General features: G+C 49.0%; 695 protein-coding genes, 4 tRNA genes, 1 pseudogene and 1 riboswitch. Of the genes and pseudogenes, 413 read left to right on the plus strand and 287 right to left on the minus strand.

Annotated elements, in window-relative coordinates:
- Nucleotides 1-378: 378 nt before the first annotated feature.
- The 3 genes from ACYVIC_RS07015 to cadR are packed head-to-tail and all read right to left on the minus strand — an operon-like array spanning nt 379 to nt 2,060.
- Nucleotides 379-732: a YnfA family protein gene (locus tag ACYVIC_RS07015; protein ID WP_049766853.1), complete on the minus strand. Its 354-nt coding sequence runs from the start codon at nt 730-732 to the stop codon at nt 379-381.
- Nucleotides 707-1,615, minus strand: a complete 909-nt coding sequence (locus ACYVIC_RS07020; RefSeq protein WP_132581479.1) for a cation diffusion facilitator family transporter — start codon at nt 1,613-1,615, stop codon at nt 707-709. The genes ACYVIC_RS07015 and ACYVIC_RS07020 overlap by 26 nt, the downstream gene beginning before the upstream one ends.
- 31 nt (nt 1,616-1,646) lie before the next feature.
- Entirely contained in the window at nt 1,647-2,060 is a 414-nt protein-coding gene (gene cadR / locus ACYVIC_RS07025; protein ID WP_008224336.1) for a Cd(II)/Pb(II)-responsive transcriptional regulator, read from the minus strand.
- Nucleotides 2,061-2,256: 196 nt separating this feature from the next.
- On the opposite strand from cadR, the gene ACYVIC_RS07030 reads away from it, so the two are divergent.
- The 5 genes from ACYVIC_RS07030 to ACYVIC_RS07050 all read left to right on the plus strand — a co-directional run bounded on the left by ACYVIC_RS07030 (nt 2,257) and on the right by ACYVIC_RS07050 (nt 9,010).
- Nucleotides 2,257-3,039 (plus strand): cation transporter, encoded by a 783-nt coding sequence (locus tag ACYVIC_RS07030; protein WP_008224338.1) that lies wholly within the window; start codon nt 2,257-2,259, stop codon nt 3,037-3,039.
- A gap of 53 nt (nt 3,040-3,092) precedes the next feature.
- Nucleotides 3,093-3,458 (plus strand): hypothetical protein, encoded by a 366-nt coding sequence (locus ACYVIC_RS07035; RefSeq protein ID WP_008224341.1) that lies wholly within the window; start codon nt 3,093-3,095, stop codon nt 3,456-3,458.
- A 50-nt stretch (nt 3,459-3,508) separates the two neighbouring features.
- Nucleotides 3,509-4,753 (plus strand): TolC family protein, encoded by a 1,245-nt coding sequence (locus tag ACYVIC_RS07040; RefSeq protein WP_305976153.1) that lies wholly within the window; start codon nt 3,509-3,511, stop codon nt 4,751-4,753.
- Between the two features lie 78 nt (nt 4,754-4,831).
- Nucleotides 4,832-5,878, plus strand: a complete 1,047-nt coding sequence (locus ACYVIC_RS07045; RefSeq protein WP_014611698.1) for an efflux RND transporter periplasmic adaptor subunit — start codon at nt 4,832-4,834, stop codon at nt 5,876-5,878.
- A gap of 9 nt (nt 5,879-5,887) precedes the next feature.
- A complete protein-coding gene (locus ACYVIC_RS07050) occupies nt 5,888-9,010 on the plus strand; it encodes an efflux RND transporter permease subunit (protein WP_460858546.1) in 3,123 nt (1,040 codons plus the stop codon).
- 74 nt (nt 9,011-9,084) lie between these two features.
- Here ACYVIC_RS07050 and ACYVIC_RS07055 read toward each other — a convergent pair whose 3' ends face one another.
- Nucleotides 9,085-9,495 (minus strand): DUF3703 domain-containing protein, encoded by a 411-nt coding sequence (locus ACYVIC_RS07055; protein WP_008985542.1) that lies wholly within the window; start codon nt 9,493-9,495, stop codon nt 9,085-9,087.
- Nucleotides 9,496-10,100: 605 nt separating this feature from the next.
- On the opposite strand from ACYVIC_RS07055, the gene ACYVIC_RS07060 reads away from it, so the two are divergent.
- A complete protein-coding gene (locus tag ACYVIC_RS07060) occupies nt 10,101-10,340 on the plus strand; it encodes a hypothetical protein (RefSeq protein ID WP_460858548.1) in 240 nt (79 codons plus the stop codon).
- A 31-nt stretch (nt 10,341-10,371) separates the two neighbouring features.
- Here the strand turns inward: ACYVIC_RS07060 and ACYVIC_RS07065 are convergent, their stop codons facing one another.
- Genes ACYVIC_RS07065 through ACYVIC_RS07080 form a run of 4 tightly spaced genes read right to left on the minus strand, consistent with a single transcriptional unit; the run spans nt 10,372 to nt 12,686 of the window.
- Nucleotides 10,372-10,533 (minus strand): hypothetical protein, encoded by a 162-nt coding sequence (locus tag ACYVIC_RS07065; RefSeq protein ID WP_460858549.1) that lies wholly within the window; start codon nt 10,531-10,533, stop codon nt 10,372-10,374.
- Between the two features lie 29 nt (nt 10,534-10,562).
- Complete coding sequence (locus ACYVIC_RS07070; RefSeq protein ID WP_460858551.1) at nt 10,563-10,781, minus strand: hypothetical protein; 219 nt, start codon at nt 10,779-10,781, stop codon at nt 10,563-10,565.
- A gap of 46 nt (nt 10,782-10,827) precedes the next feature.
- Nucleotides 10,828-12,186 (minus strand): DEAD/DEAH box helicase, encoded by a 1,359-nt coding sequence (locus tag ACYVIC_RS07075; protein ID WP_460858553.1) that lies wholly within the window; start codon nt 12,184-12,186, stop codon nt 10,828-10,830.
- Nucleotides 12,186-12,686 carry a hypothetical protein gene (locus ACYVIC_RS07080; RefSeq protein WP_460858555.1) on the minus strand — a complete coding sequence of 167 codons (501 nt, stop codon included), beginning with the start codon at nt 12,684-12,686 and terminating at the stop codon, nt 12,186-12,188. Before ACYVIC_RS07080 ends, ACYVIC_RS07075 begins: the two co-directional genes overlap by 1 nt.
- 123 nt (nt 12,687-12,809) lie before the next feature.
- On the opposite strand from ACYVIC_RS07080, the gene ACYVIC_RS07085 reads away from it, so the two are divergent.
- From ACYVIC_RS07085 to dgt, 9 genes are all read left to right on the plus strand, one after another.
- On the plus strand, nt 12,810-13,127 hold the full coding sequence (locus ACYVIC_RS07085; protein ID WP_460858557.1) for a helix-turn-helix domain-containing protein: 318 nt from the start codon (nt 12,810-12,812) through the stop codon (nt 13,125-13,127).
- Between the two features lie 48 nt (nt 13,128-13,175).
- Nucleotides 13,176-13,406 carry a hypothetical protein gene (locus ACYVIC_RS07090; RefSeq protein WP_460858558.1) on the plus strand — a complete coding sequence of 77 codons (231 nt, stop codon included), beginning with the start codon at nt 13,176-13,178 and terminating at the stop codon, nt 13,404-13,406.
- Nucleotides 13,396-13,776, plus strand: coding sequence for a hypothetical protein (locus ACYVIC_RS07095; protein WP_460858560.1), 381 nt, complete (start codon nt 13,396-13,398; stop codon nt 13,774-13,776). The genes ACYVIC_RS07090 and ACYVIC_RS07095 overlap by 11 nt, the downstream gene beginning before the upstream one ends.
- A gap of 29 nt (nt 13,777-13,805) precedes the next feature.
- Nucleotides 13,806-15,038 carry a TniQ family protein gene (locus tag ACYVIC_RS07100; RefSeq protein WP_460858561.1) on the plus strand — a complete coding sequence of 411 codons (1,233 nt, stop codon included), beginning with the start codon at nt 13,806-13,808 and terminating at the stop codon, nt 15,036-15,038.
- Nucleotides 15,032-17,137: a type I-F CRISPR-associated protein Csy2 gene (locus ACYVIC_RS07105; RefSeq protein ID WP_460858563.1), complete on the plus strand. Its 2,106-nt coding sequence runs from the start codon at nt 15,032-15,034 to the stop codon at nt 17,135-17,137. Before ACYVIC_RS07100 ends, ACYVIC_RS07105 begins: the two co-directional genes overlap by 7 nt.
- A gap of 9 nt (nt 17,138-17,146) precedes the next feature.
- The gene (gene csy3 / locus ACYVIC_RS07110; protein ID WP_460858564.1) at nt 17,147-18,190 is read left to right on the plus strand and encodes a type I-F CRISPR-associated protein Csy3; all 1,044 of its coding nucleotides are present in this window, start codon (nt 17,147-17,149) and stop codon (nt 18,188-18,190) included.
- A 1-nt stretch (nt 18,191) separates the two neighbouring features.
- Complete coding sequence (cas6f, locus tag ACYVIC_RS07115; RefSeq protein ID WP_460858565.1) at nt 18,192-18,806, plus strand: type I-F CRISPR-associated endoribonuclease Cas6/Csy4; 615 nt, start codon at nt 18,192-18,194, stop codon at nt 18,804-18,806.
- A gap of 503 nt (nt 18,807-19,309) precedes the next feature.
- On the plus strand, nt 19,310-20,020 hold the full coding sequence (gene hxpB, locus ACYVIC_RS07120; protein WP_460858567.1) for a hexitol phosphatase HxpB: 711 nt from the start codon (nt 19,310-19,312) through the stop codon (nt 20,018-20,020).
- Between the two features lie 2 nt (nt 20,021-20,022).
- Complete coding sequence (gene dgt, locus ACYVIC_RS07125; RefSeq protein ID WP_460858569.1) at nt 20,023-21,480, plus strand: dGTPase; 1,458 nt, start codon at nt 20,023-20,025, stop codon at nt 21,478-21,480.
- Between the two features lie 53 nt (nt 21,481-21,533).
- Here the strand turns inward: dgt and ACYVIC_RS07130 are convergent, their stop codons facing one another.
- Entirely contained in the window at nt 21,534-23,342 is a 1,809-nt protein-coding gene (locus tag ACYVIC_RS07130) for an alpha/beta fold hydrolase (protein WP_460858570.1), read from the minus strand.
- A 106-nt stretch (nt 23,343-23,448) separates the two neighbouring features.
- Between ACYVIC_RS07130 and ACYVIC_RS07135 the strand changes: the two genes are divergently transcribed.
- The gene (locus tag ACYVIC_RS07135) at nt 23,449-25,512 is read left to right on the plus strand and encodes a winged helix-turn-helix domain-containing protein (protein WP_460858572.1); all 2,064 of its coding nucleotides are present in this window, start codon (nt 23,449-23,451) and stop codon (nt 25,510-25,512) included.
- Between the two features lie 56 nt (nt 25,513-25,568).
- Here ACYVIC_RS07135 and ACYVIC_RS07140 read toward each other — a convergent pair whose 3' ends face one another.
- The 4 genes from ACYVIC_RS07140 to ACYVIC_RS07155 all read right to left on the minus strand — a co-directional run bounded on the left by ACYVIC_RS07140 (nt 25,569) and on the right by ACYVIC_RS07155 (nt 30,818).
- Nucleotides 25,569-27,005: a coniferyl aldehyde dehydrogenase gene (locus ACYVIC_RS07140; RefSeq protein ID WP_460858574.1), complete on the minus strand. Its 1,437-nt coding sequence runs from the start codon at nt 27,003-27,005 to the stop codon at nt 25,569-25,571.
- A 63-nt stretch (nt 27,006-27,068) separates the two neighbouring features.
- Nucleotides 27,069-28,073, minus strand: a complete 1,005-nt coding sequence (locus tag ACYVIC_RS07145; RefSeq protein ID WP_460858576.1) for a LacI family DNA-binding transcriptional regulator — start codon at nt 28,071-28,073, stop codon at nt 27,069-27,071.
- 33 nt (nt 28,074-28,106) lie between these two features.
- Nucleotides 28,107-29,462 carry a glycoside-pentoside-hexuronide (GPH):cation symporter gene (locus ACYVIC_RS07150; protein WP_460858577.1) on the minus strand — a complete coding sequence of 452 codons (1,356 nt, stop codon included), beginning with the start codon at nt 29,460-29,462 and terminating at the stop codon, nt 28,107-28,109.
- 24 nt (nt 29,463-29,486) lie between these two features.
- Entirely contained in the window at nt 29,487-30,818 is a 1,332-nt protein-coding gene (locus ACYVIC_RS07155) for a GH1 family beta-glucosidase (RefSeq protein WP_460858579.1), read from the minus strand.
- A 149-nt stretch (nt 30,819-30,967) separates the two neighbouring features.
- On the opposite strand from ACYVIC_RS07155, the gene ACYVIC_RS07160 reads away from it, so the two are divergent.
- From ACYVIC_RS07160 to ACYVIC_RS07190, 7 genes are all read left to right on the plus strand, one after another.
- Nucleotides 30,968-32,215: a sugar MFS transporter gene (locus ACYVIC_RS07160; RefSeq protein ID WP_460858580.1), complete on the plus strand. Its 1,248-nt coding sequence runs from the start codon at nt 30,968-30,970 to the stop codon at nt 32,213-32,215.
- A gap of 11 nt (nt 32,216-32,226) precedes the next feature.
- Nucleotides 32,227-34,761, plus strand: coding sequence for a glycoside hydrolase family 3 protein (locus ACYVIC_RS07165; protein ID WP_460858582.1), 2,535 nt, complete (start codon nt 32,227-32,229; stop codon nt 34,759-34,761).
- A 150-nt stretch (nt 34,762-34,911) separates the two neighbouring features.
- Complete coding sequence (locus ACYVIC_RS07170; RefSeq protein WP_460858584.1) at nt 34,912-36,330, plus strand: hypothetical protein; 1,419 nt, start codon at nt 34,912-34,914, stop codon at nt 36,328-36,330.
- 97 nt (nt 36,331-36,427) lie between these two features.
- Complete coding sequence (locus ACYVIC_RS07175) at nt 36,428-37,144, plus strand: ankyrin repeat domain-containing protein (RefSeq protein ID WP_460858586.1); 717 nt, start codon at nt 36,428-36,430, stop codon at nt 37,142-37,144.
- Nucleotides 37,145-37,366: 222 nt separating this feature from the next.
- Nucleotides 37,367-38,083, plus strand: a complete 717-nt coding sequence (locus ACYVIC_RS07180) for an ankyrin repeat domain-containing protein (RefSeq protein WP_460858588.1) — start codon at nt 37,367-37,369, stop codon at nt 38,081-38,083.
- A 151-nt stretch (nt 38,084-38,234) separates the two neighbouring features.
- Entirely contained in the window at nt 38,235-38,372 is a 138-nt protein-coding gene (locus tag ACYVIC_RS07185) for a hypothetical protein (protein ID WP_460858590.1), read from the plus strand.
- A gap of 76 nt (nt 38,373-38,448) precedes the next feature.
- Nucleotides 38,449-39,405: a glycoside hydrolase family 16 protein gene (locus ACYVIC_RS07190; RefSeq protein WP_460858593.1), complete on the plus strand. Its 957-nt coding sequence runs from the start codon at nt 38,449-38,451 to the stop codon at nt 39,403-39,405.
- 48 nt (nt 39,406-39,453) lie between these two features.
- Here the strand turns inward: ACYVIC_RS07190 and ACYVIC_RS07195 are convergent, their stop codons facing one another.
- The 10 genes from ACYVIC_RS07195 to ACYVIC_RS07240 form a co-directional block, all read right to left on the minus strand.
- Nucleotides 39,454-40,944 carry a tryptophan halogenase family protein gene (locus ACYVIC_RS07195; protein WP_460858595.1) on the minus strand — a complete coding sequence of 497 codons (1,491 nt, stop codon included), beginning with the start codon at nt 40,942-40,944 and terminating at the stop codon, nt 39,454-39,456.
- A gap of 38 nt (nt 40,945-40,982) precedes the next feature.
- On the minus strand, nt 40,983-41,981 hold the full coding sequence (locus ACYVIC_RS07200) for a cupin-like domain-containing protein (RefSeq protein ID WP_460858597.1): 999 nt from the start codon (nt 41,979-41,981) through the stop codon (nt 40,983-40,985).
- Between the two features lies 1 nt (nt 41,982).
- A complete protein-coding gene (locus ACYVIC_RS07205; protein WP_460858599.1) occupies nt 41,983-42,690 on the minus strand; it encodes a SapC family protein in 708 nt (235 codons plus the stop codon).
- Between the two features lie 10 nt (nt 42,691-42,700).
- Complete coding sequence (locus tag ACYVIC_RS07210) at nt 42,701-44,308, minus strand: tryptophan halogenase family protein (RefSeq protein WP_460858601.1); 1,608 nt, start codon at nt 44,306-44,308, stop codon at nt 42,701-42,703.
- Between the two features lie 64 nt (nt 44,309-44,372).
- Nucleotides 44,373-47,333 (minus strand): TonB-dependent receptor, encoded by a 2,961-nt coding sequence (locus tag ACYVIC_RS07215; RefSeq protein ID WP_460858602.1) that lies wholly within the window; start codon nt 47,331-47,333, stop codon nt 44,373-44,375.
- A 301-nt stretch (nt 47,334-47,634) separates the two neighbouring features.
- On the minus strand, nt 47,635-49,776 hold the full coding sequence (malQ, locus tag ACYVIC_RS07220) for a 4-alpha-glucanotransferase (RefSeq protein WP_460858604.1): 2,142 nt from the start codon (nt 49,774-49,776) through the stop codon (nt 47,635-47,637).
- The gene (locus tag ACYVIC_RS07225) at nt 49,767-50,168 is read right to left on the minus strand and encodes a helix-turn-helix transcriptional regulator (protein WP_460858606.1); all 402 of its coding nucleotides are present in this window, start codon (nt 50,166-50,168) and stop codon (nt 49,767-49,769) included. The genes malQ and ACYVIC_RS07225 overlap by 10 nt, the downstream gene beginning before the upstream one ends.
- A gap of 188 nt (nt 50,169-50,356) precedes the next feature.
- Nucleotides 50,357-54,541, minus strand: coding sequence for an alpha-1,6-glucosidase domain-containing protein (locus ACYVIC_RS07230; RefSeq protein ID WP_460858608.1), 4,185 nt, complete (start codon nt 54,539-54,541; stop codon nt 50,357-50,359).
- Between the two features lie 124 nt (nt 54,542-54,665).
- Nucleotides 54,666-56,456 carry a GDSL-type esterase/lipase family protein gene (locus ACYVIC_RS07235; protein WP_460858610.1) on the minus strand — a complete coding sequence of 597 codons (1,791 nt, stop codon included), beginning with the start codon at nt 56,454-56,456 and terminating at the stop codon, nt 54,666-54,668.
- Nucleotides 56,457-56,543: 87 nt separating this feature from the next.
- Nucleotides 56,544-59,114, minus strand: coding sequence for a hypothetical protein (locus tag ACYVIC_RS07240; RefSeq protein ID WP_460858612.1), 2,571 nt, complete (start codon nt 59,112-59,114; stop codon nt 56,544-56,546).
- A gap of 447 nt (nt 59,115-59,561) precedes the next feature.
- Between ACYVIC_RS07240 and ACYVIC_RS07245 the strand changes: the two genes are divergently transcribed.
- The gene (locus ACYVIC_RS07245; RefSeq protein WP_460858613.1) at nt 59,562-62,582 is read left to right on the plus strand and encodes a TonB-dependent receptor; all 3,021 of its coding nucleotides are present in this window, start codon (nt 59,562-59,564) and stop codon (nt 62,580-62,582) included.
- A 59-nt stretch (nt 62,583-62,641) separates the two neighbouring features.
- Nucleotides 62,642-64,150 carry a tryptophan halogenase family protein gene (locus tag ACYVIC_RS07250; RefSeq protein WP_460858615.1) on the plus strand — a complete coding sequence of 503 codons (1,509 nt, stop codon included), beginning with the start codon at nt 62,642-62,644 and terminating at the stop codon, nt 64,148-64,150.
- Here the strand turns inward: ACYVIC_RS07250 and ACYVIC_RS07255 are convergent.
- Nucleotides 64,147-65,865 (minus strand): SGNH/GDSL hydrolase family protein, encoded by a 1,719-nt coding sequence (locus ACYVIC_RS07255; protein WP_460858617.1) that lies wholly within the window; start codon nt 65,863-65,865, stop codon nt 64,147-64,149. The genes ACYVIC_RS07250 and ACYVIC_RS07255 overlap by 4 nt on opposite strands.
- A gap of 100 nt (nt 65,866-65,965) precedes the next feature.
- Between ACYVIC_RS07255 and ACYVIC_RS07260 the strand changes: the two genes are divergently transcribed.
- From ACYVIC_RS07260 to ACYVIC_RS07270, 3 genes are read left to right on the plus strand one after another with little or no spacing between them, the layout of a single operon-like run.
- Complete coding sequence (locus ACYVIC_RS07260; protein WP_460858619.1) at nt 65,966-67,798, plus strand: carbamoyltransferase family protein; 1,833 nt, start codon at nt 65,966-65,968, stop codon at nt 67,796-67,798.
- 9 nt (nt 67,799-67,807) lie between these two features.
- Nucleotides 67,808-68,206 carry an SxtJ family membrane protein gene (locus ACYVIC_RS07265; RefSeq protein WP_460858621.1) on the plus strand — a complete coding sequence of 133 codons (399 nt, stop codon included), beginning with the start codon at nt 67,808-67,810 and terminating at the stop codon, nt 68,204-68,206.
- Nucleotides 68,206-68,358: a DUF5989 family protein gene (locus ACYVIC_RS07270; RefSeq protein WP_460858623.1), complete on the plus strand. Its 153-nt coding sequence runs from the start codon at nt 68,206-68,208 to the stop codon at nt 68,356-68,358. The genes ACYVIC_RS07265 and ACYVIC_RS07270 overlap by 1 nt, the downstream gene beginning before the upstream one ends.
- Nucleotides 68,359-68,372: 14 nt before the next feature.
- Here ACYVIC_RS07270 and ACYVIC_RS07275 read toward each other — a convergent pair whose 3' ends face one another.
- A complete protein-coding gene (locus ACYVIC_RS07275) occupies nt 68,373-69,710 on the minus strand; it encodes a hypothetical protein (RefSeq protein ID WP_460858624.1) in 1,338 nt (445 codons plus the stop codon).
- Between the two features lie 218 nt (nt 69,711-69,928).
- On the opposite strand from ACYVIC_RS07275, the gene ACYVIC_RS07280 reads away from it, so the two are divergent.
- The 4 genes from ACYVIC_RS07280 (at nt 69,929) to ACYVIC_RS07295 (ending at nt 75,389) form a co-directional block, all read left to right on the plus strand.
- Entirely contained in the window at nt 69,929-71,200 is a 1,272-nt protein-coding gene (locus tag ACYVIC_RS07280) for a DEAD/DEAH box helicase (protein ID WP_460858626.1), read from the plus strand.
- Between the two features lie 160 nt (nt 71,201-71,360).
- Nucleotides 71,361-71,765, plus strand: coding sequence for a type 2 periplasmic-binding domain-containing protein (locus ACYVIC_RS07285; protein WP_460858627.1), 405 nt, complete (start codon nt 71,361-71,363; stop codon nt 71,763-71,765).
- Nucleotides 71,758-72,945 carry a hypothetical protein gene (locus ACYVIC_RS07290; protein ID WP_460858629.1) on the plus strand — a complete coding sequence of 396 codons (1,188 nt, stop codon included), beginning with the start codon at nt 71,758-71,760 and terminating at the stop codon, nt 72,943-72,945. The genes ACYVIC_RS07285 and ACYVIC_RS07290 overlap by 8 nt, the downstream gene beginning before the upstream one ends.
- 2 nt (nt 72,946-72,947) lie before the next feature.
- Nucleotides 72,948-75,389, plus strand: coding sequence for a putative bifunctional diguanylate cyclase/phosphodiesterase (locus ACYVIC_RS07295; protein WP_460858631.1), 2,442 nt, complete (start codon nt 72,948-72,950; stop codon nt 75,387-75,389).
- Between the two features lie 4 nt (nt 75,390-75,393).
- On the opposite strand, the gene ACYVIC_RS07300 is transcribed toward ACYVIC_RS07295, so the two are convergent.
- Complete coding sequence (locus ACYVIC_RS07300) at nt 75,394-77,403, minus strand: PhoX family protein (protein WP_460858632.1); 2,010 nt, start codon at nt 77,401-77,403, stop codon at nt 75,394-75,396.
- Between the two features lie 201 nt (nt 77,404-77,604).
- Here ACYVIC_RS07300 and ACYVIC_RS07305 point away from each other — a divergent pair, with 201 nt between their 5' ends.
- Nucleotides 77,605-78,060: a GNAT family N-acetyltransferase gene (locus ACYVIC_RS07305; protein WP_460858634.1), complete on the plus strand. Its 456-nt coding sequence runs from the start codon at nt 77,605-77,607 to the stop codon at nt 78,058-78,060.
- A 41-nt stretch (nt 78,061-78,101) separates the two neighbouring features.
- Here the strand turns inward: ACYVIC_RS07305 and ACYVIC_RS07310 are convergent, their stop codons facing one another.
- A complete protein-coding gene (locus ACYVIC_RS07310; RefSeq protein WP_460858636.1) occupies nt 78,102-80,525 on the minus strand; it encodes a TonB-dependent receptor domain-containing protein in 2,424 nt (807 codons plus the stop codon).
- 304 nt (nt 80,526-80,829) lie between these two features.
- On the opposite strand from ACYVIC_RS07310, the gene ACYVIC_RS07315 reads away from it, so the two are divergent.
- Nucleotides 80,830-82,902, plus strand: coding sequence for a TonB-dependent receptor family protein (locus ACYVIC_RS07315; RefSeq protein ID WP_460858637.1), 2,073 nt, complete (start codon nt 80,830-80,832; stop codon nt 82,900-82,902).
- Nucleotides 82,903-82,987: 85 nt separating this feature from the next.
- Here the strand turns inward: ACYVIC_RS07315 and ACYVIC_RS07320 are convergent, their stop codons facing one another.
- Nucleotides 82,988-83,692, minus strand: a complete 705-nt coding sequence (locus ACYVIC_RS07320; RefSeq protein WP_460858639.1) for a 2OG-Fe(II) oxygenase — start codon at nt 83,690-83,692, stop codon at nt 82,988-82,990.
- 12 nt (nt 83,693-83,704) lie between these two features.
- Between ACYVIC_RS07320 and ACYVIC_RS07325 the strand changes: the two genes are divergently transcribed.
- The 4 genes from ACYVIC_RS07325 to ACYVIC_RS07340 all read left to right on the plus strand — a co-directional run bounded on the left by ACYVIC_RS07325 (nt 83,705) and on the right by ACYVIC_RS07340 (nt 87,795).
- Nucleotides 83,705-84,100 carry an acyl-CoA thioesterase gene (locus tag ACYVIC_RS07325; RefSeq protein WP_460858640.1) on the plus strand — a complete coding sequence of 132 codons (396 nt, stop codon included), beginning with the start codon at nt 83,705-83,707 and terminating at the stop codon, nt 84,098-84,100.
- A gap of 98 nt (nt 84,101-84,198) precedes the next feature.
- Nucleotides 84,199-85,923, plus strand: coding sequence for a gamma-glutamyltransferase (gene ggt / locus ACYVIC_RS07330; protein WP_460858642.1), 1,725 nt, complete (start codon nt 84,199-84,201; stop codon nt 85,921-85,923).
- 321 nt (nt 85,924-86,244) lie between these two features.
- Nucleotides 86,245-87,387 (plus strand): porin, encoded by a 1,143-nt coding sequence (locus ACYVIC_RS07335; protein WP_460858643.1) that lies wholly within the window; start codon nt 86,245-86,247, stop codon nt 87,385-87,387.
- 9 nt (nt 87,388-87,396) lie between these two features.
- Complete coding sequence (locus ACYVIC_RS07340; RefSeq protein ID WP_460858645.1) at nt 87,397-87,795, plus strand: phosphate ABC transporter substrate-binding protein; 399 nt, start codon at nt 87,397-87,399, stop codon at nt 87,793-87,795.
- On the opposite strand, the gene ACYVIC_RS07345 is transcribed toward ACYVIC_RS07340, so the two are convergent.
- From ACYVIC_RS07345 to ACYVIC_RS07385, 9 genes are all read right to left on the minus strand, one after another.
- Nucleotides 87,792-88,343 (minus strand): acyl-CoA thioesterase, encoded by a 552-nt coding sequence (locus ACYVIC_RS07345; protein WP_460858647.1) that lies wholly within the window; start codon nt 88,341-88,343, stop codon nt 87,792-87,794. The genes ACYVIC_RS07340 and ACYVIC_RS07345 overlap by 4 nt on opposite strands.
- 100 nt (nt 88,344-88,443) lie before the next feature.
- Nucleotides 88,444-89,688 carry a porin gene (locus ACYVIC_RS07350; protein ID WP_460858649.1) on the minus strand — a complete coding sequence of 415 codons (1,245 nt, stop codon included), beginning with the start codon at nt 89,686-89,688 and terminating at the stop codon, nt 88,444-88,446.
- Nucleotides 89,689-89,849: 161 nt separating this feature from the next.
- A complete protein-coding gene (locus tag ACYVIC_RS07355) occupies nt 89,850-90,116 on the minus strand; it encodes a hypothetical protein (RefSeq protein WP_460858650.1) in 267 nt (88 codons plus the stop codon).
- A gap of 141 nt (nt 90,117-90,257) precedes the next feature.
- Complete coding sequence (locus ACYVIC_RS07360) at nt 90,258-90,614, minus strand: DUF2288 domain-containing protein (RefSeq protein ID WP_460858652.1); 357 nt, start codon at nt 90,612-90,614, stop codon at nt 90,258-90,260.
- Nucleotides 90,615-90,622: 8 nt separating this feature from the next.
- A complete protein-coding gene (locus ACYVIC_RS07365) occupies nt 90,623-91,972 on the minus strand; it encodes a sigma 54-interacting transcriptional regulator (RefSeq protein ID WP_460858654.1) in 1,350 nt (449 codons plus the stop codon).
- On the minus strand, nt 91,962-92,558 hold the full coding sequence (locus tag ACYVIC_RS07370; RefSeq protein WP_460858656.1) for a hypothetical protein: 597 nt from the start codon (nt 92,556-92,558) through the stop codon (nt 91,962-91,964). The genes ACYVIC_RS07365 and ACYVIC_RS07370 overlap by 11 nt, the downstream gene beginning before the upstream one ends.
- Nucleotides 92,555-93,973 (minus strand): sensor histidine kinase, encoded by a 1,419-nt coding sequence (locus ACYVIC_RS07375; RefSeq protein ID WP_460858658.1) that lies wholly within the window; start codon nt 93,971-93,973, stop codon nt 92,555-92,557. The genes ACYVIC_RS07370 and ACYVIC_RS07375 overlap by 4 nt, the downstream gene beginning before the upstream one ends.
- 124 nt (nt 93,974-94,097) lie before the next feature.
- A complete protein-coding gene (locus ACYVIC_RS07380) occupies nt 94,098-94,298 on the minus strand; it encodes a hypothetical protein (protein ID WP_460858660.1) in 201 nt (66 codons plus the stop codon).
- 344 nt (nt 94,299-94,642) lie between these two features.
- On the minus strand, nt 94,643-95,869 hold the full coding sequence (locus ACYVIC_RS07385; protein ID WP_460858662.1) for an adenosine deaminase family protein: 1,227 nt from the start codon (nt 95,867-95,869) through the stop codon (nt 94,643-94,645).
- A gap of 150 nt (nt 95,870-96,019) precedes the next feature.
- On the opposite strand from ACYVIC_RS07385, the gene ACYVIC_RS07390 reads away from it, so the two are divergent.
- From ACYVIC_RS07390 to ACYVIC_RS07400, 3 genes are all read left to right on the plus strand, one after another.
- Nucleotides 96,020-97,384, plus strand: coding sequence for a M24 family metallopeptidase (locus tag ACYVIC_RS07390; protein ID WP_460858664.1), 1,365 nt, complete (start codon nt 96,020-96,022; stop codon nt 97,382-97,384).
- 374 nt (nt 97,385-97,758) lie between these two features.
- On the plus strand, nt 97,759-98,685 hold the full coding sequence (locus tag ACYVIC_RS07395) for a hypothetical protein (RefSeq protein WP_460858666.1): 927 nt from the start codon (nt 97,759-97,761) through the stop codon (nt 98,683-98,685).
- A 161-nt stretch (nt 98,686-98,846) separates the two neighbouring features.
- On the plus strand, nt 98,847-99,335 hold the full coding sequence (locus tag ACYVIC_RS07400) for a hypothetical protein (protein ID WP_460858668.1): 489 nt from the start codon (nt 98,847-98,849) through the stop codon (nt 99,333-99,335).
- 30 nt (nt 99,336-99,365) lie between these two features.
- Here ACYVIC_RS07400 and ACYVIC_RS07405 read toward each other — a convergent pair whose 3' ends face one another.
- Nucleotides 99,366-100,268, minus strand: coding sequence for a LysR family transcriptional regulator (locus ACYVIC_RS07405; protein ID WP_460858670.1), 903 nt, complete (start codon nt 100,266-100,268; stop codon nt 99,366-99,368).
- A 140-nt stretch (nt 100,269-100,408) separates the two neighbouring features.
- Here ACYVIC_RS07405 and ACYVIC_RS07410 point away from each other — a divergent pair, with 140 nt between their 5' ends.
- The 6 genes from ACYVIC_RS07410 (at nt 100,409) to ACYVIC_RS07435 (ending at nt 106,197) form a co-directional block, all read left to right on the plus strand.
- Entirely contained in the window at nt 100,409-101,251 is an 843-nt protein-coding gene (locus ACYVIC_RS07410; protein WP_460858672.1) for a type 1 glutamine amidotransferase domain-containing protein, read from the plus strand.
- Between the two features lie 27 nt (nt 101,252-101,278).
- On the plus strand, nt 101,279-102,433 hold the full coding sequence (locus ACYVIC_RS07415; RefSeq protein WP_460858674.1) for an iron-containing alcohol dehydrogenase: 1,155 nt from the start codon (nt 101,279-101,281) through the stop codon (nt 102,431-102,433).
- 191 nt (nt 102,434-102,624) lie between these two features.
- On the plus strand, nt 102,625-103,182 hold the full coding sequence (locus ACYVIC_RS07420) for a GbsR/MarR family transcriptional regulator (RefSeq protein ID WP_460858675.1): 558 nt from the start codon (nt 102,625-102,627) through the stop codon (nt 103,180-103,182).
- A gap of 53 nt (nt 103,183-103,235) precedes the next feature.
- Entirely contained in the window at nt 103,236-104,609 is a 1,374-nt protein-coding gene (locus ACYVIC_RS07425) for a cytochrome ubiquinol oxidase subunit I (protein ID WP_460858677.1), read from the plus strand.
- The gene (locus ACYVIC_RS07430; RefSeq protein WP_460858679.1) at nt 104,606-105,610 is read left to right on the plus strand and encodes a cytochrome d ubiquinol oxidase subunit II; all 1,005 of its coding nucleotides are present in this window, start codon (nt 104,606-104,608) and stop codon (nt 105,608-105,610) included. The genes ACYVIC_RS07425 and ACYVIC_RS07430 overlap by 4 nt, the downstream gene beginning before the upstream one ends.
- Nucleotides 105,611-105,729: 119 nt before the next feature.
- Entirely contained in the window at nt 105,730-106,197 is a 468-nt protein-coding gene (locus ACYVIC_RS07435) for a phosphate-starvation-inducible PsiE family protein (protein WP_460858680.1), read from the plus strand.
- A gap of 131 nt (nt 106,198-106,328) precedes the next feature.
- Here the strand turns inward: ACYVIC_RS07435 and ACYVIC_RS07440 are convergent, their stop codons facing one another.
- From ACYVIC_RS07440 to ACYVIC_RS07450, 3 genes are all read right to left on the minus strand, one after another.
- A complete protein-coding gene (locus ACYVIC_RS07440) occupies nt 106,329-106,763 on the minus strand; it encodes a hypothetical protein (RefSeq protein WP_460858682.1) in 435 nt (144 codons plus the stop codon).
- 553 nt (nt 106,764-107,316) lie between these two features.
- Nucleotides 107,317-107,958 (minus strand): FkbM family methyltransferase, encoded by a 642-nt coding sequence (locus tag ACYVIC_RS07445; RefSeq protein WP_460858684.1) that lies wholly within the window; start codon nt 107,956-107,958, stop codon nt 107,317-107,319.
- 526 nt (nt 107,959-108,484) lie between these two features.
- Nucleotides 108,485-109,510 carry a LysR family transcriptional regulator gene (locus ACYVIC_RS07450; RefSeq protein WP_460858685.1) on the minus strand — a complete coding sequence of 342 codons (1,026 nt, stop codon included), beginning with the start codon at nt 109,508-109,510 and terminating at the stop codon, nt 108,485-108,487.
- Between ACYVIC_RS07450 and ACYVIC_RS07455 the strand changes: the two genes are divergently transcribed.
- The gene (locus ACYVIC_RS07455) at nt 109,498-109,800 is read left to right on the plus strand and encodes a YdhR family protein (RefSeq protein WP_460858687.1); all 303 of its coding nucleotides are present in this window, start codon (nt 109,498-109,500) and stop codon (nt 109,798-109,800) included. The genes ACYVIC_RS07450 and ACYVIC_RS07455 overlap by 13 nt on opposite strands.
- Before the next feature lie 372 nt (nt 109,801-110,172).
- On the opposite strand, the gene ACYVIC_RS07460 is transcribed toward ACYVIC_RS07455, so the two are convergent.
- Nucleotides 110,173-110,259: transfer RNA gene (locus ACYVIC_RS07460), tRNA-Leu, on the minus strand.
- Between the two features lie 377 nt (nt 110,260-110,636).
- Between ACYVIC_RS07460 and leuA the strand changes: the two genes are divergently transcribed.
- The 6 genes from leuA to ACYVIC_RS07490 all read left to right on the plus strand — a co-directional run bounded on the left by leuA (nt 110,637) and on the right by ACYVIC_RS07490 (nt 118,786).
- A complete protein-coding gene (leuA, locus tag ACYVIC_RS07465) occupies nt 110,637-112,214 on the plus strand; it encodes a 2-isopropylmalate synthase (protein ID WP_460858689.1) in 1,578 nt (525 codons plus the stop codon).
- Between the two features lie 2 nt (nt 112,215-112,216).
- Nucleotides 112,217-113,305: a 3-isopropylmalate dehydrogenase gene (gene leuB, locus ACYVIC_RS07470; RefSeq protein ID WP_460858691.1), complete on the plus strand. Its 1,089-nt coding sequence runs from the start codon at nt 112,217-112,219 to the stop codon at nt 113,303-113,305.
- Complete coding sequence (gene leuC / locus ACYVIC_RS07475; protein WP_460858693.1) at nt 113,305-114,741, plus strand: 3-isopropylmalate dehydratase large subunit; 1,437 nt, start codon at nt 113,305-113,307, stop codon at nt 114,739-114,741. Before leuB ends, leuC begins: the two co-directional genes overlap by 1 nt.
- The gene (gene leuD / locus ACYVIC_RS07480; protein ID WP_460858695.1) at nt 114,738-115,340 is read left to right on the plus strand and encodes a 3-isopropylmalate dehydratase small subunit; all 603 of its coding nucleotides are present in this window, start codon (nt 114,738-114,740) and stop codon (nt 115,338-115,340) included. Before leuC ends, leuD begins: the two co-directional genes overlap by 4 nt.
- 180 nt (nt 115,341-115,520) lie before the next feature.
- Complete coding sequence (locus ACYVIC_RS07485) at nt 115,521-118,367, plus strand: hypothetical protein (RefSeq protein WP_460858696.1); 2,847 nt, start codon at nt 115,521-115,523, stop codon at nt 118,365-118,367.
- Nucleotides 118,368-118,447: 80 nt separating this feature from the next.
- Nucleotides 118,448-118,786 (plus strand): gamma-glutamylcyclotransferase family protein, encoded by a 339-nt coding sequence (locus ACYVIC_RS07490; RefSeq protein ID WP_460858698.1) that lies wholly within the window; start codon nt 118,448-118,450, stop codon nt 118,784-118,786.
- Between the two features lie 43 nt (nt 118,787-118,829).
- On the opposite strand, the gene ACYVIC_RS07495 is transcribed toward ACYVIC_RS07490, so the two are convergent.
- Complete coding sequence (locus tag ACYVIC_RS07495; protein WP_460858700.1) at nt 118,830-119,777, minus strand: hypothetical protein; 948 nt, start codon at nt 119,775-119,777, stop codon at nt 118,830-118,832.
- A gap of 159 nt (nt 119,778-119,936) precedes the next feature.
- On the opposite strand from ACYVIC_RS07495, the gene ACYVIC_RS07500 reads away from it, so the two are divergent.
- The 12 genes from ACYVIC_RS07500 (at nt 119,937) to ACYVIC_RS07555 (ending at nt 145,775) form a co-directional block, all read left to right on the plus strand.
- A complete protein-coding gene (locus ACYVIC_RS07500) occupies nt 119,937-120,569 on the plus strand; it encodes a trimeric intracellular cation channel family protein (protein ID WP_460858701.1) in 633 nt (210 codons plus the stop codon).
- Nucleotides 120,570-120,688: 119 nt separating this feature from the next.
- Nucleotides 120,689-121,768, plus strand: a complete 1,080-nt coding sequence (locus ACYVIC_RS07505; RefSeq protein ID WP_460858703.1) for a DUF3083 family protein — start codon at nt 120,689-120,691, stop codon at nt 121,766-121,768.
- A gap of 104 nt (nt 121,769-121,872) precedes the next feature.
- The gene (locus tag ACYVIC_RS07510) at nt 121,873-125,538 is read left to right on the plus strand and encodes an ATP-binding protein (protein WP_460858704.1); all 3,666 of its coding nucleotides are present in this window, start codon (nt 121,873-121,875) and stop codon (nt 125,536-125,538) included.
- A complete protein-coding gene (locus ACYVIC_RS07515) occupies nt 125,538-126,158 on the plus strand; it encodes a condensin complex protein MksE (RefSeq protein ID WP_460858706.1) in 621 nt (206 codons plus the stop codon). The genes ACYVIC_RS07510 and ACYVIC_RS07515 overlap by 1 nt, the downstream gene beginning before the upstream one ends.
- Complete coding sequence (locus ACYVIC_RS07520; RefSeq protein ID WP_460858708.1) at nt 126,158-127,399, plus strand: hypothetical protein; 1,242 nt, start codon at nt 126,158-126,160, stop codon at nt 127,397-127,399. Before ACYVIC_RS07515 ends, ACYVIC_RS07520 begins: the two co-directional genes overlap by 1 nt.
- The gene (locus tag ACYVIC_RS07525) at nt 127,399-128,265 is read left to right on the plus strand and encodes a DUF7281 domain-containing protein (RefSeq protein ID WP_460858710.1); all 867 of its coding nucleotides are present in this window, start codon (nt 127,399-127,401) and stop codon (nt 128,263-128,265) included. Before ACYVIC_RS07520 ends, ACYVIC_RS07525 begins: the two co-directional genes overlap by 1 nt.
- Before the next feature lie 90 nt (nt 128,266-128,355).
- Complete coding sequence (locus tag ACYVIC_RS07530) at nt 128,356-132,219, plus strand: TIR domain-containing protein (protein ID WP_460858711.1); 3,864 nt, start codon at nt 128,356-128,358, stop codon at nt 132,217-132,219.
- Between the two features lie 154 nt (nt 132,220-132,373).
- Complete coding sequence (locus tag ACYVIC_RS07535) at nt 132,374-137,857, plus strand: DUF7379 domain-containing protein (RefSeq protein ID WP_460858713.1); 5,484 nt, start codon at nt 132,374-132,376, stop codon at nt 137,855-137,857.
- Entirely contained in the window at nt 137,857-138,486 is a 630-nt protein-coding gene (locus ACYVIC_RS07540; protein WP_460858715.1) for a hypothetical protein, read from the plus strand. Before ACYVIC_RS07535 ends, ACYVIC_RS07540 begins: the two co-directional genes overlap by 1 nt.
- Complete coding sequence (locus tag ACYVIC_RS07545) at nt 138,483-141,647, plus strand: tetratricopeptide repeat protein (protein WP_460858717.1); 3,165 nt, start codon at nt 138,483-138,485, stop codon at nt 141,645-141,647. The genes ACYVIC_RS07540 and ACYVIC_RS07545 overlap by 4 nt, the downstream gene beginning before the upstream one ends.
- Nucleotides 141,637-144,756: a tetratricopeptide repeat protein gene (locus ACYVIC_RS07550; protein WP_460858718.1), complete on the plus strand. Its 3,120-nt coding sequence runs from the start codon at nt 141,637-141,639 to the stop codon at nt 144,754-144,756. The genes ACYVIC_RS07545 and ACYVIC_RS07550 overlap by 11 nt, the downstream gene beginning before the upstream one ends.
- Before the next feature lie 2 nt (nt 144,757-144,758).
- The gene (locus tag ACYVIC_RS07555) at nt 144,759-145,775 is read left to right on the plus strand and encodes a toll/interleukin-1 receptor domain-containing protein (protein ID WP_460858720.1); all 1,017 of its coding nucleotides are present in this window, start codon (nt 144,759-144,761) and stop codon (nt 145,773-145,775) included.
- Nucleotides 145,776-145,946: 171 nt separating this feature from the next.
- Here ACYVIC_RS07555 and ACYVIC_RS07560 read toward each other — a convergent pair whose 3' ends face one another.
- From ACYVIC_RS07560 to ACYVIC_RS07595, 8 genes are all read right to left on the minus strand, one after another.
- Nucleotides 145,947-147,272, minus strand: a complete 1,326-nt coding sequence (locus tag ACYVIC_RS07560) for a HipA domain-containing protein (protein WP_460858722.1) — start codon at nt 147,270-147,272, stop codon at nt 145,947-145,949.
- Complete coding sequence (locus ACYVIC_RS07565; protein WP_460858725.1) at nt 147,259-147,528, minus strand: helix-turn-helix domain-containing protein; 270 nt, start codon at nt 147,526-147,528, stop codon at nt 147,259-147,261. The genes ACYVIC_RS07560 and ACYVIC_RS07565 overlap by 14 nt, the downstream gene beginning before the upstream one ends.
- A gap of 213 nt (nt 147,529-147,741) precedes the next feature.
- Nucleotides 147,742-148,065 (minus strand): YceK/YidQ family lipoprotein, encoded by a 324-nt coding sequence (locus ACYVIC_RS07570; RefSeq protein WP_460858726.1) that lies wholly within the window; start codon nt 148,063-148,065, stop codon nt 147,742-147,744.
- Nucleotides 148,066-148,149: 84 nt separating this feature from the next.
- Nucleotides 148,150-148,464 (minus strand): nucleotidyltransferase family protein, encoded by a 315-nt coding sequence (locus ACYVIC_RS07575; RefSeq protein WP_460858728.1) that lies wholly within the window; start codon nt 148,462-148,464, stop codon nt 148,150-148,152.
- 15 nt (nt 148,465-148,479) lie between these two features.
- On the minus strand, nt 148,480-148,692 hold the full coding sequence (locus ACYVIC_RS07580) for a nucleotidyltransferase substrate binding protein (RefSeq protein WP_460858730.1): 213 nt from the start codon (nt 148,690-148,692) through the stop codon (nt 148,480-148,482).
- 33 nt (nt 148,693-148,725) lie between these two features.
- On the minus strand, nt 148,726-149,418 hold the full coding sequence (locus tag ACYVIC_RS07585) for a hypothetical protein (protein WP_460858732.1): 693 nt from the start codon (nt 149,416-149,418) through the stop codon (nt 148,726-148,728).
- A gap of 102 nt (nt 149,419-149,520) precedes the next feature.
- Nucleotides 149,521-152,745 (minus strand): M1 family aminopeptidase, encoded by a 3,225-nt coding sequence (locus ACYVIC_RS07590; protein ID WP_460858734.1) that lies wholly within the window; start codon nt 152,743-152,745, stop codon nt 149,521-149,523.
- On the minus strand, nt 152,732-153,601 hold the full coding sequence (locus tag ACYVIC_RS07595) for an ABC transporter ATP-binding protein (RefSeq protein ID WP_460858736.1): 870 nt from the start codon (nt 153,599-153,601) through the stop codon (nt 152,732-152,734). Before ACYVIC_RS07595 ends, ACYVIC_RS07590 begins: the two co-directional genes overlap by 14 nt.
- Nucleotides 153,602-153,820: 219 nt before the next feature.
- On the opposite strand from ACYVIC_RS07595, the gene ACYVIC_RS07600 reads away from it, so the two are divergent.
- The 4 genes from ACYVIC_RS07600 to ACYVIC_RS07615 all read left to right on the plus strand — a co-directional run bounded on the left by ACYVIC_RS07600 (nt 153,821) and on the right by ACYVIC_RS07615 (nt 157,723).
- Nucleotides 153,821-155,347: a sensor histidine kinase gene (locus ACYVIC_RS07600; RefSeq protein ID WP_460858738.1), complete on the plus strand. Its 1,527-nt coding sequence runs from the start codon at nt 153,821-153,823 to the stop codon at nt 155,345-155,347.
- Entirely contained in the window at nt 155,341-156,018 is a 678-nt protein-coding gene (locus tag ACYVIC_RS07605) for a LytR/AlgR family response regulator transcription factor (protein ID WP_460858740.1), read from the plus strand. The genes ACYVIC_RS07600 and ACYVIC_RS07605 overlap by 7 nt, the downstream gene beginning before the upstream one ends.
- Before the next feature lie 151 nt (nt 156,019-156,169).
- Nucleotides 156,170-157,009, plus strand: coding sequence for a LytR/AlgR family response regulator transcription factor (locus tag ACYVIC_RS07610; RefSeq protein ID WP_460858742.1), 840 nt, complete (start codon nt 156,170-156,172; stop codon nt 157,007-157,009).
- 90 nt (nt 157,010-157,099) lie between these two features.
- Entirely contained in the window at nt 157,100-157,723 is a 624-nt protein-coding gene (locus tag ACYVIC_RS07615) for a DUF2799 domain-containing protein (RefSeq protein WP_460858744.1), read from the plus strand.
- A gap of 40 nt (nt 157,724-157,763) precedes the next feature.
- Here the strand turns inward: ACYVIC_RS07615 and ACYVIC_RS07620 are convergent, their stop codons facing one another.
- Nucleotides 157,764-158,561, minus strand: coding sequence for a substrate-binding periplasmic protein (locus ACYVIC_RS07620; protein WP_460858745.1), 798 nt, complete (start codon nt 158,559-158,561; stop codon nt 157,764-157,766).
- Between the two features lie 106 nt (nt 158,562-158,667).
- On the minus strand, nt 158,668-159,507 hold the full coding sequence (locus ACYVIC_RS07625; protein ID WP_460858747.1) for a hypothetical protein: 840 nt from the start codon (nt 159,505-159,507) through the stop codon (nt 158,668-158,670).
- Nucleotides 159,508-159,683: 176 nt separating this feature from the next.
- On the opposite strand from ACYVIC_RS07625, the gene ACYVIC_RS07630 reads away from it, so the two are divergent.
- The 4 genes from ACYVIC_RS07630 (at nt 159,684) to ACYVIC_RS07645 (ending at nt 161,460) form a co-directional block, all read left to right on the plus strand.
- Nucleotides 159,684-159,902 carry a DUF4177 domain-containing protein gene (locus tag ACYVIC_RS07630; protein ID WP_460858748.1) on the plus strand — a complete coding sequence of 73 codons (219 nt, stop codon included), beginning with the start codon at nt 159,684-159,686 and terminating at the stop codon, nt 159,900-159,902.
- A 1-nt stretch (nt 159,903) separates the two neighbouring features.
- Nucleotides 159,904-160,152, plus strand: a complete 249-nt coding sequence (gene yidD / locus ACYVIC_RS07635) for a membrane protein insertion efficiency factor YidD (protein WP_460858750.1) — start codon at nt 159,904-159,906, stop codon at nt 160,150-160,152.
- The gene (locus ACYVIC_RS07640) at nt 160,136-160,525 is read left to right on the plus strand and encodes a TM2 domain-containing protein (protein ID WP_460858751.1); all 390 of its coding nucleotides are present in this window, start codon (nt 160,136-160,138) and stop codon (nt 160,523-160,525) included. Before yidD ends, ACYVIC_RS07640 begins: the two co-directional genes overlap by 17 nt.
- A 71-nt stretch (nt 160,526-160,596) precedes the next feature.
- A complete protein-coding gene (locus ACYVIC_RS07645; protein ID WP_460858752.1) occupies nt 160,597-161,460 on the plus strand; it encodes a hypothetical protein in 864 nt (287 codons plus the stop codon).
- Between the two features lies 1 nt (nt 161,461).
- Here ACYVIC_RS07645 and ACYVIC_RS07650 read toward each other — a convergent pair whose 3' ends face one another.
- Nucleotides 161,462-162,313: a PA4780 family RIO1-like protein kinase gene (locus tag ACYVIC_RS07650; protein ID WP_460858754.1), complete on the minus strand. Its 852-nt coding sequence runs from the start codon at nt 162,311-162,313 to the stop codon at nt 161,462-161,464.
- A gap of 245 nt (nt 162,314-162,558) precedes the next feature.
- On the opposite strand from ACYVIC_RS07650, the gene ACYVIC_RS07655 reads away from it, so the two are divergent.
- A complete protein-coding gene (locus ACYVIC_RS07655; protein WP_460858755.1) occupies nt 162,559-164,202 on the plus strand; it encodes a S41 family peptidase in 1,644 nt (547 codons plus the stop codon).
- Nucleotides 164,203-164,263: 61 nt separating this feature from the next.
- Here ACYVIC_RS07655 and ACYVIC_RS07660 read toward each other — a convergent pair whose 3' ends face one another.
- Nucleotides 164,264-164,656 (minus strand): MAPEG family protein, encoded by a 393-nt coding sequence (locus ACYVIC_RS07660; RefSeq protein ID WP_460858757.1) that lies wholly within the window; start codon nt 164,654-164,656, stop codon nt 164,264-164,266.
- Nucleotides 164,657-164,764: 108 nt separating this feature from the next.
- On the opposite strand from ACYVIC_RS07660, the gene ACYVIC_RS07665 reads away from it, so the two are divergent.
- From ACYVIC_RS07665 to ACYVIC_RS07680, 4 genes are all read left to right on the plus strand, one after another.
- Nucleotides 164,765-165,577 (plus strand): polysaccharide deacetylase family protein, encoded by an 813-nt coding sequence (locus tag ACYVIC_RS07665; RefSeq protein WP_460858759.1) that lies wholly within the window; start codon nt 164,765-164,767, stop codon nt 165,575-165,577.
- Between the two features lie 22 nt (nt 165,578-165,599).
- On the plus strand, nt 165,600-166,160 hold the full coding sequence (locus ACYVIC_RS07670) for an Lcl C-terminal domain-containing protein (RefSeq protein ID WP_460858760.1): 561 nt from the start codon (nt 165,600-165,602) through the stop codon (nt 166,158-166,160).
- Nucleotides 166,161-166,465: 305 nt separating this feature from the next.
- On the plus strand, nt 166,466-167,200 hold the full coding sequence (locus tag ACYVIC_RS07675) for a substrate-binding periplasmic protein (RefSeq protein WP_460858762.1): 735 nt from the start codon (nt 166,466-166,468) through the stop codon (nt 167,198-167,200).
- A 239-nt stretch (nt 167,201-167,439) separates the two neighbouring features.
- The gene (locus ACYVIC_RS07680; RefSeq protein ID WP_460858764.1) at nt 167,440-169,269 is read left to right on the plus strand and encodes an alpha-amylase C-terminal beta-sheet domain-containing protein; all 1,830 of its coding nucleotides are present in this window, start codon (nt 167,440-167,442) and stop codon (nt 169,267-169,269) included.
- Between the two features lie 67 nt (nt 169,270-169,336).
- Here the strand turns inward: ACYVIC_RS07680 and ACYVIC_RS07685 are convergent, their stop codons facing one another.
- A complete protein-coding gene (locus tag ACYVIC_RS07685; RefSeq protein ID WP_460859713.1) occupies nt 169,337-169,681 on the minus strand; it encodes an endonuclease in 345 nt (114 codons plus the stop codon).
- Between the two features lie 276 nt (nt 169,682-169,957).
- Here ACYVIC_RS07685 and ACYVIC_RS07690 point away from each other — a divergent pair, with 276 nt between their 5' ends.
- Complete coding sequence (locus ACYVIC_RS07690; protein WP_460858766.1) at nt 169,958-170,488, plus strand: hypothetical protein; 531 nt, start codon at nt 169,958-169,960, stop codon at nt 170,486-170,488.
- On the plus strand, nt 170,472-170,804 hold the full coding sequence (locus ACYVIC_RS07695) for a hypothetical protein (protein ID WP_460858767.1): 333 nt from the start codon (nt 170,472-170,474) through the stop codon (nt 170,802-170,804). The genes ACYVIC_RS07690 and ACYVIC_RS07695 overlap by 17 nt, the downstream gene beginning before the upstream one ends.
- A 288-nt stretch (nt 170,805-171,092) precedes the next feature.
- Here the strand turns inward: ACYVIC_RS07695 and ACYVIC_RS07700 are convergent, their stop codons facing one another.
- The 4 genes from ACYVIC_RS07700 to ACYVIC_RS07715 all read right to left on the minus strand — a co-directional run bounded on the left by ACYVIC_RS07700 (nt 171,093) and on the right by ACYVIC_RS07715 (nt 176,587).
- The gene (locus ACYVIC_RS07700) at nt 171,093-171,833 is read right to left on the minus strand and encodes an endonuclease (protein ID WP_460858769.1); all 741 of its coding nucleotides are present in this window, start codon (nt 171,831-171,833) and stop codon (nt 171,093-171,095) included.
- A gap of 68 nt (nt 171,834-171,901) precedes the next feature.
- On the minus strand, nt 171,902-172,402 hold the full coding sequence (locus ACYVIC_RS07705) for an Mpo1 family 2-hydroxy fatty acid dioxygenase (protein WP_460858771.1): 501 nt from the start codon (nt 172,400-172,402) through the stop codon (nt 171,902-171,904).
- A 137-nt stretch (nt 172,403-172,539) separates the two neighbouring features.
- Complete coding sequence (locus tag ACYVIC_RS07710; RefSeq protein WP_460858773.1) at nt 172,540-175,743, minus strand: DEAD/DEAH box helicase; 3,204 nt, start codon at nt 175,741-175,743, stop codon at nt 172,540-172,542.
- A 91-nt stretch (nt 175,744-175,834) separates the two neighbouring features.
- Nucleotides 175,835-176,587 (minus strand): DUF4097 family beta strand repeat-containing protein, encoded by a 753-nt coding sequence (locus tag ACYVIC_RS07715; RefSeq protein WP_460858774.1) that lies wholly within the window; start codon nt 176,585-176,587, stop codon nt 175,835-175,837.
- 288 nt (nt 176,588-176,875) lie between these two features.
- Here ACYVIC_RS07715 and ACYVIC_RS07720 point away from each other — a divergent pair, with 288 nt between their 5' ends.
- Nucleotides 176,876-177,433 carry an SRPBCC family protein gene (locus ACYVIC_RS07720; RefSeq protein WP_460858776.1) on the plus strand — a complete coding sequence of 186 codons (558 nt, stop codon included), beginning with the start codon at nt 176,876-176,878 and terminating at the stop codon, nt 177,431-177,433.
- 5 nt (nt 177,434-177,438) lie between these two features.
- Here the strand turns inward: ACYVIC_RS07720 and ACYVIC_RS07725 are convergent, their stop codons facing one another.
- The 3 genes from ACYVIC_RS07725 to ACYVIC_RS07735 are packed head-to-tail and all read right to left on the minus strand — an operon-like array spanning nt 177,439 to nt 182,151.
- Nucleotides 177,439-179,082 (minus strand): FimV/HubP family polar landmark protein, encoded by a 1,644-nt coding sequence (locus ACYVIC_RS07725; RefSeq protein WP_460858778.1) that lies wholly within the window; start codon nt 179,080-179,082, stop codon nt 177,439-177,441.
- A complete protein-coding gene (locus ACYVIC_RS07730; protein ID WP_460858780.1) occupies nt 179,079-179,864 on the minus strand; it encodes an outer membrane lipoprotein-sorting protein in 786 nt (261 codons plus the stop codon). The genes ACYVIC_RS07725 and ACYVIC_RS07730 overlap by 4 nt, the downstream gene beginning before the upstream one ends.
- Complete coding sequence (locus tag ACYVIC_RS07735) at nt 179,857-182,151, minus strand: efflux RND transporter permease subunit (RefSeq protein WP_460858782.1); 2,295 nt, start codon at nt 182,149-182,151, stop codon at nt 179,857-179,859. Before ACYVIC_RS07735 ends, ACYVIC_RS07730 begins: the two co-directional genes overlap by 8 nt.
- Before the next feature lie 208 nt (nt 182,152-182,359).
- On the opposite strand from ACYVIC_RS07735, the gene ACYVIC_RS07740 reads away from it, so the two are divergent.
- The 4 genes from ACYVIC_RS07740 (at nt 182,360) to ACYVIC_RS07755 (ending at nt 187,367) form a co-directional block, all read left to right on the plus strand.
- Nucleotides 182,360-183,220 (plus strand): YifB family Mg chelatase-like AAA ATPase, encoded by an 861-nt coding sequence (locus ACYVIC_RS07740; RefSeq protein ID WP_460858784.1) that lies wholly within the window; start codon nt 182,360-182,362, stop codon nt 183,218-183,220.
- Between the two features lie 420 nt (nt 183,221-183,640).
- The gene (locus ACYVIC_RS07745) at nt 183,641-185,413 is read left to right on the plus strand and encodes a hypothetical protein (protein WP_460858786.1); all 1,773 of its coding nucleotides are present in this window, start codon (nt 183,641-183,643) and stop codon (nt 185,411-185,413) included.
- An 11-nt stretch (nt 185,414-185,424) separates the two neighbouring features.
- On the plus strand, nt 185,425-186,414 hold the full coding sequence (locus tag ACYVIC_RS07750) for a thymidylate synthase (RefSeq protein ID WP_460858787.1): 990 nt from the start codon (nt 185,425-185,427) through the stop codon (nt 186,412-186,414).
- Nucleotides 186,411-187,367 carry an alpha-glutamyl/putrescinyl thymine pyrophosphorylase clade 3 protein gene (locus ACYVIC_RS07755; protein WP_460858789.1) on the plus strand — a complete coding sequence of 319 codons (957 nt, stop codon included), beginning with the start codon at nt 186,411-186,413 and terminating at the stop codon, nt 187,365-187,367. Before ACYVIC_RS07750 ends, ACYVIC_RS07755 begins: the two co-directional genes overlap by 4 nt.
- A 51-nt stretch (nt 187,368-187,418) precedes the next feature.
- Here the strand turns inward: ACYVIC_RS07755 and ACYVIC_RS07760 are convergent, their stop codons facing one another.
- The 3 genes from ACYVIC_RS07760 to ACYVIC_RS07770 all read right to left on the minus strand — a co-directional run bounded on the left by ACYVIC_RS07760 (nt 187,419) and on the right by ACYVIC_RS07770 (nt 190,496).
- Entirely contained in the window at nt 187,419-188,504 is a 1,086-nt protein-coding gene (locus tag ACYVIC_RS07760) for an ImmA/IrrE family metallo-endopeptidase (protein ID WP_460858790.1), read from the minus strand.
- Between the two features lie 567 nt (nt 188,505-189,071).
- A complete protein-coding gene (locus tag ACYVIC_RS07765) occupies nt 189,072-190,106 on the minus strand; it encodes a DUF6685 family protein (protein WP_460858792.1) in 1,035 nt (344 codons plus the stop codon).
- A gap of 150 nt (nt 190,107-190,256) precedes the next feature.
- On the minus strand, nt 190,257-190,496 hold the full coding sequence (locus tag ACYVIC_RS07770; protein WP_460858794.1) for a hypothetical protein: 240 nt from the start codon (nt 190,494-190,496) through the stop codon (nt 190,257-190,259).
- A 119-nt stretch (nt 190,497-190,615) separates the two neighbouring features.
- Between ACYVIC_RS07770 and ACYVIC_RS07775 the strand changes: the two genes are divergently transcribed.
- Together ACYVIC_RS07775 and ACYVIC_RS07780 are read left to right on the plus strand one after the other, a co-directional pair.
- Complete coding sequence (locus ACYVIC_RS07775; protein ID WP_460858795.1) at nt 190,616-191,335, plus strand: AHH domain-containing protein; 720 nt, start codon at nt 190,616-190,618, stop codon at nt 191,333-191,335.
- Nucleotides 191,335-191,928 carry a hypothetical protein gene (locus ACYVIC_RS07780; protein WP_460858797.1) on the plus strand — a complete coding sequence of 198 codons (594 nt, stop codon included), beginning with the start codon at nt 191,335-191,337 and terminating at the stop codon, nt 191,926-191,928. The genes ACYVIC_RS07775 and ACYVIC_RS07780 overlap by 1 nt, the downstream gene beginning before the upstream one ends.
- Before the next feature lie 55 nt (nt 191,929-191,983).
- Here the strand turns inward: ACYVIC_RS07780 and ACYVIC_RS07785 are convergent, their stop codons facing one another.
- Nucleotides 191,984-192,754, minus strand: coding sequence for a DNA/RNA non-specific endonuclease (locus ACYVIC_RS07785; protein ID WP_460858798.1), 771 nt, complete (start codon nt 192,752-192,754; stop codon nt 191,984-191,986).
- Between the two features lie 147 nt (nt 192,755-192,901).
- Between ACYVIC_RS07785 and ACYVIC_RS07790 the strand changes: the two genes are divergently transcribed.
- Complete coding sequence (locus ACYVIC_RS07790) at nt 192,902-193,120, plus strand: hypothetical protein (RefSeq protein WP_460858800.1); 219 nt, start codon at nt 192,902-192,904, stop codon at nt 193,118-193,120.
- A 141-nt stretch (nt 193,121-193,261) separates the two neighbouring features.
- Nucleotides 193,262-194,749 (plus strand): DUF6035 family protein, encoded by a 1,488-nt coding sequence (locus ACYVIC_RS07795; protein ID WP_460858802.1) that lies wholly within the window; start codon nt 193,262-193,264, stop codon nt 194,747-194,749.
- 142 nt (nt 194,750-194,891) lie between these two features.
- Here ACYVIC_RS07795 and ACYVIC_RS07800 read toward each other — a convergent pair whose 3' ends face one another.
- Nucleotides 194,892-195,110: an antitoxin Xre/MbcA/ParS toxin-binding domain-containing protein gene (locus tag ACYVIC_RS07800; protein WP_460858804.1), complete on the minus strand. Its 219-nt coding sequence runs from the start codon at nt 195,108-195,110 to the stop codon at nt 194,892-194,894.
- Between the two features lie 493 nt (nt 195,111-195,603).
- On the opposite strand from ACYVIC_RS07800, the gene ACYVIC_RS07805 reads away from it, so the two are divergent.
- The gene (locus tag ACYVIC_RS07805) at nt 195,604-197,508 is read left to right on the plus strand and encodes an ATP-dependent nuclease (protein ID WP_460858806.1); all 1,905 of its coding nucleotides are present in this window, start codon (nt 195,604-195,606) and stop codon (nt 197,506-197,508) included.
- Nucleotides 197,505-199,181, plus strand: a complete 1,677-nt coding sequence (locus tag ACYVIC_RS07810) for a UvrD-helicase domain-containing protein (protein ID WP_460858807.1) — start codon at nt 197,505-197,507, stop codon at nt 199,179-199,181. Before ACYVIC_RS07805 ends, ACYVIC_RS07810 begins: the two co-directional genes overlap by 4 nt.
- Nucleotides 199,182-199,210: 29 nt before the next feature.
- Here ACYVIC_RS07810 and ACYVIC_RS07815 read toward each other — a convergent pair whose 3' ends face one another.
- From ACYVIC_RS07815 to ACYVIC_RS07830, 4 genes are read right to left on the minus strand one after another with little or no spacing between them, the layout of a single operon-like run.
- Entirely contained in the window at nt 199,211-199,768 is a 558-nt protein-coding gene (locus ACYVIC_RS07815) for a condensin complex protein MksE (RefSeq protein WP_460858808.1), read from the minus strand.
- Complete coding sequence (locus ACYVIC_RS07820; RefSeq protein ID WP_460858810.1) at nt 199,765-201,165, minus strand: hypothetical protein; 1,401 nt, start codon at nt 201,163-201,165, stop codon at nt 199,765-199,767. The genes ACYVIC_RS07815 and ACYVIC_RS07820 overlap by 4 nt, the downstream gene beginning before the upstream one ends.
- 2 nt (nt 201,166-201,167) lie before the next feature.
- On the minus strand, nt 201,168-204,179 hold the full coding sequence (locus ACYVIC_RS07825; protein WP_460858812.1) for a coiled-coil domain-containing protein: 3,012 nt from the start codon (nt 204,177-204,179) through the stop codon (nt 201,168-201,170).
- Complete coding sequence (locus tag ACYVIC_RS07830) at nt 204,163-204,990, minus strand: hypothetical protein (RefSeq protein ID WP_460858814.1); 828 nt, start codon at nt 204,988-204,990, stop codon at nt 204,163-204,165. The genes ACYVIC_RS07825 and ACYVIC_RS07830 overlap by 17 nt, the downstream gene beginning before the upstream one ends.
- Nucleotides 204,991-205,166: 176 nt before the next feature.
- Here ACYVIC_RS07830 and ACYVIC_RS07835 point away from each other — a divergent pair, with 176 nt between their 5' ends.
- A complete protein-coding gene (locus ACYVIC_RS07835) occupies nt 205,167-206,060 on the plus strand; it encodes a WYL domain-containing protein (protein WP_460858816.1) in 894 nt (297 codons plus the stop codon).
- 26 nt (nt 206,061-206,086) lie between these two features.
- On the opposite strand, the gene ACYVIC_RS07840 is transcribed toward ACYVIC_RS07835, so the two are convergent.
- The 6 genes and pseudogenes from ACYVIC_RS07840 to ACYVIC_RS07865 all read right to left on the minus strand — a co-directional run bounded on the left by ACYVIC_RS07840 (nt 206,087) and on the right by ACYVIC_RS07865 (nt 212,188).
- Nucleotides 206,087-207,010, minus strand: coding sequence for a hypothetical protein (locus tag ACYVIC_RS07840; RefSeq protein ID WP_460858817.1), 924 nt, complete (start codon nt 207,008-207,010; stop codon nt 206,087-206,089).
- A gap of 562 nt (nt 207,011-207,572) precedes the next feature.
- Nucleotides 207,573-208,211, minus strand: coding sequence for a hypothetical protein (locus tag ACYVIC_RS07845; protein ID WP_460859728.1), 639 nt, complete (start codon nt 208,209-208,211; stop codon nt 207,573-207,575).
- A 42-nt stretch (nt 208,212-208,253) separates the two neighbouring features.
- Nucleotides 208,254-208,718: pseudogene (locus tag ACYVIC_RS07850) on the minus strand (TniQ family protein); the annotation flags it as partial.
- On the minus strand, nt 208,676-209,566 hold the full coding sequence (locus ACYVIC_RS07855) for a TniB family NTP-binding protein (RefSeq protein ID WP_460858819.1): 891 nt from the start codon (nt 209,564-209,566) through the stop codon (nt 208,676-208,678). The pseudogene ACYVIC_RS07850 and the gene ACYVIC_RS07855, both read right to left, overlap by 43 nt.
- Nucleotides 209,563-211,491: a transposase gene (locus ACYVIC_RS07860; RefSeq protein ID WP_460858820.1), complete on the minus strand. Its 1,929-nt coding sequence runs from the start codon at nt 211,489-211,491 to the stop codon at nt 209,563-209,565. The genes ACYVIC_RS07855 and ACYVIC_RS07860 overlap by 4 nt, the downstream gene beginning before the upstream one ends.
- Nucleotides 211,484-212,188, minus strand: a complete 705-nt coding sequence (locus ACYVIC_RS07865; RefSeq protein WP_460858822.1) for a TnsA endonuclease N-terminal domain-containing protein — start codon at nt 212,186-212,188, stop codon at nt 211,484-211,486. Before ACYVIC_RS07865 ends, ACYVIC_RS07860 begins: the two co-directional genes overlap by 8 nt.
- Before the next feature lie 88 nt (nt 212,189-212,276).
- Here ACYVIC_RS07865 and ACYVIC_RS07870 point away from each other — a divergent pair, with 88 nt between their 5' ends.
- Nucleotides 212,277-212,951, plus strand: coding sequence for an ATP-binding protein (locus ACYVIC_RS07870; RefSeq protein ID WP_460859715.1), 675 nt, complete (start codon nt 212,277-212,279; stop codon nt 212,949-212,951).
- Nucleotides 212,952-213,052: 101 nt separating this feature from the next.
- The gene (locus ACYVIC_RS07875) at nt 213,053-213,247 is read left to right on the plus strand and encodes a hypothetical protein (RefSeq protein WP_460858824.1); all 195 of its coding nucleotides are present in this window, start codon (nt 213,053-213,055) and stop codon (nt 213,245-213,247) included.
- Between the two features lie 24 nt (nt 213,248-213,271).
- On the opposite strand, the gene pyrC is transcribed toward ACYVIC_RS07875, so the two are convergent.
- Entirely contained in the window at nt 213,272-214,303 is a 1,032-nt protein-coding gene (gene pyrC / locus ACYVIC_RS07880) for a dihydroorotase (protein WP_460858826.1), read from the minus strand.
- Nucleotides 214,304-214,444: 141 nt separating this feature from the next.
- Here pyrC and ACYVIC_RS07885 point away from each other — a divergent pair, with 141 nt between their 5' ends.
- Nucleotides 214,445-214,597, plus strand: a complete 153-nt coding sequence (locus ACYVIC_RS07885) for a hypothetical protein (RefSeq protein ID WP_460858828.1) — start codon at nt 214,445-214,447, stop codon at nt 214,595-214,597.
- Here ACYVIC_RS07885 and ACYVIC_RS07890 read toward each other — a convergent pair.
- Complete coding sequence (locus ACYVIC_RS07890) at nt 214,594-215,772, minus strand: multidrug effflux MFS transporter (RefSeq protein WP_460858829.1); 1,179 nt, start codon at nt 215,770-215,772, stop codon at nt 214,594-214,596. The genes ACYVIC_RS07885 and ACYVIC_RS07890 overlap by 4 nt on opposite strands.
- Before the next feature lie 392 nt (nt 215,773-216,164).
- Between ACYVIC_RS07890 and ACYVIC_RS07895 the strand changes: the two genes are divergently transcribed.
- Nucleotides 216,165-216,839 (plus strand): DUF3334 family protein, encoded by a 675-nt coding sequence (locus ACYVIC_RS07895; protein WP_460858831.1) that lies wholly within the window; start codon nt 216,165-216,167, stop codon nt 216,837-216,839.
- Nucleotides 216,840-216,847: 8 nt separating this feature from the next.
- Here the strand turns inward: ACYVIC_RS07895 and ACYVIC_RS07900 are convergent, their stop codons facing one another.
- The 4 genes from ACYVIC_RS07900 to ACYVIC_RS07915 are packed head-to-tail and all read right to left on the minus strand — an operon-like array spanning nt 216,848 to nt 220,009.
- The gene (locus ACYVIC_RS07900; RefSeq protein WP_460858832.1) at nt 216,848-218,065 is read right to left on the minus strand and encodes an ATP-binding protein; all 1,218 of its coding nucleotides are present in this window, start codon (nt 218,063-218,065) and stop codon (nt 216,848-216,850) included.
- Between the two features lie 20 nt (nt 218,066-218,085).
- On the minus strand, nt 218,086-218,775 hold the full coding sequence (locus ACYVIC_RS07905; protein ID WP_460858834.1) for a response regulator: 690 nt from the start codon (nt 218,773-218,775) through the stop codon (nt 218,086-218,088).
- Nucleotides 218,775-219,146: a DUF3019 domain-containing protein gene (locus ACYVIC_RS07910; protein WP_460858836.1), complete on the minus strand. Its 372-nt coding sequence runs from the start codon at nt 219,144-219,146 to the stop codon at nt 218,775-218,777. The genes ACYVIC_RS07905 and ACYVIC_RS07910 overlap by 1 nt, the downstream gene beginning before the upstream one ends.
- On the minus strand, nt 219,146-220,009 hold the full coding sequence (locus ACYVIC_RS07915; protein WP_460858838.1) for a MipA/OmpV family protein: 864 nt from the start codon (nt 220,007-220,009) through the stop codon (nt 219,146-219,148). The genes ACYVIC_RS07910 and ACYVIC_RS07915 overlap by 1 nt, the downstream gene beginning before the upstream one ends.
- Before the next feature lie 260 nt (nt 220,010-220,269).
- Between ACYVIC_RS07915 and ACYVIC_RS07920 the strand changes: the two genes are divergently transcribed.
- Nucleotides 220,270-221,301, plus strand: coding sequence for a LacI family DNA-binding transcriptional regulator (locus ACYVIC_RS07920; RefSeq protein ID WP_460858840.1), 1,032 nt, complete (start codon nt 220,270-220,272; stop codon nt 221,299-221,301).
- A gap of 111 nt (nt 221,302-221,412) precedes the next feature.
- Nucleotides 221,413-223,716: a toxin-antitoxin system YwqK family antitoxin gene (locus tag ACYVIC_RS07925; protein WP_460858841.1), complete on the plus strand. Its 2,304-nt coding sequence runs from the start codon at nt 221,413-221,415 to the stop codon at nt 223,714-223,716.
- 13 nt (nt 223,717-223,729) lie between these two features.
- On the opposite strand, the gene dauA is transcribed toward ACYVIC_RS07925, so the two are convergent.
- The 3 genes from dauA to ACYVIC_RS07940 all read right to left on the minus strand — a co-directional run bounded on the left by dauA (nt 223,730) and on the right by ACYVIC_RS07940 (nt 228,469).
- Nucleotides 223,730-225,478: a C4-dicarboxylic acid transporter DauA gene (gene dauA / locus ACYVIC_RS07930; protein WP_460858843.1), complete on the minus strand. Its 1,749-nt coding sequence runs from the start codon at nt 225,476-225,478 to the stop codon at nt 223,730-223,732.
- Nucleotides 225,479-225,606: 128 nt separating this feature from the next.
- On the minus strand, nt 225,607-226,644 hold the full coding sequence (locus ACYVIC_RS07935) for an alpha/beta hydrolase family protein (protein ID WP_460858844.1): 1,038 nt from the start codon (nt 226,642-226,644) through the stop codon (nt 225,607-225,609).
- A 118-nt stretch (nt 226,645-226,762) separates the two neighbouring features.
- A complete protein-coding gene (locus tag ACYVIC_RS07940; RefSeq protein ID WP_460858846.1) occupies nt 226,763-228,469 on the minus strand; it encodes an alpha-amylase family glycosyl hydrolase in 1,707 nt (568 codons plus the stop codon).
- A 203-nt stretch (nt 228,470-228,672) separates the two neighbouring features.
- Here ACYVIC_RS07940 and ACYVIC_RS07945 point away from each other — a divergent pair, with 203 nt between their 5' ends.
- Nucleotides 228,673-230,139, plus strand: a complete 1,467-nt coding sequence (locus ACYVIC_RS07945) for an MFS transporter (RefSeq protein ID WP_460858848.1) — start codon at nt 228,673-228,675, stop codon at nt 230,137-230,139.
- A gap of 127 nt (nt 230,140-230,266) precedes the next feature.
- Here the strand turns inward: ACYVIC_RS07945 and ACYVIC_RS07950 are convergent, their stop codons facing one another.
- The 3 genes from ACYVIC_RS07950 to ACYVIC_RS07960 form a co-directional block, all read right to left on the minus strand.
- Nucleotides 230,267-231,493: a threonine/serine exporter family protein gene (locus ACYVIC_RS07950; protein WP_460858850.1), complete on the minus strand. Its 1,227-nt coding sequence runs from the start codon at nt 231,491-231,493 to the stop codon at nt 230,267-230,269.
- A 274-nt stretch (nt 231,494-231,767) separates the two neighbouring features.
- Nucleotides 231,768-234,185, minus strand: a complete 2,418-nt coding sequence (locus ACYVIC_RS07955; RefSeq protein ID WP_460858851.1) for a glycoside hydrolase family 31 protein — start codon at nt 234,183-234,185, stop codon at nt 231,768-231,770.
- Nucleotides 234,182-236,074 (minus strand): alpha-amylase family protein, encoded by a 1,893-nt coding sequence (locus ACYVIC_RS07960; RefSeq protein WP_460858853.1) that lies wholly within the window; start codon nt 236,072-236,074, stop codon nt 234,182-234,184. Before ACYVIC_RS07960 ends, ACYVIC_RS07955 begins: the two co-directional genes overlap by 4 nt.
- Nucleotides 236,075-236,276: 202 nt before the next feature.
- Here ACYVIC_RS07960 and ACYVIC_RS07965 point away from each other — a divergent pair, with 202 nt between their 5' ends.
- Nucleotides 236,277-237,956 (plus strand): methyl-accepting chemotaxis protein, encoded by a 1,680-nt coding sequence (locus ACYVIC_RS07965; protein ID WP_460858855.1) that lies wholly within the window; start codon nt 236,277-236,279, stop codon nt 237,954-237,956.
- On the opposite strand, the gene ACYVIC_RS07970 is transcribed toward ACYVIC_RS07965, so the two are convergent.
- The 4 genes from ACYVIC_RS07970 to cysM all read right to left on the minus strand — a co-directional run bounded on the left by ACYVIC_RS07970 (nt 237,953) and on the right by cysM (nt 241,366).
- Nucleotides 237,953-238,840 (minus strand): hypothetical protein, encoded by an 888-nt coding sequence (locus tag ACYVIC_RS07970; RefSeq protein WP_460858857.1) that lies wholly within the window; start codon nt 238,838-238,840, stop codon nt 237,953-237,955. The genes ACYVIC_RS07965 and ACYVIC_RS07970 overlap by 4 nt on opposite strands.
- Before the next feature lie 70 nt (nt 238,841-238,910).
- Nucleotides 238,911-239,801, minus strand: coding sequence for a DMT family transporter (locus ACYVIC_RS07975; RefSeq protein ID WP_460858858.1), 891 nt, complete (start codon nt 239,799-239,801; stop codon nt 238,911-238,913).
- Between the two features lie 78 nt (nt 239,802-239,879).
- Entirely contained in the window at nt 239,880-240,377 is a 498-nt protein-coding gene (locus ACYVIC_RS07980) for a DUF4442 domain-containing protein (protein WP_460858859.1), read from the minus strand.
- A 104-nt stretch (nt 240,378-240,481) separates the two neighbouring features.
- The gene (cysM, locus tag ACYVIC_RS07985; RefSeq protein ID WP_460858861.1) at nt 240,482-241,366 is read right to left on the minus strand and encodes a cysteine synthase CysM; all 885 of its coding nucleotides are present in this window, start codon (nt 241,364-241,366) and stop codon (nt 240,482-240,484) included.
- Nucleotides 241,367-241,651: 285 nt separating this feature from the next.
- Here cysM and ACYVIC_RS07990 point away from each other — a divergent pair, with 285 nt between their 5' ends.
- Nucleotides 241,652-242,830 (plus strand): ATP-binding protein, encoded by a 1,179-nt coding sequence (locus ACYVIC_RS07990; RefSeq protein WP_460858862.1) that lies wholly within the window; start codon nt 241,652-241,654, stop codon nt 242,828-242,830.
- A gap of 138 nt (nt 242,831-242,968) precedes the next feature.
- Here ACYVIC_RS07990 and istA read toward each other — a convergent pair whose 3' ends face one another.
- Nucleotides 242,969-243,763, minus strand: a complete 795-nt coding sequence (istA, locus tag ACYVIC_RS07995) for an IS21 family transposase (RefSeq protein WP_460858864.1) — start codon at nt 243,761-243,763, stop codon at nt 242,969-242,971.
- Nucleotides 243,764-244,150: 387 nt separating this feature from the next.
- Between istA and ACYVIC_RS08000 the strand changes: the two genes are divergently transcribed.
- Nucleotides 244,151-244,924: a hypothetical protein gene (locus ACYVIC_RS08000; RefSeq protein WP_460858866.1), complete on the plus strand. Its 774-nt coding sequence runs from the start codon at nt 244,151-244,153 to the stop codon at nt 244,922-244,924.
- A 59-nt stretch (nt 244,925-244,983) separates the two neighbouring features.
- Here ACYVIC_RS08000 and ACYVIC_RS08005 read toward each other — a convergent pair whose 3' ends face one another.
- The 4 genes from ACYVIC_RS08005 to ACYVIC_RS08020 form a co-directional block, all read right to left on the minus strand.
- A complete protein-coding gene (locus tag ACYVIC_RS08005; protein ID WP_460858867.1) occupies nt 244,984-245,730 on the minus strand; it encodes a TrmH family RNA methyltransferase in 747 nt (248 codons plus the stop codon).
- The gene (locus ACYVIC_RS08010) at nt 245,727-247,391 is read right to left on the minus strand and encodes an amidohydrolase (protein ID WP_460858868.1); all 1,665 of its coding nucleotides are present in this window, start codon (nt 247,389-247,391) and stop codon (nt 245,727-245,729) included. Before ACYVIC_RS08010 ends, ACYVIC_RS08005 begins: the two co-directional genes overlap by 4 nt.
- An 81-nt stretch (nt 247,392-247,472) precedes the next feature.
- Nucleotides 247,473-249,452, minus strand: a complete 1,980-nt coding sequence (locus ACYVIC_RS08015; protein WP_460858870.1) for a pectate lyase family protein — start codon at nt 249,450-249,452, stop codon at nt 247,473-247,475.
- Nucleotides 249,453-249,732: 280 nt separating this feature from the next.
- Nucleotides 249,733-251,112, minus strand: a complete 1,380-nt coding sequence (locus tag ACYVIC_RS08020) for a class II fumarate hydratase (protein WP_460858871.1) — start codon at nt 251,110-251,112, stop codon at nt 249,733-249,735.
- 341 nt (nt 251,113-251,453) lie between these two features.
- Between ACYVIC_RS08020 and ACYVIC_RS08025 the strand changes: the two genes are divergently transcribed.
- Genes ACYVIC_RS08025 through ACYVIC_RS08050 form a run of 6 tightly spaced genes read left to right on the plus strand, consistent with a single transcriptional unit; the run spans nt 251,454 to nt 257,303 of the window.
- Nucleotides 251,454-254,249, plus strand: coding sequence for a monovalent cation/H+ antiporter subunit A (locus ACYVIC_RS08025; RefSeq protein ID WP_460858872.1), 2,796 nt, complete (start codon nt 251,454-251,456; stop codon nt 254,247-254,249).
- Nucleotides 254,249-254,602, plus strand: a complete 354-nt coding sequence (locus tag ACYVIC_RS08030; RefSeq protein WP_460858874.1) for a Na+/H+ antiporter subunit C — start codon at nt 254,249-254,251, stop codon at nt 254,600-254,602. The genes ACYVIC_RS08025 and ACYVIC_RS08030 overlap by 1 nt, the downstream gene beginning before the upstream one ends.
- Nucleotides 254,602-256,122 carry a monovalent cation/H+ antiporter subunit D gene (locus ACYVIC_RS08035; protein WP_460858875.1) on the plus strand — a complete coding sequence of 507 codons (1,521 nt, stop codon included), beginning with the start codon at nt 254,602-254,604 and terminating at the stop codon, nt 256,120-256,122. Before ACYVIC_RS08030 ends, ACYVIC_RS08035 begins: the two co-directional genes overlap by 1 nt.
- Nucleotides 256,119-256,655 (plus strand): Na+/H+ antiporter subunit E, encoded by a 537-nt coding sequence (locus ACYVIC_RS08040; protein ID WP_460858876.1) that lies wholly within the window; start codon nt 256,119-256,121, stop codon nt 256,653-256,655. Before ACYVIC_RS08035 ends, ACYVIC_RS08040 begins: the two co-directional genes overlap by 4 nt.
- A complete protein-coding gene (locus ACYVIC_RS08045; protein ID WP_460858878.1) occupies nt 256,649-256,918 on the plus strand; it encodes a K+/H+ antiporter subunit F in 270 nt (89 codons plus the stop codon). Before ACYVIC_RS08040 ends, ACYVIC_RS08045 begins: the two co-directional genes overlap by 7 nt.
- A gap of 16 nt (nt 256,919-256,934) precedes the next feature.
- The gene (locus ACYVIC_RS08050; protein ID WP_460858879.1) at nt 256,935-257,303 is read left to right on the plus strand and encodes a Na+/H+ antiporter subunit G; all 369 of its coding nucleotides are present in this window, start codon (nt 256,935-256,937) and stop codon (nt 257,301-257,303) included.
- On the opposite strand, the gene ACYVIC_RS08055 is transcribed toward ACYVIC_RS08050, so the two are convergent.
- The 11 genes from ACYVIC_RS08055 to ACYVIC_RS08105 are packed head-to-tail and all read right to left on the minus strand — an operon-like array spanning nt 257,295 to nt 265,030.
- Complete coding sequence (locus ACYVIC_RS08055) at nt 257,295-257,579, minus strand: HPr family phosphocarrier protein (RefSeq protein WP_460858881.1); 285 nt, start codon at nt 257,577-257,579, stop codon at nt 257,295-257,297. The genes ACYVIC_RS08050 and ACYVIC_RS08055 overlap by 9 nt on opposite strands.
- A gap of 6 nt (nt 257,580-257,585) precedes the next feature.
- Nucleotides 257,586-258,446 carry an RNase adapter RapZ gene (gene rapZ, locus ACYVIC_RS08060; RefSeq protein ID WP_460858883.1) on the minus strand — a complete coding sequence of 287 codons (861 nt, stop codon included), beginning with the start codon at nt 258,444-258,446 and terminating at the stop codon, nt 257,586-257,588.
- Nucleotides 258,443-258,916 carry a PTS IIA-like nitrogen regulatory protein PtsN gene (ptsN, locus tag ACYVIC_RS08065; RefSeq protein ID WP_460858884.1) on the minus strand — a complete coding sequence of 158 codons (474 nt, stop codon included), beginning with the start codon at nt 258,914-258,916 and terminating at the stop codon, nt 258,443-258,445. Before ptsN ends, rapZ begins: the two co-directional genes overlap by 4 nt.
- A gap of 7 nt (nt 258,917-258,923) precedes the next feature.
- The gene (gene hpf, locus ACYVIC_RS08070; RefSeq protein ID WP_460858886.1) at nt 258,924-259,211 is read right to left on the minus strand and encodes a ribosome hibernation promoting factor; all 288 of its coding nucleotides are present in this window, start codon (nt 259,209-259,211) and stop codon (nt 258,924-258,926) included.
- Between the two features lie 26 nt (nt 259,212-259,237).
- Complete coding sequence (locus ACYVIC_RS08075; RefSeq protein WP_460858887.1) at nt 259,238-260,716, minus strand: RNA polymerase factor sigma-54; 1,479 nt, start codon at nt 260,714-260,716, stop codon at nt 259,238-259,240.
- Nucleotides 260,717-260,762: 46 nt separating this feature from the next.
- Entirely contained in the window at nt 260,763-261,485 is a 723-nt protein-coding gene (gene lptB, locus ACYVIC_RS08080) for an LPS export ABC transporter ATP-binding protein (protein WP_460858889.1), read from the minus strand.
- Nucleotides 261,482-261,973: a lipopolysaccharide transport periplasmic protein LptA gene (gene lptA, locus ACYVIC_RS08085; RefSeq protein ID WP_460858891.1), complete on the minus strand. Its 492-nt coding sequence runs from the start codon at nt 261,971-261,973 to the stop codon at nt 261,482-261,484. Before lptA ends, lptB begins: the two co-directional genes overlap by 4 nt.
- A complete protein-coding gene (gene lptC / locus ACYVIC_RS08090; RefSeq protein ID WP_460858892.1) occupies nt 261,963-262,517 on the minus strand; it encodes an LPS export ABC transporter periplasmic protein LptC in 555 nt (184 codons plus the stop codon). The genes lptA and lptC overlap by 11 nt, the downstream gene beginning before the upstream one ends.
- Nucleotides 262,514-263,068, minus strand: coding sequence for a 3-deoxy-manno-octulosonate-8-phosphatase KdsC (kdsC, locus tag ACYVIC_RS08095; protein ID WP_460858894.1), 555 nt, complete (start codon nt 263,066-263,068; stop codon nt 262,514-262,516). Before kdsC ends, lptC begins: the two co-directional genes overlap by 4 nt.
- Entirely contained in the window at nt 263,069-264,037 is a 969-nt protein-coding gene (locus ACYVIC_RS08100) for a KpsF/GutQ family sugar-phosphate isomerase (protein ID WP_460858896.1), read from the minus strand.
- 15 nt (nt 264,038-264,052) lie between these two features.
- The gene (locus ACYVIC_RS08105) at nt 264,053-265,030 is read right to left on the minus strand and encodes a calcium/sodium antiporter (RefSeq protein ID WP_460858898.1); all 978 of its coding nucleotides are present in this window, start codon (nt 265,028-265,030) and stop codon (nt 264,053-264,055) included.
- A 252-nt stretch (nt 265,031-265,282) separates the two neighbouring features.
- On the opposite strand from ACYVIC_RS08105, the gene ACYVIC_RS08110 reads away from it, so the two are divergent.
- From ACYVIC_RS08110 to murA, 7 genes are read left to right on the plus strand one after another with little or no spacing between them, the layout of a single operon-like run.
- Nucleotides 265,283-266,086: an ATP-binding cassette domain-containing protein gene (locus ACYVIC_RS08110; RefSeq protein ID WP_460858900.1), complete on the plus strand. Its 804-nt coding sequence runs from the start codon at nt 265,283-265,285 to the stop codon at nt 266,084-266,086.
- Nucleotides 266,083-266,865 carry a lipid asymmetry maintenance ABC transporter permease subunit MlaE gene (gene mlaE, locus ACYVIC_RS08115; protein ID WP_460858901.1) on the plus strand — a complete coding sequence of 261 codons (783 nt, stop codon included), beginning with the start codon at nt 266,083-266,085 and terminating at the stop codon, nt 266,863-266,865. The genes ACYVIC_RS08110 and mlaE overlap by 4 nt, the downstream gene beginning before the upstream one ends.
- 1 nt (nt 266,866) lies before the next feature.
- Nucleotides 266,867-267,331 carry an outer membrane lipid asymmetry maintenance protein MlaD gene (mlaD, locus tag ACYVIC_RS08120; RefSeq protein WP_460858903.1) on the plus strand — a complete coding sequence of 155 codons (465 nt, stop codon included), beginning with the start codon at nt 266,867-266,869 and terminating at the stop codon, nt 267,329-267,331.
- Between the two features lie 3 nt (nt 267,332-267,334).
- Nucleotides 267,335-267,982, plus strand: a complete 648-nt coding sequence (locus ACYVIC_RS08125; RefSeq protein WP_460858904.1) for an MlaC/ttg2D family ABC transporter substrate-binding protein — start codon at nt 267,335-267,337, stop codon at nt 267,980-267,982.
- On the plus strand, nt 267,979-268,278 hold the full coding sequence (locus ACYVIC_RS08130) for an STAS domain-containing protein (protein WP_460858906.1): 300 nt from the start codon (nt 267,979-267,981) through the stop codon (nt 268,276-268,278). The genes ACYVIC_RS08125 and ACYVIC_RS08130 overlap by 4 nt, the downstream gene beginning before the upstream one ends.
- A 9-nt stretch (nt 268,279-268,287) precedes the next feature.
- Entirely contained in the window at nt 268,288-268,545 is a 258-nt protein-coding gene (locus ACYVIC_RS08135) for a BolA family protein (RefSeq protein WP_460858909.1), read from the plus strand.
- A gap of 6 nt (nt 268,546-268,551) precedes the next feature.
- Nucleotides 268,552-269,811: a UDP-N-acetylglucosamine 1-carboxyvinyltransferase gene (gene murA / locus ACYVIC_RS08140; RefSeq protein ID WP_460858911.1), complete on the plus strand. Its 1,260-nt coding sequence runs from the start codon at nt 268,552-268,554 to the stop codon at nt 269,809-269,811.
- A 28-nt stretch (nt 269,812-269,839) separates the two neighbouring features.
- Here the strand turns inward: murA and ACYVIC_RS08145 are convergent, their stop codons facing one another.
- From ACYVIC_RS08145 to ACYVIC_RS08155, 3 genes are all read right to left on the minus strand, one after another.
- Complete coding sequence (locus ACYVIC_RS08145; protein WP_460858913.1) at nt 269,840-270,922, minus strand: trypsin-like peptidase domain-containing protein; 1,083 nt, start codon at nt 270,920-270,922, stop codon at nt 269,840-269,842.
- A gap of 89 nt (nt 270,923-271,011) precedes the next feature.
- Nucleotides 271,012-272,361 carry a Do family serine endopeptidase gene (locus ACYVIC_RS08150; protein ID WP_460858914.1) on the minus strand — a complete coding sequence of 450 codons (1,350 nt, stop codon included), beginning with the start codon at nt 272,359-272,361 and terminating at the stop codon, nt 271,012-271,014.
- An 88-nt stretch (nt 272,362-272,449) separates the two neighbouring features.
- Nucleotides 272,450-272,899, minus strand: a complete 450-nt coding sequence (locus ACYVIC_RS08155) for a Z-ring associated ZapG family protein (RefSeq protein ID WP_460858916.1) — start codon at nt 272,897-272,899, stop codon at nt 272,450-272,452.
- 123 nt (nt 272,900-273,022) lie between these two features.
- Here ACYVIC_RS08155 and zapE point away from each other — a divergent pair, with 123 nt between their 5' ends.
- The 8 genes from zapE to ACYVIC_RS08195 all read left to right on the plus strand — a co-directional run bounded on the left by zapE (nt 273,023) and on the right by ACYVIC_RS08195 (nt 279,130).
- Nucleotides 273,023-274,114 (plus strand): cell division protein ZapE, encoded by a 1,092-nt coding sequence (zapE, locus tag ACYVIC_RS08160; protein WP_460858918.1) that lies wholly within the window; start codon nt 273,023-273,025, stop codon nt 274,112-274,114.
- A gap of 202 nt (nt 274,115-274,316) precedes the next feature.
- Nucleotides 274,317-274,745 carry a 50S ribosomal protein L13 gene (gene rplM / locus ACYVIC_RS08165; protein ID WP_205311632.1) on the plus strand — a complete coding sequence of 143 codons (429 nt, stop codon included), beginning with the start codon at nt 274,317-274,319 and terminating at the stop codon, nt 274,743-274,745.
- Nucleotides 274,746-274,757: 12 nt separating this feature from the next.
- On the plus strand, nt 274,758-275,150 hold the full coding sequence (gene rpsI / locus ACYVIC_RS08170; RefSeq protein ID WP_335737240.1) for a 30S ribosomal protein S9: 393 nt from the start codon (nt 274,758-274,760) through the stop codon (nt 275,148-275,150).
- A gap of 246 nt (nt 275,151-275,396) precedes the next feature.
- On the plus strand, nt 275,397-275,987 hold the full coding sequence (gene petA, locus ACYVIC_RS08175; RefSeq protein WP_460858920.1) for a ubiquinol-cytochrome c reductase iron-sulfur subunit: 591 nt from the start codon (nt 275,397-275,399) through the stop codon (nt 275,985-275,987).
- The gene (locus tag ACYVIC_RS08180) at nt 275,987-277,261 is read left to right on the plus strand and encodes a cytochrome b (protein ID WP_460858922.1); all 1,275 of its coding nucleotides are present in this window, start codon (nt 275,987-275,989) and stop codon (nt 277,259-277,261) included. Before petA ends, ACYVIC_RS08180 begins: the two co-directional genes overlap by 1 nt.
- Nucleotides 277,261-277,998 (plus strand): cytochrome c1, encoded by a 738-nt coding sequence (locus ACYVIC_RS08185; RefSeq protein WP_460858923.1) that lies wholly within the window; start codon nt 277,261-277,263, stop codon nt 277,996-277,998. Before ACYVIC_RS08180 ends, ACYVIC_RS08185 begins: the two co-directional genes overlap by 1 nt.
- Nucleotides 277,999-278,072: 74 nt before the next feature.
- Entirely contained in the window at nt 278,073-278,711 is a 639-nt protein-coding gene (gene sspA, locus ACYVIC_RS08190; RefSeq protein WP_460858925.1) for a stringent starvation protein SspA, read from the plus strand.
- A 5-nt stretch (nt 278,712-278,716) separates the two neighbouring features.
- The gene (locus ACYVIC_RS08195; RefSeq protein WP_460859717.1) at nt 278,717-279,130 is read left to right on the plus strand and encodes a ClpXP protease specificity-enhancing factor; all 414 of its coding nucleotides are present in this window, start codon (nt 278,717-278,719) and stop codon (nt 279,128-279,130) included.
- A 25-nt stretch (nt 279,131-279,155) separates the two neighbouring features.
- On the opposite strand, the gene ilvY is transcribed toward ACYVIC_RS08195, so the two are convergent.
- Nucleotides 279,156-280,040 carry an HTH-type transcriptional activator IlvY gene (gene ilvY, locus ACYVIC_RS08200; protein WP_460858926.1) on the minus strand — a complete coding sequence of 295 codons (885 nt, stop codon included), beginning with the start codon at nt 280,038-280,040 and terminating at the stop codon, nt 279,156-279,158.
- A 164-nt stretch (nt 280,041-280,204) separates the two neighbouring features.
- Between ilvY and ilvC the strand changes: the two genes are divergently transcribed.
- Nucleotides 280,205-281,686, plus strand: a complete 1,482-nt coding sequence (gene ilvC, locus ACYVIC_RS08205) for a ketol-acid reductoisomerase (protein WP_460858929.1) — start codon at nt 280,205-280,207, stop codon at nt 281,684-281,686.
- A 156-nt stretch (nt 281,687-281,842) separates the two neighbouring features.
- On the plus strand, nt 281,843-282,271 hold the full coding sequence (locus tag ACYVIC_RS08210) for a methylglyoxal synthase (protein WP_460858930.1): 429 nt from the start codon (nt 281,843-281,845) through the stop codon (nt 282,269-282,271).
- A gap of 55 nt (nt 282,272-282,326) precedes the next feature.
- Here the strand turns inward: ACYVIC_RS08210 and prsT are convergent, their stop codons facing one another.
- Complete coding sequence (gene prsT / locus ACYVIC_RS08215; protein WP_460858931.1) at nt 282,327-285,113, minus strand: XrtA/PEP-CTERM system TPR-repeat protein PrsT; 2,787 nt, start codon at nt 285,111-285,113, stop codon at nt 282,327-282,329.
- 680 nt (nt 285,114-285,793) lie between these two features.
- Between prsT and ACYVIC_RS08220 the strand changes: the two genes are divergently transcribed.
- Nucleotides 285,794-286,717, plus strand: a complete 924-nt coding sequence (locus ACYVIC_RS08220) for a Dyp-type peroxidase (protein ID WP_460858933.1) — start codon at nt 285,794-285,796, stop codon at nt 286,715-286,717.
- A 3-nt stretch (nt 286,718-286,720) separates the two neighbouring features.
- On the opposite strand, the gene argR is transcribed toward ACYVIC_RS08220, so the two are convergent.
- The gene (argR, locus tag ACYVIC_RS08225; protein WP_460858935.1) at nt 286,721-287,188 is read right to left on the minus strand and encodes a transcriptional regulator ArgR; all 468 of its coding nucleotides are present in this window, start codon (nt 287,186-287,188) and stop codon (nt 286,721-286,723) included.
- Between the two features lie 188 nt (nt 287,189-287,376).
- Here argR and mdh point away from each other — a divergent pair, with 188 nt between their 5' ends.
- Nucleotides 287,377-288,315 (plus strand): malate dehydrogenase, encoded by a 939-nt coding sequence (gene mdh, locus ACYVIC_RS08230; protein WP_460858937.1) that lies wholly within the window; start codon nt 287,377-287,379, stop codon nt 288,313-288,315.
- A gap of 60 nt (nt 288,316-288,375) precedes the next feature.
- On the opposite strand, the gene ispB is transcribed toward mdh, so the two are convergent.
- Nucleotides 288,376-289,347 (minus strand): octaprenyl diphosphate synthase, encoded by a 972-nt coding sequence (gene ispB, locus ACYVIC_RS08235; protein WP_460858939.1) that lies wholly within the window; start codon nt 289,345-289,347, stop codon nt 288,376-288,378.
- A gap of 208 nt (nt 289,348-289,555) precedes the next feature.
- Here ispB and rplU point away from each other — a divergent pair, with 208 nt between their 5' ends.
- The 5 genes from rplU (at nt 289,556) to ACYVIC_RS08260 (ending at nt 292,397) form a co-directional block, all read left to right on the plus strand.
- Nucleotides 289,556-289,864 (plus strand): 50S ribosomal protein L21, encoded by a 309-nt coding sequence (gene rplU / locus ACYVIC_RS08240; RefSeq protein WP_134052668.1) that lies wholly within the window; start codon nt 289,556-289,558, stop codon nt 289,862-289,864.
- Nucleotides 289,865-289,879: 15 nt separating this feature from the next.
- The gene (gene rpmA, locus ACYVIC_RS08245; RefSeq protein WP_008220951.1) at nt 289,880-290,137 is read left to right on the plus strand and encodes a 50S ribosomal protein L27; all 258 of its coding nucleotides are present in this window, start codon (nt 289,880-289,882) and stop codon (nt 290,135-290,137) included.
- A gap of 155 nt (nt 290,138-290,292) precedes the next feature.
- Entirely contained in the window at nt 290,293-291,450 is a 1,158-nt protein-coding gene (cgtA, locus tag ACYVIC_RS08250; RefSeq protein WP_460858942.1) for an Obg family GTPase CgtA, read from the plus strand.
- 9 nt (nt 291,451-291,459) lie between these two features.
- A complete protein-coding gene (gene folA / locus ACYVIC_RS08255) occupies nt 291,460-291,951 on the plus strand; it encodes a type 3 dihydrofolate reductase (RefSeq protein ID WP_460858944.1) in 492 nt (163 codons plus the stop codon).
- A 71-nt stretch (nt 291,952-292,022) separates the two neighbouring features.
- The gene (locus ACYVIC_RS08260; RefSeq protein WP_460858945.1) at nt 292,023-292,397 is read left to right on the plus strand and encodes a DUF3718 domain-containing protein; all 375 of its coding nucleotides are present in this window, start codon (nt 292,023-292,025) and stop codon (nt 292,395-292,397) included.
- Nucleotides 292,398-292,463: 66 nt separating this feature from the next.
- Here ACYVIC_RS08260 and ACYVIC_RS08265 read toward each other — a convergent pair whose 3' ends face one another.
- The 7 genes from ACYVIC_RS08265 to ACYVIC_RS08295 form a co-directional block, all read right to left on the minus strand.
- A complete protein-coding gene (locus ACYVIC_RS08265) occupies nt 292,464-294,476 on the minus strand; it encodes a methyl-accepting chemotaxis protein (protein WP_460858947.1) in 2,013 nt (670 codons plus the stop codon).
- A gap of 78 nt (nt 294,477-294,554) precedes the next feature.
- A complete protein-coding gene (locus tag ACYVIC_RS08270) occupies nt 294,555-295,373 on the minus strand; it encodes a symmetrical bis(5'-nucleosyl)-tetraphosphatase (protein WP_460858949.1) in 819 nt (272 codons plus the stop codon).
- Entirely contained in the window at nt 295,373-295,750 is a 378-nt protein-coding gene (apaG, locus tag ACYVIC_RS08275; protein ID WP_460858950.1) for a Co2+/Mg2+ efflux protein ApaG, read from the minus strand. Before apaG ends, ACYVIC_RS08270 begins: the two co-directional genes overlap by 1 nt.
- Nucleotides 295,747-296,559 (minus strand): 16S rRNA (adenine(1518)-N(6)/adenine(1519)-N(6))-dimethyltransferase RsmA, encoded by an 813-nt coding sequence (gene rsmA / locus ACYVIC_RS08280; RefSeq protein WP_460858952.1) that lies wholly within the window; start codon nt 296,557-296,559, stop codon nt 295,747-295,749. The genes apaG and rsmA overlap by 4 nt, the downstream gene beginning before the upstream one ends.
- Nucleotide 296,560: 1 nt before the next feature.
- Nucleotides 296,561-297,547, minus strand: a complete 987-nt coding sequence (gene pdxA / locus ACYVIC_RS08285; protein WP_460858954.1) for a 4-hydroxythreonine-4-phosphate dehydrogenase PdxA — start codon at nt 297,545-297,547, stop codon at nt 296,561-296,563.
- Nucleotides 297,548-298,837, minus strand: coding sequence for a peptidylprolyl isomerase SurA (gene surA / locus ACYVIC_RS08290; protein ID WP_460858955.1), 1,290 nt, complete (start codon nt 298,835-298,837; stop codon nt 297,548-297,550).
- An 11-nt stretch (nt 298,838-298,848) separates the two neighbouring features.
- Nucleotides 298,849-301,101 (minus strand): LPS-assembly protein LptD, encoded by a 2,253-nt coding sequence (locus tag ACYVIC_RS08295; RefSeq protein ID WP_460858957.1) that lies wholly within the window; start codon nt 301,099-301,101, stop codon nt 298,849-298,851.
- Between the two features lie 159 nt (nt 301,102-301,260).
- Here ACYVIC_RS08295 and djlA point away from each other — a divergent pair, with 159 nt between their 5' ends.
- On the plus strand, nt 301,261-302,061 hold the full coding sequence (gene djlA, locus ACYVIC_RS08300) for a co-chaperone DjlA (RefSeq protein WP_460858959.1): 801 nt from the start codon (nt 301,261-301,263) through the stop codon (nt 302,059-302,061).
- A gap of 1 nt (nt 302,062) precedes the next feature.
- Here the strand turns inward: djlA and ACYVIC_RS08305 are convergent, their stop codons facing one another.
- From ACYVIC_RS08305 to rapA, 5 genes are all read right to left on the minus strand, one after another.
- A complete protein-coding gene (locus ACYVIC_RS08305) occupies nt 302,063-302,830 on the minus strand; it encodes a DUF3530 family protein (protein ID WP_460858961.1) in 768 nt (255 codons plus the stop codon).
- 62 nt (nt 302,831-302,892) lie between these two features.
- Complete coding sequence (locus tag ACYVIC_RS08310; RefSeq protein WP_460858963.1) at nt 302,893-303,240, minus strand: hypothetical protein; 348 nt, start codon at nt 303,238-303,240, stop codon at nt 302,893-302,895.
- Between the two features lie 206 nt (nt 303,241-303,446).
- Nucleotides 303,447-304,544, minus strand: a complete 1,098-nt coding sequence (locus ACYVIC_RS08315) for an OmpA family protein (RefSeq protein ID WP_460858965.1) — start codon at nt 304,542-304,544, stop codon at nt 303,447-303,449.
- Nucleotides 304,545-304,708: 164 nt separating this feature from the next.
- Nucleotides 304,709-305,362 (minus strand): pseudouridine synthase, encoded by a 654-nt coding sequence (locus ACYVIC_RS08320; RefSeq protein WP_460858967.1) that lies wholly within the window; start codon nt 305,360-305,362, stop codon nt 304,709-304,711.
- Nucleotide 305,363: 1 nt separating this feature from the next.
- Complete coding sequence (gene rapA, locus ACYVIC_RS08325; protein ID WP_460858969.1) at nt 305,364-308,273, minus strand: RNA polymerase-associated protein RapA; 2,910 nt, start codon at nt 308,271-308,273, stop codon at nt 305,364-305,366.
- A 228-nt stretch (nt 308,274-308,501) separates the two neighbouring features.
- Here rapA and ACYVIC_RS08330 point away from each other — a divergent pair, with 228 nt between their 5' ends.
- Both ACYVIC_RS08330 and ACYVIC_RS08335 read left to right on the plus strand, forming a co-directional pair.
- Nucleotides 308,502-309,893, plus strand: coding sequence for a PhoH family protein (locus tag ACYVIC_RS08330; protein WP_460858971.1), 1,392 nt, complete (start codon nt 308,502-308,504; stop codon nt 309,891-309,893).
- 100 nt (nt 309,894-309,993) lie between these two features.
- A complete protein-coding gene (locus tag ACYVIC_RS08335) occupies nt 309,994-311,043 on the plus strand; it encodes a hypothetical protein (RefSeq protein WP_460858973.1) in 1,050 nt (349 codons plus the stop codon).
- Here ACYVIC_RS08335 and ACYVIC_RS08340 read toward each other — a convergent pair.
- Nucleotides 311,035-311,958: a hypothetical protein gene (locus ACYVIC_RS08340; RefSeq protein ID WP_460858974.1), complete on the minus strand. Its 924-nt coding sequence runs from the start codon at nt 311,956-311,958 to the stop codon at nt 311,035-311,037. The two genes, ACYVIC_RS08335 and ACYVIC_RS08340, sit on opposite strands and share 9 nt — an antisense overlap.
- Nucleotides 311,955-312,590: a choice-of-anchor H family protein gene (locus ACYVIC_RS08345; protein ID WP_460858976.1), complete on the minus strand. Its 636-nt coding sequence runs from the start codon at nt 312,588-312,590 to the stop codon at nt 311,955-311,957. Before ACYVIC_RS08345 ends, ACYVIC_RS08340 begins: the two co-directional genes overlap by 4 nt.
- Before the next feature lie 85 nt (nt 312,591-312,675).
- Here ACYVIC_RS08345 and ACYVIC_RS08350 point away from each other — a divergent pair, with 85 nt between their 5' ends.
- On the plus strand, nt 312,676-313,512 hold the full coding sequence (locus ACYVIC_RS08350) for an RluA family pseudouridine synthase (RefSeq protein WP_460858978.1): 837 nt from the start codon (nt 312,676-312,678) through the stop codon (nt 313,510-313,512).
- On the opposite strand, the gene ACYVIC_RS08355 is transcribed toward ACYVIC_RS08350, so the two are convergent.
- A complete protein-coding gene (locus tag ACYVIC_RS08355; protein WP_460858980.1) occupies nt 313,509-315,542 on the minus strand; it encodes a tetratricopeptide repeat protein in 2,034 nt (677 codons plus the stop codon). The two genes, ACYVIC_RS08350 and ACYVIC_RS08355, sit on opposite strands and share 4 nt — an antisense overlap.
- A 53-nt stretch (nt 315,543-315,595) precedes the next feature.
- On the minus strand, nt 315,596-316,546 hold the full coding sequence (locus ACYVIC_RS08360; RefSeq protein ID WP_460858982.1) for a D-2-hydroxyacid dehydrogenase: 951 nt from the start codon (nt 316,544-316,546) through the stop codon (nt 315,596-315,598).
- A gap of 134 nt (nt 316,547-316,680) precedes the next feature.
- On the opposite strand from ACYVIC_RS08360, the gene ACYVIC_RS08365 reads away from it, so the two are divergent.
- On the plus strand, nt 316,681-316,908 hold the full coding sequence (locus tag ACYVIC_RS08365; RefSeq protein ID WP_460858983.1) for a DUF2798 domain-containing protein: 228 nt from the start codon (nt 316,681-316,683) through the stop codon (nt 316,906-316,908).
- A gap of 162 nt (nt 316,909-317,070) precedes the next feature.
- On the opposite strand, the gene ACYVIC_RS08370 is transcribed toward ACYVIC_RS08365, so the two are convergent.
- On the minus strand, nt 317,071-317,238 hold the full coding sequence (locus ACYVIC_RS08370; protein WP_460858985.1) for a hypothetical protein: 168 nt from the start codon (nt 317,236-317,238) through the stop codon (nt 317,071-317,073).
- 105 nt (nt 317,239-317,343) lie between these two features.
- Between ACYVIC_RS08370 and ACYVIC_RS08375 the strand changes: the two genes are divergently transcribed.
- The 4 genes from ACYVIC_RS08375 to ACYVIC_RS08390 all read left to right on the plus strand — a co-directional run bounded on the left by ACYVIC_RS08375 (nt 317,344) and on the right by ACYVIC_RS08390 (nt 322,282).
- Nucleotides 317,344-319,623, plus strand: coding sequence for a patatin-like phospholipase family protein (locus ACYVIC_RS08375; RefSeq protein ID WP_460858987.1), 2,280 nt, complete (start codon nt 317,344-317,346; stop codon nt 319,621-319,623).
- Nucleotides 319,624-319,714: 91 nt separating this feature from the next.
- A complete protein-coding gene (locus tag ACYVIC_RS08380; RefSeq protein WP_460858989.1) occupies nt 319,715-320,644 on the plus strand; it encodes an ABC transporter ATP-binding protein in 930 nt (309 codons plus the stop codon).
- Complete coding sequence (locus ACYVIC_RS08385; protein WP_460858990.1) at nt 320,641-321,819, plus strand: ABC transporter permease; 1,179 nt, start codon at nt 320,641-320,643, stop codon at nt 321,817-321,819. The genes ACYVIC_RS08380 and ACYVIC_RS08385 overlap by 4 nt, the downstream gene beginning before the upstream one ends.
- Before the next feature lie 157 nt (nt 321,820-321,976).
- Nucleotides 321,977-322,282: a hypothetical protein gene (locus ACYVIC_RS08390; protein WP_460858992.1), complete on the plus strand. Its 306-nt coding sequence runs from the start codon at nt 321,977-321,979 to the stop codon at nt 322,280-322,282.
- Between the two features lie 218 nt (nt 322,283-322,500).
- On the opposite strand, the gene ACYVIC_RS08395 is transcribed toward ACYVIC_RS08390, so the two are convergent.
- On the minus strand, nt 322,501-322,962 hold the full coding sequence (locus ACYVIC_RS08395; RefSeq protein ID WP_460858993.1) for a tellurite resistance TerB family protein: 462 nt from the start codon (nt 322,960-322,962) through the stop codon (nt 322,501-322,503).
- A gap of 164 nt (nt 322,963-323,126) precedes the next feature.
- Between ACYVIC_RS08395 and ACYVIC_RS08400 the strand changes: the two genes are divergently transcribed.
- The 4 genes from ACYVIC_RS08400 (at nt 323,127) to ACYVIC_RS08415 (ending at nt 328,248) form a co-directional block, all read left to right on the plus strand.
- On the plus strand, nt 323,127-323,945 hold the full coding sequence (locus tag ACYVIC_RS08400) for a M90 family metallopeptidase (RefSeq protein ID WP_460858995.1): 819 nt from the start codon (nt 323,127-323,129) through the stop codon (nt 323,943-323,945).
- A 92-nt stretch (nt 323,946-324,037) separates the two neighbouring features.
- Nucleotides 324,038-325,099, plus strand: a complete 1,062-nt coding sequence (locus tag ACYVIC_RS08405; RefSeq protein WP_460858997.1) for an efflux RND transporter periplasmic adaptor subunit — start codon at nt 324,038-324,040, stop codon at nt 325,097-325,099.
- Between the two features lie 3 nt (nt 325,100-325,102).
- A complete protein-coding gene (locus ACYVIC_RS08410) occupies nt 325,103-327,436 on the plus strand; it encodes an efflux RND transporter permease subunit (protein WP_460858999.1) in 2,334 nt (777 codons plus the stop codon).
- Nucleotides 327,430-328,248, plus strand: coding sequence for an efflux RND transporter permease subunit (locus ACYVIC_RS08415; protein WP_460859001.1), 819 nt, complete (start codon nt 327,430-327,432; stop codon nt 328,246-328,248). Before ACYVIC_RS08410 ends, ACYVIC_RS08415 begins: the two co-directional genes overlap by 7 nt.
- On the opposite strand, the gene ACYVIC_RS08420 is transcribed toward ACYVIC_RS08415, so the two are convergent.
- A complete protein-coding gene (locus ACYVIC_RS08420; protein WP_460859003.1) occupies nt 328,245-328,427 on the minus strand; it encodes a hypothetical protein in 183 nt (60 codons plus the stop codon). The two genes, ACYVIC_RS08415 and ACYVIC_RS08420, sit on opposite strands and share 4 nt — an antisense overlap.
- Before the next feature lie 137 nt (nt 328,428-328,564).
- Here ACYVIC_RS08420 and ACYVIC_RS08425 point away from each other — a divergent pair, with 137 nt between their 5' ends.
- Together ACYVIC_RS08425 and ACYVIC_RS08430 are read left to right on the plus strand one after the other, a co-directional pair.
- Complete coding sequence (locus ACYVIC_RS08425; protein WP_460859005.1) at nt 328,565-329,536, plus strand: calcium/sodium antiporter; 972 nt, start codon at nt 328,565-328,567, stop codon at nt 329,534-329,536.
- Nucleotides 329,537-329,553: 17 nt separating this feature from the next.
- Nucleotides 329,554-331,779 (plus strand): exonuclease domain-containing protein, encoded by a 2,226-nt coding sequence (locus ACYVIC_RS08430; protein ID WP_460859007.1) that lies wholly within the window; start codon nt 329,554-329,556, stop codon nt 331,777-331,779.
- 271 nt (nt 331,780-332,050) lie between these two features.
- On the opposite strand, the gene ACYVIC_RS08435 is transcribed toward ACYVIC_RS08430, so the two are convergent.
- On the minus strand, nt 332,051-332,713 hold the full coding sequence (locus ACYVIC_RS08435) for a hypothetical protein (protein WP_460859009.1): 663 nt from the start codon (nt 332,711-332,713) through the stop codon (nt 332,051-332,053).
- Between the two features lie 407 nt (nt 332,714-333,120).
- On the opposite strand from ACYVIC_RS08435, the gene ACYVIC_RS08440 reads away from it, so the two are divergent.
- From ACYVIC_RS08440 to ACYVIC_RS08450, 3 genes are all read left to right on the plus strand, one after another.
- Nucleotides 333,121-333,564: a hypothetical protein gene (locus ACYVIC_RS08440; protein ID WP_460859010.1), complete on the plus strand. Its 444-nt coding sequence runs from the start codon at nt 333,121-333,123 to the stop codon at nt 333,562-333,564.
- A 100-nt stretch (nt 333,565-333,664) separates the two neighbouring features.
- The gene (locus tag ACYVIC_RS08445; protein ID WP_460859013.1) at nt 333,665-334,465 is read left to right on the plus strand and encodes a S1 family peptidase; all 801 of its coding nucleotides are present in this window, start codon (nt 333,665-333,667) and stop codon (nt 334,463-334,465) included.
- 585 nt (nt 334,466-335,050) lie between these two features.
- Entirely contained in the window at nt 335,051-335,878 is an 828-nt protein-coding gene (locus ACYVIC_RS08450) for a DNA ligase (protein WP_460859015.1), read from the plus strand.
- A gap of 62 nt (nt 335,879-335,940) precedes the next feature.
- Here ACYVIC_RS08450 and ACYVIC_RS08455 read toward each other — a convergent pair whose 3' ends face one another.
- Both ACYVIC_RS08455 and ACYVIC_RS08460 read right to left on the minus strand, forming a co-directional pair.
- Entirely contained in the window at nt 335,941-336,891 is a 951-nt protein-coding gene (locus ACYVIC_RS08455; RefSeq protein ID WP_460859017.1) for a DMT family transporter, read from the minus strand.
- Nucleotides 336,892-336,998: 107 nt separating this feature from the next.
- Entirely contained in the window at nt 336,999-337,607 is a 609-nt protein-coding gene (locus ACYVIC_RS08460) for a TetR/AcrR family transcriptional regulator (RefSeq protein ID WP_460859018.1), read from the minus strand.
- Between the two features lie 326 nt (nt 337,608-337,933).
- Between ACYVIC_RS08460 and ACYVIC_RS08465 the strand changes: the two genes are divergently transcribed.
- The 4 genes from ACYVIC_RS08465 (at nt 337,934) to ACYVIC_RS08480 (ending at nt 344,863) form a co-directional block, all read left to right on the plus strand.
- Nucleotides 337,934-339,205, plus strand: coding sequence for an efflux RND transporter periplasmic adaptor subunit (locus ACYVIC_RS08465; protein ID WP_460859020.1), 1,272 nt, complete (start codon nt 337,934-337,936; stop codon nt 339,203-339,205).
- 6 nt (nt 339,206-339,211) lie between these two features.
- Nucleotides 339,212-342,391, plus strand: coding sequence for an efflux RND transporter permease subunit (locus ACYVIC_RS08470; RefSeq protein ID WP_460859718.1), 3,180 nt, complete (start codon nt 339,212-339,214; stop codon nt 342,389-342,391).
- Nucleotides 342,384-343,769: an efflux transporter outer membrane subunit gene (locus ACYVIC_RS08475; RefSeq protein WP_460859022.1), complete on the plus strand. Its 1,386-nt coding sequence runs from the start codon at nt 342,384-342,386 to the stop codon at nt 343,767-343,769. Before ACYVIC_RS08470 ends, ACYVIC_RS08475 begins: the two co-directional genes overlap by 8 nt.
- A 92-nt stretch (nt 343,770-343,861) precedes the next feature.
- Nucleotides 343,862-344,863 carry an IS256 family transposase gene (locus ACYVIC_RS08480; RefSeq protein WP_460859023.1) on the plus strand — a complete coding sequence of 334 codons (1,002 nt, stop codon included), beginning with the start codon at nt 343,862-343,864 and terminating at the stop codon, nt 344,861-344,863.
- Nucleotides 344,864-344,978: 115 nt separating this feature from the next.
- Here ACYVIC_RS08480 and ACYVIC_RS08485 read toward each other — a convergent pair whose 3' ends face one another.
- The 5 genes from ACYVIC_RS08485 to ACYVIC_RS08505 all read right to left on the minus strand — a co-directional run bounded on the left by ACYVIC_RS08485 (nt 344,979) and on the right by ACYVIC_RS08505 (nt 347,170).
- Nucleotides 344,979-345,524 carry a helix-turn-helix transcriptional regulator gene (locus ACYVIC_RS08485; protein ID WP_460859025.1) on the minus strand — a complete coding sequence of 182 codons (546 nt, stop codon included), beginning with the start codon at nt 345,522-345,524 and terminating at the stop codon, nt 344,979-344,981.
- Between the two features lie 4 nt (nt 345,525-345,528).
- On the minus strand, nt 345,529-345,789 hold the full coding sequence (locus tag ACYVIC_RS08490; RefSeq protein WP_460859027.1) for a hypothetical protein: 261 nt from the start codon (nt 345,787-345,789) through the stop codon (nt 345,529-345,531).
- 171 nt (nt 345,790-345,960) lie between these two features.
- On the minus strand, nt 345,961-346,236 hold the full coding sequence (locus ACYVIC_RS08495; protein WP_335735881.1) for a Txe/YoeB family addiction module toxin: 276 nt from the start codon (nt 346,234-346,236) through the stop codon (nt 345,961-345,963).
- Nucleotides 346,217-346,486, minus strand: coding sequence for a type II toxin-antitoxin system Phd/YefM family antitoxin (locus ACYVIC_RS08500; RefSeq protein WP_460859029.1), 270 nt, complete (start codon nt 346,484-346,486; stop codon nt 346,217-346,219). Before ACYVIC_RS08500 ends, ACYVIC_RS08495 begins: the two co-directional genes overlap by 20 nt.
- A 231-nt stretch (nt 346,487-346,717) precedes the next feature.
- Nucleotides 346,718-347,170, minus strand: a complete 453-nt coding sequence (locus tag ACYVIC_RS08505) for an SRPBCC family protein (RefSeq protein ID WP_445769323.1) — start codon at nt 347,168-347,170, stop codon at nt 346,718-346,720.
- Between the two features lie 202 nt (nt 347,171-347,372).
- Here ACYVIC_RS08505 and ACYVIC_RS08510 point away from each other — a divergent pair, with 202 nt between their 5' ends.
- Nucleotides 347,373-347,996 (plus strand): LysE family translocator, encoded by a 624-nt coding sequence (locus tag ACYVIC_RS08510; RefSeq protein WP_460859031.1) that lies wholly within the window; start codon nt 347,373-347,375, stop codon nt 347,994-347,996.
- A gap of 33 nt (nt 347,997-348,029) precedes the next feature.
- Here the strand turns inward: ACYVIC_RS08510 and ACYVIC_RS08515 are convergent, their stop codons facing one another.
- The 3 genes from ACYVIC_RS08515 to ACYVIC_RS08525 are packed head-to-tail and all read right to left on the minus strand — an operon-like array spanning nt 348,030 to nt 352,727.
- The gene (locus tag ACYVIC_RS08515) at nt 348,030-349,214 is read right to left on the minus strand and encodes a hypothetical protein (RefSeq protein ID WP_460859033.1); all 1,185 of its coding nucleotides are present in this window, start codon (nt 349,212-349,214) and stop codon (nt 348,030-348,032) included.
- Nucleotides 349,207-349,656: a response regulator transcription factor gene (locus ACYVIC_RS08520; protein ID WP_460859035.1), complete on the minus strand. Its 450-nt coding sequence runs from the start codon at nt 349,654-349,656 to the stop codon at nt 349,207-349,209. Before ACYVIC_RS08520 ends, ACYVIC_RS08515 begins: the two co-directional genes overlap by 8 nt.
- Nucleotides 349,653-352,727 (minus strand): hypothetical protein, encoded by a 3,075-nt coding sequence (locus ACYVIC_RS08525; protein WP_460859036.1) that lies wholly within the window; start codon nt 352,725-352,727, stop codon nt 349,653-349,655. Before ACYVIC_RS08525 ends, ACYVIC_RS08520 begins: the two co-directional genes overlap by 4 nt.
- A gap of 658 nt (nt 352,728-353,385) precedes the next feature.
- Between ACYVIC_RS08525 and ACYVIC_RS08530 the strand changes: the two genes are divergently transcribed.
- Nucleotides 353,386-353,514, plus strand: coding sequence for a hypothetical protein (locus ACYVIC_RS08530; protein ID WP_460859037.1), 129 nt, complete (start codon nt 353,386-353,388; stop codon nt 353,512-353,514).
- A gap of 8 nt (nt 353,515-353,522) precedes the next feature.
- Here ACYVIC_RS08530 and ACYVIC_RS08535 read toward each other — a convergent pair whose 3' ends face one another.
- The 4 genes from ACYVIC_RS08535 to ACYVIC_RS08550 all read right to left on the minus strand — a co-directional run bounded on the left by ACYVIC_RS08535 (nt 353,523) and on the right by ACYVIC_RS08550 (nt 356,822).
- The gene (locus ACYVIC_RS08535) at nt 353,523-354,158 is read right to left on the minus strand and encodes an NAD(P)H-dependent oxidoreductase (RefSeq protein ID WP_460859040.1); all 636 of its coding nucleotides are present in this window, start codon (nt 354,156-354,158) and stop codon (nt 353,523-353,525) included.
- Between the two features lie 72 nt (nt 354,159-354,230).
- Nucleotides 354,231-355,322 (minus strand): DUF2891 domain-containing protein, encoded by a 1,092-nt coding sequence (locus ACYVIC_RS08540; RefSeq protein WP_460859041.1) that lies wholly within the window; start codon nt 355,320-355,322, stop codon nt 354,231-354,233.
- A gap of 4 nt (nt 355,323-355,326) precedes the next feature.
- Entirely contained in the window at nt 355,327-355,932 is a 606-nt protein-coding gene (locus tag ACYVIC_RS08545; protein ID WP_460859042.1) for a DUF502 domain-containing protein, read from the minus strand.
- A gap of 218 nt (nt 355,933-356,150) precedes the next feature.
- Nucleotides 356,151-356,822, minus strand: a complete 672-nt coding sequence (locus ACYVIC_RS08550; RefSeq protein WP_460859044.1) for an immunoglobulin domain-containing family protein — start codon at nt 356,820-356,822, stop codon at nt 356,151-356,153.
- A 283-nt stretch (nt 356,823-357,105) separates the two neighbouring features.
- Between ACYVIC_RS08550 and recC the strand changes: the two genes are divergently transcribed.
- The 5 genes from recC (at nt 357,106) to ACYVIC_RS08575 (ending at nt 367,786) form a co-directional block, all read left to right on the plus strand.
- Complete coding sequence (gene recC / locus ACYVIC_RS08555; RefSeq protein WP_460859046.1) at nt 357,106-360,507, plus strand: exodeoxyribonuclease V subunit gamma; 3,402 nt, start codon at nt 357,106-357,108, stop codon at nt 360,505-360,507.
- On the plus strand, nt 360,504-364,193 hold the full coding sequence (recB, locus tag ACYVIC_RS08560; protein WP_460859048.1) for an exodeoxyribonuclease V subunit beta: 3,690 nt from the start codon (nt 360,504-360,506) through the stop codon (nt 364,191-364,193). The genes recC and recB overlap by 4 nt, the downstream gene beginning before the upstream one ends.
- Complete coding sequence (gene recD / locus ACYVIC_RS08565; RefSeq protein WP_460859050.1) at nt 364,180-366,105, plus strand: exodeoxyribonuclease V subunit alpha; 1,926 nt, start codon at nt 364,180-364,182, stop codon at nt 366,103-366,105. Before recB ends, recD begins: the two co-directional genes overlap by 14 nt.
- Nucleotides 366,106-366,233: 128 nt before the next feature.
- Complete coding sequence (locus ACYVIC_RS08570) at nt 366,234-366,533, plus strand: helix-turn-helix domain-containing protein (protein WP_460859051.1); 300 nt, start codon at nt 366,234-366,236, stop codon at nt 366,531-366,533.
- A gap of 2 nt (nt 366,534-366,535) precedes the next feature.
- Complete coding sequence (locus ACYVIC_RS08575) at nt 366,536-367,786, plus strand: type II toxin-antitoxin system HipA family toxin (protein ID WP_460859053.1); 1,251 nt, start codon at nt 366,536-366,538, stop codon at nt 367,784-367,786.
- A gap of 1 nt (nt 367,787) precedes the next feature.
- Here the strand turns inward: ACYVIC_RS08575 and ACYVIC_RS08580 are convergent, their stop codons facing one another.
- Nucleotides 367,788-368,738, minus strand: coding sequence for a PfkB family carbohydrate kinase (locus tag ACYVIC_RS08580; RefSeq protein ID WP_460859055.1), 951 nt, complete (start codon nt 368,736-368,738; stop codon nt 367,788-367,790).
- A 110-nt stretch (nt 368,739-368,848) separates the two neighbouring features.
- Here ACYVIC_RS08580 and ACYVIC_RS08585 point away from each other — a divergent pair, with 110 nt between their 5' ends.
- On the plus strand, nt 368,849-369,868 hold the full coding sequence (locus ACYVIC_RS08585; protein ID WP_460859057.1) for a LacI family DNA-binding transcriptional regulator: 1,020 nt from the start codon (nt 368,849-368,851) through the stop codon (nt 369,866-369,868).
- Here ACYVIC_RS08585 and gtfA read toward each other — a convergent pair.
- Nucleotides 369,865-371,361 (minus strand): sucrose phosphorylase, encoded by a 1,497-nt coding sequence (gtfA, locus tag ACYVIC_RS08590; RefSeq protein WP_460859059.1) that lies wholly within the window; start codon nt 371,359-371,361, stop codon nt 369,865-369,867. The genes ACYVIC_RS08585 and gtfA overlap by 4 nt on opposite strands.
- A gap of 187 nt (nt 371,362-371,548) precedes the next feature.
- On the opposite strand from gtfA, the gene ACYVIC_RS08595 reads away from it, so the two are divergent.
- The 12 genes from ACYVIC_RS08595 (at nt 371,549) to ACYVIC_RS08650 (ending at nt 386,529) form a co-directional block, all read left to right on the plus strand.
- Nucleotides 371,549-372,802 (plus strand): MFS transporter, encoded by a 1,254-nt coding sequence (locus tag ACYVIC_RS08595; RefSeq protein ID WP_460859061.1) that lies wholly within the window; start codon nt 371,549-371,551, stop codon nt 372,800-372,802.
- 88 nt (nt 372,803-372,890) lie between these two features.
- Entirely contained in the window at nt 372,891-375,320 is a 2,430-nt protein-coding gene (locus tag ACYVIC_RS08600; protein WP_460859062.1) for a TonB-dependent receptor domain-containing protein, read from the plus strand.
- 108 nt (nt 375,321-375,428) lie between these two features.
- Complete coding sequence (locus ACYVIC_RS08605) at nt 375,429-376,913, plus strand: NAD-dependent succinate-semialdehyde dehydrogenase (protein WP_460859064.1); 1,485 nt, start codon at nt 375,429-375,431, stop codon at nt 376,911-376,913.
- A 95-nt stretch (nt 376,914-377,008) separates the two neighbouring features.
- A complete protein-coding gene (locus ACYVIC_RS08610; protein WP_460859066.1) occupies nt 377,009-377,431 on the plus strand; it encodes a BLUF domain-containing protein in 423 nt (140 codons plus the stop codon).
- A 133-nt stretch (nt 377,432-377,564) separates the two neighbouring features.
- On the plus strand, nt 377,565-377,912 hold the full coding sequence (locus tag ACYVIC_RS08615) for a hypothetical protein (protein WP_460859067.1): 348 nt from the start codon (nt 377,565-377,567) through the stop codon (nt 377,910-377,912).
- Between the two features lie 437 nt (nt 377,913-378,349).
- A complete protein-coding gene (locus tag ACYVIC_RS08620) occupies nt 378,350-378,766 on the plus strand; it encodes an S-adenosylhomocysteine hydrolase (protein ID WP_335735939.1) in 417 nt (138 codons plus the stop codon).
- Entirely contained in the window at nt 378,763-379,698 is a 936-nt protein-coding gene (locus ACYVIC_RS08625; RefSeq protein WP_460859069.1) for a nucleotidyl transferase AbiEii/AbiGii toxin family protein, read from the plus strand. Before ACYVIC_RS08620 ends, ACYVIC_RS08625 begins: the two co-directional genes overlap by 4 nt.
- A gap of 41 nt (nt 379,699-379,739) precedes the next feature.
- Nucleotides 379,740-382,118, plus strand: coding sequence for a TOTE conflict system archaeo-eukaryotic primase domain-containing protein (locus ACYVIC_RS08630; RefSeq protein WP_460859071.1), 2,379 nt, complete (start codon nt 379,740-379,742; stop codon nt 382,116-382,118).
- Nucleotides 382,119-382,228: 110 nt separating this feature from the next.
- The gene (locus ACYVIC_RS08635; protein ID WP_460859073.1) at nt 382,229-383,350 is read left to right on the plus strand and encodes a Fic family protein; all 1,122 of its coding nucleotides are present in this window, start codon (nt 382,229-382,231) and stop codon (nt 383,348-383,350) included.
- A gap of 376 nt (nt 383,351-383,726) precedes the next feature.
- Nucleotides 383,727-384,017 carry a helix-turn-helix domain-containing protein gene (locus ACYVIC_RS08640; protein ID WP_460859075.1) on the plus strand — a complete coding sequence of 97 codons (291 nt, stop codon included), beginning with the start codon at nt 383,727-383,729 and terminating at the stop codon, nt 384,015-384,017.
- Nucleotides 384,007-385,356 (plus strand): type II toxin-antitoxin system HipA family toxin, encoded by a 1,350-nt coding sequence (locus ACYVIC_RS08645; protein WP_460859077.1) that lies wholly within the window; start codon nt 384,007-384,009, stop codon nt 385,354-385,356. The genes ACYVIC_RS08640 and ACYVIC_RS08645 overlap by 11 nt, the downstream gene beginning before the upstream one ends.
- Before the next feature lie 48 nt (nt 385,357-385,404).
- On the plus strand, nt 385,405-386,529 hold the full coding sequence (locus tag ACYVIC_RS08650) for a hypothetical protein (protein WP_460859078.1): 1,125 nt from the start codon (nt 385,405-385,407) through the stop codon (nt 386,527-386,529).
- 208 nt (nt 386,530-386,737) lie between these two features.
- On the opposite strand, the gene ACYVIC_RS08655 is transcribed toward ACYVIC_RS08650, so the two are convergent.
- Together ACYVIC_RS08655 and ACYVIC_RS08660 are read right to left on the minus strand one after the other, a co-directional pair.
- The gene (locus ACYVIC_RS08655) at nt 386,738-387,046 is read right to left on the minus strand and encodes a hypothetical protein (RefSeq protein ID WP_460859080.1); all 309 of its coding nucleotides are present in this window, start codon (nt 387,044-387,046) and stop codon (nt 386,738-386,740) included.
- 149 nt (nt 387,047-387,195) lie between these two features.
- A complete protein-coding gene (locus tag ACYVIC_RS08660; RefSeq protein WP_460859082.1) occupies nt 387,196-388,056 on the minus strand; it encodes a YicC/YloC family endoribonuclease in 861 nt (286 codons plus the stop codon).
- 125 nt (nt 388,057-388,181) lie between these two features.
- On the opposite strand from ACYVIC_RS08660, the gene rph reads away from it, so the two are divergent.
- The 3 genes from rph to ACYVIC_RS08675 all read left to right on the plus strand — a co-directional run bounded on the left by rph (nt 388,182) and on the right by ACYVIC_RS08675 (nt 390,196).
- Entirely contained in the window at nt 388,182-388,895 is a 714-nt protein-coding gene (gene rph, locus ACYVIC_RS08665; RefSeq protein WP_092789284.1) for a ribonuclease PH, read from the plus strand.
- A gap of 34 nt (nt 388,896-388,929) precedes the next feature.
- Nucleotides 388,930-389,577, plus strand: a complete 648-nt coding sequence (gene pyrE / locus ACYVIC_RS08670) for an orotate phosphoribosyltransferase (RefSeq protein WP_460859083.1) — start codon at nt 388,930-388,932, stop codon at nt 389,575-389,577.
- 247 nt (nt 389,578-389,824) lie between these two features.
- The gene (locus ACYVIC_RS08675) at nt 389,825-390,196 is read left to right on the plus strand and encodes a diacylglycerol kinase (RefSeq protein WP_460859085.1); all 372 of its coding nucleotides are present in this window, start codon (nt 389,825-389,827) and stop codon (nt 390,194-390,196) included.
- A 216-nt stretch (nt 390,197-390,412) separates the two neighbouring features.
- On the opposite strand, the gene slmA is transcribed toward ACYVIC_RS08675, so the two are convergent.
- The 3 genes from slmA to coaBC form a co-directional block, all read right to left on the minus strand.
- Nucleotides 390,413-391,003 carry a nucleoid occlusion factor SlmA gene (slmA, locus tag ACYVIC_RS08680; protein WP_335735944.1) on the minus strand — a complete coding sequence of 197 codons (591 nt, stop codon included), beginning with the start codon at nt 391,001-391,003 and terminating at the stop codon, nt 390,413-390,415.
- A gap of 179 nt (nt 391,004-391,182) precedes the next feature.
- Complete coding sequence (dut, locus tag ACYVIC_RS08685) at nt 391,183-391,641, minus strand: dUTP diphosphatase (protein ID WP_460859087.1); 459 nt, start codon at nt 391,639-391,641, stop codon at nt 391,183-391,185.
- Nucleotides 391,642-391,676: 35 nt separating this feature from the next.
- Nucleotides 391,677-392,888, minus strand: coding sequence for a bifunctional phosphopantothenoylcysteine decarboxylase/phosphopantothenate--cysteine ligase CoaBC (gene coaBC / locus ACYVIC_RS08690; protein ID WP_460859088.1), 1,212 nt, complete (start codon nt 392,886-392,888; stop codon nt 391,677-391,679).
- An 82-nt stretch (nt 392,889-392,970) separates the two neighbouring features.
- On the opposite strand from coaBC, the gene radC reads away from it, so the two are divergent.
- From radC to mutM, 5 genes are all read left to right on the plus strand, one after another.
- On the plus strand, nt 392,971-393,645 hold the full coding sequence (gene radC / locus ACYVIC_RS08695; protein ID WP_460859090.1) for a RadC family protein: 675 nt from the start codon (nt 392,971-392,973) through the stop codon (nt 393,643-393,645).
- 164 nt (nt 393,646-393,809) lie between these two features.
- Nucleotides 393,810-394,046 (plus strand): 50S ribosomal protein L28, encoded by a 237-nt coding sequence (gene rpmB, locus ACYVIC_RS08700; RefSeq protein WP_040551802.1) that lies wholly within the window; start codon nt 393,810-393,812, stop codon nt 394,044-394,046.
- Between the two features lie 11 nt (nt 394,047-394,057).
- The gene (rpmG, locus tag ACYVIC_RS08705) at nt 394,058-394,213 is read left to right on the plus strand and encodes a 50S ribosomal protein L33 (protein ID WP_008219722.1); all 156 of its coding nucleotides are present in this window, start codon (nt 394,058-394,060) and stop codon (nt 394,211-394,213) included.
- Between the two features lie 91 nt (nt 394,214-394,304).
- Nucleotides 394,305-394,787: a hypothetical protein gene (locus ACYVIC_RS08710; RefSeq protein ID WP_460859093.1), complete on the plus strand. Its 483-nt coding sequence runs from the start codon at nt 394,305-394,307 to the stop codon at nt 394,785-394,787.
- A 2-nt stretch (nt 394,788-394,789) separates the two neighbouring features.
- On the plus strand, nt 394,790-395,599 hold the full coding sequence (gene mutM / locus ACYVIC_RS08715) for a bifunctional DNA-formamidopyrimidine glycosylase/DNA-(apurinic or apyrimidinic site) lyase (RefSeq protein ID WP_460859095.1): 810 nt from the start codon (nt 394,790-394,792) through the stop codon (nt 395,597-395,599).
- A 1-nt stretch (nt 395,600) separates the two neighbouring features.
- Here mutM and ACYVIC_RS08720 read toward each other — a convergent pair whose 3' ends face one another.
- Complete coding sequence (locus ACYVIC_RS08720; RefSeq protein WP_460859096.1) at nt 395,601-397,217, minus strand: BamA/TamA family outer membrane protein; 1,617 nt, start codon at nt 397,215-397,217, stop codon at nt 395,601-395,603.
- 182 nt (nt 397,218-397,399) lie between these two features.
- Between ACYVIC_RS08720 and mgtE the strand changes: the two genes are divergently transcribed.
- Nucleotides 397,400-398,746 carry a magnesium transporter gene (gene mgtE / locus ACYVIC_RS08725; protein ID WP_460859098.1) on the plus strand — a complete coding sequence of 449 codons (1,347 nt, stop codon included), beginning with the start codon at nt 397,400-397,402 and terminating at the stop codon, nt 398,744-398,746.
- A 76-nt stretch (nt 398,747-398,822) separates the two neighbouring features.
- Here mgtE and ACYVIC_RS08730 read toward each other — a convergent pair whose 3' ends face one another.
- The 3 genes from ACYVIC_RS08730 to ACYVIC_RS08740 form a co-directional block, all read right to left on the minus strand.
- Nucleotides 398,823-400,721, minus strand: a complete 1,899-nt coding sequence (locus ACYVIC_RS08730) for a putative bifunctional diguanylate cyclase/phosphodiesterase (RefSeq protein WP_460859099.1) — start codon at nt 400,719-400,721, stop codon at nt 398,823-398,825.
- A 68-nt stretch (nt 400,722-400,789) separates the two neighbouring features.
- Nucleotides 400,790-401,194: a hypothetical protein gene (locus ACYVIC_RS08735; RefSeq protein WP_460859101.1), complete on the minus strand. Its 405-nt coding sequence runs from the start codon at nt 401,192-401,194 to the stop codon at nt 400,790-400,792.
- Nucleotides 401,195-401,225: 31 nt separating this feature from the next.
- Nucleotides 401,226-402,086, minus strand: coding sequence for a cation diffusion facilitator family transporter (locus tag ACYVIC_RS08740; RefSeq protein ID WP_460859102.1), 861 nt, complete (start codon nt 402,084-402,086; stop codon nt 401,226-401,228).
- 192 nt (nt 402,087-402,278) lie between these two features.
- Here ACYVIC_RS08740 and ACYVIC_RS08745 point away from each other — a divergent pair, with 192 nt between their 5' ends.
- From ACYVIC_RS08745 to ACYVIC_RS08765, 5 genes are all read left to right on the plus strand, one after another.
- Complete coding sequence (locus tag ACYVIC_RS08745; protein WP_460859104.1) at nt 402,279-403,919, plus strand: methyl-accepting chemotaxis protein; 1,641 nt, start codon at nt 402,279-402,281, stop codon at nt 403,917-403,919.
- Between the two features lie 239 nt (nt 403,920-404,158).
- Nucleotides 404,159-404,255: riboswitch (TPP riboswitch) on the plus strand.
- A 40-nt stretch (nt 404,256-404,295) separates the two neighbouring features.
- Complete coding sequence (locus ACYVIC_RS08750; RefSeq protein ID WP_460859106.1) at nt 404,296-406,383, plus strand: TonB-dependent receptor; 2,088 nt, start codon at nt 404,296-404,298, stop codon at nt 406,381-406,383.
- Between the two features lie 29 nt (nt 406,384-406,412).
- Nucleotides 406,413-406,661, plus strand: coding sequence for a YkoF family thiamine/hydroxymethylpyrimidine-binding protein (locus tag ACYVIC_RS08755; RefSeq protein ID WP_460859108.1), 249 nt, complete (start codon nt 406,413-406,415; stop codon nt 406,659-406,661).
- Nucleotides 406,658-407,287: a nicotinamide riboside transporter PnuC gene (gene pnuC / locus ACYVIC_RS08760; protein WP_460859110.1), complete on the plus strand. Its 630-nt coding sequence runs from the start codon at nt 406,658-406,660 to the stop codon at nt 407,285-407,287. The genes ACYVIC_RS08755 and pnuC overlap by 4 nt, the downstream gene beginning before the upstream one ends.
- Nucleotides 407,239-408,108, plus strand: a complete 870-nt coding sequence (locus ACYVIC_RS08765) for a phosphotransferase (RefSeq protein ID WP_460859113.1) — start codon at nt 407,239-407,241, stop codon at nt 408,106-408,108. Before pnuC ends, ACYVIC_RS08765 begins: the two co-directional genes overlap by 49 nt.
- On the opposite strand, the gene ACYVIC_RS08770 is transcribed toward ACYVIC_RS08765, so the two are convergent.
- Nucleotides 408,103-408,285, minus strand: a complete 183-nt coding sequence (locus ACYVIC_RS08770; protein WP_460859115.1) for a helix-turn-helix domain-containing protein — start codon at nt 408,283-408,285, stop codon at nt 408,103-408,105. The genes ACYVIC_RS08765 and ACYVIC_RS08770 overlap by 6 nt on opposite strands.
- Before the next feature lie 210 nt (nt 408,286-408,495).
- On the opposite strand from ACYVIC_RS08770, the gene ACYVIC_RS08775 reads away from it, so the two are divergent.
- The 7 genes from ACYVIC_RS08775 (at nt 408,496) to ACYVIC_RS08805 (ending at nt 416,461) form a co-directional block, all read left to right on the plus strand.
- The gene (locus ACYVIC_RS08775; RefSeq protein WP_460859117.1) at nt 408,496-410,616 is read left to right on the plus strand and encodes a S9 family peptidase; all 2,121 of its coding nucleotides are present in this window, start codon (nt 408,496-408,498) and stop codon (nt 410,614-410,616) included.
- 176 nt (nt 410,617-410,792) lie between these two features.
- On the plus strand, nt 410,793-411,590 hold the full coding sequence (locus tag ACYVIC_RS08780) for a DUF4198 domain-containing protein (RefSeq protein ID WP_460859119.1): 798 nt from the start codon (nt 410,793-410,795) through the stop codon (nt 411,588-411,590).
- A gap of 10 nt (nt 411,591-411,600) precedes the next feature.
- Nucleotides 411,601-412,218 carry an EF-hand domain-containing protein gene (locus ACYVIC_RS08785; protein WP_460859121.1) on the plus strand — a complete coding sequence of 206 codons (618 nt, stop codon included), beginning with the start codon at nt 411,601-411,603 and terminating at the stop codon, nt 412,216-412,218.
- 21 nt (nt 412,219-412,239) lie between these two features.
- Nucleotides 412,240-414,543, plus strand: coding sequence for a TonB-dependent hemoglobin/transferrin/lactoferrin family receptor (locus ACYVIC_RS08790; protein ID WP_460859123.1), 2,304 nt, complete (start codon nt 412,240-412,242; stop codon nt 414,541-414,543).
- Nucleotides 414,543-415,316 carry an energy transducer TonB gene (locus ACYVIC_RS08795; protein WP_460859125.1) on the plus strand — a complete coding sequence of 258 codons (774 nt, stop codon included), beginning with the start codon at nt 414,543-414,545 and terminating at the stop codon, nt 415,314-415,316. The genes ACYVIC_RS08790 and ACYVIC_RS08795 overlap by 1 nt, the downstream gene beginning before the upstream one ends.
- A gap of 2 nt (nt 415,317-415,318) precedes the next feature.
- Nucleotides 415,319-416,044, plus strand: coding sequence for a MotA/TolQ/ExbB proton channel family protein (locus ACYVIC_RS08800; protein WP_460859127.1), 726 nt, complete (start codon nt 415,319-415,321; stop codon nt 416,042-416,044).
- On the plus strand, nt 416,045-416,461 hold the full coding sequence (locus ACYVIC_RS08805; RefSeq protein ID WP_460859129.1) for an ExbD/TolR family protein: 417 nt from the start codon (nt 416,045-416,047) through the stop codon (nt 416,459-416,461). It abuts the gene before it with no gap.
- Nucleotides 416,462-416,469: 8 nt separating this feature from the next.
- On the opposite strand, the gene ACYVIC_RS08810 is transcribed toward ACYVIC_RS08805, so the two are convergent.
- From ACYVIC_RS08810 to ACYVIC_RS08825, 4 genes are all read right to left on the minus strand, one after another.
- Nucleotides 416,470-417,474 (minus strand): lipase secretion chaperone, encoded by a 1,005-nt coding sequence (locus ACYVIC_RS08810; protein WP_460859131.1) that lies wholly within the window; start codon nt 417,472-417,474, stop codon nt 416,470-416,472.
- A 51-nt stretch (nt 417,475-417,525) separates the two neighbouring features.
- Nucleotides 417,526-418,869 carry a sphingomyelin phosphodiesterase gene (locus ACYVIC_RS08815; RefSeq protein WP_460859133.1) on the minus strand — a complete coding sequence of 448 codons (1,344 nt, stop codon included), beginning with the start codon at nt 418,867-418,869 and terminating at the stop codon, nt 417,526-417,528.
- Nucleotides 418,870-419,033: 164 nt separating this feature from the next.
- Complete coding sequence (locus ACYVIC_RS08820) at nt 419,034-419,669, minus strand: hypothetical protein (RefSeq protein WP_460859135.1); 636 nt, start codon at nt 419,667-419,669, stop codon at nt 419,034-419,036.
- A 99-nt stretch (nt 419,670-419,768) separates the two neighbouring features.
- Nucleotides 419,769-421,271, minus strand: a complete 1,503-nt coding sequence (locus ACYVIC_RS08825) for a S10 family peptidase (RefSeq protein WP_460859137.1) — start codon at nt 421,269-421,271, stop codon at nt 419,769-419,771.
- 258 nt (nt 421,272-421,529) lie between these two features.
- Between ACYVIC_RS08825 and bfr (ACYVIC_RS08830) the strand changes: the two genes are divergently transcribed.
- Together bfr (ACYVIC_RS08830) and bfr (ACYVIC_RS08835) are read left to right on the plus strand one after the other, a co-directional pair.
- Complete coding sequence (gene bfr / locus ACYVIC_RS08830) at nt 421,530-422,003, plus strand: bacterioferritin (RefSeq protein WP_460859139.1); 474 nt, start codon at nt 421,530-421,532, stop codon at nt 422,001-422,003.
- Entirely contained in the window at nt 422,004-422,471 is a 468-nt protein-coding gene (gene bfr / locus ACYVIC_RS08835; RefSeq protein WP_460859141.1) for a bacterioferritin, read from the plus strand.
- A 62-nt stretch (nt 422,472-422,533) separates the two neighbouring features.
- On the opposite strand, the gene ACYVIC_RS08840 is transcribed toward bfr (ACYVIC_RS08835), so the two are convergent.
- Both ACYVIC_RS08840 and ACYVIC_RS08845 read right to left on the minus strand, forming a co-directional pair.
- Nucleotides 422,534-422,911 (minus strand): hypothetical protein, encoded by a 378-nt coding sequence (locus ACYVIC_RS08840; protein ID WP_460859143.1) that lies wholly within the window; start codon nt 422,909-422,911, stop codon nt 422,534-422,536.
- 24 nt (nt 422,912-422,935) lie between these two features.
- Nucleotides 422,936-423,403, minus strand: coding sequence for a hypothetical protein (locus ACYVIC_RS08845; protein WP_460859145.1), 468 nt, complete (start codon nt 423,401-423,403; stop codon nt 422,936-422,938).
- A gap of 101 nt (nt 423,404-423,504) precedes the next feature.
- Here ACYVIC_RS08845 and ACYVIC_RS08850 point away from each other — a divergent pair, with 101 nt between their 5' ends.
- The 6 genes from ACYVIC_RS08850 (at nt 423,505) to ACYVIC_RS08875 (ending at nt 432,388) form a co-directional block, all read left to right on the plus strand.
- Nucleotides 423,505-424,113, plus strand: coding sequence for a superoxide dismutase (locus ACYVIC_RS08850; protein ID WP_460859146.1), 609 nt, complete (start codon nt 423,505-423,507; stop codon nt 424,111-424,113).
- The gene (locus ACYVIC_RS08855) at nt 424,110-425,003 is read left to right on the plus strand and encodes a ZIP family metal transporter (protein WP_460859148.1); all 894 of its coding nucleotides are present in this window, start codon (nt 424,110-424,112) and stop codon (nt 425,001-425,003) included. Before ACYVIC_RS08850 ends, ACYVIC_RS08855 begins: the two co-directional genes overlap by 4 nt.
- Nucleotides 425,004-425,126: 123 nt before the next feature.
- The gene (locus tag ACYVIC_RS08860; RefSeq protein WP_460859149.1) at nt 425,127-428,006 is read left to right on the plus strand and encodes an insulinase family protein; all 2,880 of its coding nucleotides are present in this window, start codon (nt 425,127-425,129) and stop codon (nt 428,004-428,006) included.
- 131 nt (nt 428,007-428,137) lie between these two features.
- Complete coding sequence (locus tag ACYVIC_RS08865) at nt 428,138-429,967, plus strand: sensor domain-containing diguanylate cyclase (protein WP_460859151.1); 1,830 nt, start codon at nt 428,138-428,140, stop codon at nt 429,965-429,967.
- A 313-nt stretch (nt 429,968-430,280) separates the two neighbouring features.
- Nucleotides 430,281-431,330, plus strand: a complete 1,050-nt coding sequence (locus ACYVIC_RS08870) for a hypothetical protein (protein WP_460859153.1) — start codon at nt 430,281-430,283, stop codon at nt 431,328-431,330.
- Entirely contained in the window at nt 431,246-432,388 is a 1,143-nt protein-coding gene (locus ACYVIC_RS08875) for a DUF4785 family immunoglobulin-like domain-containing protein (protein WP_460859155.1), read from the plus strand. The genes ACYVIC_RS08870 and ACYVIC_RS08875 overlap by 85 nt, the downstream gene beginning before the upstream one ends.
- A gap of 6 nt (nt 432,389-432,394) precedes the next feature.
- On the opposite strand, the gene ACYVIC_RS08880 is transcribed toward ACYVIC_RS08875, so the two are convergent.
- A complete protein-coding gene (locus ACYVIC_RS08880) occupies nt 432,395-432,916 on the minus strand; it encodes a response regulator transcription factor (protein WP_460859157.1) in 522 nt (173 codons plus the stop codon).
- Complete coding sequence (locus ACYVIC_RS08885) at nt 432,913-434,223, minus strand: sensor histidine kinase (protein ID WP_460859159.1); 1,311 nt, start codon at nt 434,221-434,223, stop codon at nt 432,913-432,915. The genes ACYVIC_RS08880 and ACYVIC_RS08885 overlap by 4 nt, the downstream gene beginning before the upstream one ends.
- Before the next feature lie 285 nt (nt 434,224-434,508).
- On the opposite strand from ACYVIC_RS08885, the gene ACYVIC_RS08890 reads away from it, so the two are divergent.
- Nucleotides 434,509-435,066 (plus strand): phosphoribosyl-AMP cyclohydrolase, encoded by a 558-nt coding sequence (locus ACYVIC_RS08890; protein WP_460859161.1) that lies wholly within the window; start codon nt 434,509-434,511, stop codon nt 435,064-435,066.
- Between the two features lie 73 nt (nt 435,067-435,139).
- Here ACYVIC_RS08890 and ACYVIC_RS08895 read toward each other — a convergent pair whose 3' ends face one another.
- A complete protein-coding gene (locus ACYVIC_RS08895) occupies nt 435,140-435,814 on the minus strand; it encodes a response regulator transcription factor (protein WP_460859163.1) in 675 nt (224 codons plus the stop codon).
- The gene (locus ACYVIC_RS08900; protein ID WP_460859165.1) at nt 435,795-437,402 is read right to left on the minus strand and encodes a sensor histidine kinase; all 1,608 of its coding nucleotides are present in this window, start codon (nt 437,400-437,402) and stop codon (nt 435,795-435,797) included. Before ACYVIC_RS08900 ends, ACYVIC_RS08895 begins: the two co-directional genes overlap by 20 nt.
- A gap of 343 nt (nt 437,403-437,745) precedes the next feature.
- Between ACYVIC_RS08900 and ACYVIC_RS08905 the strand changes: the two genes are divergently transcribed.
- The 3 genes from ACYVIC_RS08905 to ACYVIC_RS08915 all read left to right on the plus strand — a co-directional run bounded on the left by ACYVIC_RS08905 (nt 437,746) and on the right by ACYVIC_RS08915 (nt 439,292).
- Complete coding sequence (locus ACYVIC_RS08905; RefSeq protein ID WP_460859167.1) at nt 437,746-438,114, plus strand: type II toxin-antitoxin system RelE/ParE family toxin; 369 nt, start codon at nt 437,746-437,748, stop codon at nt 438,112-438,114.
- A complete protein-coding gene (locus ACYVIC_RS08910; protein WP_460859169.1) occupies nt 438,111-438,413 on the plus strand; it encodes a helix-turn-helix domain-containing protein in 303 nt (100 codons plus the stop codon). Before ACYVIC_RS08905 ends, ACYVIC_RS08910 begins: the two co-directional genes overlap by 4 nt.
- A 372-nt stretch (nt 438,414-438,785) precedes the next feature.
- The gene (locus ACYVIC_RS08915) at nt 438,786-439,292 is read left to right on the plus strand and encodes an AAA family ATPase (protein ID WP_460859171.1); all 507 of its coding nucleotides are present in this window, start codon (nt 438,786-438,788) and stop codon (nt 439,290-439,292) included.
- Between the two features lie 130 nt (nt 439,293-439,422).
- Here the strand turns inward: ACYVIC_RS08915 and ACYVIC_RS08920 are convergent, their stop codons facing one another.
- On the minus strand, nt 439,423-440,832 hold the full coding sequence (locus ACYVIC_RS08920) for a hypothetical protein (protein ID WP_460859173.1): 1,410 nt from the start codon (nt 440,830-440,832) through the stop codon (nt 439,423-439,425).
- A 9-nt stretch (nt 440,833-440,841) separates the two neighbouring features.
- Nucleotides 440,842-442,965, minus strand: coding sequence for a TonB-dependent receptor (locus ACYVIC_RS08925; protein WP_460859175.1), 2,124 nt, complete (start codon nt 442,963-442,965; stop codon nt 440,842-440,844).
- A 208-nt stretch (nt 442,966-443,173) separates the two neighbouring features.
- On the opposite strand from ACYVIC_RS08925, the gene ACYVIC_RS08930 reads away from it, so the two are divergent.
- Together ACYVIC_RS08930 and ykgO are read left to right on the plus strand one after the other, a co-directional pair.
- Nucleotides 443,174-443,440, plus strand: a complete 267-nt coding sequence (locus ACYVIC_RS08930) for a type B 50S ribosomal protein L31 (protein ID WP_460859176.1) — start codon at nt 443,174-443,176, stop codon at nt 443,438-443,440.
- Complete coding sequence (gene ykgO / locus ACYVIC_RS08935; RefSeq protein WP_460859178.1) at nt 443,437-443,562, plus strand: type B 50S ribosomal protein L36; 126 nt, start codon at nt 443,437-443,439, stop codon at nt 443,560-443,562. Before ACYVIC_RS08930 ends, ykgO begins: the two co-directional genes overlap by 4 nt.
- A 44-nt stretch (nt 443,563-443,606) precedes the next feature.
- Here the strand turns inward: ykgO and ACYVIC_RS08940 are convergent, their stop codons facing one another.
- From ACYVIC_RS08940 to ACYVIC_RS08970, 7 genes are read right to left on the minus strand one after another with little or no spacing between them, the layout of a single operon-like run.
- Nucleotides 443,607-445,259: a M28 family peptidase gene (locus ACYVIC_RS08940; protein ID WP_460859180.1), complete on the minus strand. Its 1,653-nt coding sequence runs from the start codon at nt 445,257-445,259 to the stop codon at nt 443,607-443,609.
- The gene (locus ACYVIC_RS08945; RefSeq protein ID WP_460859181.1) at nt 445,256-446,623 is read right to left on the minus strand and encodes a dihydroorotase; all 1,368 of its coding nucleotides are present in this window, start codon (nt 446,621-446,623) and stop codon (nt 445,256-445,258) included. The genes ACYVIC_RS08940 and ACYVIC_RS08945 overlap by 4 nt, the downstream gene beginning before the upstream one ends.
- The gene (gene folE2 / locus ACYVIC_RS08950) at nt 446,616-447,530 is read right to left on the minus strand and encodes a GTP cyclohydrolase FolE2 (RefSeq protein WP_460859183.1); all 915 of its coding nucleotides are present in this window, start codon (nt 447,528-447,530) and stop codon (nt 446,616-446,618) included. The genes ACYVIC_RS08945 and folE2 overlap by 8 nt, the downstream gene beginning before the upstream one ends.
- A 16-nt stretch (nt 447,531-447,546) precedes the next feature.
- A complete protein-coding gene (locus ACYVIC_RS08955; RefSeq protein ID WP_460859184.1) occupies nt 447,547-447,933 on the minus strand; it encodes a transcriptional repressor in 387 nt (128 codons plus the stop codon).
- Nucleotides 447,934-447,991: 58 nt separating this feature from the next.
- Nucleotides 447,992-448,561, minus strand: a complete 570-nt coding sequence (locus ACYVIC_RS08960; protein WP_460859186.1) for a DUF1826 domain-containing protein — start codon at nt 448,559-448,561, stop codon at nt 447,992-447,994.
- A complete protein-coding gene (zigA, locus tag ACYVIC_RS08965; RefSeq protein WP_460859187.1) occupies nt 448,558-449,778 on the minus strand; it encodes a zinc metallochaperone GTPase ZigA in 1,221 nt (406 codons plus the stop codon). Before zigA ends, ACYVIC_RS08960 begins: the two co-directional genes overlap by 4 nt.
- Nucleotides 449,765-450,139 carry a MerC domain-containing protein gene (locus ACYVIC_RS08970; RefSeq protein ID WP_460859188.1) on the minus strand — a complete coding sequence of 125 codons (375 nt, stop codon included), beginning with the start codon at nt 450,137-450,139 and terminating at the stop codon, nt 449,765-449,767. The genes zigA and ACYVIC_RS08970 overlap by 14 nt, the downstream gene beginning before the upstream one ends.
- 199 nt (nt 450,140-450,338) lie before the next feature.
- Between ACYVIC_RS08970 and ACYVIC_RS08975 the strand changes: the two genes are divergently transcribed.
- From ACYVIC_RS08975 to ACYVIC_RS08995, 5 genes are all read left to right on the plus strand, one after another.
- Complete coding sequence (locus ACYVIC_RS08975; RefSeq protein ID WP_460859190.1) at nt 450,339-452,756, plus strand: TonB-dependent receptor; 2,418 nt, start codon at nt 450,339-450,341, stop codon at nt 452,754-452,756.
- A 63-nt stretch (nt 452,757-452,819) separates the two neighbouring features.
- On the plus strand, nt 452,820-454,196 hold the full coding sequence (locus ACYVIC_RS08980; RefSeq protein WP_460859192.1) for a 5-methyltetrahydrofolate--homocysteine methyltransferase: 1,377 nt from the start codon (nt 452,820-452,822) through the stop codon (nt 454,194-454,196).
- A 150-nt stretch (nt 454,197-454,346) separates the two neighbouring features.
- A complete protein-coding gene (locus ACYVIC_RS08985) occupies nt 454,347-455,369 on the plus strand; it encodes a Fe(3+) ABC transporter substrate-binding protein (RefSeq protein WP_460859196.1) in 1,023 nt (340 codons plus the stop codon).
- A gap of 38 nt (nt 455,370-455,407) precedes the next feature.
- Complete coding sequence (locus tag ACYVIC_RS08990) at nt 455,408-457,048, plus strand: ABC transporter permease (RefSeq protein WP_460859198.1); 1,641 nt, start codon at nt 455,408-455,410, stop codon at nt 457,046-457,048.
- Nucleotides 457,048-458,085: an ABC transporter ATP-binding protein gene (locus ACYVIC_RS08995; RefSeq protein ID WP_460859200.1), complete on the plus strand. Its 1,038-nt coding sequence runs from the start codon at nt 457,048-457,050 to the stop codon at nt 458,083-458,085. The genes ACYVIC_RS08990 and ACYVIC_RS08995 overlap by 1 nt, the downstream gene beginning before the upstream one ends.
- Here ACYVIC_RS08995 and ACYVIC_RS09000 read toward each other — a convergent pair.
- From ACYVIC_RS09000 to ACYVIC_RS09015, 4 genes are all read right to left on the minus strand, one after another.
- On the minus strand, nt 458,082-458,831 hold the full coding sequence (locus tag ACYVIC_RS09000) for a substrate-binding periplasmic protein (protein ID WP_460859203.1): 750 nt from the start codon (nt 458,829-458,831) through the stop codon (nt 458,082-458,084). The two genes, ACYVIC_RS08995 and ACYVIC_RS09000, sit on opposite strands and share 4 nt — an antisense overlap.
- A gap of 145 nt (nt 458,832-458,976) precedes the next feature.
- Entirely contained in the window at nt 458,977-460,857 is a 1,881-nt protein-coding gene (locus ACYVIC_RS09005) for a hypothetical protein (RefSeq protein WP_460859206.1), read from the minus strand.
- Nucleotides 460,858-461,032: 175 nt separating this feature from the next.
- A complete protein-coding gene (locus ACYVIC_RS09010; RefSeq protein ID WP_460859208.1) occupies nt 461,033-462,193 on the minus strand; it encodes an E22 family MetX-like putative esterase in 1,161 nt (386 codons plus the stop codon).
- A 9-nt stretch (nt 462,194-462,202) separates the two neighbouring features.
- Nucleotides 462,203-463,504, minus strand: coding sequence for a GntP family permease (locus ACYVIC_RS09015; protein WP_460859210.1), 1,302 nt, complete (start codon nt 463,502-463,504; stop codon nt 462,203-462,205).
- Between the two features lie 156 nt (nt 463,505-463,660).
- On the opposite strand from ACYVIC_RS09015, the gene ACYVIC_RS09020 reads away from it, so the two are divergent.
- A complete protein-coding gene (locus ACYVIC_RS09020; RefSeq protein WP_460859211.1) occupies nt 463,661-465,976 on the plus strand; it encodes a TonB-dependent receptor in 2,316 nt (771 codons plus the stop codon).
- Between the two features lie 67 nt (nt 465,977-466,043).
- Complete coding sequence (locus ACYVIC_RS09025) at nt 466,044-466,691, plus strand: response regulator transcription factor (protein ID WP_460859213.1); 648 nt, start codon at nt 466,044-466,046, stop codon at nt 466,689-466,691.
- Between the two features lie 7 nt (nt 466,692-466,698).
- On the opposite strand, the gene ACYVIC_RS09030 is transcribed toward ACYVIC_RS09025, so the two are convergent.
- A complete protein-coding gene (locus ACYVIC_RS09030) occupies nt 466,699-470,124 on the minus strand; it encodes a hybrid sensor histidine kinase/response regulator (RefSeq protein WP_460859215.1) in 3,426 nt (1,141 codons plus the stop codon).
- A gap of 45 nt (nt 470,125-470,169) precedes the next feature.
- On the minus strand, nt 470,170-470,919 hold the full coding sequence (locus ACYVIC_RS09035) for a 3-hydroxybutyrate dehydrogenase (RefSeq protein ID WP_460859217.1): 750 nt from the start codon (nt 470,917-470,919) through the stop codon (nt 470,170-470,172).
- 370 nt (nt 470,920-471,289) lie between these two features.
- Here ACYVIC_RS09035 and ACYVIC_RS09040 point away from each other — a divergent pair, with 370 nt between their 5' ends.
- Nucleotides 471,290-472,888, plus strand: a complete 1,599-nt coding sequence (locus tag ACYVIC_RS09040; RefSeq protein ID WP_460859218.1) for an AbgT family transporter — start codon at nt 471,290-471,292, stop codon at nt 472,886-472,888.
- A gap of 145 nt (nt 472,889-473,033) precedes the next feature.
- Here ACYVIC_RS09040 and ACYVIC_RS09045 read toward each other — a convergent pair whose 3' ends face one another.
- Complete coding sequence (locus ACYVIC_RS09045) at nt 473,034-474,059, minus strand: LacI family DNA-binding transcriptional regulator (RefSeq protein ID WP_460859221.1); 1,026 nt, start codon at nt 474,057-474,059, stop codon at nt 473,034-473,036.
- 407 nt (nt 474,060-474,466) lie between these two features.
- Between ACYVIC_RS09045 and ACYVIC_RS09050 the strand changes: the two genes are divergently transcribed.
- Entirely contained in the window at nt 474,467-477,118 is a 2,652-nt protein-coding gene (locus tag ACYVIC_RS09050) for a TonB-dependent receptor (RefSeq protein ID WP_460859223.1), read from the plus strand.
- A 114-nt stretch (nt 477,119-477,232) separates the two neighbouring features.
- Entirely contained in the window at nt 477,233-478,771 is a 1,539-nt protein-coding gene (locus ACYVIC_RS09055) for a tryptophan halogenase family protein (protein WP_460859225.1), read from the plus strand.
- 86 nt (nt 478,772-478,857) lie between these two features.
- Here ACYVIC_RS09055 and ACYVIC_RS09060 read toward each other — a convergent pair whose 3' ends face one another.
- The gene (locus tag ACYVIC_RS09060; RefSeq protein ID WP_460859226.1) at nt 478,858-479,925 is read right to left on the minus strand and encodes a sulfite exporter TauE/SafE family protein; all 1,068 of its coding nucleotides are present in this window, start codon (nt 479,923-479,925) and stop codon (nt 478,858-478,860) included.
- A 315-nt stretch (nt 479,926-480,240) separates the two neighbouring features.
- On the opposite strand from ACYVIC_RS09060, the gene ACYVIC_RS09065 reads away from it, so the two are divergent.
- Entirely contained in the window at nt 480,241-480,951 is a 711-nt protein-coding gene (locus ACYVIC_RS09065) for a SapC family protein (RefSeq protein WP_460859228.1), read from the plus strand.
- A gap of 73 nt (nt 480,952-481,024) precedes the next feature.
- Here ACYVIC_RS09065 and ACYVIC_RS09070 read toward each other — a convergent pair whose 3' ends face one another.
- Nucleotides 481,025-483,604 carry a family 20 glycosylhydrolase gene (locus ACYVIC_RS09070; protein ID WP_460859229.1) on the minus strand — a complete coding sequence of 860 codons (2,580 nt, stop codon included), beginning with the start codon at nt 483,602-483,604 and terminating at the stop codon, nt 481,025-481,027.
- A 302-nt stretch (nt 483,605-483,906) separates the two neighbouring features.
- Between ACYVIC_RS09070 and nagK the strand changes: the two genes are divergently transcribed.
- From nagK to ACYVIC_RS09095, 5 genes are read left to right on the plus strand one after another with little or no spacing between them, the layout of a single operon-like run.
- A complete protein-coding gene (gene nagK, locus ACYVIC_RS09075) occupies nt 483,907-484,818 on the plus strand; it encodes an N-acetylglucosamine kinase (RefSeq protein ID WP_460859230.1) in 912 nt (303 codons plus the stop codon).
- 14 nt (nt 484,819-484,832) lie between these two features.
- Complete coding sequence (gene nagB-II, locus ACYVIC_RS09080) at nt 484,833-485,831, plus strand: glucosamine-6-phosphate deaminase NagB-II (protein ID WP_460859233.1); 999 nt, start codon at nt 484,833-484,835, stop codon at nt 485,829-485,831.
- A gap of 19 nt (nt 485,832-485,850) precedes the next feature.
- Nucleotides 485,851-486,969 carry an N-acetylglucosamine-6-phosphate deacetylase gene (nagA, locus tag ACYVIC_RS09085; RefSeq protein ID WP_460859235.1) on the plus strand — a complete coding sequence of 373 codons (1,119 nt, stop codon included), beginning with the start codon at nt 485,851-485,853 and terminating at the stop codon, nt 486,967-486,969.
- 43 nt (nt 486,970-487,012) lie between these two features.
- Nucleotides 487,013-488,305, plus strand: a complete 1,293-nt coding sequence (nagP, locus tag ACYVIC_RS09090) for an N-acetylglucosamine MFS transporter NagP (RefSeq protein WP_460859236.1) — start codon at nt 487,013-487,015, stop codon at nt 488,303-488,305.
- Nucleotides 488,305-489,378, plus strand: a complete 1,074-nt coding sequence (locus tag ACYVIC_RS09095) for an acyltransferase family protein (protein WP_460859238.1) — start codon at nt 488,305-488,307, stop codon at nt 489,376-489,378. Before nagP ends, ACYVIC_RS09095 begins: the two co-directional genes overlap by 1 nt.
- 30 nt (nt 489,379-489,408) lie before the next feature.
- On the opposite strand, the gene ACYVIC_RS09100 is transcribed toward ACYVIC_RS09095, so the two are convergent.
- Entirely contained in the window at nt 489,409-490,812 is a 1,404-nt protein-coding gene (locus ACYVIC_RS09100) for a capsule assembly Wzi family protein (protein WP_460859239.1), read from the minus strand.
- Complete coding sequence (gene coaD, locus ACYVIC_RS09105; RefSeq protein ID WP_460859241.1) at nt 490,809-491,291, minus strand: pantetheine-phosphate adenylyltransferase; 483 nt, start codon at nt 491,289-491,291, stop codon at nt 490,809-490,811. The genes ACYVIC_RS09100 and coaD overlap by 4 nt, the downstream gene beginning before the upstream one ends.
- A 118-nt stretch (nt 491,292-491,409) precedes the next feature.
- Between coaD and ACYVIC_RS09110 the strand changes: the two genes are divergently transcribed.
- The 10 genes from ACYVIC_RS09110 to ACYVIC_RS09155 all read left to right on the plus strand — a co-directional run bounded on the left by ACYVIC_RS09110 (nt 491,410) and on the right by ACYVIC_RS09155 (nt 502,360).
- A complete protein-coding gene (locus ACYVIC_RS09110; protein ID WP_460859243.1) occupies nt 491,410-492,057 on the plus strand; it encodes a TetR/AcrR family transcriptional regulator in 648 nt (215 codons plus the stop codon).
- A 147-nt stretch (nt 492,058-492,204) separates the two neighbouring features.
- Entirely contained in the window at nt 492,205-493,401 is a 1,197-nt protein-coding gene (locus ACYVIC_RS09115; RefSeq protein ID WP_460859245.1) for a glycine C-acetyltransferase, read from the plus strand.
- 15 nt (nt 493,402-493,416) lie between these two features.
- Nucleotides 493,417-494,442, plus strand: a complete 1,026-nt coding sequence (gene tdh, locus ACYVIC_RS09120; RefSeq protein WP_460859247.1) for an L-threonine 3-dehydrogenase — start codon at nt 493,417-493,419, stop codon at nt 494,440-494,442.
- A 314-nt stretch (nt 494,443-494,756) separates the two neighbouring features.
- On the plus strand, nt 494,757-495,575 hold the full coding sequence (locus ACYVIC_RS09125) for a GGDEF domain-containing protein (protein ID WP_460859248.1): 819 nt from the start codon (nt 494,757-494,759) through the stop codon (nt 495,573-495,575).
- Nucleotides 495,576-495,657: 82 nt separating this feature from the next.
- Nucleotides 495,658-496,683: a substrate-binding domain-containing protein gene (locus tag ACYVIC_RS09130; protein WP_460859250.1), complete on the plus strand. Its 1,026-nt coding sequence runs from the start codon at nt 495,658-495,660 to the stop codon at nt 496,681-496,683.
- 134 nt (nt 496,684-496,817) lie between these two features.
- Complete coding sequence (gene pstC, locus ACYVIC_RS09135) at nt 496,818-498,197, plus strand: phosphate ABC transporter permease subunit PstC (protein WP_460859251.1); 1,380 nt, start codon at nt 496,818-496,820, stop codon at nt 498,195-498,197.
- A gap of 3 nt (nt 498,198-498,200) precedes the next feature.
- The gene (gene pstA / locus ACYVIC_RS09140; RefSeq protein ID WP_460859252.1) at nt 498,201-499,571 is read left to right on the plus strand and encodes a phosphate ABC transporter permease PstA; all 1,371 of its coding nucleotides are present in this window, start codon (nt 498,201-498,203) and stop codon (nt 499,569-499,571) included.
- A 67-nt stretch (nt 499,572-499,638) separates the two neighbouring features.
- Complete coding sequence (gene pstB / locus ACYVIC_RS09145; RefSeq protein ID WP_460859255.1) at nt 499,639-500,409, plus strand: phosphate ABC transporter ATP-binding protein PstB; 771 nt, start codon at nt 499,639-499,641, stop codon at nt 500,407-500,409.
- Nucleotides 500,410-500,452: 43 nt separating this feature from the next.
- The gene (gene phoU / locus ACYVIC_RS09150) at nt 500,453-501,178 is read left to right on the plus strand and encodes a phosphate signaling complex protein PhoU (protein WP_460859256.1); all 726 of its coding nucleotides are present in this window, start codon (nt 500,453-500,455) and stop codon (nt 501,176-501,178) included.
- A 276-nt stretch (nt 501,179-501,454) separates the two neighbouring features.
- Nucleotides 501,455-502,360 carry a porin gene (locus ACYVIC_RS09155; protein WP_460859258.1) on the plus strand — a complete coding sequence of 302 codons (906 nt, stop codon included), beginning with the start codon at nt 501,455-501,457 and terminating at the stop codon, nt 502,358-502,360.
- 64 nt (nt 502,361-502,424) lie between these two features.
- Here the strand turns inward: ACYVIC_RS09155 and ACYVIC_RS09160 are convergent, their stop codons facing one another.
- A complete protein-coding gene (locus tag ACYVIC_RS09160; RefSeq protein ID WP_460859260.1) occupies nt 502,425-505,076 on the minus strand; it encodes a TonB-dependent receptor domain-containing protein in 2,652 nt (883 codons plus the stop codon).
- A gap of 131 nt (nt 505,077-505,207) precedes the next feature.
- Entirely contained in the window at nt 505,208-507,889 is a 2,682-nt protein-coding gene (locus ACYVIC_RS09165) for a hypothetical protein (RefSeq protein ID WP_460859262.1), read from the minus strand.
- Between the two features lie 363 nt (nt 507,890-508,252).
- Between ACYVIC_RS09165 and phoB the strand changes: the two genes are divergently transcribed.
- A complete protein-coding gene (phoB, locus tag ACYVIC_RS09170; RefSeq protein ID WP_335736051.1) occupies nt 508,253-508,939 on the plus strand; it encodes a phosphate regulon transcriptional regulator PhoB in 687 nt (228 codons plus the stop codon).
- Between the two features lie 18 nt (nt 508,940-508,957).
- The gene (gene phoR, locus ACYVIC_RS09175; RefSeq protein ID WP_460859264.1) at nt 508,958-510,283 is read left to right on the plus strand and encodes a phosphate regulon sensor histidine kinase PhoR; all 1,326 of its coding nucleotides are present in this window, start codon (nt 508,958-508,960) and stop codon (nt 510,281-510,283) included.
- A 14-nt stretch (nt 510,284-510,297) separates the two neighbouring features.
- On the opposite strand, the gene ACYVIC_RS09180 is transcribed toward phoR, so the two are convergent.
- Together ACYVIC_RS09180 and ACYVIC_RS09185 are read right to left on the minus strand one after the other, a co-directional pair.
- Nucleotides 510,298-511,869 carry an ATP-binding protein gene (locus ACYVIC_RS09180; protein WP_460859266.1) on the minus strand — a complete coding sequence of 524 codons (1,572 nt, stop codon included), beginning with the start codon at nt 511,867-511,869 and terminating at the stop codon, nt 510,298-510,300.
- Nucleotides 511,869-512,420 carry a YfiR family protein gene (locus ACYVIC_RS09185; protein ID WP_460859267.1) on the minus strand — a complete coding sequence of 184 codons (552 nt, stop codon included), beginning with the start codon at nt 512,418-512,420 and terminating at the stop codon, nt 511,869-511,871. The genes ACYVIC_RS09180 and ACYVIC_RS09185 overlap by 1 nt, the downstream gene beginning before the upstream one ends.
- 175 nt (nt 512,421-512,595) lie before the next feature.
- Here ACYVIC_RS09185 and ACYVIC_RS09190 point away from each other — a divergent pair, with 175 nt between their 5' ends.
- Nucleotides 512,596-514,806 (plus strand): TonB-dependent receptor, encoded by a 2,211-nt coding sequence (locus tag ACYVIC_RS09190; protein ID WP_460859269.1) that lies wholly within the window; start codon nt 512,596-512,598, stop codon nt 514,804-514,806.
- 162 nt (nt 514,807-514,968) lie between these two features.
- Here the strand turns inward: ACYVIC_RS09190 and ACYVIC_RS09195 are convergent, their stop codons facing one another.
- Complete coding sequence (locus tag ACYVIC_RS09195; protein WP_460859271.1) at nt 514,969-515,196, minus strand: hypothetical protein; 228 nt, start codon at nt 515,194-515,196, stop codon at nt 514,969-514,971.
- A 132-nt stretch (nt 515,197-515,328) separates the two neighbouring features.
- On the opposite strand from ACYVIC_RS09195, the gene ACYVIC_RS09200 reads away from it, so the two are divergent.
- Both ACYVIC_RS09200 and ACYVIC_RS09205 read left to right on the plus strand, forming a co-directional pair.
- Nucleotides 515,329-516,099, plus strand: coding sequence for a LytTR family DNA-binding domain-containing protein (locus ACYVIC_RS09200; protein WP_460859273.1), 771 nt, complete (start codon nt 515,329-515,331; stop codon nt 516,097-516,099).
- 164 nt (nt 516,100-516,263) lie between these two features.
- Nucleotides 516,264-518,243 (plus strand): TonB-dependent receptor, encoded by a 1,980-nt coding sequence (locus ACYVIC_RS09205; protein WP_460859275.1) that lies wholly within the window; start codon nt 516,264-516,266, stop codon nt 518,241-518,243.
- Nucleotides 518,244-518,271: 28 nt separating this feature from the next.
- Here the strand turns inward: ACYVIC_RS09205 and ACYVIC_RS09210 are convergent, their stop codons facing one another.
- A complete protein-coding gene (locus ACYVIC_RS09210) occupies nt 518,272-518,841 on the minus strand; it encodes a DNA-3-methyladenine glycosylase I (protein ID WP_460859276.1) in 570 nt (189 codons plus the stop codon).
- A 4-nt stretch (nt 518,842-518,845) separates the two neighbouring features.
- Entirely contained in the window at nt 518,846-520,159 is a 1,314-nt protein-coding gene (locus tag ACYVIC_RS09215; RefSeq protein ID WP_460859278.1) for an amidohydrolase, read from the minus strand.
- A 132-nt stretch (nt 520,160-520,291) separates the two neighbouring features.
- Here ACYVIC_RS09215 and ACYVIC_RS09220 point away from each other — a divergent pair, with 132 nt between their 5' ends.
- Complete coding sequence (locus ACYVIC_RS09220) at nt 520,292-521,053, plus strand: MBL fold metallo-hydrolase (protein ID WP_460859280.1); 762 nt, start codon at nt 520,292-520,294, stop codon at nt 521,051-521,053.
- Nucleotides 521,054-521,144: 91 nt separating this feature from the next.
- Here the strand turns inward: ACYVIC_RS09220 and ACYVIC_RS09225 are convergent, their stop codons facing one another.
- Entirely contained in the window at nt 521,145-521,306 is a 162-nt protein-coding gene (locus ACYVIC_RS09225; RefSeq protein ID WP_460859281.1) for a hypothetical protein, read from the minus strand.
- A 185-nt stretch (nt 521,307-521,491) separates the two neighbouring features.
- Between ACYVIC_RS09225 and ACYVIC_RS09230 the strand changes: the two genes are divergently transcribed.
- Entirely contained in the window at nt 521,492-522,838 is a 1,347-nt protein-coding gene (locus ACYVIC_RS09230; RefSeq protein ID WP_460859283.1) for a DUF5011 domain-containing protein, read from the plus strand.
- 49 nt (nt 522,839-522,887) lie between these two features.
- Here the strand turns inward: ACYVIC_RS09230 and arsB are convergent, their stop codons facing one another.
- The 9 genes from arsB to ACYVIC_RS09275 form a co-directional block, all read right to left on the minus strand.
- Nucleotides 522,888-523,904: an ACR3 family arsenite efflux transporter gene (gene arsB / locus ACYVIC_RS09235; RefSeq protein ID WP_460859284.1), complete on the minus strand. Its 1,017-nt coding sequence runs from the start codon at nt 523,902-523,904 to the stop codon at nt 522,888-522,890.
- 75 nt (nt 523,905-523,979) lie between these two features.
- Entirely contained in the window at nt 523,980-524,267 is a 288-nt protein-coding gene (locus tag ACYVIC_RS09240) for a type II toxin-antitoxin system RelE family toxin (RefSeq protein ID WP_460859286.1), read from the minus strand.
- Nucleotides 524,257-524,508, minus strand: coding sequence for a type II toxin-antitoxin system Phd/YefM family antitoxin (locus tag ACYVIC_RS09245; protein WP_460859288.1), 252 nt, complete (start codon nt 524,506-524,508; stop codon nt 524,257-524,259). Before ACYVIC_RS09245 ends, ACYVIC_RS09240 begins: the two co-directional genes overlap by 11 nt.
- A gap of 106 nt (nt 524,509-524,614) precedes the next feature.
- On the minus strand, nt 524,615-524,803 hold the full coding sequence (locus tag ACYVIC_RS09250) for a hypothetical protein (protein ID WP_460859289.1): 189 nt from the start codon (nt 524,801-524,803) through the stop codon (nt 524,615-524,617).
- Nucleotides 524,779-525,633 (minus strand): universal stress protein, encoded by an 855-nt coding sequence (locus tag ACYVIC_RS09255; RefSeq protein WP_460859291.1) that lies wholly within the window; start codon nt 525,631-525,633, stop codon nt 524,779-524,781. The genes ACYVIC_RS09250 and ACYVIC_RS09255 overlap by 25 nt, the downstream gene beginning before the upstream one ends.
- Nucleotides 525,634-525,643: 10 nt before the next feature.
- Nucleotides 525,644-527,131, minus strand: a complete 1,488-nt coding sequence (locus ACYVIC_RS09260) for a SulP family inorganic anion transporter (RefSeq protein WP_460859293.1) — start codon at nt 527,129-527,131, stop codon at nt 525,644-525,646.
- 76 nt (nt 527,132-527,207) lie between these two features.
- A complete protein-coding gene (locus tag ACYVIC_RS09265) occupies nt 527,208-528,743 on the minus strand; it encodes a Ppx/GppA phosphatase family protein (RefSeq protein ID WP_460859295.1) in 1,536 nt (511 codons plus the stop codon).
- A complete protein-coding gene (ppk1, locus tag ACYVIC_RS09270) occupies nt 528,740-530,869 on the minus strand; it encodes a polyphosphate kinase 1 (protein WP_460859297.1) in 2,130 nt (709 codons plus the stop codon). The genes ACYVIC_RS09265 and ppk1 overlap by 4 nt, the downstream gene beginning before the upstream one ends.
- Nucleotides 530,870-530,960: 91 nt before the next feature.
- On the minus strand, nt 530,961-531,467 hold the full coding sequence (locus ACYVIC_RS09275; RefSeq protein WP_460859298.1) for a glycine cleavage system transcriptional repressor: 507 nt from the start codon (nt 531,465-531,467) through the stop codon (nt 530,961-530,963).
- A 310-nt stretch (nt 531,468-531,777) separates the two neighbouring features.
- Here ACYVIC_RS09275 and phoU (ACYVIC_RS09280) point away from each other — a divergent pair, with 310 nt between their 5' ends.
- From phoU (ACYVIC_RS09280) to ACYVIC_RS09290, 3 genes are all read left to right on the plus strand, one after another.
- Entirely contained in the window at nt 531,778-532,488 is a 711-nt protein-coding gene (gene phoU, locus ACYVIC_RS09280; RefSeq protein ID WP_460859300.1) for a phosphate signaling complex protein PhoU, read from the plus strand.
- A gap of 152 nt (nt 532,489-532,640) precedes the next feature.
- The gene (locus tag ACYVIC_RS09285) at nt 532,641-533,318 is read left to right on the plus strand and encodes a TIGR00153 family protein (protein WP_460859303.1); all 678 of its coding nucleotides are present in this window, start codon (nt 532,641-532,643) and stop codon (nt 533,316-533,318) included.
- Nucleotides 533,319-533,336: 18 nt separating this feature from the next.
- A complete protein-coding gene (locus ACYVIC_RS09290) occupies nt 533,337-534,605 on the plus strand; it encodes an inorganic phosphate transporter (protein ID WP_460859304.1) in 1,269 nt (422 codons plus the stop codon).
- Nucleotides 534,606-534,908: 303 nt separating this feature from the next.
- Here ACYVIC_RS09290 and ACYVIC_RS09295 read toward each other — a convergent pair whose 3' ends face one another.
- From ACYVIC_RS09295 to ACYVIC_RS09310, 4 genes are all read right to left on the minus strand, one after another.
- The gene (locus ACYVIC_RS09295) at nt 534,909-535,088 is read right to left on the minus strand and encodes a hypothetical protein (RefSeq protein ID WP_460859306.1); all 180 of its coding nucleotides are present in this window, start codon (nt 535,086-535,088) and stop codon (nt 534,909-534,911) included.
- On the minus strand, nt 535,075-535,269 hold the full coding sequence (locus tag ACYVIC_RS09300) for a hypothetical protein (protein WP_460859308.1): 195 nt from the start codon (nt 535,267-535,269) through the stop codon (nt 535,075-535,077). The genes ACYVIC_RS09295 and ACYVIC_RS09300 overlap by 14 nt, the downstream gene beginning before the upstream one ends.
- Nucleotides 535,269-535,577, minus strand: coding sequence for a BrnT family toxin (locus ACYVIC_RS09305; RefSeq protein WP_460859309.1), 309 nt, complete (start codon nt 535,575-535,577; stop codon nt 535,269-535,271). The genes ACYVIC_RS09300 and ACYVIC_RS09305 overlap by 1 nt, the downstream gene beginning before the upstream one ends.
- A 106-nt stretch (nt 535,578-535,683) precedes the next feature.
- Nucleotides 535,684-537,930, minus strand: a complete 2,247-nt coding sequence (locus tag ACYVIC_RS09310; protein ID WP_460859310.1) for a S8 family serine peptidase — start codon at nt 537,928-537,930, stop codon at nt 535,684-535,686.
- Nucleotides 537,931-538,286: 356 nt separating this feature from the next.
- On the opposite strand from ACYVIC_RS09310, the gene ACYVIC_RS09315 reads away from it, so the two are divergent.
- Nucleotides 538,287-539,201: a LysR substrate-binding domain-containing protein gene (locus ACYVIC_RS09315; protein WP_460859312.1), complete on the plus strand. Its 915-nt coding sequence runs from the start codon at nt 538,287-538,289 to the stop codon at nt 539,199-539,201.
- On the opposite strand, the gene ACYVIC_RS09320 is transcribed toward ACYVIC_RS09315, so the two are convergent.
- Nucleotides 539,180-539,908: a substrate-binding periplasmic protein gene (locus ACYVIC_RS09320; protein ID WP_460859313.1), complete on the minus strand. Its 729-nt coding sequence runs from the start codon at nt 539,906-539,908 to the stop codon at nt 539,180-539,182. The genes ACYVIC_RS09315 and ACYVIC_RS09320 overlap by 22 nt on opposite strands.
- A gap of 111 nt (nt 539,909-540,019) precedes the next feature.
- Between ACYVIC_RS09320 and queA the strand changes: the two genes are divergently transcribed.
- The 6 genes from queA to ACYVIC_RS09350 all read left to right on the plus strand — a co-directional run bounded on the left by queA (nt 540,020) and on the right by ACYVIC_RS09350 (nt 546,081).
- A complete protein-coding gene (gene queA / locus ACYVIC_RS09325) occupies nt 540,020-541,045 on the plus strand; it encodes a tRNA preQ1(34) S-adenosylmethionine ribosyltransferase-isomerase QueA (RefSeq protein WP_460859315.1) in 1,026 nt (341 codons plus the stop codon).
- Nucleotides 541,046-541,293: 248 nt separating this feature from the next.
- The gene (tgt, locus tag ACYVIC_RS09330) at nt 541,294-542,436 is read left to right on the plus strand and encodes a tRNA guanosine(34) transglycosylase Tgt (protein WP_460859317.1); all 1,143 of its coding nucleotides are present in this window, start codon (nt 541,294-541,296) and stop codon (nt 542,434-542,436) included.
- 20 nt (nt 542,437-542,456) lie between these two features.
- Nucleotides 542,457-542,798, plus strand: coding sequence for a preprotein translocase subunit YajC (yajC, locus tag ACYVIC_RS09335; protein WP_460859319.1), 342 nt, complete (start codon nt 542,457-542,459; stop codon nt 542,796-542,798).
- Nucleotides 542,799-542,817: 19 nt separating this feature from the next.
- On the plus strand, nt 542,818-544,671 hold the full coding sequence (gene secD, locus ACYVIC_RS09340; RefSeq protein ID WP_460859320.1) for a protein translocase subunit SecD: 1,854 nt from the start codon (nt 542,818-542,820) through the stop codon (nt 544,669-544,671).
- Nucleotides 544,672-544,681: 10 nt separating this feature from the next.
- Complete coding sequence (gene secF, locus ACYVIC_RS09345; protein WP_460859322.1) at nt 544,682-545,629, plus strand: protein translocase subunit SecF; 948 nt, start codon at nt 544,682-544,684, stop codon at nt 545,627-545,629.
- Between the two features lie 80 nt (nt 545,630-545,709).
- Nucleotides 545,710-546,081: a rhodanese-like domain-containing protein gene (locus ACYVIC_RS09350; protein WP_460859323.1), complete on the plus strand. Its 372-nt coding sequence runs from the start codon at nt 545,710-545,712 to the stop codon at nt 546,079-546,081.
- 172 nt (nt 546,082-546,253) lie between these two features.
- Here ACYVIC_RS09350 and suhB read toward each other — a convergent pair whose 3' ends face one another.
- Nucleotides 546,254-547,057 (minus strand): inositol-1-monophosphatase, encoded by an 804-nt coding sequence (gene suhB, locus ACYVIC_RS09355; RefSeq protein WP_460859325.1) that lies wholly within the window; start codon nt 547,055-547,057, stop codon nt 546,254-546,256.
- A 252-nt stretch (nt 547,058-547,309) separates the two neighbouring features.
- Between suhB and ACYVIC_RS09360 the strand changes: the two genes are divergently transcribed.
- Nucleotides 547,310-548,041: a complement resistance protein TraT gene (locus ACYVIC_RS09360; protein WP_460859327.1), complete on the plus strand. Its 732-nt coding sequence runs from the start codon at nt 547,310-547,312 to the stop codon at nt 548,039-548,041.
- Nucleotides 548,042-548,860 carry a complement resistance protein TraT gene (locus tag ACYVIC_RS09365; RefSeq protein WP_460859329.1) on the plus strand — a complete coding sequence of 273 codons (819 nt, stop codon included), beginning with the start codon at nt 548,042-548,044 and terminating at the stop codon, nt 548,858-548,860.
- On the opposite strand, the gene ACYVIC_RS09370 is transcribed toward ACYVIC_RS09365, so the two are convergent.
- Both ACYVIC_RS09370 and ACYVIC_RS09375 read right to left on the minus strand, forming a co-directional pair.
- Nucleotides 548,840-550,102, minus strand: coding sequence for a mechanosensitive ion channel family protein (locus ACYVIC_RS09370; protein ID WP_460859331.1), 1,263 nt, complete (start codon nt 550,100-550,102; stop codon nt 548,840-548,842). The genes ACYVIC_RS09365 and ACYVIC_RS09370 overlap by 21 nt on opposite strands.
- Nucleotides 550,103-550,195: 93 nt before the next feature.
- Complete coding sequence (locus ACYVIC_RS09375; protein WP_460859332.1) at nt 550,196-550,936, minus strand: ferredoxin--NADP reductase; 741 nt, start codon at nt 550,934-550,936, stop codon at nt 550,196-550,198.
- Nucleotides 550,937-551,143: 207 nt separating this feature from the next.
- Here ACYVIC_RS09375 and ACYVIC_RS09380 point away from each other — a divergent pair, with 207 nt between their 5' ends.
- From ACYVIC_RS09380 to ACYVIC_RS09390, 3 genes are all read left to right on the plus strand, one after another.
- Nucleotides 551,144-551,782 (plus strand): hypothetical protein, encoded by a 639-nt coding sequence (locus ACYVIC_RS09380; RefSeq protein WP_460859334.1) that lies wholly within the window; start codon nt 551,144-551,146, stop codon nt 551,780-551,782.
- Between the two features lie 64 nt (nt 551,783-551,846).
- The gene (locus tag ACYVIC_RS09385; RefSeq protein ID WP_460859337.1) at nt 551,847-555,107 is read left to right on the plus strand and encodes an nSTAND1 domain-containing NTPase; all 3,261 of its coding nucleotides are present in this window, start codon (nt 551,847-551,849) and stop codon (nt 555,105-555,107) included.
- Between the two features lie 11 nt (nt 555,108-555,118).
- Nucleotides 555,119-555,499 carry a DP-EP family protein gene (locus ACYVIC_RS09390; protein WP_460859339.1) on the plus strand — a complete coding sequence of 127 codons (381 nt, stop codon included), beginning with the start codon at nt 555,119-555,121 and terminating at the stop codon, nt 555,497-555,499.
- Nucleotides 555,500-555,701: 202 nt separating this feature from the next.
- Here the strand turns inward: ACYVIC_RS09390 and ACYVIC_RS09395 are convergent, their stop codons facing one another.
- Nucleotides 555,702-555,857: a hypothetical protein gene (locus tag ACYVIC_RS09395; RefSeq protein ID WP_460859341.1), complete on the minus strand. Its 156-nt coding sequence runs from the start codon at nt 555,855-555,857 to the stop codon at nt 555,702-555,704.
- 313 nt (nt 555,858-556,170) lie between these two features.
- On the opposite strand from ACYVIC_RS09395, the gene ACYVIC_RS09400 reads away from it, so the two are divergent.
- The 5 genes from ACYVIC_RS09400 to ACYVIC_RS09420 all read left to right on the plus strand — a co-directional run bounded on the left by ACYVIC_RS09400 (nt 556,171) and on the right by ACYVIC_RS09420 (nt 561,176).
- Entirely contained in the window at nt 556,171-557,460 is a 1,290-nt protein-coding gene (locus ACYVIC_RS09400; RefSeq protein ID WP_460859342.1) for a hypothetical protein, read from the plus strand.
- Between the two features lie 273 nt (nt 557,461-557,733).
- The gene (locus tag ACYVIC_RS09405) at nt 557,734-558,702 is read left to right on the plus strand and encodes a GGDEF domain-containing protein (RefSeq protein ID WP_460859344.1); all 969 of its coding nucleotides are present in this window, start codon (nt 557,734-557,736) and stop codon (nt 558,700-558,702) included.
- Between the two features lie 379 nt (nt 558,703-559,081).
- Entirely contained in the window at nt 559,082-559,933 is an 852-nt protein-coding gene (locus ACYVIC_RS09410; protein ID WP_460859346.1) for a pectate lyase, read from the plus strand.
- 151 nt (nt 559,934-560,084) lie between these two features.
- Nucleotides 560,085-560,627, plus strand: coding sequence for a DUF4124 domain-containing protein (locus ACYVIC_RS09415; RefSeq protein WP_460859348.1), 543 nt, complete (start codon nt 560,085-560,087; stop codon nt 560,625-560,627).
- 66 nt (nt 560,628-560,693) lie between these two features.
- Complete coding sequence (locus tag ACYVIC_RS09420) at nt 560,694-561,176, plus strand: SixA phosphatase family protein (RefSeq protein WP_460859349.1); 483 nt, start codon at nt 560,694-560,696, stop codon at nt 561,174-561,176.
- 179 nt (nt 561,177-561,355) lie between these two features.
- On the opposite strand, the gene ACYVIC_RS09425 is transcribed toward ACYVIC_RS09420, so the two are convergent.
- The 9 genes from ACYVIC_RS09425 to ACYVIC_RS09465 form a co-directional block, all read right to left on the minus strand.
- On the minus strand, nt 561,356-562,054 hold the full coding sequence (locus ACYVIC_RS09425; RefSeq protein ID WP_460859350.1) for a hypothetical protein: 699 nt from the start codon (nt 562,052-562,054) through the stop codon (nt 561,356-561,358).
- A gap of 185 nt (nt 562,055-562,239) precedes the next feature.
- Nucleotides 562,240-563,826, minus strand: a complete 1,587-nt coding sequence (gene purH / locus ACYVIC_RS09430) for a bifunctional phosphoribosylaminoimidazolecarboxamide formyltransferase/IMP cyclohydrolase (RefSeq protein ID WP_460859353.1) — start codon at nt 563,824-563,826, stop codon at nt 562,240-562,242.
- 365 nt (nt 563,827-564,191) lie between these two features.
- A complete protein-coding gene (fis, locus tag ACYVIC_RS09435) occupies nt 564,192-564,482 on the minus strand; it encodes a DNA-binding transcriptional regulator Fis (protein WP_445766004.1) in 291 nt (96 codons plus the stop codon).
- Nucleotides 564,483-564,499: 17 nt separating this feature from the next.
- Nucleotides 564,500-565,474, minus strand: a complete 975-nt coding sequence (gene dusB, locus ACYVIC_RS09440) for a tRNA dihydrouridine synthase DusB (protein ID WP_460859721.1) — start codon at nt 565,472-565,474, stop codon at nt 564,500-564,502.
- A gap of 278 nt (nt 565,475-565,752) precedes the next feature.
- Nucleotides 565,753-566,037, minus strand: coding sequence for a hypothetical protein (locus tag ACYVIC_RS09445; RefSeq protein ID WP_460859354.1), 285 nt, complete (start codon nt 566,035-566,037; stop codon nt 565,753-565,755).
- Between the two features lie 129 nt (nt 566,038-566,166).
- Nucleotides 566,167-567,063 (minus strand): phosphoribulokinase, encoded by an 897-nt coding sequence (locus tag ACYVIC_RS09450; protein ID WP_460859356.1) that lies wholly within the window; start codon nt 567,061-567,063, stop codon nt 566,167-566,169.
- Nucleotides 567,064-567,203: 140 nt separating this feature from the next.
- The gene (locus ACYVIC_RS09455; protein WP_460859357.1) at nt 567,204-568,976 is read right to left on the minus strand and encodes an ExeM/NucH family extracellular endonuclease; all 1,773 of its coding nucleotides are present in this window, start codon (nt 568,974-568,976) and stop codon (nt 567,204-567,206) included.
- 131 nt (nt 568,977-569,107) lie between these two features.
- A complete protein-coding gene (gene purD, locus ACYVIC_RS09460; protein ID WP_460859359.1) occupies nt 569,108-570,394 on the minus strand; it encodes a phosphoribosylamine--glycine ligase in 1,287 nt (428 codons plus the stop codon).
- Nucleotides 570,395-570,421: 27 nt separating this feature from the next.
- Nucleotides 570,422-571,246 carry a class I SAM-dependent methyltransferase gene (locus ACYVIC_RS09465; RefSeq protein WP_460859360.1) on the minus strand — a complete coding sequence of 275 codons (825 nt, stop codon included), beginning with the start codon at nt 571,244-571,246 and terminating at the stop codon, nt 570,422-570,424.
- 169 nt (nt 571,247-571,415) lie between these two features.
- Between ACYVIC_RS09465 and trmJ the strand changes: the two genes are divergently transcribed.
- The 21 genes from trmJ to ACYVIC_RS09570 all read left to right on the plus strand — a co-directional run bounded on the left by trmJ (nt 571,416) and on the right by ACYVIC_RS09570 (nt 592,641).
- On the plus strand, nt 571,416-572,156 hold the full coding sequence (gene trmJ / locus ACYVIC_RS09470; protein ID WP_460859362.1) for a tRNA (cytosine(32)/uridine(32)-2'-O)-methyltransferase TrmJ: 741 nt from the start codon (nt 571,416-571,418) through the stop codon (nt 572,154-572,156).
- 3 nt (nt 572,157-572,159) lie between these two features.
- Nucleotides 572,160-572,969 carry a serine O-acetyltransferase gene (gene cysE / locus ACYVIC_RS09475; protein ID WP_460859364.1) on the plus strand — a complete coding sequence of 270 codons (810 nt, stop codon included), beginning with the start codon at nt 572,160-572,162 and terminating at the stop codon, nt 572,967-572,969.
- A gap of 114 nt (nt 572,970-573,083) precedes the next feature.
- Nucleotides 573,084-573,566 carry a Fe-S cluster assembly transcriptional regulator IscR gene (gene iscR / locus ACYVIC_RS09480; RefSeq protein WP_460859366.1) on the plus strand — a complete coding sequence of 161 codons (483 nt, stop codon included), beginning with the start codon at nt 573,084-573,086 and terminating at the stop codon, nt 573,564-573,566.
- A gap of 17 nt (nt 573,567-573,583) precedes the next feature.
- Entirely contained in the window at nt 573,584-574,798 is a 1,215-nt protein-coding gene (locus ACYVIC_RS09485; RefSeq protein WP_460859367.1) for an IscS subfamily cysteine desulfurase, read from the plus strand.
- Between the two features lie 29 nt (nt 574,799-574,827).
- Nucleotides 574,828-575,211 carry a Fe-S cluster assembly scaffold IscU gene (gene iscU, locus ACYVIC_RS09490; protein ID WP_460859369.1) on the plus strand — a complete coding sequence of 128 codons (384 nt, stop codon included), beginning with the start codon at nt 574,828-574,830 and terminating at the stop codon, nt 575,209-575,211.
- A 6-nt stretch (nt 575,212-575,217) separates the two neighbouring features.
- On the plus strand, nt 575,218-575,541 hold the full coding sequence (iscA, locus tag ACYVIC_RS09495) for an iron-sulfur cluster assembly protein IscA (protein WP_335735361.1): 324 nt from the start codon (nt 575,218-575,220) through the stop codon (nt 575,539-575,541).
- Nucleotides 575,542-575,556: 15 nt separating this feature from the next.
- A complete protein-coding gene (gene hscB / locus ACYVIC_RS09500; RefSeq protein ID WP_460859371.1) occupies nt 575,557-576,081 on the plus strand; it encodes a co-chaperone HscB in 525 nt (174 codons plus the stop codon).
- Nucleotides 576,082-576,089: 8 nt separating this feature from the next.
- Nucleotides 576,090-577,940, plus strand: a complete 1,851-nt coding sequence (hscA, locus tag ACYVIC_RS09505; protein WP_460859373.1) for a Fe-S protein assembly chaperone HscA — start codon at nt 576,090-576,092, stop codon at nt 577,938-577,940.
- 3 nt (nt 577,941-577,943) lie between these two features.
- Complete coding sequence (gene fdx, locus ACYVIC_RS09510; protein ID WP_335735358.1) at nt 577,944-578,282, plus strand: ISC system 2Fe-2S type ferredoxin; 339 nt, start codon at nt 577,944-577,946, stop codon at nt 578,280-578,282.
- Between the two features lie 144 nt (nt 578,283-578,426).
- The gene (locus ACYVIC_RS09515) at nt 578,427-579,581 is read left to right on the plus strand and encodes a porin (RefSeq protein WP_460859376.1); all 1,155 of its coding nucleotides are present in this window, start codon (nt 578,427-578,429) and stop codon (nt 579,579-579,581) included.
- A gap of 9 nt (nt 579,582-579,590) precedes the next feature.
- Nucleotides 579,591-580,004, plus strand: a complete 414-nt coding sequence (locus tag ACYVIC_RS09520; RefSeq protein ID WP_460859377.1) for a phosphate ABC transporter substrate-binding protein — start codon at nt 579,591-579,593, stop codon at nt 580,002-580,004.
- Nucleotides 580,005-580,163: 159 nt separating this feature from the next.
- Nucleotides 580,164-580,595, plus strand: a complete 432-nt coding sequence (gene ndk / locus ACYVIC_RS09525) for a nucleoside-diphosphate kinase (protein WP_460859380.1) — start codon at nt 580,164-580,166, stop codon at nt 580,593-580,595.
- A 106-nt stretch (nt 580,596-580,701) separates the two neighbouring features.
- The gene (gene rlmN, locus ACYVIC_RS09530) at nt 580,702-581,826 is read left to right on the plus strand and encodes a dual-specificity RNA methyltransferase RlmN (protein WP_460859381.1); all 1,125 of its coding nucleotides are present in this window, start codon (nt 580,702-580,704) and stop codon (nt 581,824-581,826) included.
- A gap of 21 nt (nt 581,827-581,847) precedes the next feature.
- Nucleotides 581,848-583,662, plus strand: coding sequence for a type IV pilus biogenesis/stability protein PilW (pilW, locus tag ACYVIC_RS09535; protein WP_460859383.1), 1,815 nt, complete (start codon nt 581,848-581,850; stop codon nt 583,660-583,662).
- Entirely contained in the window at nt 583,659-584,507 is an 849-nt protein-coding gene (locus tag ACYVIC_RS09540; RefSeq protein ID WP_460859384.1) for a RodZ domain-containing protein, read from the plus strand. Before pilW ends, ACYVIC_RS09540 begins: the two co-directional genes overlap by 4 nt.
- Nucleotides 584,508-584,509: 2 nt before the next feature.
- Entirely contained in the window at nt 584,510-585,613 is a 1,104-nt protein-coding gene (gene ispG, locus ACYVIC_RS09545) for a flavodoxin-dependent (E)-4-hydroxy-3-methylbut-2-enyl-diphosphate synthase (protein ID WP_460859385.1), read from the plus strand.
- An 80-nt stretch (nt 585,614-585,693) separates the two neighbouring features.
- Nucleotides 585,694-586,959 carry a histidine--tRNA ligase gene (gene hisS, locus ACYVIC_RS09550; RefSeq protein ID WP_460859387.1) on the plus strand — a complete coding sequence of 422 codons (1,266 nt, stop codon included), beginning with the start codon at nt 585,694-585,696 and terminating at the stop codon, nt 586,957-586,959.
- Nucleotides 586,960-586,998: 39 nt separating this feature from the next.
- Nucleotides 586,999-587,631 (plus strand): YfgM family protein, encoded by a 633-nt coding sequence (locus ACYVIC_RS09555; protein ID WP_460859388.1) that lies wholly within the window; start codon nt 586,999-587,001, stop codon nt 587,629-587,631.
- Between the two features lie 10 nt (nt 587,632-587,641).
- Nucleotides 587,642-588,823, plus strand: a complete 1,182-nt coding sequence (gene bamB / locus ACYVIC_RS09560; RefSeq protein ID WP_460859390.1) for an outer membrane protein assembly factor BamB — start codon at nt 587,642-587,644, stop codon at nt 588,821-588,823.
- A 72-nt stretch (nt 588,824-588,895) separates the two neighbouring features.
- Nucleotides 588,896-590,374, plus strand: coding sequence for a ribosome biogenesis GTPase Der (gene der, locus ACYVIC_RS09565; RefSeq protein ID WP_460859392.1), 1,479 nt, complete (start codon nt 588,896-588,898; stop codon nt 590,372-590,374).
- A gap of 11 nt (nt 590,375-590,385) precedes the next feature.
- On the plus strand, nt 590,386-592,641 hold the full coding sequence (locus tag ACYVIC_RS09570; protein ID WP_460859394.1) for an Orn/Lys/Arg family decarboxylase: 2,256 nt from the start codon (nt 590,386-590,388) through the stop codon (nt 592,639-592,641).
- Nucleotides 592,642-592,736: 95 nt separating this feature from the next.
- Here ACYVIC_RS09570 and ACYVIC_RS09575 read toward each other — a convergent pair whose 3' ends face one another.
- From ACYVIC_RS09575 to ACYVIC_RS09600, 6 genes are all read right to left on the minus strand, one after another.
- Nucleotides 592,737-594,023 carry an ATP-binding protein gene (locus ACYVIC_RS09575; RefSeq protein ID WP_460859395.1) on the minus strand — a complete coding sequence of 429 codons (1,287 nt, stop codon included), beginning with the start codon at nt 594,021-594,023 and terminating at the stop codon, nt 592,737-592,739.
- Between the two features lie 4 nt (nt 594,024-594,027).
- A complete protein-coding gene (locus tag ACYVIC_RS09580) occupies nt 594,028-594,741 on the minus strand; it encodes a response regulator (protein WP_460859397.1) in 714 nt (237 codons plus the stop codon).
- Nucleotides 594,742-594,822: 81 nt separating this feature from the next.
- Complete coding sequence (locus ACYVIC_RS09585) at nt 594,823-596,868, minus strand: TonB-dependent receptor plug domain-containing protein (protein ID WP_460859399.1); 2,046 nt, start codon at nt 596,866-596,868, stop codon at nt 594,823-594,825.
- Between the two features lie 97 nt (nt 596,869-596,965).
- Entirely contained in the window at nt 596,966-597,277 is a 312-nt protein-coding gene (locus ACYVIC_RS09590; RefSeq protein WP_460859400.1) for a DUF3019 domain-containing protein, read from the minus strand.
- A 64-nt stretch (nt 597,278-597,341) separates the two neighbouring features.
- Nucleotides 597,342-598,157: a MipA/OmpV family protein gene (locus ACYVIC_RS09595; protein ID WP_460859401.1), complete on the minus strand. Its 816-nt coding sequence runs from the start codon at nt 598,155-598,157 to the stop codon at nt 597,342-597,344.
- Between the two features lie 68 nt (nt 598,158-598,225).
- Nucleotides 598,226-598,822 carry a gamma-glutamylcyclotransferase gene (locus ACYVIC_RS09600; RefSeq protein ID WP_460859403.1) on the minus strand — a complete coding sequence of 199 codons (597 nt, stop codon included), beginning with the start codon at nt 598,820-598,822 and terminating at the stop codon, nt 598,226-598,228.
- A 60-nt stretch (nt 598,823-598,882) separates the two neighbouring features.
- Here ACYVIC_RS09600 and ACYVIC_RS09605 point away from each other — a divergent pair, with 60 nt between their 5' ends.
- Entirely contained in the window at nt 598,883-599,242 is a 360-nt protein-coding gene (locus ACYVIC_RS09605) for a hypothetical protein (protein ID WP_460859404.1), read from the plus strand.
- A 62-nt stretch (nt 599,243-599,304) separates the two neighbouring features.
- Here the strand turns inward: ACYVIC_RS09605 and ACYVIC_RS09610 are convergent, their stop codons facing one another.
- From ACYVIC_RS09610 to xseA, 4 genes are all read right to left on the minus strand, one after another.
- Nucleotides 599,305-599,646 (minus strand): type II toxin-antitoxin system ChpB family toxin, encoded by a 342-nt coding sequence (locus ACYVIC_RS09610; RefSeq protein WP_460859406.1) that lies wholly within the window; start codon nt 599,644-599,646, stop codon nt 599,305-599,307.
- Nucleotides 599,646-599,897 (minus strand): AbrB/MazE/SpoVT family DNA-binding domain-containing protein, encoded by a 252-nt coding sequence (locus ACYVIC_RS09615; protein ID WP_460859407.1) that lies wholly within the window; start codon nt 599,895-599,897, stop codon nt 599,646-599,648. The genes ACYVIC_RS09610 and ACYVIC_RS09615 overlap by 1 nt, the downstream gene beginning before the upstream one ends.
- 85 nt (nt 599,898-599,982) lie before the next feature.
- Nucleotides 599,983-600,810 carry a MipA/OmpV family protein gene (locus ACYVIC_RS09620; protein ID WP_460859409.1) on the minus strand — a complete coding sequence of 276 codons (828 nt, stop codon included), beginning with the start codon at nt 600,808-600,810 and terminating at the stop codon, nt 599,983-599,985.
- A gap of 102 nt (nt 600,811-600,912) precedes the next feature.
- On the minus strand, nt 600,913-602,253 hold the full coding sequence (gene xseA / locus ACYVIC_RS09625; protein ID WP_460859410.1) for an exodeoxyribonuclease VII large subunit: 1,341 nt from the start codon (nt 602,251-602,253) through the stop codon (nt 600,913-600,915).
- A 140-nt stretch (nt 602,254-602,393) separates the two neighbouring features.
- Between xseA and guaB the strand changes: the two genes are divergently transcribed.
- The 14 genes from guaB (at nt 602,394) to lepB (ending at nt 614,227) form a co-directional block, all read left to right on the plus strand.
- Complete coding sequence (guaB, locus tag ACYVIC_RS09630; protein ID WP_460859412.1) at nt 602,394-603,863, plus strand: IMP dehydrogenase; 1,470 nt, start codon at nt 602,394-602,396, stop codon at nt 603,861-603,863.
- A gap of 57 nt (nt 603,864-603,920) precedes the next feature.
- A complete protein-coding gene (gene guaA, locus ACYVIC_RS09635; protein ID WP_460859414.1) occupies nt 603,921-605,498 on the plus strand; it encodes a glutamine-hydrolyzing GMP synthase in 1,578 nt (525 codons plus the stop codon).
- Nucleotides 605,499-605,626: 128 nt separating this feature from the next.
- On the plus strand, nt 605,627-605,797 hold the full coding sequence (locus tag ACYVIC_RS09640; protein WP_460859416.1) for a DUF3012 domain-containing protein: 171 nt from the start codon (nt 605,627-605,629) through the stop codon (nt 605,795-605,797).
- A gap of 102 nt (nt 605,798-605,899) precedes the next feature.
- Nucleotides 605,900-606,349: an SRPBCC family protein gene (locus tag ACYVIC_RS09645; protein WP_460859418.1), complete on the plus strand. Its 450-nt coding sequence runs from the start codon at nt 605,900-605,902 to the stop codon at nt 606,347-606,349.
- 193 nt (nt 606,350-606,542) lie between these two features.
- A complete protein-coding gene (gene atpD / locus ACYVIC_RS09650; RefSeq protein WP_460859420.1) occupies nt 606,543-608,027 on the plus strand; it encodes a F0F1 ATP synthase subunit beta in 1,485 nt (494 codons plus the stop codon).
- Nucleotides 608,017-608,412: a F0F1 ATP synthase subunit epsilon gene (locus tag ACYVIC_RS09655; RefSeq protein ID WP_460859421.1), complete on the plus strand. Its 396-nt coding sequence runs from the start codon at nt 608,017-608,019 to the stop codon at nt 608,410-608,412. The genes atpD and ACYVIC_RS09655 overlap by 11 nt, the downstream gene beginning before the upstream one ends.
- Nucleotides 608,413-608,430: 18 nt before the next feature.
- Nucleotides 608,431-608,826 carry an AtpZ/AtpI family protein gene (locus tag ACYVIC_RS09660; RefSeq protein WP_460859423.1) on the plus strand — a complete coding sequence of 132 codons (396 nt, stop codon included), beginning with the start codon at nt 608,431-608,433 and terminating at the stop codon, nt 608,824-608,826.
- Nucleotides 608,810-609,145, plus strand: a complete 336-nt coding sequence (locus ACYVIC_RS09665; protein ID WP_460859424.1) for an N-ATPase subunit AtpR — start codon at nt 608,810-608,812, stop codon at nt 609,143-609,145. The genes ACYVIC_RS09660 and ACYVIC_RS09665 overlap by 17 nt, the downstream gene beginning before the upstream one ends.
- Complete coding sequence (locus tag ACYVIC_RS09670) at nt 609,111-609,815, plus strand: F0F1 ATP synthase subunit A (protein ID WP_460859426.1); 705 nt, start codon at nt 609,111-609,113, stop codon at nt 609,813-609,815. The genes ACYVIC_RS09665 and ACYVIC_RS09670 overlap by 35 nt, the downstream gene beginning before the upstream one ends.
- 22 nt (nt 609,816-609,837) lie before the next feature.
- Nucleotides 609,838-610,119, plus strand: a complete 282-nt coding sequence (locus tag ACYVIC_RS09675; RefSeq protein ID WP_460859428.1) for a F0F1 ATP synthase subunit C — start codon at nt 609,838-609,840, stop codon at nt 610,117-610,119.
- 3 nt (nt 610,120-610,122) lie between these two features.
- The gene (locus ACYVIC_RS09680) at nt 610,123-610,992 is read left to right on the plus strand and encodes a F0F1 ATP synthase subunit B family protein (RefSeq protein ID WP_460859430.1); all 870 of its coding nucleotides are present in this window, start codon (nt 610,123-610,125) and stop codon (nt 610,990-610,992) included.
- Nucleotides 610,976-612,529, plus strand: a complete 1,554-nt coding sequence (locus tag ACYVIC_RS09685) for an alternate F1F0 ATPase, F1 subunit alpha (RefSeq protein ID WP_460859431.1) — start codon at nt 610,976-610,978, stop codon at nt 612,527-612,529. Before ACYVIC_RS09680 ends, ACYVIC_RS09685 begins: the two co-directional genes overlap by 17 nt.
- A gap of 72 nt (nt 612,530-612,601) precedes the next feature.
- Nucleotides 612,602-613,489 carry a F0F1 ATP synthase subunit gamma gene (locus ACYVIC_RS09690; RefSeq protein ID WP_460859433.1) on the plus strand — a complete coding sequence of 296 codons (888 nt, stop codon included), beginning with the start codon at nt 612,602-612,604 and terminating at the stop codon, nt 613,487-613,489.
- Between the two features lie 87 nt (nt 613,490-613,576).
- A complete protein-coding gene (lepB, locus tag ACYVIC_RS09695; protein WP_460859435.1) occupies nt 613,577-614,227 on the plus strand; it encodes a signal peptidase I in 651 nt (216 codons plus the stop codon).
- A gap of 4 nt (nt 614,228-614,231) precedes the next feature.
- Here the strand turns inward: lepB and prmA are convergent, their stop codons facing one another.
- From prmA to ACYVIC_RS09720, 5 genes are all read right to left on the minus strand, one after another.
- Nucleotides 614,232-615,116, minus strand: a complete 885-nt coding sequence (gene prmA / locus ACYVIC_RS09700; RefSeq protein ID WP_460859437.1) for a 50S ribosomal protein L11 methyltransferase — start codon at nt 615,114-615,116, stop codon at nt 614,232-614,234.
- A gap of 78 nt (nt 615,117-615,194) precedes the next feature.
- Entirely contained in the window at nt 615,195-616,538 is a 1,344-nt protein-coding gene (accC, locus tag ACYVIC_RS09705) for an acetyl-CoA carboxylase biotin carboxylase subunit (protein ID WP_460859439.1), read from the minus strand.
- Nucleotides 616,539-616,554: 16 nt separating this feature from the next.
- Nucleotides 616,555-617,016 carry an acetyl-CoA carboxylase biotin carboxyl carrier protein gene (gene accB / locus ACYVIC_RS09710; protein ID WP_460859441.1) on the minus strand — a complete coding sequence of 154 codons (462 nt, stop codon included), beginning with the start codon at nt 617,014-617,016 and terminating at the stop codon, nt 616,555-616,557.
- 23 nt (nt 617,017-617,039) lie between these two features.
- Nucleotides 617,040-617,495, minus strand: coding sequence for a type II 3-dehydroquinate dehydratase (gene aroQ / locus ACYVIC_RS09715; protein WP_460859442.1), 456 nt, complete (start codon nt 617,493-617,495; stop codon nt 617,040-617,042).
- Between the two features lie 233 nt (nt 617,496-617,728).
- Complete coding sequence (locus ACYVIC_RS09720; RefSeq protein WP_460859443.1) at nt 617,729-619,504, minus strand: protein-disulfide reductase DsbD; 1,776 nt, start codon at nt 619,502-619,504, stop codon at nt 617,729-617,731.
- 297 nt (nt 619,505-619,801) lie between these two features.
- Here ACYVIC_RS09720 and ACYVIC_RS09725 point away from each other — a divergent pair, with 297 nt between their 5' ends.
- The 3 genes from ACYVIC_RS09725 (at nt 619,802) to ACYVIC_RS09735 (ending at nt 622,541) form a co-directional block, all read left to right on the plus strand.
- On the plus strand, nt 619,802-620,092 hold the full coding sequence (locus ACYVIC_RS09725) for a co-chaperone GroES (RefSeq protein WP_460859445.1): 291 nt from the start codon (nt 619,802-619,804) through the stop codon (nt 620,090-620,092).
- Between the two features lie 49 nt (nt 620,093-620,141).
- Complete coding sequence (gene groL / locus ACYVIC_RS09730) at nt 620,142-621,779, plus strand: chaperonin GroEL (protein WP_460859447.1); 1,638 nt, start codon at nt 620,142-620,144, stop codon at nt 621,777-621,779.
- Between the two features lie 222 nt (nt 621,780-622,001).
- Nucleotides 622,002-622,541 (plus strand): DUF3016 domain-containing protein, encoded by a 540-nt coding sequence (locus tag ACYVIC_RS09735; RefSeq protein ID WP_460859448.1) that lies wholly within the window; start codon nt 622,002-622,004, stop codon nt 622,539-622,541.
- Between the two features lie 9 nt (nt 622,542-622,550).
- Here the strand turns inward: ACYVIC_RS09735 and ACYVIC_RS09740 are convergent, their stop codons facing one another.
- Both ACYVIC_RS09740 and priC read right to left on the minus strand, forming a co-directional pair.
- Nucleotides 622,551-622,817, minus strand: coding sequence for a hypothetical protein (locus ACYVIC_RS09740; RefSeq protein WP_460859449.1), 267 nt, complete (start codon nt 622,815-622,817; stop codon nt 622,551-622,553).
- An 80-nt stretch (nt 622,818-622,897) separates the two neighbouring features.
- Nucleotides 622,898-623,206 carry a primosomal replication protein PriC gene (gene priC / locus ACYVIC_RS09745; protein ID WP_460859451.1) on the minus strand — a complete coding sequence of 103 codons (309 nt, stop codon included), beginning with the start codon at nt 623,204-623,206 and terminating at the stop codon, nt 622,898-622,900.
- Nucleotides 623,207-623,364: 158 nt separating this feature from the next.
- Here priC and ACYVIC_RS09750 point away from each other — a divergent pair, with 158 nt between their 5' ends.
- Nucleotides 623,365-623,763 carry a MerC domain-containing protein gene (locus ACYVIC_RS09750; protein WP_460859454.1) on the plus strand — a complete coding sequence of 133 codons (399 nt, stop codon included), beginning with the start codon at nt 623,365-623,367 and terminating at the stop codon, nt 623,761-623,763.
- 61 nt (nt 623,764-623,824) lie between these two features.
- Here the strand turns inward: ACYVIC_RS09750 and ACYVIC_RS09755 are convergent, their stop codons facing one another.
- The 3 genes from ACYVIC_RS09755 to rsgA all read right to left on the minus strand — a co-directional run bounded on the left by ACYVIC_RS09755 (nt 623,825) and on the right by rsgA (nt 626,651).
- Nucleotides 623,825-624,517 carry a glycerophosphodiester phosphodiesterase gene (locus tag ACYVIC_RS09755; protein ID WP_460859455.1) on the minus strand — a complete coding sequence of 231 codons (693 nt, stop codon included), beginning with the start codon at nt 624,515-624,517 and terminating at the stop codon, nt 623,825-623,827.
- 224 nt (nt 624,518-624,741) lie between these two features.
- A complete protein-coding gene (asd, locus tag ACYVIC_RS09760; RefSeq protein WP_460859456.1) occupies nt 624,742-625,599 on the minus strand; it encodes an archaetidylserine decarboxylase in 858 nt (285 codons plus the stop codon).
- Nucleotides 625,600-625,616: 17 nt separating this feature from the next.
- A complete protein-coding gene (gene rsgA / locus ACYVIC_RS09765; RefSeq protein WP_460859458.1) occupies nt 625,617-626,651 on the minus strand; it encodes a small ribosomal subunit biogenesis GTPase RsgA in 1,035 nt (344 codons plus the stop codon).
- Nucleotides 626,652-626,762: 111 nt separating this feature from the next.
- On the opposite strand from rsgA, the gene orn reads away from it, so the two are divergent.
- The 3 genes from orn to ACYVIC_RS09780 all read left to right on the plus strand — a co-directional run bounded on the left by orn (nt 626,763) and on the right by ACYVIC_RS09780 (nt 627,754).
- Nucleotides 626,763-627,311, plus strand: a complete 549-nt coding sequence (gene orn, locus ACYVIC_RS09770; protein WP_460859462.1) for an oligoribonuclease — start codon at nt 626,763-626,765, stop codon at nt 627,309-627,311.
- A gap of 68 nt (nt 627,312-627,379) precedes the next feature.
- A tRNA-Gly gene (locus ACYVIC_RS09775) sits at nt 627,380-627,455 on the plus strand.
- A 92-nt stretch (nt 627,456-627,547) separates the two neighbouring features.
- A complete protein-coding gene (locus ACYVIC_RS09780) occupies nt 627,548-627,754 on the plus strand; it encodes a DUF1289 domain-containing protein (RefSeq protein WP_460859463.1) in 207 nt (68 codons plus the stop codon).
- On the opposite strand, the gene queG is transcribed toward ACYVIC_RS09780, so the two are convergent.
- On the minus strand, nt 627,723-628,850 hold the full coding sequence (queG, locus tag ACYVIC_RS09785; protein WP_460859723.1) for a tRNA epoxyqueuosine(34) reductase QueG: 1,128 nt from the start codon (nt 628,848-628,850) through the stop codon (nt 627,723-627,725). The genes ACYVIC_RS09780 and queG overlap by 32 nt on opposite strands.
- A 172-nt stretch (nt 628,851-629,022) precedes the next feature.
- Between queG and tsaE the strand changes: the two genes are divergently transcribed.
- From tsaE to alr, 20 genes are all read left to right on the plus strand, one after another.
- On the plus strand, nt 629,023-629,502 hold the full coding sequence (gene tsaE / locus ACYVIC_RS09790) for a tRNA (adenosine(37)-N6)-threonylcarbamoyltransferase complex ATPase subunit type 1 TsaE (protein ID WP_460859725.1): 480 nt from the start codon (nt 629,023-629,025) through the stop codon (nt 629,500-629,502).
- On the plus strand, nt 629,492-630,796 hold the full coding sequence (locus ACYVIC_RS09795; protein ID WP_460859465.1) for an N-acetylmuramoyl-L-alanine amidase: 1,305 nt from the start codon (nt 629,492-629,494) through the stop codon (nt 630,794-630,796). The genes tsaE and ACYVIC_RS09795 overlap by 11 nt, the downstream gene beginning before the upstream one ends.
- A 2-nt stretch (nt 630,797-630,798) precedes the next feature.
- Nucleotides 630,799-632,550, plus strand: a complete 1,752-nt coding sequence (gene mutL, locus ACYVIC_RS09800; RefSeq protein ID WP_460859467.1) for a DNA mismatch repair endonuclease MutL — start codon at nt 630,799-630,801, stop codon at nt 632,548-632,550.
- The gene (gene miaA / locus ACYVIC_RS09805) at nt 632,537-633,460 is read left to right on the plus strand and encodes a tRNA (adenosine(37)-N6)-dimethylallyltransferase MiaA (RefSeq protein WP_460859469.1); all 924 of its coding nucleotides are present in this window, start codon (nt 632,537-632,539) and stop codon (nt 633,458-633,460) included. The genes mutL and miaA overlap by 14 nt, the downstream gene beginning before the upstream one ends.
- Before the next feature lie 90 nt (nt 633,461-633,550).
- Nucleotides 633,551-633,808 carry an RNA chaperone Hfq gene (gene hfq, locus ACYVIC_RS09810; RefSeq protein ID WP_460859471.1) on the plus strand — a complete coding sequence of 86 codons (258 nt, stop codon included), beginning with the start codon at nt 633,551-633,553 and terminating at the stop codon, nt 633,806-633,808.
- A 17-nt stretch (nt 633,809-633,825) separates the two neighbouring features.
- Entirely contained in the window at nt 633,826-635,121 is a 1,296-nt protein-coding gene (gene hflX / locus ACYVIC_RS09815; RefSeq protein WP_460859474.1) for a ribosome rescue GTPase HflX, read from the plus strand.
- A 40-nt stretch (nt 635,122-635,161) separates the two neighbouring features.
- A complete protein-coding gene (gene hflK, locus ACYVIC_RS09820) occupies nt 635,162-636,313 on the plus strand; it encodes an FtsH protease activity modulator HflK (protein WP_460859475.1) in 1,152 nt (383 codons plus the stop codon).
- A 2-nt stretch (nt 636,314-636,315) separates the two neighbouring features.
- A complete protein-coding gene (hflC, locus tag ACYVIC_RS09825; protein ID WP_460859476.1) occupies nt 636,316-637,197 on the plus strand; it encodes a protease modulator HflC in 882 nt (293 codons plus the stop codon).
- 67 nt (nt 637,198-637,264) lie between these two features.
- Nucleotides 637,265-638,425: an aminotransferase class V-fold PLP-dependent enzyme gene (locus ACYVIC_RS09830; protein ID WP_460859478.1), complete on the plus strand. Its 1,161-nt coding sequence runs from the start codon at nt 637,265-637,267 to the stop codon at nt 638,423-638,425.
- A 133-nt stretch (nt 638,426-638,558) separates the two neighbouring features.
- On the plus strand, nt 638,559-639,857 hold the full coding sequence (locus ACYVIC_RS09835; RefSeq protein ID WP_460859480.1) for an adenylosuccinate synthase: 1,299 nt from the start codon (nt 638,559-638,561) through the stop codon (nt 639,855-639,857).
- Between the two features lie 90 nt (nt 639,858-639,947).
- A complete protein-coding gene (locus ACYVIC_RS09840) occupies nt 639,948-641,267 on the plus strand; it encodes a S41 family peptidase (RefSeq protein ID WP_460859481.1) in 1,320 nt (439 codons plus the stop codon).
- 74 nt (nt 641,268-641,341) lie between these two features.
- On the plus strand, nt 641,342-641,965 hold the full coding sequence (locus tag ACYVIC_RS09845; RefSeq protein ID WP_460859483.1) for a tetratricopeptide repeat protein: 624 nt from the start codon (nt 641,342-641,344) through the stop codon (nt 641,963-641,965).
- Between the two features lie 66 nt (nt 641,966-642,031).
- Nucleotides 642,032-644,374 (plus strand): ribonuclease R, encoded by a 2,343-nt coding sequence (gene rnr / locus ACYVIC_RS09850; protein ID WP_460859484.1) that lies wholly within the window; start codon nt 642,032-642,034, stop codon nt 644,372-644,374.
- Nucleotides 644,375-644,422: 48 nt separating this feature from the next.
- The gene (gene rlmB / locus ACYVIC_RS09855) at nt 644,423-645,154 is read left to right on the plus strand and encodes a 23S rRNA (guanosine(2251)-2'-O)-methyltransferase RlmB (RefSeq protein WP_460859485.1); all 732 of its coding nucleotides are present in this window, start codon (nt 644,423-644,425) and stop codon (nt 645,152-645,154) included.
- Nucleotides 645,155-645,339: 185 nt separating this feature from the next.
- The gene (rpsF, locus tag ACYVIC_RS09860; RefSeq protein ID WP_205311382.1) at nt 645,340-645,717 is read left to right on the plus strand and encodes a 30S ribosomal protein S6; all 378 of its coding nucleotides are present in this window, start codon (nt 645,340-645,342) and stop codon (nt 645,715-645,717) included.
- 10 nt (nt 645,718-645,727) lie between these two features.
- A complete protein-coding gene (gene priB / locus ACYVIC_RS09865) occupies nt 645,728-646,033 on the plus strand; it encodes a primosomal replication protein N (protein ID WP_460859487.1) in 306 nt (101 codons plus the stop codon).
- A gap of 11 nt (nt 646,034-646,044) precedes the next feature.
- On the plus strand, nt 646,045-646,272 hold the full coding sequence (gene rpsR, locus ACYVIC_RS09870) for a 30S ribosomal protein S18 (protein ID WP_008218940.1): 228 nt from the start codon (nt 646,045-646,047) through the stop codon (nt 646,270-646,272).
- Nucleotides 646,273-646,291: 19 nt separating this feature from the next.
- Nucleotides 646,292-646,744, plus strand: coding sequence for a 50S ribosomal protein L9 (rplI, locus tag ACYVIC_RS09875; RefSeq protein ID WP_460859489.1), 453 nt, complete (start codon nt 646,292-646,294; stop codon nt 646,742-646,744).
- Between the two features lie 167 nt (nt 646,745-646,911).
- Nucleotides 646,912-648,294, plus strand: coding sequence for a replicative DNA helicase (dnaB, locus tag ACYVIC_RS09880; protein ID WP_460859491.1), 1,383 nt, complete (start codon nt 646,912-646,914; stop codon nt 648,292-648,294).
- Nucleotides 648,294-649,379 carry an alanine racemase gene (gene alr / locus ACYVIC_RS09885; RefSeq protein ID WP_460859493.1) on the plus strand — a complete coding sequence of 362 codons (1,086 nt, stop codon included), beginning with the start codon at nt 648,294-648,296 and terminating at the stop codon, nt 649,377-649,379. The genes dnaB and alr overlap by 1 nt, the downstream gene beginning before the upstream one ends.
- Nucleotides 649,380-649,452: 73 nt before the next feature.
- Here the strand turns inward: alr and ACYVIC_RS09890 are convergent, their stop codons facing one another.
- The 3 genes from ACYVIC_RS09890 to ACYVIC_RS09900 all read right to left on the minus strand — a co-directional run bounded on the left by ACYVIC_RS09890 (nt 649,453) and on the right by ACYVIC_RS09900 (nt 650,753).
- Complete coding sequence (locus ACYVIC_RS09890) at nt 649,453-649,917, minus strand: chemotaxis protein CheX (RefSeq protein WP_460859496.1); 465 nt, start codon at nt 649,915-649,917, stop codon at nt 649,453-649,455.
- A gap of 102 nt (nt 649,918-650,019) precedes the next feature.
- Nucleotides 650,020-650,457 carry a transcriptional repressor gene (locus tag ACYVIC_RS09895; RefSeq protein WP_460859499.1) on the minus strand — a complete coding sequence of 146 codons (438 nt, stop codon included), beginning with the start codon at nt 650,455-650,457 and terminating at the stop codon, nt 650,020-650,022.
- A gap of 83 nt (nt 650,458-650,540) precedes the next feature.
- Entirely contained in the window at nt 650,541-650,753 is a 213-nt protein-coding gene (locus ACYVIC_RS09900) for a hypothetical protein (protein ID WP_460859500.1), read from the minus strand.
- Between the two features lie 199 nt (nt 650,754-650,952).
- Between ACYVIC_RS09900 and tadA the strand changes: the two genes are divergently transcribed.
- Nucleotides 650,953-651,438, plus strand: coding sequence for a tRNA adenosine(34) deaminase TadA (gene tadA, locus ACYVIC_RS09905; RefSeq protein WP_460859502.1), 486 nt, complete (start codon nt 650,953-650,955; stop codon nt 651,436-651,438).
- A 213-nt stretch (nt 651,439-651,651) separates the two neighbouring features.
- Here tadA and mltF read toward each other — a convergent pair whose 3' ends face one another.
- The gene (mltF, locus tag ACYVIC_RS09910; protein WP_460859504.1) at nt 651,652-653,070 is read right to left on the minus strand and encodes a membrane-bound lytic murein transglycosylase MltF; all 1,419 of its coding nucleotides are present in this window, start codon (nt 653,068-653,070) and stop codon (nt 651,652-651,654) included.
- 165 nt (nt 653,071-653,235) lie between these two features.
- Between mltF and purL the strand changes: the two genes are divergently transcribed.
- Nucleotides 653,236-657,129 carry a phosphoribosylformylglycinamidine synthase gene (purL, locus tag ACYVIC_RS09915; RefSeq protein WP_460859508.1) on the plus strand — a complete coding sequence of 1,298 codons (3,894 nt, stop codon included), beginning with the start codon at nt 653,236-653,238 and terminating at the stop codon, nt 657,127-657,129.
- Between the two features lie 69 nt (nt 657,130-657,198).
- Here the strand turns inward: purL and ACYVIC_RS09920 are convergent, their stop codons facing one another.
- From ACYVIC_RS09920 to ACYVIC_RS09950, 7 genes are all read right to left on the minus strand, one after another.
- On the minus strand, nt 657,199-658,317 hold the full coding sequence (locus tag ACYVIC_RS09920) for a GGDEF domain-containing protein (RefSeq protein WP_460859510.1): 1,119 nt from the start codon (nt 658,315-658,317) through the stop codon (nt 657,199-657,201).
- A gap of 51 nt (nt 658,318-658,368) precedes the next feature.
- Complete coding sequence (locus ACYVIC_RS09925; protein ID WP_460859512.1) at nt 658,369-659,286, minus strand: histone deacetylase family protein; 918 nt, start codon at nt 659,284-659,286, stop codon at nt 658,369-658,371.
- Nucleotides 659,286-661,142 (minus strand): GNAT family N-acetyltransferase, encoded by a 1,857-nt coding sequence (locus ACYVIC_RS09930; RefSeq protein WP_460859514.1) that lies wholly within the window; start codon nt 661,140-661,142, stop codon nt 659,286-659,288. The genes ACYVIC_RS09925 and ACYVIC_RS09930 overlap by 1 nt, the downstream gene beginning before the upstream one ends.
- Before the next feature lie 94 nt (nt 661,143-661,236).
- Complete coding sequence (locus tag ACYVIC_RS09935; protein WP_460859515.1) at nt 661,237-661,935, minus strand: OmpW/AlkL family protein; 699 nt, start codon at nt 661,933-661,935, stop codon at nt 661,237-661,239.
- Between the two features lie 132 nt (nt 661,936-662,067).
- Nucleotides 662,068-663,477, minus strand: a complete 1,410-nt coding sequence (locus tag ACYVIC_RS09940; protein ID WP_460859517.1) for a DUF3300 domain-containing protein — start codon at nt 663,475-663,477, stop codon at nt 662,068-662,070.
- 163 nt (nt 663,478-663,640) lie between these two features.
- Entirely contained in the window at nt 663,641-665,353 is a 1,713-nt protein-coding gene (olsF, locus tag ACYVIC_RS09945; RefSeq protein ID WP_460859519.1) for a bifunctional ornithine lipid synthase OlsF, read from the minus strand.
- A gap of 92 nt (nt 665,354-665,445) precedes the next feature.
- Nucleotides 665,446-666,231: a UDP-2,3-diacylglucosamine diphosphatase gene (locus ACYVIC_RS09950; protein WP_460859521.1), complete on the minus strand. Its 786-nt coding sequence runs from the start codon at nt 666,229-666,231 to the stop codon at nt 665,446-665,448.
- 88 nt (nt 666,232-666,319) lie between these two features.
- On the opposite strand from ACYVIC_RS09950, the gene ACYVIC_RS09955 reads away from it, so the two are divergent.
- Together ACYVIC_RS09955 and ACYVIC_RS09960 are read left to right on the plus strand one after the other, a co-directional pair.
- A complete protein-coding gene (locus ACYVIC_RS09955; protein ID WP_460859522.1) occupies nt 666,320-667,240 on the plus strand; it encodes a 2-hydroxyacid dehydrogenase in 921 nt (306 codons plus the stop codon).
- Between the two features lies 1 nt (nt 667,241).
- Entirely contained in the window at nt 667,242-667,832 is a 591-nt protein-coding gene (locus tag ACYVIC_RS09960) for a GNAT family N-acetyltransferase (protein WP_460859524.1), read from the plus strand.
- A gap of 326 nt (nt 667,833-668,158) precedes the next feature.
- On the opposite strand, the gene ACYVIC_RS09965 is transcribed toward ACYVIC_RS09960, so the two are convergent.
- A complete protein-coding gene (locus ACYVIC_RS09965; RefSeq protein WP_460859525.1) occupies nt 668,159-670,657 on the minus strand; it encodes a penicillin-binding protein 1A in 2,499 nt (832 codons plus the stop codon).
- Between the two features lie 280 nt (nt 670,658-670,937).
- Between ACYVIC_RS09965 and ACYVIC_RS09970 the strand changes: the two genes are divergently transcribed.
- From ACYVIC_RS09970 to ACYVIC_RS10010, 9 genes are all read left to right on the plus strand, one after another.
- Nucleotides 670,938-672,017, plus strand: a complete 1,080-nt coding sequence (locus tag ACYVIC_RS09970; protein WP_460859526.1) for a pilus assembly protein PilM — start codon at nt 670,938-670,940, stop codon at nt 672,015-672,017.
- Nucleotides 672,005-672,601 carry a PilN domain-containing protein gene (locus ACYVIC_RS09975; protein WP_460859528.1) on the plus strand — a complete coding sequence of 199 codons (597 nt, stop codon included), beginning with the start codon at nt 672,005-672,007 and terminating at the stop codon, nt 672,599-672,601. The genes ACYVIC_RS09970 and ACYVIC_RS09975 overlap by 13 nt, the downstream gene beginning before the upstream one ends.
- Complete coding sequence (locus ACYVIC_RS09980) at nt 672,598-673,197, plus strand: type IV pilus inner membrane component PilO (RefSeq protein WP_460859530.1); 600 nt, start codon at nt 672,598-672,600, stop codon at nt 673,195-673,197. The genes ACYVIC_RS09975 and ACYVIC_RS09980 overlap by 4 nt, the downstream gene beginning before the upstream one ends.
- A 14-nt stretch (nt 673,198-673,211) precedes the next feature.
- The gene (locus ACYVIC_RS09985) at nt 673,212-673,730 is read left to right on the plus strand and encodes a pilus assembly protein PilP (RefSeq protein WP_460859532.1); all 519 of its coding nucleotides are present in this window, start codon (nt 673,212-673,214) and stop codon (nt 673,728-673,730) included.
- A gap of 18 nt (nt 673,731-673,748) precedes the next feature.
- Complete coding sequence (locus ACYVIC_RS09990) at nt 673,749-675,815, plus strand: type IV pilus secretin PilQ (protein ID WP_460859533.1); 2,067 nt, start codon at nt 673,749-673,751, stop codon at nt 675,813-675,815.
- Between the two features lie 159 nt (nt 675,816-675,974).
- The gene (aroK, locus tag ACYVIC_RS09995; RefSeq protein ID WP_460859535.1) at nt 675,975-676,493 is read left to right on the plus strand and encodes a shikimate kinase AroK; all 519 of its coding nucleotides are present in this window, start codon (nt 675,975-675,977) and stop codon (nt 676,491-676,493) included.
- 23 nt (nt 676,494-676,516) lie between these two features.
- Nucleotides 676,517-677,587: a 3-dehydroquinate synthase gene (gene aroB, locus ACYVIC_RS10000; protein WP_460859537.1), complete on the plus strand. Its 1,071-nt coding sequence runs from the start codon at nt 676,517-676,519 to the stop codon at nt 677,585-677,587.
- Nucleotides 677,574-678,926: an AAA family ATPase gene (locus tag ACYVIC_RS10005; RefSeq protein ID WP_460859539.1), complete on the plus strand. Its 1,353-nt coding sequence runs from the start codon at nt 677,574-677,576 to the stop codon at nt 678,924-678,926. The genes aroB and ACYVIC_RS10005 overlap by 14 nt, the downstream gene beginning before the upstream one ends.
- A gap of 4 nt (nt 678,927-678,930) precedes the next feature.
- Nucleotides 678,931-679,806, plus strand: coding sequence for a Dam family site-specific DNA-(adenine-N6)-methyltransferase (locus ACYVIC_RS10010; protein WP_460859541.1), 876 nt, complete (start codon nt 678,931-678,933; stop codon nt 679,804-679,806).
- Here the strand turns inward: ACYVIC_RS10010 and ACYVIC_RS10015 are convergent.
- From ACYVIC_RS10015 to ACYVIC_RS10025, 3 genes are all read right to left on the minus strand, one after another.
- A complete protein-coding gene (locus ACYVIC_RS10015; protein WP_460859542.1) occupies nt 679,751-679,942 on the minus strand; it encodes a DUF2970 domain-containing protein in 192 nt (63 codons plus the stop codon). The two genes, ACYVIC_RS10010 and ACYVIC_RS10015, sit on opposite strands and share 56 nt — an antisense overlap.
- A gap of 8 nt (nt 679,943-679,950) precedes the next feature.
- The gene (locus ACYVIC_RS10020) at nt 679,951-680,199 is read right to left on the minus strand and encodes a hypothetical protein (protein ID WP_460859544.1); all 249 of its coding nucleotides are present in this window, start codon (nt 680,197-680,199) and stop codon (nt 679,951-679,953) included.
- A gap of 135 nt (nt 680,200-680,334) precedes the next feature.
- Nucleotides 680,335-681,012 (minus strand): TorF family putative porin, encoded by a 678-nt coding sequence (locus tag ACYVIC_RS10025; RefSeq protein ID WP_460859545.1) that lies wholly within the window; start codon nt 681,010-681,012, stop codon nt 680,335-680,337.
- A gap of 229 nt (nt 681,013-681,241) precedes the next feature.
- On the opposite strand from ACYVIC_RS10025, the gene rpe reads away from it, so the two are divergent.
- The 17 genes from rpe (at nt 681,242) to ACYVIC_RS10110 (ending at nt 697,140) form a co-directional block, all read left to right on the plus strand.
- A complete protein-coding gene (gene rpe / locus ACYVIC_RS10030; RefSeq protein ID WP_460859547.1) occupies nt 681,242-681,925 on the plus strand; it encodes a ribulose-phosphate 3-epimerase in 684 nt (227 codons plus the stop codon).
- A gap of 48 nt (nt 681,926-681,973) precedes the next feature.
- Nucleotides 681,974-682,978: a tryptophan--tRNA ligase gene (gene trpS, locus ACYVIC_RS10035; protein ID WP_460859549.1), complete on the plus strand. Its 1,005-nt coding sequence runs from the start codon at nt 681,974-681,976 to the stop codon at nt 682,976-682,978.
- A gap of 17 nt (nt 682,979-682,995) precedes the next feature.
- Entirely contained in the window at nt 682,996-683,583 is a 588-nt protein-coding gene (locus ACYVIC_RS10040; RefSeq protein WP_460859550.1) for an anthranilate synthase component II, read from the plus strand.
- 74 nt (nt 683,584-683,657) lie between these two features.
- Nucleotides 683,658-684,788 carry an HDOD domain-containing protein gene (locus tag ACYVIC_RS10045; RefSeq protein ID WP_460859552.1) on the plus strand — a complete coding sequence of 377 codons (1,131 nt, stop codon included), beginning with the start codon at nt 683,658-683,660 and terminating at the stop codon, nt 684,786-684,788.
- 303 nt (nt 684,789-685,091) lie between these two features.
- Nucleotides 685,092-686,309, plus strand: a complete 1,218-nt coding sequence (locus ACYVIC_RS10050; protein ID WP_460859554.1) for an aspartate aminotransferase family protein — start codon at nt 685,092-685,094, stop codon at nt 686,307-686,309.
- Between the two features lie 92 nt (nt 686,310-686,401).
- The gene (gene astA, locus ACYVIC_RS10055; protein ID WP_460859556.1) at nt 686,402-687,418 is read left to right on the plus strand and encodes an arginine N-succinyltransferase; all 1,017 of its coding nucleotides are present in this window, start codon (nt 686,402-686,404) and stop codon (nt 687,416-687,418) included.
- 12 nt (nt 687,419-687,430) lie between these two features.
- Nucleotides 687,431-688,900, plus strand: coding sequence for a succinylglutamate-semialdehyde dehydrogenase (gene astD / locus ACYVIC_RS10060; protein ID WP_460859558.1), 1,470 nt, complete (start codon nt 687,431-687,433; stop codon nt 688,898-688,900).
- Between the two features lie 117 nt (nt 688,901-689,017).
- Entirely contained in the window at nt 689,018-689,365 is a 348-nt protein-coding gene (locus ACYVIC_RS10065; RefSeq protein WP_460859560.1) for a DUF3802 family protein, read from the plus strand.
- Between the two features lie 83 nt (nt 689,366-689,448).
- Nucleotides 689,449-689,874, plus strand: coding sequence for an OsmC family protein (locus ACYVIC_RS10070; RefSeq protein ID WP_460859562.1), 426 nt, complete (start codon nt 689,449-689,451; stop codon nt 689,872-689,874).
- Nucleotides 689,875-689,926: 52 nt separating this feature from the next.
- Nucleotides 689,927-690,733 carry an adenosylmethionine decarboxylase gene (speD, locus tag ACYVIC_RS10075; RefSeq protein ID WP_460859563.1) on the plus strand — a complete coding sequence of 269 codons (807 nt, stop codon included), beginning with the start codon at nt 689,927-689,929 and terminating at the stop codon, nt 690,731-690,733.
- Nucleotides 690,734-691,732, plus strand: a complete 999-nt coding sequence (gene dusA, locus ACYVIC_RS10080) for a tRNA dihydrouridine(20/20a) synthase DusA (RefSeq protein ID WP_460859565.1) — start codon at nt 690,734-690,736, stop codon at nt 691,730-691,732.
- 172 nt (nt 691,733-691,904) lie between these two features.
- Nucleotides 691,905-692,165, plus strand: coding sequence for a hypothetical protein (locus ACYVIC_RS10085; protein ID WP_460859566.1), 261 nt, complete (start codon nt 691,905-691,907; stop codon nt 692,163-692,165).
- Between the two features lie 235 nt (nt 692,166-692,400).
- Nucleotides 692,401-692,598 carry a PspC domain-containing protein gene (locus ACYVIC_RS10090; RefSeq protein ID WP_460859568.1) on the plus strand — a complete coding sequence of 66 codons (198 nt, stop codon included), beginning with the start codon at nt 692,401-692,403 and terminating at the stop codon, nt 692,596-692,598.
- A gap of 92 nt (nt 692,599-692,690) precedes the next feature.
- Nucleotides 692,691-693,116, plus strand: coding sequence for a copper chaperone PCu(A)C (locus ACYVIC_RS10095; RefSeq protein WP_460859570.1), 426 nt, complete (start codon nt 692,691-692,693; stop codon nt 693,114-693,116).
- Nucleotides 693,117-693,125: 9 nt separating this feature from the next.
- Nucleotides 693,126-694,103, plus strand: coding sequence for a DUF2333 family protein (locus ACYVIC_RS10100; protein WP_460859572.1), 978 nt, complete (start codon nt 693,126-693,128; stop codon nt 694,101-694,103).
- 8 nt (nt 694,104-694,111) lie between these two features.
- A complete protein-coding gene (locus tag ACYVIC_RS10105; RefSeq protein ID WP_460859573.1) occupies nt 694,112-694,870 on the plus strand; it encodes a TIGR04219 family outer membrane beta-barrel protein in 759 nt (252 codons plus the stop codon).
- 167 nt (nt 694,871-695,037) lie between these two features.
- Nucleotides 695,038-697,140, plus strand: coding sequence for a response regulator (locus ACYVIC_RS10110; protein WP_460859574.1), 2,103 nt, complete (start codon nt 695,038-695,040; stop codon nt 697,138-697,140).
- On the opposite strand, the gene ACYVIC_RS10115 is transcribed toward ACYVIC_RS10110, so the two are convergent.
- A complete protein-coding gene (locus ACYVIC_RS10115) occupies nt 697,108-698,001 on the minus strand; it encodes a TIGR03899 family protein (protein ID WP_460859576.1) in 894 nt (297 codons plus the stop codon). The genes ACYVIC_RS10110 and ACYVIC_RS10115 overlap by 33 nt on opposite strands.
- 165 nt (nt 698,002-698,166) lie before the next feature.
- Here ACYVIC_RS10115 and ACYVIC_RS10120 point away from each other — a divergent pair, with 165 nt between their 5' ends.
- Nucleotides 698,167-700,404 (plus strand): bifunctional diguanylate cyclase/phosphodiesterase, encoded by a 2,238-nt coding sequence (locus tag ACYVIC_RS10120; RefSeq protein WP_460859578.1) that lies wholly within the window; start codon nt 698,167-698,169, stop codon nt 700,402-700,404.
- A gap of 38 nt (nt 700,405-700,442) precedes the next feature.
- On the opposite strand, the gene ACYVIC_RS10125 is transcribed toward ACYVIC_RS10120, so the two are convergent.
- The 4 genes from ACYVIC_RS10125 to ACYVIC_RS10140 form a co-directional block, all read right to left on the minus strand.
- Nucleotides 700,443-701,195, minus strand: coding sequence for a rhamnogalacturonan acetylesterase (locus ACYVIC_RS10125; RefSeq protein ID WP_460859579.1), 753 nt, complete (start codon nt 701,193-701,195; stop codon nt 700,443-700,445).
- A 3-nt stretch (nt 701,196-701,198) separates the two neighbouring features.
- Nucleotides 701,199-702,194 (minus strand): pectinesterase family protein, encoded by a 996-nt coding sequence (locus tag ACYVIC_RS10130; RefSeq protein WP_460859581.1) that lies wholly within the window; start codon nt 702,192-702,194, stop codon nt 701,199-701,201.
- A gap of 55 nt (nt 702,195-702,249) precedes the next feature.
- Nucleotides 702,250-704,721: a DUF4861 family protein gene (locus ACYVIC_RS10135; protein WP_460859583.1), complete on the minus strand. Its 2,472-nt coding sequence runs from the start codon at nt 704,719-704,721 to the stop codon at nt 702,250-702,252.
- Nucleotides 704,722-704,845: 124 nt separating this feature from the next.
- Nucleotides 704,846-707,608 carry a TonB-dependent receptor gene (locus ACYVIC_RS10140; protein WP_460859585.1) on the minus strand — a complete coding sequence of 921 codons (2,763 nt, stop codon included), beginning with the start codon at nt 707,606-707,608 and terminating at the stop codon, nt 704,846-704,848.
- Nucleotides 707,609-707,980: 372 nt separating this feature from the next.
- Here ACYVIC_RS10140 and ACYVIC_RS10145 point away from each other — a divergent pair, with 372 nt between their 5' ends.
- The 21 genes from ACYVIC_RS10145 (at nt 707,981) to ACYVIC_RS10245 (ending at nt 739,155) form a co-directional block, all read left to right on the plus strand.
- Entirely contained in the window at nt 707,981-708,739 is a 759-nt protein-coding gene (locus ACYVIC_RS10145; protein ID WP_460859587.1) for an SDR family oxidoreductase, read from the plus strand.
- Nucleotides 708,740-708,762: 23 nt separating this feature from the next.
- Entirely contained in the window at nt 708,763-709,605 is an 843-nt protein-coding gene (gene kduI, locus ACYVIC_RS10150) for a 5-dehydro-4-deoxy-D-glucuronate isomerase (RefSeq protein ID WP_460859589.1), read from the plus strand.
- 87 nt (nt 709,606-709,692) lie between these two features.
- The gene (locus ACYVIC_RS10155; protein WP_460859591.1) at nt 709,693-710,700 is read left to right on the plus strand and encodes a TRAP transporter substrate-binding protein; all 1,008 of its coding nucleotides are present in this window, start codon (nt 709,693-709,695) and stop codon (nt 710,698-710,700) included.
- On the plus strand, nt 710,693-711,193 hold the full coding sequence (locus tag ACYVIC_RS10160) for a TRAP transporter small permease (protein WP_460859592.1): 501 nt from the start codon (nt 710,693-710,695) through the stop codon (nt 711,191-711,193). Before ACYVIC_RS10155 ends, ACYVIC_RS10160 begins: the two co-directional genes overlap by 8 nt.
- Nucleotides 711,193-712,488 (plus strand): TRAP transporter large permease, encoded by a 1,296-nt coding sequence (locus ACYVIC_RS10165; RefSeq protein ID WP_460859594.1) that lies wholly within the window; start codon nt 711,193-711,195, stop codon nt 712,486-712,488. Before ACYVIC_RS10160 ends, ACYVIC_RS10165 begins: the two co-directional genes overlap by 1 nt.
- Before the next feature lie 58 nt (nt 712,489-712,546).
- Nucleotides 712,547-713,329 carry an IclR family transcriptional regulator gene (locus ACYVIC_RS10170; RefSeq protein ID WP_460859595.1) on the plus strand — a complete coding sequence of 261 codons (783 nt, stop codon included), beginning with the start codon at nt 712,547-712,549 and terminating at the stop codon, nt 713,327-713,329.
- 13 nt (nt 713,330-713,342) lie between these two features.
- On the plus strand, nt 713,343-714,377 hold the full coding sequence (locus ACYVIC_RS10175) for a LacI family DNA-binding transcriptional regulator (RefSeq protein ID WP_460859596.1): 1,035 nt from the start codon (nt 713,343-713,345) through the stop codon (nt 714,375-714,377).
- A 174-nt stretch (nt 714,378-714,551) separates the two neighbouring features.
- Nucleotides 714,552-715,997, plus strand: coding sequence for a glycoside hydrolase family 28 protein (locus tag ACYVIC_RS10180; RefSeq protein ID WP_460859598.1), 1,446 nt, complete (start codon nt 714,552-714,554; stop codon nt 715,995-715,997).
- A gap of 100 nt (nt 715,998-716,097) precedes the next feature.
- Nucleotides 716,098-717,654 (plus strand): UxaA family hydrolase, encoded by a 1,557-nt coding sequence (locus ACYVIC_RS10185; RefSeq protein WP_460859600.1) that lies wholly within the window; start codon nt 716,098-716,100, stop codon nt 717,652-717,654.
- A 46-nt stretch (nt 717,655-717,700) separates the two neighbouring features.
- On the plus strand, nt 717,701-719,125 hold the full coding sequence (uxaC, locus tag ACYVIC_RS10190) for a glucuronate isomerase (protein ID WP_460859602.1): 1,425 nt from the start codon (nt 717,701-717,703) through the stop codon (nt 719,123-719,125).
- 196 nt (nt 719,126-719,321) lie between these two features.
- The gene (locus ACYVIC_RS10195; protein ID WP_460859604.1) at nt 719,322-720,791 is read left to right on the plus strand and encodes a mannitol dehydrogenase family protein; all 1,470 of its coding nucleotides are present in this window, start codon (nt 719,322-719,324) and stop codon (nt 720,789-720,791) included.
- Nucleotides 720,791-721,447, plus strand: a complete 657-nt coding sequence (eda, locus tag ACYVIC_RS10200; protein WP_460859607.1) for a bifunctional 4-hydroxy-2-oxoglutarate aldolase/2-dehydro-3-deoxy-phosphogluconate aldolase — start codon at nt 720,791-720,793, stop codon at nt 721,445-721,447. Before ACYVIC_RS10195 ends, eda begins: the two co-directional genes overlap by 1 nt.
- Before the next feature lie 11 nt (nt 721,448-721,458).
- The gene (locus tag ACYVIC_RS10205) at nt 721,459-722,415 is read left to right on the plus strand and encodes a sugar kinase (RefSeq protein WP_460859609.1); all 957 of its coding nucleotides are present in this window, start codon (nt 721,459-721,461) and stop codon (nt 722,413-722,415) included.
- Between the two features lie 83 nt (nt 722,416-722,498).
- On the plus strand, nt 722,499-724,124 hold the full coding sequence (locus ACYVIC_RS10210; RefSeq protein WP_460859611.1) for an NADP-dependent glyceraldehyde-3-phosphate dehydrogenase: 1,626 nt from the start codon (nt 722,499-722,501) through the stop codon (nt 724,122-724,124).
- Nucleotides 724,125-724,283: 159 nt separating this feature from the next.
- Nucleotides 724,284-727,313 (plus strand): TonB-dependent receptor, encoded by a 3,030-nt coding sequence (locus ACYVIC_RS10215; protein ID WP_460859613.1) that lies wholly within the window; start codon nt 724,284-724,286, stop codon nt 727,311-727,313.
- On the plus strand, nt 727,313-728,473 hold the full coding sequence (pelA, locus tag ACYVIC_RS10220) for a pectate lyase (RefSeq protein ID WP_460859615.1): 1,161 nt from the start codon (nt 727,313-727,315) through the stop codon (nt 728,471-728,473). The genes ACYVIC_RS10215 and pelA overlap by 1 nt, the downstream gene beginning before the upstream one ends.
- 114 nt (nt 728,474-728,587) lie before the next feature.
- A complete protein-coding gene (locus ACYVIC_RS10225) occupies nt 728,588-731,329 on the plus strand; it encodes an FAD-binding and (Fe-S)-binding domain-containing protein (protein ID WP_460859617.1) in 2,742 nt (913 codons plus the stop codon).
- Nucleotides 731,330-731,438: 109 nt separating this feature from the next.
- Nucleotides 731,439-734,327 (plus strand): response regulator, encoded by a 2,889-nt coding sequence (locus ACYVIC_RS10230; RefSeq protein ID WP_460859618.1) that lies wholly within the window; start codon nt 731,439-731,441, stop codon nt 734,325-734,327.
- Between the two features lie 18 nt (nt 734,328-734,345).
- The gene (locus ACYVIC_RS10235; RefSeq protein WP_460859620.1) at nt 734,346-734,732 is read left to right on the plus strand and encodes a response regulator; all 387 of its coding nucleotides are present in this window, start codon (nt 734,346-734,348) and stop codon (nt 734,730-734,732) included.
- Between the two features lie 45 nt (nt 734,733-734,777).
- Nucleotides 734,778-737,540 (plus strand): PAS domain-containing protein, encoded by a 2,763-nt coding sequence (locus tag ACYVIC_RS10240; RefSeq protein ID WP_460859621.1) that lies wholly within the window; start codon nt 734,778-734,780, stop codon nt 737,538-737,540.
- On the plus strand, nt 737,533-739,155 hold the full coding sequence (locus tag ACYVIC_RS10245) for a diguanylate cyclase (protein WP_460859622.1): 1,623 nt from the start codon (nt 737,533-737,535) through the stop codon (nt 739,153-739,155). Before ACYVIC_RS10240 ends, ACYVIC_RS10245 begins: the two co-directional genes overlap by 8 nt.
- A gap of 65 nt (nt 739,156-739,220) precedes the next feature.
- Here the strand turns inward: ACYVIC_RS10245 and luxS are convergent, their stop codons facing one another.
- Nucleotides 739,221-739,730, minus strand: a complete 510-nt coding sequence (luxS, locus tag ACYVIC_RS10250) for an S-ribosylhomocysteine lyase (protein ID WP_460859624.1) — start codon at nt 739,728-739,730, stop codon at nt 739,221-739,223.
- Between the two features lie 227 nt (nt 739,731-739,957).
- Here luxS and dnaK point away from each other — a divergent pair, with 227 nt between their 5' ends.
- From dnaK to ACYVIC_RS10285, 7 genes are all read left to right on the plus strand, one after another.
- A complete protein-coding gene (gene dnaK / locus ACYVIC_RS10255) occupies nt 739,958-741,868 on the plus strand; it encodes a molecular chaperone DnaK (protein WP_460859626.1) in 1,911 nt (636 codons plus the stop codon).
- A gap of 69 nt (nt 741,869-741,937) precedes the next feature.
- Nucleotides 741,938-743,068 (plus strand): molecular chaperone DnaJ, encoded by a 1,131-nt coding sequence (gene dnaJ, locus ACYVIC_RS10260; protein ID WP_460859627.1) that lies wholly within the window; start codon nt 741,938-741,940, stop codon nt 743,066-743,068.
- 100 nt (nt 743,069-743,168) lie between these two features.
- Nucleotides 743,169-743,969, plus strand: a complete 801-nt coding sequence (locus ACYVIC_RS10265) for a M48 family metallopeptidase (protein WP_460859629.1) — start codon at nt 743,169-743,171, stop codon at nt 743,967-743,969.
- A 145-nt stretch (nt 743,970-744,114) separates the two neighbouring features.
- Nucleotides 744,115-744,681, plus strand: a complete 567-nt coding sequence (locus ACYVIC_RS10270) for a hypothetical protein (RefSeq protein ID WP_460859631.1) — start codon at nt 744,115-744,117, stop codon at nt 744,679-744,681.
- Between the two features lie 35 nt (nt 744,682-744,716).
- Nucleotides 744,717-744,935 carry a hypothetical protein gene (locus ACYVIC_RS10275; protein WP_460859633.1) on the plus strand — a complete coding sequence of 73 codons (219 nt, stop codon included), beginning with the start codon at nt 744,717-744,719 and terminating at the stop codon, nt 744,933-744,935.
- On the plus strand, nt 744,932-745,789 hold the full coding sequence (locus ACYVIC_RS10280) for an HprK-related kinase A (protein ID WP_460859636.1): 858 nt from the start codon (nt 744,932-744,934) through the stop codon (nt 745,787-745,789). Before ACYVIC_RS10275 ends, ACYVIC_RS10280 begins: the two co-directional genes overlap by 4 nt.
- Nucleotides 745,786-746,823 (plus strand): nucleotidyltransferase domain-containing protein, encoded by a 1,038-nt coding sequence (locus ACYVIC_RS10285; protein ID WP_460859638.1) that lies wholly within the window; start codon nt 745,786-745,788, stop codon nt 746,821-746,823. Before ACYVIC_RS10280 ends, ACYVIC_RS10285 begins: the two co-directional genes overlap by 4 nt.
- Nucleotides 746,824-746,841: 18 nt before the next feature.
- On the opposite strand, the gene ACYVIC_RS10290 is transcribed toward ACYVIC_RS10285, so the two are convergent.
- Nucleotides 746,842-748,161, minus strand: coding sequence for a Na+/H+ antiporter NhaC family protein (locus ACYVIC_RS10290; RefSeq protein ID WP_460859640.1), 1,320 nt, complete (start codon nt 748,159-748,161; stop codon nt 746,842-746,844).
- A gap of 174 nt (nt 748,162-748,335) precedes the next feature.
- Here ACYVIC_RS10290 and ACYVIC_RS10295 point away from each other — a divergent pair, with 174 nt between their 5' ends.
- From ACYVIC_RS10295 to greA, 5 genes are all read left to right on the plus strand, one after another.
- Nucleotides 748,336-750,207, plus strand: a complete 1,872-nt coding sequence (locus tag ACYVIC_RS10295) for an MFS transporter (RefSeq protein ID WP_460859642.1) — start codon at nt 748,336-748,338, stop codon at nt 750,205-750,207.
- Nucleotides 750,208-750,322: 115 nt separating this feature from the next.
- Entirely contained in the window at nt 750,323-751,132 is an 810-nt protein-coding gene (gene dapB / locus ACYVIC_RS10300) for a 4-hydroxy-tetrahydrodipicolinate reductase (RefSeq protein WP_460859643.1), read from the plus strand.
- A 197-nt stretch (nt 751,133-751,329) separates the two neighbouring features.
- Entirely contained in the window at nt 751,330-752,460 is a 1,131-nt protein-coding gene (gene carA / locus ACYVIC_RS10305; RefSeq protein WP_460859646.1) for a glutamine-hydrolyzing carbamoyl-phosphate synthase small subunit, read from the plus strand.
- A gap of 28 nt (nt 752,461-752,488) precedes the next feature.
- On the plus strand, nt 752,489-755,710 hold the full coding sequence (gene carB / locus ACYVIC_RS10310) for a carbamoyl-phosphate synthase large subunit (RefSeq protein ID WP_460859647.1): 3,222 nt from the start codon (nt 752,489-752,491) through the stop codon (nt 755,708-755,710).
- Nucleotides 755,707-756,183: a transcription elongation factor GreA gene (greA, locus tag ACYVIC_RS10315; RefSeq protein WP_460859649.1), complete on the plus strand. Its 477-nt coding sequence runs from the start codon at nt 755,707-755,709 to the stop codon at nt 756,181-756,183. The genes carB and greA overlap by 4 nt, the downstream gene beginning before the upstream one ends.
- A 54-nt stretch (nt 756,184-756,237) precedes the next feature.
- On the opposite strand, the gene yhbY is transcribed toward greA, so the two are convergent.
- Entirely contained in the window at nt 756,238-756,534 is a 297-nt protein-coding gene (yhbY, locus tag ACYVIC_RS10320; RefSeq protein WP_460859650.1) for a ribosome assembly RNA-binding protein YhbY, read from the minus strand.
- An 83-nt stretch (nt 756,535-756,617) separates the two neighbouring features.
- Between yhbY and rlmE the strand changes: the two genes are divergently transcribed.
- From rlmE to ACYVIC_RS10405, 17 genes are all read left to right on the plus strand, one after another.
- Nucleotides 756,618-757,247 (plus strand): 23S rRNA (uridine(2552)-2'-O)-methyltransferase RlmE, encoded by a 630-nt coding sequence (gene rlmE, locus ACYVIC_RS10325; RefSeq protein WP_460859652.1) that lies wholly within the window; start codon nt 756,618-756,620, stop codon nt 757,245-757,247.
- 58 nt (nt 757,248-757,305) lie between these two features.
- Nucleotides 757,306-759,225 carry an ATP-dependent zinc metalloprotease FtsH gene (ftsH, locus tag ACYVIC_RS10330; protein ID WP_460859654.1) on the plus strand — a complete coding sequence of 640 codons (1,920 nt, stop codon included), beginning with the start codon at nt 757,306-757,308 and terminating at the stop codon, nt 759,223-759,225.
- A gap of 87 nt (nt 759,226-759,312) precedes the next feature.
- A complete protein-coding gene (gene folP / locus ACYVIC_RS10335; RefSeq protein WP_460859656.1) occupies nt 759,313-760,152 on the plus strand; it encodes a dihydropteroate synthase in 840 nt (279 codons plus the stop codon).
- Entirely contained in the window at nt 760,149-761,483 is a 1,335-nt protein-coding gene (glmM, locus tag ACYVIC_RS10340) for a phosphoglucosamine mutase (protein ID WP_460859658.1), read from the plus strand. Before folP ends, glmM begins: the two co-directional genes overlap by 4 nt.
- Before the next feature lie 82 nt (nt 761,484-761,565).
- The gene (gene tpiA / locus ACYVIC_RS10345) at nt 761,566-762,306 is read left to right on the plus strand and encodes a triose-phosphate isomerase (protein ID WP_460859660.1); all 741 of its coding nucleotides are present in this window, start codon (nt 761,566-761,568) and stop codon (nt 762,304-762,306) included.
- 2 nt (nt 762,307-762,308) lie between these two features.
- Nucleotides 762,309-762,638, plus strand: a complete 330-nt coding sequence (gene secG, locus ACYVIC_RS10350) for a preprotein translocase subunit SecG (protein ID WP_460859661.1) — start codon at nt 762,309-762,311, stop codon at nt 762,636-762,638.
- A 13-nt stretch (nt 762,639-762,651) separates the two neighbouring features.
- Nucleotides 762,652-762,736, plus strand: a tRNA-Leu gene (locus ACYVIC_RS10355).
- Between the two features lie 74 nt (nt 762,737-762,810).
- Nucleotides 762,811-762,887, plus strand: a tRNA-Met gene (locus tag ACYVIC_RS10360).
- Nucleotides 762,888-763,179: 292 nt separating this feature from the next.
- Nucleotides 763,180-763,638 carry a ribosome maturation factor RimP gene (gene rimP / locus ACYVIC_RS10365; RefSeq protein WP_460859663.1) on the plus strand — a complete coding sequence of 153 codons (459 nt, stop codon included), beginning with the start codon at nt 763,180-763,182 and terminating at the stop codon, nt 763,636-763,638.
- 29 nt (nt 763,639-763,667) lie between these two features.
- Nucleotides 763,668-765,167, plus strand: a complete 1,500-nt coding sequence (nusA, locus tag ACYVIC_RS10370) for a transcription termination factor NusA (RefSeq protein WP_460859665.1) — start codon at nt 763,668-763,670, stop codon at nt 765,165-765,167.
- A 21-nt stretch (nt 765,168-765,188) separates the two neighbouring features.
- Nucleotides 765,189-767,873, plus strand: a complete 2,685-nt coding sequence (gene infB, locus ACYVIC_RS10375) for a translation initiation factor IF-2 (RefSeq protein ID WP_460859666.1) — start codon at nt 765,189-765,191, stop codon at nt 767,871-767,873.
- 71 nt (nt 767,874-767,944) lie between these two features.
- Entirely contained in the window at nt 767,945-768,391 is a 447-nt protein-coding gene (rbfA, locus tag ACYVIC_RS10380; protein WP_460859669.1) for a 30S ribosome-binding factor RbfA, read from the plus strand.
- Entirely contained in the window at nt 768,391-769,317 is a 927-nt protein-coding gene (gene truB, locus ACYVIC_RS10385) for a tRNA pseudouridine(55) synthase TruB (RefSeq protein WP_460859671.1), read from the plus strand. Before rbfA ends, truB begins: the two co-directional genes overlap by 1 nt.
- Before the next feature lie 123 nt (nt 769,318-769,440).
- Nucleotides 769,441-769,710, plus strand: coding sequence for a 30S ribosomal protein S15 (gene rpsO, locus ACYVIC_RS10390; RefSeq protein WP_335735193.1), 270 nt, complete (start codon nt 769,441-769,443; stop codon nt 769,708-769,710).
- A gap of 175 nt (nt 769,711-769,885) precedes the next feature.
- Complete coding sequence (gene pnp, locus ACYVIC_RS10395; RefSeq protein WP_460859673.1) at nt 769,886-772,015, plus strand: polyribonucleotide nucleotidyltransferase; 2,130 nt, start codon at nt 769,886-769,888, stop codon at nt 772,013-772,015.
- Nucleotides 772,008-772,904 carry a lipoprotein NlpI gene (gene nlpI, locus ACYVIC_RS10400; protein ID WP_460859676.1) on the plus strand — a complete coding sequence of 299 codons (897 nt, stop codon included), beginning with the start codon at nt 772,008-772,010 and terminating at the stop codon, nt 772,902-772,904. The genes pnp and nlpI overlap by 8 nt, the downstream gene beginning before the upstream one ends.
- Nucleotides 772,888-774,060, plus strand: coding sequence for a hypothetical protein (locus ACYVIC_RS10405; RefSeq protein WP_460859678.1), 1,173 nt, complete (start codon nt 772,888-772,890; stop codon nt 774,058-774,060). Before nlpI ends, ACYVIC_RS10405 begins: the two co-directional genes overlap by 17 nt.
- A 20-nt stretch (nt 774,061-774,080) precedes the next feature.
- Here ACYVIC_RS10405 and ACYVIC_RS10410 read toward each other — a convergent pair whose 3' ends face one another.
- From ACYVIC_RS10410 to leuS, 15 genes are all read right to left on the minus strand, one after another.
- Entirely contained in the window at nt 774,081-774,440 is a 360-nt protein-coding gene (locus ACYVIC_RS10410; protein ID WP_460859681.1) for a PilZ domain-containing protein, read from the minus strand.
- 142 nt (nt 774,441-774,582) lie between these two features.
- The gene (locus tag ACYVIC_RS10415) at nt 774,583-775,266 is read right to left on the minus strand and encodes a hypothetical protein (RefSeq protein ID WP_460859683.1); all 684 of its coding nucleotides are present in this window, start codon (nt 775,264-775,266) and stop codon (nt 774,583-774,585) included.
- 216 nt (nt 775,267-775,482) lie between these two features.
- Nucleotides 775,483-776,448, minus strand: coding sequence for a lipoyl synthase (lipA, locus tag ACYVIC_RS10420; protein WP_460859684.1), 966 nt, complete (start codon nt 776,446-776,448; stop codon nt 775,483-775,485).
- Nucleotides 776,441-777,142 (minus strand): lipoyl(octanoyl) transferase LipB, encoded by a 702-nt coding sequence (gene lipB / locus ACYVIC_RS10425; RefSeq protein WP_460859685.1) that lies wholly within the window; start codon nt 777,140-777,142, stop codon nt 776,441-776,443. The genes lipA and lipB overlap by 8 nt, the downstream gene beginning before the upstream one ends.
- Before the next feature lie 49 nt (nt 777,143-777,191).
- A complete protein-coding gene (gene ybeD, locus ACYVIC_RS10430; protein WP_460859687.1) occupies nt 777,192-777,473 on the minus strand; it encodes a DUF493 family protein YbeD in 282 nt (93 codons plus the stop codon).
- Nucleotides 777,474-777,581: 108 nt separating this feature from the next.
- Complete coding sequence (locus ACYVIC_RS10435; protein ID WP_460859689.1) at nt 777,582-778,739, minus strand: serine hydrolase; 1,158 nt, start codon at nt 778,737-778,739, stop codon at nt 777,582-777,584.
- 42 nt (nt 778,740-778,781) lie between these two features.
- The gene (locus tag ACYVIC_RS10440; RefSeq protein WP_460859691.1) at nt 778,782-779,573 is read right to left on the minus strand and encodes a septal ring lytic transglycosylase RlpA family protein; all 792 of its coding nucleotides are present in this window, start codon (nt 779,571-779,573) and stop codon (nt 778,782-778,784) included.
- On the minus strand, nt 779,570-780,688 hold the full coding sequence (rodA, locus tag ACYVIC_RS10445) for a rod shape-determining protein RodA (RefSeq protein ID WP_460859693.1): 1,119 nt from the start codon (nt 780,686-780,688) through the stop codon (nt 779,570-779,572). Before rodA ends, ACYVIC_RS10440 begins: the two co-directional genes overlap by 4 nt.
- Complete coding sequence (mrdA, locus tag ACYVIC_RS10450) at nt 780,681-782,549, minus strand: penicillin-binding protein 2 (RefSeq protein ID WP_460859695.1); 1,869 nt, start codon at nt 782,547-782,549, stop codon at nt 780,681-780,683. The genes rodA and mrdA overlap by 8 nt, the downstream gene beginning before the upstream one ends.
- A 2-nt stretch (nt 782,550-782,551) precedes the next feature.
- On the minus strand, nt 782,552-783,022 hold the full coding sequence (gene rlmH, locus ACYVIC_RS10455) for a 23S rRNA (pseudouridine(1915)-N(3))-methyltransferase RlmH (protein ID WP_460859696.1): 471 nt from the start codon (nt 783,020-783,022) through the stop codon (nt 782,552-782,554).
- Between the two features lie 6 nt (nt 783,023-783,028).
- Complete coding sequence (rsfS, locus tag ACYVIC_RS10460; protein ID WP_460859726.1) at nt 783,029-783,334, minus strand: ribosome silencing factor; 306 nt, start codon at nt 783,332-783,334, stop codon at nt 783,029-783,031.
- A 77-nt stretch (nt 783,335-783,411) separates the two neighbouring features.
- Complete coding sequence (gene nadD / locus ACYVIC_RS10465; RefSeq protein ID WP_460859698.1) at nt 783,412-784,047, minus strand: nicotinate-nucleotide adenylyltransferase; 636 nt, start codon at nt 784,045-784,047, stop codon at nt 783,412-783,414.
- Entirely contained in the window at nt 784,040-785,086 is a 1,047-nt protein-coding gene (gene holA / locus ACYVIC_RS10470) for a DNA polymerase III subunit delta (RefSeq protein WP_460859699.1), read from the minus strand. The genes nadD and holA overlap by 8 nt, the downstream gene beginning before the upstream one ends.
- 19 nt (nt 785,087-785,105) lie before the next feature.
- Nucleotides 785,106-785,585: an LPS-assembly lipoprotein LptE gene (locus ACYVIC_RS10475; protein WP_460859701.1), complete on the minus strand. Its 480-nt coding sequence runs from the start codon at nt 785,583-785,585 to the stop codon at nt 785,106-785,108.
- 1 nt (nt 785,586) lies between these two features.
- Complete coding sequence (leuS, locus tag ACYVIC_RS10480) at nt 785,587-788,178, minus strand: leucine--tRNA ligase (protein ID WP_460859703.1); 2,592 nt, start codon at nt 788,176-788,178, stop codon at nt 785,587-785,589.
- A gap of 135 nt (nt 788,179-788,313) precedes the next feature.
- On the opposite strand from leuS, the gene ACYVIC_RS10485 reads away from it, so the two are divergent.
- The 6 genes from ACYVIC_RS10485 (at nt 788,314) to ACYVIC_RS10510 (ending at nt 793,695) form a co-directional block, all read left to right on the plus strand.
- Nucleotides 788,314-788,784: a zinc ribbon-containing protein gene (locus ACYVIC_RS10485; RefSeq protein WP_460859704.1), complete on the plus strand. Its 471-nt coding sequence runs from the start codon at nt 788,314-788,316 to the stop codon at nt 788,782-788,784.
- Between the two features lie 225 nt (nt 788,785-789,009).
- The gene (locus ACYVIC_RS10490) at nt 789,010-789,864 is read left to right on the plus strand and encodes a universal stress protein (RefSeq protein WP_460859705.1); all 855 of its coding nucleotides are present in this window, start codon (nt 789,010-789,012) and stop codon (nt 789,862-789,864) included.
- A gap of 68 nt (nt 789,865-789,932) precedes the next feature.
- Nucleotides 789,933-791,384 (plus strand): sodium:proton antiporter NhaD, encoded by a 1,452-nt coding sequence (nhaD, locus tag ACYVIC_RS10495; protein WP_460859707.1) that lies wholly within the window; start codon nt 789,933-789,935, stop codon nt 791,382-791,384.
- Between the two features lie 81 nt (nt 791,385-791,465).
- Nucleotides 791,466-792,917 carry a sodium:proton antiporter NhaD gene (gene nhaD, locus ACYVIC_RS10500; RefSeq protein ID WP_460859708.1) on the plus strand — a complete coding sequence of 484 codons (1,452 nt, stop codon included), beginning with the start codon at nt 791,466-791,468 and terminating at the stop codon, nt 792,915-792,917.
- A 9-nt stretch (nt 792,918-792,926) separates the two neighbouring features.
- Nucleotides 792,927-793,277: a putative quinol monooxygenase gene (locus ACYVIC_RS10505; RefSeq protein ID WP_460859710.1), complete on the plus strand. Its 351-nt coding sequence runs from the start codon at nt 792,927-792,929 to the stop codon at nt 793,275-793,277.
- A gap of 208 nt (nt 793,278-793,485) precedes the next feature.
- A complete protein-coding gene (locus ACYVIC_RS10510) occupies nt 793,486-793,695 on the plus strand; it encodes a hypothetical protein (protein WP_460859712.1) in 210 nt (69 codons plus the stop codon).
- Nucleotides 793,696-793,946: the final 251 nt, after the last annotated feature.

Here is a 793,946-nt window from a genome sequence, read left to right on the forward strand (position 1 = left end):
TTGCGTTCTGCTAACACCTAAAAGCGGACTTTACAGCCTTAAAGTTGGAATGTCTGCAATTGGCACTGAGCCGCCAGACTGAAAGTCTCTAACGGCAACTAAGAGCGATTAGCGGACATTAACGTCAATAAAATGAAATCATACTTATTTTGCACTTTAAAAGTGATTAAAGTGCAGATTTTTAACTGAATCAGTGACAAAGCACATACCTTGTCACCAACAAAGATAAATTATTGCTATCACCACCTCAGATAAAGCTTACATTTAACAAACAATTTATTCTGAAAATTTCTTAATTGCTGCTCAAAAGACCATTGATATAAATGACAAAAGTACCCAAGTCTTTCTTCTAGTAATACCGTGCTCAAAACAAATTGTTTATCTCGGCGCAAACATTATCACTGCCATGCCTGCGAGCATTAGCCCGACGCCAGCCAGATCCCAGCGGTGTGGTTGAATGCCATCTACTCCCCACAACCAGACTATTGCTATTGTCACGTATACTCCGCCATAAGCCGCGTAAACACGTCCAGCAGCCGTTGGGTGAAGCGTTAACAACCAGGCAAATAATGCCAGACTGATTGCAGCAGGTAACAGCACCCAGGCTGAAGCTCCTTTTTTCAGCCACAAGTAAGGCAAATAGCAACCGACAATTTCTGCTATTGCAGTAATGATAAATAAACCTAACGTTGTAATGACGGTCACTTCACTGCACCTTATCCGGGACTTCATCCCGACAATGTTCTTGTGTTAACTCCAGTTCTATCGTGGTATGTGCTAAATCAAACTGCTCCAATGCGTTAGCAATACGCAGCTTAATATCGGCATAATGGTTTGCAGTAAATGCCTTGCTGGCATTGGTTACCACATGTGCGGTGAGTACATGATGTTCACCATCAAGCGACCAGAGATGCAGGTGATGAATGCTGTCTAACTCATCAATCTTCAGCAAAGTATCTTGGATTTCATTTTGCAATTTGCTGTCTGGCGCGGCTTGCAGAAATAAACGCGCAGTTGTGCTGAGGTTTCGTAAAACATTAACCAAAATAAATAAGGTGAAACCAATAGAAAGCAAAGGGTCAAGGATAGGCCAATCCACAAATTGCAACACAATAGCCACAACCAAAACTGCAACCCACCCAAGAACGTCTTCAAGCAAATGCCAATTCAGCACTTTTTCATTCAGTGTATTTCCTTTACTCAAGCGGTAAGCGGCAAAGCCATTGACTGCAACACCCAGCACAGCTAAAGCCAGCATTCCCTCTGTCACTGGCATTACCGGGTTAGCCAGCCGCGGTATTGCCTCAGTCAGTACCCAAACCGATCCGGCAATCAATACCAAGCCGTTAATTAAGGCGCCAAACAATGACAATCTGCGGTAGCCGTAAGTAAATTGTCGGTTTGCAGACTTTCGGCCAAGCCGGTTCAACAGCCATGCACTGCCAATAGATAAGCTATCACCCAGGTCATGCACTGCATCTGCCATAATTGCTGTGCTGTTGGTTAACCAACCGCCGATAAACTCAATTATGGTGAAACCCACATTAAGAAAAAAAGCCATAGCGATCCGGTTGTCGCTGTCGTCTTTGATATGTGAATGGTTGTGCTGGTGCATTAAGACTCACCTATTTATTGCTGATAACAACTTAGTTGGTTTGACTAACGGCTTCATTCAGTTGTTTTAAAATACCACAGTGCTCTACCGTGCGCTTCGAGTTGCAGCTAAGACGTAAAGCCTTTAGTTGTTTATTAAGCTGCGTTAAATCCGCTATGCGACGTTCTACCTGTTCGATATGCTGTTCAATCATCTGATTGACATCATCACACTGCGACATTGGCGAGTCATTCAAACTCAGTAACTGACGAATTTCTGCCAAACTCAGATCTAAACTCCGGCAGTGTTTAATAAATAGCAGTCGCTCGATGTCGGCCTGATCATAGAGACGAAAATTGCCATCACTACGTATTTTCGCCGAAAGAAGCTGCTCCTTGTCATAGTGACGGATAGTTTGAACAGAACAGCCGGAGATTTTTGCCAGCTCACCAATTTTTATTATCATGCTGCGGCCTATTGACTCTATAGTTACTATAGACTTTAAACTATGTTCCATAACAACCCAAGGTTTATCGGTTATGAATCCAAAATGCTGTTCCAATGATAAGTGTAGCGAAACGGGCAACAGTGAAAATAGCGCCGTTGATGCACCTGATAAGCATGCAAAATATGCCTACCTTAGTGAATTTAGGGTGCCTAAAATGGACTGCCCTGCCGAAGAGCGTTTGATCCGTATGGCGCTGGAAACAGTTGAGCCTGGTGTTCTGTTACAGTTTGATATCCCACAACGGCAGGTTCGCGTTTTTCACACAGTTAATGCCAATGAAATTACACCAAAAATGCACAGCTTAGGGCTGGGCGCATCGCTGACAAAGACCGGGCCGGTGAAACACGAAGAGGTAACGCAGGCCAGACAATCCACAGCATCAGGTTCGCAGCGTGAGGGGTTAATTTTAAAGTGGTTGCTGGGCATTAACGCGGTGATGTTTGCAGTAGAGTTTGTGACCGGTTGGCTGGCCCAATCAACCGGGTTAATAGCTGACTCTCTGGATATGTTTGCCGATGCAGCGGTATACGGGGTTGCGCTATACGCAGTCGGGCGTAGTAGCAAGGTTCAATTAAACGCCGCACAGCTTGCCGGCTGGCTGCAATTGGCTTTAGCCTTAGGGGTGATCAGTGAGGTGATACGGCGCTACCTGTTTGGTAGCGAGCCTGTGTCGACGTTGATGTTAATTATGGGCGCTATTGCTTTGGTTGCTAATGTGATCTGTCTTTCGTTAATTCATCAACAAAAAGAAAGCGGCGCGCATATGAAAGCCAGTTGGATTTTTTCTGCAAATGACGTTATCGCAAATGCAGGGGTGATTTTGGCCGGATTATTAGTCACCTGGACCGGGTCACGCTATCCGGATCTGGTAATAGGGTTCATCATTGGATTAGTTGTACTCAATGGTGCGCGCAGGATTTTACAGCTAAAAGCGTAGCTTGTTGTTAAGTCGCAATAGCGCTACCATAGCGCTAACTTACTGAGGGATTTATGTTAGGTCGTACATCAGGCTTATTATTACTGTTGCTGACTATGCTGAATCATGCCGTGATGGCCTGTGATGCGTTAGTTATGCATTTGCCCGATCATGCCCATACCTACACTGACCTGCAACATGAACACTGCCACTCAGATACCCTTTTCGACGTAAGCAGTGAGCAAGTCACTGCACATAACGTTGAACATAACTCTGAGCATGATACCGACGAACACAGTAATCATGCTCATGTCACCTGCTATATCGCTTTTTTTCAGGGCATGGAGGTGCTTAACTTCCGTGACAGCGTTATAGCCGCTACCCAACCAGGGTTAAACCTCATTAGCTATCGCCCACCGGTGCCGCCGCCAAATATCTGATCCTGCTTGTTTATCCTTTTTATTAACGATTAACTTTCAGGAGCATACCCATGCGTATGACACTAATGCTGCCAGCAATACTGGCGGCGGTATTTTGCGCGCTTCCGCTATGTGCCGAGCCGCAAGCACTGACATTACAACAGGCAATAGATAAAACACTGCAACACAACCCGCAGCTGCATCAGTTTAAATTTACCCAACAGCGACTGCTGGCAGAGCGTGATGTGCAAAGCCTTAAACCCGGTTATCAACTCGGTGTAGAGCTTGAGAACGTTGCGGGCACCGGAGAGGCCAGAGGGCTGGCCGGTGCTGAGCTGACAGTCGCCTTATCTTCCGTGATAGAGCTGGATAACAAAGCTCAGTGGCGCGCTGCGGTAGTAGACGCCAGGCTCAATACTCTTGATTGGCAGCAACAAGCGCAAACCCTCGATGTGCTGGCCGAACTTACCCGCAATTATATTAATCTATTGGCCAGCCAGCAGGAATTGACACTGACAGAAGAGGCAGTAGAGCTCTCAGAAGCCCTGCTGCAAAGCGCAGAAAAACGTGCCGCCAGCGGTGCCTTGTCAGATGCTGAAATCATGCGGGCAAAGGCGCAACTGGCTCAGGTTCAGATCGGGCGGGACGCCCTGTTGCAGCGCATTGAGCGGCAAAAAATAGCCATAGCACGTTTTTGGGGTGATACCAGCGCCAACTTTAACGTTGTGGCAGGTAATTTGTTTGCTTTTGGTCAAAGCCGCCCTTTTGCCGAGCTGTATCAGCGGCTGCAACAATCGCCGGCGTTAACCATTTTTGCCTCTGAACGTCGGTTAAAAGACGCTGAAGTGCGACTGGCGCAAAGCCAAAACCGCGCAGATCTGAGTTGGCAAGTAGGGGTAAGACGCTATCAGGCCAGTGACGATACAGGCCTTACCTTTGGTATCTCAGTGCCATTATTTGCTGAACGTCGCAATAGTGCAGCCATCGAAGCTGCGCTGGCAGAGCGAAACAATGTCGAGTATCGGCAGCAGGATAGCTTACTGATCCTGCATGAACGCTTGTTTGATGCCTACTCGCAACGGCAGCAATTCATTACCAGTCACCAACAGTTGGCGCAGTACGTGATCCCCAACCTGGAACAAGCGCTGGATCTTACGCGTGATGCATACCAGCGCGGGCGCTCAAATTATCAAGATTGGCTTAATGCCCAGCAAGAATTGTTGCAGGCAAAAAGACAAATACTGGAAACCGCCACTGCGGTGCTATTGAGCCAGGCGACGATTGAACAGCTTACCGCCGAGCCGGTAACGCAGTAACTGACAAGATTATTGCCCCGGTGCCGCACTTCATTAACTGTGCGACGTGGCAAACAGAATATACAGGAAGATAGCATTATGAAGTCACATCTAACACTGGCAATGTTTATTGCAGCCTGGCTGATGCCGATGCAAGTAATGGCTGCCAATGAGCAAGAACATGCGCATGTCCATGCCAAAGAGCAAGCGGTAAAACCGCAATCTGACGCTAAGAAAAATGAAGAGCACGAAAAACACGGCGAGAACGAAGAACATGAAGAACATGAAGAACACAATGAGCATGAAGGGCACGACGAAAACGACGAGCATGAACACAATGAAACCCTAAGCAGCCGCATTAGTGATGATATGGCTACGGCGGTAAATATTGTCACTGATCGTGCTGACAGCCAGTTATTACGCCAACATCAGGTGGTTTATGGCAAGCTTAGTGCTGATCCAAACCGCATAAGCCATGTTAATGCCCGTTTTCCCGGTCTTCTTACCTCGGTGAAATTCTCACTGGGTGACAGCGTAAAAGCAGGCGATGTGCTGGCCGTTGTCGAGTCAAATGAGAGCTTAAATACCTATGCCATTAAAGCACCAATTGACGGCGTTGTTATTCAGCGCAGCGCCAATGTTGGTGAAATCGCACAGCAGCAGACGCTGTTCAGCATTGCTGATTTTGGCAGCCTGTGGGCCGATTTTCGCGTGTACCCATCACAACAAGTTGCTGTCGCGACAGGACAAACAGTGGTCATTATGGCCGCTGACACTGAGATTAACGGCGTAATTGCGCATATCATTCCGTCATTAACCCAGCCCTATCAACTGGCCAGAGTTAAGCTGGATAACCGTGACGGTAAACTGTCGTCCGGGCAATTAATCGAGGGTGCTGTAATAAGCGGTGAATTCAACGTTGAGCTTGCCGTTAAAAAGTCGGCCATTCAAATACTGGACAATAAAAGCGGAGTCTTCGTAAAAAACAATAGCGAATATGCCTTTACCCCATTACAGCTTGGCCGTAGCGACATGGATTATGTCGAAGTGATTGCCGGTTTAAAGCCCGGCCAGTGGTATGTCACGACAAATAGCTATCTGTTAAAAGCGGATATTGAGAAATCTGAAGCCGAGCACGCGCATTAAGGGGGCACTATGATTGAATCCATGTTGCGCCTGGCTATTGCGAGGCGGTATCTATTTTTAACGCTGACACTGTTGATTATTGCCATTGGTAGCTGGAGCTACCAACAGTTACCGATTGATGCAGTGCCGGATATTACTAACGTTCAGGTACAAATAAACACCGCAGCACCGGGTTATTCGCCACTTGAGGCCGAGCAGCGTATTACCTATCCGGTAGAAACTGCCCTGTATGGCTTACCCAATTTAAGTTATACCCGTTCTTTGTCTCGTTATGGCTTGTCACAGGTAACGGTGGTATTTGAAGAAGGCACGGACATCTACTTTGCCCGCAATCTAATCAACACCCGGTTGGGCGCTATCAAGGATATGTTGCCTGAGGGCATAGAGCCTGAAATGGGCCCTATTTCAACCGGGCTTGGTGAAATCTTTATGTATACCGTGCAGGCCAAACCGGGTGCACTGCAACAAAATGGTTCACCTTACGATGCCATGGCACTGCGGGAAATTCAGGACTGGATAATAAAACCTCAGCTGGCACAAGTTAAAGGTGTGGTGGAAGTAAACAGTATTGGCGGCTATAACAAGCAATACCATGTGTTACCCGACCCACTGAAACTGCTTAATTATGGCCTGAGTATTAAGGATATTGAGCTGGCCCTGCAAGCCAACAATGACAACAGAGGCGCTGGTTATATTGAACGTGAAGGCATGCAACTGCTGGTACGCTCGCCCGGTCAGTTAACCTCACTGGATGACATTGCCAATGTCATTATTACGCAATACGACACAATACCGGTAAAGCTGAGTGACGTTGCCGACGTTGCCATTGGCAAAGAGCTGCGAACCGGTGCGGCAACTCAGGATGGCAAAGAAGCGGTGCTGGGTACAGCCATGATGTTAATTGGTGAAAACTCACGCACAGTGGCACGGGATGTGGCGCAAAAGCTGGAGCAGAGCAAAAGCTCTCTGCCAGAGGGTGTTATTGCTGAAGCAGTATATGACCGCACCACCTTAGTGGATAAAGCCATTGCAACCGTCAGTAAAAACCTGCTGGAAGGCGCATTATTGGTGATCGTAGTGTTGTTTATCCTGCTGGGTAACCTGCGGGCAGCGTTAATCACTGCGGCAGTGATCCCGCTATCAATGCTGATGACCATTACCGGCATGGTACAAGCCGGCGTTTCTGCCAACCTGATGAGCCTGGGTGCGCTGGATTTTGGCTTAATTGTTGATGGCACGGTGATTATTGTCGAAAATGCGGTTCGCCGCCTGGCACAGGCACAACACAACGGCAGTATCCAACCGCTGAGAGAGCGCTTAAATACAGTGTATCTGGCAACAGCAGAGGTTATCCGGCCCAGTTTGTTCGGTGTGGCCATCATTACCATAGTGTATATCCCTATTTTTTCGCTGACCGGTGTCGAAGGTAAAATGTTTCATCCTATGGCAGCGACTGTCGTTATTGCGCTGTTATCCGCCATGGTGTTGTCACTGACGATTGTACCAGCCGCTGTGGCGGTGTTCTTAAATGGTAAAATCAGTGAAAAAGAAAGTGCGGTTATCAGAAGCGCTAAAACCTTGTACGCACCGCTATTAGCGCTGGCACTGAAATGGCGCGCTCTGGTCATCGGTTTGGCCAGTGCTCTGGTTGGTGTGTGTCTGTGGCTGGCCACCACCCTGGGATCGGAGTTTGTGCCTCAGCTTGATGAGGGCGATATCGCTTTACATGCCATGCGTATTCCGGGCACCGGCTTAGAACAAGCCGTTGCAATGCAGGAAATTCTGGAGCAGAAGATCAAAACCTTTGCTGAGGTTGATAAAGTGTTTGCCAGAATTGGTACGGCAGAAGTGGCGACCGATCCGATGCCACCCAATGTGGCTGACAACTTTGTGATATTAAAACCGCGCAGTGAATGGCCCAATCCGGATAAAACCAAAGCCCAATTGGTCACTGAAATGGAAGCTGCTTTGGCGACATTGCCTGGCAATAACTATGAATTTACCCAACCTATTCAGATGCGTTTTAATGAACTGATTTCCGGTGTACGGGCAGATCTGGGTATTAAGGTATTTGGTGATGATTTAGATCAGCTGGTTACAAGCGCTAATCAAATTCTGCAAGCGGTCAACAAGGTGCAAGGTGCTGCGGATACTAAAGTCGAACAAGTCACTGGTTTGCCAACCTTGTCGGTGATCCCCAATCGAACCGCGCTTGCCCGTTACGGCTTAAATGTGGTTGAACTACAGGATTGGGTAGCAGCGGCAATTGGTGGTACGTCGGCCGGTATTCTGTATGAAGGTGACAGACGCTTTGAGCTGATAGTGCGCTTGCCGGAAACCCTGCGTCGCGATCTGGACAAACTGGCAGTGTTGCCGGTGCCATTGCCAAATGGGGACTTTGTGCCGTTGCAGGAAGTGGCTACCTTAGATTTATCGCCTGCGCCGGCACAAATTAGTCGTGAAAATGGCAAACGCCGGGTAGTGGTAACCGCGAATGTGCGTGGGCGAGACCTTGGCAGTTTTGTAGAAGAGGTAAAGGCCCAAATCAACCGCGACGTTGCATTACCAGCCGGTTACTGGCTGGATTATGGCGGTACTTTTGAGCAATTGGAGTCAGCAAGTCAGCGCCTTAGCATAGTGGTGCCTGTTACGTTGCTGCTGATTTTAGGTATTCTGGTGATGGCTTTTGCGTCATTAAAAGATGCGCTGATTATCTTCAGCGGTGTGCCGTTGGCGCTTACCGGTGGCGTGCTGGCGTTGTACTTGAGGGGGATGCCTTTATCAATCTCTGCCGGCATTGGCTTTATCGCCTTATCAGGTGTGGCGGTGCTGAACGGCCTGGTGATGCTGAGCTTTATTCGCGATCTCTGGCGTGAAAAAGGTGACTTGCTGCTTGCGATAACGGAAGGCGCGCTTACCCGGTTGCGCCCTGTGCTAATGACCGCTTTGGTCGCGAGCCTTGGCTTTGTACCGATGGCGATTAATATTGGCACCGGTGCTGAAGTGCAGCGTCCGCTGGCGACAGTGGTGATTGGCGGTATTATCTCGTCAACCTTACTGACCTTGCTGGTATTGCCAGTGCTATATCATTTGGTACACAAAAACGATAGCCGCAAACAGCAAACGGAATAATCATTAATCTGCTTCGCTGTAGCCCAATGCTCAGCGAAGCAGGCTTTCGAACGTTTTGGCAATAAGATGGGTGTTTATGCCAATACGATTAAAACGATAACCGCGTAAATAGTCAGGCGTATTAAGACGTCCCGCCAAATGGGGCTGTCAGCTAGCAAGGGTTGCAAGTCAGCTGGCAAGGGCACTGGCTTTAAAGCAGAGATATTCGCCCCACCAGGATTTCCCCTTGGAACCCAACCAAATATAAAACCCGGAACCGTTGCTATCAAACGGACGATCTGACCAATAACCTCGCGATTATCATTGCGTTTAAGCCCAATCCGCAACATCTGCCAGTGCGTCGCTATATGCGGTATAAAATATCTCTGCCCTAAAATATGCGCTCTTTCAAGAGACTTAAACGCATTGTCTAAATCATTGACTTGTTCAGCCTCCATGGCTGAGCGCATGCTGATTTGGTACTCATGTTTAATTTTTTTATTCATTTACTATCACTAAGATAATGAGTCTGCGAAAGAAAAGAGCAATCCTCGCTCGCTAAATAAGATACGCGAAGCATATCACTGATTATTAAATTAAAGCTTAACTTAAGTGTACTCTTTAGAGACTACATACATTAGATAATGATAAGACATAGATTCTATTCTGCACTTTAATGTGCATTAAAGTGCAGATCTTCAAATGGATCTGCCCCAAAGTGCATACCTTGTCACTGACATAGTTATTTTCGATACTGCTGTCACTATTTTAGTGAACATTAACAATATGTAAAACAACTTTGAATTGTGACTGATTAAACCAGTAATGTCAGCTTTTGGCACAGAGCAGCTATATAACTTCCGTTAAGCAATAAATGAAAAACCCAAGCTTTCGCCTGGGTTACTCGTTCGTCTCTGGTGGTCTGCAGTTGCAGTGATGTTCCAAAGCCCTCGAGAAAATTATACCTGCGGACTGACAACGGCGCTACTCGGTTTTATTACTACGCTTTAGGAAAGAGTGTGCTGCTTTTTAAAGGTCCTGGTAAAGACTTTACGTCAAGACCTTCCAAGTCTAAGCTTTAACTATTTATTAACGAACATTGGTTATTTGCATGAGTGTGCAATTTTTATCAGATGAACAGGCAATAGCGATGCTGCGGATATGGAGAGATGCAGGTCACGATTTAACGACCTTGGCAAAATTTAAAACTGATGATGCGAGTAAGAAAATATTACTAATGCTACCGGGCTATGTCTGTAATAACTGGTATCAGGTAGGCCTGCCATGCACTGACTTCAAAGATGCAATGTCCCACTTCGGTGAGCTACTTGATGTTGTAGTTTTGGACTAATTCAATTAAGTACTGGTTTTACAGTTTGCTTTTAGGGCATCGGGTAGTGAATATCCTCATACTCCTTGATAATTTGCACTAATTCGTCGAATTCATCGCCTTCTGGAGTGCCATGTTCAGCTTCCAGAAGCAACTCAATACGGTCGAGCGCAGCGGCGTGCTCTTGATCATTTGTTAGTGGTGGCAGTGCCATGTAAATTCCTTCATTCACGCGATTAACTTCTATTCTGTTTTATAAGATATGACTCGTGCCAGGTTTCGGGCTGACGCAAGCTGTTCATCATCAAGGGTTTGATCTGTGTGCTTCCTCGCTACCAATGCTGTGCGATCGTCAGCAATTTCAAAAATTAAAATATCACCGACGTCTATACCAAGTTCAGTGCAAAGCTTATCTGGTAGTGGCAGGAGGTTGTTTTCAACAAGCATAACTTGAAAGCTCATATGTCCTCTTAAGTATCCAGCGCTGGAAAGCCGATTGCACCAATTTTTAGAATATTGAAAACACCTGCTGTCTGTAACTGCCCTTTAGGCTAAATAGCAATGCAGAATTGGCAACGGTATCTTGGGTTGATTCAGAATAGCAATGCCAACTCTCGCCTAAAGCATTAATTTTATTGGGCTGGCCGGCGTTGAAGCCCGACTCTGCATTCACAAGCGCATTGGAATTATCTGGAGACTCAATCTTTTCAAAGCGAATTATTTCTTCCGGGATGTCTTGCTGCAGTCGCTGAGCAAACTCAAGCAGCGATTTTTCAGCGAAGCTTATCAACCATGCCTTATTGTTTGCTATCCCCGGCATTAATCGCAGAACCCGACCAAGTACCTGGCGAAAAAATAATTCGGTTCTTACCAAACTAAGATGTGCGCATACTCGCAGTCGAGGGATATCTGTGCCTTCAGACACCATTGATACACTGACTATCCATTGAGTATCGGAAGTTCTGAAGTTTTCAATAACGGCTTGGGGAGATGGCTCCCGGTAGCTGACCATTACCGCAGTCTGATTAAACTCACTATGTAATATGTGTTTTATTCGCCTGGCCTCTCGTACTGAACTTGCGACAACTAAACCTGCTGCGTTGGGCTGCCCTTGTCTTGCGATGTAAAGTTGCTGCACTGCTATTGTTAGCAGATGGCTTAAAGCCTGACTGTCTGCGAGGAGCTCTGAGTACCTGAGCTCAGAATGCTCTATTGCTGATTTAAGCGAACCGTAGGTTTCCTCGTTTACCTGCAACTTATCATTGTCGATCAACACGACTTCCGGCAGCCGGCATACACCATCATTTATAGCGTCGGCAATGCCATAGACATAGTCACAGTGAATCGTCTTATCTGGGTCGATATAGCTCGCCAGAGTAATTGGCGCCAGATCACTGCGCCATGGCGTGCCAGTCATCGACAGTATGTACTTTGCTTGACTACCCAAACTGCGCAGAACCTCTCGTCCCCAGGCGTTGGCTAATTCTGGCTCATCACCACCACAGTGATGAATTTCATCAAAAACCACTAACACCCGGCTTGTTGTCAAAAAGCTCCAGTCAGCTGTCTTACTGCTCGCAAGGTATTGGTATGTATAAACTCCGCCGGCGGCGCCTAGTTGCCCATGCATAGGCTTAGCTAATACTGAAGAAAATGTTGTGCGCATGCTATTAAGCACGGCAACTGAGGGGGCAAAACACACTACATAGTCAATTTCATTGGCATCAAACAAGCGTTTTGCAACGATCGCAGCCATTACTGTTTTACCAGCACCGGGTGTCGCCAATGCCATAAAGTGCTTTTGCCGACGCTGAAACTTTTGAAGTGCCAATGATGCGCACTCTTTTTGCCAATGACGTAGCTGCATTATTTAAAATCCTGCAGAACGCTCTCAATTGCAGACAGTCGCCCCTGATACATAACAGCACGTTCTTTTGCGGACATGAATTTTGACTGAAGAGAATGTTTGAGTTCTGGGAATTCCCGAGAAAGCTCCTGATACTCCTGTGCCTCTGCACTGGCAGATGCAAGGGCAGTGCTGTAATCATTAAGCTTTCGTTGCAACGCCTCCAACCCCGGCTTTGTTTTAATTTCTGCTGGAATTGCAGCGGTGCTCATGGTTTCTGCTAACTGTTGGCCATTGTCACTCAATGAGTAAGTATTTTTCTGAGGTTCTGTCGGATGTTTGCTTACTGTTAATACACCTTCTTGACTCAGCACCCATACCTGCTTATAGATTTTGATACCCAGGTGCTTACTTGAGGTAGCTGTTAAAAGGCCTGTGCATAACGATTTTAAGTCGCTAATCGTGAAATTATCTAGTCGATGCTGGTGAATAAGAGCAAGCAACGTTTTACGAACTGACATACTACATTTTCCTGACAGTTATGGATGCGGATCGGATATAGCAAAACTTAGGATTCCTAAGTATACTCTACTATCAAAAACTAAGACAATCTAAGTCTTCCGGTATCAGAAAATGAACATCCTTTGGCATCACATACACCTTTCCCAATTAGACTTAAACAAGCCAGAAAGGCGAAAGCCCTCACACAAAAAGAGCTTGGCATGCGTATTGGACTCGACATTAATACTGCTAGCAGTCGCATGAATCATTACGAGACTGGCCGGCACATGCCTGACTACGATATGGCCAAAAAGCTAGCAGAGGAGTTAGACGTTCCCGTAGCCTATTTCTATTGCGACTCTGAAGAAATGGCCAAGTTACTGATGTCATTTCATAAGCTAAGTACTGAGCAACAACAAAAGGTGTTGGATTTTATCAACGCTCAAAAGGTAATTGATTAATTATCATCAACCGCCAAACTTTGATATTTCATGTGATGGAGCATTTCTATGGATGTAGTGAAAGAAGCAGCATTAAGACTTGCAGGCCAGTTCGAGTCTGAAGAACTAGGTTTACAATTTGCAGCCAAAATGTGCAACATGATCTCATCGCAAATTATCCCAGTTATCAACGATAATCCTGAGGAAGCGGTTCGGCTGTTATGTTCAACAGACAAGAATTTTATCGACGGACTTGTGACATTGATGTCGAAAAGTAAATCAGCCCTTAATGATAAATAGTGAAGAAAATAAGCTATCAGTAAATACCAATGCTGTCGCCCTAAAGCTCTTTCGGCATATCGCAAATGAATGGCAATTACCGGCTGAGCAGTCCAGAAAGCTTTTTCCATCTTTAGAGGACGAGCAATTTGAAGATTGGATGTCAGGTAATTTAAATTCTGAGCAGCCAGATTTATTAGTGCTTGTGTCGCACTTGATGGCAATCTACAAGCTACTGCATCAAATCTTTCCGAAGCCTGTTCAAGCAAATGCCTGGATATTAAAACCTAATTCAGAACTTCAAAATTTCTCTGGTTTTGAGTTAATTATTCGACAACATTCTGAAGGAGCTAAGGTTGTAAGAAGCTATTTAGAAGGCCGGGTCACTTAATTAATCACTATTTAGCTTGAGGATGAGTAATGGCATTTTTATTTTCCCCTAAAGCACGTGCTCATAATGACGAGTCCCTTGAAAGCTATTTACTCCGCGTTGTGGCTGAAAATTATTTTGATTCATACTACCAACTTAGCATTGCTATCAGAGAAGAGCTTCATGAGCTCGACTTCGAAGCACATGGTGCTTTCCCAATAGATCTAAAGCGACTCAATATTTACCATGCCAAACATAACAGCCACTTTAGGATGCGGGCTTTAAAATTGATTGAGTCGCTGCTTGGCTTACCCCCTCATGAACTACAAAAAATAGCGCTGTTTAGATCTAACCGAACATTTTCAGGTGGCGCTACTGCTGTTCATCGTTATGGTGTAGACATACCTCTGAGCTTTATACGATATGCAAATGAGGACAACCTTGAAAGCCTACCTGTTTGTCCTCTTTGCTTAAAAGAAGAGCACTATATTAGGCAGGTTTGGCATTTAACACCCTATAACGCTTGCGTTAAGCACAGATGTGAACTGTTGCATCGATGCCCAGAATGCCAGACGCCGATCAACTACATTGAAAATGAGTCTATTACTCATTGTTTGTGTGGGCTTGAGCTTTCAAAAGTAGCAATTGTAGCGGCTGCAAAAGCAGAACTCATTTTAGCGCACAGCCTTATTAGCAGTGATGCCTCCTCAAAAAACACTCTGCTCATTCAATCATCTTCTACTCACCGCCTTGCTGCACTGCTTTGGCATCAAAAGCGTTATCGAGAGAGCCATTGCTATTCCTTTGAGAACGCAATTGAGTATTACGGCAGCTGGCCTGAAAATTTCTATCAAGAACTGGATGCAATAACTCAAGGTGCTGAATACAGGTTGATTAATCTTTTTAACCATACAGAATTTCGCTCTATTTTTGGTGAACTAATTCTGCATTCACGATGCCTTGAACCGGAAGATAAGGAACCGCATTTTATTTATGCTGCTGTAATATGTTATTTGCAAAAGCTGGTTGATGCGCATCCAAAAACGAAAAAGCCAAACGTGGCAGATATGCTAATTAGCATCTCAGAAACAGCGGTTATACTTGCGACAACCCATGAGCAAGTTTATCGACTTTATCAGGATGGAATACTGACGTCGTCTTTCAGACAAAAGATGGCACAGCGGATAGAACCCTATAAAGGCGTGTTTTATCTAAGGCAGGTAATCGAGTATAAAAATAGCTTTGGTAATGAACGACAGGGGATGTACTTATCAGCATGGTAAAAAACTTACAGCTTCGTTCATTGCTTGATATTGATGATATTCCAACACGTAACCAAGCTCTAAGGCGTGCATTTTCTGCTTATACCGAATTGATAGATGTGACCGGCGAGGAAAAATCAGCGCTGACTATTTTAGTGAACCTGACCTATCCAAAAGCTAAGGTTGACGATTTATTGGATGTAAAGTTAGCAAAAAAGACTTTAAACGATCAGTCTCATATCGATGGTTGCATTAGCGAAGTACAGTGGTTTCATACTCATAATTTAAAATACCCAGACATCCGTGTCAGCAAGCAAAATCTTGTAGCAGCAAGCCCACTATTACATCCTAGTATTTTGAGCAGCGCCAATTGCCAGCCCACGTTAGGCTGGTCACACGACAGCGCCAAAGTTAATTTATCTAAATTTTTTGGTTGTCATTTTATTTGGCATGGCAAAGTAACCTGTCTTGCGCTTTTACTGAGCGAGGCGCAAACACATTGGAAAGGTGCTTTTCATAATCTTGGGATGTCAGTTAAACAATTTATAGATGTTTGCGTCAGGGTGAAGAGCTTCCTACCTGAGCAGTTCAGCCCAGATGTCGTCGATAAGTACTCAACACAAGTTCGAATGCCATACCATGATGGATATGTGGCAATTACACCTGTTATCAGCCACGCCCTTCAGTCTGGACTGCAGCAAGCTGCAATCAATAAGCATGGTAAATTCACCAAAGTTGAATTCACCCGTCCTGCATCGGTAAGCGAGCTGGTTGCATCCCTTGGCGGCAATATTCAAGTATTGAATTATCCGCCTCGTATTAGTCAAAAATACCACGGATTAAGCGACAGCCATCTTTCAAGAGTGCTAGCTGGCAAACCAGTACTAAATCATAATGCCTTGTCTCGTTCTGACTTTGTAAAGGTCGTCGAAACCCTGCTATCAAGTGGATCAGCGCTTGCATTAAAGCAGCGCAGGCACCAAAAAGTAGCCGCTCTTAGGCAGATAAGAACTACGTTAACCGAATGGCTTGCCCCGATGCTGGAATGGCGGTTAGAGGTGACAGATGGGAGGTTTATTCTAAGCGAGCTTGAGACTATAAGTGGTTCATTAGAATATCAATTTCTATCATTAGAAAATGGACAATTACCTGAGTTGCTTAGGCCTCTACTTGGTCTTTTAAATACGGTATTGTCTAACTCAAAAATGACCAGCCAATATGCCTTTCACCAGAAACTGATGCCCATCCTTCGAAACGGTTTGCATTGGCTTCTTAATCAGTTGGCGAATCAACAGCCACTTGAGCATAGAGCTATTGATGCTGAGAATATCCAGCGCTATTTGTATTTGAAAGACATTCGAGTTTTTGATGCTCAAGCTTTATCAAATCCTTATTGTGTAGGCGTTCCCTCCCTTACTGCAGTCTGGGGGATGATGCATAACTTTCAACGTCGATTAAATGAAAGACTTGGCACTAAACTTCGGATGACGTCTTTTTCGTGGTTTATTCGTCAGTATTCAGCCGTTAAAGGAAAAAAGGTCCCTGAATTAAGAATGCAGGGGCTGCGGGAAAATCAATTTAGGCGCCCTGGAATACTGGATAATCGGCATTGCGACTTGGTCTTTGATCTTGTCATTCATATTGATGGATTTGAAGATGATTTGGCTCTCTTAGACTCCCGAACTGAAATGTTGAAAGCGAGTTTCCCGGCAAACTTCGCTGGAGGTGTAATGCATCCCCCCGAGTTAAACACTCCTGGAGAGTGGTGCGAGTTTTATCAATGTGAAACAGAGCTTTTCGAAAAAATAAGAACATTACCTGCTTCCGGAAAATGGATAATGCCGACCAAACACTCTTTTAAAAATATTAGTGATCTTCTGTTTTTACTGGATAAAAGCCCTTCACTGTGTCCAACTATGTTCGGCTATTTACCACTGACGAAACCAATTAAAAGAGTTGGTAGTTTAGAGTCATTACATTGTTATGCTGAACCTGCGATTGGTGTCGTTGAGTGTACATCTGCAATTGGAGTAAGGTTACAAGGCCAGACAAACTATTTTAGGAAAGCGTTTTGGATGTTAGAGGCGAAAGAGCTGTCGATGCTGATGAAAAGGATATGAGGAAAGACCGTGGAGCTATGTAATGTTTTAAAGTATGACCGCTCTATTTACCCAAGCAAGGCGGTATTTTTTTATAAAACAGATGAATCTGATTTTGTTCCTCTTGAAGCTGACGTTATTCGCATCCGAGGTCAAAAAGCCGGATTCACCGAAGCTTTTACTCCGCAATTCAAGTCGAAAAATTTGGCGCCCCAAGATTTAGCACACTGCAACCCCTTAACAATTGAGGAGTGCTATGTTCCTCCAAATGTTGAGCATATCTACTGTCGTTTCTCACTAAGAGTGCAAGCCAACTCCATCAATCCTTCTGGCTGCAGCGATCCTGAAGTGTATGCTTTGCTCGAAAAGTTGTCGGCAGCATTTATAAAATGCAAAGGATACAAAGAACTGGCAATCCGGTTTTGTAAAAATCTGCTTTTGGGAACCTGGCTTTGGCGAAATCAAAATACTGGTAACACTCAAATAGACATTAAAACCAGTTCGGGAAAGTGCTATCACATTGCGAATACTAGAGAGCTTGCTTGGGAAGTTTGGCCCAGTAAGACACAATCTGTTCTCGATGAGTTAAGTGACGAGATGCAATCAGCATTGACTGATAAAAATGTATTTTGGAACGCCGATATCACGGCAAAAATTGAAGCGGCTTTTTGCCAGGAGATTTACCCAAGTCAAACATTTAGTGAAAAGTCTGACATAGGTAATGGTTCAAAACAGTTTGCCAAAATTAGATGCTCCGATGGCCGTTTTGCTGTGAGCTTTAATTCGGTCAAAATAGGTGCAGCGATTCAATCAATTGATAATTGGTGGGATGGTGACAAACGACTGAGGGTGCACGAGTACGGAGCAGACAAAGAACTGGGTATTGCGAGACGCGCCCCTGAGTCAGAGATGAGCTTTTATTCATTATTAGTCAATGCTGAGCAGTACCTTGCTGAGCTTAATAAGCTTGCAGTGCAATCCAAGTATTCAATCAATCCAAATATTTACTATGTATTTGCTGTCCTCATAAAAGGTGGCATGTTCCAGAAAAAAACAGAGACTAAGAAGGCATAGTATGCAGCGTTTTTATTTTGCGGTGCGCTTCATACCGAAAGAAGCAAACTTAGCGCTCCTAATGGGACGTTGTATATCAGTAATGCATGGCTTTATCTGTAATCGCGAGATAAGCGGGCTTGGGGTGACGTTCCCAGCCTGGTCTGATAGCTCTATTGGTGATGTCATCGCTTTTGTTCACACTGACGCAGCTATCTTGGATGGGCTGAAGCAGCAGTCATACTTTCAGGAAATGGCTGCATTTGGCCTTTTTTGCGTTAGTATTGTTGACGCCGTGCCTTTAGATTGTGCTGAAATTAGGTTTAAACGTAATCAAGGAATAGCGAAGATGTTCGTTGGTGAGGCACGCAGACGCTTGAAGCGTTTGGAAAAAAGAGCTCTGGCGCGAGGTGAAGTTTTTAAACCAGTCAAACACCTTAAAGAAAGAGATTTTGACACGTTTCATTGCATCGCTGTTGGTAGCACTAGCACAACGCAAAACTTCCTTTTGCAAATTCAGAGGGAGATCGTTGCCATCCCACAAGAGCCAGATTTCAGTAAGTACGGATTAGCTACAAATAAGGTGCATAATGGCTCAGTACCTGAACTATTATGCAGCATTCATACCTTATTTTAAGGCTCCTCGATAAGTGTCTGCTTTATTACGGCCAAGGCTATATCTTAAATAGTAAGGTTTTATCTAGAGCCAGCTTACAACCAATTGAAATCATGATTTTTATTGGCTAATCTTCAAAGTGAACTGCCGGATAGGCAGCTGAAAATGGCATTGAAGTCGATGGCACAGGTGAGGCGATGTGAACTGCCGAGTAGGCAGCTGAAAATGCGCGTATTGCTCGACATAAAGGCTGGTTATAGTTAACTGCCGTAAAGGCAGATAAAAACCTCTTCCCAATTTTTTGGTGAAGAGGTTTTATACAATTGACGGTTCATATCACCCACCAAAAAACCCACCTAACTACTGTGAGTATGTGAAATCCATTCTAAAGGCCACATGTAATAAAATTACATTTTTTAATTTTGTCACTCAGCCTGCATTCCGATTTGTCAGACTATGGGTATATTTTATGTCAATGTATGCTTATATCGTTTAGGTAAATCCCTTTTTTTATTAGCACGGCTATGTCAGAGTATGGTTTTAGCGACAGCAAGCGGATAAACAGCGTGGCATTTCAGGCAGTTATTTTTGATATGGACGGCGTGCTGATCGACTCAGAGCCGTTATGGCATCAGGCCGAACAGCAAATTTTAGGCGGCCTTGGCGTCGACTTTAACCAGCCGCCGTTATTGCAAAGCACCGGCTTAACTACCGCCAGCGTTATTGCGCACTGGTATCAGCACCAGCCGTGGCCTGAACTGACGCCAGCAAAGGTGCATCACCGCATTATCGACTTTGTCGCCAGTGGCATCGCCACAAATGGCAGTGCCAAAACCGGCCTGCCGGCACTGTTAGAGGCCATTGCCGCACAACAGCTGAAAATTGCCGTGGCAACCAATTCACCCAAACTACTGCTTGATACCACGCTGCAACGGTTGAATATTACGCATTACTTTGACGCCCGTTGTCATCTTGAGCTGGTAAAGCAGGGCAAACCGGCACCGGATATTTACCTGTTAGCCGCCGAAAAGCTAGGCGTAGCGCCGCAGCATTGCTTAGTGTTTGAAGATTCATTTGCCGGCGTTACTGCCGCCAAAGCCGCCGGCATGACAGTGGTTGCTATACCGGCGGCGCACGAATGGCATCAGAGTAAATTTGAGCTTGCTGATCATAAAATCCGCTGTTTTACTGAGTTTGACTATCAGCACTGGCTGCAAGCTTCAGCTAAGGAGTAGCGATGGACTTTCGCCTGAAAATTAAAGCCGACCGGCCGCTGCAAAGCCGTACCTCAGCGTTGCAACTGGCAGTAGAAAGCGACCGCGGCCGTATTATTAATTCAGCGGCGGTGCGGCGTTTGCAGCAAAAAACGCAGGTGTTTCCGCTGGAGCGCAATGCAGCGGTGCGTAGCCGCCTAACCCATTCGCTGGAAGTACAGCAAAGCGGCCGTTTTATTGTGCAAAGCATTTTCCGGCTGTTATCCGCCAAAGAGCAGGCAGAATACGGCTTAACCGAGCTGGAGCGGCCGATTGAATCACTGGTAGAAATGGCCTGCCTGCTGCACGATGTGGGTAACCCGCCGTTTGGCCATAGTGGCGAAAGCGCTATTAATCATTGGTTTAGCACTGTATTGCCACAACTGACGGCACAGCATCAGCTGCAGCACAACCGCTTGTGGCAGACATTGAGCACCGAGCTGGCACAATTTGAAGGTAATGCCCAGGCCATACGGCTGGTGCACAGCTTACAGCGGATGAATCTGACGTACTCGCAGCTGGCGTGCATTTTAAAGTACACCCGCATTGGCACCGCTGTTAAGCCTGATAAAAGCCACAGCCAAAGCTATTTACAGAAAAAGCCCGGCTACTATTATGCTGAACAGCAACTGGTCGAAACCCTGTGGCAACAACTGCAAACCGCAGCGCACTGCCGTCATCCGTTAACCTACATTATGGAAGCCGCTGACGACATTTCCTACTGTCTGGCCGACCTGGAAGATGCGGTAGAAAAAGGCTTACTGAGCTTAGCTGAGTTGGCGCAGCAGCTAAATAAGGCGTTTATTGAACTGGAGCCGCAGCAACGTTTAATTAGCAGCCACAGTGGTGGCAGCGAGAGCTTTTCGGCGCTGATAAAAGCCGCGCTGGATAAGGCAGCAGATGAACCGATTAACAAAACCTCAGAATTTTTTATCAAATTGCGCGTAGGCATGGTCCACCCTTTGGTGCGCCATGCTGCACAGCAGTTTATCAGTAATATCGACGCGGTATATGATGGCACCCTCAACCGCGCCCTGCTTGAAGATGGCAGCCAATACCATGCCATTACGGCTACCTTTAAACAGGTAGCGCGCCGCTTTGTGTTTAACCAGAGCGAAGTCGAAACGCTGGAATTACAAGGCTTTCGTATTATTGCTGGTTTACTCGACAGTTATTTGCCGTTATTGCAGCTGTCTGCGGCTGATTTTAACGCGGTATTACAAAACCGGGCTTATCATCTGCCACAGCATCAACGTTTGGCTCATCGCCTGCCGAATAAGCATTTGGCAGCTTATCAGTTGGCGCTGAGTGAGCTCAGCGCAGACGATACCGCAGCGGAATTTTACTATCGCTGTCGTTTATTGCAGGATTTTATCAGCGGCATGACCGACCACTTTGCCTTTGATGAGTATCAGACACTGGTAAATTGCCTTAGCCGCTAATTGGATCAAGCATAGCGGCGTGGTTATGGTTAGCCGGTTGTCTGCACTGAATGTCAGGGTAGTTGGGCCTGGTTAAACAGCCAATTCAGCGCCTGTTTGATCTTCTCCGGTTGCTGCAGTGGCACCAGATGATCGCTGCTGCTTAGTGGCAGGTATTGGCCGTTTGATAATGCGGCCTGCTCGGCACTCCAGGCGCTGCCTTCCTGTTGCCACTGTTGCAAGGCTGCTGCCAGCTCTGGCTCGTTGGCTGCTTGCTCGATTTGCTGCTGCTCAAAGTCACTGTCAATTACACTTACCGGTATGCTTGTTACCATTGGCAGTGCAGCATAACCGTCCAAGTCTGCGGCATAAGCAGCGATCTCTCTGGCACGGGCCTGCTGCTGCGGAATAAGTAAACGCAGTTGCATAATTTGCTCAAAGTAACTCCAGTCCAGCTGTACGTTGTGTTGTGCAACCAACTGCTGTACTTGCTGATATTCAATATCCAGTTTAGCTTGGGTGCGGGCGGTCCAGTTACCGGCCGCAAGGTGCGGTATTAAGGCAGGCAAATTGGCCAGATACCAGTCGGCCGGGTAGCCCTGATACAGGCTTAGCGAATGCGGCAGTGGAATATCCGGGTCGATATACAACATGGCGTTAATGGCAAACTGTTGCTGATATTGCTGATAAAACCAGCGTGCGCTGATACTGCTGCTGGCAAAGGCCACCAGCGTGATTTGCGTCTCTTCCAATTTTTGCAGCACCAGTGCCAGATCGTTGGCAAAACGGCGATACGATAAGTCTTCGCTGGTGCTGCTATAGGCATTGCCCAGCCTGTCAATACTATATACCCGATACTGCTGCGCCAGCAGCGGTTGCACGGCAGCAAACCAGGCGCTGTCACTGTGGTAGTTGTAATTTGGCCCAGCCAGTAACACTACCGCTGGCCCGGGGTTATTCAGTCCCATAGCACGGACATGGAATTGTCCTTGTTCAGTGCTGACCAGTTGCGAGTGGTCAGGGAGTTCGGGCTGCTCTGTTGTGGCAAAGAATTTCAGGATCTCGCGGCTGCTGTCAAAACCGGCGTATTGCCAGTTATGGCCGCCGTCTTTCATGCTAAACAGCTGAAATTTTTGTTTGCCATTGTGATAACTGCTCAGGCTGACGTTGGTGTTCAGGGTTTTCTGCAGCGCATAGGGTAAACCGCTGTTTTTCTCTGCCAGCAAGGCGATAGCATCCGGTGAGCTAATTAAACCAAAGTTGCTGTGCACCTGGCCGTTGTAAGGCAATACCGGGTCAGCCGTGCCATGCACCATCATTATTGATACCGGTTGTGTTGGTGCGCAGCTGGATGCCAGTTGGATAGACATGGGGGCCGCGACCACGGCCACAGCTTTAAAAGCGTGCGGCAGATTGCAGGCCAGGTTTTGCACAAACAGGCCGCCTTGCGAAAAGCCAGCGGCGTAAACTTCGCCCGGCGTTACACTGTGCCGCTGCTGAATATCGGCAATTATGTTTGAGGTAAAGCCCAAATCATCAGCGCCCAGCCGGTGGGCAATATTGCACTCGCAGCCTTCGTTCCATTCAACCTGCTCTGACTCGGGGTAGGCGACGATATAGTCATTGCTGATTTTCTCAAACTGACTAAGCGACTGCATCTCTTTGCCCCGGCCGCCTGAATGGTGAAAGGCCAGTAGCAGTTTGTAACTGTTAGCCGGCTGGTAATTGTCTGGCAGCGCCAGCCAATACTTGCGCCCACCCAGCTGTATGAGCTGAGTTTGGTCATTGGCGTTGGTGTTGTCTTGCTTTTTGTCTGAAGACTGACAGCCTTGTAGTGCCAGCAGCATTATTATCGTGGCTATTGTGTTTATATGCTGTTTCATATTAGTTTCCTGTTAACCGATTGCATGGCAAGCTTAAGCCGTTAACCCGGATTTGCCGTGGCCTTAGTGCTGATGATTTTGTGATGAAAAGCTTACCGGACACCTTATGACAACACTGTTAGCCGCAGCAGGCCTGTGGCAGCTGGGGCCGCTGCACTATGATGCTAACCAGCGTCAACTTAGCAATGCTGATCAGCAGCTCTATCTGGAGCCGCGTCAGCATCAGTTGCTATTGTGCTTGTTGCAAGACGCCGGGCAGGTAGTTAGCCGTGATACGCTGATTGCTCAGGTATGGCAGGGGCGTATTGTCAGCGACAGTGCAATTAACCGTGCCGTGTCGATGTTGCGCAAAGCCTTAGCCAGCCTGGATCAGCACACCGACTATATAGAGACAGTGCCAAAGTTGGGTTATCGTTTGTCGGCAGCGGGCAATGCCCGCGCAGGCACAGGCGCTGTCGCAGCCGTACCGCACGTTTTAACAGCAGCGCCGGTCGCACGGCGGCAGCGGGTTTATGCGCTGTTATTGCTGCCAATGCTTGCAGCGATCGCAGCGATTACATGGTGGCTTAGTGTTAAAGAGGCGCCACACATCAAGGCCGGCCGTGTAGCGCCGCAAAGCAGTTTTAATGGTGTTGAAAGCCAGCTTAGTATAAATAACGCTGCTACGGCATTGTTGTATCAGCGCCAGGCAGATAGTGGCCATCAGCAGATTTGGCTGCACACTATAACCGATAAAAGCCACAGGGTTTTAACGCCCGCAGAGCAGGATAGCCGCAACGCAGCGATAAGCCCGGATGGCAGCCAGTTTGCCTATGTGCGCCTGGCTGCGGGTGCCTGTCAATTGATGTTGCGGCCGATACTGCCGCAGCCAACAACAGAGCAGCAGACGACAAGCCGGTTGCTGCAAGATTGCCCAACTGATAATACGCCGTTTTTAAGCTGGCACCCGGATGGCAAGACGTTGTATTTTCGCCAACGCACAGATAAAACTCAGCCGTATCAGATTTATCAGTTGCATATCGCCAGTGCTTCGGTGCGCCAGCTAACCTTGCCGCCAGCGAATTACACCGGCCAAGGGGACATTGCCGTGGCAGCGTCAGCACAGCAAGTGGCGTTGCTACGTTATTTAACTGCCGACAGCAGCGAACTACTGTTGCTGGACCCTGACAGCGGCAGCATCATTCAAACGCAGCCATTGCCGCTGCGGGCGACTGCGCTAACCTGGTATAACCAACAGATACTGTTGCTCAGTGCTGGCCAGATGCTGTACCAATATCACCTGCCAACAGCTAAGTTAACGCCGCTGTATCAGGCGGCTGACCCGGTTAATTCCTTTGTGGTTGCCAGCGACGATACGCTGTATTTCAGTACCACCGAAGTGAGTGCCGACATCTGGCACAATAGCGCCGACGCAGTTGCCGTGTTGCGTGTAAACAGCTCGCGCCTGGATATCATGCCCAGGTTGTCACATGATACTGAACAACTGGCCTTTCTCAGTAATCGTTATGGCCAACACCAGCTATGGTTACAAAGTGTCGGCGGCACTGAGCGCTTACTGGCAGAGCTACCCGGCCAGCCAGGCTTTGTTAGGCTGGAATGGTCTGCCGATGATAGCAAGTTGCTGTTTAGCAAAGATGGTGCAGCTTACAGCGTTGATGTGCAAACGGGCAAACTACACACCTTGTTAGCAGCAGAATATCAGGTTGCTATCGTCAATTGGGGCGACACGCCGGATAAACTGCTGTACAGCAGCCAGCGCAACGGTGACTGGCAACTGTGGTTACATGATTTAACCAGCAATACTGAGCAGCAGCTGACACAGCATGGTGGCTACAGCGGGCGGTTATGGCAGGGCAAGTTGTATTTCAGCAAGTACCACCATGACGGCCTTTGGCTAAAGGATTTAACCACGACAGAGGAGACATTGCTGCTGGCGCAATTTGACAAAATTAACTGGTTAAACTGGCATATCGACCAGGATAAGTTGTACTACTATCAGCCCGATGATGGCATTTACCAGCTGGAGCTGGCGACGTTATCGTCGCAGCTGCATTTGGCTGAGCCTGCGCGCTTTGTCCGCCATTTTCACGTGCGTCGGGGTCATACGCTGTTTGTGCAACACGGTGAGCTACAGGGTGATATTTATCGCTTGGCGCTTAAGTCAGAGTAAACAGCACCGGTTGTTATGCCGCGCTCAGTGATGTGCTGAGCGCGTAGCGTCTTGCCTCAACTTTTCCATTTAATTAACCAGTCGGTGAGTTTGCTGGCCAATTTGCCATACGGCGGCAGTAGCATGCCAACGCTGTTGTAGGCGCCCTGGTAAAACACCGGCCGCAATTTACTGAAAGTTAAAAAACCTTCATAGCCGTGGTAGTGGCCCATACCGCTGTCGCCAATGCCGCCAAATGGCAGGTCGTGCTGGCCAACGTGCAAAATGGCGTGGTTAACCGTGACACCGCCAGACATAACGTGAGTCAGATAACGCTGTACCAGCTGTTTGTCGTGGCTGAACGGATAAAACGCCAATGGCCTTGGCCGCGCGTTAATATATTGGATTACCTCGCTGGCATCACCATAGCTTTTTACCGGCAGCAAAGGGCCAAAAATCTCGCGTTGCATTACCAGCATCTCATCGTTAACGTTAAACAATAGCGTTAGCGGAAACTTGCGCAAAGTTGCGTTGGCTGGTTGGTTCGGCATCAGGTTTACTGCCGTTGCGCCTTTAGCAATGGCGTCATCCAGCGTGTGTTGCAAACGCAGGTAGGCGCGGTCGTCGATAATAGCGGTATAGTCATTATGGTTAATATCAGGGTAACGCTGAGCGACCAGTTTAAGCGCCAGTTCGGTAAAGTGCTGCTCAGTGCCGTGCGGTAAAAACAGGTAATCGACATTGGTGCAAATTTGGCCTGCGTTAAAGGCTTTGGCCCACAAAATGCGGTCTGCCGCTTTATCCAGCGGAAAATCGGCTGCGACCACTGCCGGTGATTTACCGCCTAATTCTAAGGTAACCGGTGTCAGATTTTTTGCTGCATTGGCCATTACTGCGCGGCCGGTTTGCGCCGAGCCGGTAAAAAACAGGTGATTAAACGGCTGTGCCGAAAACGCCGGGCCGCTGCCGTCATTATCGGCAAAGAACTGCAGTTTATCGGCTGAAAAATATTTTGCGCTCAGCGTTATCAGCAGCTGCGCTAGCTGCTCTGAGTTTTCTGACATCTTTACCATGGCGCGGTTGCCGGCAGCAAAAATGGCTACCAGCGGCGCCAGAGACAACATGATTGGGAAGTTCCACGGTACTATCACGCCGACTACACCCAACGGCTGAGGCAGTACCTTGCAGCTTGAAGTAGGAAACAGTAGCCGGTCGATATGGCGCTGTTGTGGCTTAAGCCATTTTTTCAGCTGCTTTTTCGTGCGGGCGATATCTTCCAGTACCATTAAAATTTCGGAAAAGCGGGTTTCAAAGCGGCAGCGGCTGCCGTAATCGGCATTGACCGCCGCTACCAGAGCGGCTTCGTTGTCGCAGACCAGCGCTCTTAAGGCGTTCAGATCAGCCAGCCGTTGTTGATATGATGGCAACGGATCGTTGGCAAAAGCGGCCTGCTGCTGTTGTAAACAGAGACTGAACCGGGTGGCGGCAGGATGAACAACAGCATTGGCGGACATGAATACCTCGGCTAGGCAAAAATAAAACTCAGAGCGCCAAGGTAATGAGCCTCCGCTACTTTGTCAAACCGCCAGTGCCTGAACTGAGTCGCGTTGTACTACAGTGGGCTCAAACAGGTTTTGCAGTTTAAGACCTTTTTGCTGGTAAATGTTTTTTAGCACCCAGCGTGCTGCCATCCGGCCCATATCTTCTACCGGATAATCAATAGTGGATAATTGCGGATAGACATAACGTGCCACGATAACATTGTCAAAACCCACTATCGACAACTGTTCTGGCAGGCGGATGCCGTGTTGCCGGGCAACGACCATAGCCCCGGCGGCCATTTCATCGTTGGCGCAAATCAGGCCACTAAAAGCTTTGCCGCTGCGCAGCAGGCGCTGCAGGGCACGGCCACCGCCGTTTTCCTGAAAGTCGCCCTCGGCGAACAGCTGTGGTTCAGGCGTAATACCAGCCTCGGCCAGTGCCCGCAGGTGGCCGGCATAACGCTCTTTAGCATCGCTTTTCCAGCTTGGCCCGGCAATATAAGCTAACTGGCGATGGCCTTGCTGCAATAACAACCGGGTAGCCAGATAACCGCCCAGTTCGTTGTTCAGGCATATGCAGTTATCGGCAAGTTCCGGGATAAAGCGGTTAATCAATACCACGGGTATATCGGCTGAAGCCAGTTTAATCAAATAGTCGTCACTGACCGCTTCGACGTGCAAAATGAGTGCATCACAGCTGCGGCTTTGCAGAAACTCAATGCCGTCTTTTTCGCTGGCTTCTTCACTGTGGCCAGCGGCAATAATAACGTGTTTACCGGCGGCGCGGCATTCGTTTTCAATGCCGCTGAGCATAGCGCCATAGAATGGGCCGTGCAGTTCTGAGACTAAGATGCCGACACTGTTGGAACGGTTTGACGCCAGCGACTGCGCAATGCTGTTGGGCCGGTAACCCAGTTGCGCCATTGCTGCCACAACCTTGGCGCGCGTGGCGTCACTGACCCGCGGGCTGTTGTTCATCACCCGTGATACGGTTGCCAGTGATACACCCGCCAGCTCAGAGACCTGATAAATTGTTGCCATGCCACTCCTATAGCGCCGTCATCATAGTGACTGTTATACGGTTACTTTAACATGAGCCGTAGTGTCTGAACCAGACTGCAGCGCCTGATGAATTTGTAACACCCGGGCGTTGTTCAACCGGTAACGGCTCATCACCAGCGCCACCAGTACCGAACACAGCGCCGGCCATAGCGTAAAGCTGAGTAGCAGGCCCTGCAAGGTGTCGGCAGACTGTGCCTGACCGGCCTGATAGCCGTACCAGGCTAGCAGCCAACCGGCCAGCGCGCCGCCTACGGCCAGGCCTAGCTTAATAAAAAATACCACCGACGAGTACACCAGCCCTGGAACGCGCAAACCGGTTTTATAATGACCATAATCGACGGTGTCGGCCATTTTCGCCCATAACAGCGGCGTCGCCATTTGCAGGAAGAAACTCCAGAAAAAATGCAGCGCAAAGGCCAGTAGCAGTTGCTCAGGGCTGATAAAAAAGCCCAGGGCACAGATCACTGCCGAAATCAGTTGCAGGCCAATGTAGGCTTTAACTTTATCTACTTTAGTTGATAGCCATTGCGCCAGCGCCACGCCGGCAATATTGCCGATCATGCCTACCGTAACAAAGTAGGTTACCAGGTCGTCACGCAGCAAATAATACTTTACGTAGTAAATAGCCAGCGTATTGCGCAATACCATACCGGTTAACAGCAACAAGGCTGCCAGACACAGGATGCGCCATTGCTCATTGCGCCACAGTGACTGTGTCGCTGTGCGTAGCGTCAGACGCTGCCCCTCTGGTGCACTAACCCGCTCGCGGGTGCCGGCAAAACAAAGCAAAAACAGGCCCAGCCCCAGCAGGCTCATAGCGGCAATGGTCAACTGATAGCCCCGGGCCTGATCGCCCTGGCCAAAGTACTGTACCAGTGGCAAGGTGCAGGCGGTAACCAACAAGCCGCCGAGCATGCCAAATACAAAACGATAGGTTTGTACTGACACCCGTTCTGTTGGATCATTGGTTAGCACACCACCTAACGCCGAGTAGGGAATGTTAATAGCGGTATACACCAGCATTAGTAGGGTGTAAGTGACAAAGGCGTACCATTGCTTACCGCTGTCAGAGAAATCCGGTGTGGTAAAGGCCAGTACACTGCAAAAGGCGAATGGCAGTGCCAGCCAAAGCAAGTAAGGCCGGTATTTGCCGTGGCGGCTTTGGGTATTGTCAGCCAACGCACCCATTAAGGGATCGGTAACTGCATCAATAATGCGTACCAGCAGAAACATCGTGCCAACGACTGCCGGTGAGATACCAAAAATGTCGGTATAAAAAAAGGTCAGAAACAGCATTACCGTCTGAAACACGATATTGCTGGCGGTGTCGCCAAGGCCGTAGGCTATTTTTTCTTTTCTGCTCAGCATAACTGCTCCGCTTTGGGGTTTGGCTTAGCGCCGGCTGGCAAACAGATCGCGCAGTGCTATCGCGCTGTGCTTCAGCGTACGTTGCTGCGTCTGATAATCAACATAGACTATACCGAAACGCTTGGCGTAACCTTCGGCCCATTCGAAATTATCCATCAGGCTCCAGGCAAAGTAACCGTCTATACGTACGCCGGCATTAATAGCGTCTGCGGTGGCTTGCAAATGCTGCTGAAAATAAGCCACTCGTTGCTCGTCCTGCACCTGGCCATCATGTAATTGGTCCGGCATTGCTGCACCATTCTCAGTGATATATATTGGCGGTAGTGAATAGCGCTGGTGCATTTGCAGCAGTATTTCAGTTAAACCCCGGGGGTAAATTTCCCAGCCCATGTCGGTTAGTGGCGGAGTGCTTGGCGGTACATCGCTGAACCAGCCTTTACTGTTAGCGCGATACACTGTGCGGGTGTAATAGTTAATGCCAAGATAATCCAGCGGCTGGGCAATAATAGCCATATCGCCATCAACAATTTGTGGTTGCTCTGCCAGCGGTAATTGCGAGAGCAAGTCGGGGTAGCGTGCTTCCATTAATGGCTGAATATACCACTGGTTATGATATTGGTCGGCCATATCGGCGGCACGGATATCGGCGTCATCGTTAGTAGCCGGATGACAAGGGCTAAAATTCAGCACGATACCATTCAGTGCGTGCGGTGCATTTTGCTTAAGCACCTGCATAGCTAAACCATGTGCCAGCAATAAATGGTGCGCGACCTGGCGGCCCCATTGCCGGTTTTGCACACCAGGCGCATGAATGCCGGCCTCATAGCTTAAATACGCGCTGCAAAATGGCTCGTTTAAAGTAGCGTATGAATACACACGCTGACCAAAGGCGCGGCTAACAATATCGGTATAGCTGGCAAATTTATAGGCAGTGTCGCGATTTAGCCAGCCGCCGTTGTCCTGCAGATACTGCGGCAAATCCCAGTGATACAGCGTAACAAAGGCTTTTATACTTTTGGCGTTAAGTGCGTCAAGCAAATCGATGTAAAAATTCAACCCGGCCTGATTAATACTGCCATCGCGGCGGATAATCCGGCCCCAGGCTATCGACAAGCGATAAGCATCGACACCCAGTGAAGCTATCAGCTCAATATCATCGCGCCAGCGGTTAACATGATCGCAGGCAACCATGCCGTCAGAGCCATCTTTAATCCGCCCCGGCTGGGCACAGAAGGTATCCCAGATGCAGGGCTCACGGCTTTGTGCCGCACCTTCTATCTGAAATGCGGCCGTGGCAACACCAAACGTAAAGTCCGGTTTGAGCAGCGGAGAATTCTTAGATAGGGATATTTTCATTGGTTTCATTATTTCCGGTCGAACTGTTACGGGCTACTGCACGACAAAATGATTGCCAACAGCGTGATATATGCTATAAATGAAAGCGCTTACATCATACTAGACGGCCATGCTACCGCCGTCAATAAAAATGCATCACGGGGGATAAGATGGCTGCATCACCAATAGACACAAACACCAGTGCCAATATGGCGTCTGGTCAAATCAATTATCGCTTTGCACTCACGTCATTAACGTCGCTGTTTTTTATTTGGGGTTTTATTACCTGTCTCAATGACATTTTGGTGCCGTATTTAAAAGGCTTGTTTGACCTTAACTACACTCAGGCGCTGCTGATCCAATTTTGTTTTTTTAGTGCCTATTTCGTTGTGTCAGTGCCTGCTGGTATGCTGGTAAGCCGAATTGGCTATCAGTCTGGCATTGTCACTGGCTTATTGATCGCCGGTGCCGGCTGTTTGCTGTTTTATCCGGCCGCCGCGGCACACTATTATCCGCTGTTTTTAATCGCGCTGTTTGTACTGGCATCAGGTATTACCATTTTACAGGTTGCGGCAAATCCTTATGTTAGTGTGCTGGGCAAGCCAGAAACAGCGTCCAGTCGGCTAACGATGACACAGGCGTTTAATTCATTAGGCACAACGGTGGCGCCGTTCTTTGGCGCCTGGCTAATTTTTGGCGGTATGGAGGCACCCACTCCGGGTCAGGTTACCGAGTCCACGGTACAAATACCTTATTTGATGCTGGCTGCTGCGCTGATTGTAATGGCATTAATTTTTGCCTTCTTACGTTTGCCTAAATTGGGCAAAAAAGATGCAGAAATCACTATCACGGGTAACGCATGGCAATATCGGCATCTGGTACTGGGGGCGTTGGGTATTTTTGTTTATGTCGGCGCCGAAGTTGGCATTGGCAGCTTCTTAGTCAGCTTTATTACTCAGCCAGATATAGGCGCGCTGGAAGCCAAAACGGCCTCGCATTATATTGCCTGGTACTTTGGCGGCGCCATGCTGGGGCGCTTTATCGGTGCCGTAGTGATGCAGTATCTGGCGCCGGGTAAGGTGCTGGCATTTAATGCCATCTGTGCGGTGTTACTGCTGGCTGTCACTATTACTTCCGGCGGCAAGCTGGCAATGTTGGCCGTGTTATTGGTTGGCCTGTGCAACTCTATTATGTTCCCCACTATTTTTAGCCTGGCCATTGCCGGTTTAAAGCAGCACACCAGCCAGGGCTCGGGCATTTTATGTCTGGCCATTGTTGGTGGCGCAGTATTGCCAATGGCGCAGGCTGCACTGGCCGATAATGTTGGTGTACAGCTGGCCTTTATTATTCCACTGTTGTGTTATGTCTATATCGCCTGGTATGGCGCTGTGGGCAGCAAACCACACCCAACTGTATAAAGGAGTAGCAGATGATATCTCAGTTTAAACCATCTTTACTGGCCCTGGGTTGCACCTTGTTGCTTGGTGCCTGCAGCAAACCTGAAACGCCGTCTGGTGTCGACAATAAGGATATCGCCCGAGCTGCGGAAATCTGGCCACAGCTAAGCTTGCCGGTGGTACAGGATGCCGCTATGGAACAACGTATCAGTGACATGCTGGCAAAGATGACATTGGCGCAAAAAGTAGCGCAGATGATCCAGCCGGAAATTCGCGATATTACTGTTGAAGATATGCGCAAATACGGTTTTGGCTCGTTTTTAAATGGTGGTGGCGCTTTTCCGAACGATAATAAACATGCCACCCCGGCCGACTGGATAGCGCTGGCCGAGGCCATGTATCAGGCCTCTGTAGACGACAGCCTCGACGGCAGCAAAATTCCCACCATGTGGGGCACCGATGCCGTACATGGCCATAACAATGTAATAGGCGCTACTTTATTTCCGCACAATATCGGTTTGGGCGCAGCCAATAACCCGGCGTTAATAGAGCAAATCGCCCGCGTCACAGCGCGCGAAGTAATGGTTACCGGTATCGATTGGGTATTTGCGCCTACCGTTGCCGTAGTACGTGATGACCGTTGGGGCCGTACCTACGAGGGTTATTCGGAAGACCCTGCCATAGTGCACGATTATGCAGCGGCTATCGTAACCGGTTTGCAGGGCGCCGCCGATGCCGACTTTTTAGGCGATGAGCGGGTAATCAGTACCGTTAAGCACTTTGTCGGCGATGGCGGCACTGTTGCGGGTGATGACCAGGGCGATAATATCGCCAGCGAGCAGGATTTATTCCGCATTCATGCTCAGGGTTATGTTGGTGGCTTACAGGCTGGCGCGCAGTCGGTTATGGCGTCGTTTAACAGCTGGCATGGCAGCAAAATTCATGGTGATAAGTACCTGCTGACCGATGTGTTAAAAGACCGCATGGGTTTTGACGGTTTTATCGTCGGCGACTGGAACGGCCACGGCCAGATCCCGGGCTGTACTAATGACAACTGTGCTCAGGCTGCGCTGGCCGGGTTAGATGTGTATATGGTGCCGACGTCTGCCTGGAAGCCGCTGTATTACAATCTGATACAGCAGGTTGAGAGCGGCGTAATACCGCTAAGCCGGATTGACGACGCGGTGCGGCGTATTTTGCGCGTTAAACTGCGCGCTGGTTTATTTGATAAACCCAGCCCGGCTAAACGGCCGCTATCCGGTAAAACCGAACTTATCGGCTCAGCTGAACACAGAGCCGTAGCACGTGAAGCGGTGCAACAATCACTGGTGCTGCTGAAAAACAACGACAGTTTACTGCCGCTTAAGCCCACCCAGCGCATACTGGTCACCGGTGAAGGCGCCGACAATATCGGCATGCAATCCGGCGGCTGGACCATCAGCTGGCAGGGCACGGGGAATGTTAATAGTGATTTCCCGGGCGGCAGTTCTATTTATGCCGGTATTAAGCAAGCGGTAGACAGCGCCGGCGGCCAGATTGAACTAAGCAACGATGGCAGCTATACCAACAAGCCGGATGTCGCAGTGGTGGTATTTGGTGAACAACCTTACGCAGAGGGTAATGGCGATTTAGACAACCTGGAATACCAGCGCGGTAATAAAGCCGATTTAGCCCTGCTGCAAAAGCTACAAGCAGACGGTATTAAAGTGGTGTCGTTGTTTATCAGCGGCCGGCCACTGTGGGTTAATCCGGAGCTGAATGCCTCCGACGCTTTTGTTGCCGTTTGGCTGCCGGGCAGTGAAGGCGCCGCTGTGGCTGATGTGCTCATGGCCAACGCTGACGGCAGTGTTCATATCGATTTTCGCGGCAAGCTGTCTTTCAGCTGGCCGGCAACGCCGCAACAGCACGCTAATGTAGGTGATGCAGACTATCAACCGCTACTGCCGTATGGTTTTGGCCTGCGCTATGGCGAAGCAAGTACACTTAGCAACAGCCTGAATGAACAGGTGGCTGTCGATAGCAGTCTGGATGACTTAGTACTGTTTGACCGCGCCGTTAAGGCACCGTATCAGCTGGTGCTGCATAGCGGTAAAGACAGTAAAACCATGGACAGCAGCGTGGTGCAGCTGGGCAATATCGCCGTGCGCACCTTTGATAATAAAGTGCAGGAAGACGCCCGCCGCCTAAGCTTTAGTGGAGCGGCTAAAGTTAGCCTAACCAGCGCCTTCCCGGCCGATTTGCGCGCCTATCGGGAGAGCGGCAGCGCTCTGGTTATTGAGCTGCAACATAACGGCAGCGTGCCGACTGAGGTGTTACTCGGCATGGACTGCGCGCAAAGCTGCAGCAGTACTGTTAATATTGCGCCACAACTCAAGGCGCTGGCCGCTGACAGCTGGCACACACTCAGCGTAGACCTGGCTTGTTTTGCACAGCAGGGTGCTGACTTTAGCCAGATTTTTACCCCGCTGTCACTGGCAACAGACGAAGCTATGGTGTTGAGTTTCAGTGACGTACGTTTGGTGCCGCAAGCGGCAGAGGCGGCGACATTTAGCTGTCTGGCTGATTAGATAATACCGTCAGAGGCTGGCGTCGCCAGCCCTGCAATTTAAACGCTAAAAGCAGCTTGCATTTGTAAATTGACATTTATTTCACAATTAGGGAGAATGCGCTTCTAAATTCACATTAAATTATCATAATTTATTGGGACAAGGTGCAGGATGCATAACCAGCAATATGATGGTGTAGTTCTGGAAGACAAATGGGGTAAAACCTATCTGTGCAGCAATTGTCTGTTCGCTTATGCTGAGTTGGGTGATAGTCATATTTGGGATGTAAAAGACGCCATTTATGGCAGCTACTTTCTGCACGACTTAGAGCCACACTGGAACCTGCGGAACATTTGGCTTGATATGTACCGCTATGCGCGGCCATGGGAATTTGACCTGTCGATTTACTCCGACTTCCAACTACGCGACACGCTTATTCAAATGTTTGCTAATCAGGAACTATGGCTGTGGCAACTCACCGAAGGCTGGGGCAAACCGCCCGAGGGTAACGGCATAGGCGAAGGCGGCTTAGCGCCTGCTGCCAGCAGCAGCGCAGCCGCTGCGCCAGTAACCAAAGCCGCCAAACCCAAAGGCGGTGGTGTGGCGCCAGAAGTAACAGCAGCATCGGCTATAGCCAGCCACCAATCAGCGGTCGTGCCTGAGGTTGCTTTGGACAAGGTTCAGCTACGTAAATTACGTTATCAGGAACGCAAGGCATTGCTGGGTAACACGGCTGGTATATCTGAAGTACAGCAAGCGCATGAACGGCTGAATTTTAATAACGACAATATTCTGCGGGCAGAAGCAGCCGAGTATGTGTACAAAGTAGATGAATTTAACCGTGGTGCACTCGACGTATTGCCGGAAGCACCGCCAGGGCTGCAAATTATAAATCCTGAAGATATTGGTTTATCTCAGGCCGACTTTACCAATAAACAATCCGGCTTTGGTGCGGCGCTATTTAAGTCAGAAATCAATGGCGAAACCATGTTAACGTACCGTGGCACCAATAATGCGGTAACAGGCAAGCAAGACTGGTTAACTAACCTTAAGCAAGGCAGCGGGCTGGAGACGGACCAATATAATCAGGCAATGGATTTAGCACGAAGTACCAGACACTCAATTGGAACAGATTTTACCATTGTCGGTCATTCTCTTGGCGGCGGCTTAGCTTCATCAGGCGTAGCAGTAACCGGCCGGTCGGGCTACACCTTTAACTCAGCGGGCTTACACCCGAAAACAGCTGCCCGCAAAAATGGATTATCCGTTGCCGATACTTCGAAGCTTATTACCACCCAGGCGGTTAAAGGTGAAGTGTTAACTATGGCGCAAAGCTTGGGTACTAAAGCCGTTCTTACCGGTGCAGCTGCCGCCATCGGCGGCCCTGTCGTTGGCTTGCTGGCTGCAATAGGTATTACTGCTTTTAACGCTTTACCCAAAGCCGCGGGTACTATGCTGGATCTGCCTAGCATTAAAGGTGGCAACCCGGTAGCAAAGCATGGCATGGATCAGGTTATTGACGGTATAGAAGCGCAAAAGGCTGAAGATATCGAAACCCTGACAAATGTCTCAAAGGCTTATAATGGTTAACAAAAATGTATCGCTAATTGCCACATTAAAGACATTGCCTGTTTTAATCATTTTGCTTGTTGGCTTGCTTAGCAGCTGTAATTCAGAAGGAAAAAATATGAAAGCCGAGTTATTTTTTGATACCGAGATGGTGAAACTGCTACACGCCATTCAACGTCAGGATGCTGACAGCGCTAAGTTACTATTGGCTCAGGGTGTCGACTTCAATATTCTTGGCGATGAAGGCATTACGCCGCTACTCTGGCTTATTATGCAAAAAGACGCTAATGCCGTAGAGTTGGCTCTAAAACTGGGTGCAGACGCCAACTTTCCTGCCATGGTCACCATAAACCGTGAAGGGCCAAAACCAGCGCAACCCCTGGCGATTATTGCCGGCGATGGCGACAACAAGCTGTTTGGCTTATTACTAAAATACGGTGCCAGCCCGGACTCACGAGACGAGTCTACTGGCCAGCCCGCTATCTTTGGCACCATTGGCCATGATAATTGGCAGCAATTCAACCTACTGTTGGAGTATGGTGTCGATATCAATGCTACAGATAATTCAAAACGTAATGCGGCGTTATATGCAGCTTCTTTACTGAAATATGACTTTGTAATCAAAATGCTGGAGTTAGGTGTTGAATATAATACTCCTAACAAAGGCGGTGTTACCCTGGCACATGCTATTGAAACCTTGTTTGAAGATAATCGTAGTAACCCCAACTTTAAACTCAGTGACGAAGTACATACAGCCAAAAAAATGCTGGAGGATAAGGGCATAAGCTTTCCACCGCCAACGCCAAAAGAAATCAGAGAACAGCGTAATCAATAGCTAGGTTAATTTGTTGTGGTTAATGTCATCGATACTTATGCCGCCACTTTATTATCGGCTCTAAATCAATGACATTACCCACTTTAGTTTGAATAAAGCAGAGCCTTGCTAAATTTTCCGGCGTCTATCGTGAACAGCCTCAATACCTTGCTGACTATCAGCAAGAAAGTACTGCTAATTGCACTCTTCTGCCTCTGCAGCTACCAGGCTGAAGGAAAAAATATGAAAGCCGAGTTATTTTTTGATACCGAGATGGTGAAACTGCTACACGCCATTCAACGTCAGGATGCTGACAGCGCTAAGTTACTATTGGCTCAGGGTGTCGACTTCAATATTCTTGGCGATGAAGGCATTACGCCGCTACTCTGGCTTATTATGCAAAAAGACGCTAATGCCGTAGAGTTGGCTCTAAAACTGGGTGCAGACGCCAACTTTCCTGCCATGGTCACCATAAACCGTGAAGGGCCAAAACCAGCGCAACCCCTGGCGATTATTGCCGGCGATGGCGACAACAAGCTGTTTGGCTTATTACTAAAATACGGTGCCAGCCCGGACTCACGAGACGAGTCTACTGGCAGACCCGCTATCTTTGGCACCATTGGCCATGATAATTGGCAGCAATTCAACCTACTGTTAGAGCATGGTGTTGATATCAATGCTACAGATAATTCCGGAGAAAACGCCGCGTTATATGCGTCAGGAATACTAAAGTTTGATTTTGTTGTTAAATTTCTTGAGCTTGGCATTGATTTTACCAAAGCGGACAATGCTGGTGTTACGTTGGCGCATGCGATAGAAACCGATTTCAACAACCATAGAAGAAACCCTGACTTTAAGCTCAGCGATGAAGTGCACCTAGTAAAAAAGATGCTGGAGGATAAGGGCGTAAGCTTTCCACCGCCAACGCCAAAAGAAATCAGAGAGCAACGTAGCCAATAGCCGAGTTAATTTGCTGCGGTTAATGTCATGGATGCTTATGCGGCTGCATTTTATTGGCTCTAAATCAATGATATTGCCCATTTCAGTCCAAAAAGCAGCAACCTGCTAAATATTCCGGCGCTTATAATGACCTGGCTCAGGAACGAATAAGGTGGAACAAATAGGGTGCGTCCCTAATAAAGTCGTTAAAATTCATATTGATTTTGAATTTGATAACCCTACACGCTGGAATATGGGCCCGGCTAACTACCGTACTATGCGTGAGCAACTGCGCTCTGCCTTTGATTGATAGCGTCTGCTATAGTGAAAAACCTTAGCCCCGGTATGACGGGTAAGGCCAATATTAACTGGACAGGAGACTAAGCATGCGTTTATTGCTGCCGGTTTTAGCCATTGTGACCACGATCGGTTGTAGCAACACACCAGCACCTTTAGATAGCGCCACCACAGCTACGGTCCCGCTGCGTGCTGGCTGGAAACTGGTATGGCAGGACGAATTTAACGGCAGCAGTATCGACAGTAGTAAATGGAGCCTGGAACAAAATTGCTGGGGTGGTGGCAATGACGAGCTACAGTGTTATACCGCCAACCCGGCTAATGCCTTTGTCGCCGACGGCCTGTTACATATCGTTGCCCGCAAAGAAAGCTTTAGCGGCCCGGCAGCGCCTGATGACAGTGCCGATTATCTGATCTTGCCGGCAAAAAACCAGCCTTTTACCTCAGCGCGGCTGCGCAGTAAAAACAAAGGTGACTGGCGCTACGGCCGCTTTGAAGTGCGCGCCAAATTGCCAAGAGGCCAGGGTAGCTGGCCGGCGATCTGGATGTTACCGACCGATCAGGTATATGGCGCCTGGCCATTGTCCGGCGAAATCGACATTATGGAAGCGGTGAATCTGGGCACCATTTCCGATGAACCCAATGCCTTAGCCGATGAACCAGAGCGACGCATTCATGGCACATTACACTATGGCAAACGGCCACCTCACAATGCTTATAGCGGCCAAAGCTATAAGCTACCCGATGGCAAAAGCCCGGCCGACGACTTTTATACCTATGCCATAGAGTGGCAAGAAGGTGAAATTCGCTGGTATGTTGACGGCGTGCACTACGCCAGCCAACGCAGTGAAGACTGGTTTACCGATGCCAGGCAAATTATGCCGGACATCAGCGACAATGCGCCCTTTGATCAGCGTTTTCACCTGCTGTTAAATCTGGCAGTAGGCGGCAACTGGGCCGCTAAGGTGAATGATAAAGGCGTGAACGATGCCATATTCCCGCAAAGCCTGCTGATTGATTATGTGCGGGTGTATCAGCGGCCATAATGGCCGCTTTTCTAACGGTTACTTTTAATTTGACTGCTACGTTGACTGCTACTTAGTTGTCGCAGGGCAGTAGCTTTGCAAAAACGTCTGATGACTGGGCAATTGCGCCACTAAGCGCTGATTTTGTTGCTTAATTTGGCTGAGGAAATGGCTTAGCTCCTGCTCACTCATCAGCTCGACTATCGGGTGGTGTTGCTGCGGCATAATGCCCTGGCCCAGCATCACTTGTGTCCAGGAGTTCTCGCCAAATAACTCATTTGGCACTTTAAATACCCGGCCGGTTTGCTTAAACAAGCGAATGCGGTGCGCCAGCGACTCGGGTATCGGCATGTTTTGGCAATAGCGCCAAAATGCCGTGTCGCGCCTTGCGGTAACGTGGTAATGCAGAATAATAAAATCACGGATATTAAGCACTTCATGTTCGGTTTGTTGATTAAACTCATCGATATCGGCCTGACTGATGCCACTCATTGGGAACATTTGCAGCAAGCGCACTATACTGCGCTGAATGAGGTGAATACTGGTCGACTCCAGCGGCTCTATAAAGCCACTGGCCAAACCTAAGGCGATACAGTTTTTGTTCCAGTGTTTGCGGCGCATGCCGGTGCGGAATTTAATCAAGCGCGGCTCGGTCAATAAGTCGCCACTGATATTGGCCAGCAACACCGCTTTAGCCTCTTCATCTGAGTAGTACTTGCTGCAATACACCAGGCCGTTACCTACCCGGTGTTGCAATGGTATTTGCCACTGCCAACCGGCGCCATGGGCGATAGATCGGGTGTAGGGCACCGGCTCACGCGTAGCGCGGGTTTGCACTGCTATCGCCGAGTCACAAGGTAACCAGTGGCTCCAGTCATCAAAGCCGGTGTGCAGGGTTTGCTCAATTAACAGCGCGCGAAAACCGGTGCAATCAATAAATAAGTCACCGGCGATGTACTCACCGTTGCTCATCTGTAACGCAGTAATGTTGCCGCTATGCTCGCAGGTTTCCACCCCGGCAATTCTACCTTCAATACGCGTTGCACCATGTTGTTCAGCCATGGCGCGCAAGAATTTGGCATATAAACCGGCATCGAAGTGAAAAGCGTAATTTAATGGCCGGTTCGGTAAATGGGCAAACTTGCCGGCCTTTGTCGCCAATAACTCCGGACAATAATCACCGTAGTCACCGGCCAGCCCCAGTTGCTGACCTTTTAACCAAAAATGCTGGAAGCCCGCTGCCCAGCAGTCCTGGCCGGTGGTACCAAAGGAGTGAATATAGTCATGGCCCTGCTCGCGCCAGTTTTCAAATTGAATGCCCAATTTAAACGTCGCCTGAGTGGCGGCCATAAATTCAGCTTCGTTAATGCCCAACAGCTTATGCAGGGTTAATAACGGTGGAATGGTGGCCTCGCCCACGCCGACGGTAGAAATGTCATCACTCTCGACCAGGCAAATTTGTAAATGCTTACCCATTAATTTGGCGATGGCGGCAGCCGCCATCCAACCAGCGGTTCCACCACCGGCAATCACCACGCGTTTGATTGCTTGCGACTGCATACGGACCTCATTTATTGTCGATTTAATTATCGATTAAGTTATCGGTTGAGTTTGTTTAACAGTTCGGCGCGGACCTGCCGGGCCACAGGCTCAGTTAAAGGCCCCTGCAAACCACGTAAATGCTGAGGAATATGTTCAGCATTACCTTCGCCAAACACATAGTGCTCAAAGTGCGCGCGCCAGGCTGCTTTTTGCTCTGCCGGCAGGGCGTTAATACTCAGCATTGCCAGCTTTAATGCTTGCTCCGGACTGGGCGCATAGGCCGGGCTGTCGCGCCACCAAAAATTCATCAGTACATTAAGCGGGCTAAGTGCTTCAACATGATGCCACCACATACTGGGGATAATTAACGCATCCCCCGGTTCTAACTCAACCAATTGCGCCTGCGTCATTGCTTGTGCGAATTTTGGAAATTGCGTTAAATCCGGACGGGCAAAATCTACCAGGCTAATCGCCCGGCCCGCCGGAGACGCATCCAACGGGCCAATGTACAAATTGGCAAGTTGCTCAGGCGGAAACAAGGTAAAGCGCCGCCGGCCGGCAACCACCACCGCCAAATTTTGCGGCAAGTCGGCATGCGCCGCCACCCGACTTTGATTGCCAATCCATAAGCTGACCAGAGCATCATCGGCATACTGCGCTAACGCCGGCACTTGCTGCTGTTGCAACCACCCAGGAAACCAACGAGGTACAAAGGTAGCCCCGACATACCAGTGCGCAGCGCCGGAGGGAGATGCTAACAGTTGCTCAAGTTTGGCATGCACCGGTTTAAAGTTAAAACCGCTGAAATCAGCATTGTAAAACACCCGGCCGCCACTTTGCGCATCACTGATAAAGGCGGTGAGCGGTTCACCACTGTAGTGGCTGAGTAAATAATCAGCAGCGGCAGCCTCACTTTGCTTAGCTGCCCCGACCGCAGGCCAGTGCGCAGCGAAACCGGGCAAATGCAGCGGCTGTGGGCTATTGAGTAAGGCGGTGCTGATGCTATCGGCGGTGACGCCGGATAGTGTGGCAACCGGTTGTGCTGCAGACCACATCTTAGCTGCTTGCCAACAGTTGATTTTTAAAGCCAATCAAGCGGGCAAACTGAGATTGCGAGGCCAGCATCATGTAAATGGCCTCTAAGTACCCTGCCTGCTGCAACTGCGCTAATTGCTCAGCACTAAGCTGGGCTAAACGCGGCTCATTAATAGTATAAAAACCATGCAAACTGTGCTGTTGGCTATTGTTTAATGTGACATCCAGTACAAAAGACTCGATTAACGCCAAGGCCAGCAGTTGCTGGCTGAACTGCCCGGCGTCGGTAATGCCATGGTGCAGGGTTTCCAATTGCTCAGCCACTTGCTGTAAATAGGGGCTGTGACCACCGAATTCTAAAAACAACGCTTCGCCACTGCTGGTGCTTACCTTCGGGTGCGCCGTATCGATGTGGATCACGCGCTCGCCATTTTTCATGCCAATGGTAAATGGCGAGCGGGCCACATCTAACGGCACATAGCCGGCTTGCCAGCCTTGCTGCTGCACAAACAGGTTTTCACCTGCTTGAAACCCCAGTAGCAACACCGGCATAAACTGGCCGGTGTTGCTGTCTTTGTAAAATAGGATGGGGTAGTAAGCTTGTGCAGCGCGAAACTCAGCGGGAAAACTCAAGCAAAACATTTGGTTATCACCCAGCTCGGGGCTGCGTTCAGTGCGGATTTTGACGCCAGGATGGTCAACATTGTTGAGTAATTCGATAGTAGCCATTTGCTCCCCTTTAAATCTTTTGTAAGCCGTGAGCTTTGATTTGGTTTATTAATTCACGATTACTGACCAAGCCTGCTCTGAGCTGTTGTGTTTTTTGTTGTACTTCGGCAAACGCCTGGTGGGCACGTAACGCTGAGGCGGGTTTTACAGGCCGCCCTCGGCCCGGTAAGTGTCGCATACCGTATAGAATATATTGGTAACTGGCGGCCGGAAACAATTCTTCCGCCATCGGTAAATCATAGCGGCTGGGCATAAATTGTTGCCACATTAGCAGTTTTTCCTGCAGGGACGACGGTATTGAGCCCTCTGCGCGCTGGGCCAACCAATAATCGCTGTCATCCCGTGTCGACAATACGTAGTGCAATTTTAAAAACTCAATAATTTGCTGCCAGCGGTAGCTGAAGGTTTGATTAAAGCGCTGACTCACTATAGCCAGCTGCGCCAGGCTGCGTGGTAATTGCTCACTGATAAACTTAGCCGACAACTCAACCATCACCAGGGCTGACGCTTCTAACGGTTCAATAAAACCCGCGGCCATACCCACAGCGACACAATTGTGTCGCCAAAACTGCTGACGGTAGCCAGGCGTAAAGCGGATAAGCCTGGGCTGATAACGGGTACTAAACGCTTGCTCTGATAATTGCAGGTACTGTGCAAGTGTAGCCCGGGCTTGCTGTTCGTCAGTATGACCACTGTGATGCACAAAACCGACGCCCCGCCGGGTCGGTAAGCCGATATCCCACACCCAACCTTGTGTTTGCGCCGTGGCCAGCGTCGCTGATGCAATGGGCGCGTGCTCATTCTCGTAAGGCACTTGCACCGCCATGGCACTGTCGTTTAACAAACAATGCTGCACACTAACCAGCGGTGTTTGGTAATGCTTGCCCAGTAGTAAGCTCTGTAACCCCGAGCAGTCGACAAATATATCGCCGCTTAGGGCGCCATGCCGCGACGTTTGCAGCGCGGCAATACGACCATCGACATGGCTTTCCACGGCGATCACATCATCAACGATGTGTGTCACGCCAAGCCGTTTCGCATGCTCACTCAGTAAGGCGACAAACTTACCGGCATCTAAGTGATAGCCGTAGTTTTGTAAGAAGGCATATTCCGGGGTTGCAATGCGTTTAGGGGCTAAGCCAGCGGCAATCATCGCAGGTTGGCTGGATACTGCCGGTGCGAACTCCACTTGTTGCTGATGGCAGAACCAATGCTCGGCAATGTCCAGCTCATTCGCCGCCACCGGGGCGGTAAACGGGTGGTAATAACAGTCTTGTGGTACAGCGCTGTGCCATTGCCGGAACACGCTGCCTTGTTTAAAGCTGGCATCGCAGCGGATGATAAATTCGGTTTCAGAAATACCAATTCGCGCTAAGGTTGCGCGCATCGATGGCCAGGTCCCCTCGCCAACGCCAATGGTAGGTACTGTGGCAGACTCAATCAGACTAATAGTTACCAGAGGGTCGTTTTGATGATCTGCAGCCAATAACGCCGCAGTGAGCCAACCAGCACTACCACCACCGACTATAACAACGTTTATCTTCCCTGCGGCAAAGGACTGTGCATTTGTTATGGTAGTTAGATTATCAGTTGCGACTGACTCGGCTGCTTGCATCATGACCACTTCTTGTAAAAAGTAAGTAGCCATCTTGCGATGGCTACTTGTTCAGAGCAACAACGTATTAAAACGTATAACGTGCACCGATGTTAAAACGACGACCTGTTTCAGTATAGTTGACCAATTGCAGTGAATTACGTTCATGCGAACGCATCGACTCGTTGGTCAGGTTGATAGCCTCAATAAAGAAGGTTAATTTTTCAGTTACATCATAGCTGGCGCTGGCATCCCATTGGCCGTAAGCCTCTACGTAAATAGGGTTTTGTAAGCCTTGGCCATTAACCGTAGATGCAAGAAACTTATCACGCCAGTTATACGCAATACGCGCTTGCAGGCCATCTTTATCGTAGAAACCCACTACGTTGTATGTGTCGCTCATGCCGAGTAAGGCAAATTGCTCACCTAAACTGAAGTTGTCGTAGTTAAAGTCACCATCGACGAGGGTGGCGTTGGCAATAACACCAAATCCTGTTTCACCGATTAAGTGCTGTACCGCAAATTCCCAGCCGTCTAACTTAGCATCATCCTGGTTAACCGGAATAATGATATCGAAGGTCGCTGGCGTATCGCCTGCCACCCCGAGAATAAAGCCATTAGCATCGATAGTTTCCGGGTAGTTCGCTTTGATGTAATCACGAATTGCCGTAGTGTTGTTGCCTACAGCGGCAACTGCCTCAGCATAACGCGGACCTTGAGCCGGGTGTGCTAAGTTAAATGTTTGTTCTTCCACCGTAGTACGGCCGATAAAGTTCTTCGCCTTTTTCCTGAAGTAACCGGCTGCCATATAGCTGCCTTCGCCATAGTACCATTCTAGTGACAAATCGAGATTGGTTGACTCAAACGGGTCTAAGTCGGGGTTGCCGCGAGCTCCGGTACCGCCATCAATCCGTACTAACGAGTTCAGGGTTTGCCCACCCTGAATATCGGCATAGCTTGGACGAGCCAGTGTTTTACTTACTGAAGCACGCATAATAACGTCATCAACCACTTCAATGTTGAAGTCGATGTTTGGCAATACATTGGTGTAACCACCGGTTAATTCAGTAAAGTCACTTTCACCGGTGCTAATCAGGTTAAACTCATTGTCACCTGCCCAGGCGATACCGTTGTATACCGGCACTAAAGCACTGGAGGTGACATCGGTTTTCTCGTAGCGTACACCGGCTGTTAAACCATAAGGGCGTGCACCAATCTCGCCGGCAAAATTAAACTGCAGAAAAGCTGCGGTTTGTTCTTCGGTGGTGCGCCGGTCGGTGGTCATGTTTGATGATGCGCAAAACGAGGTGCCGCAATCACCTACCGCACCTAAGGCGCCGTATTTGTCGTTCGCAATTTGGCGAATAGTATTGAAATCCCAGCGGAAAAACTCTTTCAGCATGTCACTGCTAACGGACGCATCAAAATTATCAGCTAACTGGTCCAGCTTAAATACCGACGGGTCGATATCACCTGCCGCACCTAAGCCACCCCAGTTATCTTGTTGCACGTTAGAAAAGGCAGAACGGTTCTTAGTTTCGGAGCTTGTCACACCGAAATCAATGCTGGTTAACAAGCCCGTGTCAAACACATAGTTACCGCGAATTTGCAGCTGCTCAATGTCACTGCGCATTTGGCTGTTACGGAATGAGCTACCTGTGATACGTACATCTTCACCATTAATACCAGTAAAGCCATCAGGATAAGCGACGGTTAAAGTGGGTAAATCAGTGTCGAAACGCGCCGTAGTAACCGAGCGCACAAAAGTTGCGGTACCGATAGTGTTGTTGCTGCCGAACGGACTATCCGGGCGCGAAACCGCTGACGAGTCGTGATAATCCAGCTCTAGTTTCAGGTTATCGTTGACTTGCCATTTGGCGTTGAAGCCCAGTGATTTATTCTCGTTCATGGTAGAAAATTGGCCTGCGCCCATGGCTAAATCGCCTGGTGCGGCGAACGCTTCTGAGTACACGATTGGCGCTGCTACCGGGCCGTCGCTCCATACACCGGTGGACGGGCCGAAGTTAAACCAGGCAGACACGTCGTTGTAACGGTCTGACACTTCGTTTTTCGAATAGGTATAGTCTAAGGTCGTTGTTATTGCTTCAGCAGGTTTATATTGCAGCACTAACTGGCCATTGGTGCGGGTTCTTTCTACTTCGTGGAAGGCAAATCCCAAGCTTTGCGGCACTGAATAGATGGAATCGGCGGCTGGGTAATTCTGATGCGCATTGTCGCCATCTGGGATCAAACCACCCCAGTCAGCATTACCGCCGTCCCAGTCGAAACCATTAACAGTTCCGGGAAAGGTGCGCCAGCCGCCAGTATTGGCTTGCTTATTGCCGCTATCACGCTGTTGATAAGATCCGCTGATTGCGACACCGAACTTATCGTCATTAAAGGTGTTGCTATATAAGCCTGACAGCTCAGGGGTGATATTTGAACCTTCGTCAGTTGATTGGTCCATTACACCTTTAACGCCAAAAGTGGCTTTCATGCCAGGGGCATTTAATGGCTTGGTGGTCAAAATGTTGATGGTGGAGCCCATACCGCCGGTTGCAATGCTGGCACGGCCGGTTTTATATACTTCAACCCCGGCAATGCCTTCGGAAGCCAGGTTAGCAAAATCAAAAGAGCGGGATGATGATGCCGTTGTTGCTTCTAATGATGAAGCAGGCATTTGCCGGCCATTTAGCATCACCAGGTTAAATTCCGGACCAAACCCCCGCACTGTCACGCGGCTACCTTCACCGTTTGAGCGGTCAATCGCTACGCCCGTGATCCGTTGCAATGACTCGGCCAGGTTGGTGTCGGGGAATTTACCAATATCTTCAGCAGAAATCGCATCTACCACACCTGTGGAGCTACGTTTCACATCCATCGACTTAACTAAACTGCCACGAATACCCGATATCTGAATGACTTCAATCTCTTCACTGGCTTTCTCTGTTTGCACATCCTGAGCATAGACAGGGGCCAGTACGCTGGCACCTGTGATCAGTGACAAACTGACCGCCAAGCGCGATAGTTTGAAACGTGTTTGGTTCATACCCTCTCTCCCGTGTTTAGCTGAGTATTGCATCGTTTTTATTTGTGGTAGCGCTTACATTTCTGCATGCAAGCGCAAATATAAAATTGTAAGCGCTTACAAAAGGTAGATGAATAGCAAACAGGCGTCAATAGCAATTAGAAAAAAGCTGCACAAATATGCAGCATGATGAGTGAGTTTGGTGCAGTTGCACTGCTAGGCGGTATCGCTCTGATCGTCTCAGCGCGGCGGGTTTGGTCAACCTAGCCTGATAGTGTCAACCACCAGGCTATCGTTGAGTAGATCTCTTTGGTGCAGTGAGCTAGATTTGTCGGGCCGCTTTAATGTCTGCCAGCATCTCCAGCACGTCGCGGCGCAGCAAAATATCATCGATATTGTCAGACAACTTCCGCCGCCAGTTCGGGTATTCAGTACTGGTGCCGGGGATGTTCACCGGAGTGGTCATCAGTAGTAAATCTTCCAGTTGAAATGCCAGTAACTTTGCCGGCTGCTGTGCAACAAACAGATGGCTTTGGCGGATTAGCGCAGCGTAATCACCTTCTGTCAGTTGCAATCGTTCACGCATAAGTTGTTTTTCGTCTGTGCGCAACTGAAGCAGGCTTTGTGCCACCTGTGGGTTGGGAAATAAATCCAGCTGATGGCGTAGCTGCAGATCATTATGCTGCCAATAGCCCACCATAGTGGGCATATCGTGGGTCGTAACTGTGGCAAGTGCCAGCTCAGGGTAAGTCTGGGCTGCATGGTCGTAGCTGCCGGCTTTTTGCTCCAGCATAAATACCCGGTATGACAGCACCTGATATTGTGCCATCAGATGGCTTATTTCTACCGGCACTGTGCCTAAGTCTTCGCCTATTACCACGCAGCTGTTCCGCTGGCTCTCCAGGGCTAAAATGGCAAAAAGCTGCGCTGCCGGCAGGCGCAAGTACGCGCCTGCAGTGGCATCGCTGCCAATAGGGCAACACCATAAACGCAATAAAGCCATTACATGATCCAGCCTTAGTGCACCGGCATAGCGCATATTGGCCTGGATCAGTTCAATAAATGGCCGATAGGCCTTTTGGCGCAAGGTGTCTGGGTTAAACGCCAGCAAGCCCCAGTTTTGGCCTTTTGGCGCCATAATGTCTGCTGGCGCACCGACACTTAAATCCATTAGGTAATCTTCCGGCGCCGCCCAACTTTCGGCGCTGCTGCGGCTGGCACCGACGGCGACATCGCAATACAGGCCAATAGCCATACCATGTTGCTGACATAGCTGCTTAACCTGCTGCAGTTGCAGGTGCGCCTGCCACTGTAAGTAAAGCTGCAGGTCAACCGCATCTTTGTTGGCTTTGGCAAACTCTGTTACCGCCTTGCCGCGTGGATCGCGCAGCGGCTGCGGGAAGTTTTGCCAGGCAGCCATGTCCCAGCTCTGGCCAAACAGTTCACCCTGTAAGACCTGATGAATAGCAAGTAATTGCAGGCTTTCACCCGCTTGTTGCACAAACTGGCTAAATGCCGCTGCGCGCTCAGTATTGTTTGCCAGATGCTGCTGCTTAAAATGGCGGAATAGGGTGCTGGCAATGGCTTTTTTTACCTGCGCCACACCAATGTAGTCGACATCTGTGGTTTGACGCAGCGTAGCCAACTGTTGTTGAAATGCTGGTGCGGCTACCTGTTGTTGTGCTTCGGCGCACTCAGCAAAATCGACCGTCTGCTCCAGTGCGACATATTGGCTATTAAGCCATAGCCTGCTGTTTGGGCTATACGGGCTGCAATCTTGCGGTAGCTCCGGGTACAGGGCGTGCAGGGGGTTCAGGCCGATAAAGTCGGCGCCTTGTGCTGCCAGCGGTGCAATCATCAGCTGCAGATCAGCAAAGTCGCCAATGCCCCAGTTTCGGGCTGATTTTACCGCGTACAATTGAATAGCCGGGCCGAAGGTTTTATGCAGCACTGCTTTGTCATGCAGCTGAAAACAGCGCTGCGGTGTAATAATTAATTGCTGGTTGTACTGTGCATTGGCATGACGCAGGCTTAACTGGTGATAGCCCAATGGCAAACTGACATCCAACATCAGTTCTGCTGCTAACACCTCGCCCTGGCCGGTACTGTGGCGGGCAATAATGTCTTTCGCACTGATATGCACTGTCCCGCTGAGGTGTTGTTGCTCTTCGGTGGTAATTTGCCAGTGCCAGTCACTAACAGCCTGATGCTGCAATTGCTGGATACGAATTTGCAGCGCTTCACCCTCGGTACACACTGTCACCGGTGCAATAACTTCCTGCCAGGGTTGTTCAGTCAGAGCAATAATATGTGCTTGTATTGCCTGTTCAGACGACAAATCAAAACCCATCGCCTGCAAAATAGCCTGTTGTTTGTCCAGGCTGATATGTTCAGTATGGCCCTGAGCATGAATGTAGCTGTCTTGCAAACCCGCCAGTGCGGCGAGTTGCTTAATTAGTTCCATAGTTCACCTGTTGCTCCGCCTGATGAGCGGTTATAGCGTTGAGTTCGCTGTTGTTTGTGCTGACGAAAACTGCCAGGAGAGCAGCCGTGCCAGGTTTTAAATGCTTTTTGAAAACTACTTTGTTCGGCAAACCCCAGCCTGGTGGAAATTTGCTGCAGGCTAAGTTCGCCCTGGGTTAAATACTGCAGCGCCGCCTGGTGGCGACAGCTGGCAAGCAGATCGCGAAAGCGGGTGTGCTGTTGTTGCAATAAGCGTTGCAGCGTACGGTTGCTCAGGTGCAGTGCGGCAGCAACCATGGCCAACGACGGTTGCTGTGGCAGTTGTCTTTGTATGTGCTGACGCACGTTCTGCAGTAACTCTGCTGCAGTGGGTTCTGCGTAGTTGCTGTTCACTGTCGTTCCTGTTGCGAAGAAAATCGCTAGCCGCGTTGTGCTGTTTTTAGCCTGTACACTATGCGGTTTAAGCATAAATCAACGGTGTCTGCTTATTAAACCTGCTGCATACGTATGCAGTTGAAATAGTTTTGTTACTGCTGAAAATTACAGCAGCCCTGCTCGGTTAAACAAGGCTGCAAGGGCTGTCAGGGCTGCGAGCACTGGTCAATTTGCAAACTGCCAACTGCATTACCCTGTGCCGGGTTAGCGCTGTCGAGTTGCAGAGTAAAGCTATAACTGCCGGCACTTAACGCAGAGCGGTTGTTACTGGTGCCGGCGTCTTTATACGCCACCGGATAACTCACCCCGGGCATCAGGCTACTGGTGTCAATATTGCCGTTGTCATCCTGTACCCATAGTTGTGTGGTCCAACTGCCATCATCTGACGCCAGTTTAAATTCAAACTCACCATCAAAATCCGCGACTACCTGGTATTTGTTGTTACCTTTGTAGCGCAGGCGATAGTCGGGCATGGCGTTCCAACCCGAATGGCTGCCGCGCACATACAGCTGGCCAGAACCAGCAATGTTGAAGGGAGCGGCGTCGCCCGAGTCCGGCACGGCACAGTCAACCAGCGTATTATTCAGCGTCAGGCTTAATTGCGGTGTTGCCTGGGTCACATCCAGCGACAGCTGGTAGTTACCGGCGGTGCTAAGTTGCACCGTAAACAAGTTGCCAGCGTTACCCAGCGCAATTGAGCCGGCAGCAATGTTCAGTTCTGCCACACCCAGGGTAAGGCTGTCTTTGTCACTGATATCAAACTGATAATTGCCTGCTTGCAGCGTCAGCGACAGGCTGTAGCGGCCCATATTGTCGTACTGCATAGCGCTGTTGTCGGCAGCAAAACCGCGGCTGTATAACACTGCATCACCATAAGGCGAGCTAAACCGGTCCGGATCGGCCGATAACCCAGTACCCTGAGCGCCTTGCTGTGGCTTAACAAATACTGCGGCGGTATAGGCCGGTACGCTGAACTGATTGTTAGCAACAGTGGCCTGACGAATGCGGCTGTCAGCCGACTGTTGTTGCACAGCGTGCAGTTCAAAACCGTTGGCGGCGGTAATGCTATGGTTAATATCGTTAGCTGTACCATTGATTATTATCAGCATGGCATCTACTGCCGGGTCCAGATCGGCCAGGCCAATACCGTCATCCAGGCTCATTACAATAACGCCCGCTGTTTGCGCCGGGCCGGTATTGTAAAAGCCTAACCGTGCAATAACCTCATCGGCTGTGCGTAAGCGCAATAACGGGCTATCGCGGCGGATCTGCAGGTATTCGGCAAATACATCACGGGCGGTGGCAATGATATTGCTGTCTACCGCGATGTTGCTATTGGCGCTTAACGCTGCAATCCGGGTTTGATCCGGGTTATCTTGCGGCAGCGGCAGGCCAATATTCCAGTTGTTACTGCTGCCATCGTACAGCACCCGGTTGAACCAGTCGCCCGAGTCGTAGCTGTTGCGATCCAGTGATTTTGACCGCAGCAAATCAACACCCAACTGAAAAAACGGTATGCCCTGGCTTAGTAATGGTATGGCCGCTGTCAGATTGTGTACCCGACGGCGGTCGTGGGTAGGCATGTTGTCAGGCAGCGCATACTGCAGTTTGTCCCACAGGGTTTCGTTATCGTGTTTATCGACATAGTTAATAATGTCTGCCGGGTCGCCAGCGTATGCCGACTGGGAAAAGCGGAAACCTTCACGGCGCTGGCCGTCTTTGTCTTGCAGCACGTAGTTGCGCAGCGTACCGGCTAAACCCAAACGGATATGGTCGGCATTTTGCAGGTTGACGTTGGTTTGCGATAAGGCGGCATCACGCAGGGTGTCGCGTGGCCGGTCGTTAAAGGTGCCAATTTCACTGCCCACCAGATTGGCTTGAGTTGCCTGTTGAAACAAGCGGTTGTTTGCTACTTCGCCAAAGTTCCAACCTTCACCATAAAAGTAGGTGTCAGGATCAACCTGAGCTACTGCCGCACGGGCATCCAGCAGCAGTTGTGCCGGTAAATGGCCCATAATATCAAAGCGGAAGCCATCCAGGCCGTAGGCGTCGGCCCAGTGCACCAGCGATTCAACAATAAACTTCGCCATCATGTTATGTTCGGTGGCGGTGTTTTCACAGCAGGTTGAGCGTTCCATCTCGCCACTGACTTCGTTGTAGCGGTGGTAGTAGCCTGGCACCAGTTTGTCGAACACCGAATTGTCGAATAAACCAGCTGACGACGTATGGTTGTACACGACATCCAGTACAACGCGCAGGCCAATAGACTGCAGCGTCTGTACCATCTGGCGAAACTCGACAATACGGGCGACACTGTCCGGATCACTGGCGTAGCTCCCTTCAACCACGTTGAAATGGTGCGGATCATAACCCCAGTTAAAGCCATCTATACCGCGTAGCGCCTGGGTTAAGTCGGCTGCTGCGGTGCTGGCGGGGTCAAAGCCGTTAAAGGCGTCAAGCAGGGTGCTGCCGCCACTAACGCTGCTGCAAACGGCCGCAGCCGGCACGCGCTGGCACAGCTGGCCAACGGTACTTTGCAGGTTTATTTGTTCTGCGCTGCGCTCGTCAATAGTGGCAATATCGTTGGCGGGCAACATTTGAAAATGCGTAACGCCAGCATCGGCTACACGCTGCAAGTATTGGCGCGCAGCAGAGCCATCTTCTGTTACCGCCAGGTATTTACCCCGGTTGGCGGCGCTGGTGCTGCTATCCAAAATAGTCAGATCGCGCAGGTGTGCTTCGAGAATTACAGCATCTTCCGCTGCAGCAATCTCAGGAACGAGCCGGCCATGCCAGCCAGCGGGAAATAAGCCGGCATCATTCAGATTTACAAATTGCGAATAGCGGCCATTGGCTGAGGTATTAACAGAGTAGGGATCGGTAGCGGTCATCACCTCTACGCGTTTAGTTAATGGATGATAGGCGGTAACGTCAAATTGATAGTACTTGCGATCAGCACTAAGTGGCGCAGCATAGTGCCAAATGCCGTGGCTAGCTTGCTGCATCGGGTAACTGGCAAAGGCACTCTTATCGGCATTAAACACCTTTAGCTGCAACTGTTGCGCTGTTGGTGCCCACACTGCTACGTTGATTGCGTCAGCGCTGTAGCTTAAGCCCAGGGTTTGTTCATCGGCGTCATTGGCGCCGCTGGTAAAGATACTGTCCAGGGCTTTGGCATTTTGCACGTAGCTGGCACTGAGCGGCTGTTGCTCCGCGTCAAACGCGGCAATCACCAGCTGTGAGGTTAGTAGCTGTGCTAGCTGGCTGGCGCTGGCATTTAGCGAGTAGGCTTGCCAATTGGCTAAATGCGGCACGCGGTCACGCTGGTTTTGCGTCAGGCTGGTGGGGCTAAGTGGCAAGGTTAAATCGGCAGTAAAGCTATCATCCAGTTGGGCGTCGCTTGACGCCAGCAGCCGGACATCAGCGTAGTCCTGGTTCCACAACAGGGTTTGTGCGTCCAGCCAATGGCCGGCAGCATCACTGATGCTAAAGCCGGGTTCAAACACCACATCGTCGGGGTCAGTAAAAATGCCAACGCCTGAAACCACAAAGGCCCAACGTGCGGTGCTAAACGTCAGCTGCTGATCATTATCGTCCGGATCTTTGTTATCGCCACTGTGCACAATAAAGTTGGCGCAGCTGGCGCCGGCTTTAGTGTCAAATAGCCAGTAAGCGCCGTAGTTGTCATCGACGCCGTCGGCGGTTAAGCCGGTATTCCAGTCGGTACCCTCGTCATCGGCCAGATCAGCGTAGGCATTGCAGGTCGTATTGTTCCAGGCATGTAATATCCAGCCATCGTAGTTGCCATCCTGACGGTAGTAGTAAATCACCGCCTGGCTGGCAGTCGGCACCACCGAGGGGCCTGAGCCGGACACCGCATCGGCAATATAGACCTGCAGATGTAAGCTACTGGCGGCGCCTTTGCTGTCGGTCGCACGCAGTGTGATGCTGTAATTGCTGCCGGCGGCAGCCAGTAAATTGTTGCTGTTGGTGACACTGATCGCGCCGCTCTGACTGTTAATACTAAAGATAGCTTTACTGTCGGTAAGCTGCCAGCTAATGCTGTCGCCCTGGGCGTCGGTTGCCGTCGCGTTGTAGACTACAGCATCATTGCTTTGTTCGGCACTAAGGTTAAGACTGGCCGCTGAGGTAATTTGCGGTGCCGTATTGCTGGCGACACAGCGTTGCTGTTGATTGTCATAAGCCTGGCCTGCCGGGCAGTCAGGTGTGGTCGGCGTTGAGTCTGAACTACCACCACAGCCGCTGAGCAAAGCGCCAAGCAACAGCAGCGCAGCGCGCCAGGCGGGCTGCGTAAAAGAGAGTGCGAACATGTTTCTACCCTGTCGTTTTGTTTGTTATTTATGGCTGGCTTTAGCCAGTTCTGCTGCTGACTATAGAACCAGAAGGGCCACTGGTGTTGATGAATACGTATGTAGCCGGTGAGTTTTTGTACAGCTAGCCGGCGTCAGCAAGCACCTGGCGCACTTTGTCGATAAAACCCTGAGTCCGCTTATCCTGCGGCGCCAGCTGTTGCGCTTGCTGCAGCAACTGTAGGCTGGCAGCATAGTTTTTTTGCAAAAAACGCAGATGTGCCAGGTTTAACAGATAACGCTGATTGTCAGGCTGTTGCTGCCAGGCCCGGTGCAGATAGTAGCTGGCCAGTGACAGTTCATGGTGTTGCAGATAGGCCAGGCCGGCTTCGTGCCACAGCTCGGTCTCATGTGGCAGTGCATCGGCCAGCATTGCCAGCGCTTTGCTGGTGGCTGGCAAATCCTGTTGTTGGCGGTAATAACGTACCAGTTCATATTGCAGCGGCAGCCAGGGCGCGCCATTTAAACGCTGCTGCAGCAATTGATCCAGTCTGGCATCTGACAGGGCTGGCAGTGGTGGAAGGTTAGTCTGGTTAAACGGGTATTGCCGCAGCAAATTATCAATTTTATGCCCGGCGTAACGGATATCCAGTTCAGTTAGCGGCGCATCTTCAGCGCGGACCGGAACTTTAGCAGCGGTTCCGGCTTGCTGTAACAACGGGCTTTGCCGCAATGCCTGATAAAATCCGGCCGCCATAAGCTTATAGCCCGCCACGTTAGGATGTACATGTTCTAACAGTAAATTATTGCCAATCAGGCCATCTTTGCTATGACGGCGAAACAGCGCTTCGATGTCGACCAGGGTCGCCTGATGCTTAGCGGCTAATTGCGCTAACACTTGGTTAAACTGTGTTGGCGCACGAAAACGCAGGCTGTCGTTATCACGTGCGTGTTGCAGCAGTTGGGTGGCTTCTTCAACCTTGCCTGCTGCCAGTGCCTGCTGGCCACGAACAAAATCAGCCGCAACAGGGTTAGCCAACAATTGCTCTGGTACCTTGTCAATGCCTTGTTGCAGTGCCGGCAACAACGAAGACCATTCGGCCAGAGCAACGGCAGAAAAAGGCACCAGGTCGCGCTCATTACTAACCAGATTACCCAGCAGAACGGGTATCCCTTGTTGCTGATAACCCTGCAGCAACAGCGCCATATTGGCCTGAAACTGTGTCAGCGTATCGCGGTATAGCGGGCTGTTAGTGGCAATATCAGCGCCCCGGGCGATTTCTGCCATCAGGCTGCGTCGCTGATCTGTAGCTGCCGGTTCGGCATTGCCTGCCAGCAGGTTGCGTAGCAGCTGAAATATGCGCAGCTGCTTTACTTTTAGCAATAGTAAGGTGCTGGTGCGGCCGCCGGCTGGGCTCAGCACTGAGCCTGCGCCCAGTACGCCGAGAAATTCATTGTGCCCAGCGTAAATGACTACCAGATCCGGTTTAAGCGCCAGTATATCGGGTTGAAAATCAAGCAGACTGTAGCTGTTTACAGCTGCCATAGCAGTGTTAATTACTTCGATATCCCGTTCCGGGAGCTGCTGTTTTAACTGCTGCGTCAGCATTGCCTGCAACGAGCCCCAACGGCCATAGGGAAAGCCTGCTGCGGTTGAACCACCCTGGATCACAATTCGCAGGCTGTGCGGTGCTTTTTCACGGCGGATCAGCTGGGTGTCCATACTGAGGCCTGGCGCCTGTGCCGGGGCAAAGTAGCGCTGCATTACAGCCGGGTTTGGCTCAAGGTAATCTGTAGACAACGGGCTGGGTACAAACAGCGGATAGCTGCTGCCATAGCCGGCAGCTCGTAGGCTCAGTTCTGCCAGCAGCAATATTAGCAACGGCAATAACAGCGCAATAAGGTAAAACAGGCGGCGTTTGACAGGCGATAGCATCAGGTGCTCCGGTGTATACAGCTGGGATAAAAAAGGCCAGACAATTTGCATAGTCTGGCCTTGGTCTCGTTATTGGTGTCAGCCAGCTTAGTTAGGGCCTGTTACCACCAGTTTTTTGTTCACCAGATCAAAGCTGAACCTGTACTCGCCAGCTGTCGCCGGGAATATCGCCAGATTACCGTTGCTGGCGGCCAGAGACACTTCCTGACCCAGTTCAACTGTCAGGGCATCATCAGTTGGCGCACCCAGATTGATGGTAGACCAGTCGGCTGTAGCCACTTTAAAGAACACGTTGTCCGCTGCCAGGTTAATGTTTGATACATAAACATGGCCAGCTTCATTAGGGTTGCCTGCGTCAGTAGCATTAAATGCCATTTGATCTACTTCACCCCAGCCGTTCATACCGCCACGGATGTAAATTGGCAGTTCAGACACCTTCAGTACTGGTTTAGCTGTGTTGAAGTCCAGCTTAAACAGGTATGAGCTGGATTTGTCTACTTTGATAGCGATATTGCCACCGACCTCGGTTAAGGCTATCGCATCAGCATCTGCAGACATATCAAAGGCGCTGTAACCCATATCAACGGTTGACCAGTCTTCACTGGCAAACTTGAACTGATAAGCATTTTCTGAGGCTTCCAGACCATAGATCACCGAGTAGCTGCGGCTGGCATCGTCAAACACAATTTCATCTGATGCTGGCGCGCCCCAACCATTTAATGAACCACGGATAAACACCGCGGTGTTACCCAGCGGCTTGCCTGGTTTCACTTCTAAAGTTGGCATATCAGGGGCTGACAGGTCGAGAATAAAGTCGTATTCGTTTTGCTGGCCAACTGTAAAGTTAAGCGCAGAGCCCGCTGCCACCAGCGCATAAGGCTGATTTAACAGCAGGTTTGCATCGGCACCGGCGCCAACAGCAAAACCTGCATCGATATCAGCAATACTGATACTGTAGGTATCCGGCGCTAAGCTCATGCGGGCGCTATATTTACCTGCGCCGCTGTATTCCAGTTCTACCGGCTCACCGTCGATACTCATTACCGGAAACACCGCCAGTGGTACTTCGTTGATTTTCAGCGTGACAGCCGCCGGATTAGTGGCATTTAACACATACTGGTAGATGGTGTTTTCTTTCATGCCAACAAACATATCCTGGCCAACACCATTACCGGCTGTCAGGGCTACTTCGCTGCCCACTGCCGGAGTGTCGCCGCCTTTTATTGCGCCAAAAGAAGACGCTTCAGACCAGTCAGCATCGGCCACTTTAAAGCCATAATTTACCGTGCCGTCTTCTGCCGGTGTGGCACTTTCCGGATGAGTACCGTAATTAAAGTTCAGCCGGAATTTGCTGTTGGCATACGCCATTTGGTTGGCGGTGCCCCAATCATTGAATCCGCCACGCAAATACAAGGTGGTCGCTGCCGGGTCAAACTCAATAATACATTTTGACGCAATTTCTTCCTGGCCTTCACCTACGGCAATAGTACCTGTCGGGCACTGAGCGGCTAACGCCTGACCGACACAGATTTCACCGGTTTCATCCAGCTCTAAGCCCCAGCCACAGGCTTTACTGCCGCCCGCTGCTGCGCCCAGCAATGGGTGCGGGTTGGCATATAGTCTGCCGTCGTAGTTATTGGCCGTAATACCATCTTGCAGGTATGACATTTTATCCAGGTTAGCCAAATGGCCTGCATTGGCCAGCGGTATACGTAAATCGGCTTCCGATATACGCTTAGCACCGCTGACTCTGTTGTAAACAATCATATTGCCGCATTGACCCGGCGCATCCAGTAAATCCAACGTCCAGTACATACCATAGTGCGGATCAATACCTGCAGCAGGTTTGCCGACGCCCCAGCTAGTGGTGCTTTCGTCCTGGTAAGATGTGCAGTCTGGATCATTCCAGGCATGGATGGTCAGATCTTTATACACCTCGGTGTTGTCGCCGTTGTCTACATGTTGTGCACTGCGATAGAAAATAGCGGCTTTACCCGCCGGTGCCATATAGCCAACCGCAGGCTGCTCTTCAGCCAGCGGGTTATCCAGTGGTGCAATACAGGTAAAAGTGCCGCTTTCATCCGGCACCAGGTAATTCGGGCAGGCTGCCGGTGGCGTATAACAAATTTCCTGACTATTGTTGGCGGCAGTTAAGCTAAGCTCGTTGCCGCGGCTGGCTTTGTTTAACCGCTCAGAGGCGCCTAAATAATCTGTTAAAGGTACTGAGGCAAACCAGCTGTCAAACCAGGCATCAAAGCCGTCACCAAAAATGTCTTGTTGGCCTTGAGAAATCTTAAAGGCACGCGCTTCTTGTTTTGCAGTGGCCTGACGTGCGGTTTCTGACTGTGTTAAACCCAGCACCTCAAACAGATTTATACCTGCATAGTCATAGCTATACACATTAAAGGCGGCTTCATCAAAGGCTGCGCCATCACGGGCCATAGCAGCGGCTTTCAGCGCTGCCTGTTCAGCCGCGGATAGCGGGTGATAATCGGCATCTACCGTTTGTACGATTTGTGGCGACGGACACCATAAGCCGGTTTTGGTGGTGTCATCATAAACGTTGGTTTTCTCTATGCTGTCGTCGCCGCCGCAGCCGTACAGCACCGCAGTCGTCGCCAAAGCCACCAGAGAAAGCGGCTTGTATTGTAAACTCATAGCAAATAACTCCTTAAAACTTTCTTTTTGTGGTTATTTTCAGGTGCTATTTTTAATAAATGTCCAGTCTGGCCTTGTCTTCCAAACTGATTTTGCTAGTCCTTTGTAACCCTGTTGCTTGTGTGTGTGTTTGGTGCCTGTATGGGTTTACAAAAAACGGTCCAACGCTGTTGATTGAAACATCAACGCTCTAAATCTAATCAACACTCCGTGCCTTGTATAGTAATTCAGAAAGTTATTATGCATGAATACGTATGCATCTGGTTGTCATACCCTGTGTCAGTGCATTAAGTTTAGTGAGTGTATGTGTTGCCTTGTAAAAATAGGGCTATTGTCAGTAGTGCTTAACTGACGTAGGCCGGTGTTAATAATAATAAATGTCGCGTTGTCCGGTGATCTGTAAAGGAAACTCTTCAAAAAATAACAATTATCGTTTGAGGAACACACATGAAAACGTTCAAACCTAGCGCGCTAACTGCAGCGTTACTGGTCGGGGGAATGCAGTTATCAGGTTTTTCATCTCTGGTAATGGCGCAAGAAGCTGCACAGGCTCCCGCGCAAGAGCAAGAAGCTGCAACAGCTGATATAGAAGTAATTCAAATAAAAGGTTTTCGCCGCAGCCTGATTGAATCGCTAAATGTTAAACGCTTTGCCGATACGGTGGTTGAAGTGGTATCGGCCGATGACATGGGTGCCTTACCCGATGTATCCATTGCCGACTCCATTTCGCGTTTGCCTGGCGTTACCGCTGTGCGCACAGGTGGCCAGTCCAGCGAGCTGAATATCCGTGGTTTGTCCGGTAATTTTGTGTTTGCTACGTTAAACGGCCGTGAGCAGGTATCGAATCAGGGCGGCCGCTCGGTGCAGTTTGACCAGTATCCGTCTGAGCTGATTAACTCAGTACAAGTTTACAAATCGCAAAAAGCCAGTTTGATTGAAGGTGGCGTGGCCGGTACTGTAGAGCTGAAAACCGCCAACCCGTTAATGAATGAGAAAGACCACACCTTTAATGCCCAGGTTCGTGGCAGTTATAACGACACCGCTTCAGAGCATCCGGAAGCCGACGAGTTCGGTTCGCGTTTGAGTTTCTCCTATCAAGGCAAATTTCTGGATAACACCTTGGGCCTGGGTTTAGGCTATGCCCGGCTGGATCAGCCTAATATCTCTACCCAGTTTGTTAACTCGCAACCGCGTTGTGGCCTGTTACCCTATGACGGCCCGGCAGTGACGTCTGACGCCGATTGTGATGGTAACGCGGTTGCAGGCGGTGCAAAACGCTACATAGTACCCACCAGCTTTAACCTGAACGCCCGTGGCGGTAAAGAATTGCGCGATGGCTACGTGGGTACTTTTACTTTTGCACCAACGCAAACTCTGACCTGGTCGGGCGATGCGTTTTACTCTAAGTTTGATTCTGAGCGAAAAGATCGCGGTATTTTCTTTGATGGTTTAGGTGCGGTGATAGACGGTGCGCTGTTTGGTTTTACCAACCCGGTACTGTCAGGCAGCAATAATGATGTGATTGTCGGCGGTGTTTATCATGGTAACCCAACGGGCAACGCTATTCAGGCGCCGCTGCCCGGCGGTCGCATTCCGATGGGGTTCCAGCTGACATCAGACGACCGTACGGTTAACAGTGAGGTGCTGTCTATCGGTACTAACCTTGAGCTGTTGTTTGATGATCTGACGGTATCGTTTGATGTATCACACTCTGAAGGTAAGTCTGTTTATCTGGACAGCGTGCTGCGCATGGCACTGTTTGACGATGCCACGGCGGCATTCCCACTAGCAACCAATGATTATTCGGTAAAGTACGAGCTAAACGGACTTAACCTTCCGACGATTGATATTGATGCAGCAAGCCGGGCCGGCTTGTCTGATCCGAACCGGATGATGGTTACCGCACTGGAAAAGTATCCGAACCGGGAGAAAAACGAGGCAACCTCAGTTAAGCTCGACTTTAACTACGCCATTGATGGCGACTACATCACTTCGGTAGAAGCGGGTGTGCGCTGGGCTGAACGTACCCACGATTTTGACCGTAAAATGTATCGTTACGGCAGCGATGGCGACTTTCTCGATCGTCGTAATGGTAAGTGGGTATCAAGCTGGGATTTAACCGACCCGGACAATCCGGTAATACGGCAGTCTTTCAGGCCTTACCAGCTGCAGAGCGGCGATTACAGCGTGATGAACATCGGCGGTAAGATGGCGCACTATGGCGACTTCCTGGCGGTGAACAACCAGCAGATTGAAAATGCCTGGTTACTGGCTAATGGTGTTAATACCTCGGCCGGCAAAAGCTGGGATAATGCCTGGACCTTCCTTGAATCCAATGTGGTAACCGAAACCACCTTTGGTGGTTATTTGCAGGCCAATATTGATGTTGCACTGGGTGATATGCACTTGTACGGTAATATTGGTGCAAGGGTTATCCGCTCTGAACAGCGCAGTACAGGTTTGCAGGCGTCGCCGCAACCAGGAACTGGCGACTGTATCACTGATGCTTTTGGTGTGGAAAACTGCAACTATGATGCGGTAGAGCAGGGTATTGAATACACGGACTTTTTACCATCATTTAATCTTAATTTAAAAATGACTGACGAAGACCAACTGCGCTTCTCAGCTGCCCGTGTTATGGCGCGGCCAGAAATGCCGAACATGCGGGTTGGTGGCTCCTGGAGTTTTCAGCGGGTTGAGAACGGCATTCGTTATGCTGATTTAAGTGCCAATACCAGCCCGGCATTAAAGCCGTTTTATGCCGTACAGTATGATCTGTCTTATGAGCATTACTTCAGTGAAACCGAGGGTGCCTTTATCGCTGCGGCGTTCTATAAAGACATCAAGTCTACGGTGCAGCAGTTCACTCAGCAAAACTTTAACTTCGCCGGTGCCGGTATAGATGTGCCAGCGGTTAACCCGGAAACCGGTGTGCCGGTAACACCAGGTAATTACAGCGCCAGCTTTAATAATGCTGAAGGCGGCTATATTCGCGGTGTTGAACTGGCTTACACCCAAACCTTTGGTTTCTTGCCAGAGCCGTTTAATGGTTTAGGCTTTACCGGTAACGTTTCTTACACAGAAAGTGAACTGAAAAACGAGTTTTCTGCCGTTCAAGGTGGGGCGCCACAGTCATCTCCGCTGCCTGGTTTGTCCAAGGTAGTGTGGTCGGCGGCCGTGTTCTACGACTATAACGATGTATTTTCAACCCGTATCAACGTGCGTTACCGCGATGAAAATATCGGTGATCAAATCGCGCTTGGACAAACCCAGCAGGCTTATTTTCAGGAAGAGCTGATAGTTGACTATCAGGCCTCGTACCAGTTTAATGATGTCTATCAGGGTGTGTTCTCAGTCAGTAATATTACTGATGAACCCAATATTTCTTATTTTGGTGAGCAATATAATACTGGCACCATTCAATATTATGGCCGTCAGTTCTATGTTGGTGTAAACGCCAAGTTCTGATAGCGCTGCTAACTGAAAAAGCTGTCGCCAGGCGACAGCTTTTTTTTTGAGGTAACCAAATGAATGCTGATGCAATTAAGCAGATTGTCATTGCCGGTGGTGGCTCGGCGGGCTGGATGACGGCAGCCATGCTGGCAGCCCAATTACAGGGTAATGTTAACATCACCCTGGTGGAGTCTGACGATATCGGCACTATTGGCGTTGGCGAGGCGACAATACCGCCAATTAAACGCTTTAATGCCATGCTGGGTATCGATGAAAACGATTTTCTCTCCCGCTGCAACGGCAGTATTAAACTCGGTATTCAGTTTGAAAACTGGGGTGGCGTAGGCGAGCGTTATTTTCACCAGTTTGGCCGTTTTGGTGCCGATTTTGACTATATTCCGTTTCCGTATTTTTATCTTAAAGCCCGTCTGCAGGGCTTAAACACGCCAATAGAGCAGTTTTCTGCTGCCTGGCAGCTGGCCAGCCGCAATAAGTTTGTGCCGCCGAATAACGACCCACGTTCGCTGTTTTCCGGTTACGACTATGCCTACCATTTTGACGCCGGCCGCTATGCCCGTTTTTTACGTGACTATGCCACAGAGCGCGGTGTGGTAAGAACCGAGGGCAAGATTGCCAGTGTACAGCAGCATGCGCATAACGGTTTTATTGCTGAGCTGGTGCTGGATGATGGCCGGGTTATTAATGGTGATTTCTTTATCGACTGCACCGGGCTGCGCAGTGTGTTGCTGGGGCAGACACTGGGCGTCGGCTTTGTTGACTGGGGCGATTATCTGCTAAATGACCGTGCTGTTGCCATGCAAACCTCGGCGGATCCGACGTTGCGGCCTTATACCCGCTCTATTGCGCACCATGCCGGCTGGCAGTGGCGCATACCGCTGCAAACCCGCACCGGTAATGGCAACGTCTACAGCAGCCGTTATATGTCGGATGATGAGGCGACAGCACTGTTACAAAATAGTGTCGAAGGTAAGCTGCTGACCGAGCCGCGGTTAATCCGCTTTAATACCGGCCATCGTCAGCAATTCTGGCAAAAAAACTGCGTGGCTATTGGTTTGTCAGCTGGCTTTCTTGAGCCGCTGGAGTCTACCAGTTTGCACCTTATCCAGCGCGGTATTATGCGTTTGGTGAGTCTATTCCCGGGCAGCAGTTGTGCCCAGGAAGATATTGATGAATATAACGCCACGACCCAGCTGGAATACGAGCAAATCCGCGATTTTATTGTGTTGCATTACCATGCTACAGCAAGGGACGACAGCCCGTACTGGCAGTGCTGTAAACAGATGGCGATTCCCGACAGCCTGCAGCAAAAGCTGGCGCTGTTTAAACGCCATGGTCATTTACGCATAGAAGATAAAGAATTGTTTAAACAAGATAGCTGGTTGGCAGTGTTGCTGGGACAGAATATTCTGCCTACGGCAGCCGCGCCGATTACGCAGCTGAAAACCGAGCTGGATATAGCGCGTACCTTGCAGGCCATGCTGCGGCATTTGGCCGATACCGCAACCACGCTAACCGGCCACGAGCAATACTTAATGCAGCACTGTCGCTTTAAACCTGATTAACGCTTAGCCGCATCCAGTTGCTGTAATAACACGGCTGCCTGCGGCGGTGGTGCGACAGTAAGCAGGCTGCGCTTAAGATAACTGCGGGCTTCACCGTAACGTTTAGCCTGCAATAATATTTGTGCTGCCTGTAAGTTGGCAGTACCGTCGTGTGGTAAGGCATCGGCGATAATTTTCTGGCTTTTTAGCAGCATATCGCCATCCTGCTGTTGCTGGTAATAGTGTGCGCTGTGCTGCAGCATGCTCAGCCAATCCAGTTCGCCATCGATATAACGCCGCCCCAGCTGTTGCTGGGCATTTTCTGCCGCCGGAAAATTAACCGGCTGCGGTGTACTCTGAAACGGATAATCGGCGGTAAGCTGGGCTATACGCAACTCACCGGCAAATTCTTCCGCCGGTATAATTGGCCGCTCCAGCCAGGCAAATTCTGCCGGTACCGGTTTAGGCCAGTGACCAAACTGACGCTGCTGATACAGCGCCTGATAAAAGCTGTCAGCCAGCACAAAATAGCCTTCAATGCTGGGGTGCAGATGCTCCAGCATCATTTTCTGACCAATAATGCCGTGCTCAGATTGCTGTGCTAAAGCCTGCTCGCTGTCAACCAGCACGGCATTATAGTCAGCGGCAAGGCGGCGGATAATATCGTTTATCGCCGACGGCGCCCGAAAGCGCAGTAAGTCCAGATCGCGCGCCAGGGTTAACTGCTGTTTGGCGGCATCGGCATGTTGCAGTTGCAAATAAAGCTGACCGAGCTGGTAGTGCCAGCTGGCACTGTCTGTCGTTGCTTCTGCCAGTTTGGTGAGTTGCTGTAAAGCGGCGCTAGCTGTAGGGTTTTGCTGCAATATGGCGGTTAATTGCTGTAATCTTGCCAGGTTGTCAGGCTCAGCAGGCAAGGAATTAAATGGGCTCTGATCGGCCAGATTACTGGCAATAGTGGCCAGATAAACCGGCACACCGGCTTGCTGATATTTTTGCAGTAGCAGACGCATATTCTGCTCAAATTGCTGCAGACCAGCGTTATAGCGTGCCGAGTTAACGGCAATGTCTTTATGCCGGGCAACGCTAGCCATCACGGTGCGGTGCTCGCTAGCCGCGCTTGGTTCTGCGCTAAACACTGCCTGATAACCGCGTTCCAGCAGGCGGTACAACTCGAGCTGACGTAGTTTTAACCACAATAAGGTTGCCGCCGGCGATTGTGATGTCAGATAACTGGAGCCGACACCCAGGATGCCAAGGTATTCATTATGGCCAGCGTAAATCAGCACTGCATCGGGCTTGATAGCCAGAATATCAGCAGATAAATCCAGCAGGGTATAGCTGTTCACGGCTGATAGTGCAGTGTTAACCACTTCAATATGTTTATCCGGCAAGGTACGTTTTAGCCGCTGCTCCAGCATGCCCGCCAGTGAAGCACCAACACCATAAGGGTAGCCGGCCGCGGTAGAGCCTCCTTGTACCACTAAACGTATGCTGTCGATGGGTTTATCGCGCAGCACAAAGCCCGGCTCCATTTTAACCGCTGGCCGCGCTGCCCCATCAGCAAAATAGCGTCGGGTAATATCCGGCTCGGTAACCCAGTACGCCGGCGCCGCCGGATGTGGAATAAACAGCGGCGTCTGAGCGCTGGCAAAACCGAGCCGTAGCAGCCATTCGGCGCTTATTAGCAGTAGTAACGGTAATAAGATGGCGATAGCGCGAAACAGCCAGATCTGCATACGTATTCCTTGGTGTAACATCAGTTTAGCGGCAATAAAAGCTATCCAATACTAGGGATTTTCGCTAACTTAAGCCATCACTACTTTAACCGTCACTGGCATGAAATACATCCTCGGACTCTCCTGTTATTACCACGACAGCGCTGCCTGCTTACTGGCCGATGGCGTGATTGTCGCTGCTGCTCAGCAGGAACGCTTTAGCCGGATAAAACATGATGCTGGTTTTCCCGCCGATGCCATTCGTTATTGTCTGGCCGAGGCGGGTATTTCACTGGCCGAAGTCAGTGCGGTGGTTTACTACGACAAGCCACTACTAAAGTTTGAACGCTTGCTGGAAACCTTTATGGCGCATGCGCCGCGCGGTTTTACCAGCTTTGTGCGCGCCATGCCTGTGTGGTTAAAAGAAAAGTTATTTTTAAAGACCGTATTGCGCCGCGAGCTGCGGGCACTAACCGACAGCGCCGATGTTAAGCTGCCACAATTGTTATTTAGTCAGCATCATCAGGCGCATGCCGCGTCAGCGTTTTATCCGTCTGGTTTTAACAAAGCCGTGGTGCTGTGTCTGGACGGTGTCGGTGAATGGGTCACCAGCTCGGTGTGGTTAGGCGAAGGCAATCAGCTGACGCCGTTGCAAGACATCCGTTTTCCGCATTCGCTGGGTTTATTGTATTCCGCTTTTACCCAGTACTGTGGCTTTAAAGTGAATTCCGGTGAGTACAAACTGATGGGGTTGGCGCCCTATGGCGAGCCGCGCTATGTCGAACTGATTTATCGCGAACTGATTGATGTTAAGCCCGACGGCAGCTTTAGTCTGAATATGCGGTACTTTGATTACCCGGTAGGTAGCCGGATGATCAACCGCCGCTTTGAAGCCTTATTTGGTGGCCCGGCATTGGCGTTTGATGCCACACCTGAGCAAAAACACCTGGATTTAGCCCGCTCGGTGCAGCAGGTGGTAGAAGAGGTGGTGCTTAAAATTGTGCGCCACGCCACGGCGTTAACCGGCTGTCGCAATCTGTGTCTGGCCGGCGGTGTGGCGCTCAATTGCGTGGCTAATGGCCGTATTTTGGCCGAAAACGCCTGTGATGCGCTGTGGGTGCAACCCGCAGCCGGTGACGCCGGTGGTGCCTTAGGGGCAGCGATGCTGGCCTGGCACCGGTTTTTTCAGCAGCCGCGTCACGCGGCACAGCCCGATGCCATGCAGGGCGCTATGCTGGGGCCGGCCTATACTAATCAGCACATTGAGCAGCAACTACAGCAACTGAATTTGCCCTATCAGCGCTTGGCCGCAGCTGAACGTAACGCTGATGTTGCCCGTTTGCTGGCCGACGGCGCCGTAGTGGGCTGTTTTCAGGGGAGGATGGAGTTTGGCCCGCGGGCGCTGGGTAACCGTTCAATTTTGGCTGATGCCCGCAGCGCCGATATGCAGCGGCAATTAAACCTGAAAATAAAACAGCGCGAGTCGTTCCGGCCTTTTGCGCCAGCGGTCATGGCCGAGCATGCCGGCAACTATTTTGACTTAGCGCATGCCAGCCCCTACATGTTGCTGGTGGCGCAGCTAACACAACAACAGCGGTTACCGGTTACGGCACAGTTACAGGGTTTAGCGCAGCGCGAACAGCTCAGGTCGACCCTGCCGGGTATCACCCATGTTGATTACAGCGCCCGCGTGCAAACAGTAGACCAGCAGCAACAACCGGCCTTTTATGCCCTGCTAAACGCGTTTTATCAGCTTACCGGCACAGCGGTACTTATAAACACCTCGTTTAATGTGCGCGGTGAGCCGCCGGTATGTACACCAGAGCAGGCGATAGCCGGATTTTTAGCCACCGATATGGACTACCTGCTGCTGGAAGACTGTTTATTAACCAAAACAGCCCAACCAGCTGATGCTATTGCCGCAGCGAAGCAACGTACTTTTACGCCTGACTGAGGTAACACTATGAATATAGCCGCGACTGACACCGCTGCGCTGCGCCGTTTTGGCTGGCAAATGGCTATCGTCTGGCCGTTGCTATTTGGCATAGTACTGCCCTGGTTATTTAACGTCGCCTGGCCAGTGTGGCCCTGGGTTATAGCGCTGGTGTTTGCTGGCCTGGCTGCTGTGTCGCCGCGGCTGCTGTACTGGCCATCGCGCGTCTGGCTGGGCTTTACCCATGTTATGGGCTGGATTAACACCCGCATAATACTGGCGTTGCTGTTTTATACCTTAATTACCCCGCTTGGGCTGCTGCTGCGTTTGTTGGGCAAGCTGGACTATCGGTGCAGGCCAAAGGGTGGCAGCAGTTATTGGCAGCAAAGTGACACCATTAGCGACGACAATATGAAGGATCCTTTTTAATGCGCGAGTTTTTAACCGATCTATGGGCGTTTTTGCGGGTACGGAAAAAAATCTGGTTGTTGCCGGTGTTTGTGCTCCTGGCATTACTTGGGGCTTTGGTGGTTGCCAGCCAGCAATCGGCATTAGCCGGCTTTATCTACACCTTGTTTTAGCCGATAGTCGCTGCCTAGTTAGCAATGTTACGGGCCTGGTTCCACAAATTTTGGTGCTGGCTTTGGCTAAAGAAAATTTGCGGTTGCCAGCAGCGCGGCAGATAGTGACGAATTTGCCCCGGCTGCCAACCGGCACTGAGTTGTGCCAGTATTTCCTGCAACCGTTGTGGTGCGATAACCGACAATCTTTGTCTTGCTGGCTTAAAGTACAGATTATTATCGATACTTATTTGACAGTTATGCCCGCCCCGGCGGTATTGCAAATTACGGCTGACGACCCGGCATAGTGGCTCGGCTGCGTTTGGCGGGTACAGCTGGTTTACAATTGCCAATTCGTATTTTTCACCGGGTAACCCGGTATATTGCGCCGGAATAAAAGTAATACCAAAACCCTGCGGAAATACGCCGGTAATGCGCAAAAAATGCTGCACCCAGGTGCCTGAAAGTTGGCCGCGGCGCACCGCTTCTTTCAATACCAGGCTGGCTTTGGGCAAAGCGTCGTACTGGTAACGGTGTCTGCCGGGCAATACGATAGAGCTGTATACTTGTGGCACCTTAATCACGTAGCCAAGCGGGTTGTCGGCAGGTTGTGCGTTTAGCAGTTGGCGGATCAGGGCCAGCTGTTGCTGCTGTGCCAGAGCTAACTGCTGCTTTTCAACTTTACTGTTGCCGCGATACGGCAATACGTGCAAGGTGTCGTCAGCCAACTGCAGCATGCCAGCTTGCGTAAGTTGCAGATAGTGTTCGCGTTCATCCTTACTCATGCTGCGGCTGGCATCACGTTCGCCAGCGTAGCCGGTTAGCAAAGCAGTCGCTTCAGGTTGTAATTGCCCGACATCCAGTAACATTAACGCGACCACCAGTGGCAGTTGCACTTGTTGCCGGTATTGACAGTCATCATCAGCGTACAGGCGCTGATGAAAAAGCTGCTGTGATTTTTCATCTGTAAGCAGGCTATGCTGTAGCGCATGATCCAGCAAGCGCAGGCTAAGTGCAGCGCGGTACAACAGCTTGTAGCCAAACTGCAGTTCACTCCAGCGTCGTTGCGAGTCAGGCGCAGTAAGCTGCAGGCAGCCCAGTAATTTGGCTGAGCGGATCAGGCAGTCAGCGGCGTTATTACCTTCTGTCAGGCGCAGGATCTTCTCTGCCAGAAACCACAGTTGCGGCATCAAATCTGGTTTTTTACCCTCGCTGCTGTGCTGAGTTTTGCCCGCAGCAAACTGCACATAACGATAATAATCACCAACCAGTCGAACCAGGCTGTTATCGTCTGCCACCGATGTCAGGGCTTGCAGCAGGCGCTTTAATTCGCGCATAAAGCTATTGTCAGCGGCTAAAGATGGCTTTAACACACTCGGTCTCCGGCAATTATAATTCGCCCAAGATACCTGAAGCCGCACAACGAATAAAGGCTGTCATAAACAGCGCGTAGCAGTGGTGCTAATAATTGACGGCTTTTCATCTTTATTGGTGCCCGCGGCCATTTTGCTGTAAGCTGCGCGCCCCTCCGTTTTGGAGGCCACTGCAGCTGCGGCAGTTTTGTTTCGCAGCATTAACTGCGGGATATCGCATGCAATTTACTGATTTAAATCTGTTACCTGAACTACTTAAAGCCATTGAAGACAAGGGCTACACCACGCCATCACCGATACAGCAGCAGGCTATACCTGCTGTGCTTGCCGGGCGTGATCTGATGGCGGCAGCACAAACTGGCACCGGTAAAACGGCAGGCTTTACGCTGCCATTGCTGCAAGTACTGGCTGAGGGTTTTAGCCAGGGCCGAAAGGTGCAATCTAACCATGTGCGGGCGCTTATTTTAACGCCAACGCGGGAGCTGGCGGCACAGGTTGCTGAAAGTGTTGCCATGTATGGCAAATATCTGCCACTGCGCAGCGCTGTGGTGTTCGGTGGCGTAAAAATTAACCCGCAAATGATGGCGCTGCGCCGTGGTGTGGATATTTTGATTGCAACGCCAGGCCGGCTGATGGACTTGTATCAGCAAAATGCGGTGAAGTTTGGCCAGCTGGAAGTACTGGTGCTGGACGAAGCTGACCGTATGCTGGATATGGGGTTTATTCACGACATTAAAAAAATTCTGGCGCTGCTGCCGAAAAAACGCCAGAACCTGCTGTTCTCTGCCACGTTCTCTGATGAAATTCGTACTTTAGCTCGTGGCCTGGTAGCTAATCCGCTGGAAGTATCAGTTGCCCCGGCCAACACGACGGCAGAGCGGGTAGAGCAGCTGATTTATCCGGTAGATAAAAACCGCAAAGCCGCACTGGTCACTAAATTGATCACTGACAACAACTGGCAGCAAGTACTCATTTTTACCAAAACTAAACATATGGCGAATAAACTCAGCCTGCATTTGGAAACGGCTGGTATAAAAGCCGCGCCTATTCATGGCAATAAAAGCCAGAATGCCCGCACCAAAGCGTTGGCTGATTTTAAAGCTGGTACTATCCGGGCCTTGGTAGCAACTGATATTGCCGCCCGCGGCCTGGACATCGATCAGTTACCGCAAGTCGTCAATTATGAACTACCCAACGTCGCAGAAGACTACGTGCATCGCATTGGCCGCACCGGGCGGGCAGGCGCGGCTGGCCACGCTATTTCGTTGGTGTGTGCCGACGAAAGCAAAGAGCTTGCCGGTATAGAGCGATTGATAAAGCAAGTGCTGCCACGGCAGCTAATGGCAGGATTTGAGCCGGTAAATTCATTGTCAGAGTCGAAACTGAACAGTAAACCTTATAAGCCAAAAAAAGCCAAAGCACCGCGTAGTGGCCATCGTGATGGGCAGCGTGCTCCAGCACCAAAGCCGGCAGTTAAACCCAACCGTTAATTAATGCCGCTGTTGCCAGAAAAAAGCACACTGTAAACTGCTGTGCTAGAATGGTATTTCCTGATAACGCCTGCTACGGATGCGGGCGTTAAAGCGGAGACTACGCAACAGTGGCAAATACACATTCTGCAATTATCATCATCTGCCGGACAAACGCTGCATGAAGGGTTTGTTATTAACAGTGCTAATCAGCGCGTTTCCGCTATCTGCAGCTACGGTTTTTGTAAATGGATCTGTGCCGCTGGATAGTCTGAGCCAGGCGCAACTACGCAATATTTTTACTCTGCGGCAAACTATCTGGCCTGACGGCACACCTGTCAGGGTCATTGTTATGCCGGACAGTGCGGCAGTGCACCAACGTTTTTGCCGTGAGCAATTGCGGTTATTTCCGTATCAATTAAACAATATCTGGGACAAACACAGTTTCTCTGGCACGGGCCGCAGGCCACAACAGGCAAACGACAGCGCCGCTATGCTCGAGTTTCTGCGCACCGTCCCCGGTGCTATTGGTTATGCAGAACAATTTAGCACCGACCCGGCGATAAAGGAGGTGCGCATTGATTAGATACAACTTAACTACGTTGCTGTGTATTACAGCGGGGTTGCTGACAGCAGGCGCGCAAGCTGCTGATAGCAAATTTGACTGGGGCGGTTTTGCGGCGCAGGGGCTGATTTGGGCCGAAGACAGCAATTATGTTAATTACGGTGGAGACCCGTCAGCAGAATTAACTGAACTGGGATTAAACGGCAGATATTCGTTAGCGTCAGACTGGCATCTGGCAGGTCAGTTGGTGTATCTCAATAGCGGTAATCGCTTCCCCGAAGGCGCCAGGCTAGACTATCTGTTTTTAGATTGGTCTTTTTATAACAGTCCGGGCTGGCAGGCGAATGTTTATCTGGGACGGGTGAAAAACCAACACTGGTTGTATTCCAGTACCCGTGACGTCCCTTTTACCCGGCCCTCTATCATATTACCGCAATCGGTTTATTTTGATGCTTTTCGGGATATCGCAGTCGGTACCGATGGCGTGGCGCTGCAACTGCGTAACTCGGCAGATTATGGTGACCTGACGTTTAACTGGAGTTATGGCACCGTACCCATTTCTCAGCAGCAAAGTAAACAGTTACTTGGCCAGCAAGCCCAGGGTAACACCCGTATGAACCATGATCATAAAGCCAGTTTGTACTGGCAATCACTACAAAACAGCGTTAGCTACGGTATCGTCATACAGGAGGCATCCTTTGATTACCGGCGCGGTGTCGCTGAGCTGCTAAATGATGCCAGCTTTACATCGCAACGGGTAATGCTAACGGCGCTTTACCAGAGTGAGCACTGGCAACTAAGCGCTGAATTGCAACAAGAAATAGTTACCACCGAAGGGTTTTTCTTACCACAGTTCTCACGCAAGCAATTCGGCCAGGGTGGCTACTTGATGTTGCAGTATTATTGGTCGACTGACATCAGGTTGTTTAGCGCCATAGACTACGCTGTGCTGGATAAAGATGATCGTCATGGCAAAAAGCTGCAGCAAATGACCGGCGGCACTATCCCTGCTTACTTTGGCTACCAGCATACCTTAAGTGTGGGCAGTAGTGTTGATTTGAACCCACGCTGGCGGCTGGATGCCGAAATACATTGGGTGAAAGGGACTGGCAGGCTGGCACCGGTTATTCAACCTGATGTAAGCCGCAATAACCGTGAATATTGGCAAATATTTGCGTTACAGCTGATATACAGGTTTTGATTATGTTGCGTTACCTGAGCCTGTCATGGAAAATTTTGTTGCTGATGCTCAGCATGTTGCTGCTACTGCTGGTGTGGTTTACCGGTTTGTCGCTTTTGCACATGAACGATCAATTTTTGCGCCAGCAAGCGCAACGAAAAGCACAGGGCCAACAATATTTTGATGTGTATAACCAGTCATCCACCCAACAATTATTAACCTGGTTACAGACTCAGGCAGAACTACAGCAAGTGCATTTGGCCGATAATTTCAGCCAATTTGCTGCCAGCTTGCCGCAGCAATTTGAGCCATTACAGCAAAATTTCGCTGTAAGTCAGTTGTACCTGTGGGACCAACAGCAACAGCTGTTGTACAGTAGTGCAGAGCCATCAGCCGTGGTTTACTCAGATATCGTAAACACTACCCTGGCGGTACAGCAGCCCCAAACAGATATCCGTTGTGGCCAAATTTGCGCAAAGCAATTAACGCTGCCTTTATTAAACCGCCATGGTGAAGTTGCCGTGCTGCAGGCGAATGCTGACATGGCAGGGCTATTGTTTAGTCTGCATCAGGCGCTGGGTGTAGATGTTGCTTTGGTGCAAACGGGCGCCGAGATTGCCGAACGAGACCTAACAGTATTGTTAGCATCCGATCGGGGCTTATTACAACAACTCTATCAGGTATTGCCAGCCAGCTTTAATCTGGCAGATGCCAGAAAAGAAGGGCTAATACTGCAGCTGAATCAGCAAAGCTATTTTATCCATTTTATTACGCTGGCGCCTGAGCAAACAGACGCTTATGTATTGCTGATGCTGGAGGATGTTACGGCCGCCGTGGCTGAAAATACCCGTTATCAGCATCGTGTTTTGACGATGGCAGCGGCGTGTTTTATGCTGTTGCTGTTGCTTATTATGCTTATTACCCGACGTATCAGCCGGCGCATACTGCAGTTTGCTGCGGCATTGCCGCTGTTGGCACAGCGCCGTTATACCGCCTTCCGTCAGCAAAGCAAGCTGCCGCCAGCCTGGTTTGCCGACGAACTGACCACCTTTAACGACTCAATGCTAACCCTGAGCAATCAGCTGGAAACCTTAGATTTGCAGCTGGCACAAAATACTGCCAGTTTGCAGCGTATGGCGTTGGTAGACCAACTTACCGCGCTGGCAAATCGCAACCGGTTACAGCAATGTTTAACGCAGGCATTAGCTGCATTGCCTGAGCAAAAAGGCTATGTTGGCTTGCTGTTTCTTGACCTGGACAAATTTAAAACCATTAACAACAGTCGTAGCCATGTTGTCGGTGACCAGTTGCTGATAGAAACTGCGCGGCGCTTGGAAACGCTTGCTACAGAGCGGGATTTAGTTTGTCGCTTTGGCGGTGATGAGTTTGCCATGTTGCTACCCGGCCTAACCTCAGTACAACAGGCAGAAACCATGGCGCTGCGGGTGCTGGCATTGTTTGAACAACCTTTTGTACTAACGCAGGTGTCGTTAAGATTAAGTGCCAGTGTTGGCATCAGCTACACCAATGATGCTAAGCAAAGTGGAGATGAATTGATCCGCTGTGCAGATTTAGCTATGTACCAGGCTAAGGCATCAGGGCGCAATTGTTATGTGGTATTCAATCAGCAGATGTCAGCCGATCTGGCGTCCAGAGTGCAACTGGAAGCCGAGCTACGACAAGCGCTGGTGTCGCAGCAATTTACGCTTAGCCTGCAGCCTCAGGTAAACCTGAACAGCGGTCGTTTGTCAGGTTTTGAAGCGCTGATCCGCTGGCAGCACCCACAGCGAGGCATAGTTGCGCCAGATGAGTTTATTCCGGTACTGGAGCAAACACAGTTAATCGTTGATGTTGGCTACTGGGTATTTGACCGCAGTTGCCGTTATTGCGCTGAACTGCTGGCCAGCGGGCTGAATGAGGTTATTATTGCAGTGAATATTTCGGCCGACCAGTTTATGCACACCAAGTTACCTGACCGCTTTGGCCAGATACTACAGCGTTATGGCCTGAGCGGCCGGCATTTTGAGCTGGAGATTACCGAAAGTACGCTGATCAATAATTTCAGTGAAACGCTGGGCATGATGTATCGGTTAAAAGCACAGGGCTTTCGCCTGGCTATTGATGATTTTGGTACGGGTTATTCATCACTAAACTATTTGAAACAGATGCCGGTTGATGCGATAAAAATCGATAAGAGTTTTGTACTGGGTATGCTGGATAACCCTCAGGATTTCCAGATAGTGACCTCTACCATTGCCATGGTACAAAAACTGGGCCTGGATGTTGTAGCCGAGGGTGTGGAATCTTTTGCCGTGGTTAAGTTGCTACAGCAGCATCAATGTGACTTTGCTCAGGGTTATTACTTTTCTAAACCGCTGACCGAGGACCAATTACCCGATTTTGTTAGCCAGGTAACACAACACAACTGGCCGGCTGTATTGTTACAGCCGGCCATACAGCGCTAAGGTATTAACTACCAATAACACCGCCGTCATCTTTGGTGATAACTACAGTAGCCGAGCGTGCGCGGCTGGTACCACCATCTGGCCAGTGGCTGGTAAAGTTGTCTGGCTTAGAACGATCGCCCGGATGTTGAATATTAACAAACAGGGTTTTCATATCCGGTGTCGCGCTGATACCGGTGACTTCACAGTCGGTTGGCCCAACTAAAAAGCGTTTTATCTGCCGCGTTACCGGATCCGCTACCAACATCTGGTTATTGCCGAATGGGCCTTCACCTTGCTGCGAACCGCTCATATCCGTTTGGATCCACAATAAACCGTTGGCATCAAACCATAAGCCATCCGGGCTGGCCAGATGATTATCTGCGCTTAATGTCAGCCCAGTACCTGGTGTTTCAGTACCGACATCGCCGGCCAGTAAAAAAATATCCCAGTCAAAAGCTGTAGCTGCCTGCGCTTCGCGCTCATTCCAACGGATAATATGGCCGGTTGCATTAGCCGCGCGTGGATTCGCAGCATCTATCTGATCTTCTGTACGGCGGCTATTGTTGGTAAGGGTAAAATACACCTCGCCGGTTTCAGGGTGTACTGCACCCCATTCTGGCCTGTCCATCTTGGTGGCGCCGTTGATATCAGCCGCTAAGCGGGTGTTTAGCAGTACATCTGCCTGGTCAGCAAAAGTGACTCCCGCAGCAGCTGCCTTAGCAACAAAATCGGCATTATTGATATCCAATGGTAACCAGTCACCGCTGCCATCCTCGTTAAAACGGGCAACATACAAAATGCCGTCGTTGAGCAGGTGACCGCCGGCTGTGTTTTTGTAGTAAGGCGCGGTTGAAACAAACTTATAGATGTACTCAAAACGCGAATCGTCACCGGAATAGACTACTACAGGTTTACCTTCTTCCAGTTTGCCAAAAATAACGCCCTCGTGACCAAAGCGGCCCAGGGCGGTGCGTTTTTGCGGCACGCTATCAGGGTTAAACGGGTCTATTTCGACAATCCAGCCAAAGGTGTTGGGTTCATTACGGTAATCATCGGCAGCTGAGGCAGCAAGGCTACTGGCATTAAAACGCTGGTATACATCGGCCGCTGGTGTGGCGGTTTCCCAGAAGTAACGGCCGTTGCCAGATGGCACACCATAGCGGCTGTGTTCACGTGGCTTAGTGGCATCGGCATTCATAAAGTAACCGGCCCAGTTTTCTTCGCAGGTTAAATAAGTGCCCCAGGGCGTGAAGCCGTTACCACAGTTATTTAAGGTGCCGCGCGTGCGGCTACCGTCCGGGCTATATTTGGTGACCACTTTAGCGCTGCCGCGCACCGGGCCGGCCAATTCCATCGGTGTAGCGCCGGTAATGCGGCGGTTAAATGGGCTATTGTTTACCAGTGCCCAGCTGCCATCGGCTTGCTGCTGAATATGCGCGACTGACACACCATGAGCGGCCACTTCTTTACGCACTTCATCGGCCAAGCGCGGTACTGTTGTGATGCCATTTGTATGGATGAGATTGTTATCGATGTATTCATGGTTAAATACCAGCAAACCTTCGGTTGAGCTGCTGCCACCACTGCGGGCATCTATCGGGAAAAAATGCATACCATCATGATGCATGCCCACCTGTTGTTCCTGATCGCTGCCGCTGTTGCTGGCATCGGCTAGAAATGGAGGATAACTGCCGTTCAGTGGCGTGCCCCAAGGTAAAAATGCCTGGGCACTGTAGCCCTGCGGCACGACTATAGCGTCTGCGCGGCCTGCTGCTACAGCAGTAAACCCCAGCAAAGGTGCGGCAGTAACCGGTGGCACTACAGGCGTTGGCTCGCCATCATCGCTGCTACTGCAACCAACTACTGAGCCGCCAATAAAGGCTGCCACGGCTGCCCCGACGCTGCCCTTTAAAAAGCTACGCCGCGCCATCCGGCTGTCAACTATAGCGGCAAAAGTTGGGTTAACTGAAAAATTAGTTTGGGGATCTATCCCTGAATTATCGATACTGACGTTGGTTTTCTTGTCTTGCATTATTATTGGCTCCGGCGTTGGGCAAAAACTGGCCCTATTACAACGATGCCTGATGTCAATAACATTGCAGTTACATAGCAGTTTTATGATGAAAAAATGACACTATGACTGAGTTAGTCTGGTAAAGCGGACCTTTGCTGCTGGGCGCCATGCTACTGGCTCTGATATAGTAAGGTTAATAACAAGCATGGAGCCGATATTATGCAATGGCAGGTCAATGTTTTTGATGAACTGGATACCTACACCCTGTATAGCCTGTTGCAACTGCGGGTGGATGTATTTGTAGTTGAGCAAAATTGTCCTTATCCGGAGTTGGATGACAAAGATTTGCATCCACAAACCCGACATGTGATTTTAAAGAAGGGCGATAAAGTTATCGCTTACTCGCGCGTGCTGGCGCCGGGCGTTAGTTTTGATGGCTTTCCCGGTATTGGTCGGGTATGTGTGTCGCAAACTGCGCGGCGGCTGGGTTTAGGCCAGGTATTGGTAGAAAAAACGCTGAGTGTTGCCGCCGAGCTATGGCCCGATACTGATATTCATATCTCCGCCCAGTGCTACTTGCAGCAGTTTTATCAGGATCTTGGTTTTAAACCGGCCAGTGAACCCTATTTAGAAGATGATATTCCGCATTTAAAAATGATTAAGCCTATGCAGTAAAAAAAGCCGCGATAAACGCGGCTATAGCAGATATGGCAGTGTTAGAAGCGTACGTTTACACCTACCCATAAATTACGTGCTTTGTCTTTATTGTTGTAATCATCAATAAAGCTGGCACTGTAGCCGTTTTCACCATTGGCATCGACAATACAGCTGCTAACTGTGTCGTTGCACTCGGTAAAGGCAATATTGTAGGTAGTAAAGTCTCGGTCAAACAGATTATTGATCCGGGCATTAACGGTTACCGACTCACTGACATCATAAGCTGCGCCCAGATGGATCACGTTATAGGCTTTGTAATGCTGCGCTCTGTCGTTAATGGTATCCCAGCCGTAGTAACGTTTAGTACGATATTCTGACGTCAGAAACAGGTTTAACGCTTCGGTGGCATCCCAGCTTAATGTCAGGTTGGCCATATGCTTGGCGCTGTTGCCCAGTGGCCGGCCTTTGTTAACCCCGCTTTTTTGCTCGCTGTCGGTGTAGGTGTAGTTGGCGCGCAGTGCCAGCTGCTCAGTCGCCTGCCAGCGCCCGGCCAGCTCTGCACCCTGAATAGTTACTTTATCAATGTTTACGGTTTTGCTGCTGGTGGCATAGCCCAGGTCTGCATATTCTCCGGTTGGCGCACATTGAATGTTAGTGTTGGTACCGCAAGGCTGTGAGGCAATTTTATCGTCAAAATCATTTTTAAAGATTGTAGCGTTAAAGTTATGGCCGTTTTGATGCTGCCAGTAAGCAGCAATCTCGCTTGATACGCTGGTTTCAGCTTTTAAATCAGGGTTACCGTATTGTGGTGACGTGCCCTGGCCGCCAAAACCGACTACGCCCTGGTACAATTGGGTGGTTTTCGGCGTTTTGTAACCTGTGCTGACCCCGCCTTTGATGGTCCAGCTGTCGCTTAGGGTATAAACACCGTATAAGCGCGGGCTGAGTTGGCTACCAAAGACGTCATGATCGTCGCGTCGCAAACCTGCAGTGACAGAGAAAGACTGGGTTGCATCCCAGGTATCTTCAGCAAACACCGACCACATATTGTGTTCTTGTATGCCACCTGGTGTGCCTTTTTCCATGCCAAAGACGCCGTCTTCCAGTTCACCACGGATCATCTGTACGCCAGTAACTAACACATGCTGGCCGGCCGCTTCAAAAGGAATATCCAACTTAGCGTCCAGCGTATACTGATTGCTGGCCATAACCCGTTTTGGCCGCGGTAAAAAGGTTGCTGCAGCCAGATTTTTGCGCTCTGTTGTGTTTAAGGCTGCATAGTTGCCAGTGCCATCATACATCGCCAACAGAAGCTCACGTTCGCTGGTGGTAAACGGCAGAGTGCGGCCATGATTTTGGGTATCTACATATGATAACGAGACAAAGCTGTTACCAAATCCCCACTTACCTTCATGGCTAAGTGACCAGGTATCGCGGCTGAATTCCTGCGTCGGACTGTAGCCCGCGCGCGGGTTAGCGCGACGGGCCCATTCGCCGCCACTGGCTTCACAAGCCGCCTGACGACTACCCCTACCGCCACGGCAAAAGTTGCCAGCTGCCCAGATACTGTCAATGTTATCCACAGTGCCAACCGGGTACTCTTTAGTACCGTTGTCATTGATTACCGGTGTATTGTCGTATTGTTGGGTAGAAGTCTCAATATCAAACCAGATGCTTTGGTTGTCGGCGGGGGTCCAGCTTAAACGACCGCCGAACACTTCATTGTCATTGTCGACTGTTTTACCTCCGCTGCCAAAACCTAGTGATCGCTTACGTACTTCACCATTAGGATATTCAATTGGCGCATATTGCGGTGTTGATGCCATGCGGTTGTAAAAGCTGCCGCGCAAAGACATGCCCAGTACGCCGGGGATTAACGGGCCCATGACGTTAAAGTCGGTGGTAATATCTTCACCAAAAGCGTCATCGCTTTGCTTAGTGCGGCTATGGCTAACTGAGCCCATCCATTTGTCGGTCACCTTTTTGGTGATGATGTTGATCACACCGCCCAAAGCATCGGCACCATATAATGTAGAAGCAGGGCCGCGGATCACTTCAATGCGATCTACCGCATCAAGCGGAGGGATATGGCCAAACTGGTTACCGCCAAAGTTATTCGGGTAAATGTCGCCGTGGTTATTCTGCCGTTTACCGTCTACCAGTATTAGTGTGTAGTCTGACCCCATGCCGCGCATACTGATACTACCCTGGCCGGTTTTATCCCGTGTTTCGCCAATATCAACGCCTTCTAAATCGCGTACGGCATCGAGCAAAGTAGTGTAGGGGCGTTTCGCCAGATCTTCCTGCGTAATGACCGAAATACTGGCTGGGGCATCGACTAGTTTTTGTTCAAAGCCCGACGCTGTCACAACGATCACTTCCATATTGTAATCAGGTGCCGCCGCAGTAAGTTCTGCGTTAGCAGATGGCAAAGTAAACACAGCAGCAACGGCACAAGCCAATGCGGTAGGGCGAAACAACATTTTAAGCTCCTTCAAGGGTGATGATAAGGCAGTAAGCCAGGGAGAGTGTAAATTTACGTTAATTATTAGCGAATGATAATTATTATCATTATTAAGATCAATAACTTTTTGGGAACTATTTTTTGCCGGTTCAAATGACACGCGCTTTTATTGTATTTATTTATCATTAGCTGTTTCTAAAAAAGAGATTTGGTAATTGCTCTGGACCCCGCAAATTCAATGATTATTAATGAGATTGATTCGTGTTGTTTACTGTGTTCTAATTGCGCGCATTTAAGCTTATTTGTTAAATAACGGAGTTTTTATGCAGGTTAAGTTATCCCGCCTGGCGTTGGCTGTTTCTCTGGCATCGCTATCGTTAACTGCGGCTGCCCAGCAAGCAGCTACTGAAAGCAGTGTTGAGCGCAAAAAAATTATGCCCACACTCGAAGTCATCCGAGTGGTAGGCGAGACAACGCCGGTATTGCTAGAGCAGACGGGCAGTGTGGTACTGATCGACCGGGCTCAAATAGAGCAAATTCAGCCGTTATCAAACCAGGATGTACTGCGCCGCGTAGCAGGTATTAATGTCAACAGTGAAGAAGAAACAGCGGTTGTAGCTAATTTCGGTATGCGTGGTTTGTCGGCCAGCGAGTCTAAATCTTTAGTGCTGGAAGACGGCGTGCCGGTAGCGCCAGGTCTGTTTATCGGTAACGACCGTTATTTTAACCCGCGCGTACAACGTGTAGAGCAGGTAGAAATTTTAAAAGGCTCATCGTCGTTACGCTACGGCCCTTCCACTATTGGTGGCGTAGTAAACTACCAGACGAAGACACCAGATGACGGTGTTGAAGTTAGCGGCCGTATGGGCTCGTTTAATCTAAGTGAAGTTGGCGTTGAAGCGGGTGGCAAAAGTGCCTCGGGTGATGCTTTTGCCGGTGTTGTCGCTACGCATGCCAAAAGCGATGGCTTTATGGACAAAGGTTATGAAATGACCGACGTAATGGCCAAAGCCGGTGTGATCTTTAGCGATAGCCATAAACTGGGCATTAAAGCCTCGCGCCATGAAAACGACGCTAACATTTCGTATCGTGGTTTACTGTTGGCAGATTATCAGGCTGGTGCTAACTATAACCCGGCACCAGATGATTATTATCTAACCGACCGCACCGCGATTGATCTGAACCACGAATGGACCTTGTCGGACAGCGCAACACTAAAAACGCTGCTTTACTGGAGCGAAATGACGCGCGATTACTGGCGCTATAGCGTAGATACCGCTGCCTCTAATGCAGCCGGGCGCTGGGTATATACCGATAGTTTAACCGGTAACAACCGCGCGTTTGACCGAGTTGGCCTGGAAACGCGTTTAACGTTAGATCACAGCTTATTTGGCATGGCAGCCAACAGCGAGTTTGGTGTACGTTTTATGCAGGAAGAAGCTAACGACACCCGCATCCGTGCAGTTCGCAGCTCAGAGCGCACTGGCAACAATGACCGCCATATTGTCGATTCTGCCGACAGCGTTGCTGCTTATGCACAAAGCCGTATCGAGCTAACCGAACACTTTGCGGTTACGCCGGGTTTGCGGGTTGAATCGTATGAACAAGAGCGTGTTGTTTTAAGCAGTAACAACGACACAGCAAAGACCAGCAATACCGAGTGGTTACCCGGCGTTGGTGTGACTTATAACCTGAGTGAGTCAGCTCAACTTTACGGTGGTGTGTACCGTGCCTTTTCACCGGCGTCTAATGGTGTTGCGCTAGATGGTCTTACCGATCAGCAGTTAGATGGTGAGCGTTCTACCAATTATGAAATCGGACTACGTGGCAAAGAGGGAGCCTTAAGCTATGAAGTGGCTGCCTTTGCTATGGACTTTAGCAACCAGGTAGTTACCGGCAACAGTGATCCTAGTTTGTCACAGTCAAACGCTGGTAAAACAGAACACCGTGGTATGGAGTTTATGCTCGGTTATGCTTTAGGTGCGGGTTTCAGTATTGATAGCAATGCCACCTGGGTGCCTACCTCTGAGTTTAAAACCGGTGACAATACAGGTAACCGCTTGCCATATGCACCAAAGATTATTGCTAACCTGGCACTGAACTATCAGCAGGAGCAACTAAGTGCAGCCTTAACGGCGCATCATCGTGGCGAACAATATGGCGACGCCAGTAACCGCGAAGATATCCCGACCAATGCCGCTGGTGGTATCTGGGGTGGGTTAATGCCATCTTACACCGTGCTGGATTTAACGGCACAGTACAAATTTGATAATGGCTTTAGCGTGTTTGGCGCGGTGAAAAACCTGACGGATAAACGTTATATTACCGGTTTACGGCAGGGCATTTATGTTGGGCCAGAGCGCTCGTTTGAAGCGGGCCTGCGCTACAAGTTCTAAGTCTAAATAGCTTGCTGGTAAAAGCCTCTGCAATTGCAGGGGCTTTTTTATGCAGCATTAGCCAGCGTTTCGCTTAATAAAAGTGTTAGCGAGCAGGCGGGCCATAAATTTGCTCTGCAGGATTAAAGAGTATCCAACTGGTTAAAATGTATTTGTCGTTTGACACCGGCACACAACCACGATGGGTGTGAGTAAAATAGGCTGGTGCTATTACCATGCGGCCGGTTTTGGGCTGGATGCTTTTGTTCTGATAGTAAAATTCAGTCTGCCCGCCCTCTGTAACATCGTTTAAATAAAACATAAATAGTAAGGCGCGGTGTAGCGGGTCGGTACTGCCTTGCTGCGGATATACCTCACTGTGCCAGTAACCATAGTTACCCACGCCAGCCTGATATTTTTGTGCCTGCACATTACCAATACGAAACAGCGCGCGCATAAAATCCATGGTTTTTGGTGCACCCAGCTCAGCAAAATTATCATGCGTAATAGCGGTGGGCTGGCCGGTTTGTGGATGAGCAATCGTCAGCGACATTGGGCCAATCAAAGCAAAATGGTACTTTTTAAAATACTCACAAACATAGTGCGTGGTGGCCTGCCAAATCATCTGTAACAGTTGCTGATATTCAGCATGTTGGTACAGATATAAATCGGTACTGATTTTTTTACTGGTATCAACACCAGCACCCGTGCGCCCGGCTGTAGTGTGCGGGCTGTGTTCAAACACCTGAATCAGCTGTTGGCAAAATTCGCTACTTAAGGCATTGTCATACACTTCAATAAAATCAGTCATAAGGTTCCCTTTATGTGGCAAGAGGTTATTACTCCGCGTTTCGCTGACACGGATGCGCTTGGGCATATTAACAATACGGTGTTTGCCGTCTGGTTTGAAGGTGCAAGGCTGCCTGTTTTCAAAATTTTTACACCGGAGTTAAATTTACAACATTGGCCGCTAATTGTCGCCAGTGTAAAACTGGATTACCACGCCCAAACCCATTTTGGTAACGAGGTTGAACTGCGTACCTTTATCAGCCGTATTGGCAGTAGTTCCTTTGATGTGTATCAGGAAGCCTGGCAAAACGGGGTAAAAACGGTGTCGGGCACTGCTGTGCTCGTCCAGTTTGACTATGCTGGCACTAAGGCTATCGCCATTACTACAGAGCAGAAGCAGCAACTGCAGCAACATCTGTACACTATATAGCCATCGCAGTAGCCGCTTCACTGGTCGTAAACTACTGGAGCGCCTTGCCGGTGCAGGTTAAGGTAGTTTGATAAAAAACAACAATAATGGAGACCGTTATGCAACGTCTGACTACTTATATCGCCTTATCGCTGGGCTTGCTCTGTGCAATGTCAGCCTACGGTTTCGATCGTATCACCGGTAAGCCTTTTGCCAGCCGTTCAGAGGTTATCGCCACTGAAGCTATGGCCGCCACCAGCCAGCCGCTTGCTACTCAGATAGCATTGGATGTAATGAAGCGTGGTGGCAACGCTATAGATGCCGCTATAGCCGCCAACGCTGCGTTGGGGTTAATGGAGCCAACTGGCAACGGTATTGGCGGTGACTTATACGCTATAGTCTGGGATGCTAAGAGTCAGAAGTTACACGGTTTAAATGCCTCTGGCCGTTCGCCGCTGAGCCTGAGTTATGACATGTTAGCGAACGAGTTACAAAGGTTAGGGCGTAATGATATTCCGCCACACGGCATGTTGCCGATAAGCGTGCCAGGTGCCGTAGATGGCTGGTTTGAGCTGCATAAAAAGTTTGGCAGCATGCCAATGGCCGATATTTTGCAACCGGCTATCGGCTACGCCGAGCAAGGGTTTCCTGTAAGCGAGCTGATTGCCTACTACTGGGACCGCAGTGTGCCTGTGCTTAGCAAGCAACCAGGGGATTTTAGCGGTACTTTTACTATCGACGGTAAGGCGCCGGCCAAAGGGCAGTTATTTAAAAACCCAGCGCTGGCCAATACCTATAAAGCCTTGGCCAAAGATGGCCGCGATGCATTTTATAAAGGGGATATCACAGTAGCTATAGATAGCTTTATGCGCGCCAACGGCGGCTATCTGCGTTTTGCTGACTTTGCTAACCACCGCTCTGATTGGGTAGATCCGGTTGGTGTCGACTACAAAGGTTACACCCTGTGGGAGCTGCCGCCTAATGGCCAGGGTATAGCGGCGTTGCAGATGCTGCAAATTCTAAAAAACTTTGATTTAAAAGCCACAGGTTTTAATACGCCACAAAGTTTGCATTTGCTGGTGGAAGCAAAAAAACTGGCGTTTGAAGACAGAGCTAAGTTTTATGCAGATCAAGACTTTAGCAAAGCGCCGGTAGCAGGGCTGATCTCTGAGCAGTACGGTCGTGAGCGGGCGAAACTGATTGGCGATAAAGCGGCAAAGCGGGTCGATGCCGGTAATCCTGCGCTGTATCAGGGGGATACCATCTATCTGACTACTGCTGATAAAGACGGCAATATGGTGTCGCTTATTCAAAGTAATTACCGTGGTATGGGCTCTGGCGTGGTAGTGCCGGGTTTAGGTTTTGTGTTTCAAGACCGCGGTGAAATGTTTTCGATGGACAAGCAGCACGCCAATGCTTACGCACCTGGCAAGCGGCCATTTCATACTATTATTCCGGCTTTTGTAACTAAGGATAATAAGCCGTTGATAAGCTTTGGTGTAATGGGTGGGGCCATGCAACCGCAAGGGCATGTGCAAATTCTGGTCAATATGGTGGATTATGGCATGAATCTGCAAGAAGCCGGTGACGCACCGCGCTGGCAGCATCTGGGTAATACCGAGCCGACTGAGGGCAGCGACAAATACCTTGAAAACGGTGGCTATATTGAAGTTGAAAGCGGTATTCCGTACGAAACAGCGCGTGAACTAATGAAGCGCGGGCATCAGGTACGTTATGGTTTAGGTGGCTATGGCGGCTATCAGGCCATTATGCGTGATCATGCCAACGGTGTCTGGGTCGGCGCGTCAGAATCACGCAAAGACGGCCAGGCTGCAGGGTATTAAACGTCTGCACTAACCTCACGCCAGCATGGGTAAATTAAGTTGTCACCATGCTGGTTTCCCATACTTTCCGTCATTTTTATCGTCACAATTGTCACTGGTTGCTTACTGGTGTGGCATTAAACTTCTCAAATTACATTACCCCCTCTCTAGCCGCGTCTTTCAGCGGCGGCAGCGGCTTATTTTATTAAAGCAAGGTTGCTCATTTTCGCAACACGCCTACATCATTTGTCTTTTTTGTCTCATTTGTCTTGCTAATTGTTGTTTAAGTAGTAAACTCTAAACAAGTCTAGTCTCAAGCAACCTGATCGGATTGAGGTCAAAATGAAAAAACATCTGCTAAATATGGCAATAATGGCGGCGTTAACCAGTGCATCTGCCAGCGCCACTACCACGATAAACGGCTTTGCGTCTATTAAAGCCGGTATGACAACGTCTTCGGATGAAAGCCTGTATGAATACACCGATGAACTGGATTTTAAAACCGGCAGCTTATTTGCCTTACAAATAAAATCGGATTTAGGCGAAAATTTGTCAGTAACCGGCCAGCTGTTGGGCCGCGGCTCCAGTGATTTCGATGTGCAGTTGGAGTGGTTATATGTGTCTTATCAACTAAGCGATAGTTTAACTTTTAGCGCTGGGCGTATTGGCGTGCCATTTTTTAAGTACTCTGACTTTAAAGATGTTGGCTATGCGTACCTTTGGAACACTGCACCACAAAGCGTTTACTCTGGTGTTGGTTTTACCAAGGTTGAGGGTGTATCGCTTTATTACACCACCACATTAGGAAGTTTTGATGCCACAGCACAATTGTTGTATGGCTCATCATCAGATACCAATCCTATTTTTAACCAACCTGCGGCCACTCGGCAGGATAAAGTGGTTTCACTGAATGTCGAGTTAAGCCGTGATTGGTATTCGTTTCGTGCCGCTTATGTTCAGGGTGATATCACGGTGTCATCAGATGCGTTTACGCCGCTTACTGATGCTTTGTTTGGCACTAATATTCCAGCCTTTCAAGCGCTGGCCGCAGAGCTGGATTTTAATGAAGATAAAGGCACATTTTACGGTTTAGGCGTGACGCTTGAACCCGGCAATTGGAACCTGGTATTTGAGTACAATGATATCGGTATAGAGAACTCATTTTATTCAGACAGAACTAACTACTATCTGTCAGCAGGGTACCGCTTTGATAAACTGCAACCATTTGTCGTTTACGAGCGTGAAGATCACAAAAGCAGAGATAGTATTTATCAGCCATTTGTTGGCATTTTACCGCCTCAGTTGCTGCAACCAGTTGTTGGCGTAGTTGCCGGGCAGAAGTTTGATGCAACCACGTTAAGTGTAGGGGTACGTTATGACTTCCATCCGTCAGCAGCGTTTAAAATACAGTACAGCTCGCAAAAAGATAACACCACAGACAACACAGTTGGTTTAATCACTGCCGGTATCGATTTAGTATTTTAGGGGAAAAAAATGAAGACATTAACAATCGTTGTTGCGTTAGCTTGTATGGCCTGTTTTTCTGCGATGGCACAGGTAGTTATCGTGGTAAACCCTGGTATGACTGAGGTTGTTTCAACTGATGAGGTTGCACGCATTTATACTGGTCGCTCTTCTGCGTTGGTGCCGGTAAATTTGAAAGATGCAGATGCAAAGCGGGCTGTTTTCGATGAAAAAGCAGTTGGCCGCTCCTCTGCACAGTTAAAGGCCTATTGGTCCAAACTGGTCTTCACCGGAAAAGGCAACCCGCCTCAAGAAGTAGCAAGTGATGCCGACGTTATTGCTTTTATCAGCAATAATGAATACGGCATCGGTTATATTGATGCAGCAAACGTTACTGACAAAGTAAAAGTGATACACACGTTAAATTAAACCAGCTGCACTTGCACCTGATAATTGGCGGTGATTTGGGCAATGGCTTGTTGCATATCACCGTCAAAATCGGCGCAAAGTTCGGCATAGCTGTGGCGCAGTTTCAAACGCTGGGTGGTTTTAACAAAGCGCAGTACTTCTTCCTTGCTGGTTAAAATCAGCCGCGGCACCCGGGCATTGTTACCCTGCTCGTCTTTGGCAATCATGGTAAAGTACGAGGAATTACAATGCTTTACCTTTCCGGTTTGGATATTTTGCGCTTCAACCCTTATGCCCACTACCATAGAGCTGTTACCAACAAAGATCACTGAGGCTTTTAAGGTAACCAGCTCGCCAACTTCAATCGGGTTTAAAAAATCTACCCGGTCTACCGAGGCAGTAACACAATATTTACCGCAAAATTTTGAGCCGCTGGCAAAGGCAATTTGGTCCATCAGCGATAACAAATAGCCACCATGAATTTTACCGCTGAAGTTAGAATGTGATGGCAGCATAAGCTGCGATAAGGTGACACGGGAGCTGCTGCTCCTTTTGTACGTTTCTGTCATGTGGTCGTTCTGTTAGAGTTGAACCTGCAAGCTAGTGTAGCAGCTGTTAAAATCAGCAGCACCTGTTTGGTGCTGCTGGTCAGGGCGTATTGCAGTCTGTTTAGAAAATAAAGTCTAATGCGACACTAAACAGGGTGGCATCATTATGGTAACTAAAGTCAAACCAGGGAGAACGGTCGCCTTGGTCTTCAAATTTATTAAACTCGAACTTCAGTGACGCATTGCTCATCACGTTATAACGCAGACCCAGGGTAATAATTTGGTGCTCTTCAGCGTCACCAACACCAAAGCCGTCTAAATCTTTGGTTAATTCAAGTTTCGCTTTCGATAATCCAATATAGGGCTGCCAAGTGTTGTGATTATACACCGCACTGACGTAGTAAGTCGGAAATTCAGAACCATAGCCATCGTCATAAGTAACGTAGTTATAATCGAACAAAAAGGTAAAGTATTTAAAAGTCATGCTGCCGCCCAAACCAATAAAGCTCAGGTCAAAATCAGTCAGTGAAGATTTACCCGAGCGGATTGGTGTGCCATCTGGGTTGGTGCGTCTTTCAATGATTTGATCAACGATACCGTCATTATCAAAATCGACTTCATCAAAAAACATGACATTAGCGGTAGTTGAATAATGCGTTTTAAAATAAGAGGCGCGCACATCCAACCAGTCGTTAGACAGCGCGACATTCAGCCCCATTATTTCACTCCAGGTCACATCTGCCGTGCCGGCAATGTAGGTGCCCTCTGGCGGAAAATAGTAGCCCCCACGGTTACGCCAGAAATCGTGAGATTTAATATTACGCTGTGTCTCCCTGCCACCAAACACACTGAGATCAATTGACCAGTTGTTCAGATAGAAGTTATGCAGATAAGTGGCGCCGTTAAACTGGGTAATCTCCCACCAATACAGGTTTGCTGGTGGCCGGACCCAGGGATAGGCATAACCAACCTCCATATACTCTGAAAAGTAGTACATCGGCAGCATACGCCGGCCGAGCATCAGTGTGCTGTTTTCAGACAGCTGATAGCTGACATATAGCCAATCGACATCGGGTTTCCATTCATCTGCACCTTTGGCTACCAGTTGGATAGTTGCCGACATTTTGTCACTGATGTCCGTGCTCATTTGCAGCGCGACCATCGATTCCTGCTCCCAATCCCACTCTTCGGTGTAAAAAGCGTAGTCGTAGAAATCAACCTGAAACTCAACCTCGCCGCTGGGATCGGCATCACCACTTAATACCTTACCAGCGACAATTGAACCGTAACCACTTACTCTGATTTCAGCTTGTGCTTGCCAGGACGAGAGCACAATAGCCAGCGCTAAAACGTATAATATTTTCATGGCTCACCTCAGAATGTTGCGACTACTTTGACAGCGTCGGTAACGCTGGCGGAGTCTATATAACCAATGGTATTCGGGTTATCTGCTACCAATTCCAACATTTCACTTACAGACACCTCTTTGGGCGGTGTGCCTTTACCGGTAAACAGCAACTTTGACCACTAGGCTTTCATTTGCGCGTCACTTTTACCAAGAACGTTAGAATTAAAGCTGCTACGGATAGGGTTGCCTTCTTCCAGTGACAGTAATAATGCCGCTTTGTCATTAGAGAAACTTTTTTGTCGGCCAGAAAATAAACTTTTTATATCTTCTGTTGAAATAGCGGCGCTATTGGCAGGGTTAACGATAATGGCTACGTCGGCTACAACACTGCCAGATGCCAACACAAAACTTGTAAGTAATAAGCGCAAACAACTAGTCTTCGTCATAAACTACTCCAGATAAACGGATGTTAAATAACCAGATCACTAGAAGACTAGATGCTAAATTAGCATTTGGCGAAATTTTCGTTAAATGTCCCTTGTCTAGTTAAAAATAAATGCCTTAACCGCGCTTATCCTCTACCTGGTTTAATTTAGTTGTTGCTTCAGCGGTTTATGCTGTACCAATACCCAGGGAGAAATAACCACGGCCCACAGTTCAGTTTTATTATTAAACCACTGCTGTGCCTGCTGCTCTGTCGTGCGGCCCAGCATGCCACTGGCCAGCCAGTCGGCCACCAATGCTTTATTGTCGCAGCTAAAGGCAAAAGCGGCTTCAATCAGGTCCAGTGTAGGTTCTACACTGATCACTGAACCGGCAGCATAAAACTTCTGCAGCTCCAGCCAGTTGATAAGCGCAGTTTCGCTGATAATTTTAGCTTTTATCAGCTCAGGATTATGTTCATCATCGATAAGATGAGCATCGGGAGGTGTTATTGCTGTCATAAGATTGCTTACTCAGTTTCATCGCCTTGATCAGCGACCTGTGCGGCGCTGAGTTCATGCTTTTTCAGTAATTTATAAAAGTCGGTTCGGTTACGTCCGGCCAGCTCTGCGGCGCGGGTAACGTTGCCCTCGGTCATTTGCAGCACACGAATAAGGTATTGCCGCTCAAACTGGTCGCGGGCCTCGGTAAGGCTGGGCCAGTAGCGGCTGTCCTGTGACAATGCTTGTTCTACCTGAGCGGCGCCAATCACCGGGCTGTGGGTTAGTGCAACACATTGCTCGATTACGTTAACCAGCTGGCGCACATTGCCCGGCCATTTCGCAGTAACCAACAATTGCATAGCATCATCAGAGAAGCGGTTTACGTCAACCTGATGCCGCTGGGCACTGTGTGCTAGCACGTGGCGCGCCAGCAACGGAATATCTTCCGGCCGCTTTTCAAGGCTGGGCAGTTGCAGGTTAACCACATTTAGCCGGTAGTATAAATCTTCACGGAAGCTGCCTTCTTGCATGGCTAGCTGCAGATCGCGGTGGGTAGCAGACAGTACCCTTACATTAATAGCGATGGTTTTAGCACTGCCCACCGGTCGGATTTGCCGCTCTTGCAAGGCGCGCAGCAATTTAACCTGCAACGATACTGGCATATCGCCAATTTCATCCAAAAACAGCGTACCGCCGTCGGCCTCGCGGAACAAGCCATTGTGCTCGGCGACGGCTCCGGTAAAGGCGCCTTTGCTGTGGCCAAACAATTCAGACTCCAACAAATGCTCCGGTAAGGCACCACAATTTATGGCAACAAAGGGTTTGTCTGAGCGCGGGCTGGCCTTATGAATAGCCCGTGCCAGCAATTCTTTACCTGTGCCGCTGGCGCCGGTGATCAGTACACTGACATCGCGCTGCGCCACGCGATAACTTTGCTCCAGCAGCTCGGTCATTTTAGCCGAACGGGTAATGATATCTTCGCGCCAGCTGGCTTGCTCAGGTATAGACTGGCATACAGCGCGCTGCAAAATGTCGCGCAGCTCGGTGTTGTTAAGTGGTTTGGTTAAAAAGCCAAACACGCCACGCTGAGTGGCGGCTACCGCTTCAGGTATCGAGCCATGCGCCGTCATTAGCACTACCGGCAAGCCGGGATAACGTTTGGCAATTTCATCAAACAGGCTCATGCCATCCAACCCTGGCATGCGCAAATCGCTTAGTACCACATCGATACTGTTTTTGGTCAGCAAGGGTAGTGCGGCTTCGGCGCTGTCTGCACTAATCACCTGATAGCCTTCACCTTCCAGGCGCAGCGTTAATAAACGTAACAGGCTGGGGTCGTCATCTACCAGCAATAAACGCGGGGTACTAGCTGCCATTATTGTTCTCCGGCAACACAGCAGGTTGATTTAACTGTGCTTCAATCTGGGTTAGCGCATCGATCTTTTTTTGTAATTCGCGGTTGGTCTTTTGTAAGCGCTCAATATTGTCATGCTGTTGTGCATTAAGCCGGGTTAGTGCACTAACGGCCGATTCGGCTTCCAACAACTTTTGGTTAAAGGCTAAATCCCAGCTGAGTAACTCAGCCAGTGCTGTCGGTAGCAACTGCAGCTGCTCTGTTAGCTGCATTTGCACACGCAACCGGCTTAGATACGGCGTGTCCGGGTGCAGTTGTAATATGGTGCGTTTTAACTGCCATACTGCATCGTTACTGGCATCAGCAGCTAACACGTCGCGCTCTTCATTGAGCCGGGTTAAAATTGACGCACGATACTGCACCCAGGCCAGCAATATGTCGCTGCTGTCACTAATTGCTAATGCCGGCTGCTCTGGCGCGGGTTCAGGCTCGGGTATTACTGGCTCAGTAACGGGTTCTGCCATGGTTTGTTGCGGCTGAGGTGCCGGTGTTTGCAGAGTCTGGCAGCCCGAAAGTAACAACAGGCAAAGGTATATACAGATTTTCATGCAGGTTTTTCCTCTAGCAGCGCTAACCGTACCCGGATACAGACGTCGGCATAAATCACATCAACAATATCAGCATGGCCACCCAGCAGGCGGGCGCAGTCTGCCACGATTGACAACCCAAGGCCAGAGCCTTGCACTGAATCAAATCTTGGTGTGGTACCGCGCTGAAACGGCTCAAACAGTTTTTCCCGCAGCGCCGTGGGTATCGGGTTACCGTTATTAGCAACGTCCAGTACCAGTTGATGCTCCTGTTGATATAGTTTTACCCATACCGGGCTATCCTGACTGCCATAGGCCTGGGCATTATTGATCAGGTTATCCAGAATACGGCGGAACAAAGTGGTATCGGTATAAATGGCACTGAGCTCACAGCTTAGGTCTACTTGTTGGCCACGCTGCTGTAATGACAACGCATGGTCATTAAAACAATCGCTGAACAGTTGCTGTGGTGAGAGCCACTCCGGCTCGGGTTTAGCTTGTTGTAGCAGCCTGTTGTAGTCAAGTAGCTGCTCGGTTAACACGCTTAAACGGTCTGCGCTGCCATTGAGCAGGCCTACCACCTCCAGTTGCCTGGAGTTTAATGGCCCTAATAATTGTTCAGTTAGCAGGGCGCAGCCTTCTCTGATGCTCGACAATGGTGTTTTTAATTCGTGTGAGGCGTGGCGCAATAAAATCAGCCGCAGCGCTTCCAATTGCTGTAAGCGTGAACTTAGCCAGCGCAGTTGCTCACCCAGCTCTGTTAATTCGCGCGGGCCGGTGAGTTTTTCATCCGGAAACTGATGTTGCTGGCCAATAGCGCGGATCATTTTGTCCAGCTTGCGCACCGGTGCTGTAATACGGCCCGATGCCCACAGTACCAGCAACAAGGTAAGTAATACCAGCGCCACGGTTTGCCACGCCAGTTGTTGTTGGCTGTTCTCCGCAAAGCGTTGTTGCTGTTGCAAATTCTGCTCCAGCAGCAACCATATTTTCTGTGTCAGTTGCTGCTGTTGCAACCTGAATTGCTGTGCTACCGGCTCCAGCTCACTGCTGCTTAGGCTGGTAAAATTATCCAGCAGCAGGCGCAGCTGATACTGCTGTTGCTGGCATAGCTGAGGCTGCTCGATTTTGTCGCACACGTCGGCCAGTAAGGCGCTATAGCTGTCCAGATAAGTGCGCGCCACCCTGGCCAGTGAGTCGGTTTTTACTACCGCATACTGGCGTACTGCGCGTTCAATATCCACTACCAGATTTTGCATGTTTTCTGCCCGGCGTACACTGGCAACGGACGCTTCAGCTTCTGCCACAGCATGCTGGCTCAGTCCGGTCAGTGCTTTGTGGCTTTGCCACAGCAATACGGCTACCGGAATAAGCGCCAGAAAAAAGCTTAACAATACCAGTTGGCGCAACGAAGCCGTTTGAAGTGAAAAGCGCATAATACTCTGCTATTAGCCACCGGAAGCTAAGCATACCTTATTTTAGCGGCAAAAAAAAAAGGCCAGTGGGGTTCTGGCCTTGTAAACATTCAGTGCGAGCACTGAACTCATGGGATCGCGATATTTAAGCTGCTTCTGGCAGGGTTACCGTGCTGTACTCTAGTGCTTGCAAGGCATGCACCGGCGAACTGTTCGGCGCCGCAGCCTGTTGCTGCTCCCACGCTAATACGCTGTCGTTGTGCAAATTAATTCGGCGTAGCATGGCCACAACTACAGCAACATTAGTTAATAAAAACAATGTAATAGCCGCTAAGAAAAAATCCATAACCACCTCCTCACAAGTGCAGCGCTTACTTCTGGCTGCGTTATAACGCGGGTAAAGGAGAATGTGGCAAAAGCATGGTGTACCTTGTTGCTTAGTGCACTTGCGACATTCTCCTGTCGCGTCGCTTGCTATGGCTAATACAAGGGTTGTGCCAAGATGAACATATAATTTTTTATCTATTTAAAACAATGTTTTAAATTTTTTCTATGTGCTGGAATGCCAGCGTGGCTGAATTAACTGTCGCTGTTTGGCAACAGTTAATTTAGCTTTTTGGTGTTGTTGATATTAATCAATGAGTTATGTTGTAGCTATTTTGCGACAGTTATTGCAGGTTGCTGAATATATTAAATAAATCCATAGCGCTGTGCCACGCGATCAAAATACTCCAGGCAATGTTTGGCATATTCGCGTTTTTCCACATAGGTTCCGGGAAAAAAGCTCTTTTTAAAACCGTAGGCCACCATGTCTTTTAAGCGTTTCAATGGAATATCAAAGTTATCCAACGCCAGCTGATACTCTTTGCTTACGGTGGTGTTGGACACCAGGCGGTTGTCGGTGCAAATGACTGTGGCAATGCGGTTATCCAGCATGTCTTTAAACTTGTGTTGTTTAATATCGGTAATAGCCGGATTGGTTTGCAGGTTACTGGTTAGGCAAACTTCGATCGCAATACGCTTATCGGCAATATAAGACGCCAGATTACGGATATAAGCGGCTTTGTCGACAATGTCGGGGTGTGAGATCATCTGTGGAATAAACATGGAATAGCCATGACCAATGCGGTCGGCATAGCATTCGGTAATGGCTTCAAATACGCTTTCAGCGCCATAGGCCTCACCGGCGTGCAGGGTTTTTAATAAAAAGTGTTGGTGGGCGTATTCATACACCTCTTTAAACTTACTGGCCGGATAGCCACTTTCCTGGCCAGCTAAATCCAGGCCAACTATAGGTACACCCTGCTCGTCGCGTAAGCGCACACTGGCGCGCACCAGCTCCATCGCGGCGAGCTTAATGACGTCCATTGGCGCAAAATCACGCATTAACTGAAACAGGTTAGTGTAGTAAGGTGAAAAGCCTTTATCGCCAAACATCCGCATGGCACAGTTGATAATGCCATAAGCAAACGGCGGCTTCTGGCCACTAAGCACCACTTCGGTGGCATTGTATTCTTGCATCGCACGCTTTAAACCGTCATTTGCTGCATGCATTACGCGGTCAAAGTCGATGCCGTTGGGCAGGTCAATTAACAGTTGTGGCGCAAAGCGTACTTCTATGTAGTTAACGCCTTCGAGCTGGTTATCTATCGCCAGCTCGTAAGCGGCGCGCTCAAGGTTTTCCATATCGCGCAGCACGGCACAGGTGTACTGAAAGCAGTGCAGGTACTCGCCAAGGTTATTGTATTTGTCTTTGAACACCAGCTGCTTTAAACCTGCCACGGTATCGGCCGGCAGCTTGGTGCCGGTACGTTTGGCCATCTCAATTAAGCTCTCCAGCCGCAGGCTGCCATCTAAATGCAGGTGTAAATCAGATTTGGGCATCTCTTTGATAAATTCAGCGGAATAACGCGGCATAATGGCTCCTTAACAAACAATTGCTGTTAAGTGTATCGCAATTTAGCTGGTTTTCGTCGGTAATCAGACATATTCAGCTTATAGCGGGCTTGCATCAGCTAACGCTCTGGCTTAAAACAGGATAAACAATAACCAAACCAAGGCACTTAAATGAAGAGATTACTATTCGCCATGGCGGCCGCTGCCACTGTCGTCAGCGCGCCGCTTACCGCTAAAACGGACACCTTTTTACAAGGCCGGCAGCTGCTGTCGGCAAACGATTATCAGGTGCTGACACCACGAGCACGCATAGCGCCGGAAAACCAGATACTAACTGAGCGGCTGCAGCAGTTACTGCCACAATTAATGGCCGAATCAGCTTTGGACATGTGGCTGGTGATTAACCGTGAATACGCCGAAGATCCGGTGTATTTCACCCTGGTGCCACAACCGGCTTTCGCCGCCCGGCGCACTACTATGTTGCTGTTTAGCCGCAATGCCGACGGCAGTGTCGATAAACTGTCGGTTAACCGCTATCCGCTGGGGGCGCCATATCAGTCGGCCTGGGCTGGTGGCAATTTAACCGAGCAGTGGCAGGCGCTGGCCGCTGAGATTGTTAAACGTGATCCAAAACAAATCGGTATTAATGTGTCAGAGCATTGGCCGGTGGCCGATGGTTTAACGTCGGGCTTGCATCAACAGTTGCTAAAAGTACTACCGGCGGAATATCACAACCGCTTGATGCCGGCAGAAAAGTTAGTCGTACGCTGGTTGGAGCAGCGCACTGCAGCAGAGCTCGAGCTTTACCCGCACGTGGTGAGTTTAGCCCGCGCCGTTATCGCAGAGGCGTTTAGTAATAAAGTGATTACACCTGGTGTGACAACGACGGATGATGTGGCCTGGTACCTGCGCGAACGTTTTGAACAGCTGGATTTGCCAGTGTGGTTTATGCCGTACGTAAACCTGCAGCGTGAGGGCGTGGCCTGCGAGGCAGACAATCCGTTTTGCGGCATCAGCGGTGTTATTAAGCGTGGCGATGTGTTGCATACCGATGTAGGCATTTGTTACTTAAAGCTATGTACCGACACTCAGGAAATGGCCTACGTGCTGAAAAATGCTGAAGTTGATGCTCCTGCAGGGCTAAAAGCCGCACTGGCTACCGGCAACCGCTGGCAAGACTTGCTAACGGCAGAATTTAAAACCGGCCGCAGCGGCAACGAGGTGTTGGCGGCAACACAAAAAGCTGCGGCCAACGCGAAAATTAACCATAGCACTTACACCCATGCGTTGGGCTTTGTTGGCCATGCGCCGGGGCCAACCATTGGCATGTGGGACAACCAGGGCCCGACACCGGTGCAGGGCGACTGGCCGGTATATGCCAACACCGCTTATGCCATTGAAGGTAATATCAAGCAGGCGGTGCCCGAGTGGCAAAAGCAACTGGTGCAGATAAAACTGGAGCAAAGTGCCTATTTTGATGGCAAGCAGGTTATTTATCTGGCCGGTCGGCAAACGCAGTGGCACTTGGTGCGATAATTTAGCTGGCGACGTTTTGTTCCGCCGTCGCCAAACTGCTGGGTATAACAAAAAGGCTGTTATTGTCGTGAACGCCCTTTTTCAAAAGTAAAATGTGTAATACCAGCTACCAAAACATGATATTTCTGGCCCCTTCAATGATAAAAGGTTGATATAAATAGCATATCCCTTTTTTACCTGCCCCATGTGCTAAACCATTAGTGGCTTTGCACACTTGCTTAAATTTTACACCTAATGGTATACGGCAGCCTTTGATGGCAACGATGTGTCTTTGCGTAAAAACGTATTGAGCGATGTGTGCTGTTAAAGTCTGAATAAGTTGAAAACATTGGCAATATTGCTGATTTAAAACCGTCTAATAAAAGGAATTTATCATGCAAAAAGGTACTTCAAACATCACGAGTTTATTTAGTTTAATTCAACAAAATGTTGGTGTTGCTACAAAAGGTGAGCGCACGATTGTTCATCCGCCACTGCATTCTTTGTCTTTAATGGCTCTTAATGCAGTACAAACAGATGCACCCGACACGCTGGCGCAAATGCTGAAGGACCAAAAAAAAGCGCCGGGGTCTACTAGCGTCGCAGCAGTGGATAAAAGCAGCCTAAATGCCGATGACTGGCAGCATCTTCAGGATATCTTGTTACTCAATAGTTTTATTAACGTCTACGGCATGCAAAAAGTCTATAAAGATCATGGCAATAAGGCATATGATATTACCAACCACGTTGAAGCGGCTGCATTTAGCCAGGCATGTGCAAATGCACTTAACTATGTCACAACAAAAGCTATGGGGGGCTTTTTAAACCTACGTGATCAAAAAGCCGATTCAATATCAAAGACCTATAAAAAAGCTGAGTTTCATCTGGATTTTCTTGGTGACTTATTTAAAGCCTTTGCCTTCCCCGAATCAACACTTACTGCATTGGATGGCGTATTAAATGCGTTAGTTGAATCACTTAAAAGCATGGAGTTCACATCAGAAGCTAAAACAGTAGACCACCTGGTGTTTATGTATTATTTCGAAGAGGTGCCGGGCATGGATATGAAGTTGCCGCACTTGCGTCTCTTTTATCTAAAAATTGATGCAAAGTCGTTTAAAGTTGCTTTGCACAAGTCTACGGTCACCGAGATCGACTTCCAGACCAATTATATTGATGAAAATTGGGAAATGAATCCTTTCCAGGTCGCGAAACAGCGTGATGACATTCAAGCGCTGCTTACGTCGATGAGTAAACTTTCGATGGATCAATTGAACAATGAACTTACCCCTGCAGTGGTTGATACCGGCAAGTCAGCATAACGGTTAAATATCTAAGGGTAGCAGGATATAGGTCCTGCTTTACCGACAATATTTTCGGACGTTTAAAAAACGGGCAGTAAGGCTCTCTTTGTAGACTGCTGTCCTGTTTAACCAGGTGCCAGCACAATTCTGGCATTTAGATAACAAAGTTGGAGATAAATATGGGTGTTACCGCCGATTTTATAATTAAACATGTTCGCCCGGCAGACAGTGACGCATTTGAAATGATGTGTAAAGAGGGCTCAGGGCTATGGGTGTATTTACGTGATCACTTGGGGCTGGCAGAGCAGGATATCCGTAGTATTTTCACGGGGTGGTCAATTTTGGTAGATTCAGGCCTTAACCAGCATACGTTAAATGGGTTTGTGCAAATGGCTCAGGCTGTTTCACAGGCAAGATGGGATGAGCTCTACACAACGGCACACTCAACCATTTTGTTTCTCACTGGCCCTTTGTTAAAAGAACTCAGTTACAGCAGCGGTAAGCATCCCGGTGTTACGTTTGATTTTCAGCCACATGAGATGATTCCACTTGCTGTTACAATTCATCGGAATGGTGCTCAACCAGATATCGACCCTGATATTGCAGGGATCCAGGTAGCGACCGACGCCAATGGCAACTGTGTACATTTTGGTGGCTTAATTCAGTAATACTATGATGCTGCAAACAGGTATTTGGCGTTAACATGCGGCGTATTTATTGATATTGGCAAACGCCATTAGTATATCTTTTGCGTAGCTAACGCGCGGGTGCTTAAGGGCACCTTTGCGCCATACCAGATAAATAAAGTTCTCCGGCCCGGGCTGGCCTAATTGCACTAACTCGGCATTTTTTATCGCCTCACGGCATAAGTAATCCGGCAGTACGCTGTAGCCAATGCCGGCTTTTACAATACCGGCAATGGCGCGGATATCCGGACAAATAGCCGCTATTGGCGACTGGCAGTTATCGTTAAACACCGCATTAAAGTAATGGCGGATCAGCGGCAGGGTGGGGTCGTAACTGACTACCGGGTATAACCGCAGCTGCTCTGCGCTAAGTGCCTGTTGTGACAACTGTGCGCCGGTAAAACGATTGGCCACCAGCATCAGCCGCTCACTATCAATAATCTGGTAGTCATACACCGCTGGATCCGGCGTTGAGGCGGTAATGGCCAGCTCGGCTGTGCCGTCGGCCAGCAGCTGGTAAATGCGGTCTTTATTACCAATATGCACCACCAGGTTTACCTCACCGGCTTGCAGTAAGTTTGCAAACTGTGCGCCGGCAATATGGCTGATGTATTCCGCCGGGCCGGCAATGTTCAGTGTGCCGTATACCGCATTACTGCGATTACGCACCGAAGCCAGTTTTTGCTCTACCGCATCTAAATGCGCGGACACCTGCAGCGCTAAATCGTGCGCGGCGGCGGTGGGTTCTACCCCGCGGGCTTTGCGTTCAAATAAGGCAAAACCCACCAATGACTCAATGCTCTGAATATGCGCGGTAGCGGCCGGCTGCGACAAACCCAGGTTAGCGGCGGCTTTGGTAATAGTGCCGCAGCGATACACTTCAACAAAGGTACGTAATTGCACAAAGTACGACATAAAACCCCAGCCATCAGAAATATGATGGCTGATGGTAAAAGAGCTGAGTTCTAACTACAAGCGAAACGGCATAAGCTGGCATCACTGAATAGCGCGCCGGGAATATCCTCAGCGCGTGTTGCACAAAAGGAAACGATTATATGCTTAAGCGCACTCTGTTATCTGTGGCTATGCTAAGCCTGTTTAGCCAGGCGGCGTTTGCCGGCGACAGCAAAGGTCAAATTCTGGTGTTGTTATCCAGCGAAAGCCAAATGCAACTGCAAGACGGCAAAACACTGAGCACCGGCTACTATCTCAACGAGTTTGGCGTACCGGCCGATGCCTTTATCAGTGCTGGTTACGAGCTGGTATTGGCCACGCCAAAAGGCAATGCGCCGGCGGTGGATGAAAAGTCGGTCACGGTGCAATACTTCGGTGGTAGCGAGGCTGAAATGCAGCGCATTAGCAAAGTGGTTGCGGCTATTCCCGGCATTGACGATACGTTGTCATTAAAAGAAGTGATTGCCAACGGCCTGGCTCAATACGAAGCGGTATTTATTCCGGGTGGCCACGCGCCGTTAATCGATTTAGCTAATAACCCTGAAGTAGGCACTATTCTTACGCATTTTAATGCTGAAGCTAAACCCACTGCGGCCATTTGCCATGGCCCGATAGCGCTGTTATCCGCCCAGCAAAACCCGCAGGCGTTTCAACAGGCGCTGGTGCAACAAAGCCCGGCTACAGCGACTAACTGGATTTATGCCGGTTACAAGATGACGATTTTCTCTGATGCAGAAGAAACCGTATTCGAAGGCTCATTAAACGGCGACAAACTGCAATATTACCCCGGAAAAGCTATGCAACAAGCAGGTGGTGCTATGCAATACAGCGCAGCCTGGACACCCAATGTGGTGGTAGATCGTGAGCTTATTACCGGGCAAAACCCGTTTTCAGATAAAGCCCTGGCCGACGCCGTACTGGCGCAGCTGGAACAACAGCGTTAAGCGCTGAAAAAACTTACCGGAGTTGTAATGCTGAATTTTAATTTTAAAAATCAAACCGAAATCTTATTTGGTAAAGGCCAGATTAAAGAAGCAAAAAGCCGTTTACCCAAAGACGCCAAAGTACTGCTGTTATACGGTGGCGGGTCTATTAAGCGTAACGGCGTGTACGACGATGTAGTAAAACTGCTCGATGGCGTTAGCTATGAGGAGTTTGCCGGGGTAGAGCCCAACCCGACGCTGCAAACCCTGATGCAGGCAGTAGAGTTGGTGCGCGCTAAACAGCTGAATTTTATTTTGGCGGTCGGCGGCGGCAGTGTGATTGACGGCGCTAAGTTTGTTGCGGCAGCGGCCCACTTTGACGGTGAGCCGTGGGATATTCTGGCCAAAGGCGCGGCTTTTAGCTCGGCGTTGCCAATCGGCGCAGTATTAACCCTGCCGGCCACCGGTTCAGAAAGCAATGGCAACTCGGTGGTCACCAACAAAGACACAGCGCAAAAGCGCGCTTTTGGCTCAGATATGGTGCAACCGGTCTTTGCCGTGCTCGACCCGGTATACACCTTTTCGCTGCCGCTTAAGCAAGTGGGCAACGGTGTGGTCGATGCCTTTGTGCATGTTATTGAGCAGTACCTTACTTATCCGGTTAACGCGCCGTTGCAGGACCGTTTTGCCGAAGGCATCTTACAAACGCTGATTAGCGAAGGGCCAAAAGCCCTGGCCACGCCGGAAGATTACGACGTGCGTGCCAATGTGATGTGGTCTGCGACTATGGCGTTAAACGGCTTAATCGGCAAAGGTGTACCACAAGACTGGGCTACGCATATGATAGGCCACGAGCTCACCGCCTTGTTTGGCCTGGATCATGCGCAAACGCTGGCTATAGTGCTACCCACCCTAATGTACGTGCAGCGTGAACAAAAGCGGCAAAAGCTGCTGCAGTTTGGTCAGCGGGTATTTAATATCAGCAGCGGCACTGAAGATGACGTGATCGACAAAACCATTAAAGCCACCCAGGACTTTTTCGAGCATATGGGCGTAAAAACGCGCTTGTCGGATTACAACCTGGCGGCAGCAGATATCGATAAGCTTATCGCCAATTTGGAGCGTAACGGCATGACAACGCTTGGCGAACATGGCGACATTGATTTAACCAAAGCGCGGCAAATTCTGACGTTGGCGCTGTAACTTCGTATTAAATGTGGGTTAATTGGTTGTATCTGCAGCTAATTAGCCCATTTTTAAGGTTATTGTGTCATTCCTTTAGACCCATCAATTCGCACAATTTTCGAAATCTTCCTACCAAAATAGCTTGATCCAGATCAAATTTTGTTCGTACAATTGTTTCAGAAATTTCTGAAAGTTTAGAAGGGTTCTGTATGCAAATGACACCTATGGTTGAGTCTTTCGTCTGTCACTTTGGTGAAATGGGCAGTCGATGGGGCTTTAACCGCACCGTTGGGCAAATTTACGCCCTTTTAGTCATCAGTGAGCATCCGCTCTGTGCCAACGAAATTGCCGATCTGCTTGCCATTTCACGCGGCAACGTCAGCATGGGTTTAAAGGAGTTGGGTAGCTGGCAGTTGGTGCAGGTCATGCACAAGCCGGGTGAGCGACGCGAGTTTTACCAAAGCCGTGGCAGTATTTGGGATATGGCTAACCGGGTGTTTGAAGAGCGCCGCAAACGCGAGATAGACCCCACCTTAAGCCTGCTGCGCGACATTATGATGGACGAAGCCGCCAATGCCGGTGAAGTGTATGCCCAGCAGCGCATAGCTGAAATACATGACCTGCTGGAGAACATCACCGAGTGGACACAAAGCCTGCAATCGCTGTCACCGGATAAGCTAAATACGCTGATGAAGTTAGGCTCTGGTGTTGGCAAAGTGTTGGAATTTACTGAGAAGTTACGTGGCAAAAGGGATGCGCCGAAATAAGTTTAGCTGCGGCACTGCTGCCGCTTTTTTAACCCAGTTGTAGTGAGGTTGCCATGTTAGATACGCTGTTACTTTCGCGCATCCAGTTTGCTGCTAATATCAGTTTTCATATCCTTTTTCCCACCATTACCATCGCTCTGGGCTGGTTGTTGGTGTACTTCAAAATACGCTTTGACCTGTCGCAACACCCTGTTTGGATGCGGGCCTACCGTTTCTGGGTAAAGATTTTTGCATTGACGTTTGCGCTCGGCGTAGTCAGTGGCATTACAATGTCGTTCCAGTTTGGCACCAATTGGCCGGGGTTTATGGAAACCGTCGGCAATATTGCCGGGCCTTTGCTGGCGTATGAAATTCTCACCGCATTCTTCTTAGAAGCCACCATGCTGGGCATTATGTTATTTGGCTTTAATAAGGTGCCACGCTGGTTGCATACACTGGCCACCTTGTTAGTGGCGCTGGGGACGACCTTGTCAGCATTTTGGATCCTGGTATTAAATTCCTGGATGCAAACCCCAGCCGGGTTTGAGATGCGCGATGGTGTTGCGCACGCTACTGATTGGCTGGCGATTATTTTTAATCCGTCATTCCCCTATCGTTTTACCCATATGTTACTCGCATCGGCCCTGACGGTGAGCTTTCTGGTGGCCGGGATCTCGGCTTATCGCCTATATCGTGGCGATAACAAAAAAGCGCCGCGGCTAACACTAAAAACCGCGCTGTTCAGTGCGGCGATACTGGCGCCGACTCAGGCATTAGTGGGTGATTTTCATGGTTTAAACACGCTGGAGCACCAACCGCAAAAAATTGCCGCCATGGAAGGTATCTGGCACACAGAGCGCGGCGCCCCACTGGTATTGTTTGCCATTCCTGATGCAGAAACCCAGCAAAACCGGTTTTCGCTGGAAATTCCTAAGTTGGCCAGTTTGATCCTGACACACGACTTAAATGGTGAGTTAAAGGGGCTGAATGAATTTCCAGATGCCCATCCGCCGGTGGCGCCGGTGTTTTACAGCTTCAGAGTGATGGTAGGTATCGGTGTACTGATGTTACTGGTGTCGTGGTGGTGCAGCATACGGTTAGTCCGCCATGGCGAATTAAGGCCAGTGCAATACAAAGTGTTGATGGCAATGTCATTTTCTGGCTGGGTCGCCACGCTGGCAGGCTGGTATGTTACCGAAATTGGGCGCCAACCGTATTTAATTTATGGTGTGCTGAAAACCCGTGATGCGGTAACCACAGTACCCGGAGAGCATGTAGCACTTACGTTGGTGATGTATCTGCTGTTGTATGCCGTGCTGCTGGTGGCCTATATCAAAACGCTGTTCTGGTTAGCCAAACGTGCTGTCGAGGTAGAGGAATATGACCTGTCGCTACCTGGTTTGCCAGAGCAAAAAGGACTAATAGCAGCAGAAGGAGCGAGCAAATGAGCTGGTTAACTGCAGAAAATCTGGCCTTGATTTTTGCCGGCCTAACCGCGTTTTCGGTGCTACTGTATGCCATTTTAGATGGCTATGATCTGGGTGTGGGTATTACCCTGCCGATGCAACAAGAAGCCTGGCGCGACACGGCCATTGCCTCGATAGGGCCCTTTTGGGATGCCAATGAAACCTGGTTGGTGTTAGCCGTGGGCTTGTTGCTGGTAGCGTTTCCGGCAGCGCACAGCGCTATTTTACATGCGCTGTATCTGCCTTCGGCATTGCTACTTATCGGACTTATCCTGCGCGGTGTAGCCTTTGACTTTCGTGCCAAGGTAAAACCACAGCGCAAACGCAACTGGGACTGGACCTTTAAATTTGGTTCTTTGCTGGCGACATTTAGTCAGGGCTTTATGCTGGGTATTTACGTTATGGGCCTGCAATACAATGCGGGCAGCATAATATTTGCTTGCTTTAGCGGGCTTTGTGTTACGGCAGCTTACGCCATGATTGGCAATGCCTGGCTGATTGGCAAAACCAGTGGCGACTTGCAGCGCCATGCTATCCGGCAATGTAAATTGGCCGGTGTTTGGACCTTGGCCGGTATTTTAGCAGTCAGCGCGATTAACCCCTTGGTGAATGCCAATGTATACCAGGTGTGGACAGAGCCGCCAATGGCTTACTTGTTCGCTGCGATACCGCTATTGTGTTTTGCGATGTTTGCACTGGGCTATCTGGCCTTAAAGCGTTTACCGCTGCCGAACGATTTTGGTGCCTGGTTGCCGTTTTTTATCTGCAAAATTATCTTTATTTGTAGCTTTGCCGGCCTGGCACTGAGTTTTTACCCCTTTGTAGTGCCTAATCAGCTTACCTTGTATCAGGCCGCCAGCTCGAGAGAGTCTTTACTGATCATCTTCTGGGGCGCGGTAGTGGTTATTCCGGTTATCGCAGCATACACCGCAGTGGCTTATTACGCCTTTCGTGGTAAAGCCGATGGTTTGAAATACTACTAACAGCTTCAACACTTGCTGCACTAAGTGGTTTTAGTGCAGCATTGTTTGCGCCAGAACAACATCTACATTTCACAGCTGGTTAAACTTGTTGCAGTGTTCTCAACATGGTGGGCAGTGTTATGCAGGAACAGTCGGGGCATCAGCCAGCAGACAATCATTTAAGGCCGCATGAGTGCGACAAACTCATAGCACATTTAAACGTTGTGATAGGCCATAGTATTCGGGTGTTGGCAGTAATGATGGTGGTAGTTATTTTACTGTGTATTCTGGATGTTGGTTTAGTCTTGTATGAGAAGCTGTCCACCCCACCACACTTTTTGTTAGAGCTTAATGATATTTTTGCCGTATTTGCCTCGTTTTTGGCAGTACTTATAGCCATTGAGATTTTCGCCAACATCACGCTTTATCTGCGCGACGACGTGATTCACGTTAAGTTGGTTATTGCTACAGCATTAATGGCAATTGCACGTAAAGTCATAGTGCTGGATTTCACCACTATTGCAGCTGAGTATGTGTTTGCTATTGGTGTAGTGGTACTTGCTTTGGGCGTTACTTATTACCTGGTTGCCAGTAAGGCACGGACTTAAAAGTGTTTGTCTGCCCTGATTACTAGCAATACGAGTAATCAGGGCATAACAGTGGCTTGTTGGTGATTCAGACTATGCTCAGCTGTTCGTTGTTAGATAGACGGTTTGGGATTAAAACAATGACAGCTCTATTAAGCTGCCTCAGTTGCGCAGGCTTCTGTAGGTTTAATGTCTTTAATGCTGGTTTCAATTAGCGCTTTGATATCTAAGTTGGCAATATTTTCAACCAGCTTATTCATCAACGCATCGGCTGTCAGTGCAGAGGACGCCTCTACAAGACAATGGTATGCATTTGCGATACGGGTTTGCAACTCAGACAGCGCAGCTGGGTTACTAAGGTCTACGTTTTTTGCTCCGTTAACGGATTTCGACAATGCATTTACCAGCTCGGGGGCTTTGTTTAAAAGTTCCAGGTTTAGACCGGCAACATCCACCGTCTCTAACTTGTTTTGTAGCGTTTCAACTTTTTGATTAGCTGCGGTTTGTGCTTTATCTATCATCTGATTAGCACTGTCACAACCGGCCAAAACTACTACTGTCGCTATCGTAAAAATGACTTTTTTCATAATATCCCCAAAAAAACACAACAATGCAAATGCGCTTGAAACGCAATATGGGCGCAGCGTAAAAACAAACCTATTGGGCTGCATGTTTCAGATTTAGTTCACATTTAGCGGCATTAAAAGTATTAAGCGTCGGCAATTAGGTTTGCATTTGCGACGAAGTAAGAAATTCAGGGAGTATTATCTATGACAATCTTAGACTTTGCGAGCTGCGACCAGATCGTCGACTTTGTGTTATCAGGAATTGATGAGGCGAAACTGAGTACCATATAAATGGGTTGACGGTAAAATGCTGGTTCAAGCTTTGCAATATTAGCTTGCTTTAACCCGGCGATTTGCTGCTCAGCAACCCGGTCAACCATAACAATGCCGTCAATTCGATTATTATTTAACAGGCTTAAGCTGGCCTGTATACCAGAATCCAGAGTTTTGTGGGCGTTCATCATTCAAAAAGAGTAACTGCCGGCGATTATCACAGGCAAATTGTGAGGAAAACGCTAATTTCAACGAGGTAAATGAGTATATAAAAGCTTAGCGAAAGTCCAATTATTAGTAGTCAACGAGTAGCAAGAACATCGCAGCTCATTTTTGATGAAGTATATTCAAATTTTGTGAAACCATATGTTCTTAGTAGCGTTTCAAGGACTCGCTCATCGCTCCAGCGCCGGTCTATTTCATAATACATAGCTTTAGTGTTAGTTAATAAGCCTGATTCCGCGAGAGCTTCGAATACTATATTTTCATGACCTTCAACATCGACTTTGACAATTAAATCTGCTGATTTTGGTATTAAAACTGCAAGCCTATCTGGCCCTAGTGTGGCTATACTCTCTGAATATCGAAACCAATTTGGCAGTTTACGTAAGGTTGCAGCGCCGCTATGCCAAAATTTTTTTATTATGGTTGTATTCTCCGTTTGGGAAGAAACCGCTGCTTGAATAGGTATTACATTATCTGAAACTTGATTGGCTAATATATTTTTCTCTAACAATGAAAAAGTGCTAGCAACAGGTTCGAACGCATAAGCGCTTTTACAGTATTTGTTTTTACTTGCCAGGATAGAATACAGGCCTTGATTTGCGCCAATATCGACAAAAATAAAGGCGCTTTGTTGGTAATTTAAATAGTCTGACAACACATTGTCATAAGAACCTCTTTTGCAAAAATGGAAGGTTGCATCGAACCAGTTTTTTCGCATTAAGATACCATAATGTGACCGAACGAAGCCTGTTGGAAGTTCAGAGGAATCCAGGTAAGGCGTTTTATTATCAGAGCTAGCGTCCAGCATTGAACTGCACAAACCTTAAAATTTAGATACCAGTAATACCTGATTGAGATTTCTTAAACTAACTCAGTATTGTTACAAAATTAATACACCACCAGCACTTAAGATCACCGAGAAAACAAATGGCTATTCGTCATAATGCGCTTACGTTTGCGGGCGAGGTCTTGCCGAAGAGTTAATAGACAAATTTAACGAAGAAGGGACACACTCAACTCTGAGTGTGTCCGCAGTAATATCGATTACTAAGGAACAGGGGGAACACTAAAGTTCCGTCGGTAATGTTAGTTTTCGGTAATGGCAGTTTTGCTTCGTTTCAGTGAAAATTTTATGATGCTTGGTTGTCCACAGATCGTTCAAACCGAATTGAGCTCCCGCCTACAAGTGATCTATTCATTGGAGCAGTTGTTTTGCAAAATTGAATAGATCATCAGGTTTTTATTTAAGGTGCCAGTCCACGAGCCAAGCGTGGCACTACGCGATGAAGAAAAGTCAGGAAATTTGCGGCGTGTTCGGCAGACGCTAGTGAAGTTTTCCAAACGGCTTCGATCTCCAAAAACATCTCTGTTCCCTCGGCATCCACTAAGGGGCAAGCATTCGCGCTGTTGCGAATGTGGTTGGCGGGGATCACGGCGTTACCCAGGCCAAGGTCGACCCAATCTTCCAAAGCGCTGTAGCTCATCGCACGGCCGGGGTAAACATCCATAGCAAGGTTGGCATTCTCAAATAAGCTCAGGGTGACAGTGGCAAGCCCACATAGGTCTTGAGTTAGTAGGAGACGCTGCTGACTAGCGGCAGCAAGCGTAATACTGGACGTTGTAGCAAAGGTATTAACGCGCTTACAAAGCATAAGTCGGTCTTTTAATAGCTTGAGGTGTTTTCGAGCTCGAGACGCTTTAAAGCCTGTACCGATCACTATATCAAGTTGTCCCGCTTCGAAACGGTGTTCGAGATCATCAACGCTGGACTCGAAAAATAGCAGATGCACATCGCTTCGTTCTGATATAAACGGTTCGAGCAAAAGTGCCACGCGGCCAGCGCCGACCAGAGGTGTAAAACCAATCCGCAGCTCGGATCGGGAAGAGGCGGTCAATGCATTGGTTTCGTTTTGCAGAGCCGACACGGCACACAAGATGTCATTAATGCGGGGCAGCAGTCGTATCCCTGAGATTGAGAGTTCAAGTTGACGGCCCCCGCGGACAAACAGAATTGTACCAAGAGCAGCTTCCAGTTCTGCCACGGATGAAGACACGGTGGGTTGTGACACACCGCATTCTCGAGCTGCAGCACTGAAAGATTTCAAGCGGGATGCAGCTTCTGCGTAAGCGAGAGAGGTTAGACTATACATATAGGTTTTTCCTATGATTCCATATGAAGTATAGGCGTTATCTTTGAGCCTTTCAATTTGTATACTTCTTTCCAGCATTTGCAGGTAAACATCAAAGAGGAATAAATATGAGATATGCACAGATTTTCCGTTATGTCCTGACGTTGAATGAAGCTGAATACCCGGATCGCTGGATGAAGCCCTACGCTGAAGCGATTGCTGAAGTGGCAGGTTTAATCAGTAAGACTTGGATGGCGGATTTTGAAACGAAGACATTTGCCAGCGTTTACATCTGGGAAGACAAGGCTTCCATGGATTCATTCATGGCTTCGCCAGCTATTGCGAAGGTTGCAGCAGAGCCTTTCCTGAAGGACTTGGTTATCACTGAAATCCCAGTACACGAGGAAGCGTCGGCGATAACGCGAGGCTAAACATTGCTGGGTTAAGAGATATAAAACATGTGCGTGCTGGTGAAGCTGTGCAAAAACTTGACGCTGCGTCAGCAATTGGACCGGATAGCGACCGGGGATTGCATTTCACGATAACTGCATAGAACTTGGCTATAGCTGCACGTTTCTAGCGGCAATAAGCAGCGAAACTAGCGTTATCTGATGGAAGAGTAAACTCGGATGCACAAAATGGTTTAAAACGGGTTTAAACGGCGATTAAACAGTGGTTAAAAGTGGTGATTTTACGCGAAAAGGAAAAAAACGCTGCACATAACCTGCACATCGAGAGTTTTTGAAGGTTGAGGCGAAAGTTGAGCTTTGCCAGGAAAAGTTAAATAAATACAGTAGGTTAAATGGTGCCCGGGGCCGGACTTGAACCGGCACGCCCTTTCGAGCGAGGGATTTTAAATCCCTTGTGTCTACCGATTTCACCACCCGGGCAGAGTCGTTTGCGGCAAAGCGCTTGGTAAGACGGCGCGCATCTTATGTAACCTTGCAACAATATGCAAGCAGTTTTGTTTTCAGATAAAAGTTTTTGCCATTTAGCCATCTATACTGTTGCAGTTAAAAAATAACCATGCTATTACTATTGGCGTTTTGCTAACCAATGACATCAACAGAGCAATCAATGAATTTTAACCGTCGCGTTTCTACAATTAGCCTCCTCGTGCTCCTCACTGGCGCGCGGGGTGCTGCTTATTGGTAAAAACGTAACGAACCGATAACGCTAAAACCCCGTGCCACTGGCCGGGGTTTTTTGCATTTTAGCCCCGCCACAAGTTGCCACCGATACCGACTAACGGAACAGGAAACATAAGATGAGCGGCGATAATAAAATTTGGATTTTTGACACCACCTTACGTGACGGCGAGCAGGCATTGCGTGCCAGCTTAAGCCAGAAGCAAAAAATTCAGCTGGCGCATGCGATAGCGCGGTTAAATGTTGATGTAATGGAGGTCGGTTTTCCGGTATCCAGCCCGGGCGATTTTGACTCGGTGCAGCGTATAGCGCGCGAAGTTAAAGGCCCGATCATTTGTGGCCTGGCCCGCGCCGTTAGTGCCGATATCGAAGCCTGCGGCGAGGCGTTAAAAGACGCAGAGCGCCGCCGTATTCATACTTTTATCGCCACCTCGCCGCTGCATTTGCAGTATAAATTGCGTAAAACCTTAGCCCAGGCCAGCGAGCAGGCCGTTGCGGCTATTAAACTGGCCAGCCGCTATACCGACGATATCGAGTTCTCCTGTGAAGATGCCGGCCGCACGCCGATTGACGACTTATGCTGGATAGTCGAGCGCGCCATCGCCGCCGGTGCCACCACCATTAATATTCCCGATACCGTCGGTTACACCATCCCGAACGAATTTGCAGCCATTATCAGCACGTTGCGCAACAAAGTGCCAAATATCGACAAAGCCCGCTTAAGCGTGCATTGCCATAACGATTTAGGCTTGGCCGTGGCCAACAGCATCAGTGCCATTCAGGCTGGCGCACGGCAAATTGAATGCACGGTAAACGGCATTGGCGAGCGCGCAGGTAACTGTTCGCTGGAAGAAGTGGCGATGATTATCAACACCCGTAAAGACGTGTTGGCGCCCTTGTATACCGATATTAAAACCACTGAAATTTACCGCAGCTCTCACTTAGTCAGCCAAATTTGTAACATGCCCATTCAGCCGAACAAGGCGATTGTCGGTGAAAATGCCTTTGCCCACAGCTCCGGCATCCACCAGGACGGCGTGTTAAAAGCACAAAACACGTATGAGATTATGGCGCCGGAGCAGGTGGGTATTCGCCAGAACGAGCTGAATTTAACCTCGCGCTCGGGTCGGCATGTTATCCAGCACCGCTTAGCCGAGTTGGGCTACACCGGCAGCGATTATGATCTGGAAGCGGTGTACAAAGCTTTTGTCGCGCTGGCCGACCAAAAAGGCCGGGTGTTTGACTACGATTTAGAAGCGCTGGTGTTCTTTGAGAATATGCAGGAGCAAAACGACTACTACGCATTGGAGTTTTTAAGCTCGTCTACCCATACCGGCCATGTAGCCAGCGCCACTGTGGGCTTGCGCTGCGGCGATAAAGTGTTTACCGAAGCGGCCACCGGCAATGGCCCGGTTGAAGCGGCGTTTAGTGCTATTGCCCGCATCAGCAAACTGCACATTAAAATGGTCGACTTTAACTTACAGGCCAAAGGCAGTGGCGAAGATGCGCTGGGCCAGGTCGATATTATTGCCGAACATGAAGGCCGCCGCTTTCATGGTGCTGGTTTGGCCACCGACATCGTGCGCAGCTCGGTGCTGGCTTATGTGCATGTGCTGAACATGATCCAGCGTGCGCAAACCATTGATGCACATAAACACGCCCGTCAGAACACCAACAAAATTGCCGCAGGGGAATAGTAATGAGTACACAGAGCAACAAGCATTATAAAATCGCGGTATTAGCCGGTGACGGCATAGGCCCGGAAGTGATGGCCGAGGCGGAAAAAGTGTTACAAGTGGTCGCCGATAAATTTCAGTTTGGCTTAACGTTAACAGCGGCCTTAGTCGGCGGTGCCGCCATCGACGCCACGGGCGAGCCCTTGCCGGCGCAAACCTTGTCGGTGTGCCAGCAAAGTGATGCTATTTTATTTGGTTCGGTCGGCGGCCCTAAATGGACTGGCTTAGCGCCGGATAAACAGCCCGAGCGTGGCTCGTTATTGCCACTTAGAAAAACCTTCGATTTATTCTGCAATTTGCGCCCCGGCCAGATTTATCCGGCCTTTGCTGATTTATCGCCATTGCACCCGCGCGTTAGCAGCTTAGGCATGGACGTATTGTGCGTACGCGAGCTGACCGGCGGCATTTACTTTGGCGAAAAAGGCCGCAGCGATACCGATGCTTTTGACACCCAGCGCTACAGCGTGGCCGAGATTGAACGCATCGCCAAAGTAGCGTTTGAAGCCGCACAAAAGCGCAGCAATAAAGTCACCTCGATAGATAAAGCCAATGTGCTGCAAACCAGTATTTTATGGCGTGAAACCGTCGAGCGGGTAGCGAAAGACTACCCTGGTGTGACACTGGAGCATATGTATATCGATAACGCCGCCATGCAGCTTATTCGCAGCCCGCAGCAGTTTGATGTGTTGCTGTGTGACAACCTGTTTGGCGATATTTTATCTGATGAAATTGCCGCTATTGCCGGTTCGTTAGGCCTGTTGCCGTCGGCCAGTTTAAACGGCAGCGGTTTTGGTTTGTACGAGCCGGCCGGTGGCAGCGCACCGGATATCGCAGGCCAGGGCATAGCTAACCCGATAGCACAAATCTTAAGTGCTGCCTTAATGCTGAGATACAGCTTTGGTGAGGAAGACGCGGCGCGTGCTATTGAGCAGGCGGTGCAGCACTGCTTAGCGCAGCACATTGTCACGCGCGATATTAATCCAAAATCGACTTACGGCACGGCAGCGGTTGGCGCAGCTATTGTTGCCACCTTGCGTCAGGAGAACCAGTAATGGGCCAGGCTACTTCTAAAGCTCAAACCTTGTATCACAAAATCTATGCCAGCCATGTGGTCGGTAAATTAAACCCCGGCACCGATTTATTGTATGTCGACCGGCATTTAATTCATGAAGTCACCTCGCCGCAGGCATTCTCTGGTTTAAAACTGGCCAACCGCAAAGTGCGCCGGCCGGATTTAACCTTTGCTACCATGGATCATAACGTGTCGACCCAGCGCCGCAGTATCGACGCTGCTGGTGAAACCTCGCGCAAACAATTAGAAGCCTTAGCGGCTAACTGCGAGGAAAACCGCATTCCACTGCTGGACTTAACCCATCCGGACCAGGGCATAGTGCATGTTATTGGCCCGGAGCAGGGCTTAACCCAGCCGGGTATGATCATCGTTTGCGGTGACTCGCACACCTCTACCCACGGCGCTTTTGGCGCCCTGGCTTTTGGTATTGGTACTTCAGAGGTTGAGCACGTACTGGCGACGCAAACCCTGCCGCAGCAGCAGGCCAAGACGTTAAAAGTAGAGATAAATGGCAAGTTAAGCGCCCATGTTACGCCAAAAGACGTGATTATGGCGGTAATAGGTAAGTTAGGTACGGCCGGTGGCAACGGCTGCGTCGCCGAGTTTAGCGGCAGTGCTATACGCGCCATGAGCATGGAAGGGCGGATGACGCTGTGCAATATGAGCATTGAAATGGGCGCCAAGGCCGGGCTGATTGCACCGGACCAAATCACCTTTGATTACATTCAAGGCAAAGCACATGCCCCTGAGGCGCAGCACTGGAATGCCGCCGTACAGTACTGGCAAAGCCTGTATTCAGATGCCGATGCGGTATTTGATCAGGTGGTGGAAATTGATGCTGCGACTATTACCCCACAAATTACCTGGGGCACTAACCCGGAGCAGGTGATAGCGGTAGACCAAAGCGTACCGGCACCGGACAGCTTTACCGATGCCACTAAGCGCGATGCGGCCGAAAGAGCGCTGGCCTATATGGGCTTAGAGCCGGGACAAAAGCTGACCGACTGTAAAGTAGATGTGGTGTTTATCGGCAGTTGCACCAACAGCCGGATTGAAGACTTGCGCGCCGCGGCAAGCGTAGTGCAGGGCCAAAAGGTCGCTGCCGGTGTGCGCGCCTTAGTGGTGCCGGGCTCAGGCGTGGTAAAGCGCCAGGCCGAAGCCGAAGGCTTAGCCAGCATCTTTAAAGATGCCGGTTTCGAGTGGCGTGAACCGGGCTGCAGTATGTGTTTAGGCATGAATGATGACAGAGTTGAAGCCGGACAGCGCTGTGCTTCAACGTCAAACCGTAACTTTGAAGGCCGTCAGGGCCGCGGCGCCCGCACGCATTTGGTTAGCCCGGCGATGGCCGCGGCGGCGGCTATTGCGGGTAAATTTGTTAATATTGCAGCTGTGAATGAACAAGGAGACCGGGCATGAGTAAGATATTTGCACAGGGCCTGGTGTGCCCGCTGGACAAAAATAACGTTGATACCGACCAAATTATCCCGAAGCAGTTTTTAACCAGCGTTAGCCGTGATGGTTTTGCCGAAGCGATGTTTTACGACTGGCGCTATTTAGCCGATGGCAGCCCGAACCCGGAGTTTGTTATTAATAAGCCGGAATATCAGGGCGCCGGTATCTTGTTAACCCGCGCCAATTTTGGCTGCGGCTCCAGCCGCGAACACGCGCCCTGGGCTATTCAGCAATATGGCTTTAACGTGATCATTGCCGAAAGCTTTGCCGATATTTTCTTTAACAACAGCGTTAACAACGCCATGTTGTTAATTCAGTTAAGTAAAACCAATATCGACTTATTGTTTAACCGCTGCCAGCAAGGGCCGCAGCACTGGCAAATCGACTTAGCCAGCCAGGAAATCATGTTCGGCAACAATGCTGCGATGGGCTTTAGTATCGACGCCGATATTAAGCAGCGCTTACTGTCTGGTTTAGATTTTATCGGCAGTAGCGAGCAGTTAAACCCGCAAATAGCCGATTACGAACAAAGCCGCAAAGCCAGAGCGCCCTGGTTGGGGTAACTTCGCTGGCCTTAGGCTACTGCAGGGGCGCGCCTAAGTGATCGCGCCCTTTTATTTGGCCAAGTTAGTGTAGTTTGGCCTACTGAATAAATTAAATTAACAAAATATCCTCGCTAAATTTTTTTTTGATACAATCGCCGTCCCCTGATGTTAACTTTTTTGGAGTCGCCGGTGCGAAAGATGCGTTTTTGTTTTAAATTGCTGTCAATTTTGTTTTTCTCATTATTTTTGTCGGGTTGTGGAGGTAGCTCGTCTGCAGATGAGGTTGTTGAACTGAAGTCTGCTGAGATACATGGTTTTGACCTGTCGTCATTGATTGTCGGCATGGAGTCAACCGGCACTGTGGCATATTCTTCTACTGCAGGAAGCGAGTCGGTAACCGTTAAGTTGACAGCCGTACCTACAAACAGCAGCTTGTTGAATAAAACATTTTCCGGCCGTGCATTTTCACTATCTTTTGATGCTGTAGGTATTTATGTCATCGAGGTAACGGTTTCCGACCGCGCAGGGGTAATAGCGAAAGAGTTTGAGCTAAACATCAGCAATAATAATCCGCAGGCGAGAGTTAGTGGTCGCGACAAAACGAATTTGTTTGCTGAGTTTGAGCTTAGTGCTGCTGACAGCAACGACATCGACGGCCATACATTGAATTATCACTGGTCATTATTGACTAAACCGGATGGCAGTGGCTTAAATGAGCATTTAGGTAGTGACAGCGACCTGATTTTCCATCCGGACGCTAAAGGCAACTACGCGGTAAAGTTAACAGTTGATGACGGTTTTGGTGGTGAAAGCGAAGAGGTTTTCAATTTTATAGTTGGTGCTTTTACGTTTCAACGCGTGGTTTTCAATGTTGTTGATGCGGTTTATAACGCGGCGTTAGACAAGATAGTTGTTGTTAGCGACGATAAAAAGCTCTACTTGTATTCACCGCAAAGCCACAACACAGAAGTTATCTCACTGGCTTATCAGGGCACGTCAGTTTCAGTACTGGCAGACGGCAGCAAGGCGGCGGTAGGCCATAACGGTAAAATTTCTTATGTGGATCTTAGTTCACTAAGTGTTGAACAGGTCTATTCAATATCTACCGATGTGTTCGATCTGGAAATAGCGCCCAATGGTTATGTTTATGCTATGCCCAGAACGGATCAATGGGAAAGGTTACGGGCTATTAATTTGGCTAACGGTGAAGAAATTCAGCAGCCGGGTAACTCTATCCGTGCCGGTACCGTGATAAAAATGCATCCGTCACAGCAGTATATATATGGTGCTGACAGAGGGCTAAGCCCATCAGATATCGAAAAATATGACATTCGGGCCGGAGCCCCGGCTTATTTGTATGATTCGCCTTACCATGGTGATTATGCGATGTGCGGTGACCTGTGGTTGTCGCAAGATGGGCTGAGAATTTTCACCCGATGTGGCAACGTTTTCAGGGCATCTGAAGTCCGGGAACAAGACATGACATACAATGGACGCCTAGCAACACAGGACGGTATAGCGGCGTTGTCACATCATCAGAATAGCGTGGTGTTTGTTGATAACAGTAGCCCAAACTATCTGAACTACTATTCCTATGAAACCCTGGAAGCGCTTGACAGCGAAGAGCTACCCATAGCGATAGTCAATGATGAGCCTTATCAGACAAATGCGCATTTTGTATTTCATCGTGCTAATGGCAGTGTTCTAGCGCTGGTAAAAGTAGATGACAACAGTGGCCTACTTTACAGCTATGGCCTCGCTTATACCCCAAATGGTATTGAGCAGCGCAATTTAAACCCGGTTGCCATAATTGATGAGAACAAATATGTTGGTATTAATGAGTTGACAGAAATTAGCGCCGGTTTAAGTTTTGATCCGGAAGACGCAGAGTTAACTTACAGCTGGCAAATGCTGAGTAAGCCAGAGGGTAGTATTGCTTCATTAAGTACAGTAGATGATGTCACCACGGCGTTTACCCCCGATCTGAAAGGTAGTTACCAGATCCGCGTTAAAGTAAATGATGGCGTTAATGACAGTTCATATGCAACTGCCACTATTATCGCAGAGGACCCTCAGGACAAACAGCTAGTTGAACTTGGATTTGACGTTACAGCTTCAGCTTTTTCAGAACAGCTAAATAAAGTCATTTTCATTGCTTCTAATCCAAATCAGTTAATCCTGTTTGATATTGAAAATAGCAGCTTTGAGACTATCGATCTGGCTGGCAGCTCTTCAGTATTAGAGCTGAGTTTGTCGGGCACACGTGCCGCAGTGGGCTTCGCCAACTCGGTTGCAATTGTTGATTTAGTGACCAAGCAAGTTACGGCTACATATTCTGTTGCCTCAGATATTATTGATTTGGTGTTACCTGACAATGGCTATCTGTATGTGTTTCCGAAAACCAGGCAATGGGCCAATATCACCACCATTAATCTGGCGACCGGTGAAGAAATGACGCATATCGGAAACTCTATTTATGCCGGTACTTTGGCAGATTTACACCCGTCAGGTGACTACATATATGGTGCCGATAACGGTTTGTCGCCGTCCGACATTGAGCTCTACAATATCTCAGGCGGTAATGCCCGCTACGTGTATGACTCGCCCTATCATGGCGACTACGACATGTGTGGCAATATTTGGCTGGCAGAAGACGGCAAAAATCTCTTTACACCTTGTGGCAACGTATTTAAAGCAAATCCCGGGCAAGCTGACGATATGCAATACGTCAGCAAACTGACTATAACGGGAGCAATTAAGGCAATTAGTCAAAAAGCAGATGAAATTGCACTAATTAATACTGGTGCCTGGTGGTATCATGGCGATGCTGAGATTGGTCATGTGATCTATTTCTATGACTACCCTGGGTTGTCACAGGTCCGCTCGCTGGAAATACCCACCACAAAGATAAATGACACTGAATTCAAAAATTACGGTGTAAATTTATTTCATAATTCGGCAGGAAATAAAATTATCACCTTGGTGAAAATAGACCCAGAGGCTGGTAAGTTACGCGAGTACTCGCTGTTTATTTATTCGAAATAGCACGTAATTCTGTCAGCTATCAGGGGTAGCGATAGCTGGCAGTTGAGCAATATGACTTAACATAAGCTCCCGGAGTTGCGATGCCCAAATTATTCTCATACGGTACTTTGCAGCAAAAGAATGTGCAGTTGGCTAACTTTGGCCGCGAGTTACAAGGCAGCAAAGATACGCTGCAGGGCTATATTGTTGGTGAAGTAGAGATTACCGACGAGCGCGTATTGCGTGAAAGCGGTAAAGCCTTTCATCCGATTTTATGCTTTAGCGGTAATAATGCCGACGAAGTACCCGGCACGGTTTTTGAGCTGACCGATGCCGAGTTGGCACAAGCTGATGACTACGAAGTGGACGCTTATGTACGGCTAAAAGCAGTACTGAAATCCGGCACCGAGTGCTGGATTTACGCCGCCGCACAACAATAAAAAACCCGCCGTAAAGCGGGTTCAATTTAGCGAGCTAGCAGCCTTAATTTGCTTGCAGTTTTACGTTAGCAAACTTAATCATCGCTTCCGGGCTGACCATATGTTCGGCCAGTTCTCCACTTTGCATTTGGGCAAACTGCAGTGGCTCGCTAAAGCCAAAACTTAACCTCAGCTTTTCCGGCTTTTGCACAAAGGCAGTTAATGTCTCTTTCATCGCTTGCGGGATCTGAGGGGCCGAGCCAATACCGGCCAGTGCCATACCCTGCACAGTGCGGTAATCCGGCGTTTGGCCCATCTCGGCTGTCATTGCCAGGGTGCGCTCAATAAAGCCGTTGTTTTCAATAGTAATATTGCCATTTTTTAGCGCGCCAGCAGCCAGTTTTTCTATCATTTGGCCGATATAGGCCTCATCAGAGGCCAGGGCTTGCTGCTGCTCAGGCGGCAGTGCGCTCATGTCGCGGGCAAATTGCCAAAACTGTTGCATTTGGGCAAAGCTAAAGCTGTAATTTAACGCGAACTCATCGTTAATGCGGGTTTGCTGGTTAAACATCAGCTCGCCGTTGTCGTTGTAGGCGTAGTCGTAATCACCATGCAGGGCGATATCCTGTAAAAAAACGCTGGTTTGTGGTGGCAGCATTTGCAGCACCGCTGCCGCTGCTTTAACACCGGTTACCTTAACACTGCCTTTATCTGACAGGCTTTGTGGTTTGATGCCGTTAGCGACAATAGTTTCAACCGTCGCAACAGTGCCCATTTCAGCTAAGCTCACCTCCAGCCCGCTAATGCTATAGCTTGACATCAGTACGTTGGCGGACACATCTTTGTAGCTAATACTCAGTTCGGGCATTTCACCATTAACTGCCATATCGCGGTAGCTTTGGTTAGCGTTGTCTAATTGTTGTTTAATGGCGTCCTCTGCCTGCTTGTTAACATAGAACACGCCGGCGGTGGCTACGCCAATTACGACCAACGCTATCAGCGACTTTTTCATACTAATCCCTTAAAGTTTGTTAATAAAACCGCAAAATGCTAACACAACATAAAAACGCCGGATAGCTCAGACGGCTATTTTTTAGCTGCAGCTGCTAGTTTACCACTGTGTTAAAGCCTGCTACCTTCAGCGGCATGAATAGCTGCGGAGTGAACTGCTATGGCAGATTATTTTCACTGGTTTGATTTACTCGGTATAGCAGTGTTTGCCATCTCCGGCACGCTGGCGGCCTGGCGTAACCAGATGGACGGTTTTGGCGTGATAGTGCTGGCCAGCGTTACCGCCATTGGCGGCGGTACCTTGCGTGATCTTATCCTGAATGCGCCGGTAATTTGGATAAACAACAACAGCTATTTTTACGCTATCTTTATCGCCGCCATAGGCACTATTTTGCTGGTGCGTAACCGCTTAACCATACCGCACAATACGCTGCAGTTGTTTGATGCTCTGGGCTTGGCGTTCTTTGTTATTATGGGCACGCAAAAGGCGCTGGATTACGGCACTTCTACCATGGTAGCGATACTGCTGGGCACCATGAGTGGTGTCTGTGGCGGTATGATCCGCGATGTGTTGTGCCGTGAAGTGCCCATGGTGTTTCGTGGCGAGCTATACGCAGTAACCTGCATCTTTGGTGGCGTAGTGTATACCGGTTTGCTGGCGCTGGGAGCCGCACAATTACCAGCGATGCTAAGTGGTATGCTGGCGCTGTTGCTGCTGCGTTTAGCGGCGATGAAGTGGCAGTTAACCATACCGGTATTTAGTAAACACCACAACGAGCTGAACGAGCCGTAGCTATCAATGCCGCACAGATGTAGCGGCGTGAAGTTTAATCCAGAACAATATTCGCGACATTAATGCCCTGTAAACTGCCGGCAACTTATTTAGCCGAACTTACAGTCCCGGAGGTTTTTATGGCCAGCCATAACCCACATCGCGTGTATATTCCTACTAATGCCCGTTCTAACCAGTATTTGTTGGCTGAGTTTAAGCCAGATGCGGCGTTTTATCAGCAGTTTGCCAGCGTTGAACAGGCTTACCAGCAGCTGGCGCAGCAGTTGTTTAGCCTGGCCGAGGCACATGGCTTGCGTAATGTGCAGTTTATTGCCAATGACAAGTTACCGGTAGTGCGCTTTCATCAGGAAGCGTACAGCCTGCAAACTGAAAAACAGATCCTGTTTTTTTATAATCCTAAGTATCACGAAGCTCAGGGGTTGTTTTTCAGCAAAGGTTACACCGCCCGCAAGATCCGCGCAGTGTTTTTAGCCACCGGCGATGAGCTGCGCAGCGAAGCGGCCGCGTTGCATACTAAGGTGGTGCAACTGCTGCAAGGCTGGCAACAGCAGCTACCCGGTACACCGGCCATAAAGCTGCGTGATCATCAGCATTTATCGTATGACTTATTTGCCAAACAAAAAGGCCATAAAGAAACTTATGGTTATAAATTGCGTGGCCTGTACCCGCGTTACCGCGCCCGTCAATGCACTTTGCCGGATGAGCACAGCGAAATCACCTATGTTAGCGTGACATTGCCGCTGACACGGGCGATTAAGCAGCAGCTACTCAGCAGCGATGCGACAGATTTCAGCCCGCTGTATCAGCAGTTAGAGCACACCTTTAGCCGGGCCTGCGCCGGTAAAAAGCTGGACCGGCTGGCAATGGTAGCTAACGGCCTGACACCGGTGGTGCGCAGCAGCAAATGGGATCAAACCGAGCAAAACAGTGAGCTGCAAAAAGTCAGTTTTAACCCAGAGTGTACTGAGCCACAGTTACTGACATTCTGCCAGGCCGACAAGCTGGTGGATACGGTGCACTTTGTTATCGTCGCCGACGCTGATGATAATACCGAGTTTGGTTATGGCCGTTTTATGAACCAGGTAGAAGACGCTCTGCGCAGTTTTGCTGCAGCCTTGCAGCTGGTGCCAGAGCGGCAGGATTTAATGGTGCGGTTTTATCAGCATATCAGCTATGTACTAAGCCCTGATGCTGATTAGCCAGCAGTAAGCCGGACTGGCGTTTATCGTCATTCCATGGATAATAAGCCGCTATAAATCGACGATAGCGGCGCTTTGCTTTTGCGCCGCCGACAGGATGCGCTATGTCTCAATTACTCCGTATTGTGCTGCTGCACACTCATCTACCGGGTGTGGTAGAACTGCAGCTAGATCAGCACACCAATATTTGCGGCACCAATGCCTCGGGTAAAACCACGCTACAACGTTTAGTACCGGTATTTTTTGGCGAACAGCCCAACCGCGTGGTACCGAAAACCCGTAAGAAATTTGACGAATTTTACCTGCCGTTTTCCAACAGCTATCTGATTTACGAGTACCAGCGCGAAGACGGCGCCGTGTGCCAGGTAGTGCTAACCCGTAAAAGCGACGGTGGTGTTGAATACCGCTTTGTTGGCGCGCCCTATCAAAGCGATTTTTACCTGAGCCAAAGCGAAGATGGCGTTAAAGCCATGAGCTACAGCGATTGGGCGGCAGCGATGCGCAGCCGGCCCGAGGTACAGGTGTCGGCCAAAATCAGTGCCACCAGCGAGTATCGCAGCATTATTCAAAACGACGCCGCGGCTTTGCGCGGTAACAATGCTGATAGCGTGAAACTGCGCCGCTTAGCTGCCAGTTTTAGTCTGGTAGGCAGTGGCCATAAGCTAAGGCACATTGAAAAGCTGGTTAGCGCCGTGCACGCCAAAGAAGGCAAAATGGACACGCTAAAAGCGATGTTGGCGGCCATTTTTGAGGAAGACGGCGTTACTCTGCCGACCACCAAAGTAAAAAATACCAAAGCGCGCGAGTGGATCCAGCAGATGCGCCAGTCGATGCGGCTGGACAAACTGCAGCAGGATTTTGAGCGCTTAAACCAGTTGGCACAGCAGTTAGCCGGCAGTGAAGCGCAACTAGCTGCACTGCTACCGCTATTGCAGCAAGATGAAAGCACGCAGAAGCTGCACAAAGCCGATGCTGAACAGCAGGTTATGGCGCTGCGCGGCCAGCTGCAAAGTTTAAAAGAGCAGTTTAGTCAGCAGCAACTGGAGCTGAACAGCCAGTTGGCCAAAGCCGAAGCCGGTTTGCACGAAACCAGCGCCCGCTTAGATCAGCTACAGCAACGCTTTGATGACTACGACAGCAAAGACATGCCCAAGCTGCAACGCGACAGCGATGCACTGCCGCTGTGGCGTGAACAGCTGGAAGAAACCATAGAGCAGTACCAGCTGATGGTGGAACAACATGGCGATTTAGAGCGCCAGTTAGAGCAGCGTAAAACAAAACTACTGGAGAGCTTTAACCGCTTAAGCGAGCAGCACCGCGGCAAAGCGCGGCAATTGCAGCAGCAAAAAGATGCCGCCCGCGAGCAGCAAGACACCAAATTGGCGGCTTTAGAGCAGGCGTTTCAAAGCCGGTTGCAACAAGCACAGCAGCAATTTGCCGAGCAGCTGACCGGCATCAGCAGTAGCATCGCCGTACTGCAAAGCCAACTGGCAGCGTCCAGCCTGACCGAAGAAGAGCTAGAGCAACAGCGCAGTGCCGAGCTGCGGTTAGAGCAGGCCCAGCAACAAGCGCAGCAGCAAGCGCGCCAGCTGCAGCAATTAAACACGCAGCACCAACAAGCCCGTGTAGCACGGGATAACGCCGATCAGCAGTTACAACACAGCCGCAAAGCGCTGCACTATGCCGAGCAACAACTGCAGCAGTTACATCGCCAGTTAACGCCAGAGCAAGGCAGTTTGCGCCATTTTCTGCGCCTGCATTACAACGGCTGGGAGCAAAAGCTGGGCAAGGTACTGGACGAGCGCTTATTAGAGCGACAGGACTTACAACCGCATTTCACCGCGCTTAGCGACAGCCTGTATGGCTTGCAGCTGGAGTTAGCTGCGATAGACACGCCAGACTACGCTCAGGATGAAGCGGCCATTCGCCATCGTATTGCCAGCGCCGAGCAGCAATTGGTACAGGCCACGGCCGATAAAGCCCAGGCTGAAAAAAACCTGCAACAGCTGCATGAGCAAGCCGAGCTAAGCCGCAGCCAGGTAGAGCAGGCGCAGTGGCAGCTGACACAATATGAGCAAAATATTGATTACGCCCGCGATGCGCGTAACCGGCTGCAGGCGCAGCAGCGCGAACTGGCAGCGAAACGTCAGGCGGCGGTGAAAGCCGAGTTAGCCACGCAGCAACAGCAACTGGATAAACTGCAGCAACAACAGCAGCACGATTTACAGGCGTTAAAAGCCGACCATAGCAGCCAAAAGCTGGAGCATAAAGCCGACTGGCAGGCTGAACTGCAGGTGTTTGATGAACAAATAACCGAGCTGGAACGCCAGCTGGAACATAAGCGCGACGACAATAAAAACCAAATCAAAGAGTTGCAGCAAGCGTTTAATGAAGAGTTATCGGCTAAGGGTATTGATCCGCGCCGCTTAACCGAGCTAAAGCAAAAACAAGACCAGCTAAAAGCAGAGATTAAAGCGGTAGAGGCCCGGCAGGACGAACTAACCGCCTGGCAGAAATTTATCGCGCTGGACTGGCAGCAATTACGTCCAGAGCTGCTGGGCAAAGAAACCGACTTAAAACAGCAGCTGCGCAGCCTGACTCAGGCGCTGGAGCAGCAAAAAGCCGATTACAGCGCTAACCAGAAAAAACTCGACGAGCAAAAGCGGCAGCAGCAAGAGCTGATGAACCAGGCGGATATACTGTTGGTGCAGTTAAAGCAGGTGCTGGCTAAGTTTGGCGAGCTGTATTTAGCGGACGTTAGTCCGGCGACGCTTGAGGCCTCGGCTGATAGCGTGGAACGGCTGGCCCGCGTTAACGAAGCGCTGGAGCAGCGCAGCAAACTGGACAGCGCATTAAAAGCCGCGCTGGAGCAGTTTGAAAGCATGTTAAGTAAAGATGCCGGGCCGGAGTTTTTAGACCGGCTGCAACACGAGCAGCGCCAACTGCCAGAGCATGCCGGTAAGCGCCAGCAACTGCCAATTTTGCACAGCCTGCTGCAAATTTTAAAAGATGCGCAGCAGCAATTGCTGGAAATGGGCGAAAATATTGGCGGCGACCTGAAAAAGTTCTTTACCGTGTTTAGCGATATTAACCGGCGTATTGCGCTGCAAAGCAGGCGCTTAAGTGATGCGGTGGCCGATGATTTAGTGCTCGATGGTATCAGCCGCTCTGAGGTGCGCATTTTATCCACCATCGACGAGCTGGGCTTTTGGCAGCCGTTGAAGCATTTCGCCAAACTTTACGATGACTGGGGCGCCTCAGGCAAAGCCTTGCCTTCAGAGCAATATCTGAATGCGCTGGCGGATGTGGTAGAGCTGCTGCGCGCCGATGAGCAATACAGCATTGAGTCGTTATTGCGCCTGGAGCTGCATTTAAGCGAAGGCGGCTCTGAGCTGGTGATCAAAAATGACCGCCAGCTACTGGAGTCATCCAGCCACGGTATGGCGTACTTAATTTTATGTAAGTACTTACTGGCCTTTACCCGGCTGTTGCGTGGTGAGGCCAAAGTAACGATTCACTGGCCGATAGATGAAATTGGCACGCTAGCCTATCACAACGTGGAAAAACTGTTTGCCGCCTGTAGCAGCAACAATATTGTTATTGTTGGCGCTTTCCCAAATCCGGAGTCCGACGTGTTAATGCTGTTTTCGCACCGCTATTTAATTGAGCCGAGCCAGCAAGACCCAAGCAAGCGGCAGTTAAAACGCATTCAACCCAAAGTTAGCCGCTTAGCCGAGCGTCTGGCCAGCAAACAGCAGGAGGCAAGCTAATGTTACAACACGGACCTTTACTTGAGCGCCTGCTGGGCGGCGAGTTTATTTGTCGCATTACCGACGAAGATGCGTTTCGGCACTTAAGCGCTGAGCAAACTCAGCAGGAGATTAACCACTACCTGCGGCCGTTAAACCGGCGTTTGGTGGCTAATGACGATAACAGTGTGTTTTTTCTCGGCTACCACGAGCTCACCAAAGACGCGCGCGAGCAGCTCAGCGGCCAGTTTGCGCTAACCGTGCAGTCGTTGTTGCCGCTGTTAGAATGGCTGCAACTGGTGCAGGAAACGCTGGGGCGTGACAGTGCATTAACCGCCGGTGATACCATTAAACTGCAGGAATTTGTGCTGCGCACTGAAGATAACCAAAGCTTGCGCCAACGCCTGAATCAATTGGCCAGCGACCGGTTTTTTAACAGCCAGAGCGAGCAGCTGGATAATCAGGTAAAGCAGATATTCCGCCGCTTAAAAGAGCATGGCTATTTGCTGCAGCCGCATAATGACCGGCAGTACTATATTGTCACCGGCAAAATTGACTATTTAATTGATGTTATTCGCTTTATCCGCGATGAAGAACACTTGCCGGTAGACGACACCCCGACACAGGAGGCGTTAATCTGATGGCCCCGGTGGATAGCGCAATGGCCTCTAACCTGTTAACCATCGGCGCCGAGCGTCTAGCACTGTTGGGCAAGCACCACAAAGCGCTAATGCAGGGGTATCTGGATGGCTTTGTTGATGAAACGGCTTTTAGCGAAGCTGCGCTGAAAAAACTGATTGCTGCGCGTATTTTATGGCGTCCGGACGAACAGCAACCCTTAGCGCTACGGCCCTTGGTTAGCGAGCTGATCGCCAGTATGGTGGCCGATGAAAACCGCCGCCAGATCAACGCCGATGTCGCCGAAAAGCTGGAACAAATCCGCAACCGGGTGCAGGCTTACCGCGATGCGCAGTACAAAGGCGATTACAGCGTGGCCGAGCTGCAACTGCAGCGGCTAACCGAACAGGTGCATGATTTAAGCGGCCAGTTTGAAGAAGCGATAGACAGCCTGTGGCACCGGCTAAACAGCGACTTTGGCTTTGTGGCCAGCCTGGACGATAAAATTCGTGAGAACGAACGGGCGCAAAAGCAATTACGCCGCTTGCTCGATGGCCTGGACTTGCTGGATTTTAATGAGTTAATTGAGCTGGCCGAAGGTAACAGCCATTTGCGTAAGCTATTGGTAAGCCAGCTGCAAAACCAACTTAGCTCGCACCACAGTAGTTTACTGGAAGTGCAAAAGCGCTTAGTCGAATTGCTGGCCAAATTCCGCCAACAGCAGGCGCGCTCACTGTTAATTACCAACATGGCGGCGTTTTTGCGCCAGCACCCGAAATACCAACCAGCCGATTACCCTAACCGCAGCGAGCTACCGGCGTTGTTTAACCAGGCTGCTGCCATCGTGCCCAAAGCCGCGATAGCGCTGGATAACGCCAGCGAGCGGCAGATTTTGGCCGAGTTAGTACGCAACCTGCCACGGCAGCAAGGGGTAATGTTAACCGATACGCCCAGCGCCAGTTTTAGCCAGCAATGGCAAGATGATGTTATCGCCGCGCGCCAGCAGGCACTGAAAACCGACGTGGAAAACTTCTACCTGCGCGTTATCGACCATGGCGGTAAACTCAGTGCGCTGGAGTATCTGCTGCAGCAGCAACTGGAGTGGGACAGTGAAATCTGGTTGTATCAAATTATCGCCGAGTATCAGGCGCTGCCGGTAGACGAAAAGCAGATGTTTGCCATCAAACGTGATGAAGCGCCCGCCAGCAGTACCAACCAGTTGCTGATTATTCGTGATATCAGCCTGACGTTAAACGCCGCCTGATGGCTTACCCGCCGCTAAACGCCCAGGCACTACGCTACTTGCAGCAACTGCAACAGCGGCTGAATGCCAGTGGCAGCGAGCGGGTAAAAACCAGCGCTAAAGCAGCGCAGCAGGTACTAGCCTGGTGTATCGAGCACGAACTAGTGCCCGGCAACAGCCTTAACCTGCCGCACTTTAGTTTTAGCCTGGCACTGCTAAACGACATCGCCGCCGTGCAGCGCCAGCTACAACAAGCCTGCTATCGGGATGCGCTTGGCCAAAACAGTCGGATGGATAACGCGCCGAGCAGCCAGCAAGAGCTAAAAAGCATCGGCCCAAAGCCACGCCAGCAGCGGGTGTTAGTAAGTCTGGTCCAGCCACAGCTTGTTGCCGGAATAACAGCGCAAGTGCTGGATGTCGACTGGCAACAGCTGCCACTGGCGCAGTTTGATGCCTTGCTGGTGGTAGAAAACCTCGACTGCTTTTATCAACTGCACGCCTTTACGCTACAGCTATGCTGTTTGCAGCCGCTGATTATTTATCGCGGCGACACGCAGTACAGTAGTGGCTGCTCGGCCTTGTGCGAAGCATGGCAGTACACTGACAAGCCAAGCTGCTACTTTGGCGATGCCGATTTAGCTGGGCTTGGCATCGCATTAAGTCTGCAGTGCCAAAGTATGTTGTTACCCAGTATTGATGAGTTTATCCAGCTCGCCAGCACCGCCATGCTGGATGATAAGCAACTTAGATATCAGCAACGCTTGATAAGAATGACGCTAAGGCCGGAGTTTTCGTCCTTTCAGCAGATTATCTGCCAGCAACTTAAAGGGCTTAGACAACAGAATATGCAGGGGATGGTATTGGCGCCTGTAAAGTTAATTGCGTAGAGTGGGAGGCTAATGGACGAAAGAGTCCATTGCAGTTGACAGTAAACGACTACGGGGTATAGTTTCTAAAACAACAACTTGGCTCTACGGATGGAAGCTAATCAACACCCCGGCGCTTTGCGTGAAGCGCAACGCCTTATTCAAGAAGCTCTGGATACCGGGGCTACCCATCTTAACTTAAGTAAACTGCGGCTGCGCCAGCTACCAAAAGAACTTGTGTTATTAGCGAAGCAACTGACCAGCCTGGATTTGTCAGACTGTAGAGAGCTAACCAACTTAAGTGGTTTAGAACCTTTTACCCAACTGACTCAATTAAATCTTGGCCATTGCGAAGCCTTGCAAAGTCTGGACGGGCTGTTGCACCTGCCCCAACTTACCCGGTTAGATATTAGTTGTTGTTATGCGTTGCAAGCCCTGGATGCTCTGCAGTACTTAACCCAGCTTACTCATTTAGATATCAGTCACTGCGATTTCTTAACAAACCTAGACGCTCTGGAGCACCTTGCCCAGCTTGCTCAGTTGAATATCAGTTATTGTTATGCCTTAAACAGCATAGTTGATTTGCAGCATCTGACTCAACTTACCCAGTTGACTATCCGTAGCTGTCGTGGGCTGCCCAGTTTAGACGGTTTGCAACACCTCAGCCAGCTTAACCATATAGATTTCCGGGACAACAAGGCGCTGCAAAGCCTGGACGAGTTGCAACACCTAACCTTGCTTAGCCGTTTAAACATCTCTGGTTGTGATGCCATAGAGAGTCTGGATGTCTTGCAGCAGCTAACCCAACTTACTCAGTTGGATCTCAGTTTCTGTGTTGCCCTAAAGAGTCTGGACGTAATCCAGCGGCTAACCCAGCTTACTAAATTGGATCTCAGTTTCTGTGTTGCCCTAAAGAGTCTGGACGGCATGCAGCGGCTAACCCTGCTTAGCCAATTAGGTATCAGTCACTGTAATTTTTTAACAAACCTAGATGTGCTGCGACATCTGCCTCAGCTTAGCAAATTGGATGTCACGGGCTGTAAGGCACTGCAAAGCCTAGACGGTTTGCAATACCTAACTCAGCTTACCCAATTGAATATCAGCAACTGTTCGGCTTTAAGAGGCTTGGACGAACTTCAACATTTAACTAAGCTAACCCAATTGATTATTGGTGGCAGTGATGCGTTGCGCCATCTGGGAGTTTTGCAACATCTGAGCCAGCTTACTCAATTGGATATCAGCTACTGCCGGGCTTTAAGAAGTCTGGACGGGCTGCAATACCTGACCCAGCTTACTCATTTGGATATCAGCTTCTGCCCTGCCCTAAATAGCCTGCACGAATTGCAGTATCTAACACAGCTAACACAGTTGAATATTAGCGGCTCTGCGGTTGTACAAAGCCTGGTTGCATTGCAGAACCTAACTCAGCTTACATCATTAGATGTTAAGGACAGTTCGGCTTTAAATAGCTTGGATGGCCTACAGCATCTAACACAGCTTATGTCATTGAATATCAGCGACTGTTCTGGTTTAAAAAGCTTGTACGGCATGCAGCACCTGCCTCAGCTAGTTGAGCTGCGCGCGCGTGATTGTTCAATTGAAAAATTAGGGCCGTTACAGGACGTAAATAAAGAGTTTCCTTACTTAACAACGCTTTATTTGGATGGGAATCCTCTTCAGAAGCATTACAATTTACAACTAAATGAAGCGGAAAATAGCCTGCCCATACTGGAAGCGTTTTTATACCAGCAAGGCACTCAGCAAACTGAAACACAAATTCGCTTACCGGCCAAAGTCATGCTGCTGGGCAACCATGCTGCCGGTAAAACCAGCCTGCTGTGTCATTTAGATAGCAAACTAAAACATTCCGGCACTACCCATATTTTACAGGTACACCCTTATGCCGTGGCAAGCCACCAAAAACAATCCAAGCAAAAAAGTATGTTACCAGATGCTATGGTGTATGACTTTGGCGGGCAAGATTACTATCACGGCATATACCGGGTGTTTATGGGGCAAGACGGTATTCGCTGTTTAGTTTGGAATAAACAGCAAGACTTGAATCAATGCCTGCAAGATAGTAACAACGAAGAAAACCTGTTATTTAGCCGCGCTTATTGGCTGGGCTGTATCCGCCATTTTCAGCCAGATGGAGCTTCAGCACAGTTGTTAATGGTGCAAACTTATATTGACCGTGATGATGCCGAGCTTACCGCAAGCGACCAAATATGCAGCCAGCATCATTTGTCGTTAAAAATGGCAAACAACAAAAGTAGAACTGCTGCGCTGGCTAACTCAGTGCTGCAACTGGAGCAAAACTTACATCAGGCGGCGTTAGCTTATTTTAAAGCGCAACTGGACAAAGTAATTTACGAACATCAAGCGACAGTTGAACAGGCGGTCTGGTACGAAACCTTTTTAGCCAAAATATTAGCTACCCACAACACAAATGAACTGAGTGAATTTTATCAAGCAACAGATACAAAAGTACTATTAGATCTTTATCGCGCACCGGGTGCTGAGCTTGCTTCGCATCAGTTGTTGGAAACAGCCCTAACTCAGTTGCATCGACAGGGATTGGTGCTTTATTACCCAAGCATCAACCCGCAAAAAGTGTGGCAAAACCCGATGGCGTTTGTCGAGTATGTTCACAGCAAAGTATTGGCAAAGCATCATTTGCAGCAAGCAAAAGGTATTGTAGCTAAATCTGTCTTTGACAAGATGCAGGTAGATGCCGATGTGCTGGCTATTTTGTTGCAGGAGAAAGTGATTTTTCTGCATGAAAATGGCGGTGGCGACGCTAAGCAGCCTGAATATATAGTGCCAAACTACCTACCTTTAACCAATGAAAACAACCCGGATTATCAGTTTGCAACCTTTGGCTTATTAACGAACCCGGCGCTAACGCTGTGGTTTGAACACTACCTGCCGCTTGGTTTAATTAACCAGTTGGTGTGCTTCTTTGGCCGGATGCCGGATCGCAAGAAATTCTGGCGTGATCAGATTCTGTTTATGTTTGAAACCAGTAGTAGGGTCCTTATTAAGCTGGCATTTTCGCCAAAGCTGCAGATACAGGTATTTCTGCAAAATGACGATGCGCAACAATATCAGCAACATTTAAGCTATCTGTATTATGTGCTTATGGCGCTCTATAATGATTGTTCGGTAGACACTTATGCTGATTTCTGTCAGAAACGCCAAAAGCTACAAGGACACTATCTTCCACCGACTGGTTTGGGTGAAGCTTTCGCAGACGAACAGCCGTTGACGCCCGAACTGCCAGCACTTTATCACAAGATTTATTTCAACCCGCCAGCTGATTTGCGTCTTTCAGTTAATGGCCAACACTTCGTTAAAGCGATCGGTCTGGCGCGGTTACCTGAACAGCAAACCACAGTAGTGGCACAAGATTGCGACACGTTTGAGCCGGCAGCACAATTACCGGCCAGCTTGTTTGCGGCCTTTATGCTGAACAAACCGAAGAAACGGCTGAAAGTGTTTATTTCGTATGCGCATGATGACATCGAACAACGCCATGTTCTGAACAAGTTTCTAATACCTTTAGTACGGATTGAGCAGATCGAAATCTGGCACGACAATATGATTAATGCAGGTGATTTTTGGGATAAAACCATCCGGCAAAAACTGGCGGAAGCCGATGTCGCTATTTTGCTGGTAAGTCAGTCATTATTAGCGTCCAGCTATATTCAAGACGTTGAAGCGCCATTGTTAATGCAGTTGCACCAACAGCAGAAACTTTCGATTATTCCAGTGTTAATTCGAGATTGTTGCTATGAAGACTGGCTGGTTTTTCCATCTGGCAGTAATCCTGAGTTGGCTACTTCTGCAGCGCAGTTACAGTTTTTGCCAAAAAATGAACAAACACAGCTGCAAGCAATTCAAGACTGGCGCAACCCGGAAAAAGCCTGGAAGCAAGTTGTAGAGGAATTAACCCTACTGTTTAAGCAGGGATAAGCAATTTTATCACAGGGTGCCAACAAAATTGACAACTAACAGCTACACTTGGCCAGTGTTAAAGCACGCAGTACCGCTTATCTGCAAAATAACAAAGAAAACTTAATTGCAGGGTGTTTGGCCCTGCTAAGTCCTGACAGCATGGAGCAAATGGATGACCAGTCAAACTCGTATTCAATTTGCAGTTCGTAGTATTTCGCAAGATGCTTCCGTATCGACCGACGCAGAGTATCAGGTGCGCAGTGTCAAACTTGCGGGCGGCAATAAACGTGCAGCTGGCAACTCTCAGGTGCTTAGCGCGGAAAGCGGCAAAGATTTAGTACACCTGATTTTAAAAGATCAGAGCGGCCAACCGTTTGATTTATGGTTGCATCCGCAGCATGCCCGGGATTTGTTGCTAAGCCAGCAAGGTGGAAAATTGGCTACAGATGGCACAGTGCAGGTGCCTGCCAACGCGCAGTGGCGTAGTCAGGATGGTGCGCAGCGGGGCTTTATTGGTGATTTGCTAATTGATACGCTGGAGTTGCTGGGGCTGAAGAAAAAAGCGGCTAAATTTACCTCAGCAGCTATTGGCGCACGTATTGACAGCAAGGTTAATGAGGGCGTGTACCGCCTGTCAGAACAGGCGATTGCTGATCTTAAGCAAGCGACCACTTGCCAACTAGACTCTGTTAGCCATCCGCAACTGGTGTTTATTCATGGCACCTTTAGTAACACCCAAGCGGGTTTTGCCGGCTGGTGGCTGCATCAACAGCAAATCCAACAGCTGTTTGGTTACTATCACAATCAGGTCTATGCGCTTGATCATGCTACGGTATTAAAAAGCCCTTTGTTTAACGCTCTGACGCTGGCAAAAGCCTTGCCGAAACGGGCAACTTTGCATTTGGTTACGCATTCGCGCGGAGGGCTGGTTGCGGAGTGTCTATTACGCGCCTTAACGTTAGCGGCTGATGATCAACTGTTTGACCAAGAAATATCAGACTATTTTCAGGACGATGCCTACTTACAACACAAACAGGAACTGACCGAGCTGGTCAGGTTGCTAAAAAGCAAAGACATTCGGATTGAACGACTGGTGCGGGTAGCTTGCCCGGCGCACGGGACCTTGTTGGCGTCAGACCGGCTGGATGCGTATCTTAGCGTGCTGAATTGGCTGGCAAAGCGGGCTAATATTCCGTTGTTACCTGGCCTGCTGGATTTTACCAAGGCAGTGGCACGTGAACGCACTGATCCCGCCAGCCTGACAGGCATCGAGGCGATGCGCTCGCAAAGCGCAGTAATACGTTGGTTAAATGCGCCCCTTAGCGATGGTTGTGACAGCCAGTTACGTGTAGTGGCTGGCGATATTGCCGGTGACTCGCTGGTATCCTGGATCAAAACCCTGCTAGCCGACAGCTTTTACCGTACAGACAACGACTTAGTAGTACAAACCAGCGCTATGTACGGTGGTGTACTGCGCCGTGATGCTCGCTTTATACTGGAAAGCAGCGGCAAAACCGACCATTTTAGCTATTTTAGTAATCTAAGTACCGCCAGCGCTATTACCGAGGCCTTAACGCAACAGCAACCGACTGGCTTCTTGCCGGTAGGCCCGTTGTCTTATCAGGGCAAAAGTGCTACAGGCGTGCGCGCCAGCGACAAATCCCGTTTCAGCCCCAATATTTTAGCTGCTAACGATTTAGGTAATGCGGCAAAACCCTTGGTGCTGGTGCTGCCGGGTATCGCTGGTAGCCATCTGCAGGCAGCTGGCCGACGTGAATGGCTGGCATTGCACCGCGCTTTTGGCATGCTGGATCGCATTCGCCTGCAAGATAATGACAACATCGAAGCAGACGGCGTGTTGCAAACCTACTATCAAACTCTGATAGAGCAACTGGCCTTGCAGTATGAAGTGCTGCCATTCAGTTACGACTGGCGCCGTTCGCTGGAAGATAGCGCTAAAGCTCTTGCTGCGCTGCTTCGGCAACAACTGGCACACCGGTCCAATACCGCTATTCATCTGGTGGCGCATTCGATGGGCTCTCTGGTGTTTCGGGTGCTGCAGATCGTTGAACCGGAGTTATGGCAAAGTTGGTTGAACCGGCCCAATACCCGGGTAATGTTGCTCGGGCCTCCAAACAACGGTTCCTGGGCACCGATGACTATGCTGACGGGTGATGACTCTTTTGCCAATATGCTGTGCCGGTTAAATGGCGATTTGCAGACGCTGGAAAGCCGCAAACTGATTGCAGATTTTACCGGTTTGCTGCAGTTACAGGCCGGTTTGCATGACCCGCAGCACCCGATGGCACAACAGGCCTACTGGCGCCAGTTAGCCGACGCAGATCAAATGGTTACTCAGGATACTAACCCTTGGTTTAGCCGGTTTTCGAAAAAGCACTTGTGGGCCATCCCGAGCGAGAACACGCTAGAGCAGGCCAGTTTACTGCGGCATAAACTTAATACCCAGTTGCCGTTATTGCAGGGCTACCACGATAAAATAAGTATCATTCTTGGCAGCAGCCCGCAAACGCCAGCGGGCTTTGTCGTAGATAGTCTGGGGGCGGTGCAATACCAATATAGCCAGCAAGGCGATGGCCGGGTGTGCTGGCACGATTCGGTTATCGAAGGCATAAAAACCTGGCTAAGCCCGCAGGTGCATGGTGCTTTGGCCAATGACAAGTACGTTATTGCAGCTTGCCAACAGTGGCTGGCAGGTAACACCATTCAGTCGGCAGGTTTACAGCCGTTCTATTTACCAGAGAGGCGTGACGATGGCGACAGCGCATTGTTGACAACCAAAACCAGAGCGCATGCCGAAACTGCATACAGTGGTTACCCGCTGGATGAAGCGACGGTGATGCAGGCCTTGTTTATCGATAGCAGTGTTGCCAGCCGTGCAGGGCAGCAACTCCCGCCATTGCAGCTAACTGTGCGCAACGACGATTTGCGATTTGTGCGCCAGCCACTCCTATTAGGGCATGTCAATTCAATGCAGCTTACCGGCTCAGAGCAGGCAGTGGACCAACTGCTGGGTGGAGATCTGCAGCTGGCTCTGCAGTCGGGTGTGTATCCGGTGACACCGGGACAGCACCAGATTTTTGTTAATCGCCAGCAAAATCCCGCCAATCCACTGGCTTATCCCAAGCCAGTAGCAGCAATTGTGGTAGGGCTGGGCGATGAAGGCGAGCTGACACCAGCAGCAATCCGGCGCACAGTGCAGGCTGGTGTAACCAGCTATTGTTTGCAGCAAGAGCGACAGATCTCGCAGTTAGAGTTGGCGGTGACCATTTTAGGCAGTGGTGGCATTGTCGCGGTTAGCCAGTCTGTACAGGCCTTAGTACAAGGCGTGCTGGATGCCAATGAAAAACTGCAGCAGCTCGCTATGCAGCGGCCGCACCGCACAGTAGCGCATGTTAGCAGGCTCTTGATTATTGAGCAGTTCCATAACCGTGCCCTGGAAGCATGGCATACGCTGCACGACTGGATAGCACTGAATAAGGCCTTGCCGCTGGAACTGACAAAGCAAGTGATAAGCGGCAACAATGGCATTTCACAACCGGTAGACGGCCATTACCGGAGCGTGAAATATGATTTGTTGCGAGTTAGTGCCCGGCCGTTACACCAGCAAAGCGCCAGCGCAACCGCGGTAGCCAACGCATCGTGTAATTTACTGCTGGAGTTTGCTCTGTTTACCCGTCGCGCCCGCTCTGAGCTTTATTACAAGGAAATTCAGGTAGCGCAAATCCGCGAGCTGCTGCGCAGCGCCGAGTTAAGTGGGTATTTTGATCAGACATTAGCCCTGACGCTGTTTCACTTAGTTCTGCCACATGAACTAAAAGCCAGTTTGGCGGCCTGCAGTGAGCTGGTAATGGAGTTGGACAACAACACAGCCTGGATCCCCTGGGAGTTACTGATTGAAGGTGCCGTGCAACACAACCCCATCGATCCCGGCACAGGGCAAGCGTTCAATAACAGTGTGCTGCGTAAACTCCGCTTGCGCGAGTTCAGGCGTCAGCCAACGGCGAGTTTGTCTGACAAAATTCTGGTGATTGGCGAGCCGTTAGTTGATGAGTTAGTGGCGCCATTACCGGGCGCGGCCAGAGAAGCAAAACAAGTAGCAAAGGTATTTTCCACGCGCGCGCATTTACTGCTTAACAGTAGTAGTAGCGATATCTTTAAAGCCGCATTCAGCCATGACTGGCAAATGGTGCATCTGGCCGGTCATGGCCTTTACTGCCCGTCAGACGAGGCTGGATCGCAAAGTTGTAAAACGGGCATGCTGCTACAAAACGGTATTGTATTTGGGCCTGCTGAATTTGACAGCATGCTGCATGCACCTGAACTGGTATTTGTAAATTGCTGTGAGCTGGGTAAGACGGAGCAGCAAAACGCTGCCCGTTACCATGATTTTGCTGCCAACGTTGGCGAGCAACTTATCCGTAGCGGTGTACGTTGTGTGGTGGTGGCAGCCTGGGCAGTAGCAGACCAGGCCGCCGAAGCCTTTGCTGGCAATTTCTATCAGGCATTGCGGCGCGATATGACCTTCGCTCAGGCAATACAGGCTGGGCGTAAAGCAGCTTTTGATGCCAACCCTAAGGACAACACCTGGGCTGCATATCAGTGCTATGGTGACCCGACCTGGCGGCTATGCGATAACGAGCAGACAAGTGAGCTGCAAACGCCGTCTCTAGCCAGTGCCCGCGAACTGCTACTCACGCTGGAACAACTGCAAGCACAGGCTGCTTATGGCAGTGATGACGAACGGTCAGGTTTACAAAACCGACTGATGTTGATTTTGCGCAGTAGCAACAACAGCTGGCTGCAACAAGGCCAGATTGCGGAGCAGATTGCCTACTGCTGGCTGGCACTAGGTGTTAAAAACCGTGCACACCATTGGTTTACCATTGCAGTAAATGCTGCTGATGGCTCAGCCAGTTTTGTGGCGCGCGAGCAACAGCTGAATTTGCAGGTACGCCTGGCTACTGACGAAGCAACCCTGAAAGCCGCTACGCAACAACTACAGCATTTAATTGAACTGGCACCAACAGCTGAGCGCTTCAGCTTGCTGGGTTCAGCCTGGAAACGGCGGGTTATGCTGATAGACAACACGCCGCCGGCAAAAGCGGCGGGCAAACGCGCGCAGCAGCCAGCAAAACCCACTAACGCAGCGGAGCTAACTGCAGCGTTAGAACAGATGGCTGCAGCCTATCAACAGGCCGCCGATCGCAATGCCAAAGACAGTTTTTACCCGTTAAGCCAGCTGTATCTGGCTAAGCTGCGGTTACATTGGCTGAACGCCAAATTTGCAGCACCAACAGATGATGACTGGCAAAAATTGCAGTATCTTTACCAGCAGCAGGCTGAACAGGAAGCCGATTTCTGGAACCATGTAGGCCCATTGGAAGCCGCCATTTGGCAAGCGATGCAACAACAGCAACTGCATCTCACACTGCCTGAGGTCAGCACTCAGTTACAAGAACTGCAGCTAAGAGTCAGCTCTGTACATTGGTGGCAATCGGTACGTGATACCGCCGACTTTATGGGGAAACCTTATTTACAGCATATTCAGCAAAACAACCTCGCTGACGCGGAAAACACTGCTGTGGAGCAGTTAATACAACTGTTGGCCATGTTCGCGACATCAGGAGACAAATAATGCCTTTTACACATGCATGTTTTATCAGCTTTTCTAGCGATGCCGGCCCAGCAACTCAGTTTGCAAAGTTATTTTACGAAGAGCTGAAAGACCAGTTGTCTTTTCTGGATAGGCAGCTCTCTATTTTTAAATACGATCAATCCGGTCACATAAAAAATAATGATGATTGGCAACAATGGATCTTGCCAGAGCTCAACAAAAGCGCGTTAATGATTACTATCGCGGCGCCAACATATTTTAGTTCTGAAAATACTTGCTTAAACGAATTCCGGTGTATGCAACAAGTGGCAGAGTATCGCTCCCAACTGCTTCAGAATGACCCCGCCGAAAATGACTGGATTATTGCTATCCGTATCTGTGATAAGCATCCTATGCCTGAGTTAAACAATGGTTACCAAATCAGAGATTTTATAGATTGTCGAATTAACCCAATGGCTATCAAACTCAAAAGACATCGTGCTACCGTCGCGGAAATCTCTGATCTGATACTGAGACATTGCCAGAAAATGCAATCTCGAGTTGACCAATTGCAGGTTGGCCCGCAAATAATCAATAAGATGTTTGCACCAAAACTTGCAGCGCCAAGCCTGCCTGATTCCTTTCCAAGTTGGACAGGGGTCAAGCCATGATATTAAGCAGAAAGCGAGCTATAAACACCTATTTTGATAAAGAATGCATGATCAGATTTGCCGATCCAAATCAAGATGGTGAAATTATTACCTTTTATTCTTACAAAGGCGGTACGGGGCGCAGTATTGCATTAGCTAATTGTGCTGGCTTAATGGCTGCTTGCTGGCCAGAGCAAGCCAAGCCGATGCTACTGGTTGATTTTGACTTGGAAGCGCCAGGTCTGCATCAATATTTAAAAGACTTTCTGCCGTCAGATGCTAAAAATCCGTTGCAACAAGGGACGTTGGAATTATTTACCTCGCTCAGCGAAAAAGTTGAGTTGCTGCTGCGAGAAGCCAAAACGGAAACGAATGATAAGTTAAGGCTATCGGATCAGGAATGTGACAACTTAATTCAAGATTTTGATTTTAAACCGTACTTAGTGCCTGTTTCTTTTGAAAAAAGTACTTCAGCGAGTACATCCGAAAAATGTTGGTTGATTCAGGCCGGAATGTTTGATTCAGAATATGGCCAAAAACTAGCGAAGATGAATTGGCAGCAGTTATTCGATAACGCCCCAGGTATATTTCGGTCGCTTGCGTCTTATTGGAAGTCGCAGTATGCCTGCATATTAATTGATTCCCGCACAGGGTTAAGTGACAGTAGCAGTATCTGTTCTACCCTCTTACCTGATGTTCTGACGGTTGTTTTTACACCAAATAGACAGAGCCTGGCAGGTATTACCCATGTAACAGAGTTTGCCAAAAACTATCGGCAACGCTCTGCAGACCTGCGGCCATTACGTGTATACCCACTCGCTTCGAGAATTGAGCAAAACAGTGAGGACTATCGGAACGTGTGGCGTTATGGAGCAGAAAATCATCATGTATTTGGCAAAGTTGAAGGCTATCAGCCATTGTTCGAAGAGCTGCTGCAACCTGCAGGTGAAGAAGAACAGGTATGTACTACGTCAGCACAAGAAGGCATGCTTGACAATTATTTTGCACAGGTATTTGTGCCACACAGTCCGGATTATGCCTTTGGTGAACGTTTATGTTTTGTCAGTAGCGCGGCCAGAGACCGCTATTCCTTGCGTCAGGCTTATGAAACGTTCTTACCCTGGTTAGTTACTGGTGCAGAGCCTTGGCAATATCCTGCTGATAAGCTTTCAGCTCTGAAACTGGCGAATCTTTTGCAAGAACTGGCTCCACCTGAGCTGGAGTTAAGCTGGCTGGATAACTGGTTACGGGACGGTGAGCACATTCAGCAGCAAGATCCGTTAGCTAAGATTGATAATTGGATCAGTAGTTTGCAAGATGGAAAAACCGTTAAGCAACTCAAAGCTATGGAAGCGTCGTTGCGCTTGGAGCCTGCTAACGAAGAGCTTCTAACAATACTGCCAAATCTGGTTCTTTTGCTGGCGCTGCACAAATTGCAAAGTCAGCGCTGGAAAGAACTACAGCAGCTTTTATCAGAGGCAGAAGAGTTGCTTGGAGGCTATGGCTTAAATGCCAGTTTTGAAAATGCGGCGACTAGCTGGTTACTTCGTACACTAACTACAGCACCGCGTTTGGTATTTTCAGCCATGGAAGCCGGGGCGATCACTAAACTTAGCCATTGGCTCGACGCTATAGGTTTAAGCCGAAGCGGCAGTTGGGTATGGCTACATTGTTTGGTTAGAGCCAATATAGAAAACTACCACGCACCGACAATACATGAACTTCGTTTAGTCAGTAAGCTGGAGAACCTATTAGAACAGCAGCAATCACTATTGGGTGATACCAATCAAAATACGCTCTATACAAAGCGTACCCTGGCTAAAATTTACTTTACACAAGGCGACTTGACAGCAGCTTGTCGCTTGCAAGAACTGGTACTTGAAGCATGCGAGCGCATTTTGGACCCAGAGCACCCGGATACGATTACCAGTAAAGCCGAACTGGCTGAGACGTTTCGGGCGCAGGGAGACCTAGATAGCGCTCGTCGATTAGAAGTTGCTGTGCTTGAAGCGCGTGAGCGCACCCTGGGCCCAGAGCATCCGGACACACTTAGCAGTAAAGCCAATCTGGCTAGTACTTTATGGCAACGAGGCGACCTCGCTGGCGCCCGTCGCTTAGAAGAAGCGGTACTGGAAGCACTCGAACGCACTCTGGGCGCAGAGCACCCCAGTGCACTCATCAGCAAAAACAACCTGGCCGGCACCTTAAAAGCACAAGGCGACCTCGTCGGCGCCCGCCGCTTAGACGAAGCGGTGCTGGAAGCAAGCGAGCGCACCTTGGGCGCAGAGCACCCCAGTACACTCACCAGTAAAGCCAACCTGGCCAGCACCTTAAAAGCACAAGGCGGCCTCGCTGGCGCCCGTCGCTTAGAAGAAGCGGTGCTGGAAGCACGTGAGCGCACTCTGGGCGCAGAGCACCCGGATACACTCACCAGCAAAAACAACCTGGCCAGCACCTTATGGCAACAGGGCGACCTCACTGGCGCCCGTCATTTACAAGAAGCGGTACTGGAAGCACGTGAACGCACCCTGGGCGCAGAGCACCCGGATACACTCACCAGCAAAAACAACCTGGCCGGCACTTTAGCGCAACAAGGCGACCTCGCTGGCGCCCGTCATTTACAAGAAGCGGTGCTGGAAGCACTCGAACGCACTCTGGGCGCAGAGCACCCGAATACACTTAGCAGTAAAAACAACCTGGCCGGCACCTTAAAAGCACAAGGCGACCTCGCTGGCGCCCGGCATCTACAAGAGGCGGTACTGGAAGCCCGCGAGCGCATCCTGGGCGCTGAGCACCCCAGCACACTAACCAGTAAAAACAATCTGGCCGGCACTTTAAAAGCACAAGGGGACTTAGCTGGAGCCCGATACTTAGAAGAGGCTGTGCTGGATTCGCGTGAATGCATCTTTGGAACAGAGCACCCTAGTACTCTTACTAGTAAGCACAATTTGGCTGTTACATTAAGGCAGCTTAAAGAGCACGAGCCGGCGCTGCAACTAATGAAAAATGCCTATGAAGGCAGAGTTGCAACGCTGAGTAAACAGCATCCCGATGCGATGGATTCTGGGCAAGCGCTGTTAGATTTAATGCTAGAGATGGAGTTACATCAAGAAGCCAGGGCCCTTTCTAAAGAGCTACACCGAGCCAACACTGGTTCGCAGCGAGGAAATTTTGACTCCTAAACCAATAGAGCTTTTTATCAGCTATCGCCGCACTCAGGCCTTAGCGGTGCAGGCCGCTGTTGCCTGCCTGGAGCAAGCGGGTATCCGCTGCTTTTTGGATACCAGCGACATTGACCCTCTGGCTGACTTTCCTGAGGTGCTGCGCGGTGCTATAGCTAATTCCAAAGCGCTATTGGTGTGGTGGAGTGCCGATTATGCTGATTCGGAGCATTGCATGGCCGAACTGACATTGGGTTGGCAGTATGCCCGGGCACAAAGCAGCGATGTTAGTCAGCGCATTTGGGTCGTCAACCCGGAGACAACAGCAGACCATATTTACGCTGGTGAGCTGCAAAGCAATAATTTGTTAGCCGGTAATAGCTTGCACGACGCGATGCTAACTGCGCAATTAACACAGAAATTAGCGACCTTAACCACGCCTTTGTCGAACGAGCAGCAAACTGTTGCAGCGGCCAGTTATGGCAGCCAGGCGCAAGCCGTTAGCTCGCACTTTACCGGTCGCCTGCGCGAATTATGGCAGCTGCGTAGCCTGCTGCATCCGGCCCAAATAAGCCAAACTAACCGCTTAGTGGCAATACAAACCCATGGCATGGCGGGCATTGGCAAAACCGAGCTGGCAAGGGCTTATGTAGACAAATTTAGTGCAGCATACCCGGGCGGGGTGTTCTGGTTAAATCTGGCGCCGTTAGACAGCGAAGCGCAAGTTGATGATAACAGTATGCGTAGAGTGTGGGCTGATGCGGTGCGCGAAGCGCTGGACTGGGGCGGTCAAAGCAGCTTTTGCCGCGATAGCGCCGGGCAATACCTGGAAGCACAGCCGCTATGGGAGAAGCTACAGCAACAAGGGCCATGGCAAAGCCAGCCAGTATTGTGGCTACTGGATAACGTGCCGGTACTCAATACAAATGTCTACAACCAACTACAAAAATGGCTAACCGCGCCGATGGCCAATAGCCATACGCTAATAACTACCCGCTTTTCCGGTGAGCTTGCCGGTTTTAAACCATTGAACTTAGCCCCCTTAGATAACATAAGTGCACTACGTTTATTGCGCAGTTATCGCGATTTTACACAAGCTGAACACCCCTTTGCGGAGCAGTTGGTGCAGCAAACCGGCGCTCATACTCTGGCGTTGGTGCTGGCAGGGGAACATTTAAAACACAGCAGTTATCAACAGCTGATTGATGGGGTTAATGCCCAGCAAGTGCTGCCGGTTATTGAACAGATTGCCGCACTGTTAGCAGCAGATTTAGGAGACAAAGCCGTGGGGATAGTCGCCACCTTTGCCTTATCTTTGCAGCGGCTTAATGATAATGCCAAGCGTTTATTGGCACTGGCCTGTCAGTGCGAAGGCAATAGCGCCTTTCCGGCTACGGCGCTAAAAGATGCAGCCAAGGCGCTGTTTCAGCTGGATGAAATGCCAGCCAGTGTGGCGCTACGTGGTCTGTCTCAGGCGGCCCTGGTACAACAAACCGAGCTGCGGGTAAAAAGCACAGATGGTGCAGCGCACAACGAGCCCATGCTGGAATTGCACCCACTGACTATCTCGGCCTGCTGGCACCTGCTTAGCAATCAGCAAGATGTTGCTCTGCCCGAAGTATCAGAACTGCAGCAGCACTTAATTGTCGTAGTCCTAAACCAATTTGCCAACGTTACTGATAACCGCAGCCATCCGCAACTACAGCCCTATCTTGCTTTGGCGCACTTTTTACCGCAGCAACATCAATCGGCAGAAGCATGTAGTTTACGACATCGATTAGAGCTTTATTATCTGCAGGCGGGGCAATTGCAAAATGCCAGGACCATCGCTGAAGAAAATATACGGTTTTTCACTGACGTGTTAGCTTTGCCTGCCGAACATAAAGACGTGTTAGTCAGCAAAGGCAACCTGGCCAGCACCTTAGGGCAACAAGGCGACCTTGCTGGCGCCCGTCGCTTAGCAGAAGCGGTACTGGACGCACGTGAACGCACCCTGGGCGCAGAGCACCCGGATACACTCACCAGCAAAAACAACCTGGCCGGCACTTTAGCGCAACAAGGCGACCTCGCTGGCGCCCGTCATTTACAAGAAGCGGTGCTGGAAGCACTCGAACGCACTCTGGGTTCAGAGCATCCCAGTACACTCACCAGCAAAAACAACCTGGCCGGCACTTTAGCGCAACAAGGCGACCTCGCTGGCGCCCGTCGCTTAGAAGAAGCCGTGTTGGAAGCGCGTGAACGCACCCTGGGCGCCGAGCACCCGGATACACTTAGCAGCAAAAACAACCTGGCCAACACCTTGGGGCAACAAGGCGACCTCGCTGGCGCCCGGCATTTGCAAGAAGCGGCGTTGGAAGCACGTGAGCGCACGCTGGGCGCAGAGCACCCGAATACACTTAGCAGTAAAAACAACCTGGCCAGCACCTTAAAAGCACAAGGCGACCTCGCTGGCGCCCGGCATCTACAAGAAGCGGTGCTGGACGCACGTGAGCGCACGCTGGGCGCAGAGCACCCGGATACACTCACCAGCAAAAACAACCTGGCCAGCACCTTATGGCAACAAGGCGACCTCGCCGGCGCCCGACGCTTAGAAGAAGCGGTGCTGGAAACACTCGAGCGCACTCTGGGTTCAGAGCATCCCAGTACACTCACCAGCAAAAGCAACCTGGCCAGCACCTTAAAAGCACAAGGCGACCTCGCTGGCGCCCGTCATTTACAGGAAACCGTGCTGGACGCACTCGAACGCACCCTGGGCGCAGAGCACCCGAATACACTTAGCAGTAAAAACAACCTGGCCGGCACCTTAAAAGCACAAGGCGACCTCGCTGGCGCCCGACGCTTAGAAGAAGCGGTGCTGGAAGCACGCGAGCGCACCCTGGGCGCAGCGCACCCGGCTACACTCACCAGCAAAAACAACCTGGCTTTTACTTTATGGCAGTTGAAGGAGTTACCACAGGCTTTGCAATTATTGCAGCAGGCGCATCAAGGTCGGTTAAAGCTGTTAGGTCAGCAACATCCGGATGTGATTAACACCGGTGAGGCGCTGCTTGGGTTAATGCGGGACATGGGGATGCAGCAAGAAGCGATGGCATTGCTTGCTGAGCTACGTAATGCAAGCAATGCGGGTTAGCCATGGCTGAATATTTGGCTCGTGTCAGTTGGCAAAGCATAAAGGAATATAAAAACCCAAAACATAGAAATGACGCACCGTCGCAGAAACATTTGCCATTGACCGATCAATATGGTTCGGGTCAGCCAATACTGGCTAAGTTGCGGTTTGGTGATGGGCTTTGGCTGTTTACCGCGCCGGAATTTAGTATTGGCAAGCAACGACGAATTTTGCCACCTTCAGTGCTGGGGCGTATTTCCATCACACATCAGCGTTTTCCGAAAACGGCATCTGTTCAGCTTGCAGCAGGCAGCCCGCCACAAGTTCAGCCTTCTGCGGGTATGACTGCAAACCAAATCACCAAAGACTATACATACTGGTGTGGTGGGATCGCTGGATTAGCGTTGCCAATTCATAATGCTTATGCGGTGTTTAAAAATCTGACTTTTGCGGGCACTCACAACAACGCTATTGCATCGTGCGAGCGGTGCCAACAAGCAGCCGTGCCGGCAACCGGACCTTATGGCCATTTGATGCAGCATTTTCAATCTATCCGCCGCTTGACGGAAGAAAGTGTCATGCAGTTAAAGCAATTGCAAGACATGGTTGCCTGTCGCAGAACGGTATTTCTTAGCCACCGCCATGCGGAAGCCAGCGCTTTGGTCAGCGAAGTCGCCACTATACTGCAACAAAACGCTGCCTTATGTTGGTGGGATGTGCAAGTAATGCCACAATCGCGTTGGTATGATGACGAGATATTGGTGCCAATGCTGAAAGATGGTATCCGCCAGGCAGCGTTGTTTGTTGCTTTTATAACCCCCGGATACTTTGAGCCCGGATGGGCAAGATATGAATTTAATATTGCTCGCAAATCTGGTGGCCCGGCAATAGTGCCGGTGTTACTAGATGGTGCTATGCAGCGGGACGAGAATATTCAACCACTGAAAAACCTGCAGCTACCCATAGTTGAGGAGCATTGCCCCCGCCGTATTGCAGATTTGATCCTGCAGCGTTTGCTATTGACGGGGCAGGTTGATTAGGAGTTTTTGCCCTTCAATTACCTGCAGAAGCTGCGCTGACATGCAGCCATTCATTGTCGCTGAGTTGCAACCCTGCTGGTTTGGCCACAGGCCTGGCGCTCTGTTAACTCTGTCGCCACAAGCTGCATGATCAGCATCGCTACCGCGTTGTTAGGGCCATTGTATTGCTGACTAAAAAGCCGACCGTAAAACAGCGTTAAACTGGCGGCTTTGTTGTAAAAAGTATTCACAGCGTTGCAAAGTGAGCAGGGTTAAGTTTTTTATATGAGCTTGCTGTTCTGCAGTAAGTTGGTCTGTACTAAAATCCAGCCGGTTGGCCTGATTCTGGCAGCGTATAGCCAGTGAATCCAGACGACGCTTAATCAGTGCCGGTTTGAGGCCAACCTCGTCTGCAAATGTCAGTAAGTCGTATGCGGTGATAGTATTGATATCGAAGTTGTCGCCAACTGCCATGGCCAAATTAGTGTTAAGTTGAGGGTGTTGTTGCGCTTCATGCAGTATGGAAACTAAATCATAAAAGGGGCTAAGGCTAATGCCGTTGCGGCCAACAAAAAAGCTGATGTTTTTACCGTGAGCATCACTGTTGCCAATAACTAGATTAAACAGTAACCAGTCGAGCATTTTTTGGATGGTTAGCAATGGCACAGCAGTAAGACGGGCAAATGAAATGAGCTTACTCAGACTTACGCCATCTCTGATATTGGCAACGTCGCGATCATCGCCAAACTGGCGTTCGTACTTATACTCAGGAGGCAAATCTAATGCCTGGCAAGCATCAATCATATGGTGTTTGCTGACGCCATTTTCAGTACGTTTGCGGTCAAATCGGGTAACCAGCAAAGCGTGGTGACCACCAAAATGCCGTTGTTGCACTTCGGCCACATCAATGCCAACTGCTGCAGCCAGCCGCATGCAAAACAACTCATTCACGACGATACTGCGATAGTTGGCAGCAGAGAATTTTACAATATGCGTGCTGGAGTAGTTGCCGTCGGCCAGCGATAGCTGCTGGTTTTCATCAACATATACGTTTAGCTTGTTTTGCACACCGGCAACGGATAGCCGGAACTTACCGTCCCAGTACACCAGCTGACTCGTGTCCTGGCTGCTCAGGCGCTCAGCCAGTTCGGCGTCCGTAATTGGCCGAAGTTTGCTGACGGCATCTGCAGGCTGGCGGTTATGAAACGATAGCGCGCCGGCGGTTTCAGCCCCAATGGCTTTAAGTATGGCAAGCACATTATCTTTGGATAACCGCTCGTAACTTAGCAAACTACTTAAAGCATCGCCTTCAGGGAGCAGGTTTTTCAGGAAGTTGATCAAAGTTTCAGATGATACTGTTTGCTGAAAATTTATATGTGGCGAAATGGCAAAGCCTTGCGCTAACCAGCTGGCTGCATAATGAAATTGGCATTTGCCTGGCGACATGAATGCCAGCTCACCAACCAGACTGGAATTGGCATAGACGTTTAGTTTGGGCTGGTTATCAGAGCCAGTCATTATTGTCTTCCACTGCTTTTACCTGTAGTTCTATGCCCCATAACGTCAACACGGTAAATAAATTTTCTGCCCGAACATTACCCGCGCCTTTTTCAATATTCTGATATGTCTGTTTGGATAGTCCAAATAAGAGTGCAGCGTCAGCAATAGAAACACCCAGAGAAGTGCGTTTATATCGCACTAACTCACTTAGCGACGCCAGTGTTACTGGCTGTTGTATATTCGGTTTATCAGTTGGCATAACCCGCTTCGCCATAAATCCCACCTTGATAGCTGCAATAAGCATTGTCGCTGTGATCTGCATATTAATCCTAAATAGTTAGGATTAATAGCGGTAACATTATAGGTTAGACATATAATCCTATTAAAATAGGGCTATATGAAAAATACAACAAATACGAATTAAAATCCTACAGTAGTAGGATTTTAATTGCTAAGCAGGAAGGATAAAATCTGCAGTAATGCAGGTTTAATTTACGTCAATACTGCCATGTTTACCTTGCGTGTAAAGGGTGTAAGGCAAGGCCACTGTATCGGCAACTAAGGAAAAGCCGCCGTCGATAATAAAAAACGGCACATTATTAAAACTGTCGCCAAGGTTTGTCGTCCGGCTTGGCTCACCGTGCAGCTTGCATAAGTTGTAAGAAAAACCGCTGTAAATGCGCGGGATGCTTTGGCAGTAGCTGCGCTTGCCGTGATGCTCAATATTTACATGGCTGGTACTTGGCGGTAGCGTTTTTACTGTAGCGCAGGCTGTCAGGCTCATTGTTATGGTAGCTAAAAGCAATTTCATTATTGGGTGTCCCGGCGGTGAAATTCTTAGGAAGTTTAAATTGTTGTTTTAGTAAAGTAAATTTCTATGTGTTTTGGCGCGGGTTCATGTGGTTGGTAATAGCAGATTTTGCCCTGCAATTACCTGCTGAAATCGTTCTGAAGTTGTCGCCCAGTCAACTAAATCGACTTTCCATGGCAGGTCTGACTCGCTAAAGGCTTCTGCTACTTCGGCCAACAATGCCAAAGGCAAAGGTGTATCACTGATAATGGCTAAATCTAGATCCGAGTAGGCTTTGGCATGGCCTTTTACCCGTGAGCCAAAGGCCCAAATTTCATACTGCGGCAGGTAGCGCTGCAAAATGGCGCTGACCTGCTGCCATTCGTTATCGCTGATCTGTAAACCCTCTGGTTTAACCACGGGCCAGGCGCTCTGTTAACTGTGTAGCCAGAAATCAAACTGATCTGGCGAGGCAGAACTCTGTTCAAGGTAGCGTTTTAGCATTTTTTGGCTGATTTCATAGGTAAATTCAAACCGTTGCACCAAGCCATCCCGAATTTGAATATCGCTGATATCTTGCTGATAACGCTGCCAACCCTCTTGCAAGAGGGCAATCGCATTAAGTAACGGGCGGATATCTAATGACATGGTAATCCTGTAAGCGGTAAAGCAGTTTGCCGCTTAACTTAACGCAGAGCCGGTGCGCTTGCCAGTGTCACTACCTAGCAACACCAAGCCCAACCAGGTAAACCAAATTAGCTGGGTGATACCAAAAGCATCTTTCAGATACGGCACAGTATGCAATACGGTGAGAATGCCTAAGCTGCCGACTAGCAGCCCCAATAGATGCAGCGCTTTGGCAAAACGCTGTTGTTGCAAGCCGGCAATGCTAAGCAGCAATACCCAGAGCCCGCCTACCAGCTCAATGCCGCCACCCAATGCATTGGTAAGCAGGTTGCCGGTATTATAAAGCGCCAGCGCCTGTTCGGTGCTGGTGTCGAGCAGGCGTAACGTCATATCCATGCTAATTAACGCCACCATGCCCGATGCCAGCATCAGCACCAGCCAGACATTGCCAAAGCGCTCGGCTAAAGCCGCTATAGCCGACTGGTTTTGTGGTATTGCCTGGCGCAATGCTTGTAGCAAGATGGCCAACAGCACACCAAACAGCAGATAACCAATGCCCCAGCCGATGGCGACCAAGCTATATTCCTGCTGCAAGTAAAACTGCAGCCGGCCCAGGCTGTCCAGCCCCGCTGGTGCGGCTAACAGGCCAAAGAAAATCACTGCCACACTGATATAGCAAAGCGCCATGCCTATGGCAGCAATGCCACCGGCACGGATAAGAGTTTGATTAAAGGCTTGTACTGGCATAAACATCCCGTCGCTTAGTTACCCGTTAAACTAGCTTTAGCATAACCTGTTGTTTGAGGCAGCAAAGTGTCTATTTGTATCAAGGTGTGATTGGCGTGATGATTAGTCCTCTTGATTGCTCTGTATCAACACGTTCAAATCAGTACCTAACAGTAGATCATCAATCAGCTGCCGCTGCCCCGGCGCAGCTGCTTGCAGGGCGCGGACAAAATCCATTGAGGTGGCCGGTGTGTTAGGGTAAGCATGTTGCTGCCACAGCTGACGTAGCGCCTGACAGATAAGCTCATCGCCCAGCTGCTGACGCAAGATGGCAAACACCAGCGTCGCGCGTGAGTAAAGATCATGGTTTGCGCTAGCATCAACCAGCGCTGACGTGTGCTCGGTGTTGCGCCGAACGGCCAGCGCAAATCGCTCGCGTTCATAGTCTACCAACGCTTGCATTGCTGCGCTGCCATAGCGCTGCTCTATCAAAACCAGCTCAATATATTTTGCTAGCGACTCGACTAAAAAGGCGCTGTCGGCCAGAACGCCGTTGCCAATATCGTGTCCAAACCATTGATGAGCGGTTTCGTGCACGGCACGGCGGTAGCGCTGGTCAAAGCCGGCATCTGCTGAGGGTTCAGCGCGAAAGCCGACCCGGTGATTGATCATAATCAGCTGTGGCAGTGCGTAGCCGGTTGCGCCCATATCCGGCATCGCCAGCAAACTGAGCGCTGCGCCGCGATAGGGCGCAATATGCTGCGTCATCCAGTCCAGCGTGTCCTGCATTGCCTGCATATTCAGCTCAGCGGCAGCGTTAATTCGCGGACTGTACAGCGTAAGGCGGGTAGCGCCGTGTTGCCGGCTCAACGTCTGGCCAGAAATAGAGTACCAGGCCAGAGCGTTGCGGATGGGCCCGCGGGTGCGGTACTCGGCATATTGCCGGCCATGCTGTTGCCACTGCCTTAACAGCTCGCCTTGCGTTAGCGGGGTTTGACTGCTGTCGGTTGATACCACTGAATGCAGGCTGACCCATTTGTATTCTGCTATTGCCGCCGGATGCGCAGATCCGCTGCGTTGTGCAGTGGCAAATAACTGTGACGGTTTAGCCAGCTCCAGTGGCGCCAGAGCATATTGCTGGCGCAGCTCGGGGTTTCGCAACTGGTACTCAGTCTGAAAGCCAAGTGTTGGCAATAGCGGCACACCACGCAGATAACTAAAAGACGGTTTAACCAGCTGTGGTAACTGTGCTGGCCAGTAGCCGGGTTGTTTAAACCTTAGTTTACTCTGCATTTGCACTGTGCCGCCGGGTGCCAGTGGCTGTGTTAACGTCAGGACGTATTGGCCAAGTTGTTTATCTGCTTCAATACTATGCGGCACAGACAGTTGAAGCCCGTTAATAGCGGCAGCCGAGTAATTGCCGACCAGCAATTTGCTAACTGGCTCAGCAGTACGATTTTGCAACCTGTAGTCCAGTGCAAAAACTGCCTCGCCCTGTTGCGGATAAATATCCACCTGCGCATCAATATGGCTGATTGTGGGTTGGGCCAGCGTTGCCCAGTTGGCATAGCGTTGTTCGTAATCTGCCCTCCACTTTGCCCGCAAGTCGGCGCTGATCAGTGGCCGCTCGGCGCTGATATTCAGGTGTAAATGCACGCCGCTAAATATTGCCAGTGCCAACAGCGCACTGCTGCTCAGGTTTAGTGTCCAGCGTTTGGCGTTGGTAAAGCTGCCACTGCGGTGCGACCAACGCGCCGCCAGCCATAGCAAGCTTATGGTTAGTAGTAGCCAAAAGGTCATAAAGGGCCAGAATACCGACTGGCTTTGTTCAAAGCCCCAGAACGCATCGGCCGCTTGCAGCGGTGAGCCGGCGATGTTCCACAACGGATGGCGTAAACCTAATTTGCTGCTAAGCGGGGTAAATTTCAGCAGCAAGATAGCAACACAGCCGGCCGTAGCCGTTAACGGCGCGCGGCAAATGGCATGCAACACGCTAAACAGTGCGCCCAGCAAGGCTAATGACAGCGCGACCTGGCCGAGCAGCTCAGGGTACAGGCTGAGGTTAATTTCGCTGTTGGCCAGCCATTCAGCCGTCAGGCACGCCAGGGCGCTTAGCAGCATGAGCAACAGGATCAACGCGGTTAAGGCCAGCACATTGCCAACCAGCAGTATGCCTGAGCGTACCGGTGCAGCGGCAATTAACTCGGCCATGCCGCTAAAGCGGTTACGCCAGTTAAGCTGGTAGCTCCAGAGCAAAGTTAACAGGCTGCCAACAAACGGCAGTATGTCCCAGGCAATACGGTTAAGTGCATCCTGGCTGGTGGCCTCTAGCGCCGCCAGTGGCTCGGCATAGTTAATACCAGACAGCACTTCACTGCCCAGCAGTAAGGTCCAACCCAGCAGGATCAATTGGTTCAGACGCTGTTTGAGTAGAGTGACAACAGCGGTGCGCGTTAGCTGCCACAATTGTCGTGCGGAGGAAGGCTGCGGCGTTAGGGCCCGATAAGATGGCTGTGGTGCCAGCGTATAGTCACTGTGGTCTGACAGCGGTTTGACACTATGCTGATAGGGTTTTAGCCGTAAGCTGAGATAAAACAGCCCGGCTGCCAGCAAGCAGTAACACAGCCGGTTTAGATAAAAAATGCTGTCGCCGTAAAGTTGTGGCGGATTGTGTTGATACAGAGCTATCAGCGCAGTATTGCCAAATGGGTCCAATAGACGCATAACATTAAACAGTATATCGCTGCTAATAGTGCTGCTGGCCAACATGGGGGCGCCGTTCATGCTGGCCAAAACCAGATACACCAGCCACAGACTGGCAAATACGGCGTATAGCATCACATTGCTGGAAAAACGCTGCGTCAAGCAGGTCGCCAGCGTAGCATAAAAGGCGCAAGCCGGCAGGGCCATTAAGGCAAAGTCCCACAGCCCCAGCAGCAACAACGAGGACTGAAAACCAAACTGCAGGCTCAACTGGCAATAGATGACAATAAAGCCTGTCAGCATTAAACCGGCACAGAGCAAAAACAAGCTACCGGCTCTGGCCAGCAAGCGCTGAGCCAGCGGAACAGGTGTGCTGTGGATAAGCTCGGTCATGTTGTGGTTGTGATCGCGCAGCAACACCACAGGTGCCAGCGCGCCGCACAGTAAAGGCAGGTAGAACATCAGCAATGTCATATGTAGCGCTTGCAGCCGTTTATCTGCAATGGTGTCGATGCCGGCAATGCCGCTGGCAAAAATATACGCCGCTAATGGCAACAGTATTAACGCCAGCCATAGCAGCGGTTGGCGCTGCAGATAACGCCATTCGTTTTTTACAAGACCAGCTAGCAGTTTAAGCAGCAACATCGGTAACCGCCTTATTTTGCAGTTCAAAAAAATAGCGGTCTTGCAAAGTGGCCGCTACCGGCACCGCCGCAGCGCAGGGTGGTTGCTGGCTTAACAGCCGGTATGTCGGGACACCAAAGCGGTAGCTTTCGCTGAGTAGGGTACTGCTGTCGTCCGGGCGCAGCGGGCTTTGCCAGACCTGGCCTTGCAGCAGCGCCAGCAGGTTGGATACGGCACCGCTTTGAACAATCTCGCCCTGATTAATCAGCGCGACAAAAGGGCACAAATTTTCGATGTCTTCGACAATATGCGTCGACAGCAAAATAAGCTTGTCGCGGCTGATATTTACCAGCAGTGCGTGCAAACGCTCGCGCTCGGCCGGATCCAGCCCGGCGGTGGGTTCATCCAGGATCAATAACTTAGGATTGCCCAGCAGGGCCTGGGCAATACCAAAGCGCTGGCGCATACCGCCGGAAAAGCTGGCGACCTGTTTCTTCGCCACGGCGCTAAGGTTGGTCAGTTGCAGCAGAGTTTCGATCTGTTGCTGTTGCTCGGCTTTATTATGAATGCCTTTTAATACCGCCATATGCTGCAGTAATGCCATGCAGCTCATATGCGGATAGACACCGAAGTGCTGAGGCAGGTAACCCAGTTGCTGGCGCAAATTATCTGGTTGTTGTAGTACATCCAGATCGGCAAATTGTATCTGGCCGCTATCGGGTTTTTGTAGCGTAGCCAGGGTGCGCATTAGTGTTGATTTACCGGCGCCATTGGGGCCCAATAAGCCGACCATACCAGCGGGTAACTGCAGGTTGATGTCCTGTAAGGCTCGGGTGCCATCGGCGTAGGTAACAGAGAGTTGGTTAATTGTCAGCATAAGTGTGTCCTGTAATAAATTCAGCCCAGCCTAGGCACTGCAGCAGTAGGCAACAAGTCAGCGATGACGAAGTAGCGGATTAACATGACAAAACTGACTAAGGGCGGAATGTGGCAGGCAAATTTACTTTCGTCAGTAAAAACGCTAACTTCGTCATTCACTGACTGACACTTGTGTCCTGTTGCGCCACGCTATGCAAAAATCTGGCAGGAAAACCCCATGCTTAACCCGGCTGTGGCCAAAGCTAAACAAACACTTAATACGGTCGCCGATAACCAACTGGCGTTGATGGCGGCGCTGCTGCTGGAGGCGACTATCCGGCATTTTTCCCTGCATAGTCAAAGTGCAGCGGAGTTTTTACGCATCGTGCTGCAATTGCTGGTTGAAAGCTCGCCGCTGCTGCTGGCGCATTATTGTGCCGCGCGTGTCGCTGCCCGCACTAGCGTACAGCGGCGGCGTTTGGGGGCGGGCCTTATCTGGGCTGCTGGTTTTGTACTGTACCCGTTATGCTTGTTCTGGCTGGCAGAGCAGTGGCAAGCTTACGCTGCCTGGACTTTGTTCTCTGTGCAGGGCTGGCTATTGTTACTGCTGGCAAGTAGTGGTTATGGCCTTAGCCGGTGGTTGTCGCAGCGCAATGCCAGTGCACGTTTTCAACTGATCTCCCGTTTGTTTTCCCTAAATTCGGTGTTGCTGCTGCTGATGACAGCATGGGCGGTTGTTTGGGCCGGTATCTTTGCGTCTACTGATGACCCGGTGCGCAATCAACCGTTACAGGCGGTGATCAATAGCAAAACCATTGTTGCCAACTATGATTTTTTTCTCGCCTATCTGTGGCAGTTTCTGCTTATCGGTAGCTCGGTGTTATTGCTGTACTGGGTAAACCGGTATTGGCTTATCCGCAAATTATTAGCGCAAAACGGTGTCTTTGCTTATGTCTCAGGTTGTCTTGTCAGTATTATTGTCCTGACGCCGCTGCTGGGCTCGGTAGTACTGAGCCTGCCGATGAATATCGCCGAATTTACCTTCCTGCCATCACAGGATCATAATATTTTTGCGGCGGATAATTTTCGCTTTTGTTTTGTTGTGTTGCTGCTAAGTGCGCCGGTCATTCTGGCGTTTGAACGTCAGCAACAAGAAAAAGCCCTGGCTGAAGTGGCGCAGCGCCAAAGCCAGACTGAGCTGCAACTGTTGCAGCAACAGATTAATCCGCATTTTTTATTTAATACGTTGAATAACTTATATGCCCTGACGCTGGCAGGCTCTGCGCAGGCGCCAACACTGGTGCTGCAATTGGCCAACCTGCTGCGTTATACGGTATACGAAGGGCAGCAGCCACGGGTTAGCCTGGCGCAGGAAATTCAGTATCTGCAGGATTTTCTCGCGCTGCAGGCCATTCGCAGTGCTGATAAATGCCAGCTCGACGTTGTCTGGCCAACGCAGGCAGAACAATGGCAGATCGCGCCGTTATTGCTGATCACTGTGCTTGAAAATGCTGTTAAACATGGCGTGGAGCCAAGCCAGTCGCGTTGTAGCATCGAGCTGAGCATCAGCGTGGAACAGGGCGTGCTGCATATGCGCTGTGTTAACAGCGTGCCAGAGGCAGCCGGGCAGCGCCCGCCGGGTATCGGGCTGGATAATCTGCGCCGGCGGCTTAACCTGTTGTATAGCGGCAAACACCGTTTTAGCGCACTGCAACAAGCGGGCTTATGGTGTGCCGAGTTAACGCTGGAGCTGGAGCCTTGTTAAAGACGCTAATCATTGATGATGAGCCACTGGCGCATCAGGTCATTAAGCATCACCTGCAAGGCTGTGACGATGTTGCGGTGCTGGCCAGCTGCTACAACGCCACTGAAGCGCTGCGCTATCTGGCACAGCAGCAAGTGGATTTATTACTGCTGGATATTAATATGCCGGCGCTGACTGGCATTGAGCTGCTGCGGGTGCTGCAAAACCGGCCAGCGGTGATTATTATCAGTGCCTATAAAGAGTATGCGCTGGAAGGTTTTGAACTGGATGTGGTGGATTATCTGTTAAAGCCGGTTAGTGCTGAACGGTTATTTGCGGCTCTTAACAAAGTGCGGCGGCGCCTGGCGGCTGTGAAACCAGCAACAGAGCCATATATCATGCTGAAAGTCGACCGGGGAAAACGTAAGTTCCTGCTCAGTGACATTAGCTTACTGGAAGCCTACGGTAACTATGTAAAAGTATGGCAGGGCCAACAAATGACATTGGTTAGCAGCACCTTAAAGCGGCTACTGCAGCAACTACCCGCCCAGCAGTTTGTGCAGGTGCATAAATCCTTTGTGGTAAACAAAGACAAGATTGTCGCCGTTGAGCAAGAGCAACTTCGGCTTGATGCTAACGAGCCGGTTAAACTGGGTAAATTATATAGGCAGCAGTTAATCGGTTTGCTGTAACGGCCTGCGTTTTCAGTTGCGTGATAGTGCGCTGCTGCACTAGCATGCGGTAGCGCAGAATGGCCGGATGGCAGTAATCAGGGATAACAGGTGGATGGGTGTTACAAGCGATAGTATAACCAGGCTATTGGAACGGTTTGACCGGCGGCCCGTGCTTTACAGCTATCTGCTGCTGGCGCTGTATTTTTTTATTAATGCTGCCATTAACGCCAGCTCGGTGTGGATGGAACACAGCCGTGACGGCAGCAGCACCCTGCAGTTGTGGGAGCCAATAGTGTGGGAATACAGCAGCGCTATTAGCACCTTGTTGCTTTTCCCGCTGCTATTTTGGTGGTTTAACCGTTATCCGTTGCAACTGACGAATGTAAAGCGTCAGCTGCTGGCGCATCTACTGGGTAGTTTGTTTTTCTCTATATTGCATGTCGGCCTGATGGTGGCGATGCGCGAGCTGGTTTATCACTGGCAAGGCGGCAATTATAACTTTGGCCCGCTGTTGCGCGAGTTTTTCTACGAATACCGCAAAGATGCCTGGAGTTATTTGTCATTTGTAATCGGTTATCAGCTGGTGCTGTTTTTCTACAGCCGGATAAAAGGTGAAGCACATCAGCTCGACAGCGCCGAAGATAGCGGCACTATGCCACTGGCCAAGGCGCCGGAGCACTTCTTGGTAAAGAAACTGGATAAAGAGTTTTTGATCCGCACCGATGATATTGAGTGGCTGGAAGCCAGCGGCAATTACGTTAATTTGCACAGTAAAGGCCGCATTTATCCGCTGCGTGCTACGTTAAACAATACATTGCTGCAATTAAGTAGCAAAGGCTTTAGCCGTATACACCGTAGCCTGGCGGTAAATCATTATGCTATTGACAGCATCAGCTATGACAGTAGCGGTGATGGTGATATTTTACTAAAAAGCGGGCAGCAGCTTGCGTTATCGCGCCGTTATAAAGACGCATTCAGGGCGGCATTGCAGCCGGTGTCAGCTGATTAGTATGGCCATTACTGTGTTATGCCGCATTAAAGCAATCTTAACCAACGGTCTTAGGTAATGATTAATAAAGACAATAACATTAGGATGTTTATGATAAACAAAAAATGGACGCTGGTGCTTGCCGCTGGGCTACTGAGCGGTTGCGCCAGTATGAATAAATCGGAATGTGTAAATGCCGACTGGCGTACCATCGGCTTTGAAGATGGTGCCAGCGGTAAAGCGGAAACGGCGATAAGCAGCTACCGGCAGGACTGCGCCGATCATGGCGTGGCACCGGATCTTAATGCTTACAGGCTGGGACACCGCGAAGGTGCAGAGCGCTTTTGCACCAGCCGCAATGGCTTTGTTGTCGGTAAGCGCGGCACCAACTATCAGGACAGTTGCCCGGCGACGTTAGAAGCCGATTTTCTTAGAGGCTATCGCGACGGTAAAGTACTATATGATTTGCAACGGGAACTTAACCAGGCAAACGCAGTAGTGGATAAACAGCAACGCCTGCTCTCCCGGCTGGAAAAGGATATCGTCGTAAAAACGGAGTTATTGGTTGAAGATGGCCTGGTTAAAGAAGAACGTATTCAATTGCTAAATGATATTGAAGCACTAAAGCTGCAATTGCTGGATATTGCAGACCAACTACCGTCCTTGCAGCGGGATGTACGTCGTGCTGAACAACACTATCATCAGGCACAGCTAAACTTCGCCCACTATCAATAAAAATGCTGCCACTAAGCTGACGGGGCCTGGCCGGGTGAACCTACTGATAACCACCTTGCGCCAGGCGATCAAAGTAGCTTTGATAGCGTCCGCTGTGTTTAAACTGTTGCAAATGTAGATTGAACAGTGCCAGTAGCTTAGCACTGTCGGGCGAATTGTGTGGTAACAACAAAAAACTCTGGTTTACTAACAGTGGTTTAGGGTGGTGGCTGATAGCGTCAGCCAGCTCTGGCAACTGATGGTTCAGTGTGTGATAACCAACACTGATCTCTTCAGCAAATACATCGATGCGCCCGGCAGCCAGCCTGCGGAAATTCTGCTCCGTGCTGCCAACGCGCGACATTTTAAACACCCTGTTGTTTAATGCTTCATCAAACGCCGGGCCGTAGCTGTAACCCAACCCACCGCCCAGTAACATGCCGCGTAAGTCAGTAAGTTGCTGCCACTCAAACCGACGTTGTTTCAGGTGAAACAACACAAATTGTTCGCTTAACACCGGTTCGCTGTAGAGGAAGTCTTTTGTTCTGTCTTCGGCCAGCATCCACACCGCAGTAGCGGCATATTTGCCATTGGCAGTGTCATGATAAGCCCGTGCCCAGGGCAAAAAACTAAAGCTGACCTGGTAACCAGCTTGTGCAAAAATATCGCGGATTAAATGCGCCACAACGCCCTGATGTGGCAACGATTCACTAAGAAATGGCGGCCATTCACCTGCACTGATCTGTAATTCTGTTAAGTGTGTATGCTCCGCGCTCTGCGTTGTGGCGGCCAGGCAAGTGAAATGTGACAACAGCACGGCGAATAACAACATATGACGAACTGCGCGGGCTAAGCTCATCGGCTGAATTCCGGCATCGTTGCAGTGGTACTCAATATGGCCGCTCCTCTGTTAAATCTGGCGTTGTATAGTATTACCTTAGCGATGACTGCTTGCACAGTAGGTTTTAAGGTACAGGTGTTAATGCTTGCAGCCAGAGTTGCAGGGCTAACGGCCGGTTCGGCGCCAAGATGCCTTGTAGTACCAACTGCTGATAATCTGCTTGTTTGCTTTTTGCCACTATAGCTTGATTAAGTAAGTTGACAACGCGCTGACCGCGCTCGCCTTTAGAGCAGGCAAAGTACACCAGGTTAACAGGCTCGGCTTCGAGCAGCGGATAAAAGCGCAAGGTTGTATCAGTACGTAACGCCATTTTATGATATTCCAACGTTGCATCTATAAAGCCGCGTTGTAGCATAGGTATCATACTGCCTGTTTCGCGGCTGGCTGCTGTGCGGGTATAGATAGACCAATTAGTCTGGCGTTGTAACAGCAGTTGGTCCAATGCTTCACCATAGCTGCGGTTAAGCTCTATACCAATTACCGGGCCAGGTTTAAGGCTTAACAAATGCACCAGCGATATCTGCTGACTTTGCTGCATTAAATTTTCCAGTATAGGGTGCCATTTAGACTCTGCTGTTAACACCAATCGCAGGGCATCTTCTACCATGTAGGGTAAACTGAATAAAAAATCCGCTTCACGCTCGACGGTTTTCTTTAGCCACGGCATGCAGGCATTATCGGCAACTTTTACCCACTCGCGCGCGCGGTTGCGGCTGATATCCTCAATGGTGTAGCTGCCTGGATAGGCTGCTAGCACTTGGCGCAGAATGTTAGTTTCATTGCCGGCCTGCGTTGGTGCACTAAGCAAGGCTACGGCGTCGACAATAATAACCGACTCGGCTTTTGCAGCATTAACGAAGCCGAGTAGCAATACACAGCAACAGAAAAAATAAGGCGGCATCATATAACCAGCACTGCATTAGTACGCGGGCAAAAACAGGTTATGTCAGTATAGGCAGGCTTTCTGCATTTAGGCAGTAAATACCAGTGAGATCATATATTGCCATTATGGTTAAAAAACAGTAATTTTATCAGTAACATCTGCAAAATTCTGCTGATGTATTATTAAGGATTAACAACATGACACCAGCATATAAAGAATACAAAGTTATCCATATTGCCGAGGGTGGTTGTGGCACAATTTTTCTGGGGGCTTCAGGTCTGCCACTGAAAAAAATTGAAGCGGAACTCAATGCCCAAGCGGCTCAGGGCTGGCAGGTGGTATTTCAGTTAATTGAACAAAAACGTTTCTGGTTATTCTGGAGCCGTGAAGCGATGATTGTGACTTTGGGCCGTTAAGGTGGCAAAGCGTCTGCTGCTATGGCTGATCCGCCGTTACCGCACTACAGGTGGTGGCATGCGCTGGTTTGGTATTGACTGTAACTTCGAACCCAGTTGCTCGGCCTATACCTATACCGCAATTGAACGCTTTGGTGCCAGGCGGGGGGTTAGGTTGGGGGTTAACCGCATTCGGCGTTGCTGCCACCGCGACAGTTTTTGTAAATGCATAGATCCAGTACCGGAGGTAAGTGATGTTACAACAGGCTGAAGTGGATGCCGAAGAAGAACGCTTGCGTCAGCAAGCCGCAGACTTACCCGATTTTCAGCGTCAGGCGTTTTATCAGGTGCTGAAGCAGCGCTTAAAAGACCCCGATACCTACGCCACGCTAAATTGGTGTTTCTTTGCCGGGTTACATCATTTTTATTTGGGCCAATGGCTGCGCGGGCTGTTTAATCTGATGGTATCCATTGTTGGCGTCGGTATGCTGTTTACACACGTCTGGCTATTGGGGCTGGCATTATTACTCGGCATAGCACTGATAGAGTTTTATCAGTTGTTACGCTCGCAAATTATTATTCAGCATTGGAACAACCGTATTATGCGTGAGTTACTCGATAGCGGTGATTATCTGCCGGGCTAATGTGAATATGTATTTACTGTAAAGTATTTGCAGGGGTAGTATCTGCCATTATTAGCTTAAGGAGACTCTGTGTGAAAAAACTGGCAGCGTTATTATTGTGCAGCGGCAGCGTGTTAGCCAACCCTACACAACAGCAACAAATAGACATGATGTTGACGATGATGGAAAGCTCTGGAACTTTAACGCGGTTGGCGCAGTGTCTCGACTTGTCAAAAGCAAAACTCACTGAGGCCTTGCGAAACACCTATACGGCTTGTGGTCTGGCTGATATGTACAGTGAATCAGCCAATACGGTGTTTGAAGCCTGCCTGGAGAGTAAGATCCCATCATTTAGTGGCGTGCCGGCTGCACGCTGGCAAGAATGCGGTGAGCAAGAAGATGAACAGCAAGACCCTGTTCTGGCTCAGCTGGATGCGTTATACGAACGCATTGGTGAGCGTGAACCCACCGCAGCAGAACAACAGCAAATTGAACAGCTACTGGAGCAAATGCAGCAGCGCGGCATGGCTGAGATGGAAATGATGGTAGATGGCATTATTGCCGGAAGCCAGGGCAGCGAGCATTTGATTACATTACCACTATATCCGCAGGCGCAAATTCTGGTAAATATACCTGCTCAGGCCGAAATTGAGCTGGGCGAGCAGGCTTATGCTATGTTGCCGGGGGCGTCTTTTGTTACGACAGACAGCCCGCAGCAAGTGTTGCAATATTACCGACAACAATTACCTGATTACAAAGTGCATCGATCATCGCTGGCCCAGGCCGATGAAGTAGCCCTGATGCAGCACCTGCCAGCCGGATTTGATTACGTAAAAGATATGGGGCGGGCCTTTAGTATTCCGCATATTTACATTCAGCCGGCATCAGCAGCCGGGCAGAAGCGTTTACCCGGCGCAAAAACACTGTTTTTTATTTATTACCCGCCAGCATCTTAGTTTAGTCGTCTTGCTCAGAAGCGCGCGCTTTGCGCTCTTCTGCTTCAGCAAAGGCGGCTTTTATCTGCTCTAATACCGAGTCGACATCAGCAGCCGTGTTATCGGCAATAAATTCACCTGTTAGCTCAACATCAGCTGTTAACTCTCCGGCTTCGTACAGTGCCCAAATTTCTTCAGCGTAGTGTGTATTGAGCAATGCGGGCGCGTACTGGCCATAATAATCACGCATATTATTTACATCGCGGACAAACATCCATTTGGCATTATTATTGGCTGCGGCATCAACAGCTTGTGGCAGGTCAATTACTACCGGGCCATGGTCATCTACCAGCACGTTAAATTCAGATAAATCGCCATGTACTAAGCCTTCGCACAACATAATCACAATGTATTGCAACATAGTCGCGTGGTCGGCTATGGCTAAATCGGCATCCATTGCTACATCGGCTAAGCGTGGCGCCACCATGCCTTCGTCGTCACACACCAGCTCCATCAGCAGTACGCCATCGTAACAGCCATAAGGCTGTGGCACCCGCACACCGGCCTTGGCCAGTTTAAATAAGGCATCTACCTCAGCATTTTGCCAGCTTTCTTCTTGCTGCGCGCGGCCAAATTTAGAGCCTTTCTCAATTGCCCGGGCGCGGCGCGAACTGCGTACTTTACGGCCTTCCTGGTACAGCACCGCCTGTTTAAAGCTGCGTTTATCGGCTTCTTTGTATACCTTGGCGCAGCGAATATCCTCGCCGCAGCGCACTATATACACTGACGCTTCTTTGCCGCTCATCAGCGGGCGTATAACTTCATCCACCAGGCCTTCATCGACCAGAGGCTGGATACGTTTTGGTATTTTCATTGCGCCGTTATACCTTAGTTAGCGATGCTTAGAAATAGCTGGCTATTGCCGCTGGCGGAAATAATTTTATGTGGCGGTTTGCCAGGCAGAAAAATAACGTAATTTTACATTTATTGTTTTGCGGTTATTGTTATTCAATAAATATTGCGATGAAGTTTACATTTTGCTACATTGCCGAGCCTATTTTAATATCAAAATATTTACTGCAGTGCGCTGCATTGTAACAAAAAGTAATGAGGAAGATTATGTTTTACTTCAATAATTTATTTAAAGTATCACTGTTGGCGGCGGCTGTGGTACTGGCAGGTTGTGGCGGCGGAGGTAGCAGCAGTGCCGGAAGTAATACCGGCAATGGCGGTTCAGGCACGGGTGGTGGTACCGGCGGAAGTGGCAGTAATACGGTAACAACCTATACTGCTGGGGTATATCCGCCAGAAGCGCAGTTAGAAAACTTCTGCGCTGCGCCACGCAGCGGCATTGACCCTTATACCAACCGACCATACCCTGATAAAGCCGGTAGCGCTCAGTACGAGAAAATGTGGCTGCGCAGTTGGAGCAACCGTACTTACCTGTGGTACAGCGAGTTACCAGACGTGAACCCGGCTGGCTATGGGGTGCAGCAGTACTTTGGGTTACTAAAAACTGACCAAACTACAGACTCGGGTGCGGCTAAAGATCAGTTTCATTTCGCGCAAGATACAGCTGAGTACCAACAGGAAACTAAGGGTGGTGTGGTATCTGGTTATGGTATTAAATGGCAGTTTGGCTCGGTAACCCCGCCACGCCAGTTAACCGTAACCTATATTGAGCCAGAATCACCGGCGGCAGAGGCCGGTGTGCGCCGTGGCGACAGCCTGAAATTTATCGATGGTGTCGATTTTATAAATGACAACACCCAGGCTGGCGTAGCGGCGCTAAATGCCGGTTTATTTCCGGCTGACGCAGGCGAGCCGCATCAGTTTGTGTTCGAGCGTGTTGGTGGTGCCAGCCAAACGTTTAACCTGGTATCGGCAGATGTTAGCACCAGCCCGGTGCAAAATGTACAGGTACTGGACAATGGCGGCAGCAAGGTAGGCTATTTGCAGTTTAACAGCCATATTGCTAACGCCCAGCCACAGCTGATTGCCGCGGTAGAGCAATTTGCTGAGCAAAATGTTGCAGATCTGATCGTTGATTTACGCTACAACGGTGGCGGCCTGCTGGCGCTGGCAGCGCAGTTTGGCTATATGGTGGCCGGCGATAATATTATTCAGGGACGCTATTTTGAGAAAACCCAGTTTAATGACAAGTATCCAACCACCGATGCGGTTACAGGTAGACCATTAACACCGATGCCGTTTTATAGCGTAGAGATCGATTATGCTCAGGGTGGCCTGACAACAAATAACTTACCAAGCCTGGGCTTAAGCCGGGTATTCGTTTTAACCTCTGACAGTACCTGCTCTGCCAGCGAGGCCTTTATCAATGGCTTGCGCGGTATCGATGTAGAAGTAATTCAGATTGGCGGCCAAACCTGTGGAAAGCCGTACGGTTTTTACCCCACCGACAACTGCGGTACTACTTATTTTACCGTACAGTTTAGTGGTATTAATGCTAAAGGCTTTGGTGATTACGCCGACGGCTTTACGCCAAAAGCAGCGCCGGTATTTGCTGCAGACGTTAAAGGCTGCCCGGCCGCCGATGATTTTACCAAGCCTTTAGGTGATACCAATGAAGGTATGCTGAAAACTGCGCTGTACTATGCGACCAACAACAGCTGCCCACAAACCGCAGCTGCAGTGGCGGTAAGCACGAAGCAGCCTAACACCGGTGGCCTGGCGATTAAACAGCCGGATACCAGAATGCGCAGCTTTATTTTGGAAAACAAAATTAACCAGCCCATCCGTTAACGGCAGAGCCGGCTTTGGCTGGCGCAATCACCACTCAAGCCCGTGCAATGCATGGGCTTTTTTATAACAATATTTTACTGATATAAAGCAGCAGAATAGCGATGGCCGATAACAGCAGTACGCTAAAGGTAAGCAGCATACCAAACACGCGGAATTTCAGCTGCTCTTGTATCTGTTGCACGCCAAAAGCATGGCTTAACCGGCCAATTAACAACAATACACCTAAGATATGCAGGTATAACGGTACCAGCCCGCTGTACTCGGCTAAAAACATTAGCAATAGTGCAAAGGGTACATACTCGGCAAAATTGCCGTGCACCCGTATTGCCCGTTCCAGTGCCATTTCGCCGTTGCTGCCAATGCCAACCTGAAACTGCCGTCGCCTGGCGATAACTTTAATACTTAATAGCACAAACATTAGCCCGAGCAGGGCGGCATATAAAGCGGTTATCATGTTAAATCCTTGTCGAAGGTTTATAAGAGTTTAATTCACTTCAGCATAACGTTTGGTGCAGCAACAGGCTATAGGTTATGGTAAGTTTTGGCGGCAATGGAGCAGTTTATGAAGTGTGTCTATCTGGTGGTGTGTTTTTGTCTGCTTGCAGACGCGATGGCAGCAGCATCTTTTCGCTGGCCGCATGGTGCTAAAGCCGCCGTTAGCCTGGCCTATGACGATACGCTGGCCTCGCAGTTAGACGTTGCTATTCCGGCACTCAATGCGCAGGGGTTTAAAGCCAGTTTTTACCTGCAATTGTCCAGCCCGCTGTTAACGGCGCGTTTAACTGACTGGCGCGTCGCTGCGGCGCAGGGGCATGAGCTGGGTAACCATACGCTGTTTCATCAATGCTCGGCCTCCAAACCAGGCCGCGAATGGGTAGCGGCAGAAAATAACTTAGATACCATTAGCGCTGCGCAGCTGGTGCAACAAATTCGGCTAGCCAGCAGTATGTTATTTGCCATCGACGGCCAAACTGAGCGCACCTTTACCGCCCCTTGTGGTGATGAATTAGCCGGCGGCCAACCATACTTACCGCTAATTTATAACGATTTTGTGGCGATAAAAGCAAAAACTGGGCCGATCATCACAGATATGGCAAAGCTGGGGCTGCATTCCGTAGACGTAATAGCCCCGGTGGGCAGCAGCGGCGCAGAGTTAATCGCCTCGGTTAAGCAGGCGGCGCAGTATGGCACTATGGTTAACTTTACCTTTCATGGTATTGGCGGCGATCATTTAACTGTATCTGCAGAGGCCCATGCCGAATTACTGGCCTATCTGGCGGCAAACCGCGATATTTACTGGACGGATACCTTTATCAATATAATGCGTTATGTCAAAACGCAGCGACAAGATGCGCTTATGCCTCTGCAACCATAGTTTTAAAAAAGGATCTTTATTAATGATATTTAAGAGACAAAATATTGCTTTAGTAACCACTGCGACACTGCTGAGTTTGTTGGGTGTGTCACCGGCGCAGGCCAATACGTTAATTAATGGTCGTTATGTCGATAATAACGATGGCACCCTCACTGATACTGTTACCAAACTTACCTGGCAACGTTGCAGTCTGGGGCAAACTTGGCAGGGTTCGGCGTGTAACGGCAATGCCGCCAGATACCGGGGAGAGCAAGCATTAGAACTGTCCAAAGAAGGTTGGCGCCTTCCATCGATAGCAGAGCTGGATACCTTGGTACAGTGTAAAGGAGGCCGCCAGCCAGACAAGCGGGCTGAAGACGAATATATTAACGACACCAATGCTCAGTGCCAGGGTGAACCTGAACAGCCTACTATAAATGCAGAAGCCTTTCCTGCCACAGCTAAAGATTGGTATTGGTCTGCAACATCACATGAAGAATCTACCGGTAGTGCCTGGCGTGTTAGCTTTGAAAACGGCAGTGTTTACTATGACAATAAAGTTTACAGCCTGGGAAGAGTAAGGTTGGTGCGTTCCGGCCAGTAAGGCATCTAGCCGCCTTAGCACGCCAGGGTCGGCGTTATATAACGCATCGCCATCCGGGATAGTTCTGGCTGTAATTGGATCTGAACCTTAGCGTTTTAGTGTTGACTGCAGCACAGTGGCGCAAAACTTTACGCCACTGCAAACACTTGCTGGATACGACGAGTTATAACATGGAATGCGGGGGTAAATTCGTGAGGAGCTCTCAGGTTCTGATCCTGATAATTTTGGACAAGATATCCAGACATTTTTGCTCACTGCGGTGATGGAGCCTATGCTTTAAGAAAGTGCAACTTAAGAGCAGTAGAATGAAATATCTGATTTGTAGCTTGATGTTATGGTGCTCGGCGATGTCAAATGCTAACCAGATCATGTTTTATACCGAGCATATGCCTCCATACAGCTACCAAGCCGAAGATCAGGTAGAGGGTATTAATGCCGAATTGATGCGAAGGCTGTGTCATCGCTTGCAGTTGCAGTGTGACATTGTATTGTTGCCCTGGCGCCGAGCCTTCGACAATGCCCGCCAGCAGCAACTTAGTGGTGTATTTTCAACTGCCCGAAGTCAGCAGCGTGAACAACTTTTTCGCTGGGTTGGGCCAATTGCATCTGACTGGGGCTATGTGTTTCGACTTAAAGGCCGCACAGAGGTAAATCCCGATAATTTAGAGCAAGCAAAACGTTTTAAGTTAGCTGTCGCTCGTGGTGATGTTTACGAAAGTTATTTTCGCAAACATGGCTTTGAGTTTGGACAAAATATGCTGGATTTCGCCAATAAATCTGAACCAGTTCCATTGTTTTTAGCCGGTAAAATTGACTTACTGGTCGGGTCAAAGCGTTCTTTGCGTAATTGGATGTTGGAACATCAGCAACCGGCTGACACAGCCGAAGCGTTATTTATGCTGGAAGACGTAGGTGATAACTATCTTGCCTTAAATGCTAATTTTCCGGCCGAGCTCGCTGTGAAAATGCAGCAGGAACTTGATCTGATGCATAAGCAAGGCATCATTGACCAGTTGGTCCGTCAATATACTAATGAATAAACCCTAAACCAGGTACCACCGCAATCGACCTAATGCCATTCGCCCCGCCTGTTCCTATAACAATTATTTAATGTAAAGTTTTCTATTTGCATACGTATTCATTTTGCGCTTTGTCATATTCCCGACAATAACTGGCGATGCCGTTTTGTTTTGTCTTTGGTTTTGCTGCTCGGGGGAGCATGCAAAGTCTGCTGTCTGGCTGCGGCGTACTTTCAACATAAAATAACAAAGGTAGAAATATGCAACGAGTTAACTCAACCTGCCGCTATGCTTTAGCTGCACTGGCGTTTTGCTGCACATCCGGCGTGCACAGCAGTGAGCAGCAACACAGTAGCGATGCTGTTATGTTACAAGGATTTCATTGGCATTCCCATCAAACCGATTGGTACAACACAATGCAGGCCAATGCGCTTAGCATTAAGCAATTAGGAATAAGCCATGTGTGGTTTCCGCCGCCGTCAGATGCAGCTGCGCCTCAGGGGTATTTGCCACGCCAGCTAAATAACCTTAATTCAGCTTATGGCAGTGCAGCACAGTTGCAGGCCGCTACGTCGGCGTTGGCACAGCAGGGCGTTAAAGCTGTCGCAGATATTGTGGTAAACCATCGGGTGGGCAGCACCAACTGGGCCGATTTTACCAACCCAACGTGGGGATCTTGGGCAATCACACGTGATGATGAATGGGGTCAAGGCGCAGGCAACTGGGATAGTGGCGACGGTTATCATGCCGCCCGCGATCTGGACCATAGTAACCCTACTGTTCAGGCAGATATTATCAATTGGATAAATAACGTACTTAAACCAGCAGGTTTTAGTGGTATTAGGTTTGATTATTCTAAGGGTTATAGTGCGTTTTATACTGGTTTATATGCCAGAGCCACCGAAGCGGATTTTTGTGTTGGCGAAGTGTGGACTGATTTGAATTATGACAATGTAGATGCTCATCGCCAACAGTTGGCTGATTTTGTCAGCGGAACTAATGGTGATTGCGGAGTGTTCGATTTTACCACTAAGGGTTTGTTAAATCGGGCATTGAATGCCAACCAATATTGGCGGTTGAGCAACAACTATCAGCCGGCAGGAGGCATCGGCTGGTGGCCGCAAAAAATGGTAACCTTTGTAGATAACCATGACACCGGCCCATCCGAAAGCTGTGGCGATGGCCAAAACCACTGGCCGGTAGCGTGTAACAAGGTGATGGAGGGCTATGCCTATATCCTAAGTCATCCGGGAATCCCTTCTGTGTACTGGGCTCATGTCTACAATTGGAATTTATATCAGCCAATAAAAGCGTTAATAGACTTGCGCCGTGAACTTAACATTCGCTCTGATGCCCGTGTTGCGGTGCAAGTGGCTGATGCCAGTCGTTATGCTGCAATTATTGAAAACCGGCTGGCAGTAAAAATTGGCCCCGGGGACTGGCAGCCTGGTGCTGGCTGGACCCTGGTAATCAGTGGAAACGGTTATGCGCTGTGGAAAACGTCGGTGCCGGAGCAAGCCGACTGGCAGAGAACTGTCGTCTTTGTCTATGGGGTTACCGCTGCTGGCCAGGATATGTTTATCCGTGGTGGTATTGATCACAATTATGCTGCTGCGAATCTGGGACGAAGCTGCACCGCAAGCAATTATCAGTGCGCACTGCCGATCAGGCACAATAACCTGAGTAACCCCACCACCGCCCCCTGGAAGCAAAATGATCAGTACTTGGACTGGTATGGCAGCGAAAGCGGCCAGAGTAGCGCCGCTTTGGGCTCGGCAGCCGACTGGACAACAAATTTTTGGCCGGCCAGTTGGGGTACTAAACGCACAGTAGCGCAAGATGGTTATGGCGAAGAGTCGCTAAATCAGTATGGCGAGCATTATTGGATGCTGGATGTGGAAATGGACTGCAGTCGCAGTGCCAAGGGCTGGTTTGAACTGAAAACCTTTATCAGTAATGGTCCTGGTTGGGAGGCTGACATTATCCAGCCAGGTGCGCCCTATGCTAGTGGCAATCATTTTGCCCAATGTGGCAAACTTAATGTGTTCCGCCGCGGCGAAGCGCAGCCAGTAACGATAACCAATTTGTAATTGACGAAAAACACTGCCTGTATATCGTTCGGGCAGTGTTGCATTAATTGGGTTTGGTTATTGTAAATTATTTGCCAACAGCCAGCCCATACCCCGTTGGCCGGTAGCCCAGGTTCCACTCGCGCACGCCGCTAACAAAGGGGTTGTCATGGCCCATATGTTGCTGGATGCGCTGGTTTAGCTCGCGCTCTTGCTCGGTTACCGGGTCTTGTTTGTGCCAGGCAATAAGCAACTGTTGCTGGGCGCGCGACAGGTTAAGGTTGTATTTGTCGGCCATATAAAAATATATCCGCGCTATATCACCACGCACATTAGGTGCCGGTTCAAACACCTGTTGCTTAAAGTCGACCTTTACCGGGCAGGCGCCATGTTGAGCAGGTGTAGACGGTAGTACACCAAAGCGATTAACAATTGGATCTGACCCTCAGCATTCCACCAAAGCGATTAACAATTGGATCTGACCCTCAGCATTTGTGACCCTCAGCATTTGACCCTCAGCATTCTGATTGGATCTGACCCTCAGCATTCTGACCCTCAGCATTCTGACCCTCAGCATTCTCAGCATTCATGCTTTTAAAGGTGGTTTCAAGACAGGATTAGCAATTGGCTTTTCATTGGAGTGGTAATTTATTGATGAATAATAGTTAAATTATGGTTATCATCACTGCTTTTTAGCAGGGAGTTATGTATGAAAAAACTATCTGTGCTGATGCTGATTGGCAGTTTAACGGCTTGTGCTGCGCAAGCTACCACGACATTGTCGTTTAGCGCTGATTTTAAAATCGCTTTGCCGTCGTCGGTATTTGCTGGCGCTACGGTGTTTGTCGCCGACGAGCTGTCAGTCAAAACGGCGTCCGGCCAGTTGTTTTCCGGCAAAGTGCTGTCGGCTGAGTCTGAGCAGCTGCCTGCCGGCTTTGATATGCAGTTATATCCGCAATATGTGCTGAAGCTCAAAGCTGTCAGTGGCTTAAGCTCTCAAAACACGCAGTTGTTTAGTAATACAGCAGACGAGATTAACTACAGCTTCAATTTATCTGATGTAAGCACCGAACAACTGCAGGGATGGACGCTGTACAGCTTATGCAAAGCGCAGCGCTGTCTGGCGTATGTGGTGAAACACAAAGCATCAGAATACATTTTGACAGTTCACGCCAATGGCATGAGCAAAATGGAATTCACCGGTTTAGTAAAAGGAGGTTTATATGTTGAAAAGTCATGAGAAAGATCGCTTACACGACATCATTGTCGCCATGATTGGTGAAGACAGTTCTATAAAAGCTTACAAAAGTGGCTTTAATGAAAATACAGTTGCCGTCGTTGAAGAGATGATCAACGCCAATGTTAAATGTAACGCCAATATGAAGCAGCTGATTTCTGATTTGCTTGGCGCATCAGGCACCTTCGCCAAGGGCTGGCTTAAGAAGGCACTTGCTACGGCGAAGCAAAACTTGTCGATATCGGAACTGAAAGGCTATGGATGTTTGGTTGCAGTAAAATCACGCTGGAAAACTGCGATTATCAACAGCACTATTTAGTCCTAGATCAGATAACGCGGCCATATAATTACTGGTCGCCGTTTAATGTTGTTCTGACCCAGATAACCAGGTTGGTAACAGCTTATTCAATGGATTCAAACCCGCAAGTTGCGCTGCGCAGCCCCCGCGAGTTTCAAAATTGAATCCAGTTAGGCTGGTAGCTGTCAGTAAATCAAGTATTTTAGATTGGGAGCAGTGTGGGGCAGTTAACGTCTGGTACCCGCAAGAGGTTGCTAAAAAACTCCGACATTATACTGGCGGGTCTGTGCGGCGGTTTTATAAGCCAATTTACTGGCTGGCTTGTAAACCATACCCCGTTGGCCGGTAGCCCAGGTTCCACTCGCGCACGCCGCTAACAAAGGGGTTGTCGTGACCCATATGCTGTTGAATGCGCTGGTTTAGCTCGCGCTCTTGCTCGGTTACCGGGTCTTGTTTGTGCCAGGCAATAAGCAACTGTTGCTGGGCACGCGACAGGTTAAGGTTGTATTTGTCGGCCATATAAAAATATATCCGCGCTATATCACCACGCACATTAGGTGCCGGTTCAAACACCTGTTGCTTAAAGTCGACCTTTACCGGGCAGGCGCCATGTTGAGCAGGTGTAGAGGGTAGTACACCAAAGCGATAGTTGCTGCGGTCGCCGTTAACCTCGCCAATGGCGGGTACCAGGTTGTATAAATCGGCTTCCATGGCGCGAAATACACTGTCGGTTTTTACGCAATTTTTGCGGCCGCCGTCTTGCCAGCACTGGCGTTGGTGGCCAAAGTGATGCGCTGGCATAACGTGTTCCCACTCTATCCGGCTGGCGCGCGGGCCGTTTTTTCGTACCTGATAACCGCAACCAGTTAAATCGGGGATGCCTTTTTTACCTTGCCAGCGAATATCGCAGTCGCAATAAAAGCTTTTTGCCTCTGGCGCATGAATGCGCTGGGCCAGGCGCTTAGCCTGGTCAAAGTTGGTTGGTGCTGCAAAGCTAAGGCTGGACAACAGCAGCAGTAAGCTGCTAACAACAATCAAAAAATACTGCATTCACTACCACTTACTTCAGTGATTATTTTACGGCTCAGCGTACGTAGTCGGGCTGAACAATGGTTTACTTAATGTGTTTTTCCGGCCACTTGCTCGATGTCTTGCTGCAGCTGTTTGCGTAAACCGAGTAAAAACCCCAGTTCGGCCATAATAAACAATGGTCCTATTAACAAACCGACCAAATCATCGACAAAAGCCGGCTTTTTACCCTCGAAATAATGGCCGACAAACTGCAAAACCCAGCCGATAACGAACAAAGCCGCAGAGCCACCCAGCCAGATCAGATCTGACTGCTCGGTGAGCTTGGCCGCTATGGTCAGACAGCCGCCGCTAAATAGCAGCATAACCACACCAAAACGCAGATCGAGGCGAAAATAAAACAAGGCTGAGGCGATAAAGAGTATTAAGCTTGGTGTTACGTTGATACCGGCAACGCTAAATAGTGGCCACCAAAGCAAACCAAAAATAGCGATAACGATTAACGGAATACCAATATAGTGCGTCAGTATATTACGCTGGTCTCGGTGATAGCGCGCATATTGGCTCAGGTGTTCGGTAAGTGTTTTCATTGTGGTGGCACCAGTAGCTTTAGTCTTATGTAAGTAAGCACTAAGCCTAAAGGTGCTGTTACCAGTGGTCAATGAGACAAATTGTTATAAAAGTAACCAAGGTGTTTGCATTGTAATTAACTGCAGCGCTGACTATGCTAGTCGGCGCTAAACAAGTTAAGTAGGTCTTCAGCTTTGCCCTGCCACGGCTGGCCTTTGCCACCGGCAAATAACTGGTCGGCCAACTGACGTTTATGTTGTTGCAGCAACTGAACTTTTTGCTCCACAGTATTGGCGGCGATTAGTTTATAGACAAACACGGCTTTATGTTGGCCGATGCGGTGAGCACGGTCCGTTGCCTGGGCTTCAGCTGCAGGGTTCCACCACGGATCGTAGTGAATTACTGTGTCGGCGGCAGTGAGATTTAGCCCTGTGCCACCGGCTTTTAAGCTGATTAAAAATACCCGGGTTTCACCATTTTGAAACGCATCTATTTGCTGCTGGCGGTGCTTGGTTTGGCCGGTGAGTTTGCTGTAGCTGATGCCCAATGCAGTTAGTTCATCTTCTATCAAAGTCAGCATACTGGCGAACTGGCTGAACAGCAGAATATTGCGGCCCTCTTCCAGCATGTCGGGCAGGGTGTCGCGCAGCCACTGTAGTTTGGCATTGCTTTGCACCGAACGGGCGTGCTCTACCGGCACTAAACGCGCGTCGCAGCATGCCTGGCGTAGCTTAAGCAAGGCATCCAAAAACTGGATTTGGCTGGCCGCTACTCCTTTTTGCACAAACATCTCACGGACCTTGGTTTCCATCACCAGGCGGATACTTTCGTACAGGTTGCGCTGGTCGCTCTCCAGCTCGAGTAGTTGCACCATTTCGGTTTTGTCCGGCAGCTCGCTGGCAACCTGCGCTTTAGTACGGCGTAGCATAAAGGGTGCAATTCGTGCTTTTAACGCGTGAGCGCGCTCGGTATCGCCATGTTTTTCAATCGGTTTGCGATACACCTGGTTAAAATGATTGTCGTTACCAAGCAGGCCGGGCAAGACAAAATCGAAAATAGATTTTAGTTCGCCCAAGTGGTTTTCCAGCGGCGTGCCTGACAACGCCAGTTTAACGTCAGCTTTTAACATCCTTACGGCTTTAGCCGCCAGGCTGCCGGCATTTTTAATATGCTGAGCTTCATCCAGAATAACCGCACTCAGTTGTTGGCTTTGATAGTATTTGTAGTCACGCACCACCAGCGGATAACTGGTAACAATAACATCGTAATCTGCCAGCTCATTGAATAACGGCTGGCGTTTGTTACCATGAATTTGCAGTACCCGTAGCTGTGGCGTAAAGCGGGCGGCCTCGGCCAACCAGTTACCCAGTAAGCTGGTTGGGCAGACAATTAATACCGGATGTAAAAAGCGGCCGCTTTGCTTTTGCCATAGCATCAGGCTTAAAGTTTGCAGCGTTTTACCCAGGCCCATATCGTCGGCCAGGATGCCACCCAGACCATATTCTGCCAGAAAGTTTAACCAGCTTAGGCCCTGCAATTGATAAGGCCGCAGCTGCGCTTGCAGGCCATCGGGAATGCTGCTTGGTGTGATGCCGTTGAAGTCGCGCAACTGGCTGCTTAATCGCTGGGCGCGTTGGGCGTTTAAGTATTGAATATCTTTGCTGGACTCACCGGGTAACAAGGCCGCCTTGTAAGCGGGCAGATCGATACTGAACTGCGGTTTGTTCGGGTTTAGCAGCTCAATAATGGTATCAATAAAGGGTTGGATCAGGCTGGCATTTAACGCCAGTTTGCCTTGCGGCAGTGACAGCCAGATTGGTTTGTCCGCGTCGGGCAGGCCATACTGGCGCAACCACTGGCTGATCAGTGGCAACAAGGGTATCTGATTGCCATCAATGTCTACCTGTATCGCCAAAGCAAAGCCGCCGCCGGCGTTATCCTGTACCTGCAGATACGGGTTACCGCTTAAAATATCCAGATTAAAGTTGTCGTCGCGGGCGACATGCCAGCCCCGGGCGATTAAATCGGGCACGGCATCCAGTAGCGGTTGCCACAACAACGGATTGTCCGGCCCTTCAGCGGTGGCAAAGGCACTGTGTTGCTGATATGGCTCGGGCAAGGCAGGCAGTTGCACCAGCTCAAAGTGCAGCAGTTGTTCGACGGCTGTTGTTTCTGCGGCCCGATCGCGGCGGATAAACAGCTGTTGGCCATTAAGGTTAAGCTCGGTTTGAGCGGTAAATAAATCCAGCGGCAGCAAATGATTTTGATACTGAAATTGCAGTAATGCAGTTGGCTCGCTGCGGCCTTTTGCCTTGTGCGCCAGCATTTTAAGTTGCAGCACAGGCCGTGGCGCTGCGGTAATGTGCTTAATGCCTTCTACTTTGGGCAGAGGCAGACTGGTTTGGCTGAATAGTTGCTGCAAGCGGCTTAACGTAGGCGCCAAAGCTTGTTTGGGTACCGGTGGTATTTTGTTCAGCAGTTTTAGTTGGGCGGCGCTAAGCACGGTATCCAGTTCACCTATTTGATGGTAACTGGTATCCAGATAGCAAGGTGGGTCTGTGTAAACCAGTTCAAAGTCGCAGTCGTTATCATCCAGTTGCCAGCACAGCTGCTGCCCGGCAGCGGTTTCCTGCCAGTAAAATTGCAAAGGCCGGCGTGGGCCGCGCTCAACGCTAAAACGTGATTCAGAAAAAAAGCACCGGCCACTGCCGAGTAATTGTTGCAGTAACTGATAGCCCCATTCGCCTTCCAGTAGCGGCAAGTCGCGTAGGTTTTGCGCGCGAAAATAGCTTAGTAACCGGTAATCCTGTTCGTCAATCCAGGGCGGCATTACCGGGCTAACCAGGTCATACTTGCCTATCGCCACGCCTTTGGTATAGCCGCCTTTTTTGCTCTCGCGTACGCGGCGGGCGCTAAGTTGTAAACCTGCCTGGCCATAAGACAGCAAATACAGCACCACATCTTTAACATCGACGGGCGGGGCCAGTTGTTGTTCGGCCTGTTCAAACCACTGGTTTAGCTGGCGCACCGGTTGTTGCTCCAGTTTTAGCCTATCTTGCTGATAATCACGCTGCAGGCGTAACAGCACGGCCAGCACATGTTTACAGTTGGCACCCACCGGGCAGGTACAACGATTTTGCAACTGCCAGCCGGTGTCGCTGTGCTTCAGCTGAATAAATTGCCGATAAGGCGTAAACGCCGCGCCCCAGACCTGGGCGCTGATATCCGACAAGTCACTGTTGTATTCCAGTTTTACTACCTTGCCGGCTTGCATGTATGCCTGGGCGCGGTGAAAGGTTGCGCTGTCGAACCAGAACTCCAGCTGATGCTGGGTAAGCGGAAATACGGTATCGGTAGTCATAACGCCTGAATGTTTTGCACAAAGGCGTAATGCTACCGCAGTTTTGTCTTAAGCCAAATGCACTGGCGTAAAATAAAGCAAAACAGTGCCGTTAATCGTTAATCTTTACCGGGCCATTAATGGCATTTAGCGTTAATCCGCCAGAGCCACTATCGATAATCGTCAGGCCACCGGCACCGTCTACGATAATATCGCCGGAACCATCATCAATGGTAACGATACCAGCTACGTCTCTGACCACGATATCACCTGAGCCATCGTCAATAGTGACATCGCCTTTTACGTTGCGGGCTTCCAGGTTACCGGAACCGTCGTCAACGATCAGGTTGCCATTAACTTGTTCAATAAACAGATTGCCGGAGCCGTCCTCCACTTGGACATTGGCGCCGCCATGGATACGCAGGTCACCTGAACCGTCTTTTACTTGCAAGTTGCCGGTTAAACCACGGATATCGGTATCGCCTGAGCCATCGTCCAATGTTAAACCAAAGTGCTGCGGTACTTTAACCAATACGTCGATATAAGGGCTGTTGCCGTTGTAAAAGCCCTTATCAAAACCGGCTTCCAACACAGCACTTTTGCCGCGTGTTGTCAGGTTCAGGCGAATATCTTCGGCCTTGTAGTAGTAAATATTGGCAACCATTTCCACTTCATTGCGCCCGGCTTCGCCGATGATATCCAGTTTTCCGGCGCCGGTTTCTGCAATAAGTTGCTGTAAAGTCCCGGCGCTAACGGTCAGCTTGCGTTCTTCATGTTGTAAGTCTCCGGCGTGGCCGTTGCCCACATAAATAACGCAGCCACTGAGTAAAGTGGCGGTGGCTATGTTAAGAATAAAGGTTTTCATACTAGGTCCTTCTGATCTATGGTTTGTTATTGTCTGGCACAGTGCAAGCAAAAATGATGCCTTGTTTTATTTGCTTAATATTCAATTGCTTATGTTGTTTTGCTTGCCGCTTAGGTTGGCATGAAAAGCCAATGTTTGGCGAATTTGGCGATACTGCGATGGTGTAATGTCAGCTGTAGTTTAACCGGCTGGAGTGTTAATAAAAAGCCAGCTATGTTTAAGCGGAAAAATAATGTGCTACAAGCGCCAGCGGGGTGTTGTGAACGCATAACAATAAGGATATTCACTATGATAAAAAAACTACTGCTGGCAATTGTTGTGCTGCTTGCCATACCGCTGATTACTGCGTTGTTTGTAAAGCAGGAGTATAAAGTAGTAACCCAGATAGTCATTCAACAGCCAGCGCAGCTGGTGTTTGACTATATCCGTTTTCTTAATAATCAGGACAACTTTAGCGTTTGGGCGGCGATGGACCCGAATATGCAAAAGTCATATCGTGGCGTAGACGGCACTGTGGGGTTTGTCTCTGCCTGGCATAGTGACAACCCTGATGTGGGCGTGGGTGAACAGCAAATAACAGCAATAACTGAAGCACAACGAATAGACTTTGAACTGCGCTTTTATCAGCCATCCACCGCAGTATCTCCGATTTATATGACCACAGAAGCGCTAACGGAGCAACAAACGCGGGTAACATGGGGCTTTGCCGGCCATATGCCTTATCCGATGAATCTGATGTTACTGGTTACGGATGTTGAGAGCATCATCGCTGCAGATTTACAACAAGGACTGCAGAACCTTAAATTGATCCTTGAGCTGCCTGTCACTGAGGCTGAGCAGCGATAAGCTGGTCAGAAATAATAATCCAGACTCAGCTGCAGGTAGTCATCATTACGGATAGCATAAGCAGGTTCTGTGGGCCGTTCGCTGTGAAAAAACCAGGCATCCAGGCGCAGGCGCAAACTGTTGGATAAGCGCATAGAGGCTTCCAGTTTGCCGCTTTGGCTGCCGCTGTGATCTAAATCTTGCAACAGCCCCAACAGTATTTCGCTGCCAGCAGCATCGTTGGCGACAAAGCGGCCTCCGATAAAAACATCATTTTGCCCTGGCGCAGTGGCCTGGGAGCCCCGGCTATCGTATTGATACTCTGCAATCCAGCCTAAATCCCAGTTTGAGTCAAATAAGCCGACCCAGGTATATTCGAAACCAGCGGTGGCGGCGACAAAGTCTTGTTGCCGGGTTTTACGGTAGATGCTTTCCAGCTTCCATAGCCAGCTGCCACTGATCCAGAGGCTATCAATGCCCAGTTGTTGCATCTGCAGGTAAACCGGTTGCAACAACCCTGCAGCGGTCAGGTTATACAGTGGCTCGCGGTTGTTGCCCTCAAAATAGCTTAACCCCAAGTCAACGGCACCAAACTGTTGGCTGTAACGCAGGGCGAAATCGAGATTTTTATCTTGTTGGCCAGACTCATACTGCGGATTATTGCTGTCAACTAACAAGGCTGGCCGTAAGCGTCCGTCAGGCCCGGCTTGTGGCCGTTCGCGAAAGTAGGGCAACACATATAAGCTCAGGCTGCCACCCGCACCGTGCAGATTCCAGTTCAGCATGGGCTGGCCCAGCTTGGTCTCGGCGTCAATATTCGCCAGCGTATCGGTTTGGTTGATTACATCAACCAGATGCTGAGACTCGGTTACACCCCAAAATACGATATCGACGCCGGCCTTAATATCAAAACCGTCGCCAACGTACTGCCAGTATGCCTGGCGTAAATCTAACAGGCTGCGCTTCGGATCGCGAACATCCCAACGTGCATAGGGTTTTAAGCTAAGTTGATGCCGGCGATCAGCGCTTTGCCAATACCAGTCTGCGCTAAGTGCAGCACTGCTGTAGTGCTTGCTCTGGCCTTGTGCACCATCGGCACTATAGTAGCGTTGCTGTAACTCAAACGTATAGTCAGCCTGGATATCCTGATACCAGGGGGCTGGTGTTATTTTTTGAGGCTCAGCGGCTGGTAAATCATATGTTTGGGCTGGGGTATTTTTGGCTGGCGTTTGCGCAGTTACATCTGTCCTGATGTGGTGCTCGCCGGTTTGGGTAGGGAGTATTGTGCGCAAGCCGGTAACTTCTTCACGGTGTAGCTGAGCCGTCGCAGATGGTGCCGAACGGGCTAACGCCTGATTGTACCATTGCCGGGCCTTAGCCTCAGGGGTTTGTAGCATAACGCTGCGTGGCGGAACCTGTAATTGGCTGCCACTGGTTAACTGGTGTAGTGAGAGCGCCTGATGCAATGCCGGATTGGCTTGCCACAGTGCATAAATGACCTGCACTACAGCAACATCGTTATCAGGCCGAACCCGGTTGGCTATACGCCATAACGTTTCGCCCGGCGCGACGATAATATTACTGCCGCCGGGCGCTGCCCGGGCAGGCAGGTTTGCAGTGAGAAACGCGGCAAACAGCAGCAGCGTAAACACTGAAGGCAATTGCTTCACCGTGCCCGCTCCAAAGCAGCGACATCAAAATCTGCTTCGACTCGGCCAGTACCAAAACGGATAGATTGCAGCATCAGATCAGTGCTTTTACCTGTCTGGTGGTTAAGCATCGTCATCCGGTGTGGCCGCCAAAACTTGTCCAAATATTGCTGATAATCATGCAGCGTTAGGGTTTTTAATAAACTGCCTTTGCGATCATAGTAGTCGACCTTTTGCAGTCGGTAGTGTTGTTGGTCTATCCAGACATGCGTGGTGCTGTAGCCCGAGAAATTATCGGTTGGTATTTGCTCTATTACAAAGCAAAGTTCACCGTTCACGCTTTCATCGCGCAGGTAGTTAAAAGAAAACTTCTCCAGTTCGAACGAGGTCATATCCTCGTAGGCAAATTCACTTGCCATAAAAGGGCCGGATTTATTGCGGCTGGCAATACGCCGCGTACGTTTTAAGCTGGGTAAATACAGCCACTGATCATCCTCTGCTGTTGGATGTGAATGACTAAGAAACGCCGAGCCACGGATATCGCGAGGTTCGTCAAAAATGGTCAGTGCTTTGTCACCATCGTTTTGCATTTCATAGGTTAAGGTGCGCATTCGTCTTTCGCTTTGTTGGCCTCCAGCGTTGCGTAAAATCATTAGCAGCTCGCTTTCGCTGTCGCCCCAGCCACGATCGCGCTGTTTAAACTCTTCGGCTATTTGTCGGCCTTTGGTGACATCATCTGCCAGCACTGGCAGCGCCATCCAGACAAAACAAAAAATGCTGACAGTGCTAAACAATCTAAACATGGCTTTTCTCCGTTGTTTTATCAAAGCGCAGTAAACAGGCTGGTAGCAGCAGAAAATCAATAACAAGCGCTATTACAATAATCAGTGCAGTAAGCATACCCATATCTGAATTTAGCCGGAAACCGGAAAACATCAGTACGGCAAAACCGATGCATAATACGGCTGTGGTGATCCATAACGCCCTGCCGACACTGCTAAAAGCATAACGCACAGCGGCTTCGCTGTCGCGGCCCTCTTGTCGGGCATACTGATACTTGCTAAGAAAGTGCACGGTGTCATCGACAATGATACCCAAGCTCATACCGGCTACTACCGATAAAGCCAAATTAATTTCTCCGCTGATCAAGCCCCAGATACCAAAGCCTATTATGGCAGGCACCAGATTAGGAATGACACTGATTAACCCCAGACGCCAGGACTTAAGACTGAACACCAGCAATAATGAGATCAGCAGCAAAGCAACGGGTAGCGTTTGCAGCATTGAGGCCATATTACGCTCGCCAATATGGGCAAACATTAGCGCAGCGCTGGCTGCGGTTACCTGATATTGCGGGTGGTTGTCGCTCATGTACCGCAATGCTCGCTGCTCCAGTGCTGTTAGCTGTTTGCTGCCCAAATTTTGTAATGTAATGCTGATGCGGGTAGCGCTCTTATCAATATTCAACTGGTTGTTCAGATCGAGGCCAAACGGCAGTGACATTTCGTACATCAGCAAAAACTGCGCCGCCTGTTCACTGCTATCGGGCAATCGGTAGTAAGCGGGGTCATCCCCATGCATATTTTTATTCAGCCGTTTTACCACGTCGGTAATACTGTTGACGTGGGTGACTTCAGGCTGGGACAGTAACCATTGGCTGAAGTCAGCTACGGCACGCAAAAAATCTGGCTGACTGACGGCGTTACTGTCATTGCCTGCGACGGCAAAATCGATCAGCGTGAAGCCGCTGAGGTTTTGTTCAAGAAAGTCGTTCGACTGGCGGAATTCTGTGCTATCGGCAAAGTACTTAATTGCTTCATCGTTTACTTTATTCAAGCTTATTAAAGCCGCGCACAACAGGACGACACCACTGAGCAGTGGCAGCAAAACACGCTGGTAACGTATTACCCAATCCGCCAGTGCTGTCATACTACGATCATCAGTATTTACTGCAGCGGAGGCTTTTAGCGGTAAGGCAAGCAAGAGCACTGGCAACAGCAGTAAGCTGTAAAAACAAGCCAGCATTACTCCTACGGCAGTCATATTTCCCAAGTCCCGCAATATTGGTACTTCGGAAAAATTCAGCGTTAAAAAACCAATGGCGGTAGTTATACTGGTGATCAGTACAGGTTTAACATTCCGTTGCAGGCTGTACTGCAGCGCCTGTATTTTGCTATCACCGCGACGCAGCGCAAACTGAGCAGATGCAATTACATGCACCGAATCTGCTACAGCCAACGTCATCAAAATGGTTGGGACATTCACGGTAGCGGTACTCAGAAAAATACCTGCCCAGCCAGCCAGACCCAGCGCAGAGGTGACAGACACTACGATAATCACCAGTGTTGCCACTGAGGCAGTTACCGAGCGCAACAACAAGGCAAGCATCAGCAAAATGGCAATAAACATGATGGGAACCAGCTGTTTGGCATCTTGCTCTGCCTCGCTGGCGAACGCCTGATTCATGGCTATTACACCGGTTATATGGAAGTCTACCTCGGGGTAGTTTGTAGTAAGGGTATCAATTTGCTGGCGCACGTATTGCCAGACATCCAGCACTTCTTGTTGCTGATTTTTTTCCGGTAACTGTACGGTAATGTTGATCGCGGCTACCGCTCCATCAGGTGCTACCAGGCGATTCACCAGCACCGGTTCTTGCAGCGCAATCTGTTTTATACGCTCAATTGACGGTGGCGTCAGTGTGGCAGGGTCAAACAGCAAATCGGCCACCAGTAAATCGTCTTCTGCTGCTTCGGTGTGTTGGTAGTTTGTCAGCGAGTCTACCCGGGTCACATAGGGGGTGTACCAGGCTGCGTCAGTTAGCTGGTGTATCAGCGTTAATACCTCATTACTGAACACCTTGCCATCGCGTGGCGCTATACCAATCAACAAGTTATCGCTTTTGTTAAAGTTGTATTGCATCTGTTCAAACGCCAGTAACTGGGGGTTGTCCGGCGAGAAAAAGATGCGGTAGTCACCGCGAAAATACAGCTTTTGCATGCCCAGACTGCATAATAGGATCAGCATCAGACAACAAAATGCAGCTGACTTGGGGTAGCGTAAGCTAAGGGCAAAACCTGAAGCGGTCATTTATCCTCCGGAGCATGGCGATGTATTTGCCTGGCCAGAGGCCAGCTGCAATCCAGCATCAAGCTTAGCATAAGCTTTTGTTTCCGTGTGCTATTACATTGCAGGCAGCGACGGCAAAGTTTTAGTGGTAAAAATACGTTTAACTTGCATTTTTTTTACATGTGGGCAAATATTAGTTATCTTTTTGGTTTGTGCACAGGAGACAGGGATGTCACTGGCCGTTGTGTTTAGTCGTGCTCGTCATGGTTTAGAAGCGCCGTTGGTGACTGTTGAAGTTCATATTAGCAATGGCCTGCCAGCTTTTCAGTTGGTCGGCCTGCCGGAAACCTCGGTTAAAGAATCACGCGACCGCGTGCGCAGTGCCATGGTTAACAGCGGTTTTGCCTTTCCGGATCGCAAAATTACCGTGAATTTAGCCCCTGCCGATTTACCCAAAGAGGGCGGCCGTTTCGACCTGCCCATAGCCTTGGGTATTATTGTTGCCTCCGGCCAACTGGCAGAAAAAAGTTTGCAGGGTTATGAGTTTTGCGGCGAATTGGCATTGTCCGGAGAGATCCGCAGTATAGTCGGTGAAATTCCGGTAGCCATTGCCTGCCGTGATGCGGGGCGTGAAGTGGTGCTGCCGATGTTAAATGCTCAGCAAGCGCAGCAGGTACCGAAGGTAGCAGTGCACGGTGCGGAGCATTTACTGCAGGTACACAGCTTTTTACTGGCGCAACAGGCATTACCGGCAATACCTGCACTGCCGGTACGTGAACAGCAGCAGTTACCGGATTTAGCCGATGTTAAAGGGCAGGCACATGCCAAACGGGTGTTAGAAATTGCCGCCGCCGGTGAGCATAACCTGTTAATGTTGGGGCCTGCCGGCACGGGTAAGTCAATGCTGGCGCAGCGTTTACCTGGCATAATGCCGCCGCTAACCGAGCAGGAAGCGTTGGCCACCGCCGCTATATATTCTATTGCCGGGCTTAAACGAAATTTAACGGATTGGCAGCAAAGGCCTTTTCGCAGCCCGCATCATACCAGTTCAGCCGTAGCTTTGGTCGGCGGTGGCTGTCACTTTCAGTAATATCTGAGAACTAATCAATAATTATTGAGAACAAAACTATCAATTTTGGACTCACTTTCGTTGAGTTTCTGTGGATCTAAGGCAGTAACGATCAGATATTCCCCGGGAATAGTGGGCTATTTTGCTATCTAGTAGCCAATTCTCGAAATAGTAAGAGAACATCTGCAAAGCAAAAAATTTCTATTCAAATTACCTGCCAAGTAAAGCTTCTTACAAATGCGCGCTTCCTGACCTTCATCAAGCAGCTGAAGTTGGGTTTAGTCAATAAATAAGACTTCAAAATTATTGAATGCTTGCATTCAACTATCTGCTTTGTATTAAAACTGTGGATATGATCCTGCCAAAATTTAACACTTTCAGAAATACTTGATAATCTGCTAGGATGTTTTGCAACATAACATTCTTAGGAACGGACGGTTGTTGACCAATTTTTTGTATGAGCGTTACACCGGTAAAATGGAATTTGTTCCGGGTACGGATGTGATAAAAGGTCGATGTGTAGTATGTGCTCACGAGCATGTTAAGCCAGCCAAGGCATCGAACGGGGGAAGGTTAACATCACCGAAAGCACTCGTTATTCTTAGAAATATTCGAGATGACAATATTTTAACTTCTCTTCATCATGTGGAGGTAAAAATTACGTTTTTACCTCTACTAAGGATCGGGACGGTTATAGAGAATGGATACTGTATAGGCTATAGTGAAAGCCTAGTGTCACTCAAAACTGAACTCAATCAGAACCCTGGATATTGGAGACACGTTACCAAAGCTGACTATCTTGACGGTTTCAACTCAAACTATCCTGTTCGAAAACAGAATGACAGTCGCTATATCGAATTCACACATCAAGACGGATACAAGGTACTCATACCGTGTCTGACATACTTTAGTTCGTGTTATGGATTCTCTGCCGAATTGAAACGTATCCTTGCAACTTACGATTGGTCTGAAGTTTGTCGTCGTATATGTGGTCCAATTGACGGTCACGAACATTCAGGCAAGCTTGTTGTTCACTTACCTAAAAAACTTTCAGATAACGATGCTACTTTTGTTGCTCATGCGCTGTACGACAGAGTTGCTCAGCGAGCAGCTAAGGGTATTTATTCTCAAATCCAAACAGCCTTTGATAGCAAGGTAATCACGCCGGTTTTTTTAGAAGTCGCTCCTTGGTTTACTGGAGAAATGCAAGTTGAGCTCAAAGGTGTCTGGATATTAAAGAATGTTTTTTTAGGGTTAGCATTTGAAGGTATATCGGAACCTGATGGTGAAAGAATACTTTTAGGCAGAGCTAACAGTAGCCTTACCGAAAAAAAAGGCGATGGTCCACCCACGGCCTGGAAGAATGCTTTAGTACCAAAGAAAAACCTACCATTGGTAGTGATCAAAAGTGAGTATGACCCAGCTCCAGACGAGCCCTCAATTGAAATTGTTGAGCCTAGACTCCGGATACTGGGAGAGCGTCGGGCAAAAACAAAAATCATATTAAAAGAATCAAAGTCTTCCTCAGGAACGAAGTTGGACAAACCTTCATCAGGTATAGGAACTTCTGGCGAACGGCAGCCTGGCGATAATAAAATCGGCCCAATTAATCAAATACCCAATCTAGAGTTTAAAAAAGGTGGAACCTTATTAGGCATGTGGCAGGCCTCACGGGTACTACATTTGAGGCATCCCCAAATCATACGAAATGTTCGATGCTATCTGATGGAGGAGAAGTACCGTTCTAGTGATGAGCCACTGCTCATTTCGCTGAATGGTTACACGGACGCAGAAAAAGCATTCTTGAATGAGGATCAGCAGCGATGGATATACTCGAGTTACTCACAACGTAAAGTGCGAGGGCTCTTGGTTATTCAGTTTGACCTCCCAGGAATTAGTTACGTTATAGTAGAGGTGGAACGTAAGCATGGGTCATCATTCAATGAAGAACATATCAGAGGGCTGATCTTTGAGAAATCAGCAACAGACGAGTTCGATGACGTCATTAATAAGTTAAAGGCAAGGCTCAGGCTCACTTGCGGAAATATCAATAAGTGCACAGGAATCTTCAAAAAAGCTTTTATTTTCAATCATCCTGCATCGAAATCGCAAGAGCTGAAATGCCAAAAAGCGATAGTTAATGCTTTTAATAAAGTTGGGGTGGATCAGGACTTTATACGGATATTCAAAAGTGGGTTGTCTGAGCCCGAATAAGGAAATAAGCAATGCTCTTAACAGGTGACACGCTGGACGATTTATTAATGGATTTATACGATGCATTGCTAAATTCTGCTTACGAAGAGACGTCTACAAAAGGTAGCTATCTTGAAATTTCCGGGTGCCTTCTAAAACTGACCAACCCATTGGCCAGGCTTAGTCGTTCTGAGACCAAAGGGACCCTTTACAGTTGTTTAGGAGAATTACTCTGGTACCTGGCAGGTACCAATGATTCATCATTTATCACTTATTATATTGATTATTATAAAAACTTCGTGGAAGCTGATAATCGAATTCATGGTGGCTATGGGCCTCGACTGAGTAAAATGCATGGTGAGTTTGATCAAATTGAACAAGTCATAACTATGTTAAGAAACAAGCCTACATCCAGACAGGCTGTTATCCAGCTTTTTGATGCATATGACATTTCACAGCCGTTTAAAGATATACCATGTACTTTGAGTCTTCAGTTTCTTATACGGAACGGAAAGTTGGATATGTTCGTAATGATGCGTTCAAATGACGCTTATAGAGGGCTTCCCCACGATGTGTTTGTATTTACTATGCTTCAAGAGATTATTGCACGGAAGCTGGATATAGAACTTGGTACTTACACCCATTTCGTCACTAGTATGCATTTGTATAAAGACGACAGTATCGTTAAAGCACGCCAATTTATGCAAGAAGGTTTCATGTCCTCTGAAGCTGTTATGCCGCCAATCCCAGCAAAGAATTTTGAGCAGAACATCAACGCTGTGGTTATGCTGGAAAAGGAGATCCGCGAAGGTAACTTTTCCCCGAGCAAAGTAGTAGCGCTTGAGAGTTATTGGGAAGATCTTGTTAATCTTCTTTATATATTTTCGATTAAGAAAAACACCAGCCTTAGTAGAGTGAGACGATTGGAACTGATCTCCGAGATCGAAACAAGCATAAAAAATCCTCAATATATCAAGTACGTTCAGAAAATTAAAAGCGTTTTAAGGAAGAGAACACGATGATAAAAGTTAGAGCGAAGGAACTGAGCGTATACGCTAAATTGAGGAATGGCATAACTAAGTTCCAACAGGAAGAAATGCCTCTTCAAGGGCTTATTTCACCTGTGGAAGAGGAAGTGTTTATAAGGCAGCTAATTGACAGCATCAGGCGGGTTGATTATGTATTTACGCTTCAGCAAAGGTCAATATCTGCACTGAGAATGAATCCGAACTCGTCACTTTTTGACCCTATTCGTGCAGCAATCCACCATAAAGATCATAATTATGACGAAGCTTGCTGGCTTGTTTTTCTCTTTACCCATTTTGGTAAGCCGCAATCCACAGGATGGCGTTTAGTGGCCGATATTTACGGCGCTTTAGGGGATGATGCATATTGGTCATGGGAACGTATAAGAAACGATATCCCTGGGTTTAGAGAGTGGTTTGGGAATGCCAGTTTACAAATGCAAAGGGACGGTATTACCAGGCGATTCGGTAATCATAGAAAATACGAATCCATAAGGTCGAACGCTAATCGCTCATTGGACAAAGTTATTGAAAGCTATGTAACTTGGATTGGATATAGTGGGCAGCATGCAGTTAAGTTTGGCGATCTGACTTACCATTGTTCACACGATCCAAGGCTATCTTTCGAGGCGATATACCAGTCAATGAGATGTGTTCTTTCCTTTGGGCGCACCGCAAGATTTGATTACCTCACAATGTTACGCAAAACAGGACTACTTGATATCGAACCCCCAAAGCTATTTTTAAATGAAGCTACAGGCCCGCTAAGAGGGGCCCGACAACTATTCTACGGAAATATCAATGCAAACGTTGGGGCATCGTCACTGGAAGATAAACTCGAGATACTTTCTAACTTTCTTGAATTAGAAAGATTGACTAAGCAAGTGCTCGAGGATGCGTTATGTAATTGGCAAAAGTCGCCGGCGCACTACCTATACTTTACTGGCTAATCGTAAGATTTAACTCAGTTGCTTCAGTTAGTCACGATAACATTGCTGGTTTTAACTCGCCCATTTGTACTTCTTTTTTAGTTTGTTTAAAGAAGCAAAAGAGATTTTGCCTTTATGCTGAAGCTGACCAACGACAATACCAGGCGAAATACCAATTTTTTTCGCAAATCTTAGAATTTTCCTCCAATCTGAAACTCTTGAGAGCATTAACATCTCTGACATGTGTTCAGTCGGAACTAAAATCTGCTCTGCAAACATGTTCGCTTCATGCTCTTCTTTTTCAGAAGATTTTGTGCCCTCGAGGAATAGACAATCCTTACTATGTAAAAGTAAATGGCCAATCTCATGAAAGACAGTAAACCACAAGTGATCATCTGTCAGATATCTACCACTTAGAACTATCAGAGCTCGGTTAGGTTTTGGGAAAAAAGTTGCACCGCTCGCACTACAACCTTTTGGAGTCTTCACAAATGCCAAAGCAACACCGCTGGATGCAAGCTGCTGTTGCAATCTGGGCATGAATACTTCAGGATCTTCTTCTCTGGTGAGCTTCCTTATTCCAGGTATAGCCTGCCGCAAAGAATCAGAGTTCCATTCTGCACACTTAAGTTTTTCAGTATCTATCTCAGCTTTTCTTAACCAAGTAAGCACTGACATCGGAGTAGAGTCGAATGAACTCGATGTACGGAACGCAACCATATTTTGCTTTGCTGCATAGCTGGCATCCCATTCATTTACACTAGATACTCCGAAGAAAGTTAGGACAGCCTTAAGCTGATCTTTAACAGATGCTCTAGACGGAATAACTCCCCATTTTCTTAAGTCGGTCAGCGGTAAGCTGTTTAACCAACTTTCCTCATCAGCCTGCTTTTGTGTAAGATACTTGAGTGAACTTCGGTAAGTGGATTCTCTACTCAGCCAGAATTCAGCAGAGACTTTAAATAACATTTGCAGGTTTTCAGCGAGCACATCGCAAACAGGTAAATTCCCATTTAACAAAGCTATCGCTTCTCTCTTTGACAGCCCAATACAACTCACCATATCCTCAACTGTGAGTTCCCTTTCGGCTAACAGCTCAGAAATGGTATCTCCGGGCGGCGAGGCCCATTCAGGTTGAAATTCTAGTGTCTGCATCATGCTTTGGCCCTATTCCTATAAGTCGTAGTCTGTAAACATTCACCCAATCTATCATTATGCCGTCCTGAATTAACGGCGGCTTCGGATGACCAACAGCGAATGTCAAACAAGATTCGCTGTCGAAGTCTACAACCAAATATTCTACCTGATTTACTGCAATAATTCGCGGATTACCTAGCGGCAAATCTAAGTAACATCGTGCAGCAATTATGTCTGCCAACCTCGTCCTCAGTTTTAAAGCCGCTACTTCGCCAAATTTTTTAACAGCAGCATCCTTTCGTTCACAGAGACTTCGTAGTTCTTTACTGCTAAAAGATAAATCCAATTCTAGTACTGTTATAAATTCTTGTTAACTAAGTATACTTAATTTAGGGACGTTGGCCACCCATATCAGAAGCGAAGTGGTACTCACAAATTATTAAGCGGCTAAAAAACCAATCTCGAAAATTTTGAAATGCATTTACTTAAATGTAATTGCGATTTAATAATTCTGCAAGTAATTTATATAGTGTCAAATGCGTCTTTTTTTTCAGAATTAATCTTTTGAAACAATATGATACCTTGTATTTAGAATAGCGCATCACGGTGCTTTTTTGTGTAAATGTCACTTTGTCTCATCGGATCACCCAAGTATATTTGTCCTAATTCGTGTGTGTAAGGTGATGTGCAATAATCCAATGTGTTTGACATAAAATTAATAAGGGGAATGATTTTTAGTCGCTCAGCATTACTGCTGTACCAAGTGTCAAAAGTCGCTTTACTCACTTTTAAAGCGGTATAAGGAATGAAAAAAGCCGTATTTTCATGGTTATCAATAGAAATTGGTGACACATAAACCTCAGAAGCAATAACTTGGCGCAATATGGTATATAAATCCTGCCGTTTTGATTCAAGTTTACTGCAGTAGGCATCTCTGTTGGCCACAAACATTGCATACCGCTCTTTTAACGAACTCAGAGGCTCAAGGTCTAGTGAGTAGTTGCGTACCTTGGCCTCTCTTTTATATATTTTGCCTTGGTCAACCATCTGGTAAATGAGCATCGCAGTGTGATGAGAGCCCCCACCTTGATGACCTACGTATCTGTTTATCCAGGCATAGTAATTAACTCGAACAGGTTGTGTGGAGCCGAATGCTTCCCGTTCTACATGTTGTATATTTTTTTCCCAATCAAAGTCGTCTAGTCCGGAAAGTTCCTTGGCAGGGTACATGCCTTTACCCCAACTGGCTAAATCTGCAAACCAGCTTCCGTTTATCTTCGGAAAATGACTTTCACCAAACCCTTTTGAGTGGGTTAAACTTTGCAGCTTAGAAATATCAAAGTCGCTGACAGTATGCTCATTCATTACCACAGTTTTGAGTAGTGCTGCGCTAAGGTCTCTCGGACAATGAGCTTGTCTGCTCTCACACATCTTATTCCACAGAACTAATTTTTTCCCATCAGCAGAGGGGCGGTAGAGTTTAGGAGAATGCAAGTGAATTGAGTCAAGGACGTCTTTGTGCCAAAGCTCACTATTTCTGTATATTCTAGTGGCTTCCTGAAGGCTGCGCCGGATGTGCCAAGCCTTTAGACGCTTTGTTAAATCGTGGATAAAATTCATCATTCAAGGTGTTCATCTGCAAAATATAGCTTAACTACGGCATCCAAATACTCATCTCTTGCAACAGATAAGCGTCTGCTTCGTACCGGTCGACTAAAACAATATTGGATCTTTTTACCGTAAAAGTTAAATACAATCGACAGAAAAGTGGCCTTACGTAACGTTGGTTCTATCCAGCAGCTTTCCTATGGATGTCATTGCTTCACTATAACCTGCATAAGTCTTACCGATCTGATACCACTGATTACAGCGGTATCCTGGAATAAGAGCGATAATGACAGTGGCGCTTTCACCCTTTTTAAACTTAGCTAGAGAAGGTAAGTCATGCCCAGCTTCTTTCCACTCGTTCAGCATTGCAATTGCCTGTTTCTCAGATATTGGTGAATACTCCATATTCAGCCCTTTCAAAGTTAATATTTAGTAAAATTTAGGTGTTTTTATAGTTGATGTAAAGCCGGTATGAATTTAAAATCATTTTAAATTCAGCGAGAGTCGCAGGAGCAATCGTCAGCATGAAGCCGAGCCAACAAAATCAATATGTGAGTTTTCCACGGCCTGTAAGACCTGAAAACCCATCACCGCTTGAGATGATTATTTATCAGTATGAGCTTAAAGCCAGTGAATTTCATAACGGCAGAAACAGCCAGGCTCCAGCTAACGAGACTGCAAAGCAGAAAGCTGACCGCATAGCAAAACGGGATAAAGATTGGCAACATTTGCGTTTGGAGCGTCGTAAAATTGCTGCGCACATTATGTACCAGGAAAATCTGACGGCCTATCGCAAATCAAATGAATCGAAGTCTATTCGAGAACTCGCAACCGAAAACCATCATCCAACAAAAATGTTGGCCAGAAACCTACTTGCCGTAGGAGAGCCTAAACCCACGCCAATCCATGAGGCTCACCATATCATCCCCGGCTCAGGTAAACATCGTAAAGAGCTGGTCATCAGAAGCCGCCTGAATCTGCATGCATTTGGTATTGGTATCAATGACCCGCTTAATGGCATCTGGCTGCGTAACTTTGCCAAGAACACTGCTGATGACTGGGCCACCCCTGAATCACCGGCACACAGGCCAATACATACCTACAATTACGAGACTTGGATCTCATCACAGTTTTCAAACGATAATCTGCCAGAACGTGTATTCTTATCGCGGTTACAGACGGTAAAACGAAAGCTGCGCGAAGGTTCACATCCAGCTGACATCCTCGAAAGGAAAGCCGGCTGATGGAAAATGAATTAATGGAAAAGACAACAACAGTATATCGGCTAAAGCCTGTTGAAAATTCTTATGAAGTCCCCGAGCTGGATTTATTTGGTTTCGCTGACATCCTTGGCGATGACGATTTATCGCTGGTGCGGCGCCAACCCAGAACCAACGAAAGTTTACTGGATAAATGGACGCCCACCAGGTGTGAGCTGGCTTCCGAATACCATCAAGGATTACCGGTACCGGATGTGTCCTTCTGGGGCTCATACTTACTGTTATCGGAAGATGCTTATAACGCTTTTAAAGCCCTATTGGCTGATGCTGGAGAGTTTTTGGCCCTTCAGGTCGGCTATATGCAAATGTACATCTTTGTCCCGCTGCAGTTTGCAAAAGAAGATACCACAAAGACATTGCGTCACTACGAAGACGGGTTTGAGTGTGGCGTTGAAACATTGGTATTTGAGCAGTCTTCATTGGCAGACAAATCAGTATTTAAGTCAGAAATGTATGGTACTCATGGCGTGTTTGTAACGGATAGCTTTAAAGCGATTTACGATAATCACGACTTCACTGGTGTAGAGTTCGATAAAAATTTAGTGGGCATTTTTTAGCGGTAAACGTGAACCATATGGCAATGGCGCCCGGTGTAATGCCGGGCGCGGCTTTTTAACAACCTAACTCAGTTTTCAGACCACCAACCTGACCTTCAACCGCGGGCTCTTTGTAAGACGGCAGGGACGGCATGATATTAAGCCCGCTGCGGCTTTCCACTTCATTAATGGTTACTTCGCGTGGACAGAAACTGGCTGAGCGACTAAGGTTTTGCTCCATGATGTAAGCCGAAGCTTCAACCCACCCGGCGTTGTCGGTAATCACCACTTTGAAATAACCGGACGGGATCGTATGGCTTTCATCAGCCCGCGGCAACGTTCCAAAGTACCATTCATACAAGGGGCCGGTTACGACATAAACATCCTGGCCGGTGCGGGCCAAATTACGAACGGCCGTTTCCAACTTTACCCAAGCCCCCTGGTTCAGGTTGGCTGACTGTGGTGTGATATTAGATAAATAGTTTGTCATCGCCCAATACGCCGTGTTGCTGAACGCAGCCAATGGCACCTGATGGCCACGGTCTGTGCCAAGCACTGCATTCGCATCAGTATAGTCTGCTGGCTCTAGTGTATAAGCTGAGTTGATATTGGGGTCTGCTTTCCATGTCCGGGTACGGCTGGGTCCATCAATGGTGTTTTTAGTCACTTTATATGCGACCCAATTGGCAAACTTAGTGCTACTGTTATTATGTAATGTATAAATCGGCCTTTCTATAGTTTGGCCTGATTTACCGGTTGGGCAGCTATAAGCACAATTGTTTGCGTTAACTGCGGCGCCAAACAGCAGCGTTGTGAGGGTAAGGGTTATATAGGCTATCGTTTTCATGTTTATGCTCGTGTTGTTGAACTACAAACATCGTGTCTCAGGAAAGTTACAAAGATATGAACAAATTTTAATCAGATTGGTGAATATAGTCTATCTATAAGCCCAATACCAGTATGTTAATATTGTTCAGTAATCAGGAGTTACCCTGTGAGCCATCAAGTCAAAGTTAGCAAGAATAATCAGATACAACTTCCGAACAATCTCTGCATAGAGCTTGGGATAAACCTGGGCGACATTTTGTTTTGTGAATTAGCTGAAGACTCTTCAAAAATTGTAATGACGAAGCACATAGATCAATCACTTGGGGATGCTGAAATTGAGTCTGCTGGGAATCTGACACGCGTCATTCCCTTCGAACCTGATTGATGATCTAAAACCAAAGCGGGCTGACTCTACGATTTTTTGCTTCAGCAAACAGCTTGCGAAGTGCTGTATATTTATATAGTTTAATTTATCAATAATTACCGACTTCTAATTAGTATGTCTTTTATCGCGACAGATCTCACGATGCGCCGCCAAATACCGGTTGTGCTTGATGTTATGAGTAACGAGCCGGTTTGGGTTGATGCCCTATCCTTCATTTATGAGCAGCATGAACTGCAAGCGATCAGGACTGCAAACGTAAAGCATCATCGATTCGTTTGTTATCACTGCAGACAATTAGTTTACCTTCACGCCATGCGGAATGACGAAAGCCGACATGGCCACGACTATTATTTTGCTCACCCCAAAGGTGTCATTTGTGATTGGAAGTCCGACGCGAAGTCACTGGCAGAGATTAATGCCTACGTCTCTGAAGGAAGGCGGCATTGGAATATGAAGATGCTACTTGAACGCACATTGTCGCAGTTGCCTGGTTGGGACGTGGTGGATGTAGACAGTAAATTTGTTTTCAGTGACGACAAGCTTTCAAGAGCGAAGCCCGACTTACACGCAAAATATATCGATAAAAACGTAGCTTTCGAAATTCAACTTAGAAGTGAATCCCCAAAAGTTATCCTGACCAGACAAGCTTTTTATAAGGAAAAAGGCTGGCCACTAGTTTGGCTTAGCGCTGATTATGAAGAAGATGAGATTGATTTGTTTCATGAGTCAGGTGTTTTCGAAAAGATAGCTGTTAAGCAGGTTCATAAAGACATTGCATTTTGCAATCGCGGAAACCGACTAGTCTTTAGCCGGGAACTGGCTGAGACCTCAACCAAAAGTAAAAAGCTCTTCCTGTCCTGTCATACGTGGGAACCCCACATTGAGCGCGAGCGTGAGATTGGATATGGATGGGTTGAGCAGAGAATAACATTCGATCAGTTGACCCACTGTGATGGTCAAACCTATTACAAAGACTTCTACGCAGCGGACGTACAGTTAAAACACCAGCTTAAAGAACAAGGTAAACAGGCAATTTTAACCAGGCTCGCAGAATTTAAGGCACCCTCCTGGACAGATTTTCTGGTCAAAGCAAAGTCATGCTGGCCATCGTTGGACATGAACGCCGACCACGATTGGCTAATGGATACATATAAAAATGATCTTAATAAACGCTTGCTGGAATTAAAATCGAAAGTTGTTAGAGCCGTGCAATACCATGCCCGTGACACAAAGCATCCCCTGAAACCATGGGAATCAATTACTTCGAAAGCCAGTGAATTAAATTTCGGGTTCAGTCGAAATATGGATATTCGTGTTGTTAAAAGTCTGCTGTTGATTTTAGGCTACGAGGTATCCAATGAACTGAGACGTGAGAAGAAATCGCATATCAGAGCAGTGCATAACTTTTTTGATTATGAAGCTTGGAAAGCTCACCAACACCTCTGCAACTTAGCTATCGAACGTAGCCTACTCAGAAACGAATTAGAGCAGGCAGCATCTATTCAAACAAGACAAAGCGATAGTTCCAAAAAGGCTGAGATAATTGATCAAACCTTGGATCAGTTTATTGATTGGTTTACTTCTCCTCCATTGCTTTCGTGGAGCGATGTGCGGGTAGGTACACATTAAGGGATGAACAAATAAGCTGGATTTACTCGCATGTCAGCCTAATACGTCAGTTATCTACTCTCTACGCGCGCGCGGGCTCAGTATTTCTTTCACTCATACTAACGGTATCGACCGCACTACCGTTTATTGCTCAAAGCAGACATCAAGCCATTTCACCAAACTTCATCTCTTGAAGCACTTGAAAAAGCTCCTCGCGCTTAACATCTGTGTCAAGCAAGCTACGAGGGCATTCACCGTCTAACCTCGGTATTGGCGTGTCTAGCCACTGATTAATTTGGCCAGGATTATTATTGAAAATGACCTTCAGCTCATGCTCCAGCTTTTCCAGTGTCATCTTTGAACAAGTAAGTTTGTCTCTCATAACCTTGCCTTAAATCGCTAGTTATCTGTTCGACAGTTGACGGAGAAAACTCGAATGCTGCAATCACACTTCTAACCAAAACAGCCAGAAACAGGTCTACCTGCTCATTCATTAACCTAGGTTATTAAAAGCGCGTTTTATACCTGTGGTAGATAGCAGTTTCGCCAAGTATTAATCGCATCATGCTGTCATATAAAAAATCCGGGGAGCCTTTTTATCCCGCTCACGGGCTGGGGGAGCGAAGCTCCGGCGTCACTACCTCAGTTACCTGATCCCGGTCAGTAGTGATGGTTACAGTATAAGTTAATCTTGCCTGTTCTGCAGCCAGAGATGCATACGTGCATCTTATATGTCGATTAATAGAGTTAGATTGATATGGAGTTAAAAGCTCGATAATTGTTAATTGTAATAGAGCTGTTGCGTTTGGTTACGGTTTGAAAGAGTATGGGAAATATACGGTTCATGGTAGCTCTGAGATGATAGGGATATTGGTATGAGGCTGCAAACTATTCGTTTATCAAACTTTCAGTCGTTTGGCGTAGAGCCAACCGAGCTTACACTGGAGGAGATTACATACCTAATCGGCCCAAATGGATCAGGCAAGACAGCTGCACTCCAAGCCCTGTGCCGCCTATTTGCTTTCGATCCATCCCTACGCCGTATTCGACGCTCAGACTTTCACGTCCTTTTCGATGAGGAGAGCATTCCAGATGAACGTCATCTTTGGATAGAAGCCGACTTTATCTTCTCTGAACTGGCGAAAGATGAAGACAACAGCGCTGTTGCTCCTCACTTTGGCCACATGAGGCTAGATCAGGCTGATGGTATTCCACGTGTGCGTTTTCGTCTCAGTGCTACTATGGGATTGGATGGTGATATAGAAGAAACTTTAGTTTATGTCTTGGACATTGATGCAAATGGTTTGCCTCTCAGCACAGCACAAGTGCCTCGCTCTGAGCGCAACCATATTCATGTCCATTATCTGCCAGCACGCCGTGACCCAGCCGATCACATCGCCTACGGGGCCAATGCTTTGCTTGGGCGCATGCTACGCGCAGTAAATTGGGTATCTGAGCGTGATATCATTAAAGGGCTCACCGACAAAATTAGCGACAGTCTAGCGTCTAATCCATCAGTTAATACACTAAGTCAAAGTCTTAAATCGACTTGGAGTTCTTTACATAAAGGCAGCTTTTTTACCGATCCGAAGATTACATTTGTAGCTTCTGAGGTTGAAGCGTTGTTGAGGCATATGTCTGTTTCTTTTTCGCCAGGACACGATGAGCAGCTGGTTGATTTTTCGCGCCTGAGCGATGGCCAAAAATCGATGCTCTATCTGTCGCTCGTGCTCTCATCTCAGGCCATCGGTCGAGCTGTTCTGACTGAAGCAGACAAATCATTTGATGCAGACAAGTTGCGCCCGCCTGTTTTTACGTTGATAGCTGTTGAAGAGCCAGAGAACAGCCTGTCACCACATTACCTCGGAAGAATCGTCAATGCCCTTAATGAGATGGCCAGTCACGGAGATGCTCAAGCACTGATCGCTACTCACGCGCCGTCGATGTTACGACGCGTCGCGCCTGAAAGAATCAGGTATTTACGTCTGACTCAAGACCGGACATCGCGCGTTACGCATATCCAGCTGCCAGACACTGCGGACAAAGCTCATAAGTTTGTGCGGGAGGCAGTACAGGCTTTTCCGGAGGTCTATTTCTCGCGTCTGGTAATTCTGGTGGAAGGTGACAGTGAAGAAATTGTGTTGCCACGAATACTCATGGCGAAAGGGGCACCGGTCGACGAGTCAGCTGTTTCAATAGCGCCGCTGGGAGGGCGTCACGTCAATCACTTCTGGCGATTACTTTCTGTCCTGCAGATTCCATATTTAACATTACTTGATCTTGATGTTGCTCGCTTTCAAGGTGGATGGGGGCGCATCAAGTACGTAAATGTTCAGTTGGCTGCGCATGAACCGAGTAAGGTACTCCCCACAGACCACGGCATTCCAAGTTGGAATGATACCGCGCAAAAAGTTAGGGACTTTGGGAACTACACCACTCTGCTCGAAGAGCGTGGTGTGTATTTTTCATACCCTATGGACCTGGATTTTTCTATGCTGCTAGCCTACCCGGATGCTTATGGCGTTGTGAAGGAAGAAGCCGATGACTCAAATATTAAAGCCGTTCTAGGAAAAAGTCATTTCGATGCAAACCAATACTCTGATGATGAACAGAAATTGTTTGGTACTTATCACCGTAACTTCAAACTTCTTAGCAAGCCGGCAACACATATAGAAGCGCTAGCTAAGCTAAGTGATGAGGAGTTACTCGCAAACATGCCTGTATCACTTGGACATTTGGCTGACGCGGTGATCGCCAAGCTCACGGAATTACATGAATGATCGCTGTCGAGGATTGGAAGCCTGCAGATGGTCTGACACTTGAACCTAATGCACTGCTTGCAGCCAAAGAACAAGCGCTTAGTCTTGCGCTGACAGCAGGTCCGGGCGCGGGCAAGACTGAAATGCTTGCCCAGCGAGCTGACTTTCTGCTGCGAACGGGCTCCTGTCGTTATCCTAAACGGATTTTGGCCATTTCGTTTAAGGTTGATGCCAGTAGTAATCTGAAAGAACGAGTAAAGCGACGCTGTGGTGCAGAGTTGGCTTCTCGGTTTGATAGCTACACCTTTCACGCATTTGCCAAGCGTATTATAGACCGCTTCCGGCCAGTGCTAAGAGGACTGAATGAATTAGATGTAGGCTACAAAATTGTTGACCGGAAATCGGGGCCCTCACGCTCCGAGATTGAATTTAACGATTTAGTGCCCTTTGCAATCCAAATTCTCAAAGACTCGAAAATCGCACGAAATGCGATCCGTCAAACTTACAGCGATGTGTTTTTGGATGAGTTTCAAGACTGCACCAATCTTCAGTACGAGCTTTTGAAGGTCGCCTTTCAAGATACTCGCATTAGACTCACTGCAGTAGGCGATACCAAGCAGAAAATCATGGGATGGGTGGGTGCCCTGGAAGGTATTTTCCAGACCTTTACAGCTGATTTCTCCGCAAGACCGCTCAATATGTACCGCAACTTTCGTTCAAAACCACGTCTGCTGCGGGTACAGAACGAAATCGTCCGCAAACTTGATCCTTTGTCAGTCATGTCCGACGAGCAGCTTGTTGGAGATGAGGGAGAAGTATTCGCTTGGCGTTTCGAAGATAGCCGAAAGGAGGCAGAGTATCTGGCTGGCGTGATTGACGGTTGGATTAAGACCGAACAGCTACCTCCTGCAGAAATTGCGGTCCTTGTTCGCAATCAGCTCGATCTGTACGCCGAGCATCTTATGGTAGCACTTGAAGCTCGTGGTATTCCTTTTCGCAATGAACAACAGATGCAGGACATTACAGTAGAACCTGTAGCCCGTTTGATTGTGGATTACCTATCTTGCCTGTATGGGCAGCGCGAACCCAAATCATGGATTCGGCTCACGAATCAACTAATCCCCTTTGCAGATGAAGAGATTCAGTTTTATGCGCGTAAAGACCTTGACCGATTTATCAAGCAACAACGGAAACAGGCTGCGATTGCTGATTTGATTGTTGAGCCATTTTCAGGGTGGTGGGAGTCTGTTCGTACTTTCTTAAAGCATGTCAGTCGTGAAACACTCGTATCGCTATCACCGGATTATGAATCCGGTGGACGTCTCAAGGAGGTTGTTCAAAGCACAAAGTCACGTATAGAGGATTTGCTTAAGCTAGAGCCTGATTTACCAAAAGCGCTTGAACGATTCTCAGACGATCAGGCTGTACGCATACTGACAATCCACAAGAGTAAAGGGCTTGAGTTCGATTCGGTAATTATCATGGCTGTCGAAAACGAAACCTTCTTTTTTAAGAATCAAACTGAACAGGCTGAAAATTTATGTGCCTACTTTGTGGCAGTATCGCGTGCTAAGAGGCGACTTGTTTTAACCTTTGCCGATCAGCGGGAACGCCCAACAGGACATACAAAACGCTGGGACTCGCGGCGTAACGCTCAAACTGAATATTTTGGTTATGTTATGCCATTTGTTTAAAAATCAACGCTGCCATATTTTGAACCGTGTTACATGTTTGCTGATGCAGTTAGTTGTTGAAACAAATACTTACCCGCTGCTGATAAGATATATCTGTCAGATTTGGTCTTAAAGCAAATTCCGCGGTTAACCAGTAATGAGTTCACTGACTCCGAGAGGGGCAGTTTCATTTTGCAGGCTTCCAGGATTCTCTTCTGCTCATTTATATTGCCAATGTCATCAATTTGCATACGGCTGAGCCCTGCAGTTGGGTCTAACAGGATACCTGGCGCGATCCCTAGGGAATACACCCCTCTCAATATCACTAAAAGTAGCACTTGGATATTCGCAGCAACCTCGTTGTATTCTTCCGCCCGGTCTGTTCGGGTTACGAAAAAAGACTCCTCACCGATGCTTTGAATTGTGAAACCAAGGAGACTGTAAACGTAACGATATTTATCGATGTCATCTATTAGCACCCGGAACTTTTGTGAAGGCTGTAACTCCCCTTCAATGACTTCATATTTGTTTATTACCGCTCCGGCGATGAAATCCTTATAGATAAGCCTGGAAGCAAACACATCCAGGTCAAGGTAGTTATTGTTCATATGACTGCTTGTTTCCTTCTTATCAGGTATGACAGCTTCTGTGATTTATAGATGATTTCCCCCCTTAACAGGGTAGGCTTATAGAGCTTGCTCTCTTCTGCAAAGTGCAAAGCATCAAATACGTCTTTTAGCTTGTAATCTTTCAGATTTTCTTCCAAAAACTGGTGTATTGCCAGGTATAAGTCTTTCTCTGCTGCCTGGTTACTGAAACTGGCCATAACTTGCTTGATCCGTTGAATACGTTGCTTTTTTTCGAAGCGCTCCTTGGCAGATGCAGGGTCTTTAACGGGTGTCCGTTTACTGGAGTTAATAGCATCAACTTTATCTAACTGAGTGCAGATATACTCGTGAACATACTGCTCATCAGCATAGTGAGGTAACTCAATCAGGGCACCCGTAAGGTTAGACGATGTCCAGCTCACCAGTCCTCTAAAAGAGCGAGCAGGCTCAAATATAGGTGCGTCCGCGGGTATTCTCTTTCCAGTTAACTTGCTGTCTAGTCTCGAGACGACTAATTCATGTAACTCGTTAAACCGTAGTTCGATATTGTTGTACAACTCACGTTGCTTGCGGTCCATCTCTACATAACGATTCATGCGGCGTCGAGTCTCACCAATCACATCTGCATACGACAGTAGCTTCATTTCAATAATTGAGATGTTCGCATACTCGATGTGAAAGCTGGCTTTGGCAAAACATTCTTTGATTTCTCGAATGAGCCTCATAGCACTCGTGCCGGCAGCCATAATTTTCTCATTTAAGAAAATGAGAGTGGGCTGTATGTTGCGTTTTGATATCTGTATAACTTCTTGCAAGGCATTACGCACCCGGTCGTTCATAACCATCTGATTGAAATCATGGCTATCCAAAATTTCAGAGAGCCTCTTGGAGCTACCTTCTAAAGCTCGGACATTGTGGTCAATTTTGTTCAGTGTTTCGTGCAGAACATCCATTAAGGCAGCTAGATTTTCCTTAAAATCGAGATCTTCACGCTCGTAAATCCCAGCCTTAGAGATGAAGTAATCATATAAGCGTTTAATTTGCTCGTAGATGCTGTCCAGATCTGGTTGGCCAAGCTCCCTGATTCGTTTAGAGTCTAAATTCTGAATGGTTTGCAAAAGCCCCCGCTGCAATGCAAACTGGCCACGCTGATCATCAACAAAACTCAGCAAGCAGCACTCATTCATGTTTTTAATCGATAGTGCCGCTCTGATACGCTGGCAATCCTGTTTACTTAACTCCTTTTTGTTCAGATAAGATTCGATAACATTCTCATAAGCTGAAACCTGAAAGCCTATTACCGTTTTACTGTTACCCGTGTAATGGTCCAGCATCGTGAAAAAAATCTCGACATGCTGGAAGATAATGACAAGTGTGTTTTGTGCGTTCGTATCCACTGTCAGACACTCATCATGGCTTCATCTACGTTTTCTAATTCGGACTCAAATTCCATATTTTCCAGTCGCTCCTCCATGCCAGGGTAATATATGGCCTCAGCTTTATTTAGTACGCCTACATCAGAGGCTTTGAAAAGAGAAAGGTCGTGATAGGTATCAAGGACGCTGGCGATTAGGCCATTTTGCTCAGGGTTTGCCACAAAAAGATAGAGATTATGTTCTTCCATAACCTTCAGGATCTCCTGAAAATTTTTCTCATCAAGACTACCAATCTCATCAAACACAACTGGCATGCTTAAACTCAAATCGTCTGGAACCAGTCGCTGCAATAACAGTGCGAGTAGCACACTGTTTATCATGCAGTTTGTTCCATTTGATTGCGGCGTGTCCTCTACGGTGTCATTGCGTACAAATTGGTACCGGACTTTTTCGATAATTTTGTCGATTTCAACTTTACCGGTCTGTTTGTTGTAAAAGCTATTTTGGAAATTACTTATTTGGATATAGAACGACTCTGACAGTAGCTCATCTGTTCTGCTGCCTATACGATTGAGTGTACGAGTCATATCTACGTATTGAGCGTGAAGTTCAGGAACGAGCGTAACGGATGTCAGATTAGATATTTTGTAGCCTTTTATCTCATCATTAATGTTGCTGATGAAGTTGGTAATAATGCCTTCAACATTCTCAATAATGCGAGCCGCAGCGGCAGCGGTATTGTTGTGGTGAGATAACGTTTCCCTGTACTTAACTTTTGCCTGGTCAAGATTAAGGAATACGGTTTGGAGCGCGCCATACATATCTTCAAAAAATTGAGAGTTGGTGGTTATTTGATGTCGCTCCTCTGGTGTAGCAGGGATAATTTGATACTGAAGAAGCAAATTCATTGTATCAATACACTCTTGTCGAACTTCCCCTACCAAAGATAACTGGGTCTTCAATGACTGAACTGATACCGTAATCTGATTTATAGACTGGCTGATGACCTCTGAATGACGAGTCTCGAGTTTTGCTTGCTCCAGACTAAGCATTCGACTTGAAATGCTCTCTAAATTTTCCAGACGACTAATTTGGTTATTGAGCTCTCTGAGCGGGTCTCCCACCGATGTAAGTTCTTCATTGGCCAAGTTGTATCGCCGGCTTAGATTTTCGAATTTTTCACTAGCCGATTTAAACTCGCGAGTCGCTTTATCAAATAGTTCTTTCGACCGAATAACGTCTGATTCAGCTTTTGTCTTTTGAGTATTTAGTAGCTCTGCGCCTTGTAGATTTTGTTTCTGAAGACGCAGATCCTCTAAATCTTCAGTGCATTCTTTTAGCTTTTCAGCCTGGCGTTCTTTTGACAGCCTACAGTTTTGACTGATAGTGGCTCGTTGCTTTTCGTCACGCTCGATTTTAGTCATTAAAACATCAATAGCACCTTCCAACTCGTGCTTGATATCTGCATTATTGAATCGCTTTAAGTTAACGCCAGGCAGTATGGCACCACAGAAATAGACTGCTTCGGCTTCAGAGGAAAACAGAGCTGCAAACGTTTGAATAACGGCTTTTTGTTCAGCGCTAGGCGTCACTTCCAATTTGGCAAAATTGTTATTAATACTCAGCAGAATCGAAGCAACGTCTGGTGTGATGGTATCTAGAAATGATAATTTAGAGTCTATGTTATCAAGTGCTTTCCGGCGTGATTCGAGCTCCTCCTTGTTGCTGTTTATCACAGATGTTAAATATTTCATTTTCTCAATAGTTCCAGCTTGGTCTTTCAAACTGGCGATTTCAGTCTCGCAATCTTTGATCTGTTCATCAAGCACCGCTAAAAGCGTTTGGTCATTTCGCGAGTCAGCAGGGCAAAGAGGTAGTAGCTTACTACGACACTCTTCAACACTCTTTATAGCGGTGTCGATTTCGTTACGCCAGTTGACTGCAGATTTATGATCGCTTTTAGCCTCAGATTCCATGCTCCTCAGACGATCATGTTCTGACCTAAATGCCTGTAATTCCGCGTGTAAATCAGAAACAGACTTTTTAAGTGTCTCTTGCTTAGATGTCAGCGCGGTTTTACTTAACTCTATCGACCATACAGTTCTGTTAAATGAATCTAGGAGGCTGCCGCGCAACTGATAATAATTTGTTCGTGCTGACTGAAGTGAATCGAAAGTGCCTTTTTGCGACTCAACGAGTTTAAGTCGCGCATCCTCTGCTTTCAGCGTTTGCCATTCATGAAGCTGACTATCCAAATCTAGTAAAATACCTTCACCATTATTTTTCTTCACGGCACTCATACCTGAGCCGTCAAGAATTGAGCTTATAGCTTTAGGCAGGGAGGTTGTGGAGGCATTACCCAGGCTAAATGCCATTCCCAATAAAGAACGAATGGTCTCAGTTCCACTTGTGGTAAAGCCTTTTGCCATCGGCAGCAAGCAGAAACGAGTGTCGTCGTCCTGATTAGTTGCCCTGCTGTATATAGCGTCACCTATATTTTTGCGGTCGTTAAACGCTTTTGCTTTAAAGTTTGAAACCAACTGCTTCTTTATAGCAGCTATTCCTATGCCAGAGTGCAAGGTTCCGGCTGATTCGTTTAGTTCAGAATCTGCATTCCAGAACAGATGTTCTATTGAATTGTATTCCTCTGGAACCGCGATACGTTCATAACCAAGGTCAGTGGTCCTGTGAAGGATCCAACAAAATCTGCCTCTGGGATTGGAGGCGCTACATATGATGTAAGACTCAGACCCGGGAAAGTAATACGTATATGACGATAAGTCCTGATAAAACGTTCCTCCTGACTGGAATCCAAATTTGTCTCTCTGCTTTTTGAAAGAGGTTTCCGGAAGTAGGAATAACTTTAAGGCTGAAAGAGACGACGTCTTACCGCTATTGTTATCAGATATTAGCGCAGCATGATGGTCAACTGGCAATCGAACATAATAGTTCGACCCACTGTTAATAAAAATGAGCTCGTGGATTTGATATTCACTGGAAAAGCCCAGCTCGAAGGTGTTATCCAAGTTCTGCACGGTAGCTTTCCTGTTCTAGAGTAGTTTTGTAATAGCGAATAGCCGATATGATCCTGTCGGTTTTTGTCGATATCCCATAGACTTGATCCAAGCTTTCCAGCTCTGCTTGAGTAGCAATGCGTTTAGATTGCTTTAATCGAAGCTCCAGATCTGATGGTATTAAATAATGCGTACGTTCAGCTGATAGTCCGCCAGCTAAGAGGTTGGAGAAAATGCGTAAGCCACCAAAGTCCACATCGAAAAGACAGTATATTTGCCCGGTAGCGGCTTTGAGATAAGGGAGGATACGTTTGTTTGAAATGCTATTTCCAGATCCGAATACGAACTCGATGTCAGTTATTGGGCAATCGGTACCACAATATTTATCAACAAACTGGAATGTGTCCTCTTTATTTAAAAAGCACTCTTCGTTTTCAATGATCAGCACATTCGGTTTTGCTGGAAATTGAGTTTGAGTGTCATCGTTGAAAACGCGTACCTTGGGTGATTCTTCGCCCGCAGCCCAAGTTATCAACATAGCCCCTTTTACCGACACTGCATGACTATTACCGGCGACACTTGCAGAGGTGCGGTCATTGTTTCTAGGTTTATTCAGTAGAGTTCTGATTTCAGTAAAGGCGTAATCATCACGGACAGTTACTTGATATGTATCGCTTCCGTACGGGAGCACATCGAACGCCTGATTTAGCAGAGCAGATGGAATGCCTATTTTAACTAGGGTTCGCTGTATTTTTTTCCAATTGACCGGGTAGCCTGCTTCGATCTGCTTTAAATGCTTCTGTACTGCCGGTGTCATCACCTTCACATCCATGCTATGTATCATTTGATATATAGCAATCCTAGACTTGTGAGCTGTAAATGTCAATTCATCTTGATTTTACATGCTTGCTATGTGTCAAATGATACCAAAGAATGGTAAAATATTTAGCAGGACAGGCCGTAACCAACATTATCAGTAACAACTGTACGGAGCCTAAATGAGTCGTTATGCCAACAACTAAAGAACTTGACCCTGTTTTAGCTGAGCGATACAGGTTTATAGATTTCCTACTGCTGTTCAAAGGCCAGCTTACTCGTGCAGAGCTGGTTAACCGGTTCAGCATCGGTGAAGCTACAGCAAGTAGAACTATAGCCTCCTTTTTGGAAAAGCATCCTGAAGACGTGGAATTTTTGGGTCCAAGGTATGGCTATAGAGCTAATCCGTTTTATCAACATAAGTATAAGCATGATGCCGTTACCGGTCTGCAATACACCGCTTACGGCACACTGACTCAAATATTAGATATTCAGCGGTACGGAATAGACATCTATAAATTCGGAAATCAGCTGGATGTTGCTAATGTGGCGCCTGTTTGTCGAGCTATAGTGAATAGCGCTAGTTTGCATATCCAGTATGTATCTACAACCTCTGGTATGAAAGATCGAGTGGTGAGTCCACATTCTATATTCGAGGCAGGTGGGCTGTGGTATTTCCGGGCATATGATAAGTCTGCATATGAATTTCGCACGTTCAAATTCAGTCGAGTCATTAAAGTATTCCAGTTGCATCATGAATCGCCTGAAGAGCATTCCAAGGATCGTGACGATGGTTGGAACCGTCAACGAACGCTAGAGCTTATGGCACATCCTAGAAACCCGATACCAGATGCGCAATTATCTGATCTTGGCATTAAAGACGGTGAGTACCGCTCAATCCTGGTTTCGGAGGCTTTAATAGGGTTTGCACTGACCGATATGCGGGTAGACTGCTCTTCAGGCCATAAGCTTAGTTATCAGGAGTATCCGTTAGCGTTGAAAAATCGTGCTGAACTGTTATCGGTTGAGTCTATGTCGTTTGCGCCCGGATTTTCCTCTAAAGCTGACCATAAGAGCCGGTTGTAAATTAATCGCAAAGCGAGTTCTACACATTATGAACTTGTTGTTGGTGGGAGTTGGGCATTGTATAAGTCTATTGTTTCGTTACGTATTTGCTCAGCCGCGTATTTCAAAGACGGTACCCAGAACGCTTGGTTGTGTATGTTAAATTCATAGCCATCTTGTTTCGCCTGGCAAGTTGAGTTCTTGATAAGGTAATTGCTGTCCTTCACCGATAACCGATGAAATAGTTGCAGTGATAAGACCGCCCATTCTAAGTTTAAGTCGGTGCCTGTTTCAGTACCTTTCAAAAGCAGCTTGTACATTTTTTCTGCTATTTTTTTCTCTCGTTTGTTTCTGACCGAGTTAGTCCTACCAATTATCGGCAAGTGCAAATTGGTTTGCACTTCCTGATTTAAATAATTCACGAATCTGGTTATCGACGCTTTCTGCCCTGGAGCACTTTTTAGATATTTTACTAAGGCGCTCTGGTTTAACCCTTGGTCGTGGTTTCTATCCGCTACTTTGGAAAACCCTATCGCTGCACACATATAGAGGCGCGCTGTTCGTATTTTTAGGTCTTCGGTGCTTACTTGTTGCATTAAAGACGTAAGGTACTTTCTGCAAATTAATTCAGATGTCTCGTTAAGATTTGAACGGGATATCTGGTTTTCTATTATTCGTGTTTCAGAATCCCAGGCTTTAACTTCAGCGTCTGTCTTAAGCTGTTTTTGTTCAGACAGCCAATCTAGCAGTCGTTTGAACCGTCTTAGGTAGGCAATAGAAAAGTGTGAGACTAACTCCCTGTAACTGGGAATACCACCCCAGCGGTTTTCGATTTTCTGTAAAAGCGGCGCATATTTGTTGGCCTGTATGGACGCAACCAAAATGCCTTTGTTAGAGGCTAGCCATTGAGAAAACTTTGCAAACAATGCTCTAAACACTGCAGTTGAAAACAAGTTCGCGGTTATGGCCATCCGTCTTTCTAGCAAATCTTCCCGGTAACATTGCTCACATATTTTTCCAAATCCAGCAGGATGCAGCACCTTGCATCGCTCGCAGGGGATTTCACCTAATGAATAGCACTTGAAGCATATCGATGCGGTGTTGTCTTCGCTTTGAACCAGTTTTCTATATCTACGGCAGGTGTGACAGGTTCCATGTGTACTTTTTCTGGAGCAGCGCTCGCATAGGATGGCATTCGGATCTAAACCTATACCTCGACGATAACGCCGGCATGCCATACCACATTCAGAACATATTTTAGGTGTAGTGAAATAGAGAAAGCATGAGTTACACACCGTACCGTATTTTGACAATCTAACAGCGTTCCGTCCTTGTTTCCCGCACCGAATACAAGGCATTAACCGCTCACAATTGTCGCAAATCGCACCGTTGAAATGGACGGGAAGACGAGCTAATTTTTTGCATGACGGGCATGACTGAAGTTTGAAAAGACGCTGATAACATGATTGGCAATATTGAAGCTTTTTATAGCGGCGATGAGCGCAGGGGATGAACTTTCCGCACTCAGAGCACTCAATTTTTGCTTTGGGGGACATTTTGTCTATTTCTGAAATTGCTGAGTAGCCGTTTCATCTTACGCATCACCAGGTATTTTGGGGCTGGCTTGAAATCCTTTGTGATTCTAGACTTTGCCTGAGTTTTTGAGTTATCTGGTAAAGCATCTACAACAGGAGAGAGCACCGCCGGAGAGGTATTCCAATCACCAATAAAAGACTGCTTAGATAAGCCCATATTAATCAGATTTAATTGAAGTTGCTCCCTGTTCATCGTGAGAATAAAGTCCAATCCTTGCATCAGAGATGAACGCTCCTCCACAGGCAGCTTTTCGAATCGCCATCCTTTTGAATACTCATCCACTTCTGGAAGCTCGCAAGGAAATAGAGACAAAAATCTGTGTAACGCACCCGTTTGAGCTCGCCTGGCCCGGCGGAGAAAAGTTATCCAAAAATATAGATACTCAAAAACATCAGAGCAATTTAGCGGGCGCCCATATATGACTGCACCTCCAGTCAATAGAGTGGTATCGATATAGCTTTGAGTACTTGCAGTTATATCTCTTATTCGCCGCGTCTTTGCGTCTCTGGCATCAAATCCGCAGTGATAGCAAATCGACATCCACGGCGTCTTTATCGGCAGTAAATGAACTTTCATTGGCTCACCACATCGCAGACATCGATCTAGCAGACCACAAGTGTGTTTGACGCACTCAGTATGCCAGGCAAATCGCCATTGCACTCGCAGGTACGGATGTTGATCTTCTGCAAAACATATAGGACAGTAACTGAACCCTGTCTCACGCTTTCTATTGCGAACACCTAAAGAGGTGAACCAAGCTCGTACTTGATCTTGCTTCTGTTGCTCTACGCTGGCTATATTTTCATAGCACCGGATAGATGCTTGATACAAAACGTCTTCACTTATGCCTGACCATCGCGCGAGTGGCTTCAAGAAACGCGACTTCAATCGATCGGTATCAATAGACCAAACCCTGCTGCCGGGAACTATGCACTCGGTCAAAGCAAGTGGCGTCATTCCGAATTGATGACTCAAACGCACTAAAAATGACGACAGACTCTCGTCCGGTAAGAGCTGAAATTGTAGCTCTTTACTAAGGGCTACAACTGAACTTCCCGGATGCCACGAGTAGGACGAAGCCATTTGTGATCCTGGATAATGCCTTGGGTTATTTTTTCCTCTCCTGATTGAATTGCTTTAATTGCACAAGCCCTAAGTAAGGTATGCAGATTACCAATATTCCCCTCTGATATTGTGTGCAAAAGGGTCGCTATTTCAGGCTGATGTAATTTCGATTCGTGCTTTAAAGGAAGCACCTTTTCAAAGGCCGCTAAAAGCTTTTGGAACGACTTATCAAGCTCCCAGGTTGGCAGGGTTATCACATCAAATCGGCTCGCATGCTGCGGATCCGTATGAAGTGCCCTTATGGCCTCGCGTGTACCCACACCTACGATAGGTATTTTCAACTCGTTGCACAGAAATTTTAGTACATTCATCACTTCACGCTGTTTTGCAGCAGTGCCTGCAAGAAGGGAGTGAAACTCATCAACAATGAGTATTTGGGTATGACAAGTACGGCATAAATGTATGACTTGATACCGCAATTTCACCGCATTATCGGTAGCTCGATATGGTGTGTAGAACTGTTCAAGAATAGATACCAATAACCCCTTCTCATCTGCAGAAGGGGGCGACTCAGCGACAATTACAGGCTTTACCGGATCCATTTCGTCATTTATGTATGCCTGTCCGTAAACTTCCTTAAATCGTTCTATAGCAGTGCTCTTTCCGTTGTTGCTGTCAGCCACAATCAGTAAATTGGGCATGCGTGTGCGCTTTGGAATATTCATTAGGTTTTGGAGAGTATCAAGAACCAACTGTACCTTTTCATAGCCAATCCAACGCTTTTCATTAATGAACATTATTCGCTCTGCATTCGAGAGGCCGACGATATGTCGGAAGTCGGGATGAATGTGGTTCAGATCGCTCATGCAATATCTCCATAAGCTTCAACATCGTCATCCAAAAGGTTGGGTTCAAAGGATGCTTTAGCGGTTGTTGTTTTTGATGTTGATTGGTCCGCGATCTGGTTCATTTGCTCTCGAGTTTTATCATGCTCTTTGCGTCTTTGCGACAGGCGTCTCGCCCTTTTTGTCTTAGCTTTAGATTCTTCAACCATTGCTCTCAATTCAGTGATGGCTTGGAAAATTTCAACTTCATTGATACTGGCTTTACCTTCTCTTCTGAGATGCTCTTTCGCCAGACGAAGCTCCCAGGAGCTGATTGGGGGTAAGGACAAATCAGCATAGGGTATTTTGAAGTACTCTTCGCTATCAGGGTTGTAGAACCAAATTTGGCTTAGATCTCTTGGGTCATACCGAAAAATAAACTTTCTTTTCTTTTTTGGATCGGAAAGGTCCGGACTGTTTATCCAGCTTCTCAGTACGTCAGCATAATAAGTTAATTTATCTATCGTTACGCCAAAAGTCTGTATTGTTCGCATTTCATAGGGCATAAAGTCCAACATAAAAGCGAAACGGTTTGCTGGGCGGGGAGGTAAGCCACAGCCAACGGTATTTTTATTACCAAATACACCAATCTCCCACTGCTTGAGGGGGGATGTTCCGAGTGCAGAGTGAACGCGCTGATGATAGACACGACATATGTGGCCTGCCAACCAGACCTCAAATTCAGACTTAGTCATCGCCGAGTGCTTGTCTGAATCATATTCATCGCGGTCTTTGATAGATGAAAACGTCGTTCCGGGTAAGGAATGAATTTCGAACAAGAACGTTCCCAGCAATCTTTCAATATGACCACCATACTGGGGCTGTCTTACTGGTCTGAATTCCAGATTGATATCATGCATTAGGCATGACTGTCGAAAATTGTCTGAACGGAACTCCCCGCCGTTGTCGACATGGATCTTGCTAGGCTTCCCCCACACTGGCCATTCAGCATTCACTTCATGTAATACAAGCCACTCTTCCTTGGGGCATACAGAATGTGCAACGCACATTGCAACGGATACCTCTGACGGTGGGTCGAAAGAAACGTAGTATCCGGTAACCATTCGGCTGTAGACGTCAATCGCTAACGTAATCCATGGCCGGCCAATGGGTTTTCTATGTTCATCATCCACTAAGATGATATCCAAAGGCGTATGGTCAATTTGTATAACCATCAAAGGAGCATCAGCATTTGGAAATCGCCCTGGTGTAGCGGTAAATTTCTTTTTTGCTACCTCGCGTTGCCCTCGAGCTCTTAAGCGAAGCTTCTCGGGTATCATGTCTATACGTGCCCGGATAGTATTGCCAGCCGGGGCAGTCAGTCCCCTTAATGAACAGACACGACATACTTCTTCAATAGTTTTATGGACTCTTGCTCTTTGTGTCGTCAGGTATACTGATTTAATGGCTTCATCAATGATTGTTTCCATGAGTGGGGATATGCGCAACTTCCCCTCACGCCAGCCTCTTTTCTGAGGAACAAGTGCCGAAACCACACCGTATGCTTTGAACAACTTCATCCACCGGTAAAGCGTAGGAACGCTTTGAGCAACTTCATTGGCTCTCTTCTCGACATCTTGTTTTGTAAGGTACGGAATATTTAGCAGAGGCTTGATTGCAAAATATCTTTGTTCAGCAATTGCCCAAGACTCGTCAGATATAGCTAGCCTATCTACCTCCACAAAACCTGCGGGAGGAGCATCGTTTATAAGAGGTTGAAGCTCTTTTATCCTCAGTGCCTTACTGCGCCCAGTCTCAGTTTCAACTGCAATCACTGATTGAAAATCGAGTACCTCCGTAATTTTATAGGTGGTATTGTCATGGGTAACGAACTTGCCTATCTGAGGGTCCACCAGGCTGCGCTGTATAGGAATTACGCTATGCTCTTCATCCAGAAAATCACTCATTTGTATTCGCCACCCATAATTCAGTGAAATTACCGATCGGTTTTGATAGATCGCATCTTAACTTCTTAACAGCGACTAAATACCATATATGGCTGATGCCAACTGCTTGAAATGCACCCATAAAATGCCTTGCGAGCAAAGAGTGAAACTCAACAGTGCCTCTTTCACTGACGGATTCAACAATCGCTTGACTCTCTTCATCCGAAAACTCTAATCGCTTGTATCGACTCAGAAACATAAGGTTTTCCAAAGTTACGTCTCTAATCCTTGATTCATCAAGTATCCTGAATTCCCAGCCTTGTTCAATGGCAAAACGTCTCGCTGCTTTCCATTTTGCGGACCATTTCCGCCAGTTCTTTTTCCACTCGTCATAGGGTTTAACTTCTATCAGCAACGGCCGAAGGTAATTGGGGTACGGTTGAGTAGACAAGCTTCTGTAAACCAAAAAATCGGGAGTGTATGTATATTTACGACCAAGAGGCATAGTAAACGGGATTTCCACCGGTTGCGGAATAACTTGTAAAACGTGGTCGTCGAAATCGCATTTAATCAGAAAATCGCGCTCCAAAGCGGATTCATAGGGCACCGAAGCTTCACCTTTAAAAGGGTGATAACCAGACACACTCCTTCTGGTAGGCTTAATTTCCCTTACCTGAGTTGGGACGACTTGGATTTGTTCTCGGTTATTTTTGGCCATTATAAACCTGTAATCATTTATTGCTGAGTTTTGTTATCAGAAATTAGAAACCTATACTGGCAATATAGGGTATACATTCTCATTATATATTGAAAATGTCAGTGGCTCCGTTCCCCGGCCAGGTGAAATTTCACTGTCGCATCACGGTATACTTTTTTTGGACGAGTTACCTGAGTTCCCACGCAAGGTGTTGGATGTGTTACGTGAGCCACTGGAAACTGGCGTGGTACACATTAGCCGTGCTGCACGCCAGGCTGAATTTCCGGCACAGTTCCAGCTGGTGGCCGCTTTAAACCCCAGCCCGACCGGGCATCATCAGGATGGGCGCGCTACGCCTGAGCAGGTTATGCGTTATTTAAACCGCTTGTCTGGCCCCTTCATCGACCGCATTGAGTTACAAATAGAAGTGCCGTTGCTACCAAAAGGTATGTTAAGTCAACAAACGCAGGAAGAATGTAGCGCCAGCGTTCGCGAACGGGTGCTGGCCGCCCGGCGATTGCAATTGGCGCGCCAGGGCAAAGCAAATGCCCGTTTAAGCGGCAGTGAAATTGCCGATTTTTGCCCTTTGCAGCAAGCCGATGCGCGTTTTCTGGAAGATACCATCCACCGTTTTAAGTTGTCGGCACGCACCTACCATAAAATTATAAAGGTAGCGCGCAGCATTGCTGATTTACAACAACAAGCGCAAATAAGCCGGGCACATTTAATGGAAGCACTCAGCTACCGCGCATTGGAAAGATTATTAAGTTATTTAAAAAACTAAAGCTATTAAATTGTCCACGTGTGTTTGCAATGTATTTACAATTAGTCTTTAATCGGTAAAATGTTTTGCGTTGCATAAAACGGAACTTTAAGGGTAAACACATGTGGATTCGTGATAAAGGAATATTACGGGATAGCAAAACTGAGCGAACTGTATCGCCAAAAAGTTATGGTCAGCCGATCTATTTTGAAAATCTGGGTGAGCTGTATTTTACCGGTGCTGATATCGTGCTGAAAATGTCTGCTACTGAATTTGACCAGTTTTACCAGGAATATGAAAGCGCTCTGCAGCACTAAACATCAGTGCGGCAGAGCCTGCTGTTAAAGCAGCTTCCAGTTTAGAGTTTCGCCGGCGTAAAACGGCACTATCGGGTTGCCATTGGGTAGGATAATCTCCGCTGGCACCTGCCATTGTTGTTTTTGCAGCGTAACAGTACCGGTATTACGCGGCAGGCCGTAGAAGTCGGCGCCATGATGGCTGGCAAAGCCTTCTAGTTTATCCAGCGCCCCTAAATCATCAAATACCTGAGCATACAGCTCAATTGCACTGTGCGCGCTGTAACAACCGGCGCAGCCACAGGCTGATTCTTTGCGGTGTCTTTCGTGTGGTGCGGAATCTGTGCCCAAAAAGAACTTTGTTGAACCCGATGCCACGGCCGCGCGCAGTGCGTCTTGATGAGTGCGGCGTTTTAGTACCGGCAGGCAATAGTTATGAGGCCGCACACCACCAACCAGTAAATCGTTACGGTTTAATAATAAATGCTGCGGTGTAATAGTCGCGGCAACGTTAGCCGATGCTTGTGAGACAAAGGCGGCTGCATCGGCAGTGGTGATATGCTCAAACACCACTTTTAACGTTGGAATACGCGTGACGATATGCTGCAGATAACGGTCGATAAACACCTTTTCACGGTCAAATATGTCAATATCGTGATCGGTAACTTCACCATGCACCAACAGCAGCATGCCTTGCTCTGCCATCACCTCGAACACTGGATATAAGCTGTCCAGTGCACTTACCGCAGCGCTTGAGTTGGTCGTGGCGCCAGCCGGATATAACTTAGCTGCTACTACACCCGCGGCTTTTGCAGCGCTGATGTCGGCTGCTGTGGTTTTATCGGTTAAAAACAGCGTAACTAATGGCTCAAAGCTACTATGGGCTGGCCGTGCGGCTAAAATCCGCTCGCGGTAAGCTACCGCCATGGCTGCGGTAGTGACCGGTGGTACTAAATTAGGCATTACAATAGCGCGGGCAAACTGACGGGCTGTGGCCGGCACGGTTTCGTGAAGCATATCGCCATCACGAAAATGTAAATGCCAATCGTCCGGGGTTTGAATGGTTAACGTGGTCATGCAAAGCTCCTGCAGGCAGTGAGGCGAAAACTGGCCGCCATTCTACCAATATAGTGGGTTTGGCGCATTGGTTAAATCTGCTTTAGGCTGCCTTACGCTTTTGCTACACTTTGGCAGGTTAACCCCAGCGGAGTAGTTAGAATGTCAGATTTTGATTTTGACCTTGATCATCTGGACTTTGCTCAGGCAGAGCAAAATGTTGAGCAACAACAACAGGCGCAACTGGACCGTGCCGCGGAGCCACAGTTTGGCGACGACGATGATGAATGCAGCGGTGGCGCCTGTAAAATTTAACCTGCGGTTGCGGTGTCAGAGCTGTGCCATAGCTGACTAACCGCAATCAACAGTACACCTGCCAGCATTAGCAAAGCAAAAGGTGCAGTTGTGCCGGTATAGAACAATGCCAGCAAAGGCCCCGCTAATGCGCCGATACCAAAACGTAAGGTACCGATTACCGCAGTAGCACTGCCACTGTTATCCGGGAATTTCATCAGGATCATCGCATCGGCATTGGTAGCTATCAGGCTTAGACTGGCCATCAGCGGTGCTATCGCTAATACGGTATAGTGCAATTCAAACTGCCAGATACTAAACAATGTTAATGCACTGGCGCTGATTATTGCCACTACCAGACCTGCCCTTAACATACGCTGTGGCCCCAGCCGGGTTACCAGCCTGCTATTAAGCAGATTTGCCAACATTAACATCAGTACATTAAAACCAAACAATAAACTGAACTGCTGCTCATCTACACCAAAAAACTGGATGTAGACAAAAGGTACCGCGGTTAGAAAACAAAAAAATGAAAAGGAGGCAAACATCGACGTAGCAATGTCTGGCCGCGCCGATTTGTTTGCAAATACCACTTTATATCCGGCCAGCAAGGCGATTTTTTTCGGAGTGTTGGCCGGTTTGATTTCCGGCAGCGCTTTAATACTAACCAGTAACACCAACACGGCATAAACCGCCAGCGTGACAAAGATCATCTGCCAGCTTGCCAGCCACAAAATACCGCTACCAATTGCCGGGGCTAGCAGCGGTGCCAGCATCATAATCATTGACACGTATGACATGCCCTTTGCGGTGTGCTCCTGATAGATATGTCGTACTATACCTGGAACTACTACGGTGGCGGCAGCACCACATAAGGCTTGCACAGCGCGCCAGAACAAAAACCATTCAATACTGCTAACGAGGCTTAACGCAATGCTAGCCAAAACAAAACCGGTTAAACCAAAAATGGCCAGTGGCCGACGGCCCAGGCTGTCGGCCAGCGGCCCACACAGCATCATACTGATACCAAAAAACGCTAAAAAAATACTTAGCGATTGCTGCACCATACCAATAGAGGTATTCAGTTGTTGTGCCATCAAAGGCATAGCGGGTAAATACATGTCTATTGCCAGCGGTGTAGTGGCAACGATTGCGGCCAGTAATACAATGGTCCAGCCAGCGGGTTTTACTGTCATCAGTGGTTAACTCATCAGTTTGCGGCGCGCTATGATAAGGTTTTTTTGCCATTGGGCCTAATGTTGCCCGGTAAAAATACGTTAGCAGATGTGTCGTATTACCTTAAGTTGTTTGCTTTTGGTCGGATAAAACATTGTAATAGCGCAACAGATCCTTACAGGGTGTTGTGTTGCTAAAGTTCAGCTGCAGGTGCATCCTTTGTTTTCGTAGCAGCCGTACCAGGTCTTATTCCTGCAACCATGTCTAAAGGCTACTTTTAACGAAGGCTGGCAGTAGATGGCAACAACCGGTGAGCTGAATTACACACTCAGACAGTACTCTTTGCTACAACACTAGTGAATTACGTTAAAGCGCTTATACTCAAGTGAACTGCGCAGTACAGGAAGAAGGCATGAAAAAAACTAAAGTTATTACGACCGACGAGATACTGCTGACCTTATGTCAGTCAGTTACTAAAGTGCTGGCCGGTGCTGGCAACCATAATGTTGACTATTCACCGATGGTACAAAAAATCCAGAAAACCTGTCTAAGGCCCGATTTGGGCTGCTTTGTATTGTTTGATGGCGGCTTTTCCGGGCTGGTGATTATTAACTTTACCTCGCAGGCTGCAATGGAGATTTATAAAAAGTACCTGATGAGTATGGGCATGCCTGAGTCTGAGTTGGCACAGTTTCATACCTCAGACGAGGTAGGTAACGTAATGGGAGAGCTGATGAATCAGATAGTGGGTGATTTTACTAACACTGTGCGTTACGACCTGCAAACGTCAATTAACCAAAGCCAGCCTAAAATGATGGCGATAAATAAACAGGTGCAGATCCTGATTAACACTCAGCTGGATCAGCCACAAGCTCGTCGGGTGACCTTCAGTACGCCAGAGCATAATATTTTTTATCTGGAACTGGCAATGGACAAAACCGAGTTTATCCAGTTGCACGAATTCGATAAGGTTGAGCAGCAGCATCCGGATGATATTCTGGCCAACGCGCAAAACTATACGCCGGAGAACACTGTAAGTGCCGACGTCGATGTAGACGATGATTTTCTGAAAAACCTTGGCTTGTAACGCTGGTTTTAACGCCGCAGTGGTAGGCGTAATTCAAAGCGGGCGCCGCCTGAAGGTGACCCGCTAATACGCACAGTGCCTTGGTGCCAATGCATAACACGCTGCACTATAGCCAACCCTAAGCCAAAGCCACCGGCCTTTTTATTGCGGCTGGCTTCTATGCGGTAAAATGGCTGTAACACTTGCTCTCGCTGCGCTGGCTCAATACCTGGGCCATCGTCATCAACAGTTAGCAACCAATATTGCTGATCGCACCTCAGGCTAAGAGTAATCTGACTGAGGGCAAATTTCTTTGCATTGACCAACAAGTTCTGTACTGCCCGTTCAACATAGTGACCATCACAAATGTAAGTTGCGCTTTCAGGCAATTGCAAAGTAATAGTTGCGCCAGGCAAAGGTGAAAGCTTTTCCTGCAGGTTTGTCAGCAATTCAGTCAGGTTCACCTGCTGCAGTTGTAATGGTAACTGGCCTGCTTCAAGCCTGGCGTAGTCGAGAATTTCATCAACCAGCTGCTGTAGCTCACGCACGTCCTGCAGCATGGCGCTGCGCTCGGTCTCAGGTAATTGGTTGGCCATCTCCAGTGCAAAGCTAAGCCGGGCTATCGGGGTGCGCAATTCATGCGATACGGCGTGGGTCATTTCCCGTTGCAGGCTAATCAAATCGCGGATTTGGTCACTCATTTGCTGAAAACTATGGGCTATAGGTGCAATGAAAGAGTGAGCGGGCAGGTTAAGTTGGGTATCAGGGTTGGCTGAAAATTGCTGCAATCTTAGTTGTAGCTTAGCGATATCCCGTGCCACCGGCCAGAGCCACAATGCAATAGCGATTGCCAGAAGCACAAAAAATAGCAGCGTAAACCAGGTTGCACCTTCGTCCTGTACCAGAGCTACCGGGCCAAAGCGCCACAAATCAGTTGCTGACTGATAATAGAAGTAGACTTTATCCACCTCAAACAATGCAATAACTTCGCCATTTGCCAGCCGCTGCTGCTCTTCAGGTAGCCAACTAACTGAATCAATTGCCAACCTGTTTGTGTCCAGCGCAGCAACTGAGATGTTTTCTGCATTGCGCAGTTGTACCTGCTGTTGTAGCAAGGCGGTATAGCTTTGCAGCCAGTCTGGTTCAGCTGCGGGTTGCCATTGTTGCCACAATTGTTCTACTGCCCAGCCCAGCCCGAGCAGAACTAAAAATATAAAAAGATAAAAATGCCAGAATAAGCGCTGCATAGCGGGGGTGGCGATCCTTGTTACCAGGCGTCAGCAACGAATAGGTAGCCTTTACCCCAAACTGTTTTAATACGAAACGGTGTTTCAGCATTATCGCCCAGTTTACGCCGCAGATGCGAAATACGCACGTCAACGGTGCGGTCCAGACCGTCATATTCTCGGCCAATGATTTGCTGATGTATTGCTTCGCGCTTCACGGTTTGGCCTGCGTTGCGTGCCAGCATCCATAGCAAATCAAATTCATAGCTTGTCAATTCTACCCGCTGCTGGTTATACCAGGCTTCACGGGCCCGTTGTTTTAATGTTAAACCGCCAAATTGTAACTCTTGCTGATCTGCCTTTATCGGACTTTGTGTGCGCCGCAGGAGTGCGTTTATGCGCGCTACCAACACGCGTGGTTCTACCGGTTTGATAACGTAGTCGTCTGCGCCTAACTCAAGGCCCAGCACCTGGTCTATATCACTTTGCTTTGCAGTTAGGATCAGAATCGGCCCTTTGTACCAAGGGCGTAACTGTCGACAGACACCAAAGCCATCCAGGCCAGGTAGCATTAAATCCAGCACCACCAGATCGGGTTGAAACTGGCGGCAATGCTCTGCCACCGCATCGCCCTGCGTTTGCAGTTGCACACTAAAGCCATGCTGAGTAAGAAAACTTTGCACCAAAGAAGCAAGGCGTGTGTCGTCCTCAACTAACAAAATTTTTGCCATTAAAAAATACTCCATGGGCTGTTTAACCGGCGCCGCGCTGGCTTGCGGCTTAGCACTTGCAACTCGGTTTGTAATAACACCTGATCTTCGGCATCACGCAGCGTCAGCAAGGCATTTTGCCATTCTAACGGTTGTTGCCACTGGCCAGCAGTGCTGTCGTGCCAGCATTGCAGTTGTTGCCCGGCCAGATATAAACATAGATTTTTGGGCGCGACACTGCGCCAGCGCAGCTGCAGAGTAGCATGGCAACTTTGTTGCTGTTGCTCAGTGATACAAATGTGTGGGCTGACGTCCCAACATAGCTCGGCACAAGTTGCAGAGTGTTGGACTGATATTCCATTCAGTGCCAGTAAGATCCAGGGGCCCAGCATCAAAACAACCGGTAACTTATGCCAAAGAACCAGGTTGTTACATTGTTATCCTGCACCAGCGGACTGTCTGTCATTGCATCATCCAGATGTAAATAGCGTAAAAAAGCCAACAGAGCTACACGCTCTGACAACGGATATTGCCAACCAAGGCGTATTTCCGGTTGCCAACTGGCTTTTCCGTTATAACGGGGTAAATAAAATGCTTCATTATTATCAATGCCGTAGTAAGTATCAATCAACTTATTACTTTTCCAGTATATCCTGCTAGTAAGTTGCCACTTACCGCTGCTGGTATGCCAAAAGCGGGCTGCACTGATGCTGGCGTGCTGCCCGTTGTAACTGTTGCTGATATCCTGCCATGCCAAGGCTTGTAGCTGCCAGTTGTCTTTAAACCAGTCTAGCTGAATGCCTAAATCAAAGGCAGTTGGTCTTTTACTGATCTCTTTTACCGATGCCTGCTTTGGTCCGTAACTGTCACTCTCTAGCACCGGGCTGGAAATGCCGGCGCTGGTACTGCGCAACTGGAAAGCGTTACCCGCAAACCATTTCTGGAAATAGCCTTTTTCCTGATTTAACTGACCAACCAGGCTAAAAGTCAACTGAGGGTTTAGGTGCCAGCTGCTGCCAAGAACACCGTTGTCAAAAAACCAGTGCTTATTGTAATAATAGATATCCGGAAGTATTACCAGAGGCAGTTGTTCGCCGTCATGCAGCGGATTGCTGCGCTGGCCATAACCCAGCGCCCAACTTAGATACAGTTGTTGTTCTGTAACGCAGTGCGCGCCTGTGTTGCAGTCAGACGGAGCATCTTTAGCCTGCGCAGGTATCGCCAGGCTTAACAGCAAAAAAAACCAATAATGCACATTACACCTTCTGACAGCCAAATTTAGCCATGCAAGTTTAGCAAGATGTGTCGCCAGACTTAAGCCAATATAACAATGTTTCACAATTTGCTGTGAATCAGCCGTATATGTTGGTGCCATAGCATGGCAATTACGATGAAAATTGAAACCTGCCACAATTCACTCTATGATACCGCCACCATATTAATGCACTGGCAACCTAATCCGCTGACCAGGACGGCGAAGGTACATGAAATGCGCTGTCACAGCAGAGCACTCAGATGAAAGACAAAGCCACTTCATTCGACATTGCTTACATGGCCGGCGTATCGCAGTCTACCGTGTCGCGCGCGCTGCGTAACAGCCCGCAGGTAAACAAAGAAACGCGCGAGAAGGTGCAGGCCATCGCGCGGCAACTGAACTATAAAGTTGATAAAAACGCCAGTAACCTGCGTCAGCAACGAAGCAGCACACTAGCCTTATTGTTGTTTGAAGATCCCACCACAGATGAGTCATTAATTAATCCGTTTTTTTTATCGATGCTTGGCAGCATAACCCGTGCCTGCGCTAAACGTGGGCAAGATCTACTGGTATCGTTCCAGCAGTTAAGTGACGACTGGCATGCCGATTACGAAGACAGCAACAAAGCCGATGGCATTATCTTACTCGGTTATGGTGATTACAAAGACTACGAGGAAAAGCTGGCTAAGCTACTGGCGCAGGAAACGCATTTTGTTTGCTGGGGCGCAGAGGTGCTGGGCCATCCGGAATTTACCCTGCGCAGCAACAACCGTGAAGGCGGCCGTTTAGCCGGCGAACACCTGCTGGCTACCGGGCACAAAAGGTTTGCCTTTATCGGCAATGCTTCTGAGGGCAGCCCGGAATTCAGTGCGCGTTACCTTGGTTTTATTGATGCGCTGAATATGGCCGGTATCAGTGAGGCGCAGGTGCCGCATTTTGACGCTATATCGACCGAAAGCGCCGGTGACAGCGCTACTGAACAATTACTGGCCGCCGGCCATCAGGTTGATGCTATTTTCTGTGCCAGCGATTTAATTGCTATCGGTGTAATGCGTTGCCTGAAACGACGTAATTTGCGCGTGCCGGAAGATATTGCCGTAATGGGCTTTGATGATATTCCGGTGGCCTCTTTTGCCACCCCGGCACTGAGCACTATTCAGCAAGACACTACACAGGCTGGTGAATTGCTGGTGAACAACTTACTGCAGCTGATTAACAACCAGCCTATCAGCGTAAGCCAGATAGAACCCAAGCTGATTATTCGGCAGTCCTGCGGTTTTCATCTTAACTGAGCCGGCGGTTGCCGGCATCTCACGGTTTACTAAATACTAACTCTGCTTACCTTGCTGTTGCTTTGTGTTAATATCCTGCGCCGAAATGTTCAGTAAATCAGGAACAAAACCATGTCTGCCCGTTTTTATGCAATTGTAATGCTGCTCAGCGCGTTTATTACACCTTCGGCGATAGCCAACCAAACCTTAGCCAGCCGGATGCTCGATGTGCGCAAGGTTGAAGGCGTTGATGTGTATTACAATCTCAGCAACGGCCTGGCGCTGCAGGGCGAGTACCGGTTGGTACGTGACACACAGGGCTACACCCTGGCAACTTTTGAACAGGGCCTGGTGCAGGGCGGTTGGCAGGTATTTGATCAGCGTAATCAGCTGGTGCTTAGCGGCCACTACCATGCCGGGCGGCAGCATGGCCAGTGGCAGTACTTTGCTGTTGATGGCAGCATCGAGCAAATTGAGCACTATGAGGCCGGTATTGCCGCCGGCCTGTGGCAGCGGTTTAACAACCAGCGCCAGGTGATCGAAACCAGCCAATTTGAGCGCGGTGAAAAAATCAATGTCAGCCGCTTTTATGACAACGGCAAGTTACGCAGTGTTGAAACCTATCAGGACAACCTGCGTCACGGTGTGTGGCAAACGTTCCATCCTAACGGCGAAGTAGCAGTGCAGTGGACTTACGCCAACAACCAGCTAACCGGGTTATATCAAAGCAAAAACGAACAGGGCGCAGTGTTGCTGCAAGGCGAATATGATGCGCAGGGGCAGCAACACGGCCAATGGCTGCAGTTTTTTGCTGCGGATACTATCGAGGTTAAAGTGCAGTACCTCAACGGTAAACGCCACGGTTTAACTGAGCAGTATAATATCGATGGCAGTTTGGTTAGCCAGTGTAATTATCAGCAGGGGGAGAAGCACGGAGAATGCCGTGAGTTTCACCCAAATGGCCAGCTGATGAACTCATTACTGTTTAACCAGGGCAAGCAGCATGGTGAACAAAGATGGTTTGCTGACGACGGCCAACTGCTGCAAAAACAACACTATATTGATGGCATGTTCGCTGGTGAACAACTGTTTTACCACAGCAACGGCGAACTGGCGAAACGCATTAGCTACCACACCACAGAACGCAGCGCCAACGGCCAGTTTCCGTTGCATGGTGCAAATGAAAGCTATCAGGACAACGGCTTGCCGATAGAGTTGTCCGCTTTTGTTATGGGTGAGCGTGACGGTGTGCATAAGCGTTTTCAGGCTGACAAGCTGGTTGAAGAAACACAGTACAAAGCCGGTAAACGCCATGGCCTGAGCAAAACGTTTTACTCGTCCGGTGAGCCGCGTGAACATAACAGCTACGCCGATGGCCAGTTAAGCGGGCCCTTTAAAAGTTGGCATATGAACGGCATTTTACGCGAAGAAGGCGAGCGTAAAGCGGGCCAGTTAACCGGGCGTTACCAGAGCTTCTATGACAGTGGCAAACCGCAAAAACTGGAGCATTATGCCGCGGAAAAACAGCCATCAGAGTATAAGTTTGCTTTGCACGGCAAATATCAGTATTGGGCCGGTAACGGCGATCTGACCGAAGAGGGCAACTACGTTAACAATAAGCGCCACGGCAACTGGATAAACTATTATCAGGGTGAAAAGTCGAAAGAGCAGGAGTTTGTTGACGGTAAAACCGAAGGCCGTTTTGTTACTTATTATCAGGGTCGGCGCCGCAGCAGTGGTTATTACTACAATAACCAGAAAACCGGTGAATGGATTGAATACTATTATCAGGCGGATGATCCGACCTACGGCTTTATTCCCGAAGGCACCATCAGGTACAAAACACAGTGGCAAGACAATAAGCAGCATGGTCAGGCGGAGTTTTATACGGCAAAGAATATCCTGCATAAAACCGAGCACTGGCAAAACGGCAAGAAAAACGGTGATTATCAGGAATTCTATGTCAGCAACGGCGAACCTAAGCTGGCCGGCAAAATGCGGGACGGCGAGTGGTTTGGTTTATGGCAAGCCTGGTATGAAGACGGCACTTTGGCGCAAGCGATACATTATGATGCCAGCCGTAAACATGGCTTAGCGCAGGAATACTATGACAATGGCCAACTGAAAAGCGAAATTGAATACGAGTATGACAAACCGCATGGCGGTTACAAACTGTACCATTTAAACGGCCGGCCGCAGCAACAGGAACACTATGTTAAAGGCTTAAAAGAAGGCAAGGCCGAATACTTTCATCCGAACGGTAAACCGCAGCAACAAGGCGATTACCTGCGTGACCGCAAAGAAGGTGAATGGCTGGAATACTGGCCCAATGGCCAGGTACGCAGCCAGGGCAGCTATATCAGCAACCGGCCGTCGGGTGACTGGCAGTACTTTGATCAACACGGCAAACTGATAAAAACCGAACACAAAGGCTAAGCGGCGGAGCGGCTCAGCCGTCTTGTTCCTCTTTACTTGCAGCTTGCTGATACAGTGTTTCCAACGCCTCGCGCAATGTCGGGTAAAAGCTGAGCTGGCCCGGCAGCGGTTTTATGCCGGCGCGTGCCAGGGTTTTCAGCGGTTGAAACTGTAAGTCGGCGATTAGCAGCTCAGTGTTGTTTTTACTGCATTTACTGATCAGTTTATTCAGTGCGGCCAGGCCGCCGGCGTCTAACAGCGGCACGCCATCCATATACAATACCATGCCCTTGCTGTGGCCGGTTAAACGGGCAATATCGGCAAAAACGCGCTCGGCGGCGGCAAAAAACAGCGGCCCGCTGATTTTCAGCACCTGCCAGCCGTCGGGTATCGGTTGTTCTACCTGTTTGCGGTTATGGCTGATATCAGTCACTTTGCTCATCGCGGCAATTTCTTTAACAAACAACAAAGCCGCCAGTAAGATACCGGCGGTAATGGCGATAACCATATCAAACAGCACGGTCAGGCTAAAGCAGGTAATAAACACCCAAATATCGCTGCGTGGCGCGGTTTTCAGCAAATGCAGTGCTTTGGGCGCTTCGCTCATATTCCAGGCTACCATAACAAGTAACGCCGCCAGTGCCGCCATGGGTACATAAGATAATAGCTCTGCCAGCAGTACCAAGCCGAGCAGCAACACCAGCGCATGTACCATCGCTGCAATGGGTGATTGCGCCCCGGCTTTAAAGTTAGCCGATGATCGCGCCAATGCTGCCGTGGCGGTAATGCCGCCGAAAAACGGTGTAATAATATTACCCAGCCCTTGTCCCATTAACTCACTATTCGCGCTGTGGCGCCGGCCCGACATGCCATCCAGCACCACTGCGCACAGCAAGGACTCAATCGCGCCCAGCATGGCCATAGCAAAGGCAGCAGCCAGCAGGTCTTTTGCCAGCTGCCAGCTAAAGGTAAGCATTTGACCGTCCGGCCCCGGGCGTAACCAGGGCCAGTCAAAATAGGGTAAATAGGGCGGAATGCCATTGTCGTTGCTGCCGTCTATCGCGGTGTAACTAAAACGCGAGCCGATGGTATCCAGCTCAAGGCCAAAGTGCAGCAGTAACAAGGCCAGCATAGTGCCAATAAACAACGCCGGTAAATGCGCTGGCACTATGGTCTTAAGTTTGGGCCATAGCAGCATTACCGCCAGCGTAACGCTGGCCACTAGCAGGCTGGGCCAGGCTAATTGTGGTAAATGCCGGGCTAATACCAGCAGTTTATCGACATAGTGCTCTGGCATAACCGCTATCGGCAGGCCAAAAAAGTCTTTAATTTGTAAGGTGGCAATGACCACGGCAATACCGCCGGTAAAGCCTAAAGTGACAGATTCGGGGATATATTCTATAAGGCGGCCTAAACGCAGTGCTGCCATCAGTAGTAGCAGAAAACCGGATAGCACCGTGGCAATAAGTAAACCGCTAAGGCCGTATTTTAGTGCTACCGGGTACAAGATCACGACAAAGGCGGCAGTAGGGCCGCTGATGCTGTAACGCGAGCCGCCGGTAAGGGCAATGACAAAACCGGCAATTATTGCGGTATAGAGACCGTATTGCGGTGCTACGCCACAGGCAATTGCCAATGCCATCGCCAGCGGAATCGCAATAATGCCAACGGTGATACCGGCCAGCAGATCTTTGCCGAATTTATTCAGACTATAGCCTTCGGCCAGCACATCGCGCAGCGCATGGCCTATACGCAGGGAAAACAGGTGGGAACGGTCAGACACCACAACTCCGCTGAAGCAGAACAGGTAGCGTTAGTTTAGCAAAGGGTTAAACAGGCCGGTATGCGCTATTAGTCTGACAAATAACTGTTTTTGTGCCGCTGCAGTTCGCAGCTGCAGCGGCGATTGGCTTACAGGTATTGTTTTAACCAGGCGGCGGTTTCGGCATTGGCCTCGGCACGGTTCGGGTATAGATCATGATCGGCACCCGGATATATCACGAGCTTATGCGGCCGGCCTTTTTCAGCCAGTGCTTTGGCCAGCTCCTGTGATTGCGCTACTTCAACCCGCGCATCTTTATCGCCGTGCAGCAGTAATATTGGTAGTTGTGGTGCTAACTTATCCAGCCAGTGCAGCACAGAGCGGGCTTTTAACTGGGCCGTTTTCTCAGTTGCGTAGTGAGGTATAAAGCGGGTGTAGATATTCTCCATTGTCTGGCGCACTGCCAGACTGGCTTCTAAGTCAGCTACGCCAGCTTCAACAATCAGTGCTTTTAGCTGCGGCATATTGCGCGCCGCCAGGTAGCTCATCATGCCGCCTCGGCTAAAGCCTTTCATCGCAATACGCTCGCTGTCAGCTTCGGTCATACCATTGATAATTGGCAGCAGGTTTTTAATGTCGTTAACGTCATTGCCGCCAAACTGATCAAGCCTGATTTCGTCGGTTGCCGATGTTGGAAAGGCTTTAGCACCGCGATACTGGCTGGCAATTACGATGTAGCCCAGCTCTGCCAGTGGCATCAAACTGTGCTGTATTGCGCCATAAACTAAGGTGCCGCCTTTAGCATTGCCGCCGCGGTTGTATATCACTACGGGCAATTTTGCATCCGCTGCCACATTTCTTGGCCGCACCATAATACCTTCCACCAGAATACCGTCAGATTCATAAGCAAATACCCGGCAATCCAGCGTCTGCTGCCGCCGTTCAATATCGGTTCTGGAGAAGCGTTGGCCAAACATTGCTGCATTAAACTTTGGTTTTTTGCTCATCATAGCCAACCAGCTGTCATAGCTGGCAAAGGGGCCGATATAGCAGCTGAAGTTTTGCTTTAAAGAGCTAGCTGTAGAAAAAGCCGGCAATAATTCCGGGCCGGTTTTTGCTTTTACTGTCTCAGCTTGCGCAGATGCAGCCAGCAGTAAGCTGCTAAGCAGCATCAAAAAAACTTTCATAGACACTCCTTGTTAATTGCATAAATACAGTAAGTTAACAACCCTTGCTTGGCAAGGAGTAATTAAAAAACCGCCGCTAAACCAGCCGGCGGTGTTCGGGAGAACCTGGTGCGCCAGGCTATCTGGCGCTTTGCAATATAAGCAAGCCGTGTGCGGCTAAGGTGTTGCCGTCGGTATCAAAGGCCCAGCTGTCAGTTAAACCGTCTCGGCTAATGGCGCTAATATCTGCCGGCTGGTCGTTTAAATTCAGTACAAACAACGTTTTGCTGCCGTTTAATTCGCGGCTGATTTGCAGCACGCCGTTTTCCAACTGCTGCACATTGTAACTGCCAGCAGTGCTTAGCTCCGGCCGTTGTTTTTTCTGCGCAATTAACAGCTTGTATAAATGCCAGATTGACTCTGGCTGTGCTTGTTGCGCGGCTACACTGCGGTCTTCGGCTTGCAGTTGCTTAGTCAGAAACTCTGGATACCAGTTGGGGAAGCCGTCGCCAAATAATTCCAGTTGTTCTACCCAGCTATTCTCACTTTGGCTAAAGCCGGCTTGTACGCTGTTATCCCATAACATAGGCGCGCGCTTGTATACATCGTGGCCAGTGCCGCCTTGGGTTAAGCCAATTTCTTCGCCGTAATAAATGTACGGTGTGCCCGGTGAGCTGAATAACATCGCCGCCGCTAGCTTGGCTTTGGCATCATGTTGTTGCAGTTGGTAGGCAACCCGTTCCTGATCGTGGTTAGTTAAAAAGGGGGCAAAAAACTGTAGCGGGGCCACCGATTGCACACGTTGTTGCACGTTGTCCCACAACACCTTGGCATCCAGCGTTTTTTGCGCATTAGACTGCATAGTACCAAACTGCGCTTCACCGCTGGCATCAGGTTTTAGCAAGCCCAGTATTTTATAACCCACTTCAAAATCAAAGCCCTGGTCCAGGCCTGTGCCGTCGCCGTAATAACGTGCCGCTACCGGAATATCTACCCAGGCCTCGCCGACTAAATAGGCTTCTGGGTTTACACTTTTCACATATTGGTTGAAGCTTTGCCAGTAAGCGATAGTCTCGCCTGTGTCAGCTTGCTCAAGTGGCCCGCCTTCCATGGCAAAGCGCACTGCATCTAAGCGAAAGCCGGCTACGCCTTTATCCAGCCAAAATTTGGCCATTTTCTCCATTTCTGCCACTACATCCGGGTGGCGTAGGTTGACATCCGGTTGGCTGGCGCCAAAGGCGGCATAGTAGTATGCGTTACGGGTTGCGTTGTAATGCCATACTGCATCAGGTTTGTCGTTGCTGGCCCAGGCATGGCCCCAGCCGCTGCCGGCCTCTGGCATGCTATCGCGCCAGACAAAATAATCTTTATACGGCGCTTCGCCTGCGGCCGAGCGTTTAAACCAGTCATGTTCGCTGGATATGTGGTTAATGACTAAATCCAGAATCACCTTCATGCCCCTGGCGTCGGCTGCCTGGATAAAGGCTTCAAATTCGGCCATGCTGCCGTAGTCACTCTCTACCTGATAAAACTCAGTAAAGTCGTAACCATGGTACGACGGCGCTTCAAACATCGGCGTCAGCCACAATGCGGTTACGCCTAAATCTTGCAGATACGGCAGTTTGGCGGTCATGCCGTTAAAGTCGCCATGGCCATCGCCATTAGTATCATAAAAACTGCGCGGCCAGATTTGGTAAAACACCGCGTCCTGCCACCAGGGGTTGGCAGTTTGCATGCTGGTTGGCGTAGCCGCTGGTTTTGTCTCAGGCGCCGGCGCGCTGGTGTTTGGCTGACAGCCGGTCAACAATAATGACAGCGCCAGCGCGCTTAAGGTAAAAGCTTTCATATTATCCCCGTGCTAATAATGTTGGTGCACCATATTAAAGCGCAGATGCACTGCTATGCTTTTTAAGCTTTTGTAATAACGCCAAAATAGTGCAACAACAAGATGAATACGTATGCACAATTTTGCGCAGAATGCCTGCTATCGTGTAGCTTAGTTCGATCTGTGCGCTTACACAGCATAATAAAACCATCCGGGGAGCGGATATGAAACAACCTAAGTTATCCTTTTGGCAGATTTGGAACCTTAGCTTCGGCTTTTTAGGGGTGCAAATCGGCTTTGCGCTGCAAAACGGCAACGTCAGCCGGATTTTGTCAGATCTGGGCGCTGATTTATCGTCACTATCACTATTTTGGCTGGCTGCGCCAATTATGGGGCTGTTAGTACAGCCTATTGTTGGTGCCGCTTCCGACCGTACCTGGAATAAACTCGGCCGGCGCTTACCCTTTATGCTCGGTGGTGCTGTGATTGCCGCAGCGGCAATGATGTTACTACCCAATGCCTCAATGGTGGTGGCGTTTATTCCGCCGATGTTATTTGGCTTGCTGATTTTTGCTATTAAAGACGCTGCCTTTAACGTCACGTTTCAGCCGTTCCGCTCACTGGTGTCCGATATGGTGCCGCCAGAGCAGCGTAACCTGGGCTATTCAGTACAAACCTTGCTGATCAATATCGGTGCAGTGTTTGGCTCTATTTTACCCTTTGTACTTACCAACGTAGTGGGGCTGGATAACGCCTCTAAAGCCGGCGAAGTGGCACCCTCTGTGGTGTGGGCGTTTTATATCGGCGCAACTGTGCTGTTAGGTAGCGTGCTGTGGACAGTATTTCGCACCAAAGAATATGCGCCGGCGCAGTATTATGCGTACAAAGGCCTGGATGCAGAAGCGCAAACCCTGGCTGAGCAGGTGCGTAAATCACGCCGCCTGGGTGAGAAGCTAAGCGATTTTTGGCAAACCATGCTTAGTATGCCAAAGATTATGAAACAATTGGCGCTGGTGCAGTTTTTCTCCTGGTTTGCGCTGTTTATTATGTGGACCTACTTCCCTGCAGCGATTGCACAAAACACCTGGGGTGTCGGCGTAGAGTGGTACGACGGTAGCTACATTACACAAATGGGCGGCGTACCGGCACATATTGCTGCGGCTAAGGGCGCTGCCGGTGACTGGGTGGGTATTTTGTACGCGGGTTATTCGTTGTTTGCGGTGTTGTTTTCGTTAATCATGGCGAAATTAGCCAACCTGTTTGGCCGCAAGTTGGTTTACTCGTTTTCTTTACTGGCAGGCGGCCTAGGGTATTTAAGCTTTGTACTTTTTACCGACCCGACAATGACCCATGTAAACCTGCTGATTACTCAGGTAGAAATTCCCAAAGGTGCGCTCGGGTTAATGCTGCCGATGCTCGGCATCGGTATTGCCTGGGCCGCTATTCTGGCCATGCCATATGCGATATTGGCCGGCGCTTTACCGCCGGAGAAAACCGGTGTTTATATGGGCATTTTTAACTTTACCATTGCGGCACCGCAAATCGTGTCGGGATTAATTGCCGGCTGGATCTTAGGTTCGGTATTCCAAAATCAGGCAGTGTATATCGTGATGTTAGCCGGCGCCGCCATGGTGCTGGGCGCCTTGTCGGTATGGCTGGTAAAAGAGCAGGAAGTAACCAGCACCAACTAAAATTTTCAAGGGGTCAGAGCACTTGAGAATCTCGAGCGCTCTAACTCCTTGTACATAGTGGCTTTTGCTTTGTTCATGCTATTGTTTTCCTTAACGTACTTGCATGCTCTATGCAGTTAGAGGTCAGCTACAGGCTTTTCTTTGGTGGCAGTGCCACGTTGGCAAAAATAAGCCCGGCTACTAATGCCATTAAGATTAAAAAGGTTTGCTGGCCGACGCGATCGGACACGACAAAATCCTGGCCGGAGATCAGCGAGTTTAAGCCGATGTAGGTTTTACTGCCCGGCACCAGCACAATTAAGCCGTGCATGGCCACAATAACGGCCGGTGCATTGGCCAGCCGGGTAAACAGGTTGCTGTAAATGCCGACGGCAAATGCCCCTAAAAAGGCACCTATGGTGGCATCAAACAAACTGGCGCCGCTAATGCTAACACCATAAGCAATAAAGCCGGCCGCCAATGACCACAGCGTATATTTGCCACGGCTTTTAAACAGCACAATCAGGGAGCTGACTAAAATGCCCACCGCCAGCCAGGCAAAATGGTGTGAAATTGGCGCTGGCTTAACAAAATCGACTACACCAAACAGCGCAAAGCCAATAGCCATACCCAGTAAAGCGCCAAAGTACAATTTAAACAGCAGCATTAACGCATCCATAATGCGGGCATTGCCCGACACCAGATGCCGTGCTGCTAACTCGGCAAAACCAATAGTGAGTGCCAGACCGGGAATAAATGAAATAATAGCGGATAAAACTGCAAGACGGATATTAATACCAGGGTCGATATAGGCGCTGATTGCGCAGGCAACAATACCGGCCGCCAGCGCCACCAGAGGCTCCAGCATATTGGCAATACGTGGTGAGTAAGCGGCCCACAGCATAAATAAGTAAACCACTAAAGATAATAGTGATGACCACAGCACATCATTCCAGCTGGTAGCCATTAGCATGGCAAAGGCGCCGCCGGAGGCCATCATAGCAACTGCTGTAGCCAACTTGCCATACGAGCTGGGGCGCATATCTATAGCATCCAACAGCGCATCAGCTTCATTAATGCTAACTTTGCCCTGTAGCACCTGATCGACTAATTCATCGGTGCGCGACAATGCGCCTAAATCCAGATCGCCCGGATTAACCCGCGAGGCGTGGGTATATTCCTGCTCGTGGCCGTCGGTCCACAGCACAAAGGTCATTGAAGTGGGCGAGATAATAAACGAACCTTTTAACTCCAAATGAGTGGTAAGTTCGGATAAATGCGCTTCCAACCGGTACGCCGGGGTACCATACTTGTGCAGCATCTTGCCCAGTTTGACAACAAATTTGCGTTTATGATTAAAATCAGCTGTGTACACTTATGGCATCCGTTGGTCAGGTAACTTAGTCATTGTAATAGAAAAAGCGGTTGATACCAGAGATTAGATTAGCGTGTTGGCATCGAACCGGCTTGCCCATACCAACACGCCGTAAATACGTCCCTGTAGGCTCGATTATAAACTTCATCCATGAAGTTTATCCTGACAGACCAGCAGAGCTGTGCAAATTCGCTCCCGACGAATTTGTCCGGCATCCTGGCTTGCAACGGTTGGTTTAGGGTAAACCGGTTCTCACTATGGTGATAACGCTGAACTAGCGGATCAGGATTTGTTGTTTATCTGCCTGCCAGTGCAGTTTTACATGCAGCTGCTTAGCGGCTTTGTCGTACCAGGCCACATTGTGCATACGATTAAAGCGTGCTTGTTGTGGCACTAACTGAATATAGCGGCCATCGACACTGATATGCGTTGGCGCTGCGCTTTGGTTATGTAGTACCAGCGTTAGCTCGCGGCTAGCGGGCATACCGTTATAGCTGCCACTGCGGCGCAGTTCAAATTTCTGTTCGCCATCCTGCTTAAGATAATAAAAGTTCAGTAGCTCAAACTCACCTTTGGTAATGGCATCCGGCGTTTTGCCGTCGTCTTCATACATCTCGCCTTTGGCGCAGTCCACGCTGGCATCAGCGTAGTAATGTAACGTCAGCTTGTTACTTGAGTAATCACGCGCGCTTTGCACCAGTTCAGCCATTGGCACAAAGCTGCCGGCTTTTACCAGTACCGGAATAGTATCCAGCGTTACCGGAATTTCAACGACTCTGACCCCTTGAAAACGTTGGCTGGAGAAGAAATCAAACCAGACACCACCTGGCAATTGCACTGGCCAGCTTGTTACGCCGGGCTGGGTCACCGGTGCTACTAAAAACGCATCACCCCAGAAGTAGCTGTTTTTTTCATCTATCAGTGCGTGGTTGGTTTCGTCGGCAAAACTGTCTTTATAAAAAAATAACGGCCGCATTAATGGCATACCGCTTTGGCTGTTGTGATATGCCAGGGTGTAGTTATACGGCAGCAATTGATAGCGTAAATTCAGCCAGGGGCGCAGGGTTTCAATGGTATCGCTATCATGAAACACCATTTCTGGCGCGATATGTTCTTGGGCATGCGGTCGGTATACTGGCTGGAAAACGCCGTATTGCAACCAGCGGATATACAGCTCTTTATCAAACTGTTCACCGCCGGCAAAGCCGCCTAAATCAGAGTGGATATAACCAAAACCAAACAGCCCCATGCTAAGCGCCAGCTCTACCTGCGGTTTAAGGCCGCCCCAACTGCGCTCTACATCACCGGTCCAGGGCACCATGCCAAAACGCTGGCTGCCCGGTGCGCCGGCGCGCATCATAATAAACGGCCTTTGCTGGGGGAAATCGCGGCGCATACCGCTATACACCATATCAGCCCACTGGTGGCCATAGGCGTTATGTATTTCGTTGGCCATACCAATGGCATGCACGGTATCGTCAGGGTGTACTTCCGGCTCGCCCAAATCGCCCCAAACACCGGCCACGCCTTGCCCGGCGAGATCCTTATAAATTTGCCAGAACCACTGCTGTGCTTTGGGGTTAAACACATCTATCAGGCCGGTATTGCCAAAATAAAAATCAAAGGTTTTCGGCTTGCCATCTGTGCCTGGTGCTATCGCTCCGGCGTTTACGGCCTCTTGCCAGCGTTTAGAGCTGGTCAGCACAAAAGGCTCGGTAACTAAAATAGTGTTGATGCCATCGGCAGTTAAATCGGCGAGCATTTTTTCCGGTTGCGGGAAGGCATTTTTATCCCAGGCGAGGTTACCCATATGGCCCTGAATATCCGGCCCAAACCAGTATAAATCCAGCACCAGGGCGTCCAGTGGCAGTTTAAGTTGGCGGAATTTTTGTACCACAGCGCGGGCTTCGGCTTCATTGCGGTAGCCAAAACGTGAGGCGTAGTTACCCAGCGTCCAGCGCGCTGGCAGCGGCTGGCGGCCGGTTAAGGCGGTGTAGTTATTAATCAATGCCGGATAGCTGTCGCCGGCGACCAGCACATAACTGCTGCGGCCGCCTTGTGCGCTAAACTGCATAACGCCGGGTTCAGTGTGGCCTAAATCGGCTTCGCCTTTGGCAGAGTTATCAAATAATAACAGGTACTTGTTGCTGGACATTACTGCCGGCAGGCTAAAGTACATCTGGCTGGACTCTGTGCTGTAGCCATAATGCGCTTTGTTATACAGCGGGAATTTATGGCCGCGCCGATCCATTCCCAGAACACGCTGGCCGCCACCGAGCAGTTTTTCGCTATCGTTCAGTGCAAAGCGAAAACCATGCTGGTTGTCAGCTGCAAAATAGCCCTGTTCCTCGGCCAGTAACAGCGTTTCACCACGATAGTAGCGGATCTGCAGTGGTGCTTTATTAATTTTCAACGTCAGGCTGGCACTGCTTAACGTCAGGCTGTTGTCTGTATCAGCCAGGGTTAATGCTACAGGCCCGGGTTGCTGGCTAATTGAAAACGACGGCAGTTGCTTTACGCCGTCGGGCTGGTAAAAGGCCTCGACCACATCGGCTTGATAAAACTGCAGGCTAAGTTTGCCCACATCGGTGTCAATCAGCAGGCGATTGCCGTCTAGCTGGTGCGCCTGATATTGCGCCGCTGCGCTGTAAAACGCGTAGCAGAGGGTAATTAAAGCAAACACTAACTTCATGGCTGCAGCTCCAGAATAACAGAGGCTAACGGCGCCAGTTGCAGGGCTACTGTGCCGACGCCATCTTTAACCAACAACATATTGTCGCCGCCGTTTAACTTATCGCTAAGCAGGTATTGGCCATCGGCCAGTTGCCATTGGCTGATAAGCGTTGCCGGCACTATTAAATTAAAACTCACGCCGTTGTCGCTGTTAAAGTGGCTGACAATCAGCAATTTTTGCTCGTTGTTGTAACGGGCAAACGCCAGTTGCTGCTCACTGTAGGCTGTACCAGCGGCCAGGTTGGCGTTATGCAATTCAGTATATTCACCCATCAGCGCCGGCGCGCCGGCGGTAAAGCTAAGCAGAGTTTTATAAAAGTTATGTAATGCCAGTTCGTCCGCACTTAAAGCACCGCCATCAAACTTGCCACCGTTCATCCAGCGTTGGTGGTGCGGAACACCCCAGTAATCAAAAATGGTGGTGCGGCTGGCTTTGCCAAACCCGGCGTCGCCGGCTCCCGGCTCACCGACATCCTGACCAAAGTACAGCATAGTAGGTGATGTGCTGATGGTGGCGGATACCACCATTGCCGGCATGCCCTTGCGGGCATCACCGGCAAACTCCGGTGCGGCAATACGCTGCTCGTCGTGGTTTTCTAAAAAGTGCAACATATGATGTTCAATATCAGCCATGCGCTGCTGGGTTTCAACTAAGGCAGAAGTCGGGCCTTTGCCTTGCATTACCAGTTTTAAGCTATCGTAAAATTCAACCTTGTCGTACAGGTAGTCCATTTTGCCTAAGCGGATATAGTCGCGGTATAAATGCGGCTGATACACCTCGGCCAGTAAAAAGGCGTTCGGGTTGGTGTGTTTAATATGTGAGTTTAAATAGCTCCAAAATTCTACCGGTACCATTTCGGCCATATCGTAGCGAAAACCGTCTACGCCTTTGGTCAGCCAGTACTGCGTAATATCACGGAATTTAAGCCAGGAGTCTGGTACATCTTTACCCTGCCAGAAGGCGTAGTGTGCCGGCCAGTCTTTGTCGGCATAATGGCTGGGCAGGGTAGCAAAGTCGTAACTACCATCCGGTTTTACACCATAGTTAATTTTTACCGTTTCATACCAGTCATCAAAGGCCGGCTGAGCCGCGCGTGAGCCATTGCCTGTCCACTTGGCCGGGTTTTCAGCAAAGTTGCCATCGGCTGCCGGGTGAGGTTCACCGCCTAATACGGCATAATCTACCGGCCACTGCGGTACACTAAACGCCTGGCCTGGCACATAGTAAAAGTTGTTGTCGCGCGCATATTCCACACTGGTGTTATCCCCTGCACCAAAGTCGCTTACGCCCTCAGGATTGGACAACGATTGATAACTGCGTGCCACATGGTTGGGCACGATGTCGATCAGCACCTGCATACCATGCTGATGGGTTCGGGCGATTAAGGCTTCAAATTCGGCCAGCCGGTTAGCCGGGTCAGTAGCTAAATCGGGGTTAACGTTATAGTAGTCTTTTACCGCGTAGGGTGAGCCGGCGCGGCCTTTTATTACATCCGGGTCATCATGGCTGATGCCAAATGTACTGTAATCGCGCACCAGGGCATGATGTGGTACTCCGGTATACCAAATGTGGCTGACGCCCATGGCTTTAATGGCGCTAAGCGCCTGCGGGGTAAAATCGGCAAATTTGCCTACGCCATTTTGCTCAAGCGTGCCCCAGGGCTTATTGGTACTGTTAGTGTTACCAAATAAGCGGGTAAATACCTGATACACCACCACCTTGTTAGCCGATGTTGTCGTTGCCGCTGACGCAGTGTCAACTGGTGGCTCAGGATTTGGGGCTTCGCTGCAGGCCGGCAGCACACTGCCGGTCAGGCTTAACATCAGTAAGATGGCGGTATTGCGCATAATTTTACCCTGTTTGTTTTTGTCTTTATGTTGTCAGAAAACCGAGTGTATTACAGCTTGGCTAAATTGTTCGGCTGCATACGTATGCAGACCATAAGCAGCAAGACCATCAACTATGGTCGTATGCTGCTATCTTTCGTTACCGAATACACTATGCTGTAACAGAATCATTTTTGTTGTCGGTATGTTATGGAGCTGGCTTATGCTTAATTTTTCACTGAAAAACAAAATGTTGTTGTTGGCGGTAGTACCTATGGTAACAGTTGTGCTGGCGTTAATGCTGTTGATACATAGCCAGATGCGCGCTTTGGGCGACGAGGAAGTGCTGCAATTTCGCGCTGATATGATGCAGGAAAAGCGCACAGCATTGGAGCACCATGTGGCTATAGCGGCAACGGCAGTAGCGCCTTATTTCAGCAGTGCAACCCCAACAGATGAGCAATTGGAAGCAGCCAAGGCCGTGATCCGTGCGATGAAGTTCAGTGATGATGGCTATATGTTTGTCTACGACTTACAAGGCGTAAATATAGTACACGGCTCTAACCAGGCGTTGGAAGGCCGCAATCTGATAGAGTTAAAAGACCCCAATGGCATCTTGCTGGTCCGTGATCTGATTGATGCGGGCAAAAAAGGCGGCGGTTTTGTCGAATATATGTGGGATGAGAAAACCCGCGGCGGTTTGACGCCGAAGCTGGGCTATGCCACCGCGATGTATAACAATCGTTGGATCCTTGGTTCGGGTTTTTATATTGACGATATAGACAAGCGGGTGGCTGAGCAGCAAAGTGACATTGATCAGCGTATTCGAGACACCTTGCTAATGATAGTGGGCAGTGCGGTGCTGTTGCTGGGGCTGGTAATTATGTTGGCGTTGTTTGTTGCTAACCTGGTGATTAAACCCTTGCACAATGCCTCGACGGCACTGATTAACATTGGTCAGGGGGAAGGCGATTTAACCCAACGTTTACAGGTGGATAGCGCCGATGAAGTGGGTGAGGTGGCGCGTGGTTTTAACGAGTTTGCGCAAAAAATTCAGCAGCTAATCAGTGAAGTGAAGCAGGTAGTAACTGCCCTCAGCCATGCGTCATCAACAATGCGCCAAATTGTGCAGCTTAGCGACAACGACGCCGCTACACAGAAAGCTGAAACCACTCAGGTCGCGGCTGCAGTGTATCAAATGTCAACAGCTGTGCAGGAGGTTGCCACCAGTGCCGGCTTAGCCGCCAGCGCGGCGCAGGAGGCTGATAAAGAAGCCGGAGGCGGCCAACAAAGTGTGGCGCAGACTATTGCCTCCATTAACAAATTGGCCGATGAGGTGAATAACGCCGGTGACACTATAGAAAAGCTGGGCGCCAACGCCGATCAGATTGGTTCAGTTGTGAATGTTATTCGCGGTATCGCCGAGCAAACTAACTTACTGGCGTTAAATGCCGCAATAGAAGCTGCCCGTGCCGGTGAGCAGGGCCGTGGCTTTGCCGTAGTTGCCGATGAAGTACGCACCCTGGCTACGCGTACCCAGCAAAGCACCAATGAAATTCAGCAGATGATAGATCAGTTCCAGCAGGGCACTAAGGACGCAGTACAGGTAATGCAACGTGGCAAGGAGCAGTCGGTGCAAACAGTGGCCCAGGCTGATAAGGCCAGTGAGTCATTGCAAACCATTACCAAATCGGTCAGCACTATTACCCAGATGAACATTCAAATTGCTACCGCTGCTGAGCAACAAACCGCTGTAGCGGCCGATATCAGCCGCAGCATTCATGAAATAGCTCAGTTGGCTGATCAGGCGGCTAATAATGCTTCAGAGTTGGCTAACTCAACCAGCGAGCTAACTGATCTGGAGCGGCGTTTAACGGCTTTGGTACAGCGTTTTAGAGTTTAAGTTGTCTCAGCCAACATCGGCGGTAGTGGCCGGCTTACAAACCAGCGGCCAAGCTGCCACAACAGGTAAAGAGACAGTAATGGAAAAATTAAAGTTTGCAGGCTATAAACCACGATTAACTGGATCAGTTTTTCTACCATACTGTCGGAAAAGCTTTTTACCGCGGCAAACATGTCATTAGCTTGGGCTGCCATCTGACGTAACCAGCTGAACGAGCCCTCGTCAGCAGTGTGTAATGATTGCTCAACCCGCTGTAGGGCGGCGGTTTCGCCGCTCAACGCCGCCTCAGCAGCAAGGCGTTGTGGCTCCAGTACCCAGTCAGATAATTCTGCCACCCCAAACGCTGCCAATGGTACCCCGATACGGATAACCAACAGCAGGGCAACACAAATACGTAATAGTTGTCTGCAGCTGCTACGCCAGCCGGCAGGTCCTAACAGTAGTACAGCGGCCGACAGCAAAATACCGCTGCCAAACAGTGGCAAAGCTGCCACCTTGCCAAACTCCAGTAAAAACAGCTGCAGGCCAACCGATGTCATCGCCAATACCATTAGGTTAGAATACCGCACCGCCATATCTTGAAGCGGCTTTAGTAACTGGCCGGGTTTAACACTGGCCACACCCACGCCGACTTCGGCCTCAGATACAAAAGCAATACCACGGTCAATTAGGCGCGCGGCAGCAAAAGAAGCGCTGCTAAGCAGCAGGCTGCGCTCTAGTGCGGCACTGGCCCTGTTATCCAATGGTGCTAATGCCGGGTTAATAATCCGTTGTTGCAGCAGGCCGCTGTAAATGCCAGCGGCTAACATCAGCAGGCAAAGCAGTAGCACCGATATGCGCTGTGCAGTGCTCAGGGTGCTGAAGTGTTTGTTGAGTAGGTTCATGCGGCCTCCGGTTAATAGCATGGCAGGCTCAAGCTTACGCCAGTATTAATTAAAAAAAGCCACTTGCCTATTATTTCAGCAAGATAAGTATGGTGCCCGATACCGTAAGCGCGGCACCCAACCAGGCACCGAACGCCGGGCTGCGTTTATATACCAGCCATAATAGTGGCAGCACTATGACCGGGCTAACAGAAGATAATATCGCTACCATGCCGGCATCGCCGTGTTTTAATGCCTGCAGTATTAATGTCATGCCCAGCACCATCGACAGGGCCGCATTGGCCAGCACCAGTAAAAACACCTTTTTAGTCATGGGCAGATAGGCGCGCGCAACGCGAAAGCCGAGCATAAAGATCAATTGGTGTAATACAAAAGCCGTGCTCATGCGCACCGCCGAGGCGGCAACCGCATCGATGTCTGTCTCCATCAATGGTTTCAGCATTAAGGTGGCCACTGCCTGACAAAGTGCTGCCAATAGCCCGAGCGCAACGCCGGATTTGAGCTGGCTTTGATTGGCTTCCCAGGCGTGCAGTTCGGTTTTGCGTTTACCAAAAAAAATTGCGGTCATTACACCGCTAACCAGCAGGCTGCTGCCGACAAGTGTCCAGCCCCACTGGGTTTCGCCAAGGAAAACATATGCCAGTATGACGGAAAACAGGCTGTGGGTAGCAAACAACACCCCGGCACGGCGCGGGCCAAGGCGGTTCATCGCCGCAAACAGTGCCGTATCGCCAATAAAGATGCCGATAATGCCGGACAGCACCAGCAAGCCCAGACTATTTATTGCCAGTGTTACCCAGCCGCCGCCAACAGCAGCGAGTAGCCATAACATGACCGCCGCGCACAACATGCGCCAACGGGTAAAAGCAAAGGCGCCTAAATGAGTAGAGGCGGTGGCTGACATCAGGCTGCCGACGGCCCAACAGGCAGCGGCTAGCAGGGCAAGGTATTCGTATGACAAAACAGGGCTACAGGCCAGAACAGGATGATGGCATTATACGCTAGCGGACGCCGGTCAAAGAGATTATTCCGCTATACCTTAGCGCTTTTTTGGTATCCAGGCCCAGGTCATATTGGCGTTTACCGGCTCAATGCCGGCGCTGTCGGTTATTGTTACAGCTACGGTAACTTCGCCTTTATCTTCGTTATGCATAGCGGCGATTTGCTCAGCCGTTAGCGTGGCCACCGCAGTTAAATCACCGCTGGAGCGTTTGATATAGTCAATCTGCATTTGTTTGAGCAGCGGCAGTTTGTTGTCAGGCAGGTGAATGCCAACTAAAAACCCGGTGGCAGACTCGGCGAGCAGACCGGTGGCAGCCGCATGCACCGAGCCGATATGGTTTTGTGCTTTTTTACGGTTTTTCAGCCGCAGCACCGAGCGGGCGCCTTTTAGCTCTAATACTTCTACCCCGGCGGTGCCAGCAAATTTAATCACCCGGCCAAATACTGTGCTTAACGCTAAGGCCTGCAACGATTGCGGTAGCCGATAGCACTTGGTAACGATGCGCTGCAGTTTATTCGGTTTTATCTCGCTCATTGTGGTCTGACCTGTTGTGGTTTTTGCGCACTATGCCAAGCGTAGCAGCGAAATGCAAGATGGCTGCGCTCTGATGCAACGGCTTGCTAAATAAAGTTAATCGGCTAATAGATGCCTGATGACAGGTAGCGGTCACCACGGTCGCAAATAATCGCCACTATAACGGCGTTATCCAGTTGTTCGGCCAGTTGTATCGCCGCGTGCACGGAGCCGCCGGAGCTAACCCCGGCAAAGATACCTTCTTCACGCGCTAAGCGGCGCATGGCGGTTAACGCATCGTCCTGGATAATATCAATGATCTGATCGACGCGGCTTTTGTCGAAAAAGCCCGGCAAATAGGCTTCGGGCCAGCGGCGAATGCCCGGAATGCTGGCGCCTTCAGCCGGCTGCAGGCCAACAATCTGGATCGCCGGGTTTTGCTGTTTTAAATAACGCGACACGCCCATAATGGTGCCAGTAGTGCCCATGCTGGATACAAAATGGGTAACCTGTTGCTGGCTTTGCTGCCAAATCTCCGGCCCGGTGCTGGCATAATGCGCGGCCGGGTTATCCGGGTTGTTAAACTGGTCCAGCACTATACCTTTGCCATCGGCCTGCATTTGCAGCGCTAAATCGCGCGCGCCTTCCATGCCTTGGTCTTTGGTCACCAGAATAAGCTCGGCACCATAAGCGCGCATGCTGCTTTTACGCTCTTCAGTGGCGTTATCCGGCATAATCAGTGTCATGGCATAGCCTTTAATCGCCGCTGCCATCGCAAGCGCAATGCCGGTATTACCGCTGGTGGCTTCAATAATGCGGTCACCGGGTTTGATATCACCGCGCAGTTCAGCCTGCACTATCATATTCAGCGCCGGCCGGTCTTTTACCGAGCCGGCCGGGTTATCCCCCTCCAGCTTAAGCAAAACCGTGCTGTTAGTATGCGCCGCCATGCGTTGCAACTTCACCAAACGGGTTTGGCCGACAAGATGTTCAATGCTGGGAAAGCTCATGGACAGTACCTTAAATTAGCAATACATAAACTGGCGACAGTGTAGCGCAAAGCCGGTTGGCTGTTAATGCTTAAGCGCAGCCTTGCCAAAAGCAGGTTATTGGCAAAACCGTGTTTGTGCCAGAATCAGGCGTTTCCAACGTGATTTTGTTTATAGGCCAAAATAATAAATATACTAATTGATAATTGTGTATAGCGAATTTTGCTATACCAAGCTATACATTGCTATATTTTGCTATACTCTGCTTAATTTTTGCGATTTTAGTATTCTTTTAAGGATGTTGACATGGATCCATACATCAATCCTTTTGCACCTGGCGCGGGAAGTAGACCACCTGAACTTGCAGGCCGTGATGAAATCCTAAATGCTGCCAAAATCTCTTGTGGCCGAACCTTAAAAGATCGGAGCGCTCGTTCCATAATGCTTTTGGGGTTAAGGGGAACCGGCAAAACAGTTCTGTTAAACGAAATTGGTAAAATCGCCAGGGATCAAGGGCTCATAGTATCCAAGGTTGAGTCTCCTGAACGGGAAACGCTTGCGCGCCTCCTTTATCCAGAAATGCGCAAGGTAATGCGATCACTTTCAGGATTAGCAGCAGCTCGGCAGCTTGCCGAACGTGGGCTTAAGGGACTGCGAAGTTTTGCTGCTATGTTCAAAATTGACATTTCAGGTGTGGAAATTGGTGTAGAGCCGGAGCCTGGACTTGCAGATAGCGGAAATATCCAATACGACCTGCCGGATATTTTCGAGTTAATTGGTCGGGCAGCTAAGGCAGTAGACAAAGGGTGGATCTTGCTGATTGATGAAGTGCAGTACCTCTCGGAAGCAGATTTATCTGCACTGATCGTTGCGCTTCACCGCATGTCTCAAGAGGGGCTTCCTGTTCTCCTGGTCGGTGCGGGCCTTCCACAGGTTGCTCGTCTGGCGGGAGAGGCAAAATCATATGCAGAGAGGCTTTTCTTGTATCCACCGGTTGATGCACTCGACTCGTTACCAGCCATTCAAGCCATAGAAAAGCCGATACTAGATGAGGGGGCTTCAATTCATCCGGATGCGCTTAGTGAAATCGTTGAATACACTAAAGGCTATCCTTTTTTTCTTCAGGAGTGGGCTTCTACAGCATGGAACAATGCCAAGGGGCCAGAAATTACCTTGCAGGATGTGCAATTGTCGTATGCAGAAACGCTGGTTTCACTTGATAACGGGTTCTTCAGGGTTCGACTGGACCGACTCACTAAATCAGAGGTGCTATTCGTAGAAAAAATGTCTGAATTGGGTGATGGTCCATATTCGATGGCAGATATAGCGAATGCAATGGGACGGAGCCAATCATCTCTTGGGCCAACCAGAGCGAGCATCATTCACAAAGGCATGATTTATAGTACCGAGCATGGTTATCTGAATTTTACTGTGTCACTTTTTGCGGAGTTTATGCGGCGGCAAAAGAAGACGGTTGAAGGTTAGCCAACAGCCGGTTATTGGCAAAGCAGGTTAGCTTGTTTAACAAAGCAGCAATAAATAGTACTCTGACCTTCGAACCCAAATCTGTAGCTTACAAGGATGTAAATGAAACAAGTCTATTTCTCTTTGCTGGTTATCAGCTTAGCCCTGTTGCCACTTCGCGCAGAGCCCAATGGTGTTGCGCCTGATGCTGGTGTGTCTGATATTGTGCAGTAACAATTGGATCTGACCCTCGAGATTAATATTGCCCTTGGTTTTTGCCCGGTAAGGACGGCAGGCTTTAAGTTTAAAACCGTAATCTTTAGCCATTTCCAGTAGCTTGGCATTCCAGCGGTGCGCACCTTCACCGTAGGCATCGCGTTCAATCATGATGCATTTGGCATTATCAAACAGCAGCTCTTTAGGTACGCCACCGAAGTAATCCAGTGCGGCCTCAATGCCCAACAGCCAGTCTTCCTGGCGCTCGTATTCACTAAAACGAACATAGGTAGCACGGCTAAAGCCCAAGGTCGCAACAAAGGCTTTGAGCTTATAACGCCCGCGACGAATGGTCGTAAAATCGATTTGTAGTTGTTGGCCAGGTGCCGTTTCAAAGCGCTTCACTGGTTCATTCTGTTGGGGCTTAAAAGGCCGGATATAGTTCTTCAGAATGCCTTCTTTGCCAGTAAATCCTTTGACCTGGATCTCACGAAACAATACCGTTGCCGGTATCCAGTCAGGCTTAGCCGCCGCGATACGCTCCATCAGATACGTCTTGAATGGGTCAAGTTTTGAAGCCCGATCAGCGCGTTCGCTATAGGCTGGCGTTCTGGCAATATCCCGCAGATACTTGCGCACGGTATTGCGCGAGACATGTAATGTTTTGGCGATAGCACGAATGCTGTGCCCTTGCCGGTGTAACACATGAATTTCCACTAATGACTCCTGAGTCAGCATTAAAATTACACCGCCTTATCGAATTAATGACGGCGGCAATTTTGCCTCAGGTGGGTCAATTTTAAATTGTCTTTAGTGGGCCAGTTTTACATTGTCGGTGACAAATCACGAATGTTCAATGGGAATGGTTTGATTTTGAAAATAATTTTGATACACAGAAAGTTGAGTTGTGCTACCAACAACCTTATGCATCTACTGATTTCACTTGCTTAGATATATCAAGCAGTCCCGTTGATTCATCCAATCATTTTAATGGATTCGATGCCAGAGGTACTATGGTTTTACGGTACACATTAAGAGGTGGCACATATTTTGCTAACTGGGATAACAATGTACTAAATACCATAAAAGTAACTTACGACTACTAATAGCAAACGAGGGGAAGGGATGATAGTCAATAATGAGAAAGTGAACTTTGATACTGGAAAAGCAAACGCTAAAGAGCAAGTAAGCGTAGCGCCTGCAAACAGCAGTAGGGCTCCAGAGGCCAACACTTCTCATTCTGACATTGGACTTAGTCAGAAAGGGCAAAGTTTAAACTCTTTGTATCAACTCTCGCTAAGTGTAGCGAAACAAACTCCTTCCCCAGTCTATATTGGCACAAAAAAAAGAGTTGAATTACTTGCTGAATCAGTCAACGAAATAGCCAAACAATCAGAATATAAATACACACCTGATGAAATTAAAAGAGTGATAGATGATATTACTGTAGATATGAATATCGTCGACATACCACCGGGAGATGTAAACGCAAATAGTGGCTCAGTCTACGCATTCCTTAACCGTGATGATAAAAAGAAGCTAGCTGAGGCTTATCAGTTTGCATTAGACAATAATACCAGTTTAGACGATGTGGGTATTGCCGCTTTTAGCTTGGGGAGAGCCAGATACATAGAGGCGAAAATTAACTCAGGTACAACCTGGGCAGTACATGAACCAAAAGAAAACTCGAAGAATATAGAAACCGATGATGCAGAAGCTTCAGATGTAAAAAACTTATCATCTAGAACTGATTCTGATTACGTAAAATCTCTTCTTGAGCAGTTACATAAAGGCCTGCTATTTTTGTCAAACCCATATTTAAGAACCTCATTGTTTCAAGATGTATCATCATCGATGCTTTTGAACCAACTTCCGGCATTTCTCAAACAAAATGCATGATTTATGAGAAGTTACAGGACCTCAGGGCTGTAACTACCATTAGTGTTACACCGCTAGCACTACTGACTAAGCCGTAGCAAATTATCGCAGATCACTGCTGCGGCGATGCCAACATTAAGTGATTCTGCCTCACCAAAGGCCGGTATGGTGATTTTGCGGCTGATGACCTGCTCCAGCTCTGCGCTGATTCCATTGGCTTCGTTACCCAGCACGATAAAACCACCGGGTTGACTAAGTTGCAGCTGATGCACCGACTCGCCACCGAGATAAGCACCGTATACCGGCACTGTGCTGTGTGCCAGCAGCGGTTGCAGGCTTTGGTAATGCAGCTGCACCCGTAAAAACGAGCCTTTGGCGGCGGCGATAACTTTGGGGTTGTAGCAATCGGCGGTGTCCGGTGAGCAGACGATATGCTTAATACCGTACCAGTCGGCAATGCGGATAATAGTACCGAGATTACCCGGGTCGTTAATTTGATCCAGCACCAGCACAAAGCCGTGGCTATGCGGCACAAAATCGCTCTGTGCTGGCATCTTTACCACTGCCAGCGCGGCGTCGTTACTGGCAAAAGTACCTACCTTTACCAGCTCATCGGCGCTGCATTGTTGCACCAGCGCGGCTGCTTTAACCTGCTGTGGATATTGCTGCAGGAACTTTTCCGTGGCGAACACCGCGTCGACCTGCCAGGTAGAGGCCAGTAGTTCTAATACCGCTTTTTCGCCTTCAACAAAAAACAGCTGTTCGGCTTTGCGGTACTTTTTTTGCTGCAACGAGCGGATTAACTTGCTCCACTTTTGGCTGATCATTTAGCGAATACCTGCTTGCCGTTAACCCAGGTTTGCTCTACCTCGGTCTGCCACAGCTGTTGTGGTGGGATAGTATAAATATCGCGGTCTATCAGAATAAAATCGGCCCAGCTGCCGGGTGCCAGTGTGCCCATGCTGGTTTCCTGAAAGGCACCATAGGCGGCGTCTACGGTAAACGAGCGCAGCGCTTCGGTTAAGCTGAGTTTTTGCTCCGGCAGCCAGCCGCCTTCGGGTTGGTTATCCTGGCTTTGCCGGGTAACCGAGGCATGCAGGCCGTGAAACACGTTGGCCAGCTCTACCGGAAAGTCCGAGCCGCCGACAATAATGCTGCCCTGGTCGACAAAGCTGCGCCAGGCATAGGCACCACGTAGGCGGGCTACGCCTAAGCGATCGCCGGCCATATTTTTATCTGAGGTAGCATGCACCGCCTGCATCGCCGGTAATACATGCAGTTTGGCAAAACGCGGAATGTCTTTGGGCGACACAATTTGCGCATGTTCAATACGGTGGCGGCTGGCGGCGCGTTTATCTTCTGATACTAACTGTTCAAAGCGGTCCAGTGCTAAACGGTTGGCTAAATCGCCGATGGCATGCACATTGGTTTGAAAGCCGGCGTCAATCGTCAGCTGCATAATTTGCGTCAGTTTATCCGGCTGGGTCACCAGCAGGCCTTTTTGCGATGGCTGGTCGCTGTAGGGCTCTATTAAAGCGGCACCGCGGCTGCCCAGCGCGCCATCACCGTAGATTTTAACCGAACGGATATCGAGAAAATCTGTCGGATCGTCGATAATACCGGCTGCCAGCCATTGTGGCAGCTGTGGGTCGCGCGCCGATAGCATCGGGTAAATACGCAGCGGCAGTTTTTGCTCGGCTGCCAGTTGCTGAAACAGCTTAACGGTATCGGTATCTACGCCGGCGTCATGTACGCTGGTAATACCCAGCGCCAGTAAGTGGGCAAACGCCACATTCAGCGCGTGGCGCTGGGCGTTTTCATCGGCTGGCGGGATATGTTGCTCCACTAAGGCCATGGCGTTATCTATAAGTACACCGGTCGGGTTACCTTTACTGTCGCGGATAATTTCGCCGCCCGGTGGGTCTATGCTGTCTTTGGTAATACCGGCCAGCGCCAGCGCTTTGCTGTTGGCCCAGCCGGCGTGCGCGTCTACCCGCTCCAGATAAACCGGTTTGTCGTTCACTGCTTCATCCAGTAAGGCTGTAGTAGGGAATTGTTTTGTCGGCCACAATACCTGGTTCCAACCGCGGCCAATAATCCAGGGGGCGTCTTTATTGGCGGCAGCAAACTTTGCTACCCGGTTTACTGCATCTTGCTCGCTGTCACTGCCGCGCAGCTCTGCTACCGCTAAGTATTGCCCCAGCCCCAACACATGGCCATGGCCGTCAATTAAACCCGGTAGTACGGTTTTACCGTTACCCATTAGCTGTTTGGCCTGTGGGTACTGCTGCAATAAGCTGTTATCGCCACGCGCCAGCACTTTGCCGCTGGCATCGTCAAATACCAGTACACTGAATTGCTGTAATTGACGCTGGTTATCAAAGCCGTAGCCTTTGATGTCTGACAGCACAACAGGTGCGGCACTGAGGTTGCTGGTAACAAGGCTGCAGGTAAATAACGCACAAGCTAAACTGGCAAAGCGCAACATAAGGTATTGTCCCGGTTTGGTTTTGCCAGCAACTATAGCAATAAAACCCCGCCGGCGGAATCGGGCGGGGCGTTTTGCCGCTTACGGCTGGGCTTCGTAACCGCTGATATCGCCAATTCCGGCTGGCAGTAAGCCTTTGAGCATGTCCGGCGTGTAGGCGCCAGCATCGGTCCATAATACCCAGTCAATATCACCCAGATAGCTACTGCCACCAGCATCGCCAATTTGCAGGTAGTTGTCGCTATTATTGCTGGCCGGGCGCATGGTGACGCCGTCCAGTTGCAGCAATGGCGTATTATTACCCTCTACATACAGCGCCACGTTACCGGTGGTGGGTGAGGTTAACGCAATAGTAAAGTGGTACACGCGGAACTGGCTCATATCCAGTGGGTCGGGCTCGTTGCCTTTACCGGCGGTAATGGAAGAGCCATTGTTGGCATTTTCTAATTGCACGCCGGAATTATTACCATCGTTACGAAATACAATTTTTAACCGGCTGGTGGCAGTAGTCGCGGCGCTGTCGCCCAGCGCAACTTCAGTTTCCAGCACCCGGTTGCCACCGGCATTGCCTGTAATGCCCATCAGCAGGGCAAAGGATTTCGGGTAAACACCATCGGCGGCGACCACATTGTCCAGCTTGGCCCGGCTGCGATCGGCACCGCTGGCGGTACTGTCAAAGGTGACAGTACCATCACCGTTGGCGCTAAACAGGTTGGGTTCATCGGCGCCGCCGCTTTGTTGCGGTAAAAATGCGGCTTGGCTGCCATCAGGTAAGGTAATGGCATTGGCAGCAAACGGCTGCAGACTGGCATCATAGCTGCCCCAGTTCACGCTGGTTGGCGGTTCTACCTGATCGATCGGCACTGGCTCGGGCTCTACCGGTTCTGGCTCGGCCGGTTCCGGTGCAGCGCACAGCCCGGGGCTGGCAGGGGTTTCGATAACCCCGACACCGGCATAGGCCAGCACGGTGTTTTTCACATTGTGTACCGGTAGCAGGCTGGCGCTGTAATCATAAGGCACATTAAGCTCGCCGGTTGATGTCGCGTTTTCGCCGGCAATGACACCGTCGGCCGGGCTCTCCTGCCAGGTTATATTTTCGAAAATATTGTCTATCAGCTGCCAAAAGCCAACCTCTTGACTGTACAGCGACATTACCGGGTTTTTCATATCAGCAAAATGGTTGTGCTCGATGCGGATCACTGCACCCATGCGGCTGTTAATACCACTTTCTAAGGCGCCGTCATAAAAGTTATTGTAAATATGGCCTTTACCAAAGCGAAATAGCGGCAAGCGAGAATTGACGTTGTACCAGTGGTTGTGGTGGTAGGTTAGCGTGCGGTCAAAGTTGTCGCTGTCGGACGAGCCCACCAGGGAGGTTTTCCAGCTGTGATGGAATTTATTAAACGAGATGGTAATAAACTGCGCATCACCTTTGGCATCGACCAGGCCATCGTAATAGTCTTTTACCTGATCTTCTGTCAGTGCCGGGTCGTCTACCGTCAGGCTGTTATAAATTTCGTTATGATCAATCCAGATATTACGTACCGGCCCTTCCATACTGATACCATCGCCGGGTGCGCCCTGGTTAGCACGCACATGATGAATACGCAGGTTACGGATAATAATGTTGTTGGCGCGCACTATATTAAAACCGATACCGGCCATTTCGCCCTGGGTGCCCAGACCAATAATGGAAATATCAGACACGTCTTTAATGTCAATACGGCTGTCTTTGGCATTTTGCAAAGTAATGCTGCCATTAACCCAGATGGTTAGCGGCCGCTGCGGGTCTTTATTTTTAATGGCACTGATCATTTGTTCGCCGGTGCAGACGGTAACTTCAACCTTGTTTTCACCACTGCCGCCGGTGGTACCACCGTTTTCGCTGGCATAGCCGTATACGGTGTCTAAGTCGGTCAGGTTTATTACGCTGGTATCGGGTTCTGGGGCCGGGGTTTCGCTGCCGGTATCGGGCTCGAGTACCGGCTCGTTGTCGCTGCTGTTGCAACCGAGCAATAAACTGCTGCCAATTAATACCGCCAGAAGAGTTTTATTAAACATGCTTTAGCTACCCTTTGCTAGGGGTGCTGCCGGTTGTACTGCTAAACCAGACAAGACACCCTGTTGATTTTAAATAGTTATTTTTATAATGCAGCGGGATGTTGTGGTTTTGTCTACCGGTGGCATTTTTTGTGCGCACTGTGGCAAAGCCAGGATGCTGCCAGGCTAGTTATGGCTGACAGCAGCCTGGAGCAGCAAGTTGCGAAGTTAAAATTCGGCAGTTTTTCAGCAGAATGTTCGTATTTGAACCAAAAGTGCGGTCAAAAGCTACGGCTTAGGTTTAACTGATATTGCCACCCTGACATAAACGTGTAGGGTCTAACAACTGCTCCAGTTCGGCACGGCTGAATTTAGTGTGCTCCAGTGCGACATCCAATACCGGCCGCTGTTGTTTGTAGGCTTGCTTGGCTATCTCGGCGGCTTTGGCATAGCCGATCAGCGGGTTGAGTGCTGTTACCAGAATAGGGTTTAATGCCAGTGCTTTGCTGATATTATTTTCTTGCACGGTAAAGCCGCTGATGGCCTGGTCTGCCAGCGCTGTGCACCCGTTGGCAAGTAATTCAATACTTTGTAGCAGGTTGTAAGCAATAACCGGCAGCATGACATTTAATTCAAAGTTACCGGACTGGCCGGCCAGCGTAATGGTGGCGTCGTTGCCTACGACCTGAGCACACAGCATCGCCACGGCTTCGGGGATCACCGGGTTGACTTTGCCCGGCATAATAGATGAGCCGGGTTGTAATGCCGGTAAAGCAATCTCACCCAGGCCAGCCAGCGGACCGGAGTTCATCCAACGCAAATCATTGCTGATTTTCAGCAAGCCAACCGCCAGGGTTTTCAGAGCGCCAGAGGCGGAAACCGCACTGTCTTGCGTGCCAATAGCACTGAAAAAGTTAGCGGCTGGCCGAAATGCCAGCCCGGTGTTGTTGCTGAGTTGCCGGCAAAATGCGCTGGCAAAGCGCGGGTCGGCGTTAATACCACTGCCAACAGCGGTACCTCCTTGCGCCAGTGCCAATAGCTGTTGCAGTTGTTGCTGTAAGTTTTGCTCAGCTTGTGCCAGCTGAGCTTGCCAGCCACCGAGTATCTGGCTGAAGCTAACTGGCATGGCGTCCATTAAGTGGGTGCGGCCGGTTTTAACAATATGGCCAATTTGCTGGCTTTTACCCATCAGCACCATTTGCAGATGCTGCAGCGCCGGCAGCAGCTGTTGCTGAAGTGCCTGCGCAGCGCTGATATGAATAGCGCTTGGAATGCTATCGTTGCTACTTTGTCCCAGATTGACGTGATCATTTGGGTTTACTGTCTGGCTCAGCTGACGGCTGGCGAGGGTTGCTAACACTTCGTTCACATTCATATTGCTGCTGGTGCCAGAGCCGGTTTGAAATATATCCAGCGGGTATTGCTGCATATCCAAATGGCGCAGCTGCGCATCTGCGGCTTGTACAATTGCTTCTGCTATGACGCTATCGAGCAGACCTAACTGATGGTTGGCCTGCGCCGCCGCTTTTTTTATCTGTAACAACGCTAATATAAACGCAGCTGGCAAGCGTTGCTGGCTAAAGTGGAAATTTTGCAGCGCGCGTTGGGTTTGCGCCTGATATAGTGCTGTGTCAGGTACTTGCAATTCACCCATGCTGTCACGCTCTGTTCTGTAGCTCATAATAGATCCTGTTATTTTGCTATAGCGTACTTATAGTTGTATGTGCACTCAGCCCATTTTGCCAGTGTAAGCCTGCGACAAAAGGGGGTTAAAACAGGCTGAAAGTGAGCTTTGAGTTGGCCTGGCGACAGCAGCTTTAATAGACTTTTCAACTGGATAACGGTATAACTAATGTCATTGATTTGCGACAAACTGAATTTACGCCCTTCTGTGTTACAAACGCTGGATATCATCTATGCTTAGCTAACTGCCCATGGATATCAATAACTTAAACTGGTAGCAACAGCGGCGGGGTTGTAGAAAATTTCGGTCGGCTTTTATGGAAAGGAAATGCGACAGCTATGACACTATTGTGGATAATGTTTCTGCCGCTACTTGGCGTTTTGGTACCGCTGATTACGGCTAAATGGAGCCGCAGCGCTTGTGCGTTGGCAACTGCCTTACCGCCCGCTGCAGCGTTGATATTGCTAATGTATCACTCAACCGAGTTTTTGGCGGGTGCTACTTTACAGTTTGTTCAGCCATGGGCCCCATTACTGGGGTTACAATTACACATCCGTATTGATGGACTGGCATTTTTATTTGCCTTGCTGATCCTCGGCATAGGTTTACTAATCATTTTGTACGCCCGTTACTATTTGTCTGAACGTGATTCAATGCCACGGTTTTATGCTTACCTGATGCTGTTTATGACAGCGATGTTGGGCATAGTCTTGTCGGGTAATCTGTTACAGCTTTGGTTATTTTGGGAACTCACAAGTATTAGCTCGTTTTTGCTGATCAGTTTTTGGTGGCATAAAAGCGAGGCGCGTCGGGGTGCCCGTATGGCACTTACGGTAACCGGGGCGGGCGGATTAGCGCTGCTGGCGGCCTTTTTACTGTTGGGAAAAATTGTTGGTAGTTACGACTTAGACCTGGTGCTGGCAAGTGCCGATCTGATCCAACAGCATAGCCTGTACCCGTTGTTGCTGGTGTTATTTTTGCTCGGCTGTTTTACTAAGTCAGCGCAGTTCCCGTTTCATTTCTGGTTGCCTAATGCGATGGCAGCGCCGACACCGGTAAGTGCTTACTTGCATTCGGCAACCATGGTAAAAGCGGGCATATTTTTGCTGGCGCGGTTTTATCCGGCGTTGTCTGGTACTGAGCTGTGGTTTGTGTTGGTTAGTGTAACCGGATTAGCAACTTTGCTGATTGGGGCCTATCTGGCGCTGTTTAAACACGATCTGAAGGGCTTGCTGGCATATTCAACCATTAGCCACCTGGGGTTGATAACCTTGCTGTTTGGTATGGGTACCGACCTGGCAGCAGTTGCCGGGGTGTTTCACATTATTAACCATGCCACTTTTAAAGCGTCGTTATTTATGGCCGCTGGTATTATTGACCATGAGTCCGGTTCGCGTGATATGCGCAAACTAAATGGTTTGTGGCAGTTTATGCCTATTACCGCAACGCTGGCGATGGTTGCAGCTGCGGCAATGGCTGGCGTACCGCTGCTTAATGGCTTCTTGTCAAAGGAAATGTTTTTTGCCGAAACGCTGCACCAGCATTTACTGGGCTCAATATCCTGGATAATTCCGGTGCTGGCAACTGTCGCTGCCGTGTTCTCTGTTGCCTATTCAATGCGCTTTATTCATGACGTGTTTTTTAACGGCCAACCCAAGGGCCTTACTAAGACACCACACGAACCACCGCGTTATATGCGGGTGCCGGTAGAGGTGCTGGTGGCGCTGTGTATTTTGGTTGGCTTGTTTCCGGGATATCTGGTCGGCGATTTGTTACACGCGGCGTCGCTGGCTGTGCTGCCGGGTGGGGTGCCGGAATATAGCCTGTCAATCTGGCATGGCTTTAATTTGCCGCTATTCATGAGTGTACTGGCTCTGGCGGGGGGCACGTTGATTTATGTCAACCGCAAACACTTGTTTGACTTTCAAAATACTCTTCCCGAGATGGATGCGCTAAATAGTTTTGAGAATATGGTCAAAACATTTGCCAGCCGTTGCAAACGAATATACAGCTATCTTGATAATGGCTCATTGCAGCGTTATATGTCGTTGGTATTACTTAGTTTTATTGTGTTGGCAGGAATGCCGTTAACTAATCTGGCTGTACTTTGGGGTGGTAGAGAAGAGCTGCCGCTAGATGCTGTAAACGTAACGGGTGCAGTGATGCTGCTCATTGCAGCATTTGCGACTGTAGTGTGGCATCGCAAACGGGTAGTTGCTTTGCTGATGATTTCAGTCGTTGGGCTAATGGTCTCAATTGCATTCACCCGTTTTTCTGCACCTGATCTGGCCCTGACACAGCTATCGGTTGAAGTTGTTACTATTATTTTGCTGATGCTGGCGTTGTTTTTCCTGCCGCATAAAACGCCTAAACAATCTGAAGCGTCACGCGTTGTGAGAGACGTCAGCATTGCAGGTATGGTTGGGGTGGTTGTCGGTAGCTTGAGCTATGCATTGATGACGCGGCCACCTAACTCTATTTCTGATTTCTTTCTGGCTAATGCCAAAATTGGTGGCGGTGGCACTAATGTCGTCAATGTTATTTTGGTTGATTTTCGCGGCTTTGACACTTTAGGTGAAATTGCGGTTCTGGGTATTGCTTCGCTGGGGATTTTTAAGCTACTGACCCGGATCCCATTATTTAAGCCTAGCAGTGACGGTGACGGCAGGCCATGGGCTCTGGAGCGGCATTCGTTATTGCTGTCTGTCGTGGCGCAAAGTTTATTGCCGTTGGCCATAATGGTGTCGATTTATATTTTCTTCCGTGGTCATAATTTACCTGGCGGCGGTTTTATCGCAGGCCTGGTGACTGCTGTGGCAATTATTCTGCAATATATTGCTCAGGGTGTAGATTGGGTGAAAGCTCGGATGAATGTAGAGTATCAGCGGGTCGTTGCAGTGGGGCTTCTGATTGCCTTAACTACCGGTGCGGCCAGTTGGTTATTTGACCGGCCGTTTTTAACTTCCTGGTTTGATTATTTTGATGTGCCTGTACTTGGCAAGCTGGAGTTGGCCAGTGCCATTGCTTTTGATTTAGGCGTTTATATTACTGTGGTTGGGTCTACCTTACTGATCCTTGCCAGCCTGGGTAAAATGACAACGTCGCACCGGCCGGTGCACAAGGAGACGACTTAATGGAAACTTTGGTAGCCTGTTGCATTGGTTTTCTAGCAGCTTGTGGCATCTTCCTGATGCTACGCGGGCGTACGTTTCCGGTGATGCTGGGACTTACGATGCTGTCTTATGCGGTTAACCTGTTTATTTTTACCTCGGGCCGGTTAACACTGCGCGGTGCTGCAGTGCTTGGAACAACTGACAACTATGCTGATCCACTGCCACAGGCACTGGTATTAACTGCCATTGTTATAGGTTTTGCTATGACCGCATTTTTAGTGATTTTGGCTATTAGGGCCAGGGCCGATCTGGGCAATGACCATGTTGATGGTAAGCTACCTGATGCCGCCAGCTTTAAGAGGGAGAGTCGTTGATGTGGCATTTGATTACGGCACCAATACTGCTGCCGATGCTAACGGCTATTATCATTATGTTGCCGCCAGTGCATCATTCACCTATGCGCCGGCGTTGGGTAAGTATGGTTTCCAGCGTCATTCAGTTAGTTCTGGCGGTTATATTGTTATTGCAAGTACAGCAGCAAGGCTTACTACACTATGCAATTGGTAATTGGCAGGCACCGTTTGGCATTATTTTGGTAGCCGATACGCTGTCTGTAGTGTTGGTCTGTCTAACCGCATTTTTGGCGTTAGGCGCAATCTGCTATGGTAGCGCCGGGGAGGATGAAAAGGGCTCATTTTTTCATCCGCTGTTTCAATTTCAGCTCATGGGCATCAATGGTGCTTTTTTAACCGGCGATTTGTTTAATCTGTTTGTGTTCTTTGAAGTGTTATTAATTGCCTCGTACGCGCTGTTGATCCATGCCGGTGGTAAGAATAAAACCAAAGCAGCTGTTCATTACGTCGTGTTAAATCTGACGGGCTCTGCCATCTTTTTATTCGCGCTGGCAGTATTGTATGGCACCTTGGGTACGCTGAACATTGCTGATATGGCCGTTAAAGTAGCGGCTTTGCCAGAGCAGGACCTGATGCTGGTAAAGTCAGGCGGATTGATGCTGATGATCGTATTTGCACTAAAGGCTGCTGTGCTACCACTACAATTCTGGTTGCCTGCAACATACGCGTCGGCGTCCGCGCCGGTTGCTGCTTTATTTGCTGTGATGACCAAAATAGGTGTCTACGCTTTGTTGCGCGTGTACACCAGTATTTTTGGCAGTGGAGCAGGTGAGCTTAGTGGCATTGCTAACAACTGGTTGTTGATTGCTGGTTTGGCAACCATAGTTCTGGGGGCCGTCGGGGTCATGGCTAGTCAGGATTTCCGTCGTCTGGTAGCTAATTTGGTGTTGGTGTCAGTGGGGACCCTGGTGTCATTGGTCGCGTTACAAACGCCGGAGTCTGCTGCCGCGGCACTGTACTACACGGTACACTCTACTTTGGTTACCGGCGCTTTATTTTTAGTTGCGGATCTTGTTGCCAATCAGCGCGGCAAAGCTGCTGATCGATTGGTGTCGGGTCGACGTGTTGCTCAGCCGATACTGTTAGGCGTAATGTTTATGCTGGCGGCGCTAAGTGTAGCAGGCCTGCCACCGTTATCAGGTTTTATTGGTAAACTAATGTTATTACAGGCCGTGCAGCAACCTGTGCAGCAGTTGTGGCTATGGAGTGTGGTGTTGCTCAGCAGTTTAGTGGTAATAGTGGGGCTGTCACGTGCTGGTAGTACCTTGTTCTGGCGTGTTAGCGGTAATGATTCCGGCCCGGAAAGAGCGACGCCGCTGCAAGTGTTTGCCGTATGCTGGTTACTTTCGGCCAGCCCGTTGTTGGTCGTTTTTGCCGGTCCGTTAACCGGTTTGGCGCAACATGCAGCCCTGCAATTGCATGACGTAAATTCTGCGGCAAACATTATTCTTGGGCAACAAAGCGTGGGGGGGGCACCATGAGACTAACGCCAAAGTTTCGCTGGTTACCGACACCTTATAGAAGTGCATTGCTGTTTGTGGTGTGGTTGCTGTTAAATCAAAGCGTAGAGGCTGTGCATTTGTTTTTCGGCGCACTGTTGGCCGTACTCATTCCATTGTTGACTTTGCGGTTTCGTGACCCGCAACCACTAATTGAAAAGCCAGTGCTGGCGCTACGTTATATTTTGCGAGTGTTTGGCGATATTATCACGGCAAATGCACAGGTTGCAGTGCTTATTTTAGGTCCGAAAAGTCGGCTTAACCCTGCTTTTGTTAAGGTGCCTTTGGATCTGAACCACGAATTACCGATTACTATTTTAGCCAGCACAGTGTCGATGACACCAGGTACTGTAAGCGCCGAAGTGTATCCGGCCCTGGAGAGCCTGGCCGACGGAGAGCCGATGCCGCAACGCTGGCTGCTTATCCATGTGTTGAATCTGACGGATGAGGCTGAGTTAATAGCATCAATCAAGCAGCGTTACGAGGCGCCGTTGAAGGAGATATTTCAATGTTAGATAAGGTGATAATGGCGGTGTTTGTGATGATAAGCATTGCCTTGCTGCTAAACCTGTGGCGACTGTTACGCGGCCCCAGTTTGCCCGACCGTATTCTGGCGCTCGATACTATGTATATTAACAGCATAGCGCTAATTATTCTGTATGGTCTTTTGATGGGGTCGCCATTGTACTTTGAAGCGGCATTACTTATCGCTATGTTGGGTTTTGTTAGTACCGTTGCGGTTTGTAAGTTTTTGTTACGCGGCGATATTGTAGAGTAGAGAGTAGGAGGTTCTGATGCAGCATTGGATTGAGTGGGCAGTAGCATTTTTTTTGTTGCTGGGCGGCAGCTTTGTGCTGATCGGCTCTATTGGTTTAACCCGGATGCCAGATTTTTTTATGCGGTTGCATGGCCCAACCAAGGCAACCACGCTGGGGATGGGCGGTATATTGCTGGGGTCGATTTTCTATTTCAGTTTAAGCGGCGGTGTCAGTGTACATGAACTACTGATTACGATTTTCTTATTGATCACCGCACCAATAAGCGCCCATATGCTGATTAAAACCGCATTGCACCATCAGTTGAAAAGCGTTAACAAAACACTTGGCAGGGAAAATATAGCAGCCGACAAGCGCAAACAGGCCAGACCTGAACCTCTACCCTGAGACGGGGTGATCTTCGTCAAAGCCATTGCGGATAAGAGTCGCTACTGCTTGCAGAGCTTGTTCGCCATCGTCTCCTTCGGTATAAACTTGCAGTGTTTTGCCCTTGCTGCTTGCTAGCATCAACAGTGCCAGCACACTGCTGGCGTCAGCCGTTTTACCTTCCTGATGCAACTCGATGCGGGCATTAAACTGCTGGCATAGTTGTGCCAGCTTAGTTGCTGCTCGGGCATGCAACCCCAGCTGATTCACAATGGTAACATCGGCAGAGTATTTCATATTAAGTTAGCTCTTTTGATGATGTCTTACTAACTCGCGGTGGCGCAATTGTACGTCTTCGCGTGAGTTGCGATAACTCTCAGCTAAACTTTCAACCATATAAACCGAGCGGTGCTGACCGCCGGTGCATCCTATCGCGATAGTTAGATAGCTGCGGTTGTTGCGTTCCAATTGTGGCAACCAACTGCTGATAAAGCTGTTAATATGCCAGATGTATTTCGCTACAACTGGTTGTGCTGCCAGGTAATCTTTTACGGGCTGGTCTAGGCCAGTGAGCGGTTTTAAGTCTGGTTCCCAGTGCGGATTAGGTAAAAAACGTGCGTCAAATACGAAGTCAGCGTCCTTGGGAATACCGTACTTAAAGCCAAACGATTCAAACAGAATTACCAGGCGGCCACTCTTTTGGCCAAGAATGCGTTCGCGTAGCTGCTCAGCTAGCTGGTGTACGTTAAGATCAGTGGTGTCTATATATAAATCAGCGCGGCTGGATATGGGATCCAGCAACTGTTGCTCGCGTGATATGGCTTCGTCCAGTGACATCGCCTGATGCGAAAGTGGGTGCAGCCGGCGTGTTTCACTAAAGCGCTTGATTAGACTGGCGTGATCGGCGTCCAGATACAGTATGGTTAATTCTAATTTACGCGGAAGATATGACAGAATCTCTGCTAACTCGTCAGGGTCTTGTGGCAGGTTTCGTACATCAATACTAACGGCGACACGCTCGTACTGCCCCATTACCGTTGTAGCCAAAGTGGGTAGTAAATTCACCGGAATATTGTCGACACAATAATAGCCTAGGTCTTCCATTACCCTTAAGGCAACAGATTTTCCGGAACCGGAACGACCACTGACTACCAGTAATTTCATGTGTTGTTGTCCATAGCACTATATTCCAGTAATAACTGATAGAGTTGCTGGTTGGTTTCGGCGTGACGGAGTTTTTTGGTGAGTTCTTTCTGACTTAGCAATCGGGCAATAGCTGCAAGCGTGCTAAGGTGTGCCTGGCATTGTTGTTCCGGGATGAGAATAGCACAAAAAATATCCACCGGCTGGTTATCAATAGCATCAAACGGAATACTCTCTTTGCTAACCACAAACACCAGTAGCGGTTCGGTAACCTGCTTCAGTTTGCCGTGTGGAATGGCGATACCGCCTCCTATGCCGGTTGACCCCAACTTCTCACGGGTTGTCAGTGCTTCTAATATACTGTACTCAGCAATATCAGGTAGTTGCTGGTGTGCCAGTTCGGCAATATATTCCAGAATGCGTTTTTTGCTGTTAAAAAGAACTGCACTTTTAGTGCAGTTCTCGGCAAGCATTGAGCTTAAATTCATCATGGCCAAATCAGTGTCGGGAAATTTTCTCTTTATGCTTGATCACCTGACGATCCAGTTTATCAATCAGCTGGTCGATCGCAGCATACATGTTTTCATCTTCAGAAATTGCAAATACTTCGCCACCACTCAAGTGCAGCTTAGCTTCAGCAATCTGCTTTAATTTTTCCACGTTTAGGATCACATGTACATTATTTATGTGATCGAAATGCCGTTCAAGCTTTGCAAATTTGCTGTCAACGTACTCTCTTAAGGCTGTGGTAATTTCAACATGGCGACCGGTAAGATTGATTTGCATAGACATATTCCTTCTTTTAGGCTTATTTACAGCAAGGTCTTGCGTTGATTAGACGGCGGTATGAACAGGGATTCGCGGTATTTGGCAATAGTACGCCGCGCTACGTTGATACCTTGCTCCAGCAGAATGTCAGCCATTTTGCTATCGCTGAGCGGTTTAGCCGGATTCTCCGCCGCCACTAATTTCTTGATAAAGGCTCTGATTGCAGTAGACGAGCATTCGCCACCACTCTCAGTACTAACGTGACTGGAAAAGAAGAACTTAAGTTCAAAAATACCCCTTGGTGTATGCATGTATTTTTGTGTGGTAACCCTAGAGATGGTTGATTCATGCATACCTACCATCTCTGCTACGTCGTTAAGCACCATAGGTTTCATGGCTTCTTCACCATGCTCAAAAAATGCCTGCTGCTGTTGCACAATGCAGTTTGTCACTTTTAACAGGGTTTCGTTACGGCTTTCTAAGCTTTTCAAAAACCACTTTGCCTCCTGCAAATGTGAACGAATAAACTGGCTGTCTGTACTGTTTTTCGCGGTACGTGACATTGCAGCATATTGTTGGTTTATCCGCACCTTGGGCATAGCATCCGGATTAAGCTCAACCTGCCAGCGACCTTTTACTTTCATCACGCTGACATCAGGGACAACGTACTGCTGCTCTTCCCGGATAACATCGGCACCGGGACGCGGGTTCAAAGAGTGGATGAGCCGCATTGCTTCTTTTAGCTCATCCTCTTTTAGTTTAGTCACCCGCATTAAAGAACGAAAGTCGCGGTTAGCTAAAAGTTCTGTGTGATCACGGATCAGGCTCTGTGCAGCGGCTAAAAACGGCGTATCAGGGCTAAACTGGCGCAGCTGCACTGTCAGACATTCCTGCACTGAGCGTGCACCTACCCCAACCGGGTCGAATAATTGGATGCGTTTAATGACGGCTTCTACTTCATCTGCTTCAATATCTGCCAGACCCAGCGATTCAAGAATGTCATCACAGCTGATAGTAAGCAGACCGTTATCGTCTATCGCTTCAATGATGATTTCTGCAATAGCCCTGTCGGTTTCTGAAAATGGGGTCAGCTGCATTTGCCAGCGCAGATAATCGCGCAATGTTTCGCTGGTCTCACCCTGATACACGGTATCTTCTTCGCTTCCCGAATTGCCGGCGCTAACCGGTGCTGCACTAACTAAATCATCCCAGTTGTTATCAAGCGGCAAATCTTCGCTGATATTTTGCTCTGACATCGCATCACTGGTGTCTGGCTCTGCGGCTTCGAACTGCTCATCAGTGGTATTGTCAGAAGCGGACTGTAATGATTCAGAGATATTTACCGGCTCAGCGTTGAAGCTGTCATATTCGTCTTCGGCTTCAAGCAATGGGTTTGCATCCAGCGCTTCCTGAATTTCCTGCTGCAACTCTATTGTCGACAACTGCAGCAAACGGATAGCTTGCTGTAGCTGCGGTGTCATGGTGAGTTGCTGTCCTAAGCGGAGTTGCAAAGAGGGCTTCATCTACTTCTACTAATCTCCTGAATTACCACAAGTACTTTTTTGCTAACTATAGCCTGAATTGCTCGCCGAGGTATACATCCCGTACTTTCTGATTGGCCAATACGTCTTGAGGGGCGCCTGATGCAATCAGTTCACCATGACTAACGATGTACGCAATCTCGCAAACATCAAGGGTTTCACGTACATTATGGTCGGTAATCAGTACACCGATACCACGTTGGCACAAATGCTGAATAATTTTTTTAATGTCGAGGACGGATATCGGATCGACACCGGCAAAGGGTTCATCCAACAAAATAAACGCCGGGTTGGCAGCCAGCGCTCGGGCAATTTCAACGCGTCTGCGTTCGCCACCAGACAAACTCATACCCAGGCTATGTTTAATATGGCCAATATGAAACTCTTCCAGCAAGTCGTCGGCAACTTCTTCCCGACGGGTACGGCTTAAGTCTTTACGGGTTTGTAATATAGCCAGCAGGTTTTCATACACGGTGAGTTTGCGAAAAATCGAGCTTTCCTGCGGCAGATAACCAATACCCAGCCGGGCTCTGGCATGTATTGGATCGAAAGTAATATCCTTATCGTTTAGCGTTATTTTGCCTTTGTCAGACGGTACCAGGCCTACAATCATATAAAAAGTGGTGGTTTTGCCGGCGCCATTGGGTCCCAACAGCCCAACAATTTGTCCGGCATTAACTTCAAGGCTAACATCTTTAACCACTTGCCGGCTTTTATAACTTTTTGCCAGATGTGAGGCGACTAACTTCATGGTTGCTGGTCTTCCTCTGAAGTAATAATAGTGGTTACCCGTCTGGAGCTGTCACTCGCTGCATTCAGTTCTTGCGTTTCAACATTGTATTTTATTACTGATGCTTTGACGACGCTGCCGCTTTGTGCCAGTTCTGCATTGCCATTTAGTATCAAAGTGCGATTAGCCGGCTCGTAGCGCATTTCACTGGCAGAAGCATTGACGATCTTGCCATCTTCCAGCTGTTGGCTGTAGTTAACTGGGTTGCCGCTAACGATGTATATTTCTTTGCCTTTACCGGTGCTGGCGTCAATTTCTAACCGGTCGGCACTAATGCTGATAGCGCCATGCGTAATGATGACATTATCACTGTAGGTCAGGACATTTTCTTTTAACGACGCTAAATTATCAGCATCTATCTGAATTTTTTGGGTATAGTCGGCTGACGCAGCCTGTGTAAAGGGCTGTAGTAATACTGCCAGCACTAAATATACAAATTTATTCTTCATTACGATATACCGTTTGCTGGTGTTGCAATAGTTTAAAGGCGTGTGTTGTTAAATCTGCATTAATGCCTATGCCTTTGATTTCGAACCCTTTTCCTGAAATTAGTACCGGTAGGTTGTTTTGTAGCCGGTTGTCAGGAAATAACATTTCCAAGCTGTCCGTTGCTAACCTGTCGAATAGCTGGTCTTGAGATAAGCTTTTAATTTGCACCTGCTGCTCAAGGATGATTTTATCCTGCACAAACCATATTGCATACTCACTGCTGGCTTGCCAGTCTGGCTGGTGTTGTTCGTTATACAGGGTATACACCGGCTTTTCAAACTGCATAAACCCCAGTTGCTCAAAATGTTCCAGTCGCTGCGCACTCACAACATCTGCTTGATAACCTGCGGCGTTATAAAGACGTCGGGTAATGTTCAACGCCACATAGTCTGGCAGTAGTTCCTGGTCGGTTTGCAGCGCAGATCCATCGTTGTGTGGGGTAAACCAGAGATAGCCGGCAATTCCAACCAGCAACAGCACTATCGGTAACAATAGTTTTCTCATGCGCTGCTTCCGTCGAACAAGCCGAATTGTTGTTGGCTTATTAATAATAGATCACACAGTTCTCTGACTGCACCGTAGCCACCAGGCAAACTGGTGATATAACTTGCTTGGCGCAATAGGTACGGATGAGCATCTTTTACCGCTACGGCAAGACCACAGTGCTGCATAACCGACCAATCTGCCAGATCATCTCCAATATAGGCCACTTCTTTGGCATTAAGTTGCAGTTTAAGCAATAACTCGTTAAAGGCGGCCAGTTTATTTTCCTGTCCCTGATAAATGTGAGATACCGAAAGTGCTGTCATGCGTTTTTGCACTATGGCTGAGTGTCGCCCGGTAATTACCGCTACTTCTATACCCGCCTGGCGCACAGCTTTAATACCGTAGCCATCGCGGGTATGAAATGCTTTTAATTCTTCGCCGCTGTTCGCTAAATAAATCCGGCCATCGGAAAACACACCATCAATATCGCAAATCAACAGTCGTACGGTGCTGGCTTGCTGAAATACCGCTTCTGTTACCGGCTGATATAACTCATTAAATAATGACATTTACAATACTCCGGCACGTAGCAGATCGTGCATATTCATGGCGCCGATCGGCTTTCTGTCGTCGTCCAGAATAATAAGACCGTTGATTTTTTTCTGTTGCATAATTTGCAATGCCTCGGCAGCCAGCATCTGGCTATGAGCGGTAATGCATTTTTGCGTCATGACTTCTGCTATGCGATTGCTATGAATATCAAAGCGTTGATCGAGAATTCGTCGCAAATCACCATCGGTAAAAATACCGCTTAACATTCCACTGTCGTCGACTATGGCGGTCATGCCAAGACCTTTTTTTGATATTTCCAGTAACGCATCTTTAATGCTGGCATGTTGGTTAACGATTGGCACCTGTTCATCCCGGTGCATTACGTCATCAAGGCGCAACAATAGTTTACGTCCCAGACTTCCTCCGGGATGTGACATGGCGAAGTCCTCTGCTGAAAACCCACGCGCTTCTAACAGCGCTACAGCAACGGCATCGCCCATGGCCAGCGTCGCAGTTGTGCTAGCAGTGGGTGCCAGGCCAAGTGGGCAGGCTTCCTGTTCTACTTTTACGCATAAATGAGCGTCTGCCAGCTTCGCCAATGTTGAGGTAGGGTTACCTGTCATGCTAATTAATTTGATGCCCAGGCGTTTAATCAATGGCACTATGGTGAGTACTTCGGCGGTTTCACCCGAATAAGAAATGGCAATTACCACGTCATTTACAGATAGCATGCCCAGATCACCGTGACTGGCTTCACCGGGGTGAACAAAAAACGCCGGTGTGCCGGTTGAGGCTAATGTAGCTGCGATTTTACTGCCGATATGGCCGGATTTACCCATGCCAGTTACAATGGTTTTGCCTTTACTGGTAAAAATAAACTGACAAGCCAGATTAAAATCATCGTTCAGGTATTGCGCCAGCTGTGCCACAGCTGTTGCTTCAATTTTTAATACTTCTGCGGCACGCAATCGAAAATCATCCATCATATTTCCTTACCTAAGTTAAAGCGTTACCGATTGAAACAATAGATACTGATAGCCGACAAAGCCAGATAACAGTAGTGCACCTTCAAACCTGTTTATTCGTTGCACCCGACCTAACCGCGCTGACATTAATAACATTACCACTGTTGCACCCAGCATAACGTAGATATCCCGTTCGGCGGCCTCCGCATCCAGAACACCCGGACCAATCACAGCACCTAAACCTAACACCGCTAAAATATTAAAGATATTTGAACCGATAATATTACCTAAGGCTAAATCGTCCTCACCTTTAATGATGCCAATAATGCTTGCTGCCAACTCGGGTAGGCTGGTGCCTATGGCAATGATGGTCAGGCCGATAATCAGATCGCTAACACCGGCGATACGAGCGATGGTTATTGCGCCATGCACCAACAGTTGTGAGCTTGCAAGCAGCAAAACCATGCCTGCTAACAGCCATAACACACTGCGTACTTTAGAGGTGGGTATTGGCATTTCAGCGTCGATTTCTGCAATTAGTGGATCGTTTCTGTCAGCGTGTCTGGCCAGGTGAATTAATAGCAAAATGAAGCAAGCAAAGGCTGTAAGTAAAATAATACCTTCAGTGCGGGTTAAATTGCTGTCTGCGATAAACCAGGCACCGAGCAAACTAAAGACAATGAGCAGCGGGTATTCGCGCTTTAGGGTAATAGAAGAAACAGCTATAGGTTTGAGTAACGCTGCAGCACCAATAACCAGTAATACATTGGTGATGTTTGAGCCAAGCGCATTGCCAACGGACGTGTTGATATAGCCTTGCCAGGCTGCACTGGAAGACACCAGCATTTCCGGGGCTGATGAACCCATAGCCACAATTGTGAGCCCGACGATCATCGGCGAAATACCCAAAGTCCGAGCCAAAGATGAAGCGCCATAGACAAAACGGTCTGCGCTCCAAATTAATAGGATCAGACCAACAATGACAAAAATGCCAGCTTGCAACAAAGGTGACAAAGCGAAAATCCTCGTAAGACGATTAAAAGCCAGCGTATTTTCCTGCTTATCGTGGTCAATTGCAAAAAAAGCTGCGTTTTTATGCTTTAACAGATTTTTTGCACAGTTTGTTACGATTTTTTGTAACGACTTTAGTCGCCCAGGCGTTTACAATAAAACAACTTTAGCACTGATGCATTGAAAACATACACTCTTGTATGTATATTGAGCGCTGCAGCAGGCAACGCCAGCTAACCGGCGGAGAATGGAAATTTGACAGATATTTTAGTGGATATCCAGCAACTGACGTTTAAGCGCGGTGACAGAACTATTTACCGTGATCTGAATATGCAGTTCCAGCGTGGTAAAGTCACCGCCATTATGGGCCCCAGCGGCATAGGTAAAACCACCTTGTTACGTTTAATTGGTGGCCAGCTTAAACCGGATCAAGGCAATATTTTTGTGGCAGGTCAGGACGTACCGGCGTTATCCCGCTCGGCACTTTATCAGTTGCGCAAACGGATGAGTATGTTATTTCAAAGTGGGGCACTGTTTACCGAAATGTCCGTTTTTGACAATGTGGCATTTCCTATCCGCGAGCACACCCGGTTGCCAGAGTCGTTGATCCGTTTGATTGTGCTGATGAAACTCGAAGCTGTTGGCTTGCGCGGCGCCCGCGATTTGATGCCGGCAGAGTTATCGGGTGGTATGGCGCGGCGTGCGGCGTTAGCGCGTGCGATAGCATTGGATCCTGAATTAATAATGTACGACGAGCCTTTCGCCGGCCAGGACCCGATATCGATGGGTGTGATTGTCCGGTTGATACGATCGTTGAATAATGCACTTGGCCTTACGTCGGTAGTGGTGTCGCATGATGTGACAGAGGTGATGAGTATTGCCGACTATGTCTACGTTGTTGCCGAGCAAACTGTCATTGGGCACGGCACGCCAGACGAGTTGCGCGCTCACCCATCACCTTTGGTGCAGCAATTTTTGCTTGGAGAAGCCGATGGTGCTGTGCCGTTTCATTTTAAAGCGGCGCCTTATGCCGATGAATTAATGGAGCAAGTACCGTGATAGCGGATAAATTACAACAGCTCGGTGCAGCGACCATTAGCACTGTTACCGGCTTTGGTCGTGCCGGCATCATGTTGTTTGGTGCACTACTGGGCAAGCCAGATTTTCGCCGTGGTTTGCCGCTGTTAATTAAGCAGCTGTATGTTGTTGGCGTAATGTCGTTACTGATTATTCTTGTTTCTGGCTTGTTTATAGGAATGGTGCTGGCTTTGCAAGGCTATACGGTGCTGGTTAAATTTGGCGCTGAACAAATGCTAGGCCCTTTGGTGGCGTTAAGCTTGCTGCGTGAGCTAGGCCCGGTAGTTGCAGCATTGTTGTTTGCCGGCCGCGCTGGCAGTGCTTTGACTGCAGAAATTGGCTTGATGAAAGCCACTGAGCAATTGTCTAGCATGGAAATGATGGCGGTAGACCCGCTACGGCGCATTATTGCTCCGCGTTTTTGGGCTGGTGTGATCAGCTTGCCTTTGTTGGCATTAATATTTACCGCTGTTGGTATTTTAGGTGGACATCTGGTAGGCGTCGATTGGTTAGGCGTTGACGGCGGTGGTTATTGGTCGGCTATGCAAGCCAATGTCGACCTGTACGAAGATGTAATAAACGGTGTAATTAAGAGTGTGGTTTTTGCACTAATCGTGATTTGGATTGCTCTGCATAAGGGCTATGATGCGGTGCCAACATCTGAGGGTATCAGCACGGCAACAACTCAGACGGTTGTTACTGCATCATTAGCTGTATTGGGCTTTGACTTTGTTTTAACTGCATTAATGTTTGGTGGATGATATGACCACGCGAAAAATAGAAATATTCGTTGGCGCTTTTATTGTGTTAGCTGTAGCAGCATTTCTGATGTTGTCGTTAAAAGTGGCAAATAGCGGTTTGGGTGGAGGTAGCGAAACCTATCAACTACATGCCAAATTTGAGAATATAGGTGGCTTAAAGGTGCGCTCACCAGTAAAAGTGGGTGGCGTGGTGGTTGGACGAGTGGCGGCAATTTCACTTGATACTACATACTACACACCGGTAGTGACGCTTGAAATAAACCAGAATTATAACAATTTTCCTGAAACCAGTAGTCTGGCAATTCTCACTTCAGGTTTGTTAGGTGAGCAGTATCTGGGGCTACAACCGGGCTTTATTGACGAAACCGTTGATATTCTGGCTAACGGTGACTACATCGAAGACACGAAGTCGGCTCTGGTTTTGGAAGAGTTGATCGGACAATTCTTATTTAATCGCGGAAATTGATAAATGAAATTTTATACAATCGTAATGTCTGCAGTTGTTGCCCTGGGCTCTTTGGCGCTTCAGGCTGCGGCAACACCTACGTACACTGACCCATACAAGATGATGGAGATAGTGGCTGACAACACGTTTAGCCGAATTGCCCGCGACCAGGACAAAATTGTGGCGGACCCTGAAGTATTACGGCAAATTGTCAATGAAGAATTGGTGCCCTATATAGATAGTCGATATGCGGCGCTGCGGGTGATTGGTACCAGCGCAGATTTAAAAAATACACCGCGTGAGGAGTTGTTGGCTTTTGTCGATGCTTTTCAAGGATACATGATTTCGACTTATGCAGGTGTGTTTACGCAATACAGTAATCAAAAAGTGATAATTGAACCGGCAAGGACGATAGATAATCAAAAGATTATTACTATAAAAACCCGGGTTATTGACCCGGGCAAGCCTGATATCAACATTGAATTTAAACTTCGCCGTGGTCGTGATAGTGAAAACTGGCTGGTATTTGATATGGTCGCCGAAGGGATTTCTCTGCTTGATAGCAAGCGTGCCGAGTTTGGTAATTTGATCCGCCAGCAAGGCTTGAGCAACGTAACGCAGATCCTGTTAGAGAAAGCTAAAGCACCTATCTCTAAGCCGGAGGCGCAGTGACAGTGGCGTTGCAAATAGAGCGCCAGGGCGACAAGTTGCATTTTACCGGCACACTGAACCGTGATACGTTAATGTTGTATTCACCCTTTGCATTGTTAAATGACAGCCAGGGTGCTATGCAGTTTGATTTATCTGCGCTGGACAGCATCGACACGGCCGGGCTTGCCTGGTTGTTGCAGCAATTGGCTGCAGCAAAACAGCAAGGTTTGACAATAGCGCTATGTAATGTGCCAAAACAACTGTTATCATTGGCCGATGTTACGGCGGTCAGGCCGCTTTTACCGATAAGCGATTAAGGTTTCACTTTGGATATCAATCAAATTGAACAGTTACTTACTGAGCAACTACAGTTAAGCGAAGTCCGGGTTAGTGCTGAGGGCTCGCACTACGCAGTGACTGCAGTCGGTGACTGTTTTGACGGCGTAAGCCGGGTAAAACAACAACAAATGATTTATGCACCACTTATGGCTGCAATTGCTGACGGTTCTATTCATGCTGTCAGTATAAAGACCTTTACGCCGCAGCAATGGCGTAGAGAGAAACTTCTTAACCCTCCGATGTAGTATTTTATGCAGCAATTTCTTGTTACAGGTGGTCAGGCTTTACAAGGTGATGTGATTATCTCAGGCGCTAAAAATGCCGCTTTGCCTATCCTTTTTGCCAGCTTATTATCAGAAAAACCTACCACTATCACCAATGTACCTAAGCTAAAAGACATTGAAACGACGGTAAAGTTATTACAGTTATTCGGTGCTGAAGTCAGTTTTTCTGACAATGTTGTTAATGTTGATGCCGGTAAAGTACACAACCAGTTTGCTCCCTATGAGCTGGTAAAAACCATGCGTGCATCTATATTGGCTTTGGGCCCGCTACTGAGCCGGTTTGGCCAGGCGGAAGTGTCGTTGCCTGGTGGTTGTGCAATTGGTGCCAGGCCGGTCAATTTACACATTGACGGTTTGCGCAAAATGGGTGCGGACATCGTTGTTGAAAATGGTTATATCAAAGCTACTGCCAGCCGGTTAAAAGGCGCACATATTATCATGGATATGGTCAGTGTTACCGGTACCGAAAACCTGATGATGGCTGCGGTGCTGGCAGATGGCGTAACAACAATTGACAATGCTGCTCGTGAACCTGAAGTGGTTGATCTTGCAGTGTATCTGAATACTATGGGGGCTAGGATCCAAGGCGCTGGCACCGACAGTATCGTGATAGAAGGTGTTTCTGCACTGCATGGTGGCAGCCACAGCGTACTGCCAGATCGTATTGAAACAGGCACCTTCCTTGTTGCAGCGGCCGTAACAGGCGGTGACATTACTTGCCGTAGCGCAGATCCTGCAGAGCTTGAAGTCGTGCTGGAAAAGTTGCGCGAGGCAGGTGCTGAGGTCACTACCGGAGCCGGTTGGATACGGGTGAATATGACTGGGCGTAAATTAAAAGCGGTCAATATCAAAACAGTACCTCACCCGGGTTTTCCAACTGATATGCAAGCACAGTTTACTGTACTAAATGTCGTTGCTGAGGGTGTTGGTATGATTACCGAGACTATTTTTGAAAACCGTTTTATGCATGTCCCTGAACTGCAGCGTATGGGAGCAAAAATAAGTCTTGAAGGTAATACAGCGGTTTGTCAGCACACCGATAAGCTGACATCAGCCCAGGTTATGGCAACAGATCTGCGGGCTTCTGCCAGTTTGGTGATTGCTGGTTTGGTTGCCCAAGGCACGACAGTGGTTGACCGTATATACCATATTGACCGGGGCTATGAGCAAATTGAGTATAAATTGAAAAAGCTCGGTGCGAGCATTGAGAGAGTAAACGCGGCTTAGGCCGCGTTTTTCATGATGCAACTGCAGGTTAACGCCGTAGTTCACGTACTACAGTATTAATCGTAAGACGCTGACCAGCACGGTCAACGGTAAGAGGCAATGAGGAGTTTGGAGGCGTCTCTGCAATCATGTTTAACGCTTGCTGAATGCTTTTAAAACGTTTACCGTCTACTTCCAGTACAATATCACCCACCTGCAAGCCAGCTTCGGCAGCTGGGCCGTTGCTGTTTACTGCCGTAATACTGAAACCGTACAGTTGCTGGCCTGATGACAGTAGCCGTTCACCAGCGGCATTGATCACCGCGTCACCTGTAACACCAAGGTGGCTGCGGCTGACGCGGCCTTGCTTAATTAGCTTTTCCATCACATTAATTGCCAATTTATAAGGCACTGCAAAAAAAATACCCTGAATATCCTGGCTTTCCACCTGAAAAGCCGCAGCGTTAATACCTACCAGGGTGCCATTGCTGTTAACCAGCGCGCCACCAGAGTTACCGCGGTTAATGGCGGCGTCCATTCGCATAAAGTCGGGGTAGCCGCGTGAACTTAAACCAGTGTTGCCTGCGGCGCTGATAATACCCTGAGTAATAGTTTGCCCCAGGTTAAGCGGATTACCTATTGCCAGTACCACATCACCCACCTGTGGTTCTAATTGCAAATCCTGCGGGATTACCGGTAAATTGTCTGCCTGAACATATAGCACAGCTAAGTCGCTAACCTCATCCTGACCTATCAATACAGCTTCCAGTGTTCTGCCGTCTTGTAATGCGACTTCAATATAATCGGCACCATACACCACGTGGAAGTTAGTCAGAATATAGCCTTGTGCACTCATGACGACGCCAGAGCCTAACTCCTGCCGCTCGATAGTGCGCGGTCTTAATGAGCGTGGGTCAACCAGAGTGCTGCGGGTATAAACGTTGACAACGGCAGGGGCTGCCCGGCGTACTGCTTTGGCGAAACTAACGGGGGCTTCCTCCTCCGGATGCTGGGAATTGGCCTGAAACGGTAAGGTTGTTTGGCGCAATGCGGGAAAAAGTAGCAAGAGCACAAAAGCGAGTGCCAGACCATAGGCTGCACTTTTAAGCAAAAAAAACAGAAATTTAGCCACGAAATTCGCTGGATTTGTCAGTTTCAGATAACGCTAGCATAACATTAATATTTAGCCAGCAGTAGCTTACTACTGCTGGCTAATTGACATCAGCGGATCAGGATATACAGGTTAGTATTGCCACGCTGGATATTCAATGCAGCAACACCGTTACGGTTATCCAGTGCTTTACGTAAATCAGCGACATTGTTAATGCGTTGACGGTTGACACCAATAATAACGTCACCTTCTACCAGACCAATTTGTGCTGCAGCTGAATTACGTGCTACTGCACCAACTTGCACTCCGGTGTTACCATTGGATAATTCTGCGCCCTCTAACATTGGGTGCATCTGGCTGGCTGCAACCTGGCCCGAGCTTATCTCTTCCAGGGTAACATTTACTGTACGTTCTTTACCATCGCGCAATATGCCTAATTCTGCTTTGCGTCCAGCACCCAAAGTCGCGACTTTAGCTCGCAATTCTGGAAAAGAGCTAATTTTATTGCCATTCATGCTGACAATTACATCGCCAGATTTCAAGCCAGCTTTGTCGGCTGCGCTGCCGGGGATAACTTCGTTGACAAAAGCACCACGACTAACTTTCAGATTCATGGCTTCTGTCAGATCAGAGGTAACATCATGACCACGGATGCCTAAGCTGCCGCGACGAATTTCGCCGTGTTCAATAATCTGGTCAGTCAGGTTTTTCATCATATTTGCCGGGATGGCAAAACCTATGCCGATATTGCCGCCGTTTGGACCGAGAATCGCTGTGTTGATACCGATTAGCTCACCACGCATATTGACCAGCGCACCGCCCGAATTACCACTGTTAATGGCGGCATCAGTCTGAATAAAGTCTTCAAAACCTTCTATGCCCAATCCTCCGCGCCCCAAAGCACTGACAATGCCAGAGGTTACGGTTTGTTCAAGACCGAAGGGGTTACCAATAGCAATAGCAAAGTCACCCACACGCAATTTATCAGAGTCTGCCAATGGTATTTGGGTCAGATTTTTTGCTTCGATTTGCAGCAAAGCGATATCGCTTTCCGGATCGGCGCCGAGTTTCTTGGCTTTAAAGGTGCGCCCATCTTTGAGTCGTACTTCAATATCGCTGGCATCCTGAATAACGTGGTTGTTAGTAACGATGTAGCCTTTGTTGGCATCGATTACCACCCCGGATCCCAGTCCCTTGAACGGGCGCTCTTCGCGATATTCACCCTGACCGCGCTGGCCAAAGAAATAACGAAAAGCCTCAGGCAGACGCTGGCGTATCTCACGGCTGCCTTCAACTGAAATATGTACTACCGCGGGGGTAGCCTGTTCCAGCATCGGAGCAAGCGTTGGCATTTCCTGATCAGCAGAAAAAAACGGGATCCTGGCTTGTACCGGTGCGACGGTTGTCAACATCAGACTAGTAGCGACGGCGGCTCCAAGCAATGACAATTTCATATTCATAGCGTAATAGTCTCCTCTAACGTTATGCGACTAAGAACGGGTATTAACAGAAAAAGTTCAGCATGCTATTTTGGTGAAATGTAACAAATTATTTGTTGGTTTTTTCGTGCCGCTGCTCTTTGATTAAACCGCTAGACTGACCAGAGTAATCTAATGGTTGTTGCTCAGCAGCAGAGTAAACACGGCGTTTCTCATCGATTTGATGCAACGATTGGCGAATATAGGCAGCGGTATCACCAGACAAATAATTCAGGTCTTGTTTTACTGACTCTGTTGGTTGTTCAACCAGTTGCATGCGTGAATCGGCAATATGTCTTGCAATACGAGCGTAGTTATCCTGCAATTGTGTCATTAACTGATTAGTCGTTTCCAGGTGGGTTGATACATCATTGCGATATTTGGCTAACTGGGCCTGGCTATTTTCCAGCTCAAGTTTTAGTTTATTGCGGTTTAACTGTTTCAGTGTCAGCAAACGGGCACTCACAGCGCCGACGACCAGACCGATAACTAACCACATAACAATGTAAAGGTGTTCCATAATAACTCCTGCAGGGCAATTTCTATCGACAGTGTAACCTAACTTCTTATCGGCAGTGGTAAGGCATGTTACTATTATTGCTGTTATTTAGGGTTTATGGTGCCCGCTTTCAAGTAATAAAAAATGACCCCACTAGAAAAATATCAGCAGGATTTAACCCGCAGTGATTTTCATCACGATGCGGCCCAGGCGTTTGCTGTCAGTCAATTGCAGCAACTGTACGATGATTTTGTTAGCAAAAAAGACGACAAAGTTCCTTTTTTCAAGCGTTTACTCGGTAAGCCAACACAGGTGAAACCGCTTCAAGGCCTTTATTTCTGGGGCGGTGTCGGCCGGGGGAAAACCTATTTGGTTGACACGTTTTACGAGTGCCTGCCAACAACACGCAAAATGCGCATTCATTTTCATCGTTTTATGCACCGGGTACATCAGGAGTTAAAGCTATTGAAAGGGGTGAGTAACCCACTGGAAAAAGTCGCAGACACATTTAAACAGGAAACTGACATTTTGTGTTTTGATGAATTTTTTGTCTCCGACATTACTGATGCGATGATTTTAGGCACATTGATGCAAGCGTTGTTTGCCCGCGGCATTACGCTGGTGGCAACATCAAATATCGAGCCTGATGGTTTATATTGGAATGGTTTACAACGCGCCCGTTTTTTACCGGTAATTGCACTAATTAAACAGCATAGCCGTGTTGTCAATGTCGACAGTGGCATCGACTACCGGCTACGTACACTGGAACAAGCCGAAATTTATCATTTTCCGCTGGACCAGCAGGCTGAAACAAACTTACAGAATTACTTTAATGCACTGTCCTGCGAGCCGCGGCAACATAATACGGCAATTGAAGTGGCAAACCGGCAAATTAAGGCACGCCACGAAGCTGACGGCGTGGTGTGGTTTAGCTTTAGTGAATTGTGCGAGAGTGCCCGCAGTCAATACGACTACATGGAACTTAGTCGGTTGTATCATACGGTGCTGTTATCCGGCGTGAAACCAATGGGACGGCAGAATGACGATGTCGCCCGTCGTTTTATTGCGCTGGTTGATGAGTTTTATGAACGTAGTGTTAAGCTGATTATTTCTGCAGAGGTAAAATTAGAACTGTTATACAGCGATGGTATTCTTAACTTTGAATTTAAGCGCTGTATCAGTCGGCTGCAAGAGATGCAATCACGAGACTATCTGGCAAAACCGCACTTGCCATAAAACTTTTTGCCAGGATGGATAAATTTTGCATTTTAAGGCTGATTTTTATTATTGGTTAATATATAATCCGCGCCCGGCCAACGTTACAGCCTGTTGCTACCGTTAGCCCGGTAGTTTTTGTACTCGAAGGGGTACGCTAACGACATCCGCTGCATTAGCCCGCACGGTGTCAGGTGTAACTAAGTTATTTTGGATAGAATGAATGAAAACTTTTACTGCTAAGCCAGAGAGCGTAACTCGCGACTGGTACGTTGTTGATGCGACAGGTAAAACGCTGGGCCGTATCGCAACTGAAATCGCTGCCCGTTTACGTGGCAAGCACAAGCCAGAGTACACACCACACGTAGACACAGGTGATTACATCATCGTTGTTAACGCTGAGAAAGTGGCTGTTACCGGCAACAAGGCACAGAACAAGATGTATTATTCTCATACTGGCTTTCCTGGTGGTATCAAGGAAATCAGCTTCGAGAAACTGATTGCGAAGAAACCAGAAATGGTTCTGGAACTTGCTATTAAAGGCATGTTACCAAAGGGTCCACTGGGCCGCGCTATGTTCCGTAAGTTGAAAGTTTACGCCGGCGCCGAGCATCAGCATGCTGCTCAGCAACCGCAAGTATTAGATATTTAATCGGAGCATAACATGGCACAGAATCAATATTACGGAACTGGTCGTCGTAAAAGCTCAACGGCCCGCGTTTTCTTAAAAGCCGGTTCAGGCAATATCGTTGTTAATCAGCGCGGCCTGAAAGAATATTTCGGTCGTGAAACTGCCTGCATGGTAGTTCGTCAGCCGTTGGAGCTGGTTGATATGGTTGAAAAATTCGACCTGTACATCACTGTTAAAGGTGGTGGTATCAGCGGTCAGGCCGGTGCTATCCGTCACGGTATTACCCGTGCACTGATGGAATTTGACGAGTCACTGCGTCCGGCGCTGCGTAAAGCAGGCTTCGTGACACGTGATGCGCGTCAGGTAGAACGTAAGAAAGTGGGTCTGCGTAAAGCACGTAAGCGTCCACAGTACTCAAAACGTTAATTGTTTTGTTTACCAGAAGCCCGGCAGTAATCGCCGGGCTTTTTTATGCGTGAAAGCCGGAGGTTAACTATCTATCCTATCGGGCAGTACAGCGCTAAACTGTAATATAATCTTTATTCAGTGCGCCTTAATCCTTGTGTAAAGCAGGGCTTTTCATTATGATCGGCGATATTTTTTCAATTTATAATAAATGCTGAAATTCAGCCGCTTAAACTTAGGTTTAAGTGTTAACGTGGAGACAAGTGGATGAGCAATGCGCCTGTAGATCAAGGTCGCCGCCGCTTCCTGACCATTGCTACCTCAGTAGTTGGGGGCGTTGGTGCTGTCGGAGTAGCCGTGCCTTTTATCGCGTCATGGAACCCCAGTGAAAAGGCCAAGCAAGCCGGCGCTGCGGTCAGTGCCGATATCAGTAAACTTGAGCCGGGCCAACTAATCCGGGTTGAGTGGCGTGGTAAGCCAGTTTGGATTGTAAAACGGCCTCAGGCAATGCTGGATGCGTTGGCTGATCATGAGGATAAATTACGCGATCCTGAATCCGTTGTGTTGCAGCAACCGGCATACGCGCAAAATCGTCATCGCTCGAAAAAACCAGAGATTTTTGTCGCCGTAGGTATTTGTACTCACTTAGGGTGTTCACCATCATATTTACCGAGTGATTTCGCTGAGCAGGTGGAGGGTGTAACGTCGGGTTTCTTCTGTCCATGTCACGGTTCTAAATTTGATATGGCAGGCCGGGTGTTCCAGAGTGTACCTGCGCCAACCAATCTGCAGATCCCTCCGTATATGTATGTTGATGACAATACCATCGTAATTGGTGAAGATGAGGGGGCTGTCTGATGTTTAAAAATCTGATGAGCTGGATTGAATACCGCTTACCGTTCATGGATAAAATGAACTTGCATGTAATGCAGTATCCGGCACCAAAAAACTTTAACTTCTGGTATTTCTTTGGCTCGCTCGCCATTTTAGTGTTGGTTAATCAGATCCTGACCGGTATTTGGTTAACGATGAATTATGTGCCATCTGCCGAAGGCGCATTTGCCTCTATTGAATATATAATGCGTGACGTGGAATACGGCTGGTTATTGCGTTATATGCATTCTACCGGTGCGTCTGCGTTCTTCGTTGTAGTATACCTGCACATGCTACGCGGTATGATGTATGGCTCTTACCAGAAACCACGCGAGCTGTTGTGGATTTTCGGCATGCTAATCTTTCTCGTGCTGATGGCTGAAGCCTTCATGGGCTATTTATTGCCTTGGGGCCAAATGTCGTTCTGGGGTGCGCAGGTTATTATTGGTATCTTCGGTACTATCCCATTTATTGGTGAGGATTTAACCCTGTGGATCCGTGGTGACTACGTTATCTCAGGCGCTACGTTAAATCGCTTCTTTGCACTGCACGTTATAGCATTGCCGTTGGTGCTGGTTATCCTGGTGTTTCTGCACATTATGGCGCTGCATGAAGTAGGCTCTAATAACCCTGATGGTATTGACGTTAAAAGAGATAATGACGGCACTGTAGAACAAACTGAAGCCGATAAGAAATTTACCTTCCACCAGTATTTTAGCAGAGGGGGTAAGAAAATTGTTGTTGATGCCATTCCATTTCATCCGTATTACACGGTTAAAGATCTGGTCGGTGTGGCGGGGTTCTTGCTGGTATTCGCTTGGGTTATTTTCTTCTTCCCAGAGGGGGGCGGTTTCTTCCTTGAACCACCAAACTTTGAAGCAGCTAACCCACTTAAAACACCAGAACACATTGCGCCAGTCTGGTATTTCACGCCGTTCTATGCCATTTTGCGTGCTATTCCGCACCCATTTATGGGCGCTGTCGCCATGTTTGCCGCTATTGTCGCGCTAGCACTACTGCCTTGGCTGGATCGTGGCAAGGTACGTTCAGTTCGATATCGCAGTGGTTTGCACAAAGCTAACCTGGTGAACTTTTGCGTCAGCTTCGTTGCGTTAGGTGTGTTGGGTGTATTACCGGCTACCCCGACCTATACCTTGTTGTCACAGCTGTTTTCGTTCACTTATTTCGGCTTCTTCGTGCTGCTGTATTTCTACAGTAAAAATGAAGCAACCAAACCACTGCCAGTGAGGTTAACCTAATGATGAAAAAGTTATTGTCTGCTGCAGCATTATTAGCGTCGTCATTGGCGATGGCAGCTGGCCCGGCTATTCCGCTGGATAAAGCCCCAATAGATCTGTCTGACAAGGTGTCATTGCAAAATGGTGCCAAGTTGTTTCAGAACTATTGTCTGGGGTGTCACCAGATGCAATATCAGCGTTATATACGTACCTTCCGTGATCTGGATATTCCAGAAGATGTTGGTATGGAAACGTTAATGTTTACCGGTGAAAAGGTCGGTGACCATATTACCAACACTATGTCTGCCAAAAACGGTGAAAAATGGTTTGGTGCTACACCACCTGACTTGACCAATGTTGCCCGGGTACGTGGGCCTGATTGGTTGTATACCTATCTGCGTAGTTTTTATGCCGACCCGTCTCGCCCTTTTGGCGTAAACAACGATGTTTTTCCAATGGTTGGTATGCCTCATGTATTGCAGGAATTGCAGGGCAAACCTTACAAAGCCTACGAAACACGTATGGTAGATGGTCAGCCAAAACAGGTATACGTTGGTATTAAAACTGACGGTAGCGGTGAAATGAATACTGAAGAGTATGATCGCGCCGTGGCAGATCTGGTAAACTATCTTGAATACGTTGGTGAGCCCACCAAGCTTGAAGCACATGCCCTTGGTGTCAAGGTGATGGTGTTTTTACTAATATTTTTTGTTTTGGCTTACCTGCTGAAGAAAGAATATTGGAGAGATGTACATTAATTAGTGAATTCAACTAGTTATGTTTACAGGGGCCTTTGCGCCCCTTTGCTGTTTTTAATTTTCCGGAGGAAAACATGGCGATTACTGCCAACAAACGTCCTGTGATGACACTGTTCTCAGCTGCTGATGATATGTTCAGCCATCAGGTGCGGATCGTACTGGCTGAAAAAGGCGTAACAGTCGATATACTGCAAGTCACGCAGGATAACCTGCCGGAAGATCTATACGAAGTGAATCCGTATGGCAGCCTGCCAACTTTGTTAGACCGAGAGTTGGCGTTGTATCAAGCCAACATCATTATGGAATATTTGGATGAGCGTTTTCCGCATCCTCCATTAATGCCGGTATACCCGGTAGCTCGGGGGCAGGCCCGCCTTATGATGTATCGTATAGAACATGACTGGTATCGTCTGGCAGGCTGTATTTTGCGTGGTGATGAACAGGCTGCGACAGCACGGCAAGAGCTAAAAGAAGGCTTATTGTCCATCGCGCCACTATTTAACGAAGCGCCGTTTTTTATGAGCGAAGAGTTCGGCTTGGTTGATTGCTATATGGCAGCACTCTTGTGGCGTCTTCCGCAACTGGGTATCGAGTTGAATGGTCCTGGTAGTAAAGAGTTGAAAATCTATATGACGCGTATTTTTGACCGCGATGCGTTCCAGGCATCGCTGAGTGATGCTGAACGTGAAATCCGCCGTGGAATGAAGCTGTAATGAAGATGACCGCGAACCGCCCTTACTTGTTAAGGGCGTTTTATGAGTGGATAGTGGATAACAACGGCACACCTTATTTAGTTGTTGATGCCACTTTTCCGGCCGTGAAGGTGCCACTGCAATTTGTACAGAATGGCCAGATAGTACTGAATATAAATCCTTCCGCAGTTGGTAATCTGCAGTTGGGTAATGACGCAGTAACCTTTAATGCCCGTTTCGGCGGTCAGCCATTCGCATTATATATTCCGGTTCAAGCAGTGTTGGCGATATATGCGCGCGAAAATGGTGCAGGTACGGTGTTTACACTTGAAGAAGAAGAAGACGACGCCGAGCTTTATGCCGAGGCGTTGGACGACGAACCTGAACCACCACAACCGGCTAAGACAAAAAAATCTTCTCATCTGAAAATCGTTAAATAGTCTCAAGCAACATTTTGGCCTGGCATCAGCTTTTGGCGGTTGCCAGTTGCCAGAATGCTTTGATTAGCGGCTCTTGCTGCCGCTTATTCAGCATACAAACCCCAAGGTCAAAAGGCTCGAATCTATAGTCTAATTCCAGAGTTCTCACGCGATCTTTCACCGGACTGTTACTGACTACAGCATCCGCTACTAAGGCGACTCCTGTCCCTAAGGCTACCATTGACACCATAGCCTCATGCCCGTCTACTTTGGCGACTACTTGCGGCACTATAGCCATATCTTGCAACCAGCGATCGAATCGACTGCGAGCGGGGCCATGTTCGGGCATAATTAGCGGGACTTTATGCCAGGGTACAGGATTGTGCAACAGTAGATCATTTACCTTACATGGGATCGTTGGTGCAATTAGCATAACCGGCAGGCTGGCGATGCTTTTAAATGCAAGATTTGGCGGCAGTATAGCCGGGTGTGCTGCGAGGGCGATATCGGCTTCATCTAATCGAACTTTTTCGATCGCTGAGGCGGCATCACCGGTGGTTAACTTTATTTCGGCTTTAGGACAACTAAGACGGAAACGGTCTAGTATGGCGGGCAAATGACTATAACTGGCCGTTACTGTGCAAAACAAGCGAATTTCGCCGGTTAGTTCGGCGCTGGCTAGCTGTAAGTCTACCTGCAGCTGATGCCATTCATCCAGCCAGCTACGTACAAAGCGGGCAAATCGCTGACCGGCTGGTGTCAGCCTTACTGAGCGTTTATCCCGAAAAAACAACGCCGTGCCAAGCTCGTCTTCCAGCCGCTGGATCACCCGGGTTAAGGTCGGCGGGCTAACATACATCTGTTCACTGGTTTTACTAAAGTTTAAGCTGCTGGCCAGATGCTGAAACAGCTGTGCACTGCGAATATCCATTAGTCGTTCACCTTGTGTTTCATTAAGTGAAATACAGAGTTGTAAATATATCACTTCACGCAATTAATTTCAGTCGTTAGTATTAGAGCATTAAAGCAGGAAATGAATACTGCTTATGCTCAGCGAACAGCTCTGAGCGATTGAAACGAATTTAGAGATGTAATATGACAAATTACTTTAATACACTGAATCTACGTCAGCAGTTAGGCCAGTTAGCCCAATGCCGCTTTATGAACAAGGCCGAATTTGGTAACGGTTCTGAGCTGTTAAAAGGTTGGAACATCGTTATTGTAGGTTGTGGTGCTCAGGGGCTAAATCAGGGCCTGAATATGCGCGACTCTGGTTTAAACATCAGTTATGCACTGCGCGCTGAAGCGATAGCAGAAAAACGTGCGTCGTATCAAAAAGCAAGCAGCAACGGTTTTACGGTCGGTACTTATGAAGCATTGATCCCGACGGCAGATTTAGTGCTAAACCTGACCCCAGACAAACAGCATAGCAGCGTAGTAGATGCTGTAATGCCATTGATGAAGCAAGGCGCTACATTGGCGTATTCGCATGGTTTTAATATTGTAGAAGAAGGTAAGCAAATCCGGCCTGACATTACAGTAGTGATGGTGGCACCTAAGTGCCCGGGTACAGAAGTGCGCGAAGAATATAAAAGAGGATTTGGGGTGCCGACATTGATTGCGGTTCACCCGGAAAATGATCCCAAGGGACAAGGCTTAGATATTGCCAAAGCATATGCATCGGCAACGGGGGGGGACAGGGCAGGGGTGTTGCAGTCGTCTTTTGTGGCGGAAGTAAAATCTGACCTGATGGGCGAGCAGACTATCCTGTGTGGCATGTTGCAAACAGGCGCTATTTTAGCCTTTGATAAAATGGTTGCCGATGGCACAAAGCCGGATTATGCCGCCAAGCTAATTCAGTATGGCTGGGAAACGGTAACTGAAGCGCTTAAACATGGCGGTATCACCAATATGATGGACCGCTTAAGCAATCCGGCAAAGATCAAAACGTTTGAACTGGCCGAACAGTTAAAAAACACGTTAAGGCCGTTATTTGAAAAACACATGGACGATATTATTAGTGGCGAGTTCTCGCGCACTATGATGGCAGACTGGGCTAACGATGACGCAAACCTGTTAACCTGGCGTGAGCAAACCCGCAGCAGCGGCTTTGAGCAGGCGCCGGTGTCGGATGAGAAAATTTCTGAGCAGGAGTATTTTGACCGGGGCTTGTTGCTGGTTGCTATGGTTAAAGCCGGTGTTGAACTGGCGTTTGAGACTATGGTTGATGCCGGTATAGTGGCTGAGTCAGCATATTATGAGTCTTTGCATGAAACACCATTGATTGCCAATACGATAGCGCGTAAACGCTTGTATGAGATGAACGTGGTCATTTCTGACACCGCAGAATACGGTAATTATCTGTTCTCGCATGCTGCGGTGCCTTTGCTAAAAGATATGGTTAATGGTTTAAACAGTGAGTATATCGGTAAGGGCGTCAGCGGCGGTAATGGCGTCGACAACCTGAAGCTGATAGCGATTAATGAAGCAATTCGCCAGCACCCGGTGGAAATTGTCGGGAAAAAATTACGCGGTTATATGACAGCGATGAAACGCATAGTGGAGTCGAATCAGTAACCGGAGGAATGATGTGGTTATAGTTGACACAATGCGCCAGAAGCCATTGTGGTAGCTGACCAATAACGATGTTATACGTGGACCTTGGTTGTTTTGCCCTGCTATGCAGGGCTTTTTTTTCGCGATAAGCTGGGGTATCGGGCAGGGGTATAAAAAATGAAAACAATTGCTTTAGTGGCGCATGACGGTAAGAAACAAGCCCTGCTGCAGTGGGTAGTTATACATAAACCGTTTTTTGCTGACAAGCAGCTGGTGGCCACGGGCACTACCGGTAAGTTGATCAGCGAGGCGTTAACGCAGCAGGTATTGTGTCTGGCCAGTGGGCCTCTGGGGGGCGATCAGCAAATTGGTGCCATGATTGCTGAACAAAAAATTGATTGGCTGGTATTTTTTTGGGACCCACTGTCATCACAGCCGCATGATCCTGACGTGAAAGCACTTATTCGTTTAGCCGTGGTGTGGAATATACCGGTAGCCTGCAATCAGGCTACCGCCGATTTTATTATCCATTCCAGCTTAAATCGGCAAAATTACCAGCGTGATATACCGGATTTTACATCCTATCAGCGTCGACTTGACAGGTAAGCTGTGTACTTAGCCTAAGTTAAAGTTAAAGTTAAAGTTAAAGTTAAAGTTAAAGTTAAAGTTGCAGTAGCAGGGTTTCTGCCGCTGCTTTGTCGGCAAATGTTGCTGTGTCTGCCAGTAACTGCTGCAGTATGGTTTTCGCCTCATCACGACGTTGTAACTGGGCCAGGGTATAAGCCAAATGAAAGCGGGTAGCGGGCTCTGCGGCATCTAAAGTATTGGCTTGCCGTAAAACTGCCAATGCTTGTTGATATTTACCGGTTTTACTCAGCACCCAGCCGTAGGTATCAAGCGAAGGAGCATGTTTGGGCGCTAGTTTTACCGCTGTTTCTGCATGAATCAGCGCTGTTGTCGCGTCAGTTATCAGGTAAAGGTTTGCCAAGTTGTTATGTAGTGCGACATCATCTGCATAAGCACCCGCTGCCAGGAGGAGCTCATATTGTTGTATTGCTGCTGGGGTTTGCTGTTGGTTCACGAAGTGCTCAGCCAGCAGCCGGCGTAGCCAGTGAAAGTCTTTACTTTCGCTTAAGCTATGTTGCGCTAACTGACTAAAGCCGTTGGCATCTATGCCGTTTTTTGCCAATTGATACAATTTTACCCACACCAACTGGAAAGTGGGATCAAGTCGCAACGCTTTTTTAAACAAGGAGACAGCCTTGGTGGTATCACCCTGCAGTAGCGCCAGATCGCCGGTTAGCATGGTTATGTTGGCATCGTTAGCTGCATAAGGTTGCAAGCGGCGTAACCATTTGTCAGCCGGTTCTGGCGCTTCAGTTAAAAGATAATGATTAACTAATTCTAACTGGATTAGTCTGGCGTTAGGTTTGTTTTGTTGGGCAGCAATTAAGCTTTGCTCAGCAGCGTTGTAGTTACCTAGCTCGCGTTGCAGTAATGCCAGACGCAGTAATTTATCGGCATCTTGTTGTACTAAGCTTTGAAGCAATTCTGTGGTGTAATTGGCTTCTTCGGTGCGTGATAGTAGTTTTAACAGCTGAGCTTTTTTCCAAAGTAACGGTTCGTCTAAAAAACGACGTTTTAAACCTTTATCGACCACAGACAAAGCGGAAATATAATTTTTCTGCTGCATGTACAAGTCAAACAACATGTCATCTGCCGGTGGGTATGGTACTACTGCAGTCGTTTGCTGCAGTAGCTTTTCGGCATCTGATTGCCGCTCACTTCTGATATAGGCAAGTGCCAGCATGGTAGCAGCGGGCTTATAATTATGGTTGGCTTTTACCAAAGGTTCTAACAACGAAATAGCGGTGTTATTTTGGCCTTCAGATATTGCGATTTGTGCCAGATTGAACTGCGCAGCCTGATGGTCTGACTCTAGCTGTAATATGTGTTGTAACAGCACTTTTGCGGCGTCGGCTTGTTGCAATTTTAGCAGTATCGCCGCTTTGAAATTAAGATAACCGGTATTTTGTGGGGCCTGTGCAAGCAGTTGATTGACCAGAGCCATTGCGGTATCAAAGTTACCACTTTCCAACGCAAACAATGCCTGGTTGGTTGTGATCAGCATCGATGGACCATGCTGCTGTTCAAACTGATGGATAAGCTGCTGGGCCTGTGTGTTTTGCGCCAGTTTTTTCAACACTGCTGCATGTAAAACAGCAAACTCGGCATTATCAGGGTATTGCAAGCGCAAAGACGCTATCAATTGTTCCGCTTTGTTCGCTTTATGGGTAGTGATATATAAGGTGGTGAGCAATTGTGCCAGCTCAGGCATAGTGTTCAGATTATTAATATGTTGTTCAAGTAACTGTATGGCAGCACTGATATCATTCTGGCGCATATAAATGCGTGCCAGAATTGCCACTGCGTTTAAATCTGCCGGTGCCAATTGGATATAGGCGTGCAGATCGCTACGTGCTTTTTCATAGCTGCCATCAACATATGATAGCAATGCCCTGCTGTATAAGCGTGAAGGTTGGGCCTCTATCTGTTGTCGCGACATTTTCCACAACATATCGCTTAATTGCTGGCCAGAACTTGCTGCGGTATTGGCGTCCGGTTTGATTGAGGATAGCCAGGCTGCGAGCAGCAAGGCATAGGGATCTTCTGGGGTGAGTTGCAAAATGTGCCGCACAGTAGCTTCGGCTAATTCGAGCTTTTGCTGGCTGACATAATTACGCAACAGTGCACGGCGTAGTAGGGGATCTTGTGGGCTGAGTTCACTTGCTCTTTCGTAAAACGGCTGTGCCGCCAAAATGTTACCGTTGAGTTGTAGCCATTCTGCTCGCAATTGCAGGCTTTGTGGATTATTGGCATCCAACTCTAACGCTTGTGTAATTAATTTATTGGCCTCGGCGTAATTACGCTGCTGCAAGCGTAAAGCTGCTTTACTGTTTAACAGCCGCAATGATTTACTCTGTAGTTTGCTGGCGGCTATGTAGTGCGTTTCAGCTTCCGATATGTTGCCCATATTTAGTTGTGCGGCTGCTGATAGCAAGTGCCAGTCAAAAAGTTGAGAGGGCGCTAAGTTGTAATGTTGGCCTATTGCTATAACGTTTTGATTTTTACCTGCAAATAGATATGCAGTTGCTAACTCTTCAAGCATTGACGCAATATCAGCATTGCTATCCAACGCTTCTTCGAATTCAGTTATTGCCTCGTTGAAATAGCCTTTGTTTAGTAGCACTTTACCCATCAGAACTTTCGCAGGAATATGTTCCGGCGCTTGTAGCAGTACATTTTTCAGGTGGATATAAGCGGCATTCGGCTCTGTTTGATTAAAAGCTTGCATAGCTTTTTCAAAATCTTCGTCAGGGCTGGCATGGGCCAGCGCCAAGCCTAACAGGCACATGAAATAAAACACATGTTTTCCGGTCCAGCGCATAATAGGTCAGGCTCCATCTGATCATGTCAAACCTAGTGTAGCGGTAATTGAAATCTTATGCACGGATAACAGCATGAAGGTAGTAAAGGCTAAAATAAAAGAAGGTAGGCCGCATACTACGCGGCCACCTAAGGTCCTGTTTCGTCGTCCTGTCGAAGCTATCCGTTGCTTTTCGTCCCTGGCTCCATCCCGAAGTGTTCCACAAGGCGTCCTGCCTGTCCTTAATTCCATAGCATTGTCGTCCTGACAACGCGCTCACATCCTGTGAGATTCCCTGTTACATCCCTATATACTTCAGCGCCTGTGAAGTGGCAGTATTGCAATGTTCATCCTGAACGTGTTGTGCCATCGTCCTTGTGCTATCCTAGCCCGGCGTCGCATCCTGCGCTTACTCTGAATTCCTGTCAGAGCACCTTTATTCCGACGAGGTAATTATCTACTTAATTACTTTGGTGTGGCATGGCTTTTACGAAAAAAGCCTGCTGTAATATTTTTGTAAAGCGGTGAATTTTTGTTGTATTTTGTTTTATATCAAGGGTTTATTGGTTTTTTTGAGTTGTGGTGCAAAGCATAAATAGCGTTTAAACTTACTTGTTTGTGAGATATATCTCACAACTTAAGCGGCTCAAACGGAGCATTGTCTTATCGCCGCGGTGTCAGGTTAGAGTAAAAGGAAGAATATGGCCCGGGAACAATTGGGTGTTTGCGCTGAAGCGAATCTGCACGGCAGCTATTTATTGTTAAATGCACAGGAAGGGCATGAGCGGCTATTGCGTTATAAACTGGCGCGATTGCCACAATTGTTCGATCGCCTGGCGGAACATTTCTCAGAAGCGCAGCTTAGTGGTGTAGTAGCGGTAGGTAGTAATTATTGGGATCTGTTGTATCCCGGAGCCCGACCCACCGGGTTAACAGCTTTGCCTGATGTTTCATCCGCAGATATTGAATTGGCGACTGTGCCAGTAGATTTATTGCTGCAAATCCGCTCGGACCGGTTAGACGTAAATATTATTACTTGTCAGCAGGTGTTGCAAATGCTGCATGGGCATGTCGAGGTGCAAGACCACTTGCAAGGCTGTCGTTACTTAGATGGCCGCAACCTGACCGGTTTTATCGATGTGCCCTGGAACCCGAAAGCCCGTGCACGCAGGCAGATAAGCTTAATTGATGCAACCGAGCAACCTGTGTTTGCTGGTGGTAGTTATGTGTATCTACAGCAGTTAATATTTGACCACGTTAGCTGGAACCGGCTTAGCCTATCCGAGCAAGAAGATATTATGGGCTTCGATAAAGTCAGCGCGCGGCCGCTGGACTCTGCCAGAGTTTTACCGGACAGCCATCGTTTGATGATGCAGCCTGAGTTAAATATGCCCGATATTTTAATGCAGAATATGCCCAGTTATCAGGTAAAGCAGCAAGGGCTAATTCAATTGGCATTTGCGGCGTCTGCGGGCGCGCTGTATCGTCAGCTCAGCCACCGTTGTGGTATGTCTGTGGTTAGTGGCTGCCATGATTTATTACTCAATTATCACCGTATAGAATTAAGTGCAGCTTTTTTTGCACCGTCTATCAGTTTTCTTGAGCTGGCGGCAAAAGACCAGTAGTTATCAGACCTTCTCAAACAGCTCAGTCACTTTCTGCAGTGTGAAATTAATGTTTTTTACACTTTGCGGTGCGATAAAGATGGTGTCGTCGCCGGCAATAGTACCAAGTACACCTTCAGCTTTGCCAACAGAATCTAACAGTCGGGCTATTAGCTGTGCAGCTCCAGGGCTGGTGCGGATGATAATCATCACATCGTTATGTTCAATATCCAGTACTAGTTGCCGTAGCGGGCTTTTGGTAGTGGGTACGCCTAACTCCGGTGGCAAGGTATATACCATTTCCTGTTTGGCGTTGCGGGTGCGCACTGCACCATACTTGCTTAACATCCGCGATACTTTAGACTGGCTGATATTATCGAAGCCTTCTTGTTTCAGAGCGTCTACAATTTCGCCCTGAGAACCAAAGTTCTCTGTTTTTAGCAGTGCTTTAAACGCCTGAATTAACGCTTCCTGTTTGGCTTGCTTAGTCATGCCTTGCTCTTATTCTGTTATTAGACCGGATTATGTTAGCAAAGTTGAATGCATCTGACACTCAGTGCAGTAAAGTACACTAAAATTCGCTAAAATGCTTAGACTTTAGGCTTAAGCTATTTGTATTTTTGGCGCGGTTTAAGTATTGTTGGCGCGCTTTTATTTAAACGTCCTCAAGGGAGATAATCATGAAAGTTGCCGTTTTAGGTGCCGCCGGTGGTATTGGCCAGGCATTATCGTTATTGCTGAAATTAGATTTACCTGCGGGCACGGATTTAGCGCTGTACGATCTGGCACCTGTTACACCGGGTGTTGCGGTAGACTTGAGCCATATCCCGACAGCTGTAAAAGTGACAGGTTTCGGTAAAGAAGATTTGGATAAAGCGTTAGTCGGTGCTGATATTGTAATGATCCCAGCTGGTATGCCGCGTAAGCCTGGCATGGACCGCTCAGATCTGTTCAACATTAATGCCGGTGTGGTTAAAACTTTGGCAGAAGCTATTGTGCAGCAGTGCCCGAAAGCTTTGGTGGGTATTATCACTAATCCGGTAAACACTACTGTGGCTATTGCAGCTGATGTGTTTAAAAAAGCCGGGACTTATGATGCTCGTCGCTTGTTCGGTGTTACAACACTGGACGTTATCCGCGCTGAAACATTCGTAGGTGAGTTAAAAGGCAAGAATCCAACAGAAATCACTGTACCTGTTATTGGCGGTCACAGTGGGACAACTATTCTGCCATTATTGTCTCAGGTGGTGGGTGTGAGTTTTACGGATGATGAAGTTGCATCTTTAACGCACCGTATTCAGAACGCCGGAACTGAAGTGGTTGAAGCCAAAGCCGGTGGCGGATCTGCAACGTTATCTATGGGCCAGGCTGCTGCGCGTTTCTGCATCTCCTTAATTAAAGGTTTGCAGGGCGAAAAAGTAACTGAGTATGCCTATGTTGAAGGTGGCGGTGAGCATGCCCGTTTCTTTGCTCAGCCTATTACTCTGGGGAAAAATGGCGTAGAAGCTATATTGCCAATTGGCACCTTAAGTGCTTATGAGCAAAAAGCCATGACAGATATGCTTGATACGTTAAAAGCTGATATCAGTTTAGGTGAAGAGTTTGTAAAGAATAACTAAGTTAGTCTTTATACTAAAAAAGGCGCTTTGGCGCCTTTTTTATTTGCGGTGCAATAGACCTTAATGGCTGCGCGATACAGCAAGGTCAGCTAATGCCAACAATGCTTGTTTATAATCAGACTCAGGCAACGTTGTAAGCGCCTGACGGGCTTTCTCCGCCTCCGCCTCAGCTAGTTGACGTGTGTAGCTAAAAGCGTTGGTGTCATGCAAGGCAGCCATAATAGCGTCAAGCTGTGCCAAGCCGTTGCCTTTTACTATTGCTTCGCGGATAAGTTGTTGTTGTTCAGTCGTACCGTGCTTTAGCGCATGGATCAAAGGCAGAGTTGGCTTGCCTTCAGCCAGGTCATCACCAATATTCTTGCCAAGCTCTGTAGCATCAGCCTGGTAATCCAATACGTCATCAATCAATTGAAAGGCAGTGCCAAGATGCATACCATATAGCTTCATGCTGTTCACCACTGCTTCAGGTTGTTTTGCTACTACAGCTGCCAGTTGCGTAGCTGCTTCAAATAGCTTTGCCGTTTTGCAGTAAATTACCTGCATATAGCTTTGTTCTGTGGTGTCGGGGTCGTTGACATTCATCAACTGCAGCACTTCGCCTTCTGCAATAACATTAGTGGCGTCGGCCAGAATCTGCATGATGCGCATATCGTTCAGCGCTACCATCATCTGGAATGAGCGGCTGTATAAGAAGTCGCCAACCAATACGCTGGCTTGATTGCCAAACACCGCGTTGGCAGTTTGCTTGCCACGGCGCAAGGTAGATTCATCTACAACATCATCGTGTAATAATGTAGAGGTGTGAATAAACTCTATAATAGCTGCAACACTAATATGATCTGAACCCTGATACTGCATTGCTCTGGCTGCTAATACGGCCAATAGCGGGCGCAGGCGTTTACCGCCACTGTTAACAATGTAGATACCTAGCTGATTAATCAGCGCAACATCGGAATTTAATTGGGCAAATATGTGCTGATTAACTGCAGCCATATCAGTAGCTGATAGTTGCTGGATTTGTTCGAGCGTCATTAAAACAACTGCTTAAACCTTAGAATGTGATCAATTCTACACTATCGCGCAGCTTGCCCCAAAGCAAAACTAGATCCTTTTCATGACAAGAAGATCTTTTTCATATTTGTACTTGCGGGGGTAGGGGAAATTGCGTACAATTCGCGCCCTGTGAATTGAATTAACACGCCCCTTATTAAGCGATGGCGTGCTTTGTACGGAGTTAACTATGTACGCGGTTTTCCAAAGTGGTGGCAAACAGCACCGTGTGACGGAAGGTCAAACTCTACGTCTAGAAAAACTAGACTTAGAAACCGGCGCAACAATCGAATTTACACCGTTGATGGTCGCTAATGGCGAAGACATCTCTATCGGTGCACCTTTAGTTGAAGGTGGTAAAGTAGTAGCGGAAGTGGTCACTCATGGCCGTGGCGATAAGATTAAAATCGTTAAATTCCGTCGTCGTAAGCATTCACGCAAGCAGATGGGCCACCGCCAGTGGTTCACTGAAGTGAAAATTACCAGCATCAGCGCGTAACAGGAGTATCGACACATGGCAAGTAAGAAAGGTGTAGGTAGCACTCGTAACGGTCGCGATTCAGAAGCTAAACGCCTAGGTGTTAAGCGCTTCGGTGGCGAATCAGTTTTAGCTGGTAGCATCATCGTGCGTCAACGTGGTACTAAATTCCACGCTGGCACTAACGTTGGTATCGGTAAAGATCACACTTTGTTCGCTTTAACTGAAGGTAAAGTGAAATTTGAAGTGAAAGGCGAGCACAACCGTAAGTTCGTCAGCATCGTTAGCGAATAAGTTAACATGTATCTGGAGAACCCCGCCTGGTGCGGGGTTTTTTATTGGCATTTACCCGTCGGGTCTGATTTTCCGACATCATTCAATAACCTAAGTTATACTTATCACCATATAAGTAGTAACAGGTTTTAATCTGCGTAATCAGGACACCCGACATGAAGTTTGTTGATGAAGCGATAATCCGCGTAGAGGCCGGCGACGGCGGTAACGGTATTATCAGTTTTTTACGAGAAAAGTTTGTATCTAAAGGCGGCCCAAACGGCGGTGATGGTGGCGACGGTGGTGATGTGTTTCTGTTGGCAGATGAAAACCTAAATACCTTGGTTGATTATCAGTTTGAGAAATACCATAGAGCTGAGCGCGGTGAGAATGGCGGTAGCGTAAACTGTACAGGTAAACGCGGTAAAGATTTAGAGCTGCGGGTACCGGTTGGCACCCGGGCGGTCGATGTTGATACCGATGAGGTGATTGGTGATCTGACTAAAGATGGTCAGCGTCTGCGTATTGCCAAGGGCGGCTGGCATGGCTTGGGCAATGCCCGTTTTGCCAGCAGTACTAACCGCGCACCGAGGAAAAAAACCAATGGTACGCCAGGTGAAATCCGTAATATCCGGCTTGAGTTGCTATTATTGGCAGATGTCGGACTACTTGGTCTGCCAAATGCAGGTAAATCAACGCTTATTCGCGCTGTATCAGCGGCAAAACCTAAAGTTGCAGATTATCCGTTTACAACGCTGGTGCCTAATCTAGGCGTAGTGCGGGTAGAGTCTCATCGTTCTTTTGTAATTGCCGATATTCCCGGCCTTATTGAAGGCGCGGCAGAGGGCGCAGGCCTGGGCATTCAGTTTCTAAAACATTTAGAGCGCTGTCGTTTGCTGCTGCATGTCGTGGATGTGCTACCGGCGGATGGTTCAGATCCGGCAGAAAACGCAGTTACCATCGTTAACGAGCTGGCCAAATACAGTGCTAAGCTAGCAGGAAAACCTCGCTGGCTGGTATTTAACAAGCTGGATTTAGTGTTAGAAGATGAGTTAGAGGCGACTATCGCCAATGTAACTTCAGCACTTAATTGGGAAGGGCCGGTTTTTAGTATTGCTGCGGCAAGTCGAAATAATACTGAACGTCTGGCAGCTGATATTCTGAATTACATTGAGTTGTTGCCTGTTGAGCAGGCTTCTGAGCAAATTGCTGATCCGGTGAACTTTAAGTGGGATGATTCACCGACCGATGTGCAGCCTGTTATCGATGAAGACGATGATGATGACGATTTTGACGATGATGATTATGATGTTGAGGTTGTTTATCAACGCTAAGGTACGTTAATGATTATCTCTATGGTCGCTGCGATGGCAGCTAACCGTGTAATAGGCAAAGACAATAAGATGCCTTGGCATCTACCGGCCGACTTGCGTCACTTTAAACAAGTTACCATGGGCAAGCCGGTAATTATGGGGCGCAAGACGTTTGAGTCTATTGGCAGGGCATTGCCCGGGCGACGTAATATCGTTGTAAGCCGCAATGCGCCAGCTGACAATGACAGTGCAGAATGGGTGAGTAGCCTGGAGCAGGCCTTTAACTTATTGCAACAGCACGCCGAAGTGATGGTGATAGGTGGCGGTGAAATCTACCGCCAGTGCTTGCCCTTGGTGCAGCGCTTATATCTGACCGAAATTGAGCTGGAAACTGACGGCGATGCCTATTTTCCTGATTACCGTCAGGCAGCACAGTGGCACCTTAGTGCCGAGGTGTTGCAGCCAGCTGATGAACATAACCGCTATAGTTGTCGTTTTATCACCTTAGAGCGTGTAGAGTGACATTGAGTGGTTTGCACCTATCAGGACATCTTGCTAAGATGATCCAGCTAAAGTTCAGCGAGGAGTAGTACATGAGATTATTGCCAACATTATTATGTGGTGCCGCAGTAACATTAACCCTGGTGGCTGCACCTGCAGCGGTAGCCGATGATCAACTGGCTGCTTCTATGTGTGATTACGTTGCTGCGGATGACAAGAACCGCCTGCGTAAGGTACTGAGCGACTACCGCCTTCGTTTACGTAACATTTATGATGGTGTGGTTTGTAATGGCGAAAGCTTGATACGCCATGCTTTTAAAAGCAATGCCAATGATGTTGGCGAATTTATTGTGAAGCAGCTGCCTGGCTCTGCTGTAGCTGGCTCTGGTGATATAGAATGGGCTGAAGGCAATGGTTTTGCTGCTTCTCCATTGCTAGCTGTATTAAAAGAACGTGCTGGTGAATAAATACGTAATGCCTAATTATAAAAAAACCGCCAGCTGGCGGTTTTTTTATATGCTTGGTTTTCCGGTTTAGACTTTAAACTGCTCGACAGACACTCGCAGTTCTTCTGCCAGCCGCGCAACTTCATGACTTGATTCAGAAGTTTGCTCAGCACCTGATGCAGTTTCTTCCGCGATAGATACAATAGACTCCAGCAACTTGCTGATTTCGTGTGATACCTGGTTCTGCTCTTTGGCGGCATCAGAGATTTGCTCACTCATATCGTGCGCTAAATGCACTGCATGAGTAATAGAGTCCAGAGCTTTAGTAGCTACTTCAGTTTTGGCTACACAATTCTCAGCCTGCTTTTTACCTTTGTTCATCGCTTCCACTGCTGCATGGGCACCGCTTTGCAGCACCTGAATCATTGCTTGGATTTCCTGAGTAGACGCTTGCGTTTTACTGGCTAGCGAGCGCACTTCATCTGCTACTACTGCGAAACCACGGCCTTGCTCACCGGCCCGCGCTGCTTCAATGGCGGCATTTAATGCCAGCAAGTTTGTTTGTTCGGCAATACCACGAATTACATCCAGTATACTGCCAATTGAAGCACTGTCTTTATGCAGCTTATTAATTACAATAGAAGCTTGTTCAACCTCGTGTGACAGTTGCAAAATAATTTCTTTGTTTTCCAGTGAAATGCCTTTTACACGTTCGGCTTCGTTATCAGCATTTTTAATTTCTGCTACAGCGTCGTTTGAGCTTTGTAACACGCCTTGTGAAGTGCTACTCATCTCGGTGGTTGCTGTAGCAGCCTGGGTAACCTGAGACTTCTGCTCACGTATGGCCTGTGTGGTCTGTACAGTAATGGCTGAAGTTTGTTCTGATGCGGCAGCCAGTTGGGTAGAGCGTGAAATGATACCTTGTATCAGCTGCTGAAGATTAGCGATAACTTTATTGCAGTTACGCGCCAGTTCACCAAGCTCGTCTTTGGCACTGTCATCGAGCTTTTGTGTCAGATCGCCCGAGGCGACAACACCTAGGATGTCATTAACTTTCGCTAGCGGGTTGGTAATGCTTTTTACAGTGATAACAGCTATTAGAACTGCCAGCAATATAGATGCCAGCATCACGACAAAGATAATTGTAATGGCGCTGGCAACGCTTTGGGAGGCTTCTAGCTGAATGCTCTCTGCTGCTTTACTTGCTTCGTCTAGCAAGCCGGTAACCGTACTTATTGCACTGGCTGTTTGTTGCTCTACAGATGCCAATAGCCTGGTCGCTTCGGCGCTGCTTTGTAAGCGCGCTGCTTTGATGCTCGGTATGCCGTTTGTACCTTGCAATAATTCGTTAATAGCACTGACTTTTTCTTCCAAATCTGCAACCAGTGGCACTTGTGTCCCCGCTTCAGCTTTGATACTGGCAAATTGCTCATTTAAATCTTTTAAACGAAATGCAATTTCGTTACTGATGGTGCTGGCTGTGCTATCAGATAAGGTTCTATTTAGATCAACCACATTACTAACCAGCGTATTTATACCCGTTTCAAGCGCTGTTGCGGCAGTATATGAGCGTGGAAAGCGGCGTTGCACATCACGTACATCTGTAAAATCCAGAATGAGTGATGCCATATCATCAGCATGCATTTCTAAATCGGATAGCTTACTGTCAATGCTATCACGTTGCTTCAGGCCGGTAGTAAGCTGGTCAAACAAACGGTTAGATATAGGTACAAACTCGTTGTAAGCTTGCGCAGCTGATGACGCTGCCGTCTTTAGCGTTGGCTTGTTATTAACTGCCGTATTTAGTTTTTGTGCAGCAGTCTCATACACTTGTTGTTCTTTAGTAAACTGCTCTTTAAAGCTGGCGATGCTGTTGAGTTCGGTAGCATTGAAGGCTTGTAGACTGAGTTTGCTCATAATAACAAACTCACTTTTCATCAACGCGCTATTTTCCAACGCTGGGATAGACACAACATTGACTTCGGTAGTCGCGTTGCTAATAGTATTTAGCCTATTGTAGGAAGTGATACCAATGATCAGCAGCAAAAGCGAAATAACGCCAAAGCCTCCCATAATACGTAAAGCAACGGTTAACTTCATAATGACTCCAATTGTTACTGCACTCAGCACTTCTGGCCAGCACTACAGGGGCTGGTGCCAGGCCAAACCATTTAGTTGTTAACTATACCCTGAGCGGGCCAAACCTGCCACACTGTATCGTTGTTGCGTGTCGATACAATATGCCGTTAACGCATTGCCCCAGACACAGCCGCTGTCCAAAGCGTGTATATTTGGTATCGGACTATACCCGTTTAATGCTGCCCAGTGGCCAAAAAAGAGGTCGGCCTGCAAGCGGTTGCGCCAGAATTCATACCACGGTACCAGTATTGTCTGATTGCGTGGATGGCCTTTTTCTTTTAGCTCGAGTGAACCATCCTGCCGGCAAAATCGCATTCGTGTACAGCTATTGACTGTAAAACGCCAGCGTTGCTGCTGGCTGAGCGTATCCGCAAAGCGTTCTGGTTTATTACCATACATGCTTTGCAGCAATGGTTGCGGATCAGTACGCAATTGCTGCTGCACTTCAGCACTCATTTGTATTGCCTGCGCTAATGACCATTCCGGCGCGAGCCCAGCGTGCACCATCACATAGCGTTGGTCGGCGCTTACGAATAACAATGGCTGCTGACAAAGCCATTGTATCAGCTCATCAAGCTGGGGGCTGTCGAGTAACGGTTGCAGTTGGTCCTGTTGTTTAACATTGGCTATGCCATAGTAGCAGGCGATCAAATGCAAATCATGGTTCCCCAACACCGTTACCGCTTTGTCGGCCAGATTTTTGACAAATTGCAGACACTCAAGTGACTGAGGGCCACGCGCAACCAAGTCGCCGCAAAACCATAAGATGTCAGCTTGTGGGTTGTAGTTAATGTGCTGCAGGAGTCGTTGTAGGGCGTCATAGCAGCCTTGCAAATCACCTATTACATATGTAGCCATCAGTTAAGAATATTGGGCATAGCCAGACGGAATAACGGAATGGCTGCAGTGAAATGCTGATGCTGTTTTGTGATCATCTCATAGTGGCCTTGCATCGTGCCAACAGGGGTGTCCAATACAGCTCCGCTGGTGTATTGATAGCTGCTGCCTGGTGCCAGCCGTGGTTGCTCACCAATGACACCCTCGCCTTCTACTTCCGTTTGCTTGCCATTAGCATCTGTAATTAGCCAGTAGCGCCTTAGCAGCTGCACGTCCTCAGCACTATGGTTACGTATGGTTATAGTGTAAGCAAAAACATAGCGTTGCGCGTCAGGGTCAGATTGCGCAGCAATATAAAAGGTGTCGACGCTGACGTCGATATTAAATTGTGATGTCATAGTGCAGACTCTTGCTGATGCAGCCACTGCGCCAATTGGGTAAATTGCTCTACCGTTAGCTGTTCTGGTCGTAATGTCGGGTTTAAGCCTAATTGTTCCAGTTGCTCGGCTGTAGCGATGTTGCTAAAGCAATTACGAATGGTTTTGCGCCGCTGGTTAAACGCTTCAAGGCAGACACGGTTTAATACTTCTGCTGGCACATTGGCTCGCTGTGAAATGGCTTTGGGGATCAAGCGTACTACGGCCGAGTCAACTTTGGGTGCGGGCTTAAACGCGCCCGGGCCGACTTCAACCACCGGCATAGCCTGGCAATAATACTGCGTCATCACACTCAGGCGACCATAAGCTTTACTGCCGTGGCTGGCAGTCATTCGCTGTACCACCTCTTTTTGCAGCATAAAGTGCATATTTTCGATCTGGTCGGCATAGCTGAACAGGTGAAACAACAGCGGGGTTGACACATTGTATGGCAGGTTACCAAATACTTTGAGTTTTTGGCCGTCTTTAAGCAGGCTGGTGAAGTCAAACTTCATCGCATCTGCCTGATAAATGGTAAGTTTGCTTGCTAACTGAGGATGTTCGCGTAGCCTTTGCGCCAGATCGCGATCCAGCTCTATTACAGTCAGATGGCCGGCTACGTCAACTACTGGCTCAGTTAATGCGCCCAAGCCTGGACCAATTTCAACCAGTGTCTCACCTGGCTTTGGTGCTATGGCTTTGACAATACGGCCGATAACCTGAGGGTCATGCAGAAAGTTTTGCCCGAAGCGTTTGCGGGCTCTGTGGCCCTGATGTACATTGTCAGTCATATTAATTCGTCGTTTGGTTGGCCAGCACAATTGCCTGATTTAATGCATGAAAAAAACTACCAGCATCTGCTTTGCCGGTGCCTGCCAATTCCAGCGCAGTACCATGATCAACTGAAGTTCGGATTAACGGCAGGCCCAGGCTGATATTAACCGAGCGGCCAAACCCCATGTGTTTTAGCACCGGCAAACCTTGATCATGATACATAGCCAGCACAGCGTCAGCGTCATTCAGGTATTTCGGTTGGAACAGAGTGTCAGCCGGTAACGCCCCGACGAGATCCATGCCGGTTTCTCGTAGTTGTTGGAGGGTAGGGTTAATGATATCAAGCTCTTCACGGCCCAGATGGCCATCTTCGCCCGCATGCGGATTGAGGCCGCAGACATAAATACGTGGCTTAGCGATAGCAAATTTTTGCTGCAGATCCTGATGTAAAATAGTCAAAACTTTGGTTAGCCTGTCTGCCGTTATTGCTTTGGCAACATAAGCCAGCGGGATGTGCGTAGTTGCAAGCGCCACCCGCAAGCCCTCGGTTGCCAGCATCATAACAACATAAGGCGTATTTGACTGCAGAGCAAAAAACTCAGTGTGACCGCTAAACGGGATGCCGGCCTTATTGATAATACCTTTGTGCACAGGGCCAGTAACAATAGCAGCAAACTCACCACTGATTGATTTTTCACCGGCGAAAGTGAGGGTGTTGACAACATAGTGACCATTTGCGGCATTAAGCTGACCTGCCTGCACCGGTTCTGCCAGATCAAAATCTACGATTGTCAGGCTACCGCTTTGCTGAGGTTTGGCCGGCTTGTTTGCATCGTAGGTGTGCAAGGTTAGCGGCAGCTGTAACTGTGCTGCCCGCTCGGTTAATAAAGCGGCGTTGGCGCACACTACCAGTTCTACCGGCCAGTCCTGTTGTGCCAGCCGGATCACCAGATCGGGGCCTATACCCGCAGGTTCACCTGGTGTAATACCAATACGCAAGGTCATTTATTGCTCCGGCATTACTTCTATGTGCGCTTCTTCGCGCAGCTCTCGCAAAAAGTTGTTTGCTTCTTCACTGTAGCGGCGGTTAAATATCATACGGTATACTTGCTCGCGCTTTTTATCAGCTGTGGCATCAACAGTGCGTTTTTCCAGTACCTGAGCAATGTGCCAGCCATGTTCTGTTCTGAACGGCTCGCTTATTTCATTCAGTTCTAACCGGTTTAACGTATCACGAAACGCCGGTACGAAAATCTGTGCTTCAGCCCAACCCAGATCGCCACCATTTAATTTTGAACCCGGATCTTCAGAATGTTGCTTTGCCAACTCGGCAAAATCAACTTCACCTGCGCGTAGTTTAGCTGCGAAGTCAGTAAGCATAGTGCGTGCACGCTCTTCGCTCAATATTATTGACGGTTTTAGTAAAATATGACGTGATTTTACTTCTACAATGTCGGTGACATTGTCTCCGCGAATGTCAAAGATGGTAAGGATGTGGAAACCGGCGCCAGAACGCAGCGGGCCAATAATGTCGCTTTTTTTCCGGCCTCGAATTGCTTCTGAGAACAGTGACGGCATCTCATTGATATTCATCCAACCCAGATCGCCGCCTTCCAGTGCTTTTGCACCCGAAGATGACGCTATAGCAATACGTTTGAAATCACTGCCGCTGCGTAATAGTTCGATAACTTTATCGGCACGTTCTTTGGCCTGATTTATATCGTCAGTAGTTGCCTGCGCTGGTATAGCAATTAAAATATGACCCAAATTATACTGTTCAGTGCTGGCGCCTTGCTCTTCCATTAGTTTAATCAGGCTATCTACTTCCTGCGGGCTAATATAAATACGTCTTTGCACATTGGCTCGTACTACTTCGCCGGTGATCATTTCTTCGCGCAGCCGTTCACGAAAACGCTCGTAGTTACCCTCTTCAGCAACAACTTGCTGCCGAAAGGCTTCCAGTGACAGCTTTTCTTCGCGGGCAATATTGCGGATGGTGTCATCAAGCTGTGAGTCGCTAATCTGCATCCCCATGCGCTGTGCAAGTTGCAATTGCAGGTTAGTTAAAATAAGCCGTTCTGTTGCCTGAGTACGTAAAGCGGAATCTGATGGCAGCGTTTGTCTCTGAGCCGCAGCGTTACGTTTTACCCGCTCGACGATATCGACGATATCGCTCTCCAATACCACGCTGTTATCAACGATAGCGGCCACCCGGTCAATTTCGCGTTCAGCTGCCACTGCGCTGATACTTGTACAACACAGCAGGGTTGCCGCGATAAGTTGTGATAACTTCATAAATTCCTACATCAATTAGTTAATAAAAACGGCCGGCGATAGCTGAAAATACCGTTAGACAGCATATCGGTAACACCAAACCCGGCACTTTCACCAAAGCCTTTTAATACGAACTGCAAGCCAATGCTAGTATCTAACTTGCTGTAATCATTAAAATTGCCAACTGGCAACTCTAAATCCGTCAGCAGTTGTCGTTTTGCTATTAGCCTTACTGCCCAGCAGCAGGATTCATATTGCATACCTACACTGGCATCTATCATACGATGATTCGTCAGGTCGCGGTAGTAACTGGCCACCAATTGCCACTGCTCTGACACTGGTACTGTGCCCATCATGCCAAGTTGCTGGATTTCCACACCTGAGACTGCCCTGCTATACCTATGGTTCAATTGAAACAGGCTTTTATCGCTAGCTCGGTAATCCAGTGATGCACTGCTTTTAATCACGTGGTCATTGTCTATGTCATATTGTACCGCGGAGCTGAAATACCACTTGCGGAACCAGTGCCAAATTAATTCCGCTGCCAGCATGGATTCTGCCGGGCTTAAATCGTCAATTTCACCGGGTTGTATTATGGGCGCGTCAAGGAAGAAAATTTGCCCCAGACTAAAGCGAAATAGCTCGTTGTCGACATTGTCATAGAACCGGCTGGTCCAGCCGACAGTTAATTGATTCGCTTCGTTGATCCTGTCCAGCCCTGAATAACGATTTTGCCGGAATAAGCCATAATAGTCATCTTGCAGACGGGCAGTATCATAAAGACCAATCGCACTCTGATCACGGTAGGGAATATATAAGTACTGTAACTGAGGTTCAAAGGTTTGCAAGCCTGTTTCACCAAACCAGTCGTATTCCCGCTCCAAATTAAGCCTGGAATGCAATCTGACTTTCGGGATGCTACGGCTGACAGATGATGAAATGTCTGCGTTGTCGTCATTGCTGTTTTGCTGGTAGTAGGTATACAGCAAACTGGCTTCAGCCGTCAGCTCAAAGGCAGGCGTAATAAAAGGGGCAACCAGTTTGGGTTCAAGGTGAATACGGTCAGCATTGCTGATAACGGCTTGCTCATTACGGAAGTGGGCGTATTGCGTTTGCCATTCGAAATTTATCCCCGGAAGCAGCTGTAGCGGCTTGGCTGAGGACAAGCTTAACTCTGGCAAAGTACTATACGCTTTATTGTAGTTGCCGAGGATCTCAAAGCCTTGCACTCTTAACTGCGAATGTACTTGCTCGCCGTAGTAACTAAGATTGGCCTCACGCAGTAACTGAGTGTCACTTTGGTTATTGTAATCAGAACTCAACTCACTTAGGTACGCATCATCGCTAACGTCAGTCACATCAACAAAACCGCGCCATTGTGCTGTAAAGTCACTGACGTGGCTGATGTGAGTCAGATAGCGTTGACCAAAATTATCCGGCTTATCGTTGTCGGAGTTTAGATATTCCAGTTGCAACATGCCCTGATGTTGCTCTGTCAGATAGCGAAACGTTGATTTAAGTTGTGCGCCACGTTTGCTCATATAGCGCGGCGTGAGTGTTAAATCGTAGTTTGGCGCCAGATTCAGGTAGTAGGGTAACTCAAATTCTGCGCCAAGTTTTTGTGAGCTACCAAATTTGGGCAGCAATACGCCACTGCGACGTTGTTCTGTTACCGGGAAAGTTAGGTAAGGCAGATAGAATACCGGAATATCTTTTATCTTGAACACCGCATGATGGGCTTCACCCCAGCCTTCTCCGGCTTCTATATTGATCTTACTGGCATGCAAGCCCCAACTGTTGTCGCTTAAAGGGCAGGTGGTAAACAATGCACTTTCGAGCAGTAACTGCTGTTCACCTGCGATAAGTTGCTTGGCGTCCCCTCGTCCGGCTTGGGTTAGAAAGCGGTAGCTGGCCTGGTCCAGCCGGGCGGAGTTGTTTAGCAGGTCGGCGCGAAACTGGGCGCCTTGTACCTGCACACTTTGGTTGTAATATTGAATGCCGCCATCGGCGTTAATTGTTTGCTGCTCACGGTCAAAATTTGCTTGTGGTGCCAGCAATAACGTATCACGGTAGCGTATTTCGACCTGACCACTAAAGCGGGTATGCAAATCGGCTTCCATGTCAGCATGGCTTGATGAAATTCGTATAGACGGATCGTTGGCATCAAGTTGTGATAATTCTGCCGGAACTGATAAAGGTACATAACAGGCGGAGACAGCATCAGCCTGAGCCACGGTGGCGTTAAAGATTGAAAAAAGAAATACCACAGCTAACCCATGCTTCATGCAGCCACTCTTGCCTTACTCATTATTCTGTTGACATTATGTACACCAGCGGACCCGGTATAATAAATCAATTTTAGAAATCCTGCTAATCCGATATAGTGCTGCGCTAACGCAGTATAAGTTTTGCTGCCTGTTGCGAATGATGTTAAGGGTGATAACGTGTGGGGTAAAATACTCGGTGCTTTGTTTGGCCTGGCATTACTAAAGTTGCCGGGATTGATTATTGGCGTGTTGTTGGGGCACTGGTTTGATAAAGCGTGGGGCCGGCAATTTGAAAACAACGGCGGCTTTGCCGGTTTGTTTGGCCATCAAGATGAACAAGGGGTGTTTCGTTACGCAACCTTCGCGACCATGGGTCACCTTGCCAAGGCAACCGGTGTTGTCACGCCGGCGCATATTCAACAAGCCAGTCGTTTTATGGCTGATCTCGGTTTAAATCCATTACAACAAAAAGAAGCACAGGACGCATTTCGCGACGGCAAAGCGGCTAGTTTTCCATTGCGTCAGCAATTAACCCAATTTTACCAAACATACCGGCGACGCAAAGACGTATTGCAATTGTTCATCGAAATTCAGCTGAGTATCGCCAGTGTGCAAGGCCAGATAACGGCAACGCAGTACCAGATATTACAACAAGTTGCCGGCTACCTGAATTTTAGCCAGGCACAACTGGAATTGCTACTGCAGTCTTATCAGGCACACAGCCGGTTTTCATCACGTGCATCGCATCAGCAAACGGTGCAACAAAGACTGCAGGATGCTTATCAACTTCTTGGGTTAACGCAAACGGCTACTGATGCCGTGCTTAAAAAAGCGTATCGTAAGTTAATGTCACAACATCATCCGGATAAACTGATCGCGCAGGGTGTGCCCGCAGAAATGCTGGAGCTGGCTAAACAGCGCACTCAGGAAATTCAAGCTGCTTATGAAATGATAAAACAACAGCGGGGCCAGCGCTGAGTTAGAGCCCGACTGACGTTAGCCAGCCGTAAATCTCATGCAAAACCCATAGTTGTGTGTCGTCGTTGTAGCCAGAACCGTTCAGAAGGCGCTGGCGGTATACTGGCTTAAACATTTTGTTAGCCATTTGTTGGCGTAGTTTCAGTTGCGAAATAACAAAACGATTGTCGTGTGCAAGGTTAATATCCAGCGTGGGGACCTGATGACTGGCTATTGCAGTGGCCAGTTGCCGGTTAAGTTGTTCATCTGGTAAATAAGCGCCTAACAAGATCAGTGCGGCCGGTTCAGCCAGTTGGCCGGCAACATACAAATGATTGACTGCCGCTGCACTGTTACCCTGGGCAATAACAATAACACTTCCTACTTGCTGACTGGCCAGTTGCGAGGCCGCACTGACGCGTTGTTGCAAGGCCGTCTGGTACTGTTGCAGCGCTTCTGTAGTTTGCAATAATACTTCTGTCGCTGGCGGCATTACTGATAACGTATTCCAACCGTATTCGTTCAAATACTGGCGCAGGCTGTCTATATGTTTGGCGCTGGCGGCGTGTTCATTGCCATCCGGGATCAGAATAACGGTGCCTTTGGTTGCCGCTGTCAAAGACTGACGCTGCAATACCAAAAATGGTTGTTGAGCTTCCAGCATGCGGATTTCTTCTGCGGGTAACTGGCGAGTCAGATCTGCCGTGTGATTTTGTTCCTGACTGACAGGCGATTGAGCATGCAAAGCTGTACTAAACAACATCAGCAATAGCATCTTATCTAACCGCATTGTCTGCTCCGGCTGGCCGATAGTAGGATAATAATAGCTTATCGGCAGTTACACGGCAGGCTTTAACGGCTGTTAGCTGTCAGTGCGGTTTCAACCACATAATGGCTGAAGGTATATAACACCTGAGATTTATAATCGAACTTAATATAACCTGGTTGCTGCTCCAGCAATACCACGTTAGCGGCATCTGGCATAATAAAACAGAACTTCGTTGGCTTAAATTCGACCAGGGCCCGTGCCATTTCCCGGAGCTGCGAGTTTACTGCTAACCTTGCTACTTCAGCTTCGCTATTACAGATATGCGCATTGGCACTTATAGAAACGAGGTTGGTTAATTCTGCTGATGCAGTATAGCTGCAGAGATAAAATAGCAGACCTGGCAGTGAGGTCAGTAAAGGGGATCTGGACATGACAAACTCCGGCTGGCGCTGCACTTGTTACGACGTCCTGCCAAAGTGAGGCGCTTGCTGATATTAACCCGGCATCTTAATCCGGATGCTAAATAATTTACCAAGTCATCCTAGCACAGCTTTCCCCGGCTTGGCAGAGGGTTTTTTAGCTGTGGTGCAGGCAAAAAAAAGCCGCTGTTTATCAGCGGCTTTGCAGAACTTGTAACTTAACGAAGCACAGGTTGCTTAATTTTCGCGGTAACTTTAGCTTCTATGCGCTGGTTGGCTGCATGAGCTTCACGGCTATCGCCTTCTACACGCGGCCGGGTAACACCGTAACCGATGGCGGTAATACGAGATGTTGCGATGCTAAAATCATTTTGCAGAATGTCGGCAATGGTATTAGCGCGACGCTCCGACAACTTCATATTGTAAGCCGGATTACCAATGTTTGACGCGTGGCCTTCAATTAACACCGTTGACTCCGGGAAGCGCTGCATAAAGGCACCAAGGTTTTCTACATCAATACGCTGACTTGCCGGCACTGCGGCTGAGTCAAATGGGAAGCGAACTTCAATATCAATATCGCCAACAGAGGCTACTGTTTCTTCGTAAACAGTACAACCGCTGCTATCAACTTTGTGGTTAGACGGTGTATCTGCGCAGCGATCGGCTGAATCAGGCACGCCATCAGCGTCTGTATCAGCTACAGCTACTGGCTTCGGTGCTACCGGAGCCGGTGTAGGGGCTGGTGCTGGTGTAGGTGTAGGTGCGGCCTTAGCGGACGCGCTACCAAACAGGAATGTCATGCCAAGCTTTATGCCGGCGTCAGCATAAGAATCATCTATGCCCTGGTAGCGGTTAGCTTCAGCAAAGATACCAAGGTTTTGATTGAAAAAATGTTTGTAACCTATACCAACATTGAATGCGGTTGTATTTTGTGCGGCGTCCATCCGCTTTAAACCACCTACCAGGTATACCGGTTTCATTTGTGGTAAATGATACAGTGCGTCAATACCGATGCGGTTACCGTCGGAATCCGATCCATCCAGTTTCGATTGCAAGTTCAATTTGGCGAACTCTGCCCGTAAAGCCCAGTTTTCTGTCAGGTAATAGCCCAGCTCGATACCGTAGCCCCAATCTTTTTCCATATAGTTCCAGGCAGCAGATTGAGTTTTATCGCGATCAGGCATGTAGTATTCGGCAAATAACGAGCCAAATATGCGCTCGTTTAAATCAGCCGCGCTAACATTATTGGCTAATACTGAAGTGCTGACCATTGGCAAAGCAATAGCAACTGCGAAAAACGTCTTGTTAAGTTTCATCCATATCTCCTTAGACTAAAACAGTTTAACAGCAACATTATTTAATGTAGTTGTTAATAGGTAACCTTAAAAAAGTAGTTCAATTTTGTTGTTAAATCAGCATATTTCAGATGTTATCTTATGCAGATGAACCTTAGGTTAATAAAAAAATGATTTTTGTCAGATTAAAATGGGCAGGGACAAACAAAATGCAAGCGTTGTTTTGTTTCTGGGTGCTCTAACGTTAATTGTTCGGCATGCAACTGTAGCCTTGATACAGCATCATTATCTGCTTTGCTGGCATAAAACTTATCGCCCAGTATTGGGTGACCAAGCCATTGCAGATGCACGCGTAGCTGATGTGAGCGGCCGGTTACCGGTATCAGTTTTAGCCGGCTGCTATTGAGCTCACGTTGCAGAACCTGATAGTGCGTTAGGGATGCTTTGCCATGTTGGTAACATACTTTTTGTTTTGGCCGGTTTGGCCAATCACAAATAAGTGGCAAGTCTATGCTGCCAAAGTCTGCAGGTACGTGGCCGGCAACACGGGCAATATAGTGCTTTTGTGTGCTGCGGTGCTGAAACTGCCAGTTTAGTTCACGCTGGCTATCGGCGTTTAAGGCCATTACCACTATGCCTGACGTTGCCATATCCAGCCGGTGTACCAGCCGGATACCGGGCCAGACTAATCTGGCCCGGTATTCAAGGCTGTCCCGGTGCTCTGGTGCTTTACCCGGCACACTAAGCAAACCGCTGGGTTTATTAAACACCACCAGAGCATCATCCTGATACAGGATATCCAGATAAGGTGTCAGTGGTGGTGCATAGTGCAATAACATATTAGTCGTGGCTTACTACAATCAGGCGGATAGCGTCCAGTTTTACCCGTGCTTTGGCGATGTATTCGGCCAATTGTTGCTGTTTGTGTTGCAAGGCATCCAACTCGTCCTGCCGCACTGACGGGTTTTGTTTACGTAATGCCGCCAGACGCTGATATTGCCCGCTTAGTTCAGTGTCGGCTTTAGCTTGGGCGTGCTGTACCAAGATACTTAGTTCAGCCTCTGCCAGGCTGCTGGCTTTGCCCAGCAAAGGATGCAACAGTGTTTGCAATGCACCGGCTAACTTGCTACCGGTTTGTCGGCCTATTGGCTTGAGTTGCTTACTAAGGTGGTCAAAGCTGACTTTCTCAGCAAGGTTATTGCCATTCTTATCCAGTAATACCCGCAGTGGTGTTGCAGGCAAATAGCGGCTTAGCTGCAGTGGTGCCGGTGCGCTGGCTTCAACAATAAAATTTAGCTCCAGCAGGTAGCTGCCGGCTGGCAACGCTTTATTGGCGAGTATGGCTACCGAGCTGCTACCATGCGGCTCTGTGGTCAGGATATCCAGCGTGCCACGCACCATCGGGTGGTCCCAGCTTAGTAACTGAATATCTTCTTCGGCCAGCGCAGTAGCACGGTCAAAGGTAATGGTTACGCCCTCGTCGCCCAACCAGGGGTAGCTGCCCTGCATTTGCTCGGAGGGTGTGAGAATAATACTGGTATCGCTGCGATCTTCCTGATTAATGCCCAGCATATCCCAGGCTTTGAACATCAGCATTGGCAAGGCAGTGTCGCTATCCTGGCTGGCAACTTGTTGTGCCAGTTGTATCGCCGCTGTGCCACCGGCAGAGTTGATTTCCAGCAGCCGGTCACGGCCTTGCTCCAGCTGTTGGCGCAATTGCTGGTTTAGCGTTTTGGTTGCATTGATCAGTTGTGCCAGCTCAGCTTGCTCAACATCATTTTGTGCTAACAACGGTAACAGCTGGTCAGCGAACTGTTCATATACATTGCGGCCAGTCTGGCAGGTGTGTTGCAACGCATCTAATCCCTGATGGTACCAGTCAAGCAGCCATTGTTGAGCCTGGTTGGCAAAGTAAGGCAGGTGCAGCTGAATGTCGGCACGCTGGCCAATACGATCCAGCCGGCCAATACGTTGCTCCAGTAAGTCCGGGTTTAACGGTAAATCAAACAATACCAGATGATGGGCAAACTGGAAGTTACGACCTTCGCTGCCAATTTCAGAGCACAGTAGCAGCTGCGCACTGTAGTCTTCTTGCGCAAAATACGCAGCCGCTTTATCGCGGTCTATAATGCTCATGCCTTCGTGGAATACTGCTGCACGAGTGCCCTCACGCTGACGCAGTGCCTCTTCCAGTGCTATAGCGGTTTGTGCCGAGGCACAAATAAGTAAAAACTTATCCTGTTTATGCGCCTTTAACAGCTGCAGCAGATAGTCTACCCGCGGGTCAAACTGCCACCAGTTGCTGCTGGCGTCCAGTTGTTGCAACACCTGCTCTGGAAACAACTGCGCGCTGACCTTGTCTGCCAGGCTTAGCTGAGGATTTAAACTAAAATGCACTTTCAATGCATTGGTGTATTGTTCAGGTAGCGTTAGTGGCGTTAAGTTGGCGATACGCTGCGGGAAGCCTTTAATACTGGCGCGGCTGTTTCGAAATAAAATACGGCCGGTGCCATGGCGGTCAAGCAGCTGGCGCAATAGCTGTTGTTTAGCTTGCGTTTGTGCTTCGGGTAGCGCGGTGGCATCACTGAGCAATGCCAGCTCAGCACTGATATCGCTTTCTGCTAATGCCGTTTTCAGAGTTTTGGCCTGGGCGGTACTCAGGACTTCACTGTTTAGCAGTGGTGCGGCCAGCGTAGCGATATGCTGGTATTGCTTTTCTTCCTGCAAAAAGGCGTCATAACTGTGAAAGCGGGCCGGGTCTAACAGTTTTAGCCGGGCGAAATGGCTTTCGTGGCCAAGCTGATCCGGCGTTGCGGTAAGCAGGATCAGGCCGGCACTGGCAGTAGCCAATGTACTAATGCATTGATATTCAGCACTGGGAGTTTGTTCGTGCCACTGCAGATGATGTGCTTCGTCCACTACTAATAAATCCCACTGGCACTCGGCGGCCAGCTGCTGCCAGCGTGGGTTATGGCTGATAAAGCTCAGGCTGCATAATACCAGTTGCTCGGTTTCAAACGGGTTAGCGGCATCCAGCAGAGCCTGCTCGCAGCGCTCCTGATCAAAAATAGCAAAGCGCAGATTAAAGCGACGCCACATTTCAACCAGCCATTGATGCTGCAATGAGTCAGGCACGACTATCAACACCCGGCTGGCCAGGCCGCTGATCAATTGCTGATGCAAAATAAAGCCGGCTTCGATGGTTTTACCCAAACCTACTTCGTCGGCCAATAGTACACGTGGCGCATGACGCTGGGCGACTTCGTTGGCAATATGTAGCTGGTGCGGTATCAGGCTAACACGGGCACCGGCTAATCCTTGTAGCGGGTTTTGTTGCTGCTGATGTAAGTGTTGCCAAGCCTGGTAACGCAAAGTGTACCAGTCGAAACGATCTATCTGGCCTGCAAACAGCCGATCTTGGGGTTGATTAAAGCTGATAAAATGGTCCAGCAGGGTTTCACGTAGCTCAAGGTAGCTGCCGTCATCCAGTGAGCTACCGCAATACAGCAAAATGTCGTGTTGCTCTTTTATGGCGCTGATCAGCAACTTAGTGCCCTCAGCGCTGCGAATTTCATCGCCAACATTAAAACGTACCCGCGTGAGCGGTGCTTCTGCCTGCGCGTACAGGCGGGTTTCGCCACTGGCCGGAAACAGTACTGTCACCATTCTGCCTTCTGCAGCCACTACGGTGCCTAAACCTAAATCCGATTCGGTGTCGCTAATCCAACGTTGACCCAGAGCAAACTTCATCTTCAGCCTTATCAGTGAAATTGGGGGCGCTATGGTACTAGTATTCACGCCGTCCTGCATCCGGAATTACAGTATAACTGCTGTCATCTTAGTGCCATAACCGCAGGTCACAGTGTTAGTACCTGAATGAATAGTAAAATTTGTAATTTAACTGGGCAAAGCCCGCTGGTGCACTATGCTTATTTTATGGCACAGGTGGGGCCTGTGCCAGGCGAAAAGGAGAGCCGTATGGCGCGAAGAAAAAGTAAAGATAAGAAAATTTACGTCCTCGATACCAATATTCTGCTGCACGAACCTTTTGCTTTTCTAAACTTTGAAGAACATGACGTGGTTATTCCAATGACTGTTCTTGAAGAACTTGATCATATAAAAGACCGCAATAAAGATGTCAGTCGCGATGCCCGGGTGGCCATTCGGGCGCTGGAAGATGTATTAAAAGATGCTACTCCTGAGCAGATGCTGCAGGGGGTGGCGATACCCCGCTCTGGCGAACAAAGAACGGGAGGTCATGTATTTATTGTCAATGACCATCATATTTCTGACCAGATACCTGGTTTACCCGGCGGTGAAAACGATCATTTAATTATTAACACCGCATTGTATTTACAGCGTGAAAAAAGCCCAACCAAAGTTATTTTGGTTACCAAAGACATTAATATGCGGCTTAAAGCCAAAGGCGCCGGGTTAAAGCTGGTTGAGGATTACCGCACCGACCAACTGATCGATGATGTGCGTTTTTTGTATAAAGGTTATCATAAGTTCGCCGGTGAATTCTGGAGTCTGGTCGGGGAATGCCGCAGCGAAAACGAGGGACGTGAAACCTTTCACTATGTCAGCCGCAGTGTGTTGCCCAACGCCTATATTAATGAATATCTGATTGATGAGGCAGAAAGTTTTGCTGGTAAGGTAGTAAATATTACGGACAAAGAAATCCGCATTCTCGACTTTGGTTATGAACGTTTAATGCACCGGCACGCCTGGGGTATACACCCAAAAAATATTTATCAGGCCATGGCAATGCAAGCACTGCTGGATCCGAATATGGATCTGGTTATTCTGACAGGCCCGGCGGGCTGTGGTAAAACCCTGATAGCTCTGGCGGCTGCGCTGGAACTGGTAATAGAAAAAGGTATGTACGACAAAGTTATTGTTACCCGCAATACGCCAGAAATTGCTGAGTCTATTGGTTTTTTACCCGGCACTGAAGAAGAAAAAATGGCACCCTGGTTAGCCGCAATAACTGACTCGCTGGAAGTGCTGCATAAAACAGACGAGCACCCGCATGCCAGTGTTAACTATATTATGGAGAAAGCGAATATACAGTTTAAGTCAGTCAATTTTATGCGTGGCCGCAGTATCCAAAATGCGATAGTTATTCTGGATGAATGCCAGAATTTGAGCGCTGCACAGCTTAAAACCATTATTACCCGTTGCGGTGAGGGCACTAAGCTAATTTGTTCTGGTAATTTATCGCAGATTGACAGTAATTACCTCACTGCAGTCACATCAGGTTTAACCTATATCGTTGAACGATTTAAGAACTTTGATGGTAGCACCACCATTAACCTTAACGGGGTAGTGCGCAGCCGATTGGCCTCTTTCGCTGAAGCTAATCTGTAAAGGTTAAGGTTTTTAATCAGGCCTGGTTGACTACTGCGGCAGTTCAACTAGGCTATTTCTGGTTCTGATTAATAAAAACTGCCTATGCAAAAGGAGTTGCATGTTTAACCCCGTATATCACGAGTACCGTCGTAGCACCCTGTTTGGTTGTATTCTGGTTTTGCTGCTGTCGGTGGCCGGTGCCGCGATACATTATTTACGTAGTGTCGATGACAAAGTACTGCTAAGCAAAAACCAGTTAATTAACGTTAGCGCACAGCTCGACGCCGAATTTACCCCTGTTCTCACCTTTGCTGAGGCTATACGCCGCTTTGCGGTAGCGAAATTGAGTCTGGCGCCGGCAGACACCGTTGCACAGCTCAATGTATTGCAGCTAAGCAATGGGCAAGACATCAGTCTTAACGTTACAGCGCAGCAAGCTGAGCTGCAAATGTTACAGCGGCTTCTACCCTATTTTGAGCTGGCTTCACAAGCGCAATCTCATCTGCTTGCTATGTATTACATATCAGATCAAGGTTTTGCTGTTAACGGCGAAGCCCGCTGGCCAGACTATATTGCCGACCAATTTATCAACTGGCTGCAACAGATCCCAGCCGACATGCCGTATCAACGCGACATGGCGTTTCACAGTGAGTTTTTGCCACAGCAGGCAGCGTTGACACTGCCGGTTTATTTTAATGACGCCAGAGTAGGCCGCCTGGTGTTTGCTGTATCGCTACAAACTATTTTAGCCCCGCTGCAAAAGCAAAATAGCGGTTCTCAGTTTATGTTACTTGATACCTCAGGCGAGGTAATTCACAGCTCAACCAGTTTATCACCGCACATGATTAGCGGCCACATGTTGCAGGTGCAACGTCTGAACACGATGCCATGGTCTGTGGCATTGCTGGAACAAAAATCCAGTGTTTTTGCAGCTGGCGTAAAAGATTTTTTTTGGCACTGGTTAACCTATCTGGTGCTACTTGGCATGTTGCTGGCGCTAATGCAGTATCGTTACCGGCGCCGAACTTTGTCGGCGTTTAGCCGGTTGCTGGTGCATACCGAACGTTTATTTAAAGGGCAGATCCAAGGCGTAAGGCACATTCCGGAAGGCTGGCGTGAGCTGTTTGAACGTATCTGTGAGCTGGCACGGCGGGCGCCGTCAGAGTAGTTGGTAGCTAAAACCACCTGGCTGGATAAATATTTTATATTCGTTACTTATTTGGCCTACCGGCAGCAATGCCGGACCTGTTGGATCAATTAACGTATATTTACTGCCATTAATAGTTACGCTGCTGTCGTCATTTGCTGCAGGCATTTGCACTGCCAGTACTGCATGTCCGGGCAGATAAATTATGGCTTGTTTCATATCGGGCAGCAGCATACGAATTAATGCGGCAAGCAACACGGCTTTGCTGTCGCAGTCGGCTCTGTTCTCCCGTAGCAGGCGAAGCGGCGGGCTATAACTGGCGCCGGAAGACTGTAACCGGTCAGATAAATCCTGATAAGGAATTTGCTGCAACCATTCACTGATATAACCTATAGCTCTACGCACATCGAGATGTATCAGCTTTGCATGTAACGCGGTAGCAACCGGTAATAGCGCCGGCAAGCTATCCTGCATAAGGCGCTGGTGGTCTGGTACTATTACAAGCTGTCCATTTGATAAGCGGATTTTAGTGTAGTACTCACGATGTAAATAAGCCGCTGTATATTCGGTCTGCAGGGTTGCAAGTTCTGTTTTTAGCTGTTGTAGCAGGGCGTTGTCGCTGCCTTGAAGCCGGTATTCGAGCCGGTCTTGCCGTGGCATGCGCTGCACTTTTACACCTGGGTATTTTGCAACATGACGCTGAATATCGCGCCATAGATATTGCTGTAGCAGCGCCGGTTTAAAAGCTTTAAACTGACGAAAATGTTCCGTTAATACTGCATTGTCCATGCTAAAGTTTAACTGTTGTGGCTGGCCAGCGACATCGAAACGATAACTAAACTGCAGCTGGTCCTGCTGCTGTTGCAGCGTCAGGCGCAGTGGTGCAGCCTGACACATTGGCATAAACAGCAACATCAGTAACCACGCAGCTTTCATCCGGTTTTAGCTTTTTGTCTTAGTAATAACAACAAGCATAATGCCAGTATGGCTGCAATGCCAGTGCTGCCTGCCGATACTTCGACCGTAGTGCTACTGTCAATGTAGCTGTCCCGGCTGTAGTCTTCCAGCGGTAGCAAATCAAGATTTATATCATCAAAACCAGAGATCTCTGCCAGCAGGTAGCCGGAACTGGCGTCATATAACCTTACTGTTAGCAGATAATTGTCCGCCGGATAGCGGTGGTCCAGCACCGTGTCGACGGCCAGCCAGTCGTTTGCGCTGTCGCGGTAAAGCTCAAATACTGAGCTGGTGTAGTAAATGCGTTCGCCGCCATAGGTAGGCAGCAAACTAAATTCGGCGAATACCTGCAGATAATGTAGTGAGGTGTCAGCGTCAAATTCTACCTCTAACCGATGATAGTAGCCGTTGGCGTTAATATCACCCGTTAGTGCCAGGTCTATGCGATGAAACCAAACATGGCTTTGATAAGCCTGCGCAGTGCTTAGACCACTGTTGCTGCTTTGTGCCGGCAGTTTTGCAGCGCGGCGCTCAGTGCTTTGGCTCAACGCTGCTGCATCTATACTTAACAGGCAAAGCATTGTGATTAAACAGCCGGTAATTTTATTCATAACAGTATCTCCTTGTGCTTTGTTACTATTACAGGCTGTGGCGATGAATTTTAGCTGAACTTCAATGTAAAGGATCTGTAAAGCAATGAAACTGGTACGAGGGCTGACGGCTGATAAGGCGATTCTGGCGATAGATTTACTGTGTCAGGGCGTGCCTGAACTGTCCAAAGGGCGTTTGAAAGATGCAATGGCCAAGGGCGCTGTGCTGTTAAACAGCAAGCCAATAAAGCGCCTACGCCGCGCGCAAACGCAGTTACAGCCTGGCCAGCAATTGCAGTTACATTATGATGATGACTTGCTGGTGCGCCAGTGCGATGCCGCGCAGTTGCTCAGCGATCAGCAGCAGTATAGTGTCTGGTTTAAACCTGCCGGCATGCTGACGCAGGGCAACGAATGGGGCGATCATTTGGCACTGCTACGCGCTGCCGAGCAGCATTTTTCTGCTAAACGGCCGGTGTTTTTATTGCATCGGCTGGACAGAGAAGCCAGTGGTTTAGTCTTGATTGCGCATAGTAAAACTGCAGCGGCAGCTTTTAGTAAACTGATCAGCGAACGGCGCATTAGTAAAGATTATCTGATCCGGGTTAAAGGCCAGCTTAGCGCCGACTTGCTGGCAAGCGCGCAGTTAACTGCAGCTTTGGATGGTAAGGCGTGCCAGACAAAATTTAGCATGCGACATTTTGATGCTGAGCGCGGGCAGACCTGGCTGGATGTAGCGTTAATTAGCGGTCGTAAGCATCAAATACGCCGTCATTTTGCCCAGGCGGGACACCCGGTAATGGGTGATCCGCAATATGGCCAGGGCAACAAAGATGACACTGGTATGGCATTGCAGGCTGTGCGGCTCAGTTTCCACTGCCCGTTCCGGCGTCAGCCACAGCAATTTGAATTACCATCGGCGCTGTGGTTGCACCTGACCTAGTCGGCGAGCTCAAAACAAGTCGGTGGTATAACCCGGCCGTTGCAGTGCAGGCTCAGATCAGCCAACTGCAACGCATTAAGCACATCTTGCCGCACCAGATTACTGCGCCACTCACAAGCCTGAGGTTTATTGCTACGCAAACTCAGATGGATATGTTGCGCTGTACTTTGTTGCTCACAGCAAGCCAGGCTCAGCCATAAGATTTCACGTAGTGCGGCAATGTCGTCTGAGCGCCAGTGTGAACCAAGCAATTCACTAACTGGCAATGCCAGACTTAACAAGCCCGGGTTGGTCTGGATTTTTGCTTTAGTTAAGCCGTTTTGCAGCGCCATTAACAGTGTTGTTTGTTGTTGATGTATCTGTTGCGCATCACCGTATATACCAAGCCATAGCACGTCATCACACAGGCAACTGGTTAGCACTTCGTTTTGTGAAAACGGGTGCAGGCTTTGTTGCAGCGATGCGTGCAGCCATTGTTCGCCATAGCGACGTTTCAATTGTTGGCTTTGCGAAGCGGTTACGGCCAGCAGCCAGAGATCGCCGCGCTGTTTTTGCTGCAGCCGCTGACAAAACTGCTGCCAGTCAGATACGCCGGGCCTCGCCTGTAGCAGTTTTCGCCGGTTGCGCCACCACAACGTGGCAAAGGCCAGCAGCATTAGCAGCGCTAACGCTGCCGCCAGATAGCTTAAAGTTAGCCGTTGTTGCTGCTGCTGATACTGCTGCTGCAGTTGCTGTACCTGCTGATGTCGCTGCGTGTCAGTCGAGGCATCGGTAAGTGCTTTGTTCAGCATGTCCAGTTGCAGCGTGCTTTGTTCGCTAACCTGCTCAAATTTTAACACACTGGCGTGTAACAAATGCTGGTATGCATCTGCCCAATGTTGGCGGGTGGCATCGATACGTGACGACAGATCATGAAAACGATAACGCAGGTAGCTTGCCGCCTGAGGCATCTGTTCACTGTGCTCGGTTAGTAACAGTGCTGCCTGTGCCACCTCGCCCTGCTGCAATAACAACTCGGCCAGCGCCAGATGGGCTTCCTGCAGATAGGTTTGTACATTTTGCTGGCGGAACAACTGTATGGCGTTATTGAAATGCCGAAGTGCCAACTCAGGTTGTTGCTGCAGCACTGCCAGCCGGCCCTGACCCAATCTCACCATACCAATGCGCAGTAAATCATTTTGTTGCTCGGCCAGTGTCAGCGCCTCATTCATGTATGTTGCAGCCTGCTCTGCGGTAGCGGCATCTTCAAGATAGGTTTCACCAATATAAATTAAGGTATATACATAGCTTGATTGGTTATTTACCGCCTGATAATGCTGCCTGGCGTGTTGTAAATGTTGCAACGCTTGCACATGGTCATTAATTTTACGGTACGCCATGCCCAGGCGAAAATGAATAGACGCCAGAGCATCAGTGTTTTTTAGCTCGCTGGCTAATGTTAATGCCTGTTGTAAATGCATATAGGCTTGACCATAAGCATTGTTTTGCAGAGTCAGACGGCCCAATATAATGCGGGCGCTAAGTTCAGCCTCCGGTTGTTGTTGGCGTATTGCCAATGCGAGGCTTTTTTCAGCATACGGAATAGCGCGGGAAATATCTCCCAGCTGGTTGTAGGCCTGCGCAAAACTTTGTAATACATCACTGTATAACGTCAGGCTTGGGTTATCTTCGGCGTGTTGCAACAAACGCTCAGCCAGCTCTAACTGAGTAATGGCAATTGCGGTGTCTCTATACAAGATGCCATAAACCTGGGCTTTAAGCAGGTAAGCATGCGCTTGTAAAAACGGCTGGCGGCTGTTTTGCAGTGCGCGGTTAACTGCATCCATGGCAGCTTCTTTATTGCGCAACCGGCGCTGTGCTTCGGCCAGTACCAGCCAGTCTGCCGTTGTTCGATCGTCTAAAGGCAAGGCCAGTATAGTATTGCTAACCCGCTCGGCATCGCTGCCAGCTTCGCTTAACCGGGTTTGTAACGTATCAGCCGCCAGCGAGGGCAACGCAAAAAACAACAGCAGGGCAAAAAGTCTTGGCATAGCAGCAATGTTTGTAAAGTTTGCCGCAGTTTAGCCGGTAAATTGCTTCACGGCTATAGTGCAGGCAATGCCAGGCCGGCAAAGAAGGCTGCGATATGGCCTGCAAGTAATGCCACCATGCGCTGACGCGCTTCAGCCGTTGCCCAGGCCATGTGAGGTGTAATAATCAAATTAGGCAGGCCGGCACTTAGCAGCGGGTTATCTGCGGCTGGCGGTTCCTGAGTTAGTACATCCAGTGCCGCCCCGGCAAGCTGGCCACTTTGAAGCGCCTCAAGTAACGCTGTCTCGTCAATCAGACCACCACGGGCGGTATTGATTAGCAGAGCGCCTGGTTTCATCTGCGCAAACACCTGTGCATTAAACAGCTGCTGAGTTTGTGCCGTAAGCGGGCAGTGTAGTGATACCACGTCAGCCAACGACAGCGCCTGATAAAACGGCATCCGGCCGGGGCGGCATGCGCTGGCATGGGGCTGCTCTGCAATCACCACTGTCATACCAAAGGCTGCTGCCAGCTGCGCACTGGCCTGGCCTAAAGCACCATAACCGACTACCACAAAGGTTTTTCCCGCCAGCTCAGTCAGTGGATAATCCAGTAAGCAGAAATGCGGGCTCTGGCTCCAGCGGCCTTGTTTGACGGCTTGATGATACTGAGCCACCTTATTTGTCAGCGCCAGCAGTAACGCCATCACATGTTGCGGCACGGCGGTATTAGCATAACCGCGCACATTACAGACCTGAATGCCCAGCTTAGCTGCAGCTTGCAACTCAATATTATTAACGCCGGTGGCAGCAACACAAATCAGTTTTAACGCAGGTAGCTGGCGCATGATGCTGTCGGTTAGCTCTACTTTGTTAGTAATGGCGACGGTGGCGTGCTGCAATCTGCTAACAACTTCTGTACGTGGTGTATGGTCAAAACAGTCCAGCGTTGTACCGTCAATTTGCAGTGGCGATAAGTCGGTGCCAGCCAGCGTGCCGGCATCGAGAAAAACTAACTGTGACATGCTGTATCCTATAGTGGTGCAGACAATATAGCGCACTGCAGCGGCGTCCTGGCGCGGTGCAAGCAGGTTGAGTGTGAAACTGTGTTACAGTTAGCCCTGCGTTGTTATCGGCGTTTTATCTGCGGAGTTGTTTTATGTTTCCTGCACGTTTTCAACCAGTGCTGTTTGCGTTTATTATGTCGGGTTTTATGGCATTTCTTATGTCAGGCATTTTGACCTTTATCAATCTGGGGTGGTTTGATGCGTTCTTTTCTGCCTGGCTTAACGCTTACCTGTATGCCCATGCTTGTGCTTTTCCGCTAGTGTTTATTTTTGCGCCATTGAGCCGCAAACTAAGCAGCAAGCTAACACGGCAGGTCTAGTCGCTAGCGGTAGCTAATATCTTTATTCATTGGCGCCGCCGCTAATATCTCACAGTTGTTCAGCCAGAAGAGCCTTCGAATACCAGTTTGTACTGGTCATTGCTTGCGCTGCCAAAACCTAATCACCACTGCTGTCATAACCATTAATCACTGTACAGGGTACTATGCTACCGCCTGCGACTGTTGGTGCACAATTTCGACCACGGCATCGCTCAGCGGCCGCTTGTGTTGGTCAAGTAGCGTTATGCTCAGCGTATTGCCATACACCGGCAGACTAATGCAACATAGCAGCAAGAGAGCGAACAGCACCGTGGTGATAAATTTTGCCATATCAGGTATCGCACTTATCAATTTGGTTAACAATAGCAATAAGCGGTAGCAGGCTCAAATACAATATGGCAGTGCTGCGCTGAGCATGAGACGGACCGAGACAAAATGAAGACAGGGTTAGGGTGTCAATGGCTTGCTGCACTGGCGTTGTGCTGTATCAGCACTGTTACGCCGTTACAGGCAGCCGATATTTGTCAACAGGCCAGAGCGCAGCAGCGGCCTTGTGTCGCCCTGGTGCTGGGCGGGGGCGGTGCACGTGGTGGCGCGCATCTGGGGGTGATAGAACAACTGGAGCGCCAGCAAATTCCGGTGGACCTGGTGGTTGGCACCAGTATTGGTGCCTTTATCGGCGGCCTGTATGCCAGTGGCCACAGTGCCGCACAAATTGAGCAAAAGTTGCAGCAAACGCCCTGGGCGGCGGGTTTTCGTGACAGGGTGTACCGTGATGAAATGCCGCTGCGGCGTAAAGAGCAAAGCGATAACTATCCGGTGAATCTGGATTTAGGTGTCTCCACTGATGGCGTCAAATTACCCAAAGGTATTTTAAGTGGTCAGGCGCTGGCCGAAATTCTGCAAGGTACCTTTGGCGTTTTTGCCAATCTTAGCCATTTTGACCAGTTGCCGGTGCCATTTCGTGCTGTGGCTACAGATCTGCTGACACAACAAGAGGTGATCTTAAGCCAGGGTAGCCTGGTGCAGGCGGTGCAGGCATCGATGAGTATTCCCGGTGTGGTGCGGCCGCTGGAACTGGATGGCCGGCTGCTGGTTGATGGTGGTGTGGTAAATAATTTACCTATTAGCGTGGCCAGAGCGCTGGGGGTTGACCGCATTATTGCCGTCAGCATTGATTCGCCGCTGCTGCGGCGCGAACAGATAGAGTCGGCCTTTAGCATTACTGAACAGCTGACCAGCTTTTTAGTCCGTGCCGGGGTGCAGCAGCAACTGCAGCTACTGACCGACCGCGATGTACTGTTGCAACCGGATTTGGTAGAAATTAGCACGCTGGATTTTGGCAATATTGACAAAGCCATCGTGTCTGGCCGGCAAAGCGCCATCCGCTTTGTGCAGGCACTGGCTGATTTTAGCCAGCCGCAACGGATATACCGCGATTGGTTTAGTCGCTTTGAGCAGCACAACAATCAGTCAATCGTTATTGACCGTATAACGTTGCAAAATCAATCTCGCCTCAATGATGAGCTGCTGCTATCACGATTGCAGCTCAGTCCGGGCCAGCTATATACCGAGCGCAGCCTGCGTCGTGGTTTACGTCAGTTATACGGCCTGGACACCTTTGAGCGCGTTAGCCAGCAACTTAGTGCCGATACAGAGGGCAATACGGTATTGAATGTCAGTGCCAGCGAGAAAAGCTGGGGGCCGGGCTATGCTAACTTTAGGCTAATGTTCGAGGATGATTTTCGTACTACCCATCTGTACCAGTTGGCTGCGTCGTACACCCGCACCAACCTGTCGGATTGGGGCGCAGAATGGCGTGTTGAGCTGGCGCTGGGCAGCAATAAATATGTCGGCACTGAACTGTATTGGCCGCTGGCCGGTAGTGGCTTTTACAGCCTGGCCGATTATCAGCTACGGCGCGATATTCAGGCTTTGCAAAATGACAATGGCTTGTCAGCCGGCGAATTAAAAAATAATGAAAACGCCCTGCAGTTTGCTGCCGGCTGGAATATCTCAGACCACGCCCGGTTGCAATTGGGCTGGTTGTGGCGTGACGGCAACTATTTACTCCCAGGCCAATATGCTGAGCAGCTAGGCATGTCAGATATTGATTACCGCAGGCAAGGACCGGCAGTAGAATTTATCTGGGATACGCTAAACAGTCGTAGTTTTCCAACCCGGGGTATCCGTCTTAGCAGCCATTACCGCTTTATGCATGATCAGGTGCTACAGCAAAAGACCGACAGTATCAGCAGCCGTGTTGAATTGCTGGCAGCCAAAAGCTGGCAGCGGCATACACTGCGCACGCATTGGCAGTTTGAACAGTACCAGGCAGATCAAGTCGACATTCTGGCATTAGAGCAATATAGCCTGGGGGGCTTTCTTAACTTATCTGGTTATGCACCCAACTCACTGTACGGCAGCCAGATCCAGTTTGGCAGCCTGGCCTATTTGTACCGGTTGAATCAGCCACGTATTTCATTTGTTAATTCTGCGCTGTACTTAGGCGCTTCACTTGAACGCGGCCGCGTACGCAAAGATGTATTTGGTGCGTCCGGCGGCACCGATGCGACCAACTGGCTGTGGGCTGGCAGTGTGTTTCTCGGCTGGGATACGCCGCTTGGGCCACTGTATTTTGGCCTTGGTATGGCGCAAGATGGCCAGTCAGGTCACCATGAGTCGGTATATCTGTCGTTTGGCCAGTCGTACTGACAGCCGGTTATATTTGCTGACAATTTTGCTGTTGGAGTTACCCGCCGCCACAATGTTAAGCTAACCACAAGTAAATAAGCAGGATGCAAACATGCAGTTAATTGTTACCGCAATCAGTAAAGCCTATGCGTCAGTGCAGGCGGTAAAACAGGTTAGTTTTCAAATTAACAGTGGTGAGATTTTTGCGCTACTGGGGCCAAACGGCGCGGGTAAGTCTTCTATTATCCGCATGCTGGTCGGCATGACCAAGCCTGATCACGGCAGTATACTCATCAGTTTTCAAGACCAGCACTATGACCATGTGCCGCGCCGTCTGTTAGGCTATTTGCCCGAAGACAGAGGCCTGTATCCGGATAAGAGTATTGAAAAAAATCTGCTGTACCTGGCACAGCTGCACGGTTTAACCAAAGTGCAGGCGTTAACAGAAATGGATGGCTGGTTGCAGGTGTTTGACCTGACAGAGCGGCGCCACGACGAGTTAAAACAGTTATCCAAGGGCAATCAGCAAAAAGTACAGCTGATTGCTGCCGTGCTGCATCAGCCGGCATTGGTGATTCTGGATGAGCCTTTCTCCGGGCTGGACCCGATTAATCAGGAAAAAGTAGTTGAGTTTTTAAAGCAGCTTAAAGCGCGCGGTATGACGGTGATACTTAGCGCCCACCAGATGGCGATGGTAGAAAAATTGGCCGACCACATGCTGTTAATGGCGCAGGGCCAGGTGGTACTGGCCGGCACGCTGGCGCAAATCCGGGCGCAAAGCCTTAGCCAGCGCCAGATGAAGGTGGCCTTTAGCTCGGCGGTAACCGCTGAACAATTACAGCAGTTGGCGGCCATTGCGGCAGTGACTGCGCAGGATAATCAGCAGTGGTTACTCACATTGGAAGATAGCGTTAGCGTGGCAGATTGCCTGCAGCAATTATTGCACTTGGGTGAGCTGTCACAGGTAGAAATGCAAAATGCCGACTTACATCAGCTGTATCTGGCTGCGATGGCGAAACATCAACCGGAGGTAGCAGCATGATTTCACGCCAGAGTTTAATTGTGGCTAAGTGGGAATTTTTACGCTTTTTTAAGTGGAAGCAGCAGCTTGTTTCTTATTTGTTAATTCTGGGTGTGATGGCGGCTGTGGCACTGTGGAGCTACTTTACTGACGAAAGCCGGCAGCAATACCGCATAGCGGTGCCGGCCGGTTTTAGTATCGATAACACCGAACAATTTCAATTTCAGCGCCCCAGCATCAGCCTGGACGCGCAGTTGGCGCAAATGCAAACCGATGATTCCTGGCATGCGGTGCTGACCGAACAGCAAGATGGCATTGCAATTCATACGCTAACGGGGAAAAAGTGGCTGGCACAACTAGAGCAGGTATTACAGCAACACTACCGCAAACTTGCTGCTACGCAGATGGGGCTGGACGAAACACAACTCGCCCGGCTGGAGCAGCCTGTAACTATTAATACCCAATATCTGGACCAATCGTATAAAGGCAAAGATACGCCGGAGAAAATGATTGCCATGGGCGCACTTATTTTGCTGTTTATTGGTTTGTCGACGGCGTTTGGCCAGGTGCTGATCAGCGTTACCGGTGAAAAGCAGCAGCGCGTTACTGAGCAGCTTTATGCCATTTTAACGCCGCAGCAATGGATGGACGGCAAAGTACTGGGGCATAGCTTCAGTGCGCTAAAAGCCATGGTTACTTCCGGTTTTGTGATGCTGCTGGTGTTTACGGTGGTGAGTTTGTTTTCACAGAAGGGCATCGACTTTAGCTGGATAAACGTTGGCGTGGTGCTATGGCTGATCCCGTTTGCCTTGCTGGGCGTGGTATTGTGCGCGGCCTTTATGGGCGCCGTAGCGGCATCTATTGACGATCCGAACACCAGCGGCAAGGGTGCAGTAATGATGATTACCTGGTTACCGATGGTGTTTACTTTTCTGGTAATAGACAGCCCCTCTGGCTGGGCCATGACATTACTGAGCTTTTTTCCGCTGACGTCTTTTGCCGCTATGCCGGTAAAAATGGCGATGGTTGAGGTGGCGTTCTGGCAACCCTTGTTGTCACTGTTGCTGCTACTGGCAACGGTATGGTGGATGCGCCGTCTGGCCGGCCGGGTGTTTTTACGTGGTATGCAAATGTACGGCAAAGAGCCATCCTGGGGCGATATAGTGCGCTGGGCGCTAAGCAATAAAGCCGATTAATCCTGCCGTCTTAGCTTGCTTTTGCCGGTGTCGGGGTTGAACTTCTGCCCCGGCGCCCTGACTAATAGCCTATTCTTGTTAAGTGGTTAGGCGCCAATTGGGGCGGCCGCTGAGATTGTTGCTGTCATGCTTTGTGCTGACTCAGATTGAGGTAAATATGTTTTCTTCGTTTAAACAGCAAGGCCAGCAGTGGCAACAAACGTTTGCCCGTGGCCGCAGTGGTGGGCCGTTACAGCGTATTCTGGCCTGGTTACTGCTGGGGCTGATGCTGTTTATCGGCATGGCGGTACTGGTATTTATGTTGTTACTGAGCTGGATTTTAATTCCGATCCTGCTTTTTCGCCATCGGGCTAAGGTTAAAGCCTGGCAGCAACGCCAGCAGGCGGCACAGGGGCAACACAACCAAACTAGCTCTGGCCAGCAGACCATTGAAGGCGAAGTGCTGCATAAGCGAGAAGATTAACGGCTGCAAACCGGTAAGTTGGTGTATCTGACGAACCGGCTTGCCCACACCAACACGCCGTAAATATGTCCCTTTAGGCTCGACTATAAACTTCATCCATGAAGTTTATCCTGCGGACCAGCACAGCTGTTCAAATTCGCTCCCGGCGAATTTGTCAGCATCCATGCCTTCAACGGTTGGCTTAGGGCAAGCCGGTTCTTAGTTCGGTGAGTTAACATTCAGGCGCCACACACCGCCAGTTTGGCCTGGATATAATCGCTGTGGCGGATAAACAATAAATCGGCAATTTTACGCAGCATGGCTTCCTCGTTTGGGTCCAACACACCATCGGCGTAAGCTTGTTGCCACAGGTTATCCAGCAGGGTTAGCCGGGCGTCATAACTCAGTTGCTTTAGCCTGGCAGTAAACTGATGCAACGAAATTGCCTCGTTTGCCTGCTTATCAGCCATCGCCACCACCGAGCTGGCATCGGCATCGTTTAAACTAAACTCGCGTTTTACATATTCCGTTGCCAGCGCCTGCTCGGCATTACTACTGCTAAAATCGGCATGGGCCACCATTAACATTAACGACACGCAGGCTAACTCGGTTTCGTTCAGGCCAAATGGGGTACTGCTGCCAGCCGGTGCGGCCATGCCATCGTTAACTTTATCCAGCAGGGTTTTAAATAACTGAAACATGAGTACTCCTTCATTTACTACCGGGGTTAGAACCGCAGTGTACGGCAAAGTTCGTTGTTGATGTATTACGCAAGGCTGTCGCGCTTGAAAAATCAACGGCTCTGCCGCATTAACTTGCCATCATCGACATTACAGTATACGGCGCTTAACGCCTGAGGTGAGCATTGGCTATCCTGATTACCCTGTTACTCGGCGCAGCCATTATCGCGCTGGTGTTGTTGCTGCCTTACTGGCGCCGTTATCAGCGCAACAAATTACAGCAACAGCCGTTTCCGGCGGTCTGGCGCGAAATATTAAAACGCCGTTTGCCGTATTTTCGTGCCTTACCCGCCGATTTACAGCTACAACTGAAAAAGCATATCCAGGTATTTATTGCCGAAAAGCAATTTATCGGTTGCGACGGTTTAACGGTAACGGATGAGATGCGTGTGACCATCGCGGCGCAGGCCTGCTTATTATTGCTAAACCGGCCGGACTATTATTACCCAAAACTAAAGCAAATATTGTTATACCCCTCTGCCTTTGTGGTTAATGGCAACAGTGCCGATGCCGCCGGTGTAATGCACCAGCAGCGTCGGGTGCTATCGGGTGAGTCCTGGGGCCTGGGTAAGGTGATTTTAAGCTGGGCCGACACCCTGGATGGTGCCGCTAACCCCACAGATGGCCGCAATGTGGTGATCCATGAGTTTGCGCATCAGTTAGATCAGGAGAAGGGCATCGCCAATGGTGCGCCTTTACTGGAGCGCAGCACTGACTATCAGCGTTGGTCCGGTGTTATGGCGGCAGAGTTTGCCACCTTGCAACGTCAGGCGGCATTGGGCGAAGCCAGTTTGTTTAATCATTATGGTGCTACCAACCCGGCCGAGTTTTTTGCCGTCATCAGCGAAGTGTTTTTTGAGCAACCTGGCACGCTGGCGCAGCAGCATCCCGGGCTGTATCAGGAGCTCAGTCGCTTTTACCGCTTACAGCCACTTAGCTGGTGATACCGCTTTTAACAGAAAAAAGTGATCTGACGCGCGCTTTACGCCATAATCGGTAGCTTAACAAGAACAATTCTTATTTGTTGGGGAGCTTTATGCGCTGGCGTCTCATTACAGCCTGGTGGGGTATTCTGGTTGCACTACCGTTATTTGCTCAGGATAGGGTGCCCGTGCGGGTGGCTATGCCACAGCAAAAAGCGCTGTCACAGCAACTGGTGTTAAGTGGTAGTTTAACCGCGCAGCAAGATGCCAGTTTATCCAGCCGCAGTGCCGGTTTGGTGACCAAGGTATTGGTAGATGCCGGTAGCGTCGTAACCAAAGGCCAGCCGTTGCTGCAGCTGGATACTACGCTGGCACAGCATGAACTGGCGCAGCGCCAGGCGGCGTTAAATGCGGCCAAAGTACAACAGGCCGAAGCGCAGCGGCTGGTAAACGAGGCGCAGCAACTGACTGCACAGCAACTGTTTGCGCAAACCGAGCTGAGCGTACGCCAGGCCACGCTGGCCCGCGTTGATGCTGAGCTGCAGCAAGCCACAGCGGCGCTGGCGCTGCAGCAGGAAATGTTAGCGCGTCATACGCTAACTGCCCCTTTTGCCGGTGTGATTGCCAAACGCTATACCGATGCCGGCGAATGGCTGGCGCTGGGTACGCCGGTGCTGCAATTGGTTAGCGTAACGCCATTATTGCTGGATGTGCAGGTACCACAAGAATACTTCGGTGCACTGGCGTCGCTGCAACGCATTACAGTACGTGCTGATGTCGCGCCAGAGCAAACACTTAGTGCCAATCTGCTGGCCGTGGTGCCGGTGGGCGATGTCAGTGCCCGCAGTTTTCTTGCCCGGTTGCAGGTAAGCGACAAGCAACAACGCTTACTGCCGGGCAGCTCTGCCAGTGCCACACTGTATTTTGAGCGTGACGACGCCAGCGTACTGGTAATCCCGCCTGATGCCCTGTTACGCCATCCTGACGGTAACTTTAGTGTATTTAGTATCCGCGACAATACGGCGCAACGACACAATGTAAGGTTAGGGCGCAGCAGTGAACAGGGGGTTGAAGTTTTATCCGGTTTACCCGACAAGTTGCCGGTGGTAGTGCGCGGCAATGAAACCTTGCGCGACGGTCAGCAGGTACAAATATTGTCAGCAGATAAGGAGTAACTGATGCTGGACGCCGGTATTCGCCGCGGTACTATTTTAACAGTTGCGGTACTGATTATTTGCGTGCTGGGTATAGTGGCTGCGCTGCGTATTCCGGTACAAATGATCCCCGATTTGGAAGTGCGCACTATCAGTGTGGTAACCGGTTGGCCAGGCGCCACGCCACAAGATGTAGAAAAAGAAATTCTGATTGAACAAGAGCGCTACCTGCGCACCCTGCCCAATTTAAAACGTATGCTATCGCGCGCCAGTACCGGCTCGGCACAGATAGAACTGGAGTTTCCGTTTGGTGTCGATGTAAATGAAGCACTGATCCGGGTTAGCAATGCCTTAAGTCAGGTACCGGCCTATCCGGAAAACGTCGACCAGCCGCGTTTGTTTAGCAGCTCGTTTTCCAACAATGCCTTTATGTTCTTCCGGCTAATGCCAACAGCGGGCAACCCATTAAAGCTGGACATGGACATGCTGCGTGATTACGCCGAAGACTATGTGCGGCCGCGGATGGAGCGGGTGCCCGGCGTGTCAGAAGTGGGTGTTAGCGGCGGCGCCGAGCGACAAATGCAGGTATTGGTTGACCCGGCCAGATTAGCGCAGCGCGGTATCAGCCTGACAGATGTAAGGGATGCCATTCGTGCCCGTAACCGCGATAGTTCAGCCGGCGATATCGACAGCGGTAAACGTCGTTATTTGCTGCGGATGGTAGGCCGGTTTGACCAGATCGATGAATTAGAAAACCTGATACTGACCCAGCAGGGTGATAACCAGGTACGGTTAAAAGATGTGGCTACGGTAGTGTTAGATCACTTTGAAGTGCGCGAGCTGTCGTTTGCCGACGGCGAGCGTACGCTGGGCTTATCGGTACGGCGCGAGCCGGGCTCAAATGTCATCGATATTAAACGCCAGATGATGCAGGTGGTGGCCCAGGTTAACCAGGATATGCTGGCAGCCAACGGCCTGCAGCTGATGCTGATTAGCGACGATGTACGCTACGTAGAAGACTCTATTGCTAACGTCTGGACTAACCTGGCGCTGGGGGCGGCGCTGGCTACTCTGGTACTGTATCTGTTTTTGCGTTCCAACCGTGCCACCCTGGTTGGTGTTATCGGTGTGCCCATTTGTACCATAGCCGCGTTTTTAGGCTTATTGGCATTTGGCCGCACTATTAATGTTATTTCACTGGCTGGCGTGGCCTTTGCTATTGGCATGACCATGGACAACAGCATAGTAGTGCTGGAAAGCATCGAGCAAGCGCGTCGGCGGGGGCTGGACCGCATAGAAGGTGCCATTGCCGGTGTGCGCGATGTCTGGCCGGCGGTACTGGCATCTACGCTAACCACGGTGCTGGTATTCGTACCCATTTTGTTTGTCGAGCAAGAGGCCGGTCAGCTGTATTCCGATATTGCTATTGCCATTGGTGCGGCCATTATTGCCTCTATGCTGGTGGCGGTATTTGTGGTGCCAGCGGCTATTGCCCGGCTGGGTTTTGGCCCGCAGGCGGTACTGCATGCTGCTGGCGATAAGCTGGCGCCCGGTGCGCTGTTGCGCCTGGTACAGGCGATCATTGCTAGCCGCAGCAGCCGGCGTATAACACTGGCAGTTACCCTGTTAATGACACTGGGGGCGGGTTGGTATTTGCTGCCGCCGGCTGAATACCTGCCCGAGGGCGAAGAGCCAAAAGCCTTCTCGTCAATGATAGCGCCACCTGGCTATAACCTGTCAGAAATGGCCACTATCGCCGAGGAAATCAAAGGCTATTTAACGGCTGAAGTAAACCGTGATCCAGCGGCATTTGATAACGGTGAAACCAGCATGCCGTCGCTAAAGTACTATTCGCTTAGCGTGTCGGTAGGGCGTATTCGCGTGCTGAGCGAGCCAAACCGGCCGCAGGATATCGACGCCATGATGCAAGCGATGACACAGCTGTTTCGTCAGTATCCCGGCATGCGGGCGTTTTCGTCACGCGGTTCTATTATCAGCAGCAATGACGGTGGTACCCGTGCGGTGGCGTTGGATATTTCCGGGCCAAATTTAGCCAGCTTATACGCTACGGCCGATGCTGCCTATGTTGCTGCCGGCCAGCTGTTTGACAAGCCGCAGCTAAATTCTGAGCCGTCTTCGTTGTCGCTGGATCAGCCATTGATAGAAATTCGTCCGCGCTGGCAACGTCTGGCCGAGCTGAATTTCAGCGCTGCCGATTTTGGTTTTGCCGTGTCGGCACTGAGTGATGGCGCCTTTGTTGATGAGTTTTTTATGGCCGACGACAAGGTGGATATTTTTCTGTTTAGCAAAGCTGGTGCCGGACAAGGTTTGGCTAGCTGGCACAAACGCCGGTGTTAACGCCCAATGGGGCAGTATTGCCGCTTAGCAGCCTGGCAGATTTATCCGAAGTCGCCGACAGCGATACGTTAAGGCGTGTTGATGGCCGCCGTACGGTTACGCTGTACATTATTGCGCCGCGCTCTGTTGCGCTGGAAACAGCAGTTCAAATAGTACAGCAGCAGTTAGTACCTAAACTGCAGCGCGACGGTGCTATTGGCGCGGATGTCACGCTGGATATCTCGGGGGCGTCTGACCAACTGGACGAAACCCGTGCAGCCCTGGGGGCTAACTTTGCGGTAGCGGTACTGCTAATTTACCTGTTATTAGTGGCTATTTTTACCCATTGGGGTTATCCGCTGTTTGTACTGGCGACTGTACCGCTGGGGTTGGCCGGTGCTTTAGTCGGCTTGGCTACGGTAAATGGTGTTAGCAGTGCGCTGGCCGTTATTGGTCTGGGTGGCTTTCACCAGCCGTTCGATATGATTACCATGCTGGGCTTTTTAATCTTGCTTGGTACTGTGGTCAATAACCCGATATTAATTGTCGACCAAAGCCGGCACAACCTGCACGGTGGCCATATGGCAGTAAAAGACGCGGTATTGCAGGCAGTCGCCACCCGGTTACGGCCGATATTAATGTCTACTACTACGACGGTATTTGGACTGGCGCCACTGGTGCTTCTTCCGGGTGAGGGCACAGAACTGTATCGCGGCGTTGGTATTATAGTGCTATGTGGTTTGCTGTTTTCAACGTTAATCAGCTTAACGTTTTTACCGGCGCTGCTGGTTAGCGTGTTAAGGCACAAAAACCTGTCCGGAGAAAAAGCTTAGTCAGAAAAAAAGGCATATTTAATAACCTGCGCTATTACCAGCAAGGCTACCAGCGGCAAAATATACCGGCTAAGTTTAGCGGTTTGCTCCGGGTCACGGTTGCCGTATTTTTCTGTTAGCGTTACTACAATAAACAGTGCGGCAAACAGCAGGGCTAAAATGGTAATTAAGGTGGTCATAGTGTGCTCCGTATCGGTTGTTATGCGAGCTTAACCGGTTTTAACTTTAGTTTCAAAAAGCGCCTGGCGGCGCTTCGCGGTAAAATAGCTGCATGCTATGCTACGCGCACTAAAATCTACTTTAAAAGGACATATACATGTTATTGGCTGTAGTTGCATTAGTTGCCGGTTTAGCCCTGCTGGTTTGGAGTGCCGACCGCTTTGTGGATGGTGCTGCCGCTACCGCCCGTTATGCTGGTATGCCACCACTGCTAATTGGTATGTTAGTAGTCGGTTTTGGTACATCCGCGCCGGAAATGGTCGTGTCGGCGATGGCCGCCAGCGAAGGTAACCCCGCGCTGGCGCTGGGCAATGGCTATGGCTCTAACATTACCAATATTGCACTTATTTTAGGTTTGGTGGCACTTATTAGTCCAATCGCTGTGCACTCGCAGGTATTACGTAAAGAGCTACCCATTTTAATGCTGGTAACCTTATTTGCCGGCTGGCAGTTGTTTGACCATCAGCTAAGCCGTGTCGATGCCTGGTGTTTGCTTGGCGTGTTTTTTGCCGTTATGGCCTGGTCGGTATGGCAGGGGATGCGTAACCCGCAGGATGCGCTTGCCAATGAGATGTCTGAAGACTTGGCCGGCCAGCCAGCCATGACATTAAAAAAGGCCATAATCTGGTTGCTGGTGGGGCTGGTGTTGTTAATTATTGCTTCGCGCATGTTGGTGTACGGCGCGGTGTTTATTGCTCAGGGCCTGGGCGTAAGTGATTTAGTCATCGGTTTAACCGTGGTGGCTATTGGTACCTCGTTACCTGAGCTGGCGTCATCGTTAATCGCCATTAAAAAAGGCGAGCACGATATTGCACTGGGTAACATTATTGGCTCAAATCTGTTTAATACCCTGGCAGTGGTGGGTATTGCCGCCGCGATAGAGCCAATGGCAGTTGACGCAGTGGTATTAACCCGTGACTGGACGCTTATGGCGGTGTTAACGGCCTCAATATTTGTTATGGGCTATGGCTATAAAAAACAAGGCCGGATCAATCGTTTGGAGGGTGGTTTGTTGCTGGCAGTGTTTATCGGCTATACCGGTTATCTGGTTAGCACCGTCATCGCTTAAGGCATAAACACGCGCTAATGACTGAGCCGCGTAAAGAACTCGACACGGGGTATTACCTGCAGCACTTTAACGAGATGCTGCAGTTTATTGCGCAGCATTATCAGGCTGTACTCAGCGCAGATAGTCGCGGCTTTATCGGCGACTTTCATCAGCTTAGCCACAATGCCCAGCAGCTGCTGGTGCGCATGCTTAACCGAAAAGGCTCCGTGTTTGCCGATACTGAGCTCACCTATGCTGAAATTGGCGAAACAGCGCCGCTATTAGATGAGCTTAGCGCAGCCGCTTTTGTTGCGCCGTTAGCAACGGACAACCTGGCCGATTTTTGGTTACGGTTAACAAAAGATTCCCTGTGGCAATTGCTGCAGCGGGCGCACAGCGAACTGGCTGAACCCATAGGCGTGAAAAAAAGCCAAACCAAACCACAGCTGCTCGGCGCGGCGCTAAAGCTGCCGGTTAACTGGCTGGTACTTATCGAGCAATTGCCGCAGCGCTATGTTGCGTTGCAGCGCCAGGATGCGCTTAGCTATCTTTATTTCCTTTATTTTGGCCGTATCGAGGCCAATTTGTCGTTGTTTACCCTGCGTGATTTGGGCATTCGGCAAACCGGCCAATTTAAGCAGCAGTTTAAACCGCGCTTTACCGATGCCAGCCAGGCCATGCTGGCTTACCAGTTGGCCAAAGCTAAACCGGCAATTATTGAACTGGCCAAGCAGCTTAAACAGCAACCAGAACAAGCAAAAACAATGTTAGGCCAATGGTTAAATGAGGTAGACAACTGGCCTGTGCCAGATGATGCCGCCCTATTACTAAAGCGCAGCGACCGTTGCTATCAGCTGGGCAAACTGGCCGAACAGTACCTGTTATCCGATCTGGCTATTGCTTTTTATCGGCACAGCAATGGCTTTCCGGCCAGTGAGCGGCTGGTCAGGTTGTACTGGCAGCAGGACGACACCGCACAGTGCCGGCAATATTTACAGCAACTGCTGGACGATCCCGGCTGCGATGAAGAGTGGTTGTTTGCCGACGAATTTTACCAACGCAAATTTGCCGGTAGCGCCAGCAAAACCAAACGCTCGCAGCTTACCCAGCTACTACAAGACGCGCCGCAGCTAGGCATCGACGAGCTGTATTTGGGCAAAGCCGAGCAGGGCGTTATGGCGCATTATGCGGTACAGGGTTACACCGTTTTTCACGCCGAAAATAACCTCTGGCTGGCGCTATTTGGTCTGTGGTTTTGGCATGAACTGTTTGAGCATCCGGGCAGCGCCCTGCATAACCCGTTTGAACGCCGGCCGCGTAATCTCGCTGGCGGTGGTTTTTATCAGCAGTTTCAGGCAGAAATAGAACATAAACTGACGCAACTGGACGCGCCAGACGCCGCCACCAGCTTGCTTAGCGCGTTAACCGCGCATTACGGTAAGGCCAACAGCCTGTTTTACTGGCACAGCGATTTAGCCCAGCAGCTGTTACCGCTGTTACAACACGCGCCCAAGGCTGGCGGCGACAGTGCACTGGCGCCAATACTGCGCGCCATGGCACAGGATTTTAACCGCCATAGCAGCGGCTACCCGGATTTACTGCTAGTTAAAGACAATCAGCTGCAATTTATTGAAGTAAAAGCCCCCGGCGATAAAATACAGCGCCATCAATTAGCTCGCTTACTCGCACTGCAAAATGCCGGCTTTAACGCCCGCATAGAAAAACTGCAGTGGATAGTCGATCCCAACCGGCTCTACGTGGTGCTGGACGTCGAAACCACCGGCGGTAAGGCCGGCACCGATCGCATCACCGAAATTGGCGCAGTAAAACTACAGGCCGGTAAAGTGGTGGACACCTTTAACACACTGATAAACCCCGAGCGGCCTATTCCGTCTTTTATCAGCCGCTTAACCGGTATCAGTAATAGCATGGTAAGCGACGCGCCTAAATTTGCCGATATCGCCGGCCAGCTCACTGAGTTTTTACAAGGCGCGGTGTTTGTTGCGCATAATGCTAAGTTTGACTACGGTTTTATCCGCAGTGAGTTTGCCCGTTGTGAACTACCATTCGATATGCCGCAGTTATGCACGGTAGTGAATATGCGCCGTTACTACCCCGGTCTGGCATCATACAGCCTGGGCAAGCTGTGCGCCGAGTTCGACATTAAGCTCACCAACCACCACCGCGCCCTTGCAGACGCCACTGCCACCGTGGAGTTATTAAAGCTGATCAATGCAAAGCGCTGCGCTGTAGATAGCAACTAAATTGGTTAGGCTTGCTTTAGCTGCGTAGTTAAGCATTAGTTGGCTAAAAAAACCGAACATGACGCTGAAGGGGGCAAGTGACCTTGACATGGTTGCTCATTCTTTGAGTGAAAGATTGATTAAATGTATAATTTTTCAGGTTTGTTACTATTGGTAAATGACAGGCTGTAGTTATGGCTACTTGTCGATAAAACCCAATATTTGTGATAACACGGCGTTTTCGTAGATATTTGATAGCAAAGAAGCTTTTTATTATTATCAAGATGTGGTGTTAAGTTGATTTTCGGATCATTAAACCCGAGATTTCGCAGCTGGGATTTGTAAACAGTACCACAGGTGTCTCGGTTAACACCGTGTCGGAAAACTGCAGCATGTTCTGTGTTTCGCTGTTTTGCTCAAAGCGGCTGCCAAGCATATCATCTCCCATACTGTAGTCGACGCGTTGCTTTATCAATAACTCTATACCTTGTTCGGGCGACTCTACCCAAACGATATTCAACCCGGCATCGTTAAACTGACGTGAAAAAGGGCTGTCTGTGCCGATGCGAAGCAAGGCAACAGAGCCTGAAAGTTCACTGAGCTTGGTCCAACGAAAATCATCAGCTTGTTTTCTGCGATACAAACCGATTTTAATTTGGTGTTCTGATAATGGCCATTTAAGTGCCGGGACTTGTTCACCCGGAGGAAAAAAACTACCACACCAGTCAGATGTTGCCAACACTTTCGCTGCTCTGGCAGGTGGTAAGAACAAAGGCTTAAATACGATGTTCTCACCGTATTGATTACGCAGCAGATCAAATGTCAGGCCCCCGCCGGGTATTTCACTGCTGCTAAAAGGCGGATATTCAACCGCAATAATGTCAAATCGTGTTTTTGCAGGCGCAACAAAAGAGAGCATAGCAATAGCGACGGTAAAGTACGTTATCACTGACATGATGTACGTCGCTCCATTTGGTTTAATCATAAAAGTTTAGGTTAATAAAGCGATAACTCAAGTTATATGCCGCGGTTACGCTGTGCTCCTGTGCCGTTAAAGTACACCGGTTTGCCTTTGAGTTTTTTATCTGCAACTCGCGGGTGTAACACCCGTGGTTTACAGCAACATAAATTGCTACAAGATAAAAATGCTTGATTTACATTTAGCTAGCGCCATAAACTGGAGCCAATTTTGCAACTAGCGGGTTCTGATACACGCAACTCGCGGGTTTTGGTCCTTTGAATAAGCTGTTAGGGCATCACTTGAAGCTGGCATCTCTTTTCGTTTTGACATTCATATTTGTAGTAACAGTTTCGTCGATCTTTAGTTTTGGCAACAACTTCGAACCAAATGAGTCAACCGTTATGTTTGCGAAAATAGTGTCGTTGACTTGTTGCGCATTTTTTCTTGTGGCTTCAATTACTATTTTCGTAAAGAGACGTTGTGAACTTAAAGAGAGGCTCAACTGGGTTTCAAACAATAAAAAATTTTATTTGTACTTATCCGTAGCCTTACCTGCAATCACAGGGCTTTTATTTATAATGCAATTTCAAATGCTCTCAGAGTGGTTGCCATCTATTCACGCAAGAAAAATTTCAAATGAGTCCATTTATACAGTTTTAGCAGTAATTACATCGAAAGAAATTAGAGGAAGACGTGATTACATGAAAATTATAAATGTAAAGGGCTCAGACTATGACTTCAGAGTAAGTGATGAATACTATGAAAGTGTTAATGTTGGTCAAAGGGTTGTTATTGGGCATAAAAAAACAAAATTCGGTAAGCAAGTCTTGTTTTACATGCCCTAACAAGGCGCTGTTGTCGCCACTATCGTGGCTGGGACGGCTTACGCTGCGCTCCAGCCGCCCCAAAGCTTTGCGTTAGCTTTTTGATTATAATGGACATAGCATGAAATTCTGGTGGTTATTGTTTGCGGTGAGTCTGATATTGCCGAATTATTGCAATGCAGTTGTAAAGCGACACGACATTCCGCCAGAAAAATATTGGGTTGAGAATGCACCAGAGTTTCTGATTGATATGCCTCACGAGGGACATGGTGTGCTGATTGCACCTCAATGGATTGTTACAGTAGCACATGTCATTTTTTATGATTACACAGGTAAAAGCATAAAAATTGGCGGTGAAAGTTACAAAATTGAATCAGTAACAAAACATCCCGATTATATTGAGCCGGATGAATCTTTGTTTAAGGGAGATGCGACACGACTAATGGCGTTCTTTGCTTCAAGGCCTGATATCGCGATAATCAAACTTTCATCACCTGTCAGTGGCATCGCACCGGTGAAAATCTATCAGGAAGACAATGAAGTGGGTCAAACTGTCACTGTGTTCGGTCGGGGAGCTACAGGGAACGGTTTAATTGGTGAGGATTTGAGCACTAAACCTCTACGTAAAATGCATTCCTTTCATAACAAAATTGATGGTGCAAAGGGTAATTGGCTGACGTATAGGTTTGACGCCCCTCCTAATGCGTTGCCGCTTGAAGGCATTCACGGATCTGGTGATAGCGGAGGCCCATCCGTTATTTTCCTTGATGGTGAACCTTATCTTGCTGGGTTATCAAGTTGGCAGTATTGGCAAGGCGACCTCTCAACATTCAAAGGTGGTTTATATGGTACTACGGCATACCAGGTGAGGATTTCAGTTTACAAAGATTGGATCCTGGGTGTGTTGGCTGGTCAACAATAAGCCTAAAGGTCTAATAGGAAACTCCAGCTTATGTGGAGGGGCAAGACATGGTTGCAGGAGCCGTGCAACTTAGAGACAAGATCGCTGCATAATGTGACTACTGATGCCGAGCACTAGCTTGGTGTGAAAGGGCAGGCCCAACCGCCGCGCCGGGAGCAAAAATGACTGATAAAGGTGCTACATACAAAGCGAAGCTGCTAAGTACGGATTATCCGCAGTGGCGTAACCGGCTTTCTTGCGCTGCTCTGGCTGCTTTATCTGGCGGCGCTGTGTTGTGTTGGTACTATGCATATTACACGCTCCCGCAGACAGAGTGCTACAAAGGCTTTTTATACATCTCGGTATTGTGGCTGGCTGTTCAGTGGGCAGTTATAGGCTACTTGTACTGGTATCGCGATATCCCGGCCTTTGCCCGCAGTGCTATAAAGCTGCTTGTGTTAGTGGCTAATGCTTGGTTTGGGCTTTTCATTTTTTCACTCCAGCCATGTGGCTGATAATATCAATGTCACTGAACCCCATCACTGCCGCTTGCTGAAACCGGCTTTGTTACTACACTTTTTATTTTAAATAAAAAGATGCCAAATAATGATTAAAGTGTTAACTGCATTGTTGCTATGCTGCTGCTCACAGGTGACAGCAGCCAAACCTGATTTACTGCTGGCTGAAGTTTACCGCGACAACATCGATGTTAAGCAGTACTGGGTAAGTGAAAAGCTTGACGGCGTGCGGGCTTACTGGGATGGTAAACAGCTGATCTCGCGTGGTGGTAATCTAATAGCGGCGCCGGCCTGGTTTGTGGCTGAGTTTCCGCCACAGCCGTTAGATGGTGAACTGTGGCTGGGCCGCAGTAAGTTTGCTGATACGTTAAGCGTGGTCAGTAAACAGCAGCCGGTTGACAGTGAATGGCAGCAAATCCGCTATTACATTTTTGAGCTACCGGATGCAGCGGGCAGCTTTACTGAACGCATCAATGCGATGCAGCGCCTTGTTGCACAGCAAAACAGCCGCTATTTAATGTTGGTGCCGCAGTTTCGTATTGCCGACAAGGCTGCGCTGCTGGCTAAACTTAGCGAGCTGGAACAGGCCGGTGCTGAAGGCCTGATGTTGCATCAGCAGGATGCGTTATATAAAACCGGCCGCAGCAGCGATTTGTTGAAGCTAAAAACCTATCAGGACAGCGAAGCCGAGGTTATTGGTTACCGGCCGGGTAAAGGCAAGTATCAGGGCATGGTGGGGGCTTTGGTGGTTAAAATGCCGGACGGTAAAACCTTTGCCATTGGCAGCGGTTTAACCGATGCGTTGCGCCAAACTCCGCCGCCAGTTGGTGCTGTGGTAACCTACCGTTATAACGGCCTGACTAAAACCGGCTTGCCGCGTTTTGCCCGGTTTTTGCGTGTGCGGCAAGAGTTTTAACATCGTCAACTTAACCTGGCCTACTGCTGTTTGGCGTGCCGTTAAAGCAGTCCCGGCACCAGCTACGGAACCAGCGCCTGCGATGCTGTGCGCGGCTTAAACAGCAGCGCTTTAATTTTAGCAAAAGGCGTTAGCACCAGTGCATTACCCGCCAGCACTAAAGCAAAACCGGCAAAGGTGTAGCCGGTCCAGACAAAGTCTTCAAACAGGGTGCTTAACACTACGGCGACCAGCGGAAACAACACTATGGTGTAGCTGGCTTTTTCCGGCCCCATACCTTTTAACAAGGCAAAATAGGTAGCAAAGGCGATAACTGAGCCAAATACGGCTAAGTACAGCAATGAAATAATAAACGCCGGCGTGGTGCTAAAGGTAAAGGGTGTGCCGTTAATAAGCACTAACAACAGCAGGCCGATCGTGCCATACAGCATGCCCCAGGCGTTAACCTGGGTGATGGGTAAACCGGCGCGGGAGTTACGCACGCTGGCCATATTACCCAGCGATGCGCTTAGCGCACTGCCCAGCACCAGTATTAAGCCAAGTAAACTGGCATTGCTGAAATCCAGGCCGTCTAAGTCGGGGTAAAACAGTACCACTATGCCAGCGATACCCATTAAGGCGCCAAAATAAATGCGTTTGGCGACCGGCATGCCGAAAAACAGCCGTGTATTAACAATATTCATCAGCAACATGGTGGTAAAGGCGATGGCCGTCATGGCCGACGTTAAATATTGCTGCGCCTGATAAATTAAAATGTAATTCAGTGCAAAGTTAAACAATGCCAGCAGGGCAATAAAGCCATGATCTTTAGTGCTAAAACGCATGGGCAGCCGGCGCCACCAGCAAAACAGCCACATTAATAACGCTGATAGCGCAAAGCGGTACAGCAGCGACACTTCTACTGCGACCTCGCCGAGCTGAAATTCAATAGCAAACCAGGTAGAGCCCCAGATTAAAACGGTAACCAGATACAGCAAGGTATTTTTCAGGGTGGATGGCATAGTAGATGGCATAGTGGGCGCAGTTGGCAGCAACAGAGGCGGCGATCATAAAGCCTTATGTGTCGTTTAAACAGTAGCCAGAACAGAAAAAATTATGCTGTCTGACTACTGTGCTGATTTCAGCGTGGAAAGGCAAGCAAGGTCATTTCAGCAACCTGGCGTAATTGCTCAGAGGTAGCGCCATTGTTAGCCTGAATGGCCATACCCTGCAGCACAGTACCTAAATAGCGGGCTAAGGTTTCGGCATCGGCACTGGCGGGTAAGTCGCCGTCAAGTTTGGCCTGCTCGAAGCGGGCGCGAAGTTTTTGCTGGCCCTCAAGGCGGCGGTTAATAAGCGCCTCTTTTACCGTGGCGGCCGCCTCGCTACATGACAGCGCGCCTTGAATAACAACACAGCCCTGTGGCTGATCTTTGTTAGCCATATTGGCCGCGGCGCCATACAGCATATGTTCGGCTACCTGATAGGCTGTGGGTTTTTCCAGCGCCGGTAAAAAAAACGAGCAAGGCCGGCGTTCATATAATTCAATCGCCTTTAAAAATAACTGCTCTTTGTTGCCAAAAGCGGCATACAAACTGGGTTTATTAATGCCCATGGCTTCCGTTAGATCGGTTAACGACGTACCGTCGTAACCTTTACGCCAAAACACTTCCAGCGCTTTTTCCAGCGCGGTGTCGATATCAAAAGCGCGTGGCCTGCCGACATTTACCGTGCAACCTACTGCTGGCATGGTGTAACTCCCGCATGAAAACGTGCTGATATAGTAAACAGCAAAAGACCCCTTGTCCAGCAAGGGTTATTTACCGCTGAGTACAAAATTATTGCCATGAATAAAGGCTAGCGCTGCTAACTGCCTGCGGCTATTGAATAAAGCCCCTGCCGCTGCTTGCGCCTTAGAACAAATCTATCTGTTGTAGAAATAAATTAATTACCGTTCGGTACAAATATCGATTGACAGTTTTTTGCCGATCTATATATTTACCGGTCAGTACAGAATTGCAGGTTATTTTTAGCCGTGCCCAAGCGGGTGGCTACAACAATTTGGAGAGCAGCATCATGAGCGGGAAAAACACCCTAAGAACTTTTATGTTGGCAAGCGTTGCAGCACTGGTGCTGAGCGCTTGCGGTAATCCACAGGCGGTGGGCGAGGCACCTGCACCGGCTGCTCCGGTGGTAAGCGTGGCGCAGGTGGTTCATGAACGTATTACCGAGTGGGACGAATTTACCGGCCGCCTGCAAGCACCGCAAACGGTAGAGCTGATGCCTCGGGTGTCTGGCTATGTTGAGCAGGTGCACTTTAACGAAGGTGCACTGGTGCAAAAGGGCGATGTATTAGTGCAAATTGACCCACGGCCTTTTGTCGCTGACGTGGCGCGGCTTAACGCTGAACTGCAAAGTGCACAAAGTGCTGCTTTGCAGGCCGACAACGACTATAGCCGCGCAGAAAAACTTAGCAGCCAACGCGCTATTTCAGCAGAACTGCTCGACAGCCGTTTAGCCCGTAAACAGCAAACCGCCGCTACCGTTGCTGCGGTAAAGGCTGCACTGCAACGCGCCGAGCTGGATTTAAGCTACACCCGTATCAGTGCGCCGATAAGTGGCCGTGTGTCTTATGCCCGGGTTACCGCCGGTAACTTTGTTACTGCCGGCCAAAGCCAACTAACCAGCCTGGTGTCTACCGACAAAATGTACGCTTATTTTGATGTCGATGAGCAAAGCTACCTGAAGTACGCCCGCTTAACCGAAGCCGGTAGACGGGCTGATACCCGCGATGCCAGCGCCAATCCGGTGTATATGGCACTGGCCGACGACAGCAGTTACAGCAATGTTGGCCATATTGATTTTGTCGATAACCGCATTAATGCACAAACCGGCACTATTCGTATTCGTGCCAGTTTTGCCAATGAAGATAACAACCTGCTACCAGGTTTGTTTGCCCGCATCCGCGTGGCAGGCAGCGCCAGTTATGACGGTGTGTTGATAGATGAAAAGGCAGTGGGCACCGATTTGAACAACACATTTGTGTTGCTGGTAAATGGCGACAATCAGCTGGAATACCGGGCGATAACGTTAGGTGAAAAAGTAAATGGCCTGCGTATTGTTACCGACGGCCTGGCAGCGAACGACAAAATTGTGGTTAACGGCCTGCAGCGCGTGCGGCCGAATATGCAGATTGAGCCAAAACTGGTTGAGATGGCCAGCAGTGAACAATTGGTACAGCTGCGTAATGCGCAGCAGTTGCTGGACCAAACCAGCACTGCGCTGACTGCAAAGACAGACAGCACGGCAGTAACAGTTAATGCCGGCAAAACGCCGGGACAGGGTTAAGGAAACATCATGTTCTCACAATTTTTTATCCGTCGGCCGATCTTCGCCGCTGTTATCTCACTGCTGTTTTTTATTACTGGTGCAATAGCGGTGTGGCAGTTGCCAATCACGGAATACCCTGAAGTGGTGCCGCCCACAGTAGTAGTAACTGCTAACTACCCCGGCGCTAACCCCAAGGTTATTGCCGAGACGGTGGCTTCGCCGCTGGAGCAGGAAATTAACGGCGTGGAAGACATGTTGTATATGTCTTCTCAGGCTACCTCTGATGGCCGCATGACGTTAACCGTTACCTTTGCCATTGGCACCGACGTTGACTTAGCCCAAACCCAGGTGCAAAGCCGGGTAGAGCGCGCCAAGCCCCGGCTGCCGCAGGAAGTGCAACGTTTAGGCGTGGTCACCGAGAAATCATCACCTGATTTAACCATGGTGGTGCACTTAACTTCGCCTGATAATCGCTATGACATGCTGTATCTGTCTAACTATGCCGCATTAAATGTGAAAGACGAGCTGGCGCGGATAGAGGGTGTGGGCGCGGTACGGCTGTTTGGTGCCGGCGATTACAGTATGCGTATTTGGCTGGACCCTAACAAAGTAGCCGCGCTGGGTTTATCACCGGCACAAATTACTGCGGCTATTCGTGAGCAAAACCAACAAGCCGCCGCCGGTAGTTTAGGTGCGCAGCCCAGTGGTGACGCTGATTTTCAGCTGCTTATTAACGTTAAAGGCCGCTTAGCGGCAGTAGAAGAGTTTGCAGATATTATTATCAAGGTTGGCACTAATGGTGAAATCAGCCGGTTAAAAGATGTCGCGCGGCTGGAGCTTGGCGCCTCTACTTACGCGCTGAGGTCTTTGCTGGATAACAAAGACGCCGTGGCCATTCCGATATTTCAGGCATCCGGCTCTAATGCCATTCAAATCTCTGACGATGTACGGGCCAAAATGGCTGAATTGTCAAAAGGCTTTCCGGATGGTTTAGCCTACGACATCGTGTACGACCCAACCGTATTTGTGCGTGGTTCAATTGAAGCGGTAGTAAAAACCCTGCTTGAAGCGGTGTTGCTGGTGGTGTTAGTGGTGGTGCTGTTTTTACAAACCTGGCGCGCCTCTATAATTCCGCTGGTGGCAGTGCCGGTGTCTCTGGTGGGTACCTTTGCCTTTATGCAGCTTTTGGGCTTTTCGCTGAACGCGTTATCGTTATTCGGTCTGGTACTGGCAATCGGTATCGTAGTGGATGACGCCATCGTCGTAGTAGAAAACGTTGAGCGTAACATCAGCGAAGGCTTATCGCCGGTTGCCGCAACGCAAAAGGCGATGAAAGAAGTCACCGGGCCCATTGTTGCCACTACGCTGGTGCTGGCGGCGGTGTTTATTCCTACCGCCTTTATGTCGGGCTTAACCGGGCAGTTTTATAAGCAGTTTGCGTTAACAATTACTATTTCTACCTTTATCTCGGCAATTAACTCGTTAACGCTAAGCCCGGCGCTGTCAGCACTGTTGTTAAAAGGCCATGGCGAGAAAAAAGACGCGCTAACCCGCGGTATGGATAAGCTGTTTGGTGGCTGGTTATTTGGACCCTTTAACCGCTTCTTTGCCCGCTTATCCAACGGTTACGGCTGGCTGGTAAAAAAGGTGATCCGTTTTGGCGCTATTGTCGGCGTAATGTATGTCGTGTTAGTAGGCTTAACCGGCCTGCAGTTTGCTACCACCCCAACCGGCTACGTACCTGGCCAGGATAAACAATATTTAGTCGCCTTTGCTCAGTTACCGGATGCGGCATCACTGGAACGCACCGAAGCGGTGATTAAAGAGATGTCGCGTATCGCACTGGAGCAACCTGGTGTGGCCAACTCTGTGGCTTTCCCGGGCCTGAGTATCAACGGTTTTACCAATAGCCCGAACAGCGGCATTGTGTTTACGCCGCTTACCGACTTTAGCGAGCGTACCGATCCGTCTATGTCAGCCGGTGCCATTGCTGCAGCGCTAAACCAAAAGTTTGCCGGTATAGAAGATGCCTTTATCGCGATATTTCCACCGCCGCCGGTTCAGGGCTTGGGTACTATCGGTGGCTTCCGGCTGCAAATACAAGACCGCGCTAACCACGGTTATGACGAGCTGTACAAGGTGACTATGCAGGTGATGATGAAAGCCTGGCAGACGCCTGAGCTGGCAGGTATTTTCTCCAGCTACCAGGTGAATGTGCCGCAGTTGGATCTGGATATCGACCGCACTAAAGCCAAACAGCAAGGCGTGGCACTGGATGAGGTGTTCCAAACGCTGCAGGCTTATATGGGCTCGGTGTATGTGAATGACTTTAATCAGTTTGGCCGCACCTATCAGGTAAATATGCAGGCTGATGAGCAGTTTCGCCAAACACCGGAGCAAATTGGCCAGCTAAAGGTGCGTAATAACAGTGGCGAGATGATCCCGTTGGGTTCTTTTATTAACGTGACTAATACCGCAGGGCCAGACCGCGTAATGCACTATAACGGCTTTACCACCGCCGAAATTAACGGTGGCCCGGCACCGGGCTACAGCAGTGGCGAAGCGCAGGCGGCAATTGAGAAAATATTGGCCGAAACCCTGCCAAACGGCATGACGTACGAGTGGACTGAGCTGACGTACCAGCAAATTCTGGCCGGTAACGCCGGGTTATTTATCTACCCGTTGGTTATTCTGCTGGTGTTTATGGTGCTGGCGGCGCAGTACGAAAGCTTAAGCTTACCGCTGGCCATTATCCTGATTATTCCGATGACGCTGTTATCGGCACTCAGTGGCGTACTGCTGTACGGTGGCGACAACAATATCTTCACCCAGATTGGCTTAATTGTTCTGGTGGGGCTGGCCACCAAGAACGCCATCTTAATTGTCGAGTTTGCCAAAGAGCTGCAAGATCAGGGCATGAGCGCTATGGAGGCCATACTGGAAGCCGGCCGCTTACGCTTACGGCCAATATTGATGACGTCTATTGCCTTTATTATGGGCGTGGTGCCAATGGTGTTTTCATCAGGTGCCGGTGCCGAAATGCGCCAGGCGATGGGGGTGGCAGTATTTGCCGGCATGATAGGCGTAACCATTTTCGGCTTAATTTTAACCCCGCTGTTTTACTACATGCTGGCAAAGCGCGGTGAGCACAAAGCAGTAACTGATAAGCACGATACTGACGCCAAAGGAGCACATCATGCGTAAATTGCTAAACCATTCTGCGCTGGCGTTAATAGTAGCAGCGTCATTAAGTGCTTGTGCCGTCGGGCCGGATTACCAAACCCCGGCCAAGGTGGCGGATATCAGCTTTAGCAGCCCGTACCAACAGGCGGGGCAGGCTCAAAGTTGGTGGCAGGCATTTGACGATGCGGCGCTTAATCAACTGATTGAGCGTGCCCTGGCAGAAAACCGCACCCTGGCGCAGGCCAAAGCGAATGTTGATAGAGCGTATGCGGTATTTCGTGATGCCAACAACGACGTGTTACCCAACGGGTCGGTAGACGCCGGCTATCAGGCCAGCGAAAACGGCTCAGTGTCGCCGCTGGATGACGGCGTAATAAGCCGCGGTTATAGCACAGGCGCTAATTTAAGTTGGGATCTGGACTTATTCGGCAAAATCCGCCGCGCCACAGAGGCTGCTGAGGCACAGGCGCAGCAAGCTGATATTTTATGGCACGATGCCCAGGTGCAGCTAATCAGCCAGGTGGCCACCAGTTACGGTGAATACCGTGGCGCCCAACTGCGTTTAGTGGTGGCAGAGCAAAACCTGCAAAACCTTACGCAAAGCCGCGACATTGTATTAGCAAGGCTGGAAGCCGGTATGGCATCAGAGCTGGAACTGGCGCAAATAGACGTGCAGTTTCATCAGGTACAGGCCGCAGTGCCGGCTTATCGTGTGGCGCTGTTAGCGGCAGATGCCACCTTATCGGCCTTGCTGGCGCAGCGGCCCGGCCAGTTAAAACTCGGTGCCGTGCCGCATTTGCCAGAGCTTAAACAGCCGGTAGCGGTGGTAGCGGGTGAAAACTACCTGCGTTACCGCGCCGATGTGGCAAGTGCAGAGCGGGTATTAGCCGCCCGCACGGCAGAAATTGGTGTGGCCACAGCAGATCTGTATCCCAATCTGTCAGTGCGCGGCTTTTTAGGCTTTATCTCCGGCCCGGGCCTGGCGCTTAATGGCGACACGCAAAGCTGGGCTGTGGCGCCCACGTTAAGCTGGCAAGCCGCCGATTTAGGCTCGGTAAAAGCCCGTATCCGTCAGGCCGAGGCCAGCAGCCAAATGGCGCTGGCGCAGTTTGAGCAGCAGGTATTTAACGCCATCAACGAAATGCAGTTATCGCTTAACAGCTATAACTTAAGCCGCGAGCAGCAACTGAGCACTGAACTGCAATGGCAGGCCAGTAACAAGGCGGTGCAAATTGCCCGCCAGCGTTATAACGCAGGCTCAGGTGAGTTCCTTGACCTGCTGGACGCCGAGCGCGAACTGCTGCGCAGCCGCGATCAGTTAGCGCAACTGCAACAGCAAAGCTTTAGCCGCTTAGTCGGCATCTACCGCAGCTTTGGTGGCGGGATACAGTTGATGTAGTGTTTGTTGGAAAAGGAAAAGCCGGGGAAGCCGAGAGTATAAAAAAATCTGTGTAAGTGGCATTCTACCCATGTATTTGAAAGGAATGAAGAATGCCAGTATCAGACCAGCTTATCGACCAGTTATTAGCTGATTATAAATCCCCGGAAGACCTGCTTGGTGAGCAAGGTATCCTTAAGCAGTTGACCAAAAAGCTTGCCGAACGTGCACTTGAAGCCGAGATGGAGCAGCATCTTGGTTATGCCAAACATGATGCCGCCGGTAAAAACACCGGTAATTCCCGTAACGGTAAAAGCCGTAAATCTGTGCGCAGCATTCATGGCGATATCGAGCTTGAAACACCGAGAGACCGTAATGGTAGCTTTGAGCCTAAGCTCATCAAGAAAGGCGAGAAGCAGCTTGGTGGTTTCGATGAGCGTATTGTCTCGCTGTATGCCAGAGGCATGTCTACCCGTGATATCCAGGCCCATTTTGAAGAAGCCTATGGCGTTGAAGTCTCGCCGACGTTTATCTCTCAGGTCACCAATGCCGTACTGGACGAGGTTAAAGCCTGGCAGCAGCGGCCATTAGCACCGGTATACCCGATAGTGTATCTGGACTGTTTAGTCGTGCGTAGTCGCGATTCTGGTAGCATCCAGAACAAATCCGTCTACCTTGCCCTTGGCGTGAACACCGATGGCGAGAAAGAGTTGCTTGGCCTGTGGATAGCGCAAACCGAAGGTGCTAAGTTCTGGCTGTCGGTGATGAACGAGCTGAAAAACCGCGGTGTGGAAGATATCTTTATCGCCTGCGTTGATGGCCTCAAAGGCTTCCCGGATGCGATAGAAGCGGTTTACCCTAAAACACAGGTACAACTGTGCATCGTGCATCAAATCCGCAACAGCCTGCGCTTCGTCAGCTGGAAAGAGCGTAAAGCCGTCGCAGCCGACCTTAAAACTATTTATGGCGCAGCCACTTTGCAGCAAGCCGAACTGGCGCTTGAGCGGTTTGAAAATGGGGTCGTAGCACTTTTCAGACAGTACGTGGCTCAACTTCATCAGACATCCCTTTCTCGTTATTTTGGCCAACAAAGAACTTCTTTCAAAAGTAATTGAAGTTCTTAATATTTATCAGGTTGTACCGAATACCCAATCTAGAACATAACTGATGGATGTGCAAACTTTGACTTGGCTAATACCGACCTGGCAATTGGGTGGAAAATGGTACTTTTTAGCGATACTGCGCCAACTCTTCCTGAATTTGCATAAACTCTTGGCGGGTGTCGGGTTGCAGCTCGCTTAGTGCTCTGGCGATATTGACCTGCATGGTTACCTGCGCCACTTCTGTAATTTCAGGCGCAACTGCTTTATTTTGTTGTTGGCTAAACCAGTTAAGCACCTTAGCCAAATGCCAGATACTGCTGCTGCCGCTGTGCAGCGGGGCGGGGAAGCTTTGGCTATGGGTTAACATAAGTTTACGCATATTTTGCCGGCTAAAGCCAAGTAAGTCGGCGATATCGCTTAAGCCAACCAAATCAGGTGTGGCTTCAGTCAGTTTGGCTTGTGGAATGGCAGTTTTTACATCTTTAATGGCAGAGGTTATTGCCGTAAAAGCAGTATCAGCCTCGCGGCTAAATTGCAGTGCGATGCGTCCTGGCTGGCCGATACCAATAAGGGCGTCATCACAACCGGCTTGTGCCAGTGCTGCAATGTAATTTGCTGCATCCTGATTAGTATCCGGCAAAGTAAACTTTAAGGTAAACTCGTATAGTTTCATCAGGTTAATCCTCAAAGTTAGCGTTTTTTAATGCCGTGCAATTGTCTACAACCCGTTTGATCTGTCTGGCATGGTTGGCCGGATTTTTTGGTGTACTCCAAATACTAGCAATGCAAAATTCACCGCAGCGACAGCTGTTGTCGTTATAAGGGCAATACATTCGCCCCCATGCATGGCTGCCGCCGACTTCAATAACCCAACCCTGCAGTTCTGCATATTGCAAAGCGTCTTCAATGTCTTTCTTAGGATGCTTGTTCCTTGGCATGTGCAATCCTTGTCGATGCTAGTTGGACAAACAGAGGTTGTCAAGTGACAACCTCTGTTTGTAGGAAATGGAGTCGCACTTTTGACTAAAGTTAGCTCAGACTCTTTGCCTGGTTTTTAACGACAAAATGAAGCAAAAAAAGCTTCATTTGTAGCTTTTTTTGCTTCGATTTCAATAATGAAACCGGCACTGCGCTATTACCAGATAACCATCTATGTAGGTGTAAACCAAGCGGTGCTCGCGGTCTATCCGGCGTGAATAAAAGCCGGCGAAGTCGCCCACTAACCGTTCTGGTTTGCCTTTACCCTCCAGTGGTGCGCGCATGGCTTCTTTGATCAGCTCATCAATACGGGCGCTTAGCTTTTTGTTGTACTGCTTAAAATATTGATAGTCATCCCAGGCGTGTGCATCAAAGGCCACGCCGGGTTTAGTTAGTTTCTTGCTCATCTAAAAAGGCTTCCTTCAACTCGAAGGCGCCAGCTTTAATGCGTGCTACCGATTCCCGCAAACGGTTTGCATTATTCGGCGTACTGAGTAAGTACAGCGTTTCCTGCATGGCGTTGTAATCTTCCTGAGAAATCATCACAACATTACCAGAGCGCTGGTTTGTCACTAACGTCGGTTCGTGAGTATCCAGTACAGTATCAATAACCGCCTTAAAGTTAGCCCGTGCTTCGCTAACAGTAAGAATGTTCATATTCGGTTGCTCTCCTATTTTTCAACATACCGTTCTTTAACTGTCACAGCTAAAACGGAATACAGGGATGGTACTAATGTTTGTACAATTAGGCAATGTAAATGTACCAACTTGAGTACTAAGTTTTGCAATATAAACAAATGCATTGTAAGGCGATTAAGTTGGGGCAATGTAACGACCGGCCAGATATGTGGCCGGATAAGGTGTTGCTGGCTTATACAGACGCGCGTTCTACGCCTGATCCGGTATTTCCGGCTCGGTCAGCAGTGCCAGCAGTTGCAGCGACTCCTGCCAGCCGGCATAACAAAACTCAAGCGGTATCGCCTCTGGTATGCCGCTTTGCTCAATAGTCAGCTCAGTGCCGCACAACACTGGTTTTAGCTTAATGGTTACCAGCATTTGACCGGGCAGGTTAGGGTCATCAAACTGGTCGTTATAGCGAATTAGCTCGTTTGGTTTTAACTCCAGATAAGTGCCGCCAAAGCTGTGGCTTTGGCCGGTATTAAAATTGGTAAATGACATTTTATAACCGCCGCCCACCCGCGCATCCATGCTATGCACCTTGCCGGTAAAACCATGCGGCGGGCACCATTTCGCCAGAGCATCGGCATCTAAAAAAGCGCGGTATAACCGCTCTGGTGTGGCTTTCATTACCCGGTGCAGTGTTACGGTATTACCTGACATTTTGCTTCTCCTGAGTAAAACGCATTAGTTTGACGTATCACAGCTTAGTCGAAGCGGCGGGGATGGTTTCGACAGGTGCTGCAAAAATTTGATAGCAATGTTTTTCTATGGCTGCGGTTATCGCACTAAATACCCTGCCCAAAACCCTTGCTGGCGCTGATACAACCAGCCAGAATAGCGCTAATTTGCTGTTGAGGTGGTTATGGTTAATCTGGCGTTGCTGGGCGCATTTATTCCGACGTTTTTATTTGTCTCGGTGACACCGGGTATGTGCATGACATTGGCAATGACGTTGGGCATGAGCCAGGGCGTGCGGCGTACTTTGTGGATGATGTGGGGCGAAATGCTGGGCGTGGCGCTGGTAGCAATACTGGCGGTATGCGGCGTGGCGGCGATAATGCTGCAATTTCCGGCGGTGTTTCAGTGGTTTAAAATAGCCGGCGCCTGCTATCTGGCGTATATCGGCCTGCAAATGTGGCGTGCTAAAGGCAAACTGGCCTTGCCGCAACCGGGTGAACTGCCAGCGTTAATGACGCGGCGTACCTTGTTTAGTCAGGGTTTTATTACTGCGGTGTCTAACCCCAAAGGTTGGGCTTTTCATATGGCGCTGTTGCCGCCGTTTATCGACAGCCAAATGGCATTCTGGCCACAGCTGCTGGTGTTAGTGGCGATTATTCTGCTGCTGGAATTTGGCTCTATGCTGCTGTACGCCAGCGGCGGCAAAGCGCTGGCGCTGTTTTTCGGCAAAGCCAACCGCGTACAGTATTTAAACCGCATCGGCGCCAGCCTGATGTTTGGCGTGGCGCTGTGGATGTTGTTGGGCTAGATATCTTTATATGTTGGAAAAATCAAAAAGCTTTCATAAATTTAAACATACAAAATAAACTATTATCACTATCGGCATTAAATAATATAGAAACTTTATTTTAGACGAAACTCTCGACATGTATTCCAAAGGTTTATCCATTAAATGCTCAGCTGATTTATCAAATGGTTCAGCTTGATAATTCGATTTTACTAGCGGTACCCAATGCTCGCGGACTATTTGGCAATCATTTTCAAAGAAAACGCTGTGTCCACCTGGGTATGAACGATTGATAAACTTACTATTCATTAAACCTCGAAACCCTGTTCTACCACCCATGCCTGTTCCCATCACGAAAGCTTTGCTGAACAGTAGAGCTCCGTCTTGTCTCGCGCAGTCATTAACGAATTTAGCATTAGGTGCTTTCTTGAGAAAAGAAAAATCATAATTTTGATCTAAGACACTGCCGCTTAGTAAAACTAACTCTAAATTAGTAAGATCCGTTCTATGCGATAACATTTCGAGTGACTTAACCAAAATATAAGTACCAAAGCTATGCGAAAACAAGTGTATTCTTTTGGTTTTGTTCTCTAACAACCAGTTTTCAAATTGTTCAGAAAAATGAATTATCATTTTTTTTCTAAGAGAAGGAAAAATAAATCTAATGACAGGATACTTTTCGTATTTGTACTGTAAGTTAGAAATTTTTACATCTTTGAATTCCTCTTTAATTGACGTGTAAAGATTACTCTGCCAACTACCGTTAGTTTCAATACCATGAATGCTCAGAATAGCCAAATCAGTAGGGAAGCTTTTATATGATTCAATTGATCTGAGGCAATATGCTACTTGGTTGATGGCCTCTAATAACCAATTGAAATTGTTACCACTCGTTTCATAAAGCATAAATCCAAGCTTGTTGAAGTTACTTTCCTTCTCCTTAAACTCTTCAATTAATGCAGTAAAACCGATAACTCTATTAGGAGTGCTATTAAATTTACCAAGCGAAATTTTCTCTAACAATTTTAGACCAGCTTTAGAGTCTACTAAGTCGCCGTCTCGGTACGGTAGTGCCATGTCGAGGAAAATCGTGAAGTAATAATTTTCTGACAAATACGCCTTAGCTTTATGAACTGAACTTGCATTGTCAATCCCAACTCCAGGAAAGTTTTCTGATAGCTCTTTCGATATTCTATATCGACGATTAGGATCGTCATCAATTACTAGTATTCTAAGCATAATTATCTAGGATTTCCTTTAATTTATCTTTCCAGTCAAATCCGGCATGTTCGTAAAAAATATATCCTAGATATTGTTCACCATAAATGTCTCTGGCGACGTGATCGATGTCAGCTAGCTTTTCTAATTTTGGGTTCTCGGAAAAAGAACGATGTTGAGTCAAAAACAAAAATTTACTATCAATTTTTCTTCTATGTATTTGCCTAGCAATGTCTAGTCCACCATACATTCTTTTATCACCGCCACCCTGTCCATTAATTGTATCAAAAGTAGGAAGGCTCATGTCAAGAATTATTAAATCATAGTTTAAAGAAACTAGTGCTTTTACTCCAGAAGAATATGATCTAACAACTGAAACGGTAAAGTTAGAGAAGGTTGACAAAATAAATTCTTGGACTCTATCGCTTTTATAAGGGCCATCCTCTACCAGTAATAAATTCATTTAGACCTCGTTATCTCAAAAGTAACTATCTGCTGAAAGGTATTTTCACGCAAGTCTACTTTAAAAGTAGATTTTGGGAATGCATCCGTAATAAAACGATACATTTTATAGAGACCGGTTCCACCCTCTTTAGTCAGAAGATCTCCATTAAGCTCCGGATTGTAATTATTGACTTTGTCAATTATGCCTTTTTTTGATACTTCCATAGCAGATTTTTTTGATATAGTATTGGAAATATTCAACACTATTCTACTATCTAAATTGCTTGTTCTTATACTAACATCATGTGCCTTAGACTTGATTCCATGTTTCAAACAGTTTTGGAAAGATGTTGAAAGCGCCCTGATTAAATGAAGGGTTTTTGATTGTTCTATGTAGAATTCACTATGCTTAAATGAGCAATCAAAGCTGATAACTCTCGGACTATATAACCCGATTATATTTCTAATTGAAACCTTTATTATATCGTCGAAGCTGACTTCCCCTAAAAATCGGAAGTTAGGACGGCAAAACCAGCTCTCAATTTCGTCAATTGATTCAATGGTTTTTAATCTTGCTGATTCAATTTCTTGGTTTAGTTGATTCAGTTTAACTCCGATCGACTGCGACTTTATTATCAAGTCATCAAATATTTTATTGAAGTTAGGTTTAAGTTCGTTATTTAGTAATGATTTTATTGTATTGAAACAATGCTCAAGTTTAAGCCATATGAAGTCATTTGACTTGTAAAAAAAATCCTCTGGGCTTATGGCTGTTCTAGTATGTTCTCTATAAGCTAATATGTCATTTACACCATAATGAAGGTTAAAAGCTGAATTATTGTCATCCAATATCCTTGTTACTTTAGGCCAAGAATTCGCACGTTCGATTAAATGATCAACTTTCTCTGAAAATTCTGCAAGGACGTCGTCAAGCATATCTAGAAAGGCTGGCGTTAACGTTAACTGCAGTTGTTCGCGCCAAAACTTGTTCTTTTCATATTTTTTATTTGGTCCTAATTCGGTTACAATATTGAAACCTTCAAGAACGGATCTAATTTTATTTGGAAGCCAACCATGACGTATTTCAGAACTAAGATAACGAACTAAGCCAAAATCCTCATTGAATATAAAGTCTTGAAGCATATCCTCATATGCACGGCCATAAAAATGGACTATTGCATTATCAAGTTTTGTTGTTTTATTTTCTAAATCATCCTTAAAAAGCTCAAGCAAGTCATCTAACTCTCCGCTGTTTAATTGATCTAACATTGTAAAGTGTGATTCATATTCACCTAGCTTAGAGTTTTTAATTCCATCTACGTCAATATCTAATTTGCTGCTAGCATGTTGACGGCTTAATATATCTATGTAAAGTTGTTCATAGATTTTTAGATCCTCGCTAAGAATGTAATCTTCATTACCAACTGTTAATCTTCTAAGCTCATGAAGTATTTTTAATCTTTCAAACAATAAATCCTCATTTGTTTCAATTTTTAGAAATATGCTCATTACATCAGGCTTGCAAACTTCTTTAAGAAAGTATTCTTCAGTAATGCCGACTTTCCCCTCCTGCCAGTTTTTGGCTAATTCACTTGCTACTGCACATCCTTTTTTTGTAAGAAAATCTTCAAAAAACTCACTCATAGATTCCTTACAGTCATAGTCTTTAAACTTATAGTACAAGTTATAAATAATTACAGATTTTATGTTGTCCGTGTGGATTTCTCGGTTTCGCTCAATGATATCAACAATTTCTTTAAGTGGAAATAAGTGTTGAAAGTTATTGTTTTCTATTATTAAATCGCAAACTTTGTCTATTATTTGATAATGCTGTTCAGTTGAAAGTTTTGATTGATACCATATTCTGTAGTATTCAGCTAACAACACGTCATTGTTGTTTTTAAGCTCAGAGAGTAATTCGTCAACAGTTTCTTTGTTGGGATGAGTCGCAAAAATCTCTTCTTCCAATAGGATTCTTATTTCTCTACTTCTTGTATTGTTATAGCTTAATTTATTTTCTTTATCGGTGTCTTTTGCTCCAAGCCACGACTTTACAATATTTGTATATTTAGGTGTGATTTCATTATTGCTGCAGTATAACTCTAAGCAAGAACTTTCAAGCTGTGATTCAAACTCTTTTGGATAGGCCGAAAAAAACATTGGCTTTACAGACTTTATGAACTCATAGTTCTGATATTGGAAAGAAAGATACTCAAAAATTGACTTTTGGAAATCAAAATTATCGATAGAGTAATGAAATCCAACTAACACCATTGTAAAAGAATTTGATAATTTTTCAGGGTTTTTTTTAAGTCTTTCCACTTCAGCTTCATCATCTATATGAATTATTGACCTTGCATAAATGTCAATTATAGATAAATCTTTTTCTTCAAGTTCGAGTTTTTCTTTACATTTTTTAATAGTGTCTTCGTACTTTCCTGCTGAGTATAGTTTTATGATATCAGTTGAAGAATCAGCCGTTCTGCTTTCGGCTATGCCAGATATTAAATTACTTACATACCTCCAAGATAACTGAGAGTCTATCGTACTCAATGAATCAGACATCTCACTAATAGTATTGAGTATGTCGCTATCAATTTTCTTTGCTATTACTGAGCTAGTGATTATTTTTTTTAAAAAAAACAATCGGTCTATTGCTGTAAGTCTTTGACTAAACATTATGAAGCTGCTGAGGTCATAGTCATTCTCGATTGTGTCTGGTAGTAAAAGAATTGATATGAAGTCAGCATATCCACTATATCCGTTTTCTCTATATTCTATAAGTAAGTTTTTCAAAACTTGATTATAAAAGGATGCCGAAGAGCTAGAGGTGTATTTTCTATATATCAAAGTAGATATGTGAGATATATCCTCTTTCTCTAGATTCTTTTTATATTTATCTAGCCCATCTGTATTCTTAGACTTTACAAGTATGCTTATCTTTTTATCAACACTCCAAACGCTCTTGCCGTGCTCTATTTCAAATATTTCTAAATTTGATAATGCTTTTTCAAAGTTACCATTGAGTACTGAGTTTTCAATCTCTACTTGCTTTTTACTTGCTTTATTAAGTTGTTCTTTGTTATTCATGTAGAAATCTGTGAATGATAGTATTGTCAGTTCAGGAGGTAAGTCGCTGTGGCTTGAAGTATTTATGTAACTTTCTGAGTTGAATCCTGGGAAATTTATTGCATTATATACTGTGCTATTTTTTCTCGCTATCTGAATGAAAGTTGATTTTTCATCCTTATTTAGGCTGAATATGAATTTTGATAGCTTATTTAAGACAGAATGCCTGTTGGAGTTTGAGTTGTTGAATCCATTGGTTATTGATTTTAAGTAAGTAATGAATCTTAGTTTTCTGAAGCTTTCCAAATTGCCCGCCTGAGTAAGAGATTTAGTGATGCTTTTCTAGGTTTCGAATGTATAGCAAATGTTCTTTTATTTTGCAATTATTTGTGCTTTCGTTGAAGATGACTTTTCTAAGTTGCTCTTCTCGTAACTTTTTTGTTAAGAAATAAGTAGGCCAGCTTGCGAAAGAGTGTTGCATTAGGCGGTATTACTGTAGTGAGCTAAGTTTTAACTTTTAAATTTGTTAATGTCAGTTTTGTATTAATCCTTACTTATTAATACATGATGGCTACTATTGAACGATATTTTATGTTCCGACTAGGTTTCGCCGATTATTAAGGGTTTTAATTCTGTCAATCTGATAGTAGCAATTATTCTACTGCTCGAGTTCGGCTCTATGTTGCTGTATGCCAGCGGCGGCAAAGCGCTGGCGCTGTTTTTCGGCAAAGCCAACCGCGTACAGTATTTAAACCGCATCGGCGCCAGCCTGATGTTTGGCGTGGCGCTTTGGATGCTGTTGGGGTAAAAGCCGTTTTAACGCTGGATCACAAAATCAGCTTTGCTGCGGCGGACCTTTTTCAGGTTAACCAGCCAGTCGCCTTCTGCTTCACGGTAGCCCAGCGGTAGCAGCAATACAGATTTAAGCCCCAGTTCTGCCAGGCCCAAAATCGCGTCGACTTTTTCCGGCTCGAAGCCTTCCATTGGCGTTGCGTCTACTTGCTGCTCTGCTGCCGCCAGTAAAGCGGAGCCTAAACCGATATACGCCTGACGGGCGGCATGTTCAAAGTTTTGCTCTGCCGGGCGCTGTGGATAGTGGTTTAGCAGTTGCTGCCGGTAAGCCTCCCAACCTTCGTTTTTAAAACCGCGCTGCTCGTTAACTAAATCGAACATGCTGTTTATACGCTCGGCGGTGTAATTGTCCCAGGCTGCGAATACCAGTAAGTGCGAGCAATCTGTCACTTGTGATTGGTTCCAGGCCACCGGACGAATTTGTGCTTTCAGTTCGGGGTCAGTCACCACTAATACCTGATACGGTTGCAAGCCGCTTGAGCTGGCACTTAAGCGGATGGCTTCTAAAATAGGTTCCAGTTTGTCATCTGGCACCTTATTGTCAGCTTGTAGTTTTTTAGCAGCATAACGCCAGTTAAGTAAATCAGTAATCTGCGACATAGTTTATCCTACCTGTTTTGTACTGCTTGGTAAATAAGTGCGGTTGCAGGACATTTCAAGGCCATCAGTGCGTTATTTTTTATCTTGATCCGCCGCATTGTTAAGTGCATGAATGGCAAAACTGCCCAGCCAGTGGCCTCCTTCATAGCTGTCACCAATCAGGTTAGGATAAGAATGCGCCAGATGCTGGTCTGCTACATTACGTAAATGCGCATACTGCGGGTACTGGCCAGCCAGTGCATACAGGTTCCAGGCGCGGCTGAAGTTTAAGCCATCTAAGTGCACCAGCTTGCCATCTGTGCGGTCGCTGACTTTACCCACCGCCAGGCTGTACTGCGGGTTGGCCAGCTGTGGCATAAAACCGTTAAGCCATGGTAAGAATTGCTCTGCGGGTAAAATACGCTGCATCAGGCCGGTTTCTTCCAGGCAGGGCGAGATAAAATCGTAACCGCTGGGTTCCCAGCTAATCGGGCAGTTTTTGTCCTGCATAAAATAGTCTTTTGCCCGTTGGGTAATTAACTGCTGTAGCGCAGTGTGCTTGCGGTTTACGGCGTAATCGTAGGCGAAACTTAAACCAAAGGCAGTATTGGTGTGTTCACCTACCCGCACCGGATAAAACAACCGGGGTAAAAAGCCGAGATAGCGCTCAACAATCAGATCGGCTAATGGTTGTAAGTTGGCGGCCAGTTGCGCTGCCATAGGGTCTTGCCAGCTGTGCAGTTCATCCGACAATTTTAACAGCCAGGCCCAGCCGTAAGTGCGCTCGAACGAGGCGTTAATGTCTTTACTGAAAAACGCCACTTCCTGCGCCACCTTATCGGCCGTTAAATTGCGCTGCAGTATGGCTTTTACTGCGGCGGCTTGCTCAAGTTCAGGAAACTGGCGTAGTAAGGTCACCAGCGACCAGTAGCCATGCACCGCGCTGTGCCAGTCGAAGCAGCCGTAAAATATCGGGTGTACCACAGCGGGTTCCTGCAAGTCGGCAGCGCTACCCAGCACCCAACCGGTTTTATAGGGGTAGGGTGTTTCGACGCAGTGCAACGGCAGGCTAACCAGCTTATTGGCTTCAGTCAGGTTAAGTGCATGGCTGTTTTGTGCCATGGCTTTACCGGCCAGACCAGCGGATAACAACAGCATGCCGGATAATATGGTTTTTAGTTTCATGATGTTACTTTCTCCTCGCCGTTTTACTGCTACCCAAGCCAGCACTTAGCGTCAGTTGCAATGCCTCAGCCGGTTTCATATCAATATTACGGGTACAGCTGCGTGGCACGATAATGGTGTAGCCACCAACGTTGTAGGCCATTGGAATAAACACCGCCAGTTGCTCGTCCTGCATTAGCGACGACATGCGGTCATCAGGCTGGCCGCCTTGTTTGGTAATAATGCCAATCAATTCAATTTCAGTGCCGGGTAGCTTTACCATAACCACTGAGCCATCGGCAAAGTTTTTGCCCGACATCAGCTCGATAATATCCTGCAACATGCCGTAAATCTGGCTGGTGCCGGGTAGCTTAAGCATAATTTTGCCGGGTAGTTGCCATAGCCAGTTAAAACCCGACCAGCGCGTACTGTAACCGATAACAATACATAGCAGCATAAACGCTAATATCGCCATGCCGGGCCAATACCAGCTACCGGGCAATACCAGCTGCAGCAATGGTGCCAGGCCGGTTTCAACGGTTAGCAGTAACCAGCGCAGCAGCTCGATAGTAATGATTAGCGGCAGCACTATGGCCAGGCCGGTTAATAAACTTTTCACGACAACTTTCATATAGCCCCTTTCGGCTTAGCACGGTATTGGTCCGACAGGTGGCAGATTAAAGCAATCCGGCGCGGTTGTCAGGCCAAAGCGCTTACCTGTTTTCCAGCCGGTTGTAGTATTCCTGCTCAACGGTAGAAGCTGCCAGCAAAGCCATGTGCGTGTTAATGCAGGAGAGCATTGTGGCAAGTGCGACAGTACCCTCCTGGCTTACGCATATATCAAGATGACTATTCAGTTGCCATAACGCGCGCACCGTTACGGTCTACAACCAGCAGATAAGATGCCCCTAGCTCTGCAGTACATAAATCTATCGCTTTATCAGCAACTTTAAGGCTGTTAGCGCAGTTGTTTACTTCCAGATAAGCAGTAACTTTGCCTTTCTCGGTATTTAATACGTTGTTACCATCAACTGACACAGCATAGTTAGCATCGGCAAATAACCGAACATTGAATGTATCAGCTTTACTGTGCTGTTTTCTGGTAACAACAGACAGTGTTTTGCCGCTGGTATCTTCCCAGGCGATAACCCACAACTTTTCGCCGTTAGATAAGGTTTTAGTGGTGCGTTCTTCCTGGTTTCTACTGATGCTGTCCCTGACACCCAAATTTACAATGTTATTAATGGCCTTGTAGCTGTATTTGTAGGGCGCACCGACGTTATTTACAGGCACATCCTGTGAGACCAAATTGTCTGTATCAAACAAACCGCTGTAACCATTGTCAAATTTGCGCTTGGCAACGTGCAGATCTGCCATAGCACTCCATGAATTGATCAGCGTAATACTGGCGCTGTGGGCTAGCTTCTCATCAAGCTCATCCGAGTTTCCGCTACAACCGGTCAATGCACTGGTTATTCCGAGCATCAATACAAAACCTAATCCCTTACTATTTTTCGCCATCACGATCTCCATAAATTTAAGTAAAATCCAGCTTGGTGGTCTGCCGTTTTGCAGCACTTTCATCATTAGCAATACAGCCTTGCATGCTCATCGGTAATGAAGTTGTCGAAAAAAGGTTAACAGTGCTGTTGGTTGTATGTAAGTTGATAATTGTATGGGGTTTGTATAGAAATTGTATGAGTTACATACTCAGCTTGCTGCAAGCTATTGTGGCTCAAGCTTCGTTCTCAAACGCTGGCCGCTGTGCTAACCTGCCAGCATGTTGTTTTGCCAGAGAAAGTGCATGCCAGAGCCCGGTTTTGTTGTTATCCACGCCAATCAGCTGGAAACGCTGCGTGAGTTGTTAGTGCAGTGGTTAAGTAAGCAGCCGGTGCCTGTGTTGGGTACTGAGCAAATTCTGGTGCAAAGTAACGGTATTGCGCAGTGGCTGAAAATGGCGCTGGCCGAAACCGCCAACGGCCACCCCGGTATTGCCGCCGGTTTAAACGTTGAGCTGCCAAACCAGTTTGTCTGGCAGCTGTACCGTGCGGTGCTGGGTGACAGTATCCCGAAAAGCCTGCCGTACGACAAAATAAACCTTAGCTGGCGCTTACTGGGCCTGTTGCAGCAATTAACCGATGCCGTGTACGCCCCGCTACAACGTTACCTTAAGGATGACAGCGATGGCCGTAAAAGCTATCAGCTGGCGCTGCGCTTAGCCGATTTGTTTGACCAATATCAGGTGTACCGTGCCGACTGGCTGCAAAGCTGGCGCACAGGCAGTAACGCCTTACCCAACAGCAAAAAGCAGCAGGTGCCGGACGATCAACTGTGGCAACCGGCGCTGTGGCGCTTGCTGCAAAGCCAGCTGGCCGATGTGGTGGGCGAGCTGGCGTTTTCCAGCCGTGCCGATGTGCACAGCGAAGCACTGGCCGCGTTGCAGCAGGGCAAGTTGGCGCGGCCAGACTTACTGCCCGATCGCATCGTGGTGTTTGGCGTGTCATCTTTGCCGCAGCAAACAGTAGAATTACTGGCCGCGCTGGGCGCGCAGCGCCAGGTACTGCTGACAGTGCTTAACCCGTGCCGGCATTTTTGGGGCGATATTACCGCCGCTAAAGATGAGGTGCGGGCTGCGCAAAAACGCCATGGCCGTAAACCCGGTTTACCGGCGGTACTGGATGCCGATGCATTGCATTTACATGCGCCGGTGCTGCTGGCCAGTTTGGGTAAACAGGGCCGCGATTATATCAGCCTGCTGGATGCGTTTGACCAAAGCGGGCAGTATCGGCACTGGTTTAACGGCCGGATAGATTTGTTCTCTGAACCGGTCGAAGATATCAGCAGCCTGCCGTTACTGGCGCAGCTGCAACAGGATATTCTGGAGCTAAACCCCACGCCACAGCCTGTGCGGCAACTGACTACCCGCGATAACAGCATCAGCTTTCATCTGGCGCACAGCCGCCAGCGCGAAGTCGAAATTTTGCAGGATAACCTAATCGCCGCCTTTGCCAATGACCCAAGCTTAAAACCGCGTGACGTAATTATAATGACGCCGGATATCAGCCTGTATCAAAGCCATGTGCATGCGGTGTTTGGCCGGCTGGCAGCTGACGACGCGCGCTTTTTGCCCTATAGCCTGGCGGATCAAAGCCTGCGCGGCAGCCAGCCGTTAATGCTGGCACTGGAATACCTGCTGGATTTACCCAGCCAGCGTTTTAGCTTAACCGAAGTATGCGACTTACTGGATGTACCGGCCATACAGCGCCGCTTTGGCATCAACCCTACCGCACTGCCGCAGCTGCGGTTGTGGCTGACCGAAGCCGGCGCCCGCTGGGGCCTGGATGCGCAGCAGCGTGCCAGCCTGGATTTAGCCGCACCCGGCAGCAGCTACAGCTGGATGTTTGCTATCGAACGTATGTTGCTCGGTTTTGCCATAGGCGATGAAGCGGTATGGCAAGACTGCGCGCCCTATGCGGAGGTCGCCGGCCTGGCCGCGGCCGAACTGGGGCCGGTGTTGCAGTTTATTCAGCAGCTTAAGCGCTGGCATCTGCAATTTAGTGCGCACGGCGCCGATGGTGCTGCGCTTAGCTTAACCGACTGGCAGCAACTGCTGCTTAGTGACAATGGCCTGCTGCATAGCTTGTTCGATTTTACTGACGAGCAAGACCAACTGATTTACGCCCGGCTGACCGCCGGTTTAGCCCAGTTGGTTAGCGCGGCACACAGCGGTGACTTTAATGGTGAGGTGCCGCTGGCGGTATTGCGTGACGCCTGGCTGGAGCAAGCCGGCAGCAGTGGCTTAAGCCAGCGCTTTTTAGCCGGTAGCCTGACGTTTTCTACCTTGATGCCGATGCGGGCTATCCCCTTTAAGCGCATTTATCTGCTGGGGTTAAATGATGGCGATTACCCGCGCTCGCGCATGCGTGATGACTTTGACTTAATGGCTAATGATTATCGCCCGGGCGACCGCTCGCGCCGTGATGACGACCGCTATCTGTTTTTAGAGGCGCTGTTAAGTGCGCGTGATGCCTTGTATTTAAGCTGGGTAGGCCGTGATATCCGCAACAACAGCGAGCTGCCGCCCAGCGTGCTGTTAAGCCAGGTGATGGACTTGGTCGACACCGGCTGGCAGCATCCGTCAGGGCAAAAGCCGTCAGTGGCCTTATGCCACAGTTACCCGCTGCAACCCTTTTCACGGCAGTATTTTAACGGCAACTATGCCACCTATGCCCATGAATGGCAGGGCGCGCATCAGGCCGTGCCGGCGATAACCGGCAACAACACCACGCCGGCCGAGTTACCGTTGTTAACCGTGCGCCTGCTGGATGACTTTCTGGCCAATCCGTGCCGGCATTATTTACAGCAACGCTTTAAAACCCGGTTTTACCAAACAGAGTTAGCGGTAGAAGATGCCGAGCCCTTTGTATTAAACGCGCTTGAGCTATACCAGCTAAAACAGCAGTTGCTTGAGCAGTTGCTGGCTGAACCGGAATTGGATGTGGCTGATGCGATCGCCCAGCTGGCGCGCGAAGCCAAACTGCCACTGGCATTGTTTGGCAGCTTAAGCGGGGCGCAAATTGGCCGCGAGGCCGGGGTGGTTTTTGCCCGCTACCGCGCCAGCGGCATTGACTGGCAGCGGCGCGCCACGCCGCTTACGCTTAAGTTGCAACCGGCCGGTATTAGCCTTAACGACAGCCTGAGCAATATCTACCAAAGCCCGGCCGGGCAGCTTGCGCTATTGCAGCTTAGGCCCACCGCCATCCGCAATAAAGGCGAGTTGCGCTGGCATACCCTGCGCAGCAGCTGGTTGCAGCAACTGGCCGCCAATGCCCAGGGTGAAGCCGTCAGCACCTGGCAGTTTGGTTTGGACGATGCGGTGCAGTTGCTGCCACAGTCGCAGAGCACGGCGGCATCGCAGTTATCCGCGCTGGTAGAATACTGGCAACAAGGCTTACAACAACCGTTGCCGTTGCTGCCAAAAACCGCGCTCTGTTATGTGCAAACCGGTGATGAAGCCAAGTGTCGAGAGCTGTTCGAGGGCGGCTATAACTTTAGCGGCGAGTTGCAAAGTGCACCTGAGTTGCAGCGTTACTACCCGGATTTTGCCAGCCTGATGCAGGCCGGCTTTGCCGATTGGGCGCAAAAAGTTTATGGCCCGCTGGTGCAAATGCCAATAGCGCCACAGAATAAGGATGCCAACCCATGAGCCAGGTACAGGCGTTAGATGCGCTGCGTTTTCCGCTGCAAGGCAGCCGCTTAATTGAAGCCAGCGCCGGTACCGGTAAAACCTATACTCTGGCCGCGCTGTATTTGCGTCTGGTGTTGGGCCATGGCACTGCGCCGGGTGACAGTGCTGACGCAAAAAATGCGGCCACCGGCACTGGCTTTAGCCGGCCGCTGCTGCCGCCGGAAATCTTAGTGGTTACCTTTACCCGCGCCGCCACCGCCGAGCTTAGAGATCGGATCCGCGCCCGGCTGGTAGAAGCTGCAGCGGCCTTTCGTTTGGGTAACAGCAGCGATCACTTTTTACAGCGCTTACTGGACGATACGCCGGCGGCGCAGTTTGCTGCTTGCGCATCGCGTTTAAGCAGCGCCGCAGAATGGATGGACGAAGCGGCCATTTTTACCATTCATGGCTGGTGTCAGCGCATGCTGGCCGAGCATGCATTTGACTCCGGTATGCGCTTTGGTGAAGCCCTTAGCGATGATAACCAGCAACTGCTGCACACCCTGGCCTGCGACTACTGGCGGCGGTTTTTGTATCCGCTGGAGGATGCCGGAGTATTGCAGGCGCTGGGGGGCGTCGCCAGCTCGCCCGAGGCGTTATTAGCCGATGTGCGGCCCTGGCTAAATGCTGATGCGGCAAACTTGCACTTTAATGCCGGCGGTGTCGCGCTGCCGGCGCCATTAAGCCCGGCACAGGCGGCACTGCCGCTACTTGAATGGCAAGCCGCGTTGGACACGCATTGCCAGGCGTTACAACAAGCACTAACGGCCGACGCCCTGCACCTGCTAGACGATGCCTTTGCTAATAGCTGGTTAAACGGCAACAAATACCGCACCGCCAGTTGGGGCGCTGAGCGCCAGTGGTGGCAAAAGATGCTGGCAGAGCCGGCACGGCTAAACAGCCGCGACACCGATTTTGCTGCCATGGTGCAAAAATTCAGTGGCCAAAAGCTGGCTGGCGGCCAGAAAAAAGGCCAGCCACTGGTTAGCCACCCGTTGTTTGATTTATTTGACCAAACAGTGGCGCTGCTTGAGGCTAAACCCGAACTGACGCTGGCTGTACGCCAGCATGCCGCCTTGTGGCTGGTAGACGAATTTGCCCGGCATAAACGGGCAAGAGCGCAGCTGGATTTTAACGATCTGTTGCAGCAGCTGCACCACGCGCTTGAGGGCGAAGCCGGTAAGGTGTTAGCTGCGCGCATTCGGGCGCAATATCCGCTGGCGATGGTGGATGAGTTTCAGGATACCGATCCGCTGCAATTTGCCATTTTCCGTGCTACTTACCCCGATGTGGCCAGCAGCGACAACAGCCTGATAATGGTAGGCGACCCCAAGCAAGCCATTTACAGCTTTCGCGGCGCCGACTTACACACTTACCTAAATGCCCGCAGTTTAACCACTGGCCGCCACTACAGCCTGGGCACCAACTTTCGCTCGACAACAGCGCTGGTTGATGGCGTAAACCAGCTGTTTGTGTTGGCCGAGCAGCGCCAGGGTGCCTTTGGCTTTGGTAGTGGTGACAGCACACCTTTGCCATTTCTGCCAGTACAAGCCAAAGGCAAAGCCGAGCAGCTGCTAGTCGCTGGCAGTGCGGTGGCGGCGGTAAATTATTATCTGGCGCCACAAGAGCCGGCAGAGCTGAAAAAAGGCGCCTACCAAAGCCTGATGGCACAGGCTTGTGCCGATGAAATTGCCCGGTTGCTGCAGCAGGCACAACAAGGCCAGGCTGGTTTTGCCAGCAACGATGACATTAAGCGCCTGCAACCGGCCGATATTGCCATTTTGGTGCGCGACCGTAACGAAGCCGCGCTGGTGCGGCGCGAGCTTAGTGCGCGCAATGTGCGCTCGGTGTATTTATCTGACAACGACTCGATTTTTCAAAGTGCAGAAGCCAGCGCCGTCTTAACCTGGCTGCGCGCCTGCCAGCAGGTAGAGGATGAAAGCCTGCTGCGCGCTGCGCTGGCGCTGCCGATGTCGGCCAACACCGATGCGCAGTTGCACTATTGGCTCAGCGATGAACAGGCGTGGGAGCAGCTGACCGAGCAGGTGCGGCAGTTCCGCCAGATCTGGCGGCAAAAAGGTGTGCTGGCCATGCTAAGCAGCTGGCTGCATTACTTCAGCTTACCGGCAAAATGGCTGGCACAAGAGCAGGGCGAACGCCGCTTAACCAATGTGCTGCATTTAGCCGAATTACTGCAAAGTGAAAGCCAGCAGCGTGACGGTGAAAGCGGCTTACTGCGCTGGCTGGCCGAACAACTGCAAAGCCCGAAAAGCAGTGACGAGCAACAGCTGCGGCTGGAGAGCGATCAGCAACTGGTGCAGGTGGTGACCATCCATAAAAGTAAGGGCCTGCAATATAACCTGGTGTTTTTGCCCTTTATCTGCGGTTTTAAAAGCGTGAAAAAAGGCCAACCGCAGCGCTATTTTAACGGCACCGAAATGGTGCTGGATTTAACCCCGGACGATGCGGCGCTGGCCTGCGCCGAACGCGAACGGCTGCTGGAAGATATCCGCCTGCTGTATGTCGCGCTAACCCGGCCGGTGTATGCCTGCTATCTGGGCCTGGCGTTATTTAGCGAAGGCAACGCCAAACACAGTAAGCTGTCACAAAGTGCGCTCGGCTACTTACTCGGTATTGGCGAGCAACCCACGTTGGCCGACCTGCAACAGGCACTGGCGCAGTTGCCATGGCAGGCGCAGCCATTGCCAGCTTACAACAAATTAACCGCGCCGGCCGACACGGCACAGCTCACCAGCGCGTTAACGCTTAAGGCACCACTAAAGCGCGAACACTGGTGGATAGCCAGCTATTCAGCGCTGCGCACCGGCAGTAAAGCGGATGCAAGCGCCAGTGCGTTACTGGCCGCCGATACCGCGCTGGATGCGCTGTTGCAGGAGGAAGCCAGCGAGCTGCCGGCCTACAGCGAGCAGCTGCAATCGATACACGATTTTCCGCGTGGTGCTGTGCCCGGTACCTTCCTGCACCAGTTGCTGGAAGATGCACAGCAACAGGGCTTTGCCGACACTGATGCGGTGTTTATCAAGGCGTTACTGACGCAGCGTTTAGCCCAGCATAACTGGCTACAGTGGCAAAACGTGCTGCAAGCCTGGTTAGCGCAGATGCTGCAAGCGCCGCTGTTGGGCGCAGATCTGGCGCTGAGCGCGCTGAGTCAGGTGCGCTCAGAGCTGGAGTTCTGGCTGCAAAGCGCTAACGTCAACGTGTTAAAACTTGATGCGCTGATAACTAAAGCGATATTGCCCGGCCACCTGCGCCCGCCACTGCTGAGTGATACCTTAAACGGCATGCTCAAAGGCTTTATCGATTTAACCTTACAAGGCGCCGATGGCCGCTACTGGGTGCTGGATTACAAATCGAACTGGCTGGGGCCGGATGACAGCGCCTACAGCATAGAGGCCATGCAAAAAGCGCTGCTGGACAAGCGCTACGACGTGCAGGCCGCGCTGTATTTACTGGCCTTGCACCGGCTGTTAAAGCTGCGCCAACCCGGGTACCTGCAGGCGCCACAGCAGTATATTGGCGGCGCGCTGTACTGGTTTATCCGCGCACCACAGCAAGGCCAGCTGCAGCTGGATGCTGACATTCAACTGTTGTGGCAGTTAGATGCGCTGTTTGCCGGCGAGGAGGTGGTTAATGTCACAGTATGAGCAGGGCGATTTATTCGCCGCAGCCGCTAAGCCGGCGCAGGCCATGCTGCTGCAGGATATAACGCAGATGCAGGCGTTGCTGGCGCGCTGGACGCAGCGGCGCTGGTTACGGGCGTTAGATGCACAGTTGCCGCAAACGCTGCACCAGTTGGCTGCTGAGCCTAATGCGCTGGTATGGTTACTAACGGCTTTACTATGTCATCAATATGGCCGTGGCCACAGCTGTATTTTGCTGCAGGATTTACTGGATGACCCGGACGGCCTGCTAAGTTTGCCGCCACAAAACCAGTTTTTACAACGCTTTAGTGACCGGCCCTCGCAGCTGCTTACCGGCATGGGCATGGCCGATTATCGCCAGGCGCTGCAGGGCAGCAACTGGCTAAGTAGCGGCGCTGATCCTGCGCCTTTGGTACTAAGCGACAACCGGTTGTATTTGCGCCGGCTGTATCAGGCCGAGCAATTGGTAAAGCAGCAAATAAGCCAGCGGGTGGCCGCACTCTTGCCACTTGCCCCCGATGTGGCCGGCCAGCTGAAGCGTTTATTTCCCGCCACAGCGCAAACTGAGCCTGACTGGCAAAAACTGGCCTGCGCCATGGCGCTGCAGCGGCGCTTTGCCATTATTACCGGCGGCCCCGGCACCGGTAAAACCACTACAGTAGTAAAACTGCTGGCGCTGCTGCAATACGGTGCAGCCAACCGGCTGAATATTAAATTGGCTGCGCCGACCGGTAAGGCGGCGGTGCGCTTAACCGAGTCAATTAGCGGTGCGATCAGCCGTTTGCCGGCAGAGCTGACAGCCGCCATACCGACTGAGGTTGCCACTTTGCACCGCTTGCTCGGTGCACTGCCTAACCGGCGCAGCTTTAAGCATAACAGCGACAATCCGCTGCAGCTGGATGTCTTGGTGGTAGATGAAGCCTCGATGGTCGATTTAGAAATGATGGCGGCGCTGTTAAGTGCTCTGCCAGCGCAAGCGCAATTGGTATTGCTCGGCGATAAAGATCAGCTGTCGTCGGTAGAAGCCGGCTCGGTGCTGGGCGACTTATGCCGCGGTGCGGATTTAGGCGGCTACAGTGCCGATACGCTGGCGTTGCTCAGCCCCTACAGTGAATTACCACTGGCAACATGGCAGGGCAGCGGCACGGTGTTAAATCAGTCCACGGTAATGCTACGCCACAGCCACCGCTTTGATGCCAGCTCTGGCATTGGCCAATTGGCGGCAGCGGTAAATTGCGGCGATAGCAAAGCGCCTGCGCTATTTAGCCGGTTTGACGATATAACGCTGTTAGCCGGCACAACCCCTGCCGCGTTAAAAGCCACCGTACTGGCCGGTTATCGCCACTATTTGCAGCTGATGCAACAGCCGGCAACAGATCGCGAGCAATGGGCCGGTGCTGTGCTGGGCTGCTATAGCCAGTTTCAGCTGCTGTGCGCGCTACGCAGCGGCGACTGGGGCGTCGAGGGCTTAAACCTGCAAATTGGCCAATGGCTTAGCAGCGCCGGCTTAATTGACGCACGCCAGCACTGGTATGCCGGGCGGCCGGTGATGATGCAGCGCAATAACTACAGCTTAGGCTTAATGAACGGTGATATCGGCATAACGCTGCAAGACCCGTTAAGCGGCCAGTTGCGGGTGGTGTTTCAGCTGTCCGACGGTACGCTAAAGTGGGTACTGCCGAGTCGCTTAACCGAGGTGGATACCGCCTTTGCTATTACGGTGCATAAATCGCAGGGCTCGGAATTTACTCACTGCTGCCTGGTGTTACCGCCGGATAACAGCCCGATTTTAAGCCGCGAGCTGTTGTACACCGGCATTACCCGCGCCAAAGCGCACTTTACGTTGTTGTGTGCCAACCCGGCGCTGTTGCAACAGGCCATAGCGCGGCGGGTTAGCCGCAGCAGCGGTTTGTAGTCGTTATACTCAGAAGTGGGAATTTAGTCCTTTTTTTCTTATTCTTCAGTTTGCCAATGCATAAATGTTGGACTATATTCCCACTATATCCTTAAAAATGGGAATATAGTCCCATTATTGGCGGTTGTATGGCAAGGCGAGACTTACACAGTGTACTGTTTCCAAAGCAGCTTAAAATTCTCACTCATTTTGGTGAGGATTTGTTGCTGGCGATGAAGCGACGTGGGTTAACCAAGAAGATGCTTTGTGAGCGAACGGGTTTTGATCATAAAACGGTGAACAAGGTGTTTGCTGGTGAACCTGGAGTGGCAATTGGCACCTATTTGAAAGTCATGGCCGTTTTAGGCATGGAGGACAATTTCTCTGAAATGGCCGCGCATGATGAGCTGGGTATCAAACTGCAAAACATCAAGTTACTGGAAGGTTAAAAATGAGCCGTGAATTGGTAGAGGTGTATGCGGATTGGCATCCCATTGAGCAGCCATTATTAATTGGTCAGTTGGCTTATAGTGATTCAAGCCGTGGCGGCGTGTTTAGCTTTGCCTATGACAAGGCTTTTTTAACATCACCCTATCGTTTGCAAATTGATCCCTTGCTTAGCCTGCATACTGGTGAGTTATACAATGACGAAGCCGATAAAAATTTTCGTGCATTTTTAGATTCATCGCCTGACCGTTGGGGGCGTATTCTTATGCAGCGCAGGGCGGCGATTGAGCATCGCAAAGGTTTACGGGCCACGGCAAGGCTGACTGAACTCGACTACCTGTTGGGTGTGCACGATGCTTACCGCATGGGTGGCATCCGCTTTAAAGCTGCAGGAACAACGGATTTTTTGGATAATAATACTGAATTTGCCGCCCCTCCGATGACGTCACTATGCGAGCTCGAGTATGCCGCTATAAAAATTGAGCAGGACGACAACATTGACAGCGAAGACTATTACCGCTGGCTAAGGATGCTGATGTCACCCGGTTCTTCACTCGGCGGTGCAAGACCTAAGGCGTGTGTAACAGATACTGAGCATCAGCTGTGGATTGCCAAATTCCCTAATCAAAATGATACGGTCGATGTTGGTGCCTGGGAAATGGTTTGCTATAAGTTGGCGCTAGCAGCCGGGGTGGAGATGTTCCCCTGCGCTATACAAAGGTATTCGTCCGAGCATCATACCTTTCTCACTAAACGATTTGACCGGATGGGTGACAAACGCATTCACTTTTCGTCAGCCATGACGCAGCTGCAATACTATGACGGTGAGCGTTCAGAGGGGGCCAGTTATTTAGAAATCGCCGAGTTTCTAACTACCAGTGGTGCGCAAACAAAAGCAGATTTAGCACAATTATGGCGCCGGATTGTGTTTAATATCGCTGTGTCGAATACAGACGATCACTTAAGAAATCATGGATTTTTATTAACCAAAAAAGGCTGGAAGTTGTCACCGGCTTACGATTTAAACCCAACCAGCGGCAAGCAAGGTTTGCATTTAAACATTACTGACACTGCCAACGCCCTTGATTACAATCTGGCGTTTGCGGTGATTGATTTCTTCCGTTTAAGCCAGCAGCAAGCCAGCAGCATTTATGATGAGGTGTTGCAGGTGGTGAAAAACTGGCAACAGGTTGCCACCGGGCTTGGCATTAGTCGTAGTGAACAACTGATCAAACAACAAGCTTTTAATCTGTAACTTACTGTTGCGAAGCGGTTTGTAACTGCACTAACGCTGCTGTAAGTTCAGCGCTGTGTGGCGGGTTACAGCCGGCTTTGGCGATATTTAAACTGGCGGCTAGCATGGCGCGCTGCAGGCACAGTGTCAGTTGTGCCGTGCTGATGTCTGCTGCAGTGGGCAAACCCAGCTTTAACAACGCGGCCAGCAAGTTGGCCCAAAAGGTATCGCCGGCACCGACAGTATCAACAAAGGGCGTGGCGGCAATAACCGGCAGGCTGATGTGGTGCTGCTGCCAGTACAGGCTGGCGCCTTTTTCGCCTTCAGTCAGCGCCAGTAGGGCGTGTGGGGCACAATCACGCAGTGCGCCAAGCGCCTGAGTAAGGTTAAGCTCGGGAAACAACAGCTGTAAGTCTTCGTCGCTGGCTTTTATAAAGTGGCTTTGGGCAATCACCTGTAACAGCAAGGCGCGATAGGCAACGACATCGGTTACTGCATTAATGCGCACGTTAATATCTACCGCCAGTTGGACTTGTCTGGCCTGACACGCCGCTATCACCGCCGTTACACGCGCACCATCTTGTGGCTCTAACGCCAGTGATCCTAAATGCAGCAGTTTGCAGGCGGAGGGTAAGGCGGCAATTTGTTGCGCCGCGCTGATATCCCGGTCGGCAATACCCTGGCGATACAAGCTGTACTGCGGCTGGCGCTGCGCATTAATGCTAACCATGGCAACAGAAGTGGGCGCGCTGCTGAAAAACGCCGGGCCATAGGCGCCACCGTTGTCGGCCAGATAGTGGGCAAACTGTTGGCCGAAATGGTCTTGTGATAATGGCGATAAATAGCACACCGCGACATTTTGCCGCGCCGCCGCAATAGCAACATTAAACGGCGAGCCGCCAAGGCAGGCGCGATAAAAGCCGTCTGCGCCGGGTAGCATATCAACCACATTCTCTCCAATAACTGCAAGCATGCTGGCTTCCTTTAATGTTACATTGTTAAATACGGCGAAAAACGGTCGCCATTAATGGCAAAATCATATAACTTAATTGATTAAGAAGATAGTGAAAAACCACTGGCATGATGAGTAAATTAACCCTAAAAAGCGTGGCAAAAACCCTGGGTGTCTCCACCGCAACCATCTCAAACGCCTTTAACCGGCCGGATCAGTTGTCGGTGGCGCTGCGGCAGAAAATACTGCAGGCCTGCCATGAGCTGGGCTATTTTGGCCCTAACAAAGCGGCGCAGTCGCTGCGCAAGGGCAGCTCGGGCATCGTGGCGGTAATTTTGTCTGACTCGCTGGAATATATGGTCAGCGATCCGGTGGCCAGCCAGTTTTTGCAGGGCGTAAGCCGCGAGCTGGAGCGGCATCAGCTGCATTTGCTGCTGTTTTCCGGTCAGGCCACTAACCTGGAGGCGATCAGCGATTTTGTCGACGGTTTTATTTGCTACGGCGCACCGCGCAATACCGGTTTAATTGAGCAGCTGCGGCTGTCAAAAAAGCGCGTGTTAACAGTAGATTTTGACTTACCCGGCCGCCCTTCGGTGAACATCGACAACGAGCAGGCGGCGTTTGACAGCGCCATAGCCGTGCTGCAGCAAAACGATACCGTGGCCGTGTTGGGCCTGCGCTTAATTGATGCGGCCCGCAGCCAGCCGGTGGGTGATAAACCGATGTGGGACAACCAAAGTTCGATAGCGCACCGCCGCTTAGACGGTTACCAAAGGGCAATGCAGCAATGTGGCTTAACCCTGGCGGCCGATTATTTATGGCATATTCCCGAGAGTAACCAAACCTACGCCCGTGAAGCGGCCAAAGCGGTGCTGGCGATGAGCCCAAGGCCCACAGTGTTGCTGTGTATGAGCGACCTGATTGGCTTAAGTGCAATGCGCGAAGCCCTGCAACTGGGGTTACGTATACCAGAGGATATTCGTGTGGTCGGCTTTGATGGCATTGAGGAAACGCTGCGCTACCACCCGACATTAACCTCGGTGTGGCAGTTTAGCGACCAAAAGGGCGAGGCCGCCGTCAGGGCGTTTTTAAACCCTGACGACACCACCCTGCAGTTGCCGTATGAACTGCGCCTGGGTGAAAGCAGTTAGTTGACGCTGCGGTACAGCTTACTAAGCGCCAGGCTTTCGGCGGCCTGTCCGGCATGTTGCCAGTGCATGGTTGCTTCCAGACTGGCTAAGTCGATAACCAAAGCGGCAGTATGGCCCTGATGCTGCCACTGCAATTGATAGCTGCCGTTATGCAGTGTTTGGCTGAAATCGCCGTTAAAAGCCTGCAGGCTGCGCCGCAGGGTAATAAGCCCGCACAACGCTTGTACCACCGGTTTTTGCAGTGCGTCAGCGACTTTTTCCGCATTTAAATAAGGCCGGCCGATATCACGGCCGACGCGGCTTTGTTGTAACAACTCAACATCGTTGGGCATCGCCAGTAAGCCGGCATAATAAATCTGGCTGATGCCGGGGCAAAATAGCTGAATGGCGCGCGCCAACAAATACTGCTGGTCGTTCTGGCCCAGCGCATCATAAAAACTGCAGTTAACCTGATATAAATCGACATTGTTAGCGGCATTACCGGTGGCCAGTTTTGAACTGCCTTTGCTGTTGGCATGAATGGTTTCTACCAGGCTGTCGAGCTCTGGATCAGTCAGTAAGCCCGGCTGGCCCTGATAATCGGCGGCATCAACAATACCAATGCCATCATGGGTATCCAGCACGGTGATGCAGTTGCGTGGCGCGATATCCAGCCAGTGTTTCAGTGCATCGGCATTGCGGCTGAACAAGGTATGCAGCACCAGTGGCGGCAGGGCAAAGTCGTATACCATGTCGCAGCGTTTGGCGATGTCAATCTGGGTTTGATGATAGCCGTGAATTTCCACCAGACACAGCATGCCGCGTGCTTTGGCTTGCTCAGATAAGGCGGCAATAAATTCAAAGGTTTCCGGCAGCATAAAACAGCGGGTACCGGCTTTTTTAATGGCGTAGCCGGCGGCATCCAGGCGGATATATTTCACGCCGTTTTCGGTAAAGCGCTCCAAAATGGCCTGCAGATAGGCTTTACCGGCGGCAGAGTTAACATCAATATCAATTTGATTGGCGGTAAAGGTGGTCCAAAACGGAATTTTGCGGCCGTCTTTCAGGGCGATATCGGTAAAAAACGGTGTGGGTCTTGGCCGGTATACGGCGGCAAGTTGCTCTGCCGCGGCATCTGCAGCAAACACTTTGTCGCGGGTTAAAAACAGCGGCCAGTAGGGTGAGGCTTCACCTTTTTCCAACACATCAACAAACTGCGGTGATTGCGCCGACATATGGTTAACGATCATATCGGCCATCACCGGGTAGTCTGCCGCCAGCGCGCGGATATCGGCCCAATTACCCAGCCGGCTGTCTACTGCGGTATGGTCGGTGGGGTCAAAGCCGGCGTCTTCGCCATCTATCGGTGGATAAAACGGCAGCAAGTGCACACCATCAAACAAGCCGGCCAGCGGGCCTTGCAGCATCGTATGTAAGTCTTTGATAGTACCGCCGCTTAGCCGGTCAATGTAGGTGATTAGCTGGATCTGGTTGGCATTTTGTTGGCGGTTCATAAAAATAATCCTGAAAAATATTTGCTTCTTAAACGATTAAGATATAGCTTTAAGCCAACGGACGACTTTGTCAACCCCCGGCCAATAATAAAACCGGTCTGAATGATAAAGCGTAGCGTTCAGATAAGTTTGTTAAGCAAGGTGCGCTTACACCGGCGTTAGCAAACAACATAAACGGGGAAACACTATGCTTACTACTGATGCGAAGCGTCAGGCTGTTGGGGCAGCCGGAGCTTTAGATCGTACTCAGGGCTTGCAGCGCCAGGTGCGTTGGATGACCTACCTGATGTTTTTTGTCTTTGCCATGACCACCGATGCAGTGGGCGTGATCATCCCTGAAGCCATGGCGGAATATCAGTTAACCATGTTTCAGGCCAGTGCCTTTCATTATGTACCCATGCTGGCGATTGGTTTGGCCGGGTTATTCCTCGGCCGGCTGGCAGATAAACTGGGCCGTAAAAAGCTGATTATCGTCGGTTTAAGCCTGTACGCCGTATCCTGTTATGCCTTTATGGCTGGCAACAGCGCGCTGTTTTTTATCTTATTAATGGGCCTGTGTGGCCTGGCTATCGGCATATTTAAAACAGCGGCACTGGCGTTAATTGGTGATATTAGCCCTGACAGCCAAAGCCATACCCGCACCATGAACACGGTTGAGGGGTTCTTTGCCATTGGCGCCATAGTCGGCCCGGCATTAGTGGCCCTGATGATTGCTGCTTCTATTCACTGGACTTCGCTTTACTTACTGGCTGGCTTGCTGTGCACTTTGTTAGTGGTGATGTCGGCACGTTTGCCTTATCCGCCGTATCAGGCTGCTGCTGAGCAGGTATCGCTGCGCCGTTCTATGGCGCTATTAAAAAATCGTTACGCGCTGGGGTTTTCGCTGGCCATAGCGCTGTATGTCAGCTGTGAAGTGGCGATATTTGTCTGGTTACCTACCTTGCTGGCTGATTACGACGGCCGCTGGAGCTTACTGGCCGCCCAGGCGATTACGGTATTCTTTATTCTGCGCGCGGTAGGGCGCTTTTTGGCAACAGCCATTCTAAACCGTTTTTGCTGGAGCAGTGTGATGGCGGTATTTACGCTGTGTATTTTTGTCTGCTTTGCCGCCAGCATGCTGGGGGGTAAAGAGGTAGCAGTGTGGCTAATGCCGTTGTCCGGCCTGTTTATGTCGATGATTTACCCCACCCTTAATTCCAAAGGCATCAGCTGCTTTGCCAGGCAGCAGCATGGCGCTGTAGCTGGCTTGTTACTGGCGTTTACCGCGCTGGCGGCCGCCGTGGCACCGGCGTTAATGGCTGTGCTGGGTGATTGGGCTAACGATGTCACTGCCGGTTTTTATCTGGCAACCCTGTTTTCCGCCTTGCTTGCACTGGCAATGGTATACAACTGGCTGAAACAGCCAGCCAAAGCTAAGCTGGAGCAGATGTCTTCCAGCTAGCTTTTTTATAGCAACAAAAGCTTAAACGATTAAGTTAATAGCAGACTATCCAAAGAATAGATCGCGACTTCAACACGGGAGATAGACAATGAAACAGTATAATTTGACACCAACTTTACTCGCTTTAGCTGTCACACTGGCACTAAGCAACGGCGTAGTCATGGCGCAGCAAGTTGCAACAGACAATACCGACACCAACGACAGCCAAAGCACAGGGGCTGGTGGTCTGGGTTTTGAACGCATAGTGGTAACCGGTGCGGTGTCGCGTAATCAAACCGTAATGCAATCCAGCGTGTCGGTTAGCAGCCTGACATTGGATGATATTGCCGTGGCCACGCCGCGCAGTACCGCCGAGATTTTCCGTATGCTGCCGGGTGTGCGCAGTGAGGCCACCGGCGGTGAAGGCAATGCCAATATCGCCGTACGCGGCTTGCCGGTTGCGTCCGGCGGCGCTAAGTTTGTTACCCTGCAGGAAGATGGTTTGCCGGTGCTGCAGTTTGGCGATATCGCCTTTGGTAACGCCGATATTTTTCTGCGTGCCGATGCTAGTTTAGCGCGGCTTGACGTGATCCGCGGCGGCTCGGCCAGCACCACTGCCAGCAATTCGCCGGGTGGTATTATCAATTTTGTCAGTAAAACCGGCGAAGAAAACGGTGGCAGTATCGCCTTTACCACCGGACTGGATTACGACAGTTTCCGCACCGATTTTGATTACGGCGGCGATATTAACAGCGATATGCGCTTTCATCTGGGCGGTTTTGTGCGCCAGGGCGAAGGTGTGCGTGACCCGGGCTACCAGGGCGAGCAAGGCTTTCAGTTAAAGGGCAACCTGACCAAAGAATTTAATACCGGCTATGTGCGGTTGTACTTTAAGCATTTAAACGACAAAGCCACCAGCTATATGCCGATGCCGATGTTTGCTGATGGCCGCTCAGTGCCGGGTTATGACGCCGGCTCGGATACGCTGCAATCAGTGTATTTAACCCAAACGGTGCGCTTAAACGGCGATAACCAAATTTCCCGTGGCGATGTGCGCGATGGCATGAACCCGAAAGTAAACAGTGTCGGCGTGGAAGCGGTGTTTGACTTAGCCGAAGGCTGGACGCTGGAAAACCGCTTTCGTGTTAGCGATGTCAGCGGTAATTTTAATACCCCCTTTCCGGCAGAGGTTGGTAATGCGCAAGGTATCGCCGACAGTATCGCCGGCGCCGGTGCTAACTTAACTTATGCGGTAGGGCCGAATGCCGGTGCAGCCTACACCGCAGAAAACGCTATGCGTATTCACACCTTTGACGTTGAAATAGATGATTTTGGCTCTATCGTTAACGACTTAAAACTGTCACGCCGTTTTGGTGCTGTGGATGTGAATGTCGGCTATTACATGGCAGATCAAAGTATCAGCATGTCATGGTTATGGAATTCGTATTTAATGGCGTTAAAGGGTAATAATGCTGAGCTGCTAAATGTCACTGCCGCTGATGGTGCAGCGTTTTCCGAACAGGGCCTGACGGCTTACGGCGTGCCGTTTTGGGGCAACTGTTGTCAGCGTAACTATGACACCGACTACAGCACCAAAGCGCCGTATGCCGGCGTAAGCTGGGCCTATGGCGACTTATCGCTCGATGCCAGTATCCGCCGCGATATCGGCAGCGCCTCGGGCAGCTATGCCGGTGCGGTGCAAAGCAGCCGCGATATGAACAGCGACGGCATCATCAGCCAGGTAGAGCAAAGCGTATCCGGTATCGATTTAGCCAATGCCAGCATTGTGAACTATAGCTGGGGTTATAATTCTTACTCGGCCGGTGCTAACTATCAGTTTAATAAAGACTGGGCCATGTTTGGCCGCATCAGCAAAGGCGGCCGCGCCAATGCTGATCGCTTGTTGTTTGGCAAAGTGAATGCTGATGGCAGCGTCGCCAAAGAAGATGCAGTAGATGAAGTTACCCAGTATGAACTGGGCAGCAAAAGCCGGCATGGCAACTTAAACCTGTTTGCTACGTTGTTTTTTGCTGAAACCGAAGAGCAAAACTTTGAAGCCACCAGCCAGCGCTTTTTTGACCGCACGTACAAGGCACACGGTATTGAGCTGGAAAGCAGCTACCGCATCGGCGATTTTGATATGCGTGGCTCGGTTACCTGGACCGATGCTGAGATCAGCAAGGACGCGTTAACGCCAGATGTGGTAGGCAATACGCCAAGGCGCCAGGCGGACTTTGTTTACAACCTGCTGGCACGTTACTTTTTTGACCAAGCCCAGCTTGGCGTAAGCCTGATAGGGTCTACAGCCGCCTATGCGCAGGATAACAATGACTTGAAATTCAGCGGCTACACCCAGGTTAATGCGTTTGCCAGCTACACTCTGGCAGAAAACCTGACGTTATCGTTAAGCATAAATAACCTGTTTGACGAAATTGGCCTGACAGAAGCCGAAGAAGGCTCGGTACCGGACAACGGTATTATCCGCGCCCGCACCATTAATGGCCGTAATGCTTCGTTAGGTCTGGCATATCGCTTCTAATGAGCAAACCCTAAACTGAAAACGGCGGGCTGTGCCCGCCGTTGCTTTATTTAGTGCTCCCCCTATGTGCTAACATGCTGTAACAGCCTCAGCTAAGCGAAGTGAATAATGCAACAGCAAGCACAGCAGACTACGCAACCGATCATGCAACATGTTAATCAAGCTTTGGTAAAACAAGGCTCTTACATCAACGGCAACTGGTTATCGCACACTGATACCTTTGACGTGGTTAACCCGGCTAATCAGCAATTACTGGCTAAGGTTAGCATTGCAGGTGCCAAAGAAGCTGAACAAGCCGTGCTGGCGGCAAACAACGCCTTTGCCGGCTGGGCTGCCAAGCCCGCTGCAGAGCGCGCACAGTTACTGCAAGCCTGGTATCAGCTGATTGTGCAACATCAGCATGATTTAGCCCGTTTACTCACGTTGGAGCAAGGTAAGCCGCTTAGCGAGGCCAAAGGCGAAATTGCTTATGGCGCTTCGTACTTGCAATGGTTTGCTGAAGAAGCCAAACGTTTATATGGCGATACCATACCGGCGCCTTCCAACGATAAGCGCATTATTGTGCAGCGCCAGCCGGTCGGCGTCGTGGCGGCGATAACGCCGTGGAATTTCCCCAATGCCATGCTAGCGCGCAAAGCGGCAGCGGCGCTGGCTGCCGGCTGTACTTTTATTGTTAAACCAGCCCATCAAACGCCTTTATCTGCATTGGCGCTGGCCGAACTGGCTCACCAGGCTGGCATTCCAGCCGGAGTATTTAACGTGGTAGTGGGCACAGACGCCAAAGCCATTGGCGAAGTGTTAACCCAGCATGCCAAGGTGGCTAAATTCAGCTTTACCGGTTCCACAGCGGTGGGCAAACAACTATTAAAGCAATGCGCTGATGGCGTAAAGCGGGTAACAATGGAGCTGGGCGGTAACGCGCCTTTTATCGTGTTTGACGATGCCGATTTAGACGCTGCCGTGCAAGGCCTGATGGCCGCCAAGTTTCGCAATGCCGGTCAAACCTGTGTTTGTGCCAACCGTATTTTAGTGCAGCGCAGTGTGTATCAGGCCTTTGCGGATAAGCTGGCAATTGCCATCACGGCGCTAAAGGTCGGCGATGGCTTAATGTCTGACAGTCAAATCGGCCCGCTAATTGATGACAAGGCGCTGCACAAAGTGACCAGGCTGGTGCAAAGTGCGCTGAATGACGGTGCCCGCCTGCTATTAGGTGGCAATACCGATAGCGCGGGCAGCCAGTTTTTTCAGCCGACCTTAATCAGCGACGTAAACGCCGATATGGCGATTAGCAAAGAAGAAATCTTCGGCCCTGTGGCAGCGTTAATGGCGTTTGATACCGAGCAAGAGGCGATTGAGCAGGCCAACAATACTGACTATGGCCTGGCAGCATACTTTTACAGCCGGGATATCGGCCGGGTGTTTCGGGTAGCCCAGGTGCTGCAGTTTGGCATGGTCGGTATTAATGAAGGCATTATTTCCAACGCCGTGGCCCCTTTTGGCGGCGTGAAGCAATCCGGTTATGGCCGTGAAGGCTCTAAATACGGCCTGGATGACTACACCGATATAAAATACTTGTGTTTAGGCGGGTTATAACAGGCGCTGCAATAGGGACAGGATGCTGCTGAAACCATTGCTTTGCAAAAGCAGCAGCGCTATAAAAGAGGCTGCAAAGCCAAAGGATAAGTGCTGTGACCGCGACTGCAATCGAAAAAGACGAAATCCAGCTGGTATATATCAGCGAACGCTGTGCCGACACGGATGACGCGGCTATTCATAAGATAAAACTGCGTGCTGAGCCGAATAACCACCGGCGTAATATTACCGGCGCCTTATTGGTTACCGGGGATTATTTCTTACAGTATCTGGAAGGCGAAGCGGCAATAGTTGACGCACTTTACGCCAGCATCTGCCGCGATAAACGGCACCGCAATGTACGATTATTGTTACGCAAACCCATAGCACAACGAGATTTCTCGCGTTGGAGCCTGGGGGTAAGAAAGCTACTGGACAACGAAGAAAATCAGGACTTAATAGCCGTACTAAATATGATAGGCCAGGCCAGCAAGGTTAGCGAAAGCCAATTAGACTGGTTTAAGTTGGTGCTGAAGTAATAAAGTAAAATTCTACGATAATCCAATCTGCCACCTGTACCATCAACGTACACATCAGAAATATCCGCACTGTTCAGAGCTGTTGCCAGCCGATAATCTGGCTACACTGAAACAGAGTCTTAGGAGAAAAGCTATGGATAATGATGTAATCCTGCTTGAACAGCAGAGCTTGGAAGCCCTGCGACACAACTACCCACAATTACAACAACTTAGCGGCAGTATTATGTTTTTAGCCGAAGCTGAATCGTTAATACTAACAGCGACGGCATGGCACTTAGCTGAAGCCGATAACCTGATGCTAAAACAGTCAGGGGTAAAAACCGCTATTTTAGAATTGCTGGATACCTTGGTTGAGCAGCGTAAACTCAATCGTATCCGGCCAAACCGGGAAGGGCGTTTGCTATTTGATAATGGTCAGCTGTTAATTGAATGGATTAGCGATGGCAGTGTTTCATTCTTGGTTCACAAGCATGCATGCTGATCTGAACATAAGCATCAGTTAAGCTTTACACAGTTTGCTGCAACGCCATGCAGCTTTGTGTGTACCTTGTTTATGGCTTAGCCTACAGCCCATCGTTACGATGGGCAAAATCGCTACTGACGACTGTTGGCAGGTAGCGCTTAGCAAGAGAATCTGACGTTATTCCACGTTTTGAATTTACTTGTAGATTATGAAATTATTTTTTTATAAATCATTTATATATGATTGTTTGTGTGGGTGTTTTTGTTATTTTACCCACCGATTTACCCGCCGTTTTTCAGTTGCTTAATTTGTCGCTCAAATAACAGGAAACATCTATTGCCACTATAGATATACTAATGCGTCGTTTACGAAGTGCTGAGCAAAGTGTCGTATTTTTGCTTGGGAGTTTGTCGTATTTTTGCTAAGCTTAGGCAATGTTATACCGGAGGTGCCTTGTGCCAAAGTTAAGTTTAAAGCAACAGGTTGAGCAGCAAATTAGTCGTACTAAGCAGGATGTTTTTCTGCGCGCTGATTTTGAGCAATTGGGTGGCTATGATCAGGTAGGACGGGCACTTCGAGAGTTAGTGGCTGAGGGTAAGCTACTGAAAATTGGTTATGGTTTATATGCTAAAGCCCGGATAAGCAGCATCACGGGTAAACCTATGCTGGCATCTAATGGTGGTTTTAAGGCGGTATCTGAACAAGCCCTGGAGCGGTTAGGTGTTGCCTGGCAGCCATCAGACGAACTGGTTCGTTATAACAAAGGTGAGACCACTCAGGTTCCTGTGAATGCCAAAGTTATCGTAAAAAGCCGTTTTAATCGCAAAATATCACTACGCAATATGCAGCTTCAGGTCGAGCAGCGTTCATGATGCTGCCTGAACCAGAAACGTTTGCTGAGGTTGCAGATGCTCTTGATATTACTGATCCGGCTATCGTCGAAAAAGATTACTTCCTGATACAACTGCTTCGCTTGCTTAGTACCACCGACACCGAGGGATATCAGCTAGTATTCGCTGGTGGTACCTGTTTGGCTAAGATATATAAACATACACACCGGATGTCTGAGGACATAGATCTAAAGTTGGTGCCTGACGTTGCGACAAAGCTATTAAGTAATTCTGCGCAACGTACACTGAGAAAACGCATCCACCTTAATATCACGAATCGAATACTTGATAGTGGGCTTTTTACTCAGAGCAAGGATCCGGTTGTCCGAAATGAACGTCGTTTTTTGCAGTTGCTGCTCAATTACCCGAATGCATTTCCTTCCAGTGACGCACTACGGACGCATATTCAATTAGAACTGACCGAGTCTGAGCTATTACAGCCTGCCAGTTATCATCCGGTCAGTTCGTTTTATGCTGATGTCATAAATAAGGTGCCAGAAGTTGAACAGTTTGCTTGCGTCTCTCTTGTCTCAACCGCTGCAGAGAAACTAGTTTCGCTGCTACGCCGAACGGCAGTTGCAACCCGTTATATGGAGCGGAAGGATGACGATCAGTTAATTCGTCATGCTTACGATCTTTACCAAATTAAAACTGAGTTAGCGAATAAAGCGGAATTTAAGCAATTAATCGATGCAGTGATCGAGACAGACGTAACTCAATTTGGTGAACAACACCCGGAGTTCAAAGCCGATCCCCGCAAAGAGCTACTATTTGGCCTGGCCCAGTTAGAGGAACGCAAATATGCTGAACGTTATAAACGATTTATCGGGCCTTTGGTTTATCACCCTCAGCCTGTAGCTTGGCCTGATGCCCTCAAAATGGTTCAATTGCTAACACAGCAGCATATCGGCTGATATTGCGTGCTTGTGCCTGAGTATTGAGGGGGCTGGCTGTCATGTATACCAATCATGTTGATCCTAAATACTTCGAAAGTGTTACGTCTATCGATGCCAGATTGGCAGAAATTGAACATGAAAAACGTACCTTGTTGGCTCGTAAAGAAGCATTGCTCAAGTTAGCTCCAAACGACGATAGTGGCTCAAATTTAACCCCAAAGCAGAAGATTGCCATTTTTCGTAATCTATTCCGTGGCCGTCAGGATATTTTCGCTAATCGTTGGCAAAACCAACAAGGCCGGGCAGGTTACTCTGTCGCCTGCAACAACGAATGGATGCAAGGCATTTGCAATAAACCGCGCATAAAATGCATGGACTGCCAACACCGTCAATTCAGTGAGTTGAATGACCAGGTTATTTACCGCCATCTTGCAGGTCAACAAGTGGTTGGTTTGTATCCGTTACTCCAAGACAATACATGCTATTTGTTGGCTGTCGATTTTGATAAAGGCCATTGGCAAGACGAAGTTAAGGCAATCGCAAAAGTCTGCGTGGATTTGGAAATCCCCCACGTAATTGAAATATCCCGCTCCGGGCAGGGAGCACACCTTTGGATCTTTTTTGAAGATAGAGTACCAGCAAGTGAGGCTAGATTACTTGGGTTTGCACTGCTCGATAAAGCTATGGAAATCTTTCCTAACCTGTCATTTGATTCCTACGACAGATTATTCCCCAATCAGGATGTGTTACCCGAGGGTGGTTTTGGTAATCTAATTGCGTTACCACTGCAGCGTGAAGCCAGGCAAGCAGGTAATAGCTCATTTGTTGATATAGAGCTGAAATTGATAGCCGATCAGTGGCAGCACCTGGCGCAAATAAGACGGCTTAAACAACAAGAGTTAACCAAACTACTCAGCCAGCTATCCTCAAATACGCCACTGCAAAAAGAGCAACAAGTGCCTGATAATCGCCCGCCTTGGGAAGCTAGCGCAAAACCTGGTTCATTGCTCCTGGAAAATCCGCCAACGCAGTTGACGGTAACCTTGGCTGATCGAGTTTATTTTGAGCTGAGTACGTTACCTAATTTACTGGCGGCACGACTCAAACGCTTTGCCAGCTTCTCTAACCCAGTGTTTTTTAAAACTCAGGCACTGCGTTTTTCAACAAATGGTATCCCTAGATTTATTTCATGTGCGCGCATGGATCAAGGCTACCTATCTCTGCCAAGGGGCTGCCTGGATGAGGCGATTACTCTGCTTACTGAGAGCAAAATTGCCGTGTTAATTGATGACAAGCGTACGACAGGTGAAAAGCTGGTTGGTCTAGAACCATTGATGACACTCAGGCCAAATCAGAAAGTTGCAGTGAAGGAGATGACTAAGCACGATACGGGAACTTTGCATGCTCCCACAGCATTTGGGAAAACGGTGACGGCGATCGGCATTATCGCGAAGCGTAAGGTCAATACGTTAATTCTGGTGCATAGCCGCCAGTTACTGGAACAATGGCGGGAGCGTCTAAGCTCATTTTTACCTGAAGTCGAGATAGGTATGATCGCTGGTGGTAAAAGAAAGCCTACGGGCGTAATTGATATTGCGACCTATCAAAGCTTAATTAATCTTAAAGACAACACCGTTCTGTCACTGGTACAGGATTATGGTCATGTTATCGTGGACGAATGCCATCATGTTTCAGCCCCGCGCTTTGAAATGGTGTTAAACGAGGTTCGAGCGAAATATGTGCTGGGGCTGACGGCAACCCCAGACCGGCAAGATGGCCATCAGAAGATCATTTTTATGGCAGCAGGTCCTATCAGGCATAAAGTGAAATCCCAGACAGATGAACAATTTGAGCAGCAGGTGCAGGTGCATCAGCTGCAAGATACAAAGCAGCAGCACGCGTTACTGAGCGAAGAGCGACCAAAAGTAGCTGATGTGTATCGGCTCATTATGGAAAATGAAACGCGCACTAATCGAATTGTGGCAGATGTGGTGCAAAGCGTTACCGCAAGTAGGCATCCACTGGTGTTAACTGAGCGACGCGAACATGCGCAACAGATTAACAGGCTGCTGCAAGAGCAAGGGATTGATTCAGTCATCCTTACAGGCGCGATGAAAGCCGCTGAGCGCAAAAGCGCCAATGAGCGACTTTCTTCAGCGAAGGTTGTAGTAGCAACCGGCAAGTATGTTGGTGAGGGCTTTGACTTGCCAAGGCTAGATACCTTGTTTCTCGCTATGCCAATCGCCTGGAAGGGAGCCCTGGCGCAGTACGCCGGCAGGATCCACCGTGAAGTTGATGGTAAAACTCTGGTGACAATTCATGATTACGTTGATACTTATATTCCAATGCTGCAGCGTATGTTTGCCAAGCGAGAGAAAAGTTATAAAGCAATGGGGTATAAAGTGGCTTCTGATGCAGTCACTGGTAAGGAAAAATGAATTTATATCCAAGCTTATTCCTATTTGCTGAGGTGATTAATCTTGCTATTCACCTCACTATATGAGTAGATTGTGCAATTTATTCACCTCAATAAGCAGAAGATTAGCCTATGTGGATTTGGCAACAACCCGATTGGCCCGGCCGTCAGCAAAAGGCATCGCCAGTCTTTCGTTATGATCATGCGGCACTGACGCCTAAGTTACGTGAACTGCACTTTTTGCAGGGCGTGTTGCTGGGCAAAATGGGTGTACAGAACAACCAGCAGGCGGCACTGGATACCATGCTTGCCAACATTCTCACATCCAGTGCTATCGAAGGTGAGCGCCTTAATCATAGCGTGGTGCGTTCATCATTAGCCCGAAAGCTAGGTATTGATGAGCAACAAAGCGTTGCAACGACTACCCAGTCTGACGGCCTTGCTGCGATGGTGACCGACGCTATCGGTAATTGGCAGCAGCCAATAACGCTGGAGCGATTATTCCAGTGGCACTCCTGGCTATTTCCGACCGACAGTACATTGATGCAGAGAGTGCAGGGCGGGCAGCTTCGCGGTAACGAGCCGATGCAGGTGGTCTCCGGCCGGATAGATCGCCCTAAAGTACATTTCGAAGCACCTCCACGTGAAGTTTTGGAAGGCGAGCTTAATTGCTTTATCGACTGGTTTAACCGCTCGCGGGATGACGCCAAGTTAGACCCGCTGCTACGAGCCGGCATTGCGCATTTCTGGTTTATCACACTTCATCCACTGGAAGATGGCAATGGCCGCTTGGCCAGGCTGCTGACTGATCTGGCGCTGGCGCAAGCCGAACATCAGTCCATCCGCTTTTATGCCATGTCGGTTGCTATCCTGGAAAGGCGAAGCAGTTACTACGATATTCTTGAGCAAAGCCAAAAAGGCGATACTGATATCACTGCTTGGTTGGTTTGGTTTCTCGACACGCTAGCCGCTAGCCTAAAGCAGGTGTTGGCTGATATCGAACAAACGCTGCTAAAAACCCGCTTCTGGCAACGGGTAGATCAAACGCAATTGAATAAAGAGCAAGTGAAAGTACTAAACCGGCTGCTGGATGGCGACTTCAGCGACGGCATAAGCAATAGCCAATACGGCAAAGTGGCCAAGTTAAGCCCGGCGACGGCCAGCCGGCATTTAGCTCAGTTAGTGGAAATGGGGTGTTTGGTGAAAACTGCAGCGGGGGGGAGAAGTACCCGGTATGTCATTTTTAAACAGTAGGTTCCTGATTGAACCCACTGTTTAATGTCCGGCAACTTCATTTTATTCAACGTTTTGGATCTGCTCATTGAGTAGCGGCCTAGACCCTCACAAACTCAACAACTTATCGAAAAGAAACCGCTAAAAAATGCCTGTTTGCCCACCAAACTGCCCACCACTTGCCTATGGCTTTTACGAAATCTTAGTGGTGCTTCTTGGCTATGACTACGGAAAAACAGTGCCGTTTTTGTGCTGCTGTTAGGGCTCAAAAATAGCAGTTTTGAAAGGCTTTATCGAGTGCACTTTCAGTATCTCACTCATAAATAGATATGATAGTATCCATTTTTGGTTTTATTTCGCTATAATGGGCATAATTGTATCCATTTGGTGTTTGCAGATGAATTTTACCTTACTTGATGATACCGATGTAAGCCAAGCCTATGCGGCTTATTTACGTGAGTTACGAAAGCAGGCAAAGCTGTCACGCGCTGCGCTGGCAGAGCGAAGCTGCGTGCCTGCAGCCACCATCAAGAAGTTTGAGTTGACTGGTCAAATTTCATTTCGCCAATTGTTGTTGCTTTGGCAGACGCTTGATTCGCTAGATAGGCTCTATCAACTCACACAACCTAGCAAAGAGCGCGCTACAATGCCCTCTAGTATTGATGAGGTGCTAAAAGATGAGTTTTAAACCGATTCAGAAGCTTAATGTTACTCGTACGCTAAGCTCAGGTGAGCAGGTTGCTGTAGGGGTCTTGGCGCAGAATCGCCAAGGTGTTTTTTTCCAGTATGCAGACAGCTATTTGCAGCAGTTTGGCAATTTATCACCGTTTACCCTGCAAGCGAGCACACAAGTTCAAGTTGCACCTAAAACGCCGCATCAAGGTGTACATGGCGTATTTGGAGATTGTTTGCCCGATGGCTGGGGCATGCTGTTACAAGATCGTATTTTCCGGCAAAAGGGCATCTTGCCTAATCAATTAACTGCGATGGACCGGCTGGCTTTTGTTGGTGATAAAGGCATGGGAGCGCTGTCTTTTTCTCCGGTGTCTGAGTTTTCAACCACGACGAACACGGATATTGATCTAGCTACTTTAGGCTTAGAAGCGCAAACGCTGTTCGATGCGTCAATGTCAGATTATATAGACGACAACCACGATGAGTTAGATGGACATACTCAGCAGGTGTTGGCCGCATTAGTCGCCGGAGGTAGTTCGGGTGGGGCAAGGCCTAAGGCGCAGATTTATATGCCTGCTGGGGAAACTCAGCATTGTAGAACCTTTGCTCAGCCTGGAGATGAGGCTTGGCTGATTAAATTTACCTCGAAGAATCTCGCGCTCGGCCATGAAGAAGGTTTGTGCGAGGCGGTTTATTTACAAATGGCAGAACTTGCTAAGTGTCAACCGCCGCAATGGCAACTCATTGAAGCACCAACTACCAGCGGTGCGCCTGCCTGGTTGGCGCTTAAGCGTTTTGATTATGTCACGGAGCAGACCAATTTAAGCGGCAATCGCAGTTCAGGTCGCTTGCATATGCACAGCGCTTGCGGGCTGCTGGATGCAGACTTTAGAACGCCAAGTTTAGATTACATTGATTTGATCAAAGCCAGCCGTCAGTTGTGTAAATCTCCAGCGGCTGGGCAACTGCAATTTCGTCGAGCCATGTTTAACCTGCTGTCGTCTAACCAAGACGACCACAGTAAAAACTGGGCGTTTTTGCAAGCGGATGACGGTCAATGGGATTCTACCCCTTTTTACGATGTTACCTACAGCCCACATCCATTCAACGAACACGCCACTGCGTTCGGGGGTTATGGCAAAGCGCCACCGATTAAGGTGATGCAAAAGCTAGCGACCAGTGCTGGCTATGGGAGCTGGCATGAGGCAAAGCAAGTCATTGAAGAAGTTGCAGAAGCCATCAGCCAATTTACTCACCTTGCACGGCAGCAAGGGATCAGTAAAACAACAGTGACTGCGATTGCTAAGACATTGGATCTGCGAAAACAGGAAAATGCAGCGCTGTTTCAATAAAAGTAAAGCAAACATTTCAATTCACAACAAATAAATAGCAAGGTCATCGTGAGCGAATATCAATACTATAAATTTGAGCGTCTGGATGGGTATTTAGATGCTAAAGCACGTCAAGCACTCCGATCAATTTCAAGCCGTGCCGAGATCAGCGCTACGTCCTTTCAGGTGTATTACACCTACAGTGACCTAAAGGCGGAGCCTTTTGAGCTGATGTTAAAATACTTTGATATCGGTTTTTACTATGCCGATTGGGGCTCAATCGATGCCTACATCAAGCTACCAGCAGGAACGCTCCCTGAAGCTTTACTTGGCTTTTCAAGTGATGGGCTTCATGTTCACGAAAACGATGAGTGGCAGTTGCTGATTTTTTCCCTTGAGGAGTATGACGAGTATTTTGACGATGAGCATGCTGACGACTTTTTCCAGCATTTAGCTGGGTTACGAAGCGGGTTAATGCAAGGGGATTGGCGCCTTGTGTACTTTATGTGGCTCAAAATGTTTGATTTTAATGATGACGTTGAGCGAGTGCCGTTAATTCAATTCGATTTTGAGCACCTCAGTGAAGAGGTGCAGGCGTTTGCTGCGCTGTATGATATTCCTTTAGCCTTGGTTAAGGCTCTCGCCATGGTGCTGAACGAACAACCCAGTCACCAAGCCAAACAAACCCAATTTCAATTTGATGAATGGCTCCATAATCTCTCGCAAGTAGAGAAAGACACGCTATTACGCACGCTGTTTGAGCAAGGCCAGCTAACCCGACACCAAGCCTTAGCACTGACGCGAAAAGAACCTGCCAACACAGACGAAATCTATCAATACTGGTTAACCCCCGAAGTAATTTCCCCTTTTATCGAGCAAGCGCAAAGCCAATTGCAGCAAGAGCAAGCCGAAGCGCTCGTAAAGAAAATGGCCCTCGAAAAAGCAGAAAAAGAAAAAGAAAAAGCATTGACGGATATTTACAACCAGCGTGAGCACTACTGGCAGCAAGCACAAGAGCAAGCGGATCGAACTTGCGCCAGTGGTTACGATGCGGCATCACGCTATCTGCATCAGCTGTTTGAGGCCTATCAGTTCAAAGCGGATGAAGCGGCGTTTGAACAACGCTTTAAGCGTTTTGTTGTGGCGAATAATAGCCGTAAAGCGCTGTTAAATCGCTTGAGTGATTTGCTTTAAACGATGAGGCAATAAGTCGGCCAAATGACGTTAGCAAAAAACTGATTGAGGGTTGATTGAAAGGTTGTAAGCCCACCAAAAGGTCTACTGCGTCCGTTTAGCTCTTTAATCCTAGTGGGGCAAACTCCTAACTGAACTTAACAGATCAGTGAGGCTTATTTTGGAAAAAATAGAAACGATGAACCCAACTACCCAATCACCCACACACTCAGCACACCAGCAGCGGATTTTGAGTGTTGTTGTCGCTCACCCTCAAATGCGCATCAACAGGTGCAAGAGGAAGTAAACCTACATAGCCTAAGTCATCGCGCAAGACTAAGAGGTAGAGCTGGCGAATGGCTTCTTCTGGGGTTAGCTTGATAGGTTTGCCTCGAACAATGCAATTAACATAAGGCACAAACTTCTTGCCAGTCTGTTTCAAAGAAATTGCTGATTCTAGCTGGTCGATTTTTTCTTGTTTGAATTGCTCCAGCCTGTAAGCACTGTCTTTCATCAATTCTGTAAAAAGAGTCGTCATTCTTGGGTTCCTGTTGACACGTTCAACTGTTACTGATCTGCGTGCATGTAAACAACCAACCACGCACCATGAAGAGCTGAGATTTTTAATTATGGGGTTTATGGTACGTGTTTAAGATATCGCGTATTCAATATACTGCTATTAGCCGTTTACTCAATATTCTGAATTTGCTCTCTCATCTGCTCAATTAACACCTTAAGCTCCACCGCGGCATTGGTGATCTCGGTGCTGATGGCTTTGGACGACAGCGTATTCGCTTCGCGGTTAAATTCCTGCATCATAAAATCTAAGCGCCGGCCGCAGGCGCCGCCTTTTTTCAGCGTGTGGCGGGTTTCTTTGATGTGGGCATCGAGGCGGTCCAGCTCTTCGGCGACGTCAGATTTTGAGGCTAAAAACGCCATTTCCTGCTCTAAACGGCCTTGCTCGATATCGGCTTTAATTTCGTTTAAGCGGTTTAAAATGCGATCGCGCTGCCATTGCATGGCTTGCGGTAAATGGCCGCGAACAAACGCTACCTGCTCACCGATGGCGGTTAAGCGCTGCTGGATCATTTGCTCGATGGCTTCGCCTTCGCGGCCACGGCCGGCTAAGAAGTCTTGCAGGGCGGCGTCGAAACCGGCCAGCAGTTCGCCTTGCAGCGCGTCTAAGTCTTCCGTTGGGGTTTCCATGACACCCGGCCAGCGTAGAATGTCGGCGATATTGAGCTGCGCTTGCGGGGCTTTTTGCAATAACTGCTGCGCTTTTTGCAGCAATTGCTCGGCGAACACTTCGTTTAACGTGAGTTCACCGGCGGCCTGATTGGCGTGGTAGCGCAGGTTTACTTCTATCTTGCCGCGCTGCAGGGCGTTACGGAGTTTGTCGCGCAGCAGGCTTTCTAAGCCGCGAAACTGCTCTGGCAGGCGAAAGTAGGATTCCAGGTAACGCTGGTTTACCGAGCGGATCTCCCACTGGGCGGTGCCCCAGCTGGCTTTGGTTTCGTGACGGGCGAAGGCGGTCATGCTGTGGATCATAATTAATTCTCTGGCGACAAATAAACACCGAGTATACCGCAGGTTCGGCGAATTTGGCGAATAGATAGCCCTTGCCGGCTTTAACACTTATAATGTTGGCCATTGTTAATTTCAGGAGTGCAGCTATGCGTCCAAGTGGCAGAACCGCCAGTCAGATCCGTCCCCTTACGTTTACCCGTCAATTTACCGCTCATGCTGAAGGCTCAGTATTGGTTGAATTTGGTAATACCAAGGTAATTTGTACCGCCAGCGTAATTGAAGGTGTGCCACGCTTTATGAAAGGCCAGGGCAAGGGCTGGATAACCGCCGAATACGGCATGCTGCCACGCGCTACCCATACCCGTAATGACCGCGAAGCGGCACGCGGTAAACAAGGTGGCCGTACGATGGAAATTCAGCGCTTAATTGGCCGCGCGCTGCGCACCGCAGTAGATTTAAAACTGTTGGGTGAAAATACCATTACGATCGACTGTGACGTAATTCAGGCTGACGGTGGCACCCGCACTGCTTCTATTACCGGTGCTTGTGTGGCCTTAGTTGATGCCCTTAACCATATGCGTGCTAAAGGCATTATTAAAACCAACCCACTGAATTTTATGGTAGCCGCCGTATCGGTAGGTATTTATAAAGGCACTGCGGTGGCCGATTTAGACTACGCCGAAGATTCCAACGCCGAAACCGATATGAATATCGTCATGACCGAAACCGGCAAAGTGATTGAAATTCAGGGCACGGCCGAAGAAGCGCCGTTTAGCTTTGAAGAAATGCAGCAGATGATGGATTTAGGCAAACATGCCATCCGTGAAATTATTGACGAGCAAAAGCGCGTACTGGCTTAAGGCTTAGTTAAGGTTTTGAGGTAAAGATCAGGCTATGAAACAATTTCAAATTGATTTTATTGAGTTTGCGCTGTCGCGTCAGGTACTTAAGTTTGGCAGTTTTACGCTGAAATCCGGCCGCGCCAGCCCGTACTTTTTTAATGCCGGGCTGTTTAATACTGGCGGCGATTTAGCCAAACTGGGCCGTTTTTATGCCGCGGCACTGCAAGACAGTGGTTTGCAGTTTGATGTGCTGTTTGGCCCGGCGTATAAGGGTATTCCTATTGCTACTACAACAGCTGTAGCATTGGCGGATCATTATAACCGTGATGTGCCGTACTGTTTTAACCGTAAAGAAGCGAAAACCCATGGCGAGGGCGGCAATTTAGTCGGCTCGCCGCTAAAGGGCCGCATTATGTTGGTGGACGATGTGATTACTGCCGGCACGGCGATCCGTGAATCTATGCAGTTAATTCAGGCGCAGGGCGCAGAGCTTACCGGTGTACTGATTGCATTGGACAGGCAAGAGCGCGGCCAGGGTGAGTTGTCGGCTATTCAGGAAGTAGAGCGTGATTTTAATACTAAGGTCATCTCGATTATCAGCCTGCCGGATCTGATCAGCTATTTAGCCGATAAGCCGGAGCTGGCACAGCATCTGGAAGCGGTGAAAGCGTACCGTGCGCAGTATGGTGTTAACGCTTAAAGCACAACGATGGCCAGAGAGCGAAGTGTCAGGTGTGCTTTCGGAACAGCGGCATGGATGCCGCGCAGGCTGAGAGGGCACAGGGATGTGATCCTTGAAGCCGGTGCAGAAAGCATTTCCTGACACTTGGCTGTACTTCGAAGTTGATGCGAAGGCTGCAACACTCGCTGTTGCCACAGCACACCTGACCCTGTACCTGATATTCTAGTGGCAGGTCGAAGATACACAGTGGAGCAAGGACAAACAGATGTTAAAACCAAACGGTGTTGGTTTAGGCCGCATTATCAAAGCCGCAAAATGCTCTATGCAGGGTTTTGCCGCCAGTTGGAAGCATGAATCGGCCTTTCGTCAGGAAACTACCTTAGCCGTTATCTCGGTGCCGTTAGCGGCCTGGCTGGCGAACTCGCTGAGCCAGTTTGCGCTGTTGGTAAGTGTATGGTGTTTAGTGCTGGTGGTAGAGCTATTAAATTCGGCTATTGAATCATTAACTGACCGGGTCGGCCTGGAGCGGCATGAATTGTCGGGCCGCGCTAAAGATATGGGTTCGGCAGCGGTGTTTGTTAGCTTAGTAATAGTAGCCCTGGTATGGGGCGCGGCACTATACGAACGTTTCTTTTAAGCTGTTTCTGTCGCCGGAAAAAAATGTGGCTGATTAAGGAAGGGATTTGGTGTGCTTTCGTAGCAGCGGCATGGATGCCGCGCAGGCTGAGAGGGCACAGGGATGTGATCCTTGAAGCCGGCGAAGAAAGCATTTCCTAATCCCTGACGTTATCACCTTAGTTGCCGCTGCTACGAAAGCACACCAGCTACGCTGCTCTGTGCTTCGGTGTGGAATTCAACCAAACAGCGTTTGTTGCAGCAAAGCCCACTGATTGGCCCAATGCTGGGTTGGTAAGCGGGTAAAACCGGAGCGGACAAACTGACTGAGTTTACCCTCTACCGTGGCCAGCAGCAGGTTGGCCAGTTCGCCTTCGTCGATATTAAAGCCTTTACCTTCACGCAGCTTGCGCTCACGCAGGCATTGCTTTAACTGGGTCTCCAGCTTTTCAAATAATTGCGCTACCCGCTCTTGCAAGCGTTCCTGCTCGCCCTGCAGTGCATCACCGGTTAATATGCGGCAAATGCCCGGGTTGCGTTCGGCAAACACCAATATCAGCTGCAAAATAAGTTCGGTGCGGCTGGCAGTGTCTTTATGCTCGTCCAGAATTACGTTAATGCGCGACAACAGTGTGTCTTCAATAAACTCGATTAAACCTTCAAACATTCGTGCTTTGCTGGGAAAGTGGCGATATAGCGCGGCCTCGGATACGCCGACCTTTTCAGCCAGTGCTGCCGTGGTAATACGCTGGCCGTTATTGCTTTGCAGCATAGCGGCTAAGGCTTGCAGAATATCTTCTTTGCGGTTTGTACTGCGTGGTGCCGGCATTGCGAGTCCTGTAAAAAAGTAACTTAGAGTCTGGTGCTGGCGCCTGCAGCCGGAAATACTTATTTCGCCGCCTTCAAGGATCACATCCCTGTGCCCTCTCAGGCTCCGCGGCATCCATGCCGCTGCTGCATAAGTACACCGGCCTTCGGCGCTAGGTAAAACAGTGTGATTTTAGCTAATTAAGCTTTACCGGAATGGCCAAAGCCGCCTTCGCCGCGCGCTGTCTGCTCAAAGCTATCCACGATAGTAAATTCTGCCTGCACCACCGGCATAAATACCAGTTGGGCGATGCGATCACCCGGCTCAATGGTAAAGCTGTCGTTGCCGCGGTTCCACATTGATACCATTAACGGCCCCTGATAATCCGAGTCGATTAAGCCAACCAGGTTACCCAGCACGATACCGTGCTTATGGCCCAGGCCAGAGCGCGGTAGGATGGTTGCACACAGGTTTGCATCGCCAATAAAAATAGATAAGCCGGTTGGAATTAATACCGTTTCACCCGGCGCTAAGCTTAGCGCGGTATCTAAGCAAGCACGCAGGTCTAAACCGGCAGAGCCCGGTGTGGCATAAGCCGGTAGTGGAAACTCAGTGCCAATACGTGGGTCGAGGATTTTTAAATCAATGGCTTTTTTCATTTACGGCTTAACTCTTCTTTTAACGTGGTTATTAATTACCCGCCAGTAAGCTGGCGATGGATATGTAGCAATATGGCCCTGGCTAACGCGGCTTTGGATTGCGCCGGTAAGGCCTGCTCACCAGAGTGCCAAAGCAACGTGACAGCATTGTCATCGCTGTTAAAGCCCAGCTGTGGGTTAGATACGTCGTTTGCGCATATCAGATCCAGTTTTTTGCGTGCCAGTTTATCTTTGGCGTATTGCAGCACATTCTGGGTTTCAGCAGCAAAGCCAACGGTAAAAGGCCGGTTTTGGCTAAGTGCCGCTACGCTGGCGATAATATCCGGGTTTTGCACCAGCTTTAGCTCGAGTGCGTCATCGCCCTGTTTTTTCATTTTTTCGTTGGCGATATTGGCCACACGATAATCAGCTACTGCGGCACAGCCGATAAAAACATCGCTTTGTGTCGCTTGCGCCAGTGCTGCATCGAACATTTGCTGCGCGCTGCTGACATCAATACGCTTTACGCCGGCAGGGGTAGCTAACTGCACCGGGCCGCTGATAAGCGTTACGTCGGCGCCCATGGCAGCGGCGGCAGCGGCCAAGGCAAAACCCATCTTGCCCGAGCTGTGGTTTGAGATATAACGCACCGGATCGATGGCTTCACGGGTGGGACCGGCTGTTATTGTAATTTTAATGTTATTAAGTTGTTGTTCAGCTAGAAAATGTTCTTCTAGCGCGCTGGCCAGCTGTAATGGCTCTAACATGCGGCCTGCGCCGGTGTCGCCACAGGCCTGATCGCCAATGCCAGGGCCATAGATGTAAAAATTGTATGAACTAAGCTTGGCTAAATTCTGTTGAGTGGCTATGTTTTTATACATCTGCTGGTTCATTGCAGGGGCAATTGCAACCGGGGCGCTGGTAGCCAAAATGCAGGTAGTCAGTAAATCGTTAGCTAAACCGTGCGCGATACGTGCAATAACATCGGCGCTGGCCGGAGCAATTAAGACCATGTCGGCCCATTTTGCCAGTTCAATATGGCCCATGGCGGCTTCGGCAGCCGGATCGAGCAAACTGGTGCTAACCGGGTTGCCCGACAAGGCTTGTAAGGTAAGCGGCGTAATAAAGTGCTGGGCAGCGTCGGTTAAAATAACCCGTACATCGGCACCGCGATCTTTTAGGCGGCGTACTAAGTCAGCACTCTTATAGGCGGCAATGCCACCGCTTATACCCAGTAAAATACGTTTGTTGGCAAGCGTTTGCTGCATAACAGAGCCACCGGAAGTGGAAAAAACTGGCGCTAAGATAGCATGGAAACACAAATTCAGCATCAATTCAGGGAGTGATTGCATGAGTATTCGACACTGGCCCGCCTCTGAGCGGCCACGGGAAAAACTACTCGATAGAGGTGCCATGGCGCTTTCAGACGCCGAGTTACTGGCAATTTTTTTGCGCACCGGTATCGCCGGTACCGATGCGGTTACACTGGCGCGGCAGTTGTTAAATCAGTTTGGTTCATTGCGACGTTTGCTTGGCGCCAGCCAAAACGATTTTTGTTCGGCAAAAGGCTTGGGCGAGGCGAAGTTTGTGCAATTGCAGGCAGTGCTGGAGCTAAGCAAACGTTATTTGCAGCAACAAATCCAGCGCGATACCGTGTTTACCGAACCGGATGCCGTAAAGCGTTATTTGCAACACGCTATTAGTGGTGAGCAACGCGAAGTGTTTTTACTGCTGTATTTAGATAGCCAGCACCGGTTAATTAAAGCTGAGCCGCTATTTGCTGGCACAATAGATGCGTCGCCGGTGTATCCGCGTATTGTAGTTCAGCAGGCTTTAGCGCATAATGCCGCCGCTGTTATTCTGGCGCACAATCATCCATCCGGCGTGGCCGAGCCCAGCCGGGCGGATAAAGCGATTACTGAACGTTTAGTTCAGGCGCTAATGTTGGTAGATATCAAGGTATTGGATCACTTTATAGTGGGCGATGCTGATGTGATCTCCTTTGCAGAGCGTGGCTGGCTGTGAAGATCTGCATAGATCCTAGCTGGATCTTTGCGCGCGGGCGAAAGATTTCGCTTGAATAAGGCGGCTTATTCGTGTATAAATTGCGCCCTCTTGTTTTGGGGCAACCTTCTTGGCCGGAAGGGTGATGACAGCTCAAGCTGATGTAATTTTGGAGAACTATTGACATGTCTAGAGTGTGCCAAGTAACTGGTAAAGGTCCGATGGTGGGTAACCGTCGTTCACACGCCAACAATGCTACTAAGCGCCGTTTCCTGCCTAACCTGCAAACTCACCGTTTCTGGGTTGAAAGTGAAAACCGTTTTGTTACATTACGTACTTCTACCCGTGGTATGCGCATCATCGATAAGAAAGGTATCGATGCGGTATTAGCCGAAGTGCGTGCTAACGGTCACAAGGTGTAAGGAAATAAAAAATGCGCGATAAAATCCGTTTAGTCTCTTCTGCAGGCACTGGTTTCTTCTATACAACTACGAAGAACAAGCGCACCATGCCAGAAAAGATGGAAATCAAAAAGTTCGATCCTAAAGTGCGTAAGCATGTGATTTTCAAAGAAGCGAAAATCAAGTAATCGAACACAGAAACCCGGCCACCGCCGGGTTTTTGCTTTTTAACGCCTGCCTGAGTTACTATGCCGCGTCGTCTTGCTGACCGGTATTATCATGATAAAACTGTCCCGTCGTAACTGGAACAATGTGCTGATTTTCGCGGTGCTGATTTTAATGTTTGCCCTGTATGGCATACCGCAGCGTTTACAGCAATTAAATACGCCAGAGCACCGGCTGATCCCGCTTGATACTGAACTGTTAATGGTTGGCTTTGCTAACCAAAGGCTAATTAAAGCCGGGCCACAATGGCAATTACAACCGGCATTGCCGCAGGCGGTTGACGCAACAAGGCTGGCACTTGCCTGGCAACACAGTTTGCTGACGCCGGTGTCGGTCGCGCCGGATAGAAGCCGGGTGCCGTTAGCGCAGGCCAGCGTTCAGTTGGTGGGGCAAAATGCACCGCTGATTTGGTTATTGTATCCGGCTTCTGACAGCCATGACGGCCAGTTTTTATTGCAGCAAGCCGGCCAAAGCCAGTTTTATCAGTTAAGTGCTGCTCAGGCGGCGCAGCTGTTTTTAATGAATACGGCGGAGTAAGCGTGCCAGAATTACCTGAAGTAGAAGTATCGCGCCAGGGCATTAGCCCCTATCTGGAAAACCAGCAATTAGTTAAGGTGATTGCACGCCAGCGTCAGTTGCGCTGGTGGGTACCGGATGAAGTATTAGCGCAAACCAACCAACCGGTGTTGTCGGTAACCCGCCGGGCTAAGTACTTGCTTATTCAGCTGCCGCAGGGCGATATTATTCTGCATCTGGGCATGTCCGGTCATTTAAAGGTGATATCCTCTGATACCCCGCCAACCAAACATGACCATATCGATTTAGTGTTAGCCAGTGGTATGGTGCTCAGGTTAAACGACACCCGCCGCTTTGGAGCCGTGCTGTGGCAGCAAAAAGGAGAAGTGCATCCGTTGTTGGCGAGTTTAGGCCCGGAGCCACTGAGTGACCAGTTTAATCTGGCGCATTTAACTGCAGCCTTTGCCAAACGCGGTAGTGCGGCCAAGCTGGTGCTAATGGATAACCATGTGGTGGTGGGCGTGGGTAATATCTACGCCAACGAAGCGTTGTTTAAAGCGGGTATTCTGCCATCTAAGCCGGCAAAAGCGGTAACTGCACAGCAACTGGAAAAACTGCTGCCAGTAATTAAAAACACCTTAGCTGCTGCTATTAAACAAGGTGGCACCACATTAAAAGATTTTAGCCAGGCCGATGGTAAACCGGGCTATTTTGCCCAACAGTTACTGGTGTATGGTCGTGGTGGCCAGCCATGTGTCAACTGTGATGAGGTGTTAACTGAAATCCGGCTGGGGCAGCGCAGTACGGTATACTGTGCCCGTTGTCAGTATTAGGTTAAAAGCTTTTGGTTGCTGTCACACGCAACTCAACGCCACTAACGTTTTCATTGTCGGTAATGGCTTTGGTCAGATCGATATGGATCATCGTACCACGGCTGGAATGATTAGACAGTAATCTAACGCCGGCTCCCACGCCCACTAAGGTACTGCCAGCGGCGGTATTGGCATTTTGCTCGGCATTTTGCCACACCTTACCGGCGTCGATATAGCTGGCAAAGGCGACATCAAGCAGTTGCCACAGCGACCAGTCGGTATAACGGCGGTACTCTGCGGTAACTAAAGCTCTGGCTTCACCACTGCGAAAGTAGCTGGGATAGGCGCGTAACTGATCGTCCCCGCCTATGTATATTGGTTCATCGCGAAATAACTTCTGGCCTTTATCCAGCGTAAGCTTGCCTATAACACTCTGGTATTCATCTAACTGTTTTATCAGTTGCCAGTGCGAGCTAAGCAGGTATTGCGGTTGGTTAAACTGACGCTGCAACCAGCTTAGATCTGATAGCAGGTAAAGATCGGCGGCCAGCTGCCAGTTTTTTGCTGCGCTTACTTGCCAGAATAACGCATCTTCGTCTGCGCCCAAGCTTTTGCTGTATTTGCCCAGCCGGGTATTAAGTTGCCAGCCAAAATTAAAGTCTTCAGTGCGGTTGAACGAATTGATATTAAACAGTTTTTTGTAATCTGCCTGAATGGCTTCGTATTCCAGCCAGATCCTGGCTAAATTGCGGTCAGGTGGAATGCCGAAAAAGGTACTCTCAGTAGTATAAAACTTAACATTTTCAAGTTCAGCTGCAAACTTAAGCCGGTGTATGTTGTGGCTGTCAGGGTGCAAGCGGTAGCCAAACTCTGCTTTAGCGTGGTTGCGCTGACGCTGAAAGCTGTTGTATTCATCACCGGCGTCGTATTCATAGATATCTTCTGCCGTGCGGTCTATTTCGAGCCCCAGTGCCCAGGGCGATGACAAGCGATAAAACGGCCGGTTAACGCTAAGCTGATAATTATTACCATCACTGTTTTTACTATAGGCAACAGTGCTGTTCCAGAAACTGCCAAACATATTGGGTGAATAAAATATAAAACCAATGCCGGTACGTTCACTGTCGTTTTTGTATTCCAGGTTAAGTCTGTTGCCACTGCCCAGCAGATTGTCCTCTTCAACGCCGATAGCGCTTTTAGTGCGGCCACCCTCGCTGGAAAAATCAAGCGTTGGTAGTAAAGACCAGTTATCCCAGGTACTTACGTTAACAATAACACTGTTGTCGCTGGCGCAATAATGGCTAATGTTAACCTCTGCTTCGCGGATATATCTTCTGCTACGCAGTAAACGCTCTGTTTCGGCTAGCACGTCAATACGCAGCGGATCACCGGCTTTAAATAGCAAATCATCAACCAGCACCGAATCCTGTGTTACGGTGTGGGTGTAGTTAGCAAATTCATGCAGCCAAAATGATGCTTTGTCAGTTAAATCGAAGACATTGTTAGCGCTAAAGCTGATGCTACGGATAGAGATGCCATCATCGCTGGTAAGAAACTGATTTTCAGCCACAGGTTGGCAGTCAGCATAAACCCGTACGGTAAACAACAAAAACAGGCTTATACTAAACTTCATCTTCATTAACGGCTCCAGCTGCAGCTATGTTTCGAGTTTAGATCAGCTTGCTTAAAGTTGCCTTAACCCGAGCTGAGTATATTACCCGGCTGCGATATTCAGTTGAGATTAACCGCTATGCTTTATAAAATAGCAATCATTTTTTGCTTATTCAGCAATACGTTAATTACTGCTAAGGGATTTATGCTATGGAACTACCCACGCTAATTGCTACCCTGCGCAGTGCTCTGGAATCTAACACAGTACCCCAATTGCGTGAACAATTGGACGATGTGCATCCGGCCGACGTTGCCAGTGCACTGATTGAGTTTGCGCCGAATGATTTATGGACGCTGCTAACCGTATTGCCCCGGGCAGAGCAGGCCGAAGTGTTTGGTTATTTACCGGCAGAACATCAGGTTAACTTATCTATTAGTATTAGCCGGCGCAAACTGGCGCCGATTATCCGTCAGATGTCTTCAGACGAGCGCGCCGATTTATTTAACCGCTTAAGCGATGAGCAACGTGAAAGCCTGTTACCGGCCCTGGCACAGGCCGAACGTGAGGACTTACTGCGGCTAACCTCCCATGAAGAGGGAACTGCTGGCGCTATTATGACGTCTGATTACGCCATTCTGGCGCAGCAGCTCAGTGTAGGTCAGGCGCTGGATTCGTTGCGCCGCGAAGCTCCGGATAAAGAAACCATTTACTCCGCCTATGTGGTGGATGCCAGCCGTAAGCTGACCGGTGTAGTAACACTACGCGACCTTATTTTGGCGCCACTACAGATGCCAATAGAAGAGCTGATTAACCACGACCCTATTTACGCCAGCGTGGGCATGCCACAGGAAGACGTCGCTGCGCTTATCGCCAAGTACGACTTACTGGCGCTGCCCATTGTAAACAGTGAACACCAGATGGTAGGTATTGTCACCTACGATGATGCCATGGATGTTGTTGCCGCTGAAGCCACTGAAGATTTCCACAAAACGGCGACGATAGGCAAACTGGAAACCAGCGTTAAAGATGCCAGCATTGGCTTGTTGTACCGCAAACGCGTGCTATGGCTGGTTATTCTGGTATTTGGCAATATTTTTTCCGGTGCCGGCATTGCGCACTTTGAAGGCACTATTTCCAGCCATATAGCGTTGCTGTTTTTTCTGCCATTGTTAATTGGCAGCAGCGGCAATGCCGGAGCACAGTCAGGTACTCTGATGGTGCGCGCTTTGGCCACGGGGGAAATTAAGTTACGCGACTGGGGCTACTTGCTGGGCAAGGAATGTTTAGTCGCTGGCTTATTGGGCTTAACGATGGCAGCGGCGGTAGTGGGTTTAGGCTGGTGGCGCGGCGGTTATGATATTGCCGTAGTCGTGGCGGCTACTATGATGCTGGTGGTACTGGCCGGTAGCTTAATTGGCTTATCACTGCCGTTTTTACTCAGCCGCTTTAAGCTGGACCCTGCCACCGCCAGCGGCCCGCTGATTACCTCTATTGCCGACGTCGCTGGCGTAGTGTTGTATTTCTCTATTGCGACCTGGTATTTGGGGTTGTCTTAGCGCCGCATGGCAAGACCGGGGCTAAGCTGGCAAGTGGTTGGCATCAAGTATAGCTGGCGATGGTGGTTGTGCAGTGTTATTGCTGCTGATGTAAAAGTGCTGGCAGGTCTTGTTCTGGTATGGCGGGTGACCAGTAAAACCCCTGACCATCGTCACAGCCCAGCGAAATCAGTTTTTGTAACGTCGCTTCATCTTCTATGCCTTCGGCAACGGTTTTCAGCCCCAGGCTGGCTGCCATGTTTATAATGGCTTGCACCAGAGGTTCGTCGCGTGCAGATAAACACAGCGAGCTGATAAATGAGCGGTCAATTTTTAGCGTGGTGGCGTTAAAGCTGCGCAGATAGCCGAGGTTAGAATAACCGGTGCCAAAATCATCGATAGCAAAGGTTACCCCCAATTTACTTAAGCTGTTCAGTTGCTGCTGAATAAAGTCGGTGTCACCAATTAGCAAGGATTCTGTCAGCTCCAGCTCCAGCGCTGAGGCGGGCAGACGCGCCGCCAGTAAGGCCTGCTGCACCAGTAATTCTAAGTTGTCGCTTTTAAATTGCACATAAGACAAATTGACGGCGACACGCAGCGTGCTAAACCCCTGAGCTCTAAGCCGTGCACAGGCTTTGCAGGCTTCTTGCAGTACCCAATTACCCAACTCTGCAATCAGGCCGCATTGCTCGGCCAGCGGAATAAAATCGGCCGGGCTTATCATACTGCCATCATGTTGCGGCCAGCGTAGCAGCGCCTCGACAGAATGAATATGACCGCTTTGCAGCGCTACTTTGGGTTGATAGTACAGGGTAAACTCTTGTTGTCGTATGGCCTGACGTAGCCGCTGCAGCAAATTAAACTTATCAATATTGTCCTGATCCAACTTGTCGTCATAGTAACGAAAGGTGTTGCGGCCATCGCCTTTTGCTTTATACATCGCTAAGTCGGCTTTGCGGCAAAGTACATTAAACTCAGTACCATCGGTTGGCGCTACCGCTATGCCAATAGAGCCTGATACCACCACATTGGTTTGCATAACATTAAACGGTAAGGTTGCCGCTTCAATCAGGCGGGCAGCCATAGCACTGACGGGTTGCCTGTCGGCATCGCTGGGGATTAAAAACAAAAACTCGTCACCGCCAAAACGGATAACCTGCTGTGGTGGCGTCAGTTGAGCAAGCAAACGCTGCGCGAGCTCGCGCAGCAGAATATCGCCGGCCGAGTGGCCCAGGGAGTCATTTACCGGCTTAAAATTATCCAGATCAAGAAACAAAATGGCCAGTTGCTGCTTGTGCTCCCGGCAGTAGTGTAATTGCTGGTTATACAGCTGTTCACCCAGAATGCGGTTGGGTAAATCGGTTAATGGATCATGATGTGCCAGCCGTTCAATTTCCTGCCGGCTGGCTTTAACTTTGTTGTTCTCTGCCTGTAACGATTGCATTAACAGGCGCATATCCCGCACCATTAGGTAGACGCTAAAACCGGTCACCAGCAAGATAACGGCGACAAACACCAGATGCTGCCAGGTAAGTGACGGAATAACCGGCTGCAGGTAGCCTGATAGTGTGAGCCAGGTTAGCAAGGTACAAAACGACAGCACAAAAACCAGCAATGAATAAAACAAACCTACACTGCCCAGCATGGCGGCATAGACGAGTAAGCCGGGATAGCCCAGTAATGCCAGGTCGCGCAAGCCGCCCGAGTTAAAAGCCAATGCAGATAACATTAGTGCCATAGACCAGAGCAATATATAGGCAGATAACAGTGCCCGGTGTTTTAAAGCGCACAAACCTGCAATAAACAGTGCAACACAACCTAAAAAAATTAATAGTTTAGTGGTGCCGCTAGCCACCACCATGGCCAGAATAAGGCCAAATAAGGTAAAGCCGGTTATTTGCAGCAGGCGCCGCAGCCGAAAATGCGAAAATTGTTGTTGGTAATCCTGAGTGTCCAGATCGGAAAAATACTTTTCCAGCATACTGCCTGCTGCCATTGCTATACCGCTACGTCTGATTAACTGTAGCGGCAAATGTTAAAAACTCCAGTACCGTCTTAGGCTTACTAGCGGTAAATTGCCGTGAAAAAGCAAAGTGCCAATAGCAGCAGATGGGTGAGGGCAACAGTCGGTTTTAACGTCTGACGCAGATAATCGCTGGCCAGCGCCAGGCTACCACCACGGTTTTGCTGCCATTGGCTGTGCCATTGCATACCAGCATCTGCATGTTGTGCCAGCGCCTGCTCCAGCTGCAATAAACGTATGGCCGTGCGGTGCTGTACCGTGCGTAACATGGCTTCATGCAGCCAAAACAACGCAATGCTTGCCAATTGCAGGTTTAGGCTACTGCCGGTGTGTAACAGGTACAAACACGCCGTAATGGTTATTAGCTTTAGCCACAGTGCTTGAGTGTCATATTGGCTGAAACTGCGCTGCAAGCTCAGCCATTCTGCTTCGGTTTTATTGCTCATGTTTGCTTCCTTGGCGTAATGTTGTGCATGTTTATTTTTGCGCCGGTTCAATATGCAATACAAGTTCTACACCAAGTTGTTGTACCGCCAGCTCGGCTTCATCTGCCAGTTGGTGTGCCTGCTGCACGCTCCACAGGGCAGGCACCTGCATCTTGGCCTCGGCAAATTTGAGTGTGGCAGCCGCGCGGGTGCGCAGATCAGTAAACTGTACTGCGTCACTGCTAAAGTTGTTCAGAGTTTGCTCTATCTGCGCCAGGGTCGAGTCAGGCAAGGCTTTATCCATTAGCCCGTTTACTGCGCGATACAATATACCGGCGCCTTCGTGCAGGATATGCATAGCCACGGCAATGGCAACGACAGGGTCTAACCAGCTGTAACCGCTGTAAGCTGCCAATGCTACGCCCATTACCACGCCGAATGTGGTCCAGACGTCAGTGAGCAAGTGTTTGCCATCGCCCTCCAGCGCCGGAGAACTGTGTTGTTTGGCACCGCGCAGCAGTAGCAGAGCTATCGCCAGATTAATCACACTGGCGAACACGGTCAGTGCGGTACCCATACCCAGCGTAGCAATAGGTTGTGGGTTAATTAAGCGCTCTGTTGCAGTGATAAAAATAGCAATGGCAGCGATAAAAATCAGCCCACCCTCAAAGGCGGCGGATAAATACTCGGCCTTGCTATGTCCATAAGGATGGCCGTCGTCAGCTGGGCGGCGAGCCAGGCTAACCATCAACAGCGCAAAGCCGGCACCGGCAACGTTGACCAGCGATTCTATAGCATCAGACAAAAAGCCGACAGAACCCGTCAGATACCAGGCCAGGGTTTTTAGCGCCATAGTGGCAAAAGCTGCCACTAAAGACAGCAACAATAATTGTCGCGGCCGCAGCGATAACATGGTATTTCCCGTAACCTCAGCAAGTTATAGCAGTGTAGAGTAGCCTGCGGTTAAAGTCATCTGTGACCTGACAAACAACGAAGTACTTTGGTAGCACAGCGCATACTGTGACGAATCAACGTTGTTTGTCACAATTATGTCATTTAACCTGATTAGACTGCCGCAGATGTTATCTGCAAACTTGGGCTTACTATGCTGTCAAAGTTAAAAATTTCCAGCCGGGTGTTATTACTGGGCGTGTTGCCATTATTTATCTTGTTGCTGGTGATACTGGCTGCGTTTTGGTCGGCACAGCAAAAAGATAAGCTGTTTAATCAGCTGTATGATAACCACTTGGCCATCTTGTCGGATGTTATGGCGGTGCAGCAAGTTTTGCAGCAAAGTGCACTGCAGGATATTCGTAAATACCGTACCGGCTGGGCCTCTGCCGAGGCTACTGAGCAAGCAATAAAACAGCATATACTGCAAGCGCAGCAGCATTGGCAGGCTTTTGGCAAAAGCCGGCCGGTGCAAGACAGTGCTGAGTTTTATGCCGAGCTGGACCAGAGTTTTGATAAGGCGATAAAGCACTATCAGGAGTGGATAAGTTATGCCGGCAGCGACGCTTTGTTAGTGCGTATTCTGAATGAATCAACCGTTAATAACGAAATTGAATTGCGCATTACCGGCTTTACCAAGCTGGCAGAGGCATTTATTCAGCAACAAATTGCTGCTGCCGCTACGGTAAGAGATTCTGCCGAGCACTTTACCACTCAGTTAATACAGGCTTATATCTCTGGTGCAGGCCTACTAGTGCTGTTGATTAGCGGCTTAATTTGGGCGGTGCAGCGCTCGGTATGCCGGCCACTGTGGGCGCTGCGCGATATGTTGAAGCTGGTGCAGCAAAGCTCAGATTTAACCTTAAGAGCCAATGATCTTGGTGCAGATGAAGTGGCCGATGCCGCAAGGGCGCTGAATCAGATGATCAATCATTTTGAACAATTAGTAGTAAAACTGGGCCACAGTTCAACGGTATTGGGTGAGAAGGCGGCATTGGTGTTTCAAAGCAGCGATAACGTTAGCCAAAGTGCCGGGCGTCAGGCCGGGCAGGCCAGCCAGTTAGCTACTGCTGTTGAGCAAATGAGCGTCAGTGTGCAGGACGTTGCTGTGAATGCAAGAGGTGCGGCTGATGCTGCGCAACAAGCAAAGTCGCTATGTGCGTCAGGGCAGGGTGTCGCCACTGCAAGTGCTGCCGGAATCACTGAATTGGCGCGACAGCTTGAGCATAGTGCGCAGGTGGTACGCCAGCTGCAGCAAGAGTCGGGCCAGATCTCCGGTGTGGTAGACGTGATACGTAAGATTTCAGAGCAAACTAATTTACTGGCGCTAAATGCTGCTATTGAGGCTGCGCGTGCCGGTGAGGCCGGGCGGGGTTTTTCGGTAGTGGCAGACGAGGTACGCACGCTGTCGGCCAATACCCAGCAAGCGACAGAGTCAATAAACAACATGGTTAGTCAGTTACAGCAGCAGGCCGCCAGTGCAGTAGAAGCAATGCAGCGGGCTTACAAGGATGCGGATAGCAACGTGCAATTAGCGCAAGACGCAGGTGCTCGTTTTACCGCGCTGGCAGGCGCAGTGGAAAAAATTACTGATGCCAATTTAACCATTTGCTCGGCAACGGAGCAGCAGCAGGTTGTTTCGGCAGACATCGCACAAAATATTCATCTGCTAAACGGCGATATAGTGCAGCTAAGTGATGGTGCAGCCCGTGCTGCTGATGCCAGTGAGCAGTTAAACCAACTGGCAACGCAATTAACAGAAGATTGGCAAGTGTTCACTACCGGAGTCCGTTAAACTTAAGTTGCTATGCAGGCTCAATAAACCGCCTAAATCTGGCTGCCGGTTTGCCTCAGGCTGGCAGCATAAATCAGCCCCTGGCTTACCAATTCAGAAAACACAATTGCTGCTGCACAACGCGTTGGTGATGGAATAAACACCAGCCGACACGCGAATACAGTATAACTCCGCTACAACTATAGGTGTTTAGCCGTCTTTTGCACGTTGCATGCGCAAATAAAAGGCTTTACACTTGCCGCGCAACCAAGGGGTGCAATAGCTGAGATGCCGTAAGGCGAACCCTTATAACCTGATCCGGATTATACCGGCGGAGGGATGGTGCTAACTCCTCAAGCTGGTGTGATCTCTGTAGTTACTGGAGATTCATACAAAAATGCGTTTTTTCCCGTCTTTAGTTGCTGTTGCAGTATGTAGCAGTTTTTCTGTGCTGGCTTTGGAAGCTGAAACTGTTGTTGAACGCATCAGCGTGCAGGGCGATTTTCGCCAGCAGTCGGTACAACAGGTTGCCGGCAGCGTGGCTATTATCAGTGAGCAGGACGCCAAGCGCACTTCTGCGCAACATTTAGATGATGTGCTACAGCAGCTCGCTGGTGTTAATTTTAGCGCCGGTGCATCGCGCGGCCGCTATATTCAAATCCGTGGTATTGGTGAGCGCAGCGAATTTGTCGATACCATTAACCCGTCGGTGGGTATTTTAATAGATGGTATTGATTACTCCGGCCTGGGCATAAGCGGCATTAGCGATTTAGCGCAGCTTGAGGTATTTCGCGGCCCACAAGCTAACCGCTTTGGTGCCAATGCCTTAGCTGGCATGCTAAATTTAACCACTAAAGGCCCAACACCTACACCCGAAGCCCGCATTAGCGGCACCCTGGCCAATTATGACAGTTACCAGCTAGCCGGCCAGTTTAGTAATGCTATTAGCGATCAGTTGGCTTACAGCATGGCGCTTGAGCATCAGCGTTCAGACGGCTTTATCGAAAATGCCTTTTTAAACCGTGATGACACTAACAATATCGACGAATTTACCGGCCGGTTTAAACTGCAGTACCAACCATCAGCAGCCTTATCTTTGCAACTGATCAGCCATTTTGTTGAGCAAAAAAATGGTTATGATGCCTTTTCGCTGGACCGCAACCGCACCACGTTATCGGACCAACCCGGTCAGGATAACATACAAAGCAAAGCAGTTGCGTTAGCGGCAGACTACAGCGATTTGCCGTTTGCTACGGTATCAGCACAGCTGAGCTGGCTGGCGGCTGATAGCGACTATGGTTTTGATGAAGACTGGAGTTATGTTGGCATTCACCCGGATGAATATTCTACTACCGACCGCTATCTGCGTGAGCGTGACCAGCTAACGCTGGACTACCGCTTTACGTCTACGCCAGAGGGTAAGCTGGGTAACAGCGACTGGGTATTGGGGTTGTATGCTGCCAATAAAGGCTTTGAGTTAACCCGTCAGTTCTGGAATTGGGATCTATGGCAGGCCGATAGCTTTGCCAGTAGCTTAAATCGTGTTAACGCCGCCGTTTACGGCGAGCTGACTACACCGCTAAATGACAGTTGGAGCCTGGTGTCTGGCCTGCGTCTGGAGCGCTATGATGATGAATACACCGACAGCAGCGGCAATAGCATTAAAAACCACGACACGATGTGGGGCGCGAATGTCAGCCTGAATTATCAGGTTAATTCGCAGGCACTGGTATACCTGCTGGCTGCCCGCGGTTACAAAGCCGGTGGCGTTAATGGTGATGCACTGGCCAAAGCTGCCGATGGCAACTTAAGCGAATTAAACAGCAAGGCCAGCTTTAAGCCAGAAACCCTGTATAACGCCGAATTTGGTGTGAAGGGCAGTGCGTTGGATCAAAGCATAACTGCGCGGGTGGCGGCATTTTATATGTGGCGTGACGATATGCAGGTAAAAGGCTGGCTAAACCCGGATAGCGGCCCGCAATTTGCTGGTTTTATCGATAACGCCGGCAGTGGTCGCAACTATGGTATTGAAATGGAAAACCGCCTGCAACTGCACCCGCAACTGGCTGTGTTTTTATCTGCCAGCTGGATCAAAACCAAACTGGGTAACTATATTACCCTCGATGGTGACAACTTCAGTGGCCGCGAGCAGGCGCAAGCGCCACGTTTCCAGTACAGTGTGGCCGCCGACTGGTATATCACAGACAGCCTGACATTTAATGTAAGCCTGCAGGGTAAAGATGAATTTTATTTTTCTGATGGCCACAACGCCAGATCTCAGCGCTACGAGCTACTGGGTGCCCGTCTTAACTATCAGTTGAGCAACTGGGAATTTGCGCTGTGGACCCGCAATGCGTTGGATCAGGACATTGGCGTGCGTGGTTTTTACTTTGGTAACGACCCACGCGATGGCTACGAGCCGCATGTTTACCAGCAGTTTGCCGAGCCGCGCCGGGTAGGTATTAGCGCCAGTTATCAGTTCTGATGCCAATAATCATTTTTGGAGACTAAGTAATGCAACTATCGGTTGAAATAAGCAAATATCCGTTGGCAGATGATTATATTACGCCAATTAAAGGCTTTATTGAGCAATTAAACACATACCCGGAGATTACCGTACTAACTAATACCATGAGCACCCAGGTTTTTGGTGATTATGACAGCGTAATGCAGGCATTGCAGGCTTGCATTAAATGGTCGTTTGAGCAATTCGGTAAGGTCGTATTTGTGGTGAAGTTTATTCACGGTGACTTACGACCATGAATGAGCTGATAAGCCAGGCAATGGCGCAGTGGCAGTTGATGCATAGCATAGAACTGGCTGCCACCTTACTGGCGCTGGCTTATGTGATATTGGCCTTGAAGCAAAGCCTGTGGTGCTGGCCGGCTGCATTGTTGAGTACCGTATTGTTTACCCACGTAATGTGGCAATCTGCACTGCTGTCAGATGCGTTACTACAGCTATATTACGCCGCTATGGCATTGTATGGCTGGTGGCGTTGGCAGCAGTTGCGCCAGCGTTCACCTGAAGCACGTGGCCCGGTATACGAGTGGCCCTGGCAGCGTCATGCCGTGTTAATTTCAGTTAGCGCCATAGCCGGCCTGGTGTTGGGCAGCTTTATGGCCAACTATACTCAGGCCGACTTTGCTTATCTGGATGCGCAAACTACGGTGTTTAGCGTAATGGCTACCTGGCTGGTAGCGCGCAAGCTGGTGTCAAACTGGTTGTATTGGGTGGTGATAGATGCAGTATCAATTTACGTTTACGCAGAAAAACACCTGTATTTCCTCACTGGCTTGTTTATGCTGTATACCGTTATTGCTATAGCAGGGTACTTTATTTGGCGCAGTCATTATCAACAGCAACCCTCAGTGAGATTGAGCGTGTAACGCGGCTTTGCCAGCGGCTGGAGTTTTTTGTTAGCCAGCCACCAATCGCCGTGCGGGCCTTATCACAGGGTGACAGTAATCAGAGTTATTACGTACGAACCAGCAAAGGGGACTACGTGCTGCGCTGTTATCCGGCAGAGTCGGCTGTGTGTCGCCAGCAGGAACTGCGTTGTCAACACGCTGCTGCTGCCCGGGGCCTGGCGCCGGCGCCACTGTGCCTGAATAATCATTATCAGATTATGCTTAGCGACTACATCGCAGACTCTGAAGCTTACCGTTATGACCAGCTTGGTATATCACCGCTATTGCAGGTGCTGGTGCCGTTTCATTTGTTGCAGGTGCAAACCCCGGTGCTGGATTACAGGGCTTATCTTTTACAGTTACAGCAAGCAGTAACCGATTTACCGCCGGCAGCGATGGGGCTAATGGCATTTTTGCAGCAAGCTGCTGCTCAGCTTAGCAACTGCGTTGCGGATGAAGTCTTGTGTCATTTGGATTTGCATCAGGGCAATTTACTCTGGGCCAACAATTCATTGTGGTTGCTGGATTTCGAATACAGCCAACGTGCTGACAGTAGCTTGGATCTGGCAGCGTTGTGTTTACATTTTGAGTTGGATAAACAACAGCAATACGCCTTGTTGCAGCAATATGTTAGTTTGCGACAAAAGCCTGAATTGCTGTTGCAATTAACCGAAAAACTGAAGCCAGCAAAAGCATTGTATGCCGGCTTTTGCTGGTTATGGTATTTGGCACTGCCAGGCTGTCAAGTGAAGGCCGGGCAGTGGCAATTACAATTGCAGCAGTTGCAGCGCCAGTTATAGCCCGCCGAGGCGTTCTGCCAGGGTTTTATAGCGCTTTACGTCCTCTTCATTAAACATTGGTTTGCCATCGCTGTCTTTTTCGACAGGTACCAACAGGTTTTCTCTTGCCAGCCGTTCAACCCTTATTGCCTGAACGCCAAGAAATTCTGCTACCTGATCGACGGTCATTAACGCCATTTTCGTTTTCCTTGTATGTAGTTAGCCTTTCAGTAATAGCGCATTTTAGTCATTTTGTGAATAGTCTCAAGGTCAGCTGTTGTGGTTTTACTGCGTTGTTACATAAACCGTTACACTTTTTCAAACTGTGTTTGATAGTGTCGTCAGTAATAGCATGCTAACGTTACGATTTTTATATACTATTTAAGTGTTTGATCAGGAGAGATATTAATGAAACCGGTTGCCTACTCTGCAATATGTGCAACATTATTTGCTGCGCATTTTGCTATTGCCACTGACATGTCGCCACCTGTTGCGGTGCAGCAGCCTTATACCGTAACCTCACCAAACGGTGACCGGCAAGATCCCTACTACTGGTTGCGTGATGACAGTCGCACCTCACCGACGGTGCTAGATTATCTGCACCGTGAAAATGATTACGCTAACCACTATGCCAGCGCCTATCAACCGTTAACCGATAAGCTGACAGCGGAAATTATTGGCCGCATCAAACAGGATGATAGCTCAGTGCCTTATACCAAAGGCGACTACAGCTACTACCGCCGTTATGAAACCGGCAAGGAATACCCGATTTATCTGCGCAAGGCGTTAAAAGACGGTACTGAGCAGGTCATGCTGGATGTAAATGAGCTTGCCAAAGGTAAAAGCTATTATGCGGTATCGAACTGGCAGGTTAGCCCGGATCAAAACTATATTGCTTACATGGAGGATGACAGCGGTCGCCGACAGTACACATTAAAAGTGCGGGATCTGCGGACCGGTAAGGATTTACCTGATGTGTTAACGGGGTTATCGTCAAGCCTGGCTTGGGCTAAGGACAGCAAAACCCTATATCTGGTAAAAAACGACCCGGTAACTTTGCTAAGTACACAAGTGTTGCAGCACATGCTGGGACAAGACCCAGCCAAAGCTAAGTTAGTCTATGAAGAAACCGACAACAGTTTTTATATGGGCGTGGGTAACACCACTGACGATAATTATGTCTTGATCTACACCAGCAGTACCGTATCCAGTGAGATACAGGTAATGGATGCCAGTAAACCTGGCAGTGCTTTTAAAAGCCTGGCGCCGCGTGAGCGCAACGTAAAGTACAGCGCTGAGCATTTAAATGGCCGCTGGATTATTCAAACCGACTGGCAAGCGCCAAACTACCGCATTATGACTGTTGCTGCTGATAACATTGGCGACCGTAACCAATGGCAACCGCTAATCGCTCATAACGAAAAGGTGTTCATTCAGGATTTTACCGCTTTTGACAACTACCTTGCCATTAATGAGCGTAGCGACGGTTTACGCCGCATTAAAGTGATGCCATGGAATGCACCGGATAAAGCATTCTATGTTGCCTCAGACGAAGCGGCTTATGTTGCCGGCTTTGAAGTTAATCCGCAGCAAAATACTGACGTGTTGCGGTATACCTATACCTCGCTAACCACACCGGCCAGTGTATTTGCACTGAATATGCAAAGCGGTGAAAAGCAGCTGTTAAAGCAAACCGAAGTACCGGGTGGCTTTGACAAAAACAACTATGCTACTGACCGGGTATGGGCCACAGCACGTGATGGCGTAAAAGTGCCGGTGTCTCTATTGTATAAGAAAGACTTCAAACGCGATGGTACGGCACCGTTGTATCAGTATGCCTATGGCTCTTATGGTAGTTCATCTGATCCGCGTTTTCGCGATACGGTATTGTCGCTGGTAGACCGGGGCTTTGTCTATGCGATTGCCCATATTCGCGGCGGCCAGGAAATGGGCCGGCACTGGTATGAAGATGGCAAACTGCTGAACAAAATTAACACCTTTAACGACTACATCGACGTCACTGACTATCTGGTTGCCAACAACTATGTTGCGAAAGACAAAGTATTTGGTATGGGCGGCAGTGCCGGCGGTTTGCTAATGGGCGCAGTAGCCAATATGGCACCACAAAAATACCGTGGATTAGTAGCGCACGTACCTTTTGTTGATGTGGTTACTACTATGCTCGATGAAACTATTCCGCTGACCACCAATGAGTTTGACGAATGGGGCAACCCGAAACAAAAAGCTTACTACGATTATATGCTGTCGTACTCACCCTATGATCAGGTAAGTAAGCAGGCATATCCGGCTATGTTGGTCACCACAGGTTTGCATGACTCTCAAGTTCAGTATTTTGAGCCGGCAAAATGGGTAGCAAAGTTACGCACTCATAAAACGGATACTAAGCCGTTGTTGTTTAAAACCACGATGGAAGCCGGTCACGGCGGTAAATCTGGCCGTTTTGCCCGCCAGGCACAAATTGCTGAAGAATATGCTTTTATCCTTAATCTTCTGGGGATAAACCAGTAAGGTTACAGCAGCATATCAACCGGGCTTAGGCCCGGTTTTTTTATCTAAAACTGTCCCTTATGAAAGATAAATTGCAGTCAAATGCAAATAAGATCAATTATCATTTGCAACTAAATCTGAGTTAGCGTAAAGTGCAGTCCGCTTGTTAATAAGAATTATTATCATTAGGAGCTGCAATGTCTGTTTCAGTTAAGTCTGCCGCATTGGCTGGCGCCATGCTGGTTACCAGTTTCAGTGCGTTGGCACATGTGCCTTATTTAAACCCGACCAGTTTTGAACCGGTTAGAGGTGGTTGGGTAAGCCTGGATGCGGCTTTTGCCGACCAATTTTTTCTGCCCGAAGCGGTGTTTGACAATAGCAACTTTGTTGTTCTGACACCGTCCGGGCAAACACAAGCGCCACTTAGTGTGCACTATGCTACCACCCGCACAACCGCCGAGCATAAAGTAGATGCCGACGGCACTTACCGTTTTAGCACCGGCTTGCGCTATGGCGCGGTGTTTCACACCTACGAGCTAAATGGCGAGCGCAAAAACAGCCGCGACCCCGCCTTTGTGTTGCCAGCAGGGGCTAAATCTATCGCCCATTTTCAGGCCGTTACCCGTGCAGAAACCTATGTCAGTAAAGGCGCACCGAATCATGCAGCGGTAAAAGCGACCGGCGATGCGTTAGAGCTGGAGTTCTTAAGCCATCCAAATGACCTTTATACCGACAGCACAGTGCGCGCCCGTGTGCTGTACAACGGCAAGCCATTGCCGCAGCAAAATGTTAATGCCTATCTGGTGGCCAAGGGCGCCAATGATGAACAGGCAACCTATCAGCTAACCAGCGACAGCGCCGGGGTTATCAGTTTTGTGCCACAACAACAAGGCAGTTACCTGCTTGTTAGCCGTTACCGCACGGCTGCGCCCACTACCGCTAAAGTACCAACCTATAGCTACACCTACAGCGTTGTGCTGGAAGTGACTGAGTAACGGAGATGATATGAACAAGCCGCATTTATTCACCGCCCTGTTTTTAGCTTTAAGCAGTGCTTATCTGGCCGGTTGCAGCAGTACTGTTGCCAAAGTAGAGCTGACAACAGCACAGCAACAGCAGCTGGCCAGTGAGCGGGCCGGCCATTTACGCCAAACCCATGTGCGTTTTAATGCGTTAGATAAAGATGAAGACGGTTATATCAGTCGTGCGGAGTTTAGCCGCTCTGGTGATTTGGCGTTTGAGCGTATGGACACCAATAAAGATGGCGTGTTGTCTGGCGCCGATCCCAAACCGGCGCCGCGCGGTGAAGATACCCGAGCTGAGCAAACCAGAGCAGAGCAAAGCCAGCAACAAGCTCCGCGCGCACAGCAACCACGGCGTGAGCGCCTGCTGCAAATGCCGACCACGCATTCTGTAGAGGGTATGCTGGCAATGTACGACAGCAATAATGATGGCAGGGTAAGCCGCGCTGAATATGAGCAAGGCCGTGCCGCCCAGTTTGCCGGTGTCGATACTAACCGCGATGGTGCACTGAGCTATGACGAATATGTCAGTGAATTTGCTGATCGGCTGGACCAGCAGATTGCCCGCACTGTGACTGAGCGCACCGCGCTCAGTAAATAAACGCCGCAGGAGAGTATTATTATGCAGTACACCTTATTGGCGCTGGCAATTAGCCATGCCATTGCTTTACCCTTACTTGCACAAACGGCTGCGCCTGAGCTGGATACCGTATCGGTAACCGCGCAAGCACCGCAAACAGCCAACAGCAAACAATCTCAGCAACTTGGCGCCACTGAGTTACAGCAACAACAAGCGCAAAACATTGCCGATGTGGTACGTTTTGTACCGGGCGTTGCCACCACCGATATGGGCCGTTTTGGTAGCAACGGCTTTAATATCCGCGGCCTGGACGGAGACCGGGTGGCGATCACAGTTGACGGTTTATCGCTTGGCGAAACGCTGGACCCGCCAACCTTTGTTGCCTACGAATTTTTTCGCTCTGCCCGCGGTGGCGTCGATATTGATGCTCTAAAACAGGTTGAAATTATCAAAGGTGCTGATGCCATTGCGGCTGGCAGTGGTGCTTTGGCCGGTGCTGTACTATTTGTTACCAAAGATCCGGCTGATTATTTGCAGTCACAAGGTGATGACAGCCACCTGGGGTTAAAAGCCGGTTTTAGCGGCTTGAATGATGAAACCTCGTTCAGTACCACTCTGGCAAACCGCAGCGGTAAGCTGGAATCCTTGTTGGTGTATACTCGCCGGGATGGGGCAGAGAACAAAACCTCCCGCTCCGGTGAAAATATCAGCGGTGCCGGTCGAACTGTTGCTGACCCACTGGATTACAGCAGTGACAATATTCTGGCCAAGTTGCAATACCAGTTAACTGACACTCAGCGGCTGGGCTGGATTGGCGAATATTTCACACAGCATAGCGAGTTGGATAACCAGTCCAGGCTGGATAATGTTTATTTATCGCGCCGTGGCGATGATGATATCGAGCGCAAGCGCTTTGGGCTGCAGTATGAATGGCTGGCAGCACAGACTTTTGCTGACAGCGTCAATGCTACCCTCGATTACCAGTCCAACTACAACAATGGTTTAACCACTATGTTGACCACTGGCTGCAGCGGTGCAATCAATGGCGGCGTATCACCCTGCCTGCGCAGTGAAGATCGTGACTTTAAACAACAGCAGCTTAAACTGGCGGTAGCGCTGGACAAAGAACTGTTTGGAAACAGCCTGCACCAGCAATGGCTTTATGGTGGCTCAATTGAGCAGCGTAAAGTGGAATATTCGGCTATCGACCGGCGCTATATCGGCCAAACCGGCGAGCTGGCCAGCCCACCGGTAATCGACCCTGACCAGGTGCCGCAAACCGATGTAACAGCTGTTAGCCTTTATGGCCGCGACATCATTAAGCTGGCGCCGCGCTGGACATTGAGCCTGGGCGGACGTTTTGATGCACTAAAATACCGCCCGCAGTTTGACGAGCAGTTCAGCGACAACACACAAACTATTGCTGATGTTGATTTTTCGGCCTTTACCTGGCAAAGCAATCTGACGTATCAGTTGGACACGGCACAGCAAGTTTGGCTGCAAGCCGGGCGCGGCTTTCGCGCTCCGACGGTAGCCGAAATGTACGCACCAACGTCTCTTGTTAGCCTTACTGAAAAAGCCTCAGGGCAACTGGTTGAAGGCTTACTGGGAAGTATAGCTAACCCCGATTTAAAAGCCGAACGTAGCCTGAATCTGGAGGCGGGTTACCGTTATCAAACCGATAGCCTATTGTTGGCGGTGTCAGTGTTTAACGATCGTTACAGTGACATGATAGATACCGTAGTGCTGCTGCAAAACCCGGATACAGTATACGAGAGCTGCTTCCGTGGTGTTTGTACTGAATCACTGGGTAATCAATACACCACTATGGCTAATACCGGTAAAGCCGACGTAGAGGGTGTAGAACTGGAAGCAGGTTGGCGTATCAGTGGCGCGCTCAGCTCACGGCTGGCACTATCGTATAACGATGGCGAAACGGCTGGCGGCCAGCCTCTGCGCAGTGTTAACCCGGCGTCAGCGGTATTTGGCCTGCGCTATGATGCCGCCAATTGGGATCTGACGGCAAATATTAGCTACAGTGCAGCGAAGAAAGCCAAAGACGCTTACAGCGCTGATAGCAGTGATGCTGCAACTTACCCGTATCTAACCGACAGCTACACCATAGTCGACTTAATGGCCAACTACGATATTAGCCCGCAATGGCGCTTAAGTGCCGGTATTTACAACCTGTTTGACGAAGAGTATTACCAGTGGCAGCGGGTAAGGTTTGTCACTAATTGGGTGGGCAGTGGTGCGCGTGGTGGCGTGCTGCCAGGTGGTGACGGTTTACAGCGTTACAGCGAACCGGGCCGTTACGCTAAACTGGCCATCAGCTACAGCTTTTAATGTTCTCTCCCACCGCTATGCAACCGCTGGTGCAAAGCCTTCCCCCTGCTGCTAAAGCAGGGGGCTTTTTGTTGACACTGGGCACGGTATTAACCGCACATATGTTACCGCTGTTTTGGTATCTGGCCGCGAACAGCAGTGCGCCAGCAACCCAGCCGCCAGTGTTAACCGGCGTATTTGTGCAACAGCCTGCCTCGCAAGCTGCTTCAGCGCCGCTACAGCACAAGCGGCAACCAGAACTCATGTCAGAACCAGACCACAAGCCAGAACGTAAACCCGGATCTGTCAGCGCGCCGGCAAAGGCCGCTGCGGTTAAACACGCCAACGCAATATCAGTTAAACCTGATAAGGCTGCAGGCAAACCGAGCCTGCCGGCTACAGCTAGCGCACGCCAGCCGGAGCCTGTTTCGTCAGTTGACACGGCGACTGTTGCCGACAATGCGGCAACGAAACATAGCTCAGCGGCGAAAGCCGCGCCGGTATCAGCACCATTGTTAAATGCAACGGCGCACGACAATGCGCCACCGCTCTATCCGCAGTTATCCCGCAAATTGCGCGAACAGGGCACCGTAGTGCTGGAACTAACTGTGCTGGCCAGCGGCAAAGTAGCAGACGTCACTGTGCAACAAAGCAGTGGTTACCCCAGGTTAGATAAAGCTGCGTTGTTGGCGGTACAGCGTTGGCGTTATCAACCGGCTCAGCGTGGCGCTGAAGCCATAGATTACCGTTACCGCCAGCGGGTGGAATTTTCCTTAACCGAAGGAGTTAATTAAGGATGCAACTAACAGATAATCCCTACGGCATATCGGCGTTATGGGCACAAAGTGATTGGGTTATTAAAGGTGTGGCAATGTTATTGCTACTCATGTCCGTTGCCAGTTGGAGCGTCATTATCTGGCGCAGCCTACAGCTATGGCGTTTGCGCCCGGCCAATAACGCCTCGCGCGATTTTTGGCATGCACAAAGTTTTGCCGAAGGTTTGCAGTTGCTGCAGCCTGGCAGCAGTGCCAGCCCATATCGCATGCTGGCCGAAGAAGGTCAGGCGGCGGTAGATCACCACCGTCTGCATAAAGCCGATTTACATGGCCAACTTAGTTTAAATGACTGGCTTAGTGCCTGCCTGCGCAATGCAATTGACGACAATGTACAGCAATTACAACGTGGCTTGCCGGTGCTTGCATCCGTAGGTTCAACCGCGCCCTTTATCGGCCTGTTTGGCACGGTGTGGGGCATTTATCATGCGCTGGTCAGCATTGGTGTATCTGGTCAGGCCGGTATTGATAAGGTAGCAGGCCCGGTCGGCGAAGCGCTGATTATGACTGCCGTTGGCCTGGCAGTCGCCATACCTGCGGTGCTGGGCTATAACGCTTTGCAGCGGGCGAATAAAGCCGTAATCACCCGACTTAGCCGCTTTGCCCATCAGTTACATGCCTATTTTCTTACCGGTGCGGCACCCAAAGCCAATCTGAGTTTGCTAAATGTTAAACAGGAGAGTGCGTAAATGGCGTTTTCTATTGATTCGCCGGATGATGACATCATCAGTGAAATTAATATGACACCGCTGGTGGATGTAATGCTGGTGCTGCTGATTATTTTTATGATCACCATGCCGGTATTAACCCAATCAGTGTTGGTGCAGCTACCGCAAGCCAGTGCTGAACCAGTTGCAACGCAACCCGACAGCATTGCCATCAGCGTGCTACGCGATGGCAGTGTACAGTGGAACAGTGAAGTAGTAACGGCAGCACAACTGCAACAACGGCTTACGCAAGTCGCCGCACAGCCGCAGCAGCCACCGCTGCAACTAATGGCCGATAAAGCGGTGGAATACCAGCATGTGCTAACAGTGATGGCGCTGGCACAGCAGCTGGGCATTAGCCAGCTGGGGTTTGTTACTGAACCGATTAGCCTTATCTAACTGTGCCTCTATGAGCCGAAATGTTGCTGCCTGAGTTGTACCAGGGCCGCTGCGTAATCTTGCTGCCACTGCTGTAGCTCACCTGCACTGGCGTTGTCGGCTAGCAATTGTTGTTTCAGGCTGGCGTATTGTTGTTGTAGCAGCGCGCGTTGTTGCAGGTACAGCTGGCGCTGCTGCAGTTGGCTGGCTTGGTTTGCTTCGTGTTGTGCCACTTGCTCAGCGTCGGCGCCAAAGTAGCGTTGACGTAGCTGTGCTTGCCAGCGCAGGCGTTCGTCGCCGGGTAGATCGGTCAGCATATCCAGAGCCTGTTGATACAACAGATCGGCGCTGAATAACGGCTGCAACTCTGGTGGCAGCTGCTGTTGCTGGGCAAACAGCGCTTCCAGCCGTTGCGCAGCGTCTAACTGATCACGCTGTGCCAGCAATTGGCCATAGGCAAAGCGCTGAGCTGCCCATTGCTCTTCCCGGCCAAACAGGCTGTCGTAATCATCGGCAAACAAGCGCTGACGAAGCTTTTTTACTTCATCATACTGGGTCGGTTTATCCAGGCTGTTGTCCATCACCAGCTCACCCAGCAACTGCTGATAGTCGTGATATTGCGCTAGCAACTGTTGTAGCCAGGCTGCCTGTTCTGCACTCAGTTGATGTTGATATTGAGCCAGTGTCTGCTGGCATTGCTCAGGCCCGACTTTTTGGCAATTTGCCCAGAACTGATGCAGCCACTGCTGCAGATTTTGCTCTTTGGTGTGTGTTTGCATCTGTTGCAGCGCCGCCCGGATTTCAGCCTTTAGGCGCTGTTGTATGCCAGTAACACGCTCGTCAGCTTGCTCCGCTGCAGGGTGTAGGGAAGGTATTTTGCCTGCCATCGTTGTATCAGATCCGCTGTTTATGGCCGGACTCTGGCTTAAGGGCAGAGCAACACCAATGTCATTTTGCGTGCTGCTGTCAGCATATAGCCATAGCAGTGTTGAACCAAGTGCCGTTATGGCAATCAGAGCAAGCCATTTTTTCATCATCATGTCCTGGTTGCAGGCCGTTGGTTGATAGCGTGTTTTGCACAAGGTTTAGTCAAAACGGAACTCACCCAGTACGGCAAAATGATCCGACAGATCCCACTTGCGCCACAGCGCATCACTAGTGCTGCGCAGTACCCGTACATCATTACCGGCCTGACGGGGCTGACGATGCGCAGTGCTATATACCAGATAATCCAGATATTCCACCGTGTCGTAACTGGCGGCGTAGTGGTTTACCCGTGGGTCAAAAGTCGAGGCGCTATAGCCACTTATCGCAGGCACAACAGCGCTAAGGTTGCTTTGCATCTGGCTGTAGTCGTCGGCAAAGCGCAGTTTATTAACATTGAAGTCGCCACCATAAATTACTGCATCGGTGGACGGAATAAGCTCGGCGGCGACATGCTGTTGCATTAGCTTAAACTGGCTTTGGCGCATCTGTCTGGCGGCGTCGGTATCAAAAGACGCGGCGTGGGTATTCACCAAATGATAGCCCTGACCGTTTTTAATTACTTCCGCATAAATGTAGCCTTTGTCGGCAAAACAGTCGGTGCCGGTACAATCGGGGTATACCACATAATCGACCTGGCCCAGGGGGTAGCGGCTAACAATCACCACACCACCGTTGTAAACGTTAATACCCGATAACGGTGCGCGCAAAATTTGTGTCTGGTAGGGATACTCGTTTGCCAGCTCGCGCAGCATGGCTGGGCTGTCAGATGAAAAGGCTTCTTGTAAAAACAGTACGTCATAGCCTTTTACGGCAGCGGGCAGTTCTGTCAGGCGCGCGCCGATATCACTGGCAACCAACGGCAGGGCATAGATGTTGTAGGTGAGTATTTTCAGCGTGTTTGCACCTGCTAGTGGTTCCTGCGGCGGCAGGTTGCTAATGGTGTAGTAAAAGTCATCATAGCCGCCGGTAAATTGTGCCGCGAAAGCCTGAGTGCTGGGCCGGTTCTGATAAGGTGCCTGATAGCGATGTATATTGCGGTCCGTAAACCAGGGGGCCTGATTGTTTGTGGTGGTGATACTGTGGCGTATGCTGCTGCCAACCCAATTACCTGTCATTTGCTGGCGAGCAATAACAGTAGAGCTGCCAGCGGTGATCTGGGTATCAAATTGATAGGTTTTACCTCTTTTAACACCGACATTACGGTTAAATGCCAGAACCCTGGCCGTGGCATAAGGGGCAATTTCTGTTGCTTCCTGTCGCCACTGGCTACCGGCTGTTAACCGGCTACTACCCGTTTGTGCCACGTTAATTTGCACAGTTTCAGGCGTAGAATTTGTGATAAATACATAGCTGTCAGCATAAGCCACGCCCGATAGGCTCAGGCTGATAAACAATAAACCGTGCAGCCAATTTTTTAACGGTAAAGTCGATAGTAAGTGCATAGGGATCTCTCTGGTTTTCTAGTCGTGCAGTAAGCCAATAGGCAACGCCAAATACCTTAGAATAGAAAAATGCACTTTAGGTAACACTTTGGTGAATAATTAGTGAATTTTTGCTGAGGGGTAGTCGTGTATTAACTAAAAAAATTGTAATACAACTTGCTAGCTTAGTAGCTCTGTAACTGTTTGGTAATTGCCGGTAAATGTGGTTGCAGGCTACGGTTGACAATATGGCACATGGCAAAGTCGGCAACTTTTTGCCAAATAATATGTTGCGTATCAGCCTGTTGGGTTAAAAACTGCTCTGCTGTGCGGCTGTCTTCCAGAACTATGTCTACCCGGCCTTGCAGCATTAGCCCAAAGGCTTGGGCATCACTATTTACCAGCACTCTTACGCCGGCAAACTCTTGCTGTTCGGCCATTTTAAAGCCGCGGATATGGCTTATCAGCAACTCATTGCGTTGTTGCCAGTTCATTAACCTGGTACTGCTCAGGCTGTAGGCATTTAGCTGCAGTGTATCCAAAATTACCGGTACTACCAGCAGCTCAGCATAGGCTTCATCTAACTGACAGATGCGAAATAAGTCTGCATCAATTTCGCCATCTTTTAACAGCCGCAAACGCCGCTTAGACGGCAGTGGAATAAACTCGGGTTCAAAGCCCAGCTCAGAATAAATTTGAGTAAGGTGCAGCTGCAGTTTTTGCCTGATGGTGGAATCACCCAGCGGCATACCAATACGCACCGGTTGTGCAGCTACAACACTAAAAGCCAACAGATTTAATAGCAAGGCACCAATTTTCACAAGGCTATCTCATTAGTATGGTCTTGTGAGTATAGCTAACTGTGATGCCAAAATAAAAAATCCCCGGTCTGGCCGGGGATATTTATGAATAACTTAATATTAATACTTAGCGGCCACCCCTTCTGCTGGCAGGGCGTTTAAAATAAACTCGCGTAAATCGTCGTTGGACTTTTTCAAATCTTCATAACGCAGGTACATCATATGGCCGCTGCGGTAGCCTTTAAAACTAAGGCGGTGTTTCATTTTGCCGCTTGGGTCCAGCTGCCACATATTGTATTTGCCATCAAAGTAGTTAGTGGCGCCATCATAATAGCCTGACTGGGTTAGCACTTTTAAGTAGGGGTTTTGTGCCATCGCCTGGCGCAGGTTTTCACCGGTGTTGTCATCACTTCTGTCCCACGGGTGTACCGGGCCAAACATATTGTATTTAATATCAGTTTTGTAGTTCAGCTCGTTTCGCAGGTAGTAGTTAATGGCCGGCGTGAACGAGTGTAACCAGGACGTCAGCTCGGCGTTGTAATCCGGTCGGTCGCCAGCATCGCGTTTATCAATACCTAAATAACGAGAGTCTAAACGGCCGACGGTCTGGCCGCGGTCACGCAGCAGTTCTTTCCAGTAGTAATTGGTAGGAATATCCAGATTATTTTGTAATACCGCCTGCAGCGACAAGCCGGAATAGCGGGCAACTTGCTGTGCTACACCCTGTTTTTCCTCGTCGCTTATGGCATTGCCCTTGGCTAACGCCGGTAGGTACTGGTTTAAGGTGAATTGCTCAACCTCTGGCAGAATGTCGTACAGATCTTTTTGCTGTAGTTCATTGCTCAGCTTGTTGTGGTACCAGGCTGTAGCGGCGAAGTAGGGTAAGCGGTTAGCAGCTTTTACCGGGCCTGCGCGGTCTATGCCCAAATCAGTGGGTGATACCAGCACTACACCGTTTAAGTACATCCACTGCTGGTTTTGCAGTGCCAGTGCCAGGCCAGATACACGCGTTGTGCCGTAGCTTTCACCGATTAAAAACTTCGGGGACTGCCAACGTTCATTGCGGCTAACAAAGGTATTAATCCAATCAGCCAGATACTTCACATCGGCGTTGACGCCAAAAAACATTTTTTGCTGCTGATCTTTGCTTGGCATTTTACCGTCTTTACCTGGCAAGACACGTGAGTAACCGGTGTTAACCGGATTAACGAACACGATGTCAGCGACATCCAATACCGAATAAGGGTTGGTTTTTACGCCATAAGGCTGTAACGGGTAGCCTTCGTCATCGACATTCAGCACTTTAGGGCCAGTGTAGGCTACATGCATCCATACCGAGGCCGAGCCCGGTCCGCCGTTAAACGAAATAAGCAACGGGCGCTTACTGCGATCTTTAATCTCGCTACGCTGGTAGTAAGTATAAAACAAGGTAGCGGTAGGGTTGCCCTCGTCGTCCCATACAGGCTGGGTGCCGGTTGTGGCGCTGTAACTAAAGCGTTTACCGTTCACCTCAGTTTTATGCTCAGTAATCACGCTGGTGTCAATTTCAATCTGTCGCTCTGTCGCCGGTAAAACAGTACTGCACAGTAACAACAGTAGTGCTAAAGGTGTGGTCAGTTTCATTTATCCCCTCGGGTTATCAGGTACTTTTATTGTTAACGCCTTCTTGTTTACCGTAAAACCTGAGTAAATACAAAAGGCATGCGGCCAATAGCCATAAATACGCCGTCACATACGTTCGCGAAAGCGGGAAGAGAAACAAGTTAATAATACGAATTGTTATTAGTTTTATATTGTTGAATTTAAACATATTTTTGGCTTCGCGTGCTTTTTGATCTACACTAGTTACCATGTTTTTTGTCGAAAAATAAGGTTCACGCAATGAAAGGCAACCCGCAGGTGCTGTCAAAATTAAACGAGGTGCTGACAGCCGAATTAACCTCGATTAATCAATATTTTTTGCATGCCCGCATCTACAAAAACTGGGGCTTAAAAGCGCTGAATGATGTGTGCTACAAGAAGTCGATTAAAGATATGAAGCAGGCTGATGAACTGATAGAGCGCATTTTAATGCTTGAGGGCCTGCCGAATTTGCAGGCGCTGGGCAAATTACGCATTGGTGAAGATACACCGGAAATGCTGCAATGCGATATGGACTTCCAGATAGAGCAGCTGCCGCTGCTACGTGTCACCATAGCCCTGTGTGAAGCTGAGCAGGACTACGTTAGCCGGGATATACTGACTGAAATTTTGGAATATGAAGAAGAACACCTGGACTGGTTAGAAACACAGCAGCATCAAATTAGTGCTATGGGGCTGCCTAATTACCTGCAGGCGCAGCTGGGGGGCGAATAAATGAAAGGTAATAAAACGGTAATCGATGCGCTAAATGTGTTGCTGGCAAACGAGCTGGCAGCAATGGATCAGTATTTTATCCACTCGCGCATGTACCATGACTGGGGCCTGCATAAGTTGTTTGAACGCATTGACCATGAATTTGACGACGAAAAAGGCCATGCTTCAAAACTGATTGAACGCATTATCTTCTTAGAAGGTGTGCCTGATATGACCAAGCGTGATGCCATTCACATTGGCCATGATGTACCTGCCATGCTGCAAAACGACTTAAACGTGGAATACACGGTACAAAAGCTGTTAAAGCAAACCATGGCATTGTGTGAGCAACAGCAAGACTACGTTACCCGCGCTATGTTGCAGCAATTGTTAGATGACACCGAGGTTGACCACGCCCATTGGCTTGAGCAACAACTTAACCTGATTAAGTTATTGGGACTGCCAAACTATTTGCAATCGCAAATGTAAGCTCCCGGCTAAACAACATAGGGGCAAACAGCGGTTTGCCCCTATTAATATTGCCGCAGTAGCTAGTGCGGAAATTGCGCCAGACTATGGCGCAGTTTGGCATGTAGAGCGGCTATTTCAGTTTGCCCTTGTGGTTGATCGTGATACAACCGGATTAACGCCCGCAGTGGAATATACAAATTATCCAGACACACCGCTCTGACATCGGCGTGGCGCTGCGCATCGGCGGCAACGTCGGCAAGGGTGAAGAGCGCATAACGCAGACACCACTCCTGCAGCAGCATATTGCGTTCTGCAGCCAGTAAGCTGGCCAGCCTGCAGCTAGAACAGCAATAATCGGCTACCAAGCGGACATAATCTGCAGGCAGCGTAGCCTGCTGCTTTACCAATCGGCTTAACCGGCTAAAGTCCTGCCAGCTACTGCATTGTATCGATAGCATAATTTCTCCTGCCTGACCCCAGTGTTAATGCAGCCAGCTTTGCGCAGCACCAGTGTGTGACACCGTTACAGTGTCTGCGCTTTGTAGCTGCTGACACTGCTGGTTAAAGCGGTAAAATTCGCGGCGGATATGACAGCTTTCGCGCAGCACAGCAATGCTGGCTGGGTGTGAGCTGGGTAGTTGCTGCAGTAAGCGTTGTAACTGGCTTAATGTTCGGCGCAACACGCTACGGCAGCGGCGCCAGCGTTGTTGTCTGGCGTAGGTCTCAGCCAGATTTTGCACACTTACCGAAAAGCAAATCACCAGCTGTACTACGCTATCCTGCCATTGTTGCTGAGACAAATGCTGATTATTTTCAATATAATACGGCCAGGCGCCAGCCATCAGTCCTGCTGCATGTTGATACAGCCCGGCTGCCAGTGCAAAGTGATCATGGGCAAAGGCACTGTTGGCCTGGTTAATAACGTGTTTCCACTGCGCTATAGGGTCCATCTACGGCTCCTTCTAAAAGATACTGCGCAAAATATGGCTTGTTTTTTAAATTAATGCAAATGATAATAATTATCAATTGATATTTATTGCCGGAGTTTACTATGCCATTCAGTTTGCCAGTTTTACCCTACCGCTATGACGCACTTGAGCCACATCTGGATGCGTTAACTATGCAAATTCACCATAGCCGGCATCATCAGGCTTATGTAAATGGTTTAAATGCTGCTGTCGCTGGTACGGTTTACGCGAATTGGCCGCTGGAGCGTTTATTGCAACAAATATTGCTGCTGCCAGAAGCAATACAACCGGCTGTGCGCAACCACGGCGGAGGCCATGCTAACCACAGCTTATTTTGGCAGCTTATGTCGCCACAGGGCGGCGGCGAGCCAAGTGGCGAGTTGGCTGGCGCAATAGTGCAGCACTTTGGCAGCTATACTGAATTCAAGCAGCGTTTTACTGCGGCGGCATTAAGCCGGTTTGGCAGTGGCTGGGCCTGGCTGGTAAAGCGGCCTGATGCTAGCTTGATGGTAACTAGTAGCGCTAATCAGGACAGTCCGCTGATGGATGGCTTTACGCCAATATTAGGTCTGGATGTGTGGGAACACGCTTACTACCTGCAATATCAGAATAAACGGCCCGACTATGTTGGTGCGTTTTTTAACGTGATTAACTGGCATTACGTTGCCCAGCTGTATCAGGAGGCACCATGAAACCGGAAACGACACTGCCGGTTTTCGCTTTAAACGGCCGCAGAATGGTTGGCTGGCTGATTGTGTTGGCTGGTAGCGGTTACGGTTTAATGCAGCTGCTAGTGTTGCTGCAACAACATAGCCCGGTGCGATATGCTTTTTATGCTGGTATGGTCGCGGCGGGGGCAACGGCTTTGGGAGCCCTGCCTGCATTATTTATGCGCCATTTATCGCAAAAATTGCACGATGTGATGTTGGGTTTTGGTGCAGGTGTGATGTTGGCTGCCGGTATGTTTTCGTTAATTGTGCCCGCCCTGGCATTGTTAACCGAAAGTGGCGCTTCGCCCTGGTTTAGCTCGGGTAGTGTGGCACTGGCTATTTTGCTGGGCGGTGCCTTTATGTTGCTGCTGGAGCGGTTGGTACCGCATCAGCATTTTATTAAAGACGAAGACAGAATGCGCAGTAAAACGCTGCGCCGCAGCTGGCTATTTGTATTTGCCATAGCGCTGCACAATATACCGGAAGGTTTAGCAATCGGTGCCTCTTTCGCCGCCGGCGACACCGCAGCCGCCAGTGCATTGGCTACTGGTATAGCGGTGCAGGATATGCCTGAAGGCCTGGTGGTGGCAATGGCTCTGCTAGCGGTGGGGTACAGCCGGGCTGTGGCGGTTGCTATAGCGGTGTTGTCCGGCTTAACCGAGCCGGTAATGGCCATTATTGGTGCGGCGGTGCTTGGCGAGTCCAGCCTGTTACTGCCGTGGGGCCTGGCATTGGCTGCCGGCGCTATGTTGTTTGTGATAAGCCATGAAATGATCCCGGAGTCTCACCGTCAGGGGCATGAATTGGCCGCCACGACAGGATTAATGCTAGGGTTTGTATTGATGATGCTTTTGGATACGGCTCTGGGTTGATATTCACCGGGGCAGCGACACATTTTATTACAATCCAGTTATCAGCCGTGCTGGCGGCTAGCCATGGTTTTTATTACATTGGCCTTCACATAACGTAACATTTTGTCCAATCGTGGTGAACCAATGAAAAAACTATTTGTTATCAGCGCTGTTGCGTTGGCGGTGCTTACCGGCTGTGCTGGCGAGCGAAATATCAGTGCTGACACAGCAGCGGTACAGCAACAATTGCAGGGCCAGGTGTTAGCCAGTCCGAATGATAACCGCGCTTACAAAACTATGGTGTTACCCAACAAGCTGGAAGTGATGTTGGTGTCTGATCCGGCCGCAGAAAAATCTGCCGCGGCACTTAGCGTAGGCGTGGGTTTGCTGCAAGATCCGATGAGCCAACAAGGTATGGCGCATTATTTAGAGCATATGCTGTTTTTAGGCACCGAGCGTTACCCTGACACTAATGAATACAGCGCTTTTATGACAGCAAACGGCGGTGCACAAAACGCCTATACCTGGCTGGACATCACCAACTATATGTTCAAGGTAAATAACGGTGCGTACGATGAAGCACTAGACCGGTTTTCTGACTTTTTTAAAGCACCTAAGCTGTATCCGGAATACACCGATAAAGAAAAAAACGCCGTTAATGCTGAATGGTCAATGCGCCGTGAAATGGATTTTTTTGGTCAATACAAACTAGCGCGTAATATGATGGGCAGCCACCCGGCAAACCGGTTTTTAATTGGCAATCTGGAAACTTTAGGCGACAAAGAAGGCAGCCAGCTGCACAGTGAAACGGTAGCATTTTATAACCGCTATTACTCTGCCAATATTATGAAAGCCGTGCTGCTTAGCAACTTGCCACTTGCCGAGATGGAGCTGCTGGCGGTTAAACACTTTGCCAGCATTGAAAACAAAAACATTGATAAACCGGCTGTTAAAGATAGCGTAGATTTTAGCCAGCTAGGTGGCAAGCGTATCCATTACGTGCCAAATCAGGATGTTAAGCAGTTAAAGCTGGATTTTACCATCAGTAACAACAGCGACCAGTTTGCCGTTAAACCAAACGAATTTATTACCTATCTGCTGGGTTCAGAAATGCCTGGCACGCCGGCATACCAGCTAAAAGCCATGGGGTTGATCTCAAAATTAAACGCCAGCGCTACGCCTGATTTATACGGTAACTATGGCTCACTGAGCATTGACATCGATTTGACTGACGCCGGTATGCAAGCGCGTGAAGGTATCGTTGCAACCGTTATGCAGTACATTGATCTGGTTAAACAGCAAGGCGTTGATAGCAAGTATTTTAGCGAGATACAAACCAGCCTGAACAACCAGTTCCGCTTCCTGGAAAAAGGTGACGAATTTGGTTACGTGGCTAATCTGGCTGATGCGATGCAAAAAGTCCCAGCACGCAATGCTATTAATGCGCCATTTTACTACCAGCGCTTTGATGCTGCAGAAATAAAAGAGGTGCTGGCGCAACTGACAGCGCAGCGCTTACGGGTGTGGTATATCAGCAAGCAGGAACCGCACGATAGCAGCCTGCATTTTTATGATGGTAAGTACAAAATTGCTGATATCAGCCAAGAGGAACAACAAAGCTGGCAAAAAACACCGCAGCTGGCGCTGAGTTTGCCTTCAGTTAACCGTATGCTGCCGGAAAACTTTGCCTTAAAAGTGCCACAGGCACAAGACAAACCTGAATTAGTGGTGCAGCAACATAATATCAGTGCCTGGTTATATCCCAGCCAGCAGTTTGCCAGCCAGCCACGAGGTGTCGTAGAGATTTTTATTAACAGCAAGGCTCCACAGCAACAGATTAAAGCCAAGGTCGCGCTGGCGTTATGGCGTGACTTATACGACTTACAGCAAAGTGCGTTGGCGACCGAGGCTGATATAGCTGGTATGCAGCTACGTCTTAATGATGGCAATGGCCTGGCGTTAAGTGTTGCTGGTTTTACCGACAAACAGCCACAGTTATTGCAGCAGGCTCTGGCGGGTTTAAACATTAATACCGATGAGCAAGGCTTTGCTCAGGCAAAAGATCGCTTTATTCGTGGTGTACAAAACCAGAGCAAGCAGTTTCCGTTTCAGCAGGCGTTTTTAGCTTACAACAGCCTGGTGCGTTCGGGTAGCTATGAAGCTGATGCCCTTGTAGCTGCAGCGCAAAGTTTGACGCTGGCCGAGTTCAACAGTATAGCGGCAGAGTTGTTAGCCAATAATCAGTTGCGAATCTTTGCTTTTGGAAATTACGATAAAACCGCGGTGGAGCAAGTCGTTAATACCGTTGCTGCGGCACTGCCGAAACAACGTAGCCAGCAGCCTTACAGCCGTACGGCATTTTGGCAGCCGACACCCGGCCAGACGCTGGTAGTGCAAAAAGACATTGATGTTGCCGATGTCGCTCTGGTTGATGTACACGTGCATGCAGAAGCCAGTTATACCCAGCTGGCGCGTGCTACTGTGCTGCGTAGCCACTTTAGCAATATCGCTTTTGATAAACTGCGTACGGAAGAACAACTAGCCTATGCGGTAGGCGGCACCTCAATGCAGCTGGACGATTATGTTGGTTTTGCTATGTATATTCAAACGCCGGTCAAAAGTGTTGCTGATATTCAGGCACGCTTTGACAGCTTTAAGCGGCAATATGCTGTAGAGCTGGATAAGCTCAGCGAAGAGGATTTTGGCCAATTAAAAGCCAGTGCCTTAATCACTTTAAAAGAGCCGGCAAAAAATTTACGTGATGAAGTTGGGCCGTTGATTACCGACTGGTACCGTGAGCGCTTTAGTTTTGACAGTAAGCAGCAACTGATTGCCGCGGTAGAGCAGGTGACATTGGCTGATGTTAAAGCCTTTTACCGCGAAACCATGCTAAACGATAATGCCGCGCGTATTTCAGTGCAAATGCGAGGCACCAAGTTTAACGACCAGCCGTTTGCCGACTTACCCGGCCAAACTAAGGTAACGGATGTCGCTGCTTTTCATCGTCAGATGAAACGCCAGTAACTAAAAACCTTCACTCGTGTACAAAACGCAGCTTAGGCTGCGTTTTTTATTCTATGCATCTTCTGATTTGTAAACCGCTGCTATAGTTATCTGAGCGGCTATCGCAATCGCACGCCACCCCGCCTACAACAATGATAAATACAGGTTTTGCGTTGATGGTATTGAGCTTAAAAAGATATTTTTCAGTAGCGCGGCAACCTTCAATTCGAAGCGTCGTACATTTTCTCATTCTTGGCGTGAGTTATGCCGTATCGGGCTATGTTGGTATTGAACTGGCAAATTTATCTTATGGTATCAGCCTGATATGGCCACCAATTGGCATTGCTATAGCGTTGCTTTTGCGTTGGGGGTTAACACTGTGGCCTGCTATAGCATTGGGTGGTTTTACGTTGCAGTTGCTGGTGTCAGATTTTTCTTTAATAAGTTCAGCGATACTGGCAATGAGCAGCGCGCTGATTATTACTGCACACTGCTATGCTTTGACGCGGATGCAATTTGACCGGCGTTTAGAGCAGGTTCGTGACATGCTTATTTTCGTCGCAGTAGGCATTGTATTGTGCTCGATGGTACTGGCATTGTGGGGCGTTTCATTTTTAGTCTTCATCGGTATTGTGCCCCTGGCAGATATAGTCACCGCCTGGTGGAGTTGGTTTTTGGGCGATGTGACCGGAGTGCTTATATTTGGTATTGCGTTGCTGGTTCACAATACGAAAAAACTAGCTGCGCTGTTGCGACCTGAAAACTTGTTGGCTTTTGTATTGTTACTGCTTATTGGTGCTGAGGTATTGGTGCTGAATAAAACCGGCATAGCCATAACGATGACGCTAATGCCTATGGTCTGTTTACTGTGGATTGCGATGCGCACCAACCTTGTTGCAACTTCTTGGGTTGTAGTGAGTTTTTCTGCTGTTGCGGTATACAGTGTATATAACGCCTCAGGTATTTTCGCCAATGTTGGCAATCCGACTTTGGGTACCTGGTTTTACATAACCAGTATGGGGTTGGCATCGTTAATTATTTCTGTTAGTGCCGTACAAAGCAGGTTAAAAGCAGAATTGATGCAATTTGCTATATCCGCTACCCGCACCGGTATATGGGATCTCCGGCTGGGCGACGACGTGTTATACGTTAATGCACATCTGATGCAGAACCTGGGCTATGAGGCTAAAGAGCAGCGTAATCCAGTGAGCTACATCAAAAGTTTACTGCATCCTGAGGATGTAACAGTTTTGATGATGGCCGAGCAGCGGTATCTTAAAGGTGAAACCGAATATCTAAAACTGGTGGTTAGGATGCGACACCAATCAGGTGCCTGGCGTGATATGCAAATTGAAGGCGCCGCTACCGAAAAAAACCTATCGGGTAAAGCCGTTCGCCTTGGTGGTACGCTGATTGATATTACTGAGAACAGGCGGCTACAGCAAAAACTACATGCCATGGCAATGAGTGATGAACTTACCGGTATTGCTAATCGCCGGGCCTTCATGCAGCAACTTGAACAACGCTGGCAGTATTTTCTGCGTGATGCCAGGCAAAACTGTTGTGTAATGTTGTTAGATTTGGATTTGTTCAAACAAGTTAATGATCAATACGGCCATGATATTGGCGATAAGGTGTTGCAAAGGTTTGCTGTGGAAATAAGCTCCCACTTACGCGTGACAGACATTTTTGCCCGCTTAGGTGGCGAAGAGTTCGTCATGCTGGTCAACGTCAGCTCACAAAGCGATTGCTTTAACCTGGCTGAAAAGTTACGGCTTGTGGTTGCTGATTGCCAGTTTGAATTTTCTGGTTGTGAACCTTTCAGCATTAGTGTCAGCGTCGGTGTCGCCGGGTTTAGTGCCGGGCAAGAACAGGCAAAAGACGTACTAAAATATGCCGACAATGCGCTGTATCAGGCAAAATCAGCCGGTAGAAACCGGGTTGTGCTTTGGTACGATCAGGCAAACTCTGTATCTGCTTAAAAACGTAAAAATAGTTCGAGTAATCACTTTAAACAGCCGGTATCGGTTTTGCATGTTGCCGATTGTGGCGCTGGCATTGTGTTTAAACATGTCGCTTCGCTCACAGTTGTCAGTTTATTCGGTAATTAAAACAGTTGCGGCTGTTTAGCGGCTGCCTGCCAGTTGTTGCGTATAAAATCACCAGTTGTAATTGGCGTCTACTGGTCTATCTTGTTGGTGGAGTTGTAACCAGTCACACGGACGAGACGCAAAAATAATAACGATAATCTCAGCAAGAACCTTGATTCAGCAGAGAAAAGACGAGGACAACCCAATGAAAAAATTTACCCTGCTGCTATTAGCCGGCTTGCTTAGCGCTTCGGCGCAAGCAGCGGTTGGTGGCTACCCGGTAGTGTTAGTACATGGCTTTCAACCCGATAATCTGTCCAGCCGGCCCACCGGCAGTCAGGTTAGCAACAATGGCGCAGCCTACTGGGCCGAGTATTGGCGCGACCGCGCTGATGTACGTATTGATTGGCCATCGCAAGAGCGCGTCGCCGGTAAAATTGCTACTGACTATGTCTGGCCAAAGTTACAACAAATGTCGCGCAGCGGCACCTGCAACAATGGCTGTATTTTTGTATCGCACTCTACCGGTGATTTAATTACCCGTTACATTATAGATAACCAGGCATTATGGCTGCAAAATGCTGGCCTGCGCCCGCTGAACATTGTCGCCAGCTTTGATTTTGCCGGTGCTGGTGGTGGCGTAGAGCTGGCTGATCTGGCAGTAAATGCTGCCGCTGGTTCAGGCCTGATTGACGGCGCACTGCGTTTAGCATTGTCGTTGTGGTTAGGGCAAATACCGTCACCATCTAACATCGGTGTGCTAAACGACTTAAGGGTCAATACCGCCCGCCAGTTAGCGGCGTTTCCGGATGAGCGGGTGCCCCGTTTACGCTTTGTTGGCGCTGGCTCTGATTTTCTGGGCGCTACCGGTTTGTTTTTGCCTGGTGAAGATGACGGCGTAGTAGCCAGCCACTCCAGCTGTGGTGCGGCCAGTGCTGCCAGTTTTAACAGTTGTTCGCGTAGTGTTGCTTTTGACGGCAAGCTCGCCTCGGTAAGTGGCCCATCAAGCTTTATGCCTTATCACTACCCGCTGCTGATGAGTGAAGGCTACAGCCATAGTGATGTGATTGCCAACCGTGCTGAAGATGAAATTACCGCCGCAAACAGTAGTGCGAATTATCTTAACGGTGAGCGGTTGCAGTTTAATACCTATGATGAAACGCGCGGCTGGTGGATTTTCAGCTCACGCTATCGTGTGGTGCGAAACTCCAACAATACCAGCATGTCGGCGCTGGTGTATCAGGCAGCGAATTAGCCCAGATGAAAAAAGTGTTGTTAATATTAGGCCTGTCAGCTCTGCTGGCAGGCTTAGGGTTATTCTGGCGTGATGATCCCGAAATGGTAACATTGTCACAACCTGAATCATCAGGCAAATTGGCGTCGCTTAGCAAAGAAACGGCTGTAGCTAAGCCAAGAGCTGAGCCACAACAGCTCAGTGTCACGGAAAAAATCCCTGAACCGGTTACTGAGAGTTTTAAGTTATTGGCCAGCGCTTATGCTGCCGAGCTTGAACTGCCGGCCTATTCGCGGCCACTTAGCCGTGATGACGGGCATTTGTTAAATCCTAACCGCTATATTCCGCAAAGTGTGCCGCTGCAAGGCGGTGCCAGTGCCGCTATAGTGCTGCCGAAATACCGCTTTAGTTACCCCGAGTCTGTGCCTGTAACGTTGGAAATAAGCGGCTTACAGGTATTTGATGTCAGCGTGCAACTAATAGATGAAAGCAATGCTGACAGTGCAGCAAGTGCTGAGATGCGCGGCACGCCAGAGCGTTACAGTGCCACACTCGAACCAGAACAAGATTGGAATGGCGCCTTCGAAGTGCAGGTTAGTTTTAACGCTAATGGCGCAGCTCAGGTGCTGAAAACCGGTATTGAATACCATAACCCCGTAGCCACCATTACTGGTGTCGGAGAGTTACGCGGCCTCGGTAGTGATATGCAGATCCCGGTACAACTTGAGGTAAAACAAGCAGGTTTTTATCGCCTGCGCGCCAATTTATTTACCGAACAGCGCGAGCCACTGGCACTGTTAACCGCAACTGAAAAACTGGGCAGCGGCAAGCAGGAAATTACCCTGCGCGCTTACAAAGCCGTGCTGCGCAATTACAGTGGGCCTTATATTTTAGGCAGCTTTATACTGGAAAAACGCCCGGCGGTACCGGGAGAGCAAACCCAATATGGCGACAGTGAAAAAGCCGAATACCTGTTAGACAGTTTCTCGCTTAATCAGCTAAACGATGAGCCCTGGCAACCCGATGAGCAAGAGCGACAACGGCTGCAGTTTTTGCAGCAGATGGCAGGACAGCAATAAATCAGATTAAGGCCGGTGTTTGTTTAGCTTGCGCTGCAAGGTGCGCCGGTGCATGCCCAAAAGCTCCGCAGTGCGGCTGATATTGCCATCCTGTTCGGCAAGTACCCGGTTAATATGTTCCCATTCTAATTGATCTGGCGATAACATCGCTGGTGTGTCTTGAGTAGTGGGTTCATTGGCCTGATGTTCGCCACGCAGAGCTTGCTCCAGCTGGAGTAAATCGACTGGTTTGGTAAGGTAGTCATCGGCGCCCAGCTTTACCGCTTGCACTGCATTGGCAATACTGGCGTAACCCGTTAGCAGCACAATACGGCAAGCAGGCAGCGCGCGGCGTAGTGGTGCGACGAAGCTTAAGCCGGACTGGCTGGCAAAGCGCAGGTCCAGCAGATACGTATCAGCTTGCAACGCAATTAGCTGTGCTGCACTAACCGCATCAGAAATCGCAGTAACGTCAAAGCCGCGCTGGCTAAAACGGCGCGATAACGCATTTAGCAGCGCGACATCATCATCGACGATAGCCAGCTTCACGCGCCGGGCTCCGTATGTTGGCGTGGCATAGTAATTAGCGTTAGGGTGCCGTTGCCGGCATTTTGCCGGCGCACACTGCCGCCTAAGCGCTCAATCGACATGTTAGCCAGAAATTGGCCTATGCCTAAGCCTTGCTCGCTTTGCTGCGGCAATTTACCCAGCTCAGCCAGCCGGCTGTCAGATAAGCCCTCGCCAAAATCCCGTACCTGCAAGGTTAAGCCCGCGGTGCTAAGATCAAGCTGCAGTTCGAGTTGGTTACTGTTATTTGCCAAACTGGCATCAGCAGCGTTATCGAGGATATTTAACAGGGCGGCACTAAAGCCCTGGCTATCAGAGAGGTTAAAATCTGCTGCTTGCACGGCATGCTTTATGTTGAGGCTGATATCCGGCCGGCTATTCAGCCAGCGCGTTACTGCCTGCTCAGTTTGCTGACACAACGGCGCTGTGGCGCTATTGTCACGCAAGCTGCCGGCATCGCTGCGCAGTTGCTGCACAATCTGCTGGCAGCGTTGCAGCTGCTGTTTTAAATCCTGTACAGAAGGTTGATCGGTTGTCAGTTCATCAGCCAACAGCTGCATGGTTTGGATTGGGCTGGCTAAGTCATGCGCGGCGTTAGCGGCAAAGGTGGCCAGTGCCAGCATTTGCTCGTTGCGCACTTGCTGTTGTTGTAATTCGCTGATTTTTTTCGATTTAACCCGGTTCAAATTGGCCTGGGCGCTGATAAACCAGCTGATTAGCAAGGCCGAGATAGCAAAGGCCCACCACATTTGCTGCATATGCTGGCTAAAGCCGCCTGCTGTACTGTGCTGCGCATGCATCGAGTGGCCAGCGTGCTGCTCCGTTTGTGCCAGCAAGCTATCAATATCCGGGATCTGTAAATCGCCGACCTGCAACAGCAGGCTATAGCCAACAATTGCCAGCAGGGCAATAAAATAACAGCTGCGCCCGGGTAGCATAACCGCTGCCACGGCTACCGGCAGTAACAGCATGGCGACTAAGCCATTACTGACACCACCGCTTAACGCTAGCAAACAGCTAAGCAACAGTACATCGAGTGTGCAACACAACAGGTAAATGGCGTTAAGTGGCACCCGGCTGGCCGCCAACCAGTAAGGCAGTAAATTGGTGCAGATATGGGTTAGCAGCAACAGGCCCAGCAGCGGCCAGGAACTGACCTGATAATGCAGTAACCAGCCTGCAAGCAGGGCAAATGCTGCAAAGCCAATAAGCCCCCAGCGAAATTGCACAAAGTGCTTAAGTTGATGTTGCGCCGAAAGTTCAGTGGCAATAATAAGTTGTGTGGCCATAGCGAAGCACTACCCTGCTACAGAAAAAATACGGCTGCCAGGCAGCCGTTTGCAAAATGTCAGAAGAGACTAAACCATTGCAGCGGTAATGTCATTCTGAGTGTGTTTAGTGTAACGCCGACAGCGGCTTATGTCGCTGTGGCAAATTGTCGCAGCTGTTCATCTGTTTTTAATCTAAGCGCGGCATTGTGTTCATGTTTGGCAGGGGTTGCTGTTCAGGTTTAGACATTACAGTTGTAAGCAGTTAACAACCATGCGTATCTAAACTTATATGGAATACCCAATATGCTGAAAAAGACCTTAGTTACTGTATCAATGCTGTTTTGTGTTACTGCGGGCAGCAATGCATTTGCGACTCAGCTAGTAAACAACAATATTACTGAAGCCGACGTAAAAGCTGCGCAACAAGCCTGGGGCCAAGCGTTAATCAATATTAGTGCGGCTTATAACGAGGGTGGCCAGGTACAGGCAGAAAAAGTGGCACGTCAGGTGTTGGATGCAGCCTACGGTTACAACTTAGGCGCGGTGTTGTTTAAGCCTACGTTGGCTAATGGCAAACAAACCTTCCGTACCGACTACGATGGCGCCTTGTCGTATTTTGTCGGCGGTAATAAAACCTACGCCAATGACAGCGGCTTTGCCTTAAAGGGTTGGCACGGTTATGACTTTAGCAATGCCGGTGTATACATTAACGGCGATGTAGCCCTGACGATGGGGCACGTTATGTTGACGGACAAAGCCGGTAACGTCACCACTGTCGATAAAACCTGGGGCTTTAAAAAAGACGAGCAGGGCGCATTGCGTATTGTGTTGCACCACTCATCTTTGCCTTACAGCCAATAAAGAACCAAGCAAGATTTACACTGAATGCCCATCCCAACCTTGGCTGGTAACACCCTATCGTTACCAGCCCTTTTTATGGCGCTTGCAGGCAGTAACCTAACCCACGGCGTGTGTGTAGCAGTTTGACCTCAAAGGGGTCGTCGATTTTTTTTCTCAATCTTGCCATATACACATCGACAATGTTGGTAAGTGGGTCCTCGTTCATCCCCCATACATTGGTAAGAATACGCTCTCGGCTGTATACCTTGCCGCTGTTGTGCATTAACAGCTCCAGTATGCCCAGTTCTTTGGCGGTAAGCGTCAGCTTAGTGTCGGCGCGGTGCACCGTCATGCTGTCCAGATCAAGTTGTAAATCAGCTACCTGAAGTTGTCTGGCGGGTATAGCTGACACGCTTCTTTTGCCTAAGGCTTCGATACGGGCCAGTAGCTCTTCAAAATGAAAAGGTTTTCCAAGGTAATCATCGGCGCCGGCGCGCAATCCCTTTACTCGCTCGTCTACCTCAGATAATGCAGACAAAATCAGAATACGGCTATTTACCTTTTGACTGCGTAGCTGCTGGCATAAAGTTAAACCGTCTGTTTGCGGTAACATCCGGTCTAATACGATCACATCAGGTTCAAACTGACTGACAATGTCAAAAATACCGGCACCAGAGGGTTGCAACAAGGTTAGATAGCCTTCCGCTTTTAAGCCTCTGGATAAAAAGCTACCAACTTTGTCATCGTCTTCAATGATCAGTATTTTCATCTTCGGTTCCACTAAAGTGAGGTAAGCATATCGTGACGGTGCAACCTGCCGAGCCATTGGCCGTGAGGCAAATAGTGCCGTCGTGCGCTTCAACTATCGCTCTGGCGATACACAAGCCGACACCCAGGCCGTCCGGGCGTGCCAGACGCGCTGCCGTACCGCGATAATGGCGTTGAAACAATTGTGGTATATCTTCCGGTTGCAGGCCTATACCCTGATCAGTCAGGTGTAGCTGCAACTCGTTCTGATCTGCAGTGATAGTCAGTTTAAGGCATTTTTGCTGGCGGGAATAATGTTGGGCATTGTCGGTAATAATACGTAGCACAACGGCAAATTTGTCTTGGTCTATCAATAGCCAATGTTCAGACGGAAAGGCTGCCACCGGGCTAATTTGCAACGTAAAGTCCTTAACCAGGCAATGTTGAATGGTATCAATAGCTACTTGGCTAAAATCTGTTAACGCTATCGGTTTCAGACTGATTTGTAACAAACGATCTTCGCCACGGGCCAGAAACAACAAATCATCAATACGCCGGTTAAGTTGGTTACTGGCTGCCAAAATGCGCATAAAAGCGTCTTTGTATTCAGTAATGTCTTTGTCTTTGCCGCGCAGGCTTATTTCGGCCTCGCCCTGAATACTGGTTGCCGGAGTTCGCAACTCATGGCTGATGTCGGTTAGCAGCTGCTTTTGGCGTTGTTCGGCCTGATGCAACTGGGTTAGTGCATTTTGTAGTTCGCTGGTACGGGCCTGCACCCGTTGCTCAATGGCTTGCTGGTTTTTCTTTTCCTGCTCAGCGTAGGCAAAAATATAGCCAGACATTAAATTAAACTGGCGGGCCAGTTCGGCAAATTCTGCAGAGCCTTGCTCGGCAATACGGTGCGCAAAATTACCTTGTTGCAGCTGTTTGGTGCCGCTTAATAAATGTTGCAATGGGCCGCTTAACGCCCGCGACAGGTAAATGGCCAGCCATAGTGTCAGTATGACGGCAACAATACTAATTAGCACAATAGCCCATTTCACCAACAGCAGGGCATTTAGGGCATCTTGTTCTGTCAGTTTAGCGCGCTGTTTCTGTTGCATAATCGCTTGTTGCAACAATTCGGCTAAGTCGGTGTCCTGAAAGGTATCAAACAGGGCAATTAAAATGCGCCAACGTTCGGCATCATCACGGTAAAGCGCGATCTCCTGGGTTTTCAGCGCTCGCTCCAGTGTTTGCAAATTGCTTTGTAACAGCGAAATCACTTTTACTTGTGCCATGGTGTGTTGTAAGTCTGCTTCGCTGGTACTGAAAAGCTGGTCGCGGATCGCCAGCTGATCAAGACTTTTTAACTGCTGCTGCATGCGGGACGACAAGGTATCGCGAAAATCGGTATTGGCATTCTCGGTAAGCAGATATTCTGCCAACCAGACTTTAAGCCGCTGCTTGTCGGCACGCAGGGCAAAAAACTCAGCCAGCATTTGGTTAGCTATACGGTTACGTTCGGTATGAAACTCCGAGTTTTGGTGGGCCCAAAAGCTAATGCCAGACTGCAGCAGTACCACAGCCAATAAAATGCACAGCGAGACAACTAGTTTACGTTGGTACATAGACCAGACTTATTGTTAACGACATAATAGCGCAGTATATGTGGTAACAAGCGCTGAAGCATGAAAATAACGTTAACATTAGTTTCAGCGTCGTCGAAAACGCATGGCAAAACCCATCCCGGCCATTAGCCGCAGAGCAGTACAGTGTTGTTGGGATCAGTCAGCCTGACTAAGTTAAGTGTAATGCTAGCAGAGGTTTGCGTCGCGGTGGCAAATTGTCGCAGTAGCTACAGAATTAAGCGTGCTTTACCAAACAGCATGCCAGACCTATAGTGTGGCAGCGCAGCCTAATACCTCATTTCAATTCTTCAAACGTTGAAAATATACCCTGTTGGAGTATACTTTGATTTATAAAACCAAGGTGTTTGCAACTTTAACGAAGAAAGAGCCGTTATCTGACGCTGATCTTATCAAAGCCTGTAAGGAATTGAACGAAGGGCTGTTTGATGCAGATTTAAGCGGCAATGTTTATAAAAAGCGCATTGCATGCGGTAACAAAGGTAAAAGTGGCGGCTATCGTACTATCGTTGGAGCTGTTGTCGGCAGTAAGTATTTTTTCCTCTACGCTTTTGCCAAAAGCGATAGGGCTAATATCAACGCCAAGGAGAAATTAGCGTTGAAAGAATTAGCAAAAGAATTTTTGGCATTTAGCGAGGATGAGATTAACCAACTAGTCAAAGATGGTGAACTCGTTGAGGTAGGTAATGTATGACTGATATTTTAAAAGCCGTGCATAACACAGCAAAAGGCTTACATAAGTCAGGGGTTATCGACAAGACTACCATGCGCAAATTTGACGCGCTGTGTTTAACCAGTGTGCATGAATTTACACCAGAGCAAGTGCGTACTTTGAGGCTTAAATATAACCTTTCACAACCTGTGTTTGCTCGCTACTTTAATGTGAGTGACAAACTAGTAAAAAAATGGGAACAAGGTGAGAGTAAACCTAAAGGCGCCGCTTTAAAAATGCTATCTCTGGCAGAAAAGAAAGGCCTTGAGGCAATAGCATGAGTTGCTGCTGAAGTAAGCCTTCATTCATACAGCAGAAACTGCAGACTTTCATCAGTTCATCTAACGTGATAGTGTAATATCCAGCACGTAACTCCACCCCAATGCAGCGGTAATATCATCCTGAGTGTGTCAAATGCAACGTCAACAGCCGCTTGCGTTGCTGTGGCAAATCGTCGCAGCGGTTTTTTGGTTTAAAGTCCACCGCTTGCAGCAAATTATCTACACCATAAAAATGCTTGATTTACATTCAAATGGCGGCCTAGACTCGAGCTAATTTTGCGACATGCAGGGTTTGCAACACCGCAACTAGCGGGTTCTGATCCTTTTGAATAAGCTACTAGTTAAGTTTTAAGGTGAAGTGCGGAAATTTCGATGCTGTATATATTAGGCGGTCTACCCGCTACAGGAAAAACTGAAATCTCGAAGTATCTTGCCGCTTCTTTGAATGCAGCTTATATTCGCATTGATACCATTGAGCAACGGTTAAGAGAGCAAGGTTTTAGGAACCTCTATGATGAGGGCTACCAAATAGCTTTTTTACTTGCTTTGGATAACCTCAAAAATGGTATTTCTGTCGTCGCTGATTCGACAAATCCAGTGAAAGAATCAAGGGATGCTTGGGTAAATGTAGCTAAGCAGGCTCAAAGCTCATTCACAGAAATAGAGATCATTTGCTCAGATAAACAAGAACACAAAAAGCGCGTCGAAACGCGGAATACTGATATTCCAAACCTTTTGCTGCCAGATTGGGAAAGCGTAACCTCAAGGGAATATCAAAAATGGCTATCGCCAGATATCGTCTTAGATACCGCAAGGAAAACTCCTGAGCAAAGTAAACATGAGCTTATCCAAATACTGCGTAGTGGCTATAAAACATAACAAGGCGTCATAAATAAAACCACTCGCGGGCCACAGCGCTCACGTTTTTCTATGCGTTTGGTATTGCAGTGGCACACTATACGGGAGCCATGTAGTGGCTGTTGTCGCACATTTACGTTGGCAGCCTGCGCTAGCGTCGCAGCCGCATGGCAAAACCCAAGCCCGCCATTAGCAGCACTAACAGCATAATACCAACCACCACCATATCGCGCCCCTCACGGCCTAGCAGTGGTTGCAACAGGCCCCATTTATGCACAAACGAAAAGCTGTAGCGCTCAACACGGCTGGCCTGGCTTTGCTGCTCAATTAACTGGCCGCTTACGGCATCGACAAATAGCCGGCCGCCGGGGTAGTCAAACTGCCATACCGGCAGGCGCTTATTGCGAAAATCGTAGTCCGGGCCAAAACGGCTGATTAGCGTTTGATTACTAAGCTGCTCTGCTGGCAGGCCGGTAAACTTTTCAGCCAGTAGATGAGCATAGCGCCTGTCGTCCAGCGCCGGGGCGTTATGAGTCAGGGCTAAAAACCGGGCGCCTTGCTCGCTTTGCTGGCCGTTAAAACGGCTGTGTCGATCAGCCTGTTGTTGGGAGTTAAATTCAGATAGTCGCCAATACCAGTGGCCGGCAGCGGCCTGAACTAAACTGGCGCTGTTATACAACACCCGGCTATCCAGCTGTTGTTGCAGGTTAAGCGTGGCCGGCAGCGGCTGGCTGGCCGGCAGGGTTAAACCGCTGTTGGCCGTAGCCAGTTGTTTATAAGTAAAGTGATAGATGCCGCTTAGCAGATACAACAGCACCGGCAGCGCCAGCAGCCAGGACAGCGCATAATGCCAGCGGCGCAGGCCACGGCGGCGGGCGCCAAAAGGCAGTTTCAGCAACAGCCAGACGCCGCTTAGCACCAGTAGCAGCGCACTGCCAAGCAGTATGGTCATAATGATAATTTTCAACGTGGGTGTGCTATCCAGCCACTGCCAGCTGTGCAGCTGACGAAATACCGCCTGTACTGTGGTTTTATATGGGTTGGTAATGCCGGCCATGCTCAGGCTCTCGGTGTGAATGTATAAGCTAAGGCCGTTTTGGTAATCCACCTGGTACACCGGCAGCAGGCGGTTAACTGACGGGTAGGCATTGTTATACGCTGTTAGCAGCGCAATGGCGCTAACCTCTGTATCCGGCAGGCCACTGTAGTGACTGCTTAGCCAAACTGCGACATCTTTATCGTCTGGCGCGTCGCTGCCATCCAGTGTCAGATAGCGGCGCGGCGAACTGAGATCGGCGGTTAACTGGATCAGCGCTGTATCACGATAGGGCACCAGCTTTACCAGCGCTTGCGATGGCAGCGCGGCGTTATTCAACTGCTGCATAGCCCGCTGTAACGTGGTGCCGTCAAGCTGCAGCGCCGGTGGGCGCATGGTTACCGCTTGCGGCCCGGTCCAACTCATTATTGGGTGGGTTATACCGGTCAGAGCAAAAATCAGCAGGGTGGCGCCACCAAGCCATAACAGCAGGCGGTGCCATTTTACCAGGGTAAAGGTTTTCATAGTTGCCCCTTAAAAGCTGACTGTGGCACTGACAAATACACTGCGCGGCATACCCGGCCGGTATTCGACGGCGCTGGAACCGACCTGATTACTGGTATAGGTCGAGTAGGTTTTATCGCTAATGTTCATCAAACGTGCGGCAAAACTTAAGCGGTCGTTCAGTTGATACCGAGCGCGCAGGTGCCATAAGTCATGGCCGGGGTAGGTATTAGTATTGGTTTCGTCGGTAAAATAGCGGCCGACCTTTTGCCATTCCAGCTCCAGCCAGAGGCCATCCAGGTACTGTGGCTGGTAGCTCAGGCTGCTTTGCCACAGCTCTTTTGGCGCCTTGCCGACATCAAAACCGGCAAAGTTGCGGGTTTCTGACAGCGGCGGTACACAAGCCGGTGGAAAACAGCTAAACAGATACTGAAAGTTTTTATACTTTTGCCGGGTATAAGTCCCGCTGGTCTGCCACTGTAATTCATCACTCAGTGCCAGTTGCAGTGTCATTTCAACACCACGGTGGCTGGTTTCACCGGCATTGGTCACTTTGCGCGTATTGCCGTCGATGTAGGTCACCACATCATCTTTTATGGTCAGATCGTACCAGCTTGCATCAAGCCTGAGCCGCCCGAACTGGCTACGCCAGCCCAGTTCGTGGTTTACCGCTGTTACCGGCTCAAGTTCAGTGGTGTCACTGCTGCTGCCGGGGCGGAATACCTGGCCAACAGACGGCACCCTGAATGCATGGCGCCGGTTAGCATATAGCTGCTGGTTGTCGGTAAATTTCCACACGATACCGGCTTTGGGGCTAAGCTGGCGGTAGCTTACCTTTTGCGACTCTGGCCGTAACCAGCTGCTGCGGCCTACTTGTTGTGGCACATCCTCTGGCAGCAAGTCGGTGTAATCCACGCTGAAATAGTCATAGCGCGCGCCCAGGCTGATAATCAGTTGCTGGGTGGCAAACCACTGCAGCTGGGCATAGGGTGAAAGCACCGTCTGGTCGGCGTCATAGTGGTAGTTGGTGCGCCCGGTCAGGGCGTAATCGGTGTAAATATCGCCGTCGCGGTTTACGCTAATTTGTTGCTCAGCAAAGTTGGCCGGGGTGTAGTCAATATCCAGCCCGGCTGTCCAGTTAAACTGGCTGCTTAGTTGCTGGCTGTACTGCGCCAGTAAACCATAGGATTTAAACCGGGTTTGCTGCAGTACCGGGTCGTAGCTTAGCATCCAGCTTGGCATCAGATCGGAGCGGTTATCACGAAAAAACGGCGTTAGCATCAACTCACTGGTGTCTGACAGCTGATGACGCAACTCGGCCGACAACCGCAGTGCCTGCACATCGCGTGCGCCCATTTCGCCATGATAGTAATTACGCTGTGGGTTTTGTGTGAAGTCAGCAAACGACAAGCCTGATGTGCCGCTTTGCTCTACCTTGCCAAAGCTCAGCAGGGTTTTAAGGCGGGTGTGCTCACCCAGTTCACTATCAAGGCGCAGGTTAGTGGAAAAACGCTGGTAATCGGCCTGTTCGCGCGCGCCATCACTTTGCGTGCTGTTAAGCTGCCAGAAGGCACTGTGCTTGTCGGCCACAGGCCCGCTGACACTGAGCAAACCACGTTGCCAGCCGTCGCTGCCAAGTTCTGCCTGTAGCCGGCCGCCAAACTGCGGTGCAGGCTCAGGCGTTAAAATATTAAAAATGCCGCCTATGGCATCGCTGCCGTACAGCGCCGAGCCCGGGCCTTTGGTCACCTCTACCCGGCCGGCGTTGGGGATATCAATTTCATACAGGCCATTATGATTAAAAAAGCCGGTTGGCCGCGTTGGCAGGCCGTCTTCTAAAAACAGATAAACACCGCCGGTTGTAATAGGCTGGCGTATGGCGGTCATATGGCCTTCACCGCCTAAATCATTAACATGCACTCCGGAAACGCGGTTTAACAGCTCTGCCGGGTGGCCGGGGCTGACGTTTTGAATAGTGGCTTCATCCAGCACCGACACGGCTTCGGCCAGATTAGCCAACGCCTGCGCCTGACGGCTGCTGGTGACCACCATTACTTCAATATCACTTGCTGTGGTTGCTTCTGCGGTGACAGTGGCAGGGGTAATAAGTACAGGCAGGCCAAGCACAGCCAGTGTGAGTGTATTTAATTTCATGCGCGCAACTTTGTTAGTTAATTGATTTTACTCAACTAAGGTAACAAATGCCGGCGCAGCAGTGGATGCGACATATTGTCGCAGTAGTGTTGAGTTAGCTGCTGGCAGTGACTGTCCGCATGTTTTTGTTATGTTATAACAAAATACTTATTGCAAATGATAGTGGTTAGCATTAGCATCTTGTGTGATATGTTGAAGGAGCCAAGCTATGCAAGCTGATATTCACCCACAGTACCGTAAAGTGTTGTTTCATGATGTGTCTGTTGATGCCTGGTTTTTGGTAGGCTCTACCATTAAAACCGAACGTACTAAAACTTGGCAGGACGGACAAACCTATCCTTATGTAGTATTAGATGTGTCCAGTGCCTCCCACCCGTTTTATACCGGCAAACAAAAACAGGTTAGCACTGATGGCCGGATGGCCAGCTTTGGTAAAAAGTTTGGTCGCTTTGTCAACAAAGGGGCTGACGAATGAAAGTGCTGTCGTCATTAAAGTCGGCGAAAAACCGCCATCCGGATTGCCAGATCGTCAAGCGGCGCGGCAAGCTGTATGTAATTTGTAAAACCAACCCGCGTTTTAAAGCGCGCCAGCGCTAGTTGTTGACAGAAGTATCAGCCAGATGGCTGATACTTCTGCGATGTTACTGCCGCAATGCTTTACCTGCTAGCGCAAATTCACTGTTCTCAGCCCACTGTGGCCATTGTGCAGAGTTCGCCAGTTGCTCAATCACCAGATAATGCAGCTGGGTATCTTGCAATATGGCACTCATTTCCCAATCGGGGCTAAAGGTATCGTCCGGGGTGTGGTAACGTCCCTGAGTGGTACTGAGCGCCGCTTCGCCGACAGTAGTCCCGCCAATAATGGCATCGGTACCCGGCCCCATAAACAAACCCGGAACACCCACCTGAGCAAAGGCAAATTGATCAGAACGGTAAAAGAAGCCTTTTTCTACATCCGGATTCCCGGCAACAGTACGTTGTTGCTTAGCAGCTTTTTGACGCACCACATCATCAAGCTCTGACTGACCCAAGCCAATAATCCAGACATCTTTAGTAGCGGCAACCGGCAGCAGCGCATCAATATTAATGTTCGCCACAGTTTGCTGCAGCGGCACTATAGGATTAGCCGCATAGTATTTGGTGCCCAGTAAGCCAGACTCTTCTAAGGTCACCACTAAAAACAGCACTGAACGCTCAAAACCGCCTTGCTGCTGCGCTTTCTCAGCAATGGCCAATAAGGCAGCGATACCGCCCGCATTATCAATAGCACCGTTGTATATATCAGTACCGCCCTGTGCATTGGTTACCGCACCCAGATGATCCCAGTGCGCGGTGACAACAATCCATTCATCCGGTTTGCTGTTACCTTTGATGCTGGCCACCACGTTATCTGAGGTGCCTGTAACAACCTCGGTAGTTACACTGGCGCTGAACTTAATTTCAGGCAGCGAGCTAGCGCTAAAGCCATTTTGGTGAGCTTGTTGTTTTAACTGGTAAAAATCCTGACCGGCCTTGGCAAAGAGCGCTTCAGCCCCGGCTGTTGATAGCCAGCCAACGATAGGGGTTTTCGGATTGGCGTTATCGGCCAGATCGAACTGTGCGCGCTGACCAAAACTGGTTTGCACCACATTAAATCCATAACCGGCCGCTGCAGTATCGTGTACGATCAGGCAAGCAGCTGCTTGCTGGCGGGCACATTCTTCATACTTATAAGTCCAGCGGCCATAGTAGGTCATCTCCGGGCCTTTAAACTGACCGGGGTCTTTACTGGCAAACCCCGGATCATTCACCAGCACCACTACAGTTTTGCCACGTGCATCAATATTGGCGTAGTCATTCCAGTTACACTCAGGCGCCACCACGCCGTAGCCGGCGAAGACGACTTCTGTATTATTGATGGCGACCTCGGCTTGCCCGGTGCGCGAACTTAACACGATATCTTCACCCACCGCTGGCTGCCATTGCTGTTCACCTTGAGTGAACAAGGCTTGTGGCGTACCCTGGGTGGTCATTTGCATAAATGGCACTGCCTGGGTGTAACTGCCAGCATTTGCAGGCTGTAAACCCAGCTGGCTGAAGGTGTTGCTAAGATATTCTACGGTTTTGGTTTCACCGATAGCGCCTGGTTGGCGGCCCATAAACTCATCACTTGCCAGAGTTTGAATATGTGGAACTAACGCCTTGGCGCTAAATTCTGGCAGGGTACTGTCAGAGGTTTGTGGTTCAGTGTTGTCACTGCAACCGCTTAGCAGCAAGTAGCTTAAGCAGACACTGAGTAAAACAGTGTGTTTCATACGTTTTCCTTATTGTTATTGTGAGCAAAAATAAAAGCTTTACCGGCAGGGCTGCCCAGAACTTCATCACTGTGCATCACGGTTTCACCGGCAATAACGGTGGCGATGGGCCAGCCGGTTACGGTTTTGCCATCATAGGGCGTCCACTGTACTTTGCTGGCAATCCAGTTGTTGCTGATAGTGCGTTTGGCGTTTAAATCAACCAGGGTTAAATCTGCATCGTAACCCACGGCCAACCTGCCTTTCCCCTTAAGACCAAAAATGCGGGCCGGATTACTGCAGGTTAAATCGACCAGCCGCTGCAAGCTTAACCGGCCGGCAGCAACGTGGTCTAACATGGTTGGCAGTAAGGTTTGTACCCCGGTCATGCCGCTGGGTGAGCTGGGGTAAGGTTTGGCTTTTTCTTCCAGCGTGTGCGGCGCATGGTCGCTGCCAATAATATCGACAGTGCCGTCTTTAATGCCTTGCCACAGCGCCCGCTGATGCTGTTTGTCACGCACCGGCGGGTTCATTTGTGCCAGGCTGCCAAGGCGTTCGTAGCAGTCAGGTGCATGCATGGTTAAATGATGCGGCGTCACTTCAACCGTTACCCGGTGTTTAAAGGCAGCCAAATAAGCTATTTCTTCTGCCGTAGAAATATGCAGCAGGTGCAAAGGGCGGCCGGTTTGCTCTGCCAACGCAACAATACGTTGGGTTGCCAGCAGCGCACTTTGCGCATCCCGCCAGATAGGGTGGTTACGCACATCCTTGGCGGTCAGTGGCTGGCGCTCACGTAAACGGGCTTCATCTTCAGCATGAATGGCTACCCGGCGTGCGCCGTTTTGCAGAATTTGCCGCAGTAAATCGTCTTGTTCGGCCAGTAAATCGCCAAAAGAGCTGCCCATAAATACTTTGATACCGGCGCAGCCGGGCAGCATTTCCAGCTTTGCCAGATGTGCCAGGTTGGCCGCGCTGCCACCAATGTAAAAGGCATAGTTGCAGAAGCTGCTGGCAGCGGCGATGGTCAGCTTGGCCTGCAAATCATCGCCGGTTAATGTTAGCGGGTTGGTATTAGGCATTTCAAAGAAGCCGGTTACGCCGCCCAGTACTGCACCCTTGCTGCCATGATAAATATCTTCTTTATGGGTAAGGCCGGGTTCACGAAAATGCACCTGGGTATCTATAACGCCGGGCAGCAGATGCAGGCCTCTGGCGTCGAGTGTTTTATCGGCTTGCCAGCCGCTGCAACCTATGGCGGCAATTTTGCCATTTAGCAGGGCGATATCTGCCTGCACAATGCCCGCTGGTGTTACCAGGCTGGCATGACGAATAAGGGTATGGGCGTGCTTACGCTGGATCTGCAGCAAAAATTCAGTGTTATCCATTGGTATTGGCCTTAAAGGCGACGCTGGCGACGGCATCGTGCGGGTGCAGGCTTTCATGGTGGGCAACATCAAGGCTAAAAGCGGCGTAATGCGGGCTTAGCGCTGCATGTAAGCGCCTGGCGGCGTCTTCAACAAACATCAGGTTGGCGCCATTTAAGCGGGCAAATTCCTGTTCGTCAGCGCGTTTAACCGCCGTTTGCAGCGGTGTGGCCAGAGCCTGCTCGGCGCGCTCGATCAAGGGCAAAATGCCGAAATCCTGCTGTGCCGGGCTAAGAGTAACGCTAAGCCGTGCCGTGCTGCGCTGGCTGTGTGGTGTTGCCAGGCTGGCGTGTTGCAGCAACCACCGGCTGACTTGCCCGGTATCGACAGCGGGTTGTAAGGCAAACTGCTTTGAAAACTGCTCACTAAGCAGCTGCCGGCTTAAGGTGGCCGAGCAGGGGCAGGTAGAGGAGTAGCCAATATCGAGGCTCAGTGCTGCGCTCAGTTTGTCGCCGTTTAAGCAAGCATCCAGTGTCAACGGATAAGCTTTAAAACCAGCCAGCCCTTCGGTTTTCAATGCCGGGCGGCGTAATAAAAGCTGGCTGCTTAAGCGCAAGGCCGCAGTGCTGCTGCCACATTCCTGCTGGCTGTATAACAGCGTATTAAGCAAACTATGTATAGTGGCAGGGCTAACCGACTCTGCTTGTGCCCATTGGTACAGGTGTTGGTAAAGTCTGGACATATGAATGCCCTTTCGATCTGATCTTGGCAGGTTAACGCTGATGTCTGCTTTTACCGCCAGAGGCTGCTGCGGTAAATCAGCCAGTGTCAGGATTAAATCTATCTGTTGCATTCCCACTTTATCCAGCGCTATGGCAAAGGCCGGGCTGGCCGCATGGGCGGTATCTGCTGGCGCAGAACAAGGCATTGGAGGCTTCCTTAAATCAGATTTCGGTTGAATCACAGCAGTGTTTACAAAGGCCGTGCAGTTCAATATGCAGATCTTTGGTTTGAAAAGCCGCCCCGGGGGGCTGCAACATGGGCCTTGCTATGCTGACCGGTAGCTGATGCTTTTCTATCTGCTGGCAGCTGTCACAAATCAGAATCTGCCAAAAACAGTGCTGTTGGCCATCGATATATAAAAATTTGTTAATAGTGCGCAGATGCAGCACGCACTGCATTTGCAACAAAAAATCCAGTGCCCGGTAAGCCGCCATCGGGTGCAGGTTAACAGCATATTCCTGCGCCATAGCGGCGATCACCTCGTAGGCCGACATGGCGGTATTTTTTCCCTGCAATAACGCCATCACCTGCTTGCGGTTTTTTGTCATCGATGGTCGCCGTTGTAAAGCGGACTGGGCTACACAGTAATGCGTCTTCATCTGTTGGTTACATCGGGTCCAGCGTCAGCAGCACCCGGGGCGTGTCAGATGCCGGGGAGCGGTGCACTATGGCATTTTGTTCATTGCCCTCCCAGCCGGAGCCTTTGAGTAACGTCACAGAAAATGTCCTGGCTTGTGCCGGCTTGCCATCTGTATCCAGCCACTCAGTGCCGGGGCCAAGGTAAGTGGCTACCAGGCGGCATACCAGATGATCGGTATGAAACTTCGGGCACATGGGTTTGCTCAGGGTTTCCAGCCGCAGGCCCAGCTGTTGGCAGTCCATTAAGCAGCTGAACATTTGGCACAATAAGGCGATATCAGCCAAAAAGGCGTCTTTACCCGGCGCATCGGGCAGGGCAAAGCCAATATCGTTTTGCACGGTATCAGCGCTGACAATACGCTTTAGCGGCATGGCTAAGCTAAGCGTCCGGCAATAATCTGCGATGGCCGCATCGTGGCTACGCTGCCAACTGACTAAATTGACCTCGTCAGCAAAAATACCGGTCAGTATCTGCTGGTTGGCGTTAACCAGCTGGCGGGTTTGTGGTTTAAATTCAGTAAATGACAAGGCACTCATGCTGCTTGCTCCTGCACAAACTGGCTAGGGAAATGTCGCCATTGCTGCTCACCTTGTGCTAGCTCGTCCTCTGTCAGCAGGCAGGCTTCGAGCTGGGCCAGCATGGCGGTTTTATCCAGTTGCTGGCCAATAAACACCAGCTCCTGACGCCTGTCGCCAAAGGGCTCGGCCCAGCTTTGCATAATGGCCTCTTGCAGTTCTGGCTCTTGTGGCCAGTCTGCAGCGGGTACGGCCTGCCAAAATAAACCGGCCATATTGTAGCGGGCCATGCCGCCGGCCTGATGCCACAGCCAGGCGTATTCGGGCGTACTGGCCAGCCAGAAATAACCTTTAGAGCGCAGCAGGCGGCCGGTGGGCCAGTCCTGATGTAAAAAGGCATGAAAACGCGCCGGGTGAAACGGCTTGCGGGCGCTAAAAGCAAAGCTGCTGATACCGTATTCCTCTGTTTCGGGCTTATGCTCACCGCGTAGCTCAGCCAGCCAGCCGGGCGCTTGTTGCGCCTGCTCAAAGTTAAATAAGCCGGTATTCAGTATTTGGCTTAACTCAACTTTGCCGTTGTCAGCATGAATAATACGGGCGCTGCTGTTTAAGCTACGTAAAATGGCGCTAAGACGTTGTAACTTCTCTGCGCTGACCAAATCGGCTTTGCTAACTACCAATACATCGCAAAACTCCACTTGTTCAATCAACAAATCAGCAACGCTGCGCTCGTCGTCATCGCCCAGGCTTTCGCCACGTTTACTTAAATCCTGCGCGGCTTCAAAGTCCGCAAGAAAATTTACCGCATCCACTACCGTTACCAGCGTATCTAATCTGGCAATATCAGCCAGGCTTTGGCCGTCTTCTTGCTCAAAAGTAAAGGTTTCCGCAATCGGCAGCGGCTCGGAAATGCCGGTTGATTCAATCAGCAAATAATCAAAACGGCCGGCTTTGGCCAGTTTGCCTACTTCCAGCAGTAAATCTTCGCGCAAGGTGCAGCAAATGCAACCGTTGCTCATTTCTACCAGTTTTTCTTCGGCGCGGTTCAGGCTTACCTCTTTATTAAGCTGGGTAGCGTCGATATTGACGTCACTCATATCGTTCACAATAACCGCCACGCGCAAACCGTCGCGGTTATGCAGTACGTGGTTAAGCAGGGTGGTTTTACCGGCGCCTAAAAAGCCGGATAACACTGTTACCGGTAAGCGTTTGTCTGATGCAATGTTAGTTGGCAGCATGTTGGGGCCCTTGCAGCTTATGCAGTAGTTTACGGTTGTACAAATGGGCGCTGATAAGCAGCACGCCGCCGCTTAGTGATAGCGCGGTTTCGGCTTCATGTGGTGCAAACAGTGCTGCCACCAACACTAAAAAACCGGCTAATCCCAGCGCAAAAGGGGCTTTACGCTGGTGTACACACCAGCCGCCCGGCAAGCTCCAGGCCAGTAACACACTGATAGGTAACAGCATCAGATAATGAAACCATTCTGAACTGAATATGCCCAGCAACAGGCCGGAGCTACCCAATGCCAGCAGTATTGGCGTGGCCAGGCAATGCACTACACATAAACCGGACAGGGCAGCGGCAATGATATCTTTCATAAAACCTCACAGAGTGTTGTGTAGCAGGGTTATTTGCTGTTTGGCGCTGTAACGTACCGGCATTATCTCTCGGCAAGCATTGCAGTGTCGGCACAAAATGTTATAACATAACAATATTCGAAATATGTTATAACGTAACACTTGAGTCGTCAAATGCGTCTGCAAGGGTGTTTCAGTTTAATCGCAGCATGGAGTAATAATGTTTAAACCGACTCTGTTAACCGCGGCAGTTTTTGCTGCTTTAACATCAACGGCTTATGCCGACAGCATTAAAGGTACCGTTACAGACGCTGCTGGTAAGCCGGTAGCGAATGCCCGCGTGCAGCTAATGGGTACTAACGGCGAAACTCGCACTGATGACAGCGGCCGTTTTGTGTTGGCCACGGTAAATGCAGGTGAAGCCGAGCTGCATATAGAAGCCGCTCGTTTTGCTCACCGTAATGTGCATTTAGACGTACCTGCCGCCGGGCTGGAAAACCTTAGCGTGGTGCTGCTCTCTACCACCATTGAAACTATTGACGTTAAAGCCAGCCCCTTTCATGCCTCGGCGACCGAATCTGCACTACCGGTAAACGTATTAGCCGGTGATGCACTGAAAATGCGCCAGGCGGCCACGCTTGGTGACACGCTGAAAAATGAAGTCGGCGTGCACTCAAACTTCCATGGTGGCGTGGCAAGCAGCCCGATTATCCGTGGCTTAGATGGCCCGCGCGTACTGATCACACAAAATGGCCTGGATGCCGGTGATGCCTCACGCGTTGGCCCGGATCACAGCGTGTCGGCAGAAGCCAGCACTGCCACCCAAATTGAAGTGTTGCGTGGCCCGGCAACGTTATTTTACGGCAGCGGCGCTATTGGCGGTGTTGTTAACGTGGTGGATGAACGTATTCCTACCGATAACAGCACCCGTGCTGAATGGCTGTTACAACGTGAGTCAGTTAACAATGAGAAATTGGCTGCGGGCTCTTTAGTCACCGGTACCGGCAATATTGCCCTGTATGCTGATGGTTTCTGGCGTGACAATGACAGTTATAGCATACCCGGCTTCGCCGAAGCTGCGCCGGATGCCGATGCGGTAAAAGGCAAGGTAGATAATACTGCCGCTAAGGCGAAAGGCTTTACCTTAGGCAGCAGCTATTTGCTGGACAACGGCTATGTCGGTTTATCTTACGGCCGTTTAGACCGTGAATATGGCATTCCCGGCCACTCGCATGGCGGGCATGAAGCACATGATGCTCATGCTGATGACGCTGAAGAACATGCTGACGAAGACGTGTTTGCCGATCTTACCCAGCATCGGGTGCAGCTACTGAGTGAGCTGAGTTTTGCAACAGGGCTGATCCGGGCGGTAAATACCCGGTTCGCGTTTACCGACTATGAGCATGCCGAGATTGAAGCGGGCATAGTGGGTACGACATTCAGCAATCAAAGCTCAGAAGCGCGCGTTGAAGTATTGCACCGGACATATCAGGGATGGCGCGGTGGCTTAAGCCTGCACTACAAGCACAGTGATTTTGATGCCATAGGCGAGGAAGCCTTTACTCCACCTTCAGAGACACAAATGTTAGCGCTTGGCTGGATGGAAGAGCGCCACTTTGGCCCCTGGCTGGTGCAACTGGGCGCCCGTATCGAGCGGGTAACCATTGATGCCTCTGATGTGCTGCTACCTGATATCGGCGCGCATGGCGACGAGGGGCATGAAGGCCATGACCATGAGCATGACCACGGCCATGATGCAGAGGTTATCCGCGTATTTGATGTCAGCCAGAAGTTCACGCCTTACAGCGTATCTGCCGGTGCTGTGTGGGATTTTGCCGAAGGTTATAACCTGGGGTTGTCAATGTCTCGTTCACAGCGTGCGCCCTCTGCATCTGAGTTACTGTCATTTGGCCCGCATATTGGCACAGCTGCCTATGAAGTTGGGGCGCTGTTTGTGCTGCACGATGATGAGTTTGTGTTAAATACCCAACCGATAGAACTGGAAGTGGCAAATAACCTGGATATTACGCTGCGTAAATTCAGCGGTAATACCGGTTTTGTCTTAAACGCCTTCTATAACCAGGTAGATAACTACTACTACCAGCAAAACACCGGGTTGTTTGCCGGAGATGGCCATGATCATGGCGGCGAGCATGACCACGGGGCCGAGCATGATCACAGCGGTGAATTACCGGTCTATCTGTTTACTGCTGCTGATGTCACGCTGCACGGTTTTGAAGCGCAATATGTCTGGCAGATTAATGATCCGTTCAAATTAACCCTGCAGGGCGATTATATCCGTGCCCGCTTAAATGGCGGTGGTGACTTACCCCGTACGCCGCCACTGCGTTTTTCTGCAGAGCTAGCCTATGAGCAGGATGCAATAAGTGCGGATTTACGCGCCACCCGCTACATGAAGCAAGACAAAACTGCAGCGCTGGAAACCACTACCGACGGCTATACCCTGCTTGATGCCAGCATCAGCTACCGCTTTAACCTGGGCTCTTCGCAGCTTACTGCCTACCTTAAAGGGCAGAATCTGACAGATGAAGAAGTCAGAGTTCACACCTCATTTTTAAAAGACAAAACACCACTGCCGGGGCGTTCGTTGGCACTGGGTGTGCGTGGCAGCTTCTGATTTTTTGCCGCAGGTACTCTGGTTCCTGGCCTGCGGCAGCTTTTTATTTTATACGGAGATTTTATGTTACAACCCCAACTAAAACCAAAATTAACGCTTGTTGCGTTGTTAATCGCCTCGTCAATGTTAACCGCCTGTGGCGATAGCACCACCAACATCGTGGAAAAAGACCCGATAGCGGTGGATGATGACCACGATCATGGCGATGATCATGACCACGACCACGATGAAATCAGCACGGCCGGCCGGTTGGTGATTTCAGCGAAAGATTCTAATTTAGTTTCGGTTTATGAACTGGAAGATGGCAGCCTGCTGGATACCTTTGCGGTGGCCGATACGCCATCGGCGTTAGCGGCCTCACCGGCTAAGCGCTACGCTTTAGTGGTTCAGCGTACTACCGACAGGGTAGAATTTATTGATGGTGGCTTGTTTCAGGAAGATCATGTTGATCACCTGCATCCCTACCAGCAAGCGCCGGCGCTGACCAATTTTGTACTAAGCGACAGCCGGCCAACGCATATTACCAGTACCGACAGCCAACTGGCGGTGTTTTTTGACGGTGATGCTGCAAGCTCTACCCCTGCGGCGGTAGCAATGATTACCGAGGCGGATATTACTACCGATAGCAATGGCTACCCGGTGCTTAACTACAGCATTAATATGCATGGTGCGGCCCAGGCGCGCGGCGAGTACTTAGTGTCAACCGTTCGTGATGCCAATAGCGCCTCTACCTTGCCGGATAAAGTGGCTGTTTATCATGCCCATGGTGATCACTTTGATGAAGAGCTGGTATTTGACGAGCTGTGCCCTGGCTTGCATGGCAGCGCCCAGAACGAACATTTTATCGCCTTTGGTTGTACCGATGGCGTCTTGTTAATTGAACAGGACGGCGCTAATTTTACTGCTGCCAAATTGGCTAACACCGACGATTTTACCGGCACTATGCGAATCGGTACTCTGGTAGGCGCAGAACACGCTGAGCATTTTGTTGGCTTTGCAGGTAGCGGTATGTTTGCTATTCACGCTCATGACGGCGAAATGGAGCTAATAGACTGGCAGCCGGCAGCTGGTGCTGCAGTGACAGGTTATGGCTTTGCTGATGATGGTGAAAAGTTTGTCTTGTTGGATAATCAGGGTTACTTAACCATTCTTAATTATCATGGCCATGAGCATGAGGGCACAGCTGAGCCAGCGTTTGAGTTTGCCGCCAAAGTGCAGCTTACCACCGCAGATGTTAGCACTATGCCAAGCGGCAGCCGCTTTGAGCTGGCGATATCAGCCAGTGACGACAAGGTGTATGTACTTAATCCGATCGACCGTAGTTTAGTAACAGTAGATCTGGCGGATGCCGAAGTGGTAGCAACTAAGCAGTTGAACTTTATGCCACACAAACTGGTGTGGTTAGGTATTGCAGAGCCGGCAGAAGCACACGATCACTAAATCTTGCAAAGCTAGTTGTTTACCCAAAGGCCGTTAATTGCAGTTAACGGCTTTTTTATTAGATTAAGCGCAATCTCGTTGAGAATTATTCGTATTTATGCTTATATGGCGTATCTTTTTGACTTTTAAATATCCGTCAGGAGTCTGGCTATGAAATCAGGTAAGGCGATAGGCTTAGTGGGCGCAGCGCTAGTGGCTGCAATGGGCAATATAGCGGCAGCGCACGCTAGCGAGGTTAATGTTTATTCTGCCCGGCAGGAGGAACTGATAAAACCTCTGTTGGATAAATTTAGTGCCAGCACAGGCATTAAAGTGAATTTGATTACCGGCAAGCCGGATGAGCTGATTAGCCGCATGGTGAGCGAGGGGCGCAATAGTCCGGCTGACATATTAATTAGTACGGATGTAGGCCGTTTATACCGCGCTAAACAGCAAGGTGTGCTGCAAGCGATAACGTCTGACGTGTTAACTAACACTATTCCGACAGAAATGCGAGACCCGGCCGGTTTATGGTTTGGTTTAACGATGCGGGCAAGACCAATCCTGTATGTACCTGGCAAGGTAAAACCCGAGCAACTGTCTACCTATGAAGATTTAGCCAGCCCAAAATGGCGGGGCCGCATTTGTATCCGTTCATCAGACAACATCTATAACCAATCGATGACGGCCAGTATTATTGCCCATGATGGTGCAGCAAAAGCTGAAAGTTGGGCCAAAGGCCTGGTGGCTAACTTTGCTATGCCACCCAAGGGCGGTGATCGCGACCAGATTAAAGCGGCTGCAGCAGGTGTTTGTGATATTGCTATCGCCAATACTTACTACTTAGGCGGTATGCTGGCTGATCCGAAAGAGAAAGCGGCAGCAGAAAAAGTGCAGGTATTTTGGCCCAATCAAGACGGTCGCGGTGCACATATTAATATTTCCGGCGCCGGTGTAGCCAAATATGCGCCAAATAAAACGCAAGCGATTAAGCTGCTGGAATATATGACCACCGCAGATGCGCAGCAATGGTATGCTGAAACTAACCACGAATACCCGGTACGGTCAGGCGTAAAAGCCAGCGTTATTTTACAAGGTTTTGGTGAATTTAAGGCAGACCAGTTACAATTGGACAAATTAGGCGAACTAAACGCGGAAGCTATTCGGGTAATGGACCGCGCTGGCTGGAAGTAATGTTTGAAATCAATTAGTTGTACTGAGTTGTGCGCCAGATGAAGTCAGGTTGGACCGATATCTGGCGCTGGAGTGTTTTGTTACCTGCCGCCGTGCTGGCGTTGCCGGTGCTGATTATTTTTGCCAGCCTGCTATCGCCACAAACCGAGATCTGGTTGCATTTGCGCCAGACCGTATTGGCCGACTATGTCACTAATTCACTGCTATTAGCCTTCGGTACCGGTTTTGGTGCATTATTAGTGGGTACAGGTACCGCCTGGTTGGTTACCCAGTATCAGTTTGTTGGCCGGCGTTATGTCGAATGGCTATTACTGTTACCGCTGGCGATGCCCGCCTATATTATTGCCTACACCTATACCGGTATGCTGGATTTTGCCGGCCCGCTGCAAAGCCTGCTACGCGAGCTTACCGGCTGGCGTTACGGCGACTACTGGTTTCCACAGATCCGCTCTTTGACTGGCGCCATTTTGATGCTGACGCTGGTACTCTATCCCTATGTATATATGTTAGCGCGTACGGCATTTCGTGAGCAGTCTTTATCGTTGCTGGAGGCCAGCCGCACGCTGGGCTTAACGCCGCGGCAGCATTTTTGGAAGGTTGCATTACCCCTTGCCAGGCCAGCCATTATTACTGGCACAGCGTTGGCGATGATGGAAGCTTTTGCCGATTACGGTACGGTGCAGTACTTTGGCATTCCCACTTTTACTACCGGTATTTTTCGTACCTGGTTTGGTATGGGCAGCCAGGCCGCCGCCGCGCAACTGGCTGCGCTGTTAACCGGTTTTGTGCTGTTGCTGCTGCTTTTAGAACAGTGGTCGCGGCGTAAAATCCGTTATTATTATCAGGGCCAGCGCTCACACAATGTTGTTATGCGATCGCTAAGCATGCCGAAGCAATGGTTATTACTTTTGCTGTGCTTGTTGCCGTTGCTGTTTGGCTTTTTGATCCCCGCCGCACAATTGCTTAGCTGGGCGTTAAGTAATTACAAGGTGACATTAAATGCTCAGTTTGCCACTCTGGTATGGAACAGTTTTAAACTGGCGGCTATGGCAGCATTGATATCGGTGCTATTAGCATTGTTATTTGCCTACGGTAAACGCTTACGCCACGATGTTTTGGTGCGGGCGCCGGTGCGGCTGGCGGCGTTGGGTTATGCTGTGCCGGGTACTGTCATCGCCATTGGCGTCATGTTGCCGCTGGCCTGGCTGGATGGCCAGATTGATCTTGCTGCCGAGCGCTGGTTTGGCGTTCGTACCGGGCTTATTTTCTCCGGTAGTTTATTTGCATTATTAATGGCTTACAGTGTTCGGTTTCTGGCGGTATCGTTGCACAGTGTTGAGGCTGGGCTGGCGCGGATAAAGCCCAGTATGGATAATGCCGCCCGTTCGCTGGGTTATACGCCGTCACAGGTGCTGCGCAAAGTGCATGTGCCGCTGCTGCGAGGTAGTGTGCTTACGGCGTTACTACTGGTCTTTGTCGATGTATTAAAAGAGCTACCAGCCACGTTATTACTAAGGCCGTTTAACTTTAATACGCTGGCCGTGCGTACTTACGAGCTGGCATCTGACGAGCGGCTGGCCGATGCAGCCTTGCCGGCACTGGCCATAGTGTTGGTGAGTTTATTGCCGGTAATACTGCTGGCGCGTTCGGTTGAATCACGTGTAAAAGGACCTTCCTGATGCTGGAATTACAACAGGTAGCGGTGGCTTATGCTGGCCATATCGTGGTGAAAGACATCAGTTTGTCATTAGCGCAGGGCCAGATTGGCTGTTTAGTCGGTCCGTCGGGCTGCGGTAAAACCACGTTGCTACGAGCTATTGCTGGTTTTGAAGCGGTAGCGCAGGGTAGCATCAGTTTGCAGCAACAATTAGTCAGTAGCTGCACAGTACAACAAGTACCGGAGCTGCGCCATGTAGGCATGGTATTTCAGGATTTCGCCTTATTTCCACATCTGACAGTGGCAGACAATATTGCTTTTGGTCTGCGCGGGTTAACTAAAGCCAGTAAGTTAGTTAAAGTGAGACAGTTATTGCAGCTGGTGGGCTTGCCGGATTTAGGTCAGCGTTATATTCATCAGTTATCTGGCGGCCAGCAACAGCGGGTCGCGCTGGCGCGTGCTTTGGCCCCCGAGCCTAAGGTATTGTTACTTGATGAGCCTTTTTCCAGCCTGGACACTGAACTGCGCGAGGGCTTAGCGCGTGAGATCCGCCAGATATTGCAGCAGTTGCATATTACCGCGGTGCTGGTTACCCACGACCAAAACGAAGCCTTTGCTATGGCCGATATGATCGGCGTTATGCAGCATGGTCGGTTGCAACAATGGGCTACGCCTTATGAGCTATACCATAAACCGGCAAACCGTTTTGTTGCCGACTTTATTGGCCGTGGCGTATTGTTACCAGGCAAGGTGCTGGAGGGGCAGCAGGTAGCAACAAATCTGGGTATTTTTCAGCAACGTTACAGTGCAGATTTAACGGTAGGTGACAGTGTTGATGTGTTGATCCGGCCGGATGATATCGTGCATGACGACAACAGCGGTGTTACCGCCCAAGTGGTCGACAAAGCTTTTCGTGGCTCACATATTTTGTATCAGCTGCAACTGCAAACCGGTGAGCAGGTGCATTGTCTGGCACTTAGCCACCATAACCATGCTATCGGCGAGCAAATTGGCATCCGGCTTGATTTAGACCACTTAGTGTTATTCCCGCGCTTTTAATTTGCTGCTGGCAACAAGGTATCAAGGATTTGCTGATATTGACCGGACTGACGTAACTCACTCAGGCCGGTATTAAACTGCTGCATAAGATATTCAGAGCGCGGGTCTTGTTTTGATAGCAATAGGTACATCGGCCGTTGTTCCAGCGCCGGTGTCAGCCAGTCCAGTTGTTCAACATACTGCGGCAACTTATTTTCCAGCAGATACAGGCCATTTAGTTTATCGGCCGGTACTAAATCTACCCGGCCTTTGGCCAGCATAAAAAACGCTTGTTCATCGGTGGCTACCTGCACCAGATTAGGCTGGCTTTGCATTAAGCCCTGCGGTTGCAAATAGCCTTGTATCAACGCCAATCGCAAGCCTTGCGCTGCTAAATCGGTATAGTCGTGATACGCAATGGCTTTGTGCTTACGTTTAAAAAACACAATCTGGTTGGCGTACAACGGCTGCGAGTAGTAAAAGTGCTGTGCCCGCTCATCGTCATACCAGGCTGCAACCAGACCAATATAATCAGCTTGCTGGCTTTGGCGTAATGCACGGGCAAAGGGCATAAACTCTAGTTTTATATCAATGCCCTGCAGTAAAAATGCCTGACGCACCACCTCGCTAACTGCACCTTGCTGCGGTAAATCTGCGGCATAATGTGGGTAATAGTTACTGCTGGCCAGCAGCAATGTCTCGCTATGCAATGGTAAAGGGCGGAGCAGGCTAACACCCAGCAACATAAGTGCTAAAACTACCTTCATCTGATCTCCACTGGCTAATTTGTCCCGCTAAGTGTGGCACAAGGTTATGGAGTTGCTAACTGTAATTAACATAAATATGAAAAAGGCGACTCGCTGTGTCGCCTTTTTTATTGCATGTGATATTCGGCTAGCGTTGCCTGCCGAATTAGTCTTTAGCGTCGCCGGACGGCAAACTTGCGCTGGCGTCAGCGTCTTGCTGTGGGCTGGCCAGAGTGGCTTGATCCGGCGTTAACGGCATAGCACGCGATTGCTGGTTAATCTGATAGATTTGCTCGGTATTAGATAAATCCTGAGCGTTTTTAATATTGGCAATGGTTTCACGCTCTGATAAGAAGCTTTGAATATCATCCAGTATCGCCTGCATCTCCTGCGGGTTGTCGTGCATTTCCAGAATATGCCGCGGATGCTCGACATTCTTGGCACCACTGTCGGCAAAGGTGCTGCTCATAATACGCGAGCTGATGATCCAGGGCGTAAGTGAGGAGCGCATCACATAGTTCTCTGACGAGGTTGAATCATAAATGCCTTTACCTGTAGTCAGTTTACTTTGGGTGTAGGTGCCTTCACATTTTAAAAACACCAGTAAGGAGTCAAAGTTAAGTTCTGCCCAGAAGGTATGGCTGTAGTTTTGCAACAAGCGGCCAAAGCTGTGGCAAATTAACCAGCTGAGCACCAGGCTGATAATAAACTGGCTTTCATTAAACAGCGTTACCACAAACTGCGATACCGCCGCATCAGAAGGCCTGTTTATGGCGGTAAAATCACGCACGATATCCAGCACTAATTGGGCCTCGCTAAGCAGATAAAACAAAATAAAGGGCCCGATTAACAGCAGCAGCTGCGCTGTAATAGTGGCCCACAGCCGCAATTGCTTAAACAGCGCTGTCTGCTGCAGCGGCGCATAAGCGGGTTGGGTTTCTATCATGACTTCGCCGCTAAAGTTACCTTTACTTTCTGATTGTTCATTCAGGTTTGGGTTAAGCTCGCGGTATACCCTGTTAGGTATTTCTTTGTAGCGCCGGTTAGCCATCACAATGTTGTCGATATTAACAAACAACTCACGAGGGTGAATATTCTCTTGCCAGTTGGCGCGATATTCCGACACTTTAGTTTGTGCCTGCACCTGCGCAGTACGCTGTTTTAACAGCAGAAAAATCAGTACGCCACTTAACGCGGTAAACAGCAGTACCAGCAGCAGTTGCGGCATAACAGCAAAGGTTTGCAATTCACTGCTTTGCATATCGACGACAAAAAGTGCGATATCGCGCTGCTGTAACAGATAATTAATCAACAACCCCAGCACGACGGGTGCCAGAATGGCAAAAGCCATAATTTTTGCCAGTTGCAGATTGCCCTGAGTTTCTATGCGGCGCTCGGCCTGGCGGTATACGGTGCTTGCATTACGCCAGCTTATTACCAGGTACACCATCAGCAAAAAAGAGAAAAACGGCAGTAAAATATCGCCGGTGTTGCCGGCCAGGCCTGTAAGACAAACAAAGGCCGTTAACGCATAGGCCACCAAAGCCACTACAGTCGCGATAAGGGCACCGGCAAAACGCTGCGCCAGATTGCGCAGCGGGTAGGGCAAAAAAATAAGCTTGGGTACCAAGGTATGCACCAGACGCGAGATAAAACCGACCGGTTCAACAAAGGTTTTGTTTTTGCGGCCCATTAGCATTTCTTCTAAGTCGGTACTTTTATAATGCGGTTGTTCAAATTTGGCGGTTTCGCGCTCAGATTTGCTGTAGTTTTCCGCCAGAGATGTAGGTACGCTGCGACCAACAAAAAAACGCAGCATCTGAAAAATACCGCCGCCCAGCGCCCGCAACCCGCCGGCCAGTAAGGCAAAACCAACGGCGGCATAAATCCAGGCCAGGGTTTTATCCTGCTGTACCAGGCTAACCACTTGTAGCAAAGGGTAAATGCCTAACAGGCTAACCAGCAAGCCACGTATAGCGCGCAGCAAGCCTTCAACTTTAAACGGGTTACGGATCCCTAGCGAGTCACTGCCATAATCATAAGCCATGATTACTTCCTTTTAAAAATCAGGTTGTTGTAAATGCAGCTATCTTGCCTGAGTGTAAGCGTTTTGCAATGCTTAGCCGGATAGTTTTAGCGGAAAATGTGGCAGTTGGCGAATATATTATTATCAAAAAAGGCGCCCAATACCTGCAGCGCCTGCCAGGAAAACCGTTAATACATCATTGCTGCAAAAAAGCTGCGATCTGCGCTGCCACAGCACTGATACCCAGCACACCATCTAAGTGGCCAAAGCTGCCGGGTATTTCAGCATACTGTGGTGCATGGCCTGCGGCTGTCATTGCTGCGGCACTGTGTTGACTTAAGGCTGGTGGCAGCAGTAAATCGCCGCTGGCCGGTAAAAATAGTGTTTTGGCTTTAACCCGGCTTAGTGCTTGCTGCCAGTTGTCGCCCATACCAGCGCGCCACAACTGCGAAGCGCGCACTAAATACAAAATATGGTTAGCGTCTTGTTTTTCGGCGCGCACCCGGGCCTGAGCCTGCAGTTGCTGCCAGGCCTGTGGCAAAGCCGTTATATGCTGATGGAGGTCACCATCCTGGCTGATGGCGGTATAACGCGGGTTAAAGCCATCCGGGTGTAACGCATCTTGTGTAATATACGCCAGCGCTGTGCTTAAGCCTTGCCATGGTTGGCCTTTGTTGTAGTAGTTACCATTATTCCAGGCCGGGTCGTGCAAAATAGGGTACGCCCAGCGTTGCAGTTTAATTGCACCGTAAATATCCATATAGGCACTGCCAATCACCGGTATTAAGCGCTGCACCTTGTCCGGATAGCGCACCGCCCATTCTATCGCCTGAAACGAGCCCATTGACGGGCCAATCACGGCGTGTAGTGTATTGATACCCAGGCTGTCGAGCAGTGCTTTTTGTACTTCGACAAAGTCGCCTATCGTTACCACCGGAAAGCTCAAACCATAAGGTTTTCCGCTGGCGGGGTTAACTGTTGCCGGGCCAGTGGTAATAACGTTTTTATCAAACACGTTGGCGTTGACCAGGGTGTCGCTACTTATTACATAGTACTTATTGGTATCTATAGCTTTACCCGGGCCAATAATGGCATCCCAATAGCCGGGGGCGGCGTCATCTTCCTTATATTTACCGGCAGCGTGGCTGGTGCCGGAAAAAAAGTGGGTAATTAAAATGGCATTAGATTTATTGGCATTCAAGCGGCCGTAGGCCTCCCAACCGACCTGCAACGGTGCAATTGTCTGGGCGTTTTCGGTGGTAAAACTCTCCAGCGCAAAGCGCTGTTTTTGCACCAGTAAAGGCTCGGCAAAGGCACTAAGACAGAAAAATAATATTAAACCGCTAATAACGCGCATTACGACTCCTTAAAACCACTGAAATAACAAGATAGCCAGCGCAGTGCCCACTACCGGCACCACTACACTAACCACTGCCACCGGCCAGTAGGCGTTTTGGTGTGTTTCGCCACAAATAGCACGGATTGTGGTGACGACATAACCATTATGTGGCAGGGAATCGAGCGCACCGGAAGATATGGCCACGACGCGATGAAGCTGCTCGGCGTCGACGCCGCGATCCAGATAATGTGGTGCAATCTCGGGCAGCGCAATAACCTGACCGCCGGACGCTGAACCGGTTAAACCGGCAATAGCACTAACGGCCACGGCAGCGCCCAGTAACTCAGGCCCGGGCAGATGCGTCATATAATGTACTACGCTGGCAAAAGCCGGGGTTAGTTTTGCCACCGAGCCAAAACCGACCACCGCAGCAGTATTACCTATAGCCAACAATGCACCCAGTACTCCTTCATTGGTGGCCACCGCGGGGTTATGTAAAAAACGGAAATTCAGAATATACAGACTCACTACACCGCCTGACAGGGCGACAATAAGAGCCGCTTGCTGCAGACTGTCATGCAGTAAAAATGACAACAGCAGCACCACACCCAACGGAATAACACCCATTAGCGGATGCGGCAGAGCGCGGTCTGTTATTTCAGGATCACTGCTACGCTGTATAAAGTGCTCGCCGCTGGCCACAGCGCGTTTTAGCATCCACATCAGTGCGGCATAACCGGATACCGCCATAAACATGGCCACCACAATACTGACTTGCCAGCCAGCGTAAGGGGTAGTGCCTAAATACGGAATTGGGATCCAGTTTTGTATTTCCGGTGAGCCGGCTGAGGTCATGGTAAAGGTAACTGAGCCCAGCGCCAGGGCGGCAGGAATAAAGCGCCTGGGCAAATTGGCACCTTTAAATAAGCTTACCGCCATGGGGTAGGCAGAAAATGCCACCACAAATACACTAACACCGCCATAGGTTAACACTGCACAGGCCAATACCACCGCCAGTACCGCTTTACCCTGACCGAGTTTTTTCACAATCGCCAGCGCTACTGCATCAGCAGCGCCGGTATGTTCCATCAATTTGCCAAACAAAGAGCCGAGTAAGAACATTAAAAACCAGGCGGCAACAAAACCGGAAAAACCAGACATATAGCCGTGGACAAAGTCGAGTTTATCGCTCAGTTGCCAAAACGGTATGCCGTTGGTTACGGCTACCAGCAAAGCGCATAGCGGTGCGGTAATAAACAGGTTGAAACCGCGCATCGTCAGTACGATTAGCAGGCCAAGCCCGGCAAGTAATCCCAGAAGACTCAACATCTTGTTATCCTTATTCTCATTTTCGTTTAGTCTGATACAGGACGGCGGCTATCACCATAGTACTAAGGTACAGGTTAAAATTTCTGCGTTTAAGCCTACAGTAAGACTACCGCAATAATGACAAGATGATGTCAAATCAACAGCAGGAGAGCCATAATGGCCAATAAGAATAATAGTGATGCACAGCACACGTTTAGCCGCACCTTACTGAAACCCAGCCTTTTAGCGTTAGCCATTAGCAGCAGTTTTGCCGGTGTGGCACTGGCGCAGGAAACAGCAAAAGCTGCCGATGATGAAGTAAAGCTCGAGCGCATTGAAGTTACCGCCCGTCGCACTATCGAAAATTTACAGGAAGTGCCGGTGGCGGTAACGTCCATTGGCGCTGCTGATATTGCTGAACGCGGTATCTCAACGGTGGTAGAAATTCAGCAGTTCTCACCCAACACGACATTGCAACAAAGCCGTGGCACCAACTCCACCTTAACTGCTTTTATTCGTGGCGTAGGCCAGGAAGACCCGTTATGGGGTTATGAGCCTGGCGTGGGCATTTATGTAGACGATGTTTATGTTGCCCGGCCACAAGGCGCTGTGTTAGATATTCTTAATGTTGAACGCATAGAAGTACTGCGCGGCCCACAAGGCACACTGTATGGTAAAAATACCATCGGCGGAGCAGTTAAATACGTTACTAAAGAAATGAGCGGTGATACAGAATTTGCCGTCAACCTGACAGCGGGCTCGTATAAGCAGGGCGATGTAAAACTGACCGGCCAAATACCGCTAATCGACAATAAGCTGTATTTAGGGTTTGGTTACGCTAATTTACAACGCGATGGCTATGGCAATTTCCTCACATCTGCGCTGCCGAATCAGGACGGCGAAAACTACAACAAAGACTTGCAGGCATACCGTTTAACGTTGGAATACCGGCCAAGCGACGCCGTGTTTATACGGTTGAATTACGATAAAACCGAAGATGACTCTAATGCCAAGGGCGGTTACCGTCTATTACCCAGCTTACTGACCAATGCGCCGGTACCCAACAGTGTATACGACTCGTACACTAGCATGCCTACCTGGAATACCGTAGATACCGAGGGGCTTGGCCTGACAATTAACTGGGATATCAACGACAACTGGACCTTAAAGTCGATCACCTCTCAGCGTGAAAGCTATTCGAAAACCAACATCGATTTTGACAACACCTCACTGCCGATCTTTGACGTACCAGCTATTTATGATGATGAGCAGTTTACGCAGGAATTCCAACTTAACTACCAGACTGACGGCTTTAAAATGGTGTCTGGCGCGTACTACTACACTGCCGATTCCTGTGGTGTTTTCGACGCCATCCTGGGTGTGCTGGGTCAATCATTAGGTGCGGCTGGGTTAACACGTGAAGTCGGCGGCTGTAGCAACGGCGACAGCACAGCGTTGTATGCGCAGGGAACTTATGATTTCGACGAAAAATGGTCATTAACTGCCGGTTTACGCTACACCAAAGATGACAAAGATGCAGTTGTACGCAACGGCCTTATTTTTGCCAATGTGTATCCAGAATCGGGTTGGTTGCCAGGCTATGTTCGCCCAGACGGTTTAACCACTCCGGTAGTGTTGGATGACAGCGAAAGCTGGTCTAAAGTGACACCGAAGATTGGTGTTGAGTACCAGCACAGTAACGACATGATGCTGTTTGCCAGTTATAGCCAGGGTTTTAAATCTGGTACTTTTAACCCCCGTGCTACCGTTGCTGAACCTGCAGCTGATCCGGAAGATGTTGATTCATTTGAAGTGGGTATTAAAAGCGACTGGAATGACACACTGCGCATCAATGCCACCTTGTTTATGTTGGATCATAAAGATCGACAGTACATTTCTGTGATCCCGGACGAAGATGATGCCTCAGCATTAAATCAACGCTTAGGTAATGTTGGCCGCTCTGAAGCCACCGGTGTTGAAGTAGAAGTCACCTGGCGTGCCAGCCGTGAGCTGGAAATTTACGGCAACCTGGGTTTAATTGACGCCAGTTTTGAAGAAGCGGTTTCTTTTGTTCCAGGCACTGGTCCGGTTGATATTTCAGATCGTTTTTCGGTGACTAATACACCGGAAACCACTATGAATGTTGGCTTTAGCTATAATCTGATGACCGACGTTGGTGATGTGATATTCAACGGTAATTATAACTACCGCAGCGACTATGCTGTGGTTGAACTGGACAACCTGCTTACGCAAGACAGTTACGGTTTGCTGAACCTGGGTGTTACCTGGCTGAGTAATGATGGCCACTGGAGCATAGCGCTGCATGGTAAAAACCTGACCGACGAAGAATATCTGGTGGGTAACTATGCGTTTATTGCACCGGATCCGGCTAAACCTGGCCAATATATCCCTGGCCTGGGGGGAGACAATACGCTGATTGGCTACTATGGCGCACCGCGTACGGTTAGCCTGAGTGTAGGTTACCGTTTCTGATTAATAAAACACTTGCCGGGGCGTAAGCCCCGGTACATTATGGGCCAAAAGGCTCAGAACCGGATTTATGATAGTTTTAATTGCTGACGACCACCCGCTGTTTCGGGTTGCTTTATCGCAGGCCTGCGCCAATATTCTTGGCAGTGATGCCGTATTGCTGCAAGCGCAGAATATGCAGCAGCTGTGGCCGCTACTCAGAGCGCATCCGGATACCAGTTTTATCTTCCTTGATTTACGTATGCCAGGTTCAGACGGCTTTACCGGTTTAACCGCGTTGCGTACCGAATATCCTGATGTACCGGTAATAATGGTATCGGCGGAAGAAGATCCGGTGATCATTAAACAAGCGTTGACCTTAGGCGCTGCGGCTTATATTCCTAAGTCTGCTCCTCTGGAGCTGTTGTCCGAAGCGATAGCGGCTGTACTAAATGGTGACAGCTGGTTACCCGCCGAGTTAATGCAAGATGTACACAATGCCAAACCCCTGATAGATGATGACTTTGCCAGCCGGCTGGAACAACTGACACCGCAGCAATTCCGCGTGCTAAAGATGATTGCCGATGGCCTGTTAAACAAACAAATTGCCTTTGAGATGAACGTACAGGAAACTACCATTAAGCAGCATGTGTCAGCGATACTGCGTAAACTGAACGTCAATAATCGTACGCTGGCTGGCATACTGTTTGAAAAACTGAAACTAGCAGATCCGCACTAAAGCACCCTTAGCGTAGTAAGCGGCTGAACAGCTTTTTCAGCGCTGCTGCTTTTAACGGTTTCAGTAAAAAGTAATAACCGGCATTTAGCGCCGCTTCGCGGATCTGCTCATTGTGATCGGCGGAGTGAATAATAACCGGGGCTGTGACCGCAAAATGTTCTGCCAGTTGCCGGGCAACGTCAACGCCGGTGGCGCCGTTGTCCAGGTGATAGTCAAATAACAATAAGTCTGGCTTAAGGCCTTGTTGCAGTGCCTGTAAAGCCTCTGCCGGTTGGCCAACGGCCACAACATTAATCTCCCAGCTACGCAGCAACTCGGCCACCGCGGCGCGCAGTTGCGGTTCGTTATCCAGCAGTAATACTTGCTTTGCCGCAAAACTGGCATTAATGGCGCCCGGTACCGGTTGCTGCGCAATGGATACCGGTAGCTGCGCCACTGGCAGGGTAATGCTGAAACAACTGCCTTCGCCGGCGACTGAATGCACGGCGAGGCGGTGCTGCAAAATATCGTTAATGCGTTTGGCAATGGCCAGACCAAGGCCAAGGCCTTTTTGGTCTGGCTGTGAGCCTTGTTGAAACTCTTCAAAAATACGTTGCTGGTCTTGCGCGGCAATACCTACACCGGTATCGATAACGCAAATTTGCAGCGTTGTAACGCGACGCTTTACGGCCAACACCACTTTACCTTTTTCGGTATAGCGGATGGCATTGGCCAGTAGGTTCTGTATCACGCGTTTAAGTAACTTACGGTCGGTCATTACGGCCAGCTTTACCGGCAGATAGCGGAATGTCAGACCTTTTTCTTCGGCTAAGGCTGCAGCATCTTTGGCAATATCATCCAGCACCAGGCCTAAACTGACTGCTTGCGGCTGTGCACTGATAACGCCTGAATCCAGTTTGGTCAGCTCCAGTATGGCGCCCAGTAGTTCCTCAGCAGAGTTTAATGAGTTAATCAGGTTTTGGCTGAGTTGTTTCAGCTCAGGCGTAGTTTGTTTGTCGCGTAGTAAGCTGGCAAACAGCGCTGAGGCGTTAAACGGCTGCATCAAATCGTGGCTGGCCGCAGCGAAAAATCGGGTTTTAGCCTGAGTGTTTTCTTCTATTTTTTGTTGCGCCAATTGCAGTTGCTGGTTTAATTGCTGTAGGGCCGCGGTGCGTTCGGCTACGCGCTGCTCTAACTGTTGCTGGGTGTCGACAAAGGCGCTGACATCGGTATAAGTAGTCACAAAGCCGCCGCCCGGTAGTGGGTTGCCCTGCATTTCCAGCACACGACCATCCTGCTGGCGGCGCTGAAATTTATAGGCGCTGCCCTGACGCAGGTAGCTCAGGCGTTTGCCTATTTCGGCTTCGATGTTTTCGCTGTCTATCAAACCGCGCTCAAGGTTAAAACGGATTACATCAGCGACCGGACGGCCCACCTCGACCAATGCCGGTGGATAACTAAACATATCAATATAGCGCTGGTTCCAGGCAATCAGCCGTAAGTCAGCATCAACTACGCTGATACCCTGACTGATATTGTCGATGGTGGCGCGCAGCAGCGCCTGATTAAATTGAAATACCTGGCTGGCCTCATCGACAAAACGGGCAACAGACTCCAGTGGCAAAGTGGCGTGCCGGCTGCTGGCATCCATTATAAGCCGCATCGACGCGCCACCGACTACAGCGGCCAGGCTGCGCTCTGCCGCCTGCAATAAGTTAGCCGGTGCCAGTTGTTGCAATTCATGCGGCTCTTTCAGGTTACGTTGTAATAAACGGCTGGCTTCTTTTTCGCCAGCAAAGCGTTTTACCAGCAAATAGCAGTCTTGCACGCTTAGGTTCAATGGCCTGGCGTTGTGTTGTGTTAGTTGGGTACGCAAAAAGCGGCCGCTTTCCAGCCACTCACCTACCCGGGTGCTGCTAAAGCGGCTAACCAGCAATACCAGGGCACAGTTAATGCTGAGGCTAAGTAACACGCCCAGTGTAATGGTATCCAGCCCGGTTTGTAGCCAATGCTGTAAAGACGGTAGTGGCAGACTGATTAAACCGGCACGGTTTAGCTCGGGCAGTAAAATCACATAGGCCCAGATCAGCGCGCCGCCGGTTAAACCGGCAATAGCGCCCTGGCGGTTAATATCACGGCTAAGCAAACCGAGGATCAGTGCCGGTGCCAGTTGAGCCACCAGGGCAAAAGCCATCAACCCCAGCTGTGCTAAGCCGGTGTCGGTGCCAATCCAGCGATAGTACACATAACCCAGTGCCATCACGATAAGCATGGTAATACGGCGCAAAGTTGCCACTTTCACCTTATTGGCGGCCTGCATCTGGCTGGCCGGTGCGCGGTAAATCAGTGGGGCCAGTAATTCGTTGGTGATCATAATGCCCAGTACCACAGTGGCGACCACTACCATGCTGGTAGCCGCGGAAAAACCGCCCAGATAGGCCAGCAAGGCCATATCAGTGCGCTGTGCAGCCAGCGGGATTTGCAATACTACTAAGTCGATATTGGCATCGCCGCCCAATAACATTACCCCGGCCAACGCCAAAGGCAGGGTAAACATGCCCATTAGCAACAAGTACAGGGGGAAAATCCAGCGGGCGCTGCGTAAATGGCCCAAATGCTGGTTTTCAACAAAGGTAACGTGAAACTGGCGCGGTAAACACAAGGTGGCAGCAAAACCCAATAACACATGCAACCAGTAGGTGTGCGCCGGCAGTGCGCCCTGTTGTAGTTGTTGTACCGCCGGATGGTTAGCGGCCAGGGTGAAAATCTGGCCTATGCCGTCATACAGGCCCCAAAACACAAAGGCGCTGATAGCCAGTAAGGCCAGCAGTTTTACCAAAGATTCAAAGGCGATTGCGGTCATCAGACCGGGGTTAGGCTGGTGCGCTTTCGCGCTTTTGCTGACAAACAACAGCGCAAATACCGCCATCCATAACGTCACGTACAGGCCGGTATCGGTATACCAGTATTTGTCGGGGGCACTGCTTACCAGTGTATTAATGCTGGTAGACACTGCATGCAGTTGCAAGGCAATGTAGGGGATAACCGACATCAGCAGAATAAGCGTAGTGATCACCGCCAGCGTGCGCGAGTGGCCAAAGCGGGTAGCGATAAAGTCGGCAATTGAGGTAATACGATAGCGGCGGCAGGCAATAGCAATGCGGGCAATAAGCTTAAAGCCAAACCAGAACAACAAAAACGAGCCGATATAGGTAGGCGGCATCCACCAGCCATTCACTGCCGCCTGGGCGGTAACGCCGTAAAAAGCCCAGGAGGTGCAGTAAATTGACAGCGCAAAACTAAACACCCAGGGTGCCAGCGGATGCTTACTGTTAATACGTTTGCCAAAATGCCCGACACTAAACAGAATTAACAGGTAAACCAGGGAGAGCGCCGCTATGGTACCCAGGCCAATGCTGCTGCCGCTTAACATCATAAGTTCAGGCGCTGTCATCTGAAATTTGTGTAAGCTGATTGTGCCTGAGTTTTTGCCAGGCGGCTAGCGGGCTGTCCAGCCACCATCCAGCACCAGCGTTTGCGCGGTAATGTGGCGCGCACCGTCGCTGCATAAAAAACCAGCGGTAGCCGCAATTTCGTCAACACCAATAAAGGCTTTTTGTGGCATAGGTGCCAGCATAATTTGTTCTATTACCTGTTGTTCCGTCAGATTATGCTCTTTAGCCTGGGCGGTAATTTGCTGTTCTACCAAAGGGGTTTTTACATAGGCCGGGCAAATGGTATTAATGGTGATATTTTTATCGGCATTTTCCAGCGCCACGACTTTACTAAACCCGAGTAATCCGTGCTTGGCGGCAACATAGGCCGATTTAAACGGCGAGGCTACCAGTGCATGAATTGAGCCTATATTAATAATGCGGCCAAAATTGCGCGCCCGCATGCCCGGCAACATAGCACGGCTAAGCATAGCCGGGCCGGTTAGCATTACATTGATTAACTGCTGCCATTTTTCTGGCGGGAAATCTTCCAGCCGTGCCACATGCTGAGTACCGGCGTTATTTACCAGCACATCAGCCGGATACAGCGCAGCACAGTTGGCTACCGATGTTGCGTCAGTAACATCCAGCACTATACCCGCGGCGTTAAAGCCCTGTTGTTGCAGTTGCGCTACTTTGTCGTCAATGGCGCCCTGCTGTAAATCGGCAATCACCACGCTGTGGCCTTGAGCGGCAAAGTGGCTGGCAATGGCAAAACCTATGCCGCCGGTACCGCCGGTAACAATAATCTGCATAGTCGTGATCCTGTTATTTACCCTGATAAGTAGCATGCTAGAGGGCGTTAGCATGATCAGCAACGCTACTTTAGTGCTATAGCAGGGCGCAATATAGCGCTGGGCTAAAATTATAAATTGGCAAAAACAGACAGATTATTGTGTAGTAGTCTCAAAATGCATTGTATAGCTTTGTGTGGCTTACTGCTTATGATAAATTCAGCCACAGTTAATTTATTTAGTGTCGGCTGCAGCGCGATTTGGCCAGAAAATAACTGCTCATTCAGCTATCTACATGGCTAAGTTGGGTTAAGTGGCTTAAAAATGTCTATTTTCTTCGCAGAATACACGGCAGCCTTGGCGCATAACACTTTGATTTTGAGGAATAGCGATGTCAGGTTCTGATAATACGCCGTTGGCAGAGAACGCCAAACGCGGCTGGTTTACCCGTTTTCTTGACACGGTAGAATGGTTGGGTAATTTGCTACCCCATCCGGTAACCTTGTTTGCCATGTTTGCTCTGGCAGTGGTGCTGGGTAGCGGGATTGCCGCTTACTTTGATGTCAGTGCGATAGACCCGAGGCCGGAAGGCACTGCCGGGCGCGCCGCAGATGGCGTGATCCGCGTAGTTAATTTAGTCAGTGTTGATGGCTTGCAGCGCATAGTGTCAAACCTGGTAACTAACTTCACCAACTTTCCGCCACTTGGCGTGGTGCTGGTGGCGCTACTTGGTGTAAGTATTGCCGAGCATTCTGGTCTAATTTCAGCCGCTATGCGTGGCCTGGTAATGGGCGCCTCAAAGCGCATGGTTACCGTGACTATAGTATTTGCCGGTATTATCTCTAACACGGCCTCTGAACTGGGGTATGTGGTGTTGATCCCCATGGCCGCGGTGATTTTCCACTCACTGGGCCGTCATCCGCTGGCGGGTTTAGCGGCCGCTTTCGCCGGTGTGTCTGGTGGTTATAGTGCTAACTTGTTTATCGGTACCGTTGATCCCTTGCTGGCTGGCTTTACCCAATCTGCAGCTAACCTTATTGATCCGAATTATACCGTCGGGCCTGAAGCAAATTGGTTCTTTATGATTGTCAGTACGTTTTTTATTGCCGGTTTAGGGGCTTTTGTTACCGAGAAAATAGTAGAGCCTAAATTGGGAAAATACGATGTCAGTGAGGCGGCAATTGATTTAGGTAAGCCCGAACTGGAAAAGCTGAGCACAGAAGAAAAACGCGGTTTAAAAGCTGCAGGGCTAGCATTTCTGGCGCTGGGCATTTTGTTGGCGCTTAGCGTGGTGCCGCAGTGGGGGCCATTACGCCACCCGGAAACGGGCTTAGTGGCAGGTTCGCCATTTTTGAAAGGCATAGTGGTGTTTATTTTTATCACCTTTGCTATTCCGGGGTATATCTACGGTCGCGTTGTCGGTACGATGAAAACTGACCGCGATGTCATCAATGCCATGGCTAAAAGCATCAGCTCTATGGGCTTGTACATTGTTTTGGTATTCTTTGCTGCCCAGTTTGTTGCCTTTTTCGGTTGGTCTAATTTAGGTTCAATTCTGGCAGTCAACGGCGCAACGTTATTGCAGGACATTGGTTTAACCGGGCCGGGTTTATTCTTCTTCTTTATCGGTATGTGTGCTTTGGTCAATTTGTCTCTTGGTTCTGCTTCGGCACAGTGGGCCATTTTCGCGCCTATTTTTGTGCCTATGCTGATGATTGTGGGCTATTCACCTGAGGTAATACAGGCAGCTTACCGGATAGGCGATTCTGTCACCAACCTTATTACGCCGATGATGAGTTACTTTGGTTTAATCCTGGCGGTAGCAGCGCGTTATAAGAAAGACCTGGGCATCGGTACCCTTATTGCCACAATGTTGCCATATACCCTGGTGTTCTTTATTGGTTGGACCTTGTTGTTCTATGTTTGGGTGTTTGTGCTGGGCTTGCCGGTAGGGCCAGGCTCTCCAACCTATTATCAGTTTGGTGGTTAAGAAGAGATACCCTTATAGTCGGAATCGGTGTGCTTTAAGTCAACCGTTGCAGGCCAGGATGGCCGAATCGAGCCCCCAGGGAAGGGTTTACGGCGTGTTGACGTGAGCATACCGGTTCCTGCGATGTGAACTGTGGATACCGATACTACTCACTGATGGCGGTAGACTCACGTACCACCAGTTCAGGGATAAACACTGGCTGTTTGTCTGATAAGGTCTTGTTGGCGTTAGGCTTGGTATGGCGGAACAGTAATTCTGCCGCTTGTTGCGCTATGGTCACGTTCGGCTGATGTGCTGTAGTCAGTGGTGGCCAGGTCTGGCGCGAAAACGGGCTGTTTTCAAAACCGGCAATCGCCAACTGCTGCGGAATAGCAATATTCATCAAACGGGCGGCAAATAAGGCACCGGCAGCAATTTCATCGTTACAGGCAAAAATAGCGGTTGGCTTTTTGCTCAGCTGCATTAGCTGTTCTGCACCTTTGACGCCAGATTCAAATGAATAGCTGCCCGGTACAATAAACTTAGGGTTGGCTGCAATACCCCGCTTGGCCAACGCGGCCTGATAGCCTGCTAAACGCTCACCGCTGGAGCTGTGCTCTTCGTCACCACATAAAAAAGCGATCTCGGTATGACCAAGTTCCAGCAGGTGGTTGGTAATTTTAAAGGCGGCGGTAAAGTCATCTACCAACACGCAGTTGCTTAATTTGGGCGAGGGTGTTGACCCCGAAATAATACGGATAAACGGCAAACCAATTTTCTCCAGCGCTTGGGCAATGTGCGGCATTTCAGAAAACGGCGGTGTTAATACCAGCCCGGCCAGCCGTGAATGCTGCACCAGATCCAACACTTCTTGCACTATACCCGGCGATTTAGCATTGGTCGGGTGAATAATCAGCTCGTAGCCGTGCTTACGGCAGGCGTCCAGCATGCCACGCTGCATGTCTATCACATAATAGGCATTGGGGTTGTCGTAGATATAACCAATGCTGAACGAGCGGCTGCTGGCCAGATTGCGTGCGGCTGCATTGGGTTGATATTGCAGCTCATTAATCGCCGCTATCACTTTATCAAAGGTGTCCTTACGCACAGAGGGCTCATTGTTCATTACCCTGGATACGGTTTTTATTGACACGCCGGCCTGGCGGGCAACGTCATTAATGGTTACTTTCATTTACAGATCCTGGCTCTTATTAGAGATTATGACAGCGCTGGTCATTTATTAGATCAATTTAAACTAATGGATACCTCTTTTTTGACAAAACGGCAAATATTTATTGCTTATTTTTACTACGACTTTTGGCGCATAAGGACGTGATGGGCCGTTTATATATGTAACTTACTGTATATTATATCTAAAATATAAAATGACTTATTGTCTTATTTGCTGGAGCTGAGCCAGTAGCAATGAGCTGCGTAGTTAGTGTAGTTGCTTGAATACGCCAATGTCGTTTAAAAAATCGTCGAAATCGGTTTGCAAAGGTAAAATTTTTTGTGTATTTTAAAATCCAATGACAGCGTTGTCATGGTTTGACTTGGAAGTAAAACAGCAAATACGCAGAACAGGAACGGGAGAGTTATATGCAGCACAATAAAATAAATAAATGTGCATTAGCAGTTAAGCTAAGTTTGTTAGTGGGAAGCGCCGCATTAAGTATGCCTTCTCTTGCTGCAGACGAAGCTGCAAAAGAACAACAGGTAGAAGTGATTCAGGTGCGTGGGATCCAGCGCTCGTTAAGTGAGTCGATGAATACAAAACGCTTTTCCGATAGCGTTGTCGATGCGGTGTCAGCAGAAGATATTGGTCAACTGCCTGATCCTGATGTTGGACAGGCGCTCGCTCGGGTGCCGGGCGTCACAGTTAGCCGGGCTTTCGGTCAGGGCAGCTCAGTAACTATTAGGGGTACGGATCCGTTAATGACGTTGACGACGCTAAATGGCCAAAATGTTGCTTCAACCGGCTGGTACGATCAAATGAATATCGACCGCTCATTTAACTATGCCTTGTTACCACCAGAACTGATCGGTGGAATGAACGTGTATAAGTCGACACAGGCAAATTTAGTTGAAGGTGGTATCGGTGGTACCGTTATCGTTAAAACGCGCAAGCCATTGGATATGTCGGCTAACTCTGGCGTTGTCTCGCTAAAAGGCGAATATGGCAGTATTAATGAGAATGTCGCGCCTGAGGTCTCAGGTTTATACAGTTGGAAAAATGCAGACGAGACGTTTGGTGTTTTGGTATCCGGTGCCTTTGTTGACCGGGAGTATCTGCGCCGCGGAACTGAGGCAGATTTAGACTGGGGTGGTCGCTCTTCCATTCAACCATCCAGCTTTTTGCAAGAGCAAACCCGTGAAGCGTTGGATCTAACATTGCAATATCGCCCCAATGATAAGCTTGAGCTTGGTGCGCATATCATGACGTTGGAGCTTGGCGCAGACAGTCTTGGTGCTAACATGTACATTAATACTGATACTGACTGGGGCGATGGCCCATCTAATTGTCAACAATTTAATGCCGCCGGTGTATGTGTGATCAGTGACACGCCGGAAAGCCGTGCTTCGAAAGTGTTTTTTCAAAACTGGGCTCGTTTAGGAAAGATGACTTCAGATACTTTCGAATTAAATGCTAAATATGTGGGCGATGGTTATACCTTAACTGCTATTGCAGGTACTACCGAAGCCAAGGGCGGCACTGAAATGACAGCCAACTTCGGCTATGGCTGGTGGGGTGACAATTTTAATCAGGTGCAGTGGGCAGGTAAAGTTGATGCTACCGGCAAGCAGATCGAGATAAATGGCCGTGACATGAGCTTTGGCATTGATCAGCTGGATACCGAAGTTGGAACCTCACAATGGACCGGGACAAAAGGCCCTAACTCGGATAAAGAAGATTACCTGCAGCTTGATTTGGCATTCGATTTAGATCACAGCGTTTTGAATAAGTTTGAAACAGGTATGCGCTATACTAGCCATACTTTTGAGCGCAAAGAATACCGGGCTATTTACGATCAAACGAAAACAAATTCATTTAAATCTGCCGACTTATATAAAGGTACTATGGATTTGGGCTATGCCGGTTATACTATCCCCAAAGGTGATGTCAATGCAATGATCAGTGCCACCAACTCGTTGGTAAGTAAGTTTGGTTACAGCCGGCCCGGCTATGGCAAAATTGAAGAAGACAATTTCTCACTGTACGGTATGTTTTCTTTTGCCGGTGACGGATTCCGCGGTAATTTTGGTGCACGTTATATCAGCACAGATGTAACGTCATCTGGCCATGTTATTGATGGTGTGTCTTCTGATGATCTGGGTGTGAATGCGGGGTGGAGTGCAAATATTCAGCAAGTAGAAGGCAGTTATAACGACATTTTGCCTAGTTTCAACATCCTGTTTGATTTGTCATCTGAGGTTATTTTACGCTTTTCAGCGGGCCAGGCTATCACACGCCCAACCTACGATACATTGTTTACCGCCAGCATCTCTGGTTACCCGGATGACCGGCGTGGAAATGAACAAATTACCTTTGGTAACCCAAATCTTAAGCCGATGAAGTCCTCGCAGGCGGATTTAAGTCTGGAGTATTATTACGGCGCAAGTAACTTGTTGTCTGCTACCTTGTTTGTTAAAGACATCAGCAACTTTATCGTTGCCAATACCTTGTTTGATCAGCAGGTTGGCGCGATAAACAACGATCTGGAAGTGCCTGCCGATAACTGGACTGTCAACAATTACGTTAATGCTGGTGGCGGCACCATTGAAGGTATTGAATTGCAGCTGAACCATAATTTTGATAATGGTTTTGGTATCGCGACCAACTATACTTTTGCCGAAGCTAAAGCGCCGGGAGAGGTGTACACGGATCGTCTTTCTATATTTACCGAGTCATCCAAGCACAGTGGTAACTTAGTTGGTTACTGGGAAAATGTGGATTATTCAGCACGTATAGCCTACAACTGGCGTTCGAAGTATATGATACGCGAGTATGGTAAGTACTATGGCAACCGGATGCATGATGACTACGGTTCACTGGATTTGACACTTGGTTGGAATGTCACTGACTCTGCCAGAGTTCGTTTAGAAGTAGTGAATCTGTTAGCTGAGGATGATGTTCAGTACGGTGCTGCCGGTGTCAATTCTGATGTTAAGCCTGCGCTTAAAGATGGTTTCCCTGCCTGGTCATTTAAAGGTGAAACAACTTATAAACTGGGGTTAAACTACACTTTCTAAGTTGCAGTTAAACAAAAAACCAGCTTCGGCTGGTTTTTTTCTGGCTGTGCGGTTTCTTCTTTGACAGGTGTTATATTGCTGGTCAAGTAAACTGGGTATTGCAGGTGATTTTTGATGAAAATAAAAAAGATCGCAATTGTTGGCGCAGGCACGGCCGGTTGGCTGGCAGCCAATCATTTGGGGTATGAACTGCGTGCCGACCCCGATGTTCAAATTGTGGTAATAGAGTCTGCCGATGTGCCGACAATCGGAGTGGGCGAAGGTACCGTACCTTATATTATGAAAGGGTTGGAGCGTTTTGGCATCAATGAAGCGGAATTATTGCTGCAATGCGACACCACTTTTAAGCAAGGCATCAAGTTTGTCAATTGGTTAGACAAAGAGACTCATGGCGATAATCATTTTTATCATCCGTTTGACAGTCCTTATCCGGCTGGTTTCGATATTACATCTTATTGGCTAACCAGGCAGGAGCAGATTCCCTTTGATGATGTTGGGATTCAGGCTAGATTTGCTGAGCTTGGTTTGGCACCAAAAACGCGTCGGTCTGCTAACTATCAGGCGCCGCTGGCTTATGCTTATCATTTTAATGCGCTAAAATTTGCAGCCCTATTAGCTAAAAATGCCCGACAACGTTATGGAGTTCAGCATCAGGTTGCTACAGTAACTGGCGCCAAACTTGATGACCAAGGCTTGATTCGTTGTTTGACAACCCGCGATGGCACTGAGCTTACCTTTGACTTTTATGTGGATTGCAGTGGTTTTTCATCAGTGCTAATTGATAAAACCTTGCAGGTGCCTTTTATCAGCAAAGCTGATCAGTTACTCACCGATCGTGTCTTGGTACAACAGGTACCACTTGAGGCTGATGCAGCATTGCCACCTTATACCACGGCTACGGCACATAGTGCTGGCTGGATTTGGGATATTCCGCTGACAACCCGGCGCGGCACAGGTTTTGTTTATTCCAGTAAACATTTATCAGATGATGACGCGCGCCGGCAATTTGCGGCTTATCTTGGCGTCGATAACACTAGCTTTGCGCCCAGACAAATTTCTATGCCAATTGGCTATCGCTCAACGTTTTGGCAAGGAAATTGTGTGGCTTTAGGGTTGGCACAAGGCTTTGTCGAGCCGCTGGAAGCGACTTCAATTCTGGTAACGGATTTTGCAGCAGAAATGCTGGCGCGGCATTTTCCCCGACGGTATGACGATATTGCCGTTTGCCAGCCATACTTCAATAAGGTGCTGCGTTATGTATGGGATGGAGTTATTGATTTTATCAAACTGCATTATTTTTTGTCAGATCGGCAAGACTCCGCTTTTTGGCAAGAAAACAGAGACGAATCAAAGCTGTCGGAGCAATTAAAAAACCGTTTGGCAATGTTTAGGCTGCGCCCACCGCAACAAAGCGACTTTTTTAGCCGGTTTGATTTGTTTAATGAAAAGAACTTTTTGTATGTCTTGTACGGCATGAAATTTAAAACCAATATACAGCCGCTGACAGCAGATGAAATCAAACAGAGTGAAACGCTGTTGCTTAGCAATCAAAAGTTAGTGCAGGATTCCGGCCGCGATTTTATATTACATCGAACTTGGCTAAAAGATTTACAGCAAGCCGCCGGGTTGCAGGCGGTCATCTGCGCAAAATAGCCTTGCCTATACCTGAATAATTCAAATCTCCGCATTACAAGATGGTGTTGACACTGAGTTTACAGCTGTCCATGGCTGCTTTGGCTTTATTCCTGACCTGTAACCGATAAGGGGGTTGCACTGGTGCTGTTAACTGCTCCGCGAGCCGACTGGGCTGCCGCAGTGCGATAGCTCACCAGTTTTGCACCCCAGCGCCTTAGGTACTCAAAGCCGAGTAAACAAATACCTACCGCTAATGTGGATAACATTATGCCGATGAAGCCTAAGCTGGCGCGCTCGGAATGCATGGTCCAGAAAAACTGAAGCACACATAAAAACGCCACGACTAACAAAGTGGGTTTACGGCCAATCAGCGCGACGATAAATACCCCCAGCGGCGCACCAAGTGCTACCACCGGCGCTGCCGCCAGCCAGTTTTCAAATACGCCAGGCTGCATACCTGTAGTGAGGTTTTTTACGATAACGCCCAGCACTGAGGTGAACGCCATAATGATTACTGAGGTAGGGATGGCGATTTTTAAATCGGTACGGCACAACAACACTAATGCGGTATACAGCACCATATCTATGCCAACGCCGGTAACCGAAGCCACCGCAGCACCTGCCAGTAAACCAATCCAGCAGCCGACTTTAAAATCCCATTTCTCGTTAAATTCTGTCATGCCGTTGTGGCCGGCAATCTCGTTAACCCGGTACAGATGCAAAATGCCGAAACTGGCCCACACCACAGCAAACACCAGCTTGATCCACAAACCAGGAATATAAGGGGCTATTAACCAGATCCCCAGTGGCGTGCCAATTAAGCTGCCAAGCATAGCGCCTTTAAGCATGGCCCAGGCAATGGGTTGGCGCCGCGCCAGAATAAAAATACTGGCGCTGGTCATGCCAATGGCTTGCACGGCAAAGCTGAAATCGCGCCCCAGGGTGGCAGGTAACTCAAACAGCAACACTAAAACAGGAAAGCCAACGGTACCGCCACCCATAGGTGTAGAGCCGGCGGCATAACTGCCTATGGCCATTGCCACAGCTATTGGCCAATGTGCTTTCGCCTCTGGCCAGTAGCCCAAGCCGATAACTAAATATAGCCAAACAGCATAAAAACCGACCAGCCAGAGCAACCACACCCACAAATGTTGTTTCAATTGTTGCTGCATTTGCTGCTCCTGACGGCTATCTGCTGCTGTTATAACGGTGTTTTGCTAACTATACCAGTCGAGCAAGATTGTAGCCTAAACTCGGCATACTGCTAGCCAGATGACAGCGATGTCAATAGCGACATGCTGGTTTGGTTGTCTCAGTGGCCATTATATAACTTAGCGCAATTTTGCCATGGTTCAGCTGTTGATCCGGCGCGCAACTTAGCGCATGATAAGGCCGCGCAGCTGATGGCAGCAGGGTTTACCTGCCTGGCATAATGCACACTGCCAGCAGCACTATTATTATCCAAGAACAGAATGAAAGAGCAGTTTATGACTTCTACCCCTAAAGTTGTGCCGTTAAATAAAGATCAGCACGCCAAAACCAAGATTAATAATAACAATGCCTTTGCCCATATTAGCAATGAGCATATGTTGCCTGTAGTAGTGCACGAATTTGTGGTTGCCGGTGCCGAGTTTCCGGTAGTGTTTATTAAAAATCAGGACGTACTGCAGCCTGTCGCATTGTTGGGGCTAAACGCGCGGCAAAACCTGTTTATCAAAGAAGAACAATGGCAGGCACACTATGTACCACGTGCTGTGCGCAATTATCCGCTGGTATTGGTAAAAGATAATACGCCTGAGGGTGAGCGTCTGATGGTTGCACTGGACGAAGCGTCAAGCCGCGTTGGCCAGGACGACGGTAATGCGTTGTTTAACGATGATGGCAGTGAAAGTGAATTTCTGACCTTCCGTAAACAGCAAATGGCAGAATATCTCGACATGGGTATGGTTACCCGCAACTTTATCGACAAATTACAAAGCCTGGATTTGATTAAAGAGCAGGTGTTAACGCTGACGATTAAAGGTGAAGAGCGTCGTATCACGGGTATTTATCTGGTTGATGAAGCTAAACTGGCCGAGCTGTCGGATGAGCAGTTCCTTGAACTGCGTAAAAACGGCTTTTTAACCGCTATTTATGCTCAGCTGATGTCGTTGCAGCATACACAAAAGTTGATAAAGAAAATTGCTGAGGCCAGCTAAATAATGTTGTGGCGCATTGCCTGATTCTGCTTACTGCGATAAAAAAACCCGGTTTTGCCGGGTTTTTTACGTGTTAGTTAGCAGTGTTGACCTCTGCCCGGGTGGTGTTGAGAGCAACCTCGCGGCTTGTTACGTTACCTGCTCTGCTGCGCAGCAGTACAGACTGGGTGGGTAAAATACTCTGGCCTGTGTAGTCTTGCCAGTTAACGCCATTATCGAGGCTGTATTCGACTGTTAACCCAGGCAACGCCGTATTGACGGCTAATGTGTTTTGCTGCCAGCGAGCTCCCGGTGGCGGCAAATAGAAGGCGCTGCCAAGTTGTGCCAGCCGGGGTAATTCGTGCTGCACCACTCTGTTTGAAAAGCCGCGCCAGTCGGTCAGCCTGGTTTTGTGATCATTATGTTTCTCCCAGCCTGCTTTGTGCCAGGCGCGTTCTGCCAGCGCCAATAAACGCGGGTAGATCATCTGCTCTAGTTGTTCGGCCGTGCGAATGGTTTCAGTCCAAACCTGGCCCTGAATACCCACTACATTTTGCGGTTTTTGCAAGGCGGGGAGCGCGCGGCCAAGTAGTTTTTCCAAGTCAGTTATTTTGCTGCCATCACGGGTGGTCGTAGCGTTAGCATACAAATTGTCGGGCATAAAACCAAATACAGTGTCGATACCGGTATAGCGGGTGGCCCAGTAGTAACCGCGTTCTTGTGGGTGAGCCTCATGTGGATGATCAAAATACAGGTGCGTACCCGGTGACAAAATTACCTGATAGCCATTATTAGCCAGCCGGTAAGCGCGGTCAGCAACACCCCATTCCCAGATGTTGTCCCAGGCGTTGGCTAAAATGCGCGGGTTGTCTAATTGAGTGCGTTCAAAGGTATTTAGCTTGTCGTACATTAAACCATCTTCCCAACCAGCCAGGGCCAAACCCCTGCTGGCAGTCAGTTCGGCCAGCTTACGGACGAAATACGGTTTAAGATCGGCAACACCACTTACGCCATTGCCTGGCTGATTAAACAGCTGTTGGCATGCGGTCGACTGTTGCCAGGCGCCATCGGCAACCTCGTCGCCACCCATATGAAAAATACGCAATGTCTGGCCGGCCTGACGATACATTTGTTGCAGCTCGTAGACTACTTTGTCGACAAAGACATAGGTTGACGGTAAGCAAACATTGGCAGCGTTGTCGGTATAGTTTTGTACGCTAATATACTCTGAACTATCGCCAGGTTCGGCTAGCAAAAAGGCGCGGGCAGCGTCGGTTTGTCCCTGTGCCATCAGACGGTTATAGCGCGCGTTCATCGCAACTATTGCCGCTCTGGCATGGCCTGGCAGGTCAATTTCCGGGATCACTTCTATATGGCGTTCACCAGCGTAGCGCAAAATGTCGATAAAATCGGCCGTGCTGTAATAGCCATTACCCGAACCTTGTTTGTGAGGGCCGGTGCCAAGCTGTGTGAGCAGGCATTGCTGCTCTGTCAGGTCGAAGCAACGAACGGCGCCAACATTGGTGAGCTCTGGCAAGCCGGGGATCTCCAGCCGCCAACCTTCATCCTCAGTCAGGTGTAAATGTAATTTATTTAGCTTATAGCGCGCCATGTTATCAATCAGGCGCAGTGTAACGTCCTTGCCATGAAAATTACGCCCCATGTCATAATGCATACCGCGCCATGCTGCACGCGGCTGATCGGTCACACTACCCTCTGGTAGCACCCAGCTCGCATCCTGCCGGTGTAGTAACGCCAGTAGGGTTTGCACGGCATAAAATACTCCGGCATTGTCTTTACCGTTCAAGCGAATGTGGTTTGCAGACAGGTTAAGCTGATAACCCTCTGCTGCCAGCGGCAATGTTGGTGTTAGGGCCAGTTCAATAACAGGCTGCTTATTGTCCGCGCTGGTGCTGAGATCAAGTCCAAGTTGCAACAGCTGTTGTTGCAGGTACTTGGCTTCCTGGCTGGCTGCACCGGAAAACACCAGTTGCCAGCGGTTGTTCAGTTCGATGCGTCTTTTACCGAAACTAGCTTGCTGCGGTGTCGGGATAATACGAAGTGCGCTATTGTTTAGCGCTTTATCAGTGGCGTTGAGACTAAGGTTGTTTGCATAGCGGCGTTGCGGCGTAACCAGGTTTACCTTGTCCGGGCTACCGAAATTACGTTGCAGTTGTGCGTCGGTAGTCAGCGGCCGGACAAACTGCTGTAAATCTTCAGTATCTGTATTGGCGAACACTTCGGGTTGCAGGTTTGTGCTGACAATAAAAGCGCGCGGCATAAAATCAGAGTAACTGACCAGCCAGGGTGCAGATTCAAACCCAAGCCTTAGTTGCTGCCCCGGTGCCAGGCCAGCAAAATCTTTCGTAGCACTAAGTCGGTGTAAATCACCTTGCACATGCTCAATGCGCACGCCGTGCTGATCTGTGGTGTCGATGCGACGGATCAGATGAAAGTAAATCTGCCAGTCGTGGTTGCCAGCTGGTAGGCCGACAGCAGATTGGTTGTGTAGCTCTATGGCAGCCTGAAAACGGCTGGGCGTGCTCAGCTGATTGGTATCAACAGCAAAATGCAAAGTGGTATGTCTGGCAAAATCGGCCAGTTGTTGTTGGGTCAAGTTTGTTGCCTTAGCCGGCAGGCTGCACAGCACTAGCAGTATGATCAATATTCGCATTGGTTTCCCCCGTTGCTACCGACAGACTACTACCTGTGCCGGAGACAATTTAATTTAGTTGTTAGTTAAGTAAGTGATTGTTTAATAATGTTTTTATCTCTTATTGGTTGCAGATTAGCAAAACTTAAACAGAAAAACTAAGCTGCATTTTTACACAAAGGACTTGTTATTTGTCAGAATTATTATATGCTGATTTTAAAAAATGACAACGCTGTCAATTTTACCGCAAGAAACACTTCGGTACAAGAAAGCAGCAGCCTGCTGGTCAGGCTTTACACAGCAAATGCAATAAGGTGGACAGGATGAATGCAGCACTAATGGCCGATGCGCCTTTGTATCTGGGCATAGATGGCGGTGGTAGTAAATGCCGCGCCATTATAGTGTCGTCAGAGCATAAAGTGCTGGGGGAAGGGTTGTCCGGGCCGGCCAATCCGTTGCGTGGTATGAAAATAGCTACAGACTCTATTTTGGCGGCCACTCAGCAAGCACTGAGTTGCGCAGGGTTGGCGTTTGCCGATATGTCGCGTCTTATTGCTGGTGCGGGTTTGGCAGGTGTCAACGTACCGCAGTATTTTCAGTTGTTGTCTGATTGGCAGCACCCATTTAAAGTGTTGTATCTGACCACAGACTTGCATATTGCCTGCATGGGGGCGCATCAGGGCCAGGATGGGGCCGTGATAATTGTAGGTACCGGTTCCTGTGGTTTGGCTGCAGTAAATGGCGAACTGACAGAGGTGGGCGGTCATGGTTTTCCTTACGGCGATAACGGCAGTGGCGCCTGGTTCGGTATGCAACTGGTGCATAAGGTACTGCTAAGTCTGGATCAACTGGCACCGGCAACAGCAATGAGCAGGTTGCTGCTGCAGGAGCTGGCGGTAAGTGACAGCCTTGGTATCGTGTCGCATTTTATGCATGCCACACCCACTACCTATGCTAAATATGCTCCGCTGGTATTTAGTGCTGCAGAGCAAGGCGACGTTGTTGCGCAACAACTGGTGGTGCAGGGGGCTGATTTTATAGCTGCCATTGCCAGGCGTTTACTTAGCCAGCAGCCGCCGAGGCTGTCATTTATTGGTGGTCTGGCTTATAAGTTATTGCCATATTTACCGCTGGAAGTTCAACAACAGGTTACCCCAGCACAACAAACACCGGAACTCGGGGCGGTTTGGTTTGCCCGTCAACATAGCCAGTCATCTTCAATCAGTGTCGCATAATAGGTAAAGACGTAATGAACAATAGCATTATGGCTGCAGAAGCCAGAGAAACCCCGCAACGCATAGCTGAGCAACTGGCCGCTAACGCAGCGACGGTGCAGCAAGTGGTGCAGCAAATCCGCAGCAGGGCACCTAAGTTTGTTTATATGGTTGGCCGCGGCTCGTCAGACCATGCCGGTGTGTTTGCAAAATATTTAATTGAAATTGAAATAGGTTTGCCGGTTGCAGCGGCGGCACCATCTATTGCCAGCGTGTATAACAAATCGTTGCAGTTGGCTGATGCGTTGGTGCTGGTGATTTCTCAGTCTGGCCGCAGCCCGGATATTTTGGCGCAGGTTGACATGGCTAAGCGCAGCGGTGCCATGGTGGTTGCGCTGGTTAATGATACCACGTCACCGCTGGCCGAACAGGCGCACTTTGTGCTGCCGCTGCATGTCGGCGCTGAAAAAGCGGTGGCAGCAACAAAAAGTTATCTGGCGACGTTAAGTGCTATTTTACAGCTGGTTTCTGCCTGGGCTGGCAATGCCGCATTGCAACAGGCAGTGTTAAATCTGCCACAGCATTTGCAAGCAGCTATTGATGCACCACAACAGCTAAACAGCACTGCGCTGGAGAAAGTAGCTCACCTGGTGGTATTGGGGCGTGGTTTGGGCTACGCCATCTCGCGCGAAATTGCATTAAAATTGAAAGAAGTGTGCGGCATTCACGCCGAAGCGTTTTCAAGTGCTGAGTTTTTGCACGGTCCGGTTACGTTAGTTAAAAACCAGTTCGCTATTGTTGATGTTAGTGTGGAAGACGAAAGTATCAACGCCCATCGCAATCAGGTTGATGATGTCAGAAGTCGCGGTGCTGCTATTGTGCAGCTGCATCATAAGGGGCTGACAGCACATCCGCGCGTGTTACCATTGTTAATTTTGCAGCGTTTCTACCTTGATGTTGAAGTGGTTGCCCGCAGCCGGGGCATTAATCCCGATGCACCACCCGGGCTGAATAAAGTGACAAAAACAGTATAAGCGGATGGTACTACTATAAATGCAGCAGCTAAATGTAAGCCGCCTGTTTGATGGCGAAAAATGGTTCGACAATGTCAGCGTGGTTTTTGAGCGCGGCGTTGTTAAGGCAATTACGCCCGCCAGCGGGCCGGTAATGCAGGGCATGCTGGTGCCTGGTTTTATTGATGTGCAGGTTAATGGCGGCGGCGGTGCCTTATTTAACAGCGCACCAACGCCGCAGACACTGCACACCATGATACAAGCGCACTGCCGCTTTGGCACTACAGCCATGTTGCCGACAGTAATTACCGATGCAATAGAGGTGATGCAAAACGCTGCCGATGCGATTGCGCAAGCAATTTCGGCTAAGCAGCCCGGTATTGTCGGCGTGCATTTTGAAGGCCCGCATTTATCTGTACCTAAAAAAGGCGTGCATCCGCAGCAGTATATTCGCCAGCTTAGTGCGCCCGAGCTTGCGTTATACGGCCGTAATGATTTAGGTGTAAAACTGCTTACGGTGGCACCGGAAAACGTTAGTCCGGCACAAATACGTCAGTTGGTAGAGTTAAATGTGATTGTCTGCCTGGGGCACTCCAACGCCGATTCAGCGACTGTGCAGGCGGCGCTTGACGCCGGTGCCACCGGTTTTACCCATTTATATAATGCGATGTCGCCACTGACCTCGCGTGAACCGGGAATGGTCGGTGTGGCACTGGCCGATCCACACAGTTGGTGTGGTGTTATTTTTGATGGTCATCATATGCATCCGCTGGCCGCCAAAGTGGCGTTGGCGGCCAAGCCTCAAGGTAAGCTGCTAATTGTTACTGATGCCATGTCGCCAGTAGGCACCGATGCCACGGAATTTGATTTGTTTGACGGCAAAGTAATGCGCGATGGCAATAAACTTACCGATGCGCAAGGCCGCCTGGCTGGGTCGGTGTTAGACATGGCAGCTGCGGTGCGCTATGCCATTGAGTCCCTGGACGTTGCGCCTGATGAAGCATTAAGGATGGCTTCGTTGTATCCGGCGCAATTTCTTCATACCGGCCATTTGGGCAAGATAGCCGCCGGTTATCAAGCTGACATGGTATTGCTGGATAACAACTGGCAGGCACTACAGGCCTGGATAGGCGGACAACAGTGTTATAGCACCAGATAACAAAAAATTATCACAATAAATAGAACGGGGAAGGAACATGGAAATGGCTGCTGAACAAACGAAAAGCCGCAACAGCATAATGCCGATGGTAATAGTGGCAATGTTGTTTTTTGTGCTGGGTTTTGCCACCTGGCTAAATGGCTCGCTAATGCCCTATTTGCAGCAAATGCTGCAGTTAACGCCGTTGCAGGCGTCATTGATTATATTTTCGTTTTATATAGCCGTTACTTTTACCGCGTTGCCATCAGCCTGGCTTATCCGCAAAGTTGGCTATAAAAATGGCATGGCGCTGGGCATGGCAACCATGATGCTGGCCGGTTTGCTGTATATTCCAGCGGCACAAACGCAAACCTTTGCGCTGTTTTTGCTGGCACAGTTGGTTATTGGTACTGGCCAGACACTACTGCAAACTGCAGTTAACCCGTATGTGGTTAAAATTGGCCCGGAAGAAACGGCGGCAGTGCGCATTAGTATTATGGGCATTTTAAATAAAACTGCCGGCGTGGTGGCGCCAATAGTGTTTACCGCATTAATGGCAGGCAGCTTTGCTGCTAAGTCAGATGTGGCGCTAACTGCAGAGCAAATTGACACGATGGCGGCAGGTCTGGTTCTGCCTTACCTTGGGCTGGCTGCATTTTTGGGCCTGCTGGCACTGGCCGTAAAATATTCACCACTGCCTGAGCTGGAGAAAGACACTGACAACAGTGGTAACCGTGGCCAGTTAAAAGCTGCACTGGCAAGGCCCAGTTTGGCACTGGGCGTTGTGGCATTGTTTGTTTATGTCGCGGTAGAGGTTATCGCTGGCGATACCATTGGTTTGTTTGCGTTATCGCTTGGGGTAGAGCGATACACCGTGATGACGTCCTACACTATGGCCTGTATGGTGCTGGGCTATATTCTCGGTATAGTACTTATTCCGCGGGTATTGTCACAGCAACGTGCGCTGGCGGTTTCTGCGGTGTTGGGTTTAGTGTTAACACTGGCAATAGTGCTGGGTGACACCAGCTCTTATACCATCGCCAACACCCTACTGGTACCTTTTGGCGGCACGGCCTTGCCTGATACCTTGCTGTTTATTGCAGTACTGGGTTTAGCCAACGCTATTGTCTGGCCGGCGGTATGGCCGCTGGCGCTGTCGGGTCTTGGCAGCCTTACCAGTATTGGTTCAGCACTATTAATAATGGGCATTGCCGGTGGGGCATTCGGGCCGTTATTCTGGGGCCTTGCCAGTGGCACAGGTTTAGGCCAGCAAGGCGCTTACCTTGTAATGCTGCCGTGCTACCTGTTTATTCTGTTTTATGCCGTTAAAGGCCATAAGCTAACTAGCTGGAAATAATGACTGGCGGCCGGTTTTATGCGCTGGACGCATTGCGCGGGCTGGCGATAGCGCTGATGATCCTGGTAAATACACCAGGATCATGGCAGCACGTTTATCAGCCGTTGCTACATGCGCAGTGGGATGGATTTACCTTTGCCGATATTGTGTTTCCGGCGTTTTTGTTTGTTGTTGGCGCCGCCATGTTTTACTCGCTGCGCAGTGCTAAGCCCAATGCCGCAGCCTTCAGTCGCATTGCCAAACGCAGTGCATTGCTTGTTGTCATTGGCATACTGCTAAACTGGTTTCCATTTACGGCAAACCTGGCCGAGCTGCGGCTGCCCGGTGTACTGCAGCGTATAGGCTTGTGTTACGGCATAGCCGCTGTACTGGTACTTTTAATAAAGCGGCATTATCTGCCCTGGTTGGCATTACTAATGTTAGTGCTGTATTGGCTGTTGCTGCAGCTTGGCTCCGTGCAGCCCTTCAGCCTGGAGCACAATCTGGTGCGGCAGCTGGATCTATACCTGCTGGGGGCTAATCATCTGTATCAGGGGTTTGGCGTGGCCTTTGACCCCGAAGGTCTGCTTAGCACTTTACCTGCTGTTACTTCCGTACTACTGGGGTATTACACTGCGCAGCAACTAAGTGAACTCGATGCCCGCGCGGGCGTAAGCTGGCTGTCAGGCGCAGGCTTGGTATTGATAGTGGCGGCGGCATTATGCGACCTGTTCTGGCCGGTAAATAAAGCGTTGTGGAGTGGCAGTTACGTGCTGCTAGCAGGCGGATTATTGTTATGGCTGCTGACTGCTTTGCTGTGGCTAAGCGAGGTGAAGAACCAGCGGTTCATACTGCAACCCTTGGTAACCTACGGCACTAACCCACTGTTTATTTACATTTTATCCTGGCTGTGGGCTGTTATCTTGGGTTTGGTCCCCGTTGGCGACAGCAACCTGTATCAGGCAGGTTTTGCGCTACTAGCGCAGTATTTGCCAGCCAAGCTAGCGTCTTTACTGTTTGCCTTGCTGCATGTGGTGCTGTTTTGGTGGCTATCGCGCGTTCTGTATCAGCGCAATATTATTATCCGCCTGTAGCAAAGGCGGATAATGACATCATATTAATGCTTAAAAGCGGTATTCCCAGGTGACAGCCAGGCTACCGCGTTTAATTTTTAATTCAGGTTGTGGTGATTTATCAAATACCCGACCTTCGATACTCAGCAGGCCGTTAAACAGTGGTTGGCGATATTCGAGCCGCAGTTGCCAGTTGTGTAAGTTGGCGCCAGCCTGAAAAAAGCGGCCGCGCGATAGGGTCGCCGCCCAACTGTAACCGTCAAAGGTTTGATAGCGGTAACCGGCAGATAACACCTGCGCATCGGCACCATAACCACTGCCAATTATCCGGCCATAACGCCGGTATCCCTGTGGATACAGTTCGCTTTCATAAGCGCAGTTACCGGCTTGCGGTCTGCCATCGCAGCGAATATAGCTGTCAGACCATTCCAGGCTTAGCGTATGTACTGCTGTTTCGGTGCCGAAATAACTACGGACACCGTACAGCTGTAACGGTTTAGCAAGCTTGCCGCCACTGTTGTCATCAGCCAGTTCGCCATACAGGCTCAGCGGCCATCCGGCTAGCCGGGTGTGAAAAGTTAAATCAAACGCCGCCATATTATCGGCGTTGTCGTCGCCGTCACTTCGTAACAACAGCATGTCTGCAAAAGCATCCGGGCCATTTTCTAGTGTATCGCCGCCCCATTGGCTAACGCGGGAAATCCCTAACTCTAGTTGTGGCAGCGGTCTGGCGCTAAAGCGTGCTCCAAAGTGTTTGATCTGGCGCGGGCTACTCTTATGCTCGCCCTGGCCCAGATAGCTGGTAAAACTCCATGGGCCGAGCCAGCTAAACAAGCCCACCTCACTGGCTTGCCAGCTATGCCGGCTTAAACGTACGGACGGAATCGGCCTGGCATTATTGCTGAGCAGCAGGCTGGTCTGCTGGCCAGGGCCCCACCAGACAGCTAGCTGATCTACTGCCAGTACCCAGTTTCCTGCAATCAGAGCCAGATAACTACCGTCATAGGTCATGCTCTGTTCGGTGTTGTCTTGTTCCGTATTACGATAATTTAATTGGGTTTTCGCTGCCCAGTTATCACCCAGGTACTCTTTAAATACACTAACGCTGCTTTGCTCAAAATAACTCTCGCCAAAGCTTTGATATAAGGACGGATCTGAACTGGCTTTTAGCTTAACACCGGCAATATAGCTATGCTGGCTGGCATGCAGCGCAGCACGCACATGCGCTAATGCAAAACGTAACTCCGGTATGCTTTGCTCATCAATCTGCGCTAAATCAGCAGCGATATTGTTCCACATTAACGGATAGGTATTAACCGGGCCGCTAATCAGGCCGGCCTGAGATAAGGTTTGCAGCGACTGACGCAGATAGTTATCTGAGGTGTCTACCCAGGGGGCAGCCAACAGTGGTGCGCTGCTGCATAGTAACGCCAATACAGATAAGTTTAATCTCATAGTTTTAATTTGGCTTTCAGCGCAAGTTCGACATGAGCTGGTACAAAGCTTGATACATCGCCACCATGACGACATACCTCTTTAACCAGCGTTGACGAGATAAAAGTATTTTTCTCTGACGGCGTCATAAACACGCTGTCCAATGTTGGGTTTAATTGCCGGTTCATACTGGCCAGTTGAAACTCGTATTCAAAATCGGCCACCGCACGCACACCCCGAATTAGCACTGCCGCAGCTTGCTCTTTAGCAAATTGCGCTAATAAACCGGAAAAGCCAATTACGCTGACATTTTTTATGTCGCTAAAAGCCTGTTGTGCCAGCGCCACCCGTTCAGCTAATGAAAACAGTGGCTGTTTGCTCGGGTTTGCAGCTACACCAACAATGACACTGTCAAACATGCGGGCGGCGCGTTGTACCAAATCAGCATGGCCATTGGTTAAAGGATCAAAAGTGCCGGGGTAAATAGCTATTATTTTCATTGTGTTATTGGCTTTCCTTGGCAAGGCTAACTATGGTTTTTCCCTGCGACTAGAGTTTTTAGTCAATTTGGCGTTACTATAGCAAATTAATTTAGCCAACCATAAGCCTGTTTCGCAGATGGAAAAGAAGCTCAGAACAAAAGATAAAATTCTGCAAGCCAGCATAGAACTGTTTAATCAGATCGGTGAGCGTCAGGTTACCACCAATCATATTGCGGCACATCTGGGTATTAGTCCGGGTAATCTGTACTACCATTTTCGTAATAAAGAAGACATCGTACGGCAAATTTTTAAGGAATATGCCAAGTTGCTTGATACCCGCATTAAACCACCGTCGGATCAGGCGGAAGCGCTCGACGCTTTGGCCTGCTATCTGGATGCAGTGTTTGAACTGATGTGGCGTTTTCATTTTTTTTACGCCAATTTACCGGATATCTTGTCACGCGACCCGGGGTTACAGCAAGATTATCTGCTGGTGCAACAAGGCGTGTTGGCGCGGGTAACCGCTGTACTCAAAGCACTGAAAGCCTCTGGCGTGATCCACATTGACGATGAGGATATAACCGATTTAGCGCACACCATAAAATTGGTTGTTACCTTTTGGATTAGCTATCTGAAAACGCAAGCACCGCAGCAGCAAATTGATAAAGCCAGTGTGTATCAGGGGGTGCTGCAAGTATTATTACTGTTTAAGCCTTATGCCACCGAGCAAGCCAAGCCCAGGATTGCCCGTTTACAACAGCACTACGAAGCGCTGGCATATTAGTGTCAACCTGGTTACTGCTGTAGGCTAAACTTGACAGCAGCAGGTCCAAGCAGTGCGTTATTCTGCGTAAAAGCGCTGCACGGCGTTGGTATAAGCTTTACAATGGCGCCGTTTTTCTGAACCCTCACCCCCGCAACAGGAGGCTTTATGCGCAATGGCGCTTTTCTGCAACATCTACAACAACAACTAGACGATGTGAAAGCAGAAGGTTTATACAAAGCAGAACGCATCATTACGTCACAGCAAAGCGCTGATGTGACTGTTAATGGCACTCAGGTACTGAATTTTTGTGCCAACAACTACTTAGGCCTGGCCAACCACCCCGATTTAATCGCCGCGGCGCAGCAGGGTTTAGCCAGCCATGGCTTTGGCGTGGCGTCGGTGCGCTTTATTTGCGGCACCCAGGACATTCATAAAACGCTGGAGCAAAATATCAGCGCGTTTTTAGGCACTGAAGACACCATTTTGTATTCCTCTTGTTTTGATGCTAACGGCGGCCTGTTCGAAACTATTTTAGGCAGCGATGATGCGGTGATCTCTGATGCGTTAAACCATGCCTCTATTATTGACGGTGTGCGCTTGTGTAAAGCCAAACGTTACCGCTACGCCAACAACGATATGGCTGAGCTTGAAGCTCAGCTAAAACAAGCTGACGCGGATGGTGCACGCTTTAAGCTGATTGCGACCGATGGCGTGTTCTCAATGGATGGCGTAATTGCCGACCTGAAATCAATTTGCGATCTGGCAGACAAGTATGGCGCTATGGTGATGGTTGATGACAGCCATGCGGTGGGCTTTGTTGGCCCAAATGGCCGCGGTACTCACGAATATTGCGATGTTATGAACCGCGTTGACATTGTTACCGGCACCTTGGGCAAAGCCCTGGGTGGCGCTTCTGGCGGTTACACTTCGGGTAAAAAAGAAGTGATCGAATGGCTGCGTCAGCGCTCCCGGCCATATTTATTTTCTAACTCGCTGGCGCCGTCTATTGTTACCGCTTCGATTAAAGTGTTGGACATGCTGGCGCAAGGCGGCGCGCTGCGGGCTAAGCTTTGGGACAACGCCAATTACTTCCGCGAAAAAATGTCGTCGGCAGGCTTTACTCTTGCCGGTAAAGACCATGCCATTATTCCTGTGATGCTGGGCGATGCCAAAGTCGCTGCAGAAATGGCCAAACGCATGCTGGCTGAAGGCATTTACGTGGTGGGCTTTTCGTTCCCGGTGGTGCCAAAAGGTCAGGCGCGCATCCGTACACAAATTTCAGCAGCACATACAACAGAGCAACTGGATAAAGCGATAGATGCCTTTATCCGCATTGGTAAAGACATGGGCGTGATCGCATAAGGGCGGGGCGTGAAAATGAAAGCATTAGCAAAGTTAAAAGCTGAACCGGGTATCTGGCAAACTGAGGTAGACAAGCCAATAGTGGGCCCGAATGATGTGTTAATCCGCATTAAAAAAACCGCCATTTGTGGCACTGACGTACACATTTATAAATGGGATGAGTGGGCGCAAAACACTATCCCTCATGGCATGGTGGTAGGTCATGAATATGTCGGTGTTATAGAAGGCATGGGCTCAGAAGTGCGCGGCTTTAACATTGGTGACCGTGTATCCGGCGAAGGCCATATTACCTGCGGCCACTGTCGCAACTGCCGCGCTGGCCGGGTGCATTTGTGCCGTAACACCACGGGTGTAGGGGTTAACCGTGCCGGATCGTTTGCAGAATATCTGGTTATTCCGGCGTATAACGCTTTTAAACTGGCGGATAATATTCCGGATAATATTGCGGCTATTTTTGACCCGTTTGGCAATGCGGTGCATACCGCCTTGTCGTTTGATTTAGTGGGTGAGGACGTGCTTATCACCGGTGCGGGCCCTATTGGCATTATGGCGGCAGCGGTGGCACGCCACGTGGGTGCCCGCCATGTTGTAATAACCGATGTTAATCCGTACCGGCTGGAGTTGGCACTGAAAATGGGCGCTACCCGTGCAGTGGATGTCAGCAAGCAAAATTTGCAAGACGTGATGGCAGAGTTGGGTATGACAGAGGGCTTTGATGTCGGCCTGGAGATGTCTGGTGTACCGGCGGCATTTCGCAGCATGCTGGATACGATGAACCACGGCGGAAAAATTGCCATGCTGGGTATTCCGCCGTCAGACATGGCGGTAGACTGGAATAAAGTGATATTTAAAGGCTTGGTTATCAAAGGCATTTACGGCCGCGAAATGTTTGACACCTGGTACAAGATGGCAAGCTTAATTCAGTCAGGGCTGGATCTTACGCCAATGGTAACGCACGAGTTACCTATGGAACGCTTCCAGGAAGGTTTTGACATTATGTGCTCGGGCCAATCGGGTAAAGTGGTACTTAATTGGTCTTGATATTCTGACGTTAGTTAGACATCACAGAAAAAAGGTGAACCCGGGTTCGCCTTTTTTCCGTCTGCTTTTTTTACAGTAATCGTTTTATAACTAATCATGTGACAACAGAAAGTTGAAAGCAACTGAATAATAGCGGTTTATATGTTTGGTTTGCTTTATGCATATTTTTTTAGGTGGTTGCTAAATGCTTTAATAACAAAACAGATGCACACCACCTGGCTCTCACGTTACTGCGCAAACAATAAGCTTAGCCCTAGATAAGCTGACCTATACTAAACAGGTTGTCGACAATGCTAATAAGCAGGAACTTAGGTGTGTTCACAATCAGATTTATCCAGATTAGCTTCAATCAGCGGCGATGTTGGCTGCTCTTTGTAATATTGATCGCAGGTATTTCAGACCGTGCTGCTGCAGCAACACAGCAGTCTCCCACTTTAACCTTTGCTAATGCCAGCCTGCTTGTCGTGATATCACTGACAGTATGCGCTACTTTGCTGGCGTTACTGGCGGTAATAATTGTTAAATTTCGTCGTACCGCGACGGCACTGCGCGCCGTTATCGATCAACATGCTTTGACCGAGCAGCAGTTAATGCAGCGGAACCAGGAGTTGTTGCAGATGGCAACTACCGATCTGCTGACCGGCTTATCCAATCGCCGTGCCATTTTACAACGGGCACAGACTGAAATTCGTCGTGCCAGCCGTTACCATAAAGATCTGGCCGTACTGATGCTAGACATAGACCATTTTAAACAAATAAACGACCAGTTCGGCCATGCTGCGGGTGATAAAGTGCTGATTGAATTCGCCGCCTTGTGCCAGCAAAGTATCCGCGACACTGATTTAGCCGGCCGCTACGGCGGCGAGGAGTTTTTTATTCTGTTGCCGGAAATCGATTTAAAAACAGCTATTTTGTCGGCTGATCGTATCCGGATAAAAGTAGCAGAGCATAGGTTTGTACTAAACGATGGCAGCAGTTTAACGGTTAGCTGTAGCATCGGTATTGCTATGTACCTGCCCGAGCAGGACGATTTAGATAAACTGTTGCTGCGCGCCGACCAGGCGCTATACCAGGCTAAACGTCAGGGGCGTAATCGTTGCTGCGTTCAACATGATAGTTATGCTGACAATTAAAAAACCTTCTCCCTGTCATATTACTGCAATAAAAGTGCAGCAAACTATAGCCAACTAAAGATCGGACAACCGAGGAATGATGATGAAACTAAATACTCTTAATGCTGTGCTGTTAGCTGTTGGTGTGCTGAGCGCCTCAGCTCAGGCACAAAGCAGCCGTGACACAATTCAAATTGCTGGTTCATCAACTGTGCTGCCATTTTCATCTGTAGTTGCTGAAGAGTTTGGCAATAACTTTGCTCAGTTCCGCACCCCGGTAGTGGGCTCTGGTGGTTCTTCAGGTGGTTTACGCCAATTTTGTCAAGGCGTAGGGGCTAACACTATCGATGTCGCTAATTCATCGCGTAAAATCCGGCCAAATGAAGTCGAAGCCTGTAAAGCTAATGGCGTAAAAGAAATCATTGAAGTAAAAATTGGTTACGACGGCATAGTGTTTGCCTCGCGTACCGATGCGGCCGTATTCAAATTGGAACCTATACATGTATTTTTAGCCCAGGCGGCCCAGGTTCCACAAAACGGTGCCATGGTAAATAACCCATACACACGCTGGAACCAGATTGACAAAAATTTACCAGATCAGGAAATATTGCTGGCGATTCCAGGCTCAAACCACGGTACCCGCGAAGTCTATGAAGAAAAAGCCGTAATTATTGGCTGTAAAACGCTGGCTGAAGTTAAAGCCATGGATAAAGATGCAGCACACAAATTCTGTACCGCTATGCGCACCGACGGCCGTGTGGTAGAAATTGCCGGTGACTACACCGAAACGCTGGCACGGTTACAGGCACAAAAAGATGCTATTGGTGTGTTTGGTTTAAGTTTTTACGAATCCAACCGTGACCGTATTAAAGTTGCCACTATGTCAGGTGTGGAACCCACTCAGGATACCATTATCTCTGGCGAATATCCGGTATCACGTCCGCTGTTTATCTACGTTAAAGGTGCGCATATCGGCGTTATTCCTGGTCTACAGGAATATGCCCTGTTCCATGTTAGCGAAGGTATGTCAGGTTTTGGTAGTGTATTAGAAAGTGCCGGCTTAATTCCGCTGGCAGATGACGAACGCGCAGAAATAACACAGAGCATCCGATTGAAAAAGTCGCTATAATCTGTGTGCTGTGAACAAGGGAACCTGCAAAGGTTCTCTTTTTTTGCATTGCATTTGTCATAAAAGTGAAATAAAACCAGCTTACACTGCGCACTGAACTTTGCTTGGGCGTTAAAGCTGTTTACGGAGCAACCATGAGTAACCTTTCGTTGATTGTAGTGCTGCTGATGTTGTTGGCATTGGGCTACCAATTAGGTATGACCCGCAGCCGGAAAGTGGCTACAGTTAACTCAGATTTGCGTATGCACTCCAGGCCACACCATTACGGGATGATGGTCGGATTATGGGCTGTATTGCCGGCGTTTTTTATTCTATTGTTGTGGTTGTGGCTGTCACCTGCGGTGATAAACTCCATGTTGCTGTCGCAGTTACCGGCAGAGGTTGCCAGCCAAAGCAGTGAAGAGCTCAACGTCGTGTCGCAGCGCATCAATAATTTAGCCAACAACTTTGGCGTTGTTGCTGACGCAGAGCAGTGGGAGCTCAGCGCGGCAGAGCATTTAAAGCAGCTCAAAGCGAACAGTGCTATCGTACTGACAGCACTAATGGCGGTTATCGCTGCAGTTGGTATGCTGTTTAGTTTATTAAAAATCACACCAATGCTAAAGGCGCGACATCAGGTCGAGCGTGTGGTCAAAGCTTTATTGGTATTGTGTTCAACGGTTGCCATCCTGACAACCATCGGTATTGTGTTATCGATGCTAGGTGAAACTCTAAAGTTCTTCAGTTTTATTCCACCAGGCGATTTTTTCTTTGGCACTACCTGGAACCCACGTTTTTCTACAGTAGGGGTAGGTGAGCAAGGTAGCTTCGGTTTAGTACCATTGTTGGCCGGCACCGGTCTTATTGCCGGCATTGCTATGCTGGTGGCTATACCACTGGGTTTAATGGTGGCCGTTTATCTGGCCGAATATGCGCCTGTTAAGTTGCGCAATACCGCCAAACCGGTTATCGAAGTGTTGGCCGGTATTCCGACCATTGTTTACGGTTTCTTTGCGCTGGTGACAGTGGGGCCTTTCTTGCGGGATGTCGGCGCAGCTGTCGGCTTAGATATCAACGCAACCTCTGCGCTGACAGCGGGTGTGGTGATGGGCATTATGATTATCCCGTTTATTTCGTCTTTATCGGATGACATTATCACTCAGGTGCCAAAGTCGATGCGTGATGGCTCTTTAGGGCTGGGCGCGACTAAATCTGAAACCATTGTGAAAGTGGTATTACCGGCGGCATTGCCGGGTATTGTCGGTGCAATTTTACTTGCGGTCAGCCGTGCCATCGGTGAAACCATGATAGTGGTACTAGCCGCGGGTAACAGCCCTGCGTTGACGGCTAACCCGTTTGAAGCAGTGTCTACCGTGACGGTGACCATAGTTAATCAATTAACCGGCGACAATGACTTCTCCAGCCCGCAATCTCTGGTTGCCTTTGCGCTGGGGTTAACCCTGTTTGTTATTACTCTGCTACTGAACGTAGTAGCCTTGGTAATAGTGCGTAAATATCGCGAGCAATACGAGTAAGCTATGACCATTATTGCAGAAAATCCAATTAAAACTGTGGTGCAGCCAAGCCAGGTACAGCAGAAGGTCATTGCTTCACTGAAGCAACGTCATCGCAAAGAGGCAAGGTTTCGTCGCACTGGTTTATTAGCCGTGTTAATTAGCTTGGGCTTAGTAGCTATTCTGTTTATTAACATCTTCGCTAAAGGCATGCCGGCGTTCTGGCAATCTGCTATTACGCTGGATATCTATTTTGACCCTAAGATCATTAAGATCCCGGAAAAGCCGCAGCAACAAGTTGATGAGACTGAAAATGATTTTCGGCAGCGTTATCTGGCGTGGCAAACTGAGGTGGGCTTTGTTAATTTTAACCGGCTTATTACTGACAGCTTGCAGAAAATTCTGCCTGATGCCAGCAAGCACCGCCGTGACTTAGGCAGAGTGGTAACCTCAGGCGAGCGTTTTGCGCTACGTGACATGGTGGTAGCTGATCCTTCTATCATCGGTCAAACCCGCACCTTAAATTTACTTACTGATGCGAATATCGATGTCTGGTTAAAAGGCAACATTGACCGTAGCCTGCCTGATGAGCAACAACAGCTCAGTGCAAAGATGCGCGAATGGGTTGATAAGCTGGCTGCTGATGGCGTTATTCAGAACCGCTTTAGTTTTGCATTGTTTATGAACCCCGATTCACGCAGTTCGCTGGCCTCGGCTGGGTTAGCCGGTGCTTTTATGGGCTCATTTTATATGATGCTGGTGGTGATTTTGCTGGCGGTACCAATGGGAGTGGCAGCAGCCATTTATTTAGAAGAGTTTGCTCCACGTAATAAACTTACTGATCTGGTAGAAGTTAATATCAATAACCTTGCGGCGGTGCCTTCTATCGTGTTTGGTTTATTGGGGGCGTCGGTGTTAATAGGTTGGTTTAACCTGCCAATGTCGGCACCGATAGTCGGTGGCTTGGTGTTATCGCTGATGACGTTGCCAACGGTGATCATTGCCACCCGCTCTACCCTAAAAGCCATACCCCCATCAATCCGCCAGGCAGCATTGGGCCTTGGTGCGTCAAAGATGCAGGCAATATTTCACCACGTACTGCCGCTGGCGATACCCGGTATTTTAACCGGTGCTATTCTGGGTGTAGCACAGGCGCTGGGGGAAACAGCCCCGTTGCTGCTTATCGGCATGAAGTCGTTTGTGGCCTCCATTCCGACATCACCGTTTGAACAAGCCAGTGCCTTGCCCGTACAAATTTATTTGTGGCAGGGAAATGAGTTGCGCAATTTCTTTGAAGCCCGCACCTCTGCAGCCATTATCGTGCTGCTGATGATGATGCTAAGCTTAAATGGTTTAGCCATCTGGTTGCGTAAAAAATATGAAAAACGCTGGTAAGCGCAGTAGCACATAGCCTGCTGCAAGGTGTAGTAACAGTTTTAGTTTTTAGCTAACGGATAAACGCATGACAAACACAGTTCCGGTAAAAATCAGCGCCAAAGATGTCAAAGTATTCTATGGCGAAAATGAAGCGCTGCATGGCATCAGTATGGACGTGTATCAGAATGAAGTGATTTCTTTTATTGGCCCGTCTGGTTGTGGTAAATCAACGTTTTTACGTTGCATGAACCGCATGAACGATACAATAGAGCATTGCCGGGTAACCGGCAGCATTACGCTCGACGGCCGTGACATTCATGAACCGGCGTTAGATGTAGTACAACTGCGGGCTCAGGTGGGTATGGTGTTTCAAAAACCAAACCCGTTTCCAAAGTCGATATACGAAAACATAGCCTATGGCCCGCGTTTACATGGTCTGGCAGAGCGTAAAGCTGATTTGGATGATATTGTTGAATCCAGCTTGCGCCGCGCAGGTCTTTGGAGTGAAGTTAAAGACCGGCTGGATCAACCCGGCACCGGTTTATCTGGCGGCCAACAGCAGCGGCTGTGTATCGCACGCAGTATAGCGGTAAGCCCGGAAGTGATCCTGATGGATGAACCTTGTTCCGCACTGGATCCTATAGCCACCTCAATTATTGAAGAGCTGATTGACGAGCTGAAGCAAAATTTTACTATTGTTATCGTTACACACAATATGCAGCAGGCGGCGCGGGTATCTGATCGTACGGCGTTTTTCCATTTGGGTAATCTGATAGAGATTGGTAATACTAATGATGTATTTACCAACCCGCAGCAAAAACGTACCGAAGATTATATTACCGGCCGTTACGGTTAATCGATCCCAGTGCGTCCGGTACATTTTTCAGGAGACTGGCATTATGCCAAATAGTAAGATTGGTGGTCACTATTCACAGGCTTATGATGAGGAGCTGCAGCAAGCGGTAGAACGCTTTTTGCAGATGGCTAAGTTAACAGCACAGCAATTACGCGATGCAATGGCAGCTTTTACCACCGCAGATCTGGCATTGGCCAAGCAGGTAAAGCAATCTGACCGTCAGGTGAATAGCTTTGAAGTCGATATAGACGAGCATTGTTTGGATATACTGGCACGGCGTCAGCCAGCTGCCACTGATCTACGACTGGTACTGGCGATTTTAAAGAGTGTTAACGATGTAGAGCGTATCGGCGACATGGCTAAGCGTATCGCAAAAGCGCTGATCAGAGAATTACCAAATAGCCGGCCATCAGAGGCGCAGCTAAACACCCTGAATCTGATGGGAGAGGAAGTACTGCAAATGTTTGAACGTGCAGTAGTCGCCTTTGAACAGATGGATGCCAAAGCAGCCCTCACGGTACTACGTGATGAGAAAGCTATCGACAGTACGTATGATGATATTTTGCAAAACAGCCTGGCGACAATGATGCAGGATGTACAACAAATTGCTGTTAGCTTACAGGTATCTCAGGTAGCTAAATCCTTGGAGCGGGTGGGCGATCATAGCCGTAATATCTGCGAGCAGGCAATTTTTCTAAGCAGAGGTAGCCATGTTGCCCATCTTAGCGATGCGGAATTACAGCAGATAGTGGATAAAACGCGTGAATAATGGCTAAAATTTCACTAGCACAATAAAAGGAGCGAAAGCTCCTTTTTTATTGGTTGTTTTTCGGCAAAGTGCTGGCTATCTGATTAATTTGATAAATACTATTTGCAACAGTGGTCAGGTAATTCTTGTTCTGTGTCATAAAAAAAACATGCTATGGACATGAAACTGACATCTTGTCATTTAAGTGTCATAAAATGGTCATATCATGACTGGCGTCAGAGACACTGGTGCTGTTACAGGCCTCAGCAAAATTGGTTATTAATTCGGATGCAAAATATGAAGAACACAACAGTAATATTAGCAATGGCGATAGTAGCGGCAGTACCAGTACAGGCTGATCCTGTAACAGTATACGGCCAGGTTAATGTGTCAGCACAATCTAGTGATGAAGGTGAAGGTCGCTTTTCTGAGCTCAAAAGCAATAGTTCTCGCTTTGGCTTAAAAGGCGACTACGAGCTGGAAGGTGGATTGAAACTGGTGTATCAGCTGGAGTGGGGCGTAGATTTAGCTGATGTTGGTAATGGCGACAACATTACCTCTCGTAATCAGTATGTTGGTCTGGCAGGTAGCTTTGGTGAAATCCGCCTGGGTCGGCATGACACTGCACTGAAAGATGCTCAGGGCAAGATTGATTTGTTTAACGACTACGAGGCTGACGTAAAAAATCTGTGGAAAGGCGAAGTGCGCGCCAGTGACTCTATCACCTATTATAGCCCAGCGTTTAATGGCTTTGGCGTGCAGCTGACCTACGTGATGGAAGACGCAGCTGATGCAGAAGACGCGTTTTCGGCAGCGCTGTATTACGGTGATGAAAACCTGAAAAGCAGCAATTTTTATGCGGCAGTGTCTGTAGATTCAGACGTTGCCGGCTATGATGCGATGCGGGTGCAGGCTCAGGGTAAAGTCGCCGGAGTTAAATTAGGTGCCATATTTCATAGCCAGGAAAACATTGTCAGTGGCCTGGAGCAGGATGGCTGGCTGCTAAGTGCAGCCTATCCGCTGGGCAAAACTGAACTGAAAGCTCAGTATCAAACGCTGGAAGATGATGACGCTATAAGTGTGGGGCTTGATTATAAGGCCGGCAAAAATACCACCTTGTATGGCTGGTACAGCAGCTTTAACTTAGACACGCCCAAGCCTGATCGCGATTATCTGGCGCTGGGTATTAAACATAAGTTTTAACTCTCCTGTAGTAATAAAAAATGCCTGCAAATTTGCAGGCATTTTTGTGTTTATTATCTATTGCTTAAAACTTATACGAGAAGCTTGCACTGTAACTTTGGCCTTCAACCCGCTTTTGCAACACTTCGCCTTGTTGCAAAATTTCTACGTCTTCGTCCAGCAGGTTTTTCAGGCCCAGCTTCAGCGTCATACTTTCCATTGGTGAATAGCTGTAGGTGAAGTCGAGCGAGTTAAACGGCTGCTCAAAGGCGTCGTCTTTGTCGTTGACACCGGCAAAGGCAATACGCTTACCAAACACGTTGAAGGTTAACGTAGCGTTATGCTTGTCGTTGTCCGAGTCAAAGCCCAGCTGCAGGTTAGCCACGTACTTAGAGTGGCCGCTTAAGCTGCGCTCTAAGTTAGTCAGGTTAGCCCCCGGGAAGCGTTGAATACTGATTTCAGACTCGCTGACCGTCAGGTTACCCGCCAGAAAGAAATTGTCAGCCCGTTTGCCAAAGTCACCGCCAAACATATCCAGCTGTTGCAAAAACTCCGCTTCAGCACCATACACTTTGCCACTTTCGGCATTGCGGAATGACATTAACAAGTTACCGTCAGAGCCGGATAACTCTATGGCTTCAATCGGGTTTTCTAAATCTTTATAGAACAAACCTACACTGTAGTTACTGTTATCGTAATACCATTCTAAGCGCACATCGGCACTGCTGATATCAGTGCTTTTTAAGCCGGCAAAGCCCGTGACCTTAAAGTCGGTTAGCGGGTCAACGTACAGTACCGGGGTAACTTCACGTAAATCTGGCCGTACTACGGTTTTGCTGTAACCAAAGCGGGCTTGCAAGTCATCATTAACAAACCAGGTTAATGACAATGCCGGGTAAAAACCGTCTTCCAGCAGCACTGAGTCGGTTACTTCACCACTAACATTGCCGTCTGCGCCCAAAGGTAGCGAAACTTGTTTAAAGTCTTCATAGCGCACACCCAGATTTAAGCGGAATTTATAGTCGTAGTTTAGTTCTAACGCAGCGTACCCGGCATCAATCATTTGTGCAGCCAGATAATCATCAGCCTGAGTAGTCACGTTAGATATTTTAAAGCGGTTGTCCGGGTTTAAAATATTGCTGTCAGAGAAAATCTCGGAAAAGCTGCCGGATAACTGCTGCAGGCTGTAACCTACGGTATCAAAGTTAAAGCGGTCGGTATTGGCATCACGGCTACGCTCAAAGTAGCTGTAGCCACCGCTGAACGTCATTTCAGCCTTACCCAGCGTAAGTGGCAGTTTGGCATTCCAGCTTAAGTTTTCAGTTTTATCTTTCATATCACTGAAACTGTAGTTCACCGCATTCTGGTTGCGGCGCAGGAAGGAAAACACTGAGCCGTCGGCCTGGGTTTCGTTCAGGTAACGGTATTCTACTTCGCCCGGTGCATAGCGGCGTGCTTTGGCGTCGGTATATTGCCAGTCAACTGCTAAATCCATCAGGTACGGAAAGTTATGTTTGCCGCGCAACTGGTTGCTTAACATGCTGCGCTCTTCGTACAAAATACTGGTATCGGTATTAAAACGGTTAGTTTCGTTAATAGTTTCGATACTGTCGCCGTTTTTAATCTTAATTTCGTCTTTGGTATCGCGCAGGTAAATGGTTGAGGTTTCCAGCCGGTGATCAACACCCAGCTCTAAACCAAAGTTCAGCATGCCAGAAAGCTTAACCTGGTGCTCGGTACCTTTAATATCGTCGTAACGGTTTAGCGGAGTTAATGAATCGCCGGATACGGAGTAGTATCGCTCCTGCTCGTCAATATTCTGCGTTGAACGGTCATAGCTTAAACCAGTCATCACGCCAAATACCACGTTTTTGGCAATATCAAAGCGCGAGCCAAAAGAGACGCTGCCATCAAAATCGGGTTTTACCGAGGTGCGGCTGACATCTATATCGCGGTTAAAGGCAGTACCTAATTCACGCACTATGGTTTCTGCCTGAGCTAAATTAGGGCCAGTAATACCGCCTAAGGCTTCGGCAATGTTAATCGGCGTTAATACGCCGTACTGTGCTTGTGCGGCAGCTAATTGTGCCGAAATAGCACGGCTGCCGTCGTCTTTACCGCGCCAGTCGTCACCGCCGCCGGCATATTCAAAGCCGTCGTCACTGTTCAGGCTGTTGTAACCGGTGCCGACCGACAGGTTAAAGGTGGTTTGCAGCGGAATAGCCGCAGTGCGGATATTAACATTACCACCACCAAAAGCGGCTGGTAGCTCTGGCGAGTAGGCCTTTTGCACCACTAAACTTTCAATAATACCAGCGGGAAACATATCCAGCGGGATAACATTACGGGTAGGGTCCGGGCTGGGCACCATGGCACCATTTAGCAAGGTACTGGAGTAGCGCTCACCCAAACCGCGTACATAAATAAACTTGTCTTTAACCAGGGTTAAACCGGTAACGCGGCGCAGTGCAGTAGCGGCATTGCTATCGCCAGCGCGGGAAATTTGCTCCATGCCCAGCAATTCGGCTACATAAGGTTGCTCGCGGCGTTCTGCTGCGGCAGAGGCAGCGGAGCTCATCAGACGGCCCGATACAGAAATGCGTTCTACTTCTTCTTCATTTTGGGCCGGTTGCGGCTGCGTTTCTTGCGCTACTGCGCCCAGTGACGCCAGCGCGGTTGCCGTGCTAAGTGCCAGCAACACACTGCGGCCTACACGACTGAAATTAAACTTTTGCATGCTGCTCATCTGAACTTTGTCCTATCAGCTTTTACTGTTATATCTGCGTTGCATTGACTGATTTTTTTGCCGGTTCAATGCTGTGAAATAAAAAAACACTGCCAGGTAAAACCCGGCAGTGTTTGTTGCTGTTAGTCGTCTAAACCAACAGCCCAGCCTGCAGTCCAGTCATTGCCAGGTTTTACTGCACCAACAAAGTCAACGGCGTCGAAGAAGCTATCTGCCGTCATATCTTTTGGCGTGGTTGCATCGATAGTGAAGATGCCATCCAGCACTGACGCCTGATTAGCTGCTACGCTGTTGCCAGCCTGGCCCATGAACCACTGCTCGGTAGTGGTGCCGTTGCCCAGGTCGCCTTTAAATGGCTCTGCACAGGCGATTACAGAGTTTGTCATGGTTAATGAGCCTGCTGCCGCCAGTGCTTTGGTTTCTGCAGAGTCAAATTCCAGACACTCACCCATTCCCTCTGGGCCAGTGATAACAAAGTTAGCCAGTTGCGCGTTAGTACCGGCACGCAGTAATACACCTTCAGAATCGTCATCACCATCGAAGGTGTTGCCGATAATGGTCATGTTGGCAATAGTCGGGTTAGAGATTGGCAGGGCGCCGAAGTTACCTGATTGGTTATCCGCTTCAATACCACGGTTTGCTTTGGCGCCATCAGCAGCATGTTTTACCAGTACAAATTGCAGCTTACCGTTCCAGCCGTCTGCCCAGTCTACTGAGTCATCACCGTTTGCGGTCAATACTACGTTTTTACAGCTGACGCTGCCGCCAAACATTTCAATACCGTCATCAACGTTCTGGTGAACCTGGATGTTTGCACACTTAGTACCTGAACCAACACCTGCGAAAGTAATACCGTTTAATTCGTTATCCGGGATAACTTCAAAACCAGCGTGTTTTACAACCACATAATTCAGCGTACCGCTGCTATCAGCCGGGTTATTACCGCCGTAGTTACCGGCATCGCCTTCAGCCGATACCTGACAGTTAGCCAGATCTGCCTGGTCGCATTTGTTGCTAGGTGCTTTACCCAGTAATACTAAACCACCCCACTGACCAGCAGCGGTTGGTGAACCAATCACATCCTGTACAGAGGTCATCACGATTGGGTTAGCAGCAGTACCGTTAGCTTCAATTTTTGAGCCACGAGTAACCACCAGGAAGTCAGCACCGGATTTACCATAAATACGCACGCCAGGCTGTACCGTTAAGGTCGCTGCAGTAGTGTTGTCGATACCCACACGTACGCGGCCACTTAATACATAATCTGCACCGGCAACCAAGGTGATGTTATCAGTGATATCGCCGGTTAACTGACAGTTTAATTTACCGCTTAAGCTATTTACTTCAGTTGTGCCAGACGGACAGGCAGCTAAATCGTCTTCCGGGTGAATGCCGACTGTCCAACCTACTGTCCAGTCCGTGGTACCATCAAAAGCACCAATGTAATCTACTGTGTCGAACCATGGGTCGACGTTGTTAGCAACATTGTAACCATTGCCCAGTGCTGGTGAGTTTGGTGCTGGGATATAGCCACCTAATAAGGCATCAGTAATCATGTTGCCTGGCTGCTGCATAAACCACGCTTGCGCATCCAGAGTTACGTTGCCATTGCCATCGACTGAATTTTTAGTTGGCTCTGCACAATCGATAATAGAATTGCGAAACACAATTTCACCATTACCGGCATTGGCAACAGATTCATCTGAGTTAATTTCAAAACACTCACCCATGCCTGACGGGCCGGTGATAACAAAGTTGTATAGTTCTGCGGCCGTACCGGCGCGCAATAACACACCTTCTGAGTCGTCTTCGCCGTCAAAGTTATTACCGACAATAGTCATGTTGGCAATTTGCGGTTTAGATACCGGCTCAGCAGTAAAGTTACCAGACTGGTTATCAGCCTCGATGCCGCGGTTGGCTTTAGTATCGTTCGGGTTATGACGCACTAATACGTGCTGCATACGGCCAGTCCAGCCATCAGCCCAGTCTAGTGAGTCATCACGGTTGCCAGTTAACACAACATATTTGGCATCAACAGTACCACCGAAAAACTCAACACCGTCATCCAGGTTGTTATGTACCTGAATATATTCCACAGTAGTGCCGCGACCGACACCGGCAAAGGTAATACCGTTCAGCTCGTTATCTGGAATAACCTCAAAACCAGCGTAACGTACCTGCACATATTTCAGCGCACCGCTGCTATCTTCTGGGTCAGCGCCGCCGTATGGACCGGCTTCGCCTTCGGCTTCAACCTGACAGCTTGCCAAATTAGCTTGATCACATTTGTTAGTAGGTGCCTTACCCAGTAATACCAGGCCACCCCATTCAGCAGCAGATTCTTCATCTGATAAGCCCAACATATCGTTAACTGACGTCATGATGATTGGATCAGCTGCAGTACCGATTGCCTGAATTTTTGAACCACGGGCAACAACCAGATAGTCGGCACCGCTCTTACCAAAAACGGTTGTGCCCGGCTCGATGGTCAGTGTTGCACTGTTAGCATTGTCGTTACCTACGGTGACCTTGCCGCTTAATGACCAGGCAATGTCTTTGGTTAAACGGACATCACTGGTGATAGTGCCGGTAATTTCACACACTGTTTTGCTAACGCCAGCCAGGCTATTTCCCTGCGTAGCAAAAGCCGGACAGGCACTGGTTGGTGGTGGCGTCGGGTTGCCGCCGCCATTATTGCCACCATTGTCGTTGCCACCAGCGTTAACGACTAAGTCGCCACCGCAGCCAGCCAGCATAAGGGCTGTTGCCACTGCGCTCAGTTTTATCAGTTTACCTAAAGCCATTACCATCTCTCCGTTGTGTTATTGTCGGTGGTGCTAAAAAGTTGCTTGCACCCTACAACGGGGACGTGACGATTTTATTACAACTATATGGCTGCAGCATGACAGTGGGCTAAGGCCTTATTAACACTAAGGCTTGGCTTTACACTGTCAAAAAAAATTCATCTTAGTGTCACGCCGTAGCGGAACTGCTGATGTTTAATTTTTGTTTGCTATGTTTATTAGTTGTTTTTTGTCCGGTATTTAGCATTGAGCTGGTGTAGATGTGTGGCTTTCATAAAAATGTCATAATGTGAAGTGATACTAGGCAGAGTAAACAATTAACCGGTACGGCCTGAGGCCGCTATTTTTTACGTGGTGAGAACAATGGCAAGAAAGATCCTGGTAGTGGAAGATGAAGCGCCAATCCGTGACATGTTGTGCTTTGTGCTGGAACAAAATGGTTATCAGGCGGTGACGGCTGAGGATTTTGAATCGGCAGTAAACGCCCTGGTAGAACCCTATCCGGATTTAGTGTTGCTGGACTGGATGTTACCTGGAGGCAGTGGCATTCAGATAGCGAAAAAAATGAAGCAGCACGATCTGACGCGTAATATCCCGATTATTATGATCACCGCCCGCGGTGAAGAAGAAGACAAAGTGCGCGGCCTGGAAGTGGGCGCCGACGATTATGTAACCAAGCCGTTTTCACCAAAAGAACTGATGGCGCGTATTAAAGCGGTGATCCGCCGTGTGGCACCGACCAGCCTGGATGAAGTGATCGAAGTGCAGGGCTTAAAGCTTGACCCGGTATCGCATCGGGTAATGGCATCGGATCAGGCGCTGGATATGGGGCCAACTGAGTTTCGCCTGCTGCATTTCTTTATGACGCACCCTGAGCGGGTTTACAGCCGTGAACAACTGCTGGATCATGTATGGGGTACCAACGTTTATGTGGAAGATCGCACGGTAGATGTGCATATTCGCCGTTTACGTAAAGCGATTTCTCTGGCCGGCCATGATAGATTAGTGCAAACCGTACGGGGCTCCGGTTACCGTTTTTCTGCCAAATAAAGGGTTAACGCCACCGCTATGCGCCAACTGTTATCAAAAAGGATGGTTTACACCAAACTATTCCTTTTTTTCTGTTTTATTGCTCTGGTTGGCTTGGTTTCCAACAGCCTGTTGCTGGCACTGCTAATCTTTACCGTTGCCTTGTTATTGTGGCACTACCACCATTTGTTTTTAATGGACAAATGGCTGTGGCGCGATCGTAAGCTGTCGCCACCAATTAGTGAGGGCATTTGGGGTCATTTATTTGAAGGCATTTACTATCTGCAGCGGCGTGACCGGCGTAAACGCCGTGAGCTGCGCAACGTAGTACGCCGCTTTCGCGACGGAGCCGAAGCTCTGCCAGAAGCCGTAGTGGTGCTGCGCAATGATTGGAGCATTATCTGGAGTAATAAACTGGCGCAAATTCTGGTTGGCTTGCATTGGCCGGCTGATGAGGGCCAGCGGCTGGATAACCTGATCCGCCATCCGGAATTTTTGCAGTACATTAAAGCCGCTAAGTTTGACCAACCGCTGGTGCTGGCTTCGCCGGTCAATGACCAGTTAACGCTGGAGTTTAATATTATGCCGTACGGTATTGAGCAGTATCTGCTGATCGTACGCGATATTACTCAGCTAAAGCAGCTGGAGCAAATCCGTAAAGATTTTGTCGCCAATGTGTCGCATGAACTGCGCACTCCGCTGACTGTGCTGCAGGGCTACCTGGAAGTGATGGATGATGAACATCTGCCTGACAGAGCTATGTGGAAAAAAGCCCACAACGTGATGCTTGACCAAACTAAGCGTATGGATGCTTTGGTGCAGCAGCTGTTAACCTTGTCACGTATTGAAGCCTCGGCCCGTGTACAGTTTGACGACGAAGTAGACGTACCTGTGATGCTGGCTCAGCTGGAGCAGGAAGCGCAAACGGTTAACCGCGACAAACAACATAACCTGGTGTTTGATATAGATCCTTCATTGAAAGTCACTGGGGTTACCGAAGAGCTGCGTAGTGCGTTTTCTAATTTGGTGATAAATGCCATTAAATACACGCAAAACGGCGGTGATATCCATATCAGCTGGCAGCGTCAGCATTTAAAAGCGGTGTTTGCTGTAAATGACAACGGCCCGGGCATAGCGCCGCAGCACGTTAAACGCCTAACCGAACGTTTTTACCGCGTAGATGAAGCCCGCGCTCGCAATACCGGCGGCACTGGCCTGGGTCTGGCGATAGTAAAACACGTGTTGTCACGCCACAACAGCCGGCTAATGATCTTTAGCGAGCCGGGTAAAGGCAGTAGTTTTTCATTTAGTTTGCCGCCTGAGCTGGTTTTTGGACACAGCAGAAAAGAAAAGAAAAAACATTAAGCAATGCTTCACTATTATTTTTCAACCGGCGTTATAGGTATTGTGATTAAAAAGTGTACCCCTTCATCAACATCTTCTTTTAAAACAATATGCCCTTTTAAAGCTTGAGTTATCATATTGTAGAGAATATAGGTGCCCAGTCCACTGCCGCCGTTATGCCGGTTAGTTGTCACAAAAGGATCAAAGATTTTTGTTTTAACCTTAGGGTCAATGCCTTTGCCATTGTCATAATAATCAATATTAAGTGAGCTGCCATTTAACACCGCTTTTACCAGTATTTTGCCATCATTTTTGTCTGCAAAACCATGGATTAACGAGTTCATTAATAGATTGGTAAATATCTGAGAAAAATAGCCGGGATAGCTGTCTAATTTCAGAGCTTCAGATATGTCTAATTCAACTCGGTGCTGGGTATTTTTAAAATGAGGACGTAGCGACAGGATAATTTGCTCAACATAGTCTTTGAGCATAAATACCCGGGTTTCTTCGCTGCTCTGGTCTACCGCAACCATTTTAAAGCTGGTTATTTGTTCTGCAGCTCTATCTAAGTTGCGGCTAATAATGTCGGCACTTTCATGCATTTCTCGGTAAAAGTTTTGCAAACTTTGCTTACTGAGAGTGCCTTTTTGAAATTCGGCTTGAGATTGTTGCAGCACATAGTGCAGGTGAGAGCTTGCCGTAACGGCAACGCCAACCGGTGTATTAATCTCATGGGCCACACCAGCTACTAAACTGCCTAAGGAAGCCAGTTTTTCCTGCTCTATTAGCTTCATCTGTGTGGTTTTTAAATTGTTTATACTTTCAGTTAGCTGCAAGGTGCGCTCATAAACGCGCTGTTCTAATTCCAGGTTAAGTTTTACTACCTTTTCTTCATTTTCTTTTCTTTGCCGGTTGTATGCAGTAATAACATCAAGCATGGTATTAAAGGCGTCTACCAGCTCACCTAATTCTGCAGCAAATTTATCTTTGACACGTTGGCTATAGTCCTGGTTTGCTGTCACAACAGTAATCACTTTTCTAAGCTGATAGATTGGGCTTAGCAGACTGTTACTTAATTGCCGCGCTAACCAAAACGTAATTAATAGCGCCAGCAGAATAGCCGCTCCTGCAATGGTTGCGGCATTACGCACTTCATCTTTGATGCGATGTAAACTGACCTTCATAAAAAGTGACCCCAGTGTTTGCTCCTGTAACTGCACGGGGATGCTGAAATGTAAAAATTTATCTGTTATGTAAGTGTTTTGGGTGTTGCCTGTTGGTTGTGCCAAATTTTCATCAGACACACTACCATATTCAGCAAAAGTAGTTAGTTTGTCTTCAGATAAGCGAAATAGTATCGCGCGTTGTACATCTGGCGATGCCGAAAGTGTTGCCAGAATATCGTTCGCGCTTTGAGGCTGCTCAAACAGCAAAGATGCGGTAGACATTTCTGCCAGAATTCGTGCTTGTGTATGACTTGAGATGATAAGTTGTTGTTGATAACTGTTTTGCATCAACCAATACAATGGTACCAGGCCAATAAGCATCGCCAGGCCAGCTACAGCAATCAATCCTGCAAAGATCTTTTGTCGTAATGTGCCTCTCATTACGGTTCCTCACCCGTTGGCTTTGTGATTCGCAGTAGCGCGGTATTTATGGGGAGCTGAAACCTTGTTTGTGCTGCTTTATTGTAATAAATGAAAATACGTCCAGACTCAAGACGAAGGTCAAACAAGGCAGATTTTACCGCCGTAACTTCAGGCGAACTCACTGCCAATATGTTTGAATAGTCCTTTGTTGGTGGTAATTCGGCAACGGAATCTGAGGTAAGATAGATAAGATTGCAAGTGCTTAATTCTGTTTTTGTGGTAACGGCAAAAGTTTCAACTTTGCGCTCGCCTAATGTGCGCTGTTTAAAGGCATCAGAGAAATGAACTTGCAATTCAGCGGCCGCATCGCCCAGCAAACAGATTTTTAATGGCTGTTGCTGATGTTGTGCAGGCCAGCTAATAAACTTAGCAATATTGAACAGGTAAGCAGCTTGTAAAAGCGCATAATCTTTTTGGTTTTTAACGGATTTTTGTTCGGCAGCCAGTGCAGCGAAGCTAAACGTTGCTGTCAGCAAAGTTATGAAAATAACAATGTGTAATACTTTCAACACAGTTGCCTGATGTTTATATATGCGAAAGTATTAGCGTCTTTAATTACATTTGTAAAGTGCTGAGATGAGTGCTTGAGTATTTTTCAATTTGCCTGCTACAGTAAATGGTATAAGTTAAATTCCTGCTTATGCCAGATAGGTAAAGGAGCATGCAATAATGCGAAGAGCTTGCGTGTCGCTGGCTGTGCTTGTTTCACTGCACGTTACGGCGGTTGATGATCAAGTTTCATTGTTTGATCTTGAGCTTGAGCAGTTAATGCAAATTGAAGTCACGGTACAGCGCAGGTTAGAGAATATTCTTCATGTACCTATTGCGACAACGGTTTTATCTGCAAAACAGCTGTCAATACTCAGTGTTGTTGGCGATGACATGCGTCTTTTTGCTTCACGGATGCCGAGCTTTCAGGCTGAATCGTCATTTGGCCGTACTTTTCCACGTTTTTATATTCGCGGTATAGGTAATACGAGTTTCGATATATACGCCTCTCAACCGGTCTCACTTTTGTATGATGATGTCCTAATGGAAAGTCCGATACTCAAAGGCTTCCCCATCTTTGATCTTGCTCAGTTGGAAATGGCCCGCGGGCCTCAAGGAACACTATTTGGTCGCAATACCCCAGCTGGCATTATTAATCTTACTTCGGTAAAGCCGGGACGGTCATTTGGCGGATATGCCCGGTTGGGGCTTGGCAGTTACCAAAGTCGGAATTTTGAAGCCGCTGTAAGCGGGCCTCTGGGGCAAAATTGGTCCGGTCGTGTGTCTGTGACACAGCAGCAGCGTAATGATTGGGTAAAAAACGAATATACAGGTCCCGAATCGGGGTTTGATGGCTTTCGTGATTCCGCTTTCCGTTTACAGCTCAGGTATCAAGGTCTGGAGGATTTTGACGCATTATTTAAGTTGCATGGCCGTGACCTCGATGGTTCAGCCAGATTATTTCGCGCCAACATTATTGAGCGCGGCAGCAACGATTTTGTAGAGGGCTTCCAACCTGACCGTGCAGCTCAGGATGGTCGAAATCAGCAGGATTTATCTCATCTTGGTGCAAGCATTCACCTAAAATGGGTTATGCCGCACTTTGATTTCTATGCTATTACGGCGTTTGAAACGGCGGATGTATTTAGTCGTGGTGACATAGACGGCGGTTTTGGTACCAATTCGGCGCAGCCCTCAGGGCCCGGGTTTATTCCATTTGATTCTGAAACGGCAGCAGGCCTGCCAAGACATGGACAAATTACTCAGGAATTGCGACTGGCATCAAACAGTCAGGGGGGGCTGGATTGGCAAGCGGGTTTGCTTTGGTTTGACGAGGGGCAGAAGGTTGAAAACTTTAATTACAGCTCAATTTCAGGCGGGGAGCAAAACGGTTATGCAGTAATACGGCAAGATAATCAGGCCATAGCCGTGTTTGCGTCAGCTGGCTATTCACTAAGTGACGATTGGCAATTACGTGCTGGATTAAGGGAAACCATAGATCGAAAACGTTTTACTGCAGAGCGCAGCCAAACCCCGTTCGGTGGCGCAAACTTAGCGCCAATAAAAAATAGCAGCGATGTAAGTCATTTAAGTTGGGATATAACGTCGTCCTGGCAACTTAATCAGCATTACAACACTTTTATAAGGCTTGCCGAAGGGTTTCGAGCGCCAAGTTTCCAGGGGCGGGTAATGTTTAGCAATAACATATCCTATGCCAAGTCAGAAACTGTATTATCTCTTGAGGCGGGGCTAAAAGCTGAATCCGCCGACAAGCGCTTGCGGTATGGTGTTACGTTATATAATTATCGCTTTGATTCCCCTCAGTTGACTGCTGTTGGTGGCTCAGGCAATACCTCGGAATTGCTCAATGCGGCTCGGGCAGATGGCAGTGGTGTAGAGGCGGATTTCGACACGAAATTAGGTCGGTATTGGAGCCTTTCAGGTAGTGTAAGTTACAATCACACCGCAATTAATGATTCTGAGCTAAAGGTGCGTATCTGTGGCGCTCCTTGTACCGTTGTTGATCCTATTACCCTGGTCAATGGTGTACCGCTGGCTCACATAGATGGTAACCCATTGCCTTATGCTCCGCGTTGGACCATGCAGTTTAATGTGCACTACGAACGGCCTTACAAGACCGGGCAGATTTATATGCACAGCGATTGGACCTGGCGTAGTGCAATGAATTTCTTTCTCTACGAATCCCGTGAATTTCGCGCTGATCCTCTGCTTGAAGGCGGTATCGCTGTCGGCTACACATGGCAAAATGGTCGCTATGATGTGTCATTTTTTGCCCGAAATCTCACTGATAAAACAGCCTTAGTCGGTGGTATTGATTTTAATAACCTGACTGGCATAGTGAATGACCCTAGGATAATAGGGATTGAGTTAAAAACAGCATTTTAAGCTACCATCGCTGTTTCGTAAGGGTTAGCGTGTAGCAGTTAAGCTAAAACACACATCTAAGTAGTCGCAGATAAAACAAAACTGGCGGTAGTCTGCAGCGCTCAACACCTGGGCGGGTTTCAGGTGTTGAGCGCTGATACGGCCTGTTACTGTGTCCTGAATTTATACTACCGCCAGTTTCATAGAACCTTGCTGTAATAGTTTATTTATTTGCTCATCAATATAGGTGTACCACTGCGGTGCCCTGGCGTCGTTAATCAGTGTTGACTGGGCTTGTTTTATGATAAGGCTGCACAGGTTTTGCATACCGGCAATTGCCACCGAGCGGCGGTCGGTATTTTGCGTGACTTCATTTTGGGCGTTATATTGATGAGTGTGTAGTAAGAGCAACAAGTCTGCATTAAAATCAAAAACATTCAGTTTTAATAAAGCTCTGCAATTAAGTAGTATAGCCGGGTTAAAAGTTAGCCCCTTTGCTTGCTTTTGGGGGGATCAGATAGCTATTTAGGATGTAGAGGCACAATGGACAAGCAACTACGGCAAGAGTGGTGGGTATCCTTACTGGGTTGGAGTGGGGTGATCCTATTCTTAAGCTTGATAGACACACTGCATGATCTGTGGGTGCCTGATAGCGATAAACTGAATAATCACCCGCTATGGGCATTGCAAGAGTGGGGCCTGTGGTTGTTGTTTACGCCACTGTTGTTCCGGCTGTTAAGCCGGGCTGAGGCTAAACAGCAGTTAACCAAGCGCCGTTATCTGCAAATTTGTACACTGATATTTATCAATGCCATGTTATGTCAGGCACTATTTGATTTGGCTGTACTTAACGACAGTATTGCCTACAGCCTGTTGTATTTTGCCCCTGTGCACCCTGTGGTTATCTTTATCAATGTGTTTATATGGCAGCGATATCTGGCTTTGCCACAAGCACAGCCGGAAGAGGCCGTCAGCACCGCTGGCCACATGCTGACTATCGAACAACCCGAGGGCGCTATACGGCTAAGCTTCGACGATATTATTCAGGTTAACTCGGCCAGTAATTATGTTGAAGTTTGCACAGCTGAGCGTAGCTGGCTTAAACGTGGCACGCTAAAAGATATCGAAACTCAGCTACCGCAGCAGATGTTTATTCGCACCCACCGCGCCCATCTGGTCAATATTCAGCATATCGCCCGCGTAAAGTTAAAATCTTCCGGCAGTGGCTATGTCGAGCTTAAAAGTGGCCGGGTGGTTGCGCTCAGTAAAGCGCATAAGCAGGCGGTCAGGGCTCGCCTGCAAAACGCCGCATAAATAGCGGCTATGCTAGCCCTGATCCGTTTATCCCTTAGCCTGCTAATGGTTGTACAGAAGCAAGTCCATTCGTCCCTAAGCTTTACCATTCAACACTTTTGCCTTGAGTAGCCAACTGCTATTTGCGCAAATAGCGCTGTCAAATGGGAAACAGCAGAGAGTTTATGTTACGTTGTGAACGGGTAATCCCGGTTATGGTTGTTTGCCTGATGGCTGCGTTGCAGCAGGTCAGTGCTGAAACCATAACCCACTATAGCCAGACTGAGCTGGCACACATGTCTGGCCAGTCGGCACTGGATATTGTTAAGCAGGTTGCCGGCTTCCGGTTTGTTGACTCAAACAGTCAGCGCGGTCTTAGCAATGCCAGCGGCAATGTGCTGATTAATGGCTTACCCGTGCTTAATAAATCGCAATCTCTGGCAGATATGCTGGCCGGGCTGTCTGTCAGTCAACTTGGCGCCATGGAGGTGTATCTGGCGGGGCACCCGTTTGCCGCGGCCAGCCAACATACTCAGGTGATCAATCTGCTTCGGCATACTGCGCAGCCCCAAATCAGCTGGCGCATAGCAGCAGGATCTGCTTTGGCTATGCAGCAACCGCAAGCGTTATCGCTACAAAGCAGCGCTGTCTGGCTCGGCTGGGATCATCAACTGCACGTCAGTCGCGAAAAAGATTTGCTGCAAAGTCACAGCAGCTTTTTCCAGACCGGTGCGGATAGTAGCCCAGACCTTAACGGTAGTGAGGATTACAGCGATGCGACAAAAGACAGCAATCTTGCCATAACCTCTGGCAAGACACTGGGCAATAGTTACTTGCAGCTTAATAGCCAATGGCAGCAACAAGGCTATCAGGAGCGCTACCGGCGCAGATGGCTGCAAGATGCTGCCGTTGCAGCGACAGAAGCTATCAATAGCCAGAATAATCAGCAGCAGTTTGAGTTGGGCCTGGACTGGCAACAACAGGCAAATGACGACTACGATGGCTGGTTATGGCAAATTAGCGGGCTATACCGCCGGCAGCGCTCAGACTATGACTCGCAGACAGATACCGCAGAACAAGATAACAACAACATTGGGCTGTTTAGCCAGCGCAAAACACTCACTGAACAAGTGATCAAGTTCAGTAGCCAGCAAGCCACGCTGTGGTGGCAGCCTGAGCTGGGGCTCGAGCTTAGCCAAAACCGGTTGAATGCCAATACGCTGATGCACGGGGGGCTAACAACCACAGTACAGGAAAACCGGGCCGAGCCTTACATAGCCAGCAAAATACAGCTAAATGCACAGTGGCAATGGTATGCAAAATTAACCGGTGAATACGCCACGCTGCAAACTGAGACTCAGTACTACTACCAAACCCAAAATCGCTATCTAAAGCCGTTAATTAAATTAAGTCACCAGCGCGAAAGTGGCTTGCAATCAACCTTCACGCTACAGCGTAAGGTTGAACAGCTGGACTTTGCCGATTTTATTCCGGGGCTGGATAACGACTTTGGCCGCGAGCAAGCCGGTAATGCGCGGTTAAAACCGCAGCAAAGACTGGAGCTGAGCTACGAGTTAAATTATGGTGTTAGCGATTATTGGGCACTAAATACAGCGCTGTTCTGGCATAAAATCAATGATATTCATGAGTTTGTACAATTTGATGCCGACAGCTGGGGGCTAGCCAATGCTAGCCAGGCAAGTTACAGCGGAGTCGATATAAAGCTTAACCTGGCCAGCCATTGGTTGGTGCAGGGCAGTGAAATAACCCTGAATTACAGCTTTCGCGAAGCCCGTTATGCCGACCCATTAACCGGCAACCGGGCTATTTCCTGGCTAACACCGCACAGTGGCGACATTGAACTGAGAAAACACGCAGACTGGTATAGCTGGGGCTTGACGATCGATTTTGCCAATGTAGAGACGGCGTTTTACCCCGACGAGGTTTACCGCCAGAAAAACAAAGCGACTAGCGATATCTACGCCGAGTTCAGTTTGCGCCATGGTTTGACACTGGAGGTAACATTAAAAAACCTGTTTGGCGCCGACTATAAGTATCAGCGCGATGTTTTTATGCCGGATCGCAGCCATGCTGTGGCGTATCGCTATTACAGCCTGGAGCGCAGTGATCCCAGCCTGCTGATCGCACTTAGTGGTAATTTTTAGCCGTTACCCGGGCCGTGATGGCACCGCTTTAGTTACTGTGTTTACGAAAGCAATCATTGTGATGGTCATTCACCATACCGCAGGCCTGCATATGGGCGTAAATAATGGTTGAGCCAACAAACTTAAAGCCACGTTTTTTTAAGTCTTTACTAAAGGCGTCAGACTCGGGGCTGGTGGCGCGGTAATCTTCAGGCCCGGCAATGCTGTTTTGCTGCGGTTTGCCGCCGACAAACTGCCATTGATAAGCGCTGAAGCTGCCAAACTCGGCTTGTATCTCTAAAAACCGGGCGGCGTTGTTAATCGCTGCCGCCACTTTTAAGCGGTTACGGATAATGCCGGGGTTTTGTAGTAACTCTGCCGCTTTGGCCTCATTAAAAGCCGCCACTTTCACCGGATCAAAGTTAGCAAAGGCCGCGCGATAGCTGTCGCGTTTTTTCAGCACGGTGTACCAACTCAGCCCAGCCTGAGCGGCTTCTAAGGTTATAAATTCAAACAGCTTGTTATCGTCATACACCGGCACGCCCCATTCGGTATCGTGGTAGGCAACATAATCTCGCTTGCTTAAATCGACCCAGTGGCAGCGGCAGGGTGTATTCATCTGTTTAGCCTTTTTGCTTAAGTGCTGGTGGCTGTGCCAGATAATCCAATGCCAGGCCAGTTAATGCCCGCACACCGTTAACTAAGGCATCTTCGTTAACATCAAACATTGGTGAGTGGTTTGGCGGTACTTCGCTTAGCGGTTTGCCCTCGGGCGAGATGCCTAAAAAGAAAAACACGCCCGGAATTTGCTGCTGATAAAATGAGAAATCTTCGGCGCCGGTGATCGGCTTTATTGGCGCCACGCCTTTGCTACCAGCCGCCCACTGCAGGCTTGGCATGGCCCAGTCGGTTAATGCCGGGTCGTTCCAGGTAACGGCGGCAAAGTTGTGTACATGAAAATGTGCTTCAGCGCCGCTGGCTTTGGCAATATGCTCGCTGGTATGCGCCATACGTGCGATTAAGTCTTCACGCATCTCGCTGTCAAAGGTACGAATGGTGCCTTCCAGCTTTACGTCGTCGGGAATAATGTTCCAGCGGATACCGCCGTGCACCTGACCAAAGGACACCACGGCTGGCGCTTTGGTGACATCAATCTGCCGCGCCGGGATCAGGTTAATGGCATTGATCAGCTGGCCGGTCACGTTAATCGGGTCGATACCGCGCCAGGGGCTGGAGCCATGTACTTGTTTGCCTTTAACGGTAATCTGAAAGCTGTCAGCCGCGGCCATTATACCTTCGGTTTTTACCTGCAGCTGGCCGGGTTCGCCGGGCCAAACATGCAGACCAAAAATCGCCGACGGGCTGGGGTTGGCAAATAAACCTTCGGCCAGCATCATCTTGGCACCGCCATCCTCACCGGCTGGCGGGCCTTCCTCGGCTGGCTGAAACACAAACATTATCGTGCCGGCAATGTCAGCCTTTTGTTTGGCTAACACTTCAGCCGCCCCCATTAGCATCGCCACATGCGCATCGTGGCCGCAGGCATGCATGACGCCGGTTTGCTGGCCGTTAAATTCGCTAACTACTTTGGACGCAAACGGCAAACCGGTTTGCTCGGTGACCGGCAGTGCATCCATATCGGCACGCAGTGCTACCACCGGGCCATCTTTGGCGCCCTTTAAAATACCCACCACGCCGGTGTGGGCAATGCCGGTGCGTACTTCCAAACCGAGTTTTTCTAAATGCGCGGCCACTTTAGCGGCAGTGCGTACCTCGCGGTTTGACAGTTCCGGATGCTGGTGTATGTCGCGCCGCCAGCTAATCACTTTGGGCATTACCTGCTCAATCTGCTTGCTTAGCTCTGGCCGCAGTTCGGCTGCAATATCAGGGGCGTATAACAGAGGTAGTAATGCCAAACTTAGTAGTGACCGGCGCATAAAGTCTCCAAAACGGTATAGTGAACTACTACCATAAGCGCCACTGATGAAAATGGCAATTGCTGCTGGCAAATTGCCGTCAGCTTAGGTAATGTCGGACCAGTTGCTAACGCTGAGGCTAAACATACCCTAATGCAGTTACATATTCTCAAGGGTTATATACAGAACATTTATCTGGTGCAGGATGCGGCCGGCTTATTGCTGCTGGATGGCTGTAGCCGGGCGGATATTGCAACAGTGTGTGATTATATTCAGCAACAATTAGCTTTGCCGTTAAGTACGCTAAAACTGATAGTAGTAACCCATATGCACCCTGACCACGCCGGCGGTGCGCATAAACTGCGGCGTTTAACCGGCGCCCGTATTGGCTGCCACCCCAAAGCACGGCGCTGGTATGGCGGCCTGCTTGGCCGCACCGCGCATTTAATAGATGTTAGCTTAACCTGGTGGGTGGCTAACCGTTTAGGTAAACCTAAACGGCATATCTGGTACAACCCGATTTTAAAGCCGGACTTGTTGCTGTTGGACGAGCAGCCGCTGCCTGATTTCCCCGACTGGCAGGTGCTTTACACGCCGGGTCACACTGACCATGACTTGTCTTTGCTGCATATGCCAACTAAGCAGCTGTATATCGCTGATTTAATCGTGTCGGTAAAAAAGCGGCTGGTACCGCCATATCCGGTGTGTCATCCGAATCAATATAAGCAGTCGTTGCAGCGGGTTAGTAGCCTGGCGCCCAGTCAGCTGTATTTTGCCCATCTGCCACCACGGGCAGGCGGGAGTATTAACTTTGCTGACATTCTCTTGCAAGCACCAACCTTGCCAAAAAACCACTGGCACTCGATGAAAAACCGCATTATTCATACACTGGGCTGGCAACCTAATTCGCACTAAGGCTATAGCTCAGCGGCTGGCTTAGCAGTTAGGTCAGTGAGTTGTTCTCGCGCTCGCCGGCGTTGGTGTCTATGGCTAGGCTCATCGCGATTTAGCACAGCGTTATAATAATCGACAGCGTGACAATACATCCAAAAGCGTCGCCACCTTGATCCGGCGTGCCTAGGGCATAATTCAGTCCGGCCATAACCGAGCGTTTGCCGTGGCTGGCATCCAGCAATTCTTTACGAATCAGAATACAAAATAATGTCATCACGCTGCAATGACTCAGAAGTAACATTAAAATAAGTGTTAATTGATAGAATACGTTTTTAAAACGTTTCTTTATGTAATTTATTGTTATATTTTATTTTTATTATGTGGTTCATGTTTGGTTTGTGTTCTTATTGCAGGCGGTGGCAATAAATTACTGTATGAAATAACAAGGAAGATTTTAATATGCGAATAGTTGCAATGAGTCTGTTATCGGTTTTACTAAGTGCCTGTGGTGGTGAATCTAAAAATGATGTAAGTATTCCACCTCAACCTCCAGCATTAAATGATACCTTGCCTCCAGTGATTACGCTTCTTGGTCAATCCAGTATTTTTCATGAGCAAGGCATAGAATATTCTGATCTTGGAGCAAGAGCTATAGATCAGGTTGATGGTAGTGTGGCAGTTTCAATAACCGGAGCAGTAGATGTTAATATAGCAGGAACTTATGAACTGCAATTCAAGGCGCAAGATAGTGCTGGAAATGTTTCCACATCGATTAGAGAAGTTCAGGTTGTAGCACCCGGAATTGACGCTTTTGTCAGTAATGCAGCTATTCAGCAAGCTTTGCCATCTAGTTACATTAACTCTGTAGAGACGCTTATCAAAGCGCATGATGAGGTAATTGCCGGTGATTATTCTGCAGCAAGAGAACGTATTGATGCCATTTTTGCAGCGCAACCATTTTCTGATGATGTTTGGAAAAATGGTGTATCAGTAAAAGGATTAAATGCTGGGCATCCCGTGGCTTATTATGGTCTTAGAATGCTCGATGAGATCACAAAAGTTGGCGAGGTCACTACCCAAAATACACTTCAGCTAACAGCTATCATTGCTTCATGTGCAACCATCGAACGTCTAACTTGGCCAGATTTATCTCCAGAAACAGTTGATGTAACCATTGATCCGGCCATCATGAATAATAATTACCACCTTTTGTATGAATCTACAGATCTTTTTCGGCGTTGGATAAAAGCCATTACTCGCGGTAGTGAACTAAAACTTGTGGTACATGAATTAAATCAATGCACCAGTGTGAGCTCTGTGCGTGAGGGAAATGTCGTTGTCGCCTATCCAGACTCCGAGCAGATGGTGATGGATGTACCTGAAGAGATAAAGAATAAAACCGACATGTGGTGGGTAATTGCCCCATCAGCAGTGCCCGGTGATGGTTCTGGCTTTAACCTACATTTTATTACTGGAGGAATGGGATTAATCGATGATAAACCACTTTTGTTATCTGATGATGCTTGGTTTACCCGAAAGCCAGAACATATGGGCTCTGGTATATATTTACAAGTAGAGAGACGTAGCTATCAGCCTCAGTGGTTTCAACATGAATTTATGCATCACCTTTACCGGGCATGGCCAGAATTTCGATTAGAGGCGGGTGATCATCAATGGTTTGATCGTTCAACGTGGCCTGATGATTTTGTTGGTAAATGGGAGCCAGATTATTATGCCGAATCTATAAAGAAACGTTTACTTAATGCATCACCGACATTAGCTAGCGGCTTAGACAGAACAGATTAAAGTCCGGCTTTAACATAACGCCGTAAGTATCCGGTAATCTATCACTGTTCTAATTAAACCAATGCCGGGTGCGGTTGGCAAAGTATACCAGCGATAGCATTACCGGCACTTCTACCAGCACACCTACCACGGTGGCGAGCGCCGCGCCGCTGTTTAAACCAAATAGAGCGATGGCGACAGCCACTGCCAGTTCAAAAAAGTTTGAGGTGCTGATCATGCACGCCGGGGCTGCGATGTTATGCGGCAAGCGCATTTTTTTCGCTACAGCATAGGTAATGGCAAAAATGCCGTAGGTTTGAATGAGCAGTGGTATGGCAATCAGCAGAATAATCAGCGGCTTGGCTACTATGGTTTGTGCCTGAAAGCCAAATAGCAGCACGACTGTGGTCAACAGGCCAATCATTGACCAGGGTTTGGCATGGGCTAAAAAAGTGGTTATGCGCTGTGCGCTGCCGCCGTTGTTCAGTTTTTTCCGTGTAAGCACACCGGCAATCAGCGGCAGTAACACGTAAAGCACGACAGACAGCAACAGCGTTTGCCACGGAATGGCAATATCACTGACACCCAGTAGCAGGGCAGCCAGCGGCGCAAAGGCAAAAATCATAATAATGTCGTTTACCGACACCTGCACTAGCGTGTAATTGGCATCGCCTTTGGTCAGCTGGCTCCAGACAAATACCATAGCGGTGCAGGGCGCTACGCCGAGTAAAATCATACCTGCGATATATTCATTCGCGCTTTTCGGATCTACTATGCCTGCAAAAAACACTTTAAAAAACAACCAGCCGAGCGCAGCCATGGTAAAGGGTTTTACCAGCCAGTTCATTACCAGCGTCAGCACCAGGCCTTTGGGCTTTTTACCGACATCTTTAATGGCCGCAAAATCAATTTGCACCATCATCGGGTAGATCATCAGCCAAATCAGCAGCGCTACCGCCAGGTTAATCTGGCCGTATTCCAGCGCAGCAATAGCCTGAAATAGCGTAGGGAAAATATTGCCCAGCAGCACACCGGCAGCAATACACAGTGCCACCCAAACTGATAAATACCGTTCAAAAATACCCATGTTAAGTTCCTGGGAAGCAACCCTATTCAATTGCTTTTAAAAGCTAAATAATGACTTTAGTCTGCAGTTACAGCGTTAAACTTTGCGGCTGGCCAGTTTCTTATAGACCGTATCTTTGTCGCGCTTGCCAACGGCTAAAACATACACCACTACTTCATGATCTATCACTTCATAAGCCAGCCGGTAACCGGCTGTACGTAGTTTGATCTTGTAGACATTGTCATAACCATGCAGCCGGGCTGAGGGGACATGGGGGTTTTCTAAGCGCTCAGCAAGCTTTTTTTTGAACTGCGCTTTAATCGGCAGTGCCAGTTTTTGCCACTCTTTTAGTGCCAGCGGTAAAAACTTTAGCTTATAGCTCATCCAGGCTGACTTCCACTGCGTCAGCTAACCCAGCGCGCCGGCTTTCAACCACTTGCGCCAGCTCATAATCGTCCAGTCTTTCCATTAACCATTCATAAGTTTCAGCTGGCACCAGATAAGCCGTTGGCTTGTTGTGGTTAAGAATAGCCACTGCAGCACCATTGGCTTCGTTAAGTAATGCTGTTGGGTTCTTTTTTAATTCTGAAATACTGGCCGAGCACTGCGCCAACACCTGTCGCATAAAGACCTCATATTAAGCGCTTAATTGTGGTCTTATTTTAGACCGATATATTGCTAAGCGCCAGCTTCAATTTACCCACTAACGTGCCTGCGCTAACCCACACTGTTTAGCCATATTGGTACAGCGGCTCTGCTACCACATTAAGCGTGGCAGCTTTATGCAGATCATATTTTTGCTGACGGCTTAGCCAAAACTGTGCACTGATGCCAGTACCCAGTTCCAGCTTTTCGCCAGTTGAATTGGCCCGGCAGGGCGCCGGGCCGGGTTTGCTTAACGTAAGATCAACAGGCTGCACTTGGCTTTACTAATCATCGCTGTGGTGGTGCTGCCAACAATAAACTGGCGGATGCGCGAGTGGCCGTAAGCGCCCATGACCAACAAATCAATATTGTGATCTTGCTGATATTGGTGCAACACTGTTTCCGGCTCGCCGCCAACAATCGCCACAGTGGTGTCAAAACCGGCACTACGTAAAATGGTGGCGGCACTGGCCATTTGTGCTTCCGTGGCGGCGGTGGTTGCACCGGCCATCACCAGATGCACTGGCAAGCCTTTACCCAGCGGGCTGGCAGAAAGCATTTCCAGACCTTTGAGTGCTGTGGCGCTGCCATCAAAGGCCAGCATGATGCTTTTGGGCTCAGTGTAGCTTTGTTGGGTAAGCAATATTGGCTTGTGCAATGTGCGTATAACCCGCTCGACATGCAGGCCAATATGGCCGTGTGCATCGGCGCTGCTCAGGCCGCGCTTACCCAGTACCAGCAAGCGGGTTTCCTCTGCCAGCTCGGCTAAGGTTTCTACCAACTGGCCATGGCGCAGGCGCTCGTCTACCGCTTTTACGCCGGCAGCTTCGGCACGGGCTTTGGCGGCATCCAGCATAATGCGGCCGCGTTGTAGCTCCAGCTTGCTATGTTGTTCGTCCAGCTCAGCCAGCTGGGCTAACAGCGCTTCCTGGCTGCCCAGGCCAATGCTGCCGCTTAAATCGGTAGTGGCCGGTTTGGCAGATTTATCCAGTACATGAATAACCGACATGGCCACATCAAGTTTTTTTGCTGCCCAGGCCGCATAGTCGCATACCGCTTGGGCATAGGGTGAGGCGTCAATACACGCCAGTACTTTTTTGCTCATGCTGGTTCTCCTAGTGGCCCATCAGTTTTTCAACGGCGTCTGGCTGGTTATGTACGGCAAACTTATCTACTAAGGTGGCGCTGGCTTCGTTTAAGCCAATAAGCTCAACCTCTGTGCCTTCGCGGCGGAATTTAATTACCACCTTATCTAGTGAGCTAATGGCCGTAATATCCCAAAAATGCGCTTTGCTGACATCAATAATGACTTTTTCTACTGCGTCTTTAAAATCGAAGGCGCCGATAAACTGCTCACTGGAGCTGAAAAACACCTGGCCGACCACGTTGTAAGTACGCTCGTGGCCATCTTTGGATAAGCTGGAGCCGATATACAAAATCTGGCCAACTTTATTGGCAAAAAACAGTGCGCTAAGCAGCACGCCAACCAATACGCCGTAAGCCAGGTTATGGGTAAATACCACCACGATAACAGTCGCAATCATTACCACTGAGGAGCTTTTCGGATTTTTGCCAAGATCTTTTACCGATGACCAGCTAAAGGTACCAATAGATACCATGATCATCACCGCGACTAATGCGGCCATTGGGATCATGCCTACCCAGCTGTCGAGAAACACCACCATTACCAGTAACAACGAACCGGCTAACAAGGCAGACAGCCGCGTACGGCCGCCAGATTTCACGTTAATAATCGACTGACCAATCATGGCGCAACCGGCCATACCGCCAATTAAACCTGAGCCAATATTGGCCACACCCTGGCCAACGCATTCACGGTTTTTATTGCTTGAGGTATCGGTTAAATCATCGACGATAGTGGCAGTCATTAATGACTCTAAAATACCCACCACGGCCAGTGCTAACGCATACGGGAAGATAATTTGCAGGGTTTCAAGGTTCAGTGGCACGTCTGGCCAGAGGAAAATCGGCAGGCTGTCCGGCAGCTCGCCCATATCGGCTACGGTGCGGATATCCAGCTTGAAATACACGGCGATAGCGGTTAACACCACAATACAGACCAGCGGCGAGGGGATTTTTTTCGTCACATACGGAAACAAATAAATAATCGCCAGTCCAAGCGCTGTCATGCCGTACACGGTAACGCTGCCGTAAGTGCCGCTAAGCTCGGGCAACTGCGCCATAAAAATCAAAATAGCTAAGGCATTTACAAAGCCGGTAACCACAGAGCGCGAGACAAAGCGCATTAAATCGCCCAGTTTAAACAGGCCAAAGATAATTTGAATTACACCGGTGAGTAAGGTTGCAGCTAACAAATATTCCAGGCCATGCTGTTTTACCAGCGTAATCATCAACAGCGCCATAGCACCGGTGGCAGCCGAGATCATCCCCGGGCGGGCACCGGTAAAAGCGATAATGACACAGATAGCAAAAGAGGCGTACAAGCCAACTTTGGGGTCAACCCCGGCGATAATCGAAAATGCTATGGCTTCAGGAATCAGGGCAAGTGCCACAACGATGGCTGACAACACATCTCCACGAACGTTAGACAGCCAGTTTTGTTTAATTGATGTAGTTAGCATTGGTTGAAATATCGTCAGCTAAAAAGGGGGCGCGCAGTATACCGATATCAGCCAGTGATTGCCAGGCGATGGGCAATTAGGCCGGCACTGCATCAATCAAGCCGGGGCAGTCGAAAACAAAGGCGATCTTTTTCAGCGCTTTTTGCTCTAGTAGTAAATCGGCAGCCAGCAGGCTTTGCTGCACTAACCACTCTGCCGGTAGCTGCAGTTGCAGATATTGATGGCTGCCACTTGCTGTTAACTCAGGTAGCAAATCATCCCGCCGTTTTTGGTTTAACAGCACCGCTAAGCGCAGTAACACCAGCAAATAAATAACCTGAGGCAGCTGATACAAACTAAACGCTGGGATCTCGTCAGCGCGGATTTTACGGCGGTGAAACCTAACTAGCATAGCAATAAGCTGTTGTTGTTCCTGGTTAAAACCGGGCAGGTTGGCATTGTGCAAAATGTAGGCTGAGTGCTTTTGCACGCCAGACGAGTTTATATGCAAGCCTACCTCATATAATGTCGCGGCCCAGCCCAATAACATAGCGTCTTCATCGGTCAGCTGCCACGCATTGCGTACCTGGCTAAATAAAGTGAGTGCCGTATGGCTAACGCGCTCGGCCTGAGCCATATCTACATCGTAGCGCCGTTGCAGGCTGGCGACGCTGTGCTCGCGAATATCAAGATGCTGCAGTCGGTCGCTCATTTCGTACAGCACACCTTCACGCAAGGCGGCGTCGATATAAATCATCTGCTCTATCTGCAGTAAATTAAAGGCGGCAATTAAAATCGCCAGCCCTGAGCAAATCAGCAATTTACGGTCGTCTGTTAAACCGGGTAACTCCAGCTGATAGCTGTTTTCCTGCGTGACCAGATGTTCTTTTAATGCCAACAGATGTGGCAGTTCCAGTGCGTTAGTGCTAAGGCCTAAGCCAACAATAATATCGCGAATAGTTTTAACGGTACCGGATGTGCCAACCGCTTGCTGCCAGCTTGCGGCTTTAAAGCTGCTGACAATTGGCTCCAGTTCTTGTTCGGCTTGTAAAATAGCACGGCTAAAGCGTTTTTCACTGATGCGACCCTGCGGGAAATGCTGCAGAGCATAGCTGACACAACCCATATTGCGGCTGCTTAACCTCAGCGGATGCAGGCCTTCACCAATGGCAAACTCGGTGCTACCGCCACCAATATCCATTACCAACCGGCGGCCAGAAAAGTGTTCAAAGTGCGCCACACCCTGATAAATAAAACGCGCTTCTTCCTGGCCTGAGATCACCTCTATCGGGAACGGGAACACGGTTTTAGCCCGGCGTAAAAAAGTGGCGGCATTGCGCGCGCGGCGCAGGGTATAGGTAGCGATAACCCGCACCGATTGCGGTGCAAATGGCTTTAACGTATCAGCAAACTGCGCCAGCACGCTAAGACCGCGTTCAATGGCTTCTTCGCTTAATACCAGTTGCTCATTTAAGCCTTCGGCTAATTGTACTTTTTGTTTTTCACGATGCAGCAGCTGAATATCACCATCTACCACCCTGGCTATTACCATATGAAACGAGTTTGAGCCAAGGTCAACAGCGGCCATATAGGCCTGTGCTGGCGTAGTTAGTTGTTCTGCTGCATCATTCATTCTTCTGTGCTGTCAATCCGCTGGGCGCCTGGTGTAATTTTGGCAAAGTAGTCATATATTTGCTGCTGCGAGCGAATGCTGCGCTTATTGCCGCGTTTAACATAAGCATTGCTTTGTTTGGCGTCAATAATACGGGCCTTTACGTTGTCGCGCCACTGAATATCTAAAGTGTCTAGTATTTGCTGTTTTAGCCGTACGGCGTATATAGGTACGCCAACCTCAACCCGTTGGTCAATATTGCGTGTCATCCAGTCGGCCGATGACAGATAGACATCGGTTTCACCACCATTGTGAAATACATATACCCGGGCGTGCTCCAAAAAGCGGTCTAATACCGAGATAATTTTAATATTCTGGCTTTTGCCACTCAGGCCTGGCATCAGTGAGCACATACCACGCACGATAATGCGAATCTTTACCCCGGCCTGGCTGGCGCGGTACAGCATATCAACAATTTGCTGGTCTACCAGGTTGTTCACTTTAAGGAAGATTTCAGCCTTGCGCCCGCTAACGGCGAAATCTATCTCGCGTTGAATCAGTGCCAACAGCCGCGGCCGGCTCCAGGTGGGTGAGACAATTAAGTGGTTAAACTGATAGGGCCTGTAGCTGTATTCGATAAACTCAAATACCTGATCAATTTCAGCGGTAATTTCCGGGTGGCAGGTAAACAAGCTCATATCGGTGTAGATACGTGCGGTTTTCTCGTTAAAGTTACCGGTGCCGATATGGCCGTAATGCATCAATTTGCCTTTTTCCATCCGGCTGATAAGGCAGAGCTTAGAGTGAATTTTCAGCGTGGTTAAACCAAATACCACCTGAATACCGGCTTCGGTCATTTTACGCGCCCAGTTGATATTGTTTTCTTCGTCAAAGCGCGCTTTTAGCTCTACTACCACGGTAACTTTTTTGCCGTTGCGCACGGCATCAAGCAGTGAATGAATCACCCGCGAGTGCTTAGCCACCCGGTACATCGTCATTTTAATATGGCTAACTTTCGGGTCGAATGAGGCCTGGCGCACCCACTCGGTAAAATAACCAAAGTTATGGTAGGGGTAATACAATAAGATATCGCCTGCGCGAATGGCGTCAAAGCTGGTGGCGTATTGCTCAAATTCCGGGCTTTTCAGCGGCGGCATGGCCGGAAACTCAAGGCTTTGGTGGCCTATATTAGGAAAGCCGATAAAGTCTTTAAAGTTGCGATAACGGCTACCCGGAATTAACGAGTCAACTGAGCTGGTACCCAGTTGCTTGCTCAGCACTTTTAGCATTTGCTCTGGCATAGCCGCGTCGTACACCAAGCGCACCGGCTCCGATTTTAGGCGCTGGCGAATGCCTTTAGACATCTTATCTATCAGGCTTTGGTCCAGGGTGTCGCTGATATTGTACTCGGCATCACGGGTAAGCTTTAACGAATAGGCCTGAATATGGTCAAACTCAAAAAAGCCGGCAAATAAGTCGGCAATACAGTGCACTATGACGTCGTCTAAAAGCAGGATCTGGCGGCGGTAGTGGCCGTTTTTCTTACGGGTGTTTAAGTGCAGCGGCAGTTCAATAAAGCGCGACAGCTCGTTGGTGGGCACTTGCACTATGGCATATTGTGGTTTGCCGCTGCCGGTCATTTCTACCATTAGGTAGGTAGTGTTGTCTTCCAGTGCTTTGGGCAAGCTGACTTCCTCACCGGATAAAATCATCGGTGAGATATGTTTAATCACTTCATCGCGAAAATACCCTTTAACCCAACCGGATTGCAGCTCGCTCAGCTTAAAGTTATCAATGAGTTCGATATTATGTTTACGCAGCTCTAACTGAATATCCAGGTAAATGGCATTGAAGCGCTGCCCCAGCTGGAGTACTTGTTGCTGAATTTCCTGCAGTAAATCTTCGGCGTCTTCCTGCTCGCTGGATTGGTATTTTTTCAGCAGGATACGGCGCTTTACGTCAGCCACCCGCACACGGAAAAACTCATCCATATTGTTTGAGTAAATACCCAGAAAACGCAGGCGCTCTATCGGCGGATTACGCTCGTCGGCTGCCTCTTGTAACACCCGGCCGTTAAAAGCCAGCCAGCTTAGCTCGCGGGGGTAACTTGGGTATTCATTAACTGTGGTGACATCGCGCAAATCCATAATCCAGCTCCCTGACTACTACTGGCTATAACTCTATGGCATTTTTATGACAGCAAGATGAATGCTGCCAGCAGGTGGCAGCACTTTACGCTTAGATACTGGTTTCAACGTCGACCACTATATCGGTTGCTATGGCCTCCAATGCTTTTACGACTTCATCACGGCTCAAGCCTGCCGGCAATTCTACTGTTGCTATCGCATTAAACAGCGGTACGCCCCAGTTTGGCGCGCTTTGTTTGCTGCTTTCAAAGTGAATAATATTGGTGCCTTTATGCTTAATAACCGACGATAACTCACGCACTATACCTGGCCTGTCGTTACCGGTAATGACAAACTTAAGCTGCTGCTGCGGATTCAGCTCAGCAGGCAGGCCATGCTGTACACGAATATCCAGCTCGGTAATAGATTCCAGTGCAGCGGTTAAACCGGGCAAATCCTGCTCGGCCACTTCTACCTGTAAAATACCGGCAAAATAGCCGGCCAAATGGCTTAAATTACTCGCCATCCAATTGCCGTTGTGGCTACTTATAACAGTAGCTAACTGCTCAACTAAGCCAGCTTTGTCCCGGCCAATTAACGTAAGTACTAACTGCTTCATTTATTATCTTCCTTAGTGCAACACTTAAAACCAGCCTTCAGCGCGATGGGTAATGTGAGTTGATGGTATTAACAGCAGAGTGTAGTCCTGACTGTAACATTTTTAAATCAGTAAGCTACATTATTTGTAAATTTAATGCGGGTATCAGCCAGTTTTTCGTTTTGCTACATCACCGTACAAGAGTCAGACAGAAAAAATTTGGCAGGCGAATGTTAACTGTCAGTAGTACAGCGCTACTGTTTTTGCCTATACTGCTGATATTAGCATTACTGCAGCTGTATGCAGTGAGTAACTGCCTTCGGAGAGCCTCGTGGATAAACTTAATTTAACTAAACATATTTCCAGCTCCTTCAATGACGAAATTGAAGAAGTGCGTAACCATGTGATGGCAATGGGGGGGCTGATTGAGCAGCAGTTGAATAATGCGCTTGGTGCTATTGCCAGTGCCGACGCTGAACTGGCACAGTTGGTTATCGACACAGATTTAAAAGTCAACGACTGGGAACTACAAATTGATAAAGAATGCACCGGCATTATTATCAGGCGCCAGCCAGCAGCCAGTGATTTACGTCTGATTATGGCCATTATGAAAACCATTGCTGATTTAGAGCGCATAGGTGACGAAACCCGGCGTATTGCCAGGGTGGCACTGGAATCGTTTAACAGCGAACAGCAAGACCTGTTGGTTAATCTGGATAATCTGGGCCGCCACGTGGGACAGATGCTGCATGATGTGTTGGATGCTTTTGCCCGCATGGATGTCGAAACCGCAGTGGCAGTGCACCAGGAAGATAAAAAAGTAGACCGCGAATACGAGGCCATTACCCGCCAACTGATGACCTATATGATTGAAGATCCGCGTTCAATACCGAAAATTATGAATGTACTGTGGTCAGCCCGTTCGCTGGAACGCATTGGTGACCGCTGCAAAAATCTGGCTGAATACATTATCTTTTTTGTCAAAGGCAAGGTGGTGCGCCACAGCAGTGCAGAAAAACTGGAGCAGGAAGCGCGTAGCTAATTTTACATTGCCTTTGCTGTATATCTTTTACGCCCTGCTTAGACCTCTGTGCAGGGCGTTTTCATTGTGCGTTCATTTTTCGTTTTTCTTGCGCTTTGAATGCCGTTACAATGCGCGCCGACTATCGTCAAACCAACTTACGAGGCCAGGCTATGCCAGCTAGTACTTTTTTGTCCGTGTTTGCCAAATCACCTATTAAGCCGATAGAAGAGCATATCCGCAAGGTGCATCAGGCAAGTGAACTGTTACTCCCCTTTTTTGATGCTGTGTATCAGCAAGACTGGGCAACGGCAGCGGATGTACGTAAACATATCGTGGCGTTGGAAAAGGAAGCCGACAAACTTAAGCGCGAAATTCGTATTAACCTGCCACGCGGCCTGTTTTTACCCGTTGATCGCACCGATATCCTGGAATTGGTGTCGCAGCAGGATAAAATTGCCAATAAAACCAAAGATATAACTGGAAGGGTGTTAGGCCGTGAGTTATTGATCCCTGCAAGTTTGCAGGTGGGCTTTAAAGCCTATTTACAGCGTTGTATTGATGCCACGGCTTTGGCAAGTGAAGTTATTAACGAGCTGGATGAATTATTGGAAACCGGCTTTCGTGGTCGTGAAGTAGATCTGGTCATTAAGATGGTCGAGCAACTCGATACCATTGAAGGCGACACCGACGATATGCAGATCAAACTGCGCAAAGCGTTGCGTTTAGCTGAGCAGGAACTGAACCCTATCGACGTGATGTTTTTGTACCGCACACTGGAATGGGTAGGTGACCTGGCCGATGTCGCACTTAAGGTTGGTTCTCGTCTCGAAATTATGCTTGCCCGTTAATTTTAAAAGGTTTTCCTGATGGATATTTTGCAGTCATACGGTTTAATTCTGGTTATTATTGCCGCCGTATTCGGTTTTATGATGGCTTATGGCGTTGGTGCAAACGATGTCGCCAATGCTATGGGTACCTCAGTTGGCTCTAAAGCCCTGACCATTAAACAAGCCATTTTTATTGCCGCTATTTTTGAATTTGCCGGTGCTTATTTAGCCGGCGGCTCGGTTACCTCGACTATCCGCGGTGGTATTACTGATGCCAGTTTCTTTGTTGATGCACCTGAACTGATGGTGTACGGCATGATTGCTGCGTTATTAGCGGCCGCAACCTGGTTAATTGTTGCGTCTTATTTTGGCTGGCCGGTGTCTACCACCCACTCTATAGTAGGTGCCATTATAGGGTTTGCTGCGGTGGGCGTAGGTATGGACGCCGTGCACTGGGATAAAGTGGGTGGCATTGTCGGTAGCTGGGTTGTTACGCCAATGCTGGCTGGCGTGCTGGCCTACATGTTTTTTATGAGTGCACAGCGGTTGATTTTTGATACCGATAATCCGCTGGCTAATGCAAAAAAGTATGTGCCATTTTACATGGCCTTTGCTGCCTTTGTTATGACGCTGGTTACTGTGCAAAAAGGCCTAAAGCACATTGGCTTGCATATTAGTACAGCTGAGGGCTATTACATTTCGATTGCGTTTGCGGTTGTAATTGGTTTTATTGGTAAAGTTGTAATCAGCCGGTTAAAGTTTGACCCCGCAGCTGACAAAAAAATGCAGTTTAATAACGTTGAACGTATCTTCGGTGTGTTAATGATCACTACCGCTTGCTGTATGGCTTTTGCCCATGGTTCTAACGATGTAGCGAATGCTATTGGCCCTTTGGCTGCGGTAGTCAGTGTTGTGACCTCTGGTGGCGAAATTACCAGCAAGGCGACATTGGCCTGGTGGATACTACCACTGGGTGGTATTGGCATTGTGATTGGCCTGGCAACACTGGGCGCGCGGGTAATTAAAACCGTTGGTACCGCCATCACCCATTTAACGCCAAGCCGTGGTTTTGCCGCCGAGCTATCGGCAGCTTCAACCGTGGTTATTGCCTCTGGTGCCGGCTTGCCTATCTCTACCACGCAAACGCTGGTCGGCGCGGTATTGGGTGTCGGTTTAGCTCGTGGTATTGCCGCGCTAAACTTAGGCGTAGTGCGTAATATATTCATCTCGTGGATTATTACACTGCCAGTAGGTGCTGGCCTGGCAATAATATTCTTTTATATTCTCAAAGCCATATTCAGCGCCTGATACAGAGCTTAGCTGTACAAAAAAGCCCTCTTTAACGAGGGCTTTTTTGTACAGTCAGGTACGACTTATTAATATTTAATTATACGATTGCTTGGAAAGCTGCGTTTTTAACTGATCAATTTCATCTTCAAGTCGATTAATTCGAATACTATCGACAACTGTCGAATACACGAATACCGCAATTAAAATCAGCATGATAAAAGTATGCTGTTCGGGGTAGGTATGCCAGTACCAAACCAATGAAGCAATTACTATCAGCATTAACAGGGCTTTTTTAGCAAAATGTTTCGACACGACTAATCTTCAGCTTTTTTGGTCAGTACGAGGACGGCGCAATTGCGCTAATTCCAGCTCGGTAAGTAATTTAGATTCAGTATGATTTTTTGCTTTTTTCTCAATGTCGTTGTCCGTTTGTTGTTTAACCGCCGCCCAGTTTGTTGCACCGGCAGAGGTTTTAATGTCATCCAGTTTAATCCTTTTCATTTTCGCCACCCTCCGGTACGGGTTTAAAATCATCTAATTCTTCGTCTGTCAGATTCGGTGAATCTTCGTCAGCAATAATGCCTCGCTTAATATCCACGTCGGTCATACCGTCAATAACAGTCTTGTCTGTGTCACCTTTAGAATTTGGAATATCTTCAAGTTTGATACGTACTATGGCCATCAGATAGCTTCCTCGAACGGTTTCAGAAAACCTAAATCATACGCCTTTTTCTCACGCTTATTGGCTTTTCGTGCACTTATTAACCGAATTACCTGGTTCTTATCCCGGAAAGTATAAACCACCATAAGAACGCCAAACTTTGTTAAACCAATGGTCTGGAATCGTTCTTCCTCGTAGTTTTTATCCTTGCGGGAGTCTTTTCGATAAACCCGCTTTGAATCGATAAAAACGTGAACAGCATCAGCAAAATCGATACTGTGTTTTTGTTTATTAATTGAGTTTTTTACCTCATCCCATTCAAATTCCATTTGATTCTCCTCAGGACAAATTGGCATAGTTCAATGAACTTTGTGTCACTTGCCATTAAAAGCCGCAAATTAATGCGGCTTTTTGCTTTTTATTAGCCGTATTTGCTTACTGCTGGTATTCGCTTACCAGGGTTAACCCTGTAACAGCACGGAAGCCATACACCGACATATGCCAGACGCCGGCTTGCGGGTTGTTAATTACGCAGCTTTCTTCATTGCCGTTTTTGTTTGGCCGGCAATCGTAGCTGCCGCTGCCAGGCTGGCTGCCATACTTGACGTATAAATCTGCATCACCTTTACCACCGCTGATGGTTACCGTCAGCTGTGCCATACCTGCCGGCACATCCAGCGTATAATGCTGCCAGGCGCGACGTGCTATGTTGATATTAGTGATCGTTTCGCCACCGGTATCCGGTAAGTCTGGTGCGGTGAAACTACCGGTAAGGTTAACGCCGCTAAAGGCACTACCGCCAACTAATTTAACAAAGTATGTGCCGGCTTGTGCTTGGTCAATGGCGCAGCTTTCGTCATTACCAAACTCAAATGGCCGGCAGTCCCAGTCTGATGCCGTTGGCTCGCTGCCAAATTTAACGTACATATCAGCGTCGCCAGTACCGCCACTCATAACAAAAGATAAATCTGTTGCACCAGCGGGTACTGCCAGCGAATACAGTAGCTCGTCATCGGCGGCGCCAGCAATATCAGTCAGGGTTTCGCCATTGATTAGTTCAGTCGCTGTTGGTGGTGGTGGTGGTGGCTCAACGTCATCGCCGTCGCAGCCAAACTCAGCCAGATAATCGATAGCTGCTTTGGTTTGCACCAGGCCATAACCGTACGAGGTATCACGACCCGGTGCGCCTAAGTCTTGTGCCGACGCGGCTAATGCACTACGAATCTGGGTATTGGTGCATTGTGGGTAGTGGCTCCATACCAGTGCTGCAACACCGGCAACATGTGGCGATGCCATAGAAGTACCGCTCATCAGGCCATAGTTGGCCGCTCCGGAGAACAAGCTGGCATTGCTACCCAGTTCAGTCATCAGTAGCGCACCATCTTCCTGCGATATACTAACTGCAGCAATGCTGGTGGTTGGTGCATCGCCTAAAGTGCCGCTGAAATTACCCGGGGCATTATTATAAATAATGGCGCCAATGCCGCCGCCAGCTTCACAAGACTCAACTTTTTGGCTAAAAGCCACTTCGCCGCGCTGAATCAAACAAATTTTGTCCGTTACATCGCTGCAGGCTTCTAAGCCTAAACCACAATCTGCCAGCTCTGCGGTTAAATCTGCAGTGCCCGAGCCTGTCATCGGGTTTGCACTGTAGCTTGTAGCATTTACAGTTAACGTGGCATCCAGTGCTGTGCCGCTCGGGTAGGTGCTGCGCACATCTACACCAGGGCCCGCCAGTTCAACCTGGGCATTACGCTGAGAAAAATCTGCCAGCGTTCTGCTGTCATCAACAGCCGCTACGGATACTACTGAGTCATAAGATGCCGGGTACGACATAGCTGTATTGCCGTCATTGCCTGCTGCGGCAATCAGTAGCACGCCGGAGTCAAACGCTGCCTGCATTGCGTTGCGTTCGGTGACATTTGAGCCAGCACCGCCCAGGCTCATATTTATGACCGTAGAGCCATTTTGCACACAGGTGTCTACCGCTTGTGCAAGGGTAGATGAATAACCCCAGCCATCGTCATTAAACACTTTAACAATATGCAGTTTTACATTGCCGTTGGGCAGCACTCCTACCACGCCAACATCATTGTTAAGCGCCGCTATGGTACCCGCTACGTGTGTACCGTGTGGGCCACCTGCGTCAAACCAATTACCGGTGCCAATATCGTTGCTGCCGGCAATATTAGCGTCGTTAAAGTCTTCATGCGGCAAACCCAGGCCAGAGTCGATAACACAAACTGTCTGGTTAGAGGCAAACTGGTCGCTTACCAAATCTGCCTGCACCATGGTATAGCCATAAGGAACTTGCTGCGACATCGGGAAGCGTGGTAAATCAGCCTCGATAAAGTCGACCGTCGGATCTGCTTGCAAACGTTGCAATGCCGTTGCCGGTAAATCCGCGGCGATGGCGTTACGTTGGGTCAGGATGTGGTGTACTTTGGCGCCTTGTTGGCTTAGTTTCTGGCTGATATTCTTCAGCGATGTTTCTCTGGCCAGCTTCGCCGGGCCGGCTAACTGTGCCTTGCTGCTCTGCTGATCTTTGTAAGTGATGATGTAACGTTGTTGGCTGGCTTGCTCTGCGGCTTGCTTAACTGCGTCGGTTGCTAATGCCTGATTTACCGAAAGTGCCAGCAAGCTTAAGCCGGCCAGCAATAAAGTGTTGTGTGTTCCGGACATGTTCACCCTCCAGGTGATTGTTATAGTTGTAGCCAGGGTTCCTGCTGCATGCGTACTGCACGGCTCGCCAGCGTGGAGTGGTTAACGAAAAGGTATACTGCTAAACAGAACCATCGGCGAAGTTACCGTGAATGGCCGTGTTGAATACATTTCGGTTATTACGTTATAGTAAAAAGTTACAACATTCAAACATGCGTTAATCATGTTTTTAAAATGGGTTGTTTTGTTAAATTTATTTGTGTTTCAAGGCGCGTATCTGCGCGTGTTTTACTGTGGTGCTTGCAATAAGCTGAGCAGATAGGTAAATTTTAAACACTTATTTTAGTTTTAAACTACATTTTTAATCGGAATAAATAATGAAGCGTTTGCCCAGTATCAAGCAACTGCAATATCTGCTGGCGTTGCACGAATATCAACATTTCGGCCGCGCAGCGGAGGCGTGTTATATTGGCCAGTCTACGCTTAGCGCGGCGATCGCTAACCTTGAAGAAACCATGCATGCGCAGTTGCTGGAGCGCGATCATAAAACCTTTATTTTCACCCCGCTTGGTGAAGATATAGTGCGTCAGGCGCGATATATTATTGAACAATGTGAAGAGTTAACCGATTTTGCTAAGTGCCAGGGAAAGCCGATGGCCGGACCATTTCGTCTGGGTTGCATTCCGACTATCGCGCCTTTTGTATTGAGTGAAGTCATGTCACTGTGTCGCCAGCGTTACCCTGAGTTACAACTGCTGCTGCGTGAGGACACCTCGGATAACTCGTTGCATGCGCTGGCAGAGGGCCGCCTCGATATGGTGTTACTGGCACTGCCTTATGAAACCGGCGCTTTTCATACCGAAGTGCTGGCGCAAGATGGTTTTAAGCTGGTGTTGCATAAAGACTGGCTGGACAGAGGCTTTAATAAAGACATCAGCCAGTGGCCAGACGAGAGCATTTTTTTGCTAGAGCGTGAGCATTGTTTAACTAATCATGCGGTAAAAGCCTGTGAGCTGGAAGATAGCCGTAAAGTTAACCCGTTTTTTGCCACCAGCTTGCATACGCTGACCCAAATGGTTAACAACAAACTGGGTGTAACCTTTATGCCGCAAATGGCTATTAACAGTGGTTTGCTAGACGGTACAGAGCTGCTGACGCAGTCACCGGGCAATGCTGCAGCTTACCGCGACATTGGTGTCGCCTGGCGCCCTACGTCGACCAAGGCGCGCAGTTACCGCCTGATGGCAGATTTGATTAGGGAAGTGCTGGGTCAGAAGTGCTCGGCAAAATAAAGGCCTTGATTGCGAAGGTAAAATTGTTTATGGCTACCATCTGCCAGTTTAGCTTGCACAGATGCATCCCAGTAGCATTTCAGGTAGCGACCTTTGGCACTGTCAGCAAAAGCAACATATACATCGTCGGTGGCGACCTCCGTCCAATTGAGGTTAAGCAGTTTGATTTGGCGAGTATGGTTTCGTAGCAATGCCCGTTCACTTAAAAAGGCATCCACTCGGTTTTTCGACACCATATCAATGGCTTGTTTGATGTTAACTACTTCATATCCCTCATTGCCCAGCCCAAGTATGTTGCCGTAGTCATAGCCCATATTCCAGGCTAACCTAAGTGAGCGCAGTGAATCGATACTGTCAATTTTCGTTCTTGCCGGATGATGCAAAGCAACTATTCTGTCTTGATCCATTGGTAAAGCGGAGAATAAAAGTTTGGTTCTTTCTGATTTTGACACGGCTAATGTCATGTCAGCGCGCTGATGTTGCAAAGCACTAATCGAACGGCTGAAGCTTGAAAAATCAATACTAAGCCGAATGTCATCAGCAGGGAAAATAAAGCGGACTAAGTCAAAATAGGCGCCACTTTGGTTGCTATCAGTATAACCGGGCCAGGATTCTGTAATTAAGTTTACCGGCAGAGGTTGTTTTACCGGCTCACTATCAGGTAGCAGGCAAGATGCAGCTAAAAAAACACTTATTGCTAACAGCATAATTGCGCCATTTTGCCCATACACTCTATGTAGTTTAGCGTTGATTTGTTAACATGCAGCGTGTTTTTATACAGCCGTGCCCTCTGGTCGGTAAAGCCAAGGAATCTCCTAATGCAAGTTAAAGATTTTTCATTTGAACTGCCCGAGCAGTTAATTGCCCGTTTCCCTAAAGCTGAGCGCTCATCCAGCCGTTTATTGGCGCTGGATAAACGCAGCGGCGATTTAAGTCATCATACATTTAAAGATTTAGCCGACTTACTCCAACCTGGCGACTTATTGGTATTTAACAATACCAAAGTAATACCTGCGCGCTTGTTTGGCCAGAAAGCCTCTGGCGGCAAAGTCGAAGTGCTGGTAGAACGTATGTTGGATGGTAAGCGCTTTTTAGCTCATGTGCGCGCCAGCAAAGCGCCGAAGCCTGGCACCGAGCTGATACTGGAAGGTTCAGCCAAAGTGGTTATGCAGCAGCGCCACGATGAGCTGTTTGAACTGGAAGTTATTGGCGATGAGCCAGTGTTAGATATGCTGGAGCGTCTTGGCCATATGCCTTTGCCGCCGTATATCGACCGGCCGGATAACGAAGAAGACAAAGCCCGCTATCAAACGGTATATAACGAAAAACCTGGCGCAGTGGCCGCACCTACCGCCGGTTTGCACTTTGATCAGCCGTTGCTGGATAAACTGCAGCAAAAAGGTATTGAATTCGCTTATATCACCTTACACGTTGGCGCGGGTACTTTTCAGCCGGTGCGGGTTGATAACGTGTTAGAACACAAGATGCACGCCGAGTATATCGAGGTGCCGCAACAGGTGGTAGATGCCGTAGCGGCCTGTAAAGCGCGTGGCAACAACGTCGTGGCGGTGGGCACAACCTCGGTACGCTCGCTGGAATCGGCCGCGCAGCAGGGCGGTGGTAACCTGGTAGCCTATAACGGTGATACGCAGATTTTTATCTATCCGGGTTATGAATTTAAAGTGATAGATGCACTGATCACTAACTTCCACTTGCCGGAGTCTACGCTGATTATGCTGGTATCAGCGTTCAGCAGCCGCGATTATGTAATGAACGCCTATAAAACGGCTATTGCTGAACAATACCGGTTTTACTCTTATGGTGATGCGATGTTTATTCGTTAACATTGTGTTTGGATCAGGGGAAAGGCCTACGGCAGGGCAATTCTTATTTCGCCGCCTTCGACAGCACGTCCCTGTGCTGTCGAAGCCTCCGCGACATCCCTGCCGCTGCTGCATAAGAACACCCTGCCATAGCCTTGATAGTCCGCTGAATCAGCAGCAGGCGGGTTCAGCTTAGCTTATAGCGTTTAAGCTGCTATAATCGGCGGCGCAAAAAAGCCGGACTGTTTCTCTGGCGTATGAGGATAGTAATGAAATTTGAATTAGACACCACAGATGGCAAGGCCCGCCGCGGCCGGCTTATTTTTGACCGGGGCGTGGTAGAAACGCCAGCCTTTATGCCTGTAGGCACCTACGGCACGGTAAAAGGCATGACGCCGGAAGAGTTAGACGCCACCGGGGCACAAATTTGCCTGGGCAATACCTTTCACCTGATGCTGCGCCCGGGCACAGAGATCATCAAAAAACACGGTGACTTGCATGACTTTATGCACTGGCATAAGCCTATTTTGACTGACTCTGGCGGTTTTCAGGTATTCAGCCTTGGCGAGCTGCGTAAAATTACCGAAGAGGGCGTAAAGTTTCGCTCGCCATTAAACGGTGAGCGCATCATGTTAACCCCAGAGCGCTCAATGGAAGTGCAGCGCGATCTGGGCTCAGATATCGTGATGATTTTCGACGAATGTACGCCGTATCCGGCTACCGAGCACGAAGCGAAAAAATCGATGGAAATGTCGCTGCGCTGGGCAAAACGCAGTAAAGAGGCGCACGCTGACAATCCATCAGCGTTATTTGGTATTATTCAGGGCGGTATGTACCCGCACTTACGTGATGTATCACTAAATGGTCTGGAAGATATTGGCTTTGACGGTTATGCCATCGGTGGTTTGTCGGTGGGTGAGCCTAAAGAAGACATGATCCGCATTTTAAACCACACTACCGATAAAATGCCCAGCCATAAGCCGCGTTACTTAATGGGCGTGGGTAAGCCAGAAGATATCGTAGAAGCGGTGCGCCGTGGCATAGATATGTTTGACTGTGTTATGCCAACCCGTAATGCCCGCAACGGTCATTTATTTGTTAGTACGGGTGTGGTAAAAATTCGCAACGCGAAATATAAAGACGATATTGGCCCATTAGACGCAGAATGTGATTGCTACACTTGCAAAAATTATTCCCGGGCCTATTTACATCACTTAGACCGTTGTAATGAAATTCAGGGCGCCAGACTCAATACTATGCACAACCTGCATCACTACCAGAAACTGATGCAAGGATTGCGCGATGCTATAGCGGCTGGTAACTTGGAACAGTTTGTCGCACAGTTTTATGCTAAGCGTGACATGGCTGTGCCGCCACTGCACGCAACAGATACTAATAAAGAACAACATTAATCACAATTAAGGGGACACTTATGAGTTTATTTATCAGCAATGCCTATGCACAGGCTGCTCCGGGCGCTCAACCACAGGGTGGTGGCTGGGATCTTATTATCATGCTGGTGGCGTTTGGTCTTATTTTCTACTTCCTCATTTACCGGCCACAAGCTAAACGGGTAAAAGAGCACCGCAATCTGATGTCGGCTTTGGGCAAGGGCGATGAAGTATTAACCCAGGGGGGCTTAGTTGGCCGCATCAGTAAAATTGCTGATGACAAAGATTTCGTGGTGATTGCACTTAACGATACTACTGAAGTGACAGTACAAAAAGCGTCCATCAGTGCCGTGTTACCAAAAGGCACGTTAAAATCTCTGTAAGCAGCAAAAGGACCGCAAGGTGTTAAATCAAAACCCGTTGTGGCGGTACTTAGTGGTAGCCAGCGTATTGCTGGTTGCCCTGTTGTATGCGCTACCCAATTTATATCCGGAAGACCCGGCGCTGAATATCAGCGCAACCCGCGGTGGTGTCGTTAGTGAGCAGGCCCGCACCGAGCTGGAGCAAAGCTTTGCCGCAGCCAATATTGGCGTAAAATCGGTTGAGTTGAACGATGGTCAGATCCTGGCCCGCTTTACCAGCACTGAAGACCAACTTCAGGCCCGGGAAATAGCCGCCCAAACATTGGGTCCTAATTACGTTACCGCATTAAACCTGGCACCGGCGACACCAGACTGGCTAGCTGCTATTGGTGCATCACCAATGAACCTGGGCCTGGACTTACGTGGTGGTGTGCATTTCCTGATGGCGGTTGATATGAAAGCCGCACTGGATAAAAACATCAACGATATGGTGCAAACCTTCCGTGCAGATTTACGTGAAGATAAGATCCGCTATCGTAGCGTGCAACCTGATACGGCCAATAGCCGCGTGATACTCAGCCTGCGTACGGCGGAAGACGTTGCTGCTGCAGAGGCTGCGTTAAAACAGCGCGACCGCGAACTGGTGTTTACCAGCGGCAGTGATGAATTAACGCTGTTGGTTGGCATCAGTGATATCCGCTTAAAAGAAATCCGCGAATATGCGCTGGAACAAAACATCACTATTATCCGCAACCGGGTGAACGAAATTGGCGTAGCTGAACCTTTAGTGCAGCGCCAGGGCGCTGACCGCATCGTGGTGCAGCTGCCAGGTGTGCAGGATACGGCAACAGCAAAAGAAATTCTGGGTGCTACCGCGTCATTGGAGTTTCGCTTAGTTGACGAAGAAGGTGATTTAGCCGCCGCATTGGCTGGCCGGGTGCCACCAAATGCAGAGCTATATTACACCCGTGATGGCCGGCCTTTGCTGCTGGAAAAACGCATCATGTTAACCGGTGAGCATATTACAGGGGCTAACTCAGCATTTGACGAATACAGCCGGCCGCAAGTTAGCATTAAGTTGGATGCCAAAGGCGGCAATATGTTATCGGTGGCAACGCGGGATAGCATTGGCCGGCGCATGGCGTCAGTGTTTATTGAATACAAACCCGGCACTGAGCTGGGGCCAGATGGTAACCCAATACTGATTAAACAACAGGAAGTGATTAACGATGCCACTATACAGGCGCGTTTAGGCCGCGATTTCCGCATTACCGGTATCGACTCGCCGGGTGAAGCGCAAAACCTGGCCACTTTACTGCGTGCTGGCGCGCTAATTGCGCCAATTCAGATCATTGAAGAGCGCACCATAGGCCCAAGCCTGGGTAAAGAGAACATCGATCTGGGTGTCACCGCTATTCAGTGGGGTATGGTAGCAGTGCTAATCTTTATGGTGATTTACTATAAAGCTTTTGGCCTGGTAGCCAACTGTGCGCTGATTGCTAACCTGATACTTATTGTTGGTGTAATGTCGATGATCCCAGGTGCTACATTAACGCTGCCTGGCATGGCCGGTATTGTATTAACCGTTGGTATGGCGGTAGATGCTAACGTACTGATTTTTGAGCGTATTCGTGAAGAGTTAGCTGAAGGGCGTTCAGTACAGCAAGCGATACATCAGGGTTATGATCGTGCCTTTGCCACTATTGCCGACTCGAATATTACCACCTTATTGGTGGCATTAATTCTGTTTGGTATTGGTACCGGCCCGGTTAAAGGTTTTGCGGTAACGCTGGCGATAGGTATTTTAACCTCGATTTTCACCGCTGTTGTCGGCACGCGCTTGCTGGTTAACCTGTTTTGGGGCGGTCGCCGTCTGCAGACACTACCGATATAAGGATTTCAGCATGCAAGTATTTTCGTTTACCCAACCGCTGAATTTTATGCGGTTAAAGTGGCCTGCAATTGTGCTGTCCACCTTGTTGATTATCGGATCCTTCGTATCTTTTGCTACTAAAGGTATTAACTGGGGTTTAGATTTTACCGGTGGTACTGTTATCGAAGTGGGTTTTGCCCAACCGGCAGACTTACCGGCAGTACGACAGACGCTTACCGCCGCAGGCTATGGTGATGCAGTAGTTCAGTTGTTTGGTACCAGCCGTGACGTGCTTATCCGGGTGCCACTGCGCACTGACATCGACCAGTCTACGCTGGGCGATAACGTGATAAAGGCGTTAAATGCAGCGCAGGCTGAGCCAGTTACTATGCGTCGTATCGAGTTTGTCGGCCCAAGTGTTGGTGAAGAGTTAAAAGAAGACGGTGGCCTGGCAATGCTGGTGGCGCTGATTGGCATTTTACTTTATGTCACCATGCGCTTTGAATGGCGCTTATCGGTGGGTGCTGTAGCGGCGTTGTTTCATGACGTTACCTTAACTATGGGCTTGTTTTCGCTGTTACAGCTGGAATTTGACCTTACAGTGCTAGCGGCAATACTGGCGCTTATAGGCTACTCGATAAACGATACCATAGTGGTGTTCGACCGTATTCGCGAGAGCTTTCGTAAGTTGCGTGATACCAGTGTTGATGACACCATTAACGATGCCATTACTGCTACGTTAAACCGTACGGTCATTACCTCCTTAACCACAGTGCTGGTATTAGTGGTGTTGTTTTATATGGGCGGCGCGTTAATACATGGTTTTGCCACGGCACTGTTATTTGGTGTTGCCATTGGTACTTACTCTTCGGTGTATGTTGCCAGTGCTTGTGCTGAAATTCTTGGCATCAGCCGCGAAGATATGTTGCCACCACCGCCAATAGAAAAAGAAGGCGAAAATACCGACGCCTTGCTGTAATTGCGCGGTTAAAGATGCTAAAAATGCCAGTCACTGACTGGCATTTTTTTTAGCTTGCGTAAACAGAAGAGGCACTAACTATGAGCAAACAGCATGCGCCGGGTTTTATTGCGTTGGTAGAGCAGGCAAAAACGCAGATTAAAGAAATTGGTATTACCGAACTTTTACAGCACAACCAACCTTATGTGCTGCTGGATATCCGTGAAGATCATGAGTGGGCTGTCGGCCATTTACCCGAGGCAATGCATTTGGGCAAGGGTATTATTGAGCGTGATATTGAGCAGACTGTGGCGGATAAAAAGCAAAAAATAGTGCTGTATTGCGGCGGAGGTTATCGCTCTGCACTGTCTGCGCAAACATTGCAGCAGATGGGGTATCAAAATGTGTTTAGTTTAATCGGTGGCTATCGCGAGTGGTGCGAGCGCAAACTGCCGGTGGACGTACCGAAGTAAATTGTGTCTTGTGCAGCAGAGATGGCGTGAGACTGCACGCCTGCTGCTGTTGCTATAGTCTGGAACCCCGATGCGCAGCCACAGAGTGTCTGAGCAAGCCAGGGATGGCTTGCGAGTTGCTGTGGCGAGCACAGCGGGTGTTGCAGACTATGCGGACCTGAATCAGATCCAGTTAACGTGACAACGCTTCAGTCAGGTGTGGCCGAATACCTTTTAACATTGCCGCCAGTACTTTCGGGCTGGCCGCAACGATGTTACCGCTGCGCATCTGGTTGCTGCCACCAACAAAGTCAGACACCAAACCACCGGCTTCACGCACAATCAGCTCACCGGCAGCAATGTCCCACGGTTTTAAACCAATTTCAAAGAAACCATCAAAACGGCCAGCGGCAACATAGGCTAAATCCAGCGCGGCAGAGCCGGTACGGCGCATATCGGCTGCATCAGCCAGCAAGCCGGTTACCATAGCCGCATGGGCGGTTAAATGGGTTTTGTTTTTAAACGGAAAGCCAGTGGCTAAAATAGTGCCCTGCATATCAGCCAGGTTAGTTACCCGGATACGGGTGCCGTTTAACTGGGCGCCGCGGCCGCGTGAGGCAGTAAATATTTCGCCGCGCAGTGGGTCAAAGATCACTGCCTGGTCAAGTTTACCCTGGTGTTTTAATGCGATAGACACCGCAAAATGCGGAATGCCTTTGATAAAGTTAGTGGTGCCGTCCAGCGGGTCAATAATCCATTGAAACTCGCTGTCGCTGTTGCCGTAATCACCATGCTCTTCGCCAACGATACCGTGTGTTGGGAACGACTTTTTCAACACCTGAACAATGGCTTGTTCGGCTTCTTTATCAACGTTAGTGACAAAGTCGTTAGTGCCTTTTTGTGTTTTCTGAACCATATCTAACTGGCCACAGGCACGAGCGATCACGTTACCCGCGCTACGGGCAGCGCGAACCGCGATGTTTAACATCGGATGCATAGTAATTACCTTATTTGAAAAGAGCTGTGTAAATTTTGGTCAAAAGAGCGGCGCACATTGTAGCTGCTGCGGGGCAAAAGTAAAGGTAAAACCGGCGTGCATAGCAAAATGGCAGCCAGAGTTTATGTTTGCTTACAAAATATCAGCAGCAGGCTATAGTTTTTGCTATAAAATTGGCGGCAATATTCACAGTCTGTTCAGCAAAAAACACCTAATTTAAGCCAGCTTACCTGCAATTAAGGATCATACATCATGAAAACCCTGCTGATATCGGCATTTGTTATTACTTCGCTGAGTTTATCCGGCTGTGGCGCCATGCATACCGCCGTGGCTAAACGCAATCTGGATGTGCAAACCAAGATGAGCAGTTCTATTTTCCTTGACCCGGTAGAACCTGAACAACGCACCGTGTTTGTCGATATTCGTAATACGTCCGATAAGCCAGAGTTTGATTTAAAACCGCAGGTGATTCAAAGCCTGCAAGCACGCGGTTATCAGGTTATTGATAGTCCGTCGCGGGCAACTTATTGGCTACAAGCCAATGTATTACAGGTAGGGCGCAGCAATGCCCGTGCTACCACTGGCGCTTTGGCTGCCGGCCCGGGTATCGCCGGTGGCGCCGTAACCGGTTATGCACTGCACCGGGCTACCGGCGGTAGTTCAGGCGGTGCTGCTATCGGTGCGGCAGTCGGTGGTGCAGTAGTGGGCACTGTGGTAGATGCCATGGTTGAAGACGTATACTACAGCGTGATTACCGATATTCAGATTATGGAGCGTTTTGCCGGTACTGTACGTGAACAATCTGAGCATCAGCTGCTACAGGGCGACAGTGGCAGCACTACCTCAAGTTATCAGCGCAATACCGACATGCGTAAGTATCAAACACGGGTGGTTAGTTTTGCTAATCAGGCTAATTTAAAATGGCCGCAGGCAGAACCAGAGCTTACGCAAGGTATGGTGCGGGCTTTGGCCGGGTTGTTCTAAATGCGCAGTCTGTGGCTTTGCTGTGCTGTTTTCGTGCTAAGCAGTTGTACCGCGGTACACACCTCGGTGGCTAAGCGTAATCTGGATGTGCAAACCCGCATGAGCCAAACGGTATATCTGGACCCGGTAGAGCCAGAGCAGCGCACTATTTTTCTTGATATTCGCAATACCACCGCCGAGTATCAGCTACCGTTGGCGGAGGATTTGCGCCAGTTTATGCAAAGCCGCGGCTATAGCCTGACATCGTCGCCACTGGGCGCGCAATACTGGCTGCAGGTAAACGTGCGTACCGTGATAAAAGAGCAGCCAGGCAAAGTGTTAATGCACGAATACGGCATGACCGAGCACGAAGTTCATGCACTGCTGCAACCCGGCATGGCACCACCACCACCGGCAGAAACGCCAGAGCAACGCACCGAGCGTTACAACCGTAACGCGGCGGTATTTGTTGATACCAGTATTGCTACCGATCTGGATGGTAAAGATGTTGCCCGCGCACTGTTAGTGCTGGCTGCCTTTGCCGGTGCTGAATACATTGGTAATCAACTGGTGCAGGATAAGTACTACACCATGTTAACCGACATTCAGATTGCCGAGCGCATTGCGCCTGACAGCGAACAAAAAGTGCAGGAGTTCAGCGAGCATCAATTGTTACAAGGCGATAGTGGTGCTATGCAACAGCTGTGGCAGCGTGACACCGATATGCGTAAGTATCAGCTAAAGGTGGTTAGCTTTGCTAACAAAGCTAACCTTACCTGGCAAGATGCAGAACAACCCCTGCATCAGGGCTTGCTGCGCTCACTGGCGGGTATTTTCTAACCGGCTGCTTAAGCTGCTAAGCGCCCGCACATCCATACCGCTAGGGTGTTGATACACCCTTAAACCAAACTCCGGTAATATCGCCAGCAAATGGTCAAAAATATCAGACTGAATGCCCTCGTATTTTGCCCAGGCAGTGGTATTGGTAAAACAATACAACTCCAGCGGCAAGCCATCGGCGGTGGGCGGTAGTTGCCGCGCCATCAGTGTCATGTCCTGATGAATACCAGGGTGGCTTTGCAAATAGCGCTCTACATAAGCCCGAAAAGTACCAATATTAGTAATACGACGGGTGTTAACCGGCTCTTTACCAGCATCGGCCAGTTTGTCATTCCAGTCGTCTATTTCGGCCTGGCGGCTGACCAGATAATCTTTTAGCAGTTTAAACCGGCTTAGCCGCTGTTTTTGCTCAGTATCTAAAAAGTGTACACTTTGTTGGTCCAGCAGCAAGCTGCGTTTAATGCGCCGCCCGCCCGACTCCTGCATGCCGCGCCAGTTTTTAAACGGGTCGGTCATAAAGCGCCGGGTAGGAATGGTGGTAATGGTTTTATCCCAATTCTGAATTTTCACCGTGTGCAGGGCGATATCAATTACGTCGCCATCGGCGTTCAGCTGCGGCATCTCTACCCAGTCGCCCACCCGCAGTACATCGTTAGACGATAGTTGTACGCTGGCTACCAGCGACAACAGCGTATCCTGAAAAATCAGCATCAGCACCGCCGCCATCGCACCCAGGCCAGAGAGCAAAATGAGCGGGGAGCGGTCGAACAGTGCAGCAATAATCAAGATCAACGCCACAGCATAGATGGCAATTTTAACTACCTGTATATAACCTTTAATGGGCTTAATCCGTGCGTCGGGGCGCTTTTCATAGATTGAATTGACCAGATCCAGCAGGCTGCTTAGCGCCAGTGCGACGCTCAGGATCACAAAAGCGTTACAGACATTCACTGTAACGGCAGTAAAGGCGGGCGGCATGCCGGCAATATGCACTATACCGGTTGAGATAATCAGCGCGGGTACCACATTTGCCAGCCGTGACACAAAGGTAAACTTTTGTACTACGTGGTGCTCGTTAATGGGGGTTGCGCGCAGCGCTTTGAAGATACCGGCAATTAAAATGCGTTTAACAACAAAATTACCCAGCCAGCTAAGCAGTAAAAGCGCGCTAAGCCAGAATGCCAGCGCCATATCCGGGTGTTGCTGTAACGCAGCCTGTACCGGTTGTATTAGGTCTTCCACACTTGTCCTCCGTAATCAGTGGTGTAGCGTGGCATAGCTTACCCTGATAGCGGCTTAATGTCGTCGAAAACCGCCACAGCCCGGCTTTTACGGTTACCAATACTGCTCAACTGTAATATTGCCCGGGTCGCGGCGCAGGTTTTTCTTTAACCCCATACTTTCCAGTGTGGTTTTAGTGTCTTTAATCATGTCGGGGTTGCCGCACAGCATTACCTGTGAGCGCGGGTTCAGGCTTTGCCGGCAAACGCTCTGTAGCTCGCCGCTGTGTATCAGCTCTGGCAGGCGCTTGCTGAGGGCGCCGCTGTGTGCTTCGCGGGTAACGATGCTCTGGTAGTGTAGCTGCCCCGGGTACTGGTGTTGCCAGTGGCTAATAAGCTCCTGGTACACTAAATCGCCAAGGGTGCGCACGCTATGTACCAGTACTATATGCGCAAAACGTTGATACAACTGGTGCGTGCCCAGCATTGAAATATAGGGGCCAATGCCGGTGCCGCTGGCAATCAGCCAAAGGTTGTCACCGGCCGGCACTTCGTCCAGCACAAAAAAGCCCGATGCTGGCTGGCTTAGCTCAATACTGTCGCCCATTTTTAATTGTTGCAGCAGTGGTGACAGCTTGCCTTGCTCAACGGTGCTGATTAAAAACTCCTGTTCCTGACTACCCGGGCTATTTACCAGCGAATAAGCCCGCTGCACCCGGCCATCAGCTGTAGTTAACGCCAGCCGGACAAACTGACCGGCGGTAAAGACAAAGGGCGCTGTTTTAACCTTTAAGCTGAATAAATTGGCGTGCCAGTGATGGTTATCGGTAACGGTGCCGCTAAGCCATTGTGCCATGCTAGTGTTCCTGTGTATTTGTTTAGCCAAAGCCTAGCAAAGTCAGCGCGTTGTACAAGGGGGGCTGAATATCGCCTGTCAGAAAAGTTTACATATTTTCAGCGGCAGCAAGCGCAACAGTGTTTAACTATTTAAATATAAACAATAAAATTCAAAGGCGTGAATTTTGCATTCCCAAGGCAGGAATGTAGTTGAGGGAATAGTGTGATGAAGCAGTCTGTCATAGCCTTGTTTGTTGTTTTATCCTGGTTTAGTAGTTTTGCCACCCACGCTGGCATTATCACCTTCACCGACCGGGCGTTATTTCAAAGCTATATCAACGATTTTGTGCTTGATGAGTTCAATGAAATTACCCTGGCCACTTCGTATGACATTAACCGTACCGGTTATAACTGGACAATGTCAGGCTATGGCTGTGTCAACAGCTTTGGGTGTAATTACTATGGCAGTGCTAATCCATTTTTAAGCCCCGGCAATAATTGGATTTGGACCGAGGGCAGCGGCCAGTTTAATTTTAGTTTTGCTATTACCGCCTTTGGTATTGACTATGTTAACCCGCATTACAGCAGTAACGCCCAGTTGGGGTTAAATGGCCTGCTTAGTGGCATGCAACCCAATGGCTCATTTTTTGGTATTGCCACCACCGATGGCAGTTACTTACCTGGCGTTATTTATCAGCAACAATCGCCTTTTATGGGTTTTGACAACCTAACCTATTCTACCAGCGCCAATGGCGATACCGCACAAATTCCAGAACCCTGGCCGCTGGCGCTATTTGCTGTCGGTTTGCTGGTGCTGGCGCGGCATTCGCGTAAAAAGCCACAGCTGGCGCCTAACATGGTATAAACGGGCTAAACTAAAGCTGCAACCCATGATATGGTAGCGCTATGTACTCAGTTTAAGCCTTTGTATGCGTGATACCTTTTTCTTTGCCGACTGGCAGGTAGACCCTGGCGCCAACACCTTGCGCCGCGGCAAACAGCAACAGCAGCTGGAACCCAAAGCCATGGATGTGCTGGTACTGTTGTGCCGCCATGCCGGTGAGGTGCTTAGCAGCGATGACATTGTGGCGCAGTGCTGGCCTGGCATTGATACCGGCGACAACCCGCTGCACAAAACGCTAACCCAGCTGCGCAAAGCACTGGGCGATAGCGCAACTCAGCCAACCTATATTGAAACCATACGTAAGCGCGGTTACCGCACTATTGCCGAGGTGCGCTTTCCGCTGGGACAAGAGCAAAGCGTACAGCAGCAAAGCTGGCAGCAGGGCTCGCCGTTTCCTGGCTTGCAGGCCTATGATGCACGCTATGCCAGCGTGTTTTTTGGCCGCGGTGCGCAAATAGATACGCTACTTAGCCGCATTGCGCAGCAAATTAAATTCGGCCGTGATTTTTGCTTACTGCTTGGCCCCAGTGGCAGTGGTAAGTCGTCGTTAATTAACGCCGGGGTTATGCCTAACCTGATGCAAGGCGGCGGTTTTAACGGTATAGAGGTGGTATCTTTTACCAGCCTGGATTTAGCCGATGTCAGTGCCGGCCAATTATATAACAGCCTGGCCAGTACCTTATTAGACTGGGAGTTAAACGATGCGCCGGTATTTGCCGGCGACAGCGCCGCCAGCCTGGCAGACAAACTACAGCAGCAACCGCAGCAAGTGTTGCAACACTGCGCTAAGCAACTGGCCAATAATCGTCAGCAGACGCGTCGTTTTGCGCTGTTTGTTGACCGCTTAGAGGTGTTATTGTCTTCGCCGCTGTTCAGCGAGCCGCAGCGCAGCCAGTTTGTTACCCTGCTTGAGCAGCTGGCAACCAGTGGCGCTGTGCTGGTGTTAAGCGCCTGTCGTAACGAGTTTTACCCTGATTTAGTCGCCTACCCAAGCTTAATGGCCGGTAAGGCTAAAGGCGCCCATTTTGACTTAGCCGCCCCGGGCCGGGCCGATTTGCTGCAAATGGTGCGCCTGCCGGCATTGGCTGCCGGGCTAAGCTTTGACAGCGATCCGGCTACGGCGCTGGCACTGGATGAAGTGTTAGTGCAGGAAGCCGCCAGCAACCCCGACGCCCTGCCGATGCTGCAGTACACGCTGCAACAGTTGTACCTGCAGCGCAGCGATGACAATACACTGTTGTTTTCAGTGTATAACGCCCTGGGCGGTATCGAAGGCGCCATTGGCAAAAACGCCGAGCAGGCAATTGCGGGCTTAAGCAAAGCCGAGCAGGATTGCTTGCCCAACGTATTGTCGCTGTTGGTAACGCTACGTGAAGACGAGCAAAGTATTACCAGCCGCAGTGCCCGTTTAGCGCAATTGCACACCGACGCCGAGCGCGCGCTGGTTAATACCATGGTTGAGCAGCGCTTGTTTGTGTCGCATCTGCAACACGGCGAGCCCTGCTTTAGTATTGCCCACGAAGCGCTGCTGCGGCGTTGGCCGCGCGCTACCGCCTGGATCAGCGAGCATCACGACAGCTTAAGCGTAAAAAGCCGGCTGCTGCATTTAAGCCAGCGCTGGAGGGCTGAGCAGCAAAACAGCGCTTATTTGCTGGCCGAGGGCAAACCGCTGCAAGAAGCGCTGCTGCTACAGCAAAACCGGCTGTTTCAGCTCGATAGTGAGGAAAGCGAATTTATTCACGCATCTAATGCCAAAGCCCGGCTAAAACGCTGGACCCGCCGTGGCACCTTTGCCATCTTGTGTTTGCTTACGGTGACCGCTGTTACCATGGGTATCCGCAGTTTTAACGCCGAGCAACAAGCGCAGCAAAAACGCCTGGCGGCAGAAAACCTGCTTGGTTTTATGGTGGGCGAGTTTGCCGACAAGCTGCGCAGCATCGGCCGCATGGATTTACTCGACGGTATCTCTAATAAAGCGCTGGAATACTTTACCGATTACTCTGCCGATGACAGCAGTTTAAGCATTGAAGCGCGCCTGCAACACGGCCAAACATTAGAAGCCATGGGCGAGGTGGCCTATTCGCGTGGCAAAACCGACGAAGCGGTAGCCGCATTACAAGCCGCCCGTGTGCAGCTAGAGGCTGTACTGGCGCAGCAGCCGGATAATTTAGAACTGCTAAAAACCCTCGGCGCTAATGCCTTTTGGTTGGGGCAAATACAGTACGACGCCAGCGACTGGCAGGCCACCCAGCCCGAGTTTGAGCGCTATTACCACTACAGCGAGCGCATGTATGAACTGGCACCAGACAACCTCGACGCCATTATGGAGCTGTCCTACGCCACCAATTCACTAGGCTCACTGGCAATGAAACAGCAGCAGTTTGATAAAGCGCGACAGAATTTTGAAGAGTCGCTACGGCTAAAGCTAATGGCTCAGGCAAAAGAGCCTGAAAACCGGCGCTTTTTGGCTGATATAGCGAATGCTAGGTCATGGCTGGCCAGTGCAGCAGAGGCCGGTGGCGATGTTTTTTCGGCAATATCAGCCCACAAACAATTGCAAACTGATCTAGAGGGGGCTGATATTGCCCAAGAGCCATATTTATTGCACAGACTTGCCAGCAGTTATCAATTTTTGGCTGATTTATTTGGTTTGCAACATAAGATAGCTGAAGCAAAATCTACAGCAGTACTTGGCTTTAGTGCATTGTCAAAGGCATTAGCGCAGGATCCAGACAACGCAGCTTGGCATCGACGAAAGCATTACCATTACTATCAAGAGTTTAAGTTTTCAACTGAGATAACTACTGAACAAATACAGCTCGGTGTTGCGGATTTTTTGCGCACAATGCAAGCTGATAAGGCATTTTTGTCAGACAATCATCAAAAAGAAAATAACGCCAGACATTGGCTAACTGCAGCAGAGCATTTAGCGCAGAATGCCGAATTTCAACTCAGCAGAAGTTATGCTGACAAAGCGTTTAATTCTTATAATGAACTGATGCAACAGTTTCCGCAGAATAATGCCTATATCGCCGGTGTAGTTGAAAGCCAGCTGCTGCAGGCCAAGGCACTGCAAATTGCTGGCCAGCGGCAGCCAGTAATTGACCTGTGCAGCCAGGTACAGGCTAAGTTATCGGCTATTGTCATTAATAATAAAAACCCGCGTTATACCGTACCCTATGCCAAAGCATTAGACTGTTTGGGCCAATTACATCACTCGCCTGAGCTGGTTGCGCTACTGCAGCAAAATGGCATCGTTAATTTTAGTTTTAACCCACAACCATAAGGAAACACATTATGCCTTTAACCCAAGCCGCCAGCTTAATTCAGGTGGTAGTTCACCTGGAAAACGGCGAACCGGTATTTAGTTACCAAACTACATCTGGTCAACCTTTACCCAACGGTGATGTTACTGTGACTGAAGCCGGCACCATTACCTATCAGCTTATTGATAATACCGGCAAAGGCTTAAAATTTACCGGCGTCGGCTTTATTACCCCGTTCGACGGCATTATTGATGCGGTTACTGTCAGCAGTGATGGCCAGTTCTTGCAAATGCTGGATACGGATCGCAGTGCCGGTACTACCAAGTTCCAGTTTGTACTGAGTAATACCGCCAATACGCTGCTGGTGTTAAGCCCGGACCCGGAAGTCATTAATGAGCCTGGTGGCGGCTGATTATAGTTTTTCAATGGTTTATCAAGCCCCGCAAGGGGCTTTTTTAACTGCAAAAACCTTTTAAACGCTATTTGTTACGCTTTTCAGCACATCCTGCATTATCACAAGTTACTAACAGCTTGCCGCTGCGCGCTAAATACGAAATAACCATCTAAATAATTGATTTAATTAATATTTATTGTTAGAGTGAAATTAGGCGTAGTCAGGCGGGTTTTCGCCATGCTGTTGGCCTGCCGCGTTTTTCAGGGTGTTGCCGCCGCCCGGCTAGAGTGGCCACTTCTTGCTTGATGCGTTGATTTCCCAGCGCCATGTCACTTTTTACTGCATGGCGAATATCACCAGGTTGTGTTTTATCCATCGCGCTAAATAAGCCCCGATAAGCTTGTGGCCGCCTGGGCGTAATTAGTGCCAACGCCAGGTAAGCGTTAATTTTGTTGTGACTCTGAGAGGCTAATAGCCAACCCTGATTTAGCCTGTGTCATATGTAGAAAATTGGTTAATTATATTCAGCTTACAAAATCTTTATATCGCACTTAAACAATGGTTTGCAGTAGAAGGTTGGCGGAAGGTTGCCTTTGTGGGTGGGGACTAAAGTTTGTGGCGGTGGACATAAACCATCTAAAAAGTGGGTGTTTACCGTGTCTTTGCCCTATCAACATTAAGGAAAGAAAATGAAAGCACCTATTACTTCATCAAATCTATCTAACTATCAAGCAGGTAGCCAATTTAAGCCAACAAAGCCAAAAGCGCTATTTGTCTCTGTCATGGCGTTGCTTGCGTCGGTGTCGCAGTTTGCTACTGCGGCAAGTTATCAATTAACCACGCCGGCCAATGATGATGGCCAGGGCAATATGCTCTTCTTAGACAGGCATCATGTGTATTGTGACAATGATGGCTTGAACGCCTTGCGCCTGTACAGGCCCACGGCTACGCAAATTGCCTATGAGTACAGCTGCACACAAATGCCTAATACAGCCAGTAGTGATGTATTTACGCCAAACAACGACGATGGCGGCGGCAATGTTATTTTTCTAGATCGCCATACCGTAAACTGTGAAGGCAAGGCGGTGCAGTCTTTGCATTTACAGCGGCCAACCAACAATACCATTCGCTACCACTATAAGTGTGGTGACAAACAGCTGGCTAATGTAAGTGATTATTTTACACCTGCTGATGAAGACGGTGGCGGTAATGCGGTTTATCTGGACCGACAGCATGTAAGCTGCCCGACAAACCAGGTACTCAGCTATTTGAGACTGGAGCGACCAACCAGCAACACCATACGTTATCACTATAAATGTGGCAGCTATAACGAGGCTACGGTTCTGGGTTTTACAGGGGCATTTGCACCGGAAAACTGGAATTTATCGGGCGTTGCAGCAACTGATATGAGTGAGTCCGCTTTGTTCGCTTCAGTGAGCTACGGCGGGGGCGGGGTAACTGCGTCGCTGACGGTGCCACAAAAAGGGGTCATTAACTTTAATTGGAATATCGTAGTTAACTCCCCAGGCCAATACGGCGATGTTATTCGTTACGTTATAAACGGCATTAATTATGATCTTTCTACCGCGGGCAGTGCGTCCGGTGCGGCGCAGGCTATTAGCGTAAATGCCGGTGACGTATTTCAGTTTTTGACGTGGGGTACGACTAAATCGTCAAACTACTATGCGACCTTTAACAACTTTAGTTTTGTAGCTGACGCAGCAATGGCACCACAATGTGCATTTTATGGCGATAATCAAGGCCGTAACGACATTGGTTTCTCCGGCCAGACATTTGTTTACCAGAACACCAGCTATGGTACAGACAGATTTATGTGGAATGGTGAACCCAAAGGTGAAGTACCAATAGGAACGGGCTCAGTTACCGATGCGCAGGGTAACGTATTTACGATAGGTGCACAGGTATCGCACCCTTATCCAGACCTTTGGTACAAAGAGATTTGCGTTAACACGCCTTAGGCAACGAACCCAAATTGTTGAAAAAACTGACAATGCTGCGTTGCAGGTTAGCTAGCTGCGCAGCAGATCGGGCCCTAATATCAAAGCTTAAACTATGTAATGTTGTTCTGATCCTGATATCGGCGTGGTGAATATAAATGGATGTTTACTCATTTTGGCTGGTTATTTAATTTAATAAAATCAATGCATTAAATCAGAAGGTTGTCGAAAGGTTCGCACGCGTATAAATCGCTAAAGTTGGCAGCAGTTAAGTCACTTAAGCGAGATAACCTGATGACAACTTCACAGCGCAAAGCCCGGTTAGTACCTTTGGCATTAAATGATGACAGCAGCTGGCATGATGATTCCGCCATGGACAGCGGGTTGGATGTTGGGGGGTTTATTCAGTATCTGGCCGAAGCGGTGCTGGTGGTTAGCCCGGATGGCGTAATTGAATGCGCTAATGCCAAAGCAGCGCTGCTATTAAATTGTGTTGGTGCGCCGCTGATTGGCCGCAACTGGCCGGATTTTCTGGTTAGCCGCTGCCAGCAACAATACGACGGCCTGGTAAAAATGGTGGCAAAACGCATTTTATCCTTACAGGCTGGCCCCAGTGAAATGGCGCTGCGCTGTGCTGATGGCGAGATAAAAGACATTGAGCTGTCAGTGTCGTTTTTACCTGAGCCAGAGGCGCATCTGGTGCTGGTAATGCGTGATTTAACCCGTTACAAAGCGGAATGTGAGCTGCTTAAGTTGCAGGCGTCTACCGATGCACTAACCGGCCTGGCTAACCGCCGTGGCTTTGATGAACAATTGCAGCAGCAATGGCAGCAGTGCACCGACGCACGCCGGCCGCTAAGTGTAGTGATTATTGATATCGACTTTTTTAAACAGTTTAACGACCGTTACGGCCATATTCAGGGTGATGCCTGCTTGCGTAAAGTGGCTGGCGCCATAGTGCAGGCGATGCCGGTAGATGGCAAAATGGCCGCCCGGTATGGCGGTGAAGAGTTTGCGCTGATACTGCCAAACCATAACGAGATCAGCGCGTTAAAAGTAGCCCGCGATGTGCAGCAGGCGGTGCGCCAGTTACAATTTACTGATGCTGGCTTACCCGCAACACTTAGTGTATCGGTAAGCCAGGGTATCGCCACCGAGACCAACGGCCAGTACCGCACCAGCACGGCGTTGCTGTGCGCTGCTGATACGGCGTTGTACCGCGCTAAAGCCGATGGCCGCGATTGTATAAATACGTCTAATTAAATTCAGGGCCTTTGCCGCCGGGAACATGCCGGGCGGCAGGGCATTAAGGATGTTGTTTAGCAAGTACTGCATCATCTACGGTTAGACAGCGCTTACAAACAAGGCGTTGTAAACCTGAGCCTGCGCGATTCTCCTGTTGGTAGCCGCTTCAGCCCGCTTTTACTGATAAATTTATGATATGGCCATCCTTTCATTGGTTATATAGTTTTAAATCAATTGCTTAAGATATGCAACTTGAACATTTTTGATATCTCGATAAGTTTCCGCATGTGGAATTGTGGCAACTAAGACCTTGCCTTAAGGTTGTTAGGCAGCCGCTGAACCCTTTAGTGACTGCATTGGCGTTAAAACAAACTATCAGTTAACGGGGACATTAAATATGAAAACTTTATACAGACTCGCGCTTGGGGTTGTGATGTTGGGTATGCTTTTACCCGCGCAGGCGAATACACGCTGTAAGGCTGGGGCTACCTTTAGTAACGAAACGGTAGATTGTGGCGGAACCTACATTACCGGCGGTGCGTGTTCAGGCAGTGGTGACGGGCAGTCTGCTGTTATTATTTTGAAAAATGCCAGCATTAAAAACGCAAAATTTGCTCAGGGCCGCGCCAGCAAGGGGATCTGGTGCGAATCCGGTACTTGTAATGTTGAAAATGTCACTTTTGATGAAGTATGTGAAGATGCTATCAGCACACGGAAAGACGGCGTAACGCTGAACATTAAAAACAGCACCTTTAAAAATGTCATGAGTAAGGATAAAAGCTACGGCGGTAAGCCGGATAAATTTATTCAGGTAAATGGTAAAAATGTGAAAGTGAATATTGAGAATTCTAATTTTCATATTGTACCCGCCAGCGGCTCTGTGCCCGGAAAAATAACAGGCAAAGCAGGTAAGGTGGTGCGTACCTGTGGCAACTGCAGCAACAATAGCGGGCCGAGAACCATTACCATGAAAAATGTGAACGTATATGGCCCAATTGATGCGATTGCCGGCGTTAACGCGAAGTATCGTGGCTTAAATTCCAACATCCGCGACACCATTACTATTACCAATTTGAAAGTGCAAAACTACCAGGCCCCCAGTGGCTCAGCGGTTAAGTCGACGCCGGAGATTTGCCAGGAGTACGAAGGTATTGATAAGAAAAAGCACTCTGGCGATGCGCCCAAGCTGGGGCAAGCTTGGCAAACCCAAAGTTGTAAAGTGAGCAAGAATAACGTGACCAAGCTATAAAATAGCTCAATACAGGGGCGTTTTATATTGGCCGTGTAAAATGGCGTGGAGCGACCAGGGCAACCTGGTCTGCTATGCCGGATTAAATACATTTTCAACACGCCGCGCTAATGCTATATTCCTGCAAAACTTGTTTATAAGGATGCGAACTTTGTTAAGAATAGTTTTAGCTATGGCGTTGTTGACTCTGCCTGCTGCAGCAACAGAGATCTACCGCTGGGTAGATGATAAAGGCCAGGTGCATTTTAGCAGCAGCCCGCCGCCTGAAGCTGCGTCCCGTGCCGAAGAAGTAAATATCAGCTTTAACGTAGATGCACAAAAGCCTGCAGCCAGGGCTGACTACGATGATTACGACGCTGATGAAGCCGACGACGCCCAGTCGCAAATTGCGCGGCCCAAGACACCGGCCGACATAAAGCGTGAACAGCAGGATGAATGGCGCTACCAGTGCGAAAAAGCAGTAAAAACGGCAAAGTCAGAGTATGAGGTTGGCGTTGGTGTAATTAAGCAAAACCACAGCGGTGGTTTTATTTCAGCAGACAAAATGAAACAGCAAATTGACGCCTTAGGCGCGGCCAGTAAAAGCGTGTCGATGCACGAGTGTATCGGTAGCAGTGGCGATAAAAAACGTAATTATCAGTGTCTGGCTGATTACAAAGGGCTTAACAACTGTGGCTTTGGCTCTATCTTCTGAGCTGCCAGCTGATTAATTACCACTGTCATAAATTTGTCTTGCGGCCATGCTATAACTGCGTCCGCTATGACTAAAATCCTCTATTTTTTACGCCACGCTACAGCAGACGTTATCCGGCCTAACCAGCTGGATATCGATCGTTGTCTGGTAGAGAAAGGCCGGTTACAGGCCCGTCGTGTTGCTGCTTTTATGCAGCGGCAAAACCTCAGTGTACAGCAGGTGCTTAGCAGCCCATACCCCAGGGCAATGCAAACCGCGGCTATTGTGTGTAAAGAGGCTGGTTTTACTGGTGCCAGCGAGCAAGCCTGGCTGGCGCTGGAAACGCCTACCGCAGTGGCCGTGGCCGAACTTAGCCGGCAATTACCTGAACTTGCTGAGCATACCTTGCTGGTGGGGCACGAGCCGGATTTCTCACTGCTGATTAGCCGTTTGCTCGGTACTGAGATGGCTGTGGTGAATATTCGCAAAGCGTCGCTTAGCTGTATCAGCGTTAATGAAAATGTGACACAAGCTGAACTGCAGTGGTCGGTGCCAGCACGTTTTATGTAATGCTTTGACGTCCTGAACTTGCCATAAGCCGTGGCTTTGGGCACAGTGAACAAAATTGCTAACGTTCACCGCTATGCCAGACTATCTTTTCGTGTACGGCACTATGTGTATAACCGCAGTACAGTCGGGCTGCGGTTAATAGCATCGGGCGATTTTCTGCATGCAGCCAATAGCATGACTTAACCGGCTTTAAGCTGGATTTCAACCGAACGGTAGTACAGGGTGGTTAGGCCTTCAAAGCCGGAGTCGGTGCCAATAAAAAACCAGATATTGCCGTTGGCATCAGAGGTAAAGTCTAACGTTTGCGCGGTGCTGGTTTCGATGGTTTTGTTTTTGTAAAGCGTGGCCTCGCAATTGGCTCCCTCAGTGGCAAGATTGCCGATAACCTTTGCCTGGCTGCCGCTTTGCGCCTGATTGCCTTTATCAACATTAAGGTAATAACCATCTTGTTTAGGCTCAATATCGGCGTAACCAAATTTCAGATATACAGATTCACCCGGCGAGCCGCCAATTCCCATGCAGCCAATACCAATGTTAGATAACAGGTTGAGTTTTAGTGTTGCTTTGTATCGGCTTGATGGCTGCAGGCCGCTAATCTTGCGTTTCATAAACATAAACAAATCATCACTGCGGTTGTGGCCACTGATCATTAGGCCCTGGCCGCTAAATCCCTGTGGCAAGGGGCTGATACCATGCTGCAGTTCATATATTTCGATATGCTCATAGTCGGCAGGGTAATCTGAATAAGCAACCTGCCAACCCTGGCTACCATAATTAAAATCATAAATGTAGTTATCGTTGGACGAATCGTCCGTTTCACAACCGGTCATCAATGCCAGACAACACAATAAGCTGGTAGAGCGTAATAGTAGTTTCATGTTAGGTTCCTGATAGTTGTTATCAGCAGCCTAACGAGTTGTGATAGCGCAAGTTGTAATAAATAGTGATGTAACTGTAAACAGGCGTTATTGCAGGCAAGTATTGGTGTGATATTGCAGCAGGTGTCATCAGTCTTTTAACAACAGAAAGCCGCAATGCGGCTCTCTGTTGTTACTGCAGAGACTTAATGGCGGAAATGACGTACGCCGGTAAATACCATTGCCATACCGTGTTCGTCGGCAGCGGCGATGACTTCGGCATCACGCATTGAGCCACCTGGCTGGATCACGGCGGTAATACCGGCCGCGGCAGCGGCGTCGATACCATCACGAAACGGGAAGAAGGCGTCTGAGGCCATTACTGAGCCCTTAACTTCCAGCTTCTCGTCGGCAGCCTTGATACCAGCGATTTTAGCGCTGTATACGCGGCTCATTTGCCCTGCGCCAACACCAATGGTCATGCTGTCTTTCACGTAGACGATGGCGTTAGATTTAACAAACTTGGCCACTTTCCAGCAGAACAGTAAGTCTTTTAACTCCTGCTCAGTGGGCTGGCGCTTGGTAACCACTTTTAAATCGTTGGCAGACACTTTGGCCTGATCGCGATCTTGCAGCAACATGCCGCCGTTAACCTGTTTGATATCCAGCGCTGGCGCTGCCGGGCTAAATTCACCACACACCAGTAAACGCACATTGGGCTTAGTGCCAACTACGGCCACTGCAGCGTCGGTAGCAGACGGCGCAATAATCACTTCAACAAACTGACGGCTGACAATTTCTTGCGCCGTGGTTTCATCTAACGGGCGGTTAAAGGCGATAATACCGCCAAAGGCCGATGTTGGGTCGGTTTGGTAAGCACGGTTATAGGCCGCAAGGATGGAATCACCAATAGCTACGCCGCAAGGGTTAGCGTGTTTAACAATAACACAGGCTGGTTCATCGAATTCTTTGACGCATTCCAGCGCCGCATCGGTGTCGGCAATATTGTTGTACGACAATGCCTTGCCCTGTAACTGCTTCGCGGTAGAAACAGAGGCTTCAGTGGCGCCGTCCTGCACATAAAACGCTGCGCTTTGGTGGCTGTTTTCGCCGTAGCGTAAGTCTTGTTTCTTAACAAACTGGCTGTTAAAAGTGCGTGGGAACTTAGACGCCGGCTCAGTTGGCGTATCGTACGCAGGCAACATAGCGCCAAAGTAGTTGGCTATCATGCCATCGTACTGTGCGGTGTGCTCAAAAGCGCTGATCGCTAAGCTAAAACGGGTAGCATGGGTAGTGGCGCCGCCGTTGGCCTGCATGTCAGCCAGCACGCTGGCGTAATCTTTGGCATTAACCACTATAGTCACGTCTTTATGGTTTTTCGCCGCGGCGCGCACCATGGTCGGGCCGCCAATGTCGATATTTTCTATCGCATCTTCCAGCGTACAGCCGGCTTTGGCGACGGTGCTGGCAAACGGATACAGGTTAACCACCACTAAGTCGATAGGGCCGATGTTGTTATCAGCCATTACCGCTTCGTCGATGCCGCGGCGGGCTAAAATGCCACCGTGAATTTTCGGGTGCAGGGTTTTAACCCGGCCGTCCATAATTTCCGGGTGACCGGTATAGTCAGAGACTTCAGTTACCTTAATGCCTTGCTCGGCCAGCAGTTTTGCCGTACCACCAGTAGAGAGGATATCAACCTTGGCCGCTTCAAGTGCGCGGGCAAATTCTACGATACCGGTTTTGTCGGACACACTTAGCAGTGCGCGGCGGATGGGTCTTAATGTCGTCATGCTTGGACTCTCATTTAGCTTGCAGAAATCGGTTACATTTTCAGCATAGTGAACAGAGGCTGGTTTGCTCACGCCAACACGCCGTGAACCCATCCCTGGGGGCTCGATTATGAACTGCTTCCTACAGTTCACCCTGCGGGCCATCTACGATGTTCAAATGTGTTCCAGACACATTTGTCAGGTATCCTGGCCTGCAACGGTTAGCTTAGAGCAAGCTAGCCTCTGTCGTACAGTTATTCTCTCAAATGACGCTTGGCTACCTGAGTACCGGTGTTAATGCGGAATTAATGCGTAAAATTCCTCAGTTGCAGCCAATAAAAAAGCACCCGAAGGTGCTTAGCAGCGGGGCGAACCCCGCGTTGGCATTAGCTCATGCCGTACTGTTTTAATTTCTTACGCAGCGTACCGCGGTTGATACCCATCAGGTTGGCGGCGCGGGTTTGGTTACCGCGGGTATATTTCATCACCTCTTCCAGTAACGGGCGCTCTAATTCAGATAACACCAGTTCATACAGGTCGTCTACATCCTGGCCGTTTAATTGCTGCAGGTAATTAGCGACTGCTTTCTGGGCTGCGGTGCTTAAAGCTTGCGGCTTTTCCTGCGACTGTACGTTAGCGTTAGTAATAAATGGCGAAGTAACGTTCGAATTAAACATTGCTTTTCTCTTTTACGTTAGGTTGCTGCTAGTTGATGAAAATAGTCATTTAATGCATCAAGCTGCTGCTGGGCTAGCTCGATACCATTGAACTCACTACGAAACTGCCCGAGCGTATCGTGCTCGGCTAAATACCAGCCCACATGTTTGCGGGCAATACGGGAACCGGCATGCTCACCATATAGCTGGTGTAAACCCTGCACGTGTTCCAGCATGATCTGACGTACCTCGGCAATGCCGGGGGGCGCCAGTTTGTCGCCAGTGGCCAGATAATGCGCCACTTCACGGAAAATCCACGGCCGCCCCTGTGCTGCACGGCCAATCATAATGGCGTCAGCACCGGTGTAATTCAGCACATGGTGCGCTTTTTCCGGCCCGGTAATATCACCATTGGCAATAACCGGGATAGACACACTGTGTTTAATGGCGCGGATGGTGTCATATTCCGCTTCACCTTTGTACATGCAGGCACGAGTCCTGCCATGTACTGCCAGCGCCTGTATGCCATTGTCTTGCGCAATACGGGCGATCTGAATACCGTTTCTGTGCTCGGGATCCCAGCCGGTGCGTATTTTTAAGGTCACCGGTACCTTAACTGCATCGACTACAGCACGAACAATTTGTTCTACCAGCTCAGGAAACTGCAATAACGCAGAACCCGCCAGTTTTTTGTTCACTTTTTTTGCCGGGCAACCCATATTGATGTCGATAATATCGGCACCAATGTCCACATTGTACTGGGCGGCTTCGGCCATTTGCTGCGGATCCGCACCGGCAATTTGTACCGAGCGAATACCGGATTCCTGCCGGTGGCCCATACGATTTTGTGATTTTTCGCTTTGCCATACCAAAGGGTTGCTCGACAGCATCTCTGATACAGCTAAAGCTGCACCAAAACGCCGGCAAAGCTCACGAAAAGTGTGATCTGTCACCCCAGCCATCGGAGCGCAAATTACTTTGTTCGCTAATTGATATGGACCTATGCGCACCACGTAATCCAAGGCTCTACCCGTAAGGGGCGCTAAGTTTACGGATTTTTGTAGCCATTGCAAAGGTTATTATTTAAACAAAAATGCAAATTTAGGCGGCTTTGCGGTCTTGACATTCGCTAAACGGCTGAAAAATGGTGTTTTGTAAAGCAAAGATAACGCGTAAGCGGCATAATCAGAAAAGATAAATAGGTGGAAGGTTAATTTATGACCATAATAAAAAGGCCTTACAGCATACACGGTAAGGCCCCAAAGTAATAAAAAAAAATCAGAGAATAAGCTTATTTCCGCTCTATAGCGCTGGTACCTGCAACGGATGAGTGTATGCTGTTCATGGTGTTGCGGGCTTCTTCGCGTTCAGCTTCGATTTGTTCCTTAGTGCGGCAACGCTTGTTTTTCAGCATGCTGCCGGTGCTGCGGGTGTTTTGACAAATTAGCTCGGATTTTTCTGTTGAATTTGTTGACGCAGTTTGTGCGCCATCGGCTTGTTTTGCCGCAGAGCTTGAACCTGCGCATCCTTGTGTTAACGCCGCAAGCAACGCGGCGAGTAGTACTTGCTTATACATGAGTTTGGCTCCTGTGGTTAAAATATGCACAAATGAAAATTACCTTTTACTGTGTGTAATTGCAACCGCATTTTTGCCATATTGTAAAATTAAATTGTAAAGATTCGTAATGCAATGCCATGGTTAAACTCAGGTTCCCAACCAGTCTACCTGACCACGTGCCTGGCGCCGCTTAATCATTAGTTCTTCGATCAGTGGGGTTAAAATCAGCTCCATGGCTAAACCCATCTTGCCACCGGGCACGACAAGCGTATTGACTCTGGACATAAAAGATCCTTGGATCATCTGTAGGTAGTAGGGAAAATCGACATGCTTAATGCCACGAAAGCGGATCACAACAAAACTTTCATCTAAAGACGGTATATCTTTGGCACTGAACGGGTTTGAGGTGTCTACCGTTGGGACGCGCTGAAAGTTAATATGGGTGCGGGAAAACTGCGGCGTAATATGGTTAATGTAATCGTCCATACTCCTTACTATGCTGGCTTGCACCGCCTCGCGGCTATGGCCACGTTGAGAAGTGTCGCGAATAATTTTTTGGATCCACTCCAGGTTGACGATAGGCACCATGCCAATCAGTAAATCGACATGCTGCGCAACATTGTGCTCATCGGTAACGGCGCCGCCATGCAGGCCTTCATAAAATAGCAGATCAGTGTTTGGGCGCAAATCTTGCCAGGGAGTAAAAGTGCCGGGCAGTTGGTTGTATGGCACAGCTTCATCAAAGGTGTGCAAATAGTGTCTGATCTTACCGCTGCCGGTGTCACCGTAGCTGGCAAAAAAGGTTTCTAATGCACCAAAATCGTTAGCCTCTGGGCCAAAATAGCTGATATGACGGCCTTCTTCTTTGGCTTTGCGAATAGCGACTTCCATTTCCGGCCGGCTGAAACGATGAAAGCAATCGCCCTCGACAAAGGCGGCATCTATACCCAAAGTGCGGAAAATATGCTGAAAAGCGATAGTGGTCGTGGTGGTGCCTGCACCGGACGAGCCGGTAATGGCAATAATCGGGTTTTTATGAGACATAGCGTCGGCTCGGTAACTAAATTTAACCTCACCTTAAAGCAACAGCTAAAGCCGGTGCAATAGTTTTTCTTAACAGCTTTGCTTTAGCTGTGCGGTTTGTCGCGGGCAAACCGGCTTAGCTGCTTGCCCGCTGCTGATAGTTAGAATGTAAAGGTTGCAAGCAAAGGATCATGATCCGAAGAGCGATATGGCGTAGGGGCATATAGCTGCTGCTGTTGAGCGGCAGATTTAAACTCCAGATTATAATCAAGTACGGCCGGTTCGTCGGCGTTAATTGCCCAGTGCTGCATCTGGCTTAATTTTGCCGCCAGTGCCGGGCTTGCCAGCGCATGGTCCAGCGAGCCGGTGCGGCCACGAAAGACATAAGAGTACTGCGGTCCTTCAGCGCTACTTAGGTAGTGCCAATTTTTGTGTTGCAGCGCCCGGATCGGGTCTTCCAGGCGGTAGGCATTTAAGTCACCAATAATAAGCTGCTTGTCGGTTTTAACCCCGGTAGGCGCAGTTGCCAGCCAGTCACTTAATGCTTTAGCTGATTGAGTTCGCAGGCTATTCCAGCAGGCCTGACCATCTTGCTGATCGGCGTTGACGTCACTGGTGTCTTTCGGGCAGCTACCCTTAGATTTAAAGTGATTAATGCTAACAGTGACCAGCTCATTAGACGCTAAATGGCGAAAGCTTTGCGCCAGAGGTGGCCGGCTGCCCCAGTCAAAGGGTTTAGTCAGTAACATGGCTGCTTTGCCCTCAACACTGACACTGGATGGGCGATACATTAGCGCGACTTTAATGGCGTCGCTGCCTGGTTGCTCATTGGTGATGATAAAGCGGTAAGGCTTTACTGCCACCTTGTTAAGTGCGGCAGTCAGCTGTGCCAAAGCGCCGTTTGGGCTATAGCCATTGTTTTCTACTTCCAGCAAACCAATAACATCGGCATCTAATGCGGCCAGCGCGATAACGGTTTTTGCTTGTTGCCGCTCAAGTTCAGCTGCATTGCTGGCACCGCGACGGGTAGGAAATGCCGGGCTGTTGCCATAGCCATTAAAGTAGTTCAGCACATTAAAGCTGGCGATGCGTAAAGACTTTGCCGGTTTGGCTGCAGGGGGCGTAGGCCTGGGGTTGCTGCTATTAAATTGCACTGGCCTTGTCGGCACCAGCCGATAACCGCGTTCATCTTGCAATAAAATACCCGTAACTGCTGTCACCGTATCGCCAACCCTTAATGTGTTGCTGGCACTTAAGCTAAGCTTACCCAGCTGTATTGGATCTGGGTTTTGTTTTATCAGGCCATCGTCCAACACCAGCATATGACGCTGTTGCTGCGTCGTGCTCAGTTGTGCCGCCTCTTTACCTGGCGCCATAATGTCTGTTGCTACCGTTAACCGTTGATCGGCCAGTGTTACCTCGCCATAGCGTGCCAGGCCGAAGGTATCATTTACCGTGAGCAGCTGGTCAAAGTGCAATAGCTCGCCTTCCAGTTGCTCCCAGCGTTGCCCGGCACTAAGCGGCAGCCGCTGTGTTAGCGGTTGTAGCGTTATGTTTTGCTGGCAGAGTTTAATCGCTGTTATTTGTGTCAGGCTGGTTAAGCCTTTTAGCTCAGTTACCGTGCCGCTAACCTGCAACAGTTGCCCGGGTTGATAAATAGTGGCTGCTTCACGGTCAGCGATAAACAAGCTATGAGATGCCGCGGCATTGCTGGTGTGTGTTGCGCGCAGCACAATGCCGGCTGCAGGGCTGTTTTGATACAGCACGGCGCTAACCACGCCTTGCGTGCTGTGTTGCTGCCCCACTAACGGGCTATGATCGCCAATACCCTGAATATCATCTATGGCAGTATATGCAGCATCGCAAACAGCGGCAGCGTTGGTGCTGTAAAACATTAAAGCGAGCAGAGACACGGAAAAACAACTGAGTTTCATTTTGCGACTTCCAAGCTAAAATAGCAGCATAGCCTGAGGCAATGAACTGCTGATGACTACAATAATGCGTTTATTAGCCGGCCGCTCGCGGTAAAACAGGCTGTTACGGCACAGAGTAACAGCCAAAACAGTTAGTTATGCTCGCGGGCGATGGCGCGGTAGCCAATATCGCTGCGACAGAACATGCCATCCCAGCTTATTTTATCTACCAACTGGTAGGCGGCTTGCTGCGCTGCAGTTACATTTGCTCCCAGCGCTGTGGCGCATAATACGCGGCCACCATTGGTAAGCACCTGGCCATCTTTTAGCTCAGTACCGGCATGAAACACTTTGGCTGTGGCTGTGTCGGCAGTGTCGAGGCCGCTGATTACCTTACCTTTTGCATAGCTGTCCGGATAACCGCCTGCGGCCAGCACCACGCCAACAGCGGCATCTGCTGTAAAGTGGATCTGTTTACCCGCCAGTGCTGTGTTAGTTGCTGCCAGGCACAGCTCAACTAAATCTGATTGTAAGCGCAGCATAATCGGCTGGGTTTCCGGATCGCCAAAGCGACAGTTAAATTCCAGCACTTTGGCGCTGCCATCCGGTGCTATCATTAAACCGGCATATAAAAAGCCGGTAAATACCGTGCCTTCGGCTTTCATACCGTTTACCGTCGGGTAAATCACATTTTGCATAACCCAATCGTGTACGGCAGGGGTCACTACCGGCGCTGGTGAGTATGCACCCATGCCGCCAGTATTTGGCCCTTTGTCGCCATTGTCACGGGCTTTATGGTCCTGTGATGAGGCAAAAGGCAACGCCGTAGTGCCGTCAACCATTACAATAAACGAGGCTTCTTCACCGGTTAAAAACTCTTCCACGACGACCCGGCTACCGGCATCACCAAACTTATTGCCCGATAGCATGTCGTCAATAGCGGCTTCCGCTTCTTGTTGGCTTTGCGCAATTATCACGCCTTTGCCTGCCGCTAAACCGTCAGCTTTTATTACTACCGGTGAGCCCAGCTTCTGGGCGAACGCTTTTGCCGGCGTTATGTCAGTAAAAGTCTGGTAAGCAGCGGTGGGGATGTTGTGGCGGGCTAAAAAGTCTTTAGCGAAGGCTTTTGAGCTCTCTAGCTGTGCAGCAGCCTGAGTTGGGCCGAAAATAGCCAGCCCCTCTGAGCGAAACGCATCTACAACACCTTTAGCCAGTGGCGCTTCCGGGCCAACAATGGTCAGCGCTATCGCTTCAGTTTTCGCAAACGCCAGCAGCGCAGCAACATCATCAGCGGCAATAGCCACATTGGTCAGGTTGCCTTCGCGTGCTGTGCCGGCATTACCCGGTGCAACAAAAACTTTAGTCGCCAAAGACGACTGTGCCGCTTTCCAGGCCAGTGCATGCTCGCGGCCACCGCCGCCAATTACCAGTACGTTCATTTAACTTTCCATCAATTATGCAAAATATTATTTAGTTAAAGGTTTGCGAAACTTTAACGTCATCCGGTCGCTCTCGCCAATGGCCAGATACTTGTCTTTATCTTGCTCTTTTAACCGCAGCACCGGCGGTAAGGTCCAAACGCCGCCAGGATGATCAGCGGTATCTTTAGCATTAGCATTGACGTCGCTTTGGGCTTCAAGCACAAAACCGGCTTGCTCAGCCAGGCTCACTGTCAGTTGTTGTGGGAAGTAACCGGTCTTTTGCCATTCGCCGGTCATTTTATCTGCCGGTAGACGGTGTTCAACCACACCCAGCACACCACCTGGCTTAAGGGCTGTGTAAAAATCTTTAAAAATAGCCACCATGCCGGCATCACCACCACTGCCGTACCAATTGTGCAGGTTGCGGAAGGTCAGTACCACATCTGCGCTGCCTGCCGGTGCAATGTTTCCGCTATTATCTGGTGCAAATTCAGTAAGCTGTACCCGGTTATACACCGGATTAGCCGCTAGCTTTTCAACAAAGCCGGCACGGCTGCGTTTATAATATTCCGAGCTGCTGTTGGCCGGAAAGTGTGCAGCGTATAAGGTTCCATGAGCGGCAAGCAGCGGGGCAAGGATTTCAGTGTACCAACCACCACCAGGCGCAATTTCAACTACGGTGCTATGGGGGGTAACCTCAAAAAAAGTAAGCGTGGCAACCGGGTTGCGGTATTTATCGCGGGCAATATTGGCTGGACTTCGGCTGCTGTGATCCACAGCCAGCTGCAGAGCTTCAGTGTTGCTATTGGCGCTGAGCAACGGGCTTAACAGAAGAGCAGATAACGCAACGGCAAATTTTATAGTTTTCATGTTGGCGGTTCCCTGTGATTAAAGTGGCGCTAGTGTAGCAAAACAAAGTGAAAAAAGCAGGCAGACTGTCAGCTTAATCGTTGGCAATTAGATGGCCAGACTGCTATTTTGTCATCAACAATTGCATTTGGCTGTGGTAGAATGCCGGCCCTTTTACGCGGGAAGCCTTATGTTAGACCAAATCCGTATCATCCTTGTTGGCACGACCCACACCGGCAATATTGGCTCTGTAGCGCGCGCTATGAAAACTATGGGCTTATCACAGCTGGTTTTGGTTGCTCCAAAAACCTTACCTGATGGTCAGGCGTATGCCTTATCTGCCGGGGCCAGCGACGTATTGGCCGACGCCAAAGTATTCGATACGTTGGAACAGGCTATTACTGACTGCCCGCTGGTTATTGCGGTTAGTGCGCGTGAGCGTACATTAGGCTGGCCAATGTTGGACCCACGTGAAACGGGTGAGCTGGTGGTAAGCGAAGCCCCTAATCATCCCGTCGCATTGGTTTTTGGCCGTGAAAAAAGTTGCCTTACCAATGAAGAACTGCAGCTATGCAGCCATCAGGTGTCCATTCCGGGTAACCCGAAATACAGTTCGTTAAATCTTGCCATGGCCGTTCAGGTGATCACATACGAGGTGCGTATGGCTTATCTGCAACAACAAAAGCAGCCTGCAGTGCTGGCCGGGATTAATTATCCAAGCAATGAGCAGATGCAAAGCTTCTACCAGCATTTAGAAAGTACGCTTTATGACACCGGCTTTATTATCAAACAGCATCCGGGTGCGGTAATGACAAAATTAAAGCGCCTTTTTACCAGGGCGCGTCCGGAAGAGGCAGAATACAACATATTGCGCGGCATCTTAACGTCGGTGCAGCGTTTTGGCCGCAAGGCGCAGGACGAAAAGGAGTAACGCATGTTTTCTGGTATCAAAGAAGATATCAAAAGTGTGTTTGAGCGTGACCCGGCAGCACGCAGCAGCTTTGAAGTGCTGACCAATTATCCCGGGTTGCATGCTATCTGGTGGCACCGTGTTAGCCACAAATTATGGCGCGCCAATTGGAAATCGTTGGCACGTTTTTTAAGCACCATAGCACGCTGGCTCACCGGGGTAGAAATTCATCCGGGCGCCAAAATTGGCCGCCGTTTCTTTATCGACCACGGTATGGGCGTGGTAATAGGTGAAACCGCTGAGATAGGTGATGATGTTACGCTGTATCATGGCGTGACGTTGGGGGGCACCAGTTGGAACCCCGGTAAGCGCCACCCGACCTTAGCCAATGGTGTAGTTATAGGTGCCGGTGCCAAGGTGCTTGGGCCATTAACTGTCGGTGAAAACGCCCGTATTGGTTCCAATGCCGTGGTGGTAAAAGATGTTCCCTCCGGTGCAACGGTGGTGGGTATTCCCGGGCGTATTGTTGCAAGAGCTGACGTTGAGGTTAGCGCTGAGCGCAAACAACTGGCGCAGAAGTTTGGTTTTGATGCCTATGCTGTCTCAACAGATAACCCCGACCCGGTGGCAAACGCCATCGGCCGCATGTTAGACCATATCCAGCTGCTTGATAAAAAAGTCGGCGAGCTGTGTCACAGTGTTAATCAGCTTGGCGGTAATGTTTGTGAGGAAGTACCGACAGTTTCTATCGATGAGGAAGATTTTAAACTGGCCGAAAAACGTGCGGCAGAGGCACGTAAACGCGACGTCGAAGCGTTTGACCCCAACATCTGATAAACACCATGTTGAACCTTGCGCTGCAATACTTGACTAAAATACTAGGTTATTAATACTTGACTAAAATAGTCAGGAAAGTACAATAGCGCCAATATTTTCAGGGGGCAAACTATGCGACTGACATCGAAAGGCCGCTATGCGGTGACAGCCATGCTGGACGTGGCCTTGCATACCAGCAGCGGGCCGGTGCCATTGGCAGATATTTCAGCGCGCCAGGGAATTTCGTTGTCTTATCTTGAACAATTGTTTGCCCGCTTGCGTAAACAAGGTCTGGTTAGCAGTGTGCGAGGCCCGGGTGGTGGCTATCAGCTGGGCCGGGAAGCTGCACAAATTTCGGTATCTGATGTAATTAGTGCGGTAGATGAGTCAGTAGATGCTACCCGTTGTCAGGGTAAGTCTGACTGTCACAGTGGCACCCGCTGTCTAACCCACACCTTGTGGAGCGATTTAAGCCACCGCATTGAAGATTTTCTTACCGGCATTACGCTAGGCGAGCTGGTTAACCAGCAAGATGTACAACACGTGGCAAAGCGGCAACATAACCGCATTGTGAAAAACCCGGCAACTGATATTGAAGTCAGCTGTCAGCTGTAGGCAACACGGAGCAAACAATGAAGCTACCTATTTATCTGGACTACGCTGCAACTACCCCGGTCGACCCGCGGGTGGCAGAGAAGATGATGCAGTATTTAACCATGGACGGCGAATTTGGTAACCCGGCCTCACGCTCGCATCGTTTTGGCTGGCAGGCAGAAGAAGCGGTAGAAATTGCCCGCAGCCAGATTGCAGAGTTGGTAAATGCCGACCCGCGTGAAATTGTGTTTACCTCTGGTGCGACAGAATCAAATAACCTGGCTATTAAAGGTGCTGCCGATTTTTACCACAAAAAGGGTAAGCACCTGATCACGGTAAAAACCGAGCATAAAGCTACGCTAGATACGATGCGTCAGTTAGAGCGTGAAGGTTATGAGGTAACGTACCTTGAGCCACAAACTGACGGTCTGGTAACTATTGCCATGCTCGAGGCGGCTATCCGCCCCGATACCACGGTGATCAGCATAATGTTTGTTAATAATGAAATTGGTGTCGTGCAGGATATTACGGCGATCGGTGAGTTGTGCCGTAGTAAAGGTATTATTTTCCACGTCGATGCTGCCCAGGCTGCCGGCAAAGTGGATATTGATCTGCAGGCGTTAAAAGTTGATTTAATGTCGTTCTCTGCCCACAAGGCCTATGGCCCCAAGGGTATCGGTGCCTTGTTCGTGCGACGCAAGCCCCGCATTCGTTTAGAAGCGCAGATGCACGGTGGTGGCCATGAGCGCGGTATGCGTTCAGGCACCTTACCAACACACCAGATAGTGGGTATGGGCGAGGCGTTCCGTATTGCTAAGCTTGAAATGCATGACGAGATTAAGCGCATAACACAGCTGCGTGACCGCCTGCTGGACGGCGTAAAAGACATTGAACAGGTATTTTTAAACGGCAACCGGGCGCAGCGCGTAGCGCATATTACCAATATCAGCTTTAACTATGTTGAAGGTGAGTCATTGATTATGGCGCTTAAAGATATCGCGGTATCTTCAGGTTCTGCCTGTACCTCAGCAAGTTTAGAGCCATCTTATGTATTACGTGCTCTGGGTATGAGTGACGAGCTTGCACACAGTTCTATCCGCTTCAGCATTGGTCGTTTCACTACTGAGGCACAGATTGATCACACCATTAAAATTGTGCATCAGGCGATAGATAAACTGCGCGCAATGTCACCGTTGTGGGATATGTACAAAGACGGTATTGATTTAAACACTGTGGCCTGGGTTGCGCACTAAGCGCACTGGCTGCATAAGAGGTAACTATCATGGCATACAGTAATAAAGTCATCGACCATTATGAAAATCCGCGCAATGTCGGTTCGTTTGATAAAGACGAAGCTGGCATAGCCACAGGTATGGTTGGCGCTCCGGCTTGCGGCGACGTAATGAAGCTGCAAATAAAGGTTAATAAGCAAGGCATTATTGAAGATGCTAAGTTTAAAACTTACGGTTGTGGCAGTGCAATTGCCTCCAGCTCTTTGGTAACAGAATGGGTTAAGGGTAAAAGCCTGGACGAAGCTCAGTTAATTAAAAACACTGACATTGCTCAGGAATTAGCATTGCCACCGGTGAAAATCCACTGCTCCATTTTGGCAGAAGATGCCATCAAAGCTGCTATCGCTGATTACAAGCAAAAGCAAGGGAGCTAAGGTTTTATGGCCATTTCAATGACAACGGCTGCCGCCGAGCGGGTGCGCAGTTTCTTGCATAACCGTGGTAAAGGTATTGGTTTGCGGGTGGGTGTAAAAACCACCGGTTGTTCTGGCCTGGCTTATGTGCTCGAGTTTGTTGACACACTGAACGATGATGATCAGGTGTTTGAGCATGATGATCTTAAGCTGATCGTCGATGGCAAAAGCCTGGTGTATATCGATGGTACACAGCTGGATTTTACTAAAGAAGGTTTGAACGAAGGCTTTAAGTTTAACAATCCAAACGTCAATGGCGAATGTGGTTGTGGCGAAAGTTTTACCGTATAAATCTGTAAGGGCCGGATGAACTATTTTCAGTTGTTTCAGCTGCCGGAGAAATTCGATCTCGATTTAACTGAGCTCGGATCGCGCTACCTTAAGCTGCAAAAGCAGTTTCATCCGGACCAGCACGCAGCAGGTTCAGAGCGTGACAGACTTTTGGCTGTGCAACATACCGCCAATATCAACGATGCTTACCATAGTTTAAAGCAACCGCTGCTGCGGGCTGAGCATTTACTGGCTTTGCGTGGCCTCAAGATTAGTCACGAGCAACGTAGCTTTACCGACCCGGCATTCCTGATGCAACAAATGGCGTTGCGCGAGCAGCTGGCAGAGATAGACCTCAGCGACGATCCGGATTCGGTTATCGATGGTATAGAGCAACTGTTGCAACAGCAAAAAAAGCAGTTACAGCAGCAGCTTGCTAAAGCACTCGATGTTGGCGGGCAGCAGCAGGATCAGTTTGCTGCCGAGCTTATTCGTAAACTTAAATTTTTTTATAAGCTTGAGCAGGAGCTCGAGCTTATTGAACAGCAACTACAAGACTAAACAACACTATGGCGTTATTACAGATCGCAGAGCCCGGACAAAGCGCTGCGCCGCACCAGCACAAGCTGGCGGCAGGTATTGATTTAGGCACGACTAATTCATTGGTGGCTACGGTACGCAGCGGCGAAGCTAAAACACTGTTCAACGCGCAAGGCCGCGACATGCTGCCGTCAGTCGTGCGCTACAGCACTGACAGCGTAATAGTTGGTGATGCTGCTATGCAGGCAGCTGATAGCGATGCACAAAACACCATAGTGTCGGTGAAGCGGCTAATGGGTAAAGGTTACACCGAAACGCTGGCGCTGAATGATAAAGTGCCTTATCGGTTGGTAGACCAGCAGGGTTTGGTCGCCATAGATACCATTCAGGGTGTAAAAAACCCGATAGAAGTGTCGGCAGAAATTCTTGCCACGCTAGCCAATACTGCCAGTGAAACCCTCGGTGGTGAGTTAAACGGTGTAGTGATTACCGTACCTGCTTATTTTGATGATGCCCAGCGTCAGGCTACTAAAGATGCAGCCAAGCTCGCAGGCTTGACCGTACTGCGCTTACTGAACGAACCTACTGCCGCAGCACTGGCTTATGGTCTTGATTCAGGCCAGGAAGGTGTTATTGCGGTATATGACTTAGGTGGTGGCACCTTTGATATATCCATTTTGCGTTTACGCCGTGGTGTATTTGAAGTGCTCGCGACCGGTGGTGACTCAGCGCTGGGTGGCGATGATTTTGACCATGCTATTGTTGGTTGGATGCAAACTCTGAGTGGCATCAGCAGCCTAAGCCATCAACAAATGCGGCAATATCTTACTCAGGCCCGGTCGGTAAAAGAGCAACTGACCGCAGCTGAGATGGTAAGTTTTATTATCGCCGGCACTGAGCAACAGGTTGAATTGACTCGCGCCGAGTTTAATCGTCTTATCAGCCCTTTGCTGAAAAAAACCACCCGGGCATGTCGCCAGGTACTGCGCGATGCTGGGTTAACTGCCGACGAAATTGTTAAGGTGGTGTTGGTAGGTGGCTCAACCCGTGTGCCCTTGGTGCGCACAGAAGTCGCGGCCTTTTTTAAAACTGAACCTTTGACGTCAATAGATCCAGACAAAGTGGTCGCATTGGGTGCTGCTATCCAGGCCAATGTGCTGGTCGGCAACAAGGCAGAGGGTGACACTTTGCTATTGGACGTTATTCCGCTGTCATTGGGGCTGGAAACCATGGGCGGATTAACCGAGAAAATTATCCCGCGTAACACCGTGATCCCAGTTGCACGGGCGCAGGAATTTACCACCTTTAAAGATGGCCAGACCGCCATGGCGTTGCATGTAGTGCAAGGCGAACGTGAACTGGTAGAAAACTGCCGCTCGCTGGCCCGTTTTGAATTGCGTGGTATACCGCCAATGCCTGCCGGTGGTGCACATATTCGTGTAACGTTTCAGGTAGATGCTGATGGTTTGCTCAGCGTAACCGCGCAGGAAAAATCCACTGGCGTACAGGCCAATATTCAGGTTAAACCCTCATACGGTTTAAGTGATGACCAGGTTGCTGATATGCTTAAAGGCTCTATGCAGTATGCCCGGCAAGATATGCAACAACGCCTGCTGCGTGAGCAGCAAGTGGAAGCTGAGCGGGTGCTAGAGGCTGTGGGTCAGGCCTTGAAAACAGATGCTGCATTGCTGAGCGCTACTGAGCTTAGCCAAATCGAACAAGCCCTGGCGCAGCTGGCAAAACTTAAGCTGGGTGACGATACCGCTGCCATTAAAGCTGCGATAGAACACACCAATATATTAACCGATGATTTTGCCGCCCGGCGCATGGACCAGTCTATACGCCTGGCGCTTAAAGGCCATAACGTGGACGAGGTATAATAGATGCCACAAATCGTATTTTTACCCCATGCCCAGCTATGCCCTGAAGGGGCTGCACTTGAGGCGAAAACCGGTGAAACTGTGCTGGATGTTGCCCTGCGCAACGGGATTTCAATAGAGCATGCCTGTGAGAAATCCTGTGCCTGCACTACCTGCCATGTCATTGTCCGCGAAGGCTTTTATTCATTGAATGAAAGCGAGGAACTTGAAGACGATATGCTTGATAAGGCCTGGGGCCTGGAGCCTGAGTCAAGGCTGGGCTGTCAGGCCCGAATTGCTGATGAAGATCTGGTCGTAGAAATCCCGAAATATACGGTAAATATGGTCAGTGAAGGCCACTAAGTGTAACCAAATACCTAAAAACGGCCTTAATGGCCGTTTTTTTATGCAATCAACTGATCTAACTTAATAAAACGCTAATGTTAGCTGGAGAATAATTCAGATTAAGCTAGGATAAGTAAGACATCGATAACGTGTGGAGTAATTATGATAAAAAGAACTGTACTGGCGTTGGCATGCGCTGGACTATTTGCCACCCCAGCTTATGCAGATTTAACCATTAACGGCTTCGCGTCTATCAAAGCAGGCATAACGCTGGACAGCGACGAAAGACTTTATGGCTACGAAGACAGCCTCGATTTCAAAAATGAGAGTTTGTTTGCAGTGCAGATTATGTCTGATCTGGGTGATAAGCTTTCGGTTACGGCGCAACTTATGGGGCGCGGTGCAGAAGATTTCGATGTAGGTTTTGAGTGGGCTTTTGTCAGTTATCAGGTAAACGATTCACTGCGTATTAATGCCGGGCGTTTACGCACACCATTTTATAAATACTCAGATTTTCGTGACGTTGGTTACGCGTATGACTGGCTGAGGGTGCCGCAAGGCGTTTATGGTTTGGGTTTTGACAATATTGAAGGGGTATCGCTGTACCATACTACTCAATTAGGAAGCTTTGACTCAAGCTTTCAATTTGTAGCTGGTGCTTACGATGGAGATACAACGATAAGCGGTACTGCAGTAAATGCTGAAATTCAGGACATTCTGGGTGTTACCTGGGAGCTTGGCAAAGACTGGTATAATGTCCGTGCGGCTTATTTGATTGGTAAAGTTAGTGTTGCTGCTGAAACTGTGCAATTGCAACCGGGCGTGACCTTTGGCGATTTCTTCGCTGGCCTCTCAGGTGCAGGGTTTTCTGCATTGGTTGATGAAATTGATATCAATGAAGAAGACGGTGCTTTTTTTGGGTTGGGTTTTACCGCCGACAAAAATGATTGGCTGATCGTAGCGGAATACACGTTGGTGAAAGTAGACAACAGCTTTATTTCTGATCAGAAAAACTACTATGTTTCTCTGGGCCGCCGTTTTGGCAGCACAACGCCCTACATTTCTTATGAAAAAGAGGACAATGAAGCAAAAACTGAAATTTATCAGCCCTATTCAGCAGTTCTACCGGCACAGTTACTGGTTCCGGTGGCCGGCATAGTGCAGAGTCAGGCGCGTGAAGCGACAACATACAATGTCGGTTTGCGTTATGACTTTCACCCATCAGCTGCATTTAAAGTGCAATACAGCTCTGAAGATAATGAAATAGCTGACCTGCGCCAAAGTGTATTAGCTTTTGGCGTAGATTTAGTATTTTAAGGAGGCGCTATGCGTATTGTAAAAACTGCTTTGCTTTTAACCGCGTTGTTGTCTGCCAGTGCGTTCGCAGAGATAGCGGTTGTAGTTAATCCGGCTAATGCCAATGCTGTATCCACAGATGATTTAAACCGGTTGTTTTTAGGTCGGGCTTCAAGCTTTGCCGATGGTAGTAAAGCTACACCCTTAAATCTGGCTGAAGGCCAGGCCGCACGTGATGAGTTTGACAGTAAAGTGTTAAACCGCTCGTCCGCTCAGCTCAAAGCCTACTGGTCAAAACTGGTGTTTACCGGTAAAGGCACTCCGCCAAAAGAACTGGCAGATGATGCTGCAGTTAAGGCTGCGGTGGCCGCTGACAGCAGCGCTATAGGTTACATCAGTAGTGCTAACGTAGATGGCAGTGTAAAGGTCGTAGCGACGTTCTAAATTACAGCCATTGCCCGGTACAATTGTCATATACAGCCGCAACACTACGTTGCGGCTTTTTTATCGGCAAAAATAGGTTTTTTTTTACAACTAGCGTATAATTTGCCGCCTTAAATTTTAATCATTCAGTTTAATTAACTTTTTAATCAGGAGCCTGTTATGGCGTTAGAACGCACTTTTTCAATTATCAAGCCAGATGCGGTAGCAAAAAACGTAATTGGTGCAATTTACAACCGTTTTGAATCTGCAGGTTTACGTATCGTTGCAGCCAAAATGCTACACTTGAGCCGTGAACAAGCTGAAGGTTTCTATGCTGAGCACAGCGCCCGTCCATTCTTTGGTGCCTTAGTAGCATTTATGACGTCTGGCCCGGTAATGGTGCAAGTGTTGGAAGGTGAAGACGCTGTGCGTAAGAACCGCGAAATCATGGGTGCAACTAACCCTAAAGACGCGACTGCCGGTACTTTACGTGCTGATTACGCAGCCAGCATTGACGAAAACGCGGTGCATGGTTCAGACGCTGCTGCTTCTGCCGCGCGCGAAATTGCTTACTTCTTCACTGAAGCAGAGCTGTGTGCCCGTACCCGTTAAGCGTTAATCGCCTGCGGTAACGGACTAAGGGGGCAGCAGCCCCCTTAGTGCATGTTGGTACAGTGTTTTATGGCTATTGTTTATTGTGGTAAGGAGCGGTCGGCAAATGACTGAACAGCAAAGCAAAATTAATTTACTCGATTTAACGCGCAGCGACATGCAGGCGTTTTTTGTTGAGCTGGGCGAAAAGCCATTCCGTGCCGATCAGGTAATGAAGTGGATTTACCACTTTTGCGTCGATGACTTCGACAAAATGAGCAATATCAATAAAGTACTGCGAGAAAAGCTGAAAGCACGTTGTGTAATAGAGGCTCCGGTAGTGGTGACCCGTCAGGACAGCAGCGATGGTACCATTAAGTTTGTCATGGGTTTAAGTGGCGGACAGGAAGTAGAAACGGTGTGGATCCCGGAAAAAGATCGCCGGACCTTATGTGTGTCATCTCAGGTTGGTTGTGCGCTGGATTGCTCGTTTTGCTCTACCGCACAACAGGGCTTTAACCGTAACCTTACCGTGTCAGAAATTATCGGCCAGGTCTGGCGCGTGGCGCAGATTATCGGTAGTTACGGTGATACCGGTGACAAACCAGTAACCAACGTAGTGATGATGGGCATGGGTGAACCACTGCTTAATCTGAATAATGTGGTGCCGGCAATGGAGCTAATGTTGGAAGATTTTGGCTTTGGTTTATCTAAACGCCGCGTTACTTTAAGTACCTCTGGCGTGGTGCCGGCGCTGGAACTGTTGCGGGACAAGATAGATGTAGCATTGGCTATTTCGTTGCATGCGCCAAACAACGAGCTGCGTAACGAACTGGTACCGGTAAACCGTAAATATCCGATGGAAGAGTTTTTAGCAGCATCAAGGCGTTATGTTGCGAACTCTAAGGCCAATGATAAGGTCACAGTAGAGTACGTGATGCTGGACGGTATTAACGACAGTATGGAACAAGCGCATGAGTTGGCGCATGCTTTGAAAGACACACCGTCCAAGATAAACCTGATACCGTTTAACCCTTACCCGGGCTCACCGTACAAGCGTTCGAGTAATTCGCGGATTGACAGATTTAACAAAGTCTTACAAGAATATGGCTTTACTGTTATTGTACGCAAAACCCGCGGTGACGATATTGACGCTGCCTGTGGCCAACTGGTTGGTGACGTGATTGACAGAACAAAACGCCTTATTAAAAAGCAGGAAAAAGGTCAGCCGATCACCGTTAAATTGTTGTAATAAATCAAGGATGTGCGTGTTGTGAAGCAAAAAGTTCTTCTTGGTATATCACTTTGTAGTTTGCTGGCTCTGACCGGTTGTGTGTCAGAGCAAACTTATGTTGGTAGTGATAAGCCGGTGTCTGACCGCTCCTTTGACAACATTGAAGCCGCCCGTACCCGAATTTCACTAGGGTTAAATTATCTGCGTCGCGGCGATACATCCCAGGCGAAATATAATCTTGAGCGGGCACGCAGTTTCGCACCAAACTCAGCAGAAGTGCATAGTGCACTAGCTTATTATTACCAAAGTGTCGGTGAAAATAAGCAGGCAGAAGAGTATTTCCGTAACGCGATAAGCAAAGATGCAAACTATGCCGACGCTTACAACAACTATGGCGCTTTTCTGTGCCAGCTTAACCGCTACGACGAAGCTGAGCAGTTATTGTTAACAGCCATTAGCCGTCGTGGCTATATTCGTGTGGCAGAAAGCTATGAAAATCTGGCGTTGTGTCAGTTGCAACAAAATAACTTTGTTAAAGCCAGCACTTATTTAGAAAACTCGATTAGTCACAATGCCACCCGTATTACATCACTGACATTGGCAGCGGGTCTGGCTTATGCCATGGGGGATAATACGTCTGCCAAAGAGCGACTTGATCGGATCCAGCGCTTAGGTAGGGTATCAGCACGCACCGTATTATTAAGTTATCTGATAGCAGAAAAAAGTGGTGATGGGCAAACACAGCGCAGTGCCGAGCAACTTTTGTTAACGCTATATACCGATACTCCGGAAACCCGTTTGCTGTTGCAAAACAAAACGAAAGACAGTGAGTTTGAGCGACTACGCGAGCGTTACAAAGATAGCCTGATGGCCAATATCGTTATGCCGGCTCCGGCAGCAACAGCGCAACCTGTGCCGGCTAAGCCGGTAGCAAACCCTAAACTGAAAGTGGTTAAACGCAAAACTGCGGAAGCAGAAATAGAGGCTGAAGTTGACACCTTCGTGCGCCCCCGCACTGAAATAACCCATACAGCCAGTGCAATTGCCGGAGTATTGGCGGCCAACACCGCTGTGTCGCAACCGGCATCTATCAATACAGAGCTGGCAGCAGAGGTTATAGTAACGGCTGCCCAGCCTGAGCCGGAAGGAGCAGCTGAAGTAATAGCTGCCCAGCCTGAGCCGGAAGGAGCAGCTGAAGTAATAGCTGCTCAGCCTGAACCTGCAGAAGCGGCTGAAGTAATTGCTGCTCAGCCTGAGCCGGCAGTAGCAGCTGAAGTAATTGCTGCTCAGCCTGAATCGGCAGAAGCGGCTGAAGTAATTGCTGCTCAGCCTGAATCGGCAGAAGCGGCTGAAGTAATTGCTGCTCAGCCGGATCCTGAAGTAGAAACCGCAGCTTTAGCAACAGAGCATGTTACTGATGGCGGTGAAGCTGCAGCTGAGTCAGACGCTGCAGCAGAGGTCAGTTTACCGCCTGCAGAACCGGCCTTTCACCTGGTGCAGGCCGCAGAGTCGCTTTACGCCATTTCAGTAAAGCATAATATTCGCTTGCAAAGGTTGATGCAGTGGAATCAACTTACGCCGGAATCGGTAATAAAAACCGGCCAGAAAATTTGGCTCGGTCCGGTATCTGCGCAACAGTTGGATGCCGCCAAAACAGATAGCGTCGAGCGGCAGCAGACAGCGGCTACGACCACGTTTCATATTGTTGCCCGCGGCGAAACGATGTTCGCCATTTCATACCGTTACAATATTAGACTGGACAAGTTTATGAGCTGGAATGGTTTTACAGAGCAAAGTACCTTGCAGGTAGGACAGCAAGTATATGTTGCTGACCCGGTTAGTATTGAGCAATGACAGCTGAAACCCCGACATTAACTGTAGGCCAGCAGCTGCAACAGGCCAGAGAGCAGCGTGGTCTGAGCCAGCAGCAGGTGGCCGTGCAGCTGAATCTTAAGCCAGAAGTAGTCAATAAGCTGGAACTGGGTCAGCTGGATGGCACATTAGAAACCTATGCCCGCGGTTATGTGCGGGCTTACGCCAGGCTAATGAAATTACCCGAAAAAGAGCTAATGGCAGCCTACGGTGAACATTGCAGTGAGCACAGCGCTGCTAAACCGATGCGCACTTTCTCAAATCGCGCTGCGCATCAGGCCACGGAAAACCGCTTTATGTGGTTAACCTATGCAATAATTGCGTTGCTGCTGCTGTTGCTGTTTATCTGGTGGTGGCAAAGCGAATTAAATGTGCCCACCGATGGCTTAGCGCAGCAAACTGAAACACCAGCAGCTACCGTTGTGGTGGCAGAGTCCGGTGAGGCAGTTGCTGCTAACAATTCGCTTGAACTGGCCGGAGCGTCAGAAGCTAACACTGAGCAAATGGCGGCTATGTTGGCACAGTTCACGGATGTTAGTCCTCAGTCGTCAGAGGCGGCGCCAAAACCGGCTGAGCCGTTACTTGATCAGTTAGAAATGCGTTTTAGTGCCAATTGTTGGGTTAATGTCGTTGATGCGCAAGGCAATAGGGTAGCTTATGGCACCAAACAAAGTGGTTATGTTATGCAATTGCAGGGTAAAGCGCCGTTTGAGGTAACCTTGGGTAACCCAAGCGTTGTACAGATTAACTTTAATCAGCAGGCCGTTGATATGTCGTCGTTGCCCGGCGGCAGAGTGGCAAAGTTCAGTATTCCAGAGTCAGAATAACTATGTTTGCAGAGAATCCGATTAAGCGGCGTGAAAGTACGCAAATTCGTGTTGGTAACGTTTTGATTGGCGGTGATGCCCCAATAGCTGTGCAATCAATGACCAATACCCGTACCACCGACGTAGCCGCGACAGTAGCGCAAATTCAGGCTATTGCCAAAGCGGGTGCTGATTTAGTGCGTGTTTCAGTACCTACTATGGAGGCAGCTGAGGCTTTTAAACTGATTAAGCAGCAGTCACCTGTACCCTTAGTGGCCGATATCCATTTTGACTACCGTATTGCGCTTAAAGTGGCCGAATACGGGGTAGATTGCCTGCGGATTAACCCCGGCAATATTGGCCGGGAAGATCGTATTCGCGCGGTAGTGGATTGTGCCCGGGATTACAATATTCCGATTCGTATTGGTGTAAATGGCGGCTCGCTGGAAGCCGATATTCAGGAAAAATACCGTGAGCCGACACCAGAGGCGCTGGTAGAGTCGGCGATGCGCCATGTAGATATTCTGGATAGGCTTAATTTTGACCAATTTAAAGTCAGTGTTAAAGCTTCAGATGTGTTTTTGGCGGTTGGTGCTTACCGTTTATTGGCAAAGCAGATTAAACAACCGTTGCACTTAGGCATTACCGAAGCCGGCGGGGCCCGTGCCGGGGCAGTCAAATCTGCAATTGGTCTGGGCATGTTACTGGCCGAAGGTATCGGCGATACGCTGCGTATATCACTGGCAGCCGATCCGGTAGAAGAAGTGAAAGTCGCCTTTGATATTTTAAAGTCGCTACGTATTCGCTCGCGCGGTATTAATTTTATTGCCTGCCCCAGTTGTTCACGGCAGGAATTTGATGTGATTAAAACCATGAACCAGTTGGAAGAACGGTTAGAGGATGTGATTGAGCCGCTAACGGTATCGGTGATTGGGTGTGTGGTTAATGGCCCGGGCGAAGCGCTGATATCTGATTTAGGCGTGGCCGGCGCCAGCAAGAAAAGCGGTTTTTATATAAATGGCCAGCGGCAAAAATTGCGGCTGGACAACGAGCAGGTAGCAGAGCAACTGGAACAACAGGTGCGCGACTATCTGCAGCAAAAAATTGCAGTACGTCAGCTGGAATAAACCAGTACGGGCTTGGTGTTTGCGCGCCTTGCGCCTATAATCGCCGCTGCTTTTTAACTTAACCCGATGGAAATGTCATTTTGTCGAAGCAAATTCAGGCCATTCGCGGCATGAACGATTGCCTGCCGCAGGATACGCCGGCGTGGCAATTCGTTGAACAGGTACTACGCCAAACGGTTGCCAGCTATGGCTACAGTGAAATCCGTTTTCCGATAGTAGAAATGACCGAGCTGTTTAAACGTTCTATTGGCGAAGTTACCGATATTGTCGAAAAAGAAATGTACAGCTTTGCTGATCGTAACGGCGACAGCTTAACCTTGCGCCCCGAAGGCACCGCTTGTTGTGTGCGTGCCGGCAACGAACATGGTTTGCTGTACAATCAGGAACAACGCTTATGGTATACCGGGCCGATGTTCCGGCATGAGCGGCCGCAAAAAGGCCGGTACCGGCAGTTCCATCAGTTTGGTTTGGAAGCTTTTGGCATTGCCTCTGCTGATATCGATGCCGAAGTCATTATGTTAAGTGCTAGGTTGTGGCAGCAATTAGGCCTAACACCTTATGTAAAGCTGGAGTTGAACTCTTTAGGCTCAAGCGAAGAGCGTGCAGCCTATCGTGATGCTTTAGTGGCTTATCTGGAACAGCATAAAGCCGAGTTGGATGAAGACAGCCTGCGCCGCATGTATACTAATCCGCTGCGGGTGCTTGATAGCAAAAACCCGGCGTTGGGCGAAATATTAGCCGCGGCGCCTAAACTGGCAGATTATCTGCAGCAAGAGTCCGCGGAGCATTTTGCCCGTGTGCAACAGCTGCTGACATTGGCTGGTATCGAATTTAGTGTTAACCCCCGGCTGGTGCGCGGGCTGGATTACTACAATAAAACTGTGTTTGAGTGGGTAACCACTGAACTGGGGTCGCAAGGTACAGTATGCGCAGGTGGTCGTTACGACGGTCTGGTAGAACAACTAGGCGGTAAAGCTACGCCGGCAGTAGGCTTTGCCTTAGGCCTTGAGCGGCTGGTGTTGTTGCTGCAAACGCTGAATTTACTACCGCCGTTACCGGCGGTAGCAGATATTTATCTGATGGCTTTAGGTGAGCAGGCGGAACTTGCTGCCTTGTCTGTTGCCGAAAAGCTGCGAACAGGCTTGCCCGGCAAACGCATTATGGTGCATTGTGGCGGCGGTAATTTAAAGAAACAGATGAAGCGGGCAGATAAGTCTGGCGCTGGCATTGGTTTAATTTTAGGGGAAGACGAGCTTGCACGCGGCGAAGTCAGCGTAAAATGGCTGCGCGACGATACACCCCAACAGACAATCTTATTAACTGAACTGGCGAACGCACTGGCTTAATTAGCATCACAGGCCCGTGCCGCACTTTGGAGTAATGCAGTGGAAATATATAGCAGTGAAGAACAGCAGGTAGAAGCAATAAAACGGTTTTGGCATGAGTACGGCAAAGCCATTTTAGGCGGCGTAGTGCTTGGTCTGGCTGTGTTATATGGTTTTCGTTTTTATCAGGCCGAGCAGCGCGGCAGTGCCGAGCAGTCGTCAAGCGGCTTTAGCCAGTTGCTAGAGCAACGCCCTGATAATGCCAGCGAAGATTGGCTGGCACAGGCGCAAGGTTTTATTGATGGTGGCAAAAAGGATAATTACGCGGTAATGGCGGCGTTGTTGGCCGCAAAAGATGCTATCGCATTACAACAGTTTGATAAAGCTGAAAGCCAGTTTAACTGGGCGCTTACACAGATAAAACAGCCGTCGTTGGCTGCGGTGGCACAGCTGCGTTTGGCGCGTTTGCAACGTGAACAGGGTAAATTAGATGCGGCGCTGGAAACATTAGCCAAACCAGTACCGCAGAGCTTTATTGCACTGCAAGCTGAGCTAAAGGGCGATATTCAGCTGCAAGCGGGCAAACTGGCAGAGGCTAAAGCGGCATATCAGCTGGCACTGGACAATGCGGGTGAAAATGCCCAGTTGCTGCAAGTAAAGCTGGATGACTTAGCACACGTCACAGCAGTATAACGAGGTGAGTGTGAATTTATCAGTAAAACCCCTGGTGCTGTTAGCCGCCTTTGTGTTGGCAGCGTGTTCCAGCAAAGAAGAGCTGGTGCTGCCGCCGGTAACTAACAGTATTGCACCTATAGTCGTTTGGGATCGCGATGTGGGCTCGGGCGTCGGGCATTATGAGTCAAAGCTAACACCGATTATCGTTAATGATACGGTGTATGCTGCCAGTCGCGAAGGCCTTGTAGCAGCTTATGAGTTGCAAAGCGGTAAACGCAAATGGCTGTTCGATTTACGCAAACCTGATGGTAGCTCTATGTGGAGCAGCATTAGCGATGTATGGTCTGGCGACAATGCACGTATTTCAGGCGGCCTGAGTTATGGTTACGATAAACTGTACTTTGGCACCGAAAATGGCGACGTGGTGGCCTTATCGCCAGAAGGTCAGCTGTTATGGCGGGTAGAAGTTAAAGGCGAAGTGCTGGCCCGCCCAGCGTTAGGCGAAGGCTTAGTGGTTGTTGCAACCGGCGCCGGCACCCTGGTGGCGTTGCATCCGGACAGCGGTGAACAACGTTGGCAGTTTGAAAATGAACAACCAGCGTTAACCTTGCGTGGTGTTAGCGAGCCGTTGGTAGAAGCCGGTGGTGTTATTTACGGTTCTGGTAGTGGCCATTTAGGTGTGCTAATTGCCGAACGCGGTTACCAGGCCTGGGAAGAACAAATTGCTGTGCCTAAAGGCAGTACAGATCTGTCACGTTTGGTTGATGTTGACGCCAGGCCGGTGGTTCGTGCCGGCGTGGTGTATAGCATTGCTTATAACGGCGAATTAGTCGCACTGGAGCTTCGCAGCGGCCGGCAGTTATGGAAACGTGACTATGCCAGCTTCCGTAACCTAACCGCTGCGGGTGATGTGCTATATCTGGTCGATTCAACCGGACGCATCTATAGTGTAGACAGCCGCAACGGCACAGAGCTATGGTCACAGCAGGGGCTACATAAGCATTTTCTGACAGCTCCGGTAGTGTATAAAGATTATCTGGTGGTTGGTGATCGTAAGGGCAATTTGCACTGGCTTAATCGCAATACCGGTGATTTTGTTGCCCGCCAGAGTATGGACAGCTCAGGTTTTTATACCGAAGCGGTGACAGATGGTAACCATCTGTTGGTGCAAAGCCGTAGCGGTGAGCTAGTCTTATTACAAACGCCTTAAACCGGGTTTAGCGGTTAAAGTTTTTAAACAGGCCTGTACCGGGCCTGTTTTGTTATTTTTGAGGTTCACATAATGTTGCCTGTTGTTGCCCTGGTAGGGCGAGCCAATGTCGGTAAATCGACACTTTTTAATCGCTTAACCCGCACCCGTGATGCGCTGGTAGCCGATTTCCCCGGCCTGACACGTGACCGTAAATACGGCTCGGTTAACTATGAAGGGCTGGAATTTATTGTAGTCGATACCGGTGGTATCGACGGTAACGAGCAGGGCATTGAAGTGGAAATGGCCGAGCAGTCGCTCAAAGCCATCGACGAAGCTGATGTTGTGCTGTTTATGGTTGATGCACGGGTTGGCGCTACCGTAGGTGATGAAGCTATAGCCGCGCACATCCGCAAAGTTGAAAAGAAAGTCTTTGTCGTCGCCAATAAAACCGACGGCCTGGATGCGGATACCGCAATCGCCGACTTTTACAGTTTAGGCCTGGGCGAGGTCTATGCCATTGCGGCTGCCCATGGCCGTGGTGTGTCGGTGCTGTTAAACCAGGCACTGATCCCGCTGTTAAGCGAAGAGCAGCAAAAACGCCTGGCTGGTGAAATTGAACCGGATGCAGGCCCGGCGCTGGAAACGCTGACCGAAGAAGAAGCTGATGCCGAGGCCGCAAGGCTGCGCAGCGAACATATTAAACTGGCTATTGTTGGCCGGCCTAATGTCGGTAAGTCAACACTGACTAACCGCATTTTGGGCGAAGAGCGGGTTGTAGTGTTTGATATGCCGGGTACTACGCGCGATTCTGTCTATATTCCGATGCAACGTAACGAGCGCGACTACACGCTGATTGACACCGCCGGTGTGCGCCGTCGCGGCAGAATCGACGATATGGTAGAAAAATTCTCGGTAGTAAAAACGCTACAGGCGATTGAAGATGCCAATGTGGTTATTTTAGTGCTGGATGCCCGTTTGGGTATTTCCGATCAAGACTTAAGCATCCTTGGTTTTGTGCTTAACTCGGGCCGCTCGCTGGTTATCGCAGTAAATAAATGGGATGGTTTAAACGACAGCATAAAAGATGAAGTGAAACGCGAGCTTGACCGTCGCTTGGGTTTTATCGACTTTGCCCGCTTACACTTTATTTCGGCGTTACACGGCTCTGGTGTGGGCAATTTATTTGAATCAGTAGAAGAAGCCTTTGACAGTGCCACCAAACGTCACAGTACAGCGCTGCTGACCCGTATTATGAAAATGGCGCAGGAAGATCACCAGCCGCCATTAGTACATGGTCGTCGGGTAAAACTGAAATATGCTCACGCCGGTGGTTATAACCCGCCGCTTATTGTTATTCATGGTAATCAGGTAGACGATCTGCCCGATTCCTACAAACGCTATTTAATGAACTATTTCCGCAAAGCGCTGCAAATGATGGGTACGCCTATTCGCATCGAATTCCGCGAAGGTGAGAACCCGTTTGCACCAAATAAAAAGAACACAGAAACGCCGCTGCAAAAGTACAAGCGTGAGCGCTTGATGAAAGCGCGTAAAAAGATGGACCAATAAGGACCAATCGCATGAATTTTCGTTTCCCGGTTATTGTTATCGATGAAGACTTTCGCTCGGAGAATATCTCCGGCTCCGGTATTCGCGACTTAGCCCAGGCTATCAGCAGCCACGGTTTTGAAGTAGTAGGTTATACCAGCTATGTCGATTTAAGCGCCTTTGCCCAGCAAGCCAGCCGCGCATCCTGCTTTATTTTGTCGATTGACGATGAAGAATTTGGTAGCGGCAGTGCCGAAGAAGTCGCGCTGGCGCTCGGTGAGCTGCGTACTTTTATCAAAGAAGTGCGTAAGCGTAACGCCGATATTCCGATCTTCTTATATGGTGAAACCCGCACCACCCGTCATGTACCGAACGACGTACTGCGTGAGTTGCATGGCTTTATCCATATGTTTGAAGACACGCCGGAGTTTGTTGCCAAGCACATTATCCGCGAAGCGAAAAAATACCTCGATGCCTTAGCACCACCGTTTTTTAATGCATTAATGGATTACGCCTCCGATGGCTCTTACTCCTGGCACTGCCCAGGCCATTCCGGTGGCGTAGCCTTTTTAAAAAGCCCTGTCGGCCAGATGTTTCACCAGTTTTTCGGTGAAAACATGTTGCGTGCTGATGTGTGTAACGCGGTAGATGAATTAGGCCAGCTGCTGGACCACACCGGCCCGGTAGCCGAAAGCGAAGCCAACGCGGCGCGTATTTTCAGCTGTGACCACTTATTTTTTGTGACCAACGGTACTTCTACGTCGAACAAAATGGTCTGGCACTCAGTGGTGGCACTGGGTGATATCGTAGTGGTAGACCGTAACTGCCATAAATCGATACTGCACTCGATTATTATGACTGGGGCTATCCCGGTGTTTTTAATGCCAACCCGCAACCATTACGGCATTATCGGCCCTATTCCTAAAAGCGAGTTTTCGCCAGAAGCTATCGCGAAGAAGATTGAGGCCAACCCCTTTGCCCGTAATGCCAAGAACAAAAAGCCGCGCATTTTAACCATTACGCAAAGTACCTACGACGGTATCTTGTATAACGTGGAAGAAATTAAGCAGGAGCTGGGTTCAACGATCGATACGCTGCATTTTGACGAAGCCTGGCTGCCGCATGCCAGCTTCCATGATTTCTATAAAAATATGCATGCGATAGGCAAAGATCGGCCGCGCTCAGAAGACACCTTAGTGTTTGCCACCCAGTCGACCCACAAGTTGCTGGCGGGTTTATCGCAGGCATCGCAAATTCTGGTACAAAACGCCGAAAAACGCAGCCTCGATACGCACCGCTTTAACGAGTCTTACCTGATGCACAGCTCTACCAGCCCGCAATACGCCATTATTGCCAGCTGCGACGTGGCCGCGGCGATGATGGAAGCACCGGGCGGCACGGCGTTGGTAGAAGAGAGCTTAATGGAAGCCATCGATTTTCGCCGTGCTATGCGTAAAGTGGATGCTGAATTTGGTGATGACGACTGGTGGTTCCGTGTTTGGGGCCCAGACGAGTTACCAGAAGAAGGCTTAGGCACGCGCGATAACTGGACTTTGCACGCTAAAGACAGCTGGCATGGTTTTGGTGCGATAGAGTCGGGCTTTAATATTCTCGACCCGATTAAAGCTACCATTATTACGCCGGGTTTAAACTTGCATGGTCAGTTTGATGAGCAGGGCATACCAGCGGCTATTGTCAGCAAGTACCTGGCCGAGCACGGTATTATTATTGAAAAAACCGGCCTGTACTCGTTCTTTATCATGTTTACCATCGGCATTACCAAAGGCCGCTGGAACTCTATGGTTACCGAGCTGCAGCAGTTTAAAGACGATTACGACCAGAACCAGCCAATGTGGCGCATTATGCCGGAATTTGCCAAAAAGCATCCGCGCTATGAAAAAGTCGGCTTGCGCGATCTGTGTCAGCAAATTCACAATATGTACCGCAAGTTTGACGTGGCTAAAGTGACCACTGAAATGTACTTGTCCAATATTGAAACCGCGATGACACCGGCCGATGCCTGGGCGAAAATGGCGCACCGCGACATCGAGCGCGTATCCATAGACGAGATTGAAGGCCGTGTAACCGCCATGCTGGTAACGCCGTACCCGCCTGGTATACCGCTGATGGTACCGGGCGAGCGTTTTAATAAAATTATTATTAGCTACCTGCAGTTTACCCGCGCCTTTAACGGTGCCTTTCCGGGGTTTGAAACCGACGTGCACGGTTTAGTGCGCGAGATGGTAAACGGTGAGCTGAAGTACTTTATTGATGTAGTTAAAGAGTAAGTGTTGAGTTTTTAATTCCAGCAACTAATTTTAGCGCCAAAAATAGAAACGATAATTTAAAAGAGCAGCTGCAGTTTGATGCTGGGCTTAACCTGCTAGCTGCAAAGTTTGAGGTAAAGGCTGAAGCGGGCGCCAGCGAGGGCGGGGTCGCGGTCGACAACAATACTGCCATGATGCCACTTAATAATTTCTGCCGTGATGGCCAGCCCCAGACCAAAGTGAGGTGAGCTATCCTCTATTGTTGTGTCCAGTTTAACGAAAGGCAGTAAAACATTTTTTTCCTCGGTAATGGCTATGCCGGGGCCATCATCGCTGATGGTAATAAGTAACTGCTGTTGTTTAACTGACAGGGTTATTTGGATCTGGCTGCTGGCAAAGCGGCAGGCGTTGCTAATAATGTTGCTTAGCGCCCGCTCCAGCCAGTGCGGGTTAATTTGGCTGTGCAGTGCCGGCTCTGTCATTAGCAACGAGAAACGCAATTGCTGTTGCGCCAGCAAAGGCTCGATGCTTTGGCAATAGTGTTGTAACCAGGGTTGCATATGCTGACGGCTAAACTCGAGGCTAAGTGCGGTGCGGGATAAGCTGGCAAACTGCAAAAACGAATTAACCATAGCTTCCATGCGGTCGACATCTTGTTCCATGCGCTGCAGTAACTGCTGTTTTTTGTCGGTGCTGCTGACATCGAAAAGTGCATCCAGGCCAAAACGCAGGCAAGCAATGGGGGTACGTAAATCGTGTGACAGGCTTTTAGCCAGCAGTTGGTTTTCGTGTAGCAACTGGCTTATTTGATCGGCCATCCGGTTAAAACTTTGCTCCAGGCCGGGGATGTAGCTAAACCGGGATAAGCTTAAACGGCTGCTATGCTCGCCACGGCCGAAGCGCTCAGCGGCGCGGGTTAGCTGCTTAAGTCGGCTGACTAACGGCCACTGCCATAGCAGCAGCAGGAATGCCATGCCCAGATACAGGGCTAATGTCAGCCATATACTCAAGGGATGGTGCTCGTCTGTATTTTGTAACGTCATTTTTAGCAACCACTGCGGATGTGCAGTTAACTGGCGTAGCAAATACTGTTGCTGATCGCCTGCCAGTGCTAAACCACTGGCAGAGCTTAGCAATGGCATCAGCTCCGTTGGAATGGCCAGCGCCTGGAAGTGCTCCAGCTGCAGTTCAATGTCCAGTTGCATGGCTTGTTGGCGGTAATATTCAATTAACTCTGCTTCGTTAAGGTGTTGGCTTTGCTGTGCCAGATAATGCAACAACTTTGCAGCCAGTGGCGCTGTAGTGGCTGGCGTTGGCTGATCAGCCAGGCGGTCCAGCAGGTAACCCAGACCAAACAGTGATACTAAGCAGGTAATCAGTAAGCCGAGAAAAATTCGTGTCATCGTTTTACTGCCAGGCGTCGGCAACAAACAAGTAGCCTTTGCCCCAGATGGTTTTTATCCGCAGTGGCTGGCTACTGTTATCGTTTAATTTGCGTCGCAGTACCGAGATTAGCATATCAATGCGCCGGTCTAAGCCGTCGTAATCGCGGCCTGTCATATGCAAAAATACCTGTTGGCGGCTAAGCACTGTGCCAGCATTGCTGGCCAGTAACCACAATAATTTAAATTCGGTGGCGGACAAGCTGATTTCAGCTTCGGCCAGGCGCACCCGGTGCGACACCTTGCTGAGGGTTAATACGCCAAATTGCAGCTGTTCCACTTCCGTTGTGCTGTGTTGCGGCAGCTGAAGCCGGCGCAACACATTTTGGATCCTCGCCAGTAAGGCCCGAGGCCGTATAGGCTTTATCAGATAATCGTTGGCGCCGCTCTCAAGTGCCAGCACCTCATCCAACTCTTCGCCTTGGGCTGTCAGCATTAACACGGGTATGTCTGACTGCTGGCGGATCTGCCGGCAAATTTCCAGGCCATTGACGCCTGGCAGCATCAGATCAAGTAATATTAAGTCTGCCTGATGCTGTCGCCACTGTGCCAGCGCGATGTCACCACGGCTAAAATGGGTTACCTGAAAGCCGCGCTCTTGCAGGAAATCGCTTATCCATTGCGCCAGCGCCATGTCATCTTCAATCAGTAATAAGTTGGCGCTCTCTGCTATTTGCATGCTGTTCAATTTGCCGTTCCCTGAGCTTATGCAAGCTTGCTACTATAGCGCAGCAAGCTTGACAATTTTGTATCAAAAATGTCAGAACCAAACTTTAACACCGGCGTAAGGGAAAATCCCCAGGTCTTCTTCTTTGTCGATGCGGTAGCTTTGTGTATCAGGGGTATTAAGCAGATAGTAGCCGCTGATGTTTTCCCGGTTGTATAAGTTACGCACGGCAAACGTATACTCCGCCGGCCGGCCAAACACCTGGCTGTTACGCTTAAATTCCACATCAAGCCGGTGATAAAACGGCAAGCGCTCGCTATTAAGGTCGCCATAAACCGGCAACAAGTAATCCGGATGATATGGGTTAGGCCTTGCGCCAATAATAGGCGAGTAGCGGTTACCTGAGCGGCCGGTAAATACCGCGCCCATAGTCCAGTCCTGGTTTAGTTTGTAATTAAGTACTGCATTAACCACCAGCGGCGTATCCAGCCGGTATTCTGTGGTGACAGCAGTAAGAGGATCTTTGCGGTCTGACTGTGAATAACTAAGCGATACCCAGCCAGACCAGTTGTTGGTCAGCTGTTTTTCCAGCATCAGTTCTATACCCCGTGCTGTGCCGGTGACATCGCTGGCATAGTGCTGACCGGTAACGTCCAGCTGTGGCGCAAGGGCTCTGGCCAGATGCCATAGCTTTTTATAGTACAACTCAAGCTTGAGCTGCCAGCCAGAAAACTGGTAACTGCCACCTGTAGCGAAGTGGTCTGCTTTAGGGGAGTTTAACTGCCGGTTACCCACTTTAGGCAGAATTTGCTCCAACTCAGGTGTTTGCTGGTGGCGCCCGGCACTGGCAAACCACTGTAGTTTATCGGTTAACTGCCAACTTAGCTGGGTACGTGGTGCCAGCATGTCTGCGTTGGTGTAACGTTCTTTATCGTAGCGTATGCCCAGCTGCCAACGAATATCGGCACTTAGTTGCCAAATGCTGTCGATAAAGGCCGAGTGGTAACGCTGGGTCAAGCCGTCGTTGTCCTGTTCGCGCTCGCCGCGGTTGGCCTGGCAATCTTGTTGATGGTCAGTGCAGTAGTACGGAATCAAATCATATTCATAGGTTACATCCAGCGCGCCGGTTTCAGCACCGGCATGCACTGACAGTAGCGAATTTAGCCGTTGTTGCCAGCTTATTTGCAGTTCGCGGTAATCCTGCTCTAAGCGGTAAAACTGCGCGTCACCAAAAGAGGCTTTTTCGCTTTGCTGCAGGTTTAACGCGGCCAGGCTGAGCTGTTGGCCGTTGTTGCCAAAAAACTGATAGCGTACTTGTTGACTGTGCCAGTTGGTATTAAATGCCGCGTCGCCAACATTTTCAGGATCTATGCGGCCGGCGTCAGATGCGGCAGATAAATTAATGCCGGCTTTTTCGGCCACGCCCAATGTGGTTAGGGTGACTTTATGCTGCTGTCCTGGCCGCCACTGATAGCGCAGCTGATAATCACTTAATTGTGGCGGTTTGGTTACCGTTATGCCATCTTCCAGCTCGTCGTCTTTTGCGACAAAATGTTGCAGTGTACTTAAGCGGTAGGCGGCATAAAAAGCCTGGTTTTCTGTCAGGGCCCCTTCTGCCAGTATTGAAGTGCGCAGTATATTTAAGTCGACTACCGCGCCGAGCGGCTGAGCTTTCGGGTCGCGCAGCCGCAAATCAAATACTGCGCCTGTGGCATGGCCGAAAGGCGCGGCAAAGGCGGCAGGATACAAATCAAATTGCGCCAGCAGTTCCGGATTGATAGCGCTGCCGTACAGGTTATTCAGCAAAGGCCCGCTGCGCTGGCCATCCAGCATAAAGTGGTTGTCAAAAGGTGATGAACCTCTTACTGCCGGGGCGCTTTCAGTGGTGTCGTATACTACGCCGGGCAGGGTATAAATGGCCTGAATGGGATCGCCCATTACGGCTGCAACATTTAGCAACTTTTGTGTATCCTCATCAACCTCGGTCTGAGGCATATTGCGCTGCCCTTGTATGGTCAGACGCTCGACCTGGCTGTTGTCCGTATTGTGTTGTTGTGTACTGTCGGCCAGCGCCAGCGTAAAAGCCGGTTGGCAATAAAATGCTAAAGCGCTGAATAATATTGATTTAGTCTGTTTCACCATCTCACCCATCACTGTGTTGCTAAAAGTGATGGTATTCTGGCGTAGTGGGACGCCGCATGTTGTACAAGGCTTGTCAGGAAAATGTCAGCAAGTGTCAGAAACGTCGCCACAGACGCTTTTTTTGCGCATTGTGTACCCAGTTAACCTCTACCACTGCGTTATCGAGTAATTCTGTTGGCTGGCCGTCTTTGCCAAGCCGCCATAATGTCAGTTGTTGACTGGTGATATATTCAAAGCGCCAGCGCCACTGTGCCGCATCGCTGTTTTGCCAGCACTGTAGAACCTGCTGTTGCAGGTACAGGCAAACATTGTCGGCTTTTGGCAGTTGCCAGCTCACCTGCACCTGGGTGTGACAACTGCGGCCTTGTTGCAAGGTTACGCAGGTCGCGGGAGTAACTTCTAGCAACCCGCTAGCCATAGCCTGGCTGTGCCACAGGCAACCAGCGAGTATCAGAAGATAAAAGCAGCCTTTATTTATATACATAGCGAAAAATAACAAAAGACTGCCATTCTGGTTTATCCCGGGTTAGCGGGCTATTAGTGTGTGCTTTACTATACCAGTTTATACCTGAACCCAACTCAATTACCCATTTGGGGTGCAGCGGGTATACGCCAACAAGACCAAAATGCTGACGCCAGCCGCTGCCAGCCTGATACTCTGGCCGATCAGGTGTGCTTTCTGTAGTGGAAACGCCGTAGTAATAATTAATCAGTTTTGCACTGTGCCAGTTTAGCTCAGTATTCAGGTACAGATCCCAGTTGTTGTATTCAAAGCGATGGCCATAAAATAAGCTGAACATCTCACCGTGATAGGCTTTCAAGTCTTTACTTAGTTGTAGAGAAAAAAGCTGATTTTCACTTAGTTGTTGCTGATAACGCAGGCCCGGTGCCAGATCATGTTCTCTGTTATTTAGTCCCTCTAAACTGCTTATCCGCAAGCCATCACGTGACGAAACGGTTGGACCAAAACCAAAGTGATAGCTTGCCATTACAATAGCGACATTGGAGTTATCGCCGGTTAGCAGCCGATAGCCTAATGTAGGGTTACCAAAAACATAACCGCTGCGAACGCTGGTGGCTTCGGCAAACCAGTTTTTGTATTCAAAATTGAATTGTATCTGCAGTTGTGGCGCGCCATTTAACTTGCTGTCAAATGCAGGAACAATATTATTGCCGTGGCTAACACCGAAGCCAACATCAAGTTGCCAGTTAAATTTTTTTCCGCCCTCTGCGACTGCTTTTCCGCTTAGCAGGGAGAGACTGATTAACAACAACAGTTTACGCAAAGCAGTTCCCTACATCAGATAAAACAACACTGTACCGGTTTAATTGAGCTGAAACTGTATAAAAAATGTCAGCGTTTTTGCGCCTTACTCAGCGTTAACAGCTCACGCTCTATGGCAAACACATGCTCATCCTGCTCATTCATCTCACGCAGCGCCTGCGCCAGTTTCAGCACATACTCACTATTCGGGCCGCTTGGGCCACGGCTTTTGGCAATATGGGCAGCAATTTCAGCATCACTGGCAGGGCCTAGATACGCTTCATTATCCGCGCTGGCTAAATACACCACGCCTTCTGTTTCACCGTGCCCGCTGTTGCAAGGTTCGTGCAGCCAATGCAGTGGCGTAAATACACGCAGGTAACCGTTTTTCTCGCGATGGTCTAAATGCTCAAAGGTATCGGGTGTAACCTGATACGCCATACCCACACAGCGCGCACCGGCTGCTTCAATCAGGGTTAATACCCGGCCTGGCGAGTCAAGCGTACCACGATGATCATGTGAGCCCTGCCAAAACCGCCGCGCCCAGCCATAAATGCAGGCTGGTTTAGCGTCAAGATAAGCAAAGTCAGCTTTATAAATTAGCGAGCCATAACCAAACAACCACACTGAATCCAGGTGATCTAACGGTTGCCGTTCTTTATTCAGGGAAATGGTGTTGTGTGACATAGGGTTCTGTTTAGATTAAATTTGAATGTCTAAGATTTATAGCAGCAATGGGAACTATTAATGCCTAGAGTAAAACTTTGCCTAAACTCCAATCAACAGTATCCTGAGGTGCTATACAAGATCGTACCGTTAGATCGTTTGGTTGAAATGTTAGCAAAAAGCCAGAATGTGCTTGTATCACCTGTCTTGTGGGAAGATCCATACGAAGCAGCGCCGCTTCGTGTAAAATTGACGCATCCAAGATTCATTGATGTAGATGGTGGGATGAAAGTTGGAATGAAATTCATTGGAGAACCAGTGCGTAATGGAACATGGTCGCAACAAGGAACAGCGATAAAACGTGTTTACTGCCAATCATGGACTGCGACCCCAGTGTTTAAGGTACGCTGTTTTAAACGCTTCAGGCTGCGTATCTTGTGATAAGTCATCGACGTTTAAGCTTGTTTCTAAAAGAGGGAGGGGTAGGTAATTAATCATATCGTTTACTCGATAATTGCGTGCATAACGGCCAGTACTTCATTAACAATAGCTTTGGGGGCGGTTTCCACTTTTTTGGCTTGCCTTGCTACCAAATCTGCCATTCTGATGCCGTTTACCAGTACAACCCCCTGAGTTGCTGTGCCGCTGCCGATTAATGGTACGGCAAAGCCGCGTATGCGGGCAAAATCTGCGCCTTGGGAAATAGGCGCTATTAATGTCATGCCCAGCTGATTAAAAGCTTTTTGCGTTAGGACTAAACAGGGACGGTAATCGCCTTGTATCTCTTTACCCGCTGTGGGATTAAGGCACACCCGAACAATATCGCCACGGTCGAATACTGCCATTACCACTCGTTTCCAACCGGTGCTGCTGCTTCCCACTCAATCAGCTCTTCTGGCATAGCAGCATCTTGATCACATTTGGCGATAAGCTCAGCCAGCGAGTATTTCGTTTTTGCTTTGGGGGCAATAACTAAGCGGCCGTTTTCTGCCACTACGTCGGCTTTGTCATCAATATCCAGCCCCAACTGTTTAAGCAGTGGTGCTGGTATCACCACACCTTTTGAGTTACCAATTTTACGGATAATAATTTCCATACCAAAGCCCTTTGTACTAACAATGTTATTACTTTAGCAGGCCATGCTATGACGTCAATAATTTTTATTACTCAACTTGGTCGGGCTAGAATATATAAATAAACCCAATGCCGATTTCGGCTTCATAGTTGCTGCGGGCGATGGGGCTATTGCGCACGTCGCTGCTGAAATGCTCGTACAATGCCTCGCCGAAAATCTGCCAGTTGTCGTTGATATTATGCCGGTAGTTGTAATCAATCCCGATTGAGCGTAAACCACCACTCAGGTTGGTTTCAGCCAAACCTGATGCCAGTGATTGCTCTGCAGTGATACCGAAACCTGTATTGGCATATTTGCTGTCGTGAAACACCGCCACAACATTAAATTCCGAGCCGGAGCCGTCGGTTTTATCGCCGAAGCGGCGGCCCACGCCAAACAAGCCAAGGTTGCCGTTATCACCGGTCATCAGCCGGCTTACCAACCAATAACGCCAGTCGTTGCTAAACGCCCGCCGTGCCTGCAACACTATTTCAAACCCCTCTTCGTTATCACCCAGCCCGTCCAGACGACCATCGTCAGAGTCATTTTCTTCGCGGCCTTCATCAAAGCCTATTAAGGCTTCGAGTAGCCAGGTGTCAGCCCGAACACCGCGCCAACCCAAGGCTTCACCGGCAAAGTAGAAAATATCATTACCGCGGCGCCATTGTATTGCGCCGGCTGGCTGTATTTCGACACCAAATTCGTCCGAGCCTTCGTAGGCGGTTTCATACTCGATGCCTGCACCAAGCGCGAAAGCCCAGCCATCATTACCCCGGGTAAAGTCGTCTACGGAGGGCAAAGGTACCAGCGCTGTTTTGTCGTTTTGCGCTAATGCAGTTTGAGGGAAAAAACCATGTAGTAAAATGACTAACAGTAAACCGGTAAACTTGTTCATAAAAACCTTAGCTGTATCAGCAGGGCAGAATGCAACGTGAGTATAGTGCTCAGGTCCGGTTTACGGCTAACTTTTGTCAACAGATCTTATTTACGCACTTTATTACTTGAGCTCATTCAGCTTTGTTACTTGTGCATCAAAACCACCTGCTGCCAGTTTTACCGCTACCTTATCGCCAACTTTTAGCTGGCTACTATTGGTGACTACCTGCTGTTTATCGTCAAAGGTGATGCTGTAACCACGGGCCAGTGTTGCCAGCGGGCTTACGGTGTTTAGCTGGCTGCTTAACTGCGCCAGTTGTTGTTTGCTTTGCTTTAGCTGAAACTGCTGGGCGTTAATCAACCTGCGTTCCAGCTGAGTAATGTGCTGAGTATGTTGTAGCAGGGTTTTAACCGGCGATAACTGGCGCAGGCTTTTATCCAAATACTGTTGCCGTTGTTGCGCGTTTTGTACGCTGCGTTTTATGGTGCTGCTTAAGCGCAGTTGCAGCTCGTCCAGCCGCTGTTGCTGTTGTTGCAGGCGACGTTTCGGGTGCAGTGCTAACAGGCGCTGGCTCAGGTTTAGCAGCTTAGGCGCGGCGTGTTGCATGCGGGCGCGCTGGGCCTGAATAAGCGAACTGCGCAAGCGCATAATGTGCTCGAGTAAGTGCGATTGATCCGGTGATACCAGCTCTGCCGCAGCAGAGGGCGTCGGCGCACGCACATCGGCAACAAAGTCGGTAAGGGCAAAGTCTATTTCATGGCCTACGGCGCTGACAATCGGAATAGGGCAAGCGGCTACTGCACGGCATAAAGCTTCATCGTTAAAGCACCATAAGTCTTCTAACGAGCCACCGCCACGGCCGATAATTAACACGTCCACTTCATTGCGGCGTACTGCTGTGCTAAGCATATTGCGAAGCTGTGCTGCTGCGGTTTCGCCCTGCACCTGGGACGGATACACAATAACTTCAATACCCGGCGCACGGCGGTTTAGCACAGTAACGATATCGCGCACTGCAGCGCCGGTGGGTGAGGTAATCACGCCGACACGCTGCACCTGTGCCGGCAGAGGTTTTTTGCATGCCGGGTCAAATAAGCCTTCGGCCTGCAATTGCGCTTTTAACTGTTCAAACTGCTGTTTTAATAAACCGGCACCGGCGCTTTCGATAAATTCAGCCAACAGCTGATACTCGCCGCGTGGTTCGTACACGCTGATGCGAGCCCGGATAAGCACTTGCTGGCCGTTTTGCGGCCTGAAGCTGCTGCCCCGGTTGGCCATTTTAAACATGGCACATTTGACCTGGGCTGCGCTGTCTTTTAACGAAAAGTACCAGTGGCCGCTGGCGGCCGCGACAAAGTTAGACACTTCGCCCTGCAGCCACAGTGTTTGAAACTGCAGCTCCAACGTAAGGCGTACTTCACTGTTTAAGCGGGAAACACTATAGATATCGGGGTTTTGCATAAAAAACGTACCAGCAGCTGGCCTGACAACGAAGGCGCTAGAGTAACATAAAACAAAAAAGCGTTTGTGATACGCGCGCAAAACCGTTAAAATTGCGCCGCAACATTCCCCATCTTTTCAGCCACAGCGAGATTGTTGCAATGCTCAGGATCAAACAAGAAGCCCTTACCTTTGACGACGTGTTATTGGTACCGGCGCACTCTAGTGTTCTACCTCACACAGCCGATTTACGCACCCGACTGACTAAAAGCATCACGCTGAATATTCCTATGGTTTCTGCGTCTATGGACACGGTAACTGAAGCTCGCTTAGCCATAGCGCTTGCACAGGAAGGTGGCTTAGGTTTTATTCATAAAAACATGACCATCGAAGAACAGGCCGCTAACGTTCGTAAAGTTAAAAAGTTCGAAAGTGGCGTAGTGTCAGACCCGGTAACGGTAACGCCGGATATGAGTATCCGTGAAGTGCAGGCGTTAGCGCAGCAGTGTGGCTTTTCCGGTTTTCCGGTAGTAGACGCCAGCAACAACCTGGTGGGCATGCTAACCAGTCGTGATATGAGCTTTGAAGCGAATAACAACGAGAAAGTCTCCAGCCTGATGACCCCGCGTGAGCGTTTAGTCACCGTGTTGGAAACCGCACCGCGTGAAGAAGCCTTTAAAAAGATGCACCAGCACCGCATTGAAAAAGTGTTGGTAGTTGACAGCGAATTTAAATTAAAAGGTTTAATTACTGTACGCGACTACTACAAAGCCGCCAGCAAGCCTAACGCCTGTAAAGACGAGCTAGGCCGCTTACGTGTTGGCGCAGCAGTGGGCGTGGGCCCTGGCACCGACGAGCGCATTGCTGCGCTGGTAGAGGCCGGTGTCGATATTCTGTTGATTGACACCTCACACGGCCATTCACAAGGTGTAATTGACCGCGTAAAACAAACCCGTGCCCATTACCCCGATTTACAAATTGTCGCTGGTAACGTGGCTACCGCTGAAGGTGCCAAAGCGCTGGCGGAAGCCGGTGCTAACGCGGTAAAAGTGGGCATTGGTCCGGGTTCTATTTGTACTACCCGTATTGTTACCGGTTGTGGCGTGCCGCAAATTACTGCCATTTCTGAAGCCGCGATGGGCGTAGCTGGCACGGATGTCACCATTATTGCCGACGGCGGCATTCGTTTCTCCGGTGACATCGCCAAAGCCTTAGTCGCTGGTGCTAATTTAGTGATGGTGGGTTCGATGTTTGCCGGTACGGAAGAAGCGCCGGGTGATGTTGAGCTGTATCAGGGCCGCTACTATAAGTCTTACCGTGGTATGGGCTCGTTAGGTGCAATGGCACAGCGTAACGGCTCGTCAGATCGTTATTTCCAGGGCAGCAACAACGCCGAGAAACTGGTACCGGAAGGTATTGAAGGCCGCGTGGCGTATAAAGGCCCGATGGAAAACATTATTCACCAGCAAATGGGTGGCCTGCGCAGCGCCATGGGCTTAACCGGTTGCGCGACCATTGACGAGCTGCGCACCAAGCCGGAGTTTGTCCGTGTAACCTCGGCCGGTATGGGCGAGTCGCATGTGCATGATGTGCAAATTACCAAAGAAGCGCCAAACTACCGCTTAGGCTAACTGTTTACTGTGTTATCGGCTGGCTCACCCCGGCCGCTTTACTTTTTAAAGGTCGCTATGAACAAAAACATTCATCACCACCGCATCTTAATCCTCGACTTTGGTTCGCAGTATACTCAGCTGATTGCCCGCCGCGTGCGCGAAATTGGCGTGTACTGTGAGCTGTGGGCCTGGGATGTTACCGAAGCGCAAATTCGTGACTTTAACCCCACCGGTATTATTTTATCCGGCGGCCCGGAAAGTGTGCACGAGGCTAACTCACCACGCGCGCCGCAATATGTGTTTGAAGCCGGTGTACCGGTGCTGGGCATTTGCTACGGCATGCAAACCATGGCCGAGCAATTGGGCGGCAAGGTGCAGGGGTCTGACATGCGCGAGTTTGGTTATGCCCAGGTAGAAGTAGTGGCCGCCAATGACTTGTTTGCCAAAATTGAAGACCATATTGGCAGTAGCGGCAATGCGTTGTTAGATGTGTGGATGAGCCACGGCGATAAAGTGGTGCAAATCCCGGAAGGCTTTATTACCTGTGCCAGCACCCCTACCTGCCCGCATGCCGGCATGGTAGATGAAGCACGCCAGTTCTATGGCGTGCAGTTCCACCCGGAAGTGACGCACACCCGTCAGGGCCAGCGTATGCTGGAGCACTTCGTGGTGGATATCTGTGGTTGTGACAAGCTGTGGACGCCGGCAACCATTATTGAAGACGCGATTATCCGTTTAAAGCAGCAAATTGGTGATGATCAGGTTATTTTGGGCTTGTCTGGCGGTGTTGACAGTTCAGTGGTGGCGATGTTGCTACACCGTGCTATCGGTAAAAATCTGACTTGCGTATTTGTGGATAACGGCCTGCTGCGCTTAAACGAAGGCAAGCAGGTAATGGATATGTTTGGCGACCATTTCGGCCTCAACATTATTAAAGTTGATGCCGAAGAGCGTTTCTTGTCTGCACTGGCCGGTGAGAACGATCCGGAAGCCAAGCGTAAGATCATCGGCCGGGTGTTTGTTGAAGTATTCGACGAGCAATCGCAGCTGCTGGAAAACGCCAAGTGGCTGGCGCAGGGCACCATTTATCCTGACGTTATCGAGTCAGCCGGCTCGGCTACCGGTAAAGCGCATGTGATTAAATCGCACCATAACGTTGGCGGTTTGCCAGCACATATGAAGCTGGGCTTAGTAGAGCCACTGCGCGAGCTGTTTAAAGACGAAGTGCGCAAAGTCGGTTTAGAGCTGGGCCTGCCATACGATATGCTGTACCGTCACCCGTTCCCGGGCCCGGGTTTGGGTGTGCGCGTACTGGGCGAGATCAAAAAAGAATACTGCGACATTCTGCGCCGCGCCGATGCGATCTTTATCGAAGAGCTGCACAAAGCCGAGCTGTACCACAAAGTAAGCCAGGCCTTTGCCGTGTTCCTGCCGGTAAAATCGGTTGGCGTAATGGGCGATGCGCGTAAGTACGACTGGGTAGTATCACTGCGTGCCGTAGAAACTATCGACTTTATGACAGCACACTGGGCACACCTGCCTTACGAGCTGCTGGGTAAAGTATCTAACCGTATTATCAATGAAATTAACGGTATCTCCCGCGTGGTATACGATATCAGCGGCAAACCACCGGCGACGATAGAGTGGGAATAACTTTCCAAAGCTAAATACAAAAAGGCCAGCGCAATGCTGGCCTTTTTTATAAGCGGTTTATCAAGTTGCGGTTCAGCTGGGCTCTGGCATGATAGACAGGTAATTTTAAGCTGAAGGAGTGGGTTAATATGAAAAAACTGGGGCTATTGCTGGCCTGTTGCGCCTTTTTAACCGCTTGCGCGCCTGAAGTGGGCAGCAAAGAATGGTGCGAAGCAATGAAGGAAAAGCCCAAGGGTGACTGGACGGCAAACGAAGCTGCAGATTTTGCCAAACATTGTGTGTTTAAAACTGAAGAATAAGCAGCATAGAGCCGGTGCAGTACACCGGCTTTTTTAATTGTACAACCAGTAACTTATAGCTACATTATAAGCCTGTGTTCTCATAAAAGTGCTGGGCACGATATGCGCAATGTAAAACAACTTAATTTCAGTATTGTGATTAACGCGCCGGTGCAAATGGTGTGGCAGCGGATGTTGTCTGACGTGGGTTACCGCAACTGGACCTCGGCATTTTGCGAGGGCTCGTATTTTAAAGGCAGCTGGCAGCAGGGGGAGACTATCCGGTTTTTATCGCCGTCCGGTGATGGGATGGTGGCGACTATTGCTGAGCATATACCGCTGGAGCTAATCTCGATTAAACACTTGGGGTTTATCGTGGCAGGCGTAGATGATTTTAGCAGCGATAACGTTACCAGCTGGGCGCCGGCGTTTGAGAACTACCGTTTTCGTGCGATTGAAGCCGGGACCGAACTGAATATTGAGCAAGATATCGCAGCAGAATACGAGCAATATATGCTGGAAACCTGGCCCCACGCGCTCGAAAAACTCAAGCTATTGTGCGAGCAAGGTTAAGTCGATGCTACGCCGGCTAAAGTTGGCTTTGCATGCGACTGTTTTGGTTAAGCCGTTGCCATTTTATTGGCAGTAATGTTGGCGGCAAAATAGCTAATCCCCCATTATCAGCTATTGTTTGAAGTGAACTCTTCTTATCGGCATTGATTTGTTGCCGACATCGACAATGCTCGCTAACTGGACATAGACCACCATGCCTAACAATATTGGCAGGGTAATATCGGTACGCGGCAGTGTGGTGGATATCCTGTTTATGCAGCAATTGCCACCTATTCGTACCGTTCTTCAAACGGGGGCAGACAAGCCCATATTAATTGAGGTGTTCTCACAACTGGACGCGCATCGTGTGCGGGGCATTGCCCTAACGCCTACTCAGGGGCTGGCGCGGGGCATGTTGGTGCAGGATAGCGGCGCACCTTTGCAAGCGCCGGTTGGCAAAGCTATTTTGTCGCGTATGTTTGATGTATTTGGCCAGGCTATTGACCAACAACCGCAACCCACAGGTATAAGCTGGCGTTCTGTACACAATTTGCCCCCAGCCCTGTCACAACGCGCAACGAAAACCGAAGTCTTCGAAACCGGCATTAAAGTTATTGATGTATTGATGCCGCTTGAGCGCGGCGGCAAAGCCGGCTTGTTTGGCGGTGCTGGCGTGGGCAAAACGGTGCTGTTAACCGAGATGATTCATAACATGGTGGGGCAACATGCCGGTGTCAGCATTTTTTGCGGTATTGGCGAGCGTTGCCGCGAAGGCGAAGAGCTGTACCGTGAAATGAAAGCTGCCGGTGTGCTGGACAACATGGTTATGCTGTTTGGCCAGATGAATGAACCGCCGGGGGCCCGCTTTCGGGTTGGGCATGCAGCGCTGACCATGGCCGAGTATTTTCGTGATGATGAACACCGCGATGTGCTGTTATTGGTAGACAATATCTTTCGGTTTATTCAGGCGGGTATGGAAGTCTCCGGTTTAATGGGCCAGATGCCGGCACGGCTGGGCTATCAGCCGACGATGGGTACAGAGTTATCGCAACTTGAAGAGCGTATTGCCAACACAGGCAGCGGTGCCATTACGTCAATTCAGGCTGTGTACGTGCCAGCCGACGACCTGACCGACCCCGCCGCGGTACATACCTTTTCGCATCTTTCTGCTTCTATAGTGTTGTCACGTAAGCGCGCCAGTGAAGGGCTGTATCCGGCTATCGATCCGTTGCAGTCCAGCTCGAAAATGGCTACGCCGGGGGTGATTGGCCAGCGCCATTATGATTTAGCTCAGCGCATACGCAGCACCCTGGCTCACTATGCCGAACTTAAAGACATTATTGCAATGTTAGGTATGGAGCAGTTATCGCCGGAAGATCACAATGTTGTAGGCCGCGCCCGCAGATTAGAGCGCTTTTTAACCCAGCCTTTTTTTACCACTGAGCAGTTTACCGGTATGTCGGGCAAGCTGGTTAGCCTTAACGATGCACTGGATGGCTGCGAGCGGATTTTGCAGGATGAGTTTAATGATTATCCGGAAAACGCACTATATATGATTGGCGCCATAGACGAGGCGAGGAATAACGCCCCCGACAAAGCCGGTGACAACAGTGCAGGCAACGCTGCGGATAACAGCGGCGATAGCGCTAACGTATTGCCAAACGCGGAGGTGCAGGATGCCGGCATACATGAGACTTAACATTTTGTTGCCCTATAAGGTATTTGCGCAGCAGCAACAGGTAAAAAGTATTGTTGCGATGACGCATGACGGTGCTATAGGTATTTTGCCACACCGGCTGGATTGTGTGGCTGCGTTGTCGGCCGGCATTCTGGCATTTGTGGTTGAAGGTAAAGAAGAGGCTTATGTCGCAGTTGATGAAGGGATACTGGTTAAAACCGGCTTTGAGGTATTGGTTTCTGTGCGCAATGCCATGGCGGGTATGGCGCTGGACAAGCTGCGCGAGGCGTTGGAGCAAGAGTTTATTCAGTTGGATGCGCAGGAGAAAAAAGTGCGCGCAGTGCTGGCCAAAATGGAGGGCGGTTTAATTCGCCGGTTTGCCGCTTTTGAGCAGACAAAACCTTAATTTGAACAAGAGCTTGTGATGAACAACAGCACAGAACCCAAGCCTGGCAGCGCTAAAACAGAAAGCGGCAAAACAACGCAGGCGCAAGCGGATATGCCGCAGGGGCATAACAAAGATTTTAGCCAAAAAGTCGGCAGTGTCGCGGCGCGTAAATTGCGGGCGCAGCAAAGCGTTACGAAAAATGTTTGGTCTGGCTTGGGGATGATGGGGCTTATTGGCTGGTCAATAGTGGTGCCAACCTTACTGGGGGCGGCAATTGGCATATGGTTGGATAAGCGTTATCCGTCAGCGCAGTCCTGGACGTTAATGCTGTTGGTCGCGGGTCTGTGTTTGGGCTGCTTTAATGCCTGGCGCTGGGTAGAGAAAGAAGACAAAGACATTCATCAGCACGGAGACAATGACGATGGTGATTGACGATATAAGCATTGCAGCTGTTTACGCATTGCTGGGTTTGGCGGCGGGGGCGGTACTTGGTGCGGGTTACTTTGCCGGCCTGTGGTGGACAGTGCGTCAGCTTGGCAGCAGTAATTACCCCGGTTTGATGTGTTGCAGCAGTCTGTTAATCAGAGTTGGCACGGTTATGCTGGGCTTTTACTTGTTGCTGCTGATAAGCCTGTACAGCGCGGCACTGGCACTGCCGGGGTTTGTTTTGGCGCGCCTTTTTGCTATCCGTGTTGTTCAGCGCACAGAGCAGCCAGATGCAACCATACACAATAGTCGTTATGCGCCTTAGTCCTGATCAAATTATTTTTTGGCAAATGGGTTTTGTTAAACTTAACGCCACTATTGTGTTTAGCTGGCTGGTAATACTGATCCTGGTGCTGGGGTCCTGGTTGGTCACGCGCAAGTTGTCGACAGACTTGCAGCGCTCGCGTTGGCAAAATGTGCTGGAAGTGGTGGTGCTCAGTATCAGCAAGCAAATTGAAGACGTAGGCCTTAGCCAACCAGAGAAATATCTTAGTTTTCTCGGCTCGTTGTTCTTATTTATTGCTATCTCGGCGCTGGGCACGATGTTTCCTGGTTTTGAACCACCTACCGGTTCACTGTCCAGCACAGTTGCGTTGGCATTATGCGTATTTGTCGCAGTGCCGGTGTTTGGCATTGCTCAACAAGGTATCGGCGCCTACCTGTATTCGTATACCCAACCCACTTTTATTATGTTGCCGTTTAATATTATCAGTGAAGTGTCCCGCACGCTGGCGCTGGCGGTGCGCTTATTTGGCAACATGATGAGCGGAGCGATGATCATTGGCATATTACTCAGCATTACGCCGTTTTTGTTTCCTATAGTACTAACATTGCTGGGCTTGCTAACCGGCATAGTGCAGGCCTATATCTTTTTTATTCTGGCCACGGTGTATATCGCGGCAGCGACCCGGTCGCGAAAGCCTGCGCAGGTTTAGCAGCACTATTTAAGGAGCTTATATGGACAGCATGACAATTATTGCAGTGGTATCCATTATCACTGCCGGTATTACCATCGCCATCGGCGTTATCGGGCCTTCGCTTGGTGAAGGTAAGGCGGTGGCTGTTGCGCTGTCATCACTGGCCCAGCAACCCGATGCATCGGCGACAATTACCCGCACCTTGTTTGTGGGGCTGGCGATGATTGAATCTACGGCGATTTACTGCTTTGTGGTGTCAATGATTTTGCTGTTTGCTAATCCGTTTTGGAATTACGTCATTGCTCAGGCAAGTGGGAACTAAACCATGTTAATTGACTGGTTTACCGTGGGTGCGCAGCTGATCAACTTCTTGCTGCTGGCGTGGCTGCTTAAGCGCTTTTTATACCGGCCCATTTTAGATGCCATTGACGCGCGTGAAAAACGCATTGCCGACGAGCTCGCCAGCGCGGATGCTAAAAAGCAGGCGGCTGAGCAGCTACTTAAGCAATATCAGCAAAAGAATACCGCTTTTGAACAGCAAAAATCAGCCCGTTTGCATCAGTTGGAACAAGATACTAAAGCTGACCGGGCGCGCATGCTGGATGATGTCAGAGCGCAAGCCAGTGCGTTAAAGCAAAACCTGGCGCAGGCTCTGGAAAACGAGCAACGTAGTTTGCAGCAGCAGCTTGGTGATTATGTAAAAGATGAAGTGTTTGCTATTGCCCGCAAGGCGCTAAGCGAGCTTGCCGATACCACGTTGGAGGCGCAAATAACCGCGTTGTTTATTGCGCGTTTGCGCTCACTTACCCAGCAGGAAAAAGCCACGCTAAAAGCCGGCTTGACGGCAACCGGTCACAGCTTGCAGGTGCGCTCCACCTTTGCGTTGCCAGAACAGCAGCGCGCACTTATTACTGCAGCTTGCCACGACATTCTTGGTGATACGTTTGTTACTGAGTTTACACAAGATGCAGAATTAACCAGCGGCTTAGAAATTAGCGCCAATGGCCAAAAAATAGCATGGAGTATTGCCGGTTATCTTGCGGCACTGGCCAAAGATGTTAACGATATACTTAAGCCCGAGCAGACTAAACCGGCAGGTAATGAAGTTGACTCCAGGGTGGACTCTGACACGACGGCAGTGGCGGTTTGTGCACCACTTCCGGTAATACAGGATAGCAATGAAAGCTGCAACTAAGGTGCTGCAAACACTATACAGCGACACCTTTGCCGGTTTGCAGCAGGCAAGGCAGTCGTTTGTACCGCAACTGCAGTTGCATGAAGTGGGTCACATTATCAGTATTGCTACCGGCATTGCTAAAGTGTCTGGCTTGCCGGGCGTTGGCTTTGAAGAGTTGCTGCGCTTTGCCGGTGATATTTATGGTATTGCTTTTAATATAGATGAAACCGAAATTGGCGTGGTACTGCTAGGTGATTATTGGCACTTACAGGCCGGTGATAAGGTTGAGCGCTGTGGCCACCTGGTTGATGTGCCGGTGGGCGATAGTTTGATTGGCCGGGTGATTAACCCGATGGGCCAACCGCTGGACGACAAAGGCCGTTTAGTGGCAACGCAGCGACTGCCGGTAGAGCGCGATTCACCCGCCATTATGGCCCGGGCGCCGGTGAGTGTGCCGTTACAAACCGGTATTAAAGTAATAGATGCATTGATCCCCGTAGGCCGCGGCCAGCGCGAATTAATTCTCGGCGACCGGCAAACCGGCAAAACCGCCATCGCGGTGGATGCCATACTTAATCAGCGTGGGCAAAATGTGTTGTGTGTGTATTGTGCTATTGGTCAGCGTGCTTCGGGTGTAGCGAAGGTCATTGCCAGGCTAAAAGAGCACGGTGCCTTACAGTACACCGTAGTAGTGGTAACCGAAGGTAATGACCCGCCTGGTCTTGCCTATATTGCACCTTATGCCGCTACCAGCATTGCCGAGTACTTTATGCAGCAGGGCAGGGATGTATTAATTGTTTATGACGACCTTACTCATCATGCCAGAGCTTATCGTGAGCTGTCGCTGTTATTGCGCCGCCCACCCGGGCGAGAGGCTTTTCCGGGCGATATTTTTTATCTGCATTCGCGCTTGTTAGAGCGGGCCACCCATTTAAGTGCTGAGCTCGGTGGTGGCTCGTTAACGGCACTGCCGATTATTGAAACCGAAGCCGGGGATATTTCGGCCTATATTCCAACCAACCTTATTTCTATTACTGACGGGCAAATTTACCTGTCGCCCACCCTGTTTGAACTAGGAGTGTTGCCAGCAGTTGATGTCGGTAAATCGGTGTCGCGTGTCGGCGGTAAAGCACAGCGTGCAGCTTACCGTGCGGTGGCGGCTAATCTGAAGTTGGCGTATGCACAATTTGAAGAGTTGGAAAGTTTTTCCCGTTTTGGCGCCAGGTTAGATGAGCGCACCTTGAAAACGATTGAGCATGGCAGGCGCATCCGGGCGTGTTTAAAGCAGGCTGAATTTAGTCCGGTATCCATGCAGGGACAAATCTGCATATTGCTGGCTTTAAGCGAAAAACTGTTTAATGACATACCGTTAGCCAATATGTCTGCTGCTGAGCACGCTATTCGTCAGGCGGCAGCAACGCTACCTGATATGCTGGTTACGCGACTACAGAGTGCAGATAAATTAGCCGCGGCAGACCGCACTGCACTGCTGCAACTGGCCCGCGATGCAATAACGCCCTTTGTGGTGGCCAATAGCGCTGGCGCTGCACAATGATGCTTTTGCCAGGCAAAATCCAGCTACGGCGTAGCGCAGTAGTGCTGCAGTGGGCAAGCTATTGGGAGAGCTATGACTGACAGTATTGCCAGCTTGCGACACAAAATTGCCAGTGCAGCTGAGTTGCAGTCGGTGGTGCGCACGATGAAAGCCATGGCAGCATCAAGTATCGGCCAATATGAGCATGCGGTTCGCGCGCTGGACAAATATTACGACACAGTGCAACTGGGGTTGGTGGCTTGCTTTGCACAGCAACCGTTATCAGTTGTTACGGCGCTGCAGCCGCAGCAACAACAGCATGCTAAAGCCGCTACAGGTGTTATTGTATTTGGTTCTGATCAGGGGCTGGTAGGGCAATTTAACGAGGCTATGGTTGAGTTTGTCGCCAAAACACTGACCTCTTTGCCGGGAGAGAAAGTCGTTTGGGCAGTAGGGGAGCGTTTACTATCGCGTTTAAAAGAAGCAAAACTGTCGCCCACGGCGGATTTTTTTTTACCTGGTGCCATCAATGCCATTACTGCACTGGTTGGCCAAATATTGACAGAAGTAGACACGCAGCGCGAGCAAGGCAATATAGGCAAGGTGTTGCTGTTTCACCATCGTCCGCAGCCCGGTTCTGTTTATACTGCGGTAAGTCAGCAACTGTTGCCTCTCGATCTTGTCTGGCAACAGGGCTTGGCAGGCACGTCATGGCCGGGGAAAAACCTGCCTGAAGTGGTGTATAGCCAGCAGCGAACCCTCAAAGCGTTGGTGCGTGAGTACCTGTTTGTCAGCCTGTACAGGGCTTGCGCAGAGTCGCTAGCCAGTGAAAACGCCAGCCGCTTGGTGGCGATGCAGCGGGCAGAAAAAAACATCGATGAGCTGCAGCAAAATCTTAATCTAACGTTTCAACGCTTGCGCCAGGGCGGTATCGACGAAGAGCTGTTTGATGTGCTTTCGGGCTTTGAAGCCCTGCGTTAGCCAGTTAAATACAGCAGCCGGATGTTGGCAGTGGAACCCAATGCTGATGCTATGGTCTTAGCGAATGTTAACTTAACGGAGTAAGGCATGAGAAAACTATATCAATTATGGCGGGATAACTGCGGTATTATCGTATTTTTGGCTTTAATGTTTGTATTCAGAAGCGCAGTAGCCGACTGGAACGACGTACCTTCTGGCTCGATGCAGCCTACTATTCAAATTGGCGATCGTCTTTTGGTGAATAAAATGGCCTACGATCTTCGCGTACCTTTTACCACTAAATCGTTAATTAAACGGGCAGATCCTGTGCGTGGGGATATTATTATTTTTATGTCTGCCGCGGCAGACAACCGCCTTGTTAAACGGGTTGTTGGTGTACCCGGTGATGTGATCGCTATGCATAATAATGTGCTTAGCATCAACGGCAAGCGCTTAGATTATTTAGCACAAACTGCAGATGGTGACGATGCTATGGTGTTAACCGAACAGTTGGACAGCATTGCGCATCAGGTAAAGTTAGCATCTTACTCCAGTGGACGTGACAGCTTTAATGCGGTAACCGTACCAAACAACCATTATCTGGTATTAGGTGACAACCGCGACAATAGCGCAGATTCGAGGGTAATTGGTTTTGTACCCCGCAACGAAATTGTAGGCAGGGCCAGCACGGTGCTGTTTTCGCTGGATTACGATAACTACTATTTACCGCGCAGCGAGCGTTTTCTCGCTGCGTTGTAAATTGTTAGCTGTGTTTGCGTGCGCTTAAGCGAACCCACTCATCTTGAACAGCGACGGCGTCAAAGCTGAATTCGTCGCTGTAAGCGTCAATTACGCTTTGCGCTTGGCTTTCTAAAATACCTGATAACGCCAATTGGCCGCCCGGTTTTACATAACTGCTGATTACGGCTTTTAACTCGGCCAGCGGGCCGGCGAGGATATTGGCAACCACCACGTCGGCCTGAAAATCTTTTGGCTGATCTTTGGGCAGGTATAGCTCAATCTGGCCTTCGACATTATTACGCTTCGCATTAGCAAGACTGGCCTCTATTGCTTGCGGGTCTATATCGACACCAATTACGCGTCGTGCCCCAAGTTTCAGTGCAGCGATACCCAAAATGCCTGAGCCACAGCCAAAATCGACCACGCTTTGCTCCGGTTTGATAGTAGCATCTAACCACTGCATACATAGCGCCGTAGTAGGGTGGGTACCGGTACCAAAGGCTAAACCCGGGTCCAGCATCACATTAACTGCGCTTGGGTCTGGAATGTCTCGCCAGCTTGGGCATACCCATAAACGCTCGCCAAACCTAATCGGATGGAAATTATCCATCCATTCGCGTTCCCAGTCCTTATCTTCAAGTTGCTCTAACTTGTAGTCGGCTGCGCCCTTAAAAAACGACACTTGCTGCAGCTGCTTTACCACTTTGTCCATAGGGTGCTCTGCGTCAAACAGGCCCACCACCACGGTATTGGTCCAGTAGATAACTTCGCCTGGCATCGGCTCATATATCGGGGTGTCTTGCGCATCGAGAAAGCTTACTGCCTGTGCGCCCCAGCCCATCAGCATATCGCTGACTTGCTCGGCTTTTTCTTCAGTGGTGCTAACGCGCAGTTGGATCCAGGGCATAATCAGTCTCGCTTAAAAAATTTGCCGCATTATAGCAAAAAGGCCGCAAAAGCGGCCTTTAATCTGTAGCATGCTGTATTACTTAATACCCAACTTATGTTCCAGGTAGTGGATATTAGTACCACCTTTACAGAAGCCTTCGTCGCGCATAATGTCTTTGTGCAGCGGGATGTTGGTTTTAATGCCTTCTACCAGCAATTCGTCCAACGCGTTACGCATGCGGGCGATGGCGATATCGCGCGTTTCACCATAAGTGATCAGCTTGCCTACCATAGAGTCATAGTTTGGTGGCACGCTGTAATCAGCGTAGATATGCGAATCCCAGCGAATACCGTTACCACCCGGCGGATGGAAGCGGGTGATCTTGCCCGGTGAAGGCATAAAGGTTTTCGGATCTTCAGCATTAATACGGCACTCTACCGCATGGCCGCGAATAACAATATCTTCCTGCTTCAATGTCAGCGGCATGCCGGAGGCAATACGCAACTGCTCTTTGATCAGGTCGACGCCGCTGATCATTTCAGTTACCGGGTGCTCTACCTGAATACGAGTGTTCATTTCGATAAAGAAAAACTCACCGTTTTCAAACAGAAACTCAAAGGTACCGGCGCCGCGATAATTCATTACCTTACAGGCATCCACACAGCGACCACCGATAAAAGCGCGTAATTCTGGCGTAATACCTGGCGCTGGCGCTTCTTCAACGACTTTTTGGTGACGGCGCTGCATGGAACAGTCACGCTCACCTAAATGGATGGCATTGCCCTGACCATCGGCTAGAACCTGAATTTCGATGTGACGCGGGTTTTCCAGGAATTTCTCCATGTATACCATGTCATTACCAAAAGCCGCTTTTGCTTCAGCTTTGGTCATCTCGACAGAGCTAACCAGTTCTTCTTCTGTGCGCACCACGCGCATGCCACGGCCACCGCCGCCGCCAGCAGCTTTAACGATAATCGGATAACCGATACGCTTAGCAATGGCTTTATTGGTATCGGCGTCATCACCTACGGCACCGTCAGAGCCCGGTACACAAGGCACACCGGCTTTTTTCATCGCCTCAATAGCTGAAACCTTATCGCCCATTAAACGGATAGAATCCGGGTGCGGGCCAATAAATACCAGGCCGCTTTCTTCTACCTGTTGGGCAAAGTCGGCACGCTCGGCTAAAAAGCCGTAACCCGGGTGAATAGCCTGGGCATTGGTCACTTCAGCGGCGGCAATTAGCGCCGGAATATTTAAGTAACTTTGCGGTGAGGGTGCCGGGCCAATACAAATGGTTTCGTCGGCCAGTAGCACATGTTTTAAATTACGATCAACGGTGGAGTGCACCGCCACCGTTTTAATACCCAGCTCTTTGCAGGCACGCAGGATGCGCAGTGCAATTTCGCCGCGGTTGGCAATCAGTACTTTTTCTAGCATCAGTATGCCTTTTGCGTTATTCAATCACGAACAGAGGCTGGTCAAATTCGATTGCGTCGCCATTCTCTGCCAGAATTTCTTTCACCACACCCGCCTTGTCAGACTGGATCTGGTTCATCATTTTCATTGCTTCAACAATACACAAGGTATCGCCAACTTTTACGCTTTGGCCTACTTCAACAAAAGCTTTGGCGGTAGGTGATGCTGCGCGGTAGAACGAGCCGACCATCGGTGATTTTACCACGTGACCTGAAATGGCTTTTGGTGCATCTACCGCTGGTGCTGCTGCCGCGGGTGCTGCAGCGGGCGCCTGAGCGTATTGCTGTGGTGCCGGCGCATAATGCTGCATAGGTGCGTATTGCGGTGTTGGGCCATTACGGCTGATGCGCACAGATTCTTCGCCTTCAGTGATCTCAAGCTCAGAAATACCTGATTCTTCTAACAGCTCGATCAATTTTTTAATCTTTCTAATATCCATGTCTTTTTAGCCTGATTTAGTTATTACTGTTTGGTTGTTTGTAACGCTGCTACCGCCGCATCGAGAGCGTAGTGATAACCTCTGGCCCCCAGACCACAGATCACCCCTTTGGCGATATCAGATAAATACGAGTGACGGCGAAAATTTTCGCGCGCATGTACATTAGATAAATGCACTTCAATAAAAGGTATGGCTACCGCCAGCAACGCGTCACGAATGGCTACGCTGGTATGGGTAAATGCTGCAGGATTAATCAGAATATAATCCTGTTTGCCCAGGCTTTGTTGAATAGCAGTCACCAGCTCATGTTCGGCGTTTGATTGTAAGTGCGTTAGTTCGACACCTTTTGCCGCTGCCTGTTCCGTCAGGTCGGTAATAATGTTATCTAGCGTGGCTGCGCCATACACGGCTGGTTCACGTACACCCAACATATTCAGGTTGGGGCCATTCAAGACTAAAATTCGATAAGTTGCCGCCATTTGTGCGTTATTCCCGCTAATTGTTTTGATCCGGCACTATCTTGCCAAAGCTAAGCGGTAATTGCATCTGTTTGACTAAAATCTGTCCACAACAGCGCAATTGGCTTAACGATAGCGCCTTATTATAGTGAAATCGTGACAAATGGCAGCAAAATACTGGTCTTATCAGCCAGAACTCAGGTGGCAGTAGGCGGCGCTGTCAGAAAGCGCCACCGTGCTAAGTATATTGCGGGCTATTGTTGCAGCTGTTTCAGGTGGGCAGCAAAATCGCTGGCATTCATAAAGCCGGTTACCCGGGCACTGCTTAGTTCTTCACCTTGAGGGCTGAAAAACAATAATGTGGGTAGACCTAGCACCTGATAATTGTCCAGTAGCGCCTGATCTGTGCGCGTCATTTTCGTTACATCGACTTTAATCAACTGCATGTTTTGCATTTGCGCCTGCACTTCGGCTTTGGGAAACGTCAGGTGTTCGAACTCTTTGCAGGCAATGCACCACTCCGCATAGAGGTCGACCAAGGTGAACCTGCCACTGCTGTCGGCAATTTTCTGTTTAAGCTCATCCAGGGTACTTACTAACTCAAATCCTTGTTGTTGTGTTACGCCCGCTACTGTTGCTACAGGCGCCGGCCACCAGTAGCGGAGATTAAGCATAATGGCGCCAATCAGCAGTATCTGGCCGACAATTAACACGCTAGCTTTAGCGGTGGCGCTTTGCAGACTAAACAGGGTGCGGTAAAGGTAAACCACAAAACACAATAGCAACACAGTTCCTGCTGCCAGCACATAACTAAATGGCAGCATACGCTCGAGTAAGACAAGCGGTACTGCTAACAACAAGAAGCCAAAAGTGGTTTTTACAGCATTCATCCAGTTACCTGCCTTGGGCAGTAATTTACCGCCAGAGCTACCCAGCAGCAGCAGTGGCAGGCCCATGCCCAAGCTAAGAATATATAAGGTGATAGCACCAAGCAGTAAATCGCCGCTTTGAGCGACATACAGTAGCGCCGCCGATAATGGTGCGGTTGTGCAAGGCGAAGCTATCAGGCCGGATAATGCGCCCATGGTAAACGCGCCTTTGAGCGAGCCACCTTGCTGCTTATTACTCACACTGCTGATTTTTTCCTGCCAGCGTGACGGCAGGTTAAGATTAAATACGCCAAACATCGCCAATGCCAGCAGCACAAAAATCACACTTGCTACAATCAATACGGCCGGGTGCTGCATATAACCCTGAAATTTCACCCCCAGGCTGGCAACGACTAAGCCAAGTAGTGAATAGGTAATTGCCATACCCTGCACATAAGAAAACGATAGCGTAAAGGCGCGCTTGGTGGACAGCTGCTTACCCTGGCCGACAATAATGCTGGTTAAAATTGGGTACATGGGAAACACGCAAGGCGTAAACGCCAGGCCCAAGCCCAGTAAAAAGAAGCCGGCAAGTGTGGCTAAACTGGCACCATCGCTGAGCTTCGCTGCCAGCGTATTCTGGCTTGATACTGGTGTATTACTACTATTTGCAACATCACCGTTTGCAGCAGGCGTTGCCGGGCTGTCGACTTTAAAGGGCAATAACGGCAGCTCTTTGGTTACCGGTGGGTAACACAGGCCCGCCTCGGCGCAACCCATATACTGAATTTTAAATATGGCATCTTCACTGACATCGGTTAATGGAATGCGCAAGATTAGCTGATGAAAATAGACATCTGTAACGCCAAAAAACTCATCCTCAATTGTCATGCTGGCCGGATAAACAGGATGCGAAAAACTAACGGCAATGCCGCCAAGCTTAATTTTGTCTTTATACAAATAGTAGCCGTCAGCAATAGTCCAACTGACAACCAGCTCGTTGTCACGCTGGAGAAAATCAAACGTAAATGCTTGCTCGACCGGCAAAAACTGGTCATCTGCTTTTAATAAGCTATTGAGTATGGAGCTTTGCTGGGCTTGCAGTGAGGGTGCAAACAGGGAAAAGCAAAGTAGTAACGGTAACAAAAACACTTTAAACATCAGGTTATACTTCCTTAAAAACACCGTGGCGTTGTAATGGCATTAAACTAACATGACTGTGCTATACGGCGATAGCGTGCGGCTGGTTTTTGCTATATGACCAGAGACACCGCGCAGCGTTACAGACCCGTGCCAGATGCTGTCTATTTCACTCAGGCATAAAATAGACGCTGAAGCTTAAGCACATATTAAGAAATTTTCAGTTTGCCCCTTGGATTTTTTTCTGCCTTACCCCATATATCGACCAGACAATTTAACACCCATGTTAAAACACAAAATAGCTTTAGGAGATAGAGCATGAATATTCGTCCATTACATGATCGTGTCATCATTAAACGTTTAGAAGCTGAGAGCAAATCAGCTGGTGGCATCGTCTTAACGGGCGCTTCAGCGGAAAAATCTACCCGTGGTGAAGTAGTCGCAGTAGGCCAGGGCCGTGTTTTAGATAACGGTGATGTTAAGCCGTTAGACGTGAAAGTTGGCGACAAGGTACTGTTTGGTGCTTACGTAGAGCGCACTGAGAAAATTGACGGTCAGGAATATGTAATCACTAAAGAAGACAATATCTTAGGCGTTATTCTGGATTAATTCTCCGGTAAACCTTTCCCCGATTAACAGAATTTAAGGATTAAGAAAAATGGCTGCAAAAGACGTACGTTTTGGCGATGAAGCCCGTAACAAGATGCTCAAAGGCGTCAATATTTTAGCAAACGCTGTACGCGTAACCTTAGGCCCGAAAGGCCGTAACGTGATTCTGGACAAGTCGTTCGGTGCACCGTTGATCACTAAAGATGGTGTATCGGTAGCGAAGGAAATTGAACTGGAAGACAAGTTCGAAAACATGGGCGCGCAAATGGTGAAAGAGGTTGCCTCTAAAGCCAATGACGAAGCCGGTGACGGTACTACTACCGCAACAGTACTAGCGCAAAACATCATCAACGAAGGTGTAAAAGCGGTTGCGGCTGGCATGAACCCAATGGACTTAAAGCGCGGTATCGACAAAGCGGTTGTTGCTGCGGTTGCTGAGCTGAAATTATTGTCACAGCCTTGTGCTGATACTAAAGCCATTGCCCAGGTTGGCACTATCTCTGCTAACTCTGATGACGAAATTGGCCAAATCATTGCCAGCGCCATGGATAAAGTGGGCAAAGAAGGCGTAATTACCGTTGAAGAAGGCCAGGGCTTAGCCAACGAGCTGGATGTGGTTGAAGGTATGCAGTTTGACCGTGGTTATTTATCACCGTATTTCATCAACAATCAGGAAGCCGGTCAGGTAGAACTGGATAACCCGTACATTCTGACCGTAGACAAGAAAATCACTAACATTCGTGAACTGTTACCGGTACTGGAAGGCGTAGCAAAATCTGGTAAACCGTTGCTGATTATCGCTGAAGACGTAGAAGGCGAAGCCTTAGCTACCTTAGTAGTGAACAATATGCGCGGCATCGTGAAAATCTCTGCGGTCAAAGCGCCAGGCTTTGGCGACCGTCGCAAAGCCATGTTACAGGATATCGCTACGTTAACAGGTGGTACTGTAATTTCTGAAGAAATCGGTATGGAGCTGGAAAAGGCTGGCCTGGAAGAATTAGGTACTGCCAAGCGAGTGGTTATCACCAAAGATAACACCACTATTATCGATGGTGCTGGCGAGCAGGCGGCTATTGATGGCCGCGTGAAGCAAATTCGTCAGCAGATGGAAGAAGCCACCTCAGATTACGACAAAGAAAAACTGCAAGAGCGTCTGGCCAAGCTGGCTGGCGGTGTTGCGGTAATCAAAGTTGGCGCTTCTACTGAAATTGAAATGAAAGAGAAAAAAGCCCGTGTTGAAGATGCTCTGCATGCAACCCGTGCAGCGGTAGAAGAAGGCGTGGTGCCTGGCGGTGGTGTAGCACTGGTACGTGTTGCTGCCAAGCTGGTTGACCTGCGTGGTATTAACGAAGATCAGAACCACGGTATTAAAATTGCACTACGCGCGATGGAATCTCCGCTGCGTCAAATCGTTGATAACGCCGGTGAAGAGCCGTCAGTTGTAGTAAACAACGTCAAAGCGGGCAATGGTAACTACGGTTACAATGCAGCGACCGGTGTATACGGCGATATGTTGGAAATGGGTATTCTGGACCCAACCAAAGTAACCCGTTCAGCACTGCAGTTCGCAGCGTCTGTAGGTTCACTGATGATTACTACTGAAGCGATGGTAACAGAGTTGCCGAAGAACGATGCTCCTGCAATGCCTGATATGGGCGGCATGGGTGGTATGGGCGGCATGATGTAGTCGCAATGTAAGTAATTACTTACTATAAAACCCCGGCTTTAAGCCGGGGTTTTGCTTTCTGGCGTAAGTAGATATTACATTACTGGCTACATTTTTATACAAAACAGTTCAGCTAACACTCATGTAATAGCGCTATAGTTAGCCTGGTAACTAAACTTATGGTTATCGACAGTTTCTAATGACGGTAACATGTATAGTGCTAATTGAAGCAGGAGACTGGCTATGCGTAAGACATTACTATTGTGTGGTTTAACCGCGTTAGCTGCAGCTACAGTGCAGGCTGGCGAAGTAAAAGTTGAGTGGCAGGCGCCAGAGAAGTTTACTGATATTCGCCCGGCTAATGACAGCCGTAAAGCTTATCGTGAGCGGGTTCTGCATAAGTTTGATGGCTTTTTCCAGGATATGGCGGCAAAGTTGCCTGAAGGCTATCAATGGCAAGTAACGGTAACTGACATCGATTTGGCAGGGGATATTGATTACTTTGCTACGGGCAGCGGCCATGCGTTACGTATTATTAAAGACATTTATTCGCCGGCCATTAAATTTAACTATGTACTGCGTGATCAGCATGGTGAAGAAGTGGCAAGTGGTGAAGAAAAGTTGCGTGATATGAGTTTTATGCAATCGCTACACTCAATAAACAATACTGACGAATTTCGTTATGAACAAAAAATGCTGCAAAACTGGTTTAATAAGGAATTAGAGCCCAAAGTAGAGCAGTATGCACAGTCGCTGCCTAAAGTGAGCGGACCAACGCCGTAATGGCTATTGCTACAATAAACTGGCAATTTGTCGATAGATATCGATAGCTTCCTGCCGGCTTAACTGGCCGGCAGTTGCCGCCCTGCCAATACTACTGCTTACCCGGACAAAGTCGCTTGCTGTTTCTGTTGTAGCGTCTTGTTTTTCAGCGTTAGCCGTGGCTAACACCTTGCTGCTGATAGCAGGTTGGGTCAACTCAACGCTGCGGCTAAGTTGACGACCAATATCTGCTGTTGGTTGACTAACGCTGTTAACGTTAGCGCCTATTGCTGACATAGCGTCCTCCGTTTAGTTTTAGCGTAGTGGAGCTGGTTATTAGCGTTAGATTATTTTTTGAACAATAAATTCGTCTTATTTTATTTTGTTATAACCGAGCGGAAAGTAGCTAAGGTTTGATGTAGCTGTTTAAGCTGCTTTACGACCCGCTGCAGGGTGGCAGTATTAAACTGCTGGCTTTGGCGCATGGCTGCAATTTGTTCTGCTGTTTCTGCCAGATAGGGCATAAAGCGGTTGCTGGATGCCTGAAACAGCGTGTTGTCGGCAAAGATCCGTTGATGCTTGCCATGGCCTTGCTGTTGCAGGGTTTCGAGCAAGGCATCGGCGTCTAACGCTTTGCGATATAGCTCTTTTAAGTTGTCATCAAGTTGGTTGAGTAAAGTATCCATAACACGACTACGCTGAGAAAAGTGGCGCTATTATGCCATAAAGCTGGCATGGCTTCAGCTGTGACATAGCGCTCTGGCCGGTAGTTATTTTTTGCAATAGCCATTCCTTTGGTGGATGTTTTGTTATATTATCTCGTTTCTTATTTTCAGCTGTCAGAGTGAGTATTGTGTTAGCAACGGTTAGAAACGTATTTGACAAAGTAGGTATTACAGTGACATCGCTTTGCGCTATTCACTGCATTATGCTGCCGATCATTCTGCCGGTTCTGCCATTACTGGGTCTTAGTGTTAGCCACAACCATGCGTTCGAGCATGTTATGTTGCTGGTTACTATAGTGCTGGGTTTTGTGGCTTTGTTTATTGGTTTTCACCGTTACCACCGTAAGCTGTATCCGTTTTATTCTTTGTTTTTAGGTGTGTTTATATACTGGCAACGTGATGTTTGGGGCCATGAGTATGAGCATGCTGTGCTTGTTGTTGGTGCATCGCTGGTAGTATTAGCACATGTGATGAATATGCGCTTGTGTAACAGCTGCAAGACCTGTCATGATCATTAAGTACTGCAACTTATAAAAAATCCCGCTGCAGCGGGATTTTTGCTTTCTGGCGTTAGGGCTTTTATGCCAACTGCTGCCGGCTTTTGGCCGGGTAGTTGCTGAAAATGCCATCTACACCGTACTGTTGCAGCCGCTGAATGTCATCAGCCTGATCTACCGTATAAACGAACACTTTTAAGCCGCGCGCTTTGGCATCAGCAACAAAAGCCTGATTAATAAAGTTGACATCGCAATTGACTGAATACGCCTGCAGTTGCTGCGCAAAAGCAGCGTAGTCGATTGCTAAGCTGGCGGTAAGTGCGCCAAGCTTTAGCTCTGGCCTGTGCTGTTTAAGCTCTGCCAAAAGGTGATGATTAAAAGATGAGATAAGCAGCCGCTGACTGTCAAATTGCAGCTCCTGCTGTGCTTTATTCAGCAAGGCCAGCAATGGTGCTACGGTGTTGTCGCCCTTTAACTCAATATTAAGCCACAGTGTGGAGCTTTGCAGGCGTTGTAATACCTGCCACAGCTTAGGAATACGCTCGCCGCGGCCGGCGTCCAATTGCATCAGTTGCACAATACTGAATTGATAAATACTGCCGCTGCCGTTGGTAGTGCGCGCTAAGTGATGATCATGAATAACAATCAGCTCGCCATCAACGGCGAAGACGTCGATTTCAATAGCGTCGGCACCCTGAGCTATGGCCTGCTCAATAGCCAACAGGGTATTCTCCGGATAGTCGCCACTGGCACCACGATGAGCAATAATTTGCATAACAGACCTCCATTTCTTCGGTCGCTGTCTGCCACTCCGTACATTTCTTCTGTGACACGCCGTGAACCCCTCCCTGGGGGCTCGATTATAAACTTCATCCCTGAAGTTTACCCGTTGGGCCAGCGGAGCTGTTCAAATTCGCTCCCGGCGAATTTGTCAGGCCATCCTGACCTGCAACGGTCACCGAAGAAAGTACCTACGCGTCAGCCAGTACCGTTGTAAAATTACTGAAGCTCAGCAAAAGGCGCACCCATACGGGTTACCGTGCCAGGCTGCTGATCTGCAAGAAATTGCAGCTTGTTCGCCGCAAAGGCCAGTACCACTGTTGAGCCCAACTTAAAGCGGCCCATCTCAGCGCCTTTTTCCAGCGTAATGGCGTTTTTGCCATGTGCCGGGTAAGTCCAGCGGAACACATTTTTGCCGGCCGGCGGGGTAACTGTACCCGCCCAAACGGTTTCGATGCTGGCAACGATGGTTGCGCCTACCAACACCAGCGCCATCGGGCCTAGTTCAGTGTCAAAGATAGTAACTACGCGCTCGTTGCGGGCAAATAAGTCCGGTACATTTTCAGCGGTTAGTGGGTTTACCGAGAATAAATCGCCCGGCACATAAATCATCTGGCGCAAAGTACCGCTGACCGGCATGTGAATGCGGTGATAATCTTTCGGAGCCAGATAGATGGTTGCAAAATCACCACCGATAAATGGTTCCGCAGTCGCGATGTCGCCCCCTAGCAGAGCCTGCAGTGAATAACTGTGGTTTTTGGCCTGCACCAGTTGACCTTGCACTATCGGCCCCAGCTGGCTGATGCAGCCATCTACCGGATGCGCCACTATATCGGCCTCTGTTGCCAGCGGGCGGATGCCGTCTTTTAACGGCCGGGTGAAAAACTCATTAAAACTGGCGTAGTCTTGCGCCCGTTCAAATTGCGCCTCAGCCATATTAATGCCATAGGCTTTGATAAAGCGGTTGATTAAGAAGTGGGTAAACCAGCCCAGCTTTGCTGCCGCAAGTTTGCCCACCAGGCGCGAAATTAAATGCTTAGGTAACAGGTATTGCAGGGTAATTTTTAAATTATCCATTGTGATCTCGTAAAAGGTTAAAAGTGATTCGGTTTGTCTTGCGCCATACTGGCGAGGATTTTCAGATAACTGTCGTAGCGTTCCTGGCTCACGTTGCCGCTTTCTATCGCATGCTGAATGGCACAGCCAGGATCTGAGATATGTTTGCAATCGCGAAATTTGCAACGTCCGAGCCAGGGGGTAAATTCAGTAAAACCCTGGGTAACCTCTTCCGGTGTTAGATGCCACAGCGCAAATTCGCGAATACCCGGCGAGTCGATTAGGTCGCCACCGTCGGGTAAATGATACAGGCGCGATACTGTCGTAGTGTGCTGGCCAAGGCCGGAGTTGCTGGATACTTCCTTGGTGTGCGCCTCGAGCCCTGGCATCAGACTGTTCATTAGCGACGATTTACCGACCCCAGATTGCCCCACAAAAATGCTGGTACCGCTCTGTAAATAGTTGAGCAATTGCGCCATACCCATGCCTGTTTTAGCACTCACGGCCAGAAAGTCGAAGCCTAAATTACGATACAGTGACAGTTGCTGCTCTACAGTGACCAGTTCTGTATTGCTAAGCAAATCTACCTTATTGATCACCAGTAAGGGTTTAATACCCGTCATCGTTGCGGCAACTAAATAGCGGTCAATAATATTTAGCGACAAGACTGGCAATACCGCCGAAACAATAATCATTAAATCAATATTGGCGGCTACGGGTTTTAAACCATCATAAAAATCTGGCCGTAACAGCACTGAGCTGCGCTCTTCCACCGCATCAATAACACCATCAACGCCACCGGTTGGCTGCAAAGAGCGGCGCCAGACCACACGGTCACCTGTTACCAGTGACGCTACCGAGCGGCGCATATTGCAGCGTATTATTGCGCCGTTGCTGTCTTCAACATCCGCATGCTGGCCAAAGCGACTGAGCACCAGGCCAGATTCGACAGGCGCAAAACTGGCGTCGTCAACCGATTCGACACCTTTGTTTTTTGCGCTGCGCAGCCGTTTGCCGGCGTTGTCGACAATGCGCTGTTGCTGGCGCTGAGTGAGATGTTTTTTCTTTGTCACTGCTATTGTTATCGCTCTGAGGTAAAGGATGCTATTACTGCTAAGCTTAGGGCGTGTATGATACCTGTATTCTGTAAATGAACAAAGCAGCAAGCTGCGTAAGGGTTTTTCATGAGCGTAAATGACAATAATTTGATTTGGCTGGATTTGGAAATGACCGGGCTGGAGCCCAAAACCGATGTCATTCTGGAAATGGCCACCATAGTGACCGACAGCCAGCTGAATATCCTTGCCGAAGGGCCGGTATTTGCTATTAAGCAGCCGGATGAGGTGCTGGACAACATGAGTGCCTGGTGCGTCGAGCAGCACGGTAAAAGCGGTTTAACTGCCCGCTGTCGTGCCAGCAGTACCAGTCTGGCAGAGGCAGAACAGCAGACTATCGCCTTTTTAAGCCAATATGTGCCCAAGGGTAAATCACCCATGTGTGGCAACAGCATTGGCCAGGACAGGCGCTTTCTGGCTGAATACGCACCTGAGCTGGAAGCGTTTTTTCATTATCGTAATTTAGATGTCAGTACGGTGAAAGAGCTGGCGCGGCGCTGGCACCCTGATGTACTAAAACAAATACAAAAAGCCGGCAGTCACCTGGCATTGGATGATATTCGTGAGTCAATTGCTGAATTAGTAACCTATCGCACGCATTTTTTCAAATTACCGTAAAAAACACTTGCAACGGCCAACTGATTTTGTAAAATGCGCGCCATCACGACGTAACAACGTTAGTTGATGCGAGTATAGCTCAGCTGGTAGAGCGCGACCTTGCCAAGGTCGAGGTCACGAGTTCGAACCTCGTTACTCGCTCCAAATTCGACAGAAACCGCACTTGGGTAACCAGTGCGGTTTTTTGTTTACTGCGGTATAGTTAAGTTACCTGTCGTTGGCAAATGGCTTCAGCAATGTCAGATTCACCCTGTGTACGTAATTGTTGTCTGGATCAACAGGACACTTGTCTTGGCTGTGGTCGTTTATTAGATGAGATTATAGAATGGCACAGCGCTGATGCGCCGCGCCGTGCGCAGATCTTACACTTGGCGCAATTACGACTCGCTGAGCGCGCAGAAGTAAAAGGCGTCAGGCATCACGCGGCAGCCCCTTCTGAATAATCCGTACCAGCCGCTCAGTGCTGCGTGGTAGTAATGATTCTGCCTGCCAGCTCTTACGTTTTTGCTGCTGTAGTGCCCAGTGTATATGTTCTGCGACCAGCTCAGAGGCACTCTCAAGCTTAGCATTTAACGCCTGAACTATTTCTGTCTGATAAGGCGCATTGCCAAGCGCCACGGCAATATTGCGTTGCCAGCGCTCATAGCCGATACGGCGAATGGCGCTGCCTTCGGTATGGCTTAAAAATTCATGCTGTTGCCAGGCGAATAAACTCAATAAACTCTGGCTTTGCCATTGTGGACGGCGTTGAAAGTCCCCTTCAATAGATAATGGTGCCGCGCGGTTCTCCGGACACACCAACTGGCAATCGTCGCAGCCGTAAATACGGTTACCCAGCAATGGACGGAATTGTTCTGGTATTGCGCCTTTAAGCTCGATAGTCAGATAGGAAATACAGCGTCTGGCATCAACCACATAAGGCGCTACAATAGCGCCGGTAGGACAGCTGGTAATACAGGCTACGCAACTACCACAATCGCCCTGATGCGGGTTATCAATCGGTAGAGGCAGGTTGACCAGCAACTCGCCTAAAAAGAACCAAGAGCCAGCTTCCTGGTTTAGCAATAAACTGTGCTTGCCAACCCAGCCCAAGCCGGCTTGTTGCGCCAGCGGGCGCTCTAAAATCGGCGCCGAGTCGGTAAAAGGCCGGTAACCCAGTTCTGTTACCTGTTTATTTATGCGCTCCCCCAGCTGCTTTAGCCGGTTACGGATCAGCTTATGATAATCACGGCCCAGCGCATAACGGCTAATGTAAGCTTGGGTTGGGTCAGCCAGATTGGTAGCAAAGCCAGCACCTTCGGGCAAATAGTTCATCCGGACACTTAGTACCCGCAGAGTGCCGGGTACCAGTTCGGCCGGGCGGGCGCGCAGCATACCGTGGCTGGCCATATAGTCCATTTCGCCGTGATAACCGGCATCAAGCCACTTTTGCAACTGTTGTTCCGCATCAGGCAGGCTGACGCCGGTGATCCCCAGCTGAGCGAAGCCGAGCTCGCTTGCCCATTGTTTAATCTGCAGCGCCAGCGCCTGATAATCCATATTCATGTTAGTCGTCTGTGTTAAGCAACACGCTAATTTAACATGGTGCTGTTAATAATGCCTAGCCGAGACGGAACCCGCCACAACAAAACAGGTCTTAGCCGCAGCGCGGTTTTACTGGCTCTGCGCGTGGTGAGTTTGTTAACATAGCAAGGTTTTTAGTTTGATAAGAGTGGTAACCGTGGCCTTACAGCAAATTATTTTATCCGATGAGCAGGCAACGCTTACGCTTGCCGGCAAAGTTGGCCGTTTGGTTGCAGGCGGACAAACGGTGTTTTTGCGCGGTGAACTGGGCGCGGGCAAAACTACGTTCAGTCGCGGCTTGCTAGGTGCGCTGGGTCATCAGGGCAAAGTGAAAAGCCCCACCTACACTCTGGTAGAACCTTATGAACTGGCGGGTTTAACTGTGTATCACTTTGACTTGTATCGCTTGCGTGATGCCGAAGAGCTGGAGTTTATGGGCATTCGTGATTACTTTCGTGCTGACAGTTTGTGCTTGATTGAATGGCCAGAGCAGGGGATGGGTTATTTACCTGTCGCCGATCTCGACATACACTTAATTTTTGAACAGCAACACCGGTTGGTTAGTATCAGCGCAAATACAGCTGCCGGCGCCGCCATAATAAAAGCTATAACAGACGATGAAAAATAATTATTACAAACTCAAAGGCTGTTTGTTGTATATCCTGTGCTTGCTGTGCTTTGCCGTTGAGGCTGGCAATGCAGTACAGAGCGTCAGGGTATGGCCGTCGCCTGATAATACCCGTGTGGTATTTGATTTAACTGCCGCGCCAGAGCACAAGTATTTTGCCTTAGATAAGCCTGAACGCCTGGTAATTGACCTGAGTAATATTAAAAGTGGTACTAACCTGCCCGCGGTTTCCGGTGACACGGGGCTTATAAAAAGTATTCGCAGTAGTAGCGATAATAATACGATGCGTATTGTGTTAGACCTGAACAAAGCCAGCAAAGCGACAGTGTTTGCTTTGCCGCCCACGCCGCCATATGGCCACCGTTTGGTGGTTGATTTACCCGACACCCAGCCACAACAAAGTTTACCGCCACCGGCGCTTCGTTCTGCACGGGATATTGTTATTGCCATAGATGCCGGCCATGGCGGCGAAGACCCAGGCTCAATTGGCCCCAGTGGGTTTTATGAAAAAAATATTACGCTGCCGATTGCTAGACAACTCGCGCAACTGATTGATCGTCAGCCCGGCATGAAAGCAATGATGGTACGCACTAATGACTATTATATTCATGTTAACCGACGTACTGAGATTGCCCGCGGCCAGCAAGCTGATTTGTTGGTATCAATCCATGCTGATGCTTTTACCACGCCACAACCGCGAGGAGCGTCGGTTTGGGTGCTGTCGTTACGACGCGCAACCAGCGAAGTAGGGCGGATGCTGGAGCAAACCGAGCGCCATTCTGAGCTGCTTGGCGGGGTAGCAGAAATTATCAAAGATTCGGCCAACGAGCGTTATCTGGCGCAGACGGTGTTGGATTTATCGATGAACCATTCTATGGTTACCGCGTATCAGGTAGCAAATGAAGTGCTGGCTGAACTGGGGAAAGTGGCTCACTTACATAAAAAAGAGCCGCAAGCGGCCAGTTTTGGTGTGCTGAAATCACCGGATATCCCGTCTATTCTGGTTGAAGTGGGTTTTATATCTAATCCACAAGACGAAAAGTTAATGCGCTCCTCTGCTCATCAAACTAAATTGGCCAAGTCGTTATTTTCGGCGTTAAAGCGGCACTTTGAAAAGTCACCACCAGCCGACTCGTTATTTGCCCAGCAGCGAGCCCGCGAGCACCGGGTTAGTGCTGGCGAATCACTATCTCTGCTGGCACAACGTTATAATGTGTCAATTGACGAACTTCGTGACCTGAACCAGTTATCGTCTGACAGTATCCGTGTCGGCCAGACACTGCGGATCCCCTGATTATGACTATTCGTATCTTGTCGCCGCAGCTGGCCAACCAGATCGCGGCTGGTGAAGTCGTTGAACGTCCGGCATCGGTGGTGAAAGAACTGGTGGAAAATAGCCTGGACGCAGGTGCTACTCAAATCGACATTGATATTGAAAAAGGTGGCAGTAAACTAATCCGGATCCGTGATAACGGCTGCGGCATTGCTGAGCAGGATCTGGTGTTGGCGCTCAGTCGGCATGCAACCAGCAAAATTAGTGCTCTTACTGATTTAGAAGCGATTACCAGCCTTGGTTTTCGTGGTGAAGCGCTGGCGAGTATCAGCTCGGTGTCGCGCTTAACATTGACATCACGTACCGCGAGCCAGGATGCCGCCTGGCAGGCCAGTGCGGAGGGACGGGATATGCAGGTAACAGTTAAGCCCGCCGCACATCCGGTGGGTACCAGTATTGAAGCTGTGGATTTGTTCTTTAATACTCCGGCTCGGCGCAAGTTTTTACGCAGCGATAAAACAGAATTCGGCCATATAGATGAACTGATAAAACGCTTAGCGCTCAGCCGCTATGATGTGAGCTGGCAGTTAAATCACAATGGCCAAACAGTGCGCCGGTTAAAAGCTGTATCTACGGATGAACAACGGCAAAAGCGCGTCGCTGCGTTGTGCGGCAGGGCTTTTGCTGAACAGGCCGCTTTTATTGAAAACCAGTATGGCGATGTAAAGCTATGGGGCTGGCTATTACAACCTCAGGCTTGCACTGCGCAAAACAGTTGCCAGTACAGCTATGTAAACGGCCGGATGATGCGGGATAAATTACTTAACCATGCTATCCGGCAGGCTTACGGCGATAGTTTAACCGCTGAACAGCAACCGGCATTTGTGTTATATCTTGAGTTGGACCCGCATCAGGTGGATGTTAACGTACACCCGGCTAAACATGAAGTGCGCTTTCATCAGGCTCGTTTGGTACATGATTTCGTTGTATCCGCCTTATCAGACGCCATACATCAGCTACAAGTAACGCCGGTGCCGGTAACAGCTGCGACAGCATGCTTTAGTGTGCGGCAAACTGCAGCCAGTTATCAGCCAGTATCCGGCCGCGGTACGGGTTATCGTGGTGGCCAGGTTGCACAGCCGGGCGCGGCTGCGGTAGGGCGGGAGCTGGCATACTGGCACAACAGTCTGGCACGGCAGGCCGAAGAACCTACAGTCGATACTGCGCTGGCTTCAGAGCAGCAAACGACCAGCGTGGCGCATTCGCCGATGTTGATCCACGCCAATCGTTACCTGTTAACTGAAACTGAGCCGAATACCGGCGTTATAGTGTTGCTGGATTTAGTCGCAACCCTGCGTAATTACATTGAGCACAATGCGCAGCAAGCGGTGGCGTTACTATTGCCACAGCGTATTAGTATTTCTACTGCGTTGCTAAAGTTGTTAACCACCAAAGCAGAGCAGCTTAGTCAGGCTGGCTTTGATCTGTTACTGACAGACTTAACGGCGATAGTGCGTGCTGTGCCGGTGTGGCTGAGGCAAACGGCGTTAAGTCAATTTTTACCGGTATGGCTGAGCCATCTGGAACAGCATCAAACAACAGATCCGCTGACCAGCTTATTGTCTATGCTACTTAATGCTAATGGGGTTGATGCTCAGGCCCTGCTAAAATATATGCCTGATGTGTTACGACAACCCGAGCACTGGCATTATGTGCCGCTGCAATTGGATGCCGCTCTCAGACAGCTGCAGGAGCAACAGTATGAACCGGCCTGACGTTATTTTTCTGCTTGGGCCTACGGCTTCAGGAAAAACGGCGCTGGCAACAGCATTGTATCAGCATTTGAATGTTGAGCTTATCAGCGTTGACAGTGCGCTAATATATCGCGGCATGGATATTGGCACTGCTAAGCCAACGCCAGCAGAACTGCAGCTGGCACCACATCATCTGATTGACATTCGCGACCCGGTGCAGAGCTATTCTGCGGCAGATTTCCGCGCTGATGCGCTAAGATTGATTGCCCAAATTCAACATCGTGGTAACATTCCTGTCCTGGTCGGTGGTACCATGCTGTATTTTAAAGCCTTATTAGAAGGTATATCGCCACTACCTGAAGCTGATCCGGCGATTAGACAACAACTTGAGCAAGAAGCAGCAGTAAAAGGCTGGGCGGCGATGCACCAGCAGTTAGCACAAGTTGATCCGGTATCTGCGGCGCGTATTCATCCAAATGATCCACAGCGCATTAACCGTGCTCTGGAGGTGTATCGCATTAGCGGTCAAAGTCTTACGGCATTAACGGCGGAAAAGGGGGAACCTTTTGCCTATCCGGTACACCAATTTGCCATAGCGCCAGATGATCGTGCGATATTGCATCAACGTATTGCACAACGATATATGCTGATGTTGCAACAGGGGTTTGAGCAGGAAGTTCGCCGTCTTAAGCAACGACCTGACCTGCACCTGGATCTACCTTCTATGCGCTGTGTGGGTTATCGTCAGATGTGGCAGTATCTGGATAATGAGTGTAGTTACCAGCAAATGGTTGAACGCGGTATAGCGGCGACACGCCAGCTAGCCAAACGGCAGTTAACCTGGTTACGTAGCTGGCCTGATCTTCACTGGTTAAGCAGTGATGTCGCTACAGAGGAAAACTTGCAAGCCGTTTTATCTTCGCTAAGCTAAGTGTGCAAGATAAAAAAGATGTTTTAACAACTTGAAATAAAAAAAATAATACTTATATAAGTCGGACTAATAAAAAAAGGAAATCGGCAAATGGCAAAGGGCCAATCTTTACAAGACCCATTTTTAAACACCTTGAGACGGGAACGTATTCCGGTATCAATTTATTTGGTGAATGGTATTAAATTGCAGGGCCAAATTGAATCTTTTGATCAGTTCGTTATTCTGCTGAAAAACACAGTTAGCCAGATGGTTTATAAGCATGCCATCTCAACTGTGGTACCAGCGCGGGCTGTGAATACTATGATAAGCCACAGCAACGGACAGAGTGACGAAGACGATTCGGAATAACAACAGGGGTTATTCGCTTGTCTGATACTAGCGCATTTGTTGAACAAGCGATCCTTGTCCACGTCAACTTCTCACAGCATCACAACAGTGAAGACTTAGGTGAGTTAAGGTTGTTGGTTGCTTCTGCCGGCGTGAGTGCTGTGCAGGAAGTAACCACTAATCGTAGTGCACCAGATGCTAAATTTTTTGTTGGCTCGGGTAAAGCACAGGATATAGCCAATCTGGTAGAGCAAACCGGCGCCACTCTTATCATCTTTAACCACGCCTTAAGCCCGGCACAAACTCGCAATCTCGAGCGCTTGTGCCTGGCGAGGGTTATAGACCGTACTACGCTAATTCTGGATATTTTTGCTCAGCGTGCCCGGACTTTTGAAGGTAAGTTACAGGTAGAGTTGGCGCAGTTGAAGCATCTGGCATCGCGTTTAGTGCGCGGTTGGGACAGCCTTGACCGGCAAAAAGGCGGCATTGGCTTACGCGGGCCTGGTGAAACCCAACTGGAGACCGACCGTCGTTTACTACGCGAACGGGTAAAAGCCCTGCAAGGCCGGCTGGCTAAGTTAGAAAAACAACGCGATCAGGGTCGGCGCGCCCGGCAGCGGGCCGAAGTGCCTGTAGTGTCAGTGGTGGGCTATACCAACGCGGGCAAGTCAACCTTGTTTAATCGTATTACCCGTGCTGATGTGTACGCTGCTGATCAGCTATTCGCTACACTGGATCCCACGTTACGTAAGCTGCCACTTAAAGGGGTCGGTGATATTGTGCTGGCCGATACCGTGGGTTTTATCCGCCATTTACCGCATGATCTAGTTGCCGCGTTCAAGTCTACCTTACAGGAAACCCGCGACGCCGATTTGCAACTGCATGTGGTTGATATCAGTGATCCGCGCCGGGATGACAATATGCAGCAGGTTGCAGCGGTGCTGCAGGAAATTGACGCAGATACCATAACTCAGCTGGTGGTATACAACAAGATCGATCTGCTGGGGCAGCCGGCCCGTATTGAATATAACGAATTTAACCTGCCGGTAGCGGTATATTTATCAGCACATAGTGGTGATGGTATTGACCTGTTGCGCCAGGCGTTGGCACAACTGCTTAGCGAGCGCTATATCGAAGTAGAGCTGAATTTACCGCCCCAACAGGCGGTATGGCGGGCACGGTTTCACCAGCAGCATTGTATAGCGCAGGAACAGTTTGACGCCGACGGTTATTGTCAGCTAAAACTCAGGTTAAGTGAGTCGCTATGGCAGCGCTGCCTTAAGCAATCCAACGGGATACTGGAAAACTGTATCGTCAGTGCCCCTGTTATCTGATACATTAACGCTTATTTTGTAACTATAAACGGAGTAGAGCATGGCTTGGAATGAGCCGGGCAATAACGGCAAAAATAATGATCCCTGGAAACAGGGTGGCCGTGATCAAGGCCCGCCAGATTTAGACGAAGTATTTCGTAACCTGGGCAAAAAGTTTGGTGGTATTTTCGGCGGCGGTAAGTCGTCGGGCGGTAGCAATGGCGGCTCTTCTGCTGCACTGCTGGTGCTGCTGGTTGCGGCGGCACTGGTTTGGGCTATTAGCGGTTTTTACACCATCAAAGAATCTGAGCGTGGTGTTGTATTACGCTTTGGTCAATATCACACCGAGGTTGGCTCTGGTATTCACTGGAAACCAACTTTTATCGATACGGTCGAGCCGGTAGATGTTACCAGCGTGCGTACCTTACGCAGCGATGGTTTTATGTTAACCCAGGACCAAAACCTGGTACGTGTGACCTTTGAAATCCAATATCGGGTATTCAATGCCCGCCAGTATAAGTTCTCAGTGGTTGACGCCGATAACAGCCTTAGCCAGGCAACGGATGCGGCGTTACGCTTTGTTATTGGTCATTCTATTATGGATGACGTATTAACTCGTGGTCGTGAAGTGGTTCGTCAGAATACACGACAAGAGCTAGAAAGCATTATTCAACCTTACAACATGGGTATTGCACTGGTGGATGTGAACTTCCGCGATGCCAGACCGCCAGAGGAAGTGCGTGATGCTTTTGACGATGCTATTAAAGCACAGGAAGATCAGGAGCGTTTTATTCAGGAAGCTCAGGCCTACTCCCGTGAACTGGAACCGCGTGCGCGTGGTCAGGTTAACCGCGTGATGCAAGAAGCAGAAGCTTACAAGCAACAAACGCTATTAAAAGCGCAGGGTGAAGTGGCCCGGTTTGAAAAGCTGTTGCCTGAATATCTGGCTGCACCGAAAGTAACGCGTGATCGCATGTATCTGGAAACGATGGAACAGGTATACAGCAACACCTCTAAGGTATTGGTCGATGTTAAAAATGGAAATAATATTATGTATTTACCATTGGATAAAATGCTAGGTTCAGGTGCATCGAGCACAAGTTCAAGCAACATTCCACTGATGCCATCACGCAGCAGTACCGATAGCAGCAGCCAGAGCCGTAATTCTGATACCACACGCAATACGTCAGTGCGCAGTGGCGGCAGGGGGTAACCATGAAAAACTTTACTATTATCACCCTTATTGTAGTGGCACTGATTTTTGTCTCTGCGCTGTTTGTTGTGCCTGAAGGGCAGCGTGGCATAGTTATTCAGTTTGGTAAAATTCAACGTGACGCCGAACAAAATGTCGTTGTGTACGAGCCAGGTTTGCATTTCAAACTGCCAATGATTGAGACAGTACGTAAACTGGATGCCAGGGTTCAAACTCTGGATGATGCACAAGACCGTTTTGTTACTGCAGAGAAAAAAGACTTGCTGGTAGATAGCTATGTTAAATGGCGTATCAAAGACTTTGGTGCTTATTTCCTTGCTACCGGCGGTAACACCGCTCAGGCAGAAGTGTTGCTAAAGCAGTATATTAACAACGGCTTGCGTACTGAGTTTGGTACGCGCACTATTCCAGAGATCGTCTCTGGTGAGCGCACACAGTTGATGCAAAGTGCATTACAACAAGCTGGCGAAGCGTCAAAAGAGCTGGGTATTGAAGTGGTGGATGTGCGGGTTAAACAAATTAACCTGCCGCAGGAAATCAGTAGCTCAATTTTCGCCCGGATGGAAGCTGAGCGTCAAGCTGTAGCGCGTGAGCATCGCTCACGCGGTATGGAAGAAGCTGAAATTATCCGTGCCGATGTAGATGCCCGTGTAACTGTAATGCTTGCCGATGCTGAGCGTAATTCACGAACGGTACGCGGTGAAGGTGATGCACAAGCTGCGAAGGTGTATGCGGATGTGTATAACAAAAACGCGGAGTTTTATTCCTTTATCCGCAGTTTGGATGCGTACCGTAATAGCTTTAAAAACAAAGACGATATTATAGTTATTCAGCCAGACAATGACTTCTTTAAATACATGAAGTCAGACAAAGTACAAAACTAAATTTTGTTACTGAAAAAAGGCCCGCGAGGGCCTTTTTTGTCTGTAACAGATGCCTAACGGGGGAGCTATGTACCAGCAGTTTTATCAGCGCTTTTTGACGGCGAACAAAGGCAAGCAACATTTTGCTTGTCATTCTCATCACTATTGGCCCGATGTAAGCCGCGATGCCATGTTAGAGTATTGGGATGACAGTGCCCGCCTGGTGGATGATAAATGGCGTTATATCTTCGGCGAAAAAGTACCGCAGACGCAGCAGTTAATTGCCGATATATTGCAGCTACCACAACCTGAGCAACTAGTGTTTGCACCCAATACCCATGAATTGGTTATGCGCTTACTTAGCTGTTTTGATTTGCGTCAGCCATTACGCATTTTAACCACCGACAGTGAGTTTCATAGCTTTAGCCGTCAGGTTAAGCGGCTGGCAGAATATGACAACGTGCAGCTGGATATTATCCCAACCGAGCCATTTGACAGCTTTGAGCAGCGCTTTGCGCAAGCAGCGTCGCAGCACGATTACCAGCTTATTTTTTGTAGCCAGGTATTTTTCAATTCTGGTTTTGCAATCAGCGATCTAACTACCTTTGTTAGCCAATTGAGCGCAGTGTCTGAAGCGATGATAGCTATCGATGGGTATCATGGTTTTATGGCGATACCAACCGATTTGTCCGCAATTGCCGAGCGTATATTTTACCTGTCTGGCAGTTATAAGTATGCCGGCGGTGGTGAAGGCTGTTGTTTTATGGCGGTACCGCTGGGTAGCCTTGAGCGGCCATTGTATACCGGTTGGTTTGCCGAGTTTGGTACTTTGGCTGCTGAGAAATCTGCGACGGTATTGTACAGTGAAGACGGTTATCGTTTTGCCGGCGCGACGATGGACTTTTCTGCGCTGTACCGCTTAAATGCGGTGCTGCGTTTATTTAAACAGCAGGGTATCAGTGTTGGCCGTATCCATCAGTATGTGCAAAAACTACAACAGGTTTTTCTGCAAAAGCTCAATGCGCTACATCACCCGCGTCTGCACAGTGGCAACCTACTGGCGCAAGATCTGACACAGCACGGTCACTTTTTTACTTTCCGTTTTGGTACCCCCGCAGAAGTCGCCGAGTTAGCCGCTCAGCTAAAACGTGGCGGCATTGAAACTGACTATCGTGGTGACCGGCTGCGCTTTGGCTTCGCGTTGTACCATAACAGCGCAGAATATGATCTAAGTTGTCTGGTAAAATGAAAACCTAAGCTGTTGATTAAAAAGGATTGATTAAGCCGCAGTGAAAAATGCGGCTTTTTTTCGTCCAGACGGCTGAAACTTAGCTGGCTATTTGGTAGAATCCACGCCTAATTTTTTCCATGATGTGGGAACCATGGCCAAAAACGTCGTAGTGCTCGGCACCCAATGGGGTGACGAAGGTAAAGGTAAGATCGTCGATTTACTAACTGATAAAGCAAGTTTTGTGGTGCGCTATCAAGGCGGCCATAATGCTGGCCATACTTTGGTTATTGACGGTGAGAAAACCGTATTACATTTAATTCCATCTGGTATTTTGCGTGCTAACGTAAAATGCGTGATTGGTAATGGTGTAGTGTTATCGCCTGAAGCGTTCTTAAAGGAAATGACCATGCTTGAGCAGCGTGGTGTGCCGGTTAAAGAGCGTTTGTTGCTGTCAGAAGCCTGTCCGTTAATTTTGCCTTTCCATGTAGAACTGGATAAAGCCCGTGAGCTGGCGCGTGGTGACAAGCCTATCGGCACCACAGGTCGTGGTATAGGCCCGGCTTATGAAGACAAGGTGGCACGCCGCGGTTTACGGGTGGGTGATTTGTTTAACCCAGAGTTATTCGCTGAAAAGCTGAAAACCGTGATGGAGTTACACAACTTTACCCTGACTCAATATTACAAGGTTCCTGCGGTGGATTACCAAACCACGCTGGATAACGCCTTAGCTATTGCCAAGATTTTACAGCCGCTGGTGGTAGATGTAACGGATTTGCTTGATCGTGCGCGTAAAGCCGGTCAGGAAATCATGTTTGAAGGTGCCCAGGGCACCTTACTGGACATCGATCACGGTACTTACCCGTACGTAACATCATCTAACACGACAGCAGGTGGTGTGGCGACAGGTGCTGGTTTTGGCCCGCGGTATATTGATTACGTGCTGGGCATTGTCAAAGCTTATACCACCCGCGTGGGTTCTGGCCCGTTTCCTACTGAACTGGACTGCGCCGTTGGTGAACATTTAGGCGTTAAAGGCCATGAGTTTGGCGCCACTACTGGCCGTAAGCGGCGTTGTGGCTGGTTCGATGCGGTAGCAGTAAAACGTGCTGTGCAATTAAACAGTATTTCTGGCTTTTGTTTAACCAAGCTGGATGTATTGGACGGCCTGGACAGCATCAACATCTGTATTGGCTATAAAGACGCCGCCGGTAATATCTCTGAGGTGCCGCCATTGGCAGCAGAAGGTTTTGAACTGGTCACGCCAGTATACGAAGAAATGCCGGGTTGGCAAGACAGTACTTTTGGCGTGCAGCAAATAGAGCGGTTGCCGCAAGCTGCTCGTAATTATATCAGCCGGTTAGAACAGTTGACCGGTGTACCGGTTGACATCGTTTCTACTGGTCCTGATCGGGTGCAAACAATCGTATTGCGGCATCCATTTGCCAGCTAACATCTGATTGTTTAGCTCAAACGTATATAAAACGCTGCCCCGGCAGCGTTTTTGTTTTATGCTGATTAAAAAGTAAGCGGAGCATAAGTTATGCGTACGATAGTGTTGTGTTCGGTTTTATTGCTTACTGCCTGTGGTGGCGGTGGCAGCAGTGATACTAACAGTGATACCGGCAGCGTAGATATCTGCCAACGTACCGATATTAATTCGCAGGTGTATTGTGCGATGCAACAAGACTACCTGTGGTATCGCGATATGCCCTCGGGTATTGATCCTGGCAGTTATAGCTCGCCTGCAGCGTTAATTCAGGCGGTAGCCGCGCCGCAAGACCGCTACAGCTTTATCCTGACCCGGCAGGAGTATGAAGACCGCTTTATCAATGCGACTTTTTTTGGCTATGGTTTCTCCAGCGTGCGGGCAGACAATAACAGTGCACTGCAAATCGCCTATGTTTATGATGATGGTTCCGCGGCTCAAAACGGCTTACGCCGCGGTGACAAAATTATCGAAATTGAAGGCATCAGCGTAACAGAATGGCTAAGGCGGCTTGATGCAGGTACCGCCAGCAATGATGATATTTATGGTCCAAACCAAGCTGGCGTAGTACGTAGCTTTGTCTGGCGTAAACCGGATGGCACGCAGTTAACCTCAGACTTTATTAAAGCAGCAGTGACGACCAATACCGTACTGCATAGCTCTGTCAGCAGCCACGGCACAAAGCGCGTTGGCTATCTGGTGTTTAACAGCTTTATTGACTTGTCTGAAGCGGAACTGGAAAACGCTTTTGCAGACTTTGCTACGCAGGGCATTGACGAGCTGGTGCTGGATCTACGCTATAACGGTGGTGGTTTAATCCGCGTTGCCAACCAGCTTAGTACTCAGGTAGCTCGCGACAACGTGTTGGGCCGGGCTTTTGTTAAATATCAATTTAACGATAAAAACAGTGGCAAAAACAGTACGACCTTATTTTCAGCCGGTGCTGGCAGCACGGTATTAAATTTAGATCGCTTGTTTGTGCTGACAACGGCTGGCAGCTGTTCCTCCAGTGAATTAGTCATTAACTCGCTGTCACCTTTTATCGACGTGGTGCAAATAGGCAGTACCACTTGCGGCAAACCGGTTGGCCAGCAACCAGCACCTATTGGTAACTATGTGCTATTTGCTATTAATTTTCAGACAGTTAATGCACTAGACCAAGGCGCCTATTTTGACGGCTTGCAACCTAACTGCCCGGTTGGTGACGCTATTACCGGCGACTGGGGGGTAGCTGATGATCCGTTATATGCACAAGCCATTAGCTATATTGCCAATGGCAGTTGCAGTGATGTTGCTGTCAGCAGCGCTACAATCAACACTAGAGTTGTCAAACCGCGGCTGGTTGCACCCTGGGTGCTAAACAATGAGCAATAACAGGCGCGAAATTTGCTTTAAAAAAGCAAGTAGCGGCCGATAAGGCTTAAAGTGACAATTTTCAGGCGCATAAAATGACTAAAAAATGTTGGGTCCTGGCGGCATGTTTACTGTTGCCAGCGGCCGCACAGTTACAGGCACAGGAACTGGAGGCGGTGCAGCTGTACACCCAGGACGAACTGTTGGCATTAATCCAAACCAATAGTCATCTGAAACGGGTGCGTGATGACGACTGCCAACTGGTGCGTGATATTGACGCCCGCGCCGATATTATGCAGCTGCCGGCTTATCAGTTTTTATACGGTGACATGCTGGCCTATGCAGTGTGTGTACCGCGTAACATTGAACGTGGCTGGGATTTAATGCTGCAAGCCGCTGCGCAGGGCTTGCCGGAGGGTTTGGAGCAAGTAGGTCGTTATTATCATATTGGCCGCTTTGTGCAGCCCGATATCGACAAAGCCATAGTATATCTGCGTGAGGCCTCGGCACTGGGTAACTTAAAAGCGCAATTGCGCTTAGCGCAAATTTTGGTTGACGGCCACGGCAGCCCGGTCGACTTTGAACAAAGCTATCGCTGGTTACACTATGCCATTACAGCTGATAGCGCTACCCATAAACAAATACAGCAGCTACTTAGCCAGTTAGCACAAAAAATGCCGGCACGCGTAGTGGCGAATGCCAAACGGCCGGTCAAATGAAGTTCATACGCATTTGTCGGTTTAGCTGTTACACTTAACACAATTTAGGACACAAAAGATAACTTAATGACGGTAAATGATCCGCATCTTGCGCGTGAGCAGGAAAAATATGATAACCCTATCCCCAGCCGTGAATTTATTCTCGAACACATCGAAAAACGCCAAAGCCCCGCTTATTTTGAAGAATTAGTTGCCGAGCTGGGTTTAACCGATGACGATACCATTTTTGCATTGAAAAAACGTTTGCGCGCCATGGAGCGTGACGGCCAGTTAATTTACACCAAAAACCGACGCTATGGCCTGGTCGATAATATGGACCTGGTAAAAGGTACGGTATTGGGCCACCGTGAAGGTTTCGGCTTTTTAAAGCTTGAGCAGGGCGGGCCGGACTGGTTTATTCCCAATTTTGAAATGCAGCGCTTGCTGCACGGCGACATCGTGTTGGCCACTGCGCAAAGCGTAAACAGCAAAGATAAAATTGAAGCCCGCGTAGTGCGTGTGTTAGAGCCGCGTAGCGAGCCGATAGTAGGTCGCTATTACAAAGATTTCGCTTTAGGTGTAGTAGTACCGGACGACCCGCGCATCACTCAGGATATAGTGATCCCCGACGGTGAGCAGGGCGAAGCCCGGCACGGTCAGGTGGTGTTGGTGGAGATAACCCAGCGGCCATCCAAGCGCGTTAACGGTATAGGCAAAGTAACGGAAGTCCTGGGCGAACATATGGCGCCGGGCATGGAAATTGAAATTGCCATTCGTAACCATCAAATACCGCATGTATTCTCTGATGCCGTGCTAAAGCAAGTGGCTAAATACGGCGAAGAAGTGCCGGCAGAAGCCAAACAAGGCCGTGTTGATTTAACCCAATTGGGCTTAATTACCATTGATGGTGAAGACGCGCGCGACTTTGATGATGCGGTGTATGCTGAAGCTAAAGACAACGGCGGCTGGCGCTTATGGGTGGCTATTGCCGATGTCAGCGCTTATGTGTTGCCATATACTGTGTTAGATAACACCGCGATAGAACGCGGTAACTCGGTGTATTTCCCCGACCATGTAGTACCGATGCTACCCGAGGCGTTATCTAACGGCCTGTGTTCGCTTAACCCGCATACCGACCGCTTATGTTTAGTGGCTGATATGCATATCAGTGCCAGCGGTAAGCTGGACAGTTACCAGTTTTATGAAGCGGTAATGCACTCCAGCGCGCGCTTAACCTATAACAAGGTGCATAAGATACTGCAGGGCGATCCGGAATTGCGCCAGCAATACGCGGCGAATTTAACCAATATCGAAACCCTGAATAGCCTGTATAAGAAGCTGGCCAAAGTACGCGGCCAGCGCGGTGCTATAGAGTTCGAAACGGTAGAAACCCGCTTTGTGTTTAACAGCCACCGTAAAATTGAGCAAATTGTGCCGGTGCACCGCGTTGAGTCGCATAAGATTATTGAAGAGTGCATGATCATGGCCAATGTGGCGGCTGCACGCTTTATTGAAAAGCACGAAGCCCATACGTTGTTTCGCGTACACGAGCGCCCCGATGCCGACCGCTTTGATAACTTCCGCCGCTTTTTAGCTGAGCTGGGTATCGAAGCGAATTTATCGGCTGAGCCAACCCCGCTGGAGCTGACGCAAACGCTGGAAAAAATTGGCGACAGGCCGGATCGTGAGCTTATTGAAACCACTATGCTGCGCTCGATGAAGCAGGCGGTATATCAGGGCGATAACCAAGGGCACTTTGGTTTGGCGCTGGAGGCTTATGCGCACTTTACTTCGCCAATCCGCCGTTACCCGGATTTAGTGCTGCACCGTGGCATTAAAGCCTTACTGGCCAAGCAAGGCCAGAAAGTCACCGGCGCGCGCGAATACACCGAAGCTGAAATTACACCACTGGGTGAGCAGTGCTCAATGACAGAGCGCCGTGCTGATGATGCCACCCGCGAAGTAGCCGACTGGCTTAAATGCGAATATATGCAGGACCATTTAGGCGCTGAATTTGACGGTGTAGTGTCTACTGTTACCAGCTTTGGCCTGTTTGTACGCTTAACCGAGCTGTATATCGAAGGCCTGGTGCATGTCACCTCGTTGCAAAACGACTATTACCATTTTGATGCCGAGCGCCATACGTTAAGTGGCGAACATGGCAAAGTCACTTATCGTATGGGTGATTTGCTAAAAGTGAAGGTGGCAGCGGTTAACCTGGAAGCGCGTAAAATTGATTTAGTCTTAGTAGGCGAGCCAAGACGGATTGTCAGCAAAGAGCAAATCAAAGCGTCGAAGCAAGGTGCAGCCAAAGGCGGTAAACGTGCGACCGGTAAAGCCGCAAGCACACCGGCCAAAGCTGGCGAAGCCAAGCCTAAAGGCGCGCGTAATATTACCGCGCGTAAAAAGCCACGGCGTAAGGCGAAGTAATAAGGTAAACTGCCGGCCTTTTTTACGTGTCGGCATTAAGGGTTAACAATGAACGCAGATCTGGTCTTTGGTATTCATGCGGTAGGCGCATTACTGCAACGTGCACCGCAGGATGTGCTGGAGTTGTTTGTGATGAAAGATCGCGACGACAAGCGCATGCAGCCGTTAATTCAGGAAGCGCGGCAAAACGGCGTATCAGTGCAGTTTTGTAACCGCAAAACCCTGGACGATATGGTCGGCGGCCAGCATCAGGGCATTATTGCCAAGGCCCGGTTGCAAAGCAGCGGCAGCGAAGCCGATTTAGCCGCCATAGTTGCGCAGCATGATAAACCCTTTATTTTGGTTCTTGATGGCGTAACCGATCCGCATAACCTGGGCGCCATTTTACGCAGTGCCGATGCCGCCGGTGTGCATGCTGTGGTATCGCCGAAAGACCGTTCAGTAAAGCTTACCTCAGTAGTGCGTAAAGTTGCCTGTGGCGCCGCCGAGAGCGTGCCTTTTATTACCATAACCAACTTAGCTCGCACCTTACGCGAATTGCAGGATGCTGGTGTGTGGGTGGTGGGTACTGCCGGTGAAACTGAAACGACGATTTACCAGGCTGATCTTAAAGGCCCGTTGGCGATAGTGTTGGGTGCTGAAGGTGAAGGCCTGCGCCGCTTAACCCGCGAAACCTGTGACAGCCTGGTAAAAATTCCGATGTTTGGCAGTGTGTCCAGCCTTAACGTATCGGTTGCCGCCGGTATCTGCTTATTCGAAGCCGTGCGCCAACGTAGTTAATGACATATTTTCAAGGGGTCAGAACACTTGAAGTTTTCAAGAGCTCTGCCCCTTTGAAATATCTGCTTGTTATTTGCCCGCTGAGTCCGTAAAATACGCGACCTTCGGCCATACACTAACGTTCCTTGCCTCCATGAGAACCCCGGCCGAGTTCCCCCGAGGCTTACTAACCGTAAGGAGCTACAATGCGTCATTACGAAATCGTTTTTATGGTTCACCCTGATCAGAGTGAACAAGTACCTGGCATGATTGAGCGTTACACTGGCGCAATCAAAGAAGCGGGTGGTTCTATTCACCGTCTGGAAGACTGGGGCCGTCGTCAACTGGCTTACCCAATCCAGAAGTTGCATAAAGCTCACTATGTTCTAATGAACGTAGAAGCACCACAAACTGTGATTGATGAGCTGGAAACTAACTTCCGCTATAACGACGCAGTATTACGTAACCTGATTATGCGCACCGATGGTGCCGTAGTTGAGCCATCACCAATGGCTAAAGTACGTGATGAACGTCGTGAACGTGCTCCTCGTGAACATGAAGAGCAAGTAGCAAACGAAGAGTAAGTTGTTGTTAATGGACAATAGCACCGTACTGGTTGGCAGTATCTGCCGTCAACCGGAGCACAGCGAAAGTCCTGCGGGCATACCGCATACGGTTCTGGTGTTAGAACACCGCAGTAATCAGATTGAAGCTGGTTTAAACCGCCAAGCTTATGTCAGGATACAGGTAGTACTTACCGGAGCCGCACTAACACAGCATACCCGACAGTTAACGTTGGGCAACATGGTAAAGGTGACAGGTTTTTTAAACCGCCACCAAAGCCGCAGCGGACAAGCAAAGCTTGTGCTGCATGCGCAACAAATTGAACATATAAGTTAGGAGACAGGCAAATGTCACGTTTTTTCCGTCGCCGTAAATTCTGCCGTTTTTCTGCAGAAGGCACTGTAGAGATTGATTACAAAGATACCGCTGTTCTGAAAAACTACGTTACAGAAAGCGGTAAGATCGTACCTAGCCGTATTACTGGTACCAGCGCTAAGTATCAGCGCCAACTGGCTCGTGCTATCAAGCGCGCACGCTACCTGGCTCTGTTACCGTACAGCGACTCACACAGTTAATACAGAAGGGGTATAAGTAATGCAAATTATTCTGTTAGACAAAGTCGCTAACCTTGGTGGTTTAGGTGACAATGTAGCTGTTAAGTCTGGCTATGCACGTAACTTCTTATTCCCACAGGGTAAAGCAGTTCCTGCTACCAAGGCTAACATCGAGAAATTCGAAGCCCGTCGCGCTGAATTAGAAGCTAAATTAGCTGCTGATTTAACTGCTGCAAACGACCGTGCTGCTAAACTTGCTGCGCTGGGTGAAGTGACTATCGCTTCTAAAGCCGGTGACGAAGGCAAACTGTTTGGTTCAGTTGGCACCCGTGATATCGCTGATGCGATCACTGAAGCCGGCGTTAAAGTATCTAAAGCAGAAGTTAAACTGCCTACAGGTACTTTACGTGAAACTGGTGAGTTCGATATCGACGTTCAGTTACACGCTGAAGTTACTGCAACTGTAAAAGTTGTGGTAATCGCAGAAGCTTGATAAGCTTTAAAGCGCACTGTATCTGCAGTGCGCTTTTCCCTTCGTTTCTCCCTCTGTTGTTTACCCGGTTCGTTTAGTTAAACCGATAAAAATATCTGACACTTCGCTTTGTGATCTGCCTTAGGCAGGTTAGCATTATGTTGTTTTCGCCAACTGAAACAGGTGTTATGAGTAGTATCAAAGACAAGCAGGTTGCTGCGGTTAAAATGCCGCCCCACTCGATAGAAGCAGAGCAGTCCGTCCTCGGCGGCTTAATGCTGGATAATGACGCCTGGGATCGGGTGGCTGAAAAAGTGGTCGAGCAGGATTTTTACCTGCGCGCGCACCGCTTTATATTCGCTGCTATGTCGCGTTTAGCTGAAGCCACCCAGCCGATTGATATTATTACCGTATCGGAAAATTTAGAAGCCAACTTGCAACTGGACGATGTCGGCGGTTTTGCCTATTTGGGCGAAATTGCCAAGAACACGCCCAGTGCGGCGAACATTCTGGCCTATGCAGAAATTGTGCGTGAGCGCGCTGTGGTGCGCGATATGATTTCTGTGGCGCACGACATTGCCGATGCCGGTTACGACACTCAGGGCCGCACCTCAGCCGAGCTGTTAGACTTTGCCGAAACCAAAGTCTTTAAAATTGCCGAACAGCGTACCAACGCCAATGAAGGCCCGGAGCCGATTAACAGTATCCTGGCCAAAACCATTGAAAAAATTGATGAGCTGTTCCGCTCGCCGTATGACGGTGTTACCGGCGTCTCTACCGGCTATGTCGATTTAGATAAAATGACCAACGGTATGCAGCCGTCAGACTTAATTATCGTTGCAGCCCGTCCTTCTATGGGTAAAACCACCTTCGCGATGAACTTGTGTGAACATGCCGCCATCACCTCAGATAAGCCGGTGCTTATTTTCAGCTTAGAGATGCCATCCGAACAAATTATGATGCGTATGTTGGCATCCTTAGGCCGCATTGACCAAACCAAGGTCCGTACCGGCCAGTTGGAAGATGAAGACTGGGCACGGCTATCCTCGGCTATTGAGCTGTTGAACACCAAAGGCAAAATGTATATCGATGATGGCTCGGGCTTAACGCCAACCGAAGTGCGCTCACGAGCGCGGCGCGTAGCGCGCGAGCATGGCGGTTTAAGCATGATCATGGTCGATTACTTACAGTTAATGACAGTGCCAGGCATGAGTGATAACCGCACGCTGGAAATTGCCGAAATTTCGCGCTCGTTAAAAGCATTGGCGAAAGAGCTAAAAGTACCGGTAGTGGCACTGTCGCAGCTAAACCGTTCATTGGAGCAACGCGCCGATAAACGGCCGGTGAACTCCGACTTACGCGAGTCCGGCTCTATAGAGCAGGATGCCGACTTAATTATGTTTATCTACCGCGACGAAGTGTACAACGATGACAGCCCGGATAAAGGCACGGCAGAAGTAATTATTGGTAAGCAGCGGAACGGCCCGATTGGCCGCGTGCGCTTAACCTTCCATGGCCGTTACTCGCGCTTTGATAACTACGCCGGTAGCGCGCGGTTCGAGGACGATTAATGTTAAGCCGCCGGCCGCAAGCCACCATAAATTTAGCCGCGCTTGAGCATAACTTTGCCCGCGTAAAGCAACTGGCGCCAGACAGTAAAGTACTGGCGGTGTTAAAAGCCAATGCCTATGGCCATGGCATGCTGAAGGTTGCGCAAGCACTAAAACATGCCGATGCGTTGGGCGTAGCGCGGCTGGATGAAGCTTTAGCACTGCGCGCTGGTGGCATTGCCCGGCCGATAGTGCTGTTGGAAGGTTTTTTTCATGCTGACGAGTTGGCACAAATTGTTGCTTCTAACCTGCAACTGGTTATACACCATCGCGATCAGGCCGAAGCCTTGCTGGCGGCGCAACTGGATGCTCCGGTGCGGGTGTGGTTAAAAATTGATACCGGCATGCATCGCCTCGGTATTTACCCACGCGAATTTAACCAGTTGTATCAGCGTTTACGCCAAAGTGCCAATGTACAAGGGCCGCTTAGGTTAATGAGTCATTTTGCCAGCTCAGACGAATTGGATAAACCGGCTACGGCGCAGCAATTGGCGTTATTTAGTCAGATCATTAAAGATTGTGAGGGTGAGCATTCTCTTGCCAATTCGGCTGCGGTATTAAACTGGCCGCAAAGCCGTGGCGATTGGGTGCGGCCTGGGTTAATGCTGTATGGCGTATCGCCAATGGCAGATAGTCTTGGCGCAGAGCACGGCCTTAAACCGGTAATGACACTTAGCAGTAGTGTTATTGCGGTGCGTGAGGTAAACGCCGGTGATGCGGTGGGCTATGGCGGTAGTTGGATAGCGGCACATAATAGCCGTTTAGCCGTGGTAGCAATGGGCTACGGTGACGGCTATCCGCGCGGTGCTGGCAATAATGCTGATGTACTGATCAACGGCAAGCGTTTACCCATCGTCGGTAGAGTATCAATGGATATGATAAGTGTAGATATTGGCAATGAGCCAGTAGCTGTAGGTGACAAAGTAATACTGTGGGGGGCTGATTTACCGGTAGAAAACCTGGCACGCTGTATTGATACCATCCCTTACGAGCTATTGTGCAATATCACCAGCCGGGTGCAATTCTGTTATACCTGTGGTGCCTAACGCTATCTCTAATATGATTAGCACAAGCGACGACGCCAGCGAATGCTGGCGTTGTCTACAAAAAGAGGGCTGATTATTTATCAAAGCTGACTTCGATATGGACTTTGCCAAAGTCGGAGTCAAATGGCATTAAAATTTTTGCGCCTTCAGATTTATGCGAAATTGTGTGGTTTTTACCAGACACCACCACCGGTGTTGCCATGGTAAAATCATAGCCTTTCTCGCCCAGAATACGCTTGGCACCACCTGTAACCATGTTGGTGATTTCACCGACCATATCGGTAACATCAGCGGTAATACCCTTGGGCCGCTCACCAAGCATGCGAAACATAATTTCTACTGCTAAAGATTCTTCAAAGGTAATAGAAAATGAGCCATTGGTCTGTGGGCTTACCATGCCAATTAAGCCAGACACGTCGCCGCGGGCAACTTCATCTTTTTTAATACGTGGCTGGCCAGGCACGATAGTGGTATTGGCCATGGTGCTAAGTACATTCACCAAAGAAGAAAGAAACGGATTTATAAATTCAACATTCATGTTAATGCCTATAAAAATACGGATATCAATGGCCAAGCCGATATAAGCTTAGAAAGCTTTTTGTTAATACACAAGCCAGCTTGTTGATCCAACTAGTTTTTATTATTGCAGTTTGCAGTTTTTACACAAACCGTGCGCTTCAATGGTTTGGTGTTGAATAGTGAAGCCTTGTAATACAGCCTGACGATTAAATTCGTCATGCAAAATATGCGCATGTAGTTCCGTTACGTCACCGCATTGGTCGCAGATCAGTAACTGTGCCGGGTGATGATGGCCAAAATGATGACATAGCAAAAAGGCATTGCTTGATTCAATTTTGTGAATAAAGCCTTGCTCAGTAAGGAACTCCAGTGCCCGGTATACTGTGGCGGGCTTGGCACCCGGTTCGGTTTGTTTTAATTGTTCCAGCAATTCATAAGCGCCAATACCGCCATTCAGATCGGCAAGCAAACGGAATACTTTCTCCCGGATAGCAGTAAAGCGGGCGCCATTTTGTTCGCATATGATACGGGCACGGTTAACCAGAGTTTCCGTCGACATTATCAGCTCCTGTCAGCAGTTGCTGGCAGTGTAACATATCAGTGATTAACTGCCACGCTGTCGCCAACGTAAAACGATAAGGATTATAAACGGTTGATCTGATCTTTAAGCTGATACGACTTGTCGGTAACAATGCTTTCCAGCGTGGCAATGCGTTGTTTCAGTTTTTCCTGCTCTGCTTTAAGTTGATCCAACTCTGCACTTCCGGCTTTGCCTTTGTTGTCGTTATACACTTTAAAAGCCGATAATCCGATGCCGCCTATGATGGCCAGCGCTGCTATTTCAAATGGTCCCATGCTGTGCTCCTGTGCTTTTTTATAATAGTTGATCGGCATTGTCAGCAAATCGAATGCCAATTATTAATGTTTATATATATCAGTTTGATATGTCAGTTTCATAGTTAATGGCAATGGCAGGAAGACAAAATTTTAGCCATTTACGTCAGAATATAGTGGTAAACTTCGCCATTATTCTAGCAATTAATTGTAAGCCATTATGACAGATGAAAACTGGATGCTGCAGGCAATTGCGCTGGCGGCCAAAGCAGAACAGCAGGGTGAGGTGCCGGTTGGCGCGTTGGTGGTAAAAGACGGCCAGATTGTCGGTGAGGGCTGGAACCAAATGATTAGCCTGAATGACCCTTCGGCGCATGCTGAAATGCAAGCTATACGCGCAGCTGCAGTCAGATTAGGCAATTATAGACTGCCAGATTGCACCTTGTACGTTACCTTAGAGCCTTGCAGTATGTGTGCAGGTGTTATGGTGCATAGCCGGATACGACGTTTAGTATTTGGTGCCGCCGACGCAAAAACAGGCGCGGCGGGCTCAGTGTTAAATTTAACCCAGCATCATAATTTTAATCATCAGTTAGAGGTGTCGGGCGGGGTGTTGGCAGAACAATGTGCAGCGCAGCTATCTGGTTTTTTCCAGCGCCGGCGCGCTGAGCATAAAGCGCTTAAGCGCTCTGCTCTGGCAAATTAAAAAAGCCAAGATAATGACGTCGGCGTTGGTGCAGTTTAGTGACTGCCATATTACGCTTAATGCGCCTGCGCCCCGAGGCGACGTCTAGCAGACGGCGACGTGTTTTTGAGCGCTGGGGTTTCTTCCGTTTTAACATGTCACACCTGTTTTGTTTAGCTATTGCCTACTATGGGTGTGAACGCCGCGGCTTTCAAGAGTCAGCTATGGCTGCTGCTATTGCGACTCTGGCAAGTTTTCTGTACTGGCTTGTTCTGATAAGCGCTGTTTTTGCTGCTGCAGGCGGATGTCTGCCTGCTGACGCTCATCTACCCACAGTAAGGTGTCATAGTAGCGGCGGATATTCTCAACATAAGTCACTGCCTCATCGCCGCGGGCATAGCCATATTTAGTGGTTTGGTAGACACTTTTTTGCCGCAGTAGAGGCAAGCGCTGCTTTACATCCAGCCATTTATCCGGATCTGCGCCCTGCTTTTGGGTAATAATGCGTGCATCCTCAACATGGCCCCAGCCAACATTATACGACGCCAAGGCAAACCAGAGTCGGTCTGGCATGGCAATGCGCTCAGGTATGCGCGTAACCAACCGGTGCAGATAGCGGCTACCACCCTGAATACTTTGTTCAGGGTCTAGCCGGCTACGAATGCCCATTTGTTGAGCTGTGGGTAGCGTCAGCATCATCAAGCCACGCACGCCGGTAGGGCTTTTTGCTCTGGGGTCCCAATGAGATTCCTGGTAGCTTAATGCTGCCAGTAAACGCCAATCTAATTCACCGGCGTATTGCACAAACCAGGGCTTAAATTCTGGCAGCGTTTGTTCGATGGCATCAATGTAGGTTAGGGTATCGACATAATCGAAGGTCTGAATATGGCCAAAGTACTTATCTTCCAGTGTTACAAGCTCGCTGCTCTGGTACATGGCGCCAAAAAACTCTATCAGCACGACGTAAAGTGAATCATCGGCATTGTTTGCCAGTAGCCAGCTTACCGGCAGATTGTCGCGCACGGTAAACGCAATACTCAGGTTAGGATAAAAGCGGCGGTTTAGTGCCAGTTGGTTTGAATCTGTAACGGTATAGCTTATATTACCGTCTACTACTTGCTGCAAAATCTCATCGGCGTCCAATGTCGGATGCTGTTGCCATTGTAAGTCGGGATGATCAAGACTAAGTTGTTGCAGCGTCTCGGCGTGACTGCTGTCTTTTACTACCATAACAGTGTCAGTAAGCTCGTCCAGTTTTCTGGGCCAGGTGTTGCCTTGCTTAAATACCAGCACCTCGTTAATCCAACGATACGCAGGTGACGCACGGTAACGGCTTTTGCGTAATTCGGTTTGTGTTAAGCCACCGGCAATATAATCTACCTGACCTGCGTCAAGCTTTTGCAGCAATTCGTTCAGATGATAACTGGGGTAAAGCTCAAGTTTTACGCCGAGTTTATCTGCCAGTGCCTGGCTGAGTTCCAGCTCAAAACCCACCGGGCCATCTACACCAACATAGTAGCTGGTAGGGCCATGCAAAATGCCGACCTTAATGCTGTCGCGTTGATATATATCGTAAAGCTGGCTTGTTTCGGGCGCCGGGGTACAACCGGTTAACCACAGTAGCCAGCAAAACCAAAAGCTGATTCTGTGCATTCACTCTAACCTGCTACGCTATGTTCTGCGCTGTTATAACAAACTTCTGTCGTGCCGTCAGTGTTTACTCATACCACTTAGGCAGAAATTTCTTTATAATGGCGCGCCAATCAGGGGTTCCAACCCCAGGTTTCAATTTGACAAACCCACGGGAAAAGAAAGCCTATGTTGATCCTGCGTGGTGCGCCAGCACTGTCCGAATTCAGAATTCAAAAGTTACTCGACCAATGCGCCCAAAGTGGCTTAACCATCAGCGGTATTTATGCTGAGTTTATGCACTTTGCTGATGTCAGCAGCGCATTGACTGACGCACAAAAGCAAACGCTGGACAAACTGTTAACTTATGGTCCGGCTATCGCCAGCCACGAGCCTCACGGCCAGTTAATTCTTGTTACGCCACGGCCGGGCACCATTTCGCCCTGGTCATCTAAAGCGACAGATATTGCCCGCAACTGTGGTTTAACGCCGGTGTCGCGTTTAGAACGCGGTATGGCTTACTACGTGGAATCGGCAACGGCACTGAATGCTGCTCAATTAGCACAGGTTGCGGCCTTACTGCATGACCGCATGATGGAAGCGGTGTTTACCGAACTGACGCAGGCGCAGGCTTTGTTTGCCAAAGCTGAACCGGCACCGCTTAGTTCGGTTGATATTATCAATGGTGGTCGTACCGCACTGGCCAACGCCAACATTGAGATGGGCCTGGCGCTGGCCGATGATGAAATAGATTATCTGTTTGATAATTTTACTGCGCTCGGTCGCAACCCGAACGACATCGAATTGTATATGTTTGCCCAGGCAAACTCTGAGCATTGCCGGCACAAAATTTTTAACGCTGACTGGACTATCGATGGTGTTAAACAGCCAAAATCGCTGTTTAAAATGATTAAAAATACCTTCGAGCAAACACCGGACTATGTGTTGTCAGCCTATAAAGACAACGCAGCGGTAATGGAAGGTTCTACCGCAGGGCGCTTTTTTGCCCAGCCGGGTAACCTGACCTATCAGTATCATCATGAGCCTATTCATGTGTTGATGAAGGTAGAAACGCACAACCACCCAACGGCTATTTCACCATATCCGGGCGCGGCTACCGGCTCCGGCGGTGAAATTCGCGACGAAGGTGCTACCGGTGTTGGCTCCAAACCTAAAGCCGGTTTAGTCGGCTTTTCGGTGTCGAACTTACGTATTCCGGGCTTTGAACAGCCGTGGGAAACCGATTTTGGCAAGCCAGATCGTATTGTGTCTGCACTGGACATTATGCTGGAAGGTCCGCTGGGCGGCGCGGCCTTTAACAACGAATTCGGCCGGCCGGCGATTAACGGTTATTTCCGTACTTATGAAGAAAAAGTAGCCAGCCATAACGGCGACGAAGTACGCGGTTACCATAAGCCGATTATGTTGGCCGGTGGTTTAGGCAATATCCGTGCTGATCATGTACAAAAAGGCGATTTGCCAGTAGGTGCTAAATTAGTGGTACTGGGCGGCCCGGCGATGAATATCGGCCTGGGTGGCGGTGCGGCATCTTCAATGGCATCGGGGCAATCGGCAGAAGATTTAGATTTTGCCTCAGTGCAACGTGAAAACCCGGAAATTGAACGCCGCTGTCAGGAAGTAATCGACCGCTGCTGGCAGCTAGGTAAAGATAACCCTATCGTGTTTATCCACGATGTTGGCGCCGGCGGTTTATCCAATGCCTTCCCTGAGTTGGTAAACGACGGTGGCGTAGGCGGTAAGTTTGAACTGCGTAATGTGCCGAACGATGAGCCTGGCATGTCGCCGCTGCAAATTTGGTGCAACGAGTCACAAGAGCGCTATGTGATGGCGATACCGGCGGATAAAATGCCGGTGTTCGAGCAAATTTGTCAGCGCGAGCGCGCGCCTTTTGCCGTAGTGGGTGAAGCCACAGCAGAGCAGCATTTAACCCTGACAGACACCCACTTTGGCAGCACACCGATTGATCTGCCGTTAAACGTGTTACTGGGTAAAGCACCAAAAATGCACCGCGATGTGCAAAGCGCACAAACCGCAGGTAAAGCGTTGGATTTAACCGGCGTAACGCTAAAAGACGCCGCAGAGCGCTTACTGCGCTTACCGGCGATTGCAGAAAAAACTTTTTTGGTGACCATTGGCGATCGCTCTGTTACCGGCCTGGTAGCACGCGACCAAATGGTTGGCCCCTGGCAGGTGCCGGTAGCTAACTGTGGTGTTACCGCAGCCAGTTATGATACTTACCATGGTGAAGCCATGGCCATGGGCGAGCGCACGCCGGTGGCGTTGCTGGATTTTGCTGCCTCAGCGCGCCTGGCCGTGGCGGAAGCCATTACTAACATCGCTGCGACTGATATTGGCGAATTAAAACGGGTTAAATTATCGGCAAACTGGATGGCCGCTGCTGGTCATCCGGGTGAAGACGCCGGTTTATATGCTGCGGTGAAAGCCATAGGTGAAGAGCTGTGTCCGGCACTTGAAGTGACTATTCCGGTGGGTAAAGACTCAATGTCGATGAAAACCAAGTGGCAGCAAAACGGTGCTGAACATGCAGTTACCTCGCCGTTGTCGTTGGTGATCACCGCTTTTGCCCGGGTAGAAGATATCCGCAAAACGGTCACGCCACAGCTGCGCACCGATAAGGGCGACACCAGCTTATTGTTAATCGACTTAGGCCAGGGCCAGAACCGTTTGGGCGCGTCCTGTTTAGCGCAAGTTTATAAGCAACTGGGCCAAACGCCAGTCGATTTAGACAGCCCGCAACTGTTAATTAACTTCTTTAATGCGCTGCAACAGTTAACGCGCGAGCAAAAACTGCTGGCCTACCATGACCGCTCAGACGGTGGTTTATTTGTTACCCTGGCCGAAATGGCATTTGCTGGTAAAGCCGGTGTGCGTGTCGATATAAGTAGCCTGGGCGCTGATGATATGGCGGTGCTTTACAGCGAAGAGCCGGGCGCGGTGATCCAGATAAGCAACAGCGAACTTGAGTATGTGCAGCAAGTGCTGGCGCAGCATCAATTGGCCGCTTGCAGCCATGTTATCGGCAGCGTAAGCACTGCAGACGAGTTGGTGTTCAGCCGTGGCGATAAGCTGGTGTTAAGCGATAGCCGTACCCGTTTACGCTGTATCTGGGCGGAAACAACTTACCAAATGCAGGCGCTACGGGATAACCCGGAAGGGGCTAAACAGGAGTTTGCTGCTAAAGCCGATGCTGCTGACCCTGGTTTAAACGTTAAGCTTAGCTTTGATTTAAACGAAGATGTTGCCGCGCCGTTTATCCTTAAAGGTGCCGCACCTAAAGTGGCTATTTTGCGCGAGCAGGGCGTTAACTCGCATGTTGAGATGGCAGCAGCGTTTAACCGTGCCGGTTTTACTGCTGTTGACGTACATATGAGCGATATTTTAGCCGGTCGTGCGAAGCTGGCTGACTTTAACGGCTTAGTCGCTTGTGGCGGTTTCTCGTACGGTGACGTATTGGGTGCCGGCGAAGGCTGGGCTAAATCAGTGCTGTTTAACGACATTGCGAGGCAGCAGTTTGCCGAGTTTTTTGCGCGCCAAAGCACCTTCTCGCTGGGGGTGTGTAACGGCTGTCAGATGATGTCTAACTTAAAGAGCCTGATACCGGGCGCGGAGTTGTGGCCACATTTTGTACGCAATAAATCTGAGCGTTTTGAAGCCCGTTTCAGCCAGGTTGAAATTCAGCAAAGCCCGTCGCTGTTGTTTAGCGGTATGGCCGGTTCACGCATGCCTATCGCCGTTTCGCACGGTGAAGGCCATGCCGAATTTGCCAGCAACGAAGCTTTTATGAAGGCCAACCACAGCGGCACGGTAGCGATGCGTTTTATTGATCACTACGGCAAGGTGACCGAGCAATATCCGCATAACCCGAATGGCTCTGCCGCCGGTATCACGTCGTTAACCACCACCGATGGCCGGGTAACGATTATGATGCCGCACCCGGAGCGGGTATTCCGTGCCGTAGCCAATTCATGGCAGCCGGATGGCTGGCAGGAAGACAGCCCATGGATGCGGATGTTCCGTAACGCCCGTGTCTGGCTGGGTTAACGCCGTTAACTGATGTTGAAAAAACCTGCTGCGGCAGGTTTTTTTATTGCAGCAATTTACAAAGCAGTGTCAGACCAGTAGCGGGCTTTTCTGTGGGTTGAGCAAGCGTTGCTGCGCCTGATTACGTCCGTGTTGTTTGGCGTGATACAGCAGTTCATCAGCTTGTTGCATCAATTCACCAGAACTGATTAACTGCGCCGGGTAACACAGTGTTACCACGCCGATTGACGCAGTAACTACAGTAAAAGGTGATGTGGCATGAGGTATGGCTAAAGCGACCAGTTGCTCTGGCAACAGCAGTAGTATGGTTGGTTGTGTGGCTGGATGCTGCTCAATCAGAATGAATTCTTCGCCACCAAAGCGTACTACAGTTAAATCCGGGTTGGCGGATAATAACCGGGCTATTTGCACCAACACCAGATCACCGTCCAAATGGCCGTAGTGGTCGTTATAGCGTTTAAAGTAATCTATATCTAGCAGACCTAATGATAACTGTTGCCCAGTGGGGAGATCTGTTAGTTTTTGCATTAAACGCTGCTCAAAGCTGCGCCGGTTTAATAAGCCGGTTAACTGGTCGGTTTCAGCTTTTTGTTGCTCTAAGCGCACCGCTTTAAACTGGCTGCGCAGCAACTTATCAAATTGGCGCTGCCAGTTCAGACACAAACTTATACTAATTAATAGGTAAAAAATGCCCCAGCCGGTATCCGTGCTGGTGCAATGCTTAATAAATAGCAGGTTGCTGAGTAATAGCAGCCAGAGCAGCAACTTCTGTTGTAAATTAAAAATCGGCATAGCAGCTATGGCAAACGCCACTAGCATGGGGCCGCCTTCACCTAGTTTGCCAAAGTATTGCCCCGCGGCATAAAAGGTAAAGGCAAGTAACGTCACTACGATTGCGCTTACCGCCAGCCAGCCTTGCAGCCAGGTCTCGCCACTCAGGCGGTTCGAATAGCCTGCATACAGCAATATGACTACTGCAGCCAAAAAACGGGCCAGATTATTCATGCTATGCCAGTTGTCGCCCAGCAGGATATCGGTAGCGCTGAAGATCAACATCAGGCCAATAAAAACCAGTGCTAAACGTTTAGTGCTACTACGGGTTTTAAACGCCAGATACTGGCGAAACTCAGCCTCGCTGGTTGTGTCGAGGTAGGATAAAGCCGGAAACACACGTTTTATCAGCCGCATATAAGCAAAATTGTCTGGCAAATATCATAAGCATAGCAGCTTAACGCTTTGTTACATCAGCCCTTTTAAAAATGCGACCACACTGCGCCCCAGTGCACTTAGGGCATAACCGCCTTCCAGCGTAGCTACGATACGGCCAGCACAGTGCTGATCAGCCAGTTGTTTTAACTGCTGTGCTAACCAGTGGTAATCCTCTTCGGTGAGCAGAAATTGCGCCATATCATCTTCACGGTGGCCGTCAAAGCCGGCTGATACCAGTATCAGCTGAGGTTTAAAGGCGTTAATGCGTGGTAACCAGTGCTGTAAAATTTGCTCACGCCAGATAGCGGGTTTGCATAAAGCCGGCAATGGCAGATTCTCGATATTCTCGCCAGATGGCGTCTCGCCGGTATTCGGATAAAGCGGATATTGAAACGATGAGCAAAATAGCACCCGCTCGTCACCGGCAAAGATATCTTCGGTGCCATTACCATGGTGGACATCAAAATCGACTATTGCTACGCGTTCAAGGCCATGTTGCTCAAGCGCATGCAAGGCTGCTATGGCAATATTGTTAAAGATGCAAAAACCCATGGCCTGATCTCGGGTTGCATGGTGGCCTGGTGGCCGCACACTACAAAATGCTTGCTGATTAACCTGCTGCAGTACTAAATCTACGGCATTAATACCGGCACCAGCGGCATGTAGGGCGGCGGTAAGGCTGTGCTGCATCATCTGCGTGTCCGGGTCTAACCAGATATGGCCATCTTCGGGCGTTTTGGCAAAAATCTCATCGACATATAGGTTACTGTGGGCGCGGTATATTGCACTTTTATCAGCGGGTATAGCGTCGCGTTGCTGCACAACAAATTCTAATCCAGAGCGGATCAGCTGATCATTTATCGCACTTAACCGTGCCGGTTGCTCAGGGTGGTCGTCTCCGGCTAAATGGCGGTAGCAACTGGGGTGACTAAATAAAGTAATAGCCATTAGCTGGTTTCCCCAATATGAGTGGAACGTGGCAAGTGCAACTGTAAATACACTTCGGTTGGATCATCGCCCGGCAAACGGCCAAAACCGGCTTTTTGGAATACTGCCAGCATGGCTTTATTCTCGGCGCGGACAAAAGCGACCATGCTGGTTAAACCACGCATTTCAGCGACAGTGATCAACTCTTGCAATAAGCGTTTGGCCATACCTTTACCCTGATATTTCTCCCGTGTAACAAAAGCCACTTCGCAGCCAGTGCCATTGCTGAGCAGGTAGTAACGACCTACGGCCTGAATTTGCACTGCTGAGCCTTTTTGTTTCACGATACACAGCGCCAAATCTTTAGATTGGTCAACGCCAACCAGGGTACAGGACTTCTCGCGGCTCATTTGGGTAGGCACCGCGCTGTAACGTAGTTGCAGGGTTTCTTTGGTATGTGAGTAAAAAAACTCCTGCAAACGGCGCTCGTCTGACGGGTTTAGTGGCCTCAGGTCAAACTCTTCACCGTCGATATGCAGCTCTTTAAAGCCAACGCTGCCAAGCTCGGGCACTTCGGTTGGGGTATGCAACTGATAATGTGGTACCCAGAAATGCTGGCGAATTTGCTCCAGTAATTGTTGGCGAAACTTCGGGTGCGCTACGCGGATAAGCTCGAGTGCACGTTCACGAATGCTTTTGCCGCGCAGTGACGCCACACCAAATTCGGTCACCACATAATGCACGTGGCCGCGCGAGGTCACCACCCCAGCCCCCTGCGTCAGATGAGCAACAATACGTGATACCGTGCCGTTTTTCGCGGTGCTGGGCATCGCAATGATGGGTTTACCGCCGCTGCTCATCGATGCGCCACGGCTAAAGTCGACCTGACCGCCAATACCACTGTAAAAAAGATGGCCGATAGAGTCAGAGACAATCTGGCCGGTTAAATCAACTTCGATGGCGCTGTTTATCGACACCATATTGTCGTTGCGGGCAATATTTGCCGGCGAGTTTACGTATTCGCTGGGGTAAAAACCCATATGCGGGTTACAGTGCACAAAGTCATACAACGCCTTACTACCTACGCAAAAACTGGCTACGGTTTTGCCCGGGTGAAAGGTTTTTTTGCGGTTAGTAACCACACCTTTCTTAATCAGCTCCATCATCGAATCTGTGATCATTTCACTGTGAATGCCCAGGTCTTTATGGTTGCCCAGATATCGCAGCACAGCATCACACATCTTGCCGACGCCAATTTGAATAGTAGCACCATCGTCTACCAGCAAAGACACATACTGACCAACCCGCTCGGTCACTGCATCCAGTTTTACTGCCGGCATTTGGGCTATGGGCTGCTCGGCATAATAATAAGCACTGATCTGGTTTTTATGAATAAAAGCCTGGCCATAAGTAATTGGCATGGAGGGGTTAACCTGAGCAATGACCTTTTTTGCCGCTTTGGCGGCGGCAGACACAATATCAACCGACACGCCAAGAGAGTGGTAACCGTGCTCGTCAGCGGGGCTGACCATAATTAGCGCCGCGTCCAGTGGCAAAATACCGTCACTGAATAACGACGGTATATCTGACATAAAACAGGGGGTGTAATCGGCGCGGCCTTCGGCAACCGCCCGGCGCACCTGCTCACCGCCAATAAATAATGCGTTCACTTTAAACAGTTGCTGGTGCTCTGGCTCAGCCCATTTGTTATCTGACAACGAATATACCTGCACAATTTCAATATCATGCAACTGCTTGGCGTTGTTAATTAAATCGTCTATCAGCCGCGTTGGCGTAGCAGCATGTGAACCGATAAACAGGCGGTCGCCTGATTTTAGCAACTGTTGCCAGTTCAGTTTGTCGATATTTGTGCTCATAACCCGCCAGGCTTATTTTGCTGTCTGTTGAGTGTAAACAAAAAGGCGACCGTGTTGCAGTCGCCTTTAGTCTTAATTTAAAACCCGGTTAGGCTTATAAGGTCCAGCGTAGACCAATCATTGCCACGTAGGGGTCAATGTTGACGTTTACGCTTTGAATGGTCGCACCATTTACTTGCACCCGGCCTGTGGTGTCGATATCCATTTTACTCAACATCAGGTGTACGCCCAGGCTATCGGTTAATTTGACGTTAACCCCAGCCTGCAGTGCCAGACCAAAAGAGCTTTTCAGTTTCAACCCAACGTTGTCGCTGCTACCTGTTACGTTCAGTGCATCCAGTGCGCCTTCAAGCTGGCCATCTGTTTTTTCATCAAAAAATACCGTGTAGTTCAGACCTACACCAACAAAAGGATCAAAGGTTTGATTTTCTGGCATAAAATGATACTGCGCCAGCAGCGTCGGCGGTAAATGCTTAGTTTTACCTACCTTTAAGCCATCAATAGCCGAGCCTTTTACTTTTATGTCATGGCTAAACGGCGTAGCAGCAATCAGTTGGACTGACCAATTTGGCGTAAACTTGTAGTCAAACGTCAGACCCAGCTGAGTATTGCTGTTAACACCAACGGCAGTTGAACCTGCTGGCAAGCCAGCAACCTGTTCAATCACGTTCAGGCTGGAGCTGCTATCGTCTGGTGCAACAGTAATAGCACCAACGTTAATGGCAAATTCGGCACTGGCCGGAGCCGCCGCCAGTAAAGACGCCAGAGTAAGAATTGATAAGCAGGTTTTCATAGTAATCTCCACAGATAAGGTCTGTGGTAATTGTCCATGTTAACCGGCTAACAATATTGGCCTGGATCAATAAAAAAACGGGGCTTAGATAAAATAAGCCTCATAGTTTGTTTTGTATCAACAAAGTGGTTGTTAATCGATCTGTCTGATGGCTCGTTCTTGTCGTTGCACCGTGACATCACGTTGGGGAGCGCGATGTTCATCCACTGGCATTTGCTGACGGGGCTGCGGGTTTACCCGCATTGGCTCATTTGACTGACGTTTACTTTGTGTTGTGTGATCGCGCTGCATCGGTATTGCTGCAGCATCACGTTGTAGCGCAGCCGCCTGGTGCTGCGACTTTACCGGTTGTTGCACGTTGCGTTGGCGCAATTGTTCTGTGCTGATATGACGTTGCGCCACCGGCTTATCATTATGTTGTAGTTTATCGCTCTGACGAGCATGTTGTTGCAGCTGAGCCCGCTGTTGTTGCTGGCTTTGCTCTGTTGTGCGCATACGCGGCTCGGTTGTTACCGGCCGGTGTTGCCGTGGCAGAGTATGGTCCTGCTGTTGGCGCAAATCGCGGATCCGAACTTGTTCTGCGGTTTTGCGCTGATAGTGCGCTTTATTCTCGCGCACTGTCACGTTGCTGTTACGTTGTTCATGCTGTAGGTATGGATCGGCTTGCAGCTCGCTGGTAGATGGCTGATAACCATAGCCGGCGTTGTAGTGGCGGTTTAATCGCTCATGGCGGTAGTGCACTCCACGGCGATGCTCAGTGTTATGCTGCCAACGGCGGGCATCGCTATAGTGCTTATGCCGTTTCGGATAATAGCGGGGCGGTTTATGGTAATAATGATGATGCACCACCACATGATGGTGCTGCCAGTCGAAAATACCAAAATAGAACCAGGGCCTGACATTAACGCTAACGCCCCAGTAAAACGGACTATTGCGGTAATATACGCCAGCAGTGTGCCAATATACCGGCGGGTGTGACGGCCACCACCAATCGCCATAAACTGTGCGGGTGTCATATACGGGAACGTATATCACTTCTTTGCGCGCAGGCTCTATTACAATCACTTCACGCTCACGTTGCACTACTACCTGCTCGTTATCCTGCAGATTGCCGCTACTGTAGGCTTTTTCACGCAGTTGCTGAATGCTGGCCAGTACCGCCGTTTCATCGGCTAAAAAAGCTTCGCCCAGTTGTTGCGTCCAGTCCAGGTCATTGCTTAGCCGATCCAGCAGTTGCGGAAAAGCCACCAAGGCTTTAACGCTGGGGTCCCAGTTTTTGTCTTCGACGGCGCGCACCGCATTTTCAGCGCTAAGGCCCAGATTGTCTTTGACCCAGCGTGATGCCTGTACAACTTCTAATGGGTAAGTTGTCGCAATCAACACATGGGTGAGTACGGTATCAGGGTACAGCGCCACCGGCGCCAGCATTTGGTCCAGCTCAGCGGCAGACCAGGAATCACTGGCCTGTGTGGCCATGCTTTGGCTTACCAGCAGCACGCACACTGCCAGGGCCTGGCCAAGTTGCAGTATCAGTTTTTTCATCGTGCTATCCTCAGTTTCGCAACCAACAGTTAAGACGTAGCTGTAGGCTTTTTATACACTGTATAGCTTATAGGTGGCTGAGGCTGAATTGAAACTGAACTTTACTGAACCTTTACATAGCAAAAATGGCAGCAAAAGCTGCCAGTTTATGCAACACGGTCAATTACTCCGTGCCAAGATATCGAGCCTTTTTACCTGCTTTAAGCCGGTGTATGTCTACCAATACCAGGCCGTCAACGCAGTTGGCAAAATCCGGGTCGGTGCCAAAGGCAAGAAACTTTACGCCACCGGGTTCACACAGCTCACTGTATTGCTTATACAGTGTCGGCACACTTAGTCCCATATTGGCCAGCAGGTGCTTTAACTGAGTAAAGTCGCTGAGGTAATCCTTACCGCTAAAATGCTGCTGCAGTTCGGTTAATATAGCCTGTGGTAGTTGATATGGCTGTTTTGATACTGCGCTAACATTCTGGTCGCTAAAATACAGGCTATAAAAATACACCATCAGATCGCGCGCCGCTTGCGGGTAGCTGCCGGACAAACTCACGCCGCCGAACAAGTAGCGGATATCCGGATTGCGGCGTAAATAAGCACCGATACCGTACCACAGATATTCCAGGCTGCGTTTGCCCCAGTAGCGGGGTTGGACAAAGCTGCGGCCCAGTTCCAACCCGGCGTCCAGGTAGTGGGTCATGCTGTGATCGAATTGAAATAACGTGGCGGTATACAAACCGGTTTGGCCGTGTTCAGCCAGCACCTTACGGGTATTAGCAAAGCGATAAGCGCCGACAATTTCTAAGTCGTCTCTATCCCATAAAATCAGCTGCTCGTAGTGACTGTCAAAGCGGTCGATATCACGGCGTAAACCGCTACCTTCACCCACCGCCCGAAAAGCAAATTCGCGCAAGCGTCCTATTTCACGCAGGATAGGCGAGCTTTGTTGGTGCTGATACAGATAAATTTGTTTGCCATCGGCAGTTTGGCCCAGCAATTCGCAGCCTTCTACGGCTTTTTTTAGTGCGATGCGATCCTCAGGGTGAGCGATAGCACTTTGCGTCATGAACAGCGCAGGCTTATCTTTTGCCAACCGGTATAAATGCTTTTTGAACAGTTTTACTTTGGCCTGTGTTTCCAGTGCCATATTGGCAAAAGCGTCAAAAGGAATTTGCTCGCCAATGCGCATTTCCAGCTTTTTGCTTTGTTGCTTAAACATTTCTTGTACCAGCAACATCGTTGCCAACGGTTTGTATAGCATCGATGCGCCATAAAACAATGCTGAGTTACGGCCATCAATAAAAATGGGCAGTATCGGCGCTTTAGCGTTGTTGGCAAACCGCAGAAAGCCACTGTGCCATTTGCCATCGCGAATACCGTCCGGACGCAGTCGCGACACTTCACCGGAGGGAAATAGGATCAGTGCACCTTCATTGGCCAAGTGCTGTTGAATATTATCCAGTGCGCGCCGCTCTGTACCACCGCTCATATTATTGACTGGCAATAGCAAGTTATGCAGCGGTCGCAGTGCCATCAACAGCTGGTTTGCTACCACTTTTACATCGGGGCGAATATCACTAACCAGCTTCAACAACGCCAGGCCATCGAGTGAGCCAATAGGGTGGTTGGCAATAATAACCACTCTGCCTGCAGCTGGAATGCGCTCAATTTCATTATCCCGCACTGCGTAGCGGCAATTGAAGTAGTCCAGTACCTGCTCAACAAACTCCAGTCCTTGCAGGTAAGGGTAGCGGTTGGCGAAGTCGATAAAGTCCTGCTCGTGTAATAGCCGGCGCAACGCCCCTTTAACCGGCTTGTATAGCCAGGGCTTATTGGTTAGGCCGGGAAGGTTTTGTGAGAGAACCTGGTCAACACTGATCATATTTAGCTCCGGTAGCACTGCGATAGGCTGGGCTCAGGCTAAGATGGTTGTATGACATTCAGGTGTCGGTTTTATGGCATTTTGCTGAAATTTCAGGCTGCTTTTTTGCCACTGTCAGCAAGCGGCATGGCAGCAATTCTTTCGGCCTTCTCAGTACAATGATATAGCGCCAAACTGCCATCATGCTGTTCAATTAATGCTGTGCAGCTATCTATCCAATCGCCATCATTGCAATAAATAATGCCTTGCTGGAGGCGAATTTCAGGATGGTGAATATGGCCGCATACTACACCATCAAAACCGGCGCGTTTTGCTTTGTTTACAGCCGCATCGCGATAACGGGCAATGGCTTTTTGCGCGCCTGGTACCTTGCTTTTTATATAGGCAGCCAGGCTAAAATAGCCGCCGCCACTGAAGCGACGTAGGCGGTTATACCAGCGATTTAAAAACAGCAGCAAGTCGTACAGGTTGTCACCCAGCCAGGCATGTAACCGGCCAAAGTTAACCTCTTTATCGAATTCGTCGCCGTGCAGCAATAGTAATTTTTTGCCCTGGGCTGTGGTATGGCTGGCGCGCATTGCCACGCGGATATTACCAAAGCTTTTACCGGCATACAGCCGCAATGCTTCGTCATGGTTACCGGGAATATAGACAATTTCCGTGCCTTGCTCGGCTTTATCCAACAGGCAGCGGACGATTTTGTTCTGACCGTTTTTCCAATGCACTTGTTTACGCATTGCCCACAAGTCAACTATATCGCCCAACAGATAGATGGTATCGGCCTGACTTTGCTGCAAGAAGCCAAGCAAATAATCCGCCTGGCAATCTTTGCAACCCAGGTGCACGTCAGATAAAAAAATGGTGCGACAGTTTAGCATCAGTAAGTACCATGTTATCTTTAGCCGCCCTGAGCTTGCTAGCTGGCTATGTCAGAGGTATGACGATTTATTGAAGCTTTGGTGACCTATGAGCCTTGTCCTGATAATTCCCGATAGAAAACTTGAAGACTTACAGCAGCGTTTGCAACACGTGTTACCGGATAGCCAAATAGAGATTTGGCCTGATGTTGCCGACGTTAATGCGGTTGAATTTGCTGTTGTGTGGAAACAGCCAGCCGGCAGTTTGGCAGCGTTGCCAAACTTAAAAGCGATCCAATGTTTTGGTGCCGGTGTCGATGCCATCCTGAATGATCCGACATTGCCGGTTTTACCGGTAGCGCGCATTGTTGACCCTAGTCTGACGCAAACTATGGTGCGATATTTGGACGGTGTGGTGAGCCATTACCGGCTGCGGCTGGATATGTTCAGCGCGGCGCAACAACAAGCATTATGGCAACCAAAAAGTCCGCGACGCATTGCGCAAATTTGTCTGTTGGGTCTGGGGGAGCTAGGCGCCGCAACTGCCGCGCATTTTGTCAACCTGGGGTACACCGTTACCGGCTGGGCCAAAACGGCAAAGTCATTGCCAGGTGTACAATGTCACAGTGGTGCTGAGGGGTTAGCCGCAGCAGTCGAGCAGGCTGATGTAGTAATTTGTTTGTTACCGCTAACACCGGCAACGGAATCTTTGCTTGGCGTGACCTTTTTCCAGCACGTTAAAAAAGGCGCTATTTTTGTAAACGTAGCCCGCGGTGCAATTGTTGATGATGCTGCCCTGATAACTGCGCTTGATGACGGGCAGTTACAAGCGGCTTGTCTGGATGTCTTCCGCCAGGAGCCTTTGCCTGCAGAACACCCATTTTGGCGCCATCCGGCGATATTAATTACGCCGCACGTATCAGCGGTGACAAATGTGACAACGGTAATAGAACAAATTGCTGATAATTATCGGCGCAGCCAATGTGGCAGGCCGTTGCGTCATTCTGTAGATCTGAGTCGGGGGTATTAGTATGTCAGCAACGGTTAACACTGAAGTTACTACCTGGTTTATGCAGTTTGATGCACAGCCGCCATCACATATTGACTGGCCAGAAGGTGTGCAGTTAGTTGAAGCGGAAGTTGCCAGCCCCGAACTGAGCCAGTTTATGTTTAAAACTGTTGGTGGTCCATGGCGCTGGTTCAGCCGTTTAAGCTGGGATTATCAGCAGTGGCGGGACTATCTGACGCAGCAGCAGGTGCGGACCTGGTTGTTATGGGTAAAAGGAACGCCAGCAGGTTATATTGAGTTATTGCAGCATGCTGATCAAAGTGTCGAAATTAAGTTTTTTGGCTTAATGCCACAGTTTATCGGTCAGGGTTTAGGTTTAAAACTTGCGCAGGCAGCCATAATGCAGGCTGCCAGATGGCAAGCAAGTAAAATTTGGTTACATACTTGCAGCGCTGATCATCCTGCTGCGTTGAAAAATTACCAACAAGCTGGTTTTGTTTTAACAGATACAGAACGTAGTATAGAGTCTTTACCCAGACTGAATGATCCTCGTTTACTAACGCCTGAGTTCGTTTATTCAGCGCTAAAGTATCATGTTGAAAATGCTGGTTAAATAAACAGTTATTGTAACTTTGTTACAAGTTAACTACACTCAGTGACAGTTTGGGGAAAGGTAAACCAAGCTGCTAATTAAAATAAAAAAATGCGTTATTGAGGTTAGTTATGAGTAAAGCGTCCAGTCGTGGTTTTGGCTTTACCGCAATCGCCGTTGTAGTGTGTTTAATGGCGTTATCGGCATTTTTAACCAAAGCCGAAGCTTTCTGCATCTTATGCGGATAGCAGTAGTCGATGAGCGTCAATGGAACTGACCAACAAAAACCCCCGTTTACCGGGGGTTTTGTCTATTTGTTTACTCAATGCTATTCGGGTGTTATCTGATTAAAACAACTCAATTTCTTCGATTGCTTGCTCGTCAGGTTTTTTTTGTTGTAGCGCATCAAAGCTGATTTGCTGAATGTCTGCCGTGGCGTACTGGGTTGGTTCAGTACCGGGTTTAAAATATTCAAAGCTACTTTGATGGTCGTTACGGCGGCTGAGCAAGCCGCTTTGCAGATCTATTCGCACTGACGATAACCCAACCGGGACTGTTAACGGCGTTTCTGCTTGGTCACTAAGGGCGTACCGCATAAAATCCAGCCAGGCTGGTAATGCCGTGCGGGCGCCTGATTCTGCACCGGCACTTTGTTGCTGGCCCATATTGGCATGCCAGTTGGTCACACCAAGGCTACGATTAGCATCGTCAAAACCTACCCATACTGTAACCGCCAGCTTGGGCGTAAAACCGGATAGCCAGGTATCTTTAAAGTCGTTAGTAGTGCCTGTTTTTGCCGACAGATCACGCCGCTTCAAACTTTGCAGGCGCCAGGCTGTGCCGTTCCAGCCGGTGTCATGTTGCCAGCTACCACCGCCCCAGACGCCACTTGTCAGTGCATCAGCAATTAAAAACGCATTATGTTCTGATATCACCTGTGGCGCCAATGGTTGTTTATCCAATATTAGCTCGTTATTGTTGTTGTCATCAGCGGTATCAGCTGCTTGCAGCTCATTGAATAGCTGACCGAGCTGTGCCTCGGGATCATCCGCAGTGCTATTAGTTGGTTGTTCAGCAGCCATATCATTGCAAGCATGACAGGCAACAGCAGCATTGTGTTGGTAGACTATTTGGCCATCTTCAGACAACACTTTGTCAATCACAAAAGGGTTGACCAGATAGCCGCCGTTAGCAAACACAGCATAACCAGTGACTAATTCTAGAGGCGTCAGTGAAGCTGAGCCCAAAGACAATGTTTCGTTGCGGGGTAAATCAGAGGCACTAAAACCAAATCGCTGCAAGTGTCTGATAGTATTATCAATGCCGACTCCACGCAGTAAGCGTACCGATACGACGTTTTTCGATTTAGCCAAGGCCTCGCGTATGCGGATTGGCCCATCATAAACTGCCGGAGAGTTTTTTGGCCGCCAGGCGATACCAGCATTGTTGTCCCATTGATGAATAGGCGCGTCGTTCATAATCGACGCTAGCGTATAGTCATGCTCTAACGCAGCTGAATATATGAAAGGCTTAATGTTAGACCCGACCTGACGTTTTGCCTGGGTAACCCGGTTAAATTGGCTTTGACTGAAGCTAAAGCCACCAACCAGCGCTCGCACTGCACCATTGTTAGGGTCCAGTGCGACTATAGCGCTGCTGGCCTGCGGTATCTGAGACAATCGCCAGTTTTCATCGTATTGGCGAACCAAAATATGCATACCAGGCGCCAAAATGCTGAAGGCGGTTTTTGGCGCGGTGCCCTGGCGTTCATCATTGATGAAGGTGCGCGCCCACTTTAGCCCATCCCAGTCCAGGGTAATTTGCGTGTTATCAACAAGGACGGCAGTGACACTTTGTTCGCTGACCGATAGCACAACAGCATGATGCAAGTCTTCTAAGCTATTTTGTTGGCTAAGGTACTGAATAATTTCGTCTGCTGGCAATGGATCTTGCTGAACAAATTCCGGGCCTTTGTCTGTTTCTTCAACCAGAGTTGCCTGCCATAGCTTATGGAGCGGCCCGCGATAGCCATGGCGCTCGTCATAGTTATACAGGTTCTGCTGTAAGGCGGCTTTTGCCGCAGCCTGCTGTTTACTGTGTACAGTGGTATAAACTTGCAAACCCGCAGAGTAGGCAACTTCCTCGCCGAAACGGCCCAACATTTCCTGCCTTACCATTTCGGCGATATAAGGTGCCGATGCGGTAATTTGAGCACCGTGTAATCTGCTGGTTATAGGCGCAGCTATGGCCTGTGCATAAGTTGCTTTGTCGATGACACCGGTATCAAGCATTCTGCCCAGCACTACATTACGCCGTGCTCTGGCGTTGCTAGCCGAGCGCACAGGATTTAACGCCGATGGAGCCTTCGGCAAGCCGGCGATAATGGCAATTTCGTCGACTGTTAGTTCGTGAACGGTTTTGCCAAAATACACCTGAGCCGCAGCGCCAACACCGAAGGAGCGTTGCCCCAGCTCGATCTTGTTCAGATACAGTTCCAGGATTTGGTCTTTTGTCAGCAATTGCTCAATGTGAAAGGCTAAAAAAACCTCTTTAATTTTCCGCATGATTTTTTTCTCTCGGCTAAGAAAGAAGTTGCGGGCTAATTGCTGAGTAATCGTGCTGGCACCCTGACTAAAATCGCCAGACGTAGCGACGACAGAGGCAGCGCGGAAAATGCCGATAATATCTATACCGGGGTGCTCATAAAAACGAGTGTCTTCAACAGCTAAAAAAGCCTCTACTAGTAAAGGAGGCATTTCTGTCAGTTTTAATGGGATCCGGCGTTTTTCACCAAACTGGGAAATAAGCTCGCCGTCGGCTGTAAACACCTGCATGGGCGTTTGCAAACGAACGTCCTGCAAGGTGCTGACATCAGGTAGATCATCTTCTATATAAAAATAGATCCCGCAGATCGTTAATAGACCAAGCAGGATCGAGACCAGACTGAGAATTATAAGTTTTTTAACCCAAGACACTGAATAACCCCAATTTCTACTCCCAATTCTGTTACAACGCTGCTAGTATATATTTATTAGCTTTAGAGTGAACGCTTTTTCTTGCCAAAAATTAGCGACTAAGCTAACAATGAGACAATAATCATAACTATAAAATCGGTCGCAGGAAGCTATGATAAATCGCCTGTTTAGTAAACAAACACCGATAATGGTGGGAATTGACGTTGGTGCACACTCTGTAAAGGCTGTGCTGCTTAGTCAGCATCATGGCGTCTGCAAGGTTGAAGCATTTGCCGTTGAACCCATGGTTAAAGGTGCTATGTCTGATCGCGAGATCCAGGACATTGAAGCTGTCGGTAATGTACTGGCAAAAATTCGCAAAAAGATCCCCCGTACAATTAAATTTGCCGCAACAGCGGTGTCTGGATCTACCGTAATCAGTAAAGTGATCTTTATGGATGTGTCCTTAACTGATGCTGAACTTGAAAGTCAGATTGAAGTTGAAGCAGACACATTAATTCCTTACCCGCTAAACGAAGTAAGTCTTGATTTTGAAAAACAAGACGTTAACGAGGCTGACCCCTCCAAAGTCAACGTTTTGCTTAGCGCCGCCCGAACCGAAAGTATTGAGGCGCGTGTCGCTGCGCTTGATAATGGTAGCTTTACAGCAAAAGTAGTTGATATCGAGAGCCATGCGTTAAGTCGTGCGGCGCAGTTATGTCTGAAACAATTGCCTGATGACGCCGATAAGAAAGTCGTTGCTATGGTAGACATTGGCGCAACCATGACGTTGCTGAGTATCGTTGAAAATGGCAAAACGCTTTATACCCGTGATCAGGCGTTTGGTGGTGACCAATATACCCGCAGCATTTTGTCGTATTACAACAAAAACTACGAAGAAGCCGAATTAGCCAAAGTAAGTGGCGATTTGCCTCCTAACTATACGTTCGAAGTATTAGCACCATTTCAGACCATGTTGTTGCAGCAAGTAAGACGCGGTATTCAGATGTATCTCACCAGCAGTGGTAAAGATGCCGTGGATTATCTGGTTATTTCTGGCGGTACAGCTTTAATAGAGGGCATTGACAAGTTATTGATTGATGAACTTGGTATTCATACTGTCGTTGCAGATCCTTTTAAGTCGATGGAGGTGGCTACTTCAGTCGATCGTGAACAACTTAGCCGCTATGCGCCACAACTTATGGTTGCCAGCGGTCTGGCATTAAGGAGTTTCACGCCATGGCATATATAAACTTACTGCCGTGGCGTGATGCTGCGCGAAAAGAGCGGCAGAAACAGTATCTGACCATTCTGACCGCTACGGCTGTTGTCAGTTTTTTCCTGATATTTATGGTTAACATGCTTTACAGCGCCAGAATTGACGGGCAAACACAGCGTAACCGCTATTTGGAAAATGAAATTAAAGTTTTGGATCAGCGTATTGCTGAAATTCGCACGTTAAATGAGCTGAAGAAAAATTTACAGCAGCGTATGTCGCTTATTTCTCAGTTGCAGGGCAGCCGTAATTTGGGCACACAGATTATGGACGAGATTGCACGTATAGTACCCGCAGGTGTTTATCTTAACCAGCTTGAGAAAAAAGGTACTTCATTACTATTGATTGGAAAAAGTGAATCTAACAATCGTTTGTCGAACATGTTAAGAGAAGCTGAAGAGTCTGAATTACTGTCTACTCCCTACCTTGAATTCATTGAAGCAGGTAAAGACTCAGTTAGTTTGCTGAGTAATTTTAAAATGCATCTTACTGTTAAAGGTTATGAAGCGGTTCAGGGTGATGATAGCCCTGTGACACCTGCCGGTGGGAGAGCAAAATGAATATGAATTTTAACCTGTCAGAGATCGATATTAACGATCTGGATTTGGAGAACATGGGTTCATGGCCGGTTGCGGCAAAGGTTATATTTGCAGTGTTGCTTGCTGTTGCAGTATCTACCTTGAGTTATTTCATGTTAGTCGATAGCAAAATTGATGAACTTGAAGTTGCACAGAAAAAAGAGATTGAGCTGCGCCAGCTATACAGAACACGATATGCATCTGCGGTTAACCTGGATTTGTATAAGCAGCAAATGGTAGAAATGGAACAGACGTTCTCATTTCTATTAAAGCAATTACCCACAACACATGAAACACCAGGTCTTTTGGATGATATAACCTATGTAGGTACAACCAGTGGTCTGACATTTATCCGAATTAACTGGGAGCCTGAAATAGAAAAAGAATTTTATACTGAGCTACCGATAAAAATAGAAGTGATTGGTGACTATCATCAGTTTGGTAACTTTGTAAGCGAAGTGGCAAAATTACCACGAATTGTCAGCTTGCATGATTTTGCCATCCAAACTGAAAAAGATGAGCGTTTGCGTTTTAACGTTGTTGCCAAGACATACAGATACAAAGAGGTGCAACCATGATAAGGAGGTTGTCCTTGATAGTTGCTGCTGTGTTGTTAACTGGCTGTTTTGATGATATCAGTGATGTGCAGAATCATATTGCTGAAGTAAAATCTAATACGCGTGCCAGAGTTGAGCCATTGCCTGAGGTTCAGGAATTCACTCACATTCCTTACAGTGCTCAAGACGCCAGGAGCCCTTTTTCGGCACCAAGGCCAGAAGCGATCCAAGATAGGTTTTTACAGATTCAGGATTGTTTGCATCCTGATCCCAGACGCAGAAAAGAACCTTTGGAAAAGTATGCGTTGGATAACTTAAAAATGCGTGGCACTTTGGGTGAAGTAAGTAAAATCTGGGCGCTTATTGAAGCGTCAGACAGAACGCTACACAAAGTTACGTTAAACAATTATGTCGGCTTGTTCCATGGCAGGGTAATTAGTGTTGAACCAACACACATTGAATTGCTGGAGCTGATTCCGGATGGCGCCGGTTGCTGGAAAGAACGGACGACCATGTTGCAGATGACGGGAACGTCGTCTACTGCAAGAAATTGACAGGTATGCGAGTAGATCATGGATAAAATTATCAAAACAATGTCTGGCAAAATCCAGCGCACTTTACTGTGTTTAGCAACCTTTGCACTGTTTTCAATGCCCGCAACTGCAGTACCGCTATTGTATGATGTGCGGTATAACCCATTGTTAACCGGTGAAACAGAGATCGAATTTATTTTCGATGAGGAGCTCTATACCGATCCGAGCATACAGGTATTTAACGAACCTGCCCGTATTGAGTTATTTTTTAACGAATCAGATTATGAAGAAAAATTAAACGAAGTTCTGATTAATAAAGCTGGCGTTAAGCGGGTAACTTCTGAGTTTGTTGATGATGGCTTTAAAACAATTATTTACCTCGACTATCTGAAAATATATCGTACCAGAGTGCGTGGAAATGTATTTTATATCCACATCTCTGATAACCCGACGTCAGGTGATGTAGGCCAGGCTGCAGATGTAAAACCTACTTACATTAACCGTGTTAATGCAATAGATTTTCGCCGTGGCGATAAAGGCGAAGGGCGCGTGTTAGTGTTCTTGCGTGATAATACCGCCGCTGTTGATGTGTCAGAACGCTTGGGCAAGCTGGAAGTTGAGTTTCACAACACAGACATTCTTGACGAATTACTTTATCAGCTCGATGTAGTCGACTTCGGTACTATTGTTAAAGGCATCGAAACCTTTAAAGAAGGTTCGTCTGCAAGGCTTCTGATAGATACCACGGCTGAGTTTACCTATACGTACCAGCAGATTGATAATATTTTTACGCTGAATATTGAGCGTGATACAACAAACCGCAGTATTCTCGGCGGCGGTAAAGAATATAAAGGCCGCGCTATATCGCTTAACTTTCAGGATATTCCGGTAAGAACCGTATTACAGATTATCGCAGACTATAATGGCTTTAACCTGGTAACCAGTGACTCTGTCAGAGGCAATATAACGCTGCGGCTTGATGGTACTCCTTGGGATCAGGCGCTTGACATAGTTCTACGCGTTAAAGGCCTGGATAAGCGGATGGAAGGTAATATTCTGATGGTTGCGCCAACTGATGAGTTGGCTGCCCGCGAAGCTCGTGAGCTAGAAGCGAAACAGACAGTAGCAGATTTGGAGCCGCTGTATTCAGATTTTCTGACCATCAATTATGCTAAAGCTGCCGATATTGCCCGTTTATTAGGTAACTTTGATGCCAGGATGCTGTCGATACGCGGTTCGGTTAATGTCGATGAGCGTACCAACACTATTTTGATCAAAGATACCGCAGTAAACATTGAAAACGTGCGCAAGCTGATAGAGCGGCTGGACGTGCCGGTGCGGCAAGTATTAATTGAAGCGCGGATGGTTACGGTGCGTGATAGCGTTGCTGATGAGCTGGGTATTCGCTGGGGCTTTACTGACCAGCAAAGTAGTAGTAGCTCTAATCAGGGTACCTCTGGTTCTGCCGGTGGAGCAAATACCATAGCTAATGGCGCTATACCGTCGCTGGATGACCGTTGGAACGTTAACTTCCCGGCTAGCAACGCCGCTGGCAGCATAGCCTTTCATATTGCCCGCCTTGCCGATGGTACTTTACTTGACTTGGAGCTGTCAGCTTTGGAGCAGGAAAACAAGGGCGAAATTATTGCCAGCCCGCGTATTACTACTGCGAACCAAAAAGAAGCGCGTATAGAACAAGGTGTCGAGATACCTTATGTTCAAGCTGCTTCAAGCGGTGCTACCACGGTAGAGTTTAAGAAAGCGGTGCTTAGCTTAACGGTTACCCCGCAAATAACACCGGACAATAAAATTATTATGGATTTGGTAATAACACAAAATACCCGTGGTGAAACGGTGCAAACACCAACTGGGCCGGCAACGGCGATAGATACTCAGCAAATTCAGACACAAGTATTGGTCGATAACGGTGAGACGATAGTGCTGGGTGGCATATACCAGCAACAAATATTATCTACGGTAAACAAAGTCCCGTTTTTTGGTGATATTCCTTATGTTGGTGCTTTGTTCAGGTCAACATTTACGAAAAATGAAAAAAATGAATTACTCATTTTCGTCACGCCGAAAATAATCACTGATGGCTTATAGCTGATATTGGCTCTGCTGATGTACAACAGCAGAGCCAACTAAGAATTCACTTGCCAGCAGCTGACGATTCCTGACATAATTCAGCGCTTCAAATTTTCGTGGGAGCCTTTTGGTCCTGAATGTAATTTTTATCGAGTTAGCTGATTAATAATACGACTTATGGCAGAAAAACGTAATATCTTCCTCGTCGGCCCAATGGGTGCTGGTAAAAGCACAATAGGCCGTCATTTAGCAGACATGCTTCATCTGGAGTTCTACGACTCGGATCAGGAAATCGAGCGGCGCACTGGCGCGGATATCGCCTGGGTATTCGATCTGGAAGGCGAAGAAGGTTTTCGTGTTCGTGAAGAGAATGTTATTCAGGACCTAACCGAGTTGCAGGGTATAGTGCTTGCTACTGGTGGTGGCTCTGTAATAAGCAAAGAGACCCGTAATCGATTATCTGCGCGCGGTATCGTAGTGTATTTGGAAACGCCTATCGAAAAACAGGTAGCCCGTACCCAAAGAGACAAACGCCGGCCTTTATTGCAGACTGAAGAAGCACCAAAAGAAGTTTTGGAGCGACTGGCTGCTGAGCGTAACCCTCTGTATGCCGAAATTGCTGACTTTACCGTACGCACCGATGAACAAAGTGCCAGGGCAGTAGCCAGCCAGATTATCGATCAATTGGGTTTCTAATTTATTTTTTACAAGGAGCTGCTATGCAAAAAGTTGATGTGCAACTTGGCGACCGCAGCTACCTTATCTGTATCGACGACAAGTTCAGTTTGCCTGAACCGCGTTTGGCAACTGCAAGACAAGTCGTTGTTATATCTAACCCCACTGTTGCCCCTCTGTATTTACAACAGGTTACTGCGCTGTTTGCCCATGCTGATGTAAAACATTTTTTAGTGCCCGACGGCGAAGCTTTTAAAACTCTGCAATCATTTGAAATGGTGCTGAGCTTTTTGCTGGAGCAAAAGATGTCGCGTGACCTGGTGTTGGTTGCGTTAGGTGGCGGCGTTATTGGTGACCTAACCGGCTTTGTTGCTGCCTGCTATCAACGTGGCATAAGCTTTGTGCAGGTTCCGACGACGTTATTGTCACAGGTTGATTCATCAGTTGGCGGTAAAACAGCCGTTAATCATCCACTTGGCAAGAATATGATTGGTGCTTTTAAACAGCCAGCTCAGGTTCTGATAAACACCAGTGTGCTGCAATCTTTGCCACAGCGAGAGTTTGCCGCCGGCATGGCAGAAGTGATTAAGTATGCACTTATTGCCGACAAGGCTTTCTTTGACTGGTTAGTGCAGCATAGACAAGCCATTCTTGACCAGCAGCCCGAGACACTGGCGACAATGATCCAACACTGCTGTCAGATGAAAGCTGATATTGTCAGCCGGGATGAAACAGAGCAAGGTGAGCGTGCTTTGCTTAATCTTGGCCACACTTTTGGCCATGCAATTGAGGCGTGGTTGGGTTATGGAGTTTGGTTACATGGCGAAGCGGTGGCAGCCGGGATGGTAATGGCTAGCCAACTTGCGGTGGCCCGCGGGCATCTGCAACTGCAAGATTTGCAACAAATTAAAGCCTTACTCAACGCATTTGCTTTACCAACGGCAGCGCCGGCAGATATGAGAATTGCTGACTTTATGCCGTTTATGCAGACAGATAAGAAAGTAAAGCACGGTAAGATGCGGTTTATCCTGCCAGTTGGTTTTTGCCTGACAGCAATAGCTGATGACGTAACTGAAGCAGAACTTTATGAGGTATTTGCCGATGGACACAACTGAGCTGCAAACAAAACTCTCACAACTAACGCAGTTATTACCGTCTCAGCGTGAGTGCCTGGATAGGTTGCTGTTTCAACTGACATTTAATCAGCATAAGAGCATTCGTATAGTCGGCTCTACCGGTAGCGGTAAGTCTGTAATGGCGCTGGCAATTGCAGAGTTGTTTTCTGATCGCTTTAATGTGGCTATGCTCGATAGCAAAACACAAGACACCGATGTTAGTACACCATTGATGAGGCAATGGTTTAACCGCGGCGCCGAGCCGGACATGTCTTTATCAGCTCAGCTGAGCAGCGCTGTCTCGGTGTTACCGTTGTTATTAATTATTGATGATGCTGACCACCTGCCACCAACCGTATTACAACAGTTACAGGAATTAGACTGTTTGATGTTTTGCTTCGCCAGCGAAGAAGGCGAACATGACGACATCACGCTACTGTTGAATAAAGTTACCACTGAAGATGCGACCCAGTTGTTGCACACGCAAAAACTAAACGAGCTGGAAATTGCTCAGCGGTTGGCGCAAGCCGACGGGAATATTCATCTGTTGCTGCGTTCAGCCGCTGATAGCACTGTCACGCCAGAAGCAACAGAAAACGTTTCTGCTGTTCAAGGTTATCGCTCCTGGATTTATACGGCGGCAGCGCTGCTATTGCTGTGTCTGTTGTGGTGGTTTTTCTCCCGCCCGGATAGCGCCGGGGTAGAGCCGCGCGTTGCTACTGATATAAAGGTTGCGCAGCCAAACGCGGTTGAAACTAAGCAGCTGTTCACTAATATGCCGTCAACTGTACCAGATGAAGTGGTTACCCCAACCCAATCTGATGCTGTGCTAGCCGACGCAGCATTGCAAAGTCAGGTAAGTGCAAATGATGTAAGCCGCAACGATACCACAGTTATCACCGATACTGCAGAGGCATTTGAAGATGCCTCATCGGCGACAGCGGCCGAAGCTGATGCTGTTGATGTCAGGGACAGTGCGCAACGGCAACGTATCGCTGAGCCGCAGATGCAATATGTATATGATGAAGCAACATTGTTGGCAATGGATAGGCAGGCTTATGCCTTACAGTTAGCGGTGTTGTCCAGTGATGCTGCTTATTTGCGATTTAAGCAAGCTTACCCTGAGTTACCGGTGCTAGCGTACTCCCGAAGTTGGCAAGGGCAAAAACAGCTTGTATTACTATTGGCAGCGTTTAGTGATAAAACCACTGCCAAAGCACAGATAGCGATATTGCCGGGCGCAATTTCGGCGACTGGGCCTTTTATCAAGTCACTGCAGGCCGTGCAGAACGAGATCAAAGTACGGCAAACTGATCATTCCGCGTCACAAACGGAATAACGCGGTGATAAATAGAGCTCAGAAAAGCCGGGCATTTTTAAAATGGGCTGGTGGGAAGTACAATCTTGTTGATGCAATAAGTCAGCATTTACCTGATGCAGCGCGTCTGATAGAGCCTTTTGTAGGTGCCGGTTCGGTTTTTTTGAATACAGATTTTCCGGCTTATCAGCTGAATGATATCAACGCTGACTTAATTAACCTTTATCAGTTGTTGCAGACTGAGCATCAGCGGTTTATTACCGATGCCAAAATATTCTTCACCGCACGGACTAATCAACGTGATAGCTATATTAGCTTGCGTCAGCAATTTAATTTAAGTGTTGATGCGTATGAAAGGGCGTTATTATTTTTGTATCTTAACCGACATGGTTATAATGGCCTGTGTCGCTATAATCTATCCGGTAAATTTAATGTGCCGTTTGGTAGTTATAAAAAACCGTATTTTCCTGAGGCTGAATTACATTTTTTTGCCGAAAAAGCACAGCGTGCCACTTTTACATGTCACAGTTATCAGCAAGTGATGCAAGCGGCAGCGTCAGATGCGGTAATTTACTGCGATCCGCCTTATGTACCGCTGAGCAAAACTGCCAGTTTTACCAGTTATGCCCGACAGGGTTTTGATTTAGATGATCAGGCGCAGTTGGCAAATCTTGCTGAGCAAGCACAGCAGCGGGGTATTGCTGTAGTTATCAGTAATCACGATACGACCTGGACGCGTAAAATCTACCAGCAAGCAGAGTTGTATAGTTTGCAGGTTGGGCGCTCTATTAGCCAAAAAGGAACCAGTCGCGGTAAAGTTGCTGAATTGTTTGCGGTGTATCAGCCTAAGCCAATACCCAAAACACAATCAGTAGCAGTGTTAAAACAAAAAACAGCGTAAAAATAACTCCGGCAATGATAAAAGGCAGCGGGCTGCTGGCAGAGAAATCGCGTTGTCGTTGCTGTTCAGACTGAACACCTATCATAGCGCCGGCAACGGCTTTGATTATCTGCAATATTGAAGGACGTTGTGCCATTTTAAGCGTTATTTAGCCGGGCTCAAACGATTTAACAACTCCAGTAAATCGACAAAATGAAACTGAGTAGAGCGGCTCTCGCCACGGATCCAACTAAACCAACTTTGCTGTTCTCCGGGTATACATTGAGCGGTAGCCTGTGTTTCCAGGTACTGACAGGATACATCTGCTGGCATAAAATAGGTCGCAAATAATAATGCGCTAGTGAATACACCTGCACTAAGAAAGATATTTTTATAACCGCTGGTAAGTTTCATGTTAATTCCATTTGTCTGATCCAGACTATGTCGATAATAAAACATCCAGCGACAGGATACAAGCTGCTTATTTATTGTGCAGCTTTACAGGTGGAAACAGTCAGGCTGCAGCCGCCGTACTGCAGCCTGGCGTTATCAGAAGCTTTTTGACACTGACAGAATTACCCGGCTATCTGCCAGATAAGAGCCATCAATATCAGTATCGACGTACGCTAAGCTGACACCGGCCCCCAGCACTTCTGTGCTCAAACCAAGGCTCCAGTCCATATAGCTTGCACTGCTGTCATCATACTCATTTTGACCCAGCTGCAAATCTAAACTGATCGTGTCTGTTATCGCGTAAGAATAACTGGCATAAAGATAGATAAAATTGCCACTGTTAGCATAATAATCATCACTGTATGCCAAACCAAACGTCAGATCTTTATAAGATAGAGATCCGTAAAGCTCCCAAAAGTTTGAGCCATCGATTTCCGCATTGGGGTAGCCGTAGCGCATGATACCGACATCTGCCGACCAATCGTCACTGATGTCGCCGCTCCAGCCCAGCATAACATCAAGCTCCAGCGTGCCTTCTGCCAGAAAATCTACGTTAGAGCCCCATACAGATACATAAAAACCAGACTCCGCACTCAGTGTCAGCCCCCCTTGTAGTGCGGGCGCCTCTTCTGTTTGTGAGATACCGCGAAAAGCGTAGTCTGAGGTAAACGTTATGTCTCCGCTTAACTCGGCTGCCGCCGCCTTGCCTGCTGTTGCAGCTAAACCAACTAAGATTAAGCCTGTTGCCAAAATGGTGCGACGTATATTTTGCATGTTTTCTGCCCTTTTTTATGTTCCCTGACTTTAGCTTTCCAAGATACGTGCCATAACAAATTATCTTTTAGTATCAATGTAATAGGCCTTTAAGATTTTCTTACCTGTCGCGGGCTGAACTCTATTGGTGCGTAACTGCCTGTTTTTTGTGCGCCCAACAGGCCATGATGCAGTGCATTTGCTGATAATATTCAGTAAAGTCACGCTTTTGCCGTAACAGGACAATAATATGCAACCCTACTTAATAGCGCCGTCGATACTGTCCGCTGATTTCGCCCGCCTTGGTGATGACGTTGCGGCGGTATTAAAGGCTGGTGCCGATGTGGTGCACTTTGACGTGATGGATAACCACTATGTGCCCAATCTGACGATGGGCCCCATGGTGTGTAAGGCATTACGGAGCTATGGCATTGAAGCCCCGATAGATGTGCATTTGATGGTAGAGCCGGTAGATGCGCTGGTGCCGCAATTTGCTGACGCTGGTGCCAGTATTATTACTTTTCATCCGGAAGCGTCACGGCACATCGACCGCACTTTGCAGTTGATAAAAAGCCACGGATGTCAGGCTGGCTTGGTATTTAACCCGGCAACCCCGCTTAGTTACCTTGATTATGTGCTGGACAAAGTAGACGTTATTTTACTGATGTCAGTTAACCCCGGTTTTGGCGGGCAAAAATTTATTCCGGCAACCTTAGATAAGCTGGCCGCAGCACGGCAGCTAATTAACCAGAGTGGCCGGTCGATTAGGTTGGAGATAGACGGTGGTGTCACTGTAGATAACATCGCTGAGATTGCAGATGCTGGTGCCGACATGTTTGTCGCCGGTTCCGCTATCTTTAACAGCCCTGATTATGCGCAAACTATTGCAAAGATGCGCGAGCAGCTTGCATCGGTGTCGCGCCACGTTAAATAAACAGTATAATAGCCCCCATTTTACGACAGACACAGGATTGAACAGAGCATGAGCAGTAAACCCATAGTACTCAGTGGCGCTCAGCCATCAGGACAGCTGACCATCGGTAATTATCTGGGAGCCCTGCGCCAGTGGGATAGAATGCAAGATGACTATGATTGTCTGTACTGTATTGTCGACTTACACGCGATAACGGTGCGTCAGGAACCCGCCGCATTGCGCAGTGCGTCGCTAGATAGTCTGGCATTGTATTTAGCTTGCGGTATCGACCCTAAGCGCTCTGCGGTGTTTATGCAATCACATGTGCCTGAGCACAGCCAGCTGGCCTGGGTGCTGAACTGCTATACCCAATTTGGTGAGCTTAGCCGGATGACGCAGTTTAAAGATAAATCCGAGCGGCACAACAACAACGTCAACGCCGGCTTGTTTACTTATCCGGTGCTAATGGCGGCCGATATTTTGTTATATCAGGCCAATCAGATCCCGGTCGGACACGACCAAAAGCAACATTTGGAATTAGCCCGTGATGTTGCGATGCGCTTTAACGCGGCACATGGTGACATTTTTACCGTGCCAGAGCCTTTTATTCCGCCAGTGGCTGCACGGGTGATGAGCTTGCAAGACCCAACCAAGAAAATGTCGAAGTCTGACGACAATCCATGGAACTTTGTTGGCTTGCTCGAAGATCCGAAAATGATCAGCAAAAAATTTAAAAAAGCGATGACCGACTCAGAAGACCCGCCACGGGTGCGTTTTGATATCGACGCTAAACCCGGTGTAGCTAACCTGCTAAGTATTCTAAGCGGCGTAACGGGTAAAGCTATCAGTGCGCTTGAAGCTGAATACGAAGGCAAGATGTATGGCCATCTAAAAGGTGATGTTGCCGATGCGGTTATTACTTTGCTAGAGCCGGTACAGAAAATGTTCAACGAACTGCGTGCAGATTTACCCAGCTTGCAAGCTGTAATGCGCGACGGTGCAGAAAAAGCCCGAGCGCGTGCAGCTGATACGCTGCAAAAGGTCAATGCAGCGGTCGGTTTTGTGCAACCTTAGTTGCGACAGAGCAAACGATGCTGTTACTGATCGACAACTACGATTCGTTTACCTACAACCTGATGCAGTACTTTGCTGCATTGGGCCAGCAGGTTGTGGTGCGGCGGAACGATGATATTAGTCTGACACAAATTTCCGCTTTGGCACCTGACTATCTGGTGATATCGCCGGGGCCAAAATCGCCGGATGATGCGGGGGTCTCGCTACAGGCAATAGAACAGTTTGCCGGTAAACTTCCAATTTTAGGGGTGTGCCTTGGTCACCAGGCGATAGCCCAGGTTTTTGGTGCGAGGGTAGTGCGCGCCAGGCAGGTGATGCACGGCAAAAACTCGTTGGTTCAGCACAATGGCCAGTCGGTGTTTGGCGGTTTGCCGAACCCACTAGATGTTACCCGTTATCATTCATTGGTAGTAGAACGCGACTCGTTACCAAAAGAGCTGGAAGAAACGGCCTGGACAACTAATGCAGATGGTTCCCGTGATGAAGTTATGGGCTTGATGCATAGCAGCGCAGGGCTGCACAGCGTGCAGTTTCATCCAGAGGCTATCTTAAGCCAGCAGGGCAAACAACTGCTGCAAAACTTTTTGCAGCTTGGGCTAAAATAGCGCGCTTGACTGCGTTAGGCTCAGGCCGCAGTATGTTAATGCCAGTCATCAGTTAACAACGGAATGCCATTACAGTGAGTACCGAGTTAAATCAGCAGTCTGAATCTTTAGTACAACGTTTTATTGATCAGATGGTTGGAGTCGATCCGGCACATAAAAGGCTGGGCTACCAAATTCGTACCGGGCAGCTGGCATCTGAACGCACGTTGTTGGATGTTGAAGCTAAGGCACAGCGCTTACGAGCAGCAGGAGCAGAGGCCAAGGCGCAGTTCGCCGAATTTGCCCAGGCGCATCTACACGATGAAGTCGCCGACGAGCTAGTGCGTAAGCTGCACAATATTGATCAGGTTAGTTCAACCTTATTTGACCCAGGCAGTGCATATTACGCCTTGCTGGATGCACTAGGTGGCAAGGTGGTAACAGTGAATAAACTGGATCCGCTGATTAGCCGTGTCAGCTGGTTAGCTGAGGATTTGCTGCGCCTGGTGAATCAGCCGCAGTATCGCAATCGAACGTCTTCCGGTGCGATGGTAAAAGATATTAAAACGGCTTTACGCTATTTGGGTGTAGAGAGCCTGCAATTAATCGTTCCTGTGTATGCCATGCGCCGTATGATACCGCACTCTACCGATCCATTTACTGCGCTGAAAAACAAGCTATGGGATTACTCTCTGGCTGTTGCTATTGCCGCCAGGCGGTTGGCACAAGACAGCGCTGAACACCCGTACAATGCATTTTGCGTAGGGTTGTTTCATACGCTTGGACATGCAGTGGTAACACGTAACTATTTGCGCACTTACCAGCAAGTAAGACAAGTTCAGTTATTGCAAGCCCGCGAGAACCGGGACGTCCAACTAACGGATGCACTGGACAGCTTGCAACCTGATGCCAGTTTTTTGTGTGAAAGTTTGCAGGAGTTCGCTGCTGTGCTAAGTGCAGACATTACCTCACGCTGGCAGTTAGCAACGTTGCCGCTTTGTCAGACCTTAGATCAACTGGCTGAAGGGGTTGGCTATACCGGAAGCAGCCCGCTGGCCAGGCTGGTGCAGCAGGCGCAGGTTTATGTGCAATGGCATGAACTTAAAAGCACACAATTTATCAGCGCCGCTGAAGCAAAAAATTGGTTCAGCAGTGTTCAGCTAAGCGATGATGCGTTGCAAACCTTGTCTCAAACCAATCTAAAACGGTTGGGTGTCGATATCTAGCAAAAAATTTGTGCAATATCCATGCATATCAGTTTCTGTTGGCAGTTGCAGTTATATTGTGTGCCAGCCGTGTGCTGGCTGGCAGCTGCCAGCGGCAGTTTGCTCAACACGGGTTTTGCCGCGCTGCGTAGTTATTCATTTCGGGTGAGAATCTATCTGTAAGCCTTGTTAAATCAGGCTTTTCAGGCTTTCTAACAGCAAGACAACACTGTTTATATCTGTAATAATGCCGATGTAAGTATCTCTGATAAGCCTGCTTGTTTGTGCATTGCAGGTAAAGTGAATATAAAAAAGGAGTGGAACATGACCGGCCTGTTGCAAGTGAATCGTGCGTTGTTTGACGAAGTAATGGTACCCAATTATGCCCCCGCCGGAATTATCCCGGTATCTGGCAAAGGCTCCCGGGTATGGGATCAGCAGGGCCGTGAATACGTCGACTTTGCTGGCGGTATTGCGGTAAGTAGCTTAGGTCATTGTCATCCGGCGTTAGTGAATGCGTTAACGCAGCAAGCCAGCAAACTATGGCATTTAAGCAACGTCATGACCAACGAGCCCGCACTGCGTCTGGCGAAAAAGCTGGTTGATGCTACCTTTGCCGACAAGGTGTATTTTGCCAACTCTGGTGCAGAAGCAAACGAGGCTGCCTTTAAACTTGCCAGGCGTTTTGCATTAGATAAGTTTGGTGCCGATAAAGATCAGATTATTTCTTTTAGTAAAAGCTTTCACGGCCGTACGTTTTTCACTGTGACTGTCGGTGGCCAGGCGGCTTACTCTGATGGCTTTGGCCCTAAACCCGGTGCTGTACTGCATGCGGAATTTAATAACCTCGACAGTGTCAAAGCGTTAATATCTGATAAGACCTGTGCAGTCGTGCTGGAGCCTATCCAGGGCGAAGGCGGCATTATCCCTGCCACTGCCGAATTTATCCGTGGTGTGCGCGAGCTGTGTGATAAGCACAATGCGTTGTTGGTTATGGACGAAGTGCAAACAGGCGTGGGCCGTACCGGCAAACTTTATGCTTATATGCACTATGGTGTCACGCCGGATATTCTTACTACAGCGAAGTCGCTGGGCGGCGGTTTCCCAATTGGCGCTATGTTGACGACAGATGATATTGCCAGCCACCTTAAGGTAGGCACTCATGGCAGCACCTATGGTGGTAATCCACTGGCTTGTGCCGTAGCTGAGGCGGTAATTGATACCATTAATACGCCAGACGTTATGCAGCAGGTGCTGGACAATGAGCAACTGTTTCGTGCCGAACTAGAGCGTATTAATGCTAAATATCAGGTGTTTAGTGAGGTACGAGGCCAAGGTATGTTGCTCGGTGCAGTATTAAATGACAGTTATAAAGGCCGGGCGCGTGATTTCTTCCTGGCAGCAGCTGAGCAGGGTGTGATGGCGTTAGTTGCCGGTGCCGATGTTGTGCGGTTTGCACCGTCGCTGGTGATTACTGCTGACGATATTCATCAGGGCATGCAACGTTTTGAGCAAGCAGTAAAGCAGGTTGTTAACGGGTAAATAGTAAATTTAAGCAGCATCAAGACTGCAAAAATGAAGCGGGGGCCAGCTTGGCCCCAAAAAACGATAAAGCAAACGTGGAGTAAGCGACGATGATGGTGATTCGCCCCATCCGAGCGGATGATTATCCGGCACTGTATGCCATCGCAGTAGAATCAGGCCATGGTTTTACTTCTTTGCCGGTAAATGATGAGCTACTGATGCGTAAAATCAGCCGCTCAGAGCAGTCGTTTGGTAAAACGGTATCAGAGCCCGGAGATGAAGGTTATCTGTTTGTACTTGAAGACAGCCAAACAGGTGAAGTGTGTGGCACCAGTGCATTGGAAGCCGCAGTCGGGTTAGATGACGCCTTTTATCACTACCATCTGGGCAAGGTGGTGCATAGTTCGCGCTCGCTGGGCGTTTATAAAACGGTGGACATTCTGACCTTATGTAATGATTACACCGGCGTTAGCGAGTTATGCACGTTGTTTTTACGAGAAAGTCGCCGTGAAAAACATAATGGCCGCTTGTTATCAAAAATGCGGTTTTTATTTATGGCAGAGTTTGCCGAGCGTTTTGCTGACAGAGTAATCGCCGAAATGCGCGGTATATCGAATGACGATGGCAGCTCGCCATTTTGGCAGTGGTTGCAGGAACATTTTTTCTCACTGGATTTTCCGACCGCAGATTATCTGACCGGCATAGGTCAGAAAGTGTTTATTGCTGAATTGATGCCAAAGTATCCGATTTATGTCAGCCTGCTTAGCAAACAAGCTCAAGCTGTGATTGGTAAGGTGCATGATAAAACCAGGCCAGCACTGGCGCTGCTGCAATCAGAGGGTTTTTCTAACCGTGGTTATGTCGATATATTTGACGCAGGTCCAACGGTAGAAGCCAGGGTAGAGCATATCCGCAGTGTACGCAACAGCCGGCGCTTACAGGTTAAAATTGGCGCAGAAACCAGTGGCCAGCCCTATCTGATTTGTAATACCCGCCTTGCCGATTTTCGCGCCACCTGGCTGGCACTTGATATCAACGAACATGACAACGAGGTAACGTTGAGCGCAGCCGCAGCCGCCGCTTTATTTGTGGGCGCCGGTGACTGGGTCAGGGTTAGTCGTATATAACAGGGGACACTAATGAAACACGCAGAACAGTTTATCAATGGCAGTTGGGTACAGGGTGAGGGCAAGGCCTTCACGTCTTTGGATCCGGCAAAAAACCGTCAAATCTGGCAGGGGCAAGCGGCAACAACAGAGCAGGTTGCATCAGCTGTTAGTGCTGCTCGTGCCGCGCAGTACCACTGGGCCGGCTTGAGTTTTGACGAGCGGGTAGCTGTGGTTAAACGCTTTGCTGAGCAGCTGACTGAGCATAAAGAAGCGATGGCGCAGTCTATTGCTGAAGAAACCGGTAAGGCGTTGTGGGAAGCCCGCACTGAAGTGGCGGCAATGATTGGTAAAATTGATATTTCAGTACGGGCCTATCAGGAACGTACCGGCAGCAAAGAAAACCCCATGCCGCAAGGCCGGGCTTTTATCCGGCACAAACCGCATGGTGTGGTTGCGGTATTTGGCCCTTATAACTTCCCCGGCCATTTGCCGAACGGCCATATTGTTCCGGCCTTATTGGCAGGCAATGCTGTAATTTTTAAACCGTCAGAGCTGACACCTAAAGTAGCAGAGGATACGTTAAAGCTGTGGCAACAGGCGGGCATTCCCGCTGGCGTATTAAGCTTGCTGCAAGGCGAAGTAGATACCGGAAAAGCCATAGCGGCGCATGAGGGGATTGACGGTATTTTCTTTACCGGTAGCTCGCGCACCGGCCATTATTTGCATCAGCAATTTGCCGGCCGGCCAGATAAAATTTTGGCATTAGAAATGGGCGGCAATAATCCATTAATTGTGCAAGACGTTAGTAATATCGACGCCACAGTGCATGACATTGTGCAATCTGCTTTTATTTCTGCCGGTCAGCGCTGTACCTGTGCCCGTAAGTTGTTCTTGCCGGTAGGCGCTTTGGGTGATGCTATTTTAAGCCGTTTGTTAGATGTTGCAGCAAACATCAAAGTGGGCGTGTATGACGCTGCAGAACAGCCGTTTATGGGCTCGATGATCTCTGTCGCTGCAGCCAAAGGCATGCTGGCGGTGCAGCAGCAGCTGGTTGAGCTGGGCGGCGAAGTGTTACTGCCAATGCGCCATTTAGATGAGAACACCGCATTGGTCACACCAGGCATTGTTGAATGCTCTGCGGTACGCGATTTTCCTGATGATGAACACTTTGGCCCACTGCTAAAGGTATTCCGTTTTACGGACTTTGATCAGGCAATTGATGCAGCTAACAGCACGGCTTTTGGTTTATCTGCCGGCCTTTTAAGCGATAGCGCTGAGTTGTATCAGCATTTCTTCCGTCGTATTCGTGCCGGTATTGTAAACTGGAACCGGCCAATAACCGGCGCCAGCTCGGCAGCGCCTTTTGGTGGTATTGGTGCCAGTGGTAACCATCGTGCCAGTGCGTACTATGCGGCAGATTACTGCGCTTACCCTGTCGCGTCAGTTGAGTTAGAGCAAGTGGTGATGCCAGAGCAGCTGTCGCCAGGTTTGCAATTCTGACGTTGTAAAAAATAAATCGGGTCGGGGCGCAAGCCCCGATTTGTTTTATGCAGGACTTTTTGCTTAAATAACTAAAACTTATTAGTGCTGCATCAGCAATCAGGCGTAAATAAACCTATGGTTACAGATAAACCCGGATATGAGCATTTAATCCAGTTTCTGACCGAACATCTGTCATTGTTTGAACAGCGTAGCGGTGATGAAAACGGTAAAACCATCGGTGAGTTACTTGAAGAGTCGATTGCTGAGCAAATTATTACCTTGTGTACCCAGCATACCGAGTTGGAAATCAACCATCGTAGTATGATTGTTCGTGAAGTAGATGGCATTATGTACGACTTTCACGAAGTCCTTGCCAGCGTATTGGAAAAAAATGCCACTGTGCAACAAGCCGAACTTATCAACGAAATCTCCCTGCTTATCAAGAACCTGTTTGATACAGCTATAGCTGATCTGATGGATTAGCCCTGGTTTTTGCTGCAATTTTGCTAGATACCGCCGACGCTTTTACGTAGAATACACGCCTTATTTTCGATGGGGGCGCGGTAATGCAGGCAAAAGTTAGCTGGCACAACGACAATACCTTTATTGGTACCTCGGGCAGTGGCCACAAAGTGGTGTTCGATGGCAATAAAGACAACAGTAGCGCACCCAGCCCGATGGAAATGGTACTGATGGCTGCAGGGGCCTGTTCTTCAGTTGATGTGGTTAGCATTTTAAAAAAGGCCCGCCAGCAGGTCCTCGATTGTGAAGTGCAACTTAGTGCAGAACGCGCCGATACCGTACCTAAAGTTTTTACCAGCTTACACCTGCACTTTGTCGTTAGCGGTATCAACCTCAGTGAAAAACAGGTAGAGCGGGCAGTGCAACTGTCAGCTGATAAGTATTGTTCAGTGTCTATTATGTTGTCTGGCAGTGTTAAGGTATCTCACTCTTTTAGTGTGAAGGCGGCACAGCTTAATACAACAGCGTAGCAACTGTTATTTAGTGACAACCGGCAAGCGGTTTTTAGCGGAGACAATGTAATTGGTTAAACCATTTGAGAAATTGAAACTACATGGCTTTAATAATCTGACGAAAAGTCTGAGTTTCAGTCTTTATGACATTTGTTATGCCAAAACAGAACAGCACCGGCAAGAGTATATCGAGTACATTGACGAACAGTACAATGCTGATCGCCTAACCGACATTCTGACTGAAGTTACCGACATTATTGGCGCTAATATTCTGAATGTTGCCCGGCAAGATTACGACCCTCAGGGTGCCAGCGTTACTATCCTGGTCAGTGAAGAGCCGGTATTAGTTGATCCGGATAATTCAGAAAATCCGGGGCCACGCCCGGATGCGGTTGTGGCGCATTTAGATAAAAGCCATATTTGTGTGCACACCTATCCGGAAGTGCATCCGCATGATGGCATCTGTACTTTCCGTGCCGATATCGAGGTGTCTACCTGCGGTATTATATCGCCACTGAAAGCACTGAATTTTCTGATCCACAGTTTTGAGTCAGACATTGTGACCGTTGATTACCGGGTGCGTGGCTTTACCCGTGATATTAGCGGCACCAAGCACTATATCGACCATCCGATTACGTCTATTCAGAATTTTATGGACGAAGATACCAAGCGTGCCTTTCAGATGATTGACGTCAATGTGTATCAGGAAAACCTGTTTCATACCAAGATGATGTTAAAAGAGGCAGATTTAAACAACTATCTGTTTGGTATGGGTACCGATTCAATGACTCCGGAAGAGCAAAAAGCCATTAGTAAGAAAGTGTTCCGCGAAATGCGTGAGATTTTCTACGGTCGTAATTTGCCGGATATGAAGTAATTGAAAACCAACGCTGTACTGTCCGGGCATCGGTTCTCAGTCGCACCGATGCTGGACTGGTCTGATAAACATTGCCGCTACTTTCACCGTCTGCTGAGTCAGCATGCGGTGCTGTATACCGAAATGGTCACGACCGGCGCGATTATTTACGGCAGTGGCGATTATCTGGATTTCAATGCAGAAGAGCACCCGGTAGTGTTGCAATTGGGCGGCTCTAACCCGGTGGATATGGCGCATTGCGCTAAACTGGCCGAGCAGCGTGGCTACGATGCAGTTAACATTAATGTCGGTTGCCCGTCAGATAGAGTGCAAAACGGTATGTTTGGCGCTTGCCTGATGGCACAACCTCAGCTGGTAGCAGATTGCATTAAAGCGATGCAGGATGTGGTTGATATTCCGGTAACGGTAAAAACCCGTATTGGTATTGACGACTCCGATGAATACCAGTTTTTGCAGGATTTTGTCGCTGCAGTAGCCGATGCCGGTTGCCAGCAACTGATAGTGCATGCCCGTAAAGCCTGGCTAAAGGGCTTAAGCCCAAAAGAAAACCGCGACATCCCGCCTTTGAACTATCAGCGTGTATATCAATTGAAACAGGATTTCCCGCAGCTGGATATCAGTATCAATGGCGGCATTAAAACGCTGCAGCAAGCGCGTGACCAGCTGCAGTATCTTGATGGCGTAATGGTTGGACGCGAGGCCTACAGTAATCCGTTATTACTCAGTGAAGTGGATGCACTAATCTACGGCAGTGCAGCAGCGCCGCTGACAGCTCATCAGGTGGTACAGCACATGCTGCCTTATATAGAACGGCAAATGCAGCAGGGCGCCCGATTTTGGCATATAGCCCGCCATATGCTGGGGTTGTTTCAGGGCGTGCCCGGCGCGCGGCAATGGCGGCGTTTACTGAGTGAAAAAGGCCACCTGGCGGACGCCACACCAGAATTAATGCTGCAGGCATTGGCGTTGGTACGGCCGTTAGATAAATGCACTAACTAGTTAGTTAAATTCACTATATTTTAGTTTTTTGCAAAAGGCGCTTACCGTTTGTGGTAAGCGCCTTTTTGTTTTTATTATTATTATTCATTAACTTACGTATAATCTCCTGGTTGGCACAGAGCTTGAAATACCTTAGTGGTAGTTAACACTAATTTATTTCAAGGACCAGATAATGAAATCGCTAACTTTACTGACTGCAACCACTTTAATGCTAAGTGCCCTTTACTCTGTCGACAGCAAGGCAGACGAATTCAGCGCCGAACTGCATGCAGCAACAGCACAGCAACTGACAGAGCTGCAACCAGAGATGGTTCAGCAGGCGTATCGTAGCATGCTACAAACGGTTATTGATGTTAAAGCCCGCTTGCAAGCCCAACAGGATGCTTCAACGCTGCTGGCTTCACAAGGGACAACGGTGCAGGTGGCTGAATAAAATGCTGTTTTCAGCGGGCTGGCTATTTGTTATTTATTTGAGTCCGGTACTTAGCTTGATCCCGGCAATGCTGCTGTGGCAGTTATTCACAGCGCTGGGTAGCTTACGTGAGCAACTTTGACAGGTGATGCTATGCATTGGGCCAGTACAGAAATTTTAACTTTTATTATGTTTAGCTGTGTATTACTGCTGGCTAAACGGCGATACAAACTTGAAAAAACGCAGGAGTGTAAAGATGGCAACTTATGATACTGACCGCTGGTACTGTGCCCGCGCCTTTCGCAAAGTGGCAGGTGTTTGTGCCGGCTTTGCCGGTTACTATCAGCAACCACGCTGGCTGATACGTATATTGGCCGTTATATTGTTGCTGATGTTTCCGCTGGCAACGATAGTGGCTTATCTGGTCGCTGCAGCCGTGCTACCTGATCGCTAACATGCTACATCGCCATGGCGGTTTTTGGTTTCAGGCTGTTAAGCGGATAAAACTGGTGTAAGATAAGGCAATAACTTACAAGGAGATACCAGATGCGCGCTTTTATTGCAGCAGTGTTACTGACCGCCTCACACCTTGCTTTTGCAGCAGATATTAGTGTTGAAGATGCGCAAATTCGTCAGCCGATGCCCGGTCGAACAGTTACGGCTGGCTATCTGACACTACACAACCACACTGCTGCTGATCTGCAGCTTGTTGGCGTCAGCAGCACAAGCTTTGGCCGTGCCGAATTACATCAGCATAGTCACCGTGATGGCATGATGCGCATGGAACAGGTTAGTGCTATCACCGTCCCGGCTAAAGGTCAGGTGACTCTGGCTCCCGGTGGTTTGCATCTGATGTTGTTTGAACCGACGGCAGAGCTTGAGGCTGGCCAGTCTGTCGCGCTGACACTGATGTTTGCCGATGGTGGGCAACTAGCCGTTACGGTGCCTGTAGTTGCGATGCCTAAACGTTAAGGAAGGGTTATGTTTAATACAAAACTGATCAGTGCCACGGCATTAGTGTTGGTGCTGCTGATGTACATTACCGGCTGGTGGGTTAGCCGTGAGCCAGCGTTACTGGTAGATGAAATTCAGCAAAGTCAGCAGCAAGTGGCAGGTAAGGCCGTTGTCGGTTACAGCACCACCACTGCACTTATTCGGGTCGGCGAAACCTTGTTAGATAAAAGTGGTGGTTATTTATCCAATGACATTATGCCGCCGTTCAGCCTGTTGGATAATATGCCAGCCTGGGAACTCGGGGCGCTTGAGATGTCGCGTGATCTTGCACTGGCTCTGCGTAAAGATTTAAGTCGCTCTCAGTCACAGTCGACGGAAAACCCTTATCTTAAAGTGGCGCAGCCGATGTTTAATATTGACCATCGCAGTTGGGCCATACCCAGTGCGGAGGCTGAGTATCGCAAAGCCATTGCGCAATTGTACCTTTATCGGCAAGAGCTGCTAGACCCATCACGGCCTGACAGCCAGTTTTATGCCAGAGCTGATAACCTGCGGGATTGGTTAAAAGCCGTCGAAAAACGACTTGGCAGCTATTCTCAGCGCTTAAGCGCCAGTGTCGGTCAGGATAGATTAAATACCGATTTAGCCGGTGATGCTGATGCCAGACAATCAACAGATGCACCCGGTCAACGTTTGGTAAAAACCAGCTGGTGGAAGCTCGATGATGAGTTTTATGAGGCTCGTGGCGCCAGCTGGGCGTTACTACATTTTTTAAAAGCAGTAGAAATTGACTTCGCTGATGTCTTGCAACGTAAAAATGCCATGGTCAGTTTGCGGCAGATCATCCGTGAACTTGAAGCGACACAACAGGCTGTCTGGAGTCCAATGATCCTCAATGGCAGCGGTTTTGGCTTAATGGCTAACCATAGTTTGGTGATGGCTAACTATATTTCACGCGCTAACGCGGCTTTGATCGATCTTTCAGAATTATTAACTCAAGGGTAAAAATGGGCATGAAGAAAACAGCATTGATATTATCGCTGAGCAGTGTGCTGCTGGCAGGCACGGTGCAGGCAGATACTTTGCTTGGCATTTATGTTGGCGCCGATGGCTGGCAGAGCTCGGCAAAAGGCAGTTTTGCCCAGACTGATATGCAGCAGGATTTTAATTTTAAGGATAAAACACAAACATCCTACCATCTGGCGTTAGAGCATCCACTCCCGCTATTGCCGAATATACGTCTGCAGCATAATAAACTAACATCTACCGGCATTACTGACATTAATGCCGGCTTTACGCTAGCTGGAGAAACCTTTGTTATCGCTACTGAGGTGATTAACCAAATTGATCTGAGCAGCACTGATTACGTGCTGTATTACGAACTGTTTGATAACAGTTTGATTAGCCTTGACCTTGGTATTAATGGCAAATATATCAAGGGTGACGTTTTGGTAGTCGAAACCGCTGCTGCTGGTGTATCAGCCCGGCAGAACATTTCGCAGTTAGTGCCTATGTTATATACGTCTGCAGCGCTGGGCTTGCCGCTGACCGGACTTGAGCTTTTTGCCCGGGGTAGCATAGTGTCTTATGATGGTAGTCAGTTGTATGATGCACAAGCCGGTGTAGCATACGCTTTTATGGATAATCTGGCGCTTGATTTGACGCTGAAGCTCGGTTACCGCGCGGTGAATATTCGCCTGGATGATATTGACGATTTGTATGCTGATTTAAAGTTTAACGGCGTTTTTGCCGGCTTGGAAATTCACTTCTGAAAAACAGGCGCAGATTTTTGTACTGCGCCAGCTGTTATTGCGATGTAACGTCCTTGTGACCCTGAACGAATCGTTTTATAGTTGACTCATTCCAGCTTTGTTCAGGTTCCATTTTGCTAAATTCTTTCAGACAGTTAACTGGGCTTTGGTTAGGCGCTGTCATTGTCATGGCATTGCTCACCGGATGTTGGCATTATTTTGACCGGGCAACACAGCAACGTGCACAACTGGAACAATTTGCCAGTACGCTGCAATTGAGCGTAGTGCCGTTGCTACAAAGTCGTGATCAGGCTTTAGTTCAGGCGCAATTAAACCACATGCGCTATGTCAGTGCGCTACCGATAACAGCTCTGGCCGTGTATGACCAGCAGCACCGTCTGATAGCCGGTACGGATGCAGCCGACACACTGCTGGCGTATCGGCCCAATACGGCAGTGACGACTTTTACAATGCAAAGACACGGCTTGCAATGGCTGGTTCAGCAGCCGCTGACCCCAAAACATAGCAGTAAAGCAACAACGCGTAATGAGCTCGAAAGCGCCTATATACTGCTGCTGGTAACGCATGATATGTCTTATACTGACTGGCTGGTGCCGCTAGCTATCGTGCTGTTTATAGGCCTGATGGTATTAAAGACTCTACAAAGTACTTTGCAGCAAGCAGCGTCACGGCAGCACACCGATATTAGTTTGTTAACCCATAAGTTGTCTCAGTTACGCCAGGGACAACAGGGCATCCGTATTGACGATGAGCTGGTGTCCGAGTTTTCTCCGCTGAAACAGGCATTGAACGAGTTTGCGCTGGCGCAAGATACCAATAGCCAGCGTGTAAACGCGGAATTAAACCAATCTAAGTTTTACAGTCAGCAACAAGAGGCTAGCTGTCACGAGTTGCAGCTGCAATTGGATAAATTGCAGCAAGACCACAGGCGGCTGCAGCTGCTGATCCAGCAGCGTCTGACAAATTTGCGTCAACTGTGCCAACATAGTTTGGATATGGATACCGAGCAGTTACAAAGCGCACTAACCGGAATAACAAATTTACTGTTTCTAGAGCACAACATTACATGCTCAGGAACAAAGCCGGTACGATTAACTGAGCTGGTGGCTACGGCAGTAGTTGGTGTACAGCAGTCACTCGTTGCAAAACGGATAGATCTGCAGGTTATTGAAACTGACGGTCTTGCTGAACATCAGGTTGATCTTGCTGAACCACGAATTCATTTGTTGTTGGTTGCGCTGTTGCAGTTAACGGCCAGGGTGTCAGCGGCATCTGAACTGGTGTTGCGGCTGCGATTGTACGGTGACGAGCAAGCAATGCTGCAGATAAGCGTTACATGCAATGGCAACGGTATTCCGGCACGGGTGGTGCAGTTGCTCAATGCTACTGACATCCGACCGCTGCAGTGGCACGAAGCCGATATTGGTTGCATTATCGCTGTGCGCCAGCAATCTGCAGCAACTATGTCGGTGCAGTCATTAGATGGTTTGGGCAGTACTTTGACAATACAGCTACCGGTTACCAAAAAGGAGAGTAGTTTCCGGCAGTTTCAGCATGTGTTGCTGTTTGACGATACTGCTTTACTACCTGAACGTATTCGCAGCCTGAGTGCGGTGGCGCAGAATGTAGTCAGTTGTGCTGATATTTCCGAGCTACAGCGCAAAAGTACGCAGCATCATTATGATCTGACGTTGATTTTTTTACCTGAACCCGCGGAGCTTTTGCAGTGGCAGCAATTATTATCTGCAAGCAAAATACAAGGGCCAGTTTTGTTGTATGCCCGGGCGCCTGAGCAACAGATTTGGCGCGAGGCATTAAACCGGGCAATAGAGCCCAGCGCATTCTGTTTACAACATCTAGCCATGCTAGAAAGCACAACCGCTTTACCACAATTACTGGTTGTAGATGACAATCCAACAAATCTGGCCTTTGTCAAAGTGTTGTTACAATCACAGCCAGTGGATCTGGCTACTGCAGCCTCTGGTCAGGATGCACTGCAACTGTGCCGGCAACAGCGTTTTGATATTATTTTGCTTGATATTCAACTGCCTGATATCAGTGGTATCGATGTTGCCCTCGAACTACGCCAGCTGGCAGGCTATCAACAGGTCCCTATTCTGGCTTTTACTGCTCATGCGCTGGAGCAGGAAGTCGCGACTTTTAAACGCTCAGGCATGAATGATGTGATATTAAAACCACTGGACGCCGGCAAACTGGAGCAAATTATGTATTGGTGTTCACGGGTTAAAGTCAATGACGCCAGCCAGTAGTTGTTTAATTGCCTGCAAATAGGCTTGATTGGGCTGTATACTTAGTAGTGGCAACAACTCGGCGCCGCTGGCGGTATATTTGTAATATTGCAGTACAACATTTTTTCGCACTTTGCCACTGACCAACTGTTGCTGATATTGCCAATGCAGACTGTGGCCTGTGGCCAGTTCACCACTTTCTATTTCCGCGCTATGCAACAAGCCAATATCTGTCAGGCTGAGAATTTGTGGGTAGGATAAACCAAACTGACTGAGGTTAATCACTGCTCTGCCGCGCCCGGTCAGCCATTGCCACAGCGAGGGGCGACGAATATAACCGAAATAAATTCTGCCACTGGGATCCTGCCGGCTGCGACAGCTTAGATTAGCAGCCTGCTGCAGAGCTATGGCTTCTTTGTAGCTCATGCGTTGAAGTGCATGCAGTGTTTTCAGTGAAAACTTACCCGGACTGGCAATCTCGCCAGCCAGAATTTTTGCCCATAATTGCTGCATATTGCCATTTGATACATCCAACACCAACTGACAAAACTGCTGAAACCAGTCGGGGTCTACCTCCTGCGTTGATACCTGCTCTGGGCAGTAGTCCTGTGCCAGTAATATAATGCGCTCTAAATTCAGCTGTTGTCGTTCTTTTTGCATTAACAAACGCCGCTCGGCGCGTTCTGCTACTGTCAGGCTGGTTTGATTAGTGGCTGCACCTGATCTTGCTGCCAATTGTTGATGTTTGTGTGCAAAAGGGCTGGCATCTGTCACATTAGACTCAGCATGGCTAATATCATCTGACCGCACGGCACTACCCAGTTGCATTCTGGCGAGCTGACGTAAGCGTTGTTGACCGGACAGCGGGCTAATTTTTGTCATAGTTCAAACAATGGTGTGGCTTGTACATTGGCACCATCTTGTCACCTGACCTCATCTGGCAGCAAGTACAGTATTGTAATTGTATAAAATAAAATCTGTTATACCTTACTCTAATATGAATTAAGCATGTATATTTAAACGGAATGATCAAGAAAAGGCAGAGCAATGGTGTCAAAGGAAACAGATGAAGATTTTCTGTTTTTAGCAGAAGACGAGCCCGCCGTTGTAGGTGAGGAACACAAGCTGGGTGAATGGCACCTTTTAATCGTCGATGACGATGAAGAAATCCATACTGTTACCAAACTGGCATTGAATGATTTAACCGTGCTGGGCAAGCAACTTGTATTTCACCACGCCTATACTGGCGCACAGGCTATTACTTTTCTACGTCAGCATCCTAACACTGCTTTGGTATTACTTGATGTCGTCATGGAATCAGATGATGCAGGCTTACTGGTAGTTCAGCAAATTCGTGAAGAGCTACACATGGACGAAGTCCGCATTGTACTGCGTACTGGTCAGCCGGGTTATGCGCCGGAAGAAAGTGTTATTAAAGAATATGATATCAACGATTACAAAACCAAAACAGAACTGACGCGCAGTAAACTGGTTACCTCTATAATTGCCTCAATACGTTCGTATCAGCAAATCCGCACTATCAATCAAAGCCGGCGTGGTCTGGAAAAAATTATCAATGCCGGCGCAAATTTACTTGAACAACATTCGTTACATGAATTTTCTGAGGGCGTTGTAACACAGATCTCTTCGTTAATTGGTTTGCATGCAGAAGGTGTGCTTTGTGCTCAAATTGAAGATGATGGCAGTACCAGCGACAATATTTATGTATTGGGTGCTGCCGGGCATTACGCTCCTTACATTAAATGCCAACTCGACCGGCTTGATAATAAACGTATAGTCAGCCAAATTACTAAATGCCTGCACAGCCGACAGCATCTGTTTACTGATCAGGATACGGTGTTGTATTTGGGTAATGATAAACATTGTGCTGCGGTGTATATCGAAACCAACCGGCCAATTGAAGACTTAGATCGGCAGCTTATAGAGGTATTTCTCAGCAATATCTCTATCGGCTATGAAAATGTCACCTTGTTTCAGCAGCTAAAGCACGCCGCCTACATTGATCCGTTAACTAAAACACCAAACCGTAATGAATTCATTCAGATCCTACAAGATACCAAGCGTTACGAGGCACTGCACAGTGTCGCCGTACTGATTGATATTGACCACTTTTCTGATGTAAATGACGGTTTAGGGCAGGATGTGGGTAACGAACTGTTAATCGCAGTGACCTTTCGTCTGATCCAACAATTTGGTGCTTGCGCTCAGCTTGGGCGTATCGGCGCAGATGTGTTTGGTCTGGTTGGGCCTGAGCATGAGCTAACGCCTGAGCGTCTGCAGGACGTATTTACCGAACCTTTCCATGCCTCCGAACATGCGTTGCAAGTTAATGCGACTTTTGGTTTGTGTCGGTTAACCGACACGGCAGAGCAGGGACTTACCATATTAAAGCATGTTTATATTGCTCTTAATAAAGCAAAGAAACATTACGGCCAAAATTATCAGTATTATCAAGCTGATATGGAAGATGAAATGGCTGAGCGTCTGGCCATGTTGCGAATGTTGCGGCAGGATTTTGCTCAGGGGCAGCTTCAGTTGTGGTACCAGCCACAGATTTCGTTGCAGACAAAACAAGTGGTTGGCATGGAAGCCTTATTGCGCTGGCCACAGGGTAATGGCCAGTATGTGTCACCGGCAATTTTTATCCCACTTGCGGAATATTCAGGCCTGATAGTTGAAATTGGTAGCTGGGTGCTGGATCAAGCCTGTTTGCAAATTAAGCAGTTGGAAAAACAAGGTTTTAACGGCTTGCGGATTGCAGTCAATGTGTCAATGCCACAGTTTCGTAATCAGGGATTCGTGCAGTCTGTTATCGACTGTGTTAGCCGTCATCAAATCAAGCCTGAGTTGCTTGAGCTGGAGATAACCGAGTCGGTGGTCATGGATGAGCCGAAAATAGTGATTGAAGCGCTGCAAAAGCTGAAGAGTTTTGGTATCAAGGTGGCTATTGATGACTTTGGTATTGGCTTCTCGTCGTTAAGCTACTTACAACAGCTGCCGTTGGATAGAATAAAAGTTGATCGTGCTTTTATTCGTGATATCGACCAGGCTGCCGGCGAGGTGATTGCTGAAACCATTATTAGCCTGGGCAAACGGCTTAATCTGTCTACCATAGCCGAAGGGGTTGAAACAGCGGCACAGGAAAAGGCTATTCTGGCGATGGGTTGTGATGAAGTGCAGGGCTTTATGTACGCTAAACCTATGCCGCCAGCAGATTTGCTGCAGTATCTGCAGCAATCAGTTGCTAAAGCAGGGCAGGAGTAAGCTTGCCTATATTCAACGTTTTGTCAGTATCTGATTAGCTATAACAGTTCCCGATAGACATAAAACGCCAGAGGATGTTGTTGGCGTTTTAATTCCTGTACAAAAAGTTGCGCGATTTTACTGCTTCCCTGTAATGTCAGGTGAGTGTTATCGATTTTGCCATCAGGAAATTTCTGATATAAGCCGGCCGGCACCTGAATAAAATAAGGCTGGCTGGCGTCTTTGCCCAGTTGCTGCCAAAAATCACAGCTGTGCTGTTGCAAGTCGAAAAAGCTGACGCCTGTCTCTTTAGCCACTTTGGCAGCGGCGTTAGCGTAGTCGGCCAAATCACGTTTTAAGCTGCCATCTTCCGCGAAGTTACGCCGGCAAATCGAACTGGCCAGCATTGGCGTGGCGCCGCGCGAGCGCACATCGGCAATAAATTGCGTTAAAAAAGCCTGATAATCACTGTCAAAGGCGGCGTAACGCGACGGGTCGGATTGTTTGGAGTCGTTATGGCCAAATTGGATCAGCACATAATCGCCCTTGCTAAGCTCACTTAACATGAGTTGCCAGCGGCCTTCGTCAAGAAAACGCCGGGTGCTGCGGCCATTGGCGGCGTGATTTATTACGCTAAGTTGTGGCAGCAGAAACTGCGGCAACAGCTGGCCCCAACCGCGCTCGGGATAGGCGAGGTTGCGTTTGTCTGACATGGTCGAGTCGCCAACCAAATGCAGCTTAACCGGCGCAATCTCGGTAGCTTGTGCCTGAATAAGGCCAACGTAAAAACTTAACATCAGCAGGTATTTCATCGGTTATTCCTTATTGAGTTGCAGTAGCGTTTGTATTTGCTGCTCTGGATCCCAGCGGCCGGCAAAGGTCCACTTAGCGGTGATTTGCTCTGCGGTTACATCCTCAGGCAAGTGAGTTTGCAGCCACGGATAAATAACTTGCTTACCATCAGCATGGCTGAAGTAATATCTATCGCCCCACAAGTTAGCACGGTCACGCTTAGGTTCAGTTGGGTAGGTGTGGCGGAAAATTGGCTTGTCGGCCATATTGGCACTGTACTGGTTATTAATCAGATAAAACTGGCCATCATAGTGGCGACGGCCCAACATAAAGCCCGGCACGCCGTCAAAGCGTGAGTCACGCACCACTATTTTTTGCTGCTCGTTTAATTCGCCGTCATGCCACAAAGTGGCGTAGGCTTTTTTATTGATAAAGGTGCTGTTACTGAAAAACGCCCAACCACGCGGGCATACCATATCGGTATGGCCTTCAAAGTAACAGTTGTCGTGGTAATACATACCGTCAGTTTTATTCCATAGGCTTAGGGTGTCAGCACCGCCGGCAATAATGCGGCAGTTGGCGGTGATAATACGGGTGGCCTGCTCAAAGCCGCGCACGGCAAACTGGTGTTCGTTATCGCCGGTCAGCTCGCCATAGCTGTTTACAATGCTGATATTTAACAGCGCGATGTCGCTGGCACGGATATTCACTACCGCAGCTCCCCAGTCTGACGGGTGTTGCTTTAACCAGTTGCTGCGCAGCTCTGCCACGCGAATTTCGGTGTTATCCATCCCTGCGCCAATCAGCGCGACCTTGTTGCGGGTTAGATAAATTTTTTCCGCATACACCCCCGGCCCAATCTGGATAATGGCCTGAGTATCATTATCCGGCAGGCTGTTTATCGCCTGCTGAATACTGCGAAAGGGCGCATCGCCGCTTTGTGCTACCTGCAGTCTGATCACATCTCTGGCGTATACTGGCGGCAGTAACAGGGCGAGCAGAAAGAAAAGTCGTATCATGCTATACCTCAAAAAAATGGCCGGCTAATGCCGGCCCAATACACCGGGAAGAAACTTAGTGAGTAGCAAGCAGTTTTGCCATTTGCACACCGGCCATAATAAAGGGGCCGTTGGCTTTGGCGTCGTTACGAAACACCGGCTCGCTCATATAGTAGTTATAGCTGCCGTCGCGGCCAAAGCCTAAACCTGCCACTTGGCAGGTATTGACCAGGCTGATGCTGTTATCCGGATGCACCAGAATAAACTCATCCACCAGGCCTTGATAAGCTTTAACGGCAGTGTCTTTATAACGCGCATCCAGGTAGCCGTTGTTTACGCCTTTGGCAAAGAAGTAGGTAAACATACTGCTGGCAGAGGACTCCAAATAATTACCCGGTGCGTTTGGTTTATCCAAAATCTGGTACCAGGTGCCGGTTTTTGTATCCTGTACCTTTACCAGCGCTGCGGCCAGTTCAGTAGCCATATCCAGCAACGGCTGACGCAATTCGGTTTGCTCTTCAGGGATAATCTCCAGTACATCCACTAGTGCCATGGTCAGCCAGCCTAAACCGCGGCCCCAAAACTGGCTGGCCAGGCCGGTGTCTTTATGAGCCCAGTTTTGTGCACGTGCTTCATCCCAGGCGTGATAATACAGGCCAGTGTTGGGGTCACGCAGTTTGTCACGGCTGATGGTAAATTCTTTGACCACTTCATCAAACGCATGGCCTTGCTCAAACGCTTTGCTGTAACTTGCCAGAAACGGCATGCCCATATAAACACCGTCTAACCAAAGCTGATGCGGGTAAATTTGCTTGTGCCAAAACGCGCCTTCGCTCGTGCGTGGGTGCTCAGCTAACTGTTTGCGCAGCAACTCCAACGCCTGCTTGTATTGCGGCTTGGGATTACGATGGTATTCGCGTAGCAGCATATTGCCGCTGTTAATGCTGTCGATATTGTAGTTACTGATTTTGTAAGTGCGGATATCGCCATCTTCAGTGATGAAGGAGTCGATAACATCGCTCAGAACCTGTTGCCACTGTGGGTTTGGCCGTAGTTTGAGCAAGTCATCATAAGCTTGCAGCTGCAAGCCGGTGGTGTACTCCCACTTACTGGGCCGTTGGCGTTCAAAATCCCAGCCGCCGTAGGCATAAAACGGGGTTTGCCGGGTCATTTCGCTTGCGGCTAAACGTTCACTCCAGTCCAGCGCTGTTTTTGCTGTCAGCTCGCCGGCTTTTTGCTGTTCAGATAAGGCGGTTTTCAGCGTTAGTCTGGGCGTTAGCGTCAGTTTTTCTAATTGCTGCTCAAGATAAGCCACAAATTCGGCTTCGGTTTTAATGCCACCGGGTTCACCGTCCCAGGCCGACAGAAAATAGTATTCCAGCTCGGTACCGGCGGGCTTCATTACCGCTACATGGCTGTGCTCATCAGCGGTAAGTTGTTTATTGCCACTGCGTTTATATAATATTGCTATACCCAATTTATCATTGCCGCCGGTCATGGTTTGCTCGCCCCAGGTGGCCAGATAGGTCCAGCTATGGCCGGGTATATCCTGCTTGCCTTGCAATAGCTTAGTGTTGGGTAGCTTAACCAGGCCTATAGCGATATTGTCCAGCGGTTCGCTAACTGATAGCCGGGTGTGTACTAAGCGACTACCGGCTGCCATTGCCAGGTTAGCGGTTACGTTGGTGGTTTTGCCAGCTATTTGCCAGTCTTTATACTGAATTTGCAGCGCAGAATATAAAGCGCCGTTTTCGATCACTTTAGCGGTATGACCACTGACAGTAGAGACCAACTGGACTTTGTCGCCATCCCAATAACCAAAACCACCGGCGCCCAGTGATTTGCCGACTTTAAGTAAATCCATGCCCCAATCGGCCATTTCATGGTACGACTTATAGCCGTCTAGTCCGACCTGATGTAATACTGGTTTGCCGGTTTTATTGCCAAATACATCAAAGCCGTTGCGCCAGTCGAGATAAATACGGTAACCGACTTTATCGGACTCTATGCCCGGGCCTTCATAGCGTATCCATTCGGAATGGTCGGTATATTGCGGGGGCGGGGTAAGTTCGTTGACGTTTTGAAACTCACCGCCTATGTATTTGCGGTCCTGCCACTGGCCGCCGGTTTTATGCGATATTTCTGCCTGAGTGCGCTTGGGTAGCTGTTGAGCGTTAAACCTGGCGTTATCATTGACAATCTGCAGCTGCTGCGTTGTCGCCGCGACCAGATCAAGCTGTAATAACAGGCTGTCTTTGGTGCCATCACCGTTGTGGTCTATCAATTGCGATGGCACGGTATTGTTGCCCTCCACGGCTACCAGCGCGTTTGCCTGGTCTGCAGTTACGCCAAGATCACTAAAGGGTAATAGCAATGTTTGCTCGTTACGCGTAAAGGTAGAAGGATTACTGACACTAAGGTTGGCAATATGGTTGTTGTTGCCTGCTGCGATTGGTGTTTTAACAGCAGGTTGTTGCGGTGAGCAAGCGCTGACAACAGCGGCGATGCTAAGGCTTAACAAGGTTTTGCCAAAGAGAATGCGAGCCATAAAATACCTGTTTTTACAATTTGTACATCCATGCTAAAAAAACGGGCCTTCCGTGGCGCAACGTTTTGTGGGAGAAGTAACACTGCTATGGCGGAGCATAGCAGTGGGTATATCAACATTCAGATTAAAACTTGTACTGTGCACCGAGGTAATACTGACGACCGGTAGCATGGTAATAGGTTAAGCGGTTGCCGCTGGAATCTACCCACTGATCATCCACTTCGTCGGTCAGGTTAAGTGCCTCGAAGCTGACTTTCCATTTTTCGGTTAGCTGGTACGACATAGCAGCATCAATATTACGGGTGGCATTAGTGCCCTCCATATCATTATTGTTACGGCCAATAGCATTGGTCAGATAGTCAGAGCGATCGGCCAGAGACACCCGGGCGCTGAACTTTTCGTCTTCATAGTACAAGGTGGCGCTGCGGGTCGATTCTGATAAACCCTGTAAATCGCGGGTGGCCAGAATGCGGCCATCGGCGTTGATGTAATCCATCTGCGCTTTAACATAGGTGTAGTTACCGATAAAGCCGAAACGGTCCCAGCCCTCAGGTAGAAAGGTAAACGGCATCTGGTATTGCACTTCAAAGCCGTACAGGTTACCTCCCGGCGCATTGAGTGGCGTGTTGGTTTGCCATTCTATGTTTTCGTTACAATCCGGGCCATAGCCGGGGCCGGCATTACAGGCATCAATCGCAGCCTGGACAGGTAAACCGGTTTCAGTAAAGGCTTTGGTTTCGCGCAGGCCTTGTACATAACTGTCGATATCCTTGCGGAATACCGCCACACCTAACAAGGATTCATTGTCAAAATACAGCTCTAAGCCTAAATCATAGGTTTTGGCTTTAGTGGGCTCCAGCGTAGGGTTGCCACCGGTGATAGTACGGGCACCACCTGATACTGACACCGACACATTTGGCCTGATGCTGCCAATACCAGCGCGGGCCATCACTTCGGCATAACCAAAACGGATAATGACATCGTCCAGTGGCTCAAACACCAGGTTCAAAGACGGTAAAAACTCGTTGTAATCATGCTTTGCAGTAACCAGCGTCTGAGTACCGCCTAAATTGGCGTAAGCAGTAGAGGACTGATCGGTTTTAACGTAGCGACCGCCAACGTCACCACGAATGGTGGTATCGCCAAATTCGGTTTCAAATGCCAGTTGCAGGTAGGCGCCGAGCGTTTTTTCTTCAGCTGTGTAGTTATCTACACGACGGTTGTCGGCGCTGACAGCAAAAACGCCGGTGTTGCTGTAAATATCATAGGCCGCGTTAATGGCTGCTAAATCTGGTACCAACCAGGCACCTTGTGAGCCCAGGCCAGAGTTGTAACTCATAAGCAGATCCGGTGTCATTACTACGCCTGCGTTGTTCTCACTGGCGCGGCGCGCTTCATAAGTTTCAAATTCAAAAGTCTTGTAATGCAAGCCGCTGCGCAGAGTCAGATTCTCGCTGAGGATATACTCCAGATTTAGCGCTGCATTGTCGAAGGTATTTTCTGCACCCAAGGGGCGCAAGCGCACACTGTTGGTACTCCAGCCGTTGGGGTCAAATACTCCGGCACCAAATAGAAGCTCTGGCGCCTGTCGTTTAGCGCCGCGATAGTCATAGCTAAAATCAACGCCGGTTTTTTCCATCACTACAGTGGTTTGGATTGGGTTATCAAATTCAGAAGTTGCACGGCCAATCATACCGTCGATTTTCAGGTCATCGGTCAGTTGATGCTGGCCACTTAAGCTAATTTGCAAAAACTCAGTGCCCAGCTCGTCGTAACGATTTTCGTTGCGTACGGTAGCGTTTTCAAAGGCGGCATAAGTTACGGTATTGCTGCCATCAATTTCGTAGTCCAGCACGTTCATCCGCGCAGCCTGGCTATTACCGTTTAAAATACCCTGGGTAAAGATTTCATTGCGGGTTGAGTCATCCTTAGAATACAAAATATCCAGATTAAAGCGGGTTTCCATACTGGGGCGGAATTCAAACGCAGCTGCCGCACCGGTGCGTTTTACATTATGAGTGTAAGAATCATAGCGCGGCAAGCGTGGTCGGAAACCATCATTGATAGCAGCCAGTTCGGGGGCTTCAGCATCGCCACGGTAGCTGCCAAAGTCATTTACATTATCCCAGCGCACTGTGCTGGCGCCTTCGTCTTTTATATTACGCTCAGACATCGCCAGTGAGAACAAAGCGCCAAATTTGCCGTCGGCAAAAATATTACTGACCAGGAAAGATGCCTTTGGATCCACTTCTTCGGATAAATCGTTGTAACCGGCCTGCATGTTGGCGGCAAAGGTAAAGCCGTTGTAGTCAAACGGCCGCGCGGTGCGCAGGTCTACTGTAGCACCTAAAGAGCCTTCTTCAACATTAGCTGAGGCGGTTTTACGTACGGTCAGCTCACTGAATAAATCGGAGGAGAAGGTATTAAAATCAAAACCCCGGCCGCGGTTAGCGCCGCCGATGGCGTCGGTACCGCCGCTGGTAGACTGGGCTTCCATGCCGTTAATGCGAACCCGGGTAAAATCCGGGCCTAAACCGCGTACCGAAATTTGCCGGCCTTCACCAGCGGCACGGCTAATAGCCACGCCAGGGATACGCTGCAATGATTCGGCTAAGTTTAAATCAGGGAAGTCGGCAATATCTTCGGCTTTAATAGTGTCGGTAGAGCCGGTTTCAAAACGCTTTTGGTTCAGCGCGCTGGCTAAACTGCCGCGAAAGCCACCGGTAACCGTGATTACTTCAATATCTTCTTCCTGCACTTGTGGCGTTTGCTGCTCTGCTTGTTGTGCCTGCAGTGCTGGTGCGGCGCCGAGAATTGTGGCTAAACCGGCCAGGGTAAGCGCCCGTACCAGTTTAGTCGGGCGAAATTGCGTGTTGCGATAAGCCATCTGTGTTCACCTCGTCCTGAATTGACTTGTTGTCATAGCCGGAGTCATGCCCGGCTTTAAGTATTTTGTCGGAGCAAAGTGTGTTCGCTCCCTGTCGATTTGCTTGTTTTGTGTTCAGCTTATATTCTTTGTCTACCGGTGGCAAAAAAAACTTGCAATTTTTTGCCACCGATGGCAAAAAGCTAACACCATCAACTAAAAGCTGTCAATTATTGATAGAGTTTAAATTAGTTTAATTTGTAACCGGGTTATTCCAGGTTTGCTTAAGTGACTAATTTTAAAAGATTGTTGTTGATTTTGAATTTTAAAATTGTTCCATATTTGAACAGTTTTAGCGCTGCGATAAGCAAAACGAGCTAACAGGAGAGCCTAATGGCAAGCTTATTTTCACTGACCGGACAGACTGCTTTAGTCACTGGTGCCAGCCGCGGTTTAGGCCGGGCGATAGCCGTAGCCCTGGCACAGGCCGGCGCCACAGTATTGTGTGCCAGTTCGTCGGCAAACGGTAGTAGTGATACTGTGGCTGCTATTAACAACGCGGGTGGCAAAGCCATCGCCCTGGCTGCAGATTTAAGCAGCGAAGCGGCAGTAGAGCAACTGGCCGCACAGGCATTGGCGCAAGGCCCGGTGCATATTTTAGTCAATTGTGGCGGTACTATTTTTCGCGCCCCTGCGCAGCAGTTCCCAATGAATGAATGGCATAAAGTGATGGCGGTAAACCTTGATGCGGCGTTTTTGCTTAGCCAGCGCCTGGGGGCAGAGATGATTAAGCGCCAACAGGGCAAAATTATTAATATCGCCTCGATGTTATCTTACAGCGGCGGTATTACGGTGCCGGCGTACACGGCAAGCAAACATGCTATTGCCGGGGTTACCAAAGCGCTAGCCAACGAATGGGCACAGCATAATATTCAGGTTAATGCCATTGCACCGGGCTATTTCAGTACCGACAACACGGCCGCGCTGCAGGCGGATACAGAGCGCAATGCGGCCATTACGGCCCGTATTCCGGCTGGTCGCTGGGGCGAGCCGGAAGATTTGGCCGGTGCAGCGGTATTTTTAGCATCCAAAGCCAGCGACTACGTTAACGGCCATATACTGGCGGTTGATGGCGGCTGGCTGGCGCGTTAAACAGATTTTTCACAGAGGTTTTTATGACAGTGTTATTTGACAGCCGTTACCCGACCCATCCGGATGACGTAAAACATTACGATACTGACGAGCTGCGTCAGCATTTTCTGGTAGACAACCTGATGCAGGCCGACAAGCTGGTATTGTGTTACACCCACTATGAGCGCGTTATTGTCGGCAGCGCCGTGCCTGTAAAAGCAGCGGTAAAGCTTGAAGCGCCGGAGCCACTTAAAGCACAGTATTTTTTGCAGCGCCGTGAGTTGGGCATTATCAATGTCGGCGGCACGGGCAACGTTACGGTTGATGGCCGCGATTACGAGCTGAAAAACACCGAAGCATTATATGTTGGTATGGGCGCGCGTGAGGTCAGCTTTCATAGCGCTGATAGTACCAAACCGGCAAAATTCTATTTAAATTCTGCCCCGGCACATCATGCCTACCCCACCAAGCATCTGACGATGGATAACTGCACCGTGCTGCAGATGGGCGCGCTGGAAACCTCCAACGAGCGTGCTATTCACCAATTGATGATTAATGACGTGGTGCAAACCTGCCAGTTGCAAATGGGCTTAACGGTGCTGAAGCCGGGTAGCGTCTGGAATACCATGCCTGCGCATCAGCATGACCGCCGGATGGAAGCCTATTTTTATTTTAATCTCGGCGATGATCAGCGCGTATGCCATTTTATGGGGCAGCCGCAGCAAACCCGGCATATCTGGGTGGCTAATGAGCAGGCAGTGGTATCGCCAGCCTGGTCTATTCACAGTGGCTGTGGCACCAGCAACTATGCCTTTATTTGGGGTATGGCCGGTGAAAACATGGATTATCACGATATGGATAAATTCCCGGCCAGTGCGATGAAGTAGCGACTGGTGTTTCGCTGCCAGTGGCAGCAGGTTTTGATTAAGGCATGCGTTCAGACATGCCACTTTAGCAACAGGGCAGGACAAGTTATGAAGATTTTTAGCCTTAGAGTCGGTGGCTTGCTGCTGGCCAGCCTTGCGCTGCTGGCCGGTTGCAAGCCTCAGCAGGATGTGACCACTTTGCGTCTGGCGCATACGCTGGATCAAGAACATGTAGTACATAAAGCCATGGTGCTGATGGGCGAACGGCTTGAGTATTACTCAGATGGCAGCATGCAAATAGCTATCTACAGCGGCGGACAGCTTGGCAATGAGCGCGAATTGCTTGAGCTGCTGCAAATTGGCAGTTTGGCGATGACAAAAGTATCGGCCAGCTCGGTAGAAAGTTTTGTACCGCAAATGCGCGTATTTAGTGTGCCCTATATTTTTAATGACAATGCCCATTTATGGCAGGTATTAAACAGCGACACAGGGCGGCAATTACTGCAAGGGCTGGGTACTGCCAGGTTGCACGGTTTGGGTTATTACGATGCCGGTAGCCGCAGTTTTTACTCTACCAATACCGAAATTCATACTCCGGCCGATTTACGTGGCAAAAAGTTCCGCGTACTGGCCAGCCAAACGGCCGTGCGGATGGTAGAGGCGTTAGGTGGCGCCGCTACCCCTATTGATTGGGGCGAGCTGTATACTGCGTTGCAGCAGGGCGTGGTAGATGGCGCCGAAAACAACCCGCCAAGCTTTTACTTATCGCGCCATTATGAGCTGAGCAAATACTATACCCTCGATGAGCACACTGCAGTGCCGGATGTGCTGATTATGAGCCTGCCGGTGTGGCAGGACTTAACCCCACAGCAGCAGCAATGGTTGCAGCAGGCAGCGAATGATTCAATTACCTATCAACGTGCCGCCTGGCAGCAAGTATCCGATGAGGCGTTAGCTGCGGTGAAAGCCGCCGGTGTCACAGTGATCTACCCTGACAAACAGCCGTTTCGTGACGCTGTGGCGCCGATGCATAAAAGCCTGCAGCACACGGATATAGGGCCCTTATTGCAGCAAATTGCTGAGGCTGGCACGCAAATGGAGCAAAGCCATGATTAAGATAGTGCACCTGGTTGATACCGTATTGAAGTGGTTTCTGGCGTCATTAATGGCTGCCATAGTGTTGGTAGTGTGCTGGCAGGTGGTGTCACGCTATGTATTGAACGCGCCCAGCTCCATTACTGAAGAATTATCCCGCACCTTGCTGATTTGGATTGGTATGGTGGGCGCGGCTTTTGCCTATCGTACCGGTGTGCACCTGGGCCTGGACATAGTGACACAGAAATTCAGCGCGCCAGTGCGCCGACGGCTGGCTATGGTGCTGACTGCTGCTGTGGTGCTGTTTGCTATCGCCGTGATGGTAGTAGGCGGTGGCAACCTGGTGGCGTTGACATATGAGCTTAACCAGATGTCGGCGGCGCTGAATATTAAGATGGCGTATATCTATATTGCGCTGCCGTTATCCGGGCTGCTGATTACCTTTTATGGCATCTGTCAGCTGTATTTTATGGCGATAAGTAAACCGATGCAGCAGGTTGAGGGGATGCACTGATGGAAATGGCTATTCTGGTTTTGTTGCTGGTATTTTTCGGCTTATTGCTGCTAAACGTACCCATTTCATTTTGTATAGGTTTAGCCACCCTGGCGACCATGCTGCTAAGTGTCGACTTTATGCCGGCGGTGACCACTATGGCGCAGCGCATGGCCGGTGGCATTAACAGCTTTGCGCTGCTGGCTATTCCGTTTTTTGTCTTGTCGGGCCTGATTATGGGCCGCGGCGGCATTGCCAAACGCTTAATAGAATGCGCGATGGCGTTGGTTGGCATGCTGCCAGGTGGCCTTGCGCTGGTTAATGTTGTGTCTTGTATGTTCTTTGGGGCTATCTCCGGCTCGGCCGTGGCAGCCACCTCGGCCATTGGCAGCTTTATGCTACCAGAGATGAAGAAGCAGGGTTATGACGTAAATTACAGTGCCGCGGTAACCGCTGCTGCCGCTACCACTGGTATGCTTATTCCGCCGAGCAATATTCTTATTGTGTATGCCATCGCCAGCGGCGGTGTATCTATTGCGGCGCTGTTTATTGCCGGTTATTTGCCGGGTATTTTGCTTGGTGTGTCGTTAATGATTGTCTGTGCCGGTTATGCCAAGTTAAAGGGGTATCCGGTGGGGGCGCGTTTACCTCTTAAGCTGGTGCTGCAAAAAGTGGCGGCCGCCTTGCCCAGCCTGTTTATGATTTTTCTGGTAATTGGCGGCATTGTCAGTGGTGTATTTACTGCCACTGAAGCTGGCGCTATTGCGGTGGTGTATTCACTGATTTTAGCCGTCGGCATATACGGTGAAGTAAAAACCAGTGAGTTGCCGGCTATTTTAATGAAGTCGGCAGAAACCACCGCTATCGTCATGGCGCTGATTGCTACCTCATCAGCTATGTCATGGATTTTGTCTTACGAGCAGATCCCACAAGCTATCAGCGCAGCCATGCTGGCACTGAGCGATAATCCGTTGTTAATTCTGCTGATGATAAATTTGATTTTGTTACTGGTAGGTGCCTTTATGGATATGACACCTGCGGTACTGATTTTTACGCCGATATTCTTGCCGGTTGCGGTAGAGCTGGGCATGAGCCCGCTGCATTTCGGCATTATGATGGTGTTGAATTTATCCATTGGCCTGGTGTCTCCGCCGGTTGGCAGTGTGTTGTTTGTCAGTTGCGCTATTGCTAAAACCAAACTGGAAGCCATTATCCGGCCATTAATGCCGTTGTATCTGGCAATGTTTGCTGTGCTTATGCTGGTCACCTATGTACCGGCGATCAGTGAATGGTTGCCAAAGCAGTTTGGCTTTTAACCGGCTTGGTGTTTAACCAACCTGGTTTTCAACAGATGGTAAACTCAGGAGTTAACCGATGGTAAGCTACGTGATCCCGAATTTGGCCAATGCTTGTCGTATTCTGTCGCTGGTGACAGAGTCGGACCAGGGCCTGAGTTTAACCGAACTGGAGCAGCGTTTAGCGGTGCCGCGCACTACGGCATTTCGTATTTTACAAACGCTGTGTCAGGAGCAGGTACTGGAAAAGCATGGCAAACGTTATCTGGTTGGCGCCCAGTTGTTTAAAATGGGTTTAAGCTTGCTAAGTTCGCAGCGTTTGCAGCAGCAGGCTTTGCCAATGTTGCAGCAACTGGCGTTGAGCACGGGTTTAAGTACACATTTGGCGTTGCCGCACACTAAAGGTGCCTTACTGGTAGAAGTATGCGATAGCCCCAACCCGCTGCGTTTAGCCGCCAGGCCCGGTACAATTGCCGATTTTAACTGCTCTGCTGCCGGTAAAGTGTTTCTGGCGTTTCACCATTTTGACCAAATACACAGTTTCGCCGCTGCCGGTTTATTTAACCGCCGTACGTCACACAGCCTGGTACAGCCAAATGAGTTAACAACAGAGTTGCAGCGGATACTGGCCCGCGGTTATGCTAGCGACGAAATGGAGTACCACGATGATGTGCGTTGCCTGGCTGCTCCGGTGCGGAACAGTGAAGGTGCTGTAGTAGCTGCTGTTGGTATTACCGGTCCGTTGGCATTATTTGCCGGCAAAGTACACACCGACCTGATTGCCAGTGTAAAGCAAACGGCAATTGATATTGCTCTGAGTACTTACCGGCCGCAGTTGGTTGCTAACAGTGCGCGTGGTTAATAAGATGAGACTTATGCAAAAACAAGCCACAATAAATGATGTTGCCCGTATTGCCGGCGTGTCTAAACGTACGGTGTCGCGGGTAATTAACGGCTCGCTCAGTGTTGGTGATACTACCCGTACCCGGGTAGAAAAAGTGATCAGTGAATTAAAGTACTCGCCCAATACCCAGGCGCGCGGTCTGGCTTCCAGCCGCTCTTATCTGCTGGGACTTATTTACGATAACCCCGATGCATTGTATCTGGATGACGTACAACGCGGTGTGCTGGAAGTCTGCTCTAACCTCGGTTACGAATTGGTGGTACATCCGTGTCGTTACCGTAGCGAAACCCTGGTACAAGATTGTTTGCGTTTTATGCAGCGCTCTAAACTGGATGGCGTTATCGTACTGCCGCCGGTATCGGAGTCAGAAACCCTGGCACAAGCCCTAAAAGACTCCGGCAGTGCTTATGTGCGTTTGAGCTCAGTGGCGCTGGATGAAGCTAAACATATCGTTGTGTCGGACGATCGTGCTGCCGCGGCTGAAATGGCGCGTTATTTTGCCCAGCTGGGTCATGAGCAGATTGCTTTTATCAGCGGGCCGCAGCGCTATAAATCGTCTACCGAGCGGATGGAAGGTTTTCAGCTGGGCTTATCGGCTTATGGCATCAAATTGCGGCCGGATTGGATTATCGAAGGTAACAATACCTATGAAACTGGTATTGAATGTGCGCGCCAGTTGCTGCAAGTCGCACACAGACCTACGGCTATTTTTGCCAATAACGATCAAATGGCGGCAGGGGTGCTTAAAGTGGCACACAGCCTGGGTATAAAAGTACCTGAGCAATTATCGGTGGCTGGCTTTGATGACAACATGCTGGCCTCAAGGGTAATACCGGCGCTTACCACCATTAAACGGCCGGTACGGCAAATGGCATTGCTGGCTACCAGTAAACTTATTATGTCAATAGAAAACAATGATAAAGCCGCAACCAATGTCGCCGCCAAAGTGGCCCCAACCCTGGTGGTGCGTGAATCTACGGCCAGGGCACCAGACAGCAGCAGCTAAGTTGCAGGTCTGATAAAGACAAATAAATTCCACTGATAAAACTTTTCTGCTACCGCTGGCAAAAAGTTTGTCTATTTGCTTGCCACCGGTGGCAAATTGGTTATTATAGTAACAATTGCAAAGTAAAACAGCCGCAGTTTGCAAGCGTAGCGGCGGGCTAAACCGGAGAAACTTATGACAGACAAATTAAGACGACAACATTTAAAAACCTTAGGCCTGGCAGGAATGGGCGTATCAGTATGGTCATTAAGTGGTTGTTCGGCTGTGTCTGCTGTAACAACCTCTGCCAGCGACGCTGCCGATGCTGTGCTGTGGCAGCAAGCTGATGCCATTATCGCCGCTATAGCACCGACAAAGTTTGCCAAACGGGATTTTGTTATTACTGAGTTTGGCGCCAAAGCTGTAGCAGATTTTGACAGTAGCATCGCTATCAATGCGGCTATTGCTGCCTGCGCAGCAGCCGGTGGTGGCCGCGTAGTGGTGCCGGCCGGGCGGTTTAACACCGGGCCGGTGCATTTAAAATCGAACGTTAACCTACACCTGCACAAAGATGCGGTGTTGTCGTTTTACCCTGAACCACAGCGTTACTTACCTGCCGTATTTACCCGCTGGGAAGGCGTAGAGCTGATGGGCTACTCGCCGCTGATATATGCCTTTGAACAGGAAAACATCGCCGTTACCGGCGAGGGCATTCTGGAGGGCAATGGCAGCAATACACAGTGGTGGCCGTGGAAAGGTAAATGGAAGCATACGCCCTGGCAGCTAGATGCCAAAACCGATCAGGCCAATACCCGTAACCCACTGTTTGAGATGGCCGAAGCCGGCGTACCGGTTGCGGAGCGTGTGTTTGCAGAGAACTATTTACGCCCGCCGTTTATTCAGCCGTATCGCTGTAAGCGGGTATTAATTGAAGGCATCACTATTCGTAACTCGCCGTTTTGGCTGATTAACCCGGTGCTGTCAGAAGATGTCATCGTGCGCGGCGTTAACTGCGTTAGCCATGGGCCAAATTCTGATGGCTGCAACCCGGAGTCCAGCAACCGGGTATTAATTGAAAACTGTTTGTTTGATACCGGTGATGATTGTATTGCGCTGAAATCCGGCCGCAATAACGACGGCCGCCGCCTGGCAACACCGGTACAAAATGTGGTGATCCAGGATTGTATGATGCGCGCCGGCCACGGTGGTGTGGTGCTGGGCAGCGAAATTTCCGGTGGGGCACGGAATATTTTCGCCCGCCGCTGCCGCATGAGCAGCCCGGATCTGGAGCGCGGCATCCGCGTTAAAACCAACTCGGTACGTGGCGGCTTAATCGAAAATATCTATATCCGCGATATTGATATCGGTGAAGTAAAAGACGCTATCGTGATTAACTTCTTCTACGAAGAAGGCGATGCCGGTGCCCACCTTCCGCGGGTAAAGAATCTGCATATCAGCAATTTACGTGTGCAAAAAGCCCAGCGGGCGTTTTTGTTGCGTGGTTTTGAGCGCGCGCCAATAAGCGGTGTCAGTTTGCACCATGTGCAGTTTAACCAGACCGCCAGCCTTGGTGTGCTGGAGAATGTGGCGCAGATTGATGCGGTCGATCTAACCTTAAATGGCGAAGCGCTGCAGCTATAGCTTTTGCCCGATGTCCTTCGGTTCGAGCAAAACACAATAGTCAGACGCGCTTTTTTAATCACAGTTTGCCACCGCTAGACAAGGTGCAGGAATGCTGAACATGAGCACAGAACAACAACCCGGTTGCAGTACCAAACTGGACACACCGGCAGATATCGGCGAGCAGCTGCAGGTGTTGCAGGTACACCCGCGTGACAACGTGGCGGTTGCCTTGCAAGCGTTGGTGCAGGGCGTGGCGCTGCCCGAGCCTTTTGCGCAGTTAACCGCGCAGCAGAGCATACCGGCCGGGCACAAAGTGGCGCTAACGAATATTGCCAAAGGCGAGAGTGTCATTAAATACGGCTTTGCCATCGGTGCCGCTACTACGGATATTAAAGCCGGTGAGCATATTCACTCACACAATCTGGCCACTAAACTCAGCGGTCAGGTTGATTATCGTTACGACGGTTGTAAGGCGCAGCCGTTGGCGTTTCCCGCTGGTTTACCAACAGAATTTATGGGTTATCGCCGTGCCAACGGCAAAGTAGGCACCCGCAATGAGCTGTGGATCATCAACACCGTTGGCTGCGTTAACCGCGCTGCCATGCGGGTGGCCGAGCAGGCACGCAAGCTGTACGGCGATGACATCGACGGTATTTATGCCTTTACCCACCCGTTTGGCTGCTCGCAGTTGGGTGATGATTTAGACCACACCCGTCGCTTACTGGCCGGGCTTATTCAGCACCCTAATGCCGGCGCCGTATTGGTAATGGGCCTGGGCTGCGAGAACAATCAGCTAAGCAAATTGCTGGCTGCCAGCCCGGGTGTTGATTTAAATCGCATCCGCTCGTTTAATGCCCAACAGGTAGAGGATGAGATAGAGCAGGGACTGGCAGCAGTGGACGAGTTAGTCGCGCAGATGCGTACTGATAAACGCACACCATGCCTGGTGGCCGATTTAGTCGTGGGTATGAAATGCGGTGGCTCTGACGGCTTAAGCGGTTTAACCGCTAATCCACTGGTGGGTCGCATTGCTGATTTAGTCGCCGCTGGTAAGGGTAAAGTGGTACTGAGCGAAACGCCGGAGATGTTCGGTGCTGAGCAGGTATTTATGGCGCGGGCGCAAAACGAGCAGGTGTTTGGCGATATTGTGACCTTGGTGAACGACTTTAAGCAGTACTTTATCGACAACAAACAGCCGGTGTATGAAAACCCCAGTCCGGGTAACAAAGACGGCGGCTTAACCACACTGGAAGAAAAATCGCTTGGCGCCATTCAAAAAGGCGGCTCGGCGCCGGTTAATCAAGTGATCCGTTATGGCGATATGGCCAGCCAAAGCGGTTTAACGCTGCTCGAGGGGCCGGGCAATGATGCGGTGTCGTCCACTGCCTTAACCGCTGCCGGTGCTACTTTGCTGTTGTTTACCACCGGCCGCGGCACGCCACTGGGCTTTCCGGCACCAACGGTAAAAATTTCGTCGAATTCATCGCTGGCCGCACGCAAGCCGCAGTGGATTGACTATGACGCTGGTGGTTTGCTGCAAAAAGGTCAGGATGCCAGCCAGTTCAGCCATGACTTTTTTCGCTATTTGATAGACGTTGCTTCAGGCAAAACCACGCGCAATGAGCAGTCGGATAACCGTGAAATTGCCATTTGGAAAAATGGCGTCACACTTTAAAAATAAATGTATTGAATCTAAACACTTTTTATAACAGGACTTGAATATGGCACAGAGTCGTCGCTTAGAACTGCACCCGGACCGGTTATTTCCGTCAGATCCGGTGGTGCGCGATATCGCCCGGCGTTTATACCAGCAAATTAAAGACTTGCCGATTGTTAGTCCGCACGGCCATACCGATCCACGTTGGTTTGCTGAAGACGCCAACTGGGACAATGCCACGGCCTTATTGTTGCTGCCGGATCACTATGTGTTTCGCATGCTGTACAGCCAGGGCATTAAGCTGGAACAGCTGGGCATCCGGCGTAAAGACGGTGCCGTGGTTGAAAGCGATTACCGCAAAATCTTCCACATTTTTGCCAAACACTATTACCTGTTCCGCGGCACACCATCGCGTATTTGGCTCGACACGGTATTCCATGATGTCTTCGGTTTAACACAAACCCTGTGTGAAGACACTGCCGATCATTACTACGACAGCATTAATGCCCAGTTGGCTAAGCCCGAGTTTAAGCCGCGTGCGCTGCTTGAGCGTTTTAATATCGAGCTGATTGCCACCACCGAAGGCGCGCTAAACGATTTAAAACACCATGCCAAATTAAAAGGCACCGGCTTTGAAACCCGCGTTATCACCACCTTCCGCCCGGATGACGTGATAGATGCGGATCGTGCCGATTTTGCTGCCAATGTCGCCAAATTAGGCGAAATTACCGGCGAAGATACCAACAGCTGGCAGGGTTATCTGGCCGCACTGCGTAAGCGCCGCGCAGTGTTTCGTGAGCATGGTGCTACGGCTACCGATCACGGTCACCCAACGGCGATTACCGCAGATTTGGCAATGAAAGATGCCGCGGCATTATTTCAACGTTGTTTAAGCGGCAAAGCCTCGCCGGCAGAAGCCGAGCTGTTTCGCGGCCAGATGCTGACCGAAATGGCCGGCATGAGCCTCGAAGATGGCATGACCATGCAAATTCACCCCGGCGCGCACCGTAACCACAACCAGGTGATTTTCGAGCGTTTTGGTGCCGATAAAGGCGCGGATATTCCCAGCCCGACCGAATACGTACAAAACCTGAAACCTTTGCTGCAGAAATACGGCAACGAAGCCAGCTTAAACATCATTCTGTTTACGCTGGACGAAACCACCTATGCCCGCGAACTGGCGCCATTAGCCGGCCATTACCCGGCATTAAAACTCGGCCCGGCCTGGTGGTTCCATGACAGCCCGGAAGGCATGCTGCGTTTTCGCCATCAGGTAACTGAAACTGCTGGTTTTTATAACACTGTAGGCTTTAACGACGATACACGGGCGTTTTTGTCTATTCCGGCGCGGCACGACGTAGCAAGGCGCATAGACTGCCGCTTCCTGGCAGGCTTAGTGGCCGAGCACCGTTTAACCGAAGAAGAAGCCGGCGAGTTAGCCTACGAGCTGACCTATGGCCTGGTAAAGAAAGCGTATCAGTTGAAGTAACAATAAACGGAATGTTATGGCGGGGCCAGGTTCTGCGTTGACGTTTCACCTATATCGCAAGCGCAGCTCAATAACAGCTAAACAAAGCGTCTGCCGCATGGATGCGGCAGAGGAGCCCCCAGGGATGGGTTCACGGCGTCTTTGTGTGCTGTTACTGAGTGGAGCCAGAACAGCATAAATCGGATACAGACATTTTATGGCAAATCTCAACAATCAGACTCTGGCGGGTCTAAACGGCAAGCTGCCAATTCCGGCCTACCGGCTGGGCGAACACAAGCCGCAAATCGGCATAGTGCATTTAGGCCCAGGCGCGTTTTTCCGCGGCCATCAGGCCTGGTATACCGAACGGGCCCTGCAATTTGGCGGCGACTGGGCCATCAGCGCGGTATCAATGCGCTCACCCGATGTCAGTCAGGCCTTATCACCACAAGATGGTTTGTACACCCTGGCCGTGCTGGATGCCGTGCAAAGCTATCAGGTAATCGGCTCGGTGCAGGAAGTGCTGATTGCCAGCGAACAGTACAGCCAGGTGTTAGCACGCTTAACAGCCGCCAGCACTAAGTACGTTACCATGACCATCACCGAAAAAGGCTACTGCTTAAACGGCAGCGGCAAGCTCGACTTAAGCCATAGTCAAATCCAGCAGGATTTAACCGGCAGCAGCCAGCCGATAACGGCCATTGGCTTGCTGTTTACCGCTCTGGCGGTGCGCTACCAGGCCAATATCGCGCCGTTTTGCGTAATCAGCTGCGATAATTTAACAGACAACGGCCATAAGCTGCGTAATGCGCTGATTGCCTTTGCTGAGCAAAAAGACCCGACTATTGCCAACTGGTTAAGCCAGCAATTAATCAGCCCTTGTACCATGGTCGACAGCATTACCCCTGCCACCGACGATGCCATTAAAGCGCAGGTTGCACAGGTGCTTAGCGTGCAGGATAACTGGCCAATTAAACGCGAAGCCTTTGTGCAGTGGGTTATTGAAGATATTTTACCGGCTGACAGACCCGCCTGGCAGCAAGCCGGGGTTATTTATGCCCAGGATGTCACTGCCTTTGAAAAAGCCAAGCTGCGTTTACTTAATGCACCGCATTCTACCCTGGCTTATGTCGGCTGTTTGCTTGGCTATGAAACCGTATTCGATGCCATGCAGGATGAAGTGCTGACGCAGTTTATTCAGCAGATGATAAACGACGAGATTATGCCGTCGTTTAAAGCCCCTGCTGAGCTGGATGTTAAGCAGTACAGCGAAGACATATTAGCGCGATTTCGTAACCCGGCTATCCGTCATTTGCTGGCGCAAATTGCGTGGGATGGCTCGCAAAAGCTGCCGATGCGTATTCTGCCTGCCATTAGTGACAACTTAGCAACCGGTAAAGCTATCGACAAACTGGCCTTTGCCATCGCAGCCTGGTGCCGTTTTATTGTGAAGCGTTCTAACGACAACGATAAACTGGTTGACCCGCTGGCAGAGCCACTGCTGGCCGTTGCGGCGCAGTGCAGCGGCAATGCTGATACCGATGTGGCGCTGTTTTTAGCCGTCGATGCGGTGTTTCCGCCACAGCTTAGTTTAAACAACACCTTTTTTAGTGCAGTGCATGCTGCTTATCAGCAATTAGTTACCCGCCCAGCCGCAGCGCTGGCCGTTTTTGCAGGAGTCGTTTGATGTCGTCGTTACCCCCTTTATTGTCGTCTTTGGTAAAAGGTCCGGCCTTATTACCGATAATTCAGGCTGACACGCCGCATGAAGCCGTTGCCATTGCCAAAGCACTGGCTGACGGTGGCGTAGGCTCGGTTGAAGTGGTGCTGCGCACCCGTCAGGCATTAGCGGCCATTACTGCTATTCGCACTGCTTTGCCGGATTTATTAGTGGGCGCTGGTACCATATTATCGGCAACTGATGCCAATGCCTGTAAAGACGCCGGTGCACAGTTTTTGGTGAGCCCGGCCAGCACGCCTCAATTGCTGGACGCGATGATTGCTACCGGCTTGCCACTGGCACCCGGCGTGGCGACGCCGTCAGAAATTGCCATGGCATATGAATATGGTTTGCGTGAGGTTAAGTTTTTTCCCGCGCATTTATCCGGCGGTATTGAGATGCTAAAGGCCCTGAGTGGCGTATTCCAGCAGGTTAAATTTTGCCCCACCGGCGGTATTGGCCAACATAATCTGGCTGAGTTTTTAGCGCTGAAAAATGTGTTTGTGGTGGGCGGCTCCTGGTTAACTCCGGCTAATCTGGTGAAAGCACAGCAGTGGAGCCAGATCAGTGCATTGGCTGCTGAAGCAACCGCTATTGCCAGACAGATTAAAACCGCAGCTTAAGGAGCGTCGGCATGAGCAAACGTATTGTCATTATGGGCGAGTGCATGGTCGAGCTGTATCAGCTGGTCGACAATGTCTATCACCAGAATTTTGCCGGTGATGTGTTTAATACCGCGGTTTATTTAAAACGCACTTGTGAGAACCCGGTCGATGTGCAGTTTTTTACTGCTGTGGGGACCGATCTTATCAGCGACAAACTTGTGCGGGCCGTTGAGCGGGAAAAAATAGACACCCGCCTGATGCTGCGCACCAAAACCGCCCGGCCGGGCCTGTATATGATTAATACCGATGCTTTTGGCGAGCGCAGTTTTGTTTACTGGCGCGACAGCTCGGCGGCTAAACAGGTATTGCAGTGTTTTAACGCTCAGCTTAATTACAGCGCCATTAAAGGCTGCGATATGTTTTATTTCTCCGGCATTACGCTGGCGATTTTATCTGACAGTGACCGCGCGCAGCTATTTGAGCTGATAAGCCGGTTAAAAGCCGATGGCAGCCAGATCGTGTTCGATCCGAATTACCGCCCGGCGCTGTGGCAAAACGCTGATGCAGCCAAAGCGGCCTTTATTCAGGCATACAGTTTAGCCGATGTGGCACTGCCGGGGCTGGACGATCACCGGGTACTGTTTGACGCGAAAACCACCAATGATGTGCTGGCGCAACTAACAGAGCTGGGGGTAGCTGAGATAATCGTTAAAGATGGCGTAAACGGCATTAACGGTCGTTATCAGCAGCAGGGTTTTACAGCACTGGCGCATCCGGTGAAGAAGGTGGTAGACACCACGGCAGCCGGCGATTCGTTTAACGGTGGTTATCTGGCAGCGCGGTTAGGTGGCATAGCGCCGCAGCATGCAGTGAAGTTTGCTGCCCGGCTGGCCGGCTTTGTGGTGGAGCACACCGGCGCTATTGTCAGCAAGGATCACTTTAACGGCTTTTGGGCGCAGAACCGGCCTTCAGTGTTTGTGAAGTAAGAATAAGATCCGGCCTAAGCCGGGCAAGCGTCGCATCTGACCCTGACTAACAACCAAGTCAATTTTGTTAGAAGGAGCAAGGCATGAGTTTAGCAACAGTTTTTCCGCAAGCGGCTGATATACCGCCACAGTTTGCCCATAAAGGCGAGATAACCCAGCGCGAATATTTATTAAATGGCGAGTTGGTGCAGTGGCGTGGCGATCTAAGCCCGGTCGTCAGTCCCATTTATATCCGTGACGAGCAGTGTAGCGGCGATAGCTTACAGCAAGTGGTGCTGGGCCATACGCCGTTACTGGATGCAGATACCGCGCTAAAGGCTCTGGACAGTGCGGTAAAAGCCTACGATTTAGGCCGTGGTGCCTGGCCAACCATGGCGGTGTTGGAGCGCATTCAGCATGTGGAGAAATTCCTTGGTTTAATGCAGCTGCAGCGTGCTGAAGTTATTCGTTTGCTGATGTGGGAAATCGGCAAAACCTATCCCGATGCGGCAAAAGAATTCGACCGCACCTGTGACTATATCCGCGACACCATCGAAGCGTTAAAACAGCAAGACAGAGACGCCAGCCACTTTATTATTGAGCAGGGCAGCTTGGGTAAAATCCGCCGCGTACCGGTAGGCGTTGCGCTGTGTATGGGGCCCTTTAATTATCCGTTAAATGAAACCTTTACCACGTTAATTCCGGCGCTGATCATGGGTAACACCGTGATTTTTAAACCGGCCAAATACGGCGTACTGCTTATTCAGCCACTGCTACAGGCGTTTTTACACAGCTTCCCGGCTGGCGTTATTAACATTATTTACGGCCGCGGCCGCGAAACCGTGGGTGTGCTGATGGAAAGCGGCAAAATCGATTTATTTGCTTTTATCGGCACTAACAAAGGCGCCAGTGATCTAAAACGCATGCACCCCAAACCGCACCGCCTGCGCGCTGTGTTGGGTTTGGATGCGAAGAACCCGGCCATTATTTTGCCCGACGCCGATATGGAGCGCACGGTGAAGGAATGCGTGGCCGGCAGCTTGTCGTTTAACGGCCAGCGCTGTACTGCCTTGAAAATTTTGTTTGTGCAGCAAAGCCGTGCCGCCGAGCTGGTAGATAAACTCTCAAGTGCCATTAGCGAGCTGGAAGCCGGTATGCCGTGGCAGCAAGGCGTGGCAATAACGCCACTGCCAGAGCCCGGTAAAGCGGCGTTTTTAACCGGGCTTTTAGAAGATGCGCTAAGCAAAGGCGCTAAACTGCAAAACCCGGGGGGAGGGCAAACGAGTGCATCCTTGTTTACCCCGGCGCTGCTGTATCCGGTAAACAGCAGTATGCGGTTGTATAACGAAGAGCAATTTGGCCCGCTGGTGCCGGTAGTACCCTATAACGATATTAACGAAGTGATTGATTATGTTGTTAATTCTAACTTTGGTCAGCAGCTGAGTATCTTTGGCCAAGACCCGCAGCAAGTCGGTGCGCTGGTGGATATTTTTGCCAACCAGGTGGGCCGCATTAACATCAACAGCCAATGTCAGCGCGGGCCGGACAGCTTTCCGTTTAATGGTCGTAAAGACTCTGCCGAAGGCACCTTGTCGGTGGTGGATGCGCTGCGGCAGTTTTCGACGCCGACCCTGGTAGCGGCGAAATACCAGGATAGTGATGTCGACTTTGTTAAGCAGATGGTTAAAGCGCGCCATTCCCGCTTTTTATCGACAGATTTTTTGTTTTGATGCGTTGCCAGATTTTAGTTAGCCGCATCTCAGTTATTTAAATTATTTAAAATTTACCTGCTTTTGCTACCGGTGGCATGAGTGGGTTAGCAGTAGTCAGACTGGGACCTTGCCAGGCACACCGGAGCAACCTAAATAATAAAAAGGACAACAGGGTATATGAAGAAAGTCGTTAAACATCACAAGCTGGCTGCAGCAGTTATGCTGGCATTATCTCCGGCATTAGCTGTCGCACTGTCGTCGCTGGCTATGGCACAGGAAACGGAAACAAAAGCCGATATCAAAGCCGAGGATATTGAGATCATTGAAGTGTCTGGTTTCAGGGGCAGCTTAAATGTGGCTTTGATGGCCAAGCGCGATGCCGTAGGGTCCAAAGAAGTGATATTGGCAGAAGATTTAGGCAAGTTCCCCGATTTAAACGTGGCTGACAGCCTGGCCAGGGTGCCCGGTATTGCCATTGAACAGGATGCCGGTGAAGGCCGGCAAATCAGTTTGCGCGGTTTGGGCGCTACTTTCGTTAAAACCACCATTAATGGCATGGAATCAGCTTCTGCTGGCGCCGCGACCGATGCTGCCGGTGGCTCTAACAAAAGCCGCGCCTTTGACTTTAACGTGTTTGCCTCAGAGCTTTTTACCCAAATAGATATTAATAAAACCTTATCGGCAGAACTGGAAGATGGCGGTGTTTCCGGTAATGTGAATTTGCAAACGGCGCGGCCGTTTCAATATCAGGAAACTAAACTGGCTTACAACGTTAATGCCCGTTACAACGATGTAGCTGAGGCGGTTACGCCGCGAGCTTCTATCATGTTTAGCCAGAACTGGGACAATAAATTTGGTGTGCTGGTGTCTGCGGCTTATTCAGAAGGCCTGGTGCAAAGTGAGGGGGTAACCACAGGCCGTTGGACGGTAAATAACCCGGCTTGGGTTGCAGGGGGCGCTGACAATAAACTTACCGCTGCGCCTGTTACCCAACTGTCGCCTAAAGGGGTTTACACCAACGAAAATATGGAAGGTTTATGGCTACCCAGGTTGCCACGTTATTCCATTTTTAATAAGCAGCAAGAGCGCTTAGGTATTACTGCTGCGTTTCAATATCGGCCAATAGATGATCTTACGCTGAATTTTGATGTGTTGTATGCCTCGCTGGACAATACGATGGATGAATTCCAGTATTCAGCCTTGATCCGCAATAACGTATCGAGCCGCACAAATATTTACGCGGAAAACCTGATTGTCGATGCCAATAATACCATCGTTGCCGGCACCTTGTCTGGCGTGCCTATCCGCTCAGAGGCCCGGCAGGATGTGTCAAACTCAACCTTTAAGCAATTTACGCTAAGTGGTGACTGGCATATTAATGACCAATTTAAGATGAACTTTTTGCTTGGCATGGGCAAATCTGATCTGGATATTCCTTATCAGCGAACCTTCGCACTCGATAGTTTCGATTCTACCTTTGCCTATAGCTATGACAGTGCTATCGATCCGATAAGCCTGATTGGCCAAACCGGCACGGCCATTGGCATTGGCAGCATGAACATGAACATGCCTGCTTTTGCTTTTGCTCCTGCACAAGCTTTTGGTAATAACTACAGCAAGACAGAGTTAGAGCAGTTAATGCTAAACCCCGATTTATATAGCTTAGGCTTGGTGCGTAACCGCAATCAGCAAATTGGCAGTGAAAATAAAAATGTGTCACTGCATTTTGCCTATGAAGTGAACGACCAATACACTTTAAAGTGGGGTTTAAATCACCGTACCTTTAATACTGCTAACGTGCAGCGTGACAATGGTTGGCGCTCGCTGAATCCGGCAACCAACCGCACCAGCGGTGACGTAGCAGAGGTGATGGTGCAACAGCTGGATGCCAGCCGTACGGCCGGTAATTTGTATGCACTAACCTTGTCACAAGCCGGGCAGTATTTTGGCAATGCAGCAACAGTGCCGGCTAATTCGTCTTTGTCGGCAGGCAGCTGGTTAACCACCGACTACGGCAAAGTGTATGATGCCTTTAAAAATGAAGCCTTTTTTGCCGCCAAAGAACGCTATAACAGCACTTATGATATTGAAGAGCGGGTAAATGGCGCTTACCTGCAATTGGATTTCCGTATCGAGCTGGCCGGTCGCGAACTACGCGGTAATGTTGGCGGTCGCTATCTGGATAACAAAAATACCTCCGGCATTATTAACCTTGATCATATTTATGCCGATGGTTACACCGCCGGCCGCGGGGAGGGGGCTAACTTTGCTGACGGCTATGGCTGGCGCTACACGGTAAGTGAAGGCAAAGATTTCCTGCCAAGTTTGAATTTAGCCTATGATATTACCGATGATTTGGTAGGACGTTTTAGCGTATCTAAAGCCATTACCCGGCCGCCATTAAGTAATTTAGCATCAGCCATCAGAGTAACCCGCCCAAGCAGCGCCAATAACGATACCGCAACGATACAATTAGGTGCGGGGCCAACATTACGGCCTTACGAGGCGGATCAGCTTGATCTGGGCCTGGAATGGTATTTCGACGACGAAGCGCTACTGGCGGTGGCCTTCTTTTATAAGGATATGACTGGCCTGAGCAGGGGTACGCGACAAGAAGTGTTGAGTGCACAACAACTGGCGCAATTAGGTATCGACATCGGCGACAGGGACCCGGCTACCGTGACCTGGGATGTATCACAGCTGATTAATACACCGGGCGAAACCGTAAAAGGTGTAGAGTTTATTTATCAACAGCCTTTTACCATGTTACCGGCACCTTTTAATCGCTTTGGTCTGCAAACTAACCTGACGTTGATTGATTACGAGCAAGACGTAACGGACCCGCTTAGCCGCGAGCAAGTTACGCTTATGGCTGAGGAAACGTCAAAACGTACCTATAATGCTACCTTATACTATGAATATGAAAAATTCAGTGCCCGTTTTTCCTATAACTTTCGTGAGCGCTATATCAAAGAGTATTTGAATAAATACCGTGATGAAGGCTTATTTGGCCGCGGAGTTGATGATAAAGCTCAGCTGAATTTTTCTGCCCGTTATAAATTCAGTAAAACGATGTCATTTAGTTTTGAAGCCATTAACCTGACAAATGCTGCCAATACGCAATGGAGCGATGTGTATACACCACGGCCTTATGAGTATTTGCTAACAGGGCGACAATACTTACTTGGTGTACGAGGATCTTTCTGATGTCAGGCACATACGCTCAGATTAGCCGTTTGCTACTCTGCTTGTGTGTGCTGCCGTGGTCGCCCACCTGGGCGACCAGTTATTGGCTGGGACAAGATTTGCCCCCTGTCTGGCAGCAATATATGCAGCAATCGGCTGAATTAATGCAGCAGGACCAGCAGCAATTGCAGTTTGAACAGCAGCAAAGCAGTCAATCGGCAGTACCCAGAGCAATAAAACATCGTGACTTTGGTTTAACAGGCATCAGCAACGAGGCTGAAGCAGAGGCGGTGCTGAGTTTTCAAACGCCCTCCGGTGGTTGGAGCAAGCGCACCGATATGCGTATTGCCAGACAAACCGGCCAGCATTTTGGCTCTGAAGCCAATTACGTGCCTACTTTTGATAATAACGCTACCAGTACGCAATTGCATTGGCTGGCTGATTTTTATCCCAAAGCGGCGCCACCACAGCAGCAACGTATCGCGCAGGCGATAGAGCGCGGAATAGCGTTGATATTACTGGCGCAATACCCCAACGGCGGTTTTCCGCAATCTTATCCGCTGCGGGGCGGTTATCATGATGCCATCACGCTGAACGACAATGCCCTGTATCAACTGATGCAGTTGCTGTGGCAGGTGGCGCACGATCCGCGCTTTGCCATGTTAGCCGATAGTACTAAAGCCGACGCGGCGGCAGCGTTTTATCGCGCTGTGGATTGGTTACTGGCTAATCAGGTGGTGGTAAATGGTAAGCGCACAGTATGGGGCGCGCAGCATCATCCGTTAAGCGGCGAGCCGGTAGCAGCGCGTAAGTTTGAACAGGTGGCACTGGTAAGCAGTGAAAGTGCCAAACTGCTGCAGCTATTGCTACGCCATGCCACTGATTACCAGAACGTGGCTTCAACCCTTGCCGATGCGGCCGACTGGCTGCGGCAACATCAGATTAAAGACAAAGACCGTCACCGTGACAGCGACGGCCGCTTGTCATTAATAGACAGCCCCGGCAGTGTAATTTGGGCACGGTTTTATGATCTGAAAACCGGCCAGCCGGTGTTTTTCGACCGTGACGGTAAAACGTATAGCGAGGTCAGCCAGATATCGCTGGAACGCCAGCGCGGTTACGGTTGGTATCAAAGCGTGGTCGCAGAGTTCCTGACACAGTATGACAAATCGCAACCTTAGTTATGTATAAATTATTCATTTATTCTGACTGGTGATAAAAATTTTATGCAAGCTGTCAACGAATACCGTATTATCAATTAATCTGATTGGAGTGTTTTATCGCCAGAGGTTTGCATGCAACCGCAGTTTATTCAGGCCGTTAAACAGCTTATTCCGGCTGAGCGTTATTTTGACGACCCTATTGCTATGTTAGCTTATGGCACCGATGCCAGCTTTTATCGCTTGCTGCCCAAACTGGTATTACGCGTTGAAAGTGAAGCTGAAGTGGTGGCACTGTTAAAACTGGCAAATGAATTTAAGGTGGCGCTGACATTCCGTGCTGCCGGTACCAGTTTATCCGGCCAGGCGGTAACTGACTCTGTGCTGCTGGTGCTGGGCGAAAATTGGCAACAGCGCGAAGTACGTGGCCTGGGCGAGCAAATACGCCTGCAACCGGGTGTCATCGGTGCCGCGGCTAACAGCGTACTAAGCAAGTTTCAGCGTAAAATAGGCCCGGATCCGGCATCAATTAACAGCTGTAAAATCGGCGGTATCGTGGCCAATAACGCCAGTGGTATGTGCTGTGGCACCGCGCACAACACCTTTAACACCTTAGCTGGCATGCGGCTGGTATTGTTTGATGGCACTGTACTGGATACCGAAGATCCACTAAGCGTAGCGGCATTTCGGCAAAGTCATGCACACTTGCTGGCAGAGCTTGAATTGCTGGGCGCCCAAACCCGGGCCAACAGCGCGCTTAGCGCTAAGATCCGCCATAAATACCGCTTAAAAAACACCACCGGTTTTTCACTTAATGCCTTAACCGAATTTAGCGATCCAATAGATATTCTTACGCACTTAATGGTGGGATCAGAAGGCTGCCTCGGTTTTATCAGTGCGGTAACTTACAACACTGTGCCGGAGTATCCGCACCGCGCCACCAGGTTGCTGGTATTCCCGTCGGTAGCAAGCTGTTGCCTGGCGGTAACACAGCTAAAACAGCAACCGGTATCGGCAGTAGAGTTGCTGGACAGGCGCAGCCTGCGCTCGGTGCAGAATAAGCCCGGCATGCCGGATTGGGTAAAGAGCTTGTCAGATAATGCCTGTGCTTTATTGATAGAAAGTACTGCACCAGGCAACAGTATATTGCAGCAACAACTGGCACAAATATCAGCTTGTCTTGCCGGCTTTGAGCTGGAGCAGCAAGTATCATTCAGTAGCGATCCTGTGGTGTACAACCAGTTATGGGCCATTCGCAAAGGCACCTTTCCTGCAGTAGGTGCGGTGCGTAAAACCGGCACAACGGTCATTATTGAAGATGTTACCTTTCCGGTAGAACAACTGGCAGAGGGAGTGTCGCAGCTGCAGCAGCTGTTTGATAAATATTATTACACCGAGGCGATTATTTTCGGCCATGCGCTGGAAGGCAACCTGCATTTTGTTTTTACCCAGGGCTTTGACGATGCCACCCAGGTTGCACGCTATGACGCCTTTATGCAGGAGGTTGCGCAGCTGGTAGCGGTGCAGTTTGGTGGTTCGTTAAAGGCCGAGCACGGTACCGGCCGCAATATGGCACCTTTTGTGGAACTGGAATGGGGGACAGACGCCTACCAACTAATGTGGCAAATTAAAAAGCTGCTTGACCCGCAGCATATTCTTAACCCTGACGTGGTGCTAAGCCATAATCCGCAATTGCACCTGCAAAACTTAAAACCGTTGCCGGCCACTAACCCGTTGGTAGATAAATGCATAGAATGCGGTTTTTGTGAGCCGGTGTGCCCGTCACGCAAATTAACGCTAACACCACGCCAACGTATCGTAACGCAGCGCGAAATATCGCGCTTAACGGCCAGTGGTGATGAACCACAGCGTTTGGCGGCTTTGCAGCAATCTTATCAGTATCAGGGCAATGACAGCTGCGCCGCTTGCGGTATGTGCAGTACAGCCTGCCCGGTAGGCATTAATACCGGTGATTTAACCCGACAGCTGCGGGGGGTAAAAAACCGGCCATGGCAGGGTCTTGCCGCTTTTATCGCGCGGCACTTTAGTGTTGCTAGCGCTATAAGCCGTTTTGGCCTGCGCGTAGGGAATATATTGAGCACAGTGCTGCCGCACTGGCATAAGGCTATGCCAACAGCAAACTACCGCAGTGTGGTAAATCAAGACGCTGCTGATAAGGCGTTAACGCCGCTGATTTATCTGGCGTCTTGCTCTGGCCGTGTCATGGCCCCTGCGGCCAATAGCAAAGATAAACGTAGTTTACAGCAGGTAAGCGCCAGCTTACTGCAAAAAGCAGGCTATCAGCTGATCGTGCCTGAGGGTATCGACAGCCAGTGCTGTGGTATGCCGTTTCAATCGAAGGGCCAGTTTGCGGCAGCAGAGCTTAAGCAGCGCCAGCTGGAGCAGTGGCTGCTTAAGGTGAGTAATAACGGCGAGATAGTGATATTTTCTGATACCAGCCCCTGCAGTTTAACCTTGCGTGGCAAATTAGACCCACGGCTAAAAATCTATGACAGTGTCGACTTTTTGCATGACAAGGTGCTGCCTAAGCTGAATATTACGCCGCTTAACGAGGCGGTAGCGCTGCATATTACCTGCAGTGCCAGCCAGTTGGGCCAGGCCAGTAAACTACAGCGGTTGCTCGCTGCCTGCAGTAATACTGTGGTGATACCGGAAGGTATCAGCTGCTGCGGCTTTGCCGGGGATAAAGGCTTTGTATTGCCACAGCTTAATGCCTCGGCGTTATCGGAGTTAAAGCAGCAGGTAAGCGCTTGCTCACAAGGGGTGTCAAGCAGCCGCACCTGCGAGATTGGTTTATCGCAGCACAGTGGTATTGAGTATCAGCATCTGGTTTACCTGCTTGATAGGGCAAGTTGATCTCGGCCTACGTATAACTGAAATAAATAAGAGAATACTTTATATATGATTTGCACATACCCCTAATTTAGGCAATTCTGTAGTAAGTTAATGAAGGCGGTGCTGTTAAATGGGGCTACTAGCTGGACATAAACCAATATCTGTCAGGCAGCTATATTGGGTGTGTGGTGTCGTCATTTTAGTCATAATGTCACTGGCTGCTTTCGGTGTTGCCAAACAACGGATAAATGTTTTCGAGTCACGGCTGGAAAATCTGCACAGTTTACAAACCGATAAGCTTTTGCAATTGCGACAAGAGCTGAGTTTTCAGGCCGAAATAATGTTAAAGATGCTCAGTAGTGATGAGCAGTTTCTTAAACCGTTGCAAAGTCTGGCTAACGACAATACAAACAGTGATATTACTGCTTCCCATCCCATCTATCGGCAAATCCAGCTGAGCCTCAAAGAGCATTTACAACGATTGGCACCTAATGCGGTGACGCATTTAAATATCCATTTCCCTGGTGAGCCTGTCGTGCAAATTAGTGCGTTAAAGCCAGGTTACTCTGTGGTTTATAACAATCAACTACAGTCTGATCTGCCCCGGGTTCAAACAGCATTTCGCACCGGCTTAAGTCTGGAAGCTGATGGTTTAGTGTTAAAGTCAGTTTTGCCTCTGATACATAATAACAGGTTGCTTGCCAGCCTGGAGTTAGGTTTAAATCTGAAGCAAGTCGCAGGGCTACGCCAGGCCTGGCAGAGTTCTGAAAACATTCCTAACCTGTTTTTACAATCGGCTATTTTGGTCGACACCCGCACATTGGATACGTTTTACAATACATTGTCGGTAGAGTGGTTTCGTAGTGAACGTTGGAGCACCTTGCATCCTAATCAAATGTTGCACACATGGATTGATCGCGGGTTGGTAGGACTTGCTGATGGCAAGCCTGAACATTTTTTAGTACAGCATGCTGATAAACACTATTTATTGTCAATTCTGCCTTGGCGGCTATGGGATCAAAAAGATAATGCCGCTGAAATAAGTGTTAGTGTGCAGTGGCAGGATGTTACCGCATTGCACAATGACTATATACAAGAGCAAAAAATCGGCGCCATCATTCTTGCTCTGTCGACTATTTTCTTGGTTTTGCTTGGTCTGATTACCATTAGTTTTTTGCAGCGAGTTGCTAAGCACGATGTGTTATTGCAACAGACGTTACTGGAACAATCCGAAAAAAAGTTTGCTGCGTTATTCAGGTTGTCGCCCCTGCCTATACTTTTAAACCGTTTTCGTGATGGTGCCTACATTGAAGCTAACCCAGCCATGGAACAGTTAGTTGGTTATACGCTAGAAGAGCTAAAACAGCTAAGCTACCGGGATTTAACGCCTGAATCTTATGCTGACTTAGAGCTGCTGCAACTAAAAGCGCTAACTGAAACTGGCCGGTACGGCCCTTATATTAAGCAATATCGGCACAAAAATGGCGAATTAATTGATATCGAGCTTAATGGTTTGCTGTTTAGTAATGCGCAGGATGAAAAGTTTATTTGGACTATTATCAAAGATATCCGCGAAATTAAGCGTATAGAAAAACTCAAAGATGACTTTGTTTCTACCGTAAGTCATGAGCTGAGGACGCCTTTAACGTCCATTAGCGGCTCATTAGGATTGGTATTAGGCGGTGCAGGTGGGGCGCTAAGCCCTAAAGCAGAAAAACTGCTCGGTATTGCTCACAAAAACGGCCAACGTTTAAATCTGTTGATTAACGATTTGCTGGATATTGAAAAGCTAATGGCCGGCAAAATGCGCTTTGATGAAACCGCAGTGGCTTTACCCCGCTTGCTGCAGGATGCGCTGGAGCAGCATCAGCCTTTTGCCTTGCAGCACAATGTAACCTTAATACTCAATGCCGTACCAGATGTGCGCTTGTGGATTGATACTGCCCGTATACAGCAAGTGCTGGCGAACTTTTTATCCAATGCAGTAAAGTTTTCGCCACCACAATCTGAGGTTGTGTTAGGTGCGGAAGTGCATGAATATAAAGTAAAAATATGGGTAAGGGACCAAGGTGTTGGTATCGCTGAGGCTGATCAGGTGCAACTGTTTAAACGTTTTTCACAGTTAAATCATAAAGATAATCAGGCTAAAGTAGGCACCGGACTGGGCCTGGCGATTAGCCGCGAAATTGCTTTGCAATCTGGTGGCAATGTTGGTGTTAACTCAACGTTTGGCGAAGGCGCAACGTTTTGGCTAGAGCTGCCACTTTATCAGGCATCAATTCAGCCTGAACGGCATGAAACTATTTTGGTGGTAGAAGATGACGCCGATACTGCCTCGGTGCTATGTGAATTTTTACAGTCACAACATTACGCCACAGATTGGGCGCCGGATAGCGTTACCGCATGGCAGCGGTTGGCTGAACAGCGCTATGATGCGATAACGCTGGATTTAAAGCTACGTGAAGAAAGCGGCGCTGATTTTTTTCTGCGGCTGCGCGATAACCCGGCAACTGTGAATATGCCGGTGTTAATCATTTCTGCGTTTGTCGAGCAAGGCAAATTACAGTTAGCGGCTTTAGCTAATGCCTTAGATTGGCTGGAAAAACCCGTTACACCAGAGCTATTAAGCCTGAAAATTGGCCAGCTGTTGAGCCAATTACCGGGTGAAAAACGCTATAAGCGTATTTTGCATGTTGAAGACGACAGCGATATTGTCACTATTATGCGGTTGCAGCTGGAGAATCAATGCGAATATCTGGCGGTAACATCGCTGGCGCAGGCGAATAAAATACTACAGCAACAACGGTTTGACCTGATTTTACTGGATTTAGGTTTACCCGATGGTAATGGTATGAGTTTATTAAGCATTATTACGCAGAGCCAGGGTGATATTCCGGTAGTGATTTTTTCGGCGCAAGATTTAAGTGTTGAAAATAAGCAAAAAGTACGGGCAGTATTTAGTAAAAGCCGTATTAATACTGAGATACTGGCAAAGTATCTGAAAAATCTTCTTAACTAAATACAAAAGAGGCTGCAAATGACGCTGCAACGTGTAATGCATGTAGAAGATGATGAATCCATTCGCGCGGTGGCTGAAATTGCACTGACGGATGTGGCTGGTTTTGAGTTATTAAGCTGTGACAGCGGCCAAAGTGCCCTGGCACAAGCAGAGGCGTTTGCGCCGCAACTTATTTTGTTGGATGTAATGATGCCGCAGATGGATGGTTTACAAACGCTGCTGGCTTTGCGCCAGTTGCCCGGCATGGCGCAAGTGCCGGTAGTGTTTATGACAGCTAAGATACAACAGGCAGAGAAGCAGCAATACATAGCCGCTGGTGCGATAGCGGTCATCGATAAACCGTTTGAGCCAATGGCGCTGGGTGATACATTAAGCCGGCTTTATAAGCAAAGCCAAACAGCCTGATTAAATGCATAATTACGCAGTACAATAACCACAAGAGTAGAGCTTATGCAGCAGCCTGAGATTCCAGCAAATGAACCCCAACGACTGTTGGCACTGGTTGGCTCAGCGCTGTTGGATACTGAGAATGAGCCAAGATTTGATCGTATCACCAAACTGGTGCAGCAATGTCTGGGTACTGAGATTGTACTGATTTCATTGGTAGATGACGACCGGCAATGGTTTAAATCCTGTCAGGGCTTAGATGCTTGTCAAACTGGCCGAGATATTTCATTTTGCGGCCATGCTATTTTAGCCAGCGATATTTTTGAAGTGGCTGATGCTGCTGCCGATCTGCGTTTTGCTGATAACCCCCTGGTTACTGCTGCGCCGTTTATTCGTTTTTATGCAGGTGCACCGTTGCATTTTAATGAGCAGCGCATTGGCACCTTATGCATTATCGACCCTAAGCCGCGGCAGCTTTCGCAGGTTGAGCGGAAAATGTTGCGCCAGTTTGCCGACCTTGTTGAGCAGGAAATTACTGACAGATTACAGCAGCAAGCGCACGAGCAACTTTTAGTCAGTGAGCTAATGAACCGGTCGGTGCTTGAAGGTACCCGAATCGGCACCTGGCAGTGGAACGTTCAAAGTGGAGAAACATTATTTAACCAGCGCTGGGCTGAAATAGTAGGCTATACGCTGGATGAGTTGGCGCCAATAGATATTAATACCTGGCTTGGGTTGGCACATCCGGATGATTTAGCAGGCTCTGGTGCCGCGTTAGAGCAGCATTTTTCTGGCCAGTTACCCTTTTACGACTTTAAATGCCGTATGAAACACAAAGCAGGGCATTGGGTGTGGGTGCATGACCGTGGCCGCGTTGTTAGCTGGGCTGACGACGGCAAACCACTAATGATGTATGGCACTCATGCTGATATTACTGAGCAAAAACATGCTGAGCTGGAGTTGCAAGCCAGTCGCGATCAGTTTCAGACGCTGGTGGCCAATATTCCTGGGATAACCTACCGTTGTAAAGTTGATGCAGACTGGACCATGTTATACATGAGCGACAGTATTGATCCCCTTTCCGGCTATCCGGCCAGTGATTTTATTAATAACAGTGTCAGAAGCTATGCCAGCGTGATCCACCCCGATGACCGCGATTGGTTGGAACAGACTGTATCAGAGGCCGTGCAGCAAAAAATCAGCTGGATACTGCAGTACCGGGTTGTCCATCAAAGTGGCAAAATACACTGGGTAGAAGAGCGCGGCAAAGCCGAATATGATGAAAATGGATGCGTTGAGTTTTTAGACGGCTTTATCTTGGATGTCACCGAAGAAAAGTCGTTAAAGCAACAGCTGGTAAAGCTGGCATCTCAGCTGCCGGGTATGATGTACCAATATCAGCTGTGGCCTGACGGGCGTACGGCATTTCCCTTTGCCAGTGAGGGTATTGAAAAAATATATGGTGTGTTACCCGAAGAAGTTATTATTGATGCCAATTTTCTTTTTGCAAAAATCCATCCGGATGATATTGAACCCCTGTCTGAAAGCATCCGACAGTCTGCAGAAGCGTTATCTATTTGGCAACATCAATACCGGTTTTACTTAGATAATGAAACCCCTATTTGGTTGTCCGGCCGCGCCACGCCTGAGCGAATGCCGGACGGTAGCACGTTGTGGCACGGTTACATTGAAGATATTACCCAAGTTAAACAGTATTACCTTGAGTTGGAAAGGGTGAATGCAAAGTTACAATTAAGCCAGCAACGGTTGGATATGGCCAGTGAAACGGCCATGATGGGGTTTTGGCAAGCCTCGCTAAAAACCGGTGAGTTGTGGTGGTCGCCGGTGATTTATCAGATTTTTGGCTTTGATGAAAATATCACGCCAAGTGTAGCGTTATTTAAAAGCACCCTGCACCCTGACGATAAACAGGCGGTAACAGACAGCGAGCAGCGTGCGCTGGAAAGCGGACTACATGATGTGGTGCATCGTATTATTCGCCCGGACGGCAGCATTCGCTGGGTGCATGAGTTGGCAAGATTACTGCCACAAGAGGAAAATCCGCAGCAACTGTTGGTCGGTTCAATCCAGGATGTGACAGAACGGATTAAACTGCAACAGTTAAAAGATGAGTTTATTTCTACCGTAAGCCATGAGTTGCGCACACCGCTTACGGCGATTAAAGGTGCATTAAATTTAGTTGATTCGGGTACGCTGGGGCAGGTGCCTGAGGCGATGCAGCGTTTAATCGGTCTTGCAAGCAGCAATAGTGAGCGACTGGCAAATCTCATCAATGATTTGCTGGATATGGAAAAGTTACTTGCCGGTAAAATGCCATTCGATATCAAGCCAGTGCTACTGTTACCCGAACTGACACAAGCAGTTGAAAATTTGCAGCCATTCGCATTTCAACACAATGTGAGTGTAGTGTTAGATGTAATAGCTGCCCCAACGGTATTAGCAGATGCTTTGCGCCTGCAGCAAGTGCTGACCAATTTATTGTCTAATGCGGTCAAGTTTTCGCCTGCAGGTGGTGAGGTTAGGTTAACTGCGCGGCAGTATGAACAGCGCGTTGAAATTGTTGTTTTAGACCAAGGTGAGGGTATCGCACCCGAGTTCCAGCATCGGGTGTTTGAGCGCTTTGCTCAGGCCGATGGCTCAAATCAGCGAAAGAAAGGCGGCACCGGTCTGGGGCTGTCAATCTGCAAAGAGCTAGTTCAGAAAATGCAAGGAGAGATCAGCTTTAGTTCGCAGCTTGGGGTTGGCACCCGCTTTGTAGTTAGTTTGCCAGAGGCTAATCATTCAAGGGAGAAAATGGGTGAGTAGTACTAGATCAAGGGCCGATTTGTCTGCCGCTTTTAGTTCACTGCGTTTAAGGTTTGAGTCGGGCTTAGCTGAGCGGTCGGCTAATATGCTGTCTTTAGCCGAACAGCCATTGCAAAGTGATCTCGCTATTGTTGTCGCTGAGGCACATAAGCTGGCTGGTGCTTGTGGCACCTTTGGTTATGCAGTGCTGGGCAGTCATGCCCGACATATTGAGCAACTTGCCAAAGAGCTTAGCAGCAAAGTGGGTGATGAACGTCTGCAAGCTTTACCTGCTTTGCGCCAGGCCCTATTGGAATTTGATACCGCGGTAAAGCACGCCCTGCAGGGAGACGGTAAAGCAGAGGTAGAAAATAACACCACATTACATCACTCTGATTCCGTCTGGTTATTGTTGCCTTATGAATCTTTAACGGACGACCTATCGCGTCAGTTACATGCGTTTGGTCATAACGTTGAGTGTTTTACTGACTTTTCCAGCTGCCTTAAACGATTGCAAAGCGCAGCGCCCGCGGTGTTGTTGGCGGCAATTAACACCGAACAAGGCGCGCCGCTGTTTGACCAGACGTTATTGTTAAAGCAGTTAAAGCAGCATGGCTCTCATTTGTTAGTTTTTTCTGAGAAAGACGACTTTGATTTACGTGTAAAAGCTGCCCAGCAAAGGGCTGAAGCATTTTTCGTCTCGCCGCTGGATGTGCCTAATATGGTTTCAGCCATTAGTGATTTGATGGAAAACGGTACCAGGCGCCAAGGCAGGGTGTTTATCGTTGATGACGATAAGCTGTTAGCCCAGCACTATGCTTTAGTGCTTAAAAGCGCAGGCATAAAGACACACATTATTGGCAGCGTGCGTCAAATTGTCTGTGAGGTAATTGATTTTCAACCCGACATATTGCTGATGGACATGTATATGCCTGAATATTCCGGTGCTGAGTTGGCAGGCATAATTCGTCAGTACCCTTCATTGAAGCGTTTACCCATCGTGTTTTTATCCTCGGAGATAAACAAAACGCTGCAACTTAGCGCGATGGCTTATGGCGCAGACGATTTTTTAACCAAGCCGATTGATGATGCGCAATTGGTGCAGGCAATAAAAACCCGATTAAAACGCAGCATGCAATTAAAGAATTTGATAGAAAAAGACAGCCTGACCGCTTTGATAAAACACAGTGCGATTAAAGAAGTCGCAGAGCTGGAGTATGAAAATAGCCAGCGTTATGGTAAGCCGTTTAGTGTGGTGATGGTTGATATTGATCACTTTAAAGGCGTTAATGATACCTATGGTCATGCGACAGGCGATATGGTGATTACGGCATTAGCGACATTACTGCGTAAGCGTATTCGTAAAACCGACAAGGCAGGGCGCTATGGCGGCGAAGAATTTATGTTGGTGTTGCCATCGTGCACGCGACAGCAGGCTGCAACGCTAACCCAGCAAATTTTAGATGCGTTTCGGCAGCTAACTTTTACTGCCAGTGGTAAGCACTTTAACTGTACCTTTTCTGCTGGTGTCATAAGCAGCGAAGAGAGTCATTTTAGCAGTGCCGGGCAAATGATTGAAGCCGCCGATAAAGCGTTGTATCAAGCTAAGCGAGCAGGGCGTAACCAGGTATGCTAATACAAAAGCCCGCTAGCACATGCAATTTTGCTATACGGGCAAATATCAGGGCGATTTTGAGTGGCTTACAGGGTGTTTAAAATTTCAGCCGGCAAGGCCAGCTCGTCATTGCGGTTTACACCGACACCGCGGTCAAGAATATTCTTGGCAATCTGCTTAGCTTCGTCCAGCGAGTGCATTTGCGCGGTGCCGCACTGATAAATATTCAGCTCAGGAATGTCGCCCTGGTTGGCCACGTGCAAAACATCGTCCATTGCTGCTTGCCAGGCTTTAGCAACACGTTGCTCGTCTGGCGTGCCAATTAAGCTCATGTAAAAACCGGTGCGACAGCCCATTGGTGATATGTCGATAATTTCAACATCATTACCGTTTAAATGGTCGCGCATAAAGCCGGCAAATAAATGCTCCAGCGTATGGATGCCTTTTTCCGACAGAATTTCTTCATTCGGCACGCAAAAACGCAAATCAAATACCGTGATGGCATCGCCTTTGGGTGTATTCATCTTTTTTGCCACGCGTACAGCCGGGGCTTTCATAATGGTATGGTCTACGGTGAAACTGTCGAGTAATGGCATAAAAACACCCTCAAAATTAAGGCTACAGATGGCGGCTATTATAGGCAGGTAACACCGGATAAGTTAACCGTTATTGGCGAACATCGGCGTAAAATACGCGGCAAAGCAGCAAAAAGTTCCCGGTTGGCAAAAATTTTAATTGAATAACCTTGAATGGATCAGGGCTAATCCCCATTAATCGCTCAACGCAATTTGTGATTGTTCAGAATATTAAGTGGAGTGTAGTTATGGGTAGAATCATCGGTATTGACTTGGGTACAACCAACTCTTGTGTAGCAGTATTAGACGGCGACAAACCTCGCGTATTAGAAAACGCTGAAGGTACCCGTACTACGCCCTCTATTATTGCTTATGCTGAAGACGGCGAAGTATTAGTGGGCCAGCCGGCAAAACGTCAGGCTGTGACTAACCCAAAAAACACCTTGTTCGCCATTAAGCGTTTAATCGGTCGTCGCTTTGAAGACGAAGAAGTACAACGCGACATCAAAATTATGCCTTACGCTATCGTAAAAGCAGACAATGGCGATGCCTGGGTTGAAGTCAAAGGTAAAAAACTAGCGGCACCGCAAATTTCAGCTGAAGTGCTGAAAAAGATGAAGAAAACCGCCGAAGACTTCTTAGGCGAAGCGGTAACGGCGGCGGTAATTACCGTACCTGCATACTTTAACGATGCGCAGCGTCAGGCCACTAAAGATGCTGGCCGTATCGCTGGCTTAGATGTAAAACGTATTATCAACGAGCCAACTGCTGCGGCACTGGCCTATGGTATGGATAAAAAGAAAGGCGACACCAAGGTTGCAGTATATGACTTAGGTGGCGGTACTTTCGATATCTCTATCATTGAAATTGACGATGTAGACGGCGAGCAAACTTTTGAAGTATTAGCCACTAACGGTGATACTCACTTAGGTGGTGAAGACTTTGATAACCGTTTAATCAACTATTTGGTTGAAGAATTCAAGAAAGAGCAGGGCATTGACCTGCGTAACGACCCATTGGCGATGCAGCGCTTAAAAGAGTCTGCAGAAAAAGCCAAGATTGAGCTGTCGTCAGCGTCACAAACTGAAGTGAACCTGCCGTACATTACAGCTGATGCCTCAGGCCCGAAACACCTGAACATCAAAGTAACCCGTGCCAAGCTGGAATCTTTAGTTGAAGACTTAATTCAGCGCACTATTGAGCCGCTGAAGCAAGCGCTGAAAGACGCTGATTTAAGCGTGGGTGAAATTAACGACATCATCCTGGTTGGCGGCCAAACGCGGATGCCAAAAGTACAGGAAGCGGTAACCGCTTTCTTTGGCAAAGAGCCACGTAAAGACGTAAACCCGGACGAGGCAGTAGCAGTAGGTGCGGCCATTCAGGGCGCGGTACTGTCAGGTGATGTTAAAGACGTATTGCTGCTTGACGTTACGCCACTGTCACTGGGTATTGAAACCATGGGCAGCGTAATGACGGCGCTGATTGAGAAAAACACTACGATCCCAACCAAGAAATCGCAGGTGTTCTCAACAGCAGAAGACAACCAGTCGGCGGTAACGATCCACGTGCTACAGGGCGAGCGTAAGCGCGCCTCTGACAACAAGTCACTGGGCCAGTTTAACTTAGAAGGTATCCGTGGTGGTCGTCGTGGCGAGCCACAAATTGAAGTGGTATTCGATTTAGACGCCGACGGTATTTTGCATGTGTCTGCTAAAGATAAAGACACCGGCAAAGAGCAGAAGATCACTATCAAAGCCAACTCAGGCTTAACCGATGAAGAAATTCAGGCCATGGTACGTGATGCTGAAGCCCATGCTGAAGACGATAAAAAGTTTGAAGAGCTGGTACAAACCCGTAACCAGGCTGATGCGATGGTACATGCTACCCGTAAACAGCTGGAAGAAGTGGGTGATGCGTTAGCGGCCAATGACAAAGAAGCGATTGAAACGGCAATCAAAGAGCTGGAAGCTGTTCTTAAAGGCAGCGACAAGGCGGCGATTGACGAGAAGTCACAAGCCCTGATCCAGGCGTCACAGAAGCTGATGGAAGCCTCACAGGCCAAAACCCAGCAAGGTGGCGGCGATGCGGGCCAGCAAGCTGATGGCAACGACGATGTAGTCGATGCTGAGTTTGAAGAAGTGAAAGACGACAAGAAGTAATCTGGCTGAAGTATAAGGGCTGGCCAGGTGCCAGCCCTTTGGCATTAAGACATTTACTGAGCGGGAACTATGTCCAAGCGTGACTATTATGAAGTATTAGGTGTCGCCAAAGGCGCCGACGATAAAGACATCAAAAAGGCTTATAAACGCCTCGCCATGAAATTTCACCCTGACCGTACTCAGGGTGATAAAGCTATGGAAGAGAAGTTTAAAGAAGTCCAGGAAGCCTATGAGGTTTTATCGGATGATCAAAAGCGGGCTGCCTACGACCGTTATGGCCATGCCGGTGTAGATCCGAACCGTGGTGGCGGTGGTGCTGGCGGTGCAGATTTTGGCGATATTTTTGGCGATGTGTTTGGTGATATCTTCGGCGGCGGTGGCCGGCGTGGCCAATCACGCGCACAGCGTGGCTCAGATTTACGCTACAACCTCGAGCTAAGCCTGGAAGAAGCGGTTCGCGGTAAGTCGGTTGATATTAAAGTGCCGACGATGGTCAGTTGTGACAGCTGTGATGGCTCGGGTGCCAAGAAAGGCACTTCAGCCAAGAGTTGTGGTACTTGTCATGGTGCTGGCCAGGTCACGATGCGTCAGGGCTTTTTTGCGGTACAGCAAACCTGCCCAACCTGTAATGGCCGTGGCAAAATTATTCCTGATCCCTGCACTAAGTGTCATGGCGAAGGCCGCGTAGAAAAAACCAAAACGCTATCGGTGAAAATTCCTGCTGGTGTTGATACTGGCGATCGCATCCGCTTAACCGGTGAAGGTGAAGCGGGTATGCACGGTGCACCGGCCGGTGATCTGTATGTACAGGTTCATGTGAAAGAGCACCCGATTTTTGTGCGCGACGGCAACAATCTGTACTGCGATGTGCCGCTGAGTTTCACTACAGCTGCCTTGGGTGGTGAAATTGATGTACCGACACTGGACGGTCGCGTTAAGCTAAAAATACCGGCCGAGACACAAACCGACAAAATGTTCCGCTTACGCGGTAAAGGTGTGCAGTCGGTAAGGGGTGGTGGCGTAGGTGATCTGGTGTGTAAGGTGGTGATCGAAACGCCGGTGAATTTAAGCGACAAACAAAAAGACTTACTGCGCCAACTGGATGACAGCATGGCGGGTGACGGTGAGGCCAAACACCGGCCAAAATCGAAAGGCTTCTTTGATGGTGTGAAGAAGTTCTTTGATGATTTAACCAGCTAAAAGCTAATGAAAAACCACCTGCGGGTGGTTTTTTGTTTTTCAGCAGATACAATAAAATCTAAACCAGCTTGCTGCCTGTGCAAAAAATAAGGATATATTGATGTTGAAGAAGTTGTTTGTTACCAGTACCTGTATTTTGCTGATGGTTGCTTGTGCGCAATCACCGACGGGGCGGCGTCAGATTATGCTGTTTAATGACACTCAACTTAGCAAAATGGGTGCTCAGACATTTGACGCCATGAAAGCAGAAACAGCAATTTCAACCGATGTGAAAATCAACAGCTATGTAAAATGTGTAGCCAATACGCTATTGGCCGTAACACCTGATAGTACCAGGGCGCAAAGCTGGGAAATTGTGGTGTTTGATGCCGACCAGGTCAATGCTTTTGCCTTACCAGGTGGCAAAATTGGCGTGTATACCGGGTTGTTAAAGGTGGCTGAAAATCAGCACCAGTTGGCTGCGGTAATAGGCCATGAAATTGCCCATGTTATTGCCGGCCATAGTAACGAACGTTTATCCACTAACCAGGGTATACAAACGATACTGTCATTGGGTGATGCAGGTATGAAAGCTTATGGCGTTAAATATCAGCAAGAGTTAATGGCAGCCTTTGGGTTAGGGGCGCAACTGGGTGTAGCCTTGCCCTTTAGCCGGGCACATGAAACAGAATCAGATATTATTGGCCTGGAGCTAATGGCTAAAGCCGGTTTTGAGCCTCGTCAGGCGGTTAATCTATGGCAAAATATGGCGGCATTGGGCGGGGGCGGCACACCAGAGTTTATGTCTACCCACCCGTTACCGCAAACGCGGATAAAAGAATTGCGTGAGGAAATGCCCGCTGCCATGAAGCTGTATAACGAGCGAAAAGCCGCGTCTGCATTACCAAGATGTAGCCTGTAATCGTCAGTTTTTTTTACAAAATAGAATTTTGACCTTTATTGCAATATTAAATATTGCTCTAAATCATTAGCTTGCTTTGATGGAGCGATTTTTGCATTAGGCAAACTGTAATTAGTTACTACATTATTTGCTTTGGGAAACTGCTATGGAAATGGATGACAATAAGGAAATAAAACAGGATAGTGGCAGCCGCAGAGACTTCTTAGTTAAAGCGGGTTTTGCCAGTGTGCCGCTGTTGATGTCATTTAAAAGTCGTGCAACTTGGGGCTCGGATACTTTAAACTGCGGGTTAAGTGCGACAGCGTCACAAATTGCGTCTATGACCGCGCAAAGCGGAAAAAAATGCAAAGAGCACATATCACATAAAATATGTGATGTTGATTATTTCGGTAGTCCTTATGGTTGTTTTAAAAAAACCTCGCATACTGTGCACAAGTTTAATGGCACAGAGATACATCAGGACACCAGGTTTAATGACGTATTTGGCGGCAGTAGAACCAGAAAACTGAGTAGATGTATCAACGACGCCCCTAGCAATTTTGAACGCAACATCAGTTACTGTTTTCTGTATGCATTGTATATGGAAAAGGTAGTACACAGGGTTGGGGAATTCCCTTTACCTGGTGATTTTGTATCAGCCTATAAGAATGCAAGTGGCCAAGCCAGAACAGACTTAATCAGGTTAGTAGCTTTCTATGTAAATGGGTATTAAGCTGTATTTAAACTATTGATTTGGCTTTGTTAACTTTGCAGTTATTAAACTCGATGTGTCCTGATGTAACTTCAAGCTATGCCGACTGGTTGCTGTGGTGTGATACCGCAGCTGCTGGTTATATCCATAGCGAGTTCGATGTTGTCAATAAGGATATTGCGACAACCTATGTATTGTTGTTCGATCCAGTAAGCCATGATACTACCTTGGCTGCTAAAGCTGATGTATTAAAGAGCACTGAACCCGCAGAATGAGTGCTTTTAACTTTGCTATTCATTGCCAGCCATTCTCCGTCGCAGTCACTAATTCTTCGCGTTATTTATATGAAGCGATAAAACAACTATATCCGGCAGATGTCTTTGGCCCCATTAACGCTAACTTTGTTTATGATTTTGACCTCCATGTAAAACGCCGTTGGGCTGGTCTGGTTGGAGATTATTTGGTTGGCTCGGCTTCTGAGCATTTTCGTATGGCGGAGCAAGCGCATTTACCGGCGATTTTCGAATGGGCGTTTAACTGGAGTGTTGCTTCTTTTCAGCATTATTATCTGTCTTTTCATGCTGCCGTGGTGCAAAAGGGCGATTTAACCCTGGTGTTTCCGGCTGAACCTGGTTCCGGAAAAAGTACCCTAAGTGCCATATTAATGTTGCAGGGTTGGCGTTTATTGTCTGACGAATGCTGCCTGGTGGATATCGAAACGGGAATGATTGTACCCTGCGTTCGGCCTGTTAGTTTAAAAAATCAATCGCTTAGTGTTGTTGCTCAGCGCTATCCTGATGCGCCATTACGACTGCAAATTAAAAATACAATTAAGGGGACTGTTGGTTATCTGTTACCCTCCGAGGCTAGTTGGCGGGGTGACAATACACCTTGTTATGCCAGCCATATTATATTTCCGCAATACAGCAGTACATTGCCGCATACTGTGTTTGAGCCAATTGCCGTTGAGCAGGGTATATTGCGTTTGATACAGAACTCCTTTAACTATTCTGTGTTGGGTGCTGAAGGGTTTAAAGCACTTAGCCGCCTAGTACGCAGTGTAAAACTCATGCAATTACAGTACGCCGATACCGACGAAATGCTTTCATTGTTGGAGCAGTTAAAGTGACATCACAGCTGCTGACGTTCTTTCAAGCGCCTGGCCATTATTGCAAACAAGCCTCAGCGGCTGATTGGACCGGGTTGTTGGCAGAACTACGTAAACATGGCTTGTTGGCAAAAGCTTATTTTAAACTACAGCAAAGCGGCCAGCTCGAGCAGGCTCCGTTTCAGGTTCGCCGCCAGCTGCAATCAGGGGCAAAATATGCTGCCAAACAACAGCATTCGCTGTTTTATGAGTTACAGCAACTTGAGCCCATGCTACAACAACTTGATTGCCCCTGTTTATTGCTTAAAGGTGCAGCATACCGGGCTTTGGCGTTACCGGTGAGTCATGGCAGGCTGTTTTCTGACATTGACATACTGGTACCAGTTGGGTCTGTTGCCAGCGTTAAAAACAAGCTGTTTTTTTGTGGTTTCTATGAGCCCGAAATGGCGGAGTATGACCGACAGTATTACCTACGCTGGTCGCATCAGCAGCCACCCTTACACCACTTTGAGCGGGACAGTGTGATTGACTTACACCACCATATTTTCCCGCCAGCTTCGGCCAGGCAACTGAATATCTCAACCTTATTTGAACAGGCTGTTGCTATTCCAGGTTCAGGCTTCAAAGCACCGTGCCCAGAGCATCTGTTTGTCCATGCTGCTGTGCATTTGTTCTGGCAGGAAGAAACGCATCGCAGTCTAAAAGACATTATTGATCTTAATGATCAATTTAGTATGTTGGCTGAGCAGGGCTTACTGGTGTCTCTATCAGAACAGGCGATAAAAATAGGGGCAGCACAAGCTGTGACAAATGTGATTTATGTTTTGACACAGCTCTTCCCATCTGACTCAGCCACAGATTACCTGAAGCAGGCTGCTGTAGCAGCACCGCAACGTCTGCTTTGTCGCTGTTTCATTTCAACTTTGCAAGATAACGGTGTGTTGCCAGCAGTGTGTAAAGCGCTTTGGTTTATCAGAGGGCACCGTCTGAAAATGCGCTGGTCTGTTTTACTGTACCATATGCTGGCTAAACCGTTATCTTTGCTCAGGCGTTAAGGCTATATACCGCCTGTGTTACTTATAGCGGCTAGGTCGGGTGATAATGATTGTAATAGCGACCAGCAGCAATATCAGACAGTAATAGCTTTGTGTTACCACCTGCCATGGCGATATGCCAAAGCTGGCGCCGAGCAGCAGCGCCTGAGCACCATAAGGCACTAACCCCTGGCTGATACAGGCAAAAATATCCAGCAAGCTTGCACTGCGCCGCGGCGCAATGTGATGCTGCTGTGCCAGTGTTTTGGCTACGTCACCGGTTAATACTATTGCCACAGTATTATTAGCAATACACAGGTTGCTGCTAAACGCCAGTGCCGCTATCGCAAGTTGTTGGGCTTTGTTGCCTGCCAGTTTCAGGCCATTAGCAAACTGCTGAATTTTACCCGCGATCCACTGTAAACCACCTTGTTGCTTAATAAATTCACTTAATGCACTTACCAGCATGGCAAGCAGAAATATCTCCTGCACGCTGGCAAAACCACTGGCGATGTCTTTACCCAAATTTGCAATGGCATAGTCGGCAAATAAAGCCCCCTGTACAGCGGTTAGCACTATGCCTAGCAGCAGCACCACAAACACATTTAATCCAGCAACAGCCAGCAGCAAAATAGCTGCATAAGGCAGTACGCCGCTCCAGTTTACCTGCTCAATGGTAACCGGTGCGCCTTCAGTCGCCAGCAACACATACAACAGCAATGTTAATCCGGCAGCCGGCAGGGCAATTTTGATGTTTTCGCGAAATTTGTCTGCCATCTGTGCGCCCTGGGTACGGGTAGAGGCAATGGTAGTATCTGAGATAATAGATAAGTTATCACCGAACATGGCGCCACTGAGCAGTACACCTGCCACTAATGCCTGATCCAGCCCTGCCTGATTAGCCAGACCGACGGCAATAGGCGCTAAGGCGCCTATGGTGCCCATAGACGTGCCCATAGCCGTAGATACTAGCGCTGCAATGATAAATAAGCCAGGCAATACCCATGCCGCGGGCACCAGGCTTAAGCCGGCATTGACCGCGGCATCGACACCGCCGGTAGCGGTAGCAACACTGGCAAAGGCGCCAGCCAGCAAGTAGATAATACACATGGTAATAATGTTGCTATTACCGGCGCCTTTTATCATCACGTCAATTGACTGCTGCAACGGCGCTTTATGCAGCAAAATAGCCAGGATCAACGCCGGAATAATGGCAACATGGCCAGGTAGCTGATAAAACGCATAGGCCACCCCCTGGCTTTGCAAATACAAGCCGGTGCCGAGAAACAGCGAGACAAAAAACAGTAATGGTAATAACGAGCGCCTGGCACCCACTGGCGCCTGCGTAATATCGTTCATAGCTTATACCTTATAAAAGCCCCGGCTGCGCGACAGCCGCAATGGTTGCGCAATATATAGATGGCTAGACGGCTTGTCAATTTCATCAGCCGGTTTTCTGCTCTGGTATAAGCTACCTGAGTTGATTATGCTGGCAACCTATTTATTAGTATCTGTTTTTCCGATGGAGTGACTATGTCGCAACAGCGCTTAATCAGCAGTAAACGTTTTTTGCCATTTTTTCTTACTCAGGCCAGCGGCGCTTTTAATGACAACGTGTTTAAAAATGCACTGATGTTAATGTTGGCCTTTACTGCGGCGAATGCGTTGCCGTGGGATACCGATTTAACCATGAACCTGGCTGCCGGCTTGTTTATTCTGCCGTTTTTATTGTTTTCGGCTACTGCCGGCACCCTGGCTGATGCAGTGTGTAAAACCAAACTGATCCGCGCATTAAAGCTGCTGGAAATCGGTCTGATGCTGTTGGCTGGCCTGGCGTTTTATTTTCAGCAGTATCTGATGTTGCTGGGGTTGCTGTTTTTAATGGGTAGCCAGTCGGCGTTTTTTGGCCCGGTAAAATACGCTATTTTACCGCAGCTGTTAACCGATAAAGAGCTGCTGGCCGGCAATGCCTGGGTTGAAATGGGCACCTTTGTGGCTATTTTACTCGGCACCATTACCGGTGGTTTATTGGTCGGGCTAGCTGATGCGCTGCTGTGGATTGCTGGCGTAGTATTGCTGTTTTCTGTGCTGGGTTATCTGATAAGCCGGCATATTCCGGCCGTGGGCGAAGTGCACAACGCCGATAATTTTCGCTTTGCCCCCTGGCAACAAACTAAGGCGACTATCAGCATTAGTTACGCCAACCGTACCTTGTATTTATCTATTATGGCCATTAGCTGGTTTTGGTTTTTGGGCGCCAGCTACTTAACCCAGTTTCCCAATTTTACCAAGACTGTGCTCGGTGGTAACAACACTGTGGTAACGGCGCTGTTGGTGGCATTTTCCGTTGGTGTGGGTATCGGCTCTATGCTGTGTGAGCGTTTATCCGGCGACAGAGTAGAGCTTGGCATAGTACCGATTGGCTCTGCTGGCTTAACGGTGTTTGGCGTCAGTTTGTTTTTCAGCAGCCCGGCAGCACTTCCGGCAGAGCTGCTTAACCTGCCTCAGTTTTTAGCCACGGCATTTGGCTGGTGGGTGCTGATAGATCTGATATTAATCGGCGTATTTGGCGGCTTATTTATTGTGCCGCTGTATGCATTGTTACAACAGCGTGCGGAGCCACAGCAACGGGCGCGGGTGATTGCCGCTAATAATATCTTTAATGCGCTGTTTATGGTGGTAAGCGCGATTGCCGGTATCGTGTTTTTAACGCTGCTTGATTTAGCGATACCGGAGTATTTTTTAATCCTGGCAATCATGAATGCGGTGGTGGCGTTGTATGTATACAGTCAGGTGCCGGAGTTTGCCCTGCGGTTTGTTATTTATCTGCTAAGTCATACTATGTACAGAGTGCGCAGCAAAGGGCTGGAACATATTCCGGACGATGGCGCAGCGGTGTTGGTCGCTAACCATGTAAGCTATGTCGATGCGTTGCTGATTGCCGGTGCAGTGCGCCGGCCGGTGCGTTTTGTGATGGAGAAGGCGATATATGATTTGCCGGTAGCCAATTGGCTGTTTAAAGCGGCGCGCACCATTCCTATTTGCTCAAAGCAGAAAAATGAAGCGGTGTATGAAGCGGCTTTTGCGGCTATTAAGCGTGAGCTTGAGCAGGGTAATCTGGTGTGCATCTTCCCAGAAGGGCGCTTAACCAAAGACGGTGAGATTGACAGCTTTCGGCCCGGCGTTGAACGCATTCTGGTTGAGACACCGGTGCCGGTAGTGCCAATGGCATTACAGGGCTTGTGGGGCTCGTTCTTCAGCCATCATGGTAATGGCGCCTTTAAGTTTAAAGGCCGTTTTTGGTCGAAAGTGCAGCTAATAGCAAGCCCGTCTGTGTCGCCACCGCAAGCCAGTGCGGCGGAACTGGAGCGGCAAGTAAGGTTGTTACGTGGCGACAGCGCCTGACACAGTTTACTGCTGCCTTGCTGATTTTTAGCTGTAAAGATGGCTATTTTACTTCCCCCTACGGGCGGCTTTTGCTCTAATAGCCGCCATTGTTATTTTTATGCAGAGCTTTTGTATGCCATCTATCGGAATTTTTGGCGCTAACGGCCGCATGGGCCGTGCGTTAATTACTGTTGCTAAAGAACAGCAGCTAAATCTTACTGCGGCTACTGTGCGTGCCGGTTCTGATCTTGTCGGCGTTGACGCCGGTGAACTGGCCGGTGTCGGTAAATTGGGCCTGCCACTTAGCATTACCGGCAGCGACAGCATAAACAACGCCGATATCTGGATTGATTTCACCATGCCGGATGCCATGCTGACGCACTTGTCGTTGGCGGTAGCGGCGAAAAAAGCCATGGTAATAGGTGTTACCGGCTTAACCGATGCGCAATACCAGCAAGTTCAACAAGCTAGTCAGCATATTCCGATTGTCTGGGCGCCGAATATGAGCGTGGGCGTAAACCTGTTGCTGTACTTGGTACAAACTACCGCCAAAGTGATGGGGCAAACGGCGGATATTGAAATTATTGAAGCGCATCACCGCTTTAAAAAAGATGCGCCGTCGGGCACGGCCATGGCTATCGGTACCAGTATTGCTAAAGCGCTGGGCCGTGATTTAGCGAAGGTTGCTGTATATGGCCGTGAGGGCATTACCGGCGAGCGTGAGCAGCAAACTATAGGCTTTGCTACCGTACGTGGCGGTGACATTATTGGCGACCACACCGCCTTATTTGCCGATTTAGGCGAAAGGCTGGAAATTACTCACAAAGCATCCAGCCGTAACACCTTTGCCCAAGGCGCACTGCGTGCTGCTCTGTGGTTGCAAAATAAACAGCCAGGACTTTATTCTATGCAACAAGTGTTAGGTTTGGCAGAATTAAGCTAACTTTTTGCGCTATTAAGCTTAAAAACAGGTTAAAGGTGCCATTTGTAATAAAATTCAAAAAAAGCATAGCTAAATGCCCTTCAATCGCCTAAAATAGTCAGGTTTGCCTAAGGCAAATCGGGTATCACATTTTGGGTCAAAACGGGTTGTAAAACAGTGTCAGGTTTTCGCCCGTTTTTTGCTGTTTGGAGGTTATCTTGACTAAGTCCGCCCTGCTCGTACTGGAAGACGGCACCGTATTTCGCGGTACAGCCATTGGCGCTGAAGGAGTTTCTGTAGGGGAAGTGGTGTTTAACACTTCCATGACCGGGTATCAGGAAATACTGACTGATCCCTCATACGCAGAACAAATCGTTACTCTTACTTATCCACACATTGGCAATACCGGTACTAATACCGAGGATGAAGAATCCGGACAAATTTGGGCCAGAGGCCTGATCATCCGCGACCTGCCACTCCTTGCCAGTAATTTCCGTAACCAACTCTCTCTTAGTCAGTATTTAACACAACATAATATTCTCGGCATCGCCGATATCGATACCCGCAAGTTAACCCGCATTTTGCGCGAAAAAGGTGCGCAAAATGGCTGCATTATCGCCGGCGACAACCCAGACGAAGCCAAAGCCCTGCAACTGGCCAAAGGCTTCCCGGGCTTGTCAGGCATGGACTTAGCGAAAGAAGTTACCGTTAAAAAGGCTTACCAGTGGACTGAAGGCAGCTGGGCGCTGGGCGAAGGCCATCGTGCTGCAGCACCGCAGCAGTTTCATGTGGTAGCCTATGACTTTGGTGTAAAACGCAATATTCTGCGTATGTTGGCAGATCGCGGCTGCAAGCTGACGGTAGTACCGGCACAAACGCCGGCCAGTGAAGTACTGGCCATGCAACCGGACGGCATCTTTTTATCCAATGGCCCGGGCGACCCGGCACCTTGCACTTACGCTATCGAGGCGATTACACGCTTCCTTGAAACTGATATTCCGCTGTTTGGTATTTGTTTAGGTCACCAGTTACTGGCGCTGGCCAGCGGTGCTAAAACAGTGAAGATGGGCCATGGCCACCACGGTGGTAACCACCCGGTGCAAAACATCGACACTAAGCGGGTACTAATTACTGCGCAGAATCACGGCTTTGCTGTTGATGAAGAGAGCTTACCGGCTAATTTACGCGCTACCCATAAATCGTTGTTTGACGGCACGTTACAAGGCATACACCGTACCGATAAACCGGCATTCAGCTTCCAGGGCCATCCTGAAGCCAGCCCGGGCCCGCATGAGGCGTCAGAGCTGTTTGACCACTTTATTGCGCTGATGCAACAAGCCAAAGCCTAAGCGAACAGAATTACGGAGAGTTACTGCAATGCCAAAACGTACAGATTTAAACAGCATTCTGATTTTAGGCGCCGGCCCCATTGTGATTGGCCAGGCCTGCGAATTTGACTACTCAGGCGCTCAGGCCTGTAAAGCATTAAAAGAAGAAGGCTACCGCGTTATTCTGGTGAACTCTAACCCGGCCACCATTATGACCGATCCGGAAATGGCCGACGCCACCTACATCGAGCCGATCCACTGGCAGGTTGTGGAAAAAATCATTGAAAAAGAGCGGCCTTGTGCTGTGTTGCCCACCATGGGCGGCCAGACTGCGCTAAACTGTGCGCTGGATTTAGAACGCCATGGCGTACTGGCGAAATATAACGTTGAGATGATAGGCGCCACCGCCGATGCTATCGACAAAGCTGAAGACCGTGGTCGTTTTGATAAAGCCATGCGCTCTATCGGCCTGGCTTGTCCGCGCGCGGGTTTTGCCCACTCATTAGACGAAGCTTACCAGGTGCTGGATGATATCGGTTTTCCGTGCATTATCCGGCCGTCGTTCACTATGGGCGGCTCGGGTGGTGGTATTGCGTATAACCGCGAAGAGTTTGAAGAAATTTGTACCCGCGGTCTGGACTTATCTCCAACCAAAGAATTGCTGATTGACGAGTCGTTAATTGGTTGGAAAGAATACGAAATGGAAGTGGTGCGCGATAAAAACGATAACTGCATTATCGTTTGTGCCATTGAAAACTTCGATCCTATGGGTGTGCACACCGGCGACTCTATCACTGTAGCGCCGGCGCAAACCCTGACTGACAAAGAATATCAAATCATGCGTAATGCCTCTTTGGCGGTGCTGCGTGAAATAGGTGTGGAAACCGGTGGCTCGAACGTACAGTTTGGTATCAACCCGGTTGATGGCCGCATGGTTATTATCGAGATGAACCCGCGCGTGTCGCGCTCATCTGCACTGGCGTCTAAAGCAACCGGCTTTCCAATCGCTAAAGTGGCTGCCAAGCTGGCGATTGGTTATACGCTGGATGAGCTGGCTAACGATATTACCGGCGGTAAAACCCCGGCGTCGTTTGAGCCCAGCATTGATTACGTGGTAACTAAGATACCGCGCTTTAACTTTGAAAAATTCGCCGGCGCCAATGATCGCTTAACCACCCAGATGAAGTCGGTGGGTGAGGTGATGTCCATCGGCCGTAACCAGCAGGAATCGTTACAAAAAGCGCTGCGCAGCCTTGAAATTGGCGTTTGCGGCCTTGATCCGGTCATTGATATCAGCTTGCCGGAAAGCAAAGATAAAATTATCCGCGAATTAAAAGAGCCCGGTTCACACCGTATTTGGTACATTGCCGATGCGTTCCGCCTTGGCATGAGCATGGATGACATTTTCAGCTTAACCAATATCGACCGCTGGTTCCTGGTACAAATTGAAGATCTGGTAAAAGAAGAGCTGGCGCTTAGCAAAGACGGTTTTGTTGCGCTGGACGAAGCGCGGATAAAGCGCTTAAAACGCAAAGGCTTTGCTGATAAACGTATCGCCGATGTGTTGGGTGTCAGTGAAAACGAAGTGCGTAAAAAGCGCTACAGCTTCAATATTCATCCGGTTTACAAACGGGTAGATACCTGTGCGGCAGAATTTGCTTCTGATACCGCTTATATGTACAGCAGCTATGATGAAGAGTGTGAAGCGGCTCCTACCAACCGCGATAAAATTATGATTATCGGCGGCGGCCCGAACCGTATAGGTCAGGGTATCGAATTCGATTACTGCTGTGTGCACGCGTCACTGGCGCTGCGTGAAGACGGCTTTGAAACCATTATGGTGAACTGTAACCCTGAAACGGTGTCCACCGATTACGACACTTCAGACCGTTTGTACTTCGAGCCCATTACGCTGGAAGATGTGCTTGAAATCGTACGTAAAGAGCAGCCTAAAGGCGTTATCGTGCAATACGGTGGTCAAACGCCACTGAAATTAGCCCGCGCTCTGGAAGCCAATGGGGTGCCAATTATAGGTACTTCTCCGGACGCCATTGACCGTGCGGAAGACCGGGAGCGTTTTCAACAGGCAGTTGAGCGTTTGGGCTTAAAACAGCCGAAAAACGCCACTGTAACCAGCATGGAAGAAGCCATTGCCAAGGCACCGGAAATCGGTTTCCCAATGGTAGTGCGTCCGTCTTACGTACTGGGCGGCCGTGCCATGGAAATCGTTTACGACGAGCAAGACCTACGTCGTTATATGACCGATGCGGTAAGTGTATCGAACGACTCACCGGTGCTATTGGATAACTTCCTTGACGATGCGATTGAAGTTGATATCGACGCTATCTGTGATGGTAAGGAAGTGGTCATTGGTGGCATTATGGAACACATTGAGCAAGCCGGCGTGCACTCCGGTGACTCCGCTTGTTCTTTACCACCACACAGCCTGAGCAAAGAAATTCAGGATGTGATGCGTGAGCAAGTTAAAAAGCTGGCGCTGGAACTGGGCGTAGTGGGCCTGATGAACACCCAGTTTGCGGTAAAAGATAACGAAGTATATTTAATAGAAGTAAACCCGCGGGCTGCCCGCACTGTGCCGTTTGTGTCTAAAGCAACGGGTGTAGCAGTTGCCAAAGTGGGCGCGCGTTGTATGGCCGGCAAATCATTGGCTGCACAAGGTATTACCAAAGAAATTATTCCGCCGTTTTTCTCAGTAAAAGAAGTAGTGATCCCGTTCAACAAATTCCCGGGTGTCGATCCTATTTTGGGCCCTGAGATGCGTTCTACCGGTGAAGTGATGGGCGTGGGCGATACCTTTGAGCAAGCGTTCGCCAAAGGCCAGTTAGGCGCCAGTACCTTAATTCCGACCGGCGGCCGTGCCTTGCTTTCGGTGCGTGACAGCGATAAAGTGCGCGTAGTTGAACTGGCGAAACTAATGGTAGTTAAAGGCTTTGAGCTGGATGCTACAGGCGGTACCGCTAAGGCACTGGAAGCTGCAGGTGTGGTTTGCCGTACAGTAAACAAGGTGTCTGAAGGCCGGCCACATATTCTGGACCGTATTAAAAACAGTGAATATAGCTATATTGTTAATACCACTGATGGTCGCCAAGCCATTGAAGATTCTAAAGTAATACGCCGTGGTGCCTTGCAATATAAAGCTAACTACACCACTACGTTAAATGCCGCCTTTGCTACCGTGAAATCAAACGCCGCCAGCGCGTTTGACAGCGTAGCATCAGTGCAGGAACTACATAAGAGAGTAAACGGATGAGTGCAATCCCGATGACAGTGCAGGGCGCAGAACGTTTGCGCGCTGAGCTGCATGAATTAAAATCAGTGAAACGGCCGGCGATTATCCAGGCCATTGCAACTGCGCGTGAACACGGCGATTTGAAAGAAAATGCGGAATACCACGCTGCCCGTGAACAACAGGGGTTCTGTGAAGGCCGCATTCAGGATATTGAAGCCAAGCTGTCTAATGCGCAGATTATTGATATCAGCAAGTTACCCAATACCGGTAAGGTTATTTTCGGTAGCACTGTGACTATTCTGAATCTGGATTCAGAGGAAGAAGTGACTTACCGTATTGTTGGTGACGATGAAGCCGATATAAAAAATAACCTTATTTCGGTTAATTCACCTATCGCGCGTGGTTTAATCGGTAAGGTGGCGGATGATGTGGTTAACATTACCACGCCAAAAGGCGTGGTAGAGTTTGAGATCACGGCAGTGCAGTATTTGTAACCATGTTAAACGTAAAAAAGCGCCAAAAGGCGCTTTTTTATTATCAACAGACGATTACCCGCGTGGCAGGATGATTTTTTTATCCTCGCCCTGACGGAACAACACCAGAGTTTTGCCGATAACCTGCACTTTATCAGCTTTAGTTTCGCGAATAATCGCATCCATGATCAGAACCTTTTGCTCGCGATCTTCGGTTGGTACTTTCACTTTAATTAATTCATGAAAGTTAAGTGCATTGTCTATCTCGGCAACGACGCCTTCAGTCAGGCCGTTACTACCCAGTAACACCACCGGTTTTAGCTCGTGGGCTTTAGCTTTTAAAAATTGTTTCTGTTTGTTAGTTAAACTCATAAAATACTTATTTCCGCAGATAACGCTTGAATTTGCGTTATTGTAGCGCCATCTAACACATAACACTAATCAAGAGTGACAGCATGACCAAGAAAAAGCGCTCGGCCAGTTCAACCCGCTGGCTGAAAGAGCATTTTGATGATCACTTTGTGCAAAAAGCACAAAAGCTCGGGCTGCGTTCGCGCGCGGCTTTTAAGCTGGAAGAAATTAATCAGAAAGACAAACTGATAAAAACTGGCATGACAGTAGTTGATTTGGGCTCTGCACCAGGTAGTTGGTCACAGTTTTGTGTTGGCCAGGTGGGTGACAACGGTACTATTATCGCTTGTGATATTTTGCCGATGGACGCAATAAATGGTGTCAGTTTTTTACAAGGCGATTTTCGTGATGAGGCCGTTTTAGAAGCATTACTGAGCCGGATTGGTGGTCAGAACGTAGATGTAGTACTGTCGGATATGGCGCCAAATATGAGTGGTAATGACACGACTGATCAGGCACGATCGATGTATTTGGTTGAGCTTGCGCTTGATATGTGTCACAAAGTGTTGAAGCAAAATGGCAGTTTTGTGGTCAAAGTATTTCAGGGTGAAGGCTTTGAACAGTATGTAAAAGATGTGCGTGCGGCCTTTGGTGTTGTGAAGATCCGTAAGCCAGATTCGTCCCGCGCCCGTTCCAGTGAGACATATATCGTGGCGATGGGCTTTAAAGTCTAGTAAAGTAGACGGATATTTATCTTATTTTCGGTATGAAGAGGTTATAACCTTGAGTGACATGGCAAAGAATCTGATTGTCTGGTTAGTGATCGCCGTTGTATTAATGTCGGTGTTCAACAGCTTTGGTCCCGGTGAAAGCGCCGATCGACAAACCAGTTACACCCAGTTTATCAAAGAGGTAAATCAGGGCCAGATCCGCGAAGTTAAAGTGGAACGTACTGGCGTAATTACTGGTGTGAAGCGCAGTGGCGAGCGTTTTGAAACGGTTATTCCAACTGGCTATGATGAAAAGCTGTTGGATGACTTAATTAAAAACGAAGTCAGCTCTTATGGCAGCAAGCCGGAAGAAAGTAGTTGGCTTACTACCATTTTCATTTCCTGGTTCCCAATGCTGTTGTTGATTGGTGTATGGATATTCTTTATGCGCCAGATGCAGGGCGGTGGCGGCAAAGGTGCCATGTCATTCGGCAAGAGCAAAGCGCGTCTGATGGGTGAAGATCAGATTAAAACGACTTTTGCTGATGTCGCAGGTTGTGACGAAGCTAAGGAAGAAGTTTCAGAGCTGGTAGATTATTTGCGCGATCCATCACGCTTTCAAAAACTGGGCGGTAAAATTCCTAAGGGTATTTTGATGGTGGGCCCACCGGGTACTGGTAAAACCTTACTGGCTAAAGCTATTGCTGGTGAAGCCAAGGTGCCGTTTTTTACTATTTCCGGGTCTGATTTTGTCGAAATGTTCGTCGGTGTTGGTGCCTCGCGGGTACGTGACATGTTTGAGCAGGCAAAAAAAGCCGCGCCTTGTATTATCTTTATCGACGAGATTGATGCAGTTGGCCGCCAACGTGGTGCTGGTTTAGGCGGTGGCCATGATGAGCGTGAGCAAACATTAAACCAGATGCTGGTTGAGATGGATGGCTTTGATGGTAACGAAGGTATTATCGTTATTGCAGCAACTAACCGCCCGGATGTTCTGGACCCCGCATTATTGCGTCCAGGCCGTTTTGATCGTCAGGTTGTGGTAGGTTTACCAGATGTAAAAGGTCGCGAGCAGATTCTTAAAGTGCATATGCGTAAAGTACCATTAGCTGAAGGTGTTGAGCCGTCAGTTATTGCACGCGGCACGCCCGGCTTTTCTGGTGCAGACCTAGCTAATCTGGTAAACGAAGCTGCATTATTTGCTGCCCGTAGTAACAGGCGTGTAGTGTCGATGGATGAATTTGAAAAAGCCAAAGACAAGATCATGATGGGTGCTGAACGTCGTTCAATGGTGATGACAGAGAAAGAAAAAGAGATGACGGCTTACCACGAAGCCGGCCATGCTATTGTGGGGCGTCTGGTTCCGGACCATGATCCGGTTTACAAAGTTAGTATTATTCCTCGCGGACGCGCACTTGGTGTCACTATGTACTTACCGGAACGTGATCGTGTATCACACAGTAAGCGTCTGCTCGAAAGCATGATCAGTTCATTATTCGGTGGTCGAATCGCAGAGGAGGTGATCTACGGTTTTGAGTCTGTGACTACCGGTGCATCGAACGACATTGAACGTGCCACCGACTTAGCGCGTAAAATGGTAACCCAGTGGGGATTCTCAGAGAAACTAGGGCCGCTATTGTATGCCGATGAAGAGGGCGAAGTTTTCCTCGGCCGGTCAGTAAGCAAAAATAAGCACATGTCTGAAGATACGGTGAAAGCCATAGATGCGGAAATTCGTCAGTTTATTGACCGTAACTACGACAGAGCGAAACAACTAATTGAAGAAAACATGGACATATTACACGCGATGAAAGATGCGTTGATGAAATATGAAACCATAGATGCAAAACAAATCGATGATTTAATGGCCCGGCGTGAAGTGCGTCAACCAGAGAACTGGGAGCCACGTGATAAAAACGGTTCAGATGATAAACCGGATGCTAAAGCCAGCAAAGATGAGAGCGTAACGGCTACCAAACCTAGTGAAGGCAATTTACACTAACATCTGATCAAGTCAGTCAATAAAGCCCCGGTTCTGCCGGGGTTTATTTTTAGTGGTGGTATTTTACCTGTCATCGCAGGAGTTTTTATGTTGTTGTCTTTACCCCGTCAGCGCCAACTTGACTTATCCCAACCGGTAGTAATGGGTATTTTAAACGTAACCCCAGACTCGTTCTCTGATGGTGGACAATATACCCAGCTTGATGCCGCTTTATATCAGGCTGAGCAAATGTTGCAAGATGGCGCGCTTATTCTGGACATCGGCGGTGAATCAACCCGGCCTGGCGCGGCAGATGTCAGAGTACAGGAGGAGTTAAACCGTGTTGTGCCGGTTATTGCTGCTATTCGTCAGCGCTTTGATTGCGTGATCTCAGTTGATAGCAGCAAAGCGATGGTAATGTCAGCAGCTATTGCTGCCGGCGCTGATATTATTAATGACGTGCGGGCATTGCAGGAAAATGGGGCATTGCAAGTTGCGGCCGCTGCCAGAGTGCCTGTTTGTTTAATGCATATGCAAGGCACGCCGCGTGTTATGCAAGAAGCACCACAATATCAGCATGTCGCGCAGGAAGTTATGCAGTTTTTACTGCAGCGTGCTACCGAGTGCGAACAGGCCGGTGTTCTTAGAGAACATATTATACTTGACCCGGGCTTTGGCTTTGGTAAGAACCTTAGCCACAACTATCAATTGCTGGCACAGCTTGACGGGATGGCTCAGCAGGGGTACCCGCTGTTAGCTGGGATGTCGCGTAAATCTATGATTGGACAATTATTCAATATTCCTGTCAGCGAGCGTTTGGCAGGCAGTCTGGCCTGCGCTACTATTGCAGCCTTGAAAGGCGCTCGCATTATTCGGGTGCATGATGTTAAAGAAACCGTGCAAGCCGTCAAGGTAGTGATGGCGATGCAGTATGGAGTAGCAGGATGAGCAGAAAATATTTTGGCACAGACGGTGTACGCGGCCGGGTAGGTGACTTTCCTATCACGCCGGAGTTTGCGATGAAATTAGGTTGGGCAGCTGGCCGGGTGTTGTCGCAGCGTGGTACGCGTAAAGTGTTAATTGGTAAGGATACACGTATTTCAGGCTATTTATTGGAAACCGCACTGGAAGCTGGCCTGATAGCTGCTGGGATAGATGTGCGCTTACTGGGCCCGATGCCAACACCGGCGGTTGCTTATTTAACACGTACCTTTCGTGCTGAAGCGGGTATTGTCATTAGTGCCTCACATAATCCTTACTATGACAATGGTATTAAATTTTTCTCTGCCGACGGTACTAAGTTGCCAGATGAAGTAGAGCTGGCGATTGAGCATGAGCTAGAGCAACCTATGCTGTGCCAACCGTCAGAAAAACTTGGCAAAGCCACCCGCATTGACGATGCTGCAGGGCGTTATATTGAATTTTGTAAGAGCCATTTACCTAATCATATGTCATTAAAAGGGCTGAATATTGTTGTAGATTGTGCTCATGGTGCGACTTATCACATAGCCCCAGCCGTGTTTAAAGAGCTGGGCGCTACGGTAACTGTTGTTGCTGCCACGCCGGATGGCTTTAATATTAACGACCATTGTGGTGCTACGCATACCGAGTTATTGCAAAAAACCGTAGTAGAGCAAAAAGCTGATTTAGGTATTGCTTACGATGGCGATGGTGACCGCGTTATGCTGATAGACCACAACGGCCGCGTCATCGACGGTGATGAAATTGTTTACATTATTGCCCGTGCGGCCAAAGTGCAGAACAAACTGCAAGGGGGTGTGGTGGGCACCTTGATGAGTAATCTGGGGCTGGAATTAGCGTTAAAAGAACTTGATATTCCGTTTGCACGCAGTGCCGTCGGTGATCGTTACGTCATGGAGTTGCTGCGCGAAAAGAATTGGCGTATCGGCGGGGAAAACTCAGGCCATGTGTTGAATTTAGATCACACCTGTACTGGTGATGGCATTATTGCCTCATTGCAAGTGCTTACAGCGATGATTGAAGCGGGTATGAGTCTGGCACAGTTTAGCCAGGGGATGCATAAACTGCCGCAGGTGCTGGTTAACGTTAAATTTGAAAAAGGCACCGCGCCACTGGAAAAGCAGCACGTGAAACAGGTTATCGCCGAAGTGGAAGCAGAGTTAAATGGTAGCGGCAGGGTATTGATACGCAAGAGCGGCACCGAACCATTAATTCGTGTAATGGTAGAAGGGCAAGATGAAACTCAGGTGCGCCAATATGCAGAACGCATAGCTGCTGCGGTAAAAATAGCCAGTTGATTGTTCAGTCGCGCCATTTTTACTTGTTTGCATCGGCGTGGTTAGTTAATATCGCGCCGGACTTACAATAGGAAGCATCAGTATGCAACGCACTCCACTAATCGCCGCCAACTGGAAAATGAACGGTTCGGCCGCTTTGGTTGAGGAAATAACAACAGCGCTGGCTGGTGCCGTAACTGAACAGATACAAGTGCTGATTTGCCCGCCTGCGACTTTGTTGAGTCGCTTTGATACGCAATTGAACTTTGCTCTGGGCGGTCAGACGCTGAGCCATGAAGTCAGTGGCGCTTTTACCGGCGAACTTAGCGCGACATTGTTACTGGAAGCTGGAGCGACCTTCGTTATTGTTGGTCACTCAGAGCGGCGTAGCTTCAACGCTGAATCAGATGAACTCATTGCCGCAAAACTGGCACGCGCAGTTGCATCAGGTTTGACGCCAATACTCTGTGTTGGTGAAACGCAAGAGCAACGCCAGCAAGAAAAAACGCAGCAGGTTATTGCACGGCAACTTGATGCAGTGTATGCTTCGCAGCCCGAATTACTTGCGAAATCAGTGATTGCTTACGAGCCGGTTTGGGCTATTGGTACCGGCGAATCTGCCACACCAGAGCAGGCTCAGCAAACACACGCTTTTATCCGTCAGCATATGGCAAAATTTGATGCCGAGGCGGCAGTAGGGGTTAAATTGTTATATGGCGGCAGTGTTAATGCAGAGAACTGTGCTGCATTGTTCGCTCAAGCTGACATAGATGGTGCTTTGGTTGGCGGTGCCAGCCTGAAACCGGCAGAGTTTGCGCAAATTTGTAGCAGTGCAAAGGAATAAGCATGTACGAGATTTTAATTGTAGTGTATTTGTTAGTGGCACTGGCGCTGATTGGCCTGGTGTTAATTCAGCACGGTAAAGGTGCTGATATGGGTGCTGCGTTCGGTGCAGGTGCTTCAGCGACAGTGTTTGGCTCGTCTGGTACGGGTAATTTCCTTACTAAGACAACCACAGTATTGGCAACAGTGTTTTTTGTGATAAGCATCATACTGGGTAACTACAGTGCCGGGCAAAGCAAAAAAGTTGACGAGTGGCAAGATTTGTCGGTGCCTGTTACCGAACAAGTTGAACAGAAAAAAGACACTGTTAGTGATATTCCTGTAGGTAACTAATCCGCTTAATTTAGCCGAGGTGGTGAAATTGGTAGACACGCTATCTTGAGGGGGTAGTGTCTTCGGACGTGCGGGTTCAAGTCCCGCTCTCGGCACCAAATATATCAATAGTTAGCCAAGGCAAAGCTTGCGATAAACCAGTCAGCGCTATATAATAAGCGCCAATTACGGACGCGGGATGGAGCAGCCTGGTAGCTCGTCGGGCTCATAACCCGAAGGTCGTCGGTTCAAATCCGGCTCCCGCAACCAAATCTAATGGTTAAGTAGTTATAGGTAGTCCCCTACGGGCTCCTCTTTATAACTGCAGGGCGAAGGTCTGAAATCCGGCTCCCGCAACCAACTTCTGATGAAGTGATTAGAATTTCAATTAACATTGGCGATATGTTAGTTGATTGGATGCCCATTCGCCCCGCTAGTTCGGGGCGTTTTCGTATCTGCAGACTTAGATTTACGCAGTATTGGGCTAAACGCCCTTTTTTTATTTGCTGCTGTTGCCACTTTTGATGATAACAAACCAGACAAAGCAGCTTTTCCGGAGGTCGTGTTGAACAAGCAAGAACAGAAACTGACAGAGCTATTGCTGCCCACTGTTGAAGCTGTTGGCTTTGAATTATTGGGGCTGGAACTGGTACAGGCTGGTCGTCATTCAACATTGCGTTTGTATATTGACCACGCCGATGGCGTTAACGTTGATGACTGCGCCACTGTTAGCCGTGAGGTCAGTGCTATTTTAGATGTGGAAGATCCTATTACTAACGAGTACCTGTTAGAGGTGTCGTCACCCGGCCTTGCTCGGCCACTGTTTAACGCAGAGCATTTTGCTGCTGTAGTTGGGCAAAAAATTGAAGTAAAACTGGCTATTCCACAAGATGGCCGGCGTAAGTTTAAAGGCGTACTAACAGCTATTGAAGACGATATGTTGATAGTGGAAGTAGATGGCAAACCCTTTTGTTTGCTGATTGATAATGTAGATAAAGCAAACGTGGTACCAGTTTTTTAAGGTATCGGGGCAAAGCGAGGCAACAAACAATGGCAAAAGAAATATTATTAGTTGTTGATGCGGTTTCAAACGAAAAATCAGTACCGCGGGAGAAAATCTTCCAGGCGCTTGAATTTGCGTTGGCGGCAGCCACTAAAAAGAAAAATGAAGGCGATATTGAAGTTCGAGTTAGCATTGACCGTAAAACCGGCTCTTACGAAACCTTCCGTCGCTGGCAGGTTATTCCGGATGATCAGGTGCAGGAACATCCGTACCGCGAGATGACATTATCTGCTGCGCAGTATGATGAGCCTTCTGTTCAGGTTGGCGATTACTACGAAGAACAAATTGACTCTATCGAGTTTGATCGTATTACTACGCAAATGGCGAAACAGGTTATCGTACAAAAAGTGCGTGAAGCTGAGCGCTCTCAGGTAGTAGAAGCCTATATCGACCAGGTGGGTGAGCTGGTTACCGGTGTGGTTAAAAAAGCTAACCGCGACAGCATTATTGTTGACTTGGGTAACAATGCAGAAGCGATGTTGGGCCGCGATGAAATGTTACCGCGTGAAACTTATCGCCCGGGCGACCGTATTCGCGCTTTATTGTTTGAAGTTAAACCGGAAGCACGTGGCGCCCAGCTGTTTTTAAGCCGTTCGCGGCCTGAAATGCTGCTGGAATTGTTCCGTATTGAAGTGCCGGAAATTGGCGAAGAAATGATTGAGCTGCGTGGTGCGGCCCGTGACCCGGGTGCACGCGCTAAAATCGCAGTGAAGAGCAATGATCGTCGTATTGACCCTGTCGGTGCTTGCGTAGGTATGCGTGGTTCTCGGGTACAGGCCGTCTCTAACGAGCTGGCTGGCGAGCGGGTTGATATCGTGTTGTATGACGATAACGACGCCCAGTTTGTTATCAATGCCATGGCTCCGGCCGAAGTGGCTTCTATCATCGTTGATGAAGATGCCCATTCAATGGATATCGCGGTAGAAGATGCCAACCTTGCGATGGCAATTGGCCGTAACGGTCAAAACGTGCGTTTGGCTAGTCAGCTTACCGGCTGGGAGCTAAACGTGATGTCAGTGTCGGCGATGAAACAAAAACATCAGGAAGAAACCGCTAAGGTACGCCAGGTATTTGTTGATGCGTTGGAAATTGACGAAGATTTCGCCGACGTGTTGGTAGACGAGGGTTTTGCCACACTGGAAGAAATTGCTTATGTCCCGATCAGTGAGCTGTTAAGCATCGATGGTTTGGACGAAGCGACAGTAGAAGAACTGCGTGGTCGTGCTAAAGCGGTATTGACCACCCGCGCTCTGGCCAGTGAAGAATCGCTGGAAGACGCGCAGCCAAGCGAAGCGCTGTTAGCGCTGGAAGGATTAGATACCCACATGGCCTATGTACTGGCCAGCAAAGGGGTAACAACGTTAGACGACCTGGCAGAGCTGGGTGTCGATGATTTATTGGAAATTGCCACAATGTCGGAACAACAAGCCGCCGACTTGATTATGGCAGCCCGTAACATCGTTTGGTTTAGCGAAGAAAATAAGTAGTCAACGGAGGTAACAACACAAATGGCAGAAGTCACTATAGAAAAGCTAGCCAGTGATGTCGGTACTACTGTTGAACGGTTAGTGCAGCAATTCGCTGATGCCGGTATCAGTAAAACAGCCGGTCAGGTAGTCAGTGAAGATGAGAAGAAGTCCTTGCTGGAGCATTTAAGCGCTCAGCATGGCGGCAAAGCAGCGGAGCCTTCACGGTTAACATTGAAGCGTAAAGAAAAGACCACGCTTAGTGTGTCTGGCGGTGCAGGGCGTAACCGTGAAATACAGGTAGAAGTACGTAAGCAAAAAACCTATGTTAAAAAGCCATTGGTTGATGAAGCAACGTTAAAAGCGCAGGAAGACGCGCGCCTGGCTGAAGAAAAAGCTAATGCAGATGCGCAACAAGCCCGCGTAGAAGCTGAGCGTAAAGCGAAAGAAATTGCTGCAGCTAAAGCGAAAGAAGAAGCTGAGCGTAAAGCGGTTGAAGCAAAACGTCGCGAAGAAGCCAAGCAGGCTCAGCTGTTAAAAGATGATCCGGAAGAAGCCGCGCGTCGTGCAGCTAAAGAAGAAGCGCGTAAAGAAGCCGATCGTATTCGTCAACAGCAAGAAGCTGAAGCACTGCGTAAGCTGGAAGAAGAAGCTGCCAAGCAGGCAGAGGCTGCGCGTAAATTAGCAGAAGAAAACAGTGAACGTTGGGCACAGGAAGAAAAAGCCAAGCCAGCTGACACTGATGACTATCACCTGACCAGTAACGAGTTTGCTAAGCAAGCAGAAGACGAAGTAGACGCTAAAGAAGAGCGCGCTGGTCGTCGTGGTACTGGTAAAAAAGCGCCTGTTGTTAAAGGCAAAAAGAAAGACGACGCTAATGACAAAGAGGCGTTTAACCGCGCTAATCGTCATGCCAAAAAGAAGAAAACGCCTACTAGCATGCAGCATGGCTTTAATAAGCCAGCCCAGCCTGTTGAGCGCGAAGTAAAAATTGGTGAAACCATTACGGTGGCAGAATTAGCCGCTAAGATGGCGGTGAAAGCCTCTGAAGTGATTAAGGCAATGATGAAAATGGGCGCCATGGCGACCATTAATCAGGTGATTGATCAGGAAACGGCAGCTATTGTTTGTGAAGAGATGGGCCATAAGTTTACTCTTACCAAAGAAAATGAGCTGGAAGAAGCAGTAATGTCTGATCGCCAGGGCGAAGGTGAGCTTGAACCACGTGCGCCGGTTGTTACGGTAATGGGCCATGTTGACCATGGTAAAACCTCGTTACTGGACTACATCCGTAAAGCTAAGGTAGCAGCAGGCGAAGCCGGCGGTATTACTCAGCATATCGGTGCTTACCACGTTGATACTGATCGCGGTATGGTAACTTTCCTCGATACACCTGGCCACGCTGCCTTTACTTCTATGCGTGCCCGCGGTGCTAAGGCTACCGATATTGTTATTCTGGTTGTTGCCGCCGATGATGGTGTAATGCCGCAAACTAAAGAAGCGATTCAGCATGCTAAAGCAGCTGGTGTGCCGTTAGTGGTTGCTGTTAACAAAATGGATAAGCCAGAAGCCGATCCGGAGCGCGTGCGCAACGAGCTGTCTCAGTACGATGTTATCTCTGAAGAGTGGGGCGGTGATGTGCAGTTTGTGCCAGTGTCGGCGAAATCAGGCATGGGCATTGACGACTTACTTGAAGCTATTCTGAACCAGTCTGAATTGCTTGAGCTAAAAGCGGTGAAGCAAGGTCTGGCTCGTGGTGTGGTTATTGAATCACGCTTAGATAAAGGGCGTGGCCCGGTTGCCTCTATCCTGGTACAGGAAGGCACGTTAAAGCAAGGCGAGATTGTACTCTGTGGTTTTGAGTACGGCCGCGTACGGGCAATGCGTGACGAAAACGGTAAAGAAGTAAAAACTGCTGGCCCGTCTATTCCGGTAGAAATCTTAGGTTTATCTGGCGTACCGCAAGCCGGTGACGAAGTGACAGTGGTTAAAGACGAGCGTAAAGCGCGTGAAGTAGCATTGTACCGTCAGGGTAAATTCCGTGATATTAAACTGGCTCGCCAGCAGAAGTCTAAGTTGGAAAATATGTTTGCCAACATGACTGAGGGCGATGTGTCTGAGTTGAACATCGTGCTTAAAGCGGACGTGCAAGGTTCAGTTGAAGCTATTACTGAGTCTCTGATGAAACTGTCAACTGACGAAGTGAAAGTGAAAATTGTCGGCAGTGGCGTAGGTGGTATTACTGAAACCGACGTTACTCTGGCTGCAGCTTCATCGGCAATTGTGATCGGCTTTAACGTACGTGCCGACGGCACTGCACGTAAGCTGGTAGAAGACGAAGGCCTGGACTTACGTTACTACGGCATCATTTACGAGCTGTTAGATGAAGTTCGCGCTGCAATGACCGGCATGTTAGCACCAGAGTTTAAACAGCAGATCATTGGTCTGGCGCAGGTGCGTGATGTATTCCGTTCACCTAAATTTGGCGCAGTAGCCGGCTGTATGGTAACGGAAGGTGTGATCAAACGTAACGCACCTATCCGCGTATTGCGTGACAACGTGGTGATTTTCGAAGGCGAACTGGAATCGCTGCGTCGCTTTAAAGACGATGTTAGCGAAGTACGTAACGGCTTCGAATGTGGTATCGGCGTGAAGAACTACAACGATGTGCGCGAAGGCGACCAAATCGAAGTGTTCGAAGTAATACAGGTTGAACGCACCCTGTAACAGGCTACGTAACAATAAAACAGGGGCCTTGGGCCCCTGTTTTGTCTGCAACAGACAATGGAAATAGAGCTATGAAAGAATTCTCACGCGTCGACAGACTGTCGCAGCAAATGAAAAAAGAAATGGCGGTGATCCTGCAACGCGAAATTAAAGATCCGCGTCTGCACAGTATGATCACGGTGTCGGATGTCGAAGTGTCACGCGACCTGTCACATGCTAAGGTATTTGTTACCTTTTTAGGCCTGGCCGATGAAAAGGTTGAAGACAACCTTAAGATCCTGAATGATGCCTCCGGCTTTGTGCGTAGCCTTATAGGTAAGCGTATTCAAGCGCGTATCGTACCGCATATCCGCTTTGTGTTTGATGAGTCATTAAACGAAGGGATCCGCATGGCAACACTGGTTAGCACGGCGCGGGCCGAAGATGATCGGCGCCGTCTGGAGTCTGGTCAGGCACTGGATGATGTTGCTGCTGACGATGCTGCAGATGTAAACAATAGTGACGAGCCGATAAACTAATGGCGCGGAAAAACGCCCGTGCTGTTAACGGCATCTTACTGCTGGACAAACCGCTGGAAGTTAGTAGCAACGGAATTTTACAGCGGGTACGCTGGCTTTATCAGGCACAAAAAGCCGGCCATACCGGTGCGTTGGACCCGATGGCTTCCGGCTTACTGCCAATTTGTTTTGGTGAAGCCACCAAGTTTAGCCAGTTCTTGTTAGACACCGATAAAACTTATCTGGTAACGGCGGTTTTTGGCGTGCGTACCAGCACCAGTGATGCAGAAGGCGAAGTAATAAGTGAAAAGCCGGTGCAATTCAGTCAGACTGAACTGGAACAGGCGTTAACCACGTTTCGCGGTGATATTTTGCAAGTACCGACGATGTTTTCAGCGCTAAAGTATCAGGGCCAGCCATTATACCGTTATGCCAGACAGGGTATTACCGTACCACGCGAGGCCAGGCCAATAAGCATCTTTCGCTTTGAGCTGCTTAAGTTCGACGGCGCAACGGCCGATTTTATTGTGCATTGTAGTAAAGGCACCTATATCCGCACTCTGATTGACGATTTAGGTGAGGCGCTTGGGTGTGGCGCCCATGTCGGTGCTTTGCACCGTACTCATGTAGGTCCCTTTGTGGCAGAACAAATGATTGCGCCGGCGCAGCTGGATGCACTGGCAGAGCAATGTCATGCCGCCAATAACTTTAGCGCAATGGATGCTCTGCTGCTGCCGCTGGATGCAGGCATTGTTAACATGCCTAAACTGCTGCTGACTGAGCAGGAGCAACACCGTTTACAACATGGTCAGCATTGTCAGGTTGGTACAGCAGATGTTGCTGCCATTAAACTGCATGGTCCGGACGATAGCTTCTTTGGCGTCGGCCAGATAGAACAAGGTGTACTTAGTTCGCGCCGTTTGCTTAATACTGCTGCCGTACAATAGCCTGGCATAGAAACGCCTTGTAAAATGGCGAAAAAATGCTATGATACTGCGGATTTTTTGGGGTCTGCTGGATGAGTGATCGGCGATACCCTTACCCTAGTTCACTCAGATTTGGAGCTAAATATGTCTTTAAGCGCTGCTGTAAAAGCAAAAATTGTTGCTGATTATGCTGTAAAGCAAGGCGACACAGGTTCACCAGAAGTACAGGTTGCCCTGTTAACTGCGTCTATTAACCACCTGCAAGGCCACTTTGCCGAGCACAAGCATGACTTCCACTCACGTCGCGGTCTGCTGCGTATGGTTAGTCAGCGTCGTAAATTACTGGACTACTTAAAAGGTAAAGATCAGAGCCGTTACGCTACTCTGATTGAGCGTTTAGGTTTACGCCGTTAATTGATTTTTGTAAAAAGGGGGCTTTGAGCCCCTTTTTTTATGCCACAGATTATTTTTAGCTTAAGTTCGCATTTGACTGAACTATCTTTTAGCTCCGGTTACAGAGTATACTAGCGCGGTATTAAATGAAGAAAATGTCATCGCAATCAGGCGATCAAGTTAAGGAAACAAACACGTGACTCCCATCGTAAAATCATTCCCGTTCGGCCAACACACTTTTACTTTAGAAACCGGCGTTATCGCCCGTCAGGCAGATGCCGCAGTGCTGGCCAGCCTGGGTGATACATCAGTTTTAGTAACGGTAGTGGGCAAGAAAGAAGCCAAACCTGGCCAGGATTTCTTCCCGTTAACGGTAAATTATCAAGAGAAAATGTATGCAGCCGGCCGTATCCCAGGCGGTTTTTTCAAGCGTGAAGGCCGCCCAAGTGAAGGCGAAACCTTAACGTCACGCTTAATTGACCGGCCAATTCGTCCGCTGTTCCCGGAAGGCTTTATCAATGAAGTGCAGGTTATTGCTACCGTAGTATCAGTACAGCCTGAAATTCAGCCGGACATCGTAGCGTTAATCGGTGCTTCTGCAGCGCTGGCGTTGTCAGGTATTCCGTTTGCCGGCCCAATTGGTGCGGCCCGTGTTGGTTATATCAATAACCAATATGTACTGAACCCGTCAGAAGAAGAGCTGAAAAGCTCTAAGTTAGACTTAGTGGTAGCCGGTACTGCCAGTGCAGTATTAATGGTTGAGTCTGAAGCCGGTATTCTGTCTGAAGACGTGATGTTGGGCGCAGTAATGTATGGCCATGAGCAAATGCAAACGGCTATCAATGCTATCAACGAATTTGCTGCTGAAGGCGCTAAGCCGAAGTGGAATTGGCAGGCACCGGCGAAAAACCAGCCGTTAATTGCCAAAATTGATGAACTTGCCCGTGCACAGTTAAGCGAAGCATACCAGATCACTGAAAAAGCTAAGCGCTATGAGCGTATCGGCGAAATCAAAGCGGCATTGTTAGAAAAACTGACTGCTGAGCTGGCCGAAGGCGAAGAGCTGAACAAAAACGAAGTAGGCGAGATTTTCCACGAGCTGGAATCTAAAGTAGTACGTGGCCGTATCACCAAAGGTGAACCACGTATCGATGGCCGCGATCCTGAAATGATCCGTGGTTTAAGCGTAATGACAGGCGTACTGCCACGTACTCACGGTTCTGCATTGTTTACCCGTGGTGAAACTCAGGCACTGGTAACGGCTACCTTAGGTACAGCACGCGATGCACAAAACATCGACGACTTGTTAAGCGCCAAAACTGACACCTTTATGCTGCACTACAACTTCCCGCCGTACTGTGTGGGCGAAACTGGCATGGTCGGTTCACCTAAGCGTCGCGAAATCGGCCATGGCCGCTTAGCTAAGCGCGGTGTATTAGCCGTAATGCCTGATTTCAATGACTTCCCGTACACAGTACGTATTGTGTCAGAAATCACTGAATCTAACGGTTCAAGCTCTATGGCATCAGTCTGTGGTTCTTCTTTAGCACTAATGGACGCTGGCGTACCTATTAAAGCCTCTGTGGCTGGTATTGCCATGGGTCTGGTAAAAGAAGGCGACGACTTCGTGGTACTGTCAGACATCTTAGGTGATGAAGATCATTTAGGCGATATGGACTTTAAAGTAGCCGGTACTACCGATGGTATTACTGCACTGCAAATGGACATAAAGATTGACGGCATCACTAAAGAAATTATGCAGATCGCGCTGAAGCAAGCTAAAGCAGCGCGTTTGCACATTCTTAACGTGATGGACCAGGCGATCAGCGGTCACCGCGAAGAGATGTCTGAATACGCTCCACGCATTTACACCATGAAGATTAATCCGGAGAAAATCCGTGAAGTTATCGGTAAAGGTGGTGCGGTAATTCGTCAGATCACTGAAGAATCTGGCACCACTATCGAGCTGGAAGATGACGGCAGCATAAAAATTGCCGCGACGACCGCCAAAGCCGCACAAATCGCTATCGACAAGATCAACGCCATTACCGCTGAGATTGAAGTGGGTGCCATTTATGAAGGTGAAGTTGTACGTATTGTTGACTTCGGCGCCTTTGTAAACGTACTGCCAGGTAAAGATGGCTTGGTTCACATTTCACAAATCTCTGATGAGCGCGTGAATAATGTATCCGAGCACCTGACCTTAGGCCAGAAAGTTTCTGTAAAAGTGCTGGAAGTTGATAAGCAAGGCCGCGTGCGTTTAAGCATTAAAGAAGCTAGCGCTAAACCTGCATCAGAGTCTGCGAATGCTGAAGCAAATGCCTGATAGGCTGTTACGCTGTGCAGCGCCGTTGGCGCTGCTTGCGCTATTGCTGGGTGGCTGTGCTTCACAGTCACCATCGGCAACCCTGTGGCTTACACCTGAGCCGCAGCCTGTTTCCTACCGTACCGAGCTGGCTATTGCCCGTTTAAGCGAAATATTGCATCGTGCCGAGTTATCAGAAGAGCAATCTGCTCAGCTGTACTATGACCGTGGCGTGATGTACGACAGCGTAGGCCTGCGTACTTTGGCCCGTCTCGATTTTATGCGTGCGTTGCGGTTAAAGCCGGATATGGCTGATGCGTATAATTTCGTTGGTATTCATCATACGGTAAGTGGTGAATTTGACGCAGCTTATGAAGCGTTTGATTCGGCACTGGAGTTAGCACCCGAGCATGAGTATGCCTATCTTAATCGCGGTATTGCGTTGTACTATGCTGGTAAAACTGAACTGGCAGCGCAAGATTTGCAGCGTTTTCTGGCGCTGAAGCCTGCAGATGCTTATCGGATAATCTGGTTATATTTAGTGCAAAGTGAGCTGTCTAAGCCTGTTGCCAAACAACAGCTAATACAACAGCTGCAAATGTTAGATGCCAATGACTGGGCGACTAATCTGGTATTGTTTTTTGCCGGCCAGCTTGGTGAAAAGGCGCTGCTTGATTCGGTGCTGATTGATTTATCCAGCCCGCAGTTATTAGCTGAACGCTTATGCGAGGTGTATTTTTATCTGGCAAAGTGGCATGAGAGTCAGGAACGGCCACAGCAAGCATTGAGCTACTATAAAAAAGTGCTGGCGACTAATGTGTACGAGTTTGTTGAGCACCGCTATGCCCGGCTGGAAATGGCACGTTTGCGGGGCGAAAAGCCGCTGGACGCTTATGTTGATGAACCCTGAGTTCAGCCGCAAAGTAATAAAAAAAAGCCGCTTAGCCGGCTTTTTTGTTTTTGTGTTGTTGAGCGGCTGCAGCAAAGCGCCTTCACAGGATGAGTTGATCGCCAGAGCACAGACTGAACCTGCAATTGCCGTAAGCCTTGCCAGCCAGCGCCTGGAACAAGGTCAGCTTGATGCTGCACTGCACTATTTGCAGTTAGCCGCTATGGCAGGTGATCACAAAGCACTTGCGCATGCTCTGGCGCTACAACAACGTTTACAGGGTCGTTTGGATACTGCGCTATGGCTGGCACAACAATGGCACAGTGGTAAGCTGGCAGTTGATACTATAAACCCAACACAACGTGCAGAGCTAGGACTGTGGCCAGAGCAGAAACCACAAATGGCAGGATTTACTGCCGCTTCGGGGTGCAAGCTGACATTGCAGCCTGTTGTCAGCCAGCAACAGGGCGTAGCGCGTTGGCAAGAGCTATTGCATGCCTGGCAACAAGACTCGCAGTTAGCGACCTTGTCAGTGTGTTTTAATGCCTTGTATGTGGTTAACAGCACTGAACTGCGTTGCAGCGAGCAGGGCGGCAGCCGTATTAGCTGTCATTATCCTGCGTTGCAATCTCTGGTCAGTGCTGGTGGTTTTAGCCAGTTACTGGTGATTGCCGGGCGCGGTACAGCCAGCTATAACAACGGTATCCTACAACTGCCAGATAACGCTAGTTTGGCACTGTTGCGCCATGAGTTCATGCATGTTCTCGGTTTTGTCGACGAATATGCTTTAGCAGAAACCGCAGCGTCTGAACTGTGCCAGCCTGGCAAGGTGTATCCTAACCTGTTAATTCAGGCGAATGTTGACGCCTATCTGCAGCAGTGGCAATTGCCCGACGCACCGCAGTTAACCGCTGTTGATACCTGCCAGGCCATCGGTATACAAGCTTACAGGATTATTGCGCAAGATAATCTGATGCGGTTTTATGAGCTGGATTTACCTGCCGAGTATTTTACCCTGGCGCAGCAAATACTTGCGCGACCTGACAAACTGATGCCGGTACAATATTATTTTGCCTACCTGGCGCGGCAGCAACAAAACTGGCCGTTATGGCAACAGTTTATGCAGCAAGCAGCGGATTGGGGTTATGCCGATGCCAGCAGTGCACTGGCACCCTAGCGTGTAAGGCTGGTATAAAGTTATTCGTGCTCGCTAAGCTCAGTAAGCTCACGGCTTAGTAACTCGGCATCACCGAGGTTAAGCTCCAGCAGGCGGCGCAGGTGCGATACGCTATCAATATCAATTTTTTCACAGTGCAAGCCAACGGCAGTGGCAGACTGGTGCGCTACGCTGACTTCCATCACCAGTTCTACCGGAAAGTCGTTCAACGAAATACGTAATTCCATCACTTTGGGTAAAGAGCGGGGCCAGTCGGCAGGCTTTTTAATCAGCGCGCCTTTTAGCGACAAATCTAACACCTCTGTCGCGCAGCTGTGGCTGCCAATTTCAAGATGTGCTCTACCTTTAAAATTCACCCGGCTAAATCGTCTGTGTTCCATCGCATCCCCCCATTATTGCTGTAAGAAGCATAGCGGTTTTTAGCGGAAAAAACAGCTATGCCGGTAAGTGTCTTATAATGGATGCTACTTCGTTTGCGTTACTCTTGTAAAAAAGGGGCTGGTCAACTGAATGATTATAAAATTAAAATTGTAATTTACAAGATGCACCATTTTTTGTCGGCCCACAAGTCATTCTTTGTGAAGTGGCCCGAACCGAAAGCGCGCCACCAAACACTCGAATAACAACGAAGCTTTGACGGTATGTTATTCCGCCTTGACTCCATTGTACATCAGCGCTTGATTTACCATCTTCAGTTATGGAGCGGGCAATGTCATAATTCCAGGTCAACGGGTCAAGTTCACCAGGGATTGTAATCACCAAATCTTCGGTTGTTGACTCGGTTTGCAAAGACGGCATGCTGGTGCCGTACTTTTTGTTAAAGTACATCTGCTCATAAATATTGTATTCTGCCAGGCCAATGTTCAACAATGTTGCTACAGCCATTTTGCGCTGCACCACCAGCCTGGCCTGGGCGTAATCTTCCTGGCGCATCGCTGCTTTAGCGTCTGCATCTAATAAGGTGTATTCCTCCAAAAAGTCGTTATAGGTTACAACGGTATCAAGGCTAAAGTGATTTACATCCTGGTAAACTTCCTCTGCAAATGCCGCAACCGTCTGCATAGTTTGCTCAGAGTAAAAGAAACAAGCGGTTGAGTGGCAATCGTCAATTTGTAATTGCCAGGCTCGTGTTGACGTGTCGCTTGCCTGAAGCGGCAGAGAAAGCGTAGCCATAAGCAAAGCCAGATTAAACCGTTTATTTTTCATTATGACATCCCTGATCTTAATTTTTACATATTGTTAATAAGTGTTGCATAAACAAGTTTATAGAGAGGTGTGTTTTAAGTCAATATGTGGGATGTAAGGGTAGTTTGTTTAGTTCTTCCGCTGGATTACCGCGATATTAATCCGAAAATAGCTTATGTGGATATTAAAAATGCGCCCTCAGGCGCATTTTTCAAGCAGAACGCATTGTAGTGTTGATTAGCCTACTTCTTCACCGGCTGCCTGGCGGTCGGCGTGGTAGCTGGAACGTACAAACGGCCCGCTGGCGACGTGTTTAAAGCCCAGCTCATAAGCGATACGTTTAATTTCGTCGAACTCGGCCGGTGGCATGTAACGTTTTACCGGTAAGTGGTGCTTACTCGGCTGCAGGTACTGGCCAACGGTCAACATATCGACATCGTGCTCACGCAGGTCTTTTAATACCTCGATCAGCTCTTCAGTGGTTTCACCTAAGCCCACCATTAAGCCCGATTTTGTCGCGACGTTAGGGTGTGCTTCTTTATAGCGCTTTAACAGCTGCAACGACCACTTATAGTCGGCACCCGGCCGTGCCAGTTTGTATAACCTTGGTGCCGTTTCCAGGTTATGGTTAAACACATCCGGTGGGGTCTGGGTTAAAATATCCAGTGCGGTATCCATACGGCCGCGGAAGTCTGGCACCAATACTTCGATTTTAATACTGGGGTTGTGTTTGCGGATTTCGCGGATACAGTCAGCAAAATGCTGAGCACCGCCGTCGCGTAAATCATCGCGGTCTACCGAGGTTATCACCACATATTTTAGCTGCATGTCGCGAATAGTCAGCGCTAGTTTTTCTGGCTCTTCAGCGCTTGGCGGCAATGGGCGGCCGTGGGCAACATCACAAAACGGGCAGCGGCGGGTACAAATAGCGCCCAAAATCATAAAGGTGGCGGTGCCGTGGTTAAAGCATTCGGTTAGGTTAGGGCAAGCGGCTTCTTCGCATACCGAGTGCAGGCCATGCTTACGCAGTGCGCCTTTAATTTGGTCAATGCGCTCTGAGCTTTTTGGCAGTTTTATCTTTAGCCAATCTGGCTTGCGTAGCATTTGGTCCGGCTCGGTTGGCAGAACTTTAATCGGAATTAGCGCCATTTTTTCAGCGTCGCGTAATTTAACGCCAGGTTCCATACGTGCAGTTTTAGTCATTTTGCCAATCTAACCCTGTTTTGTATTGCAGTGTGTCTATGTTCAGCGCTTGCTGAAACAACTGCACTATTCGTTGTTTGGCCTGCGCAATATTTTGCGGGCCACCTACATCTTTGCACTGGATCATTTGCATACCGGCATAACCACAAGGATTGATGCGCGAGAATGGGCTTAAATCCATATTGACGTTTAGTGCCAGACCATGAAAGGTACAGCCTTTGCGCACCCGTAAGCCCAGAGATGCTATCTTAGCGCCATCAACATACACACCGGGCGCATCTGCTTTAGCATAAGCAGTAATGCCATGGCCGGTGAGTAAATCTACCAGTACCTGCTCAATTAATGTGACCAGTGCTCTTACACCGAGGTTGCGGCGTTTTAAATCCAGCAACACATACACCACTAACTGGCCGGGGCCGTGATAAGTAACCTGACCACCCCGATCAACCTTAACCACCGGAATATCGCCGGGAAATAGCAGATGTTCTTCCTTGCCCGCCTGGCCCTGAGTAAACACGCTATAGTGCTCAAGCAGCCAAAGCTCGTCTTTGGTGTCGCCGTCGCGCTGGTCAGTAAATTGTTGCATTGCGTGCCACACCTCGGTGTAGTCCTGCACGCCCAATTCTCTGACAATCAGTTGATGTGTTATAGCTGTAGGCACCTGTAATCCGGTTTGCTGTAAAACGCTGTGCATTATACCGCCCTTTGTATCTAATACGAGAGGTTAAACAGCAGGTACTACCTCAGAGTACATAGCGCACCAGCTCAATTTTGCCAAGCTCAGTGTACAGAAGTTCAATGTGTTGCTTACTGGTTACGGTAACGCTGACTGATACTGAATGATAATTACCCTTACTGCTGGGTTTTACTGCCGGGCTATAATCGCCTGCTTCTGTATGCTGACGCACGACCATCATAACGTGATCTACCAGATCGTCGTGTGCCAGACCCAGCACTTTAAAACTAAACTGGCACGGAAACTCCAGATACTCATCAAATTTGGTGTTTTTAACTTCATTTACCATGGTGTTCTCACTGTACTACAAGCAGGCGTTATCGGTTAATGTGCCAATTGTAACAAAAAGTCCCGGCATTTGCCGGGACTTGCTGCATTAAAGCCGCGCCGTTACCGGTTAAATAAACTTCATTTTAATGTAGTCGATCATTCGACTGAAAAAGCCACCTTCGGCCACATCTTCCAGCGCTACCATTGGATAGCTGGCTATGTCTTCACCGTTGAGTTTCAGATACACAGTACCAACCTGTTGGCCCTTTGAAATGGGGGCGATAAGCTGCTGATTCAAGGTGAAATCTGCTTGCAGATTTTTTTGCTGACCACGGGGTATCGTTACTTGTACTGCATTTAAAATGCCTAGTTGTACGTTTTCTTTGTCACCTTGCCATATACGTTGTTCAGCAAACTTTTCACCAGCCTGATAGGGCGTAATAGTTTCAAAAAAGCGAAAGCCGTAAGTTAACAGTTTTTTATTCTCAGCTACCCGGGTTTGTTCGCTAGCAGTACCCATTACTACAGAAATTAATCGCATTCCATCGCGGCTGGCAGAAGTGATCAAGCTAAAACCTGCTTCGCTGGTATGACCCGTTTTAATGCCATCTACGTCCAGGCTTCGATCCCATAGTAGAGAGTTACGGTTATATTGCTTAATGTCGTTGTAGCTGAATTCTCGTTCTGAATATACAGCATAGATGTCAGGCACATCCTTTATTAATGCGGCTGAAAGCAAAACCATGTCGCGCGGTGTTGTATAGTTTTCTGGACTTGGTAAACCATGGCTGTTGCCAAAGCGGCTGTTGTGCATACCTAACTTTTGGGCATGCGCATTCATCAAGTCGACAAAGGCGCTTTCGCTGCCCGCAATATGTTCTGCCAAGGCTACACAGGCATCATTCCCGGATTGAACAATCATCCCTTTAATCAGATCACCAATGGAAACTTTTGTACCCACTTCAATAAACATCAGTGATGAACCTGGAAAGTTTTTAGCCCAAGCATTTTCACTGACAGTGACCATATCTTGTATATTTACGTTACCATTTTTAAGCTCCATGCCAATAACATAAGCAGTCATCATTTTGGTGAGACTTGCCGGTGCCAGTGCCATATCGGCGTTGTTTTCGGCCAGTACTTTGCCGGTATCGTAATCGATAAGAATATGGCCTTTAGCGGCAACAGCAGGTGGTTGCGGCATAACTGTTTGCGCCTGAGCAGTCAGGCTAATACTGACAAAGGAGAGGGCGGCAATAGAAAAAATGTGACAATACGTATTCATAAGACCTGTTCTTTTATTTTATTAATGAGTGAATGTACCGTGTTAACTACACAAATTGCTGTTGGCAAAAAAAGCCGATGGAAAATTCCCGCGACGCAACTTACTTAACCATTGCTGTGCTTGCTGCTTGTCGCGGGTTGGACCAACCCGCAGCCGGAAAATTCCGCTACCAGGATGTATTTCTGCAGGTAGTGCCTGTTGCTGCTTAAGTTGTTGCAGCAATTGCTGAGCTTTGCTGGCGTCAGTACTGGCAAATACCTGAATGTAGCAAGCTTCTGGCGGTTGCTGCGCCAGCATCGCCGGCGACTGTAGCAGCTCTAGCTGAACTCTGGCTGTACCTTGTTGCAACATGCCAATTTTACCTGCAGCAGAATACGATAAGTCAATAACACGATCGCGGTGGAAAGGGCCGCGATCATTTACCCTGACGATAGCTGTTTTGCCATTGTCGAGATTGGTTACTTTAACATAAGACGGTAATGGCAGTGTTTTATGCGCTGCACTCATGGCAAACATATTATAGGTTTCACCGTTAGAGGTAAGGTGGCCGTGAAATTTATTGCCATACCAGGACGCGATACCGATTTCGGTGTGCACGGTGGCGTCGGTTAACGGCGTATAAGACTGACCAAATAGCCGGTAAGGACGATTGCCGCCCCTGCTGAGCGGTTCGGCCTTTGGCGCCGGATCGGTCATCTCCAATAACGTCGGCAACCGCGCAGGCTTACTGTCCTTTTGTTGCTGATAACGTCCTGCATTTGGCTCTGCCTCGGTAATGCGGGTACTGCAACTGCTAAGTGCCAGGCTAAGGCAAACTATCAGGGCTCTTATCATGGTGTCGCCAGGATCCTTTTGTGAGTGCCAACCGACATTATTACACCAAAAGCCGCCATCAGTGTCACCATTGACGTGCCACCATAACTGACTAACGGTAAGGGGACGCCCACCACGGGTAATAAGCCGGAGACCATACCAATGTTTACGAATACATAGACAAAAAATGTCAGAGTAAAGCTACCGGCAACCAGCTTGCTGTAATTATCCTGAGCCTGGCTGGCAATATGCATACAGCGGCCAATGATAAACAAATACAGACTAAGTAAAATTAGTACCCCGATTAAACCCAGTTCTTCGCTAATCACGGCAAAGATGAAGTCGGTATGGCGCTCCGGTAAAAATTCTAACTGAGACTGTGTGCCTTGTAAGTAGCCTTTGCCCTCCAGCCCGCCAGAGCCGATAGCAATTTTTGACTGAATAATATGATAACCGGACCCAAGCGGGTCACTTTCAGGGTTTAAAAAAGTCAGCACACGTTGGCGTTGATAGTCACGCATTAAAAACAGCCACAACACGGGTAAAAATGCCGATACTGCTGCTGCGACAAAGGCAATAAGGCGCCAGCTCATACCCGACATAAACAGTACAAATACGCCGGCCGTAAGGATCAGGATTGATGTGCCTAAGTCAGGTTGTTTGGCGATCAGCAATGTTGGAATGATACAGGCGAGAAAGCCCAGTAGCAGATGCCATAATCTGGGTGGTAAGCTGTGTTGCGCGATAATCCAGGCGACAGTCATTGGCACCGCCAGTTTCATAATCTCTGAGGGCTGAAATTTCATAAAGCCCAAATCCAACCAGCGTTGTGCTCCCTTGCCAACGTGGCCTACCAATAACACGGCAACCAGCATTGCTAGCCCGGCCAAAAATACAGGTAATGACCAGCGTCTCAGCGTCTGTGGCGTGATCTGTGCCACAGCGACCATTACCGCCAGCGCTACGCCTAATCGCACGAGCTGGGCTTTCATCATCCCCGTGCTTTGGCCTGACGCACTGTATAAAATAAACAAACCAAATACCAATAATGCCAGCAGGCCAAGCAGTAATGGGCCATCAATGTGAAATAAGTTTAACCGGCTGCGCCGGGTATGGCCGCTAAAATGCTCATTCACTCTGGTTTACTCCTGCGGCAAAATAGTAGTCCATCATTTGTCGGGCTATCGGCGCCGCGTTTGCACCACCACCGCCGGCATTTTCCAGTGCCACCGCAATCAGAATAGTGGGCTTGTCATAAGGCGCGTAGCCAATATACATGGCATTATCACGCAATCGCTCGTCTACTTTTTCTGCGTCATATTCTTCATCCTGGCCGATTGCAAACAACTGGGCGGTGCCGGTTTTGCCGGCAGAGTCGTAGTTGGCACCAACAAAAGCGTTGCGCGCTGTGCCGCCGATATCTCTTACAGTGCGATGCATGGTATCCATTACCACATCCCAGTTTTGTTGGTTTACCACTTCTATAGCCTGATGTACTTCTGGCGCTAGCGCGGTTTTACCCAGCACATCGCTAAAATGGGTCACCATATGCGGTTTAGCCAGCCTGCCCTGATTTAACAATACTGCTGTGGCGACGACCAGTTGTAATGGCGTAGTAGTCCAGTAGCTTTGGCCAATACTCAGTGGCACAGTGTCGCCCTGATACCAGGGTTGGTTATACCGGGCTCTTTTCCAGCCACGGGATGGCATAATGCCGCTGCTTTCTTCTAGAATATCAATACCGGTTTTTTCTCCAAAGCCCATCTTGCTCATATAATCGGAAATACGGTCTATACCCAGTTTTACGCCCATCTCATAAAAGTAGGTATCACAACTTTTCATCATGGCGGTATACACATCTACCCAACCATGCCCCCAGCGATAATGATCACGAAAGCGATGCTCAACATTAGGCAGCATAAAAAAACCAGGATCCCAGATTTTGGTCTCTGGCGTTACGGTGTTGCTCTCTAAACCCAGCAGTGCCAAATGGGGTTTAATGGTTGAAGCCGGTGGATAAGTACCTTGTGTAACACGATTAATTAGAGGCTTGTCACGTGAATTTAGCAGGGCGTTATAATTAGTAGAGCTGATACCGTGCACGAATAAATTAGGGTCGTAGCTTGGGTTGCTGTAAAACGCCAGTACCGCGCCGTCGCGCGGATCTATGGCGACTATAGCCCCACGCTGTTGCTGCAGTACTTGCTGTGCGGTAAGCTGCAAACCAACATCGAGCCCCAGATGTAAATTTTGTCCGGACACTGCCGGTACCGAACGCAGTACCCGGATAGAACGGCCGCGGTTGTTTACCTCTACTTCCTGATAACCCATAGTGCCATGCAGTTCACGTTGGTAAAAACGCTCAAGGCCTATTTTGCCAATGTCGCGGCTGGCGGCATAGTTTGCCAGCTCTTCGTCCTGTTCCAATTGCTGTAGCTCACGGCTGTTAATGCGGCCGATATAACCCAAAGCATGGGTAAACAAATCAGCAAAGGGGTAATGCCGGCTTAAACGGGCTTCAACAGTCACACCCGGGAAGCGGTGTTGGTTAGTGGCCAGAATGGCAACTTCAGTATCATCAAGCTGCTCTTTTAACGCTATGCTGTTAAAGCGCCGCTGCGCCTTTACCTGTGCCATAAAACTTTGCTGCTGCTCAGGTGAAATGCTAATGAGCTGCGCCAGTTGCGCTAGCGTTTGCGGCATATCTTTTACTTGCTCTGGGATCAGTTCCAGTGAGAACACCGGTCGGTTTTCTGCCAGCAAGATACCATTGCGATCAAAAATAAGCCCGCGATTGGGTGCTACAGGTACCACTTTGATCCGGTTGCCTTCAGAGCGGGTACGGTAATCCTGATAAGACACTACCTGCAGCTGATATTGGTTGTAGATGATCAAACAAAACAGCAAGGCCACGCCGGCTAAAGCAACAACAGCCCGCTGATTAAACAGCCGGGATTCTGCAGCAAAGTCCTGGATGGCAACGCGTTTCTTTAACATCTTTACTCGCGATGATAAGGATGATTAGTACAAATACTCCAGGCTCGGTACAGGCTTTCAGCCAGTACCACCCGAACCATTGGGTGCGGCAGTGTTAGTGCTGACAGCGACCATTTTGCCTCGCTTGCTGCAATGCAGGCCGGCGCTAAACCTTCCGGCCCACCTATTAGTAAGCAAACATCACGGCCGTCGCGCTGCCAGTCGGTCAACTTGCCAGCAAGCTGAGGGCTGCTCCAGTTGGCGCCGGTCACCTCCAGTGTAACAATGCGGCTGCCTTTAGGCACTGCGGCAAGCATCTTTTCGCCTTCCATTTCCAGAATGCGTTTAATATCAGCATTTTTACCACGCTTACCGGCAGCAATTTCTATCAGCTCCAGCGGTAAATCGCGCGGAAAACGACGGGCATATTCATCATAACCGCTTTGCACCCAGGCCGGCATTTTACTACCCACAGCGATAAGTATTAACTTCATCGCGGCTTAGGCGCTCCAGAGTTTTTCCAGCTGGTAGAAACCGCGGGTTTCTTCCAGCATGACATGTACAACTACGTCATCTAAATCCAGTAGTACCCATTCACCGGATGCCTGACCTTCAATGCCCAGTGTGGCGATGCCGGCTTTTTTAACTTCAGCGGCAACGTAATCGGCAATAGATTTAGTGTGACGGTTTGAGGTGCCAGAGCAGATTATCATAAATTCGGTAATGCTGGATTTACCACGCACGTCCAGCGTTACGATATCGCGGCCTTTTAAATCGTCTATTTTGTCCTGAATAAAACTTACCAGCTCGGTTGTTTGCACCCTAAGTCCTCTACACCTGAAAAAAGCAGCATTTTAGCATAGTTTAGCGTTGGTGTTAGTTATTACGCCTGATAGAGTCTATGCGTTTGAATATAGTTCAATACCGCCGGATCTAAAGTGTCTGCGGCCAGCTTATGGTGCTGTAATTGCTGGCGCACTGATGTCGCACTGATGTCAGTTAATGGATTGGGTAGCAGTAGGATGCCGCCGGTATCTGACTGGCGCAGCGCGGCCAGATCCTGTCGGCCATAGTGGTGTAGCAGCTCGGGCGCATCGCCCATACTGCTGTTGTAGCCCGGACGTTGGCAAACCAGCAAATGTGCCTGCTGTAAAATATGTTGCCAGTTTTTCCAGCTTTTCAGGTAACACAGCGAGTCCATGCCGATAATAAAATACCAGTTTATCTCTGGTTCGCGCTGGTGCAGCAGCGCCAGGCTGTCTGCTGTGTACGACGGCGTGGATTTTTCCAGTTCTAAACGTTCAAGTGACAAGCCGCTATGGCCGGTAATTGCCAGTTGTACCATAGTAGCGCGTTGCTCTGCGCTCACGCCGGGGCTGGCGCGATGTGGCGGCAGGTGGCATGGCATCAGCCTTACGCTGTCTAGTTGGCAATATTGCTGCACAAAGTTGGCACAACGTATATGGCCCTGATGTATCGGGTCAAAGGTGCCACCGAAGATGCCGATATGTTTAGTCATGGCTAAGTTGTTGCAGTGAAAACGTCTTTGCTAACGGATAAATAAACAGACTGACAAGATGCGCCAGTGCTACGCTGCTGTCAGATAGCTGCCCGGTTTTAAACAGCCGGTCAAAGGCGGCCAGTTCTGCCAGCAGATAATCAAGCCAGGCCAGGCTTAATCGTTGCAGGGCCTGTTGATACAAAGGTTGACGTTTAGGCCATATCGCCAGACGCTTGAATACGTCAGCCAGCGGTTGATTATTTTGTTGCGCCTGGGCCAGCTCGCGCAATGTTAATGCTTCTTTTTGTAAGTGCCAGGCAATAATTACTGGCTCGGTATCCTGCTGGCATAAACGCTGCAAACGGTGTAACGCATCATCGCTTTGTGCACTGAGCAGGCTGTCCAGCAATTGAAACACAGTAAAGCTGGAATGGTCTGCTAGAAACTGGCTTAACGCGTTAGCATCCAGCATTGTCCGGGCATTACTCAGCGCCAGTTTTTCCAGTTCCTGACGCGCTGCCAGCAGGTTGCCGGCACAATGCTGCTGTAATAATGCCAAGGCATCGCTGGTCAGTTGCAATTGCATCTGGCGGGCGCGTTCACGCAGCCATTGCAGGCTTTGGCGCTCATCCAGCGGGTAAACCGGTATTTGCACTGCCTGTGCTTGTAACTGCTTAAACCAGGCCAGTTTACTGACTTCACTGTGGCTTCGCTCGCCGTGAATAAGCAAAATAATATCGCTGTGTAACTGCTGCGGCAGCGCTTTAAGCTGGTCGTTGGCAACAGTTGACAGTTTTTGTTGCACCAGCTCCAGTTCTATCAAACGCTTTTCGGCAAACAACGACATGGCTTGTAACTCGTTGCTTAGTTCCTGCCAGTCAAACTGGGCATCGGCGCTAAAACTAAGCCGCTCATCATAGCCCTTCGCTTTGGCTGCCGCCCGGATAGCGTCTATGGCTTCTAATTTTTGCAGTGGCTCATCGCCAAACAATAAATAGCATGGAGCAAGCTGGTTTGTCAGGTGCTGTGCCAGTTGATTAGCGTACAGTTTTTGCATTAACGTTGCCGGTATTGCATTAGTGCAATCTGGCCAATTGGCGCAGTATGCGATTAGCCGCTTGCTGGCGCAATTCGTCCAGCATTAGCTCCAGCTCTTTGGCTTTTGCCAGCGCCTGATTAGGATCGTCCTGATAATCGCGATACAATTCAAACTGGTATGGCTGTGGCTCACCGTCAGGCATGGTAACCTGATAACGGACCTTGTAAATAAGCTCGTATTCGGCGACCTGGCCATTGGGAAACAACGACAGGGTGCGCCGCTCCAGTGAATCACTTATTAGCTGCAATACCGGTGCCTGGCTTTGATAACTGGCCAGTACCTGAACCTTGTTGTAGCTTAAGCGGTCACTTACCATGGCGGCTAATTCGGAGTGTCGCTCACTTTGAATATACATGGCTGGAAAATGGCTTAACGGTAAATCACCGCGCAGATGAAAACCGCAGCTGCTTAGCAGCATGCTACTAAGCAGTACCAGCAAAACGCTGCGGCGGGCCATATCAGCCAACCACCAGGTTTAGTAACTTACCCGGCACGTAAATTACTTTACGTAAGGTTACACCATCGAGGTGGCGGTTTACGTTGTCGTCCGTTTTCGCCGCGGCCAGTACGGTGTCCTGGTCGGCATCAACTGCCACGGTAACTTTGCCGCGTACTTTGCCGTTTACCTGTACCACTACCAATTTTTCATCCTCTACCATGGCTGCCGCATCGGTCTGTGGCCATGGCGTTTGCTCAATGGCGTTGCTCTGGCCCAGCTGAGCCCACAAATACTGCGCCACGTGGGGGGTAATAGGGTTCAGCATTTGCAGCAATGCCAGCACCGCTTCTTGCATCACCGCCCGGTCAAGTTCGGTGGTCAGGCTGGCTTTTTGCAGTTTGTTGCTCAGCTCCATAATGGCGGCAATAGCGGTGTTAAAGGTGTAACGCCGGCCTATGTCATCTGATACCTTGGCGATGGTTTTATGCAGCTCACGGCGCAGGGTTTTCTGTTCGTTATTCAGCAAGGCGATATCAAGCTGGCCCACGTTTCCACTGGTGGCAAATTCATTAACCAGGGCGTAAATACGTTTTATAAAGCGGTGTGCACCTTCTACCGCCGAATCTGACCATTCCAGCGTTTGCTCTGGTGGTGCGGTAAACATCATAAATAAGCGCACAGTATCGGCACCGTAAAGGTCGATAACTTTTTGTGGGTCTATGCCGTTGTTTTTTGATTTTGACATCTTGCTCATGCCTGAGGCGACAACCGGCTGGCCATCACTGTTTAGCACGGCGCTGACAATACGGCCTTTATCATCGCGCTGCACGGTGACGTCAGCTGGTGAGAACCACTGCTTGCCGCCGTTATCGCTGTCACGATAAAAGGTTTCTGCCAGAACCATACCCTGACACAGTAAGCGTTTAAACGGTTCGTCAGATTGCACTAAACCAACATCACGCAGCAATTTGTGGAAGAAGCGGCTGTACAGTAAGTGCAAAATAGCGTGTTCAATTCCGCCGATATACTGATCTACCGGCAGCCAGTAGTTGGCTTTGGCCGGGTCGAGCATGGCTTTGTCATAGTCCGGGCTGCAGTAGCGGGCATAGTACCAGCTCGACTCCATAAAGGTGTCGAAGGTGTCCGTCTCGTGAAACGCTTCAGCGCCGTTATAGCTGGTTTTGGCCCAGTTTGGGTCAGCTTTGATTGGTGAGGTTACACCGTCCATTACGACATCTTCCGGCAGGCGTACCGGTAGTTGATCTTCCGGTACCGGCACCTGGCTGCCATCGGCCAGGTTTAGCATGGGAATAGGCGTGCCCCAGTAGCGCTGGCGTGATACGCCCCAGTCACGCAGCCGGTAATTTACTTTTACCTCGCCGCGGCCCATGCCAGCCAGTTTGGCGGCAATAGCACTAAAAGCAGCATCAAAGGTTAGGCCGTCAAATTCTGCCGAGTTTACCAGTACACCTTTTTCAGCGTAGGCGGCCTGGCTTAAATCACAGGCTTGCACAGCATCTGCTGCTGGCGCGACGACCTGTTTAATTGGCAAATTGTACTTAGTGGCAAATTCATAGTCGCGCTGATCATGGCCAGGTACCGCCATTACGGCGCCAGAACCGTAATCCATCAGCACAAAATTGGCTACCCACACCGGTACCTTGTCACCGGTTAACGGGTGCACAGCATAGATGCCGGTGGCGCAGCCTTTTTTCTCCATGGTGGCAAGCTCGGCTTCAGCTAGCTTGCCGCCTTTGCAGTCTTCAATAAAAGCTGCCAGTGCAGCATTGGTGGCTGCGGCTTGCTGTGCCAGTGGGTGCTGGGCTGCAACGGCAACGTAAGTTACACCGTATAAGGTATCAGGCCGGGTGGTGTAAACGCTTAAGCTTTCGGTTGAATCAGCAATATCAAAGCGGATATCAACGCCCTCAGAGCGGCCAATCCAGTTTTTTTGCATGGTTTTGACTTGCTCAGGCCAGCCGTCTAACTGATCTAAATCTTGTAACAGCTCTTCAGCGTAGGCGGTAATTTTAATAAACCACTGCGCCAGCTCGCGTTGCTCTACTAAGGCGCCAGAGCGCCAGCCTCTGCCGTCGATAACCTGCTCATTAGCCAGTACGCATTGGTCAACCGGGTCCCAGTTCACCGTAGCCATTTTTTTGTATACCAGGCCCTTTTCGTACAACTTGGTAAAAAACCATTGCTCCCAGCGGTAATACTCGGGCTTACAGGTGGCGACTTCACGGCTCCAGTCGTAGCCAAAGCCTAAACGCTTTAACTGGTTTTTCATGTAGTCAATATTTTCGTAGGTCCACTTGGCCGGGGCCGTTTTATGGTTTATTGCGGCGTTTTCTGCCGGCAAACCAAAGGCATCCCAACCCATAGGTTGCATTACGTTTTTACCCTGCATACGCTGAAAACGGCTTACTACATCACCAATGGTATAGTTACGCACATGGCCCATATGCAAACGTCCGCTGGGATAAGGAAACATCGACAGACAGTAAAATTTCTCTTTGCTGGCATCTTCTGTCACTTTAAAAGCGTTGGTGTGTTCCCATTGCTGCTGCAGTGCGGTTTCAATCTGCTGCGGGTTGTATTGTTCTTGCATTCAGGTCTTCCGAAAAAGGGGGGTTAATACAGCTGCCAATAAGGCGGCAAAAAGTGGCTATAGCATACCGCAGAGCCGTTTTGACAACAACAAGCAGCGCATTGTCTATACTGGTTTTACAGCAACGGAGGCCCTATGACAGATTTTGTAAAGAAGTATCAGCAATGGCTTAGCGAGTTTAACCGCAACCTGCAGCAAGCCGAACAGCAGCAACTGGATAATATGGTGTGGTTTGTCGAGCAGCTCAAAGCCTATATCAAAGCCGGCCGGGAACTAAGCGCCTATGAAACGGCGCTCTTTATTGAAACGCTCAAACGGCAGTGGCAAGAACAGGCGCAACAGCCAACGGCTGAATTACCGTCACTGTGGCCCGAGGCCTTGTGGCAGCAACTAAGCTGTATCACGGATAAAAGTCAGTTGGAATGGCAGGAGTTGGCAGCTGACTTTAAGCATCAGGGGATCTATTTCCAGGGTGAAATGGTTGGCATGGGGCGTTATCGCTGCAGTCATTGTTTACAGCATACAGATTACACCCACCCATCTGAGCTGCTGGCTTGCAGCCATTGTAGCGGTGTGCAGTTTTTCCGCGAAGGCCTGCCTGTCTAAGTAATGGCGGTTTAAAAGCTGTAAAGCCATTTAACTTTTTGTTAGTATTCGCGTCCGTCTGCAGTAGCCGTTTGCAACAGCCAGTGCCTACTTGCCGTTGTCTGCATGCTATACCACTAAGGTTGAATAGCGTTTTTGCCGTTTTTCGCTATGCTGTGCTGATTTTTTGCGGCAGCCGGGGTGCTGAGCTCTGCTCTTTGGCCAGCTGAAATTTAAGAGAGCGATATGACAACGCAAATACTGGCCTGTATCGATGCTTCACCTTTTGCTGAAGCCATATGTGATTATGCCGTTTGGGCTGCCAAACAACTGGCTGCACCTATTACATTAGTGCATGCACTGGACAAAGCCCTGCACACTCAGACGCCTGATCTAAGCGGCAGTATTGGCCTGGGGTCACAAGAGTTATTGTTGCAACAACTTGCCGAGCTGGATGAAAAACACAGTAAGCTGGCGTTACAACGCGGGCGCCGTATTTTAGACGCGGCAAGAGCGCACGCCGTAAAAGCCGGTATTACGGCGCTGGACGACTGTTTGCGCCATGGCCAATTGGTAGAAACGCTAACTGAACTAGAAAGCCAGGCCCGTTTACTGGTATTGGGCAAGCGTGGTTTTAGTAGTGCAGATGCCCATGGTCATATGGGGTTACATGTCGAACGGGTTATTCGCAGTTTGCATACCCCTGTTTTACTAACCCAGCAACACTACAAAACCCCGCAGCGCATTATGCTGGCCTATGATGGCAGCGCTACGGCACAAAAAAGCCTGCAAATGCTTTCGGCCAGCCCATTGTGCCGCGGTTTACCGGTTCATTTAGTGATGGCGGGTGCAGACACTGACATTGCCCGGGCAGAATTGGATGGTGCAGCACACATTATGCGCTCGGCGGGTTTTGATACTAAAACCGCCATTGTCGCTGGCGAGCCCGATGTTGTGCTGCATCAGTATCAGCAGGACCATGTTATTGATTTGCTGGTGATGGGCGCCTATGGCCACTCACGGATCCGGCAATTTATTGTTGGCAGCACCACCACTGCCATGATTTGCAAAGCCAAGTGCTCGTTGCTGATCTTACGCTAAACCCGAAACCCGGCTACTGGCCGGGTTTTTTGTACCCGTAACGTTAACCAGGAACTGTTGTTACTATCATGCAAAAGCAAACTATGTTGTTCTGGCCGGTGCTGTTGCTGGCTATGTTCGCACCGGCAGCGCATGCTGCAGTGGGTGCGGTGGATTTAACCGCCAGTGTTACCGGCTTTGTCGCTATCGGCATTTTTGTGCTGGCGTATGCACTGGTAATGCTGGAAGAAAAAATTCACCTGCGTAAATCTAAACCAGTGCTGGTCGCCGCAGGTATTATCTGGGCGTTAATCGGCTGGCAATATGTGCAGGCCGGTATGCCAGAGCAATCTGAAGCGGCGTTTCGCCATACCTTGCTCGAATTTGCCGAGTTAATGTTGTTTTTGCTGGTGGCAATGACCTACATCAATGCGCTGGAAGAGCGCCGGCTGTTTGATGTGCTTCGTAGCTGGCTAGTGCGCAAGGGCTTTAGTTACAAACAGTTGTTCTGGATTACTGGCATCTTATCTTTTTTTATTTCACCGGTAGCCGACAACCTTACCACAGCGCTATTAATGTGTGCGGTGGTGATGAAGGTAGCCGAGGGCGACAAAAAGTTTATTAACCTGTGCTGTATTAATATCGTGGTAGCAGCCAATGCCGGCGGCGCCTTTAGCCCGTTTGGCGACATTACTACCTTAATGGTTTGGCAGGCCGGCCTGCTTAATTTTGCTGAGTTTTTGGTGCTGTTTGTACCGTCACTGGTGAACTACATCATACCGGCGGTTATTATGAGTTTCTTCGTTGAAAACCGTAAGCCTGCGGCACTGCAAGATGATATCGAGCTGAAACGTGGTGCGCTGCGTATTTTAACACTGTTTTTATTAACCATTGCCACCGCAGTAGCCTTTCATACCGTGCTGCATTTACCGCCAGTGCTGGGCATGATGACTGGCCTGGGCTATTTACAGTTTTTTGGTTACTTTTTGCGGGTAACCCTGCCGGGCTCTCTGGCGCGTAAACGCGCAATGGCCGAGCGTGAAGGCGATATGGAACGCTTACGCTCACTTGGCCAGGTTGTGCCATTTGACGTGTTTAGCCGGGTATCGCGTGCCGAGTGGGACACCTTGTTGTTTTTTTACGGCGTGGTTATGTGCGTTGGTGGTTTGGGTTTTATCGGCTATTTAGCACAGATGTCTGATCTGCTGTATACCCAGTGGGATGCCACCTGGGCTAACGTGGCGCTGGGTATTATCTCCGCTGTTATTGATAATATCCCCGTGATGTTTGCGGTACTTACCATGCAGCCAGAGATGTCGCACGGCCATTGGTTGTTAATTACCTTAACAGCAGGTGTAGGTGGCAGCTTGCTATCAATTGGCTCGGCTGCCGGGGTGGCGTTAATGGGGCAGGCGAGGGGTTATTACACCTTTGCCGGCCATTTAAAATGGGCACCGGTTATTTTACTGGGCTATGTCGCCAGTATTTTGGTGCATTTATGGCTAAATAAAGCCAGTTTTAGTGTTTTTGGCATAAGCTGAGTAATTATTCTATTCAAGTTGCTTTATACTGTGCACCCGGTGTCCGCCGGGTGACACTCCTTCCAAACTGAGGACCAAATTGTGAAGCAGTCTGCGCTGGTATTTTTGCTGTGCCTGTTGTTTTCTCCCACCGTGTTTGCCGCCACCGGCAATTTAAATTTAACCCTGTCAACTGTTGGTATCGTTTCATTAGTGCTGTTTGGCCTGGCATACGTGCTGGTAATGGCTGAAGAAAAAATACATCTGCGCAAATCTAAACCGGTACTGGTGGCGGCGGGTATTATCTGGGCACTTATTGCCTGGAAATATATGCAACAAGGCCTGCCTGGTGTGACTGCAGACGCGTTTCGCCATACCTTACTTGAATTTGCCGAGTTAATGCTGTTTTTGCTGGTAGCGATGACGTACATCAGCGCACTGGAAGAGCGGCGGCTGTTTGATGCGCTGCGCGCCTGGATGATCCGCCGGGGTTTTAGTTACCGCACATTGTTTTGGATAAGCGGTGTACTGGCGTTTTTTATCTCGTCTTTTGCCAATAATATGACCACCGCCATGTTGATGTGTGCTGTGGTAATGAAAGTCGCTGAAGGCGACAAACGTTTTATTAACCTGATGTGCGTTAATATCGTGGTAGCAGCCAACGCTGGCGGTGCTTTTATTCCGTTTGGCGACATTACCACACTGATGGTATGGCAGGCCGGTATTATTACCTTTAATGAATTTTTTACCCTGTTTGTTCCGTCGGTTATGAATTACCTGGTGCCCGCCATTGTGATGAGCCTGTTTGTCGAGCGCCGTTACCCGGCAGCACTGCAAGAAGATGTCGAGTTAAAACGCGGTGCACTGCGTATACTGACACTATTTTTAGCCACTATCGCACTGGCAGTGCTGTACCATTCCTGGTTAGATTTACCGCCGGTACTGGGTATGATGACCGGCCTTGGCCTGCTGCAGTTCTTTGGCTTTTTCTTGCGTAAAACCCTGCCGGGTTCGCTGGCGCGTAAACGGGCTATGGCCGAGCGTGAGGGCGATATCGAGCGAATGCGGGCGCTTGGACAAATTGTGCCCTTTGATGTCTTCAACCGCATTGCCCGCGCCGAGTGGGACACCTTATTATTCTTCTATGGCGTGGTAATGTGTGTTGGCGGCCTGGGTTATATTGGTTATCTGGAAATGCTATCTGCCAGCTTATACGGTGGCGGTAATCCGACTATTGCCAACGTGGTTTTAGGTTTAATGTCATCCGTGGTGGACAACATTCCGGTGATGTTTGCGGTACTTACTATGCAGCCGGATATGTCGCACGGCCAGTGGTTGCTAATCACCTTAACCGCGGGTGTTGGTGGTAGCTTGTTATCTATTGGCTCAGCCGCGGGTGTGGCGTTAATGGGCCAGGCCCGTGGTTATTACACCTTTGCCGGCCATTTAAAATGGGCGCCGGTAATACTGCTGGGCTATGCTGCCAGCGTATTAACGCATTTGTATTTAAACGCCGACCTGTTTCAGATATACGGCAGCCCGGCTGGGCACTAAGGAGGTATTATGTCGAAAAAAGTCTATTGCATCGCGCAGTTTCAACCCAAACCGGGCAAAGCCGACGAGTTGTTTAAGGTGCTGCAAAGCTTAGAGCCAAACAGCAACCGCGAAGATGGCTGCCTGCAGTATATTGTTACCCGGCAAATAGTAAGCCCCTTTGCCGAAGGCAAAAGCTTTCCAATTGCCTTTAATGAAATCTGGGCCGACTTAGCCAGCTTTGAAGCCCATTGCCAGCGCGCTGAAATAAAGCATTTTTTTGACACCTACTGCCTGGCCGAAGACGGTCTGGCAGCAGATTGGAATGTCTGCATTTACAGCGACGAACCGGCCAACTTCGACGCGCCCAAGCTGGCGTAGTTGTCCGCCTGATTAACAACAAAAAACCTGCGCCAGCAGGTTTTTTTATGCCTGCTATGGCTGCGTTTATTGATAAAGCATGGCCAAGAATAACGCCGTTGCCGTGTTTAGCACAGAAGTCGCTGACGCATTAGTGGCAATACCTTGATTTCGCGGTGTACGATGGTGTTATTATTAACATTAATGTATCAATGAACGGCGTTTAAAGATGATGGAATTGTCGGAAGTTTGGCAGATGGTCGGTGTTTTAGCAGCCTTTGTGGTTTTGATGGTTTTAATTGACTTGCTGGACTTTCCCGATTGGGTACGGGCTTATTTAAAAAAAGGCAACACACGTCAGGGGCTTGAGCATAAGGTGGCCGCGCTCCAATCGCAGGTTGAAGAGTTAGAGCGCAAAGTTAGTCGCCTGTCAGAGTAAAGCGTTATGGTTTAGCATTGCAAAGCCGACGTTTGCTTGTTAAGCGGAAGTTTCCGTAATTGCCGCTAGTTGCCTAAAAGCCGTACCTATAAGCCATTGAAAATAAGCTTAAACCGATGTAATGTCATCAACACAAAGTTTACAAAGGCGGAAAAATCCGTGTTTAAATACGGATTTTTCCGCCCAATAAGCGTTGAACTAAGCCGCTGCGCGGAGCTCTCAGCCACTACCTGTTATTGAACCACACTTAC

The sequence above is a fragment of the Rheinheimera gaetbuli genome (assembly GCF_054781935.1).

What these genes read in the sequence shown, in the direction of transcription:
- ACYVIC_RS09375 (WP_460859332.1), bottom strand. Translation starts at nt 550,936, where the DNA reads ATGGCACAATGGCTTAGCGGCACCGTTACCGATAACCATCACTGGCAC.
- ACYVIC_RS07795 (WP_460858802.1), top strand. Translation starts at nt 193,262, where the DNA reads ATGCGCCGCCAAATACCGGTTGTGCTTGATGTTATGAGTAACGAGCCG.
- ACYVIC_RS07160 (WP_460858580.1), top strand. Translation starts at nt 30,968, where the DNA reads ATGGCTGCATCACCAATAGACACAAACACCAGTGCCAATATGGCGTCT.
- ACYVIC_RS08350 (WP_460858978.1), top strand. Translation starts at nt 312,676, where the DNA reads ATGAAACTGGTACGAGGGCTGACGGCTGATAAGGCGATTCTGGCGATA.
- ACYVIC_RS09970 (WP_460859526.1), top strand. Translation starts at nt 670,938, where the DNA reads ATGATAAATCGCCTGTTTAGTAAACAAACACCGATAATGGTGGGAATT.
- folP (WP_460859656.1), top strand. Translation starts at nt 759,313, where the DNA reads ATGTTGTTGTCTTTACCCCGTCAGCGCCAACTTGACTTATCCCAACCG.
- ACYVIC_RS09960 (WP_460859524.1), top strand. Translation starts at nt 667,242, where the DNA reads ATGTCAGCAACGGTTAACACTGAAGTTACTACCTGGTTTATGCAGTTT.
- truB (WP_460859671.1), top strand. Translation starts at nt 768,391, where the DNA reads ATGGCGCGGAAAAACGCCCGTGCTGTTAACGGCATCTTACTGCTGGAC.
- ACYVIC_RS08980 (WP_460859192.1), top strand. Translation starts at nt 452,820, where the DNA reads ATGTTACAACCCCAACTAAAACCAAAATTAACGCTTGTTGCGTTGTTA.
- ACYVIC_RS08485 (WP_460859025.1), bottom strand. Translation starts at nt 345,524, where the DNA reads ATGAAACTATACGAGTTTACCTTAAAGTTTACTTTGCCGGATACTAAT.
- ACYVIC_RS08780 (WP_460859119.1), top strand. Translation starts at nt 410,793, where the DNA reads ATGTCTGTTTCAGTTAAGTCTGCCGCATTGGCTGGCGCCATGCTGGTT.
- ACYVIC_RS09665 (WP_460859424.1), top strand. Translation starts at nt 608,810, where the DNA reads ATGACGATGGTGATTGACGATATAAGCATTGCAGCTGTTTACGCATTG.
- ACYVIC_RS08730 (WP_460859099.1), bottom strand. Translation starts at nt 400,721, where the DNA reads ATGGCAGCAGGCAGTATGCTGGAAAAGTATTTTTCCGATCTGGACACT.
- ACYVIC_RS10130 (WP_460859581.1), bottom strand. Translation starts at nt 702,194, where the DNA reads ATGATACGACTTTTCTTTCTGCTCGCCCTGTTACTGCCGCCAGTATAC.
- ACYVIC_RS09300 (WP_460859308.1), bottom strand. Translation starts at nt 535,269, where the DNA reads ATGGCCATAGTACGTATCAAACTTGAAGATATTCCAAATTCTAAAGGT.
- ACYVIC_RS09005 (WP_460859206.1), bottom strand. Translation starts at nt 460,857, where the DNA reads ATGGCTTATGATTATGGCAGTGACTCGCTAGGGATCCGTAACCCGTTT.
- ACYVIC_RS08900 (WP_460859165.1), bottom strand. Translation starts at nt 437,402, where the DNA reads ATGTACCAACGTAAACTAGTTGTCTCGCTGTGCATTTTATTGGCTGTG.
- ACYVIC_RS08910 (WP_460859169.1), top strand. Translation starts at nt 438,111, where the DNA reads ATGACTGATATTTTAAAAGCCGTGCATAACACAGCAAAAGGCTTACAT.
- nagB-II (WP_460859233.1), top strand. Translation starts at nt 484,833, where the DNA reads ATGAACAATAGCATTATGGCTGCAGAAGCCAGAGAAACCCCGCAACGC.
- ACYVIC_RS07065 (WP_460858549.1), bottom strand. Translation starts at nt 10,533, where the DNA reads ATGGCACTGCCACCACTAACAAATGATCAAGAGCACGCCGCTGCGCTC.
- ACYVIC_RS07555 (WP_460858720.1), top strand. Translation starts at nt 144,759, where the DNA reads ATGGCTGAATATTTGGCTCGTGTCAGTTGGCAAAGCATAAAGGAATAT.
- recB (WP_460859048.1), top strand. Translation starts at nt 360,504, where the DNA reads ATGAGCCAGGTACAGGCGTTAGATGCGCTGCGTTTTCCGCTGCAAGGC.
- bfr (WP_460859141.1), top strand. Translation starts at nt 422,004, where the DNA reads ATGAAAGGTAATAAAACGGTAATCGATGCGCTAAATGTGTTGCTGGCA.
- radC (WP_460859090.1), top strand. Translation starts at nt 392,971, where the DNA reads ATGAGTATTCGACACTGGCCCGCCTCTGAGCGGCCACGGGAAAAACTA.
- ACYVIC_RS09740 (WP_460859449.1), bottom strand. Translation starts at nt 622,817, where the DNA reads ATGTCAGCAATAGGCGCTAACGTTAACAGCGTTAGTCAACCAACAGCA.
- ACYVIC_RS07050 (WP_460858546.1), top strand. Translation starts at nt 5,888, where the DNA reads ATGATTGAATCCATGTTGCGCCTGGCTATTGCGAGGCGGTATCTATTT.
- ACYVIC_RS07505 (WP_460858703.1), top strand. Translation starts at nt 120,689, where the DNA reads ATGGCCAGCCATAACCCACATCGCGTGTATATTCCTACTAATGCCCGT.
- folA (WP_460858944.1), top strand. Translation starts at nt 291,460, where the DNA reads ATGATTATCTCTATGGTCGCTGCGATGGCAGCTAACCGTGTAATAGGC.
- ACYVIC_RS07500 (WP_460858701.1), top strand. Translation starts at nt 119,937, where the DNA reads ATGGCAGATTATTTTCACTGGTTTGATTTACTCGGTATAGCAGTGTTT.
- ACYVIC_RS07240 (WP_460858612.1), bottom strand. Translation starts at nt 59,114, where the DNA reads ATGAGTTTACAATACAAGCCGCTTTCTCTGGTGGCTTTGGCGACGACT.
- rpmB (WP_040551802.1), top strand. Translation starts at nt 393,810, where the DNA reads ATGTCTAGAGTGTGCCAAGTAACTGGTAAAGGTCCGATGGTGGGTAAC.
- hscB (WP_460859371.1), top strand. Translation starts at nt 575,557, where the DNA reads ATGAACTATTTTCAGTTGTTTCAGCTGCCGGAGAAATTCGATCTCGAT.
- ACYVIC_RS07270 (WP_460858623.1), top strand. Translation starts at nt 68,206, where the DNA reads ATGCGCGAGTTTTTAACCGATCTATGGGCGTTTTTGCGGGTACGGAAA.
- ACYVIC_RS09405 (WP_460859344.1), top strand. Translation starts at nt 557,734, where the DNA reads ATGACAACTTCACAGCGCAAAGCCCGGTTAGTACCTTTGGCATTAAAT.
- ACYVIC_RS09795 (WP_460859465.1), top strand. Translation starts at nt 629,492, where the DNA reads ATGAAAAATAATTATTACAAACTCAAAGGCTGTTTGTTGTATATCCTG.
- ACYVIC_RS08480 (WP_460859023.1), top strand. Translation starts at nt 343,862, where the DNA reads ATGCCAGTATCAGACCAGCTTATCGACCAGTTATTAGCTGATTATAAA.
- ACYVIC_RS08640 (WP_460859075.1), top strand. Translation starts at nt 383,727, where the DNA reads ATGAATTTTACCTTACTTGATGATACCGATGTAAGCCAAGCCTATGCG.
- ACYVIC_RS07285 (WP_460858627.1), top strand. Translation starts at nt 71,361, where the DNA reads ATGAAGGGTTTGTTATTAACAGTGCTAATCAGCGCGTTTCCGCTATCT.
- lptA (WP_460858891.1), bottom strand. Translation starts at nt 261,973, where the DNA reads ATGAAGAATAAATTTGTATATTTAGTGCTGGCAGTATTACTACAGCCC.
- ACYVIC_RS08050 (WP_460858879.1), top strand. Translation starts at nt 256,935, where the DNA reads ATGCAGCATTGGATTGAGTGGGCAGTAGCATTTTTTTTGTTGCTGGGC.
- ACYVIC_RS07300 (WP_460858632.1), bottom strand. Translation starts at nt 77,403, where the DNA reads ATGCAAGACAAGAAAACCAACGTCAGTATCGATAATTCAGGGATAGAT.
- aroQ (WP_460859442.1), bottom strand. Translation starts at nt 617,495, where the DNA reads ATGGCGGCAACTTATCGAATTTTAGTCTTGAATGGCCCCAACCTGAAT.
- xseA (WP_460859410.1), bottom strand. Translation starts at nt 602,253, where the DNA reads ATGCAAAACCCCGATATCTATAGTGTTTCCCGCTTAAACAGTGAAGTA.
- ACYVIC_RS07580 (WP_460858730.1), bottom strand. Translation starts at nt 148,692, where the DNA reads ATGTCATTAGATATCCGCCCGTTACTTAATGCGATTGCCCTCTTGCAA.
- ACYVIC_RS07340 (WP_460858645.1), top strand. Translation starts at nt 87,397, where the DNA reads ATGAAGACATTAACAATCGTTGTTGCGTTAGCTTGTATGGCCTGTTTT.
- ACYVIC_RS07090 (WP_460858558.1), top strand. Translation starts at nt 13,176, where the DNA reads ATGGATGTAGTGAAAGAAGCAGCATTAAGACTTGCAGGCCAGTTCGAG.
- ACYVIC_RS08210 (WP_460858930.1), top strand. Translation starts at nt 281,843, where the DNA reads ATGAAAACAATTGCTTTAGTGGCGCATGACGGTAAGAAACAAGCCCTG.
- ACYVIC_RS08550 (WP_460859044.1), bottom strand. Translation starts at nt 356,822, where the DNA reads ATGGCGAAAAATAGTAAGGGATTAGGTTTTGTATTGATGCTCGGAATA.
- ACYVIC_RS08430 (WP_460859007.1), top strand. Translation starts at nt 329,554, where the DNA reads ATGACTGAGCCGCGTAAAGAACTCGACACGGGGTATTACCTGCAGCAC.
- ACYVIC_RS09655 (WP_460859421.1), top strand. Translation starts at nt 608,017, where the DNA reads ATGAGACTTAACATTTTGTTGCCCTATAAGGTATTTGCGCAGCAGCAA.
- ACYVIC_RS08815 (WP_460859133.1), bottom strand. Translation starts at nt 418,869, where the DNA reads ATGCACTTACTATCGACTTTACCGTTAAAAAATTGGCTGCACGGTTTA.
- ACYVIC_RS07145 (WP_460858576.1), bottom strand. Translation starts at nt 28,073, where the DNA reads ATGGCAACAATTTATCAGGTCTCTGAGCTGGCGGGTGTATCACTGGCA.
- ACYVIC_RS09220 (WP_460859280.1), top strand. Translation starts at nt 520,292, where the DNA reads ATGCAGTTACATATTCTCAAGGGTTATATACAGAACATTTATCTGGTG.
- ACYVIC_RS07945 (WP_460858848.1), top strand. Translation starts at nt 228,673, where the DNA reads ATGAAACAACCTAAGTTATCCTTTTGGCAGATTTGGAACCTTAGCTTC.
- ACYVIC_RS10265 (WP_460859629.1), top strand. Translation starts at nt 743,169, where the DNA reads ATGTTGAAGAAGTTGTTTGTTACCAGTACCTGTATTTTGCTGATGGTT.
- rpsO (WP_335735193.1), top strand. Translation starts at nt 769,441, where the DNA reads ATGTCTTTAAGCGCTGCTGTAAAAGCAAAAATTGTTGCTGATTATGCT.
- ACYVIC_RS07845 (WP_460859728.1), bottom strand. Translation starts at nt 208,211, where the DNA reads ATGAAAGTTCATTTACTGCCGATAAAGACGCCGTGGATGTCGATTTGC.
- orn (WP_460859462.1), top strand. Translation starts at nt 626,763, where the DNA reads ATGAGCGTAAATGACAATAATTTGATTTGGCTGGATTTGGAAATGACC.
- ACYVIC_RS07755 (WP_460858789.1), top strand. Translation starts at nt 186,411, where the DNA reads ATGATAAAAGTTAGAGCGAAGGAACTGAGCGTATACGCTAAATTGAGG.
- ACYVIC_RS09350 (WP_460859323.1), top strand. Translation starts at nt 545,710, where the DNA reads ATGAGCAAACAGCATGCGCCGGGTTTTATTGCGTTGGTAGAGCAGGCA.
- ACYVIC_RS08040 (WP_460858876.1), top strand. Translation starts at nt 256,119, where the DNA reads ATGAGACTAACGCCAAAGTTTCGCTGGTTACCGACACCTTATAGAAGT.
- gtfA (WP_460859059.1), bottom strand. Translation starts at nt 371,361, where the DNA reads ATGAACCGCCAACAAAATGCCAACCAGATCCAGCTAATCACCTACATT.
- ACYVIC_RS08360 (WP_460858982.1), bottom strand. Translation starts at nt 316,546, where the DNA reads ATGTCACAGTTAGTTTTTCTCGATGCCGGCACGCTGGCTGGCACCGAC.
- ACYVIC_RS09725 (WP_460859445.1), top strand. Translation starts at nt 619,802, where the DNA reads ATGAATATTCGTCCATTACATGATCGTGTCATCATTAAACGTTTAGAA.
- hflK (WP_460859475.1), top strand. Translation starts at nt 635,162, where the DNA reads ATGGCTTGGAATGAGCCGGGCAATAACGGCAAAAATAATGATCCCTGG.
- guaB (WP_460859412.1), top strand. Translation starts at nt 602,394, where the DNA reads ATGCTCAGGATCAAACAAGAAGCCCTTACCTTTGACGACGTGTTATTG.
- ACYVIC_RS07400 (WP_460858668.1), top strand. Translation starts at nt 98,847, where the DNA reads ATGGGTGTTACCGCCGATTTTATAATTAAACATGTTCGCCCGGCAGAC.
- ACYVIC_RS07855 (WP_460858819.1), bottom strand. Translation starts at nt 209,566, where the DNA reads ATGAGCGATCTGAACCACATTCATCCCGACTTCCGACATATCGTCGGC.
- ACYVIC_RS09160 (WP_460859260.1), bottom strand. Translation starts at nt 505,076, where the DNA reads ATGCAAAAGTTTAATTTCAGTCGTGTAGGCCGCAGTGTGTTGCTGGCA.
- ACYVIC_RS08940 (WP_460859180.1), bottom strand. Translation starts at nt 445,259, where the DNA reads ATGAAACACACTGTTTTACTCAGTGTCTGCTTAAGCTACTTGCTGCTA.
- ACYVIC_RS10140 (WP_460859585.1), bottom strand. Translation starts at nt 707,608, where the DNA reads ATGGCTTATCGCAACACGCAATTTCGCCCGACTAAACTGGTACGGGCG.
- ACYVIC_RS07155 (WP_460858579.1), bottom strand. Translation starts at nt 30,818, where the DNA reads ATGAAAATATCCCTATCTAAGAATTCTCCGCTGCTCAAACCGGACTTT.
- nhaD (WP_460859707.1), top strand. Translation starts at nt 789,933, where the DNA reads ATGCAAAAGCAAACTATGTTGTTCTGGCCGGTGCTGTTGCTGGCTATG.
- murA (WP_460858911.1), top strand. Translation starts at nt 268,552, where the DNA reads ATGCAGCAATTTCTTGTTACAGGTGGTCAGGCTTTACAAGGTGATGTG.
- hscA (WP_460859373.1), top strand. Translation starts at nt 576,090, where the DNA reads ATGGCGTTATTACAGATCGCAGAGCCCGGACAAAGCGCTGCGCCGCAC.
- ACYVIC_RS10505 (WP_460859710.1), top strand. Translation starts at nt 792,927, where the DNA reads ATGTCGAAAAAAGTCTATTGCATCGCGCAGTTTCAACCCAAACCGGGC.
- ACYVIC_RS09940 (WP_460859517.1), bottom strand. Translation starts at nt 663,477, where the DNA reads ATGAAAAAACTGATACTGCAACTTGGCCAGGCCCTGGCAGTGTGCGTG.
- lipA (WP_460859684.1), bottom strand. Translation starts at nt 776,448, where the DNA reads ATGACTAAAACTGCACGTATGGAACCTGGCGTTAAATTACGCGACGCT.
- ACYVIC_RS07515 (WP_460858706.1), top strand. Translation starts at nt 125,538, where the DNA reads ATGTTACAACACGGACCTTTACTTGAGCGCCTGCTGGGCGGCGAGTTT.
- ACYVIC_RS07195 (WP_460858595.1), bottom strand. Translation starts at nt 40,944, where the DNA reads ATGCAGTCGCAAGCAATCAAACGCGTGGTGATTGCCGGTGGTGGAACC.
- ACYVIC_RS09450 (WP_460859356.1), bottom strand. Translation starts at nt 567,063, where the DNA reads ATGTCTCATAAAAACCCGATTATTGCCATTACCGGCTCGTCCGGTGCA.
- ACYVIC_RS10100 (WP_460859572.1), top strand. Translation starts at nt 693,126, where the DNA reads ATGTTTAATACAAAACTGATCAGTGCCACGGCATTAGTGTTGGTGCTG.
- ACYVIC_RS09225 (WP_460859281.1), bottom strand. Translation starts at nt 521,306, where the DNA reads ATGACATTATTTTGTATTCTGATTCGTAAAGAATTGCTGGATGCCAGC.
- kduI (WP_460859589.1), top strand. Translation starts at nt 708,763, where the DNA reads ATGACAGTGTTATTTGACAGCCGTTACCCGACCCATCCGGATGACGTA.
- ACYVIC_RS09925 (WP_460859512.1), bottom strand. Translation starts at nt 659,286, where the DNA reads ATGGCTATTACTTTATTTAGTCACCCCAGTTGCTACCGCCATTTAGCC.
- ACYVIC_RS09240 (WP_460859286.1), bottom strand. Translation starts at nt 524,267, where the DNA reads ATGAGCTATAAGCTAAAGTTTTTACCGCTGGCACTAAAAGAGTGGCAA.
- ACYVIC_RS07585 (WP_460858732.1), bottom strand. Translation starts at nt 149,418, where the DNA reads ATGCCAGTACAAGCCTTTAATCAAACTCTTATCCGTGCCGGTGGCATT.
- ACYVIC_RS07360 (WP_460858652.1), bottom strand. Translation starts at nt 90,614, where the DNA reads ATGACAGCAATAACACCTCCCGATGCTCATCTTATCGATGATGAACAT.
- ACYVIC_RS07765 (WP_460858792.1), bottom strand. Translation starts at nt 190,106, where the DNA reads ATGATGAATTTTATCCACGATTTAACAAAGCGTCTAAAGGCTTGGCAC.
- ACYVIC_RS07615 (WP_460858744.1), top strand. Translation starts at nt 157,100, where the DNA reads ATGATAAACAAAAAATGGACGCTGGTGCTTGCCGCTGGGCTACTGAGC.
- ACYVIC_RS09395 (WP_460859341.1), bottom strand. Translation starts at nt 555,857, where the DNA reads ATGGATAAAACACAACCTGGTGATATTCGCCATGCAGTAAAAAGTGAC.
- ACYVIC_RS08100 (WP_460858896.1), bottom strand. Translation starts at nt 264,037, where the DNA reads ATGATGGATGATTTTCGATTGCGTGCCGCAGAAGTATTAAAAATTGAA.
- olsF (WP_460859519.1), bottom strand. Translation starts at nt 665,353, where the DNA reads ATGATCAGTGTTGACCAGGTTCTCTCACAAAACCTTCCCGGCCTAACC.
- ACYVIC_RS08460 (WP_460859018.1), bottom strand. Translation starts at nt 337,607, where the DNA reads ATGCCAGCAGTAGGTTGCACGGTAAATGTCGGCAGGCCACGCGCTTTT.
- ACYVIC_RS09845 (WP_460859483.1), top strand. Translation starts at nt 641,342, where the DNA reads ATGACTAAAAAATGTTGGGTCCTGGCGGCATGTTTACTGTTGCCAGCG.
- ACYVIC_RS07420 (WP_460858675.1), top strand. Translation starts at nt 102,625, where the DNA reads ATGCAAATGACACCTATGGTTGAGTCTTTCGTCTGTCACTTTGGTGAA.
- ACYVIC_RS07530 (WP_460858711.1), top strand. Translation starts at nt 128,356, where the DNA reads ATGGAAGCTAATCAACACCCCGGCGCTTTGCGTGAAGCGCAACGCCTT.
- ACYVIC_RS10025 (WP_460859545.1), bottom strand. Translation starts at nt 681,012, where the DNA reads ATGCAAAATATACGTCGCACCATTTTGGCAACAGGCTTAATCTTAGTT.
- petA (WP_460858920.1), top strand. Translation starts at nt 275,397, where the DNA reads ATGAGCAATGCGCCTGTAGATCAAGGTCGCCGCCGCTTCCTGACCATT.
- ACYVIC_RS08420 (WP_460859003.1), bottom strand. Translation starts at nt 328,427, where the DNA reads ATGACCACCTTAATTACCATTTTAGCCCTGCTGTTTGCCGCACTGTTT.
- ACYVIC_RS07020 (WP_132581479.1), bottom strand. Translation starts at nt 1,615, where the DNA reads ATGCACCAGCACAACCATTCACATATCAAAGACGACAGCGACAACCGG.
- ACYVIC_RS07520 (WP_460858708.1), top strand. Translation starts at nt 126,158, where the DNA reads ATGGCCCCGGTGGATAGCGCAATGGCCTCTAACCTGTTAACCATCGGC.
- yajC (WP_460859319.1), top strand. Translation starts at nt 542,457, where the DNA reads ATGAGTTTATTTATCAGCAATGCCTATGCACAGGCTGCTCCGGGCGCT.
- ACYVIC_RS10185 (WP_460859600.1), top strand. Translation starts at nt 716,098, where the DNA reads ATGAGCACAGAACAACAACCCGGTTGCAGTACCAAACTGGACACACCG.
- ACYVIC_RS08580 (WP_460859055.1), bottom strand. Translation starts at nt 368,738, where the DNA reads ATGCTTGCAGTTATTGGAGAGAATGTGGTTGATATGCTACCCGGCGCA.
- ACYVIC_RS10155 (WP_460859591.1), top strand. Translation starts at nt 709,693, where the DNA reads ATGAAGATTTTTAGCCTTAGAGTCGGTGGCTTGCTGCTGGCCAGCCTT.
- ACYVIC_RS09975 (WP_460859528.1), top strand. Translation starts at nt 672,005, where the DNA reads ATGGCATATATAAACTTACTGCCGTGGCGTGATGCTGCGCGAAAAGAG.
- dapB (WP_460859643.1), top strand. Translation starts at nt 750,323, where the DNA reads ATGCCATCTATCGGAATTTTTGGCGCTAACGGCCGCATGGGCCGTGCG.
- aroB (WP_460859537.1), top strand. Translation starts at nt 676,517, where the DNA reads ATGCAAAAAGTTGATGTGCAACTTGGCGACCGCAGCTACCTTATCTGT.
- ACYVIC_RS08515 (WP_460859033.1), bottom strand. Translation starts at nt 349,214, where the DNA reads ATGCTTAGAATACTAGTAATTGATGACGATCCTAATCGTCGATATAGA.
- ACYVIC_RS08870 (WP_460859153.1), top strand. Translation starts at nt 430,281, where the DNA reads ATGAAAAAATTTACCCTGCTGCTATTAGCCGGCTTGCTTAGCGCTTCG.
- rnr (WP_460859484.1), top strand. Translation starts at nt 642,032, where the DNA reads ATGACGGTAAATGATCCGCATCTTGCGCGTGAGCAGGAAAAATATGAT.
- ACYVIC_RS10270 (WP_460859631.1), top strand. Translation starts at nt 744,115, where the DNA reads ATGGAAATGGATGACAATAAGGAAATAAAACAGGATAGTGGCAGCCGC.
- ACYVIC_RS07295 (WP_460858631.1), top strand. Translation starts at nt 72,948, where the DNA reads ATGTTGCGTTACCTGAGCCTGTCATGGAAAATTTTGTTGCTGATGCTC.
- ACYVIC_RS07655 (WP_460858755.1), top strand. Translation starts at nt 162,559, where the DNA reads ATGTTTTACTTCAATAATTTATTTAAAGTATCACTGTTGGCGGCGGCT.
- ACYVIC_RS08425 (WP_460859005.1), top strand. Translation starts at nt 328,565, where the DNA reads ATGTTATTGGCTGTAGTTGCATTAGTTGCCGGTTTAGCCCTGCTGGTT.
- ACYVIC_RS09380 (WP_460859334.1), top strand. Translation starts at nt 551,144, where the DNA reads ATGAAGCAGTCTGTCATAGCCTTGTTTGTTGTTTTATCCTGGTTTAGT.
- luxS (WP_460859624.1), bottom strand. Translation starts at nt 739,730, where the DNA reads ATGCCATTACTCGACAGTTTCACCGTAGACCATACCATTATGAAAGCC.
- ACYVIC_RS08020 (WP_460858871.1), bottom strand. Translation starts at nt 251,112, where the DNA reads ATGAGCTACAGAACAGAGCGTGACAGCATGGGTGAATTGCAAGTACCT.
- rpmA (WP_008220951.1), top strand. Translation starts at nt 289,880, where the DNA reads ATGGCAAGTAAGAAAGGTGTAGGTAGCACTCGTAACGGTCGCGATTCA.
- ACYVIC_RS08885 (WP_460859159.1), bottom strand. Translation starts at nt 434,223, where the DNA reads ATGGCCACACAACTTATTATTGCCACTGAACTTTCGGCGCAACATCAA.
- ACYVIC_RS08855 (WP_460859148.1), top strand. Translation starts at nt 424,110, where the DNA reads ATGAAACCGGAAACGACACTGCCGGTTTTCGCTTTAAACGGCCGCAGA.
- rpsI (WP_335737240.1), top strand. Translation starts at nt 274,758, where the DNA reads ATGGCACAGAATCAATATTACGGAACTGGTCGTCGTAAAAGCTCAACG.
- ACYVIC_RS07920 (WP_460858840.1), top strand. Translation starts at nt 220,270, where the DNA reads ATGAAAGACAAAGCCACTTCATTCGACATTGCTTACATGGCCGGCGTA.
- ACYVIC_RS09305 (WP_460859309.1), bottom strand. Translation starts at nt 535,577, where the DNA reads ATGGAATTTGAATGGGATGAGGTAAAAAACTCAATTAATAAACAAAAA.
- ACYVIC_RS08505 (WP_445769323.1), bottom strand. Translation starts at nt 347,170, where the DNA reads ATGTCAGGTAATACCGTAACACTGCACCGGGTAATGAAAGCCACACCA.
- ACYVIC_RS08770 (WP_460859115.1), bottom strand. Translation starts at nt 408,285, where the DNA reads ATGGCGTTAATGACCGTCGATCAGGTAGCAGAATTTCTTGGCGTTCAG.
- ACYVIC_RS07245 (WP_460858613.1), top strand. Translation starts at nt 59,562, where the DNA reads ATGAAAACGTTCAAACCTAGCGCGCTAACTGCAGCGTTACTGGTCGGG.
- ACYVIC_RS07395 (WP_460858666.1), top strand. Translation starts at nt 97,759, where the DNA reads ATGCAAAAAGGTACTTCAAACATCACGAGTTTATTTAGTTTAATTCAA.
- ACYVIC_RS09050 (WP_460859223.1), top strand. Translation starts at nt 474,467, where the DNA reads ATGCAGCACAATAAAATAAATAAATGTGCATTAGCAGTTAAGCTAAGT.
- fdx (WP_335735358.1), top strand. Translation starts at nt 577,944, where the DNA reads ATGCCACAAATCGTATTTTTACCCCATGCCCAGCTATGCCCTGAAGGG.
- ACYVIC_RS09540 (WP_460859384.1), top strand. Translation starts at nt 583,659, where the DNA reads ATGACAGCTGAAACCCCGACATTAACTGTAGGCCAGCAGCTGCAACAG.
- ykgO (WP_460859178.1), top strand. Translation starts at nt 443,437, where the DNA reads ATGAAAGTGCTGTCGTCATTAAAGTCGGCGAAAAACCGCCATCCGGAT.
- mdh (WP_460858937.1), top strand. Translation starts at nt 287,377, where the DNA reads ATGAAAGTTGCCGTTTTAGGTGCCGCCGGTGGTATTGGCCAGGCATTA.
- hflC (WP_460859476.1), top strand. Translation starts at nt 636,316, where the DNA reads ATGAAAAACTTTACTATTATCACCCTTATTGTAGTGGCACTGATTTTT.
- ACYVIC_RS08440 (WP_460859010.1), top strand. Translation starts at nt 333,121, where the DNA reads ATGTTTGCGAAAATAGTGTCGTTGACTTGTTGCGCATTTTTTCTTGTG.
- ACYVIC_RS09410 (WP_460859346.1), top strand. Translation starts at nt 559,082, where the DNA reads ATGAAAACTTTATACAGACTCGCGCTTGGGGTTGTGATGTTGGGTATG.
- ACYVIC_RS10410 (WP_460859681.1), bottom strand. Translation starts at nt 774,440, where the DNA reads ATGGAACACAGACGATTTAGCCGGGTGAATTTTAAAGGTAGAGCACAT.
- ACYVIC_RS08645 (WP_460859077.1), top strand. Translation starts at nt 384,007, where the DNA reads ATGAGTTTTAAACCGATTCAGAAGCTTAATGTTACTCGTACGCTAAGC.
- ACYVIC_RS09485 (WP_460859367.1), top strand. Translation starts at nt 573,584, where the DNA reads ATGAAGCTACCTATTTATCTGGACTACGCTGCAACTACCCCGGTCGAC.
- ACYVIC_RS07370 (WP_460858656.1), bottom strand. Translation starts at nt 92,558, where the DNA reads ATGAAAATCTGTATATACCTTTGCCTGTTGTTACTTTCGGGCTGCCAG.
- ACYVIC_RS10490 (WP_460859705.1), top strand. Translation starts at nt 789,010, where the DNA reads ATGACAACGCAAATACTGGCCTGTATCGATGCTTCACCTTTTGCTGAA.
- zigA (WP_460859187.1), bottom strand. Translation starts at nt 449,778, where the DNA reads ATGCTGCCAACTAACATTGCATCAGACAAACGCTTACCGGTAACAGTG.
- ACYVIC_RS07075 (WP_460858553.1), bottom strand. Translation starts at nt 12,186, where the DNA reads ATGCAGCTACGTCATTGGCAAAAAGAGTGCGCATCATTGGCACTTCAA.
- ACYVIC_RS08720 (WP_460859096.1), bottom strand. Translation starts at nt 397,217, where the DNA reads ATGAAGATGAAGTTTAGTATAAGCCTGTTTTTGTTGTTTACCGTACGG.
- ACYVIC_RS07265 (WP_460858621.1), top strand. Translation starts at nt 67,808, where the DNA reads ATGAATATAGCCGCGACTGACACCGCTGCGCTGCGCCGTTTTGGCTGG.
- rapZ (WP_460858883.1), bottom strand. Translation starts at nt 258,446, where the DNA reads ATGAAATTACTGGTAGTCAGTGGTCGTTCCGGTTCCGGAAAATCTGTT.
- coaD (WP_460859241.1), bottom strand. Translation starts at nt 491,291, where the DNA reads ATGAAAATAATAGCTATTTACCCCGGCACTTTTGATCCTTTAACCAAT.
- ACYVIC_RS09210 (WP_460859276.1), bottom strand. Translation starts at nt 518,841, where the DNA reads ATGAATACACCCTGCCGCTGCCACTGGGTCGATTTAAGCAAGCGAGAT.
- ACYVIC_RS10415 (WP_460859683.1), bottom strand. Translation starts at nt 775,266, where the DNA reads ATGAAAAATAAACGGTTTAATCTGGCTTTGCTTATGGCTACGCTTTCT.
- ACYVIC_RS07205 (WP_460858599.1), bottom strand. Translation starts at nt 42,690, where the DNA reads ATGGCTACTATCGAATTACTCAACAATGTTGACCATCCTGGCGTCAAA.
- astD (WP_460859558.1), top strand. Translation starts at nt 687,431, where the DNA reads ATGAAACACGCAGAACAGTTTATCAATGGCAGTTGGGTACAGGGTGAG.
- ACYVIC_RS08355 (WP_460858980.1), bottom strand. Translation starts at nt 315,542, where the DNA reads ATGCCAAGACTTTTTGCCCTGCTGTTGTTTTTTGCGTTGCCCTCGCTG.
- secG (WP_460859661.1), top strand. Translation starts at nt 762,309, where the DNA reads ATGTACGAGATTTTAATTGTAGTGTATTTGTTAGTGGCACTGGCGCTG.
- ACYVIC_RS07445 (WP_460858684.1), bottom strand. Translation starts at nt 107,958, where the DNA reads ATGCGAAAAAACTGGTTCGATGCAACCTTCCATTTTTGCAAAAGAGGT.
- ACYVIC_RS09890 (WP_460859496.1), bottom strand. Translation starts at nt 649,917, where the DNA reads ATGAATGTTGAATTTATAAATCCGTTTCTTTCTTCTTTGGTGAATGTA.
- rpe (WP_460859547.1), top strand. Translation starts at nt 681,242, where the DNA reads ATGCAACCCTACTTAATAGCGCCGTCGATACTGTCCGCTGATTTCGCC.
- recD (WP_460859050.1), top strand. Translation starts at nt 364,180, where the DNA reads ATGTCACAGTATGAGCAGGGCGATTTATTCGCCGCAGCCGCTAAGCCG.
- ACYVIC_RS09580 (WP_460859397.1), bottom strand. Translation starts at nt 594,741, where the DNA reads ATGCAAATAGCAGAGAGCGCCAACTTATTACTGATTGAAGATGACATG.
- ACYVIC_RS07540 (WP_460858715.1), top strand. Translation starts at nt 137,857, where the DNA reads ATGCCTTTTACACATGCATGTTTTATCAGCTTTTCTAGCGATGCCGGC.
- ACYVIC_RS08735 (WP_460859101.1), bottom strand. Translation starts at nt 401,194, where the DNA reads ATGAGCAATAAAACCGAAGCAGAATGGCTGAGCTTGCAGCGCAGTTTC.
- ACYVIC_RS09645 (WP_460859418.1), top strand. Translation starts at nt 605,900, where the DNA reads ATGCGCAATGTAAAACAACTTAATTTCAGTATTGTGATTAACGCGCCG.
- ACYVIC_RS08435 (WP_460859009.1), bottom strand. Translation starts at nt 332,713, where the DNA reads ATGTCAGTGATAACGTACTTTACCGTCGCTATTGCTATGCTCTCTTTT.
- ACYVIC_RS08330 (WP_460858971.1), top strand. Translation starts at nt 308,502, where the DNA reads ATGGCGCGAAGAAAAAGTAAAGATAAGAAAATTTACGTCCTCGATACC.
- ACYVIC_RS10015 (WP_460859542.1), bottom strand. Translation starts at nt 679,942, where the DNA reads ATGGCACAACGTCCTTCAATATTGCAGATAATCAAAGCCGTTGCCGGC.
- ACYVIC_RS09180 (WP_460859266.1), bottom strand. Translation starts at nt 511,869, where the DNA reads ATGAGAGGCACATTACGACAAAAGATCTTTGCAGGATTGATTGCTGTA.
- ACYVIC_RS09400 (WP_460859342.1), top strand. Translation starts at nt 556,171, where the DNA reads ATGAAAGCACCTATTACTTCATCAAATCTATCTAACTATCAAGCAGGT.
- ACYVIC_RS08315 (WP_460858965.1), bottom strand. Translation starts at nt 304,544, where the DNA reads ATGAAACTTAACAAGACGTTTTTCGCAGTTGCTATTGCTTTGCCAATG.
- ACYVIC_RS08960 (WP_460859186.1), bottom strand. Translation starts at nt 448,561, where the DNA reads ATGAGTGCCTTGTCATTTACTGAATTTAAACCACAAACCCGCCAGCTG.
- atpD (WP_460859420.1), top strand. Translation starts at nt 606,543, where the DNA reads ATGCCTAACAATATTGGCAGGGTAATATCGGTACGCGGCAGTGTGGTG.
- ACYVIC_RS08635 (WP_460859073.1), top strand. Translation starts at nt 382,229, where the DNA reads ATGTGGATTTGGCAACAACCCGATTGGCCCGGCCGTCAGCAAAAGGCA.
- ACYVIC_RS08710 (WP_460859093.1), top strand. Translation starts at nt 394,305, where the DNA reads ATGATAAAACTGTCCCGTCGTAACTGGAACAATGTGCTGATTTTCGCG.
- ACYVIC_RS08495 (WP_335735881.1), bottom strand. Translation starts at nt 346,236, where the DNA reads ATGAGCAAGAAACTAACTAAACCCGGCGTGGCCTTTGATGCACACGCC.
- ACYVIC_RS08920 (WP_460859173.1), bottom strand. Translation starts at nt 440,832, where the DNA reads ATGAAAACCTTTACCCTGGTAAAATGGCACCGCCTGCTGTTATGGCTT.
- hfq (WP_460859471.1), top strand. Translation starts at nt 633,551, where the DNA reads ATGGCAAAGGGCCAATCTTTACAAGACCCATTTTTAAACACCTTGAGA.
- mrdA (WP_460859695.1), bottom strand. Translation starts at nt 782,549, where the DNA reads ATGTTAAAGAAACGCGTTGCCATCCAGGACTTTGCTGCAGAATCCCGG.
- ACYVIC_RS08740 (WP_460859102.1), bottom strand. Translation starts at nt 402,086, where the DNA reads ATGTTATCGCTGCGGCCGCGACAATTATTGTTGCTGTCTTTAGTGGCA.
- ACYVIC_RS09070 (WP_460859229.1), bottom strand. Translation starts at nt 483,604, where the DNA reads ATGCGAATATTGATCATACTGCTAGTGCTGTGCAGCCTGCCGGCTAAG.
- ACYVIC_RS08790 (WP_460859123.1), top strand. Translation starts at nt 412,240, where the DNA reads ATGCAGTACACCTTATTGGCGCTGGCAATTAGCCATGCCATTGCTTTA.
- ACYVIC_RS08575 (WP_460859053.1), top strand. Translation starts at nt 366,536, where the DNA reads ATGAGCCGTGAATTGGTAGAGGTGTATGCGGATTGGCATCCCATTGAG.
- rlmN (WP_460859381.1), top strand. Translation starts at nt 580,702, where the DNA reads ATGACTGAACAGCAAAGCAAAATTAATTTACTCGATTTAACGCGCAGC.
- glmM (WP_460859658.1), top strand. Translation starts at nt 760,149, where the DNA reads ATGAGCAGAAAATATTTTGGCACAGACGGTGTACGCGGCCGGGTAGGT.
- ACYVIC_RS10295 (WP_460859642.1), top strand. Translation starts at nt 748,336, where the DNA reads ATGTCGCAACAGCGCTTAATCAGCAGTAAACGTTTTTTGCCATTTTTT.
- ACYVIC_RS09615 (WP_460859407.1), bottom strand. Translation starts at nt 599,897, where the DNA reads ATGGAAATTATTATCCGTAAAATTGGTAACTCAAAAGGTGTGGTGATA.
- ACYVIC_RS08990 (WP_460859198.1), top strand. Translation starts at nt 455,408, where the DNA reads ATGAAGTCAGGTTGGACCGATATCTGGCGCTGGAGTGTTTTGTTACCT.
- ACYVIC_RS09025 (WP_460859213.1), top strand. Translation starts at nt 466,044, where the DNA reads ATGATAGTTTTAATTGCTGACGACCACCCGCTGTTTCGGGTTGCTTTA.
- ACYVIC_RS10145 (WP_460859587.1), top strand. Translation starts at nt 707,981, where the DNA reads ATGGCAAGCTTATTTTCACTGACCGGACAGACTGCTTTAGTCACTGGT.
- ACYVIC_RS09420 (WP_460859349.1), top strand. Translation starts at nt 560,694, where the DNA reads ATGACTAAAATCCTCTATTTTTTACGCCACGCTACAGCAGACGTTATC.
- ACYVIC_RS08340 (WP_460858974.1), bottom strand. Translation starts at nt 311,958, where the DNA reads ATGAAAGCTGCGTGGTTACTGATGTTGCTGTTTATGCCAATGTGTCAG.
- cadR (WP_008224336.1), bottom strand. Translation starts at nt 2,060, where the DNA reads ATGATAATAAAAATTGGTGAGCTGGCAAAAATCTCCGGCTGTTCTGTT.
- ACYVIC_RS07785 (WP_460858798.1), bottom strand. Translation starts at nt 192,754, where the DNA reads ATGAAAACGATAGCCTATATAACCCTTACCCTCACAACGCTGCTGTTT.
- ACYVIC_RS07415 (WP_460858674.1), top strand. Translation starts at nt 101,279, where the DNA reads ATGCTGAATTTTAATTTTAAAAATCAAACCGAAATCTTATTTGGTAAA.
- rbfA (WP_460859669.1), top strand. Translation starts at nt 767,945, where the DNA reads ATGAAAGAATTCTCACGCGTCGACAGACTGTCGCAGCAAATGAAAAAA.
- nadD (WP_460859698.1), bottom strand. Translation starts at nt 784,047, where the DNA reads ATGACTAAACATATCGGCATCTTCGGTGGCACCTTTGACCCGATACAT.
- priB (WP_460859487.1), top strand. Translation starts at nt 645,728, where the DNA reads ATGGACAATAGCACCGTACTGGTTGGCAGTATCTGCCGTCAACCGGAG.
- ACYVIC_RS08930 (WP_460859176.1), top strand. Translation starts at nt 443,174, where the DNA reads ATGCAAGCTGATATTCACCCACAGTACCGTAAAGTGTTGTTTCATGAT.
- ACYVIC_RS10230 (WP_460859618.1), top strand. Translation starts at nt 731,439, where the DNA reads ATGGGGCTACTAGCTGGACATAAACCAATATCTGTCAGGCAGCTATAT.
- ACYVIC_RS09980 (WP_460859530.1), top strand. Translation starts at nt 672,598, where the DNA reads ATGAATATGAATTTTAACCTGTCAGAGATCGATATTAACGATCTGGAT.
- ACYVIC_RS07935 (WP_460858844.1), bottom strand. Translation starts at nt 226,644, where the DNA reads ATGAAAGTTTTTTTGATGCTGCTTAGCAGCTTACTGCTGGCTGCATCT.
- ACYVIC_RS08655 (WP_460859080.1), bottom strand. Translation starts at nt 387,046, where the DNA reads ATGACGACTCTTTTTACAGAATTGATGAAAGACAGTGCTTACAGGCTG.
- ACYVIC_RS10110 (WP_460859574.1), top strand. Translation starts at nt 695,038, where the DNA reads ATGGCATTGCTCACCGGATGTTGGCATTATTTTGACCGGGCAACACAG.
- ACYVIC_RS09285 (WP_460859303.1), top strand. Translation starts at nt 532,641, where the DNA reads ATGCCAGCTAGTACTTTTTTGTCCGTGTTTGCCAAATCACCTATTAAG.
- ACYVIC_RS09315 (WP_460859312.1), top strand. Translation starts at nt 538,287, where the DNA reads ATGAAGCGTTTGCCCAGTATCAAGCAACTGCAATATCTGCTGGCGTTG.
- ACYVIC_RS08370 (WP_460858985.1), bottom strand. Translation starts at nt 317,238, where the DNA reads ATGGCAAAATTTATCACCACGGTGCTGTTCGCTCTCTTGCTGCTATGT.
- ACYVIC_RS09935 (WP_460859515.1), bottom strand. Translation starts at nt 661,935, where the DNA reads ATGAAAACCTGCTTATCAATTCTTACTCTGGCGTCTTTACTGGCGGCG.
- ACYVIC_RS07100 (WP_460858561.1), top strand. Translation starts at nt 13,806, where the DNA reads ATGGCATTTTTATTTTCCCCTAAAGCACGTGCTCATAATGACGAGTCC.
- ACYVIC_RS07150 (WP_460858577.1), bottom strand. Translation starts at nt 29,462, where the DNA reads ATGCTGAGCAGAAAAGAAAAAATAGCCTACGGCCTTGGCGACACCGCC.
- ACYVIC_RS07705 (WP_460858771.1), bottom strand. Translation starts at nt 172,402, where the DNA reads ATGAAAACACTTACCGAACACCTGAGCCAATATGCGCGCTATCACCGA.
- ACYVIC_RS09215 (WP_460859278.1), bottom strand. Translation starts at nt 520,159, where the DNA reads ATGCGCCGGTCACTACTAAGTTTGGCATTACTACCTCTGTTATACGCC.
- uxaC (WP_460859602.1), top strand. Translation starts at nt 717,701, where the DNA reads ATGGCACAGAGTCGTCGCTTAGAACTGCACCCGGACCGGTTATTTCCG.
- ACYVIC_RS10160 (WP_460859592.1), top strand. Translation starts at nt 710,693, where the DNA reads ATGATTAAGATAGTGCACCTGGTTGATACCGTATTGAAGTGGTTTCTG.
- ACYVIC_RS09260 (WP_460859293.1), bottom strand. Translation starts at nt 527,131, where the DNA reads ATGCTAACTACATCAATTAAACAAAACTGGCTGTCTAACGTTCGTGGA.
- rlmB (WP_460859485.1), top strand. Translation starts at nt 644,423, where the DNA reads ATGAACGCAGATCTGGTCTTTGGTATTCATGCGGTAGGCGCATTACTG.
- ACYVIC_RS08810 (WP_460859131.1), bottom strand. Translation starts at nt 417,474, where the DNA reads ATGAAAAAATGGCTTGCTCTGATTGCCATAACGGCACTTGGTTCAACA.
- ACYVIC_RS07990 (WP_460858862.1), top strand. Translation starts at nt 241,652, where the DNA reads ATGGATCCATACATCAATCCTTTTGCACCTGGCGCGGGAAGTAGACCA.
- ACYVIC_RS07055 (WP_008985542.1), bottom strand. Translation starts at nt 9,495, where the DNA reads ATGAATAAAAAAATTAAACATGAGTACCAAATCAGCATGCGCTCAGCC.
- ACYVIC_RS07905 (WP_460858834.1), bottom strand. Translation starts at nt 218,775, where the DNA reads ATGGCAAAAATTTTGTTAGTTGAGGACGACACACGCCTTGCTTCTTTG.
- ACYVIC_RS08185 (WP_460858923.1), top strand. Translation starts at nt 277,261, where the DNA reads ATGATGAAAAAGTTATTGTCTGCTGCAGCATTATTAGCGTCGTCATTG.
- ACYVIC_RS08955 (WP_460859184.1), bottom strand. Translation starts at nt 447,933, where the DNA reads ATGACAAAAAACCGCAAGCAGGTGATGGCGTTATTGCAGGGAAAAAAT.
- ACYVIC_RS09955 (WP_460859522.1), top strand. Translation starts at nt 666,320, where the DNA reads ATGAGCCTTGTCCTGATAATTCCCGATAGAAAACTTGAAGACTTACAG.
- ACYVIC_RS07980 (WP_460858859.1), bottom strand. Translation starts at nt 240,377, where the DNA reads ATGAGCGAGATAAAACCGAATAAACTGCAGCGCATCGTTACCAAGTGC.
- ggt (WP_460858642.1), top strand. Translation starts at nt 84,199, where the DNA reads ATGCAACGTCTGACTACTTATATCGCCTTATCGCTGGGCTTGCTCTGT.
- ACYVIC_RS10485 (WP_460859704.1), top strand. Translation starts at nt 788,314, where the DNA reads ATGACAGATTTTGTAAAGAAGTATCAGCAATGGCTTAGCGAGTTTAAC.
- ACYVIC_RS08155 (WP_460858916.1), bottom strand. Translation starts at nt 272,899, where the DNA reads ATGGAACACCTTTACATTGTTATGTGGTTAGTTATCGGTCTGGTCGTC.
- ACYVIC_RS09520 (WP_460859377.1), top strand. Translation starts at nt 579,591, where the DNA reads ATGCGTATTGTAAAAACTGCTTTGCTTTTAACCGCGTTGTTGTCTGCC.
- ACYVIC_RS08320 (WP_460858967.1), bottom strand. Translation starts at nt 305,362, where the DNA reads ATGTTATTGCACTATGCACCACCACTGACACCTTATCTGGATATCCTG.
- ACYVIC_RS07760 (WP_460858790.1), bottom strand. Translation starts at nt 188,504, where the DNA reads ATGATGCAGACACTAGAATTTCAACCTGAATGGGCCTCGCCGCCCGGA.
- dnaB (WP_460859491.1), top strand. Translation starts at nt 646,912, where the DNA reads ATGAGTAGTATCAAAGACAAGCAGGTTGCTGCGGTTAAAATGCCGCCC.
- ACYVIC_RS09165 (WP_460859262.1), bottom strand. Translation starts at nt 507,889, where the DNA reads ATGGCTTTAGGTAAACTGATAAAACTGAGCGCAGTGGCAACAGCCCTT.
- ACYVIC_RS07325 (WP_460858640.1), top strand. Translation starts at nt 83,705, where the DNA reads ATGTGGCAAGAGGTTATTACTCCGCGTTTCGCTGACACGGATGCGCTT.
- aroK (WP_460859535.1), top strand. Translation starts at nt 675,975, where the DNA reads ATGGCAGAAAAACGTAATATCTTCCTCGTCGGCCCAATGGGTGCTGGT.
- ACYVIC_RS09130 (WP_460859250.1), top strand. Translation starts at nt 495,658, where the DNA reads ATGAAACTAAATACTCTTAATGCTGTGCTGTTAGCTGTTGGTGTGCTG.
- ACYVIC_RS08310 (WP_460858963.1), bottom strand. Translation starts at nt 303,240, where the DNA reads ATGTCCAGATCCCCTTTACTGACCTCACTGCCAGGTCTGCTATTTTAT.
- ACYVIC_RS07015 (WP_049766853.1), bottom strand. Translation starts at nt 732, where the DNA reads ATGAAGTCCCGGATAAGGTGCAGTGAAGTGACCGTCATTACAACGTTA.
- ACYVIC_RS07040 (WP_305976153.1), top strand. Translation starts at nt 3,509, where the DNA reads ATGCGTATGACACTAATGCTGCCAGCAATACTGGCGGCGGTATTTTGC.
- yhbY (WP_460859650.1), bottom strand. Translation starts at nt 756,534, where the DNA reads ATGAGTTTAACTAACAAACAGAAACAATTTTTAAAAGCTAAAGCCCAC.
- ACYVIC_RS10225 (WP_460859617.1), top strand. Translation starts at nt 728,588, where the DNA reads ATGCAACCGCAGTTTATTCAGGCCGTTAAACAGCTTATTCCGGCTGAG.
- ilvY (WP_460858926.1), bottom strand. Translation starts at nt 280,040, where the DNA reads ATGGATATTCGCAGTGCACAGCTGTTTCAGCATCTGGCCAGCAGCTTA.
- ACYVIC_RS09640 (WP_460859416.1), top strand. Translation starts at nt 605,627, where the DNA reads ATGAAAAAACTGGGGCTATTGCTGGCCTGTTGCGCCTTTTTAACCGCT.
- ACYVIC_RS09010 (WP_460859208.1), bottom strand. Translation starts at nt 462,193, where the DNA reads ATGCGCGTTATTAGCGGTTTAATATTATTTTTCTGTCTTAGTGCCTTT.
- ACYVIC_RS07815 (WP_460858808.1), bottom strand. Translation starts at nt 199,768, where the DNA reads ATGAACAATAACTACCTTGACCTGGATGTGTTTGCTTCCAGGCTTATC.
- rlmH (WP_460859696.1), bottom strand. Translation starts at nt 783,022, where the DNA reads ATGAAGTTAATACTTATCGCTGTGGGTAGTAAAATGCCGGCCTGGGTG.
- mutL (WP_460859467.1), top strand. Translation starts at nt 630,799, where the DNA reads ATGACTATTCGTATCTTGTCGCCGCAGCTGGCCAACCAGATCGCGGCT.
- ACYVIC_RS07925 (WP_460858841.1), top strand. Translation starts at nt 221,413, where the DNA reads ATGTCTGCCCGTTTTTATGCAATTGTAATGCTGCTCAGCGCGTTTATT.
- ACYVIC_RS09275 (WP_460859298.1), bottom strand. Translation starts at nt 531,467, where the DNA reads ATGAAGCAGTTAGTACTTACGTTAATTGGCCGGGACAAAGCTGGCTTA.
- ACYVIC_RS08570 (WP_460859051.1), top strand. Translation starts at nt 366,234, where the DNA reads ATGGCAAGGCGAGACTTACACAGTGTACTGTTTCCAAAGCAGCTTAAA.
- pdxA (WP_460858954.1), bottom strand. Translation starts at nt 297,547, where the DNA reads ATGACCTTGCGTATTGGTATTACACCAGGTGAACCTGCGGGTATAGGC.
- ACYVIC_RS08535 (WP_460859040.1), bottom strand. Translation starts at nt 354,158, where the DNA reads ATGTCGCAGATTACTGATTTACTTAACTGGCGTTATGCTGCTAAAAAA.
- pelA (WP_460859615.1), top strand. Translation starts at nt 727,313, where the DNA reads ATGTCAGGCACATACGCTCAGATTAGCCGTTTGCTACTCTGCTTGTGT.
- ACYVIC_RS08530 (WP_460859037.1), top strand. Translation starts at nt 353,386, where the DNA reads ATGTTGCTGTATGCCAGCGGCGGCAAAGCGCTGGCGCTGTTTTTCGGC.
- ACYVIC_RS09920 (WP_460859510.1), bottom strand. Translation starts at nt 658,317, where the DNA reads ATGCGGCTGATAAAACGTGTGTTTCCGGCTTTATCCTACCTCGACACA.
- trpS (WP_460859549.1), top strand. Translation starts at nt 681,974, where the DNA reads ATGAGCAGTAAACCCATAGTACTCAGTGGCGCTCAGCCATCAGGACAG.
- ACYVIC_RS07775 (WP_460858795.1), top strand. Translation starts at nt 190,616, where the DNA reads ATGAAGCCGAGCCAACAAAATCAATATGTGAGTTTTCCACGGCCTGTA.
- ACYVIC_RS08150 (WP_460858914.1), bottom strand. Translation starts at nt 272,361, where the DNA reads ATGAATATGAAATTGTCATTGCTTGGAGCCGCCGTCGCTACTAGTCTG.
- ACYVIC_RS10115 (WP_460859576.1), bottom strand. Translation starts at nt 698,001, where the DNA reads ATGACAAAAATTAGCCCGCTGTCCGGTCAACAACGCTTACGTCAGCTC.
- ACYVIC_RS09780 (WP_460859463.1), top strand. Translation starts at nt 627,548, where the DNA reads ATGTCAGATTCACCCTGTGTACGTAATTGTTGTCTGGATCAACAGGAC.
- arsB (WP_460859284.1), bottom strand. Translation starts at nt 523,904, where the DNA reads ATGGGTATTTTTGAACGGTATTTATCAGTTTGGGTGGCACTGTGTATT.
- ACYVIC_RS09720 (WP_460859443.1), bottom strand. Translation starts at nt 619,504, where the DNA reads ATGTTTAAAGTGTTTTTGTTACCGTTACTACTTTGCTTTTCCCTGTTT.
- purD (WP_460859359.1), bottom strand. Translation starts at nt 570,394, where the DNA reads ATGAACGTACTGGTAATTGGCGGCGGTGGCCGCGAGCATGCACTGGCC.
- cysE (WP_460859364.1), top strand. Translation starts at nt 572,160, where the DNA reads ATGTTTTCTGGTATCAAAGAAGATATCAAAAGTGTGTTTGAGCGTGAC.
- ACYVIC_RS10170 (WP_460859595.1), top strand. Translation starts at nt 712,547, where the DNA reads ATGGTAAGCTACGTGATCCCGAATTTGGCCAATGCTTGTCGTATTCTG.
- ACYVIC_RS09320 (WP_460859313.1), bottom strand. Translation starts at nt 539,908, where the DNA reads ATGCTGTTAGCAATAAGTGTTTTTTTAGCTGCATCTTGCCTGCTACCT.
- ACYVIC_RS07625 (WP_460858747.1), bottom strand. Translation starts at nt 159,507, where the DNA reads ATGATGCCGCCTTATTTTTTCTGTTGCTGTGTATTGCTACTCGGCTTC.
- dnaK (WP_460859626.1), top strand. Translation starts at nt 739,958, where the DNA reads ATGGGTAGAATCATCGGTATTGACTTGGGTACAACCAACTCTTGTGTA.
- astA (WP_460859556.1), top strand. Translation starts at nt 686,402, where the DNA reads ATGATGGTGATTCGCCCCATCCGAGCGGATGATTATCCGGCACTGTAT.
- ACYVIC_RS08795 (WP_460859125.1), top strand. Translation starts at nt 414,543, where the DNA reads ATGTTCTCTCCCACCGCTATGCAACCGCTGGTGCAAAGCCTTCCCCCT.
- ACYVIC_RS08840 (WP_460859143.1), bottom strand. Translation starts at nt 422,911, where the DNA reads ATGCTATCGATACAATGCAGTAGCTGGCAGGACTTTAGCCGGTTAAGC.
- ACYVIC_RS07780 (WP_460858797.1), top strand. Translation starts at nt 191,335, where the DNA reads ATGGAAAATGAATTAATGGAAAAGACAACAACAGTATATCGGCTAAAG.
- ACYVIC_RS09455 (WP_460859357.1), bottom strand. Translation starts at nt 568,976, where the DNA reads ATGAAACTCAGTTGTTTTTCCGTGTCTCTGCTCGCTTTAATGTTTTAC.
- ACYVIC_RS07435 (WP_460858680.1), top strand. Translation starts at nt 105,730, where the DNA reads ATGCAGGAACAGTCGGGGCATCAGCCAGCAGACAATCATTTAAGGCCG.
- ACYVIC_RS07170 (WP_460858584.1), top strand. Translation starts at nt 34,912, where the DNA reads ATGCATAACCAGCAATATGATGGTGTAGTTCTGGAAGACAAATGGGGT.
- groL (WP_460859447.1), top strand. Translation starts at nt 620,142, where the DNA reads ATGGCTGCAAAAGACGTACGTTTTGGCGATGAAGCCCGTAACAAGATG.
- ACYVIC_RS07345 (WP_460858647.1), bottom strand. Translation starts at nt 88,343, where the DNA reads ATGACAGAAACGTACAAAAGGAGCAGCAGCTCCCGTGTCACCTTATCG.
- ACYVIC_RS10290 (WP_460859640.1), bottom strand. Translation starts at nt 748,161, where the DNA reads ATGAACGATATTACGCAGGCGCCAGTGGGTGCCAGGCGCTCGTTATTA.
- cysM (WP_460858861.1), bottom strand. Translation starts at nt 241,366, where the DNA reads ATGAGCTTTCCCAGCATTGAACATCTTGTCGGCCAAACCCGTTTGGTG.
- ACYVIC_RS08630 (WP_460859071.1), top strand. Translation starts at nt 379,740, where the DNA reads ATGTATACCAATCATGTTGATCCTAAATACTTCGAAAGTGTTACGTCT.
- ACYVIC_RS09390 (WP_460859339.1), top strand. Translation starts at nt 555,119, where the DNA reads ATGCCTTTAACCCAAGCCGCCAGCTTAATTCAGGTGGTAGTTCACCTG.
- ACYVIC_RS08745 (WP_460859104.1), top strand. Translation starts at nt 402,279, where the DNA reads ATGCTGTCAAAGTTAAAAATTTCCAGCCGGGTGTTATTACTGGGCGTG.
- ACYVIC_RS08970 (WP_460859188.1), bottom strand. Translation starts at nt 450,139, where the DNA reads ATGAAAGATATCATTGCCGCTGCCCTGTCCGGTTTATGTGTAGTGCAT.
- queG (WP_460859723.1), bottom strand. Translation starts at nt 628,850, where the DNA reads ATGGATTATCAGGCGCTGGCGCTGCAGATTAAACAATGGGCAAGCGAG.
- ACYVIC_RS10135 (WP_460859583.1), bottom strand. Translation starts at nt 704,721, where the DNA reads ATGGCTCGCATTCTCTTTGGCAAAACCTTGTTAAGCCTTAGCATCGCC.
- ACYVIC_RS08865 (WP_460859151.1), top strand. Translation starts at nt 428,138, where the DNA reads ATGATAAATACAGGTTTTGCGTTGATGGTATTGAGCTTAAAAAGATAT.
- ACYVIC_RS10070 (WP_460859562.1), top strand. Translation starts at nt 689,449, where the DNA reads ATGCAGGCAAAAGTTAGCTGGCACAACGACAATACCTTTATTGGTACC.
- ACYVIC_RS08365 (WP_460858983.1), top strand. Translation starts at nt 316,681, where the DNA reads ATGTTTCCTGCACGTTTTCAACCAGTGCTGTTTGCGTTTATTATGTCG.
- ACYVIC_RS09245 (WP_460859288.1), bottom strand. Translation starts at nt 524,508, where the DNA reads ATGCGACAGGTGTTGGCGCAGTGCTCGGCCAGTATTTCAGAATTAAAA.
- ACYVIC_RS07875 (WP_460858824.1), top strand. Translation starts at nt 213,053, where the DNA reads ATGTGGATTCGTGATAAAGGAATATTACGGGATAGCAAAACTGAGCGA.
- ACYVIC_RS07730 (WP_460858780.1), bottom strand. Translation starts at nt 179,864, where the DNA reads ATGTTTAGATTGTTTAGCACTGTCAGCATTTTTTGTTTTGTCTGGATG.
- infB (WP_460859666.1), top strand. Translation starts at nt 765,189, where the DNA reads ATGGCAGAAGTCACTATAGAAAAGCTAGCCAGTGATGTCGGTACTACT.
- ACYVIC_RS08180 (WP_460858922.1), top strand. Translation starts at nt 275,987, where the DNA reads ATGTTTAAAAATCTGATGAGCTGGATTGAATACCGCTTACCGTTCATG.
- nusA (WP_460859665.1), top strand. Translation starts at nt 763,668, where the DNA reads ATGGCAAAAGAAATATTATTAGTTGTTGATGCGGTTTCAAACGAAAAA.
- ACYVIC_RS10510 (WP_460859712.1), top strand. Translation starts at nt 793,486, where the DNA reads ATGATGGAATTGTCGGAAGTTTGGCAGATGGTCGGTGTTTTAGCAGCC.
- ACYVIC_RS07890 (WP_460858829.1), bottom strand. Translation starts at nt 215,772, where the DNA reads ATGACAGTAAAACCCGCTGGCTGGACCATTGTATTACTGGCCGCAATC.
- ACYVIC_RS09830 (WP_460859478.1), top strand. Translation starts at nt 637,265, where the DNA reads ATGTACCAGCAGTTTTATCAGCGCTTTTTGACGGCGAACAAAGGCAAG.
- ACYVIC_RS10090 (WP_460859568.1), top strand. Translation starts at nt 692,401, where the DNA reads ATGGCAACTTATGATACTGACCGCTGGTACTGTGCCCGCGCCTTTCGC.
- lptC (WP_460858892.1), bottom strand. Translation starts at nt 262,517, where the DNA reads ATGAGAAAACTATTGTTACCGATAGTGCTGTTGCTGGTTGGAATTGCC.
- ACYVIC_RS08410 (WP_460858999.1), top strand. Translation starts at nt 325,103, where the DNA reads ATGCTGGACGCCGGTATTCGCCGCGGTACTATTTTAACAGTTGCGGTA.
- ACYVIC_RS09620 (WP_460859409.1), bottom strand. Translation starts at nt 600,810, where the DNA reads ATGAACAAGTTTACCGGTTTACTGTTAGTCATTTTACTACATGGTTTT.
- ACYVIC_RS07190 (WP_460858593.1), top strand. Translation starts at nt 38,449, where the DNA reads ATGCGTTTATTGCTGCCGGTTTTAGCCATTGTGACCACGATCGGTTGT.
- ACYVIC_RS09290 (WP_460859304.1), top strand. Translation starts at nt 533,337, where the DNA reads ATGGATATTTTGCAGTCATACGGTTTAATTCTGGTTATTATTGCCGCC.
- ACYVIC_RS07030 (WP_008224338.1), top strand. Translation starts at nt 2,257, where the DNA reads ATGGACTGCCCTGCCGAAGAGCGTTTGATCCGTATGGCGCTGGAAACA.
- ACYVIC_RS08615 (WP_460859067.1), top strand. Translation starts at nt 377,565, where the DNA reads ATGGATAATGATGTAATCCTGCTTGAACAGCAGAGCTTGGAAGCCCTG.
- ACYVIC_RS07910 (WP_460858836.1), bottom strand. Translation starts at nt 219,146, where the DNA reads ATGCTGGGCCCCTGGATCTTACTGGCACTGAATGGAATATCAGTCCAA.
- ACYVIC_RS10280 (WP_460859636.1), top strand. Translation starts at nt 744,932, where the DNA reads ATGAGTGCTTTTAACTTTGCTATTCATTGCCAGCCATTCTCCGTCGCA.
- ACYVIC_RS08540 (WP_460859041.1), bottom strand. Translation starts at nt 355,322, where the DNA reads ATGAAACTAAAAACCATATTATCCGGCATGCTGTTGTTATCCGCTGGT.
- ACYVIC_RS09045 (WP_460859221.1), bottom strand. Translation starts at nt 474,059, where the DNA reads ATGAAAGTAACCATTAATGACGTTGCCCGCCAGGCCGGCGTGTCAATA.
- ACYVIC_RS08265 (WP_460858947.1), bottom strand. Translation starts at nt 294,476, where the DNA reads ATGAAGTTAACCGTTGCTTTACGTATTATGGGAGGCTTTGGCGTTATT.
- ACYVIC_RS07490 (WP_460858698.1), top strand. Translation starts at nt 118,448, where the DNA reads ATGCCCAAATTATTCTCATACGGTACTTTGCAGCAAAAGAATGTGCAG.
- argR (WP_460858935.1), bottom strand. Translation starts at nt 287,188, where the DNA reads ATGACTAAGCAAGCCAAACAGGAAGCGTTAATTCAGGCGTTTAAAGCA.
- ACYVIC_RS08525 (WP_460859036.1), bottom strand. Translation starts at nt 352,727, where the DNA reads ATGAATAACAAAGAACAACTTAATAAAGCAAGTAAAAAGCAAGTAGAG.
- ACYVIC_RS09365 (WP_460859329.1), top strand. Translation starts at nt 548,042, where the DNA reads ATGCGCAGTCTGTGGCTTTGCTGTGCTGTTTTCGTGCTAAGCAGTTGT.
- ilvC (WP_460858929.1), top strand. Translation starts at nt 280,205, where the DNA reads ATGACAAATTACTTTAATACACTGAATCTACGTCAGCAGTTAGGCCAG.
- ACYVIC_RS09385 (WP_460859337.1), top strand. Translation starts at nt 551,847, where the DNA reads ATGCGTGATACCTTTTTCTTTGCCGACTGGCAGGTAGACCCTGGCGCC.
- ACYVIC_RS10210 (WP_460859611.1), top strand. Translation starts at nt 722,499, where the DNA reads ATGAGTTTAGCAACAGTTTTTCCGCAAGCGGCTGATATACCGCCACAG.
- ACYVIC_RS07810 (WP_460858807.1), top strand. Translation starts at nt 197,505, where the DNA reads ATGATCGCTGTCGAGGATTGGAAGCCTGCAGATGGTCTGACACTTGAA.
- ACYVIC_RS08010 (WP_460858868.1), bottom strand. Translation starts at nt 247,391, where the DNA reads ATGTTGCGCTTTGCCAGTTTAGCTTGTGCGTTATTTACCTGCAGCCTT.
- cgtA (WP_460858942.1), top strand. Translation starts at nt 290,293, where the DNA reads ATGAAGTTTGTTGATGAAGCGATAATCCGCGTAGAGGCCGGCGACGGC.
- ACYVIC_RS10235 (WP_460859620.1), top strand. Translation starts at nt 734,346, where the DNA reads ATGACGCTGCAACGTGTAATGCATGTAGAAGATGATGAATCCATTCGC.
- ACYVIC_RS07425 (WP_460858677.1), top strand. Translation starts at nt 103,236, where the DNA reads ATGTTAGATACGCTGTTACTTTCGCGCATCCAGTTTGCTGCTAATATC.
- ACYVIC_RS08335 (WP_460858973.1), top strand. Translation starts at nt 309,994, where the DNA reads ATGTTTAACCCCGTATATCACGAGTACCGTCGTAGCACCCTGTTTGGT.
- ACYVIC_RS09895 (WP_460859499.1), bottom strand. Translation starts at nt 650,457, where the DNA reads ATGTCGACGGAAACTCTGGTTAACCGTGCCCGTATCATATGCGAACAA.
- bfr (WP_460859139.1), top strand. Translation starts at nt 421,530, where the DNA reads ATGAAAGGCAACCCGCAGGTGCTGTCAAAATTAAACGAGGTGCTGACA.
- ACYVIC_RS07380 (WP_460858660.1), bottom strand. Translation starts at nt 94,298, where the DNA reads ATGGATTTTTTCTTAGCGGCTATTACATTGTTTTTATTAACTAATGTT.
- ACYVIC_RS10125 (WP_460859579.1), bottom strand. Translation starts at nt 701,195, where the DNA reads ATGAAATACCTGCTGATGTTAAGTTTTTACGTTGGCCTTATTCAGGCA.
- ACYVIC_RS07180 (WP_460858588.1), top strand. Translation starts at nt 37,367, where the DNA reads ATGAAAGCCGAGTTATTTTTTGATACCGAGATGGTGAAACTGCTACAC.
- ACYVIC_RS07700 (WP_460858769.1), bottom strand. Translation starts at nt 171,833, where the DNA reads ATGCAGTATTTTTTGATTGTTGTTAGCAGCTTACTGCTGCTGTTGTCC.
- rplU (WP_134052668.1), top strand. Translation starts at nt 289,556, where the DNA reads ATGTACGCGGTTTTCCAAAGTGGTGGCAAACAGCACCGTGTGACGGAA.
- apaG (WP_460858950.1), bottom strand. Translation starts at nt 295,750, where the DNA reads ATGACATCACAATTTAATATCGACGTCAGCGTCGACACCTTTTATATT.
- ACYVIC_RS07135 (WP_460858572.1), top strand. Translation starts at nt 23,449, where the DNA reads ATGACAACACTGTTAGCCGCAGCAGGCCTGTGGCAGCTGGGGCCGCTG.
- ACYVIC_RS09675 (WP_460859428.1), top strand. Translation starts at nt 609,838, where the DNA reads ATGGACAGCATGACAATTATTGCAGTGGTATCCATTATCACTGCCGGT.
- ACYVIC_RS08390 (WP_460858992.1), top strand. Translation starts at nt 321,977, where the DNA reads ATGTTTTCTTCGTTTAAACAGCAAGGCCAGCAGTGGCAACAAACGTTT.
- ACYVIC_RS07405 (WP_460858670.1), bottom strand. Translation starts at nt 100,268, where the DNA reads ATGTCGTACTTTGTGCAATTACGTACCTTTGTTGAAGTGTATCGCTGC.
- ACYVIC_RS07865 (WP_460858822.1), bottom strand. Translation starts at nt 212,188, where the DNA reads ATGGCCAAAAATAACCGAGAACAAATCCAAGTCGTCCCAACTCAGGTA.
- ACYVIC_RS08030 (WP_460858874.1), top strand. Translation starts at nt 254,249, where the DNA reads ATGGAAACTTTGGTAGCCTGTTGCATTGGTTTTCTAGCAGCTTGTGGC.
- guaA (WP_460859414.1), top strand. Translation starts at nt 603,921, where the DNA reads ATGAACAAAAACATTCATCACCACCGCATCTTAATCCTCGACTTTGGT.
- iscR (WP_460859366.1), top strand. Translation starts at nt 573,084, where the DNA reads ATGCGACTGACATCGAAAGGCCGCTATGCGGTGACAGCCATGCTGGAC.
- ACYVIC_RS09610 (WP_460859406.1), bottom strand. Translation starts at nt 599,646, where the DNA reads ATGGCAGTATTCGACCGTGGCGATATTGTTCGGGTGTGCCTTAATCCC.
- ACYVIC_RS08195 (WP_460859717.1), top strand. Translation starts at nt 278,717, where the DNA reads ATGACCGCGAACCGCCCTTACTTGTTAAGGGCGTTTTATGAGTGGATA.
- ACYVIC_RS10165 (WP_460859594.1), top strand. Translation starts at nt 711,193, where the DNA reads ATGGAAATGGCTATTCTGGTTTTGTTGCTGGTATTTTTCGGCTTATTG.
- ACYVIC_RS10020 (WP_460859544.1), bottom strand. Translation starts at nt 680,199, where the DNA reads ATGAAACTTACCAGCGGTTATAAAAATATCTTTCTTAGTGCAGGTGTA.
- ACYVIC_RS10050 (WP_460859554.1), top strand. Translation starts at nt 685,092, where the DNA reads ATGACCGGCCTGTTGCAAGTGAATCGTGCGTTGTTTGACGAAGTAATG.
- ACYVIC_RS07525 (WP_460858710.1), top strand. Translation starts at nt 127,399, where the DNA reads ATGGCTTACCCGCCGCTAAACGCCCAGGCACTACGCTACTTGCAGCAA.
- ACYVIC_RS10475 (WP_460859701.1), bottom strand. Translation starts at nt 785,585, where the DNA reads ATGGCCCGCCGCAGCGTTTTGCTGGTACTGCTTAGTAGCATGCTGCTA.
- ACYVIC_RS09605 (WP_460859404.1), top strand. Translation starts at nt 598,883, where the DNA reads ATGCCTAGAGTAAAACTTTGCCTAAACTCCAATCAACAGTATCCTGAG.
- ACYVIC_RS07230 (WP_460858608.1), bottom strand. Translation starts at nt 54,541, where the DNA reads ATGTTCGCACTCTCTTTTACGCAGCCCGCCTGGCGCGCTGCGCTGCTG.
- ACYVIC_RS07140 (WP_460858574.1), bottom strand. Translation starts at nt 27,005, where the DNA reads ATGTCCGCCAATGCTGTTGTTCATCCTGCCGCCACCCGGTTCAGTCTC.
- ACYVIC_RS09000 (WP_460859203.1), bottom strand. Translation starts at nt 458,831, where the DNA reads ATGAAGGTAGTTTTAGCACTTATGTTGCTGGGTGTTAGCCTGCTCCGC.
- kdsC (WP_460858894.1), bottom strand. Translation starts at nt 263,068, where the DNA reads ATGTCATTATTTAATGAGTTATATCAGCCGGTAACAGAAGCGGTATTT.
- ACYVIC_RS10065 (WP_460859560.1), top strand. Translation starts at nt 689,018, where the DNA reads ATGGTTACAGATAAACCCGGATATGAGCATTTAATCCAGTTTCTGACC.
- ACYVIC_RS08005 (WP_460858867.1), bottom strand. Translation starts at nt 245,730, where the DNA reads ATGATCAGCCAAAAGTGGAGCAAGTTAATCCGCTCGTTGCAGCAAAAA.
- ACYVIC_RS08585 (WP_460859057.1), top strand. Translation starts at nt 368,849, where the DNA reads ATGAGTAAATTAACCCTAAAAAGCGTGGCAAAAACCCTGGGTGTCTCC.
- ACYVIC_RS08500 (WP_460859029.1), bottom strand. Translation starts at nt 346,486, where the DNA reads ATGAACATTCTTACTGTTAGCGAAGCACGGGCTAACTTTAAGGCGGTT.
- ACYVIC_RS07650 (WP_460858754.1), bottom strand. Translation starts at nt 162,313, where the DNA reads ATGAAAATACCAAAACGTATCCAGCCTCTGGTCGATGAAGGCCTGGTG.
- ACYVIC_RS07485 (WP_460858696.1), top strand. Translation starts at nt 115,521, where the DNA reads ATGCGTTTTTGTTTTAAATTGCTGTCAATTTTGTTTTTCTCATTATTT.
- secF (WP_460859322.1), top strand. Translation starts at nt 544,682, where the DNA reads ATGCAAGTATTTTCGTTTACCCAACCGCTGAATTTTATGCGGTTAAAG.
- ACYVIC_RS08895 (WP_460859163.1), bottom strand. Translation starts at nt 435,814, where the DNA reads ATGAAAATACTGATCATTGAAGACGATGACAAAGTTGGTAGCTTTTTA.
- ACYVIC_RS07735 (WP_460858782.1), bottom strand. Translation starts at nt 182,151, where the DNA reads ATGACCGCTTCAGGTTTTGCCCTTAGCTTACGCTACCCCAAGTCAGCT.
- ACYVIC_RS08625 (WP_460859069.1), top strand. Translation starts at nt 378,763, where the DNA reads ATGATGCTGCCTGAACCAGAAACGTTTGCTGAGGTTGCAGATGCTCTT.
- ACYVIC_RS08025 (WP_460858872.1), top strand. Translation starts at nt 251,454, where the DNA reads ATGACACTATTGTGGATAATGTTTCTGCCGCTACTTGGCGTTTTGGTA.
- ACYVIC_RS08385 (WP_460858990.1), top strand. Translation starts at nt 320,641, where the DNA reads ATGATTTCACGCCAGAGTTTAATTGTGGCTAAGTGGGAATTTTTACGC.
- ACYVIC_RS09690 (WP_460859433.1), top strand. Translation starts at nt 612,602, where the DNA reads ATGACTGACAGTATTGCCAGCTTGCGACACAAAATTGCCAGTGCAGCT.
- ACYVIC_RS07695 (WP_460858767.1), top strand. Translation starts at nt 170,472, where the DNA reads ATGTTGAAAAGTCATGAGAAAGATCGCTTACACGACATCATTGTCGCC.
- ACYVIC_RS07805 (WP_460858806.1), top strand. Translation starts at nt 195,604, where the DNA reads ATGAGGCTGCAAACTATTCGTTTATCAAACTTTCAGTCGTTTGGCGTA.
- ACYVIC_RS07215 (WP_460858602.1), bottom strand. Translation starts at nt 47,333, where the DNA reads ATGAACCAAACACGTTTCAAACTATCGCGCTTGGCGGTCAGTTTGTCA.
- ACYVIC_RS07965 (WP_460858855.1), top strand. Translation starts at nt 236,277, where the DNA reads ATGCTTAATTTTTCACTGAAAAACAAAATGTTGTTGTTGGCGGTAGTA.
- ACYVIC_RS07350 (WP_460858649.1), bottom strand. Translation starts at nt 89,688, where the DNA reads ATGAAAATATTATACGTTTTAGCGCTGGCTATTGTGCTCTCGTCCTGG.
- ACYVIC_RS10095 (WP_460859570.1), top strand. Translation starts at nt 692,691, where the DNA reads ATGCGCGCTTTTATTGCAGCAGTGTTACTGACCGCCTCACACCTTGCT.
- ACYVIC_RS08660 (WP_460859082.1), bottom strand. Translation starts at nt 388,056, where the DNA reads ATGATCCACAGCATGACCGCCTTCGCCCGTCACGAAACCAAAGCCAGC.
- ACYVIC_RS07410 (WP_460858672.1), top strand. Translation starts at nt 100,409, where the DNA reads ATGCTTAAGCGCACTCTGTTATCTGTGGCTATGCTAAGCCTGTTTAGC.
- ybeD (WP_460859687.1), bottom strand. Translation starts at nt 777,473, where the DNA reads ATGGTAAATGAAGTTAAAAACACCAAATTTGATGAGTATCTGGAGTTT.
- accC (WP_460859439.1), bottom strand. Translation starts at nt 616,538, where the DNA reads ATGCTAGAAAAAGTACTGATTGCCAACCGCGGCGAAATTGCACTGCGC.
- ACYVIC_RS08805 (WP_460859129.1), top strand. Translation starts at nt 416,045, where the DNA reads ATGGCGTTTTCTATTGATTCGCCGGATGATGACATCATCAGTGAAATT.
- ndk (WP_460859380.1), top strand. Translation starts at nt 580,164, where the DNA reads ATGGCGTTAGAACGCACTTTTTCAATTATCAAGCCAGATGCGGTAGCA.
- ACYVIC_RS07720 (WP_460858776.1), top strand. Translation starts at nt 176,876, where the DNA reads ATGATAAAAAAACTACTGCTGGCAATTGTTGTGCTGCTTGCCATACCG.
- ACYVIC_RS09030 (WP_460859215.1), bottom strand. Translation starts at nt 470,124, where the DNA reads ATGACAGCGCCTGAACTTATGATGTTAAGCGGCAGCAGCATTGGCCTG.
- nagK (WP_460859230.1), top strand. Translation starts at nt 483,907, where the DNA reads ATGAATGCAGCACTAATGGCCGATGCGCCTTTGTATCTGGGCATAGAT.
- ACYVIC_RS07885 (WP_460858828.1), top strand. Translation starts at nt 214,445, where the DNA reads ATGTCAGATTTTGATTTTGACCTTGATCATCTGGACTTTGCTCAGGCA.
- ACYVIC_RS09755 (WP_460859455.1), bottom strand. Translation starts at nt 624,517, where the DNA reads ATGCAAATTATTGCTCATCGTGGTGCCAGTGGCGACTATCCGGAGAAT.
- ACYVIC_RS07640 (WP_460858751.1), top strand. Translation starts at nt 160,136, where the DNA reads ATGTTACAACAGGCTGAAGTGGATGCCGAAGAAGAACGCTTGCGTCAG.
- nlpI (WP_460859676.1), top strand. Translation starts at nt 772,008, where the DNA reads ATGCCTGATAGGCTGTTACGCTGTGCAGCGCCGTTGGCGCTGCTTGCG.
- rplM (WP_205311632.1), top strand. Translation starts at nt 274,317, where the DNA reads ATGAAAACTTTTACTGCTAAGCCAGAGAGCGTAACTCGCGACTGGTAC.
- ACYVIC_RS09115 (WP_460859245.1), top strand. Translation starts at nt 492,205, where the DNA reads ATGCGCAATGGCGCTTTTCTGCAACATCTACAACAACAACTAGACGAT.
- tpiA (WP_460859660.1), top strand. Translation starts at nt 761,566, where the DNA reads ATGCAACGCACTCCACTAATCGCCGCCAACTGGAAAATGAACGGTTCG.
- ACYVIC_RS07235 (WP_460858610.1), bottom strand. Translation starts at nt 56,456, where the DNA reads ATGCTATCGCCTGTCAAACGCCGCCTGTTTTACCTTATTGCGCTGTTA.
- ACYVIC_RS08995 (WP_460859200.1), top strand. Translation starts at nt 457,048, where the DNA reads ATGCTGGAATTACAACAGGTAGCGGTGGCTTATGCTGGCCATATCGTG.
- tadA (WP_460859502.1), top strand. Translation starts at nt 650,953, where the DNA reads ATGACAGATGAAAACTGGATGCTGCAGGCAATTGCGCTGGCGGCCAAA.
- ACYVIC_RS09295 (WP_460859306.1), bottom strand. Translation starts at nt 535,088, where the DNA reads ATGAAAAGGATTAAACTGGATGACATTAAAACCTCTGCCGGTGCAACA.
- ACYVIC_RS07710 (WP_460858773.1), bottom strand. Translation starts at nt 175,743, where the DNA reads ATGACTACCGATACCGTATTTCCGCTTACCCAGCATCAGCTGGAGTTC.
- leuB (WP_460858691.1), top strand. Translation starts at nt 112,217, where the DNA reads ATGAGTACACAGAGCAACAAGCATTATAAAATCGCGGTATTAGCCGGT.
- nagP (WP_460859236.1), top strand. Translation starts at nt 487,013, where the DNA reads ATGGCTGCTGAACAAACGAAAAGCCGCAACAGCATAATGCCGATGGTA.
- ACYVIC_RS07570 (WP_460858726.1), bottom strand. Translation starts at nt 148,065, where the DNA reads ATGAAATTGCTTTTAGCTACCATAACAATGAGCCTGACAGCCTGCGCT.
- ACYVIC_RS08015 (WP_460858870.1), bottom strand. Translation starts at nt 249,452, where the DNA reads ATGTTTAATAAAACTCTTCTGGCGGTATTAATTGGCAGCAGTTTATTG.
- zapE (WP_460858918.1), top strand. Translation starts at nt 273,023, where the DNA reads ATGACCCCACTAGAAAAATATCAGCAGGATTTAACCCGCAGTGATTTT.
- ACYVIC_RS07830 (WP_460858814.1), bottom strand. Translation starts at nt 204,990, where the DNA reads ATGGATGTGAAGGTGATGACACCGGCAGTACAGAAGCATTTAAAGCAG.
- ACYVIC_RS09685 (WP_460859431.1), top strand. Translation starts at nt 610,976, where the DNA reads ATGAAAGCTGCAACTAAGGTGCTGCAAACACTATACAGCGACACCTTT.
- ACYVIC_RS09660 (WP_460859423.1), top strand. Translation starts at nt 608,431, where the DNA reads ATGAACAACAGCACAGAACCCAAGCCTGGCAGCGCTAAAACAGAAAGC.
- rpsR (WP_008218940.1), top strand. Translation starts at nt 646,045, where the DNA reads ATGTCACGTTTTTTCCGTCGCCGTAAATTCTGCCGTTTTTCTGCAGAA.
- accB (WP_460859441.1), bottom strand. Translation starts at nt 617,016, where the DNA reads ATGGATATTAGAAAGATTAAAAAATTGATCGAGCTGTTAGAAGAATCA.
- ACYVIC_RS09065 (WP_460859228.1), top strand. Translation starts at nt 480,241, where the DNA reads ATGACTTCTACCCCTAAAGTTGTGCCGTTAAATAAAGATCAGCACGCC.
- ACYVIC_RS07250 (WP_460858615.1), top strand. Translation starts at nt 62,642, where the DNA reads ATGAATGCTGATGCAATTAAGCAGATTGTCATTGCCGGTGGTGGCTCG.
- ACYVIC_RS08595 (WP_460859061.1), top strand. Translation starts at nt 371,549, where the DNA reads ATGCTTACTACTGATGCGAAGCGTCAGGCTGTTGGGGCAGCCGGAGCT.
- suhB (WP_460859325.1), bottom strand. Translation starts at nt 547,057, where the DNA reads ATGCATCCGATGTTAAACATCGCGGTTCGCGCTGCCCGTAGCGCGGGT.
- phoR (WP_460859264.1), top strand. Translation starts at nt 508,958, where the DNA reads ATGCGCCAACTGTTATCAAAAAGGATGGTTTACACCAAACTATTCCTT.
- sspA (WP_460858925.1), top strand. Translation starts at nt 278,073, where the DNA reads ATGGCGATTACTGCCAACAAACGTCCTGTGATGACACTGTTCTCAGCT.
- nagA (WP_460859235.1), top strand. Translation starts at nt 485,851, where the DNA reads ATGCAGCAGCTAAATGTAAGCCGCCTGTTTGATGGCGAAAAATGGTTC.
- dnaJ (WP_460859627.1), top strand. Translation starts at nt 741,938, where the DNA reads ATGTCCAAGCGTGACTATTATGAAGTATTAGGTGTCGCCAAAGGCGCC.
- purL (WP_460859508.1), top strand. Translation starts at nt 653,236, where the DNA reads ATGTTGATCCTGCGTGGTGCGCCAGCACTGTCCGAATTCAGAATTCAA.
- ACYVIC_RS09930 (WP_460859514.1), bottom strand. Translation starts at nt 661,142, where the DNA reads ATGAGCACAAATATCGACAAACTGAACTGGCAACAGTTGCTAAAATCA.
- ppk1 (WP_460859297.1), bottom strand. Translation starts at nt 530,869, where the DNA reads ATGGATTTGCGCGATGTCACCACAGTTAATGAATACCCAAGTTACCCC.
- ACYVIC_RS07365 (WP_460858654.1), bottom strand. Translation starts at nt 91,972, where the DNA reads ATGGCAGCTAGTACCCCGCGTTTATTGCTGGTAGATGACGACCCCAGC.
- ACYVIC_RS07630 (WP_460858748.1), top strand. Translation starts at nt 159,684, where the DNA reads ATGACACCAGCATATAAAGAATACAAAGTTATCCATATTGCCGAGGGT.
- ACYVIC_RS07255 (WP_460858617.1), bottom strand. Translation starts at nt 65,865, where the DNA reads ATGCAGATCTGGCTGTTTCGCGCTATCGCCATCTTATTACCGTTACTA.
- ACYVIC_RS08850 (WP_460859146.1), top strand. Translation starts at nt 423,505, where the DNA reads ATGCCATTCAGTTTGCCAGTTTTACCCTACCGCTATGACGCACTTGAG.
- queA (WP_460859315.1), top strand. Translation starts at nt 540,020, where the DNA reads ATGCAAGTTAAAGATTTTTCATTTGAACTGCCCGAGCAGTTAATTGCC.
- leuS (WP_460859703.1), bottom strand. Translation starts at nt 788,178, where the DNA reads ATGCAAGAACAATACAACCCGCAGCAGATTGAAACCGCACTGCAGCAG.
- ACYVIC_RS09055 (WP_460859225.1), top strand. Translation starts at nt 477,233, where the DNA reads ATGAAAATAAAAAAGATCGCAATTGTTGGCGCAGGCACGGCCGGTTGG.
- hpf (WP_460858886.1), bottom strand. Translation starts at nt 259,211, where the DNA reads ATGCAAATCAATCTTACCGGTCGCCATGTTGAAATTACCACAGCCTTA.
- ACYVIC_RS10120 (WP_460859578.1), top strand. Translation starts at nt 698,167, where the DNA reads ATGGTGTCAAAGGAAACAGATGAAGATTTTCTGTTTTTAGCAGAAGAC.
- ACYVIC_RS09040 (WP_460859218.1), top strand. Translation starts at nt 471,290, where the DNA reads ATGTCAGGTTCTGATAATACGCCGTTGGCAGAGAACGCCAAACGCGGC.
- ACYVIC_RS07620 (WP_460858745.1), bottom strand. Translation starts at nt 158,561, where the DNA reads ATGAGCTTAGCCCGCGCAGTTCGTCATATGTTGTTATTCGCCGTGCTG.
- alr (WP_460859493.1), top strand. Translation starts at nt 648,294, where the DNA reads ATGTTAAGCCGCCGGCCGCAAGCCACCATAAATTTAGCCGCGCTTGAG.
- ACYVIC_RS08075 (WP_460858887.1), bottom strand. Translation starts at nt 260,716, where the DNA reads ATGAAGCCCTCTTTGCAACTCCGCTTAGGACAGCAACTCACCATGACA.
- ACYVIC_RS10180 (WP_460859598.1), top strand. Translation starts at nt 714,552, where the DNA reads ATGACAGACAAATTAAGACGACAACATTTAAAAACCTTAGGCCTGGCA.
- ACYVIC_RS07175 (WP_460858586.1), top strand. Translation starts at nt 36,428, where the DNA reads ATGAAAGCCGAGTTATTTTTTGATACCGAGATGGTGAAACTGCTACAC.
- ACYVIC_RS07495 (WP_460858700.1), bottom strand. Translation starts at nt 119,777, where the DNA reads ATGAAAAAGTCGCTGATAGCGTTGGTCGTAATTGGCGTAGCCACCGCC.
- ACYVIC_RS07210 (WP_460858601.1), bottom strand. Translation starts at nt 44,308, where the DNA reads ATGATGCAAGCAGCCGAGTCAGTCGCAACTGATAATCTAACTACCATA.
- ACYVIC_RS08510 (WP_460859031.1), top strand. Translation starts at nt 347,373, where the DNA reads ATGGTTAATCTGGCGTTGCTGGGCGCATTTATTCCGACGTTTTTATTT.
- iscU (WP_460859369.1), top strand. Translation starts at nt 574,828, where the DNA reads ATGGCATACAGTAATAAAGTCATCGACCATTATGAAAATCCGCGCAAT.
- ACYVIC_RS10085 (WP_460859566.1), top strand. Translation starts at nt 691,905, where the DNA reads ATGAAATCGCTAACTTTACTGACTGCAACCACTTTAATGCTAAGTGCC.
- ACYVIC_RS07900 (WP_460858832.1), bottom strand. Translation starts at nt 218,065, where the DNA reads ATGCAGCGCTTATTCTGGCATTTTTATCTTTTTATATTTTTAGTTCTG.
- ACYVIC_RS09840 (WP_460859481.1), top strand. Translation starts at nt 639,948, where the DNA reads ATGCGTACGATAGTGTTGTGTTCGGTTTTATTGCTTACTGCCTGTGGT.
- greA (WP_460859649.1), top strand. Translation starts at nt 755,707, where the DNA reads ATGAGTGCAATCCCGATGACAGTGCAGGGCGCAGAACGTTTGCGCGCT.
- malQ (WP_460858604.1), bottom strand. Translation starts at nt 49,776, where the DNA reads ATGGAACTAATTAAGCAACTCGCCGCACTGGCGGGTTTGCAAGACAGC.
- ACYVIC_RS08985 (WP_460859196.1), top strand. Translation starts at nt 454,347, where the DNA reads ATGAAATCAGGTAAGGCGATAGGCTTAGTGGGCGCAGCGCTAGTGGCT.
- phoB (WP_335736051.1), top strand. Translation starts at nt 508,253, where the DNA reads ATGGCAAGAAAGATCCTGGTAGTGGAAGATGAAGCGCCAATCCGTGAC.
- ACYVIC_RS10205 (WP_460859609.1), top strand. Translation starts at nt 721,459, where the DNA reads ATGAGCAAACGTATTGTCATTATGGGCGAGTGCATGGTCGAGCTGTAT.
- ACYVIC_RS08845 (WP_460859145.1), bottom strand. Translation starts at nt 423,403, where the DNA reads ATGGACCCTATAGCGCAGTGGAAACACGTTATTAACCAGGCCAACAGT.
- ACYVIC_RS08035 (WP_460858875.1), top strand. Translation starts at nt 254,602, where the DNA reads ATGTGGCATTTGATTACGGCACCAATACTGCTGCCGATGCTAACGGCT.
- dgt (WP_460858569.1), top strand. Translation starts at nt 20,023, where the DNA reads ATGGACTTTCGCCTGAAAATTAAAGCCGACCGGCCGCTGCAAAGCCGT.
- lipB (WP_460859685.1), bottom strand. Translation starts at nt 777,142, where the DNA reads ATGCACAGCGTTTTACAGCAAACCGGATTACAGGTGCCTACAGCTATA.
- ACYVIC_RS08000 (WP_460858866.1), top strand. Translation starts at nt 244,151, where the DNA reads ATGATAGTCAATAATGAGAAAGTGAACTTTGATACTGGAAAAGCAAAC.
- ACYVIC_RS09515 (WP_460859376.1), top strand. Translation starts at nt 578,427, where the DNA reads ATGATAAAAAGAACTGTACTGGCGTTGGCATGCGCTGGACTATTTGCC.
- folE2 (WP_460859183.1), bottom strand. Translation starts at nt 447,530, where the DNA reads ATGCCTTGTTCTGCGCCAGCAGATACCGCCCATGCGGCCAGCCCGGCC.
- ACYVIC_RS07305 (WP_460858634.1), top strand. Translation starts at nt 77,605, where the DNA reads ATGCAATGGCAGGTCAATGTTTTTGATGAACTGGATACCTACACCCTG.
- ACYVIC_RS08345 (WP_460858976.1), bottom strand. Translation starts at nt 312,590, where the DNA reads ATGAATAAAATTACCGGCTGTTTAATCACAATGCTTTGCCTGTTAAGT.
- ACYVIC_RS07675 (WP_460858762.1), top strand. Translation starts at nt 166,466, where the DNA reads ATGAAATATCTGATTTGTAGCTTGATGTTATGGTGCTCGGCGATGTCA.
- ACYVIC_RS07835 (WP_460858816.1), top strand. Translation starts at nt 205,167, where the DNA reads ATGCCAACAACTAAAGAACTTGACCCTGTTTTAGCTGAGCGATACAGG.
- rlmE (WP_460859652.1), top strand. Translation starts at nt 756,618, where the DNA reads ATGACCAAGAAAAAGCGCTCGGCCAGTTCAACCCGCTGGCTGAAAGAG.
- ACYVIC_RS10215 (WP_460859613.1), top strand. Translation starts at nt 724,284, where the DNA reads ATGAAGAAAGTCGTTAAACATCACAAGCTGGCTGCAGCAGTTATGCTG.
- ACYVIC_RS09110 (WP_460859243.1), top strand. Translation starts at nt 491,410, where the DNA reads ATGGAAAAGAAGCTCAGAACAAAAGATAAAATTCTGCAAGCCAGCATA.
- ACYVIC_RS10005 (WP_460859539.1), top strand. Translation starts at nt 677,574, where the DNA reads ATGGACACAACTGAGCTGCAAACAAAACTCTCACAACTAACGCAGTTA.
- ACYVIC_RS07740 (WP_460858784.1), top strand. Translation starts at nt 182,360, where the DNA reads ATGTCACTGGCCGTTGTGTTTAGTCGTGCTCGTCATGGTTTAGAAGCG.
- ACYVIC_RS07600 (WP_460858738.1), top strand. Translation starts at nt 153,821, where the DNA reads ATGCTTAACCCGGCTGTGGCCAAAGCTAAACAAACACTTAATACGGTC.
- ACYVIC_RS09035 (WP_460859217.1), bottom strand. Translation starts at nt 470,919, where the DNA reads ATGCAGATTATTGTTACCGGCGGTACCGGCGGCATAGGTTTTGCCATT.
- ACYVIC_RS08490 (WP_460859027.1), bottom strand. Translation starts at nt 345,789, where the DNA reads ATGCCAAGGAACAAGCATCCTAAGAAAGACATTGAAGACGCTTTGCAA.
- ACYVIC_RS08465 (WP_460859020.1), top strand. Translation starts at nt 337,934, where the DNA reads ATGAGCGGGAAAAACACCCTAAGAACTTTTATGTTGGCAAGCGTTGCA.
- ACYVIC_RS10440 (WP_460859691.1), bottom strand. Translation starts at nt 779,573, where the DNA reads ATGATAAGAGCCCTGATAGTTTGCCTTAGCCTGGCACTTAGCAGTTGC.
- ACYVIC_RS09425 (WP_460859350.1), bottom strand. Translation starts at nt 562,054, where the DNA reads ATGAAACTACTATTACGCTCTACCAGCTTATTGTGTTGTCTGGCATTG.
- ACYVIC_RS10195 (WP_460859604.1), top strand. Translation starts at nt 719,322, where the DNA reads ATGGCAAATCTCAACAATCAGACTCTGGCGGGTCTAAACGGCAAGCTG.
- ACYVIC_RS08405 (WP_460858997.1), top strand. Translation starts at nt 324,038, where the DNA reads ATGCGCTGGCGTCTCATTACAGCCTGGTGGGGTATTCTGGTTGCACTA.
- ACYVIC_RS07545 (WP_460858717.1), top strand. Translation starts at nt 138,483, where the DNA reads ATGATATTAAGCAGAAAGCGAGCTATAAACACCTATTTTGATAAAGAA.
- ACYVIC_RS09680 (WP_460859430.1), top strand. Translation starts at nt 610,123, where the DNA reads ATGTTAATTGACTGGTTTACCGTGGGTGCGCAGCTGATCAACTTCTTG.
- ACYVIC_RS07800 (WP_460858804.1), bottom strand. Translation starts at nt 195,110, where the DNA reads ATGAGAGACAAACTTACTTGTTCAAAGATGACACTGGAAAAGCTGGAG.
- ACYVIC_RS07560 (WP_460858722.1), bottom strand. Translation starts at nt 147,272, where the DNA reads ATGACTGGCTCTGATAACCAGCCCAAACTAAACGTCTATGCCAATTCC.
- ACYVIC_RS07310 (WP_460858636.1), bottom strand. Translation starts at nt 80,525, where the DNA reads ATGTTGTTTCGCCCTACCGCATTGGCTTGTGCCGTTGCTGCTGTGTTT.
- rpsF (WP_205311382.1), top strand. Translation starts at nt 645,340, where the DNA reads ATGCGTCATTACGAAATCGTTTTTATGGTTCACCCTGATCAGAGTGAA.
- ACYVIC_RS08860 (WP_460859149.1), top strand. Translation starts at nt 425,127, where the DNA reads ATGAAAAAACTATTTGTTATCAGCGCTGTTGCGTTGGCGGTGCTTACC.
- ACYVIC_RS07315 (WP_460858637.1), top strand. Translation starts at nt 80,830, where the DNA reads ATGCAGGTTAAGTTATCCCGCCTGGCGTTGGCTGTTTCTCTGGCATCG.
- ACYVIC_RS07595 (WP_460858736.1), bottom strand. Translation starts at nt 153,601, where the DNA reads ATGCTGACAATTAACCAACTCTCTGTTACCTACGCCGATGGCACCCGA.
- ACYVIC_RS07200 (WP_460858597.1), bottom strand. Translation starts at nt 41,981, where the DNA reads ATGTGGTCTGCAGCACAACCGGTTGCCACACTATCCGGCGTCACCGCC.
- ACYVIC_RS07165 (WP_460858582.1), top strand. Translation starts at nt 32,227, where the DNA reads ATGATATCTCAGTTTAAACCATCTTTACTGGCCCTGGGTTGCACCTTG.
- ftsH (WP_460859654.1), top strand. Translation starts at nt 757,306, where the DNA reads ATGGCAAAGAATCTGATTGTCTGGTTAGTGATCGCCGTTGTATTAATG.
- asd (WP_460859456.1), bottom strand. Translation starts at nt 625,599, where the DNA reads ATGGATAATTTAAAAATTACCCTGCAATACCTGTTACCTAAGCATTTA.
- ACYVIC_RS09445 (WP_460859354.1), bottom strand. Translation starts at nt 566,037, where the DNA reads ATGTATAAGCAAGTACTACTCGCCGCGTTGCTTGCGGCGTTAACACAA.
- eda (WP_460859607.1), top strand. Translation starts at nt 720,791, where the DNA reads ATGTCGTCGTTACCCCCTTTATTGTCGTCTTTGGTAAAAGGTCCGGCC.
- ACYVIC_RS09835 (WP_460859480.1), top strand. Translation starts at nt 638,559, where the DNA reads ATGGCCAAAAACGTCGTAGTGCTCGGCACCCAATGGGGTGACGAAGGT.
- ACYVIC_RS07260 (WP_460858619.1), top strand. Translation starts at nt 65,966, where the DNA reads ATGAAATACATCCTCGGACTCTCCTGTTATTACCACGACAGCGCTGCC.
- rplI (WP_460859489.1), top strand. Translation starts at nt 646,292, where the DNA reads ATGCAAATTATTCTGTTAGACAAAGTCGCTAACCTTGGTGGTTTAGGT.
- ACYVIC_RS07095 (WP_460858560.1), top strand. Translation starts at nt 13,396, where the DNA reads ATGATAAATAGTGAAGAAAATAAGCTATCAGTAAATACCAATGCTGTC.
- ACYVIC_RS07080 (WP_460858555.1), bottom strand. Translation starts at nt 12,686, where the DNA reads ATGTCAGTTCGTAAAACGTTGCTTGCTCTTATTCACCAGCATCGACTA.
- mltF (WP_460859504.1), bottom strand. Translation starts at nt 653,070, where the DNA reads ATGCACAGAATCAGCTTTTGGTTTTGCTGGCTACTGTGGTTAACCGGT.
- ACYVIC_RS09950 (WP_460859521.1), bottom strand. Translation starts at nt 666,231, where the DNA reads ATGCTAAACTGTCGCACCATTTTTTTATCTGACGTGCACCTGGGTTGC.
- ACYVIC_RS07715 (WP_460858774.1), bottom strand. Translation starts at nt 176,587, where the DNA reads ATGAAAACCTTTATTCTTAACATAGCCACCGCCACTTTACTCAGTGGC.
- ACYVIC_RS07535 (WP_460858713.1), top strand. Translation starts at nt 132,374, where the DNA reads ATGACCAGTCAAACTCGTATTCAATTTGCAGTTCGTAGTATTTCGCAA.
- ACYVIC_RS10435 (WP_460859689.1), bottom strand. Translation starts at nt 778,739, where the DNA reads ATGAATACGTATTGTCACATTTTTTCTATTGCCGCCCTCTCCTTTGTC.
- ACYVIC_RS07440 (WP_460858682.1), bottom strand. Translation starts at nt 106,763, where the DNA reads ATGAAAAAAGTCATTTTTACGATAGCGACAGTAGTAGTTTTGGCCGGT.
- ACYVIC_RS10105 (WP_460859573.1), top strand. Translation starts at nt 694,112, where the DNA reads ATGAAGAAAACAGCATTGATATTATCGCTGAGCAGTGTGCTGCTGGCA.
- prmA (WP_460859437.1), bottom strand. Translation starts at nt 615,116, where the DNA reads ATGCCCTGGATCCAACTGCGCGTTAGCACCACTGAAGAAAAAGCCGAG.
- ACYVIC_RS07895 (WP_460858831.1), top strand. Translation starts at nt 216,165, where the DNA reads ATGAAAAAAACTAAAGTTATTACGACCGACGAGATACTGCTGACCTTA.
- ACYVIC_RS09575 (WP_460859395.1), bottom strand. Translation starts at nt 594,023, where the DNA reads ATGACACGAATTTTTCTCGGCTTACTGATTACCTGCTTAGTATCACTG.
- ACYVIC_RS07940 (WP_460858846.1), bottom strand. Translation starts at nt 228,469, where the DNA reads ATGAAAGCTTTTACCTTAAGCGCGCTGGCGCTGTCATTATTGTTGACC.
- ACYVIC_RS07840 (WP_460858817.1), bottom strand. Translation starts at nt 207,010, where the DNA reads ATGGCCATAACCGCGAACTTGTTTTCAACTGCAGTGTTTAGAGCATTG.
- ACYVIC_RS09100 (WP_460859239.1), bottom strand. Translation starts at nt 490,812, where the DNA reads ATGAGATTAAACTTATCTGTATTGGCGTTACTATGCAGCAGCGCACCA.
- ACYVIC_RS08045 (WP_460858878.1), top strand. Translation starts at nt 256,649, where the DNA reads ATGTTAGATAAGGTGATAATGGCGGTGTTTGTGATGATAAGCATTGCC.
- ACYVIC_RS08450 (WP_460859015.1), top strand. Translation starts at nt 335,051, where the DNA reads ATGATTAAAGTGTTAACTGCATTGTTGCTATGCTGCTGCTCACAGGTG.
- ACYVIC_RS07660 (WP_460858757.1), bottom strand. Translation starts at nt 164,656, where the DNA reads ATGATAACCGCTTTATATGCCGCCCTGCTCGGGCTAATGTTTGTGCTA.
- ACYVIC_RS07770 (WP_460858794.1), bottom strand. Translation starts at nt 190,496, where the DNA reads ATGGAGTATTCACCAATATCTGAGAAACAGGCAATTGCAATGCTGAAC.
- priC (WP_460859451.1), bottom strand. Translation starts at nt 623,206, where the DNA reads ATGGATACTTTACTCAACCAACTTGATGACAACTTAAAAGAGCTATAT.
- prsT (WP_460858931.1), bottom strand. Translation starts at nt 285,113, where the DNA reads ATGCGCTGGACCGGAAAACATGTGTTTTATTTCATGTGCCTGTTAGGC.
- ACYVIC_RS10040 (WP_460859550.1), top strand. Translation starts at nt 682,996, where the DNA reads ATGCTGTTACTGATCGACAACTACGATTCGTTTACCTACAACCTGATG.
- ACYVIC_RS08755 (WP_460859108.1), top strand. Translation starts at nt 406,413, where the DNA reads ATGCAACTATCGGTTGAAATAAGCAAATATCCGTTGGCAGATGATTAT.
- ACYVIC_RS09255 (WP_460859291.1), bottom strand. Translation starts at nt 525,633, where the DNA reads ATGAGCAAAAAAGTACTGGCGTGTATTGACGCCTCACCCTATGCCCAA.
- hxpB (WP_460858567.1), top strand. Translation starts at nt 19,310, where the DNA reads ATGTCAGAGTATGGTTTTAGCGACAGCAAGCGGATAAACAGCGTGGCA.
- mlaD (WP_460858903.1), top strand. Translation starts at nt 266,867, where the DNA reads ATGACCACGCGAAAAATAGAAATATTCGTTGGCGCTTTTATTGTGTTA.
- ACYVIC_RS08125 (WP_460858904.1), top strand. Translation starts at nt 267,335, where the DNA reads ATGAAATTTTATACAATCGTAATGTCTGCAGTTGTTGCCCTGGGCTCT.
- lepB (WP_460859435.1), top strand. Translation starts at nt 613,577, where the DNA reads ATGAGAAAACTATATCAATTATGGCGGGATAACTGCGGTATTATCGTA.
- ACYVIC_RS08600 (WP_460859062.1), top strand. Translation starts at nt 372,891, where the DNA reads ATGAAACAGTATAATTTGACACCAACTTTACTCGCTTTAGCTGTCACA.
- ACYVIC_RS08375 (WP_460858987.1), top strand. Translation starts at nt 317,344, where the DNA reads ATGAAGACAGGGTTAGGGTGTCAATGGCTTGCTGCACTGGCGTTGTGC.
- holA (WP_460859699.1), bottom strand. Translation starts at nt 785,086, where the DNA reads ATGCAAAAACTGTACGCTAATCAACTGGCACAGCACCTGACAAACCAG.
- ACYVIC_RS07970 (WP_460858857.1), bottom strand. Translation starts at nt 238,840, where the DNA reads ATGAACCTACTCAACAAACACTTCAGCACCCTGAGCACTGCACAGCGC.
- ACYVIC_RS09230 (WP_460859283.1), top strand. Translation starts at nt 521,492, where the DNA reads ATGCGAATAGTTGCAATGAGTCTGTTATCGGTTTTACTAAGTGCCTGT.
- ACYVIC_RS08395 (WP_460858993.1), bottom strand. Translation starts at nt 322,962, where the DNA reads ATGTTTCAGTTATTTAAAACCCTGCTGGATAAAGTTAACGATGGCATG.
- ACYVIC_RS07070 (WP_460858551.1), bottom strand. Translation starts at nt 10,781, where the DNA reads ATGAGCTTTCAAGTTATGCTTGTTGAAAACAACCTCCTGCCACTACCA.
- purH (WP_460859353.1), bottom strand. Translation starts at nt 563,826, where the DNA reads ATGACGACATTAAGACCCATCCGCCGCGCACTGCTAAGTGTGTCCGAC.
- ACYVIC_RS08445 (WP_460859013.1), top strand. Translation starts at nt 333,665, where the DNA reads ATGAAATTCTGGTGGTTATTGTTTGCGGTGAGTCTGATATTGCCGAAT.
- rapA (WP_460858969.1), bottom strand. Translation starts at nt 308,273, where the DNA reads ATGAAGTTTGCTCTGGGTCAACGTTGGATTAGCGACACCGAATCGGAT.
- ACYVIC_RS07105 (WP_460858563.1), top strand. Translation starts at nt 15,032, where the DNA reads ATGGTAAAAAACTTACAGCTTCGTTCATTGCTTGATATTGATGATATT.
- ACYVIC_RS09570 (WP_460859394.1), top strand. Translation starts at nt 590,386, where the DNA reads ATGAATTTTCGTTTCCCGGTTATTGTTATCGATGAAGACTTTCGCTCG.
- pstB (WP_460859255.1), top strand. Translation starts at nt 499,639, where the DNA reads ATGACAAACACAGTTCCGGTAAAAATCAGCGCCAAAGATGTCAAAGTA.
- miaA (WP_460859469.1), top strand. Translation starts at nt 632,537, where the DNA reads ATGAACCGGCCTGACGTTATTTTTCTGCTTGGGCCTACGGCTTCAGGA.
- ACYVIC_RS08775 (WP_460859117.1), top strand. Translation starts at nt 408,496, where the DNA reads ATGAAACCGGTTGCCTACTCTGCAATATGTGCAACATTATTTGCTGCG.
- pstA (WP_460859252.1), top strand. Translation starts at nt 498,201, where the DNA reads ATGACCATTATTGCAGAAAATCCAATTAAAACTGTGGTGCAGCCAAGC.
- ACYVIC_RS09205 (WP_460859275.1), top strand. Translation starts at nt 516,264, where the DNA reads ATGTTACGTTGTGAACGGGTAATCCCGGTTATGGTTGTTTGCCTGATG.
- ACYVIC_RS07060 (WP_460858548.1), top strand. Translation starts at nt 10,101, where the DNA reads ATGAGTGTGCAATTTTTATCAGATGAACAGGCAATAGCGATGCTGCGG.
- ACYVIC_RS07455 (WP_460858687.1), top strand. Translation starts at nt 109,498, where the DNA reads ATGAGATATGCACAGATTTTCCGTTATGTCCTGACGTTGAATGAAGCT.
- ACYVIC_RS08675 (WP_460859085.1), top strand. Translation starts at nt 389,825, where the DNA reads ATGTTAAAACCAAACGGTGTTGGTTTAGGCCGCATTATCAAAGCCGCA.
- slmA (WP_335735944.1), bottom strand. Translation starts at nt 391,003, where the DNA reads ATGCCGGCACCACGCAGTACAAACCGCAAAGAAGATATTCTGCAAGCC.
- ACYVIC_RS08890 (WP_460859161.1), top strand. Translation starts at nt 434,509, where the DNA reads ATGCTGAAAAAGACCTTAGTTACTGTATCAATGCTGTTTTGTGTTACT.
- ACYVIC_RS09060 (WP_460859226.1), bottom strand. Translation starts at nt 479,925, where the DNA reads ATGCAGCAACAATTGAAACAACATTTGTGGGTGTGGTTGCTCTGGCTG.
- ACYVIC_RS08925 (WP_460859175.1), bottom strand. Translation starts at nt 442,965, where the DNA reads ATGAAATTAAATACACTCACACTGGCTGTGCTTGGCCTGCCTGTACTT.
- istA (WP_460858864.1), bottom strand. Translation starts at nt 243,763, where the DNA reads ATGCTGACTCAGGAGTCATTAGTGGAAATTCATGTGTTACACCGGCAA.
- ACYVIC_RS08305 (WP_460858961.1), bottom strand. Translation starts at nt 302,830, where the DNA reads ATGCGGTTAGATAAGATGCTATTGCTGATGTTGTTTAGTACAGCTTTG.
- ACYVIC_RS09670 (WP_460859426.1), top strand. Translation starts at nt 609,111, where the DNA reads ATGCAACCATACACAATAGTCGTTATGCGCCTTAGTCCTGATCAAATT.
- ACYVIC_RS07750 (WP_460858787.1), top strand. Translation starts at nt 185,425, where the DNA reads ATGCTCTTAACAGGTGACACGCTGGACGATTTATTAATGGATTTATAC.
- ACYVIC_RS07385 (WP_460858662.1), bottom strand. Translation starts at nt 95,869, where the DNA reads ATGCCGCGTTATTCCGCTGAATTTATCAAAGAGATGCCCAAATCTGAT.
- ACYVIC_RS09200 (WP_460859273.1), top strand. Translation starts at nt 515,329, where the DNA reads ATGGACAAGCAACTACGGCAAGAGTGGTGGGTATCCTTACTGGGTTGG.
- ACYVIC_RS08220 (WP_460858933.1), top strand. Translation starts at nt 285,794, where the DNA reads ATGGCCCGGGAACAATTGGGTGTTTGCGCTGAAGCGAATCTGCACGGC.
- ACYVIC_RS09020 (WP_460859211.1), top strand. Translation starts at nt 463,661, where the DNA reads ATGGCCAATAAGAATAATAGTGATGCACAGCACACGTTTAGCCGCACC.
- tgt (WP_460859317.1), top strand. Translation starts at nt 541,294, where the DNA reads ATGAAATTTGAATTAGACACCACAGATGGCAAGGCCCGCCGCGGCCGG.
- ACYVIC_RS08295 (WP_460858957.1), bottom strand. Translation starts at nt 301,101, where the DNA reads ATGAAGCATGGGTTAGCTGTGGTATTTCTTTTTTCAATCTTTAACGCC.
- ACYVIC_RS07670 (WP_460858760.1), top strand. Translation starts at nt 165,600, where the DNA reads ATGATATTTAAGAGACAAAATATTGCTTTAGTAACCACTGCGACACTG.
- ACYVIC_RS08945 (WP_460859181.1), bottom strand. Translation starts at nt 446,623, where the DNA reads ATGGATAACACTGAATTTTTGCTGCAGATCCAGCGTAAGCACGCCCAT.
- ACYVIC_RS09265 (WP_460859295.1), bottom strand. Translation starts at nt 528,743, where the DNA reads ATGAATGATGCAGCAGAACAACTAACTACGCCAGCACAGGCCTATATG.
- cas6f (WP_460858565.1), top strand. Translation starts at nt 18,192, where the DNA reads ATGCAGCGTTTTTATTTTGCGGTGCGCTTCATACCGAAAGAAGCAAAC.
- ACYVIC_RS09990 (WP_460859533.1), top strand. Translation starts at nt 673,749, where the DNA reads ATGGATAAAATTATCAAAACAATGTCTGGCAAAATCCAGCGCACTTTA.
- ACYVIC_RS09095 (WP_460859238.1), top strand. Translation starts at nt 488,305, where the DNA reads ATGACTGGCGGCCGGTTTTATGCGCTGGACGCATTGCGCGGGCTGGCG.
- rsmA (WP_460858952.1), bottom strand. Translation starts at nt 296,559, where the DNA reads ATGACTGACAATGTACATCAGGGCCACAGAGCCCGCAAACGCTTCGGG.
- ACYVIC_RS07390 (WP_460858664.1), top strand. Translation starts at nt 96,020, where the DNA reads ATGAAGAGATTACTATTCGCCATGGCGGCCGCTGCCACTGTCGTCAGC.
- lptB (WP_460858889.1), bottom strand. Translation starts at nt 261,485, where the DNA reads ATGAAGTTAGTCGCCTCACATCTGGCAAAAAGTTATAAAAGCCGGCAA.
- ispG (WP_460859385.1), top strand. Translation starts at nt 584,510, where the DNA reads ATGTTTGCAGAGAATCCGATTAAGCGGCGTGAAAGTACGCAAATTCGT.
- ACYVIC_RS08520 (WP_460859035.1), bottom strand. Translation starts at nt 349,656, where the DNA reads ATGAATTTATTACTGGTAGAGGATGGCCCTTATAAAAGCGATAGAGTC.
- recC (WP_460859046.1), top strand. Translation starts at nt 357,106, where the DNA reads ATGCCAGAGCCCGGTTTTGTTGTTATCCACGCCAATCAGCTGGAAACG.
- rph (WP_092789284.1), top strand. Translation starts at nt 388,182, where the DNA reads ATGCGTCCAAGTGGCAGAACCGCCAGTCAGATCCGTCCCCTTACGTTT.
- der (WP_460859392.1), top strand. Translation starts at nt 588,896, where the DNA reads ATGTTGCCTGTTGTTGCCCTGGTAGGGCGAGCCAATGTCGGTAAATCG.
- ACYVIC_RS07035 (WP_008224341.1), top strand. Translation starts at nt 3,093, where the DNA reads ATGTTAGGTCGTACATCAGGCTTATTATTACTGTTGCTGACTATGCTG.
- ACYVIC_RS09015 (WP_460859210.1), bottom strand. Translation starts at nt 463,504, where the DNA reads ATGTTGAGTCTTCTGGGATTACTTGCCGGGCTTGGCCTGCTAATCGTA.
- ACYVIC_RS10405 (WP_460859678.1), top strand. Translation starts at nt 772,888, where the DNA reads ATGTTGATGAACCCTGAGTTCAGCCGCAAAGTAATAAAAAAAAGCCGC.
- ACYVIC_RS09465 (WP_460859360.1), bottom strand. Translation starts at nt 571,246, where the DNA reads ATGAAAACTATAAAATTTGCCGTTGCGTTATCTGCTCTTCTGTTAAGC.
- ACYVIC_RS08545 (WP_460859042.1), bottom strand. Translation starts at nt 355,932, where the DNA reads ATGAAAGTTGTCGTGAAAAGTTTATTAACCGGCCTGGCCATAGTGCTG.
- leuA (WP_460858689.1), top strand. Translation starts at nt 110,637, where the DNA reads ATGAGCGGCGATAATAAAATTTGGATTTTTGACACCACCTTACGTGAC.
- ACYVIC_RS07960 (WP_460858853.1), bottom strand. Translation starts at nt 236,074, where the DNA reads ATGCGCAATACCGCCATCTTACTGATGTTAAGCCTGACCGGCAGTGTG.
- ACYVIC_RS07860 (WP_460858820.1), bottom strand. Translation starts at nt 211,491, where the DNA reads ATGAGTGATTTTCTGGATGAAGAGCATAGCGTAATTCCTATACAGCGC.
- pnuC (WP_460859110.1), top strand. Translation starts at nt 406,658, where the DNA reads ATGAATGAGCTGATAAGCCAGGCAATGGCGCAGTGGCAGTTGATGCAT.
- trmJ (WP_460859362.1), top strand. Translation starts at nt 571,416, where the DNA reads ATGTTAGACCAAATCCGTATCATCCTTGTTGGCACGACCCACACCGGC.
- coaBC (WP_460859088.1), bottom strand. Translation starts at nt 392,888, where the DNA reads ATGCAGCAAACGCTTGCCAACAAACGTATTTTACTGGGTATAAGCGGT.
- ACYVIC_RS08975 (WP_460859190.1), top strand. Translation starts at nt 450,339, where the DNA reads ATGTTTAAACCGACTCTGTTAACCGCGGCAGTTTTTGCTGCTTTAACA.
- ACYVIC_RS08605 (WP_460859064.1), top strand. Translation starts at nt 375,429, where the DNA reads ATGCAACAGCAAGCACAGCAGACTACGCAACCGATCATGCAACATGTT.
- pyrE (WP_460859083.1), top strand. Translation starts at nt 388,930, where the DNA reads ATGAAACAATTTCAAATTGATTTTATTGAGTTTGCGCTGTCGCGTCAG.
- ACYVIC_RS08260 (WP_460858945.1), top strand. Translation starts at nt 292,023, where the DNA reads ATGAGATTATTGCCAACATTATTATGTGGTGCCGCAGTAACATTAACC.
- phoU (WP_460859256.1), top strand. Translation starts at nt 500,453, where the DNA reads ATGCCAAATAGTAAGATTGGTGGTCACTATTCACAGGCTTATGATGAG.
- fis (WP_445766004.1), bottom strand. Translation starts at nt 564,482, where the DNA reads ATGTTTAATTCGAACGTTACTTCGCCATTTATTACTAACGCTAACGTA.
- ACYVIC_RS07590 (WP_460858734.1), bottom strand. Translation starts at nt 152,745, where the DNA reads ATGTTGCTGCTTAAACTGCTAGCTGGTCTTGTAAAAAACGAATGGCGT.
- ACYVIC_RS07045 (WP_014611698.1), top strand. Translation starts at nt 4,832, where the DNA reads ATGAAGTCACATCTAACACTGGCAATGTTTATTGCAGCCTGGCTGATG.
- ACYVIC_RS08455 (WP_460859017.1), bottom strand. Translation starts at nt 336,891, where the DNA reads ATGCCATCTACTATGCCATCCACCCTGAAAAATACCTTGCTGTATCTG.
- pstC (WP_460859251.1), top strand. Translation starts at nt 496,818, where the DNA reads ATGAGTAACCTTTCGTTGATTGTAGTGCTGCTGATGTTGTTGGCATTG.
- ACYVIC_RS07430 (WP_460858679.1), top strand. Translation starts at nt 104,606, where the DNA reads ATGAGCTGGTTAACTGCAGAAAATCTGGCCTTGATTTTTGCCGGCCTA.
- carB (WP_460859647.1), top strand. Translation starts at nt 752,489, where the DNA reads ATGCCAAAACGTACAGATTTAAACAGCATTCTGATTTTAGGCGCCGGC.
- ACYVIC_RS08270 (WP_460858949.1), bottom strand. Translation starts at nt 295,373, where the DNA reads ATGGCTACATATGTAATAGGTGATTTGCAAGGCTGCTATGACGCCCTA.
- ACYVIC_RS07320 (WP_460858639.1), bottom strand. Translation starts at nt 83,692, where the DNA reads ATGACTGATTTTATTGAAGTGTATGACAATGCCTTAAGTAGCGAATTT.
- ACYVIC_RS09360 (WP_460859327.1), top strand. Translation starts at nt 547,310, where the DNA reads ATGAAAACCCTGCTGATATCGGCATTTGTTATTACTTCGCTGAGTTTA.
- pyrC (WP_460858826.1), bottom strand. Translation starts at nt 214,303, where the DNA reads ATGACCACGTTAACCATTCAAACCCCGGACGATTGGCATTTACATTTT.
- ACYVIC_RS07375 (WP_460858658.1), bottom strand. Translation starts at nt 93,973, where the DNA reads ATGCGCTTTTCACTTCAAACGGCTTCGTTGCGCCAACTGGTATTGTTA.
- ACYVIC_RS07335 (WP_460858643.1), top strand. Translation starts at nt 86,245, where the DNA reads ATGAAAAAACATCTGCTAAATATGGCAATAATGGCGGCGTTAACCAGT.
- leuD (WP_460858695.1), top strand. Translation starts at nt 114,738, where the DNA reads ATGAGTAAGATATTTGCACAGGGCCTGGTGTGCCCGCTGGACAAAAAT.
- dut (WP_460859087.1), bottom strand. Translation starts at nt 391,641, where the DNA reads ATGAAAAAAGCCATTGATTTAAAAATCCTCGACCCACGTATTGGCACT.
- ACYVIC_RS08800 (WP_460859127.1), top strand. Translation starts at nt 415,319, where the DNA reads ATGCAACTAACAGATAATCCCTACGGCATATCGGCGTTATGGGCACAA.
- ACYVIC_RS07510 (WP_460858704.1), top strand. Translation starts at nt 121,873, where the DNA reads ATGTCTCAATTACTCCGTATTGTGCTGCTGCACACTCATCTACCGGGT.
- ACYVIC_RS07280 (WP_460858626.1), top strand. Translation starts at nt 69,929, where the DNA reads ATGCAATTTACTGATTTAAATCTGTTACCTGAACTACTTAAAGCCATT.
- ACYVIC_RS08915 (WP_460859171.1), top strand. Translation starts at nt 438,786, where the DNA reads ATGCTGTATATATTAGGCGGTCTACCCGCTACAGGAAAAACTGAAATC.
- ACYVIC_RS09735 (WP_460859448.1), top strand. Translation starts at nt 622,002, where the DNA reads ATGCGTAAGACATTACTATTGTGTGGTTTAACCGCGTTAGCTGCAGCT.
- iscA (WP_335735361.1), top strand. Translation starts at nt 575,218, where the DNA reads ATGGCCATTTCAATGACAACGGCTGCCGCCGAGCGGGTGCGCAGTTTC.
- ACYVIC_RS07690 (WP_460858766.1), top strand. Translation starts at nt 169,958, where the DNA reads ATGAAAAAACTATCTGTGCTGATGCTGATTGGCAGTTTAACGGCTTGT.
- mgtE (WP_460859098.1), top strand. Translation starts at nt 397,400, where the DNA reads ATGGAACTACCCACGCTAATTGCTACCCTGCGCAGTGCTCTGGAATCT.
- ACYVIC_RS08055 (WP_460858881.1), bottom strand. Translation starts at nt 257,579, where the DNA reads ATGAAATACTCTGCCGATGTTACCATTGTGAATCAGCTGGGGTTGCAT.
- ACYVIC_RS07665 (WP_460858759.1), top strand. Translation starts at nt 164,765, where the DNA reads ATGAAGTGTGTCTATCTGGTGGTGTGTTTTTGTCTGCTTGCAGACGCG.
- ACYVIC_RS09310 (WP_460859310.1), bottom strand. Translation starts at nt 537,930, where the DNA reads ATGTCCGGAACACACAACACTTTATTGCTGGCCGGCTTAAGCTTGCTG.
- rpmG (WP_008219722.1), top strand. Translation starts at nt 394,058, where the DNA reads ATGCGCGATAAAATCCGTTTAGTCTCTTCTGCAGGCACTGGTTTCTTC.
- ACYVIC_RS10240 (WP_460859621.1), top strand. Translation starts at nt 734,778, where the DNA reads ATGCAGCAGCCTGAGATTCCAGCAAATGAACCCCAACGACTGTTGGCA.
- ACYVIC_RS09900 (WP_460859500.1), bottom strand. Translation starts at nt 650,753, where the DNA reads ATGGGACCATTTGAAATAGCAGCGCTGGCCATCATAGGCGGCATCGGA.
- surA (WP_460858955.1), bottom strand. Translation starts at nt 298,837, where the DNA reads ATGAAGTTATCACAACTTATCGCGGCAACCCTGCTGTGTTGTACAAGT.
- ptsN (WP_460858884.1), bottom strand. Translation starts at nt 258,916, where the DNA reads ATGATGAATTTAAGCTCAATGCTTGCCGAGAACTGCACTAAAAGTGCA.
- ACYVIC_RS08475 (WP_460859022.1), top strand. Translation starts at nt 342,384, where the DNA reads ATGCGTAAATTGCTAAACCATTCTGCGCTGGCGTTAATAGTAGCAGCG.
- ACYVIC_RS07680 (WP_460858764.1), top strand. Translation starts at nt 167,440, where the DNA reads ATGCAACGAGTTAACTCAACCTGCCGCTATGCTTTAGCTGCACTGGCG.
- ACYVIC_RS08785 (WP_460859121.1), top strand. Translation starts at nt 411,601, where the DNA reads ATGAACAAGCCGCATTTATTCACCGCCCTGTTTTTAGCTTTAAGCAGT.
- ACYVIC_RS09600 (WP_460859403.1), bottom strand. Translation starts at nt 598,822, where the DNA reads ATGTCACACAACACCATTTCCCTGAATAAAGAACGGCAACCGTTAGAT.
- tdh (WP_460859247.1), top strand. Translation starts at nt 493,417, where the DNA reads ATGAAAGCATTAGCAAAGTTAAAAGCTGAACCGGGTATCTGGCAAACT.
- ACYVIC_RS08825 (WP_460859137.1), bottom strand. Translation starts at nt 421,271, where the DNA reads ATGAAACTGACCACACCTTTAGCACTACTGTTGTTACTGTGCAGTACT.
- ACYVIC_RS07355 (WP_460858650.1), bottom strand. Translation starts at nt 90,116, where the DNA reads ATGACGAAGACTAGTTGTTTGCGCTTATTACTTACAAGTTTTGTGTTG.
- ACYVIC_RS08750 (WP_460859106.1), top strand. Translation starts at nt 404,296, where the DNA reads ATGCGTTTTTTCCCGTCTTTAGTTGCTGTTGCAGTATGTAGCAGTTTT.
- ACYVIC_RS07565 (WP_460858725.1), bottom strand. Translation starts at nt 147,528, where the DNA reads ATGGCGAAGCGGGTTATGCCAACTGATAAACCGAATATACAACAGCCA.
- ACYVIC_RS07955 (WP_460858851.1), bottom strand. Translation starts at nt 234,185, where the DNA reads ATGAAGTTAGTGTTTGCTTTAATTACCCTCTGCTACGCGTTTTACAGC.
- ispB (WP_460858939.1), bottom strand. Translation starts at nt 289,347, where the DNA reads ATGACGCTCGAACAAATCCAGCAACTATCAGCTACTGATATGGCTGCA.
- ACYVIC_RS10175 (WP_460859596.1), top strand. Translation starts at nt 713,343, where the DNA reads ATGCAAAAACAAGCCACAATAAATGATGTTGCCCGTATTGCCGGCGTG.
- ACYVIC_RS09155 (WP_460859258.1), top strand. Translation starts at nt 501,455, where the DNA reads ATGAAGAACACAACAGTAATATTAGCAATGGCGATAGTAGCGGCAGTA.
- leuC (WP_460858693.1), top strand. Translation starts at nt 113,305, where the DNA reads ATGGGCCAGGCTACTTCTAAAGCTCAAACCTTGTATCACAAAATCTAT.
- ACYVIC_RS07130 (WP_460858570.1), bottom strand. Translation starts at nt 23,342, where the DNA reads ATGAAACAGCATATAAACACAATAGCCACGATAATAATGCTGCTGGCA.
- ACYVIC_RS08380 (WP_460858989.1), top strand. Translation starts at nt 319,715, where the DNA reads ATGCAGTTAATTGTTACCGCAATCAGTAAAGCCTATGCGTCAGTGCAG.